This is a genomic window from Variovorax sp. PCZ-1, from assembly GCF_018413605.1.
Taxonomy (GTDB): domain Bacteria; phylum Pseudomonadota; class Gammaproteobacteria; order Burkholderiales; family Burkholderiaceae_C; genus JANMDU01.
Genome location: NZ_JAHCDN010000001.1, coordinates 507,055 through 1,429,800, shown reverse-complemented (window position 1 = coordinate 1,429,800; position 922,746 = coordinate 507,055). Strand labels below are relative to the sequence as shown.

Here is a 922,746-nt window from a genome sequence, read left to right as displayed (position 1 = left end):
CTGGTGTTGATGCCCAAGGCAATCTCATTGCCTTCAAGCACAAAATGATTGGAGAATCCATCATGGGTCGCTTCGCCCCTGATTTCTTCGCCAGCTTAGGCGGAAAAGATGAGCCGGTGTGTGAAGGCTTTGAAATCAACTATGGCGTCGAACATCGACTTGGGCAATACCTGCGCGAGCAGCGCGGCGTAGATGCTGGCTTTTGGCGGGGCGTAGGCGGTGGCTACACCAAATTCGCGATTGAATCGATGATCGATGAGCTCGCACGCAACGCCAACAAAGATCCGCTCGAATATCGCCTTGGCCTGCTGGCAAAACAACCTCGCGCACAAGCTGTGCTCAGAGAAGTAGCCGCTATGGCCAAGTGGAATGGCGGCAAAGCCAATGGCAACCGCGCACTCGGCTTGGCCTACTCTGACATCTGGAATTCACATTGCGCAATGATCGTTGATGTTTCAGTCAACGGAAGCAATATTGTCGTGCATCAGATCTGGAGTGCTGTCGATTGCGGCATCGCATTACAGCCCGGCAACATTGCGCGCCAAATCGAAGGCAGCGCAGTATGGGGCGTGTCTGCCGCGTTGAAAGAAAAGCTCACTGTGGTCAACGGTGAATTTCAGCAGAGCAATTATCATGACTATCAGGTGATACGCGCCAATGAAACACCGCGAGTGAACGTGAAAGTCTTGCCCACTGACAACAAGCCCGGCGGCGTTGGAGAAGTAGGCATACCGACCGTTGCACCAGCGATTTCAAACGCCATTGCCTCGATTAGCGGCAAGCGCTTGCGTGAACTGCCTTTCAGAATGGCGTAGCATTATTGGTGATTCCAGAATTGATAACACCGTTCGGGCTGAGCTTGTCGAAGTCTAGTCATCCTTCGACAAGCTCAGGACGAACGGCAATTGTTTGCAATCCTATGTCTTCCATCAACCGCCGCACCCTCCTCCTGTCAACAAGCGCTTGCGCCGCTATGCCTGCCTGGGTGAGCGCCCAAAAAGCACCCGCGCTTGTCACGATTACCAAAGGCCTCGATCATCCTTGGGGGCTTGCGTTTCTGCCAGATGGCTCCGCGCTTGTCACGGAGCGTTCTGGCCGCTTGCGCAGAGTGATCATCAACGACAAAAGACTACTTCCACCCATCACAGGCACACCTGAATCAGCCAACAATGGCGAAGGCGGCTTGCTAGGACTCGCTATCGATCCTGAATTTCGCGCCAACCGCTTTGTCTTCATGGCGTTCACAGAAACACGGGGCGGCGGTACGGTGACATCCGTCTTCCGCGCGCGCCTGAACGAGGCACACACAGCCTTGGAAAATGGCAGGATCATTTTTCGGCAAAACGTAGTTGGCCAAGAAAACAGCCACTACGGCGCGCGCATCGTGTTTGATCGCAGCAACCATTTGTTTGTCACCACAGGCGACAGGCAAAGCTGGCAGGATAAAGGCTTGAAGGGCGAGGTTCAAAAACCCGAGACTTACATTGGCAAGATCATCCGCATCACGCGCGAAGGCACTGCCGCGCCCGGCAATCCAAAATTGCCAGGCTGGGCGCCGGAAGTCTGGTCTACTGGGCATCGCAATGTGCAAGGCGCAGCGCTGCATCCGGAAACCGGCCAACTCTGGATCTCGGACCATGGCCCGCGCGGCGGCGATGAAATCAACATGCCAGAAGCCGGCAAGAACTATGGCTGGCCCGTCATCAGTTATGGCGTGGAGTATTCCGGCGGCAAGGTCGGTGAGGGAACGTCAAAAGCAGGCATGGAGCAACCCGTTTACTACTGGCAAGAGACTGTCGCGCCATCAGGCATGACGTTCTATTCGGCAACCAAATATCCCGATTGGAAAGGCAGCCTCTTCGTCGGCTCCCTCAGAGGCCTGCACCTAGCCCGCTTAACCTTCGCCAACGGCAAAGTCGCATCACAAGAAAAACTCTTCAACGGCTTCTCCCGCTTCCGCGATGTGGTGCAAGGCCCAGATGGGCGGCTTTATGTGCTGACCGATGAGCCTAACCCAGGCGGAGGCCTCTATGTGATTGGGGCGGCTGGAGACGCGGCTTAGAGCTTGCATAGAGAAAATGCAACTTGACCAGAAAATTCCTAGGTTTTCCATGCAGTGAAGTGTGGATCAACTTTGATGCAGTGAGAATTTATGTTGGCGTCTCTTCACTGATAGAAGTAATCTCGCTGTCAATTTCAGGAATGATTCCAGAAACAAGAATACCGTCTACCAAAAGCTGTTCTGCAGAGCGCAGGCTTGACATGATTTTCGGTAAAACTGTTACTGCTGGAATAAGTGCAGGCCTGTCAAACACTGATGACCAAACCCCAGATGCCTCCCGTACTTTCGGCATTGATAATTTGCGGTCATTTGCTTCGCCTGATACTGAAGCAAATAATTCATAACTTTCATCCTTATTATCTATCCGCTCGTCGCCAGTGAAAATGCGCAGTGTCAGAGACCTACTGACGGTTGGATCGATAGGGTTCTTAGTTTTTCCAGGTTCAAAATAATAAATAGCGGGTTCAAACTCTACAGAATATCGGTTTAACAGTCTTCGCATGCTGTCGCCAATTAACAGCCCATCTATTTCTGTAAGTGACTTAGCCTTGTCACAACCATCGATCAATAAATCCGGTGCAGGTAGCATTTTCACAGCGTCCCCTATGCCTTTTCCCCATTCGGCAGCAGCGAGCTTAGTTGTGAATTTATATGCCCAAGCACCACACAACTCATCTAGGCAATCTAGCCATCGCCCTCTCCCACCTTGTTGTGAGGGGCTGTCACCAAACACATTTTTCAGGCTGCAATGAGTTGATAGAAAGTTTAACAGCCCCCGCGTCACCTTATCTCCTGGTTGCGCCAAGGTTCCCATGTAGAAACTCAAACCAATACCCTTTGCCTCGAACATCTGTTTTAATTCTGCGAAAGTCTCAGCCAAACTGATGTCTAGGCTGTATCCACCGACGCTACGACCAACTTCGCCAAATCGATTGACAAGCTCGCGGTACGCCCAATCATCATAAGGACCTGGCGACATCTCTAGCTTGATATTGTTAGAGTACCCAAAGGTGAAATGACCTCGGCGGTATAAGTTAGCGGGGTAAACCGTGTAACTGCCTGCGTCTGGATCAGGGCCATCAACACCATAGTATTGCGGTTTATTGAACTTAAGATAATGATCCGGTATGCCCCGTCTTCGATCATCAATACGAATCCAAAGCATGATCTCCCCATCTGCCCCTACAGCATCAGTAATGCTCTTTACACGCAATGAATAAATTTCGTGATAGTCACCTCTGCCTCGCCATGCTTCTTTCATGAAGGGACTATCGACCCAAGCATCGATTGACTCCAAACCACCAGTTAACTGACAAAGACAGGATAAACGCGCAGCATCAAAAAGACGCTCACAGTCATCTTCTTCTCTAATACTGCTATTCAAACTCTCAGCTGACCGATCAGGTACTACCCATCCTCGTGGACGTGATAGATACGGACTAAATAATTGCGATTCAGCGGTACTCAACTTTGTAATACCAAGACTCAGCGCTAAACTCAGGCGTAAATCTGATGGCCAAGACAGAGCTGGTAAATTCTTCTTGCTTAACTTAAACGAATCAATACGGCCACGGGAGACCACGGCCAGGAAATGCTCACATGCACGCAAATAATGTCGCTCTGCATGTACTTGCGCTAAATCTGAACCCAAAATTGCCACGGCACGTTGATACCACTTTAGTTGCAAAACCAAGTCTCTAAATATTTCCGGGCAAGTGATACTGGGTTTTAGTGCACCTCCACCGTGTCCAAACATCATCTCTGAATGCAACGCAATCTTGATAGAGCTCAGCGCCTCATCAACGATTATGGGATGACATACATTAGATTGGTTACCGTTCAGAGACTCCTTCATAAGTAGACGCTTTGACTCTGCATGTAGGCCGTTGGGAGGCCAACTAAGTGCGCTCAATAACCCTGTTCTCTTCTCTTCGGGGTACGATGAATCAGAATGCAGCAACAGGTCCTCAATCAAATACCTAACACTATCGTTCACAAGCGATGGATTTAACTCCAACAGTCTATTGAAGCCAGCTTCTAGGTTCACCAAAGATAATCCACTCTCTTGCGCCACGTGCGTGTATTCCCTGAATTTTTGTGCATCACGTGCAGTAAGTACCCACGCCTTGTGTATTTCCGAGATTACTTTAGGGTAGTCGCTGAGCTTGCGTGTTTTTGTTCTTGTGAATATTTCTTGATTGGCATTTTTTATCCCGAGTACGTAGGCTTCGAGCACCATTTTCTTAATTACATTCTGTTTGTCTTCAACTGAGGCGGCTAGCGCCAACGCTGTTCGAGCATTCTCAAGCGGTGCTTGAAGCTGTAGATACAAAACCTCCGTCTGATAAGAACTCAGAAGTTGCACATCGCTTTCAAGCTTATCGAGTTTGAAATTAATCAAACCAAAGTTTGTTTGTGCGATATCAATAAGTCGATCAATTTTTTTATCAACCGCTGAGACTTGCCGACTGATTTGCTCTAATCGTTTCACAACACCCTCGATTGCCTTCAATATCTCAGCATTTACATTTGCTCCGCCTTGCTTCCCGAACACGCCGAGTGCACCTGCAATCGCAAATGAAGCTCCCAAACCACTCGAGAATGCTGCAAGTTCAAAGCCTTTTTTTAGAATCGAAACTGATTCGGCAATCGCAACAGCGGAACTCACAATTGTCTCAATCGCTTTACCCTCCTTCGGATTATTGATTCCAACGATCAAGCCGACGATTGACCCCACCGCCCTGACATCTTTGAGCGTCTGTGCCCATTGCGCTGAATCGTCTGGTGCTTCTTTTGTCAAAAGAACATCTAACTGTCCTTGCAACTGGCCAACGGCAACGGCTAGACCTGCAACGTCCTTGCTTGTGTTTCTTAGTATCTTCTCAATTTCGCGAACTTTCTCGGCATTACTTTTGCCAGTTGTCATGACGGCATTTAGTTTCTCGCCAAGCTCTTTTGTAAGTACGGATGACGTTCCTTGTGTATTTTTTGTATAGGCATCTAATATTGCTGCTGGCGAGTTCGGGCCTGGAATCTGTTTCCACAGTTCATCCAGTTTTGCTTTCTCAGATTTAATGCCAGCCATAACATTTGCAGGAAGAGTATTCGCTTCGATTATTTCTTGGTATGCAAGATAAGTAGCAGGTAGTCTTTCGATGGCTTGCAAAAGTAGCTCAGGCTGCTCTATGCGAATTTTTTCTGCGAACTCCTTTCTCTTTTCTTGGTCTTTTTCGTTCGCATAATCAATAAACAGATTCACGCCTCCAACTACCAAGCCGGGCACTGGATTCGGAATCGCATCAGCACCTAATCCAATAGCTCCACGAACCAAAGTGGTTTCTGGCGAATCTATCATGGCTCTGAAACCCGGAGAAAAATAACCATCACCCGTCAGCCCATCCGCACCTAGCGTCGTCGCCTGAAGGATTGCAGATGCGAGCTCTGGATTCGTCACTGCTTCTGCTTTTGTAGTAGCAATCCAGAGCTGCGTAGCAGGTTCACTAGATTCGACAGTTCCGTAAGACGAGTACACGGTATCCATAGCATCTACTCCAGGTGGTTATTAAAAACGATTGGTACTTTTGACAAACTCTTCTACTTTATCGTATAGGGCATTGAAGTGCATCCCAAAAACTGATGACTTGATCGAGTGAGGACTATTTCTCTGCTATCCACCGCCCCGCTGCATATAGAGATCAAAGCGCTTCATGAAGGTGTAGCGCTGATCGTCATTCAGGCCTTCAAAGCGAAACTTCACCAGCAGGCGGGGCATGCTGATGAGGGCGATTCGGCGGGGTTCTCCGGTTTGCCAAAAAATGTCTAGGCTACCTGTGCCTAGTTGGGCATGGGCGCTGTTGGGGGTTTGTTGCCACGCGACGTTTCCCATGGCTTCCGGGAGCCAGCCTAGCCATTCGGTTTCTGTGCAGCCCATTTCTCGGTCGAACTGAGCTGGGTAGTGGCTTTGCATGGGTTTTTAAGAGAAAAATGGCAAGTAGCCGGGAAGAATATTGCGCGTAGCGCTATGAAATTAGTAGTAGCTACGGGTGGATTCTTACACTGGCGCACGTAGAGGCTTCGACATCAGAGCGAACGGTGGCTTATTAGCCGCCTGCGATGGGTGGCCAGATGGCGAGTACGTCGCCTTCTACCAAGCTGCGGGTGGCGCGGTCTTCTGGGTTGATGTAGTGGCCGTTGACGAGGACGAGATGGACGAGCTTCATGGGGAGGCCGAAGGGCTCGATGATTTGCAGGATGCTTGCGCCTGAATCGACTTCTAGCTCGACGATGTTGCTGCGGCGGGCATCGGGGGGCAGATAGTCGGTGAGGGAGGCGAAGAGCTTGAGGGTGATTTTCATGAATGCTTAGTTTAATGATGCGCTTCTGGCGAACCAATGTCCTTTTGAACGCAAAATTCGCAAAAGTACGCAAAAGCCGCAGAAAAGAAACAACCAAATTTGATTTTTCTTTTTTTTGCGGCTTTTGCGTCATTGTTGCGCTTTTTGCGTTCAAAAATACTGCTGCGTTTTACTCAAATCGATCAATCGTTAACGTCCGCGCCGAGAAACATCCGCAGCCCCACTCCACTCGTTCTGCCCTTGCGCCGTGGCGATGTAGGCGGCCATGAGTTGGGTGGGGTCTTTTTTGAGTTTATCTTTCCAATCGCCCATGCGTATCTGCCCTTCCACCAAGCCGCGCATCGCGCCCACATGCTCGGTATAGCCGACGCTGTTGCAGCCCACGAGCACATCTCCTTGGAATTGCAGGCTGAGGTGGCGGCCTTTGGCGGCATCGGTGATCTCGACATGCTCGCCACCGGTGCGGCCTTGCCAATCGCCGAAGCTGGTGGAGATCATGCCCAATGTGTCCAGCACGTTAATCTGCGTGACGCCGCGTAGATTGGCTTGCGCCTTGCGGCCACGCGCATGCGCGACCATGTTGAGCGCAGCCACCCTCGCCTGCTCAGCGGCATTGGGTTGAATGGCGCTCACGATGGTTTTGCCGCTCACTTTGTCGAATGCCTCCGCGCAATCGCCTGCGGCAAAGATACCGGGCACATTGGTTTGCAAGTGCTCATCTGTCAACACGCCGAGCAAGCAAGTGATGCCGCTGCCTTCTAAAAAGCCAATCGCAGGACGCACGCCTGCTGCGCTGATGACCAAATCAGCGTCCATCGTGGAGCCATTGGAGAGCTTGACTTTAAGTGGCGTGCCGGGCGTGATGGCTTCTACGCGCGTGCCTGTGTAAACCTTCACGCCTTTTGATTGCACCCATTCGCTGATCATGCCACCAGCCGTGGGCCCCATCATGCGCGGCACCATGCGGTCTCCCATCTCCACGACGCTGAGCTGCACACCCCGCGCGGCCAGCGCTTCCATGATGATGCAGCCAATGAAGCCTGCGCCGAGCTGCAAGACCTTCGCGCCAGGCTTGGCCAGCTTCATGATGCTGCGCGCGTCTTCTAGCGTCCAGCAGTTGTATACGCCGGCTGAATCAATGCCGGGCACAGGAGGTTTGATGGGGTGTGAGCCGGTGGCAATCAGCAGCGTGTCAAAACCGAGCTGCTTACCATCATCCATTACTATCTTTTTGGTAGCAACCTGCACAGATTTCACGCCGGCGACAACTCGATTTATCTTTAAATCTTGGTAATGCGTGGGGCTCTTGCGCAGATAAGTGCCCTGCTCTTGAACGTTGCCCACCAAGAGATACGGAATGGCCATGCGCGAATATGGCGCTTCTTTTTCATCGCCAATCAGGGTGATCTCGTCTTGCGGCGCTTGCTTACGAATCGTCTCCGCAGCAATCACGCCCGCTGGGCCTGCGCCGATGATGATGTGGTGCATTGTTTGCCTCTTCTTAAAGTAAATAGTGATTTAGAGAGAGAGGAACGCAAAATTCGCAGAAGAAACGCAAAAGACGCAAAAGAAAACCCGCAAGGATTTTTTTTGCGTCTTTTGCGTGGTTTTGCGCCTTTTGCGTTCTCTTGGTCAACACCCAAAGATGCCAACCAAAAGAAGACTACAAACCCAGCCGCTCTTTCGTCTTCGCCGTTGGCCGGCCTTCTGGATCCCAGCCGCGCACTTCGTAGTACTTAGGCAGCATCTTGGCCAGTTCGTTGACTTTGCCTTTGGTGGGGCCGCTGGTGGCGGGCTCGGTGAGCAGGCGTTTGGGCAAGGAGTCATCAGCCTTGGTGAAGCCTGCGGCGTTGTTGAATTCGCGCTCCATGTTCCAGATGCGCTCGCCGATTTTTTCTAGCTCTTCGGTGGTGTATTCCGCATCGCAAGCGGCTTGCATTTGCGGCGCGAGATCGGCCAGGCCCCAAGCGAAGGTGGTGAAGACGCAAAGGCCTGATGAATCGAAAGCGGCTGTGGCATCTTGGAAAGCTTTCACAAGCTCTGGCTTGCCTTCGTGCTCGAGCGGATCGGTCTTCACAGGAATGCCGAGCACTTCTGATGCGATGGTGTAGCCACGCAGATGGCAGCCGCCGCGATTGCTGGTGGCGTAAGCGAGGCCGATGCCTTGAATGCCGCGCCCGTCATACGCTGGGAACTCTTGGCCTTTGCTGCTCATGGAAAGCTCTGGGTGGCCAAACTTTGCGGTGAGGCGCTTGGAGCCTTGGCCAATTTCTTTGCCGAAGCCACGACCGTTCACGGTTTCATCCGCGAAGAAAGCCAATGCGCGCGCTGAGCCGAAAGGCGCTTCGATGCCGAGCTGCTCTTTGGTGAGCACGCCCATTTCGTAAAGCTCCATCACAGCGCCTACAGTTGCGCCGAAACTGATCGGGTCAATGCCCTCTTCGTTGCAGATCACGTTGGCATATTGCAGTGCATCCAGATCGTTCACGCCATTGGCCGCGCCGAGCGCCCAAGCGGCTTCGTATTCCAAGCCGCCAGAAGCGCCCCAGTATTGCGGCTTGTTTTGTACGGTGAAGTGGTCTTTGTCGATCGTTTGAATGCGGCCGCAGGCGATGGTGCAGCCGAAGCAGGCTTGATTGGTCACCAAAGGTTTTTTGCCATCGGTGGGGCGCGGTGTGGCCATGGCTTCGGCGGAAATGTCTTTTGCGCCTTCGAACTGGTTGTTTTTGTGATTACGCGTTGGCAGCGCACCCACTTCGTTAATCACGTTCATGAGCACTTGCGTGCCATACGTTGGCAGGCCTTGGCCAGTAACGGCGTTTTCGGCAAGAATTTTCTTCTTCTCGAAAGTGACTTTCATGAAAGCCTTCGGATCGCGGATATTGCCCACGCCCTTGGTACCGCGCACGGCAATGGCTTTGAGATTTTTGCTGCCCATCACCGTGCCTACGCCTGAGCGGCCAGCAGCGCGGTGCAGATCATTCACCACGGCGGCAAAGAGCACGCCGTTTTCTCCGGCTTTGCCGATGCTGCAAACGCGGGTAAGCGGATCTTGCAGGCTCTTCTTCAGCGTGCCTTCGGTTTCAAAAACGCTCTTGCCCCACAGATGCGAAGCATCGCGCAGCTCGGCCACATCGTCGTTGATATAGAGATACACCGGCTTGGCTGATTTGCCTTCGATAGCGACCATATCCCAGCCTGCCATCTTGAGCTCTGCGCCCCAGTAGCCGCCGGAATTGGAGCAAGCAATTGCGCCGGTGAGCGGGCTCTTGGTGGAGACGGTATAGCGCCCGCCGGTGGAGGCCATCGTGCCTGTGAGTGGGCCGGTGGTGAAATAGATTTTGTTGTCGGGTGACAGCGGATCAACTTTGGGGTTGACCTCGGTGGTGAGGTATTTGGCGGCGAGGCCGCGCGAGCCGATGTAGGCGCGCGCCCAGTTGCTATTAAGCGGCTCAGATTTCACTGTGCCAGCGGTGAGGTTAACGCGAAGGATTTTTCCAGCCCAAGACATGATGTTTCTCCTGTGGGTTTATGGAATTAGGAGGCAGAAGGCTGATTGCCTAATTTGTCTGCCCAAGATTTCATTTTGTCGATGCCCGTCCAGTTGGCATCCACGAAGGTTATGGCCTGTGTGGGGCAGGCTTCTGCGCAAGCTGGCTCGCCGCCGCAGAGATCGCACTTTTGCACCTTGCCAGTCTCTTGCACATAGTTGATCGTGCCAAATGGGCAGGCAATCGTGCAGACTTTGCAGCCCACGCAGGTGGATTCGTTGACCACTTTCGCGCCTGTGGCTTTGTCAATCGTGATGGCCTCTACCGGGCAAGCATGCAAGCACCAAGCTTCATCGCATTGCGTGCAGGTGTAGGGCACTTTCTTGCCGGTGTGATGAAAGTCAAACACCTTGATGCGCGATTTACTGGTGGCATAAGTGCCGTAGTTCTCAAACGAACAAGCCATTTCGCACTGCAAGCAGCCCGTGCATTTATCCGGGTTGATGTGCAACATCTTTTGCATGAAATTCTCCTGTGGGTATGTGCTCTGAAAGGCCAAAGCTTTGCCTGTAACTTCACCAATCATTGTTGGGCAACTGGACAGAACAGCACCTGAGGTATACCCTTGTGTGCGGCGCAGCATTTCATTTATTCTCAAAATGACACAAAAATGCTGGCTACTATGACTGTCATGCAAATGCCCTCCTCTTCATCGACTCGACTTGATCTCATCACGCAATCGCGCAATGTGTTGCTCGGCGGCAAGCGTGGGCAAGTCGCGGTGCATGATTGGATTGCGGCTTCTTGGCGGCGATGTATCGAAGCTGGGCATGAACCGCAGCGGAGAGTGGCATTTGATGTGATCAGCAGTGCGATGCAACGCCGCACGCGCGAGGCCAATCGGCAGCTTGCGCAAGCCGCGCAAAGCACTCTGCTGCAACTAGGGCAAGCCATTGCGCCGATTCGTTATTTCGCCATTCTCACCAACGCGCAAGGCGTGGTGGTGGCGAGCAGCGGACAAATTGATTCTCAAGACCGCCGCGCGACGCTGATCACCCGCGAAGGCGTAGATTTATCTGAACGCGCTGTAGGCACTACCGCCATTGGCGCAGCACTTGCCGAGCAAGCCGATGTGTGGCTGCATCGTGGCGAACATTTCTTTGAAGACACCAGTGCATATTCCTGCGCGGGCTCGCCGATTTTTGATGGCGCGGGCCGCTGCGCGGGCATGCTTGATGTCACAGGTATTGAAGTACAAGAGCGCCCCGAGTTGATTCACCGCGTGAGCAGCGCAGCTCGCCGCATTGAAAACCAGCTCGTGCTCGCCAACCCACACACCCTCGTCGCCCACCTGCGCTGGGCAGGCGCAGACGCACTCGGGCGCGAGGCCGAGGGCTTACTCTGCTTGGGCGAAGACGGCCAAATCTGCGCGATGAACCGCACAGCGCGGCAGATGCTCGGAGTGTCTGAACTAGCGAGCGCCTCTCACGCCAGCGATGTATTCGCCACCGATTGGAGACGCTTGTTTGATGCACAGCTTGGGCAGGCTGCACTTGAAGTGCCGCTATGGAGCGGCCTGCAAGTCGAGCTGCGCACCAGCCGCAGCGGCAAGCTCGCCCCGAAAACCACCTCCTCCGTTGTCGATACACGCGTACGTCATAGCGTAGGCGCGCTCAAAGCGCATGAGGTCGATGTGATCCGAGATACCGTCGCTCAACTCAAAGGCAATGTGGCTGCCGCAGCCGAGAAGCTGGGTATCAGCCGCGCAACGGTGTATCGCAAACTACGCTCAGGCTCACGATAGCTGCGATTGTTTAATCATTGTTTTATAAGTCGAATTGACCTATAGCCGGTATAGATACTGCGCGAAATGCTATTGAAATAGTAGCGAATACGTGCAATAGAAAACAGCCTGCGTGGTGAAGGCAGGCTGTTCATTTCATATCAAAAGACGCAACATCAATCCGTGGCGACTTCCTCCGCTTCAGCCTTCGGCTTACCTTCCTTCTTAGGCAGTGGCTGAATGTTCAAGCTGATCTTGTCTTCCGAATCCATATCGACGGTAACAATACCGCCGTCAACGAGTTTGCCGAAGAGCAACTCATCAGCGAGCGCTTTGCGAATCGTGTCTTGGATCAAGCGCTGCATCGGGCGTGCGCCCATGAGCGGATCGAAGCCTTTCTTGGCGAGATGCTTGCGCAGAGCGTCTGTGAAAGTGACATCGACTTTTTTCTGATCGAGCTGCGTTTCAAGCTGGAGCAAGAATTTATCCACCACGCGCAGGATCACGTCTTCATTGATCGGCTTGAAGCTGACCATCGCATCCAAACGGTTGCGGAACTCTGGCGTGAACAAGCGTTTGATATCGGCCATCTCATCGCCTTGCTGGCGCGAGTTGGTGAAACCAATCGTGGATTTGTTCATCGTCTCGGCGCCGGCATTGGTCGTCATGATGATGATGGTGTTGCGGAAATCGGCTTTGCGGCCGTTGTTATCCGTGAGCGTGCCGTGATCCATCACTTGCAGGAGCACGTTGAAGATATCAGGATGCGCTTTCTCGATTTCATCGAGCAGCAACACAGCATGTGGCTTCTTGGTGATGGCTTCTGTGAGCAATCCGCCCTGATCAAAGCCCACATAGCCCGGAGGCGCGCCGATGAGGCGGCTCACAGCATGGCGCTCCATGTATTCGCTCATATCGAAGCGAATCAGATCAATGCCCATGATGTTGGCCAGCTGCTTGGCGGCTTCTGTCTTGCCTACGCCGGTGGGGCCGGAGAAGAGGAAAGCGCCAATCGGCTTGTCTGCACGGCCGAGGCCTGAGCGTGCCATTTTCACGGCAGCAGCCAAAGCTTCGAGCGCGGCATCTTGGCCGAACACCACATTCTTCAAATCGCGCTCAATGTTCTTGAGCTTGCTGCGATCATCATTGCTCACGCTCGCAGGAGGGATGCGCGCGATCTTGGCCACGATGTCTTCCACTTCGGATTTGCTGATGATCTTCTTGCGTTTGCTCGCAGGTAAGATGCGCTGGGCTGCGCCCGCTTCATCGATCACATCAATTGCTTTATCGGGCAAGTGGCGATCGTTGATGTATTTGGAGGAGAGCTCGGCAGCGGCAACCAAGGCGCTCGCGGCGAACTTCACGCTGTGGTGCTCTTCGAAGCGGCTCTTCAAGCCTTTGAGGATTTCAACGGTTTGCTCAACAGTTGGCTCCACCACATCGATCTTCTGGAAGCGGCGTGAAAGAGCTGCGTCTTTCTCGAAGATGCCGCGATACTCAGTGAAGGTCGTAGCGCCAATGCATTTGAGCGAGCCGTTCGACAAAGCTGGCTTGAGCAAGTTCGATGCATCCAGCGTGCCGCCAGATGCAGCGCCTGCGCCGATCAACGTATGAATTTCGTCAATGAACAGCACGGCATTGGGCTTGTCTTTCAAGCTCTTGAGCACGCCTTTCAAGCGCTGCTCAAAATCGCCTCGGTATTTCGTGCCAGCAAGCAATGCGCCCATGTCGAGTGAATACACAATCGACTCGGCCAAGATTTCAGGCACATCTTTTTGCGTGATGCGCCATGCGAGGCCTTCGGCAATCGCCGTTTTACCCACACCAGCTTCGCCCACGAGTAAAGGATTATTTTTCCTGCGGCGGCAGAGAATTTGAATCGCGCGCTCGACCTCGTATTCACGGCCAATCAGCGGATCAATTTTTCCATCTTTGGCCATCTGGTTGAGGTTTTGCGTGTATTGCTCTAGTGGAGAAGCCTTCTCAGCTTTCTCTTCACGCTCTTCCCCACCCTCGCCTGCACCATCGCCCGCTTTCGCTGGCTCTGGGGGATCGGTTTTCTTGATGCCGTGAGCAATGAAATTAACCACATCCAAGCGAGTCACGCCCTGCTGATGGAGATAGTAAACAGCATGCGAATCTTTCTCGCCGAAGATGGCCACGAGCACATTCGCACCCGTGACTTCCTTCTTGCCATTGCCCGTGCTCTGCACATGCATGATGGCGCGCTGGATCACGCGCTGGAAGCCGAGCGTGGGCTGTGTGTCCACCTCTTCGCTGCCTGCCACTTGCGGTGTGTTGTCTTTGATAAAGGTGGTGAGCGATTTGCGCAGCTCATCGATGTTGGCGGCGCAGGCGCGCAAAACTTCGGCGGCGCTGGGGTTATCCAGCAAGGCGAGCAGCAAATGCTCCACGGTGATGAACTCGTGGCGCTGCTGGCGCGCTTCGACAAAGGCCATGTGCAAACTGACTTCAAGTTCTTGAGCGATCATAAGAATTCCTGTAGGCTTTCGTCGTTAATCTGTAGCTTCATTCTGAGGCAAAAATCCTTGCTTTGCAGAACATATTTCAAGCTGTGGGCTCACTGACACATTGCAAGGGATGACCCGATTTTTGTGCAGCCTCCATCACGCGATCCACTTTGGTGGCGGCAACGTCTTTGCTAAATACGCCGCACACGCCCTTACCCTCCATGTGGATTTTGAGCATGATCTGAGTCGCAGTTTCACGGTCTTTGTTGAAAAACTCTTGGATGACTGCCACCACGAATTCCATGGGCGTGTAATCGTCATTGAGCAGCACCACTTGGTACATCTGTGGCGGCTTGGTTTTCTCGGGCTTACGCTCAAGCACCACTGCGCCGCCATCATCCTCTTGAATGGGCTTGGCACGAGGCGCTTGAGGTGGGCGCGGTGGGTTTTCAGTGGCCAATGGGAATCCTGATGTGAAAAATTAAAGTAATGGAATAGATTTTAAGGCGCGCCATGAAATTACAAGAGCCACAGATTCGCTTTCAAGTATGAGACGAATACTGTTTTCTCCTGGACAAATCTGATCACACCAAGACAAAGCTGATAAAACCGCATCCTTGTCTAGCACAAAGCTTTGTCTATATTAAAATAATAAAACAGCTAGACAATTATTTGACAAAAAGCAGAATAGCCCTCAAACTGAGCTGACAATCCGGTCTATTCGATGACACAACACGGATTGCTGAACAAGGAATTACTCATGGCGACAGGTATCGTGAAATGGTTCAATGACTCCAAAGGCTTTGGATTCATCACGCCTGATGCGGGCGGCACAGATGTGTTCATTCATTTCTCGGCCATTGCCATGGAGGGCTACAAAACTCTCAAGCAAGGTGCACGCGTGAGCTTTGATCTCACCGATGGCCCCAAAGGCTCACACGCACAAAACATTATTCAAACTGCGCCTCCCGAGCCCAGTCTCGAGCAGCCCGAAACTGCGCATCGCAAACGTGAATCGCGTGTGCGTACACCGCAATTCAATGTGGGGCATCAGGAATTTGCTCAAACGCGCTGAACAACAGGCTGCGTAAAGTCTCGCGCACTACAAACAAGCGCATCAATTTTTCTGAATTGGCCTGCCCGGAGGGGATCGAACCCCCGACCCACAGCTTAGAAGGCTGTTGCTCTATCCAACTGAGCTACGGACAGTTTGTGCATCACACAAAACAAAACGCCCCGCAAACGGGTGAATGCGAGGCGTCTGAATCAAGATAAACTCTTGATTTGATCTTGGTCGGAGTACAAGGATTCGAACCTTGGACCCCCTGGTCCCAAACCAGGTGCGCTACCAGACTGCGCCACACTCCGAAGATCAATATTATAGACGAGCTTCGAGCGATTTTCAGCAACAGAGCACAGCCAATTTAACGAGACACCCGTATCAGCTTGCCGCTGTCTGCCAGCATGTATATCCAGCCATCTGTGCCTTGGCGCACATCGCGAATGCGTTCGCCTCGGCTAGCGAGCAGGCGCTCCCGGAAGATTTCGCTTTTGCCATCGCTGCTGAGCACCACACGCCAGAGCGCTGTACCAGCCAGTGCGCCGCTGAACAAATTACCGCTGTATTCGGGAAATTTATCACCGCTGTAGAAAGCCAAGCCAGCCGGTGCCATCGATGATTTGGAGCCGCCTGTGTACGGGCTGCCATCGCGTGTGAGCCAGTAGCTCACCGGCTGCTCCATGCCGGCTTTGGCTGTGCCTTCGCCCACCTGTGTGGTGCTGCCGTATTCTTGGCCATAGCTGATAACGGGCCAGCCGTAGTTTTTGCCGCTTTCTGCGCGATTGAGCTCATCGCCACCTTGCGGGCCATGCTCGCTGACCCAAAGCTCGCCTGTGGTGGGGTGCAGGGCTGCGCCTTGTGGGTTGCGGTGGCCGTAGCTCCAGATCGCGCCTTGAGCGCCAGCTGTTGCAAAGCTGGGATTACCAGGCGCAGGCATACCCTCAGTGGTGATGCGCATCACTTTGCCATGGCCGCGTGTGAGATCTTGCGCGTGCACGCGTTCGCTATTGTTTTGCCTGTCGCCCAAAGCCACGAAGAGGTAGCCGTTTTTATCAAATACCAAACGCGAGCCGTAATGCCCGCTAGAAGTGACTTTGGGCATTTGGCGGTAAATCACAGTCACATCGCTCAAACTGCGCGCATTGGTATCGAGCTTAGCCCGCACGACGGCTGTGCTGTTGATGCTGGCATTGCTGCTGTCGTTCTCAGAAAACGTCATGTAGATACGTTGATTGCTGGCATATTGCGGATCAATCACCACATCCAGTAAACCACCCTGCCCGGCGCTGTTGACCGCTGGCACACCACTGACCGTGCCGACCGTGCTGCCATTGGCTGCAAGCAATTTCAATGTGCCGCCTTTTTCCGTCACGAGCATGCGGCCATCTGGCAAAAAGGCAAGGCCCCAAGGGCTGACGAGGGTGGTGTTGAGCTCGGTGACCTGCAAAGTGAAGGTGGTGGTGAGCATCACGGCGGCCGGCGTGCCTGAAGTGCCAGGGGCCGGCGTGATCACGGGTGTTGTGACGGGCTGGCTTTGCACCAGCGGCGCTGGCTCATTGGCTCCTCCGCCTCCGCAGGCCACCATACCGATACTGATCAAGGCCAAAAGCATGAATAAGAGCGTGAAGCCGCGCCCGAGCATACGGGCGGCTGGGTGCAAGAAAGCCGGGGCATATCGAGTGATCAGTTGTGTCATGCTCGCAAGATAGCGGCGAGAAGGTGTATATCCGCTGCTGAATGCGAGTTGTGCAAACAGATGCATCTGCTTCTCCTGTGGGGCGGCGATAAATTTTTACAAAACTTAATAGCATTGTCGCCACAGTTTGCATGCCAAGCCGCAAGCAGGGTTAATGATGCATGCTCAAAATACACCCATGAATCGCATCTTTCTTGCCTTGTGCATTCCCGGTTTAGCCTTAGCTCAAGCAGAGGACATGCAGCCCATCCGCGGCTTTGCAATCGACAAAACCGAAGTCAGTATTGAGCAATTCGCCCGCTATTCGCAAGCCACAGGCTTCGTCACAGCAGCAGAGAAAGCTGGCGGCGGGAGCACCTACGAAGGCGGCTGGGTGCAACGCAAGGGCTGGACATGGCGCATGCCGTTTGGCCTGCCGACTAGCAGTAAAGAGCCTGCCGTTCACATCACCTTCAGCGAAGCCAAAGCCTATTGCCAATGGGCTGGCAAACGCTTGCCCACAGATGCCGAATGGATGGAAGCCGCCTACACAGAGCGCCGCGCTTCGCCGCCTGCAGGCTTTGCCACAGGCCAAACCTACCCCTACCCCACTGGCAGCAGCCCACAAGGCGCCAATTGCATCGGCGATTGCGGCTCTGTTCAAACTCCCGCCGCCTACGCCAACCCCGCCATGACCTCACGCGGGCGTGGCCATGCGCTCACAGGCAGCACACGCGCTGGCGTGAACGGCTTGCACGAGATGGGCGGCAATGCTTGGGAGTGGACTGAGGGTGGCAGCGAGTCAGCGCGCCCCACGCGCGGCGGCTCATGGTGGTATGGCGCTTCGCAAATGCACCGCGATCATTTGCAAACCAAACCTTCTGACACCGCCGTGGTTTATATCGGTTTTCGTTGCGCAAGGAGCTTGTGATGGATCGTCGATTTCTCTTAGCGAGCGCAACATGCGCTTTGCTGCCCGCCATGAGCTTGGCAGACGATGCCGCTTGGGCAGCCTTGAAAAAACCAGGTGCTATCGTGCTCTTTCGGCATGCCCTTGCGCCCGGCGGCGGCGATCCGCCCGGATTCAAGGCCGGCGATTGCAGCACGCAGCGCAACCTCAGCGAAGAAGGCAAAGTGCAAGCTCAGCGCATCGGGCAAACCTTGCGCGAGCGCGGCGTGAAAGTGCAAGCTGTCTGGCATTCCGAATGGTGCCGTACCCGAGATACCGCGCAGCTTGCCTTCCCTGATTTACAAGGCAAGGCTCTCAAACCCGAGCCCGCTTTCAATTCATTTTTCAGCGACCGCAGCACCGAGCCAGCGCAAACCGCCGCCGCAAGCGCGCTGCTACTCAATTGGCGTGGCCCTGGCGCTCTGGTCGTCGTCACGCATCAAGTCAACATCACCCAGCTCACAGAAATCTTCCCGCAATCGGGCGAAGGCGTTGTGTTGGAACGCAGCGGCAAACAACTTCGCGTGATCGGGCGTATCATGCCTTGAGTGCGCTTTGATCAGCGTTTTATAAGCCAAATCGGCCTATCGCCGGCGTAGAATCTGCGCAAGCAGCTATTCTTTTGATAGTAACTATGAGCACCTCACCCATCCAACTAGAAATCGTCAGCGACATCGTTTGTCCTTGGTGCTACATCGGTAAGCGCCGCATGGAAGCTGCCCTTGCTCTCTTCGCTGCTTCGCATCCCGATCAGCCCAAGCCGCAAGTCAGCTGGCTTCCCTTCCAGCTCAACCCCGATATGCCTCAAGCTGGTATGAGCCGCGCAGATTACTTGCAACGCAAATTCGGCACATCTGACGGTGGAGGCGTTTACGAACGCGTGCGCGGCGAAGGGAAAAAAGAAGGCCTGGATTTCAACTTCAGCGCCATCCAGCGCCAACCGAACACCTTGCGTGCCCACGCCCTGCTCGCCGCCGCATTGCAAGCCGATGAAACAGCCGCGCTCCAAGCCCAGCTCAAAGAAGCCTTCATGAAAGCCTATTTCTGCGAAGGCGCAGACCTGACGCAAGATGCCACGCTACTGAAGATTGCCACCGAAGCAGGCATGCCAGCAGAAGCCGCGAACGCCGTGCTGACCAACACAGCCGCCCACGAGGAAGCCGCCGCTCAAGACGCAGAGCTGCGCCGTATCGGCATAAGCGGCGTGCCATTTTTTATCCTCAACCGCAAGTTTGGTGTGTCGGGCGCGCAGCCGCCGGAGGCTTTACTGGCAGCGATCGAGCAAGCGCTCTCGACAACGACTCCAAATTGAACTCCAAGCGTGCTAGAAACTATAAATTTGATAGCACTCCGCGCAGTAAATACGCCGGCAAACCACCTAAAAAGCTTCAAAAATCAATCAAAAAAGGCTACCTGAGATGCTCGAAGCTCGCAGCGCTACCAGCTTCCTCAAATCGGCAACCACTCGCGCCATCTGCGCGCTCCGCGCCTCTGCATGATCGCGCCGATAGAGTTTCATGCTGGGATACCAAGGGCTGTCGCTGCGGTCTAGGAGCCAGCGCCAATCGGGGTTGGGCGGTAAGGCCACCCAAGTGGGTTTGTTCAGGGCTGCGGCGAGATGAATCACGGCGCTGTCGATGCTGATAACCAGATCGAGGTTGTCGATCATGGCGGCGCTGTCGGTGAAGTCTTGCCACTCGCTTGTGAAGTCTACCAATCTGTCGGCGCTGGGCTTGATATCTGTGTACACGCCGCCATCGCTCTTTTGCAGGCTAAAGCACTGCGCGCCAGGCATCTCTAGCAAGGGCTTGAATTCAGAGAGCGGCATGGAGCGGTTGTGATGATTGGCATGGATGTGATGCCCTGCCCAAGCAATGCCAATTTTTAGCTTGCCATCCCAGCTGGCGAGCTTGTCTTTCCACACGGCGCTTTTGTCTTGTGGCGAATGCAGATACGGCGTTTCGCGCGGCACATTGGCCTCATTGGTGCGGTAATGAAGCGGCAGCTCAAGCAGCGCCACATGGTAATCGGCTTCAATATTCAGATTGGGTTTCAAGCAAATCACGCCGGGCATGCTTTCGACCAGCGGAATCAGCTCCGGCTGGATCACGCAATAGACTGTGGCCCCGTCTTTTTGCAACACCTTGGCATAGCGCACAAAATTGATCACATCACCCAAGCCCTGCTCTGCATAAATCACCACGCGCTTACCGGCAACGGGTTGCAGCGAGGGGCCTTTCCATTCGAGCTCGGGTCGGAAGAAGGCCGGGCGCGTCATGCGGTCAGTGTCGTGCCAGCGGCGCTCGTACACCTTCCAACCTTCTTCAAACTTGCCGGCGAGCAGCAAGAGCAAGGCCAAATCAATCACGGCGATGGGGAAATCAGGCTTGAGCTCGAGCGCGCGGCGCAGTTGCACCTCGGCTTCATCGAGACGATTCAGATGCAGCAGGGCTGTGCCGTAGATGCGCACTGCAAATGGGTGATTCGGATCAATGCGCACCGCCTCTTGCGCGTGGTGCAATGAGCCTTGGTAATCAGCCAGACGCCAGAGAACACCGGCGAGATCGACATGCGCCTCCAGAAAATCCGGCTTAAGCGCAATCGCTTCACGATAGCGCTTGATACTTCCGGGCAGATCATGTGTGTGCTCTAGGCAAAAGCCATAGTGCAACAGCGTTTTGGGATCTTTGCTGTCAAGAATAAGCAGATCGGGATAGAGCTTCGTACCATCGGCGTAACGCTTGCGGTTCAAGTAATACTCAGCCAGCGCTTCCACCATCTGCTTAGATTCAGGATTGGCCGCCACACCCGAGCGCAACGCAGGCTCAAGCTCAGCCTCACGCTTTTGGCTGGCGAGCAATTGCGCCAGCTGAATCCACAGCGGTGGATGATTGGGCGCGACGCGGCAGGCATCACTCACCCAGGCGCTGGCGCTCCAGCCGTCATTCATGGCGAGGTAAGCCTGCGCGATGGCCAGGCGTGTGTCTACTGCAAGAGGATTGAGGCGCAGGGCGTTGCTGAATTTTCCGAAGGCTTCATGTGGACGATTCAGGCGCAAGAGCGTGATACCAAAGCGATGAGCGATGGCTGGATTGTTGGGCTGCTGCTGCTCAGCATTGGCCACCAGTTGCAATGCTTCTTGCAATGCGCCAACATTGAGCGCCTGATCAATTTGTTGTTCGGGGGTGGTGACGACGTAAGACATTCACAGAGTGTAATCAAGAGCAACTCTGCAAAAGCATCAGCGGCAAGGCGCAGGCTCGGTAATGTTTTGGCATTTGGTTTGCGCCTCGACTGAGATGCCAGTGCCGGTGCGGCCTGCATTGATGCCTTGGCGATTCTGAGAGAAGCAAGCCACGGATTCGTTGTAGCGTTGCCAAGCAGCTTCGCACTTTTCGCGCTCTGTGATGGGCTGGCGCGCTATGGGGGCTGCGCCATCGCCAGACGCAGCGGGGGGTGCAGCCGGGCTGATGCTCGCCGGTACGCGGGAGGAGACGATATTGCTGCGCGTATCGACCTTCTTGGCTGTTGCGCGGCGATCTTCTGGCACATCAGCGCCGTATTGCACTTTGCCGTTTTTATCGACCCATCGGAAAATTTCGCCTGTGTTGGCAGGTTTTCTGGTGGCTGTGGTGCTGGTGGATGTCGTGATGCTTGGTGTTGGCTTAGCGGCTGTGCTCGTTTGCGCAAACGCTGCACCGTGCCACACGAGCAGCACGGTCAGCAGAAAGCGCGCAAACTTAGGCATTCTGCGGCACCAAGAAATCACGGCTGATTTTCGCGCCGAGTGCGTTGATGCGATCTAAGAATTGCGTGAGATAGGCATGTAGTCCTGTTGCCAAAATTTCGTCGATCCGGCCAAACTGCAAATCGGCGCGCAGCTTGCCCGCTGTGCGCAGCGTATCTTGCGATTGCTGATTCGCTACAAGGTGCAGATTTTCCACCACGGCATTTAAACTGGCATGAAGCGAGCGCGGCATATCGGCGCGCAGCATGAGCAGCTCAGCCACGCGCTCAGGTGTGATCACATTACGATAGACCTTGCGATAAATCTCAAAGCCTGAGACGCTGCGCAAGATCGCGCTCCAGTGGTAGAAATCCAGCTCCTGATCTTTCTCGTTGGCCGCACCGTAGAAATCGCTTTGCAGCGCATGAAATTTCACATCGAGCAAGCGAGCGGTGTTATCAGCCCGCTCAAGGAATGTGCCCAGGCGAATGAAGTGCAGAGATTCATCCATCAGCATCGTGCCCACGGTCACGCCGCGCGAGAGGTGGCTTCTGAATTTCACCCATTCAAAAAATTTACCCGGATCGCGCTCAAACTCGCCTTCCTTGAGCATGCGCTTGAGCTCAAGCCAAGTCTGGTTGATCGTCTCCCACACCTCAGTGGTGAGCGTGCCGCGCACGGCGCGCGCGTTCTCTCGCGCTTGCTTGATGCAGCTCACGATGCTCGATGAATTCATTTCATTTTTCACCATGAAATGCATCACATCTTTGGCGTTCACGGTCTGGTGCCAAGCTTTGTAGCTGTCTTCCAGCTCGCTGATGGAAACGATGCCCTCCCAGCCAGCCTGCGCCACTGCTGCGGATTGCGGCAGCAAAGAGGTCTGGTAATTCACATCGAGCATACGCGCGGTATTCTCAGCCCGCTCGGTGTAGCGAGCCATCCAAAACAAATGATCGGCAGTTCTACTCAGCATTTTTATTCCTCCATGACCCAAGTGTCTTTCGTGCCCCCGCCCTGCGACGAGTTCACGACCAAGGAGCCTTCTTTGAGGGCGACTCGGGTGAGGCCACCGGGAACGAGTTGAACTTCTTTGCCTGAAAGCACAAAGGGGCGCAAATCAATGTGTCTTGGCGCGATGCCTGCTTCCACAAAAGTGGGGCAAGTAGACAAAGACAAAGTAGGCTGCGCAATGTAGTTGCTTGGATTGGCTTCCAACACGCGGCGGAAATCTTCGATTTCTGCTTTCGTGGCCGCTGGGCCCACGAGCATGCCATAGCCGCCTGCACCATGTACTTCTTTGATCACCAGCTCGCTCATGTGATCAAGCACATAGGCCAACTCTTTCGGATCACGGCACATATGGGTCGGTACATTGGAGATGATGGGTTTCTCGCCGAGGTAGAACTCGATCATCTTGGGTACATAAGGATAAATGGATTTATCGTCAGCAATGCCAGTGCCCACGGCGTTGGAGATCGTCACATTGCCTGCCTTGTAGGCTTCCATCAAACCGGCACAGCCCAAGGTGCTTGTGGGGCGGAAGACTTTCGGATCAAGGAAATCGTCATCCACGCGACGGTAGATCACATCCACTTTTTTTGCACCTTGCGTCGTGCGCATATACACAAAGCCGTCTTTTACAAACAGATCCTGTCCTTCCACGAGCTCAATACCCATTTGCTGCGCGAGGAAGGCATGCTCAAAGTAAGCGGAGTTGTACATACCTGGCGTGAGCACCACGACTGTGGGTTCACCAGATGTGGCGGGAGCAACGCTACGCAGCGTCTCCAGCAGCAAATCCGGGTAGTGCGCTACCGGAGCCACTTTGTTTTGCGCAAACAAATCAGGAAACAACCGCATCATCATCTTGCGGTTTTCCAGCATGTAGCTCACGCCGCTGGGCACCCGCAGATTGTCTTCCAGCACGTAATACTCGCCATTGCCTTGCGCATCCGGCGCGCGCACGATGTCAATCCCCGCAATATGGCTGTAGATCTGGCGTGGTACGTTCACGCCCACCATCTCTGGCCGGAATTGCGCGTTACGCAAAATCTGATCGGCGGGGATCACACCCGCTTTCAGAATCTCTTGCTTGTGATAAATATCATGTATGAAGCGATTAAGCGCCGTGACGCGCTGGATCAAGCCCTTCTCCATCGTCGCCCACTCGTGCGCGGGAATGATACGTGGGATGAGATCAAAGGGAATCAAGCGCTCCGTGCCAGCGCCGTCTTCATCTTTCTCACCATACACAGCAAAGGTGATACCCACGCGGCGAAACACCATCTCGGCCTCATCGCGCCGCGCCCGCATCACATCGCGGGGCTGGCGCGCGAGCCATTGGTCATACCGCGCATAGTGAGGCCGAACGCTCGTGGACGTGGCCTGCATTTCGTCAAACTTCAAAGCTGTCATGAAACTCTCCTGCATACAGGATAGCAAGTTTCAAGCCACAAAACCCCTCGGGTAAGCGAGGGTGAGTAGAAAAAATTCAGGGCACGACGGTATGGGAGCCTAAGCCGCTGGCGTTGTTGAGCACGGGAGCAGGTGCAGCCTCCCATTGGTCTGTCACATTAAATATACCAGCGGCATTGCTGTCACCCACCTTGATCGTGCTTTTGCGACGCAGGGTTTGATCCAGAGTGCTCAGTGCGCCACCTGTCCACGCCGTGCCAGGATCAAAGCCGACTTGACCAATGCGATCAATCACCACACCCGATTTTTCTAAGGTGATGGCATCATCACCGTTAAAGAAAGTCACGGAACTGGTGAACGTCACTGGGGCAGAAAAAGTGAGGGTCATTTGTGAATTGAAAATGACTAAAGCTTGCCCTGCACTTAGGGTACCCGTCAACGTCAAGGTATTACCTGCGGTGGTTCCACCATTGCTGTAAAGCTTGACGACATAACTCGATAAATTCACGGTCTGCGTGGTGGGGTTGTAAATCTCCAGCGCCTTGTTATTACTAGTGCCTTCCAAATACTCGCTGAAGAACAGATCCGGTGCAGCCGCTGGTGCACTAGCCACAACTACCACGCCAGTCACAGTGGTCAATTGGCCAGCGGAATTCAATGCACTGATCGTGACGGTGTATGTGCCACTGGTAGCGTAAGTGTGAGCGATACCTAGCGGTGTGGTCACGGTGGTGAGCGTATTGGCTGTGTTGTCACCCCAGTTCACGCTCAATGAGCTGAAGCTGGCTGTACCGCCAGGTACGGCTTCTGTAATTGTCAAGCCATAAGGAACACTCACCTGAGCATTGGCGGGAACTGCCGCACTGAGGATTGGCAAATTCACCGCGGCATCCGCCGCCAGCGTGATACCCAAAATTACAGGGTCGTGATCTGAAGCACGATAAGGCGTTGCAGCATAACGGTCATCAGATTTGTTTTCTGTGTTGTAGTCAATCACAGTAGGCTCATCAGCATTGATGTGCCACACACCGACACCTGTGACTTGCGTGCGCATGGAGGTCGAGGCATAGCCGTGATCTAGCGCACCGGTTTCACCACCAAACACATAGGTGTAACGATCACTCACGGGCATACGCTCAAGCAGGCTTTCATAGCCAGCCGTTTTCAGCGCAGCAACGGGATCTTCGTTCAGGTAGCTATTGATATCGCCCATAACAATCACATCATTCTCGCCCTGAGCCTGCAATTTGCTGGTAAAGCTGCTCAAGGCTTGCGCTTGTGCTGTGCGCGCCAGATTCCAGCAGCCCTGACCTGCATCAATATCACCCGTAGTGGGGCAAGAGCCTTTGCTCTTGAAGTGATTCACAACGAACCAGAAACCACCGTCGTTGGCTACCGAAGCGAAGCGCTGCGCCAGAGGGGGTCTGCCGCTGGCCGTGGTGTAGTTGGCTAAATCAGCGCCCGTGGGCAACACTGTGCCGCCAATGCGCTTGACCTTCGCTGGCTTATAAAGAATATCGACCTTGATCAAGTCTGTGCCAATGGTGCCGCTGTTCACTGCAGCATAGGTACCCGCACCCATTTTTGCATTCAATGCTGCCAGGAGATCTTGCGTTGCCACATCGTTGTTATTTTCGATTTCGATCAGGCCCAGTACATCGGCATCCAGGCCAGCAATCGCTTCCACAATTTTTGCTTTCTGCCGCGTGAATTCAGCAGCATTGTTTGCACCGCGCGAGCCCAGCGTGGTGAAGTAGTTCAGCACATTGAAACTGGCTACTTTGAGTGTGCCAGTCACAGCGGGTGATGTACTTGGACGCGGATTGCTATTGGTAAAGACAGGCGCCACCACAGGATGAATGCGGTAAGCACCGAAATTGTGGCTGAGCACTCCCTGCAGGTTTCGCACGGTATCGCCCATACGGCGCGTTCCTGCCGAGCCAGCAGCGCTTAGATACGGAATTTGTGAAGGATTGGACGCGCTTGAACCATCATCAAGCACGATGCGGGCGAGCAGATTTTGCGCATTGGTCACGACAGCGTTGCCGTTATTCGGGTGGAATTGCCGGCCATTCAGGCCCAAAACCATTTGGCCAAACTGACCCAGCTGAAACATTTCCGTCACAGCCAATGTTTGCTGAATCTGCACCAGCATGCCTTCATAGCGCTCCAGCGTCGTGGCCGTAGCTAATGGCAAAGTGATTTGTGCGGGAGCAAGCGCTACGCCACTGCCGCAGAGACTTGCCGTCACGGAGCCAGACAGCTGCGTGATGCTGTCTGTTGCGCCGCCAAACTCCGCGACCTGACCTTGCACCTGCACATAGTCGCCAGTATTGAATTTCTGTACATTAGGTGCGAAGACAAACAAGCCTTCTGAGGTCAATGGATCGCTGTCGGCCACGGCCTGCTGAATGAAGAAACCATTGAGCTGAGTCACTGTCGTGGGCGTGGTGGAGTTTTGAAATGAGCCAACGACCACGCCGCGCACTGTCACAGTTTGTGACAACAAAGGGCTGATGCTGCCCGTGCCTTGCACGCTGGTGATATTTGTCAAAGGTGCGCCTGCTGAAACTGCAGCCGAGCAAGTAGGCAACACCAAAGTGGCTGTCGGAGCAGGGTCAGTGATCGCAATGGGTGCAGGATCATCGCTGCCACCACATGCCACCAGGCTGGCTGCCAGCCCAGAGATGACCAGATAGCGCAGGCTTCGCGCAAAACACCTACCGAGAAAAGAAATCATCACCGCACTCCGATCGAATTAAATTTCACGAAAGCGTAGTGAAGAAATAAGTCGTTAGCGTGACGGAAAGTAAGGCCTGTTTGATTTCATTTGATGCCAACTCAGCTGCTGTGCTGACAAGCTGCCATCAAGGCAGACGATGATGCCAGTAGCGCTTGTGCATATCTCTTTCGCAGCGAATGGTCTGCGGCTCTGCGCTGCGCCAATGGGCGGCGCCACAGCGGGCGCTGTCGATCACCTGGATACCGCGCTCCTGATAGCGCACCATCACCTCGGGCACGGGATGCTGAAATCGGTTGCGGTAGCCAGCTTGCACCAAAGCAATGCGAGCCTGAACAGCGTCTAGGAATTCTGGCCTAGATGATGTCTTGCTGCCGTGATGTGGCACGAGCAGCAGGTCTGCTTTCAGCTTCGCTTGATCACTCACCAAGCGAAGCTCTTGTGTGGCTTCCAAATCGCCAGTGAGCAGCGCGGATTGCTTGCCATTGCTGATGCGAAGCACACAACTGATGGCATTGGGTTTTTGCTTGAGATCGTAGTCCGCAGGCTGCGGATGCAAGATTTCAAAATCCACGCCATCCCATTGCCAGCGCTGGCCAGCTTCGCAGCGCTGAGCTGTTCGGATCTGCTGCAGCTCATGCTCCGCCTCGATGGAGCTGATCAGCCGTGCTTGTGGCTGCATCTTGAGCACAGCTGCCGCGCCGCCAATGTGATCCGCATCACGGTGAGAGATCATGAGCACATCCAGCCTCTCTCCCAAGGCGCGCAGCAGGGGAACGAGTGTGCGCTGCCCCGCATCGCTCTCGCGCGAGAAGCGCGGGCCTGTGTCATAGAGCAAACTGTGATTCGCGGTTTGCACGAGGATGGCATTGCCTTGACCAATGTCTGCACCCAGCAGTGCAAACTCCCCCTGCGCGGGGCGCGGTGGGCTCACCAGCAGCATGGGCAAGATCATGACTGCGCCTGCAAAGCGCAGCGGCAAAGGCAGCTTGAGCACCAAAAGTAATGCACCAAAAATGGCTATCGCCGGCAAGAGACCTGCGCTAGATGCTACTGAAACTGTAGCAAATGGCAACTGCGCAAGCCAAGAGAGCATCACGCCCATGGCCTGCACACACAGTGCCGCTACCTCCCAAGCAGGCGGTGCGATCACGCCCAGCAAAGCCAGCGGCGTGGCGACCAATGTGACCCAAGGAATCGCTAGCGCATTGGCCACAAGACCGACAAAGGACACCTGGTTGAACAAGAGCAGACTCAAAGGGGCAAGCGCCAGCGTGATCACCCATTGCTCGCGCAGCATGGTTTGCAAACGCTGCCACATGCTCTGTGGCGCATGAGCGGAATGCAAGCGATCCCGCCCTGCATCGGAAGCAAACAGAATACCTACCGCGACAAAGCTGAGCCAAAAACCTGCCGACAGCAGCGCCCAAGGATCCAAGGCCACGATCAACGCGAGAACGAGCAACCAAACCAAAGGCCATGGCCACTGCTTGCCTGAGAGCTTCAAAATGGCTACAGCACCAAGCATCCACACCGTACGCTGTGCTGGAACGCCCCAACCTGCAAACAGTGCATACGCGGTAGCCAGCACCACGCCGCCGATCAGCGCGGCATGCTGAGCTGGCCGCCAGGTGGTCAGCCGCATACTGCGCCGCCAGAGGCTGCCGATGAGCAGCGCTGCTCCCCAGGCAAACATGGTGATATGAAGGCCAGAAATGCTCATCAAGTGCGCCACGCCAGTCGCACGGTAGATATCCCAATCCGCGCGCTCAATGGCCGCTTGATCACCCACCGCCAGCGCTGCCACCACACCTGCAAGCTGAGGGCTGCTCACGCGCTCAAAAATGGCATCGCGCACCTTTTGGCGAGCGGCCTCCAAGGGATGCTGCCAAGTTTCACCGATCTTCACCGGCCCATCGCCTCTTGCGGCCTCTCGCGGTGTGGCGCGCACATAGCCCGTAGCAGCTATGCCCTGCTCCCATAGCCAGAGCTCGTAATCAAAACTATGGGGGTTCAAATTGCCATGCGGCGCTTTCAGCCGCGCCACCATCTGCCAACGCTCGCCCGCCTTGATCTCTCCGCTGCCTGATTGCAATTCGGCAAACGGCATGATGGCTGCATCTTCGGACAGGCGCGGCAAACTGCGATACCAAGACAGCTGAACTCGCGGCGCAAGCCGCACATGCACGGCATCGCCTTCTTTCAAAAGCTGTGCAGACTCCACATCCAGCCTGAAGCGCATCCCCGACTCATCACGCTGCGGCATGGCCGCGATCACGCCAGTGATGCGAATGTCTGCCCCCTCCAAACTGGCACTTAAAGCTTGGCTGGCATAGGCTGCTGCACGCCAACCAGTTTGCGTAAAACCCAATACAGCCGCAGCAATGCACAGGATCAGCAATCCAGCGGCTGCATGCATACGCGTGATATTGGCCTGCGGCTCGATAGGCTTTACTATGAATTGAATAGCACTCCGCGCAGTAACTACGCCGGCAAACAGCCCAAAAGCACCATAAATCCAAGTAGAAAATAGCTCTCGCTGCTGCAATTGCACAGCACAGCCGAGCACGAAGGCAAGAAGCGGCAGCGAAAAATACAGCATTTGCGGGCTAGGGTTGTTATGTTGTTCCGCTACGATGCGGTTTTGTTTTTCAGTTTCATTATCCAACGGAGCATCCCTCATGAGCGTTTACGACAAACTCAAAGAACTCGGTATTGAATTGCCCCCTGTGGCTGCGCCTGCTGCCGCTTATGTGCCTTTCGTGCAAACTGGCAAGCTCATCTTCGTCTCTGGCCAGATTGCGCGCAAAGATGGCGCGGTTTGGGTCGGCCAATTGGGTAAAAACATCAACACCGAAGAGGGCAAACTTGCGGCTCGCAATTGCGCGATCCAGCTCATGGCTGTTCTGCATTCAGCCTCTGGTGATCTCAACACAATCAAACGCATCGTCAAAGTGATGAGCTTGGTCAACTCCACCCCTGATTTCACCGAGCAACACATCGTCACCAACGGCTGCTCCGAGCTGCTTGGGCAATTGTTTGGCGCAGCAGTGGGTGCACATGCCCGCAGTGCTTTTGGTGTGGCACAAATTCCGCTGGGCGCTTGCGTGGAAATTGAGTTGATTGCTGAATTGGCTTGATTTATGGAGGCGCCTAGGTCGCAGCCAGCCAATATTTCAAAGAAGACTCATTAATAGACTTTTTTCGAATTTGTCAATTTAAAGTTTTCATTTCCATCTGAGTTCACATCTCATTGATTTGTAACGCGATCTCCCGCAATCCACAGGAGTGTGTATCAAAAAGACATGTTGCGAAATTTTTGAGTGAAAACTGTTTTTTACAAATAGAAACTCCTTCATAATGGGATGTACATATAGCTGCATCATCCATTCTTCAGGCTTTCACTCATGTCGTTAATGACCAAATCAGAGCTGGCTTTGCTTGGAACCTATGTGGTTGTTCGCACGGATCGTGGCAATGAAATTGTCAAAAGTGATCCTCGCCAGATGCCACGCCGCCTGAGGGTTTTGTTGTTGGCTATCGATGGTGGCCAGCCTGTGAATCTCTACACCCAAACGCTCAAAGGTTTTGGCGACGTGAGTGATTTGCTGATTGAGCTGGTGAATCTCGGAATGGTGCGTTTGGTAGAACCTACCCTGGCCAAGAAAGCGCAGCTGTCTGGTCGCAGTGATCAATTCGCAGCCCTGGATCAAATGCTAGACGACTCTCGCTTTAACAGCGAAAGTGCGGCCGATGTGTTCTACGGCAGCACCACGCCAGGCAGTTTCGATGAAATGGTGCGAGTTGCTCGCATCGATCGCCCTGAATTCAAACCCGCTGTGGTGGCCGCACCAGCACCCGTTGCCGCGCCCGAACAAAAAAAGCAAATCGAAAGCTTGTTTAATTTGCTTGAATCCGTACGTGGCGAGCGCAGCAATCTCAAGCAACAAATCGCCAAACTCCAGCGTGTGAAAGAGGCAGCTATTCGCCTACACCATCGCAACGAAAAACTACAAAATTGGGTGTATGGCTTGGGAATAACTTGCACCCTGCTCGCTACGAGCCTGATCATTGTTTTGTTTCGGCGCTAAGAGCTCAGCCGCGATAGCAGGGCATTGGATGCCGTTTTGGCACCTCGCCGGCATAGAATATGCGCATCACGCTATCAAATACTGAGTTATACCTATGCCCGACAAAGCACCAGCCACGGGTTCTCCACAATCTCTGAGCGGCCTCGTTCCTTTCCTCAAGCCTTACTCCAGCCGAATCGCCTTAGCCCTGCTCTTCTTGGTGCTTGCAGCTGCAGCAACCTTGGCATTTCCCATTGCATTGCGTGAACTGATCGATGGCGGTTTGAAGGCGAACTCATCCGATGCCACCAAAGCCGCGCAATTGCTCGCGTTGCGCGGCCATTTCTTCGATTTGTTTTTAGTCGCGGTCGCGCTCGGGCTTTTTAGCGCTGCGCGCTTTTTCACAGTGAGCTGGCTGGGCGAGCGCATCACCGCAGATTTGCGCAACGCCGTCTATGCGAAGGTGCTGCGCCAAAGCCCAGAGTTTTTTGAAACAACGCAAACCGGCGAAGTGCTCTCACGCTTAACAGCGGACACCACGCTCGTGCAAACGGTGGTGGGCTCCTCGCTTTCTATGGGGCTGCGCAATGCGGTGATGGGCATTGGCGCGCTGGCGATGCTTGTGTGGACCAATCCCAGAGTCATGATCACGGTGCTCGGTATTTTGCTGCTCATCGTGCTGCCTGTGTTGCTGGTGGGCAGGCGCGTGCGCAAGCTCTCACGCGCGAGCCAAGATCGTGTGGCCGATTCCAGCGCCATCGCCGCTGAAGTGCTCAATGCGATTCCCGTGGTGCAAAGCTACACCGCTGAAAACCGCGAATCCTCGCGCTTCGATGCCTCCACCCAGCGCGCCTTCCAAACCGCTGTGCGCCGCTCGATGATGCGTTCAGCCCTTGTAGCCTTCATCATCATTGCCACCTCTGCTGCCCTGCTCTGGGGTTTGTTTCAAGGCACGCAGGCCGTCGTCGCAGGCTATATCAGTGCTGGGCACTTAGGACAAACTGTGGTCTATGTGATCATCCTTGCCGGCGCATTTGCCGTGCTCGGTGAGGTGTATGGCGATTTGCTGCGCGCTGCGGGCGCGACCGAGCGTTTGATGGAGCTTTTGCATGCGCCTGAGCGTATTGTTTCCAAGCAAAATAAACCCTTAAATATTGATTTCCACGGCGTGGAATCTGCGCAGAATGCTATTGAATTTATAGCGACCACGTTTCACTATCCTTCTCGCCCGGCACAGGCTTCGCTGCAAGCGCTCAACTTGAAAGTGCAGCGCGGTGAAACCCTTGCCCTCGTAGGCGAGAGCGGCGCAGGCAAGACGACCGTCTTCCAACTCCTCCAGCGCTTTTATGAACCTCAGCAGGGGCGCATCGAGGTTTTTGGCACACGCATTGAAGAGCTTTCCTTAACAGCTCTGCGCAGTTCAATAGCTGTCGTGCCCCAAGACGCGGTGATTTTTTCTGCCAGTGCCCTCGAAAACATCCGCTATGGCCGCCCTGACGCCAGCGATGAAGAAGTGAAAATAGCCGCCAAAGATGCCTTTGCCGATGATTTCATCCGCCAGCTCCCAGAAGGCTATGACACCTTCCTAGGCGAGCGCGGCGTGCGCCTGTCTGGCGGCCAACGCCAGCGCCTGGCCATCGCCCGCGCGATGCTCAAAAACGCGCCCATCCTTCTGCTCGACGAAGCCACCAGTGCGCTTGACGCGCAAAGTGAGCAGATGGTGCAGGCCGCTTTGGAGCGCGCCATGCAAGGCCGCACCACACTGGTCATCGCGCACCGCTTGGCAACGATTCAAAAGGCAGATCGAATTGCTGTGCTCCAAAAGGGCCAGCTCGTCGAGATCGGGACACACGAAGCGCTCATCGCCCAGGCCGGTGTTTACGCCAAACTGGCTGCATTGCAGTTTCGCGCCAGCACTTCACAAACCGATGCGGCCTAAGCACTCATGACTTGGCGCTCATGAAGTGGCGTAGCTTGGCTCTCCAGCTAAGCTGCCGAGCTGATCGACGGCGCACCTGACGCTAGCAAGGCCAGCATCTGCGCCTCATCTATCACGGTCACGCCCAGTTCAGTGGCTTTATCAAGCTTGCTGCCCGCATCTGCGCCTGCGACCACATAGCTGGTCTTTTTACTCACGCTGCCAGAGACTTTCGCGCCTGCAGCTTCGAGCATGTCTTTAGCTTGATCGCGGCTGAGCGTTGGAAACGTGCCGGTGAGCACGAAGGTTTTACCGCTCAAGGTTTGCGGGGCGCGCACGGCCGGCTCGCCCTCTTCCCATGTGATACCCACAGCTCGCAGCTGCTCCATCACTTCTCGGTTGTGTGGCTGCTCAAAGAACGTACGCAGGCTGTGGGCGACGATAGGGCCGACATCGTTGACTTCTAGCAGCTGCTCCTCAGTGGCATCCATGATGGCATCCAAACTGCCGAAGTGCTTGGCCAGATCACGTGCGGTGGCTTCGCCGATCTGACGGATACCTAAACCATAGAGGAAGCGATTGAGCGTGGTTTGCTTGGATTTCTCTAGGGCGGCCAGAATATTTTTCGCAGATTTTTCGGCCATGCGATCCAGTGTGGCAAGCGATGTGAGGCCGAGGCGATAAAGATCAGGCAAGGTTTTGATCACGCCTCCATCGACAAGTTGGTCAACGAGTTTGTCGCCCAAGCCTTCGATTTCTAGTGCGCGGCGCTGAGCGAAATGCAGAATCGCTTGTTTGCGTTGTGCGGGGCAGAACAGGCCTCCTGTGCAACGCCAATCGGCCTCATCTTCTTCTTTCGCAATCGCGCTTTGGCATTCAGGGCATTGGCCACTGAGGCGCTTATAGATGTTGAGCGGTTCGCTCACATCATCGGGGCGCTTTTCAAGCACCACGCCAACAACTTCAGGAATCACATCGCCTGCGCGTCGCACGATCACCGTGTCGCCCACCCGCACATCCTTGCGCTGTGCTTCGCCTTCGTTGTGCAGCGTGGCATTCGTTACTGTGACACCGCCCACGAACACAGGCGCGAGCTTAGCGACTGGCGTGAGCTTACCTGTGCGACCGACTTGAATATCAATGGCCAGTACAGTAGTCATCTGCTCTTGCGCAGGATACTTGTGAGCCACAGCCCAGCGCGGCTCGCGGGTGACGAAGCCTAGGCGTTTTTGCAGCGCGAAGCTGCTCACCTTGTACACCACACCATCAATATCAAAAGGCAGCTGATCTCGCTCAGCGGCAATGCGCCGGTGATACGCTACTAATTCAGTAGCACCTCGCGCTTGTCTTGTGCCATCTGAGACCGGAAAACCCCATGATTTCAGGGTTTGCAGGGCTTGCCAATGGCTTTCAAAAACCACTCCTTCGGCTACCTCACCCAAGCTGTAGGCAAAGAAACTCAAGGGGCGCTGCGCAGCAATTTTGGAATCAAGCTGGCGCACAGCGCCTGCAGCCGCATTACGCGGATTCACAAAGGTTTTTTCACCCTTCGCGCCCGCAGCAATCTTCTCGCGCTGCCGCTCGTTCATCGCTTCAAATTCATCGCGACGCATATACACCTCTCCGCGCACCTCCAGCAAAGGCGGTGCATCAGCTGGTAGCTTCAAAGGAATCTGGTGAATCGTGCGGATGTTGTGCGTCACATCCTCGCCCGTCTCGCCATCGCCTCGCGTGGCGGCTTGCACGAGGATACGGTTTTCATAGCGCAGGCTCATGGCCAAGCCGTCGAACTTCAACTCAGCCACGTATTCAACGGGCGGCGCATCGTCGGCGAGTTCAAGCTCTTTGCGAATGCGCGCATCAAAGTTTTCTGCGCCACTGGCTTCGGTATCCGTCTCCGTACGAATCGAAAGCATAGGAATGGCATGGCGCACAGGCGAGAGACCGTCCATCACCGCACCGATCACACGCTGGGTAGGCGAATCGGGTGTGAGTAATTCAGGATGCTGCGCTTCAAGTGCTTGAAGCAACTTAAACACGCGGTCGTATTCCGCATCGGGGATTTGTGGATCATCGAGCACGTAATACTGGTGTGCGTGATGATGCAAAAAAGCATGCATGGCGTCGCGCCGTGCGATAGGTGATGCAGAAGCATCATCTGCAATTGCTATCGAATGAATAGCTGCTTGCGCAGTATTCATGCCGGCGAGAGGCTTGTTTTCTTCTGAAAACAGATCAAAAGTTGACATGGCAAAACGGAAGTATCAGCTGAACAAACGCCGCGCCTGAGCCGACCCAGCCGCCAGATCGCGGCTTTCCAGCGTGTCATACAGCTGCTCCAGCTCCGAGCCAATCGCATCCATCGCATCGCGCGTGATCATGCGGCCTTGGGTGTCGGTAATGGTGCCGTCCATGCTCGCGGCCAATGCAATCGCCACATCACGTAAGCGCGGATAAGGCCGCTCGCTGCGATCTACTTGAGGTACATCCAAAGCCAAATCCAAGCTACGCAGAGCGGATTGCTCTGGATCGTCTGACAGCGCGGCTTGCGTATCGAAATTGAGCGACAAAATAGGGGGCATGCCTTGTACAGTGGCTGGCAGTACCATTCGCCCAGCAATCGCGCCAGCAACGAAGCCCTGGCGAGCAGCATGCTGCTGCACATAGCCTGTGCTCCAAGCCACATTTTTTGCGCGCAGGGTGAAGCCCAGTTGCGCATCATGGCTGCTGGCAAATTGATCGAGCTCACGCGCGCGCAGCACTTCATCATGCATTTCAGGAAACTCTGCCTCGCCGCCAAACACATCAGCAAAAGCTTGCACTTTTTGCACGAATTCAGAAAACTCGATCTCGTTCAAAGCGCCTGTGCGACTGGCCAGCTGAACGCCAGCTTGGAAAGCGCTGTAGCGCTCACCCGAGCGGGGGTTTTCCCACTCAGCATTCAAATTCAAACCCTCAATCGCAAATGATTTGCTTCCCACTCGCCGCGTGGCTGGCAATGCCGCTAAAGCAGCTTCGCCAGATACCGGCTCATCCAAGGAAATCTTTGCCATCGCATCGATCAAGGCATCCAGCGCAGGCTTTTTATCGACCACCCAATTGGCCCCAAGCGGAATCAGGTTGGATTCGAAATCATTGTTCAATTTGGAAGCCAAGGGCTGCTCAAAACCTTCGGCATCAAAGCCAGGCTCGGTACGATCTGGATTCACGGGTGTCTGCGGCGGCACGGATTCTGGTTGCGCCACGCGAGGTGCATTTCGCCGCTGAGACCATGCGCTATGCGCTACTACACCGGCAAGAACAATGCCTCCGAGCACCGCGAGACCTAAAGTCAAGTTGTTCAAGTCAACTCCGCCATCTTGGTGGCCGCTTCCATATCCACCGCCACAATCCTTGAAACGCCCTGCTCCTGCATCGTCACACCAATCAATTGCTCAGCCATTTCCATCGCGATCTTGTTGTGGCTGATGAAGAGGAACTGCGTGCCTTTCTTGCTCATGGAAGCCACGAGTTTTGCGTAGCGCTCAGTATTAGCATCATCCAGCGGGGCATCCACCTCATCGAGCAAACAGAAAGGCGCCGGATTGAGCATAAAGATGGCGAACACGAGGGCAATTGCCGTGAGGGCTTTCTCTCCGCCGGAGAGCAAATGAATCGTTTGATTTTTCTTGCCGGGTGGCTGCGCCATCACCTGCACACCAGAATCCAATATCTCATCGCCCGTCATCATCAGCTTGGCATTGCCGCCGCCAAAGAGCTCGGGGAACATTTTTCCGAAATGCTCGTTGACGGTGTTGAACGTGCCTTGCAGCAGCTCGCGGGTTTCGCCATCGATTTTGATGATGGCATCTTGCAGTGTGGTGATGGCTTCGTTCAGATCAGCCATTTGCGCATCAAGGAAAGTCTTGCGCTCGCGTGAAGCTGTGAGCTCTTCAAGTGCAGCTAAGTTCACTGCGCCTAGCGCATTCACGTCGCGTTGGAATTGATCGATGCTGCCCTGCAAACCGCTGAGCTTCACATTGCCTTCAGTAATGCTCTTGGCCAAGGCTTCGAGATCGGCATTGGCTTCCGTGAGGTGCTGGGTGTATTGCTCCAAGCCAATGCGGGCGGCCTGCTCTTTGAGCTGAAAGTCAGTGATGCGCTGGCGCAGCGGATCGAGCTCACGCTCGAGTTGCAAGCGGCGCTCATCGGAAGCGCGCAGCTTGGAGGTCAAATCGTCATACTCGCTGCGCTTAGCGCCAAGTGTGGTTTCGCGCTGCATCTTCACAGCCAAAGCGCTTTGTAAGCCGGCTTGCGCAGCCACATCAGACAGGCGCTGCAGCTCATCGCCGGCGCGAGTGTTTTCCTCTTGCAACGAAGCAGCTTGTTGAGTTGCTGTTTCAATCGCACGGGAGAGCTCGCCTTTGCGCGCTTCCAAACTGCGCAATGCGAATGTGGCTTCTTGCGATTGGCGCTCCAAGCCACGCAATTGCTCGCGCGCTTCTGAGAGTTTGCGCTCCGATTCAATCACACGCTCATCGAGTTGGGCATGCCGCTCTTGGCTGTCCGCCAATTGCATGTCCAGCTCTTCAAACTTGGCTTCGGCAGCCGCTTTGCGTTCTTGCAGATCTTGCAATTGATCGTCCACCTCTTGCAAATCACCGCTGAGCTGCTGGGCGCGTGCGCGGGTTTGCTCGGCCAATTGCGTGAGCCTTAGCGTTTCCACCTGCAACTCATGCGCGCGCTGTGTGCCCTCTGCCGCTTCGCGCCGCGCAGTCACCAAGCGCGAAGAAGCATCGTTGTATTGCGCATCGGCTTTGAGTTGTGCATTGCGGCTTTCTTCCACGATGAAGGCTTGCGCGCGCAATTGCTTCTCAATATTTTCAATCTCTTGCGCCCGCGCGAGCAAGCCGGCTTGCTCTGAATCTTGCGCATAAAAGCTCACGCTGTAAGGGCTGACGCAGTGACCACTCTTGACATAAATCACTTCACCAGCTTGCAGCTTCTCGCGTGCAGCCAAGGCATCTTCCACGCTCTGCGCGGTGTAGCAGCCATGCAACCAGCTGCTCAGAAGTGCTTTGAGACCAGCATCGTTCACGCGCAGCAGGTCGACCAATTTCGGCAACGCTGAAGCTTTTTCAGGGATCGCAGCTTGCGGCGCAGAATAAAAAGCGAGCTTTGCAGGTGGCGCATCTTGTGCAAAAGCACGCACCGTCTCCAGCTTGCCCACTTCCAAGCTCATCATGCGCTCGCGCAGCGCAGCTTCCAAAGCTTGCTCCCAACCTTGCTCGATGTGCAGCTTAGTCCACAAAGCAGCCAGCGAATCCAAACCATGCTTTTGCAGCCAAGGCTTGAGCTTGCCATCCGTTTTGACTTTGTCTTGCAAGGCTTTCAGCGCCTCGTTGCGTGCTGATAAATCTGCATTTTTTGCAGACTCTTGGTTCAGCGTGGTTTGCTTGGTGCGGCGGTCTTCATCGAGCTGCGGCAAACTTTCTTGCAGCTCATGCAAGCGCGCTTCGGCCACATCTTTGCTTTCCGTCGCAGCAGCCAACTGTGCAGTCAGGTTCACGAGCCGCTGCTCATCGGGAGAAGCCAGTGCATTTTTATCCGCATGCAAGCGCTCACGGCGCAGCGTGAGATTGCGGCTTTGTTCTTCGATATTGCGTTGATCGGCAGCGAGTACCTGAATTTGCTGCTGCACTTGCGCCACAGCGCTGCGTTGCTCATTGGCCTTGCCTTGCGCAGCGCGTAAAGCTTCTTCCAGCTCTGGCAGACGATTGCCCTGCTCTTCAAATTGCGCGGCTAGTAAGGCAGATTTTTCGTCGCCATCAGCGGCTTGCGCAGCCAGGGTTTCGATCTCTGCGGCAGACTCATCTTTGCGCGTTGCCCACATCAGCGCTTGCTCTTTGATCTGTGTCAAGCGCGATTCAATGCGTTGACGGCCTTCCACTACAAAGCGAATCTCAGCTTCGAGTCTTCCCACTTCAGCGCTGGCTTCATAGAGCAAGCCCTGCGCTTGGTTCACGCTGTCGCCGGCTGCGTAATGCGCTTGGCGAATCGTCTCCAGCTCGCTTTCAATCTTGCGCAAATCTGCAATGCGCGATTCAAGCGCATTCACAGCAGCTTGGCGATCGGTTTCAACCTTGCCTTGCTCGGCTTCAGCATCTGCACGCTTCAAAAACCAAAGTTGCTGCTGTTTGAGGCTGATGCCTTCTTGCAGCGCTTTGTATTTTTGAGCTACTTCAGCTTGCTTCTCCAGCTTTTCCAGATTCGCATTCAGTTCACGAAGAATGTCTTCCACACGCGTCATGTTCTCGCGTGTATCGGTCAATCTGTTTTCCGTCTCACGGCGGCGCTCTTTGTATTTTGAGACACCCGCAGCCTCTTCCAAAAACAGGCGCAGCTCTTCAGGGCGAGATTCAATGATGCGGCTGATCGTGCCCTGGCCGATGATGGCGTAAGCGCGAGGGCCCAAGCCCGTGCCAAGGAACACATCCTGCACATCGCGGCGGCGCACGGGTTGGTTGTTGATGTAGTAGCTGGATGTGCCATCGCGCGTGAGCACACGCTTGACAGCAATCTCGGTGAACTGCCCCCATTGGCCGCCCGCGCGGTGATCCGCATTGTCAAACACCAGCTCCACGCTGGAGCGGCTGGAGGCCTTGCGCGTCGTTGTGCCGTTAAAGATCACGTCCTGCATGGATTCGCCGCGCAGCTCAGATGCCCGGCTCTCGCCCAGCACCCAGCGCACCGCGTCCATGATGTTGGATTTGCCGCAACCATTGGGCCCCACCACGCCAACGAGTTGGCCTGGCAGAAGAAAATTGGTGGGCTCCGCGAAGGATTTGAAACCAGAAAGCTTGATCGAATTAAGACGCACGGGGAACCTGTGAAACTGTTGTTTTTATTGGCAAAGATGAGATGTTACCTGAGTCAAACGCCCCGATTTTTGCCCTCGCACCCAGCGATTTGTAACCACTATCAAAAGGTGAGCTATCCGCGCAGGTTTCATGCCGGCAATAGGCTTCTTTGAGGCATTTTTGCAGAGATACATAGGCTGATTTCTGATTGAAATCGCCGAGGACTCCCACACCTTGTCCTAGTTTTAAGCGATACGGATTTCACCGAGCTGCTCATCTGCATTTCATGATCAAGGCTGTTTATTTGTTCAGTTGAATTTCAATTCCCACGCGCCGCAGGCACGGGGCTCGCGCCCGGTGCGCCGATCTTGAGAGCGGCATCCCTGCCGCCAAACCGAGCGATAAGTTGGTCTTGATCTGCCTTGGCTGTTTTGTCTATGCCTTCTGGGTCAAGCAGTTGGCGCAGCTTGGCTTCGAACAGCGCAAGCGCCGTGGCATGTTGCGACTGCTGGGCGATATTGGTGGTTTGGCCCGGATCAGAGCGCAGATCAAACAGCTCTGGCTCGTAGCCCACATAGTAGTGATACGCCCAATCGCCTTGTCGCAACATGTAGGCCGCGCTGGGCGAGCCCACCGCATGGTATTCGCTAAAGCCAATTCGTTGCGGATCATCGGGCTTCTGAGCCAAAGCGATCAAAGATTCGCCGGGCAAGCTGGCATCGGGCGTAAGGCCGGCGGTATCGAGCACCGTTGGTGCAATATCAATGAGGTTGACGTTGGTTGTACGAACCACACCTTCCGGGACACCAGGCCCAGCAATGATCATGGGAATGTTGGTGGCTTCCCGATACAGCGTGGATTTGTTCCACATGCCGCGCACGCCTTGGTTGTCTCCGTGATCGCTGCTCAGGATCACGCGCGTGGTCTCTTGTTGCCCGGTTGCGGCGAGTGCTTGCAAGACGTGACCGATCTGCTCATCGATAAAGTTGACCAAGGCGTAGTAGCAAGCCAGTGCATAGCGTCTGCGCTCTGGCGCGCCCAGCTCCGCATCCGCATTGGAGAAATCAGCATGCCGCTGCACCCAAGGATGGCGGGGCACACCCGAGTCAGGATGCAGGCGCGGCACAGGGATGCGTGCGATGTCGATTTGATCGATGTATTTTTGCGGCACCACCAGCGGGAAATGCGGCGCAACAAAGCCGACGAAGAGCGTCCAAGGCGGTGCATCGGTTTCGCTGCCACGCTCGCGCAGCCATTGGGCAGCTTGTGTGGCGCTGGCCACGTCGTAGCGGTTGTAGCTTGATTCGCCGCTTCCCAGCTGATCGAATAGTCTAGAAGGCCGAGGCTGCTCAGGCAATGGGTTGCGCACGGAGCCCCACACTTGCCCCACCCCTTCGGCCAAATGCAGTGGGTCATGCTGCTCAGTGAAACCGGTCGGGGCTGTGTCGTTGACATAGTGCAACTTACCGATTGACGCCACGCGCTGCCCGGCGTCGATCAAGGCATGCCCCCAGCCGGGAACGCGCCCGTCATAGCCCATGGCGTTGTCCCAGTAGCCTATGTTGTGCACCCAGCGCCCCGTGGCTAAGCTTGCACGGGCAGGCACGCAAATGGGCGATGGCGTGAAGGCGTTGGTGAAGCGCGTGCCGCGTGCGGCAAGCGCATCCATGTGCGGCGTCTTGACGAAAGGGTGGCCGGCACAGCTGAGCGCTTGCGCGTCTTGCTCGTCGGTCAAGAGAATCAATGTGTTGGTGCGTTGGGTTGACATAAGTTAATCAGCAGTGCCCTCTTCCGCGACACGTTGCAGTGAAGTGGCTAACTCTTTAGGGTGGGTCACCATCAATTCATGCCCGCCGGCGATGACTTCGGTTGTCCAGCCGGGTTGCCCTTGGACAGAATGGTGATGGTGAACAAAGCGTGGGTTGCCGTGCGTACTTGCCAAGATGTAATGCTTTCTGCGAACGGCCTGCCAAGCCGTTGAGACGCGTGGCGCGTCATGCATGGTTTTGATGGGATGCGGCGTGCAACACGCTTGAAGCCAAGCGCGATCTTGCTGGTTGGTGATGCCCCAAACAGCGGGGTCAGGCGGCGGGACGCGTAGCCCTCCCCACTGGGCTGCGCCAGTCAGCATGCGCTCTCTACGCTCGGGAGGGAAATGATGCCAGTCGGGTACTTGATCCTCGGGGATGAGGGCATCGACGTACACCAAGGCATGGATGCTTGACGCCATCTGATCGGCGACCAAGGTGATGATGACTCCGCCATAGCTGTGCCCCACCAAGATCACACGATTCAATTGCTCAAAGCGAATGAGGTTCAACACATCTTGCGTGTGCGTTGCAAGGCCCACATCTGGCGTCCACAGGTGCTCACGCTCGCCCAAGCCCGTGAGCGTGGGCGTGAAGACATCATGACCTGCAGCGCGCAGCCGCTTGGCCACTTTGCGCCAGCACCAGCCACCATGCCAGCCGCCATGAATCAAGACAAAGGTGCTCATCCCGCCTTAGCCCTACATGCAAGCTGTTACGCGTCCACGGGTTGGTAATTCAGACGTTTTGCGATCACGCCCCACTTATCCGTGTCTGCCTTGATCGTTTTTGCAAAATCGGCTGAACTGCTCGCCGATGGTTCCATCACCAATTTGCCAAACGCCTCTTTGATCCGATCACTGGCAATGGCTTTGCTAACAGCCGCGTTCAGCGCGGATACACGCTCGGCATTCGTTCCCGCTGGCGCAAACAAGCCAAACCATTCCAAGCCGGTGAGCTGAGGATAGCCCGCTTCGGCAGCGGTCTGCACATCTGGCAGCGCGGCCAGGCGTTTGGGTGATGTGGTGACCAAGACCCGCATTTTTCCGCCCAGATGGGGTTGAACGGCGTTAGAGAGGGCTGTGACAAACGATGAGACGCGGCCACCGTACAAGTCGTTGAGAATATCTGGCGCGCCTCTGTAGGGCACATGCAGCATGTCAACACCCGCAGCGCTGGCGATTTGAGCACCCAAAAAATGGGGACCAGAGCCAGCGCCGGGCGATGCATAGGTAGCCTCTTTGGGATTGGCTTTACACCAAGCAATAAACTCCGAGAGAGTCTTGACAGGCACATGCATGCCCACAGCGAGTGCGTTAGCAGACATGCAAACGGTGCTGACCGGTGCAAAATCTTTTTGCGCATCGTAGGCCAGCTTGCTGAAAACATGCGGATACAGCGTCATGATCGAAGATGGCGTGAGTAGCAATGTGTTGCCATCAGGCGCAGCCGATTTGACTGTAGCCACGCCAATACGGCCTCCAGCGCCTGGCTTGGAATCAACAATGATGGCTCGCCCGCCCAAATGCGGCTTCATCGCCTCGCCCAATTCGCGGGCAATGACATCGACAATGCCGCCCGCTGGAAAACCCACCACAATTTTTAAAGCATCAGCTTGCGCAAACGCTGGTGCGCCAAGCGTAGCAGCTGCACCATAAACAGTAAAAGTACGACGATTCAACATGGCAATCTCCTTTGGCTTTAAGCCAGTGATAAAAGTGATGAAACAAATCGCTGAGGATCAATCAGCATGATGTTGTGATGCCCTTCGACTTCGGCGTATTTGAAGCGCGAGTCTTTTTGGATGCCCGCAGCAATGTTTTTGAATTGCGGGTTGGGATTGGTGGCGCACTTCAGATAAGTTCGTCGCACGGATTCGGCCATCGGATCGCCCTGTACCTGCTCTGTAAAGCTGAGAGCGGCTTGAGGCGTCATGCGCGGCTGCGCCCAAGCCACCAGCGCTGGATCGGTCAAGCCCCAGCGCTCTCCCCAGCTGGCGGCCGGTGGCACGGGCACGGTGGTATTTTGTGCTGCAAGTCGCTCAAAGTCAGCTTTGACGGGCGGTGGAAGGAAATTTGCCATGGCTTGACCTTGCATCGGTACAAAGGCATCAAGATAGATCGCATGGGAGACCCGCCCAGTGCGAGCGGCCAACACGCCCGACAACACGCAGCCTGCATAAGAATGGCCCACCATGACCACATCTCGCAAATCTTCCATCATGAGATGTGAAACCACGTCCTTCACATGAACTGCTAATCCGCTGGTACCCGCTGCAACATGGCTGCGCTCCCCGAGGCCAGATAAAGTGGGGGTGGAGACTGTGTTCCCAGCTTGGCGCAGCAAGGGCGCGGCTTTAGACCATGCCCATGCGCCGTGCCAAGCGCCATGTAGCAGGACAAAGTGTTTGGGTTTGCTGCTACCGCCAGCGGTGGTTGAGCAGCCTTGCAGTGCCAATGCCGCGCCTGCGGTAGCTAGTAAAGCTGTGCGTCGTTCAAGTTTCATCATCGATCTCCTTTTGAATTTATGCAGGGCCCACTGGCTCTAGGGATGGGGTGCGAATATCGTTGGGGCGGCTCATCAGCCGCTGCATCAACTCATCACGCAGGCCGCGATGGTTGGGATCCTCGAATCGATTGATGCATTCGTAGGGATCGTCATTCAAGTCGTACATTTCGCCTGCTCCACTGCCCAGCTCCACCGTGAGTTTGGCGGTTTGAGTGCGAACCGTGCGTAAATCCAAAGCAACACCGCAGCGCGATGGCCCTAAGCGCCATTCGTTGTAGGCGTGATCTCGTGGTGTCGCCTGGCAATTTTCTAGCAGGGGGCGCAGGCTGGTGCTGTGTATGGCAGACGTGATGCGCGTGGAGGCATAGTCGCCGAAGGTCGCAGCCAGATCGATGGTCGATACGGGCGTGTTGATTTTCTGGCCTGCAGCGACGCCCGGCCCGCGCATTAGCAGCCCGACTCGCAGCAGGCCTTCATAGTGCATCGGGCCTTTGAGCATGAGGCCGTGGTCACCAAGCAATTCGCCGTGATCGGAGGTGAATACGACTAGGGTATTTTCAGCGAGACCTTCTTCCTCCAAGGCTGCCAAAATTCGCCCCACCTGATGATCGACCAGAGAAATCATGCCGTAGTAATTGGCCGTGATGTCACGCAGCTGTGCATCGGTTTGCAGCGGCATGCGTGAGTATTCTTCTCTGACCTTGCGGGTTTCAGGCGTACCCCCAGGCGTGTTCTCCAAGGCTGCGCGATGCCACCATGGGCGGCGCTCCAAATCACGGCTGCGATGCGCTGGCAAATCTACATCTTCTGGGCGATGCATCCAACACCACGGCGCTGGCGCATCGAAAGGGTGATGCGGATCTGCCATCGAGACCCAAGCGCAGAAGGGCTTTGGAGCTTGTGTATTTTGTGGGGCACTGCGCTGAGCGCGCCCTTGCTCGCGCAGATAGCTCACTGCACGGTCGCCCACCCAAGTGCTGTTGTGCCACGCTGTGGGCAGCGCGCTGTTGTGCGTTTGTGCGGCATTGGTTAAAGGCGCTAAGGCTTGCTTGTACAGCTTATCTTTAAGATCTCCTTGGCCATCTGCGTGATACCAGCGCTCGTAGTGCAAGCCGCCGGGGCTTTTTTCGGGCAGCCAATAGTTGTGGCCGAGCTGCATCAGCTCCACGTTCTCAAAGCCCATGTAAGGCCCCTGCCAATCATCGGCAAATAGATGCGAGCTGGGAATGTTTTCGCAGCGGCCGGTGGGCTTGTTGCCGTAGGAATGGTTGCTGGAGAAATGTGCTTTGCCGATGAAGCGGGTGTCGTAGCCTGCTTTGCTCAGCGAGCCTGCGAAGCCTTTATCCGCGAGCGCCTCGTCCAGATCAATACCGTTGTCATGGACGCCATTGGTCATAGGCAGCATGCCTGTCAGCACAGCGCTGCGCGCGGGCATGCAGACCACATTGGGCGTGATACATGCAGAGAATCGAGCGCCTTGACTGGCCAGCAAGTCTAAATGCGGCGTGCTTACGCGCCGGCCCTCAAAGCCGAAACAGTCTCCCCGGTGCTGATCACTCATGATCAGCAAAATATTGGGTCGATCCATACTGCTCTGTTGTGTGCGATCAATCTGCCGCCGTGTAGCCAGTCGCTTTAATCACGGGGCCCCAGCGCTCAAGATCTGCTTTCAAAGCGCGCGTGAAATTTGCAGAAGTGCTTGTTCCAGCGTCGAACTCCAGCTTTTCTATGGCGGCAACGAAGCCGGGCGTATTTGCCGCAGCAATGATTGCTTTTTCTAACTCGGCGATAATCGGGGCGGGCGTTTTGCTTGAAGCAAAGAGGCCAAATACTTCGCTCATGACCAGCTCTGGATAACCTTGCTCTTTGAAGGTCGGCACACCGGGCAGCCCTGGTAGGGCTTGCTCACCCGAGAAACCGAGAATACGCAGCTTGCCCGATTTGTGATGCGAAACCAAATTCGGCAGCGTAGTGGCCAGCGCTGGAATGGTGCCACCCATGACATCGTTGAGCGCAAGCGCACCGCCGCGATACGGCACATGCAGAAAGTCAATACCCGCCTTTTTGCCAAACATCACTCCCATGAAATGCATGACTGTGCCCGCGCCGGGTGTGCCGTAGCTCGCTTTGCCCGGATTGGCCTTGGCCCAATCGACAAACTCTTTGAGGGTCTTTGCTGGTGTGCCAGGGCCCACGGCCAAACCGAATTGGAATGAGCAAACGCTGGCCAAAGGAGCGAGGTCGGCCATGCTGTAGCGAAGCTTGGGATACACATGCGGAAAAATCGTGGCATTGCCGCCTGGCATGAAGACGATGGTGCTGCCATCAGCAGGCGAAGCGACCATGGCTTCTGTGGCGAGTTGACCGGCAGCGCCCGTGCGGTTTTCTACGTTCACGTTGTAGCCCTGCGCACGTAAGTCTTCGCCTAGCCGTCTTGCTACGACATCAACTGCGCCCCCTGCGGGATATCCCACAAGAATTTTGAGCGGTTTACCTTGTGCGAGCGACAAGCTGGGTGCGAGGGTTGCAAGTGCACCTGCGCTGAGGGCTGACATGGTGTGACGACGAGTGATCATGATGTGCCTTTCAAATCAATCATGGAAGACATGCTCCATGAAAGCCTTGCGCGCTTCAGTTCCCTCGGTAACAATTCAGGGATGACCCTAGCAGTGAATACCTTGCCCTCTGAACCCGCCAGTGATTTTGCAGGCAGCCAGGCCCTAGGCAGACGGCTTGCCCAGCAGTTGGCCGCTTCACTTGAATTGCCTCGGCGAGCGATGCATGAATGTCCGGCGGGAACGGTACTGTGCAAAAGTGGAGATCAGATGACGCAACTGCCCTATGTGATGAGCGGGCGCTTAGATGTGGTGGTTCATGTGCCCAGCTCTTTGGATCGTCAAATCGTCCCAATCTCGTTTCAAGCCGGAGAATTTGCATTCTTGTCGTATCTGTTCAATAACCTACCCAGCGGCAGCGATTTGATTGTCCGCGACGCGGCGGTGATTCGATGGGTCAAGGTGTCTGAGATGGAGCAAATGCTCTTGAGTGATCCCAAATCGTTGGTGTTGTTAGTGAGATTTCTGGGTAGCCGTTTACGGGAGGTGCAGGCTCGCGAGCGAGCGCTCTCCACACGCGGCGTGAAAGCCCGAATCGGCGCAGGTTTGCTTCGCTTATCGGCGGATCTGTCTCCCAGAAAAGATGGCCGTACCCTCATCTCGCTCACCCACGAGCAATTGGCTTCACGCTGCGGAGTCAGTCGACCCAAGGCATCTATTGCCTTGAAGCACATGGAGCAGCAGGGCGTGCTCCAGTTGGGTCGCAAGTGGATCGAACTGCTTGACGAGGAAGCACTAAAACGCGCTATCGTTTAGGCCATACTCATAGCTGATAAGTCACAAAGGAGCCCAAGATGATCGAAGAACGCATCCTGATCAATGCACCAGCATCCACGATTTTTGCGATTTACGCCGATGTGGAGCGCTGGAACACTTGGGATCCAGATACAAAATCTTCGTCTCTGGGGGGCTCGTTTGCAGTGGGTGCGACCGGGCATATCGAACCCGCAAAAGGCCAAGCCGTGAAGATGACGCTCGTGGAAGTCACGCAAGACCGATCTTTCAGCGTCGTCGGCGCCATCCCCGGATTTTCTATGCGCTTTGATCACGAGCTCACCGAGCGAGGTGGCGTGACTGAGGCCGTACACCGCGTCACCTTCTCAGGCTTCCTACGCTTCATCTTTGGTCCGCTCGTGGGCGCGCAAGTGCGCAAGGGTTTGCCGAAGACGATGCTTTCTTTGAAGGCGAAGGCTGAGGAACAGCTTCGCGTCTGACGCGTCTACACACTGGGTGTAGTCACTGCGTTTGAGTCGTCGCAGTACCTTAAATTGCTATAAATTAGATAGCACTTTGCGCAGACTCTACGCCGACCAAACGCCAAAAACAGCCGAAATTAAGCTGAAATCTTGTCCTGAGTCTTTAACTCAAAATCACTCGCATCATGCCGCTCATGCAATTGCAAGGCAGGCTCGCCTTGCACTTTGTTGACCATGCGGCCGCGTTTGACGGCGGGGCGAGCATCTAACTCATGGGCCCATCGAAGTACGTTTTTGTAAGTGTGCACTTGTAGGAATTCGCCAGCGTTGTAGGAACGGCCTAGGGCCATTTGGCCGTACCAAGGCCAGATGGCCATGTCCGCGATGGTGTAGTCGTCGCCGCAGATGAATTTGCGCTCTGCGAGCAGGCGGTCAAGCACGTCCATTTGGCGTTTGGTTTCCATGGCGTAGCGGTCAATCGCGTATTCGATTTTCTCGGGGGCGTAGGCATAGAAATGCCCAAAGCCGCCGCCCACGAAAGGTGCGCTGCCCATTTGCCAGAAGAGCCAAGAGAGGCATTCGGCGCGGGCTGCCGTTTCAGTGGGTAAGAAAGCGCCAAACTTTTCCGCCAAGTGCATGAGGATGGCGCCGGATTCGAAGACACGAATGGGCTTGGCAGGATTGCTGCGATCCATCAGCGCGGGAATCTTGGAATTGGGATTGACCTCGACAAAGCCGCTGCCAAACTGCATGCCTTCGCCAATTTTGATGAGCCATGCATCGTATTCCGCACCTTTGTGGCCGAGCGCCAAAAGCTCTTCGAACATCACGGTGACTTTCACGCCATTGGGTGTGCCAAGCGAGTAAAGCTGAAAAGGATGTTTGCCGATGGGCAACTCTTTCTGATGCGTTGCACCAGCAATGGGGCGATTGATATTGGCGAATGCGCCGCCGCTGCTCTGCGGTGCTTGCCAGATTTTGGGAGGGGTGTAGCTTGTTGTGTCGTTCATGGGCTCAATGATGCCTGAGAACGAAAAAGTTTGCAGAATTCAAAGTGTTTTTGGCATATCACCGGCATAGAATCTGCGCAGAGTGCTATTCAATTAATAGCATCCGATCAGATCATCGCGTTCATGTACCACTGATGGAAATGCTGCATACCGTCTTCCATCGGGCTTTGGTAAGGGCCTGATTCACTCTCGCCGCGCTCATGCAAGGCTTTGCGGCCTGCATCCATGCGCAGGGCGATTTCGTCGTCTTCTTCGCAGGTTTCCATGTAAGCGGCTTGCTGGGCTTCGATGAAGTGAGGCTCGAAGGCGGCGATTTCTTCGGGGTAGAAAAACTCGACGATGTTGAGTGTTTTTTGCGGGCCTTGGGGGTAGAGCGTGCTCACGGTGAGCACATGCGGATACCACTCGACCATGACCGTGGGATAAAGCGTGAGCCAGATCGCGCCATGCGCGGGCGCTTGGCCGCCACGGTAGCTGAGCACGGCATCGTGCCAACGCTGATAAACGGCGCTGCCGGGCTTGCCAAGTTTGTCGGCCACGCCCACGGTTTGCACGCTCCATCGCGCGCCGAATTCCCATTGCAATTCATCGCAAGCCACAAACTGGCCAAGGCCAGGATGGAAAGGGCCCACGTGATAGTCCTCCAAATACACCTCAATGAAGGTCTTCCAGTTGTAATTGCACTCGTGGTGGATGGCTCGGTGGAACTGGTAGCCAGAAAAATCCAAATCTTTCGCAGCTTTCATGCCTTTGAAGATTTGATTCAAATCAGTGTGTTTCGTTGTAGCGGCATCAAACTGCAAGCCATTCCAAGACTGCAAGGCGTAGTTGTTTAAATTGAGGCAAGGGTCTTGCTCAAAATGCGGCGCGCCGATCAAAGTACCTGTGGGCTGCGCGCCCGAGGTGTCATACGTCCAGCGATGAAGCGGACAGATGATGTTGCTTTGCTCTTGATGGCCTCGCCCATGCAGCATCACCGCTTGCCGATGGCGGCAGACGTTGGAAATCAGTTCCAAGCCTTTGGGCGTGTGCATCAGCACGCGGCCTTCGCCTTCTTGTGGCAGAGCGTAATAGTCACCCACTTTGGGCACAGCTAAAGCGTGGCCAACGTATTTTGGGGCATGCGAGAAGATGCGCTGCTGCTCAGCCTGGTAGGTGGCTGCATCGAAATAGCTGGAAACCTGCAGTGGAGCTTGCTGCAACTGCAAATGTTTGGCGAGGCTCAGGTCGGTCATGTTTGGCAACCCAATCAAAAGGAGAAGATGAAAACGGCTACCCAAACGTAGCCGCGTAGCTGATTTTAACCTTTGACTTCACCTCGGCTTCATATGTAGTGTCTCGCACCGCCTAAAATCATGGTTTCGTCACAAATACTATGCCTAAATCCACCGCCCCCACCGTTTCTGCAGATGCTGAACTGAGCTATGAAGCCGCTTTGCAGGAGTTGGAGGCTTTGGTGGCGCGCATGGACTCTGGCCAAATGCCACTGGATGACTTGCTGGCTGGCTATCAAAGGGGTGCGGCTCTGTTGAAGATTTGCCGAGACAAGCTGTCTGCAGTAGAGCAACAAATCAAGCGGCTAGATGCCACGAATTCTGAACAATAAAGGCGGTGGATGAGCCATTTTGATTTTTCCGCATGGAGCGGCCTACATCTTGAGCGTGTTGAACAGGCGCTTGTTCAATGGATGCCTCAACTCACTCACGCAGGCCTGGGTGAAGCCATGCGCTACGCCGTGCTCGGCGGCGGCAAGCGGCTGCGCCCCTTGCTGGCCTTGGCTGCGTGCGAGAGCCTGAATGGCCATGCGCAAGCCGCTATGCGAGCGGCATGTGCCGTTGAACTGATCCATGCCTACAGCCTGGTGCATGACGATATGCCCTGCATGGACAATGATGTTCTGCGCCGTGGCAAACCGACAGTGCATGTGAAGTTTGGCCAAGCCACCGCTTTGCTAGCGGGTGATGCATTGCAAGCTTTGGCTTTTGAGCTGCTCACGCCGCAAGACGGCAGTGTGCCTGAGGCCATGCAAGCCAAGCTATGCGCCCTGCTCGCTCGCGCTGCTGGCGAAGCCGGTATGGCAGGAGGCCAAGCGATTGATCTGGCCAGTGTGGGCACAGCCTTGAACGAAGCCCAGCTGAAAAAAATGCATGAGCTGAAAACTGGCGCCTTGCTGCAAGCCAGCGTGATGATGGGCGCGGCCTGCGGCACACCCACACCGCAGCAAACGCAGGCACTGCTCACCTACGGCCATGCCATTGGCTTGGCCTTCCAAGTGGTGGACGATATTCTGGATGTGACCGCTGATTCGGCCACCCTCGGTAAGACCGCTGGCAAAGATGCTGAAGCCAACAAGCCGACTTATGTTTCCATTCTGGGCATGCAGCGCTCACAAGACTACGCGCAGCAACTTTACACACAAGCCACGAGCGCGCTGGATGCCAGTACCTTGACCGATACTGCTGCGCTGCGCTCATTGGCAGACATGGTAGTGCAACGTGTCTATTAAGCATTTTTATGGCCAAACAAGCCAATCGCCGGCATAAAATATGCGCAGAGTGCTATTAGAACTATAGTAATTTATTTCGATCATGACTTCAGCCAGCCTGCTCTCCACCATCAACGCGCCCGCTGATCTGCGCAAACTGCCACGTGCTGATCTCAAAACGCTGGCCGATGAGCTGCGCGAGCATGTGCTGCAGTCCGTCTCCAAAACAGGCGGGCACTTAAGCTCCAATCTCGGCACGGTGGAGCTCACTGTTGCATTGCATTACGTGTTCAACACACCCGAAGATCGCCTCGTGTGGGATGTGGGTCATCAAACCTATCCGCACAAAATCTTGACAGGCCGCCGCGATCAGATGCACACCTTGCGTCAGCTGGGCGGCATCAGCGGCTTTCCGCGCCGCGATGAAAGCCCGTATGACACGTTTGGCACAGCGCATTCCTCCACCTCCATTTCTGCTGCCCTAGGCATGGCCATTGGCGCGAAGAATCAAAACCAAATGCGTCATGCAGTTGCCATCATTGGCGATGGTGCGATGAGCGCAGGCATGGCTTTTGAGGCGATGAACAACGCAGGTGTGCAGCCGGAATTGCCTTTGCTGGTGGTGCTCAACGATAACGACATGAGCATTTCACCGCCTGTGGGGGCGCTCAATCGCTATTTGGCGCAGCTCATGAGCGGGCGTTTTTATGCAGCAGCGAAAAGTGTGGGCAAACAGGTTTTGAAGCCGATTCCGCCACTGTTTGAGCTGGCCAAACGCGTAGAAGAACAAGCCAAAGGCTTGGTCGTGCCTGCCACATTATTTGAGAAATTCGGCTTCAACTACATCGGCCCGATTGATGGCCATGATTTGGATTCACTCATTCCGATGCTGGAAAACGTCAAGCAATTGATGGAAAAAGGCGCGGGCCCGCAATTTCTGCACGTCGTGACGAAAAAAGGCCAAGGCTATAAGCTCGCTGAAGCCGATCCTGTGGCTTATCACGGCCCTGGCAAGTTTGATCCTGCGGTCGGCCTCACCAAGCCCGCCACAGCGCCCAAGCCCACCTTCACCCAAATCTTCGGCCAATGGTTGTGCGATATGGCGGCGCAAGACAGCCGCTTGGTGGGCATCACGCCCGCCATGCGTGAAGGCTCGGGCATGGTCGAATTCGAAAAGCGCTATCCTGATCGCTATCACGACGTGGGCATTGCTGAGCAGCATGCCGTCACGTTTGCCGCAGGCTTGGCCTGCGAAGGCATGAAGCCCGTGGTGGCGATTTACTCCACGTTTTTGCAGCGCGGGTATGACCAGCTGATTCATGATGTGACGATTCAGAATTTGCCTGTGGTCTTCGCCCTTGATCGCGCAGGCCTGGTGGGCGCGGATGGCGCAACGCATGCAGGTGCATACGACATTGCTTATTTGCGCTGCATTCCAAATATCTCAGTCGCGTGCCCAGCTGATGAAGCTGAATGCCGCGCTTTGCTCACGACTGCTTTCGAGCAAAACCACAGCGTTGCCGTGCGCTATCCGCGTGGTGCGGGTGCAGGCAAGCAGCCATCTTCCGAACTCACTGGTTTACCGTTTGGCAAAGGCAAAGTGGAGCGGCAGGGCAAAAAACTGGCCATCTTGAGCTTCGGCACGATGCTCTATCCCGCGTTGCAAGCAGCAGAGAAACTCGATGCCACCGTTGTGAATATGCGCTGGGCTAAACCGATCGACACAGAATTGTTGCGTGAGATCGCCCATGCGCATGAACAGCTTGTGACGCTAGAAGAAGGCTGCCTGATGGGGGGCGCAGGCTCTGCGGTACTGGAAGCTTTGCAGCAATTGCAGATCAATAAACCTGTGCTCAACTTGGGTTTACCCGATGTCTTCATCGAACATGGCGATCCTGCCAAATTGCTCTCCATGCAAGGCCTGGATGCTATCGGTATTGAAGCAAGTATCCGCAAGCGCTTTGCCTGAATTTGAAGTCCCTGGCGACAATCTGACAGAAGCCTGAAGCCATCGCTTCTCAGGGGGTATGTCGAGGGAAAACCCCCAAGGCTGCCTAGGGGGCGCTCCCTACAATTCACACTGACTTAAACAGTCCTTGATCGCTGTGCATTCGCTGTGCGGTGTGAGAGATGTTCAACTGACTAAAAGCCAGAAAAAGGCCTCAAGTCCTCAAGGAGATTCCTTACATGGATCGTCGCGTAGCTCTTAAAAACGCCGGTATCGCCGGTGTCCTCGCTGCGGGTGTTGCACCCGCTGTACACGCCCAGGCCGCTGTGCGTTGGCGTCTGTCGTCCAGCTTCCCCAAAGCTCTGGACACGATTTTCGGCGCAGCCAACACCTTCGCTGATGCAGTGAAGAAAATGTCTGGCGGCAAGTTTGAAATTTCTGTTCACGCCGCTGGCGAGATCACCCCACCATTTGGCGTGGTCGATGCTGTGCAGCAAGGCTCTATTGAGTGCGCTCACACCGCTCCTTACTACTTCTTCGGTAAGAACGATGCGTTTGCCCTCGGCTGCGCCATTCCTTTCGGTCTGAACAGCCGCCAAATGACGGCTTGGATGGTTGAAGGCAATGGTATGAAACTCATGCGTGAGTTCTATGCTGGCTACAACATCGTCAACTTCGTTGGCGGCAATACGGGCGCTCAAATGGGCGGCTGGTATCGCAAAGAGATCAAGAGCGTTGCCGACATGAAAGGCCTGAAATTCCGCGCTGGCGGCTTCGCTGGCAAGGTGCTTGGCCGCATGGGCGTTGTGCCACAAAACATCCCTGGCGGCGAGATTTACTCTGCCCTGGAAAAAGGCACGATCGACGCAGCTGAGTGGGTCGGTCCTTACGATGACCAGAAGCTTGGCTTCAACAAGGTCGCTCCGTTCTACTACTATCCTGGCTGGTGGGAAGGTGGCCCTGAGCTTGATTTCTACATCAACGACAAGGCCTTCAACGCACTGTCTGCTGAGAACAAAGCCATCGTTGAAGCAGCTGCTGCGCAAGCCGCTACCGAGATGCAAGCGAAATACGATGCCAAGAACCCAGCAGCGCTCAAGCAGCTCGTTGGCAGCGGCACCAAGCTGCGTCCGTTCCCCAACGATGTGATGGCTCTGGCATTCAAAGAAGCTATGGCACTCTACAGCGAACTCAGTGCAAGCAACCCACAGTGGGCGAAAATCTATGGCGACTACAGCAAGTTCCGTGCTGATGCGAACCTCTGGTTCCGCTTCACCGAAGCTCGCTTTGACAGCTTTATGCAATCACAAAAGCTGTAATTCCAGTTTTCTGCGATTCAATAAAAAACCGCCTTCGGGCGGTTTTTTTTTTGGCTAGCCCGGATATTTCACCATGACAGCGTCTGACGCGCCCAAAATCGGGATGGCTGGTTGCGCGATGCGACAAGCAGAGGGCGCGTGCCCTCTGGGCGAAGCAGCGTGCAGCCAGACGCCCGAGTTTGGGATGCGGCGGATGCTGAGCCATTTTGCAGAGTACACATTGGATGTGAGCAAAAGATGCTGTCTATCGAGACACAAGCTTTGCAAAATGGCGCTTATGGTGAAATATCCGGGCTGGTCTGATTAACGAATTTGGCGAAAAGCCTTCAGCTCATCACGCAAGCGCTCAAACTCAGCAATCATTTGCGGATCACAAGCATAAAACACAGAAAACTTGCCGAGTAAAGTGCGGCAATACAAACGCGGCGCAATCAGCCAATCCAAGCCAGGCACTCGAATCAGTTTCACATAGGCTAGCTCATTCAACTCAACATGCTTGCTCCACACAAAACTTTGGTCCAAACTGCTTGTGGAAAGTGTTGTAACGCTGGTAAGAATACAAAAGAGGGTGTAGACCAAGAGCGCCAAGGCTGCCAGATACCAATATAAGCCTTGGCCAGCAGCGCTACCCTGCCCCGTACTCAATTGGCCCGATGACCACAAGGAGAACAGCCAATAAGCACAGCCCGCAACAATCACACAAGCCAATGCCTGAAAGGGTCTTGAGAACGCGCGGCTTTGCATGGGTATTTTGCGGGGCGTAAATGGAAATGGCGGTGGGCCAAGTCTTGCAGACGATGCGTTGTCATTCATGGTGGAAAGCCGTCCAATCAATAGGGCGCGCTGAATAAAAAAACCTCTCCAGCCTGTGCAACCGGAGAGGCCTATGGATCAAGCTAGCTTACTTCTTTTCTTTGAAAAGATCGTCGATCTTCTTCTGCTCATCGGCTGCAGCCTTGTCAGCGGTAGCCTGATCGGTCGCAGATGGCGTAGCAAAAGGATCGGTACTCGAAGATGGAGTGGATGATGCAGGTGATAGAGCCGCAGCGGGATCTTTAGATGCTGCTTCGGCATCTGCCGGAATCTCTATCTTCACTTTATCAATATCCACGACGATCTCTTTATCGAGGAAGGAAGTTACCGTCTGCGGCACAAATATCACGATAGCCACCAGCATCAACTGCATGACGATCCACGGAATCGAGCCGAGGTAAATATCGTTCGATTTCACCGCTTCAGGGATTCGTTTTTCCTTGAAGAGCGTGTCTGAAATCCCTCGTAAGTAAAAGAGCGCAAAACCAAAGGGCGGATGCATGAAGCTGGTTTGTAGGTTTACGCAGAGCAGCACACCAAACCAGATCAAATTGATACCTAACTTATCAGCCACAGGCGCGAGCATGGGCACGATGATGAAGGCGATTTCAAAGAAATCCAAGAAGAAGGCCAGAAAGAACACAAAGATGTTCACAACGATCAGGAAGCCGATTTGACCGCCTGGCAAGCCAGAGAGAAGATGCTCGACCCACTTGTGACCGTCTACGCCTTGGAAGACTTGGCTGAACACGCGTGAGCCGATCAAGATAAAGACCACCATGGCCGTGAGGCGCATTGTGCCGACCATGGCTTCCCACATCAAAGCTTTAGACAAGCGCCCATACATGGCGGCCAAAATCAGACCACCAACAACGCCCATCGCACCGGCTTCTGTCGGCGTAGCGATAGCGGTCTTTTGGAATGGCAGTCCGCCCATGGAGCCCAAGACAGTAAAGATCAGCAAAGCCGATGGAATGATACCGCGCAGGCATTTTTTCCAAAGCGCCCAGCCTTGTAAAGTTCGTGCACTCTTAGGAACAGCAGGCAGAAAATCGGGCTTGATGCGGCTGAGCAAGAAAGTGTAGGCCGCAAAGAAAAGAATTTGCAGAATCGATGGGCCCCAAGCGCCTTTGTACATGTCACCCACAGGTTTACCCAATTGGTCCGCCAACACCACGAGCACCAAAGAAGGTGGCACGAGCTGAGTGATCGTGCCGGATGCGGCCAGCACGCCCGTGGCGTAGCGCATGTTGTAACCGTAGCGCATCATCACGGGCAGCGAGATCAAGGCCATGGCGATCACTTGGCCTGCCACCGTCCCGGTGATCGCGCCCAAGATGAAGCCCACGATGATCACAGAGTAGCCTAAGCCGCCGCGCACAGGACCAAAAAGCTGGCCCATGGAATCGAGCATATCTTCGGCCAATCCGCATTTCTCTAAGATCGTGCCCATGAAGGTAAAGAACGGAATCGCCAGCAGCAAATCGTTGCTCAAAATTGAGAACATTGCCAGTGGCAAATTGCTCATATAGGCGGCTGGGAACCAGCCCATATGGATCGCAAAAAAGCCGCAACCTAAGCCCAAAGCGGCCAAAGAGAAAGCGACGGGGAAACCAATCAGCATCACGATCACCAAGCCGGCAAACATGATCGGGGGGAAGTGTTCAACTAGCATTTTTTGCTCTATTTCTAAAAGGGCGATGTCTTGGAATTGTTTTCAAAGTGCTCAAATTACTGCACTGGCTTCTCGTAGTGCGTATCCATTTGGTAGATACCACCCAAATAGGCCAAGCGTTTGATGACTTCTGAGACGCCTTGCAGCAGCAACAAACCGAACCCGACAGGCAAGGTCAAAATAGCAGGCCAGCGGATCAGACCGCCAGCGTTTTGGCTCATTTCACCAGACACAAAGGCTTGATAAAAATAGGGAACGCACATATAAAACAGCATCCCGATCACTGGGAACAAAAAGAAAATGAAGCCAAACAAATCGATATACACCGGACCATTGCCTTTGAGCTTGCCGTAGATCAGATCTACCCGCACATGCTCATTGAGCTTGAGCACATAAGGCGCGCCAAGCATCACCGTCACGGCAAACAAATACCACTGGATTTCTAGCCAACCGTTGGAGCTCATATCAAGCCCGTAGCGCACAAAAGCATTGCCTGCGCAAATCATCGCCGAGATGAATACAGCCCAAGAGGCTATCTTGCTCAAACGCTCGTTAACCCAATCGATACCGAGCGCAAATTTAAGTAATGCGGCCATGTTGACTCCGTTGCTTATGTATTGTGTGATTGTCACTGCTGCAGCCTGCAAGCCTCTGGCAAAAGCCTGACACGCCACCCTAGGGTATTCCCTTGCTACATCCCTGAACTGCAGATCGGATGACTTTCAAGCCATCAGGCTATTTGTCGAAGTATTGCCCATATTTTGTCTAAGTCAAGGATAATCAAAATTCCTTGCAGTACCCGCGTACACCCCTGTCTGTCTACCGTGCCTTCACAAGTGCCCTCGCCCACGATATCCATTGAATCGCCGGAGATTCGCCACGCTGGGGCGGATCTTTTGTCGCTTGCATTGATGGATGCGCGCAATCACACTTTGCATTTGATGGCAGAGTTTGAGCGCTTGGTACCAGATTTGAGATTTGCCGCAGATCTTTCTGTACCGCGTATGGGCGAGGTATTGCCGCCTCTGTGGTTGCTTGGGCATGCGGGCTGGTTTCAAGAATATTGGGTGGGGCGCAATACACAGCGCCAGCTAGGGCTGCAATGCCCACAGCAGCCTGCTTTGCTGGCCTCCATTGAGCCGCGTGCTGACGCCTGCTTTGATCCGCGCCTTTCCAGCCGCGCTGAGCGCTGGACGCAAACCTATCCTGATCTGGGTGTGATCAAGGCCTATTTGCTAGAAACATTAGAAACAACACTTGAGTTGCTGGAGAAATCAGCGCCTACAGATGACGGCCTGTATTTCTTTCGTCTCGCGCTCGCTAGAGAAGACCAGCTCAGCGAGCAATTCATCGTGATGGCGCAAACCTTGGGGCTTAAGCTGCCTGTGCCTGCGCAGGTGGCCTACGCGGCGCGCGAGCCATTGCATGTGCCTTCAACGCGCTGGCTGATGGGCGCGCAGCCGAGCGGCTTTTCTTTTGACAACGAATGCCCGCAGCATGAAGTGAGTGTGCCAGCGTTTGAAATCGACGCCCAGCCAGTGAATTGGGCGCAATATGTTGAATTTGTCGATGATGGCGGCTATGACGATATGGCACATTGGAGCCCAGAGGGCCAGAGTTGGCTCAAAGAAGCATCCGCAGGGCAAGGCAAAGAGTTTGGCCGGCGCGCGCCGCGCTATGTTGAGCAAATCGGTGTAGCCAGTGGCGCCGTGATGCAAATGCGCTTTGGCCGAATTCAGCGCATGGCCTCTGGTAGCAGTGCCATGCATGTGAGTTGGTATGAAGCACAGGCCTACGCCCATTGGGCTGGAAGACGCCTACCCACCGAGGTGGAGTGGGAAATAGCTGCCAGCCGCCTCGTGGGTCAAGGTTTTCGCTGGGGCGATGTATGGGAGTGGACGATCAACACCTTCCGCCCCTACCCCGGCTTTGTGCCCTCACCTTGGTATCAAGGCAGCACCGTGCACTTCGATCACTGCAAAACCTTGCGCGGTGCAAGTTGGGCTACACGCGAGCGCATGAAACATGCGACTTTCAGAGGCTACGCCAGATCTGAGCGAGATGGTGGGTTTTACGGTTTCCGCACCTGCGCTGTTTAGATCATTCACCTACAGACCAAGAGTGGTTGAAGGAAAAGACGACGCACTGAGCGATAGCCATTCATTGCTCAGCTCACGCAAATCAACCCTGCGCTTGGCTCCATAGCCTGCCACACCCTTGCACAGAGTGGGTTGCAAGCGGTGCATCGCCCAATCGGGGGCCAGGATCAGACTGGGGAATTCTTCGTCTGATGCACTGGTCACGGCGCGAGCTTCGATGATATGGCTCCACTGCTTGCGCCAATTCACAAAACGATGATGCTTGGCGATCAACCCATCAAATCGCTTGGCGACGATGGTGAGCTTACGACCTGTGGCGCTCCACTCTTGCAGATCAGCTTCCACGCTGCGCTCGCCCAAAGGCCAGTCTTCATAGTTCAGATCAAACCACACCATCTCGCGCCAGCCTTCTTTTGCTGCTGTGTTGATTGCATCACGGATCAGCTGCTGAAAATCAGCGCGGCCTGAGAATGCGCCTTCCAGCAAGCTAGGTTTGGCAGCAGAGTCACTCACCACGAAGCCACCCCTCTTTGGCAAACTCGCCAATCGCCGGCAGCAAGGCTGGGCTACCCGCTCTTAATTCAATAGCAGATATCTGTCGCTCATCAGCGAGCTTGCGCAGCAGCTTGGCATCCGTGCCAGCGCATTTGAAGCTTTGGCCATTGATGAACATGTGCTTGGTGTCGTAGCTCATGCGCGTGGCGGCATGCAGTACGACCTTGGAATAATTTTTGGGCAAACTGCCTTCATCAAAATACACACCCGCTTTCGGATCCGTGAGGTATTCGCCGATCAATTGCTCGATGAGGGTTTTGTCTGCCAGCGATTTGCTTACAGCGTCAAGAGCAAAAGCCATCAGCGCTGCAGGCATTTGGCCAGGATGAGATGTCGCCTCTTGAGCTTTGTCTTCGTAGAGTTTGGCGAGCTTGGGATCATCTTCCGTGCTGTCGGCGATCTCTTCGGCCAAACGATGCAGCAGCTCGCGCGCCAACTCGCCTGCTTTCGGTGCACGAAAGCCAATCGAATAGGTTTGGCAGAGTGCATCCAGCGCCACGCCATCATGCGCATAGCGCGGCGGCAAGTAGAGCATGTCACCCGGCTCCAAAACCCATTCCTGCGTCGGTTTGAAGTTTTGCAAAATCTTCAGTGGCGCACCATCCACCAGTGCCAAATCTTTCTGTGCAGAAATTTGCCAACGTCTGCGCCCAGAGGCTTGCAGCAAAAACACATCATAAGAATCAAAATGCGGCCCCACGCCCCCGCCCTCGCCCGCCAGCGAGATCATCACGTCATCGAGCCGTGCATCAGGCACAAAGCGAAATTGCTGCAGCAGCGCATGCACAGCAGCGCTGTGTACATCCATGCCTTGCACAAGCAGCGTCCAGTCTTTCTTCTTCCCGCCAGGCGCTTTCTGAACGGGCCCAGGCGTGAGCTTCCAGCCTTTGGCGGTGTGTTCTACGAGGCGAGATTCGACTTCATCATGGGCCGCAAAGTCTAAAAGCTCTTCTACACTGACCAAGGGCTTGAAATCCGGCACAGCAGCGCGAATTAACAAGGGCTTCTTTTGCCAATACTGGCTCATAAACTGCTCTGGGCTGATGCCGCCGAGCAAGACAAGGGGGAGTTTCACATTCATGGGACAATTCTGCCTGATCTAGCGGCATAGCGATTCAACCCAAAGAACGCAAAAGTCGCAGAACAATCGCAGAAGGCGCAAAAAGTGAACGCCCCTAGTTTTTCTGCGTATGTTGCGTTCTATTCTCCAGTGAACTAACTCATCACCATGTCCGACGAAATTCAACTCCACCATGTCAAACCCCAATGCATCGTTGCCCTCACCTGGGTGATGAAAGACACCTTAGGCGAGGAGCTGGACGTCTTGGAAGAGCCCACTGAATTCCTCATGGGCGGTACCGATCTTCTTGCTAAGATTGAAGAAAGCCTCATCGGCAAAGTGCAAAACGAAGTTGTGGAACTCCATCTGGAGCCGCAAGATGCCTTCGGCGATTACATCGACAAACTGATCTACATGGCGCCGCGCGATAAGTTTCCAGAGAATTTAGAAGAAGGCATGCTCTTCGAAGGCCTGCCACCGGGCTGCGACCCCAATGCGCCGAAAGACGTGTTTTTCCATGTCACAGATATTTATCCCGATCACGTCATCCTCGATGGCAATCACCCGCTCGCTGGCATGGCGCTACGCTTGCGTATCAAGGTGAATGAAATTCGCGAAGCCACGCTCGACGAAATTGGCAAGGGCACGGCGGGTATCGGCTTCTTCAAGATGGAAGCCAGCCACCACGCCGGCCATGACGGCGACGGCCATCACCATCATCTGCATTGATCGGTCTTAACAAGGCGATGAAGCCGATGCATTTTTGCTGGCATCCGCCATCAAAATATCCAGCATCCTTTCAGGGTTCATCAAGAAATTCTTCGTGATCTGAAAATGGCTGGTCTCTTCATACTTCACGGCCGCAATACCTTTGGCTGAAAACTCATAGGTCACCGCATCTGGGTAGGCCATGAGGATGGGCGAATGCGTGGCAATGATGAATTGGCTGCCCTCTTGTACCAACTCATGCATGCGCGAGAGTGCAACGAGCTGACGTTGCGGGGAAAGCGCTGCTTCAGGCTCATCGAGCAGATAGAGGCCGTTTTTACCGAAACGATTCATCATCAAGGCCATGAAGGATTCGCCGTGAGATTGCTCGTGCAATGAGCGATAGCCATAAGAGTTGATGATGGGCGGGCCAGAGGCTGGCGCAGCATCTAAGTTCTCAATTTCAGTCGCTAAATTGAAATAGCTCTCAGCACGCAAAAAGAATTTCGTTTGTGGCCGCTTAAAGCCTTTGGCGATCCGCAAATACTCATGCAAGCAGGAGTGCGAAGCGCGTGTGCCAAATCGAAAATTTTCTGTGCCACCTTCTGCGTTCATCCCTAGGCTCACCGCCAGGGCCTCGAGCAAAGTGGATTTGCCAGAGCCGTTTTCTCCGACGAAAAACGTGACTTTTGGATGCGGCTTGAGCTGATCAAATTCTTTGAGCGCAGGCAAATTGAACGGATACACGGAGACATCTTGCAGCTGCTCCCGCATGAGCGTGATGCGTCCGACGAATTCGGTTTGCAAAACGCTCATGTGTTGGCCACACTTATTCCACGCGAACTACGCCAGTGGGCTTGAAACCAAGATCCGCCGCCTTGCCTTTGCGGGCTCTGGCGGCGCGGGCGTTGTTGAGGCTGCGGATTTCGAGCTGCTCTTCGCGCTCTTTGCCGCCTCGGCCAATACCAAAGATTTTGATGCTGCGGCTGTAGGCCGCCGCGCCCGCAAGCGTGTCTTTCTTATCCAAATCAATCAGCATCAGACCGCGTCCGCCGCCGGTCATGGCCTTGAGCTCGGTGATTTCAAAAGTCAAGATACGGCCATCTGTGGAGGCACATGCCACATGCGTAGCCACTACTGATTTAGGAGCACTCTGCGCAGATTCTAAGCCGGCTACCGCCACATTTCTTATGAAAATCTCTAGTGGAGAGGGCTTGCAGACTGATTCACCCTCGCCTACGCTGATAAAGGCTTTGCCCGCTTTTTGGCGCGAGATCATGTTTTCCACATTCGCAATGAAGCCGTAGCCACCGCTGCTAGAAAGCAAGAGCTGCGCATTCGCAGCACCTGCGAAGTAATGCAGCAGCTGGGTGCCGGACTCGAGTTCGATCAACGTCGTCACTGGCTGACCATCGCCGCGCGCACCGGGCAAGCTGGCGACGGGCACGCTGTAAACGCGGCCATTGCTGCCGAAGGCGAGCAGCGTATCCACCGTACGGCATTCGAAGGTGTCGTAGAGGCCATCACCTGCTTTGAAGGCAAAGCTGGCGGCCTCGTGCCCATGGCCGGTGCGGGCGCGCACCCAGCCTTTGCTGGAGACGACGACTGTGACAGGCTCATCCACCACTTTGATTTCAGCAACGGCTTTCTTCTCAGCTTGGATGAGCGTGCGGCGTGGATCTTTGGCAGGATCGCCAAAGGTTTTGGCATCCGTCTCAATTTCTTTGATCATCAAGCGGCGCAGCGTGGCGGGCGAATTGATGATGTCTTCCAGCTTGCCCTGCTCTTCGCGCAGCTCTTTCAGCTCTTGCTCGATCTTGATGGCCTCTAGGCGGGCTAGCTGACGCAGGCGGATTTCAAGAATGTCTTCCGCTTGGCGATCAGTCAACTTGAAGCGCGCAATCAACGCTGCTTTCGGCTCATCGCTCTGGCGAATGATGGCGATCACCTCGTCGATATTGAGCAAGACGATCTGGCGGCCTTCCAGAATGTGGATGCGCTCCAGCACCTTTTCCAAGCGATGGCGGCTGCGGCGTTCGATTGTGGTGGCGCGGAATTCGATCCACTCGCTGATCATCTCGCGCAGTGTTTTCTGCTTCGGAATACCGTCGAGGCCAATCGCAGTCAGGTTGATCGGGCAGCTGCTCTCTAGCGAGGTATGCGCGAGCAGCGCAGTGATCAGCTCCTGCTGACCAATCTTGCTCGTCTTCGGCTCAAACACGAGGCGCACATGGGCATCTTTGTTACTCTCATCGCGAGCCACATCCAGCAGCGCGAGCATGCTTGCCTTGAGCTGGGTTTGCTCTTGCGTGAGCGCCTTCTTGCCCGTTTTCACCTTGGGATTGGTGATCTCTTCAATTTCTTCGAGCACCTTGGCCGTGCTCACGCCCTGCGGCAATTCTGTGACGACGAGTTGCCATTGCCCACGCGCCAGCTCTTCAATCTTCCAGCGTGCACGGATTTTGAGCGAGCCGCGCCCAGTGCGATACGCGTCAGCAATATCAGAGGCTGGGCTGATGATCTGGCCGCCATTGGCAAAATCTGGGCCTGGGATCAGGGTGAAGAGCTCTTCATCCGAGAGCTTGGCATTCTTGATGAGCGCAACGGTGGCCTGCGCCACTTCATGCAAGTTGTGGCTTGGTATTTCAGTGGCCAAACCCACGGCGATACCACTTGCCCCATTAAGCAAATCAAAGGGCAAACGTGCAGGCAACAAGCGAGGCTCTTGCTCCGAGCCATCGTAATTCGGAATGAAATCAACCGTGCCCATATCCACTTCATCGGTCAGCAGCGTGGCGATTTTTGCGAGGCGCGCTTCGGTGTAGCGCATTGCGGCAGCGCTATCGCCATCGCGTGAGCCGAAATTGCCCTGCCCGTCAATCAGCGGATAGCGCTGCGAAAAGCCTTGCGCCATGCGTACCATCGCGTCATACGCAGCGCTGTCGCCATGCGGATGGTATTTGCCCAGCACATCGCCCACCACACGAGCAGATTTCACAGGCTTCGCACCGCTTGCGCCATTGCTGCCGCCGAAGCTGAGGCCCATGCGATGCATCGAATAAATGATGCGCCGCTGCACCGGCTTTTGGCCATCGCACACGTCTGGCAAAGCGCGCCCTTTGACGACACTCAAAGCATATTCAAGGTAGGCGCGCTGGGCATAGACGGCGAGATTGAGGCTGTCGCCATCATCACCGCTGCCCATTTTGCTACCAGGTGGATCGATGGGCGGCGGCGTATTGGGGGGATCGATATCGAAAAGGGTCGGGTCGCTCATGAGATGTACGAATTGAAAAGCGGTTTACTTGATGTCTGTGGCTGGCAATGCTGGTGCGGTCAGAGGCGGCACCATATTGCCGCGCCCTGCGATTTGGCCAGGGGCTTGGTTGCCAAACTCCATGCGCACGCGATTGGGTGTTTGAGTTTGCTGCTGGCGCTGCACTATCGCTGCCGGCGGCTTGAGCTGGTTATAAATCTGCATCACCGTGACGACGTAGTTCTGCGTTTCTTTGAAGGGCGGAATCTTGTTGCCATAGCGCTGCACCGCACCCTCACCTGCGTTGTAAGCGGCCAGAGCGAGCTCCAACTTACCGGGGAACATATTGATCAGATCGCGCAGATAGCGTGTGCCTGCGCGGATATTGGTTCTCGGGTCGGTCAGCCTTTTCTCAATCGGTGTCTTCGCATCGCCGCTGACGCCGTAGCGCTGCGCCGTGGGCGGCATAAGTTGCATCAGGCCGACAGCGCCCTTGGGGCTTACCGCATTCGTGTCAAAGCCACTCTCGGTCGCTATCAAGGCTTGCAGTAGCTCAAAATCAACATTGTGAGCCTGCGAGGCTTCGCGCATGTGATGCTTCACCGCCTTGAAATTCGGCGACACATCAAAGAAGGCGATCAGCTTGGATTTGCCAGCAGGCACCGCCACTTGGCGAGGCGTTTCCACCTCTGGCTTAGTAGGCGCTGCTACGCCATCACGCGTATCAAAGCCAACACCACCTGTTCCACCTTTGAAAAACAGCTCATAACGATCATCCAACTTCTCAGCAGCAAAATGCGCCACGCCTTTGGCATCGATATAGCCCCAGACATCGGCGTGCGCTGGTGTCATAGCCAATAGAGTTAGAGAAGCAAGGCAAAACCAGCGCTTCCAATTTAATAGCAACTCGCGCAGTAAATACGCCAGCAATCGATGGTTTTCAGTCATAAAAACCATTAAAAACTGCCTTCCAAACCACCCGAGCGCCGCGCATCAAACTCCGTGCGCAGCATCGAAAGCACATGCAATGAATCAAAATCCACGCCAGCTTGCGAGCCCCGCCCAGCAGGCAAACTGCTCGCTACCTGCTGCAGCCGTACCGCCTCTCGCAGCGTGCCTTCCATCACAAAGCCTTCAGAGTCATACAGAGCCTTTGCTCGCACATTGCGCGCTTTCACATCCAGCCAAAAGCGATGCGCGCCCAAATCATCAAAAGCAACACGTTTAGCCACGCGCAAAGCTGCCCGCCCTAAACCCTGCCCTTTAGATGCCACGACCATACGCTTGAGTTCAATGGATTGATGCGGATTACGACACCCAATCAAAATCAAAAAACCCACAGCCTCCAGCCCCGCGCCGCCTTCAATGATGAAATGCCGCATATCCGGAAACCGAATCGAAGCCTCATGCTGCGTGCGCTCCCAAGGCGTGATAAACGGCAAGTTCTGCTCGTCCTGCTCCAGAGAGAGTACGAAAGGGATGTCGCTCGCAAGCGTGGGGCGTAGGCGGATACGGGAAGTCATCAAACATCCACCTCAACCTCATCCCCATGCAACTCCATCAACTCTCTACGAGCAGCGGCTTCGCCTTTGCCCATGAGTTGGTTGAAGTTGTTGGCGGTCTGGGCGAAATCTAGGTTGCCGTATTGCACGGGGAGCAGACGGCGGGTGTCAGGGTTCAGCGTCGTTTCCCAAAGTTGCTCGGCGTTCATCTCGCCCAGGCCTTTGAAGCGGCTGATTGTCCATTTGCCTTCGGCCACGCCTTCTTTGCGCAGTTTGTCCAGAATCGCGGTGAGCTCGCCTTCGTCAAGCGCATACACCTTGCCAGCGGCTTTTTTGCCTCGGGCAGGTGTATCTACACGGAAGAGCGGTGGGCGGGCGACGTAGAGGTTGCCGGCTTCGATGAGCTTGGGGAAATGCTTGAAGAAGAGCGTGAGCAGGAGCACTTGGATATGAGAGCCATCCACATCCGCGTCGCTCAGAATACAAATCTTGCCGTAGCGCAGGCCGCTCATGTCGGGTGAATCGTCAGGCCCGTGTGGATCAACGCCAATCGCCACCGAAATATCGTGTATCTCGGTGTTGGCAAACAGGCGATCACGCTCCACTTCCCATGTATTGAGCACCTTACCGCGCAAAGGCAAAATCGCCTGCGTTTCTTTATCGCGCCCCATCTTGGCTGAGCCGCCTGCCGAATCACCCTCGACCAGGAACACTTCGTTATGCGCCAAATCGCGGCTCTCGCAATCGGTGAGTTTGCCTGGAAGCACGGCCACGCCTGAGCCTTTGCGCTTTTCAACCTTCTGGCCAGCGCGTTGGCGCGATTGCGCGGCTTTGATGGCCAGCTCGGCGAGCTTTTTGCCATAGTCCACATGCTGGTTGAGCCACAGCTCCATCGCAGGGCGCACATAGCTGCTCACGAGGCGCACAGCATCACGCGAATTCAAGCGCTCTTTGATCTGCCCTTGGAATTGCGGATCGAGCACCTTCGCGGAGAGCACATACGATGCCCGCGCAAACACATCTTCCGGCATAAGCTTCACGCCCTTGGGCAGCAGCGAATGCAGATCCACAAAGCTCTTCACGGCGTTAAACAAGCCATCGCGCAAACCAGAATCATGTGTGCCGCCAGCGCTGGTGGGAATCAAATTCACATAGCTCTCGCGAATCGGGTTACCCTCTTCGGTAAACGCCACGCACCAAGCCGCGCCCTCGCCTTCGGCAAAGGTGTCGTTGTTCTCCGCAAAGCCTTCGCCTTCCCACAGCGGAATCACCGCATCTGCTGGCAAACTTTGCTCCAAATAATCGCGCAGGCCGCCTTTGTATTGCCAGGTTTGCGTGTCTTTTTTCTTCTCATCCACGAGCGAGACCGTCACGCCCGGCATCAGCACGGCTTTGCTGCGCAGCAAATGCACCAGCTCGGCATGCGGCAAAGCAGCAGATTCAAAATACTTCGCATCCGGCCAAGCGCGCACCGAAGTGCCGTTTTTACGATCCCCTTCCACCTGCTTGCGCAAATGCAGTTTCTCCACCACATCTCCGCCGGAGAACACAAGTTTGGCCACCATACCCTCGCGATGGCTCGTCACTTCCAGCCGCTTAGCCAGCGCATTCGTCACGCTCACGCCCACGCCATGCAAGCCGCCTGAGAAGCTGTAAGCGCCACCCTTGCCTTTGTCAAACTTGCCACCCGCATGCAAGCGCGTGAACACGATCTCCAGCACCGCCACCTTCTCCTCAGGATGCATGCCAAACGGAATCCCGCGCCCATCGTCATGCACGCTCACCGAACCATCGGTATGCAGCTCCACCTTGATGCGCTTGCCGTGGCCAGCCAAGGCTTCATCGGCCGCGTTATCCAGCACCTCTTGGATGATGTGCAGCGGATTATCCGTGCGGGTATACATGCCCGGCCGCTGCTTGACGGGCTCCAGCCCCTTCAAAACACGGATTGAGCCTTCGGAATATTGAGTCGGTAACTTATCTGCCATGCGTGGGATTGTAGGGGGAAGAATGGTGATTTACTGTATTAAATATCAGTTTTTAGCTTGCCATTTTGCCCAAAAATCCACGGCCACGGCATATGTTGCTTGTTGCACTTTCAAAGTCGTACTCAAATCCCTGCCATAGCCCCCGCCCATCGCAAACGCCATCGGAATACGCCTTTGCCAAGCCCAATGCATCACGCGGCGGTCTCTCGCTTCTAGGCCGTCATACGTGAGCTTCAGACGGCCAAGGCGGTCGCCCTCGTGTGGGTCTGCGCCTGCGAGGTACAAAATCAAGCCAGGCGGATAAGGTGAGAAAAAGCGCCGCTCCAGTTCATCGAGCGCGTGATCCAGCGCTTGCAAATATTCATCATCGCCACAGCCGTCGGGCAAATCCACATCCAGATCGCTGGCCTCTTTGCGAAACGGAAAATTCTTCGCGCCGTGCATGGAGAGCGTGAACACGCTCGTATCATTTTGAAAAATCCGCGCGGTGCCATTGCCTTGATGCACGTCTAAATCAATGATGGCGACATGCAGCGGCCGCGAACTCCCATACGCCCTTGCCCACTCGCTTTGCATCAGCCGCGCCGTCACAGCGAAATCGTTAAAGACGCAAAAGCCACCGCCTTTGTCTGCATAGCTGTGGTGCGTGCCACCTGCCAGATTCGCTGCGATGCCTTCTGGTGGACCGCTTTGCAGCCCCAAGCTCACTCGCGCCGCTGCCACGCTCGCTCCCACTGAGCGCCGCGCTCTTTCGGCCATGGCCTCGCTCCACGGAAAACCAATCTCTCGCATGATCTTCGGATCGAGCCCGCCCTGCTCCACGCCCTGCGAGATGCCGCGAATATAGGCAGGCGTATGCACCAAAGCCAGCTCGCCATCGGTGGCGGGCGGTGCAACTTGCATCTTCACCTGCGGCAAATGCGCGGTGAGCCAATCGCGCAGCATCCGATACTTGGGCATCGGAAAACGATGGCCTTCAGGGAGCGGGAGAACGAACTGATCGGCGTAGAAGGCTTGCATGCTCAGGATTGTCACTCACTATTAATTACATAGCACTCTGCGCAGTATCTATGCCGGCGATTGCCCAAAAAGCCTTCTTTTTCATCATTGATTTAGAAAATCAGCTCTAAAACGAGCTTTTTTGCTGCACCGCAGCAAAAACCTCTTGCATTCCCGCGGGATTACCCTATACTTCAATTCAATGCTGCACTGCAGCAATTATTGAAACCACCTTAACCCCTCTAGGAGCACCGCCATGATGACCGTTGAACAAGTTCTCGCCGCACAAAAAGCCAACTTTGACACCCTGTTTGGTTTGACCCACAAAGCCTACGCTGGTGTAGAAAAGCTGGTTGAGTTGAATCTCACTGCCGGCAAAGCCGCTTTGGGCGAAGCTGCTGAAGGCACCAAGGCTGCTCTGAGCGTGAAAGACGCACAAGAGCTCTTGGCTCTGCAAGCTTCTTTCCTCCAGCCTTTGGCTGAGAAGAGCATGGCCTACAGCCGCCACCTCTATGACATCGCTTCCAGCACCGGCGCAGAATTCGGCGCTGCTTACGAAGCACAAACTGCTGCTGCTCAAAAGCAATACGCCGCTTTCGTGGACAACATCGCTAAAAACGCACCTGCAGGCTCTGAGTCTGCCGTGGCTGTGATGAAGAGCGCTGTCGCTGCTGCTGGCAATGCCTACGACGCGATGCAAAAGGCTGTGAAGCAAGCTTCCGAGCTGGCTGAGCAAAACATCGCTGCTGTGAGCCAGACAGCTGTTGCCTCGACCAAGGCTGCTGCCCGTAAGCGTTAATTTAAAGCCTTAATCAACACCCGCGTTACAAACTTGCCTTGAAATCTGAGACTTCGTGCTCAGATGTTTAGAGTCAGATATCAAGACAAGCTGTGCACCTAAGATGCACAATATCGTTATTGAATCTATGTAAGGTTGTCTCCTCGGGTCCTCGTCGGCAGCAATGCCCGGGATCCCTTTCAAAGCCTAGTTCTTCGGAACTGGGCTTTTTTTTTGGGTTCGTGGGCGAGGAAAGAAAAGAACGCAGAAGACGCAAAAGTACGTTCAGAGTTCCAACAAATGGGTTAGCGCAACAAGGCCTTCAACGCATTTTGCAAGCGCCTTGCATTTTTCTCCTCATGCGCGCTTGCAAGCACAGTAGCCGCATCTTGCTGCCATGTGTCTTTTGGCGCTGCCTCGCCACGCTTCGTTAAAAGCTGAAGCTGCAAAGCACGACGGGCATCGAGTTGCTCGGCGGGCGTGGGTACTTCCGCGGCCATTTCTAGGCGAAGCAACGCTTGCGCGGCATCGCCAGCAGCAGGCTTGGCCAAGGCTTGCGCCCATTGCGTGCGGGCTGCGGGAGCTAAGCCGCGGCCCAGTTGCTGCGCAGTAGGCAAACTCTCAGCATTGCGGCCTTCCCATGCGGTGAGCAGGGAAACAACGGATTCACCATGCGCTTGCGCGGCGAGCTTCTTCAAAGCCATTTGCGCTTTGTCCATGCCATCGCGCATGGCGTAGAAAGCAGTGTTGGACAGACGTGGGCCTCGATCCTCGAAGCGTTCTTCACGGCCGCTAAAACCTGCACCGCGTGTATCACCACGAGGAGCGCCACGATCACCGCGTGAATCTCCACGTGAATCGGGGCGGCGATCACCAAAGCCTGGCTTCTTGTCACCAAACTTTCCATCTCGGCGATCCCCACCGCGCTTATCGCCAAAACGGCCAGCTTCCGGCTTGGCGGGCGTGCTCACCTTCGCGCCAGGGCGATCGTCACCACGGCGCGCAACAACGGGTTTGGGCGAAGCTTTGGGCGGCTCTGCAGGCGCTGGGGCAGCTTCAGCAGCAGCTGCTTGAGGCGCCTCAGCCGCATCAACGGGAGCGGAAGTGACTTCAGAGGACTCAGGTGCTGGCGCATCAGACGCTACACTTTCAGGAGCACTCTGCGCAGATTCTATGCCATCAATCGGCTCTTTTTGCTCAGAAACAGGTGCTGCAACTGGTGCTGGCGCAGCCACAGGAGCAGCCCTGCCGCGGCTTACCGCATCCAACGCATCCATTGCATTGCGGATCGCTTTCACATCATTGCTGGCAATGGCTTCATCGAGCGCCTTGGTGGCATCAAGCACGGCTTTATCATGCGCGCTCATTGCAGCGGCTTGGCTTTCGCGGGCCTTGCCTTTGCGCTCAAAGGCCTCATCAATCGGCTTGCGGAACGCATCCCAGAGCTTTTGCTCTTCCTTACGATCCATCGGCACGCTTTGCGCCTCGGTTTGCCAGCGGCCTTGCAGATTCTTCACGGCATCGATGCGCATCATTGGCGCAGCGCCCAGCTCCTTGGCCTCTTCAATCAAAGCGCGGCGGCGCTCAAGCGATGCTTTCTGCGCTACTTCCAGTGGGCCATGGGCAGCTTTGATCGCGGCTTTGTATTGCGGCTGCAGCTCAGCAAAAGCTTTCTCGCCGATGTGGCCTGCGCCACGCCATTTCTCGGCGAGCTGATGCAGCTCGCGATCCACGGCTTTCCAATCGTTGCGGGCGGCGTTCGCAGCCGTCCAATTCTGAATTTCTTCGATGATGGCTACGCGCTGGGCTTTGTGCGTGGCTTCTTCGGCTTTCACTTTATCCAGCCAAGCTTCCACGAGCTTATGCGCCTCATTGCAAGCCTCATCAAACTTGCGCCACATGCCGTGGTTAGGCATGCCGCCTTGATCGGTTTGCTTCCAAGCATTGCGCAAATCGCGTACAGCTTCTTGCTGCTTGCGGCCACCCAATGGCTTGGCTACCAAAGCTTGAGCTTTGGTGATCAGCTCTTCGCGAATCTGGTTCGCGCGCCATTTCTGCCAGCCTTCCATCTCGCCGGCTGCGCCCAAAGCATCACGCGCCTTGGCCTCAGTGCGGTCATCCACAAACTCGCCATGCTCTTTGAGCGCGGCGCGCAGATCATTCGCCGCTTGAGCGCTGGCTTTGCCATGGCCCTCTTGCAGCTCTTGCTCTAATTTTGAGAGCACTTCGCGCACAGCAGCATTGGCCGCAGCACGTTTTTCAGGGTCAACTTTCGGTTTCGCTGGCTTCTCAGCTTTCGTCGAAGCAGCCTCGCCGCGCGCAGCGCGGATCGCGTCCGCCCACACGGGCACAGCAGGCAGCGGCGCACCAGTATCCCCCATCGCGGCGGTCGCTTGCGCGAGCGCGCCGGAAAAAGCTTCCCATAGTGCTGAGAGCTGCCCTTGCGCTGTTTCCAGCTGCGGCGTGAATTTGGCATCCACACTCGCCCACTGCGCATCGGCTTGCAGCGCAGCCGTTTGCTCGCTCCAATTTTTGACATCCACATGCAGGGTTTCAAACGCCGCTTGCGCGTCAGCCAAAGGCTTGGTAGAGAGCAATTCAATGCGCTGAGCCATCATGATGGCCGCTTCGCGCTGCACCTGAGCGCGATGCTGTAAATCTTCAATCTGCTTGACGCGATCATTCAAGCTCGTTCGCAGTGCAGCCAATGGCTCCTTCGAGAGCGGCGCACCGGCTTTAGCGGCATCGCGCTGCCAGGCCAGCGCATCGGCAATATTGAGTTTGCTGCCGTCGAGCAAGGCTTGTGCCTTCACTGCCCAATCCGCCGCAATATGCTCTTGCGAGGCGCTGCGCTTCAGTTCATCGAGCTTCTCGCGCAGTGGTTTGGCTGCGCCTTTATCACGAGCTGACAATTCTTTGAACACCTCTTGCATCTGCTCGGTCGTTGGGTTGCTGCTCAACCACTCACGCACCTTCGCAGCGCGCTCACCCGAGGTAGGCGCAGAAAATGCGCCACCCGTGAGCCCATCCAGCGGATGCGCTGCAGCGGCTTTAGGGACTTTGGGTTGAGATGTCTCTTGCACGGTGTCTTCAGATTTTTTGTTAAAGGCAGAAAAGCTCAGCATGATAAAAAAATACGCGGCCCGCCGGAAATCGGCAGCAACCGCGTATTTTCGCTGTTTTTGGCAGTCTTAGGCCTTTGAGCCCAGCAAATAGTCCGTCTTACCCAGTTCTACGCCGTTGTGCCGAAGCAGCGCATAAGCCGTGGTCACATGGAAGAAAAAGTTAGGAAACACCCAATGCTTCAAATAAGCCTCACCCTTCATCGTACGCGTCGTGCCATCGCGACCCACGGGGAAGGTGATGTCTTTGTCTTCCGTGCCATCGAGCTTGTCAGCAGGCACCCTATCGAAATATGCGAGCGTCTTGGCAATCCGCTCGCGCAGTTGCTCAATCGTCGTCTCAGTATCCTCAAACTTGGGCGCCTCCACGCCAGACAAGCGAGCCACACCCAGCTTACTCGCATCACAGGCGATCAGCACTTGGCGCGTGAAAGGCAGCATATCGGGAGCCAAGCGAGCAGCCAGCAAATTCGCCGGATCAAACTTCTTGGCCGCAGCGTGCGCAGCAGCTTTCACGAGGAAATGATCGAGATTGCCCAGCATGGATTGGAAGACGGGCAGGCTAGCCGAAGACATAGAAATGCTCACAAATTTCTCCTGTGGATACGATGATTAGGTATTGGAGGCGTGATCGTAGCCGGATTAGGGAAATCTTGCAGGCACAATAAGAGCCCATGAATATTGTGATTCTTGACGATTACCAAGATGCTGTGCGGAAACTGCCCTGCGCATCCAAATTAGATGAATATCAGGCGAAGGTCTATACCAACACCGTCAAAGGCGTGGGCCAGCTCACCGTGCGCCTCAAAGATGCCGATGTCATCGTACTGATCCGCGAGCGCTCTGTGATCCCGCGTCAGATCATCGAGAAGCTCCCACGCTTAAAACTCATTTCACAAACGGGTCGCGTCGGTGGCCATATTGATGTCAATGCCTGTACCGAGCGCGGCATCGCTGTGGCGGAAGGCGTGGGTTCGCCTACGGCTCCCGCCGAGCTCACCTGGGCGCTCATCATGGCTGCGCAACGCCGCTTGCCGCAATACATTGCCAATTTGAAACATGGCGCATGGCAGCAATCTGGCCTCAAGACGGCCTCCATGCCACCCAATTTCAATCTTGGCTCCACACTCAAAGGCCGCACACTTGGTCTGCTTGGCTTCGGAAAAATCGCCCAGCTCGTGGCGGGCTATGCCAAAGCCTTTGGAATGGAAGTGCTCGTATGGGGTCGCGAGACCACGCTCGCCCGCGCGCAAGGCCTGGGCTTTGCTACGGCCAGCAGCAGCGAAGAATTGTTCAGCACGAGCGATGTGCTTTCTCTGCATTTGCGGCTCAATGAAGAAACCGAAGGCTGCGTGCGATTGCAAGATCTCTCGCTGATGAAGCCCACTGCTCTGCTGGTAAACACCGCTCGCGCCGAGCTGCTGGAGCAAGATGCCCTGATCGCCGCCCTCAACCGTGGCCGCCCTGGCATGGCCGCCGTCGATGTGTTTGAAAGCGAGCCCATCCTGCAAGGCCATGCTCTGCTCAGATTAGAAAACTGCATCTGCACGCCACACATCGGCTACGTGGAGCAAGACAGCTATGAGCTCTACTTCGGCGCGGCGTTTGATAATGTTGTGAATTTCATCAAAGGCCAGCCTACAAATATCGTGAATCCAGGCGCGCTACAAGTGCGTCGCTAGGGTTCAATCCACGGTATAAAACAAGCGAATATCGCGGGTCTCACCTGCGGCAGTGATAAGCCGCTCAATCATGACGATGCCATTGGTATTGACTCGGAAAGCACTGTAGAACACGGTATCTGTGGCCAAAGCGGGAGCAACTTGGCCGGGCACGCCTGTGCTACTGGGCAAGAGCAACGCATTCATTTGCGCAGCAGTCAGCGTGCCTGCATAGCTGTTCGTCCAGCCCTGAGCGGCTGATGCACTTTGTGTGATGGGCCCCAAACCATTAGCCCCCAGCGCACAACCCTGCACAAAACGCCATTGGCGGCCAAACAGCTGATCACCGCCGATTGGCGTGGAGGCGTTTTCCAGCCCTGCCGTGAGCGCCGCTACGGCCTGCAGGCGGCCAGTGCTGCTGCGCTCACAGAGCATGGCACCAAAGCCGCGCGGCTCAATGAAGCCGCTCACATACGGGTTGCCGCTGGCGGCCGTGCCGCGCACAAACACCCGCCCATCGGCATTGCTCACAGCAATACTCACCGTGCCTGTGCCGCCATTGGCTGTGGGCGTGGGCATGAAGTTCACTGCTGAGGCGGAGTTGAAACCGAAGTCGTAGTTGTTGGTGGCATTGAACGCGCCGCCAGCCCATTGCAAATAATTGCCGGCAGGTAGCGTGGCGGTGGGAATCGTGGCCACACTGGCCAAGCCCAGCACGGTGGCTGCAGCCGTTGGGGAGCTGAAAACACGCAAGTACACCCGTAGTATCCCAGCGGTGGGTATGGTGTTGGCCCGGCCGCTTGAGGCGACAGTGGTGGCCACTGGCACCTGCGGGGGGCGAGCGCCTGAGGTCTGCACCACGGGAAAGCTCACTGCCCCGCAGCCCAGCGCAGCAACGTCACTGGTGTCGGTGAAGCGAAAGCCCGCGTCGCTGGGAATGAGACCATCGACCGAGGGTGCCAACAGCGAGCCCAACAGGGTGTTGCCCGGCCCGCATAGCGTGAGAGCACGGCCATTGAGCCAGCTATAGATGGCCATGACGCCGCTAGGTAAAGATGCCTCCAAGGCACCACCCGCGTTGCGGCGAACCAGCAGCACACCCAGATTGGGCAAGGTGATCTCGCCGGTAGGCAGCAGGGTCAACCGCTGGCCGTTGGGTACGGTGTTTGAGGTGAAGATCCAGTTGCTGGGCAAGCTCGGTAGTGTGCTTTGCACTTGCCCCAAGTTGTCTTTGAAAGTGTTTGAATTAGGGTTTGAATTGATGACCTCATCCACACCTTTGCTGCTGGTCAGTTGAGCCAAGCTTTGCAAAGCGATATCAAAGCTGCCATTCCCGTTTTTAGGCGAACTTTGTACCAGATTGGTATTGATATTCAAGCCCAGCGCCGTATTGACCACTGTTTGAGCATCTTTGGCCGTGACATCATTGAGACCACCTGCGGCGTTTTTTGCCGTGTTGTATTGCATCGTGGAAGGGATCGTGACATTGAAGGTGCCCGATTGGCTAGTCTGACTCTGAGAGCCTCCCGGGAAAGGTGCATCGTCGTCGATGATGACGCCGTTGCCCTGTCCGGCCGCCGATGTGTTGATGTCAAGAACCTCTACCAAGGCCTGCCGCTGCAGCTTCCCGTTCACAGACGAGGCGCTTTCACCCATATAAGCAAACAAGGGGCTGGTCAGCAAGACTGTCTGGCCTGTCGCCTCGTCGGTATAAGAGCCGCCAGTGACTCGCATGGTGTAGGGTCCACAGCTATTACCAATCTCAGTAGGCGTGACAGTCAGAGCATAGTTCCCCAAGGCATCGGATTGAGTGCAGACAATATCTCGAGAACTGCCATCACTACAAGAAGCACCCACCACACAAACCTGCCCGTTTGCGATCGGTCCTTTGAAGCCCACACCGCCCAAATTCCATGCAGGCTGTGAGGCAGGCTGTGCCACAGGCGCAGTAGCGTTTGGATTGTCACTGCAACTGACCAGGCTGAATGCGAGCAGCGCGATACTCAAGCGACTGATGTAGCTTTTGGAAAGATTTGAGGCTATGTCATTCATGTAGCGGGTTGAACAAAGTTTTTGATGAGCCAATGGTAAGCACATCCCTCCACAAAAGCACTCATCCAGTTGGATGAATTTGCGCTTGAATACTTGCGTTGGCTTGCTTTTGCTGGGCTTAAGCGGCAACAATCTGGTGCATTGGGTGGCCAACCTGGTTGCCCAGATTTGACTACTTTTGTTTTCATTTTTAGCTTTTCATGGCTTCTGCTGCCCTTTCTGCCCCATCAAAAGATGTGACAAAACCACCCAGTGTCTTGCTGGTGGATGACCATGCGCTGTTTCGCGCAGGGATGCGGTTCATCTTGAATGATGGAGAACTCTCAGGCTGCGCTGTGCTGGAGGCTGGCAGCTTGACAGAGGCGCTCTCGATCCCCGAACAGGCCGACGTGGTGCTGCTGGATGTGCAGATGCCGGGTATCAATGGCGTGGAAGGGCTCACGCTTGTGAAGCGGCGCTGGCCGAAGGCGGCGATTTTGATGCTGAGCGCACACGAAGATGTTGAGACGCAGCAGCTGTGCCTGAGGCGCGGAGCGCTAGCGTTTGTGAACAAGACGGCTTCTCCAGAGCAGATTCGCGCGGTGGTGTTGCAGGCGGCGAGCGGCGCACTCTCTGCGCTCCCAGCGCGCGCTGAAACCGCTGATGAATCAATCGGCGAAACTGGCAACGCGCTCTCTGCGCGGCAACTCGATGTGCTCCTTCTCATGTGTGAAGGCATCAGCAATAAAGCAATCGCGCGCAAGCTCTTTGTCAGCGAGAACACGGTGCGCAGCCACGTGGCAGCCGTTTTGAAGCATTTTGGCTGTAGCACACGCGTGGAGGCCGTGATGGCGGCGCAAAAGAGCGGCATGGTGAGCGTGCGTGCGGATGTGACTCACGCGGTGCTCACATGAGCAAGGCTTCTGAGCTACCCGTTGCACAAGAGCCCTCTCAAAGCAGCGTTGACCTGATCCGGCTGGAGGAGCAGCGGCGCTTTGAGCGCTTTATTTATTTGGGCGCTGTGGGTATTTGGCTCACGGCTTTGCTGCTGGTGGGCGTGGTCTATGCGCTGGAGCCTGATAGACAAGCACCTGCGCTGATTTGGGCGGGTCTGTTTACCGCGCTGATGCTTGGCACGGTGAGCACTTGGGCGATGATTGGGCGGCATTTGCAATCCATGGATGCGCGCGATGTGTGGCACAAGGTGCTGGTAATTTTGCATGGCTTGCTCTGGGCGCTACCGCCCTTCATCTTCTTTGAGCCTGCTCAGCCGCTGGTGACGATGTTTATGCTGTGCATGGTGTGCGGCATGTCAGCGGCGGGGGTGTCGATCTTTGGCACACGGCCTGCGCTGTATGCAATGATTTTTGTGCCGCCTTTTGTGGCGCAGATGGTTGTGTTTGGCTGGTATGGCTGGCAAGCAAACGACGCGTTTCATGGTTTCCTCGGCGCTGCCATGCTGCTCTTGCTCACGGTGAATTTGATCTTCATCCGCTTCACTTGGGCCACACTCAATCGCTCGATTGTGCTCGCTTATGAAAACCAAGAGCTGGTGCAGCAGCTGCAAAGCCAAGCCGTGCAGCTCAATGAAAGCATGCGGGCGGCGCAAGATGCGAATACGGCCAAGACCAAATTCTTGGCTGCTGCCAGCCATGATTTGCGCCAGCCTGTGCATGCGCTCAATCTTTTTGTGGAAGTACTCTCGGGCACCCAGCTGGATGAGAAGCAGACGACGATGGTGCAACACATCCGATCCGCTAGCCAGGCCAGCCGCGAGATGCTCAACACGCTGCTCGATTATTCGCGGATCGAGGCGGGTGTGATGACACCCAAGCCCAGCCCTACATCGATTGCGCCGATGCTCCGCGCTTTGGAAGATGAATTCGGCCCACAGGCTGATGGCCGCAAGCTGGTCTATCGCACTCGCGATACGGATTGCATCGCCATGTGTGACCCGACGATGACGGCGCTGATCTTGCGCAATTTTGTGAGCAATGCCTTGCGTTACACGCATTCGGGCGGCATCCTTGTTTGCGCGCGCAAGCGAGGCGTGCAGGTGATTGTGCAGGTGATGGACACGGGCGTGGGCATCGCGCGCGAGCATTGGGAAGATGTGTTCAAAGAGTTTCGCCAGCTGGGCAATGAGGAACGAGATCGGCAAAAGGGCTTAGGGCTGGGTTTGGCGATTGCCAAAGGCTTAGCACAAAGCATGGGCGCGCGTATTGAGCTGAGCTCACGGCTGGGGCATGGCTCGGTGTTTACGCTGTGTTTGCCCCTGGTGGATGTGCAAGGCGGCGCAGTTGCTTCGGTTTCGGGCAACAGCTTTGAGCACAGTGGTATGGCCACGCGCTCTGGCGGCTGGATGATCACAGATTTGCCAGCCAGCAGCTCTATGCCCTCCCCGCTGAAAGCGGCACCATCGCTACAAGGCAAAAAAGTGCTGGTGGTGGATGATGAAAATGCCGTGCGCCTGAGCATGAAGGTGTTGTTGCAAAGCTGGGAATGTCATGTGCGTGTGGCTGAGGGCATGGATGAAGTGCTCCAGATGCTGGGGGAGGATGGTTTTTCACTCGATCTGCTGATCACCGACTATCGGCTACGCGAAGGCATCACGGGTGGCGACATCATCAAAGCCGTGCGCGAGAAACTGCGCACAAGCGAAGGCGCGATTCTGCCTGCCATCATCATCACTGGCGACACAGCTCCCGAGCGCATTCGTGAAGCTTCCAGCTATGAAGCTACCACTTTGCTGCACAAACCTGTGAGCGCGGCGACACTGCAAGATGGCATGCAGCGGATTTTTGTGAAATTGATTTAAACGGCTTGCGCAGCCTCTTGCCCGCGCTTCATGTCAATGCGAGCCAAGACGATCAAGCCGGCGACGAAAAGCACTGTTGTTGAAGCAATCGCAATCCTCTGGTTGCCGCCTGTCATCCAAGTGATAGAGCCATAAGCAAGCGGGCCGATGATACTGGCCAAGCGGGTGGCGAAGCCCCAGAGACCATAAAACTCTGCAAGCTGCGCTTTGGGTGCAAACATGCCCGCCATGGCGCGACCTGCCGATTGGCTGGAGCCCATGCACACGCCTGCGAGCGCGGCGGCATACCAGAAGCCGCCTTTGGTCGTCGTCAGCGCAGCAATGATGCAAGTGGCGATCCAGCCGACCAGCGTTAGCCCCAAGCCCAGCTTATGCCCCACGCGGTCTTGAAAATATCCAAAAGCAAATGCGCCTACTGCAGCGGCCAGATTGAGCACGAAGATCAGTACCATGGTCTCTTGCTGTTTGAAACCGATCACCTGCTCTGCATAAATTGCTGCAATGGAAATAGCCACCATGACACCGCCTTGATAAAAGACAGCACACAACAGAAGAGTCATGAAGTCTTTGTATCTGCGGGCTTGCCGGAATGTGCTTTTCAGCTGCTGCCACGAGGCTTTTAAGCCACTTTCTTGCAAAGCTTTCGGGTTAGGCTGCGCGCGCTCTTGCAGCAACTTGAAGGTGACCATGGCTGATGCGCCATAAATCACGGCGGTAATGACCATCGTGACCGGTACGAATTTATCCGCCGGAATGCCCTGCCCCTGCGCCCAAATCACATAGCCCAAACAAATGCCCAAGGCGAGCATGCCGCCAAAATACCCAAAGCTCCAGCCCCAGCCGCTGACTTTGCCCAAGGATTCTTGCTTAGCCAGCTCTGGTAGAAAAGCGGCGGTGAGCGTTTCACCATAGCTGTAAAACAAATTTGCAAGGATGATCAAGCAAAAAGCCAGAGCTACCGTGCCTGGGCCGGTGAACGCCAAGGCAAGCGTGCCAAGCACGCAGCCCGCCGTGGCGATCATCAATAGCCGCTTCTTCGCCGCCCGCATGTCTGCATACGCCCCCAAGCTGGGCGAGGTGATCATCACAATCGCATAAGAAATCGAGAGCGCCAGCGTCCAAGCAAAAGTGGCCCACTCGGCTTTGCCTGCAATGCTGCCCACGAAATACGCGGCATACACGGCGCTGATCACCACCGTGGTAAAGCCCGAATTGGCAAAGTCATACATCGCCCATCCAAACACCTCGCGCTTTTTTACGCCGGGGTTAAGTGCGTCTTGACTAAAGATGGCCATGCTGTCTCCTCGTATTGAGATTTCAAAACTCAGAGGCATTTTGAACGCAGAAGACGCAGAAAATACGCAGAAGACGCAGAAGACGCAGAAAAAATACAAAAACGAGCTTCAAAACTGCTTCTTCTTTCTGTCTGTTCTTTGTTTGGGTTTTCTTCTTTGGCTTTTTCTGCGCTTTCTGCGTACTTTCTGCGTCTTCTGCGTTCCTTTCTGTCCCAGTATTTGTCTCTTAAACTCAAACCATGGCCAAACTGTATTTCCGCTATGCCGCGATGAACGCTGGCAAATCCACCTCCTTGCTGCAAGCCGCCTTCAACTATGAGGAGCGTGGCATGCGGATTGTGCTGCTCACAGCCGAGCTGGATAACCGCGATGGCCATGGCAAGATTGCCTCACGCTTGGGGCTCTCGCGTGATGCGATCACCTTCAACGCCAGCCAATCGATGGCAGAGCGTATCGCTGCTGCACAACAGGAGTCTTGGATTTCCAAATTGGCCTGCGTGCTGATTGACGAAGCGCAGTTTCTCACCATGCCCCAAGTCGAGGAACTGCACCGCTGGGCGCATGAGAACCGCACGCCCGTGATGTGCTATGGCCTGCGCAGTGATTTCCAAGGCAAGGCTTTTGAAGGCTCAGCCGCCCTGCTCGTGCTCGCCGATGATGTGGAAGAAATGAAGACGATTTGCGATTGTGGCAAAAAAGCCAGCATGAATGCGCGCTTTGATGATGAAGGCAACCGCATCTTTGAAGGTAGCCAAGTGCTCATTGGTGGCAATATGCGCTACCGAGCGCTCTGCCCGGATTGTTTTTATGGTGTTAATTAAGAGCCTTTTAGGCCGATCGCCGGCATACAGACTGCGCAGAGCGCTATTCTTTTAGTAGCTATTCGTTGGATAAGGCTTGCAGAGCTGCATACACGCGAATGGCCGCATAGGCATCGTTGGCGGCATAGATCAGCTGGTTTTCATTCAAATTCGGCAAAGCCCAATTGCTGGTCGAGGCTTTTTTAGATTTGATAAAGCGCTGATTGAACATCACAGCCACAGCCGCCTTCACACCCAACTCTTTGCGATAACCCAACTGGCGAAACAGTGTGTTGATCTCCACGATACCCTGCGGCTCAATGCCTAGCTTGCTGCGAATGCGCTTCTTGTCGTCCCCTAGACCAAAGCCGGCTTTCACAATGCCTTCTTGCGCCAAAAGCTGCGCGGCGACAGCTCGGCAATCAGGATCGTGTAGCTGAAACACCCAAGCATGATCCATGGTGGCTAGCTGCAAGACATGCGGCCCAGTAGAGACCTCGCCGACACGAAATGTGGGCTTCGATTCTGTGTCAAAGCCCCAGGCTGTTGCCGCTTGCAGCTTGGTTGCAGCATGCTGCGCTTGCTCGCCATTGCTCACCAATGAAATGCAATCCATGTCAAGACGATGAAAAAGTGGCAATAACGCGATCGCATCGTTATCAGGGGGGAATTTATCAGTGCTCATGTGACAATTTGTTATCGGATCTTCCCATATCATCGCTTATCTTAAAAATTTAATGAAAACTGGCATGTATTTACTGAGGAGTTTTTGGTTTGCGATGTGTTTGTGTTTGGTTGGGGGCTGGGCGGATGCAAGCGCCCAAACGCCAGTTGGTGCTGCAACAGTTCTACGCCTTGATACTTTAGTCAAAACAAACAGTGGTTGGCTCGCCCAACTCGATGTTGCAGAGGGCTTGGATGCATCTTTGACTGTGCAGGATGTCGCCGCGCTGCCGCGCAATCGCTTTGCACCTTTCGCCCCAAGAACGACACACCCCATCTCGATCGACAAACCACTTTGGCTGCGCATGCAGGTGGAGGCTGGCCAAGCCAAGGCATCGCCCAGCACCTCCCAATGGCTGCTGGAAATGCCCACGATGATTGTGGATCGTTATGAGGTGTATCAGCTAGATGCAGGCGGTGTCTGGCAGATGGCTATAGCAGGGGATCGAGTGGCGCATACCCAATGGCCCACGCCGTCATTGCGCCCTCGCTTTCCTTTGCAGGTGACGAATGATGGCGTGCGTGACATCTATATTCGCGTCATTCATCAAATGCCTGCAACCATACAGCCCATGATTTGGGAGTCAAGCGTTGCCGCAGAGCGAGACAGTTTGCATACGCTTTGGGTGGGAATCGTTGCTGGTTTGATCGCGGCTCTGAGCATGGTTTGCTTACAGATGGCGCTCGCATTCCGAGACAAGACCTACATTTGGTACGCCGCCTACTTGATGACGAGTATGTTTGCCGCTTTAGCTTATGCTGGAGTAGGCCATCAGTTTCTTTGGCCCGAAGCTGCTAGCTTTTCCAGCGACGCACTGGTGTGCTTCATCATGGCGGCCTATGCATTTAATCTGTTGTTTGTCAGCGCGATGTTCGGCAAATGGTGCAGCAATTTTTTTCGGCCAGCCACCTTAGGTTTGGTTGCCGCATGTGCTGTTTGGATCATTCATTCTCTTCTGACTGAAAACTACGCAACGTCTGCGATCATCTTCGTGTTGATCACGGTGCTGGCAAGCGCTCTGATACTCTCAACGGCAATTTGTGCTTGGCGTAAAGAGGCGCCTTACAGCGGCTATTGGCTTGCGGTATATCTCCCTTTTTTGATCAGCATTAGCCTGGCTGTTGCTCACAATTCTGGGCAGCTATCACTCCCCCAGCTGCCGGCCTATATACCCCTGCTGGCATTTATGGCAGAAGCATTAGCCATGCTGTTTTGCCTCAACGCATACAGCCGCGAGCGTCATGCCCAGGCCACGCGGGAGCAAGTCGCCGCGCAACGCGATCCATTGACCGGGTTTCTCACAGAAGCTGATTTCCTGGTTCTTGCTAGCAGGGCTTGGCTGCGAGCTGGCGAAAAACGCAGCGATATGACGCTGGCGTATGTTCTCGTTGAAGCCAAAGACAAGGAAGTCAGCGCAATGCAGTTTGAGGCTTTGATGCTGCGCAGCGTACGCTTGGTGCGCATCGCCATGAGAGAAACTGATGCCATGGGAAGGATTGGCCGAAACATGCTTGCTATCGCGATGCCAGATATGAAGCCCGGGGAGAATCTTAACGCGCGCCTGTCACGTTTGGTCGCATTGGGATTGATGTTAGATCCCTCCGATGGTGCCGCGCATGCCCTGAAATTCACACTTTCTGTGGGTACTCGAAGAGTCCACGCCATGCCCTTCAGTGAAATAGATCAACGATTACGCGCCCTGCTCGGCAAGGATAGCGAAGCACCCGCTCGTACGATTCGGTTTTTGGAGCGAGAAACTCCTTTCGTCCACCATGTGTATCAATAACGGCTAAAGCTTCAGTAAGCCCATGCTGCGCTCTTCTTGCGCGATACGGCGAATATAGGTTTGAAAATCAGGGTCTTCTCCGCGCAGCAGCAGCGGCAGTGCATTGTAAAAATCGTCGCGCCTGCACCATTCACGCATATAGTCATCCCAGCTATTCCAGCGGCGGCGTTCCTCGGTGCTCATGTCTTCTTTGTAAGCCACGAGATAGGCGCGCTCAAACAATGAAATCAGCATATCGAAGATCACGAGCATGCGCTCGTTTTGCTCTTGGGTTGGATTAGGCAGCGGCTCATTGGCGCGCAACTGCAAATCTGAATGTGCGAGCACCACTTTCAAAAAATCGTTGTAAGCATTCGAGAGCAATTGGTAGCCCTCCTCTTCCTCATTGGCGCGCTCTTTGCGCTCTTGCAAAAAGAAGATGATGATGGCCAGGGGCAAGCCCAGCACTGTCACAACATAACTCGCTATCTCCCAGTATTCATGCATGACGGAACCTCTTCTCGCGCTCATATGGGAACACATCATGCACATGACCGGCCTTGATACGCTCTTTATGACTTTGCCAGAAAGTGGCATCGAGCAAATCTGCATGATGCTGCATAAATACACTGCGCACTGCATCATTGCCCAATAAGAAAGGCCCAAAGGTTTCGGGGAAGACATCGTTCTTCGCCACGGAATACCAGACATCGCCGCTCATTTCATCTTCTTCATTGCGCGGTGCAGGTACGCGGCGGAAATTGCAATCACTGATGTATTCGATTTCGTCGTAATCGTAGAAAACGACCTTGCCATGGCGCGTCACGCCAAAGTTTTTCCAGAGCATATCGCCAGGGAAGATATTCGCGCGCACCAAATCTTTGATGGCATTGCCGTACTCGACGACGGCGCGCTCGATCTGAACTTGAGCCTTCGGATCGCTCTTCATGTCAAAGGCTTCTTGCAAATAAATATTGAGCGGAATCATGCGCCGCTCAATGTACAAATGCTTGATGATCACCTCGACTTTTCCATCACCATCACGATCCGAAATCTCCAGCTGGCTCGGTGCAAATTTTTTGATCTCTTCGATCAGCTCATCTTCAAAGCGCTCGCGTGGAAAAGCCACCTCGCTGTATTCCAGCGTATCGGCCATGCGCCCTACGCGATCATGCTGCTTCACAAGCTGATATTTGCCCTTGATCTGCTCGCGCGTTGTGTCTTTTTGCGGCGGGTAGTAATCCTTGATGAGCTTGAACACATACGGAAAGCTCGGCTGATCAAACACCAGCATCACCATGCCTTTGATACCCGGAGCAATGCGAAATTTATCAGTGCTGTGGCGTTGGTGATAGAGAAAATCACGGTAGAAAAGCGTTTTGCCTTGTTTGGCCAAACCGAGCGCGTTGTAGATCTCTGCACGCGGCTTGCGCGGCATGAGGCTACGCAGGAATTGCACATAGGCGCTGGGGATTTCCATATCTACCAAGAAATAAGCGCGCGCAAAGCTGAAGAGCATCAGTAAATCGTCTTCACCAAAAAGCGCTGCATCAATCACCAGTTTGCCACCTTCTTTGGTATGCAAAATTGGCAGCGCGAATGGCACCTCGCTGAAGCCATTGATGATCTTGCCAATCACATAAGCGCCTTTGTTGCGGAAGAAGAGCCCTGAGAGCACTTGAATTTGGAAATTCGCGCGAAGGCGCACATCGCGCAGCCGTGTGGTGAAAGCTTTCATCACAAAACCCACATCGCGCGGCAAATCCTCGAAGGGCGTGAGCAGCCGGAAATGCTCTATTGCCTGCGAGATGCTCTGCTCCAGCGTTTGCATCGTGGGGTAGTAGGCACGATAAGTTTGTTGCGCTTCTGGCTCATCGTTTTCGATGTATTCGGTACTCACCGCAGGGCGCACAAAGATGAAATCGTTTTGGAAATACGTGCGATGCAGAATCTTGGTGGTGATTGAATTAAAAAACGTCTCGGCCAGCTCGGGCTGATGATGATTGATCAAGAGGCCGATGTAATGCAGCTTCACCTGCTGCCAAATCTCCATGGGCTGCTCGCCCGCTTTGAACTCTTTCTCCAGCCGCTGTGCACATTCCTTGACCCGCAGATCGTAAAACTCAATCCGCTCCCGCTGCGCCCGCTGCTGGCCGTGCCAATCCTGCGTCTCAAACCGATGCTTAGCGCGCTGGCTTTCAGCTCTGAACAGTCTGTAATGGCGATTGAAGCCATCGATCATGGCGCGTGCGATGTCGAAGGCGATTGTGGAGTCTAGGCGTTGGGGGAACATGGCTCTATCCTAACGCTAGTTTTTTACTTTTGTTTGCTGCTAATGGCGCTTGAGGGGTGAAGCTCTAAGACTTGGCAAATATCCTCTGTTGTACTTCACCTAGCTCTGTGCTACCCCGAGAAAATCTCCAGCATGCTACAAATTCAGTAGCACTTCGCGCAGTATCAATGCCGGCTACAAGCCTCTTTAGCCTTAAAAACAGCATCAATAGCAGTTTTATAAGCAGGTAATACATCTTCAGAAGCACTCAAGCTGATGAGCAAGTCATGCAACACACCATCATGCACCCCATAAATCCAGCCATGCACCGTTACCTTCTGACCGCGCGCCCAGGCATCCTGCATTACTGTGCTCTGCGCCACATTCAAGACCTGATGGATCACATTGATCTCACAAAGCACATTCAAACGCTGTTCTTTTGGCAAAGCAAACAGTCGCGCGCCGTGTACATCGCGCACATCCTGAATATGCCGAATCCAATTGTCTGCCAGCCCAACACGCACGTTGTTGAGCGCCGCCTGCACACCGCCGCAGCCGTAATGCCCACACACAATCACATGCTCCACCTTGAGCATATCCACCGCATACTGAATCGTGGATAGCGCATTCAAGTCTGAATGCACGACCACATTGGCCACATTCCGATGCACAAACACCTCGCCGGGCTCTAAGCCCGTGATTTGGTTTGCAGGCACACGACTGTCAGAACAGCCCACCCACATATAGCTTGGATTTTGCTGCTGACTCAAACCAGTAAAAAATCCCGGTTTGTCCCGCTCCATGGAAGCGGCCCATTGTTTGTTGTGATTTAAGAGGTGGCGTAAAGGCATCCGGCGATTCTAATGATTTGAAAACTGCGCTTACGCCGTCTCAGCAAACAACTCACGCCCAATCAGCATCCGGCGAATCTCGCTCGTGCCTGCGCCGATTTCGTAGAGTTTGGCGTCGCGCCAGAGGCGGCCTAGGGGGTATTCGTTGATGTAGCCGTTGCCGCCGAAGATTTGGATGCCGTCGCCGGCCATTTTGGTGGCCATCTCGGCGCACCAGAGGATGACGCTCGCGCAGTCTTTGCGGACTTGGCGCACGTGCTCTGTGCCGAGCATGTCGAGGTTTTTGCCGATTTGATAGCAGAACGCGCGGCCTGCTTGCAAGAGGGTGTACATATCGGCCACCTTGCCTTGGATGAGCTGGAATTCGCCGATGCTTTGGCCGAATTGTTTGCGGTCGTGGATATAGGGGATCACGTTGTCCATCACGGCTTGCATGATGCCGATGGGCCCGGCGGCAAGCACAGCGCGCTCGTAATCTAAGCCGCTCATCAATACCTTTGCGCCGTTGTTCAAACCGCCGATGATGTGGCTCGCTGGCACTTCGACGTTTTGGAAGACCATCTCGCCCGTGTGCGAGCCGCGCATGCCGAGCTTATCGAGCTTTTGCGCGGTCGAGAAACCTTTCATGCCTTTTTCCACGATGAAGGCAGTTACGCCGCGTGCGCCCATCTCAGGCTCGGTCTTGGCGTACACGACCATCGTGTCTGCATCCGGGCCATTGGTGATCCACATTTTGCTGCCATTGAGCAGGTAGTAGCCGCCTTTGTCTTCGGCTTTGAGCTTCATGGAGATCACATCTGAGCCTGCACCGGGCTCGCTCATGGCGAGGGCGCCGACATGTTCGCCGCTGATGAGCTTGGGTAAGTATTTCGCGCGTTGATCAGGCGTACCGTTACGGCGGATTTGATTGACGCAGAGATTGGAATGCGCACCGTAGCTCAGACCAATAGACGCTGAAGCACGCGAGATTTCTTCCATCGCAATCATGTGCGCTAGATAACCCATACCTGCGCCACCGTATTCCTCTTCCACCGTGATGCCGAGCACGCCCAGCTCACCCATCTTGCGCCAGAGCTGCATGGGGAATTGATCGTTTTTATCGACATCGTGCGCGAGAGGCGCGATCTCTGCTTGCGCAAATTCGCGCACGGCATCGCGCAATGCGTCGATGTCTTCGCCGAGTTGGAAATTCAGGCCGGGTAAGTTGTTCATCTCAAGTCTCCAATAATCAGTTGAGGACAGTTCGTTTGACCATCCTGCAAGGTTTCAATATTTTTTCTCGATGTAAATCATCGTGGCCTGCATAAAGCCGCAGCTTTTCCGCTCGCCATCTTTCACATCAAACAATTCAGCTTGGCACACAGCCAGCGTGCGCCCTGCGCGCTTGACTTCACCCACGCAATGCACGCGCTCGCCTGAGGCCGCCGCCGCAAAATTAATCTTGTATTCCACGCTGGTCACTTCCATGCCCTCAGGAGCAACAGTCAGCGCCGCATAGCCGCAAGAAATATCGGCCAGCGCGCCCAAAGCGCCGCCGTGAAAAGCGCCTTGCTGCTGTGTGACTTTCTCGCTCATCGGCAGCGCAAATTCCACGCGCCCTTTGTCCACACTCACCAGCTCACACCCAAGCGCCTGCATCATGCCTTGGCGCTTGAAGCTGGTCTCTATGCGTTCATACAAAGCGCTCATTTGGCCTTCTCATTCTTAGCGAGCAAGGCCTTGGCTTCTTTTTCATGTGCCTTGATCTCATCGAGCTGCACCTGCAGCTCCGCCAATTGCCCTTCCATCTCCGTGCGATGTGCCGAGAGGACAGCCAAGAATTTTTTGAGCTGCGGCCCGGTGTCGCGCGGGCTTTCATACATGTCGATGATTTCCTTCGCCTCAGTGAGCGAGAAGCCCAGGCGCTTGGCGCGCAGCGTGAGCTTAAGGCGCGTGCGATCCTTGGCGCTGTACACCCGCGAGCGCCCGCCCGCGCCGGCGCGCTCAGGCGTGAGCAGCCCCAAATCTTCATAGAAGCGAATGGCGCGTGTGGTCAAATCAAATTCTTGCGCTAGATCGCTGATGCTGTAGGTGTGTGTTGCCATCGGGACAGAAGATCAAAGTGTTTGCAGCTAACATCAAGCTTAGCAATTGACGTTTACGTAAACGTCAACTATACAAGAAATTATGAACGCTCAAGAAGCTCTGCTCAATTACCCGCTCGACACTGCTGCTGGCGAGACCCTGCCCGCGCCCGGCGGTACTTTCCAAATCACCCCAGGCGTGAAGTGGATTCGCATGGCGCTGCCCTTCGCGCTCAATCACATCAATCTCTGGCTGCTGCGCGACGAGCTAGATGACAAAGAAGGCTGGACGGTAGTGGACTGCTGCATCGACCGCCCCGAGAGCCGCCAGCAATGGGAGCAGATCTTTGCAAATGAGCTAGAAGGCTTGCCCATCCTGCGCGTGATCGTCACCCACATGCACCCCGATCACATCGGCCTCGCGCATTGGCTCTGCGAAAAATGGACGACGCCCGACCACACCTGCCGCCTTTGGATCAGCGCCACCGATTTCAACGCCGCCCGCATGGCCTGCCAGGTAGCCGCAGGCCATGGCGGCGAGGCTGCCGCGGCTTTCGTGCAATCGCATGGCATCAGTAATCCAGAATTCCTCAGCATGATCCGCGAGCGCACAGGTTATTACGCCGACCTCGTGCCGCGAGTGCCGAGTCAGTATGTTCGTCTTATGGATGGCATGAGCATAAAGATCGGTGACCAGGATTGGCACTGCATTGCAGGCTACGGCCACGCTCCCGAGCACATTGCCCTGCATTGCCCCGCCTCGAGCCTGCTCATCAGCGGCGACATGATCTTGCCGCGCATCTCCACCAATGTCAGCGTGTATGACCTCGAGCCCGAGGCCAACCCGCTCAAGCTCTTTCTCGACTCCATTGCCAAAATGAAGGCCTTGCCCGACAACACACTCATCCTGCCCAGCCACGGCAAACCTTTTCTCGGCCTGCATGAGCGCATCAAACAATTGGAAGAGCATCACGCCGAGCGCTTGGTCGAAGTCATCGAAGCGTGCAAAAAAGCACCACAAACAGCCCACGACATCGTCGCCATCATGTTCAAACGCCAGCTCGATCTGCATCAGCTCACCTTTGCGCAAGGCGAAGCGCTCGCGCATCTGCACAAGCTGTGGTTTGATGGCGCACTGAAGCGCGAGCGGCGTGATGGCGTGTATCGCTTCAGCGCTGCTTAGCTCTCCTCTGCCTCTAGAATATCAAGCAAGCCAGCATCTGAGTGGCATGAATTTACTATTAATTCAATAGCACTCCGCGCAGATTCTATGCCGGTGATATGCCATTTTCGATCTAAAAACGCCTGAATCAATGCGCTCCCTGCTCGCCCTGCTCAAACTCACCCGATGCATCCTGCATCTGCTGCACGGCATGTGGACGATCCTCACGAAATTCTCAAGCGCCACGCATGAGCAGCGCGCGCAACACGTCGCCGATTGGTCAAAGCACTTCCTCCAGTTGCTCGATGTCACAGTTCGCGTACAAGGCCAGCCCCTGCAAAAAGGCCCGCTCATGGTCGTCATCAACCATGTCTCCTGGCTTGATATCTTAGTTCTACTCGCCGCCCAGCCTGTCTGCTTCGTGTCTAAATCAGAAGTGCGCCATTGGCCCGTTATCGGCTGGCTCGCCACCAACGTCGGCACGCTCTACATCGAACGCTCTTCACGCAAAGATGCCCTGCGCGTCGTCCACCAAATCGCAGACAACCTCAAAGCCGGCCACCTGATTGCCGTCTTCCCCGAAGGCACGACCAGCGACGGCAAAAGCGTGCTCCCCTTTCACGCCAACCTGCTGCAAGCCGCCATCTCAGTCGCCAGCCCCATCCAGCCCGTCGCACTGCGCTACCTCGAGCAAAACGAAACCTTAAGCATGAGCCCCGTCTACATCGACGACGACACCCTCCTCTCCTCCGTCTGGCGCATGCTTCGCGCTGATCCTGTCACAGCATCGCTGGATTTCTTGCCCAGCTTGCCTACGGATGGATTGGAGCGCAGAGCCTTGGCTGCGCAGCTTGAAGCACAAATCGCCCATACTTTGCAGCTGCCAAGCTAAGTCAAGCGACCAAGCACAGCCAAAGCACACTGCTAGATAACCGTGTTTGTACGGATACGGTATGCAAGAAAACCTTACCGTTGATGCGTAATAATATTTGTAATAGTTTTAAAACAGGGATCCTCATATGCACCGCACCGCTGAACACAGCATTCTTAATGTATTGCGCTTATGCGCTCTGCTTGTAGCCTCTTTTGTTTCTCCATCTCAGGCACAAGAGTCACTGGTCAAAGGAGAAACACTGGTTCGACTGCAAACCATCCCGCTGTCCAAACCCATGAATTTCGAGCAGAAGTATGTGGATGATCAAATCGACTATTTGGCGCGAATCGGCGTGAAAGCTTTGGATACGAGTTCAGCTTGGAACATCACAAGCCCTGGCTGGAATATCTACTTCGTCAATCTGCGCGCTGATTTGGAAGCAACGCTGCGCCAGCGCACAAACAGCGCCAATGCCAGCCTACGAACACTTTCCCAAAACGCAGAGACCTCTTTAGCTCAGACTTACGCAAGCACGCTATCCGAAGCAGAGCTAGATCAAGCCGTACAGTTTTACCAATCGGCCACCGGGAAAAAATTTCTGGCATACCAGCGCGCCTTGCGGCAGGCTTACTACCGCGGACAAAGCGTTTATGAAAATATGCGAGCGACCCCTGGCGTCGGCTTAGGAAAAACAGACGCGGAGCTACGCTCAGCATGGCTGGCCTCTAACAAAATGCCAGCTGATGCCCCCACAGGCGCCTACGCTTTCCATGTCAATATCCTGCAACCTCTGTTCCCCTCAGTTCCAGCATCCGATTTAGCTTTTAATCTAGCTGCTGGTGCCATGCCGGGTGGAGAGGCCATGCGCAGGCTGGATATGCTTCTCAGCGCGGAGGAGCGAGCAGAGGTCACACAATATTTAGCATCCCCGTCCTCGGCCAAGGAGATCGCAGCGGTCAAAGCATGGCAGGCAAAGATGAACAATCGCCCCGAAGTTGTTCCGATGTTCGCAAGCAGCCTACTGGGCATCATTGGCGTGATCGAGCGTTGGAGAAATCATCGCGGTAATCCAGATGCACTTCCTCGTTCCGTTGCAAAAATCGATCCTGCCACTTTGCAAATGCCAGAAAGCTTGCAGACGCATCGGCTCGATTCTGATGCCGTTGAGCAGCTCAAGGCCTGCCTTCCCGGCAGCTCTGCGACTACGCTGAGTAGCGTCGAGAGATTCGTGCAAAACCGCGAATTCACGCGCGCCAGCACAACTTACTTCAACCCAGATGCCCGTGCCTTCTATGCCACTCGTGGCGAGCGAGCAGCGTGCATCAAGACGACTGCCGCTGGTTATCCGATTTTGCCTCCTGAAAGCTTCGCAGGCACAGTATCAGTGGTCGGGGTGTCGGAAGAGCAATTATTGGAATGGCGCAAAAAACTGGCTCGCTCTATCGCTGCCACAGGTAGCGCCGCTTCTTTGCTGATTTTTCCCAACGGCAATGCTTTCGAAATCAATTTTGCGGTACAGGCACCGAATTCGCCGCAAACTTTGGTGTATTCAATGCGGTTTCGCCCAAACGGTACCTTTGCAGAATCGGACTACGGCATTGTCGAGAAGATGCCGGGCATGCGTTCCTTGTCTAACACAGCAACTGCTGGAGCGGATGGCATTGAGCGCAAAACACGCTCTGTCCTCGTCACTGCCGATGAAATTCGGCGCGACAATGAGACGCGCACTCGTACCAACTGAGCCAGGTAGTTATCAAGCCCGAAACTTAGAAGTAATCGGATATCGCCAATCCTTTCCAAAACTCCGATGTGTGACGCGTATACCCGGAGGCGCTTGGCGGCGTTTGTATTCGTTGATTTTGATGAGGCGGGTGACTTTTTCTACCGAATCGCGATCAAAGCCAGCGGCGATGATGTCCTCGATGCTTTGGTCGTTTTCCATGTAGCGCTCTAGGATGGCGTCGAGCACGTCGTAGGGTGGCAGGCTGTCTTGGTCTTTTTGATCGGCGCGCAGCTCGGCGCTGGGCGGGCGGGTGATGATGCGCTCTGGGATAGGGTTCGCGCCTGTGCCATAAGGATCATTCTCGTTGCGCCATTGGCAGAGTTTGAAGACGGTGGTCTTCGCCAGATCTTTGATCACTGCGAAGCCGCCAGCCATATCGCCATAGAGCGTGCAGTAGCCGGTGGCCATTTCGCTTTTGTTGCCAGTGGTGAGCACGATCGCGCCGAATTTATTACTCAAAGCCATGAGCAGCGTGCCGCGAATGCGGGCTTGGATATTTTCTTCGGTCGTATCTTCAGCGCGGCCTTTGAATTCCCCTGCCAATGTGCCTTTGAAGGCTTCAAACATCGGCAAGATGGAATGCTCGTCGTAGCGCACTTGCAATCGCGCGGCCATCTCGCGTGCGTCGATCCAAGAGATGTCTGCCGTGTAGGGCGAAGGCATCATCACGGCGCGTACATTCTCTTTGCCCAAGGCGTCAACGGCGATGGCTAAAACGAGCGCTGAATCGATGCCGCCCGAGAGGCCAAGCAATGCGCCTGGGAAGCCATTTTTACGAACGTAATCTTTGACGCCGAGTACAAGAGCATCCCACAGATCTGCTTCCGCACTGCGATCAGGATCAATCGACGCTACCAACTCAATAGCTGGTGGCGCAGCATCTAAGCCGCCAAACTGGCTAATATGCTTTGAAATTTCAACAAAAAATGAGCTTTCAACAAATGAAGCTGCCCGCCCCATCAAATCGCCTTGCGCATCCAAAGCAAACGAGCGTCCTTCAAACACAATCTCGTCTTGCCCGCCCACGCAATGCGCATACACGAGTGGCAGCCCGGTGGCGAGACAGCGATCACGCATCTGCGCCTCGCGCTCTGCGCCCTTGCCCACATGCCATGGCGAGGCGTTGATCACCACCAATACTTCTGCGCCAGCTTCTTTAGCCAGCTCCGCCGGCTCTTCAAACCAAGCATCCTCGCAAATCAGCAGGCCAATCGACACATCATCGACTTGAAACACACAACTGCCCTGCCCCGGCGCGAAATAGCGCCGCTCGTCAAACACCTGGTAATTCGGCAGCTCGCGCTTCGCATACGTCTCGATCCTGCGGCCTTCGCTGAGAACGGAAGCCGCGTTGTGCCGCTTTTGCACGCTTACGCTTTTGCCGCGCACGCCCGTTCCAGTCGGATGCCCTACGATCACATGCAAGCCTTGCAAATCTGCCAACTCAGCCGCCACACGCGCTACCGCTTCATCGCAGCCCGCCATGAACGCGGGGCGAAGCAACAAATCTTCAGGCGGGTAGCCGCAAATGGAGAGCTCAGGCGTGATCACAAGCCGCGCGCCTTTGGCATACGCATCCTTTGATGCAGCGATGATTTTGCTGGCATTGCCTGCAAGGTCTCCCACGGTCAGGTTTAATTGGGCAACGCAAATATTTAGGCTCATAACGATATTCAGAATGACTACGAAGGATTATGTCACCCGCATCCACAGCTCCCCACTGGAGATTGATGTAGCGCAATGGAATGCGTTACTGAAAGCAAGCGACTTACCCACGCCTTTCATGCGCCATGAATATCTGGCCGCCATGCAGACCTCGAACTCTGCGGTGAAGGCAACTGGCTGGGATGCGCGCTTTGTGGCTTTGTATTCACCCGATGAGAAAGAGCTGCTCGCTGCCTGCCCGCTGTATGTAAAAACGCATTCCTACGGCGAGTATGTGTTTGACTGGGCATGGGCGCGGGCTTATCAGGAAAATGGGCTGGCCTATTACCCCAAGGCCACGATTGCTGTGCCCTTCACACCTGTGCCAGGCACCAGATTTTTATGCAAAAATGGCTTCTCGCCGTCGTATTTACTGCGCGAGGTGCTCTCATATTGTGAGCAAGAGGATGTCTCTTCATTGCATACCTTGTTTGCCTCAGAGAGTGATCAGCACATCGCAACAGATGAAAAACTCATGCTGCGCGAGACCGTGCAATTCCACTGGCAGAACGCGAGTTACAACGACTTCGACGCATACCTCGCCACCCTCGCTCAAGATAAACGCAAAAAAATCCGTGCTGAGCGCCGCAAGGTCAGCGATGCAGGCATGACGTGGCGCTGGAGTCAAGGCGTAGACATTTCAAGCGCAGATTGGGATTTTTTCTACACCTGCTACGAGCGCACCTATCTCGAACACGGCAACCCGCCCTATCTCAACCGAGAATTTTTCCAAGGCATGCAAGAGACGATGCCAGAAAATTGGTTGCTGTTTATTGCTGAGCACTCAGGCAAATCGATAGCTTGCAGCATGATTGCCATTCAAGATACTATCAATTCAGTAGCACTCTGCGCAGATTCTGTGCCGGCAAATAGCCCAAAAAGCATAAAAAAAGTAGCTCAAAAGGTGGCGTACGGCCGCTACTGGGGTGCCATCGCTCGCGTAGATAGCCTGCACTTCGAAGCCTGCTATTACCAGCCTCTGCAATGGTGCATCGAACACGGCTTCGACCGATTTGAAGGCGGCGCACAAGGCGAACACAAAATGGCCCGCGGCCTGCTTCCTGTCGTCACCCGCAGCGCGCATTGGCTCGCGCATCCGCAGTTCGCCGATGCCGTGAACCGCTTTTTAGAACGAGAGCGCCTTGGCATCGGCGAATATGTCGAGCATCTGGCGCAGCGCAACCCGTTTCGCGAACTCTCCTAGCGCTTACCAGACTTGCCTATCGGGGTGTCGTAGCTGATCTTTTGACATGCCGCTCCATTCGGATTCGCGCAGCAGTCAGAGATATCCTTCGCGCTTTTCTTGAATGCTTCATCCCATTGGAACTTGCTGTGCAAATTGCCGGGGCTCATCCAATGCGACAGGGGGAATTGCTGGCCCAAGGCGCTCGTGCCAGTGGCAGAGACGACACCTGTGGCTTGCAGCGTGGCAAGGCCGCAGGAGTGCATATTGCCCATGCGGTGGCAGGTGGTGCAAGTGTTGCCGCGCGTGGTGATGGCAAAGGGCTGCGGCCATTGCTTGAAGGCTTGACCGACGGCGCGCGGCTGGTATTTGCCAAATGGGTTGCTGGGCAGCTGCGTGGTTTGCGCGATATAGGGGCTGTACATATACGGCCCGCTGTCATGGCATTTGACGCACATGGGCTCATTCTTCACGAGCTGCGTGGGGCTCATCCACAGAGCGGCGGGATTGGGCAGCGTGGTTTTTTCCACCTTCCAGCCTGGATGCAAAGCTTCACTCTCGGGATGGATTTTTTCGTAGCCGCGTGGCGCTGATTTGATCGGCAAGCCAGAAGGCGATGGCACGATGCGGCCATTGATGCCTGCGCCCAGAGTGAATGGCCGCGCGGCTTTGGCGGTGAACCAGCAGGTTTTGCCGCTCTTGAGGTTGTGCGAAACAATGTTGATCTCGTCAAACAAATGGCTGGATGGCTCGCGCACCACATATTTGCGGCAGATCGCGCTAATCTGCGCCTCTCCATCATCGCGCAACACGAGTGCGCGCGAGCCGGGTACGCATTGGCCTTGGTTGCCGGCGTCTACGGCGGGCACCATGGAAGGCTTATCGCAAGTGGCGGTGTAGCTGGTGGTGATTTGGCCGTTCACGGTGATCGGGATCACCTCACCAGCCATGCAACTGAAAGCAGGAATCGGCGTGACTTCTTTGGCGCACTGCTCGCTGTATTCATAGAAGGTCTGCGCTTGTGCGAAGGCCGAAAAAAGCATGAGTAGGAGGAAGCGTTTCATTTCACCAGCCCTCCTTCCGCCAAGATCACGGATTTGATCGCTGCGTAATACTTGGCGTAGCCAGTGCAGCGGCAAATATGCTGCCCCACAGCATCTTCAATGGCTTTGTCGAGCTGATCTTTAGCAACTGGCGTCACTCGCAAGCGCTCAATCAGCATCGTGGTCGCCATCACAAAGCCGGGAGTGCAATAACCGCATTGGAAAGCGAAGTGATCGAGGAAGGCTTGCTGCACCTTGCTGGGCGCTTGGGGTGAACCTACACCTTCAACCGTGGTGATCGTCTGCCCTTGGAGCAAAGCCACAGGCGTGGAGCAAGCGAGCATGGGCTGACCTTGCGAGCTGGGCGCGCGCTGCGCTTTCACCGTGCAGACCTTGCACACACCGATGCCGCAACACAGACGCGTACCCGAGAGGCCTTGCTCCTCTTGCAAATAATCGACGAGTGCCAAATCATCTGGCACTTTGGCTGTCACAGGTTTGTTGTTGAGCGTAAAACTCACAATCACTTCTTTGGCCATGTCATGCTCCCTTGATCTTTGCAGCCGTGATCGGCAAGCTTCTCACCCGTTTCCCCGTCGCATGCGCAATCGCATTGCCAATCGCTGGAGCAATCGGGCAGAGCACGGCTTCTGCGATGCCTTTGGCTGTCGGCTCCGTCGTCGGCAAAGTCGTGATGTTCATGCGCGTGGGCATATCAGAAGCCAGCGCCACGTGATAGCGATCCAGATTCCATTTGCCATCACCCGCACCGCCCGCCTCCAGCGGTAAATCCTCCAAGAGCGCATAGCCAATACCCATGGCAATGCCACCTTCTGCTTGACCCATCAAAAGATCGCGCTGCAAAACTTTGCCAGCATCCACCATCAGCTCCACATCGGTCACCTTCGGTTGACCATTCTTCGGGTCAAGCTCCACAGCTACCAACACCCCCGATGGCGCAAACAAGCTTCGTCCATACAAAGCCGCTTTCGGATCAGGCGGAATCAGATCTTGCCGTGTGATCACTTGCCAGCTTTGGGATGCTGAAGCCTGCAAGGCCAAGCCATCAATGGGCAACAGCATCTTGCCGCCATTGATGGCATAACTCGCGCTCACCCAAGTGCCTTGATACAGGCCATGCACCATCGCGCCTTTGGGTAGCTTCATCGCATACAAACGCGCAGCAATATCTGGCAATGCCAAAGGCGGCAAACCAGATGCGTTGAGCTTTGCATCGCGCCAAACCGCTTTGCCTTGCACCTGCGCCAAGGGCACATTCCAGATTGCAGCCGCTGCCGGCAGCAAGGCCGCTTCAAACAACACCCGCGCGGCCTGCTCTGTCACATGCACCTGATGAAAAGCGGTGAGGCAGGCGCTGGACGACATGGAAAACGATGCCGTCCACGCAGGGTTCGCCCAGCTGAAGGTGGCTGGATCTTTGGGATCCACACCGCAGACTATGCCATTGCCAGTGATCATCTGAAGCGCATTGAAATAGCCCTGATCGCCCATCACCACATGCTCAGCGTTTTGCCCAGCAAATCCCGCCGTGCTGATCGCCAGCGTGGTGGCAGAGCCATTGCCCATGTCCACACAATTGGTGCGCACTTTCAGCTCGCCGCTGGAGGAGATGGATACTTCCGCCATCACGCCATCAGTGCCCGTGCCATAAGCTTGGTTGGCCAGTGCAAAGCCCACGCCATAGGCGATGCCAAGTTTTGCTTTCTCAAGCTTGGTTTTGGCGCGATTCACCCACAGTGGATGCGCTTTGGCACGGCGGCAAATCTCCGCGAGCGTCATCGGCTGCGTGAGCGGTGCGCCGGTGATGGTGCGGTCGCCTTGCTTGAGCACATTTTTTTCGCGCAGCTCAATCGGATCGCGCCCGAGCGCCACAGCAGCTTCATCCACCAGTGTCTCCACCGCAAAGCTGGCCTGCGGCCCGCCGAAGCCGCGCATGGATCCCGCCACGACGCCAAGGCTGGGCTTAGCAATTGCATCCACAGAAGCCTTGTCAATGTTGTAGCCCGAGAGACCGCAATAGGCGGCGAGCATGGCCACGAACTGGCTGTAATTGTTGTTGCCGCCCGAGGGCAGGATCTGATTGCTTTTGAAGGCGGTGAATTTGCCGTCTTTGTCCACCGCCAGTGAATGCGTGATTCTGCTGGCCAATTGCTTCAAGCCCGATTGGAATTGCTCATAGCGATCTTGCGCGATACGCACGGGCACATTGCCAGCGAGCGCAGCTGTGACGGCCAGCAACGCGGGAAAGGTCGATACATCACGCCCGCCAAAGCCACCGCCGGGATAGCAGGAATACAGCGCCACTTGCTTGAGGGCAACTGAGCTGGGCTTGCAGCTATTGGTAAACATCGTGGTGATATCGCTCACATCGCCATTGGTGGCTTGCGTGCCGAGCACGAGATTCAGCGTGCCGCCAGCCGCAGGGTCAAGCCATGCCAAACCAGCTTCAGGCTCCATGAACATCGGATCGAGCACTTGCGTGTGGTAAGTGCCGCTGAAGCTGCGATGCGCGGGATTGCTCAGCGCGGCATCAATCGCGCCACGCAAGCGCTTGGCGGTTTCGTTGTAAGGCTGCTTGGTACTGTTGGGCTCATTCGGATTCGATTCATAGCCCACCTGCACTTGCGAAAACGGCGCAATGCCCGGCGCTTCATAGCGCGTGAGGTAGTTCACCGGTGAATACGGCGTGGTAAAGCGCGGCTCTGGCGTGATCGAGCCATACTGCACCACGCCTTTGTTGAACTGCAGAACACGCTTTGCTGCGCGGTATTGCTGCCAATCTTTGAAAATCAAAATCGCCACCGGCTGGCCGTAGAACTGCGCTGCTGTGCCTTTCGTCACCAGCAATTGCGGCTTGGCTTCAGGCAGGGCGGGTGTGTTGGAAAACGGCAGCGAGAGATTGAGCGCCAACAGATCAGCTTGCTGAATGATTGTGATGGGCTGCAAATCGGCGCTGAGCACCTCCAAGTTAATGCCCATGAATAAAAGCCGCGCATTATCCGCGCGCAAGATCATCGCCACACGCTCCTGTGCTGGCCAGCCCTGCATATCTTTCGCCCGAAAATCTCTTGCATAGATTTTTTGCCCGGTCACCTTGCGCATGCCTTCGATGCGATAGCGCGCCTTGCCCGGCGCGCCAGACCAGCCGGGCGCAGCTTTGGCGTGCAAATGCGGATGGTCAGGTTGCGGCAAGCTGGTTGCCACGGGCGATGTACCGGGCTTAGCATCCGCCAATTCATGGTAGAGGGCGCTCACGCCCCCAGCGCCCGCCGCACCCAAAAACGCACGGCGGCTGAGCTGGAAATAGCTCTCTTGCATGGCCTCGCTCCTTGCCTGTTATTTGATGAATCTTTGGCGCGATTATGGCAAGCTAGGCGAGCTTACGTCTGGTTTTTTGCAAAAAATCTTGCAATGACGTCTTTAGTTTTAATTTTGTAGCCGGCGAGGCTTGCGCAGAGCATGCTCCGCGTTCAGGCGTGCAGAACCGCTCAAACTGAGCGAGTCATCTTGGCTTGCTGCAGTGAAAGCAGCTCGGTTTGCAGTTGCAAAATTTGCTGATCCTGCACAATCATGTGATGGTTGGCATGGCGAATGCGCCGGGCTAGCAAGCGCAGCAAGCCTGCCATGAGCTGTGCTGCAGACAGCGCATCCGTTTCAAACATTGCGATGAAATCATCACGGCTTAGCACTGCTGCGCGTGTGAACACCAAGGCCTCACAGGTCGCAGAGTGAACTTGCCCATCAATGAAGCCTACTTCGCCAATGATGTGCCCTGGTTGCGCCAAACGGTGCACCAAATGCCCGCCTTCTTGTGTATGTTTGCTGGAGATTTCAGCCTCACCCGAGACGAGAATCATCAAGTAGCCAGCATTGGCATCGCCCTCACGCGTGAGCTGCGTGCCGGGTGCAAACTCGCGAACAGCCATCAAGGCTGCCAGGCGTATAGAAATTTTCTCAGGCATGCCGTGAAACGCTGCACCACTGCGCAGCAACTTCGCCACATGTTGGATTTCAGATTCGGTCATCACGGTGAGATGCCCTAGATTGTTAATACGTTTGGATTATGCAACCAGTTAAATGACAAGCCTTCCAGTCATGGCGACATCTGACGCGAAACTTGCAAAAACACCAGCGCAAGGGAAAACCACGAAGCTGATCGTCTCACAAGTGACGAAAAATGCGATTCACCGCTCTAGTTGTGTATTTGCCGAGCGATTGACAGCGTTTGAGCATGGCATATCCTAGACAATGCAATCATGATTCACATTCCCGCCCTGCACCGGCTGACCCCGCCTATGAAAAAACAATCCGGCACATCGAAAAGCAATTCTGGGCACACAGCCCCTGGCATGGGATTGCTGGCGCTGGAGTTTCGCGCGTTTTGGGAGTTTGGTGCCGTATTGCCTGCTTGGCCTGCTCTGCAAAAAGCTCCTGCAGGCGATGGCCATTCAGTGATCGTCTTCCCCGGCTTGGCTGCGAGCGACACGTCCACCGTGCCCCTTCGTAAATATTTGGAGAGCTTGGGCTATGACGTGACGGGCTGGCAGCAAGGCAGCAATTTCGGCCCACGTGCGGGTGTGCTCGAAGGTATCAAACGCATGGTTCGCGAGACTTACGCCGCCTCTGGCAACAAGGTGAGTTTGGTTGGCTGGAGTTTGGGCGGCGTGTATGCCCGCGAGATCGCCAAAGAGTTGCCTGATTTCGTGCGCTGCGTGATCACTTTAGGCACGCCATTTGCGGGCAGCCCACGCTCCACCAATGCGTGGCGCTTGTATGAGATGGTCAGCGGGCGCGATATTGAGCGCGAAGCTGATAACTTCGAGCTTCACAAAGCGCCGCCAGTGCCCACCACCAGCGTTTACTCAAAAACAGACGGTATCGTGGCTTGGCAAGGCAGCATTCAAAGCAAATCGCCTGAGCTTGGGCACGAGCAAACAGAAAATATCGAAGTCTTGGCCAGCCATTTCGGCATTGGCTTGAATCCCAGCGCTTGGTGGGCCGTGGCGGATCGGCTCTCGCAAACCGAGAGCGCTTGGAAGCCGTTTCGCAAGCCCAAGATGCTGGGATTAGGCGGCATCGTCTTTCCGGGTGCATCCGACTGATTCTTTTTGCAAAAAAGGCCGATCGCCGGCGTATATACTGCGCAAAGTGCTATCAAATACGTAGCAATTTGAATTGGCTCGTATCAGGCAGAGCAGCCGCACAAAGCGCAGATCAGAGGCATCCATCTGCCCCGATCAAGGCGCTATGCACGCAAAAACTGATCTGCGGCGCCCAGGCCTGCTGCAGAGCCCATGGGCTGCCCAAAGAGCTGCTCTTTGAGCCAAGCGGTGCTGATGCTTGCTACGCGCTCATGATGCGAAGCCTCGGCATCCAGTGAAATCTTCTCACGGCGCACAATGAATGTGCTGGGGATTTGCTTTGAATTGCCAGCAAAAGTGAAGTGATCTGCGCCATCGAGCCAGAGCAGCGCCTTTTTCCCCGATGGAATAGCGTCATACACCATACGGCGGCTTTCGGGCGTTTCGCCATTGCCCATGATCTCGCCATCCAAGCTGCCTGTGCACACCAGAAAAGGCCGCGTCACAGCAGCCATTTCTTTGCGGCTTTGCGCCAAATTATTTTTATTGGAAAGCGCTGGGCTCATCGCTACGAAAGCTTTGGGCTGAGGGTCGGTGCCATTGTTGCCATTGCGCTGCCAACCTGCCGTGAGCATGGTGGTGCGCGCGCCGAAGGAATGGCCGCCCACGGCCATTTTGTCGGTCGGCACCCCCACCCAGCCCGGGGCAGCAGCCGTTTTGCGACGGTTGATTTCAGCAATCGCAAAGCGCATGTCTTGCATGCGCGCAACCAGTTGCTCAGGCTGAGATGCCTTGCTCAGCGCCGTCAAACCACCTTTCCTCAAAGCCTGCGCATCACTGCCTGGATGCTGAAGATGCACCACCAGCAAGCCAGCTGCGGCCCAAGCCCTGCCCCAATAATCGCCGCCTTCTTTCTTGCCGCCTAAGCCATGCGAATACAGCATCACGCCCAGCGGCTTGCCCACAGGCCAGCGCAACAGCACCGGCAGCTCGCGCGAGCGTGCCGCATCCATCCACGCTTCGGTTTGCACCTCTGGCAGCGTTTGGGCCATAGAGGGCAATGCACTTGCACCCGCAAGCCCCGCGGCCAAGCCAGCTCGCAGACAGGCGCGACGCGAGATCATGGATGCAAGGGATTCAGGAGCGTTAGAGTTCATTTCTGGGGCTTTCACCAGTGGGCAAGTCAAAAGGGCTGTGCTTTACTCAACGAGCGTATCGCTTTTGGGCTGACTTGCCAACGACATTGCCTACACACTTTACTTGCCAGAAACATGAGCACAGCCTTGAGCCCACAAGACGATCCTGATGGCCAAATACCCATGCCTTTTCCTGCAGCGGCGCAATATGCAGCTCAGGTGATGACTTGGGCACGTGAAGCAGATTTTTCGGGGCTCCAGGTGCAACGCGGCTTAGCATACGGCGCGCATCGTTTGCAGCGCATGGATGTGTTCGCCCCGCAAGCTGCGCACCATGCGCCCATCCTGATCTTCTGGCACGGCGGCGGCTGGACCAATGGCTACCGCGAGTATGTGCACTTCATGGCCAAGCATGTGTGCGCATCAGGCATGATTTTGATTGCACCCTCTTATCGGCTCGTTTCTACACACAAGCTCCCTGCTGCTTACGAAGACGCCCTCGCCTGCCTCGCACATGTGCATGCCCATGCCAGCGAATTCGGCGGTAATACACAGCGCATCTTGCTCTCTGGTCACTCTGCTGGCGGGCATCTGGCTTCGCTGCTTGCGCTGCGTAAACAAAGCCCCGCGCACAGCAGCATCCAAGCCTGCCTACCCATCAGCGCCATCATGGATTTGCATCACCCCGCGCCACCGCCCGACAGCTTGGAAGAGCGCGTTTACAAGCTCGTGCTGCAAAACCCGCTCGATGACACATTGATGAGCCCCCTCTGTTGGGCGGCCGGAAACAACATTCCCTTTGAACTCTTCATCGGCGAGCACGACAGCGAGCGCGTGCGCCTGTCTAATCGCCGCTTGCACACCCTGCTCAAAACACAGCCAGCACCTGCAGCACTGCATCAACACGCGGGGCAAAGCCATTTCGACACGCACACCAGCCTGATGCAGCCTAATCATCCCTGGTATCGCCAGCTCGCGCAGCACGCTTTTCTCTGAGCAGCAAGCAGTTCGCACATGAAACCCTACCTAGGTCAAACATGCAGTGCGTTCATCTGTAAATTGATTTAACCTGTGTATACAGTTTTAACGAGGAGCTTTCATGATTCATCCATCACGCCGTCACTCATTAGCCTGTGTCGCAGCCATCGGTGCTGCTCTGCTCGCCCCTAGCATCGCCCTGGCTCAGGCCTATCCGGCAAAGCAAATCAACATCGTCGTCTCCTACCCAGCCGGTGGAGATACCGACGCCTTAGGCCGTTTGTTTGCAGAAAAGCTCGCCACGCGTATCGGCCAAAACGTCGTCGTAGAAAACAAACCCGGCGCCAGCGGCACGATAGGCAACGCCTTCGTCGCCAAAGCCCCCGCTGATGGCTACACCTTGCTCATGACCCCGAGCACCATCTCTTCCGCCCTGCTCGTGCTCAAGCCCGGCACAGGCGGTGCGTATGACACCGTGGGCGATTTCGAGCCTGTCTTCCACATGGGCACACAGCAGCTCTTTCTTGTCGTCAACAGCAGCAGTGGCATCAAAAACGTGAAAGACTTGATCGCCGCCGCCAAAGCCGACAAGATCAAAACCTATGGCAGCCCCGGCAGCGGCAGCCCCATGCACATCTTGGGTGAAATGTTTAATAAAACTGCTGGCACCAAAATCCAGCAGGTGCCCTATCGCGGCAGCGCCCCCGCGGTGGTTGATCTGATCGGCAACCACATCCAATTCATGTACACCACCCTGGGCCCTGTGCGCCAGCACATCGAGCGCGGCACATTAACAAACATCGCCGTGGCAGACAGCGTTCGCTCCCCCTTCGCGCCCAACGTGCCCACGCTCGAAGAGCAAGGCATTCGCGGCGCCAATCTGGGCGCTTGGCAAGGCATCATGGCTCCTAAAGGCACACCCCAGCGCGTGATCGACATGCTCAACGGCCACTTCAACGAAATCATGAAAATGCCCGATGTACAAGCCCGTATGAGCCTGGCCACCACCGTGCCCACAGGCGGCGAGCCCCGCTTCTTAGGCCGCACCCATGCCGCCGAGCACGAGCGCATGGCCAAAGTGATCGCAGAAAACGGTATCAAAGCAGATTAAGAGCAAGCTCAAGCACCCGCCCAGTTCGTGCGATAATTCAGCCTGCTGGAAACGTGACCGAGTGGCCGAAGGTGCTCCCCTGCTAAGGGAGTATGGGGTGTAGAGCCTCATCGAGGGTTCGAATCCCTCCGTTTCCGCCAGCACACAAAAGCCCGTTTGATTCATCAAACGGGCTTTTTCTTTGCCTTCAACCGATCAATAGTGACTATTGATTTGATAGCACTTCGCGCAGTATTCTCGCCGGCGAAGTGCTGTTTTTTGCTTAAAAATGACTGGTTTTAAGGCTTCATGAACGCAAGCTTTAGCGGCTCTCAGCTTGCGCAAAGCGTCGCACCCAAGAAGTCATTTGCGAACAAACCGAACCACCGTCTCGATCACTTGCTCTTTCCTGCGAGCCGTGACGGTTTTGGAGTTCATGTCGATTTTGAAGATTGTGCCGAAGGTGTGGCGGTTAGACACGTTGAAGAAGCTGAGCGCTGAGATGGTGGCGTGGATATCGATGGGGGTGATGCCCGTGCGAAAAATACCCGCAGTCACACCGCGTTCATAAAGCCCTTTGATCGCTTGCAAGGCTGGCACATTCAAGCCTTGAATGCTTTTGCTGGCGGAGAGGAATTGCGCGCGGTTGATGTTTTCACCCATCACGAGGCGGATGTAATCTTCGTTGCCGGCGTGATGGTCGAAAGTGAAGCCAACCAAGCGGCGCAGTGCGGCTTCAGGCTCTAAATCATCGAGATGCAAATCAGATTCAATGGCGCGCACACGGCGATAGGCTTCCTCAAGCACGGCGACATACAGGCCTTCTTTGCTCTCAAAATAGTAGTAAATCATGCGCTTGCTGGTGCGCGTGCGCTCGGCGATTTCGTCGATGCGCGCGCCGGCCAAGCCTTTTTGAGCAAACTCTTGCGTAGCCACAGCCAAAATTTCGGCCATGGTGCGGGCGGGATCATTGGTGCGACTGGTCGTGCCACTCGCCAAGCTCTTGCGACTTGGGGATGAGGCAGACTTGCGCGCAACAGGCTTTTTCTTGGCTGCTGCTTTGGTTTCTTTGGCTGAATGTACCGTTCCGTTCATTTCCACAGTATATGCTTTGCATCCAAATTTAGAAATAATCAGGCATCAAATGAACGCAAGCCTCGGGCCAGCGCCAAGCACAGCTGCGCAGATGTTGCACTTGACCGCGAAAGACGTTTTCAGATGGTCTAGAGTTCGTTGCTCAGCTGATCAAGCGCAGCTTGAAAGTCTTCGGGCGTGCTGAGCCTTGCCATTGGCGGCAAAGCGGCCATCAAACGGCGGCCATAGCCCATTTGCACTAGGCGCGTATCTCCGATCACCAAAATACCGCGATCGCTTTCTCGCCGGATCAAGCGCCCTGCTCCTTGCTTCAAAGCCACTGCCGCCTCAGGCACAGAATAATCAGCAAATGCACTGCGACCTTCGCTCTCCAAACGCTGGCAACGCGCTTCTACCAAAGGATCGCCGGGTGGCGGAAAAGGCAGTTTGTCGATGATCACGAGCTGCAAGGCCTCGCCGGGAATATCAATGCCTTCCCAAAATGAAGCGGAGGCCACGAGTACGCAGCCTTTGCCGCCTTGCGTATTGCCAATGCGAAAGCGCTCTACCAACTCACGCTTGGACATCTGGCCTTGAATCAATACCTCCAGCTCGCCGTCCAGCTGGTGTTTCAAGCGCTCGCCGATGGTCTTCAAAGCGCGCAGTGTGGTGGTAAGCACCATGGTGCGGCCCTGCAGGCGCTGCGCGCCCACCAGCGCGAGCTTGGCCACTTCTTCGCTGTGAGTCGGATCACTTGGCTTTGGCAAATGGCGCGGCACATAGACGCTGGCTTGATTGGGGTAATCAAATGGGCTTTGCGCTACCAGGATGCGTGCATCTTGCAGGCCACAGGGCTCGGTGAACCAGCTGAGCTTGGCATCATCGCCCAGCGTAGCGGATGTAAAAATCCATGCGCGACGCGAGGGCTCGGCGGCTGCGGCATCTCTTGAAGACGGCGCGCCGCGCATCAAGGCTTCTACGTCTTCCTCATCCGGCATCCACTCCTGCCATTCATCGTCTGGCTCCACACGGCTTTCGTCTTCAGGCGGAAAATCATTCACGCCCTGCCCCACATCCAGCTTGAGCAGTTTGGTACGGATCGTCTGCGCGATATCCAGCGGCGCCTCCATGAGAGTGACTTGCGTGCCCACGTCCAGCCAGCGCACTTGGCCCTTTTCAGGCTTTTGCAAAAAACGTTTAGCTCGGCTCGCCATCTCGCGGGCGCGCTCGTGCAGGCGCACAAAATCTGGCGCGATTTCGCTCACCATATCGAGTGCTGCCATCGCCATCTGCAAAGCATCCTCAACACGACTAAGCCCTTCTGCCCAATCCTGCTCCTGCAAGCCTTCCGGCGCGCTGCCTGTCCAGCGCAGGCGCATGTCTTTGCTGTATTTGGTTTGCTCACCCACCACGAGGCGCAAATCACGCGCGGCCATTTCGCAGTCTCGCGCCAGCTCCTGCCATTCAGCTAAGCCTCTGGCCAGTTGCAAACCTGTGCCCAAAAGATCGCGGGTGAAATCCAGCAATTGCGATGTGCCTAAAGCTGCGCCCAAGAATTGCACACCCGTTTCATTGAGCTGATGCGCCTCATCAAAAATCGCGATACGCACCGTAGGCAGCAGTTCAGCCATGCCCGATTCGCGCACGGCCAAATCAGCAAAGAATAAATGATGGTTGACGACCACCACATCCGCCGCCAGAGCCTGCTTGCGCGCCAGCATCACATGGCAGCTTTTGTAGCTGGGGCAAGTGGAGCCAAGGCAATTTTCTCGGGATGACGTGACCAAAGGAATGATGCTGGAGCGCTCATCCAGGCCCGGCAGCTCAGCCAGATCGCCACTGGTCGTCGTCACCGCCCATTTTTCTATTTTTGCAAGAGCCAGCAAAGCACTGCGCTCCACATGCTCCTGCCGCGCCAGCTTCATGCGGTGAATGCACAAATAGCTGCTGCGACCTTTGAGCAAGGCTGTGCGTGCAGGCAGGCCGAGCGCTTTGAGCAGCATGGGTAAATCGCGTGAGAAAAGTTGGTCTTGTAGTGCTTTAGTAGCAGTAGACACCATCACGCGCTCGCCGGAGAGCAACGCGGGCACGAGATAAGCGAAGGTCTTGCCCACGCCAGTGCCAGCTTCGACCACGAGCGCGCCCCCGCTCTCTATCGTTTGCGCCACGGCATCAGCCATATCGCGCTGGCCACTGCGCTGAGCAAAGGCTTCCGTGGCTTGACCGAGAAGGGAGCCATCGTCGAAATTTGCCGCCACAGCCTGCGAGAGGCTGTTGTGTATCTGCATGCCCATATCCTCAGGCAGGCTCTTTGCCGTCGATCTCGATTTCCAAGCGAGTGATTTGATCACGCAGCGCCAAACGCCGCTTTTTCAGGCGGCGCAGCATGAGTTCGTCCACAGGCGTTTGCTCGGCCAAGCGGTCGATCATCGCGTCCAGATCAGCATGCTCAATGCGCAGCTCGATCAGTTGGCGGTCAGGGGAATGCAGGTTGGAATCCAAGGGTCAATCACAATACAGATGCAGCAAAGACACAACAAGTGCCTCGCGAAATACCATGATAATAGCGTCACATGTCTAACGGCTACAGAATCACAGCATCCACCGGTATCCACAAAGGAGACCGCGACTACCAGCAAGACCAGATTGCGCTGCTTAATCATCCGCGCGTCAATGGCTGCATGCTTGGCGTGGTGGCTGATGGTATGGGCGGCAGAAGCGGCGGGCGCAAAGCATCTGACCAAGTGATGCTCACAGCCAAGCAGCTTTTTGAGCGCTATTCCCCTGAGCGCGATGATCCCCCCTCGCTCTTGCGCCAGCTGGTTGAAGAAGCCCATCTGGTGATCAAGCTCACCGCCATTTCCGCGGAGCAAGAACCTCACAGCACCGTAGCCGCCTTTTTGATCAACCCCAATGGCGAATGTCATTGGGTGCATGCTGGTGATTCACGGATTTACCACTACCATGGCAACAAAATGGTCAAGCGCACGCTGGATCACTCCTACGTGCAAACTTTGGTGGACAAAGGCGAAATCACCGAAGAGGAAGCCAATGTGCATCCGCAATCGAATATTTTGATGGGCTGCTTGGGTACGGATGATGATCCACCGATGGATTTTCACTACATTCCCAGCCTGCGCCCTGGTGATGTGCTGATGTGCTGCTCCGATGGTGTGTGGCACTATTTCTCCCCGGCAGAGCTGGGCTCGGTGCTCTCCGCGCTCACGCCCCGTGAATCCACCGAATTTCTGATCGACAAGGCTCGCACCCGCGCGCGAGGCACGGGAGACAATCTCTCGATTGCCGTGGTAAAGCTTGAGCCCTTGCTTGAGACCAGCGCATCGATTGCGCGCAAGATTGAGATTCCGTCCATCCACGCCATCAAAGCCGGCAAAGCTTGACCTCTGAGTTATCAGAACAATTCTGGCGTTCTGTCGCTTACTATCATTTGAATAGCACTCTGCGCAGACTCTGTGCCGGCTATATGCTGTTTTTGCTCTGAATTCTTAGCTTCCAGCTTGCCTACTCGCACACCCAGCAGCCTAAAGCGCTGACTCAAGTCCAAGCGCTTGAGCGCAAGGCCTGCGGTGCGCCGAATGATCTTTGCATCATCTGTGGCCGCATCAATCGTGATATCTCGCGTGGCGATTTTGAAATTACCCCAACGCAGCTTGATGCCAATCGTGCGCCCCAGATAGCCCTTGCGTTGCAGATCGCGCGCCACGCTTTCGCACAGCTCGGTAAACACTTCGCCAAGCTCGGCTTTATCGTGCACGGCATGCAGATCACGTTCAAAAGTCGTCTCGCGGCTCATGCTCACAGGCTCGCTCTCCGTCTCGACCGGGCGATCATCCCGCCCCCAAGCGGCCTCATGCATCCAAGCGCCATAGCTTTTGCCGAAGCGCTGCACCAAATCCGTTGGATCGAAAGCAGCTAGCTCGCCAATCGTTTGAACGCCTATGGCTTTGAGCTTTTCATCGGCCTTGGGACCAATGCCATTGATCTTTCGCGCTGCCAGCGGCCAGATCTTCTGCTGCAAATCGGTCTCATAAACGATTGAAATGCCGTTGGGCTTTTGGAATTCACTGGCCATTTTGGCGAGCAGCTTATTGGGCGCTACCCCAATCGAGCAGGTCAATCCCGTCGCTTCGAAAATGCTTTTCTGGATCAGCCTCGCGAGCACGCGCCCGCCCTCACGCTGGCCACCAGGCACATCGGTGAAATCGATATACACCTCATCCACGCCGCGGTTTTCCATGAGCGGTGCGATCTCCAAGATGATCTCCTTGAAGCGCCGCGAAAAGCGTCGGTATTCCTCAAAATCCACGGGCAGCAAAATCGCCTGAGGACAGAGCTTGGCCGCCTTCATCGTGCCCATGGCCGAGCCCACTCCGAAGCTGCGCGCAATGTAATTCGCGGTCGTGAGCACACCGCGCCCCGTGTAATCCTTCAATCGCGGAAACGCATCCACGGGAATCTCGTGTGTCGCCAGTTCACCTTGAGCATGCCGCAACTGCTCACGAATCGCCCCGCCGCCACCCACAACCACAGGTTCGGCTTTGAGTTGCGGATAGCGCAGCAGCTCGACTGACGCATAAAAGGCATCCATATCTAGGTGAGCAATGCGGCGAATCGGCTCTGTCATACACGCACTTTAAATGACGCGAACACAATTTTTTGCAAATTACTCAATCCAGTTGAAACAAGGCGGCGTATTGCATGCGGGACATCTCAAAACCCACACATCTAGGAGCACTTATGAAATTTTTGAAGACCTCATTGCACTGCGCCGCTGTCGCGGCCGTGTGCGCGGGCGCTGCCATGATCAGCCCCAGCTTTGCTTCCAGCCACCGGGAAGCGCCTTTCATCACGACTGTGCCCAAGGCGGATAACACGGACTTTTATATGTTCAGAAGCTACGAGACAGGCCGCAGCGATTACGTGACCCTGATCTCCAACTATTTACCGCTGCAAGATGCCTACGGCGGCCCCAACTATTTCAAGATGGATCCCAATGCCCTCTATGAAATTCATGTGGATAACAACGGCGATGCCAAAGAAGACATCACCTTTCAATTTCGCTTTAATAACACCTTGGCCAATAGCGGCAAAGGGGTCGAGCTGGCCATCGGCAACAAGATGGTTGCCATCCCTCTCACCCAAGCCGGCGCGATCAACAGCGTGAACAGCCCAGCCTCCAATGTGCGCGAGACTTTTACTGTCAACATGGTGCGCGGTGATCGTCGTAAAGGCACGGTGGCTCCTGTGCCCAAAGCGGCTGGCGGCAATGTGTTTGACAAGCCCGTAGACTACATCGGCGTCAAAACCTTCGGCAATGCCGCAGCGTATGAGACTTATGCCAACGCGCATGTACAAAACGTGAATTTCCCTGGCTGCCCAGCGGGTAAGACCGCCGGCAAGGTATTCGTCGGTCAGCGCCAAGAAGGCTTCGCTGTGAACCTCGGGCCGATCTTTGATTTGGTGAACGCTACAGCAGCGCAAATCACCGATCCCACCTTGATCAACGCCTTTGCTGGCAACGGCTTTGGCATTCAAGACAAAAACGTCACCACGATGGCCATTGAAATCCACAAGGATTGCTTGACTGCGGGCAATGGCACAGGCGACCCTGTGATTGGCGCATGGACAACAGCCAGCATGCGCCAAGGCCGCTTGCTCACCAACACGCCAGCCTCTGGTCACCAAACCTCTGAGAAAACTGGCGGCGCATGGGTGCAAGTTTCGCGCTTGGGCAATCCGCTGGTGAACGAAGTGGTGATTGGCCTGCGTGACAAAGACAAGTTCAACGGCTCGCATCCCAGCAATGACACGCAATTCTTGGATTACGTGAGCAACCCCACCTTGCCAGCCTTGCTCGGCCTCGTGGTCGGCGGCGGCAATGCTGCAGCATTGGCACCCACCAATCTGCCACGCACTGATTTGATCACCACGTTCTTGACAGGTATCAATGGTGTGAACAAACCAACGACAGCAGCGCCTTCTGAGATGCTGCGTCTGAACACCGCGATCGCACCTGTGGCCTTTGCTCAGCAAAACCGCCTGGGTGTCGCTGGTGAAGTGCTGCGTGTTGGTGGAGTGGCGAATTTGGCCAATGCTGTGGATCTAGCCGGTTTCCCCAATGGCCGTCGCCCTAAAGATGATGTGGTGGACATCGCCTTGGTCGCCATGCTTGGCGGTCTGTGCGTGATCAACGGCACGAACAATGCGCTTGGCTTGAACGGCGTGCCCGGTGTACCCTCACTCACCTCCACCTGCGCACCAGCCAGCGTGCCTCTGGGCGCAACGTCTGCCGCTGTGCATGATGGTGTCGATCAAGCCGTCGTACCTTTCCTCACACGCTTCCCCTACCTGAACACGCCTTTGGCTGGTTCGCAGTAAGCAGCAAAACTAAAGGAGTTTTCTATGAACCACCCATACAAACGGGCTGCGCAAGGCTTACTCGCCTTGTCAGCCAGCGCCCTGCTGATCGCTTGTGGCAGCGGTAACAACATAACCGCCGCAACACCGCCCACCAATGTGCCGGGTACTGACGTGCCAATTGACGCAACGCAAGACAGCACGGCTGCCTTCAACTTCGTGGCAATGGTGGTTGCCATGGGCGAGGCTGATACGGCAACGCCACTGGTGCTGGGCGATGCGGAATTGGCAGTGTCTGACACGGCCGATGCCATGCCCGTAGCAGCTTGATCTAGCAACGATCAAGCTACCAGCGGCTCGGTTGCGCATGCATCCGAGCCGCTTTTTCTTGCGTACAGCAGATATGAAGAAAATATTAAGTGCACTCATTTGTACAAGCATCACTTTCATAGCCTCCGCTCAAGTCAAAGAGCTTCGCATCAGCAATGATGATGCAGTGATTGAAAAACTCGGCGCGCGCATCGCTAAGCCATCCACACCCGCTGATCTTGTACTGGCTGTACGACAAGCGATTTCGCTAGCCCGACAAACCGCCGATCCGCGCTATCTCGGCCAAGCTCAGGCTTTGATTGGCTCGCTCTGGAATAACCAACAAGCCAATTACGAAATAACTACCCTGCAAGCTACCATCGAGCAAAGCCGCCATGAGTTCGCACAGGCACGCAAGACCTTGCAATCAGCCCTAGTCAAGCCTGCTGCCTCACATGCACAAGCTTGGCTCACCTTGGCCACGATTGAGCGCGTACAAGGCAATTACAGCGCGGCCATCACAGCCTGTAAAAGCATCAACGCTACAGAAGCCCTGCTCTACGCGCAAGCCTGCCAGTTAGAGACGCAATCCATGCAAGGCCAATGGCGAGAAGCGCGCGAGGGCTTCACCGCTTTGCTGCGCAATGAGCGCTTGCCCAGCCAGCAGGCTTGGCTGCTCTCATTGCTTGCAGAAAATGAAGAGCGCGCAGGCAAGTCAGATACCGCACTCAAACACTACGCGCTCAGCCTCTCATTGGATAACGATGGCTACACCGCTCTGGCCTATGCCGATGCACTGCTGCGTCAAAAGCAAGCGGCTTTGGCCATCCGAGCCTTACAAAATCAGCCTTCCAGCGATGCCGTGCTGATCCGCCGTGCGCAGGCTTACAAGATGCTGGGCGATTCGCAATATCAAAGATTGGCCGATGAATTGAATGCGCGATTCAGCGCAGCAGCTTTACGCCAAGACAGCAATGCAGGCCACGCACGCGAACAAGCCCTGCATGCGCTTTACGTGCAAGGCAATGCAAGAACGGCGCTCGAGTTTTCGCAAATCAATCTCAAGCTTCAGCGAGAGAGCATTGACTGGTTGATCGCCATGCAAAGTGCTGCTCAACTCGGTGCGCTGGCAGAAAAGACCAAGCTCCTGCAAGCCGCCGCTCAAACCGGCCTCAAAGATGAGAGGCTGAAATGAATCCCGCTTTCCGCCAAATCCTTCTCAGCCTACTCGTCGTATTTTTCAGCGCGCCAACTTGGGCGCATAAAGCCAGCGATGCCTATGTGCTGCTCACTCAGTCAGATGCGCAAACTCCCGTGCAAGCGCAGCTTGCCATCGCACTGCGCGATTTGGATCGCGCATTTGACACGCTGGATGCCAACAATGATCGCGCTTTGAATTTCACTGAAATCAAAGCATCGTTACCAGAGATAGAGCGTTGGGTAGGGCAAGGTATCGAGCTACGCTGCGGCACGAGCACCTCGCCACTGGCTTGGCGCTACGAAGCCTTGGAGCAGCGCTCAGATGGCGTGTTTGTGCGCTTATCTGCCAACACCAGCGCGCCTTGCGACACGAGCAAGAGCGTGAGTCTGCGCTATACGCTCATGCAGGAGATTGACGCTGACCATCGCGCTATCGTGAGCTTCAAATGGCAGCCACAGACTACTGATACTCAAGGCAGCAGTGCTATTAAACCCAGCGAACAGTGGCAAGACATTGCAGATCTTGCCAAACCTGCTGGCGATGTCAGCAGCACAGCGCTATCCACACTCGGCAGCTTCATCGTGCTCGGTATGGAGCACATCGGATCTGGCGCAGATCACATCGCCTTCATCATTTGCTTGGTACTCACTTTGGCACTCACGCTCGCACGCGAGTGGAAAGCGCTGTTGATCACCGTCACCGCCTTCACACTCGGCCACTCCGTCACCCTGATTTCTGCCACGCTCGGCTGGGTCGGCTCACCGAGCTGGGTGGAGCCTGTGATTGCTTTGTCTATCGCGATAGCGGCTGCATTCAATCTCGTCAAACAGCGCTTTGAAAAGTTTCAGTCGCCCTTGATCAGCGCAGCGATCGCCTCCCTGTTCGGCCTGGTGCATGGCTTGGGCTTTTCTGGCGCGATGACCGAAGCGCAATTACCTGAAGGCTCTCTGCTCTGGGCATTGGCGGGTTTCAACATCGGCGTGGAGCTTGGCCAGCTTCTCATCATCGCCGCATGGAGCCTCATTTATTTGGCACTGCATCGCTGGGCTGGATATCAGCGTTGGATCGTGCAAGGCGGCTCTATCGCTTTGATTATTTTGGCTTTGTATTGGTTCTTTGAAAGATTGGGAGTGTTGGGATGAAACGCATCGCTTATTTGTCACCACTGGCCTTGGCGGCGGCTTGCTGCTGCACTGCTGTTTATGCCCAAAGCGCTGAGCCCACACTCAAGCCCATTGAAGTGCCCGCGCATTACGACAATGCAGTGGGGACGAGCGATGCTGCCTCGCAAGGCAGCATCCGCGCTGAGCTGCTGAAAAATAAACCTGCGCTGCGCCCCGGCGAGGTATTGGAGTTCGTGCCTGGTATGGTGGTCACCCAGCATTCAGGCGATGGCAAGGCCAATCAGTATTTTCTGCGCGGCTTCAACCTGGATCACGGCACTGATTTCGCCACCACGATCAACGGTCTGCCTGTGAACATGCCTACACATGCACATGGCCATGGCTACACCGATATCAATTTCCTCATCCCAGAATTGGTGGAGCGCATTGATTACCGCAAAGGCCCTTATTTCGCCACGCATGGCGATTTCGCGGCGGCAGGCGCGGCAGATATTTTGTATCGCACTCAGCTCGCCCCGATTGCTTCTCTTGAGCTGGGCGCGCGCGGCTATCGGCGTGGCTTGGTTGCTGGCTCAGGCCTAGTGGGTGGTGGATTAAAACTGCTCGGCGCGCTTGAGCTTTCGCACAACGATGGCCCTTGGGCATTGAAAGAGAATTTCAACAAGACCAACGCCGTCGTCACGCTGTCTGACGGCAATGCCGCCAATGGCTGGAATGTGAGCTTCATGGATTACCGCGCCCGCTGGCGCTCGACGGATCAAATTCCCGAGCGATTGATTGGCCAGCCTTTCACGGGAGGCACAAGCACCGGCATTTTTGACCGCTTCGATGCTATTGACACATCCAACGGCGGCCGCACCCAGCGCAGCAGCCTCTCTGGCCAATGGCGCAGAAGCGGCCAAGGCATGCGCGATGAAGTCTCGCTCTATGCCATGCGCTACTCGCTCGATCTTTATTCCAACTTCACCTACTTCACCAAAGGCGCAGGCGGCGATCAGTTTCTGCAAAAAGATGCACGCACTGTGTATGGCGGCAGCGCCTCGCGCACCTTCGCGCATTCGCTCGCAGGCAAAGATTCGTCCACCCAATTTGGCGCGCAGCTTCGGCATGATCGCATCCGCGTTGGTCTCTTCGATACCGAGCAACGCAATATCACCAACACCACGCGTGATGATTCTGTGCGCCAAACGCAAACTGGCCTCTTTGCTGAGAACAGCACGCAATGGCTGCCTATGGTGCGCACGGTGGCCGGCATCCGCTGGGATGGCTTGCAAACGAATGTGAACAGCCTCTCTTTGGCTGCGAATTCAGGCAAAGCAAGTGATAGCCAAATCTCGCCCAAGTTCTCCGTGATCCTCGGGCCTTTCAACAAAACTGAATTCTTCTTCAATGCTGGCAAAGGCTTTCATAGCAACGACGCGCGCGGCACCACGATCACCACCGATCCAGCCACCGGTTTGCCCGCAGATCGCGTGCCGGGCCTAGCTGCTTCGCACGGCATCGAGATTGGCGCACGCACCGAAGCCATCAATGGTCTGCAAAGCTCCATCGCTCTGTGGCGCTTGAATGCTGATTCAGAATTGGTTTATGTGGGCGATGCGGGCGCGACAGAAGCTGGCGAAGCCAGCAAGCGCTATGGCATTGAATTCAACAATCGCTACACGCCCATGCCGTGGCTCATTTTTGACGCAGATTTCGCTTGGACGCATGCGCGCTTTGCCAATGGCGATTTTGTAGACAACTCAGTAGATCGTGTGGCCAGCTTTTCGGCCACGGTGAAGCGCAATGGATGGTCTGCCACGCTGGCAACGCGCTATATCGGCTCAGGGCCTTTGGAAGCTACCAACACAGTGCGCTCGCGCCCCAGCATCACCACCAATCTTCGCTTGGGCTATCAGATGAGCAAACAAGTGGAATTCGGCCTAGATGTGTTCAACCTCTTCAATCGCCGCAACGACGATATTCAATACTTCTATGAATCACAGTTGCCCGGTGAAGCTGCACCCGTGGCAGATCGGCATATTCACCCTGGCGAGCCACGCAGTCTGCGCTTATCGATGAAGGTGAATTTTTAACGGGTTTTAAGAAACGTAATTGCCCTGCCCCGAGCGCTCGAGCTTGCGCAGCATCGCCGGCCATACAAAGGCCGCGCCGATGCCATCCGTCTGCACTTTCATCGCCTGTGCTGTACCAGCGAGGATGCGCGGATCCACTTCCGTGAGCGCTCCACCGGCTTGCGCGGAGACTTGAATCTGGCAGGTGCTTTCAAAGACATACATATTCAAGAATGCATCCGCAATGCTCTTACCCACCGTGAGCAGGCCGTGGTTGCGCAGCATCAAAAACTTGGCTTCCCCTAAATCAGCCTGCAAGCGCGGCTTCTCATCTGGCCGGAAAGCCACGCCTTCGTAGGTGTGATACGCGAGCGATCCCAACACGAAGGTGGATTGCTGCGAAATCGGCAGCACCCCTCCCGCCTGCGCACTCACCGCCACGCCCGCTCGCGTATGCGTGTGCAACACGCATTGCGCATCCTCTCGAGCCTCATGCACTGCGCTATGAATCACAAAGCCCGCAGGGTTCACCGGGAAAGACGAATCCATCAGCTTGTTGCATTGCATATCCACTTTCACGAGGCTGGAAGCAGTGATCTCGTCAAACATCAAGCCATACGGGTTGATGAGGAAATGATGATCAGCACCGGGCAGCTTGGCGCTGATATGCGTAAACACCAAATCGCTCCAGCCATAAAGCGCCACCAGCCGATAGCAGGCCGCCAAATCGCAGCGCAAAGCCCATTCTTCAGGGCTCACTTGAGATTTCACGGAAGGGATGCTGAGTGCTGGCATGGGAGTCTCCAAATAGGAATTAGGAGACTATAAACCGACTATTTTCTAAAGACTTTTTTGCATGTCGCCGGGATAACAGCTGCGCGGAGCGCTATTAAAAAGAGAGTGATTGACATCAGTTCAATGCTCAACACCCAAACTTAAATGCTGATGGCTACAAGCACTCGCCAAATGCGCATCATGGCTCACGAGTAGTACGGCGCAGCCACTGGCTTGCGCGGCTTCGCAGAGCAAAGCCATGGTTTGCTGCTGAGTGATCACATCAAGCCGCGAGCTGGGCTCATCGGCGAAGATGAAGGCGGGTTCGAGCAGCAGCAAGCGCAGCAAAGCCAAGCGCTGCAGCTCGCCGCCTGAGACTTGCGCAGGCAAGCGCGCGAGCAAGCCGCTGTGCAATTTGAGCTGCGCCATGAGGGGTTCGATCTTGCTGGCATCTAAGCCATGGCGCGCGATGATGTCTTGTAGCGCTGCACCGATTTGGCGATGGGGCGAGAAAGCAGCCGGTGGGTCTTGGTAGAGTTTTTGGAATTTCCAGGCGGGCACGGAAGTGCGTTCAATCTTTCCCGCATCAGCTTGCACCAAACCAAGCAGCATATTGCCCAGCGTGGTTTTGCCGCAGCCACTTACGCCGCTCACAGCCATAATCTCGCTGCGCTTGAGGGAGAGATCTATGTTTGTGAATAATTTGTTTGCACTAAACGCTTTGCCCAAGCCTTGCGCTGAAATCACTTGCTGTGCATCGGGTTGCACGGCTTGCACCAGAGGCAGCCAATGCCGTGGCTGGGCGGCGAGCAGCGCCTTGGTATAGGCATGCTGCGGATTGCTCAACACTTCGCTAGCGAGCCCGCTCTCCACCACTTGGCCTTGCTGCATCACCATGAGTTGGCCTCCGAGTTGCTCGGCTAAATCCAGATCGTGCGTGATCGTGAGCAGCGCTTGACCTGCTCCTTGCATACCAAGCAGTAGCTGCGCCACTTGCTGCACCGAGCTGCTATCCAATCCTTTGGTGGGCTCATCAGCAATCAAGAGTGATGCACCGGCCAAACCGCTGGCCGCAATGCCCACGCGCTGCGCCATGCCGCCGGAGATTTGATGCAGCCATTGCCCGCCCGCCTGCGCGAGGCCGAGTTGCGCGAGCCGCTCTTGCGCGGCTTGTAAAGCTTGCGCCCAGCTTTGCTTCTGTGCATAGCGCGCGGCTTCGGCCACTTGCGGCAGTATGCGCATGAGTGGGCTCAAAGCACTCCAAGGCTCTTGCGGCAGCATCGTGACTGTGCTGCCCCACAGCGGCAGCGTGAGCGCTCTTTCGCCATTCGTCGCATGGCCTGCAATATGCACCTGCCCACGCGCCACCAAGCCCGCAGGCAAAGCGCCCATGATGGCTTGCGCGAGCAGCGATTTGCCTGCGCCTGATTCACCCACCACGGTGAGCCGCTCGCCGGCGTTCAATGTGAGATTCGCGCCTTCAAACAGCGTGAGGTCAGCCCCATAGCGACTCTCGGTGCGCACGCTCAAATCTTGCACTTGCAGCAAAGGCTTCATGCCGCATCCTCCTGCCCTGCGAGCAAGGCTGCGCCAGATTGCAGCAGCATCACAACGCCAAGAAGCAAGAGCACAGGCGCAGCCAGCAGCCAAGGCGCTTCGTCGTAATAAGGCAAAGCTTCGGTCATCATCAAACCCAGCTCAGCGGTAGGCGGGCGAAGGCCGATGCCAACAAAGCCCAAAGCTGCCACTGCCAACACTGCACTGGCCACGGCATAGCTGGTAAGCCTGAGCAGAGTCGCGCTAAGAGCTGGCCACACATGCCAGCGCAGCACATAGCCGCTGCCAAAGCCGAGCAAGCGGCCGGCCTGCACCGCATCGCCCAGCAAAATGCCGCGCGCGGTCGGCCGCACATAGCGGAAGAACTCCACCCAAGCCGTGAGCACCAAGCCGCTGTAGAGCGCCCATTTTTCTCCCGGAGCGAGAGCAGCAATCAACAACACCCAAAGCAACGCAGGAATGGCAGAGACAGCATCCGCCAGCAAGCTACATGCGCGAGCGATTGCGCCACCACGCCACGCGGCCAACAAACCCAAAGCTCCCCCGAGGCAAACAGCCAGAAGCGCAGAAGCCAGCGCCAAGCCCAGCGAGATGCGCACGGCTTCTGCCAGCCGCGAGAGCACATCGCGCCCCAGATGATCTGTGCCCAGCCAATGCGCAGCGCTGGGGGTTTGCAGGGTAGCGGAGAGGTTTTGCGCATGTGGATCTTGCGCTGTGAAAATGCTTGCTACTGCCCAGATCAGCAATGCACTCAGAAGCACAGAAATACTGATGATTTTGAAGCGTTTTGAGCTGTTCGCCGGCATAGAACCTGCGCGAGGCGCTATTGAATTGATAGTATTCATGCATGCGCTCCCAAAGCCTGCGCATGGCGTTGGCGCGGATCAAGCAGCTTAGCCGCCGTGTCCACCACGGTATTGAGCAGCACAAACAGCAAAGCAGTCACCAGCGCTGTGCCTTGAATCATCGGCACATCGCGCGCAATCACTGCATGCACCATCGCATGCCCAATGCCCGGCCAAGCAAACAAACTCTCCACCACCACCACGCCTTCCATGAGCAACACGAGTTGCACACCCGCATAGGCCAGCGTGGGCAGTGCCACAGCGGGCGCGGCATGCCGCCAGAGCGCGGCGGCCAGCGGCAAGCCTTTGATCTGCGCATATTCAAATGCATCGGATTGCAGCACTTGCCGCAATTTCAGTTGCACCACTTGCGCAATACCTGCGCAAAGCGCAAGCGCCAAAGTGAGCGCAGGAAGAATGATGCTGCCTTCTTCATCATGCCCCGCCACAGGCAGCCATTGCAGGCGCACGGCGATGTAGAGCATCAGCACCACGCCTATTAAAAATGCAGGGCTGGCGCGCAGCACGACGCAAAGCGTGTCAATCAGCCTTGCAAGCCATCCTCCACGAAGCGCTGCAAGCGTTCCCAAAATAACTCCTAGCAACACACCCAGCACCCAAGCCACGAGCGAGAGATGCACCGTCGCGCCCAGCTGATGCACGATCTCGCCCCACACCGGCTCGCCTGTCACGAGCGAATTGCCCAGTCTTAGTTGCAGCAAATCGCCCAACCAACCTATGAGCTGCTGCCAAGCAGGCTTGTCCAGCCCCAGCTCTAGCCGCACCGCTTGCGCCGCATCAGCATTCACCATGTCATACCCATAGCGTGCCGCAGCAATGCGAAAGGCCGCATCGCCTGGCAGAGCGCGTGTGAGAAAAAAGCTGAGCACGCCCATGGCAGCGGCCACGAAGCCCGCTTGCGCAAGCAGACGCGTGAGGGCGGTAAGCCAAAGTTGTCGCATTTGATGAGAGGTCTGTGAATGGAAATCCCGTTCGGGCTGAGCTTGTCGAAGCCTTTGAGCCCTTCGATAAGCTCAGAGCGAACGGTATTGAATTGATTAGTTTTATTTCCAACGCATCTGGCTGATGCGATAGCTGCGCTCCAGCGGATCAATGCTCACGCCATCCAAACGTTTGTTGGATGTGGCTGTATGCTGATACCAAGCCACAGGAATCACCGGCAGCTCAGCTTGCAAAATCGTGGCGATTGAGCCGCGCAATTGCGAGCGGCGCTTCTCATCTGCCGTGGTGCTGAGCGATTCCAAAGCGCTTGTGATCTGCGCACTGCGCCAGCCCATCGCGCCCCAATCGCCTCCCGTGGCCGTGAAATCTTGCAGCAGCGTGCCCAGTGGATCGGGCACGAGGCCATAGTTGCGCGCGAGCAAGCCCAGCTCCAGCGAGCCATCTTTGTGCCCCGCAGGAATCTCGCTCGAATTGGCCACAGCCACGGCCAAATCAATCCCAATCTCTTTGAACTGCGCCTGAATCGCCGCTGCCATCGGCGGCAGCTCAGGCCGATCTGGGAAAGTGCGCAGAGTCGCCTTGAATGGCTGGCCGTCTTTAGTCAGCATGCCATTGCTACCTGCTACCCAGCCAGCCGCTTTGAGCAGCTCTCGGGCTTGCGCCACATTGCGGGAGAGTGGCGCGAGGCCATTCAAATGCCATTCGTCCATACCCGGTGCAAAAAGCTGCGTGGCAGCGGCCTTAGGCTCGCGCAAAATCGCCGTCGCCATGCCCGCGCGATCTAGCGCGAGGCTCATCGCTTGGCGCACGCGCACATCGGCAAATTTGGGCAAGCCCGCATTCACCTTGATATAAATCGTGCGCGGAATCGGCAGGGTGTGAAATTGCAGCGTGGGCTTTTGCTTCAAGCGGTCAAAAGCCGCAGCATCGTGGGTGAACACCAGATCCGCCTGCGCGCTTTCCGCCAGCATGCCTCTCGTCTCGCCCCGGCCAGCAGCCAGATAGCTGATCTTCTCAATCGCTGGCGCTTTGCCATCAAAGGCCGCAAAGCGCTCTGCCGTCACCTTCTGCGGCGGCTGCACAGCGGTGATGCGATAAGGCCCCGAGCCGATCACCGCTTTCACCGAGCCATCTGCCGCATACGAAGCAGGCGCCAAAATCTGCGTGCTGTTGTGTGCCAAGAAAGCAGGCAAGGCGGTAAAGGCTTTGTTCAGCTCAATCACTACTGCGCCCGCGTCCGCAGAGATTTTCTTCACACCCGCATTGCGGAGCACGCCGGGCTGTGCAAGCGCCCGCTCCAGTGATTTTGCGGCTGCATCAGCTGTCACTGCCGAGCCGTCATGAAACTTCGCACTCGGGCGCAGCTTGAAGCGCCATGTGAGTTGGTCTTTAGCCACTTCCCAGCTCGCAGCCAAGCCGGGCACGAGCGCGCCAGCGTTGTTCACCTCCACCAAAGTCTCAGCAATCTCCAGCCGGGTGAACACATAGCCCGCTTTGGATGGATCAAGACTCGTGATCTCCCAAGGCGATGCGATGCTGAGCACGCGATCTTTGGTGTTGGACTGTGCAAATGCAGGCAGTGCAGCCATACCAAGCGCGACAACCAAAAAGGTAGGGAAGACTTTCATAACACTCCTTGAATTCATAAAAATAGCTTGACTCTTTTAAGCTATCACACCTGTCAAGCCCCACATACAAGTTTTATGCCAAAAGTGGCACATCGCCGGCATAGAATCTGCGCAGAATGCTATTGAATTTATAGCAAAGGGATTTTTCAAAGAAAAGGCATAATAAACGCATTCTTTAGCTGTTTTTTGATATGAACCTTCACCAATTCCGCTTCGTGCAAGAAGCCGCACGCCGCAACCTCAATCTCACCGAAGCCGCCAAAGCGCTGCACACCTCGCAGCCTGGCGTCTCCAAAGCCATCATCGAATTTGAAGAAGAACTGGGCATTGAAGTGTTTGCGCGGCACGGCAAGCGCTTAAAGCGCATCACCGAGCCCGGCGCGCAAGTGCTCAAAAGCATCGACATCATCTTGCGCGAAGTCGGAAATTTAAAACGCATCGGCGAGCAATACAGCCTGCAAGACAGCGGCACCTTAAGCATCGCCTCCACCCACACACAAGCGCGCTACGTGCTCCCCACGCCGATTGCCAAACTGCGCGAGACCTTCCCCAAGGTCAACATCAGCCTGCACCAAGGCTCACCCGATCAAGTGGCCAAAATGCTGATTGATGAAGTGGCCGAAATCGGCATCGCCACCGAGAGCTTGGCCGATTACGCCGAACTCGTCACCCTCCCCTGCTACGAATGGCAGCACGTACTCGTGATGCCCAAAGATCACAAGCTCGCCAAGGTCAGCGAAGTGACGCTGCAAGATTTGGCGGGCGAGCCACTGGTTAGCTATCACCCCACCTTCACAGGCCGCACCAAGATAGACGCAGCGTTTGCCGCCAAAAAGTTAGAGCCACGCATGGCCATTGAAGCCATCGACTCAGACGTGATCAAAACCTACGTGCGCGCCGGCCTAGGAGTAGGCATCGTGGCCGAGATGGCAGTGAGCGCCGATGAAAAAGACCTCATCGTCAAACCCGCTGGCCACCTCTTCGGTAAAAACACCGCAAGAGTTGCCTTCAAACGCAGCGCCTACTTGCGCAACTTCATCTACAACTTCACAGAACTCATCTCGCCGCGATTGACGCGAGATTTGGTGAGTAAGGCGCTGTCTGGGTACAGCGACGATTTTTCTCTTTAGCAATAACCTAGCCACCTCCGTTCGCCCTGAGCCTGTCGAAGGGCTCGCCAAGGCTTCGACAAGCTCAACCCGAACGGTAATTTAGTTTTTATCACTTTCTAGTTTTGATCATGCAAGTTTTAGAACGCACTCCAACTCTTCAAACCAAACTCCCCGCCGTTGGCACGACGATTTTCACCGTCATGTCTCAGCTCGCAGCTGAAAAAGGCGCAGTGAATTTAGGCCAAGGCTTCCCTGATTTCGCATGTGATCCAGCTTTGGTCAATGCCGTCACCAGCGCCATGCAAAGCGGCCACAACCAATATCCGCCGATGACGGGCGTGCCAGCCCTGCGCAACGCAGTTGCTACAAAAATAGAAGCACTCCACGCGCGCAAATACTCCGCAGACACCGAAATCACCATCACAGCCGGCGCCACACAGGCCATCATCACAGCGATCCTCGCCGTCGTGCGCACAGGCGATGAAGTGATCGTGCTTGAGCCTTGCTACGACAGCTATGTGCCCAATATCGAGCTCGCAGGCGGCACAGTCGTGCGCGTGCCACTCACACCCAAAACCTTCCGCCCAGATTTCGAAAAAATCTCCGCTGCGATCACGCCGAAGACAAGAGCCATCCTCATCAATAGCCCGCACAACCCCAGCGCCACGATCTGGTCTGAGGCGGAGATGCTCCAACTTCAAGATATCCTCGCACCCACCGAGATCTTGCTCATCAGCGATGAAGTCTATGAGCACATGGTGTTTGACGGTCAGCAACACCAAAGCGCCACCCGCTTCGCAGGCCTCGCCGCCCGCGCCTTCATCGTCAGCAGCTTCGGCAAAACCTATCACGTCACAGGCTGGAAAGTCGGCTACGTGGCCGCGCCCGCGAGCCTCACTGCAGAATTCCGCAAAGTCCACCAGTTCAACGTGTTCACAGTCAACACCCCGGTGCAACACGCCCTCGCCGCCTACATGGCCAGCCCAGCCCCCTACCAAGAGCTCCCCGCCTTCTACCAACGCAAACGCGACCTCTTCTTGAGCGGCATCCAAAAAACCCGCCTCAAACCCCTGCACACCCAAGGCAGCTATTTCCAGTGCGTCGATATTTCAGCGATCTCTGATTTGAACGAAGCCGATTTCTGCAAATGGCTCACGACAGAGATTGGCGTGGCTGCGATTCCGCTCTCTGCCTTCTATGGCAACGGTTTCGATCAACGCGTGGTGCGCTTTTGTTTTGCGAAGAAGGATGAGACGTTGCTACTGGCGCTAGAGCGCTTGGCAAAGCTATAAAAACTCCAAGTGTTTTCGTAGAGTTCAACGGCCCAAGCTATAGCTATACAGCTCTGGTGATAAAGAGAGATAGGCCAAAGTCGCAGATGCACAGTCTTCTCGCGCTTGCATGGATGCGTAGCGCTTCATGGACGTTTTAACATTGAACTTCGCGCGCTTCGCGTTTTCATCAAAGGCAGGCTTGGAGATGATCTGGATATCGATCTCTCGTCGGCCACTCTTTTCCAAGGGTTGGCCGGGTTCAGCAAGTTTGAACTTCACTGTGAAAGGTAGCGAGGGATTTTGCCCACCCAACCGAGCAGTCTGTTGCCCAGGATCGGGCTGCACTGCTTGGCCGTGCCAAGGCTCATTGCCATCATTCAAAAAAATCAAGAAGTGCGCGCCATTCTTGCTGCGCCAAATGGTCAAGATAGGCGGCGAATCGGCCTGTGAATTCGCATACAAACCAATGCGACAGTGCGGCTGGCCAGGCTCTGGCAAATCACGTGGGGGATAGCGCTCGATAAGTGCGTAGTCATCATTTGAGAGCGGGCGCAGATTAATAGGCTGAAAAAAGGCTTCTGGCTCGCTCGCCTGCAAAACAGACTTTTCCCCGCCAATGCGCAGAGAATTAAGCGAAGGCCAAGCAAAAATCCACAAGACATAGGCAAGGCTTGCTACGACTACGCCACCACCAACCCAACGCTTAGCACTAGAGAGGCCACTTCTTACAAGTTTTTCAGGTGCTGCCGTATGACCGCCATCCAAGGATTCAACTCTGAGTTGAGGTGCAAGCCCCGGCATCGTATCTGACCATGAATTGGATCTAGCACGGGCGAGTCTTGCTTGATACACGGGTAATGCAACCTCATCACGAATAGATTGCTCACTTTTTGCTGATGGTTTTACTTCATGCGTTGCCGCTCCAACAGAAGTCGATAATTTCGTAGCAGCTGCTTTTGGCGGTGTTGGTCTCCCAAAAAAGCTCTCGCGCACAAACGGCAATAGCAACACACCCAGCGCTAACGGAAGGTAAGCACCCAGGCTTGCAAAGAGTGCCCGCGACATCAGAATGCCGCCCGTACTCGTCGAAATAGCAAATATGCTGCCGATCAAGCCCACCACACACATAGCAAACAAAGCGATGCCCGCCCACCAACCCCATCGACGAAAAGTTGCAATACCAATAACTGCAGTTAAAGAGAGTCCGATCTGGAGCACAACCAATAGGGCTTGAAAAAATAGTTTAGAAAAGCCAGTACCGCGACCCAAGGCGGCGACGAAGCCCATCAAACCGCCAACACCAAGGAGTAAATTAGAAACAAGGACGAACAGTACAAGCCCGTACCAAAAAGGCGTGCGCTCATTGGCTTGATCCGTTGCGGGCGACAGCCCTAGAGCAACATGTCGCTTTCGAGCTGCGCGATGAACCAGTACAGTAATTCCAGCAACCATACTCGCAACGATGACAAGAAACACAACGCCGAAAAATACAACCAATGGAAGGAAATCACCATGAGCATAGGCTGGTGCACTCATCATTCCGATACCAACAGCGACGAGCACACGAAAGCTGCTTAATTTATTTTTATGTGGTGCGATTTTCATCGCTGAAATTTTAGTTCAGATACAGCACTGCCAAAAACAGGCGGGACGATTGCGCATTAGTCCCAAGGATTCACACTGCACTATTCAGCTAGCCAAAACAAAGAGCAGTGCGTTTGACCAGACTGTGACGGCACTATAAAAATAGTAGCACTACGCGCAGATTCTATGCCGGCGAAGTGCTATTTTCCGCCTTAAATACTAGGTTTGACCGAATCCACCACCACCCGGAGTGTGAATTTCGAATACGTCACCGGGTTGCATTGGCGCGCTGCCGATATGTCCAAGTTCTTCAATCTTGCCATCGCTTCGCACCACGCGATTGATGCCCGTAGCTCCAGCTTTGCCGCCATTCATACCAAACGCAGGATGCTCACGACCGTTACTCAGAATACTAGCTGTCATGGCATCGAGGAATTTAACGCGGCGGATGCCGCCATTGCCGCCTTGGAATTTTCCTTCTCCTCCCGAGCCGCTTCTGATTTCGTAGCTCTCTAGGCGCACGGGGAAGCGGAATTCTAGGACTTCGGGGTCTGTTAGGCGGGAGTTGGTCATGTGGGTTTGCACGACGCTGGTGCCGTTGAAGCCGCCGACTAGCTTGCCGCTGGCATCAAACACGCCACCTGCGCCGCTGCCGCCGGAGATGGTTTCGTAGTACTGGTGGCGCTCGTTGCCGAAGGTGAAATTGTTCATCGTGGGCTGGCTGCCGGCCATGAGGCCGAGAGCGCCGTAGAGTGCATTCGTGATGCAGGTGGAGGTTTCTACGTTGCCGGCCACCACGCTGGCGGGCGGGTTGGGGTTGAGCATGCAGCCTGCGGGAATTGTGACTTTCAAAGGCTTCAAGCAACCTGCGTTGAGCGGAATATCATCGTCCACCAAAGTGCGGAAGACGTAGAGCACAGCGGCCATACACACGGCTTTGGGGGCGTTGAAGTTGTTGGTTTGCTGCGCGGAAGTGCCGGTGAAATCAATTTCGGCACTGCGGTTTTTTCCATCCACACGAATGGCTACTTTGATTTGCGCGCCGTTATCTAGCGGCAGCGTAAACGAGCTGTCTTTCAGGCGAGATGAGAGTGTGACCAAGGCGCGCCGCACGGATTCCTCCGCGTTATCTTGCACATGCCCCATATAAGCCTGCACCACATCGAGGCCAAACTGCTCGACCATCTTACGCAGCTCTTGTACGCCTTTTTCGTTGGCGGCAATCTGCGCTTTCAGGTCAGCCATGTTTTGATAGGGATTGCGGCTGGGATATTCCCCGCTTTCCAGCAGCGCAATCATTTCCTTCTCGCGCAACACGCCCCGCTCAACGAGCAAGAAATTATTGATCTGCACGCCCTCTTCTTCGATGCGCGTGGAAAACGGTGGCATGGAGCCGGGCGTCGTGCCGCCAATATCGGCTTGGTGGCCGCGTGAACCAACGTAGAAGAGCGGAGATTTTGAATCACCTACATACACTGGCGTGATCACCGTCACATCGGGCAAATGCGTGCCGCCGTGATATGGATCGTTGAGCACATACACATTGCCCGGCTGCATCGTGGCGCGGTTTTCATTGACCACGGTTTTGATGCTCTCGCCCATCGAGCCCAAGTGAACGGGCATATGGGGTGCGTTGGCGATCAAATTGCCTTCTGCATCAAACAACGCGCAAGAGAAATCGAGGCGTTCTTTGATGTTGACCGAGTAAGCGGTGTTTTGCAGCTGCAAGCCCATTTGCTCGGCGATGTTCATGAAGAGGTTATTGAAGACTTCGAGCAATACAGGATCGACGGTTGTGCCTGCTGCGAATTTAATCGCACGCTGCGCACGGCGCTCAAGGACGAGATGATCTAAAGCGGTGAGATTGGCTTCCCAACCGGGCTCTACAATCGTCGTGGCATTTTTCTCAGCAATGATGGCGGGGCCGGGAATCACATCGCCTGCGCGGAGATCTTCGCGCACCACGAGCAAGGCTTCATGCCATTGGCCGCCAGAGAACATCTTGATTGTCTCGCGCGCGGGCACAGCGCGAGGCTCGTGCAGCGCATGGCGCTTTTCTGCGGGCGCATCGCCACTGATCACGGCCTCTACTGAGACGGCTTCCACGACAAAGGCTTTACCTTGCATGAGGAAAGCAAAGCGCTGCTTGTAGGCTTTCTCAAAAGCCGCTTCAATGCTTGCTAAATCTCCAAAGGGAACGACCAGGGCGGTATCTGTGCCTTGATACTTCACATGCACTCGGCGATGCACTTGCACTGCGCCCTGCCCCATCTCTTGGCTCTTGAGTTCTTTGCTGGCTGTTTGCGCAAGCGCATCTAACTTAGCTGACACCTCTGCCAGCGCATCATTGGCAAGCAGAAGCTCTACAGCCTGCTCACGGATCACGCTCTGATCAGCCAAACCCATGCCATAAGCAGAAAGCACGCCCGCATACGGATGAACGAACACACACGTCATGCCCAGAGCATCAGCCACAAGGCAAGCATGCTGCCCACCCGCGCCTCCAAAGCATTGCAGGGTGTAGCGCGTCACGTCATAACCGCGCGCGACAGAAATCTTCTTGATCGCATTGGCCATTTGCTGCACAGCGATATTGATAAAGCCTTCGGCCACCACCTCAGGCTGCCGCCCGGTCTTCACAGAAATTTCATTAAATTTTTCTAAGGCCGCTTCATAGCTCAACGCCTCATTCGCCGCAGCGCCAAACACTTTCGGAAAATGGCGCGGCTGAATCTTGCCCACCATCACGTTCGCATCCGTCACGGCCAAAGGCCCGCCACGGCGATAGCTCGCAGGGCCAGGATTCGCGCCCGCGCTCTCGGGGCCCACGCGAAAGCGCGAGCCATCGAATTCCAAAATCGAGCCACCACCTGCTGCCACAGTATGGATGCTCATCATCGGCGCACGCATACGCACGCCCGCCACTCGCGTTTCAAACTCACGCTCGAATTCGCCCGCGAAATGGCTCACATCGGTCGATGTGCCACCCATGTCGAAGCCGATCACTTTGTCGAAGTCTGCAATCTTCGCAGTCCGTGCCATGCCGACGATGCCGCCAGCGGGGCCGGAAAGAATCGCATCCTTGCCTTGGAAAGCGCGTGCATCCGTGAGCCCGCCCGAGGACTGCATGAAAAACAACTTCACGCCAGGCAGCTCGCTCGCAACTTGGCTCACGTATCGGCTCAAGATCGGCGAAAGATAAGCATCAACGACAGTCGTATCCCCACGGCTCACAAACTTCATCATTGGCGAAGTTTTGTGGCTCACACTGATCTGGGTAAAGCCGACTTCTTTAGCAATCCTCTCTGCTGCCAGCTCATGCGCTGTATAGCGGTAGCCGTGCATAAATACAATAGAAACCGAGCGTAGCCCAGAAGAATACTGCGCAAGCAGCTCCTTTTTTAATAGCGACTCATCGAGTGGCGTAACGATACTGCCATCTGCACCCACACGCTCTTGCGCCTCGATCACCGAGCTATACAGCAGCTCAGGCAAGATGATGTTGCGATCAAATAAGCGTGGGCGATTCTGATACGCGATACGCAGCGCATCTCGAAAGCCAAGCGTCGTCACCAGCAGCGTCGGCTCGCCTTTGCGCTCCAGCAGCGCATTCGTGGCTACAGTCGTACCCATCTTCACGCATTCGACCAACTCAGAGCGCACCAGCTCGCCGGGCTTCAAGCCCAGCAGATGCCGAATCCCTGCCACCGCAGCATCTTTGTATTGCTCCGGGTTTTCAGAAAGCAGCTTGTGCGTCACCAGCGAGCCATCAGGCCGCTTGCCCACGATATCGGTGAATGTGCCGCCACGGTCGATCCAGAATTGCCAGCGGGAAGGAGTTGTTTGTGAATTCATGTTGTCAATAAAGAGAAGAGTTTATTTTGACGGGCTTTGAGCAGTTTGTGCACCGGAAATACCATCGAAGTAATAGGGTGTGAAGATCGCCGTGGCATCTTGGCCAACGCTGGTCACCCATTCGCGGGAAAATTTTTCGCCCAAGCGCTTGAGCGCCACATCGATTTCTCGCGGAATGCGCTCAATTTTTACGCCATTGGCGCGCAGCTCCTCAGTGGAATCGGCAGCTGCCTTTTGACTCATTTGCCAGCCGCGTTGCTCGGCCTGCGCAGCAGCATCCATCACAGCTTTTTGGGCAGGTGCAGACAAAGCAGTGAAAGCCTTGGCATTCACATAAACGATGTTCTTCGGAAACCAAGCATTGATCTCGTAATAGTGCTTGATATCGCCCCAAACCTTGTTTTCAGCGCCTGTGACAGCGGAGGTAATCATGCTGTCAATCCGCCCTTCTTTGAGCGCCTTGCCCACTTCCACCATCGGCACATCTTGCCCTTTCGCGCCCAGCAGCTCTGCAATGCGCAGCGTGGTGGGGTTGTAGGTGCGCATGGTTGTGCCTTTGAAATCTTGCATGCTGAGAATAGGCTTTTTGCTGTGTAGGCCCTGTGGAGGCCAAGGCACGGCATAGAGCACTTTGAGGCCGCGCTGGGCGAAGGCTTTTTCCGTCAAAGGGCGCTGCGATTTCCACAGCCTCTGTGCATCGGCATAGGTACTCACCACAAACGGCACTGAATCTGCGCCACTGGTGGGAATATCCTTTGTGAGTCCGCTCATGATGGATTCACCGGCTTGAACTTTCCCAGCCTCCACGGATGCGCGAATCTCTGTCAGCTTGATCAACGCGTTATTCGGGTGCAATTCGATAGACAACTGACCTTGTGTTGCAGCTTTTACCTCATCCGCAAATTGGCTCAGGTTCTTCCCGTGAAAGCTTTCGGCTCGGTAGCCTGTCGCAAGCTTCCAAGTAGTCGATGCTGAATTTTGGGCAAAGCTAGCGCCTGCCGCCAGCAAGGCAGCCATTGCAAAGAGTTTCATGATGAATCCTTAGGTACGGTAGGGCTTCATTTAGCAGCCCCCATCAAGGTATCAGGCAGGATCGTAACGATCTGCGGAAACACGGTGATCAAAATAATGCAAATCACCATGCACACGAAGAAAGGGATCGCAGCTTTAGCAATCAAAGTGCTGTCTTTCCCAGTCATATTTTGCAAGACGAAAAGATTGAAACCAACGGGTGGCGTGACCTCGGCGATTTCCACCAACAAGATCACGAAGATGCCAAACCAGATCAAATCAAAGCCAGCTTTTTGCACCATGGGCATCACCACTGCGGCGGTGAGCACAATCATGCTGATGCCATCGAGCGCCGTTCCGAGTACGAGATACACGATGACCAAGCAACCAATCAGAGCATACGGCGAGAGCTGCATGGCATTCACCCACTCTGCCAACTCACGCGGAATGCCTGTGAAAGCCATGGTCTTGGTGAGGAAGGCTGCGCCTGCAAGAATGAACATGATCATGCAGCTTGTGCGCGCTGAGCCCATCAAGCCTTCGGTGAAATTCTTCCAAGTAAGCGAGCGACTTGCTATAGCCAAAATCAACGCACCCACTACGCCATAAGCTGCGCATTCCGTCGCTGTTGCCCAGCCCGCGATCAATGACCAGCAGATGAACACAATCAGCAGAGCGCAGGGGATCAGATTCTTAGACAAACGCAGCTTTTCCATGAAGCTCACTGGAGCCTCCGGCGCCGGCATCAAATGCTTGTTGCGGATGGACCACCATGCAATGTAACCAGAGAACAAGCCAATCAGAACTGCCGCAGGAAGAAAACCAGCCAAGAAGATACGGATGATGGAGGCTTCTGCGGCGACGGCATAGACCACCATAGTGATGGAAGGCGGAATCAAGATGCCCAATGTGCCCGCTGCGGCTAAAGAACCCAGCGTGATCGTTTCGTTGTAGCCGCGCTTTTTCAGTTCAGGCAGAGACACTTTGGCAATCGTTGCGCAAGTGGCTGCGGATGATCCAGAGACCGAGCCAAAAATGCCGCAGCCTAAAATCGTGGTGTGAAACAAGCGCCCAGGCACTTTGCCCAGCCATGGCGACAAGCCCGTGAACATCTCTTCACTCAACTTGGTGCGAAAGAGAATTTCGCCCATCCAAATGAACAGTGGCAAAGCCGCCAACTCCCAGCTCGCGTTGCTTTCCCAGAAGGCGGAAAACAGATTCAAGCCAGGCTGCGTGTTTGTAAAAAATGCTTGGCCGACCCAGCCGCAGATCGCCAGAGTCATCGCAATCCAGACGCCGCCCGAGAGCAGCATCAGCATCAAGATCAGCAGAAAAGCGCCAATTCCTAAGATATCCATGATGAGTTTTTCTAGTTTTAAGGTTTAGACATCAGAAGAGAAATCGCCTTTGGCATGCCGCTCTTGCGCCAGCCGTACAAAGGTGGGTACACCACCGCGAAGAACGATCAACAGCTCATCGAGCACAGCGACTAGAAGCAAGATCGAGCCAAAAGCAAAACTCATTTGCGGAATCCAGATGGGCAAAGGCAAAAGACCTTGCGCCAATTCGTTGAACTGCCAGCTTTGGTAAGTAAATCGGCAAGCCCAGAAAGCCAGATATGCCACGGCTGCTGTGGCCACGAACAAACTGAAGATTTCAAACTTACGGCGCGTAGCCTCACCCATCTTTTCAAGAAACAGGGTCACTCTCACAAAATCACCATGCTTGAAGGCATGCGCCATCGTGAAGAAAGCGGCAGCAGCACAAAGCCAAGCCACGATATCGTTCACTGCACCAGTAGCAATACCAATTTCGCGAGCCAGTGTTTGCCCGACCATCAAGATACAAATCAAAGCGATGCACACCGCCCCCAAGACTGCCGCACCGAGATAGATGCGTTCTAGCCAGCGTCTGAGAATTGAATCGTGAGAAGCTGTTTGCATGGAAGTAGCTTCAGGAGGGTGTGTCATCTGTTGGCCTTATTTTTTGTTGAAGGCGTCAATGATAGCCTTGCCATCATCGCCTGCCAGCTTGAGCCAATCGGCGGTCATTTGATCGCCAATAACTTTCAGCTCGCGCTTCAGGCCAGCGCTGGTGGTATCAATCTTCATGCCTTTGGCGGCCAGCTCTTTGAGGTATTCATCATCCTTTTTCTCGCTGATGGCCCAGCCGCGTTGCTCGGCTGCGCTGGCTTGTTGCAGCACGGCGTCTTGAGAAGCTTTGTCAAGCCCATCGAAAGCTTTTTGATTCACCACCACCGCGTTGCGAGGTAACCATGCATTCACGTCATAAAAGAATTTCACAGATTCGTACAGCTTGCTGTCCACACCGCTGGCGCTGGATGTGAGGAAGTTATCTACGCCGCCGGTAGCGAGCGCTGCTGGCAGCTCGGCGAGTTGAATCGTCACAGGTTGCGCGCCTGCTGCAGTGGCAATGAACGAGGTGGCAGGGTTGTAGGCGCGCATCTTGGTGCCTTTCAAATCCGCCATCGAAGCGATAGCCTTTTTGGAATACAAGCCCTGCGGTGGCCATGGCACGGTGTAGAGCAACTTCATGCCTTGGGCAGCTAGCGTTTTGGTGAGCACAGCGCGTGAAGCGGTATCAAGTTTTTTGGATTCTGCATAGCTGGTGGCCAAGAAGGGAATCGAATCCACACCGAAGATCGGCGATTCGTTGGATGCACCCGACAGAATGAATTCACCAATTGGCGTTTGCGCAGATTGCACAGCGCGCTTGATTTCATTCGCTTTGAAGAGCGATGCACCGGGATGCACGGTAATTTTGAGTTTGCCGGCAGTGGCTTTGTCCACGCCTTCAGCGAATTGCACCAAGTTTTGCACTTGGAAGGTGTTTGCGCCGTAGCCAGAGGGAAGATCCCATTTGGTTTGTGCGAATGCCGAGCCTACAGCGAGTGTGGCGGCAAAAGATAAAAGCAGTTTTTTCATAGTTTCTCCAAATTAGAAGGTGGCAAGTTGGTGGTTGAGTAAATCAGTGATCAGCATCGCGCCGGGGGAATGTGTGATGCAAAAAGCGGGCTTAGCTTGGGTGATCGCGGCTTGGGGTGTGACACCGCATGCCCAAAACACGGGAATCTCATCAGCCGCCACTTTGACTGCATCGCCATAATCTGGCTTAGAAAGATCAGCAATCCCAATGAGAGATGGATCACCCATATATACAGGCGCGCCATGCACATTGGGAAAACGCGAGGTGATTTGAATCGCGCGGATCGCATCCTTGGCTTTGAATGGCCGCATCGTCACCACCAAGGGGCCATGAAATACACCTGCGGCCTCCGTGGAAATATTGGTGCGAAACATTGGCACATTCACGTTTTGCTCGATGTGTGCGATGCGCAAACCGGCATCCATCAGCGCTTGCTCGAAGGAGAAAGAGCAACCGATGATGAAGGTGACCAGATCTTTACGCCACAGGTGGCTGATATCGGTGGGCTCTTCGACCAAGGCACCATCGCGCCAAACCCGATAGCGAGGCACATCGGTGCAGATGTCAATGTCATTGCCCAGGGCTGGCAATTTCGCTTCGCCTGGCTCGCTCACAGCAAGTAAGGGGCAAGGCTTGGGATTGCGCTGGCAAAAGCGCAGAAAATCATTGGCCTGCGCCTCAGGCAAGATCACCACATTGCCTTGCACATGGCTATCGGCCAAGCCACTGGTGTGCCCTGTCCATTGGCCTTGGCGGATGGCGGCTCTTGCAGCTTGCGCTGATTGACCAGCAGGAAAATCCAAAGCGTTCACATCAATTCCACAGATAGATTCAACATGAATCGGATTGTGAACACGATGCCATCAAGAAGCAAACTCAAAATTTTTTGCTTATCTCATCAATTTTTTTGATAACTGCTCAGAAGAGCGATGCAGGTAAACCCTAGGAAATTCCGACGCTTTTCTTCCATCTCAAATGAAGGCGAGTGCAGATTTCAGCACCCCATCCACCAATCCCGTGGCTGGATCGCTGCGGTAGCTCGCGTGGATTGGCAGCGGAGGCAGTTGCGCATTGCACTTGAGCACACGCAGGCCCTGCACCTCCACAAAGCGCTCAGCAGCAGCCAGGGGTAGCGTAGCTACTCCAAAGCCACCTTGAACCAACTGCGCCATGGCAGAGATCGATGAAATCGTATGAACCTTCTTCTGCTCCACCTTAGCCATGCGCAGTGCATCCAGCAGCGCCACATGCGGCTGCGAGCCACGCTGAAAGGTGAGCAACTCGCCTTTGGCCAAATCAGAGAGCGTGTACGCACGCTTTCGGTGCTGCGCAGCTTGGCCAACAAAGCACATCGGCATCGCAGGCAGTGTCTTGGTACGCACGCCCTCCCCGCCCGCAGGCAAAGCTGCAAACACGATATCTTGCGCGCCGCGCTGCACCTGATCCATCAGCACCGGCGTGGTCTCCACAGTGAGCTCCAGCTCAAGAGCAGGCTGCTCGACACGCAATTGCTCAATCCACGGGATCAGCCATGAATGCAACACCGATTCAATCGCACCAATCCGAAGCGAAGCGGAGAGCGCCATGCCAGAGCCCATCTCCGCTTTCACCTCGCGCTGCAGCTCCAAGAGCTTTTGCGCATAAGACACAAACCGCCCGCCAGCTACCGTCAGGCGAAACTGCTTATCGCGGCGATCGAGCAGCAACACGCCCAATTCCTCCTCCAACGCCGCCACGCGCGCACTCATCGCCGATTGCGTGAGGAACAATTTCTCTGCCGCTCGCGACACAGATTTGAGCGTGGCCACCCAGTAAAAAGCTTCAACAAAGCGCAGATTCATACCCAAGCCCCCCGCATCGGGAATCTACGGGTACGCCAGAGTGGTGTGCGGCACATGATTTGCTATATCCTTGATTCTTTCATTCCTCTCATTCTTCCACAGGAGTTGCCATGTTTAAAAAGATTGCTTTGCTGGTGAGTTTGTCGGCGATGGCCGCAGGCAGCGCGCTCGCGCAAGTGAAGTGGGATTTGCCCTCTGCTTACCCAGCCACCAATTTTCATACCGAGAACTTGGTGCAGTTCGCCAAAGATGTGGACACAGCGACCTCTGGCAAGCTCAAGATCACGGTGCACCCAGGTGCGTCGCTGTTCAAAGCGCAAGAGATCAAACGGGCCGTACAAAGCAACCAAGCTCAGCTGGGCGAAGTATTGCTGGCAAACCTCGCTAACGAATGGCAAATCTATGGTGCAGACGGCCTGCCTTTCCTCGCCGACAGCTATGACGAAGCTGCCAAGCTCTGGAAAGTACAAAAGCCTATGATTGAGAAGAAACTGGGCGAGCAAGGTATGAGCGTGCTGTATTCGGTGCCATGGCCCCCACAAGGCTTGTACTCCAAAAAGCCGATCAACTCCGGCGCAGATTTGAAGGGTTACAAATGGCGCGCCTACAGCCCTGCCACCGCTCGTATGGCTGAATTGCTCGGCGCGCAACCCGTCACCGTGCAAGCCGCTGAAGTGAGCCAAGCCTTCGCCACCGGCGTGGCAGACAGCATGATGAGCTCTGGCTCCACCGGCTGGGATGCCAAGCTGCACGAGACTGTGAAGCAGTGGTATGACTTGCAAGCATGGTTGCCCAAGAATGCCGTGATCGTGAACAAAGCTGCTTTCGATGCATTGGACGCACCAACCAAAGCCGCTGTGCTCAAAGCCGCAGCTGATGCCGAAGTGCGTGGCTTCGCAGCTAGCAAGAAAGCCAATGGCGAGACGCTGGACAAACTCAAAGGCGGCGGCATGCAAATCTTGCAGCCCAGTGCGGCGCTCAAGGCTGACATGAAGAAAATTGGTGACACGATGATCAAAGAATGGCTGGAAAAAGCCGGCCCTGAAGGCAAACAAATGCTGGATGCTTTCCAGAAGTAAGACTTAATTCGCCCGGTGCATTGTTCGCAATGCATGCGTAGGAAGCCAACAACTTTGACCGAGATCAGCATGCTGGTCTCGGTCAATTTTTATGGTGCTGAGCAAACCTCTTCCATGAAGAAAAAATGATGAAAACAGCATTTTGCCGGCATATATACTGCGCGAAATGCTATCAAATAGATAGTAAATCATATGCGCACCTTACTCATCCAAAACGCCACTTGTATCGCTACGATGGACGATGCGGGCAGCGAGTTACGGGATACAAGTGTGCTGATTAGAGGCTATGCGATCGAGGCCATGGGCTCTGCGCAAGATTTGCTTCAGAGGGCTGGCGGCAAGGTGGACGAAGTGATTGATGCGCGTGGCCATCTCGTGATGCCCGGCATGATCAACACACATCACCACATGTACCAATCGCTCACACGGGCGATTCCAGCAGTACAAAATGCGGAGCTCTTCAGCTGGCTGCGCGGCCTGTATCCGATTTGGGCGAATCTCACCCCCGAGATGATCCAAGTCTCCACGCTAACCGCGATGGCCGAGCTCTTGCTCTCGGGCTGCACCACCTCCAGCGATCATCTCTACATTTATCCGAATGGAACAAAGCTAGACGACAGTATTGAAGCCGCCCAAGAGATCGGCATGCGCTTCACGGCCACGCGCGGCAGCATGAGCGTGGGGCAAAGCGCGGGGGGCTTGCCGCCAGATCGCGTCGTCGAAAAAGAAGACGCCATTCTCCAAGACACCCAGCGCCTGATTGAGCAATACCACGATGCTTCGCATGGCAGCATGCTCCACATCGCTGTTGCGCCCTGCTCCCCTTTTAGCGTGAGCCGTGATTTGATGCGCGAATCTGCTTTGCTCGCTCGCAAATATGGCGTGCGTCTGCATACTCACCTCGCAGAAAACGATCACGACATCGCCTACAGCCTAGAGAAATTCGGCTGCACCCCCGCGCAATACGCCCATGATCTCGGATGGACAGGCGCTGACGTGTGGCATGCCCACTGCGTGAAGCTCGATGACGAGGGCATCAGCCTCTTCGCCGCAACGCGCACAGGCATCGCGCACTGCCCTTGCAGCAATATGCGCCTGGCCAGCGGCATCGCTCCCGTTCGCAAGATGCTCGATGCAGGCGTTCCTATCGGCCTAGGTGTAGACGGCAGCGCCAGCAACGATGCCGCGCACATGGTCAATGAAGCCCGCCAAGCCATGCTGCTCGCCCGAGTAGGCCGCGCGATGCAGCCGCCTGAAGTGCGCAACGGAAAAACCTTCTTCGGCTGCGACCTCGGCCCCGCCGAGATGACCGCCCGTGATGCCTTAAAACTCGCCACGCGTGGCGGAGCGCAGGTGCTGGGCCGTCAAGATATTGGTCACATCGCGCCCGGGATGTGCGCTGATTTAGCTTTGTTTGATTTGCGAACACTCAGCTTCGCAGGTGGCGCGGTGCACGATCCCTTAGCAAGCCTCCTGCTCTGCGCCAGTCCACAAGCTGCATACACCATTGTCAATGGCCGTATCGTTGTGCGTCGAGGGCAATTGACGACTGTGGATTTACCTGTGCTGATCGAAAAGCACAATCGACTGGCTGTGCAATTAGCTGCATTGAGTTGAAGTTCATCTGCATGTTTCGTGCAGAGACCTTTGCTGAGCCCACCATCATCACGGCGCACCCACCTCCGTTCGTGTCCCCCGCCTGCGGCTCCTCCTCTTACCTCACTGCGGTGGATGCGCCGCGCTGATGGCTGCGAAAGGCTGGTTTTAAGTTCCTACTGAACGCCAACACGCTTGCAGGATCGCGCTACCTGTGCGTTTTGAGGGGAAGCTGTGAATAAGTCTTCGGGATGAAGCAGGCTTGATTTCGGGATGAGATGCTAGGCGAAAAACGTAGCTTTAGCGGTGCTAAAGCGAGGCTTTTCAACGACGCAGATCGCCCGAAAGCGAGTCTGCTTCGCCCGAGGACTTGTTCACAGCTTCCCCTTGGTAAAGGAGGAGGCGGCGAAACTAACTTGCCGGAGAGAAACTAAAACTCAACGCCGCCGGGGGACACGGAGCAAAACGCGCAGGTAGTGTGATCCCGCGCCCCACCTACTTACTCAATAGCAAACGTCAATCCAGCATTTGCCTGCAATCTTGTAATGATGTCTTTGCCCAATGCTGGCGCTGGCGTCCAAAGGCCACCAGAGGTTTCTTTGGATTGGGTCAGTAAACAAACAGCACACTCCGTAATCATCTTGCTGGTTGATCCATAGCCCGGATCTTTGTCGCCTTTGACGCTGACGCGTGCTTTGTTGCCTTGCGCGTCTTCAGCGAGGAAGAGCACATCGTAGAAGCCGGTTTCGCGCTCTTCTTTGCTCGGGCCTTCGCCGGGCTTAGGGCCACCTTCGCCGCCGAGGGATTTGTCGTTCGCCACATGATTCGCAATCGCTTGGCCTTTTTCGCCGCTGCCGGTGATCATCATTTCGTCGTACACGAAGTCTTGGCCGTAGGTGTGCGCCATCAGGAAGTTGGAACGGTGAATGTTGCGAGTGTTGATCGCTGCCATCACGAAAGGAGCAACCCACATGTCTGCACCCAAAGCCTCATCAATCATCGGCTTGCCACCACTAGGCTGCTTGGGGCCGGTGAAGCCGGGAGTGAGCGAGAAAGGGTTACGCAGCAAATCAAGCACCGTTGGGTCAGAGCCTGCAGCGGCCATCGTGGCTTTCAAGCTTGCCGCCGTTCCTCCGGAGAACGTGCCTTTCATCTTGCGCACGCGACCACGCACGCGGGAGGCGGCGTGGCCGAATTTGGTTTTGAATTCGCTTTGCAGCATGAAAACGCCCATGTCAAACGGCACGGAATCGAAGCCACAGGAGAAGACGATGCGCGCGCCGCTGGCCTTGGCCTGTGCTTCGTGGGCGTCGATCATCTTGCGCATCCATGCAGGCTCGCCACAGAGATCCACATAGTCCACGCCGCTGGCTGCGCAGGCTGCGACCATTTCATTGCCGTAGAGTTGATAAGGGCCGACGGTGGTGAGCACGAGGCGGGTGCGCGCCATGAGCGCTTGCAAGCTGGCAGTATTCGCAGTGTCTGTGACCACAAGGGGCGTGTCTTTCGGTGCACCGATTTCGTCGCGCACGGCGGCGAGCTTCTCCGCGCTCCTGCCACCCATCGCCCAACGAATACCTTCGGCATTACTGCCGTTCGGATAGCGCGCCATCATGTATTCGGCGACCAAGCGGCCTGTGAAGCCGGTCGCGCCGTGAATCACAATGTCAAATTCTTTGCTGCTCATGGGTTTTCTCCTGAAGTTGCTGTATTTTGAGCCTCAACGGCGGGAGCGGCTTTGGCCAGAGTCGCATCAATGACTTTACGCAGACGCGGATCGGTTTTAAGGCTAAAGATTGTCCAGCCCGTGGCCGCTTCGATCGCCGCTTGATAAGGCGGCAAATTGGTGCATTCGAGCACCAATGATTTCAGCTCGGGTGCGCGCGCTTTCAGCGCCAACGCAGCGGCCACGGCTTCCTCGGAAGCCTTCGCAAGGTCAAGTGTCGGCTGATTACCCAAAATCTTGGTGGCAAATTCGCCCTGCGGTGGCATGCCTTGAATGATCACATCCTTCAAGCGCTCTTTAGGTACGCCGGCTGCGCGCAGATGCTCGCTACCTAAACTGTTTGCGCTGATCGTGAGCACTCCCACTTTTTGCTCTTTCGCCAAGAGAGCGGGCAGTTGCAGCAAACTAGATGTCACCACAGGCAGCTTGGTGACGGATTGCAGTTCTTTTTGCAGCAACACGAGAAAGCCGCAGCTGGTGGTGATGGCTTGTACGCCTCGCAATTGCATGCTGCGCACGATACTTTGAAAACTGGGCAAGAGCCGCGCTTGCCGCAAACTGGCCGCAGAGGTAACAACTTTCGCAGGCCACACGCCCCTAACTTTATCGTGATGCACGCTCACACCGAAGGTCTCATCGTGCCCCACATCGCCCAGAGGCCGGGGAAACTGCGTATCCAGCATGATGATGCCGAGCACGGAGGGCGTTTGGCCGAGGATATGAATCCCGCTCATTTTTACAGTGCTCGCACGAGTGATAAATCTGGCTTCTCAAGCCATCGCGCAAATTCATCGGCTAACTGCTGTGCCATGCTCGTCGCCCCACGCCACTGCGCCACACGCGCCGCCAAATTCGTGCCGTGATGCGCAAAGTCTGTGCGATCTGGCAACTTGCTGCGTGGCAGCTTTTTGATCCACTCTTCGCTGGGTGCGAGCACGATCATGCGATCTAAGAATTTGCTGGAGCCATGCCGCCATTTGAGCGACTTATCCAACCAACCGGGTACGACCGCCTGCTGAAAATGCGGGTAAAGCACGATGCCGTCGTCCGTTTTGTAGTCGAGATGCAAGTGATAGTCGGTGATGCCGCCATCCCAGTACGCGCCGCGCGGCGCGCCTGGAATATCGTGTACGGCGCGCAGTACAAAAGGGATCGAACAGCTGGCCTGCAGCGCGGGATTGAAGTTGTTTTCTTTCAGCGCGATTTGACGAGTGCGGTAATCATTTGCATGAAATGGCAACTCATGATGGGTAGAAAACACGACCCGCTCCAGCCAAGCACCCATCGCTTTGCGCCGTGCCACATTGGTGAAAAACGCCCCCGCATAGCCCAGCGGCGCGCGCAGCTTGCCCTCTCGCCCCAAAATGTGCCGCCCGCGCGATGTCACGATGTGCAGCCGATAGCGCGGGTGCGAGAGCACCTCCTGCACCCGTCCACCATAAAACGCTTCCAGCGAAGCCCCGAAATCCGCGCTGATGCGCTCTGGCGTGGGGAATTTTTTGCCAGGCTCTAACGCGTAATCTTGGTGAATGTAGTCCTTCTCCAGGCGCTGAAAAGCGCTCACCGAGTCATGCAAACAAGCTGTCGCCATGCGCCAAGCACCGATACTCGCGCCCACCAGATCCACGGTTTGCTTGGATTGCGATAACCACGGCCCAAAAATGAATCGATCCAAGGGCCCCAGGATCAAGCCCTTAGGTCCTCCTGCTGCACCGGGAATGGTTCGCACATGCGAGGGCGAAAGACCTTGTTGCTGAAGATGTGCCAACGCCCCAGCGCCAGCGTAGATTCGAAGAGCTTGCATGCTGTGATTTTATAAGCGTTTTAGCCTTATCGCCGGCGTACTTATTGCGCAGAATGCTATTAATTTAATAGTGAATTTGCTTCTGTGTTGAGCCCGCAGTAGGCGAAGCCTTTACAACGCTGCAGCATATTCCCTGTAGCGCAGCGGGCTCATGCCCACGCGACGTTTGAAATCACGACAGAAATGCGCTTGATCGGTGTAACCGCAGGCAAAGCCGATTTCGGCCAATCCACCTTGATCATTAGAGAGCATCAGCGAAGCGCGCTCTGCTCGCGCGTTAGCAAGGATATCCACGTACCGGGTGCCTTCCGCCTTCAGTTTGCGCTGCAAAGAGCGTGTGCTGTGCCCCAGACTCTGTGCGATGCCATCCAGTGATGAACACTCGCCTAAAGTCCGTGATGTCAACTGCTGAATGTGTGCACTCAAAGGGGCGGATTCATCGGTATCGGTATATGTCAGTGTTGGGTTTGGGGAAAGCTCCTGGCTCGCAGCTGCCCAGTGCAGACGCCATTCGTGGGTTTGCGCTTTCACAAAAATCTCATGCAAAGCGGCCTGCTGCCTTGCTGAGTCTGGCCAGGGCCAAAGCTGGAGGCCGTTGACCATACTTGCCTTGATCTGCGCACAGCCTGTGCTTTGCAGCAAGGCAATCAACACCCCAAGCACCACCCAATCTTCAGCAGCGCTTGGGCATGTGCCTGCTTTGATCGAGTAATGGCGATGCTGAACCGCTTGTTGCGACAGCAGCGTTTGCTCAATGCGGTGCTTGGAATGCAAATAGCGCTCCAGCCGCAGCCAAGCTTGTAGGGCACGCAGGGGCTGGCCTTTATGAATGAGCATGGGCATCAGGCTGTCATGCTGCATATCGTGCAAGCCCTGCCCCAATTGCAGCAGCGCTTGAATCCCGCGTTGTTGCAGCACCTGCATCACGAGCTGCTGCTTGGTATCCAGAGGCACGGTGGCCTGCTCCAGCCATTGCTGCGCGGGGCTTTGCAAACCCATGCGTCGCATCCCCGCATGCAAGACGCGGAGCATGGCTGCACTGGCGAAATCACTCATGCCGTCGATTTAAGCAGAGATTTTGAAGGGCACACTTTGCGGCACAGGCAAACCAGCCTCCCGCAGCGCTCGCACCACGGCATTGGCAATCGCTCCCGCACCGGCCACCATCGCCGTCTCGCCTGCGCCTGTGGGCGAAGCGTTAGATTCAATCAATTCGATCTCCATCGGTGGTGTATCCGTCAGGCGAGGAATGCTGTAGCTGGAAAAATTCAAGGCTTCAGCTGTGCCGCGTGGTGCATTGAGTTGCTCGGTGAGCACCATGCCAATCGTCCACACCAGATTGCCTTGCACCTGCGCGAGAACGCCTTGCGCATCAATCATGCGGCCGCAATCATGGGTGCACCAGATTTTTCTCACACGAATGCTCCGCAGTTTGTTTCCGGCACCTAGCACCACCTCCACTTCAGCCACTGCTGCCGCGTAGGCCATGGCTTTGTAAGCACCGCAGGCCACGCCTTGGGTCACGATGCGCCTTGCTATATTTTCAGGAGCTGCTCGCGCAGATTCTATGACGGCGATTGGCTTGTTCTTCGATAAACGTACTGCTTTTTCTAAGCATTGAGCGATGCGCATTGCATCGCCTGCCGGATTGTCTGCTGCGCTGGCTTTCAAGTGCGCCAATCTGAAGTCCACGGGATCTTTTTTTGCAGCAAGAGCAGCTGCATCCATCGCCATTTCAATCGCGAGCACGTTAGGCCCCGCACCCAGGCCGCGCCATGGGCCTGTGAGCACTGGCAATCGTGTGAGTTGTATATCCAAGCGCTGGCGTTTGAAGCCATAAACAGGCGCTTGGCCACGCGCCGCACCATCATCGCCGATGAAGCTGTTGGTGATGCGCTGCATCCATGGCGGCGCAACGGCATTGGTGAACAGCACATGCGATGTGGAAAGGCTGTGCTGCCAATCGCTGATCATGCCTTGCGCATCCAAGCGCGCGCGAATGCGCTGCGAGGCAGGCTGGCGATGAAAGCCCGCTTGAAATTCATCAGCGCGAGACCATTGGACTTTCACCGCTTGGCCTACTGCTTTGGCAATCAGCGCGGCTTCACGCTCTACGCTAGCAATGGTTTTACCGCCAAAGCCACCGCCGATGCGCATAGCCTGCACTTCGACTTTTTCTGCCGCCACATTCAAATCACGGCGCACCACATCGCGCACATAAAACACATCTTGCGTTCCACACCACAGCTTCATGCCGCCGCCCTCTTGCGGCTGCGCCACAGCGCAGCGCGGCTCGATGAAGGCGTGACTTGCCAGCGGTACATCCAGTCGCATGTCTACCGCCCATGTGCCCTGCTCCACGCTGCCTTTGCTTTTGGTGAAGCTGCCCGAAGCTAAAGTCTTGTCTACATCCACGATTTTCATGGGATCAGCGGTAGCTGAAGCAGGCTCGATCCATTTGGCATCGGCTGCGCTGCGCATCAGCTCCACCGCGCTCATGCGCTTGGCCACCAGCGCAGGCCCGGCCAACGAGGGATGCTGCACTATTGTGTGAAAGCCCGGCACGGCGCGCACGGCGGCCTCATTCCAGCTTGCCAAGCTGCTCGGCGCAAGCTCACGGTCTGCCCAAGGCGAGCGCAGCACAATGGCATACAACATGCCGGGCAAGCGCACATCGCTCGCATACAGAGCTTGCCCGCGCGCGATGGCTTCAGTTTGTGCAAAAGGCTTGGAGCTTCTGGCTTGAGACAGCGGTGTTTTGAAAAACCGCAATTGCTCGACAGGCGTGTCTTTCGCTTCGATTGCAAGAGCAGGCAAGGCCAGCTCGCTCAAGCTCACACGCGCGCCAGCGCCATCTTGCACAGCATCATCTTGAATCTGTAGCTTATCCGCAGAAGCATTGGGCAAGCGCAAAGCAGCGCGGCGCATCAGCTCAACTCGCAGCGCATGGCAAGCCCGCGCGAGCGGCAGGCACAGCTCGCGCAAGCTATCGCTGCCCACTGTGGCTTTCACCAAGGCAATGTCTTTCGTGCTCGGCAATTGCACCTGAATATGAGCAGCATCCACACCCAGCTCCAGCGCGGCCACTTCGCGCAAGCTGCTCAAAATGTTTTGCCCCATCTCCATGCGCGGACTGAACAAACGCCATTGGCCAGAGGGCAAGAGCGTGATCCAGCCCATCGCAGCTTCTGCCGTTGGCGCGGGGCGCTTGGGGATCGCTGGGATGCTCGAGCAGCCCACAAGGAAGGTGGCCGTGATCCCAGAGGCGACAAGAAAGCCGCGGCGAGAAAGCTTGGCGCTCATACCTTCCCTCCTTGCGCGATTTCAGCGGCGCGATGCACCGCCGCTCGAATACGCGGATACGTACCACAGCGGCAGAGATTGCCACTCATCGCCTCATCAATTTGCGCATCAGTAGGTTTGGGCGTGGTGCGCAGCAAACTCGCTGCACTCATCATCTGCCCCGCTTGGCAATAGCCGCATTGCGCCACCTGCAATTCCTGCCAAGCCTGCTGCACCGGATGCCATTGCGGCGCGGTGGATAAGCCTTCAATCGTCGTGACTTGCTTGCCTTGCACAGCCGAGCAAGGCGTCACACACGAGCGCTGTGCCACGCCGTCCACATGCACCGTGCAAGCCCCGCAAGCCGCTTGGCCGCAGCCAAACTTCGTGCCGACCAGCCCCAAATCTTCCCGCAGCACCCAAAGCAAAGGCTCTTCGCCAGAGGCCTGCGGCACATTTACCGCCTGACCATTCACCTGCAATTGCACACTCATGACACGCTCCACAAGATTGACCGTAGCGCCAATGTAGAGGTTTTTACAGCAAGGGTATTGAATAATTGCGCCAAACTGGGCGCTCGCCGGACTTAGTTTGTACGTTCAACCACGCAAAACGATGCGGCATAATCCGATTCATCTGTCACCGTGATATACGCTTTGAGCTGCTTGGTCTCAAACCATTCTTTCAGGCCACCATGCAACACGATGCGCGGCTCACCTGAAGGTAGTTTGGCGATTTCACACAAGCGCCAGGTCATGGGCATGCGCATGCCTAGGCCAATCGCTTTGGAGAAGGCCTCCTTCGCAGAAAAGCGCGTCGCTAGATAGCGCACGCCGCGCTCTGGCCAGCGGGCACTGCGCTGCTTCCAAGTAATGATCTCCTGCTCGCACAAAATCTTTTGCGCAAAGCGCTCGCCATGCTTATCCAAGCTGGCTTTGATGCGGCGAATGTCGCAAATATCTGTGCCGATGCCGTAGATCACGCGTAGGCTTTCTCGATGCTCGCTTGGTAGGCCATGATTGCTTGCGTGTAACCCATTTCAAGCGCATCAGAGACAAAGGCGTGGCCAATAGAGACTTCTGCGATGAAGGGCATGGCGGCGATAAAGCGCGTGAGATTGGCTTGCGTCAAATCGTGGCCAGCATTCACACCTAAGCCTGCATCGCGTGCCGCCTCTGCTGTCGCTTTGAATTGCGCGAGCACCTTCACCTCAGTGGCTGTACCAAATGCACTCGCCCAAGTCTCGGTGTAAAGCTCCACGCGATCTGCGCCCACGGCTTTGCAAGCCGCCATCTGCTCGGGCACAGGATCCATAAACAAGCTCACACGCACACCCAGCGCATGACACTCATCGATCAAAGGCTTCAAGCGCGCTGCATCTTGCGGAAAACTCCAGCCGTGATCGGAGGTGCTCTGGCCTTCGCTATCCGGTACGAAGGTGGCTTGATGCGGCTTCACTGCACGGATGAAATCCATCAGGTTATGAAATGGATTGCCTTCAATGTTGTACTCTCGATTCGGCCACAAGCGCATCAGCTCAGCGATTTCAAACACATCACCTTTGCGAATATGCCGCTCATCGGGGCGTGGATGTACCGTGATACCTGCCGCACCTGCCTTCAAGCAGAGCTCAGCCGCTCGCGTGACGCTCGGGTAGCCCACATGGCGCGTGTTGCGCACGAGAGCGACTTTGTTCACATTGACGGAGAGCAGCGTATGACCTGAATTGTTCATGGATTTTAAGCCTTTTCAGCACTTTGGCGGCGTAAATACTGCGCAGAGTGCTACCATATTAATAGTACGTCAGTTCAAGCCAAAGCCTGCGCATCCATCATGAGCTGACGCGTGCGAAAGCCCCGACTGCCTGCGTGATAGTTTAGCAAGCTGCGCAGCAATTGCTTGAGTGAGGTTTTGTCCGTTGCGCCCATGGCGATCACTGCCTCGCGTGCAGGAAAAATTGCTGCTCGCTGATCCAGCGCCGTTTGCAAACTCTGCCAAGCCTTCGCACTTAGAGCCGCCTCATCACTTGAGCTACCCGAAGCCTCACGCAGCCCCACTTCAGGAATCAAGCTGTAAAGCACATCGTCCTGCAGCGCGCCCGAAGAAAAACTGTCTGCGTCCAATGCAGGCAGCAAACCAATCTCGCGCAGCAGCACCAACTCAAACGCTCTCAGAGAAGCATCCAGCAGCTTTGCATCGCGCAGCCACGCAGTCGCCTGCGCATAAGCATCAAACAGCAGCTCATGCGGATCATCCCGCGCCAGCAGTTTCATCATCAGCTCATTGAGGTAATAGCCCGAGAGCAGCGCATCGCCCGAAGGCATCGTCAAGCCGCCTTGCCACTCCGCCCCTTTGAGCGTATGCACCTCTGCATCCCCCGAATAACTGATCGAGAGCATCTGTAGCGGCAACAAAATCGCCCGAAACTGCGAGCTAGGCCGCTTCACCCCCTTCGCCACCATCGCCACGCGGCCATGATGCCGAGTCAGCACCTCCAAGATCAAGCTGCTCTCGCTCCAATCGTAGCGATGCAAGACGAAAGCAGGCTCGTGGAGGATGCGTTTCATTCGTAGCCGAAGCTCTTAACCCGCTCCGCGTTATCCGCCCAGCCACCTTGCACTTTGACCCAGAGTTGGAGGAAGACTTTGGCATCCATCAGGCGCTCGAGTTCTTGGCGGGCTTCGGTGCCCATGCGCTTTAAGCCTTCGCCGCCAGCGCCGATGACCATGGCTTTGTGGGAATCGCGCTCAACGATGATGGTTGCGGCGATTTTGACAAATCTTCCTGCAGTTTTACCCGGCTCTTCTTTGAATTGATCAATGATGACGGTGCTGGTGTAGGGCAGCTCATCGCCGGTGAAGCGAAAGAGCTTTTCGCGTACGACTTCACCAGCCATGAAGCGCTCGGATTTGTCGGTGATTTCGTCTTGGGTGTAAATCCACGGCTGCTCGGGGAGATATTTTTCGCAGATGACGAGCAGGCGCTCGATGTCTTTCTTCTGCTTGGCGCTCATGGGGATGATTTCGGCGAACTGGATGGTTTTTATCGCTTCGATCTCTGCTGCATCGCCTTCATCGCCTTCATCGGCTTCTCCAGCCTCAGCGCCCTCTTCTGCCTCCGCGCTTTCAGCTTCTTCGATCTTGATCGCACCCATGCCCTTGGCATGCACCTCTTGCAACCAAGGCGCAATATCGGCACGTCGGTTCACGGTATCGAGCTTGTTGGCCACCAAAACGACAGGCACGCCTTTGGCTTGCTTGCCCAAGAGCGAGAGCACTTTGGCATCTGCACCCGACAAGCGCCCCGCTTCCACGATGAGCAAAATCAAATCCACGCCGCTCACAGCGCCGGTGACGGTTTTATTCAGCGAGCGATTCAGCGCCGTGCCGTGGCGGGTTTGGAAGCCAGGCGTATCAGCAAACACGAATTGCGCTGCGCCTTGCGTGCGTATGCCCAAGATGCGATGGCGAGTGGTTTGCGCTTTGCGCGAGGTGATGCTGACTTTTTGGCCGACCAAGGCGTTGAGCAAGGTGCTTTTGCCGACGTTGGGTTTGCCAACGATGGCGATCATGCCGCAGCGCTGCGCGGCCTGCTCTTGCTCGGGCTGCGCTGCTTCGGAGCCGCCCGTCTTTTGGAAGAAAGCATCCAGCAACGGATCATTGGAGCTGGCTGGTTTGACTGGTTTGTTCATAATTTTGAGCTTTTTTGGCAAGTAGCCGGGATGGATACTACACCCAACGCTATTAAATCAGTAGCAAAGATCTTGCTTCGGTAGAGGGCTTCAAACAGCCAGCGCCAGCAGCTTGAGCATAGCCGCTGCGGCTTCTTGCTCTGCTGCACGGCGTGAGTTGCCAAAGCCGCGCGCTTCATGTTGCATCTCTTCGATCTTGCATTGCACTTCAAAGGTCTGCCGATGCGCCGCGCCGGTGATGCTCATCACGTTATAAGCAGGCAATTTCATTTTGCGCCCTTGCAGCCATTCTTGCAATTCTGTCTTGGCATCCTTGGCTGCGGCTGGCATGTCGGGATTGATTTCCACTTTGTCGAACAAGCGATGAACCAGGGCTGCGGCCTTATCAAATCCGGCATCCAGATACACAGCGCCAATAACAGCTTCCAAGGCATCCGCAAGAATTGATGGGCGCTTTGCGCCCCCTGAGCGTAACTCGCCCTCGCCCAAGCGGATCAAATTGCCCAAATGCAGCTCTTGTGCGATGGCATGCAGGGTGCCTTGCTTGACCAAATTGGCTCGTACCCGCGAGAGCTCGCCTTCATGCAAGCTACCTAAGGCTTGATAAAGCATCCCAGAGACAGCGAGATTGAGCACCGAATCACCCAAAAACTCCAAGCGCTCATTGTGATCCGCGCTGTAGCTGCGATGCGTGAGCGCCTGGGTGAGCAAAGCGGGTTTGGCAAAAGTGTGTTGCAGGCGCTTTTGCAAAGGCGCCAAGGCTTCAGACATGCGCCCTACCCCTGACAGCCAGAACCATCGAACGCATCTGAATCACTTGCTCTTGCCAGCGTATTTGAGGGTCAGATAAGCAGGGCCACCGAGATGGATTTCTTTTTGGTAGGCGAAACTGATGACGACTTTGTCGCCGTTTTTGCTGATCTCCAAATCTTTGCCGGCGATCGCTTTGAAATCGTCGATCTGCTGCGCCTTATCGAAGCTATTACGAATCTCCAAAACGCTACCACCTTGCGATGCGACTTTGTTAACTGCTTTCCCGATGGCCTGATATTCAATCAAGGTCGGCACAACCTGCGCGCCAATCACCCCGCAAAAAGCCAATACGCCGCCCACGAAGAGCAAGCCAATCAGAGAGATGCCACGTTGATGAGTTTTCATAGTTAACCTTGTTATAAATTCACGAAAGATCAGTGGAAAGAACCGATTCTGCGTAGATTACCAAAATTCATCCACACATAAAAGGCCTTGCCCACGATATTCTGCTCGGGCACGAAACCCCAGAAGCGGGAATCTTGGGAATTATCGCGATTGTCACCCATCATGAAGTAATGGCCTGCTGGCACTTTGCAGCTCACGCCTTCGATGCTGTAGTTGCAATTTTGGAAGTTGGGGAACTGCATCATCGGCGTGTTGCCCATCGAGCCGCCAGGATAAATCAGCAGCTTATGCGGCTTGGCTTGGCCTGGCAGTTGCTCCTCAAACTGCGGAATATAGGTGGTTTGCGTTTCGTCAAAGAATTCTGGCAAGGTCGTGCGCTTGACCAGCTCGCCATTGATGCGCAGCTCTTTGTTCAAGTAGCTGACCTGATCACCCGGAATACCCACCACGCGCTTGATGTAATCCACATTAGGATTCGGCGGATAGCGAAACACCATCACATCCCCGCGCTGGGGGTTGTTCATATCGATGATCTTCTTGTTGATCACTGGCAAACGCACGCCGTAGGTGAATTTGTTCACCAGGATCAGATCGCCGACCCACAGCGTCGGGATCATGGAGCCGGTCGGAATCTTGAAAGGCTCAAACAAGAACGAGCGTAGCAAAAACACGATGCAGATCACGGGAAACAGCCCCGCTGTCCAATCCAGCCACCAAGGTTGCTGCAGCACAGCATCTTTAGAAGCCGCCATCTCCTGCTGGTGTACTTCCGTCTTCGTGATACCCATTTTCGTGAGCTCTTCTTGGCGAGCCACAGCTTGGCTCTCAATCAGAGCGGCGGCTTGAGCGCGCCCCGGCAAAAAGATAAAGCGCTCCAGCAGCCAATACACACCCGTCACCACAGTGGCGATGAAGAGCAGCAACGAAAAATTGCCTTCCAAGGCATTGAAATACCAAGCAGCAGCGTAGGCCACAAAAGCTGCAAGCACCACCGTGGTGATACTTGGCATCAGTTTCAAAAGCTTCTCAGACATTAATCTTCCACCTGCAAAATAGCCAAAAACGCTTCTTGCGGCACTTCCACCGTGCCGATTTGCTTCATGCGTTTTTTACCCGCCTTCTGCTTTTCCAAGAGCTTTTTCTTACGCGTGATGTCGCCGCCGTAGCATTTCGCGAGCACGTTTTTGCGCAAGGCTTTGATTGTCTCACGCGCAATGATGTTGCCGCCAATCGCCGCTTGAATGATCACGTCATACATTTGGCGGCTGATGATCTCGCGCATTTTGGCGGCTACTGCTCGGCCACGGTAGGTCGCCTGTGTGCGGTGAACGATGATCGACAAAGCATCCACCTTGTCGGAGTTCAGCAGCATATCCACCTTCACCACATCGGAAGCGCGGTATTCCTTGAATTCGTAATCCATCGAGGCATAGCCACGGCTTACCGATTTGAGCTTGTCAAAGAAATCTAGCACGATCTCGCCCAAAGGCATGTCGTAAGTCAACACCACTTGGCGGCCTTTGTAAGCCATATTCAGCTGCACACCGCGCTTCTGGTTGGCTAGCGTCATCACCGAGCCCACATATTCTTGCGGCACATAAATATGCACCTCCACAATCGGCTCGCGGATTTCTTCGATGCGCGAGACTTCCGGCATCTTCGATGGGTTTTCCACCAGAAGCGTCTCAGGATCTTTCCCGCCGGTCACTACTTCATACACCACGCTCGGCGCGGTGGTGATCAGGTCTTGGTCAAACTCACGCTCTAAACGCTCCTGCACGATTTCCATGTGCAACAGCCCCAAGAAACCGCAGCGGAAACCAAAGCCCAGCGCCTGCGAGACTTCCGGCTCAAAGCGCAGCGCGGAATCATTGAGCTGGAGCTTCGTCAACGCATCACGCAATTGCTCATACTGGCTAGATTCGCTTGGGTACAAACCGGCAAACACCTGCGGCTGAATCTCCTTAAAACCAGGCAGCGGCTCGGAAGCTGGCGCAATATTCATCATGCCCAGCTCGCCGCGTGTGACCACGCGCGTGACTGTATCGCCCACGCGAGCCGATTTCAATTCCTTGATGCCCGCAATGATGTAGCCCACCTCGCCCGCTTCCAGAGATTGGCGCGGCGAGTTCGATGGCGTGAACACACCAATGCTGTCTGCGTTGTACTGCGTCTCGGTCGCCATCAAGTGAATCTTGTCGCCCTTGAGCAAGCGCCCGTCCACCACGCGCACCAGCATCACCACGCCCACATAAGCATCAAACCAGCTGTCCACAATCATCGCGCGCAGCGGTGCATCCGGGTTTCCACGCGGTGGCGGCACTTTGGCCACGACAAGCTCAAGCACATCATCGATGCCCATGCCCGTCTTCGCCGAAATTGGAATCGCATCGCTGGCATCCAAGCCGATCACTTCTTCGATTTCTTTTTTCGCAGAATCCGGATCAGCCTGCGGCAAATCCATTTTGTTCAGTACGCACGAAACTTCCACGCCGAGATCAAGCGCGGTGTAGCAGTTCGCCACCGTCTGCGCTTCCACACCTTGCGATGCATCCACCACGAGCAGCGCGCCTTCGCATGCGGAGAGTGAGCGAGAGACTTCGTAAGAGAAGTCCACATGGCCCGGTGTGTCGATCAAATTCAAGTTATAAATTTGCCCATCGCGCGCTTTGTATTGCAGCGCAGCGGTCTGCGCCTTGATAGTTATCCCACGCTCTTTCTCGATGTCCATCGAATCCAAAACTTGCTCGCTCATTTCGCGATCTGTGAGGCCACCGCAGCGATGAATCAAACGATCAGCGAGCGTGGATTTGCCGTGATCGATGTGCGCGATGATGGAAAAATTTCTAATGTGCTTCATCAACAAAATTCTCAAACTATTTCTTTAAGTGCTTGATCTGTATGGCAGTTAGCAGAGTGCATTTACTAGCGCGCAAGAAAAAGGGCGCGTCGTTGTGTGACGCGCCCTGTAAACCAACAATCAATTGGCAACTGCGATAGTTGGACTTTCATTGTAGGGCAAGCGCGTCTTGGGTACACGGGAAAATTCTCTAATTTTTCTTCGTTGCGGGCTTGCAACGCGAAGTTATCAACAAGTTATTCACAAAATTTGTGGATGTTTCAGGGATGGTTTGGGGAAGGCCTGTGGATAGCAGGTGGATGGCCTGTGCGCATCCCGCATCATGAATTCCAAAGCCTCTGATATACCCAAAACTATTGAACCAATACCTAGATTTTAGCGGTTTTCGATCTAAGAACACCCGTCTTGTTGGTTCTCACTAACTTATCTAAGGCTTTTGAGGAATTTGTAGCAAGTTGTATTTGCACCAAAACCTTACGTCGATTGTGGCCTTGATCAGACTGATCAAAAAATGCCTTGACAAACGAATTTCTCAAAGGAAAACGGTCTCTAGCCGGCGTATTTATTGCGCAAGCAGCTATCAAATATATAGCTCTGAAAAATTCGACTCCAATAGCTGCAATCTGCTTGCAAGCCTCGGCGTTAAAGAGCAAGATATCTTCATCTTCTGGAGATTCATCATGCGCCTGAATTCACTCCCTTCACTCCTGCTAGCAGCATCAGCATCGCTCCTCATATTGCCGCTGCAAGCCGCCACCCCTCCTGCATCAACCACTTCGCCAGCCAGCGCACAAGACACGATCAACGCCCTCACCAAAGCGCAATCCGCCGTCGTCGGCGTGCAGGTCACCGCCGCAGAAGGCGCGCGCTCTGCGCAAACGCTAGGGGCAAGTCGCAGCGGCTCCGGCGTCGTCATCGGCGCAGATGGCTTGGTGGTCACGATCGGCTATCTCATCTTGGAAGCGGATGATGTGCAGATCACCACACCCGACAGAAAAACCGTGCCCGCCCGCGTCGTCGCTTACGACCTCGCCACCGGCTTCGGCCTCATCCGCCCTGTCGTCCCCCTGCGCGGCATCTCCCCCGTCGCGCTAGGTGGCTCTGCAGACATCAAAACCGGCGAAGCCCTCATGGCCAGCACCGGCGCATCGCGCGATGAAGATGCCGATGTGAACATGACCCAGCTAGTGAGCAAGCGCGCCTTCTCCGGCTACTGGGAATACCACATCGAAAACGCCCTCTTCACCAGCCCACCCATGCAAAACCATTCCGGCGCACCGCTCTTCAATCAAAAAGGCGAGCTGCTGGGCATCGGCAGCCTCTTCGTGATGGATGCGATGGGTCAAAACGTGCGCCTGCCCGGCAACATGTTCGTCCCTGTTGACCTGCTCAAGCCCATCATGGCCGAGATGCTGCAAACCGGCAGCAGCAAACTCTCCAAGCGCCCTTGGCTGGGCCTCACCTCTGCCGAGCAAGGCGGCCGCGTACAAATCATGCGCATCAACGCAGACAGCCCCGCACAAGCCGCAGGCCTGAAAGTAGGCGATGTGGTGCTCGCGGTGGATGATGCAAAGGTCGCCACACTTGAGACCTTCTACAAAAAAATCTGGGATCGTGCTTCACCTGAAGGCGAGATCAAGCTCACCGTGCTGCAAGGCGCGGATTTGAAGACGATCACGCTGAAAGCAGTGGATCGCATGAGCACGATGCGCAAGCCGGCAGGAATTTGAGATGGCCATGCATCGCTAGGCGGCGACCATCCAAATCAAAACTAGCTTTTAACTCGCTTCGCTTGTCGCTCTCTCGCCTACCGCATCAGCTTGGGTCGACGCTTGCATTGGCTCATAGTATGTGTAGATGCCGATGCGCATACGGTGGCTACCGCTCGCCGCAGACGCTTCTTCAGCTTTCAAAATGTTGTCAAACAAGATGCTGTGTGTGTCATTCCATCGTTCTCGGGTGGCTTTCTGCAATTGCTGACAGGCCTGTTCGGTCAATCCGTCAGCAAATACCGAGCGCTCCAAAAACAAGGGTGCCTGTGTAATATTGTGCACAGCCGCAAGGAGGTGGTCGCTGGTGTTATCAGCGAGGAAGGACATCATCAGTTGATAGTCATTGCTGGGAACAAAGCCCTTAGGATCGATTTCGACCGTTCCCTCGCTCACCTGCACCACACCTAAACGTTCAAGCTCATCCAGCACTGTTTTGTAGTGAACATCGCCTTTTGTTTCTTGAAGCACGAGACTCTCAAAGCAAATCTCTTGTTCGGCATCTTGTGCAACCGTCAACTGAGCTAAATCCGCATGCTCGCGCGCGAGTTGAAGCCAACGTGTATAGACGCGACTGGGCACCGACATTTGCGTATCCACCAACGAAGCCTGAGCTTGCTTGACGCGAACACTCAGATCTTTACGATGCAGTCCAGTCACAGAAGCAAGCTGGCTCACGTTGCCGCGACGGTCAGTTTCGCTTAAAACCAGTTTGGCTTCATCAAGCAAGACGGTTCGCATTAAGTGATCCAACTCTGCGTACTTCAAACCCGTTTTCAGCGCCAGCCTTACGACGGGTTTGAGCAATTTCAGTATCGCCAGTTGAACCAGTTCAATTTTTTGCTGCATGATTTTGCATAAAGTATTCCGCAACACTGTAAAAAATGACACTCGTCGCCGCTAATCATTTTCAATCTTTTTGTTGATTGTACTTGCTTTTGGGAAAAATTCCCATATACTCCCTGTATACAGGTAAAAGGGTGCAATCAATGCAATGCTCAACAACTTCGCAGTTAACTAAAAGGCCCAGCTTGCTTGGCAGAGTTAATGCCTGTTTGTTGGCATGGTTGGTGGCCTCCTTCTTAGTTGCTTGTGGTGGGGGCGGCACCGGCGCGGTAGGCGGCATAGTAGGCGGCGCAGGAGTTACTAGCGGCGATGTAAGTGGCGTCGAGGACGGCGGGGTTAATACGAGTGTTGGCGGTGTCGGTGGAGGCAGCGGCGGAACAGGCGCGCCAAGTGGCTCGTTGTCAGTTGGGCTCACCGATGCGCCTGCCTGCGGCTACAACCATGTGTATGTGACCGTGGAAAAAGTGCGTGTGAATCTGAGCGATACTGCTTCTGACGCAGATGCAGGCTGGAGTGAGATTGCTCTGCCCGCGCCAAAACGCATCGACTTGCTGACCCTGACCAACGGTGTCGTTGAGCCACTGGGCAGCACCAATTTGCCCGCAGGTAAATACAGGCAACTTCGCTTGGTATTGGCATCCAACACCACAGCCAACCCATTTGCCAATGCAGTGGTGCCTACCGGTGGCAGCCAGGTCGCTCTTGATACGCCTAGCGCACAACAAAGCGGCTTGAAGTTGAAAACAGATTTCGATGTGGCAGCCAGTCAGCAAACCAACATGGTGATCGACTTTGACGCCTGCAAATCAGTCGTGAAAGCGGGCAACTCCGGAAAGTACCAGCTCAAGCCTGTGCTGTCGGTATTCAAACGCGGCAATACCGGGATCGAAGGCTATGTGGCCTTGCCTCTGGCCAATAGCAACACCATCGTGTCAGCGCAGCAAAACGGTGTGTCTATTCGCTCTACCGTGCCCAACACCAGTGGACAATTTATCCTCAGTTTTCTACCCGCAGGCACCTACACCCTGGTGATCAACAGTACGGGCTACTCAACCGGAGTGATCACAGGCATTCCAGTAGCGACTGCAGCGGGCAATACAACCGTGAGCAGTAGCGCCAGCCCGTTTGCACTCGGCGCATCATCGATGAGTGCTGTCAGCGGCACGGTGACATTGGCTGGTGCCCCAGCGACTACTGCAACGATTGGCATCACACAAGTCTTAACGAGCGCCGGCACGGTCAGCTTGGCGCAGCTATCGGTCGATTCCGTCAGCGCCACCTACGGTATCAGCTTGCCTCGTTTGGCACCTCAGCTCGGGGTTTATTCAACAACCACCAAACCAGCACTACTGAGTGCCGACAACGCTGCAGCCGGCAACTATCGCATCACTGCGCAAGCCCTGGGTTCGACTCAAGTCGCTCCGGTCAATGTGAGCAGTGGCGATGTATCCCAAGGTTTTGTGTTTCCTTGAGCGCAACCCGAGCACAAGCACCCCATTGTTTCAAGCCAATCTCACCAGAAACTCTCCTATGAAGATGATCAATCTTTTACCTAAAAACATTGCCAGCATCGGCATTGCATGGGCTAAAAGCCTGAGTCTTTCAAGAACCAGCAGCGAAATGGACCTTGAGCCTGAGGCCAGCATATTGACAACAGATGATGCGCAATACATCGCAGGACGCGTGAAACTCATACGCCAAGAGATGCAACGCTGTGTCTGTGAATTACCCACTCCAGCAGCTCTTACGGTTGGGCGGCGTATTCACTTTGCACGCGATGTGCAGGATTTGTGGTACCTGCGCAGCGATCTGATGGCCCTGCTCAGCAGTGAAACCGATGAGCGCGAGGCACGCATCAAAATCGAGCGTATCACTCGCCTGTTTCACGGCTTGATGCCCGACAGCATGTTTGGGCAAAAGACATACGTTCATTGAAGCTATTGAGCATCGCCATGAAGGCCTGATGCGACAGGAGTTAAAAGTATCCTGCATCAACAGTGTTATTCTCAATCGATGGATGCACCAACTCTCCAAGCCGCCCTCCCCGAATACTTCGCCCCCTGGGTGCAAGCTTTAAATCTCAAAGTTGAAAGCAGCGAAGCCAGCCAAGTGCTATTGCGCCTGCCCTTCTCGCAAGATCTCTGCCGAGTAGGCGGCATGGTCTGCGGCCAATCCATGATGGCCGCCGCAGACACAGCCATGTGTGCTCGCCCTCATGCAACACCTCGGCGAATTCCGCCCCTGCACCACCGTGCAGATGAACACCAGCTTCTTAAAACCCCTGAGTGGTCAAGATGGCTTGATCACGGCCAGCGTTTTGCGCGCCGGAAAGAACTTAGCTTTCGGTGAAATCGATATTCGCGGCGCAGATGGCAAAAGCGTTTGCCGCGCGACGACGACTTACGCATTGCTCTGAACTGTTGATCTCCAATATACCGTTCGGGCTGAGCCTGTCGAAGCCTCATCGTATTGCTAGTACTCAACCGTTTCACACCACCCGCTCACCTGCCACGTGACGTGCCCGAAAAAGCCGAGGCCTTTCTTCGTGTAGCGCTCTTGCCCGCAAGCGACGAGCTCCCACCATTTTTAGCAATGATGAGATGGTTTGCCGCGCCCGACCAAAGAAAGGCTTCGTTTTTTCAGACCCATCACGTAGCGGATTTAGGTTGTTGACGCATCGTTCCCCGCTCCGGGAAGATTGGGTTATAAATCAATCTTACGCACTATCAAACTTCTTCTCCACGCCATTTCTGGCTGGGATATGTCTTAGCAGGAGCGGCCAATGTTGAAGCAATTTGAAGAACTTGCTGTACTGGAACAGGGTGACGACGGCGCAATCGTGTCCATTAGCGGACAAGGGGGTCCGTCAGTTATTCTTGAGCCAAACTACATCGCTCACCTTGACCGCGTACTTTCAGGCGTGCTTGCGGAAATTGACGTCAATCCCATTTCTAGCACTCACCCTAGCCTGAAACTACTTTGCGCTGAGATTAGAACGCTCGTGTCAACCTACGAAGATACTTGCAACAAATACGGGAACCCTGAAAGCCCTTCTGCAGCGAGAACTATCGCTAGTGCGCTCGATGAACTCGATGAGCTCCGCAAGCGATTCGATGCAATCATTTCGTAAAGTGCCAAGAATATCCACCCGCTACGTGATGGGTCTGAAAAAACGAAGCCTTTCGCTGGTCGGGCGCGGCCAACCATGCAATCATCGCTACAAAAGATCGCAGCTCGTCGCTTGCGGGCAAGAGCGCCTCACGAAGAAAGGCCTCGGCTTTTTCGGGCACGTCACATGGCAGGCGAGCGGGTGGTGTGAGACGCGAAGCGCGCTAACTCAACAAACAAGTTAAGAAAAGCTCAGGGCTTCTTCTCTTCTTTTTTCTCGGGCTCAACTTCAGGCTTTGTCTCGGGAGGTTTAGGCAATTGCCCAGAAGCGCCCACGCTCACTGAGCCGCCACCTGCGCCAACGCCTACTGAGCCAGAGACTGTACCGCCACCACCGATGCTTACACCTACGCCACCTATTTTGCCGACGGGCAAGCTGATGCCAATGCTTGGGCTCACACCCGCGCAGGCGGTGAGCAGGACTGCAATGCTCATTAAAGCCAATAATTTATGAGAAAAACGGCATATCGCCGGCATAGAATCTGCGCGGAGTGCTATTGAATTCATAGTGATATCCCTCTCAAGAAAACGCAGGATACGCTTACGACCTAGCGTTTGAGTGCGTTCAATCAATACAGTTTCACACGATTCCGGGGTTGCCGTCTAATCCGAGAAGTTTCGGATTGTTCACGCGCACGGGTTTGAGCACTTTTTGGCTTTTGAGGTAGGTCTCCACCACATCCCAGACCGGTGGCCCGGCGTTTTTGCTGGCTTCTTGCACGGGCGCCCAGCCTGCCACTTTGTAAGTCTTATTGGGATCAATCAGCTGGCCTTTGAGCCGCATCTCGGAGATACGCTCACCGCTTTTCGCACCCGGCGCGCAGGTGTAGCTCATGCCGGCCACGCGCACCATGTCGCCGCCTTGTTGGTAATACGGATCGGGGTTGAAGAGGTTGTCGCACACGTCTTCCAAAATGATCTTGAGCATGTCGCCTTTGATGTCGGTCACGGTCGTCCACGGGTAGGTGATGGCGGTTTGATCCATCACATGCTCGCGCGTGATCTGCTGGCCGGGCAGCAGCGATGTGCCCCAGCGGAAGCCGGGCGAGAACGCGATCTCCGCGCCGCGCACTTGCATGAGTGCATCCATGATCACCTGATCCACACTGCCTGCGAAATTGCCGCGTCTGTAGAGCAAGCCTTCCGTAACCGCCAGAGGCTCTTCCAGCTTCGCTTTGAATGGCGCGCGCACTTTGTCGATGTAGGCCTGCATCTCGCGATCAGCCGGCAGCATATTGGCAAACACGGGCAGCAAGCGGTAGTTCACAGCCTTCACTTTTCCCTGCTGCACATCAATATCCAGCACGCCGAGAAATTTGCCATTGCTGCCGGCATTGGTCACCAGCGTTTGCCCATCCGTGCGCGTGATCATCGTTGGCTTAGGCACGCCATCATGCGTATGCCCACCCAGAATCGCATCAATGCCAGTGACGCGGCCAGCCAGCTTCAGATCCACATCCATGCCGTTGTGGCTGAGCAGCACCACCGCCTGCGCGCCCTGCGCCTTGGCCTGGTTCACCTGCTTTTGCAGCTCTGCCTCTTGGATGCCAAACGTCCAGCTCGGCACCTGCCAGCTCGGGTTCGCAATCGGCGTGTAGGGAAAGGCTTGGCCAATGATGGCCACTTTCGCGCCATTCATTTCTTTGATCACGAAAGGCTTGAAGACTGGATCTTCAAAGTCTTTCGTCTTCACGTTTTGCGCGACGAAATCGATCTTGCCTTTGAAGTCACCTTCAATGATCTGCTTGACGCGCTCTTCACCATAGGTGAATTCCCAGTGCGCCGTCATCACATCTACGCCAAGCAGTTTGCAAGCGTCCACCATGTCTTGTGCATTCGTCCACAGCGATGTCGCGCTGCCCTGCCAAGTGTCGCCCCCATCGAGCAACAAGCAGCCAGGCCGCGAGGCCTTCAGGCGCTTCACCAGAGTAGCCAAATGCGCAAACCCACCTACCTTGCCATACTGCTTCGACGCCCGCTCAAAGTCGAGATAAGTATGCGCATGCGCCTCCGCGCTACCCGCCTTCAATCCCGCATATTTCAGCAAATGCTCACCCACGAGATGCGGCACCTTGCCCCACATGCTCCCAATTCCAATATTCGCATCCGGCTCGCGAAAGTAAATCGGCAAGAGCTGCGCATGGCAATCGGTCATGTGCAGCAGATGCACATTGCCGGTTTTAGGAACGTCATACAGGCGCTGCGCTTCTTGGGCGTTAGCCTCTCTTGACAAAGGGAAGCCTGCGACGGCGGCGGCAGTGAGGACAGAAGAAAATTCGCGGCGGGTGAGATTCATATACGTTAGTCGTAATCACATTCTTTGGGGAATTGCCCCGAGGCTTTGATTTTTGCAAAGCATCCTAAAGGCAATGATTTCGCAATTACTAGACGATAGTCAGGGCATTTACCAGTCTTGTCTCCTAAGGCCTTACCTTTCTCATACCTACAAACTACACCGCCAGAACGATCAGCAGACCAAATAGCGACGGCCTCTCCTTTGACAACATGCGTCTTAGATACCAGCAGCCACTTATCAGTGTCTTGATACCACATGGATTGACAGCCAGTAAAACTCCGATTGATTTGTGAAGCACGAGGGTAAATCAGCAACTTGTTGCTATGCATGGCCTCTTCACCCGAATCGCTCGGCGGCGCTTCTAATTTGCAACTCGTACCTGAGAAGTCAGCTGGCGCATTTGCAAACGCCGAAGACATTACTACAGATGCAATCAATAGCACCCCTGCCTTTACGGTAAATAGCGTCAAGTTCACTTATTAACTGGTGAATCAGGCGACAACAATAGCGCCATCACATGCTTGATCTGTTGCTCGGTCAAGATGCCTGCATCGCCGAAGCGGGGCATGTTGCTGCAGAGGTTGACGCTGTGGGTGTTCCAGATGCGGGCCCATGTGTATTTCACGATGGGCTCGGCTTCTTTGCTGTTGGCATCTTTGACTTGACGGATCGCGCCGTATTTCAAGAGGCTGGGGCCTTGGTTGCCGTAGCTGATCTCTTGCGGGCTGATTTGGTGGCAGGCGTAGCAGTTGGCGCCATTGGGCACGCCAGCTGCATCTGTGAATTGCATGCCTCGGCCGTTTTGCGCGATGCGCTCGCCTTCACGCCAATCACCGATGAAACCGTCTTTCGGATACGGGATTTTGTCGTAGAGCGCGGTCTGGATTTTATCGGCGGTTTTCTTGTCGATGTCTTTGCCGGTCATGTTGGCTTCGGAGCAGAGGCGCTGGATTTCGGTTTGATCGAGGCGATCGAGTTTGGCGATGCCGCGCTCGCTGAAGCTGCTTTTGATGGCGGCGAGGGACTCTTCTGCACTGGGCAAAGTGGTGCAGCCTGCAATAAGTAAGGTCGCAGTAGTTGCTACTAAAGTGATAGCTGCTCGCGCAGTAAATACGCCGGCGATATGCTGTTTTTTCATTGAAATCTCCCGTTTTAACGCTTAATAGCAGGTGCAGCCATCTTGCCGCCATTGGCGTTCACGCCCATGAAGGTGATGAGATCGACCGAGGTTTGCGAGAGGTATTGCAGCTCAGGAAAGCGCTGCTGGCGGAAGCAATCGTACAAGCGCCATTGCATGGTGCGCACCGCGCCTTGGCTCACGCGATAGGCAGGCCATTGGCTGAAGGCGGCTTGAGCCGGGGCGGTTTTGGTGAGGTTAGGCAGATCTTGCAGGCGGATGCGCTTGCCATCTTCACTGTGGCAAGCGGCGCAAGAAAAATCGTACGGACCGCCTTTGAAATAGAAGGCTTGCTTGCCGCGCTCAAAAGAAGCTTTCTCCAGCGCATGGCCTTGCGGCACTTTGATCGTCTCGCCGCGTGATTCGTCGTACACAAAGGCTACGAGGTCTTCAATCATCGTGGCGCGCTGGCCTTCGCCGCTGAATACCGTACGCGGCGTGAAGTCTTCCCGCTTCGCACCCTGGAAAGTCACCATGCAATGCACGAGGCGGGACTCTATATCCATCACTTTTTTCACATCGCCAAAGTACTTGGGCAGTTGTGCCACTGCGCCTTTGACTTTGCCAATACCTAAGCCCAGATCGCAGCTTTCGGCAAGCGATTTACCGCCGCGCTTGGCATTCCAAATGCCTTCGCCGCGAGCTGCATTTAAGTCAGCAGGGTTGCCATCTTGCAAGGATTGGCGGTATTCGTTGATCGCATCTTGCGCAGATTTTTGCTGCGCTTGCGCAGGGGATGCTACAAAAAATATAGCTGCTAGCGCAATAGATACGCCGGCGAATCGTGTTTTTTTCTTCAATTTCGTCTCCAATGTTCTACGAATAGAACGCAAAAGACGCAAAACCACACAGAAGACGCAAAAGAGAATTCAATGAATTAAATTTTGCGCTGTTTGCGTGGTTTTGCGCCTTTTGCGTTCTTTTATTTAGCGTTCAAACAACCTAACCTCAAGCAATCGCCGCTTCGTCAGTCCGCGTTTCGCCTTTGTTGTCCACCCAAGTGACTTTCACCTTGTCACCCGCTTTGCCACCTTTGAAGGTGAACTGCGTGAATGGGTTCTTCGAAACCGCAGGCCCCCATTGGGCGCTGAAGACGGGTTTGCCGGCGTATTCGGCTTTGATGGTTTGGATGAAGTGCGCGGGCACGTTTTTGCCGTCAGCACCACGGCGCTGGCCGGTTTCCATTTCGTGGCTCACGAGCACGCGAACAGTGGTTTTGTCGCCCTGAACTTGGGCACGGATTCTCATTGGATCTGTCATGTTAATTCTCCTAAAGTTTGCCCAAGATCAACCGCCGCAGCCGCCGAGCGTGACTTTGACTTCTTTTTGCGCATACAAGAATTTGTCGCCCGCTTTCGCCAATGCGATCACATTGCTCGATTGCCCCATCTTGATATTGGTCGCGAAGTTGGCATCCGTGCCAGGGATCACATCAAACACGGCGCTCACTGCGTTGGGATTTTTCTCAACGAGCAAGGCAATCTGCGTGACAGCGGGATTGGTCGTAGCCACACCGATACGCACAACGTTGCCGTTTTCAGCGATCTCAGGCGCGGTGAGCTGCACATCGGCGCTCACTGTGGCAGCTGAGCTACCGCCCATGGCTTTGACAGCATCTGCCAAGCTCTTGGTGTCAAAAGCGGCTTTGTTCCAGCCAGCGGCTTGCGCAAAACTCACGGCCGGCAGCCAGCCTGCGCCAGCAGCCAAGGCGATCACGGCTGCGCCTTTTTGGTTCAAATCACGACGTTTCATAAAACACTCCTATTGCAATCAGAAAATTGTAGATGCCCAGCGCGTTGTTTGCATTGGAATCATCCCTATACCTTGAACGTAAAGCGAATTCATTTAGAGGACACAGCATGCCCGCCGGTTTCAATTCATTGGCAATAAGCTTATTTTCCATGCTTCTCACCTTTGAGCCCCTTGTACCAACCATTGTGCGACCCGTGAGCTCTCGGCCTCGCTGATGCTCTGCGCTGGCATGGGGATTTGTCCATACACGCCCTGCCCGCCATTTTTGATTTTTGCAGCGAGATAGGCTTGCGCATCGACGCGCTTGCCCTGCTTGGCGACGATTTCTTTGAAGCTCGGCCCCACGAGTTTGTTGTCCATGCCGTGGCATGCGATGCAGGCATATTTTTGCAACGTGGGCATCACATCAGCAGACTTGAGCGCGGCAGACGCAGCGGGTGATGAAGGCATCGTGTTCGGCGTTGCTACGACGGGAGCAGCCGCAACAGACGCTCCTGAATTCGTAGCACTCAGCGCAGATTCCTTGCCAGTGAGTGCCTGATTTGGCTTAGAAACCAGCGCTGCAGATACTGCGGCGGGCTGGGTGGTATCCGCACCGCGCGAACCACCCAAACCGCGAGATTGCTCGGCCAAATTGCCATGCGCATCGCGCGCATGGGCTGGCAAGAAACTAGCCACCTTGGGCTCTTGCTTGCAATCTTTCATGCAGGCCGAGCCTTGCACATCGGGCTTTTTCATGCCACCTAGCTCATTGCCAGGCCACATCGCATGAGCGGTAGTTTTGCCGTTTCGATTGGGCAAGCGGTTTTGCACGTCACGGATGTTTTGATCGCTCAGGGTAAAGTCACCGGGCACGATATTGCCTAAATTCAGCATATAAGCCGTGACTGCGTAGACCTCATCTGCCGTCATGGATTTAGGTGCAGTCCAAGGCATAGCGCGGTTGACGTAATCCCATAGCGTGGAAATGCTAGAGAGCTTCATCAGCGTCGTGCGCTGAGGGGTGTTGGCACCGGGCAGGAGTGAAGCAACGCGGCCAGTCTCAATGTCTTTCGCGGTCGTGTTGCCAGCGATGGGCGTGAATACTTCATTGCTCTCGCCAAAACTGCCATGGCAACCAGCGCATTGCGCTTCCCAAATTTTCTCGCCTTGAATGACTGAGCCTTTGCCGGGCGGCAAGCCTTTGAAATCGGGTCGAACATCAATATCCCAAGCTTTGACCTCGGCTGGCGTGGCTGCTCTTCCTATGCCTTCGAACTTTGTTTGGGCTGAGGTTATCGTGATACTGGAAATGAGAACGCAAAAGACACAGAGGGAACGCAAAAGACGCAAAAAAAGAAAATGAAGTTTTAATTCAAAATCTTCTGCGAATTTTACGTTTATTTTGCGAATTTTGCGTTCTATTGGTTGGTTCGCCAATAACGCAAGATTTTCAAGAAAGCTGAACATTTTTCACCTCGCCGCTTTCTTCGATCAACCATGTTTGGATCGCGTTGTTGTGATAAATGCTCCTAGCCCCACGCACTTTGCGCAGCTCAGAATACGTGGGTTGGATATGCCCAGTCTCATCGGTCGCTCGGCTCATGAGCAAAGCGGGCTTGCCATTCCAATTCCAGGGCAAGTTAAAGCGCGTCAGGCATTTGGAGAGCACGGGCGTTTGCATCTGCGCGGGCATCCAGTTGCGCCCACCATCCACACTCACATCCACTTTGCGAATCTTCCCTCGCCCGCTCCAAGCGAGGCCCGTGATCTGATGCGTGCCTTTATCCAGCAGCACCTGCCCGCCACTGGGCGATGTGATCACAGATTTCACTTCTTGAATGCTCGAATACTGCCGATGCGTGCCATCGGGCATCAAATCCACATAATGCAGCACCTCATCCTTCGCGCCATAAGGCTGATCGCCCAGCTCAATGCGACGCAGGTATTTCACCCAGCTCACGCCCTGCGCACCGGGGACGACCAAGCGCAGCGGGTAGCCATTTTCAGGCCGCAGCATTTCACCGTTTTGTCCATAAGCTACCAGCACTTCGTCGTTCATCACGAGGCTTATGGGGATCGTACGCGTCATGCCCGAGCCATCAGCACCTTCAGCCAGCACGAATTTTCCGCGCTTGAAATCTGCACCACACATCTCCAGCAGCAAGCGTAGCGGCACGCCAGTGAACTCGCTGCAAGAAATCATGCCGTGCGTGTATTGCACCGTCGGCACAGCCACATTGCCCCACTCCATGCCGGTGTTCGCACCGCATTCGATGAAATGAATCCGGCTCACGCTGGGCAAGCGCATCAGGTCATCCATCGTGAAGACCATCGGCGTTTTCAGCATCGTCTGATCGCTGCCATTCACCATGAATCGATGTTTGTCCGGCTCAATATCCCACCAGCCTTGATGATGCCGCTCAAAATGCAGGCCGCTGGGCGTGATGATGCCAAAGAGCCCTTGCAGCGGCGTGAAGCTCACGCTGGCTTGACTCACGCGCGTGAGCCCTGGGCTTTCGCGGCGCTGCAGGTTTTTCTCATAGGCGCTCGGCACGCCGTAGCCACGCGCTGCCACGGCTTGGCCAAGGGCTTTGCTGTGTGCAGGCAGCTCCAAGATATTTGGATCGCCTTGGCCAGATACTGGATTAGATTGGGCTCTAGCGCCCGTAGATGCTGCGCCAGCAGCTACAAAAGCAGTAGCAAATGCAGAGGAAATAAATCCGCGTCGCCCTGCTTTCAACTCAGCACGCGCCTGAGGAATATCTTGCCGCGCTATGAAATTTTCAGGCGCTTTTTGCAAAAATCGATTCAGCATCTTCAAACCCTCGCCAGCAGCCGCTCAGACGCGGGAAGAAGCATCGGCTCATCCAACTCAATCGCTACCTGCGTGCAGACGCTGCGACACAGCGCCACTGCCTTCTCGCTCTGCACCCGGTAAAACACCTGCGCACCCTCTTTGCGTTTGGCCAAGATGCCGGATTGATACAGCACAGAGAGATGCTGAGAAAGATTCGGCTGCGTGGTGTCAATGCGCGAAAGCAGATCAGACACCGTGCGCTCGGTATCGCACAGAGCGCTCAAAATCTGCAAGCGCGTGGGCGAACCCATCAAACTAAACAGCTCGGCTGCGCGTTCAAATACGAGCTTTGATTCGTCGATTTCCGTCGTTGTAGGCATACAAACATTCAAATATAAGCAATTTCTTATATTTGAATATGGACTCAACTTCGCTCAAAGAGGATAAACCCTCATCCCGTTCTGGGTGAGCTTGTTGAAGCCCAGCCTACCCTTCGGCCAGCTCAAAGTGAACGGACTAGATGACTCGATTAGTGCGCCTTATCCCAGTTCTCGCCAACCCCGACTTCAGCCACCAGAGGCACTTTCAGCTGGGCCACGCTGGCCATGATGCGGGGGATTTCTACCTTGAGCCAATCGAGTTCGTCTGAAGGCACTTCAAACACCAGTTCGTCGTGCACTTGCATGATCATCTTGGTTTTCAAGGCTTTCGTATCGAGCTCGCGTTGTACAGCATTCATACTAAGTTTGATCAAATCAGCCGCTGTACCTTGCATGGGCGCGTTGATCGCGGCACGCTCTGCGCCAGCTCGGCGTGGCCCGTTGGGGCTGTTGATTTCGGGAAGATAGAGGCGACGGCCGAGCACGGTTTCTACATAGCCTTTGCTCTTGGCGGCGAGTCGCGTTTCGTCCATATAGGTTTTCACACCTGCGAAGCGCTGAAAGTATCGCTCGATGTAGTTCTTCGCAGCGGTGTTGTCGATGCTCAGTGCTCGCGCCAAGCCGAAGGCGCTCATGCCATAGATGAGCCCGAAGTTGATCACCTTGGCATAGCGGCGCTGCTCGCTGCTGACTTCGCTGGCGGGCAGGCCAAACACTTCAGCAGCTGTAGCGCGGTGAACGTCAATGCCATCGGTGAAGGCTTTGATGAGCGCTTCATCGCCGCTGATATGCGCCATGATGCGCAGCTCAATTTGGGAATAATCAGCGCTGGCAATCAACGAGCCAGCAGGTGCGACGAAAGCCTCGCGCACGCGGCGGCCTTCAGCTGTTTTGACGGGGATGTTTTGTAAATTAGGATCGTTGCTGGATAAGCGGCCTGTGACGGCCACGGCTTGCGCGTAATGTGTGTGCACGCGACCTGTGCGTGGGTGCGCGAGCTGAGCCAGCTTGTCGGTATACGTGCCCTTGAGTTTGGAGAGGCCGCGATGCTCCAAGATTTTGGCGGGCAGCGGGTAGTCTTCAGCGAGTTTTTCTAGCACCTCTTCATCGGTGCTCGGCGCGCCAGTGGCGGTTTTCTTGATGACTGGCAAACCCAGCTTGGTGAAGAAAATCTCTCCGATTTGCTTAGGCGAAGCGAGGTTAAATGGCTGCCCGGCCAAATCATGCGCCTGCGTTTCCAACTGCATGATGCGCTGACCCAGCTCATGGCTTTGCGTGGCCAGTTGCTGCGCGTCGATCATCACACCGTTGCGCTCGATGCGATACAGGCTTTCTGAGCTTTCTATTTCAAGTTCATAGATGCCGCGCAGCTTCTCGTTGGCTTCCAGCTTTGGCCAAAGAGCGAGATGCACATCCAGCGTTTGATCAGAGTCTTCGCAAGAGTATTCAGAAGCCTTGGCCACATCGACTTGCGCAAACGAGATTTGGTGCGCGCCTTTGCCGCACAAATCTTCATAGCTGATGCCTTTGCGCCCCACATGGCGCTCAGCCAAACTCGTGAGGTTATGGGGTTTGTGCACTTCCAGCACGTAGCTTTGCAGCATCGTGTCGTGCACATAGCCCTGCACTTCGATGCCGTGGTTAGCAAACACATGACGGTCGTACTTGACGTGTTGGCCGAGCTTTTTGTATTTCGCGTCTTCTAGCCAAGGTTTGAGCTTGGCGAGCACTTCATTGAGCGGCAACTGCTCGGGCGCATCTGGGTAGCTGTGCGCCAGCGGAATGTAGGCCGCCTCGCCGGGCTGTATGCTGAAGCTGATGCCAACGATCTGGGCTTGCATCTCGTCGATGGAGTTGGTTTCTGTGTCGAGTGCGGTGAGTGAGGCCGCTTTGATTTTTTCTAACCACGCATCAAATGCTTCCCAGGTAAAAATCGTGTCGTATTTCTTATCACTGACTTTCGAAACTGCAGGCTCAGCATCTGCAAACAAATCGTCCATGACGCTTTGCACAGGTGCAGGTGTAGTGGATTTTTTACCTAAGCTTGCAGCCAGTCCCTTGAAGCCATATTTCAGATAAAAAGTACTCAAAGCCTCCGTATCATCTGCGCGAACAGCTACTGAATTCATAGCAGGTAGACCGTCAATATGTCCTGCCAAATCACAATCCGTCTTGATCTTGAGCAGCTCACGCCCTTTGGGCAGCCACTCGCGCGCCTTGCGCAAATTCTCTCCAGCCACGCCCTTGATCTCATCGGCTCTTGCCAGCAAATTTTCCAGCGATCCAAATTCGGTGAGCCATTTCGCAGCCGTTTTTGGCCCCACTTTTTCCACGCCGGGTACGTTGTCCACCGTATCGCCCACGAGGTTTTGATAGTCGAGCATGAGCGAGGGCGGTACGCCAAACTCAGCGGTCACACCCGCCACATCGCGCTTTTTGCCATTCATCGTGTCGATGATGGTGATGTGCTCATTCACCAGTTGAGAGAGGTCTTTATCCCCACTGGAGATGATGACCTCCATGCCCTGCTCTGCGCCAATGCGCGCCATCGTGCCGATCACATCATCAGCCTCCACGCCAGGAACAGCCACTACTGGCCAGCCTTGTAGGCGCATCACCTCATGAATCGGCGCGATCTGGGTGCGCAAATCATCGGGCATGGGCGAGCGATTGGCTTTGTATTCGGGATAAAGCGCATCGCGGAAGGTGGGGCCGCTGGCATCAAAAATACACACGGCATACATGGACGGAAACTGCGTACGCAGCGAAGCCATCATATTGATCATGCCGCGAATCGCACCCGTGGCGGGGCTGCTCGGATCGCCGGGCACAGCGCGCAGATCGGGCATGGCGTGGAAGGCACGATAAAGGTAGCTCGAGCCATCTACGAGGAGGAGGCGGTTTTCTGGTGAGGAATTCATAGGCATATTGTGTACCCTCTACAATCTGAGCCAATTGATTTGATACAAAAATGGCTGTTTACACCGAAGTTTCCCTCGACGAAACGCAAAACCTCTTCACCCAGCTCGGCCTGGGCCAAGTCACCGATCTCCAAGGCTGCAAAGGCGGCATTGAAAACACCAATTACTTCGTTGACGCAGACACTGGGCGCTACGTGCTCACTCTGTTTGAGCGCCTGACTCATGAGCAGCTGCCGTTTTATCTGTATTTGATGAAGCACCTCGCGCAGCGCGGCATTCCTGTACCGGACCCGCAAGCCGACAAAACTGGCGATATTTTGCTCACGGTGCAAGGTAAACCAGCCTGCGTGGTGAATTGCTTGCGTGGTGGCAGCGAGCTCTCTCCTACTGCCGCGCATTGCGCCACCGTGGGTGCGATGCTCGCACGCATGCATGTAGCTGGGCGCGACTACGCGCGAATCCAGCCCAATTTGCGCAGCTTGTCTTGGTGGAATGAGACCATTCCCGTTGTATTACCGTACTTGACGCCAGATCAAACTCAACTCATCAAAAGCGAGCTTGCCTATCAAAATCATGTGGCAAGCAGCAGCGCATACAAAGCCCTGCCCTGTGGCCCGGTGCATGCGGATCTGTTTCGAGACAATGTGATGTTTGAAGCTGGCGAGCTCACTGGGTTCTTTGATTTTTATTTTGCTGGCGTCGATAGTTTCTTGTTCGACATCGCGGTGTGCTTGAATGATTGGTGCATTGACTTGGAGACAGGCTCTACAAACACCGAGAGACAAAGCGCTTTCCTGCAAGCCTATCAGTCTGAGCGCCCGTTCGAAGCCGCTGAGCAGCAACTTCTTCCCGCCATGCTACGCGCTGGCGCACTGCGCTTTTGGATATCTCGCCTGTGGGATTTCCACCTCCCACGCGAAGCCAGCTTGCTCAAAGCGCATGACCCCTCGCATTTCGAGCGTGTGCTGCGCGAGCGCATCAGCAAGCTCGCCATTCACCTTTAATGTGAACAAGTTCACAGCCTCGTTTTGAACTGATCTGTTTCACCCGCCTCAAAATCACAAGCACATGAAACTCCAAATCCTCCCTGCCAGCACCGGCATCACCTGGGTCAAGCTGGGTGTCAAAACATTTTTCAAGCAGCCCTTAGCGCTCGGCGGACTGTTTTTCATGTTTATGGCACTGGTTTCGGTGGCTTCTATCTTGCCACTGATTGGCGGCGCACTGGCATTGGCCATCGTGCCTGCAGCCACGCTGGGTTTGATGGTGGCCACGCTAGAGGCGCTGCGCGGTAAATTCCCGATGCCATCGGTTCTGGCCACAGCTTTTCGCGCAGGCCAGCAGCGCTTACGCGCCATGATTGTGCTCGGCGCGATGTATGCGCTGGGCTTTTTTCTGGTGATGGGCTTCACGACATTGTTTGATGGCGGGCAGTTCGCCAAGCTGTATATCGTCGGCGGCAAGCTCAACCGGGAAATGCTGGAGCAAAGTGACTTCCAAACGGCCGCCTTCATCGGCATGGGTTTGTATATCCCGCTCTCGCTCATGTTTTGGCATGCCCCAGCGCTCGTGCATTGGCATGGTGTCCCGCCGACCAAGGCGATCTTTTTCAGCCTGATCGCCTGCATGAAAAACTTCTGGGCTTACCTTGTCTACGGCCTGGGTTGGTTTGCTGTTTTCGCCTTTGGCGGCGTGGTCATCACCAGTATTTCCGTGCTGCTGGGCTCGCCAGCGATCGCTGCTGCATTGATGGTGCCCATGGTGCTGACAGTAGCGGCCATGTTTTTCACCTCGGTGTATTTCACTTTTCGAGATAGTTTTGTGCATACAGAAGAAACACCTACTGAAGCGCCTCCCCCCGCGGTTTAAATTCGTATCTAGCTTCCACATTAGGAGACAACATGACTCAACACATCCTGCAAGGTCGCACTGAAGATGAAGTGCTCTGGTTTCAACGCCGCAGCTTTTTGAGCGCTGCTGCTGCTTGGACGGCTATGGGCGGCGCAAGCGCTGCCCATGCTCAGCAGCGCAGCAATATCGTGGAATTGCAAGGCGATGCGCAAGTCAATGGTAGTCGCCTCACGCCACAAACCATCATCCAAACCGGTGACCGCCTGGAAACCGGGCCGGGCTCCAATCTGATCTTCGTGGTGGGCAATGCCTCTTTCCAAGTGCGCCAAAACACGCGCTTCACAGTGGAGCGTGGTGCCACATTGAATGCAGTGAGCGTGCTGCGTTTGCTCACTGGCGCCATCGCCAGCGTATGGGGCAAAGGCAGCAACCGCCAGATCGTCACGCCAACGCTCACTGCAGGTATTCGCGGCACAGGTGTCTACACCGAAGTGCGCCCTCAGCAAAATTTCCGCACTTATTTCTGCAACTGCTACGGCACGGTGGATGTGGCTGCAGGCACAGACCGCGCCCTCTCCCGCGCAGAGTATCACCAATCCTTCTGGGGAGAAGCAGCGCCTGTGAACGGCAAATTGCTCACCCCTGCAGGAGCCATCAATCACACCGACGAAGAGCTGGAGGTACTCGCCCGCCTTGTAGATCAGCGCACCGCTTGGCAGATAGCTGGGAAAAAAGGTGTGTATGACGGCAAAGGCTATATGGACGCTGCGCCTACCAATGTCCACCCAGCCGCAACCCCGCCCCGTTAATCAGGGTAATTCCCCTCGGCTCAAGCCCATCAGATTCGCTCTGTTGGGCTTTTTTGTTTAGACTGCATGCTAATAACAATTTTTTGGAGCATCCCATGACCATCCTTCGCCGCAGCTTCACCCTCTCCACCCTCGCCAGCGCCGCCCTACTGGCAGCCTGCGTCACAGCCCCCACCAACTTCAGCTATCAGCCTTATCAGCAACCCGAAGGCGCCTCTGGTATCACCGACAAGCCAGGCTGGGCAACCAGCAAATTCGCCGTAGCCGCTGCCAACCCGCTGGCCACCGATGCGGGCTACCAAGTGCTCAAAGCCGGCGGCAGCGCAGTTGATGCCGCGATTGCCGTGCAGCTCGTGCTCGGGCTGGTGGAGCCGCAATCCAGCGGTATTGCAGGCGGCGCTTTCCTTTTGCACCATGATGGCAAAAAGACAGAGGCTTTTGATGGCCGCGAAACCGCGCCCGCCGCAGCAGACGAAAACCTCTTCATGAAAGATGGCAAACCCATGACTTTCGATGAGGGCTTGGTCGGCGGCCGCTCTGTAGGCGTGCCAGGCGTGATGCGCATGCTGGAGATGGCGCATAAGCAATACGGCAAGCTGCCATGGGCCAAGTTGTTTGAGCCTGCGATTGCTCTGGCTGAAGGTGGCTTCAAGGTCAGCCCGCGCCTGAACACGCTCGTGAAAGCCGATGCGCATTTGAAGAAAGATCCTGTCGCTACAGCTTACTTCTACAAAGCCGATGGCGATGCACGCGATGTGGGCTTTAACGTGCGCAACCAAGCCTACGCCGATGTCTTGAAAGCCATGGCCGCACAAGGCAGCAAAGTCATGCACGAAGGCCCGATTGCACAAGCCATCGTCGATAAAGTGCAAAAGCACCCGACCAACCCCGGCAAGCTCACCATGGCAGATATGGCGGGCTACCAACCGAAAAAACGCGATCCAATCTGCGCCGACTACAAAGCCTCCACTGGCAAAGAATACGTGATCTGCGGTATGCCACCCCCATCATCGGGCATGATTGCCGTCGGCCAAATCCTCGGTACGCTTGGCGCTACCAATGCTGGCAACATCCAGCTCGAGCCCGATGGCTTGCCCGGCCCAGGCTGGCTGCATCTCTACACCGAAGCCTCCCGCCTTGCATTCGCAGACCGTGCGCAGTATTTGGGTGACCCAGATTTCGTGCCCGCTCCTGACGGCAAGATCGGCGGCAACTGGAGCGCTATGCTCGCCCCCGCCTACCTTGCTCAACGCGCCAGCCTGATCAAAGCCACTAGTATGAAAGGCGATGCCAAGCCTGGCGAGCCCTCCGCCATGCGCTCAGCCTTCGGCAAAGCTGCTGATCAACCTGAATACGGTACCAGCCACATCAGCATTGTCGATGCCTATGGCAACGCCCTCTCGATGACCACCACCATTGAAGCAGCCTTCGGCTCACGCCAGATGGTCAACCCCAGCAACCCCACTGCAGGCGGCGGCTTCTTGCTGAATAACGAGTTGACTGACTTCAACTTCGCACCCAACGACGCAGCCGGCAAGCCCACCGCCAATCGCGTGCAGCCCAACAAGCGCCCACGCAGCTCGATGAGCCCAACCATCGTGTTTGACAAAGCCGATGGCAAAGTCGTACTGACGGGCGGCAGCCCCGGCGGCGCGCTCATCATCCACTTCACCGCCAAGACGATCTACGGCATGCTCAATTGGGGTCTGAACGCACAGCAAGCCATCAACCTGCCTAACTTCGCAGCACTGGGCGCGCCTACCTTGCTCGAAGAAAAGCGCTTCCCAGCCAGCACGGTCGATAGCCTCAAAGCCCGTGGCCACGATGCCCGCGAGCAAGCCATGGTCAGCGGCCTGCAAGCCATTGGCCGCGCTAACCTGAACCCGGCTTCCGGCGGCGGCTCAGGCTGGTTTGGCGGCGCAGATCCACGGCGTGAAGGCGTGGTTCGCGGCGATTAAATTTTTAAGCATTTTCGGCACTTTGCCGGCGTAGAATCTGCGCAAGGCGCTACGTTTTTCGTAGCGCCTTTTTTGTCTTCAAGATGTGCATTGAGTGCTGAATCAGCGCTGTTCCTTTCAATTCAAGTGCGAGATGCAGGCAAATGCATCTAGGGTTTGTACGGTTGTACAAGTATTTTGTACAACTGTCTAATACAGCATGCTTCGCTCAGCTTCCCTATCCGCAAATATCACCGCTTCAACAGCGATCACAGATCGCCCTGATCGCAAGCAGGCCATCTTGCTAGCCGCAGAAAAATTGTTTGCGCAGCAGGGTTATCACGCCGTGACGATTCGGCAAATTGCGCAGGAAGCCGGTGTGCCACTGGCCTTGGTGGGTTATTACTACGGTGCCAAGCAAGAGCTTTTTCATGCGATTTTTGAGCACTGGTCTGGCACGATTGATGCGCGACTTGCCGCTTTATCGGAGGCCTTGGAGCAAGCTCCGAGCCGGCGTTTGGTAGCCATCGTGGAGGCTTTCATCGGCCCAGTGCTGGAGCTTCGTGCCAGCGAAGAAGGCGAATACTATGCACTCTTGGTTGCACGCGAGCTGATGAATGCCAGCCCAGAGGCAGATCGCGTCTTGCGGGATTACTTCGACCCTTTGGCGCATGCCTTCATTGATGCACTCAACAGCACTTTGCCACATGCCCGCCGCAGCGATGTGGCTTGGGCCTATCAATTTTCTTTGGGGTGCTTGCTCAATCACATCAGCGACAAGCGTATTGAACGCCTCTCCTTGAGTGAGGTTCAAGCCAACGATCCAGAGGCGCAAACGCTACTCGCTCGCTTCATCGCAGGCGGTATTCGTGCTGCGCTGCCCAAACCGTGAACCGCCAATTCATCTGCTTTTTGCTTTCACTATTTCAACCGGAGACAACCATGCGCAAACTTTCCCTATCCGCTCTTTCTCGCCGCCAAGTGCTGGTCACTGCAGCAGCCAGCGCTGCAACGGCTTCGCTGCCAAGCTTTGCTCAAAGCGGAAAAATCGTCTTTGGCTTTACAGCAGTGACAGATTTCACCTCCGTCTTTGTGGCTGCAGAGGAAGGCATGTTTAAGAAGCGCAACCTCGATGTCGAGTTGAAATTCATTCCACTGAACTCTACGATTCCCGCTGCGATTCAAGCCGATTCCTTGCAAATCGGCGGCCCCACACCTTAGGTCTACTTGCAAGCGGTCGATGGTGGCCTCGATCATGTGGTGGTGGCTGGCGGTGGCGTGACATCCAAGACCATCACAGGCTTTGGCTTGGTAGCTAAAGCGGGAAGTGGTATCCGCTCGGCCAAAGATTGTGTAGGCAAAAAAGTAGGCGTGCCGGGCTTGGGCGCTTTCTTGCACGTGACGTTCCGCGCTTGGCTCAAGCAAAACGGCGTAGACCACAAGCAGGTGAATTTTGTGGAAGTGTCTTTCCCTCAGCATGGCGATGTGCTGCGCGGTGGCTCAGTGGATGCAGTGGTGACGGCAGACCCTTTCATGACACGCATCACGGATTCAGGCGCGGGCTATGTGGCTTCTTATTACTCCACTTTCTTGAGCGAGGGCAATCCCACGATCATCTATACCGCGAAGCGAGAGTGGGCGCAGAAAAATGCAGCTCAGGTCAAGGCTTTCCGCGAAGCTGTGCAGGAGGCAGCGGCCTTTATTTTCCAACCGAAAAACAATGACAAAGTTCGTGAAGCCATCGGCAAATACATCAAATTGCCACCTGAAGTGTTGGCCAAAGCGCAAATCTCGCCTCCTGGCCCCGTGGTCTCTGAAAAGCAACTCAACTATTGGGTCGGCTTGATGAAAGACCAAGAAATGCTCAAAAGCACGCCAAATGTCGCCAGCTTGATCGCGAAATGAGTATGAGCAATCTTGCGCCTCTGGCCTTTGAGCAGGTCAGCGTGCATCTGGGCGGGCGAGAGATCGTTTCGCCCAGCTCGCTAGAGCTCAAGCGAGGCGAGTTCGTTTGCATCATTGGGCCTTCTGGCTGCGGCAAGACGACTTTGCTACGCGCGGCTGCGGGCTTCGTACAGCCCTCGGGCGGACGCGTGCTGCGTAATGGGCAGGTGGTGAGCGCGCCTTCGCGCGAGGTGGCTTTCGTTTTTCAAGACTATGGGCGTGCACTGTTGCCTTGGCGCACAGTAGAGGGCAATATCAGCCTTGCATTAGAAGCTGCGCAAGTGCCTGCCTCAGATCGGCCTGCGCGTATCGTCAAGGTACTTGAGACCGTGGGGCTAGCCGTACATGCGCAAAAATTCCCCGCGCAGCTCTCAGGTGGCATGCAGCAGCGGGTGCAAATCGCACGCTGCTTGGCGCAGCAGCCCGAGCTGATGTTGATGGATGAGCCTTTCGGTGCGCTGGATGCGATGACGCGCGAAAGCCTGCAAGATGAGCTTTCTCGCCTGGTGCGCGAGCAAGGGCTCACCGTGATGTTCGTTACCCACGACCTGGAGGAAGCGATTTATTTAGGTGATCGCGTGATCGCGTTGCGTACGAATCCGACTGCATCTCAACCTAGCATTGCGGCGATGCTCGACGTGAAAATTCCTCGCCCACGTGAGCAATTAGCGACCAAAGAACATCCTGAATTCTTGCGACTGCGGCGCGAGTTGTATCAGTTTCTTGGGCATTGAGAGGCTGCTGTGCTTCAGATCCTTCGCCCTTTTGTTTTTCCACTCACACTGCTGTCGATGATAGAAGCTTGGGCGCGCACGGTGGGTAGCAGCAGCGATGCGGTTGCGCCGCCCAGTGCCGCACTTGTCGCATTGTTCAAAGCGGGAATGGATGGCTCGCTCTGGCAGGCCACGGGTTTCACATTGGGCAGCGCTGCTCTGGGGCTGCTGATTGCAAGTCTACTGGGCATCGTTTGCGGCACGCTCCTGGGCTTATCGCCACGCATCGCGCGCTGGAGTTTTTTAAGTGTTGAGGTACTGCGGCCTGTGCCCTCGGTTGCTTTGATTCCGCTGTCCATGCTGGTGTTTGGTTTTGGTCTGCGCATGGAGCTGGCAGTGATTGCCTTTGCCTGCTTCTGGCCGATACTTGTGCTCACGCAAGCAGCGGCGAAACAAGTGGAGCCTCAGCTTTTGGAAGTGGCGCAATCATTGGAACTGTCTGCTTTTCAACGCTTTTGGAGCATCATCTTGCCTGCCATGCTGCCTCGCTTGTTTGTGGCACTGCGACTCGGCGTGGCGATTGCTTTGGTCGTCGCAGTGACTGTAGAAATCGCAGCCAATCCACATGGCATGGGCTATGCGCTGGTGATTGCACAGCAGAGCCTCGATCCGGCTTTGATGATGGCTTGGCTGCTATGGATTGGGCTGATCGGTTTTGTGATCAATGCACTGGCCGTGAAGCTACAAGCTTGGGCTGCACTGCGCATGGGCGTGCAGCCTGATGCAGCGAAAGGCGCAGCATGAAACCCATACGTTTGACCTCAGCGCTACCTTCTGTAGCCTTGCTCTTAGCATTGATTGCGCTGTGGTGGCTGGCCAGCCATGCACAATGGGTGAGCAAAGTGTTTTTGCCCACACCCGAAGCGACTTGGGGCAGCCTGATGGAAGGCATGCAAAAGGGAGATCTGCTCGCCTTCACGGGCGAAACGATTCAGCGCATGTTTTGGGGCTGGGTGCTGGCCAGTGCTGCAGGTATTGCACTGGGCGCGCTCATCGGCTCGTCATCTGCACTGCGCAGCTGGATTGGCCCCACTTTGGAGTTCATTCGCCCTCTTCCCGCCTCTGCCGTTTTGCCGCTGGCCATTGCCATCTTCGGACTCTCTAGCACGATGGTGCTTACCGTGGTGGCATTTGGCGCGATGTGGCCGGTCTTGCTCGCCACCATGCACGGCCTTGCGAACGTACACGTGCGCTTGCGTGAAGTGAGCCAAGCCCTGCAGCTTTCTCCTACGTCTTTCGTGCTAAAAATTGGCCTGCCCAATGCCATGCCCGATATTTTGGCGGCCATGCGCTTATCGATGACTATCGCGCTCATCGTGGCTGTGGTGGGCGAGATGCTCGCATCGCAGCCAGGCTTGGGCCAATCTATCTTGCTGGCTGCTCGCTCATTCCGCGCGAGCGAGCTGTTTGCAGGCATCGTGCTGCTGGGTGCCATTGGCTTTGCCAGCAATGCGCTGCTGGCACTCGCCGAGCAGCATTTTTTGACATACCAACGTCGCTGAATCCCTCTTCATCAGGAGCACACCATGCCTCGCAAATTTGTAGATCTTTCCATCTATCTTGAAAACGATGTGATCAGTGACCCTCCCGCTTTTGCGCCGAAGATTGAATACTTCACGCATGACAATACTTTCGCGCAAATTGAGCCTTTCTTTCCAGGCCTCAAGAAAGAAGATCTGCCCGATGGCGAAGGCTGGGCGGTAGAGCTGGTGCAACTGTCCACACACAATGGCACACACCTGGATGCTCCCTACCATTTTCATTCCACGATGGATGCAAAAAATGGCGAGAAGAAACCCGCGATTGCGATTCATGATGTGCCACTCGAATGGTGCTTCCAGCCCGGCGTGAAGCTGGATTTTCGCAGCAAGCCTGATGGCTATGTGGTCACTGCGCAAGATGTAGAAGATGAGCTCAAACGCATCAACCATACGCTCAAGCCACTGGAGATCGTTGTCATCAACACCCGAGCAGGCTCACGCTATGGCCATTCGGATTACGTGGCTTCTGGTGCGGGCATGGGCTACGAGGCCACGATGTATTTACTGGAGCGCGGCATTCGTCTCACTGGCACAGACGCTTGGAGCTGGGATGCGCCCTTCGTGCACACTGCTCAGAAATACGATGCAAGCAAAGATGCCTCCCTCATTTGGGAAGGCCATAAAGCGGGGCGCGATATCGGCTACTGCCATATCGAGAAAATGCACAACCTCGAAGCCCTGCCCCCCAGCGGTTTCTTCATCTCCTGCTTCCCCCACAAAATTCGCGGCGCATCTGCAGGCTGGACGCGTGCTGTGGCGATTTTCGACGATGCCTTGATGGCAACAACCGCTTGAAGGCTGGCCTATGAACACACTCAATCACACGCATGAGGCAGCAGCCAAGAGCTGGGTGGCCAGCGCACAAGGCCACGCAGACTTTCCGATTCAAAACTTGCCCTATGCGGTGTTTTGCCGAAAGTCTGGTCATGAGGCTTGGCGCGGCGGCGTGGCCATCGGCGACGAAGTGCTCGACCTCGCAGCTTTGCAGGCGAAGGGCTTGCTCAGTGGTTTGGCTGCTCAAGCTTTGCATGAAGCCAGCCAAAGCACACTCAATGCTTTCATGGCAATGGGGCATGAGGCTTGGCATGCTTTGCGGATAGCCCTGTTTGATTTGCTGTCAAGCTCAGCGAGTGAAGCCACACAAAACGCTGTACGCAATTGCCTCGTACCGCAAACCGAAGTGCGATACAACTTGCCAACGCAGATCGGCAATTACACCGATTTCTATACCTCGATTTACCATGCAGAAAATGTGGGGCGCATCATCCGCCCAGATGATCCACTCACACCCAATTTCCAGTGGCTCCCGATCGCCTACCATGGCCGCGCGTCCAGCGTGGTGATCAGCGGCACGCCTTTCCGTCGCCCGATGGGGCAAGCTATGCCTCCGGGTACAAAGGCACCTGTGTATGGCGCATGCGCGCGATTGGATTTTGAATTGGAGATGGGGTTCTTCGTCGGTCCAAGCAATGCGCTGGGCGAACCCGTCGCCTTGAAAGATGCGCCCTCGCATATCTTTGGCATGTGTTTGCTCAACGATTGGAGCGCACGCGATCATCAATTCTGGGAAATGAACCCGCTCGGCCCCTTCCTCGGCAAGAATTTCTGCACCAGCATCTCGCCGTGGATCGTGACGATGGAGGCACTCGCGCCTTTCCGACAGCCTTTTGAACGCCCAGCAGATCATCCGCAGCCCTTGGCGTATCTCGATGAAGCCAGCAATCGCGCTGCAGGCAGCCTAGATATTCAGCTCAGCGTAGCTATTGAGTCTGTTGCACACCGCACAGCATCTAAGCCAGCGAGCCGCATATCGGCCACGAGTTTTAAACACCAATACTGGACCACTGCGCAAATGCTCACGCAGCATACCGTGGGCGGTTGCAACTTGCAAAGTGGCGATTTGATTGGCACGGGCACCATCTCTGGGCCCACGGCTTCTGAGGCCGGCGCGATTGTGGAGTTGTCGCAAGGCGGGCGTGTGCAAGTGCCTTTGCATGAGACAGGCGAACAACGCACCTTCCTGCTGGATGGCGATGCCGTGATCTTTCAAGGCTGGTGCGAGAAGACTGGCTTTGCGCGCATTGGTTTCGGCTCGTGTTCAGGGACGGTACTCCCCGCCATTTCTTGATGTTTTAGCCTGTCAGCCGACGTAGAATCTGCGCGAAATGCTACTATTTTGGTAGCATCGCATTTTTCTACGAGAAGCCGTATCAGCGGCGCATTCGCATGATCAACCAAGCGAATGCCAGCACGGGAATCAAAATGATCAGGTTGGAGACGAGGCCAGCAAGGATCGCATCTTTGAGACTCACCGAGGTGCTCGGCATCGTCGATGGAAGCATCACTGCCACGAACACGACGCCCAAAACCAGTGGAATAACGCGGCCAGTCACAGTCGCCGTTCGCTGCATGGTGACAACCAAGGCAATGAGCAAGCCAATGCGAAAAGGGTCAGTCAATTGAGACAAGACGAGATCGATCAATTGATTTCCAATACTTGATAAATTCAAAACAAATAAGCCAATATGCTGGCTTGCAGTATCGCAAAAAACAAAGCCAGAGTCTTGGCTGGCAAGACTCTGGCTATGTAGAAATCACGAAATTATTTCTTGCCCGTATCGCCTTCGAAGATGTCCTTCTTGTGCGTACCGTTCGGAACAAAGATCGTGCCGATCACCACGGTCATCACGGCAATCACAATCGCGTACCACAGGCCGGAGTAGATGTTGCCCGTTTGCGCGGAGATCGCAAATGCGGTTGCAGGCATCAGGCCGCCGAACCAGCCGTTACCGATGTGATAAGGCAAAGACAATCCAGAGTAGCGGATGCGGGTGGGGAACATCTCGACCAACATCGCTGCAATCGGGCCATAAACCATCGTCACCAGCAACACCAAATACGTCAAGATGACGATGATGGTGATCTTCTGCGCATTGAAGATGTCAAAGAAGTGTTGTGCCTTGGCAATCGTGGTGTTGTCTGCGGCAACCATCGGATAGCCAGCTTTTTTCAGCGCAGCATTGAGCGCGCCATCAAAAGTAGCCTTGGCTTTTTTCAGTTCATCACCAGTGAGTTTGCCAGCGTCGTACGATTGGATTTCCGTATCGCCCACTTTCACCACGGCCAAAGTGCCGGGTGCTGCGCCTTCAATGGTGGAATAGTTCACCGAAGTGCGTGCGAGTTGCGCCTTGGCGATATCGCAAGACGAACTGAACTTGACCGTGCCAGTTGGGTTGAACTGGAAGGAGCAATCTTCAGCAAACACTTTCACAGAAACCGGCGTCTGGTGTGCTGCATGAATCGCTGGGTTAGCGGTTTTGGTGAGCAAATTGAACACGGGCAGGAAGGTCACCGCGGCCAACAAGCAGCCCACCAAGATGATCGGCTTGCGGCCAATGCGGTCTGACAGTGCACCAAAGAACAGGAAGCCGCCTGTGCCCAAGATGAGCGACCAAGCCACCATCACGTTGGCGGTGAAGCTGTCGATCTTGATCACGTTTTGCATGAAGAAGAGCGCGTAGAACTGGCCTGTGTACCAAACCACCGCTTGGCCAGCCACGAGGCCGAGCAAAGCAATGAGTGCGATCTTGCCGTTTTTCCAATTGCCAAACGCTTCTGAGAGCGGTGCTTTGGATGTGCGGCCTTCTTCTTTCATTTTCTTGAAAGCGGGGCTCTCGTTCATCTGCAAACGGATGTAGAGAGAAATAGCCAAGAGGAAGATCGAGCCAATGAAGGGAACGCGCCAGCCCCAAGCGTTAAACGCTTTGACCATGGTCGGTTTGCCATCGGCGAGCAACACGGCCACGCCGTCTTTCATCAATGGTACGTCTGGGTAGTTACCGTTGACATAGCCTTGCACTGAAAGAATCACGATCAACGAGAGCAGCAAGCCCAGCGTGGCCGTGGTTTGGATGAACGCCGTGAAGTAACCGCGCTGATTGGCAGGTGCATGCTCAGCCACATAAATCGCAGCACCACCGTATTCACCACCCAAAGCCAAACCTTGCGCCATGCGCAGCAGGATCAGAATGATGGGAGCCGCAACGCCCCAGCTTTCGTAATTGGGCAACACGCCGACCAAGAAGGTCGAAACGCCCATGATCACGATGGTCATCAAGAAAGTGTATTTGCGGCCGATCATGTCGCCCAGCATGCCAAACACCAAGGCGCCAAACGGGCGCACGATGAAGCCAGCAGCGAAGGCGAGCAATGCAAACACGTTGCGGGTGTTTTCAGGGAAGGCAGTGAAGAACTGCGCACCAATGATGGCGGCGAGCGCGCCATAAAGATAAAAGTCGTACCACTCAAAAATCGTACCTGCAGAAGAGGCGGCAATCACCTTTTTCTCTTCCTGCGTCATGGGGCGGGATCGTTCCCGAATGTTGTTTGTCATATCTGTTGCCATATCAGCAGTCTCCATCTTGTCTGCGCCCTAAATGGGGCGTGGTGTGATTGTGGAAAACTGCTCTTACCTGCTACTTTCTCCAAACCAACGCAGGCTTGCGCGAAACCAACGGGAGCTTGCGCGTGACTGAACGGTCGCTTACAGATTCGGTTTATGTTGCTGGCGCGCTTATGGCCTGTGGGAGCGGTGAGCGCACTTGGCTCTCAAGGGTAGCCAATAGGCCGCGAGGCAAGGGGCTGCGGTGGCTGCCGATTTTTCGCAGCGCAGCCTCTTGCCACGTTGCCGGTCTATCCCAACAGAAATCTTCAGAGCACTATTAATTCAATAGCACTTTGCGCAATAATCATGCCGGCTACTTGCTCAAAAAGCATAAAAAATCACTTCATCTGCACAGCGCCAGCCACAGTCACCACCACCGTGCTACGCCCAGCTTCCACAGGCACTGCCGCGTCAGCTGACATCGATTTGGCCTGCATCATCTCCATGCGCCCACGGTGCGCAAAGCCTTGATCGTTGGCCTGCACATTCACCTCACGCACCGTGTAGCCGCCAAAACCAAAGCCTTTGCTGATCTCTTGCGCTTTGGCTTTGAAGCGCTCAATCGCCTGCGCCGTCACCTCGGCTTCCACGCGAGCACGTGCTTCGCGCGAGAGCCCGAAGCTCACATTGCCCAAAGTCAGGGTATTGATCTTGCCAGCCAGCGCGCTGATGCGAGCGAAATCGCGGCCTTCAAGCACCAGCTCGGTGGTGCCCTGCCAGCCATTGATCTTGCCGTCACGCCCATAGCGTGGGTAAAGCGAGAATGCCCCGGTGCGCACATCGAGCTGGCCGGGTTGGGCGACTTTTTTGGCTTCCGTCAGCGCGGCATCGAGCGCGGCTTTGAGCTGGGTTTGCACTGTAGCTGCATCTGAGCCGTCTTTCGTGCTGTTCATACTGATGGTGAGCAGATCTTGCTGTACTTCGAGGCTGCCTTGAGCTTGAAGCGAGACGACGTTTTGAGGTGTTTCCATACGAATATTTTGAGAAAAAACGGCAGTAGCCGGCATCAGACCTGCGCAGAGTGCTATCGAAAAAATAGCATTTTTCAGGCGAGTGGAAGAGGAAGAAAAAAGTGCATTCATAGTGACATCCTAACAAGCTAAGCGTTTTTGTCCAAATCGACTGCGCCCCAGCCGCGGCTGATACGCAATCGACACTTCATCAAACGCAGCCAAGGCACAAACGGGGTTAAAAAGCCTTCCAAACGACATTCAAACTGTACAAAACCCGCAAGATATGTAACAGAAGAGGCTTTTCGGACATTTTTCACACCTTTTTTCTGAAAAATACGTGTAAATTCCGTTCATGTTACAACTCAGTGCTGTGCACAAGGAGCCTTAAATGAATCAAGCTGTGAAATCTGCAGACCGCATCATGGTCGTTGATGATGATGCCCGCATCCGCGATCTGCTGCGCCGTTATCTCACGCAAGAGGGTTTTGAAGTCATCGTGGCAGAAGACGGTAAGGCTCTGTCCCGCGCCATGATCCGCGAGCCGATCAATCTCATCGTGCTTGATCTGATGCTGCCCGGCGAAGATGGCCTCTCGATTTGCCGCCGCCTGCGCGCTTCTGGCGATCGCACACCCATTATCATGCTCACAGCCAAAGGCGAAGATGTGGATCGCATCGTTGGCCTCGAAGTGGGCGCGGATGATTATTTGGGCAAGCCCTTCAATCCCCGCGAGCTGCTGGCGCGCGTGCATGCTGTGCTGCGCCGCCGCCCTGCTCTGGAAGCGCCGGGTGCGCCTTCGAGCGAGAGTGAGAATGTGAATTTTGGCCCTTTCGACTTTGATCTCGGACAGAGAACGCTGAAGAAAAGCGGCGAAGAAATCGCACTCACCACGGGTGAATTCGCCATGCTCAAAGCCCTGGTTCGCCATCCGCGTCAACCTTTGTCTCGCGAGAAGCTGGCGCAGCTGGCGCGTGGCCGCGAGTTCGAGCCGTTTGACCGCAGCTTGGATGTGCAAATCTCTCGCCTGCGCAAAATGATCGAAAACGATGTGGCCCAGCCGCGTTATATCCAAACCGTGTGGGGCGTAGGCTATGTGTTTGTGCCGGATGGTAAGAGTTGATCTATTGCGCTGATTAAATCGAAAAATCACACGCTAGGCGGCGTTATTGGGTATGCTCGTATCCAATAACACCGCCTTTTTCTAGCCCATGCTCTCAGCAACCAAGCCATGAATTCAGCCAACGAACACATCCTCGGCGGTAGCGGTATGGATGGTCGCATGGGCGCTCCCACCACGCCGGAAGGCCGTTATTCGCATTTACCCTCCGGCATGGCTGGCCACCCCATACCCACTGGCCCCGCTCCGCTGGAGACCATGCCTGCCCCGCTGGATGCTCGCCCCACGGGCACGATCAGCAAAGTGCGCTTCAGCCTCTTCTGGCGCACCTTCTTTCTGCTGGCGCTGCTGCTGGTGGGCTCCGTGGTGGCTTGGCTGCAAACCTTTCGCATGCTCGAATCCGAGCCACGCGCCGCGCAAACTGCACAGCAGATCGCCTCCATCGTCAATCTCTCGCGCGCTGCGCTCGTGCACTCCGATGCGATCGCGCGCATCTCCCTGATCAAACAGCTGGCCGAGCTGGAGGGTGTGAAGGTCGTGCCTCGTACAGCCATTGATATGGTGCAAGGCTTTGAAGGCGATACACAAATGCAGCGCGTGCTGGTTGAGTTACGCGTGCGCTTGGGCGAGAAAGCCACGCTGGCTCGCAAGGTCAATGGCGAAGAAGGTTTGTGGGTCGGCTTTGGCATTGAGAATGAAAAATTCTGGCTGCAAACCGATATCTCGCGCCTGAATCCTGTGCCTGGCCGCGCATGGCTGGTGTGGCTCTCTATTGCTGCCCTGCTCTCACTGACTGGCGCAGCCGTCATTGCGCGCTTGATCAATCGCCCACTGAAAGCGCTCTCTTTCGCGGCCAGCCGCGTGAAAGATGGCGATTTTGATGCCAGCCGCTTGAATGAAGATGCCGTGACCAGCGAAATCCGCGAGGTCAATGCCGGCTTCAATCGCATGGCCGAGCAGCTCGCCAAAATCGAGCAAGATCGCGCCGTGATGCTCGCCGGTATCTCGCATGACTTGCGCACACCGCTGGCACGCCTGCGCCTTGAAACGGAGATGAGCGTGGCCGATGATGTGGCGCGCAATCATATGGTCTCTGATCTCGAGCAGCTCGATGCCATCATTGATAAATTCCTCGATTACGCCCGCCCTACCGATCAACAGCATCTGCGTGCGGTAGCGCTCAATGATGTGGTTGAAGCCTGTGTGCTCGCAGTGCAGCAAACGGATGATCTCAAAGTCAAGCTGGATCTGCCTGCTGATTTCCATGTGATGGGCGATGAAATTGAGCTCACGCGTGTGATCACCAATCTGGTGGAAAACGCCCGCAAATACGGCAAAACCATCACCACCGGCATCACCCAGCTCGACATTGCTGCCCGAGAGCGCGATGGCTGGGTGCTCCTCAAAGTGCGTGATCACGGCCCTGGCGTCAACGAAGACATCCTCAAACACATGACCAAGCCCTTCTTCCGGGGCGATGTGGCTCGCACCGCAGCCACTGGCGCCGGTCTTGGCTTAGCCATTGTTGAAAAGACGATCCAGCGCCTCGGCGGGTCTTTCAGCCTGCACAACTCCTCCACAGGCGGTCTCGCTGCCAACATACGCTTGCCCTCAGCCAAGCGATAAGAAAAATTTGACACGACTACTTGACATAAAAGTAGGAAATAGTTACAAATACTGAACGATTTGGATTAGCCACAACGGCGACTCAAAATCCAAACGTCAGCCATTGAAAACCATTCAGATTGCCACAGAACAGGGTCACTTCGCAGTACAGCTTTTGGGTGAGCGCGGTGATTGGGTAGTCTGCTGGCCTGCGCAATTCAATGGCTACGACAGCATGCTAGATTTCGCGCGCATGCTGTCTCTGCAGTTTCGAGTGGTGATTTGTGATCCACCAGCCGTTGGGCAGAATCAACATTTGCCATACACCTGCACCATCAACGATCTGGCCTACTACGCGCATCGTGTGCTGCAGAAATTACAGATCACGCGCTGCCACTGGATAGGCCATGGCGCAGGCGGCGTGATAGGCGCTGTGCTTTACACCACCTTTCCCGAGCGTATCCAAACCCTCACCCTGGCCTCTGCCCCCATGCTCAGCCAAGGCCGATTCAAACTCCATTTGGCTGCATCCACCGCAATGCTGGCTAGCTCGCGCCTAGGTCGCCATTTGCTAGCCTCACGCGGCACGAAAGAGATCGGCTTTGCCGATTCAGACGAAAGATCGCTGATCAGCGCTTATTTGCGCAAAACCTTAGAGCTCATCACCCCTAAAAACATCATCCTGATGCGCCCGCTGGATGGCGCGAGCGTTCGCAGGGTTTTTGATAAGCTGCGCACCCAGCCACCGCCTATGCTCATCCTCTGCGGCAGATATGATCGCATCGTGCTCCCGCGCGATCAGCGCACAGTCGCCGAAATCACGCAATCGCATTTTGTCGATCTGCCTTGCGGCCACCTGAACCTACTGGCTGAGCCTGAGGCCTGCGCACACGCATTTCAGCGCTTTATCGGCATGCGGCGGCAACCGCCGCAGCCGCGCCGCATGGCGGCATGATCTGCCCACGCAGATCAATGCACACCCTCAGCTCTATCAATCGTCATGCCGACCATGGCGATAGCCTTGGTGGTAGCCATGTTTGTAGGCATGTTTCCAGCCATGCTTATGCCCATGCTTCCAATGGCCATGCGGCATGTGATACACCACTGGCGCGGCTTGATAGACAGGTTGGTAAACGGGCTGATAGACGCGCTGAACCACCACAGGCGCTGGCTGGTAAACCACGGGCGCGGGCGAATACACCACAGGAGGCGGCGCGTAAATCACCCTCGGCGCGGGGCGGGGCGAGCCCACAGTAATCGTCCAGCTCACATCGTTTGCCTGCGCAGCGCCAGCCGCCAAAGCTGCGGTCGCAACAACAGCCGTCATCCATGCTTTCATAATGATCTCCTTTGAAAAGCAGTACAACCTCAACGCCCTGCGCCTAGCTGCAGTTGTCATCTGCATTGCAAATGCAGTATCAAGCTGTAAACACAGCGCCTAGCCCTCTAAAATCAAGGCATGACAGTTTCAAACTCTACAAATTCTCCTGCCTCGGCATCTGACGCCACCAAGCCCAGCAATTTCCTGCGCCAAATCATCGAATCAGATTTGGCCAGCGGCAAGCATTCTCAAATCGTCACCCGCTTCCCGCCCGAGCCCAATGGCTATCTGCACATCGGCCATGCCAAAAGCATTTGCCTGAATTTCGGCTTGGCGCGTGATTACAAAGGCATCTGCAATCTTCGCTTTGACGACACCAACCCCGAGAAAGAAGAAAAAGAATACGTCGATTCCATCATCGATTCCGTCAAGTGGCTCGGCTTCTCATGGGGCAAAGATGCAGGCAAGTCTGGCCACGAGTCTGCACTCTTCGCCAGCAACTATTTCGATTTCATGTACAAAGCCGCCGAGCATCTCATTGAGCGCGGCTTAGCGTATGTCGATGAACAATCCGCAGAAGACATGCGCGCCAACCGTGGAGACTTCAACACCCCCGGCAAGCCCAGCCCTTACCGAGCATTGAGCGCAGAGCATCACCTAAATCGCTTCCGCGAAATGCGAGATGGCAAACACGCCGATGGCGCCATGGTGCTTAGAGCAAAAATCGATCTCGCCTCCCCCAACATCAACCTCCGCGACCCCGCCATCTATCGCATCCGCCGCGCCACACATCACAACACCGGCGACACCTGGTGCATCTACCCGATGTACACCTACGCCCACCCCATCGAAGACGCGCTAGAAGGCATCACCCACAGCATCTGCACCCTCGAATTCGAAGACCAGCGCCCCTTCTACGATTGGCTCATGGATCGCCTGCTAGAAGGCGGCCTCATCAAACAGCAGCCCCGCCAATACGAATTCGCCCGGCTCAACCTCACCTACGTCATCACCAGCAAACGCAAACTCGCCCAATTGGTCAACGAGAAAAAAGTCAGCGGCTGGGATGATCCCCGCATGCCCACCATCGTCGGCCTGCGCCGCCGTGGCTACACGCCCGAGAGCCTGCAACTCTTCGCCGAGCGCATCGGCGTCAGCAAATCAGACAGCTGGATCGACTACAGCACGCTAGAAGGCTGCCTGCGCGAAACGCTAGACCCCACAGCCCCCCGCGCCATGGCCGTGCTAGAGCCCTTAAAGCTCGTCCTCACCAACTGGGAAGAAGCCTTCGGCAGCGCAGCGCATCTGGAAGACTGCAGCGCCCCCGTCCACCCCCACCTCCCCGATCTCGGCAAGCGCAATTTCAAACTCGGCAAAGAAGTCTGGATCGAGCAAACAGACTACGAAGAAATCCCCAGCAAAGGCTTCTTCAGATTGTTCCCCGGCAACAAAGTCCGCCTCAAATACGGCTATGTCATCGAAGTCGAAGGCGCAGACTACGCAGAAGGCACAGATGAGGCCGCTATCAAATCCGGAGCTGCCCGCGCAGTATCCATCAGGGCAAAAGTGCTAAAAGACACCAAATCCGGCACCCCCGGCAGCGACGCCATCAAAGTCAAAGGCGTCATCACTTGGGTCGGCGCGGCCGACGCAGTCACCGCAGAAATCCGCCTCTACGACCGCCTCTTCAAAACCGAACACCCCGACGCAGGCGGCAAAGACTTCCTAGAAGCCTTAAACGAAGACAGCCTAAAAACCATCCAAGCCTACGTCGAACCATCATTGGCAAACGCCAAGCCCGACGAAAAATTCCAATTCGAACGCCACGGCTACTTCGTCGCAGACCGCAAAGATCATGCGGCGGGGGAAGCGGTGTTCAACAAGATCACAGGCCTTAAAGATACTTGGGCGAAGTAAGCTTGCCAAGAATACGGCATTGCCGTATAATCAAACAAAAAATTCCGCATGCTGACCATCGTCGAATCGCCTATCTTTCAAAGCCAATGGCCTGACTATTGGACAGAGAAAGAAAAAGACGAATTCTTCGAGCACATTGCATTCCATCCAGACGCAGGCGATGTCGTGCCCAAGTCTGGCGGCGTTCGCAAAGTGCGATGGTCTAGGCCGGGAATGGGCAAACGCGGCGGAACCCGCGTGATCTACTTCAACCGCCTTGCAAACGGAGAAGTTTGGTTGATGCTGATTTATGGCAAATCGGTGCGAGACAACATCTCTGCCGATGTCTTGAGACAATTGAAGCAGGAGCTTGAAAATGCCATTGACTGAGAAACAACTCAAAGAGCGCGATGCCAAGCGAGACATCGGCGCAGAGCTTCTACAAGCCGTGCGCGATATGAAAGCAGGCAAAGGCAAAGTCGTCGCCAAAATCGAAGTGCTCCCCGTCGTCATGGCGCGCATGAAATCTGGCCTCTCGCAGAGCCAATTCGCCAGCCTGCTCGGTGTCTCAGTGCGCACTCTACAAGATTGGGAGCAAGGCCGCAGACAACCTTCTGGCGCTGCGCAAACATTGATCACGATTGCGGAGCAACAGCCAAAAGTGCTCAAGCAAGTGTTAAAAGCGCAAACCTCCGTTGCCTGACTTGCTATGGCTCAAACTACAAAAAAAAAGCCACACTTGATCCCCACACCGCGCCAGCTAGAAAAAGCGCTGCAAGAATCCGCCCTACAAGCAAGGCGACTAGCTGAGGCGTTTGGAAAAACGATCCCAACTGATCAGCCTACTCGCAGCCGCCAATCTGCGCGAGCTTGAAATGTCCAATTAAGGAGTTACATGGCAGCACCCAAAGATCTGTTAGTCGGACACACAGTCGGTCAAGGATGGGTTGTGACATCGGTACTTCGAAAAGTCGATGGAGAAACTGGGGGCAATTTTTCTACAGGTTACTTTGTGGAGCGTGGCGGTGAAAAAGCTTTCCTCAAAGCCATGGATCTCACTAGAGCGTTGCTCGCACCGGCAGATCAGCAGCTTGATTCCATACGTTTTGTGATCGACATGATCCAGTTTGAAGGAGCGGTCTTGCAGGAGTGTGCGAATCGTAATTTAAGCCGGGTCGTTAGGCTCCTAGAGTCAGGCATAGTGGATTTCGACGCGTCGGTTACAGATCCCATTACACGAGCAATACGTCGTGTTCATTTCTTTATTTTTGAGCTTGGAGGGCCTGATGTCCGCAAAGCTTACGGAGTACCAACTGCTGATGATGCGGCAATTAGATTAAGAGTTCTACATAACGTCGCAACTGCAATCCAACAATTGCATAGCGCTGGTGTTGCGCATCAAGATATTAAGCCCTCAAATATTCTGCAGTTTTCGCTTGATCAGCACAAAGTTGCCGATCTTGGTCGCGCATCAGTGCAAGGAAAACTTGGACCACTCGACGAGCAATTATTTCCAGGTGATCCAACCTATTGCCCGCCAGAGTTTGCATATGGGCACAGACCTACTGATTATGTTGATCGCAGATATGCAACTGATGCTTATATGCTGGGTAGCATGATTGCTTTTCTGTTTACCCTACAAGGGACGACCTCGCTCTTGCAGCAGTCTTTAGAGCAGCATCTCTTGCCACCTAGCTGGCAAAGAGAACCCAGCATAGCTCCGTGGTCTGGAAGCTATCAAGATGCTTGCCCTTATCTTGAACAGGCAATGACTAGGGTCAGAGGTTATGTAGAAGAGCATCTTCCTATTTATTGCCGCAGAGAGCTTGGCGAGGCATTTGCTCAACTTGCACATCCATCGCCATATGAGCGAGGCCATCCCAAAAGTCGAAAGTCTGCTGGACGCCCGATTGGGTTCGAACGGTATGTATCACTCTTTGATAAACTAAGCAAACAAGCCATGATCGCTATAAAGTATCCTAACCGAGCAGTCCTATGACAATCTCTTGGGAACGGCGAGTTGTTCCGCAATGGACTAAATCAACAGAACCGAATAATCGGTTTGTTAGAAATCCAATCACGGCATTTTCTCGCCCTACAACTCCTATTCGGAGTGCAGATAATCATGAGTTTGAAAAAGTAGTAGCTGAGTTCGAGTTGCATCCATCAATTGGACTAGCAGCTGACGCTCTGAGATTTGGTTTGTTAAATATAGATAGCAGCAAACTTAAATCAATAGCCACTTTCATTTTAAAAAATGATAGCGCAATGCCTGCTGGTATCAGACGACTTGCAGATTCTGTGCAGTCTGGAGATCTATCAGAAGTTTCCTTAACAGGTCCACTCGACCATAAAAAAACTCTGCGCGATGGCATTCATGACACTCGGCGATGGTTAGTACGGTTTCCCAATGATGCTTTAACTTGGCTAGATCTTGGTCGTTTGCATGCTGCCGCAGGAAATACAGGTTCAGCAAAGAATGCAGTTCAAACAGCTTTGGCATTGAGTCCGAGCAATCGAACAATTCTGAGAGGTACTTCCAGATTTTTCCTGCATGCTCACGATCCTGCTGCAGCACTAGCGATACTAGACAAATCACCCAGGACAGAACGCGATCCATGGTTGATTGCGGGCCATATAGCGATCAATTCAATCCTTGGAAAATCATCAAAATTCACAAAAAAAGCTCGCGCCATAATTTCTGCTGGATCACACTCGCCTTACGAGATTTCTGAACTAGCAAGCTCATTAGCAACGCTTGAGCTAGAAGCTGGGCAAAACAAGCAGGCAAAAAGACTCTACAACATTTCTTTATCAGAGCCAAACGAAAATGCTCTTGCTCAAGTTCAATGGGCAGCCAAACAACTAAATCTCAACCCCGATCTTCCTGATGAATGGTTACAAAAGCCTATGACCGCAGAGGCTGGCTACTACCATTTCTTGATGAATGATCAATTTGAGGACGCACTAATGAGTGCCCTCACTTGGCATATTGATGAGCCATTTGCCGCTCGACCTATGCTTAGCGCCTCTTTCATAGCAGCTATTTTTGGAGACTTGAACGATGCTCGGTCATATGCACGGCAAGGATTGATTACTGAGCCTGATAATTTGATGCTCCTCAATAATCTTGCGTTTGCAACAGGTGCAGAAGGTGATATCGAGGCCGCTGAAACCGTGCTGAAAAAAATATCTAGCATTGAGAAGAGCAACATAAATGCCCACACCGTAGCAAACTTAGGAATGCTTGCTTATTTGCGGCAGGAGCTAGAGATTGGCATGCAACTTTACGATACTGCAATTGAGATTTACCGTAAGCAGCACAATTTAGAACAGGCTGCAATTGCTTCGATCTTTCACTGGTTTTTTTCTCACAAAGTGGCATCTTCCAAATCTAATGAAATTCTCGACAAGGCACGAAAAGTAGTAGAGGAATCTCGATCTCGTTTTGCACAAGGGATTTTCGTTCGCATCACAAAAATGCACGCTACAAATACAGCTCCTCCAGTACGACAAATTGCACCTCGGAAGTGGCACTATGACCGAGAGAAGAATCTTTTGATTTTTGATAAGCATTTACCGCTTGGTAAGAGCTGATGATCTAAGTAGTATTCGAAGTAAGCGTATTCTGAGATCATAGTTAAAGGTTTATGAAATGACTGGACTCGTGAGATAAATGCACTCTACTTCTGTCCTCCACTTCTGGTTCTCCGAACTCACCGAGAAACAGCATTTCGCCAAAGACGCGACGCTGGATGCGTTGATTGCGCAGCGGTTTGGGGCCACTTTGGAAGCGGCGGCGCGCTGTGAGCTTTTTGGCTGGCGGGCTTCGCCTTCCGGGCGGCTGGCGGAGATCATTGTGTTGGATCAGTTTTCGCGCAATGTGTGGCGAGACACCCCGCGCGCCTTTGCGCAAGATGCGCTGGCTCTGGCCCTCGCGCAGGAGCTCGTGGCCAGCGGTGGCGATGCGCAGCTCACCACGCGCGAGCGCCACTTTGCCTACATGCCCTATATGCACAGCGAATCGCTGGCCGTGCACCAAGAGGCGCTGCGCCTGTTTGCCCAGCCCGGCTTAGAAGATGCCCTGCGCTACGAACAGCGCCACCAAGCCATCATCCAACGCTTCGGCCGCTATCCCCACCGCAACGCAATCCTAGGGCGGGAATCCACAGCCGAAGAGCTGGCTTTCTTGCAGGAGCCAGGGTCTGGGTTTTGATGCGCTTTGCTATAAATTGCGTAGCGCTCCGCGCAGGTTTTATGCCGGTAAAACGCCGATTTTGATCTGAGAACAATGGTCTAAGCTTGCAAAACGCAACCTTAGAGAAGGCTATTGATCGAGCAGTATTCAGCACAGCGGCTTAGAAGTTGAAGATTATCAGAACAGATATAAAATTCTGTAAATGATTAAAAAACTAAGCATCACCGCAGGCAGCGACAACGTCTTTCGAGACCTCGGCTTCCCCGAAGCAGAGGCGCAAAACCTTTTGCTGCGCGCCGACCTAACGATCCACATCCGCCGCATCATCGCCAAGCTTGGCATCACCCAAGCCGAAGCCGCCAAGCTCGCTGGCATCACGCAGCCGCGCATGAACGATCTCGTGAAAGGCCGCACAGAGAAATTCACGTTGGATGCGCTGGTGAACGTGGCTGCGAAGCTGGGCTATACGGTGAAGCTGAGTTTGAAGAAAGTCGCTTGATTTAATTAAACCCAATTTGGGTATAATAAAACCCATTATGGGTATTTTAGAAGCCTCAGAAGACACACCGCTTTCCATCAGTGATGCGCTTTTCCCTTTGGTGCGGCAGCGGGTGCTGGCGCTGCTGTTTGGGCGGGCGGAGCGGAGCTTTTATGCGAATGAGGTGATTGCGCTAGCGCAGTCTGGCTCGGGGGCGGTGCAGCGGGAGCTGGCGGCGCTCTCGGAGGCGGGGCTGCTCACTGTCACACGCGTGGGCAATCAGCGCCACTATCAGGCTAACAGCGCTTCGCCAGTGTATGCCGAGCTGCATGGCTTGGTGCTGAAGACTTCTGGGCTGGCCGATGTGTTGCGCGCGGCGCTACTACCGCTGGCAGCGCAGATCAGCGGCGCGTTTGTCTATGGCTCGGTGGCTAAGCAAACGGCGGGCGCGAGCAGCGATGTAGATGTGATGATGGTGAGTGAGACGCTTTCTTATGCAGAAGCATTTGCTGCGCTGGAAGGCGCTGCTGCGAGCCTTGCCCGCCCTGTGAACCCAACGCTCTATACGCCGGCTGAATTCACTCGCCGCGTAGCGCAAGATCGCGTGTTTATCAAGCGAGTGTTGGAGCAGCAGAAGATATGGCTGCTGGGCTCGGAGCGGGAATTGGTTTTGAACGAAACATCCACTTGATTGCGCTCGATGACTGTACAATAATACAGTTATGAGTGATGCTTTAAACAATCTCTGCGGCGCAGGCAAGCCCATGCAAGCCGAGCCGCCTGACGCGGATGAGCTTGCAGGCTTAGTGCGCAGCGGTCTTGCGCGTTTGCATGATGCTCGGAATGCCTCGCTAGCTCTGGAGAGCCGGTTTGATCTGGCATACAACGCCGCTCATGCGCTGTGCTTGGCGGCATTGCGCCGCTTGGGCTATCGCTCCAATCATCGCTATATCGTCTTCCAAGTTTTACCGCACACGCTTGGCCTCGGCCCTGAAGTGTGGCGTGTGCTCGATAAGTGCCACAACACTCGCAATCTCGGTGAATACGAAGGCATGCTGGATATCGATGAGCGGCTGGTCAATGATTTGATTCGTGCAGCCGAAGCGGTGAGCGTTGCGCTAGCAGCCAAGTGAGAGACTGCGAACTAGGCATTTAAAAATCGTGATGCTATATATTCAATAGCACTCTGCGCAGATTCCATGCCGGCGGAGTGCCGATTTTTCTTAAAATTCAGTGCCTTGAGTAACCTTGCCCGAGCAAGCTTAGGCGGCGGGTGTTATCGTGCGGCCTCAGTCTGATTTCTGTTCTCCCCTCTTCTCATTTCCCCTTTATGTCACTCTTCAATCCGCTCAAGCTCGGCGCGCTCACGCTGCCCAATCGCATCATCCTCGCCCCGCTCACGCGCACCCGCGCTGGTGCGGAGCATATGCCCAATGATTTGATGGCCGAGTATTACGCGCAGCGCGCCAGCGGCGGCTTGCTGACCACGGAATGCACCATGGTGCAAGAGCACACCTCGGCTTTCTATGCCGAGCCGGGCATTTACTCTGCCGCGCAGATCGAAGGCTGGAAGAAGACGACCTCTGCCGTGCATGCCAAAGGCGGGCGCATCTTCATGCAAATCTGGCACGCTGGCCGCGCCGCGCATCCTGATCTCAATGGCGGGCACCGCACCGTTTCTAGCAGCGCCATCGCCATTGAAGGCGACATTCAAACGCCCGCCGGCAAGGTGCCGCAAGCTGTGCCGCATGCGCTGAGTTTGGAAGAGATTGCGCCCATTGTGGCGGCATTTGCGCAAGCCGCTCAAAACGCCATGGCCGCTGGCTTTGATGGCGTGGAGGTGCATGGCGCCAATGGCTATTTGATCGATCAATTCCTGCGCGATGGCTCCAACCAGCGCACCGATGCCTATGGCGGCTCCATGGACAACCGCGCGCGCTTTTTGTTGGAGGTGCTCACCGCCGTGTCAAACGCCATTGGCTCAGATCGCGTGGGCCTGCGCCTCTCGCCGCTCAACAGCTACAACAGCATGAAAGACAGCGACCCCGTGGCCTTAACGAGCTTCCTCGCTGACAAGCTCAATGCTTTCAACCTCGCCTACCTGCACCTGATGCGCGCAGACTTTTTCGGCCTGCAACAAGCTGATGTGATGACAGTAGCCCGCGAGAAATACAAAGGCGTACTCATTGGCAACATGGGCTACAAGAGCGATGAAGCCGAAGCCGCTATTTCAGCAGGCAAGCTCGACGCCGTGGCCTTCGGCACCGCCTTCCTCGCCAACCCCGACCTGCCCGAGCGCATCGCCGCCAAAGCCGCACTCAATGCGCCCGATTCATCGACCTTCTACACACCCGGCGCGAAGGGCTACACGGATTACCCTGCGCTGGTGGCAGCGTGAGGCTTTCCGCCCCTAGCGCTGATGCCGAGATGGAAGCGATTCGTGATGCGGCTTGTTGGGCAGGCATTTCGCTTATGGTCTATGGTGAAGCGCTCACCGATGCAGGAGCACCGCAATGAATTTCCTTCGGCGTGATTCTGGAGCGCTGATCTTGGCCACCGCTTGGCTCTTGGTGACGGCGGGTGCCAAATGCTAACTGATCTATCGCTGCAGTGTCCTGCCGTCAAGCAATATGCTACTGATTTAATAGCGCTTTGCGCAGATTCTATAAGCTCTAGAGACTGAAATCATCTTGATCCGTAGCATCTTGCAGCTTTGCAAGATGCATTCAGCTATTTAGCTATTTAGCAGCATTAGGAAAAAACACCTGCTCGCCGCCGATTTTGTAAGCCGCGATGCTGGCTTGGCCTGCGGGGGAGATCACCCAATCCACAAAGCGCTGGGCATCTTGTGATTTCACATGCGGATGCTTGGCGGGGTTCACCACCATGACGCCGTATTGGTTGAAGAGGCGGGCATCGCCTTCGACGAGCACGGTAAGATCGGCGCGGTTTTTGAAATTGAGCCAAGTGCCGCGGTCTGCGAGCACGTAAGCGCCGCTGCTGGCGGCGATGTTGAGCGCTGGGCCCATGCCGCAGCCGCATTCCCTGTAACCTGTGCCTTTTTGATTGGGCAACTTGAATAGATCGGCTTCTGCCCAATAGCGCAGCTCTGCAGCATGCGTGCCTGATTTGTCTCCGCGAGAGATGAAGCTGGCGTTGCTACCGCGAATATTTTTCAAAGCACCCACGATGTTGAGCCCTGAAATTTTGGCGGGATCAGCCTTGGGCCCAATCAAAACGAAATCGTTGTACATCACAGGAAAGCGCTTCACGCCAAAGCCTTCGGCAACGAATTTTTCTTCAGCCGCTCGATCATGCACGAAAAGCACATCTGCATCGCCGCGCCGCGCCATATCGAGCGCTTGGCCTGTGCCGAGCGCGACCACTTTGATGTCGATGCCCGTGGCTTTCTTGAAATCAGGCAGCAACGCGCCAAACAAACCCGATTGCTCGGTAGATGTGGTGGAGGCCATGGTGATCTGCTGCGCCCAGGCAGGTGTGCATAGCGCGAGAAGCGCTGCGCCACCCACTATTAATTTGATAGCTGCTTGCGCAGATTCTATGCCGGCGATAGGCCAATTTCGTTTAAAAAATATCATAAAAGATGCTCCGGTAAAGAGTGCGCAAAGAATGCATCGGGATGGCCGTCAAATACCACCGCGCCCTGATCCAGCGCAATCACACGCGTCGCTAAGCGCTTGACTTGACCGAGGTTGTGGCTAGAGAAGATCAGCGTCATACCTTGGCTTTTGAAGCTGGCCATCAGCGCCTCCAGCTCGCGCTTGGAGGCGGGGGCGAGGCTCGCCGTAGGCTCATCCAGCAAGAGAAGCCGCGGCTGGCTCACGCAGGCGCGCGCCACGGCCAGGCGCTGCTGCTGCCCGCCCGAGAGCGTGCGCGCGGGGTGCTGCGCCAGGGTCAATAAATCCACTTGCTGCAAGGCTTCAGTTGCAGCCTGCTTTGCATCGCTCCACTTGCTGCCGCGCAGCCAAGCGGCGAGCGCCACATTGGCCAGCACCGTGGTGCGCAGCATCCAAGGCTTTTGGAAGACGAAGGCCTGGGCAGCTAAATCCGCTTGGGTCACGCTGCCCTGCGTAGGCTGGATCAGCCCTTGCATCAAACGAAGCAGCGTGCTCTTGCCACTGCCATTCGCGCCGACGAGCGCCACAGCCTCACCTTGCGCGATGCTGAAATTCAAACCCTGCAAAGCCTGCACACGGCCAAGCTGCATGCTCACATCTTTCAAGCTAATCAAAACGGGTGCGGTCTTGCTCATACTCTTCGCTTGATGTGCTCCCGTTCGGGCTGAGCTTGGCCCGTCCTGAGCTTGTTGAAGAGGCGAAGCCCTCGCAAGCCCTTCGACAAGCTCAGGGCGAACGGCTCGATATGAGGAGCAAAAGTATTCATAGCGCCATCAGCTCGCGCTGTTCACGCCAGCTCTTGATCAAGGCCACGAGTGCATTCAGCCCTAGCACGATCCCCATCAACACCAGCCCGAGGCCAAGCGCCAGCGGCAAATCCCCTTTGCTCGTCTCCAGCGCAATGGCGGTGGTCATCACCCGCGTGAAGCCATCAATATTCCCACCCACAATCATCACCGCGCCCACCTCAGCAATCGCGCGGCCAAAAGCGGCAATCGCAATCGTGAGCAACACAAAGCGCTCATCCAGAAGCAACAGCAAACCTCTCATCCCATGCTCTGCCCCCATCGCCACAATTTGCTCCCCGTGGCTTCGATCCGCATCTTCCAAAGCCTGCCGCACCCAAGCCGCCACAATCGGCAACACCAATAGCGATTGCGCCAACACCATCGCCTTGAACGAAAACAGCCAGCCCAGAAACCCGAGCGGCCCGCTGCGCGACAGCAGCAAATACACCAAAAGCCCAACGACAACGGATGGCAGCGCCAGCAAAGCATTCAGCAGAGCAATCACAGCCCCCCGCCCCGTAAATCGGCTAACAGCCAGCCAAGCCCCCAGAGCCGCCCCAAGCGCAAAACCCAACAAAGTAGCCAAACCACTCACAGCCAGCGACCGCCCAATAATCGCCCATAGCTGCGCATCACTCGAGAGCACGAGCGAGAGCGCGGAAGAAAAACTTTGCTGGAGAGAATTCACTGCGCCGATCTTAGGTGCAGTGAAATGCCAAGGCTATGCGGAGATGCGAGTTATGAACGGGTTTGCATAACTATGCATGCTAATAATCAACCCTTCTTTTCGATAAATGCAATCGTTTGCCTCATCTCTTCCAACAACATCGCATGTTTACCTAAATTCTCCTGATCCTGTTCGCATTTATGCAGGAATGACTTCAATAGCCGCTCCGTAAATTCGTGATAGCGAGAAAAATGTCTCAACTCAAAGGCTACTGCCGCTTGTCGATCAATGTAGAGAACCCCTGTCTTTTCGTCAGGCTCTACCAGCTCCTTCACAAGACGATGGAATACCTCGAATTCTCTAGCCGCTGACTCTCTTCCTCTGACAAGCAAAAATTGATAAATTGTCCACAAGAATCCGCAAGCTGCGCCTAGGGCACTCAGCGCGGGTAAATTTGCAGCAATCCAAGAGATGACAGTAGATATTGTTTCCATACAACAGATTTTCTTTAAACCGAAGCATCCCGAAACGCCCGCAGTACCGTATTGATGCGTGTTTGATACCCAGAGCCCTGTGACTTGAACCATTCAAGCACATCTTGATCCACCCGCAGCGAGATAGACGCTTTGGAAGGCATTGGCTGAAGGCCTTTGCGTACTAGGCCACGCACGATGTGTTTGACTTCTGCTTCGGGGTGCGCACGAGAGCTCAGCTTTGGCGCTGCACCAGCTTTCAGGCGAGCCCAATCAGTTTTGGATGGCTTGGTAGTAGATGTTGGCTTCATTTTTGGTGGCTTTGCGGAATGAGATGATGCGGATTTCATGGTCGTTCTCCGTGTGCACGATGGATACTGGGATATTGGCGAGCAAGCCGAGTGTGACGAAACGCTGCTCGCCATAGGAGAAACGGTCATCTTCGTAGGTGTATGTCAAGCCGCTGAACACACCGGGCGCATCGACAAAATCAAGCCCGTGCTTCTCGATATTGGATGCGCATTTTGATTCGAACCATGTGAACTCCATGCCTCATTGTATATACAAATCGTAAATGCAACAAGCTGAGCGCTAGAGCTCAAGCGCCATGTATTTCACGCCTTCTACCGGGTTAAACACATAAGCCTGCGTCTCTTTGAAACCGAGCTTGGCATACATGGCTTGGGCGCTTTGCATGATGGGTAAGGTGTCTAGCAGGATGCGTTGGTAGCCGATGTAGCGGGCATCGCAGATGATGTGTTCGGCCATGAGTTTGCCCAGGCCTTGGCCTTGGTGGGCGGGGCGCAGGTAGAGGCGCTTCATTTCACCGCTTTGCGCGTCGTGTCTGCGCAGAGCAATGCAGCCAGCCAGCTCAGCACCAACCCATGCGAGATAGAGGCGGCCATCAGGCGGGGCGTAGGCGCCGGGCAGCGCTTGCATCTCCTGATCGAAATCTTGGAAGCAGAGATCCACGCCAGTCCAGCGCTGGTATTCGAGAAGCAGCTCGCGCAAGGCGGGGAGCTGCGGGTGGGTGGGCTCGTCGATGAGCTGGAGTGAGATGCCTTGCATGCATGTGATGGTAGGCGAAGGCGATGCAGTGATTCATGAATCCTGTGCATCAAATCTTCTGGGCAAGAAAAAGCCGCTCAAATGAAACACTCACTTGAGCGGCTAGGCGCGATCATCAATCGCGACTGTCTATGCAAAGCTTACGCCAAATCGTAGCGATCCGCATTCATCACTTTGCTCCAAGCAGCAGCGAAATCTTTCGCAAACATCGCCTGCGAATCGCTTGCGGCATACACCTCTGCGAGCGAGCGCAGTTGGGAGTTGGAGCCGAAGACCATATCGGCCATCGTGCCCGTCCACTTGACTTTGCCGCTGCTGCGATCTTTGCCTTCGAGCACGCCCGCCGCACTCGCAGATGGGCTCCACTGCGTACGCATATCGAGCAAGTTCACGAAGAAGTCGTTGGTGAGCGTCTCAGGGCGAGCTGTGAACACGCCATGCGCGGCTTGGCCGACATTCGCATTGAGCGCGCGCAGGCCGCCGATCAGCACCGTCATCTCAGGCGCTGTGAGGCCGAGCAATTGCGCTTTGTCGATCAGCAGCTCAGCAGCGCGCTTTTCTAAGCCCTTGCGAGCGTAATTGCGGAAGCCATCGGCAACAGGCTCGAGCACAGCGAATGAATCTACATCGGTTTGCTCTTGAGATGCATCCATGCGGCCTGGCTTGAAATCCACGTTCACATCCTGCCCGGCTTTCTTGGCAGCCGCTTCCACAGCGGCGCTGCCTGCGAGCACGATCAGATCGGCCAGGGAGATTTTTTTGGCGCCAAGCGCATTGAACTCTTTGGCAATCGCTTCGAGTTTGGGCAACACGACGGCAAGCATGGCCGGCTGATTGGCCTCCCAATCTTTCATGGGCGCGAGGCGAATGCGCGCGCCATTCGCGCCACCGCGCTTGTCTGAGCCGCGGAAGCTACTCGCGGATGCCCAAGCCGTGCTCACCAGCTGAGAAATGCTGAGGCCACTTGCCATCACTTTGGCTTTGAGCTGCGCCACATCATTCGCATCCACCAGCGGATGATTCACAGCAGGAATCGGGTCTTGCCAAATCAGCTCTTGCTTAGGCACGAGCTTGCCCAGATAGCGAGCGCGTGGCCCCATGTCGCGGTGCGTGAGCTTGAACCACGCTTGCGCGAAGGCATCATGGAACTCTTTCGGATTGGCCAAGAAGTGACGCGAGATTTTTTCGTAAGCGGGGTCCATGCGCATGGCCATGTCAGCCGTGGTCATCATGGGAGCGTGGCGCTTCGTTGGGTCATGTGCATCGGGCACGAGGGTTGCGGCAGCGGGGTCTTTGGGCTTCCACTGGTGTGCGCCGGCTGGGCTTTTGGTGAGCTCCCACTCGTAGCCAAACAGGGTTTCAAGATAGCTGTTGTCCCACTTGGTTGGCGTGGGCGTCCATGCACCTTCGATGCCGCTGGTGATGGCATGCCCAGCTTTGCCACTGCCGAAGGAGTTTTTCCAGCCCAGGCCCTGCTCTTCAATCGCAGCGCCTTCTGGCTCGCGGCCGACGTGTGATTCCGCGCCTGCGCCGTGAGCCTTGCCGAAGGTGTGGCCGCCGGCGGTGAGTGCCACGGTTTCGTAATCGTTCATCGCCATGCGGGCGAAGGTTTCGCGGATGTCACGTGCAGAAGCGAGCGGATCGGGGTTGCCATTCGGGCCTTGTGGGTTCACATAGATCAAACCCATCTGCACTGCGCCGAGCGGGTTGTCCAACTGGCGATCACCTTTGTAGCGCTGATCGCCCAGCCAAGTGGTCTCAGGGCCCCAATCGATGTCTTGCTCCGGCTCCCAAATATCTGCGCGGCCACCGCCGAATCCCATGGTTTTGAAGCCCATGGAATCCATCGCCACATTGCCTGTGAGCACAAGCAAATCAGCCCACGAGAGCTTGCGGCCATATTTTTGCTTGATCGGCCAGAGCAGGCGGCGCGCTTTATCCAAGTTGCCGTTATCCGGCCAGCTGTTGAGTGGGGCAAAGCGCTGTGCGCCTGTGCCTGCGCCGCCTCGGCCATCGGCGATGCGATAGGTGCCAGCGGCATGCCAGGTCATGCGAACGAAGAAGGGGCCGTAGTGGCCGTAGTCTGCTGGCCACCAATCTTGCGAGTCGGTCATCAGGGCGGTGAGGTCTTTCACCACCGCGTCGAGATCGAGAGTTTTGAATTCTTTGGCGTAATCAAAGTCTTTGTCCATCGGGCTGGAGAGCTCGGATTGCTGATGCAAGATGCCAAGCTTGAGCTGCTCCGGCCACCAAGATGCATTGGAGTTTGCGCCGGCCATGGTGTTGACGCGAGCGCCGCTCGAGAAAGGGCATTTGCCTTCGCTGTTGCTTGAGGGATTCGACATGATGGACTCCTAAATGAGGTGAAAAATTCGCGCATGCATGGCAGTGCATTTAGCGTGCGTTGATCCTAAACCTCATTGCAAAATACTGCCAAACAATCATTTGAATTCTATTGATAGTCAAATACTATTGATGGAACTTGGTATAGTCAGCCCGTGCAATATTGCACTTGCTAGGGGTGCTTCGCATTAATTCTGATGCGCGGCTGAGATCAAACCCTTGAACCTGAATGAGGTAATCCTCGCGAAGGAAAGCTGATGACTAAACACACTCAAAAACTCTCTTTTTTTGCGCCATTTTTTAATCAAAAACAGGCGATCGCCGGCATAGATACTGCGCGGAATGCTATTTTATTAATAGCATCTGCAACAACCTGTCTGCATGGCTTGGCACAGACCTCATCGCAGGAAATCACACTCAAACCCGTGGTGATCAGCGCCCCCACGCAGCGCCAGCAACTGGGCATTGGCGGGTTTGACGCGCCGCTGTCTGAGCAGCCGATTTCTGCCACAGTGATCACGGCAGAAGACATCAAAGCCAGCGGTGCGCAGCGCCTTTCTGATCTTTACAAACTCGATTCCTCCGTGAGCGATGCCTACAACGCCGTGGGCTATATCGATTACGCCACCGTGCGCGGTTTTGTGATCGACAACAAATTCAACTACCGCCGCGATGGTTTGCCAATTTCTGGAGACACAGCCATTCATTTGGCCAACAAAGAGCGCGTTGAGATCTTGAAAGGCACGAGTGGCATTCAAGCTGGCACGAGTGCGCCCGGAGGCTTGGTCAATTACGTGGTCAAGCGCCCTACTTCGAAACCCATCCGCAGCATGGATCTGAGCGCGGATTCCAACGGCCAACTCGGCGCTGCGCTGGATTTAGGCGGCCGCTTTGGCGCAGACAATGCACAGGGCTATCGGCTGAATGTCGCCACAGACCGCTTAAGCAGCAGCGCTCCAGGCACACGCGGCAACAAACAGCTTCTCGCCCTCTCGCTCGATTCGCGCGTTGGGCGAGATGGCTTGCTGGAGGCAGAATTTGAGTGGGCTCGTCAAAGCCAGCCCAATGTTCCTGGACTCTCGGTGCTCGGTAGCACGGGTTTGTTGCCACCAGCGGACCCAAAGCTCAATCTCAACCGCCAAGCTTGGAGCCAGCATACTGAGTTTGAAGGTCTCACTGGCTCACTGCGCTACACGCAGGCCATCAACGATCAATGGCAATGGAGCGCACATCTGGGCAGCCAGCGCCTGAAAACCGATGACCGCATCGCCTTCCCGTTTGGCTGCGGCAACGCAGGCAGCGGCGCTTGCAACGCGTTTTATGACAATGGCGATGTGGATATTTACGATTTCGCAAGCGTTGGTGAGCGACGTAAAAAAGCTGCTGCGCAATTCAAACTCGATGGCAGCCTGCAAACGGGCAGCGTGCGACATGCATTGAGCTTGGGGGCATTGCAATCGAACTCGCGCATTCAAACATCTGATCAGATTTTTGCTTACGCTGGCACACTGAATCTCAACACCCCCAACCAGCCATTACCTGCCAATCCAGCAGCTACGCCCAACTCCGCCAACACCCTGCGCGAAAAGACCCGTGAGCTCTTTGCAACCGACGTGATCTCATGGAACGAAAGTTTCAAAACTTGGCTCGGCTTGCGCCACACCAGCGTCTCGCGTCAAGATCAACTCAACGCTAGCAACTACAGCCAAAACTTCACCACACCCTGGCTGGCTGCAAGTTACCAAACGGGCGCCTACACACTCTACGCAAGCCATGGCCAAGGCATCGAAAGCGATATCGTCGCAGCGCTGAACACCACCAACCCCAATCAAGTCTTGCCCGCTCGAAGATCTCGCCAAACGGAGATCGGCATCAAACACAGCAGCGCAAACCAAAGCTGGCAAGCCACAGTGTTTGACATCACCCGCCCAATGAGCAGCGCTGATGCATGTGGCTTGGCAGGCATCAGCCCCTGCAATGTGCAACCCGATGGTTCGTCTCAACACCAAGGCTTGGAGCTCTCTGCGCAGAAGCAACTTGGCGCATGGCAGCTCGGCGGCTCTGGCACATGGCTGCGCGCCGAGCGCCAAGGCTCCACCACGGCAGCAGCCATCAACGGCCTCAAACCCACCAATGTGCCCAGCCACATCCTGCGCTTGAATGCTGCCTACCGTATCGCACCCGATTGGCTTGTGGGCGCGCATATCGGCCATGAAGGCAAACGCGCCATCCTGCCAGACAACAGCCTTCAGCTTCCCGCATGGACGCGCCTGGATGCAAGCTTGAAATGGGATACACAGATCAATGGCGCAAAAAGCAGCCTGCAAATCAACATCCACAATCTGCTGGATAAACGCTTCTTCCAAGAAAGCCCTTATCAATTCGGCCATGCCTACCTCTTCCCTGCGCAAGCACGGGCGTTGCGCATGAGCCTGAACATTTCTCTGTGACGCTGCTACGAAAACCGAAGTTTTTCGGGCTATAATCATAGGCTGTTCCTCGATAGCTCAGTCGGTAGAGCGCCGGACTGTTAATCCGTAGGTCCCTGGTTCGAGCCCAGGTCGAGGAGCCAACAAAAAGTAAAGCCTCAGCAAGAAATTGCTGAGGCTTTTTACGTTGTGGATGTTGGAATTGTTGGATTAAGCCGCGAGCAACTCGCGTATTTCGAACAGTTCACGGCGCAATTGGCGCAAGGGCACGTGGATGGTGTTATCCGCCCCAAAATCAATGCCGGGCTCGTTGCTGGCTTCTTGCGCTTCTGCCGCATCAAAATCGCTGGCGGCAAATTCGCTGTCTGAGTCGTCTGCAAATTCATCCACACCATCGAGCATCACTTCCCCTGCTTTGCGCTTATCGCGCTCGGCTTGGATGAGCTCATGGAGTTTGTTACGCGCGCCGCTGATGGTGAAGCCCTGATCGTAGAGTAGATCGCGGATGCGGCGAATCATGAGCACTTCGTGGTGCTGGTAGTAGCGGCGGTTGCCGCGCCGCTTCATGGGCTTGAGCTGCGCAAACTCTTGCTCCCAATAACGCAGCACATGCGGCTTGACGTCGCATAGCTCGCTGACCTCACCGATGGTGAAGTAGCGCTTGGCTGGTAGGGGCGGGAGAGTTTTTTCCATTCAAATCAATATAGTTACGGGGCTTTTATGTTGCCCAGGATGAGAATTTACCCCAATCTGCGCGAATATGCAAAAGCTCTTGAACTCAGAGGCGTAAGCCCGCGCCGCTGCTATGATTTTTTAGCTCCGAAAGTTGCAGCATGGGATGCAAGCTGCGAGCCTGTTACGAAGCTTCTGACTGAATGCTTTTGGGGTACACAGGTAACAGACAGTTTGTCACATTTGTACAACAAAGAGGGCCAGACCTCAAAGCATCAGCTCAATCGACCCAGATCCAAGCGCTGGCTGCGCTGGCACTTAGCCGCCAAACTTTCATCGTGTGTCACCATGATGAAGGCCGTGCCTTGCGTCTGCGCCAGCTCTAGCATGAGCTGAAACACTGTGCCTGCGCTGGCGCGATCGAGGTTGCCAGTCGGCTCATCGGCCAACACGCAGGCTGGGCGCATCACGAGCGCGCGAGCAATCGCCACGCGCTGGCGCTCGCCGCCAGAGAGCTCGGCGGGGCGATGATGCAGGCGGTGGCCCAAGCCCACATCTGCTAGCATTTTAGTAGCTGCTTGCGCAATATCTACGCCGGCGAGATGCCCTTTTTGCTTAGAAAACTGCTTAGCAATTCGCATCGGCATGGCCACGTTGTCCAAGGCGCTGAATTCGGGCAGCAGGTGGTGGAATTGATAAACGAAACCAAGGTTTTGATTGCGCCAAGCGCCCTGCTCTGCTTGCGTCATCGTGGCGAAATCTTTGCCCATGAGCTGCACTTTGCCTGCTGTGGGAGCGTCCAGCCCGCCCAGCAAATGCAAGAGCGTGCTTTTGCCAGAGCCTGAAGCGCCCACGATGGCCAGGGTTTCGCCTTTTTTAACAGTCAAATCAACGCCTTGAAGCACGGTCACATCCAGAGGGCCTTCGTGGAAGCGTTTGGTGATGCCTTGGGCATCAATCACGAGATCATTCATCGGATTACTCATAACGCAGCGCCTCTGCTGGGTTCACGCGGCTGGCGCGCCAACTCGGGTACAAAGTCGCGGCAAAAGCCAAGACCAACGAAATCACACCCACGGGCATGATGTCACCCCACTGCGGGTCGCTGGGCATTTGGCTGATCAGATACACATCACGCGGCAAAAAGCTCGCTCTAAACACGCTCTCCAAAAACGGCACGATCACATCAATATTGAAGGCCACCAACAGCCCGAGCGCCAAGCCGGTAAACGTACCGATCACGCCCACCAATGCGCCCTGCACGACGAAGATTTTCATGATCGAGCCCGGCGATGCACCGAGCGTGCGCAGAATCGCAATATCCGCCCGCTTGTCTTGCACCGTCATCACCAGCGTGGAAATCAAATTGAAAGCCGCCACCGCCACGATCAGTGTGAGGATGATAAACATCATGCGTTTTTCAAGCTGCACTGCGGCAAACCAGGTGCGGTTTTGCCGCGTCCAGTCGCGCACCACCTCGCCGCTGGAAAGCTTCATCACCAGCTCCGTGCCCACCGTACGTGCCTCATGCAAATCCTTGAGCTTCACGCGCACGCCCGTGGGCCCCTCCAAGCGAAACACCTTGGCCGCATCATCCACATGCACCATGGCCAGCGTCGCGTCGTATTCGTAATGCCCAGAATCAAACACACCCACCACGGTGAATTGCTTCAAGCGAGGCACCACACCCGCCGGCGTCACTTGCCCGCCAGGTGCAATCACCGTGATCTTCTCGCCATTGCGTGCGCCTAGGTTACGAGCCAACTCAATACCGAGCACGATGCCAAATTCGCCAGTTTTGAGCTGCTGCAAGCTCTGCAAGGCTTCCGCTTTCGCGCCCTCGAGGCCACCTTTGCCACCCGAGATGTCTGTCACCTGTGGCTCAAGAGCCGGATCAATCCCGCGAATGATCGCGCCCTTCATATCCTCGCCGCGTGCAACCAATGCCTGAGCCGCAATGAAAGGCGCAGCGCCGACGACTTGCGGATGCGCTTTGATCTCATTCATCGTTTTTAAAGCATCGGCCAAAGCCACACCGCCCGGTGCAAATACTTCAATATGCGAAACGACGGAGAGCATCCGATCCCGCACCTCTTTCTGAAACCCATTCATCACAGAAAGCACAATGATCAGCGCCGCCACGCCCAACGCAATGCCCAGCATCGACACGCCCGAGATAAAGCTGATAAACCGATTAGAGCGGGATGAGCGCCCCGCCCGCGTGTAGCGCAGGCCTACTTCAAGTTCGTAAGGAAGATTCATGTGGGAGAGATTGTGGCATGCTGAGCACCATGTTTTGAGGCGAACGCGGCGTGGAGTTCCTGAAGCTCTGAGACAATCACCTCATGCCTTTTACCCAAATCATCGTGCCCGCTGCGAGCCTGCAGCCGTTTGAGAACGAGAGCACTGCCTTCAATGTGTCGGCGATGCTACCGAATTGGGGGGAGATGCAGCGCTTGGAGCTGCATGAAGACAGCTTGTGTATGCCGTTTGAGATGGCTTATGCGCGGGCACTTGGCATGCCATCAGACGAAGGAAAGATGCCTTGGGCGGCTTTTGAGACGCAGGCTCTTGGTGCGCCTTGCGCTTGGGTGCATCCATGTCACCTTGACGTAGGCATGACGGATATGGTGATGCAGCCTGTGGATCGGCTGCGCCTCACCGATGCTGAATCGCGCGAGCTGCATGCTTTGATCGCGCCTTATTTTGAGCAAGACGGCATCACTTTGAAATACCACAGCGCTGCGCGCTGGCTGGCTATTGGCTCACAGTTTGCGGATTTTGAATGTGCATCGCTCTCGCGGGTGCAAGGGCGCAGCATCAACGATTTTTTGCCAGATGCGGGGGAGTTTCCGCAGCAACTCAAGATCAGCCGTTTGCAGGCAGAGATGCAGATGCTGCTTTACACACACCCGATCAGCGAGGCTCGGCAAGCGCGTGGGCTGCCGACGGTGAATTCGTTTTGGGTGGATGGCGCAGGTGTGCTTGAAGCTTTGCCTGAGCAGACCAGCGATGTGCGGCTTGAATTGAGACTGCAGGAGGCTCAGCATTCGGAGTCGGCCTATTTGAGCGCCTGGCGCAGCTTGACTGCTGAATGGGCAAAGATTGAGCAGGCTACCACCATCACTCTCTGCGGCGAACTTGCTGCCATCACCCTAGAGCCTCAAAAACCTGGTTTTTTACAACAATTTATAAGCAAATTCAGCCGTTTGCCGGCAAGGAATCTGCGTGGAGTGCTATGAAATTAATAGTAAGAGATGTGCCCCCTCGTAGCAGCTGGGCGCTCGAAAATGCGGGAGTGCATCCCTTGCTCGCGCGCCTGTACGCGGCGCGCGGCGTGCAAAGCTTGGAAGAATTGGATGATGGCTTGGCGAAGCTTTTGCCACCCTCTTCGATGAAAGGTTGCCTGGAAGCTGCGAAGCTGCTGGCTGATGCAATAGCTGCAGATAAGAAGCTCTGCATCGTGGCTGACTATGACTGCGATGGCGCAACCGCTTGCGCCACGGGTGTGCGAGGCCTCAAGCTGCTAGGCGCAAAGCATGTGAGCTATCTCGTGCCAGACCGCGTGGTGGATGGCTATGGCCTCACGGCCTCGATTGCCGATCGCGTGAAAGCTGCTGGAGCCGATATGCTGATCACAGTGGACAACGGCATCGCGAGTGTGGAAGGCGTGGCGCGTGCGACTGAGCTGGGCTTGCAGACTTTGATCACCGATCATCACCTGCCCGGCGAGAAGCTGCCGCTGGCCGATGTGATCGTGAATCCCAATCAACCGGGTTGCACGTTTGAAAGCAAGTCGATTGCTGGTGTGGGTGTGATGTTTTATGTGCTACTGGCTTTGCGTGCTGAGCTGCGCGAGCGCGGTGTGTTCACGCCCGCCACGCAACCCAAGCTCGATGCCCTGCTCCCCATCGTGGCACTCGGCACAGTGGCTGATGTGGTGAAACTTGATGCGAACAACCGCCGCTTAGTCGCTCAAGGCATAAAAAGGCTCAGAGCCGGCGTATCTCCTGCGGGAATAGCTAGCCTTTTCGTAGCAGCCAGCCGCAAGATGCCGATTGCCAGCACTTTTGATTTTGGCTTTGCACTCGGCCCCCGCATCAACGCAGCAGGCCGCTTGAGCGATATGACCCTCGGCATCGAATGCCTGATCTCAGATGACTCTGGCCGCACTGATGAACTCGCCAAGCAGCTCGACGCGATCAACCGTGAGCGGCGTGACATCGAATCCGGCATGCGCGAGCAAGCCGAGGCCGCGTTGCAATACATGTTTGCAGACGACGAGCCCGTGGAGAATCACCCAAGCGGAATCGCCATCTTCGATCCCGAGTTTCACGAAGGCGTGGTCGGCATCGTGGCCAGCCGCATCAAAGACAAGCTCCACCGCCCCACTTTCGTCTTCGCCGCCAGTGGCGCGGAAGGCCAAGAGCATTTGCTCAAAGGCTCAGGCCGCTCGATTGCAGGCTTTCATCTTCGCGATGCACTCGATTGGGTCGCCAAAAAACACCCTGGCCTTCTTCTGAAATTCGGCGGCCACGCCATGGCTGCGGGTTGCACGATTGAAGAAGAACATTTCGAAACTTTTGAAGCCGCCTTCGCCGAAGTTGCCGCGCTGTGGATTGATCAAGCCACGCTCGCCCGCCGCTTAGAAACCGACGGCCCGCTCCCCGCTGAATACCGTCGTGCGGACATGGCTGATACGCTCAACCAAACCGTCTGGGGCCAAGGCTTTGCACCGCCCATCTTTAGCGAAGAGCTAGAAGTCGTATCGCAGCGCTTAGTAGCAGAAAAGCACCTCGGCCTCAAACTCAAACACCAAGGCCAGCTCATCGATGGCTTCTGGTTCGGCCGCACCGAGCCGCTGCCCGCCAAGGCAAATCTTGCTTACCGACTCGAGAGCGATGAATGGCAAGGTGTCAAACGTGTAAAGTTTTTTATTGAGGGTATGGCAAGCACTTAGTAGAGTGTTGCACTAGGGTATGTCTCAATGCCCACCCTAGCCTCTTGGATGAAGATGTAGAGTTGTTTTCACTTCATCTGGAGATGCCATCATGGTGCAACTGAACGTTAACGGCCGCGTGCAAAACGTTGATGCCGATCCGAGCACGCCGCTCTTGTGGGCGCTGCGCGAGCAGCTGGGGCTCACAGGTACGAAATATGGCTGCGGTGTGGCGGCTTGCGGCTCGTGTACGGTGCATATCGATGGCGTGCCTACGCGCAGTTGCGTGAGGCCGATTTCTACGATTGAAGCCAAAGAAAAAATCGTCACGATTGAAGGGCTTTCGCCCAACGGCGAGCACCCAGTGCAAAAAGCGTGGGTGGCGCTGGATGTGCCGCAATGTGGTTACTGCCAATGCGGCATGGTGATGGCTGCTGCTGCGCTCCTCAAAGAGAAACCGAATCCGACCGATGCGGATATTGACAATGTGATGACGAATATCTGCCGCTGCGGAACCTACAACCGCATTCGCGCGGCGATCAAGGTGGTGGCTGCGGGCGGCAATCCTCGCGTGGCTGGTTTGAATATTCAGCACATCGAAGGGAGCCAAGCATGAGCGCCGTTCTTTATCCTGAAGTCTCCCGCCGTAAATTCATAGTTGGCTCAGGCGCTGCCGCTGGCAGCATGATGCTGAGCTTTCATCTGCCCTCATCTGCTCAAAGTAATGCTCCTGCAGAAGTTAACGTGTGGATGACGATTGCACCAGATGAGACGGTCACCATCCGCATTGCCCGCTCCGAGATGGGGCAAGGCTCGCTCACCGGCCTAGCACAACTCGTGGCCGAAGAGCTGGAATGCGATTGGGCGCGCGTGAAAACCGAATACCCCACACCGGGCCAGAATCTCGCCCGCCAGCGCGCATGGGGCAATTTCTCCACAGGGGGCAGTCGGGGCATCCGCGAATCGCAGGATTACGTGCGCAAAGGTGGCGCAACAGCGCGCACCCTGCTCGTGCAAGCGGCTGCAGATGAGTGGAAAGTGAATCCTGCCGAATGCAAGGTCGATACAGGCGTGATCACTCATGGCACGAAGCGCACGACTTACGGCAAAGTGGCCGCAGCCGCTGCCAAGCTCAAACCCGCAGGCGAAGTGGCGCTGAAAGACCCGAAAGACTGGAAGCTCGTCGGCAAGCGCCTCGCGCGCCTCGATACGCAAGACAAAGTGACCGGCAAGCAAATCTTCGGCGCAGATTTGAAGCTGCCCGGCATGCTGAATGCGGCGATCAAAGATTGCCCTGTGTTTGGCGGCAAAGTAACCAGCTTCAATGCAGCGGCCATTGCCAATCGCAAGGGCGTGAAGAAGGTGGTGAAGGTGGGCGACAGCGCTGTGGCTGTGGTGGCTGATCATTGGTGGCAAGCCAAGACGGCGCTTGATGCGCTGCCGATTGTGTGGGACGAAGGCCCGCACGCCAAAGCTTCGAGCGCTGAGTTTGCCAAAGTGCTTACCGCCGCTTTGGATGCACCTGAGGCCGCAGTAGGCAACACCAAAGGCGATGCCAAAGACGCGCTAGCCAAAGCCGCTCGCAAGATCGAAGCGGTGTACACCTACCCGCATCAAAACCACGCCACGATGGAGCCGATGAACGCCACCGCGCGCTGGACGCCCGAGCGCTGCGAGGTGTGGACGCCGACACAAAATGGTGAATCAGCGCTGGCCGCTACATCAGAAGCCTCTGGCCTGCCGCCCGCGCAATGCGAGGTTTATAAGCTGCACTTGGGTGGCGGCTTCGGCAGGCGCGGCATGACGGATTGGATTCGCCAAGCCGTGGCGATTGCCAAAGAAATGCCGGGCGTACCCGTGAAGCTGCTCTGGAGCCGAGAAGAAGACATGCTGCATGGCCGCTACCACCCGATCACACATTGCAAGATGAGTGCGGCGCTGGATGCGCAAGGCAATGTGACGGGCTTGCATATGCGCATTGCCGGGCAATCGATTTTGGCGGGTGTGTTCCCGCAAAACGTGCGCAACGGCCTCGATCCCGTCGTCTTCCAAGGGCTGAACCCCAGCGGCGCAGAAGGCATGTTTGGCTACAACATTCCGAACTTGCTGATCGACCACGCCATGCGCAACCCGCATGTGCCGCCCGGCTTTTGGCGTGGCGTGAATCTGAATCAAAACACGTTGTATGTGGAATGCTTTTTGGATGAAGTGGCGCATGCCACGAACCAAGATCCGCTCGCCCTGCGCCGCAAGCTCATGACGGCTGCGCCTAAGCATCTTGCTGTGCTCAATGCTGTGGCAGAGAAAGCCAATTGGGGCAAGCCGACGCCCGATATCGGCGGTCAAAAAGTCTTCAAAGGCTTGGCCGTGACGCATGGCTTTGGAAGCTATGTGGCTGCGTGCGCTGAAATTTCGGTGAGCGCGGATGGTGCGCTTAAGATTCACCGCATCGTGGCCGCTACAGACATTGGCTTTGCCGTGAACCCGCAGCAGATTGAAGCGCAGGTGGAAGGCTCGTTTGTGTATGGCCTCTCAGCTGCACTCTTTGGCTCATGCACCGTGAAAGACGGGCGCATCGAGCAAGACAATTTCAGCAGCTATCCCGTGGTGCTGATGCAGCATATGCCCAAGGTAGAAACCATCATCCTGCAATCAGGCGGCTTCTGGGGCGGCGTGGGCGAGCCCACGATTGCTGTGGCTGCACCTGCGGTGATGAATGCGATTTTTGCGGCCACGGGCAAGCGCTTGCGTGATATGCCGATTGCTGGGCAGAGTTTGAAGCGTGCTTGATCTAAGCCGTCTCCTCACTTGCCTTTCGCTGTGCCTCATCAGCACAGTGAATGCGCAAGTGTTGGACGGCAGCCAAGCTCTCAGCGCTGAGCCTGGCGATGCTGTGCGTGGCCGCGCCATCGTTGCAAATCGACAGCAAAGCCTCTGCTTGCTCTGCCACGGCGCGCCGATTTCAGAAGACCGCGCCCAGGGTAATCTCGCGCCCCCACTGGATGGCGTAGGCGCAAGGCTCACCAAAGAGCAACTTCGCTTGCGCATGATCGATTCGCAGAAGATCAACCCAGCATCCATCATGCCGCCCTACTTTCGCGCTGAAGGCTTAAATCGTGTTGCTACTGCACACCAAGGGCGCACCATGCTGACAGCGCAGCAGCTTGAAGACGTGGTGGCGTATTTGCAGAGCTTGAAATGAAGCGCCGTATTGTTTTGCTCTCTACCGCGCAAGCTTTTGCAGCTTGTCTTCTCAGCTCACGAGCTTGGGCGCAACAATCCGAAGCAACGATGCAGCAAGCGATTGCCAAATTCACAGGCGGCATCACGCCGCAAATCGGTAAAGTACAAATCGGTATCTCGCAATTGGTCGATAACGGCAATGCCGTGCCTATAGATATCACAGTCGATCACCCGCAAGAACGTGATCGGTTCGTGCGGCGCATCGGTCTCTTCAACGAAAAAAATCCTCAGCCCGATGTAGCAGAGTTTGATCTGAGCGCAGCATCTGGCTCCGCGCAAATCTCCACCCGTATCCGCCTAGCCACCACACAAAAGCTCACGGCTGTGGCGCAACTGTCAGATGGCAGCTTCTGGATGCAAAGCGCCGATGTGATTGTCACTTTGGCTGCGTGCATTGAAGTCGAGTAAAGAGCATGAGTGATACACCCAGCGTCCGCTCCCTCGTGCAAGCGCCTGCCACTGCGCAGCGCGGGCAAGTGATCGTTGTGAGCGCCACGATTGGGCACATGATGGAAACCGGCTACCGGCGCGGCTCAGATGGCGTGATGCTGCCACGCGATTTGATCAGGCGCTTTGTCTGCACATATCAAGGCGAGCAGGTGTTTGCCGCCACACTTCATGCGGCCATGTCGTCCAATCCGTATCTTTCCTTTCGTGTGCGCGTGATGGAAAGCGGCACACTTCAATTGAGCTGGACAGGTGATAAAGGCTTCTCGCATACGCGCAGCCACACGATCACAGTCGCTTGACCCATGCGCTGGCTTTTGAGTCTCGTTGTTGCACTTTCTTGCGTCGCTCATTCGCAAACCGCTGATCGCCGCCAATCTGGCTTCGCGATCATGGATGCACGCACGCAGGCGATGCAGAAAGACGATGCGCAAAACCCCGCCATGCTTTGGGTGCAAAGCGGCGCGCAGCTTTGGGCGCAGCCCAGTAGTAGCAATGGCAAATCCTGCGCAAGCTGCCACGGTACAACCATTGCACAACCCAACAGCTTCGCGCGCCCACCAGCGGCTTTTGAAGCAGTTGCTACGCGTTACCCCACTATCGATGCCCTGCTCGGCAAACCCGTCAATTTAAGCCAACGCATCAACCTCTGCCGCCAGCGCCACATGAATATGAGTGCACTTGGCTCAGAGCATCAAGACTTGCTCTCATTAGAAAGTTGGCTGGGCCACGCAGCTCGCGGACAAGCTATCGCAGCACAAGACCCCAAACTCGAAGTCACGCGCAGACAGGGCGAACAACTCTTCATGCAGCGCATGGGCCAGCTCAACCTCTCCTGTGCCCAATGTCATAACGAGCGCGACGGTCTCAAGCTAGGCGCCAGCACGATCCCCCAAGGCCACGCCACAGGCTACCCCATCTACCGCCTTGAATGGCAAGGCATGGGCAGCCTCGCCCGACGCATACGCGGCTGCCTCACAGGCGTACGCGCACAGCCCTTTGCCGCAGGCAGCAATGAAATGACAGCGCTTGAAGTCTATTTGGCGGCGCGCGCCATGGGCATGCCCTTAGAAACACCGGCTGTGCGGCCTTGAGCGATCAAGCCAAATGCCGTAGAGGATGTGCCTCAGCCGGCCAAGGGCTTACGAAAAACGGCGCAATCATTGGTGGCGTGATGTCTTCCAAGCGAGCTGGATTCCATGTCGGCGAATGGTCTTTATCTACCGCTAAAGCGCGGATGCCTTCTACGGTTTCAGAAGCTGTCCCGCTGCGCGTTAGATGCTTGGTGTGAAAACAATGCCGCACCAAATCGCGCTCAAGGCGCAGATCGTCAGCTAGGCTCAAGCTTCGCGCACGGCGGATAAGTTGCAACGTGACTTCGAGCATCAAAGGTGAGCGCTTGCGCAAAAGTGCTGCCACATCTTTTGCCCAAGCATCGCTGCTGGCTTCTAATGATTGAGTGATTGCAAGCACTGTAGAGTGATTGAAATTATCACCAATTTTTGAAAGAAAAGTGCTATTCGCCGGCATAGAATCTGCGCGAAGTGCTATTGAATTGATAGCAATTTCTGAAAAACATTCAGCACGATTAGGATAACTACCAGCAGTTAATTGATCCCACAAGCCTGTCAATTGATCACTATTGATCTGCACATCTGCCAAACCTACTGACACTGCTTCGGGTGCATGCAGCATATGGCCGGTGAGTGCCAAGTATTCACCCACGCCAGGCTGCGCGTTCGCGCAACGGCTGAGAAAATAGCCGCCGCCTACATCGGGAAACAAACCAATATTTGTCTCTGGCATGGCCATCTTGGTGCGCTCAGTGACGATGCGAATGCTGTTTTTCGCCAAATGGCCAGAGATTCCCATGCCGCCGCCCATGCAAATACCATCCATGAAGGCGACATACGGTTTGGGATAGGTATGAATTAAATGATTGAGGCTGTATTCTTCAGTGAAGAAATCTTCGAGTGCTGGATCGCCTGTGAGCGCCGCTTGATGGAAGAAGCGGATGTCACCGCCCGCGCAGAAGCTGCCGAAGGGTGCAAAGCTGCCATCGGGTAACTTGCCTGTACCGCGAATCGCCACGAGCTGAATATTCGCTTGATCACGCCATTTCAGCAAAGCAGCCGTGATCTGGCGCACCATACCCAAGCTCAAAGCATTCAATGCCTTCGGGCGATTGAGCGTGATCAAGCCTGCATTGCCACGCTCTTCAACTAAAACAAAATTGTCTTCACTCATGATGATTTCCAACCTAAAGCCTCATTCGCTACGAGCGCACCAATCACCAGCGTGCCGCCAATCAGCACAGCCTGCGTAGGCACTTCGCCTGCAAACATCCAAGCCCAGAGAATACCGAAAATCACTTCCAGCAGAGCCAGCAGGGACACTTCGGGTGCTTTCAACACCTTGGCGCAAATCACGGCGAGCGTGCACGGTATGGCCAATTGCACCAAGCCGAGCAAAGCTAGCCAACCAACATCCGAGCCGCTTGCAGCAAATGGAAAAGACAGAGGTAATGTGATGAGCGAAGAAATCACCGCACCAATGAGCACACAAGGCACAAAATCAAGCTGCTCCCCCTTGGCTTGCGCGCGCTGCACCACCGTCCAATGAATCGCGCCTGCTACAGGCACGCAAAACGCCACAGCCATACCTAGCGCCGCTCCGCTCTGCTTCAAATCTAATTGCTGGCCAAACATATAAGCGATACCCGCGCAAGCCACAGCAATCGCTCCCCAAGTTCGTGCAGGGAGCTTATGGCCGATAAAAATGCGAGCAATCAAAGCGGTGAGCAGCGGGCCCACAGCCATCGTCACCAAAACATTCCCCACTGAAGTTAGCGTGAGAGCCACCATGAAAGCGGTAAACATCACGCTCCAGCAAAGGCCACTGATCCAAAACGGCACGCTCTTCCAATGAAAACTCTTGAATACACCCCTACCCTGCCATATCGGCAAGATGACGAGTAGCGAAATCACCGTGAAGAAACTGCGCCAAAACGTGACTTCAAAGCTCTTGGCAGATTCAAGCTGCCGCGTGACAGCGCCAGCGATAGACCACATCAGAGTGACGGCGATCATGAGCAGCACGGCTCGGGAGTGTGTCAGTTTCATCGTTTTTTCTTGGCTGAGTGGCGAGGCGCGGTATTCATCATCATGGCATTCATAAGCTCATCATCCAGTATCGCATCATGGCGCTCGAGCTCCTTGCTATTGGCTTTTGCCCAGCGCTTGAGATCGGCATCGTTTTTGATCATCTCCAAATCGTTGCGCATCAAATGTAGGGCTTCATCGTACTGCTGCAAAGTCGCCTGCAATAAGGCTTCCAAATTTTCTGCCGTCAGTGATTGGTGAGATAGTAGACCGAATTCGTGCATCATCTGCCGCTCAAGCATCATGCACTCTTGTGTCAAATCCTTGGCTTGCGCTCGTAGCAGCGCGATCCAGCTTTCGAGCTTTTCTTCAGCTACCGTGCCCATCGCGCTCGCATCAATTTGGCTCGCCCTGAGTTGCAGCTGGAGCAGAGCCAACAAATCTTGACGCTCATAAGCTGTATTGGCTTCGCTCATCAAATCGTGGCTGATGGCGCGCTGCGTATCGTTGTCAGCGCGATCAGGATGAAGCTGGCGCGCCAATTGGCGATAGATATTTTTGAGAGCGCTTTGTGCTTCTTGGGCCGCTAGCTCTTTTTCGGCGAGTCTGGCTTGCGCTTTAGGATCCGCTTTCTTTCTTGCTGCGCGCTTTTCATCCCGCCGCGCCTTACGCTGCTCTTCAATTTTTTCTTGATGCACCATCTTCTCGTGAACGGCCTTCAGTGCAGCTTGCGCCATTTCAGCAGCACTGCCTTTTTCGGAAGACGGCGATAAATCTACGCCCATCGCCTCAAGCCAATCCAACATGCCGTCTTTGTTGGCGGCATCCATCTCTTCGATGGTCTCATGACTATACGCATCATGAATCGCGCGCATTTGCGCATCGCCTTGCAAAGCGTAATCCTTTGCCAAAGAGACGATCAATCGTCCTATCGATTTGCGGTGATTCGCAGTGAGCGATTGGGTGCCCTCTGCATCAGGTCTTTGCAAACGCTCATGCAAAAATACCACCATCTGACGAGACAAGCGATCTTGCTCGGCTCGAAGTGGTGGCAGATGTTGCCCGAATTTGCTTCGGTATTGGCCATACAGCGCATCAAGAAACTGCACACGCTGCCCAATCGCATCAATCCGCTGGAGCGCATCAGCAAATTTGAGCTGCAATGGGCTGGTGGCCTGGGCTTTCGCCTGAGTCACCAGATCGTTTTTGATGGCATCAGTCACGGCTAGCGCGCTTGCGCTCATGCTCTTTCAAGAAGCGCTTGCGCAAACGGACGCTCTTTGGCGTGATCTCAACCAACTCGTCGTCTTCAATGAATTCCACGCCGTATTCCAGCGTGAGCTGAATCGGAGGGGTGATCTTGATCGCGTCTTCCTTTCCGCTCACACGGAAGTTGGTGAGCTGTTTGGTGCGGGTGGCGTTGACGACGAGGTCGTTATCACGGTTGTGGATACCGACGATCATGCCTTCGTACACGGGATCGTTCGCGCGCACGAACATGCGGCCACGGTCGTCGAGCTTGCCCAGAGCGTAGGTGAAAATTTCGCCATCGTCCATCGAGATCAGCACGCCGTTTTTGCGGCTGGCGATGTCGCCTTTGTGCGGTTCGTAACTGTCGAAAATGTTGGCGATCAAACCAGAGCCGCGTGTCAAGTTCAAGAACTCAGTGGTGAAGCCGATCAGGCCACGCGCGGGAATTCGGTACTCCAAGCGCACCCGGCCACGACCATCGGGCTCCATGTTCACCAGCTCGCCTTTGCGCTCACCCAAGGCTTGCATCACGCCGCCTTGATGTTGGTCTTCCACGTCAGCAGTCACCAATTCAATCGGCTCGCATTTCTCGCCATTGATCTCTTGGAACACCACGCGTGGCTTAGAAACAGCCATCTCATAGCCTTCACGGCGCATGTTTTCCAAAAGAATAGTGAGGTGCAATTCGCCGCGACCTGAGACTTCAAAGATACCGTCTTCATCGGTTTCTTTCACGCGCAGCGCGACGTTGGACTGCAGCTCTTTCTGCAGACGATCCCAAATCTGACGGCTCGTCACATACTTGCCTTCACGACCAGCGAGCGGCGATGTATTCACGCAGAAATTCATCGTGAGCGTAGGCTCATCGACTTTCAGCATGGGTAACGGCGTTGGATTCAGAGGATCGGTGACTGTTACGCCGATGCCGATGTTTTCAATACCGTTGATGAGAACGATATCGCCTGGGCCGGCGCTGGTAGCCACCACGCGATCCAAGCCTTGGAATTTGAGCACTTGGTTGACGCGGCCTTTGTAGGTCTTGCCGTCTGGCCCTTCGGCCACGAGCACGTCCATCATCGGCTTGATGGTGCCAGCGGTGATACGGCCTACGCCGATACGGCCCACGAAGGTGGAGTAATCGAGCGAGGAGATTTGCAATTGCAGCGGCGCAGAGGCATCGCCTTTTTGCGATGGCACATGGCGCAGCACAGTGTCAAACAGCGCGGTCATATCTTTACCCCACTGAGCGCCTGCCTCGCCCTCTTCCAACGCGCTCCAGCCGTTCAGGCCAGAGGCGTAGACCACTGGGAAATCCAGCTGCTCATCGGTTGCGCCGAGTTTGTCGAACAAATCGAAAGCTTGGTTCACGACCTTCTGGCAATCAGCACCTGGCTTGTCCACCTTGTTCACCACAACGATGGGGCGCAGGCCAAGAGCCAGCGCCTTCTTCGTCACGAAACGGGTCTGAGGCATCGGGCCTTCTTGCGCGTCAATCAAGAGCACCACGCCATCGACCATGGACAGAGCACGCTCCACCTCGCCACCGAAGTCCGCGTGGCCGGGGGTATCGACGATGTTGATGTGCGTGTCGTTCCACTTCACAGCGCAGTTCTTAGCCAAAATCGTGATGCCACGCTCTTTCTCAATGTCGTTGTTGTCCATCACGCAGGTTTCAAGCTGCTCGTGAGCAGCGAAAGTGCCGCTTTGGCGCAGAAGCTGATCGACCAGCGTGGTTTTGCCATGGTCAACGTGAGCGATGATGGCGATGTTGCGGATTTGTTGGGTCATGATGACTTCCTTTTCAATTCAAAACTGTTGTCGCAGCTTCCTGGGACATGCCCTGAGCCAGCGTTTGTGAAACTTCGATGGGAGAAAGCAAGCGAGTTGGAATCAACTCTCCTGCTTTGATGTGCGCACTACCGAGTAGCGCACGGGGTTTGTCTCCATACACAGCGACGTGATCGTTATCGGGCAGCGCTGTACGGCGGCGCAAACCACTTAAAAATCTGCCTGCATTTTCGTTGTCTAGCGTGACGGCCTCGTGACCTGCGAGCAGGCTGTCTACAGGCTGCAAAGCGGCAAGACGCTCGTCGTCGTTCAAGGCTTCGAGCTGCGCAAGCGTGAGCGCTTTGCCAACCAGCAGGCCGCCCGTCTCGGTGCGACGCAAGCTCGAGAGATGCGCGCCACAGCCCAAGGCTTCGCCAATGTCTTCGCCTAACGTTCGGATGTATGTGCCTTTGCTCACAGTCGCTATTATTTTAATAGCTGCTTGCGCAGTATCTGTGCCGGCGAACTGTATATTTAGCTTATAAATCGTCACTTCACGCGGCGCGCGCTCGATCTCGATGCCTTCGCGGGCGTATTCGTAGAGCGCTTTGCCATCCTTCTTCAAAGCGCTGTGCATCGGCGGGATTTGTGAAATCTTGCCAGTGAATTGCGCCTGCACGCGATCCAGATCAGCTTGGGTCACATTCACTTCACGCTTGGCAATCACTTCGCCTTCTGCATCGCCAGTAGAAGTCTTGATGCCCAGCACAGCAGTGGCTTCATAGGTTTTCACAGCATCGAGCTGCAAAGCTGAAAACTTCGTCGCTGCGCCAAAGCACAGCGGCAATACGCCCGTGGCCAATGGATCAAGCGTGCCAGTATGGCCTGCTTTTTCAGCGCGAAGCAGCCATTTGGCTTTTTGCAAAGCGTCGTTAGACGACAAACCCAGCGGTTTGTCCAGAAGAAGCACCCCATGCACGGGACGCCTCACGACCCGTACTCGTGGTGCGTTCATGGCTTATTCCTCCGCGTCCTTGGAACGCGAGGCGACCGCCTTGGCGATCAGCGCATTCATATCAGCGGCGCGCTCGGTGGTGCGGTCAAACTGAAAATGCAAGGTAGGCACGGTATGAATGTGCAAACGCTTGAAGAGGCCGTTGCGCAAGAAACCAGCTGCTTGCGTGAGCGCGGCCTGAGTTTCCTCAGGCTCACCCGTGAGCAAGCTGTAATGCACGGTGGCATGAGCGTAATCAGGCGTGACCTGCACCGCATTGATCGTGACCATACCCACGCGCGGATCTTTCAATTCGCGCGCGATCAGCTCCGCCAGATCCCGCTGGATCTGGTCACCTACGCGGATACCGCGATTGGGGGCTGAAGTTTGTTTTTTAGGCATACAGTGGTCAGGAAAGAATAGAACGCAAAATACGCAGAGGTTTCGCAAAAGGCGCAAAAGAAATACACAAAAGATTTGGTTTCTTTTTTGCGTCTTCTGCGTAATTTTTGCGTCTTTTGCGTTCTATTGATTGATCTCCAATAAAGTGATTAAAGCGTACGAGCAATTTCCTTGATCTCGAAGAACTCCAAGACATCCAATTCAACGATGTCGTTGTAGCCCTTGATGTTCAAGCCGCACTCGAAGCCTTCTTTGACTTCTTTCGCATCGTCTTTGAAGCGCTTCAATGAATCGAGTTCGCCCGTGAAGACGACCACGTTGTTGCGCAGCAAACGCAAGCGAGCATTGCGCTTGACCACGCCGCTGGTGACCATACAGCCTGCAATCGAGCCGACTTTGGACACGCGGAAGACTTGACGAATCTCGGCGGTGCCGATGACTTCTTCTTTCTTGTCTGGCGTGAGCATGCCGCTCATGGCTGCTTTCAGATCGTCCACAGCGTCGTAGATGATGTTGTAGTAGCGAATGTCGATGCCATTGCCTTCGGCTGTCTTGCGCGCGCCTGCGTCGGCACGCGTGTTGAAGCCGATGATCACAGCCTTGGAAGCAATCGCCAAGTTCACATCGCTCTCGGAAATGCCACCCACGGCGGCATACACGATCTGCACTTTGATCTCGTCCGTGGAGAGCTTGAGCAGTGAGGAAGACAGCGCTTCTTGCGAACCTTGCACATCTGATTTGATGATGATCGGTACGGTTTTGACTTCGCCGGAAGCCATGTCGGTGAACATGTTTTCCAGCTTAGAAGCTTGCTGCTTAGCCAGCTTGGTGCTGCGGTATTTGCCAGCGCGATAGGTGGCGATTTCTCGCGCACGCTTTTCGTCTTGCATCACCATGAATTCATCGCCAGCGCCTGGCACTTCAGCCAAACCTTGGATTTCCACAGGGATGGATGGACCAGCAGATTTCACTGGATGACCCGTTTCATCGAGCATGGCGCGCACGCGGCCATAGGTTGCGCCGAGAAGCACAGCATCGCCCACTTTGAGCGTGCCGGTTTGTACGAGCACGGTAGCCACAGGGCCGCGACCTTTGTCGAGCTTGGCCTCAACGACCAAGCCCTTCGCCATGGCTTCCACAGGTGCTTTGAGCTCAAGCACTTCAGCTTGCAAGAGCACTTGCTCGAGCAAATCGTCAATACCTTGGCCAGTTTTCGCAGATACAGCCACGAAGGGCGATTCACCACCAAACTCTTCGGGCACAACCTCTTCCGCCACCAATTCGCCTTTAACGCGATCTGGGTTGGCTTCAGGCTTGTCAATCTTGTTCATCGCCACCACGATAGGCACGCCAGCTGCTTTCGCATGCTTGATCGCTTCTTTCGTCTGCGGCATCACGCCGTCATCCGCAGCAACCACCAAGATCACGATGTCGGTGGCTTGCGCACCGCGCGCACGCATGGCCGTGAAAGCCTCGTGGCCGGGTGTATCGAGGAAAGTGACCACACCGCGCGGCGTTTCGACGTGATAGGCGCCGATATGCTGCGTGATGCCGCCTGCTTCACCCGATGCCACTTTGGCGCGGCGAATGTAATCGAGCAGAGAAGTTTTACCGTGATCAACGTGGCCCATGACTGTGACCACAGGGGCGCGCGGCAAGAGCTCAGCGGTGAATTCACCGGCTTCGTCTTCAGTAAACGCTTCAGGATCATCCAGCGTGGCAGCCAAGGCTTTGTGACCGAGTTCTTCCACCACGATCATCGCCGTGTCTTGATCCAGCGATTGGTTGATCGTGACCATCTGGCCCAGCTTCATGAGCTTCATGATCACTTCAGAAGACTTCACAGCCATCTTGTGAGCCAGCTCAGCCACGGTGATCGTCTCAGGCACGTGGATTTCAAGCACGCGGGCTTCCACCGGCGCGGCTGGTGCCTGCTCCTGCACTTCATCGCGGCCACGCTTGCCTTTGGGGCCAGCGCGCCAGTTGTTGCGGCCTACGCCACCTGTGGCGTCTCCTCGGGTTTTGATTTCACCCTTCTTCTTGCCGTCGGCATCTTTGCCCCAGCTTGAAGACAATTTCTCGGATTTGACTTCGGTTTTCTTGGCGCCTGTGCCGACTGCGGGTGCACCAGTGGCGGGTGTGCCATCGGCTTTCTTTGCACCGGCTGCTGGCTTGTGCAAGGTACCTTTCACACCTTCTTTGGCGGCAGGCTTGGGCTCATCGGCTTTCTTGGCCACGAGCACCTTCTTGGGCGCGCTCATCATCGCACGAATCGCTTCGGCTTCAGCCAAAGCTTTGCGGCGACGATCAGCAGACTCGGCCGCGATTTGCTCTGGCGTCAAAGCAGGAGGCGCTACAACCTCAGGAGCACTTGGCGCAGGTTCTGCAAGGGGAGCCTCTGCTTTTTGCTCTAGAACTGGAGCCTCAGATACTTCAGAAGCAGGCTCCACAGGTTCAGCTGCGGCTTGTTGCTTGCTACGCGCTTCTTCAGCAGCACGGCGACGCTCTTCGGCTTCTTGAGCCAAGCGCTGATTGAACTCAGCTTGACGGCGTGCTTCTTCCTCACGGCGAGCCTTTTCAGCCTCGTCGATCACCGGCACAGCCGGCGCTGCGGGTGGAGGAGCAACTGGTGCTGGTGGCGGCGCCACAGGCGCTGCCGCGACCTCTTCATCACGCTGCACAAAAGTACGCTTCTTACGCACTTCCACCTGAATCGTGCGCGCTTTGCCCGTGGCGTCAGCTTGCTTGATTTCAGTGGTGGATTTTTTCGTAAGCGTGATTTTCTTGCGCTCGCCAGGTGCTGCTGTGCCGTGGCTGGTTTGCAGGAAGCTCAGCAATTTTTGCTTATCAGAATCAGTGAGCACATCGCCAGCAGCCGCTTTGGGCACGCCAGCGCCTTTAAGCTGCTCAAGCAGGATTTCAACCGGCTTTTTGAGCTCGCTGGCAAATTCGGAGACAGTGGTGTTTGACATAGTGGGTGGTCTCCATACTCTTACTCTTTGGCTGCAGGTGCAGCAGAGGCATCGTCAGCAGTGAACCAATGCTCGCGCGCCTTCATGATGAGCGCCTTGGCTTCATCTTCATTTTGACCCGTGATCTCGGTCAACTCGTCAATGGCCAAATCGGCCAAATCATCGAGTGTGTTCACGCCGCCTTCAGTCAATTTGGAAATCAAATCGGCGCTGAGGTGTTTGCCGTTGAACTCAAAATCACGCAGATCTTGGCTCACTTCTTCCACAGACTCTTCCTTGGCAATCGCCATGGTGAGCAAGGCATCTTTCGCACGGGTGCGCAGCTCGTTCACGGTGTCTTCGTCAAAGCCTTCAATTTCCAGCATCTCTTGCAGTGGCACATAGGCCACTTCTTCGAGCGAGGTGAAGCCTTCGCTGATCAGTGTGTCGGCAATTTCTTCGTCCACATCCAGCTTGCTCATGAAGAGCGCGCGGATTGTGCCCTGCTCGCCAGCCTGCTTCTCGGCAGATTCATTGGCATCCATGATGTTGATCTTCCAGCCGGTGAGCTCAGAAGCGAGACGCACGTTTTGGCCGCCACGGCCAATGGCAATGGCGAGGTTTTCCTCATCCACCACCACGTCCATCGCATGCTTTTCTTCGTCAACAACGATAGAAGACACGTTGGCAGGAGCCAAAGCACCGATCACGAATTGGGCAGGATCTTCGCTCCAAAGCACGATATCCACGCGCTCGCCTGCGAGCTCGTTTGTCACCGCGTTCACACGCGAGCCACGCACACCCACGCAGGTGCCGATGGGGTCAACACGCTTGTCGTTGGAGAGCACAGCAATCTTGGCGCGTGAGCCAGAATCTCTTGCGCAGGATTTGATCTCGAGCAGACCTTGCTCAATCTCGGGCACTTCATTACGGAACAGCTCAATCATGAACTCTGGCGCGCTGCGCGAGAGAATGATCGGCGCGCCACGCAAGGTGGGATCCACTTCCATGATCATCGCGCGCACGCGATCACCGCTGCGCAGATTCTCTTTGGAAATCATGTCGGAACGCTTCAAGCGCCCTTCCACACGGCCACTCTCGACGATCAAGCCCTCTTTGTCTGCACGCTTCACAGTGCCCACAAAAATCTTGTCGCCACGGCTCATGAAATCGTTGAGCAGAATCTCGCGCTCAGCATCACGGATTTTTTGCAAAATCACTTGCTTGGCTGCTTGCGCGCCAATGCGGCCAATGGGCACAGATTCGACCTGCTCTTCAATATAGTCGCCCGGCTCAACATCGCTCACGCGATCCAGCGCATCCATCAGCATCTCTTCGGCATCTGGGTTTTGCAGGCCTTGGTCATCCGGCACGACGAGCCAGCGGCGGAAGGTTTCGTAATCACCACTCTCGCGATCCATGGTGACGCGGATTTCCACCTCGCCATGGCCTTCGTTTTGATAAATCTTCTTGCTGGCCTGCGCAAGCGCCGCCTCCAGCGCACCGAACACGGTCTCGCTGTCAACGTTTTTCTCGCGGGAAATGGCTTCAACAAGCATCAACATTTCGCGGTTCATGGTTCTTCTCCTTCGTCCAGAGTTCTAAAAAATTAAACGGTTTTAGGCTTACGCCCTTTGAAATCAACAATCGGTGCTAGACGCGCTTCTTTGAGCTCATCCAGCGTGAAGCCCATCACCGTGGCTGGGGCTTCCAATTTTTTCTTCGACACTTTCGCACCGGGCTTGAGCGGCTTGGCGGCTTCATTCTCCAGCTCAATCTGCCAGCCGCCTGCTTGCGCTTTACGCAGCTTGCCGCGAAACTTTTTGCGATTGGCATTCACTGCGCCTACGCTTTGTGCGGCCACTTCTGAGCCAATGGCGACTTTCAATGTGAGATCCACCATCTCGCCATTGAAGCGCTCGAAATCGGATTCACCCAGCAGCGGGCGATCAATGCCTGGCGAAGCCACTTCCAAGCGCTTGTAATCCACGCCTTCGACTTCCAACACGTATTGCAACTGCCGTGTGACGCGCTCGCAATCTTCCACAGCGATCAATACCTCTTCTTGCCCCGCTTCCCAAGGATGATCAATCGTCACGCGCAGCAAACCACCGGCTGAGCGTTCAATCTCAACCAAGACGTAACCCAGCCCGGTCACGGTCTGGCTCAAAGTGGTGTTTAAATTTGCGGACATCTATCGCTTAAAACTTGGGGCAAAAACAAAAGGCAATAAAAACCCCAACCAGAACAGCTTGCGAATAGAAAAACATCTACTCAAAACCGTTTAGGCATAAAAAAACGGGCGTTTGCTGCGCCCGTTGGGGTGTAATGTATTGATTATAAAGGATTTTTGGCTTATTTACCAGGAGTTTTAGGCTGACAAGAGCAGGAAATATCTGCTCGTGAAGACGTGCCCCCGTCCGGTCGAGGGTCAAACACGCTCTGCAGCTTCCAATGTGTTGACCAACAGCATCGTGATCGTCATCGGCCCCACGCCACCGGGCACTGGTGTGATGTAGCTCGCAACCTTGCTCACACCATCGAAATCCACATCGCCGCAGAGTTTGCCTTCATCGTTGCGGTTCATGCCCACATCGATCACAACCGCGCCGGGCTTGACCATATCTGCAGTGAGTACGTTGCGCTTACCTACAGCAGCAACAATCACATCAGCTTGTAGCGTCTGAGCTTTCAGATCTTTTGTGCCGCTGTGGCAGATCGTCACGGTGGCGTTTTGCTGCAAGAGCATGAGTGCCATCGGCTTGCCGACGATATTGCTGCGACCAATCACAACAGCATGTTTGCCTTTGAGTGAATAGCCAATCGACTCGAGCATCTTCATGCAGCCATACGGCGTGCATGGCCAAAAGCCGGGGCGACCGACCATGAGCGCGCCAGCGCTGGCGACATGAAAACCATCGACATCTTTTTCAGGGGCAATGGCTTCGATGACCTTTTGCGCATCCATATGCACGGGCAGAGGCAGCTGTACAAGAATACCGTGAATCGTTGGATCGTTGTTGAGCTTTTCAACCAAGGCCAGCAATGCCGCTTCGCTCATATCAGCGGGGTGCTTTTCCATCACCGAGTGCAGGCCACTGTCCGCGCAAGCTTTGACTTTGTTGCGCACATAGACTTGGCTCGCTGGGTTGTCTCCAACGAGAACCACAGCGAGGCCGGGAGTAATGCCTTTGACTTTGAGCGCGGCGGCGCGGCGAGCTACATCTGCGCGCAGCTGGGTGGAGAGTTCGTTGCCGTTGATGAGTTGGGCAGTCATGTGAGTAAATGGCTAATTAAAGAGGAGAACGCAGAAGACGCAAAAAAACGCAGAAGGCGCAAAAGGAAATCTATATTGAATTCTTTCTGCGTCTTTTGCGTTCTATTGGTTAGTTAGAAATCAAGCCTTCGGCGCGTTAGAACCTAAAGCAATTTTGAGAAGATCAGCCACAGTATTCGCACCGAGCTTTTCCATGATGTTGGCGCGATGCGCTTCCACCGTTTTGATACTGATGCCTAAATCGTCGGCAATCTGCTTGTTCAAACGACCAGCCACGATACGCTCGAGCACCTGCGCTTCACGTCCTGTGAGCTTAGCCAGCAATGCGTCGCGGCTTGCAGATTGCTGATGATCCGCAAAGCTACCCTTGGCCTGCTCCAGCATGCGCTCAACGAGACTCACCAGCTCAGCTTCTTTAAAAGGCTTCTGGATGAAATCCATGGCGCCTTTTTTCATGGTGTTCACTGCCATCGGCACATCGCCATGGCCAGTGATGAAGACGACGGGCAGCGGGCTTTTGCGCTCGATCAGTTTGTCTTGAAGCTCAATGCCGCTCATGCCGCCCATGCGCACGTCCACCAGCAGGCAGGCGACCTCGCGGGGGTCGTAGCGGGCGAGGAAGGTTTCGGCGGAATCAAAGCAGCGCACCCGGTAGTCTTTGCCTTCAAGCAGCCACTGCAGCGAATCGCGCACGGCCTCGTCGTCATCGACCACATACACGGTGCCTTTTTTCGGGATCAAGCTCATGAAACACTGTCCTTTTTATAACAAAACCAACGATCGCCGGCGTAGAATCTGCGCGGAATGCTATCCAATTAATAGCACTCAACTTTAAGCCTGTACGGCTGAAAAGCTGCCTGTACGGCTGCCGTAGTAGGCCACAGGCTGACAGGGCAGCCAAAAGCTAAAACGGCAACCCGTCACTTGATCGCCATTGTAGAGGTTCTCAGCATGCATCCTGCCTTGGTGGCTCTCCACAATGGAGCGGCACAAGTTCAGGCCAATGCCCATGCCTTCGGCCTTGGTGGAGAAGAAGGCTTCAAACAAGCGCTGCATCACCTCGGGAGCCAAGCCCTGCCCGGTGTCAGTCACCGTAAATTCCACGGCCTCGCCCACGCCATCAATCTGCTTCGGTATAGCGCGGAGCTCGACGCTGCGACGATTGCTTGGGCGATTCGCATTGTCAATCGACTCGGCAGCGTTTTTAAGCAAATTAACCAGCACTTGTTCGATCAAAATCGGATCAACCATCAAACGCGGTAAGCGAGCGGCCAAATAGTGTGTGAGCCGCACATTGCGGCGACGCAGCTCAATCTCGGCCAGCTCCAAGGCTTCGGATACCAACTGGGACACATCGCTCTCTGTCCGATTCGGCGCCGAACGCTTCACAAAGCTGCGAATGCGATGAATGATCTGCCCAGCACGCTGGGCTTGGCGTGCAGTTTTCTCCAAAGCGGCCAGCATCTCTTCTTGATTGATCTGCCCGCCCTGAATACGGCTGACCATACCAGTGCAGTAATTTGAAATAGCAGTAAGCGGTTGATTGAGCTCATGCGCCACGCTCGAAGCCATCTCACCCATGGTAATGAGGCGCGAAGCGGATTGCGCCTTCTCTGCTTGCTGGGCTGCCAGATCCTCAGCCATGCGGCGCGGTGTGATGTCTGTAGCAATCACCATTTGAGCCAAACGACCATCCGTCCAGTTCAGATAACGAGAACGCACTTCGAGCCATTTGTTGAGATCAGGAATAAAGATTTCTGCATTCTCACTGCGAGCTGCCGTGATTTCCTCGGTTGGCAAGCCTGCCAAAGAATCCACGCTATCGCCGCTGGTGCTGTCTTTGAAATCAGGCTGGACAATGCCGCTATCCATGCGCCCCGCTTGTTCCACCAAGCTCAAATGCTCTTTTGATTTGCTGCCAAACCACAAGCGATACATTTTGTTGGCGAACAGCAGCTCATCGCCGCCCAGCGGTGCCACAGAGACGCTTGCGTCCAAGCCTTCGAGCACGGTGGTAAATCGTTCGTAGGATTCAGACAGTTGCTTACGCACACGATTAGGTTCTGTGATGTCGGTCATGGAGGTCATCCAGCCGCTTTGCACACCTTTGCCATCCACCAAGGGCGACACATACATGCGAGCATCAAAAATGCTGCCATCACGGTGCTTCACGCGGACTTGAAACCCGCCCGGCGTGGTGCGCCCACTGATCTCTTCTTCCAGCCTCGCTGCGAGCATCTCGCGGTCATCTTCAGGCCAATAGGGAAATGGCGCGGTCAGCCCCACCAATTGCGCTTCACTCCAACCCGTCATCTGACAAAAAGCTGGATTGACATAGGTGATGCGGCCTTGCAGATCGAGCGCGCGCATGCCGGTGAGCATGGAGTTTTCCATGGCGCGGCGAAAGCTCGTTTCTTGCAAGAGCGCAGCCTGCGTTTGGATACGGCGGCGAGTATGCCGCCATGCGGTAACGAGCAGCCAAGCCGTCATCAGCGAGAGAACCAGCACCAACCAAAACAGCGCACTGCCAATCACCCCCAAGGAGGCACGATATGCCTCGGCGCGCAGCACCAAACTATTGCCCAGCGGCGAAACCGGCACCTCATACTCCGTATCTTGCTGCACCCAAGGTAACAGACGCACTGCCGCATTGCGCTTGGGCGAGGTGTTGCCAGACAGCAGGCGATTCTTATCATCGAGTAAAGCGACTGCATACTTGGCAGTGATCTCGGCCGGAACGCCATAGCGCATCAGCCCATCAACCTGGTACTCGCCCATCACCACACCACCAAAGCGTGCGCCATCGGCCAGCGGCACTTGCACCTGCAACACAGACATCGTTTGCGTTCCTATTCCTGTGGGCACGGAAAATGGTACGGAATACATGGGCTGACGCACATCTCGCACGAGGTTATAGACGGTGTCTGTTTCTTGATGGCGAAGCATATCGCCACTCAAACGCACATACAGCCCTGGCATGCTGGGCGAGGTGTAGCTCACGCGAATGCGCTTCTTAGCATCAATCCACACCACGGATTGCAATTCTGGATATTGACGTACCAAGCTCTCGGCCTGCGTAACGAAATCTTCGGTATCAATCTGCTTGTTGTTGATATCTGCCGCTAAGCGCATGAGCTGTTCTTGGCGCTCAAGCAAACGCAGACGAAGGCGCTGCTGCGCGTATTCCACATCGCGCTGCACGGCCTCTTGCTCGCGAGACATTTCCTCTAAACGCAAATAACCAAAGCTTGCCACGATAGCCATCAGAAACACCGCCACGGCCGCCAGAGGCGCGATCAAGGCAAAGCGATTTTGCCGCGTGGGCGATTGCGAGCGCCACCAGCGCACCAGCCACGTGGGCTGTTTGCTCACAGCACGAGCTGGCTTAGCTGATGCAGACATAGGCACAGCCAAAGGCATCGGCTCTGTTCTCACGATATCGGTCATCTTGCGATTGTCGTGCACCCCTTGCCGTTTTTTCGGCGTTCATCATATTCCATAATATGAAAACATGATGCACTATTTGAAAATATCAAAGAATTTGTGAAACAATAGAGTCACTGCCCTAAATTCAAGGCAAGCTAAGCAAGTTATGCACGGCTCGTCATCACCCATGACGCTGCTTCTTATCTGGAGACACAACATGTCAGCACTACCCAAAGACATCGACCTCGACAACCAAGAAACCCGCGAGTGGATGGACGCACTCTCCGCCGTCATCAACGCAGAGGGCAAAGACCGCGCGCACTTTCTGCTGGAGCAGCTCTTGGAGCATGCTCGCCAAAACAGCATCGACATGCCCTTCTCTGCCACGACCGGCTATGTGAACACCATCGAGCCTGATCAAGAAGCGCACAACCCAGGCAACGTAGAAATCGAAGAGCGCCTGCGCGCCTACATGCGCTGGAACGCAATGGCCATGGTGGTCAAAGCCAATCGCCATAACCCTGCGGACGGCGGCGATTTGGGTGGCCATATTGGCTCCTTTGCATCTCTCGCCAACTTGTTCGGCGCAGGCTTCAATCATTTCTGGCACGCCGAGAGCGCCAACCACGGTGGCGATTGCATCTACATCCAAGGCCATGTGTCGCCCGGCGTGTATGCCCGCGCGTATCTCGAAGGCCGCTTGACGGAAGAGCAGCTTTTAAACTTCCGCCAAGAGGTCGATGGGAAAGGCCTTTCCAGCTATCCGCATCCCAAGCTCATGCCCGAGTTCTGGCAATTCCCCACCGTGTCGATGGGCCTCGGCCCTCTGATGGCGATTTACCAAGCGCGCTTCCTCAAATACTTGCATGCTCGCGGCATTGCTGATACGTCTAACCGCAAAGTTTGGGTCTTCTGCGGAGACGGTGAGATGGACGAACCAGAAAGCTTGGGCGCCATCGGTTTGGCAGCCCGTGAAAACCTCGACAACCTCATCTTCGTGATCAACTGCAACCTGCAGCGCTTAGATGGCCCTGTGCGCGGCAACGGAAAAATCGTGCAAGAGCTCGAAGGCGAATTCCGTGGCGCGGGCTGGAATGTGATCAAGTGCCTCTGGGGCAGCGGCTGGGATCCATTGCTCGCACGCGACAAAAATGGCGCGCTCCGCAAAATCATGATGGACACGCTGGATGGCGATTATCAAGCCTTCAAAGCGAACGACGGCGCTTATGTTCGTAAACATTTCTTTGGCCGCAGCCCCGAGACGCTAGAGATGGTCGCGCACATGAGCGACGATGAAATTTGGAACTTGAAGCGCGGCGGCCACGATCCGCAAAAAGTCTATGCCGCGTTTGACGCTGCGGTGAAGCATAAAAACCAGCCCACCGTGCTGCTCATCAAAACCGTGAAAGGTTTTGGCATGGGCAAAATCGGCGAAGGTAAAAACACGGTTCACCAAACCAAGAAGCTGGCTGACGAAGACATCAAAGCCTTCCGCGATCGCTTCAATATCCCGATCCCTGATAGCCAAATCGCCGATCTGCCTTTCTACAAGCCCGCAGACGACACACCGGAGATGAAGTATCTGCATGAGCGCCGCAAAGCGCTTGGTGGCTATCTGCCGCATCGCCGCACCAAGGCCGATGAGAGCTTCACCGTGCCTGCGATTGATGTCTTCAAGTCTGTGATGGAGCCCACCGCCGAAGGCCGAGAAATCTCCACCACGCAAGCCTATGTGCGCTTCATCACGCAGCTGCTGCGCGATCAAGCTTTGGGCAAGCGCGTGGTGCCGATTTTGGTGGACGAGGCGCGCACCTTCGGTATGGAAGGCCTGTTCCGCCAAGTCGGTATTTACAACCCGCTCGGTCAGCAATACACCCCTGTCGATAAAGAGCAGGTGATGTACTACAAGGAAGACAAAGGCGGCCAGATTCTGCAAGAAGGTATCAACGAAGCCGGCGGCATGAGCAGCTGGATTGCAGCGGCGACCTCGTATTCGACGAGCAACCGCATCATGGTGCCGTTCTATGTGTACTACTCGATGTTTGGCTTCCAGCGCATCGGCGATCTGGCTTGGGCAGCAGGCGATATGCAAGCCCGCGGCTTCTTGCTCGGCGGCACATCCGGCCGCACCACGCTGAACGGCGAAGGCCTGCAACACGAAGACGGCCACAGCCACATCATGGCCGGCACGATTCCGAATTGCATTTCGTATGACCCGACCTTCGCCCACGAAGTCGGCGTGATCTTGCATCATGGCTTGAAGCGCATGGTGGAAAAGCAAGACAACGTGTTTTATTACATCACGCTGCTCAACGAAAACTACGCCATGCCTGGCCTCAAAGCTGGTACGGAAGAGCAAATCATCAAAGGCATGTATTTGCTGCAAGAAGCTGCTGCGAAAAAAGATAACGTGGTCAACCTGCTCGGCTCTGGCACCATCTTGCGCGAGAGCATGGCCGCGAAAGAGCTGCTGGAAAAAGATTGGGGTGTGAGCGCCAATGTATGGAGCTGCCCAAGCTTCAACGAACTCACCCGCGACGGCCAAGCCGCTGATCGCCAAAACTTGCTCAACCCAGAAGCCAAGCCAGTCAAGAGCTTCGTGGAAGAGCAACTCGGCAAAACCACCGGCCCCGTGATCGCTTCAACGGACTACATGAAAGCCTACGCCGAGCAAATCCGCCCCTACGTGCAAAAGGCCACGGCTGATGGCAAGCCAACGCGCAACTACAAAGTCCTCGGAACAGACGGCTTTGGCCGCTCAGACTTCCGCAGCAAACTGCGCGAGCACTTCGAAGTCAACCGCCACTACATCGTCATCGCATCTTTGAAGGCTTTGGCAGAAGACGGCAAATTGCCTCTAGCTAAAGTGACAGAAGCGATCAAGAAGTACGGCATCAAAACCGACAAGATCAACCCCTTGTACGCTTGATGAAATTAAACGGGGTCAGATCTCAATTAATTTTGATCACCGACCTCGTTTGATAACCAACAACCAAATTAATTGTGCTCTGACCCCATTTAATTTCGCAACGCATTAGCGTTGCATGGAGACTTAACAATGCCCATCATAGAAATTCAAGTCCCCGACATCGGCGATTTCGACGAAGTTGCCGTCATCGAACTGCTCGTCAAACCTGGCGACACTGTCAAAGCCGAGCAATCCCTCATCACCGTCGAATCCGACAAAGCCTCCATGGAAATTCCCTCCAGCGGCGCAGGCGTGGTGAAGGAACTCAAGGTCAAAATCGGGGATAAGGTCAAGCAAGGCTCCATCGTGCTCACGCTCGAAGCCGCTGGCGCATCGTCAAGCCCAGCAACCGCTCCCACACCTGCTCCCGCTGCAGTTTCAGAGAAAAAACAGCCAGTCGCCGGCATAAATACTGCGCAAGCAGCTATGAATTCAGTAGCATCTCGCATCGAAGTTAAAGTGCCTGATATTGGTGATTTCAAAGATGTGGCTGTGATTGAAGTCTTTGTCAAAGTGGGCGATACGATCAAGGTGGAGCAATCTCTCGTCACCGTCGAATCCGACAAGGCTGCGATGGAAATTCCATCGAGCGCGGCAGGCGTGCTCAAAGAATTGAAAGTCAAAGTTGGCGACAAGATCAATATCGGTGATCTGCTGGCCATTCTCGAAGGCTCTGCGCCTACCGGAGCCTCTACAGCTCCCGCAGCCGCAGTTTCAGAGCAAAAACAGCCTGTAGCCGGCGTAAATACAGCGCAAGCAGCTCCTGTTTCAGTAGCATCCTCTGCACATGCTCCAGCCGCACACAACCCCACAACGGCTCCTACTGGCGCTCTGCCTCACGCCAGCCCCTCCGTTCGCAAGTTCGCACGCGAGCTAGGCGTGCCGCTCGAAGAAGTCAAAGGCTCAGGGCTGAAAGGCCGCATCACTGAAGCCGATATCCAAGGCTTCACCAAAGCCGTGATGAGCGGCGCTGTGGCCACCAAAGCCATCGCAGCCAAAGCCCCAGCAGGCGGAGACGGCGCAGCACTCGGCCTCATCCCATGGCCGAAGATTGATTTCACCAAGTTCGGCCCGATTGAGCGCAAAGAGATGAGCCGCATCAAAAAGATCAGCGGCCAAAATCTGACACGCAACGCGATCATGATCCCCGCCGTCACCAACCATGACGACGCAGACATCACCGATCTAGAAGCCTTCCGCGTCTCGACGAACAAGGAAAACGAGAAGCTAGGCATCAAAGTAACCATGCTAGCTTTCCTCATCAAAGCCTGCGTCGCCGCGCTCAAGAAATTCCCCGAGTTCAACTCCTCTCTCGATGGCGATGCGCTGATCTACAAACAGTACTATCACATTGGCTTCGCAGCCGATACGCCCAATGGCCTCGTCGTCCCGGTGATCAAAGACGCTGACAAAAAAGGCGTCTTGCAGATCAGCCAAGAGATGGGCGAACTCGCCAAAAAAGCCCGCGACGGCAAGCTCACGCCAGCCGAGATGAGCGGCGCATGCTTCACGATCTCAAGCCTAGGCGGCATCGGCGGGCGTTACTTCACACCGATCATCAACGCCCCCGAAGTCGCCATCCTCGGCGTCTGCAAGAGCCAGATGGAACCAGTCTGGGACGGCGAAAAATTCGTGCCACGCTTGATGCTGCCTTTGTCTCTCACTTGGGATCACCGCGTGATTGATGGTGCGGCTGCTGCTCGCTTTAACGCATTCTTGGGTCAAATCCTCTCGGACTTCCGCCGCGTTTTGCTTTGAGTTATTGGCGAACTAAGCAATAGAACGCAAAATGCGTAAAAACACGCAAAAGACGCAAAAAACAGAACAGACAATCAATTTCTATTTTGCGCCTTTTGCGTTTCTTTTGCGTCTTTTGCGTTCTCCTCCATCCCATCCAAAGAACTTAACAGTATGACCACAGTAGTAGTCGTTAAAAAAGCAGGCAATGTCGCTATCGCCTCCGATTCGCTCGTCACCTTTGGCGATACGCGCTTAGGCAACCGCTTTGAAGCCAATGAAAAAATCTTCAAAGTGAAAGCCGTGGGCGGCGAGAGCTATGTCACCACTGCAGGCACTGTGGCGCACTTCCCTGCCCTGCGGAAATCGCTTGAATCCTTGCCTAAAGAAGATCTGAAGCTACACAGCAAAGACGAGGTCTACGACACCTTCCTCAAGCTCCACCCCGTGCTCAAAGAAAAATTCTTCCTGCAAACCAAGGAAGAAGATGCAGATCCTTATGAGAGCATGCAGTTCAGCGTGTTGATCGCCAACAGCGCAGGCATCTTCGGCCTCTACAGCTACCGCGAAGTCTTCGAGTTCAAAGAATTCTGGGGCGTCGGCTCAGGCCGCGGCTTCGCGCTCGGCGCGATGAGCGTTGCGTATGCGAAGCGCGATGCAAGCGCGCGAGACGTGGCACTCGCAGGCGTGACCGCAGGCTGCGAATTCGACAAAAACTCCGGTGGCCCGATCAAGGTGTTCACGATGAAACTGAAATAAACGGGGTCAGATCTCAATTAATTTTGATCACCCGCCCCTTTTGATTTCCAATCACCAAATTAATTGTGCTCTGACCCCATTTATTTCGCGACGCGAAGCGGCGCAAAGGAAAGCAAACCATGTCAACGATAGAAATTAAAGTCCCCGACATCGGCGATTTCGACGAAGTTGCCGTCATCGAGCTGCTCGTCAAACCTGGCGATACCGTCAAAGCCGAGCAATCCCTCATCACCGTCGAATCCGACAAAGCCTCCATGGAAATTCCCTCCAGCGGCGCAGGCGTGGTGAAGGAACTCAAGGTCAAAATCGGGGATAAGGTCAAGCAAGGCTCCATCGTGCTCACGCTCGAAGCCGCTGGCGCATCGTCAAGCCCAGCAACCGCTCCCACACCTGCTCCTGCTGCAGTTTCAGAGCAAAAACAGCCTCTCGCCGGCATAAATACTGCGCAAAGTGCTACGAATTCAGTAGCATCTACCTACAAAGGCGCAGCAGACATGGATTGCGACCTGCTAGTCCTAGGCGCAGGCCCCGGCGGCTACAGCGCGGCTTTCCGTGCTGCTGACCTCGGCCTCAAAGTCATCATCGTCGAGCGCTATGCCCAGCTCGGCGGCGTGTGCCTCAACGTCGGCTGCATCCCCTCCAAAGCACTGCTCCACGTCGCCGCCGTGATGGATGAGGTGAGCCACATGGCTGATCTCGGCGTGGAATTCGGCGCACCCAAGCTCAACATTGACAAGCTGCGCGGCCACAAAGAAAAAGTCATCGGCAAACTCACTGGCGGCTTGGCTGCCATGGCCAAGATGCGCAAAGTCACCACGGTGCGCGGCTATGGCGCGTTCGTGGGCTCGCATCATGTGCAAGTGGAAGAGACCAGCGGCACAGCTCAAGAAAAAACGGGCGAAAAGAAGGTCATCCAGTTCAAGCACTGCATCATCGCCGCAGGCAGCCAAGCCGTGCGCCTGCCCTTCTTGCCCGATGATCCGCGCATTGTGGATTCCACGGGCGCTTTAGGCCTTGCAAGTGTTCCGAAGAAAATGCTCATCGTCGGCGGCGGCATCATCGGCCTAGAAATGGGCACCGTGTATTCCACACTCGGCGCGCGTCTGGATGTGGTCGAGATGATGGACGGCCTCATGCAAGGTGCAGACCGCGATCTCGTCAAGGTCTGGGAGAAGATGAACAAAGGCCGTTTTGACAACATCATGTTGAAGACCAAGACAGTAGGCGCGCAAGCAACGCCGCAAGGCATCAAAGTGCAATTCGAAGGCCTCGACGGCACCAAGAGCGAAGGCGTGTACGACCTCGTGCTGCAAGCCGTCGGCCGCACACCCAATGGAAAAAAGATCGCAGCCGATCAAGCCGGCGTGGCAGTGACAGACCGTGGCTTCATCAATGTCGATATCCAAATGCGCACCAACGTGCCCCACATCTTCGCCATCGGCGATATCGTCGGCCAACCCATGCTCGCCCACAAAGCCGTGCACGAAGCGCACGTGGCCGCTGAGGTGATCGCAGGCGAGCAGCAAGGCAATAAAGAACTCGCCGCCGCCGCATTCAACGCTCGCGTGATCCCCAGCGTCGCCTACACAGACCCCGAAGTCGCTTGGGTCGGCCTCACAGAAGATCAAGCCAAAGCGCAAGGCATCAAAGTCAAAAAAGGCTTGTTCCCTTGGTCAGCATCCGGCCGCGCCATCGCCAACGGCCGAGACGAAGGCTTCACAAAGCTCCTCTTTGATGACTCCCCAGAAGCCCACGGCCACGGCAAAATCCTAGGTGGCGGCATGGTCGGCACCCACGCCGGCGACATGATCGGCGAAATCGCCCTCGCCATCGAGATGGGCGCAGACGCAGTAGACATCGGCAAAACCATCCACCCGCATCCCACGCTAGGCGAGAGCATCGGCATGGCTGCGGAAGTGGCGCATGGAAGTTGTACGGATTTGCCACCGAGCAAGAAATAAGAAGTTAAATCTTCCTAAAGCAAAAAGTCCAGACGAGAAATCGTCTGGACTTTTTGCTTTTTTAGGCCGCTTCTCAAACCTGTCTTACTAATAGCTAATCATCGATGCTTTTGCAGCAATAATTCATGCATGACAACTTCCAACGCTTCAGCCATGGACGAAACACGTGTCCTTGAGCAAACCCGCCACTGGCTAGAAAAAGCTGTGATCGGCTTGAATCTCTGCCCTTTCGCCAAGGCGGTTTACGTGAAGAATCAAGTGCGCTTGGTGGTGAGCAAAGCGCGGCATGCGGATGATTTGCTCGAAGAGCTGGATCGTGAACTGGATTTGTTGGTGGCCACGCCTGCATCAGAGATTGATACGACTCTGCTGATTCATCCCACGCTGTTTGAAGATTTTTTGGATTTCAACGATTTTCTGGAGGTCGCTGAAGATGTAATCGATGAGCATGAACTGGAAGGCGTGATTCAGCTGGCCAGCTTTCATCCAAGGTTTCAGTTTGATGGCACGGAGCCTGATGACATCAGCAACTACACGAATCGTGCGCCGTTTGCGATTTTGCATTTATTGCGTGAAAACAGTGTGGAGCGCGCTGTGGAGGCTTTTCCGGAAGCTGAGGCGATTTTTGAAGCGAATATTGCAACGCTTGAAAAACTGGGCTTGGCAGGATGGAAGAAGCTCGGACTTTAAGCCACGGGAAGTGCTGCGCTGAGGGACTCTGAATATGCCCAGCACCAAGGCTACAGCAAGATCAATTCAGTGTATTGAAATAGTGGTGCGTATCGGTGCGGTAATAGCCACGGCGCAGCTCCATTGGTGTGTCGCGATACGTGAAGGCCACGCGCTCGACGAAGAGCAAGGGCGTCGCTTGCTCTACTTTTAATAGCAAACTCTGCTCAACAGATGCCGGCAAGGCACGGATTTTCTCGTCGGCTCGGAGCATGCGGACGTTGTATTCGGTTTCAAACAACGCATATGAGGGACCAGGGTAGTTGGCCAGTTGCTCGGCTGTCAATCCTTTGAAGGCGGCGGCTGGTAGCCAGATGTCTTCCAAAATCGTGGGCACGCCTTTGAAGCCGAGTACACGGCGAATTTGCAGCACGGGATCACCGGTGCGCAAGGCCAGCAGCTTAGCGATTTCAGCGCTGGCGCGCGCCTTTTTGCATTCGAGAATTTCGCGCTCTGCGGGGCCTTCGCTGCCGGGCGCACCGCTATCCGGCACGAGCTTTAAGAAGCGAAACTGCACATGCTGCTCGTTATGCGTGGCTACGAATGTGCCCTTGCCTTGGCGTCGATTCACCAGATTTTCAGCAGCCAACTCGTCAATGGCTTTACGCACCGTGCCTTGGCTCACGCGGTAGCGCGCGGCCAGATCCATTTCGCTCGGAATAGCCTCGCCCGGTTTCCATTCGCCCGCTTGCAGGCTCTGCAAGATCAGGGTTTTGATCTGGCTATAGAGTGGGGTGAACGAAGGCGCTTCAAGCGTCTCGGGGGAAATGGCCATGATGGGGGAAGGCATCCTTGAATTTCCTTGAGTTTATCTTATATAAGACATAAGACAAAATGCCATCCAAGCAGTTTCGAGGGTAAACTCTAGGGGTTTTGCTACAGCGGTTTGAAGGCCCCGAGTTACCAAGCCGTTTCATTCAGAAGTTTTCCGTTTTTCCCATCTTCACATTAGGAGTCTCCCATGAGCAAGAAACCCGTTCGCGTAGCCGTTACAGGCGCTGCTGGCCAGATTGGCTATGCCTTGTTGTTCCGCATTGCCTCTGGCGAAATGCTGGGCAAAGATCAGCCTGTGATTTTGCAATTGCTTGAAATCCCTGATGAGAAAGCACAAAACGCACTCAAGGGCGTAATGATGGAATTGGAAGACTGCGCTTTCCCATTGCTCGCTGGCATGGAAGCCCACTCTGACCCAATGACCGCGTTCAAAGACACAGATTACTCCCTGCTCGTGGGCTCACGCCCACGTGGCCCTGGCATGGAGCGCGCAGAGCTGCTCTCCATCAACGGCGCGATTTTCACTGCACAAGGCAAGGCACTGAATGCCGTCGCTTCGCGCAATGTGAAAGTGCTGGTCGTTGGCAATCCCGCCAACACCAATGCCTACATCGCCATGAAGAGCGCCCCCGATCTGCCGCGCAAGAACTTCACCGCCATGCTGCGCCTTGATCACAACCGCGCTGCTTCGCAAATCGCTGCCAAAACCGGCAAAGCCGTTGGCGACATTCAGAAACTCTGCGTTTGGGGCAACCACTCGCCCACGATGTATGCTGACTACCGCTTTGCCACCATTGGCGGCGCATCTGTGAAAGACATGATCAACGATCAAGTTTGGAATGCAGATACCTTCTTGCCCACCGTGGGCAAGCGCGGCGCTGCCATCATTGCAGCGCGTGGCCTGTCTTCTGCAGCTTCCGCAGCGAATGCAGCGATTGACCACATGCGCGATTGGGCGCTGGGCACGAATGGCAAATGGGTCACGATGGGCATCCCATCCAATGGCGAATACGGCATTCCAAAAGACGTGATGTTTGGCTTCCCCGTGACCTGCGAAGGCGGCGAATACAAGATCGTTGAAGGCTTGGCGATTGACGCATTCAGCCAAGAGCGCATCAACATCACGCTCAAAGAGCTGACCGACGAGCAAGCTGGCGTGGCTCATTTGGTTTGATCATTGCAACTTGGCGCTCATGGAATTGAACGCAAAAGACGCAAAACATACGCAGAAAACGCAGAAATGAAAACCAAATCAGGGACTTCTTTTTTGCGTCTTTTGAGTCACTTTTGCGGCTTTTGCGTTCAAAAGAACTTCAGAGCTTGATCACATGACTCATCCACGCGAAGTACTCCTCGGCTCACAGGCAGCTAGCTTCCAGCTTCCTGTGGTTGATCATTACTGCGGCGTGGAAGCTCGCATGAAAAAATCACTCGCACTGCAAGCCGAGCTCATCGAAGAATTCGGCGCTTGCGTGATGGATGTGACGCTGGATTGTGAAGATGGCGCGCCTGCTGGGCAGGAGCTTGAGCATGCAAATTTAGTGCTTAAAGTGCTTCTAGACGGCATAGAACCTGCGCAAAGTGCTATCAATAATGTAGCACCCAGAATCGGCGTACGTGTGCATGCGATTGATCATGCAGCGTTTGCGAATGATGTACGCATCATCGTCGGTGGTGCCGCCAAGCATCTGGCGTATGTGATGATTCCGAAAGTGGAAAGAGCCGCGGATATCGATGTCGCTACCAAAGCGATCGATGCTGCAGGCGGCGCCAAGCTGCCGCTTCATGTGCTGATCGAATCCAGCGCTGCCGTCTCTAAAGCCTTTGAAATAGCCGCCCACCCCCGCGTGCAAAGCATCAGCTTTGGCCTGATGGATTTCGTCTCCAGCCACGGCGGCGCGATTCCGGCCAGCGCAATGACGGCACAAGGCCAATTCACACATCCACTCGTCACCCGCGCGAAGCTAGAAATCGCAGCAGCCTGCCACGCGCATGGCAAAGTGCCCAGTCATTGCGTCGTCACGGAGTTTGCAGACACTGCCAAGATGCAAGCAGCCGCCACGCAAGCCAGTCAGCAATTGGGCTACACCCGGATGTGGAGCATTCATCCGAGCCAAGTGCGCCCGATTTTGCAAGCTTTTGCACCCGATGCGCAGGAGATTGATGACGCTACACAAATCGTATCACTTGGCGCAGAAAACGCTTGGGCTCCGGCCAGTTTTAATGGCCAGTTACACGACAGAGCCAGTTATCGCTACTATTACCAATTGCTGGAGCGAGCTCACCGCACGGGAGCCGCCCTCTCGAATCAAGTGCTCGCTTGGTTCGATCACCCCTCACAACCTGCAACATTGAAGTAGCCTAGCCATGAAAATTCTCTTGATTTCATTTGCAATCTTGCTGTCCAACAACCTTTGGGCACAAACCGCTCCCGCTGCTAAAAAACCTGCTGCCAAGCTTGCCCCTTCCGCGCAAAAAGCCGTTGAAGAAGTCACGCCGATTGACGATGATCCTTCTATCAAGCTCGATGAGACGGATTTGGCGATTGCCAAAATCGTTCATACGGGTGAGATCAAATGCGAGCTGGGTACAAGCGTGACAGTCACGCCATCCAAACGCGAGGGATTTTTCGTCGTGACGACCAAAGGCTATCGGTTTAGCATGCATCCTGTGCAAAGCCGCACCGGTGCCATTCGGCTCGAAGATCCCAAGCGCGGCGCGCTGTGGCTTCAATTGGCGAACAAGTCGATGCTGATGAGTCAAAAATTGGGTAAACGCCTTGCTGACGAATGCGCCAATCCCGATCAGGTTCGCACAGCCGAGCAATTAAAGCTCAATCCCCAAATCAGCGTGTTGGATGCACCAGCACCCAAATAAACTTTTTTTGATCCCTAGGAGAACTTCATGGCATCTGCCTTCCTCACCACCTACCAAGCCCACGTCGCCGAACGCGCCGCTCTGGGCATCAGCCCTCTTCCGTTGACGGCCAAGCAAACTGGCGAGCTCATTGAGCAACTGAAGAACCCTACCGCCGGCGAAGGCGAAGCGCTGGTCGAGATGATCGCGCACCGCGTACCTGCTGGTGTGGACGACGCAGCAAAAGTCAAAGCATCGTATCTGGCTGCAGTTGCACTCGGCAAAGAAAAATGCAGCCTCATCAGCCGTGCGAAAGCAACCGAATTGCTTGGCACCATGCTTGGCGGCTACAACCTCACCCCGCTGATCGAGCTGCTCGATGACGCAGATTGCGGCGCAGTGGCTGCCGAAGGTTTGAAGAAAACCTTGCTGATGTTCGATCAGTTCCACGACGTGAAAGAAAAGGCTGAGAAAGGCAATGCCAATGCCAAAGCTGTGATGCAAAGCTGGGCCGATGCCGAGTGGTTCACCAGCCGCCCCGAAGTGCCGCAAAGCATCAAGCTCATGATCTTCAAAGTGCCCGGCGAGACGAACACCGATGATCTCTCTCCCGCACCTGACGCATGGAGCCGACCAGACATTCCATTGCACGCACTCGCGATGCTGAAAAACAAACGTGATGGCGCGCCTTTCGTGCCCGAGGAAGACGGCAAGCGCGGCCCTGTGAAGCTTATCAACGATTTGGTTGCGAAAGCCAAAGCCGCTGGCGCAGTCGTCGCCTATGTAGGCGATGTGGTTGGCACAGGCTCATCCCGCAAATCCGCCACCAACAGCGTGCTCTGGTGGACGGGTGACGACATTCCGTACATCCCCAACAAGCGCAACGGTGGCGTCTGCCTCGGTTCCAAAATCGCACCGATTTTCTATAACACCATGGAAGATTCCGGCTCGCTGCCGATTGAGCTCGATGTGAGCCAGATGAATCTTGGTGATGAAGTTGAGCTGTGCCCCTATGCAGGCAAAGCCATCAAAAATGGCCAAGTCATAGCCGAGTTCAAAGTCAAAAGCGAAGTGCTGTTTGATGAAGTGCGCGCTGGCGGCCGTATCCCGCTGATCATTGGCCGCGGCCTCACCGCTAAGGCGCGCGAAGCACTTGGCTTGCCGCCATCCACCCTCTTCCGCTTGCCACAAGCGCCTGAATCCAAAGCCAAAGGCTTCACTCTCGCTCAAAAAATGGTGGGCCGCGCATGCGGTTTGCCAGAAGGCCAAGGCGTGTTGCCAGGCACGTACTGCGAGCCAAAGATGACTTCCGTGGGTTCACAAGACACCACAGGCCCGATGACTCGCGATGAGTTGAAAGACCTCGCCTGCTTGGGCTTCTCCTCCGATCTCGTCATGCAATCCTTCTGCCACACCGCCGCTTACCCCAAGCCCGTTGACGTGAAGATGCACCACGAGCTGCCCAACTTCATCTCCAATCGCGGCGGCATCAGTTTGAAGCCCGGCGACGGCATCATTCACAGCTGGCTCAACCGCATGCTCCTGCCCGACACCGTGGGCACAGGCGGCGACAGCCACACGCGCTTCCCCATCGGCATCAGCTTCCCCGCAGGCTCTGGGCTGGTTGCTTTCGGCGCGGCCACAGGCGTGATGCCTCTGGACATGCCTGAGAGCGTCTTGGTGCGCTTCAAAGGCCAAATGCAGCCTGGCGTCACCCTGCGCGATCTCGTGCACGCGATTCCTCTGTATGCCATCAAAGCGGGGCACCTCACCGTGGCAAAAGCAGGCAAGAAAAACATCTTCTCTGGCCGCATCTTGGAAATCGAAGGTTTGCCAGATTTGAAGGTTGAGCAAGCGTTTGAATTGTCTGACGCATCCGCCGAGCGCTCCGCAGCAGGTTGCACGATTGCTCTCAACAAAGAGCCCATCATCGAGTACATCAACTCCAACATCGTGCTCCTGAAGAACATGATCGCCCAAGGCTACCAAGATGCCCGCACCATCGGCCGCCGCATCAAGGAAATGGAAAAGTGGCTCGCCAACCCCAACCTCTTGAAAGGCGATACAGACGCAGAATACGCCGCCATCATCGAGATTGATTTGGCCGAAATCACTGAGCCCATCGTCTGCTGCCCGAACGATCCTGATGACGCGAAGACTCTGAGCGACGTTGCAGGCAACAAGATCGATGAAGTCTTCATCGGAAGCTGCATGACCAACATCGGCCACTTCCGCGCCGCCTCCAAACTCTTGGAAGGCAAGCGAGACATCCCCGTCAAACTCTGGATGGCCCCGCCCACCAAGATGGACGCACAGCAACTCACCGAAGAAGGCCACTACGGTGTCTTCGGCAACGCCGGCGCCCGCATGGAAATGCCCGGCTGCAGCTTGTGCATGGGCAACCAAGCGCAGGTGAAAGAAGGCGCAACAGTAATGTCCACATCCACCCGCAACTTCCCCAACCGCCTCGGCAAAAACACCAACGTGTATTTGGGATCAGCCGAACTCTCCGCCATCTGCTCCAAACTAGGCCGCATCCCGACGAAAGCCGAATACTTGGCTGACATCGGTGTGATCAACCAAGACGGCAGCAAGATCTACAAGTACCTCAACTTCGATCAGATCAGCGAGTACAAAGAAGCAGCGGATGCTGTGGCCTTGTAAGGCCATCGCAGACCCTCGATTTGCGTGGAGTGCGGCACTATTAATTAGATAGCACTTCGCGCAGATTCTATGCCCACAAACTGCTGATTTCACTAAAAAAAACGGCTCCTCGGAGCCGTTTTTTTATTGCGGCCGATCGATTCAGCTTGCGTCTGTTTGCGAGTGTTGTTTTTCACTCTGACTGTCAGAATTACCGGGGGCTGGGCTTGCATTTCTCTGCGAATAGCTACAGTGCATTGCAGTATTTACAACCCACCCCAACATGTACTCGCTTCTCCCAGCCTTGGTTTCTGGCCTGTTCATTGCCTTTGGCTTTTATGTGCTGGCTGCGAAAGGATTGAGCAGAGTGACAGCGAGCTTCTTTCTGTTCTGCACCACAACTTTCTTTTGGCACAGCAGCTGGGCAGTGCTCTATACCGTTTCCGATGCGGCTATCGCCGACAGCATCATTCGCTTTGGTTATTTGATGATCGTTTTCTTACCGACAACGATGTATCACTTCTCAGCAGAAATCTGCTCTCAAAGATCAGAGCAGCCTTGGATTTATTGCTCTTATGGTTTAGCTGCGGTGTTGGCAGCCTTTGTGCCTTTTGGCAATCTGTTTGTGGATGGGCACTACACCTATTTTTGGGGCTATTATCCGAAGGCAGGTGCTTTGCATGTTGTGCATGTTCTGCAGACAGCAGTGTTGGCTTTGCGTGTGTTCGTGATTGCGTATCAGCGCTACAAGACTGCGCCTCTAGCCCAGCGCAACAAATGGCGTATTTTCTTGGCTGCGGCATTGCTTTACATGCCCGCGGCTGTGGATTATTTATGCAACTATGGCGTAGAGTTTTACCCACCGGGTGTCGTGTTCATTGCCATCAATCTGTGCTTGATGAGCTATGTGGTCATTCGCCATGATTTACTGAGTCCATTTGCAGCAGCCGCCACCATCGCTCACGAGTTGCGTACACCTTTGGCCACGATTCGTATGCAGGCCAGCCATGCCGCAGCGCAACTGCCCCATTTGATGCACGAGTTGCAACAATCACAGACCCAACAAGCGAGGCTAGGCGCTAGCAACGCAAATGAAGCAGGCATGGCTTCGCATCGCGCTTTGGAAACCATGTGCGAAAAAATTGTTCAACAGGTGGATCGCACCAACAAAGTGATTGATTTGATACTCGCATCTGCCCGGATGGAGCATATCGATACGAGTGAGTTCAAACCACAATCGATGATGGTCTGCGTACAAGAAGCAGTAGACGGTTATCCACTCTTGCCTTCGGAGCGTAAAAAACTGCATGTCACGGTTAAACAGGATTTTTCATTTCTAGGCTCACAGGCGTTGATGATTTTCGTGCTGTCTAATATGATAAAAAACTCTTTGTACGCGATGAAAGCTGCTGAAAAAGGTGAGCTGTATATCCAGGTGGAACACGAAGCTCAAACCGGCTTGCTGACTGTCACCGATACCGCTAGCGGCATTCCTAAAGCTGTGATCAAACGTATTTTTGATACCTACTACAGCACCAAACAATCAGCCGGTGCAGGCGTAGGTTTGGCCTTTTGCCAACGTGTCATCAAAGCATGCGGCGGGCAGATCCGCTGCGACTCGGTCGAAGGCGAATACACGACCTTCACCGTATCCATACCAACAACTGCTCTGTCGCTGCCTTCGCCAGATCGGCCCGAGAGCCTGAGCACCACCTGAGCGGCTGCGCTATGCGGCCTACTCACACCAGTTTCAGGGCCGAATCCAGCATTTGCGGTCTATCGCTTTCTTCATGCTTAGCAAGATAGAGCGTCGCGCCTCAAATGCTGGGCACTGCCTTGGAAATGCTCCATGACGAGCAAATACGCCGGGCCGCTACAACGGTCCATCTCAACTTTCAAGGAAATCAACATGCTACACAGCAATACCTCCCCCGAACTTATCAACGTGCAGATTCAACCGAGCTTTCCCAGCGGGAGTGCAGAGCAAATCATCGTACCTAGCCGGCAAATAGGTATTCAGACCTTTCATCACAATATTGATATCTATCTGAAAGAATCGAACGCATATGGCAATACATACTTTGCGCGCTATTTTGAGTGGCAGGGTATTTGTCGTGAGCGTTGGCTGCACCAGTGCATTGCCCAAGACTTGCTGCAAACCCAAGGTGTATTAATAACCAAGCGTGCACACCAAGAGTACCTACAAGAAACCTTTCCGTTTCAAACCATTCAGTGCGAGCTCAACACTTTCGATGTGAAATCCTGCTCGCTGTATCTGCTCTTCCGCTTCCTTGTGGACGGCAAGCCAGTATCGCAGGGCTATCAGCAGATCGTGTTTGCATCGCATGACAAACGGATTCAACGTTTGCCTGAGCCTATTCTCAAAAAAGTACGCGCTTATGAGATGAGCTCTTGCGACTGGGTGCATTGATCTGGCATCTGCTGGGTGGGCAGCTTCGCATGCCAACCCAGCAGATCACACACAAGACATCAGACTGCTTGAACCCAAGGTAAAAGCAAGGAGAAGAGTGCGCCCTGCCCAAGCGCGCTTTTGACATGCACGCTACCGCCATGGGCCCTGGCAGCGCGATCGACGATTGCAAGGCCGAGCCCTGTGCCGGGAATGGTGGCGGTATTGGAGGCGCGATAGAAGCTTTCAAAGAGACGCGGCAACTCTTTCTCAGGGATGCCTATGCCTTGATCTCGCACGCTGATCAGCAAGAAAATACCTTCTTCGCTCCTGCGCTGCGCCACCCGCATCTGCACTTGCGAATCGGCAGAGGAATACTTGCATGCATTGGTGATCAGATTCATCACCATCTGGCCTAGCAGGGTTTGATCGAGCATGAGCTTGGTATGCCCATCCAGAGGCGGCTCTAGGTAGATGGAAACGGCGTATTGCCGTGGCTGGGCGGCGCGCGTCTCTTGCACAAAGCCTTGTAAACAGCTGAGCACGGAGGTGGCGGTTGGAGCGAAAGCGGTGATACCTGCATCCATTCGACCAAAAGCGAGAAAGCTATCCATCATGCTCTGCATACGCTGAACGGCGCGCTGAATATCTGCCACGGCATCTGCGCGCTCCTCTGCAGAGAGGCGTTCGTTGTAGTGCTCTAGCAGTTCGGAGCTGGTTTGAATGGTGGCCAATGGGGTGCGAAATTCATGCGAAGCCATGGAAACAAAGCGCGTCTTGAGATCGCCCAGCTCTTTTTCTTGCGCTAATGATTTGCGCATCTTCTCTTGGGATTCACGCATTTCTGTGATGTCTGTCAAAAAGACCAACACACCCCAGCGCCCATCCCACTCCATCATGGAGCCATGCAGTCGCACCCAACCAATTTTGCTTTCAGGCGTGAGCTTCTGGGAAGGCGGCGTGATGGTGCGCAGCACCACGGTTCGGTCTGGATCGCCAGCGATCATTTGCTTGCGCCGCATCAGTGCCAGGGCGCGGTCGTCTGGGTGCAATAGATTGAGTGATTGCACACCGCGCAACTGCACTTCGCTCAAACCAAAAAACCGATGTGCTGCTGGATTGGAATACACCACCATGCGATCCAAAATGAACAAGGCGCTTTGGTCAGAATTGTCTACCAAGGAGCGATAACGAGACTGCGAGCGCAGCAGAGCTTCGTTCATGCTGGCCAGTTGAGAGTTATCACGTACGCTTGCCACCGAGGCGCTTTGCCCATTGAGCATCACAGGCCGCCCCATGATTTCAACCGTGACCAGTGAACCATCGCCTCGCGGCAGTTGCGCGGGATACAAGTGCTCGCGCCCTAAATGCATATGCTTTTCAGCAAACTCCCAATCCTTTTTCTGGAACAGATGACTGGCACGTGTGCCAATCAAATCTTCGCGCCTTTTACCCAGCATGCGGGTGAATGCATCGTTGCAGTCGAAAATGATTCCGTCGCGGTAAAAAACAATGCCTTCCATGCCCGCTTGTACAAAGCGCTCTGCCCGCTCATCACTCTCTCGTATCGCTTGCTCAGCGCGGTATTGTTCACTCACATCGTCAATGAACACGAAGCCGCCAAACACTTCGCCACCCTCGATCACATTGGGAACGATGTGCACCTCGATCCAGCGTGAGCTGTGCTGGCCCTCATCAACCTCGCGCACATAGCGCACGGCCTCGCCAGCCATAGCACGTAGCGTGTAGGGCTCGATTACCGCCCAGCCAGCTTCGCCAACGATCTCACGCGTATGCTTGCCAAGCATGTTCTGCACGGTCGTATTAAAAGCTCTGGCATAAGCATGGTTGGCATACAGACAGCGGTTGGACGTGTCAAAATAACCAACCATCGCTTGCAAATGATCGAGCATCAGATGCAACTGCTCCAAGCTAACTTGAGCAATGCTAGTATTTGCCAAGGTATGGGCGGAGGTGACAGACTTGTTTAATGTCATGATTCCAGTCTAACATTGCCACGGAAACGAAAAAAAGCAAAGGCTCTGTATGCATCGCATATTGGTTGTAGACGACGAAGAGGCTATACGCAAGAACATTGAGCGTCTGCTCAGTTTGGAAGGCTATGAGGTAGCCACCGCGCCCAACGGACAGCACGGCTTGGTGATCGCGCGCTCGATGCTGCCCGATATCATCATCACCGATATCAATATGCCCGGCATGGATGGCTTTGCCATGCTCGATGCCATTCGCCATCACCCAGAGCTTGATCGCGCCATCGTGATCATGCTCACAGCCGCTGACGAACGCGATAGCATGCGCCGGGGCATGCGCTTAGGAGCAGACGATTACCTCACCAAGCCCTTCCGCCGGGAGGAACTGCTCGATGCGATCAATTCGCAGCTCAAAAAACTCGCTCGCTTTAACCGCGAGAAAGACAATGCTGTTGCCAAAGCCACAGCACTGACCGAAGAGAAAACCCGCGAGCATTTCCGCGAGCAATTTGCTGGCAGCAGTTTTCCAGCCTCCCAATTTTCAGGCTACACCCCCGATGGCTCATCGGGTTTTGGCGTTTCCCTGCCCCCAGAAAGCAGCAGTACACAAACCTTGCAAGCCACTGTGATGTTCGCGGATATCCGCAACTTCACCACGATGGCAGAGCGCCTATCCGCTGCCGAACTGGCCGCTCTGCTGGGGCGCTATTTTGAATTGGCCTGCCGCCCTGTCGTGGCTTTTGGCGGTACACATTTGAAGATGCTGGGCGATGGCTTGCTGGCTTTGTTTGAAGAGGATGCCCAGCCGCAGGAAGATGCGCTGTCACACGCGCAGCGCGCTTTGGCGGCTTCTGTCGGTATACAAGATGCGGTGGGTAGCTTCAAGCAGTGGGTGCAGGAGCAATATGGTCAGCGCGGCCTGCCCAGTTTCAGCGTGGGCATCGGACTGCACAGTGGAGAAGTCACGCTCAGCCGCTTAGGTGGAATGGATTCTCCTGAGGTCACGGCATTAGGCGATAGCGTGAATATCGCCTCGCGCCTGCAAGCAGCGGGCAAAGAGCTGGGCTGGCTGGTGGTGGCAAGTATCGATACGGCGCAACTGGCCGGTGAATGCTTGCGTCATGGCCGCCAAGAGCTGGTGAGCTTGCGCGGGCGGGAAAAGCCTGTGGCGGCCTGTGAAGTATTGGGTATTTCAGCTGTACCTTCGTTGCAGCAAACTCACCCACCTTTCAAGTACGACCCTGCTTCGCTGCAAGCTGCCGCTGTGCAAAACTCTGAGATGACTGCGCGCGCCGCCAAAGAAGCGCTGAAAGAATCGTTGTGGAGCCTGCAATCAGGCAGCTTCCAAAGCATGCAGCAGAGCTTTCGTGGCTACCAGATCATACGAAAGCTCGGCGAAGGAGGCATGAGCGATGTGTATTTGGCTTTTTCAGCTGCGCAGAAGAGTGAAGTGGTGCTGAAGGTGCTGCGCACTTCGCTCTCCAACGATGCCGAAATGCTGCGTCGTTTCATACAAGAATATGCGGTATTGGCCAATCTGACGCATCACCATGTATCGCGGATTTATGACCAAGGCTTCACGGATGATTACGCCTACATCGCCATGGAATACCTCTCGGGCGGTACTCTGAAAGAGGAAATTCGTGGGCGCGGCACACCCGGCAACTCATTCACCGGCTCTCCTGCGCAAGTGCATGGCCGCGTGATCGATTTGCTGCGCCAGATCACCAGCGCGCTTAACGCCATTCACAAACTGGGCTTGGTCTATCGTGATTTGAAGCCTGACAATTTGATGTTCCGCTCAGAAGGTGGTGAGCTGGTGTTGGTGGATTTTGGTATCGTCAAAAATGTGGGGGAGCACACCGTCGGCCTCATGCCTGAACGCTTGGTCAGCACCGAGCATGGTCAAGTGATCGGCACACCGTACTACGTGAGCCCCGAGCAAGCCACTGGGCAAGAGGTCACGCATCGCAGTGATTTTTACAGTCTGGGCGTGATGCTCTATGAGATGCTCACGGGCTCACGCCCCTACAAGGGTGATTCACTCAATGAGCTGTTGGCGCGCCATCTGCATGCCGAGATTCCACGCTTGCCACCTGAGCACGCCATCTTTCAAATGCTGCTTGATAGCTTGATGGCCAAACAAGCGATTGATCGACCTGCGGATGCCATGGGTATTTGGCGTGGCTTGGATATCTTGGCCAACAAAACTGGGAGCTTACCCAAAGCACGGATTGATTGAGTTTTAAAAGCGGAAAGTGCTGTTTGCCAGCACAGAATCTGCGCAAAGTGCTATTGAAATGATAGTGTATTCAAGCAGACACCGGGCGCAAGATCGATTGTGAAATCACCTCTAACAAATACGCAGTCTTCACTGGCTTGTGTAGCAGGCGCGTGATTTGGGTGTGTTGGTGCTCATCAGCCGCCGAGCTAAGCAAGCGGCGCATGCTGCCCACCTCAGCCACCGCGCCGTCGCCGGTCATGACAATGACTGGCAGGTTTTCAAGCCCTGGTAGCGCGCGCGCCGCCTCGATCAGCTTGGCGCCATCCCAAAGCTCGCCCATACGAAAATCGGTGAGCAGCAAATCGCAGTGCTGTACTTGAGACAGCCAATCCAAGGCCTGCTGTGGATCAGCAAATGCATGCACTTGCCAGCCATTCATGCGCAACAGGCTACTGGTCAGGCGAAGCAAAGTGGCATCGTTTTCCACATAGAGCAAATCGCCCCGCACTTCAGGCAGTGCAATCTCAGGCAAAGCCGTCGCTTGAAGTTCGGCTTGAGGCAGAGGCTCTGATGTCGCTTGCAGATTCAACCAAAACACACTGCCCTGCCCCAGCGCTGAACGCACACCCACGCTGTTACCTCCGAGCTGCGCCAAACGCCGCACAATGGCCAAGCCCAGCCCCAAGCCTTGGCTGTGATCCGTGCTCTTCTCGATCTGATAAAACTCATCAAAAATGCGCAGCTGTTCATCGCTGGCAATCCCTGAGCCGCTGTCCCGCACTTCAATGCGACCACGCGTGCCGCGCCAGCCCACCCATATGGCACCACCAGCGGGTGTGTGCTTCAGCGCATTACCCAGCAAATTCGCCACCATGCGCTCCAGGGCCAGCGGATCAGCCATCACCCAAGCGCTTTTCAGGCCGAAATCCAGACGAACTCCCTCATTGATCGCTTGCAAGGCAAAGCGCGCCTGCAAGCGGCTGAACAAATCAGCCAGACGCACGGGTCGCGGCTGCAACTGCACAGCGCCTGCTTGCAAACGCGAGACTTCCAGCACTTGATCAAACAGCGCGCGCAGCGCATCCATATTGACATCCAGATCATGGATCAGCCGCTTTCTGTGTTCCGAGTCAGCGCCTTGCAAACGCATCGCATCCAGCAGGATCGACATGGCTTGCAAGGGTTGACGCACATCGTGGCTGGTCGCCGCAAAGAAACGCACCTTGGCGTCATGCGCCAGCTGTGCGCGCTCACGCTCGCCTTCCAAACGCTGCGCCAATGCATCCAGCTCAAAGCGTTGATAAATCGACAACTGCAAACGCTTGCTGTACATGCTGCTGTAATTGAGCACACCGAAGAAATAAAACAGAAAAAACACCGCCATCGCCCATTGCGCAGGCTGGGCACTCGTGGCGTGCAAGATACCCATAGGACCGAGTAGCAAAATGGGGTAGCCGATCACTGCCGGGCGATGAATAAAATCAGCCACAGTAGCACCGATCAAATAGGTCAGCACCATCACGCTAGCAATCAAGGGCGAGGCGGCAATGCTGGATTGCGCAATCACCACAGCTAATGCGCTGATACCCCCAATGATGATGAAACTCAAAGCGCTGGCAAGCTGTAATTGCTTCACTGACCAATCCCAGCGCCCCGCCACCTCATGGGTCTGAACTTCGCTGCTGTAGCGATGCCAATGCAGCAAAATCAAGATCTGCATGACGACAATAAAAGCAATCAAGCTGTAGAGCCAAGCATGATCAACCGTGCCGTGATACAGCCACGCCAAGATCGCCATAGACGGCAAAGTAACGGTTGCGCCTGTGACGACATTGCCGAAGAAAATGCGCGCGACTTCGGCCTGCGTACGCGCATCAACCCGTACGATAGGCCAGAGGGCATCGGCGTCATCGGCTTTGGGCAGCGGCTTGATCTGTCGCGCGCTCATGGTGCAGCCTCAGCCCTCGCTAGACGCGCAGCGCCACCCTGCAGCAGCACCACCAGTGCACCCGCACCACCTTGCGCGGGCGTGGCCTGCACGAAGGCCAAGACCTGATTCTTCTGAATCAACCAGCTTTGCACTTTGGGTTTCAAGACCGATACCTTACCCGGCGAGCCCAAGCCTTTGCCGTGCACCACACGCACGCAACGGATGCCGTTTTTATGGCTTTCTCGGATGAAACGCCCCAGTGCATCGCGTGCCTCTTCCGTGCGCAGATTGTGCAAATCCAATTGCTTTTGCACGCTCCACTCGCCTTTGCGAAGTTTGCGCACCACATCGGCTCCGATTCCAGGGCGGCGAAAGCTCAAAGCTTCATCCGTATCGAGCAAGCTGCCCGTGTCCCATTCATCACTCAATGCCTCGCGCAGCACGGCCTGCTCGTCAAGCTGCTTTTGCGCTGGAATCGGGGGTGGCAAATCGGGCAGGAGATTAGCTTTCTTCTCAGCCAACAGAGGCTTGACCCGCCCCACCGAGTTGGCAAACAGTTCTTTTTCCGCTTTGATTTTTTTCTCTGCCTCGATCCGCGCAGCCAGCTTCGCTGCGGCATCAGCCGCTTGGCGTTCAATTTCTTTTTTCACCTGCTTGAGATCGGCCAGCTGGGTGATTTTCAAAGCGTGTTTGCTCATAGCAGCCCTTGCGCATGCATTGAGAGTGCTTTATCGCGGCTGACGATCACATGATCAAGCACGGCAATATCCAGCAATCCTAAGGCAGCTTGCAGCTTAGAGGTCAGTGATTGATCTGCATAGCTGGGTTGGACTTCGCCGCTGGGATGGTTGTGCGCCAAAATCACGCCTGCCGCATGGTGATGCAGCGCTCTCAGCGCGACCTCTCTAGGGTAGACCGCTGCCGCTGTGAGCGTGCCTCGAAATAGCTCTTCCGAGGCGATCAGTTTTTGTGTCGCATCTACAAAGATCACCATGAAGCATTCATAGGGTTTGCCTCCGATCTTCAGGCGCACAAAATCTAGCAAGCTGGATGGGGAATCGAACACCGTCTTGTGCATCATTTGTTCAGCCAATGCCCGGCGAGACAGCTCCAGCACAGCAAGAAGCTCTGCCTGCTTGGCAGGCCCCAGGCCTTTGATATTTTTGAGCGATGCAGCATCTGTATGGAGTAAACCACTGATACCGCCAAAGCGATCTACGATCTCTTGCGCCAGCGCCACCACGTTTTTGCCTTCAATGCCCGTGCGCAGCAGCAAAGCCAGCAGCTCAGCATCGCTCAATGCTGCAGCGCCACGCGCTAGCAATTTTTCACGAGGTCGGGCATCTGCTGGAAGGTCTTTGAGGGGCATGAAATCTGGGATGTTGTGAAGCTTTTTACAATACACAGTTTACGCAATTCTCCAAGGCCACATGCCGCAGATCGAACCCTCCTCCTTTCTCACCCTGCACTACCGCCTGAGCGGCCCGCAAGGCGACATCATCAATACCTTCAACGACAAGCCTGCCACCCTGTCTTTGGGCACGGGCGAACTCTCGCCTGCTGTAGAACAACGCTTGCTTGGCCTCGAGGAAGGCACGCACACCACCTTTGATCTTCCCGCAGGTGCAGCCTTTGGCGAGCGCAATCCCGAGATGATGCAATGGGTGGCAAAGAAACTGCTGGCGCAGCATGGCGATCCATTGGAGAAATACAGCGTTGGCGATGTGGTGCAGTTTCCTGCACCTTCTGGCGAGGGGACATACGCTGGGGCGGTGCGTGAAGTGCATGCTGATAAAGTGCTGTTTGACTTCAATCACCCGCTGGCTGGCCAGCCTGTGAGCTTTGAAGTGAAAGTGATTGGGGTGTTATGACAGTCAATGAAATTCTTCTTGCCGAGCCACGCGGCTTTTGTGCAGGGGTGGATCGCGCGATTGAGATCGTGGAGAAAGCCCTCGCCAAATTTGGGCGCCCGATCTATGTGCGCCACGAGATCGTGCACAACACCTACGTCGTCAACGATCTCAAAGCCAAGGGTGCAATTTTTATTGAAGAACTCTCCGATGTGCCTCCCGGTGCGACCTTGGTCTTCAGCGCGCATGGCGTGAGCAAAGCGGTGCAAAAAGAAGCTGAGCAACGCGGTTTCCAAATTTTTGATGCCACCTGCCCGCTGGTCACCAAAGTGCACGTGGAAGTGGCCAAACTCTCCAAAGAAGGCTATGAATTCATCATGATCGGCCACAAAGGGCATCCCGAGGTGGAAGGCACGATGGGGCAGCTCTCTGAGGGCATTCACCTCGTGGAAGACATTGAAGACATCGCTCGCGTGAGCCCGAAGCAGACTGCGAAACTCGCCGTGGTGACGCAAACCACATTGAGCGTGGACGACACCGCCGAAATTTCCATCGCCTTGAAAGCCCGCTTCCCGCACATTCGCGAACCCAAACATCAAGACATTTGCTACGCCACTCAAAATCGGCAAGATGCGATCAAAGTGCTCACGGGGCAAGTGGATTTGATCATCGTGGTGGGCAGCCCTACCAGTTCCAACAGCAACCGCTTGGCTGAACTCTCGCGCAAACGCGGCGTACCCGGCTACATGGTGGACGATGCCTCGGAACTGCAAGACGAATGGTTTTCCGGCGTGCAGCGCGTGGGTTTAACAGCTGGCGCCTCTGCGCCTGAGATTCTCGTGCAGCAAGTGATCGAGCGCATCAAAGCCTTGGGTGCGACCAGTGTGCGCAAGATGGATGGCATTGAAGAAACCGTGAAATTCCCGCTACCCAAGGGATTGAAGATCGAATGAGCACGAGCATCCATCGCTCACAAATTGAGAGCACTCTGCGCACATTCGATGCCGGCTACCGGAACTTTTTGCATGAAACTCCGTTGATGAAGCTACCGGGGTCAGCCCTCGGTATCGATTGCGCTGAAGTTTGGCTGAAGCTGGAGCAATTGCAAACCAGCGGCAGCTTCAAAGCACGCGGCATGCTCAATCGTTTGCTCTCCAACACCATTCCCAAAAGCGGCGTGATCGTGGCTTCGGGTGGCAATGCGGGCATTGCCACCGCGGCAGCGGCTCAGCTGCTCGGTGTGCCTTGCGAAGTGTTTGTGCCTAGCATTTCATCGCCGGCCAAGCAGGCGCGGCTCAAAGCCTTGGGCGCGACTTTGCAGGTGACAGGCAGCGCCTATGCCGAAGCGTTGGCTGCATGCCTGGAGCGCCAAAAGCAAACTGGCGCATTGCTGACGCATGCCTACGATCAAGAAGAGGCTGTGATTGGCGCAGGCACATTGGCTGCAGAGATAGGTCGGCAATCCAGCGGCACGCCAGACTCCGTGCTCGTGAGCGTGGGCGGCGGCGGTTTGATTGCAGGCATTGCCACTTGGTATGCCAACACCGCCACCCGCGTGATCGCGCTCGAGCCTGAACTCGCCCCGACCCTGCATGCAGCGCGCGCCGCGGGCAGGCCTGTGGATGTGGGCGTGAGCGGTATCGCCGCGGATGCTTTAGGAGCCAAGCAAATCGGCCGCATTGCTTGGAATGTGACGCAGGCACATGTGCATCAGAGTTTGCTGCTTTCCGATGAAGCCATACGCGCTGCGCAGCTCTGGCTATGGCAGCATTTGCAAATTGCCGCTGAGGCTTCTGCAGCACTGGGCTTGGCCGCATTACAAACTGGCGTTTACAAGCCAAAAACAGACGAAAAAGTGTGCCTTGTGATCTGCGGCGCTAATCTAGATCTTGCAACATTGAAGATCTGAATACTATCTTTTTGATAGCTGCCTGCGCAGATTCTAAGCCGGCTATAGACCGTTTTTATTTAAAAATTAGCCTGGCTGCTTAGCCGGCGCACTGCCTATCTTCTGCATCATCGCAGGCTGCCCTTCCACCCAGCGGCGTACGCGCTCGGCATCGCCCAAGCGGCTGAGTTTGCCAGCTGAATCTAGGAAAACCATGATCAAGCGACGGCCTGAAATTTTGGCTTGCATGATCAGGCACTGCCCTGCTTCTGAGATGAAGCCGGTTTTTTGCAGGCCAATCTCCCAGTCCGAACCACGCACCAAGCGGTTGGTGTTCACATAGTTCAGCGGCTTTTCGTCAATCACCACCTGATGATCGCGCGCCACGGAGAGCTCGCGGATGATTTTGTCGTTGTAGGCGTACGACGTGAGCGTGGCCAAATCTTTGGCGCTGCTTTGATTGCGGCTGGACAAGCCAGTAGGCTCAGAGTAGCGGGTGTCATTCATACCGAGCAGCTTGGCTTTGGCATTCATGGCTTGCACGAAACGCGGCAAACCACCGGGATAGTTACGACCTAAGGCATGCGCAGCGCGGTTTTCGCTGCTCATGAGAGAAAGCAGCATCAGTTCGCCACGAGGCAGCTGCGTGCCGACTTTCAAACGAGAGCGGCTGCCTTTTTCGGTGTCTACATCGGCTTCGCTGATGGTGATGATTTCATTGGGGTCAAGCTGCGCTTCGCTCACGATCACAGCCGTCATCAGCTTGGTGAGTGAGGCAATCGGCAGCACCGCATTTTCATTTTTCTGAAAAAGAATTTCGTTCGTGTCTTGATCCAGCACGTAGGCTACGCTGGATTTCAGATCCAGCGGATCTTGCGTGGCATGCAAGCCAGCGAGTTGACCGTAGGATGGGCGTGGAGGTTCAGCCACGACGACAGGTACGCGGCGCATCGCCACCACACGCTTGCCATTTTTCATCACCACCACGCGCTGCATCTTGGTGGCAGCTTGGGCCTTGCTTGATCGAGTTGGCTTGATGGCCTTGTTGCTTTTCGCAGCACGCATCGTTTTCGCCGTGGTTTTTTGTGCTGCCTTTGCCTGCTTCTTAGGCGCAGCCTCAGCTTGGGCAGCTGGCATCAGAGTAAGCGCCAAAGTGGCGAGCGCAGTCGTGGCTAAAACGCGCATCTTCGCTATGGAACCGAGCGAGAAACCAGCCGTGAAAAGTGTTGCCATGGTGTATCAGCCTAAAGGCTTTGTTTGCTGTGCTACGGAAAGTATAGCGGATAGAAAAATGTAATGCAATATCAAGCACTTACATTAACTATTTAAATTTTAATGGCGGATTACGGGATTACCCGAAGGTTTACAAAGCAAATTGGTAACTAGAGCGTCCAATCGATTGATTTTTAATACTTTTTAGCGATTTGTAGATGCTGTCAGCCAATCATGGGAAAATATAGCCCCATAACGGCTGTGATCGTGCAGCCGCCCCATTAGCTCCCACACAATATGACTGCCTCTTCCCACCCCATGCTCAACGTGGCCGTGCGTGCCGCCCGCGCCGCTGGCGCCATCATCAACCGTGCTGCGCTCGACATCGAATCCGTGCGCATCAAGCAAAAGCAAGTCAACGATTTCGTCACCGAGGTGGATGCGGCAGCAGAGCAGGCCATCATCGAAACCATTCTTGAGGCCTACCCCAATCACGGTATCTGGGCCGAAGAATCTGGCACCAGTCAAGGCAATAAATTTTCCGATCACATCTGGATCATTGATCCCCTAGATGGCACGACCAATTTCATCCACGGCTTCCCCGTGTATTGCGTAAGCATTGCTTTGCAAATCAAAGGCAAGGTCGATCATGCTGTGGTGTTTGATCCCACACGAAATGATTTGTTTTACGCCACACGCGGTCGCGGCGCTTATCTCAACGATCGCCGCATTCGTGTGAGCAAGCGCGAGACTCTCGCGCAATCACTGATTTCCACCGGCTTTCCCTTCCGCCCCGGTGACAACTTCTCCGCCTACATGGCCATGATGAGCGACATCATGACCAAGACCGCCGGCCTGCGCCGCCCTGGCGCTGCCGCGTTGGATTTGGCCTACGTCGCCGCTGGCTACACCGAGGGCTTCTTTGAAACTGGCCTCATGCCCTGGGACATGGCCGCAGGCTCATTGCTCGTGACAGAAGCTGGCGGTTTGATTGGCAACTTCACTGGCGAAGCCAACTACCTCGAGCAAAAAGAATGCATGGCAGCCAACCCAAAGATCTACGCGCAAATGGTGGGCTTGCTCGGCAAATACAGCAAATTTGCCAGCGCTGGCGAGAAAGCAGCTGTGCGCCAAGCGGGCACGCTCAAAGGTGCTGGCTCAGAGCCAGTTGCAGACGAAGAAGCTCCTCTGTAATTTCAAGAAGCTTGCAGCGTGAGCGCTGATCTGTCCCATCACACGCCAATGATGCAGCAATACCTGCATCTGAAGAAAGACTTTCCCGACACCCTCGTGTTTTATCGCATGGGGGATTTTTACGAGGTGTTTTTCGCGGATGCTGAGAAAGCTGCGCGGCTCTTAGATATCACCCTGACGCAGCGTGGGCAATCTGGCGGACAACCCGTCGTCATGGCTGGCGTGCCATTTCATTCTGTAGAAACTTATCTCGCGCGGCTGATCAAGCTCGGCGAATCGGTGGCGATTTGCGAGCAAGTGGGTGAAGTCACAGGCAAAGGGCCAGTGGAGCGCAAAGTGGTGCGCGTCGTTACGCCGGGTACTTTGACTGATACCGAATTACTGAGCGATAAATCCGAAGCGACCCTGCTCGCTGTGCATCAAGCCCCGCGTAATCGCCTGGGCCTTGCCTGGCTCGCCCTCACGCAATCGGAAATCAAATTGGCTGAATGCAGCCATGATGAGCTGGCAGGCTGGGTCTCGCGCATTGCGCCCAGTGAATTGCTTTATGCGAGCGATGTGACGCCAGCATTTGAGCAGCAAATCAAAGCATTGCGTTTTTCTCAATCGCTTTCCTTCACGCTGCGCCCCGCGTTTCAGTTTGACAGCGGCCTAGGCTCACAAAAGCTCTGCTCGCAATTGCAAGTCGCAAGCCTAGCCGCCTTCGGTGCGCAAGAGCTGCCTCATGCGCAGGCGGCCGCATGCGCCCTGCTCGCCTATGCGGAGCACACGCAAGGCGCGCAACTCGCGCACGTGAGCCGCCTGCGTGTGCAACGCGAAGCGGAGTTGATGGACATTCCGCTGCCCACACGCCGTAATTTAGAGCTCACGCAAACCCTGCGTGGCGAAGACAGCCCCACCCTCTTTTCCCTGCTCGATACCTGCATGACAGGCATGGGCAGCCGCTCTCTGAAAAGCTGGCTGCTCAATGTGGCGCGAGATCGCAGCATCGCCCAGCAGCGCATAAGCATGATCAGCATCTTGCGCGAAGGCCATGCGAACAAACTGCGCGAGCAGCTCAAGGGCAGCAGCGATGTGGAGCGCATTGCGGCGCGCATTGCGCTACGCCAAGTCAAGCCACGCGAGCTCGTCGCTCTCCTCAACACACTATCAAAATCAGAGCATCTCGCGCAGTATCTATGCCGACTAGGTTCTGATTTCTCTTATATTTTTGAGTCACTACAGGCCTCAGAGCATCTGCAAGAGACCGCCCTGCTCCTGCAAGCCGCTATCCTGCCCGAGCCATCGTCTTTGGTGCGCGATGGCAATGTGATCAACCACGCTTTCGATGCAGAGCTGGATGAACTGCGTGGCATCCAAACCAATTGCGATGCCTTCCTGCTCGATCTCGAAACTCGCGAGCGCGAGCGCACAGGCATCGCCAATCTGCGCGTGCAATACAACAAAGTGCATGGCTTCTACATCGAAGTCACGCAAGGCCAGGCCAGCAAAGTGCCCGAAGACTATCGCCGCCGCCAGACTCTGAAAAACGCCGAGCGCTTCATCACACCCGAGCTCAAAACCTTTGAAGACAAAGCCCTCTCCGCGCAGGAGCGCTCGCTAGCGCGTGAAAAATTCCTCTACGAGCAAGTGCTGGATCACCTGCAGCCGCACGTGAAAGCACTCACAGCTGCTGCTACCGCTATCGCCACGTTAGACGCCATCTGCGCTTTGGCCGAACGCTCGCTCACGCTCAACTGGAACGCACCAAGCTTCGCCGCCGAGCCTTGCATTCAAATCACAGGCGGCCGCCATCCTGTGGTGGAAGCACGCTTAGCCGAAACGGTGAACAAACCCTTCATCGCCAACGACACAAATTTAAGTGCCAAGACGCGCATGCAAATCATCACTGGCCCCAACATGGGCGGTAAATCCACCTACATGCGCCAGATCGCAGTGATCGCCCTGCTCGCTTGCATGGGCTCGTATGTGCCTGCTAGCACCTGCCGTTTGGGGCCGCTGGATGCGATCTACACCCGCATTGGCGCAGCCGATGATCTGGCCAACGCGCAATCCACCTTCATGCTGGAGATGACAGAAGCCGCGCAAATCCTGCACGCTGCCACGCCACAAAGCTTGGTGCTGATGGACGAGATTGGCCGAGGCACCAGCACCTTTGACGGCCTCAGCCTGGCCAGCGGTATCGCTGCGCATCTGCACAAATCGCAGGCTTTCACGCTTTTCGCCACGCATTACTTCGAACTCACCGAGTTTCCCGCTGATCACCATGGCGCTGTGAACGTACACGTGAGCGCAGTGGAAACGGGCAGAGATATCGCCTTCCTCCACAGCATCGAAGCCGGCCCCGCCAGCAAGAGCTACGGTATTCAAGTCGCAAAGTTGGCAGGCGTGCCTGCACAGGTCGTCAACCATGCAAGAGCCGCGCTAGAGCGCTTAGAAGCCAGCCAACAGGCGAGTCAAGCACAGGTCGATCTCTTTGCTGCACCCCCTGCGAATACTATAAATTCAGGAGCATTCAGCGCAGTAGAATCGGCGCTGAATGCCATTAATCCCGATGATCTGAGCCCCCGCGAGGCGCTCGATGCTTTGTACAAATTGAAAAAAATACAGACAACAACACCATGACTTACTGCGTCGCCATCAAACTCAACGCCGGCCTCGTCTTCCTCTCGGATTCGCGCACCAATGCGGGCCTGGATCAAATCAGCACTTTCCGAAAAATGATCGTGTATGAGAAGCCGGGTGATCGCTTCATGGTCTTGCTCTCGGCTGGCAACTTGAGCATCAGCCAAAGCGTGCGCGAGATGCTGCAAGTCGAGCAGCTCAAAAATGAAGATGGCGAGCCGATCACGATTTGGAATGCCAAGAGCATGTTTGAAGCCGCGCGCGTGCTGGGTTCTGCTATTCGCCATGTGTATGCGCGCGATGGTGAATCGCTCAAGGCAGCTGGCGTGGAATTCAATGTCTCGCTGATCTTCGGTGGCCAGATTGCAGGCGAAGGCATGCGCTTATTTCAGGTGTATTCCGCTGGCAATTTCATAGAAGCCACGAAAGAAACGCCTTATTTCCAAGTGGGCGAATCCAAATACGGTAAGCCCGTGCTTGATCGTGTGATCCATCCAGACACGCCATTGGACGAAGCCGCCAAATGCGCCCTCGTCTCCATGGATTCCACACTCAAGTCGAACCTTTCCGTCGGCCTGCCGCTGGATTTGGTGGTGTATGAAGAAGGCAAGCTGCAGAGCGATCGCGTGGTGTGTATCGAAGAAAACAACCCGTATTTCATGATGCTGCGCCGCACTTGGGGCGGCAAACTGCGCGAGGTGTTTGACAGCTTGGAAGATCCCCAATGGAATGGTGGCCATACAGATGCACCTCTGAAGGCAACGAGCACGCGCAGCGTTCCGCTCAAAAAGATCACCACACCTGAAGAAAAATTGATTTGATCACCCGATGAGTCTGCTGATCTTCTCTCATGGCAACAGCTTCCCTGCCAGCACATACGGCGTGATGCTAGCTTCGTTAAAAAAACGTGGCTTTACCGTCAAATGCATTGAAAAATTCGGGCACGATGCGCGCTATCCTGTGACCAATAATTGGCCCCATCTGGTGCAACAACTCGCAGAGTTTGTACAGCCTTTGGTTGAAAAATCCGGCGAAAAAGCTTGGCTGGTTGGCCATTCGCTCGGCGGTATCCTCAGCACCATGTGCGCTGCACGGCATCCCGAACTGGCACGCGGCATCGTATTGCTTGATTCGCCAGTGATCGGTGGCTGGAAAGCAACCGCTTTGGGTGCTGCCAAAGTCAGCGGCATCGTCGGCAGCATCTCACCCGGAAAAATCAGCCAGCGCCGTACGCAAACCTGGGCCAGTGAAGAAGCCGCCTACAACAGTTTCAAATCCAAGCGCGCCTTCGCCTTGTGGGAAGACGAGGTGCTTCGCGACTACATTGCCCACGGCACGTTCACAGGAGAAGACGGCAAACGCCACCTGAGCTTCGATCGCGCCGTAGAAACCCAGATCTACAACACTCTGCCCGACATTTTGCCAAGCCTTCTGCGCCGCAAACCTCTTCAGTGCCCTGCCGCATTCATCGGGGGCTTGCAATCCGCAGAGCTGAAACAAACTGGCACAGACCTGACTTCAAAATTCACCCAAGGCCGCATGAGCTGGATAGATGGCACACACCTCTTCCCCATGGAAAAGCCGCTGGCAACAGCGGCTTTGGTGGAAGGGGCGATCAAGGCGATGGGCTGATCGCCTCGCCCATTGCCGCGCTTATTTAGCCGCTTTGAATTTGGCAATCGCTGCTGCCAAATCAGCATACTCTTCGCAGGTTTTGTTGCCGCAGATTTGCTCAAGCGAAGCGAGATGCTTTTCCGCTTCCGCAGGTTTTTTATCCATCAGATAGGCTTCGCCGATGTATTCGTGCGCGCCCTTGTGCTTGGGATCTAGCTGAAGCGCAATCTTGTAATGCTCAAAAGCTTTGGCAAGATCTGGCTTGGCTTGCTTACGGTAGCTGTAGGCCAGAAGGTTGTGCGCATCGGCATTCTTAGGCTCATCACGCACTGCAATGCGCAGCTCGGCAATGGCAGGTTGCCATTTATTGGCCTTGATCGCATCACGCGCATTTTGCATACGCTCGCTCACTGTGGGCTGGGCAGTGCTGGGCGTATCTGCCGCGTGAGCCGCTTGAAATGCTGTAGCGCTGATAGCCAGCAAAGCAGCCACAATGCTAGCTTGAAGAGTAGATTTCATGGGTTTCTCCGAAAAGTTGAGGTTAGGAGTGATCTACGGCGGGCGAGTTCATCTCGGATGCATCAAAACATTCAATTACGTCACGGGCGTTAATTTAGCCACCGAAAGTGCCAACCATTTCACACCATGGCGGCCAAACTGCACCTGGGCTCTGGCATCTTCACCCGCGCCTTCAATCGCCAGCACCTTGCCTTCGCCGAATTTGTTGTGAAAGACTTGCATGCCCGCCTTGATGGCTAAGCCACTGGCCGATGGGACAGAGTCTTCCTTTTTAGAGGTAAATGGCCTTTCTCCCGGCGTGTAATCTGCGCTGCCAGCTACAGATTTCATAGCGAATTTATTATCACCGCGCCATGCATTGCTGCCGCCGTAGCCACTGGCATATCCGGGATTGAAGCCGCTGCCAAAGCCTGCATTTTTGGGACTGAGCCATTTCAAGGCATCTTCTGGCAGCTCGTCAAAGAAGCGGCTCTTGATGTTGTAGCTGGTGCGACCATGCAGCATGCGGGTTTGTGCGAAGCTTAAATAAAGGCGCTTTCTTGCCCGCGTGATCGCCACATACATGAGGCGCCGCTCTTCTTCCAAACCTTCGTGGCTGGAGAGAGAGTTCTCATGCGGAAACAAGCCCTCTTCCAGCCCCGTGATGAACACTGCATCAAACTCTAAGCCTTTGGCCGAGTGCACCGTCATCATCTGCACAGCTTCTTTGCCCGCCTGGGCTTGGTTATCGCCCGATTCGAGCGCAGCATGCGTGAGGAAAGCGGCCAGTGGAGACAGTGTTTCACCCGTCTCAGCATCAGGCGCAGGCAACTCATTTGCTATAAATTCAGGAGCACTCCGCGCAGACCCTATGCCGCCATTATCGGTATTTTGATCGAAATTGATGCCTTGACTGACTGGAGATTGCGTCAAGCCGCCCGGTGACAACTCATCCACCGGAAGCGCCACCGCATCACGACCAAAGCCTTCTTGCGTCACAAAACTCTCAGCGGCGCTCACCAACTCTTCCAAGTTTTCAATACGGTCTGCGCCCTCTTTGTCCGCCTTGTAATACTCAATGAGATTGCTGTGTTGTAAGACCAGCTCAATGATCTCGCGCAGCGTGAGCCCTTGCGTTTGCTCGCGCAACACATCCATCTTGGCGACGAAGCTGCCCAGCGAAGTACCCGCCTTGCCAGTAACCACACTCACCGCATCATGCAACGAGCAGCCCGAAGCCCGCGCAGCATCTTGCAACTGCTCAATGCTTCTCGCCCCAATGCCACGCGGTGGAAAATTGCACACCCGCATGAAACTGGTGTCATCGTGCGGGTTCTCTAGCAAGCGCAGATAAGCCAAGGCGTGCTTGATCTCTGCCCGCTCGAAAAATCGCAAACCGCCATACACGCGATAAGGAATGCCCGCGTTGAAGAGCGTCGTTTCGATCACGCGGCTTTGCGCATTGCTGCGATACAAAATCGCAATCTCAGAATGCTTGAGGCCAGCTTCCGTGCCGTTATCGCGCAGCAAATGCTTGATCTCTTCAATCAGCCACTGCGCTTCATAAAAATCGCTGCCACTCTCCTGCACGCGTACGGGCTCGCCCACACCTTGGCTCGTGCGCAAGTTTTTCCCTAAGCGTTTGCTGTTGTGGCCGATCAGATGGTTCGCGCTATTGAGAATATGCGCGTAGCTGCGGTAGTTCTCTTCCAGCTTGATTTGCTTTTGCACAGCGAATTCGCGCACAAAATCCGCCATGTTGCCCACGCGCGCACCGCGAAAAGCGTAAATACTCTGATCGTCATCGCCTACAGCGAACACACTCGCTACATTCGTGTATTCGCTCTCATTTTTATAGCTGCCAGCGCACGGATTCTCTGGGCTCCAGCCCGAAAACATCTTCAACCAAGCGTACTGCAGCTTGTTCGTATCCTGAAACTCATCCACCAAAATATGTTTGAAGCGCCGCGCATAATGCTCTCGCACCGCTGGTTGATCGCGCAGCAACTCATAAGAGCGCAACATCAGCTCACCAAAATCCACCACACCTTCGCGCTGGCATTGCTCTTCATACAGTGCATAAAACTCCGCCTTCTTGCGCGTTTCATCGTCGCGCACAATCACATCCGAAGGCCGCTGCCCCTCTTCCTTGCAGCCGCTGATGAAATACTGCAATTGCTTGGGTGGAAAGCGCTCTTCATCCACATTGAACTGTTTCATGAGCCGCTTGATCGCTGAGAGCTGATCCTGTGTATCCAAAATCTGAAAGCTCTGCGGCAAATTCGCTAGCTTGTAATGCGCTCTCAGAAAGCGATTGCAAAGCCCGTGAAACGTGCCAATCCACATGCCGCGCACATTCACAGGCAGCATGCTGGAGAGGCGCGTGAGCATTTCTTTCGCAGCTTTATTGGTGAACGTGACCGCCATCACGCCACCGGGTGAAATCTGTCCCGTTTGCATCAGCCAGGCAATGCGCGTGGTGAGCACCCGAGTTTTGCCCGAGCCCGCGCCTGCGAGAATCAGAGCGTGTTCATTAGGTAGCGTGACAGCAGCGTGCTGCTCAGGGTTGAGATTGCGCAGCAAGCCAGAATCGCTGCGCTGGGAGGAAACTTCATCGGAGGCGGGAAACAACATGCCTTGATTGTCCCCCAGAAAGTCAGCGAATCGCTGGGTCTATCGCAGTCTGGTCAACCTGTCTTTCGCAGCTACTGCCGCTTCCGATTGCGGATAGGCTTTGATCAAATCATCCAGCGTTCTGCGGGCTGCGCGGTTGTCTTTGAGCTCGATTTGGCTGTTGGCCAAGCCCAGAGCGGCCTCGGGCGCTTTCGGATGATCGGGCGCAGCGCTGATCATGGCGCGGAAGTTGGTGATGGCAGCAGAATATTCTTTGTTGGCGTATTGCGCATTGCCTAGCCAAAAGTAGGCCGATGGCGTGTAGCCGCTCTGCGGATTGCGGCGGATGAAATCGGCAAAAGCGCTAGACGATGCGGCGTAATCAGGTTTGCGAAACAGCGCAAAGGCATTGTCGTAATCGCGCTTCTCGTTGGGCTCGGCCATGAACTCGCGGCCATCCAGCTGCACCTTGGTGGGCTCGAAGCGCCGCACGCGCTCATCCACGCCTTGCGCCAAATCTTTTTGACGGCGCTGCATTTCTGCCACATCACGAGCCAATTGCTCATCTTGCCCTCTCAATCGCGCAAGATCAGCACGCAAGGCTTCCATCTGAGCTTGTAAATCCAGCAAACTGCGGCGTAAAGCGGCATTGCTTTCATTGGCATCTTGCAATGCTTTGTCTTGGTTGCGTTTGATCTCGGCGTTTTGTGCCTCTTGCGCCTGCCGGTGTTGATCCACGCGGGTGCGCAAATCTAATATCGCTTTGCGCGCCTCTTCATCATCAAACAAGCCAGCATGCGCTGGTTGCAAGGCCAAAAAACATGCCGAAATGGCCACTAGACGGCATAGATACTGCGCTGAATGCTTCCAAAATAATAGCATATGATTTACTTGTAATTCAATTCGGCACGGCGATTCTTCGCATAGGCTTGCTCATTGCTGGCGGCATCAGCTGGCTTTTCTTCGCCAAAGCTCACCGCTTCCACCTGAGCATCCACCACACCTAACAGCCCCAGCGCGCGGCGCACCGCTTCTGCACGTTTTTGCCCTAAAGCCAGGTTGTATTCTCGCCCGCCAGATTCATCCGTGTGACCTTCGATGGCCATTTTGCGGCCCTTGTTCGCGGTTAAAAACTTGGCGTGTGCATCAATCGCACTTTGATACTCTGGCTTGATCACATAGCTGTCGTAATCAAACAGTATCACCTTGGCCACGCCAGCAGGGCCAGCAGCGTCGCCAGCTGTGGGCGAGACATTGACGGCCTGCACATTGCGCTCGGCCACGCCGGTTTGCGTGCCTTGTGGCATGGTGCTCGTGACCGCCACGGGGGTTGAGATTTGTGTGCTGGTGGCATCACGCACAGGCACATCATCTAGCTTGACGCTAGAGCCGCAGGCAGCCAAAGCGAAAGCTGCGCCGATGGTCATGAAGATCGAAGTGATGCGTTGTTGAAAAATCATACTGAACTCCTTGTGTGTGTGATCAGATCTGGGCTTGTTTTAAATTACTTGCCCCATTGCGGTTCGCGAATGTCGCCGCCTTGTGTCGCTAAGCGTGCTTTGATCTTGCCATCCAAGGTGGACGTCATCAAAGCCTCTCTGCCGCCTTGGCGGGTGGCATACAAAATCAATTTGCTGTTGGGCGCAAAGCTGGGGCGCTCATCTGCGCTGGTTTCGGTCAGCGCCAGCGCCGCTTGCCCGCCCAGCTCCATCACGTGCAGGCGGAAATCGCCAGAGACGCGTGAGATGAACGCCATGCGCTTGCCGTCGGGGCTGATGGCCGGAGAAATGTTGTAGTTGCCACTGAAGGTGACGCGTTCTGCGCGGCCAGCGGCTTCGCCACCGGCAGGCATGCGGTAAATTTGCGGCGCACCGCCACGATCGCTCACGAAATAGATGGATTTGCCATCTGGCGAATACACTGGCTCGGTGTCGATCCCGCCTGATTGCGTCAGGCGCCGTGGCTCACTGTTGCCAGCGCTGTCCATCACATAAATTTGCGAGTTGCCATCGCGGCTTAAGGTGATGGCGATCTGCCGGCCATCAGGTGACCAAGCGGGCGCGCTGTTGGAGCCCCGGAAATTGGCCAACATTCTGCGCCGACCATTGGCCACCTCATGCACATAGACCACAGGTTTGCGCGATTCAAACGACACATAAGCCAGCTGCGCGCCATTGGGCGACCAGCTCGCTGAGATGATGGGCTCTGGAGAGGCCAAAGCACTTTGCGCGCCCTCGCCATCCGAATCAGCAATCCACAAGCTATGCCGCTGAGCATTGCCTTGGCCACTTTTCGTGACATAAGCGATGCGCGTGGAAAACACACCCTTTTCGCCCGTGAGTTTTTCGTAAATGAAATCTGCGATGCGGTGCGCAGATAAGCGCAAATCCCCGGCTGGCACAGCATAACTCTGCGCGCCTAAATCTTGCCCACGCACCACATCCCAAAGCCGAAAGCGCACATCAAAGCGGCCATCGGCCAAGCGCGTGGTGCTGCCCACCACCAAATGATCAGCGCCTTTTTGCCGCAGCTCTCTCATCTCGGGGCGGCTGCTTTCATCCAAATTAGCCAAGCCGGGATCGATCGATTTGAACTGGCCGCTGCGCTCCAAATCAGCCAACACAATCGCACCGATTTTTTGCGGAGCAGCATCATCGCCCCGAAAAGCCATCACCGCAATCGGCAGCTGCGTCACGCCCACGCCCGAGATTTCGACACGAAACTGCGCCAAAGCGGCCAGAGGCGCGCATCCCGCAGCCAACAATACGGCTTGTAGGCTATGGCGGCGAAGAATCATCTGAGGACGGGTTGGCAATGGCATAAGCTTAAGTTGTTATTGACTCAGACGATAATCCTAACGCATAGGTTCCGTAAACGGGCAGTTACCTCACACCGGCGGCCTACAAAAATCGTTTCCAAACATTAGAAAGCAACACGGTTTTGCTACATATTTATGAGTGATAGCCCTAGATCAGATGCGCCCGCAGCCGAGCCGGATGCCAAAGGTAGCCGCTTGCTGCGCATGCTGCGTCGCCTGCGCCCTTATGCGCAAGGCTCTGGCCCCTATCTGGCCTTGATCGTGCTGGCTGTGATCGTGACCGCCATCACCGAGCCGCTTGTGCCCGCGCTCATGAAACCCCTGCTGGATCGCGGGTTTGGTGCGAACCGCATCGCGCTGTGGATCGTGCCAGCAGCGCTGATTGGCTTATTTGCTGTGCGTGGCCTGTCCACATTCGTCGCCAAATATGGCACCAGCGCAGTGGCTTACGGCATTGTGGAGCGCTTGGCTGCTGCGCAGTTTGCCGTGCTCCACAAAGCCCATCCCAGCCTCTACACCAAAAACACCGCCAGCAGCTTGGTCAACACCATGGTGTATGAAGTGCAAACCGGAGCGACCTTCGTGGTCAATTCCCTGCTGGCGCTGTCAAAAAACCTGCTCTCGGTCGTCGCCCTGCTGGCCTATTTGCTGTATCTGAACTGGCAGCTGACACTGATCGTTTTTTCAGTCGGGCCCGCGATCGCCTGGACGATCCAAACCCTCTCCAAACGACTGCACCGTTTAACCAAACAAAGCCAAAGCGCCACCGATGAACTGGCCTATGTGGTGGAAGAAAATGTGCTGGCTTGGCGCACGGTGCGCTTGCATCACGCTGAGGCAACTCAACAACAGCGCTTTACAGGCCTGGCTCGTAGCCTGCGCCGCCTGGCAGTGAAATCCACGATTGCCTCGGCCGCCGTGATGCCGATCACGCAAATCCTGGCTGCAGTGGCGCTCTCAGCAGTGATCACTGCCGCGCTTTGGCAAAACGCCACCACAGGAACCAGCGTAGGCGGCTTTGTGGCCTTCGTCACCGCCATGCTGCTGCTCATCACGCCGCTTCGGGCCTTGTCAGAAATCGCCGGCAATCTCACGCGCGGGCTCACAGCACTCGAGCGTGGCCTGGACTTGTTGGAGCACACACCGCAAGAAACCAGCGGCAGCTATCGCCCCGCGGCAGATGCCGCCAGCCCTTTGCCGCTCCGATTTGAAGCTGTGCATTTGACTTATCCGGGCGCAGAGCACAGCGCCCTTGCAGGAATTGATCTCGACATCGCCCCCGGCCGCACGATTGCGCTTGTGGGAAGCTCTGGCTCGGGTAAAACCACCCTGGTGAATTTGCTGCCACGTTTCGTCGATGCCACCGAGGGCAAGGTCTTACTCGGTGGCGTGGATTTGCGGCAATGGCAAATCGATGCCTTGCGGCAGCAGTTCTCATTCGTGAGCCAAGATGTCGTGATGTTCAGCGACAGCGTGGCAGCCAATGTGGCCTTGGGGGAACAGCCAGATTTTCAACGCGTCCAAGCCGCGCTGCAGGCTGCGCATCTTCAAGACTGGGCCAATGCCCTGCCTCAAGGCCTGGACACACAAGTAGGCCACAACGCCAGCACTTTGAGCGGCGGCCAGCGCCAGCGCTTGGCCATTGCACGCGCCCTCTACAAAAATGCGCCCATTGTGATCTTGGACGAAGCCACCTCCGCGCTTGACACCGAATCGGAGCAGGCCGTGAAAGCGGCTCTGGCCAAACTCACCGCTGGCCGCACCACCCTCATCATCGCGCATCGGCTTTCGACCATCGAGCACGCGGATGAAATCATCGTCATGCATCAGGGCCGCATTGTTGAGCGCGGCACACATGCCCAACTGCTTGCCACCGCCGGACATTACGCACGCCTGCATCAGCTGGGCAGCGCTACCGGCACGGTTTAAATTACTACTAAATTAATAGCACTCTGCGCAGATTCTATACCGGCGATAAGCCATTTTTGAATATAAAAACACCTGGGGCGTGAATCGGATCGACATCGACCGGGATCACGCTCTTGGGTGGGAATTTACCTTGCAAAATGAGAGTGGACAGCGGGTTTTCGATGCGCTGCTGGATGGCGCGCTTCAGAGGCCGCGCGCCAAACACAGGATCGAAGCCCACCTTGGCCAGCTCAGCGAGTGCGGCTGGAGATACCTCCAATGCAAGCTCCATCTTCTCCATGCGCTTGATCAGCGTGGCGAGCTGGATGCGAGCGATGCCTTCGATGTGCTTGGCATCCAAGCCGTGGAACACCACGGTTTCGTCGATTCGGTTCAAGAACTCTGGTCGGAAATGGGTTTTGAGCTCTTCCCATACGGCATCTTTGATTTCCTCATGAGGTTTGCCAGCCATGCTTTGGATGATGGGCGAGCCGATATTGCTCGTCATCACAATCACGACGTTTTTAAAGTCCACCGTGCGGCCTTGACCATCGGTCAAGCGACCATCGTCAAGCACTTGCAGCAAGACGTTGAACACATCAGGGTGCGCTTTCTCCACTTCATCGAGCAGCACCACGCTGTAGGGCTTGCGGCGCACGGCTTCGGTGAGATAGCCGCCTTCGTCGTAGCCCACATAGCCGGGCGGCGCACCAATGAGGCGGCTCACGGAATGCTTTTCCATGAATTCGCTCATATCGATGCGAATGAGCTGCTCTTCGGAATCAAACATGAAGTTGGCCAGCGCTTTGCATAGCTCCGTCTTGCCCACGCCCGTGGGGCCGAGGAAGAGGAAGCTGCCCGTGGGTTTTTGAGGATCGGACAAACCAGCTCGTGCTCTGCGAATCGCATTCGCCACGGCTGTGATGGCCTCATCTTGGCCCACCACGCGATCATGCAGCTTGGTCTCCATCTGCAGCAATTTATCGCGCTCGCCTTGCATCAGCTTGCTCACGGGAATGCCGGTCGCTCGCGCCACCACTTCGGCGATCTCTTCTGCGCCCACCATCGTGCGCAGCAGGCGAGGCGCATCTGTCTTGCCTTTCTTGGCTTCTTTGGCCTGCGCATCTTTGAGCTGCTTTTCCAGCTCAGGCAGCTTGCCATATTGCAACTCGGCCACTTTGTTGAAATCGCCTTTGCGGGTGGATTCCTCAATCGCAAAGCGCAGCTTATCGATCTCTTCTTTGATATGCGCACTACCCTGAGCCTGCGCCTTCTCCGCTTTCCAAATCTCTTCCAGATCAGCGGCTTCTTTTTTGAGTTTGGTGATTTCCACTTCGATGAGCTCCAAGCGTTTCTTGGAAGCATCGTCTTTTTCGCGGCGCACTGCTTCACGCTCGATCTGCAGCTGGATCAAGCGCCGATCGAGTTTGTCCATCACCTCGGGCTTGGAATCAATTTCAATCTTGATTTTGGCGGCGGCTTCGTCGATCAAGTCAATGGCTTTATCAGGTAAGAAGCGGTCTGAGATATAGCGATGCGAGAGTTCAGCAGCTGCAACAATCGCAGGATCAGTGATCTCTACACCATGATGCACTTCATACTTCTCTTGCAAGCCGCGCAGAATCGCAATCGTGGCTTCCACACTGGGCTCGCCCACGATGATTTTCTGGAAACGGCGCTCTAGCGCAGCATCTTTTTCGATGTATTTGCGGTATTCATCCAGCGTGGTCGCGCCTACGCAATGCAGCTCGCCGCGTGCGAGCGCAGGCTTGAGCATATTGCCTGCATCCAAAGCGCCTTCTGCCTTGCCAGCGCCGACCATGGTGTGCAGCTCATCGATGAAAACAATCGTTTGGCCTTCGTCTTTGGCCAATTCGTTGAGCACTGTTTTCAAACGCTCTTCAAACTCACCGCGAAATTTCGCGCCTGCGAGCAGTGAGGCCATATCAAGGGATAGCACGCGTTTGCCCTTCAATGAGTCTGGCACTTCGCCCGCCACAATGCGCTGCGCCAAGCCTTCCACAATCGCCGTCTTGCCCACGCCAGGCTCGCCAATCAGCACAGGATTGTTTTTCGTGCGGCGTTGCAGCACCTGAATCGCGCGGCGGATTTCATCATCACGACCAATCACTGGATCGAGCTTGCCAAGCCGCGCACGCTCGGTGAGATCAATGCAATACTTTTTCAAGGCCTCGCGCTGACCCTCCGCCTCCGGCGAATCCACACTCTGCCCGCCGCGCACAGCATCAATCGCTGCTTCCAAGCTTTTACGGGACAGGCCAGCTTCTTTGGCACTCTTACCCAAATCCGTTTTGCTATCGGCCAAAGCCAACAAAAACAATTCACCAGCGATGAACTGATCACCGCGTTTGATGCCCTCTTTCTCAGCCGCTTGAATCAGCGATACCAGATCGCGGCTAACGGTCACCTGCTCATGCCCTTGCACTGAAGCCAGCTTCTTGATGCCACTGTCTGCCGCAGCAGCCAGAGCAGGCAGGTTTACTCCCGCACGCTGCAGCAGCGCGCGCGGGCCATCTTCTTGGCGCAACATGGCGGCCAACACGTGCGCTGGTTCGATATACGCGTGATCCGCGCCCAGCGCCAGAGTCTGCGCCTCAGACAGCGCCTCTTGGAATTTGGTGGTGAGTTTGTCAAGTCTCATAGGTTATTCCCTCAGATTGCATTCTTATCGGAAGATACGCCCGAATTGCCACTTTTCAAGGCATAAAATTTGACCTAGATCAAGCCACTGCGCACTCAACGTGAACATTCATCAACTTTCCGTCAATTACATCCAAGAGCATGACCGCATCTTGGTGCGAATCAATACGACTGCAGGCGAAGAGTTGCGCCTGTGGTTCACGCGCCGACTCACGCTGGGTTTGATGCCCATGGTGGAAAAGATCGTGGCCGAATGGGTGGCCAAGCAAGAAGCTGTGAACTCGCCTGCCATTTCACCCACAGCCGCTGCCGACGCGCAAACTCAAGCCATGCTCGCTGAATTCAAGCGCGAGGAATCTCTGCAAAAATCAGACTTCCAAACACCCTACAAGGCACCCAACGCCTTGCCTCTAGGCCCTGAGCCACTCCTGGTCACAGAGCTCAGCGTCACGCCCTTGCCTTCAGGTCAGCTTCAACTTTCGTTCAACGAAAAGCTACCACTAGACAACGGTGAGCCCCACCCGAACCCACGCGGCTTTCGCGTGGCGCTAGAGCAAAAGCTCGTGCATGGTTTCGTGCATTTGCTGCAAAAAGCAGTCGAGACTTCGCAGTGGGCTGGCGTTTCAGTAACCAATGAGCCAGAACCTGCTTTACCCGGAGAAGGCAATATGGGCGGCGGGGAGCGACCTAAGTATTTGAATTGAGGTTTTGAATACAAAAATACCGGACGCAAAGGGCGCAAAAGTTGCGCAAAAGACGCAAAAAATACAAGAGGGAATTTCAAAACAATAAGCTTCGTTCTGCGTGATAGTTTTTGAGTTTTTGTCTGTTTCTTTTCTGCGTCTTTTGCGCAACTTTTGCGCCCTTTGCGTCCGGTATTCAGTGTTTCACCCGTTGCTAGCCACAATGCCCCATTTCGCCAAAGCCGCATCGTCGCTCACTCGCGCATCCACCCATCTTGCGCCATCAGGTGTTTGCTCTTTTTTCCAAAAGGGCGCTTGGGTTTTGAGGTAGTCCATCAGGAATTCACAGGCTTGGAAGCTTTCGCCACGATGAGCGGAAGTCACAGCGACCAAGACGATTTGATCAAGTGGCTTGAGTGGCCCGATGCGATGAATCACTCGCGCTGCAAAAATATCGAAGCGTTTCATGGCCTCATCAATCATGCCCTCGATGGATTTTTCCGTCATACCGGGGTAGTGCTCCAGCTCCAGCACGCTCACATTGAGTCCGTCATTGCGATCACGCACAGTGCCGATGAAGCTGCACACTGCGCCTACGCGTTTGTCAGCCGCACGCAGAGCAGCAATCTCAGCGCCGAGATCGAAATCTTGGGTTTGGATCACGACGCGGGGAGCCATGGCTTTAGCCTCCAGTGACTGGTGGGAAGAAAGCTACTTCGCAGCCTTCGGTCAAAGCTGCGTCTTCTTCTGTCATCGTGTGATTGAGCGCAATACGCAAAGCTTGGCCGCGCGCGAGCGTTTGCGCAAATGCGCCGCCGCGAGCAATCAGCTCATCGCGCAGAGCAGCCACTGTTGAAGCCGTGGTCTGCAATTGCTCGCCACTTGAGCCCAGCGCCTCACGCACGGAAGCGAAATACTTGATGGAGATTTGAGTCATCAGAGCAAAGAAGAAAAAGGAATGAATCGCACCATATCACCTTCTGTGATCTTGTGCCCGGCAGGAACATCCACCAAGCCATCTGCCCACACAGCCGAGGTGAGCACGCTGGAATTTTGATTGGGGAAGAGATCGAGCCCGCCGGCCACATTACGCCTTGCACGCAAGAATTCACGACGTTTATCGGCTTTGGCCAGCGTGAAATCTGCGCGGAGCGCTACGGAATCTATAGTAGATAGATCACCACTCTGCCCTTGGAGACGAGCCAGCAGCGGGCGAACGAGCAATAAGAAAGTGACGAAACTCGAAACTGGATTGCCCGGCAAGCCGACAAAATGCGCAAAACCTTGGCCGCTTCGGTTCACTCGGCCATAAGCAAACGGCTTGCCCGGCTTCATGGAAATGCTCCACAAATCCAAGCTACCCAGCTGCTGCACAGCAGGCTTGATATGGTCTTCCTCGCCCACACTCACGCCGCCGCTCGTCAAGATCACATCATGTGATACCGCAGCTTTTTGCAGCGCATTCAAAGTGGCATCGCGCTGATCCGGCACGATGCCCAAATCCGTCACTTCGCAACCTGCGCGCAGCAGCATGGCACGTAGGAAAAAGCGATTAGAGTTGTAGATCGCGCCGGGCTTCATATCGTGTGGAGCCACTTCGCCTGGCATCACCAACTCATCACCCGTGGAAAACAAAGCCACGCGGGGGCGACGACTCACTTGCAGCTTATCCATACCCAAACTGGCCGCCAGACCAAGCGCAGCGGGCGCAAGCAGCTCTCCTTTTGAGAGCGCCAACGAGCCCTGCTTCACATCTTCGCCACGTGAGCGCACCCATTGGCCAAGCTTGGGCACGGTGTTGATTCGCACACCGCCCTCGCATTCATTGACGGTTTCGCAATCTTCCTGCATCACCACGCAATCGGCGCCCGGTGGCATTGGCGCACCGGTGAAAATCCGTGCGGCAGAAAGCGGCTCCATTGCCTTGCCGAAATGCCCCGCAGGAATGCGCTGCGTTACTTGCAGCACAACGCCTGCTTCGCGCACATCCGCACTTCTCAGCGCGTAGCCATCCATTTGGGAATTGTCAAAGCCAGGCACATCCAGCGGGCTGATCACGTCTTGCGCGAGCACACGACGGTCAGCTTCGAAGGTAGAAACGATTTCTACCTCATCCAGTGGCTGCACAGCAGTCAGCAGCTCGGCCAGAGCTTCTTCCAATGAGCGTAAAGCAGGAAATTTGGGAGCGTTCATAAATCAGAACTATAGCGAGCCAGTGTACCGGCTCGCATCATATTCAAAGCGATCACCTTGATCGACGAGCCATTGCGCTATGCTGTCCGCGCTGTTTACATCCAGTACAGGGCGCAGTGTTTTTCCCTCAAACACTTGCGGTGCGTCGGTGGCAATCGCAACGATGAAATCATCCTCGTCGTAGAGCGCAGGCTTGCCAGCACTTGGGCGGTAGACCTCGATCTTCTGGATATCCGAGCGCTTAAAGCCCTCCACCAGCACCCAGTCCACACCATCATAGAGTTCTGCCAGCAGGTGATGTACGTTGAGTTCTGCTTCTTTCTCAAACTCACGCATCAAAGCTACGCGCTTGCTCGAAGCCACCACCACCTCAAACGCACCCGCTTCACGGTGGCGAAAAGTATCTTTGCCCGGATGATCAATATCAAAAGCATGGTGTGCATGCTTAACGACGGATACACGCAACCCTCGAATTTTTAAAGCGCCGATCAGGCTTTCCACCAAAGTGGTCTTACCTGAACCCGAGAAACCAGCAAATCCGATGACTTTCATATTGCTCTTTATTTGATAGCACTTTGCGCAGATTCTATGCCGGCGAAATGCTGATTTTGCTTAAAATTTAAGCGTTTTTCTCGATCAAAGTTTTGACTGCTGCTACATCAGGCTTCATCACCAGCACGCGCTTAGGCAAGGCTTCAATCCCCTCAAACTTAGCAGGGCGAGAAGGCTCGCGGCCAAGCGCTTCCACTATCGTCGCAGCAAACTTGATCGGCAGCGCAGTCTCTAAAACGATCATTGGCACGCCGCTCTTCACATGCTCGCGCGCCACCTTCACGCCATCTGCCGTGTGCGTATCAATCATCACGCCATGTTGTTCAAACACTTCTTTGATCGTTTGCAAACGGTTAGCATGCGTGCTCTTGCCGCTGGCAAAGCCGTATTTCGTTGCAGCCTGCGCAAAGCGCGCATCACCGCTCAAATCAAAGCTGCCCTTGGCGCTGATCTGAGTTGCAAACAGGTCTTTCAAAGCCGCGCCATCGCGCCCGATCAGATCAAACACAAAGCGCTCGAAATTGCTGGCCTTGGAAATATCCATCGACGGACTGGAGGTCTCATGCGTATCCGCGCTGCCGCGCACGCGATACACGCCTGTGCGGAAAAACTCATCGAGCACATCGTTTTCGTTGGTGGCGACGATCAGCTTGTCAATCGGCAAGCCCATCATGCGCGCCACATGGCCAGCGCAGACGTTGCCAAAATTGCCGCTCGGTACTGTGAAGCTCACCTTCTCTGAATTACTCTTCGTGGCATACAAATAGCCCGCAAAGTAATACACCACCTGTGCCAAGAGCCGCGCCCAGTTGATCGAATTCACGGTACCGATCTTGTATTTCTTCTTGAAAACCAAATCATTCGACACGGCTTTCACCATGTCTTGGCAATCATCAAACACGCCTTCCACAGCGATGTTAAAAATATTCTCATCCATCAGGCTAAACATCTGCGCCTGCTGAAACGGGCTCATGCGGCCATGCGGGCTGAGCATGAACACCTTCACACCCTTTTTGCCGCGCATCGCATATTCCGCAGCGCTACCGGTATCGCCACTGGTTGCGCCAAAAATATTCAGCGTTTCGCCACGCCGCGCCAGCTCGTATTCAAACAAATTGCCCAGCAGTTGCATGGCCATGTCTTTGAAAGCGAGCGTGGGGCCATTTGACAGCGCTTCCAGATGCAAGCCCGTGCTGCCCAGCGGCGTCACTGGCGTGATCTCTTTTGTGCCATACACCTCTTGGGTATAGGTTTTCTCGCACAAGCGCTTCAAATCCGCTGCGGGAATATCGTCGATATAAAGCGAGAGAATCTCAAAAGCCAATGCGGCGTAGCCTTGAGTGGCCAACACGCCACGCAAGCGCGTCAAAGCCGCATCATCCATCTGCGGATAAGTCTCGGGCATATACAGCCCGCCATCGGGCGCCAAGCCTTCGAGAAGAATGTCAGAGAAGCCAAGTCGGCCAGAATGGCCACGGGTAGAGAGATATTTCATGAAACTGGATCGGGAAACAATCCAGTATTGTAAAAGCTTGAGGGTTCTGGCTTACAGAGTCGCAGCCAGCCTCGCCGCCTGATCAATCGCCCGCTTCGCATCCAGTTCACCAGCCTCTTTCGCTCCGCCGATCACATGCGCCGTCTTGCCCAAGGCTTGCAGTTCATCCGCCAAAGTGCGCAGCGGCAATTGCCCCGCGCAGAGCACGATGGTATCGGCCTCAATCCAGCGCTGGTTCTCACGCTTTTCGCCGTCGCTCACCATCAAGCCTTCATCGCCGATGCGCTCGTAGTTCACGCCGCCCATCATGCGCACTTGCTTCATTTTGAGCGCGGTGCGGTGAATCCAACCCGTGGTCTTGCCGAGGTTTTCGCCGAGCTTGCCATCTTTGCGCTGCAAGAGTGTGATTTGCCGCGCAGGGGGCTCCACTTGCGGGCCAGCAGCAGCCAAGCCGCCAGCAACTGCAGCAGGGTCAGTCACGCCCCACTCTGCCTGCCACTCTTTCAAATTCGTCGTGGTCGAATGCCCATCCGTCACCAAAAACTCCGCCACATCAAAGCCAATGCCGCCCGCGCCGATGATGGCCACGCGCTTGCCAACAGGCTTCTTCTCACGTAGCACTTCGATATAGCTCAGCACTTTCGGATGATCCTGCCCCGCAATCTTCGGATCGCGCGGAAGCACGCCCGTGGCGATGATCACCTCATCAAAATCTTTCACGTCAACAGCCGCTACACGTTTGCCCAATTGCAAATCCACGCCGGTGATTTCCACACGCTTTTTAAAGTAGCGCAGCATCTCGTGAAACTCTTCTTTGCCTGGCACTTGCTTCGCCATGTTCAATTGACCGCCCAGCTCAGAAGCAGCGTCAAACAAACTCACCGCATGCCCGCGCTCTGCGAGCACAGTTGCTGCCGTTAAGCCCGCAGGCCCTGCGCCCACCACGGCCACGCGCTTTTTAGCCACCGTGGGGCGATAGACCAACTCTGTCTCGTGGCAAGCACGCGGGTTCACCAAGCAGCTCGCCAGCTTGTTTTTAAACGCATGATCGAGGCAGGCCTGATTGCAAGCGATGCAAGTGTTGATCTGATCGGCCTGCGAGAGCCGCGCCTTCTTCACAAAATCCGGATCAGCCAGCAAGGGCCGCGCCATCGACACCATATCGGCGCAACCATCAGACAGCACCTGTTCCGCCACCTCGGGCGTGTTGATGCGATTGCTCGTCACCAGCGGCGTAGTGATGCCCTGCGCGGCAAACTCCGCCTTCATCTTCTGCGTCACCCAAGCAAAGGCTGCGCGCGGCACACTGGTCGCAATCGTGGGCACGCGGGCTTCATGCCAGCCAATGCCCGTGTTGATGATGCTCGCGCCGCCCGTGGCCACGGCTTTGCCTAGCGTGACGATCTCATCCCAACTGCTGCCACCTGGCACCAGATCAATCATCGAGAGCCGATAGATGATGATGAAATCTTTGCCCACCGCCTCGCGTGTGCGCTGCACGATCTCCACCGGCAGGCGCATGCGATTCGAGTAATCGCCGCCCCATTCGTCATCGCGCTGATTCGTGGCTTTGGAGAGGAATTGGTTGATGAAATAACCTTCCGAGCCCATGATCTCCACACCGTCGTAGCCCGCGTCTCTAGCTTTCTGAGCGCAGTTGACGAAGGCTTTGATCTGCCGCTCTACGCCGCTGCTCGATAGCTCAAACGGTGTGAACGGTGCGATCGGTGCTTTGATGCGCGAGGGAGCCACAGCCAGCGGATGATAGGCATAGCGCCCCGTGTGCAAAATCTGCAGCGCAATCTTGCCGCCCGCGCCATGCACAGCATCCGTCACCACACGATGGCGCTTCGCCGCGCGCGATGTAGAAAGCGTGCCCGCAAAAGGCTTCGTCCAGCCCGCGATATTCGGCGCAAAGCCGCCCGTCACCATCAAGCCCACTTCGCCCTCAGCCCGCTCACGGAAATAAGCCGCCAAGCGGCTCAAATCTCGCCCCTCTTCCAGCCCGGTATGCATCGAGCCCATGAGCACGCGGTTTTTTAGCGTGGTGAAGCCGAGATCGAGAGGGGCGAGCAGGCGCGGATACAGTGAGTGAGGCGTATTTGAATTCATGGCGCACATCATAGGTGCGCTTGAACGCGCCGCCCAGCAATCAAGCGACAGATCGCTAGGGCATGCTACCTAGTCGCGCCTAGGGTTAATCCGCTAAGGGAATCGAAATCGCCGTCTGCCACTGCGCAGGCGGCACACTGCGCGGATCATTCAAATACTCTTCAATCGGCGGTTGCTCGCCCGGCTCCTCACCGCTTGCTGGCAGCCAAACGTAGTAAAGCCAAGAGTAAGCTGTGTGCAGCTCCGCATACGGCCCGGTAAACACCATTCGCGCGCAGCGCCCGCCACTCGTCTGTGTGATGTGAAAAGGCGCGTCTTGCGCAGTCAGCGAAAAACCTTCTGGCACGCTGATGCAAGCATCGCTGCGCAGCTCATGCACAGGCTTGGAATCTGGATCGTCGTAATAGATGCCATACATCTGCGTCGTCGCGCCGAAGAGATTGCGCCCAATCGCCCAAGCCGTGAGCTTCTGAAAACTATCGCCAATGCTGTTGTAGCTTCCAGCATGCGGCAGCGCAGCCACGCGCACAGGCGTGAGCGAGACGATCTGCACTGCTTGCTCAGGCGATGCGCCCAAGCCGGAAGGAAAAGTCGCTTTCATATTTGCTCCTTGCTTTGCACTCTGCTTAATCAAAGCCAACGAATTCACCGCATGCTGCCGATACTGTGCTGGCGGCAAACCATAGGCATCGCGAAATACACGCCCAAACGCCTGCACACTGCCATAGCCCGCCTTCTTCGCAATCGCCAGCACAGCTCTATCAGTGGTGGCCAGCATCACCGCTGCCCGATGCAGCCGCATCCGCCGCATCGTCTCAGCAATCGGCTCATTCATCACCACGGTATAGACGCGATGAAAGTGATAAGGCGAGAAATGCGCCAGCTCCGCCATGCGATCCAGATCAAAAGGCTGATCGAGGTGATCCACCAACCAATCCGTCACCCGCTGCACGCGCGTGCGCCAAGCCTGGAGCGTCACCTCTCGCGTCTCGTGGCTTGGGTTCGCGTCAGCTAAAAATCCGCTCATAGCCATCAGCCGATCAAACCGGCTTCACCCCAATACACACCGCCACTTCATCCGCGCTCAAATACTGCTCAAAATCTGTCGCGTAGCAGCGCTGCCAATCGGTACGTAATGCAGAAAAGTATTGCCACACCCGCCCCCAAGCCTCAATCACGGCCTGCGGCATCGCGCCCTTGGCGCGAAACACCAAATACTGGCCGCCCTGAACCTGCACGATCACTCGGCCTTCTTGGGGCGCAGCGCCCATCGCAACTTCGTTGCCCGCCATCGCATCAAACGCCCCCGTCCAATCGCCCTCATAGCCGCTGTACACACCATACACCGCAGAGGCTCCAGCCCCTGGAGAGCTGAAATACCGCCCCCAAAGCGCCCCAATTTTGGCTTCAGCTGTCTGCTCCGCCGCATTCGTCGTGCGCACCTGCAAACCTTGCACAGCAAATGCTGAAAACTCTTTAACCTCTGGGCTCATCGGTTTCTCCTGAATCAATTGAACATGAGCCAGACTGTATCGGAGGCAATTGAACTTTGGTTGCGGTCTTCAGCCCTGACTTGCGAGCTGAGTATCTCGCCCCGCGCGCGCTCACTCCCACCTGATAGCCGCCAACTTCCACTCGCCAGACACGAGCTTCCACTCCAAGCGCACATCGAATGGCTCAGCCCGTTCGGGAATCAAACCCTGCGCCCCAGTGACCAAAATCTTCGCCTCCGTCACGCCAGGCTTTTGCGAGGCCGGGTTAACGGCACTCGTTTGACTCACAGCGATCACCTTCACGTTGGCATAGCGCAAAAACATCAGCGTCATCGTCTTGCGCGCCCACTCACCATCAAACTCCGCCTGAGCCTGAAAACTCGGGTCAAGTTGTTGCATCACCGCACTGGTGTCCTTGGCTTCTAGGTTTGTTTGCAGCTTCTGCACAGCAGCTTCCAACGCCGTTTGCGGATCTTTGCGGCCGCATGCGGTGAGCGCCAAAGAAAGCATCAACAACACAGTAACGAGGAATGGGCGAAATTTCATGAATGCATTTTTTCAAAGAGCTTTGAGGTTGGCGACTGTTTGTGACGATAGCATGATGAAAGTGGCTTTGTCATGACGCAAATCACTTCGAAAACCGCGACTAAGGCGATTGAACTTTAGTTGCGGCCTTATGGCTTCCGAACAAATGCTTAAACGCCCACCCAGCAAGACGAATATACGTGTCTAATTGAGATCTACACTACATCTAACTATTTATTGTGGACCTCACCCAAGCTAGGCATGGAACTTTAAACACTCGCCTTACCAAACCTACTCGTACTGACATATGAAGCGCTTTCCGGCAGTCTCCACTATCACCCCAAGCCAGTTTGAGCTGCTTGTGAAAAAGTGGCTGTCATCAACAGGGCATACGCTAGATCACTTTAAGACTGCACACCTTGATCAAATTCAAGGCTTGGATGGAGAGTACACATTCGATGTAACCGCACGATTCAAAGCTTTAGGCGGCGCTGACTTCCTTGTAATTGTTGAATGCAAGAAACATAAGAATCCGATTAAGCGCGAGGTTCTCCAAGCCTTACACGACAAGCAGCAGGCGGTTGGTGCGCATAAAGCCATGGTTGTCGCAACATCAGACTTCCAAAGCGGCGCAATCGAATACGCATCTGCTCACAAGATAGCGCTCGTGCAGATCATTAACGGCCAAGCTGCTTACATCATGAACAGTGCATCTGGTAGAGAAATCTATATACCTGACGATGCAGACGACTACGTAGGCTTCTTTTATGCAGCCAACCCGAGCGGTGAATTAATTTTTCCGCAGTTGCTTAGCTCACGAATGCCGTTTGAAATGGAAAAATTCCTTGAACAACCAGGGTAGCAAAGACCACTGAAAGTTGCCTTTCTTAAGTGGAGCGCTAACGATATAACGCATTGCTTGAACGTTAACCAGCCGCATTTCCAGCGGAAACCATTGGGCGGTTGAATCAGAATTTTTTTGGAAGGCGCGCGGAGACCAGCTTTAGATTTTCGTTGCCTCAATCGCGTGTGTTTTCAAAAAATTTATGAGGCAACTGCCCGATGGTACGACGCAGGCGAGCGGGCGGAGCGAAGCGCATAGCACACCAAAACCCTTCGACAAGCTCAGGGTAAACGGTGAGTTACTATGAATTCAGTAGCACTCCGCGCAGCAAACATGCGTGCGAACTGCCCAAAAAGCTTCAAGAATTAAATTAATTGGGTTCTGACCCCAATTAATCTCAAGCCAACTCTTCCTTGCGAATCCGCACAATCGGTGCGAGTACGGTGGGCAGGGCTTGCATTTGAGCGAGCGCGGCGTTCATCGTGCCTTCTGTGGTGTCGTGCGTGAGGATGATGAGGTCGGTTTGGTTGCCGCCGTCGCCGCTCACCTCGTCTGCTTCGCGCTGAAGCACGGCGTCGATGCTGATGCCTGCGTTGGCGATCAAACCTGTGACTTTTGCGAGCACGCCAGCCTCGTCTGCAACGCGGAGGCGCAGGTAGTAGCTGGTGATCACGTCGCTCATGGGGAGGATGGGCATGGCGCTCATGCTGCCGGGTTGGAAGGCGAGCGCGGGGACGCGCTGCGCGGCGGTGGCGCTTTGCATGCGGGTGATGTCTACCAAATCAGCGATCACCGCGCTGGCGGTGGGCTCGGCGCCTGCGCCTTTGCCGTAGTACAGAGTGGTGCCTACTGCATCACCATTCACCACGACGGCATTCATCGCGCCTTCGACGTTGGCGATCAGGCGCTTCGTGGGAATAAGCGTGGGGTGTACGCGCAGTTCAATGCCCAGCACACTTTTATCAGCAGCTTCACGGCGCTTGCTGATGCCCAAGAGCTTGATGCGATAGCCCAGTTGCTCGGCGTATTTGATGTCAGTCGCGGTGAGCGCGGTGATGCCTTCCACATGCGCTTTGTCAAACTGCACGGGGATGCCGAAACCGATGGAGGCCATTAGGGTGGCTTTGTGGGCTGCGTCCACGCCTTCGATGTCGAAGGTCGGGTCTGCCTCGGCATAGCCCAAGCGTTGCGCTTCTTTGAGCACCACGCTGAAATCAAGCCCCTTGTCGCGCATCTCGCTCAAGATGAAATTCGTTGTGCCGTTGATGATGCCGGCGATCCACTGGATGCGGTTCGCAGTCAAGCCTTCGCGCAGCGATTTGATGATGGGGATGCCGCCGGCCACAGCCGCTTCAAACATCACCATCACGCCCTTGGCCTGCGCCGCTTGGAAAATCTCGCTGCCATGCACGGCGAGCAAAGCTTTGTTGGCTGTGACGACGTGTTTGCCAGAGGCAATGGCCTCTAACACCAGCGCCTTGGCAATGCCATAGCCGCCGATCAGCTCGATCACGATGTCAATCTCAGGATTGGCGATGATGGCGCGCGCATCGTTCACCACCTGAACTTTGTCGCCCACGATTTGCTTAGCGCGCGCCGTATCCAAATCCGCCACCATCGTGATCTCAATACCGCGCCCTGCTCTGCGCTGGATTTCATCAAAATTGCGCTGTAACACAGCGAACACGCCGCTGCCGACTGTGCCGATACCGAGAAGACCTACTTGTATGTTTTTCATGTGAATTTAAAGGAAAAAGTGCCGATCGCCGGCATAAATCATGCGCGAGCAGCTACTAATTTAATAGCAGATGCTTTGGAAGATGCAGCCAAGCCATCCGTACCATGTTTCTTGCGATAGCTCTCAAAGAACTTGGCCAAGCGGTTGATCGCCTCGCGCAGATCATCTTCATGCGGCAGAAAGACGATGCGGAAATGATCGGGCGCGCTCCAGTTGAAACCTGTGCCTTGCACGAGCATCACGCGCGTCTCTTTGAGCACCTCAAGGAAGAATTGCCGATCGTCTTCAATCGGGTAAATCTTCGGATCGAGCTTGGGAAACATATACAGCGCCGCCTCGGGCTTAACGCAGCTCACGCCGGGAATCGCGGTGATCAGCTCATAGGCCAGATCGCGCTGGCGGCGCAGGCGGCCGCCCTCTTTCGTGAGATCGTGAATGCTCTGGTAGCCGCCAAGCGCGGTTTGAATCGCGTATTGGCCGGGCACATTCGAACCAAGCTTCAAATTGGCCAGCATGTTCAGGCCTTCGATGAAATCTTTGGCAATCGTCTTGTTACCCGAGATGATCATCCAGCCCGCGCGATAGCCGCAGGAGCGGTAGGCTTTGGAGAGGGAATTGAAGGTGAGCGTGAGCACGGCTGTTGAAAGGCTAGCTAAAGCGGTGTGCTTCACGCCTTCATACAACACCTTGTCATACACCTCATCGGCGAGCAACACCAGCTCATGCTCACGCGCGATCTCGATGATGCCTTTCAAAAGCTCGTCGCTATACAAAGCACCCGTCGGATTGTTCGGGTTGATCACCACAATGCCTTTGGTGCGCGGCGTGATCTTGGCGCGAATGTCAGCCAAATTCGGCATCCAGCCATTGTCTTCATCGCACTGGTAATGCACGGGGCTGCCGCCGGAGAGCGAGGTGGCCGCCGTCCACAGCGGGTAATCCGGCGAAGGCACGAGCAGCTCGTCGCCATTGTCTAGCAGCGCATTGGCCGCCATCACGATCAGCTCGCTGGCGCCATTGCCAAGGTAAATATCATCAAGCGTCACGCCCGCAATGCCTTGCTGCTGCGTGTAGTGCATCACGGCCTTGCGCGCGGCGAAGATGCCCTTGCTGTCCGAGTAGCCCGCCGAATTGGGCAGATTGCGAATCATGTCTTGCTGAATCTCCTCGGGCGCATCAAAGCCAAAGGGCGCGAGGTTGCCAATATTGAGCTTGATGATCTTCTGGCCTTCATCCTCCATGCGCTTGGCCGCGTCCACAATGGGCCCGCGCACGTCGTAAAGCACATTGGCTAATTTGGCAGATTTGTTGATCGTTTTCATCGCTTACCCCTCCGAGGGTGTTTCGGAACACTGAAAACCTATAATTTGACCACAATCCCGCCTACTTTTTGTGCACCGCAGCACCTAGATTCATGAAACTTCAACCCGATAAAGCCGACACCCAAGTCATCACTGGCTACGGCCCCGGCTGGGTCAGCGTCGGTTTTTTCGTCGATGGGCAGCCTCAGCAAGAGAAACTCACCCACTCCTTCATGATCGGATCACATGGAGAGAGGCTAGATTGGCCGGGCATCTCCTTCGATCAACTCACCGCCGAGCATTTCGAGCAACTGGCCGAGTTCAAGCCCGAACTCGTCGTTTTCGGCAGCGGCAGCAAACTCCGCTTTCCTTCGCCTGCACATCAGCGCGCGCTCATGCAGGCGAGAATTGGCCTAGAGACGATGGACACTTTGGCCGCTTGCCGGACTTACAACATTCTGGCGGGCGAAGGGCGGCATGTGTTGGGTGTGTTTTTGGCAGATTGAAGACTGCTTCGCTTTCACGCCACCCGCTCGCCTGCTCCGTAACGTGCCCGAAAAAGCCGATGCCTTTCTTGTTGGGCGCTCTTACCCGCAAGCTCTAAGCTGCGATCTTTTGTAGCGTTATTGCCTTGACTGGCCGCGCTCGACTGAGAAAGGCCTCGTCTTTTTTGGGCACGTCACGAAGCTGGTGAGGAGTAGGAGCGTCGTTGCAGGCTGGCATCCAGTTGCTTGACTAGGTATCCAAGGATATGTCATCCCACTGGTCAGCCACACCAACAATCCAATCTGCTGCATGTCGCCTGAAACTAATTCGTGGGAGCAAAATACGTTTATCTGGCGTTCCTTGCAGACTTGCTTCGACTGCATACCAATGAAGCATATACAGCGTGTCTGCTTCTTGAAGTAACTCGCTCAAGGGCCGTAACCGTGCGCTGGCTATAAATTGGCTTGGATCGGTTCCAGCTTTTGAAAAATGACTGGACAAGTCATCGCTACATTGGGCAAAGTTGTCTAGTGTCACCAAGCCTAGGCTCCACGCCATGAACTGAATGGCTTCTACGAGCCAGCCGTGGGATGCTTTCGATTGACCATCGGCATCAGGATTGGATAGAAGGGATTGTTCTTCAGCACTGAGATGCTCCCAAAGCTGAAAACACATGATGTCTTTGTGTACTTTCTCTGCCGGTGCACCAAAGCAGAATGCTGCTAAGTAGCCAGCCGCAGTAGCTCGAGCTGCAACCTGTGCACTCGATTTGGGCTGTAAATCGGTCAATGACTCAATAAGAGGTAAGTTTTCATTTGCTTTGATTTGCCAATTTGCAAATCGGCGGATTGTTTCAGCTCGAATGTCGGAAGGATTCATATCATTTAACTCAATTCACCAAGTAGCAAGTACTATCATTGATTACATCACACGCACTGTGCGTTTTGGCATTGATCGCATGCAGTTTCTAGATGCGTGATGGGTCTGAAAAAGACGAGCCTTACTCAGTCGAGCGCGGCCAACCAAGCTCGGATCGCTACAAATGATCGCAGCTTAGAGCTTGCGGGCAAGAGCGCCCAACAAGAAAGGCATCGGCTTTTTCGGGCACGTCACGGAGCAGGCGAGCGGGTCGAGCGAGACGCGAAGCGCAGCAGGAAGAGAAAAACCTCAGTGCAAAGCGACTGAAGAGATCAGCACCCCATCCTCATCCGCATACACCCAATCTCCCGGTTGCACGAGATGGCCGGAGATCATGACGGGGACACCTGCATCGCCCAAGCCGCGCTTATCCGTCCGCAAGGGACATAGCGCCAGAGCCTTGATGCCGAGAGACGCAACACGTAGCTCCGCGATATCGCGCACTGCGCCATGCACCAAGATGCCTGCCCAGCCGTTTTTCGCAGCCGTCACAGCGAGGTTGCCTCCGACTAAGGCGCGGCGGGTCATGCCGCCGCCATCGATCACGAGCACTCTGCCCACCCCATTCAATTGACCCGGCTGCGCCACGGCTTCGCGCACGCGGGAGTTGTCTTCAAAGCAGCGCAGCGTGTGGGCTTGGCCATGAAAGCTCATCTTGCCGCCATAGCTTTTGTACACATCAGGAAGAATGCGCAGCTGCTTGGAATTGCTGCCGGCGAACTCAGCCTCATGGGTATCGCATAGGTCACATACAGATAGCGTCATGATAATTACTCACTTTTTAATAGCACTTCGCGCAGATTTTACGCCGGCGACTGGCCGTTTTTTGCTTAAATTCTTTGCAGGATTGCCTTGCGCGCTGCGCACGAGGCGCACGGGCTGCAGGGCGTGATTTTCTCTTGGGGCATTCAAGATGATGCTCGTTGAAGTTTCGGTGAGCAAGCAGAATTTTGTGACTACTTCATCCAGATGCGACACATCTTGCACCGCGATTTCTAGCGTCCAGCTGTCTTCACCTGTGACGTTAAACGCATTGATCACCTCGGGCGATTGCTCCACGCGCCTCAGCACAGTGGCGTAATCGGCCCGCCCTACGCGCACCAAGGCGCGGATGCCGTAGCCGAGGCGCGCGGGATTCACAGCAGCGTGGTATCCAGTGATCACGCCAGAAATCTCCAGCTTTTTCACGCGCTCTGCCACGGCGGGCTGGGAGAGATGCACGCGCCGTCCAAGCTCGCTCATGGAGATGCGGGCATCGCGCTGCAGCTCGGCGAGGATGCGTGTGTCGTAGCTATCGATTTCTGAATTCTCTGTGCTGAGCATGGATTGCCTTCGATTTCAAGGTGATGTTTTCATCTTAACTTCAATCATGCATGGTGTGATGAACTGCAGCTTGCGACAATTGATGCATGACAAGCACCACTGCTCTACTCCACAAACCATCTACCGCTCTGATCGCCGCCGCGCTCGCTGCCGTGTATCTCGTCTGGGGCTCCACCTATTTGGCCATTCGCTTCGCGCTCGTGAGCTTTCCACCGTTTTTCCAAATGGGCTCGCGCTTCGTCGTGGCGGGCGTTTTGCTCATGCTGTTTCTGAAGCTCAGAGGAGAAAAAGTGCCGGAGTTCCAAAAAGAGAGCACCCCATCTTCACCTCAACCGTGGTATTGGCGCAACGCACTCATTGTGGGCACATTGATGCTCGGCGGCGGCATGGGGTTGGTGGGCGTAGCCTCGCAAACGATTGGCTCAGGGCTGATTGCCACCTTCATTGCCATCGTGCCGATGATGGTAGCGCTGATCGGTTTGGCCTTTGGCAAGCGGCCTTCGAAGCTCGAAATTATCGGCATGTTGATCGGCTTTGGCGGCGTGATTTTGCTCGTGCAAGGTAAGAGTTTTGGCTTATCCACCGTAGGCTTGCTGGCCATGTTTGGCGCCACGCTTTCATGGTCAATCGGCTCTGTGCTGCAAACCACCAAGCTGCCGCTCGCGCCGGGGCCCATAGGCTTTGCGAGTGAAATGTTGTGTGGTGGCGCGGTGTTGCTCCTCTTTTCTCTCGTATTGGGTGAAAAAATTTCTTGGCCACTTGATACTCGCGCGCTGCTCGGTTGGGGCTATCTCATCGTGTTTGGCTCGCTCATTGCCTTCAGTGCGTATCTGTTTCTGCTTGCAAATGTCTCGCCTGCGTTGGCGACGAGTTATGCGTTCGTTAACCCCGTGATCGCGCTGTTTTTAGGGGTGTGGCTGGGTGGTGAAGTGGTGCAGAAAAACGAGTGGCTGGCCTGCGCGGTGATCTTGTTTGGGGTGTTGATGTTCTTCGCGGCGCGCTTAAAAACACACTCCGAAGATGCTCCGAAAAAGTGAGCTAAGCAGATTTTTTGCGGCTCCAGAGGGGAATTCGCGTTTTTCCTCACGTAAAAATGCATTTTTCACTGGAGGAAATGCTATTTTTACAGTAGCATCCGCTCTGTCAACGTGTGAAAGCCGCAAGGTGACCATCCGAAGACAAGTTAATTAACTCTATAAGGATCATCAATCATGGCAACTGCAAAGAAAGCTCCAGCTAAAAAAGCTGCTGCAAAGAAAGCTCCCGCGAAGAAGGCCGCACCGGCCAAGAAAGCTGCACCAGCTAAAAAAGCTGCAGCTAAGAAAGCGCCTGCTAAGAAGGCTGCTCCAGCGAAGAAAGCTGCTCCTGCTAAAAAGGCTGCACCAGCTAAGAAAGCTGCTGCTAAAAAAGCCCCAGCAAAGAAGCGCACGCCTAACGCTGCCTTCATGAAGGCTTTGACCCCTAGCGCCGCTCTGGCCGCTGTGGTGGGCTCTAACCCCATCCCACGCACCGAGATCGTCTCCAAGCTCTGGGTTTACATCAAGAAAAACAATCTGCAAGACAAGCTGAACAAGCGCATGGTCAATGCAGATGCCAAGCTCAAAGAAGTCTTCGGCAAAGCCCAAGTCTCCATGTTCGAGATGGCCGGCCTGATCGGTAAGCACGTCAAGTAATTGACTCTTGCTGTGAAGCTACAAACCGCCTTCGGGCGGTTTTTTGTTGTCTGCTGTTTTGGTGTTTTGGTGTTTTGATATTTGCTGAGCTCGCCATCGCCACGGCGCACCCACCTCCGCGAATGTCCCCCGGCTGGCGCTACGCGCGTGCCTCCCCCTTTATTTCGCTGCGGTGGATACGCCATGTCGATGGCTGCGAATGGTCTTTTCTAAGATCGCTAAAAACACCGCACAGATCGCGTGGTCTGTGCGTTTTGCGTAGGTAAAGGAGGAGGCGGCGAAACTCTCGCACCGGAGGAAAATAAATACTCAACGCCGCCGGAGGACACGGAGCAAAACGTGCAGATCATGCGATCCCGCCAGCCACTGCAAAGAACTACTTCTCAGAAGCCTCTTGCGCTAAGAGCTGCTTGTATTCCTCGTAAGCAGCAGGATCAGAGCTTGCGCGCTGCAAGAGCTCAGCTTTTCGATCTTGCATGGACTTCCTGCGTAGCTCTTTCATGATGCTCGCGAGCTCTTGTGGATCGTTTTCAATCGTCTCGGGGATGGATTGCACCAGCTTGCGTAGAAAAGCGTCGTGAGCTGTTCCTTGCAGAGCGATAGAGAGAGCAGCCCAAGGCTGGGGGCCGTGTTCTTGGCTTTGGGTGTCTAGCCACGCAAACGCCGCGCCATAAGGTGCTGGCAAATCGCAGAGCATGTGATGATCGGCGGCAGTGAGTTGCTCCCAAGTTTGCGGCTCTAGCAAGGTGATTTGCAGCAAACGGTCTGCACGGCTGGGCGGGGTGTTGCGGCCTACAGGGCTGCCCGGGATGCGGCTGGTGGCTGGGCTACCGAAGCTTTTTCTACTGAATTTATCTGAAGAAAAGTTGCTCTCGCCGGCGTATTGACTGCGCGAAGCGCTTCCTTTTTGATAGCGCTCGCCTGAATTTGATTTGTTATACGAGGGCGTGGGAGCGGGCTTCCAAAGGTCTGCCAACTCGCGTTCATCAATGCCGACAAGATTCGCCAGCTCGCGCAACAACTGCTTTTTAAGCGTGCCTTCTGGCAATGCAGTCCACATCGGCTTGGCATTCGCAGCGATGTGCGCGCGGCCTTCTGCGGTATCGATCTCCAGACCCTCACGCGCCGTATCAATCAAGGCCACAGAAAGCGGCTTGGCGCTACCAACGAAACGCAGGAAAGCCTCGGTGCCATGCTCGCGGATGTAGCTGTCTGGATCGTGTTCTTTCGGCAAGGTGAGGAACTTGATGCTACGGGTGTCTGTGGCAAAGGGAATCGCCACGTTCAAAGCTTTGATAGCAGCTCTCTGCCCTGCTCCATCGCCATCGAAACTGAATACCACGCTGTCGGTAAACCTAAACAGCTTTTGCACATGATCCGGCGTACACGCCGTGCCCAGCGTGGCCACCGCATTGGGAAAGCCCAGCTGCGCCAGCGCCACCACATCCATGTAGCCTTCGGTGACGAGCACATAGCCGGCTTTTTGCAAACTCTCGCGTGCTTCGAACAAGCCATAGAGTTCGCGGCCTTTGCTGAAGACGGGCGTTTCGGGCGAATTCAAATACTTGGGCTCGCCTTTATCCAGCACGCGGCCACCGAAGCCAATCGTCTCGCCCTTCACATTGCGAATGGGGAACATCACGCGATCGCGGAAGCGGTCGTATTTGCGTTTTTCTGAATTGGGGTCGTTGTCGTCTTCCAGACGCTCAATCACCATGCCACTTTCTACCAGCAGCGGATCATCGTAATCAGGAAACACACCAGCAAGAAAGCGATAGCCCTCAGGTGCATAGCCCAAGCCATATTTCAACGCGATCTCGCCCGAGAGACCACGCCCTTTGAAGTAATTCACGCCACGTTCGCTACCCTTGAGCTGCTTGCGATATCCCTCAGCAGCTTTGGCAAGCACATCACTCAGGCTCGCCTGCCTTGTGCGCATCTGTGCATCGCGCGCGCGCTCCTGCGGGCTGCGCTCGTCTTCAGGCACTTGCATGCCCATACTCTGCGCGAGATCTTTCACCGCTTCGATGAAGCTCATGCCCTGAAACTCCATCATGAAGCTGAGCACATTGCCATTCTTGCCGCAGCCAAAGCAGTGATAAAACTGCTTGGTCGGGCTCACGCTGAATGAGGGAGACTTCTCGCCATGAAAGGGGCACAGCCCCATAAAATTCGCACCGCCCTTTTTGAGCTGCACATGCCGCCCCACCACATCGACCACATCTGCGCGGGCGACGAGCTCTTGAATGAAACTGGTGGGAATGGCCATATCACGGCAAAGTGTAGACTGCTATTAATTCAATAGCTGTTTGCGCAGTATCTACGCCGGCGGCGTGCTATTTTCTTAATAGAAAACTTCAGCGGCGCTTCTTCACAACGCTTGGAGCTTTCTTAGCAGGAGCAGCCTTGGCCGCAAGCTTCCTAGCTTTAGCTCGGGTGACCGATTTGGCTTTGGCCTTCACTGGCAAATACATCACCACCGCTTGATTGGCTTTGAGCGCAGCTCCCGCGCTCACTTTGTTCCACTGCGCCACTTGAGCCGCGCTCACGTTGTATCGCCGTGCAATGCTGGCAACGGTATCACCTTTGCGGGCTTTCACGGAAGCGCGTCGCAGCACGATCTCGGGTGCGAGAGAAATTTGTGCGTTATCGGCCACTTGCGCCGAGACATCTTGATTGAGCTGCGACGAACCCCGTGGTACGAGCAAGGTGGAGCCCGCTTTGATCAGCATGCGCGGGGGAATATTGTTGATGCTGCGGAACTGATCCTCAGCCATACCAAAACGCTTGGCCGCTTCGCCCGCTTTCATGGTGGCAGGTACACGCCAAGCTGTCCATGTGGCGGCCTGCCCGCGATGGCTTTGCAGATTGCGCATGAACACATCGGCGTTGTCCCAAGGCAGCAAAATTTGCGGTGTGCCCGAGGCAAGCATCACGGGTTTGTTGGCCGATGGATTCAAAGCGCGAAAATCTTCCACCTTCATCTCGGCCAAGCGCGCTGCAAGCTGCACATCCATATCTCGCGAGAGATTCACGGATTGGAAATAAGGGTGATTGGCAATATTAGGAAGCTGAGCGTTGAAGCGGCCTGGATCAGCTACGATGTTTTTCATGGCTTGTAGCTTGGGCACGTATTGGCGCGTCTCATTAGGCATATTCAGATCAGAATAGCTGGTACCCAAGCCCGCGGCCTGGTTCTTTTTGATCGCACGGCCTACGGAGCCTTCGCCCCAGTTATAGGCAGCCAAAGCCAAATGCCAATCGCCAAACATGCCTTGGAGCTTTTGCAAATAATCTAAAGCAGCGCGCGTCGATTGCAAGACATCACGGCGATCATCACGAAAGGCATTCTGTTTCAGATCAAAAAATTTCCCTGTGCTGGGAATGAACTGCCACATGCCTGCAGCCTTCGCGCTAGATACCGCTTGTGGATTGAAAGCAGATTCAATGAAAGGCAGCAAGGCCAACTCCATTGGCATTTGGCGGCGTTCGAGTTCATCGACGATGTGATAAAGGTATTTGCTGGAGCGCGCTGTCATGCGCGTGATGTATTCAGGCCGGCTGCCATAGAACTGCTCTTGGCTCAAGACGAATTGATCGTTCAAATCCGGCATTCCGAAGCCAGAGCGAATACGCGCCCACAGGTCTGCATGCACTTGGGGTTGTACGAAGACAGCTGTAGCGGTGATCGGTGTGGAGTTGTCAATGAGCACTGAGGGCTCTTGGGTTTGCACAGCGGGCGCAGCTTGTTGCCCCGGCGCACGATCCGCCTCTTTGGGGGTTTTGCTCACGTCCACTGGCTTGGCATCAGATACCGGGGCGGGCACTGGGAGCGTGGCCTGCGTTTGAGCGGCTACTAAAGTGATGGAGAAAGCAAAAAGCGCAAGACTGATGCGAAGCGTTTGTGAGAGCAGAGATAACTTCATTTGAATTGGTTTTTCCATTCGCGCAGCACTGCAAAGCATGCTGCGTCATCGGCCACGGAGGGCAGTAATTGAGGATCGAATTGAGACACCGCTTGCCTCACAGAGTTCAAGCGGCTGCGTAAAAAAGGGTTGATGGCAAGCTCCAGCGCAATGCTGCTGGGCAGGGTGAATTGATGATTTGCACGCAAAGTGATGCATTGCTGCTCATATTGCGCCAATTCCTGATTATCAGGCTCAACGGTGCGGGCAAAGCGTAAATTTGAGAGCGTGTATTCATGCGTGCAGCAAACCCGCGTCTCGCCCGGCAGCACAGCAAGGCTATCGAGCGAAGCAAGCATCTGCGCAGGCGTACCTTCAAACAGCCTGCCGCAACCGCCAGAAAAGAGTGTGTCGCCACAAAAGAGCAGCGGCTTGCCTTCAAAAGCATCACAGTAATAAGCAATATGCCCAGCCGTGTGACCAGGTACATCCATCGCTTTGAAAGTATGCCCCATCGCCTGAACAAGCTCGCCACCTGAGACGCGCTGCAAAGGCTCAGGCATCTTCTCAAACGCTGGCCCTATCACTTGGCAACCTGTAGCTTGCCGCAGCTCATCCACACCACCCGTATGGTCAGCATGATGATGCGTCAGTAGAATGCTCGCAAGTTGGAGAGAATGCTCTTGCAAAGCAGCTTTCACCACCAGCGCATCGCCTGGGTCCACCACCACGGCCTGCGCACCATCATGGATCATCCAGATGTAGTTATCAGTGAAGGCAGGCAGCGCGATTAATTCCATGAGTGATTCCATTATAAATTTGCAAACTTGGCTCGAAACGCCTCCTGGCCAAACACTCCTCGCCTGGGAGCAGGCGCAGCTGGACGCTGCTGTGGCCGATGTGTTTGGCTACCATGCCTTGCAATTGGGCATGCCACGGGTGTTTGCACTGCAAGCCAATCGCATGCCGCATCAATGGCAGGCAGACCGTGACTTGGCCAGCGAGGTGCAATTTCATTGCGACTTTGAGGCCCTGCCTTTTCGCGAAGCCAGCCTTGATCTGGTCGTGATGCCGCATGCGCTCGAGCACAGCCTCGATCCCCACGCCAGCCTGCGCGAGGCCGCGCGTGTGCTCGTGCCAGAAGGTCGCGTGGTGATTTGCGGCTTCAATCCGACGAGTCTGTGGGGATGGAAGCAGCAGCGCGAGCGGTTTTATGAGCGCTTTGGCATGGGCAAGCTGTATTTACCTGATTCTGGCGAATTTTTGGGCTACTGGCGGCTACGCGATTGGCTCAAACTGCTGGGCTTTGAAGTCGAATCCAGCAATTTCGGCCTTTGGCAGCCTGCTCATCGCTCGGAGGCTTGGCTCTCTCGCATGGAATGGATGAACGCTTTAGGCAAACGCTATTGGCCCATTTTGGGCGCGGCCTATTGCGTGGTGGCCGTGAAGCGCGTGCAAGGCATGCGCATGATCAGCCCGAGCTGGAAGAAAGTGCCGCAGCGGGCTACAGCGCCGGTGTCAGTTGCGCCGCGTGCGGCGAGCCCAAGCGCTCAGTCCACCTCAAAAGGCAATTAATCTTCGAGAGCGCAGTTCACGGGCTGTGCACTTAAAAGCTTGACGCAAACCTGCGGATCGATATTGATCAAGTAGCCCCGCCGCCCGCCATTGATAAAAATGCGCGGCAATTCCAAAATCGTTTGCTCGATATATACAGGCATCTCTCGCTTCGTACCAAAAGGCGATGTGCCGCCCACCAAATACCCAGAATGCCGATTAGCCACCTCCGGCTTGCAAGGCTCCACCGATTTGCGCCCGATCTGCCGCGCCAAATTCTTCGTGCTTACCTTGCGGTTGCCATGCATGAGCACCACCAATGGCTTGGCCGCTTCGTCTTGCATGATCAAAGTCTTCACCACAATGAACGGATCCTGCCCCAGCACTTCTGCGCTATGGTTTGCCCCGCCAAGCTCTAGGTATTCGTAAGGATGCTCGGTGAATTCAATCTTGTTCGCTTTGAGCAAAGCAGTAGCAGGTGTTTCAGAGATGTGGGATTTCTTGGACATGAAATCTAGCTGATCACAGTCATTTTTCCGTTCGCGTTGAGCTTGTCGAAACGCATGGTTTGAGGTTCACAAGAGCCTTGGACAAGCTCAGGCCGAACGGAGGGATTAGCCTTCTTGCTCAGGCCAATCGCGAATATAGGCCTTGAGCATCTTGTTCTCAAAATTCTGCGCATCCACAACAGCTTTCGCCACATCGTAGAAGCTGATCACGCCCATGAGCATGCGGTTGTCGATCACGGGCATGTAGCGGGCGTGGCGCTCCAGCATCATGCGGCGCACTTCATCGAGCTCGGTGGCGGGTGTGCAGATCAGCGGGCCATCGTCCATCGCGCGATACACCGTGGTCGTGCCCACCACACCACCATTTTTATTCACAGCCAAAATCACCTCGCGGAAAGTGAGCATGCCCACCACGAGGCCATGGCTCATGACCACGAGGGAGCCGATGTCTTTCTCGGCCATCATGTTCATGGCGGTTTGCAGACTGTCTTCGGGGGTGATGGTGTAGAGCGTGCCACCCTTCACACGCAAAATATCACTGACTTTCATGGACTCTCTCCTCTTGAACTGACTCAAATATAGCTCACAATAGTACGAACCTCTCCGCATCCTTGTCACTAGGAAAACCCATGCCCGGCTACTCTGATCCCGGTTTCGACACCCTCGCCTTGCACGCAGGCGCAGCGCCTGACCCCGCCACGGGCGCACGCGCCGTGCCGATTCACCTCTCCACCAGCTTCGTCTTTGAATCCAGCGAGCATGCCGCTTCGCTCTTTAACCTAGAGCGCGCCGGGCATGTGTACAGCCGCATCAGCAATCCGACCAATGCGGTGCTGGAGCAGCGTGTGTCGGCTTTGGAAGGCGGCATCGGCGCGATTGCCACCGCTTCTGGCCAAGCGGCTTTGCATTTATCAATAGCGACCATCATGGGCGCAGGCTCGCACATCGTCGCCTCCACTGCGCTCTATGGCGGCAGTCAGAATTTGCTGCACTACACGCTGAGGCGCTTCGGCATAGATACGACCTTCGTGAAGCCCGGTGATATCGATGGCTGGAAAGCCGCGATCCGCCCGAATACCAAACTGCTTTTTGGCGAAACCGTAGGCAACCCCGGCATGGATGTGCTCGACATTCCCACCGTCGCGCAAATAGCGCATGAAGCAGGCTTGCCATTGCTCGTTGACAGCACCCTCACCTCCCCTTGGCTCATCAAACCCTTCGAGCATGGCACAGACATCGTGTATCACTCGGCCACCAAATTCCTAAGCGGCCATGGCACAGTGATTGGTGGCATCGTGGTTGACGGTGGCTCATTTGACTGGGAGAAATCTGGCAAATTCCCCGAACTCAGCGAGGCCTACGAAGGCTTCCACAACATGGTCTTCACCGAAGAATCCACCGTGGGCGCATTCCTCCTGCGCGCCCGCCGCGAAGGTCTGAGAGATTTCGGCGCCTGCATGAGCCCCCACACCGCTTGGCTCATCCTGCAAGGCATCGAGACACTGCCGCTACGCATGGCGCAACACGCCCGCAACACAGAAAAAGTCGTGCAATTCTTGGCCAGCCACCCCTTCGTCAGCAGAGTCGGCCATCCCATGCTCGAATCGCATCCGAGCTACGCGCTGGCGCAAAAGCTCTTGCCGCGCGGCGCAGGCAGCGTCTTCAGCTTCGACATGAAAGGCTCCCGCGAGCAAGGCAAAAAATTCATCGAAATGCTCAAAGTGTTCAGCCACTTAGCTAACGTCGGCGATTGCCGCAGCCTAGTGATCCACCCCGCCAGCACCACCCATTTCCGAATGACAGACGATGCGCTGTCTGGCGCAGGCATCGGCCCCGGCACGATACGCCTCTCCATCGGCTTGGAAGATGCCGATGATTTGATCGACGATTTGAAGCGGGCTTTGAAAGCTGCTGAGAAGGCGGCTTGATGCAGATTCGCGCTTTTCAAGCCTCAGACGAAGCGGCTGTCGTCGCGCTCTGGCAAGCGTGTGAGCTCACCCGCCCATGGAACGATCCGCATAAAGACATTGCCCGCAAACTCACAGTTCATCCAGAGCTGTTTGTAGTAGGCATCAAAGACGGTGAACTCATCGCCAGCGCCATGTTTGGCTACGAAGGTCATCGCGGCTGGGTAAATTACCTTGCCGTCTCGCCTGCTCATCAACGCAAAGGCCACGCCAGCACGCTCATGCGCTGGGGCGAAGAAGCGCTCAAGGCGCGTGGCTGCCCGAAGATCAATTTGCAGATTCGTAGCAGCAATGCCACTGTGATTGCGTTCTACAACAGTTTGGGATACCAACAAGATCAAGTCGTCAGCTTAGGCAAGCGCTTGATAGCTGACATTTAAAGGCGTGCACCACAAAAAGGAAATGCTACCGATTTGGTAGCATTTCGCGCAAATAGTATGCCGGCTGGTGGCCGATTTTGCTTTAAAAACTAGAATATCGCCAGTTGGCAAGTCACCGACACATTGCTCACTGCACCAGGCAACGCCACCATATTGCCAGTGCCGTTGCCTACTGAGCAATTCAACGCACCAGAAGGCGGTGTGGGCGCTGTGACATCGCTGGCTGTCACGTTGTATGAATCGCCTTGGGCAAGCTGCCCGGGGAGGGTGAAGTGAGCTGTGCTGTTGGAGTTAACCACGACACTGACTTGGTTCACGCCATTGGTCATCAAAATGGTACGCGTATCTGGACCGTTGTTCGTCACCTGGCCATTGACCGTTCCGGGGGTGAAGCCACCGCCACCACCTCCGCCACCCGTACTTACACAGCTCACATTCGCGTTGGACACGTTACCTGTGATCACCATACCAGCCGCATACGGACTCGCCACAGTGCAAGAGTAGCCCGGTGGTGAAGTGGTCGCAATACTGATCGTGCTGCCACTGGGCACGGTGGTCAAGAATTGGTAGGCGCCATTTCCTAGACCGGTCAGCATTTGGTTACTCGCAAAATCGCTCGACGCCATCATCAAATCGATCGTCGTGAATGCAGGCAAAACGCCGACCGTGCCGCCAACCGTGTAGAAGACTGGCGCATTGACCACACAATTCACCGTCACGTTGCTCACACCCGTTACAGTAATCGTTGCTGGCGAGGTCAAGCTACACGTCTTGCCAGCAGGCGAAGACAGAACCGCCAAGCCCACCGATGTGCCATGCGGCACGCGATTGGTAAATGCGCTGGGAGTCGAGCCAGTGAGCAGCAAAGTCTGCGTGCCGCTGGGTGTGCCCGTCATTTGCAAGCTCACGGTTTCAGTCCCGGAAGTGCCCATGACAGCCGCCGTCACGGTATAGGTGTTCGTGCTGCAAGTCATATCCAGGCTCACATCGCCTGCCACCGTGCCGGTGACGCGAGCGCTACTGGCCGCAATACCGCCTAAGCTGCTCCACTCGCAAGTTTGCCCCACGGGCTGGCTGGTGATATTGACATCAAAATTGCTGCCGTATTGGATTGTGTTGGTCAGTATGAACCGTCCATTGGCAGACACGGTCTGCGTTGGGCTGCTGTTGATTTGGAGCTGAACCGCGCCAGCACCCAAGCCTGAAGCAAAGCCGGAGATGCTATGCGTACTGGTGACGCAGCTGACATTCACATTGGTCACATTCGCGTTGTTGATCGCGCTATTGCCATCGGCCACGCTGCAAGTGCGCCCGATGGGCTGCGTATCCACAACGACGTTGTATGAGGTGCCGTTAGCTGCCTTCACCAAGAAGGTGTAATTGCCATTGCCCAGAGGCACTGTGAGGTCTGCCCCGTTTTTCAGGATCACCGTTTGGCCGCTGAGCAAACCGCTCACCACGCCGCCCGCTGAATACTGAGGCGGCTGCACGATAGGCGCACAGTCCACCACGATACTGCTCACAGTCGTGGTGACTTGTCCTGTTGGGTTTGATACGGTGCAGGAATGCCCTTCCGCAGACAATATTTGTACGTTATAAGTGGCACTTTGCGCCACGGGCATGCTGAATGTGAAACTGCCATTCGAAAGTGATTGCGTCGCTGCGCCATTGTTCTGCACATTCACTTTACCGGCGCCAGTCAAGCCTCTGACGACACCGCCCACATAAAAGCCTTTGCTGATTTTGCGGATGGTGTGGTTGTTGAAATCCGAGACATACATCGAACCATCCGGCGCGATAGCCAATCCGCTAGCCGAACCCACTCCCCAAAGCTTTGTGTTGAACCGTGCATCCAGCAACAAACCATCTTGACTGCCTCTGGTATTTTTAGCCCCAGCGAAGATCGAAACACTGCCATCTGGTTTGACTTGACGAATTACGTCGTCTGTCATCATGAAAGCGTTGCCATTTTTATCAATCGCAAAATTAGGGACCATGCCTAGGGGATTGAAGCTTGTATCAACATCCAAACTGCCACTGAACGCAGAAAAGGCTGAAGCGCCAGCCAAAATCCTTTCGATCGAGTTCTTCCGCACAACGTAACGATTGCCAAGATTATCTAAAGTCACCGCATTCATGGCCTCGTAGCTTACTCCGCCAAGCGTTGTCACCGTGCCTTGGGGCGAGATACTGCGCAAGGCATACAGCTTATCGTCACCAGGCCCTTGCGCAACATAAATGGTGCCATCTTTTCCGGCCACAACGCTATGAGGAGCGTCAAATTGAGCTTCAGAAAGCGGGCCATCGTCGTCTCCGCGCTGACCATCGCTCCTGCCTGCAAATGAGCTGACCACGCCGAAGGCATTGATCTTTTTCACATTATGGTTAACAACATCTGCAACATACACATTCAAGGATGCATCCACAGCCAAGCTATGAGTACGGCGAAATTTCGCCGTGCCCGGCGGACCATTCTCGTTACCGATGCCTCCCGGCGTACCGGCAAATAAGCTCACATGACCGCTAGGCGTGATTTTGCGAACAACATAGTTTTCACTGTCTCCCACATACACATTGCCAAAATTATCCACCGCAAGACCACTCGGTCCTTGAAACCTGGCAGCACCGCCTTGACCATTGGCGTAGCCCGGCTCTCCCGCCTTTCCCGCGAATGTGGAAACGATGAGCACACTGCCATCAGAGTCATCGCCCACGGCGCCGGTGGTGGTGGCATTGCCGCCGCAGGCGGCCAAGAAAGCCACCAGTGCAATCCCGATCAAAAGGCGAGCTGCGTGTGAAGCCCTACCTAGGGCGTGAGAAAGAGAATGGCTCATGTTGTTCCTTCAGTTATCTTGAGCGTTTTCAAAGCACGGAGACATCCAGCATGCCGCCAGTGGTTTAAAAATTAACCTCGTAACCAGTGTAACGAAACATCACACTATGCCTCATAGCGTTACAAGCCATTGAAGGTTTTTTTTCATGCTGTGTTCACATGCCGCGACAGCGATCACGCCTGCTGAATACTTTAGTTTTACCATTCAGGGCAACGATGTGGTCCATCATTTTGCTAGCCGCGCGAAGCGCTTGGGCGAATGGCTTGAACATCTTCTTTGCGGCAATAAATCGGTCCGCTGACTGGATTGCTCTCGCCATCTTGATAGAGTCGCCGAGACGAGCACCACAATGTGAAGAGATATGCTGTAAATTCTCGGTCAACTCACAGCCTTAATTTTTATGTACATCACCGTTAACAAAACCGCCATTTACGCCTATACGAGCGGCAAGCTTTTTGATGCGGCCAAGCCGACGTTGGTGTTCATCCATGGCGTGCTCAATGATCACAGCGTGTGGATTTTGCAGACACGCTACTTTGCGCATCATGGCTTCAATGTGCTGGCGGTGGATTTGCCGGGGCATGGGAAGAGCGAGGGGAATTGCCCGAAGAGCGTGGAAGAGGCTGCAGAGTTTGTTTTGGCGTTGCTGGATGCTGTTGGCGTACAAAAGGCGGCGTTGATTGGGCACAGCTGGGGCAGTTTGATTGCGCTGCATGCGGCCAGCCTCGCGCCTGAACGCGTGAGCCAGCTCGCGCTGGTGGGCACGGCGTTTCCGATGAAGGTGTCACCTGCTTTGCTGGATACATCGCTCAATCAGCCGATGAAGGCGATTGAGATGGTGAATACGTTTAGCCATAGCACGATGGCTCCGCCGCCTTCCGCTCTGGGGCCTGGTACTTGGCTGTATGGCGGCTCGCGGGCGCTGATGCGGCGTGTGCTGGCGAGTAATCCGCGCGAAAACTTGTTTCATACGGGCTTCAAAGCCTGTGACAGCTATGAAAATGCTTTTGAGGCATTAAATCGGCTGTTCGCCGGCAAGGAATCTGCGCAGAGTGCTATTCTTTTTATAGTAGGCATTGCTGATCAGATGACGACACCGAAGGCTGCGCAGAGCTTGATTGACAAAGCACCTGGCGCAAAAGTGGCGCGAGTCTCTGGTGGGCATCAGATGATGGCGGAATCGCCTGAAGAGGTGTTGCAGGCTTTGACTGCTTTCCTCAAAATTTGATGCCAAACTGCTTTTGAAACTTTTCAGAATTCAAACCGCTATGCGCTGGCCGCTTGGCTTTCATGGGGAAGCGGCTGGCAGGCACAGGCTCCATCGTGGCTTTGACTGCGATGCCTTTTGACTTCAAATCTTCGGCCACGCGCTCCGCGAATTCATAGCGACTCATAATCTCTGGGGCGCTGAAATGGTAGAGGCCTTTGTGTTGCTGGAAGAAGGCTTGGCAACCTGCGGGATGATTCTTTGCCAACGAGAGCCACGCGTTTAAAACGCGAGCGAGATTCGTGACGTCATTTGGCGTGGAAGTTTGATCGCTCACGATGGGCAGGTGGCGCTCTTCTTGCAGCCAATTGCGCACGCCACTGAAAAAATTCTTTCCTGCGGCACCATAGAGCCAGCTCACGCGGAAGGCGAAGTGCGCGCCGGGGCTGGCCAACACAGCTTGCTCGCCAGCAAGCTTGCTTGCTCCGTATACGCCGAGGGCGTTGGGAGCATCCGTCTCGTTGTAAGCTGAGCCTTTGTTTCCGTCGAAGACGAAATCGGTGGAGAAATGCACAAGACTGGCTTGCACCGCGTTGCAAGCATCGGCCAGGTTTTTCACAGCGACATGATTGAGCGCATAGGCCTTGTCTGGCTCGTCTTCTGCGGTATCGACTTGGCTGTAGGCCGTGCAGTTGATGACGACATCGGGCTTGTGCTGTGCGATCCAAGCGCTGACAGCTGCGTGATCAAGCAAATCAAGCTCGCTATGCCGAGGTGCTATAAATTCATGAGCACCTTGCGCAGATACTGCGCCGCCAAGAAGCCCATTTGATCCTAAAAGTACAGCTTTCATAAATCGCTTTATCATCTTGAAATGGAATTAAGCATTGTAGTGTCCACCCGCATTGATAAATACCTCTGGGCCGCGCGTTTTTACAAGACGCGCAGCTTGGCGGCTGAAGAAATTGGCAAAGGCCGCATCAAGCTCAATGGGCAAGTGGCCAAGGCCTCGCGCGATGTGAAGGCAGGTGATCAAATCGAGCTGCTGCGCACGGGGCTGATCACGGTGATTGATGTGCTCCAGGTGAGCGAGCAGCGAGGCGGCGCGCCGCAAGCTCAGACTTTGTATCGCGAGACTGCGGAGAGCATCGCAGCGAGAGAGAAGGCACAAGATATTCGCCGCTTTACGCATGAACCGGCTGCTGCGATCTCGCAAGGGCGGCCGACTAAACGGGATCGGCGCTCTTTGGAGCAGGCTCGCCAGTCTTCGCCTTCTTGGAACGATCGGTGGAGTGCTGAAGTTTGAAGGCAGAATTACCGGACGCAAAGGGCGCAAAAGTTGCGCAAAAGACGCAAAAAATACAAAAGAAAAGTTACAACCACCCACACCAATAATTACGTAAAAAGAATTGGTCTTTTTTCTATTTTCTTTTCTGCGTCTTTTGCGCAACTTTTGCGGCTTTTGCGTCCGGTATTTGGTTTCGTATTTGTATTTCTCAACGGTTTTTAATACAAACGCCCTGCCCCTGCGCGGCCTCACGGAATTGGCTTTTCCAGCTGGGTACGCTCAGATCGAGATAAATCCGCTCGTTGTCCATATGCGTGATGATGCTCGCGCCTTCGACAGAAAAACCATGTGCTTGAATACCATCGATGCGCAGCACTTTGAAGGCTTTGCTGTCGTAATCGACTTCTAGCTCACGTACCCACATGGCGTTAGACGGCTCATAAACCACGCGGCAAGTGAAGCTTAAGGTTTTGAGTTTTTTGGCGGGCTTGACAGCCGTTTGCGCGCTGGCGCTCATGCACAAGCAGAGCGCGAAAGCAACCAGAAAAAGACGCAAGAAAAAAGGTGATGTCATGCAGGTGAGTCGTGTAACTCGCCTGATTATTTCACCGATACCAATTCTTTGATTTGCAGTAAGGGCGCTGGATCATCCAACGTGGCCAAATCGCCTGTGTCTCTACCTTCGCAGATCGCTTGAATCGCTCGGCGAAGCAGCTTGCCGGAGCGGGTTTTGGGCAGCAAGGTGACGAAATACACGCGGGATGGGCGCGCGACTGCGCCTAGGTTGCCATCGACGAGCTTCATGATCTCGCCTTCTAGCTTTAAGCGTTCATTGGCATCGCCTAGCTTTGAAGCATCCTTAGCGACGGCAAAAGCCATCGCCACTTGGCCTTTGAGCTGATCTGCCACGCCCACCACAGCCACTTCAGCCACATTCGGATGCGCAGCAATGCTTTCTTCGATCTCGCGCGTACCCAAGCGATGGCCGGCGACGTTGATCACGTCATCGGTGCGGCCTAGGATCGTGAAATAGCCATTGGCATCGCGAATGCCCCAGTCAAATGTGCTGTAAACCATCTGGCCGGGAATACTCTTCCAATAGGTGTTCACAAAGCGCGCATCATCGCCCCACACGGTTTGCATTGCACCGGGCGGCAGCGGTCCTTCGATCACGACCACGCCTTTTTCGCCGTGACCTTTGAGCTCCTCGCCCGTGCTCTCGTGCACGAGCTTGAGCTTGTAGCCATACATGGGTACGCCCGGGCTGCCGAATTGCGGTTTGAAGCCTGAGAGGCCGCCGCCATTGGCAGTAGCAAGGATTGGCCAGCCAGTCTCGGTTTGCCAATAGTTGTCGATCACGGGTTTGTTGATACCTGCGGCAATCCAGCGTGCGGTAGGCTCGTCCACCGGCTCTCCTGCAAGGAACAAAGCTTGTAGTGACGACAAATCGTATTTCGTGAGATAGGCAGGGTCTTGCTTTTTGAGCACACGAATCGCCGTCGGCGCGGAGAACATATGCGTGACTTTGTATTTCTCCACCAAGCTCCACCAGATGCCGCCATCCGCGCTGCCATCCATACCGCGCACCGGCGTGCCTTCGTAAAACAGCGTCGTCATCCCGGCGATCAGCGGGCCATAGACGATATAGCTGTGGCCAACGACCCAGCCGATATCCGAGGTAGCGAAATACACTTGCCCCGGCTTGCAATCGAAGATGTATTTCATGCTCGCAGCGAGTGCCACAGCGTAGCCACCCGTATCGCGCTGCACACCTTTGGGCTTGCCCGTGGTGCCGCTGGTGTAGAGCGTGTAACTGATGTCTGTGGCATCCAGATGCGCGCAAGGCACTTCAGAATTTAAGTGTTTTTGCCTTGCAGCCGTGTAATCTACTGCGCGGAGTGCTCCTAAATCGATAGTAGAGAGGCCACGATCAATGATCAAAATACTCTCCGGCTTGGTAGCCGCGAGCGCCACAGCCTCTTTCAGCAAAGGCGTGTAAGGCACGATCTTTCCCGCACGCGAACCCGCATCCGCCGTGATCACCACACGCGGCGCAGCATCATCAATCCGCGAGGCGAGTGAGCCGCTGGCGAAGCCGCCGAAGACGACTGAATGAATCGCGCCAATCCTCGCGCAAGCGAGCATCGCAAATAGCGCCTCAGCAATCATCGGCATGTAGATCAACACGCGATCGCCCTTTTGCACGCCCATCTCCTGCAGGATGGCGGCCATGCATTGCACCTCGGTATGCAACTGGCGGAAGTTGTAGGTTTTCTCGGTATTTGTTTCGGTGCTAACGAAGACGACAGCTGGCTGATTCGCGCGGTCTTTCAAATGGCGATCCACAGCGTTGTGGCAGAGATTCGTCGTGCCGCCTTTGTACCAATTGGCAAAGGGTGGATTGCTGTAATCGCAAATCTGCTCGGGCTGTTTGAACCATTCGATCAATCCCGCCTGCTCTTTCCAAAAAGCCTCGGGTTGCGCGATAGAGCGCTGATAGAAATCTGCGTAGGCTGTCATGCTGGGTCTCTCTCGGGTGTTTTGAAATCTGAATTCATAATTATGGCGGCTTTACTTGCGTTGATCTGACAGGTCATTGCGCTCTGAAGATTTCACCTTTTAGATAGCGGCAGCGAGCTTGAGGCGCTGCGCTTCGGGCATCCGAAGGCCAGCGCGGAGGACATTCGCGAAGTAAGGTACCCAAGCGCCTGTGGCAGACACAGACCAAACACGCTAGGAGATAAGATAGACCAACACCAGGAGAAAAACATGAGCAAAGACTTCACCCAAATGGAAGACAGCAACCTCTCTTCCAACCCCAGCATTCACAACATCAGCAGCCCCGAGCGCCGCATGTTCCTCGGCACGGCAGGCGCTCTCGCTTTAAGCACCCTGCTCCCCGCCTGCGCGCAAACCTCTACGCTCACGCCAGTGGCTCAAGCCACAACTTTGAGCTTCAAGCCGATCCCTATTGGCACGACAGACAAGATGGTTGTGCCCGAAGGCTATCGCGCTCACGCCCTCGCACCCTGGGGCGAGCCTGTGGGTATCGCTGGCAATATGCCCGCTTTCAAAATGGATGGCAGCAACAGCGCAGCCGATCAAGCCGTGCAAATGGGCATGCATCACGATGGCCTGCATTACTACAGCTTAGATGGCAGCAAACGCGGCCTCCTGGTGATGAACCATGAGTATGTGGACGATGGCTTGCTGCATGTGGGCGGCATGAAAGATTGGAGCGCTGAGAAAGTGCGCAAATCGCAGGCGGCGCATGGCATCAGTGTGATTGAGGTGCGCGATGATGGGAAAGATTGGAGCATGGTGCGCCCCAGCCGCTATGCCCGCCGCATCACGGCGAATACGCCCTTCTCTATTGGCGGCCCTTGCAGAGGCCACGCCATGATGCGCACCGCTGCAGACCCACGCGGCGAAACCATCCTAGGTACGATCAACAATTGCGCCAGCGGCCGAACGCCTTGGGGCACCTATCTCTCTGGAGAAGAAAATTTCCGCTTTTACTTTGGCAACTTTGACGCCAAAGACCAGCATCAACAGCGCTGGGGCTTGGTGAAAGAATCCTTCTTTGGCTGGGAACAGCACGATTCGCGCTTTGACATCAGCAAAAATCCCAATGAGCCCAATCGCTTCGGCTGGGTCGTCGAAGTTGACCCGATGGATCCCACCAGCACACCCATCAAGCGCACAGCCCTTGGCCGCGCCGCGCACGAAGGCGCGTGGGTGGCCGTCACGAAAAGCGGCAAAGCCGTTGTCTACAGCGGTGAAGACGCACGCAACGAATACATCTACAAATTCGTCAGCCGCGATGCAATCAAACCTGCAGGCAACGGATTGACCCAAGCGCAAGCCAACCGCGAGCTGCTCGATAACGGCACTTTGTACGTGGCGAAATTCAATGCAGACGGCAAAGGCACATGGCTGCCCATGGTGCATGGCCAAGCCGGCTTAACAGCGGCCAACGGCTTCGCCGATCAAGGCGAAGTCTGCATCAAAGCCCGCCAAGCCAGCGACCTTCTTGGCGCAACGAAGATGGATCGCCCCGAGTGGCTGGCCATCGATCCAAAATCAGGCTGGGTCTATTGCACCCTCACCAACAACAGCGCACGCGGCGCTACTGGCCAGCCCGCAGTGGATGCCGCCAACCCACGCGCCAACAACGCACACGGCCACATCATCCGCTGGAAGGAAGCAGGCGATTTTGATAACGCGAATTTCGAGTGGAATCACCTCTTGCTGGCTGGCGACCCAGCCGCCGCGCGCGCGGAGGCCAAAGGCAATATCAAAGGCGATCTCTTCGGCTGCGCCGATGGCATCATGTTTGATCCCGCAGGCCGCTTATGGATCCAGACCGATATGCACGCCAGCCAAATGTATAAGGGCGAATTCGCGAATCTCGGCAACAACCAAATGCTCGCGTATGACGCAGCCACGGGCCAATGCAAACGCTTCTTCACCGGCCCCACCAACAGCGAAGTCACAGGCGGCACCTGGACGCCCGATGGCAAAACCCTCTTCCTCAACATCCAACACCCCGGTGAAACCGCTGGCGACCGCTCCGACCCCGCCGAGCCCACAAAATTTTCTAATTGGCCTGACTACACCCAAGGCGGCAGGCCGCGCTCTTCCACCGTGGTGGTGCGCAAGATCGATGGCGGCGTCATTGGCACATAACGCCGCGTAATCCGTTTGCGTTATTCCGTTCGGGCTGAGCTCGGCCTGTCCTGAGCTCGTCGAAGGGTCGAAGCCCTTGTGAGCCCTTGGACCCTTCGACGAGCTCAGGACAGGCCAAGCTCAGGGCGAACGGACTTTGAACTAACATCATTGGTCGACTATGACGCAAATCACTCACCTCGGCATTCCCCTTCATCTTCAACACTTCGCGCCCACCCGAGAAGCCGCGCTCGCTCGCATCGCCGCCATCTCGCCCGCCACGTATGCGCGCACGCGCAATGCGCTCGATGGCGCAGTCTCTGGCCTCTCGCCTTATCTCGCGCACGGCATCGTGAGCTTGCCTGAGGTGGCGGCGCTGGTGGCGAGCAAACATCGCTTGGGCTACGACGATAAGTTGGTGTTTGAGTGGGGCTGGCGAGAGTTTTTTCATCATGTGTGGGAACGCGTGCCGCAGCCTGATGATGTTCTGAAAAACATGCGGCAGATGAATCTCTGGCGCGGCGAATATGCAGATGAGCTGCCCTCCGATATCAGAGAAGGCCGTACCGGCGTGCCCTGCATTGATGCCGCCGTGCGCCAGCTCTATGCCACCGGCTACCTGCACAACCACGCCCGCATGTGGCTCGCCAGCTACTGCGTGCATCTGCGCAAAGTGAATTGGCGCGCAGGCGCAGATTGGCTCTATGCGCATCTGCTCGATGGCGATGTGCCCAGCAATCACTTAAGCTGGCAATGGGTGGCTAGCAGTTTCAGCAGCAAGCCTTATCTTTTCAACGCGGAAAACGTGGCGAAATACGCGCCGCAATCTTCCTTCAAGTCGTGGATCAGCAAAGGCACAGTCATCGACGCCAGCTACGAAGCGCTCGACGATATCGCCCGCACGCAAGGCGATGTGGTAGTAGAGCCGGGTGTGCATGAAGGCGTGCAAGAAAACGCCATCCTGCATCCCGCTACAGCTCATGATTTGAAGCAAATTATGCAGTTCGCCGGCATAGAATCTGCGCAAAATGCTACTGAATTCATAGCAAATCGATTGAACAACGCTACAGGTAGCCTGCAAGTGCAGCTCATCCATCCATGGTCTCTGCAAGCTAACTCAAATTCCACCGCACTTCGCATCGGCATCATCCACACCCCAGCACACAGCCGCCTCGCTTGGAGCGAGCAGCGCTGGCGCTTCGTGCTCACGCGCATGCGAGAGGTGTGCGATGTGCTGTGGCTCGGCGATATCGCTCAGCTCAAAGATTTACCCCACTGGCCCAGCAAAGAAAACGTCTTCGCGCAAAGCACCTTGTTTGAAGGCTACCGCGATGCCCTGCCGCACATAGCCGAGCTCACCCCAGCCCCCAAACTATTCGCTCAGCCACAGCGCCTGTGCAACTCCTTCAGCAAGTTTTATGAGCAAGCGCGCAAAGCCGAGCATGATTTCAGCCGCTTGCTCACCCTACCCCAGCAAATCAGCTTGCTATGAATACATGAGCTGTCAGCGCAGCTAGAATGCCGGCTATAAGCCCTTTTCGCATAAAAATATGTCGTACCCCTCTGCCCCAGACCCATTGGCCACCCGCCTCGGCTATGCAGGCCTGATCCCCTTCGTGCTGCTCGCCGCCCTCCTGTGGATCGTGCAAGCCGACCTGCGCCCCTGGCTCACGATTGCACTGGCCAGCTACGCTGCCCTCATCGCCACTTTCCTAGGCGGCATCCATTGGGGCATCGCAGCTGCGCAGTCCTTCGGCCAGCGCAGCTTCCACCTCATCTGGGGCGTCACGCCCAGCATCATCGCCTGGCTCGCCCTCATCATGCCCGCCTATGCAGGCCTCCCGCTGATCGCCGCCTTACTTGTGGCATGCTATCTCGTTGATCTCAAAAGCTACCCCAGTGCAGGCTGGGCTGCCTGGCTGCCCCTGCGTTTGAAATTGACGGTGATAGCCGTCTTAAGCTGCTTGATAGGCGCGGGGGCGATTTGATTTACAGTCGGATTGACTGCAGCGATGTTTAATGTTTTGGCCATCCTATTTGGGACAAAGCGTCTAAGCAAAGAGATTGTGAAAGTGCACAAAGCGATCTGATCATCAAAAGCCAAGCGCCGCATCTAGGCTTGCAAGAGTGAAAAGTATTTGATATGTGAGCTCACGAAATGTCAGAGCAATAGATCTGAGCAAACTATATAAGCCAACAAAGGACGGCATCGTGCAAAATAAACACTAAGTTGCGCTAGGGTGCTCGTATCAAAACTTGGTTCTAATACGAAGCTGGCAACAATAAATGATGATAAGCGTACCAAGCACTGTGACTCACTTTTTGACAGCAGACAGGCTGTACACATCAAATAATCTTGCCTTCTACGCAAACATTTATGACTAAACGCAAATGCAGTACGATTTTAGTTCCAGCGGCAAAAAGTAGCGAGTTACTGTGAATTGAAACCTATTTTTGTAGGTGTGTATATGTGCCCTATTGGCGCGTGTAGCGACCTGTAGAGGCTGGTAGAAAGGCACTGGGATAGCCATTGGCATCAGCAGGAACCGAGTCATCACCAGTTTCAAACGTTGGTGGCGAGGTCATTGATAAGAAAGAAAAAATATCTTTCGCAGTAGTTATTGTTGTTGGAATAGGATAACAGGTCGAGGAACTTCCAACACTTACTATAAGCTGAATCGCACCGCTGCAAGAACCAATAAATGCTGCCGCACCGGAGAAAGTAGGCGTACCTGCAGGCAAAGTGGCCTCAATTCTTACAGCATCGACTCCATTCACACTTTTAGTTCCTTGGAATGTGAGAGTAATAGATGAAACTGAGACGGAAGCAGCCAATGGGCCTGTGCAATTTGTAGTTGTGTAGTAACTATCATTGCTGCTGACAGTAACACTATTAATGCCGCTGGGTATTGTGAAACTATTTCTAGTGGATCCGACAGTAGTACCACCTCCATTGATGATGGGGTCGCATGTTCCGCTCCATGTTCCTTGGTATTGAGCAAGCGAAGTAGCTGTAGCGCTGTCACTATTGCTCCCACCTCCACCTCCGCAGGCGGTGAGCATGCCTGCTAGCCCCATAGCTAAAAAAATTCGGATCAAGCTATATGAGTAAAGCATCTATGGACTCCTGAAATAGAAAATTATTGGTTTGTGGACAAAACTTTGTTGACTAACAATCTAATTTGAGTTTAGCAAATCTCTAGGTTGCATCTTCAACTTTAGCATTATGTACAGCAGTGATAGTTCAAGCCTAACCTTACTTGTCTTAAACAATTAATTGGAGCTAAGATTGCATCAGTGCTACTTGGTATACCGAATTGGGCAGCAAGCTCGAAGCACTGAGCTGCCGAAAGCAAAGCGCATCGCGCTATAGCAAAAACGTGTTTGAGCGAAGCGAGTTGTTTTATAGCCATTGGCGGCGAGTACTGCAGATGCACCCCTGCATCGGAGGTGTATAAACGCACCGGCTTGTCGCGACGGGTCAGCCGGGCAGCTGCTCTGCGTTGATCCAGTCTAGATTACTACGAATTCAATAGCACCCCGCGCAGATTCTATGCCGGCGATATGCCAAAAAGGCTTCAAAAACTAAGCTTGGCGCGTATGCGAAGCGCGATGGCGGGTGACGGTATCTGAGCGGAGCGCGGCGTGCTTGGTAGTTCGCGCATTCATGCGCTTGCGCCACATTTTGAAGGAGCTGGATTTCATCTCTGTGCGCATGAGGCGGATGACAGCGGATTCGTTGAGGCCGAATTGATGCTCGATGGCTTCGAAGGGGGTGCGGTCTTCCCAGGCCATCTCGATGATGCGGGAAATATCTGCAGCGGAAAAAGAAAAGCCCGCTTCTGCGGGCTTTTCAGTGGTCTCAATCGACATTGGCTTTGAGAGGCGACTTAAGCCTTCTTTGCCCAAGCACTGCACCATGCTTTGGCAGCTACCGCTTTGCCGGCAAACAATGCGCATTTGCCTTCTGGCGCTTTAGCATCGCCGACCCAGAGTGCGCAGTTGGCGCAGTTTTGGTCTTTGGCGTATTTGGGGTATTTCTTGGTGTCGGTTTTGCTGCCGTCAGTTTTGTAGCCGAGGGCTACTGCGTTGGCATCGGTGTCTTTGACCAATTCCAGTTTTTGTGCAAAGGCGGCTTGTGCGCCAAGCAAGGTTGCGGCACCTGCGCTGGCGGAGTGAATGATGAAGGTACGACGTTGGCTTTTCATGATGGCTACTCGTGTCAATGCTTGCAATATAGCAGCGCAATTATACCCATCAGTAAGTATGAGAACTGTTCAGTATCGGGCTATATCCTACAGCCTACTCAACTATAAATACTATGAATTCAATAGCGTTCCGCGCAGATTCTGTGCCGGCGATATGCCATTTTTGCCCCAAAAATCAATATTCTCTGCAGGCAGGAGCAGCTTGTGCGCGAGTGGAATGAGCGCGGTGGTTTCTGGGTTCACGAGCAGCACGATGCGTTGTGTTTCATCGTCGTCGCTGTCTAGGCAGCCGATCCAATCGAGCTCGCGCAGGGCTTTGAGCGGGCGCATGAGCTGCAGATCATCCACACGCAGGCGGGCGGCGAGCTGGAGTTGTGTGAGACCTTTGGCATCGGTATTTTTCGCGGCATCAAGTGCTTGGATGGCTTCAAAGGCGAGCTGGAAATTCCAGCCGGGTGTGCTGCCGCGCCTGGCCACGCCGCTCAACAAACTTGGGAGATAGGCAGCGATCACCGCGCCAAAAAGCACGATGACCCAAGCGATATAAAACCAGAGCAGCAAGATGGGCACAGCGGCAAACGCGCCATACACGGCTGAATACGTGGGCACGCTGCGCAAATACCATGTGAGCAGCGCTTTCGCCGCTTCGATGGCAATGGCCGCGAAGATACCGCCCGCCCATGCGTGCGCCCATTTCACGCGCGTGTTGGGCACATAGTGGTAGAGCGCGGCCATGCCCGTGGCGAGCAAGGCGAGCTCCAGCGCATCGAAGATGAATTTCAAGCCACCCGGTATCACGGCCACACCGCGCGGGCTGGAGAGCGCATACGATGTGAGTGTGAGGCTGCCTGCGAGCAAAACAGGGCCGAGGGTGAGCGCTGCCCAATAGATCAAGAGGCGCTGAGCAAAGGGGCGCAGCTGGCGTACTCTCCAAATATTGTTCAGCGTGCGGTCAATCGTGAAGATCAAGGCGAGCGCGGTGACGACGAAGGCCACCAAACCCACCGTGCCTAAGCGCGATGCCTTGGCTGCAAACTGCGTGAGATAGCCAAGCACGCTGCGGGCGATGTTGTCAGGCACGAGGCTTTGTACCAGCCAGGTTTGCAGCGTGACCTGCATTTTGGCGAACATGGGAAAGGCGGTGAATATGGCGAGGATCAACGTGACGAGCGGCACAAGCGCGATCACGGTGGTAAACGTCAAGCTCGAAGCGGTGAGTCCCAAGCGATCTTCGCGGAAGCGCTCGCGCAGCACGGCGGCGGTGTTCGCCCATGGGAAGGTGCGCAGCGTCTCGATCAAGACTGGAATTTCAGCGCGGATACGGTCAATCAAACTCATGCGCGTATCATGCCATGCTGTTTTTGATTCAAATAGAGCCCCGCCCCCATGACTGATGCCCTGCCCACACCCTCCCCTGAACTCACCGAGCGCCTGCGCCTGATCCAATGGCTGGCTGTGGGCAGCTTGATTGGCTTGATCGTCCTAGGGCTGGCTTGGGAGCTCTGGCTCGCGCCGATTCGGCCCGGAGGCAGTTGGCTGGCGCTCAAAGTGCTGCCGCTGTGCATTCCTCTCGCTGGCTTTCTGAAAAATCGCATGTACACCTACCGCTGGGTGAGCCTGATGGTGTGGCTGTATTTTGCAGAAGGCGTGACGCGGGCTGTGTCGGACCGTGCGCCGAGCAGCTATTTGGCGATGGTTGAAGTGGTGCTGTGTGTGATGTTGTTTGTGGCATGCGCCATGCATGTACGCCTGCGCGTGGGTGCGCGCTGACGCCTTGAAAAGCAGGCGTTTTAGAAGCAAAATAGGCACTTTGCCGGCATAGATATTGCGCAAGCAGCTATGAAATTGATAGTAAATACAACAGGAGTCTAAGATGAACATAAAACTAAGCATCAGCATTGCAGCCACCCTGCTGGCTTTCAGCGCTTATTCAAATGCCGCAGAGCTCAAGCTGCGCATCATGGAGACAACCGATCTCCATATGAATTTCCTGAACTACGACTACTACCAAGACAAACCCGTTGAAAACTTCGGCGTGAACCGCACGATTCCGCTCATCAAAGCAGCGCGCGCAGAGGCTGTGAACTCCATGCTGTTTGACAACGGCGATTTGATCCAGGGCAATCCGCTGGGCGATGTGATCGCGCGGATTCGCGGCCTAAAGCCGGGCGAGACGCATGCAGCCTTCAAGGTGATGAACCAATTGGGCTATGACGCTGCGAATTTGGGCAACCATGAATTCAATTTCGGTCTGGATTTCCTGCGCCAATCGATTGCGACTGCGAAATTCCCCTACGTGAGCGCAAACGTGTTTGAAGGCGCGGCTGACACACCGAATGCCAAACACGCTTTCACGCCGTTTTTGATTTTGAATCGCAGCTTCAAAGACACGGAAGGCAAAACCCACGCTCTGAAAATCGGCGTGATCGGCTTCACCCCGCCGCAAATCATGCAATGGGATCGTAGCCATCTGCAAGGCAAAGTCTTCACACGTGACATTGTGGAGATGGCAAAGCGATACGTGCCCGAGATGAAGAGCCAAGGTGCAGATTTAGTCATCGCCATTCCGCATTCAGGCTACGAGCGCACGCCGCAAGGCCCGATGGCGGAAAACGCTGTGGCGGGCCTGGCCGATGTGCCCGGCATTGATGCCATCCTCTTCGGCCACTCACATGCCGAATTCCCCAGCCAGCAGTTTGCCAATCATCCCAAGGTGAACATTGCGAAGGGCACGATCAATGGCGTGGCCTCCGTCATGCCCGGCCGCTGGGGCGATCATTTGGGCATCATTGATTTGACCCTCGATAATGCCTCCGGAAAATGGCTCATCAAAGACAGCCAATCGATGCTGCGCCCGATTTTTGATCGCACAGCGCGCAAAGCCTTAGTGGAGTCTGACCCACTGGTGGAGGCCGCCATCAAAGAAGAACACGAAGCCACCCTCGCCTACGTGCGCGCGAAAGTGGCCGAGAGCAGCGCGCCGATTTACAGCTATTTCGCGCAAGTGGCCGATGATCCTTCGGTACAAATCGTCTCGAACGCGCAGATCGCGTATGTGAAGAAAGCGCTGGTAGGCACACCGCATGCGAATCTGCCGATCCTCTCCGCCGCAGCTCCTTTCAAAGCCGGTGGCCGCCAAGGCGCAAGCTTCTACACCGACATTCCCGCCGGCCCTATTGCCATCAAAAACGTGGCCGATCTCTACATTTTCCCCAACACCCTCAAAGCCGTGCTCTTCACAGGCGCGCAAGTGCGCGATTGGATCGAGATGAGCGCCGGCCAGTTCAACACCATCGACCCCAAAGGCGCGCCTGAGCAAAACCTACTCAACCCCGCCTTCCCCAGCTTCAATTTCGACACGGTAGACGGCGTGACCTATGACATCGACGTGACGCAGCCACCCAAGTTCGACACACGCGGCATGCCAAACACGGCCACCGCCGTCGTCAACCCCAGCCGCGTGAAAAACCTGCGCTTCAACGGCCAACCCATCGATCTCAGCGCCAAATTCGTCGTCGCCACAAACAACTACCGAGCCTACGGCGGCGGCAATTTCCCCGCCCTCGGCGCAGACAAAGTGATCTTGGATGCCCCCGAAGAAAACCGCGAAGCCTTGGTTGAGTACCTGCGCGACGGCAGCAAAGCCGCAGGCGGAAAAGTCAACCCCACCGCAGACAACAACTGGCGCATCCTAGGCGTGCCCGGCATCACGATGACCTTCACCTCAGCAAGCAGTGCGCAGAAGTTTTTGGGTAACCATAAAAACATCAGGCTACTCAAGGAAGCTGCGGACGGGTTTGCGACGTTTGCGCTCGTACCTTGATTAAGTTTATGCGGAAATTTAAGCTCACACGATCAGATTTTCAGCGCCTACAGAAAATCATTCAGAAAAAAATTGGCGACTCCGATGGATTCAGAACTAAAGCTTTTCTAGCTAGTGTTGCGACATGGATACCATTTGGAATTGCTTGCATTTACATCCAAAGGCTGTTCCAAAATGATCAAAATTTAAATGGAATGCTTACACAAGCAGTTAGCTGCGTTGTGCTTTGGGTAATCCTTCTTTTTGCTAACACGGTATATCGCCAACATTTGTGGCTCAAGGTATGGATTAAAGAAGACGGATGGTTTTTGAGAGAGCAGGTGATTATTTTTTCAAACAATGGATTTGAAATGCTGTCTGATGCTAGCAAAGCCTTTTACGTTTGGTCTGCTGTCATAGATCACGTAGAAGACGACGTAAATCACTATCTTTTTATGGATACGTCACAAGCAGTGATCATTCCAAAACAGGTAATAACAGCAGACGAGGAAGCCTTGGTTCAGCTTAAAGAAAAACTTGGTCATTTAGCGGTCACAAAGAGTTCCTAATGAATCAAATCATCATCTATACCGACGGTGCCTGCAAGGGCAATCCTGGCCCTGGGGGCTGGGGAGCATTACTCAAATCTGGCGACACGACCAAAGAACTCTTTGGCGGCGAGAAAGAAACGACGAACAATCGCATGGAGATGACGGCAGTGATTGAAGCGCTCAAAGCTTTGAAACGCCCTTGCAAAGTGTTGCTGCACTTGGACAGCAAATACGTGTTGCAAGGCATCACCGAATGGCTGCCCGGCTGGAAGGCCAAAGGCTGGAAGACAGCTTCCAAGCAGCCGGTGAAAAACGTGGATTTATGGCAAGAGCTCGATGCACTCGTTCACACCGCTGGCCATGAGATTGAATGGCGCTGGGTGAAGGGGCATGCGGGTGATCCGGGCAATGAACGCGCGGATGCGCTGGCCAATAATGGCGTGCCTAGCTAGGCAGCTTGCGCCAAAGCAAGAACAGCGCGTTCGAACGCTTGTTCGCTTTTCTTTGAGCCATCGAAAAAGCCTGTTTTCTCAAGAGATACCCAGCCATGGCACAGCGCAAAAAGCGCATTAGCCACTTCAACAGCTGCTTGGCGCTTTTTGCCTTGCATGCTGGTCAGGCTCGCCACTGTATCGGTCAAATACAAAAGCGTATCCATCGCCTTGAGTTGGCTGCTCTCAGAAGGCTTGAGTTCCCCGCTATGCTGCCCTAGCATCAAGGCATAGTGATGCGGATAGGCTTTTGCGGTCGCTCGATAGGCTTGGCAGAGCGCCAACAAACGATCTTCGTTTTGCAAGCCAGGTTTGATCGAGCGCTGAGCCATCGACAGCTTTTCAAAGCCTTCATCAAACAAGGCGCCCAAAATCCCGTCTTTTCCGTTGAAGCGGGAATAGACCAGCATCGTGGTGCAGCCTGCTTGCTCCGCTACTCTGCGCACGGATAAGCCTTTCACACCTTCACTGATGAAAATATGCCGTGCAGCATCCAGCAATGCCACGCTAGGCTCTTGGCTGGCTTGAACAGTTTGACTTGCGACACGCTTCATACACAGAGTTTTAGCCTCAATATCCTTTGATTGTATCGGGATAAATAACACTGTTATTATTCAAGTATATAACAGTGTTATTTCAACCATGAACGCATTCAGTTTGCTGAGTTGTCCACTTAGCCATCTCAACACCTTCAGGATTCCGCCATGACCTTTTCTAGACGCTCATTTGTTCAACACACGCTCCTGGCATCTACCGTCATGTCTGCCCACGCATCCCATCCCATGCAAGACAACCCACAACCTGCTTCTTGGCACTTGAGCAGCACAGCTTTGATTCAAGCTGGCCATCCGCGGATCACTGCGCTGGCCAAAGACATCACTCGCGCAGCAACATCAGAAGTCAGTGCAGCCGTCTTGATTCATGACTGGGTGCGGGATGAAATCGCTTTTGGCATACCCAGCGGCTTTTATGACACCACGGCGATAGAAACGCTCGATGCCAAGCTGGGTTACTGCAATACCAAAGCCAGCCTATTTCAAGCCCTGCTCAGAGCCAGATCTATCCCCACTCGCACACGCATGATGGATCTTTCCGCCCAGGTGCTCAAGGGCGTACTCGATCCTGGAACGGCCTATGTGGATCACGCAATCACAGAGGTCTTTTTGCAAGGGCGTTGGATCCAAGTCGATAGCTATGTCGTTGACAGCCAACTCGCGAATGTCGCGCGAAGAAAACTCTCAAAAACCAGCGAAAAAGCAGGCTTTGGTGTGCATATCAACGGTAGCTCTCGCTGGGATGGCACGACGGACAGTTTGATCCAATGCCTGAACGACGGCTCCATCAAAGACTATGTTTTAAAAGACCATGGCCTGTTCGCTGATGTTGCAGATTTTTACCAGCGCGTGCAAACCGCCAGAAATCGCAAAACACTGTTTAGCGCTGTCGCCCTGCGATTGGGCCATGGCTATGTGAATCGGCAAATTCAGAGCGTGCGTGATTCAGCTTGACGCAGATTCGCTGGGCAGGCAGCTAGCCCGAGATATAGGTTTGCAAATGCGAAATCGTTTGCTCATGGTCAGCAATGATGTCGTCCATGATGTCTCGGATCGATAGCAGTGCCAAAACCTTAGCACCATCCATCACGGGCAAATGCCGGATTTTGTGTTGACTCATCAGTGTCATGCATTCTTTGGTGCGCGCAGTCGATGGCACAGTGATGACATTGCGCGTCATAATTTCCGAGATGGGAATTTCACGAGAATTTTTGCCTTGCAGCGCTACTTTGCGTGTGTAATCGCGCTCTGAAAACACGCCGACCAGTTTGCCCTGATCAAGCACCACCACCGCGCCCACGCCATATTGAGCCAAGAGCTTGAGTCCATCAAACACCATCACATCCGGTGCGATGTGAAATAAGCTGCTATCGCGTTTCTTCAGCAGTTCTAAGACAGGCTTCATGGCAACTCCTTGCGAATTCAGGCGGGAAAGATCAGTATAAGCAGATCAGCTGATAAGTGCCAGCGCATATTAAAAATCATCTGAGTTGTATTGAAAGTGAATGTGGGCATACCTCTTGCATGAATTGCAAAATCATCGCAAGATGCATTTTTGCCAGACTTTGTTTCATCATGACGACTGCCTCAGAAACCCGTCCCCACATTCGCCTCACCTCTCACGCAGGTGGCCAAGGCGCGCTTGGCATTCAATGGGGTGCACCTGATGCCACCACGCGCCGCCCGGTGGTCGGCACAACGACTTCGCGCGCGCATCGCAACGTGATTGGCACGCACAGCGGCTCTTACAGCATTTACCGCGCATTGGCTGTGGCTGCAGGCGCGCTTGACCCAAAGCACCGTGCAGATTTGACGAACACATCACCCACGGATTTTCTTGGCCCCTACCCGAGCTGGACGCAGCCCGGAAAAATCGTCTCGCTCGATCCTTGGGGTGCAGAAATCTCGCGCTACTACAGTGATGAGCTGGCCGCGGGCTATGACATTCGCCCCACCATTGCCATAACGAAAGCGCACGTGATCTTGCCCGAGGTGATGGAGGCGATGCAAAAAGGCCGCTTGAAAGCCGATGGAAAAATTCTCTCGGAAGGCGGCGCGGCTGTCGTCACCAAAGCCGCTGTAGAGCCCGTGTGGCATCTGCCCAGCGTGGCCGCGCGCTTTGGTTGCTCTGAGACGGATTTGCGCCGCGTGCTGTTTGAAGAGACGGGGGGCATGTATCCCGAGCTGGTGACGCGCAGCGATTTAGAAGTGTTTCTCCCCCCGATCGGCGGCCTCACGATTTATATCTTTGGCAATCCGAAAGACTTGGCCAATCCAGCTGTCGAGCTCACCGCCCGTGTGCACGACGAATGCAATGGCTCCGATGTATTCGGCTCCGATATTTGCACCTGCCGACCTTACCTTACCCATGCCATTGAAGAGTGCATCGGTGGGGCACAACGCGGCGGCGTAGGGCTCATCAGCTACTACCGCAAAGAAGGCCGCGCTTTAGGTGAAGTGACGAAATTCTTGGTTTACAACGCGCGCAAACGCCAAGTGGGTGGTGACACAGCAGACAAATATTTTGCTCGTACGGAATGCGTGGCCGGCGTGCAAGACATGCGCTTTCAGCAGCTGATGCCTGATGTGCTGCACTGGCTGGGAATCACCAAGATTCACCGGCTCGTCTCCATGAGCAACATGAAGTTTGATGCGATCACGCAAAGCGGCATCGAGGTGGGCGAGCGGGTGAATATTCCGGACGACCTCATTCCCGATGACGCGAAAGTTGAGATGGATGCGAAGATGGCGGCGGGTTATTTCACACCCACTGGCGCGCCTACTGCTGAGCAGCTCAAAGCGACCAAAGGACGCGGCTTGAATGAATGAGTTGTTTGATACTGCCACGACGCGTAGCCGAGCACGCGCCTTGCTCACACGCGCACGCGCGGGGCAATCTGCGCATTTCACGGTGCACGATGATGCGCTAGCCAGCGTCGCCAACCTCGTTGCACAGACCACGCGCAGCCGCTACCCTGATTTAAAAATTCCGTATCACAGCCGCTGGCGGCATTTTGAAGCGGGTGGTGTGAATCGCCGGGCTTGGCTCGATGAGATCACAGCGGGCGCGTCCCAAGATGCCGTGACTTTGATTGATTTGGTCGTTGTAAGCGTGCTGCTCGATGCGGGTGCAGGCGCGAGTTGGCAATACAAAGAAGCGCGCACAGGCCAGATTCATGCTCGCTCAGAAGGCCTAGGCGTGGCGAGCTTTCATGCATTTTGCAGTGGGCTGTTTTCCAGCGATCCTGCGCAGCCGTTGCGCGTGGATGCTGCTGGCCTTCAGCACTTATCCACGATGCAGCTTGCTCAAGCCTTTCAAGTGACGGATAGCAATCCACTCGTTGGTTTGGAAGGCCGCGTGAATTTGCTGCGACGTTTGGGCAAGGCGCTGGCTGAGCAACCTGAAGTGTTTGGAAAACCAGAGAGAGTGGGAAATTTATATGGTTTCAGCCTTGTAGCCGGCAAGGAATCTGCGCAAAGTGCTACTGATTCAATAGCAGCGCATGACTTACTCGCACTTCTCTTGAAAACCCTGTCTCGTATCTGGCCATCAGGCAGCGTGTTTGATGCGCAAGCAATTGGAGACTGTTGGCCGCATGCCGCCCTGGGCAGAAGCGATACCACAGAGGGTTGGATGCCGTTTCACAAACTCTCGCAGTGGCTCACTTATTCCTTGCTGGAGCCTTTTGAATGGAGCGGCACACCAGTCACAGGCCTGGATCGTCTCACTGGCCTGCCCGAATACCGCAATGGCGGCTTGCTGCTCGATGGCGGGGTGCTCGCACTCAAGAACAAAGAGATGATGCAGATCGCACATCACCCCAGTGAAGAATTCATCGTTGAATGGCGTGCGCTGACTGTGGCGCTGCTGGATGAGCTGGTGCCACTGGTGCGCCAGCAGCTGGGCTTGACAGAAGCGCAAATGCCACTGGCCTGCGTGCTCGAAGGTGGCACCTGGGCAGCAGGCCGCGTGCTCGCACAACAACTTCGTGGTGGCACTCCCCCCTTCCCCATCGATTCTGATGGTACGATTTTTTAGGAATTCTTAGGAGTTAAACAATATGGCCGTGGCCTACCAAAACAATGTGTATGTGGTCAACCACCCGCTGGTGCAGCACAAGCTCACCCTGATGCGCAGAAAAGATGCCTCCACCAATACCTTTCGCCGCCTGCTGCGCGAATTAGCCAGCCTCATGGCCTATGAAGTCACGGCGGATATGCCTTTATCCGATATTGAAATCGAAACGCCGCTTGAGAAAATGATGAGCCCGGTGATGGACGGCAAAAAGCTCGTGCTCGTGAGTATCTTGCGCGCAGGCACAGGCTTGCTCGATGGCATGCTTGATGTGGTGCCAGGCGCGCGCGTGGGGCATGTGGGCCTGTATCGCGATCCCAAAACGCTCACTGCGGTTGAATACTATTTCAAGATGCCGCAAGAGATGAATGAGCGCCATGTGATCGTGGTCGATCCTATGCTGGCTACGGGCAATTCGGCTGTAGCTGCGGTAGATCGCATCAAAGAGCTGCATCCCAAAAGCATCAAGTTCGTCTGCTTGGTCGGCTGCCCAGAAGGTGTCAAAGCCATGCAAACCGCTCACCCCGATGTGCCAATTTACGCCGCATCGATTGACCGCCAACTCAACGACCACGGCTACATTTTGCCAGGACTGGGCGATGCAGGGGATCGAATTTTCGGAACGAAATAGTGCTTTCACCGGCATAGAATCTGCGCGAAGTGCTATGTTTTTAATAGTGTTTACCAATCTATATCAACCACATGCTTGATCTGCTGATCACCAATGCAACTCTTCCCGATGGCCGCACGAACGCCTCTGTTGCCGTGCAAGATGGTGAGATTGTGGATGTCGCGCCTGGCCTCAAAGCTGAAGCACATGAAACGCTGGATGCTCAAGGCCAATTGCTCTCGCCACCGTTCGTCGATGCGCATTTCCACATGGATGCGACACTCAGCTACGGCCTGCCGCGTGTGAACCAGAGCGGCACGCTGCTTGAAGGCATTGCGCTTTGGGGCGAGCTCAAGCCCCTGCTAACGCAAGAGGCTTTGGTCAGCCGTGCCATGCAGTATTGCGATTGGGCAGTTGGCAAAGGCCTGCTAGCGATTCGCACGCATGTGGATGTGTGTGATGCGCGCTTGCTTGCAGTGGATGCGCTTCTGGAGGTGAAAAAGCGCGTCGCGCCGTATATTGATTTGCAGCTCGTCGCTTTCCCGCAAGATGGCGTTCTGCGCTCACCGGATGCGATGGATAACCTCCAACGTGCTTTAGACAAAGGCGTGGATGTCGTCGGCGGCATTCCGCATTTCGAGCGCACCATGCAAGATGGCGCGCTCAGCGTGAAGCTGCTCTGCGAAATCGCCGCCGAGCGCGGCCTACTTGTAGACATGCATTGCGATGAATCGGATGACCCGCTCTCGCGCCATGTAGAAACGCTGGCCTTTGAAACGCAGCGCCTCGGTTTGCATGGCCGCGTGGTCGGCTCACATCTGACCTCCATGCACAGCATGGACAACTATTACGTGAGCAAACTGCTGCCGCTGATGAAAGAAGCCAATCTTGGCGTGATCGCCAATCCGCTGATCAACATCACGCTGCAAGGTCGGCATGACACCTACCCCAAGCGGCGTGGCATGACGCGCGTACCTGAGCAAATGGCGCATGGGCTCACGGTGGCCTTTGGGCAAGACTGTGCGATGGATCCTTGGTACAGCCTTGGCAGCGGCGACATGCTCGAAGTTGCACACATGGGATTGCATGTGGCGCAGATGACTTCTCAATCGGCCATGCGCCAATGCTTTGATGCGGTAACGGTCAATCCCGCCAAGCTCATGCATCTCAAAGGCTATGGCATAGAGAAAGGCTGCAAAGCAGATTTTGTGTTGCTACAAGCGCGCGATCCCATTGAAGCATTGCGATTGAGAGCCACGCGCCTGAAAGTCTTCAAACGCGGCAAAGTCATCGCGGAGACAGCGCCGAGCGTCTCTAGGTTGAGCCTCCCAGAAAGACCTGCTACAACCTCGTGGCAAATCTGATCTCACCCTAGGAAACACCATGCGTTACTTGATTCTCTTTTTATTGGCTGTCGCCATCGTTGCCTTGGCATTGCTGGTCGCCGGCCAACTCGGCCTGCTCCGCGGCAAAGCACCGCAAGATTTGGGGCTCAAAGAAGGCAAACTCAAGCGCCCTTCACGCACACAAAACTCCGTGACCAGCCAAGCGGATCTGTGGCCAGATCATCCACAAAAAGCCTACTGCAACATCGCCCCCTTCAAAGCCAGCGGCGATGGCAGCGCAGAGATGGCCAAAATCGTCCAAGCGCTGAAGGACATGCCGCGCACCGTCATCGTCAAGCAAGAGGCAGGCTACATCTACGCGCAAAGCACCACCGCTTTGCTCAAATACACCGATGACTTGGAATTCGCGCTCGATGCAGGCAAAGGCATCATCGATGTGCGAAGCGCCAGCCGCTTGGGCCAAAAGGACTTCGGTGTGAATCGTGCGCGCATTGAGGCCATACGCAAAGCGATTGGACAATAAATACTCTGGAGATCCCGCTGAGCTCTCAGAATGAGCTTGGCGCAGCGCCACGGCTTGCGAGCGATGAGCTCACCTAAAATACTGGGATGCAAGCTTCAGACCTCTCTACCTTGAACCAGCATGTGTTGCTGGCTTCCTTCGTTTTTTCTTTCCTCTTCGGCGCGATAGCTCAGCGCACGCATTTCTGCACCATGGGCGCAGTCAGCGATATCGTCAACATGGGCGATTGGCAGCGCATGCGCCAATGGGCGATGGCAGCAGGGGTGGCCATGCTGGGCTTTGGCGTTTTGGTTTATCTGGGCAAAGTCGATCCGAGCAAAACGCTGTATGCCGGCAGCCGCGTGCTTTGGCTGTCTGCCTTGGTCGGCGGTTTATTGTTTGGCTTTGGTATGGTGCTGGCCTCAGGCTGCGGCAGTAAAACGCTGGTGCGCATTGGCGGCGGCAGTTTGAAATCAGTGATCGTTTTTATCGTGATGGGCGTGGCTGCATTTGCCACCCTCAAAGGCATGCCCGCAATGCTTCGCGTTGCCACAGTCGATCAGGTTGCTATTAATTCAGTAGCTGCTAGCGCACTATCTATGCCGGCGACAGGCCTGTTTGGCATCAAAATTCAGCTCGCTCAATTATTGATGGCAGCTGTTGTAGGCGGTGCACTGCTGCTCTGGGCTTTTGCCTCCAAAGAATTTCGCAGCTTTGATAATTTGCTCGCAGGCTTAGGTATCGGTGGCGTGCTCACGGCCATGTGGTGGGCCAGCGGCTCGCTAGGCTTTATTGCAGAGCATCCCGAAACTTTGCAGGAAGCTTTTGTGGCCACCAATTCTGGCCGTGCCGAAGCCTTGAGCTTTGTTGCGCCTGTGGCCTACACGGTAGATTGGTTCATGTTTTTCAGTGATAAATCCAAGGTCATCACGCTGGGTATTGCCTCTGTGTTTGGTGTGATCGCGGGCTCGGCGGTGATGGCGCTTTTGGGCAAGAGCTTCCGCTGGGAAGGCTTTGGTGGCACAGAAGATGTGGCGAACCATCTGGTGGGCGCAACGCTTATGGGCATCGGTGGCGTCACGGCCATGGGCTGCACAGTCGGCCAGGGTTTGAGCGGCATTTCTACACTCTCCACCATGAGCTTTATTGCCGTCGCAGCCATCATCGCTGGCGCGGTGCTCGCCTTTAAGTACCAGATGTGGCGTCTGGAAAAGATGGCCTGATGCAAGAGCTCGCACCAGGCGCTCTGGCCGATCTGGCACGGCGCTTTTCTGGCTTAGAACGTCTTTACGGCGTGAATGGCGCAGCAGCCATTCGCGCAGCACATGTGGCTGTGATCGGCATTGGTGGGGTGGGATCTTGGGCAGCAGAGGCGCTTGCGCGCAGCGGCGTGGGGCAAATCACCTTGATTGATTTTGACCAAGTGGCTGAATCAAACATCAATCGACAGATTCATGCGGATACGACTTCTGTGGGCAAGGCCAAGGTAGATGCCATGAGCGAGCGAATCCTTCTCATCAACCCACAGTGCAAAGTCAATTGCGTTGAAGAATTTGCCACGCCAGATAACTGGCCATCGCTCGCCGCAGCCAACTTTGATGCCGTGCTTGATTGCTGCGATCAGCAAAGCGCCAAAACCGCACTCGCTGCTTGGGCATTGGATCAAACCAAGCGCCTGAAGAAACAAGCGCCGCTCTTCATCACCAGCGGCGCAGCTGGCGGCAAACGCCGCGCAGAAAAAGTGGACATCTCCGATTTGAGTGAAACCACACACGATCCGCTTTTGGCCGATCTTCGCTATCGCCTGCGTCGCCAGCACGGCGCGCCTCGCGAGAAGAAAATCGGTATCACTTGCGTCTTCAGCAAAGAAGCGGTCGCGCCGCCTGATCCGTCTTGCAACATCGAAGAAGCAGACGGCAGCCTCAACTGCCACGGCTTTGGCTCGGTGGTGAGCGTGACAGCAAGTTTCGGCATGTGCGCTGCTGGTTGGGTACTCGATGAACTCGCACGCAAATCCAACTAGCGCAGTAAAATTGATCCTGCTTGCAGCCGTGTTGGGCTTTATATTCTTGTACCAATGCTCTTTGAGCTCGGGCTTGAAAATTGCCTCTCAAGCGTGATCGTCTCGCGTCAGATGAACCCAATGAGTGTTGCTGATCTCGCCCACCTGAACCCCGGTTCAGGATGCCGGCCTGACACACAAGCTGCAAGCACCTTCCTCTCTCCAAATAGAACGACAACAACATGACGCTCGATTTTTCGCTCATCGCCCAATTGCTCATCCTCGGCGTGGGCACTGGTTTTCTGGCTGGTTTGCTCGGCATCGGCGGCGGCATGATCCTCGTGCCCTTCCTCACCTACATCATGAGCACGCGCGGCGCATCGCCTGATCTGGCGGTGAAGATGGCGATTGCCACATCGATGGCCACGATCATTTTCACCAGCATCTCCAGCGTGCGCGCGCATCACAAGCGCGGCGCGGTGCGCTGGGATATCGTCAAAGGCCTAGCGCCCGGCATCGTTATAGGCGGCTTGGTGGCGAGCTTGGGTGTGTTTGCTTTGCTCAAAGGTTCATGGCTTGCAATTTTCTTCGGTGCCTTCGTCACGTTTTCTGCCACACAAATGTTCCTAGACATAAAACCTGCTCCGACGCGGCAAATGCCTGGCACGGCTGGGCAGCTGGCAGGTGGCGGTGTGATTGGCTTCCTCTCCGGCCTGGTGGGTGCAGGCGGCGGCTTCATCAGTGTGCCTTTCATGACCTGGTGCAATGTGTCAATTCACAACGCAGTGGCTACCTCGGCCGCTTTGGGCTTTCCGATTGCTGTGGTGAACGCTGTGGGCTACGCCATCAGCGGCCAGGGCGTGAATAACTTGCCACAAGGCTCGCTGGGCTATATCTGGCTGCCAGCACTTGGCTTGATTGCCATCACCAGTGTGCTCATGGCACCTGTGGGCGCCAAAGCAGCGCATGCAATGGATGTGAAGCGCTTGAAACGTGTGTTTGCCTGCATTTTGTATGCGCTCGCGGGGTACATGCTTTACAAAGGTTTTTTCGCTTAGATTTTGAAGGTTTTGGGCAGTTTGCTGGCACAGAGACTGCGCAACATGCTATTTCATTGATAGCAATTAAATGGCACTCCAAACCACTGCCGTGATCTGCAAAAGAGCGCCAGTAAAAATTCGTTAGACTGCTGGCATGGTTATTCCCCAGCTTTCGCACAAGCAACAATTCTTTGCTGCCGCCGCATTCATGGCGATCTTGGGCTTCATCATTTGGGCATTGATGCGCTATATCAGCCCAGCGCCGCCTCGCATCGTGACAATGACCACAGGTGCCGCAGACGGCGCATACCATCACTTTGGTGAAAAATACCAAGCCTATCTCAAAGCGAATGGTATCAAGCTAGAACTCAAAACCTCGGCGGGCTCGGTGCAAAACCTTGAGCGCTTAGAAGACACAAAAATCAACGCAGGTTTTGTGCAGGGCGGCCTAGGGCAATTGAGTATTGATCCCAACGCAGATGACGACAACACGCCTCTGCGATCGCTCGCCGTGATCGGCTATGAGCCACTTTGGGTGTTTGCGCAGAATCCTGAAGCTGCCAAAAAACTGGGGGGCAGTTTGCTTGGGTTGAAAGGCATGCGTATTGCTGTCGGCGCAGAAGGCAGTGGCACGCGCAAGGTCGCTCTGGATCTGCTCAAGGCTTATGGCGTGAGCGCTGAGAACGCGACACTGGAGCCCAACTCTGGCATGGCAGCCACGCAGGCACTGCTCGATAAAAAACTCGATGCCATTATTTTGATTGCATCGCCTCAAGCACCAGCAGTGCAAAAGCTGATTGACCCCGGCAATTCCGCCACTCTGATCAACCTCGCCCAAGCCGAAGGCATCACTCGCCGCTTGCCTTATCTCTCCACCGTGGTGCTCAAAGCAGGTTCGGTTGACCCCGTGAGCCAAACTCCCCCTCAAGATGTCACGCTGCTGACCACCACAGCCAATCTCGTCGTACGGCAAGACACGCATCCTGCGATTGCTTATTTGCTGCTGGAAGCCGCACGCGATACGCACAAAGGCGCGACGCTGCTGAGTCGCCCTAGCGAATTTCCCCACCCACGTGGTACAGACTTCCCGCTCTCGGAAGAAGCCACGCGCTATTTCAAAGATGGCCGCCCTTTCCTGCAGCGCTATCTGCCCTTTTGGCTAGCCAATGCCCTGCAGCGCCTGCTGCTCATCTTGATTCCGCTGGCTGCCATTGGTATCCCCGTGATCAAACTGATTCCCGAGCTGCTGCAATTCAAAGAGAAAAATCGCTTGTATCGCCGCTATGGGCAATTGCTCAAGATAGAGACAGACATCCGTTCACGGCAGCTCAGCCAACAAGAAATCAACAGCGCTCGCGCCGATCTGAACACCATTGAAAGCGAGATCAGCCGCACAAAATTCACCTTGGAATTTGCAGACCGCGTGTACACCCTGCGCCAACACGTGGATTACGTGCGCGGCCAGTTGCAAAACGAGCAAGATTCACTCAACTCACCGAAAGCATCATGAAAATCATCATCACTGGCGGCGCTGGCTTTGTGGGCGCGCGCCTCGCTAAAGAACTCCTTCAGCGCGGTACTTTGAATTTGCGTGGCCAAGCTGCAGAACGGATCACCCATATCGTCCTGGCTGATCGTGTGGCCGCGCGCACAGATCTCACAAATGATCCACGCATCTCGTGCGAAGTGGGCGATCTGTTTGACCAACTGCAAAGCGGCTCGGAGAACTTACTGGCTCGCCACGCCGACGCAGCCGCCATCTTCCACATGGCCGCTGCCGTGAGCGGCGAATGCGAAGCCAATTTCGATCTTGGCATGCGCAGCAACTACGCCACCACCCATGCTCTGCTGGAAAGCTGTCGCGCTTTAAAAACGCAACCTACGGTCTTTTTCGCCAGCTCCATCGCTGTATTTGGCACGACTGCGCATCACGCCTTCCCGCATGAGATTGTGGACACGACACTACCCACACCGCAAACCAGCTACGGCATCCAAAAGCTCATTGGCGAGCAGCTCATGGCCGATTACGCACGAAAAGGCTTCATCCGCGCTCGCACCGCGCGCCTCGCTACCGTCTCCGTGCGAGCAGGTCAGCCCAATGGCGCGGCATCTGGCTTTTTCAGCGGCATGATCCGCGAGCCCTTGAACGGCATTCGCTGCACGATTCCAGTGAAACTGGATGTGGTGCATTCGCTCTCATCGCCTGCAAAAACTGTGGAGCACATCATTGCTTGCATGGAAGCCAACGACGAAGCTTGGGGACCGCTCACGGCGCTGAATTTACCCGCTGTGCCTACGACAGTGGGCGAGATGGCTGATACGCTGCGCCGCGTCGCAGGTGATCCAGTGCACGCTCTGCTCGATTGGAAGATTGACCCCGCCGTTGAGCGCATCGTCAGCGGCTGGCCCACGCGCATGGGCTCTCCACGCGCGCAAGCGCTGGGCATGAAACCCAACGCCAGCTTCGAAGAGATCGTGCGCTCGCACATTGCCGAAAACCATCCTGACTTTAAGGTTTAATTTCGCCCCGCTCTGAGGGCATCCCCTAGCCCCAAGCCAGCCGTATCGGGCTAGACTGCAATATCGCTTATTTTGGAGACTTCCATGCTACTGACACGTCGCCTTTCTACCCTCTTCCTTGCCGCCGCAGCCGCTGCAGGCTTCATGAGCAGCGCCGCAGCGCAAACCACGATGAAGATCAGCATCTCGGTCGCGCAAAACTCGCACCAAGGCGTGGCGATTGACACCTTCGCCCGCGAAGTGGAAAAGCGCACAGCAGGCCGCTACAAAATCCAAACCTTCTACTCCGGCGCTTTGGGTGGCGAGCGCGAAAGCATTGAATCTGTGCAGTTGGGCACCCAAGAACTCACCTTCACATCAACAGGCCCTGTGCCCAATTTCGTGCCTGATGCGCGAATCTTAGATATTCCCTTCTTGTTCCGTGACAAAGCGCATGCACGCGCCGTGCTCGATGGCGCGATTGGCCAAGAAATGCTCGCCAAGTTTGAGCCCAAAGGTTTCAAAGCTCTGGCTTGGGGCGAGAATGGCGTGCGCCACATGACCAACAGCAAACGTACCGTCACTTCGCCCGATGATTTGAAGGGTCTGAAAATGCGCACGATGGAAAACCCCGTCCACGTCGCGGCCTACAAAGGCTTCGGCATCGTGACCACGCCCATGGCTTTCCCTGAAGTGTTCACCGCTTTGCAGCAAGGTACGGTCGATGGGCAAGAGAATCCACTCTCCGTCATCATGGCGGCCAAGTTTGACCAAGTGCAAAAGCACCTCTCGCTCACTGGCCACGTTTATTCGCCCGCTATTTTTCTGATGAGCAAGGGCGCATTCGACAAACTCTCCGCTGCTGACAAAACGGCCTTCCTCGAAGCCGCTAAAGAAGGCGCCAAAGTAGGCCGCGCTCGCGTGGATGAAGACGATGCCAAAGGCGTGACCGAGCTGCGCAGCAAAGGTATGACCGTGGTGGAGAACGTGGATAAATCCAAATTCATCGCTGCACTCACACCCGTGAATGCCGAGTTTGAAAAACAGTTCGGCAAAGCCAATATTGACCGCATCCGCGCTGTGAAATAATTGGAGAAGTGCTACATAATCAGTAGCACTTCGCGCAATAAATACGCCGGCGACATACCGTTTTCGGCGTATTTTTCATTGAAAAGACAGATACCAAACGATGAAAAACTCCTTCCTGAAATTTGAGAGCTTCACCACAGGCTTGGCCATGGCCATCGCCTGTGCCATGCTCGGTATCGCTTCCTGCTTGGGGCTCTTCCAGATCATTACGCGCTTCGTCTTGGAGCGCCCTGCGGAATGGACAGAGGTGTTGATTCGATTCAGCTTGATCTGGATGGTGTTTTTAGGCATTGCGCCCGCGTTTCGCCAAGGCGCGATGGTGAGCGTGGATGTGCTGTATCGCTGGAGTCCGCCCAGCATCAAGCGCGTGCTCGATTACGTCGTCACGATTGCAGCCCTGATTCTGATTGCCGTGCTGATTTGGTGGGGCTGGGATTATGCGAATCGCGGCAAAGTGCAAAGCACGATTGGCTTGGAAGATGTGAGTATGTTTTGGGCATATTTGGCCATCCCTGTCGGGGGCGTGTTCAGTGCGATTGGCGTGATCGGCAATTTGTTCGATCCACAGCGCCTTGAGTTGGAGACCGCACAATGAGACACGCAGAACCGCTTCAAGTGGCTCAAGCCCCCCTGGGGGGCAGCGACGACGCGCCAGCGCAGAGCGTGGGGGTCATATGAGCACCGTGATGATTCTCACCATGGTGATGTGCTTTGCACTCACCATTTCTGTGGCCGTATCAATTGGCCTCTCGGCCATCGTCGGCATTCAAGTCAGCAATGTGAATATGCTGATCTCGGTCAAGGAAATGTTTTCCTCGATCAATAAATTTCCACTCGCTGCGATTCCCTTCTTTATTCTGGCGGGCAACATCATGGAAACGGGCGGTATCTCGCGCCGCTTGGTGGAGTTCGCCAAATCCATCGTGGGCGGCGTGCAAGGCGGCTTGCCCATGACTTGTGTGCTCACCTGCATGATCTTTGCGGCTGTTTCAGGTTCATCCGTGGCGACGACCTTTGCTATCGGTGCGATCCTGATCCCTGCACTCATCAAGCATGGCTACCCCACGCCTTATGCCGCTGCGCTGCAAGCCACCAGCGCCGAGTTGGGCGTGATCATTCCGCCGAGCATTCCGATGATTTTGTATGGCGTGAGCGCGGAGGTCTCCATCGGCGAGCTCTTCATCGCAGGCTTTGGCCCAGGTCTCTTGATTGGCTTCGCGCTGATGCTCTTCGTCTATGTCTATTGCCGTATCAAAGGCTGGGGCAAAAACGATGGTGATGGCCGTTTGAGCTTCGGCAAAGCCACTTGGCAAGCAGGCTGGGCGCTGCTCATGCCAGTCATCATCCTAGGCGGCATCTATGGCGGTATCTTCACGCCCACGGAAGCTTCAGCAGTGGCTGTGTTTTACGCGCTCATCGTGGGCATGCTGATTTACCGCGAAATCAAAATAGCTGATCTCTACAAAATATTGAAGAAATCCGTGATCTCCAGCGCCGTGATCATGTTCATCATTGCCAATGCTGGTCTTTTTGCCTTCCTCATCACACGAGCCGGCGTGCCTGATGCGATTGGCCAGTATCTGAAAGAAGTGTTGCAAAGCCCCGCGATCTTCCTACTGGGCGTGAACGCTGCCCTCTTCATCATCGGCATGTTCATCGAAACCAGCGCCGCCATCATCGTGCTCGCGCCGATTCTTGCCCCTGTAGCCATGCATTTCGGCATCGATCCCGTGCATTTCGGCCTGATCATGGTGGTCAACCTTGCTCTGGGCATGATCACCCCACCCTTCGGTGTGAACCTGTTTGCAGCATGTACGGTAGCGAGAATATCCTTGGACCGGATCATTCCGCATCTGCTGCCCTTCGTCTGTGTGATTTTGTTCTGCTTGATGCTGATCACCTACATCCCGGGCATCAGCCTGACCTTGCGCGATCTTGTGTACAAGTGAGCTTTTGAGTCACGTACAATGATGGTTGCTTGGAGAGAGTTCTTTAATGAACCGCCGAAGGCGCAGTTGATTTAAGTCAGCAAACGCTCAGGCAAAAGGACAGGCAATCGAAAGCTTTATGGCTTTCACATTCTGTTGGAGAGAGGCTGAGCGCAAGGCTCGGCCCACCGAAGGGGCAACTGGTTTGATCTCAAACCAAGAATCTCTCAGGTAAAGCGGACAACAGGGTTTCTCATTTTCAAACACCCGTCATCTGGCTGATGTTTGATCCTTTGATTTGGAAACCCTGTATGTCTGACGCTCACCAAGATTTACTTCAAGTCCCCCTCAACGCACTTCACATTGAGCTCGGCGCTCGCATGGTGCCGTTTGCAGGCTACTCCATGCCTGTGCAATACCCGGCTGGCCTCATGGCTGAGCATGCACACACGCGCACGGCAGCGGGTTTGTTTGACGTCTCGCACATGGGGCAAGTGCGCTTGGATGCGCCCACGCATGAGGCGCGCGCCCTCGCCCTTGAATCGCTGATTCCCATGGATGTATTGGGCTTGGGCGAAGGTAAGCAGCGCTACGGCCTGCTCACGAACGATGCGGGTGGCATCATCGATGATTTGATGTTCACGAATCGTGGCGATCACATCTTCATCATCGTCAATGGCGCTTGCAAGCATGGTGATCTGGCTTGGATGCGCAAGAAGCTTGGCTCTTCACATCCAGCCGCCAAGCTCACTTATCTAGAAAATGATGCCCTGCTCGCGCTGCAAGGTCCACAAGCCGTCACAGCGCTCTCGCGCATGATCCCCGGCGTCGAAAAACTCGTTTTCATGACCGGCGGTGATTTTGTATGGCAAGGCGTGTCACTCTTCATCACACGCAGCGGCTACACCGGCGAAGATGGTTTTGAAATTTCTGTGCCCGGCAATCAAGCTGAAAAATTAGCTCGCGCCATGCTCGCTGAGCCGGAAGTCAAGCCCATCGGCCTAGGCGCTCGCAACTCGCTCCGCTTGGAAGCAGGCCTCTGCTTGTACGGCAACGATATTGATACGACGACTGATCCGATTGAAGCCACCTTGCTCTGGTCGATCCAGAAAGCGCGACGCGCGGGCGGCGAGCGAGCAGGCGGCTTTCCAGGCGCTACAAAATTGATAGCATATGGTGCAATGAATACGCCGGCGACTGAGCTAAAACCATCTAAAAAACGCATCGGCCTCATCGCCCAAGAGCGTATCCCCGTACGCGATGGTACCGATCTATTCAGCGTGGATGGCCAGCCAATCGGCAAAGTCACCAGCGGCCTCCTTGGCCCCACGATCAACCAGCCCATTGCCATGGGTTACGTTAACCTCGAATTCACAGCGCCAGATACCGTGGTGCATGCTATGGTGCGCGGCAAACCCGTCCCCATGAAAGTTAGCGCCATGCCCTTTGTTCCGCAGCGCTACTATCGTGGCTGAATTTAATTGTGATCTGACCCCATTTAATTTAGGAGAAAAAGCTATGACGATGAAATACACCGAAGACCACGAATGGCTCAATGTGGATGGCGACACGGCCATCGTGGGCATCACGCACCATGCGCAAGACGCGCTGGGCGATGTGGTGTTTGTGGATTTGCCTGAAGTGGGCAAGGCCTATGCGCAAAAAGACGTGGCAGGCGTGGTCGAAAGCGTGAAGGCTGCGGCGGATGTGTACATGCCAGTGAGCGGCACGGTGACTGAGGTAAACGAAGCTTTACGCGCTGATCCTGCACTCGCGAACTCCGATCCGCTGGGCGCAGGCTGGTTCTTCAAGGTCAAACTTTCTGACGCTGGCCAATTGGCTTCGCTGATGGATGAGACGGCTTACACGGCGTTCGAGAAAAACGCTTAATTTCAACTCAACCAACAGAACGCAAAAGACGCAAAAACTGCGCAGAAGACGCAAAAAATATTTTTGTATTCTTCTTCTGCGACTTTTGCGTAGTTTTTGCGTCTTTTGCGTTCAATTTTTCCCGAGCAAACAATCATGTTGATGCAATCCGCCGCCCCTTTGAGTGAACTTGAAAACCACGCTGAATTCCAAGCGCGCCATATTGGCCCTTGGGAAGGCGATGAGCAGCACATGCTCAGCGTGATTGGTGCGGCTTCGCGCCGCGCCCTCATCGAAGCCATCGTGCCTGATTCAATCAAGCGCGCGAATGCGATGAAGCTTCCTGCGCCGATCACCGAGGCCGCAGCGCTGGCTGAAATGAAAGCGATTGCCAGCAAGAACAAGCTGATGAAAAACTTCATCGGCCAAGGCTACTACGCTTGTCACACACCTGGCGTGATCTTGCGCAACATCTTGGAGAACCCCGCTTGGTACACCGCCTACACACCCTACCAAGCTGAGATTTCGCAAGGCCGTATGGAAGCGTTGATCAACTTCCAAACCATGGTGTGCGACCTCACCGCCATGCCGATTGCGAACGCTTCGATGCTCGATGAAGCCACGGCTGCAGCCGAAGCCATGACGCTTGCCAAGCGCAGCGTGAAAGCCAAAGGCAATGTTTGTATCGTGGCAGGTGATGCGCATCCGCAAACGATTGAGGTGATGCAAACACGCGCCAAGCCGCTGGGCATTGAAATCAAAACGGCGCAATCGCAAGAAGAGTGGGATGCACTTATTGCAGGCGATGATTACTTCGCCGTGCTGGAGCAATACCCATCCACCAGTGGCCGCCTCGGTGAAGAAGGCAATGATGTGAAAACGGCGCATGCCAAAGGCGCGGCTTATATCGTGGCGACTGATTTGCTCGCGCTCACCTTACTCAATCCTCCCGGCCAATGGGGCAATGGTGATGCATCAGGCGCTGCAGACATCGTAGTGGGCTCCACGCAGCGCTTTGGTATGCCGCTTTGCAATGGCGGACCTCATGCCGCTTTCCTCGCTTGCAAAGACGATTTCAAGCGCTCCATGCCTGGCCGCTTGGTGGGCGTGAGCGTAGATTCGCATGGCAATCCGGCCTATCGCCTCGCGTTGCAAACGCGCGAGCAACACATTCGCCGCGAGAAAGCGACTTCCAATATTTGTACGGCGCAAGTGTTGCCCGCAGTCGTCGCAAGTATGTACGCCGTGTATCACGGCCCCGTGGGTTTGAAGCGTATTGCGCAGCGCGTAGCAAGCTACACCGCCATCCTTGCCAAAGGCTTGGAGCAAATGGGCTTAGAGCTCGGCACGCACAGCAGCGGCTTCGACACGCTTTGCCTGCACACCAAGGATGCTACGGATTCGATAGCTGCTCGCGCAGTATCCATGGGCGTGAACCTGCGAAAAGCATGGGATGAATACATCATCATGAGTTTGGACGAGACAACGACTCGCGCTGATATTGAACTGATCTGGGGTATTTTCTCGAATGGAAAAGCCATTCCAAACTTCGCTCAATTTGAAAAAGGCATCGAGCCTTTGATCCCGCATTCACTGCGTCGCACTAGTGAATTCCTCACGCATCCCGTGTTCAACACGCATCACAGTGAAACGGCGATGCTGCGTTATATCCGCAGCTTGAGCGACAAGGATTTGGCGCTGGATCGCACCATGATCCCGCTGGGCTCATGCACCATGAAGCTCAACGCCACAAGCGAGATGATCCCGATCACATGGCCTGAGTTTGCAAACATTCACCCCTTCAGCCCTGCCGATCAGCGCGAAGGCTACAGACTTCTCGATGAACAACTGCGCGAATGGCTTTGCCAAGCCACAGGCTACAGCGGCATCAGCTTGCAGCCCAATGCCGGCTCGCAAGGCGAATACGCCGGCCTGCTCGTGATCAACGCTTGGCAAGAAGCTCGCGGCCAAGGCCATCGTAAGATTTGCTTGATTCCCGCCAGCGCTCACGGCACGAACCCTGCCAGCGCGCAAATGGTCGGCATGCAAGTCGTCGTCGTGGCCTGCGATAGTCAAGGCAACGTCGATATGGTCGATATGAAAGCCAAATGCGAGCAACACAGCGCAAACCTCGCAGCGGTGATGATCACTTATCCATCGACGCACGGCGTGTTTGAAACCAGCGTGAAAGAACTCTGCGCGCTCGTGCACGAGCACGGTGGCCGCGTGTATGTGGATGGTGCGAACATGAACGCGCTCGTGGGCGTGGCCGCGCCCGGCGAATTCGGCGGCGATGTATCGCACCTGAACCTTCACAAAACCTTCTGCATTCCCCACGGCGGTGGCGGCCCCGGCGTGGGTCCCGTCTGCGTGGTGGAAGATCTCGTGCCTTTCCTGCCCGGCCATGAAACGGGCGGCATCAAAACGCAAGGCGTGGGTGCGGTGAGCGCAGCGCCATTGGGCAATGCCGCTGTGCTACCCATCAGCTGGATGTATTGCCGCATGATGGGCGCAGAAGGCTTGAAAGATGCGACTGAAGTATCCATCCTCAGCGCCAACTACATCAGCGCAAAACTCAAAGGTCACTTCCCTACGCTCTATGCCAGCGAACAAGGCCATGTGGCGCACGAATGCATCTTAGATTTGCGCCCGATCAAAGACAGCTGCGGCGTGACCGCTGAAGATGTGGCCAAGCGCCTCATTGACTACGGTTTCCACGCCCCCACCCTCAGCTTCCCTGTCGCCGGTACGCTGATGGTCGAGCCCACCGAGAGCGAAGACCTCGCCGAGATTGACCGCTTCATCAACGCCATGATCGCCATCCGCGCCGAGATCGCCCAAATCGAAAAAGGTGCATGGCCGCAAGACGATAATCCATTGAAAAATGCCCCGCACACTGCGCAAGCCGTGAGCAGCGATGAGTGGAAGCATGCCTATCCTCGCTCAGTGGCGAGTGCCACATTGAGTGCCAAGCAACACAGCAAATACTGGGCTCCCGTGGGCAGGCTCGATAACGTCTATGGCGACCGCAACTTGGCCTGCAGCTGCATTCCAGTGAGCGACTACGCATGATGCAGTTCTCCACGCGTCGTGTTGACTACACCAAACCAACAGACCGCGCTGCATTAACTGCTTTGCTCAACCACTACGCCACCGACCCCATGGGTGGCGGCACGCCGATAGCACCCGAGGCACTGGAGCGCCTGTGCGACGATCTCTCCAAGCGCCCTTTCGCCTTCAGCATCATCGCTTGGGCGCAAACACCGCAAGGCGAGCAGTCCGCAGGCCTAGCCAACTGTTTCGAAGGCTACAGCACCTTCAAAGCCGCGCCTCTCATCAACATTCACGACATCGTGGTTCACATTGACTGGCGCGGCCAAGGCGTGGCGCAAATGCTGATGCAAGCTGTGCAGCAAGAAGCTCAAGCACGCAAAGCCTGCAAGATCACGCTAGAAGTACTCACTGGCAATACAGTGGCCATGAAAAGCTACGAACGCTTCGGCTTCGCACCCTACGCACTTGACCCAAAAGCAGGCACTGCCACCTTCATGCAGAAGTGGCTCTAGCTACTTCACCGTCAAGCGCATCTCTACCCGCAAACTGCTCTGCGAGCTTTCGCTGCTGCGCGATAGGATGCTGCTGGTAGAGCTGTTTTGCGCATCTTCCGTTTGCGCAATCGTGATCCATTCACCCAGCTGAACGGGCAAGGTCGTTGACACCTTGGATTCCCGCACGCCCTGCGCAAGCGCTGTGCTGATTTCAACTTCAGCCACATCATCGCCATACCAAAGCGGGCGGGCGCTGAATCCGCTGTTGCGATCAATCAACACTGAACTGGGCACCAGATTCACCGTATCTTTGTAGATCAAGACTTGCACAACGCGAAGCGGCACGGTTTGCCCCAAGGAAAAGCTCACACTGCGACCATTGAGCACCAAGGCTTGCTGCTGCAAGCTGCGGCCTTGGGTGCTGCGGCTTTGATCGATGCCTGCACTCACCGCGCCGCGAGAATTTCCGGGCTGCAAAATCACGCGGCCTTGCGCGTCCACACTGCTGCGCTGAGTTGCTTCGTTTCCGATCTGGCGAATTTCTATTTGCAGATTGCGCAGAGGCAGCACAGCTGGGTTGCTCTGAGCCTGGAGCTGCACCTGAGATACTATTATTTTAGGAGCACTCTGCGCAGGTTCTATGCCGGCGATAGCCATAAAAGGCATAAAAAACATGCCAAAAAAGGCCATCTGAGCGAGTAGGCGAAGTGCTTTCATGTCCAATCAAAGCTGCTTCGCGCTAAACGTATCGCAGCTTTTGATATTGCCAGTTTGAATGCCTTGGTTGAACCAACGCATGCGCTGCTGGCTGGTGCCATGCGTGAAACTATCGGGCACGATGCGGCCTTGGCTTTTCTGCTGCAGGGCATCGTCGCCAATCTGCTGGGCAGCATTCATCGCCTCTTCAATATCGCCCTTCTCCAGCCACTGCTTGCCTTGCGCAGCGTATTTCTTCTGGGTGTGATGCGCCCACACACCAGCATAGCAATCAGCCTGTAATTCGAGGCGCACGGAGAGTTGGTTCTGCTCACGCTCGCTGATCTTGCCGCGCATCGCATCGACCTTGCCGCTCGTGCCTAATACGTTTTGCACATGATGGCCGACCTCATGCGCGATCACATAAGCTTGCGCGAAATCGCCGGGCGCGCCCAGCTTGTTTTTCATGGTTTCGTAAAAGCTCAGATCGATATACACCTTGCGGTCTGCCGGACAGTAAAACGGGCCCATCGCGGCTTGGCCCGCGCCGCAGGCGGTTTGCGTTGCACCGCGAAACAATGTGAGCTTCGGAGCGGGATACTGCGCACCAGCTTGCTTGAACATCTCGCCCCACACGTCTTCTGTGTCTGCGAGCACTGTGGCCACCATCGAGGCCATCGCATCATCTTTCGGCGGGCGCTGTGCGGGTGCTTGTTGCACTTGCGGCGCGCTCATGCCACCACCACCGCCGAGTATGCCAAGCACGGTCATCGGATTGATGCCAAAGATCCAACCCGCGATGAGCGCAATCACAATCGTACCCAAGCCCATACCGCGCCCGCCACCGAGGCGAAAGCCTCCACCACCACCAGCTTGATTGCGGCGGTCTTCAACGTTGTCTGATTGGCGATTGCCTTCCCATTTCATGGCTGTCTCCTGATGATGAATACCATCATCGTACACCCGGCGGGAAGAAGCGAAAAAAGCTTATTCTTGAAACAAGGCGAACACGCGCATCGCGCATTCGCGCAAGGCGGTGTAGGTGCTGGTGTGGCCGAGTGCGAGTTGTTCAAAGGCATACGCAGCATCGGTTTGCATGCGGCGGGTGTCCACCGTCAAACCATCGTGTGCCATCAACTCAGAAAAACGCGAGAGCAAAGCCAAACCGCTGGCATAGCCCAACTCAGTAGGCATCAAACTGGCACTCACGCCTGCAGCTGCGGGGTTGGCCATCAAAGGTTTGTGAATCGTTGCAATCATCGCTATCTCCTAAAGATTTTCCTGTGGGATCAATCGGTGGTTTAACTTGCCAAGCTTGCTCACTCTTTTGGAGCAAACAAGCCATGCCTGTGCTGATACAACGCAAGTGTGATTCAATAGAGGACATGCCGTTAGTACCACCACCCAAGACGCGTGTGACAAATTCACGTAAATCATCGAAAACGCTTTTGCTGACTGGTTTTGAGCCCTTTGGAGACGATCCGGGTGCACTTTCGCTCAATCCAAGCTTGTCAATAGCCCAGGCTTTGAATGGGCAAAAAATCGGGGTCTGGCGAGTCGCAGGCGAAGTGCTGCCTTGCGAATTTGGCCGCTCCGTGCGCGTGCTCAAAACTCTGATGCGCGAATACGAGCCTGAGGCTATCCTCTGCCTCGGTCAAGCCGGCGGCCGCAGTGCCATCAGCATTGAGCGTATCGCGGTGAATTGGGATGAGGCTGCGCTTGCCGATAACGCGGGCGTACTGCGCACAGGCCAAGCCATCCTCAAAACTGCACCTGCCGCTTACTTCAGTACTTTACCCATTCATGACATGCGCGATGCTCTGCTTGAAGCAGGCCTTCCCGCGGAGCTTTCCAGCACTGCAGGCCATTTCGTTTGCAATCATGTTTTTTTCTCGCTGATGCATATGCTACGAGGGCAAGCAACTCCCGCAGGCTTTGTGCACGTACCCTATCTGCCTGAGCAGGCCAAGTTAACAGGTGCAGCTCAGACACCCAGCATGTCGCTTGGCTCTATGAATGCTGCGATACGATGCGTGATAGAGAAACTCGCGCCCAGCAAGAAGCCATGAAAAAAGACCAGATCGAACCCTTCTTCGCCACGCTCAAAGCGGCCAATCCACAGCCTAACACCGAGCTGGAATACACCAGTGTGTTTGAGCTGCTGTCAGCTGTGTTGCTCTCTGCGCAAGCCACCGATGTGGGTGTGAACAAAGCGACGCGCAAGCTCTTTCCTGTGGCCAACACGCCGCAAGCCATTCTTGACTTGGGTTTGGCAGGACTTGAGAGCTATGTCAAAACGATTGGCCTGTATCGCAGCAAAGCCAAGCATCTGATGGAGACATGCCGCATTTTGGTGGAGCAACACGGTGGCATGGTGCCGCGCACGCGTGAAGCGCTCGAAGCCCTGCCCGGCGTAGGCCGCAAAACGGCGAATGTGGTGCTCAATGTGGCTTTCGGTCAACCCACGATGGCGGTGGATACGCACATTTTTCGCGTGAGCAATCGCACAGGCTTAGCGCCAGGCAAGAATCCGCTGCAAGTGGAAATACAGCTCATGAAGCGTGTGCCGGCTGCATATGCGGTGGATTCGCACCATTGGCTCATCTTGCATGGCCGCTACGTGTGCATGGCGCGCAAGCCTTTGTGTTTCAAATGCGCTGTGTCACAGCATTGTGATTTCAAACCCAAAACTTTGTCTGACTAATCTTTCAGAAACAGAAAGGCCAACCATGTCTCAACACTCAGTTTCTAGAAGAAATTTGATACAAAAAAGCCTGATCGCTGGCGTATCTATTGCGCAAGCAGCTCCTGTATTCATAGCATCGTCAGTTCGCAATGTGCATGCGCAAACCGCTACGGATTATCCCTCCAAGCCTGTGAAAATCATCGTTGGCTTTCCCGCTGGCGGCGGCACGGATGTGTTTGCCCGCGCGCTCGCGCAAGGGCTACAAGCGCAACTCGGCGGCAGCTTCGTGGTGGAGAACAAACCCGGTGCGGGCGGCGTACTGGCCAGCACCGGCATGCTGCAAACACCTGCTGACGGGCTCACGCTTCTGCTAGGCAGCACATCCACCCAAGTGATCGCACCCCTGCTCTATGCCAAGCGGCCTTACACGCCAACGGATTTCACGCCGATCGCGCATGTGGCCAGCGTCGGCATCGTACTCGTAGCGAATCCAAACGCACCATTCAACAACGTGGCCGAGCTAGTGAACTATGCACGACAACGCCCCGGCCAACTCAATTACGCCTCAGGTGGCAATGGCGTAACAAATCACCTCGCAATGGAGCTGCTCAAAAGCCGCACCAATACATTCATCACCCACATCCCCTATCGCGGCTCAGCGCCGGCGCTGCAAGATGTGATCGGCGGGCAAGTGCCGCTGATGTTTGATTCAATTGCTGCCAGCGGCCCGCAGATTCGCAGCGGTAAAGTCAAAGCGTTAGGTATCGCAGGCTTGCAGCGCTTGGATGCCCTGCCTGGCGTGCCGACAATATCTGAGGCTGGCGCAAACATTGGCCTCAGAGATTTCGACACATCTGGATGGGTGGCGCTGTATGCACCCAAAGCCTTGCCTGCCTCTATCTTGAGTAAGCTGCAAGATGCAACGGCGAAAATTCTGGCGCAAAGCGATGTGATCCAGCGCTTTGCTGCCGCGGGTGCGCAAGCCAAATTCATGAATGCGGCCGAGCTCACTGCGTATGAAGCTGCTGAGACGCGCAAATGGAGCGAGGCCGTGAAATACTCGGGCGCAAAGATCGACTGAGAAAGAAAAACCACATGGATGACATTTCAAGCCTGCGCCAGATTCTCAAAAGCTGCCGCACTGTGGCCGTGGTGGGCTTGTCTGCCGAATGGCATCGCCCCAGCTTCTTTGCTGCGAAATACATGCAAGAGCATGGCTACCGCATCATTCCCGTGAATCCGAAATACCCGGAGATTTTGGGCGAAAAGAGCTACGCTTCTTTGCTGGATATTCCGCATGCTGTGGATATGGTGGATGTGTTTCGTAAGCAAGAGGACGTCATGCCGATTGCTGAGCAAGCTGTGAAGGTCGGTGCAAAGTGTTTGTGGCAGCAGCTCGGCGTGATGAATCAAGAAGCGCATGCGCTGGCCGAATCCAAAGGCATGCTCAGCGTGATGAACCGCTGCGTGAAGATTGAACATGCGCGGCTCTTTGGCGGCTTGAATTGGGCGGGTGTGAACACGAAAGTGATCTCTGCCAAGCGGCCAGCATAAGAAAGAACAACATGGCTGATCGTCAATACCATCCCGAGACTCTGGCCATCCATGCCGGGCAAATCCCCGATGCCGCTACAGGCAGCCGCGCGCTACCGATTTATCAAACCACCAGCTATGTGTTCGACAGTGCGGATCATGCGGCGAGCCTCTTTAATCTGCAAACGTTTGGCAATGTGTATTCACGCATCTCCAATCCAACGGTTGCCGCTTTAGAAGAGCGAGTAGCAGCGCTCGAAGGCGGGCGTGCTGCCGTAGCTGCTGCCACGGGCATGGCTGCAGAGATGCTGGCACTCCTGACGATTTTGCAAACAGGCGATCATGTGGTGGCCGCAGCCGCACTTTATGGCGGCTCTGTCACGATGCTGGCAGTGAATTTCAAAAAGCTCGGCATTGAAATCAGCTTCGTCGATGCGCGTAAGCCTGAAAATGTGGCTGCTGCGATCAAACCCAACACCCGCGCCGTGTTTGCTGAGACGTTGGGCAACCCAAGCCTACTCATGCTCGATATCGCAGCCATTGCAGACATTGCGCATGCACATGGCCTGCCACTGGTAGTGGACAACACCGTGCCCTCGCCTTACCTGTGCAACCCGATTGCGCACGGCGCAGACATCGTGGTGCACTCCGCCACCAAATACATCAGCGGCCACGGCACAGCCATGGGCGGCGTGGTGGTGGAAGCCGGTAAGAAGCATGGCAATTTCAGCTGGGACAACGGCAAATTCCCCGGCATGACCGAGCCCAGCGATGGCTACCACGGCGTGAAGTTTTACGAAACCTTTGGCGATTTTGGTTTCACCATGCGCGCGCGCTTAGAAACCCTGCGCGTCTATGGCGCGGCGCTTGCGCCGATCAATGCCTGGATGATTTTGCAAGGCTCGGAAACGCTGCCTGTACGCATGCGCGAGCATGTGCGCAACACGCGGGCGGTGGCGAGCTTCCTCAAATCGCACCCGAAAGTGGCTTGGGTGAATTACCCCGGCATGAAAGACAGCGATCAATATGCGCTCTGCCAAAAGTATTTGCGCGCTGTGGATGGCGAGCCCGGTGCATCGGGCTTGCTGGCCTTTGGTGTGAAGGGCACGAATGCAGCGCAAGCGGGTGTGCAGTTCATCGAAGGCGTGCAGTTCTTGAGTCACCTCGCCAACATCGGCGACACGCGCACTCTTGTGATTCACCCTGCTTCCACCACTCACCGCCAGCTCACCGAAGAGCAGCAGCTTGCGGCTGGCGTATCGCCTGATCTGGTGCGCATGTCTGTGGGCTTAGAGCATATCGACGACATCCTCTGGGACATCGATCAAGCGCTGTCCAAGGTGAATGCATGAGCATTTACGACATAGGTTTAGACAAGAACGCGGCGAATTACGCTGCACTCACACCTACCAGTTTCGTTGAGCGCTGCGCGGAGATTTATGGCGATTTACCAGCCGTGATTCACAGCGCGCGGCGCTACACCTGGGCGCAAACGCGCGATCGCAGCGCGCGATTGGCCTCTGGCCTGAAAGCTTTGGGCATACAACGCAGCTCCACAGTGAGCGTGATGCTCACCAACACACCCGAGATGATTGAAGCGCATTACGCTGTGCCGGCACTTGGCGCCGTGCTCAACACACTCAATGTGCGGCTCGATGCAGCGCTACTCGCTTGGCAGATGGCGCATTGCGAAGCCAGTGTGTTGATCACCGACAGTGAGTTTGAGCCCGTGGTGCGCGAAGCTTTGCAGCTCTTGAAAACACAGCACCAGCGCGATATCACCGTGATTGATGTATGCGATAGTGAGTTCACAGGTTCGCATAAAAAGCTTGGCTCTCAAACCTACGAGAGCTTCATCGCAGCTCATGCGCCCATCGCCTCGTTAGTTGGTATCTCAGACGAATGGGATGCGATAGCAGTGAGCTACACCAGTGGCACCACAGGCGATCCCAAAGGCGTGGTCACGCATCATCGTGGCGCGTATTTGAATGCAGTGAACAACGCGGTCACATGGAGCTTGCCGAAATTTGCAAGATACCTCTGGACGCTCCCGATGTTTCACTGCAATGGCTGGTGCTTTCCTTGGACGGTCGCGCTCGTGGGCGGCACGCATATTTGCCTGCGCCGCGTGGAAGCGCCAGCGATGATTGCAGCTTTCCGCGATCACAAGGCCAATCACTATTGCGCCGCGCCGATTGTGCATAACCTCTTGATTGCTGCACATGCCAGCGATCCCACCGCTTTCCAAGGCATCACGCATGCCATCAAAGGCATGGTAGCCGCCGCCTCACCACCCGCCTCCATGATCGAAGGCATGGCGAAGATGGGCTTTGATATTACGCATGTCTATGGCCTTACCGAAGTCTATGGCCCGGCCAGCGTATGCGCCAAACGTCAGAGTTGGGCAGACGAAAACCTCTCTGAGCAAACTCGCCTCAATGGCCGCCAAGGCGTGCGCTACGAGCTGCAAGCAGGCATGACCGTGATGAACCCTGAAACCATGCAAGAAGTGCCTGCTGATGGCGAGACCATGGGCGAGATCATGTTTCGCGGCAACATCACCATGCGCGGTTATCTGAAAAACCCGCAAGCCACGCGCAAAGCTTTTGAAGGCGGCTGGTTTCATAGCGGCGATCTCGCCGTCATGGAGCCTGATCGCTACGTGAAAATCAAAGACCGCAGCAAAGACATCATCATCTCGGGCGGCGAAAACATTTCTTCCATCGAAGTGGAAGACGCCCTTTATCGCCATAGTGCCGTGCTCGCCTGCGCGGTCGTGGCTAAGCAAGATGAGAAATGGGGGGAAGTTCCTCTCGCTTTCGTGGAGTGCAAACCGAGCGTCAGTGTTTCAGCAGAAGAACTCATCGCTCACTGCAAGAGCCTGCTGGCCAGCTACAAAGTGCCGCGCGAAATCCGCTTTGCTGCTATTCCGAAAACCTCAACAGGAAAGATTCAGAAATATGCTCTGCGCCAGTCAATCGGCAAATGAGTCTCATGCTTGATTTGCAATTTAATTGACAGCGTATGAATCAGAATTGATGCTTTCAAATCGCTCAATGTCTGCATGGATTCAGGGCTGAGAGACCAGTTGCGAGAGTGCATCGTGCGAAAAATGCAGGGAAACAAAATCTGCCATTTCCTCAAATACCTCATCTAAACCGCGTCCAGCTTGCGCAAAAGCCGCCTGGATCACTGAGGAGTTTTCAAACATGCCATGCAAATACAAACCGACCACATTGCCTTGCGCATTACGCCAAAGCTCTGGCGCTGATTCTGAAGCAACCGCATCATCTGCCATGCTGTTACCCATATGAATTTCATAGCCACTCACGCGCAACCCAGACAAGAACTGCCATGCCCCTTCAAATGCGCCGAATTGCAGATGCACGTGGCGTAGCTCTTTACGCAAAGAAAATTCTGTTCTTATCGGCAGCAATGCTAGGCCATGCACCTCGCCAGGCGCACCTTCTGCGCCGAGAGGGTCGGAGATCATCTCGCCCAGCATTTGCAACCCGCCACAAATGCCCAGCACATGCCCACCTTTTGCAGCATGTGCGATGATGCTTTGATCCAAACCTTGCGCACGCAGCCAAGCCAGATCACTGCGTGTGCTTTTGCTGCCAGGCAGAATCATCCAGTCAGCGCCTGCCACATCTGCTGGGCTACGCGCCCACACCAAGCGCAGTCCGCGTACATTTTTTAGAGCTTGAAATTCATCTAAATTGCTCAAGTGAGGATAAGCCATCACTGCCACCGTGGTGTGGATGATGCCTGCACTGCGACTGCGGTCATCAAACACCCCATCTTCTTCTGGCAAGCCGTGCTCTCGCCACATCGGTAAGGTCGCCATCACTGGAATACTGGTCAGTTCGTGCAACATCTGCGGCGCAGGCGCGAGTAAGGATGCATCACCACGAAATTTATTCAACACAAAACCCTTGATTAGCGCCTGCTCCTCTTGTGGCAACAAAGCCCAAGTGCCATACAAATGTGCAAAAGCGCCGCCGCGATCAATATCGGTGATCAGCAAGCAACGCGCATTGGCATGCCGCGCCACGCGCATATTCACGATATCGCTCGCATGCAGATTGATCTCAGCTGGGGAGCCTGCGCCTTCAATCACCACCACATCATGCGTGGCGCGGAGCTCATCTAGGCTTTTTGCTATTGCAGGCCACACTTTTTCACTGCGGCCACGCCAGGGCATTTGCGTCAATTCACGATTAACCTCGCCAAGCAACACGACCTGGCTATGTGTATCCGCCTCGGGCTTGAGCAGCAGCGGATTCATCAGCACACTGGGCTTCGCGCCAGCAGCTAGCGCCTGAAAATATTGCGCGCTACCAATCTCACCCAAACCGCCATCGGGCCGCGCCACAACGCGCGCGTTGTTACTCATATTTTGCGCTTTGAAGGGCGCCACACGCAGGCCTTGGCGCTGGTAGTAGCGGCATAGGGCTGTCGCGAGCCAGCTTTTGCCAGCGCCACTGGTGGTGCCGAGCACCATGATGCATATGGCTGTCATTTGATACTCTTCCAAGCAGATAAAAACGCTGATTGTGCGGCGTCGGTGTGCACTCGCATGCGCGCCCAGCCTGGTAAGCCCATGCTGCTGGTGTCACGCAAAGCCACTCCTTTTGCCAACAACGCATGAAAGAGCTTTGCCTGCTGAACAGGATCTGGCGAGAGCTGCGCTACAAAGAAATTCGTCACACTGGGTTGATAGGCTAGCCTCAAGCTTTCAAGCAAGACCAACTGCTTCGCTTTCAATTTGCGCAAAGATGCCAGCGAATCTGCGAGCCAAGCTTGCACTGACTCACTCACCCAAGCCAGCAGCATGGCTTGCCCCTCCGCGCCGAGCACCCAAGAAGGCTCAAGCTGCCGCATTTGATCGGCTAATGCTTGCCATCTTGGCGAACCTACAGCAGGCGAAATCGCATACGCCCCGCGCACGCCACACAAGCCCAGCGCCTTATTGGGTGTCCACAAACTCCAAGCCGTATCTGATGCACTCTTGGGTAAGCATGGCCCTTCGAGCAGCAAAGGCTGATAAGCCGCATCGATCACGTGAACTGCGGTACGAGGCATCAGTTGCTGAGTCAGAACCTCACCCAATAAGCCCTGCCCTAGCGGGCTGCTTGGCAGGGTGTGCCATTGCACATCCACCGGCTTGGAGTAACTTGGCTCAATCACTTCATGACCGCAAGCCAAAGCACTGTCTGCGTAATCACCGTAAGCTGGTTGAGGCACAGCAACGCGCAGTGCATGATCAGCGCAAAGTAATCGCAACGCTATATGCAGACGCATAATCAACTCACTGGCACTGCCACCCAGCAATACACGATCTGGTGCAACGCCATGCCACTGCGCCAAAGCTTCGATCAAGGCTGTGTAACGCGCATCAGGATAGCGCTGCCGATCTGCTTGTAACACAGCCTGTAAAGCGACAGGGCATGGCCCCAAGGCATTCGCATTGGTAGAGAAATCCCAAGGCACATCTGCACCACCGTGGATTCTCATTGTTGCCTCAACATTGCTACTAAAAATATAGCTGCTAGCGCAATCAATACGCCGGCAAAAAGCACTTTTCTTGCCAAAGAAATGGCTGCTGCCAGATGCCTTCGCTGCACCACTTGCCCACCCGGATGCAGAGTGTAGGCGCCCGGCTTGCTCAGCTGAACACCTAAAGTCAACGCAAACGCCGCCATTGGCCATCCGCTGTTGGGCGATGGTGTTTGCCGGGCTTGTTCTCGAAGCGTTTCCCAGGAAAAGGCTTTGGCATGCCAGCACCACACTAGCAGCGCTGTAAGCCTCGCCCCAGGCCAGCTCAGCACGTCATCAGCACGCGCGGCCCACTTGCCCGCCCATTGCCAATCTCTCCCGCCGTGCATGCCGGGATAGCCCCACATCGCATCCGCTGTATTGGCAAAGCGATACAGTGCAGCCGCTGGCAAACCACCGATCACAAACCACAGCAGTGGCGACACCACAGAATCATTCAAGTTCTCTGCAAGCGTTTCAATCGCGGCCTCTCTGACTTGCGTTTCAGATAAATCCTGTGTGGGCCGGCTCACTAAGCGCGACAAGCGCTCTCGTCCTAGCTGCAAAGACAGGCTCAAAGCCTCCTCCACCGCAGCCACTTCATTGCACAGCATCGCCATCGAAAGCAATGGCTTGAGAGCCAAGCCGAGCAAAATAGCAGCCAATGCCCAGGGAAGTTGCAGAGCCAAATGCTCTATCAAAACGAAGATGGTACAAACCACCAGCGCACCAACACTCCAATACAAAGCACCTTGCCAAAACACGCGCTTTGTTTCTGGCGCATTGTCTTGCACAGGTGCAAACCAACCCGCTGCTGCATGGAGATAACGCCCCATCCAAACCACGGGATGCCAGCGCACAGGCGGCTCACCCCACACATGATCCAGCAGCAGCGCTACGCACAGCGCGCCGCATAAGACCATAGGCAGGGTATCCAAAGATCAATCCTCGATGCCGCGCTGCGCGGGAATGCCCGCATTGAACGCATGCTTGATCTTGGTCATCTCTGTCACGGTGTCTGCCAGCTCAATGATCTCGGGCGGGCAGCGCCGCCCTGTGATGACGACATGCACGTGGCTGGGGCGCTGCTTCAAAGTGTCGAGCACATCATCCAGTGGCATCCAGCCATAGATCAGCGGATAGGTCAGTTCATCGAGCACGACCATGAAATTTTCGCCGCTCATGATGGCAGCCTTGGCTTTGAGCCAGCCGTCTCGAGCCAATTGAGCGGAGTGCTCCAAATCTTGGCTCTTCCAGCTGAAGCCATCGCCCAAACCTTCTATCGGCAGCCCGAGTTTTTCAAACATACGGTGCTCGCCAAAACGCGCTGTAGGCACTTTCATGAATTGGTAAATCTTCACGCCTTTGCCATGCACATGCGTTCGCCCAAAGGCGCGCAAGGCAAGGCCAAAAGCGGCTGTGCTTTTGCCTTTGCCATCGCCCGTGTTCACGATCACAAGGCCACGGCGCTCGCCTTCAGGTTTGTCATAGGGTTTTTCGGTGGGAGGTGTTTCAATTTGCATGAGTTTCTTTCCTAATATCCATCAACACCATCGCTTGTCCATCCAGCATGCGCACTTGCAGGCGCAAATCAAATGCTTGGCGCAGTGCTTCATGTGTTGCAGGGCTGTCGCATGCGCCTAGATGTTGCGCGTGACCATGCGCCATGATCAGCATTTCATCGGCCATCAAGGCTACTTGCAACTCATGCAGCACGCTGATCACGGTGATGCCCTGCTTCACCAAACCGCGCATGACTTGCACCCATTGCGCTTGATGCGGCACATCTAAATTCGTCAGTGGCTCATCCATCACCAGCACGCGAGCGCGCACAGCCAGCGCCCGCGCCAGCAACACGCGCTGGCGCTCGCCCGCCGAGAGCTCGCCTACGCGTCGCGCATGCCACTCATGCACTTCACAAGAGCGCATCGCCCATTGCACAGCGCTCATATCTTCTTCGCTCGGAACACTGAGCCAGCTTTGATGCGGCAGCCGCCCCAGCATCACCACATCGGCCACACTGAGCTCATCCACTGAGGCACTGTCTTGCCCCAACCAAGCCAGCTGCCGAGCACGCTCGCGCGCATCCCATTGCGCGAGCACTTGCCCAAGCAACTCAATCTTTCCTTCGCTGGGCAGCAGGCCGCACAAAGCTTTGAGCAAGGTGGATTTGCCCGCACCATTGGGCCCGACCACACTGGTCCAACAGCCGGCTGTGAACTGCACGCTGATGCCTGGCAATATCAGCGTTTTTTCTATGCTTGCTCGCAATGAATCTGCGCGAAGTGCTATGTTTTTCATAGTGAGCATCTCAAGACACGGATGTGGAAGACAAGCCACCTGACTTCGCGTGCATTAAGCGCAGCAAATACAAGCCGCCAAGTACCGCCGTCAGCGCACCCACCGGCAGCTCCTGCGGGGCGATCAACCATCGCGCAGCCAAATCAGCCGTGCACAACAACACCGCGCCCATGAGAGATGCGCACCACAGCAGCGGCCCATGCGTGCAGCGAATGAGTGCGCGCACCATGTGCGGCGCAGCCAGCCCTACAAAAGCGATCAAACCCGTTTGCGCCACAGCTGTACCCGTGGCCAATGCCAGCACCGCCACCAAGGCAATACGCACTTGCTGCAAAGGCAGCCCCAAGCTCTGTGCCGTACTCTGCCCCAAGCTCAGCGCATCCAGCGCACGCGCTAAACCCCAAGCCAGCGCCGTGCATGGCAGCCACACCGCCAACATGATCGCGCTGGCAGACCAGCCCACAAAACCCGTTGAGCCCAATAAAAAAGTTTGCATCGCCTGCAAAGAATCCGGTGAGAGCAGCAAGATCAGCGAAGTGGCTGCGCCCAGCAACACGCCCACAATGACGCCCGCAAGCAGCAAACGCAGTGTGTGCTGCACACCGCGCGCCAACACCAAGGTCAGCATCACCCCCGCTGTCGCCCCCACAAATGCCGCGCCCGTGAGCCCCAGCTTGAGCCAGGCATTGCCTGATTGCAAACCTGCACCCTTGCGCCCGGCAGCTTGAAGCCAAGCCTGCCAACTGCCCGGCTCCACCGCGCCCGAGAGCATGCCCGCTGCACCGCCAAGCATCACCAGCATCAGCGCCACACCCAATGCAGCCCCCGCTGAGCTGCCCAGCAAATAAGGATCGGCCAGCGGGTTGCGAAACATGCCCTGCGCCACAGCACCGGCCAAGCCCAGCAGAGCCCCTGCAGCCCAAGCGCCCAGCGTGCGCGGTAGCCGAATCTCCCAGATCAACTGCCCCGCTAAGGCCTGATCTTGCGGCGAGCCCTGCCACCACTGCCGCAATAAATTTTCGAACCCTGCACTGCCCACACACAGGCCCAGCAGCATCAGTAACGCACTCAAAGCCAGAAGGCTCAAGCTCAGGCGCATGGGCGAAGAGACAAGTTTCATGGCTTCTTGGCTAAAGTCTTGAGCAAACAATCTGCCATGATGCGCGCGCCCTCTGCCATGCGGGGACCAGGTCGCACCAGCACCTCTGATTGCTCGCGCGGAAAATAACACACCGATTGTGAGCGAATCGCGGCAATACTGCCCCAGCCTGGCCGCTGTGCCAAGCTCACACTTTCCGTATCACCCACCATGATCACATCTGGATTGGCGCGCACCACCAACTCCGGGTTGATCTTGGGAAAAGGCCCCAGTTTCGTGTCAATGATATTTTGCGCGCCTAGGCGAGCTAGCGTCTCGCCCACAAAGGAGCCTGGCCCTGCGGCGTAGGGTGCGCGATTGACCTCGATATACACCCGCTGTTTGCGCACCGCTGCAGGCAAAGCTTGCGCTGCCGCGCTCACACCCGCATCAATCGTGCGCCACAGGCGCTGCGCATCTTGCTCCTGCATGAGAGTGCCCAGCTTGCCGATCACGCGCTGCACATCGGTGTGCGTCTTGGGCTCTAGCGCGAGCACGCGAACGCCGAGCGCAGCCAAGCGATCCCGCCCACGCGAAGAGCTGGCCATCACCACCACATCGGGGCGCAAGGCCACAATCGCTTCAATATTCGGATCGATCCCACCACCGACTTGCGGCAGCTTAGTCACTTGCTGCGGCCAGTTGGAGTAACGATCCACACCGACCAATCTATTGCAATGCCCCAAAGCGCAAATCGTCTCGGTGAGCGATGGCAACAGGCTCACCACGCGCTCGGGCACTTTTTCAGAACGAAGCTTGGTGCCCAGATCGTCTTCAATCTCAAATGGCGTAGCCTTAGACGCGACTGGCGCGCATAGATTGAAAGCAGCCAAGCACACCAACATCCAGCGCTGCATCTGTCTCAAGCTTTTGTTCATGCTCATCCTTTCAGTGGCAAAGCGCAGCCAGCGGCCATGAGCGTGACGCGCTCACACTGCGCAGCGAGCGCCTGATTGAGCTTACCCAGCTCGTCTACAAACTGCCGCACCTCGCGCCCCAGCGGGATCACACCAAGACCAATTTCATTGCTCACCATCACAACTGGGCCACTGGCTTGCTTCAAAGCATGCTCGAGTGATACTACAAAATTCATAGCACTTTGCGCAGATTCCACGCCGTCAATATGGTCTTTTTGCTTTAAAAAAGTATCAGGAGCTGGCATCAGAAGATTGGTCAGCCACATCGTGAGGCAATCGATCACCACCAAAGTCTGTGCATCTGAATGCACGTGCAAAGCTGCCCCCAGCTGCACAGGCTCCTCCACGCAACGCAGAGCAGGCAGTCTCGCCCGCCGATCTGCCTGATGCCGCGCAATGCGCTGGCGCATTTCATCGTCATACGCCAGCCCTGTTGCGATCACAAGCGCTTTGTTTGTTGGGGATTGCGCAAGCCATGCTCTTGCCCTGTCTTCAGCCAAGCGGCTTTTGCCACTTTTTTGTCCACCGAGAATCAGCTCGCGCATGACTCCATCATCCCTTACTTGGGTGCGTAGCGCAAACTGACAAACACGCCACGACCAGGCTGGTTGTAGCCCAGAGCGGTTTCGTATTTGCGGTCGGTCACATTGTTGATCTTCCCACTCAGCGCCCATTCCTTACTCAGCTGATAACTGGCATGCAGATCCAGTGTGGTGTAACCCGCCAAGAGTTGCGTGTTCGTGGTGTTTTCAAAGCGATCGCCCACCTTAAGCAGGTTCGCGCCGGCAGACCAAGTAGGCATGTCGTAGCTTGCGCCCAATTGCATTTGGGTTTTGCTGCGACGAGGCAAAATTTTGCCTGTCAGCTCATTGCGAGGATCCATGCTGTCAATGGAAGCGGTTAAACGCCAAGCTTGCAGTTGGCCCTCATAACCCAGCGTCCAACCCTCGATGCTGGCGCGTGGAATATTGGTGGGCAGAGTGGTGTTCGTGATGAAGCCACGGATGTTGTTGTCAAAGCGCACGAGCTTCACGCTATGGCCAGCTTGGGTATAGCTGATGCCCAAATCGGTATTGCGACCTTTTTCAGGCTGCAGTGCAGCATTGCCAAAACTCGGGAAATACAGCTGGTTGAAAGAAGGTGCCACAAAAGAGGTGCCGTGCGATGCATGCAAACGCCACTGAGGGCTGAGTTCAAAGCCATACCCCAGGAAATGTGTGCTGCTGCTGCCAAACTGCGAGTTGCGATCTTGTCTCAGATTCGCTTGCCAAGTGTGCGCGCCTGCGCTGCCATGGATACCGATATACAGCGAGTTGATGGTGCGGCGGGTCACGGTGTAGGCTGTCGTGCTGTTCACTTTTTGGTTGAGCTGCTCTGCACCCAGGTTGACCAAGCCCCAAGGCGTTTTGATCTCGTTAGTCCAAGTCAATTGCTTTTGCTGCGTGGCGAATTTGGAAGGGATCGTCACGAAGCTGCTCGCCGAGGCCAATTGCACCGAGCTGTCTTCGCTGCTGGCATAGCTCAGGCGTGTTGTCCACGCCGGCAAAATCTTCCCTGCTACGCCCAAGGCATACTGCCGTGTGTCCAAATCATTGCGCGTATCCGCGCCAGCGCCATCATCAAAGCGCGAGAGCCCTGAAGAGCCGAGCACGCGTGCATCAATAGACCACTGTGCATTGAGCTTGTATTTCAAAGAAGCGTTCAGCGCTGTCTGTCGGAAATCATCGGTATCCGCATTGAAATTGCCAAAAGCAACTTTGGAATTGGTGGTAGAAAAGCCACCATCTTTTGTGTGCTGTATGCCAATGTGATACGTCAAATCAGTCGTGCCACCAGATAAAGCCGCAGTTGCTTGCCCATAGTCTCGGCTACCCAAGCTGATCGAGGCGCTGGGATGAAAACCTGTTTTGCCTTGCTTGGTAAAAATCTGCACCACGCCGCCCACTGCTTCGCTGCCGTATATGGCCGAAGCTGGGCCTTTGAGCACTTCAATCCGCTCGATCATCTCCAGCGGAATGCCCTCCCATACGGGCGCGCCCGTGGTGGCTGAGCCATAGCGCACGCCGTCGATTAACAGCAAAGTATGGCGCGATTCTGCGCCGCGAATAAACACGCTGGCGCTCTTGCCCAAACCACCGTTAGAAGAAAATTGCACACCTGCTTGGCGCGCCAGCAACTCAGGTACTGTTTGCGCTGTGCTGCGCTCAATCTGCTCGCGAGTGATCACCGCCACATCGCTGACCAACTCATCTGTGCGCGTCTCCACGCGATTGGCCGTGACAACAACAGGCTTGAGTTCGGGCGCGTTTTGCGCAAGAGATTGAGCTGAGAAAGATGCGCATGCAGCAGCGCAGGCCAGAGCGATACCGCGCTGCGCGAAAGAAAAGTTTTTCATAGATAGGAAAGAACAAAGCATGTCCGGTGTCAGCTTCCCCGCTGACGTGGACGAATGTGATGCGCTTGTCCGAGGGCATTCGCATCGCCTTGTTGGCCGGTATCCGGGCTGATGGATTGCGACCTGCTAGAGCCTTCCCAAGCATTTGCATGCTCAGTGACTCGGTTTAGCAAGCGGGTTTTCTTCGTAAGAATCAAACCGTCCATTCACCGTTGCGGGGGCAGCGCGGGCTCGAATCCTTGCAGACTCTTCCGCTTCCCGTTGAACTGCTGCGCAGAATTGCGCCGCGAGCACCAACGGTGTAATTGTAATCTGCGCGTTGTCAAAATGACACTGCACCATCTCGGGGCGCACATATTGCGTTTATGGCGCTTGCAAAAAACTGAAAACTCAGCCTAAAATCAATGACTTACGTTAGTTTTTGATAGCAAATTCTTCAAAACAAAGCTTTACCATGCAAGACGCTCCAGATGCACACATGTCTGCGCAGATCGATGCCGTGATCGAGCGCACCGAGCGCTTGCTCTTGCGCCATGAAGAACTCACACGCACCAATGCTTTGCTACAAGAGCAGCTTGATGCGCTAAGCCACGAGCGAGACACACTCAAATCGCGTCTCGCCGCTGCGCGCTCTCGCATTGATGCGCTGATCGAGCGCTTGCCCGAACAACCTGCTGAGCAGAGTGCATCATGAAACAACTCGAAGTACAAATCATGGGGCAAAGCTATTTGCTTGCTGCCCCCGAAGGCGGCGAACAGCGCTTGCTCACGGCCGTAGAAAAAGTCGATACCGCTATGTGCCGCATTCGCGATGCAGGCAAGGTGAAAGCGCGTGATCGCATCGCGGTGCTGGCTGCGCTCAATTTGGCATTTGAGACGGATGCGATGCCTGTTGCTGCCGTTGCTGCTGCAGCGCCTATCGCAGCTTCTCCTGCAATGAACTATGGCCCTGATGCGCGCCTGTCTTCACTCATTGGCAAACTCGATCAAGCCCTGCTCACGAGCGACGGACAGCTGCTTTAATTCGGCGTCTCGAACTTCAATTTGTCGCCGTCACGCAGAACATACCCCTGCGCTACCTTGATGCGAATCTGATGGCCACGCGTCGTGCATGCGGCGATTTGATCCAGCAATTCATTCATCTGCGCCTCTGAGCCTTGTGAGCCGTGCTGCGATTTAAGCCAATGGCGCAAATAGTTCGCCTGAGCTACTCGCGACAAAGTTTGCAATGCTTTGATCTGCGGCGGCATGCCCACATTTGCTACCAAATCCATAGCTGCTTGCGCAAGCAATTCGCCGGCCTGAGCCATATTTCGCGCTGAACGAGCAAAGGTTTCGCGGTACTGCGGGAACACTTGCTGCAATGCAGGCAAGAGCTTTGCGCGAATGCGATTTCGCGTGAAATCGAGGCTTTGATTCGTCGGATCTTCCACCCAGCCCTGCCCCAGATTTCCGCTGCCAGGCTGCCGCGCTTCAAGGCCACGCTCCGCAAGCCATGCGCGAATCTGCTGCGCGCCCATGAAACTCTCTAGGCTAAGAAATGGCCGCGCCCATTGCACGCCATAACGCTCAAACTCAGCGGCCATCCCCGCCAACCCATCCACACCCGCGCCACGCGAGAGTGCCAGCAGCAGTGTTTCCACCTGATCATCCGCATGTTGTGCGAGTAACACCGTCGGTTGATTCACTATCAATTCAGTAGCACTCTGCGCATATTCTACGCCGGAGATAAGGTGTTTTTGCCTAAAAATATGCTCGGAAATAGCTGCATACCGCGCACGCCTGGCCGCATCCTCTGGGCTCTGCCCCGCAGCCGCTTTTGCATTCACGCGAAGCACCGTGAGTGGCACACCGCGCTCTGCGCAAAACGCCTCACAGTGCGCCGCAAAATCGTCCGCAGCCGCCTGCAAACCATGATGCACATGCACAGCGCTCACCTTGCCCGGAGCAGCCTCAAGTGCAATCAAGAGCAAAGCCGTCGAATCAGCTCCGCCGCTGTAAGCAACGATATAAGGAGGTGGCAAGCCAAGCATCTTGCCCATGTTCGAGGTCACGCCTTCGCGTCAGCCTTCGTGTCTGTGAACTTGCCAAAGCCTTGCAGCTTCTCGTAGCGCTTGTCCAGCAGCTCTTTCACTTTCAAATCAGCCACTTGACGATAAGCGTCGGTCAAGGCGCGTTTCAAGAAGGCAGCGGCCTGCTTGTGATCCCGATGCGCGCCGCCTACAGGCTCGCTCACAATTTTGTCGATCAAGCCCAGAGCCTTCAAGCGATGTGCCGTGATACCCATGGCTTCTGCGGCATCTTGCGCGCGATCCGAAGTCTTCCACAAAATACCGGCGCAGCCTTCGGGCGAGATCACCGAATACACCGAATATTGCATCATCAGCACTTGATCAGCCACCGCAATCGCCAGCGCGCCGCCTGAGCCGCCTTCGCCGATGATGGTGGAGATGATCGGCACTTCCAGTTGCGCCATCTCGTAAATATTGCGGCCAATGGCTTCGCTCTGACCACGCTCTTCTGCGTCAATGCCGGGGAAAGCGCCAGGCGTATCAACGAGAGTGAACACCGGCAGCTTGAATTTCTCTGCAGTTTTCATCAAGCGCAGCGCTTTGCGATAGCCCTCAGGCCGGCTCATGCCAAAGTTACGCAAGCTGCGCTCTTTCACATCGCGACCTTTTTGATGGCCAAGCACGATGCATGCATGGCCGTTGAATCGCGCTAAGCCGCCCACGATGGATTGATCGTCTGCAAAATGCCGATCACCATGCATCTCCACGAAATCGGTAAAGATCTCGTTCACATAATCCATGGTGTAAGGCCGCTCGGTATGCCGCGCGATCTTCGTGATCTGCCAAGGCGAGAGCTGGCTGTAAATGTCTTTGGTGAGCTGCTGGCTCTTCTTGGCGAGGTTGTCGATCTCTTCTGAGATGTCTACAGCGCTCTCGCCCTGCACATAGCGCAGCTCATCAATCTTGCCTTCCAGCTCTGCAATAGGCTGCTCAAAATCCAGAAATACGCGTTTGCCCAACTTCTTCTCCTTCGTTCTGTGAGGTGCACATGTACACCAGCGAATCGAGGTCGAGTGTAAACCCGTTTGGGCATTTTTTACACATGTGAACTGTGCTTTCCATCAGTAGAATGGCTCTCAAACGAGGAGACAAAATGCAAACACCATCCGTACTTCGCCGCGAGCTCTTGGCCGCCGGCCTCATCTCATTGGCTGTGCCCGGCCTTCATGCGCAAAGTGCGCCAGCGCTCGACGCAGCCATCCTCCCGCTGGCCACCCAAGAAGCCCCACTGGTTTTAGACACCCTCAAAAAACTCACCAGCTTTGACAGCGGCACAGGTCAGGCTGTTGGCATGGATGGCGTAGCCAGCACGATTGAAGCGATGTCAAAAGAACTGGGCGGCGTAACTGAGCGCCTCACACCTGCCAACGGCATCGTCGGCCCCAATCTCAAAATCACCTTCAAAGGCACAGGCAAGAAAAAACTCCTGCTCATCGCCCATATGGATACGGTCTACCCCGCCGGCACAGCCGCCACCCGCCCCTTCCGCATCGATGGCAACAAAGCTATCGCCCCCGGCATCGCAGACGACAAAGGCGGTATCGCCGTCTTCCTGCATGTGATGAAAATTTTAAAAGCACGTGGCTACACCGACTACGCGCAGATCACGATGCTGTTCAACTCCGACGAAGAGCGCGGCTCCATCGGCTCGCGCGACACGATTCGCCGCCTCGCCAGCGAGCATGATGCCGTGCTCTCCGGCGAAGGCACAGGCGATCAAGAAGTCATCGTCATGGGTACAGCAGGCGCGGGTCGCACGCAAGTGAAAGTGGCCGCCACGCGCCTCACCCTTGCAGACCGCCCCATCGAAGAAATGGCCGATGTGATTCTGCGCACGAAAGACACGCCAAGTCAAGTTCAAAACACCCGCATGAACTGGACGATTGCCCGCGCTGAAACACCCGATTTGATGGACAAACTCCCCGCCGCCGATCTGCAATTCGCCAGCCTCGAATTCCAAATCACCGGCAAAGCCTCGCATGCGGGCGTGAACCCACATTTGGGCGTGAACGCTGTGGTGGAGATGGCGCATCTCGTGGCGAGAGTCTCTGCATTGCTCGATGCACAAGCGGGCACGGAGGCTCAAGGAGCCGACTCCAAAATACTACGCCAATGGCGCAGAGCCGGCGGCGGATTGGTCGGCAACATCATTCCAGACCGCGCTAACGCCGCGTTAGAAATCGCCGCGCCGAAATCGCTCGATCTCAAAGTCTTGGAAGCCAAACTCATCGCCACCGCCACACAAGCGCAGGTGCAAGGCGCTTTAATCACAGCCACCGCAACAGCCGGCCGCACCATCAAAACAGACGGCTTGCCCGATGCGACAGCCACTGCCGACGTACGCGTGGCCGATATGCCCACCTTCGAGCAACTCTCCAAACACACCCGCGCCCTCTTCGACAAAAAGAAATTCTCAAGCTCGCGGCTCGATGTGCAAGACGGCATCGGCTTCCCGCCCTTTGTGCCCAACGAACAAGGCAAACAAATGGCTCAACTGGCCAAAACCATCTACACCCAACTCGGCGGCCAACTCGATTTCATCCCCCGCACCTATGGCGCCACAGACGCCGCCTGGGCCGCCCAATCCGGCAAACCCGTCATAGAAAACATGGGCCTGCCCGGCGGCAACTACCACTCTGATCAAGAAGAATACATTTTGATTGACCGCATCCCGCGCAGACTGGCGATGGTGGCGGAGATGATTCGCTTGGTGGGCAATTGATACTCAGGATTTAAAGCGTTTTGAGCAGTTTGCCGGCGTATTGATTGCGCAGAGAGCTATTAAAAATATAGCAAAAACTGGGGTCAGATCAAAATTCAGGACGAAGCTTTTTCCGAAGCGAAACAACGCACAGCCGAAATTTTGCTCTGACCCCAATTATTGCTCTACTATAAACTTCGTAGCACTCCACGCAGTAAATACGCCGGCGAACCGCTCAAATCGCTTACTTTTTCATCCCAGAAGCCACATATTCCAAGAAATGCCCCCACTCGCTTGCCCCCATCGGCAGATTGCCTCGCCGCGCTTGCGCTGAGACAAGCTTGGCCAAAGCATCCAGCGCCTCCGTGGATTGCGTGTCTTTCAAAAACTCTATATCGCCAGCAAACGCGCGGTTCACGATGAGCAGGGTTTCCATGGCTTTGTCTTTGTTGGGTGCGCCTTGGGTGATGAAATCTGGGTTGCGCGCCTTCAGACCGCTGCGAAATGCGGCCATCACTTGCGGGCGAACTGCGTGGCTGCTGGGCATGGCAATCGCCAGCTCTGCCAGGCTGCGCAGCATGATGTAATGGTAGGTGGGTTTGGCGTTGTGGGCATCGAGCCAGCGGCCTGCGCGCGCGCCTTGCGTGAGCTGGCCGGGGATCACGCCGAGCAGGGCTTTGCTGGCGGCGGCTTGCAGATATTTCGCCTCGCCAGTGGCGCGGTGCATGCGCACGAGGAGATAGACGCTGAAGCTGTTGAAATTCCAATTCGTCACCATCGGGCGGGTAAGCGCCCAATCGGCTGCGGTGCGCGCGGAATCCAAATACTTTTTCTCTTGCGTGAATGCATAGATATCGAGCATGGCCACGCCGCATTCGCCGTTGTCAAACTGCAAGCCGCCTGAACCCAGATCGTTGATCGCCCAGCCGTTGCTCAGCATCTCTTGCAAGCGCCCTTCTCGCTCAGCAGCTTTCAACTGCCGCTCTGCCGACTGAAAAGCCGCTGAACCAGATTTGCTGCGCGAAGCCGGGAACGGAAACACCCCCGTGCCGCCGCGCGCCTGCGCCCAGAGCAGAAAATCCGCAGCCTCTCGCGCAAGAGACAAACCGCGCTCTGAGCCTTTGAGCTTGGCGCGGCCAGCCGCAATGCAGCCTGAGACCACAGCTGCTGGCTCGCGTAAAGCAGAGCCAAGCTGTGCAGGATCAAGCCCAATCTTCCACCAGCGATAGCGCTCAATTTGGCTCAGCAGCGGCTCAAAGCCCGCAGCAGCTTCATCCGCCGTGAGCCAGCGCCCATTGCGCGGAATCGGCACGAATTGATCGGGTACTTCAGGCACACCGGCCTTATCGCCTAGAAAGCGATTCATCTCAGCCACAGCCTCGCGAATCGCCTGCGCATCTTGCTTGGCCAGCGCGGCTGAGAGGCTAGCTTCTAGCGCGGCTTTGTTCGCTGGTTGCGCCACAGCATGCAAAGTGCGCGAACTCGCTGCCATGGCGACCAGCGAGCTCATGGCTTGGATGCTTTGGCGGCGGTTCAATTCAAGCATGGCGATGGTGTTTCAGAGTGGCAGCCTGGCAGAGAAGTTCAGCATGGATAATTGTGCCCATGATCAAACTGTTTGTAGGACTTGGCAACCCCGGCTCGGAATATGAGGCGACGCGGCATAACGCGGGGTTTTGGTTTGTGGATGAGCTCGCGCGGCAGTGGAAGGCCAATCTCACGATGGAGAAGGCTTATCACGGGCTGGTGGCGCGCACCTCGCAAGGCGGTGGCAATGTATGGCTGCTGCAACCGCAGACCTTCATGAATCTCTCGGGCAAATCTGTGGCGGCGCTGGCGCGGTTTTACAAGATCAAGCCGGAAGAAATCTTGGTGGCATATGACGAGTTGGATGTCGTGCCCGGTGAAGCGAAAGTCAAAAAAGGCGGTAGCTCGACGCACAACGGCTTGCGCGACATCACGGCGCAGATGGGTGCGGATTATTGGCGGCTGCGCATTGGCATTGGGCATCCGGGCGTGAAATCTGAGGTGCTCTCTTGGGTGCTGAAGAAGCCGATGGCTGAACAGCGCAGTTTGATTGATGAGACGATTGCACGCGGCATCAAAGCTGTGCCGCATTTCTTGAATGGGGATATGGAGAAAGCCACGCAGATCGTGCATACCGCGAAAGCACCGCGCCCCAAGCCACCACGCTCAACGCCCGGATCTGCGCCTGCTGCTGCACCATCTGCCACGACCGCATCACCCCTGACACTATCAAAAAGTGAGCATTCCGCGCAATAAGTACGCCGGCCAATGGCCTAAAATACGATAAAAATCCCCTCTGGAGACTGTTTTGGAAGTTCTGTATCCCGCCCTCGCCGCCTTGCTCGCTTACCTCATTGGCTCTCTCAGCTTTGCCGTGATTGTGAGCAAAGCATTCGGCCTCTCCGATCCACGCACCTACGGCAGCAAAAACCCAGGCGCCACGAATGTGCTGCGCTCGGGCTCCAAAAAAGCGGCCATCATCACTCTGCTGCTTGATGCACTCAAAGGCTTTGTGCCAGTGATCCTCGTTCAGCTCTTCGGTAAAGAATTTGGACTCGGCGATGGCACTCTGGCTCTCGTCGCTCTTGCTGCTTTTCTCGGCCACGTCTGGCCAGTCTTCTTCAAATTCAAAGGCGGCAAAGGCGTAGCCACAGCTGCTGGTGTTGTCTTCGGCATTCACTGGTTGCTCGGTCTCGGCGTGCTTGCCAGCTTTGCTATCTTGCTTTTCTTCTTCCGCTGGGTCTCACTCGCTTCGATGGTGGCCGCAGCTTTTGCGCCGTTTTTCTACCTGCTTGGTGATCGCGGCCCTTGGTACAGCTCCAAGGCCGTGATGCTTTCTCTCTTCGTGATGGCGCTGATTTTGGCGATCCGCCATAAAGACAATATCAATCGCTTGCTAGAAGGCAAAGAGCCAAGATTGGGCGAGAAAAAATAAGAGAAATCAGCCGATCGCCGGCTACGATCCTGCGCGAAGTGCTACCAAATAAATAGCATCTAGAAGCGCCGCTCCAGCACCATCACATCACTGCTGCGGTTCATCGAGAAGCGGCTGAGGAATGAATTGCCCAGCAGCGCAAAAGGCATGTTGGGCCCCACCACAGCCTCCACATCGTAAATCTCCACATCACCCACGCGTACAGAATTGAGCATCACACGCCAGCCTTGCGCGACGCCATTGGCTGTGTTCATGCGCACAGGCTGGCCCTTTTGATAATCAATGCCCATGCGCTGCGCATCGTTGATGCCGATAGCCACGGAAGTTGCGCCCGTATCGACCATGAACTGAATCGCGCGGCCATTGATCGTGCCGTTGGCCATGAAATGCCCGCCAGAGCCCATGGACAAGGTGATTTTGTTGCCACCCCCTGCGCCCGTACCCCCACCCAAGCTCACAGGCGCATCGCCCACGCGAAGATTTGCGCGCTTGCCGCCAATCTCTAGCACGGCCTGATCACCCGAGGCGCTGATCAGCTTCACGCCCGCATGCGTCTCGCCTGCGCCGAGCAGCTTGGGCGCTGCGCCATCAATCACCAACAGGCCTTTGCTGCCCATCACGCCAGATAAAGCGACTTTTTGAGCACTCGCCGTTATCCACACTGCGCAGAGTGCTATGGAAATAAGAGCGTTTTTCGCCCCGCGAAGACGAGAACGGCCATGGGCTGGAGAGCTGATATGCATAGCCAAGCATTGTGAAGCTTTTTGTGAGCCTTGTGAGCATGGGCAAACACTCAGGCTGAAGAACGCAGGTTAAAATGCTGGGTTACCAATTGATTGCGTAGCCGGTTCACCGGAGGCGCGAGTGAGATAAACCGCGCGGGTGGCGAAATTGGTAGACGCACCAGGTTTAGGTCCTGACGGTGGCAACACTGTGGGGGTTCGAGTCCCCCCCCGCGCACCAGAATTTTTGTTTTAAGTATTTGTTAAGAGATTGGATTGATCATGGCCGTCGCCGTTGAAACCCTTGAAAAGCTTGAGCGCAAGATCACCTTGTCGCTGCCTGTGGCCACCATTCAAACCGAAGTGGAGTCGCGCCTGCGCAAACTCTCTCGCCAAGTGAAGATTGACGGCTTCCGCCCAGGCAAAGTGCCGATGAGCATCGTTACGCAGCGCTACGGCTACAGCGTGCATTACGAAGTGATCAACGACAAAGTGGGTGAGGCTTTCTCCACAGCCGCCAACGAAGCGCAATTGCGAGTGGCGGGTATGCCAAAAATTTCTGAGTCAGAAGCCAAGGCTGATGAAGGTCAGATGAATTTTGATGCCGTGTTTGAAGTCTATCCAGAAGTCAAAATTGGCGATCTGTCTACAGCGGAAGTTGAGAAGACCACCGCTGAAGTGTCTGACGCAGCGATTGACCGCACCGTAGAAATCCTGCGCAAACAGCGCCGCACCTTCGCCCAGCGCGGTGCAACGGATGGCGTGGCTGAAGGTGATCGCGTGACGGTGGATTTCGTCGGCAAGATTGATGGCGAGCCTTTTGAAGGCGGCAAAGCCGAAGATTTCGCTTTCATGGTTGGCGAAGGCCAGATGCTCAAAGAGTTCGATGCTGCAGTGCGCGGCATGAAACTGGGCGAAAGCAAGACTTTCCCCCTCGCCTTCCCTGCCGATTACCATGGCGCGGATGTCGCTGGCAAAACAGCCGACTTCCTCGTGACTGTGAAAAAGCTCGAAGCCCAGCACCTGCCTGAAGTGAACGAAGCTTTTGCCAAGTCTCTGGGCATTGCTGATAGCTCCATCGCTGGCCTGCGCGCAGACATCAAGAAGAATCTTGAGCGTGAAGTGAAATTCCGCTTGATCGCTAAAAACAAAGCTGCCGTGATGGATGCGCTGATTGCCAAGGCTGAGCTCGATCTGCCCCAGAGCATCGTGCAATCCGAATTGGATCGTATGGGCGAGGCTGCCCGCGCAGATTTGAAACAGCGTGGCATCAAAGACGCCGACAAAGCCCCAATCCCAGACGACATCTTCCGCCCACAAGCCGAGCGCCGCGTGCGCCTCGGTCTCGTCGTGGCTGAATTGGTCAAGGCCAATGATCTGGGTGCCAAGCCCGAGCAGATCAAAGCTCACATCGAAGAAATGGCTGCATCGTATGAAAAGCCAGCCGATGTGATCCGCTGGTATCAGAGCGATCGTCAGCGTTTGGCTGAAGTGGAAGCGGTCATCATTGAAAACAACGTGACCGACTTCGTGCTCTCCAAGGCTAAAGTCACTGCCAAGGCTGTTGAATTTGACGAGCTGATGGGTCAGCAGTAATCCTGCTTAAAAATCGACACAATGGGGCTTGCATCTGGCGATGTAAGCCCCATTTTTATTTTTACCGCCATTTTGCGCTACAGTAAGCATAGCAAGGAACACCAAGCCATGAATCCATACTTCAATCCGCTCTCAGCTCAAGACCCCATCAGCGCCAGCGCCCAGCGCCGCCTAGATCGCTTCGCAGAATCCACCTTTGAGCCCGCCCAAGCCCTCGGCATGGTGCCCATGGTGATCGAGCAGTCTGGCCGTGGTGAGCGCGCTTACGACATTTATTCACGCCTCTTGAAAGAGCGCATCATTTTCTTGGTCGGCCCCGTGGAAGATTACATGGCCAATCTCGTCGTGGCGCAAATGCTCTTCTTAGAGAGCGAGAATCCCGATAAAGATGTGTTTCTCTACATCAACTCCCCTGGCGGCTCTGTGAGCGCAGGCCTCGGTATTTACGACACGATGAACTTCATCAAGCCCGATGTATCCACGTTGTGCACCGGCATGGCCGCTAGCATGGGCTCCTTCCTCCTGATGGCCGGCGCCAAAGGCAAGCGTATCGCCCTGCCGAACGCGAGCATCATGATGCATCAACCCTCCGGCGGCGCGCGTGGCATGGCCAGCGATATTGAAATCTCCGCACGCGAGATCCTCAAAACCCGCGAGCTGCTCAACAAAATTTACGCCGACCAAACCGGCCAACCTGTTGAAAAAATCGCACGCGATGTTGAGCGCGATTATTGGCTCTCTGCCCAAGAAGCCAAGGAATACGGTTTGGTCGATCAAGTGATCGCTAAGCGTCCAAGCTGAGCACCGGTATTGTCCTAGCTATCAAAAAGGTAACTGTGCTCGAAACAGGATTTGCAAGCGGTATCATTAGGTCTAGCCCATTTTGGCAAGACTCAGGACTCTTTCATGGCAGACCGTAAAGGCACCTCCTCCAGCGAAAAAACGCTGTACTGCTCTTTTTGCGGCAAGAGCCAGCACGAAGTCAAGAAACTCATCGCAGGCCCTTCGGTCTTCATTTGCGATGAGTGTATTGATTTGTGCAATGACATCATTCGCGATGAAGTCATCCCCGAGCTGGAAAAAGCTGCAAAAAATGATCTGCCCACACCGCTGGAAATCAAGCAACACCTCGACACTTATGTGATCGGCCAATTGCAGGCCAAGCGTGCTTTGGCAGTGGCGGTGTACAACCACTACAAGCGCCTGCGCCATAAAGAAAAAGCCAAAAAGGACGATGTTGAATTAACAAAGACCAACATCTTGCTCATCGGCCCTACAGGCTCCGGCAAAACCTATCTAGCGCAAACCCTCGCCCGCATGCTCAACGTGCCCTTCGTGATGGCCGATGCCACCACATTGACGGAAGCGGGCTACGTGGGTGAAGACGTTGAAAACATCATCTCCAAGCTGCTGCAAGCGTGTAACTACGACGTTGAAAAAGCGCAGCAAGGCATTGTGTATATCGACGAGATCGACAAGATTTCTCGCAAGTCTGATAACCCCTCCATCACCCGCGATGTCAGCGGTGAAGGCGTGCAACAAGCGCTGCTCAAGCTCGTCGAAGGCACGATGGCTGGCGTGCCCCCACAAGGCGGGCGCAAGCATCCGAATCAAGACTTTCTGCAGGTGGATACGACCAACATCCTCTTCATCTGCGGCGGTGCATTCCAAGGCTTGGAGAAGGTCGTGGAAGCGCGGCAAGAAGCCGGTGGTATTGGCTTTGGCGCATCTGTGAAGAGCAAAAAGCAGCGCAGCTTGACTGAGACGTTCAAAGAAATTGAGCCTGAGGATTTGATCAAATTCGGCCTGATCCCAGAGCTGATTGGCCGCCTGCCCGTGATCGCCACGCTGGATGAGCTGGGCGAAGAAGCGCTCACGCAAATCCTCACCGAGCCTAAGAATGCCGTGATCAAGCAATACGCCAAGCTGCTCGCCATGGAAGGTGCTGAACTGGAAGTGCGCCCTAATGCTCTAAAAGCCATTGCCCGCAAAGCCATGAGCCGCAAAACCGGTGCACGTGGCCTGCGTTCCATCCTTGAAGCCGCGCTGATCGACACCATGTTTGAATTGCCCGATGTGAACAATGTGGCCAAAGTGGTGGTGGATGAGTCCACGATTGACGAAGCCAAGCCGCCATTGCTCGTGTATCGGGAAGAAGCCAAAAAAGCCTGATGCGCCTGCCGCACCGGGCAACGGATTGATTTTTGTGAAGTGAGAAGCCATGTCTGGTGCCACCCCCCTGCCCTCTGATCCTCTGGATCTACCCCTCTTGCCTCTGCGCGATGTGGTCGTCTTCCCGCACATGGTGATCCCGCTCTTCGTGGGGCGCACCAAGAGCATCAAAGCGCTTGAAGCAGCGATGGAATCGGATCGCCGCATCATGCTGGTGGCGCAGAAAGCTGCGGCCAAGGATGAGCCCGTTGTAGAAGACATGTTCGGCGTCGGCTGCGTCTCCACGATTTTGCAAATGCTCAAGCTGCCTGATGGGACGGTGAAGGTCTTGGTCGAAGGCCAGCAACGCGCTACGGTCAACCAAATTACCGAAGGCGAAGCGCATTTCCATGCCAACGTCACGCCGCACAACGGCGAAGCGCCGACAGCAGATAGCCTCACTGCTATTGAAGCCGTGCGTCGTGCCGTGGTGGGCCAGTTTGATCAATACGTCAAGCTCAACAAAAAGATTCCTCCCGAAATCCTCACATCCATTGCCAGCATCGACGATGCAGGCCGCTTGGCAGACACGATTGCTGCGCACACACCGCTGAAATTAGAGAACAAGCAAACCGTGCTGGAGCTGATGGATGTGAAGGCGCGTTTGGAGAATGTGTTTGAACAGCTCGAGCGCGAAGTTGAAATTCTCAACGTCGATAAGAAAATCCGCAGCCGCGTCAAGCGCCAGATGGAAAAGAATCAGCGCGATTTCTATTTGAATGAGCAAGTCAAGGCCATTCAAAAAGAGCTGGGCGAAGGCGAAGAAGGCGCGGATATCGAAGAGATCGAGAAAAAGATCAAAGCCGCCAAGATGCCGCAAGAAGCGCGCAAGAAGGCCGATGCCGAGCTGAAGAAACTCAAACTCATGTCTCCCATGTCAGCCGAAGCGACCGTGGTGCGCAACTACATCGACGTGCTCGTCGGCCTGCCTTGGGCAAAGAAGACGAAGATCAAGCACGATCTGCCCAATGCCGAAGGCGTGCTCAATGCTGATCACTTCGGCCTCGATAAAGTCAAAGACCGTATCCTTGAATATCTTGCTGTGCAGCAGCGTGTAGACAAGGTAAAAGCGCCCATCCTTTGTTTGGTCGGCCCGCCTGGCGTAGGTAAAACATCGCTCGGTCAATCCATTGCCAAAGCCACAGGTCGCAAATATGTGCGCATGGCCTTGGGTGGTATGCGCGATGAGGCCGAGATTCGCGGCCATCGCCGCACCTATATCGGTGCCCTGCCTGGCAAGATTTTGCAAAGCCTCACGAAAGTGGGTGCGCGCAATCCCCTCTTCCTGCTCGATGAGATCGACAAGATGGGGCAAGACATGCGCGGCGATCCATCCAGCGCTTTGCTCGAGGTGCTTGATCCTGAGCAGAATCACACCTTCAGCGATCACTACGTTGATGTCGATTTTGATTTGAGCGATGTGATGTTTGTCGCTACATCGAATTCGATGAATATTCCCCCCGCTCTTCTGGATCGTATGGAAGTGATTCGCCTCTCGGGCTACACCGAAGACGAGAAAACCAATATTGCGCTGCGCTATCTTTTACCGAAGCAATTGGAAAACAATGGCGTGAAAGCCAGCGAGCTGGATGTGCAAGAAGATGCCGTGCGCGATCTCGTGCGCTACTACACGCGTGAGGCGGGTGTGCGCTCGCTGGAGCGCGAGCTTTCCAAAATTTGCCGCAAGGTCGTCAAGGGCATTTTGCTGAAAAAATACGAAGGCCAAGTTAAAGTCACTGCAGCGAATCTGAATGATTTTGTCGGGGTGCGCAAATTCACCTATGGTCTCGCTGAGCAAAGCAATCAGGTTGGCCAAGTGGTCGGCCTCGCTTGGACGGAAGTCGGTGGTGATCTGCTCACCATCGAAGCCGCCACCATGCCAGGCAAAGGCAACACCACGCGCACCGGCTCACTCGGTGATGTGATGAAAGAATCCGTGGAAGCCGCACGCACCGTGGTGCGCTCACGCGCTCGTCGCTTGGGCATCAAGGATGAACTCTTTGAGAAGCGCGACGTTCACATCCATGTGCCAGATGGCGCAACGCCGAAAGATGGCCCGAGTGCAGGTATTGCGATGACGACAGCGATTGTGTCTGCCCTCACCGGCATCCCCGTGAAAGCCTCAGTCGCGATGACGGGAGAGATCACGCTGCGCGGCGAAGTCACAGCGATTGGCGGTTTGAAAGAAAAGCTGCTTGCGGCTTTGCGCGGCGGTATCAAAACAGTCTTGATCCCTGAAGAAAATGTGAAAGACCTCGCTGACATTCCTGAGAATGTAAAAAACGGCATGGAGATCATTCCTGTGAAATGGATTGATCAGGTCTTACAAGCCGCGCTGGAGCACGCGCCTGTCGCACTCACTGACGAAGAAGCTGCTCCTGTGAACGTGGTTGCTGCAGCGAGCGCCACAGAAAAAACAGTAAAAAAAGCGAAGCTTGTAAAACACTAAATTTTGCTGCTATAATTTATGTCTCTCGCGGGAATAGCTCAGTTGGTAGAGCGCAACCTTGCCAAGGTTGAGGTCGAGAGTTCGAGACTCTTTTCCCGCTCCAATTCTTTAAAAAGGGAAGCCTAGCTTCCCTTTTTAGTTTCAGAAGTTGATTCAGGGGCTGATTGGTTTACAGTTAGCTTCTGAAAAGAATTTCGGCGCGATAGCAAAGCGGTTATGCCCCGGATTGCAAATCCGGTTAGCCCAGTTCGACTCTGGGTCGCGCCTCCAGATTTCTCAGGAAATCATTGCGCCTCGGCTTTGTTCGGGGCGTTTTTGTTTGACAATCTAGGCTTGATTGTCTGGCAGCCTCGATGGTGAAATAGGTAGACACAGCGGACTTAAAATCCGCCGCTTCGTTCATAGCGGGCGTACCGGTTCGATTCCGGTTCGAGGCACCAATTTTTCGATAACCAACACATTGACACTCACGAACCGGTCCGCCCTAGGCGGCAATGACGAAAGCACGCAAACGTGCTGGGTTCGATTCCGGTTCGAGGCACCAATTTTTCGATAACCAACACATTGACACTCACGAACCGGTCCGCCCTAGGCGGCAATGACGAAAGCACGCAAGCGTGCTGGGTTCGATTCCGGTTCGAGGCACCAATTTTTCGATAACCAACACATTGACACTCACGAACCGGTCCGCCCTAGGCGGCAATGACGAAAGCACGCAAGCGTGCTGGGTTCGATTCCGGCTCGAGGCACCAATTTTTCGATAACCAACACATTGACACTCACGAACCGGTCCGCCCTAGGCGGCAATGACGAAAGCACGCAAGTCTGCTGGGTTCGATCTTTATCACAGTGACTGTTTGCCTTCGACAAAAAATACACACAGCGCTCCGCCAAAGTTATAAACTGTCCTCATGGCCTCTTCTTACGCTCCCCCTTTTGAAATCCATGTCCACGGCGAGGTGCCACTCCGTCCGGATGTGTCTTATGCCCAATTGCAAGATGCTTTGAAACCGCTATGGTCTTATGCGGGAGCCTCATCTTTGGCCAAGGGCGCTGTCAGCTCTTATGAAGAAGAGCCCGGTATTCGAGTGAACGATAAAGAACATTTGCTCAGTATGTGCTGGACTGTCTCTGCAGATGAAGCTTTTCGCAGCAGCTTAGAAGAAATGTGCATGAACCTCAATGAGCTCTCCAGCGCGGGCGCGGCCATTGAAATCAGCATTTACGACACAGAATACGACGAAGAAGATGAAGACGAGACAAAAGAATCACGCGATGATTTTTTGATGCTCTTCGTGGGCCCTACGCCCGGCGACATCATGCAAGTGCAGCGCGATATGCTCATTGAAGATGTGACAGCTGTGATGGAGCGCCATTTCGAGAAAGAGGAAATGGGCGATGTAGTGGCTGAGATCGACAAAATGTTCAGCAAGCGCTTTGATGCGATGGTCAACTCTCTGACCATTCCTCGCAGCCTGCGCGGCGGCCCCGGGGCGGCGGGCGGCCTGGGCGGCCACGGCGGTGGCGGCGGGCGCAAGCCTCGGCATTTGCACTGAGTCGGCGCGCCCTAGGGCTGCACACGGCATTTCGATGCGAAAATCAGGCTATGACACGCCTGATTTTCTCTTTCTCCCGTTTTCGCACTGCTGCACTTGCTACTTGCTGCTTGGTCGGTGCCGCATTCGCTCAAGAAGCCAATGTGCTTGGTTTGCCAGCCATCCCTCAGCCTAAGCCGGGCGCAGCAGCAGCTGGCCCAGCTAAATCCGCGTCGGCTGCACCTGAAGTCGCTGCAAGCCGAGATATCCTGGCTGGCGAACTTGGCCTACAACACAGCGCTTTGAATGGCCAAGGCCGTTTGATCATCACCACGCGTGCAATGTTTGCCACGGCGGGCGCGAAAAGTGCAGCACTCGATGCTGCTCGCGGTGTGCAACTCGAACTCAGTAAAGCCTGCGGCAAGCAATGTAAGCCAGAGAAGATGTCTGCCCCCAAAATCCTGCCCACGGGCCAAATGGAGTTTGAGCTGGCTTTTCGCCCCCTTTATCAGCACCTGAATCAAACTCAATTTCTCGCTGCTTTGCAGAGCAAACCACTTAATTTGACACCTGCACAGTTAGCCCCGCCTGCTGCCATACCAACTTCTGTTACCGCTAGCCCTACAGCCAGCGCGCCGGCGAGTACCAAAGCCAGCCCTTAAGTCCAGCTCACGAGCGTGCTCAACCGCAGCATCAAGTGCGCAAAATAAACTCCACGTTTCTACCCTCGCCCACCATGCCCTCCAACCAATACGAAACCTTCATGCGTCATGTGTTTGAGCACGGCGTGGCCAAAACCGACCGCACCGGCACAGGCACGCGCTCTGTTTTCGGGCATCAAATGCGCTTCAATCTCGCCGAGGGATTTCCTCTTGTGACGACGAAAAAAGTGCATCTCAAATCCATCATCTTGGAGCTCTTGTGGTTCCTGCGAGGTGACGGCAATGCCAATTGGCTCAAAGAGCGCGGTGTGACGATTTGGGATGAATGGGCGAACAAAGAAACGGGCGATCTCGGCCCCGTGTATGGCGTGCAGTGGCGCTCATGGCCGAAACCTGATGGCGGGCATATCGATCAAATCGCGCAAGTGGTGGATCAGCTCAAAACCAATCCCGATTCACGCCGCATCATTGTGAGCGCATGGAATGTGGCCGATCTGCCCAAGATGGCACTGATGCCCTGCCATGCTTTCTTTCAGTTTTACGTCGCGCCCGGTGACTCGCCTACGGCTCGGGGCAAACTCAGCTGCCAGCTGTATCAGCGCAGCGCAGACATCTTCCTCGGCGTGCCTTTCAATATCGCCAGCTACGCCCTGCTCACCCATATGCTTGCGCAGCAATGCAATTTGGAAGTGGGCGATTTTGTCTGGACGGGTGGCGATTGCCATATCTACAGCAACCACCACGAACAAGTGACCACACAGCTCGCACGCGAGCCCTTCGCTTACCCGCAACTCGTGATCAAACGCAAGCCGGCTTCGATCTTTGACTATGAATACGAAGATTTCGAAGTGGTGAATTATCAGCATCACGCGGCGATCAAAGCACCTGTGGCTGTGTGATCGGTGCTTGGCGATTTATGCAAATCAACCTCATCTGGGCGCAAGCCAAGGGCCGAGTGATCGGCAAAGACGGCAAGATGCCTTGGCATTTGCCTGAAGACCTCGCGCATTTCAAGCGCACGACGCTGGGGCATCCTGTGATCATGGGGCGCAAGACTTGGGATTCGCTGCCCGCGAAATTTCGGCCTCTGCCAGGGCGTATGAATGTGGTGATCTCTTCAGATGTTGCCACCCGTGAAAATTTAAAGAAAAATGGCACTTCGCCGGCACAGAATCTGCGCGAGGCGCTATTGATTTGTGAGCAATTGGGCAGCAGCGAGGTGTGGGTGATTGGCGGTGCTCAGATTTATGCGCAGGCGCTACCATTAGCGCAGAAGCTGGTGATCACGGAGATTGATGCAGAGTTTGAAGGTGATGCTTTTGCGCCAGCTGTGGATGCGTCGTGGCGTGAGACAGAACGCGATCAACTCACTGCGACCAATGGCCTGAAGCTTGATTTTGTGACTTATCAACGTGCTTGATAGATCCCATAAATACTATTAATTTAATAGCACTCTGCGCAGATTCTATAAAGGCGAAAGGCCAAAATGACTCTAAAAATTGCCACCTGGAACGTTAACTCTCTCACCATCCGTGCTCAGCAGGTTTTGGATTGGCTGGCCGCACAACCTGAAGGCGAGAAGATTGATGCGCTGGGCTTGCAAGAGCTGAAGATGACGGATGAGAAGTTTCCGTTCGCTGAGTTTGAGGCAGCGGGCTACAGCGCGCAGGTGTTTGGCCAGAAGACCTACAACGGTGTGGCTTGGCTGACTCGCAAAGACTCCGTTCAATCCGTGACGGATGTGCAGAAAAACATCCCAGGCTTCTCCGACGAGCAAAGCCGCATCATCGCCGCAACGCTGCAAACAAGCCTAGGTAGCGTGCGCGTAGTCAACGGCTACTTCGTCAACGGCCAAGCGCCAGGTACGGAGAAATTTGAATACAAGATGAGCTGGCTGCGCGGCCTGCGTGACTGGCTGCGCGAAGAGCTCGCTGCACATCCACAGCTCGTGCTCGTGGGCGATTTCAACATCACCTTCGACGACCGCGACACACACGACCCCGAAGGCCTGCGAGAGACAATTCACCACACCGAGGCCGAGCGAGATCAGTTCAAGCATTTGCTCGCTCTAGGTTTGCACGATGCTTTCAGACTCTTCGAGCAAGCCCCCAAGCTCTACAGCTGGTGGGATTACCGCGACATGGCCTTCCGCCGCAACAAAGGCCTGCGCATTGACTACACGCTGGTGAGCGATGCTTTAAAACCGAAGGTACAAAGCTGCATCATCGACAAAGCGCCTCGCAAGAATGAGCGCCCTTCTGACCATACACCTGTGGTCTGCACCTTAGGCTGAGTTAATCATCCTCAGCAGCATTGATTTCTGGAAACAGGATCTCTGTAAAGCCAAAACGCGAGAAATCTTTCACCCGCATCGGATACAAGATACCGTGTAGATGATCGCACTCATGCTGTACCACGCGTGCATGAAAGCCATCTACCGTGCGGTCTATAGTTTCACCCAGCTCGTTGAATCCTTGATAGCGAATTTTGGCGAAGCGTGGTACCGCGCCGCGCAAGCCGGGCACGGAGAGGCAGCCCTCCCAGCCGTCTTCCATGTCTTTCGCATCTGCTTGGTAGTTCAAATCAAATGCTATCGATTCAATAGCATCTCGCGCAGATTCTAAGCCGGTAATTGGGCTTTTTCCTATTGAAAATGGTGTGATCACAGGATTGATCAATACTGTACGCGGCACAGGCGGCGCATCTGGGTAGCGCGGATTGATCTGGCCGCTGCCGAAGATCACGAGCTGCAGATCCACGCCGATTTGCGGCGCGGCTAAGCCCGCGCCGTTAGCAGCAGCCATCGTGTCTTGCATGTCTTGCAGCAACGCATGCAGCTCAGGTGTGTTGAACTCACGCACGGGTTGAGCAACACGCAACAAGCGCGGATCACCCATTTTTAAAATCTCACGGATTGCCACAGCCTATGACTCCAATTACTGAGGCACGCCTTGATTGCGCATCCAATCCGCCGTCTGGAAAAAGCTCTCGCGCAGCTTGGCGCGCAAGTCTTCGGGTACGCCTGTCTCACCCATGGCGCGATCCATGCAAGCTAGCCACTCATCGCGCTCTTGAATACCAATCGGCACGTGCAGATGCCTCGCGCGCAGGCGCGGATGGCCAAATTTCTCGGTGTAATACTGCGGGCCGCCCAGCCAGCCGCAGATGAACCAAAAAGTGCGTTCGCGGGAATTTTCAAGAGAAGGAGGATGTACCTCGCGCAGCCGTGCAAACTCAGGCTCCAAATCCATCAAATCGTAAAACCGCTCGATCAGCGCTTTGACACGTTCTTCGCCGCCGATCCATTCATAAGGTGTAGCGAAGGCTGGCTTTTCTTGTATTTGCATGCTGATCTACATCTTATCGGCGCTTGTTGCCCATACCCAGCGCATCGCGGTTTTTCTCCAGCCGCTCTTTCTTGCGCAAATCCATCTTGTCCATGGCCTTTTTCTTGGTATAGCCCGAGGCATCTGCCCAAGCCCACCATACAACTGCCAAGATGAATGGCGCGGCAAAAAGATACCAATGCTCGCCCCAGCCCCATCGCCCCACGGGGCCAATCTCAAAGAATTTCAGTAACAACAAGATCACGCCAGCGGCTAGAAAATACATTGCGAGTTCCTTTTTGTGGCTATAAAGCCAGAATTTTGCACAAAAGTGGTGCGAATTAAGGGGTTTTGGCCAAGTCGCAACCGAATGTCAACCCGTTTGCCTAAAATCGCGTTATCTCCAGTGTATTGCAAGACAGCATCGGCTGTTCAAGCAAGTGTGTATTTTGAAGGAAGACAATGAAAATCCGCGCTCTAGCCCTTTTCTCTGCCGCCGCCGCTCTCATGAGCGTGCAAGCTCCTGCATTCGCTGATGCCGCTTTGGCACAAGCCAAGAACTGCATGGCTTGCCACGCCGTTGACAAGAAAATGGTCGGCCCCTCTTACAAAGACGTGTCTGCCAAATACGCTGGCGATGCGGATGCTGTGAAAAAGCTCGCCGCAGCCATCCAAAAAGGCAGCACCCCCGGCAAAGGCAATTGGGGCCCTGTGCCTATGCCAGCGAACCCACAGGTGAGCGAAGCCGAAGCCACCAAGCTCGCTGCTTGGGTGATGACGGTCAAGTAATTCTTGATTGCATCCAACAAAAAAGCCACCTCACGGTGGCTTTTTTCATGGCGCATTTGAAAATCAAGCCGCAGGCTGATCCAAATCAAACGCCTTGTGCAGCGCGCGCACGGCCAGCTCCATGTATTTCTCGTCGATCACGACCGAGGTCTTGATCTCGCTGGTGGAAATCATTTGGATATTGATGCCCTCTTCGCTCAGCGAGCGGAACATTTTGCTGGCGATACCCACATGGCTACGCATGCCGATGCCAACAATGCTCACTTTGCAAATCTTCGCATCGCCCACGACTTCAGCCGCGCCCAGCTTAGGCGTGACTTTGGCTTTGAGCAGATCCAAGGTCTTGGTGTAATCATTGCGATGCACCGTGAAGGAAAAATCTGTTTTACCTTCTTTGGAAATGTTTTGGATGATCACATCGACTTCGATGTTCGCATCGGCCACTGCGCCCAAGATGTTGTAGGCGATACCAGGGGTGTCGGGCACGCCCAGGATCGAGATTTTGGCTTCGTCGCGGTTGAAAGCGATGCCGGAGACGACGGCTTGTTCCATGTTTTCATCTTCCTCAAAAGTGATCAGAGTGCCAGATTTGGCTTCTTCATTGATATCAATATCCCAGTTCGTGAAGCTGGAGAGCACGCGCAGGGGCACTTTGTATTTGCCAGCAAACTCCACCGAGCGGATTTGCAGCACCTTAGAGCCCATGCTGGCCATTTCCAGCATTTCTTCAAAGCTCACGGTATGCAAGCGGCGCGCCTCGGGCACAACGCGAGGATCGGTCGTGTACACGCCATCCACATCGGTATAAATCAAGCATTCAGCGGCCTTCATCGCAGCGGCCACGGCCACAGCGGAAGTATCAGAGCCACCGCGGCCCAGTGTCGTCACATTACCTTCCGGGTCAACGCCCTGAAAGCCAGTGACGATCACCACGCGGCCTGCAGATAAATCAGTGCGAATGCGTTTGTCATCAATGCTTTCAATGCGCGCTTTGGTGAACGAGCTATCCGTCTTGATCGGCACTTGCCAGCCGCTGTAGCTGACCGACTCCATGCCTTCTGCTTGCAAAGCAATCGCCAGCAGCGCAGAGGAAGCTTGCTCGCCGGTGGCAGCCAGTTGATCCAGCTCACGTGAATAAGCAATACCGGGTTTGGCCGGAGAGAGCTCTTTAGCCAGTGCAAGCAAACGATTGGTCTCGCCGCTCATCGCAGAGGGCACGACCACCATCTGATGCCCAGCCCGCGCCCATTTGGCCACGCGCTTGGCCACATTGCGAATGCGCTCGGGCGACCCCATCGAGGTGCCCCCATATTTATGTACGATCAAAGCCATCTTTTGTGATTTCAAAGGCTAACAAAACGCTGTTCACAGCTGCAAACAGCAAAGCCTATGATTATAAATCGAGTCAAACTTCCGTTCGCCCTGAGCTTGTCGAAGGGTTGGGAAGCCCTAGACCGTTCCTCACTGACCCGCTCGCCTACACCTGCGCGTGACGCTTCGCCCGGCCTGTCTTCTTGATGGCGCTCTGAGCGGAATACTACGAGCTACTGATCTTTTGTAGCGATGATTGCATGGTTTGCCGCGCCCGACCGAGAAGCCATCCGTGCAAAGCATCCCGCTCCGGCGCTAATTGGCAGTGTCGCAAGCTAAAGATGCGAGCATCCTTAGCTTTTATCAAAGCAATTTCAGCAGCTAGCCGGCATATTTACGGCGTAGAGCGCTATGAATTCGATAGTTAGTAACGACACGCCAACCACCCCAATCCGCTGCGTGATGGGTCTGAAAAAACGAAGACTGTCTCGGTCGGGCGCGGCCAGCCATGCAATCATCGCTACAAAAGACAAGCAGCTCGGGAAACCATGCACCGAGTGCCTGAAAAGACAGTCCTCGGCTTTTTCGGGCACGTCACGCGGCAGGCGAGCGGGTGGCGTGCAGGCGAAGCAGCAGCCACACCAAGTCAACTAGCGATACGCCCCGCCTCAATCACCACCCGCTGATTACACTGCGCGGCAATTCCACGATCATGCGTCACCATCACCAGCGTTGTGCCGCGCTCTGCGTTGAGTTCAAACATGAGCTGAATCACGCGTTCACCAGTGGCGAAATCTAGGCTGCCTGTGGGCTCGTCAGCTAGCAATACGGCTGGCTCGACCACAAAGGCGCGAGCCAAAGCCACGCGCTGTTGCTCGCCGCCGCTCATCACTTTGGGGTAATGATTCAAGCGCTCGGCCAAGCCCACGCGCTTAAGCATTTCCGTGGCTTGCGCCCGAGCATCTTTGCGGCCAGCCAGCTCCAAGGGCAGCATCACATTCTCCAAAGCCGTTAAATTGCCCAAAAGCTGAAAGCTCTGAAACACAAAACCGACTTTCTGCGCCCGCCAAGCGGCGCGATCATCCTCGCCGAAAGCAAATAAATCTTGCCCCGCGAGCTTGACTGTGCCTTTGGTGGGCACATCTAAGCCTGCGATGATGGACAAAAGCGTGCTTTTTCCGGAGCCGGAAGCGCCGACGATGGCAACCGTTTCCCTGGCTGGGACGTTGAAATCAATATCGCGCAAAATATCCAGTGTGCCGGTGGAGTCCGTCACGCTTTTGAAAACGTGCTCCACGGAGATGATGGGATCAGACATGAATGAACTGTTAGTGGCTTTGAACAGACGACACTTTAGCGCTTTGGCGCTCTCGGTGGCGGGCCTGGGGCTATTTTTTGGCAGCGCTCAGGCGCAAAGTAAAGTAAAGACGATTGTGGTGGTGGGCGATTCGCTCAGCGCTGAATATGGCCTGCGCCGGGGCACAGGCTGGGTGGCTTTGCTGGAAAAACGCTTGGCCGAGCAAAAAATCGCTGCCAAAGTAATCAACGCCAGCATCAGTGGCGACACGACTTCTGGCGGCCGCTCTCGCCTGCCCGCCCTACTCACCCAACACAAGCCCACGCATGTGATCATCGAGCTGGGCGGCAATGATGCCTTGCGCGGCCTGCCCTTGAAGATGACGGAGGACAATTTGACCGCCATGACAGACGCGGCGCAAAAGGTCGGTGCGCAAGTGCTGCTGGTAGGCATGCAAGTGCCGCCAAACTACGGCGCGGATTATTCGGCCAAGTTTGCGAGCACCTTTGAAGCCGTAGCCAAAGCGCGTAAGACTCAGCTCGTGCCTTTCTTCCTCAAAGGCATTGGCGATTTGGCTGAGCCGCTGAAATTCTTTCAAGCAGACCGCATTCACCCCAAAGAAGAAGCACACCCGATCATGCTGGATAACGTCTGGCCCACCTTACGAAAAATGCTCTGATGGCCTTGAAGAAAATTACGGCGCAAGACGCATTAAGCGCCTTGTCGCAATTCAGCGCCATCATCGATGCACGCAGCGAAAGCGAATACGCGCTAGACCGCTTGCCCGGCGCGCTCAACTGGCCAACGCTCAACGACGCGGAGCGCCACGAGATCGGCACCTTCTATGTGCAGACCAGCGCCTTTGAAGCGAAGAAACGCGGTGCAGCGCTTGCGGCAAAAAACATCGCTGCGCATATCGAACGCGAAGTCATCTCTCTGCCCAAAGGCTGGAAGCCGCTCGTCTATTGCTGGCGCGGTGGCAAGCGCAGCGGCTCGCTCGCTTTGATCCTCTCCGAAATCGGCTTCGAAGTCACCCTCATCGAAGGCGGCTACAAAGCCTTCCGCGCGGCCATCGTTGAAGACATCGCTAAATTAGCCACCCAATTCAATTACCGCGTCATCTGCGGCCCCACAGGCAGCGGCAAAACGCGTCTGCTGCAAGGCTTGGAGCGGGAAGGCGCGCAGGTGCTTGATCTGGAAGCCTTGGCCGAGCATCGCAGCTCCGTGCTCGGCCTCATCCCTGGCACAGAGCAGCCCAGCCAAAAACAATTCGACATGCGCATCTGGCATGCCTTGAAGCAGCTCGATGCAAGCCGCACCGTATGGGCAGAGAGCGAAAGCAAAAAGGTGGGCAATGTGAGCATCCCCGATGCGTTGATGCAAGCCCTGCGCGCGAGCCCTTGCGCGCGCGTGGAGCTACCTGTGGACGAGCGCGTGAAGCTCTTGCTGGAAGACTACGATTTTTTCGTGAAAGACCCAGCGTATTTCTGCAAACGCCTCGATGTGCTGCGCGATCTGCGTGGGCATGCGGTAATCGATGCTTGGCAGCAGCAGATTCGCTCAGGCAGCCCTTCGATGCTGGCTCAGGTCGTGAAAGAGCTGCTGGAGCTGCATTACGACCCGGGCTACCTCAGCTCCACCAAGCGTAATTACCAGCAATTCGATGCTAGTTATTTAATAGCACTTAGCGCAGTCAATACGCCGGCTACAGATGGTTTTTATTCAAAAATCCGGCTGGAATGCGAAGGTATTTAACTGAGTCTTTACTAAACCGTTCGGGCTGAGCTTGTCGAAGCCCTTCGACAAGCTCAGGGCGAATGGTGTTTAGTTAACTTCATGAGTTTGTACGTCAGCGCAGCTTGAATACACATACTCAGCTCTTTCTTAGGCAGCGGCGCTTTGACATTGAGCAAAATCGCGCGATGGCCTTCAAATTCAAACTCTCGCGGAAACATGCTCCTGAAGCTATCTACCAACATCGTATTGCAGTTGAAATAGATGCCGATGTGCTCAGGCGATTTCGCCTTCCAATCCATTCGTACTGTGCTGCCGCTCTTCGTCAGCGCGGTGAGATAAGCCGGCTCGCCCCACTTCAAAGTCTCTTGCAGCTCGCCGATCTCCAGCGAATGCGCCGCCACATCAAAAATCAGCTCACGCAAAGCCAGCATTTTTTTCTTCACCACCGCTGGGTAGCGATCAAAATGCGCAGCAACTTGGGGCTGGGTAAAAGGCGACACGATCTTGCCAGTATCGCAGGTGCATGCTAGGCTACATTTGATCATTCTTGCTCACTTTGCATTCACTATGAATTCAATAGCACTTCGCGCAGATTCTATGCCGGCTATCATTGATTTTTGATCCAAAAATACACATAAAACCCATCCGGAGACACTATGCCCCAAACGCTGCCCCGCTGGCTGATCGTACTCATCACCTTGCTCACTGCAATGATCCTTTATTTCCCTTTCTGGCCAGTCGCCATCCAGCCCGTTGCCTGGGAAGTGTCAGCCAATCCTGGCTACACGGGCGCACATGCAGCGAACACAGGCTTGAGCGGTTTACAAAAAATTGATATCGGCAAAGAATCTGGCCCCGAGCACATCGCCATAGGCAAAGACGGCAAGCTCTACGCCGCAGTCAGCAGTGGCACGGTTTTGCGCATGAATCCAGACGGCAGCGAAGTGAGCACGTTCGTCAACACTGGAGGTCGCGTGCTCGGTTTTGATTTTGATGCACAGGGCAACATGATTGCAGCCAATGAAGAGAAAGGCCTGCTCTCCATCAGCCCCTCGGGCCAAGTCACGGTGTTGGCCGAAAAGATAGGAAATGATCCGATCTTGTTTGCAGATGCCGTGGCAGTCGCTAAGACTGGCAAGATTTACGTGAGCGATGCCTCCACCCGTTTTGCGCCCAAGCAATGGGGCGGCTCATTTGAAGCCAGCGTGCTCGATATCTTGGAGCAATCGTCCACAGGCCGCATCTTGGAATACGATCCCGCCACCAAAGCCATCCGCGTCGTTGCAAAAGGCCTGAGCTTCGCCAACGGCATAGCACTCTCCGCGAATGAGCGGCAAATCTTCGTCGCCGAAACCGGCAAATACCGCGTCTGGCGCATCGACGTGAACGCCAGCGATCTTGATGTGCGCACCACCAGCGGCATGAGCGGCGCCACCCACATCGTGCTTCCCAACCTCCCCGGCTATCCAGACAATTTGATGCGTGGCCTGCCCACGAAAGACGGCAAGCCCACACTCTGGGTCGGCCTCGCCAAACCGCGCAGCAAGATGCTGGATGACATGGCTGGAAAGCCATGGATGCGCAGCCTAACGATGCGCCTACCCCGCTTCCTCTGGCCGATTCCACCGAAGTACGGTCACGTGATTTCTTTCACCGAAGACGGCACAGTGTTGCAAGACCTGCAAGATCCCTCCGGCGCGTATCCTGAGACCACGGGTGTGCTGGAGACTTCAGACAGGCTCTATGTGCAGAGTTTGCATGCGGACTGGATTGGTTGGGTAAAGCGGCCTTAAGCCTCAAGTAAGAGCTTTGATGACATCCTGCGGCGCTTGCACGAGTTCAATCAACACACCCTCTCCGGCTATCGGAAACTCATCGCTGGCTTTGGGGTGTAGGAAGGTGATGTCGTAGCCCGCAGCGCCTTTGCGGATGCCGCCGGGGGTGAAGCGGACACCCTGTTTGGTGAGCCACTCGACAGCAACTGGGAGATCATCGACCCAGAGGCCGACGTGGTTCAGCGGCGTGGTGTGAACGGCGGGCTTTTTTCCGATGTCTAGCGGCTGCATGAGATCGACCTCGACCGCATGCACGCCACTGCCGATGGCGCAGATGTCTTCATCGACGTTTTCTCGTTCGCTCACGAAAGTGGATTTCACTTGCAGACCCAGCATTTCAACCCAGAGTTTTTGCAGGCGCTTTTTGTCTGTACCACCGATAGCGATTTGCTGAATGCCTAGGATTTTGAAGGGGCGCTTTGTTTCGTTAGCGTTGCTCATGATTGAAGATCTTTCATGGGAATGGTGATGGCATGCAGGCTGCGGCCTTGGGTGTCTTTGAGTTGAAGCTGGACTTCGCTTTTTGCCCAGTTCACAGCAACCAGGCCGTAATGGTTGGCTCGCACGAGTTGGCCGATGCGATTCGGGCCAGCTTCGCTCGCATTCGCCCAAGCATGTGTGAGGCCGCTGGAGGTCATCTCCCATAGCGGGTAAGGCGCTGCGATATTTTCTTTGTACAAAGCGCCAATATGTCTATCACCCGATAGCAGGATCACGCCCTGCGCTTTCGTGCGCGCGATGGTGTCGAGCAAGCGCTGGCGCTCCAGCGGCAAATTGCCCCAGCGCTCCCAGCCGTGGCCAAGCGCTAACACTTGGATGCCGGAATAGATCAGGCGAATTTGCGCCGGAATTTTGAGCTGCGCCTCTAACCATTGCCATTGCGCTTCGCCGAGCATCGTTTTTTCTGGCGATGAATCTGGGATGTAGCGCTCTTGGCCGGGTAAGCCGGGGATCAAAGGCCGGCTGAGCGTCGAGCGAAACCATCGTGTATCGAGCGTGATGATTTGGATGCGGCGCTGTCCCTCCCCGAGGATTCGTGCGTCATACAGGCCCTCGCGTGTGCGCGTTGCATGATTCTCAGGATATTTAAAAAAATCCAACAGCGCAAGCTTTGCAGCTTGCTTGCCTTCAAACTCCGCGCCGCTATCATTGAAGCCGTAATCATGGTCGTCCCACATCGCCATGAAAGGCACACTGCGCATGAGCTGCGCCATGCCTTCTTGCTTTGCGGCCAAGGCATAGGCCTCTTGAAGTTGCGCGAGCGACCAAGGCCTATCGCTGGCATACACGTTATCTCCGCCGAAGATATGAAAATCGGGCTTGTCTGAGAGGATGGTTTGCCAAATCGGCTGAGCGATTTTTTGATTGGCACAGGAGCCTACGGTCAATCGCCACATATCGCCGCCGCGCTGCAAGCTTTGAGCTTGCGCAGCTTGGCTGGCCGCGTAAAGCACAGCAGCAGTGGCTGGGATGATATGCCTGCGCTTCATGAATACTCCTGATTTAATAGCACTCTGCGCAGATTCTATGCCGGCGAAGTGCTCAATATGCTTTAAAAAAAGCCAAAGCAAGCTTATGCACGCACAATACCAGCGTCGCGCATCTGCACCCAAGCTGCTGCGAGCGATCCATTCAAATCAATCGCGCGGCATGCGGCTTCATGCACTGTGACTTCAAAGCCTGCGATGCGCGCATCCAGCGCCGTCCATGCCACGCAGAAATCTGTGGCGAGGCCGCAGACATGCACTTCTTTCAAACCACGCGCTTGCAGGTAAGCGGCCAGCCCAGTTGATGTGCTGCGATCCGCTTCTTGAAAAGCAGAGTAGCTATCCACCCCAGCATGAAAGCCTTTACGAATGATGAGCTGCGCATGGGGAATATGCAGATCAGCGTGCAACGCGGCATCTTGCGTGCCCTGCACGCAATGATCAGGCCACAGCACTTGATCGCCATAAGGCATCTTCATCAGGTCGTAAGGATTCTTACCAGCGTGACTCGAAGCAAACGAGGCATGGCCTGCGGGATGCCAATCTTGCGTGAGCACCACATTGGCAAACTTCTGCGCCAAGGCGTTGATCACTGGGACGACCTCATCACCACGCGGCACAGGCAAGCCACCGCCCGGCATGAAGCCGTTTTGTACATCGACGACGATCAATACTGCTTTTTCGCTCATTTGCAAACTCCACCTTCGCTTTTATGCGAACTCGACTATCGGCTGATCCACCGAGAGCGATTCGCCTTTGGTGGCTAAAACTTTCCCCACCACGCCATCTGCCGCTGCAAAGAGCACATTCTCCATCTTCATCGCCTCAATCACAGCGACACGCTCACCCGCCTGCACCTTCTGGCCGGGCTGCACAGCCACATCCACCAGCAAACCAGGCATCGGCGAGAGCACATATTTGCTCATATCAGGCGGCTTCTTATGCGGCATGAGCTTGTGCAGCTCAGCAGCGCGTGGCGAGAGCACGAGTGCGTCGATCTGCGTGCCGTTGTGCAGCACGCGGTAGGCCAGCGGATTCTTCTGCGTGCCACGCTCTACTTGCGCTGTGAACGGCAGGCCATTGATGCTGCCATGGATCGCAATATCGTTCAAACGCGAGTTACTATGAATTTCATAGCTGCTGCCGCTGATATTTAGCCGGGCAAAGCCCACTTTTCCTTGTATTTCTTCCACATGCACAGGCGTGTAAGCGTGCTTGCCATCCGTATCCAGCGTGATCACCACGACATCGCTCTCCAGCTTCACCTCATAGCCCGCCAGTTGCCCGCTGATGCCCGCAGCGCGTTCATGCGTCTTGCGGCGCACGAAGGCGGCAATCGCTTGCAACACCTGCGGATCATCATGCGGCACATCTTCGCTGCTAAAGCCTTTGCCATAGTTCTCCGCGATGAAGCCGGTATTGAAATCCCCGCTCACGAATTTTGGATGCGCCAGCAGCGCCGCTTGAAAAGGAATATTGCTCTGCACACCGCGAATCACAAAAGCGTTCAACGCTTCGCGCATCTTCGCAATCGCCTCGGCGCGGCTTTGGCCATGCACGATCAACTTGGCAATCATCGAGTCGTAATACATCGGGATTTCGCCACCGTCTTGCACGCCGGTATCCACGCGCACTCCTTGCAGCTCCTGCGTGTTGCCCTGCCACATGGTCTGCGCGGGCGGCGAGAAGCGCACGAGTCGCCCCGTGCTCGGCAGAAAGTTACGAAACGGATCTTCCGCATTGATGCGGCATTCCATTGCCCAGCCATTGCGCTGCACATCAGCTTGGGCCAGCGGCAGCTTCTCACCCGCTGCCACGCGAATCATCAGCTCCACCAAATCCAGCCCCGTGATGCATTCCGTCACCGGATGCTCCACCTGTAAGCGCGTGTTCATCTCCAGAAAATAAAAATCCTGATCCTTGCCCACGACGAATTCAACCGTGCCCGCGCTCTGATACTTCACGGCCTTTGCTAGCGCCACCGCCTGCTCGCCCATGGCCTTACGCGTGGCCTCGGTGATGAAAGGCGATGGCGCTTCTTCAATCACCTTCTGATGCCGCCGCTGAATCGAACACTCTCTTTCATTGAGATAAATCACATTGCCATGCGCATCGCCCAACACCTGAATCTCGATATGCCGAGGCTCTTGCACAAATTTTTCAATGAACACGCGATCATCACCAAAGCTGTTGCGCGCCTCATTGCGGCAGCTCGTGAAGCCTTCCAGCGCCTCTTTGTCGTTGTAAGCCACGCGCAGCCCCTTGCCACCGCCGCCCGCGCTCGCCTTGATCATCACCGGATAGCCAATGCCCTTGGCTATCTCCACGGCCTTCTCGGCCGTCTCAATCGCATCGTTGTAGCCTGGAATGCAATTGACCTTCGCCTCAGAAGCCAGCTTCTTCGATGCAATCTTGTCGCCCATCGCCGCAATCGAATAATGCTTCGGCCCAATAAAAATAATGCTCTCTTCCTCGCAACGCTTGGCAAAGCCTTCGTTCTCAGAAAGAAACCCATACCCCGGATGAATCGCCTGCGCCCCAGTCTGTTTAGCAGCCGCAATGATTTTTTCAGCCACCAAATAGCTCTCCCGCGAAGGCGCAGCGCCGAGCAACACCGCTTCATCCGCAAGCTGCACATGGCGAGCATCTTTATCGGCTTCGGAATAAACAGCCACGGTAGCGATGCCCATTTTCTTAGCGGTAGCCATCACGCGGCAGGCGATTTCGCCACGGTTGGCGATTAGGATTTTTGTGAACATAAGTCTTTAAGTTTTAAAAACGTGAGGTTTTTCAGCTGATTTTGGGACTGGCATTGGCACTTGCGTCGTGAAACATTCATGCTCTCTTCTTGCTATTTCGTCATCTAAGAAAGTAAGTCTTCTACGGGCTAAATTCTTGTCCTTATTAAGCGCTTTTTCACTAGCAATAGTTTCAAGCAACTCATTTCGCAGGCGCTTTAGTTGATCGCACGACATTTCTTTAAACTGAACAGTCATAGCGGTATATTCCCATGCTTACGCCACGGATTCTCTAGCTTCTTATCTTTAAGCATGGTCAAGCTGCGGCAAATGCGCTTGCGCGTCTCATGCGGCAAGATGACATCATCAATGAAGCCACGCGCGCCTGCGACGAAGGGGTTTGCAAAGCGAGCTTTGTATTCAGCTTCGCGTTCGGCAAGCTTCGCAGGATCTTTCTTTTCTTCTCGGAAGATGATCTCTACTGCGCCTTTTGCACCCATCACGGCAATCTCTGCATTGGGCCAAGCGAGGTTCACATCGCCACGCAAATGCTTGGAGGCCATCACGTCGTAAGCGCCGCCATAAGCCTTGCGGGTGATCACGGTGATCTTTGGCACGGTGGCTTCGGCATACGCATAGAGCAATTTCGCACCATGCTTGATGATGCCGCCGTATTCTTGGCTCGTGCCAGGCATGAAGCCGGGAACATCGACGAAGGTGATGATGGGGATATTGAACGCATCGCAAAAGCGGACGAAGCGTGCGGCTTTGATGGAGCTTTTGATATCTAGGCAGCCTGCGAGCACCAAGGGCTGATTGGCCACGATGCCCACGCTCTGGCCATTCATACGAGCAAAGCCGATCACGATGTTTTTGGCGTAATCGGGCTGTAGCTCGAAGAAATCACCATCGTCCACCGTTTTGAGGATCAGCTCTTTGATGTCGTAAGGCTTGTTCGGATTTTCTGGCACGAGCGTATCAAGGCTCATGTCCACACGATCTACTTTGTCACCACTCGGGCGCACAGGCGCTTTCTCTCGATTATTGAGAGGCAAATAATTGAAGAAGCGGCGCAGCATGATGAGGGCTTGCACATCGTTGTCAAACGCCAAATCAGCCACGCCACTCTTGGTCGTGTGCGTGATCGCGCCGCCCAGCTCTTCGGCTGTGACTTCCTCGTGCGTCACCGTCTTCACCACCTCAGGGCCGGTAACGAACATGTAGGAGCTGTCTTTCACCATGAAGATGAAATCTGTCATGGATGGCGAATACACCGCGCCGCCCGCTGAAGGCCCCATGATCATGCTGATTTGCGGTACCACGCCGCTGGCGAGCACGTTTTTCTGAAACACATCCGCATAGCCGCCGAGTGATGCCACACCCTCTTGAATACGCGCGCCGCCTGAATCGTTCAGCCCAATCACTGGCGCGCCCACCTTCATCGCCTGATCCATCACCTTGCAAATCTTCTCAGCATGCGCTTCAGAAAGCGCGCCGCCAAATACGGTGAAATCTTGGCTGAATGCAAAAGCCAAGCGACCATTGATCATGCCGTAGCCCGTGACCACGCCATCGCCGGGAATCTTGTTTTGATCCATCCCAAAGTCCGCGCAGCGATGCTCGACGAACATATCCCACTCTTCAAAGCTACCCTCATCAAACAACACCTCCAGCCGCTCACGCGCTGTGAGCTTGCCTTTGGCATGCTGCGCATCGATGCGCTTTTGCCCACCGCCAAGCCGCGCTGCTGCACGCTTGCTTTCCAATTGCTCCAAAATGCTTTGCATAGTTATCGTTCCTTCAATTTCATTTCTGCTGACGCTGCTGCGCCAAATAAAAAAATTCTCCAAGCGCCTGCAGCATCACCACATCTCGCCCCCAAGGCTTGCGTGATCGCGGCAAATGCCTCAGCCATGTGATTCGGGCACTGGTTTGATGCAAGATATCGGCCACTGGCCGGCTCAGTATCTGCGCGAAGTGCTCATATTTTGAGAGCAAATCTGCCCAACTCGCACCGCGCTCACGCAGCGCCCAAACAGTGGAATGCAGATAGGCCAGCATATCTCTGGCCTGCGCATGCTCAAGCGGCATCACGCTGGCTGGATCGTCTTCAAAATCAATGAACCAAGTTTGGCCTTGATGCCATAGGCAATTGCGCGCAAAGGCTTGGCTGAGCGCTTGCCCGCGCGCATGCACATGGCCAATGCCTTTTGCACCTTGCAGCCAGACATTCAAGCGCTCTTGCATTGGCATCTCGCCTTGCAACACATCCAGCAAGTTTGGCGCGCTCACATACTCCATGGCGAACCACTGCGGTGCGGCATGCAAGAGTGCTGGCACTTGCACGCCCGCTTGGCGCAGCGCGCGCAGACGTAGCACCTCAATGCCCTGTGCATTTGCCCCGCCCGGTGCAGGCGCGGCCTTGATCATAGGCAGCTTAAGCAAAGAAGCCAGCGCATTCATCAGCGCATAGCGAAACGGATGCCGCTGCTGGCGCTGCGCTTTGACCAACACCTTGCGTGAGGACAATTCAAAGGTCTGCAGCCGCTGCGACTGCCAAAACTGGCTGCGCTCAATCACGCTCACGTCTTCCGGCGTAAGTGGGGCAACTGCGGCTAAGCTCATACGCTAGCACCTTGCGGATGACTCAGTGCATCCAGCAATTGGCGCGCTGCTACCGAGGCGGGCACTTTGCCCGCCAAGACTTGCGCTTTGAGCGAAGGCAATTGCTGCTTCACAGCCGGATGCGCATCAAAGCGCTGCTTGAGGCCTGCTTCAATCCGCTCCCACATCCAGTTCACCGCCTGCTGCTCGCGACGCTGCTGCGTTTGCCCACGGCTTTGCTGATGAGCATGAAGCTGGCTCACAGTTTGCCAAAACTGCGCCACACCTGTACCCTTCAGCGCGGAGAGCTGCATGACGCGCTGAGTCGCGTCGCGCTGCGTGCTTGCATCATGCGGATCGCGGCCGTGGTTTTCGAAAATTCGCAGGCTGCTGGTGATCTGAGCTTGAGCGCGAGTCGCAGCATCAGGGTCAATATCTGCCTTATTGATCACCACCACATCGGCCAGCTCCATCACGCCTTTTTTAATCGCCTGCAGATCATCGCCGGCATTGGGCAGCTGCATGAGAACGAACATATCCGTCATCCCCGCCACAGCAATCTCGCTCTGGCCCACGCCTACAGTTTCCACAATCACGATGTCATAGCCCGCCGCTTCGCATACCAGCATCGCCTCACGAGTATGTGATGCTACGCCGCCTAGATTGCCGCTCGAAGGACTCGGACGGATAAAGGCTTTCTCGTGCATGGAAAGTCTTTCCATCCGCGTCTTGTCACCAAGAATCGAACCACCTGAAATGCTGGATGAAGGATCAACTGCCAGCACGGCGACGCGATGGTCTTTTTCAATTAAGTGCAAGCCAAGTGCTTCGATGAACGTACTTTTACCGACACCAGGCACACCACTGATGCCTAGACGAAAGCTCTTCCCCGCATGAGGGAGCAAAGCAGTGAGCAATTCATCGGCTTGCTGGCGATGATCTGCCCGTGTGGATTCAAGCAAGGTGATCGCTTTGGCCACAGCACGGCGCTGCGCCATGCTCTGTGCTGACAAAATGTCTTGTTGTATTAATTCAGTACTCACACCACACCCCGTTCAGGCTGAGCCTGTCGAAGCCTCGCCTGAGATTTTGATTTAGCAAGTTGCTGAATCTTCGCCCAATCTCCCGAGATCAGCGCTTCTTTCTTCGCTCGCGACCATCCTTTGATTTGTTGTTCAAAAGCAATCGCGGCTTCGCGAGTCTCGAATTCGCCCTGCCAGATCAGTTGAACTGGTTTTCGTATAGCGGTGTAGCCTAATTCTCCAGACTCATGTTGCTGCATACGAGACTCAATGCAATCTGTTTGACCGCAGTAATACGAGTCATCAGCACACCGAAGAATGTAGACATAAAAAGGCTTCATGGATTGCTACCGCAGACTTCGACAAGCTCAGTCCGAACGGGTGTTGGCTTCAACCAAAGCCTTACGAATCTGCTCCAGCACATCTTTCGCACTGGCCACAATCGGCGTGCCGGGGCCATAGATGCCTTTCACGCCGGCTTCGTAGAGGAATTCGTAGTCTTGTCGGGGAATCACGCCGCCGACGAAAACGATGATGTCGTTGGCACCTTGCTTCTTCAGCTCTTCGATGATGGCGGGCACGAGGGTTTTGTGGCCTGCTGCAAGTGTGGAGACGCCCACGGCGTGCACATCGTTTTCAATGGCTTGCCTCGCACATTCCTCAGGCGTTTGGAAGAGTGGCCCCATGTCTACATCAAAGCCTAAATCTGCATAAGCTGTGGCCACGACTTTCGCGCCGCGATCATGGCCGTCTTGGCCAAGCTTTGAAATCATCACGCGCGGGCGGCGGCCTTGGGCTTCTCCGAATTCGGCGATTTCCTTCTTCAATTTGTCCCAGCCTTCGGCTGAGTCGTAAGCGGCTGCATACACACCTGTCACCTTTTGCGTATCGGCTCTGTGCCGACCAAAGACTTTTTCCATTGCATCACTCACCTCGCCCACGGTGGCGCGGGCGCGGATGGCTTCTACGCAGGCGGCGAGCAGGTTGCCTTGCCCACCTTCTGCTATAGAAGTAATAGCTGCTAGCGCAGATTCTACGCCGGCTACATTGCGTTTTTGCTTGATATTTTGCAATCTAGCAATCTGCTGCTCACGCACCTTCACGTTATCAATCTGCAGGATATCAATCTGCTCTTCTTTGGCGAGCTTGTATTTGTTCACGCCGACGATCACGTCTTTGCCGCTGTCAATACGCGCTTGCTTCTCTGCTGCTGCTGCTTCAATCTTGAGCTTTGCCCAACCGGAATCCACAGCGCGCGTCATGCCGCCCATGGCATCCACTTCTTCAATGATCTTCCAAGCGGCATCAGCCATTTGCTGGGTGAGCTTCTCCATCATGTAGCTGCCTGCCCAAGGATCGACCACATTGGTGATGTGCGTTTCTTCTTGAATGATGAGCTGGGTGTTGCGGGCAATGCGCGCGGAAAATTCTGTAGGCAGCGCAATCGCTTCGTCAAACGAATTAGTGTGCAGCGATTGCGTGCCGCCAAACACCGCGGCCATCGCCTCAATCGTGGTGCGCACGATGTTGTTATATGGGTCTTGCTCGGTCAAGCTCCAGCCGGAAGTTTGCGAATGCGTGCGCAACATCAGGCTCTTCGGATTCTTCGCATCAAAGCCTTTCATGATACGCGTCCAGAGCAAGCGGCCTGCGCGCATCTTGGCAATTTCCAAATAGAAATTCATGCCCACTGCCCAGAAGAAGCTGAGCCGCCCGGCAAACTCATCCACATCCATGCCTTTGGCAATCGCCGTCTTCACATACTCTTTGCCGTCGGCCAAGGTGAAGGCCAATTCGAGTGCTTGATTCGCACCCGCTTCCTGCATGTGATAGCCGCTGATCGAGATCGAGTTGAATTTCGGCATATTTTTCGCCGTGTATTCAATGATGTCGCCAATGATGCGCATGCTCGGCTCAGGCGGGTAGATATAGGTGTTGCGCACCATGAATTCTTTGAGAATGTCATTTTGAATCGTGCCACTGAGCTGCGCCTGCGATACGCCCTGCTCTTCTGCGGCAACGATATAGCCCGCGAGAATCGGCAGCACCGCGCCATTCATCGTCATGCTTACGCTCACTTTGTCCAGCGGAATCCCGTCAAACAAAATCTTCATGTCTTCCACAGAATCAATCGCCACGCCCGCCTTGCCCACATCGCCTGTGACGCGCGGATGATCGGAGTCGTAGCCGCGATGCGTGGCCAAATCAAAAGCAACTGACACGCCCTGCCCACCCGCAGCCAATGCCTTGCGGTAAAACGCATTCGACTCCTCAGCAGTCGAGAAGCCCGCATACTGCCGAATCGTCCATGGGCGCACGGCATACATCGTGGCCTGCGGGCCGCGAATGAAGGGCTCGAAGCCAGGCAGTGTGTTCGCATGCGGCAGGTCTTTGACATCCTCCGCCGTGTAGAGCGGCTTGACCGCTATGCCATCTGGTGTGTGCCAGTTCAGTGCATTCAAATCACCGCCGGGGGCAGATTTGATGGCTGCTTTTTCCCAGTCGCTTAAGGAGGCCGCTTTGAAGTCGTCTTGCTTGCTCATAACTCAAATTTTACGCGATTTTTCTTCCGTAATTATGAATTCAAAATTCAGTTTCGTGTAAACTACCATCACCCCGTTCGGGCTGAGCCTGTCGAAGCCCTGCCAATCTATCACCCATGAACGCCGCCCTAGACCACAGCCGTTTGAAGCCTCGCCCCCTCTATGAAGAGGTCGCAGAATTATTGCGCCAGCGCATCTTCGCAGGCAAAAAAGGCGATCTGGAGCCCGGTGCATGGATCGATGAATTGAAGATCGCCGAGGAATACGGCATCAGCCGCACACCCCTGCGCGAAGCTATCAAAGTGCTGGCTGCCGAAGGCTTGGTGACGATGAAGATGCGGCGCGGTGCTTACGTGACTGAAGTCAACGCCAAAGACCTGCGCGATGTCTTCCACCTCATGGCCTTGCTAGAAGGAGACGCGGCAAGCACCGTGGCAAAGAACGCGACCGCAGAACAACTCAAAGAACTCGAAGCCCTGCACCAGCAGCTCGAAAAATCCACTAAAGACCGTGTGAAGTTCTTCACCATCAACGAAGCTTTCCACGTCAAGCTGCTAGAAATTGCCAACAACCGCTGGCGCGATCAAATGGTGGCCGATTTGCGCAAAGTGATGAAGCTCAATCGCGCACAATCACTCACTAAGCCGGGCCGGATTGAGGAGTCACTCGCCGAGCATGCAGCGATCCTCGCGGCCTTAAAGAAGCGGGACGCAACAGCTTCACAATCAGCCATGCGATCGCATATTGAAAGCGGGCAGGAAGCCGCTGGCTAATCGTCGCCAGACTCTTCTACTGTGGCTTGAACAGCGCCGCTTTTCACTGCTTTCTTCAGCGCCGAATAATCCGCTTCGTTTTGATCGGCGTATGCAAACGCATGCTTGGTGATCGCTTCATCAAACGCATCACTCTTCCCAATATAGCCAGCAATCAACGCCGGATCACCTGCCTTGGCTTGCGAGCGTGCGAGTGCGTAGCCGCAGGCCTGAGCATAATCCGCCATATCGGATTCATTGAAGAGCGTCACATCGAGTGAGCCTTTCATATCGCGCAATTGACGCACATAGAATTCTGCGCCCATGGCTTTGTTGCTCGCCCAGCCGAGGAAGACATCGCTGGTGGCTTGGCTAAGGCGCTGGCCATCGACGATGCGTTGGCCGTTATGCGGATGGGCTTTCAAGCCGAGTGGTTTCATCAACACCGAATCCCTCGCTTGCTTGAATTGCAAAAACAATGGGTGATGGCCATCGGCTGCAAAGAGAGCGACAAAGCAGCGCGTGCCCACCGAACCGATACCCGGCACTTTCACTGCCACATCCATCAGCTCATAGCGGTCAAACAGCACTTGCCGGTCTGCGCTCAAGCTACTTCGGTATTGAATGAAAAAATCTTCGATACCTCGCTCGAATTTACCGATTTCACGAGCCGTCGCGCCGGCCTCGTGGTACACCCAGGGCGGCGTGTCTTTGATACGCATCTCTTTACCTGCTGGGCCATTCACGAGCTCGACTGCATCTTTGACCAATTCTTTGCTGCCTTTGGCGCGAGCTTTTTCAATCGCCGCTTTTTCCACTTTGCTGGCACCACCGAGCTTGAGCAAAGTCTCGGAGGTCAGCTGGTGATACCAAACATCCAGCGTGTCCATCTGCGCAAATTCCAGCATCTTCTGGTGATAGGTATCCAGCAAGGTGCGCACAACTTTTTCAATCGCTGATTTCTTAAAACTCTGCTCTCGGCTAGCAATCACAAAACTGGCCGCCAAACGCCGAACATCCCAGTCAAAGGGCCCAACAACAGTTTCATCAAAGTCATTGAGGCCAAACAGCATGCGACGCTCAGGGCTGGCAAACAAACCGAAGTTCGACAAATGCGCATCTCCGCAGAGCTGCACACTGACATCGCAACGCGGCGTGAGCGCCAAATCATGCGCCATGAGCATGGCTGCGCCGCGATAGAAGGCAAATGGGCTGGCGAGCATGCGGCCAAAACGCGTGGGCAACAATTCAGCCACGCGGCCTTTGTTAGATTCAGCCAGCAGCGCTAGCGGATCACGCCCTCTACTTTCATGCAAACCCAGCGCTGAACGCAGGCAATTTTGCCGCGCCAGGCGGCCTTGTTCAAAACGTTGCTCCAGAGAGCCGCGGCCAATCAAATGATCTGTGTTTCGTTTCATCCGCCGATGATGGCATGGGATGTATTACGAAAGCAAGTCAATCGCGCTGCGGGCGATAGGTTCGCCATGCTCTTGGACGAAATGCCCACCCTCGGCTATCAGCATGGGCTCGGGGCATTTGTTGATATTGCTGCGCAGATCGCGCATTGTGGATTCGCCGAGTACGGGGTCTTGCATGCCGATAGCCATCAGGCTTGGCGCTTCCCAGTCGGTTCGCCAAAATTCGCGTGCAGCTCGGCTGATAGCAGCGCCATCGCTGTTCTCAAATTCTGGAACCATAGGCGGAAAGGCACGCGTAGCAGCACGGTGGCCAGCATCTGGGAAAGGCGCCATATACGCAGCGCATTCAGCTTCGCTCATCTGCGGGTTGCCACGTGAGAAGAGTTTGGCGATATCAAAGTCTGGTTTTTTGGCGCACATTTCTCGCCAAGCTTTGAAGCCATCCGTGAGCGGCGTATCGCCACAGGTGAGTGTGGTGTTCATCACGAGCAGGCCTTTGTATCGCTGCGGCGCATGCATTGGCAAGGTGAGCCCCAAGATGCCACCCCAATCCTGCACGACCAGGACGATGTTGTGCAGATCCAGGCGTTCAATGAATTCGAGCAAGCATTGGCGATGCCAGGTGAAGGTGTGAAAACTGTCTTTCTTGGGTTTATCGCTCTTGCCAAAGCCAATCATGTCTGGCGCGATCACGCGCGCGCCGCTAGCTGAGAAGATGGGGATCATCTTGCGATAGAGATAACTCCAAGCGGGATTACCATGCAGGCAGAGGTAGGTCGTTTTCGCGTCTTGCGCGCCTTCATCGAGATAGTGCATGCGCAGGCCATTGAGCGCTGGCAAATCGCTCAAATAATTTGGTGCGAAATCGTAGCCGGGCAAATTCTCAAAGCAATGATCTGGCGTGCGCATGGCATCTTGACGCAGCGGATGATTCAACCTATTTGCTTGCTGCAGCTCTAGACGTTTCTTTGAGAAAAAATCTTGCAATAATTGGCCACTCGCCCGCATAGAATCTGCGCAAGATGCTCCTAATTCCGTAGCGATTTGCACTTGCGTCTGGTGATTCAAGGGCGTATCAAACACATTCAATACAGAGCCAGCCGCACCCGTTTTGGGCTCAGGCGCGGCATACACCAAGCGGCGAATGCGTGAATGCAAAATCGCGCCCGCACACATGGCGCAAGGCTCCAGCGTCACATAAAGATCGCAGCCATCCAGCCGATAATTGCCGAGCTCGCGTGCGGCAGCGCGCAAAGCATTGATTTCGGCATGCGCCGTTGGGTCATGTGAGCCAATCGGTGAGTTGCGCCCCGTGGCAATCACCCGCCCATCCTTGACCACGACAGCGCCCACAGGCACCTCACCCGAATTGCCGGCATGCTGCGCTTCACTCAAGGCAAGCTGAAGGAACTGTGCATCAGAAAGAGTATCCATAGGCAAACAGTTTAAAGTAAGCCTATGAAAAAAATCATCTCTGGTCTTTTAGCCTCCTTGAGCTTGTTCACCGCCTCCTTTGTGACCGCACAAACGGCATCTAGCCCTGCAAGCACCACCTTAAGCTTCGTTCGCCAGCTGGGTGATGTGCGCGAATACAAACTGCCCAATGGCCTGCAAGTGCTGCTGCTCAGAGACACTCAGCGCCCCGCCATGAGCGTGAACATCACCTACCGCGTGGGCTCAAGGCACGAAGGCTTGGGCGAATATGGCTCAGCGCATTTGCTCGAGCACATGCTCTTCAAGCCCAGTGGCCCTGGCACGCCGCCGAAATACAACGATGCCAAGACCCGAATGGATTTGCTAGGCATGCGCTCCAATGGAACAACGCATTTCGATCGAACCAATTACTTCGCCCATTTCGTGACGGATGACGGCAAACTGCCCGAACGCCTAGATTTCATGATCGGCTGGCTCGCCGCGATGATGACGCAAGCGCGCTTCACGCCCGAGGATTTGAAGAGCGAGATGACGGTGGTGCGCAACGAATTTGAGCGTGGTGACAACGATAGTGGCCGCATATTGGGTGATCGCATGCGAAGTGCTGCCTACACCACGCATGGTTATGGCCATCCCGTGATTGGTACACGCGCTGATATTGAAAACGTGCCGCATGAGCGATTGATGGCTTTCTACAAACTTCATTACCGCCCCGATAACGCCACGCTGATCGTCGCTGGCGATTTCAATCCCGACGAAGTCAAAAGCCGCATCGCTCGCGAATTTGGCAGCATCGCCAAACCCACCGCGCCCCTGCCCACCACTTACAGCGTCGAGCCGCCGCAAGAAGGCGAGAAGCAAGTGATTCTGCGCCGCACCGGCGGCCTGGCCAGCTCAGTGGTGGCCTACCATGGCCCCGCCGGCCCCACGCGCGAAGGCTTAGCGGCATGGCTGCTCGCAACAACCATTGGCCAAGAAGGCGGGCCACTAGCCAAAGCTCTCACTCTGCAGCAACTGGCCGTGACCGAATGGGCCTATTACGGCGGCAATCGCGAGCCTTCGCAAATCTGGGCGGGCATTGGTTTGCCAGAGCGCAAAGCCACAGATACCGATGCGCAATACGAAGCCAAAGCACAAGCATCCAGCGCGGCATTAGCCAAAGTGATGGAGACGTATCGCCCCACAGCACAAGAGCTAGAGACAGCACGCGGCAGCCTTCTGGCAGGTCAACGCGCCATGTTTCGCAACAGCGAAGCCATGGCCATGTCACTCAGCGAAGCCGTGGCACGAGGCGACTGGCGACTTCTGTGGAGCCAGCGCGAGATGCTGGCGCAAATCACGCTGGATGAAGTACACAAAATCGCAGCCACTTATCTTCTCCCTAGCAACCGAACCAGCGGCCTCTTTTTGCCACTGGCCTCTGGCAGCACACAAGCACGCGCCCCGCTCACACGTTCGCCCGATACTGCCAGCATTGATCGAATGATCACAGGCGCTCTCAATTATGTAGCATCTCGCGCAGATTCTGCGCCGGCTATAGCCTTAAAAGACACTCAAAACAAAGATCTTCCGAGCATCCCTGTTAAGAAGGATGCGCCCAGCTTCACCATCACACCGGAAGCCATGGTGCAGCATACCAAGCAAAGCCGCTTGACCGTTGCAGGCCAGCCCGGTCTCAAAGTGGCCGTGATGACGCGGGTAGCCAAAGACGATCGCGTGCAAGGCACGCTGCGCCTGCGCTGGGGCACGCTGGAATCCGTACGCGGCACGTCGGTGCTCGCCTCCATGTTGGGCGCCATGATCCCTGATGGCATGGCAGCTTCAGGCGATCAACCTGCCATGGATGCTCAGCAAATTCAAGCCTATTTGCAGAAACTCGACAGCAGTATCCGTTTCTCCAGTTCGGCAGGTTTCCTCTCAGCGAATCTCGAATTTCCTGTACAGAATACAGCGGCTGTGCTGAGCTTTCTGAACGAATTGCTGCGCCGCCCCGCCTTCGCCAACGATGTATTTGAGCGCAACCAACGCGCCATGATCGCTGCATATCAGCCTATCAAAAGTAATCCGAACAACGTCGCCGGTAATCTGCTTGAGCGCAACCACCGCGCTCATTACAAAGCTGGCGATCCACGCGAAGTGCGCCTGATCGAGGATACCGAGCGCCAAACCCGTGAAGCCACCGCAGCGCAACTCAAAGCCTATTGGCAGCGCTTTGCAGGCGCACAATTTGGCGAGTTCGTACTCGCTGGGCCTTTGGAGCTCGCGCCAGTTCAAGCCATGCTGCAAAACCTCTGGGGCGATTGGGCGAGCAAAGAGCCTCATGTGCGCTGGGCTTCCGAGCATGCTGCGCCTGTTGGCGAGGCGTTCAGCAAACTCCAGGTGCCCGAGAAAGCCAACGCCACCTACACCGCCCGCATCGCCTTCCCGCTCGACCAGCGCCACCCCGATTTTCCTGCACTCTTGGCAGGTATCGAGATGATGTCTCGCCTGGGTCTGTGGCAGCGCGTGCGAGAGCAAGAAGGCATCTCTTACGGCGTAGGCTCCTCGCTTGATGCGCCTTGGGATGGCAATGCCGCCTCCATCAATATCAATGCCAGCTTTGCCCCGCAAAACCTGGATCGCCTGCGCACTGCCATCCGCGAAGTGCTGGTGCAAACTCGGGAAAAAGGCTACAGCTTCCTCGAAGTAGGCTTTGCCAAATCCGCCATCCTCGCGCGCCGAAAAGATCGTCTGACGCAGCCTGCGAACGCGATTGACACCATTGCCTTTAACCTGCGTGAAGATCGCGCTTTGGATGCGAACAAGGAGTTTGATGCGAAGTATGAGAAGCTAGATGCGGCTTCGGTGAATGCGGCTTTGAAGAAGTATTTAGATGTGTCGCTACTGCGGGAAGTGGTGGCTGGGACTTTTTGAATTCTGAAAATTTGAACGCAGAAGACGCAAAAGTTACGCAGAAAGCGCAGAAAAGAAATTCAAAGAAATTATTTTTCTTTTGCGCTTTCTGCGTTCAAAAATAAGCATCGAACGCTAAGCTTTATACCGAGGCAGCAACCAACAACTTTGTATATTCCTGCTGCGGCTTGAGCAGCATAGTATCCACACTGCCCTGCTCCACCACCAAGCCGTCTTTCATCACCAGCACCTCATGCGCCATCGCACGGATCACATCGACATCGTGCGTGATGATGAGATAGCTCAAACCACGCTCTCGTTGCAGCTTTTGTAAGAGCGTCAGAACCTGCTGCTGGATCGTCACATCCAGTGCGCTGGTGGGCTCATCCAGAATGATGGTTTGCGGATTCACGATCAAGGCGCGAGCAATCGCAATGCGCTGTCGCTGACCGCCTGAGAATTCGTGCGGATAGCGCTGCAGCAATCCGGGGAATTGAGTCTCATCCAACCCTACTTCCTGCAAAGCAGCGAGCACGCGAACTTGGCGCTGAGCAGCACTCAGAGAAGGCTCATGAATGCGCAAACCTTCGCCCACGATTTCTTCGATCGTCATGCGCGGCGAAAGCGATGAATAGGGGTCTTGAAACACCACTTGAAGCGATTGGCGCAGTGGAGTGTCAAACTTCATGGATGCTATATTTTCAGTAGCACTCTGCGCAGAATCGTAGCCGGCAATATGCTCTTTTCTCTTATAAAAAATCTGCCCATGCGTGCTTGTAGCGGGTAACAAACCCAACAGCGCCAACGCCATCGTGGATTTGCCAGAGCCAGATTCACCGATGATGCCCAAGGTCTGGCCACGTCCCAAATTCAAGCTGGCTTCATGCACGGCGATGAACTCACCCTTTTTAAACCAGCCTTTGAAACCGCCCAGAGGTTTCGGATAGGTGATGCGCAGCTTCTCGGCTTTGATCATGGGCGCAGCCTCTGCCTGAGCAGGCAAAACATCGCGCACAGGTTTGCTTGCCAGCAAGCGCTGCGTATAAGCATGCTGCGGATGGGCCAGCACCTCGCTCACGCTGCCCTGCTCCACCACATGCCCTTTTTCCATCACCGCGATGCGGTCTGCAAACTTGCGCACCAAATTCAAATCATGCGTGATCAGCAGCACAGCCATATTGCGCGTTTTTTGCAGCTCACCGATGAGATTCAAGATTTGCAAACGAAGCGTCACATCCAGCGCGGTGGTGGGTTCATCAGCCAGCAGCAGCTTGGGGTTGCAAGACAAAGCCATGGCGATCATCGCGCGCTGGCGCTGACCGCCTGAGAGCTGATGCGGAAATTGCGCCGCGCGGCGCTCGGGCTCAGGAATGCCTACTTCGATCAGTAATTCAATCGCTCTGTTGTGCGCCTCTTGCTTTGAGGCGCCCTTTTTCAGCTCGATGATTTCAGCAATTTGCCGCCCAATCGTCATCAAAGGATTGAGCGCCGTCATCGGCTCTTGGAAGATCATGGCAATATCGTCGCCACGCAAGCCTTCGAGTTCTTGCTCTGAAATAGCTAGCGTGTCGCGCCCATCGAATAAGGCTTGGCCACTGATTTTGGCGTTCAGTGCGAGGCGCAGTAGGCTCAGTGCAGTGACCGATTTACCCGAACCCGATCCGCCAACCAGAGCGAGTTTCTCTCCCGCGTTGATAGAAAAATGGATGCCTTTGACGACTTCTTTGCCGCCGAAAGACACCTTCAAATCTTTGACCTCTAGCAAGGCGCTCATACATCCGCCTTTCTCGGGTCAAGCGCATCGCGCAAAGCATCGCCCATGAAAGTCAGTAGCAGCAATGTGATCACCAATACAGCAAACGTCGCCAAGCTGATCCACCAAGCATCAATGCTGTTTTTCCCAATTGCAAGCATCTCGCCTAAAGATGGTGTGCCAGGCGGCACGCCCAGCCCCAAAAAATCCAGCGAAGTGAGCGCCAAAATCGCACCGCTCATGCGGAAGGGTAAGAAAGTGATCACCGGCGTCAGGCTGTTGGGCAGCACATGCCGCGAGATGATTTGCCAATGACTCGCCCCCAGCGCTCGTGCTGATCGCACGTAATCCATTTGCCGATTTCGTAAAAACTCCGCTCGCACGTAGTCGGATAATCCCATCCATCCAAACATGCTGAGTAACACGACCAGCAACAGTACGCTCGGCTCAAACACTGCAGCAAAAATGATCAGCAAATACAGCTCTGGCATCGAGCCCCAAATTTCAATGAAACGCTGAAAAAACAGATCCGTCTTGCCTGCAAAGTAGCCCTGTATTGCACCTGTGATGATGCCAAGCACCACGCCGATCACGGTGAGCGCCAGTGCGAACAACATGCTGACGCGGAAACCATAAAGTAAGCGCGCTGCGACATCTCGGCCACGGTCATCCGTGCCCAGCCAGTTGTCCCAAGATGGAGGCGCGGGGTTGGGCGCTTTAGCGTAGTAATTCAGCGTGCTGTGGTGATAAGGATTGATTGGCATCAGCGCAAAATTGCCGTCTTTCGCGAACTGCTCTTTTACGAAGGGATCGAGGAAATCCGCATTCGTCTGAAAATCTCCGCCAATGGCAGTTTCAGGCACGTTTTGCACCATAGGAAAAAGCCATTGTCCGTTGTAGCGCGCAACTAAAGGCTTGTCATTGGACACGATTTCTGCAACAAGACTGAGCAAGAAGATCGCCACCAAAATGATCAAACTCCAATAGCCCAAACGATTGCGTTTGAAGCGAAGCCATGCGCGTTTGGAAGGGGATGCACTCTCCCTTCGGGCTGAGCTTGTCGAAGGGCTTGGCAAGGCTTCGACAAGCTCAGCCCGAACGGTTGAGGTGGTATTCATTCGAACTTCACCCTTGGATCGATTAGGACGTAGCTCAAATCAGAGATCAACTTCACCACCAACCCAATCAGCGTGAACAGATACAGCGTGCCCAGCACCACCGGATAGTCTCGCCGAATCACTGCCTCATAACCGAGCAGCCCCAAGCCATCCAGCGAAAACAAAGTTTCTATGAGCAAGGAGCCGGCAAAAAAAGCGCCAATAAATGCCCCGGGAATGCCCGCTACGATTTGCAGCATCGCATTGCGAAACACATGCCCATAAAGCACACGCGATTCAGAGAGGCCTTTAGCTCGCGCCGTGATCACGTATTGTTTACGAATCTCTTCCAGAAATGAATTCTTCGTGAGCATCGTCACCGTGGCAAAACTGCCAACCACCATCGCCGTCACAGGCATGGCGATGTGCCAGAGGTAATCCACGATTTTTGCACCGAGCGACAGGGTTTCCCAGTTGCTTGAAGTCAATCCTCGCAGCGGAAACCATTGCAATTGCCCGCCAAATACCACGAGCAAAAACACCCCAAGTACGAAGCCTGGAATCGCATAACCGATCAGCACAATCAGGGTCGTCCACAAATCAAAACCACTGCCTGCGCGCACGGCTTTTTTGATGCCCAGCGGGATTGAAATCAAATACGTGAGAAAAAATGTCCACAGCCCCAGCGAAATCGAAACTGGCAATTTCTCTTTGATCAAATCCCATACCGGCTTATTTTGAAAAAAGCTTTTGCCCAAATCAAACGTGAGATATTGCTTGAGCATGATCCAAAAGCGCTCTGGTGCACTCTTGTCAAAGCCATACAAAGCCTTGATCTCCGCCAGACGCTTGGCATCCACACCTTTGTCACCTCGGTATTCAAAACCAAATGCTGCACCTTCTGAGCCCCCAGCCTTGGCCGCTCGCGCTTCAGCCATGTACTGCTCTACAGGGCCACCGGGCACGAACTGAATCACCACAAAGGTGAGCAGCAGCACGCCAAACAGCGTAGGAATCATCAGCAGCAATCGCTTGAGAATATAGGCCAGCATTTATTTGCCCTCCCCGCTCGCTGGCTTAGCCCACCAAGTATCAATCAGCCATGCGTCTGCTTTGGCATAAGGCGGCATCGGCTCCTTGAAAGCCAATTTTCGACCTGCATAGGCCAAATTATGTTGGCCGCTCGTCCATTGTGGAATCAAGACATGGCTGTGTGCAATCACGCGCTCAAGTGCTCGGCAGACAGGCAGTAATTCTGCTTTCGATTGAGCCGACACCATCTTAGAAATCAGCTCATCAACAGCAGGATTCTTCATGCCTGTGTAATTTTGCCCACTAGGCGTATCTGCTTCTTTGCTGCCAAACATTTCTACATACTCTTGACCAGGATTTTGCGTGCCTGGATAGGCCAAGGTGATGAAGTCGTAATCAAATTTTTGCAAGCGATTCTGATAAAGCGCAAAGTCCACAATACGCGGTTTGATCTGTATGCCAATACGCTCAAGATTACGAAATAAAGTGGTGTGCGAACGCAAACCTCCTTCTGAGCTATCCAAGTACTCCAATGCCAAAGGCTCTCCTTTAGCGTTGCGCATGACACCGTCTTTGACCTCCCAACCAGCTTCCTTAAGCAAAGCGACCGCACGTTTCAAATTCGCTCTTAGCTCCGCTGGATTTGGCTCTTTGGCGCCAGAGTTGGCAGGCTGAGTCATTAGTCCAAACGCAGAAGGAGGTATTTTGCTGCGCCACGGCTCCAGCAATTTCAACTGCGCTTCATCAGGTAACCCCTTTGCATGGCAATCTGTGTTGCCAAATAAACCATTGACCCGTTCAAGCTGATGGTAGGCCAGTCTCGCGTTGAGCCAGTTGAAATCTAGGGCCAGACTGATTGCTTCGCGTACTCGCACATCTTGCAATTTTGGTTTGCGTGTGTTGAGCACATAGCTCTGAAAACCAGTCGGCAAGTTGTGTTTGAATTCTCGTTTTGTCAGAAGGCCTTGATCGAAGCGTTTACCGTTCACGCGCCTGACCCACTCGCTCGCAGAGTGTGATTGCATGAAATCAAACTCACCGGCTTTGAGGCCTTCCAAGCGTGCCGTATTGTCTTTGTAAATTTTGATCGTGATTTTGTCGAAATTATGACTACCGCGATTCACATTGATATCTTTTCCCCAATAGCCAGTATCGCGCTCATAGGTGATATCTTTGCCAAAATTGACTTTGCCGATTTTGTAAGCACCGCTGCCAATCGGTATATCCATCACCACTTGATCAAACGGCTTGCGTTTACCGTCTTTCTCCAGCCCCCAATCACGGCTGAAGATCGGGATACCGCCCACGGTGAGCGGCAACTCTCGATTTTTCTTTTTGAAATTAAAACGCACGGTGCGCTCATCTAGCACATCCACACCCGACACATCTTCTAGCAAGGAGCGATACGCCGGCCTCACGAATTTGCTCGTCAGCACCTCAAAGCTGTGTTTCACATCAAGGGCAAGCACAGGTTTGCCATTGTGAAACTTTGCAGCTGTGCGCAACTTGAATACCGCGCTCAAACCATCAGGAGCAACAGTCACATCCTCAGCCAGTAGCCCATAGCCCGTGCCCGGCTCATCCATCGCGCCCGCAAGCAGGCTTTCAAACAGCAAAGCATCCAAATAAGCCGGCGCCGTGCCCCGAATCGTGAAAGGGTTGTATTTGTCAAAGGTGCTCACCCGCAAATTACTCACCGCCACCAGCTCCCCGCCCTTGGGCGCATTGGGGTTCACATAATCAAAATGCGTAAAACCAGACGGGTATTTGATGTCGCCCCATAGCGAATAGGCATGCCCTGCAGCAGCGGGCAGCGAAAAAGCAGCAAAAAGGCAGGCTAGGCCGAAGCGGATCATGCTTTCATTGTGCCGCAATACTAGCTCAAGCCGTCTCCTGTAAATCCCCAGCAATGAGCTTGAATTGCTCCAAGGCGGCTTGCAGGTCTTCCACAATTTCTTGCGCAATCACCTCTGGCGGTGGCAGGTTGTCGCTGTCTGCCAAGCTGTCGTCTTTAAGCCAAAAAATATCCAAGCTTGCCTTGTCTCGCGCCATCAGCTCGTCATAGCTGTAACCGCGCCAACGGCCCAATGGGTTTTCTGGCGACCACGTTGCTTGCCGCTTGCGACGGTTGGCCACGTTGTAAAGCTGCACAAACTCATCCAAATCACCGCGCTGCATCGGGCTGGTCTTGAGCGTGAAGTGCATATTGGTGCGCAGGTCATAAATCCAAAGCTGCTTTGTCCAAGGCGTTTTGCTGGCTTCTTTTTTCTCAAAGAAAAGTACATTCGCCTTCACGCCCTGAGCATAAAACAAGCCCGTGGGCAAGCGCAGCAGGGTATGCAGATCGCATTCATGCAGCAGCTTGCGGCGAATCGTTTCGCCCGCGCCGCCTTCGAAGAGCACGTTATCGGGCAAGACCACCGCCGCCCGGCCATTCGTCTCCAACAGCGTTTTGATGTGCTGCACAAAATTGAGCTGCTTGTTGGAGGTCGTCGCCCAAAAATCATCGCGCTCAATGATGTCTTTCTCTGTGCTGGAGCGGCCGTCTTCGCCCACGATCACGGTGCTGCTCTTTTTGCCAAAAGGTGGATTAGCCAACACCAGCGAAAAGCGCTCTCCGGGATCGGCCACCAGCGCATCGCCCACGATCACCGGCACCGATTTTTCTGAGCCAATGCCATGCAGCATCATGTTCATCGCGCACACCCGTGCTGTAGCCTGCACCAGCTCATAGCCCGTGAAAGCCTTCTCCTTCAAGTGCTTGAGCTGATCACGGGTGAGGCTTTTGTTGTGAGAGGTGATGTAGTTGTGTGCTGTGAATAAAAAGCCGCCTGTGCCGCAGGCTGGGTCGCAAATCGTCTCGCCCGGCTGCGGCGCCATGCAGTCCACCATGGCGGCGATCAAAGCGCGGGGCGTGAAGTATTGCCCTGCCCCGCTCTTGGTGTCTTGCGCGTTTTTCTCTAGCAAGCCCTCGTAGGCATCGCCCTTCACATCGGCACCCAAAATCGTCCAAGTCTCGGCGCCAATCAAATCCACAATCACGCGGCGTAGCTTGGCTGGGTCTTGAAACTTGTTTTGCGCCTTACCAAAGATCAGGCCCAGCGTGCCCTTCTCTTGGCCCAGCTTTTCTAGCGCGTGGCGGTAGTGGTCAAACAGCTCATCGCCGTCTTTGTCTAAAAGCGAAGGCCATGCGTAAATAGCGGGCACGATACTCGCTTGGTTATGCGGCGGCTGCGAGCGCTCATCGGCCATTTTGAGGAAGAGCAAATAAGTGAGCTGCTCCACGTAGTCGCCATAGCTCATGCCATCGTCGCGCAGCACGTTGCAGTAATTCCAGAGTTTCTGGACGAGTGTGTTGGTGTTCATCGTGTCATCTTATGGTGTGTTGAAGGCCTTCGCACAAGCCAGCAATGATTTTGGTGGCTGCTCCGATTTCCAAGCGCGATTGCGTTGCCAGCAAACGCACACCGCTGGCGTCAGTTTCTGGCAGCATGATCGCCAATACTCTTTCGGCGGCTTCAGCGCTGAGCAATGGCCTTAGATCGCGTCCGAGCAATCGCGCACTCGTGACCTCGTGCTCGTAATCAGCCGCCTCAAACAATTCTGGGTAATTTTGGGCCGCATGATCGTATTGATCGCAATCGAGATAGCGGCGCAAATAGAGCATCAAATCTCCTGCATCGCGCCCAGGATGCGTGAGTTTGCGGTCTTGCCAAGCCGTGATTTTGAGCAAAGCCAATGCGGGCAAGCTGGGCACGATCAAGCTCACATCGCGCGGCAAGCGCACCTCATGGCCAGACTGCATAGCCTCGCGCATACCAAAGCAATCAAAAATCGTTTCCTCGCCCGGCGGCCAAGCCAAGGTGCGATCGGGCTTTTCTACGCCGCCAAACGGCACGATATCCAGTGGCCTGCCTGAGCGATGCCAGAGCTTGTGAGTCGCTTCTTTGGATCGCGCCTCAAATTGGCCGCCCGAGATCAGCGCCTCGCGCAGCGCAGCAAAAGCAGCCCAATCCTTGACCATCACACCAAAGTCCATATCTTGCGTGAGGCGCTCCGTCTTGATGCCATAGGCATGCAGCAGCATCACATCACGCGCCGCTGCGCCCATCAGAAAAAGCGGCGCATCCAGTTTGGCGGCGGCTTCCTGAAAAGGCCGCACCACATCTGCGAGCGGCTGCAGATCGGGCTTATTGGAAAAGTTGAACAACATGTTCTTCATACAGCCGCTTGGCTGTTTCAATACAACGCGCATCACCTGTGGCCAGCAAATCGGCATACACCAGCACGGGCGGCACGCAAGCCTGCGCCTGCTCGCCAGGAAAATCCCAAAACCGCCTGCGAACCTCCACGGCATCCCGATGCTGCGCATCAGCTTCTTGTCGGAATTTGTATTTGCCAGCCAGCAAGCCGGGCAGCTTCTCGGCGTAAAGCGTCAGCTCCGCTGGCTTGAGATACTGCGTGAGCAGCGCCCCGGCAGGCTCGCCGCCCCATTGCGCAGCATGCGCCGCCAGCGGCCAATCGTGCCAGTCGTCTATCGTCTGCACGAAATAGCGCCCTAGCGCTAGGCGCGGGCGAAGCTGGCGCGCATACGCATCCACCCACAGCGCCAGCAGCCGCTCGCCCTCATTCAGCCGGCGCGTGCCCCGCTTACCTTTGATCTCCGTGATAAAGCCCTGCTGCTGCAAATCCGGCATCACCCAGCCCACCGTGCCATGCGCCACGCCCGCACGGGCAGCCAACTCTCGGTAAGGCAGATTGATCCATTCTGGATGGCATAGCAGCGCAAAAATCACTTGCAAACCCGTCGGCTGAAAAGCGCGGCCAATTTGCGGCGCTTCGGTTTTAAGCACTTGTTTGCGCCCTGTCACGTAAATCAGTGTGCCCGGCTGGCGGATAAAGGCATTGCCCGCTGCATCAACAAACTCGCGCCCCTGCTTGTGCAGAGTCTCGGCTATTTCTGGTGTGATGTAGTCTGCCACCAGCAGGCTCGGCAGGCCATGCTGTGCGGCATGCCGATCCAGCTGGAGCAAAGTCACCCCCAGATTGGCAGGCCGCAACTGGCGCTTGACCACAACCGCATATTGCTGCTGCTTGGGATGCATGCCAATCGTGGCCAGGCCGTCGGCCCCCAACAGATCGCTCTCATTCGCAGCCGCTTGAGCCTTTGCCTCCAGCCCCAAGCCACGCAGAGCCTCTACGGCCGCGTTCAGCAAGTGCGCTTCTTGAATGACAGGCATTTTGTCCATTTAAACGCATTGTCCACGATTATTGGACAAAACACAATAGTGGACAAAACCTGTCCAACGCAATGGTTTGTTCAAAATTTCTGAACATGCTGCAAAAATGAACAGGCCGCCTGCTTTCCGCATAAATTATGCGTCTGCCATCCTATGCAATATGCGTATTGCATATGCCCATTCGCTATTCACGAACAGCGAATGTCAAGCATGGCTACACCCTCAGAATTTAAGCCAAATTGGCCTCTTCCCGGTATAAATACTGCGCAGAGTGCTATCACAAAGATAGCGGTTCCTTCCTGTACTGAAAAATCTGTACATGCGCCTGTTGAGCCCCACAAACACGCACAGACGTAGTAACATCAACCCATGAGCCTCAAAAACTCCAACCCATACCTCCAAAGCCGCACCACGGCTTTGCGCAAAGCTGCACTCAGGGTTTCGGCCCAAACCTCATCTGCAGTGGAAGGCATTCGCGCCCCGTTTACGGCGCAAGCTGGCACTCAAGCGCCTGCTACCCAGAAAAGCTTTATCGCATATTGGCAGCAGCGCGCCGCTTCGAGCGCACGATAATTTTCTCGAACACGGCGGCCAGAGGCAGATAGTCTCGCCCCATCGCGGCATGGATGCCGCCGATGTAAATTCGCCGCCCGCGCCCCAGCATCGGGCTGAAATCTAGCGGCGGCAGGCCTGCCTGCAAGGCCATCAGCAGCGCCAGCAAACGCGCCAAACGCCCGTTGCCTTCGCGAAACGGGTGCACCAAGATCAGCTCCGCATGAACTTCCGCCAAAGCCAGCGCCAATGCAGAATCGTCGCCCACGCGGCAAGGCGTGTGAATTCGCAGCGCGCCTTGCTCAATCTGCGCCATCAATCCAGGAATGAGGCGAGCATGCGCAAACTGGAAACCCCCTTTGCCAATATCCACCGATCGGTATTCACCCGCCCACGGGTAAATCGGGCCAAGCCAGAGCGTATGCAAATCGCAAACATCTTGCGCAGTGAAGCGATGATCGGCATCAAACCGATCCAGCGCCAAATCTTGAGCAATCTCCAGCGCCTGAGATTCCGCCAGATTCATGTCGCGCACACGGACGATGCCCAGCAGATTGCGCAGCACGCGCCCGCGAGAGCCGAGTTCGAACTCGGCCTCAATCCCTGTTGCTTGATAGCGATTGGCTGCCATCGGGCTACTTCTGATCAGTCTGCACGTTCAAATCGCTTGAGTCTGCTCTCTCAACGGCGGGCGATGTTGTTGGCTTTTCAAGAAATACGACCGGATTTTCCGAGAAAAACCTTTCCATTGCGTTTGCTCGTGACCAAAGAAACACAGTGGGAACAACCCAAATTCCAATTGCAAAGAGTACGTATAGGATTCGCGCATCAAGTGCGCCAGGGGTTGGTATCTTAGGCGGTTCATACAACAGCGAAAAGCCCAGTATTAATGCGAGCCAGCACAATTCAATCAAAACAATAAAGATTGAATTGGAATGCTCCCTCAGATGCGTGTAAGTTTCTCGCACGTCTCTATTGCCCTCTTGCCGACGCGCATGAAATAGATATGCATAAAACTGATTGACTTTTGGCTCATCGTACCAAAGCTGCGCCAACACGACATACTGAATTAATCCTATCCATAGGATCGGAGCTCCAAACAGCAATAGGAAAAAAACCGGCGGCGATTTCGCCCCTCCAAGAATTTGATAAAAAAACGAAACCAATGACCAGATACCAAGCGCAAATACAATTGTTTGAGCAATCTGGTAGACCTGACTCGGTGGCCGCACCTTATCGGGCTTGTTTTTTTCGGTCTTTTTAGAGAAATAACGGGAATCAACCGAATCCTCAAGCGTGCTCGGCGGAAAAATCTCCTTATCATGACGGTTCAGATGTAAGCCAAGTGAGGCTGCAACGCAAATAGCAAAGAGAAAAAACAAAATCGCCGATTGCAAGTCGAACGCGGAAAACACACCAGCAAAGCAGATGCTGAAAACGAGAGTAACGATCCATCCTAACCAAAAGTAACGCGAGAAAGAACCAATCCCATCGCGTCGGTATCTGCCCGCATGCAGCACTGTAATCGGAGTGCTTGCAAGGTAACAATAGCCTAACCCAAGCAGCGCCACGACAAATGACGCAGCAGTCCAGTCTAATTTGAGTGATTCTTTATCACCTGTTGAAGCAGCCTTCGTTAATTCAATCCAACTCTTGGCCAAGCCAAAATGCCATGCGAGCACCACAACGCAAAGTGCGCCAACGATAAAACCTAGAAAATAACGCACCAAATAGGATTCCCACCACCGGTTGTTAGCTTGGTCGGGCTTCTTTTCTGAATCGCTCATTTCTATTTAACCTCCTATTGTTGAGTTGGACTTTCACACCAACTGGCTGCCAAAGGCCTTTGCTAACATCGATTGCCGCAACGCCTGCGCGCGCTGGAGGTTGGCGTCAACCTCGGCTTCGACTTCACGGATGATGGACAGGTGGCGATCGACTTCGGCGACGATTCGGGCTTGCTCTGTCTTCGACGGAACACTTATCGGAAGTCGTGAAACTTTTCCGACGCTCAATGTGTGCAACCCGGAAGTAGATGCCGAGACCTGCTCTATCTCATTCCTGCCAACAGGAGACAACATCCAAACCAATGCCCATTCCGGCAATACAGCTTCCCCAAAACGGGCTTTGATCAAGTGATTTTGGTGAACGCAGTTTGGAATTGCGTCATTCCACAGTGCCACGCGCCCAATTTGGTCCGGGCTCCCGTTGCCTTCGACGATCAGCAAATCGCCTTTGCGAACCAACAGCTTTTCCAACTCTCGTTCAGAAACGCCGATGTACACGATTTCATCAAGCCTCAATTCGTTGGCGTACACATTAGCCACACGCAAATAAGGCAACTTCAAAGGAAGATCATTACGCTTTTGGTTCTTTGTGAGGCCGCCAATGATCGCGCCCTCTTCGCCAAGAGTTGACTGCCTCCACCCACCTTCGGTTTCTACGAGGCGGCCTTCGACGGCAGCTTTGAGGATGGAGGCTTTGTAGCGTTTGAGGTTGGCTTTGACGCGCTGGAGGTTGGCGACGGCATCGCCCAAGCGGGAGAACTGCTTTTCGAGTTCGGCAACGATTTCGTATTGCTCTTTAAGCGTGGGAACTTCAATTTTGTGCGCCAGAAAAGGGCCGCGATTAATGTGCTTCATCGTGGAGCCATGCAAGTGCTCCGACTTGATCATTTCCGCGATAGCCTTCTTCAACGTGTAGAAGAGAAACTTCTTCGTGACAACAGACGTGTCTGGCACCACTTTGAAGATGTGCTGATTCAACAATGCAGGCTCGCGATCCCAGATGAATGCGTCAAGAGTCGCAGACCAACTTACCAATATGTCACCAGGGTTCACAACGTAGGCTGAATCTACCGCGCGTGTGGTTTTGTTTAGTGGCTTTGTCGGATTGGTGAGGTTCTGGATTCGGATAATGGGCATTCCGTCATCGCCCCAGTCCGTGGGCTTGAATGCCAAGCCGTTGATGTATTTACCGGTATCTCCTATGGTGCGCGCAGTCCAGGCTTCAGTTGCCACGCTCGTTACCTTTACCTGACTCACGCCGCCAACTCCCGATTCAGTTCCTCAATCACCTTGGGCAGTTCCACGCCGAAGAGCTGGTGCACCTTGCCTAGGCCGCCTTGGGCGTTGAAGGGGGCGTATTCAAAATCGTCTATCTCTAGCCGCAGGTTGGCGGCGATGTGGTCGCGGATCATTTCTAGCCAGTGGATTTGTTCTTGGTTAAAGGGGGCTTCGACAGGCTCAGCCCGAACGGATTTGGGCTGCCCTTCGACAGGCTCAGGGCGAACGGTTTGGTGCTGGGCCAGCCAGGCTTTGAAGTTGGCCTGCACGCGCTCGGGGTAGGGCACGAGCTCATTGGTCTGCTGCATGGCAAAGCGCACGAGGCTGACCAGATCGGTGAGCAGGCGGCGCTGGCTTGCGCCTTTCACGGCGTCTTTGCGCAGGGTGGCGTAGGCTTGCCAGAGCGCACCTTCTTGAATATTGAATGGCGGGGCGTGCAGGGCTTCGGCCAACTCTTTCAACTGCTCAAACATGAGCGGGGCTCGCTGCCTTTCCACCGAATACCGGCGGCTGTAGAGAATTTGCAGCGCGGTGATTTCGTCTTTGTGCTGCGCAATGAAGGCTTCAAAGCTTTGCACCAAAGCTGTGGCGCGGTCGCTGCCTTCGCTAAAAGCCGCGTGGGTGAGCTTGTCTTGCGTGACCACGTCGATCACCAAATCTGCCTTTTGCTTCATTTTTAATAGCACTTCGCGCAGATTTGGTGAGGCGAAGGGCTTGGTTGCTTCACGTAAACGCCCTTCGACAAGCTCAGGGGGAACGGAGTTATCGTTATCATTCGCAAAATTCAAGGCTTGCACGAGGCCGCTGGCCAAATCGCGCAGGGTTTTGCCGCCGGAGAGCTCTTTCACCTTCTCGCGGTCAGATTCGCTCGCGTCTTTATCCAGCCGGGCTAGGCGGGCGGCGATGCTGCTTAGCACTTCGTCTTCTACGTTTCCTAAGCTCACGGCTTGCAAGAGCTTATCGAGCGGCACGCTCTTTTTGCTGTCCATGGGGCGGCTGTCGGTTTTGTCGCGCTCGCAGACGCCCACGCAATCGACGATGACGAAATGGTCTTTCTTCACGCCCTCGCCGGGGTTGACGCTGCGCAAATCATCGTCTTTACACACGCGCACGCCTCGGCCTTTCATCTGCTCGAAGAAGCTGCGGCTTTTGACGCTGCGCATGAAAACGACGATTTCCACCGGCTTGATATCCGTGCCCGTGGCGATCATGTCTACCGTGACGGCCACGCGGGGGTAGTAGCCAGTGCGGAAGTCTTTGATGAGCTGCTCGGGGCTGGTGCCGCCGCCTTGGGCGCTGCGGTAGGTGATCTTCTGAGCAAACTCGTTGCCTCGGCCAAACTCTTCGCGCAGGATTTCAACGATTTTTTCGGCGTGGTTGTCGTCTTTGGCAAAGATCAGGGTTTTGGGCAGCTCTTGCCGCTGGGGAAACATCGCAGGCTGCCAGTTGTCGCGCAGGGTGCGCACCACGGTGCGGATCTGATCAGGCGTTTGCACGGCGCGGTCTAGCTCATCGGGTTGGTATTCAAAATCATCATCGAGCTGCCAAGCGGCGCGGCGGCGAGTGGCTTTGTCTTGGGTTTCGAGCCAAAAGCCCTTTTCTACCTTTGCGCCCTGCTCGCCCACCTCGGTTTTGATGCGATAAACGTCGTAATTCACGTTCACGCCATCGGCCACGGCTTGGGCATGGCCGTATTCCATGACGAGGTTTTGGTTGAAGAAGCCGAAGGTTTGCTTATTTGGGGTGGCGGTCAGGCCAATCAAGTAAGCATCAAAGTATTCGAGCACCTGACGCCAGAGGTTGTAAATACTGCGGTGCGCTTCGTCGGTGACGACGATATCGAAGCTCTCAATGGGGATGGCTGGGTTATAGCCAATGGGCTCGGGGTCTTTGAAGAGGGTTTCTATTTTTTCGGTGGATTCTTCGTCGGCTTCTTCGGGCAGCTCGCGGCCTTTGAGCATGCTGAACATGCGCTGAATCGTGCAAATCACCACGCGGGCGGACGGATCAAGCTGGTTGCTTTGCAGATGCTGAACGATGTATTCCTCGCCGAATTTGTAGTTGTTGTAGGGTGAGGCGTAGGCATCAAACTCTTTTTTGGTTTGGCGGGCGAGGTTGCCCCTATCTACCAAGAAGAGCACGCGGCGCGCACCGCCGAATTTGATGAGGCGGTAGATGAAGCCGATGCTGGTAAAGGTTTTGCCGCTGCCGGTGGCCATTTGGATCAGGGCTTTGGGTTTGTTGGCGGCTAGGCTCTTTTCTAGGTTTTCAATGGCGGTGATCTGCGCAGGCCAAAGCTTGAAGCTCGCGCCGCCCGCGCCCCATTCGGTGACGAGCTTGGGCATAGATTGCAAGCGATACAAAAAGGTGGCGGGCGCTTCGTTGGCAGCCAAAGCTGCCGGGCCGCTGCCCGTGCTGAGCACGGTGGTTTGCGGCAGGAGCTTGAGCCATTGGCGCAGCAGCTCAGGGCGGAAGAAGGCAAACACGCTTCTGGCTCGCGGAGAGGGGTCAAGCCCGTTGGTGAAATGCGTTTCCACGCCCGTGGATTCCCACACGAAGGGCAGCGGCCGGCTCCATGCGGGCAAGCTGGCGGGCAGACCTTGGGCATAGCGGCTGCTTTGCAGCTCCACGCCGCTGAGCGTGGCGCCCTCTTTCTTGGCTTCGATGACGCCGCAGGCTTTGCCATCGATATACAACAGGTAATCCGCAAAGCCGTGGCCGGCTTCCAGCTGAAATTCGCGAATGGCCACGCCGAGCGCTGCATGGATATTGGCTTGCTTTAAATCCTGCACGGCCCAACCCGCTGCAACGAGCAGCGCGTCAATGCTTTGTCGAGCGCGGGCTTCTGGCGTCAAATCTGGCCTCCTTGACGCATTCTATGCACAAAGTCTCACAAATCGGACAGCTTTTGTGCATGCGACAATTCTGACCATCCTGCAACTGATCGCTAACTACAAAGGTACACCATGGGCTTTCTAACCGGCAAAAAACTGCTTATTACTGGCGTCTTGTCAAACCGCTCTATCGCTTACGGTATTGCCAAGGCCTGCCACCGTGAAGGTGCAGAGCTCGCCTTCTCTTATGTAGGAGAGCGCTTCAAGGATCGCATCACGGAATTTGCGGCAGATTTTGATTCGAAGCTGATTTTTGATTGTGATGTGGGCTCGGATGAGCAGATTGCGAAGATGTTTGCGGATCTGTCTGCCACTTGGCCGAAGTTTGATGGCTTTGTGCATGCGATTGGCTTTGCGCCACGCGAGGCGATTGCGGGCGATTTTCTGGATGGCCTCACGCGCGAGGCTTTCAAAATTGCGCATGATATTTCGGCCTACAGTTTCCCTGCGATGGCCAAGGCTTGCTTGCCGATGCTGAATGACAAATCTTCTGTGCTCACGCTCACGTATTTGGGCGCGGAGCGCGTGGTGCCGAACTACAACACCATGGGCTTGGCCAAGGCTTCGCTAGAGGCGAGCGTGCGCTATCTGGCTGAATCTCTCGGCGCACAAAATCGCGGCATGCGAGCCAACGGTATCAGCGCGGGCCCGATCAAAACTTTGGCGGCCAGCGGCATCAAGGGCTTTGGAAAAATCCTCTCAGTGGTGGCAGAAAATTCACCGATTCGCCGCAATGTGACGATTGACGATGTGGGCAATGTGGCCGCCTTCTTGCTGAGCGATTTAGCGGCAGGCGTGAGCGCTGAGATCACCTATGTCGATGGCGGCTTCAGCAATGTGGTGGGTGGAATTGCAGAGCCTGCTAGCGAGTAGTTTTTAAGCGTTTTAGGCCGATCGCCGGCATACAGACTGCGCGAAGTGCTATCAATAATATAGCAATTAACTATTGGCTGTTGTCTCTAACCGGTAGGCCTCTTGCTCGAAACAATTGGCAAGATAAGCATCCTCACCTTTGAGCCAAGCCCACAGGCTGGCTAGGGGATAGGCCAGCAGCAGCAGCGCGCCCCAGCGTTCAAACTGCTTCACGTGCACACGCTCGTGCGCATGCCAGCGCTGCAAATCTTCTGCGCGCAGCGCGAAGATCACGTGCCCCAAAGTGATGGCGGCGAAAGGCTGATGGCGATCCAGCCAACGCATCAAATCGCTATCCGATTTGAGGCAGCATTCCAGCGCGCCAGCGCGCCAACGCAGCTGCCCGCCTGAGAGCAGCGCTGCCGAGCACAGCATCAGCCCCAGCGCAGAGCATGGCGCAGCCCAAAGCAGACGGCTGGCAGGAAAGATTAGACGCAAGTGGCTCAATATCCTTTCACAACGCATGAGTGATTGTTTGAGACGACTTTATGATGCTTTTTGGCCTATTGACGGCATAGAATCTGCGCAAGGTGTTATCAAAATAATAGCTCCCAAGTTCGCATCATCATTTAGGCTTCCATTGATTGGCACGCAAATTGTCTTGCGCCAAGCGCGCTGTCTCGGCGATGCGGGCAGCGCGCGTCTGAGCACGTTTGGCTTGCGCAATCCATTCCAGAATGCCGCGCTTGGCAGAGCGCGGGAAAGCCTCAAAATTTTGCGCTGCGTTTTTGTACGACGCCAAAGCAGCCGCAAGATCAGCATCCACCACCAAATCTTCGACCGCATCCAGCGAGGCCCATGAGCCATCTTGCTTGGCAGCTTCAATTCTCGCCAAACCTGCTGGCTGCATGAGATCAGCCGCGATCAAGCGCGCCACACGCTCCTTATTCGGCCGAGACCAGCCCGAGCGAGCTTTGCGCGGCGCAAACCATAGCTTGGTGCGCTCCTCATCGACCTTGCCCGGCTTGCTATCCACCCAACCAAAGCACAGCGCCTCCTCCACCGCCTCATGGTATTCAATGCGTGGCTTACCTGCGGCCTTTTTGTAAGTGATCAGCCAAACGCCTTCAGTGCGCTCATGGTGCTTCGCGAGCCACGCACGCCAAGCTGCGCGAGTTGCCGGTTGAACGCTGTCTTCCATGCCATCAACCCGTCAGCAACACCACTGCCCTCGCCTCCATGCTCTGGCCTTGGCCCACAGGCCCCAAGTGTTCGAAGGTTTTGGCTTTGATATTGATTTGGCTCTCACTCACGGCAAGCGCCTTGGCAATACGGCTTTTCATCGCAGGCAGGTGAGGCGCTAGCTTCGGCGCTTGGGCAATCACCGTACTATCCAAGTTACCCAGCTCGTAGCCCGCCTCGCGAACGCGGCGCATTGCCTCGGCCAGCAGCGCGATCGAGTCTGCGCCTTTAAACGCCACATCCGTATCTGGAAAATGCTTTCCAATATCGCCCAAAGCAGCCGCGCCCAGCAGCGCATCAGTGATGGCATGGCAAAGCAAATCAGCATCGGAATGGCCGAGCAAACCTTTGTCAAACGGAATCTCCACGCCGCCGATGATGAGCTTGCGGCCGGGCACGAGTTGATGCGTGTCCCAGCCCTCGCCAATACGAATGCGTGGAGAAGGTGATGCAGCGGATGAAGTCATCCCGCTATTATGAAGGCCAAGAATGAGGGCTTAAGCCGGTCGGCTGAGCGCAGCCATCAGCATCTCTGCGGTCATCGACCATTCAGAGTCTTGCGCCACCGCTTCTTGCAGAAAACTGCGCTGGCTATCGCTCCAAATCGGCGCTTGCACCAAACCGCAATCGCGGCACACGCCATCGTGTTGGCTGATAAACAGATCTATCGAGGTTTGATCGTAAGGCAGCCCCAGCTGCTTGAACAATTCGCTCATGGTTTTGGCAGTCATTTCGGGCTCCTTGTATCGTCTTGAGCTATTGTGCATCGCAGAGAGATCTTGCGCACAGGAAAAGGCTAAGCCCTTCGCGAGAGCAACACGGCTTCAGCCAAAGCAAAGTCTTCCGGATAAGTGACTTTGAAATTTTGCGCACTGCCGGGCACCAGTTTTGGCGCTAAGCCCATCGCCTCCAAAGCGCTGGCTTCATCCGTCACTGTATCGCCCGCTGCTTCCAGCGCTTGCATAAGCTGGCCAATGCGAAACATCTGCGGCGTTTGTGCGAGCCATTTGTCTGATCGATCCACCGTGGCACTCACCCGCCCTGCGCTTTCTTGCTTCAACGTGTCAGGCAGCTTCAAAGCCATCAGGCCGCCGACCCTATCGTTCGAGCAAGCATCGATCACCGCATGGATTTGCTGCGGCGTGATCAAGCAGCGCGCCGCATCATGCACCAACGCCCAATCGGATGGCAAGGCGCCGTGCGCCAGCAAGGCATTTAAGCCCTGAAAAACAGTGATTGCCCGCGTACTTCCTGCGCGAGCAGCTATGAAAAAAGTAGCATCTGGCAGTTTCACTTGAGCTTCAAACAAAGCATCCTCTGGCGAAATCACCACCACAATAGCCGTTAAGCGAGGCACGGCGGCAAACGCTGCCAAGGTGTGCGCCACCATCGGCCTGCCCGCGATCTCCCGATACTGCTTTGGCAAACCCTCACCCGAGCGCGAGCCCACGCCACCGCAGGGAATCAGCGCAAAAATTCGGGGCATTGATGGAGCAGACATCTTCCGATTGTATGAGCCGATAAAATCAACGTATTGCAACCCCGCTTTGAAAAAAGCGGGGTATTTGGCTTTTTTGCGAACGAAAACAATGGATTTCCCCAAACTCACCGCCGGCAAGCGATACACGATGCCGCGCCCTGTCTCTAGCAGCGATGCGCTGATGCTCTCCCAATTCGCGCATGAGCAAAAGCTGCGTGGCCACATCACGGCCATCGTGTGCGCGGATGCAGCGGATGCGCAGCGCTTAGCCGATGAGATCGCTTTCTTTCAGCCCAGCTTGCGCGGCGTGATGTTTCCAGATTGGGAGACGCTGCCGTACGACACATTTTCCCCCCACCAAGACTTGATCTCCGAGCGCTTGGCCACGCTTTGGCGCATTCTGCAAAGCAAAGATCGCAGCCACCCTGAAGCAGTGGACGTGCTCTTCATCCCCGCCACTACTGCGCTCTACCGCATCGCCCCACCGAGCTTTTTAGCGGCCACCACCTTCCAATTCAAAACCAAGCAAAAGCTCGACGAAGCCAAATTCAAAGCTCAGCTCACGCTCGCTGGCTACAACCATGTGAGCCAGGTGGTCAGCCCCGGTGAATATGCTGTGCGCGGTGGCTTGATTGATCTCTTCCCCATGGGCAGCCAAGTGCCTTATCGCGTGGATCTGATTGACGACGAGATTGATTCCATCCGCACCTTCGATCCAGATTCACAACGCAGCCTCTATCCTGTGCCCGAAGTGCGCCTACTGCCAGGCAGAGAATTTCCGCTGCATGACGATGCGCGCAAGCAATTTCGCACGCAATGGCGCGAGTTGCTTGAGGGCGACCCAACAAAGAGTCGGATTTACAAAGACATGGCCGCCGGCATGGCCACGGCTGGCATTGAGTATTACCTGCCGCTCTTCTTCGACGAGCTGGCCACGATCTTTGATTACATGAAAGACGCGACACTGGTGCTGCATGGCGATGTGCAGCAAAGCTTTGATCGCTTCTGGCAAGACGCTAAAGAGCGCTACACCATGAGCCAAGGTGATCCTGAGCGCCCTGCTCTGCCGCCCAGCTCGCTCTTTCTCTCTAGCGAGCAGTTTTATGGATTTTGCAATGCTTTTGAGCAGTTAGCCCTCAAGGATACTGCGCAAGATGCTACTGAATTTATAGCATCTAGCTTGCCATACCTCGCCTCGCAGCGCGACACAGAAGAGCCCCTGATCCAGCTCAAAGCGCATATTCAAACCACCAAGCATCGCGTCTTGATCGCAGCGGAGAGCGAGGGCCGGCGCGAAAGCTTGATGGATTTCCTTCGCGCCAGCCATATCGTGCTGCCGGTGTTTGATAGCTTGGAAGAGTTCCAAGCCAGTGACGAAAAAGCGGGCATGGCCGTTGCACCACTTGCCTCTGGCTTTGCTTGGAATGAAGGCGCGATTGATTTCATCACCGAGACCGAGCTCTTTGCTGCCGCTGGCACAGTGCGCCGAAGAAAAAAGCAAGAGCAAGCCAGCGATGTGGAAGCGCTGATCAAGGACCTCTCTGAGCTCAAAGTCGGCGATCCCGTTGTGCACACACAGCACGGCATTGGGCGCTACAAAGGCTTGGTCAATCTCGATGTGGGGCAGAAAAATCCTGATGGCAGCACAGCCGTGCAAGAGTTTTTGCATCTGCTCTATGCGGACGATGCAACGCTTTACGTGCCCGTGAGCCAACTTCACTTGATTGGTCGATACACAGGCGTATCAGCCGATGAAGCCCCGCTGCACAAGCTCGGCTCTGGCCAATGGGAAAAAGCACGCCGAAAAGCCGCTGAGCAAGTGCGCGACACGGCCGCTGAGCTGCTCAACATCTACGCCCGCCGCGCCACACGTCAAGGTCATGCGTTCAAATATTCACCGGATGACTACGAGCGCTTTGCCAAAGATTTCGGCTTTGAAGAAACGCCCGATCAGCGCGCGGCCATTCATGCCGTGATCCAAGACATGATCTCGCCTCGCCCGATGGATCGCTTGGTCTGCGGCGATGTGGGCTTTGGTAAAACCGAAGTGGCTTTGCGTGCAGCCTTCGTCTGCATTACGGGCGGCAAGCAAGTCGCCCTGCTAGCGCCGACGACGCTCTTGGCTGAGCAGCATTTCCACACGCTCACTGATCGCTTCTCCAAATGGCCGGTGAAGGTGATGGAGATGAGCCGATTTCGCTCTGCCAAAGAAATCACCGCTGCGCAAAAAGGTATCGCGGATGGCAGCGTAGACATCATCGTGGGCACACACAAGCTGCTTTCTGAAAAAACCCAGTTCAAGAATCTCGGGCTACTCATCATCGACGAAGAACACCGCTTTGGCGTGCGCCACAAAGAAGCCATGAAAGCCTTCCGCGCCGAGGTCGATGTGCTCACGCTGACTGCAACCCCCATCCCTCGCACCATGGGCATGGCGCTGGAAGGTATCCGCGATCTAAGCGTGATCGCAACAGCACCGCAGCGCCGCTTGGCCATCCGCACCTTTGTGCGCAACGAAGGCACGGGCGTGATTCGCGAGGCCGTGCTGCGCGAATTGAAGCGTGGCGGGCAGGTTTACTTCTTGCACAACGAAGTGGAGACGATTGAAAACCGCCGCCAAAAGCTCGAAGACATCCTGCCCGAAGCACGCATCGCCGTGGCGCACGGCCAAATGCCCGAGCGCCAGCTTGAGCGCGTGATGCGAGATTTCGTAGCGCAGCGCTTTAATATCTTGCTCTGCTCCACCATCATCGAGACGGGCATTGACGTGCCCAGCGCCAACACGATTGTGATTTCTCGCGCTGATAAGTTTGGCCTTGCTCAATTGCACCAGCTGCGAGGCCGTGTCGGCCGCAGCCATCATCAAGCCTATGCCTATCTCATGGTGCCCGACACCGAGAGCCTGACCAAGCAAGCCACGCAGCGCTTGGAAGCGATTCAGCAAATGGAAGAACTCGGCTCAGGCTTTTATCTGGCCATGCATGATTTGGAGATTCGCGGCGCAGGCGAAGTGCTCGGCGACAACCAAAGCGGCAACATGCTCGAAGTGGGCTTCCAGCTCTACAACGAAATGTTGGCCGAAGCTGTGCGCAGCTTGAAGGAAGGCAAAGAGCCTGATTTGCTCTCGCCACTGGCTGCAGCAACGGAGATTAACTTGCATTCACCTGCGCTCATGCCCAACGACTATTGTGGTGATGTGCATCTTCGTCTCTCGTTTTACAAAAAGCTCGCCACAGCGAAAACCAATGAGCAGATCGACTCCCTCGTAGAAGAGCTGGTGGATCGCTTTGGCAAATTGCCGCAGCCTACCGCCACACTGATCGATGTGCACCGCCTGCGCGTGCTCTCTCAGCCCTTCGGTGTGCAAAAAGTAGAAGCTGCGCCAGCAGTGATCACCATTACTTTCAAGAAAAATGCCCCGATTGACCCCATGAGTATCGTGCGCCTGATCCAGAAAAACCGACACATCAAACTCGCTGGCAACGAAAAGCTGCGCATCGAGCGCGAGCTGGCCGAACCGAAAGACCGCGCGCAAATGGTGCGAGATGTGCTGCGCAGTTTGGGATCACCCGCCAAGGAAGTTGTCGCTTGAGTGATGCGCCCTCTGGCTTGAAAAGGCAGCAGCCCTACGCGCCGCCGCCCGATACGGGTTTGCAGATCATCTACGAAGATGCGGATTTGATCGCTATCGACAAACCCGCAGGACTGCTGTCTGTGCCGGGGCGTGGTGCGCTACTGCAAGACTGCGCCTTGCATCGCGTGTTAGCTCGCTATCCATCCGCATTGCTCGTGCATCGGCTGGATGAGGCGACCAGCGGTTTACTGCTGTTTGCTTTATCGCCTGCTGTACAAAAAGCTTTGAGCGCGGCATTCGAAACCCGAAAAATACACAAGACGTATCACGCTTGGGTGCACGGCACAGACCTGCCGCAAAGCGGTGTGATCGATGCACCGATTGCTGCAGATTGGCCCCATCGACCTTTGCGCAAGATTGATATCCATGCGGGACAAGCAGCCCGCACACCATTCTACTTACTATCAAAAAATGAGCACTCTGCGCAAGCTTTATGCCGGCTAGAGCCAGAAACAGGCCGTACGCATCAGCTCAGGGTGCATATGCAGCACATCGGACATCCGATTGTGGGCGACAAGCTCTATGGCTTACCTCAGGATGAAACTCATCGGTTGATGCTGCATGCCAGTGGCTTGAAATTTTTGCATCCTGCAGCTGATGCACGCTTGATGGAGCTCGATTGCCCCGCTGCGTTTTAAGACCCTGAACGCGTTTCGCCCACGCTGTTGCGCAATGCGGTTTGTGCCACAGCATCCAGCGCTTTGTCTACCATTCTTCCGTCTGATACCAAACGAATCAGGCCTTGTGAGCAGAGCTTGTCCATCGTGCGCTTGCTCATGGAATGGGCTTTGCCACCACGTGAGACAAACATGAACAGCGTACGCATGGGAGAAGCCCAAGTCAGTTGCGCGCGCACCCATGCGCCATCGAGCATGAGCTCAACCCATGAACCAATTGGAATCGTGACCGTGGCTTCTGGCGTGAGTGCAATCAAATCTGCGGCAGGTACTGCTGTGCTCACATCCAGCGGCATCACCGCCTGCTGATTGACAAAACCTGCACCCGATACTTCACTCTGCGCCAGCCACACGCCATCATGCGCATCTTTAGGATTTTGATACGAGGATGGAAAATCATCAAACAAGCTATCAGATTCAGGCTCGGGCTCGGGCTCGGGCTCGGGCTCCACGGGTTGGGGCGTTTGCTCAGCATCGAGCGGTGTCAAAGGCGCGCGCGCGCTAGCGGCATACAACGCCTCCAATTCAGCGCGATCAGCGGCAGCTTGTGCTTCATCCAACTGCGAAGCAGTCGCGTCTTCGACCTGCAAGCCTTGCGCATCTTTGGCTTGTTCGGCCGCTTTGGCTGCATCAGCAGCTTGCTGCCGACCACCTTCCAGCGCCACTTCATGCAGCTCGATCAGCTCTGCAAAGAAATCTGTGATGCGCTCGGGCGGAAACTCAATGATGGCTAAGCCCTGTCGCAGTTTAGCCAGCATTCCAGGGATCAGCTGCACCAAGCGCTTGCGGTTGCGCTTCGCCTTGGAGGGTTGAACGCTCCAGAACAGCTCTGCCACCAATCCTTGGTAGCCTTGCGGATCTGTGCGTCCATCGGTGCAGCGCAGCTGGCTCTCGGCCACAGCGTGTGCCCAAGGGCCACAGACAAAATCCAAGACCATCTGCGGCATATCGACGCCTTCGGCCTGCTGGCGAAACTCTTGCGCTACATACTGTGCAATGGTGTTACGTTGCTCCGCGTGCAAGAGCGCACGAGCCGCTTCTTCGCGCCGCACATTTTCTTGCGCATCCAATTTCGCCCAAAGAGCGGACAAGCGATCCATCACATCGCCAAAAGCCAGTTGTATCGTCTCACCAGCATCTGTTTTCTTGTGCAGCAGAGCAATGCTCTGCTCGACGGATTGCAAGAAAGGCTCATAGCCCTCCTCACGTTCGTGAGAGAAGCCCAGACTGCGATTGGTCACCGCATCCAAAAATTGACGTGCGGCATGCTGTTTGTCACTGAAGAAGCGGCCGTCATCCTGCGCGATCTTCATCAAGGTGTTCTCAAGCGTTTGCAATTGCGCACGCACGCGCGGTAGCAAGCGCTCATCTTGGATCAGGTTGTCCAGCATGAGGCGTACGACTTCTTCGCCCAGCTGCTTGCCCAGCTCACGGCCATCTTTGAGCGCCATGCGTGCTTGCGCTGCTTTGCGCCTGGCATCTTCTTGGGGATTGTCTTTGGTGTCTTTGGCTTTTTTCTCTAGCCGTTGCACCATGGCTTCGACTTGGCGCATGTCTTGCAATGCCACAACGGAAGCAGGCACGGTATGAAGGAAATCTTGTCTGCGATGAGAGTCGTTGTCGAGTTCGCCAGAGAGCAGGCGACGCAATTTATCCAAAGTGAGCAAGGTGCGCGCCACCGAATTGCTGACCGAGGAAGGATTGGCCTTTGCCACGCTGGGCAAATTGGCAGGCTGTGCGCTTGGCGCCTCTTCCACACCGTAGGATTTGAGCCATTGGCATAGCTCAGCATACAGTTTGCGCTGCAACACACCCAGGCGTGCAGCTGCATGGCCGATGATGGCACCGCGAATCTCCACATCAGTCACTTGGCTAGTGATGCAATCGCGCAGCGCGCGCGCAAACATTTCTGGGCGAAGCGGATTGATTTGTGGCTGCACCGTGATCCAGCCCAGCAGGGAGCTGATGAGCGCATCCATCGTGGGCATGATCTCGTCTGTCAGCAGCGTGATTTCCTGCAATGCACCGGCAACTTCGATACTTTCATCCAGATCTTCTTCTTCGAAGAGCTTGAGGTCTTCAAAGCGCATCATTTGCGGCGCTTGGGTTGATGTGCCTACGCCGAGAAATACGTAGTAGCGCAATCTCTCTACAAATACTTCGATAGCTTTCTGTTTATTAGAGATCAGCAACTGAACCACGGCTTGTACGACAGGCGGGAAATTGGGCTTGACCATGCCAATGCCCTTGGCGGGCTTGTCATCTCTGCCGCCCAGGGATTCGATCACTTTATCAATCAAATTAGGCGCCTGATCCATCACCACGTCTAAGGTCTGGCGTAGCGTGACGCGCGCGCCAAATGGCTCGTCAATCACACCTAACGGACGGGGCTTAGAAGATGCCATGATGCGAAAAAATGTACCTTTGTCTTAGAAATAAAAATCGCAGATCAAAAATCAGGCCAAGGCTTTGTAGCGCACACGCTTGGGTTTAGCGCCTTCTTCACCCAAACGTTTTTTCTTGTCGGCTTCATATTCTTGATAGTTGCCGTCAAAGAATACCCATTGTGAATCACCTTCGCAAGCGAGGATGTGCGTAGCGATACGATCCAAGAACCAACGATCGTGGCTGATGACCATGACCGAGCCGGCGAACTCGAGCAATGCATCTTCCAAAGCACGCAAGGTTTCCACATCGAGGTCGTTGGAGGGTTCGTCCAGCATCAGGACGTTGCCGCCGGCAATCAAGGTCTTGGCCAAATGCAAGCGACCGCGCTCGCCGCCTGAGAGATTACCCACGCGCTTTTGCTGATCGCTGCCTGAGAAATTGAAGCGCCCGCAGTAGGCGCGGCTGGGCACAGTGAATTTACCAATTTGCAGCATATCCAAGCCACCAGAGATGTCTTCCCAAACGGTTTTCTCATTGGCCAAGCTGTCGCGGTTCTGATCCACAAAGGCCATTTGCACCGTGGAGCCAATGTTGACACTGCCGCTGTCAGGCTGCTCTTTGCCCGCGATCATGCGGAACAGCGTGGATTTACCTGCACCGTTGGGGCCGATGATGCCGACAATGGCACCAGCGGGTACTTTGAAGCTCAGGTTATCGATCAGCAAACGATCACCGAAGGCTTTCGATACACCATTGAACTCAATGACTTCGTTACCCAAACGCTCTGCAACAGGGATGAAAATTTCCGAGGTTTCGTTGCGTTTTTGATACTCTTGACTAGAGAGCTCTTCAAAGCGAGCGATACGCGCTTTGGATTTGGCCTGGCGGCCTTTCGGATTCTGGCGCACCCACTCCAGCTCCTTCTTGAGTGCTTTGGTGCGAGCCTCTTCACCTTTGGCTTCCTTGGCTAAGCGATCCGTTTTCTGATCGAGCCAAGTGGAATAGTTGCCTTTCCACGGAATGCCGTGACCGCGATCCAGCTCCAAAATCCACTCGGCTGCGTTATCCAAGAAGTAACGATCATGGGTAATTGCGACGACCGTGCCAGGGAAGCGTGCGAGAAATTGCTCCAGCCAATCCACAGATTCAGCATCCAAGTGGTTGGTTGGCTCATCCAGCAGCAGCATGTCGGGTTTAGAGAGCAGCAGTTGGCACAATGCCACGCGGCGCTTCTCGCCGCCGGAGAGATGCCCAATTTTGGCCTCCCATTCAGGCAAGCGAAGCGCATCGGCTGCAATTTCCAAAGCATGGCCGGTATCGTCACCTGCCGCAGCGATGATGGCTTCCAACTCTGCCTGCTCTGCAGCCAGCTTGTCAAAATCTGCTTCTTCCAGGCCGTATTCCACATACACCTGCTCTAGCCGCTCTTTGGCTGCCATCACAGCGCCCATGCCGCTTTCCACCGCTTGGCGCACGCTGTGCTCAGGATCGAGCTGTGGCTCTTGGGGGAGATAGCCCACCTTGATGCCCGGCATCGGAATCGCTTCACCTTCAATCTCTTTGTCCACACCCGCCATGATTTTGAGCAGCGTAGATTTGCCGGAGCCATTCAGGCCGAGCACACCAATCTTGGCACCCGGAAAAAACGAGAGAGAAATATCCTTGAGGATTTGGCGCTTGGGCGGCACGATTTTGCCGACCCGATTCATGGTGTAAACGTATTGAGACATGGATATTCAGAACAAGTCATCTCGCGCCAGGACGGCACAGGATGTAATAGTTTTCTTCAATTGTCGGCTTAGCATCAATTAAGTAGCCAATACGCCAGACCTCTGGCACATTAGCCCTTCCAACAACTTCTTAAAACCGAAAGAGACATTGTATGCACTCATCCCCCCTCAAAACCAAACGCGCCCTTTATTCATGGGTATTCGCGCTTGGCACGGCTGCGACCCTGTTGCTATCAGGCTGCGCCAGCATGATGAACCCCAACCCCAATCAGCCGCCTGCAGACAAAGGCGTGTGGTTTGTCGAGCCGCAAAACGGTGCGACGGTTGGCCAAACTTTCAAAGTCAAATTTGGCGTTAAGGGCATGGCGGTCGAGCCCGCCGCTGCCGGACAAAACACTGGCAAAGGCCATCATCATGTGCTCGTCAATCTGATGAGCAAACCCGCTGGCGAAATCATTCCCTTTGATGCTCAGCACATCCACTTCGGCGCTGGACAAACCGAGGCTGAGTTAAAACTAGCACCTGGCCAATACAAGCTCACCATGCAGTTTGCCGATGGCTTCCATTTGAGCTACGGTAAAGACTTTGCCGCAACGATTGCAGTCACCGTGAAATAAAGCCGTTTCTCGCTGCTAAAACCCAACAAAAAACCCGCTCAAGAGCGGGTTTTTTGTGTGTTGAAAACCAATTACTTGGCTTTCTTCATTGGCTTTTTGCTTTTCTTTGGCTTGGAAGTTGCGTTGTTCATGTGATTCTCCGGATATAGATGTAATGTGTTTGCTCAGCATGACTGCTGAGCCCCGATAACCTGGGAATGAATCGGCGAGCCGCTTCATACTCAAGTTGTTTTCATAACGCCGCGCCGCCTCAGAAGTTGACACAGTAGATACGAAGAATTCATTATAGTCAGCGATATTTACAAAATCACGATGTCTGATATGCACGCTCGCCCTCCTGTAGCCTTCAAGCGCGCAGAATTCCTAGGGTTTTTACTGGGTTCTCCGTTTTACTGGATGTTGGCCTTGCTGATCATCGAGGCAGGCTTAGCTGCAGCCACAACAGCACTGATCATCCAAGCTGGACACGATGTTTCACAACAAGAGTTTTTGATCTCGGATTTTGCGTGGATTGTGGCCGCGCAATCGGCCTCCTACATCGTGGGCGCGAGCAGTTGGATCTTTGCGGAGCGCGCTGGCTTTGGCGCTTATGGCCGCTACATGCTGCGCTTTGCGCGCGACAACCGCGCAACAGCCGCCTTGCTGGGCGACAGACAGCAACGCGAGCATGTCGAGCCCTTTCTCACCAACGAGACCTTTCACATCCTCTTTGAATTGATCTACGAGCTGGAAGCCGATTTGAAGCTGTTTTTCGGTCTGCTCTTCAACGCCATCGTGCTCGGCTTTGCGATTGATGCTGGCTTACCTGCGGTGTATGGCATGGTCTTTATAGCGCTCTTGGCTTTGCAATGGTTTGTACGCAAACCTGTGGCTGCTGCTTATCTCGCCCAACAGCGCGAGACCAATCGCATGACGGCTCACACCTACACCGCTTGGGACAACATCACTGCCGGCAACCGCTACAACTACCGCCTCTGGCACGCAGGTTTCAAAGAGCGGCTGCGCAATGCATTGCGTGCGCAAATTCGGGCCATCATGGCGCGCGAAGGCATCGCAACTGTGAGCGGTATTTTTGCCTTGATCGTGGTGTTTTCTTACCTCGCTTGGGTGGCTGGGCGCAATGTGGGAGACAGTGCCCTGCTCATTGCCTTGGCTGCTACTCTGCCAAGGCAAATTGAAATGTCGTACCACGTGCATGGCCTGGCCTCAGGTTGGAACGATTTGCTCGCGGTGTGGACGCGCATAGGCGGCGCTTGCGAAGCCATGCGGCCTGTGCCGGATGCGCAATTCAACCAGCGGATTCGCTTTGAAGGCGTGAGCTTGCAACGCGATGCTTTGACTTTGCCATGCTCGAATGTCGATAGCGCCGTGAGCCAAGTGTTGGTGCAACCCACAGGGCGCATCTTGGTGCGCGGCAGCAATGGCATGGGTAAATCCAGCCTGCTCGTCGCGCTCAAAGCGCGGCTGGGCACGCAGGCTTTTTATTGGCCCACAAGTGACAAACTCACTTTTGAATTTTTGAAGGGCAAAGGCCAAGAAGACGATGAGACCGAGAGCGAAGGCGAGACTGATCCCCAAGCTCGCTCCAATGGCTTCTCTTCTGGCGAAAAACAATTGCGCAGTCTGCAAGAGATCAGCTTGAAGACGCAAGCCAAAGTGTATTTACTCGACGAATGGGATGCCAACCTAGACAGCAAAAACCGCGCTCTGGCCGAGCAGATTGTGGCGGGCTTGGCTGCGCGCGCAGTCGTCGTGGAAATCTCGCACCGAGATCGGGTTTGAATCGACTTACGAGGTTTGTCGATTCACTAGAAAGACACCAGACACAGCAATCGCTCCGCCCAGAGCTAGGCTCCAGCTCAGCGGCTCATTGAGCAGCAGCCAGGCTAGCAGCACACCGAAGATGGGCACCAAATTGTTAAACACCACGGTGCGCGCTGCGCCTAGTCTGCGGATGCCTTCGTAATACCAAACAAAGGCCACCGCTGTGCCCAGCACACCCAAGAAGGCCAAGCTCAGCCATGCTTTGAATGACCACAGTGTGATGCTTAACTTGGGTGACTCAAACAGCGCCAATACGGCCAGCATCAAGCAGCCCCAGAGCACCGCGCAGGTTGTGGATAAAAGCGGCGACATGCCTTGCAACAATTTGCGCCCAATTAATGTGTAGGCTGCCCAGCTGCTGATCGCGCCAAGCATGAAAAGCTCACCGCGCCCCACGGCTTGCAAGAGCTGGCTCAAATCACCCCGCGTGATCACGATCCACACGCCCAGCAAAGCCAAGCCCATTCCCAGCCAGCGCGATAGGCTCATACGATCATCCAGAAAAATCACCGCCACCAACACCGTAAGCACGGGATTGAGCGCTACAAAAAGAGAGCTCCGACTCGCAGGTATCAAAGCGAGTGCGTTGAAGAAACACAGGTTGTAGGCCAGAATGCCCGTTGCACCCAAAGCCGCTGTACCCAACAACTGCTTTGAATTCAGGCTACGCAAGGCACGCAAACCTTCGCTCAAATGCAAGCTGATCAGCAAAGCCAAGGCCGCAAACAAAAATCGAACCAACGAGGCTGTGGCCGGCGAGACTTCTGCAGAGACAATGCGCCCTGCGATGAACGTACCGCCCCACAAAATCGGCACGACCATGAGCCGTGCATAGACGCTCATCAGTTTGGTTTCTATCTTTGTTGGTGAGCTAGGCAAGGCAGTGGTCATACCAGCCCAGTGTAGGCGGGTTCAAGCTCAGTTCAGGCGCTGATTCATGAGAGTTTGTGCATGATCAAGCTGCTCTAGCGTATCAATATCAGTGATGCAGCCCACATCATTTACTATTATTTCAATAGCACTTCGCGCAGATAGTATGCCGGCTGCACCGCGATTTCCCTTTAAATTTTGCAGCTCAAGGCCAGCCTCTGCGGTAAACCCCACGGGATGCCCGCGCTCACCCGCATATAGCGGGTATGCCGCCTGCGCGCCTTGCGCGAGCGCATCCGCAACCGCAAGAATGGTTTGCGGCGAGATCAAAGGCAAATCAGCCGGCAAGATCAACCACCCGTTCGATTGGGGTGTGGCGCGCACTGCCGCAGCAATGCTGTCGCCCATGCCCGGATGCCCAGCGTCTTCTACATGCCAAGGCAGACCCGTCGCTTTGACAGCATCTAAAGTCCATTGCAAAACCGTCTTGCCATTCATCAAGGCTGCAAGCTTGCTGCCCTGCCCGCCCGAGGCTGTGAAGCGCTCGCCGCGCCCGCTGGCAAGGATGATGACGGTCGGCTGCGCGCTCACGTTACGCCATGAATTTGGCGAATTGCGCAATGTCGATATTGCCACCCGAGACGATGATGCCCACGCGCTGGCCCTTCACATCCACCACGCCTTGCATCGCCGCTGCCATCGCCAAACCACCTGTGGGCTCGATCACTATCTTCATGCGACTCGCCGCAAAGCGCATCGCCTCAATCAGCTGGGCATCGCTCACCGTCACGATGTCGTCAACCAGCTCTTGAATCACAGGGAAAGTCAGGTTTCCGACGAACTGTGTCTGCGCGCCATCAGCGATGGTTTTTGGTGTGTCTATTTTCACAATCTTTCCTGAGCGCTTGCTCTGCTGAGCATCATTGCCCGCCTCCGGCTCCACACCGATCACGCGAATCTTGGGGTTCAGATGCTTGGCCGCCACGGCGCAACCTGAGATGAGCCCACCACCGCCCAAACACACCAGCAGCGTATCGAGATGACCGACCTCTTGCAGCAATTCGAGAGCCGCCGTGCCCTGCCCCGCCATCACATGCGCATGGTCATATGGCGGGATCAAAGTCATCCCGCGCTCGTCAGCCAGCTTGTTGCCAATCGCAATGCGGTCTTCCTTGTAACGGTCATAGGTGATGACCTCCGCGCCATACCCGCGCGTCGCCGCCATCTTCACCTCTGGAGAATCCAGCGGCATCACAATCGCCGCCGGCATGCCCAGAATCTTCGCCGCCAGCGCAATGCCCTGCGCATGATTGCCTGAGCTAAACGCACACACACCGCGTTTTTTCTGCTCAGCCGAAAACTGCGCCAGCGCGTTATACGCTCCGCGAAACTTGAACGCACCCATGCGCTGATAGTTTTCGCACTTAAAGAAAAGCTCCGCGCCCGCGAGCTCGTTCGCCGTGCGCGAGGTGAGCACAGGCGTGCGATTCGCCACGCCTTGTATGCGCGCAGCAGCTTGGGTGATGTCGTCGAAGTTAATAGCCAATGTCATATCGTTACTCTTAATTTAATAGCATTTTGCGCAGATTCTATGCCGGCGGTAAGCCTAAAAGGCTTATAAATTCCAACAGGGAAAATATCTTGGTGAGCCTAAGACGGATATCTTTCTATCTCAGGCAAGGCATGAAGATGCTGCATCCATTTGAGCCTTTCCGCTGTTTGAATCTGCTTACTCGGCGGTAATGCGTCAGGATCATCCAGCGTCGCGGATTGGATATCCACGATTCCGGGCAAGACGGGCTCATTGCGATAGAACAGCCCCGTACCGCAGTCGGCGCAGAAACTACGCATCGAAGTGCCCGATGAGTTGATCGTCTTGGCTTGCCCCTTCGTCACGCTCAACGCGCCCTCAAGATACATCGCCCAAGACACCATGGGCGCGCCAGCGCTGCGTCTACAGTCATTGCAATGGCACAGAGACACGCCAATCGGCTCGCCGGAGAGTTGATAGGCAATTGAGCCGCACAGGCATCTTCCAGAATAAGTCATGCGCCATCTCCTACAGCATGGATTGAGGAAACCATCACATTGCCAAAAGTATCATTTTGATAGCACTTTGCGCAGGTTCTATGCAGGCAAACCGCTCAAAACGCTTAAAAAATCACTTCGCAAACAGAGAATTCATGCTCTTGAAGGCTTTGAACTCAATCGCATTGCCAAACGGATCGAGGAAAAACATCGTGGCCTGCTCGCCAGGCTCGCCTTTGAAGCGAATGTAAGGCTCAATGATGAATTTCGTGCCCATCGCTTTGAGCTTGGCAGCGAGCGTTTCCCACTCTGGCAAATTCATCACCAAACCAAAATGCCGCACCGGCACGCCGTGGCCATCGACCTCGCTTTTGGCGGTGTCGGTATTCATCGTGGGGCACAGATGCGCGACGATTTGGTGGCCATGGAAATTAAAGTCCACCCATTCCGAGCTGCTGCGCCCTTCTGGGCAGCCCAGCAGATCACCATAGAAGGCGCGGGCTTTTTGTAGATCGGTGACGGGGAAGGCAAGATGAAAAGGTTGCATGGCGACTCTCTGAATGAAGAGCAACATCGTATCAATAAAAAACCGCCCGAAGGCGGTTGATAAGCGTGAAGAGGAAGGTCAAGCCAATTTAAAAGGCATCTCACGCAAAGGCTTACCGGTCGCTCGGCGCAGCGCATTGGCCAGCGCGGGTGCAAACGGCGGCAAGCCAGGCTCGCCCATGCCTTTGGGCGCATCCGTGCTTGGCACGATATGCACATTGATCGTGGGTGCATCAGTGATACGCGCGGGCGGGAAGTCGCTGTAATTACTTTGCTCCACCACGCCATCTTTGAAGGTGATCGCGTGACCAGGCATGCAGGTGGAAAGCGCCATGATGGCCGAGCCTTGCACCTGCGTTTCTACCGTGCGTGGGTTGATCACGCGGTTGCAATGCACGCCTGCGTCCACGCTGTGAACCACAGGCTTGCCGTCTTTCACGCTCGCGCTCACGACGAAAGCCACCACCGATTCAAAACTTTCATGCACTGCCACACCCCAATGCTGGCCGGCAGGCAAGTTGCGCTTGCCATAGCCACTCTTGTCTACTGCGATTTGCAGCGCGGCTTTGTGGCGCGGATGCTTGTCACCCAAGAGCTTCATGCGATAAGCCACAGGATCTTGGCTTGAAGCCGCAGCCACTTCATCAATCAGCGTTTCCATCACAAACGCCGTATGCGTGGAACCCACCGAACGCCACCACAGCGTGGGCACATTCACCTCGGGGTGATGCACGGTCACATTGATGGGAATGTCGTAGCCATCTTTCATGCCTTCATGTGTGGTGCCGTCCACACCATCTTTCACGAGGAAAGCCTCAAAGGGCGAGCCTTTTAAGATACTTTGCGAAACGATCACGTTTTCCCAGCCGGCGATATTGCCCTGTGCATCAAAGCCAATTTCGGCGCGGTGCACGGTGAAGGGCCGGTAGTAGCCCGCCTTCAGATCATCCTCACGGCTCCAAATCACCTTCACTGGCGCGCGTTTGCCCGCAGCTGCGAGGGCTTTTGCCACGTTCGCTGATTCCACCAAGTATTCGCTGGTTGGCACAGCGCGGCGGCCAAAGCCACCGCCTGCCATTTGCACATGAATCATGATCTTGTCAGCAGGCACGCCTGTGGCTTTAGCAATCGCGCCTGTGTCCACGCCGGGCATTTGCGATGCGGTGTACACATCGCAGCGATCTGCCTTCAAATCTACCGTACACGCCAGCGGCTCCATCTGGGCGTGGTTCAAGTAGGGAAAGACGAAATCGGCAGTGATTTTATTAGGCGCAGCAGCCATTTTTGACGTATCAGCCGTGAGCTTGCCACCGGGCACAGCCAGCCCCTTTTTCTTAGCCAGCTCTTGATACTGCTTGAGCATGGCAGCGGTATCAGCTTTGGCCACGCCGCTGGTATCCCACTCTACTTTGAGCGCATCGCGCCCCATTTTGGCAGGCCAGTAGCCATCAGCCACCACGGCGATACCTTTGCCACCACGATCCAAATCTACAGGCAGTACAGCGCGCACGCCTTTGACCTTCTCAGCAGCGCTCGCATCAAAACTCTTGAACTTTGCGCCAAACACGGGCGGATCGACGATCACAGCAGTGAGCATGCCGGGCAGTTTGATATCAATACCGTATTTCTGCGCACCCGTCGATTTCGCTTGCGAAACTTTGAGGCCTGTGGGCTTACCGATGAGCTCAAAATCTTTCGGATCTTTGAGTGTCACGGTTGCTGGAATCGGCTCTTTCATCGCCGCTTCAAATACATCGCCATAGCCCACAGATTTACCGCCGCCCGAGATCATGCCCTTGGCTGCAGTGAGCTGCGCAGCAGCCACATTCAATTGCTTGGATGCCGCCGTGATCATCATCGCCTTGGTGCGCGCACCCAGCTCGCGGTATTGCGTATAACTGTTTTTCACCGAGTTCGAACCGCCCGTGAGGTGCATGCCCATCATCGGGTCAACGTAATTCGGCATCTGGTTGCCAAAGCCGGTTTTCACCTTGCTCCACTCAACGCCCAGCTCTTCAGCGCAGATCATGGCAAGCGCCGTTTCAATGCCCTGCCCCATATCCATGCGGTTGCACAGCACGGTGGCTGTGCCGTCTTTGGCAATGCTCACAAATGCGCCAGGGCGCTCCGTGGGCTTTTGGCCGGGAGGCACGGCGGGCGCGTTTTGTGCGCGCACATCGTCGCTGGCCAAAGGCATGAAAGCGAGGCCCACAGCGCCGCCAACTGTCATCGTCACGAAATTGCGGCGGGAAAGCTCGGCTTTCACCGCTTGAGCTTGAGAGAGAATTTTGTCGAGAATCATGGTTCTTCTCCTTAAGCGATGGCCTTGGCCGCATCTTTGATCGCCACGCGAATGCGCTGGTATGTGCCACAGCGGCAAATATTGCCTGCCATCGCTGCATCAATTTGGCTGTCGCTCGGATTCTTATTGGTCTTTAGAAAAGCCGTCGCCACCATCACTTGCCCGCTCTGGCAGTAGCCGCATTGCGCCACATCGTGCTTGACCCAAGCATCTTCCACAGCCTTGCCCACTTTGTCTTGCGCCTGCACTTCGATCGTGGTGATGCGTTGGCCCACTGCGGCTGAGATCGGCGTGACGCAAGAGCGAATCGCCTGCCCATTCATATGCACGGTGCACGCGCCACACAGCGCCATACCGCAGCCAAACTTCGTGCCCGTGAGATCCAGGTTATCGCGCAGCGCCCAAAGAATCGGCGTGGATGGATCAGCATCGACCGAGACGGCCTTGCCATTGATGTTCAAAGAAATGCTCATAGATGCGCTCCAGTAGGAAAGATGAGATCAATTTAGCGAAAACCGGAAAACCCTGTTGCTCGCTCGGGAGCAACAGGATGTATCGCAGACAAGCAGCTGATTTGGCAGCGACATGCGCCGTGCTTGGCCATTTCTATCGCCAAGCTCCTTTGTAGATCGCTCAAGCTGACCTTTCAAGGTACTTTGCAGACGAGCAAACTGCCTCAGGCTCAAGGGCGTGCTTTTTCGCTCGATCGCAGCCAGGTGTAAGACAGACCCATGCCCACTGATGCGCCGTTTTTCTGGCGCACCAAGGGGCTGTTTTCATTGGCGGCTCCGGCCACTGAATCGAGTCGCGCAAAGCCGAACAAGCGCCAATCTGGTGCGAGACTGCGGCTGGCTGATACACCTAGGCGCCAAGAAATGAGGCCGCTTTCGGCTGTGTAGGCTGGGCGATTGGGCAGTGCGAAAGGTGCAGCCACACCGTAAAACGTGTCGTTTAATTTTTGATTGCCAAAAATCGCGCCGACGCTGCTGGAATAAGCCCAGCCATTGCTGCTACGGCGTGAAAACACCAGCTCAGGCTCAAATGCAATGCCTTTGCTTGCCCCGCCATCGCTGAGATCAAACACACCACGTAAGGGAAATTGCGCGCTCCAGCGACCATTGCCCGGCCCTTCGCCAAGATTCCATTTCAAACGTGGCCCGAATTCGATCATGCTGCCCAGCTTAGGCATGCCGTTGCGCGCTTTGATATCGTCTGCGCCCGAGCCAAACGAGCCAGAAAAACCGATATCCAGCTCAAGATTATTGGTTTTAAGGGCGCGCAAGCCCACTGAGCCGTCGTCGGCCCGCAAAAACTGCCCGCGGTATATCACAAAGGGCAAAGCCAGCCCGCGATTGACTTGCTGATCTGAGCCGGGATAAGCCTGCTGAGACACGGCAAGGCCAAAACCACCGATTTCCCATAGCGGCAACTCTGATTTTTCTTGAGCCATGCTGGCGCTGGAAAATGAGAGTGCTGTCGCAGCGCCTACAAAAATACTGATCGGTTTCATAATGACCTCTTGAGTTAATTAAAGGATCATAGCGAGGATCAGGAAAAGCGCTGCGCCTTGCGAAATGCCACTAATTTCAAAGGGAAATGAGCAAAAGCTACCTAGGCGGCGGCACATCTTGCCCTTTGATACGTGCCCACAGCCATGGCAAGGCTTTGGCAGCGTCGCCTCGATTGCCGATTTGCTCTGGCTGGATTGTCTTCCAAGCGCTGCCCTCACGCTGCGCGAGCGCGAACTGGAACACATAGCCGGGCTCTTGGCCCATGCGTAAATCAGTGAGGATGGCTTGGCCTTTGACTTCACGCAGGCTGTAAAAGCCATGCGTGAACCACGCCATGCGCTCAGCTGCCCAATTGCCTTTGAGCTCATTGATGAGTGCAGGCTGATGCGCGAAGCTGTCCAGCTTGATCGGGCCGCTCTTGTCCGTGAATGAATAAAAACCTTCTGAATAGCTCTGCTCGCCCATGACCACCACACGCCAGACAATGGTGTTGAGCGGCGCAGGTGTGACGAAGAATTTTGCGCTGCCCTGCCCCTGCGCAGTCAGCTGCGCACGCACGATGCGCTCCACATGCGCTTGCGCTATCGCGCTCCAAGCCAGATAAAGACAGGAGAAACCCAGAGCCAACGCGTTCCAGCGTAAGCCTGCAAACTGTTTGCGTGATAAAGCGACGATCACGCCGATCAACAGAGGAAAGGTGTAGATCGGATCGATGATGAACATGCTGCCCAAGCCATACGGATGCTCGGAGAAAGGCTGCATCAATTGCGTGCCATAAATCGTGAACCAGTCGAGCAAGGGATGGGTAAAAAGAGCGAGCCACAACGCGAGACTCCAGCGCTTGAAAAGCGCCGTTTCGCCATGCAGTTTGCTCACCGCCCAAGCCATCAGCGGCGCAAGCAAGCTGAGATAAAACAAGCCATGGCTTTCGGCTCGGTGATACGTCATGTTGCGCACAGCATCGCCAAAATCGAGCAAAGCATCCAGATCAGGCAGCGTGCCTGCGATGCCGCCCCAAAGTGCAGCTTTCCAAACAGCGGTACGCCGCCCCATGACGGCGATGCCGATGGCAGAGCCCAATACAAGTTGTGAGAGTGAATCCATGGGCGTAGATGCTAGCGCCTAGAGTATGTCAAAGCGAGAGTTGGGGCTATTGTCTGGCACTACACTGAACGCATCACAGAGAAACAGCCATGAACAAGACCTTTGACCTCATCCTCTACGGCGCAACGGGCTTTGTTGGCCAACAAGCGATTGCCTATCTGGCTAAGCATGCAGCCAGCAACACCCGCTGGGCCATTGCCGGACGCTCGCTTGCCAAGCTTGAAGCCGCGCGAGATGCTGTGGCGCACGAGCATCCGAGCGTGAAAGAGATGGCTATGGTGGTGGCCGATGCGCAAGACGAGAAGGCTTTAAGTACGCTCGCCGCCTCCACCCGCGTTGTGCTCAGTTGCGCAGGGCCCTACGCTCTGTATGGCAGCAAATTGGTGGCCGCTTGCGTGAAGCATCAAACGCATTACTGCGATATCACCGGCGAGACGCCTTGGATTCGCCAAATGATTGATGCACACCACGCAAAAGCCGAAAAAGATGGCACACGCATCGTGCCCAGCTGTGGCTTTGATTCCGTGCCCAGCGATCTGGGCGCCTATTTGCTGCTGCGCGAGATGAAAAAGCGCCACAAGCAAGATTGCATCAAAATCAAAGCGGCTTTCAGCTTGGGCGGTGGTGGGCTCAACGGCGGCACGCTGGCTTCTGTGATGAACATGATCGAATCCAAGCAGAGCAAAGCTTTGAATGATCCATTTTTGCTCAATCCCGCTGGGACTGTGCCCAAAGATGTGTCTGCCCACCGCGACCCGCTAGGCGCGCATCATGATGAAGATTTCAACGCCTGGCTCGGCCTTTTCGTGATGGGGCCGGTGAACACGCGAGTGGTGCGCCGCAGCTTGGCGCTGCGCGGGCAACAGGCCAGCTATCAAGAGTATTTGCGCTTTGGTCGCTCGCTTGTGGCGGGCGCGGTGGCTGGCAGCTTTGGCGTTGGCTCGAAGATCAGCATGGGCTTGCTTGAAATTTCCCCCTTAAGAAAACTGGCGCAACGCATGATGGCCCAGCCTGGCCAAGGCCCCAGCGCCGCCAGCATGGCGCGCGGTTTCTTCAAAATTGATGTGATCGGGCAATCGGCGCAAGGCCACCAACTGCGCGTCGTGATTGGCGATTCTTTGGACGCTGGCAATGGCGCGACGGTCAAGATGATGTGTGAATCAGCGCTGGCCCTGGCTGAGAACGAAGATCAGCTACCCAAAGCTTCTGGTGTGATCACGCCCAGTGTGGCTTTGGGCGAAGTGCTGGAGAGGCGCTTAGCCGCTGCTGGCATGCGCGTAGAAATCAGCGGCTAGTGTAGTGGTGCATTCTTTTTGCGACTGATTAAAAACGATGGATTTCCCTCTGAATCTAGGCGCAAAGCACAGACATGCCCGTAGGCATGGCGAGCATTTGTAACGACGAGTCAGGGGGAAAGACGCGTTTTTAAGTCGCAAAAAGAGTGCGGCACTACACTAAACTGCACGCTCGGTCTTGAGCGACCCAACAGCTCGTGCCTGGAGTTCTTCGGTCGTCTGACCCTGACCATCGGCACGCCAGCCAGGGGGCTTGAACAGCAGCCCCAAGAATTCACGTGTTGATTTCGCTTCGCCCAAATCTTTGAAAAGAGAAACCCATTGATGCAGCTCCACCTTGATCGGGTTGTGGCTGTTCATGGGCTGCACCCAGCCATAGCGGCAAGGCAGTTCGGCACGCTCTTGTCGATACGTGCCAAACAGTCGGTCAAACACGATCAGCACGCCACCGTAGTTCGCATCCAAGTAATCCAAATTCGCCGCGTGATGCACACGATGCGCGCTCGGTGTGTTGAACACATACTCCAGTGGCCCGAGCTTCGGTATCCAAGTCGCATGCAGCCAAAATTGGTAGAGCAAATTGGCAAACAAACATGCCACGACCACACTCGGTGAGAAGCCCAGAGCGATCAGTGGCAAAAAGAAATAAATCGCGCCAGAGAAAAAGGCCGTCCAACCCAGGCGATAAGCCGCCGCCAGTGTGAGTTGATTGGGCGAATGGTGTACCGCATGCGTACACCACATCAGCCGTACGCGATGCGCAGCTCGGTGGTACCAGTAATAGCAAAACTCTTGACCCACAAACAGCAGGGCAAACGCCCACACCCCGGTCAGAGGTACCGTCATCAGCCGATGCTCCCAAAGCCACTCACCAATGGGGCTCACTACCAAGCCTGGCAGCAAAATCCGCTGCAAATTACGCACCACCAAATCCAGCAAGGAAACACCAAACGCGCGCCAGTCATAACTGCCCGGCGCGCGCAGGTGCATCCAAACCGCCTCGATCAACGACGCTGTGATCACCAAGACGGGCAGCCAAAGCAAATAACTCGGTAAACCTTCCATCACACAGACTTTAGCGCAATTGAGCAGATTCTGTATACAGTTTCAAAAAATCCTTTTGCTACTATATTGATAGCAACTAGCGCAGTATTTATGCTGGCCAGATCCTTATTCCACACATAAGCCTAAGGGTAGGGAGATACGCGCATACGATCCACCTGTGGTTTGATGCATCGTGCTAACTACCAGCGACCTTCATGCGGTTGATCAAAACCGAACCGGTGCGTTTGCCGCCAAAAGTGTAGGCATCCGAGCCAATGGCTTCGATACCTTTGAACATCTCTTTGAGGTTGCCAGCAATCGTGATCTCTTGCACGGGGTAGGCGATGCGGCCCTTTTCGACCCAAAAGCCGGTTGCCCCCCGCGAGTAATCGCCAGTGACGTAGTTCACGCCCTGCCCCATCAGCTCGATCACGAAGAGACCTGTATCGAGTTTTTGCAGCATGGCATCCAGATCATCGCCGCTTTGGGTTTGTCGCGATGTCAGCGTGAGGTTGTGTGAGCCACCCGCATTGCCTGTGGTGCGCATACCGAGCTTGCGAGCAGAGTAAGTGGAGAGGAAATAACCGCCCACCTTGCCAGCATCCACCACCTTGCGAGCATGCGTTTTCACGCCTTCTTCATCAAAGGGCGCACTGGCCTTGCCACCCATCACATGGGGATCTTCCATGATGTCGATATGTTTGGGGAAAACTTGCTGGCCCATGGAATCGAGCAAGAAGGAGCTTTTGCGATACAGCGCGCCACCACTGACCGCTTGCACGAAGCCACCCAACAAGCCAGCCGCCAAAGGCGATTCAAAGAGCACCGGGCATTGCGTGGTGGCGATCTTGCGCGCCTTCAGGCGCGAGAGGGCGCGCTCGGCAGCATAGCGCCCCACCGCATCTGGGCTGGCCATATCGCAGGCATTGCGCTCGGAGCTGTACCAGTAATCTCGCTGCATACCATCGCCCTTGCCAGCAATGGGCGCCACACTCATGGAATGGCGGCTGGAGGCATAGCCACCGCGAAAGCCCATCTGCCCGCCGCGTAAATGCGCCGCGAAGAAGTGGCTTTGCTGAGCAGATACGCCAGCGCCTTCGCTGTTGGTGATGCGCTTGTCGGTTGTGAGCGCTGCATCTTCACAGCGCAGCGCCAGCTCCAGAGCGGCTTCGCTGCTCAGCACCCAGGGGTGAAACAGATCAAGATCAGGGTAGCTGGTGGCCACATCTTGCAAATCTGGCAAACCAGCCACCGGATCTTCCGCAGTAAAACGCGCAATATCGTAGGCCGCTTGCACGGTTTGCTGGATCGCCGTTTCGGAGAAATCGGAGGTGCTGGCATTGCCGCGGCGCTTGCCGACATAGACCGTGACCCCGAGAGATTTATCGCGATTGCACTCCACATTTTCCAACTTGCCCAAGCGCGCCGAAACGGAAAGGCCGCTACCCTCAGAAGCTTCAGCAGCAGCATCTGTCGCGCCGATTTTTTTGGCATGCGCGAGAGCACTATCGACCAAGTTTTCAAAGCTTGCACGCGAGTAGGAAAAGCCTTCTAAAGGCTGAGTGGATGTAGATTGAGCAGTCATGGCATGATCATAGCGGGTGCGCGTTTCATGAGCTCGATGGCATCCACCCAGGCTGAAAAAATACTACAAAATAGATAGCATCTCGCGCAGTATCTACGCCGGCGAAGTGCATAAAAAGCCTATAAATCTATAATACGGGGATGTTAAATGCAACCTGCTCGATGCAGCATGCCCGATTTCGGGATGAGCTGCTAGGCGAAAAACACAGCTGTAGCGGTGCTACAGCGAGGCTTTTCAACGCCGCAGATCGCCCGAAAGTGGGCGTGATGCGCGAGCGAGGATGCGTTTAGCATTCCCAATATGACTGTATGGGCTCTAGGCATCAACCACACCACCGCGCCGCTGGATTTGCGCGGTCGCTTTGCCTTTGCGCTCGATCAAATCACGCCTGCGCTTTCCTCGCTTCGCAGCAGCTTGCACGCCGAGCCGGAGCTCACTCTCGTCTCCACTTGCAACCGCACTGAAATTTATGGCTCGGGCGACAGCGCGCAGACGGCCCAGGTGCTGCAGTGGCTTGCCAGCAGTGGCGGCGTGAGCAGCCAATCGCTGCAAAGCCATACCTACACTTTGGAGGGCTCCTCTGCCGCACGACATGCCTTCCGCGTGGCAGCGGGTTTGGATTCCATGGTCCTGGGCGAAACGCAAATCTTGGGACAACTCAAAGATGCTGTGAACGCCGCTGAACATGCTGGCGCGCTGGGCAGCACCTTGCATCAAATGTTCCAGCGCAGCTTTGCAGTGGCCAAAGAAGTGCGCTCAAGCACGGATATCGGCACGCAAAGCATCAGCATGGCTGCAGCCGCTGTTCGCTTGAGCAGCCAGCTTTTTGAAGACCTGTCAAAAATCCGCATCTTGTTCGTGGGCGCAGGCGAGATGATCGAGCTGGCAGCCACGCATTTCGCAGCGAAGAATCCGCGCCAGATCGTGATTGCCAACCGCACGATGGAGCGCGGTCAAGCACTGATTGATCGGCTCGCACCAGCCGCCGCCACGAGCAACACCGCCCTGCACACCATGCATTTAGGTGAGCTGCCTTCTCGCTTGCATGAGTTTGATGCTGTCATCAGCTGCACCGCCAGCACCTTGCCTATCATCGGCCTCGGCGCAGTCGAGCGCGCCATCAAAGCGCGCAAGCGTCGCCCGATCTTCATGGTTGATCTGGCTGTGCCGCGCGATATTGAGCCCGAAGTCAAGGCGCTGGATGATGTGTATCTCTACACGGTGGACGATCTGGCAGGCGTGGTGCAGACCGCGCAAGCCACCCGCCAAGCGGCCGTGGCGCAAGCTGAGGTGATTGTGGATGCCGGTGTGCAGGATTTTCTGCGCTGGATGCAGCAGCGAAGCGAAGGCACCACGAATCTGATCCAGCAGCTCAACGCGCAAAGCGATGCTTGGCGCGCCGCAGAGATCTCACGCGCCAAAAAGCTGCTTGCCAAAGGCGAAGACATTGATGCTGTGCTCGAAGCCTTGTCCAAAGGCGTAGCGCAAAAGTTCCTGCATCCTGCTTATCTTGGTCTGGGAGCTTCTGAGCCATCCCAGCGCGCCGCTGCGCAGGAAGCAGTTCAGCGTTTGTATCTCAAACCGCAAGAGCCAGGCGAGCGTTAGCTTCGCGCTTTGCGTTGTACGGCCAGCTGACCTTCTAGGTATCGCGAAAAGCGCTAAAAGTACGCGAAAAACGCAAAACCACATCAGGATTTTTTCGCGCTTTTCGGTATTCTTTTTGCGATTTTTGCGTTAAACAGCTCATTCAGTTTCATGAAACCCTTTCTCCGATCCAAACTAGAAACCATCCAAGAGCGTTTGCTCGATCTGGAAAGCCTGCTCGCTCAGCCAGACATCATGGCGGATATGAAGGCCTATCAAGCGCTGTCGCAGGAGCACCGCCAAGTCACGCCGACGGCCGGTCGCTATGCGCGCTACCAGCAGGTTGAAAGCGATATCGCTGCTGCGCAAGACATGCTTTCTGATGCCGATATGGCCGAAATGGCTCGCGAGGAAATTGCTTCCGGCGAAGCAGAGCTCATCAAACTAGAAGACGAACTGCAGCGTCTTTTGATTCCACGTGATCCAGATGATGCGCGCGCCGCCTTCGTCGAAATCCGTGCAGGCACAGGGGGCGATGAATCTGCCCTTTTTGCTGGCGATCTCTGCCGCATGTACACCCGCTTCGCAGCCTCACAAGGCTGGCGTGTGGAGATCATGAGCGAGTCACCTTCAGAAGTGGGCGGCTACAAAGAAGTCGTGCTGCGTATGGAAGGCAGCACCGATGAACTAGGTATTGGTGTGTATGGCAAATTGCGCTTTGAATCCGGCGGCCATCGTGTGCAACGCGTGCCCACCACCGAGACGCAAGGGCGCATCCACACCAGCGCTTGCACAGTCGCGGTGATGCCTGAGCCCGACGAGCATCAAGCCATTACGCTCAACCCCGCAGATCTGCGCATTGATACGTTCAGAGCATCAGGCGCAGGCGGCCAGCACATCAACAAAACCGACTCTGCCGTACGCGTGGTGCACTTGCCCACCGGCTTGGTGGCCGAATGCCAAGATGGTCGCAGCCAGCACAGCAACAAAGCCAAAGCCCTGCAAGTGCTTCAAGCGCGTTTACAAGAAAAAGAGCGCAGCGAGCGCGCTGCCAAAGAGGCGGCCACACGCAAAGGCCTGATCGGCAGTGGCGACCGCAGCGACCGCATCCGCACCTACAACTTCCCCCAAGGCCGGATGACGGATCACCGCATCAACCTGACGCTCTACAAACTGCTCTTCATCATGGAAGGCGATTTGGGCGAAACCGTGCAAGCCCTCTTGCATGCGCGTGAGGAAGAGCAACTCAAAGAGCTCGAGCTGGGCACGTCTTAAGCCAGCTTATTTCAAGCTGGTATACCTGCTATCCCGATAAAAACCGCGCAGCAACGCTGAGGTATTGCTAGCATGCATGCAGTCTTGCGGCGTTTCGCGCAAGATCAAGAAGTGCATCAATAGAACCTACGGAGACAAGCATGGTTAATTTCACTCTCAACGGCAAGGCGGTGAGCGCCAAGGCCACGCCCGATACGCCCCTGCTTTGGGTGATCCGCGAAGAAATGGGCATCACCGGTACCAAATTCGCCTGCGGTGTCGCGCAATGCGGTGCATGCACCGTGCATCTGAACGGCGCACCCACTCGCTCTTGCGTGATGCCGCTCTCGGCAGCCGCTGGAGCGCAAGTCACGACCATCGAAGGCTTGGTGCAAACGCGCGAAGGCAAAGCTTTGCAAGATGCTTGGATCGCAGAATCCGCCCCGCAATGCGGTTACTGCCAATCCGGCCAGATGATGGCCGCCGCTGCGGTGATTACAGATGCTCGCGCGCCACTCACCCGTGAGCAAGCGCTAGAGCGTATGGCAGGTAATGTCTGCCGCTGCGGCACGTATAACCAGATCGCCGCCGCTGTGGTGCGCGCTCAGAAAACTTTGGCGTGAAGGGAAGCACACCATGAACTCCCTTCAAATTTCACGCCGCTCCTTCATTGTTGGCTCGGGCGCAGGTGCCTTGGGCATCACTTTCGGCACGATGGATTTTGCGCAAGCGCAATCTGCGCCGTTCACACCCATCGCATGGGTGGTTATTGCTCCCGACAACACCGCCACGATTTACTCAGCAGGCTCGGAAATGGGGCAAGGCACGATGACCTCCCTGCCTGCCGTGGTGGCAGATCATATGGAGCTCGATTGGAGCAAGGTACGCGTGCAACACGCGCCACCGAATCCCCGCCTGTTTGGTAACCCACGCTTTGGCGGCGGCTTGACTACCGGCGCTTCACGTACCGTGACCGGCTATTACGAGCCGCTGAGCTTAGCGGGCCTGCAAGGCAAGCTGGTGATGCTGGGCGCTGCCGCTGCACAATGGAATGTGCCTGTGGCCGAGCTGCGCGCTGAAAACAGCATGGTGATTCATGCGGCGAGCAACCGCCGCGTCAGCTATGGCGATTTGGCCAAGACTGCCACGATGCCTGCCGAGCTGCCCAAGGTGGATAAAACCATGCTCAAACCCATGGCGCAGTTCAAGCTGATTGGCAAAGATATTCCCCGCGTGGATCTCGCTGCCAAAACCAATGGCACAGCCGTCTATGGCATTGATGTGCGCATACCCGGCTTGCATTACGCCAGCCTTCTCTCAGCCCCCGTGCAAGGCGAGAAAGCGGAGAAGGTCGATGACGCAGCAGCCAAAGCCGTGCCCGGCGTGAAAGCCGTGGTGACGATTCCTACGGGCGTTGCCGTCGTGGCCGACTCTTTCCACACCGCCCGCAAAGCGCGTGATCTACTGAAGGTCGAATGGACCAATACGGCGCGTGGCCGCAAATACGATTCTGATGCTGCGATCAAAGAGTATGTGACGCGCGCAGAAAACTTGGCCGATGCCGGCGTGAGCTTCCATGCCCATGGCGATGCTGCCAAAGAAATTGCTGGCGCTGCACGCACATTCAAGGCGACTTACACCACAGAGCATGTGAACCAATTCACCATGGAGCCGATGAATACCACGGCCAAGGTCGATGGCGACAAGATCGAGATCTGGACACCTTCGCAAACCGTGGGCTTCGTCGTGGGCGGCGTGGCAGCTGCAGGCGGCTTCAAGCCGGAAAACATCAAGGTCAACATTCAATTGCTCGGCGGTGGCTATGGCCGCCGTGTGGAAGCTGAGTATGCGATTGATGCAGCTTTGATTGCCAAAGCCGTACCCGGCGTACCTGTGCAAATGATCTGGACGCGTGAAGACGATTTCACCCGCGCCAAGCCGCGCCCAGCTACCGCACAGCATTTGATTGCTGCCGTGAATGCGCAAGGCAAGATCGTGGGCTTGCAGCATCGTGTGGTCGCCGAGCAAATCTATGCGCGTCTCTTGCCAGCGGCCTTCCGCGCCAGTGGCAACAAAGATTCTCCAGTGATGGAATTCGCCGATGGTGTGTATGACATTGCTGGCCATCAGGTGCAGCAGATGGTCGAAGACCGCGGCATCGCTTGCAGCTTCTGGCGCGGCGTGGGCGCGGGTTATGTGAAATTCGGCATCGAGACCCTGGTCGATGAAGTGGCAGTTGCCACCAATCAAGACCCACTGCAAATGCGCATCGAGTTGTGCCACAAATCGCCGCGCGCGCAAGCGGTGTTGCGCGAAGTAGGCAGCATGTCGAATTGGAGTCGCGGTCGCGCTTCAGGCAGAGCGCTAGGCCTCGCCTTCTCCGACGCTTGGGGCACTTTCTGCGCGATGGTCGTGGAAGTCTCCCTCAACCAAGGCCGCCCTGTGGTGCACAACATCTGGGCGGCGGTGGATTGCGGCCATCCTCTCAGCCCAAAGAATATTCAAACCCAGATCGAAGGCAGCGCCATCTATGGCCTGTCTGCCGCTTTGGGCGAGAAGCTGACCTACAAAGCAGGCGAGCCGCAGCAGAAGAACTTGGGTGCCTACAACTTGCTGCGTGCGAACCAAGTGCCCGTGGTCAATGTGAAGGTCATGCCCACGGATAACCATCCTGGCGGCATCGGCGAAGTCGGCCTGCCCCCAATGGCTCCAGCGCTGGCCAATGCGATTGCACGACTGAATGGCGGCAAGCGCTTGCGCAGCTTGCCTTTCCCAGAGCGAGTGGCTTAAAGCCTTTCTCCATAAAAAAAGAGCCGCAGATGCGGCTCTTTTTTTGGCTCAAATCAATTTACTTCCACATCTCCTGCGCCGTCTCAATCACCAAGCGCAGTTTGTTGCGCTGATCTTCCACAGCGATGCTGTTGCCATGTACGGTCGATGAAAAACCGCACTGGGGCGACAAAGCGAGTTGCTCCATCGGTGCGTATTTCGCCGCTTCGTCGATACGGCGCTTCAGATCGTCTTTGGATTCCATTTGGCCGACCTTGGTGGTGACCAAACCGAGCACCACGGTCTTGTTTTTCTTCAAGAAGCGCAAGGGGCGGAAATCTCCGGAGCGGTCGTCGTCGTATTCCAAGAAATAGGCATCGATATTCATCTCGGAGAGCAAGGCTTCGGCCACGGGCTCATAGTCTCCACTGGCCGCAAAGGTGCTCTTGAAATTGCCACGGCACAGGTGCATGGCCAGCGTCATGCCATCTGGCTTGTGCGCAACGACTTTGTTGATGAAGCTGGCATAGCGGCGCGGCAGCTCGTTGGGATCATCGCCACGTGAGCGTGCGGCTTCGCGCATTTTGGGATCACAGAGGTAAGCGAGATTGGTGTCGTCCATTTGCACATAGTTGCAGCCCGCGGCGCTGAGCGATTTGAGCTCATCACCGTAAGCGCGAGCCACATCGTCATAAAACTCGGGATCAAGCTCTGGATAGGCTTTGCGATCAATGCCAGCGCGGCCGCCACGGAAGTGAAGCATCGTTGGCGATGGAATCGTCACCTTAGGTGTGTTGCCCGCGGCGACTTGGGTTTTGAGGTATTGAAAATCCGCCAGCTGGATTTGTTTGGCATGTGTGACCTTACCCACCACATGAATCGCAGGCGGCACGAGATGCTCTTTGCCATCTGCGCCAATTTGCAAAGCTGCTTCGCCAACTTTCACGCCACCGAGCTGCTCCAAGAAATCGAGGTGAAAATATGTGCGGCGAAACTCACCATCGGTGATGCTCTTGAGACCCACACTCTCTTGAAATTTCACGATCTCGGTGATGGCTTTGTCTTCCACCACGCGCAGTTGCTCCGGCGTGATTTGGCCCTTGGCTTTTTGATCGCGGGCTTCCAAAAGGTATTGCGGGCGCAAGAAGCTGCCCACATGGTCAAAGCGGGCGGGAAGATGTGGTGCACTGCTCATTTTTGTCTCCAAGGGTTATTTGTTAAGCCATCTTAAACCATGAATCAAGTTAGCTATTGAATACACAAATACCTGAATTAGCTTAAATAACAGGCAATTTTATTGATTTATTGGCTTCATTGCATACAATGCGTATGCATGAAGTCTGTGAAATCTACATTTCCGCTCAATGCTTGGTATGCCGCCGCCTACGATGTGGAAGTCAGCCATGCTCTGTTTGCGCGAACGATTTGCAATCAAAAAATCGTGATGTATCGCCAGAGCACTGGCCAAGTAGCAGCGCTGGAAGATGCTTGCTGGCATCGGCTGCTGCCGCTTTCGATGGGGCGCTTGGAGGGCGATGAAGTCGTGTGCGGCTATCACGGGCTGGTATTCAACGGCAGTGGCCAATGCACGCACATGCCCAGCCAAGAGACCATCAATCCAGCAGCCTGCGTGCGCAGCTTCCCAGTTGTGGAGAAGCATCGCTTCGTATGGATCTGGCCCGGCGATCCCGCGTTGGCGGATGAAAGCCTCGTGCCTGATTTGCATTGGAATCAAGATGCGCAATGGGCAGGCGACGGCAAGGTGATCCGCGTCGCTTGCGACTATCGCTTAGTGATCGACAACCTGATGGACTTAACGCATGAGACTTTCGTGCATGGCTCTTCAATAGGCAACCGCGCTGTTGCAGAAGCGCCCTTTGTAGCCACGCATGGCGATCGCACTGCAACCGTGACGCGCTGGATGGAAAACATTGAAGGCCCGCCCTTCTGGGCAGGCCAAATCAAACAAGCGCGCGGCTACGAAGGCGCGGTAGATCGCTGGCAGATCATCCGCTTTGAAGCACCCTGCACCGTGTCGATTGATGTAGGCGTCGCGGCGACAGGCACAGGCGCAGTCCCTCCAGGTGGTAATCAAGGTGATGCGCGGCAGAGTGATCGCAGCCAAGGCGTCAATGGCATGGTGCTCAACACCATCACACCTGAAACGGATGGCTCATGCCACTACTTCTGGGCGTTTGCGCGCAACTATTTGATTGGCGAACAGCGCCTCACGCATCAGCTGCGTGAAGGCGTGGCCGGCATCTTCCGGGAAGACGAGCATGTGCTCGAAGCTCAGCAAAAAGCGATTGATGAACACCCAGATCACACGTTTTACAACCTCAACATCGACGCTGGCTCCATGTGGGCCCGGCGCTTGATTGACGGTTTGATTGCGCGCGAGCAACCCCCTTCACCCATTATTCCCATTCGCTTGGCAGCATGATGAATTTGCTATCAAATAGTGAGCATTCTGCGCAGATTCTACGCCGGCGAGATATGGTTTTTATTCATAAAACATGAGCACAATCACAGCTTTGCGCAGCAAAACCCAAGACGGCGACGCAGCCAGCGACAACGCACAGGTACGCGCACAGTTACAGCTGCGCGAGATGATCCTCTCGGGCGAGCTCGGCGCAGGTGCACGCATTGCAGAGTTGAGCTTGGTGGAGCGGCTGGGCGTATCGCGCACACCGATTCGCGCGGCACTGGTGCGCTTGGAGCAAGAAGGTCTCTTGCAAGCCTTGCCGCATGGCGGCTTTGCGGTACGCACATTCAGCGAGCGCGAGGTGGCTGAAGCGATTGAGTTGCGCGGCATGGTGGAAGGCCTTTCTGCGCGCCTAGCTGCAGAGCGTGGCGTAGCGCCAGTGGTGTTAGCTGAAGCGCGAGAAGTGCTGCAGCAGATTGATGGTTTGCTGCAAAGAAACGCGCTCTCTGAAGAAGATTTTTCTGCCTACGTACAACACAACCAGCGTTTTCACACTCTGCTGGGCGAGCTCTCTGGCAGTGAGCTGCTCTCGCGTGAGATGGAACGCGCCGCCAGCATGCCCTTTGCTTCGCCCTCAGCCTTCGTCGTGCTGCAAGCCACTTCGCCCAAAGCACGCGACATGCTGATCGTGGCGCAGGATCAGCATTGGCAAGTATTGCAAGCCATTGAGCAGCGCGAAGGCGCGCGCGCGGAGGCCGTCATGCGCGAGCACTCGCGCTTAGCGCAGCGCAATTTGCGAGATGCCGTGCGCGGCGCAACGCCATCGAACATGCCCGGCGTGCAGCTGATTCGGAAACGCAGCCCATGAAGATCGCATCGCTTGGCATGAGTGCACAGGTGGCGCATTTGCGCGACATCACCCCCACGGTTCGAGAATTCAGCCTACGCTTGGCCGCTGATGTTCCGCCCGCAGCCTACAGCTGGCAACCCGGCGCGCATATCCAAGTGCAAATCCCCGTGCAAGGCCAATTGCAGACACGACATTATTCTTTGCTTCCCTGCGATGAACCCGGCATGCTGAGCATCGCAGTCAAGCGCGCTGAACCGGGGCGCGGTGGCTCACAAGCCATGTGGCGTTTGCAAGAAGGTGATGCACTCTCGATCAGCGCGCCACTGAATCATTTCCATTTGGATTTGAAAGCACCTGCTTATTTGCTGATTGCCGGAGGCATCGGCATCACGCCTTTGCTCAGCATGGCACGCCAACTCAAGCTGCGTTACGCCAATTTTCAGATGATCTATGGCGCGAGAGATGCGCAAGAGCTGGCCTTTCATGATGATCTCAAGCGATTGTTAGGTGATCGTTTGCACACGGTCGTAGGCAGTGCTATTGATTTTTCACCAGCGATCGCCGCACTCCCCACAGGCGCCCAAGCCTATGTTTGTGGCCCAGCAGGCATGCTCGCTTCGGTGCGCGAGGCATGGGGCAAGCAAGATCGTGCGCCTTCCCTACTGCGCTTCGAAACATTTGGCAGCGCTGGCGCAGAACACGCCTTCGAAGTCAATTTGCCGCGACACGATCTTTCGTTTGAAGTATCGCCCGAAATGAGTTTGCTAGATGCGCTTGAGTTGCAAGGCGTCTCGGCCATGTACGGATGCCGAAAAGGAGAATGCGGCCTGTGCGCAGTGAGGGTGCTGGCGCTGGACGGCAGTATCGAACACCGCGATGTTTTCTTCAGCGAGCATGAAAAACACAGCAACACACACATCTGCGTCTGCGTCTCGCGCGTGCGTGGACGCATCACCCTCGACAGCGCCTATCGCTCAGATGCGATAGCTGCTATCGCAACATCAAGCACTCGCTAACCCGAATTGCCAACTAACATTGAACCATCGCATCATTTCAACCCCTAGGAGACAACAACCATGACACGCTTTCGTTTTCAACATTTAGCAGCCGCCACCGCGCTGGCCGCTTGCAGCTTTTCCGCTGCTGCACAAGATGTGGTGCTCAAGTTCCATCACATGTGGCCCACCGTGGCGCAGGGCCACACCCGCGTGGTGCAGCCTTGGTGCGACAAGATCGCCAAAGAATCGAACAACCGCATGCGCTGCCAAGTGCTGCCCGCAGTTTCTGGCGGCGGCACACCTGCGCAAATGTTTGACCGCATGAAAGACGGTGTGGACGATCTCGTGATCACCCTGCCCGGCTACACCGCTGGCCGCTTCCCCGTGATGGAAGCTTTCGAGCTGCCCTTCATGACGTTCAATGCAGAATCCGCCTCACGCGCTGCCTGGGACTACTACGGCAAATACGCCACCAAAGAATTTCAAAACACCAAGATGATCGCCACTTGGGTGCATGACCCAGGTTTCCTGAGCACGTCTTACAAGCGCATTCGCACGCTGGAAGATTTCAAAGGTTTGAAGGTTCGCGCGGCCAGCCGCCAGTCGTCTCGCTTGCTCGCCAAGCTCGGCGCCACTCCAGTGGGCATGCCGATTCCTGCCGTGGCTGATGCCATGAGCAAGGGCACGATTGATGGTTTCTTGACCGCATGGGAAATCATCCCGTCGTTCAAGCTGCAAGAAGTCTCCAGCTTTCACACTGAGATGGATCGCAGCCGCCCCGCCATCTTCACCGCCGGCTTCATCTTCGGCATGAACCAAGCCAAATACGACAGCCTGCCTGCTGATCTGAAAGCCATCATCGACAAGAACAGCGGCCCCGAGCTCTCTCAGACCATTGGTCGCTACTGGGACGAGGCCACTGCCGTGGGTCAAAAATCTGCACGCGATCGTGGCAACACCTTCATCCAAGTGTCTGCGCAAGAAACCGATCGCTGGATCGCAGCATCTGCCAGCCTGCAAGACGATTGGGTTGCCGACATGGACAAGCGCGGCCTGCCCGGCAAGCAAATGCTGCAAGACGCGAAAGACTTGACCAAGAAGTACAACGCGACTTTGAAGAAGAAATAAGCAGCTGACGGCGTGTCTCTGGCGCAGCGCGTCAGAGACACTGTTTTCTACATTCCACGATGCTTTCCTTTCTCAAAAACATCAGCCACGTCATGGGCTTGGCTGGGGCTTTCGTTGCGCTCGCGATCAGCCTGATGACCACCGTCAGCGTCGCCAGCCGCGCCATCTTCAACAGCCCCATCAATGGCGATATCGAAATCACGCAAATGGGGATTGCTTTGGCGATTTCGCTCTGTCTGCCTTGGTGTCAATGGCGTGGAGCGAACATCATTGTGGATTTTTTCACTCAAAAAATTTCTGGGCGCAAGCGCTCCCTGCTCGATGGTTTGGGCTGCTTGCTGCTGGTTGCGATGTATTTCCTACTGGCTTGGCGCACAGGCGCAGGCGCGCTCGCGGTGCGCGAAGCGGGCGAAACCAGCATGATCATCAGCTTGCCGATGTGGTGGGCTTATGCGGCGCTCGCGCCCGGTTTGGCGATTGCTGGTGTGGTCGCGTTTGCGCAAGCCGCACTGCTCTTTAAGGGGAATGATCTCTCTGCTTTACAAGGAGAGTCCTCATGAGTGCCGTACAAATTGGTTTGTTGATGTTCAGCGGCATGCTGCTCTTGATGGCACTGCGCATCCCGATTGCAGCTGCCATGTTCATCCCCGGTGTGCTGGGATACTGGGCCATGACCGAATGGAGCACGCTACTCAATTTGCTCAAAGCCAATGCCGTGGCGCGGCTCACGGTGTATGAGCTGAGCGTGATTCCCCTCTTCTTGCTGATGGGGCAATTCGCCACGCAGGGTGGCTTGTCGCGCGATTTGTTTCGCGCAGCGGCTTCGTTCGTGGGCCATGTACGTGGCGGCTTAGCGATGGCGGCGATTTTGAGCGCAGGCGCGTTCGGCGCAGTCTGCGGCTCATCAGTGGCCACCTGCGCCACAATCACGCAAGTGGCTTACCCTGAGATGAAGGCGCATGGCTATCACGGACGTTTATCCACAGCCACACTCGCAACGGGCGGCACGCTGGGTATCTTGATTCCCCCTTCCGTCCCTCTGGTCGTCTACGCGATCTTGACCGAGCAAAACATTGCCAAACTCTTCGCAGCTGCGATGATCCCCGGCATTATCGCCATGCTGGGCTACATCATCGTGATCGCGCTGTATTGCCGCGCGCGGCCTGATCTGGCCACGCCCAGCGAGCCCGCGAGTTGGGCTCAGCGCGGCACAGCCATCATCTCGATTTGGCCGATTGCCTTTGTGTTCATCGTCGTCTTCGGCGGAATTTACGGCGGCATCTTCTCGCCCACCGAAGGCGCTGCGATTGGTGCATTCATGACCTTCGTGGTGGGTCTCGCCAAACGTGAGCTGAACCTCAAAGGCATTCAAAATTCCTTAATCGGCACGGCAGAGACCACAGCGATGGTGTTCATGATCTTCCTTGGCGCAGACATGATGAACTCCACACTCGCACTCACCGAAATGCCCAAGATGGTGGCCGATTGGGTGTCGAGTTTGCCCATTCCTGATCTCAGTATCGTGCTGGCGATTTTGCTGCTCTATGTGCTGCTCGGCTGCGTGATGGATGAGCTCTCCATGTTGCTGCTCACGCTGCCTGTGATCTTCCCCGCCGTGATGGGGCTCGATCTGTGGGGCTTGGAGCGCGAAGCCAAAGCTTTGTGGTTTGCCATTCTCGTGCTCACCACCGTGAGCATCGGCATGGTTGCACCACCCGTGGGCATGAATGTGTATGTCGTCAACAACATGGCCAAGGAAGTGCCCATGGGCGAGACTTACAAAGGTGTGTTCCCCTTCCTCGCATGGGACGCGATTCGTGTGATCTTGCTGCTGCTGTTTCCTGCGATCAGTTTGTGGCTAGTTACTGTTTTGTTTAAATAGGCTACTCTATGTTCGACGTTTTGTACTGAACTCGCCATCAGCGCGTCGCACCCACCTCCGTTCGTGTCCCCCGGCGGCGATAAACACTGCTCTCCTTCGGCCAGCTGGTTTCGCCGCCTCCTCCTTTACCTCACTGCGGTGGATGCACCACGCTGATGGCTGCGAACGAGCGAAGGCGGACAACAAGCCAACTAGTGCTCGCTTTGATTTCTTTCTTTCGATGAACGCTACTTCGTTCGCAAGATCGCGCTACCTGCGCGTTTTGCGTAGGTATAGGAGGAGGTGGCGAAACCAATCTACCGGAGAAAAACTAAGACTAAACGCCACCGGGGGACACGGAGCAAAGCGTGCAGGTAGTGCGATCCAGCCAGCAAACCAAGAGTCAAGACGACTGGCTAAGACAACCCAAGCAACCGCATCGCGTTATCTTTCAAAATCCCCGGCATCACAGCCTCCTTAAAACCAGCCTCCTGAAAATCCTTCATCCACTTATCCGGCGTGATGAGTGGATAGTCGCTGCCAAACAAGATGCGGTCTTTGAGCAAGGTGTTAGCGTATTGCACGAGCTGAGGTGGAAAGTATTTAGGGCTCCAGCCTGAGAGGTCGATCCAAATATTCGGCTTGTGCATCGCCAGCGAAATCGCTTCGTCTTGCCAAGGCCAGCTCGGGTGAGCGATCACGATTTGAATATCAGGGAAAGCAATCGCCACATCCTCCAGCAACATCGGATTGCTGTTTTGCAAACGCAGACCACCGCCACAACGCATACCTGAGCCAATACCGCTGTGACCACTGTGAAAGATGGCTGGCAGCTTGTGCTCCGCAATCACCTCGTAAATTGGCCAAGCCATTTTGTCGGCTGGCTCGAAGCCTTGCACGGTGGGATGAAACTTGAAGCCGCGCACGCCGTGGCTCTCGACCAAGCGACGCGCTTCTCTAGCGCCCATCTTGCCTTTGTGCGGATCAATCGAGCCGAAGGCAATCATGATGTCTGAATTCGCAGCTGCAGCATCGGCGATTTCTTCATTGGTAATTCGCGTACGGCCAAGATTGCTCTCTGCATCCACAGTGAAATTCACGAAACCGATTTTTCGCTCACGGTAGTAATCAATCGTCTCCTGCATCGTCGGGCGTTTGGCATTTTTGAAATACTTGTCTGCCGCGCGGTCGTATTCTTCGCCATAGTTGTCAAACGGGTTACGGCATGACACTTCCAAATGGGTGTGTATGTCAATTGCTACCAAGTCTTGCGTCTTCATCAATGCTCCTGATTTAATAGCACTCTGCGCAGATTTTATGCCGGCGAATGCTCTATTTTGCTTAATTTTTGCAGTATTTCATGCAGCATCACCCGCTCCCCTGCGCTCAGCACTGAAAGCATACGCTGCTCGCTTTTGAGCAAGGCTTCATGCGCTTGGGTGATCAGACGCGTGCCACTGGCTGTGAGCTGCACTTGGCTGGCGCGACCGTCAGACACACTTTTGCTGCGCGAGAGCAGCTTGCGCGCTGAGAGCTTATCCAGCCACACAGACATGCTTGGCGGCGTGATAGCCAACTCCTTGGCGAGCTGGCTCGGTGTGGTGCACAAGCCCTCGCGCACGAGCTGCAGAATGGTGTATTCCACCGGACGCAGATCAAATTCTTTCTCCACGTCGCGCGCGAAAAACTCCAGCGCCACAAGGTTAGCGCGAGTGATTTGGTAGCCCATGATCTGGGAAAGACTCATCAGCTTATTATTTAGTTTAACTAACTGTTAGTCAAGCATGCAATGGTATTTTAAAGGGTTATCACTGATTCGATATCCTTTGTATTTCATTAAATTAACGAATGAATCGATCACCTGAAACCATGTCTGAAATTTCCACCACTCACGAAGGCGCAGTCGCGCACATCCGCATTGAGCGCCCGCATAAGCGCAATGCGATTTCCGATAGCGTGATCCTTGCGATTGAAGCAGCCTTTGCGGCTTTGCCAGAGAGCTGCCGAGCTGTCGTCATCTCTGGGCAAGGCGATCATTTTTGCGCAGGCTTGGATTTGAGCGAGATCAAAGGGCGCACGAGCGTGGAAGGCTTGCACCATTCGCGCCAATGGCATCGGGTGTTTGACCAAATGGAAAAAGGCACACGACCCATCGTTGCGGCGATTCACGGCGCATGCGTGGGCGGCGGCATGGAGCTGGCGGCGACTTGCCATATTCGCGTGGCAGATGAAACGGCTTTTTTCGCCTTCCCCGAAGGTGCTCGCGGTATCTTCGTGGGCGGCGGTGGCTCGGTGCGCGCGCCTAAGTTGATTGGAACGCATCGCATGCTCGACATGATGCTCACAGGTCGAGTGTACAAAGCCGCAGAAGCTGTGCCCGTTGGCTTTGCGCAGTATCTCGTGCCAGCAGGCGGCGCTGTGGCGAAAGCCATGGAACTGGCTCAGCGCATTGCGACGAATGCACCGATGACGAATTACGCTTTGATTCAAGCGCTGCCACGCATCACCGAAATTCCGGCAGATCACGGGCTATTGATGGAATCACTCATGGCATCCGTAGTGGAAACGGCTCCAGAGGCGCAAGCTCGGGTGCAAGAGTTTTTGGATGGTCGTGGCCCGAAGGTGAAGGCAAGCTGAGTTGAATATGAGCGCCGCACCCAAGTTTCGCGAATTTGAATTCGGCATCACGCGCGCCGTGAAGGAAGAGCGCGATGGCTGCGTGTATTTGCGCGCTGAGCAAGCGCTGCAAGCCTATCCTGAGCGGATGACGGATCGCCTCATTCACTGGGCAAAAGAGCGCCCTGATCAGACTTGGATGGCACGCAGAAATGCTCAAGGTGAATGGGTTCACATCACATACGCCGAAGCTTGGGCAAAGTCGCAAGCCATCGGCCAAGCCCTGCTTAATCACGGTCTGAGCGTCGATAAACCCCTCGCGATCCTCAGCGAAAACAGCCTGGAACACGCCCTGCTCATGCTCGGCGCGATGACAGTGGGTATTCCGTTTTGCTCGGTCTCCACCGCCTATAGCCTGATGAGCCAAGACTACGGCAAGCTGCGCCACGTGCTGGAGACCATCACACCTGGCCTCGTGTACGCGAGCGACTACGCCAAGTATGGCAAGGCGATTGAAGCGACGGTCTCCAAAGACATCCCAATTGCTACAAATTCAATAGCACTCCGCGCAGATTCTATGCCGGCAACCATTGCTTTTGATTCATTAATTGCCACAAAAGTCACACCCGCCGTCCACGCTGCCATGCAAGCCACCAATGGCGACACGATTGTCAAATTTCTCTTCACCAGCGGCTCCACCAAGCTGCCCAAGGCGGTGATCAACACGCAGCGCATGATCTGCGCGAATCAGCAGCAGATTTATCAATCGATGCCTTCGATTTTTGACATTCCGCCCGTGTTGGTGGATTGGCCGCCGTGGAATCACACCTTCGGCGGCAACCATGATTTTTATCTCGTGCTGTTTCATGGCGGCACCTTCTACATCAACGATGGCAAACCCACGCCACAGCTTATTGGCGAGACGATCCGCAATCTCACCGAGATCGCGCCCACGATTTATTACGATGTGCCGATCAGCTTTGAGATGCTCGCCACCGAGATGAAGACGAATGCCGCGCTGCGAAAAAATCTGCTCTCGCGCTGCCGCATGTTTTTTTACGCAGGCGCAGCGCTGGCTCAGCCGATTTGGGATTCGCTTTATGAATCCGAAGAAAAAGAGCTGGGCTATCGCATCCCGATGACATCAGGCTTGGGCATGACGGAATCCGCGCCCTTTGGCCTGTTCGTCACCAATGTGAATGTCAAGGCGGGCGATCTTGGTTTGCCTGCCGCAGGGCTTGAACTCAAACTCGTCAAGCATGGCGACAAAGTAGAAGTGCGCTATCGCGGCCCCAACATCACACCCGGCTACTGGAAAAATCCGGAAGCAAGCAAAGAAGCGTTTGACGAGGAAGGCTTCCTCTCCACCGGTGATGCTGTGAAATGGATTGATGAAAGCAATTTCCATCTCGGCCTGAAATTCGATGGCCGCGTGGCGGAAGATTTCAAACTCTCCACCGGCACCTTCGTGAGCGTGGGCCCGCTGCGCGCCAAGCTGATTGCTGCTGGGGCGCCCTTCATTCAAGATGTGGTCATCACTGGCCTGAACATGCGTGAGGTTGGCGCGCTGATCATCCCTGCGCTCATTCCCGCGAAAAAAACACTGGGCTTACCAACTGAAGCGAGCTACTCTGAAGTCGCAACACATCCCAAACTGCAAGAGGCCATGCAAAAGATGCTCACGAGCCAAGCAGCAACAGCCACTGGTTCTGCCAGCCGAATCGCCCGCGCCGTCGTGCTCACCGATCCACCGAACATCGACAAAGGCGAAATCACCGACAAAGGCTCGATCAATCAGCGCGCCGTGCTCAACCATCGCGCAGCCCTGGTAGAAGCCCTGTATGCCGATGCTGCGCCCATGCAGTTGAAGCCTTGATCTTTTTCACACCACAGGAGACATCCATGCAAACCCGTCGCCAAGCCATCCTCAAAAGCACTGCCGCCGCGGCCACACTCGGCCTAGGCAGCTTACCCACCTTCGCGCAGAAGATGGACACCCTCAAAATCATCGTTGGCTTCCCACCAGGTGGCACAACGGATGCCTTCGCGCGCCGAGTAGGCGAGAAGCTGCGCGGCATTTATGCCAACAATGTGATCATCGAAAACCGCCCCGGCGCGGGTGGGCAGCTTGGTGTGAACACGCTCAAAGCCTCGCCCGGCGATGGCACGGTGATGCTCTATACGCCTGCTTCCATGCTCACCGTGTATCCACACTCCTACTCCAAGCTGGCCTATTCGCAAGCGGATGTTGCGCCCATCTCCATTGGCCACGCCACGGATCACGCTTTCGTTGTTGGCTCGGCTGTGCCAGCTGAGGTGACCAATCTCAAGCAATACGTGGCTTGGGCCAAAGCCAATCCAGGCAAGGTCAATGTGGGCAACCCTGGCGCGGGCTCGATGCCGCATTTGCTCGCTGGCCGCTTTGCCACACTGGCGGATATTCAATCCACCAATGTGCCCTTCCCCGGTTCTGGCCCTGGCGTGCCCCAGGTGCTCGGCGGTCAGCTCGCAGCCATGTCCTCTCCCTTGGGCGATTGGGTGCAGCATGCCAAAACAGGCCGTGTGCGCATCTTGGCCACATCGGGCGCAACGCGCTCACCCTTTGTGGATAACGTGCCCACCTACAAAGAGCAAGGCTTTGATGAGCTCGTCATTCGTGAATGGTTTGGCTTCTTCTTGCCTGCGACAGCATCGCAAGCCGTGCGAGAGCGTGCCTCCACCTTCCTGCGCGCATCGCTGATTCAACCGGATGTGGTGGCCGCCATGGCACCGCTTGCCGCGCACGTTGATCCCGTCACCATCGATCAGTTTGCAAGCCGCCTGAAGGCGGATAGCGAGTTTGCTGGCAAGCTGGTGAAAGCTTTGGGCTTCCGGGCGGATTCTTAATTGCCAACCGATCGAACGCAAAAGACGCCGAAGAACGCAAAATTCGCAAAAAGATTTTTCCATTTTCTTTTTCTGCGAATTTTGCGTTCTATTTTTAACGAGCAACCCAAGCCCCATGAGCAAAACTGTTATTTACGAAGTCGAAGTCATGTTCTCGGATTGCGATCCGGCGGGCATTGTCTTCTTTGCGAATTTCAGTAAATGGATGGATGCCTCGTCGCTGAATTTTTTTGTGCAATGCGGTATTCCCCCCTGGCGCGAATTGGTGAAAACCGAAGGCATCATCGGCACGCCGCTGCTTGAGATCCACACCAAGTTTTCAGTCAGCGCCACCTATGGCGAGAGATTGCAGATTCATACCAGCATCGAAGAATGGGGGCGCAAAACGATTTTGCAGCGCCACATCATCAAGCGTGGCGATACCCTGATCTGCAATGGCACAGAGCGCCGCGCTTTGTGTATCAAGCACCCTGATGACCCAGATCGCTTTAAAGCCATTGAGATTCCAGATTGGTTCAAACAACGCTGCACTTGACGGCGCGTTGGGCTGATCATCTCAAAGATAGATACAACAACGAGGAGATAATTGATGAGAAATTTAAAGCCAAATCAGCACTTTGCCGGCGTATTATCTGCGCTAGCAGCTATCACTTTAGTAGCATGTAGTACATCGCCGGGCAGTGACGGTCTAGGCATGGCCAAGCTCTCCGAAGCCAAGCCCGCCACACTCTCTGCCTGCGCGCAGCTGCCAGCCAGCTTCAAATTCGACAAAACCCGCCTCGAATCCGCAGAGAACATTGCAGCTGGCAAACTCGGCGCTGGCGCACAAACCACCGCCTACAACGCCCCCGAGCATTGCCTTGTCAAAGGCAAGATGCATGAGCGAAAAGGTGTGAACGATCAAGACTTCGCTATTCAATTTGAAATGCGCCTGCCCAAAGATTGGAATGGCCGCTTTTACTACCAAGCCAATGGCGGCATCGATGGCGTGGTGCAACTCGCCTTGGGTGCACACGGCGGCGGCCCGCTCACAGGCGCGCTCGCGCAAGGCTTCGCAGTCATCAGCTCAGACGCCGGCCACACAGGCCGCCAAAACCCCCGCTTCGGTGAAGACCCGCAAGCCCGCGCCGATTACGGCTACCTAGCCGTGGGCAAGCTCACGCCCATGGCCAAGCAACTCATTGCTGCCGCTTACGGCAAAGCCCCAGATCGCTCCTACATCGGCGGCTGCTCCAATGGCGGGCGGCACGCGATGATTGCCGCCTCACGCTATCAAAACGATTACGACGGCTTCCTCATCGGCGCTCCCGGCTATCGCCTGCCCAATGCCGCCGTCGCACAAATGTGGGCACTGCCCGGCTGGCAAGCGCTCGCAACGCCCGGCGCAAGCATGACGCACCCGTTCAACCCCAGCGCCACAATTGCCAACCTCAACACCGCACTATCGCCTGCGGAGCGCCAAACAGTCGCCACCGCCATCCTCGGCAAATGCGACGCACTCGATGGCGCGAAAGACGGCCTCGTGCAAGACACCGCAGCTTGCCAAAAAGCGTTTGACTTAAACCGCGATGTGGCGACTTGTGCATCAGGCTCTGGAGCACGCAACGGTTCATGCCTCAGCGCCGAGCAAAAAACTCAGCTCACCGCCGTCCACACCGGCGGCAAAACCCGAGGCGGCAGCGTGCTCTATTCCAGCTTCCCATGGGACGCCGGCATCTCCGCCGCCAACTGGGCGCAATGGAAATTCGTCAACTCCCAAATCCTCGACCCCGCCGCCGGCTACATCTTCATGACACCCCCGCGCAGCATCCCCAACCCCTTCGCGTTGAACGTGGACGAAGCCTACGCCGCCATCTACGCCACCAACGCCGCATTCCCAGAATCTGCCAACACCCAAATCACGCCCCCCGGCAAATTCAGCCCCGAAAATTTGATCCCCCTGCGCCAGCGCGGCGCAAAAATCTTGGCCTACCACGGTGTCAGCGATGCCATCTTCTCGCACGACGACACCGCCGCATGGATCAACCGCGTCAACGATTCGCAAAACGGCAAAGCCGCAGAATTCGCCCGCTACTACCCCGTCCCCGGCATGGCGCATTGCGGCGCAGGCGGCCCCACTGTGGATCAATTCGATCCACTCACGCCCTTGGTGAATTGGGTAGAACGCGGCGTAGCCCCCCAGCAAATCATCGCCACAGCACGCGGCACAGGCAATGCGGCAGGTGCGAACGCCGAACTCCCCAAAGATTGGTCAGCCAACCGCACCCGCCCCCTCTGCCCATTCCCAAGCAAAGCGATGTACAACGGCAGCGGCAACATAGAAGACGCAGCGTCATTTAGCTGCAAATAAAGACTGAGCTCGAAGAGGCAATCCAAGCGTGTCGGGCTTAACCGCCCACACGCTTCACTTTATGCCCCAGCTTCTGCAGCGCCGCCGTCCGCTTCTCCACATGATCGCCTTGCACCTCGATCACCCCATCCTTGACCGTTCCACCCGATCCGCAAGCCGCTTTGAGCTGCTTGCCTAAAGCCGCCAGCGCCACGGCATCCAAGGCCAGCCCACGCACCATAGTCACGCTCTTGCCTCCTCGCCCTTTGGTCTCGCGCTGCACGCGAACGAAGCCGTCGGCAGATGCATTGTTCGCCACAGCCAAGGCTTTTTTGTTCGCAGCGCACTGGCATTGCGCCACGGGCTGGCGACATTCAGGGCAGATACGCCCCGTTTCGCTGGAATAGACCAAGCTGCTGGCAATTTGACGGTTCATGAGCTGGATTTTCACACTCAATCCGCTCAGTACACCCAGCTGACAAGCCAGCTCTGCTCTCAAAAGTGCAGCAATTTTGCTACAAATTAGGGTTTTCCCGATATCAAAAAGCATAGCTAGCTACGGAAGTTGTAGCATTTTTCTAAAAAAGCGTTATATTTCAATCAGTTCGAGACAAAACCTCTGACATCACTTCATCAAAAATCGCTAGGAGTCACCTTTCATGAGCGCCAAAGACAATGTTGCTGTTAACGCCCTGTTTGACCTGTTGGAATCCCGTTACGCCATGCGCGTGCTCTGGGCTTTGAAAGACGGCCACCCGCAAACCTTCCGCTTGCTGCAAGACAGTGTGGGCGGCATCACCCCCAACACTTTGAACACTCGATTGAAAGAATTGCGCGCGGCCTCCTTGGTCGGCCACGGCGATTCTGGCTACAGCCTCACCAGCGGCGGCACCGATCTCTTGAAGCGCATGAGCGATTTGGGCGCATTTGCCACCAAATGGACCAGCGCTAAAGCCAAGAAAAAGTAATTTCTCCTCGGTTGATTGATCCGATAGATCCGTAGTATCTTTCAGCCCGAAGCTTCAAGCTTCGGGCTGTTTTTTGCCTTTTTTTACCGAAAAACGGCTCCCGCCGGCTTAGAATCTGCGCGACATGCTCTTTATTTGATAGCAATCTGTTTTGCGCATATTCTGTGCCGCAAACTCTTGAAAAAAAGCCCAGCATCTCCATTTGTTGGCTTGGTTCGTATTTTTGCCTCTCTACATCATGTCTGAACAGAAAAAACCTGAGGAAAATCAAGAAGTTAAGCCTTCTGAAGCCCCTACCTCCAGCGCTCCTGTCGCTCCACCCGGCACACCTGCTGACGCTTCTCCTGAAGAAATCGAAGCCGCTTTGGCAGCGAATGAGGCTGATAGCGCCGATGCGCTGACCGTTGCCTTGGCCGAATTGGCCACCCTCAAAGCCAAAGCCACCGATCTGCACGATCAAAACCTGCGCGCCGCAGCCGAAGTGCAAAACATGCGCCGCCGCGCTGAGGAAGATGTTTCCAAAGCCCGCAAATACGCGGTGGAGAGCTTTGCAGAAGGTTTGCTGCCGGTGATGGACAGCTTGACGGCCGGCTTGGCCATCCAAAATGCTACCAACGAGCAATTGCGCGAAGGCGCTGAGGCTACGTTGCGCCAGCTGAAATCAGCTTTGGAGCGCAACAAAGTGCTGGAAATCAATCCCGCGCAAGGCGAAAAACTCGATCCCGCCAAGCACCAAGCGATCAGCGTCGTGCCCGCGCCCGAAGGCTCTGAGCAGGAAGCCAACACGATTGTTGCCGTTTTGCAAAAAGGCTACACGATTGCTGAGCGCACCTTGCGACCTGCGCTGGTCACTGTGGCTGCAGCTAAGGGTTGATCACAAATCAACCAAGAGAACGCAAACGACACAGAACAGCGCAAAAAGCGCAAAAAAGAGTCTGGATTGCTTCGTTTTCTGCGACTTTTGCGTTCTTTTTGCGTATTTTGCGTTCCCCTGCTTGAACACAACAAACGCAACCCTATATCAACATCATCTGAATCAACATCTCCGGAGTAAAAAATGGGAAAAATCATCGGCATTGACCTCGGCACCACCAATTCCTGCGTGGCCATCATGGAAGGCAACACCACCAAGGTGATTGAGAACGCCGAAGGCGCGCGCACCACGCCTTCCATCATTGCTTACATGGAAGACGGCGAAATTCGCGTCGGCGCACCCGCGAAAAACCAGGCCGTGACCAACCCCAAGAACACGCTCTATGCCGTGAAGCGCCTGATTGGCCGCCGCTTTGAAGAGAAAGAAGTCCAAAAAGACATCGATCTCATGCCTTACGCCATCGCTAAGGCTGACAACGGCGATGCTTGGGTTGAAGTGCGCGGCCAGAAAATGGCGCCTCCGCAAGTCTCGGCTGAAGTGCTGCGCAAGATGAAGAAAACCGCCGAAGATTACCTTGGCGAAGAAGTAACTGAGGCCGTGATCACCGTGCCCGCGTATTTCAATGACAGCCAGCGCCAAGCCACCAAAGATGCTGGCCGCATTGCTGGCCTCGATGTGAAGCGCATCATCAACGAGCCGACCGCAGCGGCTCTCGCTTTCGGCTTGGACAAAGTCGGCAAGGGTGATCGCAAAATCGCTGTGTATGACCTCGGTGGCGGCACGTTTGACGTGTCGATCATTGACATCGCTGATCTCGATGGAGAGAAGCAATTTGAAGTGCTCTCCACCAATGGCGACACCTTCCTCGGTGGCGAAGATTTTGACCAGCGCATCATCGACTACATCATTGCCGAATTTAAGAAAGACACGCAAGTTGACTTGAAGAAAGACGTGCTCGCATTGCAGCGCTTGAAAGACGTGGCCGAGAAAGCCAAAATTGAGCTTTCCAGCAGCCAACAAACCGAGATCAACCTGCCCTACATCACGGTAGACGCTTCAGGCCCGAAACACCTGAACATGAAGCTCACCCGCGCCAAGCTGGAGAGCTTGGTGGAAGAGTTGATCGAGCGCACCATTGCCCCTTGCCGCACCGCGATCAAAGACGCTGGCGTGAGCGTGAGCGATATTCAAGACGTGATCCTCGTGGGCGGCATGACGCGCATGCCCAAGGTGCAAGAGAAGGTCAAAGAATTCTTCGGCAAAGAGCCACGCAAGGACGTGAACCCGGATGAAGCCGTGGCCGTGGGCGCAGCGATTCAAGGCCAAGTCTTGAGCGGTGATCGCAAAGACGTTCTGCTTTTGGACGTAACCCCCTTGTCTCTCGGCATCGAAACGCTAGGCGGCGTGATGACCAAGATGATCAAGAAAAACACGACCATCCCTACCAAGTTCGCACAAACCTTCTCCACTGCGGATGACAACCAACCCGCCGTGACGATCAAGGTCTATCAAGGCGAGCGCGAGATGGCCGTGGCCAACAAAGGTTTGGGCGAATTCAACCTCGAAGGCATCCCACCCGCAGCACGCGGCACGCCACAAATCGAAGTGACTTTCGACATCGACGCCAACGGCATCTTGCACGTTTCCGCCAAAGACAAAGGCACCGGCAAAGAAAACAAAATCACCATCAAGGCCAACTCGGGATTGAGCGAAGACGAAATCCAAGCCATGGTGAAAGACGCTGAGCTCAACGCTGAAGACGACAAGAAAAAACTCGAACTCGTCCAAGCCCGCAACGAAGCCGAAGCCGCCCTGCACTCCACCAAGAAATCCTTGGGTGAGTACGGCGACAAGCTAGAAGCTGGCGAGAAAGAAAAAATCGAAGCCGCCTCCAAAGAGTTGGAAGAAGCTTTGAAAGGCGAAGACAAAGCCGCCATCGAGCAAAAGTCTGCAGCCCTCGGTATCGCCTCTCAAAAGCTGGGCGAGAAAATGTATGCTGACATGCAAGCATCCCAAGCTGCGCAACAAGCGGGCGCGCAAACGGCTGGGCAAGATGCTGGCGAGAAAAAGCCAGCTGATGACAACGTCGTTGACGCTGAAGTGAAAGAAGTGAAAAAAGGCTAAGCCCGAGAGCTCACAAGCCCGCCGCGTTGATCTGAAAAGATCTTCGCGGCGTTTTGCCAAACACAGATTGCACAAAAGTTAAACCAAGATGGCCAAGCGCGACTTCTACGAAATCCTCGGTGTTCCAAAAAACGCCTCCGATGAAGACATCAAAAAATCCTATCGCAAGATGGCGATGAAGCATCATCCTGACCGCAATCAGGGGGATACGGCCAAAGTAGCTGAAGAGAAGTTCAAAGAGGCCAAAGAGGCCTATGAGATGCTGTCTGACCCAGACAAGCGCGCGGCCTACGATCAGTATGGCCATGCGGGTGTCGATCCGAACATGCGCGGTGGCCCGGGCGGGGCGGAAGGCTTTGGCGGCTTTGCCGAGGCCTTTGGCGATATCTTTGGTGATGTGTTTGGCGGGCGCGGCCAGCGGCAAGGCAGCGGGCGGCAGGTCTATCGCGGTGGCGATTTGAGCTATGCGATGGAAGTGACGTTGGAAGAGGCGGCCTTCGGCAAAGAAGCGCAAATCCGCATCCCCAGCTGGGATAACTGCAACACCTGCGGCGGCAATGGCGCGAAACCCGGTACCAAACCGATCACCTGCACCACCTGCCATGGCCACGGCCAAGTGCAGATGCGCCAAGGCTTTTTCGCGGTGCAGCAAACCTGCCCAACCTGTAAGGGCACAGGCAAGATCATCCCCGAGCCATGCACGAGCTGCCATGGCGTAGGAAAGATCAAGAACACGAAAACACTGGAAGTCAAAATCCCATCCGGCATCGACGACGGCATGCGCATCCGCAGCGCTGGCAACGGCGAGCCGGGAACGAACGGCGGGCCAGCAGGCGATCTCTACATTGAAATTCGCGTGGCCAAGCACGAGATCTTTGAGCGCGATGGCGATGATCTGCATTGCCAAGTGCCGATCAGCTTTGCCACGGCTGCTCTGGGCGGTGAAATCGAAGTGCCTACGCTCGATGAAGCCGCAGACAACAAACTCGGTAAAGTCGGCATCGACATCCCCGACGGCACACAGCACGGCAAAACCTTCCGCCTACGCGGCAAAGGCATCAAAGGCGTGCGCTCCAGCTACCCCGGCGATCTGTATTGCCACGTCGCGCTAGAAACGCCGGTGAAGCTCACCGAGCATCAGCGCAAGCTCATGAAAGAGTTTGACGAATCCGTGCGCAAAGGTGGCGCGAAGCATTCGCCGAATGAAGAGACTTGGGGCGATAAGCTGAAGAAGTTTTTCACGGCTTGATATGGCGTGCAAGCGGGCAGCCTGATAATCACAGGATGCCCTCTTCCCGCGCTGATCTTTCCGTTGACCTCCGCGTGCTCAAAGCCCAAGATTTGCGGGCTTTTGTGAGCCTACGCAATGCCTCATTGCAGCGCTACCCCGATGCGTTCACCTCGGATTACGCTACCGAGAAAGACAAGCTGCCAGAAGCTTTTGCCTCACGCTTAGGCGATGCTGAGAGCGGTCATTTCATCCTCTGCGCTTTTGATAGGCAAGGCGCTCTATTGGGCACAATTGCGATGGAACGTGATAAAGATGTGCGGCCGCAAAAGCGCCATATTGCGCATGTCACCGCTGTCATGGTGTCTGAGACCGTTCAGCGATTTGGCGTGGCGACAAAATTAGTGAAGCATTGCGTTGAGTTGGCTCTAGCTAATTCAAGCTTGGATCAATTGGTCTTGACGGTGACCGCAAGCAATCAACACGTCGTTCGGCTCTATGAGAGCGCTGGCTTTGTTAGTTATGGGTTGCTGCCACGAGCGATTCTTGTGCAAGGTCAGTTCTTCGAAAAACTCCACATGCGCCTAGATTTAGCAGCATTGCGCGACAATCAGCATCCATGAAATCTTTAAACGATATCGCCGCTGAACTGCTGGGCTACGACCCTGCGGCTTTGCCTGCAGGCAAGGTGAATGAATTTTTGGCGGCCTTGGTGCAGTCTGTGCCTGAAACTGAGGAGTTGCCTCTGGCGCAGGCATTGGATCGTGTGCTCGCGCAAGATGTGATTTCGCCGATCAGTGTGCCGCCGCACGACAACTCGGCGATGGATGGGTTTGTGTTTGCGGGCGCTCAGATGCTCGCTGGGCAGACGACTCGGCTGAAGATCATAGGCACGGCTTTGGCGGGTAAGGCTTGGCAAGGCCGCGTCGGCACAGGCGAATGCGTGAAGATCATGACGGGCGCAATCATGCCCGAGGGTTTGGATACCGTGGTGCCGCAAGAGATGTGCAGCTTGCATGGCGAGGAAATAGAGATTCCTGCAGGTATTCTTAAGACGGGTGACAACCGTAGATTCGCTGGCGAAGACTTGATGGCGGGTAGCGTGGCGCTATCAAAAGGTGAGCTGCTTGCGCCCGCAGCTCTTGGGCTGTTGGCCAGTTTGAACATATCTTCCGCCCAGGTGTATCGTCAGCTCAAAGTGGCTTATTTCTCCACTGGCGATGAAGTGCTGAGCCTAGGCGATGTGCCGCGCGAAGGTGCGATTTACGATTCGAACCGATACACCGTGATCGGTATGCTCAAGCGTTGGGGCTACGACGTGATCGACATGGGCGTGGTGCGAGATTCGCCAGAAGCCTTGGAAGCCGCGTTCATGCAAGCTGCCGCCCAATCGGATGCCGTGATCACCAGCGGCGGCGTGAGTGTGGGCGAAGCGGATCACACCAAGGCGATGATGAAGAAACTGGGTGATGTGGCCTTTTGGAAGATCGCCATGCGCCCCGGCCGCCCGATGGCGGTGGGGCGGATATCGTCTGCAGTTTTTGAAGCGAAAACGACTGTTTCCCGGCAAGAAATAAGCGCGAGCAGCTATCAAAATAATAGTATTCTCTTCGGTCTGCCGGGTAATCCTGTGGCTACGATGGTGACCATGCTCGCCTTCGTGCGCCCTGCTCTCTTGCGCATGAGTGGCGCAAATCCCCAGAAATACTGCGGCCAGCCTTTGTATTTACAAGCGGCAAGCCTTGAGAGCCTGCGCAAAAAACCAGGCCGCACCGAATACCAGCGCGGCCTCGTCACGCGCGCGAGCGATGGCAGTTTGCAAGTGCGTACCACGAGCAGCAACCAAGGCTCGGGCGTGCTCTCTAGCATGGTGCAAGCCAATGGGCTGATCGTGTTGCATCATGAGCAGGGCAATGTGTCTATTGGTGAGAAAGTAGACGTGATGATGTTTGAGGGCGTGATGTGAGCACTGTGATTCAAACCATCGAAGAAGCGGCTCTCAAATTAGAAGCCGCTGGTGTGGGCTTTGGCCATGGCACCACCAATGCTTTCGATGAGGCGGCTTGGCTCGTGCTCTGGAGCTTGAAACTGCCTTTAGACAGCCTTGATTCAGAGCAAAACAGGCCTGTCTCCGGCATAGAATCTGCGCAGATTGCTACTCTTTTGAGAGCACGCATCGAATCACGCCAACCTGCGGCCTACCTTACAAATGAAGCTTGGCTGCAAGGCGTGCCCTTTTATGTGGATGAACGCGTGATCGTTCCGCGCAGTTTTATTGCCGAGCTGATCGCCGATGCCGATGAACAGGGCACGCTGGATTATTGGCTGCGCGAAGACACCCGCAATGTGCTTGATTTGTGCACGGGAAATGGCTCGCTGGCCATTCTCGCAGCCATGGCTTTCCCTGAAGTTCGGGTGCATGCGGCTGACATCAGCCCGGATGCTCTCGCTGTGGCTGCTATCAATGTACAAAAGCATGCTTTGCAAGACCGTATCGAACTCATCCGCTCTGACGGCCTTGCCCAATGCACGGGTATCGCAGGTCAGCCCTACGATCTGATTTTGTGCAATCCGCCCTACGTCAACAGCGCCAGCATGGCTGCCTTGCCCGCTGAATACCTAGCCGAGCCAGAAATCTCACTGGCAGGCGGCGCAGACGGCATGGATTTCATTCGCCCTCTTCTCAAAGCTGCACCCCAGGTGATGAGCGAGCATGCCGTGCTCGTTTTGGAAATTGGTAACGAACGCCCTTACTTCGAGCAAGCCTTTCCACGGTTGCGTGCGGTGTGGCTTGAGACAAGCGCGGGGCATGATCAGGTATTGTTGCTTGAACGAAACACACTGCTACGTGACATTTAGCGCATTTACCAGCTTGGCCTGGACTATGGGGGAAATACTCCAGTGCTTCGTAACATGTGCCGCTTAGAATGTGCAATCAAAAGTATTCTTTGTTTGTCTGAATGAACGACCTTCCACCACCCATCCAGCACCTGGGGCGCTATGACATCGTGCGCGTGCTCGGGCAAGGCGCCATGGGCGTGGTGTATGAAGGCCGCGATCCTAATCTGGATCGCCGCGTCGCCATCAAGACGGTGCGCGTGGTGGGCATGGCCGCCAACGAGATTGTGGAATATGAGCAGCGCTTCAAAACCGAAGCACGCTCAGCGGGGCGCTTGCAGCATCCCAATATTGTGAGCGTGTATGACTCCGATAAGCACGTGGATGCAATGGGGCAAACCGCCTACATCGTGATGGAGTTTGTGCAAGGCGAGGATCTGAAGCACTTTCTAGACGCAGGCAAACGCTTCTCACTGGAGCAGACCGCCTTCATGATGTCTGATTTGTTGGCGGCGCTAGATTACGCACATAAAAACAAGATCATCCATCGCGATATCAAACCTGCCAACATGCTGCTCACGCGCGAAGGCCGCATCAAGCTCACCGATTTTGGCGTCGCCCGCATCACCGACTCGGGTGAAATGACCAAAACCAGCGGCGGCACAGTAGGCACACTCAAATACATGTCGCCTGAGCAAGTGGCGGGCAAAGGCGTAGATTCCAGCTCGGATTTGTTCTCAGCCGGCATCGTGCTCTATCAGCTGCTCACTGGCGTGCGCCCATTTGATGGCGAAGGCTATCTGGACATCGTTTCAAAAATAGTCAAAGAAGACCCCACACCACCTAGCCATATCGTCGGTGCTTTGCCACCTGCATTGGATGCCGTGGTGGCCAAGGCCTTGGCCAAAAGCAAGCTTGATCGCTTTCCAGATGCAGCCAGTTTTGCCTCTGCGCTCAAATCTGCTGTCAACAATGCAGACCTCACGATCACGCCGACCGCACAAGCGCGCCCAGAAGTGCTCGAGGGCATCGGCACCTTTCCAGGCAGCATTGGCGGCAGCAGCGGCTCGGGTAGCACCGTGACGCAGGAGCTAGAGCTCGTTTATTGGAAAGACATCAAAGACAGCAGCGAGCCTGAAGTGTTGGAAGGGTTTTTAAAGCGCTTCCCGATTGGTATTTACGCTGATCTGGCCAAGCGCAAACTCAAAAGCTTGGCCGATGCGCAGCGCGTGGCAGGTGCCGCATCGCGCTACGAAGCCACTCAGCTGCGTAGGCCTGGCGAGGCCACCCAGGTTACGGCTGTGTCATCTGTTGCTACGGAAATCACGGGTGCAGTCCACACGGCTGCTGCCAGTGATGTTGCGAAAACCGCAGCCGATGACCCGACCCTGCCGCCAAGTGCCTACAACGATTCTGAATACGGCCCCAGCACGCAATTTGCTGCCACGCAGTTTCCCATGACGGAGCCCGGCGCTTTGGGCAAAACGCCTGAGCGTGATGCAACCGATAAAAGTGGCTTGAAGCCCATGCCATTGGAGACTGCACCGGCGCAATTGCCGCCCTCAGCCAGGCCAAGCAAATCCTCCCCGCCTTGGGCGCTGATCGGCATGGCAGCTGTAGCCATCGCAGCAGGCGCTTGGTGGTTCTCCAAGAGCTCAGAAACAGCACAGGCGGTGCAAGAGCCGGCAACAACCACAGCCACCAACACGATCACAGCCCTCACGCCCACCTCTTCAGTCAGTGTGACATCCAGCCTCTCCAGCGACGAAACCACAACCAGCGCAACTGGCCTAGCCACCACAACAGCAAGTGCACCCACCAGCACGACGGTAGTTAGCGCGCCGCTGCCCATGGCATCTGCGGCAGCGCGTGCTGCATCAGCAGCTCGCGCCTTGCTACCCGCGCGCCGAGCCAGTGCGCCCACAAGCACAGCATCGAGCCCATCAAGCAGCGCTACGCCAGCGCCTGCAGTCACACCATCGCCCCCCGAGCAAACCACCCCTGTACCACGCGCCAGCTCGTCTGCAGCAGCCAGCTCGCCCACAGCGCCCGCAACTCGCAACGCGACGAACCCACGCGAGGCATGCGAAGGCAGGATACTTCTGGGCTTTTTGAATTGCATGGCTGAGCAGTGCGAGCGTGCCAATTTCAAAAATCATCCCGTCTGTGTGGAAAGACGCGAGATGGAAGAGCGCCGCCGTAATACGCAGCCAAGCAATTAAAATACAGCATCAGCGCTTTGACGCGCTTCTTCATGCTCCAAGCGCTCCTGGCGCTGCCCCTGCCTTTCATGATTTCCCTCAAAAACATCACGCTGCGCCGCGCGGCCAAAGTGCTGCTGTCTGATTGCAGCGTCACCATCCAACCCGGCGAAAAAGTCGCCCTGGTTGGCCGAAACGGCGCAGGCAAATCCAGCCTGTTTGCTTTGCTCACTGGCGAGCTGCATGAAGACAAAGGCGACTTTTTCATGCCCAGCGGCTGGCGCATGGCGCAAGTGCTCCAGCACATGCCTGAGACAGAAGACAGCGCCACAGAATTCGTACTCACCGGCGATACGCGCTTGATGGAACTCAATGCCGAGCTCGCCATGTGGGAGCAGCATCCCGATCAAAACGAAGCCGGCAACCACATTGCCGAAATGTACGAAAAACTCGATCATGCGGGCGCACATGACGCGCGCGCCAGAGCCCAAGCCTTGATCCTCGGTCTTGGCTTTACGACCGACGAACTCGACATGCCGGTCAACAGCTTCTCCGGCGGCTGGCGCATGCGCCTGCAGCTGGCACGCGCGCTGATGTGCCCGGCTGATTTGCTGCTACTCGATGAGCCCACCAACCACTTGGATTTGGATGCCCTCGTCTGGCTAGAAAGTTGGCTCACGCGCTTTGAAGGCACGATGGTGGTGATCAGCCACGACCGGGAATTCTTGGATGCCGTGACCAAAGTGACGCTGCATATCGAGAACAACCAAGTCACGCGCTATGGCGGCAATTACACCTGGTTTGAAGAGCAGCGCGCCCTGCGCATGGAGCAGCAGCAAGCCGCGTTTGGCAAGCAGCAAGAGAAGATCGCGCATCTTCAAAGCTTCATTGACCGCTTCAAAGCCAAGGCCAGTAAGGCCAAACAAGCGCAAAGCCGCGTTAAGGCTTTGGAGCGTATGGAGCGCATTGCGCCGATGCTCACCTCAGCCGATTTCCAGTTTGAATTTCGCGAGCCGCAAAACATCCCGAATCCGATGCTCTCGATCACGGACGCGACGCTGGGTTATCAAAGCGCGAACCAGCAGACTCCAATTCTGACTGGCCTCACGCGCTCTGTGATGGCTGGCCAGCGTATCGGCATCTTGGGTGCGAACGGTCAAGGCAAATCCACTTTCGTGAAAACAGTCGCCAAGCAGCTTGCGCCCTTGGCAGGTCAGATCACCGAAGGCAAAGGCTTATCCATTGGCTATTTCGCGCAGCAAGAATTGGATGTGTTGCATGAGAAAAGCACGCCACTGGAGCACATGACGCGCCTAGCTAAAGAAGTGGGCCCGCCCGGTCGCGAGCAAGAGCTGCGCAATTTCTTAGGCACCTTCATCTTCAACGGCGATATGGTCAATCAAGCCGTGGGCAGTATGAGCGGCGGCGAGAAAGCGCGCTTGGTTTTGGCGATGGTCGTTTGGCAAAAACCGAACCTCTTGTTGCTTGATGAGCCCACCAACCACTTGGATCTCACCACCCGCGAAGCTCTGCAAATGGCGCTCAATGAGTTTGAAGGCACCGTGATGCTGGTGAGCCACGATCGCGCCTTGCTGCGCAGCGTCTGTGATGAATTCTGGCTGGTCGGCAGCGGTGTCGTGAAGCCCTTCGATGGTGATCTCGATGATTACCAAAAATACCTGCTGGATATGGCCAAGCAGCGCCGCGAGAGCTTGGCTGCACGCAACAAAGCACAAGCTCAGACCAAGCCTACAACTCCTTCGGCAGCGCCTGTTGCTATTGAATCCATAGCTGTTCGCGCAGATTCCATCAGCGTAGACAGCCTAAAAGACTCAAAAACCAAGGCTGAACCTATCTTCAAGAGCAAAGAGCAGCGCCAGCAAGAAGCTCGCGATCGTTCAGCTCTGGCCGAGAAAACCAAGCCTCTGAAAAAACGCTTAGAGCAGTTTGAAGCCAGTATCGCCGCCCTCAAAGCCGAGCAAGAAACTCTGCACAGCAAACTCATGCAGCCATTGCCCAGCGCTGAGCTGATTGAGGCCAACAAACGCTTGGCCACCATTGCCAGCGAAATCGAAGATGCGGAATGGAAATGGCTGGAGGTCTCTGAGCGCATTGAAGGCCTAGAAACCGCCTAAAAAACTCATGCTCTCTGCGTCTTCATGGCTGCGTTGCATCTATGGTGTAAAGTAAGTTGGTCTTCTGACATTTCGATCACTATTGACCTAGGAGAAATCAAACATGTTGAGCATTATCGGAACCATTGTTATCGGATTCATCGTCGGTTTGGTCGCTCGCGCCCTTAAGCCCGGCGACGACAAACTGGGCCTGATCATGACGGCAGTATTGGGCATCGCAGGCTCATTTTTGGCCAGCTATGCAGGCGCAGCCTTAGGTTTGTACAAGCAAGGTGATGTGGCAGGCTTTATTGCATCCGTCGTTGGCGCTGTGATCTTGCTCGTCATCTACGGCTTGGTCACTAAAAAATAAGGGCTGTGATGGTGGCTGCAGCTGCTGATTTGCCAGCCGGTGTGATCAGAGCAGAACAGCGTGCGCGTAAGCTCATTGCAAAGCGCGCGCTGGTCGCTGCCGCAGCCGGCGCCGTGCCCTTGCCAGGTTTGGATTGGGCAGTCGATGCTGCCCTGCTCTCTAAGCTGATTCCGCAAATCAACGAAGAATTCGGCCTTGCGCCACATCAAATCGCCAAGCTCCCCGTGCATCAGCGCGAGCGCGTGCAAACTGCGATTGCCCTCGTAGGGGGCGCACTTCTGGGAAAACTCATCACCAAGAGCTTGATCATCCGTGCGATGAAAGCCGTCGGTGTGCGCTTGACTGCTGCCCAAGCGGCTAAATTCGTCCCTCTCGCTGGCCAAGCCGCTAGCGCTGCGCTCAACTACGCCGCCCTGCGCTGGCTGGGTGAGCAGCACATCAAGGATTGCCTTCGCGTCGTACAAGAAGCGAAATTGCAGTTAATCGCACCCGCGCACTGACCGTAAAAACAAAAAGCCTTGTGTTGTTGAACACAAGGCTTTTTGAATTCGGCTAACAGGTTTGAATCTGGTGGGCGATACATGGATCGAACATGTGACCCCTGCAGTGTGAATGCAGTGCTCTACCGCTGAGCTAATCGCCCGAAGCCTTAAATTATACAACGACTCGGGATCGCTTTGCGGGGCTAGGCCGCACACCGCTCTCCTACAGCGCGGGATCTCTCATTTCCCAACGAATTTTGTCGATTTCGGCAAGTAACTCTTTGGACAGGACCGGCGTGTTCCAAGCATCCAAGCATTCATCGAGCTGCGCGAGGCTGGTCACCCCGATGATGGTGCTGGCCACACGCCAGTTTTGGTAGCAAAAGGCCAAGGCGAGCTGCGTGGGTGTGAGGCCGTGGGCTTTGGCTAAAGCGTTGTAGCGTCGAGCGGCCACCAAATGCTCAGGCCTGCCCCAGCGTTGCTGCTGAAAACGCTCATACAAAGCCATACGGCCTGCTCTGGCTTCTGAGGAAGCGCTCGGGTCGGTGAGGCCATTGAGCGTATCGTATTTGCCGGTGAGTACGCCAAAGCCCAGCGGCGAATAAGCGAGCAAGCTCACTTCACTGCGATACATGACCTCATCCAAGCCGTTGTCCACAATGCGGTTCGTTAGGCAATAGGGGTTTTGTACGCTGACGATTCGCGCGAGGCCATGCTGCTCAGCTAGGCGCACGAATTCCATCACTCCATAGGGCGACTCGTTAGAGAGACCAATCGTACGCACCTTGCCAGCTTTGACCAAAGCTGAGAGCGCATTGAGTTGCTCATGAATCGATGTGTTACTGGAGAGCTCTTTGTCAATCGCACGGTTGAAATACGGCGCGCCAAAGGCCGGCACATGGCGCAGCGGCCAATGGATTTGGTAGAGATCAATCACATCGGTTTGCAAGCGGCGCAGGCTGTCTTCACAGGCTTGCGTCATTTGCGCGGGCGTCACATTCAAGCTACCACCGCGCACCCAATCCATGCCACGTGCTGGGCCAGCCACTTTGGTGGCCACGATCCATTTCTGGCGCACACCCGGATTGGCTTTGAAGTAGTTGCCAATGATCGTCTCAGTCACGGTGTATTTCTCGCCCGTGGGCGGTACGGGATACATCTCAGCTGTATCCATGAAATCCACACCGCGCTCTAGGCTGCGGGCGAGAATGGCATGGGAATCTTTCTCATTGACCTGCTCACCAAAGGTCATGGTGCCTAGGCAGATGGGATGGATATGAAGATCGGATTGACCGAGGCGGCGTTTGGTTGGGTTGATGATGCTCATGTTCGCTAAGTATGCCGCAAAGCATGCAATCAAGCGCGTGGCAATGATGGGGGATTGGGGTGCAGCCGTGCCATCAAGTAGGTATCCGCATAGATGCCATCACGCAGCATATGGCCGCGCATCGTGCCTTCATGCACAAACCCATGCCGTTCGTAAAGCGCAATGGCGCGCGCGTTATCTGCAAACACCGTGAGCTCAACACGCAAGATGCCAGCCCAGTTGTCTGCCCAATGAAGTGCCGCTTCCATCAGAAGCTGGCCCACGCCCTGCCCTTGGAAATTTTTAGCCACCGAAATTCCCAAGCCACGCACATGCGCTCTGCGAAGACCGGGCTGCACCAGATGCAAACCGATCATGCCGACGATTTTCTGTTGCGCATTGAAGGTTTCGGTGCAGGCTACCAGCAGCAGTCCTGCAGGATCGAGCTTGCTAAAACGATCCAGCCGCGAAGCCACTGGCATCATGGGCAATTGTGATGTGCCTTCAAACACGCCTTCGCTGCCAATCAAGGCAGAGAGTGCAGCAGCATCTTCTGGCTCGGCAGCACGTATTTGCAACGCAATAGCAGCTTCTGTCATTGGGCTCTCTCTTTGAATCGCTCTTCTTCCTGCAAACGCAACACCCGCCTTTGCACCTTGCCTGTCGTCGTCATCGGCAGTGCATTGATGAACTCGATCTCTTTCGGATATTCATACGGCGCAAGCAAGCCGCGCACATGTTGCTGGATGCTTTGAATCAGATTGTCATCATGATTTTTAAGGCCTTTTATGTCATTCGCCGGCATAAAACCTGCGCGAAGTGCTACTATTTCAGGAGCAAGTACCACATAAGCTTTCACCAATGCACCGCGCTCTGCATCGGGCTTAGGCACCACAGCTGCATTCAAAACCGCAGGGTGTTTGAGCAGGCAATTTTCTACCTCGCCTGGCCCGATGCGATAGCCCGCCGCTTTGAACATATCGTCAGCGCGGCCTTGATACCAAAGATAGCCATCCACATCCGCAAAAGCCAAATCCCCTGTACGACACCAGCGCTGGCCATCTGCGCTCACTGTGGTCTTCTTCTTGGTGGCGGATTCGTTGTTCCAATAGCCGAGGAAGAACACAGGATCGGGCTTGCCGTGCACGTCCAAATGATTCACGGCCACTTCGCCGATCTCGCCTGCTTTGCAAGTCTCACTGGCTTCATTGATGACGGCCACCTGATGCCCTGGATAGCCTTTACCCATGCTACCTGGCTTGGAGGGCCAAAACTTATTGCAGTTGCCCACGACATAGTTGATCTCCGTCTGGCCAAACATTTCATTGACTTTCACGCCCAACTGATGCTCACACCAGTCATAGACCGCATCACCCACCGCCTCGCCTGCGCTCATGAGCGCTTGCAAGCGAAGCTTGAATTTGCGCTTAGGTTCGGGGAAGGCTTTCATCATCGCCTTCAAAGCCGTTGGGAAAAGAAAGGTATGGGAGACGCGATGGTTTTGCAAAATCTCGAAAGCGATTTCTGGCGAGAAGCGGCCATTGAAGGCGATGATTTCTCGGCCAAAGTAAAGCGTGGGCAAAAGCGCATCCATCAGGCCGCCCGTCCACGCCCAATCTGCAGGGCTCCAAAATACCGCATCGGATTTTGCATTGCTGCGGCCATCAAAGCCAAACCAATTTTGGCTCGCGACAAAGCCCGTTAAATTGCCCAGCAGCGCGCGATGTGGAATCAACGCCCCTTTGGCGGGCCCCGTGGTGCCACTGGTGTAAATCAACACAGCGGCTTCATCAGCACGCGTCTTCACCAGAGGAAATTGGGCAGGCTGCATCAGTGTTGCCAGCGCGTAATCAATATCGCAATGCTCAGCGGCATCCCCCATGCCGATCACACAGCGCAAAGCGGGGCAACTTTTGCGCGCATCGCGTACCGCCAGAATCGTGCTTTCATCCACAATGGCCACAACTGCAGCCGAATCTATGAAACGGTATTCCAGCGCCTCGGCGCCAAACAGCATGGACAGCGGCATCGCTACCGCACCCATTTGCAGCACGGCCATGTAAGCGACCGCTGTTTCTAGGCGCTGTGGCAGCACGATCGCCACACGATCACCGCGCTTGACCCCCTGATTCTTGAGCAAGTGGCTGAGCTGATTGGCCTGCGCAGCGAGCTGCTCATAGCTCATGATTTCATGGTGTTTTTGGCTTCTCCCCGGCATAGAATGTGCGCGGACTGCTATGTTTTTCATAGTATCCGGGTTATCTGCCCAGCGCCGCACGCACTCCTGCGCCATATTGAACTGCGCCGGCACATGCCAACGGAACTGCTTGTGAATCGCAGCGTAAGAGTTCAGTGGCGCTTTTGTCGCAGGCATGACGTTTCCTAAAGGTCGGAAGGCATTATTCCACTAACATTGCCCCATGTATTCCCCCATTCGTCCTAGCACCAGCCGATTTTTGCGCATTCGTACACACCAATACCATTTGCGTGAATGGGGGCAGGCTCAGCCTGGCGTACCCAGCCTCGTCATGGTGCACGGGTGGATGGATGTGGCTGCCTCCTTTCAATTCGTGGTGGACGCCCTAGAAGCCACAGCGCTGGCTGGCCGCCACATCATCAGCCCCGATTGGCGCGGCTATGGTCTCACCCACCATGTGAACAATGCCAATAAAAGCTGCATGGGCGAAGACACTGACAACTATTGGCTGCCCGATTACATGGCCGATCTGGATTTTTTGGTCGACCATGTCTCGCAAGATGCGCCGATCGATCTGCTCGGCCACAGCCTGGGCGGCAATGTGGTGATGAGCTACGCCGGCGTACGCGCCGAGCGCATTCGCCGCTTGGTCAATCTGGAGGGCTTCGGCATGCCGGAGACCAAGCCCGCCCAAGCACCCACGCGCTATGCGCAGTGGCTGGATCAACTCAAGCAATTTCACAAAGGCGAGATGGCCATGCGCGCCTACCCCGCCATCTCTGGTGTGGCATCGCGCCTGATGAAAACCAATCCACGTCTGTCGCAGGCCAAAGCGGATTGGCTAGCGCAGAATTGGTCTGCCAAAAATGCTGCCGGCGAATACCAAATCTTGGGCGACCCCGCCCACAAAATCGTTAATGCCAACCTGTCGCGCGTCGAAGAAACGCTCGCCCTCTACCAACGCATCAGCATGCCTTTGCTCGCTATCGAAGCCTCCGATGATTCCATGACCGGCTGGTACAAAGGCCGCTACACCTTGGCGGATTACCATGAGCGCTTAAAACAAGTGCCTAACGCTCGCATTGAACGCATCGAAGACGCAGGGCATATGCTTCACCATGATCAACCTGAACAGTTAGCTGCTTTGTTAGCTGGGTTTTTGGCTTAAATTTAAAGCCTTTTTGGCAGTTTGACGGCGTAGTTATTGCGCGAAGTGCTATTGAATTTATAGTAATGACATCGGGTTTTGTCACTCCCGCTCTGCACTTGCAACCCGATCAAACTCTCGCAGCCAAAGCCACCATCTCGCCTATGCGCCTCGCCTCCGCGTCAATCGAATAGTGATTCACCACACGCTCCCGCCCAGCGAGTGCCATCTGCGCCATGCGCTCAGGTTGAGAGAGTAGTTTTTCTAAAGCCAGCACCAGAGAGGGCACATCATCCGTGGGGATCAGATGCCCCGTCTTGCCCTCTTCCACGATCTCTTCAAAAGCGCCAGTGCGGCTGGCCACGACAGCGCTGCCACAGGCCATGCCTTCGATCGGGGTGAGGCCAAAGCCTTCGTTGAGCGGGCAAGCGACCGTGATGCTCACGCGTTGGTACCAGAGCGCCAAATCTTCAGCAGGCACGAGGCCAAGCCAGATAAAGCGCTGGCTCAAGCCAGCCGCATCAATTTGCTGGACCAATTCCGCTTTGTAGGCCTCGTCTTCGGGTTTGCACAGACCACAGATCACAGCAGTGAAATCGGGATATTTGGGTAGGAGCTCGATCAGCGCAGGTACGAAAATATGAATACCTTTTTGATGCCGCACACGACCAAACACGCCGATGCCATAGCGCCCCGGCAAGCCAGAATCCTTCCAAGCTGCAAGCTGGTCAACAGGCGGCACGAAATCGCGTGTGTTCACGCCATGCGGGATCACACGCGTGAGCTTGGGGACGACATCAGCGATTTGCTCTGCGGCAAGCGGCGTGGTGGAGATCACAGCATCCATGCGGCTGATGAGCCAAAGCGGCCAGCGGCCATGGCGGCGCGTGGCGGCTGAGGTGAAGAGCAAGGCAATCGGTAAACGCAGCACGCCGCGCAGAAAAATAGCCAAAATCATTTCGTGATCGCGCCGCACATGCCAGACGATCTTTCTGCCATCGGGTAGCAGTTTGCGAGAGGCCCAAATGGCTTGCCACAGCGAAAGATGCTGAAAATCTTTTGATGCGGACTTCGCCTCTGACAAGCCTGGTATGTCTGAGCCCACATAGCCCACGCGCAGCAACTTCGCTTGCACAGGTAACAAATTGGTGATCGTTGTCGTCACGCCTGAGAGGCGTTTTTTCATACAGGTGATGATGACTTCGGGGCGTTGATCAACATTCATGGATTGCTCTTTCAACGATCTTTCACCCAATCGCCACTGGCTATGATCGGCTTGCCTACACTGAAGCTGGGGTTGATCTCGTACACAAAGCAATCACGCCACTGGCCTGCCACTTGCACGCGGATCGCGCGCTTGAAATACTCATCAGGCTGTGCAGGATATTCGGATTCAATGGCATCCAGCTTTTTTTCCAACTCGGCACTCACGGCATAAACCTCACCGACAATCTGCGACGAGCCGCCCAATGTCACGCCGGGGTAGCCACCCAAGTGAAACATCGTGCCGGCAATGCTGGCCTCGCCAATGAACTGCGGCGCAGGCGTGAGGCGGGTGATGTCGTTGTCATCGCCGCGTCGAAGCGTCCCATAAACGAAAAACAATTTTGCTTCTGGCATGATGGTGTCCATATTAATTCGAAAACCTCTCGTGAATCGTTCTAAGTCTACTTCGCCTTCGCAATGGCGAGCATTTGCTTGTTTGGCTCTCTCCATGGCGCTTGTGGGCAGTTACGTAGGTTTATCCAAGCAATTGGTTTTGATTTTCCCCGTGTTTCTGCTGGCCTGGCTGCGCTTTGGCATAGGCGGTTTGGCGATGCTCAGCTGGCTGCGCAAGCCAGCATCTGAAGCCCCTCTAGATGCACCGACAAAACGCTTGTTGTTTCTCGAATCGTTTCTCGGGAATTTTTTGTTTTCCATCTGCATGCTGTTTGGCGTGAGCATGACGAGTGCGGTTGCTGCAGGCGTGATCATGGCCAGTATTCCGGCCTGCGTGGCGGTGATGAGCTGGCTGTTTTTGCGCGAGCGCGTCGGCTCTCGCGTCTGGGCTGCAGTGGCTTGCGCTGTGCTTGGGATTAGTTTGGTATCGCTCTCAAAAAGTGAGCATCTTGCGCAGGAAGTACAAGGTCTATCCGATGATTTGGCTTATAAAAATGCCTGGCTCGGCAATCTTTTGGTATTTTGCGCCGTGCTCTGTGAAGCAGCTTATGCCGTGATTGGCAAAAAGCTCACAGGCGTGATGACACCCAAACGGATCAGTTCGCTGATCAATCTTTGGGGCTTTCTTTTGGTGATGCCGCTGGGCATTTGGCAGGCGCTGAGGTTTGATTTTTCTGGTGTGTCGGTCAGTATGTGGCTTCTGCTACTTTTTTACTCACTGGCTGCCAGCGTGTGGACGGTGTGGCTGTGGATGACAGGCTTGAAAACTGTGCCAGCGGCGAAGGCGGGCGTGTTTACCGTGATGCTGCCGATTGCCGCGGCTGCGGTAGGCGTGCTGCTGCTAGGTGAGCGAATGAATGGCTTGCAGATGATCGCTTTTGCCATCGCCTTGGTAGGTGTGGTCTTGGCGACTCTGCCCGAAAAGAGCAGCTCTGTTTGACTTTTAATGGCGGGTCGCGTTCTGATCGCTCAAATCAGACAACTCGCTAGGATCGAGGTCTTCAAGTTTTCCAGCGACGCGAAACTCCTCGCTCGCCCACGCGCCAAAATCCACCTGCTTACAGCGCTGGCTGCAAAACGGCCGCCACTCATTGCTCGGGGCAAACACACTCTTCCCTCCGCAAGCGGGGCATTTGACGATAGGCGCTTTTTTCTCCATGGCTGGACTCATTCTCCAGTAGCTCAACTGCAAAGTGTGAGCTCAAACCCCGCATCTTCTGCAGCGGCCACGGGTAATTTGTCGTCTGGCGAGGGGCGCAGCAAACGCACAGAAACGATCAAGCGATTGCCACTGATCTCCGGCACCAGCCCCAATTGCTCATCAATGCGCAAGCGCAGTAACTGAAAGCTGCGGCCTTGCGGCAAATGCTGCTGAAATTGTCCGCCGACTGCCATCACCTTCTGCGCGGAGCCCGTATCGCGTAAAAGCTTGAGCAATAGGTTGATCGCCTGTGCCAATGGCCAGAGCGAACTGGCCCAACGCATCAAATCTTCACGGCGACGCGCCGGACTGTGATGCTGCCAGTGGAAATACGCTGGCAAATCGAATTCGCATGTACCTGCTGGAATGGCAATCCGGCTGCGCACGCTGGTCATCCATTCGTTGTCATTCAGGCTTGCCCCAGCTTTACCCGTTTGCGCGTTCACAGCTGCAAATGCAGACTCAATTTGCGTGATTACCCCTTCAAGCACGTCTTGCGCAATGCTGGCGTTGCTACGGAAAGCGATCATGTGCTGTTTGTGTTTTTCCAAATCCTTGAGCACATCGGATTTGAGTTCAGCGCGTGCTGCCACTTCAATGATTTCAAAAATCGTGACAAAGGCAAAATGGTGATCCAGAGCGTCATCACGCCCGAGCAATTGCCCTAGCCGCGCAAACAGATGCTCTAGGCGCAAATAAGTGCGCACACGTTCATTGAAAGGGTATTCGTAGAGGATCACGGCTGGGCTGGTTCTTCAGATGGCAGCAATCATAGCCCGAAGTGGTGCACGCCTCATGCCTGGCCTCAAGCTTTTGCAGTTTTTAATAGGGCTTGCACGATGCGTTCGAGCGCTTGCAGACTCAAGCCTTCGTTGTAAATCACTGCATCAGCAGCTGCTAAGCGCTGCGCCCTGCTCGCTTGCGCGGCCATCACTGCTTCAATTTGAACCAGTGGCCAGCTGCTTCGCGCCTGTACGCGCGAGATTTGCGTTTGCGGTAAACAGTCCACCACCCAAACGGCATCCAAGCGCTGACGCCAGCGGCTTGCGCCTTCCACAAGCAAAGGAATATCCAGAACAACCATCTCTGCGCCCGCTTGTTCAGTCTGCGCTAATAACTGGTCGATTTGCAGGCCAATCAGGGGATGCAAAATCCCTTCTAAACGCGCTTTGGCGCTCGTATCACCCAGCATGACTTGACGCATTGCATCTCGATTGAGGCCACCGTCTGAAGCCACAACAGCATCACCAAAAGCAAGTCTGATTGCAGGCATGGCGACTCCACCTGATTGCGTGGCATGGCGCGATATGGCATCCGCATCCACACGCGCAACGCCTTGCGCCACCAGCATACCGGCCACCGTGCTTTTACCGCTCCCAATACCGCCTGTTAAACCGATCTTGCGCATCACGCCAGCGATGGGTTTTAAAGCCCGACAACCCGCAAGATGCTGGCTGAGCCAAAGATCAAGCTCACCACACCCGCCCCGGCTAAAAACGGCCCAAAAGGCACATAACCGCCCTCGCGTAAGCTGCTGTTGAGTTTCATAGCAACTCCAACGATCGCACCTATCACCGAGGCTAACAAAATCATGGGGATCAGCGCTTGCCAGCCGAACCAAGCCCCCAAAGCAGCAAAGAGCTTGAAATCTCCATAGCCAATACCTTCTTTGCCTGTGACCAACTTAAACAGCCAATACACACTCCAAAGCGAGAGATACCCAGCCACTGCGCCCCAGACTGCATTGATCAAGGTGACTTCGGTGTTCCAGCGCAAAGCCGCCACAATCAGACCCAGCCAAACCAAGGGCAGCGTGATGTCATCGGGCAGCAAAGTCGTATCCCAGTCAATGAAAGTCAATGCCACCAAAGCGGTGCAAAACGCGCACCAAGCAGCAGTCTGCCAGCTCCAACCCCAACGGTAAGCGCAATAAGCAAACAATGCACCCGTGACAATTTCCACAAAAGGATAACGTAGACTGATCTTGGCTTTGCAGTTGGAGCATTGACCACCAAGTAGCAAGTAGCTCAGCACAGGAATATTTTCGTACCAGCGGATCTGATGCCCACAATGCGGACAAGCTGAGCGCGGCACAACCAGGTTATAGGCTGCCTGCTCTTTAGGAGCTTCGTCAGGATGCATCAACTGATGGCATTCAGCTGCCCATTGTGCTTCCAGCATTTTAGGCAAGCGGTGAATCACGACATTGAGGAAGCTGCCAATAAACAAGCCAACCAGCGCCACCGGCGCCGCTACCAACCACATCTCCGCCATGATCAAACCACTTGACCTAGTTTGAAGATCGGCAAGTACATGGAAACAACGATACCACCGATGAGGGTACCCAAAAACACAATAATGATCGGCTCCATCAGGCTAGACAGACCTGCCACCATTTCGTCAACCTCAGACTCGTAGAAATCTGCAGCTTTACCCAGCATGTGATCAATCGAACCTGACTCCTCACCAATCGCTGTCATTTGAATCACCATTGACGGAAACAAATTAGCATTTTGCATAGCTGCTGTCAGCGACGTACCAGTAGAAACCTCTTGTTGAATTCGAGTCGTCGCATCGGCATAAAGAGAGTTACCTGAAGCGCCACCCACAGAATCTAGCGCCTCAACGAGCGGTACACCTGCGGCAAACATTGTTGCCAAAGTCCTTGTCCAGCGAGCAATGCATGATTTTTCTATCAGCACACCAAAAACCGGAACTTTGAGCATTACGCGATCCATAAATCTTTGCATCTTTTCATTACGCTTCCAAGCTTGCATAAAGAAATAGATCCCCGCACCAATACCGCCAAATATCAACCACCACCATTTCACGAAATACTCACTTACTGCCATGACAAACAACGTAGGCGCTGGCAGATCAGCCCCAAAGCTCTCAAATACCTGTTTAAAAGCCGGAATCACAAAAATCATAATCACAGCCACAACCACAAATGCCACCACGACTACTGCGGTCGGATACATCAACGCTGACTTAATTTTCGATTTGATTGCCTCGGTCTTTTCCATGTAAGTTGCTAGACGATCCAGCAAGCTCTCAAGAATACCTGCAGCTTCACCAGCCTCGACAAGATTGCAATACAGATTGTCAAAATAGAGAGGGTGCTTACGGAATGCTGTAGATAGTGAAGTACCGGTTTCTACATCCGTACGAATATCGTTGAGTAACTTAGTCACACTAGGATTCGGATTACCCCGCCCTACGATATCGAAGGATTGCAGCAGAGGCACGCCAGCTTTCATCATGGTGGCCAACTGACGCGTGAAGATCGCAATATCCTTGGGTTTAATCGATTTGCCGGAGCGCATCTTGCGCTTCTTGATTTTTCCCGGAATGATGCCCTGCCGACGCAGTGACGCCATGACTTGATTCTCACTTACCGCACGCTGCTCGCCACGCACGGTCTTGCCATTGCGATCTTTGCCTTCCCATTCAAAGACGACTTCTTTGATATCCGATTTCTTACTTGCTGCCGTGGCCATGCGCGTCTCCGTTTTGTGTTGGTGGGGCTGCCGTTATTCGTTGGTCACGGCGATCACTTCTTCTAGCGAAGTCATGCCGATCTTGACTTTGTGCAGTGCCGATTGACGTAAGCTGCGTACATCGTCTTTTTGTGCCTGCTCAGCAATATCCATGGCACTCGCATCGGCCAAGATCAGACGCTGCATATCGTCACTGATAGGCATCACTTGGTAGATGCCCACTCGTCCTTTGTAGCCGTTATTGCACATGGAGCAACCTACAGGTTTGTACGGCGTCCAGCTGCCATCAATCTCTTCCTCTTTGAAGCCAGCTTGCACTAAATTCTCCAAGGGAATATCCGCTGGCTGTTTGCAATTGGCGCACAGGCGCCTGGCCAGTCGTTGTGCCGTGATCAAAATCACACTCGATGCAATATTGAACGGCGCAATACCCATATTTCGCATGCGCGTGAGCGTAGTGGGCGCATCGTTGGTGTGCAAGGTGGACAAGACCAAATGTCCAGTTTGAGCAGCTTTGATCGCGATATCTGCTGTCTCTAAGTCACGAATCTCACCGACCATGATCACATCGGGATCTTGGCGCAGGAAAGACTTCAAAGCGACAGCAAAGGTCAGGCCCGCACGATCGTTAACATTCACCTGATTCACGCCCGGTAAGTTAATCTCGCACGGGTCTTCTGCAGTAGCGATATTGACACCGGGCTTGTTCATCAAGTTCAAGCAGGTGTAAAGCGAGACCGTTTTGCCAGAGCCTGTCGGCCCAGTCACCAAGATCATGCCGTAAGGGCGGCTAATAGCCTCAAGAATACGATCTTTCTCCACCTTCTCGTAACCCAGAGCTTCAATGCCAAGCTTGGCACTGGACGGATCCAGAATACGAATCACAATCTTCTCGCCAAACATCGTTGGCAAGGTGCTCACACGAAAATCAATCACGCGGTCCGCACCGACCTTGAGCTTCATGCGGCCATCTTGCGGCACACGCTTCTCAGAAATATCCAGCTTGGAGATAACCTTGATGCGCGAAGCGAGCTTATCTTTGATGGAGACAGGGGGAGAGGCGATTTCACGCAATTCACCGTCAATACGAAAGCGAACACGGTAGGTGTGCTCGTAGGGCTCAAAATGCAAGTCTGAAGCACGCATACCGTAGGCATCGAGCAGCATTTTTTGCAGAAATTTAACGACAGGCGCATCTTCAACGTCCGTAGCCGCCTCTTCCTGCTCGTCAACCACAGCCTCCATACTGGCTTCATCGAATTCGAAATCGCCAGGCGCGCCAATGATCGAGTCAAGTGCTTCGGAGGTAGAGGTAGATGTCGCATCTACCAGCTTGGTCAATTTGTCGTATTCAGCAATGACCCAATCCGCACCAGACTGCGTGGCAAATTTAATTTTTTCAGCCGTCGTTTGATCTGACGGATCAGCTGTCGCCACAATCAAGCGGTTGTTGCGTTTAGCCAACACTATGACGCGCAAACTCTGGCACAACTTGGTATCAAGCAAACCTTTGGGCAACCTCTGCGGATCCACGGCATCCAGATCGATCAGCGGTGAAGCGAAGGCCGCTGACATGGTGTGCGCTAGGTCAGCGGCTGAAATTGCACCCGAATTGATCAACTCTGCGATGAAACTGTTTTTCGAGGATTGAGACTTGCGAAAGACATCTTCAGCCTTCTTCTGCTCCAGTTTGCCAGCCATAACCAATGCGCGCGCAGTGCCCGGCAAAGCGACGGAAGAAGCTGAATTTAGTAGTGAGTCAACAACGGCCATGTTCAATCAATTGCTTTACTGCCAAGAATGCAGGCAGTTGTTTAAGCCTACATTCCTGAGAATACACCACATCTCACACCAGACCAAGATATGTAGAGCCAAATTTGGCACAAAAGCAAGAAAGAGGCAGGGAATCGCTTTTGCGAGAAGAGCCAAGCATTCAGCCTTTCTCTAGCTTAGCTTCATGCTGAGTGGTGATCCACGAAGCGTAGGCTTCGCATACAGCACGCCCATCACGCCATGCGCGAGACAGACTGCTCCGATAATTGTAGCAACGCGCTTTTATATATCGAATGAGGTAAAGCTTGTATTGCTGCGCTAGCGCGCTCACTTTCCCGCCTTGCAGCCTCATGCGTTGCCTGTAAGGCTTCGGTGCGGTGGATTACACCCAAGATGCTCTGTAACTGTTGCTCCAGACGCATTTCATCGGGCTGCTCAATAGCTTGGCGGATCAATGCTGCATCTTCGCTATTAGCTCGCTGCATTGCGATGATTAAAGGCAGCGTCACTTTTCCTTCCCGCAGATCATCCCCTAGGTTTTTGCCCATACGAGAAGCATCACCCTCGTAATCCAGCGCATCATCAATGACTTGAAAAGCCGTACCTAAGGCCTGCCCATAAGTAGCGCAGGCCTCTTCTGTCGCCTCATCGCTACCTGCCAATACGGCTGCCAAACGGGCACTCGCCTCAAAGAGCTTAGCCGTCTTGGAACGGATGACACGCAGATAAGCCGCCTCATTCAAAGAGGCATCGTGCATATTCATGAGCTGGAGCACTTCACCTTCTGCAATCACATTGGTAGCCTCCGCAAGAATAGACATCACGCGCATGGAGCCGCACTCCACCATCATCTGAAAAGCTCGCGAATAAAGAAAATCCCCCACCAACACACTGGCAGCATTCCCAAATGACTCATTAGCTGTTGGACGGCCACGGCGCAATGTTGATTCATCCACGACATCATCGTGTAGTAATGTTGCGGTATGTATGAACTCCACCACGGCAGCGAGCTGATACTTGTGTGAAGATGTATAAGACAAAGCGCCGCTCATCAGCAGCAGCAGTGCTGGGCGCAGCCTCTTGCCTCCCGCTGAGATGATGTAGTTGCTGATCTGGCTCACCAGGGGCACATCGCTAGATAAACGCTGTGCTATCACAGCATCCACTCTCGCCATATCCTCCGATATCAAGGTTTGAAGAGAATCAGCAGTATCGGTAGAGGGTCGCACAGACGTTAGCAAGAAGTAAATAATCTACTCAAAATTGAGAGCGTTTGCGTTACACAAACAGACATAGAGTTTAAGGCAAGCGAGATGCACTCAGAGCTGACCAGATACGACGACCCATTATTTGTAGGCGCTTACCTCTGGGATCGCGCGCTGTGATTGGTAAGCCTGCTACGTTTTCTTGCAAGTTGCTTTGCGTACGGGCTATAATCTTGGGTTGTGTGCAGGGTTCTCGAGTGCCTTGTGTGCAATCTGCTGTGAGGTATTTGCCTCTACAGCAGACGTCATAGCTCTAAAAAAGCTCTGACAATTTCCGGAAATTGTTTTCTCTATCCATAAAAGGACTATCCAATGAAAAAGACCCTCGTTTTGGCCTCGTTGATGGCTGCTGTTGCATTGGCCGCTTGCGGCAAGAAGCCTGAAGCTGCTGCTCCTGCTCCAGCTCCAGTTGCCGCTCCAGCACCTGCTCCAGCTCCCGCCCCAGTGGCTGAAGCTGCCGCTGGCGCTGCATCCGCTGCTGCGGGTGCCGCTTCTGCTGCTGGCGCCGCTGTCGGTGCAGCCACCGATGCTGCTAAAGCTGCTGCTGGCGCTGCTGCTGGCGCTGCTGCCGGTGCTGCTGCTGATGCGGCCAAAGGCGCTGCTGCTGCTGGCGCTGGTGCTGCAGACGCTGCTAAAGCTGCTGCTGGCGCTGCCGCTGATGCTGCCAAGAAGGCTGCTGAGCCAAAGAAATAATCTTCACGATTGTTTTCTCACAAAAAAAGCGCCCTCGGGCGCTTTTTTTATGCCTGAACGCAGTTCAGATCATTCACGGTCTCCACCGAAGATGCCAAGCAAAGCCAGCAAGCTTTGGAACACATTGAAGATATCCATGTACAGCGCCAAGGTTGCGCTGATGTAGTTGGTTTCACCGCCATCGATGATTTGCTTGAGGTCATAGAGCATGTAGGCAGAGAAAATGCCGATGCACATGACACTGATCACGGCCATGCCAATGGTCGAGCCTACAAATACATTGATGATACCGCCCACCATCACAGCCAGCGCTCCAACAATCAGCCATTTCCCCATGCCAGAGAGATCACGCTTAATCACGCTGGCCAGAGATGCCATCACGAAGAAGATACCTGCCGTACCAGCAAACGCCGTCATGATGAGCTCACTGCCGTTTTTAAAGCCCAGCACCATAGCCAGCAAGCGAGAAAGCATCAGGCCCATGAAGAAGGTAAACGCCAGCAATACGGGTACGCCCGCCGCAGAGTTTTTAGTTTTCTCGATCGCGTACATGAATCCGAAAGCACCACCCAAGAAGACGATGAGGCCGACAAAACCTGTCAAGCCACGCGTAATACCTGTAGCCACACCCAGCCAAGCGCCGAGTACAGTTGGCAAAAGGCTCAGCGCCAGTAGCCAATAAGTGTTGCGCAGCACGCGGTTGCGCTCTGCGCCACCGAGAACAGCACCTTGATTCAAAACAATGGGATCACTCATGAATTACTCCTGTCATACTGCGGTGAAACATGCAGCGCGTGAAGATTCTAGGTGAAATCTAACAACCTGCTCAAGAAGCCAACATTCCTATTTTTTGTATGGACTCTTTTAACTCCTGCTCTCGGATTGAACAAACTTGGAGAGGTTAAGCTACTGCTTTGTTGACTTAAATCTAGGAATCTTGATGAAAACCAAATCTGTGCTTGAAGCTGCCGACGTCAAAACAATTCTCGCTGCGGCGGAAAAAGAAGCCACGGCCAACAACTGGGCTGTGACAATTGCTGTGGTAGACGATGGCGGCCATTTGCTGGGCTTGCAGCGCCTGGATGGCGTTGCCGCCATTTCCTCGCACATCGCGCCAGCCAAAGCACACACGGCCGCGTTAGGCCGACGCGAAAGCAAAATCTATGAAGACATCATCAACCAAGGCCGCACCAGCTTCTTAAGCGCCCCCCTGCTCCAGGGCATGCTAGAAGGTGGCGTGCCGATTGTGAAAGACGGTCAAATTATTGGCGCTGTTGGCGTGAGCGGCGTGAAATCAAGCGAAGATGCGCAGATTGCCAAGGCCGGGATTGCAGCCCTAGGGCTTTGATCGATGCATTGCGGCAGTTAAGACTGCGCCGTGTCTGGGCTATTTAAGCGCTGCTTTTACCTCTGCGCCGAGATCAATCACACTCATGGCGTAGTAGCTACTCCAGTTGTAGCGGGTGATGACATAGAAGTTCTCAGTACCGGCGACATACTGCTGGGCGTTGCCAGCTGACAGAGCAGGATCGCCGTTCTGCAACTCGATAAGAGCGAGAGGCCCGATGTGATTAAGGGCCTCTCCTCTGAGTACTGCGCCCTTCGCTTGGAAGCTATCTATATTAAACGTAGGCAAGATGTCAGGCGCTAGCAAAGCTTCTTTGTCCAAGCGCACGGCATCGAAGCTCACAGGGTAATGTGTAGGCTGGCCTGTTTTCCAGCCAAAGCTTTTGAAATAGTTAGCAACGGAGCCGATGGCATCTGTGGGGCTGTTGAATAAATCGACTTTGCCATTGCCATCGAAATCAATAGCGTATTTCACCCAGCTGCTGGGCATGAATTGGCCTAAGCCCATGGCGCCTGCGTAGCTGCCTCTGAACTCTAGGGGGTCGACGTTGGAGCGGTTGGTGAGCGATAGGAACTGCTCTAGCTCATCACGGAAGAAGGGGCTGCGATCACGTTTGGGCGTTTTTGGGAAATCAAACGCCAAAGTAGCAAGCGCATCAATGACGCGAAATGTGCCCATGTCTCGGCCATAGATGGTTTCGACACCGATGATGCCAACAATGATTTCTGCAGGCACACCAAACTCGGCCTCTGCACGCTCCAAAGCAGCGCTATTTTCTCGCCAGAATTTCACACCGGCTTGAATGCGCACGTTATCAATAAAGCGGCTGCGATAAACGCGCCAGTTTTTCCAGATCACTCCGGAAGCCGAGGGCTGCATGGGGCGCATCAGGCGTTGCACAGTGGGAATAAAGCGGGCTTGGCCGATGGCTTGGCGTACCCATTCTTTGTCCAGGTTACGGCGCTCGGCTACATCATCCGCGAAGCGCATCGCTTCTTCGTTGCTGGCATAGCGATCACTGAGAATGAGCGCTTGGTTTTTTGTGGTATTTTTAGAGCTATTTTGAGCAATTGCCGGCATAGATACTGCGCAGATTGCTATTAGAAAAATAGCAATTTTCTTGCGCTGTAAATACATTCGGTGCGGTAAAGAGAGAGGAATCGGCATCAAGAAAGAGCTTGCAAAGGTTTAAGGCGAGAAAAGCTTGCGCTTAGTGTAGCCAAGCTTTGCTTGGTACGGCTGGGCTCACTTTGCTGTGGGCGATAACGCATGGCGTCGAATTGCAGCAGCCAATCATGCAGCGGACGCGCCTCTTCACCAAATTTCGTAATGGCCTGCAAGGCCAGACTCCGTGGCGGCGTGCTGGCTTCGGAGGGCAAGCCCGCTTTAGCCAGCAACTTACGTGCTTTACCTAGTTGGCGCAGCCACGGGTCTTGGTGATGACGCTCCCAATAAGTAAAAATTGCGCCGATCAGGCCTGCGAGTGTGACGATGCCAGCAAGCACTTTGCCCAAATCTTCCCAGCTCGGGCTTTGAAAGCCAAGGCTCTTGAGCAGATCCAGCTGCTTGGCCTGGGAATAGTTGAGCACCCATTGATTCCAAGAGTTGTTGAGTGCCTCCCAAGCGGCGCGAATTTGCGTGATCATTCCTTCAGGCATGACTGCACCTAGGGCTGCGCCTACGGCCCCCTGTGGCACGGCCAGACGCTCAAAAGCACCAATACGCCCCGGCGATACAGCGCCGGTGGGATCGACGCGTACCCAGCCTTCGCCGGGCTGCCAGACTTCTGCCCAAGCATGCGCATCGCGTTGGCGCACAGTCCAGAAGTTATCGACGGGATTGACCTCTCCCCCTTGATAGCCAGTCACGATTCGCGCCGGAATATCCATGGCGCGCATCAAAATCACAAAGCTTGAAGCGATGTGTTCGCAAAAGCCTTCTTTCCGATCAAACCAAAACTCATCCGCCGTGTGTTGGCCAAACACGCCGGGCTCGAGCGTATAGGTGTAGCCGCCTTCTCGCAGGCGGCGCAACACCTCGGGAACAAGCAGGCTAGCGTTGGCCTGCGCAAAGCGCGGATCGCGGCGGATATCCGCGGCGAGTTGCAAAGTACGTGGATTGAAACCGGCGGGAAGCTCCACGAAATCTTGGAGGCCAATCACTTGGCGCTCAGGGCCATGGGTAAAGCGCGTGCTGCTACTGGCTTTGTAACGCAGCAAATCGCTAACAGGACGATTGATGATCCACTGCAATTCATTGGTCATCACCACATCCAAGCCTGGAATTTGCGGTGCGGCGGTAGCCGCTTCCAGTACGAAGAGCCAAGGCCTCTGAGTGGGCTCCATCGTTACTTCGTAATTGAGCACTTCGCCACTGGTTTTGAGGCCTGCGGGTACAGCAAAGCGGCGCGAAAGCTGTGAGGTGTTTGGCCGCCAGTTGCGACCATCAAAGCTTGAAAGCACAGGACCGCGAAAATACTGTTCTGCAGCGGGTGGGATTTGCTGGCCAGTGGCCAAATTCCATTTCACGCGAAACGCAATGGAGTCGTCTAGGGCGAGTTTCGCAATCGCGCCGACCTCCATCTGCCCCGACAGACCGCTACGCCCTGACATGGCATCGCCAGGTACACCCCATAGCGGCGCAAGCCGAGGAAAGAGGACAAACAAAAGTGCCATGATGGGCGCGCCGAGCAAAACCATGAAACCAGCCGTTTTGAGCGATTCTGTCAACGGTGGTTGACCCACCAAGCGATGTGCATTGACCAACGCAGTGAGCAGGCCCATCAATGCGATCATCATGGCCGCAGCCACCAGCAGGCTTTGGGAGAAAAAGAAATTGGTGAGCATCGTGAAGAAGCCCAGAAAGAACACAACGAAGGCATCTCGCTTTGCTCGAAGCTCCAGTGTTTTCAAACTGAGCAGCACCACGATCATCGTGACGCCAGCATCGCGGCCCAGCAAAGTGCGGTGCGTGATGAGTGTTGCACCAATGGTGAGTGCGAGTAAGCCGATCAACCACCACTTAGATGGCAGTGGCATACCCAGCCAAGCCAAGCGGCCGCGCCAGACCAAAACGATGGCAGCGAGCGCAGAACACCACAGCGGCAAATGCTCAGTTTGCGGCAAGATCACCCAGGCGATCACACCGAGCAAAAACAGCGTATCTCTCGCATCGCGCGGCAAATGGCGCAGCTTGTCTATGAGACTTAACATAGCGCCAAGGCCTCAAGACAAGCGCGTTTGTGCGCTTCGCCACTTGCTGGCTTGATCTCTCGGCCGGGGATACGCAGGCCGTAATCAGAACCGAGTTTGTCTGCAGCGATCACCCAAGCCGTGAGACGGCTGAGCTTGGCTTCATGCTCAGTGGTAGCGCAAGCAGCGTAATCGAGCCAAAGCTCATAGCGCTGTGATTGCTGTGTGTCGCGGCTGACGAGCTCATCGGATTTGGCGGCTTTTTTCCATACCACCAGCTTCAAAGGATCTCCCCGGCGATAGGCGCGCACGCCATCGAACTCCCCGCTTTGTTGCACACGCGCAGCACCCGCACCACCCGAGCGTGGCTCGCCAGACGGCAAGGCAGGTGCATGCGGCTCAGGCGCGGGGTAGACCAGCACCTCCGATTTAGGCCGCCATACTGTCCATACGCGAAATGTGCCTAAGGGATAGCGTGTCTCGGCTTGCAACACAGGCACACGATGCAGGCCGCGCCGCTCGGCTTTGAAAGCCACATTGACCGTGCTAGAGCCTTGCGCAGGAATATCCGCCCATGCCCAGTGAGGTGAGTGCGCATCGTCCAGTAAAGCAAGGCCCAAGCTGGGGCGTTGACTCTTGCGTGTGTGCGAGAGGCGCACTTCAATATTCGCTGTAGAACCCGCAAATATTTGACCAATTGAGCCGTTACCCGGCGTAGAATCTGCGCGGCCAGCTATCAAATTCATAGTAACTCCGCGCAGATTGCCATGCGTCACATGCATACCGATCACAGCTGCGCCAGCGAGCATGAAGGTCAAGAGATAGCCCAGATTGAGCTGATAGTTGATCGAGGCGACCAGCAACACAAGCAAGGTAATAGCCAGCATCCAGCCAGCTCGTGTAGGCAAGATATAGACGTTGCGCTGTGTGAGCGTCCAAGTATCGGTCAGTGGTATGCGCGATTGCCACCACTGCCGAAATCGTTGACGGATGGTGCCTATCAACCTGTGCACCTCAAGGTAAGGCTACCGCAGCCATCATCGCTCTGACCTGCTCTACCGATCCTCTGCCGGCATCAGCCACCGGAATCAAACGGTGCGAAATGGTTTGCGGCAGAATGGCCTGCACATCGTCGGGGGCCACATAATCTCGCCCGGCCAGCAGCGCCTGCGCCTTGGCCGCTCGCAACAACGCAATGCCGGCACGCGGTGAGAGACCTTGCAAAAACCACTGACCGCTTCGGGTAGCAGCGATCAAATCTTGGACATAATTTAAAAGTGGCTCAGCCGCCTGCACCCGTAGCACAGCTGCCTGCAGGGCTTTCAAATCATCTGCTGACAGAACAGCTGGTAGCTGCTCCACCACATCTCTCTTATCAGCGCCTGCCAAAAGCTGGCGCTCAGAGGCGCGATCAGGATAGCCCAAGCTGATACGCATCAAAAAGCGATCAAGCTGGCTCTCAGGCAGTGCATACGTGCCGAGTTGATCATGCGGATTTTGCGTAGCGATCACAAAGAAAGGTTGCGGTAAAGGGCGCGTTTCGCCCTCAACTGTCACCTGCTTTTCTTCCATGGCTTCCAGTAGCGAGGATTGTGTCTTTGGGCTAGCGCGGTTGATTTCATCGGCCAGCAAAACTTGCGCAAATACCGGGCCGGGGTGAAAGACGAACGCCTCCTTGCCGCGCTCATAAATCGATACGCCGGTTAAATCACTGGGCATCAAATCGGCAGTGAACTGCACACGGGAAAATTTCAGGCCGAAGCTGCGAGACAAAGCATGCGCCAGCGTCGTCTTGCCTACACCAGGGACATCTTCAATCAGCAAATGCCCGCCAGCCAATAAGCAGGCCACGCAATCGCTCACCTGTGATTTTTTGCCCACAATGACCGTGTTAAGCTGTGCCAAAAGACGGGCAAGAATGTCGTTGGTTTTGTTGGAATCCATCTTGAAACGATACCTTAATTTACGGTGGTCAGCTTGAGCACTGGTTATTTTTCTCATGCCGATTGTCGCCTGCACGAAATGGGCGAAGGCCATCCCGAATGCCCAGAACGGCTGGATGCGATTGCCGATCATTTGCTGGCCACAGGTTTGCTTGATGTTCTAGAGCAACCAGAAGTTCCACTGGCCTCCAGCGCCGATCTTGAATTGGCTCACAGTCGAATGCATGTGGCTGCTGTGCAGGGCTTGCGAGATCGTATAGAAGCTGAAGAGATGGCAGGCGGCCCCAGTCATTTCTACATCGATCCCGACACAGCGATGAACGCCCACAGTTGGGATGCGGCGCTGCGAGCTGCTGGGGCTGCAGTTGCAGCGACGGATGCTGTGATCGACAAGAGGTTAGATAACGCTTTTTGCTCAATTCGCCCCCCAGGTCATCACGCCATGCACAGCAAGGCCATGGGGTTTTGCTTATTTAACAACATCGCTATCGCTGCGAAGCATGCGCTGGAGCGGCATGGATTGAAGCGTGTCGCTGTGGTGGATTTCGATGTGCACCATGGTAATGGCACAGAAGACATCTTAAGCAGCGATCCACGCTGTCTGATGGTAGGTATATTTCAACATCCGTTTTATCCCTACAGCGGGGAGCAGTCCAAAGCCAGCAACATGCTGAACTTGCCTGTGCCTGCCTACACGCGTGGCATGGCAGTGCGAGAGTTGTTTGAGCAATACCTTCTGCCCAAGCTTGAAGAGTTTCGCCCTGAAATGATTTTCATCAGTGCTGGCTTTGATGCGCACCGTGATGATGATTTGGGGCAAATGGGCTTGGTAGAGGCAGATTACGAGTGGATGACCGAACGTATCGTCGCCGTGGCCAAGAGACATGCCAAGGGCCGCATTGTGAGCTGCTTGGAAGGTGGCTACAACCTCAACGCTCTAGCTCGGAGCGTGCATACGCATGTGAAGGTGTTGGCTGGGCTCTAGCGCTTCAAAAGCTGCTGATGATTTATTTGAAGACAACTTGCGGATAGAGCTAGCTAGCATCCGCAGGATTCTGTTTCACCATTCTGCTTTTCAAATCGATCGTGGGCAAACCATGTGTTTTCTCAAGTTCATTGATCTTCTGGACTAATCGCTGTCCATGCTCTGGATCACTTGCATCTTGTACCGGGCGTGTACTCAGTGATGAGCTGATGAATTGCACACGGCGCTGCGTACCATCTCGCATCTGATTGATTCGCGTTTTCAGTAGTTCTAATGCGCCGTCCGCATCTGCTGGCGTCTCCGACGAAAGCCATACGGCAATATGCAAGTCAAAGCCTTTCTGCTCGGGCATGACTTTAGAGGGGCGCATGCAGGTCGTTAGGATCTTACTGGCTAGCGCGCTGAGCTGTTCATGAGAAACGGGCGCTTCGACCAAAAACAGAAACTGATCGTCACTAAAGCGCGCCACGGTATCGATGTCACGCGCCAAACGGTTGAGACGACCACCCAAGTGCGAGAGGATACGCCCTCGCTCCAAGGAGTTGACTTCGGTCATGACTGCTTCATGGCCGATCCAACTCACCAAGATAGCTCCACAGGAATTACCAAAACGTTTGCTGCGCAAAATGATCTGCGGGAAGCGTGCAAGTGCGATGCGCTCGTTAAACAAACCCGTCGTGGCATCCGTGGTTTCTAATGCATCATCACGCTGCGCAATGGACAAGCGTTGACGCTGATTTGCCACCAGTGCAGCGTACGCCAGAATGAGCCCCAATGTGGCGGCGATCACACCACCGAGCAGCGCCAATTCCATATGCGCAACCCAGCCTTGGTTGTAAGCCAAACGTGCCAACACAGAAATAACAACTGGCACCAAGCTGGCAAAGATCATCCACAACCAATGTTGTGAGCGCCACGCGATCCAAGCCAAGGTCCCCATCAGCACCAACATGCCAGTTGCAAAAATCGGGTTGAGAATCGTACGCAAAGTTTGGGCAGGCTCAAGCATGAAGCCCAAACTCATCAGGCCGCAAAAGCCAATCAAAGCCCATTGCATGTAATAAATCGGTCTAGACAAATCACGCGAGTAACTCACAGACATGACAAAGCGCGTCATCGCCGCAAGAGACAGGAACGGCAAAACCCATCCCATGATTCTGGCCAAGTACACTGAGTTTGGCCAGATCCGCATAATCATGTATCCAGAGACAGTCAGCTGAGCAAGCATCACGCTGAAACTAAAAAGCGCAAACCAAGCAAAGTGTGAGTTTTGGTTCAATCGCCAGCTCACCAAGCCGATGAGCGTGAGCATGGTGAAGATGCCAATAATCAAGCCATTGAGTGTTCCTGCGTAGTTTGCGCCGTTGCCGAAATCACTGCTACGGATCAATTGAATATTTTCCGTGACCGCGCTGGTGTTTTCGATGTGGATGAACAACACCTGTGTTTGATCACTGCGCGTCGTAACCTCGAAAATTGGATCACGCGCACGAATCGGCCAGGTCATATTCGGGACATCTGTGCCAGCAACTTGCTTGAGCCATTGGCCAGGATTCGCCGTAGAGCGCTGATAAAAAGTGGCTTTCTCTAGCGTGAGGCGCGGGATACGAAGCATCCAACTTTGTGGCGGATTTTGCTGGGGTAATTGCAAGCGAAGCCAAACATCCGAGCTGGAAGATGTTGGCAGAGTCATCCCTAGATACCAAGGCTTGAATTGATCAGCCAATGGGCTTTGCAAGAATTCCGCGACATTCGGTGCTTTGTCTGAAGGCATGCTCAACACGCCAAGCGGGACTTCCAAATCAAGCTGTGCCTGGCCTACAAACAGACTGGGCAGCTTATAGCTTGGAGCAGACGGATTTGCGGGCGCGGTTTGAGCCTGCGCTTGCTGCATGCCAAAGACAAGCCAAAGCGCTAGAAAAACTATGCGCAATATGACTTGTTGCCTCTGATGTACAGCGATCTGGTGCATTTCTATAACAAAACAGGCACTGATAGCACCCAAATATATTCAAGAAATGCAGCATAGCCTAAAACTATCTCATTTAGATGAGATTCTGAAAAAAGCGCTAGGCCGTCTTATAGTTCACACCTGCGACAAAGCACTGTTGCCTACATGCCGCACTCGTTTTACTCACCCAAGTAGGCAGCACGCACTTTCGGATCGTTGAGCATCTGTTTAGCATCGCCGCTCATGGTGATCAGACCAGAATCCATCACATAGCCACGGTCTGCGGCCTGCAAGGCGAGCTTGGCGTTTTGCTCCACGAGCAACACCGTCACGCCTTGGGCCGACACTTCTTTCACCACTTCGAAAATCTTCGCCACCATGATGGGAGACAAGCCCATGGAAGGCTCATCCAGCAGCAGCACTTTAGGCTGGCTCATCAGCGCGCGTGCCATGGCCAGCATTTGCTGCTCGCCGCCGCTCATCGTGCCGGCGAGTTGGTCTTTGCGCTCTTTCAGACGGGGAAAAGTGGCAAAGGCACGCTCAATGCCTGCGGCGATTTCTGCTTTATCCGTGCGGGTGTAGGCTCCCATTTGCAGGTTTTCAGTGATCGTCATGCGGGCGAAGACGCCACGGCCTTCAGGCACCATGGCCAGGCCTTGCTTGACCAAATCCCAAGCTCCTTGGCCGGCGATGTTTTTGCCCAGGTATTCAACCGTGCCTTCATTGGGCTTCAAGCCGCCGGTGATGGCTTTCATGGTGGTGGTTTTGCCTGCGCCGTTGGAGCCGATCAGAGTAACGAGCTCGCCTTCGCGCACTTCGAGATCAACGCCTTTGACGGCCTGAATGCCGCCATAAGCGACCTTGAGGCCGGAGATTTTGAGCAGGATGGGTTTGTTGCTGGTCGTCATGGTTGTTTCTCCCATCTCAGTGGTCAGTGCCGAGGTAAGCCTCGATCACTTTTTCATTCTTCTGCACATCGGCAGGCACGCCTTCGGCGATTTGCTTGCCGTAATCGAGCACAGTGACGCGGTCACACAAGCCCATCACGAGCTTGACATCGTGCTCGATGAGCAAGATGGTGCGGTTGTCTTTGCGGATTTTGTCGATCAAGGCGCGCAGGGTGACTTTCTCTGTGGCATTCATGCCTGCTGCTGGCTCATCCAAAGCGATGAGCTGTGGATCAGTCGCCAATGCGCGTGCAATCTCCAAACGGCGCTGATCGCCATAGGAGAGTGTGCGGGCTTTGTAATCAGCAAACTTGCCGATACCCACATAATCCAGCAGCTCTTGCGCGCGCTTGGCAATCGCGGCCTCTTCAGCTTTGAAACTGGCCGTGCGCAGCATCGCGCCGATCACGCCAGAGTTGGTGCGTACATGGCGGCCGACCATCACGTTTTCCAAAGCGGTCATCTCTGCGAAGAGGCGAATGTTTTGGAAGGTACGGGCAATGCCTGCCTTGGCGACATCATGCACGGCAGTGGGCGTGTAGGGCTTGCCAGCCAGCTCGAAGCTGCCGCTGTCGGGCGTATAGAGGCCCGTGATCACGTTGAAGAATGTGGTTTTGCCTGCGCCGTTGGGGCCGATCAAGCCATAGACTTGGCCACGTTTGATTTCAATGCCCACATCGGAGAGGGCTTGCAAGCCGCCGAAGCGCTTGGAGACGTTGCTGACTTTGAGAACGGTATCGCTCATGGTGTTCTCCTTCACTTAGATGTTTCTAGCGACTTGCCATGATCTGGCGAAGGCCACAAGCCTTTTGGACGCATCAGCATGATGATGATCATGGCCAGTGCAATCAGCAATTGGCGCAAGATGGAAGCATCAATCCGCCCGCCTGTGACGGCTTGCAAATCAAGCGCCCCTGAGACGAATCGCAGCACTTCTGGCAAAGCCGCCAGCAGCAAAGCGCCGAGCACCACACCGGGCAAATGCCCCAGGCCGCCCAGCACCACCATCGCCACAATCATCACAGACTCCATCAATGAGAAGGATTCAGGCGAAATAAAGCCTTGAAAGGCTGCAAACATGGAGCCGCTCACGCCGCCGAATGTGGCGCCCATACCGAAGGCGAGCAGTTTCAAGTTACGGGTGTTGATGCCCATGGCTTTGGCTGCGATTTCGTCTTCACGAATCGCCATCCAAGCGCGACCCACGCGCGAGACCTGCAAGCGATGGCAGAGCACGATGCTGATGATCACCAAAATCATAAAGAGGTAGTAATACAACACCAAGGGGCCAAGTTTGAATCCAAAAATTTCCAGTCCTTTGCCGAAGCTGAAGCCGAAGATATTCATCGGGTCAATGCCGGTCAAGCCTTTAGGGCCATTGGTGATGTTGACGGGGTGATCCAAGTTGTTCATGAACACACGGATGATCTCGCCGAAACCCAAGGTAACGATGGCCAAGTAATCGCCGCGAAGTTTCAATGTGGGTGCGCCCAGAAGAACGCCGAATAATCCTGCTAACACTGCCGCCATCGGCACAATCAACCAGATCGGCGTGTGAAGGCCATTGGGGAAGGCAGCTTTGATCCAAGCGAAGGTTTCAAACAGATGTGGCGAAGACATCAGGCCATACATATAGGCACCGATGGCAAAGAAGGCCACGAATCCGAGATCCAGCAGGCCTGCGTAGCCCACCACAATGTTGAGGCCGAGCGCGAGCAGCACATAAAGCAAAGCCATGTCGGCGACGCGTACCCAGAAGTTGCCTGCACCTTGCAGCAAGATGGGCAAGAGCAGCAAGAAGATCGCCATCACGGCAAGTTGCGTTTTGTTTTTGAAGTCAAATTTCAGCATGATTCTTCCTCCTTAAGCGCGATCTGCCACCCGCTCACCGAGCAAGCCAGAAGGTCGCAACGTGAGTACGATGATCAGCACTGTGAAGGCCAAAATATCGACATAGTGGCTGCCGAGCACCCCGCCTGTGAGCGTGCCCAGATAACCTGCACCAATCGACTCGACCAAACCGAGGAAGATGCCGCCAACGACTGCGCCCGCTAAATTGCCAATACCGCCGAGCACTGCTGCTGTAAAGGCTTTGAGGCCGGGCAAGAAGCCCATGCTGTGGTGCACTGTACCGTAGTTGGTTGCCCACATCACACCTGCAATCGCGGCAAGTATCGCGCCAATGATGAAGGTGGCCGAGATCACAGTATCGGGCTTCACGCCCATCAGTGCAGCTACGCGAGGATTCTCTGCCGTGGCGCGCATGGCACGGCCAAGATTGGTTTTGCCTACCACGTAGCTCAGGATAGCCAAGCAAACGGCGGTGATGCCCAAGATGAAGATTTGCGTCATCGTGATCACGGCGCCACCAATATTGATCGGGTCGCTGCCAATCAAATTAGGATAAGACTTGAAGGTGGGCTCAAAAATGATCTGTGCAATGGTCTGCAGCAAGATGCTCATGCCGATGGCGGTGATGAGTGGTGCGAGGCGGGGGCTGTTGCGCAAGGAGCGATAGGCCAGTTTTTCAATGGTGAAATTCAAGGCGGCGCAGACGATACAAGCGATCACCAAAGCCAGCAGCAAAATCATCCAACCAGGCAGGCCAGGCATGCCGGTTTTCATCATGCCGATGATGGCCCAACTGGTGAGCGCGCCGATCATCAGCACCTCACCATGGGCAAAATTGATCAGTTGAATGATGCCGTACACCATCGTGTAACCAAGCGCAATCAGCGCATACATACTGCCAAGAACCAGACCGTTGATGATCTGCTGCAGAAAAATATCCATGAAAAAAATCTCCGGTTTGATGGCACTGGCGCATGAATCAACAGAATCATGCCCGCACTGCCGCCAAATAGCTAGCAAAAAACCCGCCATCGTGATGTGATGCACTGCTGCGGGTTGGTGGGGCAGATTGTAGCGAAGCCGTTTTGTACTCTTATGCTTTAAATCGTGGTATGAGGGTGGGTTTTCCCGGTGAAAAAGCGGTTATCAGTGGCTTTGAGAATCTATCAGGCGATCTAATATTCGACGCCTTGCATCATGAGGGCTGCTTTTTCGCTGCAGCATTGCGTGCTTTGAGGTCGCGAAGCTTTTCTGCAATTTTGATTTCGAGTCCACGTTCCGTGGGGCGGTAAAAATTGGGCTCAGGCATGCCTTCGGGCAAATAGCTCTCACCTGCAGCAAAAGCATCCTCTTCGTTGTGTGCATAGCGGTAAGCTTTGCCGTAGCCAATATCTTTCATGAGCTTCGTCGGTGCGTTACGCAGATGCAGGGGCACAGGGCGCGTGCCGTCTTGTTTGATCAGGGCTTTGGCTTCGTTATAGGCCATGTAGGCTGCATTAGATTTGGGTGCCATCGCCAGATAGATCACGCATTGGGCGAGCGTGAGTTCCCCTTCTGGACTTCCTAGGCGCTCATACACATCTGCAGCATCCAGTGCCATACGCAAGGCACGCGGATCAGCCAAGCCAATGTCTTCGCTGGCCATGCGAATCAAACGACGTGCCATGTAGCGCGGATCAGCACCGCCATCGAGCATACGAACGAACCAATACAGGGCAGCATCGGGGTCAGACCCGCGCACGGATTTGTGCAAAGCGCTGATGGTGTCATAGAACTGCTCGCCACCTTTGTCGTAGCGGCGCATTTTTTCGCCAAGCACCTTCAATAGCCATTCATCACTGATCGCACTGAGTTTTTGCACGCCAGCGAGCACGAAGAGCGTCTCTAATGTGTTGATCAAGCGGCGCGCATCGCCATCGGCGTATTGCACCAAACGATCTTGCGCAGAATCCTCAATAACTATCAAATCAGTAGCATCGCGCGCAGATTCCATGCCGGCAAGATGCATAATTTGCTTTAAATTTTGCTCAGAAAGAGACTCCAGTACATACACGGCAGCGCGTGAGAGCAGAGCCGAATTCACCTCAAAAGAAGGGTTCTCTGTGGTCGCACCAATGAAAGTAAAGAGACCGCTTTCCACGTGCGGCAGAAAAGCATCTTGCTGAGATTTATTGAAGCGATGCACCTCATCGACGAAGACAATCGTGCGCTGCGGCATGAGGCCTGTTTTCGCTGCTTCTGCCTTTTCTACGGCCTCACGAATGTCTTTCACGCCACCCAGCACGGCGCTGATGGCGATGAACTGCGCTGAGAAGCTGCTGGCCATCAGGCGTGCAATCGTTGTTTTACCCACCCCCGGCGGCCCCCAGAGGATGCAGCTGTGTGGAACGCCGCTTTCAAAAGCAACACGCAAAGGCATGCCCTCGCCTAGCAGATGCTGCTGACCGATCACCGCGCCAAGCGTTTTGGGGCGCAGGCGCTCGGCAAGAGGTGCTGTAGACGGCGAAAGCATACGCAGATTTTAGGCATGAAAAAAGCCAGCACAGAGGCTGGCTTGATTCTTCATGCCGTGCTGATCAACGCAGATCGTCAGCGAGCACCTTGACGATGCGCTGGGCGTTTTCTGAGCTTTCAGGGCTGCCGTTGGCATTGAGCACGGAAACGGTGGTGGATTCGCCCTGGCTTTTGAGCGCGATACGGTATTTGAGCGGCGAAGTATCGGTGCTGCTGGCACCAAAGAGCTTGCTGAAGAAGCCGGGTTCTTTGGTGTCGGCCTTGGGTTCAACGTAGCGCACGAAATAGACACCTTGAGCGCGATCACGATCCTCTACGGTGAAGCCGGTGCGATCCAGGCTCAAGCCGACTCTGCGCCAAGCACGATCAAAGCCATCTTCCACCTGCACGACAGGTATGCCATTGGCATTGGCGACGCGCGAGGTGAGTTTGGCTGATACGCCGGCTGCCGCCTGTGTTTTGGCCTGCTCTTGGCTAACGCCCAGTTTGAGCATCAAGCGGCGCAACATCTCGGTTTCAAGCTCAGGGTCTGCAGCGCGTGGCTCCCAAAGTGTACGGTCGGCGTTGGCCGTGCCGGTACCGCCGACAAGTTTTTCTACCATGCCGCGGTGCGAGATATAAATTTCTGTGTTGTTGCCGTTGCGCTCCAGACGTGTGCGGAATCTGTCGCGCTCACCCGTGTCGTACAAGCTGTCGAGGATTTTGCCCACGGTGTTGCGAATGAAATCTTGTGGCAGTTTGGCGCGGTTTTCAGCCCAGTCGGTTTCCATCACACCGATGTCTTGACGGTCAATATTGAGAAGAAAGCCGTTATCTTGCCAAAAATCTCGCACTGGACCCCAGAGTTGATCGGCTGGTCGTGCCACCACGAGCCAACGCTGGTTGCCAGAGCGTTCAATACGAACATCCGACAGCGCATTGGCTGCCACTGGTACACCCGCTTGCGTTTGCCCTGTGCTGAAAGCGCTAGCTGTCACGGCCGTGCCCGGAACGTTGTAGCGTGTATCTCTGGAGATGGCTGTCAAATCAGGCGGCACTTCGAGCGTGGCAGATTTGGTGGCGCTCTTGTAATCGATGCGATCAGGTTCCAGGGTTGAGCAACCCGCGGCCAGCAAGGCCGAAGTCAACGCTAACAGAGTAAAGATGCGATACGACATAAAAATCCTAGATCAACCCAGCCGACTTGAGTGCGGTCTCCACAACTGGAATATTCGATTGTGACATGGCTGTGAGCGGCAAGCGAAGTGTGCTGCCTGCCCAACCCATGCGCCCCATCGCCCATTTAACCGGGATGGGGTTAGCTTCAATGAATAGATTCTTGTGCAGGGGCAGAAGTTTCTTCTGAATTGCCATGGCCGTCGTGCGATCTCCCGCGATCGCGGCCACGCACAGCTCATGCATCAAGCGTGGGGCGACGTTGGCCGTGACGCTCACATTGCCTTGGCCACCACAGAGCATCAGGGCTACTGCGGTGGGATCATCGCCAGAATAGATGGCGAAACCTTGAGGTGCGTCTTTGATCAACCATTGCGCGCGCTCGAGGTTACCTGTGGCCTCTTTGATGCCGACGATGCCTTTGACTTGTGAGAGGCGCAACACAGTGTCATGCGCCATATCAGCCACGGAGCGGCCGGGCACGTTGTAGAGCACGATCGGTAAATCGCCGGTGGCTTCAGCAATGGCTTTGAAATGCTGGAATTGGCCTTCTTGGCCTGGCTTGTTGTAATAAGGGACGACTTGGAGCTGGCAATCCGCACCCACGCCGCGCGCGAACTTGGCGAGCTCAATCGCTTCTTTGGTCGAATTCGCACCGCAGCCCGCCATGATGGGCACGCGCTTATTGGCTTGCTCCACGCTCACGCGAATGATTTCGCAATGCTCATCCACGCTCACGGTGGGCGATTCGCCCGTGGTGCCGACCACGCCAATGCAGTCAGTTCCTTCAGCGATATGCCAATCGATCAGTTTTCGCAGGGTGGGATAGTCAACGCTTCCATCTTCATGGAACGGGGTCACCAAGGCCACAATGCTTCCGGTAATTTGCTTCATAGCCGCAATTCTACCTGCGAGGGTGGCCAAAATCAGGGCTGTAGCCTATGGCGCGAGGGCGAGATTGATGACGTTTTTTCGCGCACGCAGGTGATGCGCTGCATGAATCTGTCCGGCTGGCTCAAAAAACCGTCTTCATACGCAATCACGCGCAGGCCGCCTTCTTGACTAACGCGCAGCAGCTCACCGGGCTGCAAAAGAAAATCTGGGCGAGATGGCTTGCCCACGGTTTCGTTACCCGCGCAAAAAGTTTCGTAGATCAGCACACCGCCCTCTGCCACACTTTGCAAAAGTGTGGGCAGCAAGGGCCGCCACAGATAATTCGTGACGATCACGCCTGCGAATTGCTCACCAGGCAGCGGCCACGCGCCGTTTTCAATATCCGCTTGCACAAGCAAGCAGCGACTGCGCTCTTCAGCATTCAATTGATTTGCTATACTTTCTATAGCTGCTTGCGCAATATCTATGCCGGCTACATGCCGTTTTTGCTTTAAAAAATACAGCAAATGCCGACCTGCTCCGCAGGCTACATCGAGCACGCGGCCACCCGCCACATCATGCGGCACAGACGAGCTCCAGCGCGCCACCCAATTCGATACAGATTCAGTTCCGTGCATATGTAGCTTTTACTTGGGTTGAAACTCGGCTTTAACGGCATTCAACGCCATCTTCTCGACGCTCCCCGGCGCGAGCAACTTAAGCCAGCGCCCGAGTTTGCCTTTACCCGTCATCACCACTTCGCGCTCACGTCGCTCCATGCCAGCAATGATCAAGCGAGCGCACGCTTGCACTGTCATTGCGCCCTCTTCTTTCAATCCACTGGATCCAAGGGCCTCGCCTTTTGCGTTCAGACCATGCTGGCGAATCTGCGTGAGCACCACGCCGGGATAAGCCGTCGTCACGCTCACGCCATGCACCTTCATCTCCGCGCGCAGTGCCTCAAAAAACCCCGCTTGCGCAAACTTAGAGGCACTGTAAGCCGTGCGCCCCGGCACACCGATGATGCCTGCAAGCGAGCTCACAGCCACAATGCTTCCCTGAGACTTGATCACATGCGGCAAGGCCGCATGCGTACACCAAACGCTGCCCCAATGGTTCACGCGCATCACGTCTTCATACCAGCTCAATTTATCTGCAGCAACTTCTTCAAACAAAGCCTGCGCAGAAATGCCCGCGTTGTTGATCAGCGCATCGATGCGGCCAAATTTCTCTACCGTTTGAGAGACCAGCGAAACGCAATCCTCGCGCACGCCCACATCCGTACGCACACACAAGGTTTGCGCGCCAAGAGCTGCGCACTGTGCTGCCACGGCCTGCAGCGCATCCATCTTGCGAGCCGCCAATACGAGACCCACGCCCGCTTTGTGTGTGTTCGCTAGTTGCCGCGCGATCTCAGCGCCAATGCCTTCGGAGGCGCCGGTGATTACTATAATTTTCATAGCATGTTGCGCAGGTTCTATGCCGGCGAAGTGATGATTTGATCAATATTCTAGGTTAGGAAAGGTACAGAACTGTCTCGAAAGTGCCTGAGTGCTTTGCAAACAGCATCTTGACTTAATCCACTATATTAGAAATAATTTCCATCATGAAGGAAAAAAGTACTCAATCCAACACACTTGACGAACGCATCGCCCAGCGCGTGCGCTACCTGCGAGATGCACGCAGCCTCTCGCTGGATCAGCTGGCGCAGCGCTCTGGCGTCAGCCGCTCCATGATCTCGCTGATTGAACGCGGGCAGGCCAGCCCTACTGCAGTCGTATTGGAGAAAATCGCCAACGGCTTAGGTGTGGCACTGGCTTCCTTGTTTGAAGCTGAGCCAGATCAGCAAACCGAGAAAATCATCGCACGCGCTTCAACCCAAGGCTTCTGGCAAGACCCGGCCAGCGGCTACATGCGCCGCAATGTCTCTCCCGCGCAGGAGTTGGGAGGCCAAGCCCCGCCAGTTCATATCGTCGAAGTGAAATTCCCAGCAAAAACGCGCGTGATGTACGACGGCCTGGTGCAAGGCGCGGTGCTGCATCAGCAAATTTGGCTGCTCTCCGGGCAAATGCAAATCACGCTGGGCGATCAAGTGCACGATCTCAAAGCAGGCGATTGCTTGGCCCATCGCTTGGATCGCCCCATCACCTACTTCAACCCAGGCACGCAAACTGCGCGTTATGCCGTGCTCATCACGAGGTAATTTTTAGTGAGCTCTTTTTCAATCCAGAGACTGCAAACGCTCTCAAACCAAGATATCAATGAACTGGCCGATGTGTTGATTGACGTGGTGGAAGGTGGTGCAAGCGTCGGCTTCATGCTGCCGATCACCCGTGAACGCGCCTTGCAGTTTTGGCAAACGGTCGCCAGCGATGTGGTCAAAGGCGAGCGCGCCGTACTCGTCGCAAGAGATACCCAAGGTGTGATCGCCGGCACGACGCAGCTCATCCTCGCCATGCCAGACAACCAGCCCCACCGCGCCGACTTGGCCAAGATGCAAGTGCATCGCCGTGCCCGCAAGCAGGGCTTGGCGCAAAAGCTTCTTCATGCTGCAGAAAGCTGGGCGCGCGAGCTCGGCAAAACCGTCCTCGTGCTCGATACCGTATCAGGCAGCGATGCCTCGCGCGTGTACGAGCGCGCACTCTGGCAGCGTGTGGGCGAGATTCCGAATTACGCCCTATGGCCGCAGGGCGGCATGTGTCCCACTACCTATTACTTCAAGGACATTTCAAAATGATTGAATTCATCGATTGCCAACGCGAGCAACATTCGCAAGCCATTCTCGATATCTTCAACGAAGCCATTGTGAATTCGACCGCTTTGTATGACTACAGGCCTCGCCCGCCTGAAAGCATGGCAGCTTGGTTTGCTACCAAGCAAGCTAGCGCATTCCCAGTCGTCGGCGCAGTGGATGAATCTGGCCAGCTCCTAGGTTTTGCCAGCTACGGAACATTCCGCGCTTGGCCAGCCTACAAATACTCGGTAGAGCACAGCGTCTATATCCACAAAGACCATCGAGGCAAGGGCTTGGGGCTGCAATTGATGCAAGCGCTGATTGAGCGCGCAAAGGGCCAAGGCAAACACATCATGGTCGGAGGCATTGACATGACAAATACGCCAAGCATCGCTTTGCACGAGCGTCTGGGCTTCAAACATAGCGGCACGATCGAACAAGCTGCTTTCAAATTTGGCCGCTGGCTTGATCTTGGGTTTTATCAGTTGATTTTGAATACGCCTGCCGAGCCTGCAGATGGGTAGGCATTGGTACGCTATGGCCTGGTGAGTTCCAATCTCGGTGAACTATGCCGCTCAAAAGTAGCGCGCGTTTCGCGCAAAGATTTCATGATCGCTCATAGGCCGCGGCTGTGATTGGGGTATCTCCCGCAGAAAAATAAAGGGGGAGACGGCGCAGCCGGCGGAGGACATTTTCGGAGGGGGATGCCCCAAGCGCAGACGTGGCCGCTCTTAACAACACCCAATGAATACTACAAATTCAATAGCACTCCGCGCAGATTCTATGCCGGCAATATGCCAAAAATGCTCATAAAAAGCATCAAAAACAAGCCCAAATCTGCCCTGCTAATGTCACCATGAATTCCGGGCGAATGTAGAGCAAAAACACACCTACGCAGGCCAGCACAGCGGCACTGTAGGTGAAGAGTTTTTGTGATTTGCTCATAAGCCAAATTGTCGCTGATTACGCTGTTTTAAGCGAGCGAGAAATGGCCTCTTCGCGTACCGGCAGATTCACCAGCGCCGCAAAGATGCCCAAAGCAATCGAGATGTACCAAACAATGTCGTAGCTGCCGGTTTTGTCATAGAGCAAACCACCCAGCCACACGCCCATGAAACTGCCGATTTGGTGGCTGAAGAAAACGAAGCCGCCGAGCATAGACAGATGCGCCACGCCGAAGATTTGCGCCACCGTCGCATTCGTGGGTGGCACAGTGGAGAGCCAGAGCAAGCCCATCACGCTAGCGAAGATATACACGCTCCAAGGCGTGAGCGGAGCGATCAGGAAGATGGAAATGGCGATGGCGCGCGCCAAATAGATGAAGCTCAAAATCCATTTTTTCGGCATCTTCTGGCCCAGCGATCCCGCGATATACGTGCCAAACACATTGAACAAACCAATCAGTGCCAGCGCATAGCTGGCCACTTGCGGCGAAAGGCCTTTGTCTTTCAAATAGCTGGGCATGTGTACGCCGATGAAAACGACTTGGAAGCCGCACACGAAATAGCCCGCCATCAGCAATTGAAAGCTCGGGTATTTGAAAGCTTCCTTGAGCGCTTCCCAAATCGTTTGGTCCCGCTTGGGCGCAGCGCCGCCTGCAAAGCCCGGCTCGCGCAAGAAGAAGGCCAGCGGCATGATCAGCAAAGTTGCTGTCGTGAGAATCAGCAGCGCATCTTTCCAACCAAAGCTGCTGATCAAAAAGCCCTCGGTCGGCACCATGAGAAACTGCCCAAACGAGCCCGCCGCTGCGGCCACGCCCATCGCCCAAGAGCGCTTGGCCGGATCAATTTGGCGGCCAATCACGCCGTAGATCACGGCATAGGTCGTGCCCGCTTGCGCTGCGCCGATCAAGATGCCTGTGGTGAGTGTGAACATCAGTGTTGTGGTCGAGAGCGCCATACCCGCCAAGCCCAGGGCATACAGCACCGCACCTGCGATGATCACGCGAAACGCGCCAAACTTATCTGCCAGCATGCCGGCAAAGATGCCAAAGAAGCCCCAAGCCAGATTTTGAATGGCCAATGCGAATGCAAAGTTCTCCCGCGTCCAGCCATGCGCCTGCGTGATCGGCTGAAGCCACAACCCAAAGCCATGGCGAATGCCCATCGAGAGCGTCACGATCATGGCTCCGGCAATGAGCACCTGTTGCATGGAGAGTTTTTGTAGAGGATTGGAATTCATACACCCATTGTCGCGCTTTGTGACACTTCTTGCTGTGCTGATACTGACACGGATTGATCAGATTCAGACATCAATGCTCACAGATTGTCACCGTGAATTGGGCTAGCATGCCTGTGTCTTCCACAAACCTTGAACAAGGGTGAAATGAAAAAAATCCGAATTGATCTGCTGACACGAACGTTTTTAGCGACCACTGTATGCTTCTTGATCGCTGCATGTGGAGGAGGTGGCGGCGGCAGCGATCCGTTACCCGCATCGAACATCGTCTCCATCACACCGTCCACACCTGCTGCAGGCAGCATCACGCCGAGCACCAGCGTCACCACCCCAAGCTCGTCCACCACACCCGTGGTGACCACGCCCGCCATCGCCAGTTGCGCGCCCATCAAATCCGCACAAGAGGCACTCAACGCTGTTAATGCCGCTCGGGCTGTGGCTCGCAGCTGCGGCTCCACGTCTTACCCGGCTGTCGCCCCCTTGCAGTGGAATAGCCAACTTGCCGAAGCCGCTCTTGCGCATTCGCGAGACATGGCGACACGGAATTACTTTGCCCACACGAATCTTGATGGCGAAACGCCCTCGGATCGCACCGCCAAAGCAGGCTACGGTCGGTTCACTGGAGAAAACATTGCAGCTGGCTATGGCACGCTAGAGGCGGTAATGCAAGGCTGGCTCAGCAGCCCAGGCCATTGTGCCAACATCATGCGCGCCAGCTACAAAGACTTTGCCTTAGCTTGCGCCATACCTGTATCCAACAACGCAACCTACAACATCTACTGGACGCAATCTTTCGGCGCTAAGTAAGCTGCAGACCTCAACAGTCCAAGCTCAAAGCCTGCATGGTTTTGCCGGTTTTGTTGTCGGTCACCACCAGGTTGATTTGCCTTGGATGCGCTTTACCCGCTGTAAGCGTAGGCGCGAGGCTGCTGAATTTAAGGGTCTGCTCCCCGGTAAACTGCCCCAGCGGCACATATTGGCGCACGACAAAATCATTCTTCAAAGTCTCGCCTTTGTTTTCGCCTGCTGTAACTCGGCTCACATGGTCGTGCTCGGTGACGGTGAAATAGGCGCTCCACACAGTCCCCAGCATGGCTTCAATGCGTGCTTCAAAACGATTGGGCTCGATTTGCTTGAGGTTGATGCTGGCTTGCGCCACTTGCGGGCTCTCTAGCATCGCGGCAGCTTGGCCAACATTGCGTACCGTGAGCCCGTTTTTAGCAATTTGCGGAGTGTAGATGCTGTTCAAGCTCGTGCGGGCGGAAAGCTCGCGTTGGCGCTGTGTGTAGGCGGGCGCAGCAAATCGGTCTTTCCAGCCGATGTAATCCCAATAATTCACATGGAAGGCCTGAGCCACCACCTTGCCTTCTTTTTGTGCCGCTTTGAAGCCTGAAAGCCAAGTATCCGCCGGAGGGCAGGAGCTGCAGCCCTCCGAGGTGTAAAGCTCAATCACTGGTGTGAGCGTCGCTGCAGACTTGGCCGAACAATTTTCCATAGAAAAAGCACTGATCGCCGGCATACATACTGCGCAGAGTGCTATTAAATGAGGAGTGAAAGTAAGATGTGACATGCCAAGCTCCAGTCAATGCTCAGCATCTGTCGGCATGCGCCGGTAAGTCTTACAGGGTTTAAATCAACACAATATCGTAGTGCTCCTGCACCATGGTGCTTTCAGCCTGAAGAGAAATAGGCTTGCCGATGAAATCAGACAAGCCGGCCAAATGCTGACTCTCTTCATCAAGAAATAGCTCAATCACTTGCGGCGCAGCAATCACTCGGAACTCTTTGGGATTGAATTGGCGGGCTTCGCGCAAGATTTCTCGCAAGATGTCGTAGGCCACGGTGCGCGGGGTTTTCACACTGCCCTTGCCTTGGCAGGCGGGGCATGGCTCGCAGAGCATGTGTTCCAAAGATTCGCGGGTGCGTTTGCGCGTCATCTCCACCAAACCCAGCGGCGAAAAAGCATTCGCTGCGTTGGTTTTCGTGCGGTCTCGCGCAAGTTGTTTACCAAGCTCGGCAAGCACTTGTTCACGGTGCTCGGCACGCGTCATGTCAATGAAATCAGCGATGATCACCCCGCCAAGATTACGCAGGCGCAGCTGCCGCGCCATCGCGCCAGCGGCCTCTAAATTCGTCTTGAAAATCGTATCGTCAAAATTTCTCGCCCCCACGAAGCCGCCGGTGTTCACATCAATCGTGGTGAGGGCTTCGGTCTGATCAATGATCAAGTAGCCACCCGATTTGAGCTCCACGCGGCGCTCCATGGCCTTGGCCACTTCTTCATCGACATTGAACAAATCAAAAATCGGCCGCTCGCCTTTGTAGAGCTGCACTTTGGCAGCGGCATGCGGCATGAACTCTTTGCCATAGGCCATGAGCGCATCATGCTGCTCACGAGAATCAATGCGAATGCTTTGCGTCTCATCGCTTGCCATATCGCGCAGCACGCGCTGCATGAGTGTGAGATCGGTGTGCAGCACGGATTGCGGCGGCAAGCGCGTGGCGCTGTCTTTGATACGCAGCCACGTCTTGAGCAGATAGGCCATATCGTCTTGCAGCTCAGCATCTGTGGCCTCTTCTGCATTGGTGCGCAAGATGAAGCCGCCGCCTTTGAACTGTTGCTCTGCTGCATGAGCATCCCAGAGCTTTTGCACCCGCGAGCGCAGGCTCTCGCGTTGCTCGGGTGTGATTTTTTGCGAGATACCGATGTGATCGTCTTGCGGCAAGAAAACGAGCTGTCGCCCCGCCAAACTGATCTGGCTAGAGAGCCGCGCGCCCTTGCTACCAATCGGGTCTTTGATCACCTGCACCATCAGCGCTTGGCCTTCAAACACTTGGCGTTCAATCGGCACTGCAGGTGAGCTCGATTGCGAAGATCGTTGCACGCCATCGGCATAGCGCGCGTGGACCGAGCTGGCCAAATCAGCCACATGTAAAAAAGCTGCGCGCTCCAAGCCAATATCAATAAAGGCCGATTGCATGCCCGGCAGCACCCGCGCCACCTTGCCTAAATACACATTTCCCACGAGGCCACGCTCCAAATGGCGCTCGATATGCAGCTCTTGCACAGCGCCATGCTCAATCAACGCCACGCGCGTTTCTTGAGGGCTCCAATTGATGAGAATGTCGTGTTGCATAGCAAATTTTTGTGGGTGGCTTGGAAGGCGTATTGAAGTAGCCTAGTGTGCAATAGAAGTCAGGGCTAGGCGACTTACCAACACATCCAGCATAAATGAGGAGCGGTAAGATTGATCAAAACTGATGGGGCGCAGCGAATGCAGAGTTCCAGAGTGCAGCCATTGGTAGTTGTTGCGCAGGTCATACAAGTGAAAGCCCATTTTTTCAAAGCCCTCAAGACTTGCGCGAATGAAGGGCGCTTTAACTTCCATCGCCACCTTGAGTTTGGGATGTGTGCAGTGTGTCAAAACATCATGCACCACATGATGCTCCGCGCCTTCGATATCCAGCTTGATGAAGCTCACCTGCGCTGCATCGTCACCCAAAATATCCTTGAACGTGCGCCCACTGACTTCCACTGGCCTCCAGGCTTTGCTGCCCCCCATCAACCAAAAATCCAACTCGCTACGCTTGGGCGGCTGCAAGCGGCAATGCATATCGTTATGGCGATTGATATAGAAAGTGATCGGTGCAGATTGCTCTGCACAAGCCGCATGCACGACCTGAACCACTTGAGTATGGGTTTCATGAAATGCATTGACGTCTAGATTTCTCTGTATGCGCAATACATTGCGTGGCGCGGCCTCTATCGCAATGACTTTGCCTTGGGTGCCCACCTGCTTCGCCATCAGGAGAGTGAAATAGCCCACATTCGCGCCAGCATCAACACAGACATCGCCAGCCTGAATCCAGTGCTGCAGACCCTGCGTGAGCACAGGCTCAAATTCGCCTCGGTAAAACACCACGGCATTCAAAGTGGAATCCAAAGGCGCGCCTGCCAAACGCAGACCACGCTTCGTGACTATCTCTGGGCTGTAGCGACGCAATGCTGTCCATTTCAGCAATCCCAAGCCTAGGCCAAGCACCATCAGCTTCAATGGCAACAACAATCCTGGCCACTCCACGCTGCTTTGCATCAAGCGCCGCAAACGTCCGCCCCAAAGCTCGACGGCCGAACTTCGCGCCGCAACAGAATTCGAGTCGTACTTCATCATGGCGCGTTATGCCGCTGTTGATCTTTAGAGCGAAGAAATCAATTGCGCAGTCTCATACATCGGCAGCCCCATGATGCCAGTGTAGCTGCCCGCAATATGGCTCACATAAGCTGCAGCTTTGCCCTGAATCGCATAGGCTCCGGCTTTACCCATCGGCTCCCCACTGGCCACATAGGCCTTGATGGCCTTGGGCGTCATGGGTGCGAATGTCACCTTCGAAACGGAGAGCGCCTGCACCCGCTTTTTGCCATTTTGTATCGCTACAGCTGTAAGCACACGGTGCGTCTGCCCTTGCAGCGCTGTGAGCATACGCACGGCATCTGCTTCATTCTCCGGTTTGCCATAAATCGTGCGCCCCATCGCCACGGTGGTGTCAGAGCAAATCACAGGCGCAGCAGGCAAACCGCGCCGCTTCATCCGAGCCACCGCCGCGTCCAACTTCAAACCCGTCACGCGCTGTACATAAGCGCTAGGTGCTTCATTCTTCAGCGCAATCTCCAAACTCTCTGCATCTTCACTCGCATCGGCAATAAGCAATTCAAACCTTACGCCCAGCATCTCCAAGAGCTGAGCGCGGCGTGGGCTTTGAGAGGCGAGGTAGATGAATAAAGATACTGACATAGCCTAGTTTTTCAGTGCAGCATTTGCATCTCAGCAAAAAGTATGTTCATCGTCTGTTACCTGGACATTCTTCTTTATCCCGACTCCAGCCCCTTACATGTGAGCTTACCTGTACTGCAGCAAGCTCCCGCGTCAGAATCAGAAATCGTCCAGCTTCTGTTGTATGGCAATACTTCATCCATCCAGCAGCGCTCTCAAAATCTTCAATCTTGACTAGGTAATAGCCCAATTCATCAAGCCTCTTCGAAATTGCTTGAACAACGGTCTGCCCGTCTGCACCGTAAAACCTTGCGCTGGCTGATACGGATGATGCTTTAGCCATCACGTCTAATGGTTCTAGCGGTGTTCTTATTTCGGAAATCTGATGAATACGAACAATATCTTGCTTAACAACGCCCACCCTGCTGGAAACGTTATCTGCGCACGCCGCAAGTTGCAACATGATAAGCACAGTCATAGCTCTCGATACAGTATCAACTAATATCATTTTCAAAAAACTGTCACTCACGATGATACGGATGCCCCGCATTCACAGACCAAGCTCGGTAGAGCTGCTCAACCAGCAGCACACGCACCATGGCGTGAGGAAGCGTTAGGTCTGAAAGGCGAATGCTCTCAGGGGCGGATTTTCTGAATTCTGGATCGAGGCCATCGGGGCCTCCGATGACTAAAGCTACATCTGTGCCGCCAAGTTGCCAATCGGTCAAGCGCGCCGCGAGTTGCACAGTGCTCGTGTTTTTGCCGCGCTCATCAAGCACGACGATTCTCGTGCCTTTGGGTATCGCAGCCTCGATGCGCTCGCGCTCGGCGAGCATGAGCGCTGCGGTATTTTTATTGTTGGTGCGCGGCTCGGTTTTGATGGCCTTGAGCTCAAGCTTGATCTCAGGTGGGAAGCGCTTGGCGTAGTCGTCCCAAGCGGTTTGCGCCCAATCGGGAACGCGCTGGCCTACAGCGACCACCCAGAGTTTCATGCAGATTTTTTAGCGGCAGCTTTCTTCGCAGGCGCTTTTTTCGCAGCAGCCTTTTTAGCCACTGCTTTTTTAGCCACAGCTTGAGGAGAAGCTTTGCTGGCTGATTTTTTTACCGCAGGTTTTTTTACTGCAGCTTTTATAGCTGGCGTCTCTTTTGCTACTTTTTTGGTAGCAGTCTGCGCAGATTTTTCGGCTTTAGCAGCCTCTTTTTTCTTAGACACAGCCTCTGCAGCTTTCTTTTCTGCCTTCTCGGCTTCTTTCTCAGAAGCGGCGTGCTTCAAACGCAACGGCTTTTCGCCCCAGATATCTTCCAGATGGTAATACTGGCGAATAGCGGGCTGCATGATGTGCACCACGGCTGGGCCGCAATCAACGATGATCCATTCGCCGTTGTCTTCACCCTCGGTGCGTGGTTTGGAAAAACCTGCTTCGCTCACCGCTTCACGCACGCTCATCGCCAGCGCCTTGGTTTGCCGGTTGCTGGTGCCGCTGGCTACGATCACGCGCTCAAACAAGCTGCTCAAATGCTCGGTATCAAACACCATGAGGTTTTGAGCTTTCACATCTTCCAAGCCGTCAACAATGGCTTTGGTGAGCTTGGTGACATCGCGTTTGCCTTGTGAGTCGGCAGCAGCTGCAGGTGCAGGTGCAGGTGCACGGCGGGTGATGTGAGAGGATTTAGGAGTGGCCATTCAGGTGTTCTTCAGGTGAGAAGGTAGAGACGATGTTCAGCAATATACCGCGCAACGGAGGGCTTGACCAGATGGTCGATTGCTTGTGAGTGTGAGCAAAGTTGGCGAATTTGCGTCGCACTGATGGGCGAGGCAGGCATATGAATCGTCGAATGCTTTATTTTACCTTGATTTATAGGGTCTTTTTGTGCATTCGCCGGCATAGAATCTGCGCGGAATGCTACTAAAAGTGTAGCTATTTGCAGAATCTCTTGAAAGCGATGCCATTGCGGGAAGAAGGCCAACTGATCTTCCCCCATCAACAAAAAGAGCTCGGCCTGTGGATTTTCTGCACGCAGCTCGAGCAAGGTGTCGATGGAGTATGTGGCGCCACTGCGCAGTGTCTCGCGCGAGTCAATGCGGGCTTGTGGCAGATCAGCAAAGGCCAATTTACTCATCGCTACACGATGCGAAGCTGGTGTTAGCGCTCTGCTCTTGTGCCAAGCCACGCCCGTGGGCACGATGCGCAGCTCATCCAGGGCGTATTGCGAAATGGCCAATTGTGCAAGTGCCTCATGCGCCAGATGTGGCGGATCAAACGCGCCACCAAAGATGCCAAGCCTGCGAACAGCGCTCAAATCCAATCCTTGCGCACAAGAAATTTCTTGTACAAATCACTCTCCGGCGTGCCACTGCGAGGCTTGCGCTTATAGGCCCAGCTCACCATGGGCGGCATGCTCATCAAAATAGATTCGGTACGCCCGCCTGACTGCAAGCCGAAATGTGTGCCTCGATCCCACACGAGATTGAATTCCACATAGCGCCCGCGCCGATACAGCTGAAAATCGCGCTCGCGCTGCTTGAAGGGTTGATCACAACGCCTCTCAAGAATAGGCAAGTAAGCAGGAATGAAAGCATTGCCGATAGATTGCATCAGGCTAAAACTGTTGGAAAAGCCACCCTCGGAAAAATCATCCATAAAGATGCCGCCAATGCCACGCTGCTCTTTGCGATGCTTCAAATAAAAGTATTCATCGCACCACTGCTTGAACTTGGGGTACTTGTCCTCCCCAAAAGGCGTCACAGCCATTTTGCAGATGGTGTGAAAATGCACGGCATCTTGCTCATAGCCGTAGTAAGGTGTGAGATCCATGCCGCCGCCAAACCAAAACACGGTTTGCCCATTGGGCGCCTTAGCGGCCAGCATGCGCACATTCATATGCACGGTGGGCACATACGGATTGTGCGGATGAAATACCAGCGATACACCCAGCGCTTCAAACGGCGCGCCCGCCAACTCAGGACGATGCTGCGTAGCCGACGGCGGGAGCTTGCCGCCTCGCACATGCGAGAAGCCGCAACCCGCGCGCTCAAAAATACCACCACTCTCCAAAATGCAAGTGATCCCCTCGCCCTGCAAAGGCTCACCAGGGCGTTTTTTCCATTTGTCTTTGGTGAAATCCGAACCATCCACACTGCTGAATGTGGCAACGATGTTGTCTTGTAGATCCAGCAAATAGCTGCGAACTTTTTCTATGCTCATGTTGCAATGGTAGCGCGGAAAAATGATGCCAGGCTGATTTCACTTCACAATCAGCTCGCGCCGGTCAACGCTGGGCTCAATCAATACGACCGGCGCCATATTCTCTGGCTTGAGGCCGCGCACTGGCGCGCAAAGCTCGGCTACACGCGCCATATCTTGCGCCTCAATACCCGATAGCTTCACAAACTGATTCACCTTGCATTCGCGGCGTGAGTAATCCAGAGTCACGACCAAGAGCGGCACATCACAAGCCACCGCCACCCGATAGAAACCGCTGCGCCAACCGGGTATGTATTTGCGTGTGCCTTCAGGAGCCAGCCCCAGCCAGAAATACTCGCCTTTTGCTTTGCGCTCTTGCATCTGAGCAATCATGCTGCCCACCACGCCATGCTTGGCTGTTCGCTCCACTGGCACGCCGCCAATCCATCGCAGCCATGCGCCCAGCAGCGGAATTTTGAACAGCGTATCTTTCCCCCAAAACATCACCTGCACACCGACCGCCCATTTCACAACGAACATCAGAGGTGCATCCCAATTGCTGGTGTGCGGATAGACGACGGCAATGCCTTGGCGGGTAGGAAAACCATCAAACGCTACGCGCCAACCCAAGACTCTGAGCAGAGCCTTCGCTAAACGGCTGCCTTGGAATTGAAGAATGTAGGGTTTTTGAAAATCACTCACTTCACCGCACGATACCCAATATCGCGCCGATATTGCATCCCGTCAAACCCTATCCCTTGGATCACCTGCGCAGCTCTGGCCTGGGCTTGCTTCACCGAATCCGCCAACGCCGTGACGCAAAGCACACGGCCACCGCTGACCAACGTTTTACCGTCTTGTCGCGATGTACCCGCATGAAAGACAAGCACATCGTCACCGACCGAAGAATCACCTGTAGGCAAACCACTGATCACATCCCCTTTGCGAGGTGTCATCGGATAGCCATGCGCAGCCAGCACCACGCCGAGCGCCACACGGCGATCCCATTGCAGCTCAATGGTGTCAAGCTTGGCGTCCGTTGCGGCGAGCAACACATCGACCAAATCGCTCTTCAAACGCATCATGATCGGCTGCGTCTCAGGGTCGCCCATGCGGCAGTTGAATTCCAGCGTTTTGATCTTGCCGTCCGCAGTGATCATCAGGCCCGCATATAAAAAGCCGGTATAGCGAATGCCATCCGCTTCCATGCCCTTGATCGTAGGCATGATCACCTCGCGCATCGCCTTCGCATGCACCGAAGGCGTGACCACCGGCGCAGGCGAATAGGCGCCCATGCCGCCGGTGTTCGGGCCTTTGTCGCCATCATGCAGGCGCTTGTGATCTTGGCTGGTGGCTAGTGCAGTCACGTTCTTGCCATCACAGAGCACGATGAAGCTGGCTTCTTCGCCTTCTAAGAACTCTTCAATCACGACTCTTGCTTCGCCGTTGTGTTGGACGCCATAAGCGTTCGAAGCCAGCATGTCGTCAACAGCCGCATGTGCTTCAGCAAGCGACATCGCCACCACCACGCCCTTGCCCGCAGCCAATCCATCGGCCTTCACCACAATCGGCGCACCCTTCTTATCGATGTAAGCATGAGCTGCCACTGCATCGGTGAAGGTTTCAAACTCGGCGGTCGGAATTGCATGTCGCGCCATGAAGGCTTTGCTAAACGCCTTGGAGCTTTCCAATTGCGCCGCAGCTTGGGTAGGCCCAAAAATCCGCAAGCCCTTCGCGCGGAATTCATCCACCACGCCAGCAGCCAACGGAGCCTCTGGCCCCACGACCGTGAGCGCTATTTTTTCAGTAGCAGCAAAAGCAGATAATTCTGTGGGCGATGAGAGATTCAAATTAACTAGTCGATCATCCAGCGCCGTGCCACCATTACCTGGCGCGACATAGACACACTGGACCTTAGGCGATTGCGCCAGCTTCCAAGCCAGTGCATGCTCGCGGCCACCGCCGCCAATCACTAATATTTTCATGGGTTAATTTCTGCGTTGTGAAAAACGTTTTGCACGTCATCAATTTCTTCGATCATGTCAAGCAGCTTTTGCATCTTGGCGGCATCATCACCGGTGAGCGCAACGGTGTTTTCTGCACGCATGGTCACTTCGGCAATTTCGGGTTGAAAGCCCGCGGCCTCAATCGCGTTTTTCACTGCTTCGAAATCCGTAGGCGAAGTAAGCACCTCAATACCGCCCTCGTCGTCGGTGATCACATCATCCGCGCCCGCTTCTAAAGCAATATCCATCACCTTAGCTTCGTCTGCACCCGGTGCAAGCAAGATTTGGCCGCAGTGCTTGAACTGGAATGCCACAGCGCCTTCTGCGCCCATGTTGCCGCCTTGTTTGCTAAAAGCATGCCGCACAGCAGCGACGGTGCGCACTTTGTTGTCTGTCATCGTGTCCACCAAAATCGCCGCGCCGCCGATGCCGTAGCCTTCATAACGAATTTCTTCGTAATGCACGCCTTCGAGGTTACCTGTGGCTTTGTCGATGTTGCGTTTGATCGTGTCAGCTGGCATGTTTGCAGCTTTGGCTTTATCTACCGCCAAACGCAGACGCGGATTGGCTGTCAAATCCCCGCCCCCCTGACGCGCCGCCACCATGATCTCGCGGATCACGCGCGTCCAAATCTTCCCGCGCTTTTCATCCTGCCGCCCCTTGCGGTGCTGGATATTTGCCCATTTACTGTGGCCTGCCATGAATCAAGTCCTCTGATTGCGTCTTAAACTAGGTACTTATTGTACTTTTGTACTTTTCGAGACCCATCATGGCTGATCCCATCCTCATTGCTAAGAACAAATCCACAGAAGTTTTCCTGCGGCCTGATAAATCCAACCGCCACGGCTTGATCACCGGCGCAACAGGTACAGGCAAGACGGTGACCTTACAGACCATGGCTGAGGGCTTTAGCCGGATCGGTGTTCCCGTGTTTATGGCCGATGTTAAAGGCGATCTCACAGGTATCTCCCAAGCTGGAAAAATTGGAGAAAAACTGGCTAAAGTCCTTGCAGATCGTGCGCTAGATGCTCCTGAATCTGTAGCATATCCGGTCACACTCTGGGATGTTTTCGGCAAGCAAGGCCATCCTGTGCGCGCCACGATTTCGGATCTGGGCCCGCTGCTGCTCGCCCGCATGCTGAATTTGAACGAGACGCAGGCCGGTGTGTTGCAACTCGTCTTCAAAATCGCAGACGATCAAGGACTGCTCCTGCTCGACATGAAAGACCTGCGCGCGATGTGTCAAACCGTGGGCGATAACGCGAAGGATTTCACCACCGAATACGGCAACATCTCTGCCGCCTCCATTGGCGCGATTCAGCGCGGCCTGATGCAGATTGAAGAGCAAGGTGGTGATGTGTTTTTCGGCGAGCCGATGCTCAATATTGCTGACTTCATGCAGACGGATAGCAGCGGCAAAGGCGTGGTGAACATCCTCGCCGCTGACAAATTGCTCACCGCCCCGCGCCTGTATGCCACCTTCCTGCTTTGGCTGCTGAGTGAACTCTTTGAAACGCTGCCCGAGGTGGGCGATGTGGATAAGCCGAAGCTCGTCTTCTTCTTCGACGAAGCGCATTTGCTCTTCACCGATGCGCCCAAACCCCTGCTCGAGCGTATTGAGCTCGTCGTGCGCCTCGTGCGCTCCAAAGGCGTAGGCGTGTATTTCGTGACTCAGAATCCGCTGGACATCCCAGACTCAGTGCTCGCCCAGCTGGGCAACCGTGTGCAACATGCCCTGCGCGCGTTCACACCACGCGATCAAAAGGCCGTGAAATCCGCTGCCGAGACGATGCGGCAGAACCCCAGTGTCGATATCGAAACCGCGATCACTGAGCTGGCCGTGGGCGAAGCGCTGATCAGCTTCCTCGACGAAAAAGGCCGCCCCGGCATCACCGAGCGCGTGTATGTGCTCCCGCCGGGCAGCCAAATCGGCGTGATCTCCCCTGAGCAGCGTCAGGCCTTGATCGCCAACTCCATCGTTGCTGGCGTGTACGAAAAAACGTTAGACCGCGAATCCGCCTACGAAATCATCAAAGGCCGCACCGCTGCGAATATGGCCACAGAATCTCAAGCCGCAGAAACTGCAAAAGAGGTGGCCAAAGAAGCCACGAATGCAGCAGGCGAAGAAGCCTCAGGTGGCTGGCTCGGTGGCTTGGGCGATATGCTGGGCGGCGGCAAGAAGCGCACACGAGCCAGTGTGGGCGAGCAGCTCGTGAAATCTGCTGCGAGCTCGATTGGGCGAGAAGTCGGGCGGCAAATTATTCGTGGCGTGTTGGGCGGGATTCTCGGTCGCCGTCGTTAACTCGCCGCTTACCGTTATTTTCTAAGCATCGCACCTACGCCTGCACGTGACACTTCGCTCGGCCTGTCTTCTTGTAGGTGAACCGTGCGGAATACTCTGAGCTACTGATCTTTTGTGGCCATGATGAGATGGTTGGCCGCGCTCGACTGAGACGACATCCGCGCGAAGCATCCCGTTCCGGCGTTAATGGTGACGGTGAGCGCGTCGTTGCGTGTTTTTTTGCAATCATTTAAAGCAAAAAGAGGCAGATCGCCGGCGTATTTATTGTGCAAGCAGCTATAGAAATAATAGTAAGCAACAACGCGCCAATCACTCAAATCCGTTCCGTGATGGGTCTGAAAAAACGAAGACTGGCGCAGGGCTGATGAGGTAAATGATTCGCTTGCAGCAGGCTTGATTTCGGGATGAGATGCTAGGCGGAAAACGTAGCGGTAGTGGTACTACCGCGAGGCTTTCCAACGACGCAGATCGCCCGAAAGCGAGTCTGATGCGAGTGAAGCATTTGCCTTATCAGCCCTTGGGGCGCGGCCAACCATCTCATCATCGCTACATATGATGGGAGCTCGTCGCTTGCGGGCAAGAGCGCCTCACAAAGAAAGGCCTCGGCTTTTTCGGGCACATCACGGGACAGGCGAGCGGGTCGTGTCAAACGAAAAAATCGCTCATATACCGATTCAAGAATAAGCAAATAAGCATAAGACACCAACAAAAAAGTAGTTTGGTTTAGGGTGAGGTTACGGCACAGTACAAAGCCATGACTGATCTCGCATTTATTCTTTCTGGCTTCTTCGTTGGCTTCGTCGTCGGCCTCACGGGTGTGGGCGGTGGTTCGCTGATGACGCCGATTTTGATTTTTGGTTTCGGCATCAAGCCGATTCTGGCTGTGGGCACGGATTTGCTCTTTGCTGCATTCACCAAGCTCGGCGGTACGGTGAACCTCGCACTCGCTCGCCGGGTGGATTGGAAGATCGTAGGCACATTAAGCCTCGGCTCCGTGCCTGCCGCTTTGCTCACTGTGGCCGCGCTGCACTACGCCGGCGCAGCTCAAGAATCTGTGCAAAAGGTGATGACGACCACGTTGGGTTTTGCACTCTTACTCACCGCCGCTGCCACACTCTACAAGGCGATCAAAGGCACGCAAACCACTCAAAAAGAAATCAGCGCAGAGCAATTGGCTGAAGCGACCAAGCCACGCCACCCTGCCCTGCCCATCATCTTCGGCGCACTCATTGGCGTGTTGGTGAGTCTCACATCAGTAGGCGCTGGTGCAATTGGCGTGACAGCACTGATGCTGCTCTACCCTGCGCTGCCGCTCAATCGCATCGTGGCCGCTGACGTGGCCTACGCTGTGCCGCTCACGCTAGTAGCAGGTCTCGGCCACGCATCCATTGGTTCAGTGGATTGGCCGCTGCTCGCCAAGCTGCTCGCCGGCTCGCTGCCTGGCATTTGGTTGGGCACCAAGCTGGGCAACCATGTGCCCGATCGCGCGATTCGCTCCATTCTTTCCCTGCTGCTGGCCTATGCGGGCTTCAAGCTGCTGGCGATTTGAGCATTCAAGTTTTGTAGGTTAGAAAAATGTACACATATAACAATTTCGACAAAGAGTTCGTCAAACTGCGCGCGGCGCAATACCGCGATCAGCTCGAGCGCCGCTTGGATGGCCGCTTGAAGGAAGAAGAATTTCGCCCACTGCGCTTGCAAAACGGCTGGTATGTGCAGCGCTATGCACCGATGCTGCGCGTGGCAGTGCCTTATGGCGAGCTGAATACAGCGCAGCTGCGTGTGTTGGCGCAGATCGCCCGCGAATACGATCAGCCTAGCGAAGAAGTGTTCCAAGCTGCTGTTACAGGTCAGGCGCGTCTCTCTGGCATAGGCATTGAACTCACCAAAGGCTATGGGCACTTCACCACGCGCCAAAACATCCAATACAACTGGATTCCGCTAGAGAAATCTGCCGATGTGATGGATTTGCTCGCTACTGTGAACATGCACGGCATTCAAACCAGCGGCAATTGCATCCGCAATATCACAAGTGATGGCTTGGCAGGCATTGCGCCTGATGAGATTGCTGATCCGCGCCCATTCTGCGAAATCTTGCGTCAGTGGAGCACGCTGCATCCAGAGTTCGCATTTTTACCGCGCAAATTCAAAATCGCAGTCACGGGAGCGGAGGAAGACCGCGCCGCCACTGACTGGCACGACGTTGGACTCAAGTTGGTCAAAGCGAGGGAGGACGATGCCGCAAACGGCATTGCTCGCGGCGATTTGGGCTTTCAAGTGCTGGTCGGTGGCGGCATGGGTCGCACGCCGGTGATTGCCACCAAGATCCGTGAATTTCTGCCTTGGAACCAGATCCTCAATTACCTCGAGGCTATCGTTCGCGTGTACAACCTGTTTGGCCGCCGCGATAACAAATACAAAGCGCGCATCAAGATTTTGGTGAAAGCAGAAGGCCAGAAATACATTGATGCGGTGGAGTCTGAGTATCAAAATATCCTCACACAGGATGGCGCACCGCATACCATCACGCAAGCTGAGTTAGATCGCGTTTCTAAACATTTTGTGCCTCCAGCATTTGCAGAATGTGCGCTGAGTGCTTCTGATTTTGTAGCATCTAAGGTGTCTCGTATCTTAGAAGTGGCTGCGCATGATGATGTGGCTTTCACCCGCTGGCTCACGCGCAATGTGCACGCACACAAGAATCCGAAGCTGCGCGCTGTGACGCTCTCAGTGAAGCGAGTGGGCCAGTCTCCTGGCGATGTGACGCCCGAGCAAATGGAAGCTGCTGCGCAAATTGCGGATCAATTCAGCGCAGGCGAAATTCGCGTCACACATGATCAAAATCTGCTCTTGCCTTGGGTTAGCTGCGACGCCCTACCTGAGCTGTGGCGCGCTGCCAAGAAGGCAGGCTTTGCTTCGAGCAACATCGGCCTGCTGTCTGACATGATCGCCTGCCCCGGCGGCGATTTCTGCGATTTGGCCAATGCGCGCAGCCTGCCGATCGCCCAAGAGCTCACTGAGCGTTACCAAGATTTGGACGAGCTCGAAGACATTGGCGATATTGATCTGCACATGAGCGGCTGCATCAATTCCTGCGGCCACCACCACAGCGGCCACATCGGCATTCTCGGCGTGGATAAAGATGGCCAAGAGTGGTATCAGCTCACACTCGGTGGCTCGGATGGCAGCAAGATCAGTGGTGCATCGGTTGCTGGCAAAGTTGTCGGGCCATCGTTCTCCGCAGCAGAGATTCCAGATGCGATTGAGGCAGTGCTCAAGACCTACAAGCAACTGCGAGAGCCCCGCGGCGAGAAATTTGAGTTATTCATCGACACACTCAAACGCTTGGGCGCAGAACCATTCAAGGCTGCTGCAAACGGCGCACGCCATAAAGAAGAAGCTGCAGCTTGAAGGAATGCCCTATGAACAACACTATTGAATTAATAGCATCTCGCGCAGAAGATACGCCAGCGACAGCACTCAATGTCTTAAAAATTGCTAATGACAGCGATGTATCGGCACACAGCCAAGAAATCTCCAGCGCAGAAGTGGTGGAGCTGCATTTCCCTGCTTTCAGTGATGGCCGAGCGTTCAGTCAAGCCGTGCAGCTGCGCAAGCGCTTAGGCTTCAAAGGTGATATCCGCGCCACGGGAGATGTGCTGGTTGATCAACTCGTGCAAATGCTACGCAGCGGTTTTTCCAGCGCTGTGCTGCGTGAAGACCAAAGCTTGAAGCATGCGACCAAGCTTCTTTCACACTACAAAGATTTCTACCAAGGCGATGTGACCAACCCAGCTGCATTCTTGACGGGCAAGCTTGCATGAATGCCATTGCTCTGCATGCTCGAGCCTCGACAGACTTCGACAAGAAGCTCGCCGCCACACAGAATTTGCTGCGAGAAACTGGCGAGCTGTATCAGCCGCTCACGCAAGCCAGCAGCCTCGGTGTGGAAGATATGGTGATCACGCACCTGCTGCATGCACTCGGTGTGAAAAGCGAAGTGTTTGTGCTGCAAACCGGCAAGCTCCACGCACAGACGCTGGATTTGCTCAGCACGGTGAAAAAGCAATTCAGCGGTCAGCGCACGATCCGTATCTACGAGCCAGATGCTCAAGCGGCCGAGGCGTTTGAAGCGGCTAATGGCAAAGATGCGATGTACAAAAGTATCGCTCTGCGCAAGCAATGCTGCGATATCCGCAAGATGAAACCTTTAGCCATCGCTTTAGACGGTAAGCGCGCTTGGATCACAGGCTTGCGCAAAGAGCAATCTGATGCTCGCGCTGCAGTTCACGCTATTGACGAGAGCGGTGAAAAAATCAAAGTGAATCCTTTGCACGACTGGACTTTGGGCGATGTGTGGCATTACGTGAAGACTCACAACGTACCCTACAACGCCCTGCACGACCAGTTCTACCCCAGCATTGGCTGCGAGCCTTGCACACGCGCAGTTACGCTCGGCGAAGATTTCCGCTCAGGCCGTTGGTGGTGGGAGAACGAAGCGGCTAAGGAATGTGGCTTGCATGTTGCTGCTGAAGCTAAGTCTTTTGCAACATGACCACGAGAACGCAAAAGGCGCAGAAAAGTTTTTATGAAATAGCGCGATTGATTTGAATTTTTTGCGAATTTTGCGTTTTTTTGCGTCTTTTGCGTTCTCCTGTCTAGCAATCCAATCACTCCTTCGAAAATCAATATATGAACGCCAGAACCGAACCCCAGTTGCTCCAGCAACTCTCCAACCAGCACCTCAACGCGCTTGAAGAAGAAGCTATCTTCATCCTGCGTGAAGTCGCTGGCAGCTTTGAAAAGCCCACCCTGCTCTTCTCGGGCGGTAAAGATTCTGCTGTGCTGCTCAAGTGTGCAGAGAAAGCATTTGGCATTGGCAAGATTCCTTATCCCTTATTGATGATCGACACGGGCCATAACTATCAAGAAGTTTGCGATTTCCGTGATGCACGCGCCACCGAGTTAGGCGCAAAACTCATCGTGCGAAGCGTAGAAGACTCGATGAAACGCGGCACAGTGCGCCTGGCTCGCCCCGATGAATCACGCAATGTGCATCAATCCGTCACACTCCTCGAAGCGATTGAAGAATTTCAATTTGATGCACTGATCGGCGGTGCGCGCCGCGATGAAGAAAAAGCGCGCGCCAAAGAGCGCATCTTTTCTCACCGAGACAGCTTCGGCCAATGGCAGCCCAAAGCACAGCGCCCTGAGCTCTGGAGCCTCTTCAACACCAAGATCCACCCCGGTGAGCATTTCCGCGTGTTCCCGATCAGCAACTGGACGGAGCTGGATGTGTGGCAGTACATCGCCCGAGAAAACATCACGCTCCCCAGCATTTACTACACCCATAAACGCCCCGTCGTCGAGCGCCGTGGCCTGCTCGTGCCCATCACGCCGCTCACGCCTGCGAAGGATGGGGAGGTGATTGAAGAGCGCGATGTGCGCTTCCGCACTGTGGGCGACATCACTTGCACTGCGCCTGTGGCCAGCCTTGCAGCGAATGCGGAAGACATCGTGCTGGAAACTTTAACTGCCGAAATCTCTGAGCGCGGCGCAACGCGAATGGACGACAAAACTTCTGAGGCTTCGATGGAGAAGCGCAAGAAGGAAGGTTATTTCTAAGCTTTTTCCAAAGATCCCTTATGACTAACCAAGAGAACGCAAAAGACGCAAAACAACGCAGAAGTCGCAAAAAAACTTCTGTGAATTTTGCGTTTCTTTTGCGAATTTTGCGTTCTTCTCTACGATAGCAATTCATGCAAAACCAAGCTCTCAAATTCATCACCTGTGGCTCCGTCGATGACGGGAAATCCACCCTGATCGGCCGCCTGCTGGTAGACAGCAAAACCGCCCTGCTCGATCAAATCGCGGGCGTCTCCAAAACCGGCGAGATCGATCTCGCTCAGTTCACCGATGGTCTCACCGCCGAGCGGGAGCAAGGCATCACGATTGATGTGGCTTATCGCTACTTCTCCACCGCCAGCCGCAAATTCATCATCGGCGACGCGCCCGGCCATGAGCAATACACGCGCAATATGGTCACAGCCGCCTCCAGCGCAGATGCCGCCGTGGTGCTCGTAGATGCGACCAAGCTCGTGTGGCAGCAGCAGCCCGTACAACTCTTGCCGCAAACCAAGCGCCACAGCCTGCTCGCGCACTTGCTACGCGTGCCCAATATCGTGTTTGCCATCAACAAGCTCGATGCCGTGGAAGACGCAGAGAAAGCTTTTCTGTATATCAGTGCTGCGCTGCACAGTATGGCCGAGCAAGCTGGCATTACGATCGCAGCCATCGTTCCTGTCTCCGCACTCAAGGGTGACAACGTGGTGGAGCTGTCTAACCGCTGGCCCTTTTATTCCGGCTATAGCTTGCTACAAATCTTGGAGCAATTGCCTGCGCAATCCGCCTTGAATGAAGAGCGCCAAGTTCCGACGGCCTTACCGATTCAGTGGCTGGATAAAGATTCCAGCAGCGCTACCACAGCGCAAGGCCGCCGCACATTTTGGGGGCGCTTGGCATCTGGTAGCTTGAAAATCGGCCAAGAGCTGCAGGTCTTCCCCAGCGGGCAGAAGGCAGTGGTCGCGCAACTGCTTGATCACGCACGCGCGCCCTTGCAGCAAGACCCAGGTTTGAACACCAGCTATGGGCTGGTGCTTGATCGTGAAGTAGATATTTCGCGCGGTGATTGGATGTTCGCGCCTGATACTTTCCATCCGCAACGCAGCATCACTGCGACTGTGGCATGGTTGGATGAAGAGCCCCTACAAGCAGGCCGCACCTATCTCGCTCTGCATGGCCATCGCTGGGTCAAAGCCAAGGTGAGCGCTATCTCGCAGCGCTTTGATATTCATACGCTCTCACCTCAAGAAGCCACGCAATTGCAAGCCAACGAGATCGGCACGGTGCAGCTCGCATTGCAAGAGCCCATTGCCGCGTTGGCCTATACGCAAAGCAAAGCACTGGGCGCGATGATCTTGGTCGATACAGCCAGCCATAAGACCTCGGGAGCAGCCCTCGTCCGTTAGCCCGCGAGATAGAGAACTCGCCCCTACAAACACCCCAATTCCCAAGTAAAATCAAGGGTTTACACCAATTCTTACTGCATCGCACTTTGCGATGTTCAAACCATGACTCACATCGTTACTGAAGCCTGTATCAAATGCAAATACACCGACTGCGTGGACGTGTGCCCCGTGGATTGCTTCCGCGAAGGCCCCAACATGCTCGTCATCGATCCCGATGAGTGCATCGATTGCGCCGTCTGCATCCCAGAATGCCCCGTGAACGCGATCTACGCCGAAGAAGACACGCCAGCAGATCAAATCCACTTCATCAAACTCAACGTTGAGCTCAGCCAAAAAGCCGGCTGGAAGAGCATCACCAAGCGCAAGCCAGCGCCTGCGGATGCAGATGAGTGGAAAGACAAGACGGGCAAATTGGCTTTGCTTGAGCGTTAAACCTTGGCTATCTAAGATAGAGAACGCAAAAATCGCAAAACATACGCAAAAGACGCAAAAAAAATTCAGCTCTAGCCTAGAGCGAATTGACGTGCATTCCTTTTGCGCCTTTTGCGTACTTCTGTGCATTTTGCGTTCTAATTTTCGAGTGAAAGAATGTTATTCATGGAACCCGTAGTGAATCAAGAAATCATCAACACCGCAGCAGCCCATGACGGCCCGATTGAGACCGATGCAGTCATCATCGGCGCAGGCCCGGTAGGCTTATTCCAGGTGTTTGAGCTGGGCTTGCTCGAGATCAAGGCGCACGTAATTGATTCACTCGCCTATCCAGGCGGTCAGCCCATTGAGCTGTATCCCGATAAGCCGATTTACGATATTCCTGCAATTCCTGTTTGCACGGGTAAAGAACTCACTGATGCTTTGATGAAGCAGATCGAGCCCTTCGGTGCAACCTTCCACCTCGGCCAAACCGTGATGCAAGTGCAGAAACAAGACGATGGTCGCTTCTATATCGAGACCGACAAAGGCACGCGCTTTCTCACCAAGACCATCTTCATCGCCGCTGGTGTGGGCGCTTTCGAGCCGCGTTTGCTCAAAGTCGATGGCCTCGACGCCTTCAATGGCACACAGCTTCACTATCGTGTGAAAAACCCTGCGCTGTTCAAAGACAAAAATCTCATCATCGTTGGCGGCGGTGATTCCGCGCTTGATTGGGCACTCAACTTTGCGCAAGACGGCGAAAACAAAGCCGAGAGCGTGATCCTCGTGCATCGCCGTGATGGCTTCAAAGCCGCGCCGGCCAGCGTCGCCAAGATGAAAGAGCTCTGCGACGCTTACGAGATGCAATTCATGGTCGGCCAAGTGACCGACATCGTCGCAAACAACGGCAAACTCGAACAAGTCAAAGTCACCGGCGGCGATGGTGTGACTCGCACCGTGCCCTTGGACATGCTCCTCGTCTTCTTCGGCCTCTCGCCAAAGCTAGGGCCCATCGCCAACTGGAGCCTAGAGATCGAGCGCAAACAGCTCGTGGTGGATACCGAGAAGTTCAGTACCAACGTCCCAGGCATCTTTGCAGTGGGCGATATCAACACCTATCCCGGCAAGAAAAAGCTGATCTTGAGTGGCTTCCACGAATGCGCCCTAGCCGCTTTTGCTGCCGCCGCGATCATCTTCCCTGAGAAGGGCAAGATTCATTTGCAATACACAACGACATCGCCCAAGCTGCATAAAGTACTTGGCGTTGAGTCTCCAGTATTTGACTAAGACGCGTTAGCAAGCGTGCCGTGCTTTCACCGCGCTTGCAGAAATTGCAAACTCTTTAAGAGCACATGCTCAGATGCCTGAATCTGAGGCCAATGCCCTACCCCAGCAAGCCGTTTCACGTCAGTGCTTGGCATATATCGTAAAAATGCTTTGACCATGTGCTCGCCGGAGTTGGGATCTGCGCTTCCGTTGATCAGACATAAGCGAATCTGGCTGTTGAGCAGCGCGCCCAGCAGACGCTCGCTCAAAGCTTTTCTTTCATGCCAAAACGCACCCACCCTATGCGCAACCGCTTGACCTTGCCCGTAACAGAACAGCGCCCAAAAATCCTCTAGCAGCGAAGCGGGTGGTGCATCTGCATCGCCTCGGTATATGCTGGAAATGGTGTTCGCAAACATACTTTGCGTCACACGCGGGCCAAGCCAAGGCCCTAATTGCGTCAGCATCAAACGCTGAATCATTCTGGGTTGATAAGCATCCGGGCACACACCACCATTGAGCAAGATCAAGCTATCCATTCGAGGCAAGCTGGGGTTGGCCTGCCTTAGCGCCAGCATTTCTTGCGCGACACTCACGCCCAGATCAGAGGCCATCACCTGGCATTGCGTGATGCCCAAGTATTGAAGCAGAACATCGTGCATTTGCGCATGTGCGTTTAAGCTGTAGTCACCATCCAGCGGTTTGTCTGAAAAACCATGCCCCAGCATATCGGGGGCTATCACCGTAAAGTAGCGCCCTAAGCTCTTGTAGATAGCGTGCCAGTCGTATGAGCCTGCTGGGTAACCATGGATCAAAAGCAGCACTGGGCCTTGGCCTGCTTTTTTGTAGAACAGCTTGCGACCTCGCCAACTCATCCATTGGCCACCCTCCCCCCAAGCCAGCAATCGCTCAGAGAGTTCTGCGCTCACCTGATTGCCCACCAAAGCAATCCCAGCGCGAGCGTCAATTGGCAGAGCACACTGATCACATGAGCCACTTGTCGCAACAGGAGCTGGCGAGTGAAGATCGCCACTGCATGTAAAACGCGCGCTGCCACAAACACGCCGCCAATTGCAGCAACCACGCTCCATCCAGGTCTTACCAGCTCCATCAGCAGCATCAACACCAGCAGCAGCAAGCTTTGTTCCAGCGCATTACCGTGAGCACGTATCGCCACATGCAGATCCTTGTGGCCACCATCACCAAAGCTAACGCGATGCCGGATGCGCAGGCGAGAAATATGGAGAGACAAACCTGTGAGTAAAAGCGCCAAGACAGCGCCTGTCAGAGCAGTAAATTGAGGCATATGGGTTCTCAAAAATGTTAGACTTACAGTGTAAGGATAACATATTTTCTTGCCACAATAGCTTTTTGATCCATATTCCATGACCTGTTTCAGCAACCCTCTCTCCCATGCCTAAGACGCGCGCCACCGCAAACACCCGCAGCTCGCTAAGCCGCGACAAAATCGAAGCTGAAGCACTGGCTCTGATTGAAGCGCAGGGTTTGGAGGGCTTTAGCACCCGAAAGCTGGGCGAGCGCTTGGGCTGTGAGGCGATGAGTATTTATCACCATTACCCCAGCAAAGCGCATTTGCTCGATGCTTTGGTGGATCGCACGCTCAATAACCTACCCATTGCACCCAAAAACCACTCGCCCGCCAAGCGCATCCGCCATCTCGCGCAAGCTTGGCGAGCCATGTCGCGCCAATTCCCAAGGTTTTACTTATGGATGGCCTTGCACCGCTGGAACTCCGCCAGCGGCATCAAGTTTCTGGCCGAAGTACTGGATTGCTTTCATGCTGCAGGCTTGAAGCCTGAGGAGGCTGCGAGAGGCTTTCGAGTCTTAGGTTATTACTTGCTGGGCGCTACGCTCGAGGAGACCAGCGGCTATGCGCAAGGCCCTTCCGCCATGGAGCCAATGCCCGATGCGCAAGTAGAGCACCTGTATCCGCATGTTGCGCAAGCGAGCCGCTACTTCAGCCAAGATCAGTTTGATGCCACTTTTGAATTGGGCCTGAAGCTGCTCCTGCAAGGTTTGCACATTGAGGAGTGATATGGCTAGCTTCGCTAAGCTGAATCAAGCCACCAAGGACATCTTGCAACTCGTTGGCATTTGCGCCTTCGCCGCATCAATCACGCGGATCACGCGAAAGCCATAGCCTGAGCCTTCTACGTCGTATTTCACGCCAGGTGTGCCCATCTTGTCCATGAGGCCAACGACCAAAGGCTGCTGGAATTGGTGATCTGCGGATCGCATGCCACCGCTCTGGCCGAAAAGATTCACATTGATTTTGGAGAGACGCTGCGCAAGCGCAGCAGCATCAATCACAGCAGCTGAATTCGTGCCCTGCAGGCCTTGCGCGAGCGCCTCCATCATCAGGTGCATGCGCATGTGCACGTAATCGTCTTCCGGCTTGGGGAAACGAGTGCGGAAGGCTTGCATGAAGGCATCTGCATCACGTTGGCGTGATCCCTTCACGATCCCATCTGATGCAGCCACGTTAGGCAGCCAATCTGCCACAGCAATCACTTTGCCGATCCCCGCTTCGCCAATCGCAGCAGGCGCGCCGAGAGCGTTGCCATAGAAAGTGTAGAACTTGCCATCAAAGCCGACTTCTTTGCAGGCCTTGATCAGCAAGGTGAGATCGTTGCCGAAATTTCCAGTGAGAACAGCGCCTGCGCCGCTGGCCTTGATCTTGGCCGCATAAGGCGCAAAATCTTTGATGCGACCCAAGGGATGCAATTCATCACCCACGATCGCAATATCACTCCTTTGCAAACCCAGCTGGCGCTTGCCCTCTCGCAACACGGCTTGGCCAAAGCTGTAGTCCTGCCCAATGAGGTAGATAGATTTCAAAGCGCGGTCTTCGCGCAGCACTTCCATCAGCGCCGCCATGCGCATGTCCGCATGCGCATCAAAACGGAAATGCCAAGGGCTGCATTTCTCGTTGGTGAGAATCGGATCGACTGCCGAATAATTCAAAAACACCAAGCGCTTCTCGGGTACGCGCTCATTGTGTTTATTCACCGCATCGATCAACGCGGCAGCCACGGACGAGCTGTTGCCCTGCATGATGATTTGAGCGCCATCGTCAATCGCGGCACGTAGCATCGCCAGAGCCTCTTCCACTTGGCCTTTGCTGTCATAGCGCTCCAGCTCCAAGCGGCGAGTGGTATTGCTCGCACGCTCGGCGCCAATCAACTGCACGCCACCGCGGGCGTTCACACGCTCTGTGGCCCACACCAGATTGCGAAACACGGCTTCCCCCGTGTTGGCGAACGCACCTGACAAAGCCTCAATCAATGCTATTTTTATAGGAGCACTTCGCGCAGTACCGATGCCGGCAATCTGGCCAAAAGCCTTAGAAAAACCAACCGATGTAGTGGCAATCAGCATGCTTTTCAAGAGCACACGCTTAGAAATATTTTTACTTTGTGGCATCAAACAACTCCCTTGAAACCTGACCTAAACGCCGCAGATTCGATGCATGCGGCAACGCTCTCATCATGGGGATGAGCAACGCACGAGCCGCGAGTGTACTAGGAGTTTGCTATGTTTTTCTCACCTGTTCGTGTTTCCCGTTCCGCATTGAATGGTTATGGCTATGTGCCTCACATCTGGTCACGGTTTGATGCTTTCGATGCTGCAGAGTCGCGCAGCCAAGTCGAAAGTGATGACACCTCAATCACATTGACTTTAGATGTGCCAGGCCTCTCCAAAGAGCAGCTCACCATCGGCATCGAAGGCCGCATCGTGCGCATTGCTTCTAAAGATGATGCACCACGAAGTTTCAAAGCCACTTACAAGCTAGGCAGCGATGTGGACGCAGCGCAAAGCGAAGCCAAGCTGGAAAATGGTGTGCTGACTTTGAAGTTTGCGAAGATCGCACCTGAGAGCCGTCAGACGCTGCTCACGATCAATTGATCGCATCAAACTTGGTCAAGAGGCCAACGCGGCTTCACATCAAAGGCGTAGTCCCGCGAGGGCTGCGCCTTGTCCGTTTGTAATCGCATTGCGGCAGCCAGCGCAATCATTGCGCCATTGTCCGTACACAAATGCAATTCAGGGTAATGCACGCGAATGCCCGCCTTTGCGCAAGCTGCGTTGAGCTGCTCGCGCAAGCTGCGATTCGCGCCTACACCGCCAGCAACGACCAAGCGTTGTAAACCTGATTGCAGCACCGCCTTCAGTGATTTCTTCACCAGCACTTCCGTGATCGCCGCCTGAATGCTCGATGCCAAATCACGCCGCGTCGCTTCAGACAAAGACTCAATCCCTGCGCCGCGCACCGTTGCCCCCTCTGGCACATCGCCCACCAAGCGTTTGATCTGCGTGAGCACAGCCGTCTTCAAACCAGCAAAAGAAAAATCTAAATCCCCGCTGTGCAGCAAAGGGCGTGGAAATTTAAACGCAGCGGGATCTCCCCCCTCAGCCAACTTCGCCAACTGCGGCCCACCCGGATAAGGCAAACCCAGCAATTTCGCCGTCTTGTCAAACGCCTCGCCAGCTGCATCATCAATGGTCTCGCCTAGCAGCGCATATTCCCCCACACCATCCACTCGCATCAATTGCGTATGCCCGCCACTTACCAGCAGTGCAATAAATGGAAACTGAGGCGGATCAGCACTCAAAAAAGGCGAGAGCAAATGCCCCTCCAGGTGGTGCACTCCAATCACCGGCTTTCCCAAAGCGCTCCCAAGCGCGCAAGCCGCGCCCGCGCCCACGAGCAGCGCACCCGCCAACCCAGGGCCGCGTGTGTATGCTACATAATCAATAGCATTCAGCGCAGTATTTCTGCCGGCGAGTGCCTCATTTGTCAATGGAATCAAGCGCCGAATATGATCCCGGCTCGCCAATTCAGGCACGACACCTCCATAGGCGCGATGCATCTCGATCTGGCTGTGCAGCGCTGCACCTAGAAGCTCAGGCGTTTTACCGCTACACATCTGAACCACAGCAACGCCCGTCTCATCGCAAGACGATTCGATACCAAGAACAAGCGATTTAGACGAAACTAGCTGAGACAATTTCATTCGCTGTAGATTTTGCATGAAAAAAAGCCGCCTGCACAGAATGCAGACGGCAATCGAGGGTAGTCAGAATTTGATTATCGCAGTAATGAAGACCACAAGCTATTGCGCGTGTTGACGTTCTGTTGATCGTCACGTGACCACACAACTATTCCCTGACCGGCACGATTCATCGTAAAGTAAATGTCTTCGACACCGCTAATGCCTGTCACAAGGTTTGTGCTTGAACCCCACGCGCCCCCCAACTCCTTTACACGGTAGGTAGGACTGCTGACCAGCAAGCCTTCACCTACCAGAAAAGCGCGACCATCAGCTGTGAGGCCAAGTTTCGCGCTAGCCATTGATAGATGCGTTGAAGCAATAGGCGTTTCCGTGATGTCGGCAATAGCAGACCAACCATTTGCAGGTGAATACGACATAGAGCGGAACGTTGTGACACCAGCAAACCAGGTCGCCACGGCCTGCCCTGCTTCATTCATTTCAAGGCGGATGAATGAATTGGAAATGCTTGAGCTGTTGCTGATCGTTTCAAACCTCGCAGCGCCTTGCCAGCCGCTGCCCTCGCGGTACATGTTGTAGTACAGCTCATTTCCCTGCTGCCACATGGCAATTCCGTTGCCTTGAGCATCCATGACCATGCGCATAGCTTTGTTGCCTGCACTCTGAACGCTTCCTGAATTTGTTTCAAGGACTTGTGGCGTCGCCCAGCCACCTGCCGCTGTGTAGCGGGAGGCTACAAGATCGTCAATTCCGCCGCCTGGATTTTCCTGGGCCCAGATAGCAATAGCAGTTCCGTTACTACTGAGGGCAATATCGCCGCCTGAATAACCCAGACCCGCACCACGTTGATCGAGGCGAACTGGTGTTGTCCAGCCCCCGGCCACTTGCAAGGTGGCGTTGTACATGCCCACGCTACCCACACGAATGAGGATACCGATGTTACCTTGCGCATCCATCAAACCTTGCAGCAGATCGGTGAAGTATGGCGAGATAGCAGCTGGTTGAGTCACGGTTGCCCAACCACTTCCTGGCGTATAACGACGAGCGACGATGCCCGTGCCTCCTTTGAGCCAAGTCACTCGACCCGCATCATCGATGAACAAATTGCCGCTGATCATGCCGGATAGCAAGCTGCTAGCCGTCAAACCAGGCACTGCCTCAGGAGACTGCCAGCCCGAGCCTGTTAAATAGCGACGCATCCAAGCTTTATACGTGCTGTTGTTGGGCGTGCCATCGGATTGCTCCCACATTACAACGGTATTCCCATTTGGGCTAACTGCAACCATCGCATTCAAGCCTGCATTGTTCAGCAGAGACGAAAGACGCGCCACGTTGTAGTCTGCCAAGTCTTCGACCAAAGCTGGGGACTGGAACACAACTGCCGAAGGAGCGGCAGTAAACGATGCCTGAACACTGCGCGCCTGCGTCATTTGCACAGCACATGTACTGGCCGTGCCTGAGCAAGCCCCCCCCCAACCCGCAAAGACCTGCCCACCATTGGCAACCGCCGTTAGCGTCACAGTAGCAGAAGAGACGAAGTTGGCGTTGCATGTGCTACCGCAATCAATGCCAGCAGGGGATGACGTGACACGACCCGATCCTGATACTGCGACATTCATGGCGAAACTTGTACCCTGAATCGGAGCAAAGTTGGCAGCGACGTCACGCGCTTGGCTCATGGTGACTAAACAGCTGCTCGCCGAACCAGCGCAAGAACCAGACCAGCCCGTAAAGCTTTGCCCCGACCCTGGTGTGGCTGTGAGTGAGACAATGGTGTTGTCTGCAAACAAGGAACTGCAGCCTGTTGCTGGGCAGTTGATGCCAGAAGGTTGCGATACAACTGTCCCGGTGCCGTTGACTGTAACACTCAGCGTGTAGCTGCTCAACCCAGCAGACGCCATGAAGTTGGCTTGCACTATACGCGCTTGGCTCATTGTGACAACACAACTATTCGCAGACCCTGAGCAATCACCTGACCATCCCGAAAAAGTAGCTGTGCTAGCAGGCGTAGCTGACAATATGACTATGGTATCAACAGCGAATTCTGCAGAACAAGCCGCACCACAGTCGATGCCCAAAGGCAAAGACTTAACTGTACCCTCCCCTGATTTATTGATTGTCAATTGGTAGCTGCTAACCTGCGGAGGGGGATTGTTTGGTGGATCATCGGGTGCAACGCTATCGCTGCCGCCACACGCCGATAAAACCACAGCTAGCATGCTGGTTGTCGCAATCCTAGACCACATAGGCCAATTTTTTGCTTGGAAGAATCTCATTCATAAGCTCCGAGTTGTGAAGTGAACGGAGTGTGCGCAAGAGCACTTAGACCAACAACCCGACACCAGTCTGGACTTTGCTGCTTCGTGTAAAACAAATCGGTCTAAGCGTGTATTTCTTCACATCATCGCGCTTGGCTTGATATGTTTTGGATGGCCTGAAATTTGCTAACCATGAATCAACATGACAGCCATCACTCCAAGCTTGCTCCCAAATGCCTCACGCCCCGAAATGGGGCGTGAAATCCGCATTGTGGTGATTGCACCTGATTCACTCGCGCCTGATACACAAGATCAGCATGCACGTGAATTGGCGATCCGCTCACGCCAATTGCGAATAGGTCTACTGGAAGGCGGCTATAACTTGATTGCCGTGTTGCCGGGAGACAGTTTCTTGGAGCAGCGCTTAACGCAATTGCAGCCCGACATGATCATTGTGGATGCAGAAAGCGATGCACGTGATGCACTAGAGCATGTTGTGATCGCTACACGTGAGGCTCGCAGGCCAATTGTGCTATTCACCGAAGACAATGACACGACGCATGTGAAAGCCGCCGTTGCAGCAGGTGTGTCTGCCTACATCGTGGCTGGCCTTGCACCTGAGCGCATACGTCCCATCTTGGATGTAGCCATGGCGCGCTTCGAGCACGAGCAAGGCCTGCGGCAAGAGCTGCAAAGTGCTAAAACGGAACTGCAAGAGCGCAAGACGATAGATCGTGCAAAAGGCCTGCTCATGCAAAAGCAAGAGCTCACAGAGCAGCAGGCTTACGAGAAGCTGCGTAAAACCGCGATGGACAAAGGCTTGAGGCTCGTCGATGTGGCGCAGCGCATGCTGGACGTCGCGGATTTACTCAGCTGAGATCATTGGCCTAACCTGCTCACTGTGCAGCTCTTGCTGTTGCACAAAAAGGTGAAGCATCGCTTTCGTATGCCAAAGCTTTGTTCGCATCGATTACTACAGTTCGTATGGATCAGCACACATCCTCTGGATCATATTCACCCATAATTTTCCGAACTTGCGACAGCTGCTAAGCGTTGCTTCATCTACCGCGGAAACGATCATTTTTCGCTGAAGAAGCAGCCGCTTGATGAACGGTAACCGCTTGCCTGGGAGACGTTGTAGTGATCGGCTTATCTAACAGCATATTTTCGTCATAGAGCGCTTGGCACCCTAGCTCAACATCACCCAAACGCTCACGCGGAAACGATTGGGCATGCGCAGATGCCGCTGCAGCGAGTATGCAAGGGGGCATCAAGCCCATACAAAACAATCTGGAGTACATACAAACTTCGTTGAGGATCTCAAAATAGAGATCTGAAGTGTTAGCGCCTGGCAGAATTTCAGCAACACGACCTGGGTCGGGACAATGCAGCCATTTGTGATGCAGAATGGGTTTGCGTGAAGTAAATCACACCCAACAATCCCCACTCAAGTCGGGGTGGTTGATTCGAACCAGTCAATCGGTGATTCAATGCATGTGGGCATCAAAAAGCAAATAGCCTGCTTTCAAAAAAGTGTATGTTGCAGCCATTGCTTGCCATGACAATCCATGCCCTATAGGAGCATTTGTGAACTCAACCGGCTACGCTTTGATCTGTGACGACCATCCCCTAGTAGGGCGTGGTTTGCGAGAATTGCTCAAAGAGCATCCTCAACTGGTTGGCAGTGCCTGTACCATTTCTGAGAAAGAATGCTTGCAACATATCGCAGATCATGGCGCGCCAAGCATCATGATCATCGACTTCTGGCTGGCTCAAGAGGCATCCGAGAGCCTGGTCAAAACGCTCAGCAAGGATTGGCCAAAGCTGCCCATTTTGATGATGAGCTCGGACGATGATCCGATGGTGCAGCTCAAGTGCCAGCAATGGGGTGCGCAAGGGTTCATCAACAAGCAAGCCTCGCCAGGGGTGATCCGTGAAGCCGTCTCTGCACTGCTTCAAGGCTTGGGCTGGTTTATGCCTTTGGGTGATCAGGCGGTATCACCCAGCATCCGCAAGAACCAATGGCCGATCACGGCTCGTGAGCTGGGTTTAACCATACGCCAAGGGCAAATCCTTGCCATGATTCTTGAAGGCCTGCCCAACAAGCGCATTGCGCAAAACCTGAATGTGACTGAAGCAACCGTGAAAGAACACGTCACCGGCGTTTTGCAGAAACTGGGCGTGGCATCGCGTGTGGAAGCGATTGCCCAACTCAAAGATCGCAGCTTTCAAGCTTGGTGAGTTGATGAGATTCATAAGCTGGCTTGGCCGTATCCAGATGCCCAGCATGATGCGTGAGTATGCGCAGTTGATTCATCCACCCACCGATATCAGCCCTGATAAGCATACACAGCTTTTGAGGATGAGTTTTGAGCGCTTGATCTATGGTTTTACCGTCATGCCTATTATTGCTGCGCTTGCCGCTCTCTTCTACGGCAGGCAACACAGCATATGGCTCATGGGTCTATGGGCAGTTGGTTACGTGGGCGCATTCTTTTACAGGAAGCGATTGATATACGAATTTGACGAAGATGCCCATTCGATGGATGGCCATGCCATGATGGCACGATGGGTGCCTAAACTCAAGCGTATTGTGACGATGCACGGCTTGGCACTTTGTGCTCCTTTTGTTTTAACTGCATCGGATCCGAGTTTTGAGTTCAACACGCTTTGGTATTTGGTGATCGCGGCTATTGTGGCTAGTAACGCAGCACACCAAACGCCTGTACTCGGTATTTTTGTGCGATTCTTTAACTGCTCTTGGAATGTGGCCACCCTACTTTCAGTGATCGCTTATCCTGATGATTGGTACTACATCACCCCGATGATTTTGATGTTCACTGGCGCGAATTATCGGCACGCCATGATGGCACATAAATTCTTCTTGCAACAAGTCCGTCTAGAAGAAAGCAGCACACGATTAGCCACACAGTTCAAAGAAGCGAAAGAAGCGGCTGAAGATGCATTGATCGCGAAAAATCGCTTTCTTGCTACTGCCAGCCACGATTTGCGACAACCCGTGCACGCCATGAGTATGTTGATTGAGGCTATTTCTCAGCGCAATCAAGATGCCACTCTCTCACCAGCGCTGGCGGATCTGCGCTCAAGCTTAAGATCAATGAATCTGATGTTTAACTCACTTCTTGATTTATCCAAGCTTGAATCGGGGGTGATTGCTGTTGAGCACAAGCCCGTTCATTTGCAAGCTTTTCTTCACGAGATTGCAAGGCTATTTGAGCACGACGCACGTGATCGCCGTTTAGAGCTTCGCTTGCATCTGCCCAAACAAGCTGCATTTGCACAAACTGATGCCAACTTACTCAGACAGATCATCCTTAACCTCATGCAAAATGCTTTACGCTACACACAGCACGGTGGTGTACTGCTGGCGATACGTCAACGGGGCGGTACATGGCAAATTGAGGTGTGCGATACAGGGATTGGCGTGGCCAAAGAATCCCAATCGGATATTTATCTGCCTTATTTTCGCCAGAAGCTCGCATGGGGTCTTGATTCAGAAGGACATGGCTTGGGGCTGTCGGTGGTGGCCAGATGCGCTCTGCTACTGAAATCCCCTCTAGATATGTCATCACGATTAGGGCGTGGGTCACGTTTTTGGATTCGCGTACCGAGCTTATCGGCAGGCGTCTTGCAAACATCAGCGGGGGATGCAAGTTTTGAGATTGCCTCTTATAAAGATCATGCGCTATCACCCATCAACCAGGGTCACTGTTTGATCGTAGAGGACGATCCGCAAGTCGGCCGAGCATGGCAGGCTTTGATGCAATCTTGGGGCGTGGATGTTCGCATCGTTAGTAATTCAGCTGAAGCATTTGAATGCCTCAGTACAGGTTTTGTGCCTCAAGCCCTTGTTTGTGATGAGCGACTGCGCGCAGGTGAGAGTGGCTTTGAATTACTCAAAGCTCTAATGGAGCGTATACCGCAGGCTCGTGGCGCGATGGTCAGTGGTGAGTTCAATGCTCCGGCTTTGGCGCAAGCTGAAGAAGAAGGCTTTTTGGTGCTTCGCAAGCCTGTGGATATCGGCTTGGTGCACGATTTGTTGAGCCGCTGGCTCATGGCCCAAAGATAAGTTGGCACGCTTCTAGCATGTTGCTTTACAAGGGTCAAAGCTGATCCATTGATTCTCAGCTCTTGCAACGGCGCAGGGGCCTCAAATCACCAGAACGAAGGCGTTCTTGATGCATATCGCACTGATTTTGTGCGGCTTGCATGCAAGAGCGCCTTTTTGTTTTTCATCTTTGTTTACTTGGAGTGTTGCCATGAATGATCTCTTGAAAAAACATCTCAGCCGTCGTAGAGCGCTGCAAATCGGTGCAGTCGGTGCAGTCGGCTTGTCTCCAGCATTGCGCGCCAGTGTGTATGCACAAGGCTCGGATGCACCTGAGAAGAAAGAAGTGAAGATCGGATTCATTCCACTCACGGATTGCGCCAGTATCGTGATGGCCTCTGTATTGGGCATTGATCAAAAATATGGCGTGAAGATTGTGCCGACCAAAGAAGCGAGCTGGGCGAGTGTGCGCGACAAGCTTCTCTCAGGCGAAAACGACATGACCCACATGCTCTACGGCCAAGCCTTTGGCATCAATATGGGGATCGGTGGCCCTAAGCGCGACATGAATGTGCTCATGACACTCAACCACAACGGCCAAGCGATGACGCTATCCAAAAAACTCGCCGAAAAAGGTGCCACTGATTTGGCAGGTCTGGCCAAGCTGATGCAAACTGAAAAGCGCGAATACACCTTTGCGCAAACCTTCCCAACAGGCACGCACGCGATGTGGCTGTATTACTGGCTAGCCTCAGGCGGGATTGACCCGATGAAAGATGCGAAAGTGATCACGGTCCCCCCGCCGCAAATGGTAGCGAACATGCGCGTAGGCAATATGGACGGATACTGTGTGGGTGAGCCTTGGAATCATCGTGCGATCGCGGACGGCATTGGTATCACCGCGGAAACGACGCAGGGGGTGTGGAAAGACCACCCCGAAAAGGTGCTGGGTGTGACCGCAGAGTTCGCCAAGAAAAATCCGAACACCTGTCGTGCTGTCACGGCAGCCATCATCGAAGCGGGTAAATGGATTGATGCCAGCCTCACGAACAAAAACAAAATGGCCGAGACGATTGCAGATAAATCGTATGTGAACACCAGCGTGGACGTCATCAACCAGCGCATCTTAGGGCGCTATCAAAACGGCATGGGTAAGACCTGGGACGATCCGAATCACATGAAATTCTTCAACGATGGTGCGGTGACTTATCCGTATCTCTCTGACGGTATGTGGTTCCTCACGCAACACAAACGCTGGGGTTTGCTCAAAGAGCACCCCAACTATTTAGAAGTGGCCAAACAAGTCAACCGTTTGGATATCTACGCCCAAGCTGCCACTGCTGCAAAAGTCAGTGTACCCAAGAGCACTATGCGCACCAGCAAGATGATTGATGGCGTGACTTGGGATGGGACGAACCCCGCCAAATACGCTGACGGCTTCAAGATCAAAGCTTAAAGGGAATCATCATGGTTGCAGCAGTTTTTCACTCACCTGTGCCGGATACGAGCGCGCCAGTCAAACGCGTTACCACATCCTCCGGCGCTACTCATTCAGTAGCATCTCGCGCAGATTCTATGCCGGCAATCGCCTCAAAAGCGTCTGAAAATGCACTCAAAAATGCACCCAAAATACCTTTCGACTGGCGGGGTTTGTGGCTCAAAATCGTTCCGCCGATTCTGGGCATGGCATTGCTGGTGGGTATCTGGCAAATCATCGCCATGGGCAGCAAAGGCACGTTTCCTACGCCTTGGGAAACTGGTGTGCAAGCGGTGGATATTTTCTCCAAGCCGTTTTATAGCAATGGCCCCAATGATCAAGGTATTGGCTGGAACATTTGGAGCTCCTTGAAGCGTGTGGGCGTGGGCTTTGGCTTGGCAGCTCTCGTGGGTATTCCACTGGGCTTCATGATTGGGCGCTTCACGTTTTTGAATCGTATGTTCGGGCCCCTGATCAGCTTGCTACGCCCTGTATCTCCATTGGCTTGGCTACCGATTGGCTTGCTCGTGTTCAAAGGCGCTCACCCCGCGGCAATCTGGACGATCTTCATCTGCTCGATCTGGCCGATGATCATCAACACTGCGGTAGGCGTGCAACGTGTGCCGCAAGACTATATGAACGTCGCTCGTGTGCTCAATCTGTCGGAGTGGAAGATCATTACGAAGATTTTGTTCCCAGCTGTGTTGCCCTACATGCTCACGGGTGTGCGCCTCGCAGTCGGTACGGCATGGCTCGTGATCGTGGCTGCTGAAATGCTCACTGGCGGTGTAGGCATTGGCTTCTGGGTCTGGGATGAGTGGAACAACCTGAATGTGAAAAACATCATCATCGCCATCTTCGTCATCGGCATCGTGGGCTTGATCCTCGAGGCTGCTTTGATCAAATTGGCAGGCGCATTTACTTATGAAGAAGTGAAGGCTTAAGGTCTCTACAACATCTTCACGAAACTAAGAATAGAACGCAAAAGTCGCAGAACAACGCAAAAGTCGCAAAAATCTCTTAGCACTTTATGCGTCTTTTGCGTACTTCTGTGCATTTTGAGTTCTTCTAGCAGCATGTTTCAAACCCTCAATCAGAAGCGACACATCATGGAAAAGTACATCGACATTTCGGGCGTTGCCCAAACCTTCAAAACCACCAAAGGCTTGTTCCCCGCTCTCAGAAACATTGACCTGAGCGTGAACAAAGGTGAATTCGTCACTCTGATCGGTCACTCGGGTTGCGGCAAATCCACTTTGCTGAATTTGATCGCTGGTCTCACCACGCCCACGGAAGGTGCATTGCTTTGCGCCAACAAAGAGATCAAAGGCCCAGGCCCAGAGCGGGCGATGGTCTTTCAAAACCATTCGCTGCTCCCATGGCTCACCTGCTATGAAAACGTGTATCTCGCTGTGGAGCGCGTCTTCGGCAGCGCCACGACCAATCGCCAAGGGGAAGCCAAGGCGCAGCTGAAGAAACGCACCGAAGCAGCGCTTGAAATGGTGGGGCTCACACATGCATTAACCAAGCGCCCTGGCGAAATCTCCGGAGGCATGAAGCAGCGTGTGGGCATTGCTCGCGCGCTCTCGATGGAGCCGCAAGTGCTACTCATGGACGAGCCTTTTGGTGCATTGGATGCACTCACACGCGCCAAGCTGCAAGATGAGTTGCTGGAGATCGTGCAGAAAACGCAAAGCACCGTGGTGATGGTGACGCATGATGTAGATGAAGCCGTGTTGCTATCAGACCGTATCGTGATGATGACCAATGGCCCTGCGGCCACGATTGGTGATGTGTTGGATGTCGATTTGCCACGCCCGCGTAACCGCGTGGAGCTGGCACATGATGCGGCCTATGTGCAATACCGCCGCACTGTGCTCGATTTTCTCTACAACCGCCAATCACACGTTGAGAAACTAGCGGCTTGACACTGGCGATCTCTTGACTTCCCCATCTTGGTGCAAAAGCCCAAGATGGGGCTGGCACGAATTTCGCACTGTTACTGTGAATTCAACAGATAACACGGGAAGCCATGTCAGATTTCAAGTCATTTCTAAAGAGCGGGCATACGCCCACACTCTTCGCCGCATTTTTCTATTTTGATTTTTGCTTTGCAGTTTGGGTCTTGAATGGTGCCATGGCACCATTCATCTCTGAGGCCTTCAATCTCACCCCCGCCCAAAAGGGCTTCATGATTTCAGTGCCGATTCTGGCAGGCGCATTGATGCGCTTTCCTCTCGGTGTTCTTGCGCAATACATTGGGCGCAAGAATGCTGCCCTCGTAGAGATGAGCCTGATCATGATGGCCTTGGTGGGAGGTTATTTTTTCATCAGCACCTACGACCATGTGATTGCCATGGGTGTGTTACTCGGTATTGCAGGTGCGAGTTTCGGTGTGGCGCTGAGCCTGGGCTCGGGTTGGTATCCGCCAAAATACAAAGGCTTGGCGATGGGTATCGCAGGCGCAGGTAACTCCGGCACGGTTCTGGCAGTTCTGTTTGCACCCCCTTTGGCTATGAAATTTGGCTGGCAGGCGGTGTATGGCCTAGCTGCGATTTGCATGCTTGCACCCTTCTTGGTGATGATCTTTTTTGCGAAAGAGCCACCGGATATTGAGCACCAGAGTTTCCGCCAGCACATTGCTTGTTTGTTTGAAAAGGATGGCTGGGCCTTCAGCTTCATTTATGTGATCACGTTTGGAGGCTTCATCGGTTTGGCCAGCTTCTTACCCACGTATTTTTACGATCAATTCAAAGTGACCAAAGTAGAAGCTGGGCAATTGACGATGCTGGCGGCTCTCATGGGCAGCGCGGTGCGCGTAGTGGGCGGCTATGTGAGTGATCGCGTGGGCGGCATCAATGCCCTATCAGGCGTTTTAGTGGTGGTGGCAATCAGCCTGTTCTTGTGTGGCTTGGCTGGCAGTTCTTTGACGTTGACCACCCTGCTGTTCATGGTGTGCTTTGCAGCCTTGGGCGCTGGCAATGGCGCACTGTTTCAGCTCGTGCCATTGCGTTGGCCGATGACCACAGCTGTAGCGGGCAGCATGATTGGTGAAATCGGGGCTTTGGGTGGTGGCTTTGTGCCCAATGCAATGGGCATGTCTAAGCAATACCTGGGCAGCTATTTCTGGGGCTTCGCTAGCTTCGCGATTCTCGCCTTGCTCGTCTTGGTGATGGTACGCATCATGCAAATTCGCTGGACGCGTACTTGGGCGGAGAAGGGTGGGCGCGCCAGAACCGCTTGAACTCGATCTAATTGTTTGAATCACTCCTATGAAACTTGATCAAAAGCAAATGCATATCGTCTCGCAGCTTTTCATGGCTGCGAGCAAAGCCGGCAAAACTTTCGACCTCGGGCGATTCACAAAAGACACAGCTTATGCCAGCGACACGATGGCGCAGTTGGCCATGCATGCGGATCAAGTTCGCAATGAGCACTTGCAAGGCTTGGTGGTCATTGCCATGGAGCAATTAGCCAGCATGAACATGCCTGCGCCGGTATTGGCTTCACCAGCCACTCCATTGCCTGCGCCATCACCGGCGCCGATCGTCGCAGCAGCTCAACCTACTGCCCAACAGTATGTGGGGCGATTGCGATAGTTCTAGATCAAACCAGCTCATCTCCGGCATAGGATGTGCGCGAAATGCTACGTTATTTATAGCAATACACCATCAGGCTTTAGGTAAAAACAGCAACCAAACGATCAACAAGAAGTTAAACAACACACTCACTGCAAACGCGATTTTCCATAGACTGACCGGGTTTCGCTGCAGCAATGGCGTGGATAAGGGCGCATGTATTGGGCGTGATGCGCCTCGCTCCAAAGCCAACAAGAATTCCTCAGCCGTCTCAAAGCGCTGCTTTTGATCGCGTGAGACTGCTTTGAGTACGATGTGATCGAGCCAAACGGGCACTTCCGGTTGAATGCGGCTGGGTGGTGTCGGATCTCTGTAGTAACGCCCCGTTTGATAAGGTAGCACCTCGCCATAAGGTAACTTGCCTGTCAGCAGTTGATAAAGCGTCACGCCAAGCGCATACAAATCACTTGCGGCATCCGCAGCATGCGCTTGAGCCTCCCCATGTAGCGCATAGCCAAACTGCTCGGGATTGATGTAGCTGGGCGTGCCTGCATGCAAGCTGCGCAGACTCTCAGGTTCATGGCCGCTGAGTGCTACGCCGAGATCAAGTACACGCAACACGCCTCCTTCACCCAGATGAAGATTCGAGGGCTTGATGTCGCGATGGATCACACCTTGTCTGTGCATCGCGCCCAAAGCCTTGAGCGCAGCCATCGCTGCTTGCACCGCCTGCGGCACACTGAACGCACCACGCTCCTGCAAGGCTTGCTGCAAGGTCTGCCCAGCATGCCAGTCATACAACAGATAAAAGCTACTGCTCAACTTGCCTGAGGGCAGCATCATCAGCGAATGCAGACGCACCAGATGATCCGAGGCACTGCTGGTTTGCATGCGTTTGGCCAGCCAAGCCTCATGCGCGAGCATGGCGCGCTCCTCTTGGTCTTTTTCTCGGCTGGGATGCAGTGTTTTTAAGGCGTAGAGCTTTTGCGAAACTGGCTCACGCACTTGATAAATCAAGTTCACACCACTGTCAGCGACCAGAGATGTCACCACCAAACCGTCTATAAAATCGCCAATTTTCAACTTGTGGGGAATCGGCAGGTGTCGTGCAGCCAGCTCTTCGTCGCGTAAATGTGATTCCTGCAAGCCCAACACTCGCACCACAATTGCGCTGGCGTTGTCTGGGCTGCCCATATTGAGTGCGACTTCGGTCAGCGTATTCGAAATCTCTTGCGCATTGCCTTGCTCAACCATCTTGCGTATCCGTCTGTCAGACAAACTGCCATGTACGCCGTCCGTGAGCAGAATGAATACATCGCCCACCTGCAAATCGCCTTGGCTGTAATCCACCACCAATCGCTCATCAGCACCGACGACTCGAAGGAGCTGATGCTTGAAATCGGGGTGGGGATTGCTGTGATCTGTAGTGAGCTGCTCGATCTCGCCAGCGCGCAGCAGGTAAGCACGTGTGTCCCCCACATGCGCGAGCGTATAGGTATGCCCGCGCATCACCAGAGCTGTGAGCGTGGTCAGGCCACATTCGTCGCTGGCAGCGCGTCGGCGATTCACCCCTGTTAGCCAAGTGTTGTGTGCACTGATCACGCGATCTAATGCCACTGTTGTATCCCAAGTTTCACGCGTGCCGAAATAATCTTGCACTAGGCTCATCACGGTGGTTTGTGCGGCCTCCTTGCCTTTGCCACCTGTACTCACACCATCCGCAATAGCGCAAATCGCCCCAAAGCCCTCGCGCCCAGCCTCTGGCAACATCGCCGCACAGAAGTCTTCGTTAATGGTTTTTTTACCAGAGAGCGAGGTAAAGCCAATGTCTATTTCAAATGCCATGCACCAGTTTAAGCAATCTCTGTGCCCCAAATAGTGACACGCGGCGATGCACTAGGTTTTAAAAGCGTTCGTGACTCTGTAAAAACCGCCATTGCCCGACCGGCAGATCGGCCAAAGGCACGCGCCCCACGCGAATGCGCTTCATGCCCATCACTCGCAAGCCATGGTGCTCGCACAGCGCAGCGATGCGTCCCGGTTCAGCACCTTTGGTGGCAAAGCGCAGACCCGTGGTTTTTTCATTGCTTTTGCTCAGTGCCACTTTGGCATGAAGTACCAATCGATCACGGCGAGTGAATGGGCGATTGAGCATTTGAAGCAACTCCTCGCTCACGCCTCCCTGCACATCCACAATGACTTCGTTTTCCACAAAATTCGCATCGTCCCAAAGCTTGCGTTGAACCCGGAAATCCTGGCTAAACACGAGCAAACCGCTTGCGCCGCTCTCTAGCGGCGTCACGCAGGTTTGGCTTTTCAAATGCTTTTTGAGCAGGCGCAGGCCAGATGTATCTGAGGCGCTGCGGTTTGCAGCTTCAAGCAGGCTCACGGCGCTTTGCTTGCCATCGTCCCAGCTGTAGCCAGGCGGCTTATGAAGAAGAATTGTCATCGGCACGCTCTCCAGCAGCGTGGCATTTTTATCTAGCTCAATCTTCTCGTCCGTGACTCGGTGCTGTGGGCTCTCTTGGATCACGCCATTCACGCGCACCCAGCCACCTTCAATGTATTGCTCCGCTTGGCTGCGCGAGCAATTGAGCTGCTCGGCTAAGCGTTTGGCGAGGCGAATCGGCTCACTCATGGTACGGAAAATTCAAACATAGGAGCAGTTTAACTGCCTACAACATCGTGCACAGAGCACTGAAGTGGTGCACTCATGCACATTGACATTGGCACAGCTATTGCACTAGCTAAGCAGTTATCCGGAGGTTTAAGGCATGAAAAAATCGAAATTAGTGATGGTGGGCAATGGTATGGCAGGCGTGCGCACAATAGAGGAGCTGCTCAAAATCGCGCCTGACATGTATGACGTGACGGTATTTGGTGCAGAACCGCACCCCAACTACAACCGTATTCTTCTCTCCCCCGTGCTCGCAGGTGAGCAAACGCTCGATGAGATCGTGCTCAATTCTTGGGAATGGTACAAAGAAAACAACATCACTTTGCATGCAGGCAAGAAAGTAGTGGAAGTCGATCGCATCAAGCGCATCGTACGCGCTGATGATGGTACCGAGGTGGAATACGACCGCCTGCTGATGTGCACAGGCTCCAATCCTTTCATGCTACCCGTGCCCGGCAAAGATTTGAAAGGCGTGATCGCCTACCGCGACATTGCTGATACGAATGCAATGATCGAAGCGGCGAAGACTTACAAGAAAGCCGTTGTGATCGGCGGTGGCTTGCTTGGGCTTGAAGCAGCCAACGGCTTGATGCTGCGCGGCATGGATGTGACGGTGATTCACGTGATGCCTTGGCTGATGGAGCGCCAACTCGATGATGTAGCTGGTGGCTTGCTGCGTAAATCTTTGGAAGACCGTGGCCTCTCATTCATGATGGGCGCACAAACTCAGGAGCTCATTCCCGATAAAGATGGCCGAGTGATGGCTTTGAAATTCAAAGACGGCAAAGAAATCCCCGCTGATTTGGTGGTGATGGCCGTGGGTATTCGCCCCAATGTGGAATTAGCGCAAAAGATGCGCCTGCATTGCGACAAAGGCATCGTGGTGAACGACACCATGCAAACTGTCACCGATGCACGCATTTACAGCGTGGGCGAATGCGCTGCGCATCGCGGCATTGCTTATGGTTTGGTCGCGCCCCTGTTTGAACAAGCCAAAGTGGCCGCGAATCATTTGGCAGAGTTTGGCATAGGCCGATACAGCGGCTCGCTCACGTCTACCAAACTCAAAGTGACTGGCATTGATTTGTTCAGCGCAGGCAACTTCATGGGGGGCGAAGGCCATGAAGAAATCGTGATGAGCGATCCTTTTGGCGGCGTGTATAAAAAGCTCGTACTCAAAGACGACAAGCTCGTGGGCGCATGCTTGTATGGCGACACGGTCGATGGCAGCTACTATTTCAAGCTGCTGCGCGATGGCAAAAACGTCGGCGATATCCGTGACAAACTCATGTTTGGTGAAGCGGCCATCAACAACGGTATCGGTGATGTCGGCCACCAAGGCCACACCAAAGCCGCGAGCATGGCTGATAGCGATGAAGTTTGCGGCTGCAATGGCGTGAACAAAGGCACGATCTGCAAAGCAATTCGTGAAAAAGGTTTGTTCACTTTGGATGAAGTGAAGAAGCACACCAAGGCCAGCGCCTCCTGCGGCTCTTGCACGGGATTGGTGGAGCAGATTCTGATGTTCACAGCAGGTGGCGACTATTCCGCTACACCAAAAAACAAAGCCATGTGCGGCTGTACAGACCATGGCCATCAAGCCGTGCGTGATGCGATTCGTGAGAACAAGTTGCTCACGATTGGCGACACCATGAAATTCATGGAATGGAAAACGCCCAACGGCTGCTCATCATGCCGCCCTGCCCTTAACTACTACGTCACCTCCACTTGGCCGAAAGAAGCGAAAGACGATCCACAAAGCCGCTTCATCAACGAGCGCTCACATGCCAACATTCAGAAAGACGGCACATATTCTGTGATCCCGCGGATGTGGGGTGGCGAGACGACCGCTGATGAATTGCGCCGCATCGCAAATGCAGTAGACAAGTACAACATCCCCACGGTGAAAGTCACTGGCGGCCAGCGCATCGATTTGCTCGGCGTGAAAAAAGAAGATTTGGTCAACGTCTGGAAAGACATTGGCATGCCTTCGGGCCATGCTTATGCCAAAGCTTTGCGCACCGTGAAAACCTGTGTGGGCAGCGAGTGGTGCCGCATGGGCACGCAAGACTCCACGCAAATGGGCAAAGATCTTGAGCGCGCGATGTGGCGCATGTATGCCCCCCACAAAGTGAAATTTGCCGTCAGCGGCTGCCCGCGCAATTGCGCCGAAGCTGGCATCAAAGACGTGGGCATCATCGGCGTGGATAGCGGCTGGGAAATGTACATCGCTGGCAACGGCGGCATCAAAACCGAAGTCGCGCATTTCTTTGTGAAGCTGAAAACTGCGGAAGAAGTGCTGGAATACACCGGCGCATTCTGCGAACTCTATCGCCAGGAAGGCTGGTATCTCGAGCGCACCGTGCACTACGTCTCTCGTGTGGGCTTGGATTACGTGAAGAAGAAAATTTTGGACGATCACGAAGGCCGCAAGGCTTTGTGGGAGCGTTTGCAATTCGCTTTGGACGGTGAGCCTGATCCTTGGTTTGAATTCGACAAAGCTTCGGTAGATACGCGCCAGTTTGATGCTTTGCCTGCTTGATACTTGATCTTCACGCTTAACAAGAGAACGCAAAATCCGCAGAAGTACGCAAAAGTCACAGAAAAATACCATCGTTTTTCTTTCTTCTGCTTTTGCGTTTTTTGCGAAATTTTTGCGTCTTTTGCGTTCTATTCTTACCGAACCAATCACTATGAAAAACTGGAAAAAAATCTGCCTCGTCACTGACATCCCCGTGCTGGGTTCACGCCGCGTGGCGCGCGAGCATGGCATTGATGTGGCGGTGTTTCGTAATAGCGAGGATCTTGTCTTCGCCCTGCTAGATCGTTGCCCGCACAAAGGCGGCCCACTCTCCCAAGGCATCGTGCATGGGACATCCGTAGCCTGCCCGCTCCACAATTGGAATATTGGCTTGGCGGACGGCTGCGCAAAAGCACCTGATGAAGGCTGCACACCGAAATTTGCTGTGCAAGTCAAAGATGGCGAAGTCTATTTGGACACGACTGAATTGGCCAGTCATGCTGTCAGTGAAACTCGCCCCATCGCAGGGCCTGCGCGACGCACAGTTGCTGCTTGATTCTCATGAAAGAAACACGTTCAACGTGTCCGTATTGCGGTGTAGGCTGCGGCGTGATCATCGAAAGCGAAGGCGCGCAGATCACAGGCGTACGTGGTGATCCGGATCACCCTGCGAATTTTGGTCGCCTCTGCACCAAGGGCTCCACGCTTGCACTCACAGCAAGCGCGCCTATCACTCAGCAAACGCGGTTATTGCAGCCCATGCGCCGCGAGCATCGTGCAGAGAAAGCCAAGGTGGTGAGCTGGGACAGTGCTTTAGATTTTGCGGCCACGTCATTTGCACAAATCATCCAAGAGCATGGCCCCGACAGCATTGGCTTTTACATCAGCGGCCAATTGCTCACCGAAGACTATTACGTTTTCAACAAACTCGTCAAAGGCCAGATCGGCACGAACAATGTGGACACCAACTCGCGCCTTTGCATGAGCAGCGCGGTGGCGGGTTACAAGCAGACGCTGGGAGCCGATGCCCCCCCCGCTTGCTATGACGATGTGAATCACGCAAGCTGCATCTTAATTGTGGGCAGCAATACGGCCTATGCGCACCCGATTTTGTTTCGCCGCATTGAAGAAGCTAAGAAAAACAATCCTGAACTGAAGATCATTTTTGCAGACCCGAGAAAGACGGACACGACTGAGATTGCCGATCTGTATTTGCCACTCCTGCCCGGCACTGATGTGGCGCTCTTCAACGGCATGCTGCACATCATGCTGTGGGAAGGCTGGATCAACGCAGACTATATCGCCAAGCACACCAATGGCTTTGACGATCTCAAAACTCTCGTGCGCGAGTACACGCCTGAGAGCGTGGCGCAGACTTGTGGCATCAAAAAAGAAGATTTGTTTGCAGCTGCCAAGCTCTTTGCCACTAGCCCTGCCACTCTCAGCTTGTATTGCCAAGGCTTGAACCAATCCAGCAGCGGTACAGCGAAAAACGCCTCCCTCATCAACCTGCATTTGGCCACCGCGCAAATCGGCAAACCCGGCGCTGGCCCTTTCTCTCTCACAGGCCAGCCCAATGCCATGGGTGGCCGCGAGGTAGGTGGCTTGGCGAATTTGATCAGCGCGCATCGCGATATGGCCAACCCCGCACACCGCGCCGAAGTGGCCGCACTCTGGGGCCTGAAAGATGTACCGAGCACACCCGGCAAAACTGCCGTAGAAATGTTTCAAGCAGCAGCAGACGGGCAAATCAAAGCTCTGTGGATCGCCTGCACAAATCCCGCGCAGAGCATGCCCGATCAAGCCTTGGTGCGTCAAGCCATGGAGCGCGCTGAAATCGTCGTACTGCAAGAAGCTTTTGTGAACACGGAGACGGCACGTTACGCTGACCTTCTCTTACCCGCTACCACCTGGGGTGAAAAAGAAGGCACAGTGACCAACAGCGAACGCCGAATCACCCGCGTGCGCGCCGCCGTGCCTGCGCCCGGCGAAGCACGACATGATTGGCAAATCATTCAAGATTTCGGGCAGCGCTTGGAGAAATTAATTGGGGTCAGAACCCAATTAAATGAGATTAATCGGGTTCTGACCCCAATTAATTTTCTGAACTACGCGAGCCCAGAGCAAGTCTGGGAAGAACACAAAACCTCCACCGCCGGCCGCGACCTGGACATCACTGGCTTAAGCTACACCCTCCTCGACCAATCTCCCCAACAATGGCCCTTCAAAGCCGGCGATACGCAAGGCAAGCAACGCCTCTACGAAGACGGCATTTACCCCACAGCAGACGGCAAAGCCAAATTCGTAGCACACGCCTACAAACCCGTCGCCGAGCCCCGCGAATCACGCTACCCCTTCAGCCTCACCACTGGCAGGCTCAGAGACCACTGGCACGGCATGAGCCGCACCGGCGCACTAGGCAGGCTCTTCGGTCATGTACCCGAACCCGTGGTGCAGATGAATGTGCAAGACATGAGCCGTCGCTTGCTCAAAGAAGGCGATCTGGTTCACGTGACCAGTAAACGCGGCTCACTCTTGCTACCTGTGCAAGCCAGCAGCGAAGTCAACGTGACGCAGGCTTTCATCGCCATGCATTGGGGCAGCGAATTCTTAAGCGGCCGCAGCAGCACAGGGCAAGCCATCGGCGGCGTGAACGCGATCACCACGAGCAGTTATTGCCCCATCAGCAAACAGCCTGAGCTCAAGCATGCGGCTGTAAAAATACTCAAGGCCGAGCTCCCTTGGAATTTACTGGCCGTGGCTTGGTTGCCAGCAAGCACAGCACACACCGTGCGCGCGCAGTTGCAAGAGCTCATGGCCAGTTTTGAGTATGCGAGCTGCGTGCCTTTTGGCCGAGAAGATGCAGGCGATGGCAGCGAAGCCCCGCGCGGCATCCTTTTTCGCGCAGCCGCAAACTATGCGCCTAAGGGCGATGCCATCAACCGCATCGAAACCTTACTTGGCTTGAACAGTGCAGACACCTTACGCTACGAAGACAAGAAGCGCGGCCAACGCCGCACGGCTCGCTTGGTTCGCATCGCAGATGCAAAAGCGCGCTTGCAGGGATTCGTGCTCGCAGGCGATGTCAGCGCCGAAGCCTGGATCAAGACCTTGCTGCAAGATCAGCTCGATGCAGAAACCTACGGCCGCTTGCTGCTTTCGCCCGGTGCGAAAGCACCGATCGCGATTCAAGCCAAAGGCAATCAAGTCTGCTCCTGCTTTAACGTGAGCGAATCTGAAATCAACGACTTTTTGCGCACCTGCGCAGGCAATGATGCGGAGCAACTCGGCGCTTTGCAAACCCAGCTCAAATGTGGCACGAATTGCGGCAGCTGCGTTCCTCAACTCAAGAAGATCATCCGTCTGCGGCAATCTAGCGCTGAGTTGAGTATGGCCTGACATCTTGGATATGCTATCCATTTAATAGCAATTCGCGCAGGTTTTATGCCGTCAAACCATGCAAAACACTTTAGAAAATGCTTATCACCCAAAGTGATGAAGCGTGGGCGAAAATACAGGCTCAATGAGCATCGCAAAATACATCAAGGAAATTGGCCGCGGCAAGGAAGGCGCTCGCTCGCTTTCCCGCGAACAAGCGGCTGATTTACTGGGGCAAGTCTTAGACGGCGCAGTGTCTGATCTGGAGATCGGTGCGTTTTGCATTGCCATGCGTGTGAAAGGCGAAACGCCGCAGGAGATGGCGGGTTTTTTAGATGCCATGGCTCAGCGCATCAGGCCTGTGCAATCGGCGCATCCCATCGTTGTGATTCCCAGCTACAACGGTGCACGCAAACTGCCCGGCCTGACCACGCTTTTGGCCGGCCTGCTCGCGCGCGAAGGTGCGCAGCGCGGTTTCACTGTGCTCGTGCATGGCTGCACTACAGAGGCTGCGCGTGTGCCCACGCAAGATGTGTACACCTCAGTTTTTGCTGAGTTTTTAAAGCAAAAACAGCATATCGCCCGCATAGAATCTGCGCAAGATGCTACTGAATTGATAGTGGATGAATGCTCTATGCACAGCGGTATTCCACTCTTCGTACCGACCACTCAGCTCAGCCCTTCCCTGCAACGTCTGCTGGATGTGCGCCGCAGCATCGGTCTGCGCAATCCTGCGCACAGCTTGGTGAAGCTGATGAACCCAACGAACCGCCGCGATGCACTGATCGTCACGAGCTACACCCACCCCGAATATCTGCACAGCATGACCGAGACCCTGCAACTCACGGGAAGCCACGCCATGCTGCTGCGCGGTACTGAAGGCGAAAGCGTGGCCGATGCTCGCCGCCGCCCGCGTATGGATGGCTTTATTCACGGTCAGCCGCTCGCACTTTGTGAGGTGCAAGAAGGCAGCTTGAGCCAACTACCAGATTTACCGGCCTGTGATGCAGCCAGTACGGCAAGCTATACACAACAAGTGCTTACCGGTGAAAAATCGGTCCCCGCGCCGATTACCGCTCAGGTGGAACACATCTTGCATTTGATGTCTCGCATTGAGAAGGCATCATGAAAAACACATTCCAAAGCAATTCCGGACAAGTCACCTTGGTTGGAGCGGGCCCAGGCGATCCTGAGCTGCTCACTCTCAAAGCCGTGAAAGCGATTGCGGCGGCCACCGTGATCTTGGTGGATGATTTAGCCAACGATGCCGTTCTCGCGCATGCCCGCCCAGATGCCCGCATCGTGCACGTAGGCAAGCGTGGTGGCTGCAAATCCACGCCGCAAGCCTTCATCGAAAAGCTCATGATCATGGCCGCCAAGGAAGGTGAAAACGTGGTGCGCTTGAAAGGCGGCGATCCTTTCATCTTTGGACGCGGCGGTGAGGAAGTGGAAGCCTTGCATGCTGCAGGTATCCATGTTGAAGTCGTCAACGGCATCACCTCTGGCTTAGCCGCTATCAGCTCGCTTAATGTGCCTCTCACCCACCGCGATCACGCTCATGGCGTCATCTTCATCACGGGCCATGCTAAGCCGGGCGACAGTGGGCCAGATTGGGTCAAACTTTCTGAAGCAGCATCTCAAGCCAAGCTCACCCTCGTGATCTACATGGGCATGACCCATGCCTCAAAAATAGAACAAGGCCTGCTATCTGCCCTATCTGCTAGCACGCCCGTCGCCATCATCCAACACGCCAGCCTGCCCGAGCAGCGCCAAGCCATCACTTACCTTGCTCAATTGTGCGAAACGATTGAAGCAGAAAACATGGCAAGCCCCAGTGTGATCGTGGTGGGCGATGTGCTGCAAGGTGTGGCGGCTTTGCATACCCAACCCTCTTTGCCGCAACAAAAAGCTGCTGGCTGATTGAAAGCTCGAAGACGCTAAACTCCGTAGTGTTGTGAATACAAACTACAGAGGGAACATGCTAGAAAAACTCAACCAACTCACTGAAGGCCATGGTGAACTCAAGGCTGGCCACGGCCTGATCAGCGGCATCATTGCATTGAGCCTTGCCATTCTTTGTTTCTTGGGCGTCTTGGCTTTCCATTTTCCTGAATATCTGACCACGCCCCAACTTCGCAAAAGTTATGACGTGGAAATCATCCGCAATATCATGCTCGCCGCTCTCGCGCTCGCTGGCGGCTTGAGCTTGGTGAACATCATCTTTGGCCGCGCACGCTGGCTCTCCAGCTTCGCTTTCTTACTCGTGGCGCTCACCGCCCTGCTCGGCGGCCACAAAGTGCCAGTCAATGATTTTGCAGACAACACACCCTATATCGGTCTCGATTGGTTCATTCTCGATCTGCTTGGCTCTTCGCTGATTTTTATCTTCATCGAGAAAATCGTCCCACATCGTAAGAATCAGCCCATCTTCCGCTCTGAATGGCAAACCGATTTTCATCACTTCATCATCAACCACATGGTCGTTGGCTTCGTGTTGCTGGCCACCAATTTGATGGTGCACAAAGGCCTAGGCTGGGCTGTGAAGAGCGACCTGCAAGCCTGGATTCAAGGACTGCCCTTCATCGCCGAGCTGCTGCTCATCTTGCTCGCTGCAGACCTCGTGCAATACTGGACGCACCGCGCCTATCACGAGACATGGCTGTGGCGTTTGCATGCTGTGCATCACAGCGTCAAAAGTATGGATTGGCTCGCCGGTTCGCGTCAACACATCCTTGAGCTGCTCATGACACGCACCTTGGTACTCGGTATCATCTTCGTCCTCGGTTTCTCCAAGGAAGTGATCGATGCCTACATCGTGGTCGTCGGCTTCCAAGCCGTGTTCAACCATTGCAACGTGAATGTGCGCCTCGGGCCCCTGCGCTACATCTTGGTCACGCCGAATTTTCACCACTGGCACCACAGCCAAGACAAAGAAGCGCTGGATACTAACTACGCTGCGCATTTCTCCTTTTTGGATTACCTCTTCGGCACAGCCGCGAAGAGCCACAAAATCTGGCCCGAGGCTTATGGCGTGCTCGGAGACTATGTTCCCAATGGTTTTTGGAAGCAGTTCAAGTTTCCGTTTACGTGGAAAGGCTGAGCACATAATGCTCGCCAAGTCTACATCTGCGCTTGCTGTATTCATCGGTACTGCGTTACTGAGTCAAGCTGCTATCGCTCAAAGCTGCAAAGATCAGGATTTTCAAGAGCAGTTTCTAACTTGGCTGAAGCACAGTCGCATCAAATTACAAGTGCCAGCGAAAAACTTTGTAGAGATGAGTCACCTTACTACTTCACGAGAAATTAACGCGAACACTAGCTATATACGCTGTAAGGAGTGGCCTGCAAAGGCTGGTCATCGCTTAATACTTGCCACAATTCCAATGTCTGAAAAAGAAGCTATGGAGAATAAGGAAACGTTCGAGCTGGATGCTGTCATATTTGTGATGAATGCAAATAGCCAAATAGCTTCCAGCAGTCCTATTTTAAAAAAATACTTATACAGCGACGGTGCTTTTCTCACGGATGTCATCTTTGACACAGCGCGATATCAGCTCGATAAAAACACAATTGCGTTCGGTATACGCTTAGGCCACCAAGTGGGTCGCTGGGATACCTTTGGGTCTATAAGTTTAGATTTGTTTTTCGAACGTGGATCAAGTTTGCTGCATGCACTCAAATCAATCCCAGTCTATAAATCTAGCCACAATAAAGGCATCAATTGCGGTGCTGTAACTGAAGAATTTAATCGTAGCCTTTCCATGGCTGATTCCAAATCTGAAGGTTTGACCAATATTCGTGTAGTGCAGAAGAGCAAGACTACTAGCGAATCTGTTTCACCTAAAGAGCCTAATATTTGTATCGAGAAAGTCACCCCTGAAGCTTATCGCAGCACAACTCTGCGATTTAACGGCTCTCACTACGAAATTCCCAGCGATTGGACTCAGTAAACTTGAATTTCGACACCACCATCATCGGCGCAGGCGCAGCGGGCTTGTTCTGCGCGGGCGTGGCTGCGCAACTCGGCTGCAAGGTATTGCTGATTGATCACAGCGAGAAAGTGGCTGAAAAAATCCGCATCTCTGGCGGTGGGCGAGCCAATTTCACGAATCGTGATTTAGATGTGAGAGCGCCGGAGAAGCATTTCATCTCCGACAACCCGCGCTTTTGCCGCAGCGCGCTCTCGCGCTACACGCCGCAGGATTTCACGGCCTTGATGAAAAAGCACGGGATTGCTTTTCATGAAAAGCACAAAGGGCAATTGTTTTGCGACCGCAGCGCGGAGGATTTGATTGCGATGCTGCTGCGCGAATGTGATGCGAGCACGAATGGCGGCAGCGTCACACGCTGGCAACCTTGCGCCGTTCAAAGCATCGCCTATGCCGTGCCTTCAGAGGAAGTTTTTCAAGCCAAATCGGCTACTACCCGGCATGAAATCAGCGCGGAGTGCTATCAAATCAATACTGACCGAGGAGTGGTGTATTCCGATAGTCTTGTCGTCGCTACAGGTGGTTTGAGTATTCCCAAGATCGGCGCGACGGATTTTGGCTATCGCATCGCCAAGCAGTTTGGTCATTCCATCATCGAACCACGCCCAGCACTCGTGCCACTCACCTTTGATGATCAATCGTGGCAGCCGTTTGCTGGACTCGCAGGCCTAGCACTACTCATGCAAATCGCCACAGGTGAGAAAAAATCACGTATGTATTTTGATGAAGATGTGCTCTTCACGCATCGCGGCCTCTCCGGCCCCGGCGTGCTGCAAATCTCCAGCTATTGGGCAAGTGGCACACCCATCCGTATGAATCTACTCCCGGCGGCTGATATCGCTGCCCTGCTCATGCGCGCTAAGCAGACCTCTCGTAAACTCATCGCCAACGAACTCTCCCAGCTTCTGCCCAGTCGCCTGGCCGAGAGCTGGGCATCGCAAAAGCCAGATTGGCAACGCCCGATCAACGAAGCCAGCGACAAAGCCTTAACTCAACTGGCCGAGCATCTATCCCAATGGCAACTCACCCCCAGCGGCACAGAGGGCTATCGTAAAGCTGAAGTTACCGCAGGCGGTGTGAATACGCGTGAACTCTCCAGCCAAACCTTAGAAAGCCAAAAGCAAAGTGGCCTCTACTTCATCGGCGAAGTGGTAGACGTCACGGGTTGGCTCGGCGGCTACAACTTCCAATGGGCTTGGGCCAGTGGCCATGCCTGCGCGCAAGGTTTGGCCGCGAAACTTCGCTAGCCCAACCAAGCTCAGCAACTGGCCTTACTTCGCAATCAACTCCTGATGCGCAGCTTGATGCTCAGGCGCGGCACTTTCATCCACATGCGTCTTGTTCGCCCCAGGTGCACCTTTGCGAGCAAACAAGGTGTACATCGTAGGTACCACGAAGATGGTGAGCAGTGTTCCCAAGCTCATGCCACCCACGATCACCCAGCCGATTTGCTGGCGGCTTTCAGCGCCGGCCCCGCTGGAGAGCGCTAGCGGAATCGCGCCGAGCACCATTGCGCCAGTGGTCATCAAAATCGGGCGCAGGCGCAGCTTGGCAGATTCTTGAACGGCTTGCATCGTGCTCACGCCCTGCTCACGCAATTGATTGGCAAACTCCACAATCAAGATGCCGTGCTTGGTGATCAGCCCCACCAGCGTCACCAAACCAATCTGGCTGAACACATTGAGCGAGCCACCACTCCACTGCAATGCCGCAAGTGCGCCCACCATCGATAGCGGCACGGAGAGCATGATCACGAAGGGATCGATAAAGCTCTCAAACTGCGCGGCGAGTACGAGATAAATGAAGAGCAGCGCCATGCCAAACACCAGCGCCAATGAATCCGATGAACTTTTGAACTCACGCGATTGGCCATTGAGATCGGTGGCGTAGCCGGGCTTGAGTACCTTTTGTGCTGTGGCATCCATAAACTCCAGCGCTTGACCAAGAGAATAATCTGGCGCCAAATTAGCCGTAATCGCCGCTGAGCGTCGTTGGCCAAAGTGATTCAGCTCACGCGGTACAACGACTTCTCGCAAGCGCACGAGTGCAGACAAAGGAATCATCTGCTCATTGCGCCCACGCACAAAGATTTTTTCAATATCGTCTGGCGTGTCGCGGCCCACCGATGCGGTTTGTACGATCACATCGTATTGCTCGCCATCTTTCTTGTAGCGCGTGACGTTGCGGCCGCCGAGCATGCTCTCCACGGCGCGGCCCACCGCGTCAATGCCTACGCCTAGATCCGCAGCTTTCTCGCGATCCACCTCGAAGCGCACTTCGGGCTTGTTCAAACGCAGATCGGTATCCACCTGCAAGAAGCCAGGATTCTTGGCGAGCTCGTCTTGGAATTGGCGCACCACTTGCGCGAGATTTTGATAAGAATCTGACGTCATGATCACGTAATTCACCGGCCGGCTGGTGAAGCCTTGGCCCAGCGATGGAGGCGTGATGGGAAAGGCCGTGACACCGGGCAAGCTGGTGATGCGCGGCGCAAGCTCGCGCGCCAGCTCAGGCGTGCGCTTGGTGCGCTCTTCCCAAGGTGTGGTGCGGAAAAACACATTGGCCTGCGCCACCGTGGGATTGCCCGCTACGATGAAAACGCGATCAAACTCTTTGTAGCCCATGCCGATGCGCTCCATCGCGCCCAGATAACGCAAGGTGTAATCCAGCGTCGCGCCATCCGGCGCATTCACTTGGCTGACCACCACGCCACGGTCTTCCAGCGGCGCGAGCTCGCGCTTGATGTCTTTCATGAAATACCATGTGCCCACGCCCGAGGCCACCATGATGAGTACGATGAGCCAACGCGCTTTGAGCGTCCAGCCTAGCAGCTTGGCATAAGCATTCGTCACACCCACGAGGAATTTCTCAATCCAACGGTCATAAAACGGCGGGTTGGGATTGTGTTTCAGCAGCAGCGAGCTCATCATCGGTGAGAGCGTGAGCGCCACAAAGCCTGAGACGACCACTGCGCCTGCAAGCGCCAGAGCAAACTCGGTGAAGAGCTTACCTGTGCGCCCCGGCGAGAAGGCCAGCGGTGCATACACAGCAGCTAGCGTGAGCGTCATCGCCACCACAGCAAAAGCAATTTCTTTGGAGCCGATGATGGCGGCTTCAAACGGTTTCTTACCCATTTCGATGTGGCGATAAATATTTTCCAGCACCACAATCGCATCGTCCACCACCAAGCCAATGGCGAGCACCAAGGCAAGCAAGGTAAGCGTGTTGATCGTGAAGCCAAAGAGTGCCATCAGTGCGAACGATCCAATCAGAGAAACAGGAATCGTCACCAGCGGAATAATGGCCGCGCGGAAATTTCGCAAGAAAAACAAAATCACCAAGGCTACAAGCACCACGGCTTCAACAATGGTGACGTAAACAGACTTGATCGACTCTTTGATGAAGATGGAGTTGTCGTTGGCAATGTCAATCTCAATGCCGGCGGGCATATTCGCTTTGATGCGAGGAATCATCTCGCGTACATCAGCGGAAAGATCGAGTGGATTGGCCGTGGCATTACGCACTACGCCCAGCGTGATCGCATCGCGGCCGTTCAAGCGCGTGGCAGTGCGCTCGGAAGCTGCGCCTTGGCGAACAGTAGCGACATCGCCGATGCGCACAGGCACACCGTTCACATTGCGAATCACCACTTGCGAGAATTCGAAAGGCCGCTGCAAATCTGTTGCGGCTGTCACGTTAAATTCTCGCCGCTGGCTCTCAATGCGACCTGCGGGCACTTCCACGTTGTTGCGGCGCAGGGCATCTTCCAAATCTTGCACGGTGAGGCGATAAGCCGCGAGCTTGTCGGGGTCGACATTCACCCGCATCGCGTATTTGCGTTCACCGAAGATGCGCACATCTGCTGCTCCGCTGGCTGTTTGCAGCATGGGTTTGGCAAAGCGATTCGCAAGGTCAGACAGTTGCAGCACGTTGTGCGTATCAGAGCTAAACGAGAGCCAAATCACTGGGAAGGCATCGGCCTCCACCTTGGCGATTTGTGGCTCATCCACATCGGTGGGCAGGCGCTGGCGCACGCGTGAGACTTTATCTCGTACATCAGCCGCAGCGCTATCCGCATCACGCGAGAGCTTGAAGCGCACCGTGATTTGGCTTTGCTCAGGGCGAGAGATCGAGGTGATCACATCCACGCCTTCAATGCCCGCGAGCGAATCCTCCAACACCTTGGTGACTTGTGTCTCAACAATCTCGGCCGATGCACCGCGATAGTTGGTCGACACCGTGACATTGGGCTCATCGATCTTCGGATACTCACGCACCGAGAGCTTGGTGTAGCTTACATAGCCAATCAGCAAGATTAGCAGCGAGAGCACGGTGGCAAATACCGGGCGGCGGATCGATATTTCTGGCAATTGCATGGAATGCTCCTTGCGTTGAATCGGTGTATGTTTAGCGGCTCGCTGCAGGCGCTGGCATGGCTGCGGCTGTAGCAGATGCAGCAGGCGCTGCACCACCTACGCCACCAGAAGCAGCATTCGGTGCACCGCCAGGCACTCCTGCTGGCGCTCCTGCTGGTGGTCTGCCTAATTCAACCACGCGCACTGGTGTGTTGTCGCGCTGCAAGCGCTGCTGGCCAGCCACGACGACTGTTTCACCTTCAGCCAGCCCCTCTGTGATTTCCACACGACCAGGACGGCGAATGCCAAGCTTGACTTCTTGGCGCTGCGAGACGAGACGCTTACCATCCACGAAGCCGCTCATGTTGTAGGGCTGCGCAGCACCAGCACCAGAGCCCCCGGCAGGCGCGCCAGCAGACACAGGTGCGCTAGATGCTGCGGCGGCAGCTTTTGCAGCCTCTGCTGCTTTAGCTGCATCAGCCGCTTGCTTCTCTGCAATCTCTTTACCCTGCGCTTCAGTTTGCTCCACCAAGCGAATCACAAACTGCCGCCCACCTTGCGGCACGATGGCTTCTTCCGGAATCGTGAGCGCAGCATCTTTCACGTTAAACACTGCAGTGACGCGTGCAAACATGCCGGGTCGCAAAGGTGCGCCGCCGCCCGCTCCAGGACCAGCTGCACCCGGGCGACCACCAGCTACAGCCCCCGCTGCACGCGCGCCAGCTTGAGCGCCACCTGCATTCGATGCTGAACTCGCTCCTGCAGGTGCACCACTAGCACCCGCTGGCCTACCGCCGGCAACAGCGCCGCCGCCTGTTCCGCGCCCGCCCGGCGCAGCACTTGGCGTACCGCCAGCTGCGGCTCGCGCCGCCACCGCAGCATTGCTAAATTGCGCACAAGTTGTTGCGATTGGGTCTACAGGCCGAGGCGCTGCAGCTGCTGGCGCAGAAGCTGGGCGCTGAGGTGGACGCACTGCAGGTTTCGCCGCTGGCTTTTCAGCTGGCTTGGCAGCCGCTGCCGGTGCGCCACCTGCGCCAGGTGCACCACCAGAAGCGCCACCTGGCCCACCAGCTGGTCTTTGCGCTAGAGGCTCGCCACCCGTATTCGGTAACACCGCCCGCACCAACACCGAGCGGCCATTCGCATCCAACTGCGGATCAATCGCTTCAATCTTTGCCTTGAATTGCCGCCCCGGCAGAGCATCGAGCTGCAATTCAATCGCCTGCTCGCGCCGAATCTTCCCAATGAAACGCTCAGGCAAACGGAAATCCACAAACATGGAAGAAATGTCTTCCAAATTCACCAGATCCGCGCCGTCTTTCACATAATCGCCAATATTTACATTGCGAATGCCCACCGTGCCATCAAAGGGCGCGATCACGCGCATGCGATCCCAACGCGCACAGGCCAGCGACACTTGCGCCTCGGCCACTTGCAGACTCGCCGCGCTTTCATCCAACACACGCTGTGCCACAAAATTTTGCGCCACCAGCTCCTGATTGCGCTTCAAATTCGCGCGAGCAATCGACATCTGCGCTTCCGCTTGGCGAATCTCAGCGCGCTGCAAGCCATCTTCCAGCTGCATGATCACATCGCCCTTGCGCACGCGACCACCATCGGTAAAGCCCAGCGTCTGCACCCGACCACTCACCTCAGGGCGCAGCATCACGTTTTGCTTGGAGCGCAGCGAGCCCACGGCCTGCGCATCGTCTTGCAAGCGAGAGGCTTCTACTTTGGCCACTTCCACTGAGGGCATGCCACCACCGCGTGGTGCACCACCAGGAGCCGATGCACCGCCAGCGGGCGCACTGGCAGACCCAGCCGCCGTGATTTCTTTCGGCCCCGTCGGCTTGTTTTGATACCAATACGCCGCGCCCGCAGCTGCCGCAATGCCCACGATTGCCACAGCAGAATAAATCGCCTTCGATGCCATATGTGTCGTCTCTAAATTGCTATATGTATAACAGCCTCATGTTACAGGCAGTTTCGTATCTCACGCAGCGCAAGCTGTTATGCCAGAGAGATTTACAAAGGGGTAATCCCTAGTGGGCAAGATCAATCCTGCGCCACGCCCCAATACCGCGCAGCCTGCACCAATTGCGCCTCTTCTGCACTGCTGCGCCAAACCACACCGCCCACCTGCTCACTTGGAGCCTCTTTGCCGCGAAGTAGTTGCATCGTGCGCAGCGCAACAGGCTGCGCGTTATCCACAATCGTCACAGCATCGCCAGCTAGCGAGCGAAACGCATCTCGTATCAAAGGATAGTGAGTACAACCGAGCACCAGCGTGTCAAAACCCTTGTTTTTCTCTTCATTTTTAAGGCTAAATGGGTCACTCGCCGTCATAAAACCTGCGCAGAGCGCTACCAAATCAGGAGCATCTTGCCAGCGCTTCCCGCTTGCAGATAACTGCTCAATCCGATCCGCCAAGCCATCACAAGGCACGCAGGTGAACTGCAAAGTGCCTTGATTGTTGTTTGCATCAGAGGCAGCATGCTCCGCTTCCAGTTTCGCTTTCAACTGAGCAAACTTCACACTCTGCAAAGTCCCCCGCGTAGCGAGCACCAGCACCCGCCCAGAGCGTGTAGCCAGCGCAGCTGGCTTCAAAGCAGGCTCCACACCAACGATCGGCAGCTCTGGCCACTGCGCCCGCAGCACATGAATCGCCGCCGCAGTCGCCGTATTACAAGCCACTACTAGGGCCTTGGATCGCCGCCCCTCAACCAACTCCCGAGCCACCGCCAAAGACCGCTCCACCACAAACGCCTCCGGCTTCTCGCCATAAGGGTTGTGAGCAGAATCCGCAAAGTAAACGAAGCGCTCAGCAGGCATCACAGAGCGTAAAGCTTTCAAAATACTCAAGCCACCAATGCCAGAGTCGAACACACCGATGGGCGAAGAGATGTTAGTCATGACATCAATGCGCCATAGTTAGTAGCCAATAAAAAGCGCATACTCAAAACTATTTCCCAACCGCAACCATCGCTTTGATCTTCACAGCTTTCTCAAAATGATCCAACGCGTGCGTCTTGATCCACCAAGTAGCCACTTCCATCAAAGCATCTGGATCATCGTTTTTATTGGCGAAAAACGCATAAAACGATAGCCCAACGTCCTCGCCCTTCTTAGTGATTTTTTCGTCACAGATCTCGATCATTCTTTGCCTAAGATTGGCTCTCATTGATCGTCTTTCCGCCATCTAAGCATTTGATTTCATTGACTTTGCACCATTCATGCGAGATTTTTCGCGCGAATGGTGCAAATATGTCGTGTCGATTGAGTGCGTTCAATTCGCGGCGACGGTAATCCCTTTAAATTCCCCCGTCGCAATCCTCTTCTGCCACTCCGCTGGCCCGGTGATATGCGCACTCGTGCCACCCGAATCCACAGCAACAGTCACTGGCATATCGACCACATCAAACTCATAAATCGCTTCCATCCCTAAATCCGCAAAGCCGACGACTTTGGCTGTCTTGATGGCTTTGGAGACGAGGTAGGCTGCGCCGCCTACGGCCATGAGGTAAGCAGACTTGTGCTTCTTAATCGCCTCAATCGCTACAGGCCCGCGCTCGGCTTTGCCGACCATGCTGATGAGGCCGGTTTGGGCGAGCATCATTTCTGTGAAGCCGTCCATTCGGGTGGCGGTGGTGGGGCCTGCGGGGCCCACCGCTTCGCCTTTAACGGGGTCAACGGGGCCGACGTAGTAGATCACGCGGTTGGTGAAATCTACCGGGAGTTTTTCGCCTGCAGCGAGCATGGTTTGGATGCGCTTGTGGGCGGCATCGCGGCCTGTGAGCATTTTGCCGTTGAGCAGCAGCGTTTGGCCGGGCTGCCAGCTGGCCACTTCTTCTTTCGTCAAAGTATTCAAATCCACGCGCTTGGATTTTTGGGTGTCGGGCATCCAGTTCACATTCGGCCAGAGGTCAAGCGAAGGGGGATCGAGATACACGGGGCCGGAGCCATCCATCACCACATGCGCGTGGCGAGTGGCGGCGCAGTTGGGGATCATGGCGATCGGCTTGCTCGCGGCGTGCGTGGGATACATCTTGATCTTCACGTCGAGCACGGTGGTTAAGCCGCCCAAGCCTTGCGCGCCGATGCCAAGTGCGTTGACTTTTTCATGCAGTTCCAAGCGCAGGGCTTCGGTTTTAGAGAGCGCCGCTCCGCTGGCCTGCTTGGCTTGCAGCTCATACATGTCGATGTCTTCCATCAGGCTTTCTTTGGCCATGAGCACTGCTTTCTCCGCCGTGCCGCCAATGCCAATGCCCAGCATGCCCGGCGGGCACCAGCCTGCGCCCATGGTGGGCACGGTCTTCAGCACCCAATCGACCACGTTGTCGCCGGGGTTGAGCATGTACATCTTGCTTTTGTTTTCGCTGCCACCGCCTTTGGCTGCGACGGTAATATCCACTTTGTTGCCAGGCACGAGCTCGGTGAAGATCACGGCAGGCGTGTTGTCTTTGGTGTTCTTGCGATCAAACTGCGGATCGTTCACCACCGAGGCGCGCAGCGTGTTGTCCGGATGGTTATACGCGCGGCGCACGCCTTCGTTGATCACATCATCCAAAGCGCCATCGCCAAACTCAGCGCAGCCTTCAAAGCGCACATCCATGCCGATTTTGAGGAACACGTTGACGATGCCCGTGTCTTGGCAAATCGGTCGATGGCCTTCCGCGCTCATGCGGCTGTTGGTGAGGATCTGCGCGATGGCATCTTTCGCAGCAGGCGATTGCTCGCGCTCGTATGCGCGCGCAAGGTGCGCGATGTAATCCGCAGGATGGTAGTAGCTGATGTATTGCAGCGCGCCGGCTACGGTGTCTACGATGTCTTTGGCTAAAATTCGGGTCATTTTCGGCTCCTAGCCGGCATAGATACTGCGCGGCATGCTATTAAAAATATAGTAAATTGATAATCAATGCGCTTCTGGCACATCATCTTTCGCGCGGCCATCGAGCTTGCGCGTGATGTGGTCGCTGTGGCTCATGAGCTTGTCGGTGTAGGCAATGGCCATGGCAGACCATAAGAACACGACGTGAATGATGGTTTGCCACATGAGCACCTGCTCAGTGTAATTCGCGGCGTTGATAAAGGTCTTGAGCAGATGGATCGAAGAGATGCCGATGATGGCTGTTGCAAGCTTCACTTTCAACACACTGGCGTTCACGTGCGACAACCATTCAGGCTGATCGGGATGGTCTTGCAAATTCATGCGGCTCACGAAAGTCTCGTAGCCGCCCACGATCACCATGATGAGCAGGTTAGAGATCATCACCACATCAATCAAGGCCAGCACCACCAGCATGATCACTGTTTCGTTCAGCGAAGTGATTGGCGCATCAGATTTATAGCCAATGCTTGTGACCAAAGCAGCCACATCGGGCTGGCTGCCAAAGGCGGCCATGATCAAGTGATACAGCTCCACAAAAAAGTGCCAAACATACACGCCTTGGGCAAGGATCAGGCCAATATAAAGCGGCATTTGTAGCCAACGGCTGGCAAAAATGAAATTCGGAAGGGCTCGCATGTGCTTGTCAGTCATGATGGTTTTAAAAATACGGGAAAACGCGTACAGGGGCAATTGTAGTGGGCGCTACGCTATTCCTCTTGGCCTGTCGCCAGCGCGTCAGAAGAGCGTAAGAGCGATGCGCGACATTACGGCCAGCCATTTAGTCACAACCTCTCATTCTGGAGACAAACAAGTATGAGCGCCGCCATCGAATCCGTCTTAGTTGAAAACCGCGTTTTTAAACCCTCTGCGTCCTTTGCAAAAAAGGCGCGCATCGAAAGCATGAAGCGCTACGACGCAATGAATGCTGCGTTTGAGCAAGACTTTGAGGGCACATGGGCGCGCTTGGCTCGCGAGAATTTGGAATGGAGCAAGCCTTTCAAGAAAGTACTCAATCAATCCAACAAACCCTTCTACAAATGGTTTGAAGATGGCCAGCTCAATGCTTCTGCCAATTGCCTCGACAAGCACATGGGCACGGCCACAGAGGACAAAACCGCCATCATTTTTGAAGGCGACGATGGCACATCAAGCAAAGTAACCTACAAAGAGCTGCTCGCCAAAGTGAGCCGCTTTGCTAATGCACTCAAAGCTCAAGGCATCAAAAAAGGCGATCGCGTCATCATCTACATGCCCATGACAGTCGAAGGCGTGGTGGCCATGCAAGCCTGTGCGCGCATCGGCGCAACGCACAGCGTCGTCTTCGGCGGCTTCTCAGCCAAGAGCCTGAACGAGCGCATCATTGATGCTGGCGCAACGGCTGTGATCACAGCCAACTTCCAAATGCGCGGCGGCAAAGAATTGCCTCTGAAAAGCATTGTCGATGAAGGCATCGCCATGGGCGGCTGCACGACTTTGAAAAAGGTCTTGGTCTGGAGCCGCACAGCCACGCCCTGCAATATGGTCGCCGGCCGCGATGTGAATTTTGAAGACGCGCTCAAGGGCCAAAAAGATGTTTGCAAGGCCGAAGCCGTGGGCGCAGAGCATCCGCTCTTCATTCTTTACACCTCTGGCTCCACCGGCAAACCCAAAGGCGTGCAACACAGCACCGGCGGCTACCTGCTCTGGGCCAAGCTCACGATGGATTGGACCTTTGACATTCAGAAGAAGGATGTGTTTTGGTGCACGGCTGATATCGGCTGGATCACTGGCCACACCTATGTGGCTTACGGGCCGCTGGCTGCTGGCGCAACGCAAGTGATCTTTGAAGGCGTGCCAACTTATCCCAACGCTGGCCGCTTCTGGCAAACGATTGAGAAACACAAAGTCAGCATCTTCTACACCGCGCCCACTGCGATTCGCTCGCTCATTAAAGCCTCAGAGGGCGATGAAAAAGTGCACCCAGCTCGCAGCAATCTCAGCAGCTTGCGTATCTTGGGAAGCGTGGGCGAGCCGATCAATCCAGAAGCGTGGATGTGGTATCACAAGCATGTCGGCGGCGAGCGCTGCCCGATTGTGGATACCTTCTGGCAGACCGAAACCGGCGGCCACATGATCACGCCTCTGCCCGGCGCTACACCTCTCGTCCCCGGCTCATGCACCCTGCCCTTGCCCGGTATCAGTGCTGCAATCGTCGATGAAATGGGCAACGACATCCCCAACGGCACAGGCGGCATCTTGGTCGTGAAAAAACCCTGGCCGAGCATGATCAGAACGATCTGGGGCGACCCAGAGCGCTTCAAGAAAAGCTACTTTCCAGAGGAATTGAAAGGCTACTACCTCGCTGGCGACGGCGCTGTGCGCTCTGCAGATCGCGGCTATTTCCGCATCACTGGCCGCATCGACGATGTGCTCAATGTGAGCGGCCACCGCCTCGGCACCATGGAAATCGAATCGGCCTTGGTCTCTTGCTCACACCTCGTCGCAGAAGCCGCCGTCGTCGGCCGCCCCGATGAGATGACAGGCGAAGCCATCAGCGCCTTCGTCGTCTTGAAGCGCAGCCGCCCCACTGGCGATGAAGCCAAGCAAATCGCCACCGAGCTGCGCAACTGGGTCGCCAAAGAAATCGGGCCGATTGCCAAACCCAAAGACATCCGCTTCGGCGACAACCTGCCCAAAACCCGCAGCGGAAAAATCATGCGCCGTTTGCTGCGCTCGCTGGCCAAGGGTGAGGCGATCACGCAAGACGTCACCACGCTGGAGAACCCGGCCATCCTCGATCAATTGGCACAAGCCATTTGATCGAGCCACGCCCAACCTCTGGCAGGGTTTGGGCCTCACCCTTCTAGGGCATAACCTCGCTAAATGCATTGATATTTCATTGATGAGTAATTTCTGTATTGACAGAAATTACTGACGCGTCGATAATCGAGTCATGGAACACGATGCACTCACACAAAAACGCCAGCTTGCAACTGCGCCTGATGCGGCGAAGACCCTGCATCCAACTGGAATGCCCAGCAACAGCTTGGCCGACATCGTTGCCTACTACGACACCTGCACCGCAGACTACGCCGATTGGAGCCGTGATTTTCATATGCATTTTGGCTACTGGCGTTGGGGCTTGAACCCCTTTGCACGCGAGCCGATGCTGCATGAAACCACGCAGCAATTGAAACATTTGCTCGGCGTCAAAAGCACAGACGCTTGGCGTGTGGCCGATTTGGGCTGCGGTGTGGCGGCCACCACGCGCTCACTCGCACGCACACTGCCTCATTGCAGGTTTGACGCAGTCACGATTTCTCCCGTGCAAGTGAATTTCGCGCAGCAGCTCAATGCAACGGACGCACGGCTGGGGCACATCAGCAAGCAACAGGTGTGCATCCACCAGCGCGACTACACCGCCACAGGTTTTGCAAGCGAGAGCTTCGACGCGGTCTATGCGATAGAAAGCGCCTGCTACGCAAAGGGCGCAGACAAAGCAGACTTTTTGGCAGAAGCCTGGCGCTTGCTCAAACCCGGCGGCAAGCTGGTCATCATTGACGGTTTTCTGCGCCGCCCCGCCACAGGGCTCTTTGGCCGGCTGCACGACTGGTGGTGCAAAGGCTGGGCGATCACGCAAATGGCACAAATCGAACCCAGTCTTCAGGCTCTGAATGCACAAGGTTTTGCTGATGTTCGCGCACACGACTGGAGCCTGCGCATGGCCCCAAGCTTTACACACATCCCCGTTTTGGCCACCACCTTCACACTCAAACAATTGTGGAAAAACAAAGGCCAATTGCCTGCTTGGCGCTGGCGGCATATCGCGGCCTCATACCTGTCGGTGGTCTTAGGCGTGCAGTTGTGGCGCGCGGGATATTTTGCAGTGTGCGCCACCAAGCCCCTCAGCAAATAATGCCTTGAAGCTTTTCGAGTCAAAACAGTATTCGTATCAGCCCAACTATCCATATCAGCTGAATCACCCATTGCACCATCAGCAAACTAAAGCGCATCATCACCGCACGATTGCGAGTGGAGATCAAATGCACACTGGATTGCGCCAAGCGTGCAGCCAGCGCCCAGAGCGCGAGCGCCTCTGTGATGTGAGCGTTGCTGCTGAGCGCTGCCACGGCAATGATGGCAGCAAACGCAGGTAAATTTTCATAGCAATTGGCATGCGCGCGGCATAAGCGGCCTGAAAACGGCGAGACATCTTCGCCCATCACAGCAAAGCTGTTCGCATAGCGCCCCCGAAAAAGCGTGTAGTAGCAGCGCAGTAAAGCGATGCCCATCAAAAGTAACAGCGTCCAAGCGGCAAAACCCAGCAAAGCAAGCAAAGAATTGGTCATGAGCATCGTCCTTTTAATATGGCGTTTTCAGCTCTTCAAGGCGCTCAGCAGATGATTCCTCAAACATGCGCACCATCGCTTGCGCGCCCGCGCTGGCCGTATCCGGCTTGCCATTTCCAAAAGGTGGATCGGGGTAATACTCAATTCCAAGCTGAATCGTCTTGGCCACTTCTCCACCCGCAACCAAGCTCGCCAAATACAAGCCCGCGTCAATGCTTGCTGACACACCTGCGCCCGTGATCAGCTTGCCATCGCGCTCGTAGCGCGTAGGCATCACCTTCGCGCCATACGCGGCCACGCGATCGCGAGCAAACCAATTCGTCGTCACCTGCTTGCCCTGCAGAATGCCCGCAGCGCCAAGCAGCTCCACGCCATTGCAAATGCCTATCGTCCACGTGCTGCTTGCATGCAAGCGAGTGATGGTGCTGATCAGCGCTGCATCTTGTAAGCCTTTGACCACACCGGGCCCACCGGGCACATACAAAATATCCGCGCTTTGCGTTTGCTCAAAGCTGCGATAACCCAGCAATGCCAAGCGGCGTGTATCCGCATTCACCAAGCCCGGCGTGGCTGCGATGAATTCCACATCAATGCCCGGCACATTGGCGAGCACTTCATAGCCGCCCACGATATCGAGCGTGGTAAAGCCGTCAAACAACACAATAGATAAACGCATGATCTTTCCTTTCGTGCCACAGTGGCATCAAGCGATTGTGGAAAAATTTGCTTGAATTTAAATTTGGCAATAACGACATATTTATGTTCATAATAGCCATATGAAGCCATCCCCTCCCTTGCGCATCGCCCTGCTCGCCTACGACGGCTGTATGGGCATCGAGATTTTTGGCATCACCGATTTGCTACTCGTGGCTAACCATGTAGCGCATGCCATGCGGCGCTCAAAATCTCCGGCCATAGAAGTTCATGTCGTCAGCCTACAAGGCCGCAGCATCACAGCAGCAGGCGGCATCACGCTCGGCGCGCAGCTTGCCAGAGGCAAATTCGATTGGCTCATCGTGCCCGGCCTAGAAGTGGTGCAAGGCACGCAATGGCCTGCAAAATTAGCGCGGCTGCAGCCTGAACTGGCCTACATCCAGCGCAGCTTCGCGCGCGGCACGCAGATCGCCTCCGTCTGCGTAGGCAGCTTCTTGCTGGGCGAGGCCGGGCTCTTGCAAGGGCGCCATGCCACCACCGCTTGGATCATGGCGCGCGAGCTCGCCGCGCGCTACCCGCAAGCCAAAGTCAACCCGCATGCCGTTTTGCTCGAAGACGGAGCCATCATCACCAGCGGTGCCATCACCTCCACCTTCGATCTCGCCCTGCATCTCATCAAGCGCACACTCGGCGCAGAAGTCGCCAGCGCCACCGCCCGCATTGCCCTGCTCCCCAAGCCCCGCAGCAGCCAAGCCCAGTATGCAGACGCGCAGCTCATCGCCCCGCCGCCCTCCAGCTCAACAACAAGCTTCGCAAGCAGCGTCGCGCAATGGCTAGAAAAGCGCCTGCAAGAGCCCTACAGCCTCGCCCGCTTGGCGCAAGCCTTCCACGTCAGCCCCCGCACCCTCATGCGCCGCGTCAAACTGGAGACCGGCCACTCCCCCCTCACCCTCCTGCAGCAAGCTCGCATTCAAGAGGCCAAGCGCCTGCTCACCCACACCCGCTGGAGCATCGCAAAAATCGTAGAAACCGTAGGCTACACAGACATCGCCACCTTCAGCCGCCTCTTTGCCAGAGAGGTGGGCGAGACACCGGCAAGGTATCGGGCGAGGTAATCACTATCTATTTGATAGCAATTTGCGCATATTCTGTGCCGGAGATCAGTCTAAACGGCCATAACAATCACCGCACACCCGCCTCCGCCATCAGCAAACCCTCATCCATCAGCGCTTGCACAATCGCCGCCTGCCGTAGATCGCGGCGGCGCTTGGGCTCTTCTCTGTAGGTCGCTTTCTCAGCCATCCAGCGTTTGAATTCCACAAACGTCTCCGGAGCCACCGTGCGCATCAACACCATCCGCCCTGTCGCTGAAATCACGATGTGCTCAAAGCGCGGCGCGCTTGTCAGCACTGATGCGCGCACCGCCTGCACAGGCCACAAATCATCCTCATCCCCCGAGAAGCGAAACGGATGCGGATCACCATCCACCGGCTGGCGGCGCAGAAAATCCACCTCAAAGCCTTTATCGTTAATCGCCGTCTCGTTCTGCATCTCTTTACGGATAAAGCTCTTATCCGCCTGCTGCAACACCCGCAGCATCGAAGAATCCAGCCGCGCCATCTCCGAGACAAACTGCACTTTTCTCCGCGCATCCCACAGCAAATCCACATCCTGCGTGGCCAACGCCCCCTGCACAATGCGCACACCCGCCGCCGCCTCGTAGGCATACAGCGCATGCGTGCCCACCACCGTGAAATGCTCGCCCAGCCCCGAAGATTCAATCGCCTGCAACACACTCACCACCGTATTCGGCACACGCCCCGCCCGCAGAGCCTTGTTCAGCCGCTGCGCATCATTCAGCTGCTCCCGCAGCGAAGCCAGCCGCGCCTCCAGCTCAGCTTTGCGCGAAGTGAATTCCACATAAATCTTCTCAGCCTCCGGCGAACGCGCCCCCAAGCGCTTCTGCCGATTGTTCGGCGCCGTCTTCACCAAATACTCATAGTCCCCCTGCCGCTTCCAATACATGCCTCCCGCATACGGGCGCGCAGCAACCTGCACCCGCATGAACTCATCAAAAATCGTTGACGAATCAATCACCTGCCGGGCAGCGTTGTCGGAGAGAGGGATGTAGTCCATGGCCGTTGATTTATTGAAATCGTATTTTATACGGCCAATTATTTAAAATCAATAATTTACAGCCATTAATACTCAATACAAAGACTCTCCAGCACATCATCGTTGGCTTCAAAAACATAGACCGAATGTTTGGTTCTCCAAACTATCTATTTCATAGCACTCTACGCAGATTTCATGCCGGCGAGACAGCTAAAGCGCTTATAAAAACCACTCAGACCTCATCCACTGTCAATTCTGACAATCATTTTTGGACACACCCTGCAACTTACGTTAACGTATCTTCCTAATGGCCACCCTCATCCCCGCACTCAGCAGTTGCGTCTCTCGCATGACCAGCGGCGAGCGACGTTTGGCGCAACGCCTGGAAGACAAGCTAGACGACGATTATTTGCTCTGGTATGACGTTCCAATTGGCCCCAAGCATTCGCACCCTGATTTCGTCATCTTGCACCCCTTTCGCGGGCTGCTGATTCTGGAGGTGAAAGACTGGAAGCTTCCCACCATCGTCCAGGCTGATCAAGATGTTTGGACGATTTCTCCAGACGGGCAGCCCAAATCCGTGGCCAGCCCGCTCTTGCAGGCACGAAGTTATGCACACGAAGTCGTCAGGCTCATGGAGCGAGACCCGCAGCTTATCCAGCCAGACGGCAAACATCAAGGCAAGCTCGCTTTCCCATGGAGCTATGGCGTGGTGCTCACCAACATCACCCGCAAGCAGTTTGAAGCCGCCGAGCTGCATCATGCGCTAGAGCCCCAACGTGTGATTTGCCAAGACGAAATGCTGGAGAGCGTCGGCGCGGAAGAGCTGCAAAGCCGTCTCTGGGAGATGTTCCCCTACGGCATGCGCGGCGCGATCAGCCTGCCGCAAATAGACCGCGTGCGATGGATCATGTTCCCGCAGGTGCGCGTGCAAACTCAAGAAAAGCTGTTTGACGACAGTGATGCAGATGCCGCACTGCCAGACATCATGCGCGTGATGGACATTCAGCAAGAGCAGCTCGCCCGCAGCTTGGGCGAAGGTCATCGCGTGATTCACGGCGTGGCCGGCTCCGGCAAAACCATGATCTTGGGCTACCGCGCAGAATACCTTGCCAAGGCCAGCACGGCGAGCAGCAAGCCTATTCTCATCCTCTGCTTCAACGAGCCGCTAGGCGTCAAGCTCCATAGCGTGATGCAGGCAAAGGGCTTGGGCGCTCGTGTGTATGTGCGGCATTTTCATAAATGGTGTCGCGAGCAACTCGTCACCTATGGGCAAAGCCTGCCATCGCAAAACATGCCCACAGATGCAAAGATGGCAGAGATGGTGCAGCGCGTGATTCACGCCGTGGATCGCAAACACATCCCCAGCGGCCAATACCAAGCCGTGCTCATCGACGAAGGCCACGATTTCGCCCCCGAATGGCTCAAACTCGTCACGCAAATGATTGACCCCGCCACCAACAGCCTGCTCGTGCTGTATGACGACGCGCAAAGCATTTACGAAAGAGCACGCAGCACACAATTCAGCTTCAAAAGCGTCGGCATCCAAGCCCAAGGCCGCACCACCATCCTCAAAATCAACTACCGCAACACCCGCCAAATCCTAGAAACCGCAAGCCTCGTGGCCGCAGACCTGCTCACCGCCGAAGACAAAGATGACGATGGCATCCCCCTCGTCAAACCCATCAGCTGCGGCCGCGAAGGCCCAGCGCCCCTCATCATCAAACTCCCCAGCCTGCGCGAAGAAGCCAACGCAATTGCAGACCACCTCAGCCAAGCCCACAAAGAAGGCTTCGCTTGGGGCGATATGGCTGTGCTTTGCTACGACATCAAAACTCGTAACGACTGCGCCAGCATCCTCGCGCAACGCAAACTCCCCGTAGAAAACCGCCTAGGCAGCGGCGACTTTGACCCCACCAGCAACAAAATCAAAGTCATGACCATGAAAGTCAGCAAAGGCCTCGAATTCCCCATCGTCGCCCTACCCGGCGTTGGCCACATGCCTGCGCCGGGGGAAGATGAGAAGGAAGCGGCGAGGGTGTTTTATGTGGCGGCGACAAGGGCTACGCAGCAGCTTTTCATCGGCGCGCATAGCGAAAGTCTATTTAGTCAGAAACTACGTTTATCAAATTAACCAAGACAGGAAGAAGATATGGCAACAGGTGCTGAAGAAACACTCGCGTTTGGAATTACAAAAGCAGCGATTACCACGTTAGTCAAGCCGATCACTACGTCAGCGCTTGCTGGACTGAGAAGCCTGACCACTGCAACCATAGATTTGTTTACTGATAGATTTTCACAGTACTTATCTCAACAAACTGAAAAACATGGGTGCTTGAGTACTATCGTATTTGGTCATCAGAAGAGACTGGAAGATTTGTACATACCACTCACCATTACCCCTCATATGATTAAGGCGCAGGACAAAGATTTACTTCTCTTAGACAGATTCAATCCCGATTTTTTACCGAAAACCAAAAGAGCACTGATTAACGATACCGCCGGGATGGGGAAATCGACCATAACGAAGTTTTTATTTCTGCAGTGTGTGAAATCCTGTTATGCGATTCCGTTTTTCATTGAATTACGTCATCTTTCCTCTACCCAAGATGTCTTAACGTATATCCAAAAGCAGTTGAACCCCTCTTCGCTAGCAGACGAAGAACCAAAAATATCAAAAAAACAAATCGAACGCCTCTTCAGAAAAAGCAATATAGTTTGTTTTTTTGATGGATACGATGAGATTCCATTAAGTCATCGAGAAACGGTAACGCGCGACATAAAGAATTTAATTGAGAAATTTCCTGACATTACGTATGTAATTACATCACGCCCAGAATCGGGATTGCTTGCATTTTCGTCTTTTAAGCATTTTTCGATAAAACCGCTTAAAAAAGATGAATCTTTCGAGTTGATTCGGAAATATGATGACAAAGGCGGTCGTTCAGAGCAGCTAATCGTCACACTAGACCGCCCTGAGTATCGCCCAGTACATGAGTTTTTGAAAAACCCACTTTTGACAAGCTTACTCTATCGAAGTTTTGAGTATAAGCAGAGCGTACCATTAAAGAAGCATGTCTTTTACAGGCAAGTATTCGATGCATTATTTGATTGGCATGACGCATCTAAAGACGGTTACAACACTAGGGAAAAGAAAAGTGGCCTTGATATCGACTCATTTCACAGAATTCTACGCGTCATAGGATTTGTTTCAGTTCTCAAAGGCGAAATAGAGGGAGATACTGATACAGTGCTAAAGTGGATACGAACTGCTAAAGGCGTCTGTAATGCAACTTCCTTCCCTGAAAGTAGTTTTCTAGATGATGTCGTCCGCGCAGTACCTGTCTTCGTGAAAGACGGCGATTCGTATCGCTGGTCTCACAAATCGTTGGCCGAATATTTCGCCGCACAGTACTTGTGCACCGAAGGAAAGTCTCAACTTGAAAAAGTTATCGGCACGCTTTTCGAGCGAAAAGAAGTATCGCGCTTTACTAATGTTCTAGATCAAATCTACGATATAGATCCACTTGCTTTTCGTGAGTTCTGTATTCTTCCCGTCGCCAAGGCATTCAATCAATACGCAGAACAGTCTTACCGAAAAATGGATGTTGACATTACAGCAGAGGAGATTCGACTCAGAAGGGCTTGCACTTTCGACAGGACTTTTATCTTTTTTCCTGATGTTGATTTGGAAGATAAATTAGATTTGATCGGTGAGCTTGAAAAGCATACCCCAGTCAGCACGGATGTTTCATCTGAATTTGAAGCAATCAAAGCAATCATCGTTCGACCAACAAATTCAAACAAACCTCGAATTATTGTTGATATAGCTGGTCCTTACAGTTCCATACTTGAAATTTTACAAAGCAAGAAAGATCCACTGGTAATTCAGAAATCTAGGATAGATTGGCCATCTACAAAAAGTCGTTCCAATCTTCCCACACTCAAATCTCCAGAAGTTCTTGGCGATGAACCTACCTCGCATTACAACGAACCAATGATTTTCACTAAGGTTACCAAGTTAATTGCAGGTACTTCTCCGGTAGTGGACACAGATAAGATGTTTAACTTTGTACTAACATTTAATGACTCAAAAAAGGTATCGAGTTTGGCCGATGATTTACTCAATGAACTCATAGTGAAAAAAACTAGCTGAATCTAGTTGGGAAATAGTGTCAATCTGAAATTTCGCTCGGCTTTCTATGCAGCTAGCTCGCGCCTGTATTGAATGCTAATGCAGAAAGAGCATTGGATTCTCTCTGAATGACTCCGTTCTGCGCAAACTTGTTACGATCCTGCATCAGCCCGCGTCGGGCTTCTAAGAAGGAGACAACGATGTTCAGTCATGTGGTTTTAGGTGTGAATGATTTAGAGCGATCCAAGAAGTTTTATGACGCGGTGTTGGGCGCGCTGGATATCAAGCCGGGTATGCATCACCACAACGGTGTGGTGAACCGCTATTTTTATCGCACGCCCACCGGCACTTTCGGCATCACGGAGCCGCTCAATGGCGAGCCGGCCACGCATGGCAATGGGAGCACGATTGGCTTTGCGGTGCAGTCTGCAAGCCAAGGCGATGCTTGGCATGCGGCGGGTGTGGCCAATGGCGGCGTGACTTGTGAAAACCCGCCGGGCTTTCGCGAAGGGCCAACGGGCAAGATTTATCTGGCTTATCTGCGTGACCCGGATGGCAACAAGCTTTGCGCGCTGCATCGGCCACCGAAGGCTTGAAGTGCGTTGGATGCCCTGCACACTATGCTCCTTATTTAATAGCACTCTGCGCAGATTCTATGCCGGCGAGTAGCCGATTTGGCTTGGATTTCTTATGCTGAATGAGCTGAACGCCTTGCCTGCGCCGCATGCCGTGCATCGCCTGCGCGCGGAGCGCTTGGCGCGCAGCAGCAAGCCGTTTCTGGCGCGCGGGGGCATGAAGTCTGAGCGCTGCTCCGGCTGCCGGCTTGCGCCGAGTCACTGCATTTGCGCGCTGCGGCCGAATCTGCCCACGCACTCGGGCATGTGCTTGATCATGGCGGATATTGAGGCGCTCAAGCCGAGCAACACGGGTTGGCTGATTGCGGATGTGGTGCGGGATACGTTTGCTTTTGGTTGGGCGCGCACCGCGGTCGATCCTGCTCTGCTGGCCTTGCTCAATGATCCGCAATGGCAGCCCTTGGTGGTGTTTCCGGGAGAGTTTGTGCAAGAGGAGCGCGTGGTGCAAACCGTGCCTGCGCCATCCATTGATAACGCTGCAGCCAAGCGCCCACTCTTCATCTTGCTCGATGGAACTTGGCCGGAGGCGAGCAAGATGCTGCGCAAGAGCCCGTATCTGGATCGTTTCCCCGTGCTCAGCTTGGTGGCTGAGCAGCTCTCGCGCTACAAGCTGCGCCGCTCCAAGCGGGATGATCATTTCTGCACAGCCGAGGTGGCTGCGCTGTGCCTAGCGCTGGCAGACGAGGCGCATGCTGCGCAAACACTGGATGCGTATTTGGATGTGTTTACGCATCATTATTTGCAGGCCAAGCATCAGCTGCCCATAGATGCGCAGGATGAGGTGCACCATCGCCTGAATGAGCTGAAGCTCAAATAGATACTATATATTTGATAGCATTTTGCGCAGTATCTATGCCGGCTATCTGCCTAAAACGCTCTAAAAATCACGTCCACATGCCCTCAACGCCCATCACGCTCGATACGCTGCGCCGCTACGCCATCTCGCGCAGTTTGTTTGCGCCGACCACGCTGCCCAAGGCGATTGAGAAGCTGGGCTTCGTGCAGGCTGATCCGATTCGTGCACCTGCTCGTGCGCAAGATTTGACGCTGCGGCATCGGGTGAAGGATTACGCGGCGGGGGATTTGGAGCAGCGCTATGCCAAGCTGGGCATTGAAGAAGATTTCTTTATGAACTACGGTTTTTTGCCGCGCAGCACGCAGGCGCTGATGCATCCTCGCGTGGCGCGCATGGTGTGGCCAAAAGCCAAGCTGGCGCAAGCTGAAGCTGTGTTGGATTTTGTACGCGAGCGTGGTGTGGTGCATCCCAAAGAGGTGGATGCGCATTTCGCGCATGGCCGCGTGCGCAACTGGTTTGGCGGCTCGTCGAACGCGAGCACGCAGCTGCTCGATGGCATGCATTACCGGGGCATGCTTCGCGTCGCGGGGCGTGCGAGTGGCACGCGGTTGTATTGCGTTGCTGAGCATTTGCCGCAAGAATGCGCTGATCCAGGCCAAGCGCTGGATGCACTGCTGGATGTGATCGTGCACAAATATGCCCCGCTGCCCGAGCGCTCCTTGCGCGATCTCGTGAGCCTGTTGCTGCGCGGCGGTGTGCCGCAGTGGAATTCGCTGCGCTCAGATGCATTGGCGCGCGCCAAGGAGCGGCTGCCCAGCATGGAGCTGGAGGGCAACAGATGGTATTGGCCTGAGGGCGAATCGCCTGCGGCCAAACGCTACAGCATCGAGCCAACTGACACCGTGCACCTGCTCGCCCCTTTTGACCCGGTGGTATGGGATCGCCGCCGCTTTGAGCTCTTCTGGGGATGGGCCTATCGCTTTGAGGCCTACACACCTGCACCGAAGCGAATACGCGGCTACTACGCCCTGCCCTTGCTTTGGCGCGGTCAAGTCATCGGCTGGGGCAATCTTTCTGTGAATGACGGCAAACTGCAAGCGGAGCTGGGTTATGTGACAGGCCAAGCGCCAAAAGACAAAGCGTATCGTCAGGCGCTGGCTCAGGAGTTAGCCAGCATGGAAAGTTTTTTGCTCCTAAATCAGTAGCACTTTGCGCAGATTCTATGCCGGCTAACGGCCTAAAATGCTTGAAATTGAAGGATTGAGCCATAAGACAGTCGGCTCGATGACTGTCATCACATCGTCAAAAAATCATCACGATCCTGTCATGTTGCTGATTGAAAGTTCGATGGCTTAACCCGTCATTCCTTCAAGAAAGCATCATGAAAAAATCCACTCTCACTGCATTTGCACTGACTTTGATCGCATTGGCCGCAGCCCAAGCGCAGACTGCCAACCCCACAGAGTTTCCCGCCTCACTCGCTGGCCACGCCCTGCTCCCTGCGCCCAGCTTCCTCGCCACACCTGCAGACGCCCCCGCAGACCTGCGCGTGAGCGGCAAATTCACCACCGGAGTGCGCGTGGAGCGGCTTGACACCATCGAAGGCCGCTCAGCCAACCGCCCCACCGGCATCTCCCTGCCCATGGCTGGCCAACCGCTGCAAGGCCACTCCGGCATCAAGCGCATGAGCGATGGCAGCTATTGGGTGCTTACTGATAATGGCTTCGGCTCCAAAGCCAATTCGCCAGACAGCATGCTCTTTTTAAACCGCTACTCGATTGACTGGGCCAATGGCGTGCTCAACCGCCAGCAAACCATCTTTCTGCATGATCCTGATAAAAAAGTGCCCTTCCGTATCGTTCACGAAGGCACACCTAAGCGCTACCTCACTGGAAGCGACTTCGATACCGAGAGCTTCCAAATCGCTGGCGGCAACCTGTGGATCGGTGATGAGCTCGGCCCTTGGCTGATCAAAGCGGATATGAATGGCAAAGTGCTCGCCGTGTTTGAAACGCAGGTCGATGGCAAGCCCGCACGCTCGCCCGATCACCCTGCAATTGCCACACCTGCCATGCCCAGCGGCACGGTAGATTTCACCATCCGCCGCTCGCGTGGCTACGAAGGCATGGCCTCTTCGCCTGATGGCAAAAAGCTCTACGCCTTGCTCGAAGGCCCGGCTTGGGATGCCGCGGCGAAGGATTGGGAAAAACTCAATGGCCGTGAATACCTGCGCGTACTTGAATTCGATGTGGCTACCGAAAAATGGACGGGTCGCCATTGGAAATATGTGCTCGAAGCCAATGGCTTGGCCATCGGCGACTTCAACATGATTGACGCAACAACAGCCCTCGTGATCGAGCGCGACAACGGCGAAGGCACGCCTGATAAAGCCTGCCCCACAGTGAATGGCGCGATCCAGCGCGCAGAAAATTGCTTCCACGATCTGCCCAAGCTCAAGCGGGTTTACAAGATCGAAATGACCGAAGCCAATGTAAACAACCCCGTTCGCAAAATCGGCTTCATCGATTTGCTCGCCATCAACGATCCACAAAACCTCGCCCGCAAGCCCAAGCAAGCCGGCAAGCTCGCCTTCCCCTTCTTCACGATTGAAAACGTCGATATCGTCGATGCCGATCACATCATTGTGGGCAACGACAACAACCTGCCTTTCTCCTCCAGCCGCGAGCCGAATCAGGCGGATGACAATGAGTTTGTGTTGCTTCGCGTACGCGAGCTCTTGCAGGCGAAGTGATTGCTCTGGCAAGTCTGCGTAACTCTTAACGAAAGGTTGCGACTGAATTCACCTCTTGCGCTCTAGTCGCATGCGGCTTGTTTTCTCAGAATCTCCAGTGTCGATATCGGTTTGACAAACCATCACACTGGAGATTTTTTATGCAACGGATACCCTTTTCTCGACATCTCGTTTCCCTCGCTGCTGGCGCTCTAAGCTTGCTCGCCAACTCGGAGAGTCTTGCGCAATCGCCGATGGTGGTTGGCATTCAAAAAATTGCGATGAAAGACGCAAGCCGTGATCGCAATGTGAATTTTGAAGTTTGGTTTGAGGCTGTGGCTGGCACGCAAGCTCAATCGATTTCGATAGCGCCGATATTGCAGGCATTTAGCGCCGCTCAGAATGCAACACCTGCACCCGTAGCGCCCAAACCCTTGCTCATACTCTCCCATGGCAACTTTGCCAACCCAACAGCGTATGGATGGCTCATCACGGATTTGGTGAAAGCTGGTTTTGTGGTGCTCACGCCCACGCATCCAGGCACGATGTTTCAAGATCTGCGCCCAGAATATCGCGCGCGGCTTTGGGAACGCTCAAGCGATGTGAGCTTCGCACTCACACAATTTCTCGCGGATCCGGCTTGGGCGGCACGCGTTGACGCCAAGCGCATTGGCTTCATCGGCCACTCTTTTGGCGGCTGGACAGGTGTGAGCTTGGCTGGCGGCCTGTATGACTACAAGCAGCAGCTCAGCTACTGCGAAACCATGCCAAAAAAGGATCAGTATTGCGCTGGTTTGATCAAAGACTACAACCCGCAGACTGCGATTGAAGATGGCAAGCGCAGCTTCAAAGATGAGCGATTCAAGGCTTTTTATGCGCTGGCCAGCGGCGTGGCTGCAGGCTTTTCCGCCCCATCTTTGGCAAGCATTTCAGCGCCCATGGTGTTTGAAACTGCGAAATACGACACCGTGCTCGCGCCCGAAGGTGGCTCTAGCCTGTTTGCCAAATCCATACCCAGCGCCAAAGAAATCATGCGAGACACAGGGCATTTCGTTTATGGCCCAGTGTGTACGCCGGTGCTGGGCAAGCTGGCTCTCGGCCAGGTATGTGAAGACCCAGAAGGCTCTGATCGCAAAGCGCTCCATGTGCAAGCATCCGCAGATATTGTGCAATTCTTTCGCAAACAGTTAGCACAATAGAGCGAATCAGCGCAGCAGGATCAAATGTCTAATTGCTCTCTATTTGATAGCTGCCTGCGCAGATTTTACGCCGTCAATCTGCCAAAAAACCTATTGATTGCGGTTCTCAAAAGGCAGGTTGATGGGCATCGCGCTGGGCTTCTCCCCTTGCTTCATTTGAGCCTGCGCTGCAACTGGCTCAGCAGCAGGCTCAGGTGTGGCAGGCGCTTGATTTGCAAACAAGGCAATGATGGCGGCGATGATTAACATGGTGATTTCTTTCCAAGAGTGTGAATAAAAACTCAGCGTGCCTTGAGCTGCTCGCGAAGAATACGCCCCACTTGGGCGGGTTCATCCAGCTGCACATAATGGCCAGCGCCAGACAAGAGATGCAGGCTACCCACGGTAAACAAGCGATTGAATTCAACAGCCACATCAGAATTCAAGTAAGGATCATCTGCGCCGAAGATGGTGTGAACTGGCTTTTTGAATTTCTGCATGCGCTGCACATTGGCCTGCCGCGCTTCCAACTCTTGCCAAAGCACAGAGGTGGAGCTGAAAAATGCGGGACGAATATGAATCGCGCCATGCGTGACGATGGGCAGGTACTTATCGCGAGCCTGGGAATTGCTGAAAAACTTGCTGAGTTGATCCGCGACGCCCCCTTGAAAATTCGTGCCTGACTTCATCGAACCCCACACCGCCGCCCTTTGAAGCAAGCTGGGTGTGGAGAAAAACTGAATGGCCTCGGGTGCTTTCAAAGTGGGCATGGGGGAGTAGTAGGTATTGAGCAAGACGAGTGCAGCGGTTTGCGCTTCGTTATCCAGCGCCCAATCAATACCCGCTTGGCCGGATAAATCATGAAGCATGGGCACGACACTTTTCAGGCCGAGTTGCGATACCACAGCATCCAGATCTGCGCGCTGACTCGCAACGTTGTACAGATGCGCGGCCGGCTTATCCGATTGACCCCAGCCGAGGAAATCAAAAGTGATCACGTGAAATTGGCCAGAGAGCTGGGGCACGAGCGCGTCATACAAATGCCCGTTGTCTGGGAAGCCATGCATCATCACGATACTGGGCGCTTTGCCTTTATTAACCGTGCCAAACTCACGCACATAGAGGCGGTAGCCATCTGGCCGAGCAAGCATCTGCGCTTGATTGGGCTGCTCTGAATTGAATTGCGTGATGTAGCTGTCGTAAATAGGCTGCGTTTTTTGCTCCGTAGATGGGCTTGCGCAGCCGGTCAAGACCATGATCAGGCTGATGCTGAGGAGAATTTTTATCATGACAGACGCATCCAGGTTTGATTGCGGAAGAAGGGACCGATGTAGCCGCGCACTTGCAGCTTTTTGCCACCCTCTTGCAATTGCAGCCGCAGCTTAAATATCTTGCCTTTATCGGGATCCAAGATTTCGCCGCCTTCCCAAATTTGCGTATCGCTCGTAACTTTCATTTGACGGATGATTTCCATGCCAATCAAGGGCTTGTCTTTGCGGTCATCAGGGCAGAGCGTGCAAAGCAATACGACGCCCGCGGGTGTGGGCAGCAGGCTGCGCTCGATGCGGCCAGTCAGCACCCCCGCCGCCTCAGTGATGCGAATTTCAGCGCGGGGTTTGCCGCTAGCGTCGTCAATGGATTGCCACAGGCCTACTGGGCTGGCGGTATTGGCTTGCGCCAGAATCGGTAAGCTAACGGCCCACAAAAATGGAATGACCATGAATTTCAGCATAGGAATCTCCTTGAATATTTACCAGGGGTCAGATGAATGCACGGGTTTGGCGAATAGCCCCATCAGTGACGTGCGATATGGCTGAGTGAGTAGCTTGCGCGTCAGCAATACATGGCCCAACACAGCAAAGCTCACTAAAGCGGTGGGCAGCAATGAATAAGGGAAATACAGCACCCAACTATTGATATGCTTTGCATCAGAGCCAAAGGCATGCAGATTGGGTGAAGTCAACGCAGCCAGAATGCCAATGGCGAGCAGACAGAAAATCCCCAGCAAATTCCAAAGCCAAATGGTGCGCAACGGCAAACTCCAGGTCCAAGCGCAGTAGATGGAGATCAAGAGTGCGCCCAAGCCAGTGAGTACATCCAGGTTGTAGCCCAGCATGGAGAATTCCATCGGCATGATGCCAAGATACGCCGCACGCAACATCAGCAGCTCCAAAGGAAAGCGGAAAATTTGCAGCGCCACCAGCGTCTCTACAGGCACTGTGCGCACGAGTCGGTCGCCCGCACTGCCTACATAACCCATGCCAAAGGCGAAGGCCAGCCCGATACTGAGTGCGGTCAGAACTGCAAACGGCGGCGGCAATATATCTAAGCGGCTGAATACGCCCAGCCAGTCGCCCGCCAGATTAGCCAGCAAGATCATCGCTAGAACCAAAGCCCCCCAAATAGCAGCTCGCTGGTGCGCCGTGCGCAAAACTGCCAACCAAGCCCAGGACATCGCGGCCACAAGCAGCAGCATGCCGCCAGCCGTGATGGCATCAAACCTGGGCGGGCTATAGTGATGAGTGGCATTGAAGTCGTCATGACACACTCAAGCGCTGAAATTCACGCCATCACGTTTCATTTGCCGCAGCACGGTGATCACAATGATGTGCCCCACGATCAGCATGGGCACCCAAAACGACGGGATCCAATATGCGCCGCCCATGAAATCGGCCGCGCTGTAAAGCCGCGAGAGCACCACAGCCATCGCGAAATCAGCAATACCCACGATACTGAACAGCCACGTCATGGGTATCGCCCAAGCGCTTTTGCGCTGAATCAAGCACGCAGCCATGAAGGCCAAGACTGCTGATAAAAAATCCCCTGCAGCCGCAGGAACAGCAAACTGCTTCGGCATGGCTGAGGATGTCACACCCGTGGTCAGAAACATCAAGCCCAGATGCCGCATGCTGTGCAGCAACAAAATCGGTATCAACACCACACTCGGCTTGAGCTGTGGCAGCACAGGCCTGAGGATCCAGCGATAAGCTGCCACGAAAATCAACAAGCTAAAGAAAATGTTTATCAGCAATGTGTTCATGGTCTGTTGAAGTGATGAGTTGAACGTGAACTCATCGTAGGCGCGCATCGCTTGCTTGCCTAGGCAGCAGTGAGTAAGATCAGAACTAACCTATGGTTAGTAATCTGAATCACCCATCTGCCATGAAACGTTTGAAATGAAAAGCTTAAAGGGCATCAGTAGTTTCGTCGCTGTCGCCAGTAGCGGTAGCTTTGCTGCGGCTGCAAAGTTACAAGGCGTCAGTGCTGTGGCTGTGAGCAAGAATGTGGCCACACTGGAGCGGCAATTGGCTGTGCGCCTGTTTCAGCGCACCACGCGCAAGCTCAGCCTCACCCCTGAGGGAAACACCTTTTATAAGCAGTGCCTGGGGCCGCTGCGTGAGCTGGAGGCTGCGCAGGCCGTCATTGAAAAGAGCAGCAAAGCACTGTCTGGCCTCGTGCGCGTGACCTGTGCTGCGCCTTTTGCCACGGGCTATGTGCTGCCCATCGTGCAGCAGTTTCATGCCAAGAATCCACGTGTCCAAATCGAGCTTCATATGGACGACAGCGTGACCGATATGGTGGCTCAGGGCTACGATGTGGGCATTCGTGTGGGGCGCATGAAGAGCAGCAGCTTGGTCGCGCGGCCCATTGCGCCTTTGCCTTTTGTGGTGTGCGCCAGCCCTGATTATTTGCGGCTACGTGGCGAGCCTGCTTCTCTGGAAGACTTGGCTGAACACAATTGCCTGCGCCTCTCGCGCATCGGTAGCCGTGAGCCGATGCCCTGGTTTTTAAAGGGATTGGATGCCAAGCTAGATACCGAGATTCGCGGCAACCTCACGCTGAATGATTTCTCTGCGCTTCAAACCGCTGCCATGCAAGGCGCTGGCTTGGCTTGCATTCCTTTGCCACTGGCCATGCCCAGCATTCGCCAAGGCCGCCTGCTGCCACTGCTGCAGAAGCACATCAGCACCGAACTCGTGGTGTATCTCTACTACCTCAATCGCAAAAATCTGCCGATGCGTACGCGCAGCTTCGTAGACTACGTGCTTGCTGCTTTGGAAAAAGAAAAAGATCTGCAGACATCGCCTGCACAATTGCTGGCCCCCTACATTTCGACTGGAAAAAATCTGTGAGTGACTCACCTCAAATCAAGTGGACTCAAAACGATGAGCCGCACACCGCGCATTGGCATAGCGAGCGAGGTTTGCCTGCGCCTTCAAAAGTGCAGCTGGCCGACGACACTCTGGCTGCGGATGCGGCGATGAAGCTGGCTCAGAGTGATGCAGGCTTGCTTTGGAATGGGGATTTTCAGAATGCGCGGCATTTGATTCAGGCGCTGGATCGGCGCTTGGCTAAACGCTCGCCCTCAAAGCCTTCTGCTAAACAAACACTCACCGAAGCTTTTCTCACGCAGCGAAACGCGCAAGCGCAACGCGCGAAGATTTTGGGGAGTGTGCTGATACCTCTGCAATCGGATTACTCGATTGCTTTGCGGCGCGCGCCAGATGTGCGCATTGCTTGCGAGCAGGCATGGGGGAAATCCGAAGATAAAGAGCGCCATGTGTGCAGCCTGCGAGAGTTGCTGGGCATCATCAGCGCGTTTGAATGGCGCAAGAAGGGTGTGGAAGTGCCCGTTTTAGGTACAGATCGCTCGGGACAGCCATTGCGGATTCATGCGCATTACGCTGTGTTTTCTCCTGTGCGTGGGGAGTATTTGGCTTTGGTTGCGAAAGCACCGCTCCCCAAAGGCTCTCCAGCTGAAATGATGGCTTGGGACGTGGGTTCGGGCACAGGCGTGATTGCAGCGCTGCTGGCCTCGCGCGGCGTGGGCAAAGTTGTCGCTACCGATGTTTCGCAGCGCGCGCTGGTTTGCGCGAGTGAAAACTTAAAGCGCTTGCAGCAATCCTCCGGTCGTACGGGTAAGGCCGTGGAAGTGCTCAAGGCGAATTTATTCCCAGATATAGCGACTCATCCTAAAGCCAAGCTGATCGTCTGCAACCCGCCTTGGCTGCCCGCCCCGGTGGGCTCAGCGCTGGAAAGCGCGGTGTATGACGAAGGTAGCCAGATGCTGCTGGGGTTTTTGAAAGGCGTTGGGCAGCGGCTAGAGAGCGGCGGCGAGGCTTGGCTGATTTTGTCTGATTTGGCAGAACGCCTTGGGCTACGCAGCCGTGATGAGCTGATGCAGGCTATTTCCTCAGCTGGCCTCAAAGTCATTGATCGAATGGATACGCAACCGCTGCACCCCAAAGCGCAAGACAAGAGCGATCCGCTGCACGCCGCGCGCTCGCGTGAAGTGACTTCGCTTTGGCGCTTGGCAGTGGCCTGATCACTCGTAGCCGTACTTGCGCGTTGCCTTAGCCGCAGGCCTAGATTTTTGCTCCTTTTTTCGGAGCATATAAAGATACAAGCTCTCCACTTTCTCGCGTGCCCAAGGCGTTTTACGCAGGAATTTCAGACTGGACGACACGCTCGGATCGCTCGCAAAGCAGCGGATATTGATGCGCTGCGCCAAACCTGGCCAGCCGTAATGCGCCTCGAGTTCGGTCACGATGGTTTCAAGCGTGATGCCATGCAGGGGATTGCGCGCCTGCGGCACGGGTATTGATGTTGGGGCAGGCGCTTCGCTCATGAGCGTATTTTGCAGCATGCGCAAGAGCGCTAGCTTGAATCGCTATGATGGCTGGCTATTCAACAAGAAGGGCTGATCATGAATCGAATGCGCGGCTGGGGTTTTCTGCTGGCGATCGGCGTGCCACTGCTGATTTTTTTCAGCTGGTCACGATTGGGCTCGCAAACTTCGCGTATCAATCTTGAGCGTTATGAAAATCAAGGGCCTGGCGACAGCTTGCAGATGTTGTCTGCACACTTCAAGAAAACACGCCAACTGCCCGTCGCGGGTAACTTCACTCTGCCGCCGATCCCACCTAAGAGCGGCATTAAGGCTTGGAGTGTGCAGCCCGATGGCGTTTTCAAGATCGAGATCGACGCCAAAATTGATGGCCAAGCGGTCGTACTGCTGCATGTGCCAGTTGTCGGTAAAAACGGCGTGATTTATGACTGTGTGAGCACGGTCAGTAGGGCCTATGTGCGTAAATTCTGCCTAGAAGAGAGTGTGAAATCTGTTGCCGATATTCCTGCGCAACTGCAGGCCAACACCGTCGCTTTAAACAACTTGCCGCCGGTGATCGCGGCCACAGGTGAAGTCCTTGCCTCAGGTGTGCTGACCGGCAGCGCTTTTGTAGCGCAGGGTGACGAAAACACCCTCAACAACTGTGGCTACAACTGCGTTAAACCCTTGAGCTGCGCCAATGAGCGGCCTTTGCTTTGCTCCAAAATCATGGATCAGAATCATGTGCGCTTTCTGGAGTTGCGCCCATCCGGCTCAAACCATCGCGCCATCAACCTGCAGAGCGAATCACTGGCGAGTCAAGCTTGCGAACAGTCTCTGGGCACAGGCTGGGCAATTGCGCGCGCAGGCGATCTAGGCGCTAAAGGCAAGGCTGCACTGTCGGGTGAGTATTGGTTGCATGATGACCGAGATAAGGAGCGCAACTGCTGGCGCAGCTGATCTATCAAATCGCCCCCGAAGTCAACCCTTAAAATACAAGGCCTTGCGTATATAGAAAGCTCTCCGTGGATATCACCCTGCTGATCAAAGCCGCCATCATGGGCATCGTGGAGGGGCTCACGGAGTTTTTACCCATTTCTTCAACCGGCCATCTGATTTTGGCAGGTAGCTTGCTGGGCTTTACCGATGAGAAGGCCAAGGTGTTTGATATTGCAATTCAAACCGGGGCGATTTTTGCGGTGATCTTGGTCTATTGGCAGAAGATTCGTACCACCTTGGTCGCCTTACCGACTGAGAAGCAAGCGCAACAATTTTCATTGAATGTGTTGATCGCCTTCGTGCCTGCGGTCGTTATGGGGCTGCTGTTTGGCAAAGCCGTGAAAGAGCATTTGTTCACACCAGTCGTCGTGGCCAGCACCTTCATCATTGGCGGTTTCATTATTTTGTGGGCTGAAAAACGGCAGCAAACCGCCGTGCGTGTGCAGAACGTGGATGACATGAGCTCGATGGATGCCATCAAGGTGGGCCTAGTGCAATGCTTGGCCTTGATTCCGGGCACCAGCCGCAGCGGCGCAACGATCATCGGCGGCATGCTGCTGGGGCTCTCGCGCAAAGCGGCTACAGATTTTTCTTTCTTCCTCGCCATGCCTACACTCATTGGCGCGGGCGCATACAGCCTCTACAAAGAGCGTGCTTTGCTGTCCATGGCTGATGTGCCCATGTTCGCAGTTGGCCTCGTTTTCAGCTTCATCAGTGCCTGGCTGTGCGTGCGCTGGCTGCTGCGCTATATCTCCACAAACAATTTTGTGCCCTTTGCGTGGTATCGCATTGTGTTTGGCATCGTCGTACTCGTCACGGCTTACACGGGATGGGTGAAATGGGCGGCCTGATCGCGGCTGGCTTGCTTTCATTTCAAGATGCTACTGACTAGAAGTTATATGGATTAGGGTTTCTACTAATAAAGTGTCTTGCTTTTCGGTGAAAAGGTGCCGTTTTATGTTGCAGCGCAGCAATTACAGACGTACGATCCCCCTCCCTTCATTCTGAAAGCATTTATGCAAGTACAAGACACGGTGGCAGAGAGTGCACCTTCACAGAAATTCTCTGCCGCCCTCATGCTGGCCGCCTTGGGTGTGGTGTATGGCGATATCGGCACCTCTCCTCTCTATGCCTTCAAAGAATCCATCAGTACCGCGCATGGCGTGGTGCAAAACAAGGAGAGTATTCTGGGCATTCTCTCGCTGATCGTCTGGACGCTGACCTTTATCGTGACGATCAAATATGTGTGGCTCGTTCTGCGAGCGAATCATCATGGCGAAGGCGGTGTGCTGTCGTTACAAGCGATGGCCAAGCAATGTGTAGCAGGCATGAGCCCTGCTTGGATGAGCATGGTAGGCATGATCGGCTTGGTGGGTGCCACCATGTTTTATGGCGATGCACTCATCACCCCAGCCATCTCTGTGCTCTCGGCAATTGAAGGACTCGAGGTGGCCACACCTGCATTGAAGCCGTATGTGCTGCCGATCACTTTGGTGATCATTGTGCTTCTGTTTGCCTTCCAGTTTCATGGCACAGCGAAGGTAGGAAAATTATTTGGGCCGATTGTGATCGTCTGGTTTGCGACGCTAGGCGCTTTGGGCGCATACCACATCGCCCAGTATCCGCAGATACTCGCAGCGCTCAATCCTTGGTATGGCATGCAGTATGTCATCAACAACCCAGGTATCAGCTTCGTGGTGCTCGGTTCGGTGTTTTTGGCTGTGACGGGCGCGGAAGCTTTGTATGCAGACATGGGGCACTTTGGCGCCAAAGCCGTGCGCCTAGCTTGGCTCTTCGTCGCGATGCCTGGTTTGGTGATCAATTATTTTGGCCAAGGTGCTTTGGTCTTGGCTAACCCTGAGGCAGCGGGCAGCCCGCTCTTCATGATGGTACCCACTGATTGGGTGATTCCGCTGGTGATTCTGGCAGCCGCCGCCACGGTGATTGCTTCGCAAGCGACGATTGCAGGTGCGTACTCCATGACTGTGCAAGCGATGGGCATGGGCTATTTGCCTCGCATGAAAGTTGTACAGACCTCCAGCGATGTGCGCGGGCAGGTGTATTTGCCACTGATCAATTGGCTGATGCTGGCTGGCGTGTTGGCGCTGGTCGTCGGTTTCAAATCCTCTTCTGCGCTGGCTTCGGCTTATGGTATTGCCATCACGGTAACGATGCTTTGCACCACCATGCTTTTTGGTATCGTGGCGTATAAGCAATGGAAATGGCCATTGCTGCCTACTCTTGCACTGCTTGCATTGATGCTTGCTCTGGAAATCATTTTCTTCGCATCGAACATGACGAAGCTTTGGGCGGGCGGTTGGGTCACTTTGTTGATTTCTGCACTGTTGATTTTCGTGATGAGTACCTGGGCACGCGGACAAAAAGCCAAGCACGCTGCAGCGACGCAAGATGCTCTGCCTCTGACCGATTTTGTCAAGAGTTTGGTGGAAGGCGATGTCCATCGCGTGCAGGGCACTGCGGTCTATCTCACCGCCGATGCTGATACCGTGCCGCATGCGCTTCTGCATAACCTCAAACACAATCAAGTGCTGCACAAAAAAGTGGTAGTGCTGGAGATTCACCCTTCAGATTTACCACGCGTGCCTGTGGCAAACAGTCTTGCGGTCGAGCAGATCGCACCAGATTTCTGGCGCGTGAAAGCGCAGGTCGGTTTTATGGAAACCGTCCATGCTGGCAAAATCATGGCTTTGTTCAGCTACCGACATTCTGTTGACGTGAACGACATGAACACTTCTTACTTCATTTCAAGAACCCAAGCTGTTGATGGCACTTCCCAAGGATGGTGGCCAGGACAATTCAAGGTTCTGCGCTTCATGCAACGTAACGCCAGTCGCGCAGCGAGCTATTTCAATTTGCCGGATAACCACACGGTGGAATTTGGCCGGAGCACATGAGTTTTTTGAAGCCTCTTGATACTGCAAAAGCAACGGGATCAACACCCGCTCATTCGCCTTGGCGAATGAGCGTGGCGCCGATGATGGACTGGACGGACAGGCATTGCCGCTATTTCCATCGCCTGCTCACAAAGAACACCCTGCTCTACACCGAGATGGTGACCACCGGCGCGCTGCTGCATGGCGATGTGCCGCGCCATTTGGATTTCAATGATGAAGAGCATCCTGTTGCGCTCCAGCTCGGTGGCAGCGAGCCGGAAGATTTGGCCAAGGCAGCGAAGCTGGGCGAGCAGTGGGGTTATGACGAAATAAACTTGAATTGCGGCTGCCCGAGTGAGCGCGTGCAGCGCGGTGCATTTGGCGCTTGCTTGATGAATGAGGCGGCGCTCGTTGCCGATGGTGTGAAGGCGATGCTGGATGCGGTGAGCATTCCCGTCACGGTGAAGCATCGCATTGGTATTGATAAGACTGAGAGCTACGATTTCGTGCGCGATTTTGTGGGCACGGTGGCAGATGCGGGCTGCAAGGTGTTTCTTGTGCATGCGCGCAATGCGTGGCTCAAAGGTTTGTCACCCAAGGAGAACCGCGATATTCCGCCGCTGCGTTACGAGATGGTGTATCGGTTGAAGCGTGAGTTTCCTGATCTCACGATTTGCATCAATGGCGGGATCACGACAACTGAACAAGTCAATGGACACTTGAAGCATGTAGACGGCGTGATGATTGGCCGCGAGGCTTATCACAACCCGTATTGGATGGCTTCTTGGGATCGTGAGTTTTACGGTGATACATCTTCACAAGCGCCTTCGCGCGAAGAAGTCGAAGCGCAAATGTGCGATTACATGGCACGCCGCAAAGAGCAATATGACACCGCTTGGCATTCCGTCGCCCGCCACATGCTCGGCCTGCGCCACGGCCAAGCAGGTTCGCGCGGCTGGCGGCAGGTGTGGAGCGATCATCGGCTCAAGGGTGAATCTGCGCATGCGGTGAGTGAACTCGCTCAGCAACGGCTTCCCATTGAAATTCGCTGACTGCTCAACCCCGTTCGGGCTGAGCCTGTCGAAGCCTTATGCCCCTTCGACAAGCTCAGGGTGAACGGAGAGGGTTTCCATCATGCAGCCCTCAAGAGCTTGAGCATCAAATCAATCCGCGCTTTCACAGCGGATAAGGCGCTCACATCGTGAACACCGCCCCAAGCGCAGCGACTTGCCACAATCACTTCAACGCCTTTTGGCTGCGCTTCATTTAAGGCGCTCTGCAAGGATTCACTTACCGTGCCATTACCCGTTCCGGCTACAACAATGCCACACAGCGGGTCTTGCGATGTAGCTTCAGCAAGCAAGGCGCGTACGATGCTTCCCGTCGCCTGCGCGTGATTCAACACGATCTCCACGCGCGGCCATGCGATCTTTGCTACAGACGTATTCACTATCAAATCTATAGCTGCTTGCGCAGATTCTATGCGGTCGATATGCCGTTTTTCATCTAAAAATGATTGAAAAACTGGCTTCCACAGCACCTGATCACCCACCACCTGCGCCACCACACCCGGCTCACCCAAAGCGACATCCCCGCTAGAAAACGCATTCAGCGCGTAGGTGTGAACCTTCTGCACAGTCTTGGCGCTATGCACATCGCCTGCGCACACAGAAAGCACGCCACGCGCATGTGAGTCTCCCGCTACCAGCACAGCATCCCGCAGATTGCGCGGCCCATCCGCCTCACTGCTCGTCGCTGGCCGCATCGCGCAGGTCAGCACCACCGGCTTAGCTTGCAGCTCAATAGGAATCACGCGATGCAGAAAATACGCCGTCTCCTCCAGAGTATCCGTGCCGTGCGTGATCACTATTGCCCTCACCTCAGGCTGCGCAAGATGATGCACGCAGCTCTGAGCCAGCCGCCGCATCGTGTCGAAATCCATGTCCTTGCTATCGAGCTGCGCTAGCTGCTCGCTCACCAGCTCACGGCCTTGCAAAGCCTCCTGCAGCCCCGGCACAGACTGCAACAGCGAAGTAATCCCAATCTGCGCAGCGGTGTAACCCGTGTGGTCGCTGCTGCTCGCAGCTGTGCCAGCAATCGTGCCGCCAGTCCCAAGTACGACGATTTTCTCGGTCATAAAAATATTTTCAAAAATACTTGCACAAGCCAAAAAACTGGGCTAATATCCAGTTACTGGATGCGCAATCAGGCTGTTTTCAATCGCAGTTGCCAGCAGCGTGATGCGTACCCAGCAACTTGAATTCACAGGAGTTTGCCATGTTCGATAGCCCTAAGCTTACCGCTCGCCAGCAACAGATTCTCACCCTCATTCAAACCACGATTGAGAAAACCGGCTCGCCCCCCACGCGCGCCGAAATCGCTGCCGAGTTCGGCTTCAAATCAGCCAATGCCGCTGAAGAGCATCTGCAAGCCCTGCATCGCAAAGGCGCCATCGAGCTCCTGCAAGGCACCTCGCGCGGCATCCGCCTGCGCGGCGAAACGCTCCGCGCCATTAACGAAACGCGCAACAAGCAATTCGGCCTGCCTCTGCAAAGCCTTATGCAGCTCGCCCTGCCCTTGGTCGGCCGCGTCGCCGCCGGCTCACCCATACTCGCGCAAGAGCACATTGACCAGACGTATTACGTCGAGCCCAGCATGTTTCCCACCAAGCCCGATTACTTGCTCAAAGTGCGCGGCATGAGCATGCGCGATATCGGCATCATGGATGGCGATTTGCTCGCCGTGCAATCCACCAAAGATGCCCGCAACGGTCAAATTGTCGTCGCCCGCATTGGTGATGATGTGACAGTGAAGCGCTTCCAGCGCAACAAAAACATCATCGAGCTGCACCCCGAAAACCCAGATTTCAAAACCATCATCGTCGAGCCCGGCGAACCCTTTGAAATCGAAGGCTTGGCTGTTGGCCTGATCCGCAACTCCTTCACGCACTAAGGGCAGCACATCATGTTCAGCCAATTGTTGTTGCCCCTGCAAGGCGTTGTCGATTTTTTCTCGCCCCCTGTGCCAAGTCCCTCGTTTTCTAGCGCAGTGATCGGCGCACAGCCCCGCTTGGCCAAATCACCTGCTTTTCCCAGCATCGCAAGGCCAGCCAGCCAGCAACAAAAAATTCAAGCCGCTGGCATCCGCATGGTTGGCAAAGATCTGATGGGCACGATGGCCACTGGCGGCCTCACAGCCGCCCAAATCCTGCGCTCCCGCCGCGCCCAAGACGGCCGCATCGTCATCTCCGGCCGTATGCGTGATGTTTGCGCCGAGTTAGATCGTCTGTGCGACGAACCTGCTTGAAGTTTAAGCTACTATTAATTTAATAGCACTCTGCGCAGATTCTATGCCGGCGACATGCCGGTTTTTCTTTAAATTCTGGTCTTAGAAGCCTTAATCCCGCTTATCAAGTATTTCTAGACTAGGAGCTGCAACGACGCATGGGAACGATTTAGAAGTGGGATGGCATATCAGCACCGCAGTTCCAGCAGCTCTCAAACCCGCCTTCAATCCGCTCACCGCAAGCTTGGCAGACCCAGTTGCGCTGCGGTGTACGTTGAATCTCCACCAAGATCAATTTAGCGCGATCAAACTGGGCATCGTCTTGCACCCAAATCTCTGGCAAGCACTGATCTGGCGGTAGATCACCCGCCGCGCCATTCAAAAAATAGCGCTGCATATTCGCATCAATCCCCTGATCACGCAGCATGTCTACCCAGAGCTGAGCAATCGCAATATTGGGCGCTTGGCCGATTCTTTTCATAGCGTCAGGATAACATTCAACGCAGCTAGTGCCTCTCGTTCGGCTGAGCTTGTCGAAGCCTTGACCCTTCGACAAGCTCAGGGCGAACAGCCAGATGCAAGCTGCACTGAGATAACATCACCTCCATGAATCTCTACATCATCACCGGCGCATCACGCGGCATGGGTCTCGCACTCGCCCAGCAGCTCATCCTCCCCGGCAACGCTCTGCTCTGCATCTCCCGTAAGACCAATGACACGCTAGCCTCGCTCGCTGAAGAGCAGCAAGTCCCCCTCACGCAGTGGGCAGAAGATTTGAACGATGCTGCGCCTGTGGCCAAGCAGCTCAAAGCATGGCTAGCCAAACAGCCCTTGGCTTACGACAGCGCTACCTTGGTCAACAACGCTGGCGTCATCCCGCAAATCGCCCCGCTCTCAGACGTACCCGCCCACGAGATCACACGTGCCATGCGCGTCGGCATCGAAGCCCCCATGCTCCTCACCTCTGCCTTCCTTCTAGCCACAGCCAATTGGCGCATCCCCAAAAAAGTGCTCAACATCTCCAGCGGCCTAGGCCGCCGCGCCATCGCCAGCCAAGCAGGCTACTGCGCCGCCAAAGCCGCGATGGATCATTTCACCCGCTGCGTCGCCCTAGAAGAATCCATCAAGCACCACGGCGCAAAGGTCTGCTCCCTCGCCCCCGGCGTGATCGACACAGACATGCAAGTCCAACTCCGCAGCGCCCCAGACACCAGCTTCCCCGACAAATCCGCCTTCGTCGGTATGAAAAATCAAGGCAGCCTCACCAGCCCGCATGAAGCCGCTGGCCGGCTGATTGCTTATCTCTCTCGCTCTGATTTTGGAAGCAATCCAGTGGCTGATGTACGAGATGTAGCTTGATGTAGCTAATGAATTCAAAATTTTGTCACTTGTGCGGCCTATAGCATCTAACCGTTTTTGAGAATTAAATCTCGCTGCCACCACCTAGGAAGTGCCAATGAGCCTCCATTAAACATGTGGCGGTTCAAGCTTCTGAATCTTTAACTTTGTTAGGAGCTCATCTGTCAGCAGCGAGAAGCTCTGCGACTCTGACAGCAACCATGCCAATACTTCCTTGACTTGCGCAGACCGCGAGCGGAGTGTTAAGAAATGATAGTCTGCTTGCGCTAACACTGCGATTGGATAAGGTGCAATCAACTGACCTGTTCGCAAGTGCTCAGCCACGAGTGCTAAGCGCCCCATGGCTACTCCCTCACCGGCTAAAGCCGCTCCGACAGCGAGCTGCGCCATATTGAAGGATTTACCCAGCTCTTGATTCATTTTCGCGACACCAACTGCGGCAAGCCACTCATGCCAGTCCGAGGCCTCTTCACCATCAAACCAAGGCCGCGAGTCATGCAACAAATACCGACCAGCGAGGTGACTGAGCTTGCGCAGGCGTGGGTTAGCCTGGAGAAAAGCTGGGCTAGCCACTGGGACAAGCCACTCATTCAACACTTTGGTGCAGACCAATCCGGGATAGTCACCATTGTCGTAGCGGATCGCAGCATAGGCTTTTCCATTTGACATTTTGAATCTGTTCAGACGATGAAATTCACCAAACACCTGCACGTCTGTGGAATGCAGATCTTTGCGGAGTTTGGATAGTCTAGGCCCCAGCCATTGCATAGCAAATGAAGGCGAGCAACTCAACGTGATGGCCCGATTCCCACTAGGTTGCGCCAGATCCAAAAGAGCAAGCCGTACATTCTCAAACGCTTCCATCATGACAGGTGCTAGGCAACGCCCTTCAGCCGTTAGCGAGATGGGTTTCGCTGAACGATCAAACAGGCTGAGTCCAAGCGCCTCCTCCAAGCACTTGACCTGCTGGCTGATCGCACCTGAGGTCACCGCCAGCTCATCAGATGCTTTCGCAAAAGAGCCCTGCCGAGCAACCGCTTCAAAAGCACGCAGCCAAGTCAGCATCGCAGAAGTAAGTTTGGTATTTGAACCCATGTTGCAATCGCCGTGAATGTTTAGTTTAACTAATCTTGCTGTAAGCAGACTGATTTGTCAAAACTCAATGGCGAAGGAATACTCGTCATCATTTTCAACACATCTTCAAAAGCATATGCCCACACCAACATTCGCTGTCCATAGCGCTCTCGCATTAAAACGCCCAATTTTTTGGAGCAATCCAATCCACAACGGAATAGCCCCTGCGCACTACGAGCCTCTTGTTGCCGCTGCGATTGAGCGTCTACACCGCTTTGCGCCCCTCTTGGCCGCCTCCTTTGACACACTCAAGCCTCATGGCGGTCATATCTGCAGTCAATTGCTACCCGTCCTTCAACCCGAACAATTAATTTCTTCTTCAGATTTGTTGGAACATAAAGCCATTCTCATCAAAGCGGACCATATGCTGGCGGGTAGCGGCTCCATCAAAGCTCGAGGGGCAGCGAATGCAGTACTTGAAATCATGGAACAAATCGCATTAGCGAAAGGCATCAGCGACGTAACAAGAGACGCGAACTCTCATCTTCGCTCTATCTTGGCAGAACATGAAATATCAGTCGGTTCGACAGGCAACTTGGGCTTGGCGATCGGAGCATTTGCAAAGGCTCTGGGGTTCAAAGCTGTGGTTCACATGTCAGCAGAGGCAAAAGCTTGGAAAAAGGAGATGCTCAGGCAATTGGGAGCGCATGTGGTTGAGCATACGGGCGATTACACGCAGGCGCTAGCTGCAGCCCGAAACAACACACGCTCACAGAATCAACACTTCATAGATGACGAGGATTCGGAGTCCTTGCTGCTTGGCTACGCCACAGCGGCAACAGAACTGGCTAAGCAACTGGACTTCGCTGGAATTGAAGTTTCAGAGCGCAGCCCGCTTTTTGTCTATCTGCCCTGCGGTGTTGGTGGTGCACCCACTGGTATTGCTCTTGGGCTGGCGCTGCTCTTCGAGTCGAATGTGCACTGCTTCTATGCAGAGCCTATAGAAGCTCCTTGTATGATTTTGGAGATGACACGTCGAGGCACAAGCGCAGACTCTGTTCATGAGATAGGACTCAGCGGCAAAACGATAGCAGACGGCCTTGCAGTTGCAAAAGCATCCCTCTTGGCTGCTCAGCTCAGCAGAACAATCATGGCTGGTGGTTACACCGTATCCGATGAAACCATGCTCAACGACCTGCGAAAAGCCCATCAAACACAAAACCTGCAGCTTGAGCCATCTGCTGCAGCTGGCATTGATGGTGTAAGGCAGCTAGCTGGCCGCTTAGGCAAGATTTACCTCGAAGAACGAGGATTGCAGGTAGAGATGGCCCACATCACGCATGTCGTATGGACTACGGGCGGCTCTATGATGCCAAAACATGAATTCCAAAACTATCTGGGACCGACTTGAAGTATTGCGCAACTCACCAGCAGTAAAACAAATCACGATCTTTAGCAATACATTTTATGAATCAGCTAAGAAGCCTAACTTCACGATAGTACCGCTGGGCTTATTCTGCTCAATAGTCAGTATGGCGCCCAGAATTTCAGCACGTTTATGCATATTCGATATCCCACGCCCCTTTGTTTGGCTGGAGTTAAAACCTACGCCATCATCGCTTATGCAAATCCAACACATGTCATCGCTAACGTCACTCTGGGCTGTGAGCACCACTTTTTTTGCCCTAGCATGCTGCATGATATTGCTGAATACCTCCAGAATGATGCGCTGAATATGCTGAATATCGCTGTACGACATCTTGCCCAATTTACGAGCAGCATCTACTTGCCAAGTTATATCAAGCTGTGCGGCACTCAACTGCGGCTGCAAGCGATGCCTCAAACTGGCTAAAACCAAGCTTAGATCTCCGTCCGTCGTATTAATAGCATCGATAGCTAGGCGCATTTCGCCCAAAGCTCTCTCGGTATGCGATTTGATTTGCTTCATGGGTGCACTGTTGTTAACTAAACTCAAAAGCCCTACCAATTGCGAGCCCACTGCATCATGAATATCTTGCATCAAACGTTCGCGCTCGCGATTAGTAGCAAGTTCTGCTTCTAAATTACGCGCCATGTTAAGTTCATGCAATGCATCACGCGTACTTAAATAGCGATACGCTACCAAGAAAAACATTGTGATGCTTAGAGTAGCAAAAGCATAATTGGTCAGTGCATGGCTTCCGAAGCCCGATTGGGAATTATCATGTACGAAATCACTGCTTCCCGCGACGATGCTTAGAACACCGCCAAATGCATACGCATATAAGATCCAATCCTTTTTCATCCAAGCATAGTACACGAGGCGGGTTGCACAAATGATAGAAATTATCAACATTGCAGCTGGTAGTGCTACAGGATAAAAACGATAGTCTCCTAGATACATACCTAGAGTGACGATAGGAATGCACAGAAACAAATATGTTTTTAAGAGTCGCTCTAGCCAGGGTAATGGTTTATCGATCAATATCTGTGAGATCCAAAACATTAAACCAGCATAAAAAACATGCAGACTCAGTTGTAAGGCATTGAACACCCACGTAGGCAAGATTGGATACTCAACCAACCACCCTAATTGTCGTAAGAAAAAACAACACTCTGCAGAAGCCGCCACCGCGTAAAATTTTTCTCGTGTGAGCAAAGCTAGGGCAATGGCAATGCCGGATACCCAAAAGCTCAAACTAACGATCACTGCGAAGACAGAATAAAGTGTTATGACTTCACCTGAGTGCTTTTTCAAAGATTGTTCACTATGTCCTATTTCGATTACGCTCAGCCCGGCTTCATTGGCCGGTTCAGCCTGAATCTCCAGTTCTATGACGTTGCCTCCAGACCGCAAGTCTTTAGCTGGTAACAAATACCAGCTTGGTTTTTGTCGATTCTGGCTGTTCTTTTTATCCCAACCTGTGGACTGCCACTGCCCACCATTGATTCGTAATCGATGACGATTACCTATATTTGCGGCTGCTAAGCCCAACCCTTTACCTTTCTCTTGCAGTTGTTTAACCGACTCAGCATCCAAGGGAAAATCCAACTTGACATGCATTACACCCCGCTGCCTCACAAAGACTCTGTCCCAACGCCAAGGTAGCTGCTGAATGCCTAATGAGTGGGTTTGCGTTGGTCCGGCATCATTGGCAAATACAGTCACCTTCAGATCGGCTTGCATCACTTCGAGTGGAAGTTTTATGGGACGTGCTTCAGATGCATATGGCAGTGTTGATGAGACTGTGGACTGTGCAAACACATGGCTGGTAAACAGCAAGGCAACAAAGCTGACCAAAAAGGCGACTATTGCGCGGGTGACCAATGTCATGACCTCAATACTCCTCTGGTCTTAGCCTCAAAAATCGCTTCGGTGCGCGAGTGAACGCCAAGCTTGCTGTAACAGCGTTTGACCAATGTCTGTACTGTACTCAAGCTCACCAGCATGAGTTGCGCAGATTCTTGATAGCTGTAGCCCCGTGAGAGCAACTGCAACAACTCCGCTTCACGCGGTGCTAGTGGCTGCTCTAGCTCAAGAGATGCCGGTTGACTGGCAATCACTTGCATTCGCTCCAACAAGCGACTAGCTACCACTGGTGACAAGGGGGTACCACCCTCGTTGATAGCTTTGATAAAAACGGGTAGCTGATCATCAGTCTGAAGATCTTGCTTCAACAGATAGCCGTTGGCTCCAGCCTGAATGCTCCGAATAATATTTTTGGTGTCTTCTAAAACGGTGAGTACCAATATGTTCGTTTGCGGGTATCGCTTACGCAAGATCCCGATCAAAGTTATGCCAGAGCCATCAGGCAAACCTAAATCTACCAACCAATAATCTTGCTTCTCTTTCAAAGCATAAACACTGGCATCCGCCAAAGTTTGAAAAGACGTTATCACTGCATCCGGGAAGCCCAAGCTCAGCATACGAAGAATTTTTCTATGCATCAGTGGATCGTCTTCAACGAAAGCTGCTTTCATGACCAGATTATTGCTGAAGGAAGATCGGCATATTTTAAATTTTTGTCCCATGTTGATGGGACTGACAAAGAAGCCAATAAATGGTCTTATATGCACCCGCGCATGTGAGGTGGGAAGAGTCAAAAAAGAAGAGCTAGTCGCGTGCTTGACGAATAAGTGGCTTTTGCAAATGAGCTTTAGTCTGTTGGTGTAGCTTTAAGGGCGACTTTAATTTTATGAAATGTATTCAATTCTTGTTACGATGGTTTTTATGGTTGTTGATTAGCCTGAGCTTTGGCATGTCTGGCTACACGGTTGCTCAAACTATTTATGGCAGCGGGCGAGACGCTACGATAGGAAGTATCAATAACCAAGTATTCATATTTAATCCCAACACCGGTGCGACAACTCGCATCTGCACAACAACAACCTTCAATTTTATTTCAGCGGCTATTGCTCAATCAAACTCAAACAATGGGGTACTCTATTACTTTGAAAATAGCCTAAGCACCACCGTCTTTCCAAGGTTGAATAGTTTTGATCCAATCACATGCACCAATGGCACGCCAATCAATGTCTTACTAGATCCAGCAACGAGAAATACCATCAATAAAGCAGCATTTTGCCCCGATGGCAGGCTGTATTTGATGTCTGCTCGCTCCAACAATAATCTCTACGAAGTAAATCCTACGACAGGTGCAATTCGAAACATCAACCTTAGCCCGGCTGCTGTGTCTCCCACTGGTGGAGGCGATATCGTTTGCGATAACAACGGTAATCTATGGATGGTTTTACTAGCCGCCAGCAATGCTGAGTATGCTTTGTTTCGAGTAGATGCCAGCACAGGCTTCGCTACGCTCCCAAACAACAGCATAATACCGCTAAACTTAATCGGTGGCTTGGGTTTGCCGGTTACAACTCCTTCACCAATTCCGACAGGATTAGTTGTTGGCTCGACGGGTGCCCCCGGTTGCGCTCCCAGTCCTGCTGTGTGTCTGCTCATGAGTACGAATCCAGTACTAAACGCTTATGCAATCAACACTACCAACGGTCTCCCAACTTTGATTGGTACTACGTCAGGCAATTCCATGACTGACCTTGCAAGAAATTTTCCCATTGATGTCAGCGTCGTTAAAACTGCAACCCCAACCTCAGTTAAGCCTGGGGAAACAGTGACTTATTTTATTAATGTGTCCAATACTGGCGCAGGTACTGCAAGCCCAGTTAGTGTTGTTGATACGTTCCCAGGCGGTGTGTATTCCGCATTGAACTGGGTATGCGGCGTGACCAATGCCGGAAGTGCGAACCTTGTCACGACTGGCTGCTCTACCGCCAGTGGCTCCGGTAACATCAGCCAGACAGTCTCTTTGTCCATTAATGGTGCAATAAGATACACCGTGACAGCCGTGCTCAATTCATCCACCACCGGCACGCTGACCAATGTTGCCTCGGCTCAGACTTCTTCCAATTACACAGATTCTGTGCCTAGCAACGGCACTTCAACCATCACGGTGCCAATATCACGGCCGAGGGCAGCTCTGAGCGTTACAAAGAGCAATGGCACAACCACCTTGGTGGCAGGATCGACGACAAACTACACCGTGACATTTGCCAATGGCGGGCCTGATGCCGCCAACGGCGCTATCGTGCAGGACTCACCTTCGAATGGCTTGAGCAATTGCACAGTAGTGAACTGCACTTCAACTGGGGCAGCGAGTTGCCCAGCTGTTTTGAACAATATTTTCGCCCCCAGCTCGACGACGCTACCGAGTTTCCCAGCGATGACTTCCGTAACAATGATCATCAGATGCGGGGTAGGTGCAGCAGGTTTATGAGCTTGAAATAGTAGATTTTTTTCAAGCTTAGCTGATTAGAGATGAATTGTAAGGGAGAGAGTGAGAGACCGCCAAATTCGCGTTGATTAGGCACGGTTTTGGGCAGATTGAGACCGCTCAAAAGCTAACTTAATTCTCGTAAAGGACTTAACTGGTTGCTATTAACGTTAGTGCATAAATGCTCGATCAACAACATTTCATACTATGGGCGCTCTTGCTGGGTGCCTATATTCCTTTGTTGTTTTACGCATTGTTTGAGTTTGTTCGCTGCCGAGCTCGTTGGGCCGGTGAAGTGTTTTTGTATGCTTCCGCTTCTGCAGCCTACATACTGACTGCATCAGGCTTCGCAGCATCACTGCCATCTTTAACATCTTGGTTTTCTAATGCCTCATACGTGCTGTGGTATCCGTCGGGCGTTGCCATTTCCTTGGTTGTTGCTATCGGGGCGATCGGTGTGCGAAATTGGCTGGGGATCAAAATGCGTGATCGGGTAGCCAACATAGTGCTTTTAGGAATCGTATATATCAGTGCCGGAGGAGGCTTACTTGTCCTGGCTTTTGAGCCGATTTATCAACAATGCTTGGCACTAGGTAAAATGCATCTAGCAACACCAGTAGCATGGCTGACACCGCTTGCGCTGAGCTTGGGTATCTTGGGTCTCGTAGTGACGTCCGTCATGAGCGCACGTGCTGCTGTACTAGGTGACGCTGAGGCATGGCAAGGTTTTCTTTGCGGGCTATCGTGTGCTCCGGTGCACATAGCTCTTGCGCTACAAGAACTTTTCCAGATCAGTTTCGCATCAAGCTTTTGGATGATCGCAATAGTCTTAAACGTGGTAGGCATGATGATCTTACTTCGCGCGGCCATACACCGTGCACACGTTCACACCTACTTTACTAAGTTGTTAGATAGCCGTATCGAGCTCGATTTGATCACTCGTTTGCCAATTGGCGTAGCGATGGTCAAAGCGATGGAGCATATCTATGTCACTAGCCTGCGCTTCAAGCGTCGACCGGTCACAGTCATGGTTAAGCTTAGCAACACGAAAGAGATTGTCCAACAATTTGGCGAAAACGGACTCAACGAGGTATTGCTCGCGACCGTTTCGAGAATTCGTAAAATCACTTCTCCTGCTGATTTAATGGGGCGCTACTACGGCGCATGCTTTGCAGTGCAGATTTCGGGCAAAGTATCGGCTCACCAATTGTGGGATTTTGGACTGCGGCTAGCAGCGGCTACCGCCAAACCTGTCGAGCTAAAACTCGTTGCGCAGAAGGAATCTGTTCTGCCAATTGTAGGGGTTGGAATATGCTGGTGTAACGACATCCACAATTTTACAGAAGCGCTGTATGAGGCTGAGCGAGCAGCGAATGTAGCAGTTGACTTACACTCACGAGCAGCAGTCACACTTTTCCCCAATGACGAGCCAAAACCATTGGAAGCAATGTTCCGTACTATTAAACCGGCCTGAATTCAGGGTGCTTATCATTTTTTGCCTAGCACCCGCCTAACATTCAGCAAATGAAATTGGTCTTTGCTCTGATCACTCTTTGCAAAGAAAACCAGACTTAGACATAAAATATTAGCTCGCGTCCTGAAAGCCCTTGCTGCGCAACGTCACCACCATCGTATCCCGATAGCCTTTCTCACCATCTGGCTGAATCGGCGTGGTTTCGTGAATCATGCGAGCATCGTCGAGCAGCAACACACTCCAAGGCTCACTCAAGGTGAAGCGCTGCCCCACTGGGCCATCGGCTTCAAACACCCGTGTCTCGCCGCCCTTCACGCGCTCGCGCGCCACCAAGAAAACCGCCACCAAATCCACACCATCGCGATGCGCGCCCTCGGGCGTGGGGCGGCCAATGCCTCCTGCAGTGTCGATGCGAAACTGATGCACTTCGGTGAACCAAGGCTGATTGCCGCGTAAATGGCTCGATAAGCCCCCGAGCCAAGCGAGAACTGCGCGAAGCGCTACTGAAAGCGTAGCATCTTCCAAAGGCTCAAACCAACGCTCCATCCCGCCATGCAGCGCGTTGTATTCCACCGGCTGCCAATGCGCGCGATGCGGCACGGTTTGCACAGCAGTGCCAGACACCACACAACTGCCATGCCGCCGAGAGCGGTATTTGCCGCCGTCTTTCAAATAGTTGTCTGCACCCAGCCTATGCCATGAATCGTTCAGGGCTTGCAGATCATTCAAAGCACAGCCAGATAAAGCCGCCACATCTGCAGCAGGGAGTAAAGCAAAGCCTTGCTGCTTGAGCGTGGCTTGAAGATTCAGAGGATGGGTATAAGGAGGCGTGAACATGGCGCGGCTTAGAAAATGAGCTTTAAAGCAATTATCCCCGCTGCCTACTCGTCTTCCATCAAGACAAGAATTTAAGTATGAGTATTCACTGAACTGATATCACTTCACAGCAGTCTTCAGCTTCTGCTCATTGAGCCAAGGCTGCACGCCCTGCTGCCAAATCGTATCGGCCACCTTGGCATAGCCTGCCGCATTCGGATGCAGCGCATCGCTGGATGTCATATCCTTACGGCCAATCACGCCTTCCGTCACATCGGGTATTTGTCGCAACCAAGGCCGGGACTCGATCACTGCATCATGAATCCCCAGCAAATCACGCCACACAGGCATGGCAAGAGCTGCCGCTTCACTGCGCAAGCCCCCGAGCAGTACATCAATGCCCGCAGCGTGCAAGCCGTCAACGATTTTCTCGAGATTGGCCCGAATCACTGGCCCGCTCACGCCTTGCAGCGCATCGTTCGCACCAAACACCACGATCACCAATTTCGGTTTTGCTGAAATCACTTCATTCAAACGCTGCACACCCACATCGCTCGTGTTGCCAGTATTCCCAAAATTGCAGACCTTCATGCCCGCCATGCCTTCCAGCACCGCTGGGTAGCATTGATCTTGGCGCACACCCATGCCTTCGGTGAGGCTATCGCCAAATGCGACGATATGGCAGCCTAATTTTGATAAATCCACCGATGTATCCACTGCTGGCACAGAGAGCTTGCTCACGGCTGCTACAGCAGAAGAAGCCGTGGCATCCAGCTTGTAGCCCACCAAGCTCACCTGCACCCTGTCATAGCGCGTCTCGCGCCCCGGCGATTTAGAAAACACCTCACCAATACCTGGTGCAATATGGCTTTCCCAGCGCGTGCGCGCGAAGAGGCCAAACACCATCTCAGCTTCGCCCACGGTCACTTCGCCCTTATACACATCACTTGCAGACACTGCCTTACCCGTTGCCTTGAAGCGATACGTGCCCATGCGCACCTTGCAGCCATACAGCGCGGCATAGAGATAAATCGGCCGCTCAAAAGTCTGTCCCACTTCAGGCGCATCACACACGCCCCAACTGCACTGATTGGGCTTGGCTGGCGGCAACAATTGCTCCGGTGGGATGCTCGGCAAACAATCTTGCGTAGAGATCAGCGTGCCCACGGAAGACTCCATGATCTCGCCCTGATAACCAAAAGTCTCGCCCGCAAACACGGGCCGCCCCGCTTGCATGCGTGCGACGCGAATGATCTCTGGGGCTTGGCTCATTCCACTGCTCAAATACACCACGCGATTGATCCATACGCTGCCAACGTCGGGCACGGTTGCCGTTTGAGCGGCTACTTGAGCTGCAGCGAATAAGGCGAGAATGAATGCAAAAAGACTTGTTTTGATGCGCATTTGCGCAGCATGTTAGCCAAACTTACATTTAGACGCATCACCATAAATGATGAAAAGCACTGGGAAATGTGCAAATTCTGATGAAGAAAACACACTGAGGCGAGCAATCAGACTAAGCCCAACCTTTGTCGAAGCTCTGTCAAACCTTGATCAAGCCCTGCACCGCCTTGAACTGCGCATGCTCCGAGCCGCGCAGCCATTCGAAGAGCACCATTTCGGTGGTCACGAGACTCGCTCCCTCGGCGGCAATCCGGTCATAGGCCGCATCGCGGTTGCGCTCGGTGCGGCTGCTGCAAGCATCCGTCACCACATACACATCAAAATCTTCCAGCAGCCCCATCACGGTTTGCAACACGCACACATGCGCCTCGCAGCCGGCGATGATGATGTCTGTGCGATTATTCGTGGGCGCTTTTTGCAAATGCTTGGGCACGCTCTTCAAATTCGGCGAAGCCTTCGGTGTACCGATCTCTTGCAAGACCTCGATCAAACCCGCATCCACCGCAGAAAACTCCGTCTTCACCAGCGGCTCACGCGCAAAGTCAGCGAGCTCAGGAACCGTCTCACCCAGCCCTTCTGGATACTGCTCCGTCACCGTCACAGGCACGCGCATGAGGCGCGCCGCCTGCGCCAGGCGAACGGCGTTTTGTAAGACGAAAGAGCTTTCATGCATCGCAGGCATGAGCTTTGCCTGCAGGTCAATGAGCACGAGTTGGGAGGCGGAAGTATCGATAAGCATAGGTTGATTATCCCTGCTTCATCGCCGTCACTTCAATTTCAATCTTCATGCGCGGATCAGCTAGCCCGGCGGAGATCATCATAGCTGCCGGGCGAACCTCGCCGAAGTACTTTTTGAGCACGGGCCAGCATTGCGGGAAATCGCTGGCAACGGGCAACACATAAGTCATGCGCACCACATCGGCCATGCTGGAGCCTGCTTGCGCGAGCGCAGCTGAGATGTTCTTCAAGCATTGCTCCGTCTGCACCACCAAATCATCCGAGATCGTCATCGTCGAATAGTCAAAGCCAGTCGTACCCGAGACGAAAACCCAATCGCCTTGCACCACTGCGCGGCTGTAGCCGATCTCGGCTTCAAAGGTGGAGCCGGAGGAAATGAGTTTGCGGGTCATGGTAGAAATCCTGTGAGTGCAGAAAGATGAAATCGTAGCAAACCCAGCGACAATTCCCTTATGCAAAACAATGCCGTGCATCTAGCCACTCATGGCGTAGAACATTACGAGAATTTCCCGGTCGCCTCATGGCTCACGCCTGCGCGGCTGCGGCCTGCGATTGTGGCGATTTATTGGTTTGCGCGTACTGCTGACGATATTGCTGATGAAGGCGAAGCTACTGCCGAGCAGCGGCTGGCTGATCTGGCTGCCTTCCGTGCTGATTTGTTGATTTGCTCAAATAGCGATGCCGCATCGCTACGCTGGCCGCATGTGTTTGCCCCGCTGCGCCAAGCCATCCTCGCGCATGCGCTACCCGTGCCCCTGCTCGATGCGCTCTTGCAAGCCTTTGAGCAAGATGTGCGCTACACCGCTGCTGGCCGCTGGTATGAGAGTAATACCGAGCTACTGGACTATTGCAGCCGCTCAGCCAACCCCGTGGGGCGTTTGCTCTTGCATTTGTATGGCGTAACAGGCCCGCGCGAATTATCCGCATCAGACGCCATTTGCTCAGCGCTTCAGCTCATCAACTTCTGGCAAGACCCGAGCAAAGATATTCCACGTGGCCGCTACTATTTCCCGCTGAATGCGATGGCCGCCAATCAAGTGCTGCCCGCTGACCTCATCGCTGGCAAAGATAATGAAAACACTATAAAAATGATAGCTGCTTGCGCAGATTTCGCGGTCGCAATCATGCAAAAAGGCTTTGAATTACCTATTCAAGTGCGCCAGCAGATCAAAGGCTTCGATGGCTGGCGGCTAAGCCTCGAATTGCGCTGCGTGATTCACGGCGGCCTGCGCATTTTGGAAAAAATCAAAGCTATGGACTACCGCACGCTCTCCGCTCGCCCCAAGATCACAGCATGGGATGGCATTGTCATCCTCTGGCGAGCCCTCTGGCACTGATGATGAAGGCTTGTCTACATGGTATCCCCGTTCACCCTGAGCCTGTCGAAGGGCGATAAGGCTTCGACAAGCTCAGCCCGAACGGATGCGTTGTGTCGTTTTATGGCAACCCATAGCTCGCAGATAATCAAGCCATGTCCCCCGAGCAATACGTCCAACAAAAAGCTGCGCAAGCCGGCAGCAGCTTCTATTACGCCTTCCTCTTCCTGCCCAAAGAGCGCCGCGCCGCCATCACCGCGTTTTATGCGTTTTGCCGCGAGGTGGATGATGTGGTCGATGAAGTAAGCGACCCCGGTGTGGCTGCCACCAAGCTCGCGTGGTGGGCCAAAGAAGTGGCGCAAGCCTTCGCCGCACCAGAAGTCACAGCCAATCGCCACCCAGCCTTACTCGCTATCATGCCGCACACCCAAACCTTCGGCATCGAAGAGCGCCATCTGCAAGCCGTGATCGAAGGCTGCCAAATGGATCTCACGCAAACCCGCTATCTCGATTACCCCGGCCTGCAAAAATATTGCCACCTCGTCGCAGGCATTGTGGGCGAAGTCTCCGCCCGCATCTTCGGCCAAAGCGATGAGCGCACCACGCAATACGCCCACAAACTCGGCCTCGCCCTGCAGCTCACCAACATCATCCGTGATGTGGGCGAAGACGCGCAACGCGGCCGCATCTATCTGCCCGTCAACGAGCTGCAAAAATTCGATGTGAAAGCCAATGAACTCAGCCTCGGCCAAAAGGGTTACTCCGAACGCTTCACAGCCCTCATGCAATTCCAAGCCCAGCGAGCACAAGAGGTGTACGACGAAGCCTTCTCCCTCCTGCCTGCCGCAGACGCAAGAGCCCAAAAACCCGGCCTCATGATGGCCAAAATCTACCGCGCCCTGCTCAGCGAAATCCAATCAGAAAACTTCCAAGTCCTCCACCAACGCATCAGCCTCACGCCCCTGCGCAAATTTTGGCTAGCGTGGAAAGTGCAAGCGCTAGGGCGTTAAGCAATGGGACAGATTCAGTTAGCGCGCCAACAGCCAGAAATTGGGGTCAGATCCCAATTCAAGACACTCAACGCCCCGGCGCGAATTCAACCCCAGACGAAATTGGGCTCTGACCCCAATTTCTGGCGTGCTCTCCGAAGCGAAGAAGCCCCAACATGAAAGTCCTAGTAGCCGGCGCAGGCTGGGCAGGCCTATCCGCAGCCATCGAGCTCACCAAATCAGGCCACCAAGTCACCCTCATAGAAGCCTCCCGCCACCTAGGTGGCCGCGCAAGAGCCCTCGATGTGAAACTCCCCGACGGCAGCACAGCCACCCTAGACAACGGCCAACACATCCTCATCGGCGCGTATTCCGAAACCCTGCGCCTCATGCGCGAAGTCGGCATCAACCCGCAAGAAGTCTTGCTCCGCATCCCCCTCACCCTCCGCTTCCCCGATGGCCAAGCGCTCGGCGCGCTATCAGGTGCCACGCTGCAACTTCCCGATTGGAAAAACCCTCTCATCAAAGGCCTAGACGTCGCCTGGGGCGTCATGCGCGCACGCGGCTGGAGCTGGGCAGACAAACTCTCCCTGCTCCGCACAGCCGCCGCGTGGCGCTTGAAAAACTTCGAATGCGAGCCCCACACCACAGTCGCCTCCCTGTGCAAGCGTATCACCCAGCCCGTGATGCAAATGCTCATCGAGCCCCTGTGCGTCTCCGCGCTCAATACCCCCGCAGACCGCGCCAGCGGCCAAGTCTTCCTGCGCATCATGCGTGATTCGCTCTTCGCCGCAACGAACGAAGACATGGGAAGCTCCAACCTCCTCCTCCCCAAAACCGATCTAGGCAGCCTCTTCCCCCAAGCCGCAGCCGCCTGGCTCGCACAGCGCGGCTGCGAAGTACGCCTAGGCGAGCGCCTCACACACATCACAAGCACACTCGATTCACTATCAAATACAGAGCACTCCGCACACATTACATGCCGGCGAAGTGATGATTTGAGCACTAATTTAGTTGAAAACTACGATGCCATCGTGCTAGCTACACCCCCAGTCGAAGCAGCCCGCATCGCCAAAGCCTCAGGCCACACCGCATGGGCAGACACCACCGATGCCCTGCACCATGAAGCCATCGCCACCGTCTATGCCTACGCGCCAGACGCAAAGCTCCCCTGCCCCATGATGGCACTCAAAAGCAGCCCAGCCGGTGGCAACGAACCCGCCCAATTCGTCTTCGACCGAGGCGCACTTACAGGCCAAACAGGCCTCCTAGCCTTCGTCGTCAGCGCCAGCCAAGGCGATGCCGCCACGATAGAAAGCCAAGCCATCGCCCAAGGCCAAAAGCAACTCGGCCTGCCCAACCTCCAAGCCCTACAAACCATCATGGACAAACGCGCCACCTTCGCCTGCACACCAGCTTTGCAGCGCCCGAGCTCTAAGATCGCGGCAAACATCATCGTATGTGGCGATTATGTGGAAGGACCATATCCATCGACATTAGAGGGCGCTATTCGCTCTAGAAACTCTGCAACCGCAGTTTTGCAGGCTAGCAAGTAGCATGCTAAATTCAGTTTGAGTATTAAAAAATGCATACTGAGCGATTCCAAAGACTTCGTAAAAAGACTCTAAACACAGTCTTCGACAAAGCAGTTGCGACCAAAATTTGGCGATCAACTGTGCGCAACCAACTACGTGGATTAGACATAAAAGACCTCTATGACCACTATGATTTCAATCTCAATATAGACGACAGAATCCAAGCAATCAAATCATCGATCCTTGACGGCTCGTACTCGGTTGGAACTCCACTGATTTATCGAACAGAGAAAAAATATGGCATTTGTAGGCACATGGTCATACCGCAGCCAGAAGACGCTTTAGTACTTCAGTGCTTAATTGAGCAAGTATCGAGCTCGGTACTTAAAAAGCAGCCTTCAAAAAATGCGTTCTATTCAAGAGACAAGCACAATGTAAAGAAGCCGCATCAGGCTATTGAATACGGTTTAAGTTTTCGCGAACAATGGAAAAATCTACAAAAGAAGATTTATAACTTCACAGGCGAATTTAATTACTTAGTCGTAACGGATTTAACGAATTACTTTGACTCAATTGATCTTCGTGAATTGCGGCGCGTGTTTGTATCTCACGTGGAAGCTGATGAAGTCATAGTTGATCTCATATTCAGAGTTGTTGAGGGTCTGTCATGGAAACCAGACTATTTACCTTATTCACACCGGGGCCTGCCGACTGCAAATATTGAACCCATTCGACTCTTAGCCCACAGTTTTTTATTTGAGGTTGATCAAATCCTGAAAGAGCGAACTGGAGAAAACTTCGCTCGATGGATGGACGACATTACATGTGGCATTGACTCAAAGCGTGATGGAATTGCACTGCTAAGTGATGTATCGGATGTACTTAAGAGTAGAGGTCTTGCACTCAACATTGCTAAAACCCAAATTCTGTCGGCTGACGATGCTAAGTTTCACTTTCAAATCGACGCAAATATCGAGATTGATAAATACGAAGAACTGAAGCCGGGCACAACGAAAGCTAAATTAGCAGAGCGCCAACTTTGGTTTAAATATCGCACACATTTTCGCGACAAGTCACCAAAAGCTTGGGACAAGATTGCGAAAAGGTACATAACTACTTTCGGTAAACTTGAGAGTGATCGATTGCTTGATGATCTTTCTGATCGATATATATCAAACCCGTCTTTGCGGACAAACTACTTAATATATTTATCTGTTCGAGGCTACAGCCACAAAGCAGCTATGCGAATCTTGGAAATTCTCGAGAAAATTGATCCCTTTGATGATCTCTCTTTGTTCCAGATATCGCATCTACTCACTCAATGGAACATACCAACAAACAAGCGTGGAGGTGATTTTGTTGACAAGGCACAAAGCCAGCTGACGCTCCATTCGCAAAAAAAGAAGGATGCACAATCGTTTTTTGCACTGCTATGGTTCAAGAGCAAATACGCAACTAGTCAAGATTTATACAGATTCCTTGTGAAATACAGGAATATCTGGCAAAACAACTCATTCTTACGACGTCAAGCCACTGCTGCAATGGCAAGATTTGGAGTCGCAAGAACAAAGAATCAGGTGGAGTTGATAAATCAACAAGCTATGTCGGGTATTCCTACCACTGTCTCTGTAGCCAACCAAATATCTCAATTTACTGAGCTGGAAAAAGTTTCATTCGAGCTAAACGCGTACTTGTTCCCTCAAACCAAGCCCACGGTATATCCACACTCTAAGTTCATCGTCCTTTGTTCAGTACTCTCGTCAAAATACATTCGATCCAAAAGTTCTATCACAGAGAAAATTAATGCGTACGTTACTGATGATCGTCATCGAACAATTCTGAGGGAAGAATTCGAACAGCCGCTGACCTAGCAGCCTAAGTCTCGCTCGAATTAGTTTCGCTTAAGCGCCGCCAACTTATCCGCCATCGAAGAATTGCGCACCTCTTCCTGCTTAGGTCGATAAGCATTCGCGCCGCCTCTTGGGTCACGCCCATCCCGCGAACCACGATCATTGCGATCTCCTGTCGCCCTCGAAGGCGCAGCATCAAGCTTCATGCTGAGCCCAATGCGCTTCCTCGCCACATCCACTTCCATCACTTTCACGCGCACCACCTGCCCGGCGCGGACAACCTCGCGCGCGTCGGTGATGAATTTGTGGGATAGTTGGCTGACGTGGATGAGGCCGTCTTGGTGCACGCCGAGATCGACGAAAGCGCCGAAGGCGGCGACGTTGCTGACTGTGCCTTCCAGCACCATGCCGGGTTGCAAATCTTTGATGTCTTCCACGCCATCATTAAATCGCGCGACTTTGAAATCTGGCCTTGGATCGCGGCCTGGCTTTTCTAGTTCAGCGAGGATGTCTTGTACGGTGAGCGCGCCAGCTTTTTCTGTGACGATTTGCTCGGGCTTGACGCTCTTCAAAATCTCGCTGCGCCCCATCACCTCTTGAATGGGTTTCTTCACCAAGGCGAGCAGCTTCTCCACCACTTCATAGCTCTCTGGGTGCACGCCCGTGGCATCCAGCGGATTGCTGCCGCCGCGTATGCGCAGGAAGCCGGCGCATTGCTCGAAGGTCTTCGCGCCGAGGCCGCTCACGGCGAGCAAATCTTGCCGGGAAATGAATGCGCCTTTGGCTTCGCGATGACGCACCACAGCTTTGGCCACCGAGCCATTCAGCCCAGCCACGCGCGTGAGCAACGGCACGCTTGCAGTATTCAAATCCACACCCACGCCGTTCACGCAATCTTCCACCACGGCATCGAGGCTTTTGACCAACTCGCTCTGATTCACATCATGCTGATACTGCCCCACGCCGATGCTCTTGGGATCAATCTTCACGAGCTCGGCCAGCGGATCTTGCAAGCGCCGCGCAATGGAAGCCGCGCCGCGCAGGCTCACATCCACATCGGGCATTTCTTGGCTGGCGTATTCGCTGGCGCTGTAGATGGATGCGCCGGATTCGCTGACGACGATTTTTTGTATCGTTTTTAAGGCATTTTGGCCATCTTGCCGGTATGTTTCCTGCGCGGAGTGCTCATCTTTTGATAGTAACTTGATGAGATCGCCAGCCAGCTTATCCGTCTCGCGCGAGGCTGTGCCGTTGCCGATGGCGATGAGTTCAACCCCATGCTTCTTGCTCAGCAGAGCGAGCGTGTGCAGCGCGCCATCCCAATCTTTGCGCGGCTCATGCGGATACACGGTGCTCGTCTCCAGCAGCTTACCCGTCGCATCCACCACGGCCACTTTCACACCTGTGCGAATGCCGGGATCAAGCCCCATCACAGCCTTAGGCCCCGCAGGCGCGGCCAGCAGCAGATCGCGCACGTTTTGCGCAAACACTTTGATGGCCACTTTCTCAGCCTCTTCACGCAGGCGGGCAAACAAATCGCGCTCCAAGCTCAGCGATAGCTTGACCTTCCACGTCCAGCTCACGCATTTGCGAATGAGATCGTCAGCAGGCCTTGCGGCATGGCTCCATTTCAGATGCAGAGCGATACGGCCTTCTGCGAGGCTCACAGGTTTCGCTACAGTATTAGTAGCGCCTTGCGCAGATTCCACGCCGGGCACATCCAGTTTTGCCTCTAAATACTCGGCTGCACGCCCGCGAAACACGGCAAGCGCACGATGCGACGGCACGGTGCGAATCGGCTCGCTGTAATCAAAATAATCTTGAAATTTGGCGATATCAGGATTCTTCTCATCCTTACCTTCGAGTAGCTTGGAGACAAAGGCCGCCTCTTGCCACAGCCATTCACGCAAGCTCTGCACAAGGCCAGCATCTTCCGCCCAACGCTCGCTCAAAATATCGCGCACGCCATCGAGCACAGCCAGCGCGTTAGAAAAATCCGCGCCTTCGATGCTGCCTGCGGGCGTGGTGAATTTTTCGGCCTCAGTTATAGGATTCAGCGATGGATCAGCAAACAGCAAATCCGCCAGCAGCTCAATGCCCGCCTCCCGCGCAATCATGCCCTTGGTGCGGCGCTTGGGCTTAAACGGCAGATACAAATCTTCCAGCTCTTGCTTGGTGGGCGCGGCCTCAATCGCGGCATGCAGCTCAGGCGTGAGCTTGCCCTGCTCTTGAATGCTCTTCAGAATTGCCTCGCGGCGATCCGCCATCTCACGCAGATAGCCCAGCCGATATTCCAGCTCACGCAGCTGAATATCATCCAGCCCATCGGTAGCTTCTTTGCGGTAGCGCGCGATGAAGGGCACGGTCGCCCCACCATCGAGCAGGCTCACGGCCGCCTGCACTTGAGACTCTTTGACTTTGATTTCTGTGGCAATCTGCCGAACGATACTTTGCATAAGCTCCCACTGCACTTCTCATAAAACAAGCGCGTGAGTGTGCCACGCCGTGCCGCTAGAGACATCGCTCAAAACATAATTTTTCCATTTCAGAGCTTTTCAAGTCACTGAAATTCACGCTATAATCAGGGGCTACGCTGCAAAAAACTCAAAGTTTTAGCAACGTAACCGTGGGACTTTAGCTCAGCCGGTAGAGCAGCGGACTTTTAATCCGTTGGTCGCGAGTTCGAATCTCGCAGGTCCTACCAAAAATTCAAAAAAGCCTGTGAGAGATCGCAGGCTTTTTTCGTTGCGCGGCACATTTTCTCTGCCCTTGTTGATCGCCCTGCTTATCGGGCTATCTCGCGGGTTTCAAGGTGTGCGTGCGTTGGCACACGAAGGCCTGTGTGAGCGCATCAAAATCCCACTGCTCCACCACACACTCTCCGCCCGGCATACTCGCCCCCCATCGCATCAGATTCACCGAATTGGGCACACCGGCACGCACACGTCGCGAGACCGCTGTGCCCGCCTGCACCGCCCACATAGAGCGCACCAAACCAGCCAGCGGCATCACATATGGCAAATGAATGTGCCCGCCCAGCACCAAGTCGGCCCCCGCTTGCGCCCAGCGGCGCTGTGCCAGCACATGCCCGCGCACGCGATGCTGCTGCTCAGCAGCATACGGCGTGTCGATGGGCTGATGCACCACCACCACGCGCAATTGCTGGGCGCTGGCGCGCTCGAGTTGCGCCGCCACGCGCTCAATCTGCTCAGGCGATATCTCGCCATGGCGATGCCGGTGTGCGCGTGTGGTGTTCACGCCAAGCACCAATAGCTCTGCTGATGAATACACAGGCTCCATCTGCTCGCCAAATGCTGCGCTAAAGCCAGCATAGGGGTAGAACACACGCGCCACGAGATTGAACAGTGGGATATCGTGATTCCCCGGCAAGGCCAGCACCTTCGCGCCCAAGCTTTGTGTAAAACGGCTCGCAGCGGCAAATTGCGCGCGGCGAGCGCGCTGGGTGATGTCCCCAGTGAGCACCACAAGCTCAGGCTGCTGAGCTTGCGCCAACACTTTCAAAGCGGCGACCACAGCCGGCTGCTCGGTTCCAAAGTGCGTATCAGAGATGTGCAGCAACACACTCATGCGCTCGCCTCAGGCGCATCTTTTACAACGCGAGGCTGCAGCAGAAACAAGGGCTTAGAGGGCACCAAAAACTCAATAGGCGAACGCAGCCAGCTCACCTCGCCGTCCATCGCCACTTTCACTCTTCTTTGGCCAGGATGCACCAGCATATGGTCAAACTGAAAACTCTGTACATCATCTGCCTCGCCCAGCGTGCCCATTGCGCCATGCAAAATCAAGCGCAGCATGGCTCCGGTGCCAATGGGCTTGAGCATGATGGCTGCTACGCGGCCTTCTTCAAAAGCCTGAGTGCGGCAAGCACTGGCTTGCACGCCAAATTGATCCAGTTGCAAGCGATTGTTGCCTACGAATAAAGTGGGCGTGCGCACATCGTATTCTGTGCCGTCCAGCTCAATATGCAGGCGCAATTGTCTGCGGGAGCGCAGCAGGGTGATGCAGGCCGCAGCCAAGGCAACAAAGCGGCTGCGCCCGAATTTTGCTTTGTAGGCTTCACGATCTTCCAGCAACTCGGGATACAGCCCCAAACTGGCATTGACCAAAAACACTTTTCTGTTCACCGTGGCCACTTGCACAGGCTCTACATCAGCATCGAGTAAACCGAGCAAGGCCTGCGTGGGATCGGTCGGAATGCCATGAGTGCGCGCAAAATAATTGAAAGTGCCCTGCGCGACGACGCCCATCACGCAGCCCTGCGCATGAGCCGCTTGCGCGACGGTGTTCACGGTACCATCGCCACCGACAGCCACAATCGCTGTGCCCAAACGATGCGCTTTCTCCGCAGCTTGCGCAGCCAACTCGGGCAACTGCTCAGGAGACGCCATGACAATCTCTGCACTTAGCCCTGCCTGACTGAACGTGCTTTCGATCAGCGTGCGCTGATTCTGAGGATCATTGCGCCCAGCCGCTGCGTTGATTAAAAAAATCAACGGCTGGCCAGGCTCGATGCGCGGCGCTGGCATAAGCTACAAGGCGTCCTGACGCAACATCGCCATGGCCTTGCCAGCATTCCATCTGGCACCTAGGTTTTTAGTTCGCTCTAACATTCAATGCTCCGCGCCCTCATTGGGCATAAAGACGATTGTGTATTGAATGAAATACCAAAGTACCTCAGTGGGTTGATCCTGGATTTTGCTATTTATTGCATAGCACTTCACGCAGATCTACTGGGCGCTAGCAGCCTATTTGATATAAATTTTGATATTCGCTGATGATCAGCGGCTTGAACAGCTGTGATTGTGGCAAGCTCTTGCCTATGAAGACATCTCTTGCACCGCAGCCTACACTTGATGTGCTGTGCATTGGCGGTATCAATTTAGATCGCAAATTGAAGGCTCTGCAACCGCTCAGTTCGCAGAGCTCCAATCCTTGTGTTGCGAGCGAATCGCCCGGCGGCGTAGCGCGCAATGTCGCGGAGAATTTAGCGCGGTTGGGCTTGCAGGTGAGTTTGCTGGGGCATGTCGGGCGCGATGCGGCGGCTCAAGCTGTACTGATGCCTTTACGTGAATTGGGTGTTGATACGGGCTCTTGCCGAGTGAGTGATGCAGGCAGCACGGGCAGCTACACAGCCGTGCTGGATGCAAACGGCCAACTCGTGATGGGCATGGCAGATATGGCGCTCACGGAATTGCTCACGCCTGAGCTCTTGGAAACAGCGATTACCACCCAAAACGCCAAGCTCTGGATGACGGATATGAATTTACCTGCGAGCAGCCTCGCGTGGCTCACGCAGCAGGCGCATGCACGAGAGCAGAGGCTGGTGATGCTGGCTGTGTCTGAGCCGAAAATGAATCGACTGCCCTCAGATTTGCATGGTGTGAATACACTGGTGCTCAATGGTGGTGAGCTGGCTGCATTGGGATTGCCTCAAGACGATATCCATGCCGCGTTCGCCAAACTGCGTGCGCTCGGATTGCAGCGTCTGGTTGTCACCTTCGGCGAGCAAGGCGTTCAATGCATTGAGGCTGAGCAAACTGAAGCCCTGCATATCAAGCCAGAGTTACCCGAGCATTTAAAAGTAGTGGATGTCAGCGGCGCGGGAGATGCCTTCTGCGCCGGCCTGTGTGCGAGTTATCTGCGCTATCCTGCGGATTCGCTGGCAAGCCAAGTGAAGCGCGCCATGAAGCTTTCTGTGCTCACTGTGCAAAGCACTTCTACAGTGAGCACAGCCATCACACCTGATTTGATTTGAGATAAGCAAAATGCAATCCGCAAAAGAACATTTGAATATTCATCCCGAAGTTGCGCAAGCTTTGGCAGATGGTCGTGCAGTCGTCGCGCTCGAATCCACCATCATCGCGCATGGCATGCCTTATCCGCAGAATGTGGCAACTGCTTTGGAAGTGGAAGCGGTGATTCGCGCGCATGGCGCGATCCCCGCCACGATTGCCGTGCTCGAAGGAAAAATCTGCGTGGGCCTTTCGCGCGAGCAGATTGAAGTGCTGGGCTCCACGCCGGATGTGATGAAGCTCAGCCGGCGTGACTTACCCTATGCCGTGGCTACGGGCAAGCCGGGCGCAACCACGGTAGCCGCCACGATGATTTGCGCGGCGCTGGCAGGCATCCCCGTGTTCGTGACGGGTGGCATTGGCGGCGTGCATCGCGGGGCGGCTGAGAGCTTTGATATTTCGGCGGATCTCACCGAGCTTGCCCAAACACCTGTGGCCGTGGTGTGCGCGGGGGCGAAGTCGATTTTGGATTTACCACTCACGCTGGAAGTGCTGGAGACGAATGGTGTGCCAGTCATCAGCATTGGGCAAGAGAACTTCGCCGCGTTTTTCACTCGGGACAGTGGCTTGAAAGCCGACTTCCGCATTGACGAGCCTGAGCTTCAGGCCCGCTTCATCCGCGCCAAATGGGCGATTGGCTTGAAGGGCGGCGTGCTCATCAGCAATCCCGTACCAGCACAGAGCGAGATTCCTGCAGCGCAAATCAACCAAATCATAGATGCCGCCTTGCAGGAAGCGACAGCTCAAGGCATTTCTGGCAAGCGGGTAACGCCCTACTTGCTCAAGCGCATCAACGAGCTCACTCAAGGCGCGAGCCTCAAAACCAATATCGCCTTGGTCAAAAACAATGCCCGCGTGGGCGCGCAGCTTGCAGTAGCCTTGACAATAACAACCTAGCCCTTGATCTATCCCGTTCGGGCTGAGCTTGTCAAAGCCTTGTTAAGCCCTGCGACAAGCTCAGGGCGAACGGTATAGAGCAGCTTGTCAAGATCGCCCCGGTAAAATCGAGGCTATGACTGCAGAAATCACCAAACCCGCCCAGCCCAGCCTCGACGCTCTCGCAAAATCCTTCGATCCCAAGCCCATTGAAGCCCAATGGGGTCCTGAGTGGGAAAAGCGCGGATACGGTAGCGCAGGCACACGTGGCACAGGCAAGCCCAGCGCTGAAGCCGCCGCCAAACAAGAAAATTTCTCCATCCAGCTGCCCCCACCCAACGTGACTGGCACGCTGCACATGGGCCATGCGTTTAACCAAACGATCATGGACTCGCTCACGCGCTATCACCGCATGCGCGGATTCAACACCGCTTGGATTCCCGGCACAGACCACGCAGGCATTGCCACGCAAATCGTGGTGGAGCGCCAGTTGCAAGACAAAGGCCAAACCCGCTATGACTTAGGCCGTAAGAATTTCGTCGCCCGCGTGTGGGATTGGAAAGAAGAATCCGGCAACACCATCACCACACAAATGCGCCGCATGGGCGCGAGCGTGGATTGGAGCCGCGAATACTTCACGATGGATGACAAACTCTCCAAAGTCGTCACCGAAACCTTCGTGCGCCTCTACGAAGAAGGCCTGATCTATCGCGGCAAGCGCTTGGTGAATTGGGACCCGGTGCTCAAAAGCGCGGTGAGTGATCTGGAAGTGGAAAGCCAAGAGGCCGATGGCAAGATGCACTACATCTTGTACCCGTTTGCTGATGGCGAGCAGATGATTGAAGGCCAGATGCAGCGTGGCCTGCAAATCGCCACCACCCGCCCCGAGACGATGCTGGCCGATGGCGCGCTTTGCGTGCATCCTGAAGACGAGCGCTACAAACACCTCGTCGGCAAGATGGTCGATCTGCCGCTGTGTAACCGACAAATCCCGATCATTGCGGATGATTTCGTAGATCGCGCTTTCGGCTCAGGCTGCGTGAAGATCACTGGCGCGCATGACTTCAACGACTACGCTTGCTCGCAGCGCCACAACCTGCCGCTGATCACCATCTTCACGCTAGACGCGAAGATCAACGAAAACGGCCCCGCTGCTTATCAGGGCATGGATCGTTTCGTTGCCCGCAAAGCCGTGATCAAAGATTTGGAAACGCAGAATTTCTTGATCGAGATTAAGCCCCACAAACTCATGTTGCCGATTTGCGCGCGAACGGGTCAGGTCGTGGAGCCCATGCTCACGGATCAATGGTTTGTTGCTATGTCAAAGCCGGGTGCAGCCGGCGTATCTATTGCGCAAGGCGCTATCAATGCAGTAGCAAGCGGGCAAGTGCAGTTTGTGCCTGAGCAGTGGGTGAACACCTACAACCAGTGGATGAACAACATCCAAGACTGGTGCATCTCACGCCAACTCTGGTGGGGTCATCAGATTCCAGCTTGGTATGACGAAGATGGCAAAGTGTATGTGGCTCGCAATGAAGATGAAGCCAAAGCAAAAGCGCCGGGCAAAACGCTCACCCGCGATGAAGACGTGCTCGACACTTGGTATTCATCCGCCCTCGTGCCCTTCAGCACTATGGGCTGGCCTGAATCCGTTCGGGCTGAGCCTGTCGAAGCCTCGGTGAGCCCTTCGACAAGCTCAGGGCGAACGGGTGTTTCTGATTACGATCTTTATCTGCCCTCCTCCACGCTCGTGACAGGCTACGACATCATCTTCTTCTGGGTCGCCCGCATGATCATGATGACGCAGCACTTCACAGGCCGCGTGCCGTTCAAGCATGTGTATATCCACGGCCTCGTGCGCGATTCACAGGGCAAGAAGATGAGCAAATCAGAAGGCAATGTGCTCGATCCTGTTGATTTGATCGACGGCATCGAGCTCGCGCCACTGCTCGACAAACGCACCCAAGGCCTGCGCAAGCCCGAAACTGCGCCGCAAGTGCGCAAAAACACCGAGAAAGAATTCCCCGCAGGCATTCCTGGCTACGGCGCAGATGCTTTGCGATTCACCTTCGCCGCACTCGCCTCCTTGGGAAGAAACATCAATTTCGACAGCAAACGCTGCGAAGGCTACCGCAATTTTTGCAACAAACTCTGGAACGCCACGCGCTTCGTGCTGATGAATTGCGAAGGCTATGACTGTGGTTTAAAAGATCACACCAAAGAGCAGTGCCAGCCTGGTGGAGAGTTCCACGGCTACATGGCCTTTAGCCAAGCCGACCGCTGGATTTCATCCATCTTGCAAAAAGTGGAAGCCGATGTCGCGCAAGGCTTTGCAGACTATCGCCTCGACAACGTGGCCAACACGATTTACGACTTCGTGTGGAACGAGTTCTGCGATTGGTATTTGGAAATCGCCAAGGTGCAAATCCAAACGGGTACAGAAGCCCAGCAACGTGCGACAAGACGCACCCTCATCCGCACGCTCGAATGCATCATGCGCCTCGCGCACCCGATCATTCCTTTCATCACCGAAGAGCTGTGGCAGAAGGTAGCGCCAGTCGCAGGCCTCAAAGGTGACTCCGTGGCAGTAGCACGCTACCCGCAAGCCCAGCCCGAGAAGATCGACCCAGCAGCCATCGCCCACGTCGCCAAACTCAAATCCATCGTCGATGCCTGCCGCAATCTACGCGGCGAGATGAACGTCAGCCCCGCCCAGCGCCTGCCGATGCTTGTCACGGGCGATGCAGAGTTCATCAGTCAAAGCGCCGATTTGCTCAAAGCCTTGGCCAAGTTGTCCGACGTAAAAACCTTCGCCACAGAAGCCGATTGGGCCCAAGCCAGCGGCGCATCCCCCACAGCCGTCGTCGGCGAAGCACGCCTCTCGCTCTTCGTGGAAGTGGATGTGGCCGCAGAAAAAGCGCGCTTAACGAAAGAAGTCGCTCGCTTGGAAGGTGAAGTGACGAAAGCCAACGCCAAACTAGGCAACGAAGCCTTCGTCGCCAAAGCCCCCGCCGCCGTGCTCGATCAAGAGCGCAAACGCTTGGCCGATTTCAGTGCGACTTTAGACAAGTTGCGCGAGCAAATCAAACGGCTTGGTTAAACCCGCCTACTATCAAAAAAATAGCTAGCTGCGCAGATTCTGCGCCGGCTAGCTGTCTATTTTGCTTAAAAATCAGAGCGCTTTAGCGTCTGCGCATCACATGCACGAAATCAGCGCCAATGGTTTGCTGATCCACCAACTCATTGCCTGTCTGCTTGGCAAAAGCCTGGAAATCGCGCACAGAGCCGGGATCGGTGGCCACCACTTTGAGCATTTGGCCGCTGGCTAACTCTGCCAACGCCTTCTTGGCTTTGAGGATGGGCAGGGGGCAGTTCAGGCCGCGGGTGTCGAGTTCTTTGTCGATGTGCATGAGGAGTCTCTGTAAGTATCGGGATTTTAGCGCTTAGCCCAGTCAACGAACTCGGGCTCGATGCCTTTGACCTTTTTCAGCCATTCTGCCAACGCATAGCCTGTGCCCGCAGGCCAGCATTTCACGGCTTCATAGTCGTAGAGCTTGTATTCGGCTAATTCGGGCGATAAGGCCACCTCACCATGCGCCACCACATGGTAGGCGATGATGACTTGGTTCATGCGCTGAAAATCGTATACGCCAACCAAGTTGACTTCGCTGCAATCCAGGTTCGTCTCTTCTTTCACCTCGCGCGCGATGCCGCCTTGGGGTGTTTCACCTGCTTCCATGAAACCCGTGATCAGCGCGAACATCTTGCCCGGCCAAGCCGCATTGCGCGCCAAGAGAATTTGCCCCTTGTATTCCACAATCGCGGCGAGCACGGGCGTGGGGTTGTTCCAATGGGTGTAGCCACAGGCGGGACAGCGCAGGCGCTCTTTCTCGCCGCCATCTTCCATTTGCTTTTCAAAAGCTAAGAAGGTGGCGCATTGGGGGCAGAATTTGAAGCTTGAACTCATTCTTGTTTACTATTATTTTAATAGCATTTCGCGCAGATTCTATGCCGCCGAACTGCCTAAAACGCTTAAAAATCGAGCCAATATCTTATGCCGGGAAGACGCCGGTAGACAGATAACGATCACCGCGATCACACACGATGAACACGATCACCGCATCCTTCTCGCGCGCGGCGATCTGCTGAGCCACCCAGCATGCGCCAGCTGCAGAGATGCCTGCAAAGATGCCCTCTTCTCGGGCCATTTGGCGGCACATGTCTTCTGCGTCAAGCTGGCTCACATTAATCAGTTCATCGACGTTTTTAGGATCGTAGATCTTCGGCAAATATTCCTGCGGCCATTTGCGAATGCCAGGAATACGCGAACCTTCGGAGGGCTGCGCGCCGACGATTTGAATCTTCGGGTTCTTCTCTTTGAGGAATTTTGAGACGCCAGTGATCGTGCCCGTGGTACCCATCGCGCTCACAAAATGTGTGATCTTGCCACGGGTTTGCTCCCAAATCTCCGGGCCTGTGGTCTCGTAATGGATGCGTGGATTGTCTGCATTCGCAAACTGATCGAGCACACGGCCTTTGCCCTCTTTTTGCATGGTATCGGCCAAATCACGCGCATATTCCATGCCGCCGCTTTTGGGGGTCAAGATCAGCTCTGCGCCGAAGGCTTTCATGGTTTGCGCACGCTCAATGGAAAGATCTTCCGGCATGATGAGCACCATCTTGTAGCCTTTGATGGCAGCCGCCATAGCCAGCGCAATGCCCGTGTTGCCCGAGGTGGCTTCGATCAAGGTATCGCCCGGCTTGATGTCGCCGCGCTCCTGTGCGCGAGCGATCATGGAGAGCGCGGGGCGATCTTTCACGCTGCCGGCGGGGTTGTTACCCTCAAGCTTGCCGAGGATCACATTACCCTGGCTTGCGCAGAGATCAGCGCCGATTCGCTGCAGCCGCACGAGTGGGGTTTTGCCAATGGCTTGTTCAATGGTTGGAAAATCGGTGTTGTTTTGTAGCAAAGTCATACCCGTACTGTGCCATAATTGAGGGCTTCGCATTTACGAATACCCATTCCTGCCCGGGTGGTGAAATTGGTAGACGCAGGGGACTCAAAATCCCCCGCCGCAAGGCGTGCCGGTTCGATTCCGGCCCCGGGCACCAGACAAAGCTTGATTGGTTATCTCCAATCAAGCTTTTTTGGTTTTACGGCAACGCTCCAACTTGAATTCGTGTAACAGTAGGTCGGCTCCCCAGATCTGATCTTGCTATGCATGCGTATCCTTGCTAGACTGCAATTAGTTGCAAATTGCTGAAAATATGATGCAATTTGTAACAGACCCGCCTACTTTTAACCTCACTTGATGATCGAGAGCTCACTTTGCTGACCAAATTGCTGCGCGCGATCAGCGGCAGCCCTGAACGCACCGATTGGGAAAGCATGCTCACGCAAGTGGGCGGGGAGAGCTCTGCGTGGAACGATTCTGATGTGATGCGCACGGGCAGCTTTGGCACTAATCGCTTTGTGGCCGCGCCCGACGTCAATGCCCCTGATGTGAACTTGGCTTTGCTGGGGCTTTCCGGCGAAGAAGTTTATGCTCGAGCCAAAGCGATCGCCAAAGAGCTGCATGCCTTGGCCGAACGCGGTGCGACCGTTCAGCAATGGAATATTTTGATCCGCGACGTGACAGCGCTGGCCGATATGGGGCAAACCATCAATTCGCTGGCTGAGATCAAATTGCGTCGCGTTAAACCGCAAATACAGAGCATTCCTATGCTGCCTCTGATGGGCAGTATTTTGGCCAAACGTGCAAACGATCTGCGTCGCTCAGGTGTGCTGCTCGTGCCGCAGCTGCAAAGTTGCTCAATAGATGGTGACCCGAATCTCTGCCGCGCCTTGATTGAATCAGCCATTGAATGGGCAATTCCTTTTGGTAATCGTCTCACGGTGACCACCGAGCTCTCCAGTTGGGGTGACGCTGCACGCATGGCGGTTTTGGCTGATCATGTTGTGCGCACACAAGATGACACGCCCGCCATGGAGCGCACCAGCCTCTTCCTGTGGGAGCTGATCACCGAGCTGGCGCAAGCTGCGGGTGTGCTCGTCACGCGCTCGCAGGTCGATGGAAAGACCGCCATATCTATTGAATTCCCTGTACAGAACGAAACCGACAATGGCGTAGTGAGCAGTGAAATGAGCATGCTATCCAAAGACATGCCCCAACTCGCGCAGATGGATGTGCTGGTGTATGTCAGCGGGTCGCCTGTGAAAATGGCCGTGGACAAAGCGCTGTCTAAAGCCGAATGTCGCACGCGCTATGCAACCAGTCTCACGCATCTCGTTCGTGAGTGTGAAATGAGTCTGCCAGCTGCAATGGTGATTGAATCTGAGCTGATGGATGAGAACGTGCAATCTCTTATTGAGGATTTGCGCCGCCATATTCGCAGCTTTGCACTGATTGAAATTGTCAAAGCCACCAATGTGTACGAGGTGTCTTTGCCTGGAAGCAAAAAGCCTTGCCGCTTAAGCGTTGCCAGTATCGATGCGCATTTGCGCGATGCGCTTTTGTTTGAGTTGGCGCAAGCCTGATAACGGCTCTAGCGCCCTCACCCGCGTGGGTGATTTTCTGCCACGATTTTCTTCAAGCGCTCCCGCGCCACATGCGTGTAAATCGTGGTTGTGGAAATATCCGCATGCCCGAGCAACATTTGCACAGCTCTTAAATCAGCGCCGTGGTTGAGCAAATGTGTGGCGAAGGCGTGGCGTAGGGTATGGGGCGAGAGTGGTTTGGTGATGCTCGCTTGCAATGCATATTTCTTGATGATCTGCCAGAAAGCCACCCGCGTCATGGCCTCGCCCGCTTTGCTGCCACGCGCAGTGACGAATAAATCGTCACTCGTTTGCTTTTTAAGAATATCTGGCCGTGACTCTTGTAGATATTTCTTGATCCAGTGTGCTGCATGCTCGCCAAAGGGCACGATGCGTTCTTTGCTGCCTTTGCCGAAGGTGCGCAGCACATGCTCGGTGAGACTCACGTTGTGCAATTTGAGGCTCACGCATTCACTCGCTCGCAAACCGCTCGCATACATGAGCTCGAGCATCGCGCGGTCGCGCAAGCCCAGCGGCGTGGTCAGATCGGGGGTGGCGAGCAGTTGTTCCACATCTGCTTCTGTGAGTGTTTTGGGCACGCGCAGCGGCTGCTTGGCTGTAAGCAGCTTGAGTGTGGGGTCAGCTTGTATCAGCCTCTCGCGCAAACACCAGCGGAAAAATCGCTTCAATACGGTGAGGCGGCGATTTGATGAAGTGGGCTTGGTGCTGCCATGTTTGGCAGCAAAATAAGCCAATAAATCCTGTTCCTGACTGGCTAGGATGCCTCGCGAATGCTCAGCGAGCAACCACGAGGCATACAAATTCAAATCACGCCGGTAAGCATCCAGCGTGTTTTTCGCTAAGCCATCTTCGAGCCAAAGACTGCTGACGAAGGCATCAATGCTGTCTTCAATCAAGCTTGAGCTTCTGTGTTGCCACTACTTTTTGATAGACAGCCAACTCCGAGGCCATTTGCTGGGCAAATTGCTCAGGCGTGTTGCCAAGAATGATGGAGCCCGTGTCTTCAATGCGTTTACGTACAGCAGGGTCTTGCAGGGCTGTACGCACACCCGCATTCACCTTTTGCACCACCTCAGCCGGCAAGCCTTTGGGACCAACGATGCCGTAATAAGCCATGCGATTGACTGGCTCCAAGCCCACCTCTTTGAAGGTGGGGACATTGGGTAAACCTGCCAAGCGCTGAGGCGCTGCCACGACGATCGGAATCAAGCGGCCGGCTTGGATATGCGGCAAAGCAGACGGCACATTGTCAAAAATGATTTCCACTTGACCACCCACCGTGTCACGCAGCGCTGGGCCAGCGCCAGAGTAAGGGATGTGCGTGATGAATACACCAGCCAGGTTTTTGAACAGCTCCGTTTGCAGATGACCAATGCCCCCCGTGCCTGAAGATGCGTAGCTGTATTTGGCAGGGTTTTTCTTCAACTCTGCGATGAATCCAGCGTAATCTTTGGCCGGGAATTTGGGATTCACAGCGATGATGTTGGGGGTTGCAGCGATATTGATGATGGGCGTGAAATCGGTCGCTGGGTTGTATGGGATCTTAGGATTGATCGCTGGGTTGGATGCGGTAGTGGAGACCGTGCCCATGCCCAAGTTGTAGCCATCGGGTGCAGCCTTGGCAGTCTCGTTGGCACCTGTAGCGCCGCCGCCACCCGCGCGATTGATCACCACCACGCTTTGTCCGAGCGCCTTGCCAAGAGGCTCGGAGATGACGCGGCCAATGATGTCGGTCGTGCCACCGGGTGCAAAAGGGATTTGCAAGGTCACTGGCTTATTCGGGTAATTTTGAGCTTGTGCCAAACCGCTAGCAGCCAATGCAGCGGCGCCAACAGAAATCCATTTGAGAGCGTTGCGTTTGCCAAGCTTGTGCAGAAAAGTCATGAGAACTCCTGAAATAAAAAAATCAATGCAGGCAAGAGCTGCGGTGCATGAATAATAATCAAACTAATAACGTCTGCGATTGTGGCTTACACATACTCGTTTACCCGATTTGCAGCCTCAAATGCCCCTCCTGATCTCATGCATTTTGCCCAGCTCCTTTTCCCTGATTTCGCACTGATTGTGTGCGGCTATTTGATCTGCCGCTACACGCAACTGGGTCGCCCGATGTGGGAGCAAGTCGAGAGCTTGGTGTATTACGTGCTCTTTCCTGTTCTGCTGTTTTATTCGATCTCGCGCTCACCCTTGGATTGGCGAGCCGCTAGCAGCCTGATGGGAGCGGCATTGGCTTTGGCCGGATGCGCTGTATTGCTGGCTTACAGCGTAGCTAAGCTACCAGGCGTGCAGCGTGATGATTTCGCCAGCAGTGCGCAGGTGGGCTTTCGCTTCAATTCCTACATCGCGTTGGCGCTGGCCGAACGGCTGGGTGGCCAGCAGGGTTTGCTGCTCATCGCAGTGATCATTGGTGTATGCGTGCCGCTGTTCAACATGGCCGCCATGTGGCCCATGGCTCGGCATTCTGGGCAAGGCTTTGGCAAAGCACTCTTGAAAAACCCGCTCATCGTCGGCACTCTTGCAGGCTTGGTTGCTAATGTGCTTGGTATCTCTGTGCCTGCTTTCGCCGAACCAGCTGTGAGCCGCATTGGGCAGGCTTCGCTGGCACTGGGCTTGATGGCAGCCGGCGCAGGCTTGCAATTGGGGGAAGTTTTCAACACCGCCAGCCGTGTACGCGCAGGTGTGGCGCTGCTGGCGGTGCGGCATCTGGCATTGCCGCTGATAGCGGTTGGACTGGTGCAAATTTTTCAGCTCAACTCTGCACAGGCCAGTATTTTGCTGATGTTCAGTGCTTTACCCACGGCTTCTAGCTGCTATGTGTTGGCCGCAAAGATGGGGCTGGATGGAACATTTGTTGCAGGGCTTGTCACACTGTCCACAGTACTGGGTATGCTCAGCTTACCTTTTGCCTTGAGTTTTATATGAAAATGACTGATTGCTGGCATAGAATCTGCGCAGAGTGCTACTGAATTAATAGTAAATCAACATGACTTGGCACGCTCAACTTGCATTGAATTACCGCGCTACAGCTGGCAAAACCCTGCTCGATTTTTCACATGACGGCCCGCTGCGTATTTTGCAAAGCCTTTATCCCGAAGGCGATGCAATTTGCCAAAACGTCTTGGTGCATCCGCCGGGGGGCGTGGCAGGTGGCGATGGTTTAGACATCAAGGTGCATGTCAAAGAAGGCGCACATGCCTTGGTCACCACACCCGGTGCCACGCGCTTTTACAAAACGTCGGGCGATGCTGCGATTCAACGCACCGTGATCAAGATGGAAGACGGCGCACGGCTTGAATGGCTTCCACTGGAAAACATCGCCTACAACGGCTGCTTGGCGGAGAACCGCTTGCAACTCCAACTCGCGCCCACAGCAGAGCTCATCGGCTGGGACATCACAGCGCTTGGCCTGCCTGCAGCAGATCAACCGTTTGAGCGTGGCGCGTTCACACAGCATGTGGAATTACTCTCGCCTAGCAGCTCGCATAGCCCCTGGCTAGAACGAGGCTGTATCGCCGCAGACGACACCCGCCTCTTGCAATCACCCATCGGTCTGGCTGGCCACACCTGCCTAGCCACTCTCTTTTTCATAGCTGGCCGCGCAATATCTATGCCGGCGAAAGAGCTTTTTTTATCTAAATCCAGAGAAATTGCTCAGGCTCACGCACTGAGCGCGACATGCGGCATCACCAGCCCGCATGCACAAGTGATTGTGCTACGCGTACTCGCGCATCACACGGAGCAGGCCATGGATCTGTGCAAACAAGTGCGTGGCGTGTGGCGAGAATTGGCCTGGGGTTTGCCCAATATACCGCCGCGTATTTGGGCGATGTGAGTCAGCAGTAGCAATCTAAAAATTAGAACGCAAAAGGCGCAAAAGTTACGCAGAAAACGCAAAAAAGAAACAGTCAAATTCTGGTTTTCTTTTTTGCGACTTTTGCGCAGTTTTTGCGTCTTTTGCGTTCTATTCTTTGCTTAATATTCAATCATCAAATCGCCACCAACTGCCGAATGCCCTTAGCTTCCATCTCAGTCCCAGGTCCACGCGCAATCACTTCGCCGCGCTGCATCACCAAGTAATCATCAGCCAGCTCCTGCGCGAAATCGTAGTATTGCTCGCAAAGCACAATCGCCATATCCCCACGATCAGCGAGCATGCGGATCACGCGGCCGATGTCTTTGATGATGCTGGGTTGGATGCCTTCGGTGGGCTCGTCCAAGATGAGGAGTTTGGGCTTCGCTGCCAAGGCGCGGGCGATGGCGAGCTGCTGCTGCTGGCCGCCTGATAAGTCACCCCCGCGCCGCGAAATCATTTGCTTCAAGACGGGGAAGAGTTCAAACAACTCCGCAGGAATCGGTGTACTCGCGCTTTTGTAGGCCAAGCCCATGTGCAGGTTATCTTCCACGGTGAGGCGCGAGAAGATTTCTCGACCTTGGGGCACGAAGCCGATGCCTGCGCGGGCACGCTCATACGAGGTGGCCTTTTCAATCGCCTTGCCATCGAGCTCAATGCTTCCCGAGCGAATTGGCACCAAGCCCATGAGGGATTTGAGCAGTGTGGTTTTGCCCACGCCATTGCGCCCGAGCAGCACGGTGACTTTGCCTAAGCGGGCTTCGAGATTGATGCCGCGCAGGATGTGTGAGCCACCGTAGTATTGGTGGACTTCTTTCACGGCGAGGATAGGTGTCGCGTTATCTACCAAGGTACACCTCGATCACTTTTTCGTTATTCTGAACTTGCGCGAGCGTGCCTTCAGCGAGCACTGAGCCTTCATGAAGCACAGTCACCTTCTCCGAGATGCGTTCAATAAAGCTCATGTCATGTTCGACGACGACCAAACTGTGATGCTTTTTAAGGCTCAGAAACAGTTCAGCAGTGCGCACGGTTTCTTCATCCGTCATACCCGCCACAGGCTCATCAAGCAAAAGCAGCTTTGGATCTTGCATCAGCAACATGCCGATCTCCAGCCATTGCTTCTGACCGTGGCTTAAATTTCCAGCCATGCGGGTGACGCTATCAGCCAAATGAATCGTTTGCAACACATGCGCGAGGCGATCACTTTGCGCAGAATCTAGCTTGAAAAACATTGAATTCTTCACAGCCTTATTGGTCTTCAAAGCCAGCTCAAGGTTTTCAAACACGGTGAGCTGCTCAAACACCGTAGGCTTTTGGAATTTACGGCCAATGCCCATTTGTGCGATTTGCGATTCGTTGAAGCGCAGCAGATCAATCGTCGAGCCGAAAAACACTGTGCCAGTGTTGGGGCGGGTTTTGCCAGTGATGATGTCCATCATCGTCGTCTTGCCCGCGCCATTCGGCCCGATGATGCAGCGCAGCTCGCCGGGGGCGATATCGAGCGAGAGGCCATTGATGGCTTTGAAGCCATCAAAGCTCACGTGCACATCTTCTAAATACAAAATGCGGCCATGCGTGGTGTCTACCTCTTGATTGGCGATGCGGCCATAGCCTGCATCGCGGCCACCGGATTCGGTTTTGCCGGTAGCTACCAAGTCTTGCTTGGCTTGCAGGCGCTGCGCGCCCTGCTCCATCAAATCTGGGGTCATGCTTGGCCTCCATCTTTTTTACCAAAGACTTTTCGCACCAAGCCCACGATGCCTTGCGGCAAGAAGAGTGTCACGGCAATAAAAATCGCACCCAAGAAATACAGCCAATACTCAGGGAAGGCCGCCGTGAACCAGCTCTTCGCGCCATTCACCGCAAACGCGCCCACAATCGGCCCAATCAAAGTCGCGCGACCACCCACTGCCGCCCAAATTGCCATCTCAATCGAATTGGCAGGAGACATCTCGCCAGGGTTGATGATTCCCACCTGCGGCACATACAGCGCGCCTGCAATGCCGCACATCATGGCCGAGATCACCCAGATCGTGAGCTTGTAGGCCACAGGGTTGTAGCCCGAGAACATCACGCGGCTTTCGGCATCACGAATTGCTTGCAACACGCGGCCAAACTTGCTTTGCACCAGCCAGCGCGAGAAGAGATAAAAACCGAGCAACGTGCAACCCGTGAGCACAAAGAGCACCATGCGGGTCGATGGTTGCGCAATCGGGATATCCAAGATGCGCTTGAAATCCGTGAAGCCGTTGTTGCCACCGAAGCCTGTTTCGTTGCGGAAGAAGAGCAACATGGCAGCAAACGTCAAAGCTTGCGTGATGATGGAGAAATACACGCCCTTGATGCGCGAGCGGAAGGCGAAGAATCCAAACACCAGCGCTAGCAAACCGGGCACGAGCACCACCATGGCCATTTGGAAGATGAAGGAGCTGCTGCCCAACCAATGCCAAGGCAAAACCTTCCAATCCAAGAACACCATGAAATCAGGCAGCTCGCTTTTGTAATTGCCATCCAACCCAATTTGGCGCATAAGATACATGCCCATGGCGTAGCCACCGAGCGCAAAAAACAGGCCATGACCAAGGCTCAAGATGCCTGTGTAACCCCAGATCAAATCCATGGCCAAAGCACAAATCGCGTAGCACATGATCTTGCCGATCAAGCTGATTGCGAAATCGCTTAAGTGAAACATGCTGCTCTCAGGCACCATGAGGTTGAGCACGGGTGCGATGGCGCAAACGATGATGAGCGCGACGAGGAATGTGCCCCAGCCGCGTTTGGACATCAGCGGCGCTGGAGGAGGAAGGTGAACTGTCGTGTTCATGCCTCGGCACTCCTTCCTTTGATCGCAAATATTCCTTGCGGACGCTTTTGGATGAAGATGATGATGAACACAAGCACCGCAATCTTGGCCAGCACTGCGCCAGACCAGCCTTCCAAAAATTTATTGAGTACACCCAAGCCAAGCGCTGCATACACCGTGCCAGCGAGTTGCCCCACACCACCGAGCACCACCACCATGAAGGAATCGACGATATAGCTCTGCCCCAGATCTGGCCCCACGTTACCGATTTGACTCAATGCACAACCCGCCAAGCCCGCAATGCCAGAGCCCAGCGAGAAGGCATAGGTATCAATCCGCGCCGTATTCACACCCATGCAAGCAGCAATCGGGCGGTTCTGCGTCACGCCGCGCACGAAGAGGCCGAGGCGGGTTTTGCTGATCACCAAGCTCACGCCCACGAGCACGAGGATGGCGAAGACGATGATCATCACGCGGTTGTAAGGCAGGGAGAGATTAGGCAGCAGGGCGTAACTGCCGCTCATCCATGATGGGTTTTCCACACCCACGTTTTGCGCGCCAAAAATCGTGCGAACGAGCTGCATCAAGATCAAGCTGATGCCCCAAGTGGCCAGCAGTGTCTCAAGCGGGCGGCCATAAAGCCAACGAATCACACTGCGCTCCATCGCCGCGCCCACGAGAGCTGATGCCATAAAAGCCACAGGAATCGCGGCAAGCAAATAAAAATCAAACGCACCCGGCAGGTATTGACGAAACAGGTTTTGCACCACGTAGGTGGCATACGCACCAATCATGATCAGCTCGCCATGCGCCATGTTGATCACGCCCATCAGGCCGTAGGTGATGGCCAAGCCCAGCGCAGCGAGCAAGAGGATGGAGCCCAAGCTGATACCCGTGAACATCACGCCAAGCGTCTCGCCTAAGCCCAGCGATGATTTGATTTTGGCGAGCGATGCTTCCAACTGCGCTTTGACTTCTGCATCGCTCTCTTGCTTCAAGCGCTCATTAAGCAAGAGCTGTGTGGCGGGGTCTTTGCTGTCGGCCAAGGTCTTCGCGGCTTCGAGGCGCTTGGCTTTGTCGCTGCTGCCCAGCATGGCGGCAGCGCGAGCGAGGCCAAGCTTTGCTTTGAGTTCGGGATTCGCTTCTGCAGCAAATGCCTTCTCCACCAAAGCCAGCTTGGATTCATCCGGGTCTTTGAGCAAAGCGGCAATCGCTTCACCGCGCAGCTTGTCGTCTTTGGAGAAGAGTTTGAGTGAAGCTAAAGCAGTATCAAGCTCGCCGCGCATGCGATTGTTGTTGATCACATCTTCCGCGCCCTCAGGCAGCGTGACGGCTTCGCTTGTCACGGGGTCAGTCGCTTTGTCATCGCGCACGATGAAGACTTTGCCACCTGCTGTTTTCACAGCATCCTCGCTCAAGGCTTGAATGAAGGCAGCGGTTTTATCGTCTGCAGCGACAAGCGCTTTGTTAAGCGCCTCAATGCGCGCATCAGACTCGCCGATGGCAATGCTTAGCGCCTCTTGCGCTGTGAGCGCCGCCGTTGGCGCTGCGTGGAGCAGCGCTAAGCTGATCAGCGCCGCATGAAATATTGTTTTAATCATGGAAGAACCTGTCATGTGGGCACGCATATCACCCGCACGCCGTTGCGCAGGTGCATGCACACATGAAAAATTCCGCAAGCAAGAAAGGCCGCGCCTTCCTTGCTTTGCTTCATTCAGCGCGTTGATTACGCTTTCTTCGCTGGCTCATCTGGCTTCTTGTCGTTGCCTTCGATGAACGGAGACCATGGCTTAGCCTTCACAGGACCAGGTGTCTTCCAAACCACATTGAACTGACCATCGGCCTTGATTTCTCCGATGAACACGCTCTTGTGCAGGTGATGGTTTTTCTCGTCCATCTTGCTGGTGATGCCAGATGGTGCTTTGAAAGTCTGGCCAGCCATGGCAGCGATCACTTTGTCCACTTCCACAGACTTGGCCTTCTCAACAGCCTGCTTCCACATGTTGATACCGATGTAGGTCGCTTCCATCGGGTCATTGGTGAGTGGCTTGTCTTTGTGACCAGCGATGCCCTTAGCTTTAGCGTAGGTGCTCCACTTTTTGATGAACTCATCATTGGCTGGGTTCTTGATGCTCTGGAAGTAGTTCCAAGCAGCGAGGTGACCGACCAGAGGCTTGGTGTCCACACCGCGCAGCTCTTCTTCGCCCACAGAGAATGCCACCACAGGCACGTCTTTGGCCTTGAGGCCAGCATTGCCCAGCTCTTTGTAGAAAGGCACGTTGGAGTCACCGTTGATGGTGGATACCACAGCCGTTTTGCCGCCAGCAGCGAATTTCTTCACATCAGCCACGATGGTCTGATAGTCGGAGTGGCCAAACGGGGTGTACTTCTCGTCGATATCCTTGTCAGCCACGCCCTTGCTCTTCAAATATGCGCGCAGGATTTTGTTGGTGGTGCGTGGGTACACATAGTCCGTACCGAGCAAGACCCAACGCTTGGCCGCGCCACCGTCTTTGCTCATCAAATAGTCCACAGCGGGAATCGCTTGCTGGTTAGGTGCTGCGCCGGTGTAGAACACGTTCTTAGAGAGCTCTTCGCCTTCATACTGCACAGGGTAGAACAGTAGGCCGTTCAATTCCTCAACCACTGGCAACACGGATTTGCGAGACACAGAAGTCCAGCAGCCGAAAATCACGGAAACCTTATCTTGCGTGAGCAATTGCTTGGTCTTCTCAGCAAACAGAGGCCAGTTGGAAGCGGGATCCACGATCACAGCTTCGAGCTTCTTGCCCATCACGCCGCCCTTGGCATTGATCTCTTCAATCGCCATGAGCACGGTGTCTTTGAGCACAGTCTCAGAAATGGCCATGGTGCCTGATAGGCTGTGCAAAATGCCAACCTTGATGGTGCTGCCAGCTTGCGCCATAGCGGTGCCTGATGCTCCCGTCAGTGCAACTGCGGTGGCAGCGCTGAGGGACTTGATAGTTTCGCGACGATCCATTGATGCTTCTCCAGTTATAAATGGTGGATTGAAATGTCCACCACAACAATTGCAAGGCTTGTGCCAACTCAAAACCAAGCAGACATCACCAAAAAGAACTACTGACGCACCAATCCAGGGATTGAAGTGCACAAAGTTTCAAAATCGTGCATGCACCAATTACGAACAGCACAGTTCACAAGGCATACTTTTTGCACCACAATCGCAGACAAACATTCAACGAGAAGCTATGGAACTCACCCCTCGCGAAAAAGACAAACTCCTCATCTTCACCGCCGCCTTGCTGGCCGAGCGCCGCAAAGCCCGTGGCTTGAAGCTCAATTACCCCGAAGCCATTGCTTTCATCAGCGCTGCTGTGATGGAAGGTGCGCGAGACGGAAAAACGGTGGCGCAGCTCATGAGCGAAGGGCGCAATGTGCTCACGAAAGCCGATGTGATGGACGGCATTGCAGAGATGATTCCTGATATCCAAATCGAAGCCACCTTTCCTGATGGCACGAAGCTGGTGACCGTGCACCAACCTATTCAATAATTTTCTGAGAACCTGTCATGACATCCATTACTATTAAATCGATAGCTGCTTGCGCAGTATTCTTGCCGGCGACTAGTGCTTTTTCTCATGAAGGGCACGGCTTTATAGGCTCACATTGGCATGCGAGTGACGTGGCTTCTCTTGCAGCACTTGGCGTACTCATCGCTGTAGCCGTATGGCTCTCGCGCAAGTGAGGCAGCCATGACACCAGGTGAATTGTTGATTGATGAAGGCGAGCATGCGCTCAACTTAGGCCGCCGCGCCATCACGCTCGTGGTGAAAAACGCAGGTGATCGCCCCATTCAAGTGGGCTCGCATTACCACTTTGCAGAAACCAATACTTCGCTGAGCTTTGATCGCGCTGCTGCTCGCGGCATGCGGCTGAACATTGCTTCGGGCTTGGCTGTGCGCTTTGAGCCCGGCCAGCAGCGCACGGTGGAGCTTGTTGACTACTCAGGCGATAGAAAAGTCTACGGCTTTAATGCCCAAGTGCAGGGAGCGCTCTAAGCATGGCCACGATACAAAACCGCGCCTACGCAGAAATCTTCGGCCCTACAGTTGGTGATCGCGTGCGTCTCGCTGATACCGATCTCATCATCGAAGTAGAAAAAGACTTCACTTTGCAAGCCGGCGGCTACGGCGAAGAAGTAAAGTTCGGTGGTGGCAAAACCATTCGTGATGGTATGGCGCAGTCGCAAAGAACGAGAGCAGAAGGAGCTGTTGATACTGTTTTAACCAACGCCCTCATCGTCGATCACTGGGGCATCGTCAAAGCCGACATTGGACTCAAAGACGGCCGCATCGTCAAAATCGGTAAAGCTGGAAACCCAGACACTCAACCTAGCATCGACATCATCATCGGTCCCGGCACAGAAATCATCAGCTGCGAAGGCAATATCGTCACGCCCGGCGGCATCGACACGCACATCCATTTCATTTGCCCACAGCAGATCGAAGAAGCCTTGGCCAGCGGCATCACCACCATGATCGGCGGCGGCACAGGCCCGGCCACCGGCACCTTCGCCACCACCTGCACACCCGGCCCTTGGCACATGGAGCGCATGCTGCAAGCCGCAGATGCCTTCCCCATGAACCTTGGCTTCCTCGGCAAAGGCAATGCCTCGCAGCCCGCACCCCTGCGCGAGCAAATCTCCGCTGGCGCGATTGGCTTGAAGCTGCATGAAGACTGGGGCACGACACCCGCCGCCATTTCCAATTGCCTCGACATCGCCGAAGAGACCGATACGCAAGTGGCGATTCACACTGACACGCTCAACGAATCCGGCTTCGTGGAAGACACCATCGCCGCCTTCAAAGGTCGCACCATCCACAGCTTCCACACCGAAGGCGCAGGCGGTGGCCACGCGCCCGATATTTTGAAAGTGGTGGGCGAGAGCAATGTGCTGCCCAGCTCCACCAATCCCACGCGGCCTTACACGATCAACACGCTCGACGAGCATGTGGACATGCTCATGGTCTGCCATCATTTGGATGCTTCGATTGCAGAAGATTTGGCCTTCGCAGAAAGCCGCATCCGTAAAGAAACCATCGCTGCAGAAGACATCCTGCACGACCTCGGCGCGATCAGCATGTTCTCCTCTGATTCACAAGCCATGGGCAGAGTTGGCGAAGTCATCATCCGCTGCTGGCAAACCGCCCACAAGATGAAGCAACAGCGCGGTAAGTTGCCCGGTGACACTGACCGCAATGACAACGCCAGAGCCAAGCGCTACATCGCTAAGCTCTGCATCAACCCAGCCATAGCTCACGGCATCAGTCACGAAGTGGGAAGCTTGGAAGAAGGCAAGTGGGCAGACATCGTGATCTGGAAGCCTGCCTTCTTTGGTATCAAACCCGCCGTGATCCTCAAAGGCGGAAGCATTGCGATGGCCGCGATGGGTGACCCGAATGCCAGCATCCCCACGCCCCAGCCCGTGCACTACCGCCCCATGTTTGCCAGCTTTGGCCGCAACCTGCACAAAAGCAGCCTCACCTTCTTGCCCCAGCTTGCGATTGCCGGCGGCATTCCCGAGCGCTTCGGCCTGCAAAAGCAAATTGCCATCTCGAAAAATATTCGCACTGTGCGCAAGCAGCACATGATCCACAATGGCTACACGCCCAAAATGGAAATCGACGCGCAAACTTACCAAGTCCGCGCTGATGGCCAGCTTCTCACGTGTGAGCCCGCCAAGAGCCTGCCGATGGCGCAGCGCTATTTTCTTTTCTAATCATGATCACAGCTTCCAAACTCATGCCCCAAGGCGCGGGGCTCGCTTCCGTTTTACTCAAACGCGCTCATACTGTAGAACTCGATTGGGATGTGCGGCAGAAGAGTCGCTTTGATTGCACGGATTCTTCTGGCAGGCAACTCGGTGTGTTTTTACCGCGTGGTGTCGTCGTACGCGGTGGTGATGTGCTCGTAGCGGAGGATGGCTCGCTGGTGCGCGTGATCGCGGCAGGCCAACCTGTGCTTCGTATCACGCATTGCACAGCACATGGCACGCCCTTTGATTTGATTCGCGCGGCGTATCACTTGGGCAACCGGCATGTGCCGATTGAACTCAAACCTGATCATTTGAAGATTGAGCCTGATCATGTGCTCGCTGAGATGCTACGTGCGATGCATTTGATTGTGAATGAGGTGACGGAATCGTTTGAGCCTGAGAGCGGCGCGTATTCATCGCATGGATCGCATTCACATGGCCATGGCGGCCATGATCATGGGCATGAGCACACGCACGATCATGCGCACGGCCACACACATGCGCCTGCACCCGCCAGCTCGAAACTCAGCGCCATTCCGATTGCAGTCGCAGCAACCAAGCCGCATGTTCACGGCCCCGATTGCAATCACGGTCATTCGCACTGATCTGCTTTGATCCATGCGCCGCATCTTTGATTCGCAGCCCGCCGCGCTGCCCGCCAGCAGCTTGCTACAACTCATGTGGCTGGCCTCGCCTGCATTACCTATCGGCGGTTTTTCATACTCTGAAGGCCTAGAAGCCGGCATAGAATCTGCGCGAATAGCTCCTGATTCCATAGCAAACTGGCTACAAGACCAACTGCACATCAGCTTGGCACGTGGCGATCTCGCAGCGCTGTGCAAAGCCGTAGCTGCGATACGGCGAGATGATGCGCAGCGCGTGCAAGAGCTGAATGCCTGGGTGCTGCAAACTCGTGAAACGCATGAGCTAAGGCTTCAAACAGAGCAAATGGGGCGCTCTTTGGTCGAGTGGCTCAAAGCCCAAGCGCCGGAACTGGATGTGACACAGTGGTTAGGTGATCAAGTGCCGAGCTACGCAGTAGCCTTCGCTCTCGCAGCCACGCGCACACAGGCCAGCGCACGAGATATCGCTTTAACTTTCACCTTTGGTTGGGCAGAAAACATGGTGCAAGCCGCCATCAAAGCTGTGCCGCTCGGCCAAACCGCCGGGCAGCGCATCTTGCAGCAATTGGCTACTGAGATACCGTCAGCAGTGGAGATCGCGCTGCAATTACCAGACGGCGAACGCCAAGCCTTCACGCCCATGCTGGCTATTCTTTCAGCGCAGCATGAGACACAATACTCCCGGCTCTTTCGCTCGTAAACTGTTCTTTGACCATGTCAACTCTTCACCACATCAAAAACCGCACCAAGAAACTCCCTCCCCTGCGCGTCGGCATTGGTGGCCCGGTGGGCTCGGGCAAAACGACGCTCTTGGAAATGCTCTGCAAATCCATGCGTGAGAAATACGATCTGGTGGCGATCACGAATGACATTTACACCAAGGAAGATCAGCGCATCCTCACGGTGAGCGGCGCGCTGCCAGCCGAGCGCATCATGGGTGTAGAGACCGGCGGCTGCCCACACACTGCGATTCGGGAAGATGCTTCTATTAACCTCGAAGCGATTGACCGCATGCTGGAGCAATTTCCCAATGCGGATATCGTCTTCGTAGAAAGCGGTGGTGATAACCTTGCTGCGACCTTCAGCCCTGAACTCAGCGATCTCACCATTTATGTGATCGATGTCGCTGCCGGTGAAAAAATCCCGCGCAAAGGCGGCCCCGGCATCACCAAGAGCGATCTCTTCGTCATCAACAAAACCGATCTCGCACCGCACGTTGGCGCGAACTTGGATGTGATGGAAGCGGACACCAAGCGAATGCGCCCCTCAGAAAATCGCCCTTATGTGATGACGAATCTCAAAACTCTGAGCGGTGTTGACTCTGTGGTGCAATATATAGTGAAAAAAGGCATGTTGCCGGCATAAAATCTGCGCTGAATGCTATGAAATTCATACCACTCATTGAATACACACGCGGCGACTTATCAGAGATCGTGCATTCAGGTGCGATTGCTGTGGTCAATGCACAAGGCCTATTGCTACGCAATGCAGGTGATGCGCAAGCCTTGAGTTTCACGCGCTCCACCATCAAGCCGTTTCAGGCTCTGCCCTTTTTACAAGGCGGTGGCTTAAAACACTTCGGCTTCGATCAGAAACAAACCGCCCTTCTCTGCGCCAGTCACAATGGCGAAGACATGCATGTTGCGCAGGTCGATGAGATGCTGCGCAAAGTCGGCCAGCCCACCAAAGCCTTGCTGTGCGGCTGCCATGTGCCGCTGCGTTTCAGCTACGGCGGCTTGGGTGCGCCTGAAGGCTTGCAGTTTGACGAGCGCCATAACAATTGCAGCGGCAAACATACAGGCTTCTTGGGTTATTGCGTGCAGCATGGTCACAGCCTGAGCAATTACCTCGCACCCGAACATCCATTGCAGCAAGCCATCTTCAAAAGCGTGATGCAAGCAACCAAGGCCGATACCACGCAACTCATCGCTGGCACAGACGGCTGCTCAGCCCCCAACTACGCGATGCCCTTGCACAACTTAGCCTACGGCTTTGCTCGACTCGCAAGCGGGGAAGCTGATAGCGAACTTGGCGAGTCTTTCTCAATACTGCGCGACGCTTTCGTTGCTCACCCAGAAATGATCTCCGGTACTGCCCGCAACGACCTCGCATTCACCCAAGCAGGCCGAGGCGACTGGATCACCAAAATCGGTGCTGATGGCGTGCAAGTCATCGCCAGCATTTCCAGACGCGAGGCTATCGCCATCAAAATGATCAGCGGTAACATGCCTGCGTTGTATGCAGCTGCAGTCATCGCCATGGATCAAGTAGGCTGGCTTGATGCGCAACAGCGTGAGGCTCTGAAAGCTTGGGCACCCCAGCCCTTGCTGAATGTGCGCGGAATCCAAACAGGTGAGATACGCGCCGTCTTCACGCTCTAAAAATCAAAGCCACTTTACTGGCTCAACATCCACTGAGCCTTTTTCACTGCTGAGCGACAACACGCCCTCTTGAATCGTCGCCTGCACATTCATACTGCGCTCGGCCAAAGCCTCCAGTGCTTTCGCAGCTTCTGTAGGCACTTGATACACACTCAAATTCTGGGGGCGCGTCAGCTTGGTCTGAATCCCTTTCCACCACACATGCGCTGCATGGTTAAACGCATACACATGCACTTCGTCTGATTTGCCACACGCTTTGATGATGGGCTTGTCTTCCGGTTGCCCCACCTCCACCCAGAGCCGAATTGCACCCGTGAAATCCTTGAGCCACACATCCGGTTCATCGGGATCTGACAAACCTGCGCCAAAAGCCAATGTGCCATCTCCGCTGCACAGGCTTTGTAACTTGTACGCTTGCAAAGCAAAAGCCACCAAACGAACCATCATGCGCTCATCCGTCTCGCTAGGATGCCGAGCCAATGTCAGTGCATGATCTGCATAGTAATTGTGGTCAATATCCGCGATCTGGATGTTGGCTTTGTAGATGGTGGATTTGAGAGCCATGTTTGCACTTGAAATGAAAAAGCCCCACGCGATTGCGGTGGGGCTTGTGTCAATATGGCGGAGGCTGTGAGATTCGAACTCACGGGGGACTCACATCCCCGGCAGTTTTCAAGACTGCTGGTTTAAACCGCTCACCCAAACCTCCGAAGGGCTGTATTTTAAACTATGCGAGGAACAGGGCTTGCAGATCGCTTAAAAAATCTAAGCCGCGTGTTGTGGGGCGCACGTGGGTGAAGTCCCGTTCAATCAAGCCTTTGGCTTCAGCTTCTTCGAGTGGTTTTTGGATGGATGTGATGGATAGGCCCGTTCGCTCTGAAAAATCCGCTAGGGCGAAACCGCCTGTGAGCCGCAAAGCGTTGAGCATGAATTCGAAGGGCAAATCGGCTCGGGCGACTTCTGTTTCTTGCACCATGCAGTCCCACGGATTGCTCGATAAAGCCTTGTCCATATACAGCTTGGGTTCACGCGCCTTCACTTGGCGTACGACGCGATGGACAAAGCTCAGTTTGCCGTGAGCACCTGCTCCGATGCCGAGGTAGTCGCCGAATTGCCAGTAGTTGGTGTTATGCAGACAGCGTTTGTGCGGCTTGGCGAAGGCGCTGATTTCGTAGCGCTCTAGGCCTTGAGCAGCAGTCAACTCTGTGATGCGGTCGAGCATGTCATACGCATCATCATCCACAGGCAGATTCTTCGGCGTGAACTTGGCGAAATAAGTGTTGGGCTCTATCGTGAGGTGATAGATGCTGATGTGCGGTGGTTTAAAACTCAGGGCTGTTTGAATATCTTGCTCGCATTGCGCGAGTGTCTGGCCGGGCAAGGCATACATCACGTCGATATTAAAAGCCTCAAAATTCATGGCTGCTTCTTCAATCGCTGCATGCGCTTGAGCGCTGTTGTGCACACGGCCTAAGACTTTCAAATGTGCATCGTTGAAGCTTTGCACACCAATGGATAGACGCGTGACTCCAGCTTGTCTGAACGCTTTGAAACGGTCTTTTTCAAACGTACCGGGGTTAGCCTCCAACGTGATCTCGCAACCTGCCTCCAACCGCAGGCGCGCGCGCACAGCGACCAAGAGTTGATCAATACTCTCGGGAGAAAACAAACTCGGTGTGCCGCCGCCAATAAAGATGCTGTGAACTGTGCGCCCCCAAATCAAGGGCAGGCTCATCTCCAAATCCGCGATCAGTGCTTGAAGGTAGCGCTGCTCCACATCTTGCTGCAAACCTGCACCACCGGAGACCTCATGCGAGTTGAAATCGCAATAAGGGCATTTCTTCAAGCACCATGGCAAATGAATGTAGAGTGAAAGCGGCGGCAGGCTGGATAGGCGTAGTGTGCCTTCGCGCATGTAGTGTTGAATGTCTTGCATGTGTGTATTGGAGCGGACAGAAGAGAACGCAAAAGTCGCAGAAATGCGCAGAATACGCAAAAACAAGCTGCTGTCATTGTTATCTGTTTTATTTCTGCGTTTATTGCGGACTTTTGCGTCTTTTGTGTTCTATTGTCCCCGATCCAGCCAGATCAAGCAGTTTGCACAACATCTTCCACCATCTGCCCATCACGAAACACGATGCGCCTTCTCGCCCAAGCGGCCACATCATGCTCATGCGTGACGAGCACCACGGTCATGCCTTGCTGATTGAGCTCAGTCAGCAGCTTCATGATGTCTTCGCTGGTTTGGCTATCGAGCGCGCCAGTGGGTTCATCGGCCAAGATCAGCTGAGGATTGTTGACCAAAGCGCGCGCAATCGCCACGCGCTGCTGCTGGCCACCTGAGAGCTCGGCAGGCGTGTGATCCATGCGTGCACCGAGGCCTACGCGTGCGAGCGCAGCTTTCGCTTTGTTGTGTCGCTCTTCGCTTTTGATGCCGGCATAGACCATGGGCAACTCAACATTTTCCAGAGCACTGGTGCGCGGAAGCAAATTGAATTGCTGGAAGACGAAACCAATGCGGCGATTGCGGATAGAGGCGAGTTGATCGCCCTGCATGCCTTCCACGCTCTCACCAGCGAGACGGTATTCACCGGCGGTAGGCAAATCGAGGCAGCCCAAAATATTCATGAGCGTGGATTTTCCCGAGCCCGATGCACCCATGATGGCGACAAACTCACCCTCAGCAATATCGAGCGACACACCGCGCAGTGCATGCACGGTTTGGTCACCCATGGTGTAGGTTTTAACGAGCTCTCGCGCTTCAATCAGAGGCATAAGTTCATGCGATCAGAAAGGCATACGAGGGCCTGTGGGGCGTGCGCCTGCTGCGGGTGTACTGCCGGCACCAATCACCCCCGTAATCACGCTCGCACCCTCTTTGAACACCTCAGCATTCGGCGAGTTGGGCGCAACCATCAGCTCAGTAAATGTGCCATCGGTGATGCCCAAGCGCACGTTGTAGGCCACCGGTTTGCCTTGGCTATCGAGCAGATAGATGCGACCACGCGAGCTGGCGCGGCTACCCATTTCAGACAACAGTGCAGCGTATTTCGTTTTCTGCTCAGCCGAGAGGAAATCATTGATCTTGGCGCGCAGCTCAGCCATGATGCGCTCTCGCACCTTGGGGCGATCTTCCGGGGTGGCACCGCGCATGGCGGCGAATTTAGGACGTGTTTCTGTGAACAACGCATCCAGCTTTTGTTGCTGATCGGCGCTGAGCTGCAATTCGCTCACGAGACGATTTCGAAATTCTCCCAATGGGCCACCACCGCCACCGCCTCCTGCAGCGGCTGGCGCACTGCCTTGCGGCGTTGGAGATGCCATGGATGCTGAAGCGGGCGCTGATGGCAAAGCACCACCCACAGCACCCGCAGCACTGTTTTGAGAGGGTTTTTGGCCTGTAGCCGGCATAGAATCTGCGCGAGGTGCTATTGAATTAGGAGTGCTACTGGTGATGGGCGTTTGCGCAGCTGTGGCTGCTTGTGGGCGATTGCCGCCGGGTGCGGGCGAAGCTGAACGAGGCACCCCGCCTGATGCTGCGCCAGGCGGTGGCGCATTAGCAATCATTTCTTGGTATTTTTTGCGTTGATCTGGCGTGAGCATGGCAGAGATTTTGCTGCGCATTTCAGCGGTGATTTTTTCTCTTGCACCTTGACGCTCAGCTTCATCCATATCGCGCATCGCCATGAATTGAGGGCGCATTTCGGTTTGAATCGCGTCGAGTTTGCTTTGTTGATCAGCGGTCAGTTGCAACTCAGAGATCAAGCGTTCACGCTGCGCTGCAAAGCCCCCTCCTCCACCTGCTGGCTGCGCCACCGCTTCGCTGAAGAAGCTGAAGCTACTGCGTCCAGTTTGGGGGGCGGATGCTGGCGCTGCTGGCACAGTAGGCGCAGAGGCGCCTGTATTTGCAGGGTCCACGCCCGCAATCCTCACCCGCAGAGCCGCATTCGGAATCTTCAAGACATTTTCCCGGCTGTCGGTCACCACACGGACATTCGCCGTCATACCGGGCAGAAGACGCCCAGCATTGTTGGTAAAGCCCACCACAGCAACATAAGTCACCACATTCGCCACATTTTGTGCAGCCTTGCGCACTTGGCGCACTTCGCCTTCAAAGGTCTGTCCGGGGAAAGCGTCTACCGTGAAAGTAGCACGTTGCCCGGTGCGAATCCGGCTCACATCGGCTTCGTCGATACTTGCATCCACCTGCATATCGGAGAGGTTTTGTGCGATGACAAATAGCTCGGGTGATTGCAGACTAGCAGCTACGGTCTGCCCTTTTTCAATTGCGCGCTTGATCACAATCCCGTTCACAGGCGAAGTGATTTTGGTGCGCTGCAAATCAATGCGCGCCTGAGCCAAAGCCGCTTCACGCTGCGCCACATTCGCCTGAGCTGATTTCACTTGGGCCTGCGTGACGGCTAGCTGCGCTTGGGCGGATTTCAAGCTCTCGCCTGTGGTGTTGACCAAAGCACGTGCTCGATCTGCTTCGCTTTGCGCAATAAATTGTTTATCTGCTAAATCTTTCTTTCGATCTGCATCACGCTGAGCCTCGGTCACCTCCACCTGAGCGCGAGAAATCGCAGCATTGGAGGCTTGCACATTGGCCTGTGCTGTGAGCACAGCCGCGCGAGCAGCATCGACATCGGCCATCGATTGGCGTACGCGGAATTCAAAAGTCTCCGGATCAATCTGAGCAATCAATTGCCCCGCTTTCACTTCAGAATTGAAATCCACATAAAGCTCTTTGATCTGCCCGCTCACCTGCGTGCCGACGCTCACCTGCGTGACGGGGTTCACCGCACCGCTGGCCGATACGCTGGCTTGCAAATTGCCACGCTCGATTTTGGCGCTTCGGTATTGCACATCGCCTGACTTGTCTTGGCTTTTCCACCACCAAGCACCGCCGCCAGCCGCTGCCAGCACCACCAAGCCTGCTAACCAAAGAGATTTCTTCATAGAGCAGATTGTAGGCAGTACGGTGGTGTGGCGTATGTCTGATGGGTAAACTTAGGGCAATGTCAAATCCCGTCATCTCCCAGCCCGCAGGCAGCTTAATCACCCAATTAGCCAAAGAGCTGGCGCAGCACGCACCCTTTGACCAAATGGCTGCAGAGCATATCCGCGCGTTCGTCAGTGGCAGCCAACAGCGCTACTTTGCTACGGGGGAGCGGGTGATGAGCCCCGCTGATGGCACAGCTCAACATCTGCTCTTTGTTCGGCGCGGCGCAGTCACAGGCACTCAAGGCTTGGCCGAGCTCAATGGTGGTGCATTTTTGTATGAGGCAGGCGAGCTGTTTCCGGTGAGCGCTGTGGTTGGCAACCGAGCTGTGACGGCCACATACCGTGCCACGGAAGACTGCTTTGCACTTGCACTGCCGATTGCCTCGGTCAAAGCCTTAGCCAGCCAGAGCGCGCCGTTTGCCGATTTTTTGAATCAACGCATCCAACATTTCCTCAGCCTTTCTCGCAAAGCCCTGCAAGGCGAGATGGCCTCGCGCGTGCTTGCTGAGCAAAGCATGGAAACACCTCTGGGCAGTCTCATAAAAAATGCTCCAATCAGCTGCTCGCCGGCAAGCAGTCTGCGCGAAGTGCTATCAAAAATGGAGCAATCAAGAATTGGCTCGATGCTTGTCACCGATGATGAAAAGCATGCCATTGGCATTCTGACGCGTTACGATATTCTTGGTCGGGTGACATTGCCCGGCGTATCGCTGGATACTCCCATCGCACAGGTGATGGTCTCGCCGGTGCGCACACTCGATGTCAGCGACACAGCGCAGGATGCAGCGCTTCTCATGTCGCGCCATGCGATTCGGCATGTGCCTATCACTCGTGGTGGCGCCGTGGTGGGCATCGTCTCCGAACGAGATTTGTTTGCCATGCAGCGTATGAGTTTGCAGCAGCTCTCGAACGCACTGCGCGGAGCCGTGAGCATTGAACAGCTCAAAGCGCTTGCGCCAGATATCCGCCAGTTCGCGGCGCGCTTGCTGGGCCAAGGTATCCAATCACGCCAGCTCACAGCGCTCGTGAGCCATCTGAACGATTTACTCACGGGCAGATTACTGGACTTGCTGGCCTCGGAGCACGGCTTAGATCCCAAGCAAGCTTGCTGGATCGCACTTGGATCAGAAGGCCGTGAAGAGCAAACCATCGCCACCGATCAAGACAATGCGCTGATTTTGCAAGACAGCACTTCCGATACAGAACGTCTCAGATGGCTCGCGCTGGCGCGGTCTGCGAATGAAACACTGGATGAATGCGGTTATCCGCTGTGCGCTGGCAACATCATGGCCAGCAATGCCGAGCTCTGCCTCAAGCAAAGCGAATGGCAAGCGCGCTTCGCGCATTGGATCGGTGTGGGCGAGCCTGAGGATCTGCTCAATGCCAGTATCTTTTTTGATCTGCGAGGCCTCTGGGGCGAGCTGGTGCTGGCACAGCAGCTGCGCGACTTCGTAACAACCCACACAGTGAGCAAAAACCGTTTTTTGAAACTTCTTGCCATCAATGCCCTGCAGCGCACACCGCCCCTGACCTGGACAGGCGCAATCGACACGTATGACGACGCCACCGTGGATTTGAAGCTGCGCGGGACAGCCATCTTTGTGGATGCCGCTCGCCTGTATGCACTCGCGCAAGGTATTGCTGAAACCAACACCCGAGCTCGCCTGGCGGCTATAGGCGCCAAACTTGGTATCAAACAACGTGAGTACGAGGGCTGGATTGGTGGTTTTGAATTTTTGCAAACTCTGCGCTTGCGTGTGCAAATCGATATCGCACTCGGTATGAAGGAAGGTTTGGGTGACCCTGATGAGCCCAATCGTATCGACGTTCGCCGCCTCAACACGATTGACCGCCGCATTCTCAAAGAAACCTGCCGAGTTGCACGAGACCTGCAAGATCGCATGCGCATGGATTACGAGCGTTGATGATGGGTCTACTCGATTGGTTCAAGCAAAAAAGCGTCGCATCTGCAGAACCTGTGCGCGAGCGCTGGGTCGTGCTCGATGTTGAAACCAGCGGACTGGATCCACAAAAAGCACAGCTGCTCGCAGTCGCCTGTATCGGTCTGCGAGTGGATTGGACAACACGAACGCTCGCCATCACACCCGGCGATAGCTTCGAAATTGTGATCCAGCCCGAGCGCACTGTGGAAGACAAAGACAACATCTTGATCCACGGCATAGGCATGCAGCGTCAACAAATGGGCCTGCCTGGCTGGCAAGCCTTACCCATGCTGCGTGATTTTTTGGCCGATGCACCCCTGCTGGCCTTTCACGCTTGGTTTGACCAAATCATGCTGGATCGCCATTTCCTCTCCGAGCTAGGGAAACCTTTGAAAAACCCATGGCTTGATATTGAAAAGCTCTGCGCCGTGACTCAGCCTGATGCGAAGGCCGAAGACCTTGACCAATGGCTCAACCATTTCAACCTCACCTGCCCCGCTCGCCATGAAGCGGCTGCCGATGCTTTTGTGGAAGCTGAGGTCTTGCAATGCATCTGGCCACAGCTCATGAAAGAGATGGGCAGCAGCCCCAGTTGGCAGGGTTTGAAAAGAGTTGAGAAACTCGATCAGTGGCTTTCTCGTTGATTCTGAAGTCAAGCGACCAGAACGGCATTTCGCTCCCATATTTCTGCATTCCATCGCAATCCGCTAGCCATGCTTGCCCCCAAACGGCACAGTAGCGGCATGCAAACACTGTCTTCACTCTCTCCGCAGGTCATCATTCATCTGGCCGCAGCGCTCGCAGCCGCCGTGCTCGGTCCGTTTGCCCTCTGGGCGCGCCTGTCCAGCAAACAGCGACCGAAGCTGCATCGCGCCTTCGGCTATGCCTGGGTCACGATGATGTTGATCAGCGCCATTTCTGCGGCTTTTATTCATTCGCATTTCCCGCAGTGGTGGCGCTTTTCGTGGATTCATCTGCTGATCCCCGTCACGCTGTTTGGCTTGCTCGGTGCATTCTGGTTTCTTGCCAAAGGCAATATCCGTGGCCACCGTAAAACCATGCTTGGGCTGTATTTCGGTGCTTGCTTGGGCGCGGGTGTCTTCACACTCTTACCCGGCCGCTTCCTCGGTCAATTCATTTGGGGCTGAAACCCCCTTTCACGATGAAACCCCTTATGAAATCCCTTATGAAACCCCATCCCCTCGTTACTGCTTTCATCACTGGTTTGATGATTTGGCTCGCATGCGGCTCTGCAGCCCAAGCGCAGATCGGCATGAGCCGTATTCAAGCGGGCGCAGTGCCAGTCACGATGATCTATCCGACCGAGGCCATCGCCAGCCCGGTGAGCATCGGACCTTTTGTCTTGAATGTGTCGCGTGATGCCCAACCCGTCGCCAAAGTACATCGCCTCATCGTGCTCTCGCATGGTTCGGGAGGAAGTGATGTGTCTGACCACCATCTTGCATCCACACTCGCGCGAGCTGGCTTTGTCGTGGCACAACCATTACATGCTGGCGACAATTTTCGTGATGCCTCCAAGGCGGGGCCTGCCGCTTTTCAAACTCGCCCCAGAGAAGTCACACAAGTGATTGATGCGCTCTCCCAACATCCGATTTGGTCAGCACGACTCAAGTTAGATCAAGTAGGTGTTCATGGCATGTCTGCTGGCGGTGTGACGGGTCTGGCATTGGCAGGGGCTCAATGGCGCACCCTCAATTTGGTGCAGCATTGCAACCGCGTGCAAGATGCGGACGAAGGCTTTTGCTATCAAGGCGCCGCTTCGGGCACCGCAAGGCGGGAGCGTCAAGCCAGTATGCTGCGCGCCCAAAATGTGCCTGAAATGTTTTTACCCGAAGAGATCAAAACATCGTACGGCGGGCTGACGCCTCAATCAGGCAATACAGAAGTGCGACCAGACGTGCGCATTGCCGCTGTCACACTCTCCGTTCCTGTGGCGGCAATTTTCAGCACCGAGAGTCTGGCGCATATCAAGATCCCTGTGGGCTTGGTCACAGCAAAAAACGATCAGGTTTTGGTGCCGCGCTTTCATTCCGACTATGTGCTTACCAATTGCCGAAGCTGCCAGCAGCTGGTCGATCTTCCCGCCGAGCATTTTGATTTGCTTGCGCCTTGGCCTGAAGCTGTGGCACGAGAGGTGGCGGCTAGCCAAGTGCGCGGTGGGATGCCGACACCGGGCTTTGATGCCAAGTTGCGAGATGCTGCTTTTGCCAAGATCGTGCAATTTCATCTCAAGCATCTGAGCCCTGTAGCGCAAATTAAGCCTTGAAAACTTTCCTCACCTCACACAAGGAACCATCATGAATATGTCTTACAAGGTCACAACCTCCAATGCTAGCCTCTCGCCTCAAGAGATTGAGCGCCTCGCCCGCCGCCGTGCGGGTGCGAAACTCGGTTGGTTCATCCATGCTGCTGTCTTTGTCTGCGTCAATGCCTTGCTCATGACGATTTCCTTGGCCAACGGCAAACCTTGGGCATTTTTCCCGCTAGCAGGTTGGGGGCTCGGTTTAGCAATTCATGGCGCAGTGGTGTGGTTAGGCAGCCCTGGTAGCGCCTTGCATGAGCGATTGCTTCAAGCAGAGCGCGCCCGCTTGCAAACCCAGCGCGATCCATGGTGAAGTACACACCTGTTAGAGATACATGATGAATAAGTTCCTGCGAGCCTTCTTCGCCTCTTTAGCTTGGACCATCAGTCTGAATGCGCATGCAGCTACCCTGGGCTTCGTTCAATTGCCCGCTACAGCCAGCAGCCCAGAGATCAGCCTGTTTTATCCCAGCAGCAGCCCGGCTACGCGCATTCAGCAAGGGCGCTTCGCGCTGTCGCTGGCTTGGGAAGGCGCTTGGGTTGATACTCCGCAAAAATTACCTTTACTCCTGATCTCCCATGGTTCTGGCGGCGCACCTTGGCCGCTGAGTGATCTGGCGCGCGCTTTCGTGGATGCGGGTTATGCGGTGGCACTGCCCACACATGCGGGAGACAATCATCGCGATATGCGCAATGAAGGCCCGGCCAGTTGGGTGCTGCGCCCGCGCGAAATCAGCCAAACTTTGGATGCATTGGCAGCGCATCCCCATTATTCAAAAGTGATCGAAACACAGCGTGCAGGCGTTTATGGCACATCGGCTGGCGGTTTCAATGCGCTGGTGCTCGCAGGTGGCCAATGGTCACAAGGCAATTTCATGCGGCATTGTTTGGCGAATATGGAGAAAGACTTCCATGCCTGTGTTGGCTTGGCGACCTATTTGCGTGGCAATGCCTTGGATGGCATCAAATTGGCCGTCGCGCGCGCTGAGCATCGCCGTCGTTTTGATGACGATACCATGCTGTCTCACCACGAGCCGCGCATCCGCGCAGCCGTCGCCTCTGTGCCGATGGCCGCGCCTTTTGATATGGCTTCATTTGCACGACCAGGTATCCCTCTAGGCATCATAGAAGCTGGGCAAGATGTGTGGCTGCATCCACAATTTCACAGCGAACGCGTGTTAAACGCCTGCAAGCGCTGCGAGCTGATCGCACGCTTAGCGCAAGCTGGGCATGGCAGCTTATTTTCTCCTTGGCCGCAAGATTTGGCAGCATCGCTTTCACCCATGTTGGTTGATCCAGCGGGTTTTGATCGCAGCAGCCTGCCAAATGTGTATGCGCAGCTCGTGACGTTTTTCAATCGGCATCTTTCTGCCCCACAATGAGGAGGATGCCTATGCACAGCACCACTTTGTTTGACCCGCACATCGCGCAAGCCTATACAGCCGCGCGCACCCTGCCACGTTGGCAGCGCGGATGGGCGGTGATGCAAGCTTGCCGCTCCATGCTGCTGCGCCATGGTTGGCAAGTAGCGATGCTGTGCGTGGCGATGAGCAGCCTGCTTTGGCTGTTTCGCGTCAGTCTTCCACTTTGGGGGCAGTTGGCGTATTCGGTACCGATGGGCATGGTCACTTGGGCGTTGATTGATGGCGGGCGCTTTTTCATTGATCAAGATTCACCTCATCTTTTTCCTCGCGGCTGGCGCGCTGCTGCCTTGATTTTGGGCGGCGTATTTACAGGCTTCGTGGTCGGCACTCTGATTGGCGATGCTGTGAACGGATTCACCAGTTTCGACTTGGTTCGTCGCTCGCCAGAGTTTTTTGCCTTCGTCTTCCTCTTCAGCATGGCCTCGGGCATTGGCATTTCGCTGTTTTTTTACAGCCAAGGTAAGAGTGCGTATTACCAAGCCGAGCTTGAAGCCAAAAGCCGTCAAGCCACAGAGGCACAACTCAAGTTGCTGCAAAGCCAGCTTGATCCGCACATGCTGTTTAACACCTTGGCCAATCTGCGTGCTCTGATTCCACATGAGCCTGAGCGTGCAGTGCAAATGCTCGATCAGCTGGGCGATTTTCTGCGCGCTACGCTTTCTGCTTCACGCACGCAGGAGCACAGCTTGCAAGCGGAGTTTGATCGGCTGCGAGACTATCTCTCGCTCATGCAAATTCGCCTCGGTGAACGCCTGCGCTTCCAGTTTGATCTGCCGCCAGAACTTTCGCAGATCAAAGTACCCACTTTGATTTTGCAAAGCTTGGTTGAAAACGCCATCGTGCATGGCTTGGAACCCAAAGTGGGGGGTGGGCAAATCAGTATCACCGCCTCTCAAGAAGCTGGCTTTCTGGTGCTGCGCGTCTCGGACGATGGTATGGGTTGCGAGCCTACCTCCCCCCCATCGCACACGACCAACGGCTTTGGTCTCGCGCAAGTGCGCGAACGCCTGAATAGCAAATACGATGGCCGAGCTACTATAGATTTGGTAGCACTTTGCGCAGTATCTACGCCGGTAAATGATGGTTTTTCTTCTAAAAATACAACAAATCGTGCAGATGCAGTATCGACTCCCGGCTGCCAAGCCACCCTGCGCCTGCCCTTGCATCTATGAGCGAAAAAGTCATCACAGCCCTGATTGCTGAAGACGAGCCTTTACTCGCTCAGAGTTTGCAGCGTGAACTGCATCAGCTTTGGCCTGAGCTACAGACTCATATCGCCACTGATGGTCTGCAAGCCGTTGAGCAGGCGCTCAGTTTGCTGCCTCAGATCCTGTTGTTTGATGTTCGTATGCCCGGCCAATCGGGTTTGGATGCTGCACAAGAAATCGCAGAGCGCTGGCCGCCCAACCGCAGCCTGCCTTTGCTGGTGTTCATCACAGCCTTTGACGAATATGCTGTGAAAGCCTTTGAACAAGCAGCGATAGATTACATTGTCAAACCTGTTAAACCACAGCGTTTGCAGCAAACTTTAGAGCGAATTAAGCATCAAATACACATTTCTGCCGGCATAGAATCTGCGCAGAGTGCTATTGAATTAATAGTAAATAGCAGTCAGGACGAATCACAACTTAGCGCCCTGCGCACTCTGCTTCGCACCCCGCCAGATACGCCAATCGCCGCTCCACGCCTGCAACGCATCCAAGCCAGCGTCGGCAATCAAATCGTCATCGTGCCGCTCTCAGAAGTGGCCTATTTCGAAGCAGCAGACAAATACGTTCGCGTGCTCACCGGCATCGAACACGCCGAGCGCGAGCTTCTGATCCGCACCCCGATCAAAGATCTTTTGCCTCAGCTCGATCCCAACGAATTCTGGCAAATCCACCGCAGCACCTTGGTGCGCGCCAGCTTGATCGATGCCGTCCACCGCGATGAAGCTGCTCGCATGAGTCTCAGCCTACACGGTCGCTCCGAAAAACTCGTCGTCAGTCGTCTCTACGCCGGTTTGTTCAAAGCCATGTGACTACACTTCGAGCACTCTTATCGCTTGGATGACTTAGCTGCTGGCTGCGATGTTGAGCCACGCTGCACCAAATGAAATGGCAGCAGCGACTGGTGAGCTACGGGTTCACCAGCCAGGATCTGCAGAATTTGTGTTGCCGCAATTCGCCCCAAATCCTGTGTTGGTAAGCTCACCGTCGTTAGTCCGGGTTTGATCTCGCCTGCCAGCTCATGGTTATCGATACCGCAGATAGAGATATCTTCTGGAACGCGCAAGCCAGACGCTTGAGCTTCTAATATCGCGCCAATCGCCACCATATCGTTGCCGCAAACCAAGGCTGTCAGTCCAGGGTGGCGCTGTTTGAGCGCCTTCAAACCCAAACGCCCACCCTGAATACTCAAAGCTTGCTCGCTCACAGCGGCAGCGCTTGCGCTCAGGCCTTCGCGCTCTAGCTCAGAGAGAAAGCCCAGCCTACGTTGGCCTGCGCGATCATTGTGTTGCGTGTAGCCGGAAATCATGCCGATCTTGCGATGCCCCAGTTCCAGCAAATGTCGTGTCGCCATTGCCGCGATGGCTTGATTATCAAAACCCACTGAAGGCAGGCGCTCATCGCACACCCATGTAAGCAGCACAGGTTTGCTCCATGTTTTTAGGCTGCTCCAAGCCTGCGCATGATGCTGCGCACCCACCAAGACCAAGGCATCCACACCTCGGTGCTGCATGGTTTTGATCAACTCCAGCTCGGCCACATGGTCATAGTTATGGCTGGCTACCAGCAACTGATACCCCGCATCCGCCAAGACCAATTGCATCGCATGCGTACTGCGCGCAAAGATCGCCAGATCCAAAGTTGGAATCACGCAACCAATCGTTTGGGTGCGCCCGGAGGCCAAGGCGCGACCGGCAGCATTGGGCACATAGCCCAGCTTTTCCACCGCGTCTCTGACCAGTTGACGCGTTTTTTCACTGACGCGGTCCGGTTGCGAAAGCGCCCGAGACACTGTGGCAGTGGATACGCCCGCTGCGTGCGCGACATCTTCAATACGACTCTTCGTTTGCATAAAGCAAGATAGCTCAAACTCATCAAAACTGCAAACGCTTGCACTCAAAAATTCGATGATTGCGCTTGAATCCTAGGATTTACCCTCGAATAACCACCTATTTCGCTGACTCAACTTGACTTGCGAGGCGGTGCATGACAATATAAATGAAAGCGCTTACATTTTCATTTCACGTCAAGTTCAGTTCACGCAATCGTAAAACCATCATGGCATCTGGTATCGGTCGTTTCGCAGGATTGTCTCGCCGTACTTGGCTGGGCTTACTCACCATTGGCGTTGCGCTGTTGGCTTGGTGGCTCTTGACCTCGGTGACGGGATGGGTGTCGCCAGCACGCTTCCCCAAGCCGATCGAGGTACAGGTCGCTTTAACGCAAATCACCACCGAGGGATACGGTAACGGCCTGCTGCATCAGCATATTTTTCACAGCCTCAAACTGGTGCTGATGGGATTTGCCGTGGCGGTCTTAGTTGGCGTACCGCTTGGCTTGCTCATGGGCTACTCACGCAAAGCAGAAAGTTTGATCAATCCAGCATTCCTGTTGCTGCGCCCGATTCCGCCGCTGGCATGGATCCCCTTGGCCATCGTCTGGCTGGGTCTGGGAGATGCCGCAAAGATTTTGGTGATTTTTGTGGCTGCCTTTGTGCCATCTGTCATCAACAGCTACACCGGTGTGCGCAACATCGACACACCCGTGATGGAAGCCGCCCAAATGCTTGGTATCAAAGGCTCCAAACTGGTTTTTGATGTGCTGATCCCTGGTGCGTTTCCCATGATTTTTACAGGCCTGCGCCTGTCACTCCAAGCCAGCTGGACGACTTTGGTCGCAGCTGAGCTGATTGGCGCCCTGTATGGTCTGGGCAGTATTCTCAATCAAGGCTCACAAGACATTTACCCAGCCATGATCCTGGTGGCCATGGTGTTCGTAGGCATCTGCGGCGCAGTCACGACGGCCATCTTGGGCAAAATTGAAAGCCGCGCCATGCCTTGGAGAAGAGAGAGGTCGGTCGCATGAAAACTTCTCCATGGCTGCAAAGCAAGCCTGTTCTGTCGTTGATAGGTTTACTGACATTTTTCGGCATTTGGTACTTTGCAGCAATTGCTCGCTTGATACCTCAACAGTTTTTGCCGATGCCGCACGAAGTCGTGATCAAGCTGATTGATTTGACGCAAACGCCGTTTGCTGGCCACGTGCTCCACGAACATATGCTGTCGAGCTTGTCTCGTTTCGGCATGGGTTTTCTCTTGGCATCTCTGATTGGCGTGCCGCTGGGCTTGCTGATGGGCTGGTTTGGATGGCTGGATGACATTGTTTCTCCATTGTTTGATGCATTGCGCTTCATTGCGCCTGTGGCTTGGGTGCCCTTCGCAGCGCTTTGGTTTGGCACAGGCATTGGAGGCCCGACCCTGATTATTTTTGCTGGCGCATTTCCACCTTGCCTGATCAATGCTTATCGCGGCGCTAAAGGTGTGGAGATTCGCTATGTCGAAGCTGCCAGCATGCTTGGCGTGGGCAGCTTCAAAACCATCACAGAAGTCTTGTTCCCTGCGGCTGTGCCTTCCATCATTGCCGGATTGCGAATCGGCGCGGGATTAGGCTGGATGTCTTTGGTGGGAGCTGAATTGATCGCTTCATCCAGCGGTATGGGCTATCTGATTGTGAAGGGCCAAAGCTCGATTGCGACCGATATTGTGATGGCGGGCATGCTTGCCATTGGTTTTGTCGGCGTACTCATCGATGTCGCATTACGCAAGATCGAGGCTCGTCTCCTGGCTCATCGCCGATAAATTGCTACACAGAAAAACACCATGAGCACCATTGAATTCAACCAAGTCACGCGCGTGTTCAAGCGTGACAACAAGGATTTCCTCACCATCGATGGCTTTGATATGAAAGTCAACGATCAGGAGTTTGTCGCAATTGTGGGACCCTCAGGCTGCGGCAAAACCACTTGTATGCGCATGGTGGCAGGTTTGGAGTTTCCCAGCACTGGCACCGTCTCCGTCTCGGGCAAAGTCGTGACCAGCCCCGGCCCTGAACGTGCTGTCGTGTTCCAGGCTTTTGCGCTGTTTCCTTGGAAATCGGTCTATGACAACATTGATTTTGGATTGCGCGCCAAGGGCTTGGCCAAAGAAAAACGCCACGAAATCATCACCCATTACATCGGCTTGATGAATCTGAAGGGCTACGAATCCGCCTACCCGCACCAGCTGTCTGGCGGGATGCAGCAGCGTGTGGCGATTGCGCGCGCTTATGCGCTCGACCCGGATGTGCTGCTGATGGATGAGCCCTTTGGCGCACTGGATGCCCAAACGCGCGTTGTGATGCAAGAAGAGTTGGTGAAACTCGCGCGCAAAAATCCACGCACCGTTCTTTTCATCACCCATGCAGTAGAAGAAGCCGTGTATTTGGCGGATCGCGTCGTGGTGATGACCAGCCGCCCCGGCAAGATCAAAGAAATTTTGGATGTGAAAAGCATCCGTGAAGCTGAAGGCTGGGACAAGCATCCAAAAATCGAAGACGTGATGGACTTGGCCTCCTTCGTTCATCTGCGTACCCGCATTTGGAAATCGTTGCGCGAAGAGCACGGCAGCGCAGACCATTGAACTTTTTTACCACCACCAGGAGAACCGTATGTTGAAGAAAACTATTGTGGGCGTTGCAGCTGCAGTCGCCATGGGCGCATCCTTTGCTCAAGCACTCACCCCCATCAAAATCAGTTATCAGCCCTCACTGTATTGGGCCATGCCATTTCACGTCGCCACCGAAAAAGGCTGGTGGAAAGAAGTGGGCTTGGCACCCGAGTTCAGCACCTTCCCCGCTGGTGTGCCGCAAATCGCTGCATCAGCCGCTAAGTCTTGGGATGTGGGCGGTACAGGCTCTGTGCCCGCCGTGCTCGGGCATGTGCGCTTTGGTATCAAAACGATTGGCGTGACCAATGATGAATCTGCTGGCAATGCTCTCGTGGCGAGTGGCAAGAAAGCCGCTGAGTTTGCCAAAGATCCAGCTGCTGCTCTGCGCGGCCAGACCATCACCCTGACGCAAAACTCCACTGCAGACTTCGCTGTGCAGTCTTGCCTGAAGCGTTATGGCTTGAAAAAATCCGATGTCGTGATGAAGAACATGGGGCAAGCCGAGATCATCTCCGCCATCTCTTCCAACAACACCGATTTGGCTGGTATGTGGGCACCCAACATCTACACAGTAGAGGAAAAAGCTGGCGCGAAAGTGCTCTGCAGCGGCAAGGAAGGCGGCGCAGTCGTACCGGGTGCTTTGATTGCACGTGGCGACTATGCCAAAGAAAATCCACAAAACGTGGCTAAGTTTTTAGCGGTGTATTTGCGTGCATGGAAGTGGATGGGCGCAAACCAAAAAGAATCCATCGCCATGATGAAGGACTTCTATGCCAAAGGCGGTGTGAGCATCAGCGAAGCCTCGATGAAAAAAGAATTCGATACACGCCCGACTTTTGATCTGGGTCAACAGCTCAAGATGATGGAGCGCAAAAACAGCAATTCCCAGGTCGATGCTTGGTTTGCGCAGATTTCTGTCTTCATGCGCGAAACAGGCGCTTTGCCAACCATTCCGCAAGTTCAAGATTTCGTGACTGATGATTACATGAAGCTCGTGCAAGCAGACCCAAAACTGCGCGATTTCGCCAACAGCACCAAGTAATTTTTTCATCCCTTTTGCAGACGGCCAGCTTGCTGGCGAGGCCGCTGCATTCTTATTGACGGAGAATGTTGTGAGTATTCAATATCTCAAAAAAGCTGCCAAGACACCTGAAACCGAAACGGCCACCGCTCAAAGCGTGGTCAACGACATGCTGGCTGAAATCCAAAAAAATGGTGAATCAGCTGTACGCCACTACGCGAAAAAATTAGACGCCTGGGAAGGTGAATTCATTGTGACGCGTGAGCAGCTGGATAAAAACGCGCAGAACGTGCCTGCCGCGGTTCGCGCCGACATCGACTTCGCGATCAAGCAAGTCTTTGACTTTGCCACTGCACAGCGACAATCGATCAGCAATTTTCAGACCGAATTGCATCCCGGCGTAACGGCTGGGCAGCGCGTGCTGCCCGTGAATGTAGCGGGCTGTTATGCACCTGCTGGCCGCTATGCACACATCGCCTCCGCCTACATGGGCGTGGCCACAGCCAAGGCAGCTGGCGTCAAGAAAATCATTGCCTGTTCTGGACCATTTCGCGGCGGTCCCATGCACCCGTATTTGATGTATGCCTTCGACAAAGCCGGAGCTGATGTGATTTTGACGCTCGGTGGCGTGCAAGCGATTGCCACCATGGCTTACGGTTTGTTCACCGGCCAACCAGCGGATGTGATCGTGGGCCCCGGTAATAAATTCGTGGCCGAAGCCAAACGCAGTTTGTTTGGCAAAGTCGGCATTGATGTTTTTGCTGGCCCATCGGAGGTGGCCGTGATTGCTGATGAAACAGCAGATCCTGCAATTGTGGCGAGTGATTTGGTCGGCCAAGCCGAGCATGGCCATGAGTCTCCTGCTTGGCTCTTCACCACCGATGAAAATCTCGCACGCGATGTGATGGCGCGTATGCAACCCCTGATCGATGCCCTGCCCCCGATTGCGCGCGATGCTGCAGGCGCTGCATGGCGCGATTATGGTGAAGTGATCTTGTGCTCTACTCGCGAGGAAATGGCTGAAATTTCCGACAAGTATGCCTCTGAGCATTTGGAAGTTCACACCAAAGATTTGAACTGGTGGCTGGAAAACCTCACCTGCTACGGCTCACTCTTCTTGGGCGAAGAAACCACGGTGGCTTATGGAGACAAGGCCAGTGGCCCCAATCATGTGTTGCCCACCAAGGGTGCGGCGCGTTATTCGGGTGGTTTGTCTGTTCACAAGTTCATGAAGACACTCACCTGGCAGCAAATGACCCGTGCAGCAGCACGCGATATCGGCTTGGCCACGGCTCGCATTTCTCGGCTTGAGGGCATGGAGGCACACGCGCGCACAGCAGATGATCGCCTGGCTAAATACTTCCCCGGCGAAAAGTTTGAACTGGGTGAGCCAGTGACAGCATGAACATCAACGTGCTTTTCAGCCTCAAAGGGCGCACAGCATTCGTGACCGGCGGCAACTCTGGTATCGGCGAGGCGATGGCCACGGCGCTGGGCTTGGCTGGCGCCAAGTTGGTGCTCGGTGCGCGCCGTGCGGATGCTCTCACAGCAGCCGCTGATCGCTTGAAGCAGCAAGGCATCGAAGTGCAATGTTTGCCCTGTGATTTGGCGGATATTGAAGCCACGCAAGAGGCGGCTCAAAGTGTTTTGAAGCTGGGTGCGATTGACATTTTGGTGAATGCCGCCGGTGTGAACCTGCGTGAACCCTTCCAAGCTGTAACCCCCACAGCTTGGCAAACGCAAATCAATCTGCATCTGTCTGCACCTTTCTTCCTCACGCAAGCGCTCGCGCCCAAGATGGCTGAGCGTGGCTGGGGGCGCATCATCAACATTGCCAGCTTGCAAAGTTATCGCGCCTTTGGTAACAGCGCGCCCTACGGCGCAGGCAAAGGTGGTGTGGTTCAACTGACTAAAGCGATTGCGCAAGAATGGTCCTCAAAGGGCATCACCTGCAATGCGATTGGTCCCGGTTTTTTTCCCACGCAACTCACAGCCCCAGTGTTTGCCAACCCCGCAGCCGCGCATAAAAACGCCGATCAAACCTGCATCGGGCGCAACGGCGAGCTCACGGATCTGTACGGACTTTCCGTGTTCCTCGCCAGCGATGCATCGAGCTACATCACCGGCCAAACCATCATGATTGACGGCGGCTTTACTGCCAAATAGTTCAGCGCGTTAACGAAACCACCCAACATGTCATTGCAACCAGCCGATACGCATCCGGCCCTGCTCGGATCCTTGCTGCCTCCCAGCGGTGTGCCGCTGCTGAATTTCAGCCCGGGGCCGACATCGCTTGCGGCCGAAGTACAAGCGGGTATCAAGGCCTTATTCGACGCGCAGCGCATGTGCTCGATGTACCTCTCGCATCGATCGCCTGAATTTTTAGATATCCTCACCAACACGGTGCAACGCTGCCGCATGGCGATGGATATTCCGCAGCAGTATGAAATTCTTTTCATGCATGGCGGTGGGCACGGGCAGTTTGCAGCAGTTCCGCTCAATCTGTGTCCTCATGGCGATGAAAAAGCAACTTACCTCGTCAATGGCACCTGGTCCAAACGCGCCTTATCCGAAGCCTCAAAATACTGCCGCCCTATCGTTGTTTCCTCCGAGAGCGTAGCTGGCACGTTTACCCACAATCCATCATTTGAGAATTTGGATCCCGAATCCAAGTACGTGTATCTTTGCTCGAATGAAACGGTCAACGGGATTGAGTTGCATCATTTGCCTAAGCTGAGCATCAAAGCACCCTTGGTGATTGACGCATCCTCAGACTTCTCCACCAAGCCCATTGACTGGGTGGGTTGCAATGTAGGCGTTCTGTATGCCTGCGCATCCAAAAACATCGGACACCCCGGCGTCACACTGTGTGTGATCCGGCGGGACTTGCTGGGCACGCCCAGTAAACTTTGCCCAGGCGTGCTCTGCTACACCACCAATGCCCGTGAGGGTAATTTGTGGAACACCATCGCCACTTTCAATGTCGAGGTGGTCAACATCTATATGCAATGGATGATCGCGCAGGGCGGCGTGCATGAAATGGAACGCCGCTCGATCGCAAAGTCAGCCATGCTCTACGACTTGATCGACAAGTCGGAGGGCTTTTATTCCACCCCAATTTCAGATCCCTCCATCCGCAGCCGCATGAACATCCCCTTTGATGTCGCCGGTGGCGACGAGGAAACCACTCGGAACTTCCTTGTCCAAGCCTGGGAGCGTGGCATCGTCGGTTTAAGAACGCTGACTCCATTTGGGGTGGGAAAGTATTTGAGGGCCAGTTTGTACAACGGCGTCAGCGTGCAGCAAACTGAAGGTTTGGTCGCCTTCATGGCTGATTTTTTAAAGACCTATCGGACTCAATGATGAAAGCCCTTGTTTACACCCAACCCAATGAAGTTCAGTTACTCGATCAAACCGATCCTGAATTGCACCAAGGCGAGGTCATCCTCAAAATCGAAGCAGTAGGCATCTGCGGCTCCGATATGCACGCCTTCCATGGCCATGATCCACGCCGCAAGCCAGGTTTGATTTTGGGTCATGAGTTTTGCGGAACAGTTGCTGAATCAGCTTCACCCCACTACGCCAAAGGTACGCGCGTCACGGGTAATCCGCTCATCACCTGCGGCACATGCGATTACTGCGCGCAAGGCAGAAATAATTTGTGCAGCAACCGCACCATGGTCGGCATGACGCGCCCTGGCGCTTTCGCGCAATACATGTCGATCCCTGCAGCATCGCTGATCGACATGCCGCAAGAGATGCCCGCAGCGCATGCCGCTGTGACCGAGCCTGCCGCCACCGCTTTGCACGCCATCAATTTGTCCATGCGCGTGATGGTGCGCCCTGTGCAGGAGAGTCGCGTATTGATCTTGGGTGGCGGAGCAATTGGCATGCTCTCTGCCCTGCTGCTGAAAAACTATGGCTGTGCGGATATCACGGTCGCCGAGGTCAATCCACTGCGCCGCCAGCAAATCGAGCAATTCGCACAGGTCAAAACCTACAACCCCAAAGAAACCCAAGCTGCAGAGAACGCCTTCGATTACGTGATGGATGCCGTCGGCTCCAAAATCACCCGCAACACCGCATTTGCCAGTGTCAAAGTCGGCGGTGTGATCATGCATGTTGGCCTGCAAGATTGGGCCAGCGAAATCGACATGCGCCGGCTCACGCTAGCAGAGATCACACTACTGGGCACCTACACCTACACCACCGCCGATCTGCGTGCAACCGTGAAGTTGATTCACCAAGGTGCTTTCGGAAATCTTGAATGGCTCGATACCCGCCCTCTCAGCGATGGCGCGCAGGCGTTTCAAGATTTGGATCAAGGCAAGGCTGCATCAGCCAAGGTGATACTTTGCCCATGATAGTTTTGATCACAGTTGCTATTTAATTGATAGCACTTCGCGCAGATTCTATGCCGGCTAAAGGCTCAAAAGCCTTTAAATTTCACGCCCTGGCTCGCGTCCCATCAGCAAGGCTACCGCTTGCTCGGCGCTGATTTTTCCGGCCAACAAAGCCACCACACACTGCGTGATCGGCATGTCTACACCGAGGCTTTGCGCGCGGGCGAGCACAGCTGCAGCGCAGCGTGCACCTTCGGCCACATGGCCCAGTGATGCTGTCGCCTGAGACAAGCTTTGGCCTTGCGCGAGCAACAGGCCAACCTTGCGATTGCGGCTGAGATCGCCGGTGGCTGTGAGCACCAAATCTCCCAAACCAGATAAGCCCATGAATGTCTCAGCTTGTGCGCCCAAGGCTACGCCCAAACGCGTCATTTCAGCCAAGCCACGGGTGATGAGCGCAGCACGCGCATTTAGGCCAAGCTGCAAACCATCGCACAAACCCGTGGCGATAGCCAACACATTCTTCACTGCGCCGCCGACTTCTACGCCTACGATATCGCTGTTTTCGTAAACGCGCAGTCTCTCGCTATGAAATGCTTCAACCATGGCTTGCGACACTTGCGCCTGCGAACTGGCCGCCACCAAAGCCGTTGGCTGGCCAGAAGCCACCTCCTGAGCAAAGCTCGGGCCGCTGAGGACACCGAGCTGACGGTTTGCTATGGATTCAGGAGCTGCCTGCGCAGCGATTTCGTGCCCTAGCAGGCCGTTGCCATCAAAACCTTTGCACAGCCAAACAACCGGGGCGCTGACGCCCGACAGCGCCGCTAAGCTTTGCGCCAAGCCAGCCATCGGCGTGGCGATGACAAACAAATCTGCCTCAATCGCTGCGGCCTGCACAGCATCACCGTGCACAACGGCCAATGAAGATGGCAAGGGCACATCTGGCAAATAGCGGCTGTTGAGCCGCATCGCTTGCATCTGCGCAGCCTGCGCTGCGTCTCGCGCCAGCAAGCGCACATCGTGCGAGCGCGCAGCACTCGCTGCCAGAGCTGTGCCCCATGCGCCCGCGCCAATCACTATTATTTTCATAGCACTCTGCGCAGATTCTATGCGGGCTATATGCTTAAAAAGCCTAAAATTTCAGTCTGTAAGACTGCTTATTTAGCTGCTTCTGCCTGCTGCGCCTCATACATGGCTTGGAAGTTGATCTCAGCCAGATGCACAGGAGGAAAGCCAGCGCGGGTGATGATGTCGGCCACGCTCGCGCGCAGATAGGGATACACGATTTGAGGGCAAGCAATGCCGAGCACGGGGCCCATTTGATCTTGCGGCAAATTGCGAATCTCAAAAATACCCGCTTGCTTGGCTTCCACCAAGAACACCGTGCGGTCTTCAATTTTGGTCGTCACAGTCGCCGTCACGCACACTTCAAACACGCCTTGCGCGGCTGGCTGAGCTTCCACGCCCAGCTGAATGTCCACGGCAGGCTGCGTTTGCTCCAACAAGATGGTAGGCGAATTGGGCTGCTCCAGCGACAGGTCTTTCAAATACACGCGCTGAATTTGGAAAACTGGGGCTTCGTCAGCAGCAGGGGCAGAAGGCGCGCCTTGGATATCGGTAACTTGGTTCTCAGCCATGGTGAATCTTTCGAGGGGGATACAAAACAAAGCCCGCAAGGGTTGCGGGCATAAAGGTAATTATCGCAGAGCGATTAAGCAGCTTGTAGCAAGGGAACGAGTTCGCCCTTGCCATCTAACGCGATCAAATCATCGCAGCCGCCCACATGCGTTTCGCCGATAAAAATCTGCGGCACGGTGCGACGCCCAGTGACCTGCATCATGTGATCACGCTGAGCAGGATCGGTATCGATACGGATCTCTTCGATGGCTTCAACGCCTTTGCTTTTGAGCACCTGCTTGGCGCGTATGCAAAAAGGGCAAACAGCAGTGGTGTACATTTTTACAGCTTGCATAACGATCTTCTTTCAATACTTCAGATGGAGACGAATCAAGCCTTTTCCAGGGGCAGGCCGGCTTCGCGCCAGGCTTTCAGGCCGCCAGCTATCGCTTGCACATTGCCATAACCCAATTTCTTGGTTGCAGCCACCAAACGCGATGCGCGCACACCTGAGGGGCAAACCAAGATGACCGGCAGCGCTTTGTTCTTTACAGCGCCTTCCAACTTTGAAAGCATTTCATCAGCGGGCAGATTCTTCGAACCCACAATATGGCCACTCGCAAATTCCGCTGCATCGCTCACATCCACCACCACAGCTTTTTCGCGGTTCATCAATTGCACAGCGCTATTGGCATTGAGGCTACCGCCGCCGCCCAAAGAGCCGCCCTTGATCGCAGGCCACAACAGCATCGCACCCGATCCAAAAGCCACGGCAAACAACACCCAGTTTTCAATCAAAAACTTCATATACAAAACCAATTCGTAACAAATCTAAAACCCGCATTTTAGAATGTCGGGAAAACCGCCGCCCGGCGCACCACTTTTTAACTTATCTCAACAAGGTATCTCATGTACAAACTCGTGCTCATCCGCCACGGCGAATCGACTTGGAATCTGGAAAACCGTTTCACCGGCTGGACGGATGTCGACCTGACCGAAACTGGCGTGCAGCAGGCCAAGCGAGCTGGCAAACTGCTCAAAGAAGCCGGTTATGAATTCGATCTGGCCTACACCAGCGTGCTCAAACGCGCCATCCGCACCCTCTTCCTCGCCTTAGACGAAATGGATCGCACCTGGCTGCCAGTCATGAAGCATTGGCGTTTGAACGAGCGCCACTATGGCGCCTTGCAAGGCCTCAACAAAGCAGAAACGGCCAAGAAATTTGGCGATGAGCAGGTGCTGATTTGGCGCAGAAGCTACGACACACCGCCCCCGGCGCTGGAGGCCAAGGATCCACGCTGCGAGCGCGCCGATATTCGCTACGCCAAGCTCTCGCCACAAGACATTCCGCTCACCGAATGCCTCAAAGACACCGTGGAGCGCGTGATCCCCTTTTGGAAGGAATCGTGTGAGCCCGCCATCAAGGCCGGTAAACGCATCGTGATCGCTGCGCATGGCAACTCCATCCGCGCCTTGATCAAGTATCTGGATGGCATTTCAGACGAAGCCATCGTCAATCTGAACATCCCCAACGGTATTCCGCTGGTTTACGAGCTGGATGAGAACTTGAAACCCATCAAAAACTACTATTTGGGCGATGCAGAGGCCGCCGCCAAAGCTGCTGCTTCGGTGGCAGCTCAAGGCAAAGCGTAAAGTCAGTATCTGCACCCAACAATTACAGGAACTGGCTGCGCTCTTCCTGCTCCAAGGTGTATATTTAACGACTAGTGGGTCTCTCGACTCGCATAGGCTCTGATGGCAGGTATCACCGCTATGAACGCAAAACTCAAGATCGCAGGCTGGATTTCCATGGGCGTGGTGGCTGGCGCGCTTACCACGATCTCCGTCCAGTCTGTCGCGCAACGCGCCCTCGCGCCGCTGCCGCTGGAAGAGCTGCAGCAACTGGCTGCTGTGTTCGGCATGATCAAGACGGATTACGTCGAACCCGTTGACGAGAAAAAACTCATCACCGAAGCCATCAATGGCATGGTCACCAGCCTTGATCCTCACAGCCAGTATTTCGACAAAAAATCTTTCAAGGAATTCCGTGAAGGCACCAGTGGCCGCTTTGTCGGTGTCGGTATTGAAATCGCGCAAGAAGACGGGCTGGTAAAAGTCGTCTCGCCCATTGAAGGCTCACCTGCTTTCCGCGCCGGCCTCAAGCCCAATGATCTGATCACCAAGATCGACGACACCGCCGTGAAAGGCTTGCCGCTCAATGAAGCCGTCAAGCGTATGCGTGGTGAGCCCAATACGAAAGTGATCCTCACCATTCTTCGCCGCGAAGAAAACAACCGCAGCTTCAGCGTGACGATCACACGCGAAGAAATCCGTACGCAATCCGTTCGCAGCAAAAACATCGAGCCAGGCTATGCTTGGCTGCGCGTCTCCCAATTCCAAGAGCGCACCACCGATGATTTCGCCCGCAAGCTCGAAGAGATCTACAAAGCGGATAACAACCTCAAAGGCCTCGTGCTTGATTTGCGTAACGATCCCGGTGGCCTGCTCGATGCCGCTGTAGCCATCTCAGCAGCATTCTTACCTGATAACGTGACCGTCGTTTCCACTAACGGCCAGCTCGCAGACAGCAAATTCACCTATAAAGCCTCGCCTGAGTTTTACCGCCGGGGCGGTAACGATCCGATCAAGCGCTTGAACGACAACACCAAAGGCATCTACAAAACCTTGCCCGTGGTCGTGCTGGTGAACGAAGGCTCGGCCTCTGCCAGCGAGATCGTCGCTGGCGCTTTGCAAGACCATGGCCGCGCCAAAATCATGGGCAGCCAAACCTTCGGCAAAGGCAGCGTGCAAGTGATTCGCCCACTCGGCCCCGATACAGGCCTCAAGCTCACCACCAGCCGCTACTACACACCCAAGGGCAATTCCATCCAAGCCAAAGGCATCATCCCCGACATCATGGTGGACGAAACGGCTGAAGGGAATATGTTTGCTGCCTTGCGCACACGCGAAGCAGATTTGACGAAACACCTAGAAGACAAAAACGATCCTGCAGCCGCAGAGAAAGCCAAAGCAGCGGAAAAAGAGCGCGAGACGGCGCGCGAAGAAGCTCGCAAGCGCTTGGAAGAATTCAATAAAAAACCCGAAGCAGAGCGTCGCATGCCCGAATTTGGCTCTGATAAAGATTTCCAACTGATGCAAGCCATCAACCACCTCAAAGGCCGCGAAGTGATGGTCAGCAAAACGCTCACTGCGCGCAAGGATGCCCCGAAAGAGCAGTGATCTTTCTTGCCTGCGAAAAAGCCCGGTGAACCTCATCGGGCTTTTTTATTTACACTGAGCCCATGAACGACGATCAACTGCTGCGTTACTCGCGCCATATTCTGCTCAACGAAATGGGTATTGAAGGGCAGGAAAAAATCCTCTCATCTCATGCTCTCATCATTGGTGCGGGCGGCTTGGGATCGCCTGTGGCCTTGTATCTAGGGTCTGCGGGCCTAGGGCAAATCACCATCGTGGATAACGATGTGGTGGATATGACCAATCTGCAGCGCCAAATTGCCCACAATATGGCAAGAGCCGGCATGAATAAAGCGCAGAGTGCTAGAGAATCCATAGCATCGATCAACCCTGAAGCACATGTCCATTGCATCACAGAGCGCGCGGATGCTGCCTTGCTGGACACGCTGGTAGCGCAAGCCGATGTCATCCTCGATTGCTGCGACAACTTCGCCACACGCCACGCCGTGAACGCAGCTTGCGTGAAACACAAAAAGCCTCTGGTTAGCGGCGCAGCCATTCGCTTCGACGGCCAAATCAGCGTTTTCGATCCGCGATCCGACACCTCCCCCTGCTACGCTTGCGTCTTCCCTGCGCAAGCCACGTTTGAAGAAACCCGCTGCGCCACCATGGGTGTGTTTGCGCCTCTCGTAGGCATCATCGGAAGCATGCAAGCTGCAGAGGCTTTGAAGCTGCTCGCTGGCGTTGGCTCATCGCTCGCTGGCCGATTGCTGATGCTTGATGGCAGAGCGATGGAATGGAATGAAGTGCGCGTGCCTCGGCAAAAATCTTGCCCGGTTTGCTCGGTGTAATTGCTGGCATCTCCAACGCCAGACCTGCTTTAAACTTCAAGCGGCTCAAAATAAAAGGAGACTCCATGTTCACTCGCCTAGCCGTTGTTGCAATTGCTGCAGCCCTGCCCATATTCAGCGCTGCACAAAACTTCCCCAGTCAACCGATACGCCTGATTGCCCCCTTCCCTCCCGGAGGGAGTGTGGATATCACTTCACGCATGATCGCTGAGCCCCTGGGCAAACGGCTGGGCGTGCAGGTGTTGGTGGACAACCGCAGCGGCGCTTCAGGCAATATTGGCATGGAGGCCGTGGCCAAGGCCAAGCCCGATGGCTACACGATTGCACTCAACACCGTGAGCTTGGCTTCGAACCCCAGCTTCTTCGCCAACATGCCTTTTGACACGCTCAAAGATTTCACTCCATTGGGCATGGTAGCGACTTCGCAGCATGTCTTGCTCGCCAATAAAAATCTGCCAGCCAGCAATGTGCGCGAGCTGATCGCTCTGGCCAAGTCCAAACCCGGTAAGCTCAACTACGCGTCTGCAGGCGGGGGCTCCACCTTTCATTTGAGCGCTGAGCTCTTCAAAGACTTGAGTGGCACCTTCATCACCCACGTGCCCTATCGCGGTGGCGGCCCGGCTCTGCAAGACACCATTGCTGGGCAAGTGGAGATGAGCTTCCCCGTACTCTCTGCCGCTTTGCAGCATGCCAGAGCTGGCACCGTGAAAGCACTGGCTGTGACTGGCACGAAGCGCAGCCCCTTGCTGCCTGATGTGCCCACCATGGCTGAAGCAGGTCTCAAAGACTATGCGTTCACCACTTGGTTTTATGTGTTTGGCCCTGCCAATATGCCACGCGATGTGGTGCAACGCATCAACACCGCTTTGAATGAGGTGGTGAACTCGCCCGAGATGCGCGAGCGCTTTTCACGCGAGGGCTTTGAAGCGTTTGCCACCACGCCCGAAGGCGCTGGCCAATTCGTCGCGGGCGAGATCAAGCGCTGGAATACTTTGATCAAAGCGAAGAATATCAAGATCGATTGATTATTCTTCAACGTGATCGACGCGCATTTTCATTGCTTTGAGCGCAGCCTCAAAATCGCAGATGGCGCTCGCTATCTGCCGCAATACGATGCCCTGCTTTCCGATCTGCAAACGCATTGGCAGGCTCATGGCATCACACGCGGCGTGATCATTCAGCCGAGTTTTTTAGGCACAGACAATTCTTACTTACTACAAATTTGTGAGCATTCTGCGCAGGATGTACGAGGCATAGCCGTCGTTTCGCCTGAAATTTCTCCACACGCGCTTGCCCAAATGCATGAGCAAGGCGTGCGCGGCATACGCTTCAACTGGATCGGGCTAGAGAAGTGGCCAGAAATGCAGACAAGCATTTGGGCGCACATACGCCGCAGCATGCAAGCGCTCGGCTGGCATGTACAACTCCACGTTGAAGGTCATCGATTGGATGAGGCCGCCAGATGCTTTGACAATTGGAAAGTACCCCTCGTCATTGATCACCTTGGTCGTCCGTCATCCATCAGCATTCACGATCACGCGCAAACCCTGCAAAGCATCGTACAGCGCAGACCTACTTACATCAAAGTCAGCGCGCCTTATCGATGCAGCGCAGATACACCTGGAAGTTTTGAAACAGTAACTGCTGCTTTACACGAATCAGTGGGTGCAAAGCATTTACTCTGGGGCAGCGATTGGCCATTCACGCAGCATGAAAGCTCACAGTCTTACGATGCTGTCATCGCAGAATACAAACGAGTTTGCGCAGACTCTACTGTTCGCGGCACGATGACGCGCAACGCAGAAGCCTTGTATTTCTCTTAAGCCATGAAAGAATCTCACCACGAGTTTGTGGCGCTGTGATTAGGGTATCTCACGCAGCGAAATAAAGGAAGAGCCGGCGAAGCCGGCGGGGGGACATTCGCGAAGTGGGATACCCTAAGCGCAGCGCCACAAACTCGCGCTCCTATCACAAATCGCTACAAATTCATGAGCACTCCGCGCAGTAAATACGCCGGCAAAGTGCTCAAAAAGCTTCAAAATTACTTCATCAACCCCTGCTTCGCTAACCAGCCTTGAATCAAGTCAGCCACTTGCCCAGAGTTCATGTCCATCATGATCATGTGGCTGTTGCCTTTGATGCCCATCTTGGGGAGATCCATGGTGTCCACCACACCACCTTGAGCCTTGAGCGCATCAGCAAAGCGCTGCACGGGCGGTAGCACGGCATTCTTCCAAGTGGGATTCTGATCTATGAAATCCCCCCACACAAACAGATGCGGCACCGCCTTCATGCTGCTGATATCCACCTGCGCAGCGTTCAAACCACCGCTGGGCTCAACAGCTACCACCCCTTTGATGAGATTAGGATACTTACGCGCCGCTTCAAAGGCGAAAGTGCTGCCTTGGCTGTGAACGAGGATCACGCAAGGGCAGACGCGTTGCACATAAGCATCGTAGGAAGCTTGTGTAGGCGCGTTGTTGGTTGCCCAGCGCGGTACGAACTGTTTTCCGAATTGATCGAACGAGCCTGTCGGAAACTGCGTGCCTGCAAAAGCTGTGCGCTTGGTGGGATCGGCGTTGTAGCTATCGACTGCGCCGATGCGGAACAACTCCCAGCCTTCTTTCTTGGCTCGGAAGAAGGGCTCGCTGCTGAAAATCTCGGGATAGCGCGCCCAGGATGCACGGCCACGCTCGGTGGCATCGCTCACATACACATCGTGGCCATTTTTGAGGAAAGCCATTTGCCAGCCTTCGCCGCCATCAGGTTTTGTCTCATACGTCACGCCTGTGAGGCCACCGCCGTGCCACATCAGCAGAGGAAACTTCGCTTTCGGGGCGGCAAGCTTCACATACTGCACATACATCTGCTCGACTTCAAACTCACCATTCGGATTGACCTTGATCGGCGGCGAGCTGGGTGTGAAGCGCAGCTCTTTCTCTGGCAAACCAGAAAGCGCCACTTGCTTGCCACCGACATGGAAGCTGCCTACATCGGCCACTTGCATGCCACCCGTGCTTGCACAGCCTGTGAGCAGCGCAGCGCTAGCGGCGGCAATGGCTGAGAAAGCGAGTTTGAAGGCTTGTTTCATCTGTCGTCTCCTCTTTATACGAGCTCCGCCACAACAACGGTTTACTCTTAATTTAATAGCACTTTGCGCAGTATCTACGCCGTCGAAATGCCCAAAAGACGTAAAAATTACTCAGTCGGCAGTGATCTTGGCAGACTTGATCACCTTGCCCCACTTGTCATACTCAGCCTGCGCATAAGCCATCATCTCACGCGGGCCGATGAAGTTGGCCTCTGCGCCGAGGCTGGTGGCGCGGTCTTTGAAGGCTTGCACAGCCATGATTTTTTGCACTTCGCTGGCAATGCGATCCACAGCGGCTTTCGGCGCTTGTGCATGGGTGTAGAGCGCGAACCACGCATCCACTTCATAACCTTTCAAACCCGCTTCTGCGCCCGTGGGCACATTGGGCAAGCTCGCCAAGCGACGTGGGCCCGCGACGACCAAGGGCGTAAAACGGCCACTCTGTATATGCGGCATCAGTGAGGGCGCGGTAGTCACTGTGAGATCAATCTGGCTGGCCAGCAAATCCGTGATCGTCGGGCCAGAGCCGCGATAGGGAATGTGCGTAATAAACGTACCGCTGATTTGCTTGAACAGTTCAGTGGCGATGTGTTGCACGCTGCCATTGCCAGAGCTGCCGTAGTTCAGCTTGCCAGGATTTTTCTTGGCATAGGCGATCAGCTCTTGCACAGTCTTGATGCCCAAATTCGAGCGCACCACCATCACCTGCGGTGCGGAATACACATTGGCAATCGCCTGCAAATCTTTGAGCGGATCGTAGGGCAGCTTGACGAGATGCGGGCTCATGCAGTGAAAGCCTGAGTACGCCATCAGCATGGTGTGGCCATCAGGTCGTGCATTGATGACGACTTGCGCACCCACCGCGCCATTGCCACCACCTTTGTTGTCCACCGCCACGGTTTGGCCCAAAGCTTTTCCGAGTGGATCAGAGATCGCGCGCGAGGAAATGTCTGCTGTGCCACCAGGGGGCGCGGGCACGACGATGGTGAGCTGGCGCTCGGGGAAGCTCTGCGCGCGCACCCAAGGCGCGGCAGCGAGAGAGGCTGTTGCGGCGCTGGTGGCGATGAGGTTACGGCGGTTGATTTGAAAAGGCATGTGATGTCTCCTTGAATACCAATGTATTCATGATTGGAGCAAAAACATGGGCCCAACACACTCCATAAAAACACCATGCACCCATCTCGATTCGCGATGCCTCGCTTCTTTATCCATGAGAAAATCTGGTTTCTCCATCGCTGTTCACGATTACTCACGACACCCTTGCCATGAAACCCTCCGAGCGCAGCTTTGCGCGCCGCCTTGACTTGACCACACTGCAGCTCTTTGCTGCGGTGTGCGAGCACGGCAGCATTGGCAAGGCAGCGGATAAGGAGTTCATTGCAGCTTCAGCGGTGAGCAAGCGTTTGTCTGATTTGGAAGCTGCAGCTGGCACAGCCCTGCTTTATCGCCATGCACGCGGCGTGAGCCCGACGCCGGCGGGAGAATCCTTTTTGCACCACGCACGCTCAGTGTTGCTCAGCTTGGATCGCATGCAGGGCGATTTGGGCGAGTATGCGGAAGGCGTGAAAGGGCATGTGCGGATTCACGCGAATATTTCTGCAATTGTGGAATTTTTGCCAGAAGACATTGGCGCGTTTGCCAAGCTGCATCCGCAGATCAAGATTGACCTGCAAGAGCATCTCAGCAGTGATGTCATCAGAGCGGTTCATGATGGCGCAGCAGATGTGGGCATTTGCAATCAGCAAGCCGATCTGCAAGGCTTGCAGCAGCAAACTTACCGACAAGACAAGCTCGTGGCCGTGCTTCCGCGCAAACATGCGCTCTCGCGCCGCAAACAAATCGCATTTGTAGAGACGCTTGACTTTGACCACGTCGGCTTGCACAGCACCAGTGCCTTGTATCTCGCTCAGCGCCGCGCGGCAGCGGAAGTGGGCAAACAATTGCAATTGCGCATTCAAGTCACTTCGCTGGATGCCATGTGCCGCATGATTCACAACGGCTTAGGCGTGGGCGTGATGCCTGATCGCGCCTTTGAGCTGGTGGGCTCCGTGGGTGATTTGGTGGCTGTGCCACTCACGGATGCTTGGGGCACGCGCGATTTGCTCATTGTTGCTCGCGATTTTCAGACGCTTCCCGCGCCTGCTCGTCTGCTTGTTGAACACCTTCTCTCAAAAACTTAAAATCGATTCTCCTGAGGATATTGAAATGCCACGTACGCTTTACGACAAAATTTGGGATGAACATGTCGTCCACACCGAAGAGGATGGCACAGCCATTCTCTACATTGACCGCCATTTGGTGCATGAAGTCACCAGCCCGCAAGCCTTTGAAGGCCTGCGCCAAGCAAACCGCAAAGTCTGGCGCGTGAGTTCCGTCGTGGCTACTGCGGACCACAACACGCCCACCACCGGCTGGGAGCTGGGCTACGACGGCATCGCCGATCAGGTGAGCAAAGAGCAGATCACCACCCTGGATGCCAATATCAAAGAATTCGGCGCAGCGGCTTATCACCCCTTCCTCTCCAAAGGCCAAGGCATCGTGCATGTGATGGGGCCTGAGCAGGGCGCAACTTTGCCAGGCATGACAGTGGTCTGCGGCGATTCGCACACGAGTACGCATGGCGCGTTCGGCGCGCTCGCGCATGGCATCGGCACGAGCGAGGTGGAGCATGTGTTGGCCACGAACACCCTTCAACAGAAGAAGATGAAGAACATGCTCGTGAAGGTCGATGGCAAGCTGCAAAAAGGCGTCACACCGAAAGACGTGGCTCTCGCCATCATCGGCAAGATCGGCACGGCAGGCGGCACAGGCCACTGCATTGAGTTCGGAGGCAGCGTCTTCCGCGCCATGAGCATGGAAGGCCGCATGACGGTGTGCAATATGGCGATTGAAGCCGGTGCGCGCGCTGGCCTCGTGGCTGTTGATGAAAAGACGATTGAGTATGTGCAAGGTCGCCCGATGTCACCAACTGGAGTTGTTTTGCAACAAGCCATCAACTACTGGCGTACGCTGGTGAGTGATGCCGATGCTAAGTTTGATACCACGGTCACGCTGGATGCGTCTCAGATTCAGCCGCAAGTGACTTGGGGCACAAGCCCAGAGATGGTGCTCGGCGTAGAAGGCCGCGTACCCGATCCGGATAAAGAAAAAGATGCCACTAAGCGCAAAGACATCGAACGCGCTCTGACTTATATGGGCCTAGAGCCCAACAAAGCTTTGACCGATATTTCCGTCGATAAAGTGTTCATCGGCTCATGCACCAACAGCCGCATCGAAGACATGCGCGAAGCGGCAGCCACTGTGAAACGCCTTGGCCAAAAAGTAGCGAAGAACGTGAAGCTCGCCTTGGTCGTTCCTGGCTCCGGCTTGGTGAAAGCCCAAGCCGAGCGCGAAGGTTTGCATGAGATTTTCAAAGCGGCAGGCTTTGAATGGCGCGAGCCTGGCTGCAGCATGTGCCTTGCCATGAATGCCGATCGCTTGGAGCCCGGCGAGCGTTGCGCCTCCACCTCCAACCGCAATTTCGAAGGTCGTCAAGGCGCTGGTGGCCGCACCCATCTCGTCTCGCCCGCCATGGCTGCCGCTGCGGCAGTACACGGACATTTTGTAGATATTCGCCGTTTTGCGTAAAGTATGGTTTTCTCAACTCAAAAGGACTGCACCATGAAAGCTCTCACCTCTGCCCTCGTTCTCGCATTTTGCTTCGCTCTCACAGCTTGCAACACCTTTCAGGGTGTGGGTCAAGACATTCAGAAAGCTGGCGAAAAAATTGAAGATGCCGCCAAGAAAAAGTAAGCATGAACAAATTCACCATTCACCAGGGCCTGGTTGCCCCGCTTGACCGTGAAAACGTCGATACCGATGCGATCATCCCGAAGCAATTTTTGAAACGCATCAGCAAAGCAGGCTTTGGCGACAACTTGTTTGATGCGGAGCGCTTTCTCGACGTGGGTGAGCCGTATTCCAAGCTGGCTGATCGCAAGATCAATCCAGATTTTGTTTTGAATCAATCCCGCTATCAAGGCGCCAGCATCTTGCTTTGCCGCAAAAACTTCGGCTGCGGCTCCAGCCGAGAGCATGCGCCTTGGGCGATTGAGCAATATGGCTTTCGCGCTTTGATCGCGCCAAGCTACGCGGATATCTTCTTCAACAACTGCTTCAAGAATGGTCTGCTGCCTATCGTGTTACCCGAAGCTGTCGTGGCGAAACTCTTTGATGAAGTCAACGCCTTCCCCGGCTACCAACTCACAATCGATTTGGACAAGCAGGTGGTTTTGAAGGGCGATGGCGAAGCCATTCCCTTTGAAGTCAATGCCTTCCGCAAATACTGTTTGCTCAATGGTTTCGACGATATCGGCCTCACACTGCGCCACAGCGACAAAATCAAAAGCTTTGAAGCCGAGCGCTTGGCCACCAAGCCTTGGCTCGCTGCCACCCTCTAGTTTTTAAGCCATTTAGCCCTTTCGCCGGCATGGAGTATGCGCGGGCTGCTATTATTTTTATAGTAAACATATCATGAAAATCGCTATTCTTCCCGGTGATGGCATCGGCACTGAAATCGTTGCAGAAGCAGTCAAAGTTCTTAAAGCGCTTGATCTGAAGTTTGAAATGGAAAGCGCGCTCGTGGGCGGCGCGGCTTATGAGGCACACGGCCATCCTTTGCCTGAAGCCACACTCAAGCTCGCCAAAGAAGCTGATGCCGTGCTCTTCGGCGCTGTAGGCGATTGGAAATATGACAAGCTGGATCGCCCACTGCGCCCCGAGCAAGCGATTCTTGGGCTGCGTAAAAACCTCGGCCTGTTTGCCAACTTCCGCCCTGCGATTTGCTACGAGCAATTGGTCAGCGCATCCAGCTTGAAGCCTGAGCTGATTTCCGGCCTTGATATTCTCATCATCCGCGAACTCACGGGCGACATCTACTTCGGCCAACCCCGTGGTCGCCGCGTTGCCACGGATGGGCATTTCCCTGGCGCGCAAGAAGCTTTTGACACCATGCGCTACAGCGTGCCCGAGATCGAGCGTATTGCGCATGTGGCTTTCCAAGCGGCGATGAAACGAAACAAGAAAGTCACCAGTGTGGATAAAGCCAACGTGCTGGAAACCTTCCAGCTCTGGAAAGATGTGGTCACCGAAGTCGGCAAGCAATACCCCGAGGTATCGCTCGATCACATGTACGTAGACAACGCAGCGATGCAACTGGTGAAAGCGCCCAAGGCCTTTGACGTGATCGTGACGGGCAATATGTTTGGCGATATCTTGTCAGACGAAGCCAGCATGCTCACTGGCTCGATTGGCATGTTGCCCTCCGCATCTTTAAATAAAGACAATCGCGGCCTGTATGAGCCAAGCCACGGCAGTGCGCCCGACATTGCAGGCAAAGGCATCGCCAATCCGCTGGCCACGATCCTCTCAGCTGCGATGATGCTGCGCTTCTCGCTCAATCAGCCGGAAGCTGCATTGCGCATCGAAGAGGCCGTGAAGAAAGTGCTCGCCCAAGGCTTGCGCACGGGGGACATCTACAGCGAAGGCACAACGAAGGTCAACACCGTACAAATGGGTGATGCTGTTGTCAAGGCACTGGCTTAACCGCCAGCAGCTTTGCTAACGAAACCCCCAAGGCAGCACCCACACATTGAGCTGCCACAAAGCCCAACGCGCTTACGGGAGCAATGCCAGCAAAGCTGTCACTCAACATGCGGCCAAACACCGCTGCAGGATTGGCAAAGCTGGTGCTTGCTGTAAACCAATAGGCTGCGCCGATATAGCAAGCCACCATTGCGCTAGCTTTTGCATTCACACCAGCTGCCCCGCTGCGGATGATGACAAAAAGCAAACCGCCAGTGGCCACAGCTTCAGCGATCCACTGCCCCCAGCCACCACGCAGCTTGGCGCTGGTTTGAAAAATGCTCATATCAAACATCGCATGCGCAAGCCACGCGCCGGTGGCCGCGCCTGCGAGTTGCGCAACGATGTAAGCAGCCGCTATAAATACAGAAGCACTTTGCGCAGATTCTATGCCGGCTAGAGGCCGTTTACGATCAAAAAATAAGGCCCAAATCGTTACCAAGGGATTGAAATGTGCGCCGCTCACAGGCCCGAGTGTCTCGATCAATACATACAACGCAAACACCGTAGTCAGTGTGTTGGCAAGCAATGCAATCGCCACATTACCACCCGAAAGCCGCTCAGCCATGATGCCCGATCCGATCACGGCGCAGAGCAATGCGATTGTGCCAAGAAATTCTGCAAAAGCTTTTTTTGAAAGACTGGCTTCACTCATACCGAAGCAAGCTCCTTGGCACTCTGCCGTAAGTTGACAGCTGAGAGTTTCTCCAGCGGCAAATCCACCAGCGCTTGCAGGCGGCGGCGCATAGCGTGCAAAGTTTGACGGAAAGCCTCGCGTTTTTCATCATCGCTGCCGCTGCCAGCGCTTGGATCTGGGTAGCCCCAATGCGCGCTTGCTGGGTTGCCTGGCCAATAGGGGCATGTCTCGCCAGCAGCGTTGTCGCACACGGTGATGATCAAATCCATCTTCGGCGCATTGCTTTGTGCAAACACATCCCAGCTTTTGCTGCTCACACCTTCGGTATCAAACCCGTGCTCGCGCAGCACTGCTAAGCCTAGCGGGTTGGGGCTGCCACCTTCACGCGGGCTACTGCCTGCGGAGAAAGCTTTGAAGCGCCCTTCGCCCAAGGCATTGAGCAAAACTTCAGCCACGATGCTTCGTGCAGAGTTGTGGGTGCAAAGAAACAAGACATTGATTGGCTCACTCATTCATCCATCTCCTTGTTCAGCAGCAAGAAGACGTGCTTGCGCCAGATGCACTCGCAGAACCGCAACTGGCCACCGCAGGAGCTGATGTGAAAGCAATGTCTTTCAACGAAATTTTGGGCTTCAAGGAAGAAGGCGCGCAGCATGCGCTTGATTCGCTCGCCATGGAGGCGGCGGTTTCCGTGCCATAGGTGGTGGCCTCGCCCATTGTCACAAAGCTCTCCCAAGCAATGCCCTGCGGATCATGCACCCAGCCTTTGTCGCTCTTGGCGTAGCAGCAGGTCGTCTCGCCTTCGTTCATGAAGGCCAAGCCCGCCGCCTGCAACTGCGATGTCATCGCATGCAGCTCAGGTGCGGAATCCATCTGAAAACCCAAATGATCAAGCCCCGTTTGCCCTGCATGCGCCGGGCGCGCAGAAATCGCGAAATTGATGCGCGGATCTTCCAACATCCATTTGGCGTAATCCGGTTTAGCGACTGTGGGCTGCTGGCCAAACAAGCTGTTGTAGAACTGTGTAGATTGCTCAATGGATTCCACTGCGATGTGAATATGAAAGCGTTTCATCGTGCTCTTTCTCCTAAAATATAGACAAAATCAGCTGTTCGCCGTCGTAGAATCTGCGCAAAGTGCTCTCTTTTTGATAGCGACTAACAGCAACCGCCGGCAGGATCAGCCGCGCAGCAGTTCTCACTCAAAAAGCCCAGCAGCCCCGTCATACGCGAAAAATCTGCGCGGTAAATCAAGCTACGCCCCTGCTGCTCCACTTGCGCGAGCTGCGCATTGACCAGCTCCTTCAAGTGAAACGACAAACTCGAAGATGGCATATCCAGCATGGCTGCGAGCACGCCCGGCGTGAGCCCCGCAGGCCCTGCTTGCACGAGCGCGCGGTAGGCGCGCAGCCGCTGAGCTTGTGCCAGCGCAGCCAAGGCTTTCACTGCATCGGCTTCTGAGACGCGTGCAGTTTTGGGCTTCTTTTTTGTTTCCATAATTCGATAATAATGGAAATATAGAATCTTTGCAAACCAACGCCCAAAAAAATTCCATAAGCGTATGACGCGTCACACAAACGTCATATGACTGTCATGCCTTTGACACGTGATCTGTATCCAATGCTTCGCGAAGGGCGCATGGTGCTGCCCGGAGCATTGGATATGACATTTGATTTGAATTCGCCGCTGCGATTTTTCATACAGCCCTTGCGAGGCATCGGCTTGGCCGTGTTGGCCGCATCCTCTTTCTTGCTCGCCTCTTGCGGCGGTGGTGACGACATCTCAACACCGCCCCCCTTGCCGCTCTTGCCATCCACGGCCACCGAGCTCACGCCCTCCAGCCTCAGCATGGAAAAGGTGGCTGGTTACACGCATACGGGCGGCCTCGGCGCAGCAGAAATCTCTGGTTTTGATCCGATCAGCCGCCGGCTGTTTGTAGTCAATGGCGCGCAAAGCTCGGTCGATGTGCTTGGCATGGCGAGCACAGGCACGGGCGCATCCGCCACGCTCTCGGTGACTCTGGTGGGCTTGCTCACCTCCTCACAATTCGGCGCTGGCTTGGGCGGTGTCAACAGTGTGGCCATCTACAACGGCATCGTTGCGCTCGCGGTTGAGGCAGCCACCAAGACCGATGCAGGCATCGTTGCGTTTGTTCGCGCCAGTGATTTGCAGGTGATTGGAACGCGTACCGTCGGTGCATTGCCAGACATGCTCACCTTCTCACCAGATGGAAAATTCCTCTTGGTCGCCAACGAAGGCGAGCCCAACAGCTATGGCCAAGTCAGCTCGATTGATCCGGAAGGCTCGGTGAGTGTGATCGAGATCGCAGGCCTCTCGCCCACAGCATCAACGCTGCAAACGACTCTCACCACCGCCGGCTTTACTGCATTCAACACTCAAGCCGCTTCGCTGCGCATGCAAGGTGTACGCCTGCCCGGCATTGGCACCACAACGGTCGCGCAAGATTTGGAGCCCGAATACATCACCATCGCTGACGATAACCGTACCGCTTGGATCAGCTTGCAAGAAAACAATGCGATTACTGTGCTCGATATTCCCAGCAAAACCATCACCAGCATCCGCGCCCTTGGCCTCAAGGATCACAGCTTAAGTGGCAATGGCTTGGATGTGAGCAACGAAGATGGTGGCACAAACACCAATTCAGGCACGCCCACTATCAAGATCAGCAATTACCCGATCAAAGGCATGTACATGCCCGACGGCATCGCTTCTTTTCGCACTGGCACCCGCACTTTCATCGCCACCGCCAACGAAGGCGATGCACGCGAATACACAGGCGTGAACAGTTTTGGCCGCGATGATCCGCGCGTTCGCGACTTTTGCAGCACAGGCTTTGACAGCAGCGTTTACGGCACACTCACAGCCACCATGGGCTTTGACAGCTTCTTAGGCCGCTTGCGTGTGGATGCCTTCGCTGGCGCAAACCGTACAGGCAAAAATGCCTCAGGCCAATGCAATGAATTGGTCGCTTTCGGCGCTCGCTCCCTGAGCATCTGGGATGCGGATAACTTCGGTTTGGTCTGGGATTCTGGCGACCAGTTAGAGCAACGCACTGCGCTTTTGAACCCCACGTTCACCTTCAATGCCAGTAACGATAACAACACGCTCGATGATCGCAGCCCAGCAAAAGGCCCAGAGCCGGAGAGTGTGATCACCGCTAAATTTGGCACGAAGACCTTCGCCTTTGTGGGTCTAGAACGCGTCGGCGGCGTGATGGTGTACGACGTGAGCAATCCTGCAGTGCCTGTGTATGTGACTTACCTGAACACTCGCACGGGCACAAGCGGTGATCGTGGCCCAGAAGGTTTGCTACTCGTCAAAGCAGCAGATTCACCAAGCGGCAAACCTCTGCTCATTGTGTCGAATGAAACCAGCGGCACGACAGCGGTTTTCCAAATCAATTTGCAGTATTGAGTTTCGCGGCCAGTTGCTCTGGCGACTGGTTTACTTTGTGACTGTCACTGATTTTTCACAATACTGCCATACGAGTGACACACAACCGCGCCAACATCAACACGTTCTAGATTTTCGTTGTTATTCGCCTGGAGAAAAAAATGGCAAAAGATTATTCGTTAATGGAAGACTCCAACCCTTCCTCCAATCCTTCTATTCATGAGGTGTCTGACCCAGCACGTCGCCTGATTTTGCGTGGCGGCCTGGGCTTGGCCGCTGGCGGTATTTTCAGTGGCTTGGCTGGTTGCGCAGCAGGTGGTGGCTTGAGTGGCCCACTGATTGGCTTCAAGAGCGTGCCTGTATCCACCAAAGATGCCATCGTTGTGCCCGAGGGTTACACCTCGCAAGTGATGGCACCCTGGGGTGATCCGATTGGCTTAGCTGGCAATATGCCTGCTTTCAAATACGATGCCACCAACACCGCCGCCGAACAAGAAGCGCAAATCGGCATGCACCATGATGGCATTCACTTCTATCCACTCGGCCAAGGCGCAGAGGGCAGCAAACGCGGCCTGTTGGTGATGAATCACGAATACACCGACGATGGCCTCCTGCACGCTGATGGAATGGCCACTTGGAGTGCAGAGAAAGTGAAAAAAGCACAAGCAGCCCATGGTGTTTCGGTGATAGAAGTGCGCGAAACGGGTGGCACCTGGGAAGTGGTGCGCCCTTCTCGCTACGCCCGCCGCTTCACGGGCAACACTCCCATGACAATCGCCGGCCCTGCTGCAGGCCATGCACTCATGAAGACCGCCGCCGATACCACTGGCACACGTGCCTTGGGCACGTTGAACAACTGCGGCAGCGGCATCACACCATGGGGCACTTACCTCACTTGCGAAGAAAACTTCATCGGCTACTTCAGTGGTGGTGCAACACAAACTGCTGATGAGCGCCGCTGGGGCTTGCGCAAAGATGGCTGGGGCTATCGCTGGCATGAGCATGACGAGCGCTTTGATGCGACCAAGCATCCTAATGAGATCAATCGCTTCGGTTGGATCGTTGAAATTGATCCCATGGATCCCACCGCGACGCCGATCAAGCGCACAGCCATGGGTCGCGCCGCACACGAGGGCGCTACGGTTGCAGTCACAAAAGACGGTCATGCGGTCGTGTATTCCGGTGAAGACGCGCGTTTTGAATACATCTACAAATTCGTGAGCGAGAGAAAAATTCGCCCTGCGACTGCCACACAAACTGCTGCACAAGCCAACCGCAATTTGCTCGATGATGGCATTCTGTATGTGGCCAAGTTCAACGCAGACGGCACAGGCGAATGGTTGCCCTTGGTGCAAGGCATCGGCAAGCTCACGACGGCTGCTGGCTTCAAAGACCAAGGTGAAGTTGTCATCAAAACACGCCAAGCCTCTGACTTGCTCGGCGCCACGAAAATGGATCGTCCTGAGTGGATCGACATTGACAAGCAAGGCTGGGTCTATTGCACACTGACCAACAATTCTGACCGTGGTGCGGCCAACCGCCCCGCTGTGGATGCGATGAACCCGCGCGCCAATAACACGCAAGGAAACATCATTCGCTGGAAAGAAGAAGGTGACTTTGATGGCACCAGCTTCCGCTGGAATCATTTCGTGCTGGCTGGTGATCCTAGCCTCGCACGCGCTGAAGCCAAAGGCAACATCAAAGGCGATATGTTCTCCTGCCCCGATGGTTTATGGACGGATTCACGCGGCGTGCTTTGGATTCAAACTGATATGAGCACCTCTGCCATGGGCAAAGGTGATCTGATCAACATGGGCAACAACATGATGCTTGCCTCTGACGTGACCACAGGAGAAACCCGCCGTTTCCTGACTGGCCCGGCAGGCTGCGAGATCACAGGCGCGACGCAAACGCCTGATGGCCGCACCATGTTCATCAACATCCAGCATCCCGGTGAGAGCCCGAGCGAGAAAAGCGATCCCACTGCAGTGACGAAGATTTCAAGCTGGCCTTTCAACAACCGCCCACGCTCAGCGACGGTCGCCATCCGCCGCAAGGATGGCGGCATCGTAGGTACCTGATGCAACAAATCAAAGCCCTCCACTGCGAGGGCTTTTTTTATCCCGTTCACACATAACAGGAGGATAGCCCCATGAAAGATATTCCCGTTCCTACACTCGGTCTCTCACCCACTCAGCTGATGCCATCCCAATTGCCACGGGGGTCACTTCATCCGGTCATGCCTGCTCCTGCTGCAAAACTGGATGAAGAACGCTCAGCCCAAAACGCGGTTCTGAGTGTCACTTGGGCAAGCCACCTTGATGAGGTGCGTGAAGCGCAGCGTCTTCGTTACGCCGTCTTCGCAGGCGAGATGGGCGCGAGCTTGAGCAGCGAACTTGCAGGCCACGACGTGGATCGATTTGATGATTTTTGCGAACACCTTTTGGTACGCGATCAAAACACAGGTCATGTGGTTGGCACCTACCGCTTACTCACGCCCGTACAAGCGCACCGAGCTGGCGGTTTGTACACAGGAACAGAATTTGATATCCAGGCATTGGATAGCCTCAAACCGCAAATGGTCGAGTTGGGCAGAAGCTGCGTGCATGCGGATTACCGCCACGGCGCTGTGATCATGGCCTTATGGGGTGCATTGGCGCAATTCATGCTGCGCAACCAACTCTCCAGTATGGTCGGCTGCGCCAGCATTCCCATGCTTCATCAAGGACGCGTCAGCGGTGATGCCGCGGCCAGCATCTGGCATCAGGTTTCACAAACCCATTTGGCTGATCCTACTTGGCATGTACATGCCCACACGCCCTTGCCAATCAACCAATTTGATCTATCCCTCGATGTGGAGCCGCCCGCACTGATCAAGGGTTATTTGCGCCTGGGTGCACGGGTATTAGGTGCGCCAGCATGGGATCCTGATTTCAACACGGCTGATTTGCCCATGCTGCTTCGCATAGAAGACATGCCCACACGCTACAGAAAGCATTTCTTAGGCGCGTAGTTACTTCCAAGTCTTGTATTTTTGCGGTTTAATGACTGTCATCAAACCGTCACGCTCGCAATGCAAACTGGCATGAGTCACCTTTAAATACATCGCTTGCATGCCTACACTTCCATCAGAATCTGTTTCACCAGCGACGCACTATCTCGACCGCGATCTAAGTCTCTTGGCCTTCAATCAGCGTGTTCTCGCATGGGCCAAGCGTGAAGATGTGCCGCTGGTAGAGCGCCTGCGTTATCTATGCATCGCCAGCTCAAATTTGGACGAGCTATTTGAAGTACGCGCTTTTTTGCACTTGGCTGCTTACCAATCGCAAGACACCAAAGGCAATTACAGCGTGGGTAGCTTCGAGGCTTTGCACGCACGTGCGCACGCTTTGGTCGCCGAGCAATACGATCTTTTTAACCATGCCCTGACGGAGCGTTTTGCACAGGAAGGCATTTCAATCGTCGCACATGGCGAGCGAGATGCAGCGCAAAGGCGTTGGGTGCGTAAGTACTATGAAGATGAAGTGCGGCCGCTGCTCGTGCCGGTTTTGCTGGATCCGGCGCATCCTTTTCCGCAGGTGGCCAGTAAATCGCTTAACTTCATCGTGCAGCTTGGGGGTGTGGATGCATTTGACAGGAAGAACACCGTTGCCATTGTGAAAGTGCCGCGTGTGTTGCCGCGCATCATTGCGCTGCCCGCCAAACTGTGTGGCAAGAAACAACTGTTCATCTCGCTATCAAGCGTGGTCCGTGCGCATCTCGAGGATCTGTTTCCAGGGCGTGCTGTGGGGCAATTCTCCCAATTCAGAGTCACGCGTCATACGGATATGGCGATTGACGAAGAGGATGTGAAAAATCTGCGCATGGCCTTGCGTCAAGGCTTGCAACATCGCCACTATGGTCAGGCAACGCGCATTGAGGTATCGGCAAGTTGCTCGCATGAGCTCTCTGCCTTGCTTCTCAAGCAGTTTGAATTGCCAGAGATGGCTTTGTACCGCGTGCCTGGACCCGTGAATCTTGTACGCTTTGGTCAACTCGCTGACTTGGTAGAAACGCCTTCACTTCGCTTTGCACCCTACACGCCCTCTTACACAGCCAGCATGCAGCAACAAGTTCGTGGGCTGTCGATTTTTGATCGACTCAAACAAGGCGATGCTCTGTTGCATCAGCCATTTGAAAGCTTTGATGCTGTGATTGAGTTCCTACGTGAGGCCGTCTATGACCCCAAGGTACTCGCTATTCGCCAGACGATTTACCGTGCTGGCGCTGATTCTGCGATGATGGATTTGTTGGTGGAGGCGGTTAGGCGGGGCAAAGAGGTTTTGGCTGTGGTGGAGCTCAAAGCACGCTTTGACGAAGAAGCCAATATCAATTGGGCAGAGCGTCTAGAAGCCATTGGTGCACAAGTGGTGTACGGCGTCGTGGGTCTGAAAACCCATGCCAAGATGTTACTGGTCACACGCAAAGAAGGCAAACAGCTCAGGCGCTACGGCCATCTCTCCACAGGTAATTACAACCCACGCACTGCTCGCCTGTACACAGATATCAGCTACTTCACGCAAGATGCACAACTAACCTCCGACATGGAGCAGCTCTTCGTGCATTTGGCCAGCCAAAATCATGTCCCCAAGGTGCAAAAGCTGTGGATCGCGCCGTTTTATCTTCATCGCGAGGTGATTTCGCGCATTGATGCCCTGACGGCAAAAGCAGCAAAAGGCAAGAGCACACGCCTGATCGCCAAAATGAATTCTCTCACCGATGAGCCGATCATGGATGCCCTGGTGCGAGCTGGCCGTGCGGGAGTACAGATCGATTTGATCGTGCGCGGCGCGTGCATGTTGCCAGCGCAAGTGCCAGGTTTGACAGATAACATCCGGGTGCGATCTATCATTGGCCGCTTCCTAGAGCATTCGCGTGTTTTTTACTTCCGTAGCGGCAACGATGAAGAGCTGTATCTCTCCAGTGCAGATTGGATGAACCGAAATATGCTGCGCCGGATCGAACTGGCTTGGCCAGTCACTGATCCTGTATTGCGTCAGCGCATCATTGAAGAATGCTTAGGTGCCTATCTGCATGATCAGATGGATGCTTGGGAAATGCGCCCGGACGGAAACTACGAGGCCATTCACTTGCCAGAAATTGGGCACAGCGCCCAAGAGGCTTTGATGCAGCGATACGGACAAAAGAGCTGAGCTCAGGTGCGATATGGATTTGCTCTTATGGCGACACGCAGAAGCCTACGATGCGAACGAAGATCAGCCAGATGATCTGCTGCGACCACTGACGCCTCGCGGTCTCAAGCAAGCCCAGCGTATGGCTAAATGGCTTGAACTGCATATGCCTGAGGGCGTACGAATACTATGCAGTCCTGCGGTGCGTTGTGAGAGCACGGTTGCTGCATTGCGGCGTAAGTACAAGATTTGCCCAGAGCTTTCGCCTGATGGCAATGCACGCGCACTGATCGAGCTGGCGAATTGGCCTGAAGCACGCATGCCGGTGCTTGTGGTTGGGCATCAGCCTATACTGGGCCAAGTGATTACGCAGGTGCTGAACATGCCCGAGCAGAATCTCTCCGTACGTAAAGGCGCTGTGTGGTGGCTGCGCAGCCGCATGCGCTTGGATACGCAACACACGCTTGTTCATTGCGTGCAATCGCCAGATTTACTATGGTGATGCTAGCTCAGCAGTAGTGCCAGCGTCCAAGAAGTTTTTTGCCAAGACTGCACTTCTTGCTGCAGCAAATGCATCGATTGCGGAAATTTAGATGCCCATGATGGGGTGTAGCTCAGCGTAAAATTTTTAGACGCCACGTGGCAGTTCAAGCTCAAGCCTTTGAGCGCTGGTGCTACACGTGCATGGCAGAGTAACACCGCTAAGCGCAACGACATGAGCTGTTGAACAAAACGCACGTCTTCAAAATCTGCTTCCAACTTGCGTAGTTTTCCTTTGTGGCCAAGCACCAGCAGGCTCAAGCGATGCAACTCATTGTTGGAGAAGCCCAGCACATCAGCATTCTCCAAAATGTAGGCACTGTGCTTGTGGCAGTCGCTGTGCGAAATAAGTGCCCCGACTTCATGCAGCTGGCTTGCCCAGCGCAGCTTGCGTTGATGACGCTGACTTTGTTCGGGTACGTCGTCAAAACTGTCGATCACATTAGCAAAAAAGTGTTCTGCAGCCAGTTGCACCCGCTGAGCCTGCAGAGCATCTACCTCAAAACGACGCGCCAAGCGCTCAATGGATTGACTGCGAATATCTGCCGTATCACTGTCGCGCCCGATCAGGTCATGGAGAACGCCGTGTCGAAGACCGGTATCCATTGCCCGCATACGCTCAATACCAAGCAGGTCAAACACTGCAATCAACACACTCAAGCCCGCACCCAGCACTGGGCGGCGATCTTCTTTCAATGCAAGAAGGTTCAGCTTATCGATATGCCCCGCGCTTTGCAATTGCTGGCGTAATTCCACCAGCGCTTTCGCTTCAATCCACCCCTCAGGCCGCCCACCAGCATGCAAAATATCGGCTATCGCACCAATCGTACCAGCGGAACCGTAAGCCGCCGTCCACCCTTTTGAGAACCCCGTCATGGCTTCATCGAGCACGGCTTTGGCGGCAATGATGGCGGTGTCAAATGCCTGCGCATCGAGTCGTCCATTTGGAAAATAGCGCTCGGCCCAAACCACACTACCCACGCGATAGGATTCCATGGCTCTAGGCTGGGAGCCTATGCCCACAATCAACTCCGTCGAGCGGCCGCCAATATCCATCACCAAACGCTTCTCCTGCGCACCCTCGAGCACCTGAGAGACGCCTTGATAAATCAAACGTGCCTCTTCACGGCCAGAAATCACATCAATGGGGAAACCCAAAAGTTGTTCCGCTTTTTTCAGAAAAAGATCGCGGTTGCGCGCCTCACGCAAAGTTTGCGTGGCCACTGCGCGCACTTGGAAACTTTTGAAGCCAGCCAAGCGTTCACCAAAGCGCGCAAGGGTCGCCCAACCGCGCTGCATTGCTTCTGATGTGAGATTGCGTTGCTCATCTAGCCCTCCGCCTTGGCGCACGGTTTCCTTGAGGTAATCCACCCTGAACACGCTGCCGTGATCCAAGCGCCCAATTTCCATGCGAAAACTGTTGGAGCCGAGATCCACAGCAGCGATCAAACTGCCATCTTGCATGGGACTGCTTTCGTATTGATGCTGAATCAATACATTAGCATGAAAAGCAGGTCGTGCAGACATACTAGGCTTTAGCCAATCACGCGACCATCCATCCTCATCATGGATTGCGTCACGAACGCGCTTTGCAGACGGCCGTTTTCCAGCTCCACGCGAAAGCCATCGACTTCCATGGTTTGACGCCGAGAAAATGCTTCAAAAACGGCGGAGCGATTGAGTGACTTGGCTGACTGCATCACCTGTGCGGTGTAGCGCGCGGAGATATAGCCCGCCAGACTCAATGCTGTGGGTGGCTCATCGAAATACTTGGCTAAGACTTGGCGAAAGCGCTGTGCAATACGCGCAGAAGAGGTCACGACCGGCACAGCTTGCGTACCGATCACAGGCACGTGTTTGCCACCGCTCATTTGCAGCGCGGTTTGCAAGTTCACATCGGCCAGTGCCACGATGTAGCGAATACCGCCGGATCGATTCCAGCCTTGCATGAACTGCACCAACTCAGGCGTACCCCCCACAAAGAGCACCAGTGGCACCTGTGTGGCGCTGATCTGTCGCGCCTGTTGGAGCAGATCGGCTTGTACGGGCAATTGCTTCAGCGTCAATTTCAGGTTCTTAGCAATGCGCTGGATGTCTAAAGTATTGGACATGAAATCACGCTCGCTTTGGTAGACCACGGACAAGCTGGTGATCCCCACATTGCTCATGTTTTGCAAGGCATGCTGGATTTGATGTTCGCGCGTGGAAAAAATGGGAAACGTGCCGCGCTCAATGTCAACAGCGGAATTTTGTAGCCAAGGCGCAGAATGAACCAGTTCGGTGCGCTCATTGCTATTTTTTGTGGTGATTTGCACGGCCAAAGGATCCGCGCAGGTGCCAAATGTGGCGACACAGTTCTCGTCGTCGCGCAATTGCTGCCAGGATGCATCGCGCTGGGCGACTGAACCATCCATCTCAATCACCTGATGGCGAATCCTCTGGCCGCGAATACCGCCGGCAGCGTTGATCTCTTGCCATGCAGCACGGCTGCCAATAATGAAGTCTTTGGAAATATCTTGGTAAGCGTTGGATACGTCAGCGATTTGCCCCACCATCGGGCTGCGTGAAGCAATGCCTTGCGCCCAAATGCTGGGTGCCGCCAAACTTGCGCTGCTTGCCAAACCCACCCCCACCAACTGACGGCGTTGTAAATTCATATTGTTTAACTCCCTAAAATAAACCATAGATCAGCTTGCCTGCCTGTGTAAAACCTCATAAAAATCAATGACTTATGGGTTTTTGCAGTGCTACAGCTCAGCGTTACTAGGGAATGTACTGAGTGATCGTGTCCCTGCCATGAAAGTTTTATGACGGAATCATGACAAAACAATTTCCAATGACAGTCATCAAACCGTCATAATGAAGTCGTAAAGTTCTTTGCATCCACTAGCCGCTTGGCGGTATTTTTTGCAAGGTCAAACACCATGAACCGTTCTTTCAAGACTTCGCTGCTCGCTGCAGTCGCTCTGTCAGCCAGCTTCGCAGGCGTAGCATTCGCACAGGAAATTACTGGCGCTGGCGCCTCCTTCCCCGCTCCGCTGTATTCCAAATGGGCTGCGGATTACAACAAAGCCACCGGCGTGAAAATCAACTATCAATCCGTGGGCTCAGGCGCTGGCCTACGCCAGATTGAAGCCAAGACGGTGGATTTCGGCGCGTCTGACATGCCTTTGAAAGACGAAGAACTCAAGGCTAAGAATCTCGTGCAGTTTCCCACTGTGATCGGTGGCGTGGTTCCTGTGATCAATGTGAAGGGTATCAGCCCAGGCCAACTACGCCTCAATGGCCAAGTGCTTGGCGATATCTTCTTGGGCAAAATCACCAAGTGGAATGACGCTGCGATCAAGGCGCTGAACCCAAGCGTGAATCTGCCTGATGCAGACATCGCCCCCGTGCGCCGCGCTGATGGCTCTGGCACCACCTTCATCTTCACCAACTACCTCTCCAAAGTCAACGCCGAGTGGAAAAGCAAAGTGGGCGAAGGCACAGCAGTGAATTGGCCTACCGGCGCGGGCGGCAAAGGTAACGAAGGCGTTGCTGCATTCGTGGGCCGTTTGCCAAACTCGATTGGCTACCTCGAATATGCCTACGTCAAGCAGAACAAGCTGAACTATGCTTTGATGGAGAACGCTGACAAGAAATTTGTGGCTCCGGATGACGACACGTTCAAAGCAGCTGCAGCTGGTGCAGATTGGAACAAAAGCTTCTATCAAATCCTGACGCAACAGCCTGGTGCTGCCGCTTGGCCTATCAGCGGTGCAACCTTCATCTTGATGCAAAAGACCCAAGATAAGCCACAGAATGCAACTACGGCACTCAAGTTCTTTGACTGGGCCATGATGCAGGGCGATGCAACTGCGGCCGGATTGGATTACGTTCCTATGCCTGACAGCTCAAAAGCAGCCATTCGCAAGGCATGGGGCGACATCAAGGATGCCTCTGGGAAGCCAGTGGCCTTCAAATAATTACTATGAATTAGATAGCAGCCGGCGCAGATTCTGTGCCGGCTAAGTGCTTAAAACATCCTCAAACAGAGCAAGAAATATGGCCACAACAGTCAGCGCATCAGGATCCCGAACCATTGATCGGCTCTTTGGCTGGGGTGCCCGAGGCGCTGCAGTCATCACATTGGCCTTGTTGATCGGCATCATCATTTCGCTCATCATCGGTGCTTGGCCTTCTATAGCGGCTAATGGTTTAGGCTTTTTAACCAGCGCCCAGTGGGATCCGGTGCAAGACAAGTATGGCGGTTTGGTGATGATTTACGGCACGCTGGCCACTTCAATCATCGCTCTGGTGATAGCAGTACCGGTAAGTTTTGGTATCGCATTATTTTTAACCGAGCTCTCGCCTGCATGGCTGAAGCGTCCTTTGGGCACAGCCATCGAGCTGCTAGCAGCCGTGCCCTCTATCGTTTATGGCATGTGGGGTTTGCTGGTTTTTGGTCCTATTCTTGCCGAATATATTCAGCAGCCTTTGCAGAAATTGCTCAAAGGCGTGCCCTATTTAGAAGTTTTGGTGGCAGGCCCACCCGTAGGCATCGGCCTCCTCTCCGCTGGCATTGTGCTAGCGATCATGATCATTCCGTTTATTGCTTCTGTGATGCGTGATGTGTTTGAAGTCACGCCTACCTTGCTCAAAGAATCTGCTTACGGTTTGGGCTCGACCACTTGGGAAGTGATGTGGAATGTGGTGCTGCCCTACACCAAAGCAGGTGTCATCGGCGGCATCATGCTCGGCCTTGGACGCGCTCTGGGCGAGACCATGGCCGTTACTTTTTTGATCGGCAACATGAATCAACTTGATTCGCTCTCCCTATTTGAGCCCGCCAACAGTATCACCTCAGCCTTGGCCAATGAGTTTGCCGAAGCAGCTCAAGGCCTGCATCAGGCTTCACTGATGTATTTGGGTTTGGTGCTGTTCTTCATCACCTTTGTCGTGCTTTCCCTGTCCAAGCTTTTGCTCTCGCAATTGCGCAAGGGTGAAGGAGCAAAGTCATGAGCGCCGTGATGAATTCATCCTCAGTAGCTGCCCCCGTGCCGTCGAGCAAAGAAAAACGTGCTTCACGTTTTGCCAAACGCAAGCTCATCAATCAAATCGCGCTTGCACTCTCCCTGGCTGCGATGAGCTTCGGCTTGTTTTGGTTGGCCTGGATTTTGTGGGAAACCTTGCGCCTCGGGCTCTCGGGTATCTCATTGGCCGTATTCACAGAAATGACCCCACCGCCTAACGATGCGGGTGGTTTAGCCAATGCGTTATATGGCTCTTTCGTGATGGTGGCGCTCGCCACTTTGGTGGGCACACCGATTGGCATCATGGCTGGTGTGTATTTGGCCGAGTACGGCATGAAAAGCCGTTTGGCATCCGTGACACGCTTCGTCAACGATATTTTGCTCTCAGCACCCTCTATCGTGATTGGTCTGTTTGTGTACGCCGTGATTGTGGCGCAAGTCAAATCCTTCTCTGCAGCTGCAGGCATTGTGGCACTGGCGCTGATTGTGATTCCGGTTGTGATCCGCACCACTGAAAACATGCTGGCTTTGATTCCAGCAGGTCTGCGTGAAGCCGCCTACGCTTTAGGCACACCGAAATACAAAGTTATCATGAGCATCACCTTGCGTGCAGCACGGGCGGGCGTAGTCACTGGCATCTTGCTTGCCGTGGCGCGCATTGCGGGCGAGACCGCTCCATTGCTGTTTACGGCGCTCTCCAATCAATTCTGGACGAACGACCTGCGCGAGCCAATGGCAAGTCTACCTGTGACGATCTTTAAATTCGCCATGAGCCCTTATGAAAATTGGCAAAAACTGGCCTGGGCTGGCGTGCTGATCATCACAGTTGCTGTCCTTGCACTGAATATTCTCGCTCGTGTTCTCACCCGTCAAAAATAAACCCATACCACCATGGAAAACACCAAACCTCGTTTGCCTACAGAGCCCGCCAAACTCACTGTGCGTGATCTGAACTTCTACTACGGTAAATTTCACGCGCTGAAAAATATCAACCTCACGATTCCAGAAAAAAAGGTGACCGCATTCATCGGCCCCTCAGGCTGTGGCAAATCTACCTTGCTGCGCACGATGAACCGTATGTTTGAGCTTTATCCCGAGCAACGTGCGACTGGCGAAATCGTGCTCGACGGCGAAAATCTGCTCACTTCCAAGCAAGATGTCGCACTCATCCGCGCTAAGGTCGGCATGGTTTTCCAAAAGCCCACGCCTTTTCCCATGTCAATCTATGACAACATTTCTTTCGGTGTGAAGCTGTTTGAAAACATGAGCAGCTCAGAGATGGATGACCGCGTGGAATGGGCACTGCGCAAGGCGGCGCTCTGGGGCGAAGTGAAAGACAAGCTCAACCAAAGCGGCGCCAGTCTTTCCGGTGGTCAACAACAGCGTCTGTGCATTGCGCGTGGTATCGCGGTATTGCCTCAAGTGCTCTTGCTCGATGAGCCCTGCTCTGCATTGGATCCCATCTCTACTGCCAAGATCGAAGAACTGATCACTGAATTGAAAAGTGAATACACCGTGGTGATCGTGACGCACAACATGCAGCAGGCTGCGCGTTGCAGCGACTACACCGCGTATATGTATCTCGGCGATCTGATGGAATTTGGTGATACAGAAAGCATGTTCTTCAAACCTGCTCGTAAAGAAACCGAAGACTACATCACAGGTCGTTTCGGTTAAACAGCACCTGCATCGCACCTCTCAACTCAAGGCACACCATGGCAGACAAACACCTCTCTACACAATTTGATTCTGATCTCAACGCGGTCTCCAGTCGCCTCATGGAAATGGGTGGCTTGGTCGAATCACAAATGCGCGGCGCGATTGAGGCGCTCACCAACTTCAGCGCAGAAGCTTCTGACCGCGTGATCGCTGCAGAGCAACGTGTGAATTCGATGGAAGTCCAAATCGACCATGATTTGACTTCGATCATTGGCCGTCGTCAGCCTACCGCACGTGATCTGCGACTTCTGATGGCGATTGCTCGTGTCACCGCCAACTTGGAGCGTATCGGCGATGAAGCGCAAAAGATTGCGCGCATGGTCAAGAGCATGATTGCCAGCGGCGCCATGCGCTCCCTTCCCTCCAGTGAGCTGCGCGTCGCACTTGAATTGGCCAGTGGACTCCTGCGTAAATCACTCGATGGCTTTGCACGGCTTGATACTTCGATTGCACTGGCCATTTTGAAAGAAGACGATGCAATTGACCGCGAGTTCAACGGCTTCATTCGTAAATTGGTGACTTACATGATGGAAGATCCACGCACGATATCGCCATCGTTGGATCTCTTGTTTGTAGCAAAAGCGCTTGAACGCATTGGCGACCACGCCAAAAATATTGCTGAATCCATCATTTATATCGTGGAAGGCACCGATGTTCGCCATACATCGATCGATGAGATCGAGTCTGCACTTCGCTGATAGGAAGCTGTATGAAACGCCTTCGAGCCCTGATCGTTGAAGACGAACCCGCCATCAGTGAGTTGCTGGCGATCAATCTTCGGCACAACGGCTTTGAGCCTGTTGTCTGTATGGATGGCGAGCAAGCTCAAAGAGAATTGGATGCTGTGCTGCCCGACATCGTTTTACTCGATTGGATGCTACCAGGTGCCAGCGGTATCGCATTGGCGCGCCAATGGCGCAAAGCCGAGCGCACAAGGCAAGTCCCTATTTTGCTGCTCACAGCTCGCTCTGAGGAAACAGACAAGATACAAGGACTTGATGCCGGCGCAGACGACTACATCACCAAGCCTTTTTCCACGCAGGAGCTGATGGCACGCATCCGTGCGATTTTGCGCCGCCGCGCACCTGAGCAAACAGCACAGTCGCTGAGCATTGCCTCGCTTGAGCTAGACAGCGCGACGCATCGCGTGAGTTTCTCTGGTGCTGAGCTGAAAGTGGGACCTACAGAATTCAAACTGCTACGCTACTTGATGGCTCATCCTGAGCGCGTTCACAGCCGGGCGCAGCTCTTGGATAAAGTTTGGGGCGATCATGTTTTCATTGAAGAGCGAACTGTTGATGTACACATCAAACGTTTGCGCGAAGCACTACAAGGTGCGGGCAGCATGATTGACACAGTTCGTGGCGCTGGCTATAGAATCACAGCACAAGCAGTTTCACAGACCACCTAAGCATGGGTAGGCGATGAATCGCATTACTACACTTTTAATAGCATTCTGCGCAGGTTTCTTGCCGGCTATAGCCCTTTTTTCTTTACAAAACGCGGTTTGGGGTGGTTTGCTAGGTGTGCTGCTGTGGTTGGTTTGGGACAGCTGGCGCATGCGGCAGTTTGATCAGCAGTTGCGCAATGCGCAAGCGGGTCTGCCACTGCAAGAATCCCAAGGCTCATGGGGGCTACTCACGCAACGTGTACGTCATCTTTTGCGTTTAAGCGAACAGCAACTGAGGCAAAGCGATCAGCGCTTGCAAGATTTTCTATCTGCGATTCAAGCCTCGCCCAATGGGGTGTTGCTGCTGGACGCACAAACTCGTATTGAGTGGTCCAATCAAACCGGCGCTCAGCTTCTTGAGATTGATGCCCAACGCGATGTCTTGCAACACATCACAAATCTGGTACGCGCGCCGGAATTCTCGGAGTATTTGCAGGCGGGCGATTACTCACACGACGTGGTGTTTGAAACTGCAAGCAGCACAGCGCAGCACCCTAAACGCCTGTCGGCTCAATTGCACCGCTACGGCTCGAACGTACAAGGTAACGTCTCCAAGCTTTTGATGTTGGTGCGCGATATCACCGCACTGGAATTAGCCGAAGCGCAGCGCCGAGATTTCGTAGCCAATGTGTCGCATGAAATTCGCACACCCCTCACGGTACTGTCTGGTTTCGTGGAAACCTTGCAAAACCTACCCCTCGATGAAGCGCAGCGCAGTCGGTATTTAAGTTTGATGCAAGAGCAAAGCCAGCGTATGCAAAGCTTGGTGAGCGATTTGCTCACACTCTCACGCCTGGAGGCCAGCCCTGCGCCCAGCTATGAAGCGCGCCTACCTGTAAGCCAGCTGATGTCACAGCTCGAGCGCGATGCGCGCGCCATGATGCAAGTAATGGATCTGCCGGGCCATGGTACACACCGCCTGCACTTCGATTGCACAGTACAGCATTTAGATTTGCTTGGCGACAGTACCGAATTGCTCAGTGCCAGCAGCAATCTTGTGCAAAACGCCTTGCGCTACACGCCCCCCGGTGGCGCAGTGGAGGTGAGTTTGCGGCTCTTACCGGATGACCGTGTTGAGTTTGCGGTCCAAGACACGGGCGCGGGTATTGCACCTGAACACCTGCCGCGTTTGACCGAGCGTTTTTATCGGGTCGATCGAAGCCGTTCACGCGAGAGCGGCGGCACAGGCTTGGGGCTATCTATCGTCAAACATGTGGTGCAGCGCCATGGCGGCGAATTGCGCATCAGTTCAGAGCTGGGCAAAGGCTCACGCTTTGCATTCACGCTTCCGGCCAATCGTGTGTTGATGACAGAGCTCAGGTTGGCGGCTTAGTCAGCTGCCAAATACGCCACTGAAAAGCACTGGCTGCCAAGCAAAGCGCCACAAAACCCATAAGCCAAAAAGCAGCTGGTTGCTGCCATGCTGCAATGCCATTCAAGCCTTGGTAGGCCAACACAAATCCACCACCCAGACCCAAACCCCATAGCGTCAAGCCATAGACGATCAATGGCATCACCGTGATACGCCAGCAACGCAGCAAAAAGCAGCCAATCGTCTGCCATGCATCTGCGACGTGATACAAAGCCACAAAAAGCAGCAAGCTCGCGCCCAGCTTAGCCACTTCAGGACTGCTGGAATACAAATTCGCAATCGGCACTGCCAGCAAAGCCATCACACTACTTGCGCATAAGGCCACGCCCACTGTGAGTTTGAGCGCAGAGCGCGCAAGCGCGCCAGCCAGTGCAGGGTTACCAGCGCCCATCCAATACGAAACGCGCGCGCTACTGGCAATCGAGAGCGAAAGCGGCATCATGAAGAGCACAGCAGCCACACTCGCCGCAATCTGATGCGAAGCTGTCGCAATCACGCCCATGCGCGCCACGAGTAAGCCCATCAAGGCATACGATGTGACTTCCACAAAACTCGCCAAACCTGCAGGCACGCCAAGCGCCATATAGGTTTTGAGTCTCTTCCAATTCGGTGACTCAAATTGTGCAAACAAAGCCAAAGGTTTGTACAGTGAACTCTTATGCAAGGTGATGCCTGCGGCGATCAGCGTCAAGCAGTTCACAGCGAAACTCGCCCAAGCGCAGCCCACCACGCCCATCGCTGGCAGACCCAAGCCGCCAAACACAAACCAGACCGTGAGCGGAATTTTGAATGCCAACGCAGCAATTTGAATTTGCATCACGATGCGCGGCGCACCCAGCGATTGGTTAAGCGCGCCAAACATGCGAAAGCCCAGCGTGGGAATTAACGCCCAACCCAGAATACTCAAATACTGCACCGCGCCGGGGCGCAGCTTCTCGGGTACACCAAACATTTCTAAAAAGATGCCCGATTGCATCATCACGGCCATGCCAAACAGCATCAGCGCCAGCCCCAAATACAAGGATTGACGAAACGCCTTACCCAGCTCCAAAGGCTTCTTCGCGCCGTTCAACTCCGAGTAAATCGGCATCAGAGCCTGCATCACACTCATCAGCCCTACATAAATGCTGATGAAAATACTGGATGCAACAGCCAGCGTAGCCAATGCTTCATCAGAATAGCGGCCAGCCACCACAGCATCCGTCACGCCATAGGCCATGGTCGCCAGTTGCCCCACGCCAATCACTTTGGCATGCTGGGCGATCACGCCAAGTTCTTGGCGCGTAGATGCACTGGTTTGGCTCACGTTTGAGAGCCCACTCGCTTGTAGATCAAAAGCGTCTCAGAGTCGGTGGACGAACGGCGACGCACGCTATGCGTTTGCAGCCAACCACTGGGCAATACAAAATTCGTCTGCTTCAATCGGTCTGCCTCCACAATCATCCAATCGCAGCCTTGCATACTTGGCTGATCTGCTGCCAAGGGTATCACTGCGTAGCGGCCATGAAACTGCAGCGCTGTCGCTTGAGCGTGTGTGAGAGATACGCCATGTACACAGGATGCCTTACCCACATGCAGTTGCACACGCGCGATCATCGGCGCATAGCTGCGCGCGTAATCAAGCATAGGCATCCACAAGCTCGTGAGCAAAATCCAGCATGTGACTGCGCCACTCGCCGGAATCACCAGAGATTTCCAAAGCGCAGAGCGATGCCGCCCTGTGCGCCATACGATCACAGCGATCCAACCGACGGTGGCCACCAAAGCGGCTACCAAAGCGATGGAAGAAAAGCTCGGCTCGAAGCCGGGCAACAAGCGGCGCACATTGGCTGCAGGCTTGGCTGGAACACCCAGATGCATGGCCAGATAAATCACCCAAATCACCACACCGCAGCCAGCAAAAAACAAAATCGTGAACCAATCGACCAGCGCGCTCACACTGCGATGCAAAGTCGGCAAAGCCATGGCTGCCAAGCAAGCAAAAGCCGGCATGGCCAAGAGCAAAGTGCGATCGGCACCCGGCCGCACGATGGTCGCCACCACCATGACCGCCAGCACGGCTGCCGGCCAAGCGATATGCAAGCTGCGCCACCAACGCCGCCAGCGCCAAAGCGCTACGAGTGCCAGCGGCCAAGCAGGCCATGTGAACCACACCCAGAGTTTGCCTAAATTCCACCACTCGCGAGAACTTGCAGGCAAGCTACCCAAATGCGCATGCCACTGCCCCAGGCTGCTGGCGAGTGCAGCAGCCAGCATGCCGCAGACGGCAAATGCACTCGCCCATCTGATGGCCTTCTCGTCGTTTTGAAGACCGCGCACCAAAGCTGCTGCCAAACATAAAGCCAAGCCGAACGCTGGCACGCCCGAAAGAGCCAAACCAAAACTCGCTAAAAGCAAAGCAATCGCAGGCGCCCAAATACGTAAGCTGGACGAGGCCACGGCATAAAACAAGAGCGCAGAAAACGCCAATTGAGCCAAAGTCGGCGTAGTCTCATGCGAAAGTTGCGCCAAGCCCAGCATAGCGAGCAACGCCAGCAAGCTGCCATCGGCCAAACTGCGCGCATAACTCACAGGATCGGCCTCACCCCCGAACGCAAAAGGCACAGGCTGCGCTTGCGGCATGCGCGCTAAATAATAGACTGCGTACCATGTGCTGGCCAATGTCAGAGCGAGCAGCAAGGCAAACGGAACACGCGCAGCCACATCCATCGGCAGCGGTGAGCCCAAGAGCGTATTCATCTGAATAAAGCCAGCACCCAACCAATAAGGCACCAAGCCAGACAAATGAGGAACTTGCCCAAACAACGTAGGTGCCAGCCAATCACTCTGCCCCAAGGCCAACTCCCTCATCTGGCCAAAGGCTGAGATATCTGCGCTCTTCCAAGGATCACGCCCGATAAATCCAGCCAACACATAAGCCACGCTCAAAACGAGCAAGGCCCATCTCGGCAAGCGGCGCACCGCCTCCTGCGTCACGATCGCAGGTGTGGTGGCAGGGGTTGATGCAGGTAAAGATGTCATGCAATGAAAAAGGCAGGCTGGTTACCCAGTCTGCCTTCGTATTGTGAACAGTTTTTAGAACTGTTCGCCAGCGGTGAATTACTTCTTCGCAGCCGGTGTGGTGCGCGCAAACTTGTTGCGGAATTTCTCCACGCGGCCACCCATGTTATCCACGGATTTTTGTGTTCCGGTGTAGAAAGGATGCGATTCGCTGGAGGTATCGAGCTTGTACAGTGGCATCTCTTTGCCGTCGTCCATCTTGATCATCTCTTTCGCGTTCACGCAGGAGCGGATCACGAATTTAGCGTTGTTGGACAGATCCAAGAAGCAAACTTCTCGGTAGTTAGGGTGAATGCCTTCTTTCATGGGGAACCTCATCAGGTGGGCAGCCGCGCAGTTCTGGGCATCCAGCCATGGATGCGCTTTAACAGCAGAATGCGTACTTACCAGCAGCAAAGCCTTTGATTATAACCTATTGGTTTGTTTCCGTTGCTGTCTTGCCTGAGTACCTACGCCTGCGCGTGACACTTCGCCCGGCCTGTCTTCTTTTTGGCATTCTGAGCGGGATACTACGAGCTACAGGTCTTTTGTAGCGATGATTGCATGGTTTGCCGCGCCCGACCGAGAAGCCATCCGTGCGAAGCATCCTGCTCCGGCGCTAATGCGCATGTGGGCGCGTCGTTACGTCTTTTTGGAAGAAATTTAAAGCAAAAGAGATAGATTGCCGGCATAAATACTGCGCAGGGTGCTATTTAATCAATAGTAAGCAACGACGCACCAATCAACCATACCCGCTCCGTGATGGGTCTGAAAAAACGAAGACTGGCTCGGTCGGGCGCGGCCAACCATGTAATCATTGCCACAAATGATGGCAGCTCGGGAAACCAAGCACAGCACGCTGAAAAAGCCAGTCCTCGGCTTTTTCGGGCACGTCACGGGGCAGGCGAGCGGGTCGCGTCAAACCACCAGAAAGCCCAAAAATCAAGCAGAAACAGGATACCGCCGAGCCAAACTCTCCGCTACGCAAACCGGCTTATCCGAGCCCTCTCGCTCGATCTTCACTTCCCAGGTCATCTGCACCCCAGTTGACCCGCCCGGCCCGCCCACAGGCTCGGTAGCCAAGAGCTTCAAGCGCGCCCGCAAGCGGCTGCCCACGGGCACGGGAGCCATGAAGCGGACTTTGTTGAGGCCGTAGTTCACGCCCATGCTGGGTTCGTCGATCTGCAAGGTTTCATCAAAAAACTTCGCAATCAAAGACAGCGTGAGGAAACCATGCGCAATCGGCGCGCCAAAAGGCCCGGCTTTAGCGCGCTCTACGTCCACATGAATCCACTGAAAATCACCTGTGGCTTCGGCAAATTTTTGCACCTGCTCTTGCGTGATCAGCGTCCACTCGCTCACGGCCACTTCTTGGCCAACCAGCGCTACCACTTGCGCAAGGGTTTGAAAACGTGCCATACCAAAAATTCCGCTTATTTATCCAAAAACGCCGTCAAAGCCTGCCATTGCTCCACGTCTTTCTCCACGCGGCTGGGCGCAACATCCCAGAGCGTGAGGCCGCGCGCAGCGAGGTGAATATAGTTTTGCGTGTCTCGCAGAAAGCCGAGCACTGGGAGCCCTAAGCTGCCGACAAATTCTTGAAGTTTCTCCGCTGCAATCGTGCGTGAATCCACGCGCATGCCCACGATACCAACTTGCAATTGGCTGGCTTTGCTGTGCTGAGCCAGCTGATCAAGAAAAGCACGCGTGGCAAAAATATCAAACACGCTGGGCTGAAGTGGCACGATCACTTTATGAGCCACTTTCATCGCATCTTTGAAATTGCCGCCATGCAGGCCGCCCGGCGTATCCAGCACCACATGCGTCACGCCCTTGGGTGGCTTGGCCACACCATCACTCACATCCCAGCTTTGGATAGGGCGCGCAGCAGTGGGGCGAAGCCCAAGCCAAAGCTTGGAGGATTGCTGGCGATCCGCATCGCCCAGCATCACGGCATGGCCTTTGGAGGCGAAATAGCCGGCGATATTGGTGGAAAGAGTGGTTTTACCAACCCCGCCCTTGGGATTGGCGACGACGATCACGGGCATCTTGTTCTCCTTGAAAGCTGAAAGAGCATTCAAAGACACATGTTACCCAAAAACAAGAGCCACCCAAAGGTGGCTCATCTCTGACTGATACCTGGCAAACCCGCAGAATTTCAGCGGAATTTGGCTTGAGGCACGGTCTTCAAATCACCAGGCAGGCTGCTGATGTATTGAGCCATGGCCTTCAATTCTGCATTGGAATACTGTTTAGCAATACCCGCCATCACACCGTTAGAACGGCCAACTTTCGCGTTGCCTTCAGTCTTGTAGGCCTTGAGCGCCACGGTCAAATAATCGGCATGCTGGCCAGCAATTTTGGGGTAGCTGGGATCAATCGGCTTGGCAAAATTTGCGCCGTGGCAAGAAATACATGCGCCTTTGGTCAGCAATGCAGCCACAGCGGCTGATGGCTCTTTGGCAGCTTTCTCAGGCAGAGTCGCGCCAGCGACCACGCCGTGTTGTGCGTAATAAGCGGCCAGATCTGCCATGTCTTGCTCAGACAGAGACGCTGCAATGCCCACCATCGTGGGGTGCTTACGCTCACCTTTTTGGTAAGCAGCGAGAGCGTTGCTGATGTATTTCGCGCCTTGGCCTGAGATCATCGGCGCTTTATAAATCTCAGGGAAGCTGGCTTGGTAGCCTACGATGCCGTGGCAACCGATACACATGGCAGCTTTGCTTTGGCCGGCTTTGACATCGCCTTTGACTTCTTGGGCTGCGGCGACGAGGGTCACAGAGGAGACAAAAATGGCGAGAGCGGCGGCAAGGAACTTGTTCATTTTGCGTACAGAATGGAGGTACGTTTGAGCACATCGTCAAACAACCCCGCATTATAGCTGTGGGCTCACCCGCTAAAAACCTCCACTGACTTATCGAACCATGAAATTCCAAGGCTCCCAAGGCTACGTCGCCACCCCTGACCTGATGCTGGCTGTGAACGCTGCCATGACCCTGAAGCGCCCCTTGCTCATCAAAGGCGAGCCCGGCACTGGCAAAACCATGCTGGCCGAGGAAGTGGCCTCAGCTCTCAAAATGCCTTTGCTGCAATGGCATGTGAAATCGACCACCAAGGCGCAGCAAGGCCTGTATGAATACGATGCCGTGAGCCGCTTGCGTGATTCGCAGCTGGGCGATGAGCGCGTGAAGGATATTCACAATTACATCGTCAAAGGCGTGCTCTGGCAAGCTTTCACGGCGGACGAGCCTGTGGCGCTGCTGATCGACGAAATCGACAAAGCTGACATTGAATTCCCCAACGATTTGCTCCGCGAGATTGATCGCATGGAGTTTTATTGCTACGAGACGCGCGAGCTGATCAAAGCAAAAAATCGCCCGCTGGTCTTCATTACATCGAACAACGAAAAAGAGCTGCCCGATGCCTTCTTGCGCCGCTGCTTCTTCCACTACATCAAATTCCCCGAAGCCGCCACCATGCAGCAAATCGTGGATGTGCATTTCCCCGGCCTGAAAAAAGAGCTGCTCGGCGCGGCGATGAAAACTTTCTACGACGTGCGCAACCTGCCCGGCATCAAGAAAAAACCATCAACGAGCGAACTGCTTGATTGGATCAAACTTCTGGTGGCTGAAGACATCCCGCTCGATGCCCTGCACAGCAAAGACGACAAAATCGCTGTGCCGCCGCTGGTGGGCGCGCTGCTGAAGAATGAGCAGGACGTGACGTTGTTTGAAAAACTGGTGTTTATGAACCAGCGTGGGCGTTGATTTTTTAATCGATTTCGGCAGTTCGCCAGCATAGAATCTGCGCAGAGTGCTATTGATTTAATAGTATTTGCTTGCTTGCCGTTTCGTGCTGAGTTTTGTACGCTGGCATGGTGGCCGCGATAGCAATGGTCGGCTAGCACCTCGCGCAGAGGTTTTGTTGGTTTGCTGAGATGGTTTGCATTAACACCTTGGTAGCATGCATTCTCGGTAGCGAGCGCGAATGGCCGCACCGCCCATTCCTATCACGCCCACCACGCCCTGCGGCTTGGCTGGAGCACAGGTTGAGGCGATCGTTCATTACAGTGATTGCAGCCGACGGCTAAGATAACGCAAAGAATTTGAAAGTATTTATGCCGCGAACACCTGATCTCGTAGGAACACATGTTGGACGTCCTGAGTCACCTGAGGCGGAGCTTCTGGTTCAAGAAGCCATCGGACGCGCACTTAGTTTGCTCTTGACCAAGAAGGGGCTATACCAAAAGGTCGAACTAGATCTTGAATACCTTCACAATCACCTCAACGCTCAGAAGCTCAACTCATTCGAGGCGTTGACTGCTGAGTTCTCAAAACGACCTTGGGTTCCGGTTAGCCTAGATGTTGCTAAAGAGAATCGACAGCGAGCTGAGTTCTTCTGCGGTGTTGGTGACTCACCGCTCGGTACGCCTAGCGACGGGCTTAAGCTTGCGTTCGGTCTACCACCGTTGAAACTCTACTGCGATCACTGCAAAGATGAACACAGCTTCTCTAGCGTTACTGCGATGTGGTGGGATGGCCTTACTGATGCCTACCCAAAGATCGGCTTGAAGACGCAGCAGCTCTTCTGTCTAACTTATCAGTGCGTCAACTGCAAGCAGTGCCACACCACCGCTCTCATCAATCGGGAAGGTCTGCGCTTAACACTGGCTGGCAGGTCAAAGCGGCTTCCAATCGATGCGCCCAAAGTTATCCCGAAAGAGCTGCAGCCAATAATCCGCGATGCCAAAAGCGCTGCGTCAGAAAATGACATTCCAGCAGCCTTCTATCACGCACGTACATTTCTAGAGCACTACATGAAGATTTGCTTGAAGTTGCCTCTGTCGTTAAGAATCACTGGGGACGACCTCGGGGCGAGGTACAACGCTAGCCTAGACAACCGGATGACTTCAGGTATGCCATCCCTCCCAGCTTTATACGCAAGCTCTAGCGAGAATATGCACTCACGAACTGGATCTGAGGACGATTTCGCAAAGCTGCTAGAAGCCATCGAAGGACACTTGAATGCTAAAGAGCTCTTTCTACGCTATCGCACAGAAACCTAACTCGCGCTCCACGGGCGCTAGTGATGCATCACTAGCCTCTAGAAAGCAAATATTTAAGGATAATCCGCCTATCGCCGGCATAGAATATGCGCAGAGTGCTATGAATTTAATATTGATTGAGTAGTCGCCTTCTCTTCTTAAAAGACAGGAAACCGTATGTCATTTGTTCAACCCGTAACCCTCTCAGACCGCGGTATTCGTATGGAGCCGATTGCGCTCTCCCACGAAGAAGGCTTGCGCGAAGCGGCCAAAGATGGCGAGCTTTGGAAGCTGCGTATCACCTCCGTGCCCGAGCCAGAAAACGTGCGCACCTACATCGAGACAGCACACAAAATGGCAGACCGTTTTGCCTTTGCCGTGATTGATGAAGCATCAGGCAAAGTGCTGGGCTCGAGCAGCTATCACGACATCGTGCCAGCCTTGCGTCGCGTGGAGATTGGCTACACCTGGTATGCGCAGAGCTTGCAGCGTACGCATGTGAACAGCACCTGCAAACTGCTGATGATGACGCATGCGTTTGAAACTCTGCAATGCCGCACCGTGGGCTGGCGCACTGACAACTTCAACTTTAAAAGCCAAGCGGCGATTGAGCGCTTGGGTGCACGCAAAGACGGCATCATTCGCGGCCACGCCCTGCGCCGCGATGGCACGATTCGCGATACCGTGATGTACAGCATGACGGCAGGTGAATGGCCTGAGGCCAAAGCTCAATTGATTTATCAGCTCAACAAACCACGCTAAGTCATCTAGTTAAGTAGCAATAATGTCGCGCCGGTTCAACACTGGGATCGCGATTTGAAGGCGATTTGCTAAGACTTCGGGCTAATTGTGGTTTCATTCAAGGGATCAAAACAACAGCCTATCAATGAAGTACCTGACTCCTGAGCTGATTTCCTCTCTGATCTCGGACATTTACGATTGCGCATTGCAGCCTCAGGAATGGGCGAAGACGCTTGCACGAGTGGCTGACACGATGGATGCCGCCTACGTGAGCCTCACGCTTTCTACGCCAGACTTTCAGCAAGCCATTGCCGTTGCACATTCGCCTTGGGATGCCGCCCAACTGCAACGACTCAACCAGGATTTCGCTCTTGATGTGCCCGGTTTGACTCAGCTCATACAAGGATCATTGGATACGCCGGGTTCGTCGATGGATATGTTTGACGAACGTGAATTCCAAACCAGCCGTTTCTATCGCGAGTGGGTGCAGCCACAAGGCTTGCGAGATTCCTCGGTGTGTAAATTCGCGCAAACGGGTGATCGTATTGGTATTGCAGCAGCGATCACCAGCGCATCGCGCGATTTGGTGCAACCCGAAGAGCATCGGTTCATGCAACTTCTCGCGCCGCATTTCCGCCGAGCGGCCATGATTGGCGATCTGCTCAATACCCAAAGCAATACACAGCAAAGCTACCGTCATTTGATTGATGTGCTGTCCAGCCCCGTGATCCTCACGGATCGGTTTGGCAAAGTGCATCAGATCAACGCTGCAGCCGATGCCTTGCTTGAGAAAGCCGAGACGCTTGAACTGGTGAATGGTCATTTGCGAGCGAATGAGAACGCTGCAGCAAGCTCCGCTTCCACGCATGTGCAACACATCCAATCGCTGCAGCAAGCCATTGAGATGGCGGCTCTTGGCGATGCAACGCTTGGGCATCGCGGCATTGGTATCACGCTTCAAGCACCTGGGCAAACGCCTTTGATCGCCTATGTGCTGCCCTTGCAGGTGAGTGATATTCGCAGCGGCTTCACCCAGGCTGCTGTGGCAATTTTCCTCTGCTCACGCGACACAGCCACGCCCGTGACCGAATCCTTGCTGGCCACCCTCTATGCCCTCACCCCAGCGGAGATTCGTGTCTTCCAGCATTTAGCGCAAGGCCTGAGCGCCAAAGAGATCGCCAAAACTCTGCACCTGAGTGAAAGCACAGTCGTCACGCACACGCGGCATTTGCTTGCGAAAACCAAGACGCACAAACAAACGCAACTGATGGCACTGGCCGCTGCTCTCACACCGCCCGTAGCCGCAAACGCATCTCGGGCTGTGCAATTACGCTGAGCAGTTTGGCTGGTATGTGAGATGGGGCGGCTCGTCCTACAATTTGCTCACCATGCAACACCACTACATCAACAACCAAAACACCCCCGCCTCCAGCGGCCAAACATTGCCCACGACCGATCCGGCAACGGGCGAGGTTTATGAGCAGATCGCGCGCGGCACGGCGCAAGATGTGGATGCTGCCGTGCGAGCCGCACGCGCTTGCTATGAAAACGTATGGCAACACATCACGGCTGCTGAGCGCGGGCGCTTGCTCATGAAGCTCTCGATGAAAGTGGCCGAGCATGCGGATGAGTTGGCGGCGATTGAGCAGCGCGATTGCGGCAAGCCTGTGAAGCAGGCCAAAGCCGATGCTGCGGCGCTCTCGCGTTATTTTGAGTTTTATGCAGGTGCAGCCGATAAGCTGATGGGCGAGACGATTCCGTATCAAAACGGTTTTGCGGTGTTCACCTGGCGTGAGGCTTTTGGGGTGGTGGGCAACATCATTCCCTGGAACTACCCGATGCAGATTTTTGGTCGCAGCGTGGGCGGGGCTCTGGCTGCGGGCAATGTCTGCGTTGTGAAGCCTTCGGAAGATGCTTGCCTTTCTCTGCTGCGCGTCGCTCAATTGGCTGCGGATGTAGGCTTTCCGGCAGGTGCGATCAACATCATCACGGGCTATGGCCACGAGGTGGGTGATGCGATAGCAAAGCACCCCGGTATCGACCACATCAGCTTCACCGGCAGCCCGCGCGTGGGCACTTTAATTCAGCAAGTGGCAGCAGAGCGGCATTGCCCGGTGACGCTGGAGCTCGGCGGCAAGAGCCCGCAGATTGTGTTTGCCGATGCGGATTTGGATGCAGCGATTCCCGTGATCATCAACGCCATCGTGCAAAACGCGGGGCAAACTTGCTCGGCTGGCTCGCGGCTTTTGGTCGATGAACTGATCTACGACAAGCTGCTGGATCGCTTAGGCACAGCCTTTGAAAACTTGCGCGCTGGCCCGCCTGCGATGGATTTGGATTTGGGCCCACTGATTAGGCAAAGCCAGCAGCAGCGCGTGTGGGATTTTCTGTCTGATGCGCAAGTGGCTGGCATTCCCATGGTGGCGCAAGGCAAAGTTGTAGATGTTGCGCCCGAGAGCGGCTACTACCAAGCCCCTACTCTGCTGCGCGATGTGCCTGTGCATCATCGCTTGGCGCAAGAAGAAATCTTCGGCCCTGTGCTCTGCGCGATGAAATTCAAAGACGAAGACGAAGCGATCCGCATCGCCAACGCCACAAAATTCGGCCTCGTCGCAGGCCTGTGGACGCGCGACGGCGCGCGCCAACTGCGCCTAGCCAAACGCATCCAAGCAGGCCAAGTCTTCATCAACAACTATGGCGCAGGCGGCGGCGTAGAGCTGCCCTTTGGCGGCGTGAAATCCTCGGGCTACGGACGCGAGAAGGGTTTCGAGGCCTTGTATGGATTCACGCAACTAAAAACTGTGGCTGTGCGCCACGGCTAGGTATGAATCCACGGTAGGGCGCGATCCACTCACCAGTTTTCATGTGCGATAGCTGCACTGCCTTTTACTATAATTTTCATAGCACTTTGCGCAGTATGTACGCCGTCAATCGGCCACTTTTGCTTAAAATTTAGGGTGAGATGAGCTGCACCTGCGCCACGTGCGGGTCAGCGCAGGTGCGCGATTCAGATGCGAACCTGTGCTGCGCACGGGTCCATCGCATGAAAGTCAAAGCAGCAGCAAGGCGTTGACGCTGAATCACCCCGGTACAATGACTGTCATAAAACCGTCACATAACATTTTTGAGGTTGTACCCATGTTTTTCGGCAAACTGCTCCCCCGCGAAGGCAATTTTTTTGAGATGTTTGATCAGCATGCTGATCGCATCGTCGAGGCAGCCAAAGCATTTGAACAACTCGTCGCCAATTACAGCGATCCAATCCTGCGCGAAAAATACAACGCCGAGGTAGACAGCGCCGAGCGCGCAGCGGATCGCATCACGCACGACGTGAACAAGATGCTGCACAAGACCTTCATCACGCCGATTGATCGCGAGCAGATTCACAAGCTCATCAACACGATGGACGATGTAGCGGATTTGATTCAGGATTCGGCAGAGACCATGGCCTTGTATGACGTACGCGCCATGACGGATGAGATCAAACGCCTCACAGACCTGAGCGTGAAATGCTGCGAGCGCTTGAAGAGCGCAGTAGGCTTGCTCAATAAGCTCTCCGATAACGATACCGCAGAAGCAGCTCTGAAGACCTGCGAAGAGATTGACCGCCTCGAATCCGATGCTGACCGCGTGATGCGCTCAGCGATGAGCAAACTCTTTCGCGAAGAGCCCGATGTGCGCGAGGTGCTCAAGCTCAAGGCGATTTACGAGCTGCTGGAGACGATCACGGACCGCTGCGAAGATGTGGCCAATTTGATCGAGGGCGTTGTCCTCGAGAATTCTTAAAACCTCAATTCAAAGAGGATTTCAGAATGGAACAAGTGCCTACCGCGCTGTGGGTGGTCTTCATGCTGGTGCTGCTTGCATTGGCGTTTGACTTCATGAACGGCTTTCACGATGCCGCCAACTCGATTGCCACCGTCGTCTCTACTGGCGTTTTGAAGCCGCTGCAGGCTGTGTTATTTGCCGCGTTTTTTAACTTTGTGGCTTATTTTATTTTTGCACTCAGCGTGGCCGCCACCATTGGCAAAGGCGTGGTGATGCCGGGCATTGTGGATATGCATGTGGTGTTTGGCGCATTGGTGGGCGCGATCACCTGGAACATCATTACTTGGTGGTATGGCATCCCGAGCAGCTCATCACATGCGTTGATCGGCGGCATTGTGGGCGCGGCCATTGCCAAGGCTGGCACGGGTGTGCTGATTGGTGCAGGCATCTTGAAAATCGTCGCCTTCATTCTCGTCTCGCCGCTGATGGGCTTCTTGCTGGGATCACTGATGATGGTGATCGTGGCTTGGGTCTGCCGTAAACGCACGCCCAGCCAGACAGACCGCTGGTTTCGCCGTTTGCAACTCGCTTCTGCAGCCGCCTACAGCCTGGGCCATGGCGGCAACGATGCGCAAAAAACCGCTGGCATCATCTGGCTGCTGCTGATGGCCGCCACAGCCTCAGGTGTGCAAGGCCTGCCTGAATGGATGAAGGCCGATAAAAATTATCTGCCCGGCTGGGTGGTGATCGCCTGCTACATCACGATTGGCCTGGGCACCATGTTTGGCGGCTGGCGAATTGTGAAAACGATGGGACAAAAAATCACCAAGCTCAAACCCGTGGGTGGCTTCTGTGCCGAGACGGGCGGCGCGATGACGCTGTTTACCGCCACAGCCTTGGGCATCCCAGTCTCCACCACGCACACCATCACGGGCGCGATCGTGGGCGTGGGCTCAGTGGAGCGCGCCAGCGGCGTGCGCTGGGGCGTTGCGGGCGGCATCGTCTGGGCCTGGATTTTCACGATTCCTGCGAGTGCATTTGTCGCCGCAGTGGCTTACTGGATCAGCTTGCAGTTGTTTTGAAGCTTGGCGTATCATCAAGCATTTGACTCGATATACGCTATAAAAATAATAGCTGCTTGCGCAGATTCTACGCCGGCAAACTGCCATTTTTATCTTAAAAATGCACTCTGATCACATCTTAGAAGAGCTGCTCAACACCGCTTCACGTTTGGTGGTGGAGGAAGGCTTGGAGTATGGACAAGCCAAACGCAGAGCAGTGAAACAACTCGGCTTGCCTGCGCGCACCGCCTTGCCAGATAACGATGCTCTGGAAGATGCTGTGCGCGAATACATTCAGATCTTTTGCGCAGACACGCAGCCCTTCGAGCTCCAAGCGCTGCGTGAACTCGCGTTGACGTGGATGGAGCGACTGCAGCAGTTTCGCCCGCACTTGAGTGGCGCAGTTTGGCATGGCACTGCAACGCGCCTCTCAGACATTTACATCGGCCTGTTTTGCGACGATCCGAAATCCCCCGAAATCGCCCTCATCAATCACAACGCCCGCTACGAAGCACGGGAAGTGACAGGCTTCCATGGCGAAACCGTGAGCGCACTGAGCATCCATAGCCTTTGCACACCACTCAATGAAACCGTGGGCGTGCATCTCATGATCTACGACCATGACGATATTCGTGGTGCTTTGCAATCAGACAGCAAAGGCCGCCGGCCACGCGGCGATATCGCGGCGGTCAAAGCATTGCTGGAGAATCAGCTATGAAACAATCTTTGATGCACATTGCACTGCTTGTGCGCGACTATGATGAAGCGATTGCGTTCTACACGCAAAAGCTCAATTTCACCCTGGTCGAAGACACTTACCAAGCCGAGCAAGACAAGCGCTGGGTGCTTGTTGCACCACCAGGCATGCCGCCAGGTGGCTGCAACTTGTTGCTGGCACGCGCATCCAAGGATGTGCAAGAGCCTTTCATAGGCGACCAAGCTGGCGGGCGAGTATTCCTCTTTCTTCAAACGGATGATTTCTGGCGCGATTACCGCCAGATGCAAGAGCGCGGGATTGAATTCGTTCGCGAGCCATTGGAAGCCAGCTACGGAACAGTTGCTGTTTTCAAGGATCTGTATGGCAACCTGTGGGATTTGGTACAAATGAAAAGCCCGGTATAAATTCGGGTTGCTTGAAATTCAGGCTACTTTTCCGCGAGATGACAGCACAATACAGGCATATGGAATCTACTCACCCGATATTGCCCCCTGCGCTGCCCAAGCGCCGCAAGCTACTTTTTGCTGCTGCGGCTGGCGCAGCAGTCGTGGCTGGGGCTGGCCTGGCGCTTTGGCGCTATCGACTGGCCGAGCCGGAAAATGACGCGCTCGCCGCACTTTGGGCGTTGGAAGCCGAGCTGCCTTCGGGTGGCGTTTATAAATTAGCCAAGCTTCGTGGCAAGCCTTTGGTGGTGAATTTTTGGGCAACATGGTGCCCGCCCTGCGTAGAAGAAATGCCTTTATTAGATGCCTTCTTCCGCCAAAATGCTGAAAAAGGATGGCAAATGGTGGGTTTAGCTGCTGATAACGCAAATGCAGTTAGTAAATTTCTAGGCAAAACCCCCGTGCAATTCCCTACCCCGCTGGCGGGCTTGGCGGGCATTGAGCTTTCGCGTACACTTGGCAACCTGACTGGTGCATTACCATTCACGGTGGTGATCAATTCCCAAGGCGAGATTGCCTTGCGGCATATGGGTAAACTCTCTGCAGAGCAGATCTCAGACTTTAGCAAAATCGCCTGATTTTGGCCTATTTAACAGCAATTAATAGCTTTTAAGTGAATGATCGTGATTTTTTGCACACTTTTCATGAGTTACACTCGCGTCCTGATCTGATTCAGTTGGCCTATCTACAGATCGCAAAAATTATTTCGTTGGAGTACACACATGGATTTACGCAAACTCAAAACCTTGATCGATTTGGTCTCTGAATCTCAAGTTCAAGAACTGGAGATCACAGAAGCCGAAGGCAAAGTGCGTATTGTGAAAGGCTCGGGAGGCGTGGTTTACAGCGCTGCGCCGGCCATGATGCAACAGCAACCCATGCAGCAGATGATGCAAGTCGCGCCTGCGCAAGCCAGCGCAGCCGCGCCTGCCGCCGCGCCCGCCCTGTCCGAAGCTGCCGCGGATGTCGTCGCGCTGGCTGGCCACACGGTGAAATCGCCGATGGTGGGCAGCTTTTATCGCTCATCCAGCCCAGATGCCAAGCCTTTTGTGGAAATCGGCGACACCGTGGCCGCTGGCGAGACGATTTGCATCATCGAAGCCATGAAGATCTTGAACGAAATCGAGGCGGACAAGGCCGGCGTGATCAAGAAGATCATGGTGGAGAACGGCGCAGCCGTGGAATATGGCCAGCCATTGTTTGTGATTGAGTGAGGCTGATCCCTCATGTTTAAAAAAATACTGATCGCCAATCGAGGCGAGATCGCTTTAAGAATTCAACGCGCTTGCCGTGAGCTGGGCGTGAAATCTGTGGTGGTGTATTCCGAAGCGGATCGCGAGGCCAAATATGTGAAGCTGGCCGATGAGGCGGTATGCATTGGTCCTGCGCCTTCTGCGCAAAGCTATTTGAATATGCCGGCCATCATCTCCACAGCGGAAGTGACCGATGCTGAGGCGATTCACCCCGGCTACGGTTTTTTAAGCGAGAACGCCGATTTTGCAGACCGAGTGGAGCAATCAGGCTTCAAATTCATTGGCCCCACAGGCGATTCCATCCGCATCATGGGCGATAAGGTCTCGGCCAAGCAAGCCATGATCAAGGCCGGGGTGCCCTGTGTGCCCGGCTCAGAAGGTGCGTTGCCAGACGATGCAGCATCGATCAGGGCGATTGCCCGCAAAATCGGCTATCCCGTGATCATCAAAGCCGCTGGCGGCGGCGGCGGGCGCGGTATGCGTGTGGTGCACACCGAAGCAGCACTGATCAACGCGGTGCAGATGACCAAAGCAGAAGCCGGCGCGGCTTTTGGCAATCCCAATGTCTATATGGAGAAGTTCCTGCAGAACCCACGCCATATTGAAATTCAAATCATTGCGGATACTTTTAAGAATGCCGTGTATTTGGGCGAACGCGATTGCTCCATGCAGCGCCGCCATCAAAAGATCATTGAAGAAGCGCCAGCGCCAGGGATTCCACGCAAGCTCATTGAGCGCATTGGTGATCGTTGCACTGCAGCCTGCAAGAAGATCGGTTATCGCGGCGCAGGCACTTTTGAATTCCTCTACGAAAACGGCGAGTTTTACTTTATCGAGATGAACACGCGCGTGCAGGTTGAGCATCCCGTGACGGAGATGATCACGGGTGTGGATATCGTACAAACGCAAATCCGCGTGGCGGCTGGTGAGAAACTGCCTTTCACGCAGCGGCAAATTGAGATCCGTGGCCATGCGGTGGAATGTCGCGTGAATGCGGAAGATCCGTATAACTTCATGCCCAGCCCAGGACGCATCAGCCTGTGGCATCCGCCCGGCGGCCCTGGTGTGCGCGTGGATTCGCATGCTTATACGAATTATTTTGTCCCGCCAAACTACGACAGCATGATCGGCAAAATCATTGTGCATGCGCCTACGCGTGAGCAAGCACTGCTGCGCATGCGCACGGCGCTGGATGAGACTGTGGTCGAAGGCATCAAAACCAATATTCCTTTGCATCGTGAGCTCATGGCGGATGCGAAATTCATGCAAGGCGGCACCAACATCCACTATCTGGAAGAGTGGATGAAAGTGCATAAGAGGTAAGCCGCGTGTTTGAGCTTTCCATTCTCTGCCCTGAGTCACAAGTCGAAACTGTGAGCGACGCGCTTGAAGCATTGGATGCTTTGAGCGTGAGCGTCGAAGATGCCGATACGGCCACGCCTGCCGAGCAAGCGCTGTTTGGCGAGCCAGGTATGCCACCACCTAAAGCGGGCTGGGAACGCTCAGTCGTCAAGGCTTTGTTTGCTACCCAAGAGCAAGCCAAAGAAGCTGAATCACTTTTAGCACCGCAAGACTTTTTCTCAGATTGCAAAAGCCTAGGGGCTCAAGAGGTGGCCGATCAAGATTGGGTGCGGCTGACACAATCTCAGTTTGCGCCTGTGGAGATCACACCAGAATTTTGGATCGTGCCAACATGGCATGACAAGCCTGCAGCTGCGACCAAGATCATCACACTTGATCCAGGCTTGGCTTTCGGCACAGGCACACACCCGACCACGCGCATGTGTTTGCGCTGGATTGCTCGCAATGAAGCGGCTTTAGCCAAGCAACGCGTGCTCGATTACGGCTGCGGCAGCGGCATCTTGGCCATTGGCGCAGCGCTGTATGGCGCTTCATTCATTGATGCAGTGGATATTGATGAAGCCGCTGTGCAATCGACCAAAGACAATGCGGTAGCCAATCATGTCACGCTCAACGCAGGTTTGCCTGATCAAGTGAGCAATGCGCCGCGCAGCTATGCGATCGTGCTCGCCAATATCTTGGCTACACCGCTCAAAGTGCTTGCACCCTTGCTGACCGGGCATGTGTCGCAAGGCGGGCATCTCGTATTAGCTGGCATTTTGGAACGCCAAGAAGACGAGCTCAAAGCCGCTTATGCACCCTATGCGAAGCTTGAAGTGTCTGATCGGGAAGATGGTTGGATTTTGATGACCGCTTACTTCTGATCGAACAATAGAACGCAAAAGGCGCAAAACAAACGCAGAAGACGCAAAAAAGAAAACCAGAACCAAGGATTTCTTTTTTGCGATTTTTGCGTTTGTTTTGCGTCTTTTGCGTTCTATTCTTCAGAAAGCCAAGTGCTTAAGTCACAGCTTTTCTTTGCTGAAATTCAGGCTGCTGCCACGAAGCACTTTCCATCACTTCGCGCAAAATCTCCACACTGCGCACCACATCCGCATAGCTGACATAAAGCGGCGCAAATCCAAAGCGCAAAATATTCGGCGCACGGAAATCGCCAATCACGCCGCGTGCTATCAGCGCTTGCATGATCGCGTAGCCATCTGGATGCGTGAAGCTGACTTGACTACCGCGATCTGCAGCGTTGCGCGGCGTCGCTAAGCCAAAACCAAGTGGCGCGATATGCGCGTCGTAGAGCTCGATGAAGAGCTGCGTTAGCGCCTCGCTCTTAGCGCGAATCGCTTGCATGCTCACACCTTCATGCACTTTCAAAGCCTCTTCAAGGGCAATCATCGAAAGCACACTGCTCGTGCCTACCAGCATACGGCTCATGCCTTGCGCGGGTGTGTAGGCTTGCTCAAAAGCAAAAGGCGAAGCATGCCCAAACCAACCCTGCAAGGGCTGCTGAACACTGCCCCGCAAATCTTCGCGCACATACACAAAGGCTGGCGCGCCCGGCCCGCCATTCAAATACTTGTAGCCGCAACCCACAGCGTAATCAACACGGCAAGCGTTGAGCTGAACGACAACAGCGCCAGCGCTGTGTGCCAAATCCCAAATCATGCGCGCGCCTTGAGCTTGCACGAGCCGCGTCACGCGTGCCATATCCAGCATGCGCCCGGTTTTGTAATGCACTTGGGTGAGTGAAACAAAACACAGCTGCGAGCCTGCTTGCGCGATTTTTTCTTCAATGTTTTCTTGGTTCGCTAAAACGATCTGCTTGCCAAACAAGGCTGCAGCGCCCTCGCCGATGTAGCCATCGGTCGGGAAATTACCTTCTTCGCAAATGATGATCTTGCGATCAGGCAAGGCCTGCGCCGCCGCACTCATCACCTTGAAGAGATTGATACTCGTGGAATCGCAAGCCATCACTTCGTTGGGCTTAGCACCGATCAGCTTCGCGATGGATGCGCCCACGCGCGAGGTAGCCTGATACCAACCCGCATCGTTCCAAGAGCGGATCAAGCCCCGGCCCCATTCGTTCTCAACGGCCTCTTGCATACGCGCAGGCATGCTGCGCGGTAGCGCGCCGAGGGAATTGCCATCGAGATAAATCAGCCCTTCGGGCAATTGAAATCCATCACGCTGAGCGGACAGGGGATCTTGCGCATCCAGCGCTTTTGCCTTTGCATAGGCTTGTTCAAAATCTTGCATGTTGGAAGTGAATTCAAAGAGAGGTTCTGAGCGACCAGAGCTCAGGGAAGAAGCGATGTTCGGTCACATGCCGCAGCCAGCCCACGCCAGCGGAGCCGCCCGTGCCTGGCTTGTGGCCGATGATGCGAGAGACGGAGGTGAAATGCCGCCAGCGGTACTGTGAGATGTGATCATCCAACGTAACCAAGGCCTCACCCAGTTCAAAAAGTTGGTTGTCTGTCTTGGCTTGGCGATAAATCTCAAGCCATGCCGCTTCTACCGAAGCATTGGCTTCATAAGGCTGAGACCAATCTCTGTCTAAAGCCTTCGCATCCAGAGAAAAACCACGCCTGGCCAATAGCGCGATGATGCGGTCATAAAGAGAAGGTGCTTCCAATGCCTCTTTCATCTTCGGCCACACATGCGCAATATTGCTGTGCGCCCGCGCGAGCCGCGCGCTCTTGTTGCCCAGAATGAATTCCACATGTCGATACATGAAAGAGAGCTGACCGGAAGCCTGCCCCAGCGAATTGCGAAATTCGTTGAAGCCATCAGCCGTGATCGTGTTGAGCACATCCCAAGAATGCGCGATGTAGGTAGTGATCGCACGAGCGCGGCTGATCATGCGAATGGCTTCAATCACTTCGTCTTGGTCAATCTGATGCCGCGCGTTGTAAAGCTCAAAGTGCAGCGCATTGAACAGCAATTCTTTGACCTGCCCCATCACGATGAAACAAGTCTCATCGTAGCCTTGGCTTTTGGGCTGCTGCAAAGTGTGGAGCAAATCAATGAACTGGTAATCCACATAAGGATTGCTGGTACCGCCAAACTCGACAAGAGGCTTGCCGTCCGTCTGTGTGGCGGCATAAGCGCGCGTTTCGTCGGTGGTGACACCGATATCGCGCGATTGGTTAGAACAGTTGACGCCGCTGGGCTCAACGAGCTGGGGGAAGATGGGGGTGACGCGTGCCATGAATACGAGTGTACGCAAAGATGATGAGCAAAGGATTGCGTTTTGATCCTCTTTTTCGCACAATACAAGATTGTTCAATCCAACAAAATTATGTATTTAGGATATTTATGCCTCAAGAAGCGAATATTGATGAATTAGATCAGCGAATTTTGCATGCACTTCAAAACGAAGCCCGCCTTTCCACCGCGCAACTGGGCGAGCAGCTTGCGCTCTCACAATCACCCACATGGCGGCGCTTGAAGAGACTTGAGGAAGAAGGCGTGATCAGCGGCTACCGCGCTGTGCTGGATCGCCGCAAGATGGGGCTCTCGGTGCTGGCAATGGTGCATGTGGGCATGGACAGCCACGACGATAAATCCGCACGCAAGTTTGAAGAGGCAATTGACCTGATTCCCGAAGTGGTTTGGTGTCACGGCATGTCGGGTCTGGAGGATTTCATGCTGATGGTGGTAGCACGTGATCTCGATCATTTCTCTACGCTGTTGATGGACAAACTGCGCAAGCTTCCGGCTGTGAAATCTTTGCGAAGCAGTTTTTCACTCAAGGCAGTGAAAGATCATGTGGCAATTCAGCTACCGGTGTGAGTTGAAATAGTATCGATTTGATAGCATTCCGCGCAGATTCTACGCCGGCGATAGGCCATTTTTATCTTGAAATATGCTCCAAAACAGCCGTCCCTAGCTTAGCTACCGACAGCGGTGCTGAGCCCTCGGCTTTGTTATTGATCGTCACCAAAGCTTTCTGGCCACCTTTGAGCGTACCGGCGATCACGCGCGCGAGTTGCTCGCGTGTATGCATATCTTCATCCACCAATTTGTTAAACGGCTCGTAACTTGACAGTGCCGATTCGTATCCGAAGCGGCCATGTTTGCTATGCAGATTCCAGCGACAAACAAGTGGGCCTGGCCAAAGCTTGCGCAGAATGGGCAGCTGATCTTCAATGGGTGGCAACTTGGCATGTAGGCCGAGGCAGTATGTCGCCCCTGTGTCCTTGAGCAAGGCTATGAGCTCTTCGCGCAGGGGTGTGCTGATGAACTCTGGATTGCGCAATTCCACGGCGATCAGCGCATGAGGCACTATATTTTTGATAGCACTCTGCGCAGATAATATGCAGGCCAATTGCCCAAATAGCTTTGAAATCTCGCTGTGCGAGAGCATATGAGCAGGCATCGGGCTGATTTGCAAAACAAGCGCACCGAGTTGATGTTTCAAGCCCTCGAGCAATGGCTGCAAACATATTTCGTGAAATATTTTGGCATCCAGAAAATGGGGATTGGACTGCAAGCCACGCCCCGCCTTATTACCCTCCGTGCTGCGAATCAAAGCATCGCTGATCATGCTGGGCACTTTCACGACGAAGCGGAAATCATCATCCACCTGCTCAGCGAGCTGAGCGTATTGCTCTGCCTGCATCGGCCGGTAAAACGCGCGATCCAAGCTCACCGTGCGCAGCAAAGGATGCTGACAATAAGCGCGCAAGCCCTTTTTGGAGAGCTTGGCTTCGGCATACGGCTGATCCCAAACCAAACCTGCCCAGCCGGGAAAATACCAAGATGATGTGCCCAAGCGAAGCGATGCAGGTAATTCCTTCGCCAAGCTTTGAATCTCTGGCGACACAAACGCGGGCAATACGCCCGATGAAGCTGATCGCTTCTTCGGTGCTGGCTCGGGTGCATCGTCAAACAAAGCAAGCGTCATGACAGACTCGGTCTGGATTGGAGGTATTTCACAAAAGTACGCGCTGCGGCTGATAGTGGGTAGTCTTTCCGCCAAGCCACCTGCCATTGGCGCTGCAGCGGAAAACCGCTGACTTTAAGTTCCACCAAACCCGCGTGCGCGGCGCTCCCTGTAAAGGCCATGCGCGAGATCACGCTGATGCCTAGATGAGATGCGACTGCGTGCTTGAGCGCTTCATTGCTGCCCAAGCTCATGGCGATGCGCGGCTCAAAATCATGCGCCATGAAATGCTGCAAAGCCACCGTACGTGTGCCGCTGCCGCTCTCACGCATGAGCCAACGCTCTTGCTGCAATTGCGCAAGCTGACTGCGCTTACCCGCACGTGGGTGGCTCGAAGCTGCGATCACCACCAAAGGATTGGCCATAAAAGGCAGGGCATCTAGCGGCAAATGCGCGGGAGGCAGCATCATCACAGCCAGATCATCGCTGTGTTTCTCCAGCCGCTCCACCACACGATCACGGTTTTCTACTGCCAAATCAATGTCCACGCCCGGATGCGCCGCTGCAAAAGGCCCAAGCAGATCGGGCACGAAGTATTCTGCAGTCGTCACCGCTGCAATCTTGAGCCGCCCGCGCACAAGGCCTTGCATATCGGAGAGCGTCGATTCAAAGCGCTGCCAGCAGCCCACCACTTCGCTCACTGTCTCCAGCAATGCCTGCCCTCCAGCGGTCAGCTGAATGCGCCGCCCAACGGTGTCAAACAGCGGCGTGCCCACGGCAGCGGCCAGTTCCTTGAGCTGTACGCTCACCGTGGGTTGCGAGACATGCAACTCCTCTGCGGCTTTGGTCACAGACAGCAATCGAGCCGTGGCTTCAAAGGCGCGCAGCTGTTGGGGCGTTGTTCTGAGTAATCGTTGCAAATGGCGATTCATAGCTTTTATTCTATGTTAATCATAAAAACAAAGTATTTTTCTTAATGATCAGTTTTCTCTAAAGTCATCACACACCGATTGCTATTACGAAAGATCATCATGAATTTTGAACCCCACAGCTTGCTTCAACCCGCTCCACACACAAACCTAGCAACCCCGATCACCGTAGCCTATGGCGACGGCATCGGCCCTGAGATCATGGTCGCCACGCTGCGCATTTTGACCGCAGCAGGTGCGCGAATCGCGCCTGAGCAGATCGACATTGGCGAGAAGATTTATCTGGCGGGCAACAGTGCAGGTATTGAAGACAGCGCTTGGGAAAGTCTGCGTCGCACCAAAGTCTTCCTCAAAGCGCCCATCACCACGCCCTCAGGTGGCGGCTACAAAAGCCTGAATGTGACGGTACGAAAAACGCTGGGCTTGTACGCCAACGTGCGCCCTTGCGTGAGCTACGCACCGTTTGTGCAGACGCTGCACCCGAAGATGGATTTGGTGATCGTGCGGGAGAACGAAGAAGACTTGTATGCAGGTATCGAGCATCGGCAAACCGATGAAGTCTTTCAGTGCTTGAAGTTGATCACCCGCCCCGGCTGCGAGAAGATCGTGCGCTACGCTTTTGAATACGCCAAGAACAACGGCCGCAAAAAAGTCACCTGCATGATCAAAGACAACATCATGAAGATGACGGACGGATTGTTCACCTCCGTGTTTGAAGAGATTGGCGCACAGTATCCAGATATTCAACGTGATCGTTTCATCATCGACATAGGCGCGGCAAAATTAGCCACGCGGCCTGAAATGTTTGATGTGATCGTGACACCCAATCTGTATGGCGACATCCTGTCTGACATTGCCGCCGAGATGACGGGCAGCGTCGGCCTCGCTGGCAGCGCCAACATTGGCGAGCATGTGGCGATGTTTGAAGCGATTCATGGCAGCGCCCCCGATATCGCAGGCAAGGATCTGGCTAACCCGAGCGGCTTGCTGCTGGGCGCGGTGATGATGCTGGTGCATATAGGTCAACACGACGTAGCGGCCAAAATTCACAATGCTTGGCTGGCTACACTGGAAGCAGGAATTCAAACCGCCGATGTGCTGCACAGCAAAGATGGGCGAGCTGTGGGTACCGCTGCGTTTGCGGATGAAGTCATTTCGCGCTTGGGTCAAACGCCCAAGCAGTTCAAACCTGTGACTTATGCTGAGAGCAAGCCAGCCCAGCCAGTGGCCGCTGCTGCCCCGCTCTACACGCGTGCAGCGCCCATGAAGAAAGCCCTAGTTGGCGTGGATATCTTCTTGCATGCACGCCCCTTGAGCCCAGAGTATTTGGCGCAGCTTTTGCACAGCCCCACTCAGCAACAAAGCGCAGTCAAACTGCAAATGATCACCAATCGTGGCGTCAAAGTTTGGCCACATGGTTTTGCAGAGACTTTTTGCACAGACCATTGGCGCTGCCGCTTCGTTGCCACGCACTCGGAAGGCACGATTTCCCAGCATGACATCGTGGCCTTGCTTGCCGCACTCACCGAAGCTGGCCTGGATGTGATCAAAACGGAGAACCTGTGCACTTTTGATGGCCAGAGGGGCTTTGCTTTAGGTCAAGGCCAATAAAGTCACCCATACCTTTCTACAATGCCCAGATGGCAACATCTGGGCATTTTTCATTACGCATCGTCACCTGGAACATTCACAAGGGTGTGCGGGGCATGGGTTTGCGCAAGCGCTTGGAGATTCACAATATGCAGACGGCTGTGGCCAGCTTGCATGCCGATGTGATTTGCCTACAAGAAGTGCGCCGCATCAACCACAAGGAAGCGGCGCATTTCACCCAATGGCCCACACTACCGCAAGCGGATTTCTTAGCGCCTGCTGGCTACGAAGCGGTGTACCGCACCAATGCCTTCACCAAACACGGCGAGCACGGCAATGCCCTGCTCTCGCGCCATCCCGTGATCTCGCATGCGCACGAAGACATGAGTGATCACCGCTTTGAGCAGCGCGGCTTGTTGCATGCCACGCTGGCTGTGCAAGGCAAGAGCGTGCATGTGATCGTGGTTCATCTGGGCTTGATTGCAGCAAGCCGACAAAGGCAATTGGCGCAACTCTCGCAGTACATTGAGCGCGATATTCCCAAAAAAGACGCACTGATCGTGGCAGGCGATTTCAATTCACCGATCACGCCCGTGCGATGGGCGCAAGCTGCGCTTGGAGCTGCCAAGCTGCCCACGCATGCCTTGCGCGGCCACGCGACGTTTCCCTCACGCTTGCCTCTGGTGCAGCTGGATCATGTGTTTGCGCGACACGCCAAAATCATCTCCACACATGTACCGCAAGGTAAAGAGTGGGCGCGTATGTCGGATCATCTGCCTTTGATGGTAGAAATTGAGCTGTAAACCATGCCAGTGTTCAAAGATGGCCACCAATTGAGCTTGCTCAGCGGCAGCAGCGCCTATTTCTCTGCGCTTGCGCAAGATTGTGAAACTGCGCGGCATGAGGTGCGATTGGAGACGTATATTTTTGATTTCACGGCCAGCGGCCAGGATGTGGCCAATAGCTTGATCCGTGCAGCCTTGCGCGGCGTGAAAGTGCATCTGCTCATGGATGGCGCGGGCACAGAGTATGTGCCGCCTGAATGGCAAGCGCGCTTTGATGCAGCGGGCGTGCAATGGCGGGTCTATAACCCGCTGGGTCGCTTGGGGCTTTTGATTCCCAGCAGGTGGCGAAGATTGCATCGCAAACTGTGTGTGATCGATGGAAGCACCGCACAGGCCGTGGGCTTTTGTGGCGGCATCAATATCTTGGATGATTTTTATGACCCCAATCATGGCGCATTACCGCAGCCGCGCTTTGATTTCGCCGTGCGCGTGCAAGGCGCGCTGGTAGGCGACATTCTGGATGCCACGCGCAGCCTCTGGCTTCGGCAAAATGCTTATTTGCAATTGCGAGAGCGCAAACTGCAAGCCGCGATGCAGACTTGGGCAAGTGCCCGTGAAACGCACACACGCATCAGCTTGGCAGCGGGCCACAGCGCTGAAAACCATGCGCCCAGCGCGCTCAGTGCGCATTTCGCACGAGCCGCATTACTCTTACGAGATAACGTGCGCCACCGCCAGCGCATTGAACGCGCGTATCTCAAAGCCATCTCACAAGCACAGCACGAGATCATCATCGCCAACGCTTACTTTCTGCCCGGCGGTAAGCTGCGCAAAGCATTGCTCGGTGCTGCCAAGCGTGGCGTGAAAGTGAAGCTTTTGCTGCAAGGCCGTTATGAGTATTTCATGCAGTATCATGCCGCGCGGCCTGTGTATGAAGTGTTGCTGTCTGCCGGTATCGAGATTCATGAATACGCCACCAGCTTCTTGCATGCGAAGGTCGCGGTGATTGATGCGCACAGCGCCAAGGCTTGGGCGACGGTAGGCTCATCTAATCTTGATCCCTTGAGTCTCTTGCTCGCGCGCGAGGCCAATATCGTGGTGCTTGATGGCGCGTTTGCACGCGATCTGCGCGAGCGTTTGATCAACGCAATGACGCAAGATGGCAAACAAGTCAGCGCGCATGAATTTGCCAATCGCCCTTTGCTGCAACGCATGCTCGATCGTATTGCCTTTGGTTTGATGCGTTTGGCGCTGTCCATCACCGGGCGGCGATATTGATGTCTGCTGGCGATTGGGTGGTCCAGCGTCAGGCGCTTGATCTGGTCATACAAAGACCAGAGGGCCTGTATTGCCCAGCAGGAGATTTTTATATCGATCCTTGGCGGCCTGTGGATCGCGCCGTGATCACGCATGCGCATGCGGATCATGCGCGCACGGGGCATAAGCATTACCTTGCGCACGCGGATGCACAAGGCGTGATGCGCACTCGCTTAGGTGCCATCAATATGCAGCCCCTCGCCTATGGCGAAGAAGTGCTGCACAACGGTGTGCGCATCTCTTTGCATCCTGCCGGGCATGTGCTCGGCTCGTCGCAAGTGCGGCTTGAATTCGGTGGGCAAGTGTGGGTGGCGAGCGGCGATTACAAAGTCGCTGCGGACGCCACCTGCGCGCCGTTTGAGCCGGTGCGCTGCGACACTTTCATCACAGAGAGCACGTTTGGATTACCGATTTACCGATGGCAAGATGATGCAGATATCTTTGCGCAGATCAATGCGTGGTGGGCTGCGAATGCCGCTATCGGTAAAGCCAGCGTGCTCTGCTGCTACAGCTTTGGCAAAGCGCAGCGCATCTTGAGCGGTATTGATGCAAGCATTGGCACGATCATCACGCATGGCGCGGTGGAGCCGCTGAATCACGCCTACCGCGCAGCAGGCGTAGCGCTGCCAGAGACGCGCACCGTGAGCGAGGTGACAGACAAAGAAGATTTCAAGCGATGCCTGGTGCTCTGCCCGCCAAGTGCAACGGGAACGCCATGGATCAAGCGCTTTGAGCCTTATTCCGATGCCTTTGCCAGCGGCTGGATGCTGCTGCGCGGTGCAAGAAGGCGCGGCGGCTATGACCGTGGATTTGTTTTGAGTGATCACGCCGATTGGCCGGGGCTGCATAGCGCTATCCGAGCCACGCAAGCCAGCCGCGTGATCGTCACGCATGGCAGCGTGCCGGTCATGGTGCGCTATCTGCAAGAACAGGGTTTGCAAGCGGGCAGCTTCCAAACTGAATATGGCGATGAGAATTTAGAAGAAAAACCACTGATCACCGGCGCAGAATCTGCGCAAGCAGCTACTGATTTGATAGTAGAAGAGAGCAAGAGATGAAACGCTTTGCCCAACTCTACGCCGAGCTGGATGCCACCACCTCAACGAATGACAAGCTCGCTGCACTGCAAAGCTACTTTGGTGATGTGGCTGCATCACATCCACATGATGCGGCTTGGGCGCTGTATTTTCTCGCTGGTGGCAAGCCTCGGCAAGTGGTGAAAACGGGCTTGCTCAAACTCTGGGCGCAGGAAGCAGCAGACATTCCCGAATGGTTGTTTGAAGAAAGCTACCAAGCCGTTGGCGATTTGGCGGAGACGATAGCCCACATCATTCCTCAAAGCGAGCAGACGCAGCATGACGCAGGCTTGAGCGAATGGGTGATGCGTTTGCAAAGCCTGAAAGCGCAAAGTGAGGAAGCGCAGGGCATCCAAGTCAAAGCTTGGTGGCGTGAGATGGATGCGCTATCTCGCTTCCTGCTCATCAAGCTCATTGGTGGTGGCTTTCGCGTGGGCGTGAGCAAGCTGCTCGTGACACGCGCGCTGGCTGCGCATGCCCAGCTGGATGCCAAGATCGTGGCGCAACGGCTGATGGGTTATACCGATGGCAAGCACTTGAGCGGCGATGCAATTACTCTTAAATTCATAGCACTCTGCGCAGAAGATACGCCGGGAAATGGCTCAAATCATTCAAACTCTGGGCAACCTTATCCCTTTTTCCTCGCACATGGTTTGCCACCCACCGCTGCACAGGATGCAGCGAGCTTGCTGACTGAACTCGGTGACGTGCGCGACTGGCAGACCGAGTGGAAATACGACGGCATTCGCGCACAGATCGTCAAACGCGCAGGGGCTGTGCATGTGTGGTCGCGCGGCGAAGAGCTGATGAATGGGCGATTTCCTGAGATTGAATCCATAGCTACGCAGCTGCCAGATGGCACCGTGCTCGATGGCGAAATCTTGGTGATTAAAGATGGTGCGCCGCAGCCGTTTAATTTGCTGCAGCAGCGCATTGGCCGAAAAACGCTCACCAAAAAAGTGCTGCAGGACGCACCCGTAGGCTTCATGGCCTATGACCTGCTTGAAGTACAAGGCCAGGACATTCGCTCCCAAGCGCAACATTTGCGGCGTAGCCAGCTTGAGGCAATACTGGCCAAGCAACAAGCCTGGCTTCTGTCCCCCATCGTTGAAGCAAATGATTGGCAGCAATTGATAGAGCAGCGCAGCCACTCACGTGAGCGCGGTGTAGAAGGCTTGATGCTTAAGAAGAAAGACGCGGCTTACGGCCAAGGCCGCACCAAAGCCGACGGCCTCTGGTGGAAATGGAAAATTGATCCGCTCACAGTGGATGCTGTGCTGATTTACGCACAAGCTGGCCACGGCAGGCGAGCGAGCGTCTACACCGATTACACCTTTGCGGTGTGGAGCCGAGCCCCGCGCGATGCTGATGAAGCACAAGCTGTGATCGATGCCATTGAGAAACGACTACCCGCACAACCCGAAGCCTTGCAACTCGTCGCCTTCGCCAAAGCCTACTCTGGCCTCACCGACGAAGAGTTCAAGCAGATCGACGCCATCATCCGCAAAACCACCCTAGAAAAATTTGGCCCCGTGCGCAGCGTCAAGCCCAGCATCGTTTTTGAGCTCGGCTTCGAAGGCATCAACCGTTCACCTCGACACAAATCAGGCATCGCGGTGCGCTTCCCGCGCATGCTGCGTATCCGTATGGATAAACCTTTACACGAAGCCAATACCCTACACGATCTTCAATTACTATTAAATTCATAGCACCTCGCGCAGTAGGTATGCCGGTTATTGGCCAAAAACCCTAAAAATTTAGATGATTTAAAATTTGGCATGCTTATGAAAACAGACACTCCCTCCAACAACACAGCATTGAGCACCGAAGGTGTGCCCGTCTCTGTGAAGATTCGTGAGCGTATCAACGCCGCGAAAAAACGTTTCCACGCGAACGACAACATTGCCGAATTCATCGAACCTGGTGAGCTGGGCAAGCTGCTGGATGAGGTGACTGTCAAGATGCAAGGCGTCTTGGAAAGCCTGGTGATTGATACCGAAAATGATCACAACACCGGCGATACAGCGCGCCGCGTGGCCAAGATGTATGTGAACGAAGTGTTCAAAGGCCGCTATGTGAAAGGGCCTGATGTCACGGAGTTTCCGAACGCCGAGCATTTGAACGAGTTGATGATCGTCGGCCCCATCACCGTGCGCAGCGCCTGCAGTCACCACTTCTGCCCGGTGATTGGTAAGGTATGGATTGGCGTGATGCCTAATGAGCACACCAATGTGATTGGCCTGTCCAAATATGCGCGCATGGCCGAATGGATCATGAATCGCCCGCAGATTCAAGAAGAAGCTGTGGTGCAATTGGCCGATTTGATTCAGCAAAAAACCCAGCCTGATGGCATGGCCATCGTGATGGAAGCCACCCACTACTGCATGGCTTGGCGTGGCGTGAAAGACATGGATTCACGCATGATCAATTCTGTGATGCGTGGCTGCTTCTTGAAAGATGCAAATCTGCGCCGCGAATTCCTCTCGCTCATTCCGCGCGACCCGTCTGGCAAGTAATAACAAATCAATAATAACGAGGCACACACCATGTTAGTACGTCTTCTCTACGTCAGCCGTTTGGCAGATCCTTCTAAGCCAGAAGTGATTGATGGCATCTTGAGCGATTCACGCAAACACAATCCAGAGCTGGGCATCACCGGCATTCTTTGCTACGGTGCAGGTATTTTCTTGCAAGCCATCGAAGGTGGCCGTGGCCCTGTGAGCGAGCTCTACAACCATATTTGCAGAGACAAGCGTCACAAAGATGTGGTGCTGCTTGATTTTCAAGAAATTCAAGAGCGCCGTTTTGGCGGCTGGACGATGGGGCAAGTTAACCTTGCTAAGCTCAATACCTCCATCGTCTTGAAATACTCGGAAAAGGCTGAGCTCGATCCTTATGCGGTGAGTGGCAAGGTGTCGCTGGCATTGCTAGAAGAGTTGATGGCCACAGCCAGCATCATTGGCCGGGCTTGATGCAAAGGCGTGATGCCATCGTCATCGGGGCTGCAGTTTGCAGCCCTTTTGCTTTTTCTCAAGGCACTTCAAGCGAAGTCATCGGCTTGGATGAAGCGCGCCGTTTGCATGAATCTGCTTCTGCAGTGCTCATCGATATCCGCGAGCCACAAGAACACGCTACAGGTGTCGCGGCTGGAGCGCTCTTGCTTCCAATGAGCCAGTTGGGCAAACGCGTCCAAGAAATTCCCTTGCAGCCCGATAAACCCGTGCTGCTGATTTGCAACACACAAAACCGCTCTGCAGCAACGCTGCGCGCCTTGCGCCAACAACTGGGCGAGCAACGCTATGCGCATGTGCGCTACGTGCACGGCGGCATGAGCGAATGGGCTAAGCGCGGCTGGCCGATGGTTAAACCATCTTCTCCCTTCAAGCCCTGATGCCTTAAGACCATGCCTCTTGCTGCCTTGTTTTTAGTGCTCTTGGGCGCATTAATCCATGCGCTGTGGAATGTGGCCGCCAAGAAAGCGGGGGGTGATGCACGGTTCACATTTTTCTCATGCGTCATCATGTTCATTGTCTGGTCGCCCCTGTGCATTTGGCTGGGCTGGGATATGTTGCCCGCATGGGGCTGGAAAGAATGGACTGCGATGGCGGTGAGCGGCTTTGTGCATTGGCTGTATTTCATTTGCTTGCTCACGGGTTATCGCAAAAGCGATCTCACGGTGGTTTATCCCGTAGCGCGCGGCAGTGGCCCACTGCTCTCATCTGGCGTGGCTGTGATTGTGTTTGGTGAGCAGCTCTCGGCCTTTGGTGTGCTGGGCATTGCAGGCGTGGTGATCGGCGTGTTTCTCGTGGCAGGCGGGCCAGCGCTGTTTCGTGCGGCACACGATCCTTCCAAACGCGCTCGCATTCAAGCTGGCATTTTCTGGGGTGTGCTCACAGGCGCGCTCATTGCTTGCTACACCATCCTCGATGCTTGGGCTGTCAAGATGCTGGCGATTTCGCCGATCTTGTTTGACTACTGGTGCAATGTATTGCGCATGCCTTACAGCTCTATCGCCGTGCTGCGCGATATACCCGAGGCCAGGCGCCTGTGGAAACTACAGTGGAAATATGCTGCGATCGTGGCGATCTTCAGCCCGATTGCTTACGTGCTGGTGCTGTATGCGATGAAGATCGCGCCTGTGAGCCACGTTGCGCCCGCACGCGAAGTGAGCATGCTATTTGCGGCGCTGATTGGTGGGCAATTGCTGGGCGAGAGTGATCGCGGTTTACGCATTCTGGGAGCTTGCGCCATTGCAGCAGGCGTGATGGCCTTGGCCTTAGGGTAAGTAGACTGACATGCAAATCATCGGTTGTGATTTCTCCTCCAGCCCTTCCAAGCGCAAGCCAGTGGTTGTGGCATTGAGTGAGGAAATTTTAGAAGAAAACGGCAGTTCGCCGGCATATTCATTGCGCAGCGTGCTATTGAAACTAGAGCGCTTTGATTCTCTCCAAGTATGGGGTGATTGGCTCAAAGCAGATCGCAAATGGATTGGCGGTTTTGATTTGCCATTTGGTCTCCCGCGTGAATTGGTGGAAACTTTGCAGTGGCCACTCGATTGGCACGCCTGCATGCAGCATTACACCAGTCTCTCGCGCGAAGAGATTCGCGCCACCTTCAAGGCCTTTTGCGATGCCAGGCCAGTAGGCGGCAAATTCGCTCACCGCGCAGCTGATCTGCCCGCCGGCAGCAGCCCCAGTATGAAATGGGTGAATCCTCCCGTGGCCTACATGCTGCATGCCGGTGTGCCTCTGCTGCTTCAAGCAGGCTGCCACTTCCCCGGATTGCACCAAGGCCATCCCAATAAAGTTGCCCTAGAAGCCTACCCTGGACTGCTCGCCAGAGAAATCATTGGATCACGCAGCTACAAAAGCGACGATAAAGCCAAGCAAACGCCCGAACGCCTGATTGCTCGCAAAGACATCCTCACCGCTTTGGAAAACGGGCAAACGAAACTGAAAGTGCGCCTCAAACTCTCTAATGCGCAACGCGAGCAACTCATCGATGATGCCAGCGGCGACAGCTTGGACGCTACCCTGTGCATGCTGCAAGCGCATTGGGCTTATGGCAAGCATTTGGCCGGCAAAAAGAACTATGGGCTACCGAAATTTGATGCACTCGAAGGCTGGATCATCACCGCTTGACCCAGAGACGGCATTCAAAGCAGAATGTCCGAAAATGATAGATTCTTGTCTGGTATCGAAGAAATACGGATCACTGTATCCACAACAATCAAGGCATTCCTCAACTACGGAGTATCGCCATGAAAACCGCCTTAATTGTGATTGATGTGCAAGAATCGTTTCGTCATCGCCCTTATTTTTCCTCAACCAACGTGCCTGACTATCTCAGACATCAAAACGCATTGATTGAAGGCTGCAAAAGCCAAGGTATTCCTGCTGTTCGTGTTTTTCATGTGGAAGGTGACAAGCTAGCTAGCAATTCATTTGCTCTTGAATCTGGCCATGTGAGCCCCCTCCAAGGCTTGGCTGATTTTGATGCAGCACATACCATTTACAAATCGCGCCACAGTGCTTTGGTAGGCACAGGGCTGGATGTGTGGCTCACGCAGCATGGCATTCAGAAGCTCATCATCAGCGGCATCCGCACTGAGCAATGCTGCGAAACGACAACGCGCCATGCGAGTGATCTGGGCTGGCAGATAGATTACGTGACCGACGCAACGCTCACTTTTGATATGAAAAATGCAGATGGCTCGCTGCTCAGCGCAACAGACATCAAAACCCGCACCGCCACCGTACTCGATGGACGTTTTGCTCGCATCTGCACAGTGGAACAGGCTTTAAAGAAACAGGCTCTGCATGATTGATTTGCTTTTCGTGATGCTCCCACACAGTTGCGCCCTCGATTGGGCGGGGCCGGCTGAAGCGTTTCGGATTGCGAATCAGACTTTGGAGCGCCAAGGCAAGCCCTCTGCTTTTCGCATGAGGTTTATCGGGCCAGATTTGCAAGCGGTAAGCTCTGTGGGGGCACGGTTGATGCAGCTGGAGCCGCTGCCAGCAAAATTAGCACAGCCAAGCTGGGTGATTTTGCTGGGCGCGCCTGATGAGCACATTAATTTGAGCAGCAAACCTGTGCGCGACCTCACGCTTTGGCTACGCAGCATCAGCGGCCAGCTTCAAGCGCCGCATCGCCTGATCACCGTCTGCGCTGGCGCACTGCTGGCCGCACAAGCAGGTTTGCTCGCAGGCGCGCAGGTGACGACGCATCACTTGGAGCTGGAGGCATTGCGAAAGTTAGAACCACAATGCCAAGTGTTGGCCAATCGCGTGTTTGTATCAGATAGCGAGCGCAGCATTTACAGCAGCGCGGGGATCACCACCGGCATTGACTTGGCGGTGCATTTGATTGCCGATGTGTGCGGCGAAGCGGTTGCGGCACGCGTGGCGCAAGTGATGGTGATGCCGATGAGGCGCGGGCCGGGCGATCCAGAAATGTCGGCCTTTTTGAGCAGCCGCGCGCATTTGCATCCCGCTGTTCATCGTGTGCAAGATGCGGTGAGCCTAGCGCCGCGCGAAGCTTGGGATGCTGAGCGCATGGCCGAGCTTGCTTGCACCTCGACGCGGCATCTCAACCGGCTTTTCGACGAGCATGTGGGCATGAGCCCGCTGGATTTTTTGCGCAGCATTCGGGTGGAGTTGGCAGAAAAAGCATTGAAAGCGGGCAAAAGCGTGGCTCAGGCCTCTGATATGGCGGGCTTCCGTTCTGATTTGCAATTGCGCCGCGCCTGGAAAGCCTTAGTCAAAGAGGGTCTGCCCTCACAAACCAAACTAGGCTAAGCCATTTTAAAAAAACAAAAAAAGGCAGCCTAAGCTGCCTTTTTTGATGAGCTGCAGAAGATCAATCTTCCACAAAAGTCTCTTCGCGCTTCTTCTTCACTGAAGGCAGCAGCACAATCACCAGCAGCAAGGCCGCAGCGATCAAAAGCCCCAGCGACAGCGGACGCGTGACAAACACGCTCCAATCGCCTCGCGAGAGCAGCATAGCGCGGCGCAGATTCTCTTCCATCATGGGGCCCAAGATGAAGCCCAGCAACAAGGGCGCAGGCTCGCAACCGAGCTTGATGAAAGCCATGTAGCCAATCACACCGAAGGCCGCCACCATCCAGATATCCCAGGTGTTGTTATTGGTGGAGTACACACCAATCGAGCAGAACAGCACGATGGCTGGGAAAAGCCAGCGGTAAGGCACGGTGAGCAGTTTGATCCAGATGCCAATGAGTGGCAGGTTCAAAATAATCAGCATGGCATTGCCAATCCACATAGAGGCGATCAAGCCCCAGAAGAGCTCGGGGTTGCTTGTCATCACCTGGGGGCCAGGTTGGATGTTGTGGATCGTCATCGCGCCCACCATCAGCGCCATCACGGCATTGGGTGGAATGCCCAAGGTGAGCAAGGGGATGAAGGAGGTTTGTGAGCCGGCGTTGTTGGCAGACTCTGGCGCAGCCACGCCGCGGATATTGCCTTTACCGAACGGCATTTCACCAGGCTTGAGCTTGGTCTTTTTCTCAATCGTGTAAGCCGCAAAAGCTGCCAACAAAGCACCACCGCCGGGCAAGATGCCAAGAGCTGAGCCCAAAGTCGTGCCACGCAAAATCGCAGGTGCCATGCGCTTGAAATCTTCAGCGTTAGGCATCAGGCCAGTCACTTTCGCAGTGAAGACTTCGCGCTCGTCATCGCTCTTACCCAAATTGCTGATGATCTCGCCATAGCCGAATACACCCATGGCGATCACGATGAAGCCAATGCCATCCGTGAGCTCGGGGATATCAAAGCTGTAGCGTGCCACGCCGGAATTCACATCGGTGCCGATCAAGCCGAGCAAGAGCCCCAAGATGATCATGCTGAGCGCCTTGAGCAGAGAGCCCGAAGCCAACACCACGGCGCCGATCAAGCCCAAAATCATGAGCGAGAAATATTCAGCTGGGCCGAATTTGAAAGCCACTTCGGTCAAAGGTGCTGCAAAAGCAGCCAAGATCAAGGTACCCACGCAGCCCGCGAAGAAGGAGCCAATGCCAGCAGCAGCCAGCGCAGGGCCCGCTCGGCCTTGGCGCGCCATTTGGTAGCCATCCAGCGTGGTGACCACGGAGGAGGATTCACCGGGTAGGTTCACCAAAATCGCCGTGGTGGAGCCACCGTATTGCGCGCCATAGTAAATACCGGCCAACATGATCAGCGCCGCCACAGGGGGCAGTGCGTAGGTGGCAGGCAGCAGCATGGCAATTGTAGCCACGGGGCCAATGCCCGGCAAAACACCAATCAGCGTGCCGAGCAGGCAGCCGATGAAGGCGTACATCAGGTTTTGAAGGGTGAAAGCGACGCCGAAGCCAAGCGCGAGGTTGTTAAACAGATCCATGTTGTGTCCTCCTTAAGCGAGAAATGAGGGCCACACCGGGAACTGCAAATTCAGCAGCACGATGAAAGCGAGGTAGCTCAGAATAGAGAGAAAGGTCGCAAGCAGGAAAACCTCTTTGACCTTGTAGGGCGATGCGGCCAAGCTGGCCACAAAGGTCAGCGCGTAGATACCCACAATCATGCCCAGCGCGGGAAATTTGATGATCGGCAAGCCGCCGATGCAAATACCAAAAATGATGTTGGCACCAATGATGCAAAACATCGGCTTCCAAGCGAAGCTGCCGATCTTGTCGCCATCGGCTGTAGCCACAGTGAGCGACTTAAACAAAATGATGGAGCCCAAAACAGCCAACACCACACCCAACAAGCGCGGGAAGTAGCCTGGCCCCATACGAGCACCCTCACCCATGGAATAGCTGTAAGCGCCAATCGCAAAAGCTGCACCGACGACGATAAACATCAGTCCGGCAAAGAAGTCTTTCTGACTTTTGATATTCACGGTTTCTCCTGATTATTTTGAACCAGTGAGGATTGTGTGTGCTGTGCATCCCAGCATTCGTGTGGATTTCACCTACAGAGTCTAGGGTTAACCCGTGAAAATCATCAAAAAAGTGTGAAGCCTGTCGATACGCCGGATTCTGTGCGTTGGAGTTGCCCCCAACGTGACCGTCATTCCTCTGGGCTGGGGGTCACCCCACCAGCTCGGTGCTACCTACCCGCCAACTCTGCGGAACCACATCAACGTTGGCCTACTTGGTATTGCTGCGCGCAGAGATTGCCCGTTTCACCCAGACTGAACTGGCTCGTCTCTGTTGCTCTGATCCTCAGCTTATGCCTTGCGGTTTTCACTGGAGAGCCGTTAGCTCCTGCGCTGTCCTGTGCAGTCCGGACGTTCCTCCAGTGCGTGGTTTCCCACACGACGCTTTCGCGTCGTCCTTGCGGTATGCACCAGCGACGGCCTGACAGGCTTCACAGCCGTGATTTTACAAGCAAAAGTACGCAATCGCCGGCATAGGATCTGCGCAGAGTGCTATTAAATAAATAGCATCAACAAACCACGGCCTTCATGCCCTGCGCCGCCAACGCCGCGATCACTTGCGCCACATGCTCATGCCCGCGCGCTTGAATGACCAGTTCGATATCCACATTTTGCGCAGCTTGCAAAGTGAAGGCACGTTGATGCTGCACTTCATTCACGTTCGCGCCGGCTTGCGCAATCGCCGCCGTGATTTTTGCCAGCGAGCCGGGCACATCTCGTGCGCCAACGCGTATGCGCGCCAGCCGTCCACTTTTCACCATGCCGCGCTCGATGATCGAAGCCAGCAGCAGCGGATCCAGGTTGCCGCCGCAAAGCACGAGGCCGACTTTTTTACCAGCGAAACGCTCTTTGTGTTGCAGCAAAGCCGCCAAGCCAGCCGCGCCCGCGCCTTCCACCAGCGTTTTTTCAATCTCCAGCAGAAGCACTATCGCGTGCTCGATCTCACCCTCATCGACCAACACGATGTCTTTCACTAAGCTGGAAATCAACTCGCGCGCGATCACACCGGGAGTGGGCACGGCGATACCTTCAGCAATCGTGCTCGGGCCTTGCGGCAATTTCTCGCCCTTGATCGCGTTGTACATCGCAGGGAAGCGCTCGGTTTGCACGCCGATGAGTTCAATCTCCGGCTTGAGTGTTTTTGCCGCCAAAGCCATACCGCCCATCAAGCCACCTCCGCCGATGGCGACGATCAGCACATCCAAATCGGGGACAGCCTGCAGCATCTCTAGTGCCACCGTGCCTTGGCCAGCAACGATCTGCTCATCGTCATAGGGGTGCACCAAAGTGAGTGACTGCTCTTTGGCAATTTGAAGCGCATGGCTGCGAGCCTCGTCCAGCGTATCGCCATGCAAGATCACCTCCGCACCGAGGCGGCGCGTGTTGTCCACCTTCACACCGGGCGTGAACTGCGGCATCACGATCACCGCGCGCAGCCCCAATCGGCGCGCGTGATAGGCCACACCTTGGGCGTGGTTGCCAGCGCTCATCGCCACCACACCTCGCGTGTCCGCGGGAAGCTGAGACAACTTATTGCATGCACCACGCTCCTTGAAGCTCGAAGTGAATTGCAAGTTCTCAAACTTGAGATACACCTTTGCACCCGTGATGAGAGAAAGGGTTTTGCTCTCCACGCAAGGCGTATTGAGCACATGCGGGGCGATGCGCTGAGCGGCGTTTTGAATGTCGGTAAAGCTGATCATGCTGACATTGTGGCTGCAAGCGAGCCTATCTCTTCGCTAATGTGTGGTGAATTTCACACATGAACAACCCATGGATTTTCTGGCCCTGTCTTCCCAAAATCCGTGAACTGCGTTATGGTTTGCAACAGGGACATTCTTCCCCCTGCACATTAGAGGCTCTTCGATGACCAAACGTGTTGCAACGCTCTCGCCCGCTTTTGCGGATGGCCTGCTGGCTTCGCCCGGCCTGAAAAACGCGCCTGTGCTCGAGATGATGTGTTCCCAGTTTGTGCTCACGCTTGCAGCCAAGCAAGGCGCGAAATTCAATGTGCGCCGCGATTTGAACAGCCTGCTCTCGCTCACAGGCCGCCATATGGTCTGGCCCGTGCATGTGATGGAGCGTCTGCGCGATTTTCTCAATCGCCGCTGCACAGGCAATGAATTCTGGAAGGGGCATGAGAGCCTCTCACATGCCGATTTCATCGAGCGACATGGCACTTGGCGCGGTCCATATGAAGAAGGCACGGTGTTTTTCTATTTGGATGAATATGCCAAAGATGCGCCCAAAGATTTGGTCACAGTACTGTCTGTGACCAGCGACTGGCTCAACCATGCTTTAAAAAAGCACAGTACCCTGGTCGAGAAAAATATCGATGCACTGGCTGGCCTCTTGCAACTCAATCGCGCTGAGCGCGCGCTGCTTTTATATGGCACGCTTGCTCGCTACCAGCGTGATCTTCGTAGCTTGCTGGTGGAATTCAAAGTGAGCAATGCGCCGGAAGCTTATGCCGCGATTGCTGAAGTCGCGGGTGTGAAAGCGCATGAAGTGGCCGAAGCCCTGCGCGCCGGCTCGCGTTTGGAGCGCATCGGCCTGGTCGAGAATTTGATTTCTGAGCACAACATCACAGATCTGGCGGATTTGATGAAGGTCAGCGAAAAGCTGCCTCCCGTGCTGATGCGAGAGTACCGTGATCAAAGCGAGCTCATGGCGGTGTTTACGCGGCCTGCAGTAAAGAGCGAGTTGAATGCCAGTGATTTTCATTTCGTGGAAGAAGATGCCCAAGTGCTGGTCAACTTGCTGCGCAACGCGATGGAGCGCAAAGAGCCGGGCGTGAACGTGCTGCTCTACGGCCCTCCCGGCACGGGCAAGACAGAGCTCGCCAAAGTGGTGGCGCAAAGCGCAGGCTTGGAGCTGTTTGAAGTGGAATATGCAGACCGCGATGGCAACTCGCTCAGCGGCCGTGATCGCTATCGCTCGTTGCAAATCGCGCAAGTATTTTTGAAGGGTGCGAACAAAGCCGCCTTGCTGTTTGACGAAGTGGAAGATGTCTTCCCGCCCATCAGCGTCGATGCGGCGCAGCTCATGGCGCGTCAAGAGCAAATCGCTGCGCCATCGGCGAGCAACAGTGTGAATGGCAAGGCTTGGGTCAATCAAATTTTGGAGCAAAACGCTGTACCCACGATTTGGGTGACCAATCGCATTGAGCAGATTGATCCGGCCTTTCGCCGCCGCTTTGCCTATCACCTCGAGCTCAAAAGCCCCCCGCCCGGCGCGCGCGAGCAGCTTGTGCGCAAGACGCTCGCGGGCGTGCCGGTATCAGACGCATTCGTGGCCAAGCTAACAGAGCGCAAAGGCCTCACACCGGCGCAGATCCGTACGGCAGTGCGATTTGCCGGTCTGGCAAAAACCAGCGATGAAACCGACGTCTTTGAAGGCCTGATCGAACGCCAGCTCAAGCATGCAGATGCGGCTTTGGGCAATGCGCAAGCGGATAGCAAAGGTCGCAAGCAAGTCACCACTTACGACTTGGACATGCTCAACGTCGAAACCCGCTTTGAAGTGCCTCGTATCGTAGAAGCCTTGAAGGCACGCGGCCACGGCACGCTGTGCTTCTACGGCGCACCCGGCACAGGCAAAACAGCTTTGGGCGAACACATCAGCAAAGCTTTAGGCAAGCCTTTGATTGTCAAACGCGCCAGCGATTTGATGAGTAAATTTGTCGGCGAGACCGAGCAAAACATGGCTAAGATGTTTGCTGAAGCAGAAAGCGAAAAAGCCGTGCTCCTGCTCGATGAAGCAGATAGCTTCTTGCAAGATCGGCGCGGCGCACAGCGCAGCTATGAGGTCACCGAAGTGAACGAAATGCTCCAGCAAATGGAGCATTACCAAGGCATCTTCATCTGCACCACCAATTTGCTCGATCGCATCGACCAAGCCGCCCTGCGCCGATTCACCTTCAAAATCAAATTCAAACCTTTGACAACTGCGCAACGCGAGCTGATGTTTATCACCGAAGCTTTGAATGGCGAAAGTTCGCGCATGAGCGATGCGCTTCGCGTGCGGCTGGGTAAACTGGAGCAACTCTGCCCTGGCGATTTCGCTGCTGTGAAGCGCCAATGCGATATCTTGGCCGCTGAGTTTTCTGCAGAAGAATTCTTAGAGCAACTTGAGGCCGAGCATAAGATCAAGCCTGAGGTGCGTGAAGTGCGCAACATGGGCTTTATCCAGTAACACCGATTTTTAAGCCAAATCAGCACTTTGCCGGTATAGATACTGCGCAAAGTGCTATTAATTCAGTAGCATTCAAGGGCATGCGCGATAATGCGCTCATGCAACGCCTCACTGCTCAACAACTCTGGCTACTCGTCGGTCTCACCCTGGTTTGGGGTATCAATTGGCCCATCATGAAGCTGGGCGTCGGATCTGGTTTTCCGCCACTCACCTTTCGTGCCTTATCCATGTGGATCGGTATTCCTGTGCTCGCGATGGGCTTGATGACACTCAAAGTACCGTTCGTCATTCCGCGTGGGGATGCGAATCAAGCCTACAAACATTGGCGCGAGCTGCTCTTGCTCGCAGTGTTCAATATGTTCATTTGGCACGGCTGCATCATCTTGGCCGTGACGCTGCTCTCAAGTGGTCGCGCTGCAATTCTGGGTTACACCATGCCTATTTTCAGCGCCATCCTCGGCGCTACGGTTTATGGCGACAAGCTCTCAGCACGAGGCTGGCTCGGCGTAGGCAGTGCAGCATCTGGCGTGCTGCTCTTGCTCAGCCATGAATTCGGCAAACTCTCAGGTGCGCCCATGGGTGTGCTGCTTGCGTTGATCGCTGCCAGCACTTGGGCACTAGGCACCCAGCTCCTGCGCCGCACCAGCATCCCCGTGGCCACGCTCTCTATCTCGTTTTGGATGACGGTGCTCACAGCCATCGTGATGAGCCTGCTTGCCGTCGTCTTTGAGCAAGCACGCTGGCGTATGCCCAGCGGCGTGGAGCTTGCGTCCATCCTCTTCAATGCCGTCTTGATCTTCGGCTTCGCACATGCCACTTGGTTTTATCTCGCCCGAAGCCTGCCCCCGATTGCTTCCACACTCAGCGTGATGATGATCCCCATCCTAGGCGTCTTCAGCGGCGCAGTGTGGCTGGGCGAGAAACTCTTCTGGCAAGACTGGGCGGCAGTAGCGCTCATGGTGGTGGCGATTGGGAGTGTGCTCTGGCCTAAGAAGATGGCTGCAGCTGAGTGAATCGTTGACGGAGCGGTAATTTCACGCACACATCAAGCCCCGCGATGTGATCTTGTGCCATGCGGTTATCAAGAGAGATTTCTCCATGCAAAGCTCTCGTGATTTCAGCGCAGATCGCTAGACCTAAGCCTGAGCCAGCTTGCATTCGGCCGGCAGAGAAAGGTTGAAACAGTCGTTTTTTCAGCTCATCATCAACGCCTGCGCCGCTGTCTGAGATCAACAATTCTGCGTCTTGATTCTTTGCGCGTAGACTCACATTCAAACTGCCGCCCACAGGACTGTGCTTGATGGCGTTGTGCAGCAAATTTCGCACCATTTCGCGCAGCATCCAGTCGTGGGCGATGACAAGTGCTGGCTGTGTCTCCAGCTCAAACTCCAAATCTTTATCTGCAATCAGTGGAGCCAGATCGAGTGCAACCTCACGCAGCACGATGCTCCAATCGATCGGCGCGCTGGCAGCTTGTTGACGCAATTGCTCCACTTTTGCGAGAGAGAGCATCTGATTGGCCAGCTCAGTCGCGCGATCCACAGTTTGGCCGATTTCTGATAAAGCCTGCTGAGGAGGCACATCACCACGCAGCGCAGATTGTGTTTGCGTTTTGAGCACGGCCAGTGGAGTGCGCAATTGATGCGCGGCATCGCGCACGAAGCGTTTTTGGTGTTGTAGCAAATGATCAAGCCGCACCATGAGTTGGTTGTTCGCCTGCAAGAGGGGCTGCAATTCACGTGGCGCATGCGTGGCATCCACGGGGCTCAAATCATTCTCTGCACGCCCAGCAATCTCTCGACTCACTCGGCGGACCGGACGCACCGCGCTTTGCACCACCCAAATCACCACAGCTGCAATCACTGCAAGCAAGATGGCTTGCCGCCACAGTGTGCTCACCAAAATTTCGCGCGCCAAGGCTTCGCGCAGCTCCAAGGTTTCGGCCACCTGCACCGTTGCCATACCATTGCCACCCGCGCCTGAGACGGGTTGAAGCAATACCGCCACGCGCACACGCGTGCCATCCACAGCATCGTCATAAAAATCGACCAAGGCGGCGTAAGGAGGCTGGTCAGCGATGCGCCCTGTCCACAGCTTGAGTGATTCAAACCCCGAGACCATCTCACCCGAAAATCCCGTGACGCGGTAAAACATGCGGCTGCGATTATCAGCTTCGAAGGCCTCAAGCGCTGCATAAGGCACACGCGGCACGAGCATGGCCTGTCCACCCTGGATTTGTACATCCAGCTGCTCAGCAATCGTCTTGGCAGAGGCCAACAAAGTGCGGTCGTACGCAGTATTTGCCGCCGTCAAGCTCTGCCGATAGATCACGATGCTGTCGATCAGCACAAAAAGTATCACTGGCAGCAAAATGCCCCACAGCAGACGGCGGCGCAGTGAAATATTTTTCACTCTGCATCCTCTTTGAGCAAATAACCCAAACCACGTAGCGTGATGAGTTTGAGCCCAGTGCTGGCCAATTTTTTGCGCAAACGATAAGCCACCACTTCAATCGCATCGCCTTGAATCTCTGGATCACTCGCAAACACGCGCTCCAGCAATTGCTCCTTGGCCACCGCCTGTCCAGAGCGTTCGAAAAAGCACAGCAGCATCTTGGATTCTCGTGGGCTTAACTCTAAAGCTTGGCGTTCAAAATAAAAAACGCCGCTCTCTTTTTCATAGCTAACCGCGCCGATTTCTTGCCGGCGAACTGCTGATTTTTCTTGTAAACCTTCAGACGCATCGCTACGTGCACGTGCACGAACCAAGGCGCGAATACGCGCTTCGAGCTCATCCAGATCAAAAGGCTTGGGCAAATAATCGTCTGCGCCCGTATTCAAGCCCAGAATGCGATCACCCACTGTGCCCCTCGCCGTGAGGATCAACACCGGTGTGTTCAGCCCCATCTTGCGTGCACGTTCAAGCACTTGCAGACCATCCAGCCCCGGCAAACTCAGATCAAGGAGCACCACATCCAAAGTCAATTGCTGCCAGAGCGCAAGCGCCGCTTCGCCATCAGCGCAGGTTTGCACCAACCAGCCCAAGCGCTTGAACGAGCGTTCGAGCGTGGTGCGCATAGCGGAGTCATCTTCGATCAAAAGCAGTTTCATGGTGATGTCCGCATTTTCCCTGATGTGGAGTGACAGGCAACTGACAGCCCTCTTACGCAAGATATCCCCACCTCATCGCTCATCAGGAGTTCTCATGCGCCGCGATCAATTCATCTATGCCCTGCTTGCAGCTTCTCTGCCTTTGGCTCTGCGTGCGCAAACCCTGCCCACGCTCAAAATGATGATTCCCGCCAACCCGGGCGGTGGCTGGGACAGCACCGGCCGCGCCCTCGGCTTGGCATTCACGGAAAGCAAATTGGCACAGGCGGTGCAATATGAAAATCGTGGCGGCGCAGCCGGGGCCATTGGTCTCGCGCAATTCATCAGCGCGAGCAAGGGCGATCCGAATGCACTGGTGATGATGGGCGCTGTGATGCTTGGCGGCCTCATCACCTCCAAAGCGCCCGTGAGCATCACACAATGCACACCCATTGCGCGTTTGACCAGCGAATACAACGTCTTCGTCGTGCCCGCCAACTCGCCCTTCAAAAGCATGAAAGATATCGTGGATGCGATGAAGAAAGATATGGGCAGTGTGAAATTCGGCGGTGGCTCGCGTGGCTCCACCGAGCATATTGCCGCTTGTATGATGGCCCGCGCCGCTGGCATGGATCCCAAGAAAGTGAATTACGTGCCTTTTCGCGGCGGTGGCGAAGCCGTGGCCGCCATCATCAGCGGTAATGTGAGTGTGGGCGGCAGCGGCTACAGTGAGTTTGCCGAACACATTCAATCGGGAAAAATGCGTGCCTTAGGTGTCACCAGCGATAAGCGCATCAAAGGTATCAATGGGCCCACCCTCAAAGAGCAAGGCATCAATGTGACTTTGGGCAATTGGCGTGGGCTCTATGCCGCGCCGGGCATCACGCCCGAGCAGCAAGCCAGCCTGATCGCTTTAGTCAGCGCCGCCAGTAAAAGTGCGAGTTGGCAAAACGCAATGACCAAAAACGGCTGGACACCTGCTTTCATGTCAGGCAAAGAGTTTGCTGATTTTGTGGATTACGAATTCACCAGCTTGCGCGCCATCATGTACCTCTCAGGCATGCTCTAAGTCAGAGTATTAGCGTTTCCCCTGATCTGAATTGCTCGCAACTGCCAGCTACTTGACAGTTTTCAGGCGCACCATAGCGTTTGTCCTTTTTTACTCGGAGATTTCCATGCGTCGTAGTGAATTCCTCAAATCCCTTTTGGCTGCCGCTGCCGCCGGCAGCTTGCCTGGCATCGCCAGCGCTGCCCCATCGCTCAAGATGATGATCCCGGCTAACCCCGGTGGTGGCTGGGATGGCACAGGCCGCGCTTTGGGCAAGGCATTTACCGAAGCCAAGGTGTTTGACGCTGTGCAGTTTGAAAACAAAGGCGGTGCAGCTGGCGCGATTGGTTTGGCACAGTTTGTGAACAGCGCCAAGGGTGACCCCAATGCCATGATCATGATGGGCGCAGTCATGCTAGGCGGCATCATCACCGGCAAGCCACCTGTGAACATCACGCAATGCACACCGATTGCGCGCCTGACCAGCGAATTCAACGTGTTCGTCGTGCCTGCCAACTCGCCATTCAAAAACATGAAAGATGTGGCTGAAGCGATGAAGAAAGATCCTGGCAGCGTGAAGGTAGGCGGCGGCTCACGTGGCTCTACCGAGCATATTGCAGCCAGCATGATGGCGCGCGCGATTGGTGTGGATCCGAAGAAGGTGAATTACGTGCCATTCCGAGGCGGTGGTGAAGCAGTCGCGGCCATCATTGGCGGCAATGTGAGCTTGGGCGGCTCGGGCTACAGCGAATTTGCCGAGCACATCAAATCGGGCAAGATGCGCGCGATTGGCGTGACGAGTGAGAAGCGCCTCAAAGGTATTGACGTGGCCACCTTGCGCGAACAAGGCATCGATGTGGTGCTGGGAAACTGGCGCGGCGTGTATGGTGCGCCTGGCATCACGCCAGCGCAGCAAGCCGATCTCGTGAAGGCCGTTGTCACCGCCACCAAATCAGCGTTTTGGCAGGCTGAATTGGAAAAGCAGGGCTGGACATCGGCTTTGCTAACTGGCAAAGAATTTGGTGATTTTGTAGATAACGATTTCGCCAACCTGCGCGGCACGATGTACCAAGCTGGCATGCTCTAAAGCATGAAATCCAAGCAAAGCAGTGAAACGCTCGTTGGCGCAGTGTGCCTAGCTCTAGGCGCATTGATGGCTTGGGGCGCGACATCCATTGCATCCGAGGCAGGCTATGCCGGCGTGGGGCCGAATTTCCTGCCTTGGGTGGTCTCCATTGCGCTGATCGCCTGTGGTGTGTTTCTGCTAACACAAGCACTCACAGGCGGCTTTCGCGGGCGAGACGAGCCCGAAGGCGCTGAGCGAGGCGATTGGCTTTCGTTTGCTTTCATCAGCGCAGCACTCTTATTGAATGCCTTGTTGATCACGCGCATTGGTTTCATCGCCAGTTGCACGCTGGCTTTTGTGATTGCTGTTCGCGGCTTCCATCTCTCGCAGGGCAGATCACGCGCGCCGCTCAGCGCGTGGCTGAAAGATGCTTTGGTCGGTGCTGCCATCAGTGCACCCGTGTTTTGGCTGTTCACCAAAGTGCTGGGGGTGAGCTTGCCCGGCCTGACTTCTACCGGCTGGCTATAAGCCCCAAGCAACATGGATATTTTCAACGCATTGATGGCTGGCTTTGCCACCGCCATCACCCCCATGAATTTGCTCTGGGCTTTTCTCGGTTGTTTGATCGGTACAGCGGTCGGCGTCTTGCCCGGCTTAGGCCCAGCGGTGGTTGTGGCGATGCTGCTGCCCATTACATCGCAGGTAGACGTCACAGCCTCGATGATTTTTTTCGCCGGCATTTACTATGGTGCCATGTACGGCGGCTCGACCACCTCCATTTTGATGAACACACCCGGTGAAGCCGGCTCGCTCATCACGGCGATGGAAGGCAACAAAATGGCCAAGAGCGGGCGCGCAGGTGCGGCGCTGGCCACATCCGCGATCGGCTCTTTTGTAGCCGGAACAATTGCCACCGTGGTCGTCACGGTCGCTGCGCCTTTCATTGCCGAGCATGCGGTCAAGCTCGGTCCTCCAGAGTATTTCTTGCTGATGGTGCTGGCCTTTTGCGCGGTGACTTCCGTGCTGGGTGGCAGTGTGCTGCGCGGTGTGGTGGCACTGCTTATTGGCTTGGCAATGGGCTTGGTCGGCTTAGATCAAATCTCTGGCCAGCCGCGCTACACGGGCGGTGTGAGCGAGATGCTCGATGGCATTGAGATTGTGCTCGTGGCCGTGGGCTTGTTTGCAATTGGAGAGGCGCTGTATTTGGCGCTGTATCAAGGCAAAGAGGTAGACACGCAAAACCCCATGAGCAAGGTGCACATGACAGCACTTGAGTGGAAGCGCTCTTGGCCAGCATGGCTGCGCGGCACAGCCATTGGCATCCCCTTCGGCACCATACCCGCTGGCGGCAGCGAGATTCCCACATTCCTGTCATACGCCACAGAGAAAAAACTCTCCAAACACCCCGAAGAATTTGGCAAAGGCGCGATTGAAGGCGTGGCTGCGCCTGAAGCGGCAAACAACGCTGCGATCACGGCTACGCTGATTCCTCTGCTCACTTTAGGCATTCCCACCTCAAACACCACAGCCGTGCTGATGGGCGCTTTTCAAAGCTATGGCATTCAACCAGGGCCCCAACTCTTCAGCAGCTCCGCCACGCTCGTCTGGGCGCTGATCGCTTCGCTTTATATCGGCAATGTGATGCTGCTGATCTTGAATTTGCCGCTGGTGGGCTTGTGGGTGAAGTTGCTCAAAATCCCGAAGGCGCATTTGTATGCTGGCATTTTGATTTTTGCCACGGTAGGCGTGTATGGCATGCGCCAAAGCGCGTTTGATCTCGTGCTGCTCTGGGGCATTGGTTTGCTCGGGCTATTGATGCGTCGCTTCGATTTCCCCACCGCACCCGTCGTGATCGGCTTGATCTTGGGGCCTTTGGCTGAAGCACAGATGCGCAATGCGCTGTCTATTGGTGAAGGCAAATGGACGGTGTTTTTGGAGCGTCCGGGCTCGCTATTTTTGCTGTGTGTGATTGTGGCGGTGTTGGTCTTGCCACGTTTACTGAAAAAACGCCATGCTGCTTGATTTCAGGCTTTGATGGTGCGCGACCAAGAGAACGCAAAAAACGCAGAAGTACGCAAAACACGCGAAAAATGCATTTCACTCCTTCATTTTTCTGCGCCTTTTGCGTACTTCTGCGTCTTTTGCGTTCGAACCTTGAATTGCTAACAACTCAAAAAGTCAGCGCTTCAACCGATAAGGCTCTTCAAACTCTCGGAAATCATCTTCCACCAGTGCATCGGCAATCCAGTCTTTCACACCCGGTGCATTGCGGATAGTTTCTATATAGGCCTTGATTTGCGGCTTGGCCGATAGCTCATAAGTCTTGAAGCGCATGCAGACTGGCGCGAAGTAAGCATCGGCAATTGTGAAACGCGAGCCAAAGAGATATGGGCCACCATGCACAGAGAGCAATTCGCTCCAGATCGTCTCAATCCGCTTCACATCGGCAGCCACCGCAGGCTTGTCTCGTAACACCAGCGCGCCGACTTCATGCAAGCTAGCCTCAATATTCATCATGCAAGCGCCACGCAAGTTCGTGAAGCCGCTGTGCATTTCAGCGCAGATGCTGCGTGCGCGGGCGCGCTGGGCTTTATCTGCAGGCCACAGTTGCTTTTCTGGAAAAGTCTCAGCAGCATATTCGGCAATCGCTAAGGTGTCCCACACAGTCAGTGAGCCATCCACGAGTACCGGCACTTTGCCAACCGGGCTGATCTTTTCAATCGCATTTTTGAATTCAGAGCCAGCATCCATGCTGTCAAAGCGCAGCTTGATTTCTTCAAACGCGATGCCCGCATTTTTGAGCATGACCCAGGGGCGCATGCTCCACGATGAATAGTTTTTGTTGCCGATATAGAGTTTCATGTTGAATCCTTTATCGTCCAACTATGCCATGCCGCTTGATCTGGATTGATGCCAAGAAATGCAGAGATTGATGAATCAACGCGATGCACTCTTGCGGTATTGATCAAGCCGGCTCTTGGGTCGCAAATACAGAGGCGCAATGGCTTCGATACCTGTGGGCTCAATGCCCAGATCGCGCAAGCCGGGCAACTGACCACTGGCCACATTGGGCGATTTCATGGAATTCAAATTGTCTCGGCTCATGAGCGTGGGGCCTGGCATTTTTTCCATCGCCCAAGCCTGCACTCGCGCCAAGGCATCAGGCAAATGCACAATAGCGCGCGATGCGCCAACGCATTGGCCAGCCAGCTCAAACAATTCGCGCAAGCTCATCACTCGATTGCCTGTAATTTCAAAGGTTTTAGGCATATTGCCGGCATAGATACTGCGCGGAATGCTATCATTTTTATAGTTATTACCAACTACCAGCTGCACAGCCGCTTGCGCCACATCTTCCACCCATACCGGCTGAAACTGTGCATCGCTGCCAGCCAACGGCACAAAGGGAAAGTTTTGCTGCAAAGCTGCAAACACATTGAGCAGCTTATCGCCCTCACCAAACACCACGCTCGGGCGCAAGATGCTCACATCCAAACCACTTTGCGTGAAAATCTGCTCGCCTCGCCCTTTGCTGCGCAAATACTGCGAGGGTGCATCCAGTGCAGCACCCAAACTGCTCATCTGTACTATGCGGCCAACGCCACTTGCTTTGCAGGCCGCCACGATCGTTTTCGGCAGCGTGACATGCACTCGCTCAAACTCCTGCTCGCTGCCGTGCAAGATCGCCACCAGATTGATCAGCACATCATGACCGGCAACTGCTTGGGTGAGCTGCTGCTGATCGTGCACATTGCAGCGCAGGGGTTGCAAGCGAGGCAGCATCTGAATCTCGCGTGCATTTTCAATTTTTCGCGTCGGCACAGTGACTTCATGGCCAGCGCGAACCAGCTTTTCGCAGATATGGCGGCCAATGAAACCCGTGCCGCCTAGGATGATAATTTTCATATTTCCTCTACTGATGATCGATGTACAACGCTGGAGAGCAGAACGCAAAAGGCGCAAAAGTAACGCAGAGAATGCAAAAAGAACCTATGTAAGCTTGGTGTTTTCTGCGAATTTTGCGTTACTTTTGCGCCTTTTGCGTTCTACTTTTTTGCAAGCTCAGACGCCCACAGCCATCACACAAGGCAGTCCAGCGTCTGGCGCGGCGCGGTGTTTCCAATCGGCGACGGTTGCGCTGCGGATTTGGGCATTCGGTAAGCTCAGGCCACTGGCGAAAGACAAATAGGTGCTGGGCTGCAAACTTGCCAGAAGAGCTTGCCAAAGCGCGGTGTTGCGGTGCGGTACTTCAATGAAGAGCTGGGTTTGGCCGGTTTTCTTCGCTACAGCTTCCAGCGCGCGGATGCGCTGCATGCGCTCAGCGGCATCGATAGGAAGGTAACCGACAAAGGCGAAATTTTGGCCATTTTGCCCGCTTGCTGCGAGCGCCAGAAGCAAGGAGCTGGGGCCAACCAGGGGCTGCACGCTCAGGCTCAGTGCATGCGCAGCACGAACGATGGAACTGCCGGGATCGGCTACCGCTGGCATACCGGCTTCGCTGATCAGGCCAATACTTTGCACACCGCTGGCCACAGCCTTCTTGATGGCTTCTTGCAGAAAGGGTTTGGCATCAAACGCGCCCGCATGATCGCCTTTCTTATGCACTTCACGCGGTAGCTCAGTGATGATGTGTTGCTGAAGCGGCGCAGCAAGCGGCATGTGCTCACCAATGCGTTTGATCACCGCACGGCAACTCTTGGCGTTTTCTGCAATCCAATGGGTGATGCTGCTGGCTATCTGCAAAGTAGCCAGAGGCAAAACATCCGTGATCGGCGCCTGCGCTTCGCAGCCGAAATCAAGTGGCGCTGGGACAAGGATCAAAGTCGTCATAGCAGCTTGACTCCAGCGGCACGAATCATCCTCGCCGTGCGAATCAGTGGTAAACCGATCAAAGCTGTTGGATCATCGTTGTCGATACGCTCAATCAAAGCAATGCCCAGCCCTTCGCTTTTGGCGCTCCCTGCGCAGTCATACGGCTGCTCAGTACGCAGATAGTTTTCTATTTCTTGATCGCTCAAATCCCGAAACACCACGCGAACAGCGGCAATATCTTGTTGCACGAAGCCAGTTTCCAAGCACAGCACCGCCAGCGCGGTTTGGAAGATCACGGTTTGGCCGCGCATTTGGCGCAGTTGTGCAACGGCGCGCTCGTGTGAGCCCGGTTTGCCCAGTGGCTGGCCGTTCAGATCGGCGACTTGATCCGAGCCAATCACAACCGCCTTGGGAAATTTTGCGGCCACTGCCTGGGCTTTCGCTAAAGCCAAACGCTGCGCGAGCGCTGAAGGAGCTTCACCAGCCGAAGGCGTTTCATCGACATCCGGTGCGGCCACTTCAAAGGGCACATTCAGGCGAGAGAGTAATTCGCGCCGGTAGCGCGAGGTGGAGCCGAGAACAAGGGAGCGAGATACATCTGTCATATCCCGATTCTCTTACACTTAGAGCAGTTATGAGTTCAACGACATTTCGCCCCGATCACCTCGATGTGCGCGCCTTCGCGCAGAATGCCGCGCAGCTTCAAGGCCAGTTGCCACTATCAAAATTAAAGCGCCTTGCGCAGGATTTATACCGGCAAGAGGGTGATTTGGCTTCAAAAATCATTCATTGGCAGGCCCATGGCGAAAGTGTGGCCGTCACAGGGGGCGTAGCACAAAGCTGGCTGCATCTCTCACTCCAAGCCCAATTGCCCATGCAGTGTCAACGCTGCTTGCAAGGGATGTCTCATGATGTGGATGTGCGTTTGAGTTTCCGCTTTGTCAAAGACGAGGAAGAAGCAAATGCGCAAGACGATGACACAGAAGAAGATTTGCTCGTGGCCTCCAAGCAATTCAACCTGCTGGAGCTGATTGAAGACGAGCTGGTGATGGCACTGCCTTTTGTGCCAACGCATGAGGTCTGCCCAGTGCCAGTGAAGCTGCAATCGAGCAGCGAAGAATTTGAAGCAGCCTTAGAACAAAAACCCAACGCCTTTGCGGCCTTGGGCGCATTGAAAACACTGAAGAAAGACAAGCCATGAAACTTGTGCGCTACGGTAACCCCGGTAAAGAAAAACCTGGCCTGATCGACAGCACTGGCCAGTTGCGAGACCTCTCAGCCATCGTGCCCGATATCGGCGCGGCGCAGCTCTCTCCCGCAGCTCTGAAGAAAATCGCCAAACTCAAAGCCAACAAACTATCCTTGGTCACCGGCGATCCGCGCATGGGCTGCCCGATAGCCAACATTGGCAAATTCATCGCCATCGGCCTCAATTACAGCGACCATGCTCAAGAAGCCGGTATGCCGATTCCCAAAGAGCCCATTGTCTTCATGAAGGCAACGAGCTGCATTCAAGGTGCTGACGATGATGTGATGTTGCCCAAGGGATCGAAGAAAAGTGATTGGGAAGTGGAACTCGGCATCGTGATCGGTACGAAGGCACAGTATGTCTCGCAAAAAGAAGCTCTGTCGTACGTGGCCGGCTATTGCTTGGTCAATGATGTGAGCGAGCGCGAATACCAGCTTGAGCGCGGCCCGCAGTGGGACAAAGGCAAAGGCTGCGACACTTTCGGCCCGATTGGCCCCTGGCTCGTCACCACCGATGAAATCCCCAACCCGCAAAAGCTAGGTATGTGGCTTGATCTCAACGGTCAACCCATGCAACAAGGTAACACGAAGACCATGATTTTCGGCGTGGCAAAAATCGTGAGCTACCTGAGCCAATTCATGACACTCCTGCCCGGCGATGTGATCACCACCGGAACACCACCCGGCGTAGGCATGGGTTTGAAGAAAGACGGCCAACCCGCCCCCCGATTCCTCAAAAAAGGCGATGTGATGACCCTGGGTATTGACGGTTTGGGTGTGCAGACGCAAAAAGTCGTGGCTTACCAAAAAAGCTAAACCACCGCCCAAGTCGCAGGGTTTACCCCCTGAATCGCTGCCTGCCCCGGTATAATCGAAGGCTGTATCAAATTTCACCCCCATATTCCCATGAGCGCAGATCACGACCACCAAGAAGGCCCTATCAAAACGCCAATGCAATTGCTGATGACGGTGTTTTTCTCCTTCGTCGCCCCAGTTTTCATCATTATTGGTCTGGTTTATTTCGTGCTCTCCTACGCCAAGCCTGCTGGCAGCGGCGGTGAATTGGGTGGCCTCACGCAAGCGGAATTGACAAAATCTATCGAGCAGCGCATTGCGAAGGTAGGCACCGTGGAAATTCGTGATGCCAACCGCCCCCTGGCGCTTGGCGAAGCAGTCTACAAAGCGCAATGTGCAGCCTGCCACGGTGGCGCTGTCGCTGCTGCGCCTAAGTTTGGTGATGCTGCCGCTTGGGGCGATCGCATCAAAACCGGCTACGACGCATTGCTGAACTCTGCCCTCAAAGGCAAAGGCACGATGGGTGCACAAGGCGGTGGCGATTGGGAAGACGCCGAAATTGGCCGCGCTGTGGTGTACATGACCAATGCAGCAGGTGGCAATTTCCCCGTGCCTGAGCGCGCCAAGCCTGCCGATGCGGCGACGGCTGCAGCACCTGCCGCCTCCGCAGCGAAGTAAGCCTCTCGCGCCTATGTAAAAACCGCCTCTCGGCGGTTTTTTTACGGCTCGCCTCACAACTACAATAGCAACCCATGAGTCTCGTCACACGCTGCACCTCTTGTGGCACCTTGTTCAAGGTGGTGGCTGACCAACTCAAAATTTCGGATGGTTGGGTGCGCTGTGGCCAGTGCTCGACGGTGTTTGATGCGCAATCTAATTTGGTTGAATCACCACCCCCACCCACCACTGCAGCACCCGATGTAGCCCCTCCTATCGCAGCAAACGCTGCAGATAGCCAATCTTCCAGCTCAGACTCTGTTCGAGACAGCACCTTCAGCTCCAAAGACAAAGAAGCCCTGCTCGCTGCCTTTGAGCCTTACCGGACAACCTCCAGTACGTTTGGGTCACCGCGTACGCAGTCCGGTACAAAAAGTACAGATTTGCCCACTTCTTCAGCTGCCCTGTCTGCCCCGGTAGCCGAGGACCTCAGCGCCCATTTTGAGTCTGCGCCTCGCATGCTCAAATCAGACGAAGACACAGCCCGTCTCGATTCGTCATCTTTCCGCCCAGGTGCGCTGCGCGGCAGTGACGAGATTGAAAGCGATGCAGGCCCCTCAACGAGCACATGGGCATCATCCGAATATGACATGCGTGCAGCGCAAGCGGTCGTCGTAAAGCACAGCTCTGAACCCACCACGATCCATTCGCCATCGAGCATGGATTCATCTTTGCTGCCAGATCCCGATCTCGCCGCGCCCAGCACCACGCCCCAGATGCCCATGCCTGGCTTCGTCAAGCAGGCCCAACGCGAGCAGCGCTGGCGCTCGCCATGGGTGCGTTTGGGGCTTGGCTTCGTTGGATTGATTCTGCTCGCTGCTTTGGCTGCACAAATCTTGGTTCACGATAAAAATCGCATTGCCGCCCAATGGCCACAAACCAAGGTCTGGCTGAATCAATTTTGTGCCTACGCAGGCTGCCAAGTGCAAGATCTCAAACGCATCGAATCGATTGCTGTGGATGCCTCCAGCTTCAATCGCATCAACAAAAATAATGCGCAGCTTGAGGCCATCACGCAAAGCTATCGCTTGGCCGTGACACTAAAAAACACGGGGACGCTGCCCGTGGCGCTGCCGCATGTGGAGTTGAGCTTGCAAGATGCTCAGGATCAACCGATACTGCGCCGCGTGCTCTCACCTGCTGATTTAGGATCTAGCCTTACTGCTTTGGCTCCCGCCCAAGACATGGCCGGCAGCTTGACGCTACAAATTGAGACGGCTCAACTCGCTGGTAGCAAAATCCAAGGCTATCGCGTCCTCGCTTTTTATCCCTAACACCTACTTATAGAAATCAAAATATGTCAGCCATCATCTGCGGCTCAATCGCTATCGACACCATCCTTACCTTTGTCGGTGATTTTTCAGAGCAAATCCTGCCTGATCAAATCCATAAACTCAATGTTTCGTTTTATGTGCCTGGTATGCGCAAAGAATATGGTGGCTGCGCAGGCAACATCGCTTATGGCTTGAAGCAGTTGGGCGGTGATCCGCTGCCTATGGGCGCTGTGGGCCCAGATGCGAGCGATTACTTGGATCGCTTCAAAAAAATGGGTATCGACACCCGCCTTGTGATGGTGGACAACAGCAGCTACACCGCGCTGTGCACCATCATGACCGATAAAACCAACAACCAAATCACCGGCTTTCACCCTGGCGCGATGGCCAATGCTCACAAGAATCTGATCGCACCGAATGAAAAAACGAAAGGTGTGAATATCGGCATCATCTCCCCCGACGGCCGCGATGCGATGTGGGATCATGCCCACCAATTCAAAGCCGCCGGCATTGGTTATGTTTTCGACCCTGGCCAGCAATTGCCTGTATTTAATGGCGCTGAGCACAAAGAACTGATTGAAATGGCCGACTACGTGACCGTGAATGACTACGAAGGCGCGATGCTCACAGAAAAAACAGGATGGTCGATGGCCGAAGTGTCGATGAAAGTCAAAGGCTTGGTCGTCACACTCGCTGATCAGGGCTGCGAAGTCTGGACGAAAGGCGAGAAAGTGCATGTGCCCGGCGTGAAGGCTGCTGCCGTTGTGGATCCGACTGGCTGCGGCGATGCTTTCCGTGCTGCTTTGCTCTACGGCTTGGAGCGTGGCTGGGATTTGAAGCGCTGCTGCGAGCTGGGCAACAAAATTGGTGCCACAAAAATCGCTTCGCAAGGTGGCCAAAACTGGACGATTGATCGCGCAGCACTGGGGCTGTGACCGCACTTGATACAGTAGTAAAACATGCGCGCCGTCTATGATCAACCCCGTTGGTATCAGCGCCTGTTGCCGCTGTTTCAGGGTTTTGATGGCCCGCTCTCTTTAGCTGTGCTTCTGCTCGCCATGGCGGGCATGTTGATCATGTATTCCTCGGGTTATGACCACGGCACGCGCTTTGTGGATCATGGCCGCAATATGCTGATCGCTGGCACGATTTTGTTCATCGTGGCCCAGGTTTCGCCACAGCGCATCATGAGTTTTGCGGTGCCGATTTATGTGGCGGGTGTAGCGCTTCTCATTGCAGTAGCGCTCTTTGGCATCACCAAGAAAGGTGCGACGCGCTGGGTCAATGTGGGCATCACAATTCAGCCCAGCGAAATTCTCAAAATTGGCCTGCCCCTGATGCTGGCTTGGTGGTTTCAAAAACGTGAGGGGCAGCTTCGCCCACTGGATTTTGGCGTCGCCGCACTGCTGCTGGCTGTGCCCGTGGGTTTGATCATGAAGCAGCCGGATTTAGGAACAGCGCTGCTTGTTTTGTTTGCCGGATTGGCAGTCATTTTCTTTGCGGGCTTGCCTTGGAAGCTGATCCTGCCGCCTGTGATTTTGGGGGCGATTGGCCTGATCCTGATTGTGATCTTTGGCGATCCGCTCTGCGAAGACGGCGTGAGCTGGCGCGTGCTGCATGAGTATCAACGCCAACGCGTATGCACCTTGCTTGATCCCACGCGCGACCCACTGGGTAAAGGCTTTCACATCATCCAAGGCATGATTGCGATTGGCTCGGGTGGCGTCTTTGGTAAAGGCTTTATGCAGGGCACGCAAACACACTTGGAATTCATTCCTGAACGCACCACAGACTTCATCTTTGCGGCTTACTCCGAGGAGTTTGGGCTCTTTGGCAATCTACTGCTCATTGCTGGTTTTGCCTTCCTCATCTTGCGCGGTCTGATGATAGCGATGGATGCGCCCACTATGTTTTCTCGCTTACTTGCAGGTGCTGTCACCACCATTTTCTTCACCTATTCTTTTGTGAACATGGGCATGGTCAGCGGCATCTTGCCAGTGGTAGGTGTGCCCCTGCCTTTCATCAGCTATGGCGGTACGGCCATGGTGACACTCGGGCTCGGCTTGGGGATTTTGATGTCGATTGCGAAATCCAAACGACTCATGCAAACCTGATGCCTTGATGATGGAAAAAACTGTCTCCATCATCGGCGCGGGCAATATGGGTGGCGGCATGGCGCTGAATCTGCTCGCTCGCGGCTACGCTGTTCACGTAGGTGATATAGACATCACCAAAGAACAGTTTTTAGAGCAAAAAGGGGCTATTGCCGACATACTTCCTGCGCAAAGTGCTATTAAATCTATAGTAACTATCATTTGTGTGGTTGATGGTGCGCAAGTACAGGATGTATTGCTTGGGCATGATGGTTTGCTCAAAGCGCCCGCGGATGATCTGCAAAAGCACACGGTCATGCTATGCCCGACGATCTCGCCGCAAGATGTGGAGCACTTTGCAGATCTGCTTGCTTCACATGGCGTGCGCATGATCGAAGCACCGATGTCGGGTGGCCCCAAGCGCGCTCAAGATGGCAGTATGAGCCTCATGGTGGCTTGTGAAGATGCACTTTTCAAACAGCATCAGGCCTTGCTTCGCGACCTCTCTAGCAAACTATTCCATGTGAGCCAACGCATCGGCGATGGCGCGCGCACCAAGCTTGTCAATAACCTGCTCGCAGCGATCAATCTCACTAGCGCAGCAGAGGCAATAGCAATGGCACAAAAGCTAGGCTTGGACGCCAAGCGCACACTGGATGTGATTGAGCAATCCAGCGGCCAAAGCTGGATCGGCTCCGAGCGTATGCGCAGGGCATTGACTGGGAATGTGCATCCACCCGGTGCGCACATAACGCTACTAGCCAAAGATACACAATTGGCCATGCAAACAGCGCGAGATGCGGGCTGCGTGAATCCTGTGGGCGAAGCAGCTACTGGCTTGTTTGCTCAGGCTCTTGAACGGGGCATGGGCGATTTGGATGATGCGCAGATGCTGAGGCTTTTGCAGGGCTGAGGCTAAAGCCGAATACCGGACGCAAAGGGCGCAAAAGTTGCGCAAAAGACGCAAAAAATACAAAAGACTGCTTTTAAATCAAACATATTCAAGCGTAGAGAAAAATCACTCTTCTATTTTCTTATTTTTCTCTGTCTTTTTTGCGTCTTTTGCGCAACTTTTGCGCCCTTTGCGTCCGGCAATTTCTTCTGGTGGTCTATTTACGCTGCCACACCGCAGCAAAGAATCCATCCGTTTGATGCAATTGCGGCCACAAGCGCAGGTAGCTGCCGCTGCACAAAGTTTCGCCCTGCTCAATCTTCTGAACAGCAAAGATTTCGCCCACTTCCATCGGCACAAAATCCGCATTCGCCGCACCAAAAGCCTGCGCAATGGCTTCATTTTCTTCTTGCAGCAAACTGCAGGTGGCGTAAACCAAGCGGCCACCGCTCTTCACGAGTCTCGAAGCGCTTTGCAAAATCTTCACTTGCAGCACAGCCAGCTCAGCCACATCGGTTTCTTTTTGTCGCCATTTGAGATCAGGGTTGCGCCGCAAAGTCCCTAAACCGCTGCAAGGCGCGTCCACCAAGACACGATCCATCTTGCCAGCCAAGCGCTTGATGCGCTCATCGCGCTCATGGGCGATAGCCACAGGATGAATGTTGGACAGGCCACTGCGCGCCAAGCGGGGCTTCATGCCATCCAAGCGTTTTTGCGAGGTATCGAAAGCATAGAGCCGCCCGGTGTTTTTCATCATCGCGCCCAACGCCAGCGTTTTACCACCCGCGCCTGCACAAAAATCTGCCACCATCTCGCCGCGCTTGGCCCCCGTGAGCAAGGCCAGCAGCTGCGAGCCTTCGTCTTGCACTTCCACGCGGCCTTCTTTGAACACAGCGAGTTGGTTCAAAGCGGGCTTACCATGAATCCGCAAGCCCCAAGGAGAAAACGGTGTTGCTTCTATTTTGATAGCAGCTTGCGCAATCTCTTTGCCGGCTGCATCACGATTTCCTTTAAAAATATTAACGCGAAGATCCAAAGGTGCGGGTTCATTCAGCGTTTTGACCAAAGGCCAAAACTGATCGCCCATCTGAGCTTTCAGTAATGCCGCTAACCACTCTGGCAGATTGTGTTTATGCAGATCCAGCAAACCTTCGCCTGATTGCATTTGTGCATCACAGGTTTCAAGCCAAGCGCGCTCCAACGGAAGAATACCGCCAATCAAATAGTCGCGAGGTGCTGCGAAAGCCAGCATGGCTAGCTTGCGGTGCACATTGCCCATGCCTTTGGGCGCGCTTCGCGCCATCAGCTCATACAAGCTGCGATGGCGTAAGACACGATAAGCCGTCTCGGCCAAGGTAGCGCGTTCGCGCTGCCCGAGGCCGCGGTGCTCTTTGAAAAAACGAGAAATGATGCTATCGGCCGGATGGTCAAAGCGCATGACAAGTGCGACCAGCTCGGCGCAGCCTTCAAGGAGTTGTTGTGGGTGCATACACGGTATTGTCTCACTCAAACAAAAAGCCCCAGCAGCTCATCGCTGCTGGGGCCTGCATCATGGATGCTGAGCAATTAAGCTGCGTTGTCTTGCAAAAGTTTAGAGCTGCGTGCCTTGATGGCTTCTGCGCGCACTGCTTCACGAGTCAAACCCACTTCTGGGGTTTGGGCAGGTGCGCCAATCAGAAAGTCACCGCGCTCAGTATTGAATCCACGCTGGAAGCTATCGCGATTGGCCTTCACAGCCTCAGCTTGCACTTGGGCGCGTGTGAGCGTAGAAACAAACTTTTGTGCGCTCTCTGGTTGGTAGTTGTCGCTGGTTTCAGCAAAAGCATTGAAACCAACAGCTGCGGATGCGATCAAAGCCAAGGCGGCGATACGAGAGGTTTTCATAATAAATGTCTTTCAAATAAACGATTGAACAATGACAGCACTGTTGGGTAAAGCGTGAAGCGTGATGCTTGGGATAGCTTCTCGCTCCACTCAGCAGCGCTGCCGGTGGCAACAGACTCAAGCGTTCATCATTGAACTGTTGTGCCTGTTAGGGAGTTATCTTGGGCAAGAGTTTCTCACTTCAATCGGGTATTTGCTAGACTCCTTGTTTCCAAATTAGAAACAATAAAATGGAACCAATCGCCTCGTCCCTGCGTAGCTGACTAGCTCTGGCAGCAATACGCCACCCAAAAATAGCTCCCATTGTTTCAATTTGAAATTTATTGAACTTATTTCAGAAATCTATCCATGGACTCTCTTGCCCTGATCCGCACCTTTCGTGAAGTCGCTCACCGCGGCAGTTTCTCCGATGCAGCCAAAGTTTTAGGCACCTCCAAAGCCAATGCCAGCAAGTACGTCTCCGCGCTCGAAGAAGTGTTTGGCGTGCGCCTGCTGCATCGCTCCACACGCAATGTCAGTCTCACGGATGCAGGCGCTTTACTGCTGGAGCGAAGCGAGCCTTTGCTAGACATGGTCAACAGTACACGTGAGGATTTACTGAGCATGGCTGCGCAACCCAGCGGGCGCTTGCGCATGAGCGTGGTGAGCTCACTGGGCGATGGGGAGTTCACTGCGCTGCTGGCTGAATTTGCCAAGTTGCATCCCAAGGTGCATCTGAGCATGGAATACACCAACCGCCGGGTGGATTTGGTTGATGAAGCTGTCGATCTGGCGATTCGCGTTGGGCGGCTGACAGATTCAGATCTGATCGTGCGCAAGCTGCGCCCGATCAGCTTTGCCCTCGCGGCCAGCCCAGCCTACTGGAAGATGCATGGCAAACCCAACACGCCACACGATATGGCCAATCATCAATGCCTGATCTACACCCAAGAGAATTCCAATCGCAGCGGTCATTCTCAATGGCTGTTTGAGAGCTCGCCAGGCCAGACCTATGCCGTGAATGTGCGCGGTAATTTCGACGCCACGGATGGCCGCGCTCATCGCCTGTTTGCTCTCGCCGGCCAAGGTGTTACTTATCTGCCGCTTCAAATCATTGAAGACGATATTGATCAAGGCACGCTAGAAACTGCGCTAGACGATCATCTGCCCAGCGATATTTGGCTCATGGCTGTTTACACCCAACGCCGTCACAACAGTGCAGCACTGCGTGCTTTGCTTGATTTTCTGCAAGCCCGCTTACAAACGTCCTGAATGCTTACATCAGCTAAGATGATGCCCTGTGTGCGTTGATTTTGTACGACACATCAAAAAAGGGAATGTTTTTGCGGGGGCGTCATGAATTTGAGTGAGCTCGGGCTTTACGGCCACTATGTTGTTGTTCGCACCGAACGTGCGAACCAGCTCATCAAGCGCGACCCACGCGAAATGCCCAAGCATCTGCGCCTGCTGCTGCTTGCCGTTGATGGCTATCAAGACTTGGACACTTACTCCAAAAATCTCAAGGGCTTTGGCGATATTCTGAATTTAGTCGGCGAGCTCATCCAGATGGATATGGTGCGCCTGGTTGATCCTGCTTTGGCCAGGCAACGCCGCATGTCAGGTAAAAGCGCCGATTACATGGCGATGGACAGCGAGCTGGATGAATCGCGCTACAGCCACAGCATCCCATCAGAGGAGCTCTTTTATGGCAGCACCAAGCCCGGTAGCTTGCAAGCATTGGTCGAAATTGCACACGAGCAATACCCCGATTACCAACCCAGCTTTGAGGCTGGCAAACCCATCTCCACGGCTGCTCAGAATGAGCAGGTGGAAAGCTTGTTTCAACTGTTGGAAGCCGTGCGTGGCGAACGCACCGAGCTCAAGCAGCATCTTCTGCGCTACAAGGGTTTGAAGAAAACCTCGCGAAATATTCGTGAAGAAAGCAAACACCTGAAGCAACAGCTAACACAACTGCGAATCATCAGCGCTGTTTTATTATTCTTGCTGCTGGGCTGTATCGTCACGCACTTTGTGTAAGCTACAGGCATGACTGATGCAGACCTGCCACCCTTGATTGCCACACCGCCTGGCCGCTATCGGCACTACAAGGGCATGGAATACGAGGTGGTGGGCACAGTGCGCCACAGTGAAACTTTGGAGCCGCTCACACTCTATCGTGCGCTTTACGGCGAGCATGGCCTGTGGGTGAGGCCTGCGGCAATGTTTAACGAGGATGTGGTCATTGATGGCGTCCAGCAACCGAGATTTAGGAAAATATCATGAGTAAAAAAGGTGATTTATTGGTGCCGATTCAGATTGACGACGAGCTGTTTGATGAGGTGATCCACTCCACGGCTTTGCTGAATTTAGCCAGTGGTGAGATCAGCCGTGTGGAATACCAAAATTACGACGAAGGCGTGAATGGCCTGCCTTGGGAAAATGAAGAATACGATTTTTCGTGCGGCAAACTCACGAATGCCGGCAAGGATGTCGAGTTCAGCGTGAACGTCAACAAGACTACGGGGCAGTATTCAGTGTCGGCCTCTGAGCTACAGGAGATCAAGCAGAAAGCTGCTGCCTTGTTTTCTGGTGTTCAGCCCAGCTAAAATTTATAGAAAATCGGGCTTTTGCCGGCGTAGGATCTGCGCGAAGTGCTATTTAATTGATAGCAAATAGGTCTTCACTGCTTTGGGATAGATCACATGCTCTTGTGTGAGCACGCGCGTAGCTAGCGCGTCTGCAGTGTCCGTAGGGAGCACGGGTACGACGGCCTGAGCGAGTATGGAGCCGTGATCGAGCTCGGCCGTGACTTGATGCACAGTTGCCCCAGCAAACTTACAACCCGCAGCGATCGCGCGCTCGTGTGTATGCAAGCCCGGGAAAGCTGGCAAGAGAGATGGATGGATATTGATCAAGCGGCCGGCGAAATGATTCACAAAACTCGGCGTGAGAATCCGCATAAAGCCAGCAAGTACCACGAGGCTGGGGGTGAATTCATCAATACAAGCTGCTAAAGCCGCTTCAAAATCTTCACGGCTGGCAAAGGCTTTGTGATCCAACACACGGGTGGGAATACCTTGCGATATGGCGTATTGCAAACCTTTCGCGTCAGTTTTGTTGCTGATCACTGCTGCGATTCGCGCACCCACAGAGGTTTCCCAAGCTTCGCGCTGAGCGGTTTTCACAATAGCCGCCATGTTGGAGCCACCGCCAGAAATTAAGATCACGATGTTTTTCATTCTTTCCCGATTATCCTTGAGCCCATGAAAATTTTGACACCGATTGAAGCTCGCGTGCTTGGCACGCTGATGGAAAAAGCCCGCACCGTGCCCGACAGCTACCCTCTCTCGCTGAACGCTCTGGTTCTCGGCTGCAATCAAAAAAGCAGCCGTGATCCGATCATGGAAGTCATGGAAGACGATGCACGCGCTGCATTGGATGCTCTGAAAACCCGTAGCCTCGTGTTTGAAGCCAGCTCCAGCCGCGTGCCGCGTTACGAGCACAACGTGTGTCGCGCCCTAGGTGTGAGCGACGATCAAGGCGCAATTTTGGGCTTGCTCATGCTGCGCGGCCCGCAAACGCCAGCTGAGCTGCGCACCAATGGGGATCGCTGGACGAAATTCGCAGACAGCGCCGCCGTGGAAAGCATGCTGGAAGAACTGCAAAAGCGCGGCGAGGACGGCGGCTTGCAAAGCGTGGTGAAGTTGCCAAAAATGCCTGGCTCGCGCGAGCACCGCTGGGCTCACTTGCTCTGCGGCGAGATAGACCTCACGGCTTTATCAGCATCTGCCAGCGCCTTCGTTCCCACGGACGACAGCCTGGGTCGACTCACAAAGCTAGAAAACGAGGTTGCACAGCTCAAAGCCTCGAATGCGCAACTGCAAAGTACGCTGCGCCATGTCTGCGAGCAACTGGGCATCGAGATGCCTGCCGAGCCCGCGTAAACACGGGTGCTGGCTGCCTAATTGGTGACAGCGCACTCCCTACGAACGTGCTACAACACGGGTTGAATTGGAGCAACCCATGGATTTGGCATTTACCCCTGAAGAAGAGCAGTTTCGCAAAGATATCCGTGCTTGGGTGCGCGCGAACTTGCCAACTGATATTTCCCACAAAGTTCATAACGCCCTGCGCCTGACGCGCGATGATCAACAAAGCTGGGCGAAAATTCTTGGCAAAAAGGGCTGGCTGGGCTACGGCTGGGCGAAGGAATTCGGCGGCCCCGGTTGGAATGCGGTGCAAAAGCATTTGTTCGAAGAAGAATGCGCCCTGGCCGGTGCGCCGCGTATCGTGCCCTTTGGCCCCGTGATGGTCGCGCCCGTGATCATGGCTTTTGGTTCGCCCGAGCAACAACAGCGCCATTTGCCCGGTATTGGTAGCGGCGAAGTGTGGTGGAGCCAAGGCTACAGTGAGCCAGGCTCAGGCTCGGATCTTGCCTCGCTCAAATGCAAAGCCGAGAGAAACGGCGACCACTACATTGTCAACGGTCAAAAAACCTGGACAACACTCGGCCAATACGGTGATTGGATTTTCTGCCTCGTGCGCACGAGCAGTGATGGCAAGCCGCAAACCGGCATTTCCTTCTTGCTCATCGACATGAAATCACCCGGCGTCTCCGTGCGCCCGATCAAGCTGCTCGATGGTGAATGCGAAGTCAATGAAGTTTGGTTCGACAATGTGAAAGTGCCTGCTGAGAATTTGGTAGGTGAAGAAAACAAAGGCTGGACGTATGCGAAATACCTGCTGGCTCATGAGCGTACCAATATCGCCGATGTGAACCGCGCCAAGCGCGAGCTCGAGCGCTTAAAGCGCATCGCTAAACAAGAAGGCATCTATGACGACATGCGCTTCCGCGACGAAATCGCCAAGCTGGAAGTTGATGTGGTGGCGCTAGAGATGATGGTGCTGCGTGTGCTCTCAGCTGAGAAATCTGGCAAGCAATCTCTCGATATCGCCGGCCTCTTAAAAATCCGCGGTAGCGAAATACAGCAACGCTACTCTGAGCTGATGATGCTCGCCGCTGGACCTTACGCCGTGCCGCTCATCGACGAAGCCATGGAAGCCGGCTGGCAAGGTGACTACCCCGGCTCGGCTGTGCACTGCGCGCCGCTGGCTGGGACTTACTTCAACATGCGCAAAACGACGATCTATGGTGGATCGAACGAGGTGCAAAGGAATATCGTTTCTCAGGTTGTTTTGGGTTGAGTTTTTGCTCACTGACCAAGTGAACGCAAAAAGCGCAAAACATACGCAAAAGACGCAAAAAAATCCATTCAAAATTTTGTGCCTTCTGCGTTCCTTCTGCGACTTTTGCGTTCTCTTCTCATGTTTGCCCATATCTCCTTATTCTTGAAAGCACATCATGGATTTTGAATTTACCGAAGACCACGAATCACTGCGCGATGCGGTGCGCAGATACATCGACAAGGTCTACAGCTTCGAGCATCGTAAAAGCATCGTCGCCAAAGGCGGCTTTGATCGCGCAGCTTACTCCTCACTTGCTGAGCTGGGCTTGGCTGGTCTGCGCATCAACGATCAATATGGCGGCATGGGCATGGGCTCAGTAGAGAGCATGATCGTGATGGAAGAGCTAGGGCGTGGGGTCGCTCTTGAGCCTTTGTCTCAAAGCTTGCTTTGCAGCCTGGTGATTCAAGCCTATGCGCCTGAAGCCATCAAACAAGCTTGGCTTCCCTTGATAGCTTCTGGCGAAAAAATTGTTGTGCTCGCTGCGCAAGAGCGCAAGGCACGCTACACCCTTGATAAATGTGAAGCAAAAGCTGCTCTAGCCGGCACAGAGTATGCGCTGAATGCTATTAAAAACGTAGTATCGGCAGGCGATCATGCCGATGCCTTCATCGTGCCCGCCTTGCTAGATGGCAAGCTCGCTTTGTTCCTCGTGGAGCGTGCAGCCAGCGGTGTGAGCACACGCGGCTATGGTTGCCAAGACGGTTCGCGCGCAGCCGATGTAACTCTGGTCAACGCCCCCGCTCAGCTCATCACATCAGATGGCGCAGCTGCCCTACAACTGGCCACAGACTGCGGTATCGCCAATACCTGCGCCTACGCCGTGGGTGTGATGGACAAAACCATTGCCGTAACTGCCGACTACATGAACACCCGCAAGCAGTTCGGCCAAACGCTCTCCACCTTCCAAGCCCTGCGTCACCGCATTGCCGATGTGAAGATGCAGCTTGAACTGGCTCGTTCCATGAGCTATTTCGTTAACATGAAGCTCAGTAGCCCTGCCCCAGACCGCAGCCGCGCTGCCAGCCAAGCCAAGCTTCAGCTCGGCCAAAGCATGCGCTTTGTCGGCCAGCAGGCTGTGCAATTGCATGGCGGCATTGGCGTGACAGATGAATACATCGTCAGCCATTATTTCAAGACACTCACCCAACTAGAAATGAGCTTTGGCGATACCATGCACCATCTGGCCGAAGTATCTGCCCGAATGCAAGATACCGCTGGTGTATTCGCTTAAAACTGAGAGACATAAACCATGAAACTGCTACGCCGTTATCTACTTCAAGGAGCGGCAGTAGCCGTAGCTCTGGCCCTTTCTGCCTGCGCCAATCTAGGCAGCCAGCGCGCAGACACCCCGCCCATCGTCTTCGTTCATGGCAATGGCGATACAGCTGCGCTGTGGATGACAACACTCTGGCGCTTTGAATCCAATGGCTGGCCACGTGATCGTTTGCATGCAATCGAAGTGCCGTATCCACTGGCCCGAGATGACGACAGTAAGCCGCAACCGGGGCGTACGTCCACTGCCGAGCACATGGCTTACCTGAGCTCCGAGGTGGATAAAGTGCTCGCCGCCACGGGCGCGAAACAAGTGGTGCTGGTGGCTAATTCACGCGGTGGTAATGCAGTGCGTAACTACATTCAAAATGGCAACGGTGCAGCCAAAGTCAGCCACGCCATCTTAGGCGGCACACCCAATCATGGCGTCTGGGCGATCCCCGGCTTCCGCGAAGGCAATGAATTCTCCGGCACAGGGCCTTTTTTGAAAGGTCTGAATGCTGCGAAAAACGCTGCTGGCGACGAAGTCACAGGCCCCGTCAAATGGATGACGATCCGCTCTGACAACAACGATAAATTTGCACAACCCGATGGGCTGTGGATCGGTATGCGTGGAACGCGCACCTTCGTCACATCGGCCGGCCCCGAGCTCAAAGGCGCTACGAACATTGTGATTCCTAAGATAGATCACCGCGAAACTTCGTATGGCACGGGTGCTTTTGATGCTACTTATCGCTTCATCACCGGTAAAGCACCTGCCACCACAGGCTTCACGCCCGAGCAAAGCATCACACTCAATGGCCGCGTGACAGGTTTGGGGCTAGATAGCAACAACCCAGCCAGTGGCGGCTTTGTCAACAATCTGCCCGTGAATGCCGCCACAGTAGAAATCTTCGAAACCACAGCCACGGGCGAGAGAGCCGGCCAAGCTGTGCATCGCAAAACGACAAGCGCAGATGGCCACTGGGGGCCTTTCGCCGCCAAGCCAGGCGCAAACTATGAATTCGTCATCTCCGCCCCAGGATACGCCACACTGCATATGTACCGCAGTGCCTTCCCACGCTCAAGCAGCCTGCTCCACCTGCGAGCTGAGCGTATTGCAGACGCTGACAAAGACGCCGGTAGCATCGTCAACTTCACCCGCCCACGCGGCTATTTCGATGCAGACCGCGATACTGTGAGCTTCGACGGTGTGTCGCCCCCACCTGGCATCGCCAAAGGCGTAGGGGCTGGTTTAGCCGCCTCCAAGATCAAGCTGCCAGCAGGTGCACAACGCAGCATCAGCGCAGAATTCAACGGCCAAAAGCTTGTAGGCCGCACATGGCCTGCTGCTCAGCAGCGGGTCAGCTTGTTAGAGTTACATGATTGAATAATTCGAAATCTACCTAGAGCAGGGTCTGTGTCATCAACACAGACCCATCAATTCCGGCAGAGATTTATCACACCAATATAATCCGACTGCTGCTAACCATTCCAGCTTAGAAATAGCATCGAAAAAAAACGGTCACAAGGGGTATTTTTGCTGCGATCGTTCGTAACAAAAATGACACTCAGGCAACGCGACGGCTCTGCGCCCTCTTCTGATCCGAACCGTGTTATCCTGCATTTGTAAGCTAATGATTAATAATGGATGTGTTTGTAATACTATTCGACTACACTAGTAAGTAATAACTACTTTGGTTCTGAAAGCAGCGTCCTAACTCATTTCTTGGCAAATATGCTCAAAGATTTTTGTACTCTTTTTATTCGACTCTTCATCTTGGCTTCGCTGTTTCAAGTGAATTTCGTATCTGCGCAAATTGTCTATGGCGTGGGCAACAACAACGGCGGCGTCGTTTTTGATCGTGTATTCATTGTCAACCCGACCACAGGTCTGGCATCGACCCCCACAGTTGCGAATACATTTGCACCAGTGACCGATTCCGCTGCGTTAGCCGTTAGCCCTATCAACGGCCTGGTGTATTTGGTGGAGCGAGCCGTAGCCAATCCTCGAATTGTCACTTGGAACCCCAACACAGGTGCCTCTGTTTTAGTGGGTAGCGCGGGTACGCCAGCTGCAATCAATACCTTCCTGCGCGCCACTTTTTGCCCAGATGGCCGTTTCTATATTGCGGCTAACGGTTCGGGTGGTGGCGCAGGTGCAGAGATATATGAGATCAACCCTGCTAACGCAACTTTGAGACGCACACTCACCTTGTCCAACGTACCGGGTAATGGCTCGGGTGATATTGTTTGCCAGACGAATGGCGACTTGTCTATTGTTGCCCAGTCAACCGCGCCTACTACGGCAACAGGCGCCTACCAAATGTATCGTTTAACAGCTGCACAATTGGCGGTGCCTGGTACTTTCACAACGGCAGCCAGCTTCATTGCTAACAGCAACATTACCTCTACCCAAGCTTTCAACGGCTTGTCAGAAACGCCCTCTGGACAGTTTCTTGGCTCGGTTGGTTTTAATCAAACGGCCGTGTATTCCATCAACCCCACAACTTTTGTTGCTAACACACTCACCACCACGGACTTCGCCCGATTTGCCGATCTGTCGCGCGGTTTTCCACTTGGCATTTCGGTGTCCAAGAGCCAAACTCCGACTAGCTTAATCCAAGGCACTCAAACCGTAATCTATACAGTCGACGTGAGAAATGCGGGCCCCGCTGTTGCAGGCAATGTCAGCGTGATTGACACCTTGCCTTCAGCATACCAAACAGTGACTTGGGTATGCGGTGTTTTGAATGCAGGATTGACTACAACTGCTGTAACGACTGCATGCGGTGCAACCAGTGGTACGGGCAACGTCAACACCACAGCTTCATTGTCCATCAATGGCACGGTACGCTACACCATTACTGCAGTGCTGTCTTCCACGTTTACAGGAACACTGACTAATGTGGCAAACGGCACAGTGAGCAGTCTGCTGACGGTCTTGACGCCAACAGCAACCATTTCAACAGTCACGGCGACCGTGCAGCCTGCTGCTAATTTGTCAGTGACTAAGACCGATGGCATCACGACCACAGTAGCCGGGGGCACATTGGTTTACACGGTTACCTTCACCAATTCTGGGCCGGGTGGTGCCAACAATGCTGTGATTCAGGATGTACCTTCTGCCGGTTTGGCCAGTTGCACCGTGCTGAGCTGTACGCCCACTGGTACGGCAACCTGCCCCGGCACGCCGGCGAACCTGCTGGCTCCTAGTACCACCACGATCCCCACATTCCCAGCCAATACCAGTGTTACTTTTCAGGTACGATGTCGCGTGACTGCCATTGGGCTCTAGCCCTCTCTGTGCCTTGAACTCTGCCAAATCTGCACCCGCGTCTCCACTTATTCGCCCTGAAGCCTTGGATGCTCAGCGCACCAAGCTTGTTGGGCATGTGTTGCTCGTGCCACGCTGGTCCACCTTCTGGTTATCTTTGGTTTGTGCGTTGCTTGGGGTTGCCATTCTTGCACTTCTGTATTTTGGCAACTACACCCGCCATGCCACGGTGAGTGGTCAGTTGCTCCCCAGTGCAGGTGTGATGCGTGTCACCACACCGCAAGCTGGTGTGGTGCTGGAGCGCAAAGTCAGCGAAGGGCAGATCGTCAAGTCTGGCGATGTGTTGTTTGTACTCAGCAGCGAGCGCTTCGCAACACGCTCCACGCCAGCTAATGCGAACAATACCAATGCATCAGGCGGTACGCTGCAGCAAATTGGCGAGCAAATTCAACAACGACAAAAATCTTTGGCTGATGACATGGCTCGCAATCAAGCCTTGAATGCTCAAGAGCGCAGCTATCTACAGCGCCGCGCCAGCACTTTGCAGAGCGAGGCTCAGTTGATTGAGAAACAGATCGAGCAACAGCGCTCGCGTCTGAGTGTGGCCGAAGACACACGAAAACGCTACCAAGGCTTGGCCGATAAAGACTACATTGCTCGCGAGCAACTGACGCAAAAGGAGCTGGATCAGTCAGAGCAGCAATCACGCCTGCAGGCCTTGCAGCGTGACTTGATCAGCAATCAACGTGAACAAGCCAACACCAGTCGTGAGCTGCAGGGTTTGGACAACCGCTTGGCAGCGCTCAATGCGCAACTGCAACGCAGCATTGCCAGCGGTAGCCAAGAATTGGCCGAGGTAGAGTCGCGCCGTCAAGTGCTTATCACAGCACCACAAGAAGGCCAAGCCAGTCTGCTCACTGCCGAGCCTGGGCAGTATGTGGATGCCGGCAAGGCTTTGGCCAGTATCGTACCAGCGCAGGCTCAGCTGGAGGCGCGCTTGTATGTTCCGAGCCGTCATATGGGCTTTGTGCGCAAGGGCGATGCCGTTTTACTGCGCTACCAAGCCTACCCCTACCAAAAATTTGGCCAGCACGCTGGTGTTGTCACTAGCATCTCCAGCGTGCCCACATCAGCCCAGGATCTGGCTGGCTTTCAGCTGCCTGAGCTGGCTCAAGCTGAGCCGGTGTATTCCATCACGGTCAGCCTTAAAAATCAAAGCATCGCCTTGTATGGCCAGCCGCGCGCATTGCAGGCCGGTCTGCGCTTGGAAGCGGACATGTTGCAAGAAAAGCGCAAACTCTGGGAGTGGATGCTGGAGCCGCTCTACAGCATGACAGGGAAGATCGCACGATGAGCTGGACCAGTGCCATTTCCCTGTCTGGGCGAGCTAAGCTACCACTGTTGCTGCAGAGCGAGGGGGCTGAATGCGGCTTGGCCTGCCTGGGCATGGTCTTAGGCTATCACGGCGTGATGACCGACGTCTCCACGCTACGCCGGCGCTATTCGCTCTCACTGAAGGGCATGAATCTGGCCACATTGGCCGAACTGGCCGCACAAGAAAAGCTCGGTCAACGCGCTGTACGACTGGAGCTGGAGGAGTTGAATCAGCTGCGCCTACCTGCTATCTTGCACTGGGAGCTCAATCATTTTGTGGTGCTCAAAGCCGTACAGGGGCAGCGCGTCGTCGTGCTTGACCCTGCTGTGGGAGAACGCAGCCTGAGCATGGCGGAAGTCTCCAAGGCTTTTACAGGTGTGGCTTTGGAGCTATGGCCCAACCCAGGTTTTGCGCCACGCGAAGAGAAGACGCCGATCACGCTGCGAGGTCTGATTGGCCAGGTACGTGGTCTGCTACCGGCTTTGACCAATATCTTGCTACTGTCTCTGGCGCTGGAGATTTTTGCCCTGGTCAGCCCCTTATTTTTGCAGTGGATCACGGACCACGTCTTGGTTTCGCGCGATACCGATCTGCTGGCCACGCTCGCCTTTGGATTCCTGATCGTGCTGGCCTTACAGCAACTCATTGGCTTGCTGCGAGCTTGGTTGTTGTTGGGCATCAACACCAGTATTCGCGTGCAATGGCATTCCAACGTCATGGCACATTTGCTGCGTTTGCCGATCGCTTACTTCCAAAAGCGCCATTTGGGTGACATCATCTCTCGCAGCCAAGCTATCGATGATATTCAACGCACACTAACCGCCACCTTTGTTGAGGCTGTATTTGATGGTTTGCTGGTGTTGCTTTCCTTGCTGCTGATGTTCATCTACAGCCCCTTGCTGACAGCTGTCGCTTTGCTTGGTGTGATTTTGTATGCTTTGCTGCGCTGGCTGCTTTATGCACCGATGTATGCAGCCACCGAAGAGCAAATTTTGCGCTCAGCCAATCTCTCCACGCACACGCTAGAAAGTATTCGCGGTATTCGTGCACTGAAGCTGTTTGGCAGACAAGCGCAGCGCCATGGCGCTTGGCAAAGTCTGCTGGTAGCGCAAACCAATGCAAACTTGCAACTGCAGCGCCTGAGCATCGTGATGCGCTTGGTTGCCAACACCTTGGCCGGCTTGTCGATCTTGGCTATTCTCTGGTTAGGCGCTCAGCAAGTGCTTGCCAATGCCTTGAGCATCGGCATGCTGTTGGCATTTCTCGCCTATCGCGGCCAATTCGAGCAGCGCATGCAAGATTTGATTGGCAAGGCCATTGACTTCAAAATGTTGCGGCTTTATGCGCAACGCTTGGGCGATATCGCTCTCACACCTGCCGAGCCCACACAGACCACCCTTGAGCGAGAGCCTACTGGGCTCTCAGGTGATTTGGTGCTTCAAGGCCTGCGCTTTCGCTATGCCGATCAGGAGCCTTGGGTTCTGGATGGCCTGAACCTGCGTATTACGGCGGGCGAGTCAGTCGCTATTGTGGGTGAATCCGGCTGCGGCAAAACGACGCTGGTGCATTTACTACTGGGTGCTTTGCAGCCAAGCGATGGACAGTTAAGCCTAGGTGGTAAATCTCTCGAGCAGATTGGCCTGGATCGCTGGCGCAAGCAAGTGGGTACGGTGATGCAAGACGACACATTGTTTATGGGCTCGTTGGCCGATAACATCTGCTTTTTTGATGCACAGCCTGACGCAGAGCGTATCGAGCATTGCGCACACTTAGCCGCCGTCGCAGAGGATATCGAAGCCATGCCGATGGGCTACCAGACGCTGGTGGGCGATATGGGCACTGTGCTCTCAGGTGGGCAAAAGCAGCGTGTCTTGTTGGCGCGTGCTTTGTACAAACAACCCCAATTTTTGATTTTGGATGAAGCAACGAGCCATCTGGACGTGCGCCGTGAAGCACAGGTCAATGCCAACTTAGTGCAAATGCAGATCACACGCATTGTGGTCGCGCATCGCCCGCAAACCATCGCCGCCATGCAGCGCGTCGTGGCCATTGATGCAGGTCAAGTTGTTTTTGATGGTCCAAGCGCCGCCTATCTGGCTCAGCTGCAAAACCCATGACACTGCGATCGCCTTTGCCCCAAGCTGCAAGTCGTGTAGCGATTCTCATCTTTCTTGCTTATTTGCCTATCCATGCTGCGGCACAAGCGGAGATACTTGAATTGCGCATGAGCGCGCAATTGAGTAGCCTCGGCGCATCAGAAGGAAATACGGTCGCGCAGCGTGTCGCCGCTCAGCCCTTGTCACTACCCGACGCATCGTCTTGCCATCCCAGAGCCATCGCTGCTCAGCAAGCCCTGAGCTTAGCGGATGTACTGGATCGTATGCTCTGCCAGAGTCCTAGTCTGCGTCAGGCCGTCGCTGGCATTGCCGAGCAGCAGGCTAACCTCACATTGGCTGAGTTGGCCCAGCGCGCGAGGATGAGCGCCACGCTTGAGGCTAATACCTCACAATCGCCCGCAACCACCTTGCTGGGGCCCACCCGTGCACGCAGCGCCAGTGCAGGTTTAGCACTGAGCTGGGTGCTCTTTGATTTTGGCGCACAACAAGCACAGGTGCGTGCAGCACGCAGCACGGTGCAAGCAGCCATAGCAGCTCAATCCAATGCAACACTTGTTCAAATCGGTGAAGGCCTGCGTTTGTACATTGAGGCTCAAACAGCCAACCTGCGCCTACAAAGTTTGCAAGAAGCGGTACGAACTGCCCAGCAAAGCGCCGAGATTGCGCAAGGCCGCCATGCTGCGGGTGCGGGCAGCTTGTCTGAGAAACTACAAGCTCAAACGGCATTAGCTCAAACCAAACTGGAACTGCTCAAAGCACAGGGCCAATGGCAAGTCATCCGAGGCAACTTGGCTGTGGCTTTGGGTTGGCCCGTGCGTCAACCACTGCAATTGGCCTCACTTTTGGAGGATTTGCCCACGATACCAGCAACCGATGAGTCACCAGAACAATGGGCGGCTTGGATGGCCGATCTCACGCAAGATCACCCGCGCTTGCGCAGCTTGCGTGCTGATATTGACAATCTTCTCGCCCGCAGGGATGCCGTACAAGCTGAGAGTCGGGGTAGCGTCAGCCTGAGTAGCTCGGCCTCGCTCACGCGCGGCCTAGGGGGCACCTCGGGGCGCGAGACGGATCGTGCACTCAATGTAGGTATTCAGGCCAACATCCCTTTGCTAGAAGGCCGCGCTACGGCAGCGCGAGAAGCGCAAATCAGTGCGCAGATCAACCAACGCAAAGCACAGCTTGAGACCCAGCAAGGTGAGCTTGAAAACGATCTGTGGCGTGCTTTGCTGCAATGGCAAACCGAAAAGCAAAGCCTGCAAGCCAGCCAAATTTTCTTAGACGCAGCCCGCCAAATGCAAGAAGTCGCTCTTGGGCGCTACAAAGCCGGTATCGGTGCCATGATGGAGCTGCTTAACGCCCAAAACGCATACAGCCAAGCCGTCTTTCAGAACAACAGCGCGCAGCTTAATCTCCTGCAAGCCCAGCTACGCCTCAGTCTGGCCAGCGGTCAGCTGGGCACAATCAGCACGACGCTTTTCAAACGCCCATAAAAAAACCTCCCGAAAGAGGTCGTTTTATCCACCTGTGACTCAGGTCGGTGGGGGTGGCGGTGGGGGCGGAGGTGGTGGGGGGGGAGGCGGTGGCGGCGGTGGAGTACCACCTCCACAGCTAGGAGGAGGGCTGCAGGGCGGAGGGGGAGGGCTGCACCGACCGCCTGAGCGACGACGACGGCTACCGCCACCGGCTATCGCCATCATCTCATCAAGGCTAAGTTGTCTCAAAATAAGCTCCTTTACACAGATGGCTATAAGTAACAAGGAGTAACTTTAACCCCCTGTAAACGATTGTAGCTTAAGTGTAAAGTTCTCATGTAATAAAGTGTATCTCGATATTACTTCAGCACTCAAAATGCTTTTCAAGCCTATCTGGCGTCTTGATCAACAACAAAGCCGAGAAGTCTTGGGCAAATGCGCCATCAGAAATTCCATCTGATCCGCCAAGATGCGTCGGTTGCGCAAAATGAAATCCTCCCACAGACTGGGCACATACGGCGTGTAAAGCAAAGGCATGCGTGCTTGCTCTGGTGTGCGAGCAGCTTTACGGTGATTGCAGCTCTTGCAAGCAGTCACAACGTTCATCCAATTGTCTAAACCGCCTAAAGCATAAGGATTGATGTGTTCTCGGGTGAGATCTTCTTCATGGAAATGGTTGCCGCAGTAAGCGCAGATGTTTCGATCGCGAACGAAGAGTTTGCTATTTGTGAGACCGGGGCGCAGATCGAAAGGGTTGATCTCGGGCACACCCTTGGTGCCGACGATGGAAGAAATGTGAATGATGCTTTGCTCGCCCGTGATGGCGTTATGCCCACCGCGAAACGTCGCCACGCGCTCGCCCACCTCCCAGCGCACCTCTTCGGCGGCATAGTGAGTCACCGCTTGCTCTAGGCTGATCCAACTCTGTGGCAGCCCTTGGGCAGATAGCTTCAAGACCTTCAAAACGCACCTCCAGCAGTAAAAACCGAACTAGAAAAAGCACCTAACCGTCTTAAGTCACAATATACAGCATAAACGTGTATCTTTTATGACCGAAAACACCTACTCACCGGCATGGAATCTGCGCGAAGTGCTATCAATTTAGTAGAGAAAATCGTGCTTTTATGAACGTCTTTCGCGGCCTGAATCATCCCGGCATTGCCCCCGCATGCGCAGTGACGATTGGTAACTTTGATGGCGTGCACCGTGGCCATCAGGCCATGATTGCGCTGCTTCGCTCGGAAGCGGCACATCGCGGTGTGCCCAGCTGTGTGATGAGCTTTGAGCCACATCCGCGTGATTATTTTGCGGCACTGGCTGGTAAGCCTGAACTTGCGCCCGCTCGCATTGCTACTTTGCGAGACAAACTCACTGAGCTGGCTCAATGCGGGGTGGATCAGGCTGTGATCTTGCCGTTTAACGCACAGCTCGCCAGCCTCTCGCCACAAGCCTTCATTGATGAAGTGCTGGTCAAAGGTTTGGGTGCGAAATACGTACTCGTAGGTGACGATTTCCGCTTCGGCGCCAAGCGTGCGGGCGATTACGCGACTTTGGATGCGCAGGGGCAACTCAAAGGTTTCGATGTAGCCCGCATGCAAAGCTACGAAGTGCATGGCCTGCGCGTCTCCAGCTCAGCCGTGCGTGAAGCACTTGCGCAGGGGCGTATGAGCGATGCCGCCAAACTGCTCGGCCGGCCTTACAGCATCAGCGGCCATGTGGTGCATGGGCGCAAACTAGGGCGCGAGCTGGGTAAAGATGCCCATTTGCCAGGTGGCTTCCGCACGCTGAATCTGCGCTTTTCCTCCAAATCACACGCTTGGAAATGCGCCGCCAGCGGCATCTTCTGCGTGCGCGTGCATGGGCTAGGAGACAAACCACTGGATGGCGTGGCCAATCTCGGCATCCGTCCCTCACTCGATGCCAACGATGTGAACGGTGGCCGTGTGCTGCTAGAAACCCATATCCTCGACTGGCCAGCTAGCCTGGGCCAAGAGCACGGCTACGGTAAAATCATCCGCGTGGAACTCCTGCACAAACTACACGACGAGCTCAAATACGACGGCCTCAATGCCTTGACGGAAGGCATTGCCCGCGACGTGGTGGCTGCGCGTGAATATTTCGCCCAGAGCAGCACCCGAATTTGAAGGGGCAGCCGCCCCGCTTCACTTCATCCTCTAGCTTGGTCTCTGCACCAACCAAGAGAACGCAAAAAGCGTAAAAATGCGCAAAAGACGCAGAAAACACCTGATGAACTCTTTGCGCCCTGCCCATTTATTTTGCGTTTTCAATATTTTCTAGAATTTTTGTCACGCCATGTCAGAACCTACCGATTACCGCAAAACCCTCAATCTCCCAGACACGCCCTTCCCCATGCGTGGAGATCTGCCCAAGCGTGAGCCAGCTTGGGCGAAGGCTTGGGACGAGCAAGGCGTTTACAAAAAACTGCGCGCTGCCCGCCATGGCTGCGAGAAATTCATCTTGCATGATGGCCCGCCCTATGCGAACGGCAACATACACATCGGCCACGCCGTCAACAAAGTCTTGAAAGACATGATCGTCAAAGCGCGTCAGCTTGATGGCTTTGATGCGCAATATATTCCCGGCTGGGATTGCCATGGCCTGCCGATTGAAAACGCGATTGAGAAATTGCATGGCCGCAATTTACCGCGCGATGAAATGCAAGCCAAGAGCCGCGCATTCGCTACCGAGCAAATCGCTGGACAGATGAAAGATTTCAAACGTCTGGGCGTTCTCGGCGATTGGGATCGCCCCTATCGCACCATGGATTTTCAAACCGAAGCCAATGAAATCCGCGCCTTCAAGCGCGTGATGGAGCGCGGCTTTGTGTATCGCGGATTGAAGCCGGTGTATTGGTGCTTTGATTGCGGCTCGTCGCTGGCTGAATTCGAAATCGAATACGCAGACAAAAAATCTTCTACGCTGGATGTGGGCTTCCTTTGCGCTGAGCCAGAGAAGCTCGCTGCAGCTTTCGGTTTACCAAAACTCGACAAAGAAGCCTTCGCTGTAATCTGGACGACCACCGCTTGGACGATCCCTGCCAACCAAGCGATGAACCTCAACCCTGAGTTAACTTACGCCTTGGTAGACACCGAGCGCGGCCTGATCATGCTGGCCGAAACCTTGGTGGAGAAATGCTTGGAGCGCTACAAGCTCACGGGCAATATCGTTGCTACCACCGTCGGCAAAAAGCTAGACAAGATCAAATTCAAGCACCCGCTCGCGCATGTGCATGCGGGCTACGACCGCTTCTCTCCCATCTTCGTGGCTGACTACGCCACGGCAGAAGACGGCACAGGTATCGTCCACTCCTCGCCAGCCTATGGCGTGGATGACTTCAACTCTTGCGTGGCCAACGGCATCACCATCAAAGACATCTTGAACCCCGTTCAAGGCAATGGCCGCTATGAAGAAGCGCTGCCACTGTTTGGTGGGCTGAATATCTGGAAAGCCTGCCCCGAAATCATCAACACGCTGCGCGATAACAATCGCCTCTTCGCCACGTTTGACATCACCCACAGCTACCCGCATTGCTGGCGTCACAAAACGCCCGTGATCTACCGCGCTGCGGCGCAGTGGTTCGTGCGTATGGATGCGGGCGAAGGTGTTTTCACGACTGATAAAGCGCCCAAGAGCTTGCGTGAGTTGGCGCTTGATGCGATTGAGCAAACCAATTTCTATCCCGAAAACGGCAAAGTGCGTTTGCGTGACATGATCGCAGGCCGCCCCGATTGGTGCATCTCACGCCAGCGCTCATGGGGCGTGCCGCTGCCGCTGTTCACGCACATGGATTCGGGCGAGTTGCATCCGAAGACGGTGGCGATGATCGACTTGGCTGCCGAGATGGTGGAAAAAGGCGGTATCGAGGCGTGGAGCAAAGCGACCACTGCAGAGATCTTCGCCAAAGTAGGCGCTGAAAATCCAGAGCAATACACCAAGAGCACCGACATTCTCGAAGTGTGGTTTGACTCTGGCACGACGCACACCACCGTGCTCAAAGGCAGCCATGGCGATAAAAACGCAGATGATTCTTTCGTGTACTCGCACAACGCAGGCCCCGAGGCTGATTTGTATCTCGAAGGCCATGACCAGCATCGCGGCTGGTTTCACTCCTCGCTTTTAACGGCAGCCGCCATGTATGGCCGTGCCCCGTATCGCGGCTTGCTCACACACGGCTTCACCGTGGATGGCCAAGGCCGCAAGATGAGCAAGAGCATGGGGAATGTGGTCGCGCCGCAAGAGGTGAGCGACAAGCTCGGCGCGGAAATCATCCGCCTGTGGTGCGCATCGACAGACTATTCGGGCGACCTCGGTATCGACGACAAAATCCTCGCGCGTGTGGTGGACACGTATCGCCGTATTCGCAACACGTTGAAGTTTCTGTTGGCTAACGTCAGCGATTTCGATGCAGCGAAAGACGCAGTGCCTTTGAGCGAAATGCTGGAAGTCGATCGTTATGCGCTCGCTCGCGCTGCTCAACTTCAAGAAGAAATATTGGCGCACTACAAGGTGTATGAGTTTCATCCCGTCGTCGCCAAATTGCAGCTCTATTGCTCCGAAGATTTGGGTGGCTTCTATCTGGATGTGCTCAAAGATCGGCTCTACACCACAGCAGCGAAGAGCCATGCCCGTCGCAGCGCGCAAACAGCGCTCTGGCACATCACCCAAGCCATGCTGCGCTGGATGGCACCTTTCCTCTCCTTCACTGCTGAAGAAGCATGGAAGGTGTTTGGGCAATCCGAATCCGGCACGATTTTCACGGAAACCTATTGGAAATTTGAAGGTGCAGACGAAGCGCTCACCGCCAAATACAGCCGTATCCGCGCGATCCGTGATGAGGTGAATAAGGCGATTGAAGCTCTGCGCGCTGAAGGCAAGGTCGGCAGCTCTTTGCAAGCCGAAGTGCAGCTCACCGTACCTGCTGAAGACTATGCCTTGCTCTCAAGTTTCGGCAAAGATGTGAAGTTCATCTTCATCACATCTGCTATTGAATTGGTAGCAAATGGGGCAATGAATATCTCGGTAAAAGCCTCAAATCACACCAAATGCGAGCGCTGCTGGCATTATGTGGAAGATGTGGGTTCAGATGCCGCGCATCCCACCATCTGCGGGCGCTGCGTGAGCAATTTGCACGGTGAAGGTGAGAAACGTACCCATGCCTAAATCCACATTTTCGTCACGCTCCACCTTCCAAGGCATGCTGCCTTGGCTCATCCTCGCCATCATCATCATCTTGGCCGATCAGTTCACCAAGACCTTGATCGTGGGCTACTACAAGCTGGGCGATAGCACGCCTGTGACGAGCTTTTTCAACATCGTGCGCGCCCACAACACTGGCGCGGCCTTCTCCTTCCTCGCAGGCGCGGGTGGCTGGCAGAGATGGTTTTTCACAGGCATCGGCGCAGTGGCCACCATCTTCATCCTTTGGATGCTGCGCAGCCACCATGCGCAAAAGCTTTTTGCTTTCGCACTCGCCTGCATTTTGGGCGGCGCGATTGGTAATGTGATTGACCGCCTGCTGCACGGCTATGTGGTGGACTTCTTGGATTTCTACTACGGCACCTGGCACTTCCCTGCGTTTAACGTGGCAGACAGCGCCATCACCATCGGCGCGTGCTGCTTGATCTTGGATGAAATCCTAAGAGTCAGGCGCGGCGGAAAATAGCTCAGCTAGCGGCCTTTGAAGCCGCAGCAGCTTTCATCGTCGCTTCTTTGCGGTCAGCAGCCACTTTTTGCGCTGCAGGCCGCTCGCCAATCATCTTCATATAAGGCTTGTAGTCGCAACCCATAGCAATCAGCATGTCTTCACCAAACACCGCTTTGGTCGCCATGCCCACCAGCGGCAAATTCACCCAAGCAGCGCAATCCGCCATGGTGAATTGATCACCGCCTGCGACCATGGGTGAGAATTTTGCGAGCTTCATGAAGGCTGGAATGTTCTTCTCTAGCTGCTTTTTCACACGCGCTTGTGAGCCTTCGCTCACTGTGCCGCCAAAGAATGCTTGCGGATAAAGATCACGCGCCACCAGCTCCAGATGTAAATCAATAAACGTGCAGAGCTCACGCACCTTGGCCGCAGCAAACGGATCAGCGGGCAGCAGAGCAGGTATTGGCTGCACAGATTCGATGTATTCCATGATCACTTGGCTCTCACACAAGCCACCTTGTGGTGTGCGGATGAAGGGGATTTTGGCGAGCGGTGAAGCAGAAAGCACAGCCTCATCCGTGCTCTTGGTCATCACCACTTCCTCGGTGAACGGCAAACCTTTTTCAAGCAGTGCGAGTTTGACTTTGTTGTAGTAGTTCGAGACGGGGAAACCGCAGAGGGTGATGGACATGATGTGCTCCTAGTGAATATCCACCAGTTTAGAGCGATCTGCGCGTCTGGGAAGTGTGAGGTGTGATGTAGGCGACTCTGAGAAATTTAAGGCATTTTGAGCATATCGCTAGCGTAGATACTGCGCAGAGTGCTCACAAAATCATAGTGATCAACGCTGTTCAGTGAAAGCCAAGTTCAATCCCAAGCCAGCAAACGCGCCCGCAAAACCACGACGCATCCAGTTCTGCACGCGCTGAGAATTCACAACGAAGCTGCGAAAGCATGCGCGAGCAAACCGTAGACTGCGAAGACGACGAAGGTCATCAGCATGAAGATGCCACTCAAGATCAGCATGTCAGCCAGCGGAGATGCCGCCTTGGGCGAAACGAATTGAGGCAAAAACGCGAGAAAGAAAATCGTGAGCTTGGGGTTGAGCAAATTCAGCAACACGGCTTTCACCACAAGTTGCCATGCACTCGCTTGACTGGGCGCTTGATCGAACGAAAAACCTGATCGATCTTGCCAAGTGGCATAGGCCAGATACAGCAGATAAGCCACGCCCGCATATTTGAGCACGCTGAATGCCAAAGCACTCGTGTGCATGATGGCAGCGAGGCCAAGAATCGTGGCCAGCAAATGCGGCACGATGCCCAGTGTGCACCCCAGCGCCGCCCAGAGGCTCGCGCGCTTGCCGCGCATGAGGCCAGTCGATACCGTGAAGACTGCGCCCGTGCCCGGAATGAGCACGACGATGAAGGAGGTGATGAGGAAGTCAAGGGTGATCATGGGCTCATGATACTTGTTTAACTCATACCAAGCCATTGACGCGGTGAGAACCCTAGGCGCTGTGTAAAAGCCCTGGTCAATGCTGACTGGCTTGAGTAACCCAACTCCAGCGCCAGAGTCTTCAGACTGGCGCCCTCTTTCAAACGGGATTGCACCAAGGTCAACCTCCAATCCGCCAAATACTGAGCTGGCGAGATACCTACAGTCGCCTTGAATTTTGTAGCGAATGCTGTACGAGACATACCGCTGGCATCGGCAAGTTGTTCTACCGTCCATGGTGCGCCTGGCGATTCGTGCATGGCAGTCAGTGCCTTGGCCAGTTGTGGAGACGAGAGCCCCATCAGCAAGCCGCTATCAATTTTGGCTTCGGTTGGGTGATCCAGTAGCCAGCGCAGCAACTGAATCAATACCACTTCAAACAACCGATCCGCCAACACCCGTTGGCCGCATTGCACGCGCTGCGTCTCAGCAAACAACAAATTCAGTGCATCTTGCAATCCATGCACATCTGAAAGCTTGAGCAAAACGAGAGAGGGCAAAGCTTGCACGATGGGGTGCATCTGACCGCCTTCAAATGAAATCTCCGCACATGTGAACTGGGAGCCCTCTTCGGGAGCGTTGAGAAAGTGATGTGTCAAAGGGCGAGGATAGAAGATCAGTGATGGTTCATTCAGCGTGATGTGCTTGGGCAGACCTTTCACGCCTGGATGACGAATTTCCACCGAACCACTCCTGAGCACATGTAAGTAGGCTGTTTGGGCTTCACTTGAAAACACATGCTTACCGCACATCGCACCAGCGAACGACAGCTGTGCATGCACACGAAAACGCTCCAGGAGTGTGGAGAGCCGATCTATCGGTGGCGCAATGCGCTCAGCCGTGGTTTTTGAACGATTTGGCATATTTAAAGCATAAATAGAAACTTATTGTACTGAATACACACGCAAACTATGACCCATGCCGCATCGGATTCGCCTTTGCGTCATTTCTAGTTTGAAGGAATCACCATGAAATTCAGCACATTGAGTCGGCTCACCTCGGTTAGCGTGGCAATCGGCGTAACGCTAGGCAGCAGCTTGGCATTCGCCCATGGCCATCACAGCGGAGGCATCGCCACCAAGCCCAGCCAAGCCGTCAAAGCGCCGTTTGACATCATCCACACCAAGATCACCACAGAAGGCAATGTGGCGATTTTTCATATGGCCGTGTCTGGCAAAGCGGGCGCATCCAAACCCGCCAAATCAGGCAAGCTGGCGGGAAGCTCTGTCTTCTCGTATGTGTGGCCCACAACGCTTGATCCCTCCACCGTGGGCTTCGAGGCCAAGGCAGGCATTCTTGCTTTTGCAGTGACCTCGCATCCCGATTTTGATGACACGCCACTGTTTGACGAGAACGGTGACGGCAATCCCAGTAACGATGGTGATGTGTGGCATTCGCATTGGGTGGTGTTGCAGCCTGATGAGGCCTGCGGCAAAGGCGCGCTCAAAGTGGTGGATATTCCCAAAGACAGCAAACCAAAACTGCCCAAAACATGGCCCGGTCTTCCCATCCTGATCGACAGCCCCGGCTGGAATCCCCTGTTCAAGAAAGAGACTGTGGAAGTGCGTGTGCCTTTCGATGATATCGGCGCTGTTAACGCAGCTACGTTTGATGGCGTGACAGCCGCCTTGCGCGTGAATGCGAGCGTGCATAACCCACTGCTGTGCGTGGTCGATGTCTTCAAGATTGGCTCCGGCAATCTGTCTTTGCCGGGCAAAGTCAACAAGTGATGGCGCATTCACACGGATAAGGAATTCACATGCAATCCACCGCCCTTGAATGGTCAGTGTGCCAATGGTTCAACACACAAGCTTCACCCGTGCTTTCTGATTTCAAAGGGCGCGTTGTCGTCGTCAGCGCCTTCCAGATGCTCTGCCCTGGCTGCGTGGCGCATAGCATTCCGCAGCTGAAAAAACTTCATGAGCTATCGCAGCGTATACCGCTCACGGTGATTGGCTTGCACACGGTTTTTGAGCATCATCAAGCCATGCAGCCGCATGCGCTTGAGGTTTTCATCCATGAATACCGGCTCGCTTTTCCGATTGGTGTTGATGCGTATGATGGCAAAGAGCCGCTACCAAAAACCATGCGAGATTGGCAGATGCGCGGCACACCCAGCACCTTTGTGTTCGCCCCTAACGGCGAGCTGCGCCTGCATGAATTTGGCGCTTTAGACGATATGGCGTTGGGCGTTGTGATTGGACAATTACTCAACAAGACTTGACCATCTCACGGCAGCACGTGTGTGCGCCATGATCACATGGTCATTTCAAATTTCAAGCAAAATGACGCCATTGACGGCGTAGAATCTGCGCGAAGTGCTCACTAATTGATAGTGAGCACTCAAAACTGATTACCAGTTCACTTCACGATCAGGCGTTGCGCCAATCTTGTGAATCGTGAGGTCTGCGCCTTCAAACTCTTCTTCTTGCGTCATGCGCAAACCCATGGTGACTTTGAGCACGTAGTAAATCACGAAGCCGCCAAAGAGAGCCCAAGCCACGCCCATGGCCGTGCCGATGAGCTGAGCTGTAAACGAAACACCGCCCATACCGCCAAAAGCTTTGGTGCCGAAGATGCCAGCGGCGATGCCGCCCCAAGTACCGCACAGGCCATGCAGTGGCCACACGCCGAGCACATCATCAATCTTCCATTTGTTTTGCGTGAGGGTGAACATCACCACAAAGATCGCGCCTGCGATACCGCCGACCACGAGTGCGCCCAACGGGTGCATGATGTCGGAGCCTGCGCACACGGCAACGAGGCCTGCGAGCGGGCCGTTGTGCACGAAGCCAGGGTCATTTTTGCCGAGCAAGAGCGCGACGATCGTACCGCCCACCATGGCCATGAGTGAATTCACTGCGACCAAACCGCTGATGCCTTCAATTTTTTGCGCACTCATCACATTAAAGCCAAACCAGCCGACGATCAAAATCCATGCGCCAAGAGCCAAGAAGGGAATGCTTGAAGGCGGGTGTGCTGCGAGCGTGCCGTCTTTGCGATAACGGTTAGAGCGCGCGCCAAGCAAGATCACCGCAGGCAAGGCAATCCAGCCGCCGACTGCATGCACCACGATGCTGCCTGCGAAATCACGAAAGGTTTCGCCCGTGGTCGCTTTGATCCAATCTTGAATGCCGAAGGCATTGTTCCAAGCGATGCCCTCAAAGAAGGGATACACAAAACCCACGATCACGGCAGTCGCAATGAGCTGCGGCCAGAATTTCGCGCGCTCAGCGATACCGCCAGAGATGATGGCGGGAATGGCGGCGGCGAAAGTCAGCAAGAAGAAGAACTTCACCAAGTCATAGCCATTTTTCGCGGCCAGCGTTTCAGCACCCACGAAAAAGCTGGTGCCGTAAGCCACGCCGTAACCGACCAGGAAATACACCACCGTGGAAACAGAAAAATCCACAAGGATTTTCACGAGCGCGTTGACTTGGTTTTTGCGCCGCACCGTGCCCAATTCCAAAAACGCAAAGCCCGCGTGCATAGCCAATACCATGATGGCGCCGAGCAAGATAAATAGCGCGTCTGCGCCCTGTTTGAGTGCTTCCATGAGAGTCTCTTTAAAGATGAACTGTTTTGAATCTGTTTTTGCACTTTTTATGTGCTTAAACATTTGATTTTAGAAAAATGCACCTTAATAAAGCAAAAATCGCGCCAAACTAGATTTATCTCCTATTTGATGCCGAAATGATCGTTTTCTAAAAATTTTATGATTTTTGGATTAAATGGCGCAAAATGCCACTTTCGGCTAAACTTCAATTCTCTTTGTTCAGGAGTACGCCATGCAAGCCGCGACTTTCAATTCCGTCAAGCTCCCCAGCGCCCTTGTCATGGAGGCGCGCCAAACCGCCATCGCCATGCGTCGCTCCACCGCTGGGCAAATCGAGTATTGGGCGATGCTGGGCAAGGCAGTAGAAGATGGCGGGCTCACGGCGCGTGAGGCCAGCGTAGCGCTCATGCCTAAAAAAGAAGCCTCGTCCGCAGATGCCTTGCTCGATGACATCGAGGCCGGCTTTGCACGAGCTGAAGCCAGCGGCAGCCTCGCACAGCGCATGCGAGAGATCGTCATGAGCAATCGCCAACAAGGCCATGCCGTAGCACATCGCTCGGCTGCTTGATGGCCGAGCGTGTTTTCTATTTGCTGGCGGGCCCCAACGGCGCAGGAAAATCCAGCCTGTATCGCGCGGCCGTGAAGGATGGTTTGATTCCATCGAGAGCGGAGTTTGTGAACGCTGATCTTTATGAGCGCGACCATTTGCAACACATCGCTGATCTGCAGCAGCGCTCCGAAGCCGCGCGTGATTGGGCTGACACACGCCGCGCCACGCTCATTGCTTCGGGCGACAGCTTCGTAAGCGAGACTGTTTTTTCGCATTCTTCAAAAATAGCTTTGATTCAAGAAGCGCAAGCGGCGGGCTATGTGGTGGTGCTCCTCGTGGTCTGCATGGATCAGCCCGAGCGCTTGCTACTGCGCGTGCGTCAGCGGGTGAGTGAAGGTGGGCACAATGTGCCTGATCAGCGCATCTTGGATCGCTACCCGCGCACGCTGGCTAACTTGCAGCAAGCCGTGCGCGAAGCTGATATGGCGATTCTGTATGACAACCCCGGAGAGATAGGCGAACGCTTTACTGCACCCAAAAGAGTTGCCGTCTGCCGCAAACAAAACACGCGCATTCTGCATCAGCCTCTGCCACAATGGGCACATCAAGTGCTGGGCATATCAGTTGCATGATGCTATTATTTATATAGCACGTTGCGCATATTCTATGCCGGCGAAATGCTGAAAAGACCTAGAAAATCGTTAGGAAAAAGAGATGATCCTCGTTGCTGGCTCTGCTAATTTGGATTTCGTCGCACGCGCCGGTCGAGACGGTGCTGGGCTGAGATTTTTAGACTTTCTCAGGAGGCAAAAGGGCGAATCCTGCTTCGACCAGCCACAACGAGTGACGTTACTTTCGCAATTACCATAGCAGTATGTTGAATTTCATTTACGTGTTCATATACCAATACTTCAAGCGAAACATGCTGAGGTTGGTTGGTTTTTTGCTTCTTATCCAAGTTTCGCCTATCACGATGGCTGAGAGCAATTTACGCCAATTTTCATCTGAGATATCGCTATTCGAGAGCAAGCAAGTCTTGCAAGCCCGTGCATTAAATTACTCAGACGAAGAAAACGGAGCTGCGCTTAGAAAAATTCTTGATCCTGCGCGAATTGATGTCGTGATGAGTGAGTATTTTCAGGCCACTCTGGAGCAGCGTGAAGTCCCACAGGTGCATAAACTTTTAGAGCCTATTCATAAGAGACTAGAACGCGCATTCACTGCTGATCACAAAGCTTATGAAGCAGAACATTTAGATTCGTTAACTTGGAGCATTGAGTTTATGTTGCGATCGCAAGCTGCCAGTAAGCGTGCATCTAGCATCCCTGTCAAAACTACATCTACACTGCCTCATGCCACAACAGAAAGCCCGATATCACAACAACAAGTCGACGAACTGTTGAAGAGCTTGTCAGGGCTAGTCAACAGCATTAATAATTTGCTAGCCACATCGATAAGAGATAAGGTCTCTCAAGGTAAATTCACCGGCGAGCGTGCGCACCGCGCACTAGAGTTAGCAAATCGTATCAATACATCAGCGCCAACTGCAATCCCACGTTTACGCACACTTAAAGATGGTCAAACTGTTTATCAGGCGCAATGCGTAGCATGTCATGGAGGTGGTATTGCTATTTCTCCTCGGCTGGGTGATGTCAATGCTTGGCAGCCACGCATACAAAAAGGCTTGCCATCAATGGTTGAAAGCACGTTGCGTGGCAAAGGTGCCATGGGGGCGCAAGGCGGAGGTGATTGGGATGATGTAGAGATAGCAAGAGCGGTAGTTTTTATGGCTAATGCATCCGGCGGGCGCTTCGAAGAGCCCAAGCCACCGGCGAGTCATCCAGGATATGTACTCGTCGTTCCAAGGAGCGCACCACAAAACAATGCAGTACAAATACCATTTAGTCAAATGGATTCAACCCAGCGTCTTAAGTACGGCGAACGTCTTTATTCAGCAAATTGTGCTGCCTGCCATCTTCTTTCAGGAAAGGAAGTTGGTCCCATCAAGGCAATCTTAGGATCACCCAAGCTACAGTCCCCTCCAGTCTTGATAGATATTCTGCTGAATGGGCAAAATGGGGGGCGAATGCCAGGCTGGAAGCAGTTACGCGATGAGGAAATTTCTTCAATTGCAAATTTTGTTAGATCTAAATTTGCCAACATAGACCGTAACGACATTGAGCCTAAGGACGTATCGCGTTTACGAAAATAGGAGATTCTCATGATCCTCGTTGCTGGCTCTGCTAATTTGGATTTCGTCGTTCGCGCTGGTCATATTCCAGCGCCTGGAGAAACGGTGCTCGGTTGGGATTTTCAAACCTTCCCCGGCGGCAAAGGGGCGAATCAAGCCGTGGCTTGCGCGCGCGCAGGCGGCGCGGCTACCGCGATGCTCTGCGCCTTGGGCGATGATGATTACGCCAAGCCGCTGCTGGCCTCGCTTGCTGATGCGCATGTTCAGTTGCACAGTGTGCGCAGCGAGCAGGCCACAGGTACGGCTTTCATTTGCGTGAGCGATGAAGGGGAGAATGCGATCACCGTTGCGCCTGGCGCGAATGCGGATTTGCAGCCCCATCACTGGCCGGGGCATTTGCATATCTCGCATGTGCTGATGCAATTGGAAAGCCCCGTGATGACGGTGCTGGCTTTTGCCAAAGCAGCGCGCGCGCAAGGTGCAAAAGTCGTACTGAATGCCGCACCAGCGCGAGATCTGCCTGACGAGTTGCTGCGCAATGTGGATATGTTGATCGTGAACGAAGGTGAGCTGTCAGCATTGGCCGGCGAAGAAGGTGATGTGCTCACGCAGCTACAGCGCCTGGCCAAACTGCATGATCTGCAGAACGTGATCGTCACCCTCGGGGCGCAGGGCTGCCTCGCTTTGCACCACGGCCATGTCATACAACAAAAGGCTTACGCCATCAATGTGGTGGACACCACCGCCGCTGGCGATACCTTCTGCGGCAGCTTTGTTGCGGCGCTAGCGCGTGGCGCGGCCATGCAAGAATGCTTGCAAGAGGCCAGTGCAGCATCCGCGCTGACTTGCACCAAGCTGGGAGCTCAGAGTAGTATTCCTAGCCGTGAGGAGGTGATGGCGTTGATGAAAAATGCACACTGAGCCTTTTTGGAATTGAAAACGAATCGCATGACAGACTCCATAAAACACCCCGTCATTTTTGACACCGACCCCGGCGTAGACGATGCCATGGCACTGTGCTTCGCCATGGCGCATCCGCTCATTGATCTCGTGGGCATCACCACGGTGTATGGCAATGTGACCGTATCACAAGCCACCACCAATGCGCTGTATCTCACCCAGCTAGCAGGCCGCGGCATCGCAGTCGCTCAAGGTGCCAGTACCCCTTGGGTCAAGCTTGCAGAAGCCCCGCCTGATTACATTCATGGCGCGGATGGTTTAGGCAATCTGCCATCGCGCATTGCTTCGTCAGCCGCGAAAACCGACGCGCGCAGTGCAGCACAGTTCATCGTCGATATGGCACGAGCACAGCCCGGCCTGATCACTCTCGTGCCCGTGGGGCCACTCACCAATATTGCAGCGGCTTTGGCGCTTGAGCCCAAGTTACCGCAGCTGATCAAACGTATTGTGCTCATGGGCGGCGCGGTTAAAGAAGGTGGCAATGTCTCGCCTGTGGCCGAGGCGAATATTTGGAATGATCCGCACGCCGCCGATGCGGTGTTCACCGCCGGCTTTGATCTCACGATGGTGGGCTTGGATGTGACGTACAACGTCGTCATTCCCGTGTCCTTGTTTGAGAAACTTGCTGCACACCACCAACACGCCCTGACCGATACCTTGCTGCATGCCGTACGCTTTTACGCGCAGTTTTACGCCACGCGTTACCCCGATTTGAAAGCCAACCCCGGCTGCTTCGGCCACGATGTGCTCGCCTTCATCGCATTTTTACATCCTGAATTGTTTAGCTTCGCGCAAGGCCGCTTGCGCTGCGTGAGCGATGGCATTGCGCAGGGGCAGACCATTCTTCATGACCGTCTGCAAGTGGGTTTTCCACAGGCTGGCTTCGGCGAAGAAGTGCCTCTGTCAAAAGCGGCGATGACCGTAGATGTTCCCAGCGTCCTCAAAATATTCGAAAATACACTGCTCTCAAAGTGGCTTTGAATATGAACCCAGTTTTACCCATCGTTGATTTCACCTCCCCCGACGCTCCCCGCGCCTTTTGCGAAAGCCTGCATCGCACCGGCTTTGGCGTTTTGAAAAATCATCCTCTTTCCAGCGAACTCGTTCATGGCATTTACGATGAATGGCTCCGCTTCTTCCAATCAGGTGACGCGCAAAAATACACCTGGGATCCCGTCAAACTCGATGGCCATTTCTCCACCGCCGTGAGCGAGACAGCCAAAGGCAACGACATCCGGGATTTCAAAGAATTCTTCCATCTGTTTCCCTGGGGGCGCTACCCTGCAGAGGTGAGCGATGCCGCGCGCCGCTACTACGGCTTGGGCAAAGAACTCGCCGCCACGCTGCTCAAATGGGTGGAAGACAATTCACCTGAAGACATTCGCTCAAAATACAGCGTGCCCCTGGCCAGCATGATTGATGACTGCGAAGAGACTTTGCTTCGCGTCTTGCACTACCCGCCGCTCAACGGGGAGCAAGCACCCAACTCCATCCGCGCCGCTGCGCACACCGACATCAACCTGCTCACCATCCTGCCTGCAGCGACCGAGCCAGGTCTGCAAGTGATGGGCACCGATGGCGTGTGGATCGACGCCCCTTCAGATTTCGGCCTGCTCATCGTCAACATCGGCGACATGCTGGAAGAAGCCAGCGGCCACTACTACCCCAGCACCCAGCACCGCGTGCTCAACCCTGTAGGCGAAGGTGCGAAGAAAAGCCGCGTGTCGCTGCCCTTGTTTTTGCACCCAAGGCGCGAGATCAAACTATCGGAGCGCTACACCGTGGGCAGCTATTTTGAAGAGCGTATGCAGGAGCTGCGCCGCAAGGGTTAGTCATTCATCGCCGAGCGCTTAACACTCAAGAATGCGGCTGTGGTTGGGGTATCTCCCGCAACGAAATAAAGGGGGAGGCACGCGCGCAGCGCCAGCCGGAGGACATTCGTGGAGGGGGATACCCCAAGCGCAGCCAGCCGCCGATACCTCAGCAAGTGACATCAAGAGCGCACATAACTCCCAGATTTCCCGCCATGCTTCTCAGTCAAAGCCACTGAGCGCAGCACCATCCCCCGATCCACAGCTTTGCACATGTCATAAATCGTCAGCAGCGCCACTGAGCAAGCTGTGAGCGCCTCCATCTCCACACCTGTTGGCCCCACCGTTTCTACAGTTGCCGTGCAAGCCACATGTGGATCGCTCTCTGAGCCCAGCTCAAAATCCACCGCCACACGCGTGATCGCCAATGGATGACACAGCGGGATCAAATCACTCGTCTTCTTCGCCGCTTGAATCCCCGCAATCCGCGCAATCCCCAGCACATCGCCTTTTTTCGCGCTGCCCGAAGCGATCAAGGCCAGCGTGGCAGGCAGCATATCAATGCGCCCCAGCACAGTCGCCACGCGATGGGTAGAAGCTTTGCCACCCACATCCACCATATGCGCCTGACCATTTTTGTCAAAATGCGTTAGCGAATCACTCATATTTACGAAACCTTCATCTATTTCTTGCATCATACGGTCTGATCACTAAGCATTGCAGCCAGACCACTCATTGAAAGTCACATTTTGAAGCATTTTTGGCCATTCGCCGGCAAGAAATCTGCGCGAGCTGCTACGTATTTGGTAGCAATCAGTTTATTCAGCATCCAACCCTTGAGCCAAGCTGCAGATGCTTTGCCTCAGCTGGGTGATGGTGAAGAGATGAGCGTGAGCGCTGAGAAAAAATTAGGTTTGCGAATCGCGCGCGAGATTTATCGCGATCCGGATTACATCGACGATCCGCTCATCACAGCTTATGTGCAACGACTTTGGCAGCCATTGCTCGCTGCTGCCAAGCGCCGTGGCGATATCACGCCGGAGCAGCAGCAGCTCGCTTGGGAAATCATGACCGGCAAAGATCGCAGCATCAATGCCTTCGCATTGCCTGGCGGGTTTTTCGGCTTGCATCTGGGCTTGGTGGGCGCTGTTAGCACGCGCGATGAGCTGGCCAGTGTGCTCGCTCACGAATTGACTCACGTCTCCCAGCGCCACATCGCCCGCCAGATCAGTAAACAAAACCAACAATCGCCATGGATGCTCGGCGCGATGATTTTGGGTGCAGTTGCTGCCAGCAAGAATCCACAAGCTGGAGCCGCCGTCATCAGTGGCTCGCAGGCAGTGAGCGCTCAAACCCAGCTCAACTTCTCCCGCGATATGGAGCGCGAAGCCGATCGCATTGGCTTTGCAATTTTGCAAGAAGCCGGCATGGATGTGCGCGGCTTCACCGGCATGTTTGACAAGCTCCAAGCGGCCAATCGCATCAATGACAACGGCAGCTTCCCTTATCTGCGCACCCACCCGCTTACCACCGAGCGCCTGGGCGATATGCAATCGCGCTTACAGCTCTTGCCCGCGGCATCACAAACCACACAAACTTTGGGATGGCAAGCGGAGCACGCCATCATCGCTACCCGTGCGCGCCTGATCTCAGACAGCAGCGTAGACAGTCTGCGCGCTGAGCTCACCCAAGCCGCTCTCGCGCTGCGCAATCCATTGCCGGCCAGCGCCACACCCGTGCAAAAAATCCGCCAGCTCGCCCAACTCTATGGCGGCGCATTCGCCAGCAGCCGCCAGCGTAACAGCGCAGATATGCTGCGATATGCCGCAGCAGCCCGCGAACTCCTCATTTCTATGCCTTTTGAGCCTCTGGCCGGCATAGAACATGCGCAAGCAGCTATTGAATTGATAGCAATTGAGGCGATGCAAGTGACAGCTACACCCACGCCAGAACTACGCACTGCAGCCCTCGCCTCTCTCGCGCAATTGCGCAGCATGCCAAGCCAACGAAACGAGCGCCCCACCCTGCTCGCATGGGCGCAGCTCGCGCGAGCAGACGCCAGCCTCGACCGCACCAGCGCCGCAGACGCCTTACAAATCTGGGTCACCAATCGCCCGGGCGACGCACCCGCTTGGCAAGCGCTCTCCAGCCTCTATGAAGCCCAAGGCCAGCAACTACGCAGCATGCGCGCCAGCGCAGAGAGCCGTATCGCGCTGCTCGATTACGGCGCAGCCCTCGATCGCCTCAAAGCCGCGCAAGAATGGGCAAGAGCCAATGGTGCGAACCACATCGAATCCAGCATCCTTGACACCCGCACCCGCGCCGTGCAGGCCATGGTGCGCGAACTGCAAAACGAGCGCGACAAGCCATAAGCCCTGACAATGTGGGCATGAGCACACACCGCGCCTTCCCCAAACAAAAACACACCCAGACCTCGCGCCTCGCAGACAGCGCCGAATGCCCCTGCCGTAGCAACGAGCCCAGCAGCACAAAAACCTACGGCATATGCTGCGGCCCTTGGCATGCAGGCTTGCAAGCCACGCCTCAGCGCCACGCCCCCACGCCCGAAGCCCTCATGCGCTCTCGCTACAGCGCCTACGTGCTCCAGCTCGGCGACTATCTGCTAGCTACTTGGTACGGCGAATCCTCGCCCGGCAGCATCGATTTCCCGCCCACCAAATGGCTCGGCCTAGAAATCAAACACAGCGCGATGTCTGGCGACGCAGGCGTTGTGGAATTCATCGCCCGCTACCGAGACAGCACAGGCCGCGCAGGCCGCTTGCACGAGACCAGCCGCTTCATTCGCGAGGGCGTGGGCGAGGCTGCAAGATGGCTTTATATCGATGGTCAATTTGCTGGCGAGCCCGATGCAGCCGATGAAGATTCGCGCAAACCATTTCGCAAAACCAACCGCAGCGAATTGGGCGAACACTCACAAGAGATCCCCGAATGAGCGCTCTATGAATCCACGCCTGCTGGCAGATGCCGTATTGCTCTTCCACGGCCTCTTCATCCTCTTCGCCGTCTTCGGCGGCATCTGGGTCAACTGGCGGCAACCCATTCGTAAACTTCGGCTCATCTTGCACCTAGCCTGCGCCGCATGGGCAGCCACCGTCGTCATCATGGGCTACACCTGCCCCCTCACACCACTAGAGCAAAACCTAAGAATCGCAGCCGGCCAACAAGGCTACAAAAGTAGCTTCATCGAACATTACCTCCTAGCCGCTATCTACCCCGATGGCCTCACCCGCCCTATTCAAATCGCTCTTGGCTTGTGTGTCGTCGCAATCAATGCGCTGGCTTATGGCGTGCCTTGGTTTTTTAGAAGAAAAGAGGCACTCGCACGCACAGAATAAGCGCTAGTTGCTATTAAATTAGGAGTTTTGGCACACTTGCCGTTTCACTCAACCTCTTGTACCAGCGGCCTACGCAATAACGTAATCGCGTACTTTTGCAAAGCAAAATTGCATAGTATCCTTAGTGATATTGGCTGGATAGGCTGTTGAAACTAGTGTTGTCCAACCTTTACCAAAATGACTTTCTGAATAGTTGTCTGTGCAATCAAGAATAACTTGAAATTCACGACCATCAGCGATCAGTCGATATGCTTTGCCGTTGAAAACAAAATCAACGTAGTGACTGCCAAAGGCACCATCGTATTGAGAGCCTTCCTTCTTAAAACCATGCGGCGTGAGTATTTCTGCAAAAAATGCCTCTAGAAATGCAAAATTACGGCTGTCGATTAATGCTTGCATCTCAAAAATTTTACATTCTTAAAGAATTGATCTTTAAAGTGCTACCAATCTGCTGATGTAAATCAAAAATTTGATGATCTATCCTGCGGAGACCGTTGGGTGGTTGGATTGGAAACTTTTTTGGAAGGCGCGCGGGGAGAGGGTTGGATAGCTATGCCCTCTATCGCGTGTGTATTCAAAAAAGTTTACGAGACGACTGCCCGACGGTAGGCCGCTGGTACAAAAGATCGAGCGAAACCTCAAGCATCCAACAGCCCTTCGACAAGCTCAGGGCGAACGGATGGAGATACTACTAATTCAATAGCAAACTAAGCAGCATGCATGAGTGCAAACTGCCTAAAACGCTTAAAAAATCAGCTCAAATGCTTACCAATCAAGCCAGCAATTTCAAACATCGTTACTGACGCTTTGCCGAAGACGGGCTCTAGCTTTGCATCGGCGTTGATGGTGCGTTTGTCTTTGGCGTCTTGTAGGTTTTGAGCTTTGATGTAGTCCCAGAGTTTTTTGGTGACTTCGCCTCGGCCGTACAAGCCATCGCCGATGACTGCTGCTAGTGCTGCGCTTGGCTTCAAGGTGCCTGCGCGTGGAGCGGCCTTTGCTTTTGGTGCGGCGGCTTTCTTGGCGGCCACCTTTTTAGCTGCTGGCGCTTTCTTCGCAGCAGCCTTTTTTGCCGCTGGTGTTTTGGCTGCGGCCGTCTTGCCTGCTGCAGTTTTGCGCGGTGGGTATTTGCTCTCGCGTGGCTCGAAAGCGAAATTCACTTTGCCTGCTTCTGCATCCCAAGCTAAGAAGGCTTTGAAGCTGCGGCGGGTGCGCATGCTGACGAATTTGTCGAGCAGGTCTGTCTTGCCGGTCTCCAGCAGCTTGGTCATTTGCTCGCGGTCTATCGGTTGCTGCAAGATGATGTGGCCGCTCTTGAAATCACAGCTTGGGGTGGGCTGTTCGTTCGTGGGCACGGATTTTTCGCAGACGTAGCTTTTGCCGAAGGCTTTGACGGGGCCGCCGCATTTAGGGCAAGCGCCGAGCGACACTTCTGCGGAGAGATCGACGATCTCGCCCGTCTCTGCCGCTTTGGCATCGTCGCCAAAATCGAATTCGAGTTTCCAGTTTTTATCTTCTTCGCTGTATTTGATGACCATCTCGGCCACAAAAGGCCAGCCGGCTTTGGAGCGGAAACCTTCGAGCGGGCCGATGTGTTTGTTGGTGATGAATTCTTCGACTTCTTGCGGTTCGAAAGTGCGGCCTGCGGGGGATTTGCCGAAGCTGAAGCCGCAGCCTTCTGCTGCTCCGTCTTTTCCAGTGCAGGTGTAGCGGCGATAGTTTTCTTTCACGATGCCGCCGCAATTGGGGCATGGCGCTTTGAGGGTGGCGTAGTCGCCGGGCACGGTGTCGCGGTCGTATTCTTTGGCTTTGCGCACGATTTTTTCGGTCATCGCGGCGATGTCGGCCATGAAGGCTTCGCGCGAGAGCTTACCTTTTTCCATGAGGGCGAGCTTGCTTTCCCACTCGCCCGTCAATTCCGGCTTGGAGAGCTCTTCAACGCCCAAGCCGCGCAGCAGCGTCATGAGCTGGAAGGCTTTGGCTGTGGGGATCATCTCGCGGCCTTCGCGCAGCATGTATTTCTCGTTGAGCAAGCCCTCGATGGTGGCGGCGCGGGTGGCGGGCGTGCCGAGGCCTTTTTCGCTCAGGGCTTCGCGCAGCTCGTCGTCTTCCACGAATTTGCCAGCGCCTTCCATCGCGCCGAGCAGCGTGGCTTCGGAGTAGCGGGCGGGTGGGCGGGTTTTGAGGCCTTTGGCTTCGATGCTTTCGTTATGCACCATCTCGCCTGCTTTTACCGGCACGAGGGTTTTGGAGTTTTCGCCTTCTTTTTTCTCCATCTCATCATCAGCTTCTTTGCCATAGATGGCGAGCCAGCCAGGCTTAACAAGCACTTTGCCTTCGCTCTTGAAATTGTGGTTCAGAGCAGTGGTGACGCGGGTGGTGATTTGGTATTCCGCGCTGGGATAAAACACGGCCATGAAGCGGCGCGCTACTAATGTGTAGAGCTTGAATTCTGCTTCGCTCAAATTAGAAGGCGATTGCAGCGTGGGGATGATGGCGAAGTGATCGGAGACTTTGGCGTTGTCAAAAATCCGCTTGCTGGGCTTGATGTAGTTGCCGTTCAACGCAACTGCAGCATGCGGCTCCAAATGCTTGTGGCCGCCATCGGCGAGCATTTCAAAAGTCTGCTTCACTACCGGCAAATAATCTTCCGGCAAGTAGCGCGAATCAGTACGCGGGTAGGTGAGCGCTTTGTGGCGCTCATATAAAGATTGCGCGAGTTGCAGCGTGGTCTTGGCGGAGAAACCGAATTTGCTGTTGGCTTCGCGCTGCAGGCTGGTGAGGTCAAAGAGGCCGGGCGATGCTTGCGTAGAAGGCTTGGATTCTTCGGTGACGCTGGCGGCTTTGCTTTTAACAGCTTCGGCGATTTCTTTAGCGGTTTTTTCGTCCCAAATGCGGTCAGCGCGAGCGTCAGCATCCTCGCCTTTTTTGAATTTCGGATCAAACCATTTGGCGGCGTATTCACCAGCTTCAGCCAAGAAGGAGGCATGAATCTCCCAGTAATCACGGGCGATGTGTTTGCGGATTTGCTCTTCGCGCTCCACCACCACGGCCAGAGTCGGTGTTTGCACGCGACCGACGGTGGTCAAGAAGAAACCACCATCGCGGGAGTTAAATGCCGTCATCGCACGCGTGCCGTTGATGCCCACAAGCCAATCGGCCTCAGACCGGCTGCGCGCGGCGTCAGCTAGCGGGCGCATCTCTTTATCAGAGCGCAGCACATCAAAGCCATCACGGATGGCCTGCGGCGTCATGCTTTGCAGCCAGAGGCGCGTCACAGGCTTGCCCAGCGGGGCTTTGCCGCCTGCATATTGCTCAATCAAGCGAAAGATCAGCTCGCCCTCGCGCCCCGCGTCGCAAGCGTTCACCAAAGCGCTCACGTCTTTGCGTTTGGCCAGCTTCACCACGGCGTTCAGGCGCGTCTTGGTCTTGTCCACCGGCTTCAAATCAAAATGCGGCGGAATCACAGGCAGATTGGCAAAGCTCCATTTGCCGCGCTTCACATCAAACTCCTCCGGCGCTTGGATTTCCACCAAATGGCCCACGGCGGAGCTGACCACATATTTGTCGCTCTCAAAGTATTCATCGTGCTTTTCAAACTTGCCCGCACTGGGCGTGAGCGCACGAACAATGTCCTGCGCAACAGATGGTTTTTCAGCAATGATCAGAGTCTTCATATAATCCATTCCTCGCGTGCGCGCACGTGCACACGCATACGTACGCGCACGCACACGCGCACACGCACAATTTCAAGATAACAAATTTTTTGGCAGTTTGCCAAATTCCCACTTTTTTCGTCTGCCTTCATGTCTGCCAAAAAAAAACCCGCTCCCTATATCCAACCCCCACAAATCACGGAGCGCTTGATTGAGGTGCGTGCCTCCGGCATCCACGGCAATGGCATGTATGCCCTGCGCGACATTCCGCAAGGCCAGATCTTGATTGAATACCAGGGCCGCATCATCAGTTGGAAAGAAGCCTTGCGCCGGCATCCGCATGATCCGAGCCAGCCCAATCACACTTTTTATTTCTCGCTGGAAGATGGCCGCTGCATCGATGGCAATGACAACGGCAACGACGCCCGTTGGATCAACCACTCTTGCAAGCCCAATTGCGAAGCGGATGAAGATGAAGCCAATCAACGCGTCTGGATCAAAGCGCTTCGCGATATCAAACAAGGCGAAGAGCTGTTTTACGACTACGGCCTCGTGATCGACGAGCCTTACACGAAGAAGCTCAAGGCGGAATACAAGTGCTTGTGCGGCGCGAAGAAATGCCGGGGTACGATGTTGGCTAAAAAATGAGCGCCGACGAGCCGCCTCTAGGCGCTCGCGCCCCCGGCAAAGGCTATGCCGGAGCCCCTCCCCCAGCATGGGGCAGCGCACCTCGCGCAGCGGGGGAGCGTGGGGGTAAATCATTGCACTCAAGCGCGGAGACGATCTGGCAACAGGTGATGGCACTGGGCTTGCCCAGCTTGGCCAGCTTCAGCGTTGAGATTCTTCCCGAGATCGACTCCACCAACACTGAGCTCATGCGCCGCGCGCGTGCTGGCCGAACCGAGCCCACTCTTCTCGTGGCCGAGCAGCAAACTGCCGGGCGCGGGCGTATGGGGCGCGCTTGGCAATCCAGTCCCGGCGATTCGCTCACGTTTTCTTTTGGTATCAACCTCTCGCCCGCCAGCTGGGAAGGCCTGAGCTTGGCCGTGGGTACGAGCGTGGCGCAGAGCCTGAGCCCAGCAAGCGAAGAGCAAATTCAACTCAAATGGCCGAATGATCTGTGGTGGCAAGGGCGCAAACTGGCCGGAATTTTGATTGAGACGGCATCGCTACCCGCTCCCGCCGGAGCGCAGGAGCGCTTCGCTGTGGTCGGCATAGGCATCAATATTCGCCAGCGCCCATTTGACGCAAATTTAACGACACAGCCCGCTTGGCTGCAAGAAATCAGCCCCGCCAGCAGCCCAAAAACGGCCTTGGAGCGGCTTTTTGCCCCATTACTGGGGGATTTGCTGGAATTTGAGCGCGCAGGCTTTGCAGCCTTTTCTGGTCGTTTTGCAGCGCGAGACGGGCTGAAAGGCCGTGATGTGGCTTTGAGTGATGGCCTTCAAGGGAAAGCTCAGGGCGTGGACCATACCGGCGCTCTGTTAGTGCATACTTCACTTGGGTTTCAGCGTGTTGCAAGCCAAGAGGTGAGCGTGCGGCCGCAAACACCCTGATTTTCCAGTCCGTCCTATGTTGAGATTTCTCGTTTTACTTTTGCTTCTAGCCAATGGCGCATTTTTTGCGTGGAGCCAGGGCTATCTGGCCAGCATCGGCTTCGCACCCGCCCATCAAACCGAGCCGCAGCGCCTGCAAGCCCAGATCAAACCTGATGCCATGCGCTTGCTGAGCTCCACTGAAGCCAAGCGCGTCGAAGCGCTCGCCACCACGCCCGCACCCAGAGCCCCGGAATGCCTCCAGAGCATGCTGCTGACTGAAGCTCAGGTCAACGCCATACGCAGCGTCGCTGTCAACCTGCCCTCAAACTCTTGGAGCTTAGACAGCGCCACCGAGCCCGCCCGCTGGATTGTTTATATGGGCAAATACGCCAACGCGGAAGCACTCGCCAAGAAAAAAACCGAGCTTCGCGAGCTCAGCATCGCCTTCGAATCTCTGAAAAACTCAACACTTGAACCTGGCGTGTCACTCGGCGTGTACGCCACGCAAGCGCAGGCCAACGAATCCATGGCCAAGCTCGCCACGCGCGGCGTGCGCACAGCCAAAGTCGTACAAGAGCTACCCGAGCGCAAAGGGCAATTGCTGAAATTGCCTATCGTTGACGATGCGCTGCGCGCGCAACTCGATGGCATCAAATCAGTTGTTGGAGCTGCCGGGTTGGTGGTTTGCAAGGCTGTTTGAGCAGTTTGCCGGCGTATTTACTGCGCAGAGTGCTATAAATATAATAGCGTTTACACGTCTAAATTTCTTTCAGGTTGTGTCCCTGCTCGCTTTAACGAAATTACCAGCTTATGCAATTCACTGGAAAATTGAAGACTTGGCATGATGATCGCGGCTTCGGTTTTATCGAGCCAAACTTAGGAGGCCAAGAAATTTTTGTGCATATTAAATCTTTCCCATTGGGTACTGGGCGGCCTAAAGTTGGTCAGCAACTTGTTTTTGAAGTTGCCATGGGCAAGAATGGCAAAAAGAATGCACACTCCGTTCAATACCCAGTTCGAAGTCGGGTAGCCAACAAACAAAAGCCTGAGTTATCTGCGGACTGGACATTGACTCGAATAGCATCTATTCCAGGTTTTATGATGATCTATGCGTTTGTTGCTTGGAAATGGAGCTTTGTACCTGCTGTATTCATCGTATACATCGCTTTAAGCCTAACCACCTTCTTGGTATATGCCTTTGACAAATCTGCTGCTGTCGCAGGTCGCTGGCGTACACAAGAGGGCACACTGCATATGCTTTCTCTGGCTGGCGGCTGGCCAGGCGCTCTACTTGCTCAACAGTTGTTGCGACACAAAACGAGTAAAGACAGCTTTATTGCCGTGTTCTGGGCAACAGTTGCATTAAATGTTTGCGGCTTCATTGCTTGGCATGCTGGGCTATTGCCGTTTCCGCAGCCGACAAGACTGTTTGGATAAATCCACGTGCACTGAAAGTGCGTGGTTGAAATTTAACCAACTATCCAGCGGAGACCGTTGGGCACTTGAATCAGAAATTTTTTGGCAACTGCGCGCGCGGACTCGCTTTAAATTTCCAAAACCTCTATCGCGTGTGTTTTCACAAAGATTTCTGAGGCAAATGCACGATGGTAGGCCGCAGGTGCAAAAGGTAGTGTGCGACGGTTGCGGGCCAACCCTTCGACAGCCTCAGGGCGAACGGTAGTGTTGCCACAAACATAGTTGGCGTGCGCCACGAAGAATGAAAATGGGGTCAGAGCCCAATTTCGTCTCGGCTTGAATTCGCACCGGATAGATGAATGTCTTGAATTGGGATCTGACCCCATTTTCATTCTTCGCTATGCATTTAATAGCACTCCGCGCAATATCCATACCGGCTACTTGCCCAAAAAGCTCTAAAAATCTTAAGCTCTCACGCAATCAGCATAGTAGCGCTTCACGCCGTCTTTGCCGACTTCTTCTACCAAGCCGTGGATATCGTTTTCGAAGCCGGGGCATTCTTTGGCGAATTCTCGGTTGAATTTGAGATAGTCCACGATGCGTTTGTTGAAAACTTCGCCGGGGATGAGGAGCGGGATGCCGGGTGGGTATGGCGTGACGAGACCTACTGTGATGCGGCCTTCTAAGTTGTCAATCTCTACGCGGTCTGTTTTGCGTCTTGCGATATGCGCATATGCATCTGAAGGCGTCATCGCGGGCTCTAGGCTGGAGAGGTACATCTCTGTGGTGAGCCTTGCAATATCGTATTTGGCGTAAAGCTCATGCACATGCTGGCAGAGATCTTTCAGGCCCATGCGCTCGTAATGCGGGTGCTTTTGGCAAAACTCGGGGAGGATACGCCACATGGGTTGGTTGCGGTCGTAATCGTCTTTGAATTGCTGGAGCGCGGCGAGCAGCGTGTTCCAGCGGCCTTTGGTGATGCCGATGGTGAACATGATGAAGAAGCTGTAGAGCCCCGTCTTCTCGATGATCACGCCATGCTCGGCGAGGAATTTGCTCACGATGCTGGCGGGGATGCCTGTCTTGGCGAATTTGCCGTTCAGATCCATGCCGGGGGTGACGATGGTGCTCTTGATCGGGTCGAGCATGTTGAAGCCTTCGGCGAGATTGCCGAAGCCATGCCAATTGCGGGCAACATGTTCGCCATTTTTCGTGGTGCGTGATTCGCCTTTGATGATCCAATCATCGGCCTTGCCTACGCCGTCTTCCACGAGCTTCTCAGGGCCCCAGACTTTGAACCACCAATCTTTGCCGTAATCTTCATCCACCTTGCGCATGGCGCGGCGGAAATCTAGCGCTTCTGCAATGCTCTCTTCCACCAGCGCTGTGCCGCCGGGTGGCTCCATCATGGCGGCGGCTACGTCGCAACTCGCAATGATGCTGTACTGCGGGCTAGTTGAGGTGTGCATCAAGTACGCTTCGTTGAACAAAGCGCGATCGAGCTTGCGGTTTTGCGCATCTTGCACGAGCACGTGGCTGGCTTGGCTGATACCGGCGAGTAATTTGTGTGTAGATTGCGTGGCATACACGACGGCCTCTTTCGGGCGAGCGCGCTTTTTGCCCATGGCGTGATAGGGGCCGTAGAAGGGATGGAAGGCGGCATGTGGCAGCCAAGCTTCATCGAAATGCAGATTCTCGACATAGCCATCGAGCATGCCTTTGATCATTTCGGTGTTGTAGAGCACGCCGTCGTAGGTGCTCTGCGTGAGCGTGAGCACGCGGGGCTTGATGGTGGCAGCGTCCACACCTTTGAGCAAAGGATTGGCCTTGATCTTGGCCATGATGCTGGCGGGCTCAAACTCTTCTTTGGGGATGGGGCCGATGATGCCGAAATGATTGCGTGTGGGCTTCAAGAAAACAGGGATCGCACCTGTCATCACGATCGCATGCAAGATAGATTTGTGGCAGTTGCGATCCACCACAACCACATCACCGGGCGCGACGGTGTGATGCCAAACCATTTTGTTGGAAGTGCTCGTGCCATTGGTCACGAAGAAGCAGTGATCGGCATTGAAGATGCGGGCTGCATTTTTCTCGCTCTCACCAATCGCGCCATCGTGATCGAGCAATTGGCCGAGTTCTTCCACCGCGTTGCACACGTCGGCACGGAGCATGTTTTCGCCGAAGAATTGGTGAAACATTTGGCCGATGGGAGATTTCAAGAAAGCCACACCACCAGAGTGGCCGGGGCAGTGCCAAGAGTAGGAGCCGTCTTCTGCGTAATCGAGCAGAGCTTTGAAGAATGGCGGCTGAATGCCCTCTAAATAGCTCTTAGCTTCGCGCGTGATGTGTTTGGCGACGAATTCGGGCGTGTCTTCAAAAGCATGCAAGAAGCCATGCAGCTCGCGCAAGATGTCGTTGGGCAGATGACGGCTGGTTTTGGTTTCGCCGTAGATGTAGATCGGCACATCGGCATTCTTGCGGCGCACTTCTTGGATGAAGGTGCGCAGGTTCAATACCGCTGGATCAAGATCAGGGCCTGGCGTGAATTCATCATCGTCCACGCTCAAAATAAAAGCGCTAGCGCGGCTTTGTTGCTGGGCGAATTGGCTCAAGTCGCCATAGCTGGTAGCGCCCAGCACTTCAAAATCTTCCCCCTCAATCGCCTTGGCCAAGGCGCGGATGCCCATGCCGGAGTTGTTTTCAGAGCGGAAATCTTCGTCAATGATGACAACGGGGAAGCGGAATTTCATGGCAGTAAGCCTTCAGGAAAAAGGTAGAACGCGAAGTGTAAGGACATTCTGTGTCTGTGGGCTTGCAAAAGGGATGATTTGCCCCAAAATGTGGTGCATCACACACATTGGAGGCCAGAGCCTTTCAATACTATTTATGGAGGCGCGAATGAGTGACAAAAGCCGCCAATCTAGGCGCACAGCGACGGTAAGGCTGGAGCCTTACCTAGATGAGCAACGACGAGTGGCGGCTTTTGCCACTCATTCCCGGAGGGTTGCGGCCAAAAAAGCCTCAGGCGGCGTTACGAAGCCTTGCCGGCAAGACCCCGGCTGCCAACGTGAGGCGATTGTTAAGCGCGCCTTGCCTGAGGCTTTTTTGACTCGCAACGCGCTCTCCATAAATAATATTGAAAGGCTCTAATATGGAGGCATCAACTTTTTGGTGGATCGCAGCGGCAGTTTTGGTGATTGCTGAGCTGCTCACGGGCACGATTTATCTGCTGGCTGTGGCTGTGGGCGGCGTGGCAGGGGCTCTTGCAGCTCATGCAGGTTTAGGGCTCACGGCTCAGATCGCGATTGCGGCCGTTGTGGGCACGATCACAACGCTTGCATGGCATTTCAGTAAAGCGAGGCAGCGCCGCGCGGAAGTAGCTCCCGCTCAGGCCAACTCGGATGTGAACCAAGACATTGGCGCGCAAGTCACAGTCACCGATTGGAATGCCGATGGCACAGCACAAGTGAGCTATCGTGGCGCGCAATGGACGGTGCTCGCTGCCGCAGGCGCTGATCGCTCAAGCGGCCAGCATCGCGTGAAAGAAGTCGTTGGCAATCGTCTAGTGGTAGAGAAGATTTAACTTTAGGAAGTGCATCATGGAAATCGCAATTGTTCTCCTCATCCTCGCGGTGATTTTTATTTCACGCACCGTGCGCATCGTGCCGCAGCAGCATGCTTGGGTGCGCGAGCGTTTGGGCAAGTACCACGACACGCTTACGCCTGGTTTGAATTTCGTTGTGCCCTTCATTGACAAAATTGCCTATAAGCACAGCTTGAAAGAAATCCCACTCGATGTGCCCAGCCAAGTGTGTATCACCAAAGACAACACCCAATTGCAGGTCGATGGTATTTTGTATTTTCAAGTGACGGATGCGAAGCTAGCCAGCTACGGTTCGAGCAATTACCTCATGGCAATTTCCCAGCTCGCGCAAACCACCCTGCGCAGCGTGATTGGTAAATTGGAGCTCGATAAAACCTTTGAAGAGCGCGCCACGATCAATCATTCGGTGATTGCAGCCATTGACGAAGCCGCTTTGAACTGGGGCGTGAAAGTCTTGCGCTATGAGATCAAGGATCTCACGCCACCGAAAGAAATCTTGCACGCGATGCAATCGCAGATCACCGCTGAACGCGAGAAGCGCGCACTGATTGCCGCCTCCGAAGGCCGCCGCCAAGAGCAGATCAATATTGCGACAGGTGAGCGAGAAGCAGCGATTGCCCGCTCAGAAGGTGAGAAGCAAGCTGCGATCAACAATGCAGAGGGGCAGGCCGAAGCGATCATCACCGTGGCTGAAGCGACTGCAAAAGGCATCGCATACGTAGCACAATCCATTGAGCGCCCAGGTGGCATTCAAGCGGTGCAGCTCAAAGTGGCTGAAAAAGCTGTGGAGGCCTATAGCAAGGTAGCTCAAGATGCAACCACCACCTTGGTCGTACCCGGTGATATGTCGCAAGTCTCTACGCTGATCGCTTCGGCCATGAAGATGACACAAGCCACGCAAGTTAAATAACCTTCGAATCATGAGCTTCGCCGCAAAAAATGTCTTGGGCACACCGCTTGTGCCCTGCTCGTATGACCCACTCACGGGCTACTACCGAGATGGCTGCTGCAACACCGATGAGCATGATCACGGCACGCATGTGGTCTGCGCACGCGTGACACAACAGTTCTTGGTTTTTCAGCTGCAGCGCGGCAACGACCTCATGACCCCGCGCCCTGAATACCGCTTTGCTGGCCTAGAGGCTGGAGACAGATGGTGCTTGTGTGCCAGCCGCTGGAAGGAAGCGCTGGAAGCTGGCTTAGCGCCTCCAGTGATCCTCGAATGCACGCATGCCAAGGCCTTGGATTTTGTGACGCTGGAGCAATTGCGCGCACATGAATACAAAAACGCAGCTGCAACGCCCAAATCCGTATAAATCAGCGATTTTTAAAGCGATTTAGCCCAATCGCAGGCATAGAATCTGCGCGGAGTGCTACTTATTTAATAGCATAACTCCATGTTAAAATTCCGGTTTGACACGCTGCGGAGGGATGGCAGAGTGGTTGAATGTACCTGACTCGAAATCAGGCGTAGATGCAAGTCTACCGAGGGTTCGAATCCCTCTTCCTCCGCCAACAGCACACAAAAAAAGCGCCTCACAAGGCGCTTTTTTCATGCTGCTGCTTTTGGCAGCAACACCAATTTTTCACTCGTGCGATCAAGTTTGCCTAGCTTTCGCATGTCCGTGATAGTGCGATACAAAGCTTCGTGGCTCACGCCCAGTTGAGCGGCCAAGGTTTTGATGCCAGTGTGGATGGTGTATTGGCCCTCATGCCCCTCGGTTTGGATGAGGTGCACCAAGCGTTCTTCCACCGAATGCAAACACAGCCGCTCGCATTGCGTGCGCAATCGCATGATTTCCGCGTTGAGTGTCAGCATCCAACGATTGGCAAAGCCAGAATCCTGAAACAGTGCATCACGCATCGCCTTGACCGGGATACGAATCACATGCGTCTCCTCAAGCGCGATGGCATCGCAGTGATAAGCCTGCACCATCAAACTCGCCTCGCTCACGAAGCCTTGCCGGCAGCGCTGCACGATCACATGCTCGCCATGCGCGCCTGAACGTCCGAGCGAAACCTCGCCACTTAAAACATAAAACATCCATTGCGGCACAGCGCCGATGGAAAACAAATGCTCGCCTTTGCGCACCAGCGCGCCATCGGCAAGCTGCTGAAGCTGGGTGGGCAAAAGCTCTTTCAAGCCTTGGGGAAGAATCGTACGATTCATATGATTTCAATCATATTGCTTTGAACGCCTCCTGACCATACTTGAATCTTAGCCACCGAAGACTTCGATGGGTCAATAGAAAGGGATACATGATGGACACTGCAATGAAAATTGAGATTGACAATCTTAAATGCGGAGGCTGCGAGGCCACCATTCTGAAGGGCTTGAATGCAATTCAAGGTGTGAGTCAGGTAAAGGTCGATCACGCGCATCAACGCGTGGAGGTGAACGCGCCAGAGGATTTGCGCGGCAAGATCACCGACGCACTCCAGCGCATGGGCTACCCGGAGCGGGGTAGCTTGAGTGGTTTGAGCGCTGGTTTGGCCAATGCCAAGTCCTTTGTCAGCTGCGCGATCGGGCGTGCAGCTTAATTCTTTATTTGAAGGAAAACGTCATGAAGAAACTCTTATTGATGGCTGCCGTGCTTGGTATCGCGGGGATGGCCTGGGCTGCCACTGCAACCACGGCTACACCCCAGGCAGATGTGGCTCATGCGCATCGCATGCACGGCATGGCATCTGGCCATGGTAAACAGCATGGGATGAAGGCTGAGCATCAGACGAGAGCTGGCCATGAACATGGCCACGGCAATATGCGCGGTATGGATATGTCACAACACCATGCCAAGATGGGCTGTGATGAATCCAAGCATAGCCACGCTGATCGAGGCCATCGCCATCAATAAAGCACGATATGAATGTCTCGGCAGAGACGTTCGTAAGTTTGGCTCAGGCGGTCAACTGAGTCAGCCCACCCATGTAAGAGCGAAGAACTTCAGGCACAGTCACGCTGCCGTCAGCATTCTGGTAATTTTCCAAAACTGCAACAAGTGTTCGGCCAACAGCTAGGCCTGAGCCATTCAAGGTGTGAACCAGTTCATTCTTGCCTTGCGCATTTTTAAAGCGCGTTTGCATGCGGCGAGATTGGAAGGCTTCGCAGTTGGAGCATGATGAGATTTCACGGAAGGTGTTTTGTGCAGGCAGCCACACTTCCAAGTCATAGGTCTTCGCAGCGCCAAAGCCCATGTCACCGGTGCAGAGCGCGAGCACGCGGTAGGGCAAGCCCAGCTTTTGCAAAATCGCCTCGGCGTGGCCTGTCATGGCTTCCAGCGCTTCATAGCTCTTATCGGGATGCGTGATCTGTACCATCTCCACTTTGTCAAACTGGTGCTGGCGAATCATGCCCTTGGTGTCTTTACCATAGCTGCCCGCTTCAGAGCGGAAGCAGGGGCTGTGGGCGGTGAGTTTGATGGGAAGATCGCTCTCAGCCAGCACTTGCTCGCGCACTGAGTTCGTCAACGAAATCTCGCTGGTGGAGATGAGGTATTGCTTAGCTGCAGTCTCATCACCTCCACGGCTCACCCAGAACATATCCTCTTCAAACTTCGGCAACTGCCCTGTGCCTTCCAGCACTTCACGGTTAACGATGTATGGCGTGTAGCACTCGGTATAGCCATGCTCATTGGTCTGCACATCGAGCATGAATTGCGCCAGCGCGCGATGCAGCTTGGCAATTTGGCCTTTCATGAAGGTGAAGCGTGCACCTGAGAGCTTCGCGCCGGTATCTGCATCCAAGCCAAGTGGTGAGCCCACATCGACGTGATCTTTCACAACAAAATCAAAAGTCTTCGGCGTGCCCCAACGGCGCACTTCCACATTGCCCTCTTCTCCGCCACCCACCGGCACGCTCTCATGCGGGAGATTGGGCAGTGTCATCAAAATAGCTTGCAGCTCAGCAGCGATTTGGTCATTGCGCGCAGCTGAAGTCTCCAGCTCCGCTTTAATCGCGCCCGTCTCCGCCATCACAGCATCCACACTCTCGCCTTTGGCTTTGAGCATACCAATGGATTTGGAAAGCGTGTTTCGCTTGTTTTGCAGCTCTTCAGTTCGCGTTTGAATCGTCTTGCGCTCAGCTTCGAGTGCGCTGTAAGCAACCACATCCAAATAAGGCTGAGGATTTTTGCGCTTTTGCAGCGCGGCGACGACCGAATCGAGGTCTTTGCGGAGGAGGTTGGGATCTAACATGTCTCAATTTTAAACGCTTTGTTCACTATGAAATTCATAGCTGTTTGCGCAGTATTTATGCCGGCAAAGTGTAGTTTTTGCGTGAATTCTTTGCCATAGAGCGGCTTTGTCTGCGCTTGGGCTATCCCCCTCCACGACTGTCCTCCGCCGGCTGCGCCGTCTCCCCCTTTATGTCGCTGCGTGAGACAACCCAATCACAGCAGAGGTCTCACCGGTATGCTGAAATTTTCGTTCGCCCACAGTTACTACCCAAAACAGTATTCGCGCACTGAGATTGGGACTTCCCTCGCCAACCAACAGCCTACGATGCCGGAGGGTGGTTGGGTTATCTCACGCAGCGACATAAAGGAGGAGCCGCAGGCGGGGGACAGTCGCGAAGTGAGGTAGCCCAAGCGCCCGCCGACATCGAAGGCGACGGAGCGCAAACAAGCTCAGACCGAATACTTGCCCAACTCATTCTTAGCAATCGCATTACGATGCACCTCATCCGGGCCATCAGCAAAGCGCAAAGTGCGAGCCATGGTGTAGGAATAGGCCAGCGGGAAATCGTCGCTCATACCGCCACCACCATGCACTTGCATCGCCCAATCAATCACTTGGCAGGCCATCGTAGGCGCCACCACTTTGATCATGGCGATATCGTTTTTGGCGAGCTTGTTGCCGCCCACATCCATCAGCCACGCCGTGCGCAGCGTGAGCAGGCGGGCTTGGTCGATTTTGCAGCGGGCTTCTGCAATGCGCTCCAAGGTCACGCCTTGCTGAGAAACGAGTTTGCCAAAAGCTGTGCGGCTGCTGGCGCGTTTGCACATGAGCTCTAGCGAGCGCTCAGCCAAGCCGATGAGGCGCATGCAATGGTGAATACGACCGGGGCCTAAGCGGCCTTGGGCGATTTCGAAGCCACGGCCTTCGCCGAGCAGCATGTTGGCGGCGGGCACTTTGACATTGGTAAACGTCATCTCGCAATGGCCGTGCGGTGCATCGTCGTAACCCATGACGGTGAGCGGGCGAATCACTTTCACGCCAGGCGCATCAGCGGGCACGACGATCATGCTTTGCTGGCTGTGGCGCGGCGCATCAGGATCGCTCTTGCCCATGGTGATGTACACCGCGCAGCGTGGATCGCCCGCGCCGGAGATCCACCATTTGCGGCCATTGATGAGATAGGTGTCGTCGGTTTGCTTTTCGATGCGGGTGGCGATGTTGGTGGCGTCAGATGATGCGACTTCAGGCTCGGTCATGGCAAAAGCAGAGCGCACTTCACCGCGCAGCAAAGGCTTGAGCCAACGATTGCGAATTTCATCTGAGCCATAGCGCGCCAGCGTTTCCATATTGCCGGTGTCGGGCGCAGAGCAGTTAAACACTTCGCTTGCCCAGAGCACGCGGCCCATGATTTCTGCGAGCGGTGCGTATTCTTGGTTCGTTAATCCTGCGCCGCCAAATTGTGGATCGCCGCCAAAGCCTGCGATTTCTGCGGTGTCGCGCGGGAGGAAAAGATTCCACAAACCTTGCTTTTGTGCGATGGGTTTGAGCTTTTCAATCGTTTGCAACGGCGTCCAGCGCTTACCAGCTTTGGTGTTGGCTTCAATTTCGTCAGCGTATGCTTTCTCGTTGGGATAAATGTGATCGTCAAAGAATTTGAGCAACTGAGCTTGCAGCTCTTGCACGCGAGGTGAATAAGAAAAATCCATTTTTATCTCCGGTGAGTTGTGTCGGTCAATTTGAGAATAGAACGCAAAACGCGCAAAAGTTACGCAAAAAACGCAGAAAAAGCCAAATCAAAGAGAGGCTTGAGTTGAAATATATTTATCTGCATTTCTGTTTTGCGTCTTTTGCGTTTTTTCTGCGCCTTTTGCGTTCTTTGGTTTGAGTGAAAACATCATGCCGCCTGCGCAAAACGCCAACCCATTTGCGCGAGCGGCTTCGCCCCAGCAGCAGAAGCAATGGCTTGCGCGCTTGAGGCTGTGCCGGTTTCAATCCGCTTGGCAATGCCTTGCAAGATCGCCGCCAAGCGAAACAGGTTGTAGGCCAAATAGAAATTCCAATCGGCTTGCAATTGCTCTGGCGTGGCCAGCTTTGTGCGCTCGCAATACATGCGGATGTAATCTGCTTCGCTCGGGATGCCAAGTGCCACGTGATCCAAGCCGCCAATGCCGCGAAACGCGCCAGGCGGGATATGCCAGGCCATGCAGTGGTAGCTGAAATCGGCGAGCGGATGACCAAGCGTGGAAAGCTCCCAATCCAGCACAGCGAGCACGCGCGGCTCTGTGGGATGGAAGATGAGATTATCTAGACGATAGTCGCCATGCACGATGCTGCTCTTGCTTTCGTCTTTGGCGCTCGCGGGAATGTTCGCGGGCAGCCATTCGATCAAACGATCCATCTCTTCAATCGGCTGCGTGATCGAGGCTTGGTATTGCTTCGTCCAGCGGCCAATTTGGCGCTCGAAATAGTTGCCGGGCTTACCGTAGCCAGCTAAGCCCTGCGCTGCGAAATCAACCGTGTGCAAAGCGGCTTGCACGCGATTCATCTCGCGGTAAATCTCGCCGCGCTCTTGGGGATTCATGCCTGGTAAAGCTTGATCCCAAAGCACTCGGCCTTCAACAAACTCCATGATGTAAAACGCGCGGCCAATCACCGATTCGTCTTCGCAGAGCGCGTACATCTTGGCCACAGGTACACCCGTGCCATGCAAGCCGCGCATCACGGCGAATTCGCGCTCTACCGCATGCGCTGAAGGCAAAAGCTTGGCTACTGGGCCTGGCTTGGCCCGCATCACATACGTCAGATTGGGCGTGATGAGCTTGTAAGTGGGATTCGATTGCCCGCCTTTGAACATCTCAACGGTTAAAGGCCCGGCAAAGCCTGCCACATGAGTTGCCATCCATGTGCTCAAAGCCGCGGTGTCGAAGGCATGCTTGTCTGAGACTTCACGCGTGCCAACAAAATGATCGAATCCCCCGCTCATTCTTGGTCTCCATTCCCAATGCGTTTCAAGCCTTCTCTGCTACGCACAATCAAGCCGCCGGGCTCCACGCGGATCAACTCTTCGCGCTCCATTTGTTTGAGCTCTTGATTCACGCGTTGGCGCGATGCACCCAGCAGCTGCGCTAATTCTTCCTGTGCGAGGTGCAGCCCAATACGCGTCTCTTCCTGATGCGAAAGGCTCGGCACACCATAGCTGCGCGCCAAATGCACGAGCTGCTTGGCCAAGCGTGCGCGCAAGGGCAAGGTATTGAGATCTTCCACCAAACCAAAAAGCAAGCGGATCAAGCGTGCATTGAGCCTCAGCAGCGCTTCGTACAACTCAGTGTGATCCGCCAAAATCTTGGTGAAATCGTTGCGCGAGACGCAGACCACCGTGCTCTCACCATGGGCGTAGCAATCATGTGTGCGCTGATCCCCATCAAAAATCGCCACATCACCAAACCATATACCCGGCTCCACATAGGTGAGCGTGACTTGCTTGCCAGACACCGAAGTGCTGGATATGCGAACAGCTCCTTTCGCGCAGGCCACCCATTCATCAGGCCGCTCGCCGCGCGCTGCGATCAGCTCACCATCGCGGTAGCGCTTCACATAGGCATAGCGCAAGATATCGTGGCGCAAACTAGGGGACAGGCTTGAAAACCAGCGCCCTGTGTTGATGGCCTCGCGCTCGTCTTGGGAGAGGATGGGTTCGTCTGAAATCATGTACTTTCCATTGTGCAGGTTGTTCTTGGCTAGGGTCTCTAAGGCTGTCACGAGAGTGTCTGTGCTAAATGAGACAATACACCCTACATGACCGAACCCCTTGCCCCACCTTTGAATATCCCATTTTCCTCTGTCGGCCTGGCCGAGCCGATTTTGCGCGCCGTAGCCGAAAAGGGTTACACCACGATGAGCCCGATTCAAGCGGCAGCCATTCCGCATGTGCTCGCAGGCCGCGATGTGATGGGTGCAGCGCAAACGGGAACGGGGAAAACCGCCGCCTTCGTGTTGCCGCTTCTGCAGCGCATGCTCAAGCACGAGACTGCATCGCCTTCCCCCGCCCGCCATCCGGTGCGCGCCCTCGTGCTCACGCCAACGCGCGAGCTGGCTGATCAGATTCAAGACAACGTCAAGCTGTATGCCAAATACACGCAGCTGCGCTCGACTGTCGTCTTCGGCGGTATCGATATCAAGCCGCAAGTGGCCGAGCTGCGCAAAGGCGTAGAGATTCTCACCGCGACGCCCGGCCGCTTGCTCGATCACATCGAGATGAAATCCGCTGTGCTCAATCAAGTCGAATACGTCGTACTCGACGAAGCCGACCGCATGCTCGATATTGGCTTCTTGCCCGATCTGCAGCGCATCTTGAGCTTTTTACCCAAGCAGCGCATCACCCTGCTCTTCTCCGCCACGTTCTCGCCCGAGATCAAACGCTTGGCAGGCAGCTATTTGCAAAACCCGATTTTGGTGGAAGTCGCTCGGCCTAACGAGACTTCGGCCAACGTCGAGCAGCTCTTCTTCAGCGTGCATGAAGACGACAAGCGCCGCGTATTAAGACAGTTGGTACGCGAAAGAAATATCACGCAGGCCTTCGTGTTTTGCAACAGCAAACTTGGCTGCGCACGCCTTGCGCGCTCACTGGAGCGCGATGGTCTGCGCACCACCGCTTTGCATGGCGACAAGAGCCAAGATGAGCGTTTGAAAGCTCTGGAAGCCTTCAAAAAGGGCGAAGTGGATTTGCTGGTCGCAACAGACGTGGCCGCTCGCGGCCTCGATATCAAAGACGTACCTGCCGTATTCAATTTCGATATTCCCTTTAACGCCGAAGACTATGTTCATCGCATTGGCCGCACTGGCCGTGCCGGCGCTACTGGCTTGGCCATGAGCTTTGTAGACAGCGATGACAAGCGCTTGATCTCCGACATTGAAAAGCTGATCAAAAAGAAAGTGGAGTTCGCGCCGATTGAGCTTGAGGGTGAGGGCCCGCGCCGTGGCGATCGCTTTAACTCTGGCCGCCGCGCTTGGGGCGATGAAGATGATGCACCGCGCCGTGATGACCGTGGCTATGAGCGTCGCGAAGACACTCGCTCCCGCTACGCCAGCCGCCCAGCTCCGAAGCCAGTCGATCCCTTCTTTGATCGCCCCTACGAGCCGAGCACGCCAGAGCCCACAACCGCTACCAACAGCGCGGGAACAACGACTTCGCGCGTATCGGCCAATATCAAAACCAAAAAGAAAGTCGCTGCGCTGTTCAAGACCGGCGAGTGATTGAGCCGCTGCGATGCGTTTGGATGATTTACTCTTCAGCCAAGGCTTTGGTACTCGCCGTGTCTGCGCAGGCTTGATACAACAAGGATTTATCAAGGGCTTTGAGCAGTTTGCCGGCGCAGAACCTGCGCAGAGTGCTACTGAAATCATAGTAACTGATGGCATGCCTTTCAGCGTGCAAGGCAAGGCTTGGGAATACCACGAGCGCGCCTACCTCATGCTGCACAAGCCCGCAGGCTACGAATGCAGCCACCGCCCAGGCGCATGGCCCAGCGCCTACAGCCTGCTCCCCGCCCCGCTGCGCCAGCGCCCCACCAAAGGCGTGGTGCAAGGCGTGCAAGCCATTGGCAGGCTCGATCAAGACACCACAGGTCTACTGCTGCTCACCGATGACGGCCAATTTCTCCACAAAATGAGCAGCCCCAAGCACCATGTGCCCAAGGTCTACCAAATCACGACAGATCGCGAAGTCGATACCAAACAAATCGAAAAGCTCTTAGCTGGCGTGGTACTCAACGACGACCCCAAACCAGTCAAAGCCGCAGCAGCCGAGCAAACTGGCGAGAAAACCCTAGACATGACACTCACAGAAGGCAAATACCACCAAGTCAAACGCATGATCGCCGCTGTGGGCAATCATGTCGTTGCCCTGCATCGCTCGCAGATTGGTAACTTGGTTTTGAATGAAGATTTGCCTTCTGGCCAATGGCGCTGGTTAAGTGCCTCGGAGCTTGAATCGCTCAGCAAGAAGTGCTAAGCACGATTCGCTGCGCGCTCGCATCAGGCGACAGGGTTCGCCCCAAAACCTTCTGATCCTGAATATGTGAATAATGGTGTCACTATTTTTATCACCCACCATCAGGAGAGAAGCATGGCAAGCACAGCAAAAACAACGCGCGCCAAGGCACCCAGCGCAAAGCCTGCAACGGCTGCCGTCAGGGGTGAGCAATATGTAGTGACCAAAAGAAAAGCACGCGCAACTGTGGTGCGTGCAGAGGCTTTGAAAGATATTGCTAAGAGCGTGAGCTCAGCCAGTCAATTGAGCCATCCTGTGAAAACACTGCTGGCGGGTGCATCCGAAGATGAAAAGCGAGCCCTGCTCAAAACACTCTCCGCCCCGAAAGCGCGACCCTTGGGCGATCTTGATCCCGATGAAGAACTTTCCCCTGACTGGCGCAAAGGCAGTTACCCTTACAAGAACCTGCTGTCCCGCCATACCTACGAAAAGCAAAAGTATCGCTTGCAAGTGGAGCTGCTCAAACTGCAGGCATGGGTGAAGCAATCCGGCCAGCGTGTCGTTATTTTGTTTGAGGGGCGAGATGCGGCGGGCAAGGGAGGCACGATCAAACGCTTCATGGAGCACTTGAATCCGCGTGGTGCGCGCGTGGTGGCTCTTGAAAAACCTTCGGATCAAGAGCGCGGCCAGTGGTATTTTCAGCGCTATATCCAGCATTTGCCCTCCAAGGGCGAGATCGTGCTGTTTGACCGCAGTTGGTACAACCGCGCTGGCGTAGAGCGCGTGATGGGCTTTTGCAATCAGGCCGAATACGATGAATTTTTGCGCCAAGCGCCAGAGTTTGAGCGGCAGCTTGTGCGCTCAGGTATTTATGTGATCAAGCTTTGGTTCTCCGTCAGCCGAAAAGAACAGCGCCGCCGCTTCAATGAGCGCAAAGCGCATCCGCTCAAGCAATGGAAGCTCTCTCCGATTGATATGGCGTCGCTAGACAAATGGGATGACTACACTTTGGCCAAAGAGGCGATGTTTGTGCACACCGATACCTCAGATGCGCCATGGACGGTCATCAAATCTGATTGCAAAAAACGTGCACGTCTCAATGCCATGCGCTATGTATTGCATCGGATGCCATACGACAAACGCGAGCTGGCCACCATTGGCGTGGTAGATCCTCTGGTGGTGGGCAGGCCTTCCTTGGTCAAAGGCCAAAGCGATGATCTGATCAGCCCAAGCGATAAACCGGCAGAGATGTAAAGCGCAAATGTATCAAGCCTGCCTGCCCGGCTTTTGAGCCTGCTCGCATGCAACCTGCACCAACTCGCGCCGTCCGCCATCGACTCGTACAGCGCTCAAGCAGCCTCCCCACACGCAGCCTGTATCGAGGGCGATGAGATTGGGCCGATTGATCAAACCTAATGTGCTCCAGTGGCCGAAAGCCATGGGGGTGTTTGCTGTGGCTCGGCTGGGAATTTCAAACCACGGCAGATAGCCTTCGGGTGCTGAGCCCGCGCCTTCTTTACTGGCAAATTCCATCTTGCCTTGCACAGTGCAAAAGCGCAGCCGCGTCAGAGCATTGATGATCACACGCAGGCGCTCCGTGCCTTTCAAATTCTGATGCCATTCGGCAGGTTCGTTGCCATACATGTGCTCAAAAAAATCTCGGCTGTCGTTTTGCCGAATCGCGGTGCTCACCTGCGTGGCAAGTTCGATCGTCAGTTGCGTGCCCCAGCTGGGTAACACACCTGCATGCACCATGAGGATGCCCTCGCGATATACCGCCAAATCCCGCCAGCGCAGCCACTCGAGCAAAGGTTCAGCATCAGGAGCCGCCAAGAGCTCATCCAGCGTATCGTTCTTGTGCAGCGGGCGTGCACCAGCAGCCACTGCCAAAGCATGCAGATCATGATTTCCCAGCAAGCATTGCGCAGCCGTGCCCAGCGCTTGAAGCCTGCGCAGCACTTTGAGCGAATCTGGCCCGCGATTGACCAGATCGCCAAGCAGCACCAGCTGATCGCGACTGGGTGAAAAATTAAATTCATCCAGCAGCCGCCCCAGCGCCGCATCGCAACCTTGCACATCGCCGATCAGGTAAAGTGACATCTTCCGAGATTAACAAGTTTTCAATGGATTTCCTACTCATCGCCCTGCTCACGCTGATCAACGGCGCTTTTGCTATGAGCGAAATGGCCTTAACAGCCGCCAAGAAGGTGCGGCTCACTGCCATGGCTGAGAGTGGCGACGATGGCGCGAAAGCTGCGCTGGAATTGGCAGACAAGCCCACCACGATGCTCTCCACGGTGCAAATCGGCATCACCTCGATCGGCATGCTCAATGGCATTGTGGGCGAGGCAGCCTTTAGCGACGGGGTGCAGCAGTTTTTGATGCAACTGGGCATGGGTGAAAAATTGGCCTCACCAACAGCGACCACGCTCGTGGTGATCGTCATCACTTTCATCACCTTGATCTTTGGCGAACTCGTGCCTAAGCGCATTGGCTGGGCCTATCCAGAGGCCGTGGCGCGCGTAGTGGCCAAGCCCATGCTGTGGCTGGCGAAAGTGGCGAGCCCCTTCGTCAAGCTGCTCACGATGAGTACCTTAGGCGTTTTGAAACTGCTGCGCATCCGCACCGATCAAAGCCGCAGCGTGACGGAAGCCGAAATCGCTGCGAGTTTGGATGAAGGCTTGGATGCTGGCGTGATTGAAGAGCACGAGCGCCAGATGGTGCAAAACCTGTTTCACTTGGACGATCGCCCACTGATTTCCATCATGATTCCGCGCTCGGATATTGAGTGGCTGGATGCGGATTGCAGCGTGCAAGATGCGCTGCGCAAAGCGGGCGGCACAGCAGATACCAACAGCAAGACTTCACACAGCTGGTATCCCGTATGCCAAGGCGGGCTCGACAATATCGTGGGCATCGTCAGTGTGGCGAGGCTGCTGCGCCAGCAAACCGGCAACACGGGGCAAACAGTGGGCGAATTAGCCACGCCTGCGGTCTTTATCCCCGAAACACTCAGCGGCATGGAGCTACTGGAGCAATTCCGCCAACAATCCGCGCGACTGGTGTTCGTGGTGGACGAATACGGCGTGTGCCAAGGCCTGCTCACGCCGCGTGACTTGCTCGAAGCCATCACGGGCGAGCTCAAACCGCAAGTCGCCGCCGACGCCTGGGCCACGCGCGAGGCAGATGGCGCATGGAAGCTTGATGGCTTGATGCCCGTAGCCGAGCTGAAAAGCCGTTTGGACATTGAGGAAGAGTTGCCCGATGAAGAAGAGGGGCACTACAACACCCTCGCCGGCCTTCTCATGGCTGTGGCCGGACATTTGCCTGCACAGGGTGAGGCGATTGAAGTGGGTGGCTGGCGCTTTGAAGTCACTGCTCTTGAAGGCCGGCGTGTGGATCGTGTGAGGGCTAGGAAGATTGCTCTCGCTTGAGCTTGACCAAGATATTAAGTTAGCATTAAGCATGAATGATCCAGTTTTTGTATGCCCACATTGTGGCAATAAGACCCCTCACCGATCAGTTTTCTCACATAGCTATGTTGGCGATTGGTATGGGACTAATGGCAAGCTTACTGACGATCCACCCACTTCAAATTATTCCGGTTATTCCTGTACGACATGTGGCGACCTCAGCATTTATGAGACTCACGACTTTGACACTGGTGATGAGCCGACACTGGTGTTTCCATCTGGTGTCGATCTGGACGACTCCATACCCGAAATAGTCGCGAGTAACTATCGCGAATCGAAGCGTGTTCAGAAAGTCTCTCCAAACGCTTTCGCAGTTTTGATTCGCCGTTCTTTAGAAGCTCTTTGCGATGACAGAGGGGTTGCTCCAGGTAGCCTGCACGCGCGCTTAAAAACTCTTGCAGATAATGGCGAGATTCCCCCTGTTCTTGTAGAAGTAACTGATGTGCTAAGAACACTCGGAAATTCAGGAGCGCACAATACAGGTCAGAAGGTAACTGTACCTCTAACTTGGCAGATGGACAAGTTCTTTAGAACACTTGTCGAATACGTGTATGTTGCCCCTAAGAAATTGAAAGAGTTTCGGATAAGTCTAGAAACAAGTGAAGCACCGTAATGCAAATACTCAAGTCATGTATTTTGTGAGTATCAAACATCAATCCGCTACGCAATGGGTCTGAAAAAACGAAGACTGTCTCGGTCGGGCGCGGCCAATAATGTAATCATCGCTACAAATGATGGCAGCTCGGGAAACCATGCACGGAATGCTTTAAAAGACAGTCCTCGGCTTTTTCGGGCACGTTGCATGGCAGGTGAGCGGGTGGTGTGAAGGCGAAGCTGCTGTGTGCTCAGGTGCTTCATGGAATGCAGATACTCTTAAATTGATAGCACTATGCGCAGGTAATATGCCGGCTATATGGCGTTTCTCCTTTAAAAATCCCACCAAGGCAGTGTTTCAGTCATCTTCAGCACTTTGCCGCTTTGCAAAGGTAAGTATCCGACCATTGCAGATAACTCTTTCAACCACGCAGCGCTTTTGAGTTGCTTGGCTAGCAACTGAACCGCCGGATCATCCAAAGCCTGAGCATGGCAGACCAAGGCGTAGCGCTCTTGCACGAGGGGCACGAAAGCTTGGCCTTGTGCTGCGGCCTCTATACCCAAGGCCACATCAGCAATGCCTTGCGCCACAGCGAGTGCTGCGGCTTGATGTGAGGGCTCGGATTTTTTATAGCCTGTGATGGCGGATTTGGCAATACCCTGCTCTGCTAGCAATTCGTCGAGCAATACACGCGTGCCTGTACCTGCGGGGCGATTGACGAAGCGTAGGCCGCGCTTGGCGACATCAGCCAAGCTTTTGATTTTGAGTGGATTGCCTTTGGCGACGATCAAGCCTTGGCTGCGCTGCACGAAGCCTAGGATTTTGTGTTGACCGGGGATGAGCAAAGGCTTGTAGGTGCGTGAGGCAAGCGAGTCTGCTTGTGCAGGCAGGCGCGTGTGAAAACCGGCGACCAAGCAGCGCCCATCATTCAAAGCTCTGAGCGCATCTAAGCTGCCAGTGAAGTTGACATCCAAATGCAGTTTAGATTTCGCCGCATGCACACGTAGGCGAGAGAGGGCTTCGTCGTGGCTGGCGTGTAGGGCAATCACGTGAGCGCTGGGATCAAAGGCGAGCGCCAAGCCGCGCTCCAACTCGGCTTGCAGGGCTTCGATTTGCGGAGCAAGTCTAGCCAAGGCTTGCGCTTCAGCATAGATGAGGCGCTGAGCAAAAGCAGTGAGCTGCGCGGCTTGGCCGCGCTCCCACACCAAGAGCGGCTGCCCCAGCTCTTTTTCCCAGCGCTTGAGTTCGCCCCAGACATGGCGATACGAGAGCCCCAGCGCCTTGGAAGCTGCCAAGATGGAGCCATGCTGAGCGACGGTTTGCAACATCGCAATCATGGGATTACTCAAGCCGCCTTGCTGGGCTTTGCTTGGGTTGAAGTTGTAGGCGAGTTGGACTTGCTGCATTTGTTCTTAGTGTATTGCTGTTGCTTCGATTTCGGTGGGATCGCACGACCTGCACGCTTTGCTCCGTGTCCCCCAGCGGCGTTTAAGCTTGGTTTTTCTCCGGCAGTTTAGCTTCGCCGCTTCCTCCTTTACCTACGCAAAGCGCACAGGTCGCGCGATCTTGCGAGAGGGTTAGTGTGCAAAGAAAGAAGACAGAATTCACTACTGATTTTTCGCAGCCATCGACATGGTGCATCCACCGCAGCGAAATAAAGGGGGGAGACGGGCAAAGCCCGGCGGAGGACATTCGCGGAGGTGGGTGCGCCGTGGCGAGGGCGGGCTCAGAGGCTATCTACGAGCGAAACATGAGTAAACCCCTCAGCCAGCGCGAGGAAAAGCAACAAGAGCACAATGCATCTATGACAGAAAAATTCCAAAAATCCTTGATGTGGTTTCGCCGCGATCTGCGCGCTGATGATAATGCTGCGCTTTATCACGCGCTCAAAAGCAGCAAGCAGGTGTATTGCGTATTCGTGTTTGACAAAGAGATATTGGATTTGCTGCCCAAAGCAGACCGGCGTGTGGAGTTCATCCGCGAATCTTTGGTAGATCTGAAAACGCAATTGGAGAAGATGGCTGGTAAAAAAGCACCGCATCTGATCGTGCGTCATGCTTGGGCGAATGATGAAATTCCGCGCTTGGCTACTGAGCTGGGCGTGCAGGCTGTGTTTACTAACCATGACGATGAGCCGCAGGCGATTGCGCGGGATACACAGGTGCGCGGCGCTTTGGCTAACGCGGGAGTGAGTTTTCATACATACAAAGACCATGTGATTTTTGAGCGCAGCGAAGTGCTCACTTTGAGCGGTGGTTCGTATGGTGTGTTCACGCCCTATAAAAATGCTTGGCTCAAAAAGGTCGATGATTATTTTCTAAAGGCTTATCCAACGGAGAAATACGCAGCGCATTTGGCAGCTGCGCCTGCTCATCTATCGCAAAGCGTGCCTACGCTTGAAGTGATGGGTTTTACGAAAACGAATCTTGAAACTTTGAAAATCCCAACAGGTAGCACAGGTGGCCAGGAGCTGTTCAAAGACTTTTTATCTCGCATCGATCGTTATGACGAAACGCGCAATTTCCCTGCCGTGAAAGGCCCGAGCTATTTAAGCGTGCATCTGCGCTTTGGCACGGTGAGCATTCGCCAGCTCGCGCGTGAGGCGCATAAGCGCGCCTTCCCGCGAGCGGGCATGGGCGAAGGCACGGCTGGCACGGAAGGCGCAAGGGTGTGGCTTTCCGAGCTGATTTGGCGCGACTTTTATGTGCAGATCTTGCATCACCATCCGCATGTGGCTAAGCGCGCTTTCAAGAAAGAATACGACGCGATTGAGTGGGAGAAAGGGAGTGTTGCCAATGCGCTTTTCAAAGCTTGGTGCGATGGGAAAACGGGCTACCCCATCGTCGATGCCGCGATGCGCCAATTGAACGAGACAGGCTACATGCACAACCGCCTACGCATGGTGGTGGCGAGTTTTCTCACCAAAGATCTGGGGCTGGATTGGCGCTGGGGGGAGAAATACTTTGCAGAGCAGCTCAACGATTTTGATTTGAGCGCGAACAATGGCGGCTGGCAATGGGCTTCAAGTAGCGGGTGTGACGCGCAACCCTACTTTCGGATTTTTAATCCGACCAGCCAGAGCGAAAAATTTGATGCGCAAGGTAAATTCATTCGCCGCTATGTACCAGAGCTCGCTAAGCTGCCCGATGCAGCTCTGCATGCGCCTTGGGATGCGAAGCCAGTAGATATCGCGGCCAGTGGCGTGAAGCTGGGTGTGGATTACCCGCTGCGCTGCGTGATTCATGACGAGGCGCGGGCGAAGACGCTGGAGCGCTATTCCGTGGTGAAAAAAGCAGCGAAATAGGCAGTTCGCCGGTATAGAATCTGCGCGGAATGCTATTTATTTAATAGCAAATGAGTCATGCATCTTCAAGGCAGATTCATCAGCTCCAGCAGTTCTTTCACTGCATCCGCATCATCCAGCGCAATCAGCCCCGGCGCATTGCCCACCACACCTTCCACGCGATGCGCGGGCTTGAGCTGAAGCACCAGAACATTGGCTTGCTTGGCATGCGGCGTGGCAGAGATCAAAGCAGAGAGCGGTAGTTTGGTGCGCTCTTGCCGCGTCGAGATGAAGCCGCTTTTACGGTTGGCTGTGAGCCGCAAAAAATCACCTTGAAAGCGCAGCTCGCCTCGCCCAATAAAGCCTAAAGCACCAGGTTTCATCAAGCTACCGCCACAATTCATCAAGAAGCTTGGCCAAATACCGGATGCGGGCGGCGAGACGGCTTGTTTGTGCAGGCTTTCTGCATCGGCCATTTCAAAGCGATCTGCGAGCAATTGCGCTACTGTCATGTCGTGCCCATCGCTGCGACGCACGTGAAGACTGTTATCAATCAGCTTTTTAATACGCATGCCTACGATCGTTTTTCGATCGTAGGGACCCAGTTGGCGTTCACCAATGAGCAGGTGGTAGCGATAGGGCGAATCAGCACGCATAGTGCAAATTAGTTTACGCCAAACGGTGTGACTATTTTGTCAAAACCGCCCCCGCTTATCCCCCGCCAACCCGCGCCAGTCTTAGTAAGCCAGGCGTTCGAGTGACAATTTTTGTCCGCACAGCTCCAGCACGGCATCGAGCGAAGGCGTTTGCGCTTTGCCCATGAGGAGCACGCGCACGGGCATGGCGAGCTGAGGCATTTTCAGGCCTGTCTCGGTGAGTGTTTCTTTCACGGCATTGGCAAGAGCCGCTTTGTTCCACTCGCAGTTTTGCAACTTGGCGGCGAGCACTGCAACGGCCGGCTTCACGGCCTCGGTCACATGCTGCGTGTAGTCTGCTTCGTTGCGCTGTGGTGTGGAGTAGAAAGCGGATGCCCAATCGGCGAGCACCTGCGTGGTTTCACAGCGGTCTTTGAACAGGGCGCAAATCGCTGGCAAGCGCTCGTCTGGGGTGATGCTGCGCTTGGTCAGTTGCTCGGTAACGAGCTTGGAGAGGCGCTGATCATCAGCGAGCTTCATGTAATGCTGGTTCACCCATTTAAGCTTTGCGCCATCCCATTGCGCGGGGCTGCGCGAGAGGTGTTTGCCGTCGAACCAACTGGTGAGCTGTTCGCGCGTGAAAAGCTCATCATCGCCGTGGCTCCAACCTAGGCGCGCTAAGTAGTTGATCATGGCTTCGACGAGATAGCCTTCATCACGATACTGCGTCACACTCACCGCACCGTGGCGCTTGGAGAGTTTCTCGCCATCTGGCCCCAAGATCATCGGCACATGACCATAGACGGGCAGCGGCGCGCCTAAAGCGCGCAAGATGTTGATCTGGCGCGGTGTGTTGTTCACATGATCGTCGCCGCGAATCACATGCGTCATACGCATGTCCCAATCATCAACGACGACGCAGAAGTTGTAGGTGGGCGTGCCGACCGTCTCACCAGTTTTCGCGCCTTCTTCACTGACTGGGCGGGCGATGATCAGATCATCCAGCTCATCATTGCTGATCGAGATTTGGCCTTTGACCATGTCTTCCCAAACCACATCGCCGCCTTGTGGGTTTTTAAAGCGCACCACAGGGCGGATGCCTGCGGGCGGCTGCGGCAACGTCTTGCCAGCTTCAGGCCGCCACCTGCCGTCATAACGCGGCTTCTCGCCTCGCGCTTTTTGCGCTTCGCGCATCGCATCGAGCTCAGCAGGTTGGGTGTAGCAGTAATACGCCGTGCCGTTTGCAACCATCTGCGCGATCACTTCGCGATAGCGCGCCATCCGCTTCATTTGATAAAACGGGCCTTCGTCGTACTTCATCTCCAGCCAATCCATGGCTTCAATGATCTGAACGACCGCCTCTTCGGTGGAGCGCGCTTCATCGGTGTCTTCAATACGCAAGATGAACTGCGCATCAGCGCCTAACGCTTTGTGATGCTGCGCGAATGCCCAGCAGTAAAGCGCTGTGCGGGCTGTGCCGAGATGCAAGAAGCCAGTAGGAGAAGGCGCAATGCGCGTGCGGATCGTTGTCATAGTTTTCAAATTCAAATTGTGAAACTTAAAGCGTGTTTAAGCCGCGCAATAAATCATTTTTCATATCACCCACATGCTCCAAGCCCACGGCCATGCGGATCATGCCTTGACCAATACCAGCGGCGCTGCGCTGAGCGTCCGAAAGCTTGCCATGCGATGTGCTCGCGGGGTGGGTGAGCAGGGTTTTGGTGTCGCCAAGATTCGTGCAGAGCGAGAGCACTTGCAGTTGATCGAGTACATGAAAGGCCCGCTCACGTGCCTGAGCCGAATCTTTCGCCTTCACATCAAACGAGAGCAGCGCGCCGCCGTTGCCAGACATTTGCTTCATGGCCAAGGCATGCTGCTCATGGCTGGGCAAACCGGGGTAATACACACGAGCCACTTGAGGCTGCGCTTCAAGCCATTGCGCCATCTCCAGCGCTTTGGCACTTTGGGCGCGAATGCGAATATCCAGCGTCTCCAAACCTTTGATCAGTACCCAAGCGTTGAAAGGCGCGAGGATCAAGCCGCTGTTTTTCATCACGGGCAGGAATTTTTCGGTGACGAGCTTCTCGCTCGCGCAGAGCGCGCCCGCCATCACCCGGCCTTGGCCGTCCAGATACTTCGTGCCCGAATGCATGATGATGTCTGCGCCCATGGTGATCGGGCGCTGCAAGACGGGTGTAGCAAAGCAGTTGTCCACAGCGAGCAAAGCGCCTGCGTTGTGTGCAATATCGGCCAGCGCTTGGATATCGCACACATCCGTCAAAGGATTGGTCGGCGTTTCAGCAAACAGAATCTTCGTATTCGGGCGCACAGCCGCTTTCCAAGCTGCCACATCGCTTTGCGGCACGATGGAAGATTCCACGCCAAAGCGCGCAAACTCCGTGCCGATCAGCTTGATCGTGGAGCCAAACATGGATTGCGAAATGATCACATGATCGCCAGATTTGAGCAGCGAAAAGATCATCAGCATGATGGCCGACATGCCCGAAGACGTAGCCATCGCAGCCTCTGTGCCTTCCATCGCCGCCAAGCGCATCTCAAAGCTGCTGACCGTGGGGTTGCCGGTGCGGCCGTAGGTGTAGCCTTCTTCCTCGCCAAGAAAGCGCTGCGCAGAAGTCTGCGCGTCGGGCTGCACATAGCCGCTGGTGAGATACAAGGCCTCGGAATTTTCGCCATATTGGCTGCGCGGCACAGCGGCGCGCACAGCCAATGTGTCGATATGCAGGCCACTTGGTAAAGAACTCGGCAAGGATGAGGCGGAGGTGTTCTTGGATGTCATGTGTGCTGTGCTGCAGGTAAAATATGTACTATTTTAAGGCTTTCGCCGGCTTACTTCCTGCGCAAAGTGCTATCAAATCAATAGTGAAAGACGTTTCCGATGACCACTCAAACCACACCCTCCGGCCTGCAATACATCGACACCGAAATCGGCACTGGCGCCACAGCCGCTGCTGGCCAAGAGGTGAGCGTGCACTACACCGGCTGGCTGTTTAACAATGGCCAACAAGGCGGCAAATTCGATTCCAGCAAAGACCGCATGCAGCCTTTCAACTTTGATCTCGGCGCTGGCATGGTCATCAAAGGCTGGGATGAAGGCGTGGCCGGCATGCAAGTGGGCGGCAAGCGCACCTTGATCATCCCGCCTGAGCTGGGCTACGGCGCACGCGGCGCAGGTGGCGTGATTCCGCCGAATGCGACCTTGAAGTTTGATGTCGAACTGCTGGCTGTTCGCTAAGCAACTGCTTTCACGCGTTATGGAGCGCCAGGCGTGAAGCGTCTTCGGCGTTTTCCTCGCCACTTCGGTTCGCATTGATGCGCTGTGCATCCGTGGCAGCAATATCTCCCGTGATGTAAACGCCATCAAAGCAACTCGCTTCGAAGTTTGCAATCGCGGGATTGAGCTTGCGGATCGCATCTTTCATGCCACTCACATCTTGGTAGATCAGTGCATCGCAGCCGATGTAATCGCGGATTTCGTCCATGCTGCGGCCGTGAGCGATCAGCTCGGTTTGCGTGGGCATGTCGATGCCATAGACATTGGGGTAGCGCACTGGCGGCGCGGCGCTGGCCAAATACACCTTGGCTGCGCCAGCATCACGGGCCATCTGTACGATTTCTTTACTCGTGGTGCCGCGCACGATGGAATCATCGACCAGCAGCACGCGGCGGCCTTTGAATTCACTGCGAATCGCGTTGAGCTTTTGGCGCACTGATTTTTTACGCGCGCCTTGGCCGGGCATGATGAAGGTGCGGCCGACGTAGCGGTTTTTCACGAAGCCTTCGCGGTAGGGCAAGCCCAAGAGTTGCGCGAGCTGCATGGCGCTGGGGCGGCTGGATTCGGGGATGGGGATGACCACATCAATCTCATCGGGCGGCACGGTGGAGATCACTCTTTTTGCAAGCGTCTCGCCCATATTCAGGCGGGCTTGATAGACGCTGATGCCATCCATCTCGGAATCGGGGCGCGCGAGATAAACGTATTCAAAAATACAGGGCGAGAGCTGCGCCTTCTCAGCGCACGTCGCGTTGTGGATTTGGCCTTGGGTGTCGATGAATACGGCTTCACCGGGTGCGATGTTGCGCACGAAATCATGCCCAGTGCCCTCGAGCGTGACGGATTCGCTGGCGACCATATACGTGCCGTCTGCGCTTTTGCCTAAGCACAGCGGACGAATACCAAACGGATCGCGGAAAGCGAGCAAGCCGTGACCAGCAATCACGGAGACGACAGCATACGAGCCTTTGATGCGCGAATGCACGCCGCGCACGGCTGCGAACACATCCTTAGGAGCTAACGGTAATCCACGCGTGGTTTGCTCCAGCTCGTGCGCAAGCACATTGATCAGCACCTCGGTGTCGCTCGTGGTGTTGATGTGGCGATGATCATGGTTGAAGAGCTGCTCTTTGAGCGCATCCACATTGGTGAGATTACCGTTGTGTACGAGCACGAGGCCGAATGGCGCGTTCACATAAAAAGGCTGAGCTTCTTCTTCGCTATCCGCATTGCCTGCCGTGGGGTAGCGCACTTGGCCGAGGCCAATGCTGCCAGGCAGCGCGCGCATATTACGCGTGCGAAACACATCGCGCACCATGCCTTTGGCCTTGTGCATATAAAACTTTGTGCCCTGCTGGGTGACGATACCCGCAGCATCTTGCCCGCGATGCTGCAGAAGCAGGAGCGCGTCGTAAATGAGTTGGTTAACTGGCGATTGACTTGCTACGCCGACGATGCCGCACATATTAGGGTCTGCTCACACTATTTATGGAGGATGCGTTGCGAGTCAAAAAAGTCTCAGGCAAGGCGCGAAACGCAGCCGGGGTCTCCCCCCGGCAAGGCTTCGCAACACCGCCTGAGGCTTTTTTGGCCGCAACCCGAAGGGAATGAGTGGCAAAAGCCGCCACTCGTCGTTGCTCGTCTAGGCAAGGCTCCAGCCTTGCCGTCGCCGTGCGCCTAGATTGGCGGTTTTTGTCACTCATTCGCACCTCCATAAATAGTGTGAGCAGACCCTAGATTTCCCTTGAAGCGCCGAGCGCCTTTGCAGAGATGTATTGTCCCACTTCATTGGGCAGAATCGGCTTCACAGCTCGCAAAGTGGCTGACAAAAGACCCGCCCCACTAGATTGCTTCCACCAATCGCCCTCTTTGAGTGGCGTCATGAGCACAGCGGTCGTCGCCGCCATCAAGATCACTGCACCACGCAGAAGCCCGAAAAACGCACCTAAAGTGCGGTCTACGGGGCGCAAGCCGACGGTTTCAATCAGTTTTTTAGCCAACCAAGCGAGCAGGCCAGCCGCAAAAGCGGAAGCGATGAAGGTGAGCACAAAGCCTGCCGCATATCGCAGCGCATCGGTGGCTCCCGCCATGGGCAGCAGATTGCCGACCGTGGCCGCATAGAGCTGCGCGATGATGAAAGCGGCCAGCCAGCCGAGCACGGAGAGCACCTCATAGACCAAACCGCGCCAAGCGCCAATGGCCATGGAGAGCAGCAGGATCGCGAGGATGATCCAGTCTAACGCGGCAAGCTGCATATTGGGCGCGCTAGGACGATTACAGAGTCAAGATGTTGGCAGGCAAATCCAGTGCCTTGATCTTGGCAGCGGCTTTTTCGGCTTCAGCACGCGTGGCAAACGGGCCCACGCGGGCGCGATGGCGCTTGCCTTCGGAGGTTTCGGCGATTTGAGCGTAAGTCTTCAAGCCAGCGCGCTCCACCTTTTGGCGCACTTCGCGGGCTTTGCTCTCTTCGGCGAATGAGCCGAATTGCACGATGAAGCGGCCTTCGGCGGCTGGCGCAGCGGCGGCTGCTTTGCCATCCAGCAAGGCCTGCGCCTTGGCTGCATCCGCTTTGGATTTGGCAAGTGCCTCGGCTTTGGCTTTGTCTTGGGCGATCTTCTCTTGGACGAGTTTCTCTTGAGCAGATTTGTCTTGCGCGGCTTTTTGCGCTGCAGCTTTGTCGGCGGCCGCTTTGTCTGCTGCGGCTTTCTCTGCTGCGGCTTTGATTTCAGCTGATTTATCAGGTGCGGCAGGAGGTGTATTGACTACAGTTTTAGTAGCACTTGGCGCAGTGTTTACGCCGGCGACAGGTGGTTTTTCATTAGATTTTGGAGCAACTGCAGGTGCGGCGCTCACGATTTCTTCTTTGCCACCTAGGCTGGCTTTGTCGTCCACTTTGGCAGCCGCAGCTGGCGTGGATGGCTGGGCAGGGGGTGCGGCCAAGGGTTTGGCCGTGGCTTTATCAGGGATCTCGATCGGCACATCGACCAAAGCGGGGCGCGGCTGTGTTTGAAACAGCAGCGGAAAGCCCACGACAGCGGCCACCACAAGTACCAGTGCACCTATCAGGCGGCGCTTAGCACGGGTGCGCATCGTCTCCACGGTCTCCACAGGAGAGTCTTGCACTGCCGCAGAGTCTTGTTTGCCGAATTTGAACCAGGCCATGTGTATCGCTTTATGTCTTGGAAAGATGCTTCGCTTCTAAACGCGGTGTGCCATTTTGCAGTACGCCACCCACGGTGTAGAAGGAGCCAAACACCACGATTCTATCGGCTGCATCAGCTGCAGCCACAGCCGCATCCAGCGCCTCTTGTGGCGAGGTGTAAACGCTGCTCTGGGCATCGCTGCGAGTGTTCAGCGCTTTCCAGCGGCTTTGCAACTCAAAAGCCTTGGCGGCGCGGGCCGTGGGCAGATCGGTGAAATACCAACGGTCCACAATCGGCGCGAGTTTGAGGAGCATGGGCGTGAGGTCTTTGTCTGCCATCGCGCCAAACACGGCATGCGTGGTCGGATAAAAGCCCATCGCATCCAAATTCGCGGTGAGCGCGGCCACGGAGTGCGGGTTGTGCGCCACATCAAGCACGAGGGCGGGCTGCCCCGGCACGATTTGAAAGCGCCCTGGCAGCTCCACAAAAGCCATGCCATTGCGCACGGCCTGCGCGGTGATGGGCAATTGCTCGTTCATGGCAGTGATGGCAGCAAGCACGCCGCTGGCGTTGATGAGTTGGTTGGCTCCGCGCAGAGCTGGATAAGCCAAGCCGCTGAAGCGCTTGGCGCGCCCTGCCCAGCCCCACTGCTGCTTATCGCCTTGGAAATTAAAGTCTGTGCCCATGCGCCAGAGATCCGCACCCAGCTTTTCAGCATGATCAATCACGCTCTGCGGCGGCATCGGATCGCTCACGATCACCGGCTTGCCCGCACGCATGATGCCCGCCTTCTCGCGACCAATGCTCTCGCGATCGGGCCCGAGGTATTCCATGTGATCGAGATCGATGCTCGTGATCACCGCGCAATCGGTATCGATGATGTTCACCGCATCCAGCCTGCCGCCCAAACCCACTTCCAAAATCATCACATCGAGCTGGCCGGCTTTCGCAGCGCGGCACATCACGAGCAGAAAAGCCAGCGTGGTGAATTCAAAATACGTGAGGCTCACATCACCTTCATTTTCTGAGGTTTTTTGGCATCTTGCGCTTTCCACATCTGCGCAAGCAGCTATGAAATCAGTAGCAGATGCACTCTCATTGCGGATGCGGCAGCGCTCCAAAAAATGCACGAGATGCGGGCTGCTGTACACGCCAGTCTTGTAGCCCGCCTGCGAGTAAACGGATTCCAACATGGCGCAAGTGGAACCCTTGCCATTCGTGCCCGCAACGGTGATCACTGGGCAGCTGATGTCTACGCCATAAGTGCTTTTGATGCGGCTCCAGACCACGCGCACACGCTCCAAGCCCATATCAATATTCTTCGGATGCAGGCCTTCGATGTAGGCAAGCCATTGGTCTAAATCTTTCATGCGCCGATTGTCACTGAACTTGGCGCAAAATCACGTGATGAGCACAGCAATCACCCTTTTTGGCATCCCCAACTGCGATACCGTCAAAAAATCCCGCGCATGGTTTGACCAAGCGGGTGTTGCCTACCACTTCCATGATTTCAAAAAGCAAGGCGTACCTGAAGCTGATTTGCGCCAATGGGTCAAAGCACTTGGCTGGGAAGCACTGGTGAACAAAAAAGGCACGACCTGGCGCAAGTTGGATGAAGCCACACAAGCTGGAATCACAGACGCAGAAACAGCGATCGCTTTGATGCTGAGCAACAGCAGCGTCATCAAGCGCCCCGTAGTGGTGAAAGGCAGCCATATCAGTGTGGGCTATTCGCCAGAAAAGTGGTGACAGCGTGTTGCCGTTGTGTACAAAATCACATCCGCCCTCTGCAAAACAACGCTCCTAGAGTGCCTGCTTGCCTGAGGCGTATTTCCGCAGCACAATCAGCGCTTTCTACATAAGGAGTTTGATCATGGGTTTACTCGATTCAGTTCTCGGCGCAGTCATGAGCGGTGGCCAACAGCAAGCCGGCGCAGCGGGAGGTTTGGGTGGCAATCTGGGCGCGCTGCTGCCCGTGATCACCGGCATGCTGAGCAATGATGGCCAGCAAGGTGGCTTGGGCGGCCTGCTGGAAAAATTCAACCAAGCCGGCCTCGGCGATGTGGCCAACTCATGGGTAGGCAAAGGCGAAAACATGCCCATCAGCGCAGACCAACTCAGCCAAGTGCTAGGCTCAGGCGCAATTGGCGATATCGCATCCAAACTTGGCGTCGGCCAAGGCGAAGCTGGCGGCATGCTGGCTCAGATGCTACCGGGCATCATCGACAAGCTCACACCCGATGGCCAAGCCCCCGCTGGTGGCTTGGGCGGCGCTGGTGATTTGATGGGCATGCTTGGCAAGATGATGCAGAAGTAACTCTGTTTTTGATAGCACTCCGCGCATATCCTGCGCCGGCAAAGTGCTCAAAAGGCTTGATTTTTTTAAAGAATCAGGCCTTTTTTGTTTTTTGGATCGTGCGGCTACGACTGCGCTTGGGCTATTCCCCTGTAGAAAATGTCCTCCGCCGGCTGCGCCGTCTCCCCCTTTATTTTTCTGCGGTGAACAGCCCAATCACAGTCGTGGCTTATTAATACGCTATGCACAAACTACGTCAAATCACGTACTGCATCACAACAATCGAGAAATCAGCTAAGCTCCAAGATTGTCATTAACTAGCCGCTTGGTAGTCAATTCAAGCGCTCAGCTTTCTAGGAAACACCATGCAAGATCCCATCGTTATCGTCTCCGCCGCTCGTACGCCTATGGGCGCTTTTCAGGGCGATTTCGCATCGCTCGCCGCACATGATTTGGGCGGCGCGGCCATCAAAGCGGCGGTGGAGCGCGCAGGCATTTCTCCAGATGTGGTGAACGAAGTCTTGTTTGGCAACTGCCTCATGGCCGGCCAAGGCCAAGCGCCGGCTCGCCAAGCGGCGTTCAAAGGCGGTTTGCCCAAAGGCGCGGGCGCGGTGACGCTTTCCAAAATGTGCGGCTCGGGCATGCGCGCTGCCATGTTTGCCCATGACATGCTCGCAGCGGGCAGCGTGGATGTGATGGTGGCAGGCGGCATGGAAAGCATGACGAATGCGCCGCATCTTTTGCTCAAAGGCCGCAGCGGCATCCGTATTGGGCATGACCGTGTGTATGACCACATGATGCTTGATGGCTTGGAAGATGCGTACGAGCCAGGCCGCGCGATGGGCACGTTTGGCGAAGAGTGCGCCGAGAAGTACAAATTCTCTAGAGAAGCACAAGATAAATTCGCCATCGCCAGCGTAGAACGTGCGCAAGCCGCTACGAAATCAGGAGCGTTTGCGGCTGAGATCACGCCCATTACTGTGAAGACACGCGCAGGCGAGAGCGTGATCAGCGTGGACGAAGGGCCCTTGAAAGCCAAGCTCGACAAGATCGCCTCGCTCAAGCCCGCCTTCAAAAAAGATGGCACGATCACTGCCGCATCGTCTTCATCCATCAACGACGGCGCAGCAGCCCTCGTGATGATGCGCGCGAGCACGGCAGAGAAGCTCGGCTGCAAACCCATTGCAAAAATCGTAAGCCATGCCATGCATGCGCAAGAGCCCAATTGGTTCACTACAGCTCCTGTCGGTGCAACGCAGAAGGCTTTGGCCAAAGCAGGCTGGAGCGTGAAAGATGTGCAGCTCTGGGAAGTGAATGAAGCCTTCGCTGTGGTGCCGATGGCGCTCATGGCTGAGCTCAACGTCGCTCACGAGATCGTCAACGTCAACGGCGGCGCCTGCGCACTCGGCCACCCCATCGGCGCATCCGGCGCACGCATCATGGTCACGCTCATGCATGCCCTCAAGGCTCGCGGCTTGAAAAAGGGTGTAGCAACACTGTGTATTGGCGGTGGTGAAGGTACAGCAGTTTGCTTGGAAATGCTATAAAAATAGTAGCTGCTTGCGCAGATTCTATGCCGGCAAACTGCCATTTTCTTTAATAAAACTATGAACGTCCTCATCATCGGCGCTTCGCGCGGCATCGGCTTGGAGTTTGTGCGCCAGTACCGCCAAGCGGGTGCGCGAGTGATCGCCACAGCGCGCAGTGATGAGGGTTTAGCCAGGATCAGTGCGCTCGGCGCGAAAGCTCTGCGCGTGGATGTGGCGCAACCTGCCAGCGTGAGCGGCTTAGCTTGGCAGCTGGATGGCGAGAAGATTGATGTGGCGGTTTATGTGGCTGGCGTGTGGGCCGATGGCAGCGCGAAGCAGCCGCCTACGCAGCAACTGTTTGATGCGACCATGTACGCCAATGTGCTCGGCGCGATGCAAGCGCTGCCCCAGGTTGCGCCGCTGGTGGAGGAAGCTGGCGGTAAGTTTGCCTTCATCTCCAGCGGCATGGGCTCGATCACCGAAGTTGAATCGAGTTACGGCTGGACGTATCGCGTGAGCAAAGCGGCACTGAACATGGCCGTGCAATCCGCGCGCTTTGATTATCCCAAGGCATATCTCATGGCACTCTGCCCCGGCTGGGTGCGCACGGATATGGGTGGTGCGAATGCAAGTATCAGCGTCGAAGAATCCGTCTCTGCCATGCGCAAAACGATTTCAAACGCAAAAAAGAGCGATGCCCATGTGTTTTGGCATCACGATGGCAGCAAGTACACAGGCTGGTAAAAAAATGATCCTTTCCGAAGACCATATCGCAGTGCAAGACGCCGTGCGTTCTTATGTGCAAACCGAAATTGCACCCAAAGCCGCCGAATGGGACAAAACCCATCACTTTCCCAAAACGCAGCTGCGCGGCCTGGCGGATTTGGGCTGCTACGGCGTGGCTGTGCCTGAACAATACGGCGGTGCGGGCTTGGATTACTTGAGCCTCGCTTTGATCTTGGAAGAGATTGCTGCAGGCGATGGCGCAACCTCGACAGTAGTGAGTGTGAACAACTGCCCCGTCTGCTCCATCCTAATGGCTTGGGGCAATGAGTCGCAGAAGCAAAAATATTTGAAGCCACTCGCGCGCGGCGACATGCTCGGCGCGTTTTGCCTCACGGAGCCACATGTGGGTTCGCAAGCCGATGGACTCAAAACTACAGCTACCAAAGACCGCGATCATTACGTCATCAAAGGCGTGAAGCAGTTCATCACCAGTGGCAAGAATGGCGATGTGGCCATCGTGATGGCGGTCACAGATAAAGCCGCTGGCAAGAAGGGCATCAGCGCTTTCTTAGTGGAGACGAAGACCCCTGGCTACGAAGTGGCGCGGATTGAAGACAAACTCGGCCAACATGCCAGCGACACGGCGCAGATTCGTTTTGAAAATTGCCGCGTGCCTGCGGAGAATTTGCTCGGCGAAGAAGGGCAAGGTTTGAAGATCGCACTGAGTGGACTAGAAGGCGGCCGCATCGGCATTGCCGCGCAATCCCTGGGCATGGCGCGCGCAGCCTTTGAAGCCGCGCTCAAATACAGCAAAGAACGCGAGAGCTTCGGCCAGCCGATTTTTCAGCATCAAGCGGTGCAGTTCAAGTTGGCTGACATGGCCACGCAGATTGAAGCGGCGCGTGCATTGATTCACCACGCTGCTTCACTCAAAGACGCAGGCAAGCCCTGTCTGAAAGAAGCAGCGATGGCCAAGCTTTTTGCCAGCGAGATGGCAGAAAAGGTTTGCTCTGACGCGATTCAAGTGCATGGCGGCTACGGCTATGTGAGCGATTTCCCCGTCGAGCGGATTTACCGCGATGTGCGCGTGTGCCAGATTTATGAAGGCACAAGCGATGTGCAAAAAATCTTGATTGGGCGCGCTTTGGCGCTCTGATTTGGCATTTCGCCACGGCCAAGCGGCATTTCATCGCGAAACCCTTGCGCCGCTGTTTGCAGGAATCCATACTTCGAGACATTCAATGAACAAGGTGCAGAGATGACACTCGATTTCCTATTGGCCAGTGGCCACCATATTGTTCTGCTCTTGCTCGTCTCAGTGCTTGGCGGTGAAGCCTTGCTGCTTCGACAGCCGCCCAGCGAAAGCATTTTGCGCACGTTGGGGCGTGTGGATGCCCTTTATGGTTTGAGTGCCCTTGCTCTGCTCATCATCGGAAGTGTGCGCCTGAGTGCCGGCGCGAAAGACATTTCGTTCTACAGCGGCAATCCAGTGTTTTGGATCAAGATTGCGGTGTTTGTCATCATCGGTTTGATTTCCATCGTGCCGACTGTGCGCTTCATTCGCTGGAAGCGGCATTTTTCAGCCACAGGGCAACTGCCTGAGGCAGCAGCTTGGCAGTCCACCCGTAAGCTCGTGATGGTGCAACTGCATTTGCTACCTTTCGTGGCCATTGCCGCAGCTGCCATGGCGCGCGGCATCGGCCATTGAATCGCGGCTTACGCTATGCTTCTGTCAAAGCAGGAGCAAACCATGCCAATCAAAGTATCGAGCCAACAACTCGTAGACCAAGCCATGCGCGAGGTCAAAACCTACAGTGCGCAAGAAGTCAAAGCTCGCATGGCTACGGACAAGTCAGTCTTACTTGTTGATATTCGAGACATCCGTGAGCTACAAACGCCAGACGGCACACCCGTGGGCAGCACGCATGCGCCGCGCGGCATGCTCGAGTTTTGGGTCGATCCTGCTTCGCCCTATCACAAGCCTTTGTGGGCTGATGAGAGCAAAGAATTCGTATTATTTTGCGGCCTCGGCTGGCGCAGCGCGCTCACAGCTAAAACCTTGCAAGACATGGGCATGACGAACGTTGCACACATTGATGGCGGCTTCAAAGCCATGCAAGAAGCGGGCTTTGCCATGGAGACTTTGGAGCAGCGGAAGGCAAAGAAAGCATGAAATTCGATGCGATTTTGTTTGATTGCGATGGAGTCTTGGTCGATAGTGAGAGCATCACGATTGGCGTGTTGCGCCAGATGCTGGGCCATATGGGCTGGCAGATGACTCAGGAAGAATGCATGGGGCATTTTGTTGGCCATCTTGTACAGGACCAAAGCGATTTGATCTTTCAGAAGACAGGCCAACGCATTGACGACGCATGGACTGAGAATTTTCGTAAGCAGCGCAATCAAGCGCTGCAGGAATCGCTCGTTGCCATTCCACACATCCACGAAGCTCTGAACGCCATCACGAAAAGCTATGGTGAAAAAATCGCCTGTGCCAGCGGCGCAGATCGCGGCAAGGTGGTATTGCAACTCACCAAAACCAAGTTGCTGCATTTCTTTGAAGGCCGCATTTTCAGCGGCGTGGAAATGCCCAAGAGCAAGCCTGCACCGGATGTGTATTTAGCAGCGGCAGCCGCTTTAGGCGTTGATCCAAAGCGCTGCGCCGTGATTGAGGACAGCACCACGGGAGCTACAGCGGGTGTGGCTGCTGGTTGTACGGTGTTTGCTTTCTGCCCCGATGAAGTGAGCCACTCCAGCGCGCAAGCCATGCGCGCCGTGGGCGCGAGCCATGTGTTCACCAGCATGGCGGATTTACCTGCGCTGCTGGTTTGAGATTGAAGAAATTTTCAGATCCAGCAAAGCGTTCTTGTGGATGTGGTGCATACGCTCTAGCAGCTGGTGTGTATGAGGAAGTAACACCTAGAAACACAGCACACGTGTACTTGCGTCCGCTTGCATATCAGGCCACATAATGCAACAAAGCTTGTGATTCAAGCGATGGAGTTAAGTGCAATGAATATGCTCTCTTCTTTGGGCTGGCCTGCTGTCATTGTGGCCATGATCGTTTTGGCAACGTTGGCGCTGCTTGTTTGGTTTGTATTGCAGCGCTCAGCGCCTGTGGTGCATTCGGGCAAGCAGCGCCCTTTTCGCATGGAAGATTGGCAGCCACGCACGATGAAACCGCTCACGCCGACTGAGCTGCACACCTTGAAGCAATTGCGTAAAGCTTTGCCTGAATGCTTGCTGATGCCGCAAGTGGCTCTGGCGCGCTTTTTGAATGTGCCGCAAAACCGCTCGTATAACCAATGGTTTGGCAGTGTGGGCAGGCGCTGCGTAGATTTCCTGGTGTGCTCCGAGCAAGGTGATGTGCTCGGGGTGATTCAGTTGCACTCAAGTAAAGGTAAGCCGATGTCAGAAGGCACACAGCGCAAGATCAAGGCCCTGGAGATGGCTCAAATACCTGTTTGGCAACTGGCCAAGGATGATTTGCCTGATTCTGCTGCGCTGCGCGCCATGGTGATTCCTGAGCTCAAAGCAGCCGAACAGCATTCGGTGCTACACCAAGAAGCTGGCCAAGAATCAGAATGGCAATCAACCCGCTTGGAGCCGCGCCGACCCGCCTCTGCTTTTGAGCCAGCGGCTAAACCTCCTATCGGCAAACAACAACCTGATCGATGGGATCAAGCATGGCCGACAGAAGAAGCTCGCTCGAGTGAATTTTTAGACGAATTCGGCATGATCGAGTTACCGCCTTTGGTCGTTAAAGGCTCGGGGCGCTCAGCCACGGGCTTTACCCGCGGTTGATCCACACACCGATCAAGATTTGTATTTCACCGAGCAGCCGTAAGCGCGCGTGACGTTGTTGCTCACGGCTCGGCCACTGGCCATTTCGCTTAGCGAGGTCTTGATGTAATTCGTAGCTTTGGGAATGTCTGAAGCGCTGGCGGTAGGAATGCTATCGATACCGCCTGCGTAAACCAACATGCCTTTGCCATCAATGATGTACATATGCGGCGTGGTGCGTGCGCCATAGGCTTTGCCGATCTTGCCATCTTCATCCATCAGGGTGTGTGTGGCAGGCGCTTTTTGATCTTTCATCCACTTGGCCAGATCTGCTGGCTTCAAGTAATCAGGGTGATCTGTGCCTGTGGAATTGATGGCCAGCCACACCGCATTTTTGCCAATGGCTTCTTGCTGCGTGCCTTGCATGTTGCCACCTTGGTAGTGCTTGCGCACATAAGGGCAGCCGGGATTCACCCACTCGAGCACGACGGTTTTGCCTTTGAAATCAGCCAGAGAGACGGTTTTGCCGTTCACATCTTTGGCGCTGAAGTTAGGTGCAGCTTGGCCGACTGTGGCGGTGGCTTGAGCCCAGGCTTGGGATGTGGTGGCCAACACGGCAGCAGCTAAGGTGGATGTGGCGAAATGACGGCGTTGCATAAGAGGCTCCTAAAACTTCTCATCAGAGGATTTAGATTTTCGCAAGTTCCGCTTGCAGCTGTGTGACGCTCAGAATTTCCTGCATCACCACAGGGGCACTGCCTGGTTTGTAAAGCACATACACGGGTACGCCGCTGCGACCCAGTGCTGTGATCGCTTGTGTGATCGCGGGGTCACGTTTTGTCCAATCGGCTCTGAGCAACTGCACTTTCTTCGCCGAGAAATCTTTCAATACAGCTGCATCGGCGAGAGTGGTCTTTTTGTTGTATTGGCAGGTGACGCACCAAGCGGCAGTGAAATCCACGAAGACGGCCTGGTTTTGAGCGAGCAGTTGCTCCACCTTGCCCGGCTCCCAGGCTTGCCAGCCCGTGGTTTGAGTCGTTGTGGATTCTTGAATTTTTAAGACATTTGGGCCGATAGCCGGCAAGAATACTGCGCAAAGTGCTACTGAAATGATAGTAACCACCATACGCGTGCGACCTCGCAAGGAGAGCGCCCACACAAGCATGGCTACGCACAACAGCAGCACCAGCAGCGCAGCAGCACCATCAATACCCGTTTGCTGCCCGATCACCCAGAGCAGCCAAACGACTGTGGCGAGCATCGGGAAAGCCATAAATTTTTTGAACGTATCCATCCACGCACCGGGGCGCGGCAGCCAATTCGCAACGGCGGGGACGAGACTGGCCGCAAGATACGGCAAAGCCATGCCAATGCCCAAAGCTGAAAATACTGCCAACGCCTGCCAAGCTGGCAGCCCCAGCGCATATCCGAGCGAAGCGCCCATGAAAGGCGCGGTGCAAGGCGAAGCAATCGCCACAGCGAGCACGCCCGATAGGAAAGCATCCACCTGCGGATTCTTCGCTTGCAGTGTGGCCACAGAAGATGGCAACACATTCGCCATCTCAAACACACCCAACAGATTCAACGCGATCAATGTGAAGAGCAAAGCCAGCGCCGCGATCACGGCTGGCGACTGCAACTGAAAGCCCCAGCCCAGCGCCTCACCGCCTGCGCGCAATGCAAGCATGAGGCCACCCAGCGCCAGGAAGCTCAGCACCACGCCCACCGCATAAGCCACCCCGCCCGCTACCCTCGCCTTTTGATTCGGCGCATTCGCAAAGCCCAGCACCTTGATGGCAAGCACGGGCAGCACACAAGGCATCAAATTCAAAATCAAGCCACCGATCAAGGCGAGCAACAAGGCGGGCAGCAATGAAGTCACTTCGGAGCCACCCGCTTGAATCGGTTTTTGCGAAGCGCCTGCATTGGCTGCCAAAGCTGCAGCCAGCTCAGGCGAGACTTGCGCGGCAGCTGCCACCTTAGGCCATACTCCTTCGACCTTGGCCTGCACACGATAAGCCGTTTTGCCGTCAGCAGTCAGCACCAGGGGCATCACCTCCGGACTGGCACTGCGTTGCACAGAAATCGGAAAAGAAGCTGTCCACACATCAGCTGCCCATGCCTGCTGCCAGGTGGCTGTGGCCTTCGCCGCTTTCTCCCCGTCACTACTGAGCTTCGCGCCGTTCTCAAGCACCTCAGCTGTTTCTGGGAAGAGCTGCAGGCTCTTGCCTCTAAGAGCTGCAGGCAAATCACGAATGCTGAATTCAAGCTGCTTGCCTGCGATCTTGGCACTCGCAGCAGCCTTCAGATCCTGCGGATACGCTGCAAACGCAGCGTCAAAAGCAGCCTTGTGCAACGCAGTTGAGCTCGTCGCAGGAATCTTCAAAGCAAATTCGCCCTCTTCCGGAATGCACTCCTGCTTACAGACCAGCCAAACCGCCTTGAGCTTCACTTCCGCATCAGGCTTGAGCAAATCCGCTTTGTACATCGACGAGATTTCCAGCGGCACGGGTAGCAGCACGGTATTTTCATAGCCGTAATTGGCCAGCGAGCCAATCCAAATCTTCTTGGGCACAGGCCAGCGCGTCTCGCCTGCCTGAATACCGGCAGGCAATGTCCATTGCATATCGGTGGGCTGCCCGGAATCACCTGAATTCTTCCAATAGGTGTGCCATTCAGGCTGATGCGTGATCTGCAAACCGACCCACACCTGCTTGCCTGCGCCCACGCCATCAGGCGCATACGCGAGCAGCTCCGCGCGCACCTGGGGAGTGGTCACGACAGCACCTGCGGATTTCAAGCCAATTTGAGCCGTATTTTGGGCGATAGCCGGCAAGAATACTGCGCAGAGTGCTATGAAAAATATAGCGTTCGGTAGTTGACTCAACCACCTTTTGAAGGAACTAAAACGAAGCATGAAGAGGCAGAGTGCTTGAGCCGCAGATAAGTTCATGCGCCAAACTCCAAGACCACACGCCGAGAGGTCGCCGATTTTTTCTCAATCTTCACCACGCGCACATCGCCAATCTCCGAAGTATTCGCCACATGTGTGCCGCCACAAGGCTGGAGATCAATCAGGGGCTCATTGCCAACTCGCTCGGAGTCCGCGGCAGCGGCTCCGATCCGTATCGTGCGAATCACACCAGAGCCACGCGGCGGGCTCACGCTCATGCTTTTCACCAAGGCAGGGTTGGCATCCAGCTCGGCTTCGGTGATGCTGCTCACCGTCACAGGCCAGGCTTGCGCAACCAATTTAGCAATGCCTTCTGTGAGCGCTTCTTTATCCAACGGATCGGTCATGTGCATATCCATGCGCGCATAGTCAGGCGTGATGGAGCAGCCGTTCACGGGCTGAGGAATCAAATGGCAGAGCAAATGCGTGGTGGTGTGAAAGCGCATCAGGCGGTGGCGGCGCTGCCAGTCAATGCGCGCAGTCACTGCATCCCCTTGCTTTAAATTTGATAGCACTCCGCGCAGATTCTCTGAAGGCGAAGTGCTCAAAACATGCCAAATATCTGCTGTGGGCTTACCCTCGGCATCTTTCGCTTTCCGGGTATCGCTAACGGCAATCTCAGTGCCATCTGGCAATACCAGCCACCCCGCATCACCCGCTTGCCCACCGCCCAGTGGATAAAACACCGTGCGATCCAGAGTAACGACGACTTCGCCCGAAGGCAAAGTCTGCATGGCTTGCACACGCGCCGTGCATTCGCGCAGGTAAGCATCTTGGCGAAAAAGATCTTGGGTCATACCCAGATGATAAAGGGGCTTGATCACTTGGTTAAGATGTTGGAATGAAACCCACTACAGCCTTGCCCAGCCACTTCTGGGCTGATCTCACCACGCGCCAGTTTGCCCATCTCGCCGCCAATGGCGCTGATGATGTCGTCGCCGTGCTACCCGTCGCCGCGATTGAGCAGCATGGCCCGCATTTGCCCACCTCGGTAGACACCACTTTGGTCAATGGTGTGATCGCTGCCACGCTACCGCATTTAGGCAAGACGCGCGCCTTCTTTCTGCCCACGCAGCAAGTCGGCAAAAGCAACGAGCATCAGCGCTTTCCGGGCACGCTCACTTTGAAGGCCGAGACGCTGATCGCGTTGTGGACGGAGATTGGCGAATCGGTGCATCGTGCCGGAATTAAAAAATTGGTGCTGCTGAACTCGCATGGCGGGCAAATCAGCGTGATGGACATCGTGGCGCGTGATCTTCGGGTGCGCCTCGATATGCTGGTGTTTTCCACCAATTGGTTCACCCTGCCGCTGGGCGATGAGATCAATGCGCTTTTCACGCCTGAAGAGCATCGCTTTGGCATTCATGGCGGCGATATGGAAACCTCGATGATGCTGGCACTCGCCCCGCAAACAGTGGACATGAGCCAAGCGTGTGATTTCAAGAGCAGCTCGCAAACGCGCTCCGAGAAGTATCCGATTCTGGGCAATGGCGTGAGCGCCAAAATGGGCTGGCAAACGCAGGATTACAACCCGATGGGAGCTTGCGGTAACGCAGCAATTGCCACTGCAGAGAAAGGTCATGCCGTGATCAATGCATCAGCAAGGAAACTGGCGCAGCTCTTGCTAGAGATCAGCTCACTACCCATGAGCACACTTGTCGCCAAACCTACCATCCCAGAATGAGCACCTTGTTAGAACTACAGCGCGTCAGCAAGCGCTATGACAACGGCACACTTGCCGTGCAAGAAGTGGATCTGGCCATCGGCGAGCATCAATTCGTGAGCCTACTCGGGCCTTCGGGCTGCGGCAAGAGCACGGCGCTGAAGATGATGGCGGGTTTGCTGCCTTTGTCTTCCGGCCAGATCGCTTGGGGCGATGCATCCAAGGACCATTCCAAAGATATTTCCTTCGTCTTCCAAGAACCCACGCTGATGCCTTGGGCTGTCGTGTTTGACAACGTGTGGCTACCTTTAAGACTGAAGGGCTTGAGCAAAGAGCAGGCACGGCCTCAAGTTGAAGAAGTATTAGCAAAGGTCGGTTTGTCGCAGTTCGCACACGTGTACCCGCGCGAACTCTCTGGTGGCATGAAAATGCGCGTCTCGATTGCACGAGCCATGGTCACCGAGCCGCGCCTCTTGCTGATGGATGAGCCATTCGCTGCGCTGGATGAGATGACGCGTTTCAAGCTCAATAACGACACGCTTGCGCTCTGGCAAGCCAAGCAATTCACCACCGTGTTTGTCACGCACAGCGTCTATGAAAGCGTGTATCTCTCCAACCGCATCATCATCATGGCCGCACGCCCTGGCCGTGTGATTGCGGATATTGCGATTGATGAACCCTATCCGCGCACCGATGCGTTCCGCAACACCGAGCGCTATGCACAACTGTGTGTGAAAGTCTCGCAAGAGCTGCAAAAGGCAGGAGAGCATCATGTCTGAAGATACTATTAAATCAATAGCACCTCACGCAGATTCCATGCCGGCTAGAGGTCAATTTCTCTTAAAAATCTTGCCCTTTGTGGTGTTCGCAGCTGCCTTGGTTGGCTGGGAAGCGCTGGTGCGAATCAACAATATTCCGCAATACATCCTTCCCGCGCCCACGCTGGTCTTGGTCACATTGTGGGACAACCTCGGCTCGCTCATGCAGAGCTGGTGGTTCACGATGAAGGTCACGTTTGGAGCACTGTTTCTCGCTGTTGCAGGCGGCGTAATTTTGGCTACGCTCTTCGCTTTGAATAAATGGGTGGAAGCCAGCCTCTTCCCCTTTGCTATCGTGCTGCAAGTCACGCCGATCGTCGCGATTGCGCCTTTGATCTTGATCTTCATCGACAGCACCATGGCCGCGCTCTTGCTCTGCGCCTGGATCGTGGCTTTCTTCCCCATCCTCTCCAATACCGTGATCGGCCTGCGCAGCGCGGATCACAATCTGCGCGATCTCTTCTCGCTCTATCGCGCCTCGCCTTGGCAAACTTTGCGGCATCTGCTCATCCCATCAGCCATGCCTTACTTCATTGCGGGCTTGAAGATTGCAGGCGGCTTGAGCTTGATCGGCGCCGTGGTCGCAGAGTTCACAGCAGGTGCTGCGGGCAAGCAAACAGGTTTGGCATCGCGTATTTTGGAAGCGAGCTTTCGCACTGAGATTCCAAAAATGTTTGCAGCCCTCGTATTGGTATCACTGACTGGCGTGATGATTTTTCTACTCTTCAATTTTGTCTCCAAACTCGTGCTCGGCAAGTGGCATGAGAGCGAAGTCAAGGCCTCTCGGTGAGTGACAGGCTGATGAGCATTATCAAAAGCATCCAGATTCCGCAGTGTGTGCGTGGTTTTGAGTCAGGCTCAGATTCATTTGATATTTATATAGAAAAAGGCCATATCGCCGGCATAGAACCTGCGCAAGCAGCTATCAATTCAGGAGTATCGCAAAAACAGATGCTCTTGCCCGCATTCGTCGATCTGCACCTGCACATCGACAAAACCTTTGTGGTGGATGAAGTTGGCGCGGCTGAAGGCGATTTGTTTGCTGCGATTGATCGCATGGCTCAGCATCGCGATGGTTGGAGCGCTGAGCACATCGAGACTCGCATGGAGCGCGCATTGCAAGAGGCTTATGTCAACGGCTGCCGCGCTCTGCGTACGCATTTGGATTGGATGACGAAGGACGCTCCCAAGTCTCTCGCCGTGTTCGAAAAGCTGCGCGATGCATGGCGCGGTAAGCTCACCCTCCAATGCGTGAGCCTCACGCCACTGGATTTTTTTGACGATACTTTCAATGGCGAAGATTTGGCGCTAGAAGTCGCCACAGCGAATCTCACCTGCGATCAAAAACGTGGCGAAGCTGCCCTGCTCGGCGCTTTCGTCTATCGAAACGAACGCATTTACGACAAACTCCAGCGCGTCTTCGATCTCGCGATTAAAAACCAACTCAACTTAGATTTTCACGTCGATGAAGGCTTGGATGTCGATGCGCGCGGCCTCAAAGCTATCGCCGAGCTCACCATCAAAAATAATTATCAAGGCCGAGTCACCTGCGGCCACGCCTGCTCGCTCGCCATGCAAAGCGATGAGGATGCCCTCGCCACTTTGAAGCTCTGCTTTCAGGCAGGCATTCACCTCGTCGCCCTGCCCACTACAAACCTCTACCTACAAGGCGCATGGAACCGCACCCCCATCGAGCGCGGCATCACCCGCCTGCGCGAAGCACGCGAGGCAGGCGTGAACTGCTCAATAGCCACAGACAATGTGGCCGACGGCTTCTACCCCTACGGCAGCTACAACCCCCTGGCCAGCTACGCGTTGGGCGTGCAAATGGGTCATCTGTCGAATCCGCTCGATTGGCTCAGCAGCATCACGTCTGCGCCTTCCAAGGCGATGAACTTGCCATGGGATGGCTTGATACGCGAAGGATGCTCGGTGAATGATTTGCTACTGGTTCAAGCTGGCGATGCAAGAGATTTGATGAATGCGCCTCTTCTTCAGAGACTGTCAACGATCTGAGATTCAAAACCAACACAAATACCGGACGCAAAGGGCGCAAAAGTTGCGCAAAAGTCGCAAAAAATACCAAAAACTTTAAAGCCGATTTAGATACAGTTAGTTTTTCTTCTTTTCTTGGTTTTGCATTTCTCTTTTTGCGACTTTTGCGCAACTTTTGCGCCCTTTGCGTCCGGTATTCTTGTCTTAAATATCCCAATCAAGCCATGAGAAACTTCGACTACTTCATCAAAGATATAGAAGCCATCCCCCACACCCGCGATGCGCACACGCTGGCTGTGAAGTCGAAAGACTATTACTGGTACAGCCCCATCCTCAAAGCCGAGCTGGACGACAAGATGGGCGACGTCATGGTGAGCCCGCGCACAGAAGCTGAAGTCATCCAAGTAGCAGCCGCCTGCGCCAAGCATCGCCTCAACATCACGATTCGGGGCGGCGGCACAGGCAACTACGGCCAATGCGTGCCGCTCGAAGGCGGTGTGATTTTGGATATCACGCAACTCAATCGCGTGATCAACATTTCAAAAGGCCAAGTCACCTGCGAAGCCGGCATCTTGATTGCCGATTTAGAGAAAGCCGTGCGAGCGGATAACAGCGTTGAAGGCGGCCAAGAAATCCTCATGTTCCCGAGCACGCGCGATATCGCCACCATCGGCGGCTTCATCGCAGGCGGCTACGCGGGCGCGGGCAGCGTGCGCAACGGCATATTGAAAGACGCAGGCAATGTCACGATGATCCGCGTCGTCACTCTCGAAGAAAAGCCGCGCATCATTGAGCTCAAAGACGCAGACATCCAAAAAGTCCACCACGCTTACGGCACCAATGGCATCATCACCGCGCTCACGCTCAGCCTCAAGCCCGCCGTCGATTGGGTACACCACATCGCCCTGTTTGACAGCTACAGCGCCGCCCTGCGCTTCGGCTGCGAAGCGACAGAAGCCATTGGCAGCTCTGTTGATGCCTTCCTCATCACAGCCGTTGAGCGGCGCATCGCCCCGTACTACGAAGCAGAGTTTGGCGCACGCTTTCCCGCCAACAAAGATGCCGTCTTCTCCATGGTCAATCCTAATTGCCTACCCGCATGGCGCGCATTGGTCGCAAAACACGGCGGCCACGAGTCCATGGCATTCACTGAAGAAACGTTGAAAAAAGAAAAGCTCTCACCCGCCTTCGAATGCGCCTACAACCACACCACCCTCATCGCCTTGAAGCAAGACAAAAGCTGGACCAACCTGCAAACTGTCGCGCCATGGACGGCAGGTCAAGGCATCGACATCACATTGGTTGAGAAGCAAATGGCACGCTGGGGCGATGAAGTCCTCATGCACCACGAGTTTGGCCGCCAATTCGGCGGCTGCGTCGCTTTTGGTCTCCCGCTGGTCAGCTATTTCGACAAAACCCGCCTCTATGAAATCATTTCAGAATTCGAGCAAGACGGCTGCATGGTCTTCGACAACCATGTTTACACCATCGAAGACGGCGGCATGAAAGAGATCGACCATAACCAGATCGACTTCAAAAGGGTTGCAGATCCGTATGGACTCATGAACCCCGGCAAAACGCGGGGCTGGGTAAAGCCCTCCCAGCAATAACAAACATCTGGTATCTTTAGATTAACCTTATTCAAATTCGTTTTTGCGAGGAAAACTCTGTAATGATGTCCTGCATAGACTTCAATATGTGCCTGAAGTTAGAAAAATCAATTTTGTCAGCTTGCGGTCTTACTACTTTATGCGCGAAGACCACTTTGCCAAAATAATGCTCTGGATTAGCGTCTTTTTCGAGAGAAAACTGCTTGCCATCAATCATCGTTGACTTTAAATCACCGTCGAAGAAATCTTCAATGCAAGATTTTTCAGATCCTAGCAACGGGGTTTTGACTACATATAGATTTCCAACTATGTGCGAGAAAGAATCTCTGTCGAAAGTAGAGTTGGGATTTATTGATTTAACGATGCTCAATATAGGTTTTGCACCATCATCATTGTCGATCAATATGATTACAGGATGAAATTTTCCCGGCGCATTAAAGCGTTTGATATCTGAGCGATACGAGTCTATAAATGTTCTTAAATCACCCACACCACCGTTCAGACCTAGAATACTCGCCATGCTTTTATCAGCATACTTCAGAAGACGAACACTAAGTCGGATTTGATTCTCAGCATCTCTGTATGCAAGCATCGGAAAATCGCGATGAAGGCTTCTAATAGCGTGCACTAGGTACACAGGATCCGTCTTGCCTTCGCAAATAATGATTGGTTTGTTCGTAGCATAAAGCTCTTTGTATATTAAGAATCGGCGATACGTAGAGGCATTCTTTTGTGGGGGATTGGTACTACTCTCAATCTTAGTTTTGCATTTTGTATCTACATGATAAATATGCCCAAGCATTCCATGCAATCTACCAATATCACTGCTCTCTTTCTGAGCCTTTACCTCTAAGTTACTCTCATCAGTAAAGAAAAATGAGCCTTTAGTGAAGAGTCTATGAACCATTGCACGCGTAGTTTTTCTATACTCTTTGCTCACGTTAACTCTCTTGTTAACGACCAACCCTGTAACTTGCTGCCTAGAGTCACGGTTTTGCATGCGTGTCTTGCCAGAATTTAATGTAAAGCCGCTAAGCTCAAGGAGTCTTTTGAGCTCATCCCCAACGTGCCATAGTCCTTTTTCCTCGTCGTAGAACGCAACTTGTCTTGGAAAATCACGCTTACTAGTAGAAAAGGTTAGATCATCTGCATATCGCGAATATCGACATCCAGTTCTCGCGGCAAGTTTAATCAGATGCATATCCAAAATATGCCCAACCAAGTTGGAAATCACAGGAGAGCACGGACTACCCTGAGGTAATCGGTTCTTAAAACAAGCAATTTGAGCGATAACAGTGGCTACTTGCGGTTGCAACGAAAAATCGCGATCTTTGATGAAAAATCCTCGGACTCGACCAAAGTTAATGCTGCCGAAAAAATCCTGAATGTCGATATTGAATACAAATCTCTGCGAGCGATGATTTTGAGCGTTATCAATAATCGACAGTCCCCTAATAAAACCATACGAAACCGGGTTTGATTTGTACTTTGGACTCGTCAAGTCCGCAGATTCGAAGCAATTCTGTAGAAGATCAGCCACTTTCCTTTGAAGAAGTTTAAGTTCTTTCTGAGGTGCTTCAATACGACGCGTACCACCGCCCTTCTTTGGAATTTCAAAAGAACTGTATTTACTTTCCTCGCCTATTTTGTAGAGCAAGTATGAAAGTGTCGAAGGTTTATAGCCCAGAAGAACTGCAACATCGCTTAGATTGATGCAAGACTTCAATGCAATTAGCTGAGACATAGCGTCATGTAAGTTGAGCTTGCAAACACTCTTATGCGGAAGACACCCTTGTCGTCGGGCTCAACTCACACGATTAAGGAATAACGGGCATAGCCCCTACTATCGTTGTCCATCACCACGAAACATGGTGAAAAATCTGTTTGCAAGCTCATTTTTACTGTAACACATTGGAGCAGTTTCATCAGACTCATTAAATGCATCTCCCCTCACAAAAGCTTAGCCACACTGTCATGAAGGCTTTGAACTTGAGTATTTTCTGATTGAATAGGACTTCCCACATTCAACCCCACCCGATTGAATAATCCCCGACGAAACGGTCTGACCATTGCACCGTCTTTTTCGATGCGGCTGAAAAAGCTGCCCCAGAGATTCGTCAGTGCCATGGGGATCACGGGTGGCTCGACGCCATTCGCTTTGGCCTGCTCCAAGATCTTCATGATGCCGCCTTTGAATTCTTGCAGTGTGCCGTCTTTGGTGATGCCGCCTTCCGGGAAGATGGCAAGCATGTCGCCTTCTTTCAGCACCTTGCCAGCAGCCACGAATGCGGCTTCGTAGTGCGCTGGGTCTTCGGATTTGGGGGCGATGGGGATGGCTTTGGCGAGTTTGAAGAACCAGCCGAGCACGGGGAATTTGAAGATGCGGTGATCCATGACGAAGACGATGGGGCGGGGGCTGGCGGCCATGAGCAGCACGGCATCCACGAAGCTCACATGATTGCAAGCGAGGATGGCTGCGCCTGTTGTGGGGATATTTTCATCCCCCTTAACCTTGAAGCGATAGATGCAGCGCGAAGCCACCCAGGCGACGAAACGCAGGAAATATTCGGGCACGAGCAGGAAGATGTAGGCCGCAACGACTGCGTTGGCCAACGCTGTGAAGAGGAAGACTTGCGGGATGGTGAACTTTGCGCCGAGCAACGCACCTACGATGAGGCTGCTGGCGATCATGAAGAGCGCATTCAAAATATTATTCGCTGCGATGATGCGAGCGCGGTGCGTTGGAGCGCTGCGCAGCTGGATGAGCGCATACATGGGCACGCTGTAGAGGCCAGCGAAGAGACTCAGCAAAAACAAATCCGCCATCACACGCCAATGCGCGCCGATACTGATGAATTGGATCACAGTGAGCAATTCAGATTTCGGCAAGGCGCGAGACGCGAAATACAGATCAAGCGCAAACACGCTCATGCCAATCGCGCCGAGCGGTACGAGGCCGATCTCCACATGACGGCGTGAGAGCACTTCGCAGAGCAGCGAGCCCGTGGCGATGCCTATGGAGAAGACGACGAGTAAGAGCGAAGCCACATTCGAGCTGCCGTGCAACACATCTTTCGCAAAGCTGGGAAATTGACTCAAGAACACCGCGCCAAAAAACCACATCCAGCTGATGCCCATGAGCGAACGGAAGACGACTTTGTTGCCATACGCAAGCTTGAGGTTTTTGAAGGTTTCGGTGAAGGGATTCCAGTTGATCACAAGAGAAGGATCAGTCGCAGGTGCATTGGGAATGTATTGCGCGGTGATTCTTCCTAGAATAGCAACGGCTATACAAGTGATAGCAACATAAGTAGCGCCTATGCCGGGCAAGGCAATCAAAATGCCTCCAACAATATTGCCAGCAAGAATGGCCACGAACGTGCCCATCTCCACCATGCCATTGCCACCCGTGAGCTCACGCTCATTCAAGACTTGCGGCAGATACGCAAACTTCACCGGGCCAAAAAGTGTGGAGTGCAAGCCCATGAGGAAGGTGCAGCCGAGCAACACAGGCACATCGGCTTTGAAGAATCCATAAGCCGCTACAGCCATGATCACGATTTCAAGATTCTTCACGAAGCGGATCATCTTCGTTTTTTCATACTTGTCTGTGAGCTGGCCGCTGGTGGCGGAAAAGAGCAAGAAAGGCAAGATGAACAAAGCGCCAATCACCAAGCCAGCTATGGCGGGCTGCATCCAGCTGATCGACAACTGATACGTCACCATGACAGTGAAGGCGAATTTGAAGACGTTGTCGTTCGCTGCACCTGAGAATTGCGTCCAGAAAAATGGAGCGAAGCGTCTCTGCCTAAGCAAGCCGAATTGATTGGGATGATCGTTGTGGTTGTTGGTTTCGCTCAAGGCGTGCTCCTCGTTGTTGTTCAGTTTGTTGGCAAGCATTATGACTTCTTCAAAGCTGCAATCACGGGCCAAGCAGCCATGCAAGCAGCGAGATGCTTCAAGCTATGGCCAGAAACGACGCCTTGAGTGAGATGAAACACGGCTTCGTCTTGCGCTTCGAGTAATTTAGCTAGGCCATACCAAAGGATCAGTGCCCAAAGATTGAGAGACTGGCCTTCACGCTGAGGCAGAGTGGCTAACCAACCAATCATCAAAACGCCACCGAACTGCACCACCGCCCAAGGCAACACATTCTGCAAGCTATGGGCGGCTACTGCGGCCAGTGGCGCGAGTACCAGCAGCACAGGCATCGCTTGCTTCGCCACAGATTCACCCAAGCGGCTGCCTGCAGCGAACGCGATCACACCTGCAAAAGCGATTGCCATGCCCAAGCGATCTATCATCAAACCGAAATCACTGGGTGCCCAGTGATACACGCTAGAACCAAAGCACGTGAGAATCAAGCCAATAAAGAAAATCTGTGCCGCTTTACGTGTCGAATTGGGCAAAGTACGGCGACGCAAGACAACTAAGCCCCAAACGCCCGCAAAAAGAAAAGGAACATTGGTCAGTACATCCCAGCCATTTGGTATCCCCCAGAAGCTACGCGCATCGACGAAAGCATGGCCGTGCGCATGCACGTGGCTGTGGCCGCTCGTAGGGATATGCGGCAAGAAATCTGAAAGCATCGGAAAGAAGACTGCCAGCGCTAACGCGGCGAAGCTCATGGCCATCAAAGCGTGATGGAAGCGCTGCTGGTAGCAAGATGTTGGGCTCATGTGAACACTCAAAAAGTTAGACATGAGTGCATCATCTGGCTGTTGTACCAAATCGTCAGAAAAGCTTGCGCAGCACTGGCGCATAAGCCAGCGAGTATCAGCGTTTGATACCGGTTGCCCTTTGTTTGAATGCTGGCTTGCGTTGTACAGCAGCCTCCAGCGCTACAAACTTCTCCGAATAGAGCGCCACCACCCAGTCCACAAACACCCTCACCCGCGCACTCAAATGTCGATTGCGTGGATACATCACGTACAGGCTTAGACTGCCTACCTTCCAGTCTTGTAAGACCTGCACCAGAGCTCCACTTTCAAGCTGATCTTGCGTCTCTTGGGTGAGCGGGTATTGCATCAGACCCAGGCCTTGTAGACAAAGTGCTCTTTGCGCGTCTGCATCATTAGCGCTCGCATGATGCGGCATAAGCAACTCTAGGGTTTGGCCATCTTTTTCAAAATCAAAGTTAAAGACGCGCCCCGTTTTGGCAGAAAAGAAATTGACGGCCATGTGACTGCTTCCTTGCAAATCTGCCGGACTTTTGGGCACGCCATGCCGCTCCAAATACGCTGGCGATGCGCAGGTGATCACATCATAGTCACCCAGCTTTCTCGCTACCAACTGCTCATCATGCACCGCGCCGCCACGAATCACACAATCCACACCCTCGGTCACTAAATCTACCGGGCGATCGGAGCTGCCAATGTCCAAAGTGATGCCCGGATAGCGTTGAAAAAACGCAGGCAAATGCGGCGCAATCACATGGCGACCCACGGCCGCAGGCACATCAATTCGCAGCCTGCCCTTAGGCGTAGCCACATCACCTGCCACCCTAGATTCCAACTCCTCCAAATCTTGCAGCAAACGTTGCGCCCGCTCCAGATAGGCGGCGCCATCCTCCGTGAGCGAGAGTCTGCGCGTGGTGCGCAGCAGCAGCTTCACCTGCAAATGCGCCTCCAACTGCGAGATGCGCGTGCTCACCGTGGCATTGGGCACTTGCAGGGCTTCGGCTGCCTTCGAGAAACTGGAGAGTTCGGCCACAAGAGCAAAGGTTTGCATGGCAATTAATCTGTCCATCGAGCACCTTATTTTTCACAGAAAACGAATAATCATTTCATTTTATCGATATTTATCTTTATTTATGAAATAAATACAGTTCATTCATCGGCGCTGTTGCCGAAGTATTGAAACCTTCTTTTCTGGAGCACACCATGGCACATACGATTCTTCTCACTGGGGCAGCTGGCGGTTTTGGCCTTTTGATGGCTAACACTTTGCTCGATCAAGGCCACAAGCTCGCTGCCACGATGCGCGATCCACAGGGGCGCAACCAAGAGGCCGCCAAAGCACTCGCCGGACGCGGCGCAACCGTTATTGATATGGACGTGACAAGCGACGCAAGCGTTGAAGCAGGCATCGCAAAAGCAGTGCAAGCACTCGGCTCGCCCGATGTGGTGATCAACAACGCGGGCTTGGGCGTGCATGGCTTGCAAGAGAGCTTCACGGCGGATGATCTCAAGCGGGTGTTTGACATTAACGTTTTTGGCGTGCATCGCGTGAACCGTGCGCTGCTGCCCGCCTGGCGCGCTCGCCGCTCCGGCCTGATGATCAACATCTCCAGCCTGCTTGGCCGAATAACCTTGCCTTTCTACGGCCCATACAATTCCAGCAAATGGGCGCTGGAGGGTTTGACCGAAAACTACCGCACCGAACTCTCGGGCTTTGGTATCGATGTGTGCATCGTGGAGCCGGGCGCCTTCGCCACAAAATTCCAGGATAACCTGATCAAGCCATCGGATGCCACACGCAGCGCCAGCTACGGCCCTATGGCGGATGCGCCTGCACATAGTTTCAAGCATTTTGAAGAGGTGCTCGCCGCGACACCCGCCCAGAATCCTCAGAACGTCGCCAACGCCGTCGCCGCACTGATCGCCTCGCCCGCAGGCAAGCGAGCCTTTCGCACGACGGTTGACGTACTGGGCATGGGCGCAGCAGTCAATGGTTACAACGATGCCTTGGCAGGCTTGACTGCTGGTCTGTATAAAAACTTTGGTATGGAGAACATGCTAAGCACGCAGCTCTGATCACACTAGGCTGCAAAGCGACTGTTGCTTTGCAGCCTTTTGCTTTGCAGATCACCGGACTATTCTCATGAACAAACTACTCATCGCCTTAGCCATCGGTTTCATCATCGCCTTGATCGACGTCGCGCCCATGCTGCTGCGCAAAGCCCCTTGGCTGCAAATCGCCACGCCCTTCGTGCATTGGATCGTGGTCGGCGTGCTTGTGGCATACAGCAGCATGCCGCTGCCGGGTTGGGCCAAGGGCTTGATCATTGGTGTAATCACCACGATTCCGTTTCTTTTCGTATTGGCACAATCGCATCCCAATGCCGTGCTGACTGTGGTCGGAATTTCAGTTGTGCTGAGCCTGCTCACCGGCGTGGTGATGGAGCAGGCTTTGAAGAGACTCGTCTGAACGGGCTTTAAGCCAGCGCGGTGAACACCGTGAGCACGCCGGTGTAGCCATACAAATTCTGATGTGCAATTTCACCGCCTGCAAAGAAACCCACCAGGGGTACATCGCCCAGTGCATGGCGCACGATCTGCAGCTCGGCACTGTCACCACCAAAATGCGGACCGCCGCGGCCGGCGCAGCTCACATAGATGGCTCCTACGATATTTTTAGAGCGATATTGCTCATTCGACGGCATAGAATCTGCGCTAAGTGCTATTGAATCAGTAGCATTTATAAATTCACTGACTTCCAACTCTTCACGTATCTCCGCGCATATGCGCATCAGATCGCGCCTTGCAGCCTCGCGATTGCGCTCACAAAAAGTCAGCTCACTGCCTTCTGGCGCGATATCCGCTACAGCAATGCCGCGCCGAAGTGGATCGAGGCCGACGAGATGGCGAACGCGCGTGTCTGGACCGAAGCGACCTTGGCTACGCGCAAGACTTTGATCATGAGGCTCACTCGCCGTAAGCCCCACAAAAGTCTGCTTCAGGCGCTCCACCGCTCGCTGCGGCTCACTGAGCGATATACCTAGTTCATCAAGCAACACATCCAGCGCCGGTTCACCGTCAAGCTCCAACACCACATGCTTATCGCTCTTTGTGATGCGATGGGGCTTGGCGGCTTTACCATCTTCTAGGCGAATCGGCTGACAGCCTTGCGTAACGCGTGAGACGATCCCCACACTCTCGCTGAACGCCACACCACTGAGCGCTCCTGCAAACACGCCAGCATGTTCGCTTCCCTCATGCAGAGCAATTTGTGGTGCGCTATGCCTGCTCGCGGCTAAGCCACCGAAGAGATAGCCCGATGCTGTGCGGCCAGAAAGCTCGCCCAGCAGCTCAGCCAAATCTGGTGTGTGGCCATCCGCATGCACTAAGGCGCTGTGTGGCTTGAAGCTTGCACTTGTGATCAAAGGCGCGACACCACTGAACACCCGATACTGCTCACGCGGCAGGTCAAATAGCATCACGGCCAGCGCGGGCTCGTCAAAATACTCCACATTCGTAGCTGCAATACCAACACCGACCGTACCCACCCAATCACTGATTTGCGGCAGCTCTTGGCGCAAGTGATTCAAGAGGTCTTGAGCTTGGTCAGCGTAATGATCGGTGAGATACACCAAGCCTAAGTTTGGCTGATCTGCATGCGCAGGCAGTGCCATCTGCGCGCGCAGCTGCGCTACCACCAAGCCTGCAGCCATGCGCCACTGCGGGTGTGTAGCATGCGCATAGGTGAAAGGCTTCATGAGATTGAGATTAACGCTTCTTGGCGGCTTTTTTTGATGCTTTTGCGGCTTTCGCCGGCGTATTTGCTGCGCGAGATGCTATAGATTTACTAGCATTCTGCGCCCTCGTCTTGGCTGCATTGGCGGCAGATTTTGCGGTGCTCATGGCCGAATTTACCGCCGTTTGCGTCATCGCCTTGGCCATGTTCTTGGTGGTGTCCATCGCCGTTTTTTTGCTGGCATCTTTCATCGCGTCTGCGGCAATTTGGCCAAACTGCTGAGTGAGCGAGCCCCAAAGTTGCATTGGATCAATCAGTCCGCTTTTTGTTGCAGAAGCAGGCGAGGCTTTCTTTTTAGCTACAGATTTTTTCGCGGCAGGTTTGCCCAATGCCGTGTTCACAGCGCCGGCCACAGTCTCCGTCGCTTTGAGCTTGAAGGCATTGGCCACATCGCCCATGTTGAAATTCATACCCTTCAAAGTCGCCAGCGTCATCTTCTGCACTTCTAAAGCGGTGATGGTAGCTTGCAGAGCTTTGGCATTTTGATCAAGCCAAAACTGAACAGTTTTGAGTTCTTCAATCCGTTTATCCAGCTCTTCAACATTGAGCGTAGGAGCCACCCAATTAGCAGGGTTGGGCATCTGCGGAATGTTGGGCAAGCCACTGGCTGCCCCCTTCACCGCCTGCGTGGCCAAGCCTTGCAAGAAATCAAAGCCGGGAACGAATTTGCCAAAGCTGTTGGCCATCGGGTTATTGCTGTCGCTCATGCTGTGTGTCTCCGTCAGATGATGGAGACACTTTAACGCAGGCTTGCCCCAAGCGCAAAATTATTTCGCTGGCACGAAGTCCGTGCGAGCAATCGCCGTAGCTTGCGGCTTATTTGCCAACTTATAGGCGCTGGTCACGAGATCAATATTGCTTTGCACGCGCTTCATATCGATAAAGCCTAAGCCCGTCTCTTGCGCAGTCGGCGTATTCACAAAGGTATCGAAAGCAAGACGAGCGCGGCGCCATTCAAATTGCTCATCTGCATTTGCATCCATTTGCTTGACGGTTTTCACGGCTTCGCGCGTGTTGCCCAATGTGGCTTTGAGCGCCGCGTGATAGGCCTTCACAAAGCTAGCTACAGCTTTGGGATTGTCTGCCAAAAATTTAGGATTGACCAAAATTGCATTACCGTAAACGCGCAAGCCCAGCTCATGAAAAGGGTAGACAGCGTAGGCTGAGCCAGACATGCCTTGCTTTTCAATATTGAGCATGGTGGTGAAATAAAAACCCGTGATGCCATCGAGCTGACCATTAGCAAACATTTCTTCGCGTTTGGCAGCATCCACATTTTCCCATTTCACCTCACCCGTTTGAGCAAGCTGCGCAAACGCTGGCCAGAGCTTGCGCCCACCGTCAAAGGGCGGCGCGCCGAGTTTTTTTCCAGCCAATTGCTGAGGCCGATCAGCGCCCGAAGCTTTGCGGATAAACAGGCTAGATGGCGTGCGTTCATAGACCATGTAAACGGCTACGGGTGGCGCAGTGCCAGGATTCTTAGCGGCATGCTCAATCAGCGAGCTGAAATCCCCCAAGCCCATATCGAACTCGCCACTGGCTACTTTGGCCACAGTCGCTCCCGAGCCAGTGCCGGGTGTGAGCGTTACGTTGAGCTTCTCCGCTTGAAAATAGCTCTTATTGGCAAGCAACAGTGGTGCGGACTGCCCCTCCCAACGCCAATCATTCAAGAATTTGATGTTGGTTTGTGCAGCGACGTTATTTACTAGGCTGCTGCCCAGTATGCCAATGACTACGATGATTTGTATTAATAGACGACACATGATGCCTCCGAATGCACGAAATAGGTGCATTTTGAGGCTTTTTTAGCTCATTTTTCAATACTTTTTAACTATATGGTATTCATCGCTCAGCATGTTGTAAAAAAGTCTGTAATGCTCGAATGCTTTAATACTTCGGCGCGCGTCGCTCACGCAAACTGGCCACACCTTCGCGTACATCTGGCCCAGCAAAACCCATGAATTCCAACGCTAGGGATGCATCAAAGTTCGGCCCCGCTTGGCGCAGCCAATTGTTGAGCGCGTATTTTGTCCAGCGAATTGCCGTTTGACTGCCGGCAGCAAGTTTGTCAGCCACTTCGTACGCTTTCGTTAGGAGCTGATCTTCTGGCACGCAGAGCGACACCAGCCCGATGCGCTCAGCCTCGGCGCCGCTGACAGCTTCGCAAAGCATCAGGTAATACTTGGCCTTAGCCATGCCGCATAGCAGCGGCCAGATGATGGCAGCGTGATCACCCGCAGCAACGCCCAAGCGCGTGTGGCCGTCTACGATTTTTGCGTTCTCAGCTGCAATTGAAATATCGGCAAGCAGCCCTGCCACCAAGCCCGCGCCCACTGCCGGCCCATGCATGGCGCTCACAATCGGTTTATCGCAATTGATCACGTTGTAAACCAAATCGCGCGCCTCTTTCCACACCCGGCTGCGCACATCAAAATCTCGCGCCATGTCTTCCACCAAAGCCAGATCCCCACCACCAGAAAAACCCAGCCCTTCGCCACGCAGCACAGCCACTTTTACCGAATCATCACGGCTCACATCACGCCAAATTTCAGATAATTCCTCATGCCCCGCATGCCCGGCTGTGGGCAGCTTGCCGTTGGCAGCCTTCATTTGAATATCGATGACGCAGCCGCCCTCGCCTCGGCGAGTAATGTTCAATGTTTCGTAGCTGCTGTAGTCAATGGGTTTCATGATCTCAAGTGGGGTTTGCGGAGGAACGCAACAACTCTACCAAACTTGGCAGCATCGCCGCCGAGCCAGCCGCCAGCCATTGAGACGATAAAAGTGGCAAATCATCCATCGCCACGATATCGGCCTCGGCTTCTCGCAGCAGCACCAAACCCGCTGCAGCATCCCAAGCACTCATGCCCCGCTCCCAAAACGCATCGGCGCGCCCGGCAGCCACATAGGCCAGCTCCAAAGCCATCGAGCCGCTGCGCCGCACTTGTCCAAAGTTGCGAATCACTTGCGCAAACTCGGCCAGATACGGTTGCATCAGTGGCGACAAAGGCTTCGGGAAGACCGTGGAGACGATAGCCTTCAAGGGCTCGCTCACTGAAGAGCTTGCCAAGCGCTGCACACCTGCGCTGCTCTTAAGCCAAGCCCCCTGCCCGCGCGTTGCGTAAAACAACTCTTGCCGATTCGGATCAGCAATGATGCCCAGAACAGGATCGCCGCCAACCGCAAGCGCCACCGATACGCTCCACTGCGGATAGCCGCGTGCGAAGTTTGCCGTGCCATCAATCGGGTCAACAATCCAAGTAGGCGCATCCGACAAACTGCCCCCGGTTTCCTCACCCATGAATTGCGATCCGGGCAAGATAGAAAGTAGCTTCTCTCGCAACGCTTGCTCTGCCCAAAGGTCAATGTCTGTAGCCACATCCCCCGCGCTTTTTTCATTCACCTGCAAAGCCTTCAAATCACGGTTTTTTAGCCAGATTTCATGCCCAATATGGCTGATAGCCGGCATAGAATCTGCGCAAAGTGCTTCTAAATTCATAGCATTCAAGCTCATGAGCGCCGATTGATCAAGCTCACATAGTCATGGGCCTGCGTGTTGATCGTGGAAATGCGCAGCTCCACAGGGCGCTCGCCAAAAGTGATGGCTACACGATGCACCTCCATCACTGGCGCGCCCACACGCACCCCAAGCACTTTCGCGACTTCACTGCTGGCTGCTACCGCGCGTGCGCGCTCTTGAGCGCGAATCACACTGATACCGTGATCGGTTTGATACAGGTTATAGATCGTGCTCGGACGCTCTTGAAATCGCTTGGCGTTCAGCCCCTTGAACATCGCTGCCGACACCACAATCCGGTCGTGTACAACACATTGGCCACCCAGACTCAGCGAATTGTCCACCCGCAGCACTTCATCTCCGACGCGCAAACGCAAGGCATAGGCCTCGCTATCGGTCGCGCGACCTGCTGCAAAGCCCAAGTTATCCACCACAGGAAATTCACGCTCAGTCACGACACGCTGATCAAACACATCTGGACGCGGCTCGACATGGAAGAACTGAAACATAAAGCGCTCTTGCCCATGCATCGCCACAAAGGTGCCCTTGCCTTGGCGGCGCACCAGGATGTGTTCGTGCACCAGCTCATCGACTGCTTTTCGAAGTGTGCCGATACTCACCTGCAATGCTTTTGCAATCTGCGCTTCGTTGGGCAAGGTTTCGCCTGGGCCCAGTTGCCCCGATTCAAGCAAGCGAAGCAAGGCGCTTTTGACTTGTCGATACAGCGGTACGGCTCCAGCGCCACTGTCTGCAATCGGCTTAAGCAGCTGAGTCACGTCTGGCGTATCGAGGCGAGCGTTGAAGCGAGGGGCTTTTTTACGGCTTGGTGATGAAGCGAAATCTGTCATAGCAAGGCTTGCAAGTGAACGAAACATAGACAAGCGCAGATTGTAGCTATTTTCAGAAATTCATTTAAGTCATGTACATGACGTATTTGACGTGCGGTTTGCAGCGCGTAAACTGACGCTTTGATATTTTTCTCATCAACACAACGGAGCAACAATGAACCATTACGTATTGCACGATGCCAAGGACACGGTCGCCGTGATCGTGGTTGAAGGCGTGAAAGCCGGTATGACACTGAACGGCTGGATCATGGACGAAGACAAAGCCACCAGCACCGTGGCCTTGCAAGACATTCCCATCGGCCACAAGATCGCTTTGAAGGATATGAAGGTCGGCGATACCGTTTGGAAATACGGCATTGACATGGGCAAGGTCGTCGCAGACGTAAAAATGGGCCAACACGCCCACGTCCACAACATCAAGACAAAAAGATGGTGACATGTTGACCACCCCCGAGCGGCTTACGCCGCTCCCCCTCAAGGGGGCGCCGTTGGCGGACTGGCGAAGCCAGATCCGCGACGGCTGCTTGGAAAGACAACTCACTCAGACATTTCAATCAATCTAATCGGATACTCATCATGTCAATCATCGACAAAAACACCACCTTCCTGGGTTATCGCCGCGAGAACGGCCGCGTGGGCGTGCGCAATCACGTCATCATCTTGCCTTTGGATGATTTGTCCAACGCTTCCGCTGAAGCCGTGGCGCACAACATCAAGGGCACGATGGCCATTCCTCACCCGTATGGCCGTTTGCAGTTCGGCGCGGATTTGGAATTGCACTTCCGCACACTGATCGGCGCAGGCTGCAACCCCAACGTCGCAGCCGTCGTCGTGATCGGTATTGAAGACGGTTGGACGAAAAAAGTGGTGGACGGCATTGCTGCCACCGGCAAGCCAGTCATTGGCTTTGGCATCGAAGGCCATGGCGATCACGAGACCATCATGAAAGCCTCCAAGGCCGCGCGTGAATACGTGCAGTGGGCCAGCGAGAAGCAGCGCGAAGTCTGCCCGATTTCCGATTTGTGGATCTCCACCAAGTGCGGTGAGTCTGACACCACCTCCGGCTGCGGCGCGAACCCGACCGTGGGCAACGCATTTGACAAGCTACATCCTCTGGGCACACACCTCGTCTTCGGCGAAACCAGCGAGATCACCGGTGGCGAGAAGATCGTGGCCGCACGTTGCAAAACGCCCGAGATCGCTGATCAGTTCATGTTCATGTTCAACCGCTATCAAGACATGATCAACCGTCATAAGACGACCGATCTCTCTGACAGCCAGCCCACCAAGGGCAACATCGCTGGCGGCCTGACCACCATCGAAGAAAAAGCTTTGGGCAACATCCAGAAGATCGGCAAGAAATGCACGGTGGACGGCGTGCTCGACAAGGCCGAGATTCCTACGCACCCTGGTTTGTGGTTCATGGATTCCTCCTCCGCTGCTGCTGAGATGGTGACGCTCTGCGCTGCCTCAGGTTTTGCTGTGCACTTCTTCCCCACAGGCCAAGGCAATGTGATCGGCAATGCCATCGTGCCCGTGATCAAGATCTGCTCCAACCCACGCACCGTGCGCTTGATGAGCGAGCACATTGACGTGGACACTTCTGGCTTGTTGCAGCGCGATATCGATCTGAACCAAGCCGGCGACAAATTGCTTGAATGCATGATGCGCACGATCAATGGCCGCTTGACAGCTGCTGAGGCACTCGGTCATCGCGAGTTTGTGATGACCCGTTTGTTTGAATCAGCTTAAACTCCCTCGATACGACCAATAGAACGCAAAAGGCGCAAAAGTTACGCAGAAGACGCGAAAAAGAAACAGCCAAATTTTGGATTTCTTTTTTGCGAATTTTGTGTGAATTTTGCGTTTTCTGCGTTCAATTTTTTATTGATCTGAAGTCTTTCCTAAATGAAAATCATCATCACCGAATTCATGGACGAGCGCGCCGTTGCGCAGCTCGCTGCCAAGCACGATGTCGTCTATGACCCCAAGCTCGTGGACAAGCCTGCGGAGCTCTTGGAGGCTGCCGCTACCTGCCACGCCATCATCGTGCGCAATCGCACACAGGTGCGCGGGGATTTACTTGCAGCTTTGAAGTCGTGCAAAGTGGTCGGTCGCCTCGGTGTGGGCTTAGACAATATCGATGTGCCTGCTTGCGAAGCAGCGGGCATGAAGGTGATTCCAGCAACTGGTGCGAATGCTTTATCCGTCGCTGAATACGTGATTGCCAGTGCCATGCTGCTGCTGCGCGGTACGTTTGCTTCTACGCCTGAAGTGGCTGCCGGCAAATGGCCACGCAATGCGCTCAGCAATGGTCGCGAGACGGCTGGCAAAACGCTGGGCATCATCGGCTTTGGCTCGATTGGCCAGCTCACTGGCAAACTAGCCAAAGCGCTGGCCATGAACGTCATCGCATATGACCCCGTGATGAAAAGCGACGCACCCGCATTTGCGCAAGTGGGCGCGAAAGCGGCAACGCTGGATGAAGTGATAGCGAGCGCAGATGTGGTCACCCTGCACGTGCCGCTGGTCGATGGCACGCGCGGCCTCTTCAATGCACAGCGTATTGCTGCCATGAAACCAGGCAGTATTCTGATCAACACTTCGCGCGGCCATATCGTCGATGTGGCGGCTGTGGCAGCTTCACTTAAAGCAGGGCACTTGGGTGGCGCAGCGCTCGATGTGTTTGACACCGAGCCCATGCCTGCCGAGCCGATGTTTGAGGGCTGCCCTAGCTTGATCCTCACGCCGCATATTTCTGGCGTGACCTATGAAGGCAATGAACGTGTGAGCTTCATGATTGCAGAAAAAGTGTTGGAGGCTTTGCAGTAATGGCACAACTCTCACTCCAAGAAGCGGATGCTCTGATTCAATCGGCGCTGACGAAATCAGGCGCTTCACAAGCAATGGCAGCCAGCGTGGCCAAGGCTTTGGTATTGGCGGAAGCACAAGGCATCGCTTCGCATGGCCTCTCTCGCGTGCCGCAATACGCCACGCATTTGAAAAATGGCCGTGCAAACGGAAATGCTATCGCAGCTGTGGCGCAACGCAAGGGCGCAGCGCTCGTGGTGGATGCCCAACAAGGCTTGGCGTTTCCCGCATGTGATTTAGCGATTGCTGAAGGCATCAAGACAGCCAAAGAACTCGGTGTGTGCTTTGTCGGCGTGAGAAATTCACATCACGCAGGCGTGATCGTCGATCATCTGCGCGCAGCATCTACTGCTGGCCTTGTGGCATTGGGCTTTGCCAATTCACCCTCTGCCATGCCCGCAGCCGGCGGCAAGCATGCCATCTTCGGCACGAACCCGATTGCCGCCATCTTCCCGCGCCGCAATGCAGATCCGCTCATGATTGACCTAAGCTTGTCAGAAGTGGCGCGCGGCAAAGTGATGGTCGCTGCCAAAGAAGGCAAACCGATTCCACTGGGCTGGGCGCTCGATAAAGAAGGTAACCCGACCACGGATGCAAAAGCTGCTTTGGAAGGCTCGATGCTCGCGGTGGGCAACACCACATCCACCAAAGGCGCGATGCTCGCTCTCATCATTGAGCTGCTGGTCACTGCTGTGATCGGTGCGCAATTCGGCTTTGAAGCATCCAGCTTCTTTGTGGATGAAGGCAACCAACCCAAAATCGGTCAAGCCTTTTTGCTGATCGACCCAAGCGCTTTGAATGGGAACGACAGCTACCTTGATCGTATCGAGGTGTTGATCAATGAAATGCTCGTGGACGACGGCGTGCGCCTCGCGGGCGCGCGCAGGCTGGCATTGGAGCGAAAAGCGCAAGTGGCGGGCGTGAGCGTACCCGATGCGTTGGTGCAAACGCTTCAAAAGCTTGCAGCCTGATCATTGCAGCATAATTTGGCCTGATTCAATACAGTCAAGGAGAGTAGCTATGCAACGTCGTGACATCATTTTGGGCGCAGCCGCAAGCATCGCCGTCCCTCAACTGGCCTTCGCGCAAGACTTCCCGAAGCCGGGCAGTACCATCAAATATGTTGTGCCCTTCGCACCCGGTGGCCTCACGGATGTGATGGCGCGCATCGTGGCGCAGAAATTGAATGAAGCTTGGAAAGTGCCCGTCGTAGTCGAAAACAAGGCGGGCGGCAATGCGCAAATCGGTGCAGAGCAAGTGGCCAAAGGCGCAAGCGATGGCTCTCAGCTTCTGGCCATCACGCTCACCCATGCTGCGAACGTGAGCTTGTTTCCCAACGCGCCCTACAGCTTCACTAAAGATCTGCGGCCTGTGGCCTTGCTCGCTGGCTCGCCCATGCTGATTGTTGTGCCGGCCAACAGCCCCATCAACACTTTCCAAGATTTGGTCAAAGTCTCCAAAACCAAAACGCTCAATGCTGGCAACAGCGGCAATGGCTCGCCACCGCACCTCACCTGCGCTTTGTTCAACGACCTGAACAAAACCAAAATGACGCATGTGCCCTACCGTGGTGGCGCTTTGAGCATGAATGACTTGATTGGCGGTCAGCTCGATATCGTCTTCTCCAACATGCCTGAGTCGATTGCCAATGTCAAAGGCGGCAAACTCAAAGCGCTGGCGGTCTGCAGCTTGCAACGCAACCCTTTGCTGCCTGATGTACCGACCGTGCTGGAAGCTGGTATGCCTGGCCTGTTTGTGGAAAACTGGACAGCCGCCATGATTCATGCCAGCACACCAGACGCTATCGTAGAAAAATACTCGCGCGAGATCATCAAAGCCATGTTCACCAAAGATGTGGAAGACCGCGCCAAGGTGCAAGGCTTTAAGGTCAGCCCCAAAGGCACACAAGATTTCGCTGCCTTCTTGAACACCGAAATCACGCGATGGGGTCGCTTGATCAAAACCGCGAAAATCACAGCAGCTTAATTTCCAAGCCAAACCACGACGGCATACCGCTATCATTGCGGTATGCCGTCTTTTTTTGCTTGTGTAGGTCACGCTTCTGTCGATCATCATTTTGAGATCGACGCGTTTGCCACGCAGCCGACCAAGACGCCTGCGAAGAGTTACCGTCAAATCGTAGGCGGTATGGCAGCCAATGCAGCTATTGGAATGGTGCGTCTTGGCTTGCCAGTGCGCTTGATCGGCTGTGTGGGTGATGATGATGCGGGTCGATTCGTTCAAACCGCGGTACGCGAACTCGGCATCACTGGACACTTGGAGGCGGTAGCCAACAGCTACACCTCGGTCTCTTCAGTCGTCGTTGATGCACATGGCGAACGACAGATTTTCAATCATCGCGGAGATGCTCTAGCCAAAGCGCAACCACTCTCCACGCGCTTGTTGGAAGGCGCGCAAGCCGTGCTCACCGATCCTCGCTGGGGCGATGGCGCAGCGGCGGCGCTGATCTGGGCTCGGGAAAATGCTGTGCTCGGTATGCTGGATGCAGATGTCGCGCCTGTCGAGGTATTGCAGCGTTTGGTGCCATTGGCTCAATGGGCGGTTTTCTCTCAACCGGGCCTGGTGTGCTTTGCGCCTCAAGCACGCAGTTCAGGTGCTGGCCTCGTTGCTGCGCTCGATGCAGGCGCATCACACGCCATGGTGACGCTCGGCGGCCAGGGCGTTGCTTGGATGCACAGCAAAGAACGTATCTTGCACACACAGGACGCTTTTACCGTGAAGGCGCTAGACACCACGGGCGCGGGCGATGTGTTTCACGCGGCACTGTGCTTTGCGCTATCGGAATTATACGCCGATGCCAGCCCCACCCAAGAGCGCCAAGCCATCCGATTCGCCTGTGCGGCAGCCGCGCTCAAGTGCATGCAACGGCATGGTGCATTAGGCGCACCCACGCGCGCTGAGGTTCTGCAGTTTTTAGAAACGCAAACAACATCTGCTCACCAATGAGTGACCCTACGCTACATATTCAGTAGCACTTTGCGCAATATTTACGCCGGCTTACCGTTGTTTTTCATCTAAAAATGAGGGCTGCGCTTAGAGTGTGAATACCACAGCACGACAAGGAGTATTGATGCTGAACATTCACACATCCCCTCGTAAATTCGCTCTCGTTTTGACTTGCACTGCCGCTTTGCTCGGTGGCTGCTCTACCACGCGCTCGCCTTCGAAGCAAGAAATCGGTACTGCTGCTGGCGCAGTTGTCGGTGGTATCGTCGGCTCCTCCGTCACAGGCGGCTCCACAGCGGGCACAGTGGCTGGCGCGGCGGGCGGGGCGCTGATTGGCAACCAAATTGGTAAACAGTTGGATAAGGTCAAGTAAACCGCGCGATCAAACTCGTCTCGCGAATTCCCTTCACTGAATTCGCCTCACGAATTCCCTCCATAATAAGCGGCATGAAACGCCGCTTATTTCTCTCTTCCTCCGTCTCCACGGGCCTCGCTGCCACAGCTTTTGCTACGCCTGCATTTGCTCAAGGCTTTCCCAACAAACCTGTACGCATGATCGTGCCCTTCCCTGCAGGCGGGGCAACCGATGTACTGGCTCGATCACTGTCTATCAAGCTCGGTGAAAAGCTCGGGCAAAACGTGGTTGTTGAGAATCGCCCCGGCGCAGGCGGCACGATTGGCTCACAAGCGGTGGCGCAAGCCGCGCCCGATGGCTACACGATTTTGCTGGCCACATCCAGCACGCACAGCATCGGCCCCGTGATCAACCCCAAGATTCCGTACGACGCACAAGCTGATTTCACTGCGCTCGGTCAAGTCGCTAGCTCACCCAATATTGTTCTCGTGCCGCAATCTTCGCCAGCGAAAACCATGCGTGAGTTCATCGAGTATGCAAGGAAGAATCCCGGCAAACTCAACTACGCCTCCAGCGGTAACGGCACGATTGTTCACCTCACCTCTGAGCTCTTCAAAGCGCAGTCCAACACCTTCATCGTGCATATTCCTTATCGCGGTACGGCGCTGGCGATTCCGGATTTGATCAGTGGCAAGGTGGATGTGCTGTTCGATTCTCTGGTCTCAGGTTTGCCTCATGTGAAAGATGGCAAGCTGCGCGGCTTAGCCGTCACGAGCGAGAAGCGCACGCCCTTGGCTGCTGATCTGCCCACGGTAGCTGATGTGTTGCCTGGCTTTGAATCGGTCACATGGTTTGGCTTGTATGGCCCCAAAGCCATGCCTGCCGATGTCGTACAAAAACTCAACGCCTCGCTGAATGCCGCATTGGCAGAAAGCGAAGTGAAAGAGCGCTTCTCCCGATTGGGCGCAGAAGCCGTCAGCACCACCCCAGCCGCCTTTGCCTCGCTTGCGCAAAACGAACGCGCCAAATGGAAGCGCATCATTGAGCAGCGCAAAATCGTTGTGGAATAAATGAGCTGGCTTTCCAGCCTGCCTTTCAGCTGGCAAACGATAGCTTTGCTGATCGCCAGCAATGTCTTCATGACCATCGCTTGGTATGGTCATCTCAAAAATCTGGCCACTGCGCCTTGGTATATCGCTGCCTTGATCAGCTGGGGCATTGCGCTGTTTGAATATTTGCTGCAAGTGCCAGCAAATCGAATTGGCTACCAACAAGCCGGCTTTTCAGTAGCGCAGCTCAAGATCATGCAAGAGGTGATCACGCTCACGATCTTTGTGCCGTTTGCGGTGTTTTACCTGAACGAACCCATCAAGCTGGATTACCTCTGGGCCGGGCTGTGCATGGTTGGCGCGGTGTATTTCATCTTTCGCTCAGCCTGAAGAGCGCATCTCATGTGGATTGATACGCATAGCCATCTGGATGCGCCAGAATTTGAGAGAAATGGGCTGTTTGCCGGCTTGCTTGTTGCGCAGAGTGCTATTAAAAATGTAGTGATGAGCATCATCCCCGCCGTTGAGCGCAGCAACTTTGACACCGTGCGCCAACTCGCTCATACGCACGCGCAGGCCTACGGGCTGGGCATTCATCCGCTTTACGTACCGCGCGCTCATGAAGATGATTTGACTTTTCTCGGCAAGCAACTCGCACAACACATCGACGATGCGCGTCTCATTGCTATGGGTGAAATCGGTTTGGATTTTTTCGTACCTGCGCTGTGTACTCCCGAGATACGCGAGAAGCAAACTGCTTTTTATCGTGCGCAGCTCAAGCTCGCCAAGCAGCATCAGCTTCCGGTGATCTTGCATGTGCGCAAAAGCGCTGATCAGCTTTTGCATGCCTTGCGCGAGATCGGCAGCCATGGTGGTATCGCACATGCCTTCAATGGCTCTGAGCAACAAGCCATGCAGTTTGTAGAAATGGGTTTTTGCCTTGGGTTTGGTGGCACGGTCACCTACGAGCGCTCACAGAATATTCGATTACTTGCTAAGAGCTTGCCGGCACAGGCCATCGTGATGGAAACCGATGCACCTGATATTCCGCCGCAGTGGATTTATGCCACAGCCGAAGAACGTGCAGCGGGCAAACCGCAAGGCATCAATTCCCCGCTGGAGCTGCCGCGCATCGGCCAATTGCTGGCTGAGCTGCGGGGTGTGTCAGCCGAGGAATGGGCAGCACAAACCACGCAGAACGCTTTGCGCGTTCTACCTAAACTGAAAGCCCTGCTGTGATCCTGCATGGCCTGCCGCCTCTGATTGCACCCAACACCCGCGTGCTGATCTTAGGCAGCTTTCCAGGCGTGAAATCACTGGAAACGCAGCAGTATTACGGTCATCCACAGAACAATTTTTGGAAACTGGTTTTCAGCATCATTTTGCCCGATCGCCGGCAAGAAATCTGCGCAAGCAGCTATGAAATCAGGAGCAAACTCTTGATTGAAAGCAGCATCGGATGCTGGGATGTGTATGCCAGCTGTGAGCGCGAAGGCTCGCTCGATTCAGCGATTCGCAATGCGCAGCTCAACGATTTAGCCAGCTTGAAAAAACGCTGCCCCAAGCTGCAAGCCATTGCCCACAATGGCGGCGAGAGCTACTCGCATGCCAAGCACACTGAAGCTCTCGGCCTACCCATCTACAAACTCCCCTCCAGCAGCCCAGCCAATGCTTCATGGAGCTTTGAGCGCAAACTTGCTGCTTGGCAAGAGGCTTTGCTGCCGCATATTGAATTAACAAGCCAAGAGAAGAACGCAAAAAGCGCAAAAGGCACGCAAAAGTCGCAGAAAAAACCAATATGAATTTTTCGTTTTTTGCGTAGTTTTTGCGTCTTTTGCGTTCTCTTCTTTGACTCGTGTAAGCCTGAAATTGCGCTAAGACCGCGTAACATCACAATATGAAGAAAACCAATCTCCCAGTCGTCAACATGTCTGAAATGGGAGGCATCCGCTATTTGCACCTTGGCACAGAATGGGTGCAAGGCAGCATGCTGATTGATATGCCTTTTGCCATTGAGCTGGAATATGTGCAGCGCATGATGGCATGGCTGCTCTTCTTCGATCCGCTCAAAGTCAAGAAGCTGCATGCCTTGCAGCTTGGCTTAGGCGCGGGCACGATCACCAAAGCTTGCTACAAAACGCTGAAGATGAACACCACGGTTTTGGAGATCAATCCTGCCGTGGTGGCGGCTTGCCAGCATTGGTTCAAACTGCCACCGCAAGATAAGCGATTGCACATCATCCTAGGTGATGCCATGAAAACGCTCTCAAATTGGGAGCACTCCGCGCAGGAAATACGCCAACAAAACGCTGATTTGAGCAGTAATTTTATTGATTGCGCTCAAGTGGATTTGTATGATCACGAAGCCGCCGCACCGGTGCTCGATAGCGCAGAGTTCTACAAGTCTGTTCGCAGCACGCTGACTGACGAGGGCATCATGACCGTGAACCTCTTTGGCCGCAGCAGCAGCTTTGATCGCAGTCTCGCGCAAATCAGTGCGGCCTTTGGCGAAGAAGCCGTGTGGAGCTTTAAGCCGACGAAAGAAGGCAACACCGTGATCCTTGCGCAGCGCACACCTTCGCGCCCAAAGCGCGATCTGCTGGCAGCACGCGCGGAGCTGATCGAAAGCAGTTTCGAGTTGCCCGCTCGCAAATGGCTGCGCCTGCTGAAACCACTCACAAAGTAGCCCAAAATAGTTGCTACCATGTGCCTATGAACGCCGTAGCCACCCCCGCCAAACCCGCCCTCGTCTCGCATCGTGGCCCGCTGGATTGGCGGCATATCGTGCAATGGCTGCAAGCCGATGGCGTGATCTCGCTGGCCGAGGCCAAGCGCACAGTAGATCGATGCTCTAAGGCCGAGAGCGCGCAGCATCCCTTGGTGCGCCTCACAGCTGTGGCCATGACGCGAGCTGCAGATGGCAAGCCGCTGGACATCGAAGCACTCACGCAATTCCTCGCGCTCAAAGCAGGTGTGGATTATTTCCGCATTGATCCGCTGAAGGTCGATGTGGGCAAGGTGGCTGAGACGATGAGCGCCACCTATGCTGAGCGTCACGGCATCTTGCCGGTGCAGGTGCTGCCCACACAGGTGGTGGTGGCGACAAGCCAACCCTTCATCAACGATTGGATCGATGAGGTTGAGCGCCAAGCCAAGCGCAGCGTACGCGTGGTGGTGGCCAGCCCGCAGGATATTCATAAATTCACCGCAGAGTTTTTCGCACTCGCTAAATCTGTACGCAACGTCACCAAGGCCGGCGGCAGTTCAGGCGGCGCCAGCTTTGAGCAATTGGTGGAACTCAACAAAACCAACAAGCAGCTCGACGCTAACGATCAAGGCGTGGTGCAGGTGGTTGATTGGCTCTGGCAATACGCGTTTGATCAACGCGCCAGTGACATTCATTTGGAGCCACGCCGCGAGCAAGGCGTGATTCGCTTCCGCATTGATGGTGTGCTGCACGCCGTATACCAAGTGCCGCTACAAGTGATGAATGCGATGGTGGCGCGCATCAAACTGCTCGGCCGCATGGATGTGGTGGAGAAGCGCCGCCCGCTCGATGGCCGCATCAAAACAAAAAATCCGCGTGGCGATGAGGTTGAAATGCGCCTTTCCACCCTGCCCACCGCTTTCGGCGAAAAGATGGTGATGAGGATTTTTGACCCCGACAACGCGGTGAAAGATCTCGAGGGCTTGGGCTTTTCAGAGCACGATGCCACACGCTGGGAAGAGCTTGTGAAGCGTCCTTACGGCATCATCTTGGTGACAGGCCCGACCGGCTCTGGCAAGACGACCACGCTGTATTCCACGCTCAAACGCTTGGCCACAGAAGAAGTCAACGTGAGCACGGTGGAAGACCCGATTGAGATGATCGAGCCTGCGTTCAACCAAACCCAGGTTCAGCATCAACTCGATTTTGGTTTCGCCGAGGGCTTGCGCGCGCTCATGCGCCAAGACCCCGACATCATCATGGTCGGCGAGATTCGGGATTTAGAGACGGCAGAGATGGCGGTGCAAGCGGCTCTGACCGGTCACCTCGTTTTCTCCACGCTGCACACGAACGATGCGCCCAGCGCAGTCGCGCGTTTGATGGAGTTGGGCATACCGCCTTATCTCATCAACGCCACCGTGCTCGGCGTGCTCGCCCAGCGCCTCATGCGTACGCTGTGCTCAGAATGCAAACAGCCTGCAGACAACAATCCTGAAGCCATCAACGAACTCATCAAGCCTTGGAAGATCAACGCAGGCTACAAGCCTTACAAGCCAGTAGGCTGCGTCGATTGCCGCATGACAGGCTATCGCGGCCGCATGGGCGTGTATGAGCTGCTCACCGTCACCGAAGCCTTCAAAGCTTTGGTCAACAAAGAAGCCAACATGGATGCCACGCGCAAACAAGGCATTACTGACGGCATGCGCCCTCTGCGCTTAGCCGCTGCGCTGCGCGTGGCCGATGGGATGACAACGATTGAAGAAGTGTTGACTTCTACGCCGCTGATGAGTTGAAGCTTGGCAGCTTCAAGCCAGATCAAGCCGTTTGCAAATTTCAGTCACTGTTGCCGCTTGGTTCATGCTGTAGAAATGCAAACCTGGCACACCTGCGTTGCGCAGTTGGTCGCACAAATCTGTCACCACATCCAAGCCAAAGGATTTGATCGAGGCTGTATCGTCGCCAAACGATTGCAGACGCGTACGAATCCAGCGGGGAATTTCTGCACCGCAGGCATCGGAGAAACGCATCAGCTGGGATGAATTCGTGATCGGCATGATGCCTGGCACGACAGGAATGGTTGCGCCAAGCTTGTGCGCATCATCGACAAAGCGGAAGTAAGCATCGCTGTTGAAAAAGTATTGCGTGATGGCGCTGTTCGCACCAGCTTTCACTTTCATGGCATACGCCAGTAAGTCTGTCTCGGGGGATTTAGCCTGTGGGTGCATCTCAGGATAGCAACCCACTTCGATGTGGAAGTGATCGCCCGTTTCAGTGCGGATGAATGCAATCAATTCGCTGGCGTATTTGAATTCACCAAACGCACCATAGCCGCTGGGTAAATCACCGCGCAGCGCCACCATGCGCTTGATGCCAGCTTCCTTGAACTGCGCTAACTGAGCACGCACGCTTTCTTTGCTAGCGCCAATACAACTGAAATGCGGAGCTGCCTCAAAGCCGTCTTTCAGAATGGCTTGCACGGTCTGCAGCGTGCCATCTTGTGTCGAGCCGCCTGCGCCATACGTCACGCTGAAAAATTGCGGTTTGAGTTCATAGAGCTTCTGGCGCACGCCAACCAACTTCTCAGCACCTTCTGGTGTTTTTGGGGGAAAGAATTCAAAACTAACGGGAAGCTTGTCCATGTTCACTCCTTAACAGCGTGCACGAAAAATTCGCGGTTGCCGTCTCCACCCGCTATGGGGCTTTCAAAATAATTCTTGACGGTGAGGCTGTGCTGCGCATAGCTCTCACGAATACGCTGCTCGACTTGTCTGTACAAAGAAGCATCTTTCACGATACCGCCTTTGGCCAAATCACCGGGTTGCAATTCAAACTGCGGTTTCACGAGCATGAGCACATCGGCATTTTTGGCGAGCAGATCTGAAAAGCGCGATACGAGCAAAGTTTGCGAGATGAACGATACATCGCCCACAAGCAACTGAAAGCGCCGTTTTTTTAGATCAAATTGGCCATTCGCCGGCACAGAATCTGCGCAAGCAGCTATCAAATCAGGAGTATTTAACTCTCTGGCATTGATTTTTTCTAGGCAAATCACACGTTCGTCAGCTCTGAGCTTGGGATGCAACTGAGCATGCCCAACATCTACACCTACGACCAAGGCTGCGCCAGCTTGCAACAAACAATCCGTAAAGCCGCCCGTGCTTTGGCCAATGTCAAAGCAAAGCTTAGCATTTGCTGAGATACCACTTTGAGCTAATGCGCCTTCAAGCTTTAAACCGCCGCGAGACACATACTTCGCCTCAGCCGCATTAAGCAACTCCAGCTCCGCATCGTCAAACAACTCATCGCTCTTGTTCACAGCCCTCCAACCCTCTCGTGTGAGCGTGCGCACACCCGAGTCAATCAATCGCTGCGCCTGACTGCGCGAAGCAGCCAAGCCGCGATGAACTAAAAGTTGGTCAGCTCGCATAGGCTAAGTACAAAAAACCGGACGCAGAAATCGCAGAGGTTTCGCAGAGAGCGCAGAAGGGAACCAAGAATGGATTTCTCTTTTCTGCGTCTCGCGTAACTTTTGCGTCCTCTGCGTCCGGTATTTTTCTTCTAGCTAGAGCTTAGTAGCGGTACGTATCAGCCTTGTAAGGCCCAGCCACTTTCACGCCGATGTAATCTGCCTGCTCTTTGGAGAGCTCGGTCAGCATCGCGCCCACTTTCTTCAAGTGCAGGCGAGCCACTTTCTCGTCGAGATGCTTAGGCAACACATACACCTGGCCTACCTTGTAGTCTTTGGACTTCGTGAACAACTCGATCTGCGCAATCGTCTGGTTCGCAAAGGAAGAAGACATCACAAAGCTCGGGTGGCCCGTGCCGCAGCCCAAATTCACCAAGCGGCCTTTGGCCAACATGATGATGCGCTTGGCAGGATTCTTGCCCTTCTTCGGGAAGATCACGTGATCAACTTGTGGCTTGATCTCTTCCCACTTGAGTTTCTCAAGGGAAGCGACATCGATTTCATTGTCAAAGTGACCGATGTTGCAAACGATGGCCTGGTCTTTCATGGCCTCCATGTGCTTGTAGGTGATCACGTTTTTGTTGCCGGTGGCAGACACGAAAATATCAGCCTTGTCAGCTGCGTATTCCATCGTCACGACTTTGTAGCCTTCCATGGCGGCTTGCAAAGCGTTGATCGGGTCGATCTCGGTCACCCAAACTTGTGCAGAGAGTGCGCGCAGAGCTTGAGCGGAGCCCTTGCCCACGTCGCCGTAACCTGCCACAACTGCTACCTTGCCAGCGATCATCACATCGGTCGCGCGCTTGATCGCGTCCACCAAAGATTCGCGGCAGCCATAGAGGTTGTCGAATTTAGACTTCGTCACGCTGTCGTTCACGTTGATCGCGCGCAGAGCAAGCGTGCCCTTGGCAGACATTTCATTGAGGCGCAGCACGCCTGTGGTCGTCTCTTCCGTCACGCCGATGATATTTTTCAGGCGACGTGAATACCATGTTGGGTCAACCTTTAGCTTGGCCTTGATCGCTGCGAACAATTGGATCTCTTCTTCGCTGCCAGGCTTGGCCAGCACTTTGATGTCTTTCTCAGCCTTAGTACCGAGGTGCATGAGGAGCGTGGCATCGCCACCGTCGTCCAAGATCATGTTCGGGCCTTCTTCGGGCGTGCCTTTTTTGCCCGTGAATTCAAAAATGCGATGGGTGTATTCCCAGTAGTCTTTGAGGTTTTCGCCCTTGTAGGCAAACACCGGCGTGCCAGCCACCACGAGAGCAGCAGCAGCATGATCTTGTGTGGAGTAAATATTGCAAGAAGCCCAGCGCACATCAGCGCCCAGTGCTTCCAAAGTCTGCACCAACACAGCGGTTTGAATCGTCATGTGCAGCGAGCCAGTGATACGCGCGCCCTTCAAAGGCTTCTTCTTGGCAAACTCTTCACGAATCGCCATCAAGCCGGGCATTTCTGTCTCGGCAATAGCAATTTCCTTCTGACCCCAGCTCGCGAGAGACAGGTCAGCAATTTCGTAATCTTGATTCTTGATCGGCTTCAAAACAGCGCTCATGGTTAACTCCAGTGGTTAAAAATAAATCCACAGAAACCGCGCATCGAACCCATCTGGGAGGCTCACCACACGATATCAGCGGGTGAGCGTCGTTGCAAAACACATAATGTGAGTTCCGAGCCTCACGCCATGCTTCTCATCAGGAGAAGAGGCGCTGCAACGCTCCTCGGAGGCCTATATTTTACTGCTTTTCCACCAAGCTCGTTGAAGGGCTTTTGCGATTCAACCAAGTTCTCAACAGGCTTCGACACCAGCCATAGAGCAAAGCAATGGCAACGATCACGATCAACCAATTACTCATCGTAAAACCCGGCTGATCAAAGCGCACAGGAAGTTTTGTCATTTCCACCAGAGCGCCGCTGCCGATCAGTGCGGTCAATGCCACAGTAAATTGCGCCCAAACTGGCAGTCTCTGCTCATGACGCACTTGATCAGCTCGCTTCCGCCGCCAAAGCAGTCGAATCACGACAGCCGCAGTGATACAGACCAAGACCAATCCCACCACAAATTTACCCACCGCAAAGCAAATTGCCGCACCGCCGCCTGGAACTGCGACTTGAAGAGCCATACCTGCGACTTCCAACAGCGCATTGGCAGAGTCTTTGAGTTTGGATTTAAGATGGAAGTTTGGCAGGAGTTTCATCAGGGCAGAGTTTAGCAACTGCTTGATCTGATAGGAGCAGTTCGCATCAAATTTCAAGCCTTTTAAGCAATTTGCCTTTATAGAATATGCGCAGAGTGCTACTATTTTCATAGTAGCTTAACTCTGGCCAATTAACACACAGCCATCAAGGTACGTTTAACGCGACGCGCTGGCACTGCCGCACGTGGCACAGCCAAACGCATGCCGACCATCATCATACGCACAGCGTCGTCCGCTGCGCGGGTGAGCAGACTGCCTGCTTTCAAGATCGCTTCATCTAGCGAGCAAGGGCGCTTCAGGATGCTGGCGAAGGCATCGATGCCGTATTCAAAATTGCTGGCCACGCCTTTACCAATCGTGCCTGCGAGCGCAATCACAGGCAGACCACGCAGCTTGGCACGGCGCGCTACTTCGGCGGGGATTTTGCCGTAAGGCGTTTGGCCATCCAAGCTGCCTTCAGCGGTGATCACCAAATCGGCTTCTTCGATCAAACGATCCAGCTCCAAATAATTCATCACGATGTCGTAGCGTGGATGCAGCAAGCCGCCAAGCAAGCCAGCAAACGCTGCGCCCAAGCCGCCGGATGCGCCGCCGCCGGGGGCGCTGCTCATGTCGATGCCTGTGGCTTCAAAAATTCGGCGCGAATAATTGATCAAAGCGGCATCAAGGATTTCCACCTGCTCTGGCGTTGCACCCTTTTGCGGGCCAAACACGCGCGCTACGCCACGCTCGCCCAGCAAAACGTTGTGCCAGTTCACAGCGGCATCAAGCTGCACTTTATTCAAACGTTTGTCGAGACCACTGAGATCAATCTTGGCGATGCGCGTCAGCTCTGCACCGCCCTGCCCAACCTCTTGGCCATTGTCATCCAGCAAGCGTGCGCCCAAAGCCTGCGCCATGCCAGCGCCGCCATCATTGATGCCCGAATCGCCGCAGCCCAGCAGGATCCGCTGTGCGCCAGCGTCAAGTGCAGCGCGGATCAATTCACCCACGCCGTAGCTCGTGGTCTTGGTCGGGTCTCGCTGATCGCGCGGCACGAGGCGAAGGCCAGCGGCAGCGGCCATTTCAAGCACCGCAGTTTTCTGGATGCGGCCACCCAAGATGCCAAAGAAAGATTCCACGGGTTGGCCAACCGGGCCAGTCACCGTGCAGGTGTGCATCGTGCCTTGCGTGACTTTGACCAGCGCTTCGGTGAAACCTTCGCCGCCATCCACCATCGGTGCGCGCACGACATGAGCGAGCGGCATAGCGCGTAACACGCCTTCTGCGATATGGTCTGCCACTTCAGGTGCGCCGAGGCTTTCTTTAAAACCAGATGGGGCGATCAAAATATTCAAGCTCATGATGTAACTCCTAAAAAATGCGCGCTGTAATGAGTGCGTATAAGGAAAACGACAATTTGATGACTCTATTCCGCGCTGAAACGTAAGACTTTGCAAACGACTCAAACTGATCTCAGCGTGTGCAGGTGAGGCTTTCGGTCACGAGCGGCATACCAAGCGCAGGCCAGACCATCATGGAAAATACCAGCAGCAGTACGAGCATCACAGGCAGCAGCCACAGACTCAAGCGCCAAAGATCGGCAGCTGAAATGCCAGCTTCTTCATGGTTAGCAAACATGGCCACAGGTTTGGCGCTCACCGTAAAGGTTTGGCAAAAACCACTGGCGACGACTGAGAGGAAGATCAAAGCTTGCACATTAACCTCGCCCATTGCAAATGGCACAGCGATAGTCGGGATCAACACCAAGGCACGCGCCGTGCGGGAAGTGATCACGCAATGCGCCAGCAAGGAAATCAAACTCACAAAAAGCACAATCGCAATCGGCTGGCTACGCCAAGCTTGGGGCATGAGCTCTTGCACTTGGCCAGCCAGTGCTTGAGCCGCGCCTGAATGCAACAGCGCCTCCCCCATCACCATGGTGGCTGCCAAAAAGAGGATCAAATTCCACTCCACCGCTTTGAGTGCTTCTTTCAGGCTGATGCCTGTGAGCTTCTTGGTCGTAACTGCTAATGCTGCTAAAAGAGCAATCAAGGCAGGCTCCAGCCCCAAGCTTCCCGAGAATGTCCACAGCAAAATGGTCGTGAGCAAAATGCCAGCCACTGCCATTTGTTGACGCGAAAACGCTGGCTGCTCTTGCGCAAGCAGCGTAACGGCTTGAGTCTGTTCAGCAGGTTCAACAAACAAATGCAAGATCAATTGCTGCGCAGCAAAGCTAGACGCAACTGCGAACGGCACACCTAGCGACGCCCATTGTGCAAAGCCGGGCACTTGCAGCTTCATCTGGCTCATCATCTCCACAGCCACCAAATGCGCACCCGCACCCAAGAGCGAAGCGCAGGCAGAAAGCAAAATCACGGTGGGAAACAGCAAGGCAAGACCGCGCCGCGCGCTGGGCGCATGCAAAAGCTGTGCAATCAAAACATAAACTGGTAATAGCAGTGCAGCACGACCAGATGTGGATGGAATGATGAAAGCAGAGGCAATGATCATCCATGTCACGCGCGTGTACAAAGCACGGATACTTAATTGCACTAAGGGCTGCCCTAAGCACAATGCCATCATCACCCAGCGCCCAGCGACCCCGCTTTGTTTCAAAACAGCGGCCAGAATGAACGATGCAATCAGCAACCACACAAGGTTGTCGCCCATGCCTGCGTAGAAGGCCTCGGGTGTTGTGGCGTTCAAAGCAATCAAAGCCAAACCACCTGCGATGGCGACGGGTGTTTCTTCCAAGCGCAGGATTGACCATGCAATCACGCATGCCGCAAACACAGTGAGCGAGACTTTGCCAGTCGTGGCCAGATCGTCTAAGCCCCAGTAAATAGCAGCCGAGCTGATCAGGATAGCCACAGCCGCCCAGAGCCAGCGCGAATGAAGCGCTTTTTCGCCCCATGTGCGAAGCTGCTCGTTGGCCACGAGCCGCGAGAAGTATTGCTGAAGTGCAGCGCGATCAAAGGTAGAGGTGGTCATGGTGAAATCCTTGTTGCGTATCTATCGAATACGCTTAGGCCGCCGCCTTATTCCTCACAAGCTGCGTTAAGTTGACTCCAGTTGTAACAAACCGCGAGCCAATTCAGCTTTAACCAGATTTAGCCTGCATGCCGGATGACGGCATTTTGCACACTGCACCCATTTGCAACAAGCCGTGTCCAAACATCGAATCAAACCCTGCAGGGCCCAAATCCAAGCTGGTCTTGATCAAATGCTGATGCACAGCCGCAGCGCCAGATTTGCCCACGCCATTGGCTTGCAACAAGGCCGCTGCGGCAGAAACGAAGGGCACGGCGTATGAGGTTCCTGAGCGCAGCACAGTTGCTGATGCATCCGTTGTGTCAGCCACCTTCACATCCACACCAGGAGCAGACAAACTCAAATGCTCCCCCCGCACCGCGCGGCGAAACACCTGCAAATCCGTGCGAACAGCCGTCACAGCAATCACACCGGGATAGGCCGCAGGAAAACGCGGTGAAGCTGTCGGGCCATCATTGCCCACGGCAGCCACCAAGATCACGCCACGCTTTTGTGCAGCTTGAATGCTGCTTTCAATCAGCATGTTGTGTGGCCCAGAGAAGCTCAGGTTCACCACTTTCACACCACGCTGAACCAGCCAATCGAGTGCGGCAGCAAAATCAAAAGCATCCATACGATTGTCTGAGCGAGGGCCTTGATGGAAGGCATCCACGGCCAATAGCTTCGCACGTGGCAAGAGCCCAGGCAACGGCCCTTCGGGCTTGCCAAGCATGAGGGAGGCAATAGCTGTACCGTGAGAAGCATCTGAGGCAGCGCGATCTGCTGCGCGCGCTGAATGAAGCTCAATGGCCTGCCCGTGCAAACTGGCATGCTGGCGGTCCACGCGCGTGTCGATCATGCCAATCAGCACACGCTGGTTGCAAGAAGGCGTATTCCCCCAGCCCACCATCGACTGAAAACTCGCTGCTGTAGATGCGTCCTGAGCAGATTGATTGGTGGTGTAAAAATGATTGCGATCCACCAAAGATAGAGGCGAGATTTTCCGAATTTGCTCAATAGCAGCATTGATGGAAACACCTGACGGCAGCTTCACGCGATCTACTTGCGGGCCAATCAAGCGGGAGTTGCGCTGCACAATCACTTGGTAGTTCAATTGCGTCAGTTGTGTGCGTTGTCTGGCTGTTAGACCTGCGGCCAACACCTCATTACGCTCAGCATCGCTGCCGCCAAGAAAGCTCAAAAAATTAGGTAACCTACCAGCAGATGGATTGGGATTGTTGCGTTTATCCGTGCCGCCTCCCGGATCAGCCGTGTTGCTACTCGTCGAGCTGCTTGTAGATCCTGAGTCATCACTGTCATCGTCTGCCCAAGCTGAGCTCATCCATATGGGCTGATCAGGATTCACACTCAAGGCTTGCGACAGACCATCAAGCGCCAAAACTGCAACAAAGAGCCAGGCGCACACGCAGCGTGCACTTGAAGACTGCTTTGTATTTGGCCACCTGCTTTTCATTCGCGTAGCATAATCAGCCACGCTAATTCAAGCACTGGAAATTTGTATCAAACTAATTTTCTTAAGGTTTTCGCGGAATTTTTCCTCACTTAGCACGTATGTCAATGCATTGGATCACTGGAGTTTGTTTTGCCCGCTGAGATCGGCCAGCCTCTGATTGAACTGTTGCCACGGCTACGGCGTTATGCGCTGGTGCTATGTCGTGATGGTCATCTGGCGGATGATTTGGTGCAAGCCGCATGCGAACGCGCGCTCGCCACCGCCAACGGGCCTGACGACTCTGTGCCATTTGATGCGTGGATGTTCACCATTGCGCGCAACATTTGGATTGATCGTGGACGCAGGACCAAAAGTGAAGGAACGCATGATGATATTGATGACCATTTGGATGCGGCGGTGGCCCCAGACATCAACGCCGAGCTTCAGGCGCGCAACGAGTTACAACACATTAACGCCGCCATCGAGCAATTGCCTGCAGAGCAGCGAGAAGTCTTGCTGCTCGTTTGCGTGGAAGAGCTCAGTTACCAAGAAGCTGCCGATGTACTTGGCTTACCGCTCGGGACTGTGATGAGCCGCCTATCTCGTGCGCGCCTGAAGCTCGCTAACCAATTTCGCCCTGAAGTCGCATCATGAATTCTCAACTCACCGATCCTACGCATGCGCCCGATGACGCGCTGCTCATGGCCTATGCTGACGACAAGCTCGCGCCTGAAGAACGCGCGCGTGTTGAACGCCTCTTGGAAACCCAGCCAGAGTTACGCGCTTTGGTCGCAGCATTTAAAGAATCCGCGACGCAAGCGCGCACCCATTGGCCCACCCCAGCGCCTGCAGTACCTGCCGCATTGCAAGCCAATGTGCTGGCCATGATTGCGAAAGCACAAGCGAATGAAGCTGCTGCGGCTTCCCAATCCGAGGCGCCGCGCCCCGCGTTGCCATTAGCCACGCCTGCCCCCGAGTCTCTTCAGCTGCAACCAGCGGCCAACAACAGCTGGTATGCCATGGTAGCCACAGTAGCATTCGCAGCCGTAGGCACCTTGTCTTACTTCGCTGGCGCGCATCAGGCCGGCGGCTCTGCCATCAGCAGCGCGCCCAGCTCAGCACTGGTCTTGACGGCAGATGCCTCGCAAACCTCGCAATGGCAAGAGCACCTGAACCGCTCGCCAAGCGGTGTGCTCTTGCCACTGACAAGCAGCGATAAAAATGTATCCAAACAGATGAAAATTTTGGCGACAGTGCGCGATGCTCAAGGCAACTTATGCCGCGAGTTCAGCATCGATCAAACCAAAGGGAGCACGCTAGGCGTTGCTTGCCATCAGGCTGATCAAAAGACTTGGCAAGTGCAATTCGCAGCGCATATGCCTGAACAAGCCAATGGCTACACACCAGCATCCTCTGCGCAAGTGATGGATGCCTTCATCAGCTCCATCGGAGCTGGGGCAGCACTGGCTGCAGACGAAGAGAAAAAAGCACTGGCTGGACTTGGCGCTAAGTAACGAGATACATCAAACAAAAAATGCCACTTGCGATCAAGTGGCATTTTTCATGGCGCCGAATAAGTCTAAGGCTTAACGCTCGCCACGCGCTTGCGTACGATACCAGCCTTCACCCGCGCTGGTCGAGCGAGCAATCTTTTGGCGGGCGAGCGCTTCCTCCTCTGTTTCAGCGCGCACCGCGCCTTGCATCGCTACATCACTGCGCTTAAATGGAATCACCTGCACCAAGGGCATGCCTTTTTCAAGGGTGTAAAGCCCATCTTGAGCAATCGCAAAGAATGGGAAATTAATCAGGGAGGTGTATTCATCCGTATCCACCACACCAGCGACGATTTCCACCACGCCGTTGGGGCGATTCATCGGCGGGATGAACAAACAGCTATAGCCTTTAGGTGTGCGGATGTTCCAAAAATTATGGAATTTGCAGGGAGGGCGCGGCTGCGCGGGATGGCCAGCAACCTGGTAGCTGTGATGGTTGCTTACCAAAGTGCGATCAAAATCCCAGCCGCAATCTACTTTGCGGCCTTCGTCTTTGATATCAATGCGCACCGTCGCAGGCAGGGGCAAAATCCAGCCCGCCATCAAAGCATCGAGGAATGGCATGCAGCGCTTCACAGTCAGCGCGTTGTCGGATGTGCTGATCCGACTCTTGTCCACTGGTGGAAGACGCTTAAACCATTCAGGCATGACCTCGCGCGCCGGCACGGGCTCAGCGATCACATCTTTATCGCCTGCTGTGCACAGAAACTCAATCAAGGGTTCAGATTCGTTATTCATGACAATCTCTCTAAATGACAAACCATAAAGAAAAGCCGCCGAGGCGGCTTTTCGTTGCTCCTGCGATGATGGGTTTTACTACATCATCCGACTACTTTCAATCTGAGCTGTTGCTGCTCGAATTGGAGCCGCCGTTATCGCTCGAGTTTGAAGAACTGTTTCCGCTGGAATTAGAAGAGCTGTTCCCGCTAGAGTTAGAAGAACTGTTACCGCTCGAATTGGAGGAGCTATTGCCGCTGGAATTCGAGCTTGAGTTAGAGCCAGAGTTCGAAGAGCTGTTGGATGAACTGTTCGAGCTTCTACCCGCGCTGGAGTTAGACGAACTGTTGCGACTAGAGTTGGCGCTGCTGTTTTTCGAGCTGTTACGGCTCGAGTTAGCGCTGGTGTTGCTGGAGCTGTTGCGGCCTCCCCAAAAAAATGAGACTACTTCTTCTTTGTCTTGCTTGGCCCCTGTTAAAACTAGGGGTTCTTGAGTCATACCCCATGCTTTTACATGGGGGTTGTAAGCTTTCGCCCCGCCGCTGACTATCAATCCGGCTGTGGTTGCGGCAATCAGAGTGAATTTACTGTTCATGATGAGCTCCTATCAAAAAAATAAGACCTGCCGATGCTGTATCGCAATACAAACACCAGGTCAGAGAAGCATCACCACGATTCAAACAAAAACGCAAAAATTGTGGTCATGCGAATAGAACACGTGGACGCCAAAAATATATTCCGCATGGAATGCAAGCAGAGGTAACTTGAAATTCATTCGAATCTGCGCGAAGTTTTACAATGTAGCCGCTTGCTACATTTAATTGCACAGCTTTTGCGCATGCGATCAGGAATCGACCTTAGGTATGTCGCATAGATTCCAAACCAATAAGCCCTGTTACTTTTCTTTGAGTCTTTATCTTGAGCCTTGCCCACGAAACCCGCCGCCGCCGCACCTTTGCCATCATTTCTCACCCGGATGCGGGTAAGACCACACTGACTGAGAAGCTTTTGCTGTTTTCGGGTGCGATCCATATTGCGGGCTCGGTGAAGGCACGCAAGGCTTCTAGGCACGCGACATCGGATTGGATGGAGATTGAAAAGCAGCGCGGCATCTCGGTGGCATCTAGCGTGATGCAGATGCTGTATCGCGATCATGTGATCAATTTGCTGGACACGCCCGGCCACCGCGATTTCTCTGAAGACACGTATCGTGTGCTCACAGCTGTGGACTCAGCGCTGATGGTGATTGACGCGGCCAATGGCGTGGAGCCGCAGACGCGGCGCTTGATTGAAGTTTGCCGCCAGCGCAACACGCCCATCATCACCTTCATCAACAAGATGGATCGCGAAGGCCGCGATCCGCTGGAGCTGCTGGATGAAGTGGAGCAGGCGCTGGGCATGCCTTGCGTGCCGATGGCTTGGCCTGTAGGGCAAGGCAAGCTGTTTTCCGGCATCATGGATTTGCGCAAAGATCAGATGCGCCTCTTCAAACCCGGCTCCGACAAGCTCGCTGATGAAGGCGACGAGATCGTGCCGTTTGCTGAGAAAGACAAACTGCGCGAGCGCATCGGCACAGAGTTTGAGTTGGCCGAAGGTAATGTAGAGTTGGTTCAAGAAGCTGCACCGCGCTATGACGAGGCAGCGTTTCTCGCTGCCAAGCAAACACCTGTGTTTTTTGGCTCTGCGATCAACAATTTCGGCATTCGAGAAGTGCTGGATGCGATTGCTGACCTCGCGCCGCCGCCGCGCCTTCGTGTGAGCAGCGGACTCAAGGGTGCGAGCGAACGCGAAGTGCAGCCCGAGCAAGATGGTTTCTCAGGTGTAGTGTTCAAGGTGCAAGCCAACATGGATCCCTCGCACCGCGACCGCATCGCCTTCGTGCGCGTGTGCTCGGGCAAATTCACCAGCGGCATGAAGCTCAAGGTGCAGCGCACAGCGAAAGAGCTGCGGCCTACTTCAGTCGTCACCTTCATGAGCCAACGCCGCGAAGCTGTGGAAGAAGCTTTTGCAGGCGACATCATCGGTTTCACCACGCATGGTGGCGTGCAGCTCGGCGACACGATCACCGAAGGCATGGGCAGCCAAGCAGACTTGCAATATACCGGCCTGCCCTTCTTCGCACCTGAAATGTTCCAAGCCGTGGAGCTGGCCAACCCGATGAAATCTAAGCAATTGCAGCAAGGCTTGATGCAACTTGGCGAAGAAGGCGCGATTCAAGTGTTTCGCCCACATGCAGGCGGCAACATGCTTCTGGGTGCGATTGGGCAATTGCAGTTTGAAGTGGTGCAGCACCGCTTGAAAGCGGAATACGGTGTGGAATGCCGCTTGATGGGATCGAGCTACACCGGCGCACGCTGGATCACTTGCGATGATGAAGCTGCGATGCGTGAGTTTGTGAACAAGAATCAAGCAAAATTAGCGCTCGATGGTGTAGATGCGCTGGCCTACTTGCTGACTTCACCCTATGATCTGCGCCTCACTCAAGAACGCCACCCCAAAATCCAGTTCCACGCGCTACGCGAGCACGCGGGCTTGGAATTGCAAGCCAGCTAAGGAAGCACGTTGAAGTCTCTGCGTGAGTGGTCTGTTGAGTGTCGCCGTCAGATCATCGGTGTGTTCACTGACATCGACGACACACTCACTACCGATGGCGCGATCACGCCAGATGCACTGCAAGCTCTCCATGACTTAAATGCGGCAGGGCTTCATGTCATCGCCATAACAGGAAGACCTGTCGGTTGGAGCGAAGCCTTTGCACTCGAATGGCCTGTAGATTGCATCGTTGCAGAAAATGGCTCTGTAGCACTCTTCAAAGGTGATTTTTTATACAAAAATAGCCTTTCGCCGGCAAAGAATCTGCGCGGAGTGCTATCAAAATCATATCAATCAGATGCGATAACGCGGGAACATAACTACACGCATTTGCAGCAGGTGCTGACCCGCATTGAGCGTGAAGTACATGGTGCACAACGCAGTACAGACAGCTTAGGCCGCGAGACGGATATCGCCATTGATCACAGCGAGTTCACTCATCTTTCGCCCAGCAAGATTTCACAAGTCGTCGAGATCATGCAAAGCGAAGGCCTGCAAGCCACTGTCAGCTCTATCCACATCAACGGCTGGATCGGCTCACATAACAAGCTCCAAGGCGCGCATTGGGTCGTTCGCGAGCTCTATGACCGCGATCTGGCGCAGGAGATGGATCGTTGGGTGTATGTGGGTGATTCAACCAATGATCAGTTGATGTTTGAGGCGTTTGACAACAGTATCGGTGTCGCAAACCTTGCCCGCTTCTTCAATGAGCTTAAAGCTTTGCCACGCTACATCACGCAAGGCGAACGTGGCGCGGGCTTTGCGGAAGTAGCTGCTTTATTGAAAGCCTAAGAGTTGTAAACAATCTGCGCATCGCCTGCATGCGCTTGCGCGATCCAGCTGGCCAGAGCTGCGTCTGAAGGGAAGAATTTAGCGCGCTCGCCTAGCTCAATTTCTGCGCAGGCATTTAAGCCGTCGCCTTCTCGCCATACGGCATAGCGCACTGGCAAGCCGCGCAACAAAGTGCCCTGCTCAGTTTCTTCTTTCTTCGGTGGAAACTCTCGCACCATGCGATCCAGATCAGGCGCTTTGCCATTTACCGCCACTTTGAGATAGCGGCCAAACTTGGCGCGCGCCGCGGCCAAATCCCAAATGCGGTTGACCTGCATGCGCAAGCCGCCGGAGAAACGATCAGGCTGCACCTTGCCTTCAAAGATCAGCAGCTCATCGTCTTTGAGGGTCAGCTTATTGGCATTGATCAAATTCTCATCGGCAGTCGCTTCGATCACGCCAGATTTATCGTCAATCTTGAAGATCGCGAGCTTGCCGCGCTGTCCGTTGATCACACGCATGTCGCTCACAATGCCGCAAATGGTGCGCGGCTCGCGCGATTCCATCAGATCATCGACTTTGAGCTTCACAAACTGGCGAACCTCTCTTTCGCTTTCATCAAACAAATGACCTGAGAGGAAAAAGCCCACGGCTGTTTTCTCTAGCGACAAGCGCTCTTTCACTCCCCAAGGCATGGCCTCCACGAGTGGCGGCTCTTGCGTGCTCGCAGCGTGGGAATCCATCATGTCGAACAAACCGCCTTGATTCGCATTGGCTTCTAGCGTCTCGGCAAAATCCATCGCAAGGTCGACTGAAGCTAACAGTGCGGCGCGATTGAGATGCAGGCTGTCAAATGCGCCCGCTTTGATCAGCGCTTCCACAGTACGCTTATTGATCTTGCTGCGCTCTACGCGGGCACAGAAGTCAAACAGACTGGTGAACAAGCCGCCCTCTTCCCTCGCGCGGATAATCGCTTCGACAGCTTGCTGCCCCGTGCCCTTGACAGCGCCCAAGCCATAGCGAATGACTTTATCGCTCACTGGCTCAAAGCGATACAAGCCGCGATTCACATCGGGCGGCTCAAACGTGAGGCCAAAATGATTGGTGGCGTCTTCAAACAGCATTTTCAGCTTGTCTGTGTTGTCCATCTCAATCGTCATATTGGCGCAGAAGAATTCAGCGGTGAAGTGGCGCTTGAGCCAGCCGGTGTGATACGCGAGCAAAGAATAAGCGGCAGCGTGCGATTTGTTGAAACCGTAGCCCGCAAACTTCTCCATCAAATCGAAAATCTCATCGGCCTTGGCTTCAGGAATATCGTTTTTCGCCGCACCTGCGCGGAAAATTTCGCGGTGCTGAGCCATCTCCTCGGCTTTCTTCTTACCCATCGCGCGGCGCAGCAAATCCGCACCGCCAAGCGAATAGCCGCCCAGGATCTGCGCCGTTTGCATCACCTGCTCTTGATAGACCATGATGCCGTAGGTCTCGCTCAGCATTTCGGCCACGAGCGGATGCGGATATTCAATCTCCTCGCGCCCATGCTTGCGCGCCACGAAGCTAGGGATCAGATCCATCGGGCCGGGGCGATACAAAGCGTTGAGTGCAATCAAATCCTCAAGCCGAGTCGGCTTGGCATCGCGTAGCATGCCCTGCATACCGCGACTTTCAAACTGGAACACGGCTTCCGTTTTTCCATCGGCAAACAGCTTGTAGGTATGCGCATCATTGAGCGGAATCGCTTCAAACGAAAAATCTTTCTGCCCTGGATGGCGCTGCACGATGAAGTCTTTAGCCAGCTCCAAAATCGTGAGTGTGGCCAGGCCCAAGAAGTCAAACTTCACGAGGCCCACGGCCTCCACATCGTCTTTGTCATACTGGCTCACGGCTGAATCCGAGCCAGGCTGCTGATACAGCGGGCAAAAATCGGTGAGCTTGCCGGGCGCGATCAATACGCCACCCGCGTGCATGCCCACATTGCGTGTCATGCCCTCGAGCTTTTGCGCCATATCCACCAGTGTGCGCACCTCTTCTTCGCGGTCGTAGCGCTCTTGGAAAACGGGTTCGGCTTTCAAAGCACCATCAAGCGTGATGTGTTGCCCCGGCTTATTCGGGATGAGCTTGCTGATGCCATCGCAAAAGGTGTAGCTCATGTCCATCACGCGGCCCACATCGCGCACCGCCGCGCGTGCCGCCATGGTGCCGAAAGTCGCGATCTGGCTCACCGCCTCCTTGCCGTATTTGGCCTTCACATAATCAATCACACGATCCCGATTGGCTTGGCAAAAGTCAATATCAAAGTCGGGCATGGAAACGCGCTCAGGATTCAAAAAGCGCTCAAACAGCAGTTTGTATTGCAGCGGATCCAGATCGGTGATCTTGAGCGCATAAGCCACAAGCGAGCCCGCGCCTGATCCACGCCCTGGCCCCACGGGGCAACCATTTGCTTTGGCCCACTGAATGAAATCACCCACGATCAGGAAGTAGCCCGGAAAACCCATCTTCAAAATCGTGCCGATTTCAAATTCGAGCCGCGCGAGATATTCAGGCATCTGCTTCTCGCGCTCTGCCGCATCGGGGTAGAGCATCAGCATCCGCTCTTTCAAGCCTTCGTGCGAAGCATGGCGGAAATAGTCTTCTGGCGAGAGCTGTTTCCCATTCACAGGAGGTGTGGGGAAATGCGGCAGCTTGGATTTACCGAGCTCCAGCGTGAGGCTGCAGCGCTTGGCAATTTCCAGCGTATTCGCCGAGGCACTCGGCACATCGGCAAAGAGTTGCGCCATCTCATCGCTCGATTTGAAATACTGCTCCCGCGTGAACTTGCGCACGCGCCGCGCATTGCCCAAAATCTCGCCTTCAGAAATACAGATACGAGCTTCATGCGCTTCGTAATCTTCAGCTTTCAAAAACTGCACAGGATGTGTGGCCACCACGGGCAGCTTCACGCGCGCGGCGAGCTGCACGGCAGCTGCCACATGCGCTTCATCATCGGCGCGGCCTGCACGCTGTAGCTCGATATAGAAGCGGTGTGGGAACATCGTGGCGAGCTGCAGCGCGAGCTCCCCAGCTTTGGTTTGATCGCCTTGCAAGAGCGCTGCGCCGAGTGGCCCCGCCTGCGCGCCAGAGAGCAAGATCAAGCCTTCAGATAGCTCTTGCAACCAAGCGAGCTTAGTCACTGCATTCGCACGAATCGCGTTCTGCGTCCAGCCGCGCGAGATCAGTTCGCATAGATTCAAGTAGCCTGTTTTGTTTTGTACAAGTAGCACGATACGGGAAGTGACAGGCTCCTTCACTGCATCTTTCGCAGCTTCCGCACCGCCCATATCCAGCAGCAACTCCGCGCCAATGATCGGCTTCACGCCCTTGCCGCGGCCTTCTTTATAAAACTTCACCGCCCCAAACAGATTGTTGAAATCTGTGATCGCCAGCGCGCCTTGTGCAAAACCAGCTGCAGTTTTGGCCGCCTCATCGATGCGCACCGTACCATCCACCACAGAAAATTCGGAATGCAAACGCAGGTGAACGAAGGAAGATGGCATGCTGGTCATTTAGTCATTTTAGAGGTTAGAAAAGCAAAAAAATCCGCTACGGCGCATACCGTAACGGATTTCTTTTTCACTATCTTTTTAGTAGCTGCTTGCGCAGTATCTATGCCGGCAATATGTAATTTCTCTTCAAATATATTGCACATCAATCACTTCATAATGCTTTTCGCCACTCGGCGTTTGCACCACCACCGTATCGCCCTCTTCCTTGCCGATCATGGCGCGCGCAATTGGGGAAGAGACATTGATCAGGCCTTGCTTCAAATCCGCCTCATCTTCGCCCACGATTTGGTATTTGACCTTTGTGCCTGTGTCTTCATCTTCAAGCTCCACAGTCGCACCAAACACCACGCGTCCACCGGCATCCACATCGGCTGGATCAATGATCTGCGCAGCTGAGAGCTTGCCTTCAATCTCCTGAATGCGGCCTTCGATAAAGCCTTGGCGATCTTTGGCCGCGTCGTAGTCCGCGTTCTCGCTCAAGTCGCCCTGCGCACGCGCCTCAGCAATCGCATTGATCACCCAAGGGCGCTGTACGGTCTTGAGGTCGTGTAACTCAACTTTGAGTTTTTCTGCACCGCGCCGGGTCATTGGAAAAGTAGCCATGTTTGCAAATCTCGTGAAATGTCTCTACAAAAAGCAAACCGCTGGCTTGGAGGCCAGCGGTTTTTGCTTGGGATTGATGAATTTTAGCGCAGGTGGCTTGGCCACTCAAGCAGGCTTACGCAAGGGCAGCATGCATTTCCTGCACGGAAATCACCCCTAGCTTGTCCATGTATTTCATACCTTCCACAGCAGCTTCTGCACCTGCGATGGTGGTGAAAGTTGTCACGCGTGCAAGCAGAGACGAGGTTCGGATCGCGCGGCTGTCGGTGATGGCGTTGCGGCGCTCTTCGACGGTGTTGATCACCAAACAAATTTCGTTGTTTTTGATCATGTCCACAATGTGAGGACGGCCTTCGGCGACTTTGTTGACGGTTTGCACGGCGATGCCCGCTTCTGCGATGGAGGCGGCTGTGCCTTTGGTCGCGATCAGATCGAAGCCCATGCTGGCCAGCTCTTTGGCTACTTGCACGGCGCGCGCTTTGTCGTTGTTCTTCACGGTGAGGAAGACTTTGCCATTCTTGCTGCCGTCTTTCTTTGTCGGACGCGGCAAAGAAGTGCCTGCGCCGAGCTGGCTCTTGACGAAAGCTTCGCCGAAAGTCTTGCCCACGCCCATCACCTCGCCCGTGGATTTCATCTCGGGGCCGAGGATGGTATCTACACCGGGGAATTTCACGAAGGGGAACACGGCTTCTTTCACGCTGAAATACGGCGGCGTGACTTCTTTGGTGATGCCTTGCGAGGCGAGCGATTGCCCAGCCATGCAACGCGCTGCGACTTTGGCGAGCTGAATACCCGTGGCTTTGGAAACATAAGGCACGGTGCGGCTGGCGCGCGGGTTCACTTCGAGCACATAGATGACATCTTTGCCATCACGATGTTGGATGGCGAACTGCACATTCATCAATCCGACGACGGACAGACCTGCAGCCATCTCACGTGTTTGGCGCTTGAGTTCTTCAATCGTCTCTTTAGCGAGTGAATACGGCGGCAACGAGCAGGCTGAATCGCCGCTGTGCACACCGGCTTGCTCGATGTGCTCCATCACGCCGCCAATGAAGGTGACGCCTTCAGGATCGCGCAGGCAATCCACATCGCACTCAATCGCGTCATTGAGGAAGCGGTCTAGCAAGACAGGGGAATCGTTAGAGACCTTCACCGCCTCTTTCATGTAGCGCTCCAAATCGCGCTGCTCATGCACGATCTCCATTGCGCGGCCGCCGAGCACATAGCTGGGGCGCACGACGAGCGGGTAGCCCAAGCTCTGCGCTTTCTCAAGCGCTTCTGGCTCGGTGCGCGCAGTGGCGTTCGGTGGCTGCTTCAAGCCCAGCTTGTGCAGCAAGGCAGAGAAGCGCTCGCGGTCTTCGGCTGCGTCGATCATGTCGGGCGTGGTGCCGATGATGGGCACGCCTTCACGCTCCAAGCCGAGTGCGAGCTTCAAGGGCGTTTGGCCGCCGTATTGCACGATCACGCCAGTTGGCTTTTCTTTGTCTACGATTTCGAGCACGTCTTCAAGCGTGAGTGGCTCGAAATACAAACGGTCTGATGTGTCGTAGTCGGTCGAAACCGTTTCAGGATTGCAGTTGACCATGATGGTCTCGTAGCCGTCTTCGCGCATGGCGAGCGCGGCGTGGACGCAGCAGTAATCAAACTCAATGCCTTGGCCGATGCGATTGGGCCCGCCGCCAAGCACCATGATTTTTTTCTTGGTGGTTGGCTCGGCTTCGCATTCCTCGTCGTAGGTGGAATACATGTAGGCCGTGTTGGTGGCGAATTCTGCGGCGCAGGTGTCTACGCGCTTAAATACAGGACGAACGCCAAGCGTTCGGCGGGCCGTACGAACAGCGGCATCAGTCGTCTTGAGCAGTTTGGCCAAGCGGCGGTCTGAGAAGCCTTTTTTCTTGAGGCTCAGCAGCTCTTGCTTGGTAATTGCGGCCAAGGCCTTGTCGCCGTTTGCAATCGTGTGTTGATCCAGCTCCAGCTCAATCTTCACGATCTCTTCGATTTGCACGAGGAACCATTTGTCGATCTTCGTGATGTCGTACACCTCATCGAGCGACCAGCCGCTGGCAAACGCATCGCCCACATACCAAATGCGCTCGGGGCCGGGCGTGCCCAGCTCGCGCTCGAGGATTTCGCGGTCTTGCGTTTTTTCGTTCATGCCATCCACGCCCACTTCCAAGCCGCGCAGGGCTTTTTGGAAGCTTTCTTGAAAGGTGCGCCCCATGGCCATCACTTCGCCCACAGATTTCATTTGCGTGGTGAGGCGGTCATCGGCATCTTTGAATTTCTCAAAGGCGAAGCGAGGGATTTTCGTGACGACGTAATCAATGCTGGGCTCAAAGCTCGCAGGCGTTGCACCGCCGGTGATTTCGTTGCGCAGCTCATCGAGTGTGTAGCCGCAGGCGAGCTTCGCTGCTACCTTGGCAATCGGAAAACCCGTCGCTTTAGAAGCGAGCGCCGATGAACGCGACACGCGCGGATTCATCTCAATCACCACCATGCGCCCGTCTTTCGGGTTGATGGAGAACTGCACATTCGAGCCGCCCGTATCCACACCAATCTCGCGCAGCACGGCGAGAGACGCATTGCGCAGGATTTGATATTCCTTGTCGGTCAGCGTTTGCGCAGGAGCCACGGTGATCGAGTCACCCGTGTGTACGCCCATCGGATCCAAATTTTCAATCGAGCAAACGATGATGCAGTTGTCCGCCTTGTCGCGCACCACTTCCATCTCATACTCTTTCCAGCCGAGGAGCGACTCTTCAATCAGCAGCTCGTTGGTGGGCGAGGCTTCCAAGCCGCGCTTGCAAATCGTCTCGAATTCTTCGGCGTTGTAAGCAATGCCGCCGCCTGTGCCGCCGAGTGTGAAGCTGGGGCGGATCACGGTGGGGAAGCCCAGCGTTTTTTGCACGGCCCAAGCATCATCCATCGAATGCGCAATGCCTGAGCGCGCAGAACCCAAGCCAATCTTGGTCATCGCGTCTTTGAATTTCAAACGGTCTTCGGCCTTGTCAATCGCTTGCGGGCTGGCGCCGATCAGCTCCACAGGTTTGCCAGTCGCTGCGCCTTTGTATTTGTCGAGCACACCGTTGTGCCATAAATCCAAAGCACAATTCAGTGCCGTCTGCCCACCCATGGTCGGCAAAATCGCATCGGGCTTTTCTTTGGCGATGATCTTCTCAACCGTCTGCCAAGTGATCGGCTCGATGTAGGTCACATCAGCCGTGGCAGGATCAGTCATGATCGTTGCAGGGTTGCTGTTGATCAAAATCACCTTGTAACCCTCTTCGCGCAAAGCCTTGCAGGCCTGCACGCCGGAGTAATCAAACTCACAAGCCTGACCAATGATGATCGGACCCGCGCCGATGATGAGGATACTTTTAATGTCTTGGCGTTTTGGCATATTCGTTTACCAGAGTTTTCCCTGCCGCCAATCTTCTGGCGGCAACCATGTGCTTTGATTTGGATGCGTTGCGTTGATTTGACCTTGAGCAATCGATGCTGCGACCTTGGGCTCAATGTTTGATATCGAGTCACAAGCTGCACCAATTCGTGCCCCGAGTCTGTTGTTGTGGCGATCCATGATGGATGAGCGTTTACTGCTGCTCTCCATCACTTGCGTGACAAGCTCAACAGCTTGCGAGCCTAAGGTGCAGCCAACGAAAGCGCTCGCCAGCGTGTGGCGATAGGCGTCAAGTGGGCCATGCCGGCCTCCAGGCAAATCACTGCTGAGCACGTGACTCCACGTATAGGCTAAGACGACTGTTGGATAGCTCGCCAGCAAAAATCCGCCTAGCAGCCACCAGCGCAAGCGCTTGATTCTGGATACATTCTTCATGACTTGTTTTTTTGCTTGTCTTTGATGAATCCAATCTTCGAGCCGCTGTATGAGCTTGGCTTGGGAGATTCCATCAGTTCATGAATCGCTTCAAAGACGACACGGAAGTTGTCGTCGTATTTCTTTTCCAGTTGATTGAGCTTACGCTTCAAATCCACATGCTCAGAAAGCATGCCTCGCAGCTTGACGAAGGTGCGCATGATTTCAATATTCACGGCAATGGCACGCTCGCTTTTCAGCACGCTTGAGAGCATGGCAACGCCTTGCTCTGTGAAGGCATAGGGCAAATATTTGGCATTCGCGCCGCGCTCTGTTGCCAAACCCAACGAACTCAAAACCTCTTTGGAATCAATGGCTTGCGCGTTTAAGGTCACAGTTTGTGACCTTAAAGCGGCCAAATCGTCGCGCTCTAGTCGAAACATGAAATCAGCAGGAAACCGATCCAGATTACGATGGACAGCTTGATTAAGAGCCTTGGTCTCCACGCCATAGAGTGAAGCCAACTGCTGAGCCAGCAAAACCCTTTGCCCACGAACCACGAGCACCTGTGATTCGATGACTGAACTGATGCCGACGACTATCGCGCTTTGCGATGTCACCTGAGGCTTCAGTATGCGACTAGCCATTGCCCTTCTCCATCAAATCGATGAAGCGGTCAAACAGATAGGAAATATCATGCGGCCCGGGGGATGCTTCAGGATGACCTTGGAAGCAGAAGGCGGGTTTGTCTGTTCTAGCTAAGCCTTGGAGTGTGTTGTCGAACAAGCTGATGTGCGTGGGACGCAGATTTGCAGGTAGCGTTTTTTCATCCACCGCAAAGCCGTGGTTTTGGCTGGTGATGCTGACGCGGCCGTTGTCTAGGTCTTTCACCGGATGGTTCGCACCGTGGTGGCCGAATTTCATTTTGAAGGTTTTGGCGCCGCTGGCCAAGGCCATGATTTGGTGCCCGAGGCAGATGCCGAAGGTGGGCACGCCGGCTTCGATGATCTCGCAGGTGGCGGCGATGGCGTAGTCACAAGGCTCTGGGTCGCCAGGGCCATTGGAGAGGAACACGCCGCTGGGCTTCATGGCGAGCACGTCTTTGGCACTCGTTTGAGCTGGCACGACGGTGACTTTGCAGCCGCGCTCAGCCAACATGCGCAGGATGTTTTTCTTTACGCCGTAGTCGAAGGCCACAACATGAAATGTTGTCCCCGATCCTTCGTGGAATTTGGGGTTGGTTTGCTCGCCGTAGCCTGAGCCTAATTTCCATTCGGTTTCTGTGAAGGAATATTTCTCACTCACGCTCACGACTTTGGCCAAATCCAAACCAGCCATGGAAGGCACGGCTTTGGCCGAAGCCACAGCTTTGTCGATCACGGCTTGCGAGACTTCTTCGCCGGCTTTCAATGCCACGATACAGCCGTTTTGCGCGCCCTTGGTGCGCAGCATGCGGGTGAGTTTGCGGGTGTCGATGCTGGCAATGGCCACGCAGTTCTCAGCAACGAGGTATTGCGACAAGGTTTGCGTGCTGCGGAAGTTGGATTCGAGCAGAGGCAGATCTTTGATAATGAGGCCAGCGGCAAACACTTTGCGTGATTCGACATCTTCGGCGTTGATGCCGTAGTTGCCGATGTGCGGATAGGTGAGCGTGACGATTTGCTGGCAGTAGCTGGGGTCGGTCAAGATTTCTTGGTAGCCCGTCATCGAGGTGTTGAACACCACTTCGCCGACGGTTTGGCCGGAAGCGCCAATGGATTCGCCGATGAAGATGGAGCCGTCTGCGAGCGCTAGGAGGGCGTGGGGATGTTTTCCCTTCAAGGAGGAAAGCACTGGGTAGCTCCGATAAGGATATGCGTACGCTCAGTGCCGCATGTCCACCCAAGATGCTTGAATTTGCGGTGCAACCAAGCGGGGTGAAGACGGTGCTCTTGAGGGGAAATGCTGGTGTGCGCTAAGCAGTACGTGGGTGAATGAAGATTTGCAAGATTGTAGCCGAAAGAGGTATGCAAAAAATGCATATTCTGCTTGATTGGCTCTTAGCTGACTCTGGCTGCAGCACTCGCATGCAAGCAAATCGCCGCGGCTGCCGCCACATTGAGCGACTCCTGCCCACCCGGCTGCGCGATACGCACATGCGCCTGTGCAAGCGCTTCCAACTCATCAATCACACCCTGCCCTTCATGGCCAAAAATATAAGCAAAATCGGCCAATTGCCGGCTTGCATCCTGCGCAGAGTGCTCACCTTTTGATAGTGACGCCTGCGCCTGCAGTTCATGCAGGAATTCCCCTCTGTGGCTGCTCGTCACTGCCAGAGGAAGCTTGAAATCTTTCAACTGATCAATCGACGCAGCCTCCACAATCCGCAGTGAAAAATGCGCTCCCATGCCCGCGCGCAGCACTTTCGGGCTCCAGAGTGCTACCGTGCTTTTCAGCGCGATGATCTGCTTGTAGCCAAAGGCTGCCGCGCTGCGCAAGATGCTGCCTGCGTTGCCGGGGTCTTGCAAGCGATCCAAAATCACACTGCGCGCTGTGGCTTCAATTGGCATATCTTGGGGCAAGCTCAGCACCAAACCCATGGCAGCCGGAGACTCCAAGCCACTGATCTCGCGCATGAGCGCTTCGGCAATCACTACTAATTTAGCAGCACTCTGCGCACATTCCATGCGGGCGAGATGCTGTTTTTGATCTGAAATCACAGCAATGTCTGCTTGTCTGCCGCGCGCCTGGGCCGCATCGCATAAATGCTCGCCCTCGATCCAGACTCTGCCAGTTTTGCGATAAGCCGCGCCGTCCTGCGCCAACTTGCGCAGCTCTTTCACGAGCGGGTTGTCTCGGGAAGTGATGACTTCAGTTTTGCTGGTCATGCGGCGCTCTGATGAATGGCCTGCGCAACTGGCGCATAGCTTTTACGATGCTCTGGCGTAGCACCATGCTTTTTGAGAGCTGCCAAATGCTCCGCAGTGCCGTATCCTTTGTGATTGGCAAAGCCGTATTGCGGATACAGAGCATGCAACTCATCGCACTGCCGATCCCGAGTGACTTTGGCGATGATAGACGCTGCGGAAATCGCCTTGACTTTGGCATCGCCACCCACAATCGCCTCGGCCAACACATCCAGCTTGGGGATACGGTTGCCATCGATCAACACCTTCGCCGGTTTCAAGCGCAAACCATTCACAGCGCGCTGCATCGCCAGCATCGTGGCTTGCAGAATATTGAGCTGATCAATTTCTTCCACACTCGCTTCGCCGATGCTCACGCACAACGCCTTCGCTTGAATTTCGATAAACAGCTTTTCACGACGCAGAGCCGTGAGTTTTTTTGAATCGTTCAGCCCGGCGATGGGGTTAGCATCATCCAAGATCACAGCTGCAGCCACCACATTGCCAGCGAGCGGCCCGCGTCCAGCTTCGTCCACCCCCGCCATCAAACCCGCAGCATCCCAGACAAACTCTGTCTGCACCACAGCCAGTTTCTTTTTGCGAATAGGCTTGGCATCGGAGCGGCGCTTGCGCAGCTTAGGCACAGGCGGCAAGGCCAAAAGCTCAGGCTGGGGTGATTGTTTAAGTGGGCGTGGCATGAGATAGGACAGATTCAATGGCTTGGGCTGCGAGCTTGGGCGTATCGCGTAGCAGCTCATGATGCAGCGTGGTGAAGCGCTGCTCCAAGGCCTGTATTTTCTCAGGAGAACCGAGCCACTTAAGAACTGCCTGCGCCAAAGCTTGCGGTGTAGCGTCTTCTTGCAGCAGCTCAGGCACGACGAATTCGCCACACAGGATATTGGGCAAACCCACCCAAGGCTGGATCTTTTTTCGACGCATGATGATCCAGCTTAAGGCATGCATGTTGTAGGCAATCACCATTGGGCGCTTGAAGAGTGCGGCTTCTAGCGTAGCGGTACCGCTAGCCACAAGCGCCACATCGCATGCAGCCAACGCAGTATGCGATTGACCATCGAGCAACTGCACATCATTTTGAACACCTGCCACACGCGCTGCAGCTTCAATCGCTGGCTTGAGAGAAGGCACACAAGGAGCTATAAATTTAATAGCACTCCGCGCAGTCTTTATGCCGGCAATTGCCTCAAAATACCTTGAAATCAAATACTTAATTTCATCTGCACGGCTGCCAGGTAGCAGTGCGACAACAGTATCTTCCATCTTCAAACCCAGTTTTTCGCGCGCGGCGCTTTTATCGGGCAGCATTGGAATCACGGGCGCAAGCGGATGGCCAACGTAGCTGGCCGCAATGCCCGCCTCGTCATAAAGCTTTTTCTCAAAAGGAAAAATGCACAGCACATGATCCACCGCCGTGCGCACTTTCTCAATGCGCTCAGGCCGCCAAGCCCAGATGCTCGGGCTCACAAAATGCGCCGTGCGGATGCCAGCCGCTTTGAGATCGCGCTCAAGATCGAGATTGAAATCGGGAGCATCAATACCGATGAAGATATCTGGCTTGTCTGCGATCAAACGCACCTTGAGTTCATTGCGGATTTTCAGCAAGCCACGATAATGCTTCAAAACTTCGATATACCCGCGCACCGCCAGCTTCTCGCTAGGCCACCAAGCCTGCATACCGCGCTTTTGCATTTGTGGACCGCCAATGCCTACGAATTGTGCTTCGGGCCAGCGCGCTTTCAATCCATCCAGAAGCAAACCACCCAGCAGATCGCCTGAAGCTTCACCGGCAACTAAGGCAATACGCATGATGGGAGCAGTTCAACGAACAATGCCGCGCGTGGCACTCGCCAAGAAATTCAGCATAGTTTGCACATCAAAAGCTGCCTCTGGGAATGACTCACTCAAAGCAGCGATCTGAGTCTTAGCAGCTTCTAGCGTCAAATCATCACGGTACAACGCACGGTGCATCTTCTTGATGGCATCAAGGCGAGCCGCGCTGAAATCACGGCGCTTGAGGCCCACTGAATTGATGGCTCGAACAGCCAAAGGATGCCCTTCCACCGTCATAAACGGCGGCACATCTTGCGCCACATGGCTTTGAAAACCAATCATCGCATGCGCGCCTACATGCACAAACTGATGAATGCCAGACATGCCGCCAATCACTGCCCAATCACCCACATGCACATGCCCAGCGAGCGTCGCTTGGTTGGCCATGATGGTGTGGCTGCCGACCTTGCAATCATGCGCAATATGCACATAGGCCATGAACCAATTGTCGGAGCCAATGCGGGTGATGCCTTCTTCTTTATGCGTCGCCGAATTGAAGGTGCAAAACTCGCGTACTGTATTGCGATCCCCAATGATGAGCTGCGCAGGAAAATCCGCATGCTGCGTGGCGTGAGCAATGTCTTGCGAGATCGCACCGATGGAGCTGAACTGGAAAAAGCGGTTATCAAGCCCAATCGTCGTTTGCCCTTCGATCACACAATGCGGGCCAACAACTGTGCCTGCGCCAATGCGTACCTTTGAGCCAATCAAGCTGTACGCACCCACCTGCACCGAGCTATCCAGCTCAGCATCTGCACTGATGATAGCTGTAGGGTGTATGCGTGGCTCTGTCATGCGTGATCTCTCAGACCTTGCGCATGGTGCACATCAAATCGGCTTGTACGGCAAGCTCTTGACCAACATGCGCTGTGCAATTGAATTTATATATGCCCGCTTTGTTACGCTCAAGCTTAGAGCGCAAAATCAATTGATCACCAGGCTCCACAGGCCGCTTGAAACGCGCACCATCAATGCCAACGAAATAAACCACGACATCGGGATCGACTTCCGCGCCCATGGTTTCAAACGCGAGCAAGGCCGAGACCTGCGCCAAAGCCTCCAGCATCAGCACACCGGGCATCACCGGGCGATGCGGGAAATGCCCAGGGAAAAATGGCTCATTGATCGAGACATTTTTCAGGCCGGTGATGGAGACACCTTTTTCAATCTCCAGCACGCGATCCACCAGCAAAAATGGATAGCGATGCGGCAGCTTTTCGATGATTTGGTGGATATCCATCATGGTTTTCAGTCTTTTTTCGGTCAGTCTGTCAGGCGCTTTTCCAACTCACGGATGCGCTCGCGCAGTTTGTGCAATTGTCGCAGGGTCACGGCGTTTTTCTCCCAATCGGCATTTTTATCAATCGGGAACATGCCGGTGTACAGCCCCGGCTCGCTGATGGAGCGGGTCACGGTGGTCGATGCGGAAATGTGCACATGATCGGCAATCGTCAAATGCCCGAGAATCACCGCACCGCCGCCTACGCTGCAATATGCGCCAATCGTGGCACTCCCCGCCACGCCAGCATTGCCCGCCATGGCCGTATGCTTGCCGATCTTCACGTTATGGCCAATCTGGATCAGGTTATCCAGCTTCACGCCGTCTTCAACGATCGTGTCATCCAGCGCTCCGCGATCAATACAAGTATTCGCACCGATTTCTACATCATTGCCAATACGCACCGCGCCTAATTGCTCGATTTTTTCCCAAGACTTGTCTGGCCGAGGCGCAAAACCAAAACCATCTGCACCAATCACCACACCGCTGTGCAAGATGCAGCGTTGGCCAACTTGACAGCCTGCTTCAATCGTCACACGAGCTGCTAGACGCGTATGCGCGCCTACACTAGCGCCAGCGCCCACGAAGCTCAACGGGCCGATGCTGGCTGTCGGATCAATCCGCGCAGTGGCGTCGATCACTGCACTTGGATGAACGCCAGCTAATAGGGCCTTGGTATGCTGCTGCTTCCACCATTGCGTGAGTCTGGCGAAATAGAGGTAGGGTGAATCGGTTTCGATCCATGCGCGGCCTTGCGCCACCCAGTCTTGAATACCTGCAGCCGCTTCGACAGACAAAATCACGCAGCTGGCCTGAGTCTGCGCTAATTGCGGCGCGTATTTTGGATGGCTGAGAAAACTGATCTCACCTGCACGAGCGTCCACCAAAGGTGCGATGCGGCTGATCGCAAGGGTGGTATCGCCATGCAATGTACCACCCAGTGCCCGAGTGATTTCGGAGAGCGTGCAAGTCATTCGTTGCTCCTGCGCGCTTTCAAGCACACAAGTAAATCAACGAACGCCCGAAGCGTCCAGCGCCTTGATCACACGATCAGTAATGTCATGCTTCGGATTGAAATACACCGCTTCTTGCAAAACCACATCGTATTTCTCGGCCTCTGCCACTTGTTTAACGATGCGGTTAGCTCGCTCAAGCACGCCTTGCAGCTCTTCGTTTTTGCGATTATTGAGATCTTCCTGAAACTCACGGCGCTTTCGCTGAAAGTCACGATCTTGCTCAACCAGTGTGCGTTGACGCGTATTGCGCTGCGACTCAGACAGTGTCGGCGCCTCTTTTTCGAACTTTTCTGATGCTACGCGCAAGGTCTCACCTTGCGCCACAAGATCACGCTCGCGTTTGGAGAATTCCGTCTCAAGCTTGGTTTGCGCAGATTTAGCCATATTGGCCTCTCGGAAAATACGATCCGTATTCACAAAACCAATACGGAATTCCTGCGCTTGCGCCGCCGAAGAAAAGAGCATTGCCAAGACACACACGCCCTGCAAAACAACATGGGAAAACTTGAACTTCATGACAATCAACTTCAAAATGTGGTTCCGATTTGGAATTGCAATCTCTGGATTTTATCCCCAGCTTGCTTACGAATGGGATTAGCGATGGCTAAGCGCAGCGGGCCAACTGGTGAAAGCCAGCTTAACCCTACCCCAGTCGAGGCTCGCATGTCCTTTAAGCTGTATTTTTCTTGCTCTCCGAATACGGTGCCAATATCTAAAAAAGTAAATACTCGCAAGGTACGATCGTTGCCTGCACCTGGAAATGGAGCTTGTAACTCAACGGAACCTTGCAGCTTTTTGGCTCCCCCAAGGTAAGATCCGGTGATGTCTCGTGGCCCTAAAGTACCTTGCTCGAACCCTCGAACCGAGCCCAAACCACCGGCTGCGAAATTCTTGAAAACAGGAAATGGCGTGCCACCTAAGCCTTTACCCCAGCCAAGTTCCGCATTGTATGCCAACGTGAATTTTTTATTGAGCGGCTTATAGGCTTGGTATTGATAATTTCCACGCAAGTATTTCGCATCACCTGCGACGCCCCATTCGCCATTGAGGCGCTGCAACTCCCCCGTGTTGGGGGCCAATGCGCTATCTCGCGTATCACTAGACCACCCGACTGTTAATGGAATCAAGGTGCTTTTCAGGCCCGCTTTGTTAGCGTAAGCCAGATATGCTGCAGGTAGATTGGTTCCCACCTCAATACTGGTTTGCTCAACACCTGCCCCAAAGAAAACAGTCGTCTTTTCGGAAAACGGTACACCGAACCTCAAACTTGCGCCGCGAGTGTTGAGGCGATAGTCACTGGAATTTTCGTCGACGGGCTTCTGGCTGCGAAAATAAACATCGACTGCTCGCGAGACACCCTCTTTGGTGAAGTATGGATCTACTGCCGTAAAAGCAATGACACGATTGAACTTAGAGGTGTTTAAATCAACCGAGAGATAGTTTCCGGAACCAAAGACGTTCTCTTGTTGTACTTTGAACTGAAATGAAAATTTGTCCGAGCTTGAGAAGCCGGCACCCAAAGTCAAGTTACCTGTCGGCTTTTCATCAACCTTGACATTCACATCCACCTGGTCGTTCGTACCCGACACATCAGATGTATCAATCTCGACAGCTTTGAAGTAACCTAAGCGATCGACACGATCACGCGAGAGCTTGATCTTCTCACCGTCATACCAGCTCGCTTCAAACTGACGGAATTCACGGCGAATCACCTCATCGCGCGTACGGTTGTTGCCCGAGATATTGATCTTGCGCACGTAGGCACGGCGTGATGGGTCCGCGACCAGGTTGATCACCACCGTGTTGTTGGTGCGGTCAATGTCTGGGCGCGCTTGCACTTGTGCAAATGCATAACCGAAATTGCCAAAATAATCTGTGAATGCTTTGCTGGTCTCAGCTACATGCTCGGAGTTGTATGCTTGCCCAGGAACGATCTTGACGAAAGTCTTGAACTCCTCTTCTTTGCCCAAGTAGTTGCCTTCTAACTTCACGCCAGACACTGCAAAACGCGCACCTTCAGTGATATTCACCGTGATACTGATGCTTTGTTTGTCTGGGGAAATGGCCACCTGGGTGGAGTCGATCTTGAATTCGAGGTAGCCACGCGTCAAGTAATACGAGCGCAAGGTTTCCAGATCGGCGTTGAGTTTGGTGCGCGAGTAACGGTCGCTCTTGGTGTACCAAGACAACCATCCGCCAGTATCTTGATCAAACAAGCCTTTGAGTGTGCTTTCGCTGAAAGCCTGAGCACCCACGATGTTGATCGTCTTGATCTTGGCTACATCGCCTTCGATCACATTGAAGTTGAGATTGACGCGATTACGGTCAATGGGTGTCACCGTAGTGATCACTTCAGCACCATACAAGCTCTTGTTGAGATACTGACGCTTGAGCTCTTGCTCGGCGCGGTCAGCTAGCGCTTTGTCGAACGCACGACCTTCCGCCAAACCTACTTCTCGCAAGGCTTTGGTGAGAACCTCTTTGTCAAACTCTTTGGTGCCTGTGAAGCTCACATCCGCAATGGTCGGGCGCTCTTCAACGATCACCACCACCACATTGCCTTGAACGTCGATACGCACATCTTTAAACAAGCCTAAGCCAAACAGCGAGCGAATAGCCGCTGAAGCCTTGTCATCGTTGTAAGTGTCGCCCACTTGGAAAGGCAAGGTCACAAAAATCGTGCCTGGCTCCACACGCTGCAAGCCCTCCACACGAATATCGCGCACCGTGAACGGATCAATCGCCCAAGCATTGCCATGCATAGTGGCCGCAAAAAGTGTAGCGCAGAGCGTAGTCACAGCACGCGTCGAGAGTGTTTTTCGATGCAAAGTCATAATATGGCGCAGCTCATAAGGCTGCAAAAAATGCAGCGTCATTGCCACGTTTTCTCTACCCAAAGATTCGTGTCACGTCATTGAACAAGGCAACAGCCATCATGGCCATGAGTACAGCTACCCCGCCGCGTTGCAAGCGTTCGAGCCAGACTTCCGACACGGCTTTTCCCGTGACGGCCTCCCACAGATAATACATGAGGTGTCCCCCATCCAAAACCGGCAGCGGTAGCAAATTCAAAACTCCCAAGCTAACGCTGATGAGCGCGAGGAAAATAAGGTATTGCACCAAGCCGAGGCTGGCTGATTTGCCAGCGACATCTGCTATCGTGAGTGGGCCACTCAGATTCTTCAGTGAAGCCTCGCCAATCAGCATCTTGCCCATCATGCGCAAGGTCAGCATGGAAATGTCCCAAGTTTTTTGCACGCCGAGGCTCAAGCCCTCAAAGAACCCATAACTTACATGCGTCATGGCAGGCGCACCACCCACAAAGGCTTCGATACGGCCGCTGCTGTTGCCACCTTCTGTTTTCACGGAGACTGCGACGGGCAGCTCAAGCGTTTGCCCAGCACGCTCGATCGTCCAGATTTTTTGCACAGCTTGGTCGCCCAGCACAGATGCGCGAATCACATCGCGCAATTGACCACCATCACGCATCGCCACACCATCAATCGCAAGCACGCGATCACCCTGCTTTAAGCCCGCTTTGTCACCCGCACCGCCGGCAACCAACTCGCCCATCACTGGCTGAGTCAGTGGCGCGGCCAAGCCAATCTTGCGGTACATCTGCGCATCGGCCTCGCGGATATCCAGTAGCGTCATCGGCAGTTTGATTTGTCGTGTGGAATCACGCCCGGCTTCGCGCACCTGCAATATCAGGTCGTAACGATCCAGCGCGGCTCGCGTTAGATGCCAGCGCAAATCATCCATAGAACGGATCGGCTCCGCCTCGCTATCAGTACCACTGACACTCAAAATCTCGTCGCCAGCCTTCAAACCTGCCGCTGCGGCCAAGGAAGTGACAGGGGGTTGCGCGATGATCGCCTTGGCCTGTTCTGAGCCCATCCAATTAACAATGGCATACAGCGCAACTGCTAGCAACAAATTTGCTACTGGCCCGGCCGCCACAATCGCTGCACGCTTGCGCAAAGGCTGCGCATCAAAAGATACCGCTTTCAAATGTGCAGGCGCAGCCTCACCCTGCCCCACCATCTTTACATAGCCGCCCAGCGGGAAGGCCGCAATCACAAATTCTGTGTCCTGCCCGGGATGCTGCTTCTTTGGTTTCCACTTGAGCAAAGGCGTACCAAAACCCACAGAGAAACGCGTCACCTGCACGCCGCAGGCCACAGCGACGCGGTAATGCCCGTACTCGTGGATGGCAATCAGCAACCCCAAGGCCACCACAAAGGCCACAATCGTCAACATATCAATCCCTTCACCACTTGGTTTGCTGCCTCGCGGCTGATCTCATCGAGCCCCAGCAAATCCGTCAAACTACTGGGTTTGGAGGGTGCTATGCGTGAAAGAGTTTCTGTATTGACCTGATGGATCTGATCAAACCTTATTTTTTCATCCAGAAACGCGGCTACAGCGATTTCATTGGCCGCATTAAGCACTGCACAAGTACCTTCGGGCGCCTTCATCGCTTCCCATGCGAGAAACAGCCCCGGAAAGCGCGAGCGATCAGGCTCTTCAAACGTCATTGCGCCTAGTTTGGAGAAATCCAGGGCATGAGCCCCACTTTGCATGCGCTCTGGCCAGGAGAGACCATAAGCAATCGGCACACGCATATCGGGCGTGCCCAATTGCGCCACTGTGGAAGCATCGTTGTATTGCACCATCGAGTGAATGATGGACTGAGGATGAATGACCACCTCGATTTTTTCAGGCGGCATACCAAACAAATAATGCGCCTCGATTACCTCAAGTGCTTTGTTCATCATCGTGGCTGAATCCACAGAGATCTTGCGCCCCATCACCCAATTGGGATGCGCGACAGCCTGCGCTGGCGTGACATCGCGCAGCGTAGCCACATCTCGGGTGCGAAACGGGCCACCCGAAGCTGTGAGAATGATTTTCTCAACACGTCGCTGCCAAGTGCTCGCGTCTTCAGGCAGGCTTTGAAACACAGCTGAATGCTCGCTGTCAATCGGCAGCAGCTTGCCGCCACCTGCTTTGACAGCATTCATGAACAGATCACCGCCCACAACCAGCGCTTCTTTGTTGGCCAACAACAAGCGCTTACCTGCGCGCGCAGCTGCGAGTGAGGGCGCTAGGCCTGCTGCACCAACAATCGCCGCCATCACGATATCTGTCTGAGGATCAGATGCTATGCTTTCAATAGCACTTTGCGCAGATTCTACGCCGGCGATCAGCCCTTTTTGCTTCAAAAGTATCGCCAATTGATCCGCCGAAGCAACATCCGCCATGACAACACGTTTCGGCGCAAATCGCGCCACCTGATCAGCCATCTCAGCCACATTGGTAGCAGCCGAAAGCGCATACACCTCAAAACGATCGGGATGACGCGCGACCACATCAAGCGTGCTTTTGCCAATGGAGCCCGTCGAGCCAAGAATTGTGATTTTTTGCTTTTTCATGCCAACGAATACAACATCATGCCCAGCGGCAGCGTGGGCAGTAGCGCATCCACACGATCAAGCACACCGCCATGCCCGGGCAGCAAATTACTGGAATCCTTCATGCCCGAGCTGCGTTTGACCAGTGATTCCACCAAATCACCCGCCACACTGAGTGCCACCATCAGTGCTGTCGCCAAGAGAAGCAAGAGCCAGCCATGCCCTTGCAGCAGCTTATGAAAGAGCGAAGCAGAGTCCATCCAGGAGGCTTGGCCATTTGCCCACGCGACGGCCAGCACCATACAAGCGGCAAACCCACCATACACACCTTCCCAGCTTTTGCCCGGACTGATACTGAGTGCCAGCTTGCGCTTGCCAAAGCGCCGCCCTGCAAAATAAGCTCCGATATCAGCCACCCAAACGATCAGCAGCAGAGAAAGCAGAAAATTCACCCCTATCATTTTGGCTTGAGCCATGGCCAGCCAAGCCGCCGCCAAAGCCAATAAACCGCCAGTCACGCGCAGCCAGCGGGGCACTTCTTGCCATCGGCTCACGCCGCGCTGAATCAGCCATGCCGCTACCAATACCCAGAGCGATCCCACAATCAGCCAGAGCATCGGCGTTTTCATCGCGTGTAAGCCAAACTTCCAAGCGAGCGCACACAGCACCAGTCCATCCAGCGCCATCAGCCACGATGCTTTTTTGCTGTACCCATTGAGCTGCCCCCACTCCCAGCATGCCAACACAATCAGCACCAAGCTCACGCCCATCAACCATTCAGGTTGTTTTGCAAACAACGCCGGCAGCAAAATAGCCAGCAGCACAACTGCAGTGATGATGCGTTGCTTGAGCATGCTTGGGGCCTTGGGTTGTTCGCTTTATGCAGCCACAGCCACATTGCTGACTTGCTCGGAGGTTTTGCCAAAGCGTCGTTCGCGTTGTGCAAATGCGAGCAGTGCCGTGTCCAGAGCCGCCTCGTCAAAATCTGGCCAAAGCTTCTCGCTGAAGTAAAGCTCGCTGTAAGCACATTGCCAGAGCAAGAAATTGCTGATGCGAAATTCACCGCCTGTGCGAATCAGTAAATCCGGGTCACTCACATGCGCTGTTGCCACTTCTTGATTCAGCGCATCTTCCGTGATCACTTGCCCGCGTGCTGCCACTCTTTGCGCAGCTTGCGCAATATCCCAGCGCCCGCCATAGTTAAAACAAACGTTCAGCGTGATTTTTTGATTCGTGAGTGTTAATTGCTCCGCCTTCGCAAAACCCGCGCGCACTTTTTCAGATACACGCGAACGATCACCCACGAAGCAGATGCGCACACCACTCTCGTGCATCGGCTTGACTTCGCCCGACAGAGCCGTAATCAATAAATCCATCAGCCCCGAGACTTCCTCTTGCGGTCGGTTCCAGTTCTCTGATGAAAATGCAAAGACAGTAAGCACCTTGATACCGCGATCAGCGCAAGCGCGCACACAGCGACGCAGCGCCTCGACACCTTGCCTGTGCCCAGCCACGCGCGGCAGATAGCGCTGGCGCGCCCAGCGGCCATTACCGTCCATAACAATAGCAACGTGATGTGGGATAGTCATAGTTGCTATAAAAATTAGAGCACTTAGCGCAGATTCTATGCCGGCGATATGCCAAAAACACTTAAAAATCTTGGCATCAAATGGCCAAGATTTCTTTCTCTTTGTCTGCCACCAAACGATCCACCTCAGCAATGAATTTATCGGTAGTTTTTTGCGTCTCAGCATCTGAGCGCTTTTGCTCATCTTCAGATGCCAGCTTGTCTTTCACGAGTTTTTTCACGCCTTCAATCGCGTCACGGCGCAGATTACGGATGGCAATTTTTGAATTCTCGCCATCGTTGCGCACGAGCTTGGTCATTTCTTTGCGGCGCTCTTCACTCATCGCGGGCATGGGTACGCGGATCAGGTCTCCCATGGCTACTGGGTTCACACCGAGATCGCTGTCGCGAATCGCTTTTTCCACCTTTGCGCCCAAGCCTTTTTCCCAAGGCTGCACGCTGATCGTGCGGTTATCGAGCAAGGTGATATTGGCGACTTGATTGAGCGGCGTGGGATTGCCATAGTAATCCACCACGATGGAATCCAGAATGGCTGGATTGGCACGACCCGTACGGATCTTACCCAGATTGTTTTTTAATGCCTCGATAGACTGCGCCATCTTGGTTTCAGTGGTTTTTTTGATATCTGCAATAGTCATCATCAACTCCTTCAATACATATTGGCTCAAACGTCAAACGTGAACCAAAGTTCCTTCATCCTCACCCATCACCACGCGCTTCAAGCCACCGGCTTTGAAGATGGAAAACACTTTGATCGGTAGCTTCTGATCACGGCAGAGCGCAAAAGCTGCCGCATCCATCACGCCCAGGTTTTGCTGCATGGCTTGGTCAAAGCTGAGCTTGGCATAACGTGTGGCATGTGGATCTTTTTTCGGATCTGCGGTGTACACGCCATCAACCTTGGTGGCTTTCAAAACAATCTCCGCGCCAATCTCAGCGCCACGCAAGGCAGCAGCAGTATCAGTGGTGAAAAACGGATTGCCCGTACCAGCCGCAAACACCACCACTTTGCCTTCTTCGAGATACTGCAAAGCCTTGGGTCGCACATAAGGCTCCACCACTTGGTCGATGTTGATCGCGCTCATCACGCGCGCTGTCATGCCCGCGTTGTTCATCGTATCGGCCAGAGCCAGTGCATTCATCACTGTGGCCAACATGCCCATGTAATCGGCCGTGGCGCGATCCATACCGACCGAGCCGCCTGCTACACCACGGAAGATATTGCCGCCACCGATCACGATGGCCACTTGCACGCCCATCTCGGTGATTTCTTTGATCTCACTGACCATGCGCACAATGGTCGCGCGATTGATACCAAACGCATCATCACCCATCAACGCTTCGCCCGAGAGTTTAAGCAAAATGCGTTTGTGAACGGGTGCGGTCATGGGCTTGGCTCCTCAGAATAGTAAAACCCTGTGATTATCGGCGAATTGGCCATGAAAAAAGCGGCCTGGTGGCCGCTTTTTCAGAAGATCAGATCAGGCTAAACGCTATAGCACCCAGATCAAGCTGCTTTCGCAGCAGCCACTTGGGCAGCCACTTCTGCAGCGAAGTCATCGACCTTTTTCTCAATGCCCTCACCCACCACATAAAGCGTGAAGCTCTTGAGCGTGGTATTGGCGCTCTTAAGATAAGCAGCTACGGTTTGCTTGCCATCAGCAGCTTTCACAAACACTTGGTCGAGCAAGCTGACTTCTTTGAGGTATTTCTGCACAGAGCCATCGACCATCTTGGCGATGATGTCGGCTGGCTTGCCGGATTCAGCAGCTTTTTGCTCGGCAATCGAGCGCTCTTTGGCGATCAGCTCAGCAGGCACCTCGGCGCTGGACAATGCCACAGGCTTCATCGCAGCAATGTGCATCGCCACATCGCGTGCGGCTGCCTCGTTGCCATCAAACTCCACAGCCACACCAATGCGTGTGCCGTGCAGATAAGTGGTCACTGGGCTGCCAGAGAAACGCTTGAAGCGGCGGAAGCTCATGTTCTCGCCGATCTTGCCGATCAGGCCTTTGCGCACATCTTCCAGCGTTGGGCCGAAGCCGTCCAAGCTGAATGCGGTGGCGCTCAGAGCAGCCACATCGGCTGGGTTAGCGGTAGCCACTGCTTTGGCGGCTGCGTTGCAAAGCCCAAGGAAGCTGTCGTTTTTGGTGACGAAGTCTGTTTCGCAGTTGACTTCGATCAAACCAGCGGTGGTGCCATCGATATAGGCAGCAACTACGCCTTCAGCGGTGATACGGCTGGCCGCTTTACCGGCTTTGTTGCCGAGCTTCACACGCAAAATCTCTTCGGCCTTGGCCATATCGCCAGCGGCTTCGGTGAGCGCCTTCTTGCACTCCATCATCGGAGCGTCTGTCTTGCCGCGCAATTCCGCGACCATGCTTGCTGTGATTGTCATCTTCTTTCCTTCAATTTGAATTCAAAAAAGGGGCACGCGTAGTGCCCCTTCATGCGAGGGGAAGCGGCTGTTTAAGCAGCTGCGCCTTCTTCAACTTCCACGAATTCGTCATCGCCAGCAGCGGCTTTCACGACTTCTTGCACGGCATTCGCACGGCCTTCGAGGATGGCATCGGCAACGCCGCGAGCGTAGAGCTGAACAGCTTTGGCGGAGTCATCGTTGCCAGGGATCACGTAATCGATGCCTTCTGGGCTGTGGTTGGAATCGACCACGCCGATCACGGGGATGCCCAGCTTGCGTGCTTCTTGCACGGCAATCTTGTGGTAGCCCACATCGATCAGGAAAATCGCGTCTGGCAAGCCGTTCATTTCAGCGATGCCGCCGAAATCTTTTTGCAGCTTGTCCATCTCGCGGGAGAAGGTCAGTTGCTCTTTTTTGCTCAGGGCATCGAGACCCGCTTCTTGCTGAGCCTTCATGTCTTTGAGGCGCTTCAAGCTGCCTTTAACAGTTTTGAAGTTCGTCAGCAGACCGCCGAGCCAGCGCTGATTGATGTAGAACGTGCCTGCACGAGCGGCTTCCGTTGCCACGATGTCGCGGGCGGTGCGCTTGGTGCCAACGATCAAAATGTTGCCACGATTAGAAGAGAGTTGGCGCACAAATTTGAGTGCGTCCTCGAACATCGGCAGCGATTTTTCGAGGTTGATGATGTGAATTTTGTTGCGGTGACCGAAGATGAACGGAGCCATCTTGGGATTCCAGAAACGGGTCTGGTGGCCGAAATGGACGCCTGCGTCCAACATGTCGCGCATGGAAATTGCCATGATAATTTTCCTGAAGGTTAGGTCTTGAATCCGGTCAGTTTCACGCTGCATGACTTAAGCGATATAGTCATTCAACATGGCACCTTAGGGTGACTGGATTCGTTGATATCCTGACTGAGGGATTTCAGCCAAGCCCACAATTATAGCATTGACCCATGATTTCACCATCCCCTCTTCTATCCGACGCTCATGACACCATCGCTGCCATTCGCGCTGGGCGCAGTAGCCCCGCCCAGGAGATGCAGCGCTGCTTGAATCAGGCGCAATCGCCTGTTTGTGCGAGCACCTTTCGCAGCCTCAACCCTCTCGCCCTCGCCCAAGCTGCCGTGGTATCCCCTGATTTACCACTGGCTGGCCTAGCGGTTTCAGTCAAAGATTTGTTTGACGTGGCCGGGGAGGTCTCAGCCAGTGGCAGCACGGTGATGGCTGGCAATGCACCGGCTTTGCAAGATAGCGTCGCTGTCGCCCGCCTCAAAGCAGCTGGCGGCGTGGTGATCGGGCGCACCCATATGGTGGAGTTTGCCTTTTCCGGCATGGGCGTGAATCCGCACTTTGGCACACCTGTGAACCCACTGGCGCTCGCTGCAGACCCCGGCACACCGCGCATTCCGGGTGGCTCCTCCAGCGGAGCGGCTGTATCTGTAGCCAGTGGCGCGGCGTTTGTGGGCTTGGGCTCTGATACGGGTGGCTCCATTCGCATCCCTGCGGCGCTCTGTGGCTTGGTGGGCTTCAAGCCTACAGCGCGCGCCGTGCCCACCCAAGGCGCAGTACCTCTCTCGCACACACTGGACAGCATCGGCGCGCTCACGCGCAGCGTACGCGATGCGACTCTCGCCCATGAGATTTTGAGCGGTCAAACCATCCCAGCGCAGGGCAAAGCCTTGAGAGACTGCCATTTCGCCGTAGCGCAGAGCAATATGCTGGATGCATTGGATGCTGATGTGGCGCGCAATTTTGATGCGAGCTTAAAAGCCATTCGCGATGCTGGCGCGACCATCACGCCCATCGCTTTGACTGAGATTGCAGACTTGGGCAGTATTCAAGCGCGTGGCGGCTTCTCGGCGCCCGAGATCCAATCTTGGCTGATTCCCGCCGGCCTCTGGCCAGATTGCAAAGCAGAATTTGATCCACGCGTAGCGCAACGCATCGCCATGGCTGATGCGATGAGCGCAGCAGATTATGTGCGCTTGCAACTAGCTCGCCAGCAGTGGATCGAACGCGTGAACATCGTTTTGCAAGGCTTTGATGGCGTGCTCTCGCCCACCGTGCCTCTCGTAGCCGCGCCCATTGCGGATGTTGCGCCTGGCGTGGCGCGCGATGCTGAATTCTTCCGCGTGAACGCGCTGATGCTGCGCAATACCAGTGTGGTGAATCTGCTCGATGGTTGCGCAATCAGCTTACCCAATCAACCCAAGGGGAGCCTGCCGACTGGCCTGATGCTTTGGCATGGCGCAGGCTTAGATGCCCGCATCTTGTCATTGGCTGCACCCATCGAAGCCCGCCTTCGCTTGCTTACAGACTGATCCCAGTTGAAGCCGCTCGCAGCTTGCCAAAACAAGCCCTCTGGTTTATGGTGAATGCCCTCATCTTATTTTCAGGAGCCTTTCATGACCGTCGCCAAAATCATCGAGATCAGTTCGAGCAGCAAAAAAAGTTTTGAAGACGCCATCCAAGTGGGTATTGCGCGCGCAGCAGAATCCGTGAATGATATTCAAGGCGCCTGGATACAAGAGCAGAAAGTCGTCGTTTCTAAAGGCAAGGTGGTGGAATACCGCGTGCAGATGAAACTGACTTTTGTGCTGCAAAGTAAGTCTTCATCGAAAAAGAAATAAGCAGGTCAGCGGCTAATCAGGTGCTAAGAACCCACCTGATTGGCGTTTCCACAGCATCGCATAGTGCCCATCTAGCGCTAGCAATTCAGCATGTGTGCCTTGCTCAATCACCCGCCCTGCATCCATCACGATGAGGCGATCCATTTTTGCGATTGTGGACAGTCGATGCGCAATGGCAATCACGGTTTTGCCTTGCATGAGGGATTCAAGCTGCTCTTGGATGGCGGCTTCGATTTCGCTGTCTAGGGCGGAGGTAGCTTCATCGAGCACGAGGATGGGGGCGTTTTTCAGCACCACGCGGGCGAGTGCCACCCTCTGGCGCTGGCCGCCGGAGAGCTTCACGCCGCGCTCACCGGCATGGGCTTCGTAGCCCGTGTTGCCTTTGTAATCGCGCAGCCCGAGGATGAATTCATGCGCCTGGGCTTGGCGCGCTGCTGTTTCAATTTCCGCTTGCGAGGCCTGCGGGCGACCATAGCGGATGTTGGCCGCAATCGAGCGATGCAGCAGCGAAGTGTCTTGCGTGACCATGCCAATCGCGGCGCGCAGGCTCTCCTGCGTCACCTCGCGCACATCTTGCCCATCAATCAAAATGCGCCCTGCTTCCACATCAAAAAAGCGCAGCAGCAGATTCACCAGCGTCGATTTCCCCGCACCCGAGCGCCCTACGATGCCCACGCGCTCGCCCGCCTGAATGTGCAGCGAGAGATCGTCAATCACGGGCTTGATGCCCGCCTCTTGTCCGCGCCCATACGCGAAGCGCACGCCCTCGAAGCGAATCTCAGAGCGCGCCACAGCCAGCTCGCGCGCCTGCGGCGCATCCAGCATGCTGCGCGGCACAGCCAGCGTCTCCATGCCCTCTTGCACAGTGCCCACGTTTTCAAAAATGCCACTCACCTCCCAGCTCACCCAGCCCGCCATATTCGAGATTTGCCACACGAGGGGCAAGGCGGTGGCCACAATTGCGGGGCTGATATCGCCGCGCAGCCAAAGCCACACGCTGATCCCCGCTGTGCCCACCAGCAGCAGCGCATTCATCATCGTGAGCGTGAGCATGAAGCCGGTGATCATGCGCATGTGATCCGCAATGCGCACGCGATGCTCATCAATCGATTCGCGCACATAAGCATCCTCATCGCGCGTGCGCGCAAAGAGCTTCACCGTGAGGATATTGCTGTAGCTATCCACCACTCGCCCCATCACCGCAGAGCGCGCCTCGCTGCTCACTTTGGAAAGATCACGCAAGCGCGGCACAAAGTAGCGCAGGAAAACGGCATAGCCCGTGATCCACAGCAGCATGGGAATGGCCAGCCGCGCATCCGTGGCCAGCATCAGCGCCAGCGAGCTCAGGCCATACACCAAGATATACCAAACCGCCCGAATGCTCGCCACCACGCTTTCGCGCAGCGAATTCGCCGTGTTCATCACCCGATTGGCAATGCGCCCTGCAAAATCATTCTGAAAAAACGCCCAGCTCTGCCGCAACACATGCCAATGGCTCTGCCAACGAATCAGTGTCGTCACGCCCGGAATCACCGCGCTATTGCGCACCAAGCTATCGAGCAACATCACAGTAGGCCGCCCAATCAAAATCAACAGCGCCATGCCCACGAGCAAAGGCATCTGCTCAGCAAGCGCCGCAGTGCGATCAGCAGAAGTCATCAAGCTCACCATGCGCCCAATAAACACCGGAATCAACAAATCCACCAGCGCCACTGCCAAACCCGTGAGCAACATCGCAAAATAAAGCCAGCGCGTTTGGCGAACGAAATGCCAATAAAAGCCGAGGAGGGAGGCGGGTGGGCCAGATTCAGCGGTGTGAGCGGGTGCGTCAATGCGGTTGACTAATTTTTCAAATCGTTTGAACATGGGAAAAGCTTAGCTTGCCAATGCGGCTTGTGGCTGCGTTGGCGGGTGAATTGATTGGGGATGCTTGATTCTACGGGCGCTGAGTGCGCCAACCTTAACGGCGGCCAAAGACCTTTTCGGATTACACGGCTTTTCTATTTACTACTGAATAAATAGCAAACTATTCAACATGGAAGAGTGCAAGATGCTGAATTTATCTAAATTTTTTGTTTGTAGAGTTCAAAGAGTTGCACTCCACCCCATGTACCTGCGTCGTAC

Annotated in this window: 848 protein-coding genes, 13 tRNA genes, 1 other RNA gene, 1 pseudogene and 4 riboswitches (1 of these 867 only partly in view); of the genes and pseudogenes, 434 read left to right on the top strand and 429 right to left on the bottom strand. The window is 54.8% G+C overall.

Annotated features, from left to right (window positions below):
• Positions 1-815 carry the 3' end of a xanthine dehydrogenase family protein molybdopterin-binding subunit gene (locus KIH26_RS06850; RefSeq protein ID WP_213443648.1) on the top strand. The gene continues 1,372 nt to the left of window position 1, outside the view, so only the last 815 of its 2,187 coding nucleotides appear in the window; the start codon falls outside the window, past its left edge; its stop codon occupies positions 813-815.
• 104 nt (positions 816-919) lie between these two features.
• Positions 920-2,062: a PQQ-dependent sugar dehydrogenase gene (locus tag KIH26_RS06845; RefSeq protein ID WP_249660989.1), complete on the top strand. Its 1,143-nt coding sequence runs from the start codon at positions 920-922 to the stop codon at positions 2,060-2,062.
• 88 nt (positions 2,063-2,150) lie between these two features.
• On the opposite strand, the gene KIH26_RS06840 is transcribed toward KIH26_RS06845, so the two are convergent.
• The 6 genes from KIH26_RS06840 to KIH26_RS06815 all read right to left on the bottom strand — a co-directional run bounded on the left by KIH26_RS06840 (position 2,151) and on the right by KIH26_RS06815 (position 10,431).
• Positions 2,151-5,603 carry a hypothetical protein gene (locus KIH26_RS06840; protein WP_213443647.1) on the bottom strand — a complete coding sequence of 1,151 codons (3,453 nt, stop codon included), beginning with the start codon at positions 5,601-5,603 and terminating at the stop codon, positions 2,151-2,153.
• 126 nt (positions 5,604-5,729) lie between these two features.
• Positions 5,730-6,029, bottom strand: coding sequence for a hypothetical protein (locus tag KIH26_RS06835; RefSeq protein WP_213443646.1), 300 nt, complete (start codon positions 6,027-6,029; stop codon positions 5,730-5,732).
• A gap of 133 nt (positions 6,030-6,162) precedes the next feature.
• Positions 6,163-6,417, bottom strand: coding sequence for a sulfur carrier protein ThiS (gene thiS / locus KIH26_RS06830; protein ID WP_213443644.1), 255 nt, complete (start codon positions 6,415-6,417; stop codon positions 6,163-6,165).
• A 189-nt stretch (positions 6,418-6,606) separates the two neighbouring features.
• Positions 6,607-7,905, bottom strand: a complete 1,299-nt coding sequence (locus KIH26_RS06825; RefSeq protein WP_213443643.1) for an NAD(P)/FAD-dependent oxidoreductase — start codon at positions 7,903-7,905, stop codon at positions 6,607-6,609.
• Positions 7,906-8,080: 175 nt separating this feature from the next.
• Positions 8,081-9,928 (bottom strand): aldehyde ferredoxin oxidoreductase family protein, encoded by a 1,848-nt coding sequence (locus KIH26_RS06820; RefSeq protein WP_213443642.1) that lies wholly within the window; start codon positions 9,926-9,928, stop codon positions 8,081-8,083.
• 26 nt (positions 9,929-9,954) lie between these two features.
• Entirely contained in the window at positions 9,955-10,431 is a 477-nt protein-coding gene (locus KIH26_RS06815) for a 4Fe-4S dicluster domain-containing protein (protein ID WP_213443641.1), read from the bottom strand.
• Between the two features lie 159 nt (positions 10,432-10,590).
• On the opposite strand from KIH26_RS06815, the gene KIH26_RS06810 reads away from it, so the two are divergent.
• Complete coding sequence (locus KIH26_RS06810; protein WP_249660988.1) at positions 10,591-11,712, top strand: helix-turn-helix domain-containing protein; 1,122 nt, start codon at positions 10,591-10,593, stop codon at positions 11,710-11,712.
• A gap of 155 nt (positions 11,713-11,867) precedes the next feature.
• Here KIH26_RS06810 and clpA read toward each other — a convergent pair whose 3' ends face one another.
• Together clpA and clpS are read right to left on the bottom strand one after the other, a co-directional pair.
• Positions 11,868-14,183, bottom strand: a complete 2,316-nt coding sequence (clpA, locus tag KIH26_RS06805) for an ATP-dependent Clp protease ATP-binding subunit ClpA (protein ID WP_213443639.1) — start codon at positions 14,181-14,183, stop codon at positions 11,868-11,870.
• A 76-nt stretch (positions 14,184-14,259) separates the two neighbouring features.
• Complete coding sequence (gene clpS / locus KIH26_RS06800; RefSeq protein WP_249660987.1) at positions 14,260-14,622, bottom strand: ATP-dependent Clp protease adapter ClpS; 363 nt, start codon at positions 14,620-14,622, stop codon at positions 14,260-14,262.
• A gap of 300 nt (positions 14,623-14,922) precedes the next feature.
• Here clpS and KIH26_RS16985 point away from each other — a divergent pair.
• Positions 14,923-15,114: pseudogene (locus KIH26_RS16985) on the top strand (cold-shock protein); the annotation flags it as partial.
• A 180-nt stretch (positions 15,115-15,294) separates the two neighbouring features.
• On the opposite strand, the gene KIH26_RS06790 reads toward KIH26_RS16985, so the two are convergent.
• The 3 genes from KIH26_RS06790 to KIH26_RS06780 all read right to left on the bottom strand — a co-directional run bounded on the left by KIH26_RS06790 (position 15,295) and on the right by KIH26_RS06780 (position 16,918).
• Positions 15,295-15,371: transfer RNA gene (locus tag KIH26_RS06790), tRNA-Arg, on the bottom strand.
• An 82-nt stretch (positions 15,372-15,453) separates the two neighbouring features.
• Positions 15,454-15,530 (bottom strand) — tRNA-Pro (locus KIH26_RS06785).
• Positions 15,531-15,586: 56 nt separating this feature from the next.
• A complete protein-coding gene (locus KIH26_RS06780) occupies positions 15,587-16,918 on the bottom strand; it encodes a PQQ-dependent sugar dehydrogenase (protein ID WP_249660985.1) in 1,332 nt (443 codons plus the stop codon).
• A 178-nt stretch (positions 16,919-17,096) separates the two neighbouring features.
• Between KIH26_RS06780 and KIH26_RS06775 the strand changes: the two genes are divergently transcribed.
• From KIH26_RS06775 to KIH26_RS06765, 3 genes are all read left to right on the top strand, one after another.
• Positions 17,097-17,828, top strand: coding sequence for a formylglycine-generating enzyme family protein (locus tag KIH26_RS06775; protein ID WP_249660984.1), 732 nt, complete (start codon positions 17,097-17,099; stop codon positions 17,826-17,828).
• A complete protein-coding gene (locus tag KIH26_RS06770) occupies positions 17,828-18,394 on the top strand; it encodes a histidine phosphatase family protein (protein WP_213443637.1) in 567 nt (188 codons plus the stop codon). Before KIH26_RS06775 ends, KIH26_RS06770 begins: the two co-directional genes overlap by 1 nt.
• An 86-nt stretch (positions 18,395-18,480) precedes the next feature.
• Positions 18,481-19,158: a DsbA family oxidoreductase gene (locus tag KIH26_RS06765; RefSeq protein WP_213443636.1), complete on the top strand. Its 678-nt coding sequence runs from the start codon at positions 18,481-18,483 to the stop codon at positions 19,156-19,158.
• A gap of 87 nt (positions 19,159-19,245) precedes the next feature.
• Here the strand turns inward: KIH26_RS06765 and KIH26_RS06760 are convergent, their stop codons facing one another.
• The 6 genes from KIH26_RS06760 to KIH26_RS06735 form a co-directional block, all read right to left on the bottom strand.
• Entirely contained in the window at positions 19,246-21,051 is a 1,806-nt protein-coding gene (locus KIH26_RS06760; RefSeq protein WP_213443635.1) for a tetratricopeptide repeat protein, read from the bottom strand.
• A gap of 36 nt (positions 21,052-21,087) precedes the next feature.
• Positions 21,088-21,594 (bottom strand): DUF4124 domain-containing protein, encoded by a 507-nt coding sequence (locus KIH26_RS06755; RefSeq protein WP_213443633.1) that lies wholly within the window; start codon positions 21,592-21,594, stop codon positions 21,088-21,090.
• Entirely contained in the window at positions 21,587-22,546 is a 960-nt protein-coding gene (locus KIH26_RS06750) for an alpha-E domain-containing protein (RefSeq protein WP_213443632.1), read from the bottom strand. Before KIH26_RS06750 ends, KIH26_RS06755 begins: the two co-directional genes overlap by 8 nt.
• A gap of 2 nt (positions 22,547-22,548) precedes the next feature.
• Positions 22,549-23,988: a circularly permuted type 2 ATP-grasp protein gene (locus tag KIH26_RS06745; protein WP_213443631.1), complete on the bottom strand. Its 1,440-nt coding sequence runs from the start codon at positions 23,986-23,988 to the stop codon at positions 22,549-22,551.
• A 76-nt stretch (positions 23,989-24,064) separates the two neighbouring features.
• Complete coding sequence (locus KIH26_RS06740) at positions 24,065-26,728, bottom strand: ExeM/NucH family extracellular endonuclease (protein WP_213443630.1); 2,664 nt, start codon at positions 26,726-26,728, stop codon at positions 24,065-24,067.
• A 127-nt stretch (positions 26,729-26,855) separates the two neighbouring features.
• Complete coding sequence (locus KIH26_RS06735) at positions 26,856-29,396, bottom strand: DNA internalization-related competence protein ComEC/Rec2 (RefSeq protein ID WP_349627851.1); 2,541 nt, start codon at positions 29,394-29,396, stop codon at positions 26,856-26,858.
• 13 nt (positions 29,397-29,409) lie between these two features.
• Between KIH26_RS06735 and KIH26_RS06730 the strand changes: the two genes are divergently transcribed.
• The 3 genes from KIH26_RS06730 (at position 29,410) to KIH26_RS06720 (ending at position 32,737) form a co-directional block, all read left to right on the top strand.
• The gene (locus tag KIH26_RS06730; protein ID WP_213443628.1) at positions 29,410-29,868 is read left to right on the top strand and encodes a RidA family protein; all 459 of its coding nucleotides are present in this window, start codon (positions 29,410-29,412) and stop codon (positions 29,866-29,868) included.
• A 267-nt stretch (positions 29,869-30,135) separates the two neighbouring features.
• Complete coding sequence (locus tag KIH26_RS06725) at positions 30,136-30,819, top strand: hypothetical protein (RefSeq protein WP_213443627.1); 684 nt, start codon at positions 30,136-30,138, stop codon at positions 30,817-30,819.
• Between the two features lie 94 nt (positions 30,820-30,913).
• Positions 30,914-32,737: an ABC transporter transmembrane domain-containing protein gene (locus KIH26_RS06720; RefSeq protein WP_213443625.1), complete on the top strand. Its 1,824-nt coding sequence runs from the start codon at positions 30,914-30,916 to the stop codon at positions 32,735-32,737.
• Between the two features lie 47 nt (positions 32,738-32,784).
• On the opposite strand, the gene ligA is transcribed toward KIH26_RS06720, so the two are convergent.
• The 9 genes from ligA to KIH26_RS06675 all read right to left on the bottom strand — a co-directional run bounded on the left by ligA (position 32,785) and on the right by KIH26_RS06675 (position 46,447).
• Entirely contained in the window at positions 32,785-34,836 is a 2,052-nt protein-coding gene (ligA, locus tag KIH26_RS06715; RefSeq protein ID WP_249661118.1) for an NAD-dependent DNA ligase LigA, read from the bottom strand.
• A gap of 144 nt (positions 34,837-34,980) precedes the next feature.
• Positions 34,981-36,060, bottom strand: a complete 1,080-nt coding sequence (locus KIH26_RS06710) for a cell division protein FtsZ (RefSeq protein WP_213443624.1) — start codon at positions 36,058-36,060, stop codon at positions 34,981-34,983.
• Positions 36,057-39,575: a chromosome segregation protein SMC gene (smc, locus tag KIH26_RS06705; protein WP_213443623.1), complete on the bottom strand. Its 3,519-nt coding sequence runs from the start codon at positions 39,573-39,575 to the stop codon at positions 36,057-36,059. The genes KIH26_RS06710 and smc overlap by 4 nt, the downstream gene beginning before the upstream one ends.
• A 299-nt stretch (positions 39,576-39,874) precedes the next feature.
• Complete coding sequence (locus tag KIH26_RS06700) at positions 39,875-41,323, bottom strand: sulfatase family protein (protein WP_213443622.1); 1,449 nt, start codon at positions 41,321-41,323, stop codon at positions 39,875-39,877.
• Between the two features lie 3 nt (positions 41,324-41,326).
• Positions 41,327-42,052: an alpha/beta fold hydrolase gene (locus tag KIH26_RS06695; protein ID WP_213443620.1), complete on the bottom strand. Its 726-nt coding sequence runs from the start codon at positions 42,050-42,052 to the stop codon at positions 41,327-41,329.
• A 26-nt stretch (positions 42,053-42,078) separates the two neighbouring features.
• Positions 42,079-43,047: a Bug family tripartite tricarboxylate transporter substrate binding protein gene (locus tag KIH26_RS06690; protein ID WP_213443619.1), complete on the bottom strand. Its 969-nt coding sequence runs from the start codon at positions 43,045-43,047 to the stop codon at positions 42,079-42,081.
• A gap of 17 nt (positions 43,048-43,064) precedes the next feature.
• Positions 43,065-43,868 (bottom strand): alpha/beta fold hydrolase, encoded by an 804-nt coding sequence (locus KIH26_RS06685; RefSeq protein ID WP_213443618.1) that lies wholly within the window; start codon positions 43,866-43,868, stop codon positions 43,065-43,067.
• Between the two features lie 19 nt (positions 43,869-43,887).
• Entirely contained in the window at positions 43,888-45,459 is a 1,572-nt protein-coding gene (locus KIH26_RS06680) for a sulfatase-like hydrolase/transferase (protein WP_213443617.1), read from the bottom strand.
• A gap of 19 nt (positions 45,460-45,478) precedes the next feature.
• Positions 45,479-46,447 (bottom strand): Bug family tripartite tricarboxylate transporter substrate binding protein, encoded by a 969-nt coding sequence (locus KIH26_RS06675; RefSeq protein WP_213443616.1) that lies wholly within the window; start codon positions 46,445-46,447, stop codon positions 45,479-45,481.
• A 249-nt stretch (positions 46,448-46,696) separates the two neighbouring features.
• On the opposite strand from KIH26_RS06675, the gene KIH26_RS06670 reads away from it, so the two are divergent.
• Together KIH26_RS06670 and KIH26_RS06665 are read left to right on the top strand one after the other, a co-directional pair.
• A complete protein-coding gene (locus KIH26_RS06670; RefSeq protein ID WP_213443614.1) occupies positions 46,697-47,242 on the top strand; it encodes a Crp/Fnr family transcriptional regulator in 546 nt (181 codons plus the stop codon).
• Between the two features lie 38 nt (positions 47,243-47,280).
• Positions 47,281-47,700, top strand: a complete 420-nt coding sequence (locus KIH26_RS06665) for an SRPBCC family protein (RefSeq protein WP_213443613.1) — start codon at positions 47,281-47,283, stop codon at positions 47,698-47,700.
• 119 nt (positions 47,701-47,819) lie between these two features.
• On the opposite strand, the gene yghU is transcribed toward KIH26_RS06665, so the two are convergent.
• Both yghU and KIH26_RS06655 read right to left on the bottom strand, forming a co-directional pair.
• On the bottom strand, positions 47,820-48,692 hold the full coding sequence (yghU, locus tag KIH26_RS06660) for a glutathione-dependent disulfide-bond oxidoreductase (RefSeq protein ID WP_213443612.1): 873 nt from the start codon (positions 48,690-48,692) through the stop codon (positions 47,820-47,822).
• Positions 48,693-48,799: 107 nt separating this feature from the next.
• Positions 48,800-49,927, bottom strand: coding sequence for an aromatic ring-hydroxylating oxygenase subunit alpha (locus KIH26_RS06655; protein ID WP_213443611.1), 1,128 nt, complete (start codon positions 49,925-49,927; stop codon positions 48,800-48,802).
• A 140-nt stretch (positions 49,928-50,067) separates the two neighbouring features.
• Here KIH26_RS06655 and xseB point away from each other — a divergent pair, with 140 nt between their 5' ends.
• The 4 genes from xseB (at position 50,068) to KIH26_RS06635 (ending at position 54,444) form a co-directional block, all read left to right on the top strand.
• A complete protein-coding gene (xseB, locus tag KIH26_RS06650) occupies positions 50,068-50,298 on the top strand; it encodes an exodeoxyribonuclease VII small subunit (RefSeq protein WP_213443610.1) in 231 nt (76 codons plus the stop codon).
• Between the two features lie 9 nt (positions 50,299-50,307).
• Positions 50,308-51,198 carry a polyprenyl synthetase family protein gene (locus tag KIH26_RS06645; RefSeq protein WP_213443608.1) on the top strand — a complete coding sequence of 297 codons (891 nt, stop codon included), beginning with the start codon at positions 50,308-50,310 and terminating at the stop codon, positions 51,196-51,198.
• An 82-nt stretch (positions 51,199-51,280) separates the two neighbouring features.
• A complete protein-coding gene (dxs, locus tag KIH26_RS06640) occupies positions 51,281-53,146 on the top strand; it encodes a 1-deoxy-D-xylulose-5-phosphate synthase (protein ID WP_213443607.1) in 1,866 nt (621 codons plus the stop codon).
• Between the two features lie 218 nt (positions 53,147-53,364).
• Positions 53,365-54,444, top strand: a complete 1,080-nt coding sequence (locus KIH26_RS06635; RefSeq protein ID WP_213443606.1) for a TRAP transporter substrate-binding protein — start codon at positions 53,365-53,367, stop codon at positions 54,442-54,444.
• A 303-nt stretch (positions 54,445-54,747) separates the two neighbouring features.
• Here the strand turns inward: KIH26_RS06635 and KIH26_RS06630 are convergent, their stop codons facing one another.
• From KIH26_RS06630 to KIH26_RS06620, 3 genes are all read right to left on the bottom strand, one after another.
• Positions 54,748-55,257 (bottom strand): hypothetical protein, encoded by a 510-nt coding sequence (locus KIH26_RS06630; RefSeq protein ID WP_213443605.1) that lies wholly within the window; start codon positions 55,255-55,257, stop codon positions 54,748-54,750.
• An 88-nt stretch (positions 55,258-55,345) separates the two neighbouring features.
• Complete coding sequence (locus KIH26_RS06625; RefSeq protein WP_213443603.1) at positions 55,346-56,932, bottom strand: TRAP transporter large permease; 1,587 nt, start codon at positions 56,930-56,932, stop codon at positions 55,346-55,348.
• Positions 56,933-56,988: 56 nt separating this feature from the next.
• On the bottom strand, positions 56,989-57,528 hold the full coding sequence (locus KIH26_RS06620) for a TRAP transporter small permease subunit (protein WP_213443602.1): 540 nt from the start codon (positions 57,526-57,528) through the stop codon (positions 56,989-56,991).
• Between the two features lie 228 nt (positions 57,529-57,756).
• Here KIH26_RS06620 and KIH26_RS06615 point away from each other — a divergent pair, with 228 nt between their 5' ends.
• The gene (locus tag KIH26_RS06615; protein ID WP_349627850.1) at positions 57,757-59,031 is read left to right on the top strand and encodes an SUMF1/EgtB/PvdO family nonheme iron enzyme; all 1,275 of its coding nucleotides are present in this window, start codon (positions 57,757-57,759) and stop codon (positions 59,029-59,031) included.
• 9 nt (positions 59,032-59,040) lie between these two features.
• Here KIH26_RS06615 and KIH26_RS06610 read toward each other — a convergent pair whose 3' ends face one another.
• Positions 59,041-59,544, bottom strand: coding sequence for a hypothetical protein (locus KIH26_RS06610; protein WP_213443601.1), 504 nt, complete (start codon positions 59,542-59,544; stop codon positions 59,041-59,043).
• A complete protein-coding gene (locus tag KIH26_RS06605) occupies positions 59,537-60,667 on the bottom strand; it encodes a JmjC domain-containing protein (protein ID WP_213443600.1) in 1,131 nt (376 codons plus the stop codon). The genes KIH26_RS06610 and KIH26_RS06605 overlap by 8 nt, the downstream gene beginning before the upstream one ends.
• A 147-nt stretch (positions 60,668-60,814) precedes the next feature.
• Between KIH26_RS06605 and KIH26_RS06600 the strand changes: the two genes are divergently transcribed.
• Entirely contained in the window at positions 60,815-61,375 is a 561-nt protein-coding gene (locus KIH26_RS06600; protein ID WP_213443599.1) for an FKBP-type peptidyl-prolyl cis-trans isomerase, read from the top strand.
• A gap of 6 nt (positions 61,376-61,381) precedes the next feature.
• Here the strand turns inward: KIH26_RS06600 and KIH26_RS06595 are convergent, their stop codons facing one another.
• The 6 genes from KIH26_RS06595 to KIH26_RS06570 all read right to left on the bottom strand — a co-directional run bounded on the left by KIH26_RS06595 (position 61,382) and on the right by KIH26_RS06570 (position 69,120).
• The gene (locus KIH26_RS06595) at positions 61,382-62,170 is read right to left on the bottom strand and encodes an AAA family ATPase (RefSeq protein WP_213443597.1); all 789 of its coding nucleotides are present in this window, start codon (positions 62,168-62,170) and stop codon (positions 61,382-61,384) included.
• Between the two features lie 13 nt (positions 62,171-62,183).
• A complete protein-coding gene (gene parC / locus KIH26_RS06590; protein WP_213444727.1) occupies positions 62,184-64,559 on the bottom strand; it encodes a DNA topoisomerase IV subunit A in 2,376 nt (791 codons plus the stop codon).
• A gap of 96 nt (positions 64,560-64,655) precedes the next feature.
• Positions 64,656-65,462 carry a lytic transglycosylase domain-containing protein gene (locus KIH26_RS06585; protein ID WP_213443596.1) on the bottom strand — a complete coding sequence of 269 codons (807 nt, stop codon included), beginning with the start codon at positions 65,460-65,462 and terminating at the stop codon, positions 64,656-64,658.
• 104 nt (positions 65,463-65,566) lie between these two features.
• Positions 65,567-66,133, bottom strand: coding sequence for a GNAT family N-acetyltransferase (locus tag KIH26_RS06580; protein WP_213443595.1), 567 nt, complete (start codon positions 66,131-66,133; stop codon positions 65,567-65,569).
• On the bottom strand, positions 66,133-68,100 hold the full coding sequence (locus KIH26_RS06575) for a DNA topoisomerase IV subunit B (RefSeq protein ID WP_213443594.1): 1,968 nt from the start codon (positions 68,098-68,100) through the stop codon (positions 66,133-66,135). The genes KIH26_RS06580 and KIH26_RS06575 overlap by 1 nt, the downstream gene beginning before the upstream one ends.
• Before the next feature lie 45 nt (positions 68,101-68,145).
• Entirely contained in the window at positions 68,146-69,120 is a 975-nt protein-coding gene (locus tag KIH26_RS06570) for a histone deacetylase family protein (RefSeq protein ID WP_213443592.1), read from the bottom strand.
• A 235-nt stretch (positions 69,121-69,355) separates the two neighbouring features.
• On the opposite strand from KIH26_RS06570, the gene KIH26_RS06565 reads away from it, so the two are divergent.
• Entirely contained in the window at positions 69,356-69,898 is a 543-nt protein-coding gene (locus KIH26_RS06565; protein WP_213443591.1) for a phasin family protein, read from the top strand.
• Between the two features lie 284 nt (positions 69,899-70,182).
• Here KIH26_RS06565 and KIH26_RS06560 read toward each other — a convergent pair whose 3' ends face one another.
• A complete protein-coding gene (locus KIH26_RS06560; protein WP_213443590.1) occupies positions 70,183-73,002 on the bottom strand; it encodes a DUF349 domain-containing protein in 2,820 nt (939 codons plus the stop codon).
• Between the two features lie 66 nt (positions 73,003-73,068).
• Entirely contained in the window at positions 73,069-73,587 is a 519-nt protein-coding gene (locus tag KIH26_RS06555) for a DUF1993 domain-containing protein (RefSeq protein WP_349627849.1), read from the bottom strand.
• Positions 73,588-73,673: 86 nt separating this feature from the next.
• Between KIH26_RS06555 and KIH26_RS06550 the strand changes: the two genes are divergently transcribed.
• Complete coding sequence (locus tag KIH26_RS06550; protein WP_213443589.1) at positions 73,674-74,681, top strand: D-2-hydroxyacid dehydrogenase family protein; 1,008 nt, start codon at positions 73,674-73,676, stop codon at positions 74,679-74,681.
• A 3-nt stretch (positions 74,682-74,684) separates the two neighbouring features.
• Here KIH26_RS06550 and KIH26_RS06545 read toward each other — a convergent pair whose 3' ends face one another.
• Positions 74,685-76,712 carry a hypothetical protein gene (locus KIH26_RS06545; RefSeq protein ID WP_213443588.1) on the bottom strand — a complete coding sequence of 676 codons (2,028 nt, stop codon included), beginning with the start codon at positions 76,710-76,712 and terminating at the stop codon, positions 74,685-74,687.
• Between the two features lie 200 nt (positions 76,713-76,912).
• Between KIH26_RS06545 and KIH26_RS06540 the strand changes: the two genes are divergently transcribed.
• The gene (locus KIH26_RS06540) at positions 76,913-77,605 is read left to right on the top strand and encodes a response regulator (RefSeq protein ID WP_213443586.1); all 693 of its coding nucleotides are present in this window, start codon (positions 76,913-76,915) and stop codon (positions 77,603-77,605) included.
• Complete coding sequence (locus KIH26_RS06535) at positions 77,602-79,509, top strand: ATP-binding response regulator (protein WP_213443585.1); 1,908 nt, start codon at positions 77,602-77,604, stop codon at positions 79,507-79,509. The genes KIH26_RS06540 and KIH26_RS06535 overlap by 4 nt, the downstream gene beginning before the upstream one ends.
• On the opposite strand, the gene KIH26_RS06530 is transcribed toward KIH26_RS06535, so the two are convergent.
• Positions 79,506-80,804 (bottom strand): MFS transporter, encoded by a 1,299-nt coding sequence (locus KIH26_RS06530; RefSeq protein ID WP_213443584.1) that lies wholly within the window; start codon positions 80,802-80,804, stop codon positions 79,506-79,508. The genes KIH26_RS06535 and KIH26_RS06530 overlap by 4 nt on opposite strands.
• Positions 80,805-81,043: 239 nt before the next feature.
• Between KIH26_RS06530 and KIH26_RS06525 the strand changes: the two genes are divergently transcribed.
• Positions 81,044-81,625 carry a thymidine kinase gene (locus KIH26_RS06525; protein ID WP_213443583.1) on the top strand — a complete coding sequence of 194 codons (582 nt, stop codon included), beginning with the start codon at positions 81,044-81,046 and terminating at the stop codon, positions 81,623-81,625.
• A gap of 58 nt (positions 81,626-81,683) precedes the next feature.
• Here KIH26_RS06525 and KIH26_RS06520 read toward each other — a convergent pair whose 3' ends face one another.
• The gene (locus KIH26_RS06520) at positions 81,684-82,289 is read right to left on the bottom strand and encodes a 3'-5' exonuclease (RefSeq protein WP_213443581.1); all 606 of its coding nucleotides are present in this window, start codon (positions 82,287-82,289) and stop codon (positions 81,684-81,686) included.
• A 64-nt stretch (positions 82,290-82,353) separates the two neighbouring features.
• Here KIH26_RS06520 and KIH26_RS06515 point away from each other — a divergent pair, with 64 nt between their 5' ends.
• Entirely contained in the window at positions 82,354-84,114 is a 1,761-nt protein-coding gene (locus tag KIH26_RS06515; protein WP_213443580.1) for a sensor domain-containing diguanylate cyclase, read from the top strand.
• Between the two features lie 3 nt (positions 84,115-84,117).
• Here KIH26_RS06515 and KIH26_RS06510 read toward each other — a convergent pair whose 3' ends face one another.
• The 6 genes from KIH26_RS06510 to KIH26_RS06485 form a co-directional block, all read right to left on the bottom strand.
• The gene (locus KIH26_RS06510) at positions 84,118-84,600 is read right to left on the bottom strand and encodes a hypothetical protein (RefSeq protein WP_249660981.1); all 483 of its coding nucleotides are present in this window, start codon (positions 84,598-84,600) and stop codon (positions 84,118-84,120) included.
• Positions 84,593-86,386 (bottom strand): bifunctional isocitrate dehydrogenase kinase/phosphatase, encoded by a 1,794-nt coding sequence (aceK, locus tag KIH26_RS06505; RefSeq protein ID WP_213443578.1) that lies wholly within the window; start codon positions 86,384-86,386, stop codon positions 84,593-84,595. Before aceK ends, KIH26_RS06510 begins: the two co-directional genes overlap by 8 nt.
• A gap of 164 nt (positions 86,387-86,550) precedes the next feature.
• Positions 86,551-87,216 (bottom strand): carbonate dehydratase, encoded by a 666-nt coding sequence (gene can / locus KIH26_RS06500; RefSeq protein ID WP_213443576.1) that lies wholly within the window; start codon positions 87,214-87,216, stop codon positions 86,551-86,553.
• 30 nt (positions 87,217-87,246) lie between these two features.
• The gene (locus tag KIH26_RS06495) at positions 87,247-88,428 is read right to left on the bottom strand and encodes an isovaleryl-CoA dehydrogenase (protein WP_213443575.1); all 1,182 of its coding nucleotides are present in this window, start codon (positions 88,426-88,428) and stop codon (positions 87,247-87,249) included.
• A 54-nt stretch (positions 88,429-88,482) separates the two neighbouring features.
• Positions 88,483-88,905: a PaaI family thioesterase gene (locus tag KIH26_RS06490; protein WP_213443574.1), complete on the bottom strand. Its 423-nt coding sequence runs from the start codon at positions 88,903-88,905 to the stop codon at positions 88,483-88,485.
• Positions 88,902-89,300, bottom strand: a complete 399-nt coding sequence (locus tag KIH26_RS06485; RefSeq protein ID WP_213443573.1) for a MerR family transcriptional regulator — start codon at positions 89,298-89,300, stop codon at positions 88,902-88,904. Before KIH26_RS06485 ends, KIH26_RS06490 begins: the two co-directional genes overlap by 4 nt.
• Positions 89,301-89,382: 82 nt before the next feature.
• Between KIH26_RS06485 and KIH26_RS06480 the strand changes: the two genes are divergently transcribed.
• From KIH26_RS06480 to KIH26_RS06470, 3 genes are all read left to right on the top strand, one after another.
• Positions 89,383-90,462, top strand: coding sequence for an MBL fold metallo-hydrolase (locus tag KIH26_RS06480; protein ID WP_213443572.1), 1,080 nt, complete (start codon positions 89,383-89,385; stop codon positions 90,460-90,462).
• A gap of 130 nt (positions 90,463-90,592) precedes the next feature.
• Positions 90,593-91,333: a lysophospholipid acyltransferase family protein gene (locus KIH26_RS06475; RefSeq protein WP_213443570.1), complete on the top strand. Its 741-nt coding sequence runs from the start codon at positions 90,593-90,595 to the stop codon at positions 91,331-91,333.
• Between the two features lie 127 nt (positions 91,334-91,460).
• Complete coding sequence (locus tag KIH26_RS06470; protein ID WP_213443569.1) at positions 91,461-93,056, top strand: DUF2059 domain-containing protein; 1,596 nt, start codon at positions 91,461-91,463, stop codon at positions 93,054-93,056.
• A gap of 12 nt (positions 93,057-93,068) precedes the next feature.
• On the opposite strand, the gene KIH26_RS06465 is transcribed toward KIH26_RS06470, so the two are convergent.
• Positions 93,069-94,763, bottom strand: a complete 1,695-nt coding sequence (locus KIH26_RS06465) for an NAD+ synthase (RefSeq protein ID WP_213443568.1) — start codon at positions 94,761-94,763, stop codon at positions 93,069-93,071.
• A 13-nt stretch (positions 94,764-94,776) separates the two neighbouring features.
• Between KIH26_RS06465 and KIH26_RS06460 the strand changes: the two genes are divergently transcribed.
• Positions 94,777-96,006: a GNAT family N-acetyltransferase gene (locus tag KIH26_RS06460; protein WP_213443567.1), complete on the top strand. Its 1,230-nt coding sequence runs from the start codon at positions 94,777-94,779 to the stop codon at positions 96,004-96,006.
• Here the strand turns inward: KIH26_RS06460 and KIH26_RS06455 are convergent.
• The 4 genes from KIH26_RS06455 to KIH26_RS06440 form a co-directional block, all read right to left on the bottom strand.
• Complete coding sequence (locus KIH26_RS06455) at positions 96,003-97,049, bottom strand: hypothetical protein (RefSeq protein WP_213443565.1); 1,047 nt, start codon at positions 97,047-97,049, stop codon at positions 96,003-96,005. The two genes, KIH26_RS06460 and KIH26_RS06455, sit on opposite strands and share 4 nt — an antisense overlap.
• Complete coding sequence (locus KIH26_RS06450; protein WP_213443564.1) at positions 97,046-97,567, bottom strand: (2Fe-2S)-binding protein; 522 nt, start codon at positions 97,565-97,567, stop codon at positions 97,046-97,048. Before KIH26_RS06450 ends, KIH26_RS06455 begins: the two co-directional genes overlap by 4 nt.
• 1 nt (position 97,568) lies before the next feature.
• On the bottom strand, positions 97,569-100,367 hold the full coding sequence (locus KIH26_RS06445; protein WP_213443563.1) for a xanthine dehydrogenase family protein molybdopterin-binding subunit: 2,799 nt from the start codon (positions 100,365-100,367) through the stop codon (positions 97,569-97,571).
• 170 nt (positions 100,368-100,537) lie between these two features.
• A complete protein-coding gene (locus tag KIH26_RS06440) occupies positions 100,538-101,074 on the bottom strand; it encodes a cyclic nucleotide-binding domain-containing protein (RefSeq protein WP_249661116.1) in 537 nt (178 codons plus the stop codon).
• Between the two features lie 231 nt (positions 101,075-101,305).
• Between KIH26_RS06440 and KIH26_RS06435 the strand changes: the two genes are divergently transcribed.
• Positions 101,306-102,151: an esterase/lipase family protein gene (locus KIH26_RS06435; protein ID WP_503005071.1), complete on the top strand. Its 846-nt coding sequence runs from the start codon at positions 101,306-101,308 to the stop codon at positions 102,149-102,151.
• A gap of 143 nt (positions 102,152-102,294) precedes the next feature.
• Here the strand turns inward: KIH26_RS06435 and KIH26_RS06430 are convergent, their stop codons facing one another.
• On the bottom strand, positions 102,295-103,287 hold the full coding sequence (locus KIH26_RS06430) for an alpha/beta hydrolase family protein (protein WP_213443559.1): 993 nt from the start codon (positions 103,285-103,287) through the stop codon (positions 102,295-102,297).
• Between the two features lie 114 nt (positions 103,288-103,401).
• Between KIH26_RS06430 and KIH26_RS06425 the strand changes: the two genes are divergently transcribed.
• The 3 genes from KIH26_RS06425 (at position 103,402) to KIH26_RS06415 (ending at position 105,495) form a co-directional block, all read left to right on the top strand.
• Positions 103,402-104,262 (top strand): alpha/beta hydrolase, encoded by an 861-nt coding sequence (locus KIH26_RS06425; protein ID WP_213443557.1) that lies wholly within the window; start codon positions 103,402-103,404, stop codon positions 104,260-104,262.
• A 106-nt stretch (positions 104,263-104,368) separates the two neighbouring features.
• Positions 104,369-105,355, top strand: a complete 987-nt coding sequence (locus KIH26_RS06420; protein ID WP_503005137.1) for a Bug family tripartite tricarboxylate transporter substrate binding protein — start codon at positions 104,369-104,371, stop codon at positions 105,353-105,355.
• 47 nt (positions 105,356-105,402) lie between these two features.
• A tRNA-Ser gene (locus tag KIH26_RS06415) sits at positions 105,403-105,495 on the top strand.
• A gap of 202 nt (positions 105,496-105,697) precedes the next feature.
• Here KIH26_RS06415 and KIH26_RS06410 read toward each other — a convergent pair.
• The 3 genes from KIH26_RS06410 to KIH26_RS06400 all read right to left on the bottom strand — a co-directional run bounded on the left by KIH26_RS06410 (position 105,698) and on the right by KIH26_RS06400 (position 108,910).
• Entirely contained in the window at positions 105,698-106,429 is a 732-nt protein-coding gene (locus tag KIH26_RS06410) for a TetR/AcrR family transcriptional regulator (protein WP_213443554.1), read from the bottom strand.
• A gap of 128 nt (positions 106,430-106,557) precedes the next feature.
• Positions 106,558-108,696, bottom strand: a complete 2,139-nt coding sequence (locus KIH26_RS06405) for an ATP-dependent DNA helicase (protein ID WP_213443552.1) — start codon at positions 108,694-108,696, stop codon at positions 106,558-106,560.
• A 10-nt stretch (positions 108,697-108,706) separates the two neighbouring features.
• Complete coding sequence (locus KIH26_RS06400; RefSeq protein WP_213443550.1) at positions 108,707-108,910, bottom strand: YdcH family protein; 204 nt, start codon at positions 108,908-108,910, stop codon at positions 108,707-108,709.
• A 71-nt stretch (positions 108,911-108,981) separates the two neighbouring features.
• Between KIH26_RS06400 and KIH26_RS06395 the strand changes: the two genes are divergently transcribed.
• Positions 108,982-109,809, top strand: coding sequence for a PP2C family protein-serine/threonine phosphatase (locus KIH26_RS06395; RefSeq protein WP_213443548.1), 828 nt, complete (start codon positions 108,982-108,984; stop codon positions 109,807-109,809).
• 11 nt (positions 109,810-109,820) lie between these two features.
• Here the strand turns inward: KIH26_RS06395 and dinB are convergent, their stop codons facing one another.
• Positions 109,821-111,053 carry a DNA polymerase IV gene (gene dinB / locus KIH26_RS06390; protein WP_213443546.1) on the bottom strand — a complete coding sequence of 411 codons (1,233 nt, stop codon included), beginning with the start codon at positions 111,051-111,053 and terminating at the stop codon, positions 109,821-109,823.
• A gap of 113 nt (positions 111,054-111,166) precedes the next feature.
• On the opposite strand from dinB, the gene KIH26_RS06385 reads away from it, so the two are divergent.
• From KIH26_RS06385 to KIH26_RS06365, 5 genes are all read left to right on the top strand, one after another.
• Entirely contained in the window at positions 111,167-112,807 is a 1,641-nt protein-coding gene (locus KIH26_RS06385; RefSeq protein ID WP_249660980.1) for a DUF4331 domain-containing protein, read from the top strand.
• Between the two features lie 24 nt (positions 112,808-112,831).
• Positions 112,832-113,116: a hypothetical protein gene (locus tag KIH26_RS06380; RefSeq protein WP_213443537.1), complete on the top strand. Its 285-nt coding sequence runs from the start codon at positions 112,832-112,834 to the stop codon at positions 113,114-113,116.
• 73 nt (positions 113,117-113,189) lie between these two features.
• Entirely contained in the window at positions 113,190-114,290 is a 1,101-nt protein-coding gene (locus KIH26_RS06375) for a tetratricopeptide repeat protein (protein ID WP_213443535.1), read from the top strand.
• On the top strand, positions 114,287-115,438 hold the full coding sequence (locus tag KIH26_RS06370; protein WP_213443533.1) for a HupE/UreJ family protein: 1,152 nt from the start codon (positions 114,287-114,289) through the stop codon (positions 115,436-115,438). Before KIH26_RS06375 ends, KIH26_RS06370 begins: the two co-directional genes overlap by 4 nt.
• Positions 115,435-117,495, top strand: coding sequence for a TonB-dependent receptor (locus KIH26_RS06365; protein ID WP_213443531.1), 2,061 nt, complete (start codon positions 115,435-115,437; stop codon positions 117,493-117,495). The genes KIH26_RS06370 and KIH26_RS06365 overlap by 4 nt, the downstream gene beginning before the upstream one ends.
• Positions 117,496-117,501: 6 nt before the next feature.
• Here the strand turns inward: KIH26_RS06365 and KIH26_RS06360 are convergent, their stop codons facing one another.
• The 5 genes from KIH26_RS06360 to KIH26_RS06340 all read right to left on the bottom strand — a co-directional run bounded on the left by KIH26_RS06360 (position 117,502) and on the right by KIH26_RS06340 (position 123,241).
• Entirely contained in the window at positions 117,502-118,269 is a 768-nt protein-coding gene (locus KIH26_RS06360; protein WP_213443529.1) for a class II aldolase/adducin family protein, read from the bottom strand.
• A 120-nt stretch (positions 118,270-118,389) separates the two neighbouring features.
• Positions 118,390-119,805 (bottom strand): ABC transporter ATP-binding protein, encoded by a 1,416-nt coding sequence (locus KIH26_RS06355; RefSeq protein WP_213443527.1) that lies wholly within the window; start codon positions 119,803-119,805, stop codon positions 118,390-118,392.
• On the bottom strand, positions 119,802-120,650 hold the full coding sequence (locus tag KIH26_RS06350; RefSeq protein WP_213443525.1) for an ABC transporter permease: 849 nt from the start codon (positions 120,648-120,650) through the stop codon (positions 119,802-119,804). Before KIH26_RS06350 ends, KIH26_RS06355 begins: the two co-directional genes overlap by 4 nt.
• Positions 120,647-121,612, bottom strand: a complete 966-nt coding sequence (locus KIH26_RS06345; RefSeq protein WP_213443523.1) for an ABC transporter permease — start codon at positions 121,610-121,612, stop codon at positions 120,647-120,649. Before KIH26_RS06345 ends, KIH26_RS06350 begins: the two co-directional genes overlap by 4 nt.
• 102 nt (positions 121,613-121,714) lie before the next feature.
• Positions 121,715-123,241, bottom strand: a complete 1,527-nt coding sequence (locus tag KIH26_RS06340; RefSeq protein WP_213443521.1) for an ABC transporter substrate-binding protein — start codon at positions 123,239-123,241, stop codon at positions 121,715-121,717.
• 191 nt (positions 123,242-123,432) lie between these two features.
• Here KIH26_RS06340 and KIH26_RS06335 point away from each other — a divergent pair, with 191 nt between their 5' ends.
• Together KIH26_RS06335 and KIH26_RS06330 are read left to right on the top strand one after the other, a co-directional pair.
• On the top strand, positions 123,433-124,371 hold the full coding sequence (locus tag KIH26_RS06335) for a CysB family HTH-type transcriptional regulator (protein ID WP_213443519.1): 939 nt from the start codon (positions 123,433-123,435) through the stop codon (positions 124,369-124,371).
• Between the two features lie 110 nt (positions 124,372-124,481).
• Positions 124,482-125,645 carry a pyridoxal phosphate-dependent aminotransferase gene (locus tag KIH26_RS06330; protein ID WP_213443517.1) on the top strand — a complete coding sequence of 388 codons (1,164 nt, stop codon included), beginning with the start codon at positions 124,482-124,484 and terminating at the stop codon, positions 125,643-125,645.
• Positions 125,646-125,669: 24 nt separating this feature from the next.
• On the opposite strand, the gene KIH26_RS06325 is transcribed toward KIH26_RS06330, so the two are convergent.
• The 8 genes from KIH26_RS06325 to KIH26_RS06290 all read right to left on the bottom strand — a co-directional run bounded on the left by KIH26_RS06325 (position 125,670) and on the right by KIH26_RS06290 (position 136,864).
• Complete coding sequence (locus KIH26_RS06325) at positions 125,670-127,232, bottom strand: hypothetical protein (protein WP_213443515.1); 1,563 nt, start codon at positions 127,230-127,232, stop codon at positions 125,670-125,672.
• 198 nt (positions 127,233-127,430) lie between these two features.
• A complete protein-coding gene (locus KIH26_RS06320; RefSeq protein ID WP_213443513.1) occupies positions 127,431-131,066 on the bottom strand; it encodes a hydantoinase B/oxoprolinase family protein in 3,636 nt (1,211 codons plus the stop codon).
• Between the two features lie 21 nt (positions 131,067-131,087).
• Positions 131,088-132,098 carry a TRAP transporter substrate-binding protein gene (locus KIH26_RS06315; protein ID WP_213443511.1) on the bottom strand — a complete coding sequence of 337 codons (1,011 nt, stop codon included), beginning with the start codon at positions 132,096-132,098 and terminating at the stop codon, positions 131,088-131,090.
• Between the two features lie 26 nt (positions 132,099-132,124).
• The gene (locus KIH26_RS06310) at positions 132,125-133,435 is read right to left on the bottom strand and encodes a TRAP transporter large permease (protein WP_213443509.1); all 1,311 of its coding nucleotides are present in this window, start codon (positions 133,433-133,435) and stop codon (positions 132,125-132,127) included.
• Positions 133,436-133,459: 24 nt separating this feature from the next.
• Positions 133,460-134,047 (bottom strand): TRAP transporter small permease subunit, encoded by a 588-nt coding sequence (locus KIH26_RS06305; protein WP_249660978.1) that lies wholly within the window; start codon positions 134,045-134,047, stop codon positions 133,460-133,462.
• A 9-nt stretch (positions 134,048-134,056) separates the two neighbouring features.
• Positions 134,057-135,022, bottom strand: a complete 966-nt coding sequence (locus tag KIH26_RS06300; protein WP_213443507.1) for a TRAP transporter substrate-binding protein — start codon at positions 135,020-135,022, stop codon at positions 134,057-134,059.
• A 12-nt stretch (positions 135,023-135,034) separates the two neighbouring features.
• On the bottom strand, positions 135,035-135,841 hold the full coding sequence (locus tag KIH26_RS06295) for a putative hydro-lyase (protein WP_213444719.1): 807 nt from the start codon (positions 135,839-135,841) through the stop codon (positions 135,035-135,037).
• 153 nt (positions 135,842-135,994) lie between these two features.
• Entirely contained in the window at positions 135,995-136,864 is an 870-nt protein-coding gene (locus KIH26_RS06290) for a LysR family transcriptional regulator (RefSeq protein WP_213443505.1), read from the bottom strand.
• 110 nt (positions 136,865-136,974) lie between these two features.
• Here KIH26_RS06290 and KIH26_RS06285 point away from each other — a divergent pair, with 110 nt between their 5' ends.
• Together KIH26_RS06285 and KIH26_RS06280 are read left to right on the top strand one after the other, a co-directional pair.
• Positions 136,975-137,943, top strand: coding sequence for a TRAP transporter substrate-binding protein (locus KIH26_RS06285; RefSeq protein ID WP_213443503.1), 969 nt, complete (start codon positions 136,975-136,977; stop codon positions 137,941-137,943).
• 192 nt (positions 137,944-138,135) lie between these two features.
• Positions 138,136-139,560 (top strand): 8-oxoguanine deaminase, encoded by a 1,425-nt coding sequence (locus KIH26_RS06280; RefSeq protein ID WP_213443501.1) that lies wholly within the window; start codon positions 138,136-138,138, stop codon positions 139,558-139,560.
• A gap of 478 nt (positions 139,561-140,038) precedes the next feature.
• Here the strand turns inward: KIH26_RS06280 and KIH26_RS06275 are convergent, their stop codons facing one another.
• From KIH26_RS06275 to lepA, 14 genes are all read right to left on the bottom strand, one after another.
• Positions 140,039-141,226: a saccharopine dehydrogenase family protein gene (locus KIH26_RS06275; protein WP_213443499.1), complete on the bottom strand. Its 1,188-nt coding sequence runs from the start codon at positions 141,224-141,226 to the stop codon at positions 140,039-140,041.
• A complete protein-coding gene (locus tag KIH26_RS06270; protein ID WP_213443497.1) occupies positions 141,223-141,999 on the bottom strand; it encodes an aspartate/glutamate racemase family protein in 777 nt (258 codons plus the stop codon). Before KIH26_RS06270 ends, KIH26_RS06275 begins: the two co-directional genes overlap by 4 nt.
• Before the next feature lie 2 nt (positions 142,000-142,001).
• Entirely contained in the window at positions 142,002-143,069 is a 1,068-nt protein-coding gene (locus KIH26_RS06265) for a patatin-like phospholipase family protein (protein WP_213443495.1), read from the bottom strand.
• 111 nt (positions 143,070-143,180) lie between these two features.
• Complete coding sequence (locus KIH26_RS06260) at positions 143,181-144,125, bottom strand: helix-turn-helix transcriptional regulator (RefSeq protein ID WP_213443493.1); 945 nt, start codon at positions 144,123-144,125, stop codon at positions 143,181-143,183.
• Between the two features lie 9 nt (positions 144,126-144,134).
• Positions 144,135-146,372, bottom strand: coding sequence for a xanthine dehydrogenase family protein molybdopterin-binding subunit (locus KIH26_RS06255; protein ID WP_213443491.1), 2,238 nt, complete (start codon positions 146,370-146,372; stop codon positions 144,135-144,137).
• A complete protein-coding gene (locus KIH26_RS06250) occupies positions 146,369-146,845 on the bottom strand; it encodes a (2Fe-2S)-binding protein (RefSeq protein WP_213443489.1) in 477 nt (158 codons plus the stop codon). Before KIH26_RS06250 ends, KIH26_RS06255 begins: the two co-directional genes overlap by 4 nt.
• A gap of 92 nt (positions 146,846-146,937) precedes the next feature.
• Positions 146,938-147,333: a holo-ACP synthase gene (acpS, locus tag KIH26_RS06245; protein ID WP_213443487.1), complete on the bottom strand. Its 396-nt coding sequence runs from the start codon at positions 147,331-147,333 to the stop codon at positions 146,938-146,940.
• Positions 147,330-148,085 (bottom strand): pyridoxine 5'-phosphate synthase, encoded by a 756-nt coding sequence (locus KIH26_RS06240; protein WP_213443485.1) that lies wholly within the window; start codon positions 148,083-148,085, stop codon positions 147,330-147,332. The genes acpS and KIH26_RS06240 overlap by 4 nt, the downstream gene beginning before the upstream one ends.
• Positions 148,086-148,159: 74 nt before the next feature.
• The gene (gene recO / locus KIH26_RS06235; RefSeq protein WP_213443483.1) at positions 148,160-148,918 is read right to left on the bottom strand and encodes a DNA repair protein RecO; all 759 of its coding nucleotides are present in this window, start codon (positions 148,916-148,918) and stop codon (positions 148,160-148,162) included.
• A complete protein-coding gene (gene era / locus KIH26_RS06230) occupies positions 148,915-150,042 on the bottom strand; it encodes a GTPase Era (RefSeq protein ID WP_213443481.1) in 1,128 nt (375 codons plus the stop codon). The genes recO and era overlap by 4 nt, the downstream gene beginning before the upstream one ends.
• 90 nt (positions 150,043-150,132) lie before the next feature.
• Complete coding sequence (gene rnc / locus KIH26_RS06225; RefSeq protein WP_213443479.1) at positions 150,133-150,813, bottom strand: ribonuclease III; 681 nt, start codon at positions 150,811-150,813, stop codon at positions 150,133-150,135.
• A 42-nt stretch (positions 150,814-150,855) separates the two neighbouring features.
• Positions 150,856-151,200, bottom strand: a complete 345-nt coding sequence (locus KIH26_RS06220; protein ID WP_213443477.1) for a DUF4845 domain-containing protein — start codon at positions 151,198-151,200, stop codon at positions 150,856-150,858.
• Between the two features lie 29 nt (positions 151,201-151,229).
• Positions 151,230-152,219 carry a signal peptidase I gene (gene lepB / locus KIH26_RS06215; RefSeq protein WP_213444717.1) on the bottom strand — a complete coding sequence of 330 codons (990 nt, stop codon included), beginning with the start codon at positions 152,217-152,219 and terminating at the stop codon, positions 151,230-151,232.
• 14 nt (positions 152,220-152,233) lie between these two features.
• Positions 152,234-154,060 carry a translation elongation factor 4 gene (gene lepA / locus KIH26_RS06210; protein ID WP_213443475.1) on the bottom strand — a complete coding sequence of 609 codons (1,827 nt, stop codon included), beginning with the start codon at positions 154,058-154,060 and terminating at the stop codon, positions 152,234-152,236.
• Between the two features lie 680 nt (positions 154,061-154,740).
• Between lepA and KIH26_RS06205 the strand changes: the two genes are divergently transcribed.
• The gene (locus tag KIH26_RS06205) at positions 154,741-155,790 is read left to right on the top strand and encodes a S1C family serine protease (RefSeq protein ID WP_213443469.1); all 1,050 of its coding nucleotides are present in this window, start codon (positions 154,741-154,743) and stop codon (positions 155,788-155,790) included.
• Between the two features lie 48 nt (positions 155,791-155,838).
• Here the strand turns inward: KIH26_RS06205 and KIH26_RS06200 are convergent, their stop codons facing one another.
• A complete protein-coding gene (locus tag KIH26_RS06200) occupies positions 155,839-156,678 on the bottom strand; it encodes a DUF6502 family protein (RefSeq protein WP_213443467.1) in 840 nt (279 codons plus the stop codon).
• Positions 156,679-156,899: 221 nt separating this feature from the next.
• Here KIH26_RS06200 and KIH26_RS06195 point away from each other — a divergent pair, with 221 nt between their 5' ends.
• The 4 genes from KIH26_RS06195 to KIH26_RS06180 all read left to right on the top strand — a co-directional run bounded on the left by KIH26_RS06195 (position 156,900) and on the right by KIH26_RS06180 (position 159,805).
• Entirely contained in the window at positions 156,900-158,147 is a 1,248-nt protein-coding gene (locus tag KIH26_RS06195; RefSeq protein WP_213443465.1) for a DUF4382 domain-containing protein, read from the top strand.
• 58 nt (positions 158,148-158,205) lie between these two features.
• On the top strand, positions 158,206-158,610 hold the full coding sequence (locus KIH26_RS06190) for a hypothetical protein (RefSeq protein WP_213443463.1): 405 nt from the start codon (positions 158,206-158,208) through the stop codon (positions 158,608-158,610).
• A 280-nt stretch (positions 158,611-158,890) separates the two neighbouring features.
• Positions 158,891-159,091: a PaaI family thioesterase gene (locus KIH26_RS17145; protein ID WP_349627847.1), complete on the top strand. Its 201-nt coding sequence runs from the start codon at positions 158,891-158,893 to the stop codon at positions 159,089-159,091.
• A 366-nt stretch (positions 159,092-159,457) separates the two neighbouring features.
• Positions 159,458-159,805, top strand: a complete 348-nt coding sequence (locus tag KIH26_RS06180; RefSeq protein WP_213443461.1) for a hypothetical protein — start codon at positions 159,458-159,460, stop codon at positions 159,803-159,805.
• Positions 159,806-160,035: 230 nt separating this feature from the next.
• Here KIH26_RS06180 and KIH26_RS06175 read toward each other — a convergent pair whose 3' ends face one another.
• The 11 genes from KIH26_RS06175 to polA all read right to left on the bottom strand — a co-directional run bounded on the left by KIH26_RS06175 (position 160,036) and on the right by polA (position 171,148).
• Positions 160,036-160,278 carry a hypothetical protein gene (locus KIH26_RS06175; RefSeq protein ID WP_213443459.1) on the bottom strand — a complete coding sequence of 81 codons (243 nt, stop codon included), beginning with the start codon at positions 160,276-160,278 and terminating at the stop codon, positions 160,036-160,038.
• 145 nt (positions 160,279-160,423) lie between these two features.
• Positions 160,424-162,139: a thiosulfohydrolase SoxB gene (gene soxB, locus KIH26_RS06170; RefSeq protein WP_213443458.1), complete on the bottom strand. Its 1,716-nt coding sequence runs from the start codon at positions 162,137-162,139 to the stop codon at positions 160,424-160,426.
• A gap of 5 nt (positions 162,140-162,144) precedes the next feature.
• Entirely contained in the window at positions 162,145-162,609 is a 465-nt protein-coding gene (locus KIH26_RS06165) for a hypothetical protein (protein WP_213443456.1), read from the bottom strand.
• 2 nt (positions 162,610-162,611) lie between these two features.
• Entirely contained in the window at positions 162,612-163,277 is a 666-nt protein-coding gene (soxX, locus tag KIH26_RS06160) for a sulfur oxidation c-type cytochrome SoxX (RefSeq protein ID WP_213443454.1), read from the bottom strand.
• Between the two features lie 14 nt (positions 163,278-163,291).
• Positions 163,292-164,116 (bottom strand): sulfur oxidation c-type cytochrome SoxA, encoded by an 825-nt coding sequence (gene soxA, locus KIH26_RS06155; RefSeq protein ID WP_249660975.1) that lies wholly within the window; start codon positions 164,114-164,116, stop codon positions 163,292-163,294.
• 148 nt (positions 164,117-164,264) lie between these two features.
• A complete protein-coding gene (gene soxZ / locus KIH26_RS06150) occupies positions 164,265-164,576 on the bottom strand; it encodes a thiosulfate oxidation carrier complex protein SoxZ (protein WP_213443452.1) in 312 nt (103 codons plus the stop codon).
• 27 nt (positions 164,577-164,603) lie between these two features.
• The gene (gene soxY, locus KIH26_RS06145; RefSeq protein WP_213443450.1) at positions 164,604-165,068 is read right to left on the bottom strand and encodes a thiosulfate oxidation carrier protein SoxY; all 465 of its coding nucleotides are present in this window, start codon (positions 165,066-165,068) and stop codon (positions 164,604-164,606) included.
• A gap of 156 nt (positions 165,069-165,224) precedes the next feature.
• The gene (locus KIH26_RS06140; protein WP_249660974.1) at positions 165,225-166,391 is read right to left on the bottom strand and encodes a c-type cytochrome; all 1,167 of its coding nucleotides are present in this window, start codon (positions 166,389-166,391) and stop codon (positions 165,225-165,227) included.
• A gap of 109 nt (positions 166,392-166,500) precedes the next feature.
• Positions 166,501-167,865, bottom strand: a complete 1,365-nt coding sequence (gene soxC / locus KIH26_RS06135; protein ID WP_213443447.1) for a sulfite dehydrogenase — start codon at positions 167,863-167,865, stop codon at positions 166,501-166,503.
• Between the two features lie 2 nt (positions 167,866-167,867).
• Positions 167,868-168,227: an ArsR/SmtB family transcription factor gene (locus KIH26_RS06130; RefSeq protein WP_213443445.1), complete on the bottom strand. Its 360-nt coding sequence runs from the start codon at positions 168,225-168,227 to the stop codon at positions 167,868-167,870.
• Between the two features lie 149 nt (positions 168,228-168,376).
• Positions 168,377-171,148 carry a DNA polymerase I gene (polA, locus tag KIH26_RS06125; protein WP_213443443.1) on the bottom strand — a complete coding sequence of 924 codons (2,772 nt, stop codon included), beginning with the start codon at positions 171,146-171,148 and terminating at the stop codon, positions 168,377-168,379.
• Positions 171,149-171,198: 50 nt separating this feature from the next.
• Here polA and KIH26_RS06120 point away from each other — a divergent pair, with 50 nt between their 5' ends.
• The 12 genes from KIH26_RS06120 to fahA all read left to right on the top strand — a co-directional run bounded on the left by KIH26_RS06120 (position 171,199) and on the right by fahA (position 182,131).
• On the top strand, positions 171,199-172,152 hold the full coding sequence (locus tag KIH26_RS06120; protein ID WP_213443441.1) for a homoserine kinase: 954 nt from the start codon (positions 171,199-171,201) through the stop codon (positions 172,150-172,152).
• 64 nt (positions 172,153-172,216) lie between these two features.
• Positions 172,217-173,017, top strand: coding sequence for a BPSS1780 family membrane protein (locus tag KIH26_RS06115; RefSeq protein ID WP_213443439.1), 801 nt, complete (start codon positions 172,217-172,219; stop codon positions 173,015-173,017).
• Positions 173,018-173,049: 32 nt separating this feature from the next.
• On the top strand, positions 173,050-173,808 hold the full coding sequence (locus tag KIH26_RS06110; RefSeq protein ID WP_213443437.1) for a FecR family protein: 759 nt from the start codon (positions 173,050-173,052) through the stop codon (positions 173,806-173,808).
• Positions 173,809-173,903: 95 nt separating this feature from the next.
• Positions 173,904-175,766, top strand: a complete 1,863-nt coding sequence (locus tag KIH26_RS06105; protein ID WP_213443435.1) for a gamma-glutamyltransferase family protein — start codon at positions 173,904-173,906, stop codon at positions 175,764-175,766.
• 199 nt (positions 175,767-175,965) lie between these two features.
• Complete coding sequence (locus KIH26_RS06100) at positions 175,966-176,637, top strand: TetR/AcrR family transcriptional regulator (RefSeq protein ID WP_213443434.1); 672 nt, start codon at positions 175,966-175,968, stop codon at positions 176,635-176,637.
• Between the two features lie 50 nt (positions 176,638-176,687).
• Positions 176,688-176,966, top strand: a complete 279-nt coding sequence (locus KIH26_RS16980) for a type 2 periplasmic-binding domain-containing protein (RefSeq protein ID WP_249660973.1) — start codon at positions 176,688-176,690, stop codon at positions 176,964-176,966.
• A gap of 6 nt (positions 176,967-176,972) precedes the next feature.
• Positions 176,973-177,650, top strand: a complete 678-nt coding sequence (locus KIH26_RS06095) for an ABC transporter substrate-binding protein (protein ID WP_249660972.1) — start codon at positions 176,973-176,975, stop codon at positions 177,648-177,650.
• Positions 177,651-177,652: 2 nt separating this feature from the next.
• Positions 177,653-178,423: an ABC transporter ATP-binding protein gene (locus KIH26_RS06090; protein ID WP_213444713.1), complete on the top strand. Its 771-nt coding sequence runs from the start codon at positions 177,653-177,655 to the stop codon at positions 178,421-178,423.
• Between the two features lie 57 nt (positions 178,424-178,480).
• Positions 178,481-179,206 carry an ABC transporter permease gene (locus KIH26_RS06085; RefSeq protein WP_213444711.1) on the top strand — a complete coding sequence of 242 codons (726 nt, stop codon included), beginning with the start codon at positions 178,481-178,483 and terminating at the stop codon, positions 179,204-179,206.
• Positions 179,203-179,964, top strand: coding sequence for an ABC transporter permease (locus KIH26_RS06080; RefSeq protein WP_213443432.1), 762 nt, complete (start codon positions 179,203-179,205; stop codon positions 179,962-179,964). The genes KIH26_RS06085 and KIH26_RS06080 overlap by 4 nt, the downstream gene beginning before the upstream one ends.
• Before the next feature lie 24 nt (positions 179,965-179,988).
• Complete coding sequence (locus tag KIH26_RS06075; RefSeq protein ID WP_213443430.1) at positions 179,989-180,798, top strand: cyclase family protein; 810 nt, start codon at positions 179,989-179,991, stop codon at positions 180,796-180,798.
• A gap of 10 nt (positions 180,799-180,808) precedes the next feature.
• Positions 180,809-182,131 (top strand): fumarylacetoacetase, encoded by a 1,323-nt coding sequence (gene fahA, locus KIH26_RS06070; RefSeq protein WP_213443428.1) that lies wholly within the window; start codon positions 180,809-180,811, stop codon positions 182,129-182,131.
• Between the two features lie 82 nt (positions 182,132-182,213).
• Here fahA and KIH26_RS06065 read toward each other — a convergent pair whose 3' ends face one another.
• The 3 genes from KIH26_RS06065 to KIH26_RS06055 all read right to left on the bottom strand — a co-directional run bounded on the left by KIH26_RS06065 (position 182,214) and on the right by KIH26_RS06055 (position 185,529).
• Positions 182,214-182,486: a hypothetical protein gene (locus KIH26_RS06065; RefSeq protein ID WP_213443426.1), complete on the bottom strand. Its 273-nt coding sequence runs from the start codon at positions 182,484-182,486 to the stop codon at positions 182,214-182,216.
• 119 nt (positions 182,487-182,605) lie between these two features.
• Positions 182,606-184,408 (bottom strand): MFS transporter, encoded by a 1,803-nt coding sequence (locus KIH26_RS06060; protein WP_213443424.1) that lies wholly within the window; start codon positions 184,406-184,408, stop codon positions 182,606-182,608.
• 377 nt (positions 184,409-184,785) lie between these two features.
• Positions 184,786-185,529, bottom strand: a complete 744-nt coding sequence (locus KIH26_RS06055; protein ID WP_503005067.1) for an SIMPL domain-containing protein — start codon at positions 185,527-185,529, stop codon at positions 184,786-184,788.
• A gap of 259 nt (positions 185,530-185,788) precedes the next feature.
• Here KIH26_RS06055 and ompR point away from each other — a divergent pair, with 259 nt between their 5' ends.
• From ompR to KIH26_RS06040, 3 genes are all read left to right on the top strand, one after another.
• On the top strand, positions 185,789-186,520 hold the full coding sequence (gene ompR / locus KIH26_RS06050; protein ID WP_213443422.1) for an osmolarity response regulator transcription factor OmpR: 732 nt from the start codon (positions 185,789-185,791) through the stop codon (positions 186,518-186,520).
• A gap of 210 nt (positions 186,521-186,730) precedes the next feature.
• Entirely contained in the window at positions 186,731-188,143 is a 1,413-nt protein-coding gene (locus tag KIH26_RS06045) for an ATP-binding protein (protein ID WP_213444708.1), read from the top strand.
• Positions 188,144-188,246: 103 nt separating this feature from the next.
• Positions 188,247-189,077: an alpha/beta fold hydrolase gene (locus tag KIH26_RS06040; protein ID WP_213443416.1), complete on the top strand. Its 831-nt coding sequence runs from the start codon at positions 188,247-188,249 to the stop codon at positions 189,075-189,077.
• Between the two features lie 36 nt (positions 189,078-189,113).
• On the opposite strand, the gene KIH26_RS06035 is transcribed toward KIH26_RS06040, so the two are convergent.
• Positions 189,114-189,461 carry a hypothetical protein gene (locus KIH26_RS06035; RefSeq protein WP_213443414.1) on the bottom strand — a complete coding sequence of 116 codons (348 nt, stop codon included), beginning with the start codon at positions 189,459-189,461 and terminating at the stop codon, positions 189,114-189,116.
• 120 nt (positions 189,462-189,581) lie between these two features.
• Between KIH26_RS06035 and KIH26_RS06030 the strand changes: the two genes are divergently transcribed.
• From KIH26_RS06030 to KIH26_RS17080, 11 genes are all read left to right on the top strand, one after another.
• Positions 189,582-191,360 (top strand): glutamine--tRNA ligase/YqeY domain fusion protein, encoded by a 1,779-nt coding sequence (locus tag KIH26_RS06030; RefSeq protein WP_213443412.1) that lies wholly within the window; start codon positions 189,582-189,584, stop codon positions 191,358-191,360.
• A 48-nt stretch (positions 191,361-191,408) separates the two neighbouring features.
• Positions 191,409-191,729: a type II toxin-antitoxin system RelE/ParE family toxin gene (locus KIH26_RS06025; protein ID WP_213443410.1), complete on the top strand. Its 321-nt coding sequence runs from the start codon at positions 191,409-191,411 to the stop codon at positions 191,727-191,729.
• Complete coding sequence (locus KIH26_RS06020) at positions 191,716-192,042, top strand: helix-turn-helix domain-containing protein (RefSeq protein ID WP_213443408.1); 327 nt, start codon at positions 191,716-191,718, stop codon at positions 192,040-192,042. Before KIH26_RS06025 ends, KIH26_RS06020 begins: the two co-directional genes overlap by 14 nt.
• A 192-nt stretch (positions 192,043-192,234) precedes the next feature.
• Positions 192,235-193,338 (top strand): protein kinase domain-containing protein, encoded by a 1,104-nt coding sequence (locus KIH26_RS06015; protein ID WP_213443407.1) that lies wholly within the window; start codon positions 192,235-192,237, stop codon positions 193,336-193,338.
• Positions 193,335-194,936, top strand: a complete 1,602-nt coding sequence (locus KIH26_RS06010; protein WP_213443405.1) for a tetratricopeptide repeat protein — start codon at positions 193,335-193,337, stop codon at positions 194,934-194,936. Before KIH26_RS06015 ends, KIH26_RS06010 begins: the two co-directional genes overlap by 4 nt.
• A gap of 79 nt (positions 194,937-195,015) precedes the next feature.
• A complete protein-coding gene (locus KIH26_RS06005) occupies positions 195,016-195,555 on the top strand; it encodes a DUF924 family protein (protein WP_213443403.1) in 540 nt (179 codons plus the stop codon).
• A 184-nt stretch (positions 195,556-195,739) separates the two neighbouring features.
• Positions 195,740-196,036: a helix-turn-helix domain-containing protein gene (locus tag KIH26_RS06000; protein WP_213443401.1), complete on the top strand. Its 297-nt coding sequence runs from the start codon at positions 195,740-195,742 to the stop codon at positions 196,034-196,036.
• 37 nt (positions 196,037-196,073) lie between these two features.
• Positions 196,074-196,706, top strand: a complete 633-nt coding sequence (locus tag KIH26_RS05995; RefSeq protein ID WP_213443399.1) for a nucleotidyltransferase domain-containing protein — start codon at positions 196,074-196,076, stop codon at positions 196,704-196,706.
• Between the two features lie 31 nt (positions 196,707-196,737).
• The gene (locus KIH26_RS05990) at positions 196,738-197,148 is read left to right on the top strand and encodes a hypothetical protein (RefSeq protein WP_213443397.1); all 411 of its coding nucleotides are present in this window, start codon (positions 196,738-196,740) and stop codon (positions 197,146-197,148) included.
• Between the two features lie 197 nt (positions 197,149-197,345).
• Complete coding sequence (locus KIH26_RS05985) at positions 197,346-198,413, top strand: alkene reductase (protein WP_213443395.1); 1,068 nt, start codon at positions 197,346-197,348, stop codon at positions 198,411-198,413.
• Positions 198,410-198,532: a hypothetical protein gene (locus tag KIH26_RS17080; RefSeq protein ID WP_283770137.1), complete on the top strand. Its 123-nt coding sequence runs from the start codon at positions 198,410-198,412 to the stop codon at positions 198,530-198,532. Before KIH26_RS05985 ends, KIH26_RS17080 begins: the two co-directional genes overlap by 4 nt.
• A 221-nt stretch (positions 198,533-198,753) precedes the next feature.
• On the opposite strand, the gene KIH26_RS05980 is transcribed toward KIH26_RS17080, so the two are convergent.
• The 8 genes from KIH26_RS05980 to katG form a co-directional block, all read right to left on the bottom strand.
• A complete protein-coding gene (locus KIH26_RS05980; protein WP_213443394.1) occupies positions 198,754-199,614 on the bottom strand; it encodes an ABC transporter substrate-binding protein in 861 nt (286 codons plus the stop codon).
• Complete coding sequence (locus KIH26_RS05975) at positions 199,611-200,288, bottom strand: ABC transporter ATP-binding protein (protein ID WP_213443392.1); 678 nt, start codon at positions 200,286-200,288, stop codon at positions 199,611-199,613. Before KIH26_RS05975 ends, KIH26_RS05980 begins: the two co-directional genes overlap by 4 nt.
• Positions 200,289-200,415: 127 nt before the next feature.
• A complete protein-coding gene (locus tag KIH26_RS05970; protein WP_213443390.1) occupies positions 200,416-201,129 on the bottom strand; it encodes an ABC transporter permease in 714 nt (237 codons plus the stop codon).
• A gap of 86 nt (positions 201,130-201,215) precedes the next feature.
• Positions 201,216-201,695 (bottom strand): hypothetical protein, encoded by a 480-nt coding sequence (locus KIH26_RS05965; RefSeq protein ID WP_213444827.1) that lies wholly within the window; start codon positions 201,693-201,695, stop codon positions 201,216-201,218.
• On the bottom strand, positions 201,617-201,892 hold the full coding sequence (locus KIH26_RS05960; protein WP_213443388.1) for a BrnA antitoxin family protein: 276 nt from the start codon (positions 201,890-201,892) through the stop codon (positions 201,617-201,619). The genes KIH26_RS05965 and KIH26_RS05960 overlap by 79 nt, the downstream gene beginning before the upstream one ends.
• Positions 201,855-202,130, bottom strand: a complete 276-nt coding sequence (locus KIH26_RS05955; protein WP_213443385.1) for a BrnT family toxin — start codon at positions 202,128-202,130, stop codon at positions 201,855-201,857. Before KIH26_RS05955 ends, KIH26_RS05960 begins: the two co-directional genes overlap by 38 nt.
• Before the next feature lie 42 nt (positions 202,131-202,172).
• Entirely contained in the window at positions 202,173-202,649 is a 477-nt protein-coding gene (locus KIH26_RS05950) for a GNAT family N-acetyltransferase (RefSeq protein WP_213443384.1), read from the bottom strand.
• Between the two features lie 140 nt (positions 202,650-202,789).
• The gene (gene katG, locus KIH26_RS05945; protein ID WP_213443382.1) at positions 202,790-204,994 is read right to left on the bottom strand and encodes a catalase/peroxidase HPI; all 2,205 of its coding nucleotides are present in this window, start codon (positions 204,992-204,994) and stop codon (positions 202,790-202,792) included.
• Between the two features lie 255 nt (positions 204,995-205,249).
• Between katG and KIH26_RS05940 the strand changes: the two genes are divergently transcribed.
• Complete coding sequence (locus KIH26_RS05940; RefSeq protein WP_213443380.1) at positions 205,250-207,442, top strand: TonB-dependent siderophore receptor; 2,193 nt, start codon at positions 205,250-205,252, stop codon at positions 207,440-207,442.
• 46 nt (positions 207,443-207,488) lie between these two features.
• Positions 207,489-207,564: transfer RNA gene (locus KIH26_RS05935), tRNA-Asn, on the top strand.
• A gap of 67 nt (positions 207,565-207,631) precedes the next feature.
• On the opposite strand, the gene KIH26_RS05930 is transcribed toward KIH26_RS05935, so the two are convergent.
• The 3 genes from KIH26_RS05930 to KIH26_RS05920 form a co-directional block, all read right to left on the bottom strand.
• Entirely contained in the window at positions 207,632-208,114 is a 483-nt protein-coding gene (locus tag KIH26_RS05930; protein WP_213443378.1) for a MerR family transcriptional regulator, read from the bottom strand.
• Positions 208,115-208,368: 254 nt separating this feature from the next.
• Positions 208,369-209,067, bottom strand: a complete 699-nt coding sequence (locus tag KIH26_RS05925; RefSeq protein ID WP_213443376.1) for an ABC transporter ATP-binding protein — start codon at positions 209,065-209,067, stop codon at positions 208,369-208,371.
• 4 nt (positions 209,068-209,071) lie between these two features.
• Positions 209,072-210,355 (bottom strand): lipoprotein-releasing ABC transporter permease subunit, encoded by a 1,284-nt coding sequence (locus tag KIH26_RS05920; RefSeq protein ID WP_213443374.1) that lies wholly within the window; start codon positions 210,353-210,355, stop codon positions 209,072-209,074.
• 83 nt (positions 210,356-210,438) lie between these two features.
• Between KIH26_RS05920 and KIH26_RS05915 the strand changes: the two genes are divergently transcribed.
• The 8 genes from KIH26_RS05915 (at position 210,439) to soxA (KIH26_RS05880) (ending at position 217,816) form a co-directional block, all read left to right on the top strand.
• Positions 210,439-211,335, top strand: a complete 897-nt coding sequence (locus KIH26_RS05915; RefSeq protein ID WP_213443372.1) for a phosphoglycerate mutase — start codon at positions 210,439-210,441, stop codon at positions 211,333-211,335.
• On the top strand, positions 211,332-213,053 hold the full coding sequence (gene recJ, locus KIH26_RS05910) for a single-stranded-DNA-specific exonuclease RecJ (RefSeq protein WP_213443370.1): 1,722 nt from the start codon (positions 211,332-211,334) through the stop codon (positions 213,051-213,053). The genes KIH26_RS05915 and recJ overlap by 4 nt, the downstream gene beginning before the upstream one ends.
• A 91-nt stretch (positions 213,054-213,144) precedes the next feature.
• Positions 213,145-213,648, top strand: a complete 504-nt coding sequence (locus KIH26_RS05905; RefSeq protein ID WP_213443369.1) for a (2Fe-2S)-binding protein — start codon at positions 213,145-213,147, stop codon at positions 213,646-213,648.
• Positions 213,645-215,822 (top strand): xanthine dehydrogenase family protein molybdopterin-binding subunit, encoded by a 2,178-nt coding sequence (locus tag KIH26_RS05900; protein WP_213443367.1) that lies wholly within the window; start codon positions 213,645-213,647, stop codon positions 215,820-215,822. The genes KIH26_RS05905 and KIH26_RS05900 overlap by 4 nt, the downstream gene beginning before the upstream one ends.
• Complete coding sequence (gene soxX / locus KIH26_RS05895; RefSeq protein WP_213443365.1) at positions 215,815-216,234, top strand: sulfur oxidation c-type cytochrome SoxX; 420 nt, start codon at positions 215,815-215,817, stop codon at positions 216,232-216,234. The genes KIH26_RS05900 and soxX (KIH26_RS05895) overlap by 8 nt, the downstream gene beginning before the upstream one ends.
• Positions 216,231-216,683, top strand: coding sequence for a SoxY-related AACIE arm protein (locus tag KIH26_RS05890; protein WP_213443363.1), 453 nt, complete (start codon positions 216,231-216,233; stop codon positions 216,681-216,683). The genes soxX (KIH26_RS05895) and KIH26_RS05890 overlap by 4 nt, the downstream gene beginning before the upstream one ends.
• A 5-nt stretch (positions 216,684-216,688) precedes the next feature.
• Positions 216,689-217,024: a thiosulfate oxidation carrier complex protein SoxZ gene (locus tag KIH26_RS05885; protein WP_213443361.1), complete on the top strand. Its 336-nt coding sequence runs from the start codon at positions 216,689-216,691 to the stop codon at positions 217,022-217,024.
• A 3-nt stretch (positions 217,025-217,027) separates the two neighbouring features.
• Positions 217,028-217,816 (top strand): sulfur oxidation c-type cytochrome SoxA, encoded by a 789-nt coding sequence (gene soxA / locus KIH26_RS05880; protein ID WP_213443359.1) that lies wholly within the window; start codon positions 217,028-217,030, stop codon positions 217,814-217,816.
• 4 nt (positions 217,817-217,820) lie between these two features.
• Here soxA (KIH26_RS05880) and KIH26_RS05875 read toward each other — a convergent pair whose 3' ends face one another.
• The 12 genes from KIH26_RS05875 to KIH26_RS05820 form a co-directional block, all read right to left on the bottom strand.
• Positions 217,821-218,969: an enoyl-CoA hydratase/isomerase family protein gene (locus KIH26_RS05875; RefSeq protein ID WP_213443357.1), complete on the bottom strand. Its 1,149-nt coding sequence runs from the start codon at positions 218,967-218,969 to the stop codon at positions 217,821-217,823.
• Positions 218,966-219,844: a DMT family transporter gene (locus KIH26_RS05870; RefSeq protein WP_213443355.1), complete on the bottom strand. Its 879-nt coding sequence runs from the start codon at positions 219,842-219,844 to the stop codon at positions 218,966-218,968. The genes KIH26_RS05875 and KIH26_RS05870 overlap by 4 nt, the downstream gene beginning before the upstream one ends.
• Positions 219,841-221,067, bottom strand: coding sequence for a J domain-containing protein (locus KIH26_RS05865; protein ID WP_213443353.1), 1,227 nt, complete (start codon positions 221,065-221,067; stop codon positions 219,841-219,843). Before KIH26_RS05865 ends, KIH26_RS05870 begins: the two co-directional genes overlap by 4 nt.
• The gene (gene typA, locus KIH26_RS05860) at positions 221,039-222,862 is read right to left on the bottom strand and encodes a translational GTPase TypA (RefSeq protein ID WP_213443351.1); all 1,824 of its coding nucleotides are present in this window, start codon (positions 222,860-222,862) and stop codon (positions 221,039-221,041) included. Before typA ends, KIH26_RS05865 begins: the two co-directional genes overlap by 29 nt.
• A 13-nt stretch (positions 222,863-222,875) precedes the next feature.
• The gene (truB, locus tag KIH26_RS05855; RefSeq protein WP_213443349.1) at positions 222,876-223,856 is read right to left on the bottom strand and encodes a tRNA pseudouridine(55) synthase TruB; all 981 of its coding nucleotides are present in this window, start codon (positions 223,854-223,856) and stop codon (positions 222,876-222,878) included.
• A gap of 3 nt (positions 223,857-223,859) precedes the next feature.
• Positions 223,860-224,237 carry a 30S ribosome-binding factor RbfA gene (rbfA, locus tag KIH26_RS05850; RefSeq protein WP_213443347.1) on the bottom strand — a complete coding sequence of 126 codons (378 nt, stop codon included), beginning with the start codon at positions 224,235-224,237 and terminating at the stop codon, positions 223,860-223,862.
• A gap of 149 nt (positions 224,238-224,386) precedes the next feature.
• The gene (gene infB / locus KIH26_RS05845; protein ID WP_213443345.1) at positions 224,387-227,209 is read right to left on the bottom strand and encodes a translation initiation factor IF-2; all 2,823 of its coding nucleotides are present in this window, start codon (positions 227,207-227,209) and stop codon (positions 224,387-224,389) included.
• A 20-nt stretch (positions 227,210-227,229) separates the two neighbouring features.
• Entirely contained in the window at positions 227,230-228,765 is a 1,536-nt protein-coding gene (gene nusA / locus KIH26_RS05840) for a transcription termination factor NusA (protein ID WP_213443343.1), read from the bottom strand.
• 32 nt (positions 228,766-228,797) lie between these two features.
• Positions 228,798-229,382: a ribosome maturation factor RimP gene (gene rimP, locus KIH26_RS05835; RefSeq protein ID WP_213443341.1), complete on the bottom strand. Its 585-nt coding sequence runs from the start codon at positions 229,380-229,382 to the stop codon at positions 228,798-228,800.
• A gap of 237 nt (positions 229,383-229,619) precedes the next feature.
• Positions 229,620-230,465, bottom strand: a complete 846-nt coding sequence (gene folD, locus KIH26_RS05830; RefSeq protein WP_213443339.1) for a bifunctional methylenetetrahydrofolate dehydrogenase/methenyltetrahydrofolate cyclohydrolase FolD — start codon at positions 230,463-230,465, stop codon at positions 229,620-229,622.
• A 120-nt stretch (positions 230,466-230,585) separates the two neighbouring features.
• Positions 230,586-231,212 (bottom strand): response regulator transcription factor, encoded by a 627-nt coding sequence (locus tag KIH26_RS05825; RefSeq protein ID WP_213443338.1) that lies wholly within the window; start codon positions 231,210-231,212, stop codon positions 230,586-230,588.
• Positions 231,213-231,296: 84 nt separating this feature from the next.
• Complete coding sequence (locus KIH26_RS05820; protein ID WP_249661108.1) at positions 231,297-233,867, bottom strand: PAS domain-containing sensor histidine kinase; 2,571 nt, start codon at positions 233,865-233,867, stop codon at positions 231,297-231,299.
• Positions 233,868-234,108: 241 nt separating this feature from the next.
• Between KIH26_RS05820 and aceE the strand changes: the two genes are divergently transcribed.
• The 5 genes from aceE to KIH26_RS05795 all read left to right on the top strand — a co-directional run bounded on the left by aceE (position 234,109) and on the right by KIH26_RS05795 (position 242,006).
• Complete coding sequence (gene aceE, locus KIH26_RS05815; RefSeq protein ID WP_213443336.1) at positions 234,109-236,820, top strand: pyruvate dehydrogenase (acetyl-transferring), homodimeric type; 2,712 nt, start codon at positions 234,109-234,111, stop codon at positions 236,818-236,820.
• A 129-nt stretch (positions 236,821-236,949) separates the two neighbouring features.
• A complete protein-coding gene (gene aceF / locus KIH26_RS05810; protein ID WP_213443334.1) occupies positions 236,950-238,617 on the top strand; it encodes a dihydrolipoyllysine-residue acetyltransferase in 1,668 nt (555 codons plus the stop codon).
• Between the two features lie 153 nt (positions 238,618-238,770).
• The gene (locus tag KIH26_RS05805; protein ID WP_213443332.1) at positions 238,771-239,355 is read left to right on the top strand and encodes an Ntn hydrolase family protein; all 585 of its coding nucleotides are present in this window, start codon (positions 238,771-238,773) and stop codon (positions 239,353-239,355) included.
• A gap of 119 nt (positions 239,356-239,474) precedes the next feature.
• Positions 239,475-241,316 (top strand): dihydrolipoyl dehydrogenase, encoded by a 1,842-nt coding sequence (lpdA, locus tag KIH26_RS05800; protein WP_213443331.1) that lies wholly within the window; start codon positions 239,475-239,477, stop codon positions 241,314-241,316.
• Positions 241,317-241,445: 129 nt separating this feature from the next.
• Entirely contained in the window at positions 241,446-242,006 is a 561-nt protein-coding gene (locus tag KIH26_RS05795; RefSeq protein ID WP_503005061.1) for a DUF1415 domain-containing protein, read from the top strand.
• Positions 242,007-242,067: 61 nt separating this feature from the next.
• On the opposite strand, the gene KIH26_RS05790 is transcribed toward KIH26_RS05795, so the two are convergent.
• On the bottom strand, positions 242,068-242,835 hold the full coding sequence (locus KIH26_RS05790) for a GntR family transcriptional regulator (protein ID WP_213443329.1): 768 nt from the start codon (positions 242,833-242,835) through the stop codon (positions 242,068-242,070).
• Between the two features lie 171 nt (positions 242,836-243,006).
• Between KIH26_RS05790 and KIH26_RS05785 the strand changes: the two genes are divergently transcribed.
• The 6 genes from KIH26_RS05785 (at position 243,007) to KIH26_RS05760 (ending at position 250,749) form a co-directional block, all read left to right on the top strand.
• The gene (locus KIH26_RS05785; protein ID WP_213443327.1) at positions 243,007-243,993 is read left to right on the top strand and encodes a malate dehydrogenase; all 987 of its coding nucleotides are present in this window, start codon (positions 243,007-243,009) and stop codon (positions 243,991-243,993) included.
• Positions 243,994-244,147: 154 nt separating this feature from the next.
• Positions 244,148-245,179 carry an HpcH/HpaI aldolase/citrate lyase family protein gene (locus KIH26_RS05780; RefSeq protein WP_213443325.1) on the top strand — a complete coding sequence of 344 codons (1,032 nt, stop codon included), beginning with the start codon at positions 244,148-244,150 and terminating at the stop codon, positions 245,177-245,179.
• Positions 245,180-245,186: 7 nt separating this feature from the next.
• Positions 245,187-245,696: a hypothetical protein gene (locus tag KIH26_RS05775; protein ID WP_213443324.1), complete on the top strand. Its 510-nt coding sequence runs from the start codon at positions 245,187-245,189 to the stop codon at positions 245,694-245,696.
• Positions 245,697-245,723: 27 nt separating this feature from the next.
• Positions 245,724-248,339: a bifunctional aconitate hydratase 2/2-methylisocitrate dehydratase gene (locus KIH26_RS05770; protein ID WP_213443322.1), complete on the top strand. Its 2,616-nt coding sequence runs from the start codon at positions 245,724-245,726 to the stop codon at positions 248,337-248,339.
• Positions 248,340-248,601: 262 nt separating this feature from the next.
• A complete protein-coding gene (locus KIH26_RS05765) occupies positions 248,602-250,035 on the top strand; it encodes a sensor histidine kinase (RefSeq protein WP_213443320.1) in 1,434 nt (477 codons plus the stop codon).
• Positions 250,036-250,227: 192 nt separating this feature from the next.
• Positions 250,228-250,749: an acyl-CoA thioesterase gene (locus tag KIH26_RS05760; RefSeq protein ID WP_213443318.1), complete on the top strand. Its 522-nt coding sequence runs from the start codon at positions 250,228-250,230 to the stop codon at positions 250,747-250,749.
• A 59-nt stretch (positions 250,750-250,808) separates the two neighbouring features.
• Here the strand turns inward: KIH26_RS05760 and KIH26_RS05755 are convergent, their stop codons facing one another.
• Positions 250,809-252,725, bottom strand: a complete 1,917-nt coding sequence (locus KIH26_RS05755; RefSeq protein ID WP_213443317.1) for a sensor histidine kinase — start codon at positions 252,723-252,725, stop codon at positions 250,809-250,811.
• Between the two features lie 49 nt (positions 252,726-252,774).
• On the opposite strand from KIH26_RS05755, the gene KIH26_RS05750 reads away from it, so the two are divergent.
• A complete protein-coding gene (locus tag KIH26_RS05750; protein ID WP_213443315.1) occupies positions 252,775-254,961 on the top strand; it encodes a protein kinase domain-containing protein in 2,187 nt (728 codons plus the stop codon).
• Positions 254,962-255,031: 70 nt separating this feature from the next.
• Here KIH26_RS05750 and KIH26_RS05745 read toward each other — a convergent pair whose 3' ends face one another.
• The 3 genes from KIH26_RS05745 to radC are packed head-to-tail and all read right to left on the bottom strand — an operon-like array spanning position 255,032 to position 258,242.
• Complete coding sequence (locus KIH26_RS05745) at positions 255,032-256,891, bottom strand: hybrid sensor histidine kinase/response regulator (RefSeq protein ID WP_213443313.1); 1,860 nt, start codon at positions 256,889-256,891, stop codon at positions 255,032-255,034.
• Entirely contained in the window at positions 256,888-257,571 is a 684-nt protein-coding gene (locus KIH26_RS05740) for a Smr/MutS family protein (RefSeq protein WP_213443311.1), read from the bottom strand. Before KIH26_RS05740 ends, KIH26_RS05745 begins: the two co-directional genes overlap by 4 nt.
• On the bottom strand, positions 257,568-258,242 hold the full coding sequence (gene radC / locus KIH26_RS05735; RefSeq protein WP_213443310.1) for a RadC family protein: 675 nt from the start codon (positions 258,240-258,242) through the stop codon (positions 257,568-257,570). Before radC ends, KIH26_RS05740 begins: the two co-directional genes overlap by 4 nt.
• A gap of 61 nt (positions 258,243-258,303) precedes the next feature.
• Between radC and KIH26_RS05730 the strand changes: the two genes are divergently transcribed.
• Genes KIH26_RS05730 through KIH26_RS05720 form a run of 3 tightly spaced genes read left to right on the top strand, consistent with a single transcriptional unit; the run spans position 258,304 to position 260,632 of the window.
• Positions 258,304-258,744 (top strand): FKBP-type peptidyl-prolyl cis-trans isomerase, encoded by a 441-nt coding sequence (locus KIH26_RS05730; RefSeq protein WP_213443308.1) that lies wholly within the window; start codon positions 258,304-258,306, stop codon positions 258,742-258,744.
• Positions 258,741-259,676: a 4-hydroxy-3-methylbut-2-enyl diphosphate reductase gene (gene ispH / locus KIH26_RS05725; protein WP_213443306.1), complete on the top strand. Its 936-nt coding sequence runs from the start codon at positions 258,741-258,743 to the stop codon at positions 259,674-259,676. The genes KIH26_RS05730 and ispH overlap by 4 nt, the downstream gene beginning before the upstream one ends.
• Positions 259,673-260,632 carry a threonine/serine dehydratase gene (locus KIH26_RS05720; RefSeq protein WP_213443304.1) on the top strand — a complete coding sequence of 320 codons (960 nt, stop codon included), beginning with the start codon at positions 259,673-259,675 and terminating at the stop codon, positions 260,630-260,632. The genes ispH and KIH26_RS05720 overlap by 4 nt, the downstream gene beginning before the upstream one ends.
• Before the next feature lie 66 nt (positions 260,633-260,698).
• Here KIH26_RS05720 and KIH26_RS05715 read toward each other — a convergent pair whose 3' ends face one another.
• The gene (locus KIH26_RS05715) at positions 260,699-261,844 is read right to left on the bottom strand and encodes a serine hydrolase (protein ID WP_213443302.1); all 1,146 of its coding nucleotides are present in this window, start codon (positions 261,842-261,844) and stop codon (positions 260,699-260,701) included.
• A 276-nt stretch (positions 261,845-262,120) separates the two neighbouring features.
• Between KIH26_RS05715 and KIH26_RS05710 the strand changes: the two genes are divergently transcribed.
• Genes KIH26_RS05710 through KIH26_RS05695 form a run of 4 tightly spaced genes read left to right on the top strand, consistent with a single transcriptional unit; the run spans position 262,121 to position 267,274 of the window.
• Complete coding sequence (locus KIH26_RS05710) at positions 262,121-263,017, top strand: inositol monophosphatase family protein (protein ID WP_213443300.1); 897 nt, start codon at positions 262,121-262,123, stop codon at positions 263,015-263,017.
• A gap of 48 nt (positions 263,018-263,065) precedes the next feature.
• Positions 263,066-265,642, top strand: coding sequence for a DNA mismatch repair protein MutS (gene mutS, locus KIH26_RS05705; RefSeq protein WP_213444702.1), 2,577 nt, complete (start codon positions 263,066-263,068; stop codon positions 265,640-265,642).
• Complete coding sequence (locus KIH26_RS05700; RefSeq protein ID WP_213443298.1) at positions 265,639-266,463, top strand: proteasome-type protease; 825 nt, start codon at positions 265,639-265,641, stop codon at positions 266,461-266,463. The genes mutS and KIH26_RS05700 overlap by 4 nt, the downstream gene beginning before the upstream one ends.
• 7 nt (positions 266,464-266,470) lie before the next feature.
• Complete coding sequence (locus tag KIH26_RS05695; protein WP_213443296.1) at positions 266,471-267,274, top strand: alpha/beta fold hydrolase; 804 nt, start codon at positions 266,471-266,473, stop codon at positions 267,272-267,274.
• A gap of 21 nt (positions 267,275-267,295) precedes the next feature.
• Here KIH26_RS05695 and KIH26_RS05690 read toward each other — a convergent pair whose 3' ends face one another.
• From KIH26_RS05690 to tolB, 5 genes are all read right to left on the bottom strand, one after another.
• A complete protein-coding gene (locus KIH26_RS05690) occupies positions 267,296-267,775 on the bottom strand; it encodes a tetratricopeptide repeat protein (protein WP_213443294.1) in 480 nt (159 codons plus the stop codon).
• 75 nt (positions 267,776-267,850) lie between these two features.
• Positions 267,851-270,388, bottom strand: a complete 2,538-nt coding sequence (locus KIH26_RS05685; RefSeq protein ID WP_213443292.1) for a UvrD-helicase domain-containing protein — start codon at positions 270,386-270,388, stop codon at positions 267,851-267,853.
• Between the two features lie 39 nt (positions 270,389-270,427).
• On the bottom strand, positions 270,428-271,249 hold the full coding sequence (gene ybgF, locus KIH26_RS05680; RefSeq protein ID WP_213443290.1) for a tol-pal system protein YbgF: 822 nt from the start codon (positions 271,247-271,249) through the stop codon (positions 270,428-270,430).
• Between the two features lie 5 nt (positions 271,250-271,254).
• Positions 271,255-271,827 carry a peptidoglycan-associated lipoprotein Pal gene (pal, locus tag KIH26_RS05675; protein ID WP_213443288.1) on the bottom strand — a complete coding sequence of 191 codons (573 nt, stop codon included), beginning with the start codon at positions 271,825-271,827 and terminating at the stop codon, positions 271,255-271,257.
• A gap of 44 nt (positions 271,828-271,871) precedes the next feature.
• A complete protein-coding gene (gene tolB, locus KIH26_RS05670; RefSeq protein WP_249661106.1) occupies positions 271,872-273,164 on the bottom strand; it encodes a Tol-Pal system beta propeller repeat protein TolB in 1,293 nt (430 codons plus the stop codon).
• A gap of 156 nt (positions 273,165-273,320) precedes the next feature.
• On the opposite strand from tolB, the gene msbA reads away from it, so the two are divergent.
• Positions 273,321-275,114, top strand: a complete 1,794-nt coding sequence (msbA, locus tag KIH26_RS05665) for a lipid A export permease/ATP-binding protein MsbA (RefSeq protein WP_213443284.1) — start codon at positions 273,321-273,323, stop codon at positions 275,112-275,114.
• Between the two features lie 34 nt (positions 275,115-275,148).
• Here the strand turns inward: msbA and clpB are convergent, their stop codons facing one another.
• Positions 275,149-277,755 (bottom strand): ATP-dependent chaperone ClpB, encoded by a 2,607-nt coding sequence (clpB, locus tag KIH26_RS05660; RefSeq protein WP_213443283.1) that lies wholly within the window; start codon positions 277,753-277,755, stop codon positions 275,149-275,151.
• A 100-nt stretch (positions 277,756-277,855) separates the two neighbouring features.
• On the opposite strand from clpB, the gene KIH26_RS05655 reads away from it, so the two are divergent.
• Positions 277,856-278,458 (top strand): hypothetical protein, encoded by a 603-nt coding sequence (locus tag KIH26_RS05655; protein WP_213443281.1) that lies wholly within the window; start codon positions 277,856-277,858, stop codon positions 278,456-278,458.
• Between the two features lie 183 nt (positions 278,459-278,641).
• On the opposite strand, the gene KIH26_RS05650 is transcribed toward KIH26_RS05655, so the two are convergent.
• The 9 genes from KIH26_RS05650 to KIH26_RS05610 form a co-directional block, all read right to left on the bottom strand.
• On the bottom strand, positions 278,642-279,115 hold the full coding sequence (locus KIH26_RS05650) for a molybdenum cofactor biosynthesis protein MoaE (RefSeq protein ID WP_213443279.1): 474 nt from the start codon (positions 279,113-279,115) through the stop codon (positions 278,642-278,644).
• A gap of 4 nt (positions 279,116-279,119) precedes the next feature.
• On the bottom strand, positions 279,120-279,374 hold the full coding sequence (gene moaD, locus KIH26_RS05645; RefSeq protein WP_213443277.1) for a molybdopterin converting factor subunit 1: 255 nt from the start codon (positions 279,372-279,374) through the stop codon (positions 279,120-279,122).
• Positions 279,374-280,630: a molybdopterin molybdotransferase MoeA gene (locus tag KIH26_RS05640; RefSeq protein WP_213443275.1), complete on the bottom strand. Its 1,257-nt coding sequence runs from the start codon at positions 280,628-280,630 to the stop codon at positions 279,374-279,376. Before KIH26_RS05640 ends, moaD begins: the two co-directional genes overlap by 1 nt.
• Positions 280,631-280,639: 9 nt before the next feature.
• Positions 280,640-281,182, bottom strand: coding sequence for a molybdopterin-guanine dinucleotide biosynthesis protein B (gene mobB, locus KIH26_RS05635; protein WP_213443273.1), 543 nt, complete (start codon positions 281,180-281,182; stop codon positions 280,640-280,642).
• A 67-nt stretch (positions 281,183-281,249) separates the two neighbouring features.
• Positions 281,250-282,677 (bottom strand): threonine synthase, encoded by a 1,428-nt coding sequence (gene thrC / locus KIH26_RS05630; RefSeq protein ID WP_213443271.1) that lies wholly within the window; start codon positions 282,675-282,677, stop codon positions 281,250-281,252.
• 51 nt (positions 282,678-282,728) lie between these two features.
• On the bottom strand, positions 282,729-284,789 hold the full coding sequence (locus KIH26_RS05625; RefSeq protein ID WP_213443269.1) for an NADPH-dependent 2,4-dienoyl-CoA reductase: 2,061 nt from the start codon (positions 284,787-284,789) through the stop codon (positions 282,729-282,731).
• Between the two features lie 85 nt (positions 284,790-284,874).
• Entirely contained in the window at positions 284,875-285,816 is a 942-nt protein-coding gene (locus KIH26_RS05620; RefSeq protein ID WP_213443267.1) for an AraC family transcriptional regulator, read from the bottom strand.
• A 13-nt stretch (positions 285,817-285,829) separates the two neighbouring features.
• Positions 285,830-286,282, bottom strand: a complete 453-nt coding sequence (locus KIH26_RS05615) for a GyrI-like domain-containing protein (protein WP_213443265.1) — start codon at positions 286,280-286,282, stop codon at positions 285,830-285,832.
• A gap of 111 nt (positions 286,283-286,393) precedes the next feature.
• Entirely contained in the window at positions 286,394-286,828 is a 435-nt protein-coding gene (locus tag KIH26_RS05610) for a hypothetical protein (protein WP_213443264.1), read from the bottom strand.
• 286 nt (positions 286,829-287,114) lie between these two features.
• Here KIH26_RS05610 and KIH26_RS05605 point away from each other — a divergent pair, with 286 nt between their 5' ends.
• Positions 287,115-287,669: a restriction endonuclease gene (locus tag KIH26_RS05605; protein ID WP_213443262.1), complete on the top strand. Its 555-nt coding sequence runs from the start codon at positions 287,115-287,117 to the stop codon at positions 287,667-287,669.
• A gap of 379 nt (positions 287,670-288,048) precedes the next feature.
• Here the strand turns inward: KIH26_RS05605 and KIH26_RS05600 are convergent, their stop codons facing one another.
• Positions 288,049-289,389, bottom strand: coding sequence for a homoserine dehydrogenase (locus tag KIH26_RS05600; protein ID WP_213443260.1), 1,341 nt, complete (start codon positions 289,387-289,389; stop codon positions 288,049-288,051).
• A gap of 38 nt (positions 289,390-289,427) precedes the next feature.
• A complete protein-coding gene (locus tag KIH26_RS05595; protein WP_213443258.1) occupies positions 289,428-290,711 on the bottom strand; it encodes a pyridoxal phosphate-dependent aminotransferase in 1,284 nt (427 codons plus the stop codon).
• Positions 290,712-290,803: 92 nt separating this feature from the next.
• Between KIH26_RS05595 and KIH26_RS05590 the strand changes: the two genes are divergently transcribed.
• Complete coding sequence (locus KIH26_RS05590; protein ID WP_213443257.1) at positions 290,804-291,196, top strand: Mth938-like domain-containing protein; 393 nt, start codon at positions 290,804-290,806, stop codon at positions 291,194-291,196.
• A gap of 229 nt (positions 291,197-291,425) precedes the next feature.
• Here KIH26_RS05590 and KIH26_RS05585 read toward each other — a convergent pair whose 3' ends face one another.
• From KIH26_RS05585 to KIH26_RS05575, 3 genes are all read right to left on the bottom strand, one after another.
• Positions 291,426-292,055 carry a DUF4272 domain-containing protein gene (locus KIH26_RS05585; protein WP_213443255.1) on the bottom strand — a complete coding sequence of 210 codons (630 nt, stop codon included), beginning with the start codon at positions 292,053-292,055 and terminating at the stop codon, positions 291,426-291,428.
• Between the two features lie 288 nt (positions 292,056-292,343).
• Entirely contained in the window at positions 292,344-292,859 is a 516-nt protein-coding gene (gene rraA / locus KIH26_RS05580) for a ribonuclease E activity regulator RraA (RefSeq protein WP_213443254.1), read from the bottom strand.
• 9 nt (positions 292,860-292,868) lie between these two features.
• A complete protein-coding gene (locus tag KIH26_RS05575; protein WP_213443252.1) occupies positions 292,869-293,417 on the bottom strand; it encodes an Lrp/AsnC family transcriptional regulator in 549 nt (182 codons plus the stop codon).
• An 86-nt stretch (positions 293,418-293,503) separates the two neighbouring features.
• Here KIH26_RS05575 and yedA point away from each other — a divergent pair, with 86 nt between their 5' ends.
• Entirely contained in the window at positions 293,504-294,454 is a 951-nt protein-coding gene (gene yedA / locus KIH26_RS05570; protein ID WP_213443245.1) for a drug/metabolite exporter YedA, read from the top strand.
• A 174-nt stretch (positions 294,455-294,628) separates the two neighbouring features.
• Positions 294,629-295,090, top strand: coding sequence for an SWIB/MDM2 domain-containing protein (locus KIH26_RS05565; protein ID WP_213443243.1), 462 nt, complete (start codon positions 294,629-294,631; stop codon positions 295,088-295,090).
• Positions 295,091-295,466: 376 nt separating this feature from the next.
• On the opposite strand, the gene dnaG is transcribed toward KIH26_RS05565, so the two are convergent.
• From dnaG to gloB, 3 genes are all read right to left on the bottom strand, one after another.
• Positions 295,467-297,359, bottom strand: a complete 1,893-nt coding sequence (dnaG, locus tag KIH26_RS05560) for a DNA primase (protein ID WP_213443241.1) — start codon at positions 297,357-297,359, stop codon at positions 295,467-295,469.
• 88 nt (positions 297,360-297,447) lie between these two features.
• A complete protein-coding gene (locus KIH26_RS05555; RefSeq protein ID WP_213443239.1) occupies positions 297,448-299,016 on the bottom strand; it encodes a transglycosylase SLT domain-containing protein in 1,569 nt (522 codons plus the stop codon).
• A complete protein-coding gene (gloB, locus tag KIH26_RS05550; RefSeq protein ID WP_213443238.1) occupies positions 299,013-299,795 on the bottom strand; it encodes a hydroxyacylglutathione hydrolase in 783 nt (260 codons plus the stop codon). The genes KIH26_RS05555 and gloB overlap by 4 nt, the downstream gene beginning before the upstream one ends.
• On the opposite strand from gloB, the gene KIH26_RS05545 reads away from it, so the two are divergent.
• Positions 299,794-300,570, top strand: a complete 777-nt coding sequence (locus KIH26_RS05545; protein ID WP_213443235.1) for a class I SAM-dependent methyltransferase — start codon at positions 299,794-299,796, stop codon at positions 300,568-300,570. The two genes, gloB and KIH26_RS05545, sit on opposite strands and share 2 nt — an antisense overlap.
• Here the strand turns inward: KIH26_RS05545 and ybaK are convergent.
• Complete coding sequence (ybaK, locus tag KIH26_RS05540) at positions 300,567-301,058, bottom strand: Cys-tRNA(Pro) deacylase (RefSeq protein WP_213443234.1); 492 nt, start codon at positions 301,056-301,058, stop codon at positions 300,567-300,569. The two genes, KIH26_RS05545 and ybaK, sit on opposite strands and share 4 nt — an antisense overlap.
• 105 nt (positions 301,059-301,163) lie before the next feature.
• Positions 301,164-301,607, bottom strand: coding sequence for a CBS domain-containing protein (locus KIH26_RS05535; protein WP_213443229.1), 444 nt, complete (start codon positions 301,605-301,607; stop codon positions 301,164-301,166).
• Between the two features lie 80 nt (positions 301,608-301,687).
• Here KIH26_RS05535 and KIH26_RS05530 point away from each other — a divergent pair, with 80 nt between their 5' ends.
• On the top strand, positions 301,688-302,986 hold the full coding sequence (locus tag KIH26_RS05530; protein ID WP_213443224.1) for an O-acetylhomoserine aminocarboxypropyltransferase: 1,299 nt from the start codon (positions 301,688-301,690) through the stop codon (positions 302,984-302,986).
• A complete protein-coding gene (locus KIH26_RS05525) occupies positions 302,986-303,405 on the top strand; it encodes a GNAT family acetyltransferase (protein ID WP_213443222.1) in 420 nt (139 codons plus the stop codon). The genes KIH26_RS05530 and KIH26_RS05525 overlap by 1 nt, the downstream gene beginning before the upstream one ends.
• Before the next feature lie 89 nt (positions 303,406-303,494).
• Here KIH26_RS05525 and KIH26_RS05520 read toward each other — a convergent pair whose 3' ends face one another.
• A complete protein-coding gene (locus KIH26_RS05520; RefSeq protein WP_213443220.1) occupies positions 303,495-306,239 on the bottom strand; it encodes a hypothetical protein in 2,745 nt (914 codons plus the stop codon).
• 400 nt (positions 306,240-306,639) lie between these two features.
• On the opposite strand from KIH26_RS05520, the gene KIH26_RS05515 reads away from it, so the two are divergent.
• On the top strand, positions 306,640-307,467 hold the full coding sequence (locus KIH26_RS05515) for an alpha/beta fold hydrolase (protein ID WP_213443218.1): 828 nt from the start codon (positions 306,640-306,642) through the stop codon (positions 307,465-307,467).
• On the opposite strand, the gene rfbD is transcribed toward KIH26_RS05515, so the two are convergent.
• Positions 307,457-308,299 carry a dTDP-4-dehydrorhamnose reductase gene (gene rfbD / locus KIH26_RS05510; RefSeq protein ID WP_213443216.1) on the bottom strand — a complete coding sequence of 281 codons (843 nt, stop codon included), beginning with the start codon at positions 308,297-308,299 and terminating at the stop codon, positions 307,457-307,459. The genes KIH26_RS05515 and rfbD overlap by 11 nt on opposite strands.
• A 21-nt stretch (positions 308,300-308,320) precedes the next feature.
• On the opposite strand from rfbD, the gene KIH26_RS05505 reads away from it, so the two are divergent.
• Positions 308,321-308,752 carry an RNA-binding S4 domain-containing protein gene (locus tag KIH26_RS05505; protein WP_213443215.1) on the top strand — a complete coding sequence of 144 codons (432 nt, stop codon included), beginning with the start codon at positions 308,321-308,323 and terminating at the stop codon, positions 308,750-308,752.
• A 190-nt stretch (positions 308,753-308,942) separates the two neighbouring features.
• Here KIH26_RS05505 and KIH26_RS05500 read toward each other — a convergent pair whose 3' ends face one another.
• On the bottom strand, positions 308,943-309,308 hold the full coding sequence (locus KIH26_RS05500; protein WP_213443213.1) for a hypothetical protein: 366 nt from the start codon (positions 309,306-309,308) through the stop codon (positions 308,943-308,945).
• A 26-nt stretch (positions 309,309-309,334) separates the two neighbouring features.
• Entirely contained in the window at positions 309,335-311,254 is a 1,920-nt protein-coding gene (locus KIH26_RS05495; protein ID WP_213443211.1) for a propionate--CoA ligase, read from the bottom strand.
• A 249-nt stretch (positions 311,255-311,503) separates the two neighbouring features.
• On the opposite strand from KIH26_RS05495, the gene KIH26_RS05490 reads away from it, so the two are divergent.
• The 3 genes from KIH26_RS05490 (at position 311,504) to KIH26_RS05480 (ending at position 315,390) form a co-directional block, all read left to right on the top strand.
• Positions 311,504-313,423 (top strand): PhoX family protein, encoded by a 1,920-nt coding sequence (locus tag KIH26_RS05490; protein WP_213443209.1) that lies wholly within the window; start codon positions 311,504-311,506, stop codon positions 313,421-313,423.
• A gap of 160 nt (positions 313,424-313,583) precedes the next feature.
• Positions 313,584-314,894 carry an FAD-binding domain-containing protein gene (locus KIH26_RS05485; protein ID WP_213443207.1) on the top strand — a complete coding sequence of 437 codons (1,311 nt, stop codon included), beginning with the start codon at positions 313,584-313,586 and terminating at the stop codon, positions 314,892-314,894.
• Positions 314,895-314,952: 58 nt separating this feature from the next.
• Positions 314,953-315,390 carry a DUF3429 domain-containing protein gene (locus KIH26_RS05480; RefSeq protein WP_213443205.1) on the top strand — a complete coding sequence of 146 codons (438 nt, stop codon included), beginning with the start codon at positions 314,953-314,955 and terminating at the stop codon, positions 315,388-315,390.
• Positions 315,391-315,877: 487 nt separating this feature from the next.
• Here the strand turns inward: KIH26_RS05480 and KIH26_RS05475 are convergent, their stop codons facing one another.
• The 4 genes from KIH26_RS05475 to KIH26_RS05460 form a co-directional block, all read right to left on the bottom strand.
• On the bottom strand, positions 315,878-316,519 hold the full coding sequence (locus KIH26_RS05475; RefSeq protein WP_213443203.1) for a hypothetical protein: 642 nt from the start codon (positions 316,517-316,519) through the stop codon (positions 315,878-315,880).
• A gap of 468 nt (positions 316,520-316,987) precedes the next feature.
• On the bottom strand, positions 316,988-317,275 hold the full coding sequence (locus KIH26_RS05470) for a TIGR03643 family protein (protein ID WP_213443201.1): 288 nt from the start codon (positions 317,273-317,275) through the stop codon (positions 316,988-316,990).
• A 17-nt stretch (positions 317,276-317,292) separates the two neighbouring features.
• The gene (locus KIH26_RS05465) at positions 317,293-317,610 is read right to left on the bottom strand and encodes a high-potential iron-sulfur protein (RefSeq protein ID WP_213443199.1); all 318 of its coding nucleotides are present in this window, start codon (positions 317,608-317,610) and stop codon (positions 317,293-317,295) included.
• A gap of 111 nt (positions 317,611-317,721) precedes the next feature.
• Positions 317,722-318,948, bottom strand: coding sequence for a YihY family inner membrane protein (locus KIH26_RS05460; RefSeq protein ID WP_213443197.1), 1,227 nt, complete (start codon positions 318,946-318,948; stop codon positions 317,722-317,724).
• A gap of 48 nt (positions 318,949-318,996) precedes the next feature.
• Here KIH26_RS05460 and KIH26_RS05455 point away from each other — a divergent pair, with 48 nt between their 5' ends.
• From KIH26_RS05455 to rnhA, 4 genes are all read left to right on the top strand, one after another.
• The gene (locus tag KIH26_RS05455) at positions 318,997-319,380 is read left to right on the top strand and encodes a DUF2069 domain-containing protein (protein WP_213443195.1); all 384 of its coding nucleotides are present in this window, start codon (positions 318,997-318,999) and stop codon (positions 319,378-319,380) included.
• Positions 319,381-319,483: 103 nt separating this feature from the next.
• Positions 319,484-321,433: a bifunctional 2',3'-cyclic-nucleotide 2'-phosphodiesterase/3'-nucleotidase gene (locus KIH26_RS05450; RefSeq protein ID WP_213443192.1), complete on the top strand. Its 1,950-nt coding sequence runs from the start codon at positions 319,484-319,486 to the stop codon at positions 321,431-321,433.
• Positions 321,434-321,441: 8 nt separating this feature from the next.
• Complete coding sequence (locus tag KIH26_RS05445) at positions 321,442-321,981, top strand: YcxB family protein (protein WP_213443190.1); 540 nt, start codon at positions 321,442-321,444, stop codon at positions 321,979-321,981.
• Complete coding sequence (gene rnhA, locus KIH26_RS05440; RefSeq protein ID WP_213443188.1) at positions 321,981-322,415, top strand: ribonuclease HI; 435 nt, start codon at positions 321,981-321,983, stop codon at positions 322,413-322,415. Before KIH26_RS05445 ends, rnhA begins: the two co-directional genes overlap by 1 nt.
• Here the strand turns inward: rnhA and KIH26_RS05435 are convergent.
• Positions 322,412-323,008, bottom strand: a complete 597-nt coding sequence (locus tag KIH26_RS05435) for a TetR/AcrR family transcriptional regulator (RefSeq protein ID WP_213443186.1) — start codon at positions 323,006-323,008, stop codon at positions 322,412-322,414. The two genes, rnhA and KIH26_RS05435, sit on opposite strands and share 4 nt — an antisense overlap.
• A gap of 204 nt (positions 323,009-323,212) precedes the next feature.
• On the opposite strand from KIH26_RS05435, the gene KIH26_RS05430 reads away from it, so the two are divergent.
• The gene (locus KIH26_RS05430; protein ID WP_213443185.1) at positions 323,213-323,962 is read left to right on the top strand and encodes a transglutaminase-like domain-containing protein; all 750 of its coding nucleotides are present in this window, start codon (positions 323,213-323,215) and stop codon (positions 323,960-323,962) included.
• Between the two features lie 22 nt (positions 323,963-323,984).
• On the opposite strand, the gene KIH26_RS05425 is transcribed toward KIH26_RS05430, so the two are convergent.
• Complete coding sequence (locus KIH26_RS05425; RefSeq protein WP_213443183.1) at positions 323,985-324,413, bottom strand: CBS domain-containing protein; 429 nt, start codon at positions 324,411-324,413, stop codon at positions 323,985-323,987.
• 170 nt (positions 324,414-324,583) lie between these two features.
• On the opposite strand from KIH26_RS05425, the gene KIH26_RS05420 reads away from it, so the two are divergent.
• From KIH26_RS05420 to KIH26_RS05340, 17 genes are all read left to right on the top strand, one after another.
• Positions 324,584-325,837, top strand: coding sequence for a GTP cyclohydrolase II (locus KIH26_RS05420; protein ID WP_249660968.1), 1,254 nt, complete (start codon positions 324,584-324,586; stop codon positions 325,835-325,837).
• Positions 325,830-327,047 (top strand): URC4/urg3 family protein, encoded by a 1,218-nt coding sequence (locus KIH26_RS05415; RefSeq protein ID WP_213443179.1) that lies wholly within the window; start codon positions 325,830-325,832, stop codon positions 327,045-327,047. The genes KIH26_RS05420 and KIH26_RS05415 overlap by 8 nt, the downstream gene beginning before the upstream one ends.
• Before the next feature lie 22 nt (positions 327,048-327,069).
• Complete coding sequence (gene upp, locus KIH26_RS05410) at positions 327,070-327,714, top strand: uracil phosphoribosyltransferase (RefSeq protein WP_213443177.1); 645 nt, start codon at positions 327,070-327,072, stop codon at positions 327,712-327,714.
• A 71-nt stretch (positions 327,715-327,785) separates the two neighbouring features.
• Positions 327,786-329,057, top strand: coding sequence for an amidohydrolase family protein (locus KIH26_RS05405; protein WP_213443175.1), 1,272 nt, complete (start codon positions 327,786-327,788; stop codon positions 329,055-329,057).
• Positions 329,058-329,076: 19 nt separating this feature from the next.
• Positions 329,077-329,562 (top strand): DUF1499 domain-containing protein, encoded by a 486-nt coding sequence (locus KIH26_RS05400; RefSeq protein ID WP_213443173.1) that lies wholly within the window; start codon positions 329,077-329,079, stop codon positions 329,560-329,562.
• Between the two features lie 86 nt (positions 329,563-329,648).
• Positions 329,649-330,764 (top strand): YeeE/YedE family protein, encoded by a 1,116-nt coding sequence (locus tag KIH26_RS05395; protein ID WP_213443172.1) that lies wholly within the window; start codon positions 329,649-329,651, stop codon positions 330,762-330,764.
• The gene (locus KIH26_RS05390) at positions 330,764-331,564 is read left to right on the top strand and encodes a tRNA threonylcarbamoyladenosine dehydratase (RefSeq protein ID WP_213443170.1); all 801 of its coding nucleotides are present in this window, start codon (positions 330,764-330,766) and stop codon (positions 331,562-331,564) included. Before KIH26_RS05395 ends, KIH26_RS05390 begins: the two co-directional genes overlap by 1 nt.
• A gap of 221 nt (positions 331,565-331,785) precedes the next feature.
• Positions 331,786-332,601, top strand: a complete 816-nt coding sequence (locus KIH26_RS05385) for a sulfite exporter TauE/SafE family protein (protein WP_213443168.1) — start codon at positions 331,786-331,788, stop codon at positions 332,599-332,601.
• Between the two features lie 136 nt (positions 332,602-332,737).
• Positions 332,738-334,093, top strand: coding sequence for a TAXI family TRAP transporter solute-binding subunit (locus tag KIH26_RS05380; protein ID WP_213443166.1), 1,356 nt, complete (start codon positions 332,738-332,740; stop codon positions 334,091-334,093).
• A complete protein-coding gene (denD, locus tag KIH26_RS05375; RefSeq protein ID WP_213443164.1) occupies positions 334,090-335,103 on the top strand; it encodes a D-erythronate dehydrogenase in 1,014 nt (337 codons plus the stop codon). The genes KIH26_RS05380 and denD overlap by 4 nt, the downstream gene beginning before the upstream one ends.
• Positions 335,104-335,247: 144 nt before the next feature.
• Positions 335,248-336,171 carry a TRAP transporter substrate-binding protein gene (locus KIH26_RS05370; RefSeq protein ID WP_249661105.1) on the top strand — a complete coding sequence of 308 codons (924 nt, stop codon included), beginning with the start codon at positions 335,248-335,250 and terminating at the stop codon, positions 336,169-336,171.
• A 100-nt stretch (positions 336,172-336,271) separates the two neighbouring features.
• Positions 336,272-336,766, top strand: coding sequence for a TRAP transporter small permease (locus KIH26_RS05365; protein ID WP_213443160.1), 495 nt, complete (start codon positions 336,272-336,274; stop codon positions 336,764-336,766).
• A gap of 79 nt (positions 336,767-336,845) precedes the next feature.
• Positions 336,846-338,120, top strand: coding sequence for a TRAP transporter large permease (locus tag KIH26_RS05360; protein WP_213443159.1), 1,275 nt, complete (start codon positions 336,846-336,848; stop codon positions 338,118-338,120).
• Positions 338,121-338,139: 19 nt separating this feature from the next.
• Positions 338,140-338,233: riboswitch (glycine riboswitch) on the top strand.
• Positions 338,234-338,245: 12 nt separating this feature from the next.
• A riboswitch (glycine riboswitch) is annotated at positions 338,246-338,353 on the top strand.
• A 57-nt stretch (positions 338,354-338,410) separates the two neighbouring features.
• The gene (gene gcvT, locus KIH26_RS05355; RefSeq protein WP_213443157.1) at positions 338,411-339,574 is read left to right on the top strand and encodes a glycine cleavage system aminomethyltransferase GcvT; all 1,164 of its coding nucleotides are present in this window, start codon (positions 338,411-338,413) and stop codon (positions 339,572-339,574) included.
• A 43-nt stretch (positions 339,575-339,617) separates the two neighbouring features.
• Positions 339,618-339,989 carry a glycine cleavage system protein GcvH gene (gene gcvH / locus KIH26_RS05350; protein WP_213443155.1) on the top strand — a complete coding sequence of 124 codons (372 nt, stop codon included), beginning with the start codon at positions 339,618-339,620 and terminating at the stop codon, positions 339,987-339,989.
• A gap of 135 nt (positions 339,990-340,124) precedes the next feature.
• Positions 340,125-343,040: an aminomethyl-transferring glycine dehydrogenase gene (gcvP, locus tag KIH26_RS05345; RefSeq protein WP_213443153.1), complete on the top strand. Its 2,916-nt coding sequence runs from the start codon at positions 340,125-340,127 to the stop codon at positions 343,038-343,040.
• Positions 343,037-343,534: a GNAT family N-acetyltransferase gene (locus KIH26_RS05340; protein ID WP_249660966.1), complete on the top strand. Its 498-nt coding sequence runs from the start codon at positions 343,037-343,039 to the stop codon at positions 343,532-343,534. Before gcvP ends, KIH26_RS05340 begins: the two co-directional genes overlap by 4 nt.
• Here KIH26_RS05340 and KIH26_RS05335 read toward each other — a convergent pair whose 3' ends face one another.
• From KIH26_RS05335 to KIH26_RS05325, 3 genes are read right to left on the bottom strand one after another with little or no spacing between them, the layout of a single operon-like run.
• Complete coding sequence (locus tag KIH26_RS05335) at positions 343,535-344,233, bottom strand: hypothetical protein (RefSeq protein WP_213443151.1); 699 nt, start codon at positions 344,231-344,233, stop codon at positions 343,535-343,537.
• A 6-nt stretch (positions 344,234-344,239) separates the two neighbouring features.
• Positions 344,240-345,139 (bottom strand): KPN_02809 family neutral zinc metallopeptidase, encoded by a 900-nt coding sequence (gene ypfJ, locus KIH26_RS05330; RefSeq protein ID WP_213443149.1) that lies wholly within the window; start codon positions 345,137-345,139, stop codon positions 344,240-344,242.
• A 60-nt stretch (positions 345,140-345,199) separates the two neighbouring features.
• Positions 345,200-345,472 (bottom strand): hypothetical protein, encoded by a 273-nt coding sequence (locus KIH26_RS05325; protein WP_213443147.1) that lies wholly within the window; start codon positions 345,470-345,472, stop codon positions 345,200-345,202.
• A 125-nt stretch (positions 345,473-345,597) separates the two neighbouring features.
• On the opposite strand from KIH26_RS05325, the gene KIH26_RS05320 reads away from it, so the two are divergent.
• Genes KIH26_RS05320 through KIH26_RS05295 form a run of 6 tightly spaced genes read left to right on the top strand, consistent with a single transcriptional unit; the run spans position 345,598 to position 351,420 of the window.
• Positions 345,598-346,281 carry a pyroglutamyl-peptidase I gene (locus tag KIH26_RS05320; protein WP_213443145.1) on the top strand — a complete coding sequence of 228 codons (684 nt, stop codon included), beginning with the start codon at positions 345,598-345,600 and terminating at the stop codon, positions 346,279-346,281.
• Positions 346,278-346,916, top strand: a complete 639-nt coding sequence (gene nth, locus KIH26_RS05315; protein WP_213443143.1) for an endonuclease III — start codon at positions 346,278-346,280, stop codon at positions 346,914-346,916. The genes KIH26_RS05320 and nth overlap by 4 nt, the downstream gene beginning before the upstream one ends.
• 25 nt (positions 346,917-346,941) lie before the next feature.
• A complete protein-coding gene (locus tag KIH26_RS05310) occupies positions 346,942-347,979 on the top strand; it encodes a Bug family tripartite tricarboxylate transporter substrate binding protein (RefSeq protein ID WP_213443141.1) in 1,038 nt (345 codons plus the stop codon).
• 14 nt (positions 347,980-347,993) lie between these two features.
• Complete coding sequence (locus KIH26_RS05305; RefSeq protein WP_213443139.1) at positions 347,994-348,452, top strand: CoA-binding protein; 459 nt, start codon at positions 347,994-347,996, stop codon at positions 348,450-348,452.
• An 11-nt stretch (positions 348,453-348,463) separates the two neighbouring features.
• Complete coding sequence (locus KIH26_RS05300) at positions 348,464-349,783, top strand: O-acetylhomoserine aminocarboxypropyltransferase/cysteine synthase family protein (RefSeq protein ID WP_213443137.1); 1,320 nt, start codon at positions 348,464-348,466, stop codon at positions 349,781-349,783.
• Positions 349,780-351,420 (top strand): acyl-CoA synthetase, encoded by a 1,641-nt coding sequence (locus KIH26_RS05295; protein WP_213443135.1) that lies wholly within the window; start codon positions 349,780-349,782, stop codon positions 351,418-351,420. The genes KIH26_RS05300 and KIH26_RS05295 overlap by 4 nt, the downstream gene beginning before the upstream one ends.
• An 81-nt stretch (positions 351,421-351,501) precedes the next feature.
• Here KIH26_RS05295 and KIH26_RS05290 read toward each other — a convergent pair whose 3' ends face one another.
• Genes KIH26_RS05290 through KIH26_RS05250 form a run of 9 tightly spaced genes read right to left on the bottom strand, consistent with a single transcriptional unit; the run spans position 351,502 to position 360,723 of the window.
• On the bottom strand, positions 351,502-352,956 hold the full coding sequence (locus tag KIH26_RS05290; protein ID WP_213443133.1) for a cobyric acid synthase: 1,455 nt from the start codon (positions 352,954-352,956) through the stop codon (positions 351,502-351,504).
• Positions 352,953-353,951, bottom strand: a complete 999-nt coding sequence (locus KIH26_RS05285; RefSeq protein WP_213443131.1) for an aminotransferase class I/II-fold pyridoxal phosphate-dependent enzyme — start codon at positions 353,949-353,951, stop codon at positions 352,953-352,955. The genes KIH26_RS05290 and KIH26_RS05285 overlap by 4 nt, the downstream gene beginning before the upstream one ends.
• On the bottom strand, positions 353,948-354,910 hold the full coding sequence (gene cbiB / locus KIH26_RS05280) for an adenosylcobinamide-phosphate synthase CbiB (RefSeq protein WP_349627846.1): 963 nt from the start codon (positions 354,908-354,910) through the stop codon (positions 353,948-353,950). The genes KIH26_RS05285 and cbiB overlap by 4 nt, the downstream gene beginning before the upstream one ends.
• Positions 354,911-354,913: 3 nt before the next feature.
• Positions 354,914-355,495, bottom strand: a complete 582-nt coding sequence (cobO, locus tag KIH26_RS05275) for a cob(I)yrinic acid a,c-diamide adenosyltransferase (protein WP_213443129.1) — start codon at positions 355,493-355,495, stop codon at positions 354,914-354,916.
• A complete protein-coding gene (locus KIH26_RS05270) occupies positions 355,485-356,273 on the bottom strand; it encodes an ABC transporter ATP-binding protein (protein WP_213443127.1) in 789 nt (262 codons plus the stop codon). Before KIH26_RS05270 ends, cobO begins: the two co-directional genes overlap by 11 nt.
• A gap of 10 nt (positions 356,274-356,283) precedes the next feature.
• Entirely contained in the window at positions 356,284-357,393 is a 1,110-nt protein-coding gene (locus tag KIH26_RS05265; RefSeq protein WP_249660965.1) for a FecCD family ABC transporter permease, read from the bottom strand.
• Entirely contained in the window at positions 357,390-358,289 is a 900-nt protein-coding gene (locus tag KIH26_RS05260) for an ABC transporter substrate-binding protein (RefSeq protein ID WP_503005056.1), read from the bottom strand. The genes KIH26_RS05265 and KIH26_RS05260 overlap by 4 nt, the downstream gene beginning before the upstream one ends.
• Before the next feature lie 2 nt (positions 358,290-358,291).
• On the bottom strand, positions 358,292-358,873 hold the full coding sequence (locus tag KIH26_RS05255) for a bifunctional adenosylcobinamide kinase/adenosylcobinamide-phosphate guanylyltransferase (protein ID WP_213443125.1): 582 nt from the start codon (positions 358,871-358,873) through the stop codon (positions 358,292-358,294).
• Between the two features lie 14 nt (positions 358,874-358,887).
• A complete protein-coding gene (locus KIH26_RS05250; RefSeq protein ID WP_213443123.1) occupies positions 358,888-360,723 on the bottom strand; it encodes a TonB-dependent receptor domain-containing protein in 1,836 nt (611 codons plus the stop codon).
• A 77-nt stretch (positions 360,724-360,800) separates the two neighbouring features.
• Positions 360,801-361,036, bottom strand: a riboswitch (cobalamin riboswitch).
• A gap of 141 nt (positions 361,037-361,177) precedes the next feature.
• On the opposite strand from KIH26_RS05250, the gene KIH26_RS05245 reads away from it, so the two are divergent.
• The gene (locus tag KIH26_RS05245) at positions 361,178-361,417 is read left to right on the top strand and encodes a cell division protein ZapB (RefSeq protein WP_249660963.1); all 240 of its coding nucleotides are present in this window, start codon (positions 361,178-361,180) and stop codon (positions 361,415-361,417) included.
• On the top strand, positions 361,414-361,746 hold the full coding sequence (locus KIH26_RS05240) for a cell division protein ZapA (RefSeq protein WP_213443121.1): 333 nt from the start codon (positions 361,414-361,416) through the stop codon (positions 361,744-361,746). Before KIH26_RS05245 ends, KIH26_RS05240 begins: the two co-directional genes overlap by 4 nt.
• On the opposite strand, the gene tilS is transcribed toward KIH26_RS05240, so the two are convergent.
• Positions 361,743-362,765 carry a tRNA lysidine(34) synthetase TilS gene (tilS, locus tag KIH26_RS05235; protein WP_213444691.1) on the bottom strand — a complete coding sequence of 341 codons (1,023 nt, stop codon included), beginning with the start codon at positions 362,763-362,765 and terminating at the stop codon, positions 361,743-361,745. The genes KIH26_RS05240 and tilS overlap by 4 nt on opposite strands.
• 8 nt (positions 362,766-362,773) lie before the next feature.
• Positions 362,774-363,754: an acetyl-CoA carboxylase carboxyltransferase subunit alpha gene (locus tag KIH26_RS05230; RefSeq protein WP_213443119.1), complete on the bottom strand. Its 981-nt coding sequence runs from the start codon at positions 363,752-363,754 to the stop codon at positions 362,774-362,776.
• Positions 363,755-363,888: 134 nt separating this feature from the next.
• Between KIH26_RS05230 and KIH26_RS05225 the strand changes: the two genes are divergently transcribed.
• Entirely contained in the window at positions 363,889-365,517 is a 1,629-nt protein-coding gene (locus KIH26_RS05225; RefSeq protein ID WP_213443118.1) for a M20/M25/M40 family metallo-hydrolase, read from the top strand.
• Between the two features lie 223 nt (positions 365,518-365,740).
• Here KIH26_RS05225 and KIH26_RS05220 read toward each other — a convergent pair whose 3' ends face one another.
• The gene (locus KIH26_RS05220; RefSeq protein ID WP_213443116.1) at positions 365,741-367,042 is read right to left on the bottom strand and encodes a glycoside hydrolase family protein; all 1,302 of its coding nucleotides are present in this window, start codon (positions 367,040-367,042) and stop codon (positions 365,741-365,743) included.
• Positions 367,043-367,101: 59 nt separating this feature from the next.
• On the opposite strand from KIH26_RS05220, the gene pth reads away from it, so the two are divergent.
• Complete coding sequence (gene pth / locus KIH26_RS05215) at positions 367,102-367,779, top strand: aminoacyl-tRNA hydrolase (protein ID WP_213443114.1); 678 nt, start codon at positions 367,102-367,104, stop codon at positions 367,777-367,779.
• Between the two features lie 52 nt (positions 367,780-367,831).
• Positions 367,832-368,458, top strand: coding sequence for a glycerol-3-phosphate 1-O-acyltransferase PlsY (plsY, locus tag KIH26_RS05210; protein WP_213443112.1), 627 nt, complete (start codon positions 367,832-367,834; stop codon positions 368,456-368,458).
• Positions 368,459-368,517: 59 nt separating this feature from the next.
• On the opposite strand, the gene KIH26_RS05205 is transcribed toward plsY, so the two are convergent.
• A complete protein-coding gene (locus tag KIH26_RS05205; protein ID WP_213443110.1) occupies positions 368,518-369,201 on the bottom strand; it encodes a retropepsin-like aspartic protease family protein in 684 nt (227 codons plus the stop codon).
• Positions 369,202-369,334: 133 nt separating this feature from the next.
• Here KIH26_RS05205 and KIH26_RS05200 point away from each other — a divergent pair.
• The 13 genes from KIH26_RS05200 to xth all read left to right on the top strand — a co-directional run bounded on the left by KIH26_RS05200 (position 369,335) and on the right by xth (position 379,926).
• Positions 369,335-369,421: transfer RNA gene (locus KIH26_RS05200), tRNA-Leu, on the top strand.
• A gap of 41 nt (positions 369,422-369,462) precedes the next feature.
• Positions 369,463-370,776 (top strand): trigger factor, encoded by a 1,314-nt coding sequence (gene tig, locus KIH26_RS05195; protein ID WP_213443108.1) that lies wholly within the window; start codon positions 369,463-369,465, stop codon positions 370,774-370,776.
• 219 nt (positions 370,777-370,995) lie between these two features.
• Positions 370,996-371,577 carry an ATP-dependent Clp endopeptidase proteolytic subunit ClpP gene (gene clpP, locus KIH26_RS05190; protein ID WP_213444689.1) on the top strand — a complete coding sequence of 194 codons (582 nt, stop codon included), beginning with the start codon at positions 370,996-370,998 and terminating at the stop codon, positions 371,575-371,577.
• 105 nt (positions 371,578-371,682) lie between these two features.
• Entirely contained in the window at positions 371,683-372,948 is a 1,266-nt protein-coding gene (clpX, locus tag KIH26_RS05185) for an ATP-dependent Clp protease ATP-binding subunit ClpX (protein ID WP_213443106.1), read from the top strand.
• Positions 372,949-372,997: 49 nt separating this feature from the next.
• Positions 372,998-375,436, top strand: a complete 2,439-nt coding sequence (lon, locus tag KIH26_RS05180) for an endopeptidase La (RefSeq protein ID WP_213443104.1) — start codon at positions 372,998-373,000, stop codon at positions 375,434-375,436.
• Between the two features lie 27 nt (positions 375,437-375,463).
• A tRNA-Gly gene (locus KIH26_RS05175) sits at positions 375,464-375,539 on the top strand.
• A 93-nt stretch (positions 375,540-375,632) separates the two neighbouring features.
• A tRNA-Cys gene (locus tag KIH26_RS05170) sits at positions 375,633-375,706 on the top strand.
• A 77-nt stretch (positions 375,707-375,783) separates the two neighbouring features.
• Positions 375,784-375,876: transfer RNA gene (locus KIH26_RS05165), tRNA-Leu, on the top strand.
• Between the two features lie 471 nt (positions 375,877-376,347).
• Complete coding sequence (locus KIH26_RS05160) at positions 376,348-376,992, top strand: DUF6806 family protein (RefSeq protein WP_213443102.1); 645 nt, start codon at positions 376,348-376,350, stop codon at positions 376,990-376,992.
• 50 nt (positions 376,993-377,042) lie between these two features.
• Positions 377,043-377,633, top strand: coding sequence for a hypothetical protein (locus KIH26_RS05155; RefSeq protein ID WP_213443100.1), 591 nt, complete (start codon positions 377,043-377,045; stop codon positions 377,631-377,633).
• Between the two features lie 74 nt (positions 377,634-377,707).
• Positions 377,708-378,532, top strand: a complete 825-nt coding sequence (locus KIH26_RS05150) for a thymidylate synthase (RefSeq protein WP_213443098.1) — start codon at positions 377,708-377,710, stop codon at positions 378,530-378,532.
• A gap of 17 nt (positions 378,533-378,549) precedes the next feature.
• The gene (locus KIH26_RS05145) at positions 378,550-379,053 is read left to right on the top strand and encodes a dihydrofolate reductase (protein ID WP_213443096.1); all 504 of its coding nucleotides are present in this window, start codon (positions 378,550-378,552) and stop codon (positions 379,051-379,053) included.
• A 66-nt stretch (positions 379,054-379,119) separates the two neighbouring features.
• A complete protein-coding gene (xth, locus tag KIH26_RS05140; RefSeq protein ID WP_213443094.1) occupies positions 379,120-379,926 on the top strand; it encodes an exodeoxyribonuclease III in 807 nt (268 codons plus the stop codon).
• A gap of 1 nt (position 379,927) precedes the next feature.
• Here xth and KIH26_RS05135 read toward each other — a convergent pair whose 3' ends face one another.
• From KIH26_RS05135 to KIH26_RS05125, 3 genes are read right to left on the bottom strand one after another with little or no spacing between them, the layout of a single operon-like run.
• Positions 379,928-380,554, bottom strand: coding sequence for a peptide deformylase (locus KIH26_RS05135; protein ID WP_213443092.1), 627 nt, complete (start codon positions 380,552-380,554; stop codon positions 379,928-379,930).
• 15 nt (positions 380,555-380,569) lie between these two features.
• Positions 380,570-380,980, bottom strand: coding sequence for a group II truncated hemoglobin (locus KIH26_RS05130; protein ID WP_213443090.1), 411 nt, complete (start codon positions 380,978-380,980; stop codon positions 380,570-380,572).
• Positions 380,981-380,993: 13 nt separating this feature from the next.
• Positions 380,994-381,245, bottom strand: a complete 252-nt coding sequence (locus KIH26_RS05125; protein WP_213443088.1) for a TIGR04438 family Trp-rich protein — start codon at positions 381,243-381,245, stop codon at positions 380,994-380,996.
• A gap of 176 nt (positions 381,246-381,421) precedes the next feature.
• Here KIH26_RS05125 and KIH26_RS05120 point away from each other — a divergent pair, with 176 nt between their 5' ends.
• Positions 381,422-381,748, top strand: a complete 327-nt coding sequence (locus tag KIH26_RS05120) for a c-type cytochrome (protein ID WP_213443087.1) — start codon at positions 381,422-381,424, stop codon at positions 381,746-381,748.
• 63 nt (positions 381,749-381,811) lie between these two features.
• Here KIH26_RS05120 and KIH26_RS05115 read toward each other — a convergent pair whose 3' ends face one another.
• Entirely contained in the window at positions 381,812-383,080 is a 1,269-nt protein-coding gene (locus KIH26_RS05115; protein ID WP_213443085.1) for an aspartate kinase, read from the bottom strand.
• A 625-nt stretch (positions 383,081-383,705) separates the two neighbouring features.
• Complete coding sequence (locus KIH26_RS05110; RefSeq protein ID WP_213443083.1) at positions 383,706-384,377, bottom strand: ABC transporter ATP-binding protein; 672 nt, start codon at positions 384,375-384,377, stop codon at positions 383,706-383,708.
• Between KIH26_RS05110 and KIH26_RS05105 the strand changes: the two genes are divergently transcribed.
• The gene (locus KIH26_RS05105) at positions 384,376-385,035 is read left to right on the top strand and encodes an arylesterase (RefSeq protein WP_213443081.1); all 660 of its coding nucleotides are present in this window, start codon (positions 384,376-384,378) and stop codon (positions 385,033-385,035) included. The genes KIH26_RS05110 and KIH26_RS05105 overlap by 2 nt on opposite strands.
• On the top strand, positions 385,035-386,111 hold the full coding sequence (mnmH, locus tag KIH26_RS05100; RefSeq protein ID WP_213443079.1) for a tRNA 2-selenouridine(34) synthase MnmH: 1,077 nt from the start codon (positions 385,035-385,037) through the stop codon (positions 386,109-386,111). Before KIH26_RS05105 ends, mnmH begins: the two co-directional genes overlap by 1 nt.
• 53 nt (positions 386,112-386,164) lie before the next feature.
• On the opposite strand, the gene KIH26_RS05095 is transcribed toward mnmH, so the two are convergent.
• Positions 386,165-386,593, bottom strand: a complete 429-nt coding sequence (locus tag KIH26_RS05095; protein WP_213443078.1) for a DUF1801 domain-containing protein — start codon at positions 386,591-386,593, stop codon at positions 386,165-386,167.
• A 156-nt stretch (positions 386,594-386,749) separates the two neighbouring features.
• Here KIH26_RS05095 and KIH26_RS05090 point away from each other — a divergent pair, with 156 nt between their 5' ends.
• Positions 386,750-387,886, top strand: coding sequence for an SMP-30/gluconolactonase/LRE family protein (locus KIH26_RS05090; RefSeq protein ID WP_249660960.1), 1,137 nt, complete (start codon positions 386,750-386,752; stop codon positions 387,884-387,886).
• A gap of 3 nt (positions 387,887-387,889) precedes the next feature.
• Here KIH26_RS05090 and KIH26_RS05085 read toward each other — a convergent pair whose 3' ends face one another.
• From KIH26_RS05085 to scpA, 10 genes are all read right to left on the bottom strand, one after another.
• Entirely contained in the window at positions 387,890-388,369 is a 480-nt protein-coding gene (locus KIH26_RS05085; protein WP_213443077.1) for a VOC family protein, read from the bottom strand.
• Entirely contained in the window at positions 388,366-389,418 is a 1,053-nt protein-coding gene (locus KIH26_RS05080) for an alkaline phosphatase D family protein (RefSeq protein WP_213443076.1), read from the bottom strand. The genes KIH26_RS05085 and KIH26_RS05080 overlap by 4 nt, the downstream gene beginning before the upstream one ends.
• A gap of 83 nt (positions 389,419-389,501) precedes the next feature.
• Positions 389,502-390,104, bottom strand: coding sequence for a bifunctional nicotinamidase/pyrazinamidase (gene pncA / locus KIH26_RS05075; protein WP_213443075.1), 603 nt, complete (start codon positions 390,102-390,104; stop codon positions 389,502-389,504).
• 21 nt (positions 390,105-390,125) lie between these two features.
• The gene (locus KIH26_RS05070; protein ID WP_213443074.1) at positions 390,126-392,174 is read right to left on the bottom strand and encodes an acetyl-CoA carboxylase biotin carboxylase subunit; all 2,049 of its coding nucleotides are present in this window, start codon (positions 392,172-392,174) and stop codon (positions 390,126-390,128) included.
• 6 nt (positions 392,175-392,180) lie between these two features.
• Positions 392,181-392,411 (bottom strand): hypothetical protein, encoded by a 231-nt coding sequence (locus KIH26_RS05065; RefSeq protein WP_213443073.1) that lies wholly within the window; start codon positions 392,409-392,411, stop codon positions 392,181-392,183.
• Positions 392,408-393,940, bottom strand: a complete 1,533-nt coding sequence (locus tag KIH26_RS05060; RefSeq protein WP_213443072.1) for an acyl-CoA carboxylase subunit beta — start codon at positions 393,938-393,940, stop codon at positions 392,408-392,410. The genes KIH26_RS05065 and KIH26_RS05060 overlap by 4 nt, the downstream gene beginning before the upstream one ends.
• Before the next feature lie 19 nt (positions 393,941-393,959).
• A complete protein-coding gene (locus KIH26_RS05055; protein WP_213443071.1) occupies positions 393,960-394,778 on the bottom strand; it encodes a BUD32 family EKC/KEOPS complex subunit in 819 nt (272 codons plus the stop codon).
• Positions 394,775-395,755 carry a methylmalonyl Co-A mutase-associated GTPase MeaB gene (gene meaB / locus KIH26_RS05050; protein ID WP_249661100.1) on the bottom strand — a complete coding sequence of 327 codons (981 nt, stop codon included), beginning with the start codon at positions 395,753-395,755 and terminating at the stop codon, positions 394,775-394,777. The genes KIH26_RS05055 and meaB overlap by 4 nt, the downstream gene beginning before the upstream one ends.
• A gap of 41 nt (positions 395,756-395,796) precedes the next feature.
• On the bottom strand, positions 395,797-396,120 hold the full coding sequence (locus KIH26_RS05045) for a GIY-YIG nuclease family protein (protein ID WP_213443069.1): 324 nt from the start codon (positions 396,118-396,120) through the stop codon (positions 395,797-395,799).
• A gap of 27 nt (positions 396,121-396,147) precedes the next feature.
• Entirely contained in the window at positions 396,148-398,322 is a 2,175-nt protein-coding gene (gene scpA / locus KIH26_RS05040; protein WP_213443068.1) for a methylmalonyl-CoA mutase, read from the bottom strand.
• A gap of 116 nt (positions 398,323-398,438) precedes the next feature.
• Here scpA and KIH26_RS05035 point away from each other — a divergent pair, with 116 nt between their 5' ends.
• On the top strand, positions 398,439-399,095 hold the full coding sequence (locus KIH26_RS05035) for a GntR family transcriptional regulator (protein WP_213443067.1): 657 nt from the start codon (positions 398,439-398,441) through the stop codon (positions 399,093-399,095).
• On the opposite strand, the gene KIH26_RS05030 is transcribed toward KIH26_RS05035, so the two are convergent.
• Together KIH26_RS05030 and tadA are read right to left on the bottom strand one after the other, a co-directional pair.
• Positions 399,092-400,492: a DUF2252 domain-containing protein gene (locus KIH26_RS05030; RefSeq protein ID WP_213443066.1), complete on the bottom strand. Its 1,401-nt coding sequence runs from the start codon at positions 400,490-400,492 to the stop codon at positions 399,092-399,094. The two genes, KIH26_RS05035 and KIH26_RS05030, sit on opposite strands and share 4 nt — an antisense overlap.
• A gap of 24 nt (positions 400,493-400,516) precedes the next feature.
• Positions 400,517-401,926 (bottom strand): tRNA adenosine(34) deaminase TadA, encoded by a 1,410-nt coding sequence (gene tadA, locus KIH26_RS05025; RefSeq protein ID WP_213443065.1) that lies wholly within the window; start codon positions 401,924-401,926, stop codon positions 400,517-400,519.
• A 24-nt stretch (positions 401,927-401,950) separates the two neighbouring features.
• Between tadA and KIH26_RS05020 the strand changes: the two genes are divergently transcribed.
• The gene (locus KIH26_RS05020; protein ID WP_213443064.1) at positions 401,951-404,839 is read left to right on the top strand and encodes a M16 family metallopeptidase; all 2,889 of its coding nucleotides are present in this window, start codon (positions 401,951-401,953) and stop codon (positions 404,837-404,839) included.
• A gap of 121 nt (positions 404,840-404,960) precedes the next feature.
• On the opposite strand, the gene KIH26_RS05015 is transcribed toward KIH26_RS05020, so the two are convergent.
• The 11 genes from KIH26_RS05015 to KIH26_RS04965 form a co-directional block, all read right to left on the bottom strand.
• Positions 404,961-406,592, bottom strand: a complete 1,632-nt coding sequence (locus KIH26_RS05015) for an ABC transporter ATP-binding protein (protein WP_213443063.1) — start codon at positions 406,590-406,592, stop codon at positions 404,961-404,963.
• Positions 406,589-407,689, bottom strand: a complete 1,101-nt coding sequence (locus KIH26_RS05010) for an ABC transporter permease (RefSeq protein ID WP_213443062.1) — start codon at positions 407,687-407,689, stop codon at positions 406,589-406,591. The genes KIH26_RS05015 and KIH26_RS05010 overlap by 4 nt, the downstream gene beginning before the upstream one ends.
• On the bottom strand, positions 407,686-408,720 hold the full coding sequence (locus KIH26_RS05005; protein ID WP_213443060.1) for a microcin C ABC transporter permease YejB: 1,035 nt from the start codon (positions 408,718-408,720) through the stop codon (positions 407,686-407,688). Before KIH26_RS05005 ends, KIH26_RS05010 begins: the two co-directional genes overlap by 4 nt.
• Positions 408,721-410,556, bottom strand: a complete 1,836-nt coding sequence (locus KIH26_RS05000; protein ID WP_213443058.1) for an extracellular solute-binding protein — start codon at positions 410,554-410,556, stop codon at positions 408,721-408,723. It lies immediately after the preceding gene.
• A gap of 25 nt (positions 410,557-410,581) precedes the next feature.
• Complete coding sequence (locus KIH26_RS04995) at positions 410,582-412,066, bottom strand: type I restriction-modification system subunit M (protein WP_213443057.1); 1,485 nt, start codon at positions 412,064-412,066, stop codon at positions 410,582-410,584.
• 4 nt (positions 412,067-412,070) lie between these two features.
• Complete coding sequence (locus tag KIH26_RS04990; protein ID WP_213443055.1) at positions 412,071-412,913, bottom strand: nucleotidyl transferase AbiEii/AbiGii toxin family protein; 843 nt, start codon at positions 412,911-412,913, stop codon at positions 412,071-412,073.
• Positions 412,891-413,940: a type IV toxin-antitoxin system AbiEi family antitoxin gene (locus KIH26_RS04985; RefSeq protein ID WP_213443053.1), complete on the bottom strand. Its 1,050-nt coding sequence runs from the start codon at positions 413,938-413,940 to the stop codon at positions 412,891-412,893. The genes KIH26_RS04990 and KIH26_RS04985 overlap by 23 nt, the downstream gene beginning before the upstream one ends.
• Before the next feature lie 529 nt (positions 413,941-414,469).
• Positions 414,470-415,123, bottom strand: a complete 654-nt coding sequence (locus tag KIH26_RS04980; RefSeq protein ID WP_213443051.1) for a Fic/DOC family protein — start codon at positions 415,121-415,123, stop codon at positions 414,470-414,472.
• A gap of 4 nt (positions 415,124-415,127) precedes the next feature.
• A complete protein-coding gene (locus KIH26_RS04975; protein ID WP_213443048.1) occupies positions 415,128-416,279 on the bottom strand; it encodes a hypothetical protein in 1,152 nt (383 codons plus the stop codon).
• A gap of 33 nt (positions 416,280-416,312) precedes the next feature.
• Positions 416,313-417,512, bottom strand: a complete 1,200-nt coding sequence (locus tag KIH26_RS04970) for a restriction endonuclease subunit S (RefSeq protein WP_213443047.1) — start codon at positions 417,510-417,512, stop codon at positions 416,313-416,315.
• A 20-nt stretch (positions 417,513-417,532) separates the two neighbouring features.
• Positions 417,533-420,412 (bottom strand): type I restriction endonuclease subunit R, encoded by a 2,880-nt coding sequence (locus KIH26_RS04965; RefSeq protein WP_213443045.1) that lies wholly within the window; start codon positions 420,410-420,412, stop codon positions 417,533-417,535.
• 111 nt (positions 420,413-420,523) lie between these two features.
• Between KIH26_RS04965 and fabI the strand changes: the two genes are divergently transcribed.
• Positions 420,524-421,324: an enoyl-ACP reductase FabI gene (gene fabI / locus KIH26_RS04960; RefSeq protein ID WP_213443043.1), complete on the top strand. Its 801-nt coding sequence runs from the start codon at positions 420,524-420,526 to the stop codon at positions 421,322-421,324.
• Positions 421,325-421,390: 66 nt separating this feature from the next.
• Here fabI and KIH26_RS04955 read toward each other — a convergent pair whose 3' ends face one another.
• The 5 genes from KIH26_RS04955 to ispD form a co-directional block, all read right to left on the bottom strand.
• Complete coding sequence (locus KIH26_RS04955; protein WP_249660959.1) at positions 421,391-421,801, bottom strand: signal peptide prediction; 411 nt, start codon at positions 421,799-421,801, stop codon at positions 421,391-421,393.
• A gap of 127 nt (positions 421,802-421,928) precedes the next feature.
• Positions 421,929-422,504, bottom strand: coding sequence for a YdeI/OmpD-associated family protein (locus KIH26_RS04950; RefSeq protein ID WP_213443039.1), 576 nt, complete (start codon positions 422,502-422,504; stop codon positions 421,929-421,931).
• Positions 422,505-422,508: 4 nt separating this feature from the next.
• Positions 422,509-423,012, bottom strand: a complete 504-nt coding sequence (gene ispF / locus KIH26_RS04945; RefSeq protein ID WP_213443037.1) for a 2-C-methyl-D-erythritol 2,4-cyclodiphosphate synthase — start codon at positions 423,010-423,012, stop codon at positions 422,509-422,511.
• Positions 423,013-423,042: 30 nt separating this feature from the next.
• Positions 423,043-423,276, bottom strand: a complete 234-nt coding sequence (locus KIH26_RS04940) for a DUF2789 family protein (protein ID WP_213443028.1) — start codon at positions 423,274-423,276, stop codon at positions 423,043-423,045.
• Between the two features lie 65 nt (positions 423,277-423,341).
• Complete coding sequence (gene ispD / locus KIH26_RS04935; RefSeq protein ID WP_213443026.1) at positions 423,342-424,046, bottom strand: 2-C-methyl-D-erythritol 4-phosphate cytidylyltransferase; 705 nt, start codon at positions 424,044-424,046, stop codon at positions 423,342-423,344.
• Between the two features lie 88 nt (positions 424,047-424,134).
• Here ispD and mfd point away from each other — a divergent pair, with 88 nt between their 5' ends.
• Positions 424,135-427,617 carry a transcription-repair coupling factor gene (gene mfd / locus KIH26_RS04930; RefSeq protein WP_213443024.1) on the top strand — a complete coding sequence of 1,161 codons (3,483 nt, stop codon included), beginning with the start codon at positions 424,135-424,137 and terminating at the stop codon, positions 427,615-427,617.
• On the top strand, positions 427,614-428,297 hold the full coding sequence (locus KIH26_RS04925) for an RluA family pseudouridine synthase (protein ID WP_249660958.1): 684 nt from the start codon (positions 427,614-427,616) through the stop codon (positions 428,295-428,297). Before mfd ends, KIH26_RS04925 begins: the two co-directional genes overlap by 4 nt.
• Here KIH26_RS04925 and KIH26_RS04920 read toward each other — a convergent pair.
• Entirely contained in the window at positions 428,294-430,741 is a 2,448-nt protein-coding gene (locus tag KIH26_RS04920) for a DUF1631 family protein (RefSeq protein ID WP_213443022.1), read from the bottom strand. The two genes, KIH26_RS04925 and KIH26_RS04920, sit on opposite strands and share 4 nt — an antisense overlap.
• A gap of 51 nt (positions 430,742-430,792) precedes the next feature.
• On the bottom strand, positions 430,793-432,454 hold the full coding sequence (gene ettA, locus KIH26_RS04915) for an energy-dependent translational throttle protein EttA (RefSeq protein WP_213443016.1): 1,662 nt from the start codon (positions 432,452-432,454) through the stop codon (positions 430,793-430,795).
• Positions 432,455-432,606: 152 nt separating this feature from the next.
• Here ettA and KIH26_RS04910 point away from each other — a divergent pair, with 152 nt between their 5' ends.
• Positions 432,607-433,071, top strand: a complete 465-nt coding sequence (locus tag KIH26_RS04910) for a DUF4399 domain-containing protein (protein ID WP_249660957.1) — start codon at positions 432,607-432,609, stop codon at positions 433,069-433,071.
• Positions 433,072-433,086: 15 nt separating this feature from the next.
• On the opposite strand, the gene KIH26_RS04905 is transcribed toward KIH26_RS04910, so the two are convergent.
• Complete coding sequence (locus tag KIH26_RS04905) at positions 433,087-433,398, bottom strand: hypothetical protein (protein ID WP_213443014.1); 312 nt, start codon at positions 433,396-433,398, stop codon at positions 433,087-433,089.
• Between KIH26_RS04905 and KIH26_RS04900 the strand changes: the two genes are divergently transcribed.
• Complete coding sequence (locus tag KIH26_RS04900) at positions 433,384-434,853, top strand: hypothetical protein (RefSeq protein ID WP_213443013.1); 1,470 nt, start codon at positions 433,384-433,386, stop codon at positions 434,851-434,853. The two genes, KIH26_RS04905 and KIH26_RS04900, sit on opposite strands and share 15 nt — an antisense overlap.
• Before the next feature lie 6 nt (positions 434,854-434,859).
• On the opposite strand, the gene KIH26_RS04895 is transcribed toward KIH26_RS04900, so the two are convergent.
• From KIH26_RS04895 to KIH26_RS04855, 9 genes are all read right to left on the bottom strand, one after another.
• Positions 434,860-435,786, bottom strand: a complete 927-nt coding sequence (locus KIH26_RS04895) for a DMT family transporter (RefSeq protein WP_213443012.1) — start codon at positions 435,784-435,786, stop codon at positions 434,860-434,862.
• Positions 435,787-435,813: 27 nt separating this feature from the next.
• Positions 435,814-436,356 carry a nucleotidyltransferase family protein gene (locus KIH26_RS04890; RefSeq protein WP_349627844.1) on the bottom strand — a complete coding sequence of 181 codons (543 nt, stop codon included), beginning with the start codon at positions 436,354-436,356 and terminating at the stop codon, positions 435,814-435,816.
• Position 436,357: 1 nt separating this feature from the next.
• On the bottom strand, positions 436,358-437,317 hold the full coding sequence (locus KIH26_RS04885) for a threo-3-hydroxy-L-aspartate ammonia-lyase (RefSeq protein WP_213443011.1): 960 nt from the start codon (positions 437,315-437,317) through the stop codon (positions 436,358-436,360).
• Positions 437,318-437,415: 98 nt separating this feature from the next.
• Positions 437,416-437,814, bottom strand: coding sequence for a GFA family protein (locus KIH26_RS04880; RefSeq protein WP_213443010.1), 399 nt, complete (start codon positions 437,812-437,814; stop codon positions 437,416-437,418).
• Positions 437,815-437,926: 112 nt separating this feature from the next.
• Positions 437,927-438,340, bottom strand: a complete 414-nt coding sequence (locus KIH26_RS04875) for a VOC family protein (protein ID WP_249660956.1) — start codon at positions 438,338-438,340, stop codon at positions 437,927-437,929.
• A 78-nt stretch (positions 438,341-438,418) separates the two neighbouring features.
• Positions 438,419-440,641: a xanthine dehydrogenase family protein molybdopterin-binding subunit gene (locus KIH26_RS04870; RefSeq protein ID WP_213443008.1), complete on the bottom strand. Its 2,223-nt coding sequence runs from the start codon at positions 440,639-440,641 to the stop codon at positions 438,419-438,421.
• 11 nt (positions 440,642-440,652) lie between these two features.
• Positions 440,653-441,114, bottom strand: coding sequence for a (2Fe-2S)-binding protein (locus tag KIH26_RS04865; RefSeq protein WP_213443007.1), 462 nt, complete (start codon positions 441,112-441,114; stop codon positions 440,653-440,655).
• A gap of 209 nt (positions 441,115-441,323) precedes the next feature.
• On the bottom strand, positions 441,324-442,151 hold the full coding sequence (locus KIH26_RS04860) for a MipA/OmpV family protein (protein WP_213443006.1): 828 nt from the start codon (positions 442,149-442,151) through the stop codon (positions 441,324-441,326).
• Between the two features lie 97 nt (positions 442,152-442,248).
• Positions 442,249-443,256: a metal-dependent hydrolase gene (locus tag KIH26_RS04855; protein ID WP_213443005.1), complete on the bottom strand. Its 1,008-nt coding sequence runs from the start codon at positions 443,254-443,256 to the stop codon at positions 442,249-442,251.
• A gap of 89 nt (positions 443,257-443,345) precedes the next feature.
• Here KIH26_RS04855 and KIH26_RS04850 point away from each other — a divergent pair, with 89 nt between their 5' ends.
• Positions 443,346-444,551: a saccharopine dehydrogenase family protein gene (locus tag KIH26_RS04850; RefSeq protein WP_213443004.1), complete on the top strand. Its 1,206-nt coding sequence runs from the start codon at positions 443,346-443,348 to the stop codon at positions 444,549-444,551.
• A gap of 159 nt (positions 444,552-444,710) precedes the next feature.
• Here the strand turns inward: KIH26_RS04850 and KIH26_RS04845 are convergent, their stop codons facing one another.
• Both KIH26_RS04845 and pmbA read right to left on the bottom strand, forming a co-directional pair.
• Positions 444,711-445,616: a sterol desaturase family protein gene (locus tag KIH26_RS04845; RefSeq protein ID WP_213443002.1), complete on the bottom strand. Its 906-nt coding sequence runs from the start codon at positions 445,614-445,616 to the stop codon at positions 444,711-444,713.
• A gap of 175 nt (positions 445,617-445,791) precedes the next feature.
• On the bottom strand, positions 445,792-447,180 hold the full coding sequence (pmbA, locus tag KIH26_RS04840) for a metalloprotease PmbA (protein ID WP_213443000.1): 1,389 nt from the start codon (positions 447,178-447,180) through the stop codon (positions 445,792-445,794).
• A gap of 300 nt (positions 447,181-447,480) precedes the next feature.
• Between pmbA and hemA the strand changes: the two genes are divergently transcribed.
• From hemA to KIH26_RS04820, 4 genes are all read left to right on the top strand, one after another.
• A complete protein-coding gene (gene hemA, locus KIH26_RS04835; RefSeq protein ID WP_213442999.1) occupies positions 447,481-448,785 on the top strand; it encodes a glutamyl-tRNA reductase in 1,305 nt (434 codons plus the stop codon).
• A 150-nt stretch (positions 448,786-448,935) separates the two neighbouring features.
• Positions 448,936-450,039, top strand: coding sequence for a peptide chain release factor 1 (prfA, locus tag KIH26_RS04830; protein WP_213442997.1), 1,104 nt, complete (start codon positions 448,936-448,938; stop codon positions 450,037-450,039).
• Positions 450,040-450,179: 140 nt separating this feature from the next.
• Positions 450,180-450,641 (top strand): (2Fe-2S)-binding protein, encoded by a 462-nt coding sequence (locus KIH26_RS04825; protein ID WP_213442995.1) that lies wholly within the window; start codon positions 450,180-450,182, stop codon positions 450,639-450,641.
• A gap of 13 nt (positions 450,642-450,654) precedes the next feature.
• Entirely contained in the window at positions 450,655-452,808 is a 2,154-nt protein-coding gene (locus tag KIH26_RS04820) for a xanthine dehydrogenase family protein molybdopterin-binding subunit (protein ID WP_213442993.1), read from the top strand.
• Between the two features lie 58 nt (positions 452,809-452,866).
• On the opposite strand, the gene KIH26_RS04815 is transcribed toward KIH26_RS04820, so the two are convergent.
• Positions 452,867-453,982, bottom strand: a complete 1,116-nt coding sequence (locus KIH26_RS04815) for a 5-methyltetrahydropteroyltriglutamate--homocysteine S-methyltransferase (protein WP_213442991.1) — start codon at positions 453,980-453,982, stop codon at positions 452,867-452,869.
• A gap of 138 nt (positions 453,983-454,120) precedes the next feature.
• On the opposite strand from KIH26_RS04815, the gene KIH26_RS04810 reads away from it, so the two are divergent.
• The 6 genes from KIH26_RS04810 (at position 454,121) to KIH26_RS04785 (ending at position 460,070) form a co-directional block, all read left to right on the top strand.
• Entirely contained in the window at positions 454,121-455,230 is a 1,110-nt protein-coding gene (locus tag KIH26_RS04810; RefSeq protein ID WP_213442989.1) for an aromatic ring-hydroxylating dioxygenase subunit alpha, read from the top strand.
• Positions 455,231-455,303: 73 nt separating this feature from the next.
• Positions 455,304-456,080, top strand: coding sequence for a GntR family transcriptional regulator (locus tag KIH26_RS04805; protein WP_213442987.1), 777 nt, complete (start codon positions 455,304-455,306; stop codon positions 456,078-456,080).
• On the top strand, positions 456,077-457,078 hold the full coding sequence (locus KIH26_RS04800) for a PDR/VanB family oxidoreductase (protein WP_213442986.1): 1,002 nt from the start codon (positions 456,077-456,079) through the stop codon (positions 457,076-457,078). Before KIH26_RS04805 ends, KIH26_RS04800 begins: the two co-directional genes overlap by 4 nt.
• Before the next feature lie 60 nt (positions 457,079-457,138).
• Positions 457,139-458,188: a TRAP transporter substrate-binding protein gene (locus KIH26_RS04795; protein ID WP_213442984.1), complete on the top strand. Its 1,050-nt coding sequence runs from the start codon at positions 457,139-457,141 to the stop codon at positions 458,186-458,188.
• Positions 458,189-458,247: 59 nt separating this feature from the next.
• A complete protein-coding gene (locus KIH26_RS04790; protein WP_213442982.1) occupies positions 458,248-458,748 on the top strand; it encodes a TRAP transporter small permease in 501 nt (166 codons plus the stop codon).
• On the top strand, positions 458,745-460,070 hold the full coding sequence (locus KIH26_RS04785; RefSeq protein WP_213442980.1) for a TRAP transporter large permease: 1,326 nt from the start codon (positions 458,745-458,747) through the stop codon (positions 460,068-460,070). Before KIH26_RS04790 ends, KIH26_RS04785 begins: the two co-directional genes overlap by 4 nt.
• A 395-nt stretch (positions 460,071-460,465) precedes the next feature.
• On the opposite strand, the gene KIH26_RS04780 is transcribed toward KIH26_RS04785, so the two are convergent.
• Together KIH26_RS04780 and KIH26_RS04775 are read right to left on the bottom strand one after the other, a co-directional pair.
• Positions 460,466-461,329, bottom strand: coding sequence for an amidohydrolase family protein (locus KIH26_RS04780; protein WP_213442978.1), 864 nt, complete (start codon positions 461,327-461,329; stop codon positions 460,466-460,468).
• 35 nt (positions 461,330-461,364) lie between these two features.
• A complete protein-coding gene (locus tag KIH26_RS04775) occupies positions 461,365-461,796 on the bottom strand; it encodes a MarR family winged helix-turn-helix transcriptional regulator (RefSeq protein ID WP_213442976.1) in 432 nt (143 codons plus the stop codon).
• 101 nt (positions 461,797-461,897) lie between these two features.
• On the opposite strand from KIH26_RS04775, the gene KIH26_RS04770 reads away from it, so the two are divergent.
• The 5 genes from KIH26_RS04770 to KIH26_RS04750 all read left to right on the top strand — a co-directional run bounded on the left by KIH26_RS04770 (position 461,898) and on the right by KIH26_RS04750 (position 467,901).
• The gene (locus KIH26_RS04770; RefSeq protein WP_249660955.1) at positions 461,898-462,686 is read left to right on the top strand and encodes a crotonase/enoyl-CoA hydratase family protein; all 789 of its coding nucleotides are present in this window, start codon (positions 461,898-461,900) and stop codon (positions 462,684-462,686) included.
• 7 nt (positions 462,687-462,693) lie between these two features.
• A complete protein-coding gene (locus KIH26_RS04765; RefSeq protein WP_213442974.1) occupies positions 462,694-464,541 on the top strand; it encodes a feruloyl-CoA synthase in 1,848 nt (615 codons plus the stop codon).
• A 26-nt stretch (positions 464,542-464,567) separates the two neighbouring features.
• Positions 464,568-465,551, top strand: a complete 984-nt coding sequence (locus tag KIH26_RS04760; RefSeq protein WP_213442972.1) for a tripartite tricarboxylate transporter substrate-binding protein — start codon at positions 464,568-464,570, stop codon at positions 465,549-465,551.
• Positions 465,552-465,666: 115 nt separating this feature from the next.
• Positions 465,667-466,086, top strand: a complete 420-nt coding sequence (locus KIH26_RS04755; protein ID WP_213442970.1) for an acyl-CoA thioesterase — start codon at positions 465,667-465,669, stop codon at positions 466,084-466,086.
• 54 nt (positions 466,087-466,140) lie between these two features.
• Positions 466,141-467,901: a tannase/feruloyl esterase family alpha/beta hydrolase gene (locus tag KIH26_RS04750; protein ID WP_213442968.1), complete on the top strand. Its 1,761-nt coding sequence runs from the start codon at positions 466,141-466,143 to the stop codon at positions 467,899-467,901.
• A 37-nt stretch (positions 467,902-467,938) separates the two neighbouring features.
• Here KIH26_RS04750 and KIH26_RS04745 read toward each other — a convergent pair whose 3' ends face one another.
• Positions 467,939-468,316 carry a translation initiation factor Sui1 gene (locus KIH26_RS04745; RefSeq protein WP_213442966.1) on the bottom strand — a complete coding sequence of 126 codons (378 nt, stop codon included), beginning with the start codon at positions 468,314-468,316 and terminating at the stop codon, positions 467,939-467,941.
• A 223-nt stretch (positions 468,317-468,539) separates the two neighbouring features.
• Here KIH26_RS04745 and KIH26_RS04740 point away from each other — a divergent pair, with 223 nt between their 5' ends.
• The 11 genes from KIH26_RS04740 to KIH26_RS04690 all read left to right on the top strand — a co-directional run bounded on the left by KIH26_RS04740 (position 468,540) and on the right by KIH26_RS04690 (position 481,100).
• Positions 468,540-468,848, top strand: coding sequence for a winged helix-turn-helix transcriptional regulator (locus KIH26_RS04740; RefSeq protein WP_213442964.1), 309 nt, complete (start codon positions 468,540-468,542; stop codon positions 468,846-468,848).
• A 238-nt stretch (positions 468,849-469,086) separates the two neighbouring features.
• Positions 469,087-469,722 (top strand): nucleotide exchange factor GrpE, encoded by a 636-nt coding sequence (grpE, locus tag KIH26_RS04735; protein ID WP_213442963.1) that lies wholly within the window; start codon positions 469,087-469,089, stop codon positions 469,720-469,722.
• A gap of 183 nt (positions 469,723-469,905) precedes the next feature.
• Positions 469,906-471,846: a molecular chaperone DnaK gene (gene dnaK, locus KIH26_RS04730; RefSeq protein ID WP_213442961.1), complete on the top strand. Its 1,941-nt coding sequence runs from the start codon at positions 469,906-469,908 to the stop codon at positions 471,844-471,846.
• 88 nt (positions 471,847-471,934) lie between these two features.
• Complete coding sequence (gene dnaJ / locus KIH26_RS04725) at positions 471,935-473,095, top strand: molecular chaperone DnaJ (RefSeq protein ID WP_213442959.1); 1,161 nt, start codon at positions 471,935-471,937, stop codon at positions 473,093-473,095.
• Positions 473,096-473,130: 35 nt separating this feature from the next.
• Positions 473,131-473,697, top strand: coding sequence for a GNAT family N-acetyltransferase (locus KIH26_RS04720; protein WP_213442957.1), 567 nt, complete (start codon positions 473,131-473,133; stop codon positions 473,695-473,697).
• A complete protein-coding gene (moeA, locus tag KIH26_RS04715) occupies positions 473,694-475,040 on the top strand; it encodes a molybdopterin molybdotransferase MoeA (RefSeq protein WP_213442955.1) in 1,347 nt (448 codons plus the stop codon). The genes KIH26_RS04720 and moeA overlap by 4 nt, the downstream gene beginning before the upstream one ends.
• Complete coding sequence (gene prmB, locus KIH26_RS04710) at positions 475,037-475,933, top strand: 50S ribosomal protein L3 N(5)-glutamine methyltransferase (RefSeq protein ID WP_213442954.1); 897 nt, start codon at positions 475,037-475,039, stop codon at positions 475,931-475,933. The genes moeA and prmB overlap by 4 nt, the downstream gene beginning before the upstream one ends.
• A 101-nt stretch (positions 475,934-476,034) precedes the next feature.
• Positions 476,035-478,134 carry a serine/threonine-protein kinase gene (locus KIH26_RS04705; RefSeq protein WP_213442952.1) on the top strand — a complete coding sequence of 700 codons (2,100 nt, stop codon included), beginning with the start codon at positions 476,035-476,037 and terminating at the stop codon, positions 478,132-478,134.
• A 68-nt stretch (positions 478,135-478,202) separates the two neighbouring features.
• A complete protein-coding gene (locus KIH26_RS04700; protein ID WP_213444677.1) occupies positions 478,203-480,248 on the top strand; it encodes an ABC-F family ATP-binding cassette domain-containing protein in 2,046 nt (681 codons plus the stop codon).
• A gap of 103 nt (positions 480,249-480,351) precedes the next feature.
• Entirely contained in the window at positions 480,352-480,600 is a 249-nt protein-coding gene (locus KIH26_RS04695) for a GlsB/YeaQ/YmgE family stress response membrane protein (RefSeq protein WP_213442950.1), read from the top strand.
• Positions 480,601-480,608: 8 nt separating this feature from the next.
• Positions 480,609-481,100: a hypothetical protein gene (locus KIH26_RS04690; protein WP_213442948.1), complete on the top strand. Its 492-nt coding sequence runs from the start codon at positions 480,609-480,611 to the stop codon at positions 481,098-481,100.
• Between the two features lie 68 nt (positions 481,101-481,168).
• Here the strand turns inward: KIH26_RS04690 and KIH26_RS04685 are convergent.
• From KIH26_RS04685 to KIH26_RS04670, 4 genes are all read right to left on the bottom strand, one after another.
• Positions 481,169-481,243 (bottom strand) — tRNA-Val (locus KIH26_RS04685).
• Between the two features lie 62 nt (positions 481,244-481,305).
• Positions 481,306-482,409 carry an aldo/keto reductase gene (locus KIH26_RS04680; protein ID WP_213442947.1) on the bottom strand — a complete coding sequence of 368 codons (1,104 nt, stop codon included), beginning with the start codon at positions 482,407-482,409 and terminating at the stop codon, positions 481,306-481,308.
• 29 nt (positions 482,410-482,438) lie between these two features.
• Positions 482,439-482,987 carry a GNAT family N-acetyltransferase gene (locus KIH26_RS04675; protein WP_213442945.1) on the bottom strand — a complete coding sequence of 183 codons (549 nt, stop codon included), beginning with the start codon at positions 482,985-482,987 and terminating at the stop codon, positions 482,439-482,441.
• The gene (locus KIH26_RS04670; RefSeq protein ID WP_213442943.1) at positions 482,984-484,762 is read right to left on the bottom strand and encodes an acetate--CoA ligase; all 1,779 of its coding nucleotides are present in this window, start codon (positions 484,760-484,762) and stop codon (positions 482,984-482,986) included. The genes KIH26_RS04675 and KIH26_RS04670 overlap by 4 nt, the downstream gene beginning before the upstream one ends.
• Before the next feature lie 46 nt (positions 484,763-484,808).
• Here KIH26_RS04670 and KIH26_RS04665 point away from each other — a divergent pair, with 46 nt between their 5' ends.
• On the top strand, positions 484,809-485,753 hold the full coding sequence (locus KIH26_RS04665) for an alpha/beta fold hydrolase (RefSeq protein WP_213442941.1): 945 nt from the start codon (positions 484,809-484,811) through the stop codon (positions 485,751-485,753).
• 109 nt (positions 485,754-485,862) lie between these two features.
• Here KIH26_RS04665 and KIH26_RS04660 read toward each other — a convergent pair whose 3' ends face one another.
• Together KIH26_RS04660 and KIH26_RS04655 are read right to left on the bottom strand one after the other, a co-directional pair.
• Positions 485,863-486,957 carry a glycosyltransferase family 4 protein gene (locus KIH26_RS04660; protein WP_213442939.1) on the bottom strand — a complete coding sequence of 365 codons (1,095 nt, stop codon included), beginning with the start codon at positions 486,955-486,957 and terminating at the stop codon, positions 485,863-485,865.
• Between the two features lie 11 nt (positions 486,958-486,968).
• Positions 486,969-487,352, bottom strand: coding sequence for a gamma-glutamylcyclotransferase family protein (locus tag KIH26_RS04655; protein WP_249660953.1), 384 nt, complete (start codon positions 487,350-487,352; stop codon positions 486,969-486,971).
• Between the two features lies 1 nt (position 487,353).
• Here KIH26_RS04655 and KIH26_RS04650 point away from each other — a divergent pair, with 1 nt between their 5' ends.
• On the top strand, positions 487,354-488,331 hold the full coding sequence (locus tag KIH26_RS04650; protein WP_503005135.1) for a DMT family transporter: 978 nt from the start codon (positions 487,354-487,356) through the stop codon (positions 488,329-488,331).
• A 3-nt stretch (positions 488,332-488,334) separates the two neighbouring features.
• Here KIH26_RS04650 and KIH26_RS04645 read toward each other — a convergent pair whose 3' ends face one another.
• From KIH26_RS04645 to KIH26_RS04615, 7 genes are all read right to left on the bottom strand, one after another.
• Positions 488,335-488,550, bottom strand: a complete 216-nt coding sequence (locus tag KIH26_RS04645; protein WP_249660952.1) for a DNA gyrase inhibitor YacG — start codon at positions 488,548-488,550, stop codon at positions 488,335-488,337.
• Between the two features lie 23 nt (positions 488,551-488,573).
• Positions 488,574-489,332 (bottom strand): cell division protein ZapD, encoded by a 759-nt coding sequence (gene zapD / locus KIH26_RS04640; RefSeq protein WP_213442929.1) that lies wholly within the window; start codon positions 489,330-489,332, stop codon positions 488,574-488,576.
• Positions 489,333-489,397: 65 nt separating this feature from the next.
• Entirely contained in the window at positions 489,398-490,000 is a 603-nt protein-coding gene (gene coaE / locus KIH26_RS04635) for a dephospho-CoA kinase (protein ID WP_213442927.1), read from the bottom strand.
• Positions 490,001-490,017: 17 nt separating this feature from the next.
• On the bottom strand, positions 490,018-490,869 hold the full coding sequence (locus KIH26_RS04630) for a prepilin peptidase (protein ID WP_503005133.1): 852 nt from the start codon (positions 490,867-490,869) through the stop codon (positions 490,018-490,020).
• The gene (locus tag KIH26_RS04625) at positions 490,869-492,092 is read right to left on the bottom strand and encodes a type II secretion system F family protein (protein ID WP_213442924.1); all 1,224 of its coding nucleotides are present in this window, start codon (positions 492,090-492,092) and stop codon (positions 490,869-490,871) included. The genes KIH26_RS04630 and KIH26_RS04625 overlap by 1 nt, the downstream gene beginning before the upstream one ends.
• Before the next feature lie 33 nt (positions 492,093-492,125).
• On the bottom strand, positions 492,126-493,865 hold the full coding sequence (gene pilB / locus KIH26_RS04620) for a type IV-A pilus assembly ATPase PilB (RefSeq protein WP_213442922.1): 1,740 nt from the start codon (positions 493,863-493,865) through the stop codon (positions 492,126-492,128).
• Positions 493,866-494,098: 233 nt separating this feature from the next.
• Positions 494,099-495,040, bottom strand: a complete 942-nt coding sequence (locus tag KIH26_RS04615) for a polyprenyl synthetase family protein (protein ID WP_213444673.1) — start codon at positions 495,038-495,040, stop codon at positions 494,099-494,101.
• Positions 495,041-495,442: 402 nt separating this feature from the next.
• Here KIH26_RS04615 and KIH26_RS04610 point away from each other — a divergent pair, with 402 nt between their 5' ends.
• Positions 495,443-495,823, top strand: coding sequence for a hypothetical protein (locus KIH26_RS04610; RefSeq protein ID WP_213442920.1), 381 nt, complete (start codon positions 495,443-495,445; stop codon positions 495,821-495,823).
• Positions 495,824-495,892: 69 nt separating this feature from the next.
• On the opposite strand, the gene KIH26_RS04605 is transcribed toward KIH26_RS04610, so the two are convergent.
• Positions 495,893-496,579: a Bax inhibitor-1/YccA family protein gene (locus KIH26_RS04605; protein WP_213442918.1), complete on the bottom strand. Its 687-nt coding sequence runs from the start codon at positions 496,577-496,579 to the stop codon at positions 495,893-495,895.
• 184 nt (positions 496,580-496,763) lie between these two features.
• On the opposite strand from KIH26_RS04605, the gene KIH26_RS04600 reads away from it, so the two are divergent.
• A complete protein-coding gene (locus KIH26_RS04600) occupies positions 496,764-497,171 on the top strand; it encodes a GlcG/HbpS family heme-binding protein (RefSeq protein ID WP_213442917.1) in 408 nt (135 codons plus the stop codon).
• A 39-nt stretch (positions 497,172-497,210) separates the two neighbouring features.
• On the opposite strand, the gene mltB is transcribed toward KIH26_RS04600, so the two are convergent.
• From mltB to KIH26_RS04580, 4 genes are all read right to left on the bottom strand, one after another.
• Positions 497,211-498,251: a lytic murein transglycosylase B gene (gene mltB / locus KIH26_RS04595; RefSeq protein WP_249660951.1), complete on the bottom strand. Its 1,041-nt coding sequence runs from the start codon at positions 498,249-498,251 to the stop codon at positions 497,211-497,213.
• 86 nt (positions 498,252-498,337) lie between these two features.
• Positions 498,338-500,383 (bottom strand): transglutaminase TgpA family protein, encoded by a 2,046-nt coding sequence (locus KIH26_RS04590; protein WP_213442915.1) that lies wholly within the window; start codon positions 500,381-500,383, stop codon positions 498,338-498,340.
• Positions 500,377-501,366, bottom strand: a complete 990-nt coding sequence (locus KIH26_RS04585) for a DUF58 domain-containing protein (protein WP_249660950.1) — start codon at positions 501,364-501,366, stop codon at positions 500,377-500,379. Before KIH26_RS04585 ends, KIH26_RS04590 begins: the two co-directional genes overlap by 7 nt.
• Positions 501,367-501,376: 10 nt before the next feature.
• The gene (locus tag KIH26_RS04580) at positions 501,377-502,306 is read right to left on the bottom strand and encodes an AAA family ATPase (RefSeq protein ID WP_213442911.1); all 930 of its coding nucleotides are present in this window, start codon (positions 502,304-502,306) and stop codon (positions 501,377-501,379) included.
• A 78-nt stretch (positions 502,307-502,384) separates the two neighbouring features.
• Here KIH26_RS04580 and KIH26_RS04575 point away from each other — a divergent pair, with 78 nt between their 5' ends.
• Complete coding sequence (locus KIH26_RS04575) at positions 502,385-503,290, top strand: histone deacetylase family protein (protein WP_213444669.1); 906 nt, start codon at positions 502,385-502,387, stop codon at positions 503,288-503,290.
• Between the two features lie 49 nt (positions 503,291-503,339).
• Here the strand turns inward: KIH26_RS04575 and KIH26_RS04570 are convergent, their stop codons facing one another.
• From KIH26_RS04570 to KIH26_RS04525, 10 genes are all read right to left on the bottom strand, one after another.
• Positions 503,340-505,184 carry a sensor domain-containing diguanylate cyclase gene (locus KIH26_RS04570; protein ID WP_213442909.1) on the bottom strand — a complete coding sequence of 615 codons (1,845 nt, stop codon included), beginning with the start codon at positions 505,182-505,184 and terminating at the stop codon, positions 503,340-503,342.
• A 236-nt stretch (positions 505,185-505,420) separates the two neighbouring features.
• Positions 505,421-506,149, bottom strand: coding sequence for an ABC transporter ATP-binding protein (locus KIH26_RS04565; protein WP_213442902.1), 729 nt, complete (start codon positions 506,147-506,149; stop codon positions 505,421-505,423).
• 16 nt (positions 506,150-506,165) lie between these two features.
• Positions 506,166-506,933 (bottom strand): ABC transporter ATP-binding protein, encoded by a 768-nt coding sequence (locus tag KIH26_RS04560; RefSeq protein WP_213442900.1) that lies wholly within the window; start codon positions 506,931-506,933, stop codon positions 506,166-506,168.
• Between the two features lie 11 nt (positions 506,934-506,944).
• Positions 506,945-508,039 carry a branched-chain amino acid ABC transporter permease gene (locus KIH26_RS04555; RefSeq protein ID WP_213442898.1) on the bottom strand — a complete coding sequence of 365 codons (1,095 nt, stop codon included), beginning with the start codon at positions 508,037-508,039 and terminating at the stop codon, positions 506,945-506,947.
• Positions 508,040-508,051: 12 nt separating this feature from the next.
• The gene (locus KIH26_RS04550; protein WP_213442896.1) at positions 508,052-508,981 is read right to left on the bottom strand and encodes a branched-chain amino acid ABC transporter permease; all 930 of its coding nucleotides are present in this window, start codon (positions 508,979-508,981) and stop codon (positions 508,052-508,054) included.
• 253 nt (positions 508,982-509,234) lie between these two features.
• The gene (locus KIH26_RS04545) at positions 509,235-510,551 is read right to left on the bottom strand and encodes a replication-associated recombination protein A (protein ID WP_213442895.1); all 1,317 of its coding nucleotides are present in this window, start codon (positions 510,549-510,551) and stop codon (positions 509,235-509,237) included.
• Positions 510,552-510,615: 64 nt separating this feature from the next.
• On the bottom strand, positions 510,616-511,710 hold the full coding sequence (gene bamC / locus KIH26_RS04540) for an NlpB/DapX family lipoprotein (RefSeq protein ID WP_213442893.1): 1,095 nt from the start codon (positions 511,708-511,710) through the stop codon (positions 510,616-510,618).
• A gap of 7 nt (positions 511,711-511,717) precedes the next feature.
• Positions 511,718-512,602: a 4-hydroxy-tetrahydrodipicolinate synthase gene (gene dapA / locus KIH26_RS04535; protein WP_213442891.1), complete on the bottom strand. Its 885-nt coding sequence runs from the start codon at positions 512,600-512,602 to the stop codon at positions 511,718-511,720.
• Between the two features lie 32 nt (positions 512,603-512,634).
• Entirely contained in the window at positions 512,635-513,219 is a 585-nt protein-coding gene (locus tag KIH26_RS04530) for a class I SAM-dependent methyltransferase (RefSeq protein ID WP_213442889.1), read from the bottom strand.
• A gap of 9 nt (positions 513,220-513,228) precedes the next feature.
• Positions 513,229-514,041, bottom strand: a complete 813-nt coding sequence (locus tag KIH26_RS04525) for an SDR family oxidoreductase (protein WP_213442887.1) — start codon at positions 514,039-514,041, stop codon at positions 513,229-513,231.
• A gap of 146 nt (positions 514,042-514,187) precedes the next feature.
• Between KIH26_RS04525 and KIH26_RS04520 the strand changes: the two genes are divergently transcribed.
• The 3 genes from KIH26_RS04520 to KIH26_RS04510 are packed head-to-tail and all read left to right on the top strand — an operon-like array spanning position 514,188 to position 515,839.
• Positions 514,188-514,784, top strand: coding sequence for a helix-turn-helix domain-containing protein (locus KIH26_RS04520; RefSeq protein WP_213442886.1), 597 nt, complete (start codon positions 514,188-514,190; stop codon positions 514,782-514,784).
• A 6-nt stretch (positions 514,785-514,790) separates the two neighbouring features.
• On the top strand, positions 514,791-515,318 hold the full coding sequence (locus KIH26_RS04515; RefSeq protein ID WP_349627842.1) for a GNAT family N-acetyltransferase: 528 nt from the start codon (positions 514,791-514,793) through the stop codon (positions 515,316-515,318).
• The gene (locus tag KIH26_RS04510) at positions 515,315-515,839 is read left to right on the top strand and encodes a GNAT family N-acetyltransferase (protein WP_213442884.1); all 525 of its coding nucleotides are present in this window, start codon (positions 515,315-515,317) and stop codon (positions 515,837-515,839) included. Before KIH26_RS04515 ends, KIH26_RS04510 begins: the two co-directional genes overlap by 4 nt.
• A 295-nt stretch (positions 515,840-516,134) precedes the next feature.
• On the opposite strand, the gene KIH26_RS17075 is transcribed toward KIH26_RS04510, so the two are convergent.
• Positions 516,135-516,260, bottom strand: a complete 126-nt coding sequence (locus KIH26_RS17075; RefSeq protein WP_283770136.1) for a hypothetical protein — start codon at positions 516,258-516,260, stop codon at positions 516,135-516,137.
• Between the two features lie 18 nt (positions 516,261-516,278).
• The gene (locus KIH26_RS04505; protein ID WP_213442882.1) at positions 516,279-517,496 is read right to left on the bottom strand and encodes an MFS transporter; all 1,218 of its coding nucleotides are present in this window, start codon (positions 517,494-517,496) and stop codon (positions 516,279-516,281) included.
• A gap of 144 nt (positions 517,497-517,640) precedes the next feature.
• On the opposite strand from KIH26_RS04505, the gene KIH26_RS04500 reads away from it, so the two are divergent.
• Positions 517,641-518,300 (top strand): CAP domain-containing protein, encoded by a 660-nt coding sequence (locus tag KIH26_RS04500; protein ID WP_213442880.1) that lies wholly within the window; start codon positions 517,641-517,643, stop codon positions 518,298-518,300.
• Positions 518,301-518,310: 10 nt separating this feature from the next.
• On the opposite strand, the gene KIH26_RS04495 is transcribed toward KIH26_RS04500, so the two are convergent.
• Genes KIH26_RS04495 through KIH26_RS04440 form a run of 12 tightly spaced genes read right to left on the bottom strand, consistent with a single transcriptional unit; the run spans position 518,311 to position 528,157 of the window.
• Positions 518,311-519,063 carry a DUF1223 domain-containing protein gene (locus KIH26_RS04495; RefSeq protein WP_213442878.1) on the bottom strand — a complete coding sequence of 251 codons (753 nt, stop codon included), beginning with the start codon at positions 519,061-519,063 and terminating at the stop codon, positions 518,311-518,313.
• Between the two features lie 58 nt (positions 519,064-519,121).
• Positions 519,122-520,630, bottom strand: coding sequence for a ribonuclease G (gene rng / locus KIH26_RS04490; RefSeq protein ID WP_213442876.1), 1,509 nt, complete (start codon positions 520,628-520,630; stop codon positions 519,122-519,124).
• Positions 520,631-520,672: 42 nt separating this feature from the next.
• The gene (locus tag KIH26_RS04485; RefSeq protein ID WP_213442874.1) at positions 520,673-521,665 is read right to left on the bottom strand and encodes an FkbM family methyltransferase; all 993 of its coding nucleotides are present in this window, start codon (positions 521,663-521,665) and stop codon (positions 520,673-520,675) included.
• Positions 521,666-521,689: 24 nt separating this feature from the next.
• Positions 521,690-522,286, bottom strand: a complete 597-nt coding sequence (locus tag KIH26_RS04480) for a Maf family protein (RefSeq protein WP_213442872.1) — start codon at positions 522,284-522,286, stop codon at positions 521,690-521,692.
• Between the two features lie 46 nt (positions 522,287-522,332).
• Positions 522,333-522,794, bottom strand: a complete 462-nt coding sequence (locus tag KIH26_RS04475; RefSeq protein ID WP_213442871.1) for a hypothetical protein — start codon at positions 522,792-522,794, stop codon at positions 522,333-522,335.
• Entirely contained in the window at positions 522,787-523,257 is a 471-nt protein-coding gene (gene rlmH, locus KIH26_RS04470) for a 23S rRNA (pseudouridine(1915)-N(3))-methyltransferase RlmH (RefSeq protein ID WP_213442869.1), read from the bottom strand. The genes KIH26_RS04475 and rlmH overlap by 8 nt, the downstream gene beginning before the upstream one ends.
• Positions 523,254-523,949: a ribosome silencing factor gene (gene rsfS, locus KIH26_RS04465; RefSeq protein WP_213442862.1), complete on the bottom strand. Its 696-nt coding sequence runs from the start codon at positions 523,947-523,949 to the stop codon at positions 523,254-523,256. Before rsfS ends, rlmH begins: the two co-directional genes overlap by 4 nt.
• An 11-nt stretch (positions 523,950-523,960) precedes the next feature.
• Positions 523,961-524,566: a nicotinate (nicotinamide) nucleotide adenylyltransferase gene (gene nadD, locus KIH26_RS04460; RefSeq protein WP_249660949.1), complete on the bottom strand. Its 606-nt coding sequence runs from the start codon at positions 524,564-524,566 to the stop codon at positions 523,961-523,963.
• Positions 524,563-525,471, bottom strand: a complete 909-nt coding sequence (gene hemF, locus KIH26_RS04455; RefSeq protein ID WP_213442858.1) for an oxygen-dependent coproporphyrinogen oxidase — start codon at positions 525,469-525,471, stop codon at positions 524,563-524,565. Before hemF ends, nadD begins: the two co-directional genes overlap by 4 nt.
• A 39-nt stretch (positions 525,472-525,510) precedes the next feature.
• Positions 525,511-526,152 carry a 1-acyl-sn-glycerol-3-phosphate acyltransferase gene (locus tag KIH26_RS04450; protein WP_213442856.1) on the bottom strand — a complete coding sequence of 214 codons (642 nt, stop codon included), beginning with the start codon at positions 526,150-526,152 and terminating at the stop codon, positions 525,511-525,513.
• Positions 526,149-527,435 carry a phosphoribosylamine--glycine ligase gene (gene purD, locus KIH26_RS04445; RefSeq protein ID WP_213442854.1) on the bottom strand — a complete coding sequence of 429 codons (1,287 nt, stop codon included), beginning with the start codon at positions 527,433-527,435 and terminating at the stop codon, positions 526,149-526,151. The genes KIH26_RS04450 and purD overlap by 4 nt, the downstream gene beginning before the upstream one ends.
• Positions 527,432-528,157 (bottom strand): YebC/PmpR family DNA-binding transcriptional regulator, encoded by a 726-nt coding sequence (locus tag KIH26_RS04440; protein ID WP_213442852.1) that lies wholly within the window; start codon positions 528,155-528,157, stop codon positions 527,432-527,434. The genes purD and KIH26_RS04440 overlap by 4 nt, the downstream gene beginning before the upstream one ends.
• 68 nt (positions 528,158-528,225) lie before the next feature.
• Here KIH26_RS04440 and KIH26_RS04435 point away from each other — a divergent pair, with 68 nt between their 5' ends.
• The 9 genes from KIH26_RS04435 to KIH26_RS04395 all read left to right on the top strand — a co-directional run bounded on the left by KIH26_RS04435 (position 528,226) and on the right by KIH26_RS04395 (position 538,487).
• Positions 528,226-529,758, top strand: a complete 1,533-nt coding sequence (locus KIH26_RS04435; RefSeq protein ID WP_213442850.1) for a helicase HerA-like domain-containing protein — start codon at positions 528,226-528,228, stop codon at positions 529,756-529,758.
• 754 nt (positions 529,759-530,512) lie between these two features.
• On the top strand, positions 530,513-531,307 hold the full coding sequence (locus KIH26_RS04430) for a sulfite exporter TauE/SafE family protein (protein WP_213442848.1): 795 nt from the start codon (positions 530,513-530,515) through the stop codon (positions 531,305-531,307).
• A 26-nt stretch (positions 531,308-531,333) separates the two neighbouring features.
• Positions 531,334-533,169 (top strand): nitrite/sulfite reductase, encoded by a 1,836-nt coding sequence (locus tag KIH26_RS04425; RefSeq protein WP_213442846.1) that lies wholly within the window; start codon positions 531,334-531,336, stop codon positions 533,167-533,169.
• 11 nt (positions 533,170-533,180) lie between these two features.
• On the top strand, positions 533,181-533,582 hold the full coding sequence (locus tag KIH26_RS04420; protein WP_213442844.1) for a DUF934 domain-containing protein: 402 nt from the start codon (positions 533,181-533,183) through the stop codon (positions 533,580-533,582).
• The gene (locus KIH26_RS04415; RefSeq protein WP_213442842.1) at positions 533,579-534,313 is read left to right on the top strand and encodes a phosphoadenylyl-sulfate reductase; all 735 of its coding nucleotides are present in this window, start codon (positions 533,579-533,581) and stop codon (positions 534,311-534,313) included. The genes KIH26_RS04420 and KIH26_RS04415 overlap by 4 nt, the downstream gene beginning before the upstream one ends.
• 137 nt (positions 534,314-534,450) lie before the next feature.
• Entirely contained in the window at positions 534,451-535,383 is a 933-nt protein-coding gene (cysD, locus tag KIH26_RS04410) for a sulfate adenylyltransferase subunit CysD (RefSeq protein WP_213442839.1), read from the top strand.
• Positions 535,384-535,517: 134 nt separating this feature from the next.
• Positions 535,518-536,786, top strand: a complete 1,269-nt coding sequence (locus KIH26_RS04405; protein WP_213442837.1) for a sulfate adenylyltransferase subunit 1 — start codon at positions 535,518-535,520, stop codon at positions 536,784-536,786.
• 102 nt (positions 536,787-536,888) lie between these two features.
• A complete protein-coding gene (gene fdxA, locus KIH26_RS04400; RefSeq protein ID WP_213442836.1) occupies positions 536,889-537,218 on the top strand; it encodes a ferredoxin FdxA in 330 nt (109 codons plus the stop codon).
• A 165-nt stretch (positions 537,219-537,383) separates the two neighbouring features.
• Positions 537,384-538,487: an NAD(P)/FAD-dependent oxidoreductase gene (locus KIH26_RS04395; protein WP_213442834.1), complete on the top strand. Its 1,104-nt coding sequence runs from the start codon at positions 537,384-537,386 to the stop codon at positions 538,485-538,487.
• Positions 538,488-538,513: 26 nt separating this feature from the next.
• Here KIH26_RS04395 and KIH26_RS04390 read toward each other — a convergent pair whose 3' ends face one another.
• Complete coding sequence (locus KIH26_RS04390) at positions 538,514-539,395, bottom strand: alpha/beta fold hydrolase (RefSeq protein ID WP_349627841.1); 882 nt, start codon at positions 539,393-539,395, stop codon at positions 538,514-538,516.
• Positions 539,392-539,772: an MAPEG family protein gene (locus tag KIH26_RS04385; protein WP_213442832.1), complete on the bottom strand. Its 381-nt coding sequence runs from the start codon at positions 539,770-539,772 to the stop codon at positions 539,392-539,394. The genes KIH26_RS04390 and KIH26_RS04385 overlap by 4 nt, the downstream gene beginning before the upstream one ends.
• A gap of 107 nt (positions 539,773-539,879) precedes the next feature.
• On the opposite strand from KIH26_RS04385, the gene KIH26_RS04380 reads away from it, so the two are divergent.
• Positions 539,880-540,521 carry a TetR/AcrR family transcriptional regulator gene (locus tag KIH26_RS04380; RefSeq protein ID WP_213442830.1) on the top strand — a complete coding sequence of 214 codons (642 nt, stop codon included), beginning with the start codon at positions 539,880-539,882 and terminating at the stop codon, positions 540,519-540,521.
• 24 nt (positions 540,522-540,545) lie between these two features.
• Here the strand turns inward: KIH26_RS04380 and KIH26_RS04375 are convergent, their stop codons facing one another.
• Positions 540,546-541,910, bottom strand: a complete 1,365-nt coding sequence (locus KIH26_RS04375; protein WP_249660948.1) for a branched-chain amino acid ABC transporter substrate-binding protein — start codon at positions 541,908-541,910, stop codon at positions 540,546-540,548.
• A gap of 111 nt (positions 541,911-542,021) precedes the next feature.
• Here KIH26_RS04375 and KIH26_RS04370 point away from each other — a divergent pair, with 111 nt between their 5' ends.
• Positions 542,022-542,393, top strand: coding sequence for an Hsp20/alpha crystallin family protein (locus tag KIH26_RS04370; protein ID WP_213442829.1), 372 nt, complete (start codon positions 542,022-542,024; stop codon positions 542,391-542,393).
• Between the two features lie 5 nt (positions 542,394-542,398).
• Here the strand turns inward: KIH26_RS04370 and tsaD are convergent, their stop codons facing one another.
• Positions 542,399-543,502 carry a tRNA (adenosine(37)-N6)-threonylcarbamoyltransferase complex transferase subunit TsaD gene (gene tsaD / locus KIH26_RS04365; protein WP_213442827.1) on the bottom strand — a complete coding sequence of 368 codons (1,104 nt, stop codon included), beginning with the start codon at positions 543,500-543,502 and terminating at the stop codon, positions 542,399-542,401.
• Positions 543,503-543,576: 74 nt separating this feature from the next.
• Positions 543,577-545,718: an InlB B-repeat-containing protein gene (locus tag KIH26_RS04360; RefSeq protein ID WP_283770135.1), complete on the bottom strand. Its 2,142-nt coding sequence runs from the start codon at positions 545,716-545,718 to the stop codon at positions 543,577-543,579.
• A gap of 289 nt (positions 545,719-546,007) precedes the next feature.
• Here KIH26_RS04360 and KIH26_RS04355 point away from each other — a divergent pair, with 289 nt between their 5' ends.
• The 8 genes from KIH26_RS04355 to KIH26_RS04320 all read left to right on the top strand — a co-directional run bounded on the left by KIH26_RS04355 (position 546,008) and on the right by KIH26_RS04320 (position 554,902).
• Positions 546,008-546,634, top strand: a complete 627-nt coding sequence (locus tag KIH26_RS04355) for an ANTAR domain-containing response regulator (RefSeq protein WP_213444662.1) — start codon at positions 546,008-546,010, stop codon at positions 546,632-546,634.
• Positions 546,635-547,344: 710 nt separating this feature from the next.
• Positions 547,345-547,998, top strand: a complete 654-nt coding sequence (locus tag KIH26_RS04350) for a LuxR C-terminal-related transcriptional regulator (RefSeq protein WP_213442823.1) — start codon at positions 547,345-547,347, stop codon at positions 547,996-547,998.
• Between the two features lie 4 nt (positions 547,999-548,002).
• Entirely contained in the window at positions 548,003-549,847 is a 1,845-nt protein-coding gene (locus KIH26_RS04345) for a hybrid sensor histidine kinase/response regulator (RefSeq protein ID WP_213442821.1), read from the top strand.
• A gap of 190 nt (positions 549,848-550,037) precedes the next feature.
• Positions 550,038-551,282 carry a CmpA/NrtA family ABC transporter substrate-binding protein gene (locus KIH26_RS04340; protein ID WP_213442819.1) on the top strand — a complete coding sequence of 415 codons (1,245 nt, stop codon included), beginning with the start codon at positions 550,038-550,040 and terminating at the stop codon, positions 551,280-551,282.
• An 11-nt stretch (positions 551,283-551,293) separates the two neighbouring features.
• Positions 551,294-552,247: a nitrate ABC transporter permease gene (ntrB, locus tag KIH26_RS04335; protein WP_213442818.1), complete on the top strand. Its 954-nt coding sequence runs from the start codon at positions 551,294-551,296 to the stop codon at positions 552,245-552,247.
• A gap of 165 nt (positions 552,248-552,412) precedes the next feature.
• On the top strand, positions 552,413-553,231 hold the full coding sequence (locus tag KIH26_RS04330; protein ID WP_213442816.1) for an ABC transporter ATP-binding protein: 819 nt from the start codon (positions 552,413-552,415) through the stop codon (positions 553,229-553,231).
• Between the two features lie 104 nt (positions 553,232-553,335).
• Positions 553,336-554,547: an MFS transporter gene (locus KIH26_RS04325; protein WP_213442814.1), complete on the top strand. Its 1,212-nt coding sequence runs from the start codon at positions 553,336-553,338 to the stop codon at positions 554,545-554,547.
• A gap of 28 nt (positions 554,548-554,575) precedes the next feature.
• Entirely contained in the window at positions 554,576-554,902 is a 327-nt protein-coding gene (locus KIH26_RS04320) for a hypothetical protein (protein ID WP_213442812.1), read from the top strand.
• A 72-nt stretch (positions 554,903-554,974) separates the two neighbouring features.
• Here KIH26_RS04320 and KIH26_RS04315 read toward each other — a convergent pair whose 3' ends face one another.
• Together KIH26_RS04315 and KIH26_RS04310 are read right to left on the bottom strand one after the other, a co-directional pair.
• The gene (locus KIH26_RS04315; protein WP_213442810.1) at positions 554,975-556,726 is read right to left on the bottom strand and encodes a bifunctional protein-serine/threonine kinase/phosphatase; all 1,752 of its coding nucleotides are present in this window, start codon (positions 556,724-556,726) and stop codon (positions 554,975-554,977) included.
• 58 nt (positions 556,727-556,784) lie between these two features.
• Entirely contained in the window at positions 556,785-557,519 is a 735-nt protein-coding gene (locus KIH26_RS04310) for an RNA pseudouridine synthase (protein WP_213442808.1), read from the bottom strand.
• Positions 557,520-557,655: 136 nt separating this feature from the next.
• Between KIH26_RS04310 and nirB the strand changes: the two genes are divergently transcribed.
• The 8 genes from nirB to KIH26_RS04270 all read left to right on the top strand — a co-directional run bounded on the left by nirB (position 557,656) and on the right by KIH26_RS04270 (position 568,693).
• Positions 557,656-560,100 carry a nitrite reductase large subunit NirB gene (nirB, locus tag KIH26_RS04305; protein ID WP_213442807.1) on the top strand — a complete coding sequence of 815 codons (2,445 nt, stop codon included), beginning with the start codon at positions 557,656-557,658 and terminating at the stop codon, positions 560,098-560,100.
• A gap of 151 nt (positions 560,101-560,251) precedes the next feature.
• Positions 560,252-560,635, top strand: coding sequence for a nitrite reductase small subunit NirD (gene nirD, locus KIH26_RS04300; protein WP_213442805.1), 384 nt, complete (start codon positions 560,252-560,254; stop codon positions 560,633-560,635).
• A 5-nt stretch (positions 560,636-560,640) separates the two neighbouring features.
• Positions 560,641-563,478, top strand: coding sequence for a nitrate reductase (locus KIH26_RS04295; RefSeq protein ID WP_213442803.1), 2,838 nt, complete (start codon positions 560,641-560,643; stop codon positions 563,476-563,478).
• Between the two features lie 124 nt (positions 563,479-563,602).
• Positions 563,603-564,586, top strand: a complete 984-nt coding sequence (gene ybiB / locus KIH26_RS04290) for a DNA-binding protein YbiB (RefSeq protein ID WP_213442801.1) — start codon at positions 563,603-563,605, stop codon at positions 564,584-564,586.
• Positions 564,583-565,377, top strand: coding sequence for a uroporphyrinogen-III C-methyltransferase (gene cobA / locus KIH26_RS04285; protein ID WP_213442800.1), 795 nt, complete (start codon positions 564,583-564,585; stop codon positions 565,375-565,377). The genes ybiB and cobA overlap by 4 nt, the downstream gene beginning before the upstream one ends.
• A 58-nt stretch (positions 565,378-565,435) precedes the next feature.
• Positions 565,436-566,557, top strand: coding sequence for a sterol desaturase family protein (locus KIH26_RS04280; RefSeq protein WP_213442798.1), 1,122 nt, complete (start codon positions 565,436-565,438; stop codon positions 566,555-566,557).
• 7 nt (positions 566,558-566,564) lie between these two features.
• Positions 566,565-567,407 carry a PA3715 family protein gene (locus KIH26_RS04275; RefSeq protein WP_213442796.1) on the top strand — a complete coding sequence of 281 codons (843 nt, stop codon included), beginning with the start codon at positions 566,565-566,567 and terminating at the stop codon, positions 567,405-567,407.
• A gap of 2 nt (positions 567,408-567,409) precedes the next feature.
• A complete protein-coding gene (locus KIH26_RS04270) occupies positions 567,410-568,693 on the top strand; it encodes a BaiN/RdsA family NAD(P)/FAD-dependent oxidoreductase (protein ID WP_213442794.1) in 1,284 nt (427 codons plus the stop codon).
• 24 nt (positions 568,694-568,717) lie between these two features.
• Here KIH26_RS04270 and KIH26_RS04265 read toward each other — a convergent pair whose 3' ends face one another.
• The 6 genes from KIH26_RS04265 to KIH26_RS04235 all read right to left on the bottom strand — a co-directional run bounded on the left by KIH26_RS04265 (position 568,718) and on the right by KIH26_RS04235 (position 577,340).
• Positions 568,718-571,822, bottom strand: a complete 3,105-nt coding sequence (locus KIH26_RS04265; RefSeq protein ID WP_213442792.1) for an efflux RND transporter permease subunit — start codon at positions 571,820-571,822, stop codon at positions 568,718-568,720.
• Positions 571,823-571,853: 31 nt separating this feature from the next.
• On the bottom strand, positions 571,854-573,734 hold the full coding sequence (locus KIH26_RS17140; protein WP_349627840.1) for an efflux RND transporter periplasmic adaptor subunit: 1,881 nt from the start codon (positions 573,732-573,734) through the stop codon (positions 571,854-571,856).
• A gap of 122 nt (positions 573,735-573,856) precedes the next feature.
• On the bottom strand, positions 573,857-574,714 hold the full coding sequence (locus tag KIH26_RS04250) for a glutamate racemase (RefSeq protein WP_213442790.1): 858 nt from the start codon (positions 574,712-574,714) through the stop codon (positions 573,857-573,859).
• Between the two features lie 49 nt (positions 574,715-574,763).
• Complete coding sequence (locus tag KIH26_RS04245; RefSeq protein ID WP_249660946.1) at positions 574,764-574,958, bottom strand: DUF6500 family protein; 195 nt, start codon at positions 574,956-574,958, stop codon at positions 574,764-574,766.
• Positions 574,959-575,087: 129 nt separating this feature from the next.
• Positions 575,088-576,650: a fumarate hydratase gene (locus KIH26_RS04240; protein WP_213442787.1), complete on the bottom strand. Its 1,563-nt coding sequence runs from the start codon at positions 576,648-576,650 to the stop codon at positions 575,088-575,090.
• 63 nt (positions 576,651-576,713) lie between these two features.
• Positions 576,714-577,340 (bottom strand): TIGR00645 family protein, encoded by a 627-nt coding sequence (locus tag KIH26_RS04235; RefSeq protein WP_249660945.1) that lies wholly within the window; start codon positions 577,338-577,340, stop codon positions 576,714-576,716.
• A gap of 162 nt (positions 577,341-577,502) precedes the next feature.
• Between KIH26_RS04235 and acs the strand changes: the two genes are divergently transcribed.
• Together acs and KIH26_RS04225 are read left to right on the top strand one after the other, a co-directional pair.
• Positions 577,503-579,488 carry an acetate--CoA ligase gene (gene acs, locus KIH26_RS04230; protein WP_213442784.1) on the top strand — a complete coding sequence of 662 codons (1,986 nt, stop codon included), beginning with the start codon at positions 577,503-577,505 and terminating at the stop codon, positions 579,486-579,488.
• A gap of 133 nt (positions 579,489-579,621) precedes the next feature.
• Positions 579,622-580,584 (top strand): SAM-dependent methyltransferase, encoded by a 963-nt coding sequence (locus KIH26_RS04225; protein WP_213442782.1) that lies wholly within the window; start codon positions 579,622-579,624, stop codon positions 580,582-580,584.
• Positions 580,585-580,603: 19 nt separating this feature from the next.
• On the opposite strand, the gene KIH26_RS04220 is transcribed toward KIH26_RS04225, so the two are convergent.
• On the bottom strand, positions 580,604-581,017 hold the full coding sequence (locus KIH26_RS04220; protein ID WP_213442781.1) for an MAPEG family protein: 414 nt from the start codon (positions 581,015-581,017) through the stop codon (positions 580,604-580,606).
• A 13-nt stretch (positions 581,018-581,030) separates the two neighbouring features.
• The gene (locus tag KIH26_RS04215) at positions 581,031-581,693 is read right to left on the bottom strand and encodes a DJ-1/PfpI family protein (RefSeq protein ID WP_213442779.1); all 663 of its coding nucleotides are present in this window, start codon (positions 581,691-581,693) and stop codon (positions 581,031-581,033) included.
• A 100-nt stretch (positions 581,694-581,793) separates the two neighbouring features.
• Between KIH26_RS04215 and KIH26_RS04210 the strand changes: the two genes are divergently transcribed.
• Positions 581,794-582,786, top strand: a complete 993-nt coding sequence (locus KIH26_RS04210; protein WP_213442777.1) for a GlxA family transcriptional regulator — start codon at positions 581,794-581,796, stop codon at positions 582,784-582,786.
• Between the two features lie 67 nt (positions 582,787-582,853).
• Here KIH26_RS04210 and KIH26_RS04205 read toward each other — a convergent pair whose 3' ends face one another.
• Positions 582,854-583,807: a GSU2403 family nucleotidyltransferase fold protein gene (locus tag KIH26_RS04205; protein ID WP_213442776.1), complete on the bottom strand. Its 954-nt coding sequence runs from the start codon at positions 583,805-583,807 to the stop codon at positions 582,854-582,856.
• Positions 583,808-584,093: 286 nt separating this feature from the next.
• Here KIH26_RS04205 and KIH26_RS04200 point away from each other — a divergent pair, with 286 nt between their 5' ends.
• From KIH26_RS04200 to KIH26_RS04170, 7 genes are all read left to right on the top strand, one after another.
• Positions 584,094-585,920, top strand: coding sequence for a DEAD/DEAH box helicase (locus KIH26_RS04200; protein ID WP_213442774.1), 1,827 nt, complete (start codon positions 584,094-584,096; stop codon positions 585,918-585,920).
• 18 nt (positions 585,921-585,938) lie between these two features.
• On the top strand, positions 585,939-587,942 hold the full coding sequence (locus tag KIH26_RS04195) for an NACHT domain-containing protein (RefSeq protein WP_213442772.1): 2,004 nt from the start codon (positions 585,939-585,941) through the stop codon (positions 587,940-587,942).
• 179 nt (positions 587,943-588,121) lie between these two features.
• Positions 588,122-588,517, top strand: a complete 396-nt coding sequence (locus KIH26_RS04190; protein WP_213442770.1) for a VOC family protein — start codon at positions 588,122-588,124, stop codon at positions 588,515-588,517.
• A gap of 94 nt (positions 588,518-588,611) precedes the next feature.
• Positions 588,612-589,373 carry a tRNA-uridine aminocarboxypropyltransferase gene (locus KIH26_RS04185; protein WP_213442768.1) on the top strand — a complete coding sequence of 254 codons (762 nt, stop codon included), beginning with the start codon at positions 588,612-588,614 and terminating at the stop codon, positions 589,371-589,373.
• 77 nt (positions 589,374-589,450) lie between these two features.
• Positions 589,451-590,557, top strand: a complete 1,107-nt coding sequence (locus KIH26_RS04180; RefSeq protein WP_213442766.1) for a DNA glycosylase AlkZ-like family protein — start codon at positions 589,451-589,453, stop codon at positions 590,555-590,557.
• 176 nt (positions 590,558-590,733) lie between these two features.
• Positions 590,734-592,104, top strand: a complete 1,371-nt coding sequence (locus tag KIH26_RS04175; protein WP_213442764.1) for an esterase-like activity of phytase family protein — start codon at positions 590,734-590,736, stop codon at positions 592,102-592,104.
• Between the two features lie 140 nt (positions 592,105-592,244).
• Entirely contained in the window at positions 592,245-593,282 is a 1,038-nt protein-coding gene (locus KIH26_RS04170; RefSeq protein ID WP_213442761.1) for an alpha/beta hydrolase family protein, read from the top strand.
• A gap of 90 nt (positions 593,283-593,372) precedes the next feature.
• On the opposite strand, the gene KIH26_RS04165 is transcribed toward KIH26_RS04170, so the two are convergent.
• The 5 genes from KIH26_RS04165 to KIH26_RS04145 are packed head-to-tail and all read right to left on the bottom strand — an operon-like array spanning position 593,373 to position 596,301.
• Entirely contained in the window at positions 593,373-593,531 is a 159-nt protein-coding gene (locus KIH26_RS04165) for a hypothetical protein (RefSeq protein WP_213442759.1), read from the bottom strand.
• Between the two features lie 32 nt (positions 593,532-593,563).
• On the bottom strand, positions 593,564-594,550 hold the full coding sequence (locus tag KIH26_RS04160) for an alpha/beta fold hydrolase (RefSeq protein WP_213442757.1): 987 nt from the start codon (positions 594,548-594,550) through the stop codon (positions 593,564-593,566).
• Entirely contained in the window at positions 594,547-594,993 is a 447-nt protein-coding gene (locus KIH26_RS04155; RefSeq protein WP_213442755.1) for a DUF2147 domain-containing protein, read from the bottom strand. Before KIH26_RS04155 ends, KIH26_RS04160 begins: the two co-directional genes overlap by 4 nt.
• An 18-nt stretch (positions 594,994-595,011) precedes the next feature.
• Complete coding sequence (locus tag KIH26_RS04150; protein WP_213442753.1) at positions 595,012-595,809, bottom strand: DUF8737 domain-containing protein; 798 nt, start codon at positions 595,807-595,809, stop codon at positions 595,012-595,014.
• Positions 595,810-596,301 (bottom strand): DUF8737 domain-containing protein, encoded by a 492-nt coding sequence (locus KIH26_RS04145; RefSeq protein ID WP_213442752.1) that lies wholly within the window; start codon positions 596,299-596,301, stop codon positions 595,810-595,812.
• Positions 596,302-596,437: 136 nt separating this feature from the next.
• Between KIH26_RS04145 and KIH26_RS04140 the strand changes: the two genes are divergently transcribed.
• Together KIH26_RS04140 and KIH26_RS04135 are read left to right on the top strand one after the other, a co-directional pair.
• On the top strand, positions 596,438-597,394 hold the full coding sequence (locus tag KIH26_RS04140; RefSeq protein ID WP_213442750.1) for a LysR family transcriptional regulator: 957 nt from the start codon (positions 596,438-596,440) through the stop codon (positions 597,392-597,394).
• Positions 597,391-598,587 (top strand): methyltransferase, encoded by a 1,197-nt coding sequence (locus KIH26_RS04135; protein ID WP_213442748.1) that lies wholly within the window; start codon positions 597,391-597,393, stop codon positions 598,585-598,587. The genes KIH26_RS04140 and KIH26_RS04135 overlap by 4 nt, the downstream gene beginning before the upstream one ends.
• Here KIH26_RS04135 and KIH26_RS04130 read toward each other — a convergent pair whose 3' ends face one another.
• Positions 598,588-598,890, bottom strand: a complete 303-nt coding sequence (locus KIH26_RS04130; RefSeq protein ID WP_213442746.1) for a VF530 family protein — start codon at positions 598,888-598,890, stop codon at positions 598,588-598,590.
• A gap of 78 nt (positions 598,891-598,968) precedes the next feature.
• Between KIH26_RS04130 and KIH26_RS04125 the strand changes: the two genes are divergently transcribed.
• The 4 genes from KIH26_RS04125 to dusA all read left to right on the top strand — a co-directional run bounded on the left by KIH26_RS04125 (position 598,969) and on the right by dusA (position 603,814).
• Positions 598,969-599,829 (top strand): hypothetical protein, encoded by an 861-nt coding sequence (locus KIH26_RS04125; protein WP_213442744.1) that lies wholly within the window; start codon positions 598,969-598,971, stop codon positions 599,827-599,829.
• A gap of 65 nt (positions 599,830-599,894) precedes the next feature.
• The gene (locus KIH26_RS04120) at positions 599,895-600,719 is read left to right on the top strand and encodes an undecaprenyl-diphosphate phosphatase (RefSeq protein WP_213442742.1); all 825 of its coding nucleotides are present in this window, start codon (positions 599,895-599,897) and stop codon (positions 600,717-600,719) included.
• A gap of 165 nt (positions 600,720-600,884) precedes the next feature.
• A complete protein-coding gene (locus tag KIH26_RS04115; RefSeq protein ID WP_249660944.1) occupies positions 600,885-602,783 on the top strand; it encodes a potassium transporter Kup in 1,899 nt (632 codons plus the stop codon).
• A complete protein-coding gene (gene dusA, locus KIH26_RS04110; protein ID WP_213442740.1) occupies positions 602,780-603,814 on the top strand; it encodes a tRNA dihydrouridine(20/20a) synthase DusA in 1,035 nt (344 codons plus the stop codon). The genes KIH26_RS04115 and dusA overlap by 4 nt, the downstream gene beginning before the upstream one ends.
• 80 nt (positions 603,815-603,894) lie before the next feature.
• On the opposite strand, the gene KIH26_RS04105 is transcribed toward dusA, so the two are convergent.
• Positions 603,895-604,899 (bottom strand): asparaginase, encoded by a 1,005-nt coding sequence (locus tag KIH26_RS04105; RefSeq protein WP_213442738.1) that lies wholly within the window; start codon positions 604,897-604,899, stop codon positions 603,895-603,897.
• A gap of 140 nt (positions 604,900-605,039) precedes the next feature.
• Here KIH26_RS04105 and lexA point away from each other — a divergent pair, with 140 nt between their 5' ends.
• Both lexA and KIH26_RS04095 read left to right on the top strand, forming a co-directional pair.
• Positions 605,040-605,714: a transcriptional repressor LexA gene (gene lexA / locus KIH26_RS04100; RefSeq protein ID WP_213442736.1), complete on the top strand. Its 675-nt coding sequence runs from the start codon at positions 605,040-605,042 to the stop codon at positions 605,712-605,714.
• Between the two features lie 12 nt (positions 605,715-605,726).
• The gene (locus KIH26_RS04095; protein WP_213442734.1) at positions 605,727-606,068 is read left to right on the top strand and encodes a hypothetical protein; all 342 of its coding nucleotides are present in this window, start codon (positions 605,727-605,729) and stop codon (positions 606,066-606,068) included.
• 148 nt (positions 606,069-606,216) lie between these two features.
• On the opposite strand, the gene KIH26_RS04090 is transcribed toward KIH26_RS04095, so the two are convergent.
• Complete coding sequence (locus KIH26_RS04090) at positions 606,217-606,528, bottom strand: putative signal transducing protein (RefSeq protein WP_213442732.1); 312 nt, start codon at positions 606,526-606,528, stop codon at positions 606,217-606,219.
• 125 nt (positions 606,529-606,653) lie between these two features.
• On the opposite strand from KIH26_RS04090, the gene KIH26_RS04085 reads away from it, so the two are divergent.
• The gene (locus tag KIH26_RS04085) at positions 606,654-607,406 is read left to right on the top strand and encodes an SDR family NAD(P)-dependent oxidoreductase (RefSeq protein WP_213442731.1); all 753 of its coding nucleotides are present in this window, start codon (positions 606,654-606,656) and stop codon (positions 607,404-607,406) included.
• A 108-nt stretch (positions 607,407-607,514) separates the two neighbouring features.
• Here KIH26_RS04085 and KIH26_RS04080 read toward each other — a convergent pair whose 3' ends face one another.
• Positions 607,515-608,501: a LysR family transcriptional regulator gene (locus KIH26_RS04080; RefSeq protein WP_213442729.1), complete on the bottom strand. Its 987-nt coding sequence runs from the start codon at positions 608,499-608,501 to the stop codon at positions 607,515-607,517.
• 16 nt (positions 608,502-608,517) lie between these two features.
• Between KIH26_RS04080 and dsdA the strand changes: the two genes are divergently transcribed.
• On the top strand, positions 608,518-609,891 hold the full coding sequence (gene dsdA / locus KIH26_RS04075) for a D-serine ammonia-lyase (protein WP_249660943.1): 1,374 nt from the start codon (positions 608,518-608,520) through the stop codon (positions 609,889-609,891).
• 54 nt (positions 609,892-609,945) lie between these two features.
• Here the strand turns inward: dsdA and KIH26_RS04070 are convergent, their stop codons facing one another.
• Both KIH26_RS04070 and KIH26_RS04065 read right to left on the bottom strand, forming a co-directional pair.
• Positions 609,946-611,793, bottom strand: a complete 1,848-nt coding sequence (locus KIH26_RS04070; RefSeq protein ID WP_213442727.1) for a sensor histidine kinase — start codon at positions 611,791-611,793, stop codon at positions 609,946-609,948.
• Positions 611,790-612,440 carry a response regulator gene (locus KIH26_RS04065; RefSeq protein WP_213442725.1) on the bottom strand — a complete coding sequence of 217 codons (651 nt, stop codon included), beginning with the start codon at positions 612,438-612,440 and terminating at the stop codon, positions 611,790-611,792. The genes KIH26_RS04070 and KIH26_RS04065 overlap by 4 nt, the downstream gene beginning before the upstream one ends.
• 278 nt (positions 612,441-612,718) lie before the next feature.
• Between KIH26_RS04065 and KIH26_RS04060 the strand changes: the two genes are divergently transcribed.
• The gene (locus KIH26_RS04060) at positions 612,719-614,254 is read left to right on the top strand and encodes a DUF6923 family protein (RefSeq protein WP_213442723.1); all 1,536 of its coding nucleotides are present in this window, start codon (positions 612,719-612,721) and stop codon (positions 614,252-614,254) included.
• A 178-nt stretch (positions 614,255-614,432) separates the two neighbouring features.
• A complete protein-coding gene (locus KIH26_RS04055; protein ID WP_213442721.1) occupies positions 614,433-615,725 on the top strand; it encodes a diguanylate cyclase domain-containing protein in 1,293 nt (430 codons plus the stop codon).
• Positions 615,726-615,836: 111 nt separating this feature from the next.
• Here the strand turns inward: KIH26_RS04055 and KIH26_RS04050 are convergent, their stop codons facing one another.
• The 4 genes from KIH26_RS04050 to KIH26_RS04035 form a co-directional block, all read right to left on the bottom strand.
• Complete coding sequence (locus KIH26_RS04050; protein ID WP_213442713.1) at positions 615,837-616,562, bottom strand: 2OG-Fe dioxygenase family protein; 726 nt, start codon at positions 616,560-616,562, stop codon at positions 615,837-615,839.
• A gap of 99 nt (positions 616,563-616,661) precedes the next feature.
• On the bottom strand, positions 616,662-617,945 hold the full coding sequence (locus KIH26_RS04045) for a GDSL-type esterase/lipase family protein (RefSeq protein WP_213442711.1): 1,284 nt from the start codon (positions 617,943-617,945) through the stop codon (positions 616,662-616,664).
• Between the two features lie 139 nt (positions 617,946-618,084).
• Positions 618,085-618,684 carry an isochorismatase family protein gene (locus KIH26_RS04040; protein ID WP_213442709.1) on the bottom strand — a complete coding sequence of 200 codons (600 nt, stop codon included), beginning with the start codon at positions 618,682-618,684 and terminating at the stop codon, positions 618,085-618,087.
• Positions 618,685-618,691: 7 nt separating this feature from the next.
• Entirely contained in the window at positions 618,692-619,075 is a 384-nt protein-coding gene (locus tag KIH26_RS04035) for a RidA family protein (protein ID WP_213442707.1), read from the bottom strand.
• 60 nt (positions 619,076-619,135) lie between these two features.
• On the opposite strand from KIH26_RS04035, the gene hpnC reads away from it, so the two are divergent.
• The 4 genes from hpnC (at position 619,136) to KIH26_RS04015 (ending at position 624,394) form a co-directional block, all read left to right on the top strand.
• A complete protein-coding gene (gene hpnC, locus KIH26_RS04030; protein WP_213442705.1) occupies positions 619,136-620,020 on the top strand; it encodes a squalene synthase HpnC in 885 nt (294 codons plus the stop codon).
• A 134-nt stretch (positions 620,021-620,154) separates the two neighbouring features.
• The gene (hpnD, locus tag KIH26_RS04025) at positions 620,155-621,009 is read left to right on the top strand and encodes a presqualene diphosphate synthase HpnD (protein ID WP_213442703.1); all 855 of its coding nucleotides are present in this window, start codon (positions 620,155-620,157) and stop codon (positions 621,007-621,009) included.
• Between the two features lie 155 nt (positions 621,010-621,164).
• Complete coding sequence (gene hpnE, locus KIH26_RS04020) at positions 621,165-622,544, top strand: hydroxysqualene dehydroxylase HpnE (protein ID WP_213442701.1); 1,380 nt, start codon at positions 621,165-621,167, stop codon at positions 622,542-622,544.
• A 119-nt stretch (positions 622,545-622,663) separates the two neighbouring features.
• Positions 622,664-624,394: an RNA-directed DNA polymerase gene (locus tag KIH26_RS04015; protein ID WP_213442699.1), complete on the top strand. Its 1,731-nt coding sequence runs from the start codon at positions 622,664-622,666 to the stop codon at positions 624,392-624,394.
• A gap of 20 nt (positions 624,395-624,414) precedes the next feature.
• Here the strand turns inward: KIH26_RS04015 and KIH26_RS04010 are convergent, their stop codons facing one another.
• Entirely contained in the window at positions 624,415-626,829 is a 2,415-nt protein-coding gene (locus tag KIH26_RS04010) for a Tex family protein (RefSeq protein WP_213442697.1), read from the bottom strand.
• 172 nt (positions 626,830-627,001) lie between these two features.
• Here KIH26_RS04010 and KIH26_RS04005 point away from each other — a divergent pair.
• A tRNA-Lys gene (locus KIH26_RS04005) sits at positions 627,002-627,077 on the top strand.
• A gap of 89 nt (positions 627,078-627,166) precedes the next feature.
• Here KIH26_RS04005 and KIH26_RS04000 read toward each other — a convergent pair.
• Together KIH26_RS04000 and KIH26_RS03995 are read right to left on the bottom strand one after the other, a co-directional pair.
• A complete protein-coding gene (locus KIH26_RS04000) occupies positions 627,167-627,961 on the bottom strand; it encodes a metallophosphoesterase family protein (protein ID WP_213442695.1) in 795 nt (264 codons plus the stop codon).
• Positions 627,958-628,920, bottom strand: a complete 963-nt coding sequence (locus KIH26_RS03995; protein WP_213442693.1) for a diacylglycerol/lipid kinase family protein — start codon at positions 628,918-628,920, stop codon at positions 627,958-627,960. The genes KIH26_RS04000 and KIH26_RS03995 overlap by 4 nt, the downstream gene beginning before the upstream one ends.
• Before the next feature lie 293 nt (positions 628,921-629,213).
• Between KIH26_RS03995 and KIH26_RS03990 the strand changes: the two genes are divergently transcribed.
• From KIH26_RS03990 to KIH26_RS03980, 3 genes are all read left to right on the top strand, one after another.
• A complete protein-coding gene (locus KIH26_RS03990) occupies positions 629,214-630,149 on the top strand; it encodes a carbohydrate kinase family protein (RefSeq protein ID WP_213442691.1) in 936 nt (311 codons plus the stop codon).
• Between the two features lie 10 nt (positions 630,150-630,159).
• A complete protein-coding gene (locus KIH26_RS03985; protein ID WP_249660940.1) occupies positions 630,160-631,083 on the top strand; it encodes a pseudouridine-5'-phosphate glycosidase in 924 nt (307 codons plus the stop codon).
• A gap of 115 nt (positions 631,084-631,198) precedes the next feature.
• Positions 631,199-634,162, top strand: coding sequence for a valine--tRNA ligase (locus KIH26_RS03980; protein WP_213442689.1), 2,964 nt, complete (start codon positions 631,199-631,201; stop codon positions 634,160-634,162).
• 82 nt (positions 634,163-634,244) lie between these two features.
• On the opposite strand, the gene KIH26_RS03975 is transcribed toward KIH26_RS03980, so the two are convergent.
• The 3 genes from KIH26_RS03975 to cysM form a co-directional block, all read right to left on the bottom strand.
• On the bottom strand, positions 634,245-634,472 hold the full coding sequence (locus tag KIH26_RS03975; RefSeq protein WP_213442682.1) for a sulfurtransferase TusA family protein: 228 nt from the start codon (positions 634,470-634,472) through the stop codon (positions 634,245-634,247).
• A 26-nt stretch (positions 634,473-634,498) separates the two neighbouring features.
• Positions 634,499-635,029: an NUDIX hydrolase gene (locus KIH26_RS03970; RefSeq protein ID WP_213442680.1), complete on the bottom strand. Its 531-nt coding sequence runs from the start codon at positions 635,027-635,029 to the stop codon at positions 634,499-634,501.
• A gap of 85 nt (positions 635,030-635,114) precedes the next feature.
• Positions 635,115-636,038: a cysteine synthase CysM gene (cysM, locus tag KIH26_RS03965; RefSeq protein WP_213442677.1), complete on the bottom strand. Its 924-nt coding sequence runs from the start codon at positions 636,036-636,038 to the stop codon at positions 635,115-635,117.
• Between the two features lie 51 nt (positions 636,039-636,089).
• Here cysM and KIH26_RS03960 point away from each other — a divergent pair.
• A tRNA-Leu gene (locus KIH26_RS03960) sits at positions 636,090-636,174 on the top strand.
• A 217-nt stretch (positions 636,175-636,391) separates the two neighbouring features.
• The gene (locus tag KIH26_RS03955; RefSeq protein ID WP_213442675.1) at positions 636,392-637,600 is read left to right on the top strand and encodes a hypothetical protein; all 1,209 of its coding nucleotides are present in this window, start codon (positions 636,392-636,394) and stop codon (positions 637,598-637,600) included.
• A gap of 17 nt (positions 637,601-637,617) precedes the next feature.
• Here KIH26_RS03955 and xerD read toward each other — a convergent pair whose 3' ends face one another.
• Together xerD and KIH26_RS03945 are read right to left on the bottom strand one after the other, a co-directional pair.
• Positions 637,618-638,517 carry a site-specific tyrosine recombinase XerD gene (gene xerD, locus KIH26_RS03950; RefSeq protein ID WP_213442674.1) on the bottom strand — a complete coding sequence of 300 codons (900 nt, stop codon included), beginning with the start codon at positions 638,515-638,517 and terminating at the stop codon, positions 637,618-637,620.
• A complete protein-coding gene (locus KIH26_RS03945) occupies positions 638,510-639,505 on the bottom strand; it encodes a tripartite tricarboxylate transporter substrate binding protein BugE (protein WP_213442672.1) in 996 nt (331 codons plus the stop codon). The genes xerD and KIH26_RS03945 overlap by 8 nt, the downstream gene beginning before the upstream one ends.
• A 138-nt stretch (positions 639,506-639,643) precedes the next feature.
• Here KIH26_RS03945 and KIH26_RS03940 point away from each other — a divergent pair, with 138 nt between their 5' ends.
• Entirely contained in the window at positions 639,644-640,543 is a 900-nt protein-coding gene (locus KIH26_RS03940; protein WP_213442670.1) for an AEC family transporter, read from the top strand.
• Between the two features lie 61 nt (positions 640,544-640,604).
• Entirely contained in the window at positions 640,605-641,453 is an 849-nt protein-coding gene (locus KIH26_RS03935; RefSeq protein WP_213442668.1) for an urease accessory protein UreD, read from the top strand.
• 154 nt (positions 641,454-641,607) lie between these two features.
• On the opposite strand, the gene urtE is transcribed toward KIH26_RS03935, so the two are convergent.
• The 5 genes from urtE to urtA form a co-directional block, all read right to left on the bottom strand.
• Complete coding sequence (gene urtE / locus KIH26_RS03930; protein WP_213444653.1) at positions 641,608-642,300, bottom strand: urea ABC transporter ATP-binding subunit UrtE; 693 nt, start codon at positions 642,298-642,300, stop codon at positions 641,608-641,610.
• A gap of 10 nt (positions 642,301-642,310) precedes the next feature.
• A complete protein-coding gene (gene urtD, locus KIH26_RS03925; RefSeq protein ID WP_213442666.1) occupies positions 642,311-643,183 on the bottom strand; it encodes an urea ABC transporter ATP-binding protein UrtD in 873 nt (290 codons plus the stop codon).
• Entirely contained in the window at positions 643,180-644,298 is a 1,119-nt protein-coding gene (gene urtC / locus KIH26_RS03920) for an urea ABC transporter permease subunit UrtC (protein ID WP_213442664.1), read from the bottom strand. The genes urtD and urtC overlap by 4 nt, the downstream gene beginning before the upstream one ends.
• A complete protein-coding gene (gene urtB / locus KIH26_RS03915; protein ID WP_213442662.1) occupies positions 644,295-645,878 on the bottom strand; it encodes an urea ABC transporter permease subunit UrtB in 1,584 nt (527 codons plus the stop codon). The genes urtC and urtB overlap by 4 nt, the downstream gene beginning before the upstream one ends.
• 125 nt (positions 645,879-646,003) lie before the next feature.
• Positions 646,004-647,278 (bottom strand): urea ABC transporter substrate-binding protein, encoded by a 1,275-nt coding sequence (urtA, locus tag KIH26_RS03910; protein ID WP_213442660.1) that lies wholly within the window; start codon positions 647,276-647,278, stop codon positions 646,004-646,006.
• 229 nt (positions 647,279-647,507) lie between these two features.
• On the opposite strand from urtA, the gene KIH26_RS03905 reads away from it, so the two are divergent.
• The 8 genes from KIH26_RS03905 to KIH26_RS03870 are packed head-to-tail and all read left to right on the top strand — an operon-like array spanning position 647,508 to position 653,078.
• Positions 647,508-647,810 carry an urease subunit gamma gene (locus KIH26_RS03905; protein WP_213442658.1) on the top strand — a complete coding sequence of 101 codons (303 nt, stop codon included), beginning with the start codon at positions 647,508-647,510 and terminating at the stop codon, positions 647,808-647,810.
• 17 nt (positions 647,811-647,827) lie between these two features.
• On the top strand, positions 647,828-648,004 hold the full coding sequence (locus KIH26_RS03900; RefSeq protein ID WP_213442651.1) for a hypothetical protein: 177 nt from the start codon (positions 647,828-647,830) through the stop codon (positions 648,002-648,004).
• 7 nt (positions 648,005-648,011) lie between these two features.
• Positions 648,012-648,317 (top strand): urease subunit beta, encoded by a 306-nt coding sequence (locus KIH26_RS03895; protein WP_213442649.1) that lies wholly within the window; start codon positions 648,012-648,014, stop codon positions 648,315-648,317.
• A gap of 2 nt (positions 648,318-648,319) precedes the next feature.
• Entirely contained in the window at positions 648,320-650,038 is a 1,719-nt protein-coding gene (gene ureC, locus KIH26_RS03890) for an urease subunit alpha (protein WP_213442642.1), read from the top strand.
• A 2-nt stretch (positions 650,039-650,040) separates the two neighbouring features.
• Positions 650,041-650,679, top strand: coding sequence for an urease accessory protein UreE (ureE, locus tag KIH26_RS03885; RefSeq protein WP_213442640.1), 639 nt, complete (start codon positions 650,041-650,043; stop codon positions 650,677-650,679).
• A gap of 13 nt (positions 650,680-650,692) precedes the next feature.
• Entirely contained in the window at positions 650,693-651,397 is a 705-nt protein-coding gene (locus KIH26_RS03880) for an urease accessory protein UreF (RefSeq protein WP_213442638.1), read from the top strand.
• A 14-nt stretch (positions 651,398-651,411) separates the two neighbouring features.
• Complete coding sequence (ureG, locus tag KIH26_RS03875) at positions 651,412-652,062, top strand: urease accessory protein UreG (RefSeq protein WP_213442636.1); 651 nt, start codon at positions 651,412-651,414, stop codon at positions 652,060-652,062.
• A 17-nt stretch (positions 652,063-652,079) separates the two neighbouring features.
• On the top strand, positions 652,080-653,078 hold the full coding sequence (locus KIH26_RS03870) for an asparaginase (protein WP_213442634.1): 999 nt from the start codon (positions 652,080-652,082) through the stop codon (positions 653,076-653,078).
• Positions 653,079-653,081: 3 nt separating this feature from the next.
• Here the strand turns inward: KIH26_RS03870 and KIH26_RS03865 are convergent, their stop codons facing one another.
• The 5 genes from KIH26_RS03865 to KIH26_RS03845 form a co-directional block, all read right to left on the bottom strand.
• A complete protein-coding gene (locus KIH26_RS03865; protein WP_213442632.1) occupies positions 653,082-653,642 on the bottom strand; it encodes a YaeQ family protein in 561 nt (186 codons plus the stop codon).
• Between the two features lie 55 nt (positions 653,643-653,697).
• Positions 653,698-653,787, bottom strand: a tRNA-Ser gene (locus KIH26_RS03860).
• Between the two features lie 18 nt (positions 653,788-653,805).
• The gene (gene hemW, locus KIH26_RS03855; RefSeq protein ID WP_213442630.1) at positions 653,806-655,014 is read right to left on the bottom strand and encodes a radical SAM family heme chaperone HemW; all 1,209 of its coding nucleotides are present in this window, start codon (positions 655,012-655,014) and stop codon (positions 653,806-653,808) included.
• A gap of 152 nt (positions 655,015-655,166) precedes the next feature.
• On the bottom strand, positions 655,167-655,853 hold the full coding sequence (locus KIH26_RS03850; protein ID WP_283770134.1) for an ABC transporter ATP-binding protein: 687 nt from the start codon (positions 655,851-655,853) through the stop codon (positions 655,167-655,169).
• 12 nt (positions 655,854-655,865) lie between these two features.
• Complete coding sequence (locus KIH26_RS03845) at positions 655,866-658,037, bottom strand: efflux RND transporter periplasmic adaptor subunit (protein ID WP_213442628.1); 2,172 nt, start codon at positions 658,035-658,037, stop codon at positions 655,866-655,868.
• Positions 658,038-658,096: 59 nt separating this feature from the next.
• On the opposite strand from KIH26_RS03845, the gene KIH26_RS03840 reads away from it, so the two are divergent.
• From KIH26_RS03840 to KIH26_RS03805, 8 genes are all read left to right on the top strand, one after another.
• Positions 658,097-660,007 carry a DUF294 nucleotidyltransferase-like domain-containing protein gene (locus tag KIH26_RS03840; protein WP_249660938.1) on the top strand — a complete coding sequence of 637 codons (1,911 nt, stop codon included), beginning with the start codon at positions 658,097-658,099 and terminating at the stop codon, positions 660,005-660,007.
• Positions 660,007-660,669 (top strand): 3'-5' exonuclease, encoded by a 663-nt coding sequence (locus KIH26_RS03835; protein WP_213442619.1) that lies wholly within the window; start codon positions 660,007-660,009, stop codon positions 660,667-660,669. The genes KIH26_RS03840 and KIH26_RS03835 overlap by 1 nt, the downstream gene beginning before the upstream one ends.
• Positions 660,670-660,738: 69 nt before the next feature.
• Positions 660,739-661,173, top strand: a complete 435-nt coding sequence (locus tag KIH26_RS03830) for a DUF2306 domain-containing protein (protein ID WP_249660937.1) — start codon at positions 660,739-660,741, stop codon at positions 661,171-661,173.
• A gap of 38 nt (positions 661,174-661,211) precedes the next feature.
• Positions 661,212-662,312, top strand: a complete 1,101-nt coding sequence (locus tag KIH26_RS03825; protein ID WP_213442617.1) for an alpha/beta hydrolase family protein — start codon at positions 661,212-661,214, stop codon at positions 662,310-662,312.
• Positions 662,313-662,343: 31 nt separating this feature from the next.
• Positions 662,344-662,661, top strand: a complete 318-nt coding sequence (locus tag KIH26_RS03820) for a 2TM domain-containing protein (RefSeq protein WP_249660936.1) — start codon at positions 662,344-662,346, stop codon at positions 662,659-662,661.
• A 25-nt stretch (positions 662,662-662,686) separates the two neighbouring features.
• The gene (locus KIH26_RS03815) at positions 662,687-663,730 is read left to right on the top strand and encodes an alpha/beta hydrolase family protein (protein WP_213442615.1); all 1,044 of its coding nucleotides are present in this window, start codon (positions 662,687-662,689) and stop codon (positions 663,728-663,730) included.
• 11 nt (positions 663,731-663,741) lie between these two features.
• Positions 663,742-664,944 carry a sensor histidine kinase gene (locus KIH26_RS03810; protein ID WP_213442613.1) on the top strand — a complete coding sequence of 401 codons (1,203 nt, stop codon included), beginning with the start codon at positions 663,742-663,744 and terminating at the stop codon, positions 664,942-664,944.
• On the top strand, positions 664,941-665,792 hold the full coding sequence (locus tag KIH26_RS03805; protein ID WP_213442612.1) for a LytR/AlgR family response regulator transcription factor: 852 nt from the start codon (positions 664,941-664,943) through the stop codon (positions 665,790-665,792). The genes KIH26_RS03810 and KIH26_RS03805 overlap by 4 nt, the downstream gene beginning before the upstream one ends.
• Positions 665,793-665,809: 17 nt before the next feature.
• Here KIH26_RS03805 and KIH26_RS03800 read toward each other — a convergent pair whose 3' ends face one another.
• Positions 665,810-666,832, bottom strand: a complete 1,023-nt coding sequence (locus KIH26_RS03800) for a LacI family DNA-binding transcriptional regulator (RefSeq protein ID WP_213442610.1) — start codon at positions 666,830-666,832, stop codon at positions 665,810-665,812.
• Positions 666,833-667,038: 206 nt separating this feature from the next.
• Between KIH26_RS03800 and KIH26_RS03795 the strand changes: the two genes are divergently transcribed.
• From KIH26_RS03795 to KIH26_RS03760, 8 genes are all read left to right on the top strand, one after another.
• The gene (locus KIH26_RS03795; RefSeq protein ID WP_213442608.1) at positions 667,039-667,845 is read left to right on the top strand and encodes an ABC transporter permease; all 807 of its coding nucleotides are present in this window, start codon (positions 667,039-667,041) and stop codon (positions 667,843-667,845) included.
• Positions 667,842-668,618 carry an ABC transporter permease gene (locus tag KIH26_RS03790; protein WP_213442606.1) on the top strand — a complete coding sequence of 259 codons (777 nt, stop codon included), beginning with the start codon at positions 667,842-667,844 and terminating at the stop codon, positions 668,616-668,618. The genes KIH26_RS03795 and KIH26_RS03790 overlap by 4 nt, the downstream gene beginning before the upstream one ends.
• 21 nt (positions 668,619-668,639) lie before the next feature.
• On the top strand, positions 668,640-669,437 hold the full coding sequence (locus KIH26_RS03785) for an ABC transporter ATP-binding protein (RefSeq protein ID WP_213442589.1): 798 nt from the start codon (positions 668,640-668,642) through the stop codon (positions 669,435-669,437).
• A 28-nt stretch (positions 669,438-669,465) separates the two neighbouring features.
• A complete protein-coding gene (locus tag KIH26_RS03780; protein WP_213442588.1) occupies positions 669,466-670,506 on the top strand; it encodes an ABC transporter substrate-binding protein in 1,041 nt (346 codons plus the stop codon).
• Positions 670,507-670,576: 70 nt separating this feature from the next.
• A complete protein-coding gene (hpsN, locus tag KIH26_RS03775; RefSeq protein WP_213442586.1) occupies positions 670,577-671,890 on the top strand; it encodes a sulfopropanediol 3-dehydrogenase in 1,314 nt (437 codons plus the stop codon).
• Positions 671,887-672,651: an SDR family NAD(P)-dependent oxidoreductase gene (locus KIH26_RS03770; protein ID WP_213442584.1), complete on the top strand. Its 765-nt coding sequence runs from the start codon at positions 671,887-671,889 to the stop codon at positions 672,649-672,651. The genes hpsN and KIH26_RS03770 overlap by 4 nt, the downstream gene beginning before the upstream one ends.
• 27 nt (positions 672,652-672,678) lie before the next feature.
• The gene (gene serC / locus KIH26_RS03765) at positions 672,679-673,848 is read left to right on the top strand and encodes a 3-phosphoserine/phosphohydroxythreonine transaminase (RefSeq protein ID WP_213442582.1); all 1,170 of its coding nucleotides are present in this window, start codon (positions 672,679-672,681) and stop codon (positions 673,846-673,848) included.
• Complete coding sequence (locus KIH26_RS03760) at positions 673,848-674,849, top strand: alcohol dehydrogenase catalytic domain-containing protein (protein ID WP_213442580.1); 1,002 nt, start codon at positions 673,848-673,850, stop codon at positions 674,847-674,849. Before serC ends, KIH26_RS03760 begins: the two co-directional genes overlap by 1 nt.
• 75 nt (positions 674,850-674,924) lie before the next feature.
• On the opposite strand, the gene KIH26_RS03755 is transcribed toward KIH26_RS03760, so the two are convergent.
• From KIH26_RS03755 to KIH26_RS03740, 4 genes are all read right to left on the bottom strand, one after another.
• Positions 674,925-675,917, bottom strand: a complete 993-nt coding sequence (locus KIH26_RS03755) for an NAD(P)H-dependent glycerol-3-phosphate dehydrogenase (protein ID WP_213442578.1) — start codon at positions 675,915-675,917, stop codon at positions 674,925-674,927.
• A 68-nt stretch (positions 675,918-675,985) separates the two neighbouring features.
• Entirely contained in the window at positions 675,986-676,465 is a 480-nt protein-coding gene (gene secB, locus KIH26_RS03750) for a protein-export chaperone SecB (protein ID WP_213442576.1), read from the bottom strand.
• A gap of 74 nt (positions 676,466-676,539) precedes the next feature.
• Positions 676,540-676,800 (bottom strand): glutaredoxin 3, encoded by a 261-nt coding sequence (grxC, locus tag KIH26_RS03745; RefSeq protein WP_213442574.1) that lies wholly within the window; start codon positions 676,798-676,800, stop codon positions 676,540-676,542.
• A gap of 35 nt (positions 676,801-676,835) precedes the next feature.
• Complete coding sequence (locus KIH26_RS03740; protein ID WP_213442572.1) at positions 676,836-677,252, bottom strand: rhodanese-like domain-containing protein; 417 nt, start codon at positions 677,250-677,252, stop codon at positions 676,836-676,838.
• A gap of 102 nt (positions 677,253-677,354) precedes the next feature.
• Here KIH26_RS03740 and gpmA point away from each other — a divergent pair, with 102 nt between their 5' ends.
• From gpmA to KIH26_RS03715, 5 genes are all read left to right on the top strand, one after another.
• Entirely contained in the window at positions 677,355-678,098 is a 744-nt protein-coding gene (gene gpmA / locus KIH26_RS03735; RefSeq protein WP_213442570.1) for a 2,3-diphosphoglycerate-dependent phosphoglycerate mutase, read from the top strand.
• Between the two features lie 120 nt (positions 678,099-678,218).
• The gene (locus KIH26_RS03730) at positions 678,219-679,685 is read left to right on the top strand and encodes a S41 family peptidase (RefSeq protein ID WP_213442568.1); all 1,467 of its coding nucleotides are present in this window, start codon (positions 678,219-678,221) and stop codon (positions 679,683-679,685) included.
• 62 nt (positions 679,686-679,747) lie between these two features.
• On the top strand, positions 679,748-680,494 hold the full coding sequence (locus KIH26_RS03725; protein ID WP_213442566.1) for a HesA/MoeB/ThiF family protein: 747 nt from the start codon (positions 679,748-679,750) through the stop codon (positions 680,492-680,494).
• 65 nt (positions 680,495-680,559) lie between these two features.
• Entirely contained in the window at positions 680,560-681,519 is a 960-nt protein-coding gene (locus KIH26_RS03720; protein WP_213442561.1) for a Bug family tripartite tricarboxylate transporter substrate binding protein, read from the top strand.
• 12 nt (positions 681,520-681,531) lie between these two features.
• A complete protein-coding gene (locus KIH26_RS03715) occupies positions 681,532-682,317 on the top strand; it encodes an amidohydrolase family protein (protein WP_213442559.1) in 786 nt (261 codons plus the stop codon).
• Between the two features lie 218 nt (positions 682,318-682,535).
• On the opposite strand, the gene KIH26_RS03710 is transcribed toward KIH26_RS03715, so the two are convergent.
• A complete protein-coding gene (locus KIH26_RS03710; RefSeq protein WP_213442557.1) occupies positions 682,536-683,585 on the bottom strand; it encodes an alpha/beta hydrolase in 1,050 nt (349 codons plus the stop codon).
• Between the two features lie 111 nt (positions 683,586-683,696).
• Positions 683,697-684,680: a Bug family tripartite tricarboxylate transporter substrate binding protein gene (locus KIH26_RS03705; RefSeq protein ID WP_213442555.1), complete on the bottom strand. Its 984-nt coding sequence runs from the start codon at positions 684,678-684,680 to the stop codon at positions 683,697-683,699.
• 170 nt (positions 684,681-684,850) lie between these two features.
• On the opposite strand from KIH26_RS03705, the gene KIH26_RS03700 reads away from it, so the two are divergent.
• From KIH26_RS03700 to leuB, 5 genes are all read left to right on the top strand, one after another.
• On the top strand, positions 684,851-685,765 hold the full coding sequence (locus KIH26_RS03700; RefSeq protein ID WP_213442553.1) for a LysR family transcriptional regulator: 915 nt from the start codon (positions 684,851-684,853) through the stop codon (positions 685,763-685,765).
• Between the two features lie 25 nt (positions 685,766-685,790).
• Positions 685,791-687,212 carry a 3-isopropylmalate dehydratase large subunit gene (gene leuC, locus KIH26_RS03695; RefSeq protein WP_213442551.1) on the top strand — a complete coding sequence of 474 codons (1,422 nt, stop codon included), beginning with the start codon at positions 685,791-685,793 and terminating at the stop codon, positions 687,210-687,212.
• Positions 687,213-687,245: 33 nt separating this feature from the next.
• Positions 687,246-687,377, top strand: a complete 132-nt coding sequence (locus tag KIH26_RS03690) for an entericidin A/B family lipoprotein (RefSeq protein ID WP_213442549.1) — start codon at positions 687,246-687,248, stop codon at positions 687,375-687,377.
• 2 nt (positions 687,378-687,379) lie between these two features.
• Positions 687,380-688,024 carry a 3-isopropylmalate dehydratase small subunit gene (leuD, locus tag KIH26_RS03685; protein WP_213442548.1) on the top strand — a complete coding sequence of 215 codons (645 nt, stop codon included), beginning with the start codon at positions 687,380-687,382 and terminating at the stop codon, positions 688,022-688,024.
• A 73-nt stretch (positions 688,025-688,097) separates the two neighbouring features.
• Complete coding sequence (leuB, locus tag KIH26_RS03680) at positions 688,098-689,168, top strand: 3-isopropylmalate dehydrogenase (protein ID WP_213442546.1); 1,071 nt, start codon at positions 688,098-688,100, stop codon at positions 689,166-689,168.
• On the opposite strand, the gene KIH26_RS03675 is transcribed toward leuB, so the two are convergent.
• From KIH26_RS03675 to KIH26_RS03660, 4 genes are all read right to left on the bottom strand, one after another.
• Positions 689,152-689,862 carry an aquaporin gene (locus tag KIH26_RS03675; RefSeq protein ID WP_213442544.1) on the bottom strand — a complete coding sequence of 237 codons (711 nt, stop codon included), beginning with the start codon at positions 689,860-689,862 and terminating at the stop codon, positions 689,152-689,154. The two genes, leuB and KIH26_RS03675, sit on opposite strands and share 17 nt — an antisense overlap.
• Positions 689,859-690,356, bottom strand: coding sequence for an arsenate reductase ArsC (locus tag KIH26_RS03670; RefSeq protein WP_213442542.1), 498 nt, complete (start codon positions 690,354-690,356; stop codon positions 689,859-689,861). Before KIH26_RS03670 ends, KIH26_RS03675 begins: the two co-directional genes overlap by 4 nt.
• Before the next feature lie 16 nt (positions 690,357-690,372).
• Positions 690,373-690,918: an ArsI/CadI family heavy metal resistance metalloenzyme gene (locus tag KIH26_RS03665; RefSeq protein WP_213442540.1), complete on the bottom strand. Its 546-nt coding sequence runs from the start codon at positions 690,916-690,918 to the stop codon at positions 690,373-690,375.
• Positions 690,919-691,001: 83 nt separating this feature from the next.
• Positions 691,002-691,340: an ArsR/SmtB family transcription factor gene (locus KIH26_RS03660; RefSeq protein WP_213442538.1), complete on the bottom strand. Its 339-nt coding sequence runs from the start codon at positions 691,338-691,340 to the stop codon at positions 691,002-691,004.
• A 96-nt stretch (positions 691,341-691,436) separates the two neighbouring features.
• On the opposite strand from KIH26_RS03660, the gene KIH26_RS03655 reads away from it, so the two are divergent.
• The 5 genes from KIH26_RS03655 (at position 691,437) to KIH26_RS03635 (ending at position 698,930) form a co-directional block, all read left to right on the top strand.
• The gene (locus tag KIH26_RS03655; RefSeq protein ID WP_249660935.1) at positions 691,437-693,278 is read left to right on the top strand and encodes a choice-of-anchor I family protein; all 1,842 of its coding nucleotides are present in this window, start codon (positions 691,437-691,439) and stop codon (positions 693,276-693,278) included.
• A 140-nt stretch (positions 693,279-693,418) separates the two neighbouring features.
• Complete coding sequence (locus tag KIH26_RS03650) at positions 693,419-695,338, top strand: PhoX family protein (protein WP_213442536.1); 1,920 nt, start codon at positions 693,419-693,421, stop codon at positions 695,336-695,338.
• 71 nt (positions 695,339-695,409) lie between these two features.
• The gene (locus KIH26_RS03645; RefSeq protein WP_213442534.1) at positions 695,410-696,270 is read left to right on the top strand and encodes a GNAT family N-acetyltransferase; all 861 of its coding nucleotides are present in this window, start codon (positions 695,410-695,412) and stop codon (positions 696,268-696,270) included.
• A gap of 100 nt (positions 696,271-696,370) precedes the next feature.
• Entirely contained in the window at positions 696,371-698,449 is a 2,079-nt protein-coding gene (gene ppk1, locus KIH26_RS03640) for a polyphosphate kinase 1 (RefSeq protein WP_213442532.1), read from the top strand.
• Between the two features lie 13 nt (positions 698,450-698,462).
• Complete coding sequence (locus KIH26_RS03635) at positions 698,463-698,930, top strand: SixA phosphatase family protein (RefSeq protein WP_213442530.1); 468 nt, start codon at positions 698,463-698,465, stop codon at positions 698,928-698,930.
• A 2-nt stretch (positions 698,931-698,932) separates the two neighbouring features.
• Here KIH26_RS03635 and KIH26_RS03630 read toward each other — a convergent pair whose 3' ends face one another.
• Positions 698,933-700,432: a Ppx/GppA phosphatase family protein gene (locus tag KIH26_RS03630; protein ID WP_213444644.1), complete on the bottom strand. Its 1,500-nt coding sequence runs from the start codon at positions 700,430-700,432 to the stop codon at positions 698,933-698,935.
• A gap of 71 nt (positions 700,433-700,503) precedes the next feature.
• Entirely contained in the window at positions 700,504-701,625 is a 1,122-nt protein-coding gene (locus KIH26_RS03625) for an ABC transporter substrate-binding protein (RefSeq protein WP_213442528.1), read from the bottom strand.
• A 267-nt stretch (positions 701,626-701,892) separates the two neighbouring features.
• Here KIH26_RS03625 and pstS point away from each other — a divergent pair, with 267 nt between their 5' ends.
• The 7 genes from pstS (at position 701,893) to phoR (ending at position 708,482) form a co-directional block, all read left to right on the top strand.
• Complete coding sequence (gene pstS / locus KIH26_RS03620) at positions 701,893-702,933, top strand: phosphate ABC transporter substrate-binding protein PstS (protein ID WP_213442527.1); 1,041 nt, start codon at positions 701,893-701,895, stop codon at positions 702,931-702,933.
• Positions 702,934-703,012: 79 nt separating this feature from the next.
• Entirely contained in the window at positions 703,013-703,969 is a 957-nt protein-coding gene (gene pstC, locus KIH26_RS03615) for a phosphate ABC transporter permease PstC (RefSeq protein ID WP_213442525.1), read from the top strand.
• An 8-nt stretch (positions 703,970-703,977) separates the two neighbouring features.
• The gene (gene pstA / locus KIH26_RS03610; protein WP_213444642.1) at positions 703,978-704,859 is read left to right on the top strand and encodes a phosphate ABC transporter permease PstA; all 882 of its coding nucleotides are present in this window, start codon (positions 703,978-703,980) and stop codon (positions 704,857-704,859) included.
• A 12-nt stretch (positions 704,860-704,871) separates the two neighbouring features.
• Positions 704,872-705,657 carry a phosphate ABC transporter ATP-binding protein PstB gene (gene pstB / locus KIH26_RS03605; protein ID WP_213442523.1) on the top strand — a complete coding sequence of 262 codons (786 nt, stop codon included), beginning with the start codon at positions 704,872-704,874 and terminating at the stop codon, positions 705,655-705,657.
• A 38-nt stretch (positions 705,658-705,695) separates the two neighbouring features.
• On the top strand, positions 705,696-706,397 hold the full coding sequence (gene phoU, locus KIH26_RS03600; protein WP_213442521.1) for a phosphate signaling complex protein PhoU: 702 nt from the start codon (positions 705,696-705,698) through the stop codon (positions 706,395-706,397).
• A gap of 11 nt (positions 706,398-706,408) precedes the next feature.
• Positions 706,409-707,110 (top strand): phosphate regulon transcriptional regulator PhoB, encoded by a 702-nt coding sequence (phoB, locus tag KIH26_RS03595; protein ID WP_213442519.1) that lies wholly within the window; start codon positions 706,409-706,411, stop codon positions 707,108-707,110.
• A gap of 13 nt (positions 707,111-707,123) precedes the next feature.
• Positions 707,124-708,482: a phosphate regulon sensor histidine kinase PhoR gene (gene phoR, locus KIH26_RS03590; protein ID WP_213442517.1), complete on the top strand. Its 1,359-nt coding sequence runs from the start codon at positions 707,124-707,126 to the stop codon at positions 708,480-708,482.
• On the opposite strand, the gene KIH26_RS03585 is transcribed toward phoR, so the two are convergent.
• The 6 genes from KIH26_RS03585 to KIH26_RS03560 form a co-directional block, all read right to left on the bottom strand.
• Complete coding sequence (locus KIH26_RS03585) at positions 708,466-709,827, bottom strand: MATE family efflux transporter (RefSeq protein ID WP_213442515.1); 1,362 nt, start codon at positions 709,825-709,827, stop codon at positions 708,466-708,468. The two genes, phoR and KIH26_RS03585, sit on opposite strands and share 17 nt — an antisense overlap.
• Positions 709,824-711,542 carry a hypothetical protein gene (locus KIH26_RS03580; protein WP_213442513.1) on the bottom strand — a complete coding sequence of 573 codons (1,719 nt, stop codon included), beginning with the start codon at positions 711,540-711,542 and terminating at the stop codon, positions 709,824-709,826. The genes KIH26_RS03585 and KIH26_RS03580 overlap by 4 nt, the downstream gene beginning before the upstream one ends.
• A gap of 78 nt (positions 711,543-711,620) precedes the next feature.
• The gene (locus KIH26_RS03575) at positions 711,621-711,887 is read right to left on the bottom strand and encodes a type B 50S ribosomal protein L31 (protein WP_213442511.1); all 267 of its coding nucleotides are present in this window, start codon (positions 711,885-711,887) and stop codon (positions 711,621-711,623) included.
• Positions 711,888-712,502: 615 nt separating this feature from the next.
• Entirely contained in the window at positions 712,503-712,979 is a 477-nt protein-coding gene (locus KIH26_RS03570) for a MaoC family dehydratase (protein ID WP_213442509.1), read from the bottom strand.
• Positions 712,980-712,993: 14 nt separating this feature from the next.
• On the bottom strand, positions 712,994-713,608 hold the full coding sequence (locus KIH26_RS03565; RefSeq protein WP_213442507.1) for a nucleotide-binding protein: 615 nt from the start codon (positions 713,606-713,608) through the stop codon (positions 712,994-712,996).
• 110 nt (positions 713,609-713,718) lie between these two features.
• On the bottom strand, positions 713,719-714,384 hold the full coding sequence (locus KIH26_RS03560; RefSeq protein ID WP_213442505.1) for a c-type cytochrome: 666 nt from the start codon (positions 714,382-714,384) through the stop codon (positions 713,719-713,721).
• 100 nt (positions 714,385-714,484) lie between these two features.
• On the opposite strand from KIH26_RS03560, the gene KIH26_RS03555 reads away from it, so the two are divergent.
• The 13 genes from KIH26_RS03555 (at position 714,485) to prmA (ending at position 726,813) form a co-directional block, all read left to right on the top strand.
• Entirely contained in the window at positions 714,485-715,327 is an 843-nt protein-coding gene (locus KIH26_RS03555) for an AAA family ATPase (RefSeq protein WP_213442503.1), read from the top strand.
• Between the two features lie 350 nt (positions 715,328-715,677).
• Entirely contained in the window at positions 715,678-716,625 is a 948-nt protein-coding gene (locus KIH26_RS03550) for a hypothetical protein (protein WP_213442501.1), read from the top strand.
• A 156-nt stretch (positions 716,626-716,781) separates the two neighbouring features.
• On the top strand, positions 716,782-717,366 hold the full coding sequence (locus KIH26_RS03545) for a GNAT family N-acetyltransferase (RefSeq protein WP_213442499.1): 585 nt from the start codon (positions 716,782-716,784) through the stop codon (positions 717,364-717,366).
• A gap of 124 nt (positions 717,367-717,490) precedes the next feature.
• The gene (locus KIH26_RS03540) at positions 717,491-718,681 is read left to right on the top strand and encodes a helix-turn-helix transcriptional regulator (RefSeq protein ID WP_213442497.1); all 1,191 of its coding nucleotides are present in this window, start codon (positions 717,491-717,493) and stop codon (positions 718,679-718,681) included.
• Between the two features lie 52 nt (positions 718,682-718,733).
• The gene (locus KIH26_RS03535) at positions 718,734-720,167 is read left to right on the top strand and encodes an aldehyde dehydrogenase family protein (protein ID WP_213442495.1); all 1,434 of its coding nucleotides are present in this window, start codon (positions 718,734-718,736) and stop codon (positions 720,165-720,167) included.
• 316 nt (positions 720,168-720,483) lie between these two features.
• The gene (locus KIH26_RS03530; protein WP_213442494.1) at positions 720,484-721,131 is read left to right on the top strand and encodes a DUF47 domain-containing protein; all 648 of its coding nucleotides are present in this window, start codon (positions 720,484-720,486) and stop codon (positions 721,129-721,131) included.
• A 26-nt stretch (positions 721,132-721,157) separates the two neighbouring features.
• On the top strand, positions 721,158-722,195 hold the full coding sequence (locus KIH26_RS03525; protein WP_213442492.1) for an inorganic phosphate transporter: 1,038 nt from the start codon (positions 721,158-721,160) through the stop codon (positions 722,193-722,195).
• Positions 722,196-722,295: 100 nt separating this feature from the next.
• Positions 722,296-722,892, top strand: coding sequence for a hypothetical protein (locus tag KIH26_RS03520; protein ID WP_213442490.1), 597 nt, complete (start codon positions 722,296-722,298; stop codon positions 722,890-722,892).
• Entirely contained in the window at positions 722,889-723,296 is a 408-nt protein-coding gene (locus KIH26_RS03515; RefSeq protein WP_213442488.1) for a VOC family protein, read from the top strand. The genes KIH26_RS03520 and KIH26_RS03515 overlap by 4 nt, the downstream gene beginning before the upstream one ends.
• 38 nt (positions 723,297-723,334) lie before the next feature.
• On the top strand, positions 723,335-723,913 hold the full coding sequence (locus KIH26_RS03510) for a TlpA disulfide reductase family protein (protein WP_249660934.1): 579 nt from the start codon (positions 723,335-723,337) through the stop codon (positions 723,911-723,913).
• Positions 723,914-724,057: 144 nt separating this feature from the next.
• Entirely contained in the window at positions 724,058-724,549 is a 492-nt protein-coding gene (accB, locus tag KIH26_RS03505) for an acetyl-CoA carboxylase biotin carboxyl carrier protein (RefSeq protein ID WP_213442486.1), read from the top strand.
• A gap of 12 nt (positions 724,550-724,561) precedes the next feature.
• Positions 724,562-725,911 (top strand): acetyl-CoA carboxylase biotin carboxylase subunit, encoded by a 1,350-nt coding sequence (gene accC / locus KIH26_RS03500; protein ID WP_213442484.1) that lies wholly within the window; start codon positions 724,562-724,564, stop codon positions 725,909-725,911.
• Positions 725,912-725,916: 5 nt separating this feature from the next.
• Positions 725,917-726,813, top strand: a complete 897-nt coding sequence (prmA, locus tag KIH26_RS03495) for a 50S ribosomal protein L11 methyltransferase (protein ID WP_213442482.1) — start codon at positions 725,917-725,919, stop codon at positions 726,811-726,813.
• A 136-nt stretch (positions 726,814-726,949) separates the two neighbouring features.
• Here the strand turns inward: prmA and kynU are convergent, their stop codons facing one another.
• Both kynU and KIH26_RS03485 read right to left on the bottom strand, forming a co-directional pair.
• Positions 726,950-728,200, bottom strand: coding sequence for a kynureninase (kynU, locus tag KIH26_RS03490; RefSeq protein WP_213442480.1), 1,251 nt, complete (start codon positions 728,198-728,200; stop codon positions 726,950-726,952).
• 13 nt (positions 728,201-728,213) lie between these two features.
• Positions 728,214-729,152, bottom strand: coding sequence for a tryptophan 2,3-dioxygenase (locus KIH26_RS03485; protein WP_213442478.1), 939 nt, complete (start codon positions 729,150-729,152; stop codon positions 728,214-728,216).
• Between the two features lie 107 nt (positions 729,153-729,259).
• On the opposite strand from KIH26_RS03485, the gene KIH26_RS03480 reads away from it, so the two are divergent.
• A complete protein-coding gene (locus KIH26_RS03480; protein WP_213442476.1) occupies positions 729,260-729,736 on the top strand; it encodes an Lrp/AsnC family transcriptional regulator in 477 nt (158 codons plus the stop codon).
• Positions 729,737-729,797: 61 nt separating this feature from the next.
• On the opposite strand, the gene KIH26_RS03475 is transcribed toward KIH26_RS03480, so the two are convergent.
• On the bottom strand, positions 729,798-730,850 hold the full coding sequence (locus tag KIH26_RS03475) for a DUF72 domain-containing protein (RefSeq protein WP_213442474.1): 1,053 nt from the start codon (positions 730,848-730,850) through the stop codon (positions 729,798-729,800).
• A complete protein-coding gene (locus tag KIH26_RS03470; protein WP_213442472.1) occupies positions 730,847-731,761 on the bottom strand; it encodes a LysR substrate-binding domain-containing protein in 915 nt (304 codons plus the stop codon). Before KIH26_RS03470 ends, KIH26_RS03475 begins: the two co-directional genes overlap by 4 nt.
• Before the next feature lie 99 nt (positions 731,762-731,860).
• On the opposite strand from KIH26_RS03470, the gene KIH26_RS03465 reads away from it, so the two are divergent.
• The 12 genes from KIH26_RS03465 (at position 731,861) to KIH26_RS03410 (ending at position 743,323) form a co-directional block, all read left to right on the top strand.
• Positions 731,861-733,369 carry an NADP-dependent isocitrate dehydrogenase gene (locus KIH26_RS03465; protein WP_213442470.1) on the top strand — a complete coding sequence of 503 codons (1,509 nt, stop codon included), beginning with the start codon at positions 731,861-731,863 and terminating at the stop codon, positions 733,367-733,369.
• Between the two features lie 29 nt (positions 733,370-733,398).
• A complete protein-coding gene (locus tag KIH26_RS03460) occupies positions 733,399-734,151 on the top strand; it encodes an endonuclease/exonuclease/phosphatase family protein (protein WP_213442468.1) in 753 nt (250 codons plus the stop codon).
• 3 nt (positions 734,152-734,154) lie between these two features.
• Positions 734,155-735,411 carry a cardiolipin synthase ClsB gene (gene clsB, locus KIH26_RS03455; protein ID WP_213442466.1) on the top strand — a complete coding sequence of 419 codons (1,257 nt, stop codon included), beginning with the start codon at positions 734,155-734,157 and terminating at the stop codon, positions 735,409-735,411.
• Entirely contained in the window at positions 735,411-736,508 is a 1,098-nt protein-coding gene (locus KIH26_RS03450) for a ligase-associated DNA damage response exonuclease (RefSeq protein WP_213442464.1), read from the top strand. Before clsB ends, KIH26_RS03450 begins: the two co-directional genes overlap by 1 nt.
• Positions 736,505-738,235: an ATP-dependent DNA ligase gene (locus tag KIH26_RS03445; RefSeq protein WP_213442462.1), complete on the top strand. Its 1,731-nt coding sequence runs from the start codon at positions 736,505-736,507 to the stop codon at positions 738,233-738,235. Before KIH26_RS03450 ends, KIH26_RS03445 begins: the two co-directional genes overlap by 4 nt.
• A 69-nt stretch (positions 738,236-738,304) precedes the next feature.
• Positions 738,305-739,042 (top strand): GTP cyclohydrolase I, encoded by a 738-nt coding sequence (folE, locus tag KIH26_RS03440; RefSeq protein ID WP_213442460.1) that lies wholly within the window; start codon positions 738,305-738,307, stop codon positions 739,040-739,042.
• Positions 739,043-739,072: 30 nt separating this feature from the next.
• Positions 739,073-739,498 (top strand): BLUF domain-containing protein, encoded by a 426-nt coding sequence (locus KIH26_RS03435; protein WP_213442458.1) that lies wholly within the window; start codon positions 739,073-739,075, stop codon positions 739,496-739,498.
• Positions 739,498-739,917, top strand: a complete 420-nt coding sequence (locus KIH26_RS03430; protein WP_213442457.1) for a rhodanese-like domain-containing protein — start codon at positions 739,498-739,500, stop codon at positions 739,915-739,917. The genes KIH26_RS03435 and KIH26_RS03430 overlap by 1 nt, the downstream gene beginning before the upstream one ends.
• 12 nt (positions 739,918-739,929) lie before the next feature.
• On the top strand, positions 739,930-740,811 hold the full coding sequence (locus KIH26_RS03425) for a DMT family transporter (RefSeq protein WP_213442455.1): 882 nt from the start codon (positions 739,930-739,932) through the stop codon (positions 740,809-740,811).
• A gap of 10 nt (positions 740,812-740,821) precedes the next feature.
• On the top strand, positions 740,822-741,667 hold the full coding sequence (locus KIH26_RS03420; RefSeq protein ID WP_213442453.1) for a DUF429 domain-containing protein: 846 nt from the start codon (positions 740,822-740,824) through the stop codon (positions 741,665-741,667).
• Between the two features lie 119 nt (positions 741,668-741,786).
• Positions 741,787-742,353, top strand: a complete 567-nt coding sequence (locus KIH26_RS03415) for a cysteine hydrolase family protein (RefSeq protein ID WP_213442451.1) — start codon at positions 741,787-741,789, stop codon at positions 742,351-742,353.
• The gene (locus KIH26_RS03410) at positions 742,346-743,323 is read left to right on the top strand and encodes a GlxA family transcriptional regulator (RefSeq protein ID WP_213442449.1); all 978 of its coding nucleotides are present in this window, start codon (positions 742,346-742,348) and stop codon (positions 743,321-743,323) included. The genes KIH26_RS03415 and KIH26_RS03410 overlap by 8 nt, the downstream gene beginning before the upstream one ends.
• Positions 743,324-743,384: 61 nt before the next feature.
• Here the strand turns inward: KIH26_RS03410 and KIH26_RS03405 are convergent, their stop codons facing one another.
• From KIH26_RS03405 to KIH26_RS03390, 4 genes are all read right to left on the bottom strand, one after another.
• Complete coding sequence (locus tag KIH26_RS03405; protein ID WP_213442448.1) at positions 743,385-744,899, bottom strand: tripartite tricarboxylate transporter permease; 1,515 nt, start codon at positions 744,897-744,899, stop codon at positions 743,385-743,387.
• A 12-nt stretch (positions 744,900-744,911) separates the two neighbouring features.
• Complete coding sequence (locus KIH26_RS03400) at positions 744,912-745,397, bottom strand: tripartite tricarboxylate transporter TctB family protein (RefSeq protein WP_213442446.1); 486 nt, start codon at positions 745,395-745,397, stop codon at positions 744,912-744,914.
• Positions 745,398-745,509: 112 nt separating this feature from the next.
• Positions 745,510-745,869: RNase P RNA component class A (gene rnpB / locus KIH26_RS03395), an RNA gene on the bottom strand.
• Between the two features lie 76 nt (positions 745,870-745,945).
• Complete coding sequence (locus KIH26_RS03390) at positions 745,946-747,139, bottom strand: threonine ammonia-lyase (protein ID WP_213442444.1); 1,194 nt, start codon at positions 747,137-747,139, stop codon at positions 745,946-745,948.
• A gap of 163 nt (positions 747,140-747,302) precedes the next feature.
• On the opposite strand from KIH26_RS03390, the gene KIH26_RS03385 reads away from it, so the two are divergent.
• Positions 747,303-749,630, top strand: coding sequence for an ATP-binding protein (locus KIH26_RS03385; protein WP_213442442.1), 2,328 nt, complete (start codon positions 747,303-747,305; stop codon positions 749,628-749,630).
• A gap of 98 nt (positions 749,631-749,728) precedes the next feature.
• Entirely contained in the window at positions 749,729-750,643 is a 915-nt protein-coding gene (locus KIH26_RS03380) for a DMT family transporter (protein WP_213442440.1), read from the top strand.
• On the opposite strand, the gene KIH26_RS03375 is transcribed toward KIH26_RS03380, so the two are convergent.
• Both KIH26_RS03375 and KIH26_RS03370 read right to left on the bottom strand, forming a co-directional pair.
• Positions 750,618-752,042, bottom strand: a complete 1,425-nt coding sequence (locus tag KIH26_RS03375) for a sensor histidine kinase (protein WP_349627838.1) — start codon at positions 752,040-752,042, stop codon at positions 750,618-750,620. The two genes, KIH26_RS03380 and KIH26_RS03375, sit on opposite strands and share 26 nt — an antisense overlap.
• The gene (locus tag KIH26_RS03370; protein ID WP_213442438.1) at positions 752,039-752,740 is read right to left on the bottom strand and encodes a response regulator; all 702 of its coding nucleotides are present in this window, start codon (positions 752,738-752,740) and stop codon (positions 752,039-752,041) included. Before KIH26_RS03370 ends, KIH26_RS03375 begins: the two co-directional genes overlap by 4 nt.
• Before the next feature lie 94 nt (positions 752,741-752,834).
• Between KIH26_RS03370 and KIH26_RS03365 the strand changes: the two genes are divergently transcribed.
• From KIH26_RS03365 to KIH26_RS03350, 4 genes are all read left to right on the top strand, one after another.
• On the top strand, positions 752,835-753,788 hold the full coding sequence (locus KIH26_RS03365; protein WP_213442436.1) for a tripartite tricarboxylate transporter substrate binding protein: 954 nt from the start codon (positions 752,835-752,837) through the stop codon (positions 753,786-753,788).
• A 106-nt stretch (positions 753,789-753,894) separates the two neighbouring features.
• Positions 753,895-754,854, top strand: a complete 960-nt coding sequence (locus KIH26_RS03360) for a Bug family tripartite tricarboxylate transporter substrate binding protein (protein ID WP_213442434.1) — start codon at positions 753,895-753,897, stop codon at positions 754,852-754,854.
• A gap of 3 nt (positions 754,855-754,857) precedes the next feature.
• Positions 754,858-755,361 (top strand): tripartite tricarboxylate transporter TctB family protein, encoded by a 504-nt coding sequence (locus KIH26_RS03355; protein ID WP_213442432.1) that lies wholly within the window; start codon positions 754,858-754,860, stop codon positions 755,359-755,361.
• Positions 755,362-755,373: 12 nt separating this feature from the next.
• On the top strand, positions 755,374-756,855 hold the full coding sequence (locus KIH26_RS03350) for a tripartite tricarboxylate transporter permease (RefSeq protein ID WP_213442430.1): 1,482 nt from the start codon (positions 755,374-755,376) through the stop codon (positions 756,853-756,855).
• Between the two features lie 156 nt (positions 756,856-757,011).
• Here KIH26_RS03350 and KIH26_RS03345 read toward each other — a convergent pair whose 3' ends face one another.
• From KIH26_RS03345 to KIH26_RS03330, 4 genes are all read right to left on the bottom strand, one after another.
• Positions 757,012-757,695, bottom strand: coding sequence for a glutathione S-transferase family protein (locus KIH26_RS03345; protein WP_213442428.1), 684 nt, complete (start codon positions 757,693-757,695; stop codon positions 757,012-757,014).
• Positions 757,696-757,770: 75 nt separating this feature from the next.
• Positions 757,771-758,739: a complex I NDUFA9 subunit family protein gene (locus KIH26_RS03340; protein WP_213442426.1), complete on the bottom strand. Its 969-nt coding sequence runs from the start codon at positions 758,737-758,739 to the stop codon at positions 757,771-757,773.
• A 156-nt stretch (positions 758,740-758,895) separates the two neighbouring features.
• Entirely contained in the window at positions 758,896-759,663 is a 768-nt protein-coding gene (locus tag KIH26_RS03335; RefSeq protein WP_213442424.1) for an SAM-dependent methyltransferase, read from the bottom strand.
• Positions 759,660-760,250: a Maf family nucleotide pyrophosphatase gene (locus KIH26_RS03330; protein ID WP_213442422.1), complete on the bottom strand. Its 591-nt coding sequence runs from the start codon at positions 760,248-760,250 to the stop codon at positions 759,660-759,662. Before KIH26_RS03330 ends, KIH26_RS03335 begins: the two co-directional genes overlap by 4 nt.
• Positions 760,251-760,279: 29 nt before the next feature.
• Here KIH26_RS03330 and KIH26_RS03325 point away from each other — a divergent pair, with 29 nt between their 5' ends.
• The 7 genes from KIH26_RS03325 to KIH26_RS03295 all read left to right on the top strand — a co-directional run bounded on the left by KIH26_RS03325 (position 760,280) and on the right by KIH26_RS03295 (position 766,685).
• A complete protein-coding gene (locus KIH26_RS03325; RefSeq protein ID WP_213442420.1) occupies positions 760,280-760,846 on the top strand; it encodes a YceD family protein in 567 nt (188 codons plus the stop codon).
• Positions 760,843-761,709, top strand: a complete 867-nt coding sequence (locus KIH26_RS03320; RefSeq protein ID WP_213442418.1) for a fumarylacetoacetate hydrolase family protein — start codon at positions 760,843-760,845, stop codon at positions 761,707-761,709. Before KIH26_RS03325 ends, KIH26_RS03320 begins: the two co-directional genes overlap by 4 nt.
• 90 nt (positions 761,710-761,799) lie before the next feature.
• Positions 761,800-762,366 (top strand): c-type cytochrome, encoded by a 567-nt coding sequence (locus tag KIH26_RS03315; RefSeq protein ID WP_213442416.1) that lies wholly within the window; start codon positions 761,800-761,802, stop codon positions 762,364-762,366.
• Between the two features lie 74 nt (positions 762,367-762,440).
• Positions 762,441-763,679 (top strand): zinc-ribbon and DUF3426 domain-containing protein, encoded by a 1,239-nt coding sequence (locus tag KIH26_RS03310; protein ID WP_213442413.1) that lies wholly within the window; start codon positions 762,441-762,443, stop codon positions 763,677-763,679.
• A gap of 23 nt (positions 763,680-763,702) precedes the next feature.
• Complete coding sequence (locus KIH26_RS03305; protein ID WP_213442412.1) at positions 763,703-764,614, top strand: carbohydrate kinase family protein; 912 nt, start codon at positions 763,703-763,705, stop codon at positions 764,612-764,614.
• Between the two features lie 24 nt (positions 764,615-764,638).
• The gene (gene rodA, locus KIH26_RS03300; protein ID WP_213442409.1) at positions 764,639-765,793 is read left to right on the top strand and encodes a rod shape-determining protein RodA; all 1,155 of its coding nucleotides are present in this window, start codon (positions 764,639-764,641) and stop codon (positions 765,791-765,793) included.
• Positions 765,794-765,800: 7 nt separating this feature from the next.
• Positions 765,801-766,685 (top strand): NAD(P)-dependent oxidoreductase, encoded by an 885-nt coding sequence (locus tag KIH26_RS03295; RefSeq protein WP_249660933.1) that lies wholly within the window; start codon positions 765,801-765,803, stop codon positions 766,683-766,685.
• 196 nt (positions 766,686-766,881) lie between these two features.
• Here the strand turns inward: KIH26_RS03295 and KIH26_RS03290 are convergent, their stop codons facing one another.
• Positions 766,882-768,153 carry an RsmB/NOP family class I SAM-dependent RNA methyltransferase gene (locus tag KIH26_RS03290; RefSeq protein WP_213442408.1) on the bottom strand — a complete coding sequence of 424 codons (1,272 nt, stop codon included), beginning with the start codon at positions 768,151-768,153 and terminating at the stop codon, positions 766,882-766,884.
• 77 nt (positions 768,154-768,230) lie between these two features.
• Positions 768,231-768,548 (bottom strand): DUF4148 domain-containing protein, encoded by a 318-nt coding sequence (locus KIH26_RS03285; RefSeq protein ID WP_213442406.1) that lies wholly within the window; start codon positions 768,546-768,548, stop codon positions 768,231-768,233.
• A 348-nt stretch (positions 768,549-768,896) separates the two neighbouring features.
• Between KIH26_RS03285 and KIH26_RS03280 the strand changes: the two genes are divergently transcribed.
• The 4 genes from KIH26_RS03280 (at position 768,897) to KIH26_RS03265 (ending at position 771,133) form a co-directional block, all read left to right on the top strand.
• Positions 768,897-769,799, top strand: a complete 903-nt coding sequence (locus KIH26_RS03280; RefSeq protein WP_213442404.1) for a LysR family transcriptional regulator — start codon at positions 768,897-768,899, stop codon at positions 769,797-769,799.
• A gap of 84 nt (positions 769,800-769,883) precedes the next feature.
• Positions 769,884-770,564 (top strand): hypothetical protein, encoded by a 681-nt coding sequence (locus KIH26_RS03275; protein WP_213442402.1) that lies wholly within the window; start codon positions 769,884-769,886, stop codon positions 770,562-770,564.
• A gap of 9 nt (positions 770,565-770,573) precedes the next feature.
• Complete coding sequence (locus KIH26_RS03270) at positions 770,574-770,810, top strand: DUF1653 domain-containing protein (RefSeq protein WP_213442400.1); 237 nt, start codon at positions 770,574-770,576, stop codon at positions 770,808-770,810.
• The gene (locus KIH26_RS03265; protein WP_213442398.1) at positions 770,807-771,133 is read left to right on the top strand and encodes a hypothetical protein; all 327 of its coding nucleotides are present in this window, start codon (positions 770,807-770,809) and stop codon (positions 771,131-771,133) included. Before KIH26_RS03270 ends, KIH26_RS03265 begins: the two co-directional genes overlap by 4 nt.
• A 48-nt stretch (positions 771,134-771,181) precedes the next feature.
• Here KIH26_RS03265 and purN read toward each other — a convergent pair whose 3' ends face one another.
• Complete coding sequence (gene purN / locus KIH26_RS03260) at positions 771,182-771,766, bottom strand: phosphoribosylglycinamide formyltransferase (protein WP_213442396.1); 585 nt, start codon at positions 771,764-771,766, stop codon at positions 771,182-771,184.
• 24 nt (positions 771,767-771,790) lie between these two features.
• Here purN and KIH26_RS03255 point away from each other — a divergent pair, with 24 nt between their 5' ends.
• From KIH26_RS03255 to KIH26_RS03220, 8 genes are all read left to right on the top strand, one after another.
• Positions 771,791-772,471, top strand: coding sequence for a YceH family protein (locus KIH26_RS03255; protein ID WP_213442394.1), 681 nt, complete (start codon positions 771,791-771,793; stop codon positions 772,469-772,471).
• 79 nt (positions 772,472-772,550) lie between these two features.
• Positions 772,551-773,732, top strand: a complete 1,182-nt coding sequence (locus tag KIH26_RS03250) for an acyl-CoA dehydrogenase family protein (RefSeq protein WP_213442392.1) — start codon at positions 772,551-772,553, stop codon at positions 773,730-773,732.
• 157 nt (positions 773,733-773,889) lie between these two features.
• Positions 773,890-775,005 carry an acyl-CoA dehydrogenase family protein gene (locus KIH26_RS03245; protein ID WP_213442390.1) on the top strand — a complete coding sequence of 372 codons (1,116 nt, stop codon included), beginning with the start codon at positions 773,890-773,892 and terminating at the stop codon, positions 775,003-775,005.
• A gap of 18 nt (positions 775,006-775,023) precedes the next feature.
• On the top strand, positions 775,024-776,415 hold the full coding sequence (locus KIH26_RS03240) for a twin-arginine translocation pathway signal (protein WP_213442388.1): 1,392 nt from the start codon (positions 775,024-775,026) through the stop codon (positions 776,413-776,415).
• A gap of 390 nt (positions 776,416-776,805) precedes the next feature.
• Positions 776,806-778,323 (top strand): DUF11 domain-containing protein, encoded by a 1,518-nt coding sequence (locus tag KIH26_RS03235; protein ID WP_213442386.1) that lies wholly within the window; start codon positions 776,806-776,808, stop codon positions 778,321-778,323.
• Between the two features lie 13 nt (positions 778,324-778,336).
• Positions 778,337-779,656 carry an HlyD family secretion protein gene (locus tag KIH26_RS03230; protein WP_213442384.1) on the top strand — a complete coding sequence of 440 codons (1,320 nt, stop codon included), beginning with the start codon at positions 778,337-778,339 and terminating at the stop codon, positions 779,654-779,656.
• The gene (locus tag KIH26_RS03225) at positions 779,653-781,794 is read left to right on the top strand and encodes a peptidase domain-containing ABC transporter (RefSeq protein ID WP_249660932.1); all 2,142 of its coding nucleotides are present in this window, start codon (positions 779,653-779,655) and stop codon (positions 781,792-781,794) included. Before KIH26_RS03230 ends, KIH26_RS03225 begins: the two co-directional genes overlap by 4 nt.
• Positions 781,791-783,287 (top strand): TolC family protein, encoded by a 1,497-nt coding sequence (locus tag KIH26_RS03220; protein ID WP_213442380.1) that lies wholly within the window; start codon positions 781,791-781,793, stop codon positions 783,285-783,287. The genes KIH26_RS03225 and KIH26_RS03220 overlap by 4 nt, the downstream gene beginning before the upstream one ends.
• Before the next feature lie 387 nt (positions 783,288-783,674).
• Here the strand turns inward: KIH26_RS03220 and KIH26_RS03215 are convergent, their stop codons facing one another.
• Complete coding sequence (locus tag KIH26_RS03215) at positions 783,675-784,232, bottom strand: HNH endonuclease (protein WP_213442378.1); 558 nt, start codon at positions 784,230-784,232, stop codon at positions 783,675-783,677.
• 161 nt (positions 784,233-784,393) lie between these two features.
• Between KIH26_RS03215 and KIH26_RS03210 the strand changes: the two genes are divergently transcribed.
• The 3 genes from KIH26_RS03210 (at position 784,394) to lspA (ending at position 788,952) form a co-directional block, all read left to right on the top strand.
• Entirely contained in the window at positions 784,394-785,413 is a 1,020-nt protein-coding gene (locus KIH26_RS03210; protein WP_213442376.1) for a bifunctional riboflavin kinase/FAD synthetase, read from the top strand.
• Between the two features lie 169 nt (positions 785,414-785,582).
• A complete protein-coding gene (ileS, locus tag KIH26_RS03205; protein WP_213442373.1) occupies positions 785,583-788,450 on the top strand; it encodes an isoleucine--tRNA ligase in 2,868 nt (955 codons plus the stop codon).
• The gene (lspA, locus tag KIH26_RS03200; protein WP_213442355.1) at positions 788,443-788,952 is read left to right on the top strand and encodes a signal peptidase II; all 510 of its coding nucleotides are present in this window, start codon (positions 788,443-788,445) and stop codon (positions 788,950-788,952) included. The genes ileS and lspA overlap by 8 nt, the downstream gene beginning before the upstream one ends.
• 1 nt (position 788,953) lies before the next feature.
• Here the strand turns inward: lspA and KIH26_RS03195 are convergent, their stop codons facing one another.
• The 3 genes from KIH26_RS03195 to KIH26_RS03185 all read right to left on the bottom strand — a co-directional run bounded on the left by KIH26_RS03195 (position 788,954) and on the right by KIH26_RS03185 (position 791,294).
• Positions 788,954-789,625, bottom strand: a complete 672-nt coding sequence (locus KIH26_RS03195) for a glutathione S-transferase (protein WP_213442353.1) — start codon at positions 789,623-789,625, stop codon at positions 788,954-788,956.
• A 242-nt stretch (positions 789,626-789,867) separates the two neighbouring features.
• Positions 789,868-790,392, bottom strand: a complete 525-nt coding sequence (locus tag KIH26_RS03190) for a LysE family translocator (protein WP_249660929.1) — start codon at positions 790,390-790,392, stop codon at positions 789,868-789,870.
• A gap of 17 nt (positions 790,393-790,409) precedes the next feature.
• Entirely contained in the window at positions 790,410-791,294 is an 885-nt protein-coding gene (locus KIH26_RS03185; RefSeq protein ID WP_249660927.1) for an AraC family transcriptional regulator, read from the bottom strand.
• A gap of 105 nt (positions 791,295-791,399) precedes the next feature.
• On the opposite strand from KIH26_RS03185, the gene KIH26_RS03180 reads away from it, so the two are divergent.
• Together KIH26_RS03180 and KIH26_RS03175 are read left to right on the top strand one after the other, a co-directional pair.
• On the top strand, positions 791,400-792,161 hold the full coding sequence (locus KIH26_RS03180) for a hypothetical protein (RefSeq protein WP_249660923.1): 762 nt from the start codon (positions 791,400-791,402) through the stop codon (positions 792,159-792,161).
• Between the two features lie 29 nt (positions 792,162-792,190).
• Positions 792,191-792,655 (top strand): peroxiredoxin family protein, encoded by a 465-nt coding sequence (locus KIH26_RS03175; RefSeq protein ID WP_213442351.1) that lies wholly within the window; start codon positions 792,191-792,193, stop codon positions 792,653-792,655.
• A 129-nt stretch (positions 792,656-792,784) separates the two neighbouring features.
• Here the strand turns inward: KIH26_RS03175 and KIH26_RS03170 are convergent, their stop codons facing one another.
• Positions 792,785-793,987, bottom strand: coding sequence for an ammonium transporter (locus tag KIH26_RS03170; RefSeq protein WP_213442349.1), 1,203 nt, complete (start codon positions 793,985-793,987; stop codon positions 792,785-792,787).
• Positions 793,988-794,219: 232 nt separating this feature from the next.
• Here KIH26_RS03170 and KIH26_RS03165 point away from each other — a divergent pair, with 232 nt between their 5' ends.
• The 6 genes from KIH26_RS03165 to KIH26_RS03140 all read left to right on the top strand — a co-directional run bounded on the left by KIH26_RS03165 (position 794,220) and on the right by KIH26_RS03140 (position 799,520).
• Positions 794,220-794,555 (top strand): TA system antitoxin ParD family protein, encoded by a 336-nt coding sequence (locus tag KIH26_RS03165; protein WP_213442347.1) that lies wholly within the window; start codon positions 794,220-794,222, stop codon positions 794,553-794,555.
• On the top strand, positions 794,555-795,169 hold the full coding sequence (locus KIH26_RS03160; RefSeq protein ID WP_213442345.1) for an ATPase: 615 nt from the start codon (positions 794,555-794,557) through the stop codon (positions 795,167-795,169). The genes KIH26_RS03165 and KIH26_RS03160 overlap by 1 nt, the downstream gene beginning before the upstream one ends.
• 242 nt (positions 795,170-795,411) lie before the next feature.
• The gene (locus tag KIH26_RS03155) at positions 795,412-796,749 is read left to right on the top strand and encodes a c-type cytochrome (protein ID WP_213442343.1); all 1,338 of its coding nucleotides are present in this window, start codon (positions 795,412-795,414) and stop codon (positions 796,747-796,749) included.
• Positions 796,750-796,758: 9 nt separating this feature from the next.
• Positions 796,759-797,649, top strand: a complete 891-nt coding sequence (locus KIH26_RS03150) for a ribokinase (protein WP_213442340.1) — start codon at positions 796,759-796,761, stop codon at positions 797,647-797,649.
• Between the two features lie 27 nt (positions 797,650-797,676).
• Entirely contained in the window at positions 797,677-798,669 is a 993-nt protein-coding gene (locus tag KIH26_RS03145) for a nucleoside hydrolase (protein WP_213442338.1), read from the top strand.
• Positions 798,670-798,671: 2 nt separating this feature from the next.
• Positions 798,672-799,520: a 2OG-Fe(II) oxygenase family protein gene (locus tag KIH26_RS03140; protein WP_249660922.1), complete on the top strand. Its 849-nt coding sequence runs from the start codon at positions 798,672-798,674 to the stop codon at positions 799,518-799,520.
• A gap of 161 nt (positions 799,521-799,681) precedes the next feature.
• Here the strand turns inward: KIH26_RS03140 and moaC are convergent, their stop codons facing one another.
• Positions 799,682-800,164, bottom strand: a complete 483-nt coding sequence (moaC, locus tag KIH26_RS03135; protein ID WP_213442334.1) for a cyclic pyranopterin monophosphate synthase MoaC — start codon at positions 800,162-800,164, stop codon at positions 799,682-799,684.
• A 171-nt stretch (positions 800,165-800,335) separates the two neighbouring features.
• On the opposite strand from moaC, the gene KIH26_RS03130 reads away from it, so the two are divergent.
• The 3 genes from KIH26_RS03130 to KIH26_RS03120 are packed head-to-tail and all read left to right on the top strand — an operon-like array spanning position 800,336 to position 802,855.
• Positions 800,336-801,871 (top strand): M48 family metalloprotease, encoded by a 1,536-nt coding sequence (locus KIH26_RS03130; protein ID WP_249660921.1) that lies wholly within the window; start codon positions 800,336-800,338, stop codon positions 801,869-801,871.
• Between the two features lie 17 nt (positions 801,872-801,888).
• The gene (locus KIH26_RS03125) at positions 801,889-802,452 is read left to right on the top strand and encodes a YchJ family protein (protein ID WP_213442332.1); all 564 of its coding nucleotides are present in this window, start codon (positions 801,889-801,891) and stop codon (positions 802,450-802,452) included.
• Between the two features lie 7 nt (positions 802,453-802,459).
• Positions 802,460-802,855 (top strand): DUF2784 domain-containing protein, encoded by a 396-nt coding sequence (locus KIH26_RS03120; protein WP_213442330.1) that lies wholly within the window; start codon positions 802,460-802,462, stop codon positions 802,853-802,855.
• Between the two features lie 69 nt (positions 802,856-802,924).
• Here the strand turns inward: KIH26_RS03120 and KIH26_RS03115 are convergent, their stop codons facing one another.
• Together KIH26_RS03115 and KIH26_RS03110 are read right to left on the bottom strand one after the other, a co-directional pair.
• Positions 802,925-803,254 carry a hypothetical protein gene (locus KIH26_RS03115; RefSeq protein WP_213442329.1) on the bottom strand — a complete coding sequence of 110 codons (330 nt, stop codon included), beginning with the start codon at positions 803,252-803,254 and terminating at the stop codon, positions 802,925-802,927.
• A 353-nt stretch (positions 803,255-803,607) separates the two neighbouring features.
• Positions 803,608-806,529 carry a DNA topoisomerase III gene (locus KIH26_RS03110; protein ID WP_213442327.1) on the bottom strand — a complete coding sequence of 974 codons (2,922 nt, stop codon included), beginning with the start codon at positions 806,527-806,529 and terminating at the stop codon, positions 803,608-803,610.
• Positions 806,530-806,658: 129 nt separating this feature from the next.
• On the opposite strand from KIH26_RS03110, the gene KIH26_RS03105 reads away from it, so the two are divergent.
• From KIH26_RS03105 to KIH26_RS03090, 4 genes are all read left to right on the top strand, one after another.
• Positions 806,659-807,156 (top strand): SET domain-containing protein, encoded by a 498-nt coding sequence (locus KIH26_RS03105; protein WP_213442325.1) that lies wholly within the window; start codon positions 806,659-806,661, stop codon positions 807,154-807,156.
• A 149-nt stretch (positions 807,157-807,305) separates the two neighbouring features.
• Positions 807,306-808,064 carry a biotin--[acetyl-CoA-carboxylase] ligase gene (locus KIH26_RS03100; protein ID WP_213444630.1) on the top strand — a complete coding sequence of 253 codons (759 nt, stop codon included), beginning with the start codon at positions 807,306-807,308 and terminating at the stop codon, positions 808,062-808,064.
• 16 nt (positions 808,065-808,080) lie between these two features.
• Positions 808,081-808,746: an SPOR domain-containing protein gene (locus tag KIH26_RS03095; RefSeq protein WP_213442323.1), complete on the top strand. Its 666-nt coding sequence runs from the start codon at positions 808,081-808,083 to the stop codon at positions 808,744-808,746.
• A gap of 110 nt (positions 808,747-808,856) precedes the next feature.
• Positions 808,857-809,483, top strand: a complete 627-nt coding sequence (locus KIH26_RS03090; RefSeq protein ID WP_213442321.1) for a DUF1294 domain-containing protein — start codon at positions 808,857-808,859, stop codon at positions 809,481-809,483.
• A 443-nt stretch (positions 809,484-809,926) separates the two neighbouring features.
• Here KIH26_RS03090 and KIH26_RS03085 read toward each other — a convergent pair whose 3' ends face one another.
• Positions 809,927-812,215 (bottom strand): arginine/lysine/ornithine decarboxylase, encoded by a 2,289-nt coding sequence (locus tag KIH26_RS03085; protein WP_213442319.1) that lies wholly within the window; start codon positions 812,213-812,215, stop codon positions 809,927-809,929.
• Positions 812,216-812,616: 401 nt separating this feature from the next.
• Here KIH26_RS03085 and KIH26_RS03080 point away from each other — a divergent pair, with 401 nt between their 5' ends.
• From KIH26_RS03080 to KIH26_RS03065, 4 genes are all read left to right on the top strand, one after another.
• Entirely contained in the window at positions 812,617-813,048 is a 432-nt protein-coding gene (locus KIH26_RS03080; RefSeq protein ID WP_213442317.1) for an NfeD family protein, read from the top strand.
• A gap of 16 nt (positions 813,049-813,064) precedes the next feature.
• On the top strand, positions 813,065-813,979 hold the full coding sequence (locus tag KIH26_RS03075) for an SPFH domain-containing protein (RefSeq protein WP_213442315.1): 915 nt from the start codon (positions 813,065-813,067) through the stop codon (positions 813,977-813,979).
• A gap of 10 nt (positions 813,980-813,989) precedes the next feature.
• Positions 813,990-814,385: a DUF2237 family protein gene (locus KIH26_RS03070; protein ID WP_213442313.1), complete on the top strand. Its 396-nt coding sequence runs from the start codon at positions 813,990-813,992 to the stop codon at positions 814,383-814,385.
• Positions 814,386-814,494: 109 nt separating this feature from the next.
• Positions 814,495-814,584: transfer RNA gene (locus tag KIH26_RS03065), tRNA-Ser, on the top strand.
• A 37-nt stretch (positions 814,585-814,621) separates the two neighbouring features.
• Here the strand turns inward: KIH26_RS03065 and KIH26_RS03060 are convergent.
• Positions 814,622-815,239 carry a Crp/Fnr family transcriptional regulator gene (locus KIH26_RS03060; protein ID WP_213442311.1) on the bottom strand — a complete coding sequence of 206 codons (618 nt, stop codon included), beginning with the start codon at positions 815,237-815,239 and terminating at the stop codon, positions 814,622-814,624.
• Between the two features lie 89 nt (positions 815,240-815,328).
• On the opposite strand from KIH26_RS03060, the gene KIH26_RS03055 reads away from it, so the two are divergent.
• Complete coding sequence (locus tag KIH26_RS03055; RefSeq protein ID WP_213442309.1) at positions 815,329-815,610, top strand: heavy-metal-associated domain-containing protein; 282 nt, start codon at positions 815,329-815,331, stop codon at positions 815,608-815,610.
• A 23-nt stretch (positions 815,611-815,633) separates the two neighbouring features.
• On the top strand, positions 815,634-815,924 hold the full coding sequence (locus KIH26_RS03050; RefSeq protein WP_213442307.1) for a hypothetical protein: 291 nt from the start codon (positions 815,634-815,636) through the stop codon (positions 815,922-815,924).
• A 43-nt stretch (positions 815,925-815,967) separates the two neighbouring features.
• Here the strand turns inward: KIH26_RS03050 and serS are convergent, their stop codons facing one another.
• From serS to KIH26_RS03030, 4 genes are all read right to left on the bottom strand, one after another.
• On the bottom strand, positions 815,968-817,263 hold the full coding sequence (serS, locus tag KIH26_RS03045) for a serine--tRNA ligase (protein ID WP_213442305.1): 1,296 nt from the start codon (positions 817,261-817,263) through the stop codon (positions 815,968-815,970).
• A 431-nt stretch (positions 817,264-817,694) separates the two neighbouring features.
• The gene (locus tag KIH26_RS03040) at positions 817,695-818,951 is read right to left on the bottom strand and encodes an acyl-CoA dehydrogenase family protein (RefSeq protein ID WP_213442303.1); all 1,257 of its coding nucleotides are present in this window, start codon (positions 818,949-818,951) and stop codon (positions 817,695-817,697) included.
• A gap of 188 nt (positions 818,952-819,139) precedes the next feature.
• Complete coding sequence (locus tag KIH26_RS03035; RefSeq protein ID WP_213442301.1) at positions 819,140-820,228, bottom strand: phosphotransferase; 1,089 nt, start codon at positions 820,226-820,228, stop codon at positions 819,140-819,142.
• Complete coding sequence (locus KIH26_RS03030) at positions 820,225-820,953, bottom strand: Crp/Fnr family transcriptional regulator (RefSeq protein WP_213442299.1); 729 nt, start codon at positions 820,951-820,953, stop codon at positions 820,225-820,227. Before KIH26_RS03030 ends, KIH26_RS03035 begins: the two co-directional genes overlap by 4 nt.
• A 111-nt stretch (positions 820,954-821,064) precedes the next feature.
• Between KIH26_RS03030 and KIH26_RS03025 the strand changes: the two genes are divergently transcribed.
• The 3 genes from KIH26_RS03025 to ppk2 all read left to right on the top strand — a co-directional run bounded on the left by KIH26_RS03025 (position 821,065) and on the right by ppk2 (position 824,488).
• The gene (locus KIH26_RS03025) at positions 821,065-822,498 is read left to right on the top strand and encodes a DEAD/DEAH box helicase (RefSeq protein ID WP_213444628.1); all 1,434 of its coding nucleotides are present in this window, start codon (positions 821,065-821,067) and stop codon (positions 822,496-822,498) included.
• Between the two features lie 13 nt (positions 822,499-822,511).
• Positions 822,512-823,255: a 16S rRNA pseudouridine(516) synthase gene (locus KIH26_RS03020; protein WP_213442297.1), complete on the top strand. Its 744-nt coding sequence runs from the start codon at positions 822,512-822,514 to the stop codon at positions 823,253-823,255.
• Positions 823,256-823,369: 114 nt separating this feature from the next.
• A complete protein-coding gene (ppk2, locus tag KIH26_RS03015) occupies positions 823,370-824,488 on the top strand; it encodes a polyphosphate kinase 2 (protein WP_213442295.1) in 1,119 nt (372 codons plus the stop codon).
• Positions 824,489-824,500: 12 nt separating this feature from the next.
• Here ppk2 and KIH26_RS03010 read toward each other — a convergent pair whose 3' ends face one another.
• Complete coding sequence (locus KIH26_RS03010) at positions 824,501-825,334, bottom strand: symmetrical bis(5'-nucleosyl)-tetraphosphatase (RefSeq protein WP_213442294.1); 834 nt, start codon at positions 825,332-825,334, stop codon at positions 824,501-824,503.
• A 23-nt stretch (positions 825,335-825,357) separates the two neighbouring features.
• Here KIH26_RS03010 and KIH26_RS03005 point away from each other — a divergent pair, with 23 nt between their 5' ends.
• Entirely contained in the window at positions 825,358-826,668 is a 1,311-nt protein-coding gene (locus KIH26_RS03005) for a hemolysin family protein (RefSeq protein WP_213442292.1), read from the top strand.
• A 31-nt stretch (positions 826,669-826,699) separates the two neighbouring features.
• Positions 826,700-827,320, top strand: a complete 621-nt coding sequence (locus KIH26_RS03000; protein ID WP_213442290.1) for a DUF4145 domain-containing protein — start codon at positions 826,700-826,702, stop codon at positions 827,318-827,320.
• Between the two features lie 314 nt (positions 827,321-827,634).
• Here the strand turns inward: KIH26_RS03000 and KIH26_RS02995 are convergent, their stop codons facing one another.
• Positions 827,635-828,708, bottom strand: a complete 1,074-nt coding sequence (locus KIH26_RS02995; RefSeq protein ID WP_213442288.1) for a substrate-binding domain-containing protein — start codon at positions 828,706-828,708, stop codon at positions 827,635-827,637.
• 398 nt (positions 828,709-829,106) lie between these two features.
• On the opposite strand from KIH26_RS02995, the gene KIH26_RS02990 reads away from it, so the two are divergent.
• The gene (locus tag KIH26_RS02990) at positions 829,107-830,606 is read left to right on the top strand and encodes a cryptochrome/photolyase family protein (protein ID WP_249661078.1); all 1,500 of its coding nucleotides are present in this window, start codon (positions 829,107-829,109) and stop codon (positions 830,604-830,606) included.
• A gap of 65 nt (positions 830,607-830,671) precedes the next feature.
• On the opposite strand, the gene KIH26_RS02985 is transcribed toward KIH26_RS02990, so the two are convergent.
• The 3 genes from KIH26_RS02985 to KIH26_RS02975 form a co-directional block, all read right to left on the bottom strand.
• A complete protein-coding gene (locus KIH26_RS02985) occupies positions 830,672-831,157 on the bottom strand; it encodes a hypothetical protein (RefSeq protein WP_213442286.1) in 486 nt (161 codons plus the stop codon).
• Between the two features lie 165 nt (positions 831,158-831,322).
• On the bottom strand, positions 831,323-832,753 hold the full coding sequence (gene gltX, locus KIH26_RS02980) for a glutamate--tRNA ligase (RefSeq protein ID WP_213442284.1): 1,431 nt from the start codon (positions 832,751-832,753) through the stop codon (positions 831,323-831,325).
• A 25-nt stretch (positions 832,754-832,778) separates the two neighbouring features.
• A complete protein-coding gene (locus KIH26_RS02975; protein WP_213442282.1) occupies positions 832,779-834,017 on the bottom strand; it encodes an O-succinylhomoserine sulfhydrylase in 1,239 nt (412 codons plus the stop codon).
• A 99-nt stretch (positions 834,018-834,116) separates the two neighbouring features.
• Between KIH26_RS02975 and KIH26_RS02970 the strand changes: the two genes are divergently transcribed.
• Positions 834,117-834,473, top strand: a complete 357-nt coding sequence (locus KIH26_RS02970) for an FKBP-type peptidyl-prolyl cis-trans isomerase (RefSeq protein WP_213442281.1) — start codon at positions 834,117-834,119, stop codon at positions 834,471-834,473.
• 10 nt (positions 834,474-834,483) lie between these two features.
• On the opposite strand, the gene purF is transcribed toward KIH26_RS02970, so the two are convergent.
• The 4 genes from purF to folC form a co-directional block, all read right to left on the bottom strand.
• Complete coding sequence (gene purF / locus KIH26_RS02965) at positions 834,484-835,977, bottom strand: amidophosphoribosyltransferase (protein ID WP_213442279.1); 1,494 nt, start codon at positions 835,975-835,977, stop codon at positions 834,484-834,486.
• A 268-nt stretch (positions 835,978-836,245) separates the two neighbouring features.
• On the bottom strand, positions 836,246-836,767 hold the full coding sequence (locus tag KIH26_RS02960) for a CvpA family protein (protein ID WP_213442277.1): 522 nt from the start codon (positions 836,765-836,767) through the stop codon (positions 836,246-836,248).
• 19 nt (positions 836,768-836,786) lie between these two features.
• Positions 836,787-837,674, bottom strand: a complete 888-nt coding sequence (locus KIH26_RS02955) for an SPOR domain-containing protein (protein WP_213442275.1) — start codon at positions 837,672-837,674, stop codon at positions 836,787-836,789.
• A 10-nt stretch (positions 837,675-837,684) separates the two neighbouring features.
• Positions 837,685-839,025 (bottom strand): bifunctional tetrahydrofolate synthase/dihydrofolate synthase, encoded by a 1,341-nt coding sequence (gene folC / locus KIH26_RS02950; protein WP_213442273.1) that lies wholly within the window; start codon positions 839,023-839,025, stop codon positions 837,685-837,687.
• A gap of 37 nt (positions 839,026-839,062) precedes the next feature.
• Here folC and KIH26_RS02945 point away from each other — a divergent pair, with 37 nt between their 5' ends.
• The 9 genes from KIH26_RS02945 to KIH26_RS02905 all read left to right on the top strand — a co-directional run bounded on the left by KIH26_RS02945 (position 839,063) and on the right by KIH26_RS02905 (position 846,010).
• On the top strand, positions 839,063-839,404 hold the full coding sequence (locus tag KIH26_RS02945; protein ID WP_213442271.1) for an ArsC family reductase: 342 nt from the start codon (positions 839,063-839,065) through the stop codon (positions 839,402-839,404).
• A 124-nt stretch (positions 839,405-839,528) separates the two neighbouring features.
• The gene (locus tag KIH26_RS02940; RefSeq protein WP_213442269.1) at positions 839,529-839,972 is read left to right on the top strand and encodes a YidB family protein; all 444 of its coding nucleotides are present in this window, start codon (positions 839,529-839,531) and stop codon (positions 839,970-839,972) included.
• 344 nt (positions 839,973-840,316) lie between these two features.
• Entirely contained in the window at positions 840,317-841,498 is a 1,182-nt protein-coding gene (locus tag KIH26_RS02935; RefSeq protein ID WP_213442267.1) for an acetyl-CoA C-acyltransferase, read from the top strand.
• Between the two features lie 60 nt (positions 841,499-841,558).
• The gene (locus tag KIH26_RS02930) at positions 841,559-842,224 is read left to right on the top strand and encodes an SDR family oxidoreductase (protein WP_213442265.1); all 666 of its coding nucleotides are present in this window, start codon (positions 841,559-841,561) and stop codon (positions 842,222-842,224) included.
• Positions 842,225-842,228: 4 nt separating this feature from the next.
• Positions 842,229-843,362: an acyl-CoA dehydrogenase family protein gene (locus KIH26_RS02925; protein WP_213444624.1), complete on the top strand. Its 1,134-nt coding sequence runs from the start codon at positions 842,229-842,231 to the stop codon at positions 843,360-843,362.
• 102 nt (positions 843,363-843,464) lie between these two features.
• Positions 843,465-843,914, top strand: coding sequence for a DUF2214 family protein (locus KIH26_RS02920; protein ID WP_213442263.1), 450 nt, complete (start codon positions 843,465-843,467; stop codon positions 843,912-843,914).
• A 42-nt stretch (positions 843,915-843,956) separates the two neighbouring features.
• Entirely contained in the window at positions 843,957-844,379 is a 423-nt protein-coding gene (locus KIH26_RS02915; RefSeq protein ID WP_213442261.1) for a rhodanese-like domain-containing protein, read from the top strand.
• Positions 844,376-845,038: an HAD family hydrolase gene (locus KIH26_RS02910; RefSeq protein ID WP_213442259.1), complete on the top strand. Its 663-nt coding sequence runs from the start codon at positions 844,376-844,378 to the stop codon at positions 845,036-845,038. The genes KIH26_RS02915 and KIH26_RS02910 overlap by 4 nt, the downstream gene beginning before the upstream one ends.
• Positions 845,039-845,218: 180 nt before the next feature.
• Positions 845,219-846,010: a DUF2726 domain-containing protein gene (locus KIH26_RS02905; RefSeq protein ID WP_213442257.1), complete on the top strand. Its 792-nt coding sequence runs from the start codon at positions 845,219-845,221 to the stop codon at positions 846,008-846,010.
• A 12-nt stretch (positions 846,011-846,022) separates the two neighbouring features.
• Here the strand turns inward: KIH26_RS02905 and KIH26_RS02900 are convergent, their stop codons facing one another.
• Genes KIH26_RS02900 through KIH26_RS02890 form a run of 3 tightly spaced genes read right to left on the bottom strand, consistent with a single transcriptional unit; the run spans position 846,023 to position 849,739 of the window.
• Positions 846,023-846,646: a thioredoxin family protein gene (locus KIH26_RS02900; RefSeq protein ID WP_213442255.1), complete on the bottom strand. Its 624-nt coding sequence runs from the start codon at positions 846,644-846,646 to the stop codon at positions 846,023-846,025.
• Positions 846,647-846,677: 31 nt separating this feature from the next.
• Positions 846,678-848,906, bottom strand: coding sequence for a protein-disulfide reductase DsbD family protein (locus tag KIH26_RS02895; protein ID WP_213444622.1), 2,229 nt, complete (start codon positions 848,904-848,906; stop codon positions 846,678-846,680).
• A gap of 32 nt (positions 848,907-848,938) precedes the next feature.
• Positions 848,939-849,739 (bottom strand): alanyl-tRNA editing protein, encoded by an 801-nt coding sequence (locus KIH26_RS02890; protein WP_213442253.1) that lies wholly within the window; start codon positions 849,737-849,739, stop codon positions 848,939-848,941.
• Positions 849,740-849,783: 44 nt separating this feature from the next.
• Between KIH26_RS02890 and KIH26_RS02885 the strand changes: the two genes are divergently transcribed.
• The 5 genes from KIH26_RS02885 to KIH26_RS02865 all read left to right on the top strand — a co-directional run bounded on the left by KIH26_RS02885 (position 849,784) and on the right by KIH26_RS02865 (position 855,028).
• On the top strand, positions 849,784-850,626 hold the full coding sequence (locus KIH26_RS02885) for a creatininase family protein (protein WP_213442251.1): 843 nt from the start codon (positions 849,784-849,786) through the stop codon (positions 850,624-850,626).
• On the top strand, positions 850,623-851,384 hold the full coding sequence (locus KIH26_RS02880) for an ABC transporter ATP-binding protein (RefSeq protein ID WP_213442249.1): 762 nt from the start codon (positions 850,623-850,625) through the stop codon (positions 851,382-851,384). Before KIH26_RS02885 ends, KIH26_RS02880 begins: the two co-directional genes overlap by 4 nt.
• Positions 851,385-851,421: 37 nt before the next feature.
• Positions 851,422-852,213 (top strand): ABC transporter permease, encoded by a 792-nt coding sequence (locus tag KIH26_RS02875; protein WP_249661077.1) that lies wholly within the window; start codon positions 851,422-851,424, stop codon positions 852,211-852,213.
• A gap of 11 nt (positions 852,214-852,224) precedes the next feature.
• Positions 852,225-853,439: an amidohydrolase family protein gene (locus KIH26_RS02870; RefSeq protein ID WP_213442245.1), complete on the top strand. Its 1,215-nt coding sequence runs from the start codon at positions 852,225-852,227 to the stop codon at positions 853,437-853,439.
• A 203-nt stretch (positions 853,440-853,642) separates the two neighbouring features.
• Complete coding sequence (locus tag KIH26_RS02865) at positions 853,643-855,028, top strand: FAD-binding oxidoreductase (protein ID WP_213442243.1); 1,386 nt, start codon at positions 853,643-853,645, stop codon at positions 855,026-855,028.
• Between the two features lie 31 nt (positions 855,029-855,059).
• On the opposite strand, the gene KIH26_RS02860 is transcribed toward KIH26_RS02865, so the two are convergent.
• From KIH26_RS02860 to KIH26_RS02845, 4 genes are all read right to left on the bottom strand, one after another.
• On the bottom strand, positions 855,060-856,772 hold the full coding sequence (locus KIH26_RS02860) for a retron Ec67 family RNA-directed DNA polymerase/endonuclease (RefSeq protein WP_213442241.1): 1,713 nt from the start codon (positions 856,770-856,772) through the stop codon (positions 855,060-855,062).
• Between the two features lie 206 nt (positions 856,773-856,978).
• Positions 856,979-858,928: an MFS transporter gene (locus tag KIH26_RS02855; protein ID WP_213442239.1), complete on the bottom strand. Its 1,950-nt coding sequence runs from the start codon at positions 858,926-858,928 to the stop codon at positions 856,979-856,981.
• Positions 858,928-859,707 carry a hypothetical protein gene (locus KIH26_RS02850; RefSeq protein WP_213442237.1) on the bottom strand — a complete coding sequence of 260 codons (780 nt, stop codon included), beginning with the start codon at positions 859,705-859,707 and terminating at the stop codon, positions 858,928-858,930. The genes KIH26_RS02855 and KIH26_RS02850 overlap by 1 nt, the downstream gene beginning before the upstream one ends.
• Positions 859,708-859,804: 97 nt before the next feature.
• On the bottom strand, positions 859,805-860,776 hold the full coding sequence (locus KIH26_RS02845; RefSeq protein ID WP_213442235.1) for a LysR family transcriptional regulator: 972 nt from the start codon (positions 860,774-860,776) through the stop codon (positions 859,805-859,807).
• A 134-nt stretch (positions 860,777-860,910) separates the two neighbouring features.
• On the opposite strand from KIH26_RS02845, the gene KIH26_RS02840 reads away from it, so the two are divergent.
• Positions 860,911-861,783 carry an SDR family oxidoreductase gene (locus KIH26_RS02840; RefSeq protein ID WP_213442233.1) on the top strand — a complete coding sequence of 291 codons (873 nt, stop codon included), beginning with the start codon at positions 860,911-860,913 and terminating at the stop codon, positions 861,781-861,783.
• 67 nt (positions 861,784-861,850) lie between these two features.
• Complete coding sequence (locus tag KIH26_RS02835) at positions 861,851-862,177, top strand: hypothetical protein (RefSeq protein WP_213442231.1); 327 nt, start codon at positions 861,851-861,853, stop codon at positions 862,175-862,177.
• A 7-nt stretch (positions 862,178-862,184) separates the two neighbouring features.
• On the opposite strand, the gene KIH26_RS02830 is transcribed toward KIH26_RS02835, so the two are convergent.
• The 6 genes from KIH26_RS02830 to KIH26_RS02805 all read right to left on the bottom strand — a co-directional run bounded on the left by KIH26_RS02830 (position 862,185) and on the right by KIH26_RS02805 (position 867,868).
• Positions 862,185-863,465: an FIST signal transduction protein gene (locus tag KIH26_RS02830; RefSeq protein ID WP_213442229.1), complete on the bottom strand. Its 1,281-nt coding sequence runs from the start codon at positions 863,463-863,465 to the stop codon at positions 862,185-862,187.
• A gap of 10 nt (positions 863,466-863,475) precedes the next feature.
• A complete protein-coding gene (locus tag KIH26_RS02825; RefSeq protein WP_213442227.1) occupies positions 863,476-864,210 on the bottom strand; it encodes a PhaM family polyhydroxyalkanoate granule multifunctional regulatory protein in 735 nt (244 codons plus the stop codon).
• A gap of 60 nt (positions 864,211-864,270) precedes the next feature.
• Positions 864,271-865,266: an ABC transporter substrate-binding protein gene (locus KIH26_RS02820; RefSeq protein ID WP_213442225.1), complete on the bottom strand. Its 996-nt coding sequence runs from the start codon at positions 865,264-865,266 to the stop codon at positions 864,271-864,273.
• A gap of 124 nt (positions 865,267-865,390) precedes the next feature.
• Complete coding sequence (locus KIH26_RS02815; RefSeq protein ID WP_213442223.1) at positions 865,391-866,194, bottom strand: enoyl-CoA hydratase/isomerase family protein; 804 nt, start codon at positions 866,192-866,194, stop codon at positions 865,391-865,393.
• 4 nt (positions 866,195-866,198) lie between these two features.
• The gene (locus KIH26_RS02810) at positions 866,199-867,017 is read right to left on the bottom strand and encodes an inositol monophosphatase family protein (RefSeq protein ID WP_213442221.1); all 819 of its coding nucleotides are present in this window, start codon (positions 867,015-867,017) and stop codon (positions 866,199-866,201) included.
• Positions 867,014-867,868, bottom strand: coding sequence for a GntR family transcriptional regulator (locus KIH26_RS02805; RefSeq protein WP_213442219.1), 855 nt, complete (start codon positions 867,866-867,868; stop codon positions 867,014-867,016). The genes KIH26_RS02810 and KIH26_RS02805 overlap by 4 nt, the downstream gene beginning before the upstream one ends.
• A gap of 154 nt (positions 867,869-868,022) precedes the next feature.
• Between KIH26_RS02805 and KIH26_RS02800 the strand changes: the two genes are divergently transcribed.
• The 13 genes from KIH26_RS02800 to tfpB all read left to right on the top strand — a co-directional run bounded on the left by KIH26_RS02800 (position 868,023) and on the right by tfpB (position 879,610).
• A complete protein-coding gene (locus KIH26_RS02800; protein WP_213442217.1) occupies positions 868,023-868,304 on the top strand; it encodes a UxaA family hydrolase in 282 nt (93 codons plus the stop codon).
• 140 nt (positions 868,305-868,444) lie between these two features.
• Complete coding sequence (locus tag KIH26_RS02795; RefSeq protein WP_213442215.1) at positions 868,445-869,620, top strand: UxaA family hydrolase; 1,176 nt, start codon at positions 868,445-868,447, stop codon at positions 869,618-869,620.
• Positions 869,621-869,776: 156 nt separating this feature from the next.
• Positions 869,777-870,700: a hydroxyacid dehydrogenase gene (locus KIH26_RS02790; protein ID WP_213442213.1), complete on the top strand. Its 924-nt coding sequence runs from the start codon at positions 869,777-869,779 to the stop codon at positions 870,698-870,700.
• Complete coding sequence (locus tag KIH26_RS02785) at positions 870,700-871,710, top strand: Ldh family oxidoreductase (RefSeq protein WP_213442211.1); 1,011 nt, start codon at positions 870,700-870,702, stop codon at positions 871,708-871,710. Before KIH26_RS02790 ends, KIH26_RS02785 begins: the two co-directional genes overlap by 1 nt.
• 49 nt (positions 871,711-871,759) lie before the next feature.
• Entirely contained in the window at positions 871,760-872,725 is a 966-nt protein-coding gene (locus tag KIH26_RS02780) for a Bug family tripartite tricarboxylate transporter substrate binding protein (RefSeq protein ID WP_213442209.1), read from the top strand.
• Positions 872,726-872,767: 42 nt separating this feature from the next.
• Positions 872,768-873,706 (top strand): PfkB family carbohydrate kinase, encoded by a 939-nt coding sequence (locus tag KIH26_RS02775; protein ID WP_213442207.1) that lies wholly within the window; start codon positions 872,768-872,770, stop codon positions 873,704-873,706.
• Positions 873,707-873,830: 124 nt separating this feature from the next.
• Positions 873,831-874,079 (top strand): YMGG-like glycine zipper-containing protein, encoded by a 249-nt coding sequence (locus tag KIH26_RS02770; protein WP_213442205.1) that lies wholly within the window; start codon positions 873,831-873,833, stop codon positions 874,077-874,079.
• A gap of 74 nt (positions 874,080-874,153) precedes the next feature.
• Positions 874,154-875,131, top strand: coding sequence for a Bug family tripartite tricarboxylate transporter substrate binding protein (locus KIH26_RS02765; RefSeq protein WP_213442204.1), 978 nt, complete (start codon positions 874,154-874,156; stop codon positions 875,129-875,131).
• Entirely contained in the window at positions 875,132-875,500 is a 369-nt protein-coding gene (locus KIH26_RS02760) for a DMT family protein (protein WP_213442202.1), read from the top strand. It abuts the gene before it with no gap.
• A 12-nt stretch (positions 875,501-875,512) separates the two neighbouring features.
• Positions 875,513-876,349: a TatD family hydrolase gene (locus KIH26_RS02755; RefSeq protein WP_213442200.1), complete on the top strand. Its 837-nt coding sequence runs from the start codon at positions 875,513-875,515 to the stop codon at positions 876,347-876,349.
• Positions 876,349-876,912, top strand: a complete 564-nt coding sequence (locus tag KIH26_RS02750) for a DNA-deoxyinosine glycosylase (RefSeq protein WP_213444619.1) — start codon at positions 876,349-876,351, stop codon at positions 876,910-876,912. Before KIH26_RS02755 ends, KIH26_RS02750 begins: the two co-directional genes overlap by 1 nt.
• 95 nt (positions 876,913-877,007) lie before the next feature.
• Positions 877,008-877,796, top strand: a complete 789-nt coding sequence (locus tag KIH26_RS02745) for a class I SAM-dependent methyltransferase (protein WP_213442198.1) — start codon at positions 877,008-877,010, stop codon at positions 877,794-877,796.
• A gap of 26 nt (positions 877,797-877,822) precedes the next feature.
• A complete protein-coding gene (tfpB, locus tag KIH26_RS02740; RefSeq protein WP_213442196.1) occupies positions 877,823-879,610 on the top strand; it encodes a type IV pilus assembly ATPase TfpB in 1,788 nt (595 codons plus the stop codon).
• Positions 879,611-879,622: 12 nt separating this feature from the next.
• On the opposite strand, the gene metF is transcribed toward tfpB, so the two are convergent.
• From metF to KIH26_RS17135, 7 genes are all read right to left on the bottom strand, one after another.
• On the bottom strand, positions 879,623-880,456 hold the full coding sequence (gene metF / locus KIH26_RS02735; RefSeq protein ID WP_213442194.1) for a methylenetetrahydrofolate reductase [NAD(P)H]: 834 nt from the start codon (positions 880,454-880,456) through the stop codon (positions 879,623-879,625).
• Between the two features lie 2 nt (positions 880,457-880,458).
• Complete coding sequence (locus tag KIH26_RS02730; RefSeq protein ID WP_213442192.1) at positions 880,459-881,244, bottom strand: TlyA family RNA methyltransferase; 786 nt, start codon at positions 881,242-881,244, stop codon at positions 880,459-880,461.
• A 142-nt stretch (positions 881,245-881,386) separates the two neighbouring features.
• Positions 881,387-882,838: an adenosylhomocysteinase gene (ahcY, locus tag KIH26_RS02725; protein WP_213442190.1), complete on the bottom strand. Its 1,452-nt coding sequence runs from the start codon at positions 882,836-882,838 to the stop codon at positions 881,387-881,389.
• A gap of 77 nt (positions 882,839-882,915) precedes the next feature.
• Positions 882,916-883,012, bottom strand: a riboswitch (S-adenosyl-L-homocysteine riboswitch).
• A 7-nt stretch (positions 883,013-883,019) separates the two neighbouring features.
• Entirely contained in the window at positions 883,020-883,481 is a 462-nt protein-coding gene (locus KIH26_RS02720; protein ID WP_213442188.1) for a hypothetical protein, read from the bottom strand.
• A 131-nt stretch (positions 883,482-883,612) separates the two neighbouring features.
• A complete protein-coding gene (locus KIH26_RS02715; protein ID WP_213442186.1) occupies positions 883,613-884,824 on the bottom strand; it encodes a glycerate kinase family protein in 1,212 nt (403 codons plus the stop codon).
• A 112-nt stretch (positions 884,825-884,936) separates the two neighbouring features.
• Positions 884,937-886,454, bottom strand: coding sequence for an SLC13 family permease (locus KIH26_RS02710; protein ID WP_213442184.1), 1,518 nt, complete (start codon positions 886,452-886,454; stop codon positions 884,937-884,939).
• Positions 886,455-886,563: 109 nt separating this feature from the next.
• Entirely contained in the window at positions 886,564-887,919 is a 1,356-nt protein-coding gene (locus KIH26_RS17135; protein WP_213442182.1) for a S8 family serine peptidase, read from the bottom strand.
• 177 nt (positions 887,920-888,096) lie between these two features.
• On the opposite strand from KIH26_RS17135, the gene KIH26_RS02700 reads away from it, so the two are divergent.
• Both KIH26_RS02700 and KIH26_RS02695 read left to right on the top strand, forming a co-directional pair.
• Positions 888,097-888,600 (top strand): RNA polymerase sigma factor, encoded by a 504-nt coding sequence (locus KIH26_RS02700; protein WP_213442180.1) that lies wholly within the window; start codon positions 888,097-888,099, stop codon positions 888,598-888,600.
• A complete protein-coding gene (locus tag KIH26_RS02695) occupies positions 888,597-889,460 on the top strand; it encodes an anti-sigma factor family protein (RefSeq protein WP_213442178.1) in 864 nt (287 codons plus the stop codon). Before KIH26_RS02700 ends, KIH26_RS02695 begins: the two co-directional genes overlap by 4 nt.
• 72 nt (positions 889,461-889,532) lie before the next feature.
• On the opposite strand, the gene KIH26_RS02690 is transcribed toward KIH26_RS02695, so the two are convergent.
• Positions 889,533-890,237: a DUF6065 family protein gene (locus KIH26_RS02690; protein ID WP_213442176.1), complete on the bottom strand. Its 705-nt coding sequence runs from the start codon at positions 890,235-890,237 to the stop codon at positions 889,533-889,535.
• A gap of 14 nt (positions 890,238-890,251) precedes the next feature.
• On the opposite strand from KIH26_RS02690, the gene KIH26_RS02685 reads away from it, so the two are divergent.
• From KIH26_RS02685 to KIH26_RS02675, 3 genes are all read left to right on the top strand, one after another.
• The gene (locus KIH26_RS02685) at positions 890,252-890,710 is read left to right on the top strand and encodes a hypothetical protein (RefSeq protein ID WP_213442174.1); all 459 of its coding nucleotides are present in this window, start codon (positions 890,252-890,254) and stop codon (positions 890,708-890,710) included.
• A 424-nt stretch (positions 890,711-891,134) separates the two neighbouring features.
• Positions 891,135-892,769, top strand: coding sequence for a peptide chain release factor 3 (locus tag KIH26_RS02680; RefSeq protein WP_213442172.1), 1,635 nt, complete (start codon positions 891,135-891,137; stop codon positions 892,767-892,769).
• Positions 892,770-892,778: 9 nt separating this feature from the next.
• Positions 892,779-893,600, top strand: a complete 822-nt coding sequence (locus tag KIH26_RS02675) for an HAD family hydrolase (RefSeq protein WP_213442170.1) — start codon at positions 892,779-892,781, stop codon at positions 893,598-893,600.
• Here KIH26_RS02675 and dnaE read toward each other — a convergent pair.
• The 22 genes from dnaE to rpsB all read right to left on the bottom strand — a co-directional run bounded on the left by dnaE (position 893,597) and on the right by rpsB (position 918,790).
• On the bottom strand, positions 893,597-897,112 hold the full coding sequence (gene dnaE / locus KIH26_RS02670; protein WP_249660918.1) for a DNA polymerase III subunit alpha: 3,516 nt from the start codon (positions 897,110-897,112) through the stop codon (positions 893,597-893,599). The two genes, KIH26_RS02675 and dnaE, sit on opposite strands and share 4 nt — an antisense overlap.
• 135 nt (positions 897,113-897,247) lie before the next feature.
• Positions 897,248-897,724, bottom strand: a complete 477-nt coding sequence (greA, locus tag KIH26_RS02665; protein WP_213442166.1) for a transcription elongation factor GreA — start codon at positions 897,722-897,724, stop codon at positions 897,248-897,250.
• A 115-nt stretch (positions 897,725-897,839) separates the two neighbouring features.
• On the bottom strand, positions 897,840-901,127 hold the full coding sequence (gene carB, locus KIH26_RS02660; RefSeq protein ID WP_213442164.1) for a carbamoyl-phosphate synthase large subunit: 3,288 nt from the start codon (positions 901,125-901,127) through the stop codon (positions 897,840-897,842).
• Between the two features lie 6 nt (positions 901,128-901,133).
• A complete protein-coding gene (locus KIH26_RS02655; RefSeq protein ID WP_213442162.1) occupies positions 901,134-901,562 on the bottom strand; it encodes a hypothetical protein in 429 nt (142 codons plus the stop codon).
• Entirely contained in the window at positions 901,559-902,188 is a 630-nt protein-coding gene (locus tag KIH26_RS02650) for an ORF6N domain-containing protein (protein ID WP_213442160.1), read from the bottom strand. The genes KIH26_RS02655 and KIH26_RS02650 overlap by 4 nt, the downstream gene beginning before the upstream one ends.
• Positions 902,181-903,374, bottom strand: coding sequence for a glutamine-hydrolyzing carbamoyl-phosphate synthase small subunit (gene carA, locus KIH26_RS02645; protein ID WP_213442158.1), 1,194 nt, complete (start codon positions 903,372-903,374; stop codon positions 902,181-902,183). The genes KIH26_RS02650 and carA overlap by 8 nt, the downstream gene beginning before the upstream one ends.
• A 206-nt stretch (positions 903,375-903,580) precedes the next feature.
• Positions 903,581-904,408 carry a TrmH family RNA methyltransferase gene (locus KIH26_RS02640; RefSeq protein WP_213442156.1) on the bottom strand — a complete coding sequence of 276 codons (828 nt, stop codon included), beginning with the start codon at positions 904,406-904,408 and terminating at the stop codon, positions 903,581-903,583.
• Entirely contained in the window at positions 904,405-905,124 is a 720-nt protein-coding gene (gene rnhB / locus KIH26_RS02635; protein WP_213442155.1) for a ribonuclease HII, read from the bottom strand. The genes KIH26_RS02640 and rnhB overlap by 4 nt, the downstream gene beginning before the upstream one ends.
• Positions 905,108-906,250 carry a lipid-A-disaccharide synthase gene (gene lpxB, locus KIH26_RS02630; RefSeq protein ID WP_213442154.1) on the bottom strand — a complete coding sequence of 381 codons (1,143 nt, stop codon included), beginning with the start codon at positions 906,248-906,250 and terminating at the stop codon, positions 905,108-905,110. The genes rnhB and lpxB overlap by 17 nt, the downstream gene beginning before the upstream one ends.
• Positions 906,251-906,262: 12 nt before the next feature.
• Positions 906,263-907,069 (bottom strand): acyl-ACP--UDP-N-acetylglucosamine O-acyltransferase, encoded by an 807-nt coding sequence (lpxA, locus tag KIH26_RS02625; RefSeq protein ID WP_213442152.1) that lies wholly within the window; start codon positions 907,067-907,069, stop codon positions 906,263-906,265.
• Positions 907,070-907,079: 10 nt separating this feature from the next.
• Positions 907,080-907,517, bottom strand: coding sequence for a 3-hydroxyacyl-ACP dehydratase FabZ (gene fabZ, locus KIH26_RS02620; protein ID WP_213442150.1), 438 nt, complete (start codon positions 907,515-907,517; stop codon positions 907,080-907,082).
• 20 nt (positions 907,518-907,537) lie between these two features.
• Positions 907,538-908,527 (bottom strand): UDP-3-O-(3-hydroxymyristoyl)glucosamine N-acyltransferase, encoded by a 990-nt coding sequence (gene lpxD / locus KIH26_RS02615; RefSeq protein WP_213442148.1) that lies wholly within the window; start codon positions 908,525-908,527, stop codon positions 907,538-907,540.
• A 36-nt stretch (positions 908,528-908,563) separates the two neighbouring features.
• A complete protein-coding gene (locus KIH26_RS02610; RefSeq protein WP_213442146.1) occupies positions 908,564-909,085 on the bottom strand; it encodes an OmpH/Skp family outer membrane protein in 522 nt (173 codons plus the stop codon).
• Between the two features lie 11 nt (positions 909,086-909,096).
• On the bottom strand, positions 909,097-911,403 hold the full coding sequence (bamA, locus tag KIH26_RS02605) for an outer membrane protein assembly factor BamA (protein ID WP_213442144.1): 2,307 nt from the start codon (positions 911,401-911,403) through the stop codon (positions 909,097-909,099).
• 55 nt (positions 911,404-911,458) lie between these two features.
• Positions 911,459-912,829, bottom strand: coding sequence for an RIP metalloprotease RseP (gene rseP, locus KIH26_RS02600; RefSeq protein WP_213442142.1), 1,371 nt, complete (start codon positions 912,827-912,829; stop codon positions 911,459-911,461).
• Positions 912,823-914,004: a 1-deoxy-D-xylulose-5-phosphate reductoisomerase gene (ispC, locus tag KIH26_RS02595; RefSeq protein WP_213442140.1), complete on the bottom strand. Its 1,182-nt coding sequence runs from the start codon at positions 914,002-914,004 to the stop codon at positions 912,823-912,825. Before ispC ends, rseP begins: the two co-directional genes overlap by 7 nt.
• Positions 914,001-914,837 (bottom strand): phosphatidate cytidylyltransferase, encoded by an 837-nt coding sequence (locus KIH26_RS02590; protein ID WP_213442138.1) that lies wholly within the window; start codon positions 914,835-914,837, stop codon positions 914,001-914,003. The genes ispC and KIH26_RS02590 overlap by 4 nt, the downstream gene beginning before the upstream one ends.
• Positions 914,838-914,861: 24 nt before the next feature.
• A complete protein-coding gene (gene uppS, locus KIH26_RS02585) occupies positions 914,862-915,572 on the bottom strand; it encodes a polyprenyl diphosphate synthase (protein ID WP_213442136.1) in 711 nt (236 codons plus the stop codon).
• Between the two features lie 76 nt (positions 915,573-915,648).
• Positions 915,649-916,209, bottom strand: a complete 561-nt coding sequence (frr, locus tag KIH26_RS02580) for a ribosome recycling factor (protein WP_213442134.1) — start codon at positions 916,207-916,209, stop codon at positions 915,649-915,651.
• A 33-nt stretch (positions 916,210-916,242) separates the two neighbouring features.
• The gene (gene pyrH, locus KIH26_RS02575) at positions 916,243-916,959 is read right to left on the bottom strand and encodes a UMP kinase (RefSeq protein ID WP_213442132.1); all 717 of its coding nucleotides are present in this window, start codon (positions 916,957-916,959) and stop codon (positions 916,243-916,245) included.
• 119 nt (positions 916,960-917,078) lie between these two features.
• Positions 917,079-917,969 carry a translation elongation factor Ts gene (tsf, locus tag KIH26_RS02570; RefSeq protein WP_213442130.1) on the bottom strand — a complete coding sequence of 297 codons (891 nt, stop codon included), beginning with the start codon at positions 917,967-917,969 and terminating at the stop codon, positions 917,079-917,081.
• A gap of 71 nt (positions 917,970-918,040) precedes the next feature.
• Entirely contained in the window at positions 918,041-918,790 is a 750-nt protein-coding gene (rpsB, locus tag KIH26_RS02565) for a 30S ribosomal protein S2 (RefSeq protein WP_213442129.1), read from the bottom strand.
• A 155-nt stretch (positions 918,791-918,945) separates the two neighbouring features.
• Here rpsB and KIH26_RS02560 point away from each other — a divergent pair, with 155 nt between their 5' ends.
• Both KIH26_RS02560 and KIH26_RS02555 read left to right on the top strand, forming a co-directional pair.
• Positions 918,946-920,313 carry an amidase gene (locus tag KIH26_RS02560; protein ID WP_213442127.1) on the top strand — a complete coding sequence of 456 codons (1,368 nt, stop codon included), beginning with the start codon at positions 918,946-918,948 and terminating at the stop codon, positions 920,311-920,313.
• A gap of 84 nt (positions 920,314-920,397) precedes the next feature.
• Positions 920,398-920,622: a dodecin family protein gene (locus KIH26_RS02555; protein WP_213442126.1), complete on the top strand. Its 225-nt coding sequence runs from the start codon at positions 920,398-920,400 to the stop codon at positions 920,620-920,622.
• A 12-nt stretch (positions 920,623-920,634) separates the two neighbouring features.
• Here the strand turns inward: KIH26_RS02555 and KIH26_RS02550 are convergent, their stop codons facing one another.
• On the bottom strand, positions 920,635-922,488 hold the full coding sequence (locus KIH26_RS02550; protein WP_213442124.1) for an ABC transporter ATP-binding protein: 1,854 nt from the start codon (positions 922,486-922,488) through the stop codon (positions 920,635-920,637).
• Between the last annotated feature and the right edge of the window lie 258 nt (positions 922,489-922,746).

Excerpts from the sequence above, each read along its gene's own strand:
- KIH26_RS06845 (WP_249660989.1), top strand. The coding sequence starts at position 920 with ATGTCTTCCATCAACCGCCGCACCCTCCTCCTGTCAACAAGCGCTTGC.
- KIH26_RS06840 (WP_213443647.1), bottom strand. The coding sequence starts at position 5,603 with ATGGATACCGTGTACTCGTCTTACGGAACTGTCGAATCTAGTGAACCT.
- KIH26_RS06835 (WP_213443646.1), bottom strand. The coding sequence starts at position 6,029 with ATGCAAAGCCACTACCCAGCTCAGTTCGACCGAGAAATGGGCTGCACA.
- thiS (WP_213443644.1), bottom strand. The coding sequence starts at position 6,417 with ATGAAAATCACCCTCAAGCTCTTCGCCTCCCTCACCGACTATCTGCCC.
- KIH26_RS06825 (WP_213443643.1), bottom strand. The coding sequence starts at position 7,905 with ATGCACCACATCATCATCGGCGCAGGCCCAGCGGGCGTGATTGCTGCG.
- KIH26_RS06820 (WP_213443642.1), bottom strand. The coding sequence starts at position 9,928 with ATGTCTTGGGCTGGAAAAATCCTTCGCGTTAACCTCACCGCTGGCACA.
- KIH26_RS06815 (WP_213443641.1), bottom strand. The coding sequence starts at position 10,431 with ATGCAAAAGATGTTGCACATCAACCCGGATAAATGCACGGGCTGCTTG.
- KIH26_RS06810 (WP_249660988.1), top strand. The coding sequence starts at position 10,591 with ATGACTGTCATGCAAATGCCCTCCTCTTCATCGACTCGACTTGATCTC.
- clpA (WP_213443639.1), bottom strand. The coding sequence starts at position 14,183 with ATGATCGCTCAAGAACTTGAAGTCAGTTTGCACATGGCCTTTGTCGAA.
- KIH26_RS06780 (WP_249660985.1), bottom strand. The coding sequence starts at position 16,918 with ATGACACAACTGATCACTCGATATGCCCCGGCTTTCTTGCACCCAGCC.
- KIH26_RS06775 (WP_249660984.1), top strand. The coding sequence starts at position 17,097 with ATGAATCGCATCTTTCTTGCCTTGTGCATTCCCGGTTTAGCCTTAGCT.
- KIH26_RS06770 (WP_213443637.1), top strand. The coding sequence starts at position 17,828 with ATGGATCGTCGATTTCTCTTAGCGAGCGCAACATGCGCTTTGCTGCCC.
- KIH26_RS06765 (WP_213443636.1), top strand. The coding sequence starts at position 18,481 with ATGAGCACCTCACCCATCCAACTAGAAATCGTCAGCGACATCGTTTGT.
- KIH26_RS06760 (WP_213443635.1), bottom strand. The coding sequence starts at position 21,051 with ATGTCTTACGTCGTCACCACCCCCGAACAACAAATTGATCAGGCGCTC.
- KIH26_RS06755 (WP_213443633.1), bottom strand. The coding sequence starts at position 21,594 with ATGCCTAAGTTTGCGCGCTTTCTGCTGACCGTGCTGCTCGTGTGGCAC.
- KIH26_RS06750 (WP_213443632.1), bottom strand. The coding sequence starts at position 22,546 with ATGCTGAGTAGAACTGCCGATCATTTGTTTTGGATGGCTCGCTACACC.
- KIH26_RS06745 (WP_213443631.1), bottom strand. The coding sequence starts at position 23,988 with ATGACAGCTTTGAAGTTTGACGAAATGCAGGCCACGTCCACGAGCGTT.
- KIH26_RS06740 (WP_213443630.1), bottom strand. The coding sequence starts at position 26,728 with ATGATTTCTTTTCTCGGTAGGTGTTTTGCGCGAAGCCTGCGCTATCTG.
- KIH26_RS06730 (WP_213443628.1), top strand. The coding sequence starts at position 29,410 with ATGAGCGTTTACGACAAACTCAAAGAACTCGGTATTGAATTGCCCCCT.
- KIH26_RS06725 (WP_213443627.1), top strand. The coding sequence starts at position 30,136 with ATGTCGTTAATGACCAAATCAGAGCTGGCTTTGCTTGGAACCTATGTG.
- KIH26_RS06720 (WP_213443625.1), top strand. The coding sequence starts at position 30,914 with ATGCCCGACAAAGCACCAGCCACGGGTTCTCCACAATCTCTGAGCGGC.
- ligA (WP_249661118.1), bottom strand. The coding sequence starts at position 34,836 with ATGCATGCTTTTTTGCATCATCACGCACACCAGTATTACGTGCTCGAT.
- KIH26_RS06700 (WP_213443622.1), bottom strand. The coding sequence starts at position 41,323 with ATGTCAACCCAACGCACCAACACATTGATTCTCTTGACCGACGAGCAA.
- KIH26_RS06695 (WP_213443620.1), bottom strand. The coding sequence starts at position 42,052 with ATGAGCACCTTTGTCTTGATTCATGGCGGCTGGCATGGTGGCTGGTGC.
- KIH26_RS06690 (WP_213443619.1), bottom strand. The coding sequence starts at position 43,047 with ATGTTGAATCGTCGTACTTTTACTGTTTATGGTGCAGCTGCTACGCTT.
- KIH26_RS06685 (WP_213443618.1), bottom strand. The coding sequence starts at position 43,868 with ATGAAACTTGAACGACGCACAGCTTTACTAGCTACCGCAGGCGCGGCA.
- KIH26_RS06680 (WP_213443617.1), bottom strand. The coding sequence starts at position 45,459 with ATGGATCGACCCAATATTTTGCTGATCATGAGTGATCAGCACCGGGGA.
- KIH26_RS06675 (WP_213443616.1), bottom strand. The coding sequence starts at position 46,447 with ATGATCACTCGTCGTCACACCATGTCAGCCCTCAGCGCAGGTGCACTT.
- KIH26_RS06670 (WP_213443614.1), top strand. The coding sequence starts at position 46,697 with ATGACGCAACTGCCCTATGTGATGAGCGGGCGCTTAGATGTGGTGGTT.
- KIH26_RS06665 (WP_213443613.1), top strand. The coding sequence starts at position 47,281 with ATGATCGAAGAACGCATCCTGATCAATGCACCAGCATCCACGATTTTT.
- yghU (WP_213443612.1), bottom strand. The coding sequence starts at position 48,692 with ATGAACGACACAACAAGCTACACCCCTCCCAAAATCTGGCAAGCACCG.
- KIH26_RS06655 (WP_213443611.1), bottom strand. The coding sequence starts at position 49,927 with ATGACCGACCTGAGCCTCGCCAAACATTTGCAGTTGCAGCAAGCTCCA.
- xseB (WP_213443610.1), top strand. The coding sequence starts at position 50,068 with ATGCCTAAATCCACCGCCCCCACCGTTTCTGCAGATGCTGAACTGAGC.
- KIH26_RS06645 (WP_213443608.1), top strand. The coding sequence starts at position 50,308 with ATGAGCCATTTTGATTTTTCCGCATGGAGCGGCCTACATCTTGAGCGT.
- dxs (WP_213443607.1), top strand. The coding sequence starts at position 51,281 with ATGACTTCAGCCAGCCTGCTCTCCACCATCAACGCGCCCGCTGATCTG.
- KIH26_RS06635 (WP_213443606.1), top strand. The coding sequence starts at position 53,365 with ATGGATCGTCGCGTAGCTCTTAAAAACGCCGGTATCGCCGGTGTCCTC.
- KIH26_RS06630 (WP_213443605.1), bottom strand. The coding sequence starts at position 55,257 with ATGAATGACAACGCATCGTCTGCAAGACTTGGCCCACCGCCATTTCCA.
- KIH26_RS06625 (WP_213443603.1), bottom strand. The coding sequence starts at position 56,932 with ATGCTAGTTGAACACTTCCCCCCGATCATGTTTGCCGGCTTGGTGATC.
- KIH26_RS06620 (WP_213443602.1), bottom strand. The coding sequence starts at position 57,528 with ATGGCCGCATTACTTAAATTTGCGCTCGGTATCGATTGGGTTAACGAG.
- KIH26_RS06605 (WP_213443600.1), bottom strand. The coding sequence starts at position 60,667 with ATGAATGTGAAACTCCCCCTTGTCTTGCTCGGCGGCATCAGCCCAGAG.
- KIH26_RS06600 (WP_213443599.1), top strand. The coding sequence starts at position 60,815 with ATGTCCGACGAAATTCAACTCCACCATGTCAAACCCCAATGCATCGTT.
- KIH26_RS06595 (WP_213443597.1), bottom strand. The coding sequence starts at position 62,170 with ATGAGCGTTTTGCAAACCGAATTCGTCGGACGCATCACGCTCATGCGG.
- parC (WP_213444727.1), bottom strand. The coding sequence starts at position 64,559 with ATGGGCAGCGGTGATGATGGCGACAGCCTCAATCTCGCCGTCTATGCC.
- KIH26_RS06585 (WP_213443596.1), bottom strand. The coding sequence starts at position 65,462 with ATGACACCAGCGCACGCCGATGTCTGGGGCTATATCGATGCCAAAGGC.
- KIH26_RS06580 (WP_213443595.1), bottom strand. The coding sequence starts at position 66,133 with ATGACTTCCCGTATCCGCCTACGCCCCACGCTTGCGAGCGACATCCCT.
- KIH26_RS06575 (WP_213443594.1), bottom strand. The coding sequence starts at position 68,100 with ATGGCAGATAAGTTACCGACTCAATATTCCGAAGGCTCAATCCGTGTT.
- KIH26_RS06570 (WP_213443592.1), bottom strand. The coding sequence starts at position 69,120 with ATGCAAGCCTTCTACGCCGATCAGTTCGTTCTCCCGCTCCCTGAAGGC.
- KIH26_RS06565 (WP_213443591.1), top strand. The coding sequence starts at position 69,356 with ATGATGACCGTTGAACAAGTTCTCGCCGCACAAAAAGCCAACTTTGAC.
- KIH26_RS06560 (WP_213443590.1), bottom strand. The coding sequence starts at position 73,002 with ATGCTGAGCTTTTCTGCCTTTAACAAAAAATCTGAAGACACCGTGCAA.
- KIH26_RS06550 (WP_213443589.1), top strand. The coding sequence starts at position 73,674 with ATGAATATTGTGATTCTTGACGATTACCAAGATGCTGTGCGGAAACTG.
- KIH26_RS06545 (WP_213443588.1), bottom strand. The coding sequence starts at position 76,712 with ATGAATGACATAGCCTCAAATCTTTCCAAAAGCTACATCAGTCGCTTG.
- KIH26_RS06540 (WP_213443586.1), top strand. The coding sequence starts at position 76,913 with ATGGCTTCTGCTGCCCTTTCTGCCCCATCAAAAGATGTGACAAAACCA.
- KIH26_RS06535 (WP_213443585.1), top strand. The coding sequence starts at position 77,602 with ATGAGCAAGGCTTCTGAGCTACCCGTTGCACAAGAGCCCTCTCAAAGC.
- KIH26_RS06530 (WP_213443584.1), bottom strand. The coding sequence starts at position 80,804 with ATGGCCATCTTTAGTCAAGACGCACTTAACCCCGGCGTAAAAAAGCGC.
- KIH26_RS06525 (WP_213443583.1), top strand. The coding sequence starts at position 81,044 with ATGGCCAAACTGTATTTCCGCTATGCCGCGATGAACGCTGGCAAATCC.
- KIH26_RS06520 (WP_213443581.1), bottom strand. The coding sequence starts at position 82,289 with ATGAGCACTGATAAATTCCCCCCTGATAACGATGCGATCGCGTTATTG.
- KIH26_RS06515 (WP_213443580.1), top strand. The coding sequence starts at position 82,354 with ATGTATTTACTGAGGAGTTTTTGGTTTGCGATGTGTTTGTGTTTGGTT.
- KIH26_RS06510 (WP_249660981.1), bottom strand. The coding sequence starts at position 84,600 with ATGCATGAATACTGGGAGATAGCGAGTTATGTTGTGACAGTGCTGGGC.
- aceK (WP_213443578.1), bottom strand. The coding sequence starts at position 86,386 with ATGTTCCCCCAACGCCTAGACTCCACAATCGCCTTCGACATCGCACGC.
- can (WP_213443576.1), bottom strand. The coding sequence starts at position 87,216 with ATGCCTTTACGCCACCTCTTAAATCACAACAAACAATGGGCCGCTTCC.
- KIH26_RS06495 (WP_213443575.1), bottom strand. The coding sequence starts at position 88,428 with ATGAACAACTTACCCGGCCTGAATTTCCAACTCGGCGAAGACATCGAC.
- KIH26_RS06490 (WP_213443574.1), bottom strand. The coding sequence starts at position 88,905 with ATGAGCGCTTTGTATGAACGCATAGAGACCAGCTTCAAGCGCCAAGGC.
- KIH26_RS06485 (WP_213443573.1), bottom strand. The coding sequence starts at position 89,300 with ATGGCAACACACACCTACAGCATCAGCGATCTAGCGCAAGAATTTGAT.
- KIH26_RS06480 (WP_213443572.1), top strand. The coding sequence starts at position 89,383 with ATGAACGCTCAAGAAGCTCTGCTCAATTACCCGCTCGACACTGCTGCT.
- KIH26_RS06475 (WP_213443570.1), top strand. The coding sequence starts at position 90,593 with ATGCGCTCCCTGCTCGCCCTGCTCAAACTCACCCGATGCATCCTGCAT.
- KIH26_RS06470 (WP_213443569.1), top strand. The coding sequence starts at position 91,461 with ATGCACCGCACCGCTGAACACAGCATTCTTAATGTATTGCGCTTATGC.
- KIH26_RS06465 (WP_213443568.1), bottom strand. The coding sequence starts at position 94,763 with ATGAGCCTAAATATTTGCGTTGCCCAATTAAACCTGACCGTGGGAGAC.
- KIH26_RS06460 (WP_213443567.1), top strand. The coding sequence starts at position 94,777 with ATGACTACGAAGGATTATGTCACCCGCATCCACAGCTCCCCACTGGAG.
- KIH26_RS06455 (WP_213443565.1), bottom strand. The coding sequence starts at position 97,049 with ATGAAACGCTTCCTCCTACTCATGCTTTTTTCGGCCTTCGCACAAGCG.
- KIH26_RS06450 (WP_213443564.1), bottom strand. The coding sequence starts at position 97,567 with ATGGCCAAAGAAGTGATTGTGAGTTTTACGCTCAACAACAAACCTGTG.
- KIH26_RS06445 (WP_213443563.1), bottom strand. The coding sequence starts at position 100,367 with ATGCAAGAGAGCTATTTCCAGCTCAGCCGCCGTGCGTTTTTGGGTGCG.
- KIH26_RS06440 (WP_249661116.1), bottom strand. The coding sequence starts at position 101,074 with ATGACCGAATCTGAAATCCAACATGTGGCGAAGTTGCTGCGCAGTGGT.
- KIH26_RS06435 (WP_503005071.1), top strand. The coding sequence starts at position 101,306 with ATGATTCACATTCCCGCCCTGCACCGGCTGACCCCGCCTATGAAAAAA.
- KIH26_RS06430 (WP_213443559.1), bottom strand. The coding sequence starts at position 103,287 with ATGAACTCTAACGCTCCTGAATCCCTTGCATCCATGATCTCGCGTCGC.
- KIH26_RS06425 (WP_213443557.1), top strand. The coding sequence starts at position 103,402 with ATGAGCACAGCCTTGAGCCCACAAGACGATCCTGATGGCCAAATACCC.
- KIH26_RS06410 (WP_213443554.1), bottom strand. The coding sequence starts at position 106,429 with ATGAACGGAACGGTACATTCAGCCAAAGAAACCAAAGCAGCAGCCAAG.
- KIH26_RS06405 (WP_213443552.1), bottom strand. The coding sequence starts at position 108,696 with ATGCAGATACACAACAGCCTCTCGCAGGCTGTGGCGGCAAATTTCGAC.
- KIH26_RS06395 (WP_213443548.1), top strand. The coding sequence starts at position 108,982 with ATGTCTAACGGCTACAGAATCACAGCATCCACCGGTATCCACAAAGGA.
- dinB (WP_213443546.1), bottom strand. The coding sequence starts at position 111,053 with ATGACAGAGCCGATTCGCCGCATTGCTCACCTAGATATGGATGCCTTT.
- KIH26_RS06385 (WP_249660980.1), top strand. The coding sequence starts at position 111,167 with ATGAAATTTTTGAAGACCTCATTGCACTGCGCCGCTGTCGCGGCCGTG.
- KIH26_RS06380 (WP_213443537.1), top strand. The coding sequence starts at position 112,832 with ATGAACCACCCATACAAACGGGCTGCGCAAGGCTTACTCGCCTTGTCA.
- KIH26_RS06375 (WP_213443535.1), top strand. The coding sequence starts at position 113,190 with ATGAAGAAAATATTAAGTGCACTCATTTGTACAAGCATCACTTTCATA.
- KIH26_RS06370 (WP_213443533.1), top strand. The coding sequence starts at position 114,287 with ATGAATCCCGCTTTCCGCCAAATCCTTCTCAGCCTACTCGTCGTATTT.
- KIH26_RS06365 (WP_213443531.1), top strand. The coding sequence starts at position 115,435 with ATGAAACGCATCGCTTATTTGTCACCACTGGCCTTGGCGGCGGCTTGC.
- KIH26_RS06360 (WP_213443529.1), bottom strand. The coding sequence starts at position 118,269 with ATGCCAGCACTCAGCATCCCTTCCGTGAAATCTCAAGTGAGCCCTGAA.
- KIH26_RS06355 (WP_213443527.1), bottom strand. The coding sequence starts at position 119,805 with ATGAAGCCTTTGCTGCAAGTGCAAGATTTGAGCGTGCGCACCGAGAGT.
- KIH26_RS06350 (WP_213443525.1), bottom strand. The coding sequence starts at position 120,650 with ATGAATACTATCAATTCAATAGCGCCTCGCGCAGGTTCTATGCCGGCG.
- KIH26_RS06345 (WP_213443523.1), bottom strand. The coding sequence starts at position 121,612 with ATGCGACAACTTTGGCTTACCGCCCTCACGCGTCTGCTTGCGCAAGCG.
- KIH26_RS06340 (WP_213443521.1), bottom strand. The coding sequence starts at position 123,241 with ATGAAAGTCTTCCCTACCTTTTTGGTTGTCGCGCTTGGTATGGCTGCA.
- KIH26_RS06335 (WP_213443519.1), top strand. The coding sequence starts at position 123,433 with ATGAACCTTCACCAATTCCGCTTCGTGCAAGAAGCCGCACGCCGCAAC.
- KIH26_RS06330 (WP_213443517.1), top strand. The coding sequence starts at position 124,482 with ATGCAAGTTTTAGAACGCACTCCAACTCTTCAAACCAAACTCCCCGCC.
- KIH26_RS06325 (WP_213443515.1), bottom strand. The coding sequence starts at position 127,232 with ATGAAAATCGCACCACATAAAAATAAATTAAGCAGCTTTCGTGTGCTC.
- KIH26_RS06320 (WP_213443513.1), bottom strand. The coding sequence starts at position 131,066 with ATGAATTCACAAACAACTCCTTCCCGCTGGCAATTCTGGATCGACCGT.
- KIH26_RS06315 (WP_213443511.1), bottom strand. The coding sequence starts at position 132,098 with ATGAAACTCTTTGCAATGGCTGCCTTGCTGGCGGCAGGCGCTAGCTTT.
- KIH26_RS06310 (WP_213443509.1), bottom strand. The coding sequence starts at position 133,435 with ATGGATATCTTAGGAATTGGCGCTTTTCTGCTGATCTTGATGCTGATG.
- KIH26_RS06305 (WP_249660978.1), bottom strand. The coding sequence starts at position 134,047 with ATGACACACCCTCCTGAAGCTACTTCCATGCAAACAGCTTCTCACGAT.
- KIH26_RS06300 (WP_213443507.1), bottom strand. The coding sequence starts at position 135,022 with ATGAAAAAACTGCTTTTATCTTTTGCCGCCACACTCGCTGTAGGCTCG.
- KIH26_RS06290 (WP_213443505.1), bottom strand. The coding sequence starts at position 136,864 with ATGAATCTGCGCTTTGTTGAAGCTTTTTACTGGGTGGCCACGCTCAAA.
- KIH26_RS06285 (WP_213443503.1), top strand. The coding sequence starts at position 136,975 with ATGTTTAAAAAGATTGCTTTGCTGGTGAGTTTGTCGGCGATGGCCGCA.
- KIH26_RS06280 (WP_213443501.1), top strand. The coding sequence starts at position 138,136 with ATGCGCACCTTACTCATCCAAAACGCCACTTGTATCGCTACGATGGAC.
- KIH26_RS06275 (WP_213443499.1), bottom strand. The coding sequence starts at position 141,226 with ATGAGCAGCAAAGAATTTGACATTGTGATTCACGGCGCGACCGGCTTC.
- KIH26_RS06270 (WP_213443497.1), bottom strand. The coding sequence starts at position 141,999 with ATGAGCGGGATTCATATCCTCGGCCAAACGCCCTCCGTGCTCGGCATC.
- KIH26_RS06265 (WP_213443495.1), bottom strand. The coding sequence starts at position 143,069 with ATGCAAGCTCTTCGAATCTACGCTGGCGCTGGGGCGTTGGCACATCTT.
- KIH26_RS06260 (WP_213443493.1), bottom strand. The coding sequence starts at position 144,125 with ATGAGTGATTTCGCCAGTGCAGCCATGCTCCGCGTCTTGCATGCGGGG.
- KIH26_RS06255 (WP_213443491.1), bottom strand. The coding sequence starts at position 146,372 with ATGAGCGCCAAGCTTTCTCGCCGCGGCTTTCTTGTCGCCTCTGGGATC.
- KIH26_RS06250 (WP_213443489.1), bottom strand. The coding sequence starts at position 146,845 with ATGAGTGTGCAATTGCAGGTGAATGGTCAGGCGGTAAATGTGCCGCAG.
- KIH26_RS06240 (WP_213443485.1), bottom strand. The coding sequence starts at position 148,085 with ATGAACAATTCAGGTCATACGCTGCTCTCCGTCAATGTGAACAAAGTC.
- recO (WP_213443483.1), bottom strand. The coding sequence starts at position 148,918 with ATGAAACGCATCCTCCACGAGCCTGCTTTCGTCTTGCATCGCTACGAT.
- era (WP_213443481.1), bottom strand. The coding sequence starts at position 150,042 with ATGAACAAACCAGTCAAACCAGCCAGCTCCAATGATCCGTTGCTGGAT.
- rnc (WP_213443479.1), bottom strand. The coding sequence starts at position 150,813 with ATGTCTGAAGCCTTGGCGCCTTTGCAAAAGCGCCTGCAACACACTTTT.
- KIH26_RS06220 (WP_213443477.1), bottom strand. The coding sequence starts at position 151,200 with ATGAAAACTCATCAACGTGGCATCTCTCTGATTGGCTTGCTCTTCGTG.
- lepA (WP_213443475.1), bottom strand. The coding sequence starts at position 154,060 with ATGAAGCACATTAGAAATTTTTCCATCATCGCGCACATCGATCACGGC.
- KIH26_RS06205 (WP_213443469.1), top strand. The coding sequence starts at position 154,741 with ATGCGCCTGAATTCACTCCCTTCACTCCTGCTAGCAGCATCAGCATCG.
- KIH26_RS06200 (WP_213443467.1), bottom strand. The coding sequence starts at position 156,678 with ATGCAGCAAAAAATTGAACTGGTTCAACTGGCGATACTGAAATTGCTC.
- KIH26_RS06190 (WP_213443463.1), top strand. The coding sequence starts at position 158,206 with ATGAAGATGATCAATCTTTTACCTAAAAACATTGCCAGCATCGGCATT.
- KIH26_RS17145 (WP_349627847.1), top strand. The coding sequence starts at position 158,891 with ATGCAACACCTCGGCGAATTCCGCCCCTGCACCACCGTGCAGATGAAC.
- KIH26_RS06180 (WP_213443461.1), top strand. The coding sequence starts at position 159,458 with ATGTTGAAGCAATTTGAAGAACTTGCTGTACTGGAACAGGGTGACGAC.
- KIH26_RS06175 (WP_213443459.1), bottom strand. The coding sequence starts at position 160,278 with ATGAGCATTGCAGTCCTGCTCACCGCCTGCGCGGGTGTGAGCCCAAGC.
- soxB (WP_213443458.1), bottom strand. The coding sequence starts at position 162,139 with ATGAATCTCACCCGCCGCGAATTTTCTTCTGTCCTCACTGCCGCCGCC.
- soxX (WP_213443454.1), bottom strand. The coding sequence starts at position 163,277 with ATGAAAAAACAGCATATCGCCGGCGTATTTACTGCGCGAGCAGCTATC.
- soxZ (WP_213443452.1), bottom strand. The coding sequence starts at position 164,576 with ATGACAGATCCAATGAGAATCCGTGCCCAAGTTCAGGGCGACAAAACC.
- soxY (WP_213443450.1), bottom strand. The coding sequence starts at position 165,068 with ATGAAACGTCGTGATTTGAACCAAAAAGGCGCAGCCGTGATCGCCTTG.
- soxC (WP_213443447.1), bottom strand. The coding sequence starts at position 167,865 with ATGCTGAATCGATTTTTGCAAAAAGCGCCTGAAAATTTCATAGCGCGG.
- KIH26_RS06130 (WP_213443445.1), bottom strand. The coding sequence starts at position 168,227 with ATGCCTACAACGACGGAAATCGACGAATCAAAGCTCGTATTTGAACGC.
- polA (WP_213443443.1), bottom strand. The coding sequence starts at position 171,148 with ATGAATTCCTCACCAGAAAACCGCCTCCTCCTCGTAGATGGCTCGAGC.
- KIH26_RS06120 (WP_213443441.1), top strand. The coding sequence starts at position 171,199 with ATGGCTGTTTACACCGAAGTTTCCCTCGACGAAACGCAAAACCTCTTC.
- KIH26_RS06115 (WP_213443439.1), top strand. The coding sequence starts at position 172,217 with ATGAAACTCCAAATCCTCCCTGCCAGCACCGGCATCACCTGGGTCAAG.
- KIH26_RS06110 (WP_213443437.1), top strand. The coding sequence starts at position 173,050 with ATGACTCAACACATCCTGCAAGGTCGCACTGAAGATGAAGTGCTCTGG.
- KIH26_RS06105 (WP_213443435.1), top strand. The coding sequence starts at position 173,904 with ATGACCATCCTTCGCCGCAGCTTCACCCTCTCCACCCTCGCCAGCGCC.
- KIH26_RS06100 (WP_213443434.1), top strand. The coding sequence starts at position 175,966 with ATGCTTCGCTCAGCTTCCCTATCCGCAAATATCACCGCTTCAACAGCG.
- KIH26_RS16980 (WP_249660973.1), top strand. The coding sequence starts at position 176,688 with ATGCGCAAACTTTCCCTATCCGCTCTTTCTCGCCGCCAAGTGCTGGTC.
- KIH26_RS06090 (WP_213444713.1), top strand. The coding sequence starts at position 177,653 with ATGAGCAATCTTGCGCCTCTGGCCTTTGAGCAGGTCAGCGTGCATCTG.
- KIH26_RS06085 (WP_213444711.1), top strand. The coding sequence starts at position 178,481 with ATGATAGAAGCTTGGGCGCGCACGGTGGGTAGCAGCAGCGATGCGGTT.
- KIH26_RS06080 (WP_213443432.1), top strand. The coding sequence starts at position 179,203 with ATGAAACCCATACGTTTGACCTCAGCGCTACCTTCTGTAGCCTTGCTC.
- KIH26_RS06075 (WP_213443430.1), top strand. The coding sequence starts at position 179,989 with ATGCCTCGCAAATTTGTAGATCTTTCCATCTATCTTGAAAACGATGTG.
- fahA (WP_213443428.1), top strand. The coding sequence starts at position 180,809 with ATGAACACACTCAATCACACGCATGAGGCAGCAGCCAAGAGCTGGGTG.
- KIH26_RS06060 (WP_213443424.1), bottom strand. The coding sequence starts at position 184,408 with ATGGCAACAGATATGACAAACAACATTCGGGAACGATCCCGCCCCATG.
- KIH26_RS06055 (WP_503005067.1), bottom strand. The coding sequence starts at position 185,529 with ATGAATGCACTTTTTTCTTCCTCTTCCACTCGCCTGAAAAATGCTATT.
- ompR (WP_213443422.1), top strand. The coding sequence starts at position 185,789 with ATGAATCAAGCTGTGAAATCTGCAGACCGCATCATGGTCGTTGATGAT.
- KIH26_RS06045 (WP_213444708.1), top strand. The coding sequence starts at position 186,731 with ATGGCTGGCCACCCCATACCCACTGGCCCCGCTCCGCTGGAGACCATG.
- KIH26_RS06035 (WP_213443414.1), bottom strand. The coding sequence starts at position 189,461 with ATGAAAGCATGGATGACGGCTGTTGTTGCGACCGCAGCTTTGGCGGCT.
- KIH26_RS06030 (WP_213443412.1), top strand. The coding sequence starts at position 189,582 with ATGACAGTTTCAAACTCTACAAATTCTCCTGCCTCGGCATCTGACGCC.
- KIH26_RS06025 (WP_213443410.1), top strand. The coding sequence starts at position 191,409 with ATGCTGACCATCGTCGAATCGCCTATCTTTCAAAGCCAATGGCCTGAC.
- KIH26_RS06020 (WP_213443408.1), top strand. The coding sequence starts at position 191,716 with ATGCCATTGACTGAGAAACAACTCAAAGAGCGCGATGCCAAGCGAGAC.
- KIH26_RS06015 (WP_213443407.1), top strand. The coding sequence starts at position 192,235 with ATGGCAGCACCCAAAGATCTGTTAGTCGGACACACAGTCGGTCAAGGA.
- KIH26_RS06010 (WP_213443405.1), top strand. The coding sequence starts at position 193,335 with ATGACAATCTCTTGGGAACGGCGAGTTGTTCCGCAATGGACTAAATCA.
- KIH26_RS06005 (WP_213443403.1), top strand. The coding sequence starts at position 195,016 with ATGCACTCTACTTCTGTCCTCCACTTCTGGTTCTCCGAACTCACCGAG.
- KIH26_RS06000 (WP_213443401.1), top strand. The coding sequence starts at position 195,740 with ATGATTAAAAAACTAAGCATCACCGCAGGCAGCGACAACGTCTTTCGA.
- KIH26_RS05995 (WP_213443399.1), top strand. The coding sequence starts at position 196,074 with ATGGGTATTTTAGAAGCCTCAGAAGACACACCGCTTTCCATCAGTGAT.
- KIH26_RS05990 (WP_213443397.1), top strand. The coding sequence starts at position 196,738 with ATGAGTGATGCTTTAAACAATCTCTGCGGCGCAGGCAAGCCCATGCAA.
- KIH26_RS05985 (WP_213443395.1), top strand. The coding sequence starts at position 197,346 with ATGTCACTCTTCAATCCGCTCAAGCTCGGCGCGCTCACGCTGCCCAAT.
- KIH26_RS05980 (WP_213443394.1), bottom strand. The coding sequence starts at position 199,614 with ATGATATTTTTTAAACGAAATTGGCCTATCGCCGGCATAGAATCTGCG.
- KIH26_RS05975 (WP_213443392.1), bottom strand. The coding sequence starts at position 200,288 with ATGAGCAAGACCGCACCCGTTTTGATTAGCTTGAAAGATGTGAGCATG.
- KIH26_RS05965 (WP_213444827.1), bottom strand. The coding sequence starts at position 201,695 with ATGGTTCAAGTCACAGGGCTCTGGGTATCAAACACGCATCAATACGGT.
- KIH26_RS05960 (WP_213443388.1), bottom strand. The coding sequence starts at position 201,892 with ATGAAGCCAACATCTACTACCAAGCCATCCAAAACTGATTGGGCTCGC.
- KIH26_RS05955 (WP_213443385.1), bottom strand. The coding sequence starts at position 202,130 with ATGGAGTTCACATGGTTCGAATCAAAATGCGCATCCAATATCGAGAAG.
- KIH26_RS05950 (WP_213443384.1), bottom strand. The coding sequence starts at position 202,649 with ATGCAAGGCATCTCACTCCAGCTCATCGACGAGCCCACCCACCCGCAG.
- katG (WP_213443382.1), bottom strand. The coding sequence starts at position 204,994 with ATGTCGAATCCCTCAAGCAACAGCGAAGGCAAATGCCCTTTCTCGAGC.
- KIH26_RS05940 (WP_213443380.1), top strand. The coding sequence starts at position 205,250 with ATGACTAAACACACTCAAAAACTCTCTTTTTTTGCGCCATTTTTTAAT.
- KIH26_RS05930 (WP_213443378.1), bottom strand. The coding sequence starts at position 208,114 with ATGGAAAAAACTCTCCCGCCCCTACCAGCCAAGCGCTACTTCACCATC.
- KIH26_RS05925 (WP_213443376.1), bottom strand. The coding sequence starts at position 209,067 with ATGAATGATCTCGTGATTGATGCCCAAGGCATCACCAAACGCTTCCAC.
- KIH26_RS05920 (WP_213443374.1), bottom strand. The coding sequence starts at position 210,355 with ATGAATCTTCCTTACGAACTTGAAGTAGGCCTGCGCTACACGCGGGCG.
- KIH26_RS05915 (WP_213443372.1), top strand. The coding sequence starts at position 210,439 with ATGCCTTTTACCCAAATCATCGTGCCCGCTGCGAGCCTGCAGCCGTTT.
- recJ (WP_213443370.1), top strand. The coding sequence starts at position 211,332 with ATGAAATTAATAGTAAGAGATGTGCCCCCTCGTAGCAGCTGGGCGCTC.
- KIH26_RS05905 (WP_213443369.1), top strand. The coding sequence starts at position 213,145 with ATGGTGCAACTGAACGTTAACGGCCGCGTGCAAAACGTTGATGCCGAT.
- KIH26_RS05900 (WP_213443367.1), top strand. The coding sequence starts at position 213,645 with ATGAGCGCCGTTCTTTATCCTGAAGTCTCCCGCCGTAAATTCATAGTT.
- KIH26_RS05890 (WP_213443363.1), top strand. The coding sequence starts at position 216,231 with ATGAAGCGCCGTATTGTTTTGCTCTCTACCGCGCAAGCTTTTGCAGCT.
- KIH26_RS05885 (WP_213443361.1), top strand. The coding sequence starts at position 216,689 with ATGAGTGATACACCCAGCGTCCGCTCCCTCGTGCAAGCGCCTGCCACT.
- soxA (WP_213443359.1), top strand. The coding sequence starts at position 217,028 with ATGCGCTGGCTTTTGAGTCTCGTTGTTGCACTTTCTTGCGTCGCTCAT.
- KIH26_RS05875 (WP_213443357.1), bottom strand. The coding sequence starts at position 218,969 with ATGAGTGAAGACAATTTTGTTTTAGTTGAAGAGCGTGGCAATGCAGGC.
- KIH26_RS05870 (WP_213443355.1), bottom strand. The coding sequence starts at position 219,844 with ATGAAACTGACACACTCCCGAGCCGTGCTGCTCATGATCGCCGTCACT.
- KIH26_RS05865 (WP_213443353.1), bottom strand. The coding sequence starts at position 221,067 with ATGAGCGCAAGCGCGCTAGCCGTGACTGATGCCATCAAAAACGATCTG.
- typA (WP_213443351.1), bottom strand. The coding sequence starts at position 222,862 with ATGACCCAACAAATCCGCAACATCGCCATCATCGCTCACGTTGACCAT.
- truB (WP_213443349.1), bottom strand. The coding sequence starts at position 223,856 with ATGAACGCACCACGAGTACGGGTCGTGAGGCGTCCCGTGCATGGGGTG.
- rbfA (WP_213443347.1), bottom strand. The coding sequence starts at position 224,237 with ATGCCTAAAAAACAAACTTCAGCCCCCAATCGCGGTATCCGCGTAGGT.
- infB (WP_213443345.1), bottom strand. The coding sequence starts at position 227,209 with ATGTCAAACACCACTGTCTCCGAATTTGCCAGCGAGCTCAAAAAGCCG.
- nusA (WP_213443343.1), bottom strand. The coding sequence starts at position 228,765 with ATGAACCGCGAAATGTTGATGCTTGTTGAAGCCATTTCCCGCGAGAAA.
- rimP (WP_213443341.1), bottom strand. The coding sequence starts at position 229,382 with ATGTCCGCAAATTTAAACACCACTTTGAGCCAGACCGTGACCGGGCTG.
- folD (WP_213443339.1), bottom strand. The coding sequence starts at position 230,465 with ATGACTGCCCAACTCATCAACGGCAACGAACTCTCCACCCAGCTGCGC.
- KIH26_RS05825 (WP_213443338.1), bottom strand. The coding sequence starts at position 231,212 with ATGAGCTTGATCCCGAAAAAAGGCACCGTGTATGTGGTCGATGACGAC.
- KIH26_RS05820 (WP_249661108.1), bottom strand. The coding sequence starts at position 233,867 with ATGTCTGCATCAGCTAAGCCAGCTCGTGCTGTGAGCAAACAGCCCACG.
- aceE (WP_213443336.1), top strand. The coding sequence starts at position 234,109 with ATGTCAGCACTACCCAAAGACATCGACCTCGACAACCAAGAAACCCGC.
- aceF (WP_213443334.1), top strand. The coding sequence starts at position 236,950 with ATGCCCATCATAGAAATTCAAGTCCCCGACATCGGCGATTTCGACGAA.
- KIH26_RS05805 (WP_213443332.1), top strand. The coding sequence starts at position 238,771 with ATGACCACAGTAGTAGTCGTTAAAAAAGCAGGCAATGTCGCTATCGCC.
- lpdA (WP_213443331.1), top strand. The coding sequence starts at position 239,475 with ATGTCAACGATAGAAATTAAAGTCCCCGACATCGGCGATTTCGACGAA.
- KIH26_RS05795 (WP_503005061.1), top strand. The coding sequence starts at position 241,446 with ATGACAACTTCCAACGCTTCAGCCATGGACGAAACACGTGTCCTTGAG.
- KIH26_RS05790 (WP_213443329.1), bottom strand. The coding sequence starts at position 242,835 with ATGCCTTCCCCCATCATGGCCATTTCCCCCGAGACGCTTGAAGCGCCT.
- KIH26_RS05785 (WP_213443327.1), top strand. The coding sequence starts at position 243,007 with ATGAGCAAGAAACCCGTTCGCGTAGCCGTTACAGGCGCTGCTGGCCAG.
- KIH26_RS05780 (WP_213443325.1), top strand. The coding sequence starts at position 244,148 with ATGACTCATCCACGCGAAGTACTCCTCGGCTCACAGGCAGCTAGCTTC.
- KIH26_RS05775 (WP_213443324.1), top strand. The coding sequence starts at position 245,187 with ATGAAAATTCTCTTGATTTCATTTGCAATCTTGCTGTCCAACAACCTT.
- KIH26_RS05770 (WP_213443322.1), top strand. The coding sequence starts at position 245,724 with ATGGCATCTGCCTTCCTCACCACCTACCAAGCCCACGTCGCCGAACGC.
- KIH26_RS05765 (WP_213443320.1), top strand. The coding sequence starts at position 248,602 with ATGTACTCGCTTCTCCCAGCCTTGGTTTCTGGCCTGTTCATTGCCTTT.
- KIH26_RS05760 (WP_213443318.1), top strand. The coding sequence starts at position 250,228 with ATGCTACACAGCAATACCTCCCCCGAACTTATCAACGTGCAGATTCAA.
- KIH26_RS05755 (WP_213443317.1), bottom strand. The coding sequence starts at position 252,725 with ATGACATTAAACAAGTCTGTCACCTCCGCCCATACCTTGGCAAATACT.
- KIH26_RS05750 (WP_213443315.1), top strand. The coding sequence starts at position 252,775 with ATGCATCGCATATTGGTTGTAGACGACGAAGAGGCTATACGCAAGAAC.
- KIH26_RS05745 (WP_213443313.1), bottom strand. The coding sequence starts at position 256,891 with ATGAGCGCGCGACAGATCAAGCCGCTGCCCAAAGCCGATGACGCCGAT.
- KIH26_RS05740 (WP_213443311.1), bottom strand. The coding sequence starts at position 257,571 with ATGAGCAAACACGCTTTGAAAATCACCCAGCTGGCCGATCTCAAGCAG.
- radC (WP_213443310.1), bottom strand. The coding sequence starts at position 258,242 with ATGCCCCTCAAAGACCTTCCAGCAGATGCCCGACCTCGTGAAAAATTG.
- KIH26_RS05730 (WP_213443308.1), top strand. The coding sequence starts at position 258,304 with ATGCCGCAGATCGAACCCTCCTCCTTTCTCACCCTGCACTACCGCCTG.
- ispH (WP_213443306.1), top strand. The coding sequence starts at position 258,741 with ATGACAGTCAATGAAATTCTTCTTGCCGAGCCACGCGGCTTTTGTGCA.
- KIH26_RS05720 (WP_213443304.1), top strand. The coding sequence starts at position 259,673 with ATGAGCACGAGCATCCATCGCTCACAAATTGAGAGCACTCTGCGCACA.
- KIH26_RS05715 (WP_213443302.1), bottom strand. The coding sequence starts at position 261,844 with ATGGCAACACTTTTCACGGCTGGTTTCTCGCTCGGTTCCATAGCGAAG.
- KIH26_RS05710 (WP_213443300.1), top strand. The coding sequence starts at position 262,121 with ATGACTGCCTCTTCCCACCCCATGCTCAACGTGGCCGTGCGTGCCGCC.
- mutS (WP_213444702.1), top strand. The coding sequence starts at position 263,066 with ATGATGCAGCAATACCTGCATCTGAAGAAAGACTTTCCCGACACCCTC.
- KIH26_RS05700 (WP_213443298.1), top strand. The coding sequence starts at position 265,639 with ATGACTTACTGCGTCGCCATCAAACTCAACGCCGGCCTCGTCTTCCTC.
- KIH26_RS05695 (WP_213443296.1), top strand. The coding sequence starts at position 266,471 with ATGAGTCTGCTGATCTTCTCTCATGGCAACAGCTTCCCTGCCAGCACA.
- KIH26_RS05690 (WP_213443294.1), bottom strand. The coding sequence starts at position 267,775 with ATGAAATCTACTCTTCAAGCTAGCATTGTGGCTGCTTTGCTGGCTATC.
- KIH26_RS05685 (WP_213443292.1), bottom strand. The coding sequence starts at position 270,388 with ATGTTGTTTCCCGCCTCCGATGAAGTTTCCTCCCAGCGCAGCGATTCT.
- ybgF (WP_213443290.1), bottom strand. The coding sequence starts at position 271,249 with ATGCTATTATTTTGGAAGCATTCAGCGCAGTATCTATGCCGTCTAGTG.
- pal (WP_213443288.1), bottom strand. The coding sequence starts at position 271,827 with ATGATTTTTCAACAACGCATCACTTCGATCTTCATGACCATCGGCGCA.
- tolB (WP_249661106.1), bottom strand. The coding sequence starts at position 273,164 with ATGATTCTTCGCCGCCATAGCCTACAAGCCGTATTGTTGGCTGCGGGA.
- msbA (WP_213443284.1), top strand. The coding sequence starts at position 273,321 with ATGAGTGATAGCCCTAGATCAGATGCGCCCGCAGCCGAGCCGGATGCC.
- clpB (WP_213443283.1), bottom strand. The coding sequence starts at position 277,755 with ATGAGACTTGACAAACTCACCACCAAATTCCAAGAGGCGCTGTCTGAG.
- KIH26_RS05650 (WP_213443279.1), bottom strand. The coding sequence starts at position 279,115 with ATGGCTCCCCGCGTCGTGATCCAAACCCAAGATTTCGATCTCGGCGCT.
- moaD (WP_213443277.1), bottom strand. The coding sequence starts at position 279,374 with ATGACTCAAATCTCCATCAAGTATTTCGCTTCCGTGCGTGAGGCGCTG.
- KIH26_RS05640 (WP_213443275.1), bottom strand. The coding sequence starts at position 280,630 with ATGAACGCTCCCAAATTTCCTGCTTTACGCTCATTGGAAGAAGCTCTG.
- mobB (WP_213443273.1), bottom strand. The coding sequence starts at position 281,182 with ATGAAAGTCATCGGATTTGCTGGTTTCTCGGGTTCAGGTAAGACCACT.
- thrC (WP_213443271.1), bottom strand. The coding sequence starts at position 282,677 with ATGAAATATCTCTCTACCCGTGGCCATTCTGGCCGACTTGGCTTCTCT.
- KIH26_RS05625 (WP_213443269.1), bottom strand. The coding sequence starts at position 284,789 with ATGAATTCAAATACGCCTCACTCACTGTATCCGCGCCTGCTCGCCCCT.
- KIH26_RS05620 (WP_213443267.1), bottom strand. The coding sequence starts at position 285,816 with ATGAGCGGATTTTTAGCTGACGCGAACCCAAGCCACGAGACGCGAGAG.
- KIH26_RS05615 (WP_213443265.1), bottom strand. The coding sequence starts at position 286,282 with ATGAGCCCAGAGGTTAAAGAGTTTTCAGCATTTGCTGTGCAAGGTTTG.
- KIH26_RS05610 (WP_213443264.1), bottom strand. The coding sequence starts at position 286,828 with ATGAAATTTCGCCCATTCCTCGTTACTGTGTTGTTGATGCTTTCTTTG.
- KIH26_RS05605 (WP_213443262.1), top strand. The coding sequence starts at position 287,115 with ATGAAGCGCTTTCCGGCAGTCTCCACTATCACCCCAAGCCAGTTTGAG.
- KIH26_RS05600 (WP_213443260.1), bottom strand. The coding sequence starts at position 289,389 with ATGAAAAACATACAAGTAGGTCTTCTCGGTATCGGCACAGTCGGCAGC.
- KIH26_RS05595 (WP_213443258.1), bottom strand. The coding sequence starts at position 290,711 with ATGAAAACGATCAACAAATCTGCCAAATTAGCCAATGTGCTTTACGAC.
- KIH26_RS05590 (WP_213443257.1), top strand. The coding sequence starts at position 290,804 with ATGAAACTTCAACCCGATAAAGCCGACACCCAAGTCATCACTGGCTAC.
- KIH26_RS05585 (WP_213443255.1), bottom strand. The coding sequence starts at position 292,055 with ATGAATCCTTCCGACATTCGAGCTGAAACAATCCGCCGATTTGCAAAT.
- rraA (WP_213443254.1), bottom strand. The coding sequence starts at position 292,859 with ATGACGCTATCTGTATGTGACCTATGCGATACCCATGAGGCTGAGTTC.
- KIH26_RS05575 (WP_213443252.1), bottom strand. The coding sequence starts at position 293,417 with ATGCTCAGCACAGAGAATTCAGAAATCGATAGCTACGACACACGCATC.
- yedA (WP_213443245.1), top strand. The coding sequence starts at position 293,504 with ATGACAAGCACCACTGCTCTACTCCACAAACCATCTACCGCTCTGATC.
- KIH26_RS05565 (WP_213443243.1), top strand. The coding sequence starts at position 294,629 with ATGGCAACTGCAAAGAAAGCTCCAGCTAAAAAAGCTGCTGCAAAGAAA.
- dnaG (WP_213443241.1), bottom strand. The coding sequence starts at position 297,359 with ATGGCCATTCCCACCAGTTTCATTCAAGAGCTCGTCGCCCGCGCAGAT.
- KIH26_RS05555 (WP_213443239.1), bottom strand. The coding sequence starts at position 299,016 with ATGAAGTTATCTCTGCTCTCACAAACGCTTCGCATCAGTCTTGCGCTT.
- KIH26_RS05545 (WP_213443235.1), top strand. The coding sequence starts at position 299,794 with ATGAGTGATTCCATTATAAATTTGCAAACTTGGCTCGAAACGCCTCCT.
- gloB (WP_213443238.1), bottom strand. The coding sequence starts at position 299,795 with ATGGAATTAATCGCGCTGCCTGCCTTCACTGATAACTACATCTGGATG.
- ybaK (WP_213443234.1), bottom strand. The coding sequence starts at position 301,058 with ATGTCCAAGAAATCCCACATCTCTGAAACACCTGCTACTGCTTTGCTC.
- KIH26_RS05535 (WP_213443229.1), bottom strand. The coding sequence starts at position 301,607 with ATGAAAGTCAGTGATATTTTGCGTGTGAAGGGTGGCACGCTCTACACC.
- KIH26_RS05530 (WP_213443224.1), top strand. The coding sequence starts at position 301,688 with ATGCCCGGCTACTCTGATCCCGGTTTCGACACCCTCGCCTTGCACGCA.
- KIH26_RS05525 (WP_213443222.1), top strand. The coding sequence starts at position 302,986 with ATGCAGATTCGCGCTTTTCAAGCCTCAGACGAAGCGGCTGTCGTCGCG.
- KIH26_RS05520 (WP_213443220.1), bottom strand. The coding sequence starts at position 306,239 with ATGAGCCATTCTCTTTCTCACGCCCTAGGTAGGGCTTCACACGCAGCT.
- KIH26_RS05515 (WP_213443218.1), top strand. The coding sequence starts at position 306,640 with ATGTACATCACCGTTAACAAAACCGCCATTTACGCCTATACGAGCGGC.
- rfbD (WP_213443216.1), bottom strand. The coding sequence starts at position 308,299 with ATGAAAGCTGTACTTTTAGGATCAAATGGGCTTCTTGGCGGCGCAGTA.
- KIH26_RS05505 (WP_213443215.1), top strand. The coding sequence starts at position 308,321 with ATGGAATTAAGCATTGTAGTGTCCACCCGCATTGATAAATACCTCTGG.
- KIH26_RS05500 (WP_213443213.1), bottom strand. The coding sequence starts at position 309,308 with ATGACATCACCTTTTTTCTTGCGTCTTTTTCTGGTTGCTTTCGCGCTC.
- KIH26_RS05495 (WP_213443211.1), bottom strand. The coding sequence starts at position 311,254 with ATGACAGCCTACGCAGATTTCTATCAGCGCTCTATCGCGCAACCCGAG.
- KIH26_RS05490 (WP_213443209.1), top strand. The coding sequence starts at position 311,504 with ATGAGCAAAGACTTCACCCAAATGGAAGACAGCAACCTCTCTTCCAAC.
- KIH26_RS05485 (WP_213443207.1), top strand. The coding sequence starts at position 313,584 with ATGACGCAAATCACTCACCTCGGCATTCCCCTTCATCTTCAACACTTC.
- KIH26_RS05480 (WP_213443205.1), top strand. The coding sequence starts at position 314,953 with ATGTCGTACCCCTCTGCCCCAGACCCATTGGCCACCCGCCTCGGCTAT.
- KIH26_RS05475 (WP_213443203.1), bottom strand. The coding sequence starts at position 316,519 with ATGCTTTACTCATATAGCTTGATCCGAATTTTTTTAGCTATGGGGCTA.
- KIH26_RS05470 (WP_213443201.1), bottom strand. The coding sequence starts at position 317,275 with ATGTCGATTGAGACCACTGAAAAGCCCGCAGAAGCGGGCTTTTCTTTT.
- KIH26_RS05465 (WP_213443199.1), bottom strand. The coding sequence starts at position 317,610 with ATGAAAAGCCAACGTCGTACCTTCATCATTCACTCCGCCAGCGCAGGT.
- KIH26_RS05460 (WP_213443197.1), bottom strand. The coding sequence starts at position 318,948 with ATGAGTTTGATTGACCGTATCCGCGCTGAAATTCCAGTCTTGATCGAG.
- KIH26_RS05455 (WP_213443195.1), top strand. The coding sequence starts at position 318,997 with ATGACTGATGCCCTGCCCACACCCTCCCCTGAACTCACCGAGCGCCTG.
- KIH26_RS05450 (WP_213443192.1), top strand. The coding sequence starts at position 319,484 with ATGAACATAAAACTAAGCATCAGCATTGCAGCCACCCTGCTGGCTTTC.
- KIH26_RS05445 (WP_213443190.1), top strand. The coding sequence starts at position 321,442 with ATGCGGAAATTTAAGCTCACACGATCAGATTTTCAGCGCCTACAGAAA.
- rnhA (WP_213443188.1), top strand. The coding sequence starts at position 321,981 with ATGAATCAAATCATCATCTATACCGACGGTGCCTGCAAGGGCAATCCT.
- KIH26_RS05435 (WP_213443186.1), bottom strand. The coding sequence starts at position 323,008 with ATGAAGCGTGTCGCAAGTCAAACTGTTCAAGCCAGCCAAGAGCCTAGC.
- KIH26_RS05430 (WP_213443185.1), top strand. The coding sequence starts at position 323,213 with ATGTCTGCCCACGCATCCCATCCCATGCAAGACAACCCACAACCTGCT.
- KIH26_RS05425 (WP_213443183.1), bottom strand. The coding sequence starts at position 324,413 with ATGAAGCCTGTCTTAGAACTGCTGAAGAAACGCGATAGCAGCTTATTT.
- KIH26_RS05420 (WP_249660968.1), top strand. The coding sequence starts at position 324,584 with ATGACGACTGCCTCAGAAACCCGTCCCCACATTCGCCTCACCTCTCAC.
- KIH26_RS05415 (WP_213443179.1), top strand. The coding sequence starts at position 325,830 with ATGAATGAGTTGTTTGATACTGCCACGACGCGTAGCCGAGCACGCGCC.
- upp (WP_213443177.1), top strand. The coding sequence starts at position 327,070 with ATGGCCGTGGCCTACCAAAACAATGTGTATGTGGTCAACCACCCGCTG.
- KIH26_RS05405 (WP_213443175.1), top strand. The coding sequence starts at position 327,786 with ATGCTTGATCTGCTGATCACCAATGCAACTCTTCCCGATGGCCGCACG.
- KIH26_RS05400 (WP_213443173.1), top strand. The coding sequence starts at position 329,077 with ATGCGTTACTTGATTCTCTTTTTATTGGCTGTCGCCATCGTTGCCTTG.
- KIH26_RS05395 (WP_213443172.1), top strand. The coding sequence starts at position 329,649 with ATGCAAGCTTCAGACCTCTCTACCTTGAACCAGCATGTGTTGCTGGCT.
- KIH26_RS05390 (WP_213443170.1), top strand. The coding sequence starts at position 330,764 with ATGCAAGAGCTCGCACCAGGCGCTCTGGCCGATCTGGCACGGCGCTTT.
- KIH26_RS05385 (WP_213443168.1), top strand. The coding sequence starts at position 331,786 with ATGACGCTCGATTTTTCGCTCATCGCCCAATTGCTCATCCTCGGCGTG.
- KIH26_RS05380 (WP_213443166.1), top strand. The coding sequence starts at position 332,738 with ATGGTTATTCCCCAGCTTTCGCACAAGCAACAATTCTTTGCTGCCGCC.
- denD (WP_213443164.1), top strand. The coding sequence starts at position 334,090 with ATGAAAATCATCATCACTGGCGGCGCTGGCTTTGTGGGCGCGCGCCTC.
- KIH26_RS05370 (WP_249661105.1), top strand. The coding sequence starts at position 335,248 with ATGAGCAGCGCCGCAGCGCAAACCACGATGAAGATCAGCATCTCGGTC.
- KIH26_RS05365 (WP_213443160.1), top strand. The coding sequence starts at position 336,272 with ATGAAAAACTCCTTCCTGAAATTTGAGAGCTTCACCACAGGCTTGGCC.
- KIH26_RS05360 (WP_213443159.1), top strand. The coding sequence starts at position 336,846 with ATGAGCACCGTGATGATTCTCACCATGGTGATGTGCTTTGCACTCACC.
- gcvT (WP_213443157.1), top strand. The coding sequence starts at position 338,411 with ATGTCTGACGCTCACCAAGATTTACTTCAAGTCCCCCTCAACGCACTT.
- gcvH (WP_213443155.1), top strand. The coding sequence starts at position 339,618 with ATGACGATGAAATACACCGAAGACCACGAATGGCTCAATGTGGATGGC.
- gcvP (WP_213443153.1), top strand. The coding sequence starts at position 340,125 with ATGTTGATGCAATCCGCCGCCCCTTTGAGTGAACTTGAAAACCACGCT.
- KIH26_RS05340 (WP_249660966.1), top strand. The coding sequence starts at position 343,037 with ATGATGCAGTTCTCCACGCGTCGTGTTGACTACACCAAACCAACAGAC.
- KIH26_RS05335 (WP_213443151.1), bottom strand. The coding sequence starts at position 344,233 with ATGAAAGCACTTCGCCTACTCGCTCAGATGGCCTTTTTTGGCATGTTT.
- ypfJ (WP_213443149.1), bottom strand. The coding sequence starts at position 345,139 with ATGAAATGGGAAGGCAATCGCCAATCAGACAACGTTGAAGACCGCCGC.
- KIH26_RS05325 (WP_213443147.1), bottom strand. The coding sequence starts at position 345,472 with ATGATTGCAACGATTCACAAACCTTTGATGGCCAACCCCGCAGCTGCA.
- KIH26_RS05320 (WP_213443145.1), top strand. The coding sequence starts at position 345,598 with ATGCCGTTAGTACCACCACCCAAGACGCGTGTGACAAATTCACGTAAA.
- nth (WP_213443143.1), top strand. The coding sequence starts at position 346,278 with ATGAAAAAAGACCAGATCGAACCCTTCTTCGCCACGCTCAAAGCGGCC.
- KIH26_RS05310 (WP_213443141.1), top strand. The coding sequence starts at position 346,942 with ATGTCTCAACACTCAGTTTCTAGAAGAAATTTGATACAAAAAAGCCTG.
- KIH26_RS05305 (WP_213443139.1), top strand. The coding sequence starts at position 347,994 with ATGGATGACATTTCAAGCCTGCGCCAGATTCTCAAAAGCTGCCGCACT.
- KIH26_RS05300 (WP_213443137.1), top strand. The coding sequence starts at position 348,464 with ATGGCTGATCGTCAATACCATCCCGAGACTCTGGCCATCCATGCCGGG.
- KIH26_RS05295 (WP_213443135.1), top strand. The coding sequence starts at position 349,780 with ATGAGCATTTACGACATAGGTTTAGACAAGAACGCGGCGAATTACGCT.
- KIH26_RS05290 (WP_213443133.1), bottom strand. The coding sequence starts at position 352,956 with ATGACAGCCATATGCATCATGGTGCTCGGCACCACCAGTGGCGCTGGC.
- KIH26_RS05285 (WP_213443131.1), bottom strand. The coding sequence starts at position 353,951 with ATGAGAATCCACGGTGGTGCAGATGTGCCTTGGGATTTCTCTACCAAT.
- cobO (WP_213443129.1), bottom strand. The coding sequence starts at position 355,495 with ATGCAAATTGAAACACCTCCCACCGAAAAACCCTATGACAAACCTGAA.
- KIH26_RS05270 (WP_213443127.1), bottom strand. The coding sequence starts at position 356,273 with ATGAAAAACATAGCACTTCGCGCAGATTCATTGCGAGCAAGCATAGAA.
- KIH26_RS05265 (WP_249660965.1), bottom strand. The coding sequence starts at position 357,393 with ATGAAACTTGTCTCTTCGCCCATGCGCCTGAGCTTGAGCCTTCTGGCT.
- KIH26_RS05260 (WP_503005056.1), bottom strand. The coding sequence starts at position 358,289 with ATGAACAAAAGCTTGAGACAGATGCAGCGCTGGATGTTGGTGTGCTTG.
- KIH26_RS05255 (WP_213443125.1), bottom strand. The coding sequence starts at position 358,873 with ATGCGCGAGCTGATTCTCGGTGGACAAAAAAGTGGCAAAAGCCGCTTG.
- KIH26_RS05250 (WP_213443123.1), bottom strand. The coding sequence starts at position 360,723 with ATGAAAAACTTTTCTTTCGCGCAGCGCGGTATCGCTCTGGCCTGCGCT.
- KIH26_RS05245 (WP_249660963.1), top strand. The coding sequence starts at position 361,178 with ATGCAAGACGCTCCAGATGCACACATGTCTGCGCAGATCGATGCCGTG.
- KIH26_RS05240 (WP_213443121.1), top strand. The coding sequence starts at position 361,414 with ATGAAACAACTCGAAGTACAAATCATGGGGCAAAGCTATTTGCTTGCT.
- tilS (WP_213444691.1), bottom strand. The coding sequence starts at position 362,765 with ATGGGCAAGATGCTTGGCTTGCCACCTCCTTATATCGTTGCTTACAGC.
- KIH26_RS05225 (WP_213443118.1), top strand. The coding sequence starts at position 363,889 with ATGCAAACACCATCCGTACTTCGCCGCGAGCTCTTGGCCGCCGGCCTC.
- KIH26_RS05220 (WP_213443116.1), bottom strand. The coding sequence starts at position 367,042 with ATGCTTGAATTGAACCGCCGCCAAAGCATCCAAGCCATGAGCTCGCTG.
- pth (WP_213443114.1), top strand. The coding sequence starts at position 367,102 with ATGATCAAACTGTTTGTAGGACTTGGCAACCCCGGCTCGGAATATGAG.
- KIH26_RS05205 (WP_213443110.1), bottom strand. The coding sequence starts at position 369,201 with ATGCATATCAGCTCTCCAGCCCATGGCCGTTCTCGTCTTCGCGGGGCG.
- tig (WP_213443108.1), top strand. The coding sequence starts at position 369,463 with ATGGCCGTCGCCGTTGAAACCCTTGAAAAGCTTGAGCGCAAGATCACC.
- clpP (WP_213444689.1), top strand. The coding sequence starts at position 370,996 with ATGGTGCCCATGGTGATCGAGCAGTCTGGCCGTGGTGAGCGCGCTTAC.
- clpX (WP_213443106.1), top strand. The coding sequence starts at position 371,683 with ATGGCAGACCGTAAAGGCACCTCCTCCAGCGAAAAAACGCTGTACTGC.
- lon (WP_213443104.1), top strand. The coding sequence starts at position 372,998 with ATGTCTGGTGCCACCCCCCTGCCCTCTGATCCTCTGGATCTACCCCTC.
- KIH26_RS05160 (WP_213443102.1), top strand. The coding sequence starts at position 376,348 with ATGGCCTCTTCTTACGCTCCCCCTTTTGAAATCCATGTCCACGGCGAG.
- KIH26_RS05155 (WP_213443100.1), top strand. The coding sequence starts at position 377,043 with ATGACACGCCTGATTTTCTCTTTCTCCCGTTTTCGCACTGCTGCACTT.
- KIH26_RS05150 (WP_213443098.1), top strand. The coding sequence starts at position 377,708 with ATGCCCTCCAACCAATACGAAACCTTCATGCGTCATGTGTTTGAGCAC.
- KIH26_RS05145 (WP_213443096.1), top strand. The coding sequence starts at position 378,550 with ATGCAAATCAACCTCATCTGGGCGCAAGCCAAGGGCCGAGTGATCGGC.
- xth (WP_213443094.1), top strand. The coding sequence starts at position 379,120 with ATGACTCTAAAAATTGCCACCTGGAACGTTAACTCTCTCACCATCCGT.
- KIH26_RS05130 (WP_213443090.1), bottom strand. The coding sequence starts at position 380,980 with ATGCAAATACAAGAAAAGCCAGCCTTCGCTACACCTTATGAATGGATC.
- KIH26_RS05125 (WP_213443088.1), bottom strand. The coding sequence starts at position 381,245 with ATGTATTTTCTAGCCGCTGGCGTGATCTTGTTGTTACTGAAATTCTTT.
- KIH26_RS05120 (WP_213443087.1), top strand. The coding sequence starts at position 381,422 with ATGAAAATCCGCGCTCTAGCCCTTTTCTCTGCCGCCGCCGCTCTCATG.
- KIH26_RS05115 (WP_213443085.1), bottom strand. The coding sequence starts at position 383,080 with ATGGCTTTGATCGTACATAAATATGGGGGCACCTCGATGGGGTCGCCC.
- KIH26_RS05105 (WP_213443081.1), top strand. The coding sequence starts at position 384,376 with ATGAATGAACTGTTAGTGGCTTTGAACAGACGACACTTTAGCGCTTTG.
- KIH26_RS05110 (WP_213443083.1), bottom strand. The coding sequence starts at position 384,377 with ATGTCTGATCCCATCATCTCCGTGGAGCACGTTTTCAAAAGCGTGACG.
- mnmH (WP_213443079.1), top strand. The coding sequence starts at position 385,035 with ATGGCCTTGAAGAAAATTACGGCGCAAGACGCATTAAGCGCCTTGTCG.
- KIH26_RS05090 (WP_249660960.1), top strand. The coding sequence starts at position 386,750 with ATGCCCCAAACGCTGCCCCGCTGGCTGATCGTACTCATCACCTTGCTC.
- KIH26_RS05085 (WP_213443077.1), bottom strand. The coding sequence starts at position 388,369 with ATGAGCAACGCTAACGAAACAAAGCGCCCCTTCAAAATCCTAGGCATT.
- KIH26_RS05080 (WP_213443076.1), bottom strand. The coding sequence starts at position 389,418 with ATGAAGCGCAGGCATATCATCCCAGCCACTGCTGCTGTGCTTTACGCG.
- pncA (WP_213443075.1), bottom strand. The coding sequence starts at position 390,104 with ATGAGCGAAAAAGCAGTATTGATCGTCGTCGATGTACAAAACGGCTTC.
- KIH26_RS05070 (WP_213443074.1), bottom strand. The coding sequence starts at position 392,174 with ATGTTCACAAAAATCCTAATCGCCAACCGTGGCGAAATCGCCTGCCGC.
- KIH26_RS05065 (WP_213443073.1), bottom strand. The coding sequence starts at position 392,411 with ATGACTGTTCAGTTTAAAGAAATGTCGTGCGATCAACTAAAGCGCCTG.
- KIH26_RS05060 (WP_213443072.1), bottom strand. The coding sequence starts at position 393,940 with ATGCAAAGCATTTTGGAGCAATTGGAAAGCAAGCGTGCAGCAGCGCGG.
- KIH26_RS05055 (WP_213443071.1), bottom strand. The coding sequence starts at position 394,778 with ATGAGCTTAGCCGCAGTTGCCCCACTTACGCCGGAAGACGTGAGCGTG.
- meaB (WP_249661100.1), bottom strand. The coding sequence starts at position 395,755 with ATGGCGCAGCGCCGTGCTGTGGCCAAAGCGATCACCTTGCTTGAATCC.
- KIH26_RS05045 (WP_213443069.1), bottom strand. The coding sequence starts at position 396,120 with ATGAAGCCTTTTTATGTCTACATTCTTCGGTGTGCTGATGACTCGTAT.
- scpA (WP_213443068.1), bottom strand. The coding sequence starts at position 398,322 with ATGAGCAAGCAAGACGACTTCAAAGCGGCCTCCTTAAGCGACTGGGAA.
- KIH26_RS05035 (WP_213443067.1), top strand. The coding sequence starts at position 398,439 with ATGAACGCCGCCCTAGACCACAGCCGTTTGAAGCCTCGCCCCCTCTAT.
- KIH26_RS05030 (WP_213443066.1), bottom strand. The coding sequence starts at position 400,492 with ATGAAACGAAACACAGATCATTTGATTGGCCGCGGCTCTCTGGAGCAA.
- tadA (WP_213443065.1), bottom strand. The coding sequence starts at position 401,926 with ATGGATACTCTTTCTGATGCACAGTTCCTTCAGCTTGCCTTGAGTGAA.
- KIH26_RS05020 (WP_213443064.1), top strand. The coding sequence starts at position 401,951 with ATGAAAAAAATCATCTCTGGTCTTTTAGCCTCCTTGAGCTTGTTCACC.
- KIH26_RS05015 (WP_213443063.1), bottom strand. The coding sequence starts at position 406,592 with ATGAGCGCCTTGCTAGAGGTCAAAGATTTGAAGGTGTCTTTCGGCGGC.
- KIH26_RS05010 (WP_213443062.1), bottom strand. The coding sequence starts at position 407,689 with ATGAATACCACCTCAACCGTTCGGGCTGAGCTTGTCGAAGCCTTGCCA.
- KIH26_RS05005 (WP_213443060.1), bottom strand. The coding sequence starts at position 408,720 with ATGCTGGCCTATATTCTCAAGCGATTGCTGCTGATGATTCCTACGCTG.
- KIH26_RS05000 (WP_213443058.1), bottom strand. The coding sequence starts at position 410,556 with ATGATCCGCTTCGGCCTAGCCTGCCTTTTTGCTGCTTTTTCGCTGCCC.
- KIH26_RS04995 (WP_213443057.1), bottom strand. The coding sequence starts at position 412,066 with ATGAACACCAACACACTCGTCCAGAAACTCTGGAATTACTGCAACGTG.
- KIH26_RS04990 (WP_213443055.1), bottom strand. The coding sequence starts at position 412,913 with ATGTTGTTCAACTTTTCCAATAAGCCCGATCTGCAGCCGCTCGCAGAT.
- KIH26_RS04985 (WP_213443053.1), bottom strand. The coding sequence starts at position 413,940 with ATGCCTGTCATTCAAGAAGCGCACTTGCTGAACGCGGCCGTAGAGGCT.
- KIH26_RS04980 (WP_213443051.1), bottom strand. The coding sequence starts at position 415,123 with ATGGCAGCCAATCGCTATCAAGCAACAGGGATTGAGGCCGAGTTCGAA.
- KIH26_RS04975 (WP_213443048.1), bottom strand. The coding sequence starts at position 416,279 with ATGAGCGATTCAGAAAAGAAGCCCGACCAAGCTAACAACCGGTGGTGG.
- fabI (WP_213443043.1), top strand. The coding sequence starts at position 420,524 with ATGGGCTTTCTAACCGGCAAAAAACTGCTTATTACTGGCGTCTTGTCA.
- KIH26_RS04950 (WP_213443039.1), bottom strand. The coding sequence starts at position 422,504 with ATGGAAGACAGCGTTCAACCGGCAACTCGCGCAGCTTGGCGTGCGTGG.
- ispF (WP_213443037.1), bottom strand. The coding sequence starts at position 423,012 with ATGACTTCATCCGCTGCATCACCTTCTCCACGCATTCGTATTGGCGAG.
- KIH26_RS04940 (WP_213443028.1), bottom strand. The coding sequence starts at position 423,276 with ATGACTGCCAAAACCATGAGCGAATTGTTCAAGCAGCTGGGGCTGCCT.
- ispD (WP_213443026.1), bottom strand. The coding sequence starts at position 424,046 with ATGTCTGCTCCATCAATGCCCCGAATTTTTGCGCTGATTCCCTGCGGT.
- mfd (WP_213443024.1), top strand. The coding sequence starts at position 424,135 with ATGGATTTCCCCAAACTCACCGCCGGCAAGCGATACACGATGCCGCGC.
- KIH26_RS04920 (WP_213443022.1), bottom strand. The coding sequence starts at position 430,741 with ATGGCATCTTCTAAGCCCCGTCCGTTAGGTGTGATTGACGAGCCATTT.
- ettA (WP_213443016.1), bottom strand. The coding sequence starts at position 432,454 with ATGTCTCAATACGTTTACACCATGAATCGGGTCGGCAAAATCGTGCCG.
- KIH26_RS04910 (WP_249660957.1), top strand. The coding sequence starts at position 432,607 with ATGCACTCATCCCCCCTCAAAACCAAACGCGCCCTTTATTCATGGGTA.
- KIH26_RS04900 (WP_213443013.1), top strand. The coding sequence starts at position 433,384 with ATGTCTGATATGCACGCTCGCCCTCCTGTAGCCTTCAAGCGCGCAGAA.
- KIH26_RS04895 (WP_213443012.1), bottom strand. The coding sequence starts at position 435,786 with ATGACCACTGCCTTGCCTAGCTCACCAACAAAGATAGAAACCAAACTG.
- KIH26_RS04885 (WP_213443011.1), bottom strand. The coding sequence starts at position 437,317 with ATGACATTGGCTATTAACTTCGACGACATCACCCAAGCTGCTGCGCGC.
- KIH26_RS04880 (WP_213443010.1), bottom strand. The coding sequence starts at position 437,814 with ATGACTTATTCTGGAAGATGCCTGTGCGGCTCAATTGCCTATCAACTC.
- KIH26_RS04875 (WP_249660956.1), bottom strand. The coding sequence starts at position 438,340 with ATGCAACCTTTTCATCTTGCCTTCCCCGTCACCGATCTACAAAAAGCC.
- KIH26_RS04870 (WP_213443008.1), bottom strand. The coding sequence starts at position 440,641 with ATGATTCTCGACAAAATTCTCTCTCAAGCTCAAGCGGTGAAAGCCGAG.
- KIH26_RS04865 (WP_213443007.1), bottom strand. The coding sequence starts at position 441,114 with ATGAGCATTTCTTTGAACATCAATGGCAAGGCCGTCTCGGTCGATGCT.
- KIH26_RS04860 (WP_213443006.1), bottom strand. The coding sequence starts at position 442,151 with ATGAAACCGATCAGTATTTTTGTAGGCGCTGCGACAGCACTCTCATTT.
- KIH26_RS04855 (WP_213443005.1), bottom strand. The coding sequence starts at position 443,256 with ATGGATTCACTCTCACAACTTGTATTGGGCTCTGCCATCGGCATCGCC.
- KIH26_RS04850 (WP_213443004.1), top strand. The coding sequence starts at position 443,346 with ATGAACAAGACCTTTGACCTCATCCTCTACGGCGCAACGGGCTTTGTT.
- KIH26_RS04845 (WP_213443002.1), bottom strand. The coding sequence starts at position 445,616 with ATGGAAGGTTTACCGAGTTATTTGCTTTGGCTGCCCGTCTTGGTGATC.
- pmbA (WP_213443000.1), bottom strand. The coding sequence starts at position 447,180 with ATGACTGCTCAATCTACATCCACTCAGCCTTTAGAAGGCTTTTCCTAC.
- hemA (WP_213442999.1), top strand. The coding sequence starts at position 447,481 with ATGACTGTATGGGCTCTAGGCATCAACCACACCACCGCGCCGCTGGAT.
- prfA (WP_213442997.1), top strand. The coding sequence starts at position 448,936 with ATGAAACCCTTTCTCCGATCCAAACTAGAAACCATCCAAGAGCGTTTG.
- KIH26_RS04825 (WP_213442995.1), top strand. The coding sequence starts at position 450,180 with ATGGTTAATTTCACTCTCAACGGCAAGGCGGTGAGCGCCAAGGCCACG.
- KIH26_RS04820 (WP_213442993.1), top strand. The coding sequence starts at position 450,655 with ATGAACTCCCTTCAAATTTCACGCCGCTCCTTCATTGTTGGCTCGGGC.
- KIH26_RS04815 (WP_213442991.1), bottom strand. The coding sequence starts at position 453,982 with ATGAGCAGTGCACCACATCTTCCCGCCCGCTTTGACCATGTGGGCAGC.
- KIH26_RS04810 (WP_213442989.1), top strand. The coding sequence starts at position 454,121 with ATGAAGTCTGTGAAATCTACATTTCCGCTCAATGCTTGGTATGCCGCC.
- KIH26_RS04805 (WP_213442987.1), top strand. The coding sequence starts at position 455,304 with ATGAGCACAATCACAGCTTTGCGCAGCAAAACCCAAGACGGCGACGCA.
- KIH26_RS04800 (WP_213442986.1), top strand. The coding sequence starts at position 456,077 with ATGAAGATCGCATCGCTTGGCATGAGTGCACAGGTGGCGCATTTGCGC.
- KIH26_RS04795 (WP_213442984.1), top strand. The coding sequence starts at position 457,139 with ATGACACGCTTTCGTTTTCAACATTTAGCAGCCGCCACCGCGCTGGCC.
- KIH26_RS04790 (WP_213442982.1), top strand. The coding sequence starts at position 458,248 with ATGCTTTCCTTTCTCAAAAACATCAGCCACGTCATGGGCTTGGCTGGG.
- KIH26_RS04785 (WP_213442980.1), top strand. The coding sequence starts at position 458,745 with ATGAGTGCCGTACAAATTGGTTTGTTGATGTTCAGCGGCATGCTGCTC.
- KIH26_RS04780 (WP_213442978.1), bottom strand. The coding sequence starts at position 461,329 with ATGAAGACGCAAGACTTGGTAGCAATTGACATACACACCCATTTGGAA.
- KIH26_RS04775 (WP_213442976.1), bottom strand. The coding sequence starts at position 461,796 with ATGAGTCTTTCCCAGATCATGGGCTACCAAATCACTCGCGCTAACCTT.
- KIH26_RS04770 (WP_249660955.1), top strand. The coding sequence starts at position 461,898 with ATGAATCGATCACCTGAAACCATGTCTGAAATTTCCACCACTCACGAA.
- KIH26_RS04765 (WP_213442974.1), top strand. The coding sequence starts at position 462,694 with ATGAGCGCCGCACCCAAGTTTCGCGAATTTGAATTCGGCATCACGCGC.
- KIH26_RS04760 (WP_213442972.1), top strand. The coding sequence starts at position 464,568 with ATGCAAACCCGTCGCCAAGCCATCCTCAAAAGCACTGCCGCCGCGGCC.
- KIH26_RS04755 (WP_213442970.1), top strand. The coding sequence starts at position 465,667 with ATGAGCAAAACTGTTATTTACGAAGTCGAAGTCATGTTCTCGGATTGC.
- KIH26_RS04750 (WP_213442968.1), top strand. The coding sequence starts at position 466,141 with ATGAGAAATTTAAAGCCAAATCAGCACTTTGCCGGCGTATTATCTGCG.
- KIH26_RS04745 (WP_213442966.1), bottom strand. The coding sequence starts at position 468,316 with ATGAACCGTCAAATTGCCAGCAGCTTGGTCTATTCCAGCGAAACGGGG.
- KIH26_RS04740 (WP_213442964.1), top strand. The coding sequence starts at position 468,540 with ATGAGCGCCAAAGACAATGTTGCTGTTAACGCCCTGTTTGACCTGTTG.
- grpE (WP_213442963.1), top strand. The coding sequence starts at position 469,087 with ATGTCTGAACAGAAAAAACCTGAGGAAAATCAAGAAGTTAAGCCTTCT.
- dnaK (WP_213442961.1), top strand. The coding sequence starts at position 469,906 with ATGGGAAAAATCATCGGCATTGACCTCGGCACCACCAATTCCTGCGTG.
- dnaJ (WP_213442959.1), top strand. The coding sequence starts at position 471,935 with ATGGCCAAGCGCGACTTCTACGAAATCCTCGGTGTTCCAAAAAACGCC.
- KIH26_RS04720 (WP_213442957.1), top strand. The coding sequence starts at position 473,131 with ATGCCCTCTTCCCGCGCTGATCTTTCCGTTGACCTCCGCGTGCTCAAA.
- moeA (WP_213442955.1), top strand. The coding sequence starts at position 473,694 with ATGAAATCTTTAAACGATATCGCCGCTGAACTGCTGGGCTACGACCCT.
- KIH26_RS04705 (WP_213442952.1), top strand. The coding sequence starts at position 476,035 with ATGAACGACCTTCCACCACCCATCCAGCACCTGGGGCGCTATGACATC.
- KIH26_RS04700 (WP_213444677.1), top strand. The coding sequence starts at position 478,203 with ATGATTTCCCTCAAAAACATCACGCTGCGCCGCGCGGCCAAAGTGCTG.
- KIH26_RS04695 (WP_213442950.1), top strand. The coding sequence starts at position 480,352 with ATGTTGAGCATTATCGGAACCATTGTTATCGGATTCATCGTCGGTTTG.
- KIH26_RS04690 (WP_213442948.1), top strand. The coding sequence starts at position 480,609 with ATGGTGGCTGCAGCTGCTGATTTGCCAGCCGGTGTGATCAGAGCAGAA.
- KIH26_RS04680 (WP_213442947.1), bottom strand. The coding sequence starts at position 482,409 with ATGAGCATCATCAACCCAACCAAACGCCGCCTCGGTCAATCCGATCTT.
- KIH26_RS04675 (WP_213442945.1), bottom strand. The coding sequence starts at position 482,987 with ATGACAGAAGCTGCTATTGCGTTGCAAATACGTGCTGCCGAGCCAGAA.
- KIH26_RS04670 (WP_213442943.1), bottom strand. The coding sequence starts at position 484,762 with ATGCCTGCGACAAAAGCGCCACTGAACTCTTACGCTGCGATTCACAAG.
- KIH26_RS04665 (WP_213442941.1), top strand. The coding sequence starts at position 484,809 with ATGTATTCCCCCATTCGTCCTAGCACCAGCCGATTTTTGCGCATTCGT.
- KIH26_RS04660 (WP_213442939.1), bottom strand. The coding sequence starts at position 486,957 with ATGAATGTTGATCAACGCCCCGAAGTCATCATCACCTGTATGAAAAAA.
- KIH26_RS04655 (WP_249660953.1), bottom strand. The coding sequence starts at position 487,352 with ATGCCAGAAGCAAAATTGTTTTTCGTTTATGGGACGCTTCGACGCGGC.
- KIH26_RS04650 (WP_503005135.1), top strand. The coding sequence starts at position 487,354 with ATGGTGTCCATATTAATTCGAAAACCTCTCGTGAATCGTTCTAAGTCT.
- KIH26_RS04645 (WP_249660952.1), bottom strand. The coding sequence starts at position 488,550 with ATGGAGAAAAAAGCGCCTATCGTCAAATGCCCCGCTTGCGGAGGGAAG.
- coaE (WP_213442927.1), bottom strand. The coding sequence starts at position 490,000 with ATGCGCAAGATCGGTTTAACAGGCGGTATTGGGAGCGGTAAAAGCACG.
- KIH26_RS04625 (WP_213442924.1), bottom strand. The coding sequence starts at position 492,092 with ATGGCCACGGCAGCAAGTAAGAAATCGGATATCAAAGAAGTCGTCTTT.
- pilB (WP_213442922.1), bottom strand. The coding sequence starts at position 493,865 with ATGGCCGTTGTTGACTCACTACTAAATTCAGCTTCTTCCGTCGCTTTG.
- KIH26_RS04615 (WP_213444673.1), bottom strand. The coding sequence starts at position 495,040 with ATGGCGAGAGTGGATGCTGTGATAGCACAGCGTTTATCTAGCGATGTG.
- KIH26_RS04610 (WP_213442920.1), top strand. The coding sequence starts at position 495,443 with ATGAAAAAGACCCTCGTTTTGGCCTCGTTGATGGCTGCTGTTGCATTG.
- KIH26_RS04605 (WP_213442918.1), bottom strand. The coding sequence starts at position 496,579 with ATGAGTGATCCCATTGTTTTGAATCAAGGTGCTGTTCTCGGTGGCGCA.
- KIH26_RS04600 (WP_213442917.1), top strand. The coding sequence starts at position 496,764 with ATGAAAACCAAATCTGTGCTTGAAGCTGCCGACGTCAAAACAATTCTC.
- mltB (WP_249660951.1), bottom strand. The coding sequence starts at position 498,251 with ATGCCGGCAATTGCTCAAAATAGCTCTAAAAATACCACAAAAAACCAA.
- KIH26_RS04590 (WP_213442915.1), bottom strand. The coding sequence starts at position 500,383 with ATGTTAAGTCTCATAGACAAGCTGCGCCATTTGCCGCGCGATGCGAGA.
- KIH26_RS04580 (WP_213442911.1), bottom strand. The coding sequence starts at position 502,306 with ATGGATTCCAACAAAACCAACGACATTCTTGCCCGTCTTTTGGCACAG.
- KIH26_RS04575 (WP_213444669.1), top strand. The coding sequence starts at position 502,385 with ATGGGCGAAGGCCATCCCGAATGCCCAGAACGGCTGGATGCGATTGCC.
- KIH26_RS04570 (WP_213442909.1), bottom strand. The coding sequence starts at position 505,184 with ATGCAGCAAGCGCAGGCTCAAACCGCGCCCGCAAATCCGTCTGCTCCA.
- KIH26_RS04565 (WP_213442902.1), bottom strand. The coding sequence starts at position 506,149 with ATGACGACCAGCAACAAACCCATCCTGCTCAAAATCTCCGGCCTCAAG.
- KIH26_RS04560 (WP_213442900.1), bottom strand. The coding sequence starts at position 506,933 with ATGAGCGATACCGTTCTCAAAGTCAGCAACGTCTCCAAGCGCTTCGGC.
- KIH26_RS04555 (WP_213442898.1), bottom strand. The coding sequence starts at position 508,039 with ATGCTGAAATTTGACTTCAAAAACAAAACGCAACTTGCCGTGATGGCG.
- KIH26_RS04550 (WP_213442896.1), bottom strand. The coding sequence starts at position 508,981 with ATGGATATTTTTCTGCAGCAGATCATCAACGGTCTGGTTCTTGGCAGT.
- KIH26_RS04545 (WP_213442895.1), bottom strand. The coding sequence starts at position 510,551 with ATGCTTTCGCCGTCTACAGCACCTCTTGCCGAGCGCCTGCGCCCCAAA.
- bamC (WP_213442893.1), bottom strand. The coding sequence starts at position 511,710 with ATGTCGTATCGCATCTTTACTCTGTTAGCGTTGACTTCGGCCTTGCTG.
- dapA (WP_213442891.1), bottom strand. The coding sequence starts at position 512,602 with ATGAAGCAAATTACCGGAAGCATTGTGGCCTTGGTGACCCCGTTCCAT.
- KIH26_RS04530 (WP_213442889.1), bottom strand. The coding sequence starts at position 513,219 with ATGCACGGAACTGAATCTGTATCGAATTGGGTGGCGCGCTGGAGCTCG.
- KIH26_RS04525 (WP_213442887.1), bottom strand. The coding sequence starts at position 514,041 with ATGAAAATTATAGTAATCACCGGCGCCTCCGAAGGCATTGGCGCTGAG.
- KIH26_RS04520 (WP_213442886.1), top strand. The coding sequence starts at position 514,188 with ATGAAGGAAAAAAGTACTCAATCCAACACACTTGACGAACGCATCGCC.
- KIH26_RS04510 (WP_213442884.1), top strand. The coding sequence starts at position 515,315 with ATGATTGAATTCATCGATTGCCAACGCGAGCAACATTCGCAAGCCATT.
- KIH26_RS17075 (WP_283770136.1), bottom strand. The coding sequence starts at position 516,260 with ATGAGCAAATCACAAAAACTCTTCACCTACAGTGCCGCTGTGCTGGCC.
- KIH26_RS04505 (WP_213442882.1), bottom strand. The coding sequence starts at position 517,496 with ATGAATTCCAATCCTCTACAAAAACTCTCCATGCAACAGGTGCTCATT.
- KIH26_RS04500 (WP_213442880.1), top strand. The coding sequence starts at position 517,641 with ATGAAAAAAATCCGAATTGATCTGCTGACACGAACGTTTTTAGCGACC.
- KIH26_RS04495 (WP_213442878.1), bottom strand. The coding sequence starts at position 519,063 with ATGTCACATCTTACTTTCACTCCTCATTTAATAGCACTCTGCGCAGTA.
- rng (WP_213442876.1), bottom strand. The coding sequence starts at position 520,630 with ATGCAACACGACATTCTCATCAATTGGAGCCCTCAAGAAACGCGCGTG.
- KIH26_RS04485 (WP_213442874.1), bottom strand. The coding sequence starts at position 521,665 with ATGATGAAGTACGACTCGAATTCTGTTGCGGCGCGAAGTTCGGCCGTC.
- KIH26_RS04480 (WP_213442872.1), bottom strand. The coding sequence starts at position 522,286 with ATGTCAGTATCTTTATTCATCTACCTCGCCTCTCAAAGCCCACGCCGC.
- rlmH (WP_213442869.1), bottom strand. The coding sequence starts at position 523,257 with ATGAAACTCTGGGTGGTCGCTGTAGGCCAGCGCGTTCCCGATTGGGCG.
- rsfS (WP_213442862.1), bottom strand. The coding sequence starts at position 523,949 with ATGGCCACTCCTAAATCCTCTCACATCACCCGCCGTGCACCTGCACCT.
- hemF (WP_213442858.1), bottom strand. The coding sequence starts at position 525,471 with ATGAGCATAGAAAAAGTTCGCAGCTATTTGCTGGATCTACAAGACAAC.
- purD (WP_213442854.1), bottom strand. The coding sequence starts at position 527,435 with ATGAAAATATTAGTGATTGGCGGCGGTGGCCGCGAGCATGCACTGGCT.
- KIH26_RS04440 (WP_213442852.1), bottom strand. The coding sequence starts at position 528,157 with ATGGCAGGCCACAGTAAATGGGCAAATATCCAGCACCGCAAGGGGCGG.
- KIH26_RS04435 (WP_213442850.1), top strand. The coding sequence starts at position 528,226 with ATGGCTGATCCCATCCTCATTGCTAAGAACAAATCCACAGAAGTTTTC.
- KIH26_RS04430 (WP_213442848.1), top strand. The coding sequence starts at position 530,513 with ATGACTGATCTCGCATTTATTCTTTCTGGCTTCTTCGTTGGCTTCGTC.
- KIH26_RS04425 (WP_213442846.1), top strand. The coding sequence starts at position 531,334 with ATGTACACATATAACAATTTCGACAAAGAGTTCGTCAAACTGCGCGCG.
- KIH26_RS04420 (WP_213442844.1), top strand. The coding sequence starts at position 533,181 with ATGAACAACACTATTGAATTAATAGCATCTCGCGCAGAAGATACGCCA.
- KIH26_RS04415 (WP_213442842.1), top strand. The coding sequence starts at position 533,579 with ATGAATGCCATTGCTCTGCATGCTCGAGCCTCGACAGACTTCGACAAG.
- cysD (WP_213442839.1), top strand. The coding sequence starts at position 534,451 with ATGAACGCCAGAACCGAACCCCAGTTGCTCCAGCAACTCTCCAACCAG.
- KIH26_RS04405 (WP_213442837.1), top strand. The coding sequence starts at position 535,518 with ATGCAAAACCAAGCTCTCAAATTCATCACCTGTGGCTCCGTCGATGAC.
- fdxA (WP_213442836.1), top strand. The coding sequence starts at position 536,889 with ATGACTCACATCGTTACTGAAGCCTGTATCAAATGCAAATACACCGAC.
- KIH26_RS04395 (WP_213442834.1), top strand. The coding sequence starts at position 537,384 with ATGGAACCCGTAGTGAATCAAGAAATCATCAACACCGCAGCAGCCCAT.
- KIH26_RS04385 (WP_213442832.1), bottom strand. The coding sequence starts at position 539,772 with ATGCCTCAATTTACTGCTCTGACAGGCGCTGTCTTGGCGCTTTTACTC.
- KIH26_RS04380 (WP_213442830.1), top strand. The coding sequence starts at position 539,880 with ATGCCTAAGACGCGCGCCACCGCAAACACCCGCAGCTCGCTAAGCCGC.
- KIH26_RS04375 (WP_249660948.1), bottom strand. The coding sequence starts at position 541,910 with ATGCCACAAAGTAAAAATATTTCTAAGCGTGTGCTCTTGAAAAGCATG.
- KIH26_RS04370 (WP_213442829.1), top strand. The coding sequence starts at position 542,022 with ATGTTTTTCTCACCTGTTCGTGTTTCCCGTTCCGCATTGAATGGTTAT.
- tsaD (WP_213442827.1), bottom strand. The coding sequence starts at position 543,502 with ATGAAATTGTCTCAGCTAGTTTCGTCTAAATCGCTTGTTCTTGGTATC.
- KIH26_RS04360 (WP_283770135.1), bottom strand. The coding sequence starts at position 545,718 with ATGCTAGCTGTGGTTTTATCGGCGTGTGGCGGCAGCGATAGCGTTGCA.
- KIH26_RS04355 (WP_213444662.1), top strand. The coding sequence starts at position 546,008 with ATGGGGCGTGAAATCCGCATTGTGGTGATTGCACCTGATTCACTCGCG.
- KIH26_RS04345 (WP_213442821.1), top strand. The coding sequence starts at position 548,003 with ATGAGATTCATAAGCTGGCTTGGCCGTATCCAGATGCCCAGCATGATG.
- KIH26_RS04340 (WP_213442819.1), top strand. The coding sequence starts at position 550,038 with ATGAATGATCTCTTGAAAAAACATCTCAGCCGTCGTAGAGCGCTGCAA.
- ntrB (WP_213442818.1), top strand. The coding sequence starts at position 551,294 with ATGGTTGCAGCAGTTTTTCACTCACCTGTGCCGGATACGAGCGCGCCA.
- KIH26_RS04330 (WP_213442816.1), top strand. The coding sequence starts at position 552,413 with ATGGAAAAGTACATCGACATTTCGGGCGTTGCCCAAACCTTCAAAACC.
- KIH26_RS04325 (WP_213442814.1), top strand. The coding sequence starts at position 553,336 with ATGTCAGATTTCAAGTCATTTCTAAAGAGCGGGCATACGCCCACACTC.
- KIH26_RS04320 (WP_213442812.1), top strand. The coding sequence starts at position 554,576 with ATGAAACTTGATCAAAAGCAAATGCATATCGTCTCGCAGCTTTTCATG.
- KIH26_RS04315 (WP_213442810.1), bottom strand. The coding sequence starts at position 556,726 with ATGGCATTTGAAATAGACATTGGCTTTACCTCGCTCTCTGGTAAAAAA.
- KIH26_RS04310 (WP_213442808.1), bottom strand. The coding sequence starts at position 557,519 with ATGAGTGAGCCGATTCGCCTCGCCAAACGCTTAGCCGAGCAGCTCAAT.
- nirB (WP_213442807.1), top strand. The coding sequence starts at position 557,656 with ATGAAAAAATCGAAATTAGTGATGGTGGGCAATGGTATGGCAGGCGTG.
- nirD (WP_213442805.1), top strand. The coding sequence starts at position 560,252 with ATGAAAAACTGGAAAAAAATCTGCCTCGTCACTGACATCCCCGTGCTG.
- KIH26_RS04295 (WP_213442803.1), top strand. The coding sequence starts at position 560,641 with ATGAAAGAAACACGTTCAACGTGTCCGTATTGCGGTGTAGGCTGCGGC.
- ybiB (WP_213442801.1), top strand. The coding sequence starts at position 563,603 with ATGAGCATCGCAAAATACATCAAGGAAATTGGCCGCGGCAAGGAAGGC.
- cobA (WP_213442800.1), top strand. The coding sequence starts at position 564,583 with ATGAAAAACACATTCCAAAGCAATTCCGGACAAGTCACCTTGGTTGGA.
- KIH26_RS04280 (WP_213442798.1), top strand. The coding sequence starts at position 565,436 with ATGCTAGAAAAACTCAACCAACTCACTGAAGGCCATGGTGAACTCAAG.
- KIH26_RS04275 (WP_213442796.1), top strand. The coding sequence starts at position 566,565 with ATGCTCGCCAAGTCTACATCTGCGCTTGCTGTATTCATCGGTACTGCG.
- KIH26_RS04265 (WP_213442792.1), bottom strand. The coding sequence starts at position 571,822 with ATGCAATTGCCAGAAATATCGATCCGCCGCCCGGTATTTGCCACCGTG.
- KIH26_RS17140 (WP_349627840.1), bottom strand. The coding sequence starts at position 573,734 with ATGGCATCGAAGGCGATTTATTCTGCTGTGGCAATCGTGGGCATTGCG.
- KIH26_RS04250 (WP_213442790.1), bottom strand. The coding sequence starts at position 574,714 with ATGACTAACATCTCTTCGCCCATCGGTGTGTTCGACTCTGGCATTGGT.
- KIH26_RS04245 (WP_249660946.1), bottom strand. The coding sequence starts at position 574,958 with ATGATCGAGATCTGTGACGAAAAAATCACTAAGAAGGGCGAGGACGTT.
- KIH26_RS04240 (WP_213442787.1), bottom strand. The coding sequence starts at position 576,650 with ATGACCCGAATTTTAGCCAAAGACATCGTAGACACCGTAGCCGGCGCG.
- KIH26_RS04235 (WP_249660945.1), bottom strand. The coding sequence starts at position 577,340 with ATGACTGACAAGCACATGCGAGCCCTTCCGAATTTCATTTTTGCCAGC.
- acs (WP_213442784.1), top strand. The coding sequence starts at position 577,503 with ATGAGCGCCGCCATCGAATCCGTCTTAGTTGAAAACCGCGTTTTTAAA.
- KIH26_RS04225 (WP_213442782.1), top strand. The coding sequence starts at position 579,622 with ATGGAACACGATGCACTCACACAAAAACGCCAGCTTGCAACTGCGCCT.
- KIH26_RS04220 (WP_213442781.1), bottom strand. The coding sequence starts at position 581,017 with ATGACCAATTCTTTGCTTGCTTTGCTGGGTTTTGCCGCTTGGACGCTG.
- KIH26_RS04215 (WP_213442779.1), bottom strand. The coding sequence starts at position 581,693 with ATGCGTTTATCTATTGTGTTGTTTGACGGCTTTACCACGCTCGATATC.
- KIH26_RS04210 (WP_213442777.1), top strand. The coding sequence starts at position 581,794 with ATGAAGCCATCCCCTCCCTTGCGCATCGCCCTGCTCGCCTACGACGGC.
- KIH26_RS04205 (WP_213442776.1), bottom strand. The coding sequence starts at position 583,807 with ATGGACTACATCCCTCTCTCCGACAACGCTGCCCGGCAGGTGATTGAT.
- KIH26_RS04200 (WP_213442774.1), top strand. The coding sequence starts at position 584,094 with ATGGCCACCCTCATCCCCGCACTCAGCAGTTGCGTCTCTCGCATGACC.
- KIH26_RS04195 (WP_213442772.1), top strand. The coding sequence starts at position 585,939 with ATGGCAACAGGTGCTGAAGAAACACTCGCGTTTGGAATTACAAAAGCA.
- KIH26_RS04190 (WP_213442770.1), top strand. The coding sequence starts at position 588,122 with ATGTTCAGTCATGTGGTTTTAGGTGTGAATGATTTAGAGCGATCCAAG.
- KIH26_RS04185 (WP_213442768.1), top strand. The coding sequence starts at position 588,612 with ATGCTGAATGAGCTGAACGCCTTGCCTGCGCCGCATGCCGTGCATCGC.
- KIH26_RS04180 (WP_213442766.1), top strand. The coding sequence starts at position 589,451 with ATGCCCTCAACGCCCATCACGCTCGATACGCTGCGCCGCTACGCCATC.
- KIH26_RS04175 (WP_213442764.1), top strand. The coding sequence starts at position 590,734 with ATGAAAAAATCCACTCTCACTGCATTTGCACTGACTTTGATCGCATTG.
- KIH26_RS04170 (WP_213442761.1), top strand. The coding sequence starts at position 592,245 with ATGCAACGGATACCCTTTTCTCGACATCTCGTTTCCCTCGCTGCTGGC.
- KIH26_RS04165 (WP_213442759.1), bottom strand. The coding sequence starts at position 593,531 with ATGTTAATCATCGCCGCCATCATTGCCTTGTTTGCAAATCAAGCGCCT.
- KIH26_RS04160 (WP_213442757.1), bottom strand. The coding sequence starts at position 594,550 with ATGATAAAAATTCTCCTCAGCATCAGCCTGATCATGGTCTTGACCGGC.
- KIH26_RS04155 (WP_213442755.1), bottom strand. The coding sequence starts at position 594,993 with ATGCTGAAATTCATGGTCATTCCATTTTTGTGGGCCGTTAGCTTACCG.
- KIH26_RS04145 (WP_213442752.1), bottom strand. The coding sequence starts at position 596,301 with ATGAACACATTGCTGATAAACATTTTCTTTAGCTTGTTGATTTTCGTG.
- KIH26_RS04140 (WP_213442750.1), top strand. The coding sequence starts at position 596,438 with ATGAAAAGCTTAAAGGGCATCAGTAGTTTCGTCGCTGTCGCCAGTAGC.
- KIH26_RS04130 (WP_213442746.1), bottom strand. The coding sequence starts at position 598,890 with ATGAGCGAAGCGCCTGCCCCAACATCAATACCCGTGCCGCAGGCGCGC.
- KIH26_RS04125 (WP_213442744.1), top strand. The coding sequence starts at position 598,969 with ATGAATCGAATGCGCGGCTGGGGTTTTCTGCTGGCGATCGGCGTGCCA.
- KIH26_RS04115 (WP_249660944.1), top strand. The coding sequence starts at position 600,885 with ATGCAAGTACAAGACACGGTGGCAGAGAGTGCACCTTCACAGAAATTC.
- dusA (WP_213442740.1), top strand. The coding sequence starts at position 602,780 with ATGAGTTTTTTGAAGCCTCTTGATACTGCAAAAGCAACGGGATCAACA.
- KIH26_RS04105 (WP_213442738.1), bottom strand. The coding sequence starts at position 604,899 with ATGACCGAGAAAATCGTCGTACTTGGGACTGGCGGCACGATTGCTGGC.
- lexA (WP_213442736.1), top strand. The coding sequence starts at position 605,040 with ATGTTCGATAGCCCTAAGCTTACCGCTCGCCAGCAACAGATTCTCACC.
- KIH26_RS04095 (WP_213442734.1), top strand. The coding sequence starts at position 605,727 with ATGTTCAGCCAATTGTTGTTGCCCCTGCAAGGCGTTGTCGATTTTTTC.
- KIH26_RS04090 (WP_213442732.1), bottom strand. The coding sequence starts at position 606,528 with ATGAAAAGAATCGGCCAAGCGCCCAATATTGCGATTGCTCAGCTCTGG.
- KIH26_RS04085 (WP_213442731.1), top strand. The coding sequence starts at position 606,654 with ATGAATCTCTACATCATCACCGGCGCATCACGCGGCATGGGTCTCGCA.
- KIH26_RS04080 (WP_213442729.1), bottom strand. The coding sequence starts at position 608,501 with ATGGGTTCAAATACCAAACTTACTTCTGCGATGCTGACTTGGCTGCGT.
- dsdA (WP_249660943.1), top strand. The coding sequence starts at position 608,518 with ATGTTTAGTTTAACTAATCTTGCTGTAAGCAGACTGATTTGTCAAAAC.
- KIH26_RS04070 (WP_213442727.1), bottom strand. The coding sequence starts at position 611,793 with ATGACATTGGTCACCCGCGCAATAGTCGCCTTTTTGGTCAGCTTTGTT.
- KIH26_RS04065 (WP_213442725.1), bottom strand. The coding sequence starts at position 612,440 with ATGAAAGCAGCTTTCGTTGAAGACGATCCACTGATGCATAGAAAAATT.
- KIH26_RS04060 (WP_213442723.1), top strand. The coding sequence starts at position 612,719 with ATGTCTGGCTACACGGTTGCTCAAACTATTTATGGCAGCGGGCGAGAC.
- KIH26_RS04055 (WP_213442721.1), top strand. The coding sequence starts at position 614,433 with ATGCTCGATCAACAACATTTCATACTATGGGCGCTCTTGCTGGGTGCC.
- KIH26_RS04050 (WP_213442713.1), bottom strand. The coding sequence starts at position 616,562 with ATGTTCACGCCTCCTTATACCCATCCTCTGAATCTTCAAGCCACGCTC.
- KIH26_RS04045 (WP_213442711.1), bottom strand. The coding sequence starts at position 617,945 with ATGCGCATCAAAACAAGTCTTTTTGCATTCATTCTCGCCTTATTCGCT.
- KIH26_RS04040 (WP_213442709.1), bottom strand. The coding sequence starts at position 618,684 with ATGCTTATCGATACTTCCGCCTCCCAACTCGTGCTCATTGACCTGCAG.
- KIH26_RS04035 (WP_213442707.1), bottom strand. The coding sequence starts at position 619,075 with ATGACCCGCAAACTCATTTCCTCCGGCTCCACCTTTGAAGCCGAGATC.
- hpnC (WP_213442705.1), top strand. The coding sequence starts at position 619,136 with ATGCAAAACAATGCCGTGCATCTAGCCACTCATGGCGTAGAACATTAC.
- hpnD (WP_213442703.1), top strand. The coding sequence starts at position 620,155 with ATGTCCCCCGAGCAATACGTCCAACAAAAAGCTGCGCAAGCCGGCAGC.
- hpnE (WP_213442701.1), top strand. The coding sequence starts at position 621,165 with ATGAAAGTCCTAGTAGCCGGCGCAGGCTGGGCAGGCCTATCCGCAGCC.
- KIH26_RS04010 (WP_213442697.1), bottom strand. The coding sequence starts at position 626,829 with ATGCAAAGTATCGTTCGGCAGATTGCCACAGAAATCAAAGTCAAAGAG.
- KIH26_RS04000 (WP_213442695.1), bottom strand. The coding sequence starts at position 627,961 with ATGAGTGTGTTGCTGCACATCTCTGATACGCACTTTGGAACCGAGCAG.
- KIH26_RS03995 (WP_213442693.1), bottom strand. The coding sequence starts at position 628,920 with ATGCCAGCGCCGCGCATCGAGCCTGGCCAGCCGTTGATTTTTTTAATC.
- KIH26_RS03990 (WP_213442691.1), top strand. The coding sequence starts at position 629,214 with ATGAAGACATCTCTTGCACCGCAGCCTACACTTGATGTGCTGTGCATT.
- KIH26_RS03985 (WP_249660940.1), top strand. The coding sequence starts at position 630,160 with ATGCAATCCGCAAAAGAACATTTGAATATTCATCCCGAAGTTGCGCAA.
- KIH26_RS03980 (WP_213442689.1), top strand. The coding sequence starts at position 631,199 with ATGACTGCAGAAATCACCAAACCCGCCCAGCCCAGCCTCGACGCTCTC.
- KIH26_RS03975 (WP_213442682.1), bottom strand. The coding sequence starts at position 634,472 with ATGCACATCGACAAAGAACTCGACACCCGCGGCCTGAACTGCCCCCTG.
- KIH26_RS03970 (WP_213442680.1), bottom strand. The coding sequence starts at position 635,029 with ATGAGTTCAAGCTTCAAATTCTGCCCCCAATGCGCCACCTTCTTAGCT.
- cysM (WP_213442677.1), bottom strand. The coding sequence starts at position 636,038 with ATGACTTTGCTACAAAACAACACCGATTTTCCAACCATTGAACAAGCC.
- KIH26_RS03945 (WP_213442672.1), bottom strand. The coding sequence starts at position 639,505 with ATGACTTTTCTGCACAAGCTTGGCAAACGCAACGCTCTCAAATGGATT.
- KIH26_RS03940 (WP_213442670.1), top strand. The coding sequence starts at position 639,644 with ATGCATTTTGCCCAGCTCCTTTTCCCTGATTTCGCACTGATTGTGTGC.
- KIH26_RS03935 (WP_213442668.1), top strand. The coding sequence starts at position 640,605 with ATGACTTGGCACGCTCAACTTGCATTGAATTACCGCGCTACAGCTGGC.
- urtD (WP_213442666.1), bottom strand. The coding sequence starts at position 643,183 with ATGACCCCAGATTTGATGGAGCAGGGCGCGCAGCGCCTGCAAGCCAAG.
- urtC (WP_213442664.1), bottom strand. The coding sequence starts at position 644,298 with ATGAACACGACAGTTCACCTTCCTCCTCCAGCGCCGCTGATGTCCAAA.
- urtB (WP_213442662.1), bottom strand. The coding sequence starts at position 645,878 with ATGATTAAAACAATATTTCATGCGGCGCTGATCAGCTTAGCGCTGCTC.
- urtA (WP_213442660.1), bottom strand. The coding sequence starts at position 647,278 with ATGGATCGTCGCGAAACTATCAAGTCCCTCAGCGCTGCCACCGCAGTT.
- KIH26_RS03905 (WP_213442658.1), top strand. The coding sequence starts at position 647,508 with ATGGAACTCACCCCTCGCGAAAAAGACAAACTCCTCATCTTCACCGCC.
- KIH26_RS03900 (WP_213442651.1), top strand. The coding sequence starts at position 647,828 with ATGACATCCATTACTATTAAATCGATAGCTGCTTGCGCAGTATTCTTG.
- KIH26_RS03895 (WP_213442649.1), top strand. The coding sequence starts at position 648,012 with ATGACACCAGGTGAATTGTTGATTGATGAAGGCGAGCATGCGCTCAAC.
- ureC (WP_213442642.1), top strand. The coding sequence starts at position 648,320 with ATGGCCACGATACAAAACCGCGCCTACGCAGAAATCTTCGGCCCTACA.
- ureE (WP_213442640.1), top strand. The coding sequence starts at position 650,041 with ATGATCACAGCTTCCAAACTCATGCCCCAAGGCGCGGGGCTCGCTTCC.
- KIH26_RS03880 (WP_213442638.1), top strand. The coding sequence starts at position 650,693 with ATGCGCCGCATCTTTGATTCGCAGCCCGCCGCGCTGCCCGCCAGCAGC.
- ureG (WP_213442636.1), top strand. The coding sequence starts at position 651,412 with ATGTCAACTCTTCACCACATCAAAAACCGCACCAAGAAACTCCCTCCC.
- KIH26_RS03870 (WP_213442634.1), top strand. The coding sequence starts at position 652,080 with ATGAAATTCATACCACTCATTGAATACACACGCGGCGACTTATCAGAG.
- KIH26_RS03865 (WP_213442632.1), bottom strand. The coding sequence starts at position 653,642 with ATGGCTCTCAAATCCACCATCTACAAAGCCAACATCCAGATCGCGGAT.
- hemW (WP_213442630.1), bottom strand. The coding sequence starts at position 655,014 with ATGCAAGACATTCAACACTACATGCGCGAAGGCACACTACGCCTATCC.
- KIH26_RS03850 (WP_283770134.1), bottom strand. The coding sequence starts at position 655,853 with ATGCCTCTGATTGAAGCGCGAGAGCTCGTTAAAACCTACACCATGGGT.
- KIH26_RS03845 (WP_213442628.1), bottom strand. The coding sequence starts at position 658,037 with ATGAAGAAATCTCTTTGGTTAGCAGGCTTGGTGGTGCTGGCAGCGGCT.
- KIH26_RS03840 (WP_249660938.1), top strand. The coding sequence starts at position 658,097 with ATGTCAAATCCCGTCATCTCCCAGCCCGCAGGCAGCTTAATCACCCAA.
- KIH26_RS03835 (WP_213442619.1), top strand. The coding sequence starts at position 660,007 with ATGATGGGTCTACTCGATTGGTTCAAGCAAAAAAGCGTCGCATCTGCA.
- KIH26_RS03830 (WP_249660937.1), top strand. The coding sequence starts at position 660,739 with ATGCTTGCCCCCAAACGGCACAGTAGCGGCATGCAAACACTGTCTTCA.
- KIH26_RS03825 (WP_213442617.1), top strand. The coding sequence starts at position 661,212 with ATGAAACCCCATCCCCTCGTTACTGCTTTCATCACTGGTTTGATGATT.
- KIH26_RS03820 (WP_249660936.1), top strand. The coding sequence starts at position 662,344 with ATGAATATGTCTTACAAGGTCACAACCTCCAATGCTAGCCTCTCGCCT.
- KIH26_RS03815 (WP_213442615.1), top strand. The coding sequence starts at position 662,687 with ATGAATAAGTTCCTGCGAGCCTTCTTCGCCTCTTTAGCTTGGACCATC.
- KIH26_RS03810 (WP_213442613.1), top strand. The coding sequence starts at position 663,742 with ATGCACAGCACCACTTTGTTTGACCCGCACATCGCGCAAGCCTATACA.
- KIH26_RS03805 (WP_213442612.1), top strand. The coding sequence starts at position 664,941 with ATGAGCGAAAAAGTCATCACAGCCCTGATTGCTGAAGACGAGCCTTTA.
- KIH26_RS03800 (WP_213442610.1), bottom strand. The coding sequence starts at position 666,832 with ATGCAAACGAAGAGTCGTATTGAAGATGTCGCGCACGCAGCGGGCGTA.
- KIH26_RS03795 (WP_213442608.1), top strand. The coding sequence starts at position 667,039 with ATGGCATCTGGTATCGGTCGTTTCGCAGGATTGTCTCGCCGTACTTGG.
- KIH26_RS03790 (WP_213442606.1), top strand. The coding sequence starts at position 667,842 with ATGAAAACTTCTCCATGGCTGCAAAGCAAGCCTGTTCTGTCGTTGATA.
- KIH26_RS03785 (WP_213442589.1), top strand. The coding sequence starts at position 668,640 with ATGAGCACCATTGAATTCAACCAAGTCACGCGCGTGTTCAAGCGTGAC.
- KIH26_RS03780 (WP_213442588.1), top strand. The coding sequence starts at position 669,466 with ATGTTGAAGAAAACTATTGTGGGCGTTGCAGCTGCAGTCGCCATGGGC.
- KIH26_RS03770 (WP_213442584.1), top strand. The coding sequence starts at position 671,887 with ATGAACATCAACGTGCTTTTCAGCCTCAAAGGGCGCACAGCATTCGTG.
- serC (WP_213442582.1), top strand. The coding sequence starts at position 672,679 with ATGTCATTGCAACCAGCCGATACGCATCCGGCCCTGCTCGGATCCTTG.
- KIH26_RS03760 (WP_213442580.1), top strand. The coding sequence starts at position 673,848 with ATGAAAGCCCTTGTTTACACCCAACCCAATGAAGTTCAGTTACTCGAT.
- KIH26_RS03755 (WP_213442578.1), bottom strand. The coding sequence starts at position 675,917 with ATGAAAATAATAGTGATTGGCGCGGGCGCATGGGGCACAGCTCTGGCA.
- secB (WP_213442576.1), bottom strand. The coding sequence starts at position 676,465 with ATGGCTGAGAACCAAGTTACCGATATCCAAGGCGCGCCTTCTGCCCCT.
- grxC (WP_213442574.1), bottom strand. The coding sequence starts at position 676,800 with ATGCAAGCTGTAAAAATGTACACCACTGCTGTTTGCCCTTTTTGCATA.
- KIH26_RS03740 (WP_213442572.1), bottom strand. The coding sequence starts at position 677,252 with ATGAAGTTTTTGATTGAAAACTGGGTGTTGTTTGCCGTGGCTTTTGGA.
- gpmA (WP_213442570.1), top strand. The coding sequence starts at position 677,355 with ATGTACAAACTCGTGCTCATCCGCCACGGCGAATCGACTTGGAATCTG.
- KIH26_RS03730 (WP_213442568.1), top strand. The coding sequence starts at position 678,219 with ATGAACGCAAAACTCAAGATCGCAGGCTGGATTTCCATGGGCGTGGTG.
- KIH26_RS03725 (WP_213442566.1), top strand. The coding sequence starts at position 679,748 with ATGAACGACGATCAACTGCTGCGTTACTCGCGCCATATTCTGCTCAAC.
- KIH26_RS03720 (WP_213442561.1), top strand. The coding sequence starts at position 680,560 with ATGTTCACTCGCCTAGCCGTTGTTGCAATTGCTGCAGCCCTGCCCATA.
- KIH26_RS03710 (WP_213442557.1), bottom strand. The coding sequence starts at position 683,585 with ATGAAACAAGCCTTCAAACTCGCTTTCTCAGCCATTGCCGCCGCTAGC.
- KIH26_RS03705 (WP_213442555.1), bottom strand. The coding sequence starts at position 684,680 with ATGCCTTTTCAAATCAACCGCCGTAACCTCATCGCCACCAGCGCCGCA.
- KIH26_RS03700 (WP_213442553.1), top strand. The coding sequence starts at position 684,851 with ATGAAACCCTCCGAGCGCAGCTTTGCGCGCCGCCTTGACTTGACCACA.
- leuC (WP_213442551.1), top strand. The coding sequence starts at position 685,791 with ATGCCACGTACGCTTTACGACAAAATTTGGGATGAACATGTCGTCCAC.
- KIH26_RS03690 (WP_213442549.1), top strand. The coding sequence starts at position 687,246 with ATGAAAGCTCTCACCTCTGCCCTCGTTCTCGCATTTTGCTTCGCTCTC.
- leuD (WP_213442548.1), top strand. The coding sequence starts at position 687,380 with ATGAACAAATTCACCATTCACCAGGGCCTGGTTGCCCCGCTTGACCGT.
- leuB (WP_213442546.1), top strand. The coding sequence starts at position 688,098 with ATGAAAATCGCTATTCTTCCCGGTGATGGCATCGGCACTGAAATCGTT.
- KIH26_RS03675 (WP_213442544.1), bottom strand. The coding sequence starts at position 689,862 with ATGAGTGAAGCCAGTCTTTCAAAAAAAGCTTTTGCAGAATTTCTTGGC.
- KIH26_RS03670 (WP_213442542.1), bottom strand. The coding sequence starts at position 690,356 with ATGAGTGAGCCAATCAATGTCTTGTTTCTTTGCACCCACAACTCTGCA.
- KIH26_RS03665 (WP_213442540.1), bottom strand. The coding sequence starts at position 690,918 with ATGAAACGCTTTCATATTCACATCGCAGTGGAATCCATTGAGCAATCT.
- KIH26_RS03660 (WP_213442538.1), bottom strand. The coding sequence starts at position 691,340 with ATGGAAACAAAAAAGAAGCCCAAAACTGCACGCGTCTCAGAAGCCGAT.
- KIH26_RS03655 (WP_249660935.1), top strand. The coding sequence starts at position 691,437 with ATGCCTTTGACACGTGATCTGTATCCAATGCTTCGCGAAGGGCGCATG.
- KIH26_RS03650 (WP_213442536.1), top strand. The coding sequence starts at position 693,419 with ATGGCAAAAGATTATTCGTTAATGGAAGACTCCAACCCTTCCTCCAAT.
- KIH26_RS03645 (WP_213442534.1), top strand. The coding sequence starts at position 695,410 with ATGAAAGATATTCCCGTTCCTACACTCGGTCTCTCACCCACTCAGCTG.
- ppk1 (WP_213442532.1), top strand. The coding sequence starts at position 696,371 with ATGCCTACACTTCCATCAGAATCTGTTTCACCAGCGACGCACTATCTC.
- KIH26_RS03635 (WP_213442530.1), top strand. The coding sequence starts at position 698,463 with ATGGATTTGCTCTTATGGCGACACGCAGAAGCCTACGATGCGAACGAA.
- KIH26_RS03630 (WP_213444644.1), bottom strand. The coding sequence starts at position 700,432 with ATGCAAGATGGCAGTTTGATCGCTGCTGTGGATCTCGGCTCCAACAGT.
- KIH26_RS03625 (WP_213442528.1), bottom strand. The coding sequence starts at position 701,625 with ATGAATTTACAACGCCGTCAGTTGGTGGGGGTGGGTTTGGCAAGCAGC.
- pstS (WP_213442527.1), top strand. The coding sequence starts at position 701,893 with ATGAACCGTTCTTTCAAGACTTCGCTGCTCGCTGCAGTCGCTCTGTCA.
- pstC (WP_213442525.1), top strand. The coding sequence starts at position 703,013 with ATGGCCACAACAGTCAGCGCATCAGGATCCCGAACCATTGATCGGCTC.
- pstA (WP_213444642.1), top strand. The coding sequence starts at position 703,978 with ATGAATTCATCCTCAGTAGCTGCCCCCGTGCCGTCGAGCAAAGAAAAA.
- pstB (WP_213442523.1), top strand. The coding sequence starts at position 704,872 with ATGGAAAACACCAAACCTCGTTTGCCTACAGAGCCCGCCAAACTCACT.
- phoU (WP_213442521.1), top strand. The coding sequence starts at position 705,696 with ATGGCAGACAAACACCTCTCTACACAATTTGATTCTGATCTCAACGCG.
- phoB (WP_213442519.1), top strand. The coding sequence starts at position 706,409 with ATGAAACGCCTTCGAGCCCTGATCGTTGAAGACGAACCCGCCATCAGT.
- phoR (WP_213442517.1), top strand. The coding sequence starts at position 707,124 with ATGAATCGCATTACTACACTTTTAATAGCATTCTGCGCAGGTTTCTTG.
- KIH26_RS03580 (WP_213442513.1), bottom strand. The coding sequence starts at position 711,542 with ATGACATCTTTACCTGCATCAACCCCTGCCACCACACCTGCGATCGTG.
- KIH26_RS03575 (WP_213442511.1), bottom strand. The coding sequence starts at position 711,887 with ATGAAAGAAGGCATTCACCCTAACTACCGAGAAGTTTGCTTCTTGGAT.
- KIH26_RS03570 (WP_213442509.1), bottom strand. The coding sequence starts at position 712,979 with ATGGCACGTTTTCAAACCCTTGCGCAAGTGGTAGCGCTGGTTGGCCAA.
- KIH26_RS03565 (WP_213442507.1), bottom strand. The coding sequence starts at position 713,608 with ATGCCCGTGATCGTCGTCGCCAATCCCAAGGGCGGGGTTGGTAAAACC.
- KIH26_RS03560 (WP_213442505.1), bottom strand. The coding sequence starts at position 714,384 with ATGAACAAGTTCCTTGCCGCCGCTCTCGCCATTTTTGTCTCCTCTGTG.
- KIH26_RS03555 (WP_213442503.1), top strand. The coding sequence starts at position 714,485 with ATGAAATTCCAAGGCTCCCAAGGCTACGTCGCCACCCCTGACCTGATG.
- KIH26_RS03550 (WP_213442501.1), top strand. The coding sequence starts at position 715,678 with ATGCCGCGAACACCTGATCTCGTAGGAACACATGTTGGACGTCCTGAG.
- KIH26_RS03545 (WP_213442499.1), top strand. The coding sequence starts at position 716,782 with ATGTCATTTGTTCAACCCGTAACCCTCTCAGACCGCGGTATTCGTATG.
- KIH26_RS03540 (WP_213442497.1), top strand. The coding sequence starts at position 717,491 with ATGAAGTACCTGACTCCTGAGCTGATTTCCTCTCTGATCTCGGACATT.
- KIH26_RS03535 (WP_213442495.1), top strand. The coding sequence starts at position 718,734 with ATGCAACACCACTACATCAACAACCAAAACACCCCCGCCTCCAGCGGC.
- KIH26_RS03530 (WP_213442494.1), top strand. The coding sequence starts at position 720,484 with ATGTTTTTCGGCAAACTGCTCCCCCGCGAAGGCAATTTTTTTGAGATG.
- KIH26_RS03525 (WP_213442492.1), top strand. The coding sequence starts at position 721,158 with ATGGAACAAGTGCCTACCGCGCTGTGGGTGGTCTTCATGCTGGTGCTG.
- KIH26_RS03520 (WP_213442490.1), top strand. The coding sequence starts at position 722,296 with ATGCACTCTGATCACATCTTAGAAGAGCTGCTCAACACCGCTTCACGT.
- KIH26_RS03515 (WP_213442488.1), top strand. The coding sequence starts at position 722,889 with ATGAAACAATCTTTGATGCACATTGCACTGCTTGTGCGCGACTATGAT.
- KIH26_RS03510 (WP_249660934.1), top strand. The coding sequence starts at position 723,335 with ATGACAGCACAATACAGGCATATGGAATCTACTCACCCGATATTGCCC.
- accB (WP_213442486.1), top strand. The coding sequence starts at position 724,058 with ATGGATTTACGCAAACTCAAAACCTTGATCGATTTGGTCTCTGAATCT.
- accC (WP_213442484.1), top strand. The coding sequence starts at position 724,562 with ATGTTTAAAAAAATACTGATCGCCAATCGAGGCGAGATCGCTTTAAGA.
- kynU (WP_213442480.1), bottom strand. The coding sequence starts at position 728,200 with ATGCAAGATTTTGAACAAGCCTATGCAAAGGCAAAAGCGCTGGATGCG.
- KIH26_RS03485 (WP_213442478.1), bottom strand. The coding sequence starts at position 729,152 with ATGGCACGCGTCACCCCCATCTTCCCCCAGCTCGTTGAGCCCAGCGGC.
- KIH26_RS03480 (WP_213442476.1), top strand. The coding sequence starts at position 729,260 with ATGCCTCAAGAAGCGAATATTGATGAATTAGATCAGCGAATTTTGCAT.
- KIH26_RS03475 (WP_213442474.1), bottom strand. The coding sequence starts at position 730,850 with ATGACGCTTGCTTTGTTTGACGATGCACCCGAGCCAGCACCGAAGAAG.
- KIH26_RS03470 (WP_213442472.1), bottom strand. The coding sequence starts at position 731,761 with ATGAATCGCCATTTGCAACGATTACTCAGAACAACGCCCCAACAGCTG.
- KIH26_RS03465 (WP_213442470.1), top strand. The coding sequence starts at position 731,861 with ATGAATTTTGAACCCCACAGCTTGCTTCAACCCGCTCCACACACAAAC.
- KIH26_RS03460 (WP_213442468.1), top strand. The coding sequence starts at position 733,399 with ATGGCAACATCTGGGCATTTTTCATTACGCATCGTCACCTGGAACATT.
- clsB (WP_213442466.1), top strand. The coding sequence starts at position 734,155 with ATGCCAGTGTTCAAAGATGGCCACCAATTGAGCTTGCTCAGCGGCAGC.
- KIH26_RS03450 (WP_213442464.1), top strand. The coding sequence starts at position 735,411 with ATGTCTGCTGGCGATTGGGTGGTCCAGCGTCAGGCGCTTGATCTGGTC.
- KIH26_RS03445 (WP_213442462.1), top strand. The coding sequence starts at position 736,505 with ATGAAACGCTTTGCCCAACTCTACGCCGAGCTGGATGCCACCACCTCA.
- folE (WP_213442460.1), top strand. The coding sequence starts at position 738,305 with ATGCTTATGAAAACAGACACTCCCTCCAACAACACAGCATTGAGCACC.
- KIH26_RS03435 (WP_213442458.1), top strand. The coding sequence starts at position 739,073 with ATGTTAGTACGTCTTCTCTACGTCAGCCGTTTGGCAGATCCTTCTAAG.
- KIH26_RS03430 (WP_213442457.1), top strand. The coding sequence starts at position 739,498 with ATGCAAAGGCGTGATGCCATCGTCATCGGGGCTGCAGTTTGCAGCCCT.
- KIH26_RS03425 (WP_213442455.1), top strand. The coding sequence starts at position 739,930 with ATGCCTCTTGCTGCCTTGTTTTTAGTGCTCTTGGGCGCATTAATCCAT.
- KIH26_RS03420 (WP_213442453.1), top strand. The coding sequence starts at position 740,822 with ATGCAAATCATCGGTTGTGATTTCTCCTCCAGCCCTTCCAAGCGCAAG.
- KIH26_RS03415 (WP_213442451.1), top strand. The coding sequence starts at position 741,787 with ATGAAAACCGCCTTAATTGTGATTGATGTGCAAGAATCGTTTCGTCAT.
- KIH26_RS03410 (WP_213442449.1), top strand. The coding sequence starts at position 742,346 with ATGATTGATTTGCTTTTCGTGATGCTCCCACACAGTTGCGCCCTCGAT.
- KIH26_RS03405 (WP_213442448.1), bottom strand. The coding sequence starts at position 744,899 with ATGGATCTGTTTAACAACCTCGCGCTTGGCTTCGGCGTCGCTTTCACC.
- KIH26_RS03390 (WP_213442444.1), bottom strand. The coding sequence starts at position 747,139 with ATGATCAGCTTTACCGACATTCAAAACGCCGCTCAGCGCATCGCCCCG.
- KIH26_RS03385 (WP_213442442.1), top strand. The coding sequence starts at position 747,303 with ATGACCAAACGTGTTGCAACGCTCTCGCCCGCTTTTGCGGATGGCCTG.
- KIH26_RS03380 (WP_213442440.1), top strand. The coding sequence starts at position 749,729 with ATGCAACGCCTCACTGCTCAACAACTCTGGCTACTCGTCGGTCTCACC.
- KIH26_RS03370 (WP_213442438.1), bottom strand. The coding sequence starts at position 752,740 with ATGAAACTGCTTTTGATCGAAGATGACTCCGCTATGCGCACCACGCTC.
- KIH26_RS03365 (WP_213442436.1), top strand. The coding sequence starts at position 752,835 with ATGCGCCGCGATCAATTCATCTATGCCCTGCTTGCAGCTTCTCTGCCT.
- KIH26_RS03360 (WP_213442434.1), top strand. The coding sequence starts at position 753,895 with ATGCGTCGTAGTGAATTCCTCAAATCCCTTTTGGCTGCCGCTGCCGCC.
- KIH26_RS03355 (WP_213442432.1), top strand. The coding sequence starts at position 754,858 with ATGAAATCCAAGCAAAGCAGTGAAACGCTCGTTGGCGCAGTGTGCCTA.
- KIH26_RS03350 (WP_213442430.1), top strand. The coding sequence starts at position 755,374 with ATGGATATTTTCAACGCATTGATGGCTGGCTTTGCCACCGCCATCACC.
- KIH26_RS03345 (WP_213442428.1), bottom strand. The coding sequence starts at position 757,695 with ATGAAACTCTATATCGGCAACAAAAACTATTCATCGTGGAGCATGCGC.
- KIH26_RS03340 (WP_213442426.1), bottom strand. The coding sequence starts at position 758,739 with ATGAAAATTATCATCCTAGGCGGCACGGGTTTCATTGGCCGCCATATC.
- KIH26_RS03335 (WP_213442424.1), bottom strand. The coding sequence starts at position 759,663 with ATGACGACTTTGATCCTTGTCCCAGCGCCACTTGATTTCGGCTGCGAA.
- KIH26_RS03330 (WP_213442422.1), bottom strand. The coding sequence starts at position 760,250 with ATGACAGATGTATCTCGCTCCCTTGTTCTCGGCTCCACCTCGCGCTAC.
- KIH26_RS03325 (WP_213442420.1), top strand. The coding sequence starts at position 760,280 with ATGAGTTCAACGACATTTCGCCCCGATCACCTCGATGTGCGCGCCTTC.
- KIH26_RS03320 (WP_213442418.1), top strand. The coding sequence starts at position 760,843 with ATGAAACTTGTGCGCTACGGTAACCCCGGTAAAGAAAAACCTGGCCTG.
- KIH26_RS03315 (WP_213442416.1), top strand. The coding sequence starts at position 761,800 with ATGAGCGCAGATCACGACCACCAAGAAGGCCCTATCAAAACGCCAATG.
- KIH26_RS03310 (WP_213442413.1), top strand. The coding sequence starts at position 762,441 with ATGAGTCTCGTCACACGCTGCACCTCTTGTGGCACCTTGTTCAAGGTG.
- KIH26_RS03305 (WP_213442412.1), top strand. The coding sequence starts at position 763,703 with ATGTCAGCCATCATCTGCGGCTCAATCGCTATCGACACCATCCTTACC.
- rodA (WP_213442409.1), top strand. The coding sequence starts at position 764,639 with ATGCGCGCCGTCTATGATCAACCCCGTTGGTATCAGCGCCTGTTGCCG.
- KIH26_RS03295 (WP_249660933.1), top strand. The coding sequence starts at position 765,801 with ATGATGGAAAAAACTGTCTCCATCATCGGCGCGGGCAATATGGGTGGC.
- KIH26_RS03290 (WP_213442408.1), bottom strand. The coding sequence starts at position 768,153 with ATGCACCCACAACAACTCCTTGAAGGCTGCGCCGAGCTGGTCGCACTT.
- KIH26_RS03285 (WP_213442406.1), bottom strand. The coding sequence starts at position 768,548 with ATGAAAACCTCTCGTATCGCCGCCTTGGCTTTGATCGCATCCGCAGCT.
- KIH26_RS03280 (WP_213442404.1), top strand. The coding sequence starts at position 768,897 with ATGGACTCTCTTGCCCTGATCCGCACCTTTCGTGAAGTCGCTCACCGC.
- KIH26_RS03275 (WP_213442402.1), top strand. The coding sequence starts at position 769,884 with ATGAATTTGAGTGAGCTCGGGCTTTACGGCCACTATGTTGTTGTTCGC.
- KIH26_RS03270 (WP_213442400.1), top strand. The coding sequence starts at position 770,574 with ATGACTGATGCAGACCTGCCACCCTTGATTGCCACACCGCCTGGCCGC.
- KIH26_RS03265 (WP_213442398.1), top strand. The coding sequence starts at position 770,807 with ATGAGTAAAAAAGGTGATTTATTGGTGCCGATTCAGATTGACGACGAG.
- purN (WP_213442396.1), bottom strand. The coding sequence starts at position 771,766 with ATGAAAAACATCGTGATCTTAATTTCTGGCGGTGGCTCCAACATGGCG.
- KIH26_RS03255 (WP_213442394.1), top strand. The coding sequence starts at position 771,791 with ATGAAAATTTTGACACCGATTGAAGCTCGCGTGCTTGGCACGCTGATG.
- KIH26_RS03250 (WP_213442392.1), top strand. The coding sequence starts at position 772,551 with ATGGATTTGGCATTTACCCCTGAAGAAGAGCAGTTTCGCAAAGATATC.
- KIH26_RS03245 (WP_213442390.1), top strand. The coding sequence starts at position 773,890 with ATGGATTTTGAATTTACCGAAGACCACGAATCACTGCGCGATGCGGTG.
- KIH26_RS03240 (WP_213442388.1), top strand. The coding sequence starts at position 775,024 with ATGAAACTGCTACGCCGTTATCTACTTCAAGGAGCGGCAGTAGCCGTA.
- KIH26_RS03225 (WP_249660932.1), top strand. The coding sequence starts at position 779,653 with ATGAGCTGGACCAGTGCCATTTCCCTGTCTGGGCGAGCTAAGCTACCA.
- KIH26_RS03220 (WP_213442380.1), top strand. The coding sequence starts at position 781,791 with ATGACACTGCGATCGCCTTTGCCCCAAGCTGCAAGTCGTGTAGCGATT.
- KIH26_RS03210 (WP_213442376.1), top strand. The coding sequence starts at position 784,394 with ATGAACGTCTTTCGCGGCCTGAATCATCCCGGCATTGCCCCCGCATGC.
- ileS (WP_213442373.1), top strand. The coding sequence starts at position 785,583 with ATGTCAGAACCTACCGATTACCGCAAAACCCTCAATCTCCCAGACACG.
- lspA (WP_213442355.1), top strand. The coding sequence starts at position 788,443 with ATGCCTAAATCCACATTTTCGTCACGCTCCACCTTCCAAGGCATGCTG.
- KIH26_RS03195 (WP_213442353.1), bottom strand. The coding sequence starts at position 789,625 with ATGTCCATCACCCTCTGCGGTTTCCCCGTCTCGAACTACTACAACAAA.
- KIH26_RS03190 (WP_249660929.1), bottom strand. The coding sequence starts at position 790,392 with ATGATCACCCTTGACTTCCTCATCACCTCCTTCATCGTCGTGCTCATT.
- KIH26_RS03185 (WP_249660927.1), bottom strand. The coding sequence starts at position 791,294 with ATGCCAAATCGTTCAAAAACCACGGCTGAGCGCATTGCGCCACCGATA.
- KIH26_RS03180 (WP_249660923.1), top strand. The coding sequence starts at position 791,400 with ATGAAATTCAGCACATTGAGTCGGCTCACCTCGGTTAGCGTGGCAATC.
- KIH26_RS03175 (WP_213442351.1), top strand. The coding sequence starts at position 792,191 with ATGCAATCCACCGCCCTTGAATGGTCAGTGTGCCAATGGTTCAACACA.
- KIH26_RS03170 (WP_213442349.1), bottom strand. The coding sequence starts at position 793,987 with ATGGAAGCACTCAAACAGGGCGCAGACGCGCTATTTATCTTGCTCGGC.
- KIH26_RS03165 (WP_213442347.1), top strand. The coding sequence starts at position 794,220 with ATGCAAGCCGCGACTTTCAATTCCGTCAAGCTCCCCAGCGCCCTTGTC.
- KIH26_RS03160 (WP_213442345.1), top strand. The coding sequence starts at position 794,555 with ATGGCCGAGCGTGTTTTCTATTTGCTGGCGGGCCCCAACGGCGCAGGA.
- KIH26_RS03155 (WP_213442343.1), top strand. The coding sequence starts at position 795,412 with ATGTTGAATTTCATTTACGTGTTCATATACCAATACTTCAAGCGAAAC.
- KIH26_RS03150 (WP_213442340.1), top strand. The coding sequence starts at position 796,759 with ATGATCCTCGTTGCTGGCTCTGCTAATTTGGATTTCGTCGTTCGCGCT.
- KIH26_RS03145 (WP_213442338.1), top strand. The coding sequence starts at position 797,677 with ATGACAGACTCCATAAAACACCCCGTCATTTTTGACACCGACCCCGGC.
- KIH26_RS03140 (WP_249660922.1), top strand. The coding sequence starts at position 798,672 with ATGAACCCAGTTTTACCCATCGTTGATTTCACCTCCCCCGACGCTCCC.
- moaC (WP_213442334.1), bottom strand. The coding sequence starts at position 800,164 with ATGAGTGATTCGCTAACGCATTTTGACAAAAATGGTCAGGCGCATATG.
- KIH26_RS03125 (WP_213442332.1), top strand. The coding sequence starts at position 801,889 with ATGAGCACACACCGCGCCTTCCCCAAACAAAAACACACCCAGACCTCG.
- KIH26_RS03120 (WP_213442330.1), top strand. The coding sequence starts at position 802,460 with ATGAATCCACGCCTGCTGGCAGATGCCGTATTGCTCTTCCACGGCCTC.
- KIH26_RS03115 (WP_213442329.1), bottom strand. The coding sequence starts at position 803,254 with ATGCAAGCATTAATCGACAGCCGTAATTTTGCATTTCTAGAGGCATTT.
- KIH26_RS03110 (WP_213442327.1), bottom strand. The coding sequence starts at position 806,529 with ATGAAGACTCTGATCATTGCTGAAAAACCATCTGTTGCGCAGGACATT.
- KIH26_RS03105 (WP_213442325.1), top strand. The coding sequence starts at position 806,659 with ATGTCTGCCAAAAAAAAACCCGCTCCCTATATCCAACCCCCACAAATC.
- KIH26_RS03100 (WP_213444630.1), top strand. The coding sequence starts at position 807,306 with ATGGCACTGGGCTTGCCCAGCTTGGCCAGCTTCAGCGTTGAGATTCTT.
- KIH26_RS03095 (WP_213442323.1), top strand. The coding sequence starts at position 808,081 with ATGTTGAGATTTCTCGTTTTACTTTTGCTTCTAGCCAATGGCGCATTT.
- KIH26_RS03090 (WP_213442321.1), top strand. The coding sequence starts at position 808,857 with ATGCAATTCACTGGAAAATTGAAGACTTGGCATGATGATCGCGGCTTC.
- KIH26_RS03085 (WP_213442319.1), bottom strand. The coding sequence starts at position 812,215 with ATGAAATTCCGCTTCCCCGTTGTCATCATTGACGAAGATTTCCGCTCT.
- KIH26_RS03080 (WP_213442317.1), top strand. The coding sequence starts at position 812,617 with ATGGAGGCATCAACTTTTTGGTGGATCGCAGCGGCAGTTTTGGTGATT.
- KIH26_RS03075 (WP_213442315.1), top strand. The coding sequence starts at position 813,065 with ATGGAAATCGCAATTGTTCTCCTCATCCTCGCGGTGATTTTTATTTCA.
- KIH26_RS03070 (WP_213442313.1), top strand. The coding sequence starts at position 813,990 with ATGAGCTTCGCCGCAAAAAATGTCTTGGGCACACCGCTTGTGCCCTGC.
- KIH26_RS03060 (WP_213442311.1), bottom strand. The coding sequence starts at position 815,239 with ATGAATCGTACGATTCTTCCCCAAGGCTTGAAAGAGCTTTTGCCCACC.
- KIH26_RS03055 (WP_213442309.1), top strand. The coding sequence starts at position 815,329 with ATGATGGACACTGCAATGAAAATTGAGATTGACAATCTTAAATGCGGA.
- KIH26_RS03050 (WP_213442307.1), top strand. The coding sequence starts at position 815,634 with ATGAAGAAACTCTTATTGATGGCTGCCGTGCTTGGTATCGCGGGGATG.
- serS (WP_213442305.1), bottom strand. The coding sequence starts at position 817,263 with ATGTTAGATCCCAACCTCCTCCGCAAAGACCTCGATTCGGTCGTCGCC.
- KIH26_RS03040 (WP_213442303.1), bottom strand. The coding sequence starts at position 818,951 with ATGGATTTTTCTTATTCACCTCGCGTGCAAGAGCTGCAAGCTCAGTTG.
- KIH26_RS03035 (WP_213442301.1), bottom strand. The coding sequence starts at position 820,228 with ATGAGCGGGGGATTCGATCATTTTGTTGGCACGCGTGAAGTCTCAGAC.
- KIH26_RS03030 (WP_213442299.1), bottom strand. The coding sequence starts at position 820,953 with ATGATTTCAGACGAACCCATCCTCTCCCAAGACGAGCGCGAGGCCATC.
- KIH26_RS03020 (WP_213442297.1), top strand. The coding sequence starts at position 822,512 with ATGCGTTTGGATGATTTACTCTTCAGCCAAGGCTTTGGTACTCGCCGT.
- ppk2 (WP_213442295.1), top strand. The coding sequence starts at position 823,370 with ATGGCAAGCACAGCAAAAACAACGCGCGCCAAGGCACCCAGCGCAAAG.
- KIH26_RS03010 (WP_213442294.1), bottom strand. The coding sequence starts at position 825,334 with ATGTCACTTTACCTGATCGGCGATGTGCAAGGTTGCGATGCGGCGCTG.
- KIH26_RS03005 (WP_213442292.1), top strand. The coding sequence starts at position 825,358 with ATGGATTTCCTACTCATCGCCCTGCTCACGCTGATCAACGGCGCTTTT.
- KIH26_RS03000 (WP_213442290.1), top strand. The coding sequence starts at position 826,700 with ATGAATGATCCAGTTTTTGTATGCCCACATTGTGGCAATAAGACCCCT.
- KIH26_RS02995 (WP_213442288.1), bottom strand. The coding sequence starts at position 828,708 with ATGCAGCAAGTCCAACTCGCCTACAACTTCAACCCAAGCAAAGCCCAG.
- KIH26_RS02990 (WP_249661078.1), top strand. The coding sequence starts at position 829,107 with ATGACAGAAAAATTCCAAAAATCCTTGATGTGGTTTCGCCGCGATCTG.
- KIH26_RS02985 (WP_213442286.1), bottom strand. The coding sequence starts at position 831,157 with ATGCGTATTAAAAAGCTGATTGATAACAGTCTTCACGTGCGTCGCAGC.
- gltX (WP_213442284.1), bottom strand. The coding sequence starts at position 832,753 with ATGACAACGATCCGCACGCGCATTGCGCCTTCTCCTACTGGCTTCTTG.
- KIH26_RS02975 (WP_213442282.1), bottom strand. The coding sequence starts at position 834,017 with ATGACATCCAAGAACACCTCCGCCTCATCCTTGCCGAGTTCTTTACCA.
- KIH26_RS02970 (WP_213442281.1), top strand. The coding sequence starts at position 834,117 with ATGACCACTCAAACCACACCCTCCGGCCTGCAATACATCGACACCGAA.
- purF (WP_213442279.1), bottom strand. The coding sequence starts at position 835,977 with ATGTGCGGCATCGTCGGCGTAGCAAGTCAATCGCCAGTTAACCAACTC.
- KIH26_RS02960 (WP_213442277.1), bottom strand. The coding sequence starts at position 836,767 with ATGCAGCTTGCCGCGTTAGACTGGATCATCCTCGCGATCCTGCTGCTC.
- KIH26_RS02955 (WP_213442275.1), bottom strand. The coding sequence starts at position 837,674 with ATGGCCTGGTTCAAATTCGGCAAACAAGACTCTGCGGCAGTGCAAGAC.
- folC (WP_213442273.1), bottom strand. The coding sequence starts at position 839,025 with ATGAAAGATTTAGACCAATGGCTTGCCTACATCGAAGGCCTGCATCCG.
- KIH26_RS02945 (WP_213442271.1), top strand. The coding sequence starts at position 839,063 with ATGAGCACAGCAATCACCCTTTTTGGCATCCCCAACTGCGATACCGTC.
- KIH26_RS02940 (WP_213442269.1), top strand. The coding sequence starts at position 839,529 with ATGGGTTTACTCGATTCAGTTCTCGGCGCAGTCATGAGCGGTGGCCAA.
- KIH26_RS02935 (WP_213442267.1), top strand. The coding sequence starts at position 840,317 with ATGCAAGATCCCATCGTTATCGTCTCCGCCGCTCGTACGCCTATGGGC.
- KIH26_RS02930 (WP_213442265.1), top strand. The coding sequence starts at position 841,559 with ATGAACGTCCTCATCATCGGCGCTTCGCGCGGCATCGGCTTGGAGTTT.
- KIH26_RS02925 (WP_213444624.1), top strand. The coding sequence starts at position 842,229 with ATGATCCTTTCCGAAGACCATATCGCAGTGCAAGACGCCGTGCGTTCT.
- KIH26_RS02920 (WP_213442263.1), top strand. The coding sequence starts at position 843,465 with ATGACACTCGATTTCCTATTGGCCAGTGGCCACCATATTGTTCTGCTC.
- KIH26_RS02915 (WP_213442261.1), top strand. The coding sequence starts at position 843,957 with ATGCCAATCAAAGTATCGAGCCAACAACTCGTAGACCAAGCCATGCGC.
- KIH26_RS02910 (WP_213442259.1), top strand. The coding sequence starts at position 844,376 with ATGAAATTCGATGCGATTTTGTTTGATTGCGATGGAGTCTTGGTCGAT.
- KIH26_RS02905 (WP_213442257.1), top strand. The coding sequence starts at position 845,219 with ATGAATATGCTCTCTTCTTTGGGCTGGCCTGCTGTCATTGTGGCCATG.
- KIH26_RS02900 (WP_213442255.1), bottom strand. The coding sequence starts at position 846,646 with ATGCAACGCCGTCATTTCGCCACATCCACCTTAGCTGCTGCCGTGTTG.
- KIH26_RS02895 (WP_213444622.1), bottom strand. The coding sequence starts at position 848,906 with ATGCTTCGTTTTAGTTCCTTCAAAAGGTGGTTGAGTCAACTACCGAAC.
- KIH26_RS02890 (WP_213442253.1), bottom strand. The coding sequence starts at position 849,739 with ATGACCCAAGATCTTTTTCGCCAAGATGCTTACCTGCGCGAATGCACG.
- KIH26_RS02885 (WP_213442251.1), top strand. The coding sequence starts at position 849,784 with ATGAAACCCACTACAGCCTTGCCCAGCCACTTCTGGGCTGATCTCACC.
- KIH26_RS02880 (WP_213442249.1), top strand. The coding sequence starts at position 850,623 with ATGAGCACCTTGTTAGAACTACAGCGCGTCAGCAAGCGCTATGACAAC.
- KIH26_RS02875 (WP_249661077.1), top strand. The coding sequence starts at position 851,422 with ATGCCGGCTAGAGGTCAATTTCTCTTAAAAATCTTGCCCTTTGTGGTG.
- KIH26_RS02870 (WP_213442245.1), top strand. The coding sequence starts at position 852,225 with ATGAGCATTATCAAAAGCATCCAGATTCCGCAGTGTGTGCGTGGTTTT.
- KIH26_RS02865 (WP_213442243.1), top strand. The coding sequence starts at position 853,643 with ATGAGAAACTTCGACTACTTCATCAAAGATATAGAAGCCATCCCCCAC.
- KIH26_RS02860 (WP_213442241.1), bottom strand. The coding sequence starts at position 856,772 with ATGTCTCAGCTAATTGCATTGAAGTCTTGCATCAATCTAAGCGATGTT.
- KIH26_RS02855 (WP_213442239.1), bottom strand. The coding sequence starts at position 858,928 with ATGCTTGCCAACAAACTGAACAACAACGAGGAGCACGCCTTGAGCGAA.
- KIH26_RS02850 (WP_213442237.1), bottom strand. The coding sequence starts at position 859,707 with ATGAGCCCAACATCTTGCTACCAGCAGCGCTTCCATCACGCTTTGATG.
- KIH26_RS02845 (WP_213442235.1), bottom strand. The coding sequence starts at position 860,776 with ATGGACAGATTAATTGCCATGCAAACCTTTGCTCTTGTGGCCGAACTC.
- KIH26_RS02840 (WP_213442233.1), top strand. The coding sequence starts at position 860,911 with ATGGCACATACGATTCTTCTCACTGGGGCAGCTGGCGGTTTTGGCCTT.
- KIH26_RS02835 (WP_213442231.1), top strand. The coding sequence starts at position 861,851 with ATGAACAAACTACTCATCGCCTTAGCCATCGGTTTCATCATCGCCTTG.
- KIH26_RS02830 (WP_213442229.1), bottom strand. The coding sequence starts at position 863,465 with ATGAAGCCTTTCACCTATGCGCATGCTACACACCCGCAGTGGCGCATG.
- KIH26_RS02825 (WP_213442227.1), bottom strand. The coding sequence starts at position 864,210 with ATGAGCGACAGCAATAACCCGATGGCCAACAGCTTTGGCAAATTCGTT.
- KIH26_RS02820 (WP_213442225.1), bottom strand. The coding sequence starts at position 865,266 with ATGTGTCGTCTATTAATACAAATCATCGTAGTCATTGGCATACTGGGC.
- KIH26_RS02815 (WP_213442223.1), bottom strand. The coding sequence starts at position 866,194 with ATGAAACCCATTGACTACAGCAGCTACGAAACATTGAACATTACTCGC.
- KIH26_RS02810 (WP_213442221.1), bottom strand. The coding sequence starts at position 867,017 with ATGAGCTTGAATGCTATGAATTTAGAAGCACTTTGCGCAGATTCTATG.
- KIH26_RS02805 (WP_213442219.1), bottom strand. The coding sequence starts at position 867,868 with ATGACAGATTTCGCTTCATCACCAAGCCGTAAAAAAGCCCCTCGCTTC.
- KIH26_RS02800 (WP_213442217.1), top strand. The coding sequence starts at position 868,023 with ATGAACCATTACGTATTGCACGATGCCAAGGACACGGTCGCCGTGATC.
- KIH26_RS02795 (WP_213442215.1), top strand. The coding sequence starts at position 868,445 with ATGTCAATCATCGACAAAAACACCACCTTCCTGGGTTATCGCCGCGAG.
- KIH26_RS02790 (WP_213442213.1), top strand. The coding sequence starts at position 869,777 with ATGAAAATCATCATCACCGAATTCATGGACGAGCGCGCCGTTGCGCAG.
- KIH26_RS02785 (WP_213442211.1), top strand. The coding sequence starts at position 870,700 with ATGGCACAACTCTCACTCCAAGAAGCGGATGCTCTGATTCAATCGGCG.
- KIH26_RS02780 (WP_213442209.1), top strand. The coding sequence starts at position 871,760 with ATGCAACGTCGTGACATCATTTTGGGCGCAGCCGCAAGCATCGCCGTC.
- KIH26_RS02775 (WP_213442207.1), top strand. The coding sequence starts at position 872,768 with ATGCCGTCTTTTTTTGCTTGTGTAGGTCACGCTTCTGTCGATCATCAT.
- KIH26_RS02770 (WP_213442205.1), top strand. The coding sequence starts at position 873,831 with ATGCTGAACATTCACACATCCCCTCGTAAATTCGCTCTCGTTTTGACT.
- KIH26_RS02765 (WP_213442204.1), top strand. The coding sequence starts at position 874,154 with ATGAAACGCCGCTTATTTCTCTCTTCCTCCGTCTCCACGGGCCTCGCT.
- KIH26_RS02760 (WP_213442202.1), top strand. The coding sequence starts at position 875,132 with ATGAGCTGGCTTTCCAGCCTGCCTTTCAGCTGGCAAACGATAGCTTTG.
- KIH26_RS02755 (WP_213442200.1), top strand. The coding sequence starts at position 875,513 with ATGTGGATTGATACGCATAGCCATCTGGATGCGCCAGAATTTGAGAGA.
- KIH26_RS02745 (WP_213442198.1), top strand. The coding sequence starts at position 877,008 with ATGAAGAAAACCAATCTCCCAGTCGTCAACATGTCTGAAATGGGAGGC.
- tfpB (WP_213442196.1), top strand. The coding sequence starts at position 877,823 with ATGAACGCCGTAGCCACCCCCGCCAAACCCGCCCTCGTCTCGCATCGT.
- metF (WP_213442194.1), bottom strand. The coding sequence starts at position 880,456 with ATGGACAAGCTTCCCGTTAGTTTTGAATTCTTTCCCCCAAAAACACCA.
- KIH26_RS02730 (WP_213442192.1), bottom strand. The coding sequence starts at position 881,244 with ATGCGAGCTGACCAACTTTTAGTTCATCGCGGCTTGGCTGCTTCGCGC.
- ahcY (WP_213442190.1), bottom strand. The coding sequence starts at position 882,838 with ATGAGCGCTGTTTTGAAGCCGATCAAGAATCAAGATTACGAAATTGCT.
- KIH26_RS02720 (WP_213442188.1), bottom strand. The coding sequence starts at position 883,481 with ATGAAACTCCTGCCAAACTTCCATCTTAAATCCAAACTCAAAGACTCT.
- KIH26_RS02715 (WP_213442186.1), bottom strand. The coding sequence starts at position 884,824 with ATGAGCTTGAATATTTTGATCGCCCCATCTGGTTTTAAAGAAAGCCTC.
- KIH26_RS02710 (WP_213442184.1), bottom strand. The coding sequence starts at position 886,454 with ATGACCACCTCTACCTTTGATCGCGCTGCACTTCAGCAATACTTCTCG.
- KIH26_RS02695 (WP_213442178.1), top strand. The coding sequence starts at position 888,597 with ATGAATTCTCAACTCACCGATCCTACGCATGCGCCCGATGACGCGCTG.
- KIH26_RS02690 (WP_213442176.1), bottom strand. The coding sequence starts at position 890,237 with ATGAATAACGAATCTGAACCCTTGATTGAGTTTCTGTGCACAGCAGGC.
- KIH26_RS02685 (WP_213442174.1), top strand. The coding sequence starts at position 890,252 with ATGACAAACCATAAAGAAAAGCCGCCGAGGCGGCTTTTCGTTGCTCCT.
- dnaE (WP_249660918.1), bottom strand. The coding sequence starts at position 897,112 with ATGCCATCTTCCTTCGTTCACCTGCGTTTGCATTCCGAATTTTCTGTG.
- greA (WP_213442166.1), bottom strand. The coding sequence starts at position 897,724 with ATGGCTACTTTTCCAATGACCCGGCGCGGTGCAGAAAAACTCAAAGTT.
- carB (WP_213442164.1), bottom strand. The coding sequence starts at position 901,127 with ATGCCAAAACGCCAAGACATTAAAAGTATCCTCATCATCGGCGCGGGT.
- KIH26_RS02655 (WP_213442162.1), bottom strand. The coding sequence starts at position 901,562 with ATGAAGAATGTATCCAGAATCAAGCGCTTGCGCTGGTGGCTGCTAGGC.
- KIH26_RS02650 (WP_213442160.1), bottom strand. The coding sequence starts at position 902,188 with ATGGCTAGTCGCATACTGAAGCCTCAGGTGACATCGCAAAGCGCGATA.
- KIH26_RS02640 (WP_213442156.1), bottom strand. The coding sequence starts at position 904,408 with ATGACCAGCAAAACTGAAGTCATCACTTCCCGAGACAACCCGCTCGTG.
- rnhB (WP_213442155.1), bottom strand. The coding sequence starts at position 905,124 with ATGCCACGCCCACTTAAACAATCACCCCAGCCTGAGCTTTTGGCCTTG.
- lpxB (WP_213442154.1), bottom strand. The coding sequence starts at position 906,250 with ATGCGTATTGCCTTAGTTGCCGGTGAAGCTTCAGGCGATCTGCTGGGT.
- lpxA (WP_213442152.1), bottom strand. The coding sequence starts at position 907,069 with ATGACAGAGCCACGCATACACCCTACAGCTATCATCAGTGCAGATGCT.
- fabZ (WP_213442150.1), bottom strand. The coding sequence starts at position 907,517 with ATGATGGATATCCACCAAATCATCGAAAAGCTGCCGCATCGCTATCCA.
- lpxD (WP_213442148.1), bottom strand. The coding sequence starts at position 908,527 with ATGACTTGCACGCTCTCCGAAATCACTCGGGCACTGGGTGGTACATTG.
- KIH26_RS02610 (WP_213442146.1), bottom strand. The coding sequence starts at position 909,085 with ATGAAGTTCAAGTTTTCCCATGTTGTTTTGCAGGGCGTGTGTGTCTTG.
- bamA (WP_213442144.1), bottom strand. The coding sequence starts at position 911,403 with ATGACTTTGCATCGAAAAACACTCTCGACGCGTGCTGTGACTACGCTC.
- rseP (WP_213442142.1), bottom strand. The coding sequence starts at position 912,829 with ATGTTGACGATTGTGGCCTTTGTGGTGGCCTTGGGGTTGCTGATTGCC.
- ispC (WP_213442140.1), bottom strand. The coding sequence starts at position 914,004 with ATGAAAAAGCAAAAAATCACAATTCTTGGCTCGACGGGCTCCATTGGC.
- KIH26_RS02590 (WP_213442138.1), bottom strand. The coding sequence starts at position 914,837 with ATGCTCAAGCAACGCATCATCACTGCAGTTGTGCTGCTGGCTATTTTG.
- uppS (WP_213442136.1), bottom strand. The coding sequence starts at position 915,572 with ATGACTATCCCACATCACGTTGCTATTGTTATGGACGGTAATGGCCGC.
- frr (WP_213442134.1), bottom strand. The coding sequence starts at position 916,209 with ATGACTATTGCAGATATCAAAAAAACCACTGAAACCAAGATGGCGCAG.
- pyrH (WP_213442132.1), bottom strand. The coding sequence starts at position 916,959 with ATGACCGCACCCGTTCACAAACGCATTTTGCTTAAACTCTCGGGCGAA.
- tsf (WP_213442130.1), bottom strand. The coding sequence starts at position 917,969 with ATGACAATCACAGCAAGCATGGTCGCGGAATTGCGCGGCAAGACAGAC.
- rpsB (WP_213442129.1), bottom strand. The coding sequence starts at position 918,790 with ATGGCAATTTCCATGCGCGACATGTTGGACGCAGGCGTCCATTTCGGC.
- KIH26_RS02560 (WP_213442127.1), top strand. The coding sequence starts at position 918,946 with ATGATTTCACCATCCCCTCTTCTATCCGACGCTCATGACACCATCGCT.
- KIH26_RS02555 (WP_213442126.1), top strand. The coding sequence starts at position 920,398 with ATGACCGTCGCCAAAATCATCGAGATCAGTTCGAGCAGCAAAAAAAGT.
- KIH26_RS02550 (WP_213442124.1), bottom strand. The coding sequence starts at position 922,488 with ATGTTCAAACGATTTGAAAAATTAGTCAACCGCATTGACGCACCCGCT.